General features: G+C 41.9%; 877 protein-coding genes, 5 tRNA genes, 6 pseudogenes, 3 riboswitches and 2 other annotated features (2 of these 893 cut by a window edge). Of the genes and pseudogenes, 717 read left to right on the top strand and 171 right to left on the bottom strand.

From position 1 onward, the window contains the following. The 7 genes from NST85_RS19670 to NST85_RS19640 all read left to right on the top strand — a co-directional run. Positions 1–421: the 3' portion of an ABC transporter ATP-binding protein gene (locus tag NST85_RS19670; protein ID WP_307396214.1), read on the top strand. The gene continues 401 nt to the left of window position 1, outside the view; the window shows 421 of its 822 coding nt (coding positions 402–822); its start codon lies beyond the left edge, outside the window; it ends in the stop codon at positions 419–421. Beyond that, positions 384–1,472 carry an efflux RND transporter periplasmic adaptor subunit gene (locus NST85_RS19665; protein ID WP_341190156.1) on the top strand — a complete coding sequence of 363 codons (1,089 nt, stop codon included), beginning with the start codon at positions 384–386 and terminating at the stop codon, positions 1,470–1,472. The genes NST85_RS19670 and NST85_RS19665 overlap by 38 nt, the downstream gene beginning before the upstream one ends. Continuing rightward, complete coding sequence (locus tag NST85_RS19660; RefSeq protein ID WP_307396211.1) at positions 1,472–4,357, top strand: ABC transporter permease; 2,886 nt, start codon at positions 1,472–1,474, stop codon at positions 4,355–4,357. The genes NST85_RS19665 and NST85_RS19660 overlap by 1 nt, the downstream gene beginning before the upstream one ends. A 1-nt stretch (position 4,358) precedes the next feature. Next, positions 4,359–5,252, top strand: coding sequence for an ABC transporter ATP-binding protein (locus NST85_RS19655; protein WP_307396209.1), 894 nt, complete (start codon positions 4,359–4,361; stop codon positions 5,250–5,252). Then, positions 5,249–6,751 (top strand): ABC transporter substrate-binding protein, encoded by a 1,503-nt coding sequence (locus tag NST85_RS19650; RefSeq protein ID WP_341190155.1) that lies wholly within the window; start codon positions 5,249–5,251, stop codon positions 6,749–6,751. The genes NST85_RS19655 and NST85_RS19650 overlap by 4 nt, the downstream gene beginning before the upstream one ends. Before the next feature lie 351 nt (positions 6,752–7,102). Further along, positions 7,103–7,176: transfer RNA gene (locus tag NST85_RS19645), tRNA-Met, on the top strand. Positions 7,177–7,196: 20 nt separating this feature from the next. Then, positions 7,197–7,270, top strand: a tRNA-Ile gene (locus NST85_RS19640). Between the two features lie 280 nt (positions 7,271–7,550). Here the strand turns inward: NST85_RS19640 and NST85_RS19635 are convergent. After that, positions 7,551–7,772, bottom strand: coding sequence for a hypothetical protein (locus tag NST85_RS19635; protein ID WP_127191095.1), 222 nt, complete (start codon positions 7,770–7,772; stop codon positions 7,551–7,553). A gap of 191 nt (positions 7,773–7,963) precedes the next feature. On the opposite strand from NST85_RS19635, the gene NST85_RS19630 reads away from it, so the two are divergent. Further along, positions 7,964–8,119 (top strand): hypothetical protein, encoded by a 156-nt coding sequence (locus NST85_RS19630; protein ID WP_170220133.1) that lies wholly within the window; start codon positions 7,964–7,966, stop codon positions 8,117–8,119. A gap of 109 nt (positions 8,120–8,228) precedes the next feature. On the opposite strand, the gene NST85_RS19625 is transcribed toward NST85_RS19630, so the two are convergent. Then, positions 8,229–8,378: a hypothetical protein gene (locus NST85_RS19625; protein WP_170220132.1), complete on the bottom strand. Its 150-nt coding sequence runs from the start codon at positions 8,376–8,378 to the stop codon at positions 8,229–8,231. 152 nt (positions 8,379–8,530) lie between these two features. On the opposite strand from NST85_RS19625, the gene NST85_RS19620 reads away from it, so the two are divergent. The 7 genes from NST85_RS19620 (at position 8,531) to NST85_RS19590 (ending at position 14,089) form a co-directional block, all read left to right on the top strand. Next, positions 8,531–8,616, top strand: a tRNA-Leu gene (locus NST85_RS19620). Positions 8,617–8,761: 145 nt separating this feature from the next. Next, a complete protein-coding gene (locus NST85_RS19615; protein ID WP_307396205.1) occupies positions 8,762–9,421 on the top strand; it encodes a uracil-DNA glycosylase in 660 nt (219 codons plus the stop codon). A 140-nt stretch (positions 9,422–9,561) separates the two neighbouring features. After that, positions 9,562–11,787 carry an Ig-like domain-containing protein gene (locus NST85_RS19610; protein WP_341190154.1) on the top strand — a complete coding sequence of 742 codons (2,226 nt, stop codon included), beginning with the start codon at positions 9,562–9,564 and terminating at the stop codon, positions 11,785–11,787. A gap of 139 nt (positions 11,788–11,926) precedes the next feature. Next, positions 11,927–12,337: a DUF4395 domain-containing protein gene (locus NST85_RS19605; RefSeq protein ID WP_341190153.1), complete on the top strand. Its 411-nt coding sequence runs from the start codon at positions 11,927–11,929 to the stop codon at positions 12,335–12,337. A 99-nt stretch (positions 12,338–12,436) separates the two neighbouring features. Further along, positions 12,437–13,324, top strand: a complete 888-nt coding sequence (locus tag NST85_RS19600; RefSeq protein WP_211350046.1) for a ComEC/Rec2 family competence protein — start codon at positions 12,437–12,439, stop codon at positions 13,322–13,324. 7 nt (positions 13,325–13,331) lie between these two features. After that, the gene (locus tag NST85_RS19595; RefSeq protein WP_307396200.1) at positions 13,332–13,544 is read left to right on the top strand and encodes a DUF3006 domain-containing protein; all 213 of its coding nucleotides are present in this window, start codon (positions 13,332–13,334) and stop codon (positions 13,542–13,544) included. Positions 13,545–13,570: 26 nt separating this feature from the next. Further along, a complete protein-coding gene (locus NST85_RS19590; protein WP_341190152.1) occupies positions 13,571–14,089 on the top strand; it encodes a DinB family protein in 519 nt (172 codons plus the stop codon). 76 nt (positions 14,090–14,165) lie between these two features. Here the strand turns inward: NST85_RS19590 and manA are convergent, their stop codons facing one another. After that, on the bottom strand, positions 14,166–15,110 hold the full coding sequence (manA, locus tag NST85_RS19585) for a mannose-6-phosphate isomerase, class I (RefSeq protein ID WP_341190151.1): 945 nt from the start codon (positions 15,108–15,110) through the stop codon (positions 14,166–14,168). A 28-nt stretch (positions 15,111–15,138) separates the two neighbouring features. After that, positions 15,139–16,053, bottom strand: a complete 915-nt coding sequence (locus NST85_RS19580) for an ROK family protein (RefSeq protein WP_341190150.1) — start codon at positions 16,051–16,053, stop codon at positions 15,139–15,141. A gap of 101 nt (positions 16,054–16,154) precedes the next feature. On the opposite strand from NST85_RS19580, the gene NST85_RS19575 reads away from it, so the two are divergent. Continuing rightward, on the top strand, positions 16,155–17,216 hold the full coding sequence (locus NST85_RS19575) for a LacI family DNA-binding transcriptional regulator (RefSeq protein WP_246053987.1): 1,062 nt from the start codon (positions 16,155–16,157) through the stop codon (positions 17,214–17,216). 67 nt (positions 17,217–17,283) lie between these two features. Here the strand turns inward: NST85_RS19575 and NST85_RS19570 are convergent, their stop codons facing one another. Beyond that, positions 17,284–17,898 (bottom strand): superoxide dismutase, encoded by a 615-nt coding sequence (locus NST85_RS19570; RefSeq protein WP_127191086.1) that lies wholly within the window; start codon positions 17,896–17,898, stop codon positions 17,284–17,286. 190 nt (positions 17,899–18,088) lie between these two features. Between NST85_RS19570 and NST85_RS19565 the strand changes: the two genes are divergently transcribed. Then, positions 18,089–18,340, top strand: coding sequence for a DUF1450 domain-containing protein (locus NST85_RS19565; protein WP_127191085.1), 252 nt, complete (start codon positions 18,089–18,091; stop codon positions 18,338–18,340). 33 nt (positions 18,341–18,373) lie between these two features. On the opposite strand, the gene NST85_RS19560 is transcribed toward NST85_RS19565, so the two are convergent. From NST85_RS19560 to NST85_RS19550, 3 genes are all read right to left on the bottom strand, one after another. Further along, positions 18,374–19,006 carry a helix-turn-helix transcriptional regulator gene (locus tag NST85_RS19560; protein WP_341190149.1) on the bottom strand — a complete coding sequence of 211 codons (633 nt, stop codon included), beginning with the start codon at positions 19,004–19,006 and terminating at the stop codon, positions 18,374–18,376. 46 nt (positions 19,007–19,052) lie between these two features. Then, positions 19,053–19,943, bottom strand: coding sequence for an oxygen-dependent tRNA uridine(34) hydroxylase TrhO (trhO, locus tag NST85_RS19555; protein ID WP_341190148.1), 891 nt, complete (start codon positions 19,941–19,943; stop codon positions 19,053–19,055). 174 nt (positions 19,944–20,117) lie between these two features. Beyond that, on the bottom strand, positions 20,118–20,876 hold the full coding sequence (locus tag NST85_RS19550; protein WP_341190147.1) for a polysaccharide deacetylase family protein: 759 nt from the start codon (positions 20,874–20,876) through the stop codon (positions 20,118–20,120). A gap of 268 nt (positions 20,877–21,144) precedes the next feature. Between NST85_RS19550 and NST85_RS29365 the strand changes: the two genes are divergently transcribed. Beyond that, positions 21,145–21,279, top strand: a complete 135-nt coding sequence (locus tag NST85_RS29365; RefSeq protein WP_370877658.1) for a YjcZ family sporulation protein — start codon at positions 21,145–21,147, stop codon at positions 21,277–21,279. A 172-nt stretch (positions 21,280–21,451) separates the two neighbouring features. Here NST85_RS29365 and NST85_RS19545 read toward each other — a convergent pair. Then, positions 21,452–21,523 (bottom strand) — tRNA-Val (locus NST85_RS19545). Between the two features lie 157 nt (positions 21,524–21,680). Between NST85_RS19545 and NST85_RS19540 the strand changes: the two genes are divergently transcribed. The 3 genes from NST85_RS19540 (at position 21,681) to NST85_RS19530 (ending at position 22,936) form a co-directional block, all read left to right on the top strand. After that, positions 21,681–21,905, top strand: coding sequence for a hypothetical protein (locus NST85_RS19540; RefSeq protein ID WP_341190146.1), 225 nt, complete (start codon positions 21,681–21,683; stop codon positions 21,903–21,905). Positions 21,906–22,168: 263 nt separating this feature from the next. Beyond that, positions 22,169–22,615: a GNAT family N-acetyltransferase gene (locus tag NST85_RS19535; RefSeq protein ID WP_341190145.1), complete on the top strand. Its 447-nt coding sequence runs from the start codon at positions 22,169–22,171 to the stop codon at positions 22,613–22,615. Positions 22,616–22,696: 81 nt separating this feature from the next. Continuing rightward, the gene (locus tag NST85_RS19530; protein ID WP_127191080.1) at positions 22,697–22,936 is read left to right on the top strand and encodes a DUF3892 domain-containing protein; all 240 of its coding nucleotides are present in this window, start codon (positions 22,697–22,699) and stop codon (positions 22,934–22,936) included. An 84-nt stretch (positions 22,937–23,020) separates the two neighbouring features. On the opposite strand, the gene NST85_RS19525 is transcribed toward NST85_RS19530, so the two are convergent. Further along, the gene (locus NST85_RS19525) at positions 23,021–23,755 is read right to left on the bottom strand and encodes an MBL fold metallo-hydrolase (protein WP_341190144.1); all 735 of its coding nucleotides are present in this window, start codon (positions 23,753–23,755) and stop codon (positions 23,021–23,023) included. Between the two features lie 202 nt (positions 23,756–23,957). On the opposite strand from NST85_RS19525, the gene NST85_RS19520 reads away from it, so the two are divergent. Together NST85_RS19520 and NST85_RS19515 are read left to right on the top strand one after the other, a co-directional pair. Beyond that, positions 23,958–24,518, top strand: coding sequence for a copper amine oxidase (locus tag NST85_RS19520; RefSeq protein WP_127191078.1), 561 nt, complete (start codon positions 23,958–23,960; stop codon positions 24,516–24,518). Positions 24,519–24,617: 99 nt separating this feature from the next. After that, positions 24,618–24,929, top strand: a complete 312-nt coding sequence (locus tag NST85_RS19515; RefSeq protein ID WP_127191077.1) for a DUF1292 domain-containing protein — start codon at positions 24,618–24,620, stop codon at positions 24,927–24,929. Positions 24,930–25,214: 285 nt separating this feature from the next. Here the strand turns inward: NST85_RS19515 and NST85_RS19510 are convergent, their stop codons facing one another. Further along, the gene (locus NST85_RS19510; protein WP_127191076.1) at positions 25,215–26,690 is read right to left on the bottom strand and encodes an aminotransferase class I/II-fold pyridoxal phosphate-dependent enzyme; all 1,476 of its coding nucleotides are present in this window, start codon (positions 26,688–26,690) and stop codon (positions 25,215–25,217) included. A gap of 187 nt (positions 26,691–26,877) precedes the next feature. Here NST85_RS19510 and NST85_RS19505 point away from each other — a divergent pair, with 187 nt between their 5' ends. Beyond that, positions 26,878–28,131 carry an MFS transporter gene (locus NST85_RS19505; RefSeq protein ID WP_341190143.1) on the top strand — a complete coding sequence of 418 codons (1,254 nt, stop codon included), beginning with the start codon at positions 26,878–26,880 and terminating at the stop codon, positions 28,129–28,131. Positions 28,132–28,145: 14 nt separating this feature from the next. Here NST85_RS19505 and NST85_RS19500 read toward each other — a convergent pair whose 3' ends face one another. Next, entirely contained in the window at positions 28,146–28,769 is a 624-nt protein-coding gene (locus NST85_RS19500; RefSeq protein WP_127191074.1) for a YktB family protein, read from the bottom strand. 253 nt (positions 28,770–29,022) lie between these two features. Between NST85_RS19500 and NST85_RS19495 the strand changes: the two genes are divergently transcribed. The 5 genes from NST85_RS19495 to ptsP all read left to right on the top strand — a co-directional run bounded on the left by NST85_RS19495 (position 29,023) and on the right by ptsP (position 35,076). Further along, positions 29,023–29,619, top strand: a complete 597-nt coding sequence (locus tag NST85_RS19495; protein ID WP_341190142.1) for a hypothetical protein — start codon at positions 29,023–29,025, stop codon at positions 29,617–29,619. 165 nt (positions 29,620–29,784) lie between these two features. After that, entirely contained in the window at positions 29,785–31,194 is a 1,410-nt protein-coding gene (gndA, locus tag NST85_RS19490) for an NADP-dependent phosphogluconate dehydrogenase (protein WP_127191072.1), read from the top strand. Between the two features lie 213 nt (positions 31,195–31,407). Next, positions 31,408–32,697, top strand: a complete 1,290-nt coding sequence (gene aroA / locus NST85_RS19485) for a 3-phosphoshikimate 1-carboxyvinyltransferase (RefSeq protein ID WP_341190141.1) — start codon at positions 31,408–31,410, stop codon at positions 32,695–32,697. Positions 32,698–32,723: 26 nt separating this feature from the next. After that, positions 32,724–33,152 (top strand): CoA-binding protein, encoded by a 429-nt coding sequence (locus tag NST85_RS19480; protein WP_127191070.1) that lies wholly within the window; start codon positions 32,724–32,726, stop codon positions 33,150–33,152. Between the two features lie 178 nt (positions 33,153–33,330). Then, complete coding sequence (gene ptsP / locus NST85_RS19475) at positions 33,331–35,076, top strand: phosphoenolpyruvate--protein phosphotransferase (RefSeq protein WP_341190140.1); 1,746 nt, start codon at positions 33,331–33,333, stop codon at positions 35,074–35,076. A gap of 66 nt (positions 35,077–35,142) precedes the next feature. Here ptsP and NST85_RS19470 read toward each other — a convergent pair whose 3' ends face one another. Beyond that, on the bottom strand, positions 35,143–35,676 hold the full coding sequence (locus tag NST85_RS19470) for a type 1 glutamine amidotransferase domain-containing protein (RefSeq protein ID WP_127191178.1): 534 nt from the start codon (positions 35,674–35,676) through the stop codon (positions 35,143–35,145). Positions 35,677–35,930: 254 nt separating this feature from the next. Here NST85_RS19470 and NST85_RS19465 point away from each other — a divergent pair, with 254 nt between their 5' ends. The 4 genes from NST85_RS19465 to NST85_RS19450 all read left to right on the top strand — a co-directional run bounded on the left by NST85_RS19465 (position 35,931) and on the right by NST85_RS19450 (position 38,802). After that, positions 35,931–36,362 carry a hypothetical protein gene (locus NST85_RS19465; protein WP_341190139.1) on the top strand — a complete coding sequence of 144 codons (432 nt, stop codon included), beginning with the start codon at positions 35,931–35,933 and terminating at the stop codon, positions 36,360–36,362. A 94-nt stretch (positions 36,363–36,456) separates the two neighbouring features. Continuing rightward, on the top strand, positions 36,457–36,798 hold the full coding sequence (gene ytxJ / locus NST85_RS19460) for a bacillithiol system redox-active protein YtxJ (RefSeq protein WP_127191067.1): 342 nt from the start codon (positions 36,457–36,459) through the stop codon (positions 36,796–36,798). 103 nt (positions 36,799–36,901) lie between these two features. Beyond that, positions 36,902–37,906: a catabolite control protein A gene (gene ccpA / locus NST85_RS19455; protein WP_127191066.1), complete on the top strand. Its 1,005-nt coding sequence runs from the start codon at positions 36,902–36,904 to the stop codon at positions 37,904–37,906. Positions 37,907–38,085: 179 nt separating this feature from the next. Further along, a complete protein-coding gene (locus tag NST85_RS19450; protein WP_127191065.1) occupies positions 38,086–38,802 on the top strand; it encodes a 5'-methylthioadenosine/adenosylhomocysteine nucleosidase in 717 nt (238 codons plus the stop codon). Here NST85_RS19450 and NST85_RS19445 read toward each other — a convergent pair. Continuing rightward, positions 38,799–39,977, bottom strand: coding sequence for an acetoin utilization protein AcuC (locus tag NST85_RS19445; protein ID WP_341190138.1), 1,179 nt, complete (start codon positions 39,975–39,977; stop codon positions 38,799–38,801). The two genes, NST85_RS19450 and NST85_RS19445, sit on opposite strands and share 4 nt — an antisense overlap. 45 nt (positions 39,978–40,022) lie before the next feature. Then, the gene (locus NST85_RS19440) at positions 40,023–40,655 is read right to left on the bottom strand and encodes a GNAT family N-acetyltransferase (RefSeq protein WP_127191063.1); all 633 of its coding nucleotides are present in this window, start codon (positions 40,653–40,655) and stop codon (positions 40,023–40,025) included. A 232-nt stretch (positions 40,656–40,887) separates the two neighbouring features. On the opposite strand from NST85_RS19440, the gene acsA reads away from it, so the two are divergent. Next, on the top strand, positions 40,888–42,612 hold the full coding sequence (gene acsA / locus NST85_RS19435) for an acetate--CoA ligase (protein ID WP_341191139.1): 1,725 nt from the start codon (positions 40,888–40,890) through the stop codon (positions 42,610–42,612). Between the two features lie 97 nt (positions 42,613–42,709). Here the strand turns inward: acsA and NST85_RS19430 are convergent, their stop codons facing one another. Both NST85_RS19430 and rpsD read right to left on the bottom strand, forming a co-directional pair. Further along, the gene (locus NST85_RS19430; protein ID WP_341190137.1) at positions 42,710–45,808 is read right to left on the bottom strand and encodes a transglycosylase domain-containing protein; all 3,099 of its coding nucleotides are present in this window, start codon (positions 45,806–45,808) and stop codon (positions 42,710–42,712) included. Positions 45,809–46,093: 285 nt separating this feature from the next. Next, positions 46,094–46,693, bottom strand: coding sequence for a 30S ribosomal protein S4 (rpsD, locus tag NST85_RS19425; protein ID WP_127191061.1), 600 nt, complete (start codon positions 46,691–46,693; stop codon positions 46,094–46,096). A 475-nt stretch (positions 46,694–47,168) separates the two neighbouring features. Here rpsD and NST85_RS19420 point away from each other — a divergent pair, with 475 nt between their 5' ends. The 5 genes from NST85_RS19420 (at position 47,169) to NST85_RS19400 (ending at position 52,201) form a co-directional block, all read left to right on the top strand. Then, complete coding sequence (locus tag NST85_RS19420; RefSeq protein WP_341190136.1) at positions 47,169–49,145, top strand: sensor domain-containing diguanylate cyclase; 1,977 nt, start codon at positions 47,169–47,171, stop codon at positions 49,143–49,145. A 163-nt stretch (positions 49,146–49,308) separates the two neighbouring features. Beyond that, positions 49,309–50,142: a hypothetical protein gene (locus tag NST85_RS19415; RefSeq protein ID WP_341190135.1), complete on the top strand. Its 834-nt coding sequence runs from the start codon at positions 49,309–49,311 to the stop codon at positions 50,140–50,142. A 139-nt stretch (positions 50,143–50,281) separates the two neighbouring features. Further along, positions 50,282–51,397 carry an aminopeptidase gene (locus NST85_RS19410; protein WP_127191058.1) on the top strand — a complete coding sequence of 372 codons (1,116 nt, stop codon included), beginning with the start codon at positions 50,282–50,284 and terminating at the stop codon, positions 51,395–51,397. 79 nt (positions 51,398–51,476) lie between these two features. Beyond that, positions 51,477–51,722, top strand: coding sequence for an HPr family phosphocarrier protein (locus tag NST85_RS19405; protein WP_307396143.1), 246 nt, complete (start codon positions 51,477–51,479; stop codon positions 51,720–51,722). A 191-nt stretch (positions 51,723–51,913) separates the two neighbouring features. After that, positions 51,914–52,201 carry a YlaN family protein gene (locus NST85_RS19400; RefSeq protein WP_127191056.1) on the top strand — a complete coding sequence of 96 codons (288 nt, stop codon included), beginning with the start codon at positions 51,914–51,916 and terminating at the stop codon, positions 52,199–52,201. A gap of 115 nt (positions 52,202–52,316) precedes the next feature. Here NST85_RS19400 and cax read toward each other — a convergent pair whose 3' ends face one another. Then, on the bottom strand, positions 52,317–53,387 hold the full coding sequence (cax, locus tag NST85_RS19395; protein ID WP_341190134.1) for a calcium/proton exchanger: 1,071 nt from the start codon (positions 53,385–53,387) through the stop codon (positions 52,317–52,319). Positions 53,388–53,522: 135 nt separating this feature from the next. Here cax and NST85_RS19390 point away from each other — a divergent pair, with 135 nt between their 5' ends. Beyond that, complete coding sequence (locus NST85_RS19390; protein WP_127191054.1) at positions 53,523–53,885, top strand: Asp23/Gls24 family envelope stress response protein; 363 nt, start codon at positions 53,523–53,525, stop codon at positions 53,883–53,885. A 90-nt stretch (positions 53,886–53,975) separates the two neighbouring features. Here the strand turns inward: NST85_RS19390 and ftsW are convergent, their stop codons facing one another. Both ftsW and NST85_RS19380 read right to left on the bottom strand, forming a co-directional pair. Further along, positions 53,976–55,223 carry a putative lipid II flippase FtsW gene (gene ftsW / locus NST85_RS19385; protein WP_341190133.1) on the bottom strand — a complete coding sequence of 416 codons (1,248 nt, stop codon included), beginning with the start codon at positions 55,221–55,223 and terminating at the stop codon, positions 53,976–53,978. A 17-nt stretch (positions 55,224–55,240) separates the two neighbouring features. Further along, complete coding sequence (locus NST85_RS19380; protein ID WP_127191052.1) at positions 55,241–55,582, bottom strand: YugN family protein; 342 nt, start codon at positions 55,580–55,582, stop codon at positions 55,241–55,243. Between the two features lie 198 nt (positions 55,583–55,780). On the opposite strand from NST85_RS19380, the gene NST85_RS19375 reads away from it, so the two are divergent. The 9 genes from NST85_RS19375 (at position 55,781) to NST85_RS19335 (ending at position 64,424) form a co-directional block, all read left to right on the top strand. After that, positions 55,781–56,950, top strand: a complete 1,170-nt coding sequence (locus tag NST85_RS19375; RefSeq protein ID WP_341190132.1) for an amidohydrolase — start codon at positions 55,781–55,783, stop codon at positions 56,948–56,950. Positions 56,951–56,996: 46 nt separating this feature from the next. After that, positions 56,997–57,425: a CBS domain-containing protein gene (locus NST85_RS19370; protein ID WP_307396133.1), complete on the top strand. Its 429-nt coding sequence runs from the start codon at positions 56,997–56,999 to the stop codon at positions 57,423–57,425. 95 nt (positions 57,426–57,520) lie between these two features. Continuing rightward, positions 57,521–59,251 carry a DNA repair helicase XPB gene (locus NST85_RS19365; protein ID WP_341190131.1) on the top strand — a complete coding sequence of 577 codons (1,731 nt, stop codon included), beginning with the start codon at positions 57,521–57,523 and terminating at the stop codon, positions 59,249–59,251. After that, positions 59,248–61,041, top strand: coding sequence for a helicase-associated domain-containing protein (locus tag NST85_RS19360; RefSeq protein WP_341190130.1), 1,794 nt, complete (start codon positions 59,248–59,250; stop codon positions 61,039–61,041). The genes NST85_RS19365 and NST85_RS19360 overlap by 4 nt, the downstream gene beginning before the upstream one ends. 86 nt (positions 61,042–61,127) lie before the next feature. Continuing rightward, on the top strand, positions 61,128–61,568 hold the full coding sequence (locus tag NST85_RS19355; RefSeq protein WP_341191138.1) for a YlbF family regulator: 441 nt from the start codon (positions 61,128–61,130) through the stop codon (positions 61,566–61,568). Positions 61,569–61,642: 74 nt separating this feature from the next. Next, the gene (locus tag NST85_RS19350) at positions 61,643–61,906 is read left to right on the top strand and encodes a YlbG family protein (RefSeq protein ID WP_341190129.1); all 264 of its coding nucleotides are present in this window, start codon (positions 61,643–61,645) and stop codon (positions 61,904–61,906) included. Between the two features lie 183 nt (positions 61,907–62,089). Continuing rightward, entirely contained in the window at positions 62,090–62,527 is a 438-nt protein-coding gene (locus tag NST85_RS19345) for a hypothetical protein (RefSeq protein ID WP_341190128.1), read from the top strand. Positions 62,528–62,635: 108 nt separating this feature from the next. Further along, positions 62,636–63,541: a selenium metabolism-associated LysR family transcriptional regulator gene (locus NST85_RS19340; RefSeq protein ID WP_341190127.1), complete on the top strand. Its 906-nt coding sequence runs from the start codon at positions 62,636–62,638 to the stop codon at positions 63,539–63,541. A gap of 22 nt (positions 63,542–63,563) precedes the next feature. After that, positions 63,564–64,424 (top strand): PHP domain-containing protein, encoded by an 861-nt coding sequence (locus NST85_RS19335; protein WP_341190126.1) that lies wholly within the window; start codon positions 63,564–63,566, stop codon positions 64,422–64,424. A gap of 109 nt (positions 64,425–64,533) precedes the next feature. Here the strand turns inward: NST85_RS19335 and NST85_RS19330 are convergent, their stop codons facing one another. Next, a complete protein-coding gene (locus NST85_RS19330; protein WP_341190125.1) occupies positions 64,534–66,315 on the bottom strand; it encodes an Rqc2 family fibronectin-binding protein in 1,782 nt (593 codons plus the stop codon). 183 nt (positions 66,316–66,498) lie between these two features. Here NST85_RS19330 and NST85_RS19325 point away from each other — a divergent pair, with 183 nt between their 5' ends. The 21 genes from NST85_RS19325 to spoVM all read left to right on the top strand — a co-directional run bounded on the left by NST85_RS19325 (position 66,499) and on the right by spoVM (position 92,638). Further along, positions 66,499–69,303: a calcium-translocating P-type ATPase, SERCA-type gene (locus NST85_RS19325; RefSeq protein WP_341190124.1), complete on the top strand. Its 2,805-nt coding sequence runs from the start codon at positions 66,499–66,501 to the stop codon at positions 69,301–69,303. Positions 69,304–69,388: 85 nt separating this feature from the next. After that, positions 69,389–70,219, top strand: a complete 831-nt coding sequence (gene dapF, locus NST85_RS19320) for a diaminopimelate epimerase (RefSeq protein ID WP_341190123.1) — start codon at positions 69,389–69,391, stop codon at positions 70,217–70,219. Positions 70,220–70,440: 221 nt separating this feature from the next. After that, entirely contained in the window at positions 70,441–72,336 is a 1,896-nt protein-coding gene (locus NST85_RS19315; protein WP_127191039.1) for a bifunctional homocysteine S-methyltransferase/methylenetetrahydrofolate reductase, read from the top strand. 35 nt (positions 72,337–72,371) lie between these two features. Continuing rightward, the gene (locus NST85_RS19310) at positions 72,372–73,262 is read left to right on the top strand and encodes a YicC/YloC family endoribonuclease (RefSeq protein ID WP_127191038.1); all 891 of its coding nucleotides are present in this window, start codon (positions 72,372–72,374) and stop codon (positions 73,260–73,262) included. A gap of 59 nt (positions 73,263–73,321) precedes the next feature. Continuing rightward, positions 73,322–73,582 (top strand): extracellular matrix/biofilm regulator RemA, encoded by a 261-nt coding sequence (remA, locus tag NST85_RS19305; protein WP_005548256.1) that lies wholly within the window; start codon positions 73,322–73,324, stop codon positions 73,580–73,582. 13 nt (positions 73,583–73,595) lie between these two features. Beyond that, entirely contained in the window at positions 73,596–74,168 is a 573-nt protein-coding gene (gene gmk, locus NST85_RS19300) for a guanylate kinase (protein WP_127191037.1), read from the top strand. A 38-nt stretch (positions 74,169–74,206) separates the two neighbouring features. Further along, a complete protein-coding gene (gene rpoZ, locus NST85_RS19295; RefSeq protein ID WP_127191036.1) occupies positions 74,207–74,434 on the top strand; it encodes a DNA-directed RNA polymerase subunit omega in 228 nt (75 codons plus the stop codon). Positions 74,435–74,524: 90 nt separating this feature from the next. Next, complete coding sequence (coaBC, locus tag NST85_RS19290; RefSeq protein WP_127191035.1) at positions 74,525–75,745, top strand: bifunctional phosphopantothenoylcysteine decarboxylase/phosphopantothenate--cysteine ligase CoaBC; 1,221 nt, start codon at positions 74,525–74,527, stop codon at positions 75,743–75,745. Beyond that, positions 75,745–78,276, top strand: coding sequence for a primosomal protein N' (gene priA / locus NST85_RS19285; protein ID WP_341191137.1), 2,532 nt, complete (start codon positions 75,745–75,747; stop codon positions 78,274–78,276). The genes coaBC and priA overlap by 1 nt, the downstream gene beginning before the upstream one ends. A gap of 283 nt (positions 78,277–78,559) precedes the next feature. Further along, positions 78,560–78,730: a hypothetical protein gene (locus NST85_RS19280; RefSeq protein ID WP_341190122.1), complete on the top strand. Its 171-nt coding sequence runs from the start codon at positions 78,560–78,562 to the stop codon at positions 78,728–78,730. Positions 78,731–78,815: 85 nt separating this feature from the next. Beyond that, positions 78,816–79,298: a peptide deformylase gene (gene def, locus NST85_RS19275; protein WP_341190121.1), complete on the top strand. Its 483-nt coding sequence runs from the start codon at positions 78,816–78,818 to the stop codon at positions 79,296–79,298. Between the two features lie 8 nt (positions 79,299–79,306). Beyond that, complete coding sequence (fmt, locus tag NST85_RS19270; RefSeq protein ID WP_341190120.1) at positions 79,307–80,251, top strand: methionyl-tRNA formyltransferase; 945 nt, start codon at positions 79,307–79,309, stop codon at positions 80,249–80,251. Next, positions 80,248–81,708: a 16S rRNA (cytosine(967)-C(5))-methyltransferase RsmB gene (rsmB, locus tag NST85_RS19265; RefSeq protein WP_341190119.1), complete on the top strand. Its 1,461-nt coding sequence runs from the start codon at positions 80,248–80,250 to the stop codon at positions 81,706–81,708. The genes fmt and rsmB overlap by 4 nt, the downstream gene beginning before the upstream one ends. Positions 81,709–81,991: 283 nt before the next feature. Beyond that, positions 81,992–83,245, top strand: coding sequence for an S-layer homology domain-containing protein (locus tag NST85_RS19260; protein ID WP_341190118.1), 1,254 nt, complete (start codon positions 81,992–81,994; stop codon positions 83,243–83,245). A 38-nt stretch (positions 83,246–83,283) separates the two neighbouring features. After that, the gene (locus NST85_RS19255; protein WP_341190117.1) at positions 83,284–86,589 is read left to right on the top strand and encodes a DUF5704 domain-containing protein; all 3,306 of its coding nucleotides are present in this window, start codon (positions 83,284–83,286) and stop codon (positions 86,587–86,589) included. A 265-nt stretch (positions 86,590–86,854) separates the two neighbouring features. Further along, positions 86,855–87,910, top strand: coding sequence for a 23S rRNA (adenine(2503)-C(2))-methyltransferase RlmN (gene rlmN, locus NST85_RS19250; protein ID WP_127191028.1), 1,056 nt, complete (start codon positions 86,855–86,857; stop codon positions 87,908–87,910). 6 nt (positions 87,911–87,916) lie between these two features. After that, the gene (locus tag NST85_RS19245) at positions 87,917–88,690 is read left to right on the top strand and encodes a Stp1/IreP family PP2C-type Ser/Thr phosphatase (protein WP_341190116.1); all 774 of its coding nucleotides are present in this window, start codon (positions 87,917–87,919) and stop codon (positions 88,688–88,690) included. Continuing rightward, positions 88,687–90,741 carry a Stk1 family PASTA domain-containing Ser/Thr kinase gene (gene pknB, locus NST85_RS19240; protein ID WP_341190115.1) on the top strand — a complete coding sequence of 685 codons (2,055 nt, stop codon included), beginning with the start codon at positions 88,687–88,689 and terminating at the stop codon, positions 90,739–90,741. Before NST85_RS19245 ends, pknB begins: the two co-directional genes overlap by 4 nt. A 24-nt stretch (positions 90,742–90,765) precedes the next feature. After that, positions 90,766–91,677 carry a ribosome small subunit-dependent GTPase A gene (rsgA, locus tag NST85_RS19235; RefSeq protein WP_341190114.1) on the top strand — a complete coding sequence of 304 codons (912 nt, stop codon included), beginning with the start codon at positions 90,766–90,768 and terminating at the stop codon, positions 91,675–91,677. 4 nt (positions 91,678–91,681) lie between these two features. Continuing rightward, entirely contained in the window at positions 91,682–92,350 is a 669-nt protein-coding gene (rpe, locus tag NST85_RS19230; RefSeq protein WP_127191024.1) for a ribulose-phosphate 3-epimerase, read from the top strand. A gap of 207 nt (positions 92,351–92,557) precedes the next feature. Next, positions 92,558–92,638, top strand: coding sequence for a stage V sporulation protein SpoVM (gene spoVM, locus NST85_RS19225; protein ID WP_036621610.1), 81 nt, complete (start codon positions 92,558–92,560; stop codon positions 92,636–92,638). A 162-nt stretch (positions 92,639–92,800) separates the two neighbouring features. On the opposite strand, the gene rpmB is transcribed toward spoVM, so the two are convergent. After that, the gene (gene rpmB / locus NST85_RS19220) at positions 92,801–92,989 is read right to left on the bottom strand and encodes a 50S ribosomal protein L28 (protein WP_127191023.1); all 189 of its coding nucleotides are present in this window, start codon (positions 92,987–92,989) and stop codon (positions 92,801–92,803) included. Positions 92,990–93,281: 292 nt separating this feature from the next. Between rpmB and NST85_RS19215 the strand changes: the two genes are divergently transcribed. The 9 genes from NST85_RS19215 to NST85_RS19175 all read left to right on the top strand — a co-directional run bounded on the left by NST85_RS19215 (position 93,282) and on the right by NST85_RS19175 (position 101,912). Next, positions 93,282–93,641, top strand: coding sequence for an Asp23/Gls24 family envelope stress response protein (locus NST85_RS19215; protein WP_127191022.1), 360 nt, complete (start codon positions 93,282–93,284; stop codon positions 93,639–93,641). Between the two features lie 16 nt (positions 93,642–93,657). Next, positions 93,658–95,427: a DAK2 domain-containing protein gene (locus NST85_RS19210; RefSeq protein WP_341190113.1), complete on the top strand. Its 1,770-nt coding sequence runs from the start codon at positions 93,658–93,660 to the stop codon at positions 95,425–95,427. A gap of 42 nt (positions 95,428–95,469) precedes the next feature. After that, positions 95,470–96,339, top strand: coding sequence for a DegV family protein (locus NST85_RS19205; protein ID WP_341190112.1), 870 nt, complete (start codon positions 95,470–95,472; stop codon positions 96,337–96,339). Positions 96,340–96,352: 13 nt separating this feature from the next. Then, positions 96,353–98,398, top strand: coding sequence for an ATP-dependent DNA helicase RecG (gene recG, locus NST85_RS19200; RefSeq protein WP_341190111.1), 2,046 nt, complete (start codon positions 96,353–96,355; stop codon positions 98,396–98,398). A gap of 83 nt (positions 98,399–98,481) precedes the next feature. Further along, a complete protein-coding gene (locus tag NST85_RS19195) occupies positions 98,482–98,772 on the top strand; it encodes a stage VI sporulation protein F (protein WP_127191018.1) in 291 nt (96 codons plus the stop codon). Between the two features lie 211 nt (positions 98,773–98,983). Continuing rightward, complete coding sequence (locus tag NST85_RS19190; protein ID WP_307396073.1) at positions 98,984–99,598, top strand: TetR/AcrR family transcriptional regulator; 615 nt, start codon at positions 98,984–98,986, stop codon at positions 99,596–99,598. A 14-nt stretch (positions 99,599–99,612) separates the two neighbouring features. Next, positions 99,613–100,359, top strand: coding sequence for a type I methionyl aminopeptidase (gene map, locus NST85_RS19185; protein ID WP_341190110.1), 747 nt, complete (start codon positions 99,613–99,615; stop codon positions 100,357–100,359). A 189-nt stretch (positions 100,360–100,548) separates the two neighbouring features. Further along, on the top strand, positions 100,549–101,709 hold the full coding sequence (locus NST85_RS19180) for a Gfo/Idh/MocA family protein (RefSeq protein ID WP_341190109.1): 1,161 nt from the start codon (positions 100,549–100,551) through the stop codon (positions 101,707–101,709). 26 nt (positions 101,710–101,735) lie between these two features. Further along, complete coding sequence (locus tag NST85_RS19175) at positions 101,736–101,912, top strand: hypothetical protein (RefSeq protein ID WP_341190108.1); 177 nt, start codon at positions 101,736–101,738, stop codon at positions 101,910–101,912. A gap of 15 nt (positions 101,913–101,927) precedes the next feature. Here the strand turns inward: NST85_RS19175 and NST85_RS19170 are convergent, their stop codons facing one another. Together NST85_RS19170 and NST85_RS19165 are read right to left on the bottom strand one after the other, a co-directional pair. Next, entirely contained in the window at positions 101,928–102,410 is a 483-nt protein-coding gene (locus NST85_RS19170; RefSeq protein ID WP_127191014.1) for a hypothetical protein, read from the bottom strand. Next, positions 102,407–103,660 carry a DNA polymerase IV gene (locus tag NST85_RS19165; RefSeq protein ID WP_341190107.1) on the bottom strand — a complete coding sequence of 418 codons (1,254 nt, stop codon included), beginning with the start codon at positions 103,658–103,660 and terminating at the stop codon, positions 102,407–102,409. The genes NST85_RS19170 and NST85_RS19165 overlap by 4 nt, the downstream gene beginning before the upstream one ends. 272 nt (positions 103,661–103,932) lie before the next feature. Between NST85_RS19165 and NST85_RS19160 the strand changes: the two genes are divergently transcribed. Then, complete coding sequence (locus tag NST85_RS19160) at positions 103,933–104,430, top strand: Crp/Fnr family transcriptional regulator (RefSeq protein WP_341190106.1); 498 nt, start codon at positions 103,933–103,935, stop codon at positions 104,428–104,430. Between the two features lie 126 nt (positions 104,431–104,556). On the opposite strand, the gene hmpA is transcribed toward NST85_RS19160, so the two are convergent. Then, positions 104,557–105,756: an NO-inducible flavohemoprotein gene (gene hmpA, locus NST85_RS19155; RefSeq protein ID WP_341190105.1), complete on the bottom strand. Its 1,200-nt coding sequence runs from the start codon at positions 105,754–105,756 to the stop codon at positions 104,557–104,559. Positions 105,757–106,202: 446 nt separating this feature from the next. Here hmpA and NST85_RS19150 point away from each other — a divergent pair, with 446 nt between their 5' ends. Beyond that, positions 106,203–106,865: a YitT family protein gene (locus NST85_RS19150; RefSeq protein WP_127191010.1), complete on the top strand. Its 663-nt coding sequence runs from the start codon at positions 106,203–106,205 to the stop codon at positions 106,863–106,865. Between the two features lie 24 nt (positions 106,866–106,889). On the opposite strand, the gene msrB is transcribed toward NST85_RS19150, so the two are convergent. Further along, complete coding sequence (msrB, locus tag NST85_RS19145) at positions 106,890–107,864, bottom strand: peptide-methionine (R)-S-oxide reductase MsrB (RefSeq protein ID WP_341190104.1); 975 nt, start codon at positions 107,862–107,864, stop codon at positions 106,890–106,892. Between the two features lie 54 nt (positions 107,865–107,918). After that, positions 107,919–108,533 (bottom strand): TVP38/TMEM64 family protein, encoded by a 615-nt coding sequence (locus NST85_RS19140; RefSeq protein ID WP_341190103.1) that lies wholly within the window; start codon positions 108,531–108,533, stop codon positions 107,919–107,921. A gap of 346 nt (positions 108,534–108,879) precedes the next feature. On the opposite strand from NST85_RS19140, the gene NST85_RS19135 reads away from it, so the two are divergent. Then, positions 108,880–109,569 (top strand): TerC family protein, encoded by a 690-nt coding sequence (locus NST85_RS19135; protein ID WP_307396055.1) that lies wholly within the window; start codon positions 108,880–108,882, stop codon positions 109,567–109,569. Between the two features lie 72 nt (positions 109,570–109,641). Here the strand turns inward: NST85_RS19135 and NST85_RS19130 are convergent, their stop codons facing one another. Further along, complete coding sequence (locus NST85_RS19130; protein ID WP_341190102.1) at positions 109,642–110,460, bottom strand: AraC family transcriptional regulator; 819 nt, start codon at positions 110,458–110,460, stop codon at positions 109,642–109,644. A 130-nt stretch (positions 110,461–110,590) separates the two neighbouring features. Between NST85_RS19130 and NST85_RS19125 the strand changes: the two genes are divergently transcribed. The 9 genes from NST85_RS19125 to NST85_RS19085 all read left to right on the top strand — a co-directional run bounded on the left by NST85_RS19125 (position 110,591) and on the right by NST85_RS19085 (position 119,451). Next, positions 110,591–111,361, top strand: a complete 771-nt coding sequence (locus NST85_RS19125; protein WP_341190101.1) for a sugar phosphate isomerase/epimerase family protein — start codon at positions 110,591–110,593, stop codon at positions 111,359–111,361. Beyond that, on the top strand, positions 111,354–112,436 hold the full coding sequence (locus tag NST85_RS19120) for a Gfo/Idh/MocA family protein (RefSeq protein WP_307396047.1): 1,083 nt from the start codon (positions 111,354–111,356) through the stop codon (positions 112,434–112,436). Before NST85_RS19125 ends, NST85_RS19120 begins: the two co-directional genes overlap by 8 nt. Positions 112,437–112,575: 139 nt before the next feature. After that, positions 112,576–113,544, top strand: a complete 969-nt coding sequence (locus NST85_RS19115) for a sugar phosphate isomerase/epimerase family protein (RefSeq protein ID WP_341190100.1) — start codon at positions 112,576–112,578, stop codon at positions 113,542–113,544. A 178-nt stretch (positions 113,545–113,722) separates the two neighbouring features. Beyond that, positions 113,723–114,037, top strand: coding sequence for a winged helix-turn-helix transcriptional regulator (locus tag NST85_RS19110; protein ID WP_127191002.1), 315 nt, complete (start codon positions 113,723–113,725; stop codon positions 114,035–114,037). 60 nt (positions 114,038–114,097) lie between these two features. Continuing rightward, positions 114,098–114,664, top strand: coding sequence for an FAD-dependent oxidoreductase (locus NST85_RS19105; protein ID WP_341191136.1), 567 nt, complete (start codon positions 114,098–114,100; stop codon positions 114,662–114,664). Between the two features lie 194 nt (positions 114,665–114,858). Beyond that, positions 114,859–115,572: an iron-sulfur cluster repair di-iron protein gene (ric, locus tag NST85_RS19100; protein ID WP_341190099.1), complete on the top strand. Its 714-nt coding sequence runs from the start codon at positions 114,859–114,861 to the stop codon at positions 115,570–115,572. A 224-nt stretch (positions 115,573–115,796) separates the two neighbouring features. Further along, positions 115,797–118,232, top strand: coding sequence for a nitrite reductase large subunit NirB (gene nirB / locus NST85_RS19095; protein ID WP_307396039.1), 2,436 nt, complete (start codon positions 115,797–115,799; stop codon positions 118,230–118,232). 37 nt (positions 118,233–118,269) lie between these two features. Beyond that, positions 118,270–118,617: a nitrite reductase small subunit NirD gene (nirD, locus tag NST85_RS19090; protein WP_445671159.1), complete on the top strand. Its 348-nt coding sequence runs from the start codon at positions 118,270–118,272 to the stop codon at positions 118,615–118,617. Positions 118,618–118,671: 54 nt separating this feature from the next. Then, positions 118,672–119,451 carry a formate/nitrite transporter family protein gene (locus NST85_RS19085; RefSeq protein ID WP_341190097.1) on the top strand — a complete coding sequence of 260 codons (780 nt, stop codon included), beginning with the start codon at positions 118,672–118,674 and terminating at the stop codon, positions 119,449–119,451. 104 nt (positions 119,452–119,555) lie between these two features. Here NST85_RS19085 and NST85_RS19080 read toward each other — a convergent pair whose 3' ends face one another. Continuing rightward, positions 119,556–120,272, bottom strand: a complete 717-nt coding sequence (locus NST85_RS19080; RefSeq protein ID WP_127191175.1) for a Crp/Fnr family transcriptional regulator — start codon at positions 120,270–120,272, stop codon at positions 119,556–119,558. Between the two features lie 479 nt (positions 120,273–120,751). On the opposite strand from NST85_RS19080, the gene adhE reads away from it, so the two are divergent. The 21 genes from adhE to NST85_RS18975 all read left to right on the top strand — a co-directional run bounded on the left by adhE (position 120,752) and on the right by NST85_RS18975 (position 148,070). After that, complete coding sequence (adhE, locus tag NST85_RS19075; protein ID WP_127190997.1) at positions 120,752–123,367, top strand: bifunctional acetaldehyde-CoA/alcohol dehydrogenase; 2,616 nt, start codon at positions 120,752–120,754, stop codon at positions 123,365–123,367. A 260-nt stretch (positions 123,368–123,627) separates the two neighbouring features. Beyond that, positions 123,628–125,889, top strand: a complete 2,262-nt coding sequence (pflB, locus tag NST85_RS19070; RefSeq protein ID WP_307396034.1) for a formate C-acetyltransferase — start codon at positions 123,628–123,630, stop codon at positions 125,887–125,889. 60 nt (positions 125,890–125,949) lie between these two features. Further along, complete coding sequence (gene pflA / locus NST85_RS19065; protein WP_341190096.1) at positions 125,950–126,693, top strand: pyruvate formate-lyase-activating protein; 744 nt, start codon at positions 125,950–125,952, stop codon at positions 126,691–126,693. A gap of 208 nt (positions 126,694–126,901) precedes the next feature. Further along, on the top strand, positions 126,902–128,284 hold the full coding sequence (locus NST85_RS19060) for an ABC transporter substrate-binding protein (protein WP_341190095.1): 1,383 nt from the start codon (positions 126,902–126,904) through the stop codon (positions 128,282–128,284). A gap of 115 nt (positions 128,285–128,399) precedes the next feature. Next, entirely contained in the window at positions 128,400–129,284 is an 885-nt protein-coding gene (locus NST85_RS19055; protein ID WP_127190993.1) for a carbohydrate ABC transporter permease, read from the top strand. Beyond that, entirely contained in the window at positions 129,284–130,111 is an 828-nt protein-coding gene (locus NST85_RS19050; RefSeq protein WP_127190992.1) for a carbohydrate ABC transporter permease, read from the top strand. The genes NST85_RS19055 and NST85_RS19050 overlap by 1 nt, the downstream gene beginning before the upstream one ends. Positions 130,112–130,174: 63 nt before the next feature. Then, the gene (locus NST85_RS19045) at positions 130,175–132,001 is read left to right on the top strand and encodes a cache domain-containing sensor histidine kinase (RefSeq protein WP_127190991.1); all 1,827 of its coding nucleotides are present in this window, start codon (positions 130,175–130,177) and stop codon (positions 131,999–132,001) included. Continuing rightward, positions 131,998–133,605, top strand: coding sequence for a response regulator transcription factor (locus tag NST85_RS19040; RefSeq protein WP_127190990.1), 1,608 nt, complete (start codon positions 131,998–132,000; stop codon positions 133,603–133,605). The genes NST85_RS19045 and NST85_RS19040 overlap by 4 nt, the downstream gene beginning before the upstream one ends. A gap of 20 nt (positions 133,606–133,625) precedes the next feature. Beyond that, complete coding sequence (gene nagZ, locus NST85_RS19035; protein ID WP_127190989.1) at positions 133,626–135,251, top strand: beta-N-acetylhexosaminidase; 1,626 nt, start codon at positions 133,626–133,628, stop codon at positions 135,249–135,251. Between the two features lie 214 nt (positions 135,252–135,465). Next, on the top strand, positions 135,466–137,643 hold the full coding sequence (locus NST85_RS19030) for a copper amine oxidase N-terminal domain-containing protein (RefSeq protein WP_341190094.1): 2,178 nt from the start codon (positions 135,466–135,468) through the stop codon (positions 137,641–137,643). A 245-nt stretch (positions 137,644–137,888) separates the two neighbouring features. Continuing rightward, on the top strand, positions 137,889–138,350 hold the full coding sequence (locus NST85_RS19025) for a Fur family transcriptional regulator (RefSeq protein ID WP_127190987.1): 462 nt from the start codon (positions 137,889–137,891) through the stop codon (positions 138,348–138,350). Between the two features lies 1 nt (position 138,351). Beyond that, the gene (gene yidD, locus NST85_RS19020) at positions 138,352–138,621 is read left to right on the top strand and encodes a membrane protein insertion efficiency factor YidD (RefSeq protein ID WP_341190093.1); all 270 of its coding nucleotides are present in this window, start codon (positions 138,352–138,354) and stop codon (positions 138,619–138,621) included. A 56-nt stretch (positions 138,622–138,677) separates the two neighbouring features. Then, positions 138,678–138,902 (top strand): hypothetical protein, encoded by a 225-nt coding sequence (locus NST85_RS19015; protein WP_127190985.1) that lies wholly within the window; start codon positions 138,678–138,680, stop codon positions 138,900–138,902. 64 nt (positions 138,903–138,966) lie between these two features. Beyond that, on the top strand, positions 138,967–140,973 hold the full coding sequence (metG, locus tag NST85_RS19010) for a methionine--tRNA ligase (protein WP_341190092.1): 2,007 nt from the start codon (positions 138,967–138,969) through the stop codon (positions 140,971–140,973). 296 nt (positions 140,974–141,269) lie between these two features. After that, positions 141,270–142,184, top strand: a complete 915-nt coding sequence (locus NST85_RS19005; protein ID WP_445671185.1) for a metal ABC transporter substrate-binding protein — start codon at positions 141,270–141,272, stop codon at positions 142,182–142,184. 30 nt (positions 142,185–142,214) lie between these two features. Then, a complete protein-coding gene (locus NST85_RS19000) occupies positions 142,215–142,973 on the top strand; it encodes a metal ABC transporter ATP-binding protein (RefSeq protein WP_127190983.1) in 759 nt (252 codons plus the stop codon). A 141-nt stretch (positions 142,974–143,114) separates the two neighbouring features. Continuing rightward, positions 143,115–143,918, top strand: a complete 804-nt coding sequence (locus NST85_RS18995; protein WP_341190091.1) for a metal ABC transporter permease — start codon at positions 143,115–143,117, stop codon at positions 143,916–143,918. Positions 143,919–143,991: 73 nt separating this feature from the next. After that, entirely contained in the window at positions 143,992–144,705 is a 714-nt protein-coding gene (locus NST85_RS18990; protein ID WP_341190090.1) for a cytochrome c biogenesis CcdA family protein, read from the top strand. A 119-nt stretch (positions 144,706–144,824) separates the two neighbouring features. Continuing rightward, positions 144,825–145,250, top strand: coding sequence for a transcriptional regulator MntR (gene mntR, locus NST85_RS18985; RefSeq protein WP_127190980.1), 426 nt, complete (start codon positions 144,825–144,827; stop codon positions 145,248–145,250). A gap of 137 nt (positions 145,251–145,387) precedes the next feature. Further along, positions 145,388–147,022 (top strand): family 10 glycosylhydrolase, encoded by a 1,635-nt coding sequence (locus NST85_RS18980; protein WP_341190089.1) that lies wholly within the window; start codon positions 145,388–145,390, stop codon positions 147,020–147,022. 73 nt (positions 147,023–147,095) lie between these two features. Further along, complete coding sequence (locus tag NST85_RS18975; protein ID WP_341190088.1) at positions 147,096–148,070, top strand: patatin-like phospholipase family protein; 975 nt, start codon at positions 147,096–147,098, stop codon at positions 148,068–148,070. Here the strand turns inward: NST85_RS18975 and NST85_RS18970 are convergent, their stop codons facing one another. Continuing rightward, the gene (locus NST85_RS18970) at positions 148,071–148,409 is read right to left on the bottom strand and encodes a hypothetical protein (RefSeq protein WP_127190977.1); all 339 of its coding nucleotides are present in this window, start codon (positions 148,407–148,409) and stop codon (positions 148,071–148,073) included. 7 nt (positions 148,410–148,416) lie between these two features. Beyond that, positions 148,417–149,412, bottom strand: a complete 996-nt coding sequence (locus NST85_RS18965; protein ID WP_307396001.1) for a DUF1385 domain-containing protein — start codon at positions 149,410–149,412, stop codon at positions 148,417–148,419. Between the two features lie 137 nt (positions 149,413–149,549). Here NST85_RS18965 and NST85_RS18960 point away from each other — a divergent pair, with 137 nt between their 5' ends. The 32 genes from NST85_RS18960 (at position 149,550) to spo0A (ending at position 178,187) form a co-directional block, all read left to right on the top strand. Beyond that, positions 149,550–150,044 carry a YqhR family membrane protein gene (locus tag NST85_RS18960; protein ID WP_127190975.1) on the top strand — a complete coding sequence of 165 codons (495 nt, stop codon included), beginning with the start codon at positions 149,550–149,552 and terminating at the stop codon, positions 150,042–150,044. A 107-nt stretch (positions 150,045–150,151) separates the two neighbouring features. Then, complete coding sequence (locus NST85_RS18955) at positions 150,152–151,225, top strand: M24 family metallopeptidase (protein ID WP_127190974.1); 1,074 nt, start codon at positions 150,152–150,154, stop codon at positions 151,223–151,225. A gap of 63 nt (positions 151,226–151,288) precedes the next feature. Beyond that, positions 151,289–151,846, top strand: a complete 558-nt coding sequence (gene efp, locus NST85_RS18950) for an elongation factor P (RefSeq protein WP_127190973.1) — start codon at positions 151,289–151,291, stop codon at positions 151,844–151,846. Between the two features lie 346 nt (positions 151,847–152,192). Next, positions 152,193–153,446 (top strand): aspartate kinase, encoded by a 1,254-nt coding sequence (locus NST85_RS18945; RefSeq protein ID WP_127190972.1) that lies wholly within the window; start codon positions 152,193–152,195, stop codon positions 153,444–153,446. 247 nt (positions 153,447–153,693) lie between these two features. Continuing rightward, positions 153,694–154,854, top strand: coding sequence for a glucose-1-phosphate adenylyltransferase (locus tag NST85_RS18940; protein WP_341190087.1), 1,161 nt, complete (start codon positions 153,694–153,696; stop codon positions 154,852–154,854). A 20-nt stretch (positions 154,855–154,874) separates the two neighbouring features. Then, a complete protein-coding gene (gene glgD, locus NST85_RS18935) occupies positions 154,875–155,978 on the top strand; it encodes a glucose-1-phosphate adenylyltransferase subunit GlgD (protein WP_341190086.1) in 1,104 nt (367 codons plus the stop codon). A gap of 163 nt (positions 155,979–156,141) precedes the next feature. Next, a complete protein-coding gene (locus tag NST85_RS18930; RefSeq protein WP_127190969.1) occupies positions 156,142–156,408 on the top strand; it encodes a YqhV family protein in 267 nt (88 codons plus the stop codon). A 98-nt stretch (positions 156,409–156,506) separates the two neighbouring features. Next, on the top strand, positions 156,507–157,505 hold the full coding sequence (gene spoIIIAA / locus NST85_RS18925) for a stage III sporulation protein AA (protein WP_127190968.1): 999 nt from the start codon (positions 156,507–156,509) through the stop codon (positions 157,503–157,505). Then, complete coding sequence (gene spoIIIAB / locus NST85_RS18920; RefSeq protein WP_127190967.1) at positions 157,498–158,016, top strand: stage III sporulation protein SpoIIIAB; 519 nt, start codon at positions 157,498–157,500, stop codon at positions 158,014–158,016. Before spoIIIAA ends, spoIIIAB begins: the two co-directional genes overlap by 8 nt. 58 nt (positions 158,017–158,074) lie before the next feature. Continuing rightward, the gene (gene spoIIIAC / locus NST85_RS18915; protein ID WP_009225775.1) at positions 158,075–158,278 is read left to right on the top strand and encodes a stage III sporulation protein AC; all 204 of its coding nucleotides are present in this window, start codon (positions 158,075–158,077) and stop codon (positions 158,276–158,278) included. Positions 158,279–158,289: 11 nt separating this feature from the next. Next, a complete protein-coding gene (gene spoIIIAD / locus NST85_RS18910; RefSeq protein WP_127190966.1) occupies positions 158,290–158,679 on the top strand; it encodes a stage III sporulation protein AD in 390 nt (129 codons plus the stop codon). Positions 158,680–158,697: 18 nt separating this feature from the next. Continuing rightward, positions 158,698–159,888 (top strand): stage III sporulation protein AE, encoded by a 1,191-nt coding sequence (spoIIIAE, locus tag NST85_RS18905; protein WP_127190965.1) that lies wholly within the window; start codon positions 158,698–158,700, stop codon positions 159,886–159,888. Positions 159,889–159,918: 30 nt separating this feature from the next. Next, a complete protein-coding gene (gene spoIIIAF / locus NST85_RS18900) occupies positions 159,919–160,725 on the top strand; it encodes a stage III sporulation protein AF (RefSeq protein WP_127190964.1) in 807 nt (268 codons plus the stop codon). A gap of 20 nt (positions 160,726–160,745) precedes the next feature. Continuing rightward, positions 160,746–161,390, top strand: a complete 645-nt coding sequence (spoIIIAG, locus tag NST85_RS18895) for a stage III sporulation protein AG (protein WP_341190085.1) — start codon at positions 160,746–160,748, stop codon at positions 161,388–161,390. A 72-nt stretch (positions 161,391–161,462) separates the two neighbouring features. Then, positions 161,463–162,218: a SpoIIIAH-like family protein gene (locus NST85_RS18890; RefSeq protein ID WP_127190962.1), complete on the top strand. Its 756-nt coding sequence runs from the start codon at positions 161,463–161,465 to the stop codon at positions 162,216–162,218. Between the two features lie 157 nt (positions 162,219–162,375). Then, on the top strand, positions 162,376–162,870 hold the full coding sequence (gene accB / locus NST85_RS18885) for an acetyl-CoA carboxylase biotin carboxyl carrier protein (protein ID WP_127190961.1): 495 nt from the start codon (positions 162,376–162,378) through the stop codon (positions 162,868–162,870). Positions 162,871–162,933: 63 nt separating this feature from the next. Further along, positions 162,934–164,277 (top strand): acetyl-CoA carboxylase biotin carboxylase subunit, encoded by a 1,344-nt coding sequence (gene accC / locus NST85_RS18880; RefSeq protein ID WP_127190960.1) that lies wholly within the window; start codon positions 162,934–162,936, stop codon positions 164,275–164,277. 114 nt (positions 164,278–164,391) lie between these two features. Then, positions 164,392–164,799 carry an Asp23/Gls24 family envelope stress response protein gene (locus NST85_RS18875; protein ID WP_127190959.1) on the top strand — a complete coding sequence of 136 codons (408 nt, stop codon included), beginning with the start codon at positions 164,392–164,394 and terminating at the stop codon, positions 164,797–164,799. Between the two features lie 121 nt (positions 164,800–164,920). Further along, positions 164,921–165,460, top strand: coding sequence for an alkaline shock response membrane anchor protein AmaP (gene amaP / locus NST85_RS18870; protein ID WP_127190958.1), 540 nt, complete (start codon positions 164,921–164,923; stop codon positions 165,458–165,460). A gap of 14 nt (positions 165,461–165,474) precedes the next feature. Then, positions 165,475–165,708 (top strand): DUF2273 domain-containing protein, encoded by a 234-nt coding sequence (locus NST85_RS18865; protein ID WP_127190957.1) that lies wholly within the window; start codon positions 165,475–165,477, stop codon positions 165,706–165,708. 376 nt (positions 165,709–166,084) lie between these two features. After that, a complete protein-coding gene (gene nusB / locus NST85_RS18860; protein WP_127190956.1) occupies positions 166,085–166,534 on the top strand; it encodes a transcription antitermination factor NusB in 450 nt (149 codons plus the stop codon). Between the two features lie 47 nt (positions 166,535–166,581). Beyond that, positions 166,582–167,439, top strand: a complete 858-nt coding sequence (folD, locus tag NST85_RS18855; RefSeq protein WP_341190084.1) for a bifunctional methylenetetrahydrofolate dehydrogenase/methenyltetrahydrofolate cyclohydrolase FolD — start codon at positions 166,582–166,584, stop codon at positions 167,437–167,439. Between the two features lie 22 nt (positions 167,440–167,461). Next, entirely contained in the window at positions 167,462–168,835 is a 1,374-nt protein-coding gene (gene xseA / locus NST85_RS18850) for an exodeoxyribonuclease VII large subunit (RefSeq protein WP_127190954.1), read from the top strand. Then, positions 168,813–169,070 carry an exodeoxyribonuclease VII small subunit gene (xseB, locus tag NST85_RS18845; protein WP_127190953.1) on the top strand — a complete coding sequence of 86 codons (258 nt, stop codon included), beginning with the start codon at positions 168,813–168,815 and terminating at the stop codon, positions 169,068–169,070. The genes xseA and xseB overlap by 23 nt, the downstream gene beginning before the upstream one ends. Further along, positions 169,042–169,965, top strand: coding sequence for a polyprenyl synthetase family protein (locus NST85_RS18840; protein ID WP_425464323.1), 924 nt, complete (start codon positions 169,042–169,044; stop codon positions 169,963–169,965). The genes xseB and NST85_RS18840 overlap by 29 nt, the downstream gene beginning before the upstream one ends. 90 nt (positions 169,966–170,055) lie before the next feature. Continuing rightward, a complete protein-coding gene (dxs, locus tag NST85_RS18835) occupies positions 170,056–171,963 on the top strand; it encodes a 1-deoxy-D-xylulose-5-phosphate synthase (RefSeq protein ID WP_127190951.1) in 1,908 nt (635 codons plus the stop codon). A 41-nt stretch (positions 171,964–172,004) separates the two neighbouring features. Beyond that, entirely contained in the window at positions 172,005–172,853 is an 849-nt protein-coding gene (locus tag NST85_RS18830) for a TlyA family RNA methyltransferase (RefSeq protein WP_307395949.1), read from the top strand. Positions 172,854–172,996: 143 nt separating this feature from the next. Beyond that, the gene (locus tag NST85_RS18825) at positions 172,997–173,476 is read left to right on the top strand and encodes a hypothetical protein (protein WP_307395947.1); all 480 of its coding nucleotides are present in this window, start codon (positions 172,997–172,999) and stop codon (positions 173,474–173,476) included. A gap of 18 nt (positions 173,477–173,494) precedes the next feature. Next, the gene (gene ahrC / locus NST85_RS18820) at positions 173,495–173,944 is read left to right on the top strand and encodes a transcriptional regulator AhrC/ArgR (RefSeq protein WP_127190948.1); all 450 of its coding nucleotides are present in this window, start codon (positions 173,495–173,497) and stop codon (positions 173,942–173,944) included. Positions 173,945–173,987: 43 nt separating this feature from the next. Next, complete coding sequence (recN, locus tag NST85_RS18815; RefSeq protein WP_341190083.1) at positions 173,988–175,712, top strand: DNA repair protein RecN; 1,725 nt, start codon at positions 173,988–173,990, stop codon at positions 175,710–175,712. Positions 175,713–175,826: 114 nt separating this feature from the next. After that, complete coding sequence (spoIVB, locus tag NST85_RS18810) at positions 175,827–177,152, top strand: SpoIVB peptidase (RefSeq protein ID WP_341190082.1); 1,326 nt, start codon at positions 175,827–175,829, stop codon at positions 177,150–177,152. 228 nt (positions 177,153–177,380) lie between these two features. Continuing rightward, positions 177,381–178,187, top strand: a complete 807-nt coding sequence (spo0A, locus tag NST85_RS18805; RefSeq protein WP_307395940.1) for a sporulation transcription factor Spo0A — start codon at positions 177,381–177,383, stop codon at positions 178,185–178,187. Positions 178,188–178,391: 204 nt separating this feature from the next. Here the strand turns inward: spo0A and NST85_RS18800 are convergent, their stop codons facing one another. Then, positions 178,392–180,134: an ABC-F family ATP-binding cassette domain-containing protein gene (locus tag NST85_RS18800; RefSeq protein WP_341190081.1), complete on the bottom strand. Its 1,743-nt coding sequence runs from the start codon at positions 180,132–180,134 to the stop codon at positions 178,392–178,394. A gap of 257 nt (positions 180,135–180,391) precedes the next feature. On the opposite strand from NST85_RS18800, the gene NST85_RS18795 reads away from it, so the two are divergent. The 3 genes from NST85_RS18795 (at position 180,392) to NST85_RS18785 (ending at position 181,502) form a co-directional block, all read left to right on the top strand. After that, the gene (locus tag NST85_RS18795; RefSeq protein WP_127190943.1) at positions 180,392–180,619 is read left to right on the top strand and encodes a hypothetical protein; all 228 of its coding nucleotides are present in this window, start codon (positions 180,392–180,394) and stop codon (positions 180,617–180,619) included. Positions 180,620–180,733: 114 nt separating this feature from the next. Next, positions 180,734–181,114, top strand: coding sequence for a VOC family protein (locus tag NST85_RS18790; RefSeq protein WP_127190942.1), 381 nt, complete (start codon positions 180,734–180,736; stop codon positions 181,112–181,114). A gap of 169 nt (positions 181,115–181,283) precedes the next feature. Further along, positions 181,284–181,502 carry a hypothetical protein gene (locus NST85_RS18785; protein WP_127190941.1) on the top strand — a complete coding sequence of 73 codons (219 nt, stop codon included), beginning with the start codon at positions 181,284–181,286 and terminating at the stop codon, positions 181,500–181,502. A 53-nt stretch (positions 181,503–181,555) separates the two neighbouring features. Here the strand turns inward: NST85_RS18785 and NST85_RS18780 are convergent, their stop codons facing one another. Then, complete coding sequence (locus NST85_RS18780; protein WP_127190940.1) at positions 181,556–181,828, bottom strand: DUF2627 domain-containing protein; 273 nt, start codon at positions 181,826–181,828, stop codon at positions 181,556–181,558. A 259-nt stretch (positions 181,829–182,087) separates the two neighbouring features. On the opposite strand from NST85_RS18780, the gene lpdA (NST85_RS18775) reads away from it, so the two are divergent. The 5 genes from lpdA (NST85_RS18775) (at position 182,088) to lipB (ending at position 187,755) form a co-directional block, all read left to right on the top strand. Then, positions 182,088–183,509 carry a dihydrolipoyl dehydrogenase gene (gene lpdA / locus NST85_RS18775; protein ID WP_127190939.1) on the top strand — a complete coding sequence of 474 codons (1,422 nt, stop codon included), beginning with the start codon at positions 182,088–182,090 and terminating at the stop codon, positions 183,507–183,509. A 122-nt stretch (positions 183,510–183,631) separates the two neighbouring features. After that, positions 183,632–184,660 carry a thiamine pyrophosphate-dependent dehydrogenase E1 component subunit alpha gene (locus tag NST85_RS18770; protein WP_127190938.1) on the top strand — a complete coding sequence of 343 codons (1,029 nt, stop codon included), beginning with the start codon at positions 183,632–183,634 and terminating at the stop codon, positions 184,658–184,660. After that, the gene (locus tag NST85_RS18765) at positions 184,661–185,647 is read left to right on the top strand and encodes an alpha-ketoacid dehydrogenase subunit beta (protein ID WP_127190937.1); all 987 of its coding nucleotides are present in this window, start codon (positions 184,661–184,663) and stop codon (positions 185,645–185,647) included. Positions 185,648–185,664: 17 nt separating this feature from the next. Continuing rightward, positions 185,665–187,014, top strand: coding sequence for a dihydrolipoamide acetyltransferase family protein (locus NST85_RS18760; protein ID WP_341190080.1), 1,350 nt, complete (start codon positions 185,665–185,667; stop codon positions 187,012–187,014). A 60-nt stretch (positions 187,015–187,074) separates the two neighbouring features. Beyond that, positions 187,075–187,755, top strand: coding sequence for a lipoyl(octanoyl) transferase LipB (gene lipB, locus NST85_RS18755; protein WP_127190935.1), 681 nt, complete (start codon positions 187,075–187,077; stop codon positions 187,753–187,755). An 8-nt stretch (positions 187,756–187,763) separates the two neighbouring features. On the opposite strand, the gene prli42 is transcribed toward lipB, so the two are convergent. Beyond that, positions 187,764–187,862, bottom strand: coding sequence for a stressosome-associated protein Prli42 (prli42, locus tag NST85_RS18750; RefSeq protein ID WP_127190934.1), 99 nt, complete (start codon positions 187,860–187,862; stop codon positions 187,764–187,766). 97 nt (positions 187,863–187,959) lie between these two features. On the opposite strand from prli42, the gene NST85_RS18745 reads away from it, so the two are divergent. Continuing rightward, entirely contained in the window at positions 187,960–189,087 is a 1,128-nt protein-coding gene (locus NST85_RS18745) for a M20/M25/M40 family metallo-hydrolase (protein WP_341190079.1), read from the top strand. An 86-nt stretch (positions 189,088–189,173) separates the two neighbouring features. Here the strand turns inward: NST85_RS18745 and NST85_RS18740 are convergent, their stop codons facing one another. Together NST85_RS18740 and NST85_RS18735 are read right to left on the bottom strand one after the other, a co-directional pair. Further along, the gene (locus NST85_RS18740) at positions 189,174–189,926 is read right to left on the bottom strand and encodes a tetratricopeptide repeat protein (RefSeq protein WP_127190932.1); all 753 of its coding nucleotides are present in this window, start codon (positions 189,924–189,926) and stop codon (positions 189,174–189,176) included. Between the two features lie 30 nt (positions 189,927–189,956). Further along, complete coding sequence (locus tag NST85_RS18735; protein WP_127190931.1) at positions 189,957–190,097, bottom strand: Z-ring formation inhibitor MciZ; 141 nt, start codon at positions 190,095–190,097, stop codon at positions 189,957–189,959. Between the two features lie 94 nt (positions 190,098–190,191). Here NST85_RS18735 and NST85_RS18730 point away from each other — a divergent pair, with 94 nt between their 5' ends. From NST85_RS18730 to NST85_RS18645, 18 genes are all read left to right on the top strand, one after another. Beyond that, the gene (locus tag NST85_RS18730) at positions 190,192–190,761 is read left to right on the top strand and encodes an NUDIX domain-containing protein (protein ID WP_127190930.1); all 570 of its coding nucleotides are present in this window, start codon (positions 190,192–190,194) and stop codon (positions 190,759–190,761) included. Continuing rightward, the gene (locus NST85_RS18725) at positions 190,758–191,954 is read left to right on the top strand and encodes an endonuclease Q family protein (RefSeq protein WP_341190078.1); all 1,197 of its coding nucleotides are present in this window, start codon (positions 190,758–190,760) and stop codon (positions 191,952–191,954) included. Before NST85_RS18730 ends, NST85_RS18725 begins: the two co-directional genes overlap by 4 nt. A 298-nt stretch (positions 191,955–192,252) precedes the next feature. Further along, on the top strand, positions 192,253–192,897 hold the full coding sequence (gene spoIIM / locus NST85_RS18720; RefSeq protein ID WP_127190928.1) for a stage II sporulation protein M: 645 nt from the start codon (positions 192,253–192,255) through the stop codon (positions 192,895–192,897). A gap of 99 nt (positions 192,898–192,996) precedes the next feature. Further along, positions 192,997–193,467: a ferric iron uptake transcriptional regulator gene (gene fur / locus NST85_RS18715; protein WP_127190927.1), complete on the top strand. Its 471-nt coding sequence runs from the start codon at positions 192,997–192,999 to the stop codon at positions 193,465–193,467. Positions 193,468–193,677: 210 nt separating this feature from the next. Continuing rightward, a complete protein-coding gene (locus NST85_RS18710; protein WP_127190926.1) occupies positions 193,678–193,914 on the top strand; it encodes a DUF4227 family protein in 237 nt (78 codons plus the stop codon). 97 nt (positions 193,915–194,011) lie between these two features. Beyond that, positions 194,012–194,941 carry a site-specific tyrosine recombinase XerD gene (xerD, locus tag NST85_RS18705; protein WP_341190077.1) on the top strand — a complete coding sequence of 310 codons (930 nt, stop codon included), beginning with the start codon at positions 194,012–194,014 and terminating at the stop codon, positions 194,939–194,941. Positions 194,942–194,961: 20 nt separating this feature from the next. Continuing rightward, positions 194,962–196,152, top strand: a complete 1,191-nt coding sequence (gene deoB, locus NST85_RS18700; protein WP_341190076.1) for a phosphopentomutase — start codon at positions 194,962–194,964, stop codon at positions 196,150–196,152. An 18-nt stretch (positions 196,153–196,170) separates the two neighbouring features. After that, complete coding sequence (locus NST85_RS18695; protein ID WP_127190923.1) at positions 196,171–196,995, top strand: purine-nucleoside phosphorylase; 825 nt, start codon at positions 196,171–196,173, stop codon at positions 196,993–196,995. A 21-nt stretch (positions 196,996–197,016) separates the two neighbouring features. Then, positions 197,017–198,348, top strand: coding sequence for a pyrimidine-nucleoside phosphorylase (locus NST85_RS18690; RefSeq protein WP_341190075.1), 1,332 nt, complete (start codon positions 197,017–197,019; stop codon positions 198,346–198,348). Between the two features lie 162 nt (positions 198,349–198,510). Further along, on the top strand, positions 198,511–199,698 hold the full coding sequence (locus NST85_RS18685) for a D-alanyl-D-alanine carboxypeptidase family protein (RefSeq protein ID WP_341190074.1): 1,188 nt from the start codon (positions 198,511–198,513) through the stop codon (positions 199,696–199,698). Between the two features lie 88 nt (positions 199,699–199,786). Further along, on the top strand, positions 199,787–200,140 hold the full coding sequence (gene spoIIAA / locus NST85_RS18680) for an anti-sigma F factor antagonist (RefSeq protein ID WP_127190920.1): 354 nt from the start codon (positions 199,787–199,789) through the stop codon (positions 200,138–200,140). Beyond that, a complete protein-coding gene (gene spoIIAB / locus NST85_RS18675) occupies positions 200,137–200,589 on the top strand; it encodes an anti-sigma F factor (RefSeq protein WP_341190073.1) in 453 nt (150 codons plus the stop codon). Before spoIIAA ends, spoIIAB begins: the two co-directional genes overlap by 4 nt. Before the next feature lie 11 nt (positions 200,590–200,600). Further along, positions 200,601–201,356, top strand: coding sequence for an RNA polymerase sporulation sigma factor SigF (gene sigF, locus NST85_RS18670; RefSeq protein WP_127190918.1), 756 nt, complete (start codon positions 200,601–200,603; stop codon positions 201,354–201,356). 145 nt (positions 201,357–201,501) lie between these two features. Beyond that, positions 201,502–202,143 (top strand): stage V sporulation protein AA, encoded by a 642-nt coding sequence (locus NST85_RS18665; RefSeq protein ID WP_341190072.1) that lies wholly within the window; start codon positions 201,502–201,504, stop codon positions 202,141–202,143. Further along, the gene (locus NST85_RS18660; RefSeq protein WP_341190071.1) at positions 202,140–202,565 is read left to right on the top strand and encodes a stage V sporulation protein AB; all 426 of its coding nucleotides are present in this window, start codon (positions 202,140–202,142) and stop codon (positions 202,563–202,565) included. The genes NST85_RS18665 and NST85_RS18660 overlap by 4 nt, the downstream gene beginning before the upstream one ends. Before the next feature lie 79 nt (positions 202,566–202,644). Beyond that, positions 202,645–204,171 carry a spore germination protein gene (locus NST85_RS18655; protein WP_370877670.1) on the top strand — a complete coding sequence of 509 codons (1,527 nt, stop codon included), beginning with the start codon at positions 202,645–202,647 and terminating at the stop codon, positions 204,169–204,171. A gap of 111 nt (positions 204,172–204,282) precedes the next feature. After that, a complete protein-coding gene (gene lysA, locus NST85_RS18650; protein ID WP_341190070.1) occupies positions 204,283–205,614 on the top strand; it encodes a diaminopimelate decarboxylase in 1,332 nt (443 codons plus the stop codon). A gap of 127 nt (positions 205,615–205,741) precedes the next feature. Then, positions 205,742–206,179, top strand: coding sequence for a peptidylprolyl isomerase (locus NST85_RS18645; protein ID WP_127190913.1), 438 nt, complete (start codon positions 205,742–205,744; stop codon positions 206,177–206,179). Positions 206,180–206,236: 57 nt separating this feature from the next. Here NST85_RS18645 and NST85_RS18640 read toward each other — a convergent pair whose 3' ends face one another. Then, complete coding sequence (locus tag NST85_RS18640; RefSeq protein WP_127190912.1) at positions 206,237–206,683, bottom strand: V4R domain-containing protein; 447 nt, start codon at positions 206,681–206,683, stop codon at positions 206,237–206,239. 256 nt (positions 206,684–206,939) lie between these two features. Next, positions 206,940–207,109: riboswitch (FMN riboswitch) on the top strand. A gap of 270 nt (positions 207,110–207,379) precedes the next feature. Between NST85_RS18640 and ribD the strand changes: the two genes are divergently transcribed. The 18 genes from ribD (at position 207,380) to NST85_RS18550 (ending at position 224,647) form a co-directional block, all read left to right on the top strand. Continuing rightward, entirely contained in the window at positions 207,380–208,492 is a 1,113-nt protein-coding gene (ribD, locus tag NST85_RS18635) for a bifunctional diaminohydroxyphosphoribosylaminopyrimidine deaminase/5-amino-6-(5-phosphoribosylamino)uracil reductase RibD (protein WP_341190069.1), read from the top strand. 273 nt (positions 208,493–208,765) lie between these two features. Beyond that, the gene (gene ribE / locus NST85_RS18630; RefSeq protein ID WP_341190068.1) at positions 208,766–209,446 is read left to right on the top strand and encodes a riboflavin synthase; all 681 of its coding nucleotides are present in this window, start codon (positions 208,766–208,768) and stop codon (positions 209,444–209,446) included. A 26-nt stretch (positions 209,447–209,472) separates the two neighbouring features. Then, positions 209,473–210,711, top strand: a complete 1,239-nt coding sequence (locus NST85_RS18625; RefSeq protein WP_127190909.1) for a bifunctional 3,4-dihydroxy-2-butanone-4-phosphate synthase/GTP cyclohydrolase II — start codon at positions 209,473–209,475, stop codon at positions 210,709–210,711. 54 nt (positions 210,712–210,765) lie between these two features. Then, the gene (gene ribH, locus NST85_RS18620; protein WP_127190908.1) at positions 210,766–211,233 is read left to right on the top strand and encodes a 6,7-dimethyl-8-ribityllumazine synthase; all 468 of its coding nucleotides are present in this window, start codon (positions 210,766–210,768) and stop codon (positions 211,231–211,233) included. Between the two features lie 331 nt (positions 211,234–211,564). Then, positions 211,565–212,362, top strand: a complete 798-nt coding sequence (locus tag NST85_RS18615) for a segregation and condensation protein A (protein ID WP_127190907.1) — start codon at positions 211,565–211,567, stop codon at positions 212,360–212,362. After that, positions 212,331–212,957: an SMC-Scp complex subunit ScpB gene (gene scpB / locus NST85_RS18610; RefSeq protein WP_307395884.1), complete on the top strand. Its 627-nt coding sequence runs from the start codon at positions 212,331–212,333 to the stop codon at positions 212,955–212,957. Before NST85_RS18615 ends, scpB begins: the two co-directional genes overlap by 32 nt. A 155-nt stretch (positions 212,958–213,112) precedes the next feature. Continuing rightward, a complete protein-coding gene (locus NST85_RS18605) occupies positions 213,113–213,796 on the top strand; it encodes a DUF2953 domain-containing protein (protein ID WP_127190905.1) in 684 nt (227 codons plus the stop codon). Continuing rightward, positions 213,769–214,254 carry a GerW family sporulation protein gene (gene ytfJ / locus NST85_RS18600; protein WP_127190904.1) on the top strand — a complete coding sequence of 162 codons (486 nt, stop codon included), beginning with the start codon at positions 213,769–213,771 and terminating at the stop codon, positions 214,252–214,254. Before NST85_RS18605 ends, ytfJ begins: the two co-directional genes overlap by 28 nt. 150 nt (positions 214,255–214,404) lie before the next feature. Further along, positions 214,405–215,586, top strand: a complete 1,182-nt coding sequence (locus tag NST85_RS18595; protein WP_127190903.1) for a D-alanyl-D-alanine carboxypeptidase family protein — start codon at positions 214,405–214,407, stop codon at positions 215,584–215,586. A gap of 34 nt (positions 215,587–215,620) precedes the next feature. After that, the gene (locus NST85_RS18590; RefSeq protein ID WP_341190067.1) at positions 215,621–216,247 is read left to right on the top strand and encodes a nucleoside recognition domain-containing protein; all 627 of its coding nucleotides are present in this window, start codon (positions 215,621–215,623) and stop codon (positions 216,245–216,247) included. A gap of 6 nt (positions 216,248–216,253) precedes the next feature. Further along, positions 216,254–216,787 carry a spore maturation protein gene (locus NST85_RS18585; protein ID WP_307395874.1) on the top strand — a complete coding sequence of 178 codons (534 nt, stop codon included), beginning with the start codon at positions 216,254–216,256 and terminating at the stop codon, positions 216,785–216,787. Between the two features lie 167 nt (positions 216,788–216,954). Next, positions 216,955–217,935 (top strand): DUF2167 domain-containing protein, encoded by a 981-nt coding sequence (locus tag NST85_RS18580; RefSeq protein ID WP_170220130.1) that lies wholly within the window; start codon positions 216,955–216,957, stop codon positions 217,933–217,935. A gap of 128 nt (positions 217,936–218,063) precedes the next feature. Beyond that, positions 218,064–218,819: a pseudouridine synthase gene (locus tag NST85_RS18575; RefSeq protein WP_127191173.1), complete on the top strand. Its 756-nt coding sequence runs from the start codon at positions 218,064–218,066 to the stop codon at positions 218,817–218,819. 124 nt (positions 218,820–218,943) lie between these two features. Next, entirely contained in the window at positions 218,944–219,471 is a 528-nt protein-coding gene (locus NST85_RS18570; protein ID WP_127190899.1) for a redoxin domain-containing protein, read from the top strand. Between the two features lie 22 nt (positions 219,472–219,493). Further along, on the top strand, positions 219,494–221,161 hold the full coding sequence (gene resB, locus NST85_RS18565) for a cytochrome c biogenesis protein ResB (RefSeq protein WP_341190066.1): 1,668 nt from the start codon (positions 219,494–219,496) through the stop codon (positions 221,159–221,161). After that, positions 221,158–222,420, top strand: coding sequence for a cytochrome c biogenesis protein CcsA (gene ccsA / locus NST85_RS18560; RefSeq protein WP_341190065.1), 1,263 nt, complete (start codon positions 221,158–221,160; stop codon positions 222,418–222,420). The genes resB and ccsA overlap by 4 nt, the downstream gene beginning before the upstream one ends. A 63-nt stretch (positions 222,421–222,483) precedes the next feature. Then, positions 222,484–223,200 (top strand): response regulator transcription factor, encoded by a 717-nt coding sequence (locus tag NST85_RS18555; protein WP_127190896.1) that lies wholly within the window; start codon positions 222,484–222,486, stop codon positions 223,198–223,200. 1 nt (position 223,201) lies between these two features. Next, the gene (locus tag NST85_RS18550) at positions 223,202–224,647 is read left to right on the top strand and encodes an ATP-binding protein (protein WP_127190895.1); all 1,446 of its coding nucleotides are present in this window, start codon (positions 223,202–223,204) and stop codon (positions 224,645–224,647) included. A 198-nt stretch (positions 224,648–224,845) separates the two neighbouring features. On the opposite strand, the gene serA is transcribed toward NST85_RS18550, so the two are convergent. Continuing rightward, positions 224,846–226,435, bottom strand: a complete 1,590-nt coding sequence (gene serA / locus NST85_RS18545; RefSeq protein ID WP_127190894.1) for a phosphoglycerate dehydrogenase — start codon at positions 226,433–226,435, stop codon at positions 224,846–224,848. Positions 226,436–226,655: 220 nt separating this feature from the next. Next, positions 226,656–226,884, bottom strand: a binding site (T-box leader). A gap of 168 nt (positions 226,885–227,052) precedes the next feature. After that, the gene (locus NST85_RS18540) at positions 227,053–227,973 is read right to left on the bottom strand and encodes a hypothetical protein (protein ID WP_127190893.1); all 921 of its coding nucleotides are present in this window, start codon (positions 227,971–227,973) and stop codon (positions 227,053–227,055) included. A gap of 106 nt (positions 227,974–228,079) precedes the next feature. Here NST85_RS18540 and NST85_RS18535 point away from each other — a divergent pair, with 106 nt between their 5' ends. From NST85_RS18535 to NST85_RS18440, 20 genes are all read left to right on the top strand, one after another. Further along, positions 228,080–228,673: a CPBP family intramembrane glutamic endopeptidase gene (locus tag NST85_RS18535; RefSeq protein ID WP_341190064.1), complete on the top strand. Its 594-nt coding sequence runs from the start codon at positions 228,080–228,082 to the stop codon at positions 228,671–228,673. Further along, a complete protein-coding gene (locus NST85_RS18530; RefSeq protein WP_127190891.1) occupies positions 228,670–229,035 on the top strand; it encodes a hypothetical protein in 366 nt (121 codons plus the stop codon). Before NST85_RS18535 ends, NST85_RS18530 begins: the two co-directional genes overlap by 4 nt. Positions 229,036–229,313: 278 nt before the next feature. Next, on the top strand, positions 229,314–230,627 hold the full coding sequence (serS, locus tag NST85_RS18525) for a serine--tRNA ligase (protein WP_127190890.1): 1,314 nt from the start codon (positions 229,314–229,316) through the stop codon (positions 230,625–230,627). A gap of 157 nt (positions 230,628–230,784) precedes the next feature. After that, positions 230,785–231,138 (top strand): hypothetical protein, encoded by a 354-nt coding sequence (locus tag NST85_RS18520; RefSeq protein ID WP_127190889.1) that lies wholly within the window; start codon positions 230,785–230,787, stop codon positions 231,136–231,138. Positions 231,139–231,327: 189 nt separating this feature from the next. After that, on the top strand, positions 231,328–231,948 hold the full coding sequence (locus tag NST85_RS18515) for a genetic competence negative regulator (protein WP_127190888.1): 621 nt from the start codon (positions 231,328–231,330) through the stop codon (positions 231,946–231,948). A gap of 72 nt (positions 231,949–232,020) precedes the next feature. After that, positions 232,021–232,710, top strand: a complete 690-nt coding sequence (prsW, locus tag NST85_RS18510; protein WP_127190887.1) for a glutamic-type intramembrane protease PrsW — start codon at positions 232,021–232,023, stop codon at positions 232,708–232,710. A 78-nt stretch (positions 232,711–232,788) separates the two neighbouring features. Continuing rightward, complete coding sequence (locus NST85_RS18505; RefSeq protein ID WP_170220129.1) at positions 232,789–232,941, top strand: hypothetical protein; 153 nt, start codon at positions 232,789–232,791, stop codon at positions 232,939–232,941. Between the two features lie 101 nt (positions 232,942–233,042). Further along, the gene (ypeB, locus tag NST85_RS18500) at positions 233,043–234,410 is read left to right on the top strand and encodes a germination protein YpeB (protein ID WP_127190886.1); all 1,368 of its coding nucleotides are present in this window, start codon (positions 233,043–233,045) and stop codon (positions 234,408–234,410) included. Positions 234,411–234,545: 135 nt separating this feature from the next. After that, entirely contained in the window at positions 234,546–235,199 is a 654-nt protein-coding gene (locus tag NST85_RS18495) for a flagellar brake protein (protein ID WP_211350042.1), read from the top strand. A gap of 399 nt (positions 235,200–235,598) precedes the next feature. Then, on the top strand, positions 235,599–236,303 hold the full coding sequence (cmk, locus tag NST85_RS18490) for a (d)CMP kinase (protein WP_211350041.1): 705 nt from the start codon (positions 235,599–235,601) through the stop codon (positions 236,301–236,303). Next, a complete protein-coding gene (locus NST85_RS18485; RefSeq protein ID WP_307395839.1) occupies positions 236,300–236,887 on the top strand; it encodes a lysophospholipid acyltransferase family protein in 588 nt (195 codons plus the stop codon). The genes cmk and NST85_RS18485 overlap by 4 nt, the downstream gene beginning before the upstream one ends. A gap of 115 nt (positions 236,888–237,002) precedes the next feature. Next, positions 237,003–238,241 carry a 30S ribosomal protein S1 gene (rpsA, locus tag NST85_RS18480; RefSeq protein WP_127190884.1) on the top strand — a complete coding sequence of 413 codons (1,239 nt, stop codon included), beginning with the start codon at positions 237,003–237,005 and terminating at the stop codon, positions 238,239–238,241. A gap of 196 nt (positions 238,242–238,437) precedes the next feature. After that, positions 238,438–239,760, top strand: a complete 1,323-nt coding sequence (gene der / locus NST85_RS18475; RefSeq protein ID WP_127190883.1) for a ribosome biogenesis GTPase Der — start codon at positions 238,438–238,440, stop codon at positions 239,758–239,760. Between the two features lie 11 nt (positions 239,761–239,771). Further along, positions 239,772–240,383 carry a glycerol-3-phosphate 1-O-acyltransferase PlsY gene (gene plsY / locus NST85_RS18470; RefSeq protein ID WP_307395837.1) on the top strand — a complete coding sequence of 204 codons (612 nt, stop codon included), beginning with the start codon at positions 239,772–239,774 and terminating at the stop codon, positions 240,381–240,383. Further along, positions 240,376–241,416 (top strand): NAD(P)H-dependent glycerol-3-phosphate dehydrogenase, encoded by a 1,041-nt coding sequence (locus NST85_RS18465; protein WP_127190881.1) that lies wholly within the window; start codon positions 240,376–240,378, stop codon positions 241,414–241,416. Before plsY ends, NST85_RS18465 begins: the two co-directional genes overlap by 8 nt. Before the next feature lie 136 nt (positions 241,417–241,552). Further along, positions 241,553–241,825 carry a stage VI sporulation protein F gene (locus NST85_RS18460; protein WP_127190880.1) on the top strand — a complete coding sequence of 91 codons (273 nt, stop codon included), beginning with the start codon at positions 241,553–241,555 and terminating at the stop codon, positions 241,823–241,825. A gap of 168 nt (positions 241,826–241,993) precedes the next feature. Further along, positions 241,994–242,173, top strand: a complete 180-nt coding sequence (locus NST85_RS18455) for a DUF2768 family protein (protein ID WP_127190879.1) — start codon at positions 241,994–241,996, stop codon at positions 242,171–242,173. Positions 242,174–242,216: 43 nt separating this feature from the next. Then, positions 242,217–242,858, top strand: coding sequence for a hypothetical protein (locus tag NST85_RS18450; RefSeq protein ID WP_341190063.1), 642 nt, complete (start codon positions 242,217–242,219; stop codon positions 242,856–242,858). A gap of 11 nt (positions 242,859–242,869) precedes the next feature. Next, a complete protein-coding gene (locus NST85_RS18445) occupies positions 242,870–243,220 on the top strand; it encodes a 2Fe-2S iron-sulfur cluster-binding protein (protein ID WP_127191170.1) in 351 nt (116 codons plus the stop codon). 35 nt (positions 243,221–243,255) lie between these two features. Beyond that, a complete protein-coding gene (locus tag NST85_RS18440; protein WP_341190062.1) occupies positions 243,256–244,014 on the top strand; it encodes a hypothetical protein in 759 nt (252 codons plus the stop codon). A 271-nt stretch (positions 244,015–244,285) separates the two neighbouring features. On the opposite strand, the gene NST85_RS18435 is transcribed toward NST85_RS18440, so the two are convergent. Further along, on the bottom strand, positions 244,286–244,435 hold the full coding sequence (locus NST85_RS18435) for a hypothetical protein (protein ID WP_170220128.1): 150 nt from the start codon (positions 244,433–244,435) through the stop codon (positions 244,286–244,288). Between the two features lie 45 nt (positions 244,436–244,480). Between NST85_RS18435 and spoIVA the strand changes: the two genes are divergently transcribed. The 25 genes from spoIVA to NST85_RS18310 all read left to right on the top strand — a co-directional run bounded on the left by spoIVA (position 244,481) and on the right by NST85_RS18310 (position 266,973). Continuing rightward, complete coding sequence (gene spoIVA / locus NST85_RS18430) at positions 244,481–245,959, top strand: stage IV sporulation protein A (protein ID WP_127191168.1); 1,479 nt, start codon at positions 244,481–244,483, stop codon at positions 245,957–245,959. A 311-nt stretch (positions 245,960–246,270) separates the two neighbouring features. Next, positions 246,271–246,543: an HU family DNA-binding protein gene (locus tag NST85_RS18425; protein WP_127191167.1), complete on the top strand. Its 273-nt coding sequence runs from the start codon at positions 246,271–246,273 to the stop codon at positions 246,541–246,543. Between the two features lie 129 nt (positions 246,544–246,672). Continuing rightward, positions 246,673–246,933: a trp RNA-binding attenuation protein MtrB gene (mtrB, locus tag NST85_RS18420; RefSeq protein ID WP_127190877.1), complete on the top strand. Its 261-nt coding sequence runs from the start codon at positions 246,673–246,675 to the stop codon at positions 246,931–246,933. A 105-nt stretch (positions 246,934–247,038) separates the two neighbouring features. Next, complete coding sequence (locus NST85_RS18415) at positions 247,039–247,578, top strand: hypothetical protein (RefSeq protein ID WP_341190061.1); 540 nt, start codon at positions 247,039–247,041, stop codon at positions 247,576–247,578. Between the two features lie 138 nt (positions 247,579–247,716). Beyond that, positions 247,717–248,589, top strand: a complete 873-nt coding sequence (locus NST85_RS18410) for a heptaprenyl diphosphate synthase component 1 (protein ID WP_127190875.1) — start codon at positions 247,717–247,719, stop codon at positions 248,587–248,589. A gap of 14 nt (positions 248,590–248,603) precedes the next feature. Beyond that, complete coding sequence (locus NST85_RS18405; protein WP_341190060.1) at positions 248,604–249,332, top strand: demethylmenaquinone methyltransferase; 729 nt, start codon at positions 248,604–248,606, stop codon at positions 249,330–249,332. Further along, positions 249,325–250,197, top strand: coding sequence for a UbiA-like polyprenyltransferase (locus NST85_RS18400; RefSeq protein ID WP_307395820.1), 873 nt, complete (start codon positions 249,325–249,327; stop codon positions 250,195–250,197). The genes NST85_RS18405 and NST85_RS18400 overlap by 8 nt, the downstream gene beginning before the upstream one ends. Next, the gene (locus NST85_RS18395) at positions 250,197–250,823 is read left to right on the top strand and encodes a UbiX family flavin prenyltransferase (RefSeq protein WP_127191166.1); all 627 of its coding nucleotides are present in this window, start codon (positions 250,197–250,199) and stop codon (positions 250,821–250,823) included. The genes NST85_RS18400 and NST85_RS18395 overlap by 1 nt, the downstream gene beginning before the upstream one ends. Then, the gene (locus NST85_RS18390) at positions 250,804–251,667 is read left to right on the top strand and encodes a menaquinone biosynthetic enzyme MqnA/MqnD family protein (protein WP_307395818.1); all 864 of its coding nucleotides are present in this window, start codon (positions 250,804–250,806) and stop codon (positions 251,665–251,667) included. Before NST85_RS18395 ends, NST85_RS18390 begins: the two co-directional genes overlap by 20 nt. Continuing rightward, positions 251,667–252,641 carry a polyprenyl synthetase family protein gene (locus tag NST85_RS18385; RefSeq protein WP_127190871.1) on the top strand — a complete coding sequence of 325 codons (975 nt, stop codon included), beginning with the start codon at positions 251,667–251,669 and terminating at the stop codon, positions 252,639–252,641. The genes NST85_RS18390 and NST85_RS18385 overlap by 1 nt, the downstream gene beginning before the upstream one ends. A 109-nt stretch (positions 252,642–252,750) precedes the next feature. Next, positions 252,751–253,194 carry a nucleoside-diphosphate kinase gene (ndk, locus tag NST85_RS18380; RefSeq protein WP_341190059.1) on the top strand — a complete coding sequence of 148 codons (444 nt, stop codon included), beginning with the start codon at positions 252,751–252,753 and terminating at the stop codon, positions 253,192–253,194. Then, positions 253,185–254,015 (top strand): CheR family methyltransferase, encoded by an 831-nt coding sequence (locus NST85_RS18375; RefSeq protein ID WP_127190869.1) that lies wholly within the window; start codon positions 253,185–253,187, stop codon positions 254,013–254,015. Before ndk ends, NST85_RS18375 begins: the two co-directional genes overlap by 10 nt. Positions 254,016–254,082: 67 nt before the next feature. Next, complete coding sequence (locus NST85_RS18370; protein WP_170220127.1) at positions 254,083–254,250, top strand: hypothetical protein; 168 nt, start codon at positions 254,083–254,085, stop codon at positions 254,248–254,250. Positions 254,251–254,472: 222 nt separating this feature from the next. Further along, complete coding sequence (gene aroC, locus NST85_RS18365) at positions 254,473–255,642, top strand: chorismate synthase (RefSeq protein WP_341190058.1); 1,170 nt, start codon at positions 254,473–254,475, stop codon at positions 255,640–255,642. After that, complete coding sequence (gene aroB / locus NST85_RS18360) at positions 255,642–256,745, top strand: 3-dehydroquinate synthase (protein ID WP_341190057.1); 1,104 nt, start codon at positions 255,642–255,644, stop codon at positions 256,743–256,745. The genes aroC and aroB overlap by 1 nt, the downstream gene beginning before the upstream one ends. Continuing rightward, complete coding sequence (aroH, locus tag NST85_RS18355; protein ID WP_127190866.1) at positions 256,738–257,112, top strand: chorismate mutase; 375 nt, start codon at positions 256,738–256,740, stop codon at positions 257,110–257,112. Before aroB ends, aroH begins: the two co-directional genes overlap by 8 nt. A 545-nt stretch (positions 257,113–257,657) precedes the next feature. Next, positions 257,658–259,220: an anthranilate synthase component I gene (gene trpE, locus NST85_RS18350; protein ID WP_307395805.1), complete on the top strand. Its 1,563-nt coding sequence runs from the start codon at positions 257,658–257,660 to the stop codon at positions 259,218–259,220. Positions 259,221–259,293: 73 nt separating this feature from the next. Beyond that, on the top strand, positions 259,294–260,334 hold the full coding sequence (gene trpD, locus NST85_RS18345) for an anthranilate phosphoribosyltransferase (protein WP_341190056.1): 1,041 nt from the start codon (positions 259,294–259,296) through the stop codon (positions 260,332–260,334). Further along, positions 260,324–261,163 (top strand): indole-3-glycerol phosphate synthase TrpC, encoded by an 840-nt coding sequence (gene trpC / locus NST85_RS18340; RefSeq protein WP_341190055.1) that lies wholly within the window; start codon positions 260,324–260,326, stop codon positions 261,161–261,163. Before trpD ends, trpC begins: the two co-directional genes overlap by 11 nt. Continuing rightward, positions 261,156–261,824, top strand: a complete 669-nt coding sequence (locus tag NST85_RS18335) for a phosphoribosylanthranilate isomerase (protein WP_341190054.1) — start codon at positions 261,156–261,158, stop codon at positions 261,822–261,824. The genes trpC and NST85_RS18335 overlap by 8 nt, the downstream gene beginning before the upstream one ends. Further along, on the top strand, positions 261,821–263,020 hold the full coding sequence (gene trpB, locus NST85_RS18330) for a tryptophan synthase subunit beta (RefSeq protein ID WP_127190861.1): 1,200 nt from the start codon (positions 261,821–261,823) through the stop codon (positions 263,018–263,020). The genes NST85_RS18335 and trpB overlap by 4 nt, the downstream gene beginning before the upstream one ends. Then, positions 263,017–263,838, top strand: coding sequence for a tryptophan synthase subunit alpha (trpA, locus tag NST85_RS18325; protein ID WP_341190053.1), 822 nt, complete (start codon positions 263,017–263,019; stop codon positions 263,836–263,838). Before trpB ends, trpA begins: the two co-directional genes overlap by 4 nt. 29 nt (positions 263,839–263,867) lie before the next feature. Then, entirely contained in the window at positions 263,868–264,965 is a 1,098-nt protein-coding gene (hisC, locus tag NST85_RS18320) for a histidinol-phosphate transaminase (RefSeq protein WP_341191134.1), read from the top strand. A 25-nt stretch (positions 264,966–264,990) separates the two neighbouring features. Then, positions 264,991–266,085 carry a prephenate dehydrogenase gene (locus tag NST85_RS18315; protein ID WP_307395794.1) on the top strand — a complete coding sequence of 365 codons (1,095 nt, stop codon included), beginning with the start codon at positions 264,991–264,993 and terminating at the stop codon, positions 266,083–266,085. A gap of 384 nt (positions 266,086–266,469) precedes the next feature. Further along, positions 266,470–266,973, top strand: a complete 504-nt coding sequence (locus NST85_RS18310) for a hypothetical protein (protein ID WP_307395792.1) — start codon at positions 266,470–266,472, stop codon at positions 266,971–266,973. An 81-nt stretch (positions 266,974–267,054) separates the two neighbouring features. Here NST85_RS18310 and NST85_RS18305 read toward each other — a convergent pair whose 3' ends face one another. Beyond that, the gene (locus NST85_RS18305) at positions 267,055–267,990 is read right to left on the bottom strand and encodes a hypothetical protein (RefSeq protein ID WP_341190052.1); all 936 of its coding nucleotides are present in this window, start codon (positions 267,988–267,990) and stop codon (positions 267,055–267,057) included. Positions 267,991–268,202: 212 nt separating this feature from the next. On the opposite strand from NST85_RS18305, the gene NST85_RS18300 reads away from it, so the two are divergent. The 4 genes from NST85_RS18300 to NST85_RS18285 all read left to right on the top strand — a co-directional run bounded on the left by NST85_RS18300 (position 268,203) and on the right by NST85_RS18285 (position 272,109). Beyond that, complete coding sequence (locus NST85_RS18300; protein WP_127190856.1) at positions 268,203–268,880, top strand: response regulator transcription factor; 678 nt, start codon at positions 268,203–268,205, stop codon at positions 268,878–268,880. A gap of 38 nt (positions 268,881–268,918) precedes the next feature. After that, the gene (locus NST85_RS18295; RefSeq protein ID WP_341190051.1) at positions 268,919–270,253 is read left to right on the top strand and encodes a sensor histidine kinase; all 1,335 of its coding nucleotides are present in this window, start codon (positions 268,919–268,921) and stop codon (positions 270,251–270,253) included. Positions 270,254–270,322: 69 nt separating this feature from the next. Continuing rightward, a complete protein-coding gene (locus tag NST85_RS18290) occupies positions 270,323–271,441 on the top strand; it encodes an ABC transporter permease (RefSeq protein WP_307395785.1) in 1,119 nt (372 codons plus the stop codon). Continuing rightward, positions 271,438–272,109, top strand: a complete 672-nt coding sequence (locus NST85_RS18285; protein WP_127190853.1) for an ABC transporter ATP-binding protein — start codon at positions 271,438–271,440, stop codon at positions 272,107–272,109. The genes NST85_RS18290 and NST85_RS18285 overlap by 4 nt, the downstream gene beginning before the upstream one ends. A 13-nt stretch (positions 272,110–272,122) precedes the next feature. Here the strand turns inward: NST85_RS18285 and NST85_RS18280 are convergent, their stop codons facing one another. The 3 genes from NST85_RS18280 to NST85_RS18270 all read right to left on the bottom strand — a co-directional run bounded on the left by NST85_RS18280 (position 272,123) and on the right by NST85_RS18270 (position 273,628). Then, entirely contained in the window at positions 272,123–272,491 is a 369-nt protein-coding gene (locus NST85_RS18280) for a hypothetical protein (RefSeq protein ID WP_341190050.1), read from the bottom strand. A 215-nt stretch (positions 272,492–272,706) separates the two neighbouring features. Beyond that, positions 272,707–273,114, bottom strand: a complete 408-nt coding sequence (locus NST85_RS18275) for a hypothetical protein (RefSeq protein ID WP_341190049.1) — start codon at positions 273,112–273,114, stop codon at positions 272,707–272,709. Continuing rightward, on the bottom strand, positions 273,101–273,628 hold the full coding sequence (locus NST85_RS18270; RefSeq protein ID WP_341190048.1) for a hypothetical protein: 528 nt from the start codon (positions 273,626–273,628) through the stop codon (positions 273,101–273,103). Before NST85_RS18270 ends, NST85_RS18275 begins: the two co-directional genes overlap by 14 nt. A gap of 126 nt (positions 273,629–273,754) precedes the next feature. Further along, a riboswitch (cyclic di-AMP (ydaO/yuaA leader) is annotated at positions 273,755–273,921 on the bottom strand. Between the two features lie 412 nt (positions 273,922–274,333). Then, positions 274,334–274,521: riboswitch (cyclic di-AMP (ydaO/yuaA leader) on the top strand. 178 nt (positions 274,522–274,699) lie between these two features. On the opposite strand from NST85_RS18270, the gene NST85_RS18265 reads away from it, so the two are divergent. The 8 genes from NST85_RS18265 to NST85_RS18235 all read left to right on the top strand — a co-directional run bounded on the left by NST85_RS18265 (position 274,700) and on the right by NST85_RS18235 (position 283,460). After that, on the top strand, positions 274,700–275,134 hold the full coding sequence (locus NST85_RS18265; RefSeq protein ID WP_341190047.1) for a hypothetical protein: 435 nt from the start codon (positions 274,700–274,702) through the stop codon (positions 275,132–275,134). Positions 275,135–275,261: 127 nt separating this feature from the next. Then, positions 275,262–275,339, top strand: a complete 78-nt coding sequence (gene kdpF / locus NST85_RS29360; protein WP_370877669.1) for a K(+)-transporting ATPase subunit F — start codon at positions 275,262–275,264, stop codon at positions 275,337–275,339. Positions 275,340–275,415: 76 nt separating this feature from the next. Beyond that, complete coding sequence (gene kdpA / locus NST85_RS18260; protein ID WP_341190046.1) at positions 275,416–277,092, top strand: potassium-transporting ATPase subunit KdpA; 1,677 nt, start codon at positions 275,416–275,418, stop codon at positions 277,090–277,092. A gap of 16 nt (positions 277,093–277,108) precedes the next feature. After that, positions 277,109–279,142, top strand: a complete 2,034-nt coding sequence (gene kdpB, locus NST85_RS18255) for a potassium-transporting ATPase subunit KdpB (protein ID WP_127190847.1) — start codon at positions 277,109–277,111, stop codon at positions 279,140–279,142. 37 nt (positions 279,143–279,179) lie between these two features. Further along, positions 279,180–279,800 (top strand): potassium-transporting ATPase subunit KdpC, encoded by a 621-nt coding sequence (gene kdpC, locus NST85_RS18250; protein WP_127190846.1) that lies wholly within the window; start codon positions 279,180–279,182, stop codon positions 279,798–279,800. A gap of 72 nt (positions 279,801–279,872) precedes the next feature. After that, on the top strand, positions 279,873–282,197 hold the full coding sequence (locus tag NST85_RS18245) for a universal stress protein (RefSeq protein WP_341190045.1): 2,325 nt from the start codon (positions 279,873–279,875) through the stop codon (positions 282,195–282,197). 28 nt (positions 282,198–282,225) lie between these two features. After that, positions 282,226–282,363 (top strand): hypothetical protein, encoded by a 138-nt coding sequence (locus NST85_RS18240; protein ID WP_341190044.1) that lies wholly within the window; start codon positions 282,226–282,228, stop codon positions 282,361–282,363. 119 nt (positions 282,364–282,482) lie between these two features. Then, on the top strand, positions 282,483–283,460 hold the full coding sequence (locus NST85_RS18235) for a CapA family protein (RefSeq protein ID WP_442418142.1): 978 nt from the start codon (positions 282,483–282,485) through the stop codon (positions 283,458–283,460). A 57-nt stretch (positions 283,461–283,517) separates the two neighbouring features. Here NST85_RS18235 and NST85_RS18230 read toward each other — a convergent pair whose 3' ends face one another. Both NST85_RS18230 and NST85_RS18225 read right to left on the bottom strand, forming a co-directional pair. Beyond that, entirely contained in the window at positions 283,518–284,657 is a 1,140-nt protein-coding gene (locus NST85_RS18230) for a GNAT family N-acetyltransferase (RefSeq protein WP_341190042.1), read from the bottom strand. A gap of 49 nt (positions 284,658–284,706) precedes the next feature. Further along, the gene (locus NST85_RS18225; RefSeq protein WP_341190041.1) at positions 284,707–285,540 is read right to left on the bottom strand and encodes an FUSC family protein; all 834 of its coding nucleotides are present in this window, start codon (positions 285,538–285,540) and stop codon (positions 284,707–284,709) included. A gap of 334 nt (positions 285,541–285,874) precedes the next feature. Here NST85_RS18225 and NST85_RS18220 point away from each other — a divergent pair, with 334 nt between their 5' ends. From NST85_RS18220 to NST85_RS18200, 5 genes are all read left to right on the top strand, one after another. Next, entirely contained in the window at positions 285,875–286,468 is a 594-nt protein-coding gene (locus tag NST85_RS18220) for an RNA polymerase sigma factor (protein ID WP_127190841.1), read from the top strand. Continuing rightward, positions 286,465–287,064, top strand: a complete 600-nt coding sequence (locus NST85_RS18215) for a zf-HC2 domain-containing protein (protein ID WP_127190840.1) — start codon at positions 286,465–286,467, stop codon at positions 287,062–287,064. Before NST85_RS18220 ends, NST85_RS18215 begins: the two co-directional genes overlap by 4 nt. A 112-nt stretch (positions 287,065–287,176) precedes the next feature. After that, complete coding sequence (locus tag NST85_RS18210; protein WP_341190040.1) at positions 287,177–287,776, top strand: histidine phosphatase family protein; 600 nt, start codon at positions 287,177–287,179, stop codon at positions 287,774–287,776. 89 nt (positions 287,777–287,865) lie between these two features. Then, the gene (locus NST85_RS18205; RefSeq protein WP_341190039.1) at positions 287,866–288,957 is read left to right on the top strand and encodes a hypothetical protein; all 1,092 of its coding nucleotides are present in this window, start codon (positions 287,866–287,868) and stop codon (positions 288,955–288,957) included. A 164-nt stretch (positions 288,958–289,121) separates the two neighbouring features. Next, complete coding sequence (locus NST85_RS18200) at positions 289,122–289,304, top strand: IDEAL domain-containing protein (RefSeq protein ID WP_127190838.1); 183 nt, start codon at positions 289,122–289,124, stop codon at positions 289,302–289,304. Positions 289,305–289,350: 46 nt separating this feature from the next. Here the strand turns inward: NST85_RS18200 and NST85_RS18195 are convergent. After that, positions 289,351–290,608: pseudogene (locus tag NST85_RS18195) on the bottom strand (MFS transporter). 194 nt (positions 290,609–290,802) lie between these two features. Here NST85_RS18195 and NST85_RS18190 point away from each other — a divergent pair. The 6 genes from NST85_RS18190 (at position 290,803) to NST85_RS18165 (ending at position 295,231) form a co-directional block, all read left to right on the top strand. Next, entirely contained in the window at positions 290,803–291,234 is a 432-nt protein-coding gene (locus NST85_RS18190; protein ID WP_341190038.1) for a DUF2487 family protein, read from the top strand. Positions 291,235–291,415: 181 nt separating this feature from the next. Continuing rightward, complete coding sequence (locus NST85_RS18185) at positions 291,416–291,958, top strand: ubiquinol-cytochrome c reductase iron-sulfur subunit (protein ID WP_127190835.1); 543 nt, start codon at positions 291,416–291,418, stop codon at positions 291,956–291,958. Positions 291,959–291,974: 16 nt separating this feature from the next. After that, the gene (qcrB, locus tag NST85_RS18180) at positions 291,975–292,646 is read left to right on the top strand and encodes a menaquinol-cytochrome c reductase cytochrome b subunit (protein WP_127190834.1); all 672 of its coding nucleotides are present in this window, start codon (positions 291,975–291,977) and stop codon (positions 292,644–292,646) included. A 43-nt stretch (positions 292,647–292,689) separates the two neighbouring features. Then, positions 292,690–293,565, top strand: a complete 876-nt coding sequence (locus NST85_RS18175; RefSeq protein ID WP_307395739.1) for a menaquinol-cytochrome c reductase cytochrome b/c subunit — start codon at positions 292,690–292,692, stop codon at positions 293,563–293,565. A gap of 82 nt (positions 293,566–293,647) precedes the next feature. Next, positions 293,648–294,274, top strand: a complete 627-nt coding sequence (locus NST85_RS18170; RefSeq protein WP_341191133.1) for a DUF1405 domain-containing protein — start codon at positions 293,648–293,650, stop codon at positions 294,272–294,274. A 69-nt stretch (positions 294,275–294,343) separates the two neighbouring features. Continuing rightward, positions 294,344–295,231 (top strand): sporulation protein YpjB, encoded by an 888-nt coding sequence (locus tag NST85_RS18165; protein WP_246053984.1) that lies wholly within the window; start codon positions 294,344–294,346, stop codon positions 295,229–295,231. 388 nt (positions 295,232–295,619) lie between these two features. Here the strand turns inward: NST85_RS18165 and NST85_RS18160 are convergent, their stop codons facing one another. Further along, a complete protein-coding gene (locus tag NST85_RS18160) occupies positions 295,620–296,132 on the bottom strand; it encodes a hypothetical protein (RefSeq protein ID WP_341190037.1) in 513 nt (170 codons plus the stop codon). A gap of 86 nt (positions 296,133–296,218) precedes the next feature. Here NST85_RS18160 and NST85_RS18155 point away from each other — a divergent pair, with 86 nt between their 5' ends. Together NST85_RS18155 and NST85_RS18150 are read left to right on the top strand one after the other, a co-directional pair. Then, on the top strand, positions 296,219–297,244 hold the full coding sequence (locus NST85_RS18155) for a S66 family peptidase (RefSeq protein ID WP_341190036.1): 1,026 nt from the start codon (positions 296,219–296,221) through the stop codon (positions 297,242–297,244). Positions 297,245–297,459: 215 nt separating this feature from the next. Beyond that, on the top strand, positions 297,460–298,029 hold the full coding sequence (locus NST85_RS18150) for a dihydrofolate reductase family protein (RefSeq protein WP_341190035.1): 570 nt from the start codon (positions 297,460–297,462) through the stop codon (positions 298,027–298,029). Positions 298,030–298,465: 436 nt separating this feature from the next. Here the strand turns inward: NST85_RS18150 and NST85_RS18145 are convergent, their stop codons facing one another. Next, on the bottom strand, positions 298,466–299,335 hold the full coding sequence (locus NST85_RS18145) for a YitT family protein (protein WP_127190828.1): 870 nt from the start codon (positions 299,333–299,335) through the stop codon (positions 298,466–298,468). A 152-nt stretch (positions 299,336–299,487) separates the two neighbouring features. Between NST85_RS18145 and NST85_RS18140 the strand changes: the two genes are divergently transcribed. From NST85_RS18140 to NST85_RS18015, 26 genes are all read left to right on the top strand, one after another. After that, positions 299,488–299,820, top strand: coding sequence for a nucleotide pyrophosphohydrolase (locus NST85_RS18140; protein WP_127190827.1), 333 nt, complete (start codon positions 299,488–299,490; stop codon positions 299,818–299,820). Between the two features lie 71 nt (positions 299,821–299,891). Next, entirely contained in the window at positions 299,892–300,695 is an 804-nt protein-coding gene (dapB, locus tag NST85_RS18135) for a 4-hydroxy-tetrahydrodipicolinate reductase (RefSeq protein WP_127190826.1), read from the top strand. A gap of 17 nt (positions 300,696–300,712) precedes the next feature. Continuing rightward, positions 300,713–301,132, top strand: a complete 420-nt coding sequence (gene mgsA, locus NST85_RS18130) for a methylglyoxal synthase (protein WP_127190825.1) — start codon at positions 300,713–300,715, stop codon at positions 301,130–301,132. Beyond that, a complete protein-coding gene (gene bshB1 / locus NST85_RS18125; RefSeq protein ID WP_127190824.1) occupies positions 301,132–301,845 on the top strand; it encodes a bacillithiol biosynthesis deacetylase BshB1 in 714 nt (237 codons plus the stop codon). Before mgsA ends, bshB1 begins: the two co-directional genes overlap by 1 nt. A 39-nt stretch (positions 301,846–301,884) precedes the next feature. Further along, the gene (bshA, locus tag NST85_RS18120; protein WP_127190823.1) at positions 301,885–303,045 is read left to right on the top strand and encodes an N-acetyl-alpha-D-glucosaminyl L-malate synthase BshA; all 1,161 of its coding nucleotides are present in this window, start codon (positions 301,885–301,887) and stop codon (positions 303,043–303,045) included. 12 nt (positions 303,046–303,057) lie between these two features. Continuing rightward, positions 303,058–304,359: a CCA tRNA nucleotidyltransferase gene (locus NST85_RS18115; protein WP_127190822.1), complete on the top strand. Its 1,302-nt coding sequence runs from the start codon at positions 303,058–303,060 to the stop codon at positions 304,357–304,359. Next, positions 304,349–305,323: a biotin--[acetyl-CoA-carboxylase] ligase gene (locus tag NST85_RS18110; protein ID WP_127190821.1), complete on the top strand. Its 975-nt coding sequence runs from the start codon at positions 304,349–304,351 to the stop codon at positions 305,321–305,323. The genes NST85_RS18115 and NST85_RS18110 overlap by 11 nt, the downstream gene beginning before the upstream one ends. A gap of 279 nt (positions 305,324–305,602) precedes the next feature. Then, positions 305,603–306,472 carry a 3-methyl-2-oxobutanoate hydroxymethyltransferase gene (panB, locus tag NST85_RS18105; RefSeq protein ID WP_307395715.1) on the top strand — a complete coding sequence of 290 codons (870 nt, stop codon included), beginning with the start codon at positions 305,603–305,605 and terminating at the stop codon, positions 306,470–306,472. Continuing rightward, complete coding sequence (gene panC / locus NST85_RS18100) at positions 306,469–307,374, top strand: pantoate--beta-alanine ligase (protein ID WP_341190034.1); 906 nt, start codon at positions 306,469–306,471, stop codon at positions 307,372–307,374. The genes panB and panC overlap by 4 nt, the downstream gene beginning before the upstream one ends. After that, complete coding sequence (gene panD / locus NST85_RS18095; RefSeq protein ID WP_127190818.1) at positions 307,367–307,750, top strand: aspartate 1-decarboxylase; 384 nt, start codon at positions 307,367–307,369, stop codon at positions 307,748–307,750. The genes panC and panD overlap by 8 nt, the downstream gene beginning before the upstream one ends. A gap of 35 nt (positions 307,751–307,785) precedes the next feature. Beyond that, positions 307,786–308,520 (top strand): tetratricopeptide repeat protein, encoded by a 735-nt coding sequence (locus NST85_RS18090; protein ID WP_341190033.1) that lies wholly within the window; start codon positions 307,786–307,788, stop codon positions 308,518–308,520. 149 nt (positions 308,521–308,669) lie between these two features. Further along, on the top strand, positions 308,670–311,549 hold the full coding sequence (gene dinG / locus NST85_RS18085; RefSeq protein WP_341190032.1) for an ATP-dependent DNA helicase DinG: 2,880 nt from the start codon (positions 308,670–308,672) through the stop codon (positions 311,547–311,549). 12 nt (positions 311,550–311,561) lie between these two features. Further along, the gene (locus tag NST85_RS18080; RefSeq protein WP_127190816.1) at positions 311,562–312,209 is read left to right on the top strand and encodes a redox-sensing transcriptional repressor Rex; all 648 of its coding nucleotides are present in this window, start codon (positions 311,562–311,564) and stop codon (positions 312,207–312,209) included. Then, positions 312,199–313,497, top strand: coding sequence for an amidohydrolase (locus NST85_RS18075; RefSeq protein WP_341190031.1), 1,299 nt, complete (start codon positions 312,199–312,201; stop codon positions 313,495–313,497). The genes NST85_RS18080 and NST85_RS18075 overlap by 11 nt, the downstream gene beginning before the upstream one ends. A gap of 49 nt (positions 313,498–313,546) precedes the next feature. Continuing rightward, positions 313,547–314,032, top strand: coding sequence for a cell wall elongation regulator TseB-like domain-containing protein (locus NST85_RS18070; protein WP_341190030.1), 486 nt, complete (start codon positions 313,547–313,549; stop codon positions 314,030–314,032). A 266-nt stretch (positions 314,033–314,298) separates the two neighbouring features. Next, complete coding sequence (locus tag NST85_RS18065) at positions 314,299–314,832, top strand: hypothetical protein (protein WP_341190029.1); 534 nt, start codon at positions 314,299–314,301, stop codon at positions 314,830–314,832. Next, positions 314,825–316,327: an AAA family ATPase gene (locus NST85_RS18060; protein WP_341190028.1), complete on the top strand. Its 1,503-nt coding sequence runs from the start codon at positions 314,825–314,827 to the stop codon at positions 316,325–316,327. The genes NST85_RS18065 and NST85_RS18060 overlap by 8 nt, the downstream gene beginning before the upstream one ends. A 136-nt stretch (positions 316,328–316,463) precedes the next feature. Beyond that, positions 316,464–317,336 (top strand): 3-hydroxyacyl-CoA dehydrogenase family protein, encoded by an 873-nt coding sequence (locus tag NST85_RS18055; RefSeq protein ID WP_127190811.1) that lies wholly within the window; start codon positions 316,464–316,466, stop codon positions 317,334–317,336. Beyond that, the gene (locus NST85_RS18050) at positions 317,333–318,538 is read left to right on the top strand and encodes an acetate/propionate family kinase (protein ID WP_127190810.1); all 1,206 of its coding nucleotides are present in this window, start codon (positions 317,333–317,335) and stop codon (positions 318,536–318,538) included. The genes NST85_RS18055 and NST85_RS18050 overlap by 4 nt, the downstream gene beginning before the upstream one ends. A 37-nt stretch (positions 318,539–318,575) precedes the next feature. Continuing rightward, a complete protein-coding gene (gene asnS / locus NST85_RS18045) occupies positions 318,576–319,871 on the top strand; it encodes an asparagine--tRNA ligase (RefSeq protein ID WP_341190027.1) in 1,296 nt (431 codons plus the stop codon). 58 nt (positions 319,872–319,929) lie between these two features. Next, positions 319,930–320,619, top strand: a complete 690-nt coding sequence (locus NST85_RS18040; RefSeq protein ID WP_341190026.1) for a DnaD domain-containing protein — start codon at positions 319,930–319,932, stop codon at positions 320,617–320,619. Between the two features lie 121 nt (positions 320,620–320,740). Beyond that, positions 320,741–321,652, top strand: coding sequence for an ATP-grasp domain-containing protein (locus NST85_RS18035; protein WP_246053983.1), 912 nt, complete (start codon positions 320,741–320,743; stop codon positions 321,650–321,652). Between the two features lie 490 nt (positions 321,653–322,142). Further along, the gene (locus tag NST85_RS18030; protein ID WP_341190025.1) at positions 322,143–322,673 is read left to right on the top strand and encodes an RNA polymerase sigma factor; all 531 of its coding nucleotides are present in this window, start codon (positions 322,143–322,145) and stop codon (positions 322,671–322,673) included. Continuing rightward, positions 322,670–323,119 (top strand): hypothetical protein, encoded by a 450-nt coding sequence (locus NST85_RS18025; RefSeq protein ID WP_127190805.1) that lies wholly within the window; start codon positions 322,670–322,672, stop codon positions 323,117–323,119. Before NST85_RS18030 ends, NST85_RS18025 begins: the two co-directional genes overlap by 4 nt. Before the next feature lie 23 nt (positions 323,120–323,142). Beyond that, complete coding sequence (locus NST85_RS18020; protein WP_341190024.1) at positions 323,143–324,252, top strand: hypothetical protein; 1,110 nt, start codon at positions 323,143–323,145, stop codon at positions 324,250–324,252. 178 nt (positions 324,253–324,430) lie between these two features. Then, positions 324,431–324,952, top strand: coding sequence for a VanZ family protein (locus NST85_RS18015; RefSeq protein WP_341190023.1), 522 nt, complete (start codon positions 324,431–324,433; stop codon positions 324,950–324,952). A 208-nt stretch (positions 324,953–325,160) separates the two neighbouring features. On the opposite strand, the gene mtnB is transcribed toward NST85_RS18015, so the two are convergent. The 7 genes from mtnB to NST85_RS17980 all read right to left on the bottom strand — a co-directional run bounded on the left by mtnB (position 325,161) and on the right by NST85_RS17980 (position 332,581). Then, positions 325,161–325,802 (bottom strand): methylthioribulose 1-phosphate dehydratase, encoded by a 642-nt coding sequence (gene mtnB / locus NST85_RS18010; RefSeq protein WP_307395689.1) that lies wholly within the window; start codon positions 325,800–325,802, stop codon positions 325,161–325,163. 3 nt (positions 325,803–325,805) lie between these two features. Then, positions 325,806–326,477, bottom strand: a complete 672-nt coding sequence (locus NST85_RS18005) for a 2-hydroxy-3-keto-5-methylthiopentenyl-1-phosphate phosphatase (protein ID WP_341190022.1) — start codon at positions 326,475–326,477, stop codon at positions 325,806–325,808. Next, complete coding sequence (locus NST85_RS18000) at positions 326,474–327,697, bottom strand: 2,3-diketo-5-methylthiopentyl-1-phosphate enolase (protein ID WP_341190021.1); 1,224 nt, start codon at positions 327,695–327,697, stop codon at positions 326,474–326,476. The genes NST85_RS18005 and NST85_RS18000 overlap by 4 nt, the downstream gene beginning before the upstream one ends. Next, entirely contained in the window at positions 327,694–328,560 is an 867-nt protein-coding gene (gene proC / locus NST85_RS17995) for a pyrroline-5-carboxylate reductase (protein ID WP_341190020.1), read from the bottom strand. Before proC ends, NST85_RS18000 begins: the two co-directional genes overlap by 4 nt. 54 nt (positions 328,561–328,614) lie before the next feature. Then, on the bottom strand, positions 328,615–329,862 hold the full coding sequence (locus tag NST85_RS17990; RefSeq protein ID WP_341190019.1) for a glutamate-5-semialdehyde dehydrogenase: 1,248 nt from the start codon (positions 329,860–329,862) through the stop codon (positions 328,615–328,617). 22 nt (positions 329,863–329,884) lie between these two features. Continuing rightward, positions 329,885–330,991 (bottom strand): glutamate 5-kinase, encoded by a 1,107-nt coding sequence (gene proB / locus NST85_RS17985; RefSeq protein WP_307395678.1) that lies wholly within the window; start codon positions 330,989–330,991, stop codon positions 329,885–329,887. A gap of 378 nt (positions 330,992–331,369) precedes the next feature. Further along, on the bottom strand, positions 331,370–332,581 hold the full coding sequence (locus tag NST85_RS17980) for a pyridoxal phosphate-dependent aminotransferase (protein WP_341190018.1): 1,212 nt from the start codon (positions 332,579–332,581) through the stop codon (positions 331,370–331,372). A gap of 140 nt (positions 332,582–332,721) precedes the next feature. On the opposite strand from NST85_RS17980, the gene NST85_RS17975 reads away from it, so the two are divergent. Continuing rightward, positions 332,722–333,543 carry a carbon-nitrogen family hydrolase gene (locus NST85_RS17975; protein WP_341190017.1) on the top strand — a complete coding sequence of 274 codons (822 nt, stop codon included), beginning with the start codon at positions 332,722–332,724 and terminating at the stop codon, positions 333,541–333,543. Positions 333,544–333,545: 2 nt separating this feature from the next. Here NST85_RS17975 and NST85_RS17970 read toward each other — a convergent pair whose 3' ends face one another. After that, positions 333,546–334,475: a LysR family transcriptional regulator gene (locus NST85_RS17970; RefSeq protein ID WP_127190794.1), complete on the bottom strand. Its 930-nt coding sequence runs from the start codon at positions 334,473–334,475 to the stop codon at positions 333,546–333,548. Between the two features lie 268 nt (positions 334,476–334,743). After that, positions 334,744–335,259 carry a DUF3231 family protein gene (locus NST85_RS17965; protein WP_341190016.1) on the bottom strand — a complete coding sequence of 172 codons (516 nt, stop codon included), beginning with the start codon at positions 335,257–335,259 and terminating at the stop codon, positions 334,744–334,746. 253 nt (positions 335,260–335,512) lie between these two features. Between NST85_RS17965 and lepB the strand changes: the two genes are divergently transcribed. The 17 genes from lepB (at position 335,513) to NST85_RS17880 (ending at position 358,007) form a co-directional block, all read left to right on the top strand. Then, a complete protein-coding gene (gene lepB, locus NST85_RS17960) occupies positions 335,513–336,064 on the top strand; it encodes a signal peptidase I (protein WP_307395668.1) in 552 nt (183 codons plus the stop codon). A gap of 200 nt (positions 336,065–336,264) precedes the next feature. Next, positions 336,265–337,320: a Gfo/Idh/MocA family protein gene (locus NST85_RS17955; protein ID WP_341190015.1), complete on the top strand. Its 1,056-nt coding sequence runs from the start codon at positions 336,265–336,267 to the stop codon at positions 337,318–337,320. 251 nt (positions 337,321–337,571) lie between these two features. Further along, complete coding sequence (gene leuC / locus NST85_RS17950; RefSeq protein ID WP_127190753.1) at positions 337,572–338,996, top strand: 3-isopropylmalate dehydratase large subunit; 1,425 nt, start codon at positions 337,572–337,574, stop codon at positions 338,994–338,996. A gap of 26 nt (positions 338,997–339,022) precedes the next feature. Further along, positions 339,023–339,628, top strand: coding sequence for a 3-isopropylmalate dehydratase small subunit (gene leuD, locus NST85_RS17945; RefSeq protein ID WP_127190752.1), 606 nt, complete (start codon positions 339,023–339,025; stop codon positions 339,626–339,628). A gap of 167 nt (positions 339,629–339,795) precedes the next feature. After that, complete coding sequence (locus tag NST85_RS17940; RefSeq protein ID WP_127190751.1) at positions 339,796–340,110, top strand: hypothetical protein; 315 nt, start codon at positions 339,796–339,798, stop codon at positions 340,108–340,110. Positions 340,111–340,337: 227 nt separating this feature from the next. Next, positions 340,338–341,867 (top strand): N-acetylmuramoyl-L-alanine amidase family protein, encoded by a 1,530-nt coding sequence (locus tag NST85_RS17935; protein WP_341190014.1) that lies wholly within the window; start codon positions 340,338–340,340, stop codon positions 341,865–341,867. A gap of 46 nt (positions 341,868–341,913) precedes the next feature. Next, a complete protein-coding gene (locus NST85_RS17930; protein ID WP_341190013.1) occupies positions 341,914–342,516 on the top strand; it encodes a GerMN domain-containing protein in 603 nt (200 codons plus the stop codon). Between the two features lie 203 nt (positions 342,517–342,719). Continuing rightward, entirely contained in the window at positions 342,720–344,123 is a 1,404-nt protein-coding gene (locus NST85_RS17925; protein ID WP_341190012.1) for an N-acetylmuramoyl-L-alanine amidase family protein, read from the top strand. Positions 344,124–344,148: 25 nt separating this feature from the next. Then, a complete protein-coding gene (locus NST85_RS17920; RefSeq protein ID WP_341190011.1) occupies positions 344,149–344,769 on the top strand; it encodes a GerMN domain-containing protein in 621 nt (206 codons plus the stop codon). Between the two features lie 72 nt (positions 344,770–344,841). Then, complete coding sequence (locus NST85_RS17915; RefSeq protein WP_341190010.1) at positions 344,842–347,571, top strand: S-layer homology domain-containing protein; 2,730 nt, start codon at positions 344,842–344,844, stop codon at positions 347,569–347,571. Between the two features lie 87 nt (positions 347,572–347,658). Next, a complete protein-coding gene (gene nth, locus NST85_RS17910) occupies positions 347,659–348,327 on the top strand; it encodes an endonuclease III (protein ID WP_341190009.1) in 669 nt (222 codons plus the stop codon). A 35-nt stretch (positions 348,328–348,362) separates the two neighbouring features. Further along, entirely contained in the window at positions 348,363–348,647 is a 285-nt protein-coding gene (locus tag NST85_RS17905) for an NAD/NADP transhydrogenase alpha subunit (protein ID WP_127190745.1), read from the top strand. A gap of 213 nt (positions 348,648–348,860) precedes the next feature. Beyond that, positions 348,861–352,559 carry a dynamin family protein gene (locus NST85_RS17900; protein WP_341190008.1) on the top strand — a complete coding sequence of 1,233 codons (3,699 nt, stop codon included), beginning with the start codon at positions 348,861–348,863 and terminating at the stop codon, positions 352,557–352,559. A 53-nt stretch (positions 352,560–352,612) separates the two neighbouring features. Further along, positions 352,613–354,385, top strand: a complete 1,773-nt coding sequence (locus NST85_RS17895) for an ABC transporter ATP-binding protein (protein WP_307395644.1) — start codon at positions 352,613–352,615, stop codon at positions 354,383–354,385. After that, positions 354,382–356,235 carry an ABC transporter ATP-binding protein gene (locus tag NST85_RS17890; protein ID WP_341190007.1) on the top strand — a complete coding sequence of 618 codons (1,854 nt, stop codon included), beginning with the start codon at positions 354,382–354,384 and terminating at the stop codon, positions 356,233–356,235. The genes NST85_RS17895 and NST85_RS17890 overlap by 4 nt, the downstream gene beginning before the upstream one ends. A gap of 142 nt (positions 356,236–356,377) precedes the next feature. Then, positions 356,378–357,562: a formate-dependent phosphoribosylglycinamide formyltransferase gene (gene purT / locus NST85_RS17885; RefSeq protein ID WP_341190006.1), complete on the top strand. Its 1,185-nt coding sequence runs from the start codon at positions 356,378–356,380 to the stop codon at positions 357,560–357,562. After that, entirely contained in the window at positions 357,555–358,007 is a 453-nt protein-coding gene (locus tag NST85_RS17880; protein WP_127190740.1) for a GNAT family N-acetyltransferase, read from the top strand. The genes purT and NST85_RS17880 overlap by 8 nt, the downstream gene beginning before the upstream one ends. A gap of 53 nt (positions 358,008–358,060) precedes the next feature. On the opposite strand, the gene NST85_RS17875 is transcribed toward NST85_RS17880, so the two are convergent. After that, positions 358,061–358,663: a hypothetical protein gene (locus NST85_RS17875; RefSeq protein ID WP_341190005.1), complete on the bottom strand. Its 603-nt coding sequence runs from the start codon at positions 358,661–358,663 to the stop codon at positions 358,061–358,063. A gap of 208 nt (positions 358,664–358,871) precedes the next feature. On the opposite strand from NST85_RS17875, the gene NST85_RS17870 reads away from it, so the two are divergent. The 14 genes from NST85_RS17870 to NST85_RS17805 all read left to right on the top strand — a co-directional run bounded on the left by NST85_RS17870 (position 358,872) and on the right by NST85_RS17805 (position 377,043). After that, positions 358,872–360,533 (top strand): response regulator, encoded by a 1,662-nt coding sequence (locus NST85_RS17870; protein WP_341190004.1) that lies wholly within the window; start codon positions 358,872–358,874, stop codon positions 360,531–360,533. Beyond that, a complete protein-coding gene (locus tag NST85_RS17865; RefSeq protein WP_127190738.1) occupies positions 360,530–362,317 on the top strand; it encodes a sensor histidine kinase in 1,788 nt (595 codons plus the stop codon). Before NST85_RS17870 ends, NST85_RS17865 begins: the two co-directional genes overlap by 4 nt. Beyond that, positions 362,314–363,297: a substrate-binding domain-containing protein gene (locus NST85_RS17860; protein WP_127190737.1), complete on the top strand. Its 984-nt coding sequence runs from the start codon at positions 362,314–362,316 to the stop codon at positions 363,295–363,297. The genes NST85_RS17865 and NST85_RS17860 overlap by 4 nt, the downstream gene beginning before the upstream one ends. Positions 363,298–363,965: 668 nt before the next feature. Further along, positions 363,966–365,090: a hypothetical protein gene (locus NST85_RS17855; RefSeq protein ID WP_127190736.1), complete on the top strand. Its 1,125-nt coding sequence runs from the start codon at positions 363,966–363,968 to the stop codon at positions 365,088–365,090. Positions 365,091–365,119: 29 nt separating this feature from the next. Next, positions 365,120–366,604 (top strand): glycan biosynthesis hexose transferase WsfD, encoded by a 1,485-nt coding sequence (gene wsfD, locus NST85_RS17850; RefSeq protein ID WP_211350036.1) that lies wholly within the window; start codon positions 365,120–365,122, stop codon positions 366,602–366,604. A gap of 48 nt (positions 366,605–366,652) precedes the next feature. Next, a complete protein-coding gene (locus NST85_RS17845) occupies positions 366,653–368,209 on the top strand; it encodes a hypothetical protein (protein ID WP_341190002.1) in 1,557 nt (518 codons plus the stop codon). A gap of 2 nt (positions 368,210–368,211) precedes the next feature. Beyond that, the gene (locus tag NST85_RS17840) at positions 368,212–369,462 is read left to right on the top strand and encodes a glycosyltransferase family 2 protein (RefSeq protein ID WP_341190001.1); all 1,251 of its coding nucleotides are present in this window, start codon (positions 368,212–368,214) and stop codon (positions 369,460–369,462) included. 16 nt (positions 369,463–369,478) lie between these two features. Next, positions 369,479–371,554, top strand: a complete 2,076-nt coding sequence (locus tag NST85_RS17835; RefSeq protein ID WP_341190000.1) for a cellulose biosynthesis cyclic di-GMP-binding regulatory protein BcsB — start codon at positions 369,479–369,481, stop codon at positions 371,552–371,554. 6 nt (positions 371,555–371,560) lie between these two features. Next, positions 371,561–372,418: a GGDEF domain-containing protein gene (locus NST85_RS17830; RefSeq protein WP_341189999.1), complete on the top strand. Its 858-nt coding sequence runs from the start codon at positions 371,561–371,563 to the stop codon at positions 372,416–372,418. A 71-nt stretch (positions 372,419–372,489) separates the two neighbouring features. After that, positions 372,490–373,455, top strand: coding sequence for a glycosyltransferase family 2 protein (locus NST85_RS17825; protein WP_341189998.1), 966 nt, complete (start codon positions 372,490–372,492; stop codon positions 373,453–373,455). Positions 373,456–373,638: 183 nt separating this feature from the next. Continuing rightward, complete coding sequence (locus NST85_RS17820) at positions 373,639–374,217, top strand: sigma-70 family RNA polymerase sigma factor (RefSeq protein ID WP_341189997.1); 579 nt, start codon at positions 373,639–373,641, stop codon at positions 374,215–374,217. Then, positions 374,214–375,194 (top strand): DUF4367 domain-containing protein, encoded by a 981-nt coding sequence (locus NST85_RS17815; RefSeq protein ID WP_341189996.1) that lies wholly within the window; start codon positions 374,214–374,216, stop codon positions 375,192–375,194. Before NST85_RS17820 ends, NST85_RS17815 begins: the two co-directional genes overlap by 4 nt. 213 nt (positions 375,195–375,407) lie before the next feature. After that, positions 375,408–376,394 carry a galactose ABC transporter substrate-binding protein gene (locus tag NST85_RS17810; protein WP_341191132.1) on the top strand — a complete coding sequence of 329 codons (987 nt, stop codon included), beginning with the start codon at positions 375,408–375,410 and terminating at the stop codon, positions 376,392–376,394. A 115-nt stretch (positions 376,395–376,509) separates the two neighbouring features. Continuing rightward, positions 376,510–377,043: a CAP domain-containing protein gene (locus tag NST85_RS17805; protein WP_341189995.1), complete on the top strand. Its 534-nt coding sequence runs from the start codon at positions 376,510–376,512 to the stop codon at positions 377,041–377,043. Between the two features lie 144 nt (positions 377,044–377,187). Here the strand turns inward: NST85_RS17805 and NST85_RS17800 are convergent. Continuing rightward, a tRNA-Lys gene (locus NST85_RS17800) sits at positions 377,188–377,260 on the bottom strand. A 141-nt stretch (positions 377,261–377,401) separates the two neighbouring features. Here NST85_RS17800 and NST85_RS17795 point away from each other — a divergent pair. The 5 genes from NST85_RS17795 (at position 377,402) to gyrA (ending at position 384,730) form a co-directional block, all read left to right on the top strand. Then, entirely contained in the window at positions 377,402–378,226 is an 825-nt protein-coding gene (locus NST85_RS17795; protein WP_341189994.1) for a GDSL-type esterase/lipase family protein, read from the top strand. A 22-nt stretch (positions 378,227–378,248) separates the two neighbouring features. Beyond that, positions 378,249–379,232: an ABC transporter ATP-binding protein gene (locus tag NST85_RS17790; RefSeq protein WP_341189993.1), complete on the top strand. Its 984-nt coding sequence runs from the start codon at positions 378,249–378,251 to the stop codon at positions 379,230–379,232. Further along, a complete protein-coding gene (locus tag NST85_RS17785) occupies positions 379,225–380,214 on the top strand; it encodes an ABC transporter permease (protein WP_127190727.1) in 990 nt (329 codons plus the stop codon). Before NST85_RS17790 ends, NST85_RS17785 begins: the two co-directional genes overlap by 8 nt. Before the next feature lie 81 nt (positions 380,215–380,295). Then, entirely contained in the window at positions 380,296–382,284 is a 1,989-nt protein-coding gene (gene parE, locus NST85_RS17780) for a DNA topoisomerase IV subunit B (RefSeq protein WP_127190726.1), read from the top strand. 13 nt (positions 382,285–382,297) lie between these two features. Next, positions 382,298–384,730 (top strand): DNA gyrase subunit A, encoded by a 2,433-nt coding sequence (gene gyrA / locus NST85_RS17775; protein ID WP_341189992.1) that lies wholly within the window; start codon positions 382,298–382,300, stop codon positions 384,728–384,730. Positions 384,731–384,782: 52 nt separating this feature from the next. Here the strand turns inward: gyrA and NST85_RS17770 are convergent, their stop codons facing one another. From NST85_RS17770 to NST85_RS17760, 3 genes are read right to left on the bottom strand one after another with little or no spacing between them, the layout of a single operon-like run. After that, positions 384,783–385,241, bottom strand: a complete 459-nt coding sequence (locus NST85_RS17770) for a hypothetical protein (RefSeq protein ID WP_341189991.1) — start codon at positions 385,239–385,241, stop codon at positions 384,783–384,785. Between the two features lie 16 nt (positions 385,242–385,257). Next, on the bottom strand, positions 385,258–386,037 hold the full coding sequence (locus NST85_RS17765; protein WP_341189990.1) for an EFR1 family ferrodoxin: 780 nt from the start codon (positions 386,035–386,037) through the stop codon (positions 385,258–385,260). After that, positions 386,030–386,608, bottom strand: coding sequence for a PadR family transcriptional regulator (locus NST85_RS17760; protein ID WP_341189989.1), 579 nt, complete (start codon positions 386,606–386,608; stop codon positions 386,030–386,032). Before NST85_RS17760 ends, NST85_RS17765 begins: the two co-directional genes overlap by 8 nt. A gap of 226 nt (positions 386,609–386,834) precedes the next feature. Here NST85_RS17760 and NST85_RS17755 point away from each other — a divergent pair, with 226 nt between their 5' ends. Continuing rightward, positions 386,835–387,365, top strand: a complete 531-nt coding sequence (locus NST85_RS17755; RefSeq protein WP_127190721.1) for a CDP-alcohol phosphatidyltransferase family protein — start codon at positions 386,835–386,837, stop codon at positions 387,363–387,365. Between the two features lie 49 nt (positions 387,366–387,414). On the opposite strand, the gene NST85_RS17750 is transcribed toward NST85_RS17755, so the two are convergent. After that, positions 387,415–388,311 carry a LysR family transcriptional regulator gene (locus NST85_RS17750; RefSeq protein ID WP_341189988.1) on the bottom strand — a complete coding sequence of 299 codons (897 nt, stop codon included), beginning with the start codon at positions 388,309–388,311 and terminating at the stop codon, positions 387,415–387,417. Between the two features lie 117 nt (positions 388,312–388,428). Between NST85_RS17750 and NST85_RS17745 the strand changes: the two genes are divergently transcribed. Then, positions 388,429–389,499: a branched-chain amino acid aminotransferase gene (locus NST85_RS17745; RefSeq protein ID WP_341189987.1), complete on the top strand. Its 1,071-nt coding sequence runs from the start codon at positions 388,429–388,431 to the stop codon at positions 389,497–389,499. On the opposite strand, the gene NST85_RS17740 is transcribed toward NST85_RS17745, so the two are convergent. Further along, on the bottom strand, positions 389,500–390,375 hold the full coding sequence (locus tag NST85_RS17740) for an ornithine carbamoyltransferase (protein WP_341189986.1): 876 nt from the start codon (positions 390,373–390,375) through the stop codon (positions 389,500–389,502). A 197-nt stretch (positions 390,376–390,572) separates the two neighbouring features. Between NST85_RS17740 and NST85_RS17735 the strand changes: the two genes are divergently transcribed. The 5 genes from NST85_RS17735 to NST85_RS17715 all read left to right on the top strand — a co-directional run bounded on the left by NST85_RS17735 (position 390,573) and on the right by NST85_RS17715 (position 394,433). After that, the gene (locus NST85_RS17735; protein ID WP_127190718.1) at positions 390,573–390,983 is read left to right on the top strand and encodes a MarR family winged helix-turn-helix transcriptional regulator; all 411 of its coding nucleotides are present in this window, start codon (positions 390,573–390,575) and stop codon (positions 390,981–390,983) included. A 68-nt stretch (positions 390,984–391,051) separates the two neighbouring features. Further along, entirely contained in the window at positions 391,052–391,747 is a 696-nt protein-coding gene (locus NST85_RS17730) for a response regulator transcription factor (RefSeq protein WP_127190717.1), read from the top strand. Continuing rightward, entirely contained in the window at positions 391,744–392,676 is a 933-nt protein-coding gene (locus tag NST85_RS17725) for a sensor histidine kinase (RefSeq protein WP_341189985.1), read from the top strand. Before NST85_RS17730 ends, NST85_RS17725 begins: the two co-directional genes overlap by 4 nt. Before the next feature lie 105 nt (positions 392,677–392,781). Next, complete coding sequence (locus NST85_RS17720) at positions 392,782–393,690, top strand: ABC transporter ATP-binding protein (protein ID WP_341189984.1); 909 nt, start codon at positions 392,782–392,784, stop codon at positions 393,688–393,690. Beyond that, the gene (locus NST85_RS17715; RefSeq protein WP_341189983.1) at positions 393,687–394,433 is read left to right on the top strand and encodes an ABC transporter permease; all 747 of its coding nucleotides are present in this window, start codon (positions 393,687–393,689) and stop codon (positions 394,431–394,433) included. Before NST85_RS17720 ends, NST85_RS17715 begins: the two co-directional genes overlap by 4 nt. A gap of 101 nt (positions 394,434–394,534) precedes the next feature. Here NST85_RS17715 and NST85_RS17710 read toward each other — a convergent pair whose 3' ends face one another. The 3 genes from NST85_RS17710 to NST85_RS17700 all read right to left on the bottom strand — a co-directional run bounded on the left by NST85_RS17710 (position 394,535) and on the right by NST85_RS17700 (position 397,182). Beyond that, complete coding sequence (locus NST85_RS17710) at positions 394,535–395,242, bottom strand: RluA family pseudouridine synthase (RefSeq protein WP_341191131.1); 708 nt, start codon at positions 395,240–395,242, stop codon at positions 394,535–394,537. Positions 395,243–395,284: 42 nt separating this feature from the next. Continuing rightward, positions 395,285–396,148: a class I SAM-dependent methyltransferase gene (locus NST85_RS17705; RefSeq protein ID WP_127190713.1), complete on the bottom strand. Its 864-nt coding sequence runs from the start codon at positions 396,146–396,148 to the stop codon at positions 395,285–395,287. Between the two features lie 197 nt (positions 396,149–396,345). Further along, positions 396,346–397,182, bottom strand: a complete 837-nt coding sequence (locus tag NST85_RS17700) for a GNAT family N-acetyltransferase (RefSeq protein ID WP_307395585.1) — start codon at positions 397,180–397,182, stop codon at positions 396,346–396,348. Positions 397,183–397,310: 128 nt separating this feature from the next. Here NST85_RS17700 and NST85_RS17695 point away from each other — a divergent pair, with 128 nt between their 5' ends. Then, positions 397,311–398,090 carry an ABC transporter ATP-binding protein gene (locus NST85_RS17695; protein ID WP_307395583.1) on the top strand — a complete coding sequence of 260 codons (780 nt, stop codon included), beginning with the start codon at positions 397,311–397,313 and terminating at the stop codon, positions 398,088–398,090. Positions 398,091–398,191: 101 nt separating this feature from the next. Then, positions 398,192–399,058 (top strand): prohibitin family protein, encoded by an 867-nt coding sequence (locus NST85_RS17690; protein ID WP_341189982.1) that lies wholly within the window; start codon positions 398,192–398,194, stop codon positions 399,056–399,058. Between the two features lie 34 nt (positions 399,059–399,092). Here the strand turns inward: NST85_RS17690 and NST85_RS17685 are convergent, their stop codons facing one another. The 4 genes from NST85_RS17685 to NST85_RS17670 are packed head-to-tail and all read right to left on the bottom strand — an operon-like array spanning position 399,093 to position 403,236. Next, a complete protein-coding gene (locus NST85_RS17685) occupies positions 399,093–400,196 on the bottom strand; it encodes a GerAB/ArcD/ProY family transporter (RefSeq protein WP_341189981.1) in 1,104 nt (367 codons plus the stop codon). Between the two features lie 17 nt (positions 400,197–400,213). Continuing rightward, positions 400,214–400,435, bottom strand: coding sequence for a hypothetical protein (locus NST85_RS17680; RefSeq protein ID WP_127190708.1), 222 nt, complete (start codon positions 400,433–400,435; stop codon positions 400,214–400,216). An 18-nt stretch (positions 400,436–400,453) separates the two neighbouring features. Further along, a complete protein-coding gene (locus NST85_RS17675; protein WP_341189980.1) occupies positions 400,454–401,644 on the bottom strand; it encodes a Ger(x)C family spore germination protein in 1,191 nt (396 codons plus the stop codon). Then, on the bottom strand, positions 401,641–403,236 hold the full coding sequence (locus NST85_RS17670) for a spore germination protein (protein WP_127190706.1): 1,596 nt from the start codon (positions 403,234–403,236) through the stop codon (positions 401,641–401,643). The genes NST85_RS17675 and NST85_RS17670 overlap by 4 nt, the downstream gene beginning before the upstream one ends. Positions 403,237–403,469: 233 nt before the next feature. Between NST85_RS17670 and NST85_RS17665 the strand changes: the two genes are divergently transcribed. The 10 genes from NST85_RS17665 (at position 403,470) to NST85_RS17620 (ending at position 415,907) form a co-directional block, all read left to right on the top strand. Next, positions 403,470–404,519, top strand: coding sequence for an HD-GYP domain-containing protein (locus NST85_RS17665; RefSeq protein WP_341189979.1), 1,050 nt, complete (start codon positions 403,470–403,472; stop codon positions 404,517–404,519). A 156-nt stretch (positions 404,520–404,675) separates the two neighbouring features. After that, on the top strand, positions 404,676–405,275 hold the full coding sequence (locus tag NST85_RS17660) for a hypothetical protein (protein WP_246053973.1): 600 nt from the start codon (positions 404,676–404,678) through the stop codon (positions 405,273–405,275). 377 nt (positions 405,276–405,652) lie between these two features. Further along, on the top strand, positions 405,653–406,834 hold the full coding sequence (locus tag NST85_RS17655) for a multidrug effflux MFS transporter (RefSeq protein WP_127190705.1): 1,182 nt from the start codon (positions 405,653–405,655) through the stop codon (positions 406,832–406,834). Between the two features lie 261 nt (positions 406,835–407,095). Continuing rightward, entirely contained in the window at positions 407,096–407,713 is a 618-nt protein-coding gene (locus tag NST85_RS17650) for a DNA-3-methyladenine glycosylase family protein (RefSeq protein ID WP_341189978.1), read from the top strand. Positions 407,714–407,827: 114 nt separating this feature from the next. After that, complete coding sequence (locus tag NST85_RS17645; protein ID WP_341189977.1) at positions 407,828–408,451, top strand: TetR/AcrR family transcriptional regulator; 624 nt, start codon at positions 407,828–407,830, stop codon at positions 408,449–408,451. Positions 408,452–408,455: 4 nt separating this feature from the next. Beyond that, on the top strand, positions 408,456–409,391 hold the full coding sequence (locus tag NST85_RS17640; RefSeq protein ID WP_341189976.1) for an alpha/beta fold hydrolase: 936 nt from the start codon (positions 408,456–408,458) through the stop codon (positions 409,389–409,391). Positions 409,392–409,395: 4 nt separating this feature from the next. Further along, positions 409,396–410,079, top strand: coding sequence for a DNA alkylation repair protein (locus NST85_RS17635; RefSeq protein WP_341189975.1), 684 nt, complete (start codon positions 409,396–409,398; stop codon positions 410,077–410,079). Between the two features lie 130 nt (positions 410,080–410,209). Continuing rightward, on the top strand, positions 410,210–411,223 hold the full coding sequence (locus NST85_RS17630) for a LacI family DNA-binding transcriptional regulator (RefSeq protein WP_341189974.1): 1,014 nt from the start codon (positions 410,210–410,212) through the stop codon (positions 411,221–411,223). A 109-nt stretch (positions 411,224–411,332) separates the two neighbouring features. Continuing rightward, positions 411,333–412,673: a glycoside hydrolase family 30 protein gene (locus NST85_RS17625; RefSeq protein WP_341189973.1), complete on the top strand. Its 1,341-nt coding sequence runs from the start codon at positions 411,333–411,335 to the stop codon at positions 412,671–412,673. A 12-nt stretch (positions 412,674–412,685) separates the two neighbouring features. Continuing rightward, a complete protein-coding gene (locus NST85_RS17620; protein ID WP_341189972.1) occupies positions 412,686–415,907 on the top strand; it encodes a cellobiose phosphorylase in 3,222 nt (1,073 codons plus the stop codon). A 65-nt stretch (positions 415,908–415,972) separates the two neighbouring features. Here the strand turns inward: NST85_RS17620 and NST85_RS17615 are convergent, their stop codons facing one another. From NST85_RS17615 to NST85_RS17595, 5 genes are all read right to left on the bottom strand, one after another. After that, positions 415,973–416,389, bottom strand: coding sequence for a VOC family protein (locus NST85_RS17615; protein WP_341189971.1), 417 nt, complete (start codon positions 416,387–416,389; stop codon positions 415,973–415,975). A 95-nt stretch (positions 416,390–416,484) separates the two neighbouring features. After that, positions 416,485–418,176 (bottom strand): methyl-accepting chemotaxis protein, encoded by a 1,692-nt coding sequence (locus tag NST85_RS17610; protein ID WP_341189970.1) that lies wholly within the window; start codon positions 418,174–418,176, stop codon positions 416,485–416,487. 308 nt (positions 418,177–418,484) lie between these two features. Then, on the bottom strand, positions 418,485–418,880 hold the full coding sequence (locus NST85_RS17605; protein WP_127190694.1) for a DUF2871 domain-containing protein: 396 nt from the start codon (positions 418,878–418,880) through the stop codon (positions 418,485–418,487). 143 nt (positions 418,881–419,023) lie between these two features. After that, the gene (locus NST85_RS17600; RefSeq protein ID WP_127190693.1) at positions 419,024–419,884 is read right to left on the bottom strand and encodes a hypothetical protein; all 861 of its coding nucleotides are present in this window, start codon (positions 419,882–419,884) and stop codon (positions 419,024–419,026) included. After that, on the bottom strand, positions 419,877–420,335 hold the full coding sequence (locus tag NST85_RS17595; protein WP_127190692.1) for a MarR family winged helix-turn-helix transcriptional regulator: 459 nt from the start codon (positions 420,333–420,335) through the stop codon (positions 419,877–419,879). Before NST85_RS17595 ends, NST85_RS17600 begins: the two co-directional genes overlap by 8 nt. 139 nt (positions 420,336–420,474) lie before the next feature. Between NST85_RS17595 and NST85_RS17590 the strand changes: the two genes are divergently transcribed. From NST85_RS17590 to NST85_RS17550, 9 genes are all read left to right on the top strand, one after another. Next, on the top strand, positions 420,475–421,572 hold the full coding sequence (locus tag NST85_RS17590; RefSeq protein ID WP_341189969.1) for a phosphotransferase: 1,098 nt from the start codon (positions 420,475–420,477) through the stop codon (positions 421,570–421,572). Further along, entirely contained in the window at positions 421,572–422,660 is a 1,089-nt protein-coding gene (locus NST85_RS17585) for a winged helix DNA-binding domain-containing protein (protein WP_341189968.1), read from the top strand. Before NST85_RS17590 ends, NST85_RS17585 begins: the two co-directional genes overlap by 1 nt. A gap of 131 nt (positions 422,661–422,791) precedes the next feature. Next, entirely contained in the window at positions 422,792–423,556 is a 765-nt protein-coding gene (locus tag NST85_RS17580) for a MerR family transcriptional regulator (protein WP_341189967.1), read from the top strand. Positions 423,557–423,558: 2 nt separating this feature from the next. Continuing rightward, positions 423,559–424,215 (top strand): GNAT family N-acetyltransferase, encoded by a 657-nt coding sequence (locus tag NST85_RS17575; RefSeq protein ID WP_341189966.1) that lies wholly within the window; start codon positions 423,559–423,561, stop codon positions 424,213–424,215. After that, a complete protein-coding gene (locus NST85_RS17570) occupies positions 424,199–425,221 on the top strand; it encodes an alpha/beta hydrolase family protein (RefSeq protein WP_341189965.1) in 1,023 nt (340 codons plus the stop codon). The genes NST85_RS17575 and NST85_RS17570 overlap by 17 nt, the downstream gene beginning before the upstream one ends. A 185-nt stretch (positions 425,222–425,406) precedes the next feature. Then, the gene (locus NST85_RS17565; protein WP_341189964.1) at positions 425,407–428,190 is read left to right on the top strand and encodes an endo-beta-N-acetylglucosaminidase; all 2,784 of its coding nucleotides are present in this window, start codon (positions 425,407–425,409) and stop codon (positions 428,188–428,190) included. A 259-nt stretch (positions 428,191–428,449) separates the two neighbouring features. Then, positions 428,450–429,775: an SPFH domain-containing protein gene (locus NST85_RS17560; protein ID WP_341189963.1), complete on the top strand. Its 1,326-nt coding sequence runs from the start codon at positions 428,450–428,452 to the stop codon at positions 429,773–429,775. Then, on the top strand, positions 429,772–430,512 hold the full coding sequence (locus NST85_RS17555; RefSeq protein WP_307395527.1) for a hypothetical protein: 741 nt from the start codon (positions 429,772–429,774) through the stop codon (positions 430,510–430,512). Before NST85_RS17560 ends, NST85_RS17555 begins: the two co-directional genes overlap by 4 nt. A 26-nt stretch (positions 430,513–430,538) precedes the next feature. Then, complete coding sequence (locus NST85_RS17550) at positions 430,539–431,132, top strand: TFIIB-type zinc ribbon-containing protein (RefSeq protein WP_341189962.1); 594 nt, start codon at positions 430,539–430,541, stop codon at positions 431,130–431,132. 82 nt (positions 431,133–431,214) lie between these two features. On the opposite strand, the gene NST85_RS17545 is transcribed toward NST85_RS17550, so the two are convergent. From NST85_RS17545 to NST85_RS17520, 6 genes are all read right to left on the bottom strand, one after another. Beyond that, positions 431,215–432,111, bottom strand: coding sequence for a M23 family metallopeptidase (locus NST85_RS17545; RefSeq protein WP_341189961.1), 897 nt, complete (start codon positions 432,109–432,111; stop codon positions 431,215–431,217). A gap of 73 nt (positions 432,112–432,184) precedes the next feature. Next, positions 432,185–432,751 carry a GNAT family N-acetyltransferase gene (locus NST85_RS17540; protein WP_341189960.1) on the bottom strand — a complete coding sequence of 189 codons (567 nt, stop codon included), beginning with the start codon at positions 432,749–432,751 and terminating at the stop codon, positions 432,185–432,187. A gap of 171 nt (positions 432,752–432,922) precedes the next feature. Next, on the bottom strand, positions 432,923–433,861 hold the full coding sequence (locus NST85_RS17535) for an NAD-dependent epimerase/dehydratase family protein (protein ID WP_341189959.1): 939 nt from the start codon (positions 433,859–433,861) through the stop codon (positions 432,923–432,925). Continuing rightward, on the bottom strand, positions 433,851–434,855 hold the full coding sequence (dmpG, locus tag NST85_RS17530) for a 4-hydroxy-2-oxovalerate aldolase (protein ID WP_341189958.1): 1,005 nt from the start codon (positions 434,853–434,855) through the stop codon (positions 433,851–433,853). Before dmpG ends, NST85_RS17535 begins: the two co-directional genes overlap by 11 nt. After that, on the bottom strand, positions 434,836–435,744 hold the full coding sequence (locus tag NST85_RS17525) for an acetaldehyde dehydrogenase (acetylating) (protein WP_341189957.1): 909 nt from the start codon (positions 435,742–435,744) through the stop codon (positions 434,836–434,838). Before NST85_RS17525 ends, dmpG begins: the two co-directional genes overlap by 20 nt. Positions 435,745–435,782: 38 nt before the next feature. Then, positions 435,783–437,552 carry a thiamine pyrophosphate-binding protein gene (locus NST85_RS17520; RefSeq protein WP_341189956.1) on the bottom strand — a complete coding sequence of 590 codons (1,770 nt, stop codon included), beginning with the start codon at positions 437,550–437,552 and terminating at the stop codon, positions 435,783–435,785. Positions 437,553–437,729: 177 nt separating this feature from the next. Between NST85_RS17520 and NST85_RS17515 the strand changes: the two genes are divergently transcribed. The 10 genes from NST85_RS17515 (at position 437,730) to NST85_RS17470 (ending at position 450,203) form a co-directional block, all read left to right on the top strand. Further along, entirely contained in the window at positions 437,730–439,685 is a 1,956-nt protein-coding gene (locus NST85_RS17515; protein ID WP_127190678.1) for a GTP-binding protein, read from the top strand. A gap of 331 nt (positions 439,686–440,016) precedes the next feature. Beyond that, positions 440,017–440,703 carry a response regulator transcription factor gene (locus NST85_RS17510; RefSeq protein WP_127190677.1) on the top strand — a complete coding sequence of 229 codons (687 nt, stop codon included), beginning with the start codon at positions 440,017–440,019 and terminating at the stop codon, positions 440,701–440,703. A gap of 92 nt (positions 440,704–440,795) precedes the next feature. Then, positions 440,796–441,719: an ATP-binding cassette domain-containing protein gene (locus tag NST85_RS17505; RefSeq protein ID WP_127190676.1), complete on the top strand. Its 924-nt coding sequence runs from the start codon at positions 440,796–440,798 to the stop codon at positions 441,717–441,719. After that, entirely contained in the window at positions 441,712–442,509 is a 798-nt protein-coding gene (locus NST85_RS17500) for an ABC transporter permease (RefSeq protein ID WP_127190675.1), read from the top strand. The genes NST85_RS17505 and NST85_RS17500 overlap by 8 nt, the downstream gene beginning before the upstream one ends. Before the next feature lie 11 nt (positions 442,510–442,520). After that, positions 442,521–443,423: a sensor histidine kinase gene (locus NST85_RS17495; protein WP_127190674.1), complete on the top strand. Its 903-nt coding sequence runs from the start codon at positions 442,521–442,523 to the stop codon at positions 443,421–443,423. A 677-nt stretch (positions 443,424–444,100) separates the two neighbouring features. Then, entirely contained in the window at positions 444,101–444,766 is a 666-nt protein-coding gene (locus NST85_RS17490; protein ID WP_211350034.1) for an aminoglycoside adenylyltransferase domain-containing protein, read from the top strand. A gap of 269 nt (positions 444,767–445,035) precedes the next feature. Next, on the top strand, positions 445,036–446,133 hold the full coding sequence (locus tag NST85_RS17485; protein ID WP_127190672.1) for a sugar ABC transporter substrate-binding protein: 1,098 nt from the start codon (positions 445,036–445,038) through the stop codon (positions 446,131–446,133). A gap of 96 nt (positions 446,134–446,229) precedes the next feature. Then, entirely contained in the window at positions 446,230–447,750 is a 1,521-nt protein-coding gene (locus NST85_RS17480) for an ATP-binding cassette domain-containing protein (protein ID WP_127190671.1), read from the top strand. A gap of 68 nt (positions 447,751–447,818) precedes the next feature. Continuing rightward, positions 447,819–448,937: a sugar ABC transporter permease gene (locus NST85_RS17475; protein WP_370877667.1), complete on the top strand. Its 1,119-nt coding sequence runs from the start codon at positions 447,819–447,821 to the stop codon at positions 448,935–448,937. Positions 448,938–449,429: 492 nt separating this feature from the next. Continuing rightward, positions 449,430–450,203 carry a carbohydrate-binding protein gene (locus NST85_RS17470; protein ID WP_127190669.1) on the top strand — a complete coding sequence of 258 codons (774 nt, stop codon included), beginning with the start codon at positions 449,430–449,432 and terminating at the stop codon, positions 450,201–450,203. A gap of 170 nt (positions 450,204–450,373) precedes the next feature. On the opposite strand, the gene NST85_RS17465 is transcribed toward NST85_RS17470, so the two are convergent. Further along, positions 450,374–451,273 (bottom strand): carbohydrate kinase family protein, encoded by a 900-nt coding sequence (locus tag NST85_RS17465; RefSeq protein WP_127190668.1) that lies wholly within the window; start codon positions 451,271–451,273, stop codon positions 450,374–450,376. 14 nt (positions 451,274–451,287) lie between these two features. Next, positions 451,288–452,070, bottom strand: a complete 783-nt coding sequence (locus NST85_RS17460) for a hypothetical protein (protein ID WP_127190667.1) — start codon at positions 452,068–452,070, stop codon at positions 451,288–451,290. A 166-nt stretch (positions 452,071–452,236) separates the two neighbouring features. Between NST85_RS17460 and NST85_RS17455 the strand changes: the two genes are divergently transcribed. Beyond that, positions 452,237–453,295 (top strand): ArsR/SmtB family transcription factor, encoded by a 1,059-nt coding sequence (locus tag NST85_RS17455; protein ID WP_127190666.1) that lies wholly within the window; start codon positions 452,237–452,239, stop codon positions 453,293–453,295. Positions 453,296–453,370: 75 nt separating this feature from the next. Here NST85_RS17455 and NST85_RS17450 read toward each other — a convergent pair whose 3' ends face one another. After that, positions 453,371–455,239, bottom strand: a complete 1,869-nt coding sequence (locus NST85_RS17450; RefSeq protein ID WP_341189955.1) for an LTA synthase family protein — start codon at positions 455,237–455,239, stop codon at positions 453,371–453,373. A gap of 230 nt (positions 455,240–455,469) precedes the next feature. Here NST85_RS17450 and NST85_RS17445 point away from each other — a divergent pair, with 230 nt between their 5' ends. Genes NST85_RS17445 through NST85_RS17435 form a run of 3 tightly spaced genes read left to right on the top strand, consistent with a single transcriptional unit; the run spans position 455,470 to position 457,602 of the window. Then, positions 455,470–456,555, top strand: coding sequence for a DUF3626 domain-containing protein (locus NST85_RS17445; protein ID WP_127190780.1), 1,086 nt, complete (start codon positions 455,470–455,472; stop codon positions 456,553–456,555). Positions 456,556–456,557: 2 nt separating this feature from the next. Further along, entirely contained in the window at positions 456,558–457,382 is an 825-nt protein-coding gene (locus tag NST85_RS17440) for a GNAT family N-acetyltransferase (RefSeq protein ID WP_170220120.1), read from the top strand. A gap of 55 nt (positions 457,383–457,437) precedes the next feature. Then, positions 457,438–457,602 (top strand): hypothetical protein, encoded by a 165-nt coding sequence (locus NST85_RS17435; RefSeq protein WP_170220111.1) that lies wholly within the window; start codon positions 457,438–457,440, stop codon positions 457,600–457,602. Positions 457,603–457,708: 106 nt separating this feature from the next. On the opposite strand, the gene NST85_RS17430 is transcribed toward NST85_RS17435, so the two are convergent. Then, complete coding sequence (locus NST85_RS17430) at positions 457,709–458,413, bottom strand: hypothetical protein (RefSeq protein WP_127190663.1); 705 nt, start codon at positions 458,411–458,413, stop codon at positions 457,709–457,711. A 160-nt stretch (positions 458,414–458,573) separates the two neighbouring features. Between NST85_RS17430 and NST85_RS17425 the strand changes: the two genes are divergently transcribed. Further along, positions 458,574–459,314: a response regulator transcription factor gene (locus NST85_RS17425; RefSeq protein ID WP_127190662.1), complete on the top strand. Its 741-nt coding sequence runs from the start codon at positions 458,574–458,576 to the stop codon at positions 459,312–459,314. After that, positions 459,292–460,659 carry a sensor histidine kinase gene (locus tag NST85_RS17420; protein WP_127190661.1) on the top strand — a complete coding sequence of 456 codons (1,368 nt, stop codon included), beginning with the start codon at positions 459,292–459,294 and terminating at the stop codon, positions 460,657–460,659. The genes NST85_RS17425 and NST85_RS17420 overlap by 23 nt, the downstream gene beginning before the upstream one ends. A gap of 69 nt (positions 460,660–460,728) precedes the next feature. On the opposite strand, the gene NST85_RS17415 is transcribed toward NST85_RS17420, so the two are convergent. Then, positions 460,729–461,211 carry a hypothetical protein gene (locus tag NST85_RS17415; protein WP_341189954.1) on the bottom strand — a complete coding sequence of 161 codons (483 nt, stop codon included), beginning with the start codon at positions 461,209–461,211 and terminating at the stop codon, positions 460,729–460,731. Between the two features lie 388 nt (positions 461,212–461,599). Here NST85_RS17415 and NST85_RS17410 point away from each other — a divergent pair, with 388 nt between their 5' ends. Beyond that, the gene (locus tag NST85_RS17410; RefSeq protein ID WP_127190659.1) at positions 461,600–461,917 is read left to right on the top strand and encodes a hypothetical protein; all 318 of its coding nucleotides are present in this window, start codon (positions 461,600–461,602) and stop codon (positions 461,915–461,917) included. A gap of 64 nt (positions 461,918–461,981) precedes the next feature. Here the strand turns inward: NST85_RS17410 and NST85_RS17405 are convergent, their stop codons facing one another. Together NST85_RS17405 and NST85_RS17400 are read right to left on the bottom strand one after the other, a co-directional pair. Continuing rightward, positions 461,982–462,389 carry a nuclear transport factor 2 family protein gene (locus tag NST85_RS17405; protein WP_127190658.1) on the bottom strand — a complete coding sequence of 136 codons (408 nt, stop codon included), beginning with the start codon at positions 462,387–462,389 and terminating at the stop codon, positions 461,982–461,984. 132 nt (positions 462,390–462,521) lie between these two features. After that, positions 462,522–462,950, bottom strand: coding sequence for a PH domain-containing protein (locus tag NST85_RS17400; RefSeq protein WP_127190657.1), 429 nt, complete (start codon positions 462,948–462,950; stop codon positions 462,522–462,524). Positions 462,951–463,169: 219 nt separating this feature from the next. Between NST85_RS17400 and NST85_RS17395 the strand changes: the two genes are divergently transcribed. From NST85_RS17395 to NST85_RS17375, 5 genes are all read left to right on the top strand, one after another. Continuing rightward, positions 463,170–463,544 (top strand): hypothetical protein, encoded by a 375-nt coding sequence (locus NST85_RS17395; protein WP_127190656.1) that lies wholly within the window; start codon positions 463,170–463,172, stop codon positions 463,542–463,544. A 264-nt stretch (positions 463,545–463,808) separates the two neighbouring features. Continuing rightward, the gene (locus tag NST85_RS17390; RefSeq protein ID WP_127190655.1) at positions 463,809–464,402 is read left to right on the top strand and encodes a TetR/AcrR family transcriptional regulator; all 594 of its coding nucleotides are present in this window, start codon (positions 463,809–463,811) and stop codon (positions 464,400–464,402) included. Continuing rightward, complete coding sequence (locus NST85_RS17385; RefSeq protein WP_127190654.1) at positions 464,395–465,006, top strand: hypothetical protein; 612 nt, start codon at positions 464,395–464,397, stop codon at positions 465,004–465,006. Before NST85_RS17390 ends, NST85_RS17385 begins: the two co-directional genes overlap by 8 nt. Positions 465,007–465,217: 211 nt before the next feature. Then, positions 465,218–465,955 carry a metallophosphoesterase family protein gene (locus NST85_RS17380; protein ID WP_341189953.1) on the top strand — a complete coding sequence of 246 codons (738 nt, stop codon included), beginning with the start codon at positions 465,218–465,220 and terminating at the stop codon, positions 465,953–465,955. Positions 465,956–466,269: 314 nt separating this feature from the next. Continuing rightward, a complete protein-coding gene (locus tag NST85_RS17375; RefSeq protein WP_127190652.1) occupies positions 466,270–466,509 on the top strand; it encodes a hypothetical protein in 240 nt (79 codons plus the stop codon). Positions 466,510–466,563: 54 nt separating this feature from the next. Here NST85_RS17375 and NST85_RS17370 read toward each other — a convergent pair whose 3' ends face one another. Further along, on the bottom strand, positions 466,564–466,896 hold the full coding sequence (locus NST85_RS17370) for an antibiotic biosynthesis monooxygenase family protein (RefSeq protein WP_425464315.1): 333 nt from the start codon (positions 466,894–466,896) through the stop codon (positions 466,564–466,566). Positions 466,897–467,072: 176 nt separating this feature from the next. Here NST85_RS17370 and NST85_RS17365 point away from each other — a divergent pair, with 176 nt between their 5' ends. Together NST85_RS17365 and NST85_RS17360 are read left to right on the top strand one after the other, a co-directional pair. After that, positions 467,073–467,510, top strand: a complete 438-nt coding sequence (locus NST85_RS17365; RefSeq protein ID WP_341189952.1) for a MarR family winged helix-turn-helix transcriptional regulator — start codon at positions 467,073–467,075, stop codon at positions 467,508–467,510. Between the two features lie 280 nt (positions 467,511–467,790). After that, on the top strand, positions 467,791–469,167 hold the full coding sequence (locus NST85_RS17360; RefSeq protein WP_341189951.1) for an MATE family efflux transporter: 1,377 nt from the start codon (positions 467,791–467,793) through the stop codon (positions 469,165–469,167). Positions 469,168–469,791: 624 nt separating this feature from the next. Here NST85_RS17360 and NST85_RS17355 read toward each other — a convergent pair. Next, entirely contained in the window at positions 469,792–470,235 is a 444-nt protein-coding gene (locus NST85_RS17355; protein ID WP_341189950.1) for a VOC family protein, read from the bottom strand. 87 nt (positions 470,236–470,322) lie between these two features. Here NST85_RS17355 and NST85_RS17350 point away from each other — a divergent pair, with 87 nt between their 5' ends. Together NST85_RS17350 and NST85_RS17345 are read left to right on the top strand one after the other, a co-directional pair. Then, entirely contained in the window at positions 470,323–471,261 is a 939-nt protein-coding gene (locus NST85_RS17350; protein ID WP_341189949.1) for a helix-turn-helix transcriptional regulator, read from the top strand. Between the two features lie 96 nt (positions 471,262–471,357). Next, entirely contained in the window at positions 471,358–471,834 is a 477-nt protein-coding gene (locus NST85_RS17345; protein ID WP_341189948.1) for a GNAT family N-acetyltransferase, read from the top strand. Positions 471,835–472,091: 257 nt separating this feature from the next. Here the strand turns inward: NST85_RS17345 and NST85_RS17340 are convergent, their stop codons facing one another. The 3 genes from NST85_RS17340 to NST85_RS17330 form a co-directional block, all read right to left on the bottom strand. Beyond that, complete coding sequence (locus NST85_RS17340; RefSeq protein WP_127190647.1) at positions 472,092–472,406, bottom strand: CD3324 family protein; 315 nt, start codon at positions 472,404–472,406, stop codon at positions 472,092–472,094. 34 nt (positions 472,407–472,440) lie between these two features. Further along, positions 472,441–473,370, bottom strand: a complete 930-nt coding sequence (locus tag NST85_RS17335; protein ID WP_341189947.1) for a GNAT family N-acetyltransferase — start codon at positions 473,368–473,370, stop codon at positions 472,441–472,443. Positions 473,371–473,592: 222 nt separating this feature from the next. Next, positions 473,593–474,453 (bottom strand): helix-turn-helix transcriptional regulator, encoded by an 861-nt coding sequence (locus NST85_RS17330; RefSeq protein ID WP_307395441.1) that lies wholly within the window; start codon positions 474,451–474,453, stop codon positions 473,593–473,595. 407 nt (positions 474,454–474,860) lie between these two features. Here NST85_RS17330 and NST85_RS17325 point away from each other — a divergent pair, with 407 nt between their 5' ends. From NST85_RS17325 to NST85_RS17275, 11 genes are all read left to right on the top strand, one after another. Then, the gene (locus NST85_RS17325) at positions 474,861–477,494 is read left to right on the top strand and encodes an Ig-like domain-containing protein (protein ID WP_341189946.1); all 2,634 of its coding nucleotides are present in this window, start codon (positions 474,861–474,863) and stop codon (positions 477,492–477,494) included. 53 nt (positions 477,495–477,547) lie between these two features. Then, positions 477,548–482,299: an endo-alpha-N-acetylgalactosaminidase family protein gene (locus NST85_RS17320; protein ID WP_341189945.1), complete on the top strand. Its 4,752-nt coding sequence runs from the start codon at positions 477,548–477,550 to the stop codon at positions 482,297–482,299. Between the two features lie 275 nt (positions 482,300–482,574). Next, a complete protein-coding gene (locus tag NST85_RS17315; RefSeq protein ID WP_127190642.1) occupies positions 482,575–482,949 on the top strand; it encodes a PH domain-containing protein in 375 nt (124 codons plus the stop codon). 370 nt (positions 482,950–483,319) lie between these two features. Next, on the top strand, positions 483,320–483,529 hold the full coding sequence (locus NST85_RS17310) for a hypothetical protein (protein WP_341189944.1): 210 nt from the start codon (positions 483,320–483,322) through the stop codon (positions 483,527–483,529). Positions 483,530–483,692: 163 nt separating this feature from the next. Then, the gene (locus tag NST85_RS17305; protein ID WP_341189943.1) at positions 483,693–484,934 is read left to right on the top strand and encodes an MFS transporter; all 1,242 of its coding nucleotides are present in this window, start codon (positions 483,693–483,695) and stop codon (positions 484,932–484,934) included. Between the two features lie 177 nt (positions 484,935–485,111). Beyond that, on the top strand, positions 485,112–486,587 hold the full coding sequence (locus NST85_RS17300) for a protein adenylyltransferase SelO (protein WP_341191130.1): 1,476 nt from the start codon (positions 485,112–485,114) through the stop codon (positions 486,585–486,587). A gap of 233 nt (positions 486,588–486,820) precedes the next feature. Beyond that, complete coding sequence (locus tag NST85_RS17295) at positions 486,821–487,735, top strand: ABC transporter ATP-binding protein (protein WP_341189942.1); 915 nt, start codon at positions 486,821–486,823, stop codon at positions 487,733–487,735. Then, positions 487,732–488,586 (top strand): ABC transporter permease, encoded by an 855-nt coding sequence (locus tag NST85_RS17290; protein WP_127190638.1) that lies wholly within the window; start codon positions 487,732–487,734, stop codon positions 488,584–488,586. Before NST85_RS17295 ends, NST85_RS17290 begins: the two co-directional genes overlap by 4 nt. A gap of 10 nt (positions 488,587–488,596) precedes the next feature. Then, positions 488,597–489,541 (top strand): alpha/beta fold hydrolase, encoded by a 945-nt coding sequence (locus NST85_RS17285; protein ID WP_341189941.1) that lies wholly within the window; start codon positions 488,597–488,599, stop codon positions 489,539–489,541. 20 nt (positions 489,542–489,561) lie between these two features. After that, positions 489,562–489,756 (top strand): DUF4177 domain-containing protein, encoded by a 195-nt coding sequence (locus NST85_RS17280; protein ID WP_127190636.1) that lies wholly within the window; start codon positions 489,562–489,564, stop codon positions 489,754–489,756. Positions 489,757–489,787: 31 nt separating this feature from the next. After that, positions 489,788–490,399: a hypothetical protein gene (locus tag NST85_RS17275; RefSeq protein ID WP_211350032.1), complete on the top strand. Its 612-nt coding sequence runs from the start codon at positions 489,788–489,790 to the stop codon at positions 490,397–490,399. A 228-nt stretch (positions 490,400–490,627) separates the two neighbouring features. On the opposite strand, the gene NST85_RS17270 is transcribed toward NST85_RS17275, so the two are convergent. The 5 genes from NST85_RS17270 to NST85_RS17250 form a co-directional block, all read right to left on the bottom strand. After that, positions 490,628–491,542, bottom strand: coding sequence for a sensor histidine kinase (locus NST85_RS17270; RefSeq protein WP_341189940.1), 915 nt, complete (start codon positions 491,540–491,542; stop codon positions 490,628–490,630). Between the two features lie 18 nt (positions 491,543–491,560). Then, on the bottom strand, positions 491,561–492,322 hold the full coding sequence (locus NST85_RS17265; RefSeq protein ID WP_341189939.1) for an ABC transporter permease: 762 nt from the start codon (positions 492,320–492,322) through the stop codon (positions 491,561–491,563). Next, on the bottom strand, positions 492,315–493,238 hold the full coding sequence (locus tag NST85_RS17260; protein WP_341189938.1) for an ABC transporter ATP-binding protein: 924 nt from the start codon (positions 493,236–493,238) through the stop codon (positions 492,315–492,317). The genes NST85_RS17265 and NST85_RS17260 overlap by 8 nt, the downstream gene beginning before the upstream one ends. An 83-nt stretch (positions 493,239–493,321) precedes the next feature. Further along, positions 493,322–494,014 (bottom strand): response regulator transcription factor, encoded by a 693-nt coding sequence (locus tag NST85_RS17255; protein ID WP_341189937.1) that lies wholly within the window; start codon positions 494,012–494,014, stop codon positions 493,322–493,324. A 527-nt stretch (positions 494,015–494,541) separates the two neighbouring features. Beyond that, the gene (locus tag NST85_RS17250) at positions 494,542–495,075 is read right to left on the bottom strand and encodes a GNAT family N-acetyltransferase (protein ID WP_341189936.1); all 534 of its coding nucleotides are present in this window, start codon (positions 495,073–495,075) and stop codon (positions 494,542–494,544) included. Between the two features lie 596 nt (positions 495,076–495,671). Here NST85_RS17250 and NST85_RS17245 point away from each other — a divergent pair. From NST85_RS17245 to NST85_RS17230, 4 genes are all read left to right on the top strand, one after another. Then, complete coding sequence (locus NST85_RS17245; protein WP_127190630.1) at positions 495,672–496,490, top strand: MerR family transcriptional regulator; 819 nt, start codon at positions 495,672–495,674, stop codon at positions 496,488–496,490. Positions 496,491–496,622: 132 nt separating this feature from the next. Beyond that, positions 496,623–497,570 (top strand): ABC transporter ATP-binding protein, encoded by a 948-nt coding sequence (locus NST85_RS17240; protein ID WP_341189935.1) that lies wholly within the window; start codon positions 496,623–496,625, stop codon positions 497,568–497,570. Between the two features lies 1 nt (position 497,571). Then, positions 497,572–498,315, top strand: a complete 744-nt coding sequence (locus NST85_RS17235) for an ABC transporter permease (protein WP_341189934.1) — start codon at positions 497,572–497,574, stop codon at positions 498,313–498,315. Between the two features lie 127 nt (positions 498,316–498,442). Then, a complete protein-coding gene (locus tag NST85_RS17230; protein WP_341189933.1) occupies positions 498,443–499,537 on the top strand; it encodes a GIY-YIG nuclease family protein in 1,095 nt (364 codons plus the stop codon). A 153-nt stretch (positions 499,538–499,690) separates the two neighbouring features. Here NST85_RS17230 and NST85_RS17225 read toward each other — a convergent pair whose 3' ends face one another. After that, on the bottom strand, positions 499,691–500,836 hold the full coding sequence (locus tag NST85_RS17225) for an MFS transporter (RefSeq protein ID WP_341191129.1): 1,146 nt from the start codon (positions 500,834–500,836) through the stop codon (positions 499,691–499,693). A gap of 266 nt (positions 500,837–501,102) precedes the next feature. Between NST85_RS17225 and NST85_RS17220 the strand changes: the two genes are divergently transcribed. The 8 genes from NST85_RS17220 to NST85_RS17185 all read left to right on the top strand — a co-directional run bounded on the left by NST85_RS17220 (position 501,103) and on the right by NST85_RS17185 (position 511,923). Further along, entirely contained in the window at positions 501,103–501,681 is a 579-nt protein-coding gene (locus NST85_RS17220; RefSeq protein ID WP_341189932.1) for a TetR/AcrR family transcriptional regulator, read from the top strand. A gap of 258 nt (positions 501,682–501,939) precedes the next feature. Next, positions 501,940–502,863: a hypothetical protein gene (locus NST85_RS17215; protein WP_341189931.1), complete on the top strand. Its 924-nt coding sequence runs from the start codon at positions 501,940–501,942 to the stop codon at positions 502,861–502,863. Between the two features lie 122 nt (positions 502,864–502,985). Beyond that, positions 502,986–504,176, top strand: coding sequence for a glycosyltransferase family 4 protein (locus NST85_RS17210; RefSeq protein ID WP_341189930.1), 1,191 nt, complete (start codon positions 502,986–502,988; stop codon positions 504,174–504,176). 391 nt (positions 504,177–504,567) lie between these two features. Further along, positions 504,568–507,711: a GNAT family N-acetyltransferase gene (locus tag NST85_RS17205; protein WP_445671184.1), complete on the top strand. Its 3,144-nt coding sequence runs from the start codon at positions 504,568–504,570 to the stop codon at positions 507,709–507,711. Further along, the gene (locus tag NST85_RS17200; protein WP_341189928.1) at positions 507,698–508,573 is read left to right on the top strand and encodes an amidohydrolase family protein; all 876 of its coding nucleotides are present in this window, start codon (positions 507,698–507,700) and stop codon (positions 508,571–508,573) included. Before NST85_RS17205 ends, NST85_RS17200 begins: the two co-directional genes overlap by 14 nt. A gap of 398 nt (positions 508,574–508,971) precedes the next feature. Then, positions 508,972–509,832, top strand: a complete 861-nt coding sequence (locus tag NST85_RS17195) for a WD40/YVTN/BNR-like repeat-containing protein (protein WP_341189927.1) — start codon at positions 508,972–508,974, stop codon at positions 509,830–509,832. A 251-nt stretch (positions 509,833–510,083) separates the two neighbouring features. Next, complete coding sequence (locus NST85_RS17190) at positions 510,084–510,587, top strand: ArsR/SmtB family transcription factor (protein WP_341189926.1); 504 nt, start codon at positions 510,084–510,086, stop codon at positions 510,585–510,587. Between the two features lie 40 nt (positions 510,588–510,627). Further along, positions 510,628–511,923 (top strand): MFS transporter, encoded by a 1,296-nt coding sequence (locus tag NST85_RS17185; RefSeq protein ID WP_341189925.1) that lies wholly within the window; start codon positions 510,628–510,630, stop codon positions 511,921–511,923. A 22-nt stretch (positions 511,924–511,945) separates the two neighbouring features. On the opposite strand, the gene NST85_RS17180 is transcribed toward NST85_RS17185, so the two are convergent. Next, positions 511,946–512,749 (bottom strand): lipase family protein, encoded by an 804-nt coding sequence (locus NST85_RS17180; protein WP_341189924.1) that lies wholly within the window; start codon positions 512,747–512,749, stop codon positions 511,946–511,948. A gap of 107 nt (positions 512,750–512,856) precedes the next feature. Between NST85_RS17180 and NST85_RS17175 the strand changes: the two genes are divergently transcribed. The 14 genes and pseudogenes from NST85_RS17175 (at position 512,857) to NST85_RS17110 (ending at position 529,157) form a co-directional block, all read left to right on the top strand. After that, the gene (locus NST85_RS17175; RefSeq protein WP_127190617.1) at positions 512,857–513,534 is read left to right on the top strand and encodes an NAD(P)H-dependent oxidoreductase; all 678 of its coding nucleotides are present in this window, start codon (positions 512,857–512,859) and stop codon (positions 513,532–513,534) included. An 80-nt stretch (positions 513,535–513,614) separates the two neighbouring features. Next, the gene (locus tag NST85_RS17170; protein WP_127190616.1) at positions 513,615–515,087 is read left to right on the top strand and encodes a protein adenylyltransferase SelO; all 1,473 of its coding nucleotides are present in this window, start codon (positions 513,615–513,617) and stop codon (positions 515,085–515,087) included. Positions 515,088–515,376: 289 nt separating this feature from the next. Further along, the gene (locus NST85_RS17165) at positions 515,377–516,819 is read left to right on the top strand and encodes a SpoIIE family protein phosphatase (protein ID WP_170220118.1); all 1,443 of its coding nucleotides are present in this window, start codon (positions 515,377–515,379) and stop codon (positions 516,817–516,819) included. Positions 516,820–516,834: 15 nt separating this feature from the next. Next, the gene (locus NST85_RS17160) at positions 516,835–517,233 is read left to right on the top strand and encodes an ATP-binding protein (RefSeq protein WP_127190614.1); all 399 of its coding nucleotides are present in this window, start codon (positions 516,835–516,837) and stop codon (positions 517,231–517,233) included. Between the two features lie 44 nt (positions 517,234–517,277). Next, positions 517,278–517,883, top strand: a complete 606-nt coding sequence (locus NST85_RS17155; protein ID WP_341189923.1) for a PDC sensor domain-containing protein — start codon at positions 517,278–517,280, stop codon at positions 517,881–517,883. Continuing rightward, positions 517,884–519,296, top strand: a complete 1,413-nt coding sequence (locus NST85_RS17150) for a methyl-accepting chemotaxis protein (RefSeq protein ID WP_341189922.1) — start codon at positions 517,884–517,886, stop codon at positions 519,294–519,296. Continuing rightward, the gene (locus NST85_RS17145) at positions 519,293–519,571 is read left to right on the top strand and encodes an STAS domain-containing protein (RefSeq protein WP_127190612.1); all 279 of its coding nucleotides are present in this window, start codon (positions 519,293–519,295) and stop codon (positions 519,569–519,571) included. Before NST85_RS17150 ends, NST85_RS17145 begins: the two co-directional genes overlap by 4 nt. 370 nt (positions 519,572–519,941) lie before the next feature. Next, complete coding sequence (locus NST85_RS17140) at positions 519,942–520,841, top strand: ABC transporter permease (RefSeq protein WP_127190774.1); 900 nt, start codon at positions 519,942–519,944, stop codon at positions 520,839–520,841. A gap of 34 nt (positions 520,842–520,875) precedes the next feature. Next, positions 520,876–521,772, top strand: a pseudogene (locus NST85_RS17135) (carbohydrate ABC transporter permease). A 93-nt stretch (positions 521,773–521,865) separates the two neighbouring features. Further along, positions 521,866–523,524, top strand: coding sequence for an extracellular solute-binding protein (locus NST85_RS17130; RefSeq protein ID WP_341189921.1), 1,659 nt, complete (start codon positions 521,866–521,868; stop codon positions 523,522–523,524). A 122-nt stretch (positions 523,525–523,646) separates the two neighbouring features. Beyond that, a complete protein-coding gene (locus NST85_RS17125; protein ID WP_341189920.1) occupies positions 523,647–525,764 on the top strand; it encodes a family 16 glycosylhydrolase in 2,118 nt (705 codons plus the stop codon). Between the two features lie 92 nt (positions 525,765–525,856). Then, complete coding sequence (locus tag NST85_RS17120) at positions 525,857–526,873, top strand: LacI family DNA-binding transcriptional regulator (RefSeq protein ID WP_341189919.1); 1,017 nt, start codon at positions 525,857–525,859, stop codon at positions 526,871–526,873. An 11-nt stretch (positions 526,874–526,884) separates the two neighbouring features. Next, complete coding sequence (locus NST85_RS17115; RefSeq protein ID WP_341189918.1) at positions 526,885–527,871, top strand: N-acetylglucosamine kinase; 987 nt, start codon at positions 526,885–526,887, stop codon at positions 527,869–527,871. Then, positions 527,856–529,157, top strand: a complete 1,302-nt coding sequence (locus NST85_RS17110; protein ID WP_341189917.1) for a 6-phospho-beta-glucosidase — start codon at positions 527,856–527,858, stop codon at positions 529,155–529,157. The genes NST85_RS17115 and NST85_RS17110 overlap by 16 nt, the downstream gene beginning before the upstream one ends. A gap of 137 nt (positions 529,158–529,294) precedes the next feature. Here NST85_RS17110 and NST85_RS17105 read toward each other — a convergent pair whose 3' ends face one another. Next, positions 529,295–530,128, bottom strand: coding sequence for a MurR/RpiR family transcriptional regulator (locus NST85_RS17105; protein WP_341189916.1), 834 nt, complete (start codon positions 530,126–530,128; stop codon positions 529,295–529,297). Positions 530,129–530,306: 178 nt separating this feature from the next. On the opposite strand from NST85_RS17105, the gene NST85_RS17100 reads away from it, so the two are divergent. Genes NST85_RS17100 through NST85_RS17085 form a run of 4 tightly spaced genes read left to right on the top strand, consistent with a single transcriptional unit; the run spans position 530,307 to position 534,582 of the window. Beyond that, on the top strand, positions 530,307–531,185 hold the full coding sequence (locus NST85_RS17100) for a cell division protein FtsQ (protein ID WP_341189915.1): 879 nt from the start codon (positions 530,307–530,309) through the stop codon (positions 531,183–531,185). Continuing rightward, entirely contained in the window at positions 531,178–532,938 is a 1,761-nt protein-coding gene (locus tag NST85_RS17095; protein WP_341189914.1) for an ABC transporter ATP-binding protein, read from the top strand. The genes NST85_RS17100 and NST85_RS17095 overlap by 8 nt, the downstream gene beginning before the upstream one ends. Next, positions 532,925–533,758 carry an energy-coupling factor transporter transmembrane component T family protein gene (locus NST85_RS17090; protein ID WP_341189913.1) on the top strand — a complete coding sequence of 278 codons (834 nt, stop codon included), beginning with the start codon at positions 532,925–532,927 and terminating at the stop codon, positions 533,756–533,758. The genes NST85_RS17095 and NST85_RS17090 overlap by 14 nt, the downstream gene beginning before the upstream one ends. A 26-nt stretch (positions 533,759–533,784) precedes the next feature. Beyond that, positions 533,785–534,582, top strand: a complete 798-nt coding sequence (locus NST85_RS17085; RefSeq protein ID WP_341189912.1) for a PHP domain-containing protein — start codon at positions 533,785–533,787, stop codon at positions 534,580–534,582. 184 nt (positions 534,583–534,766) lie between these two features. On the opposite strand, the gene NST85_RS17080 is transcribed toward NST85_RS17085, so the two are convergent. The 4 genes from NST85_RS17080 to NST85_RS17065 form a co-directional block, all read right to left on the bottom strand. Beyond that, positions 534,767–535,567, bottom strand: coding sequence for a hypothetical protein (locus NST85_RS17080; RefSeq protein WP_341189911.1), 801 nt, complete (start codon positions 535,565–535,567; stop codon positions 534,767–534,769). 391 nt (positions 535,568–535,958) lie between these two features. Then, entirely contained in the window at positions 535,959–537,179 is a 1,221-nt protein-coding gene (locus tag NST85_RS17075) for an MFS transporter (RefSeq protein WP_341189910.1), read from the bottom strand. Between the two features lie 7 nt (positions 537,180–537,186). Beyond that, positions 537,187–537,639, bottom strand: coding sequence for a MarR family winged helix-turn-helix transcriptional regulator (locus NST85_RS17070; RefSeq protein ID WP_341189909.1), 453 nt, complete (start codon positions 537,637–537,639; stop codon positions 537,187–537,189). Positions 537,640–537,752: 113 nt separating this feature from the next. After that, on the bottom strand, positions 537,753–538,661 hold the full coding sequence (locus NST85_RS17065; protein WP_341189908.1) for an AraC family transcriptional regulator: 909 nt from the start codon (positions 538,659–538,661) through the stop codon (positions 537,753–537,755). 112 nt (positions 538,662–538,773) lie between these two features. Between NST85_RS17065 and NST85_RS17060 the strand changes: the two genes are divergently transcribed. Together NST85_RS17060 and NST85_RS17055 are read left to right on the top strand one after the other, a co-directional pair. Continuing rightward, positions 538,774–539,436, top strand: a complete 663-nt coding sequence (locus NST85_RS17060; RefSeq protein WP_341189907.1) for a ThuA domain-containing protein — start codon at positions 538,774–538,776, stop codon at positions 539,434–539,436. 34 nt (positions 539,437–539,470) lie between these two features. Further along, on the top strand, positions 539,471–540,574 hold the full coding sequence (locus tag NST85_RS17055) for a Gfo/Idh/MocA family protein (protein WP_341189906.1): 1,104 nt from the start codon (positions 539,471–539,473) through the stop codon (positions 540,572–540,574). Positions 540,575–540,714: 140 nt separating this feature from the next. Here NST85_RS17055 and NST85_RS17050 read toward each other — a convergent pair whose 3' ends face one another. Together NST85_RS17050 and NST85_RS17045 are read right to left on the bottom strand one after the other, a co-directional pair. After that, the gene (locus NST85_RS17050) at positions 540,715–541,473 is read right to left on the bottom strand and encodes a WecB/TagA/CpsF family glycosyltransferase (RefSeq protein WP_341189905.1); all 759 of its coding nucleotides are present in this window, start codon (positions 541,471–541,473) and stop codon (positions 540,715–540,717) included. A gap of 23 nt (positions 541,474–541,496) precedes the next feature. Then, positions 541,497–541,973, bottom strand: coding sequence for a GNAT family N-acetyltransferase (locus NST85_RS17045; RefSeq protein WP_341189904.1), 477 nt, complete (start codon positions 541,971–541,973; stop codon positions 541,497–541,499). Between the two features lie 161 nt (positions 541,974–542,134). Here NST85_RS17045 and NST85_RS17040 point away from each other — a divergent pair, with 161 nt between their 5' ends. Next, entirely contained in the window at positions 542,135–542,818 is a 684-nt protein-coding gene (locus tag NST85_RS17040) for a GNAT family N-acetyltransferase (protein WP_341189903.1), read from the top strand. A gap of 220 nt (positions 542,819–543,038) precedes the next feature. On the opposite strand, the gene NST85_RS17035 is transcribed toward NST85_RS17040, so the two are convergent. Continuing rightward, complete coding sequence (locus tag NST85_RS17035) at positions 543,039–543,683, bottom strand: cupin domain-containing protein (RefSeq protein ID WP_341191128.1); 645 nt, start codon at positions 543,681–543,683, stop codon at positions 543,039–543,041. Positions 543,684–543,868: 185 nt separating this feature from the next. Here NST85_RS17035 and NST85_RS17030 point away from each other — a divergent pair, with 185 nt between their 5' ends. Together NST85_RS17030 and NST85_RS17025 are read left to right on the top strand one after the other, a co-directional pair. Then, on the top strand, positions 543,869–545,410 hold the full coding sequence (locus NST85_RS17030; RefSeq protein WP_341191127.1) for an SAM-dependent methyltransferase: 1,542 nt from the start codon (positions 543,869–543,871) through the stop codon (positions 545,408–545,410). An 87-nt stretch (positions 545,411–545,497) separates the two neighbouring features. After that, positions 545,498–545,983 carry a GNAT family N-acetyltransferase gene (locus NST85_RS17025; RefSeq protein WP_341189902.1) on the top strand — a complete coding sequence of 162 codons (486 nt, stop codon included), beginning with the start codon at positions 545,498–545,500 and terminating at the stop codon, positions 545,981–545,983. 166 nt (positions 545,984–546,149) lie between these two features. Here the strand turns inward: NST85_RS17025 and NST85_RS29355 are convergent, their stop codons facing one another. Together NST85_RS29355 and NST85_RS17020 are read right to left on the bottom strand one after the other, a co-directional pair. Beyond that, positions 546,150–546,317 (bottom strand): hypothetical protein, encoded by a 168-nt coding sequence (locus tag NST85_RS29355; RefSeq protein WP_445671158.1) that lies wholly within the window; start codon positions 546,315–546,317, stop codon positions 546,150–546,152. Positions 546,318–546,448: 131 nt separating this feature from the next. Then, positions 546,449–546,688, bottom strand: coding sequence for a hypothetical protein (locus NST85_RS17020; protein ID WP_307395322.1), 240 nt, complete (start codon positions 546,686–546,688; stop codon positions 546,449–546,451). 153 nt (positions 546,689–546,841) lie between these two features. On the opposite strand from NST85_RS17020, the gene NST85_RS17015 reads away from it, so the two are divergent. Further along, positions 546,842–547,654, top strand: a complete 813-nt coding sequence (locus tag NST85_RS17015) for an inositol monophosphatase family protein (RefSeq protein WP_170220117.1) — start codon at positions 546,842–546,844, stop codon at positions 547,652–547,654. Positions 547,655–547,955: 301 nt separating this feature from the next. Here NST85_RS17015 and NST85_RS17010 read toward each other — a convergent pair whose 3' ends face one another. Next, the gene (locus NST85_RS17010; RefSeq protein WP_341189901.1) at positions 547,956–549,692 is read right to left on the bottom strand and encodes a hypothetical protein; all 1,737 of its coding nucleotides are present in this window, start codon (positions 549,690–549,692) and stop codon (positions 547,956–547,958) included. After that, the gene (locus NST85_RS17005) at positions 549,689–550,819 is read right to left on the bottom strand and encodes a hypothetical protein (protein WP_341189900.1); all 1,131 of its coding nucleotides are present in this window, start codon (positions 550,817–550,819) and stop codon (positions 549,689–549,691) included. The genes NST85_RS17010 and NST85_RS17005 overlap by 4 nt, the downstream gene beginning before the upstream one ends. Before the next feature lie 223 nt (positions 550,820–551,042). Between NST85_RS17005 and NST85_RS17000 the strand changes: the two genes are divergently transcribed. The 7 genes from NST85_RS17000 to NST85_RS16970 are packed head-to-tail and all read left to right on the top strand — an operon-like array spanning position 551,043 to position 565,066. After that, positions 551,043–552,851 (top strand): VWA domain-containing protein, encoded by a 1,809-nt coding sequence (locus tag NST85_RS17000; protein ID WP_341189899.1) that lies wholly within the window; start codon positions 551,043–551,045, stop codon positions 552,849–552,851. Between the two features lie 38 nt (positions 552,852–552,889). Continuing rightward, positions 552,890–556,279, top strand: a complete 3,390-nt coding sequence (locus NST85_RS16995) for a tubulin-like doman-containing protein (protein WP_341189898.1) — start codon at positions 552,890–552,892, stop codon at positions 556,277–556,279. Continuing rightward, positions 556,279–558,681, top strand: coding sequence for a transcription initiation factor TFIID (locus NST85_RS16990; protein WP_341189897.1), 2,403 nt, complete (start codon positions 556,279–556,281; stop codon positions 558,679–558,681). The genes NST85_RS16995 and NST85_RS16990 overlap by 1 nt, the downstream gene beginning before the upstream one ends. 50 nt (positions 558,682–558,731) lie before the next feature. Further along, positions 558,732–560,009, top strand: coding sequence for a vWA domain-containing protein (locus NST85_RS16985; RefSeq protein ID WP_341189896.1), 1,278 nt, complete (start codon positions 558,732–558,734; stop codon positions 560,007–560,009). 18 nt (positions 560,010–560,027) lie between these two features. Then, positions 560,028–560,663 (top strand): beta-mannanase, encoded by a 636-nt coding sequence (locus NST85_RS16980; RefSeq protein WP_127190586.1) that lies wholly within the window; start codon positions 560,028–560,030, stop codon positions 560,661–560,663. 15 nt (positions 560,664–560,678) lie between these two features. After that, positions 560,679–561,941 (top strand): TRAFAC clade GTPase domain-containing protein, encoded by a 1,263-nt coding sequence (locus tag NST85_RS16975; RefSeq protein WP_341189895.1) that lies wholly within the window; start codon positions 560,679–560,681, stop codon positions 561,939–561,941. Further along, positions 561,938–565,066 (top strand): GAP1-N2 domain-containing protein, encoded by a 3,129-nt coding sequence (locus NST85_RS16970; protein ID WP_341189894.1) that lies wholly within the window; start codon positions 561,938–561,940, stop codon positions 565,064–565,066. The genes NST85_RS16975 and NST85_RS16970 overlap by 4 nt, the downstream gene beginning before the upstream one ends. A 420-nt stretch (positions 565,067–565,486) precedes the next feature. Here NST85_RS16970 and NST85_RS16965 read toward each other — a convergent pair whose 3' ends face one another. After that, a complete protein-coding gene (locus NST85_RS16965) occupies positions 565,487–566,068 on the bottom strand; it encodes a beta-class carbonic anhydrase (protein WP_127190583.1) in 582 nt (193 codons plus the stop codon). A 130-nt stretch (positions 566,069–566,198) separates the two neighbouring features. On the opposite strand from NST85_RS16965, the gene NST85_RS16960 reads away from it, so the two are divergent. From NST85_RS16960 to NST85_RS16850, 23 genes are all read left to right on the top strand, one after another. Next, positions 566,199–567,716, top strand: a complete 1,518-nt coding sequence (locus tag NST85_RS16960) for a carboxypeptidase M32 (RefSeq protein WP_127190582.1) — start codon at positions 566,199–566,201, stop codon at positions 567,714–567,716. Positions 567,717–567,837: 121 nt separating this feature from the next. Further along, entirely contained in the window at positions 567,838–568,845 is a 1,008-nt protein-coding gene (locus NST85_RS16955; protein WP_341189893.1) for an ABC transporter substrate-binding protein, read from the top strand. A gap of 28 nt (positions 568,846–568,873) precedes the next feature. Continuing rightward, positions 568,874–569,653, top strand: coding sequence for an ABC transporter ATP-binding protein (locus NST85_RS16950; RefSeq protein WP_127190580.1), 780 nt, complete (start codon positions 568,874–568,876; stop codon positions 569,651–569,653). Positions 569,654–569,677: 24 nt separating this feature from the next. After that, positions 569,678–570,493, top strand: a complete 816-nt coding sequence (locus NST85_RS16945; RefSeq protein ID WP_127190767.1) for an ABC transporter permease — start codon at positions 569,678–569,680, stop codon at positions 570,491–570,493. A 105-nt stretch (positions 570,494–570,598) separates the two neighbouring features. Continuing rightward, the gene (locus NST85_RS16940) at positions 570,599–571,570 is read left to right on the top strand and encodes an aromatic acid exporter family protein (RefSeq protein WP_341189892.1); all 972 of its coding nucleotides are present in this window, start codon (positions 570,599–570,601) and stop codon (positions 571,568–571,570) included. A 108-nt stretch (positions 571,571–571,678) separates the two neighbouring features. After that, complete coding sequence (locus NST85_RS16935; protein WP_127190578.1) at positions 571,679–572,233, top strand: stalk domain-containing protein; 555 nt, start codon at positions 571,679–571,681, stop codon at positions 572,231–572,233. A gap of 482 nt (positions 572,234–572,715) precedes the next feature. Then, the gene (gene cotE, locus NST85_RS16930) at positions 572,716–573,261 is read left to right on the top strand and encodes an outer spore coat protein CotE (RefSeq protein ID WP_127190577.1); all 546 of its coding nucleotides are present in this window, start codon (positions 572,716–572,718) and stop codon (positions 573,259–573,261) included. 138 nt (positions 573,262–573,399) lie between these two features. Further along, on the top strand, positions 573,400–574,836 hold the full coding sequence (locus tag NST85_RS16925) for a putative amidoligase domain-containing protein (protein WP_341189891.1): 1,437 nt from the start codon (positions 573,400–573,402) through the stop codon (positions 574,834–574,836). 61 nt (positions 574,837–574,897) lie between these two features. Next, positions 574,898–577,609, top strand: a complete 2,712-nt coding sequence (gene mutS, locus NST85_RS16920; protein ID WP_341189890.1) for a DNA mismatch repair protein MutS — start codon at positions 574,898–574,900, stop codon at positions 577,607–577,609. A gap of 40 nt (positions 577,610–577,649) precedes the next feature. After that, on the top strand, positions 577,650–579,629 hold the full coding sequence (mutL, locus tag NST85_RS16915) for a DNA mismatch repair endonuclease MutL (RefSeq protein ID WP_341189889.1): 1,980 nt from the start codon (positions 577,650–577,652) through the stop codon (positions 579,627–579,629). A gap of 17 nt (positions 579,630–579,646) precedes the next feature. Further along, a complete protein-coding gene (locus NST85_RS16910; RefSeq protein WP_341189888.1) occupies positions 579,647–580,426 on the top strand; it encodes a class I SAM-dependent methyltransferase in 780 nt (259 codons plus the stop codon). Continuing rightward, on the top strand, positions 580,416–581,390 hold the full coding sequence (gene miaA / locus NST85_RS16905) for a tRNA (adenosine(37)-N6)-dimethylallyltransferase MiaA (protein WP_341189887.1): 975 nt from the start codon (positions 580,416–580,418) through the stop codon (positions 581,388–581,390). Before NST85_RS16910 ends, miaA begins: the two co-directional genes overlap by 11 nt. A 25-nt stretch (positions 581,391–581,415) precedes the next feature. After that, positions 581,416–581,655, top strand: a complete 240-nt coding sequence (gene hfq, locus NST85_RS16900; RefSeq protein WP_127190571.1) for an RNA chaperone Hfq — start codon at positions 581,416–581,418, stop codon at positions 581,653–581,655. A 131-nt stretch (positions 581,656–581,786) separates the two neighbouring features. Next, the gene (locus tag NST85_RS16895; protein WP_341189886.1) at positions 581,787–584,375 is read left to right on the top strand and encodes a transglycosylase domain-containing protein; all 2,589 of its coding nucleotides are present in this window, start codon (positions 581,787–581,789) and stop codon (positions 584,373–584,375) included. Positions 584,376–584,533: 158 nt separating this feature from the next. Beyond that, positions 584,534–585,079 (top strand): DUF402 domain-containing protein, encoded by a 546-nt coding sequence (locus tag NST85_RS16890; RefSeq protein WP_307395283.1) that lies wholly within the window; start codon positions 584,534–584,536, stop codon positions 585,077–585,079. A 17-nt stretch (positions 585,080–585,096) separates the two neighbouring features. After that, a complete protein-coding gene (locus NST85_RS16885; protein WP_341189885.1) occupies positions 585,097–585,771 on the top strand; it encodes a YdcF family protein in 675 nt (224 codons plus the stop codon). 85 nt (positions 585,772–585,856) lie between these two features. Then, positions 585,857–586,852 (top strand): AAA family ATPase, encoded by a 996-nt coding sequence (locus NST85_RS16880; protein ID WP_127190567.1) that lies wholly within the window; start codon positions 585,857–585,859, stop codon positions 586,850–586,852. A gap of 3 nt (positions 586,853–586,855) precedes the next feature. Then, positions 586,856–588,139: a GTPase HflX gene (gene hflX, locus NST85_RS16875; RefSeq protein ID WP_341189884.1), complete on the top strand. Its 1,284-nt coding sequence runs from the start codon at positions 586,856–586,858 to the stop codon at positions 588,137–588,139. 62 nt (positions 588,140–588,201) lie between these two features. Then, positions 588,202–589,455: a methionine gamma-lyase family protein gene (locus NST85_RS16870; RefSeq protein WP_127190565.1), complete on the top strand. Its 1,254-nt coding sequence runs from the start codon at positions 588,202–588,204 to the stop codon at positions 589,453–589,455. 81 nt (positions 589,456–589,536) lie between these two features. Then, a complete protein-coding gene (locus tag NST85_RS16865) occupies positions 589,537–589,947 on the top strand; it encodes a MerR family transcriptional regulator (protein WP_127190564.1) in 411 nt (136 codons plus the stop codon). Positions 589,948–589,968: 21 nt separating this feature from the next. Then, positions 589,969–591,297 carry a type I glutamate--ammonia ligase gene (gene glnA / locus NST85_RS16860; RefSeq protein ID WP_127190563.1) on the top strand — a complete coding sequence of 443 codons (1,329 nt, stop codon included), beginning with the start codon at positions 589,969–589,971 and terminating at the stop codon, positions 591,295–591,297. A gap of 701 nt (positions 591,298–591,998) precedes the next feature. Next, positions 591,999–592,283, top strand: coding sequence for a hypothetical protein (locus NST85_RS16855; protein WP_341189883.1), 285 nt, complete (start codon positions 591,999–592,001; stop codon positions 592,281–592,283). 144 nt (positions 592,284–592,427) lie between these two features. Then, on the top strand, positions 592,428–593,189 hold the full coding sequence (locus NST85_RS16850) for an SDR family NAD(P)-dependent oxidoreductase (protein WP_341189882.1): 762 nt from the start codon (positions 592,428–592,430) through the stop codon (positions 593,187–593,189). Positions 593,190–593,268: 79 nt separating this feature from the next. On the opposite strand, the gene lexA is transcribed toward NST85_RS16850, so the two are convergent. Next, positions 593,269–593,895, bottom strand: a complete 627-nt coding sequence (gene lexA, locus NST85_RS16845) for a transcriptional repressor LexA (protein WP_341189881.1) — start codon at positions 593,893–593,895, stop codon at positions 593,269–593,271. A gap of 207 nt (positions 593,896–594,102) precedes the next feature. Here lexA and NST85_RS16840 point away from each other — a divergent pair, with 207 nt between their 5' ends. Next, a complete protein-coding gene (locus NST85_RS16840) occupies positions 594,103–594,465 on the top strand; it encodes a LysM peptidoglycan-binding domain-containing protein (RefSeq protein WP_127190559.1) in 363 nt (120 codons plus the stop codon). 24 nt (positions 594,466–594,489) lie between these two features. Here NST85_RS16840 and NST85_RS16835 read toward each other — a convergent pair whose 3' ends face one another. Next, entirely contained in the window at positions 594,490–594,669 is a 180-nt protein-coding gene (locus NST85_RS16835; protein WP_341189880.1) for a hypothetical protein, read from the bottom strand. Positions 594,670–594,702: 33 nt separating this feature from the next. On the opposite strand from NST85_RS16835, the gene NST85_RS16830 reads away from it, so the two are divergent. From NST85_RS16830 to NST85_RS16815, 4 genes are all read left to right on the top strand, one after another. Beyond that, complete coding sequence (locus tag NST85_RS16830) at positions 594,703–594,876, top strand: DUF896 domain-containing protein (protein WP_127190558.1); 174 nt, start codon at positions 594,703–594,705, stop codon at positions 594,874–594,876. 209 nt (positions 594,877–595,085) lie between these two features. After that, a complete protein-coding gene (locus NST85_RS16825; RefSeq protein WP_127190557.1) occupies positions 595,086–595,622 on the top strand; it encodes a hypothetical protein in 537 nt (178 codons plus the stop codon). Between the two features lie 57 nt (positions 595,623–595,679). Beyond that, complete coding sequence (locus tag NST85_RS16820) at positions 595,680–596,477, top strand: HAD family hydrolase (RefSeq protein WP_341189879.1); 798 nt, start codon at positions 595,680–595,682, stop codon at positions 596,475–596,477. 54 nt (positions 596,478–596,531) lie between these two features. Continuing rightward, complete coding sequence (locus NST85_RS16815; protein WP_246053958.1) at positions 596,532–596,948, top strand: FixH family protein; 417 nt, start codon at positions 596,532–596,534, stop codon at positions 596,946–596,948. Between the two features lie 105 nt (positions 596,949–597,053). On the opposite strand, the gene NST85_RS16810 is transcribed toward NST85_RS16815, so the two are convergent. Continuing rightward, entirely contained in the window at positions 597,054–597,596 is a 543-nt protein-coding gene (locus tag NST85_RS16810; RefSeq protein ID WP_341189878.1) for a cupin domain-containing protein, read from the bottom strand. A gap of 192 nt (positions 597,597–597,788) precedes the next feature. On the opposite strand from NST85_RS16810, the gene metH reads away from it, so the two are divergent. The 13 genes from metH (at position 597,789) to NST85_RS16745 (ending at position 614,156) form a co-directional block, all read left to right on the top strand. Then, positions 597,789–601,226, top strand: a complete 3,438-nt coding sequence (gene metH / locus NST85_RS16805; RefSeq protein ID WP_341189877.1) for a methionine synthase — start codon at positions 597,789–597,791, stop codon at positions 601,224–601,226. A 190-nt stretch (positions 601,227–601,416) separates the two neighbouring features. Beyond that, entirely contained in the window at positions 601,417–602,340 is a 924-nt protein-coding gene (gene rnz / locus NST85_RS16800) for a ribonuclease Z (RefSeq protein WP_127190553.1), read from the top strand. 172 nt (positions 602,341–602,512) lie between these two features. Further along, entirely contained in the window at positions 602,513–603,358 is an 846-nt protein-coding gene (locus NST85_RS16795) for a TIGR01457 family HAD-type hydrolase (protein ID WP_341189876.1), read from the top strand. Between the two features lie 43 nt (positions 603,359–603,401). Next, positions 603,402–604,220, top strand: coding sequence for an Fpg/Nei family DNA glycosylase (locus NST85_RS16790; RefSeq protein WP_341191126.1), 819 nt, complete (start codon positions 603,402–603,404; stop codon positions 604,218–604,220). Beyond that, positions 604,210–605,064 carry a deoxyribonuclease IV gene (locus NST85_RS16785; RefSeq protein WP_341189875.1) on the top strand — a complete coding sequence of 285 codons (855 nt, stop codon included), beginning with the start codon at positions 604,210–604,212 and terminating at the stop codon, positions 605,062–605,064. Before NST85_RS16790 ends, NST85_RS16785 begins: the two co-directional genes overlap by 11 nt. Positions 605,065–605,097: 33 nt before the next feature. Then, on the top strand, positions 605,098–605,460 hold the full coding sequence (locus tag NST85_RS16780) for a cyclic-phosphate processing receiver domain-containing protein (protein WP_170220125.1): 363 nt from the start codon (positions 605,098–605,100) through the stop codon (positions 605,458–605,460). 321 nt (positions 605,461–605,781) lie between these two features. Further along, on the top strand, positions 605,782–606,849 hold the full coding sequence (locus NST85_RS16775; RefSeq protein ID WP_127190549.1) for an SAM-dependent methyltransferase: 1,068 nt from the start codon (positions 605,782–605,784) through the stop codon (positions 606,847–606,849). A gap of 183 nt (positions 606,850–607,032) precedes the next feature. After that, entirely contained in the window at positions 607,033–608,538 is a 1,506-nt protein-coding gene (locus tag NST85_RS16770; RefSeq protein WP_127190548.1) for a serine/threonine-protein kinase, read from the top strand. Next, entirely contained in the window at positions 608,539–609,441 is a 903-nt protein-coding gene (locus NST85_RS16765; RefSeq protein WP_341189874.1) for an SAF domain-containing protein, read from the top strand. A gap of 14 nt (positions 609,442–609,455) precedes the next feature. Next, positions 609,456–610,169 (top strand): hypothetical protein, encoded by a 714-nt coding sequence (locus NST85_RS16760; protein ID WP_341189873.1) that lies wholly within the window; start codon positions 609,456–609,458, stop codon positions 610,167–610,169. After that, on the top strand, positions 610,166–611,002 hold the full coding sequence (locus NST85_RS16755) for a hypothetical protein (RefSeq protein ID WP_341189872.1): 837 nt from the start codon (positions 610,166–610,168) through the stop codon (positions 611,000–611,002). Before NST85_RS16760 ends, NST85_RS16755 begins: the two co-directional genes overlap by 4 nt. Before the next feature lie 69 nt (positions 611,003–611,071). Beyond that, positions 611,072–612,862, top strand: coding sequence for an ATPase, T2SS/T4P/T4SS family (locus tag NST85_RS16750; protein ID WP_341191125.1), 1,791 nt, complete (start codon positions 611,072–611,074; stop codon positions 612,860–612,862). Next, a complete protein-coding gene (locus NST85_RS16745) occupies positions 612,852–614,156 on the top strand; it encodes a hypothetical protein (protein ID WP_341189871.1) in 1,305 nt (434 codons plus the stop codon). Before NST85_RS16750 ends, NST85_RS16745 begins: the two co-directional genes overlap by 11 nt. Positions 614,157–614,247: 91 nt before the next feature. Here NST85_RS16745 and NST85_RS16740 read toward each other — a convergent pair whose 3' ends face one another. Continuing rightward, positions 614,248–615,699 (bottom strand): IS1182 family transposase, encoded by a 1,452-nt coding sequence (locus NST85_RS16740; RefSeq protein WP_127195312.1) that lies wholly within the window; start codon positions 615,697–615,699, stop codon positions 614,248–614,250. 92 nt (positions 615,700–615,791) lie between these two features. Here NST85_RS16740 and NST85_RS16735 point away from each other — a divergent pair, with 92 nt between their 5' ends. The 8 genes from NST85_RS16735 to NST85_RS16700 all read left to right on the top strand — a co-directional run bounded on the left by NST85_RS16735 (position 615,792) and on the right by NST85_RS16700 (position 622,789). After that, complete coding sequence (locus tag NST85_RS16735; RefSeq protein WP_341189870.1) at positions 615,792–616,628, top strand: hypothetical protein; 837 nt, start codon at positions 615,792–615,794, stop codon at positions 616,626–616,628. A gap of 19 nt (positions 616,629–616,647) precedes the next feature. After that, positions 616,648–617,142: an ABC transporter permease gene (locus NST85_RS16730; protein ID WP_127190543.1), complete on the top strand. Its 495-nt coding sequence runs from the start codon at positions 616,648–616,650 to the stop codon at positions 617,140–617,142. A gap of 23 nt (positions 617,143–617,165) precedes the next feature. After that, on the top strand, positions 617,166–617,576 hold the full coding sequence (locus NST85_RS16725; protein ID WP_341189869.1) for a hypothetical protein: 411 nt from the start codon (positions 617,166–617,168) through the stop codon (positions 617,574–617,576). Between the two features lie 10 nt (positions 617,577–617,586). After that, positions 617,587–618,156: a hypothetical protein gene (locus NST85_RS16720; RefSeq protein ID WP_341189868.1), complete on the top strand. Its 570-nt coding sequence runs from the start codon at positions 617,587–617,589 to the stop codon at positions 618,154–618,156. Then, positions 618,143–619,132, top strand: coding sequence for a hypothetical protein (locus NST85_RS16715; protein WP_341189867.1), 990 nt, complete (start codon positions 618,143–618,145; stop codon positions 619,130–619,132). Before NST85_RS16720 ends, NST85_RS16715 begins: the two co-directional genes overlap by 14 nt. A gap of 151 nt (positions 619,133–619,283) precedes the next feature. Continuing rightward, positions 619,284–620,831 (top strand): ABC-F family ATP-binding cassette domain-containing protein, encoded by a 1,548-nt coding sequence (locus NST85_RS16710; protein WP_341189866.1) that lies wholly within the window; start codon positions 619,284–619,286, stop codon positions 620,829–620,831. A gap of 35 nt (positions 620,832–620,866) precedes the next feature. Further along, on the top strand, positions 620,867–621,952 hold the full coding sequence (locus tag NST85_RS16705) for a MoeB/ThiF family adenylyltransferase (protein WP_341189865.1): 1,086 nt from the start codon (positions 620,867–620,869) through the stop codon (positions 621,950–621,952). 159 nt (positions 621,953–622,111) lie between these two features. Beyond that, entirely contained in the window at positions 622,112–622,789 is a 678-nt protein-coding gene (locus NST85_RS16700; protein ID WP_341189864.1) for a response regulator transcription factor, read from the top strand. A gap of 373 nt (positions 622,790–623,162) precedes the next feature. On the opposite strand, the gene NST85_RS16695 is transcribed toward NST85_RS16700, so the two are convergent. The 3 genes from NST85_RS16695 to NST85_RS16685 all read right to left on the bottom strand — a co-directional run bounded on the left by NST85_RS16695 (position 623,163) and on the right by NST85_RS16685 (position 625,425). Beyond that, complete coding sequence (locus NST85_RS16695) at positions 623,163–623,687, bottom strand: C40 family peptidase (protein WP_341189863.1); 525 nt, start codon at positions 623,685–623,687, stop codon at positions 623,163–623,165. Positions 623,688–623,994: 307 nt separating this feature from the next. Continuing rightward, positions 623,995–624,510, bottom strand: coding sequence for a C40 family peptidase (locus NST85_RS16690; RefSeq protein ID WP_341189862.1), 516 nt, complete (start codon positions 624,508–624,510; stop codon positions 623,995–623,997). Between the two features lie 273 nt (positions 624,511–624,783). Then, entirely contained in the window at positions 624,784–625,425 is a 642-nt protein-coding gene (locus NST85_RS16685) for a thiamine diphosphokinase (protein ID WP_127190534.1), read from the bottom strand. 144 nt (positions 625,426–625,569) lie between these two features. Between NST85_RS16685 and NST85_RS16680 the strand changes: the two genes are divergently transcribed. Next, positions 625,570–626,208 (top strand): trimeric intracellular cation channel family protein, encoded by a 639-nt coding sequence (locus tag NST85_RS16680; RefSeq protein ID WP_127190533.1) that lies wholly within the window; start codon positions 625,570–625,572, stop codon positions 626,206–626,208. Positions 626,209–626,336: 128 nt separating this feature from the next. Here NST85_RS16680 and NST85_RS16675 read toward each other — a convergent pair whose 3' ends face one another. Next, entirely contained in the window at positions 626,337–627,065 is a 729-nt protein-coding gene (locus tag NST85_RS16675) for an alpha/beta hydrolase (protein WP_307395211.1), read from the bottom strand. A 253-nt stretch (positions 627,066–627,318) separates the two neighbouring features. On the opposite strand from NST85_RS16675, the gene pdhA reads away from it, so the two are divergent. The 8 genes from pdhA (at position 627,319) to NST85_RS16635 (ending at position 637,451) form a co-directional block, all read left to right on the top strand. After that, on the top strand, positions 627,319–628,386 hold the full coding sequence (gene pdhA, locus NST85_RS16670) for a pyruvate dehydrogenase (acetyl-transferring) E1 component subunit alpha (RefSeq protein ID WP_341189861.1): 1,068 nt from the start codon (positions 627,319–627,321) through the stop codon (positions 628,384–628,386). Positions 628,387–628,454: 68 nt separating this feature from the next. Beyond that, positions 628,455–629,432: an alpha-ketoacid dehydrogenase subunit beta gene (locus NST85_RS16665; RefSeq protein WP_341189860.1), complete on the top strand. Its 978-nt coding sequence runs from the start codon at positions 628,455–628,457 to the stop codon at positions 629,430–629,432. Between the two features lie 26 nt (positions 629,433–629,458). Beyond that, positions 629,459–630,769, top strand: coding sequence for a dihydrolipoamide acetyltransferase family protein (locus tag NST85_RS16660; protein ID WP_341189859.1), 1,311 nt, complete (start codon positions 629,459–629,461; stop codon positions 630,767–630,769). A 4-nt stretch (positions 630,770–630,773) separates the two neighbouring features. Beyond that, positions 630,774–632,189 carry a dihydrolipoyl dehydrogenase gene (lpdA, locus tag NST85_RS16655; protein ID WP_341189858.1) on the top strand — a complete coding sequence of 472 codons (1,416 nt, stop codon included), beginning with the start codon at positions 630,774–630,776 and terminating at the stop codon, positions 632,187–632,189. Between the two features lie 178 nt (positions 632,190–632,367). After that, a complete protein-coding gene (cysK, locus tag NST85_RS16650; RefSeq protein WP_341189857.1) occupies positions 632,368–633,303 on the top strand; it encodes a cysteine synthase A in 936 nt (311 codons plus the stop codon). Positions 633,304–633,482: 179 nt separating this feature from the next. After that, positions 633,483–635,138 carry a spore germination protein gene (locus NST85_RS16645; RefSeq protein WP_341189856.1) on the top strand — a complete coding sequence of 552 codons (1,656 nt, stop codon included), beginning with the start codon at positions 633,483–633,485 and terminating at the stop codon, positions 635,136–635,138. Positions 635,139–635,161: 23 nt separating this feature from the next. Beyond that, positions 635,162–636,265 (top strand): GerAB/ArcD/ProY family transporter, encoded by a 1,104-nt coding sequence (locus NST85_RS16640; RefSeq protein WP_341189855.1) that lies wholly within the window; start codon positions 635,162–635,164, stop codon positions 636,263–636,265. After that, on the top strand, positions 636,258–637,451 hold the full coding sequence (locus NST85_RS16635; RefSeq protein ID WP_341189854.1) for a Ger(x)C family spore germination protein: 1,194 nt from the start codon (positions 636,258–636,260) through the stop codon (positions 637,449–637,451). Before NST85_RS16640 ends, NST85_RS16635 begins: the two co-directional genes overlap by 8 nt. Here the strand turns inward: NST85_RS16635 and NST85_RS16630 are convergent. Next, positions 637,440–638,315 carry an alpha/beta hydrolase family protein gene (locus NST85_RS16630; protein ID WP_341189853.1) on the bottom strand — a complete coding sequence of 292 codons (876 nt, stop codon included), beginning with the start codon at positions 638,313–638,315 and terminating at the stop codon, positions 637,440–637,442. The genes NST85_RS16635 and NST85_RS16630 overlap by 12 nt on opposite strands. Before the next feature lie 194 nt (positions 638,316–638,509). Here NST85_RS16630 and NST85_RS16625 point away from each other — a divergent pair, with 194 nt between their 5' ends. The 12 genes and pseudogenes from NST85_RS16625 to NST85_RS16570 all read left to right on the top strand — a co-directional run bounded on the left by NST85_RS16625 (position 638,510) and on the right by NST85_RS16570 (position 651,420). After that, complete coding sequence (locus tag NST85_RS16625; protein ID WP_341189852.1) at positions 638,510–640,204, top strand: M3 family oligoendopeptidase; 1,695 nt, start codon at positions 638,510–638,512, stop codon at positions 640,202–640,204. Positions 640,205–640,337: 133 nt separating this feature from the next. Next, entirely contained in the window at positions 640,338–642,299 is a 1,962-nt protein-coding gene (locus tag NST85_RS16620) for an ATP-dependent DNA helicase (protein ID WP_341189851.1), read from the top strand. A gap of 180 nt (positions 642,300–642,479) precedes the next feature. Further along, a pseudogene (locus NST85_RS16615) lies at positions 642,480–642,905 on the top strand (GNAT family N-acetyltransferase). A gap of 175 nt (positions 642,906–643,080) precedes the next feature. Next, the gene (locus NST85_RS16610; protein ID WP_341189850.1) at positions 643,081–644,775 is read left to right on the top strand and encodes a M3 family oligoendopeptidase; all 1,695 of its coding nucleotides are present in this window, start codon (positions 643,081–643,083) and stop codon (positions 644,773–644,775) included. A gap of 103 nt (positions 644,776–644,878) precedes the next feature. After that, positions 644,879–645,751 (top strand): GNAT family N-acetyltransferase, encoded by an 873-nt coding sequence (locus tag NST85_RS16605; RefSeq protein ID WP_341189849.1) that lies wholly within the window; start codon positions 644,879–644,881, stop codon positions 645,749–645,751. Positions 645,752–645,779: 28 nt separating this feature from the next. Further along, a complete protein-coding gene (locus tag NST85_RS16600; RefSeq protein ID WP_341189848.1) occupies positions 645,780–646,535 on the top strand; it encodes a hypothetical protein in 756 nt (251 codons plus the stop codon). Positions 646,536–646,656: 121 nt separating this feature from the next. Then, the gene (locus NST85_RS16595) at positions 646,657–646,971 is read left to right on the top strand and encodes a hypothetical protein (protein ID WP_341189847.1); all 315 of its coding nucleotides are present in this window, start codon (positions 646,657–646,659) and stop codon (positions 646,969–646,971) included. Positions 646,972–647,026: 55 nt separating this feature from the next. Continuing rightward, complete coding sequence (locus tag NST85_RS16590; RefSeq protein ID WP_341189846.1) at positions 647,027–647,692, top strand: VOC family protein; 666 nt, start codon at positions 647,027–647,029, stop codon at positions 647,690–647,692. After that, positions 647,685–648,212 (top strand): HXXEE domain-containing protein, encoded by a 528-nt coding sequence (locus NST85_RS16585; protein WP_341189845.1) that lies wholly within the window; start codon positions 647,685–647,687, stop codon positions 648,210–648,212. Before NST85_RS16590 ends, NST85_RS16585 begins: the two co-directional genes overlap by 8 nt. A gap of 18 nt (positions 648,213–648,230) precedes the next feature. Next, positions 648,231–648,761: a nucleotidyltransferase family protein gene (locus NST85_RS16580; protein ID WP_341189844.1), complete on the top strand. Its 531-nt coding sequence runs from the start codon at positions 648,231–648,233 to the stop codon at positions 648,759–648,761. A gap of 118 nt (positions 648,762–648,879) precedes the next feature. Continuing rightward, entirely contained in the window at positions 648,880–649,326 is a 447-nt protein-coding gene (locus NST85_RS16575; RefSeq protein WP_341189843.1) for a GNAT family N-acetyltransferase, read from the top strand. 372 nt (positions 649,327–649,698) lie between these two features. Then, positions 649,699–651,420, top strand: a complete 1,722-nt coding sequence (locus NST85_RS16570; protein ID WP_341189842.1) for a proline--tRNA ligase — start codon at positions 649,699–649,701, stop codon at positions 651,418–651,420. Between the two features lie 105 nt (positions 651,421–651,525). Here the strand turns inward: NST85_RS16570 and NST85_RS16565 are convergent, their stop codons facing one another. Both NST85_RS16565 and NST85_RS16560 read right to left on the bottom strand, forming a co-directional pair. Then, complete coding sequence (locus NST85_RS16565) at positions 651,526–652,251, bottom strand: DUF3600 domain-containing protein (protein WP_341189841.1); 726 nt, start codon at positions 652,249–652,251, stop codon at positions 651,526–651,528. Then, on the bottom strand, positions 652,241–652,825 hold the full coding sequence (locus tag NST85_RS16560; protein WP_341189840.1) for a sigma-70 family RNA polymerase sigma factor: 585 nt from the start codon (positions 652,823–652,825) through the stop codon (positions 652,241–652,243). The genes NST85_RS16565 and NST85_RS16560 overlap by 11 nt, the downstream gene beginning before the upstream one ends. A 206-nt stretch (positions 652,826–653,031) precedes the next feature. Here NST85_RS16560 and NST85_RS16555 point away from each other — a divergent pair, with 206 nt between their 5' ends. The 4 genes from NST85_RS16555 (at position 653,032) to NST85_RS16540 (ending at position 656,635) form a co-directional block, all read left to right on the top strand. After that, the gene (locus NST85_RS16555; RefSeq protein ID WP_341189839.1) at positions 653,032–653,883 is read left to right on the top strand and encodes an undecaprenyl-diphosphate phosphatase; all 852 of its coding nucleotides are present in this window, start codon (positions 653,032–653,034) and stop codon (positions 653,881–653,883) included. 139 nt (positions 653,884–654,022) lie between these two features. Next, positions 654,023–654,535 carry a GNAT family N-acetyltransferase gene (locus NST85_RS16550; RefSeq protein WP_341189838.1) on the top strand — a complete coding sequence of 171 codons (513 nt, stop codon included), beginning with the start codon at positions 654,023–654,025 and terminating at the stop codon, positions 654,533–654,535. A 485-nt stretch (positions 654,536–655,020) separates the two neighbouring features. Beyond that, a complete protein-coding gene (locus NST85_RS16545; RefSeq protein WP_341191124.1) occupies positions 655,021–655,467 on the top strand; it encodes a GNAT family N-acetyltransferase in 447 nt (148 codons plus the stop codon). Positions 655,468–655,681: 214 nt separating this feature from the next. Further along, entirely contained in the window at positions 655,682–656,635 is a 954-nt protein-coding gene (locus NST85_RS16540) for a hypothetical protein (RefSeq protein WP_341189837.1), read from the top strand. A 177-nt stretch (positions 656,636–656,812) separates the two neighbouring features. On the opposite strand, the gene NST85_RS16535 is transcribed toward NST85_RS16540, so the two are convergent. Next, positions 656,813–657,430 carry a LysE family translocator gene (locus NST85_RS16535; RefSeq protein WP_341189836.1) on the bottom strand — a complete coding sequence of 206 codons (618 nt, stop codon included), beginning with the start codon at positions 657,428–657,430 and terminating at the stop codon, positions 656,813–656,815. 29 nt (positions 657,431–657,459) lie between these two features. Next, complete coding sequence (locus NST85_RS16530; RefSeq protein WP_341189835.1) at positions 657,460–657,891, bottom strand: Lrp/AsnC family transcriptional regulator; 432 nt, start codon at positions 657,889–657,891, stop codon at positions 657,460–657,462. Positions 657,892–658,140: 249 nt separating this feature from the next. On the opposite strand from NST85_RS16530, the gene NST85_RS16525 reads away from it, so the two are divergent. From NST85_RS16525 to NST85_RS16490, 8 genes are all read left to right on the top strand, one after another. Next, positions 658,141–658,620 (top strand): DinB family protein, encoded by a 480-nt coding sequence (locus NST85_RS16525; protein ID WP_341189834.1) that lies wholly within the window; start codon positions 658,141–658,143, stop codon positions 658,618–658,620. A 13-nt stretch (positions 658,621–658,633) separates the two neighbouring features. After that, positions 658,634–659,230, top strand: a complete 597-nt coding sequence (locus NST85_RS16520; protein ID WP_341189833.1) for an NAD(P)H-dependent oxidoreductase — start codon at positions 658,634–658,636, stop codon at positions 659,228–659,230. Positions 659,231–659,232: 2 nt separating this feature from the next. Then, complete coding sequence (locus NST85_RS16515) at positions 659,233–659,760, top strand: GNAT family N-acetyltransferase (protein WP_341189832.1); 528 nt, start codon at positions 659,233–659,235, stop codon at positions 659,758–659,760. Between the two features lie 171 nt (positions 659,761–659,931). After that, complete coding sequence (gene thyA / locus NST85_RS16510) at positions 659,932–660,726, top strand: thymidylate synthase (protein WP_341189831.1); 795 nt, start codon at positions 659,932–659,934, stop codon at positions 660,724–660,726. A 25-nt stretch (positions 660,727–660,751) separates the two neighbouring features. Further along, a complete protein-coding gene (locus NST85_RS16505) occupies positions 660,752–661,237 on the top strand; it encodes a dihydrofolate reductase (protein WP_341189830.1) in 486 nt (161 codons plus the stop codon). Between the two features lie 109 nt (positions 661,238–661,346). Further along, the gene (locus NST85_RS16500; RefSeq protein ID WP_341189829.1) at positions 661,347–662,834 is read left to right on the top strand and encodes a glutamate synthase subunit beta; all 1,488 of its coding nucleotides are present in this window, start codon (positions 661,347–661,349) and stop codon (positions 662,832–662,834) included. Positions 662,835–663,006: 172 nt separating this feature from the next. Further along, the gene (locus NST85_RS16495; RefSeq protein ID WP_341189828.1) at positions 663,007–665,292 is read left to right on the top strand and encodes a type IA DNA topoisomerase; all 2,286 of its coding nucleotides are present in this window, start codon (positions 663,007–663,009) and stop codon (positions 665,290–665,292) included. A gap of 17 nt (positions 665,293–665,309) precedes the next feature. Further along, positions 665,310–665,732 carry a DUF1801 domain-containing protein gene (locus tag NST85_RS16490; RefSeq protein WP_341189827.1) on the top strand — a complete coding sequence of 141 codons (423 nt, stop codon included), beginning with the start codon at positions 665,310–665,312 and terminating at the stop codon, positions 665,730–665,732. A 131-nt stretch (positions 665,733–665,863) separates the two neighbouring features. Here NST85_RS16490 and NST85_RS16485 read toward each other — a convergent pair whose 3' ends face one another. Both NST85_RS16485 and NST85_RS16480 read right to left on the bottom strand, forming a co-directional pair. Beyond that, positions 665,864–666,616 (bottom strand): HAD family hydrolase, encoded by a 753-nt coding sequence (locus NST85_RS16485; RefSeq protein ID WP_341189826.1) that lies wholly within the window; start codon positions 666,614–666,616, stop codon positions 665,864–665,866. A 133-nt stretch (positions 666,617–666,749) separates the two neighbouring features. After that, the gene (locus NST85_RS16480; RefSeq protein WP_341189825.1) at positions 666,750–667,667 is read right to left on the bottom strand and encodes an ArsR family transcriptional regulator; all 918 of its coding nucleotides are present in this window, start codon (positions 667,665–667,667) and stop codon (positions 666,750–666,752) included. Between the two features lie 158 nt (positions 667,668–667,825). Between NST85_RS16480 and NST85_RS16475 the strand changes: the two genes are divergently transcribed. The 6 genes from NST85_RS16475 to NST85_RS16450 all read left to right on the top strand — a co-directional run bounded on the left by NST85_RS16475 (position 667,826) and on the right by NST85_RS16450 (position 673,883). Then, positions 667,826–669,007, top strand: a complete 1,182-nt coding sequence (locus tag NST85_RS16475; protein WP_341189824.1) for an MFS transporter — start codon at positions 667,826–667,828, stop codon at positions 669,005–669,007. Positions 669,008–669,093: 86 nt separating this feature from the next. After that, positions 669,094–669,834, top strand: coding sequence for a phosphonate ABC transporter ATP-binding protein (locus tag NST85_RS16470; protein WP_341189823.1), 741 nt, complete (start codon positions 669,094–669,096; stop codon positions 669,832–669,834). Then, complete coding sequence (locus NST85_RS16465) at positions 669,831–671,120, top strand: hypothetical protein (protein WP_341189822.1); 1,290 nt, start codon at positions 669,831–669,833, stop codon at positions 671,118–671,120. Before NST85_RS16470 ends, NST85_RS16465 begins: the two co-directional genes overlap by 4 nt. 30 nt (positions 671,121–671,150) lie before the next feature. Next, positions 671,151–671,849, top strand: coding sequence for a response regulator transcription factor (locus NST85_RS16460; protein ID WP_127190490.1), 699 nt, complete (start codon positions 671,151–671,153; stop codon positions 671,847–671,849). Next, a complete protein-coding gene (locus NST85_RS16455) occupies positions 671,846–673,345 on the top strand; it encodes a HAMP domain-containing sensor histidine kinase (protein ID WP_341189821.1) in 1,500 nt (499 codons plus the stop codon). Before NST85_RS16460 ends, NST85_RS16455 begins: the two co-directional genes overlap by 4 nt. Continuing rightward, a complete protein-coding gene (locus tag NST85_RS16450; RefSeq protein ID WP_341189820.1) occupies positions 673,338–673,883 on the top strand; it encodes a GNAT family N-acetyltransferase in 546 nt (181 codons plus the stop codon). Before NST85_RS16455 ends, NST85_RS16450 begins: the two co-directional genes overlap by 8 nt. Positions 673,884–673,931: 48 nt before the next feature. Here the strand turns inward: NST85_RS16450 and NST85_RS16445 are convergent, their stop codons facing one another. Further along, positions 673,932–675,146 (bottom strand): glucose-1-phosphate adenylyltransferase, encoded by a 1,215-nt coding sequence (locus NST85_RS16445; protein WP_341189819.1) that lies wholly within the window; start codon positions 675,144–675,146, stop codon positions 673,932–673,934. Between the two features lie 192 nt (positions 675,147–675,338). Between NST85_RS16445 and glgB the strand changes: the two genes are divergently transcribed. Together glgB and glgA are read left to right on the top strand one after the other, a co-directional pair. Then, positions 675,339–677,342: a 1,4-alpha-glucan branching protein GlgB gene (glgB, locus tag NST85_RS16440; protein WP_341191123.1), complete on the top strand. Its 2,004-nt coding sequence runs from the start codon at positions 675,339–675,341 to the stop codon at positions 677,340–677,342. A gap of 3 nt (positions 677,343–677,345) precedes the next feature. Further along, positions 677,346–678,776 carry a glycogen synthase GlgA gene (glgA, locus tag NST85_RS16435; RefSeq protein WP_341189818.1) on the top strand — a complete coding sequence of 477 codons (1,431 nt, stop codon included), beginning with the start codon at positions 677,346–677,348 and terminating at the stop codon, positions 678,774–678,776. Between the two features lie 120 nt (positions 678,777–678,896). Here the strand turns inward: glgA and NST85_RS16430 are convergent, their stop codons facing one another. The 4 genes from NST85_RS16430 to NST85_RS16415 form a co-directional block, all read right to left on the bottom strand. Then, entirely contained in the window at positions 678,897–679,565 is a 669-nt protein-coding gene (locus NST85_RS16430) for a 3'-5' exonuclease (RefSeq protein ID WP_281278183.1), read from the bottom strand. A 606-nt stretch (positions 679,566–680,171) separates the two neighbouring features. Next, positions 680,172–681,152 carry an electron transfer flavoprotein subunit alpha/FixB family protein gene (locus NST85_RS16425; RefSeq protein WP_341189817.1) on the bottom strand — a complete coding sequence of 327 codons (981 nt, stop codon included), beginning with the start codon at positions 681,150–681,152 and terminating at the stop codon, positions 680,172–680,174. 21 nt (positions 681,153–681,173) lie between these two features. After that, entirely contained in the window at positions 681,174–681,947 is a 774-nt protein-coding gene (locus tag NST85_RS16420; RefSeq protein WP_341189816.1) for an electron transfer flavoprotein subunit beta/FixA family protein, read from the bottom strand. A 21-nt stretch (positions 681,948–681,968) separates the two neighbouring features. Then, a complete protein-coding gene (locus NST85_RS16415; protein WP_307395114.1) occupies positions 681,969–682,550 on the bottom strand; it encodes a TetR/AcrR family transcriptional regulator in 582 nt (193 codons plus the stop codon). A gap of 236 nt (positions 682,551–682,786) precedes the next feature. Between NST85_RS16415 and NST85_RS16410 the strand changes: the two genes are divergently transcribed. The 6 genes from NST85_RS16410 (at position 682,787) to NST85_RS16385 (ending at position 692,652) form a co-directional block, all read left to right on the top strand. Then, positions 682,787–684,943 (top strand): (Fe-S)-binding protein, encoded by a 2,157-nt coding sequence (locus tag NST85_RS16410; RefSeq protein ID WP_341189815.1) that lies wholly within the window; start codon positions 682,787–682,789, stop codon positions 684,941–684,943. A 30-nt stretch (positions 684,944–684,973) separates the two neighbouring features. Next, the gene (locus NST85_RS16405; RefSeq protein WP_341189814.1) at positions 684,974–687,370 is read left to right on the top strand and encodes a 3-hydroxyacyl-CoA dehydrogenase/enoyl-CoA hydratase family protein; all 2,397 of its coding nucleotides are present in this window, start codon (positions 684,974–684,976) and stop codon (positions 687,368–687,370) included. A gap of 22 nt (positions 687,371–687,392) precedes the next feature. Further along, the gene (locus NST85_RS16400) at positions 687,393–688,574 is read left to right on the top strand and encodes an acetyl-CoA C-acyltransferase (RefSeq protein ID WP_127190479.1); all 1,182 of its coding nucleotides are present in this window, start codon (positions 687,393–687,395) and stop codon (positions 688,572–688,574) included. A 52-nt stretch (positions 688,575–688,626) separates the two neighbouring features. Further along, positions 688,627–690,393, top strand: coding sequence for an acyl-CoA dehydrogenase family protein (locus NST85_RS16395; protein ID WP_127190759.1), 1,767 nt, complete (start codon positions 688,627–688,629; stop codon positions 690,391–690,393). Between the two features lie 79 nt (positions 690,394–690,472). Beyond that, a complete protein-coding gene (locus tag NST85_RS16390) occupies positions 690,473–692,143 on the top strand; it encodes an AMP-binding protein (protein WP_127190478.1) in 1,671 nt (556 codons plus the stop codon). A gap of 80 nt (positions 692,144–692,223) precedes the next feature. Beyond that, on the top strand, positions 692,224–692,652 hold the full coding sequence (locus tag NST85_RS16385) for a PaaI family thioesterase (protein ID WP_127190477.1): 429 nt from the start codon (positions 692,224–692,226) through the stop codon (positions 692,650–692,652). A gap of 60 nt (positions 692,653–692,712) precedes the next feature. Here the strand turns inward: NST85_RS16385 and NST85_RS16380 are convergent, their stop codons facing one another. Together NST85_RS16380 and NST85_RS16375 are read right to left on the bottom strand one after the other, a co-directional pair. Next, positions 692,713–693,474 (bottom strand): glucose 1-dehydrogenase, encoded by a 762-nt coding sequence (locus NST85_RS16380; protein WP_127190476.1) that lies wholly within the window; start codon positions 693,472–693,474, stop codon positions 692,713–692,715. A 194-nt stretch (positions 693,475–693,668) separates the two neighbouring features. Next, positions 693,669–695,420: an alpha-glycosidase gene (locus NST85_RS16375; protein WP_341189813.1), complete on the bottom strand. Its 1,752-nt coding sequence runs from the start codon at positions 695,418–695,420 to the stop codon at positions 693,669–693,671. Between the two features lie 229 nt (positions 695,421–695,649). Here NST85_RS16375 and NST85_RS29350 point away from each other — a divergent pair. The 3 genes and pseudogenes from NST85_RS29350 to NST85_RS16355 all read left to right on the top strand — a co-directional run bounded on the left by NST85_RS29350 (position 695,650) and on the right by NST85_RS16355 (position 698,814). Then, positions 695,650–697,222, top strand: a pseudogene (locus NST85_RS29350) (ABC transporter substrate-binding protein/permease). Continuing rightward, a complete protein-coding gene (locus NST85_RS16360; RefSeq protein WP_127190472.1) occupies positions 697,209–697,931 on the top strand; it encodes an amino acid ABC transporter ATP-binding protein in 723 nt (240 codons plus the stop codon). The pseudogene NST85_RS29350 and the gene NST85_RS16360 overlap by 14 nt, the downstream one beginning before the upstream one ends. A gap of 193 nt (positions 697,932–698,124) precedes the next feature. After that, on the top strand, positions 698,125–698,814 hold the full coding sequence (locus NST85_RS16355) for a 3D domain-containing protein (protein WP_341189812.1): 690 nt from the start codon (positions 698,125–698,127) through the stop codon (positions 698,812–698,814). Between the two features lie 75 nt (positions 698,815–698,889). Here the strand turns inward: NST85_RS16355 and NST85_RS16350 are convergent, their stop codons facing one another. Next, positions 698,890–699,693 (bottom strand): polysaccharide deacetylase family protein, encoded by an 804-nt coding sequence (locus NST85_RS16350; RefSeq protein WP_341189811.1) that lies wholly within the window; start codon positions 699,691–699,693, stop codon positions 698,890–698,892. A 164-nt stretch (positions 699,694–699,857) separates the two neighbouring features. Here NST85_RS16350 and NST85_RS16345 point away from each other — a divergent pair, with 164 nt between their 5' ends. From NST85_RS16345 to lpdD, 4 genes are all read left to right on the top strand, one after another. Further along, a complete protein-coding gene (locus tag NST85_RS16345) occupies positions 699,858–700,448 on the top strand; it encodes a YdeI/OmpD-associated family protein (protein ID WP_341189810.1) in 591 nt (196 codons plus the stop codon). A gap of 166 nt (positions 700,449–700,614) precedes the next feature. Then, complete coding sequence (locus tag NST85_RS16340; RefSeq protein ID WP_127190470.1) at positions 700,615–701,310, top strand: dihydroorotate dehydrogenase electron transfer subunit; 696 nt, start codon at positions 700,615–700,617, stop codon at positions 701,308–701,310. Continuing rightward, complete coding sequence (locus tag NST85_RS16335) at positions 701,307–702,239, top strand: dihydroorotate dehydrogenase (RefSeq protein ID WP_341189809.1); 933 nt, start codon at positions 701,307–701,309, stop codon at positions 702,237–702,239. Before NST85_RS16340 ends, NST85_RS16335 begins: the two co-directional genes overlap by 4 nt. A gap of 177 nt (positions 702,240–702,416) precedes the next feature. Next, positions 702,417–702,737 (top strand): prenylated flavin chaperone LpdD, encoded by a 321-nt coding sequence (lpdD, locus tag NST85_RS16330; RefSeq protein WP_341189808.1) that lies wholly within the window; start codon positions 702,417–702,419, stop codon positions 702,735–702,737. A 67-nt stretch (positions 702,738–702,804) separates the two neighbouring features. On the opposite strand, the gene NST85_RS16325 is transcribed toward lpdD, so the two are convergent. Continuing rightward, positions 702,805–703,284, bottom strand: coding sequence for a ferritin-like domain-containing protein (locus NST85_RS16325; protein WP_341189807.1), 480 nt, complete (start codon positions 703,282–703,284; stop codon positions 702,805–702,807). A 195-nt stretch (positions 703,285–703,479) separates the two neighbouring features. Between NST85_RS16325 and NST85_RS16320 the strand changes: the two genes are divergently transcribed. Further along, the gene (locus NST85_RS16320) at positions 703,480–704,745 is read left to right on the top strand and encodes a molybdopterin molybdotransferase MoeA (RefSeq protein ID WP_341189806.1); all 1,266 of its coding nucleotides are present in this window, start codon (positions 703,480–703,482) and stop codon (positions 704,743–704,745) included. Positions 704,746–704,773: 28 nt separating this feature from the next. On the opposite strand, the gene xerS is transcribed toward NST85_RS16320, so the two are convergent. Next, a complete protein-coding gene (xerS, locus tag NST85_RS16315; protein ID WP_127190465.1) occupies positions 704,774–705,862 on the bottom strand; it encodes a tyrosine recombinase XerS in 1,089 nt (362 codons plus the stop codon). Between the two features lie 407 nt (positions 705,863–706,269). Here xerS and NST85_RS16310 point away from each other — a divergent pair, with 407 nt between their 5' ends. The 5 genes from NST85_RS16310 to NST85_RS16290 all read left to right on the top strand — a co-directional run bounded on the left by NST85_RS16310 (position 706,270) and on the right by NST85_RS16290 (position 712,413). Then, entirely contained in the window at positions 706,270–707,373 is a 1,104-nt protein-coding gene (locus NST85_RS16310) for a DUF3900 domain-containing protein (RefSeq protein WP_341189805.1), read from the top strand. A gap of 791 nt (positions 707,374–708,164) precedes the next feature. Continuing rightward, entirely contained in the window at positions 708,165–709,706 is a 1,542-nt protein-coding gene (locus NST85_RS16305) for a 2-isopropylmalate synthase (RefSeq protein ID WP_341191122.1), read from the top strand. A 452-nt stretch (positions 709,707–710,158) separates the two neighbouring features. Continuing rightward, the gene (locus NST85_RS16300) at positions 710,159–710,695 is read left to right on the top strand and encodes a flavin reductase family protein (protein WP_341189804.1); all 537 of its coding nucleotides are present in this window, start codon (positions 710,159–710,161) and stop codon (positions 710,693–710,695) included. A 101-nt stretch (positions 710,696–710,796) separates the two neighbouring features. After that, a complete protein-coding gene (locus NST85_RS16295) occupies positions 710,797–711,411 on the top strand; it encodes a cyclase family protein (protein ID WP_127190463.1) in 615 nt (204 codons plus the stop codon). 63 nt (positions 711,412–711,474) lie between these two features. Beyond that, positions 711,475–712,413 carry a stalk domain-containing protein gene (locus NST85_RS16290; protein ID WP_127190462.1) on the top strand — a complete coding sequence of 313 codons (939 nt, stop codon included), beginning with the start codon at positions 711,475–711,477 and terminating at the stop codon, positions 712,411–712,413. A 106-nt stretch (positions 712,414–712,519) separates the two neighbouring features. Here NST85_RS16290 and NST85_RS16285 read toward each other — a convergent pair whose 3' ends face one another. Further along, positions 712,520–713,446 carry an L-lactate dehydrogenase gene (locus tag NST85_RS16285; RefSeq protein WP_127190461.1) on the bottom strand — a complete coding sequence of 309 codons (927 nt, stop codon included), beginning with the start codon at positions 713,444–713,446 and terminating at the stop codon, positions 712,520–712,522. A gap of 416 nt (positions 713,447–713,862) precedes the next feature. Between NST85_RS16285 and NST85_RS16280 the strand changes: the two genes are divergently transcribed. The 4 genes from NST85_RS16280 to NST85_RS16265 all read left to right on the top strand — a co-directional run bounded on the left by NST85_RS16280 (position 713,863) and on the right by NST85_RS16265 (position 717,313). Further along, positions 713,863–714,861, top strand: a complete 999-nt coding sequence (locus NST85_RS16280) for a polysaccharide deacetylase family protein (protein WP_127190460.1) — start codon at positions 713,863–713,865, stop codon at positions 714,859–714,861. Between the two features lie 100 nt (positions 714,862–714,961). Further along, positions 714,962–716,248, top strand: coding sequence for a WD40/YVTN/BNR-like repeat-containing protein (locus NST85_RS16275; RefSeq protein WP_127190459.1), 1,287 nt, complete (start codon positions 714,962–714,964; stop codon positions 716,246–716,248). A 207-nt stretch (positions 716,249–716,455) separates the two neighbouring features. Beyond that, entirely contained in the window at positions 716,456–716,641 is a 186-nt protein-coding gene (locus tag NST85_RS16270; RefSeq protein WP_127190458.1) for a hypothetical protein, read from the top strand. Between the two features lie 252 nt (positions 716,642–716,893). Beyond that, the gene (locus NST85_RS16265; protein WP_127190457.1) at positions 716,894–717,313 is read left to right on the top strand and encodes a DUF2500 domain-containing protein; all 420 of its coding nucleotides are present in this window, start codon (positions 716,894–716,896) and stop codon (positions 717,311–717,313) included. 98 nt (positions 717,314–717,411) lie between these two features. Here the strand turns inward: NST85_RS16265 and NST85_RS16260 are convergent, their stop codons facing one another. Next, positions 717,412–718,737, bottom strand: coding sequence for an FAD-dependent oxidoreductase (locus NST85_RS16260; RefSeq protein WP_341189803.1), 1,326 nt, complete (start codon positions 718,735–718,737; stop codon positions 717,412–717,414). A 241-nt stretch (positions 718,738–718,978) separates the two neighbouring features. Between NST85_RS16260 and NST85_RS16255 the strand changes: the two genes are divergently transcribed. From NST85_RS16255 to NST85_RS16235, 5 genes are all read left to right on the top strand, one after another. Beyond that, the gene (locus NST85_RS16255; protein WP_127190455.1) at positions 718,979–719,401 is read left to right on the top strand and encodes a cell wall hydrolase; all 423 of its coding nucleotides are present in this window, start codon (positions 718,979–718,981) and stop codon (positions 719,399–719,401) included. Positions 719,402–719,448: 47 nt separating this feature from the next. Beyond that, entirely contained in the window at positions 719,449–719,919 is a 471-nt protein-coding gene (gene gerQ / locus NST85_RS16250) for a spore coat protein GerQ (RefSeq protein ID WP_127190454.1), read from the top strand. 947 nt (positions 719,920–720,866) lie between these two features. Continuing rightward, entirely contained in the window at positions 720,867–721,508 is a 642-nt protein-coding gene (locus NST85_RS16245; protein ID WP_127190453.1) for a hypothetical protein, read from the top strand. Between the two features lie 79 nt (positions 721,509–721,587). Next, the gene (locus tag NST85_RS16240) at positions 721,588–722,127 is read left to right on the top strand and encodes a sigma-70 family RNA polymerase sigma factor (protein ID WP_127190452.1); all 540 of its coding nucleotides are present in this window, start codon (positions 721,588–721,590) and stop codon (positions 722,125–722,127) included. Next, entirely contained in the window at positions 722,120–723,466 is a 1,347-nt protein-coding gene (locus NST85_RS16235; protein WP_127190451.1) for a DUF4179 domain-containing protein, read from the top strand. The genes NST85_RS16240 and NST85_RS16235 overlap by 8 nt, the downstream gene beginning before the upstream one ends. A gap of 53 nt (positions 723,467–723,519) precedes the next feature. On the opposite strand, the gene NST85_RS16230 is transcribed toward NST85_RS16235, so the two are convergent. Genes NST85_RS16230 through NST85_RS16220 form a run of 3 tightly spaced genes read right to left on the bottom strand, consistent with a single transcriptional unit; the run spans position 723,520 to position 725,403 of the window. Further along, on the bottom strand, positions 723,520–724,167 hold the full coding sequence (locus tag NST85_RS16230) for an ABC-2 transporter permease (RefSeq protein ID WP_341189802.1): 648 nt from the start codon (positions 724,165–724,167) through the stop codon (positions 723,520–723,522). Next, positions 724,157–725,023, bottom strand: coding sequence for an ABC transporter ATP-binding protein (locus tag NST85_RS16225; protein WP_127190755.1), 867 nt, complete (start codon positions 725,021–725,023; stop codon positions 724,157–724,159). The genes NST85_RS16230 and NST85_RS16225 overlap by 11 nt, the downstream gene beginning before the upstream one ends. Next, a complete protein-coding gene (locus NST85_RS16220; RefSeq protein WP_127190449.1) occupies positions 725,023–725,403 on the bottom strand; it encodes a GntR family transcriptional regulator in 381 nt (126 codons plus the stop codon). Before NST85_RS16220 ends, NST85_RS16225 begins: the two co-directional genes overlap by 1 nt. A 339-nt stretch (positions 725,404–725,742) precedes the next feature. On the opposite strand from NST85_RS16220, the gene NST85_RS16215 reads away from it, so the two are divergent. After that, positions 725,743–727,062 (top strand): hemolysin family protein, encoded by a 1,320-nt coding sequence (locus tag NST85_RS16215; protein WP_127190448.1) that lies wholly within the window; start codon positions 725,743–725,745, stop codon positions 727,060–727,062. Between the two features lie 61 nt (positions 727,063–727,123). On the opposite strand, the gene NST85_RS16210 is transcribed toward NST85_RS16215, so the two are convergent. Together NST85_RS16210 and NST85_RS16205 are read right to left on the bottom strand one after the other, a co-directional pair. Then, on the bottom strand, positions 727,124–727,945 hold the full coding sequence (locus NST85_RS16210) for a DUF4367 domain-containing protein (protein ID WP_341189801.1): 822 nt from the start codon (positions 727,943–727,945) through the stop codon (positions 727,124–727,126). Then, complete coding sequence (locus NST85_RS16205) at positions 727,908–728,513, bottom strand: RNA polymerase sigma factor (RefSeq protein WP_127190446.1); 606 nt, start codon at positions 728,511–728,513, stop codon at positions 727,908–727,910. The genes NST85_RS16210 and NST85_RS16205 overlap by 38 nt, the downstream gene beginning before the upstream one ends. 236 nt (positions 728,514–728,749) lie before the next feature. Here NST85_RS16205 and NST85_RS16200 point away from each other — a divergent pair, with 236 nt between their 5' ends. From NST85_RS16200 to NST85_RS16190, 3 genes are all read left to right on the top strand, one after another. Further along, positions 728,750–729,943 carry an MFS transporter gene (locus NST85_RS16200; RefSeq protein WP_127190445.1) on the top strand — a complete coding sequence of 398 codons (1,194 nt, stop codon included), beginning with the start codon at positions 728,750–728,752 and terminating at the stop codon, positions 729,941–729,943. A 548-nt stretch (positions 729,944–730,491) separates the two neighbouring features. Further along, complete coding sequence (locus NST85_RS16195; protein ID WP_127190444.1) at positions 730,492–730,935, top strand: MarR family winged helix-turn-helix transcriptional regulator; 444 nt, start codon at positions 730,492–730,494, stop codon at positions 730,933–730,935. A gap of 23 nt (positions 730,936–730,958) precedes the next feature. After that, on the top strand, positions 730,959–732,587 hold the full coding sequence (locus NST85_RS16190; RefSeq protein WP_341189800.1) for an MDR family MFS transporter: 1,629 nt from the start codon (positions 730,959–730,961) through the stop codon (positions 732,585–732,587). Between the two features lie 136 nt (positions 732,588–732,723). Here the strand turns inward: NST85_RS16190 and NST85_RS16185 are convergent, their stop codons facing one another. Together NST85_RS16185 and NST85_RS16180 are read right to left on the bottom strand one after the other, a co-directional pair. After that, positions 732,724–733,956, bottom strand: a complete 1,233-nt coding sequence (locus tag NST85_RS16185; protein ID WP_127190442.1) for an aminopeptidase — start codon at positions 733,954–733,956, stop codon at positions 732,724–732,726. A gap of 86 nt (positions 733,957–734,042) precedes the next feature. After that, the gene (locus NST85_RS16180) at positions 734,043–735,398 is read right to left on the bottom strand and encodes a TrkH family potassium uptake protein (RefSeq protein WP_127190441.1); all 1,356 of its coding nucleotides are present in this window, start codon (positions 735,396–735,398) and stop codon (positions 734,043–734,045) included. 163 nt (positions 735,399–735,561) lie between these two features. Here NST85_RS16180 and NST85_RS16175 point away from each other — a divergent pair, with 163 nt between their 5' ends. The 3 genes from NST85_RS16175 (at position 735,562) to NST85_RS16165 (ending at position 737,544) form a co-directional block, all read left to right on the top strand. Then, a complete protein-coding gene (locus tag NST85_RS16175; protein WP_211350029.1) occupies positions 735,562–735,828 on the top strand; it encodes a hypothetical protein in 267 nt (88 codons plus the stop codon). 50 nt (positions 735,829–735,878) lie between these two features. Then, positions 735,879–736,958 carry an AI-2E family transporter gene (locus tag NST85_RS16170; RefSeq protein WP_341189799.1) on the top strand — a complete coding sequence of 360 codons (1,080 nt, stop codon included), beginning with the start codon at positions 735,879–735,881 and terminating at the stop codon, positions 736,956–736,958. A 118-nt stretch (positions 736,959–737,076) separates the two neighbouring features. Further along, positions 737,077–737,544 (top strand): hypothetical protein, encoded by a 468-nt coding sequence (locus tag NST85_RS16165; RefSeq protein ID WP_127190438.1) that lies wholly within the window; start codon positions 737,077–737,079, stop codon positions 737,542–737,544. 86 nt (positions 737,545–737,630) lie between these two features. Here the strand turns inward: NST85_RS16165 and trxA are convergent, their stop codons facing one another. Together trxA and NST85_RS16155 are read right to left on the bottom strand one after the other, a co-directional pair. Continuing rightward, the gene (gene trxA / locus NST85_RS16160) at positions 737,631–737,960 is read right to left on the bottom strand and encodes a thioredoxin (RefSeq protein ID WP_127190437.1); all 330 of its coding nucleotides are present in this window, start codon (positions 737,958–737,960) and stop codon (positions 737,631–737,633) included. Continuing rightward, the gene (locus NST85_RS16155; RefSeq protein WP_127190436.1) at positions 737,932–738,333 is read right to left on the bottom strand and encodes a MerR family transcriptional regulator; all 402 of its coding nucleotides are present in this window, start codon (positions 738,331–738,333) and stop codon (positions 737,932–737,934) included. The genes trxA and NST85_RS16155 overlap by 29 nt, the downstream gene beginning before the upstream one ends. 175 nt (positions 738,334–738,508) lie before the next feature. Between NST85_RS16155 and NST85_RS16150 the strand changes: the two genes are divergently transcribed. Beyond that, positions 738,509–738,934 (top strand): Rrf2 family transcriptional regulator, encoded by a 426-nt coding sequence (locus tag NST85_RS16150; RefSeq protein WP_127190435.1) that lies wholly within the window; start codon positions 738,509–738,511, stop codon positions 738,932–738,934. Positions 738,935–739,197: 263 nt separating this feature from the next. Here the strand turns inward: NST85_RS16150 and NST85_RS16145 are convergent, their stop codons facing one another. From NST85_RS16145 to ssuD, 5 genes are read right to left on the bottom strand one after another with little or no spacing between them, the layout of a single operon-like run. Next, positions 739,198–740,808 (bottom strand): amidohydrolase, encoded by a 1,611-nt coding sequence (locus NST85_RS16145; protein ID WP_341189798.1) that lies wholly within the window; start codon positions 740,806–740,808, stop codon positions 739,198–739,200. A gap of 59 nt (positions 740,809–740,867) precedes the next feature. Further along, positions 740,868–741,635, bottom strand: a complete 768-nt coding sequence (locus NST85_RS16140; RefSeq protein ID WP_341189797.1) for an ABC transporter permease — start codon at positions 741,633–741,635, stop codon at positions 740,868–740,870. Between the two features lie 34 nt (positions 741,636–741,669). Further along, positions 741,670–742,530 carry an ABC transporter permease gene (locus tag NST85_RS16135; RefSeq protein WP_341189796.1) on the bottom strand — a complete coding sequence of 287 codons (861 nt, stop codon included), beginning with the start codon at positions 742,528–742,530 and terminating at the stop codon, positions 741,670–741,672. Between the two features lie 9 nt (positions 742,531–742,539). Further along, the gene (locus NST85_RS16130; RefSeq protein WP_341189795.1) at positions 742,540–743,634 is read right to left on the bottom strand and encodes an aliphatic sulfonate ABC transporter substrate-binding protein; all 1,095 of its coding nucleotides are present in this window, start codon (positions 743,632–743,634) and stop codon (positions 742,540–742,542) included. Between the two features lie 22 nt (positions 743,635–743,656). Next, positions 743,657–744,784 carry an FMNH2-dependent alkanesulfonate monooxygenase gene (gene ssuD / locus NST85_RS16125; RefSeq protein WP_341189794.1) on the bottom strand — a complete coding sequence of 376 codons (1,128 nt, stop codon included), beginning with the start codon at positions 744,782–744,784 and terminating at the stop codon, positions 743,657–743,659. Positions 744,785–745,091: 307 nt separating this feature from the next. Between ssuD and NST85_RS16120 the strand changes: the two genes are divergently transcribed. The 4 genes from NST85_RS16120 (at position 745,092) to NST85_RS16105 (ending at position 748,467) form a co-directional block, all read left to right on the top strand. Continuing rightward, complete coding sequence (locus tag NST85_RS16120; RefSeq protein WP_341189793.1) at positions 745,092–745,874, top strand: TetR/AcrR family transcriptional regulator; 783 nt, start codon at positions 745,092–745,094, stop codon at positions 745,872–745,874. A gap of 233 nt (positions 745,875–746,107) precedes the next feature. Continuing rightward, entirely contained in the window at positions 746,108–747,364 is a 1,257-nt protein-coding gene (locus tag NST85_RS16115) for a radical SAM protein (RefSeq protein ID WP_341189792.1), read from the top strand. 96 nt (positions 747,365–747,460) lie between these two features. Next, complete coding sequence (locus NST85_RS16110; RefSeq protein WP_341189791.1) at positions 747,461–747,949, top strand: pyridoxamine 5'-phosphate oxidase family protein; 489 nt, start codon at positions 747,461–747,463, stop codon at positions 747,947–747,949. Then, entirely contained in the window at positions 747,946–748,467 is a 522-nt protein-coding gene (locus tag NST85_RS16105) for a GNAT family N-acetyltransferase (protein WP_341189790.1), read from the top strand. The genes NST85_RS16110 and NST85_RS16105 overlap by 4 nt, the downstream gene beginning before the upstream one ends. 106 nt (positions 748,468–748,573) lie before the next feature. Here the strand turns inward: NST85_RS16105 and NST85_RS16100 are convergent, their stop codons facing one another. After that, a complete protein-coding gene (locus NST85_RS16100; protein WP_341189789.1) occupies positions 748,574–749,026 on the bottom strand; it encodes a GNAT family N-acetyltransferase in 453 nt (150 codons plus the stop codon). Positions 749,027–749,362: 336 nt separating this feature from the next. On the opposite strand from NST85_RS16100, the gene NST85_RS16095 reads away from it, so the two are divergent. From NST85_RS16095 to NST85_RS16080, 4 genes are all read left to right on the top strand, one after another. After that, entirely contained in the window at positions 749,363–750,229 is an 867-nt protein-coding gene (locus NST85_RS16095) for a VOC family protein (protein WP_341189788.1), read from the top strand. Positions 750,230–750,286: 57 nt separating this feature from the next. Then, on the top strand, positions 750,287–750,922 hold the full coding sequence (locus tag NST85_RS16090) for an NAD(P)-dependent oxidoreductase (protein WP_341189787.1): 636 nt from the start codon (positions 750,287–750,289) through the stop codon (positions 750,920–750,922). A gap of 317 nt (positions 750,923–751,239) precedes the next feature. Next, positions 751,240–752,103, top strand: a complete 864-nt coding sequence (locus tag NST85_RS16085) for a hypothetical protein (protein WP_341189786.1) — start codon at positions 751,240–751,242, stop codon at positions 752,101–752,103. Positions 752,104–752,345: 242 nt separating this feature from the next. Continuing rightward, the gene (locus NST85_RS16080; protein ID WP_341189785.1) at positions 752,346–753,245 is read left to right on the top strand and encodes a hypothetical protein; all 900 of its coding nucleotides are present in this window, start codon (positions 752,346–752,348) and stop codon (positions 753,243–753,245) included. A 229-nt stretch (positions 753,246–753,474) separates the two neighbouring features. On the opposite strand, the gene NST85_RS16075 is transcribed toward NST85_RS16080, so the two are convergent. Continuing rightward, entirely contained in the window at positions 753,475–754,128 is a 654-nt protein-coding gene (locus NST85_RS16075) for a hypothetical protein (RefSeq protein ID WP_341189784.1), read from the bottom strand. 380 nt (positions 754,129–754,508) lie between these two features. Here NST85_RS16075 and NST85_RS16070 point away from each other — a divergent pair, with 380 nt between their 5' ends. The 45 genes and pseudogenes from NST85_RS16070 (at position 754,509) to NST85_RS15855 (ending at position 802,138) form a co-directional block, all read left to right on the top strand. After that, complete coding sequence (locus NST85_RS16070) at positions 754,509–755,390, top strand: hypothetical protein (protein ID WP_341189783.1); 882 nt, start codon at positions 754,509–754,511, stop codon at positions 755,388–755,390. A gap of 263 nt (positions 755,391–755,653) precedes the next feature. Continuing rightward, a pseudogene (locus tag NST85_RS16065) lies at positions 755,654–756,211 on the top strand (shikimate kinase). 269 nt (positions 756,212–756,480) lie between these two features. Then, a complete protein-coding gene (locus NST85_RS16060) occupies positions 756,481–757,404 on the top strand; it encodes a TIR domain-containing protein (protein WP_341189782.1) in 924 nt (307 codons plus the stop codon). Positions 757,405–757,735: 331 nt separating this feature from the next. Beyond that, a complete protein-coding gene (locus NST85_RS16055) occupies positions 757,736–758,299 on the top strand; it encodes a DUF4145 domain-containing protein (protein ID WP_341189781.1) in 564 nt (187 codons plus the stop codon). Between the two features lie 227 nt (positions 758,300–758,526). Beyond that, a complete protein-coding gene (locus NST85_RS16050) occupies positions 758,527–759,567 on the top strand; it encodes a hypothetical protein (protein ID WP_341189780.1) in 1,041 nt (346 codons plus the stop codon). A gap of 215 nt (positions 759,568–759,782) precedes the next feature. After that, positions 759,783–760,061: a hypothetical protein gene (locus NST85_RS16045; RefSeq protein ID WP_341189779.1), complete on the top strand. Its 279-nt coding sequence runs from the start codon at positions 759,783–759,785 to the stop codon at positions 760,059–760,061. Continuing rightward, a complete protein-coding gene (locus NST85_RS16040; RefSeq protein ID WP_341189778.1) occupies positions 760,015–760,449 on the top strand; it encodes a hypothetical protein in 435 nt (144 codons plus the stop codon). Before NST85_RS16045 ends, NST85_RS16040 begins: the two co-directional genes overlap by 47 nt. Positions 760,450–760,736: 287 nt before the next feature. Then, positions 760,737–761,156, top strand: coding sequence for a hypothetical protein (locus NST85_RS16035; RefSeq protein WP_341189777.1), 420 nt, complete (start codon positions 760,737–760,739; stop codon positions 761,154–761,156). A 198-nt stretch (positions 761,157–761,354) separates the two neighbouring features. After that, positions 761,355–761,906, top strand: coding sequence for a restriction endonuclease (locus NST85_RS16030; RefSeq protein ID WP_341189776.1), 552 nt, complete (start codon positions 761,355–761,357; stop codon positions 761,904–761,906). A gap of 209 nt (positions 761,907–762,115) precedes the next feature. Then, positions 762,116–763,045: a 5'-nucleotidase gene (locus tag NST85_RS16025; protein ID WP_341189775.1), complete on the top strand. Its 930-nt coding sequence runs from the start codon at positions 762,116–762,118 to the stop codon at positions 763,043–763,045. Between the two features lie 242 nt (positions 763,046–763,287). Then, complete coding sequence (locus NST85_RS16020) at positions 763,288–763,683, top strand: hypothetical protein (protein ID WP_341189774.1); 396 nt, start codon at positions 763,288–763,290, stop codon at positions 763,681–763,683. A 112-nt stretch (positions 763,684–763,795) separates the two neighbouring features. After that, positions 763,796–764,353, top strand: coding sequence for a GNAT family N-acetyltransferase (locus NST85_RS16015; protein WP_341189773.1), 558 nt, complete (start codon positions 763,796–763,798; stop codon positions 764,351–764,353). A gap of 107 nt (positions 764,354–764,460) precedes the next feature. After that, on the top strand, positions 764,461–765,135 hold the full coding sequence (locus NST85_RS16010; RefSeq protein WP_341189772.1) for a hypothetical protein: 675 nt from the start codon (positions 764,461–764,463) through the stop codon (positions 765,133–765,135). 209 nt (positions 765,136–765,344) lie between these two features. Continuing rightward, positions 765,345–765,629: a hypothetical protein gene (locus tag NST85_RS16005; protein WP_341189771.1), complete on the top strand. Its 285-nt coding sequence runs from the start codon at positions 765,345–765,347 to the stop codon at positions 765,627–765,629. Positions 765,630–765,805: 176 nt separating this feature from the next. Then, the gene (locus NST85_RS16000) at positions 765,806–766,627 is read left to right on the top strand and encodes a GNAT family N-acetyltransferase (RefSeq protein ID WP_341189770.1); all 822 of its coding nucleotides are present in this window, start codon (positions 765,806–765,808) and stop codon (positions 766,625–766,627) included. Positions 766,628–766,629: 2 nt separating this feature from the next. Then, complete coding sequence (locus NST85_RS15995) at positions 766,630–767,097, top strand: GNAT family N-acetyltransferase (RefSeq protein WP_341189769.1); 468 nt, start codon at positions 766,630–766,632, stop codon at positions 767,095–767,097. 18 nt (positions 767,098–767,115) lie between these two features. After that, positions 767,116–767,604 (top strand): cysteine hydrolase family protein, encoded by a 489-nt coding sequence (locus NST85_RS15990; protein WP_341189768.1) that lies wholly within the window; start codon positions 767,116–767,118, stop codon positions 767,602–767,604. A 28-nt stretch (positions 767,605–767,632) separates the two neighbouring features. After that, positions 767,633–768,487, top strand: coding sequence for a class I SAM-dependent methyltransferase (locus tag NST85_RS15985; RefSeq protein WP_341189767.1), 855 nt, complete (start codon positions 767,633–767,635; stop codon positions 768,485–768,487). Continuing rightward, the gene (locus NST85_RS15980) at positions 768,488–769,705 is read left to right on the top strand and encodes a hypothetical protein (RefSeq protein ID WP_341189766.1); all 1,218 of its coding nucleotides are present in this window, start codon (positions 768,488–768,490) and stop codon (positions 769,703–769,705) included. It begins immediately after the preceding gene. 103 nt (positions 769,706–769,808) lie between these two features. After that, positions 769,809–770,474 carry a CPBP family intramembrane glutamic endopeptidase gene (locus tag NST85_RS29345; RefSeq protein ID WP_445671157.1) on the top strand — a complete coding sequence of 222 codons (666 nt, stop codon included), beginning with the start codon at positions 769,809–769,811 and terminating at the stop codon, positions 770,472–770,474. A 195-nt stretch (positions 770,475–770,669) separates the two neighbouring features. Continuing rightward, positions 770,670–771,287 (top strand): PhoU domain-containing protein, encoded by a 618-nt coding sequence (locus NST85_RS15975; RefSeq protein ID WP_341189765.1) that lies wholly within the window; start codon positions 770,670–770,672, stop codon positions 771,285–771,287. Positions 771,288–771,435: 148 nt separating this feature from the next. Then, on the top strand, positions 771,436–774,027 hold the full coding sequence (locus NST85_RS15970; RefSeq protein ID WP_341189764.1) for a beta-N-acetylglucosaminidase domain-containing protein: 2,592 nt from the start codon (positions 771,436–771,438) through the stop codon (positions 774,025–774,027). 172 nt (positions 774,028–774,199) lie between these two features. Next, positions 774,200–775,344, top strand: a protein-coding gene (locus tag NST85_RS15965; protein WP_127195319.1) for an IS3 family transposase whose coding sequence is annotated in 2 segments (ribosomal slippage) — positions 774,200–774,494 and positions 774,494–775,344 — 1,146 coding nt in all. Because the reading frame shifts where the segments join, the coding sequence is not laid out codon by codon here. A 292-nt stretch (positions 775,345–775,636) separates the two neighbouring features. Next, on the top strand, positions 775,637–776,032 hold the full coding sequence (locus NST85_RS15960) for a hypothetical protein (protein WP_341189763.1): 396 nt from the start codon (positions 775,637–775,639) through the stop codon (positions 776,030–776,032). Between the two features lie 75 nt (positions 776,033–776,107). Continuing rightward, a complete protein-coding gene (gene pheA, locus NST85_RS15955; RefSeq protein WP_341189762.1) occupies positions 776,108–776,956 on the top strand; it encodes a prephenate dehydratase in 849 nt (282 codons plus the stop codon). Positions 776,957–777,421: 465 nt separating this feature from the next. After that, complete coding sequence (locus tag NST85_RS15950; protein ID WP_341189761.1) at positions 777,422–779,491, top strand: serine hydrolase domain-containing protein; 2,070 nt, start codon at positions 777,422–777,424, stop codon at positions 779,489–779,491. A gap of 242 nt (positions 779,492–779,733) precedes the next feature. Next, positions 779,734–780,225 (top strand): hypothetical protein, encoded by a 492-nt coding sequence (locus tag NST85_RS15945; protein WP_127195042.1) that lies wholly within the window; start codon positions 779,734–779,736, stop codon positions 780,223–780,225. A 79-nt stretch (positions 780,226–780,304) separates the two neighbouring features. Further along, complete coding sequence (locus NST85_RS15940; protein WP_127195041.1) at positions 780,305–781,078, top strand: nucleotidyltransferase domain-containing protein; 774 nt, start codon at positions 780,305–780,307, stop codon at positions 781,076–781,078. 85 nt (positions 781,079–781,163) lie between these two features. Next, positions 781,164–781,517, top strand: a complete 354-nt coding sequence (locus NST85_RS15935; protein WP_341191121.1) for a DUF5071 domain-containing protein — start codon at positions 781,164–781,166, stop codon at positions 781,515–781,517. A 41-nt stretch (positions 781,518–781,558) separates the two neighbouring features. Continuing rightward, complete coding sequence (locus tag NST85_RS15930) at positions 781,559–782,536, top strand: ROK family protein (RefSeq protein WP_341189760.1); 978 nt, start codon at positions 781,559–781,561, stop codon at positions 782,534–782,536. 35 nt (positions 782,537–782,571) lie between these two features. Beyond that, positions 782,572–783,357, top strand: a complete 786-nt coding sequence (locus NST85_RS15925) for an SDR family oxidoreductase (RefSeq protein WP_341189759.1) — start codon at positions 782,572–782,574, stop codon at positions 783,355–783,357. Between the two features lie 202 nt (positions 783,358–783,559). Then, on the top strand, positions 783,560–784,027 hold the full coding sequence (locus tag NST85_RS15920) for a hypothetical protein (protein WP_127195037.1): 468 nt from the start codon (positions 783,560–783,562) through the stop codon (positions 784,025–784,027). Positions 784,028–784,042: 15 nt separating this feature from the next. Then, positions 784,043–784,582 (top strand): hypothetical protein, encoded by a 540-nt coding sequence (locus NST85_RS15915; protein ID WP_127195036.1) that lies wholly within the window; start codon positions 784,043–784,045, stop codon positions 784,580–784,582. A 20-nt stretch (positions 784,583–784,602) separates the two neighbouring features. After that, on the top strand, positions 784,603–785,142 hold the full coding sequence (locus NST85_RS15910; protein ID WP_127195035.1) for a GNAT family N-acetyltransferase: 540 nt from the start codon (positions 784,603–784,605) through the stop codon (positions 785,140–785,142). 222 nt (positions 785,143–785,364) lie between these two features. After that, positions 785,365–786,324, top strand: a complete 960-nt coding sequence (locus NST85_RS15905) for an ABC transporter permease (RefSeq protein WP_127195034.1) — start codon at positions 785,365–785,367, stop codon at positions 786,322–786,324. Between the two features lie 16 nt (positions 786,325–786,340). After that, positions 786,341–787,237: a carbohydrate ABC transporter permease gene (locus tag NST85_RS15900; RefSeq protein ID WP_127195033.1), complete on the top strand. Its 897-nt coding sequence runs from the start codon at positions 786,341–786,343 to the stop codon at positions 787,235–787,237. Positions 787,238–787,341: 104 nt separating this feature from the next. After that, a complete protein-coding gene (locus tag NST85_RS15895) occupies positions 787,342–789,174 on the top strand; it encodes an ABC transporter substrate-binding protein (RefSeq protein WP_127195032.1) in 1,833 nt (610 codons plus the stop codon). Between the two features lie 209 nt (positions 789,175–789,383). Then, positions 789,384–791,063, top strand: coding sequence for a sensor histidine kinase (locus NST85_RS15890; protein ID WP_341189758.1), 1,680 nt, complete (start codon positions 789,384–789,386; stop codon positions 791,061–791,063). Further along, positions 791,056–792,453 carry a response regulator transcription factor gene (locus NST85_RS15885; RefSeq protein ID WP_127195030.1) on the top strand — a complete coding sequence of 466 codons (1,398 nt, stop codon included), beginning with the start codon at positions 791,056–791,058 and terminating at the stop codon, positions 792,451–792,453. The genes NST85_RS15890 and NST85_RS15885 overlap by 8 nt, the downstream gene beginning before the upstream one ends. After that, positions 792,450–794,129: an extracellular solute-binding protein gene (locus NST85_RS15880; protein ID WP_341189757.1), complete on the top strand. Its 1,680-nt coding sequence runs from the start codon at positions 792,450–792,452 to the stop codon at positions 794,127–794,129. Before NST85_RS15885 ends, NST85_RS15880 begins: the two co-directional genes overlap by 4 nt. A 298-nt stretch (positions 794,130–794,427) precedes the next feature. After that, positions 794,428–794,734, top strand: a binding site (T-box leader). A 50-nt stretch (positions 794,735–794,784) separates the two neighbouring features. Then, positions 794,785–796,509, top strand: a complete 1,725-nt coding sequence (argS, locus tag NST85_RS15875; protein WP_341189756.1) for an arginine--tRNA ligase — start codon at positions 794,785–794,787, stop codon at positions 796,507–796,509. Between the two features lie 540 nt (positions 796,510–797,049). Next, on the top strand, positions 797,050–798,444 hold the full coding sequence (locus NST85_RS15870) for a serine hydrolase domain-containing protein (RefSeq protein WP_341189755.1): 1,395 nt from the start codon (positions 797,050–797,052) through the stop codon (positions 798,442–798,444). 49 nt (positions 798,445–798,493) lie between these two features. Beyond that, positions 798,494–799,351 carry an AraC family transcriptional regulator gene (locus NST85_RS15865; RefSeq protein WP_341189754.1) on the top strand — a complete coding sequence of 286 codons (858 nt, stop codon included), beginning with the start codon at positions 798,494–798,496 and terminating at the stop codon, positions 799,349–799,351. Between the two features lie 67 nt (positions 799,352–799,418). Then, the gene (locus NST85_RS15860) at positions 799,419–800,414 is read left to right on the top strand and encodes an aldo/keto reductase (protein ID WP_445671183.1); all 996 of its coding nucleotides are present in this window, start codon (positions 799,419–799,421) and stop codon (positions 800,412–800,414) included. 167 nt (positions 800,415–800,581) lie between these two features. Then, positions 800,582–802,138: an ABC-F family ATP-binding cassette domain-containing protein gene (locus NST85_RS15855; RefSeq protein WP_307397598.1), complete on the top strand. Its 1,557-nt coding sequence runs from the start codon at positions 800,582–800,584 to the stop codon at positions 802,136–802,138. A 64-nt stretch (positions 802,139–802,202) separates the two neighbouring features. On the opposite strand, the gene NST85_RS15850 is transcribed toward NST85_RS15855, so the two are convergent. After that, on the bottom strand, positions 802,203–802,865 hold the full coding sequence (locus NST85_RS15850) for a L,D-transpeptidase family protein (protein ID WP_341189752.1): 663 nt from the start codon (positions 802,863–802,865) through the stop codon (positions 802,203–802,205). 177 nt (positions 802,866–803,042) lie between these two features. Between NST85_RS15850 and NST85_RS15845 the strand changes: the two genes are divergently transcribed. After that, positions 803,043–803,309, top strand: a complete 267-nt coding sequence (locus NST85_RS15845; protein WP_127192859.1) for a hypothetical protein — start codon at positions 803,043–803,045, stop codon at positions 803,307–803,309. Positions 803,310–803,448: 139 nt separating this feature from the next. On the opposite strand, the gene NST85_RS15840 is transcribed toward NST85_RS15845, so the two are convergent. After that, the gene (locus tag NST85_RS15840) at positions 803,449–804,204 is read right to left on the bottom strand and encodes an exodeoxyribonuclease III (RefSeq protein ID WP_341189751.1); all 756 of its coding nucleotides are present in this window, start codon (positions 804,202–804,204) and stop codon (positions 803,449–803,451) included. 209 nt (positions 804,205–804,413) lie between these two features. Here NST85_RS15840 and NST85_RS15835 point away from each other — a divergent pair, with 209 nt between their 5' ends. From NST85_RS15835 to NST85_RS29340, 21 genes are all read left to right on the top strand, one after another. Continuing rightward, positions 804,414–806,243 carry an assimilatory sulfite reductase (NADPH) flavoprotein subunit gene (locus tag NST85_RS15835; protein WP_341191120.1) on the top strand — a complete coding sequence of 610 codons (1,830 nt, stop codon included), beginning with the start codon at positions 804,414–804,416 and terminating at the stop codon, positions 806,241–806,243. A 36-nt stretch (positions 806,244–806,279) separates the two neighbouring features. Then, positions 806,280–808,004, top strand: a complete 1,725-nt coding sequence (gene cysI / locus NST85_RS15830) for an assimilatory sulfite reductase (NADPH) hemoprotein subunit (protein WP_341189750.1) — start codon at positions 806,280–806,282, stop codon at positions 808,002–808,004. Between the two features lie 217 nt (positions 808,005–808,221). After that, positions 808,222–809,658, top strand: a complete 1,437-nt coding sequence (locus tag NST85_RS15825; protein WP_341189749.1) for a serine hydrolase — start codon at positions 808,222–808,224, stop codon at positions 809,656–809,658. Positions 809,659–810,047: 389 nt separating this feature from the next. Beyond that, the gene (locus NST85_RS15820; protein WP_341189748.1) at positions 810,048–811,049 is read left to right on the top strand and encodes a stalk domain-containing protein; all 1,002 of its coding nucleotides are present in this window, start codon (positions 810,048–810,050) and stop codon (positions 811,047–811,049) included. 195 nt (positions 811,050–811,244) lie between these two features. Next, the gene (locus tag NST85_RS15815; protein ID WP_127192854.1) at positions 811,245–812,456 is read left to right on the top strand and encodes an MFS transporter; all 1,212 of its coding nucleotides are present in this window, start codon (positions 811,245–811,247) and stop codon (positions 812,454–812,456) included. A gap of 102 nt (positions 812,457–812,558) precedes the next feature. Continuing rightward, positions 812,559–813,176: a TetR/AcrR family transcriptional regulator gene (locus tag NST85_RS15810; protein WP_127192853.1), complete on the top strand. Its 618-nt coding sequence runs from the start codon at positions 812,559–812,561 to the stop codon at positions 813,174–813,176. After that, entirely contained in the window at positions 813,176–815,005 is a 1,830-nt protein-coding gene (locus NST85_RS15805) for a UbiD family decarboxylase (RefSeq protein ID WP_341189747.1), read from the top strand. The genes NST85_RS15810 and NST85_RS15805 overlap by 1 nt, the downstream gene beginning before the upstream one ends. Before the next feature lie 251 nt (positions 815,006–815,256). Continuing rightward, positions 815,257–815,523 carry a metal-sensitive transcriptional regulator gene (locus NST85_RS15800; RefSeq protein WP_127192851.1) on the top strand — a complete coding sequence of 89 codons (267 nt, stop codon included), beginning with the start codon at positions 815,257–815,259 and terminating at the stop codon, positions 815,521–815,523. Positions 815,524–815,564: 41 nt separating this feature from the next. Next, on the top strand, positions 815,565–815,876 hold the full coding sequence (locus NST85_RS15795; RefSeq protein WP_127192850.1) for a rhodanese-like domain-containing protein: 312 nt from the start codon (positions 815,565–815,567) through the stop codon (positions 815,874–815,876). Positions 815,877–815,936: 60 nt separating this feature from the next. Beyond that, positions 815,937–816,299 carry a rhodanese-like domain-containing protein gene (locus NST85_RS15790; protein WP_127192849.1) on the top strand — a complete coding sequence of 121 codons (363 nt, stop codon included), beginning with the start codon at positions 815,937–815,939 and terminating at the stop codon, positions 816,297–816,299. A gap of 47 nt (positions 816,300–816,346) precedes the next feature. Next, positions 816,347–816,733: a rhodanese-like domain-containing protein gene (locus NST85_RS15785; protein WP_127192848.1), complete on the top strand. Its 387-nt coding sequence runs from the start codon at positions 816,347–816,349 to the stop codon at positions 816,731–816,733. 172 nt (positions 816,734–816,905) lie between these two features. Next, positions 816,906–817,454 (top strand): PadR family transcriptional regulator, encoded by a 549-nt coding sequence (locus NST85_RS15780; protein WP_127192847.1) that lies wholly within the window; start codon positions 816,906–816,908, stop codon positions 817,452–817,454. Positions 817,455–817,490: 36 nt separating this feature from the next. Beyond that, a complete protein-coding gene (locus tag NST85_RS15775) occupies positions 817,491–818,318 on the top strand; it encodes an SDR family oxidoreductase (protein ID WP_127192846.1) in 828 nt (275 codons plus the stop codon). Positions 818,319–818,542: 224 nt separating this feature from the next. After that, entirely contained in the window at positions 818,543–819,757 is a 1,215-nt protein-coding gene (locus tag NST85_RS15770) for a cell wall-binding repeat-containing protein (RefSeq protein ID WP_127192845.1), read from the top strand. A 147-nt stretch (positions 819,758–819,904) separates the two neighbouring features. Next, the gene (locus tag NST85_RS15765) at positions 819,905–820,624 is read left to right on the top strand and encodes a response regulator transcription factor (protein ID WP_211350113.1); all 720 of its coding nucleotides are present in this window, start codon (positions 819,905–819,907) and stop codon (positions 820,622–820,624) included. Further along, positions 820,611–822,020 (top strand): sensor histidine kinase, encoded by a 1,410-nt coding sequence (locus tag NST85_RS15760; protein ID WP_127192844.1) that lies wholly within the window; start codon positions 820,611–820,613, stop codon positions 822,018–822,020. Before NST85_RS15765 ends, NST85_RS15760 begins: the two co-directional genes overlap by 14 nt. Further along, positions 822,017–822,217, top strand: coding sequence for a hypothetical protein (locus tag NST85_RS15755; protein ID WP_127192843.1), 201 nt, complete (start codon positions 822,017–822,019; stop codon positions 822,215–822,217). Before NST85_RS15760 ends, NST85_RS15755 begins: the two co-directional genes overlap by 4 nt. A gap of 22 nt (positions 822,218–822,239) precedes the next feature. Continuing rightward, complete coding sequence (locus NST85_RS15750) at positions 822,240–822,797, top strand: GNAT family N-acetyltransferase (protein ID WP_127192842.1); 558 nt, start codon at positions 822,240–822,242, stop codon at positions 822,795–822,797. A gap of 78 nt (positions 822,798–822,875) precedes the next feature. Next, the gene (locus NST85_RS15745; protein ID WP_127192841.1) at positions 822,876–823,202 is read left to right on the top strand and encodes a hypothetical protein; all 327 of its coding nucleotides are present in this window, start codon (positions 822,876–822,878) and stop codon (positions 823,200–823,202) included. 171 nt (positions 823,203–823,373) lie between these two features. Then, entirely contained in the window at positions 823,374–823,568 is a 195-nt protein-coding gene (locus tag NST85_RS15740; protein WP_127192840.1) for a DUF2933 domain-containing protein, read from the top strand. Positions 823,569–823,601: 33 nt separating this feature from the next. After that, positions 823,602–823,859 (top strand): hypothetical protein, encoded by a 258-nt coding sequence (locus NST85_RS29340; protein WP_425464348.1) that lies wholly within the window; start codon positions 823,602–823,604, stop codon positions 823,857–823,859. Between the two features lie 19 nt (positions 823,860–823,878). Here the strand turns inward: NST85_RS29340 and NST85_RS15735 are convergent, their stop codons facing one another. Then, positions 823,879–824,286: a NusG domain II-containing protein gene (locus tag NST85_RS15735; RefSeq protein WP_127192839.1), complete on the bottom strand. Its 408-nt coding sequence runs from the start codon at positions 824,284–824,286 to the stop codon at positions 823,879–823,881. Between the two features lie 304 nt (positions 824,287–824,590). Here NST85_RS15735 and NST85_RS15730 point away from each other — a divergent pair, with 304 nt between their 5' ends. The 3 genes from NST85_RS15730 (at position 824,591) to NST85_RS15720 (ending at position 826,996) form a co-directional block, all read left to right on the top strand. Further along, complete coding sequence (locus NST85_RS15730) at positions 824,591–825,751, top strand: cation:proton antiporter (RefSeq protein ID WP_341189746.1); 1,161 nt, start codon at positions 824,591–824,593, stop codon at positions 825,749–825,751. A gap of 175 nt (positions 825,752–825,926) precedes the next feature. Then, the gene (locus NST85_RS15725; RefSeq protein ID WP_341189745.1) at positions 825,927–826,412 is read left to right on the top strand and encodes a hypothetical protein; all 486 of its coding nucleotides are present in this window, start codon (positions 825,927–825,929) and stop codon (positions 826,410–826,412) included. After that, complete coding sequence (locus NST85_RS15720; protein WP_127192836.1) at positions 826,409–826,996, top strand: DUF5044 domain-containing protein; 588 nt, start codon at positions 826,409–826,411, stop codon at positions 826,994–826,996. Before NST85_RS15725 ends, NST85_RS15720 begins: the two co-directional genes overlap by 4 nt. 27 nt (positions 826,997–827,023) lie before the next feature. On the opposite strand, the gene NST85_RS15715 is transcribed toward NST85_RS15720, so the two are convergent. After that, positions 827,024–827,452: a hypothetical protein gene (locus tag NST85_RS15715; RefSeq protein WP_127192835.1), complete on the bottom strand. Its 429-nt coding sequence runs from the start codon at positions 827,450–827,452 to the stop codon at positions 827,024–827,026. A gap of 84 nt (positions 827,453–827,536) precedes the next feature. Between NST85_RS15715 and NST85_RS15710 the strand changes: the two genes are divergently transcribed. The 10 genes from NST85_RS15710 (at position 827,537) to thrS (ending at position 838,972) form a co-directional block, all read left to right on the top strand. Beyond that, entirely contained in the window at positions 827,537–828,220 is a 684-nt protein-coding gene (locus NST85_RS15710) for a response regulator transcription factor (protein WP_127192834.1), read from the top strand. Position 828,221: 1 nt separating this feature from the next. Next, positions 828,222–829,223, top strand: a complete 1,002-nt coding sequence (locus tag NST85_RS15705; protein ID WP_341189744.1) for a sensor histidine kinase — start codon at positions 828,222–828,224, stop codon at positions 829,221–829,223. Between the two features lie 73 nt (positions 829,224–829,296). Beyond that, positions 829,297–829,980 (top strand): ABC transporter ATP-binding protein, encoded by a 684-nt coding sequence (locus NST85_RS15700; RefSeq protein ID WP_127192832.1) that lies wholly within the window; start codon positions 829,297–829,299, stop codon positions 829,978–829,980. Further along, a complete protein-coding gene (locus NST85_RS15695) occupies positions 829,977–832,586 on the top strand; it encodes an FtsX-like permease family protein (RefSeq protein WP_127192831.1) in 2,610 nt (869 codons plus the stop codon). The genes NST85_RS15700 and NST85_RS15695 overlap by 4 nt, the downstream gene beginning before the upstream one ends. An 81-nt stretch (positions 832,587–832,667) precedes the next feature. Beyond that, positions 832,668–833,486, top strand: coding sequence for a DUF2935 domain-containing protein (locus tag NST85_RS15690; RefSeq protein WP_127192830.1), 819 nt, complete (start codon positions 832,668–832,670; stop codon positions 833,484–833,486). 305 nt (positions 833,487–833,791) lie between these two features. Continuing rightward, on the top strand, positions 833,792–834,235 hold the full coding sequence (locus NST85_RS15685; protein WP_127192829.1) for a DUF1641 domain-containing protein: 444 nt from the start codon (positions 833,792–833,794) through the stop codon (positions 834,233–834,235). Between the two features lie 39 nt (positions 834,236–834,274). Next, a complete protein-coding gene (locus tag NST85_RS15680) occupies positions 834,275–835,453 on the top strand; it encodes an NAD(P)/FAD-dependent oxidoreductase (RefSeq protein ID WP_127192828.1) in 1,179 nt (392 codons plus the stop codon). A gap of 148 nt (positions 835,454–835,601) precedes the next feature. Next, entirely contained in the window at positions 835,602–836,078 is a 477-nt protein-coding gene (locus NST85_RS15675; protein WP_170220195.1) for a DinB family protein, read from the top strand. Between the two features lie 218 nt (positions 836,079–836,296). Next, positions 836,297–836,614, top strand: coding sequence for a thioredoxin family protein (locus tag NST85_RS15670; RefSeq protein WP_127192826.1), 318 nt, complete (start codon positions 836,297–836,299; stop codon positions 836,612–836,614). Between the two features lie 444 nt (positions 836,615–837,058). Next, positions 837,059–838,972 (top strand): threonine--tRNA ligase, encoded by a 1,914-nt coding sequence (gene thrS / locus NST85_RS15665; RefSeq protein WP_127192825.1) that lies wholly within the window; start codon positions 837,059–837,061, stop codon positions 838,970–838,972. An 84-nt stretch (positions 838,973–839,056) separates the two neighbouring features. On the opposite strand, the gene fabV is transcribed toward thrS, so the two are convergent. Next, on the bottom strand, positions 839,057–840,247 hold the full coding sequence (gene fabV, locus NST85_RS15660) for an enoyl-ACP reductase FabV (protein WP_127192824.1): 1,191 nt from the start codon (positions 840,245–840,247) through the stop codon (positions 839,057–839,059). A gap of 265 nt (positions 840,248–840,512) precedes the next feature. Between fabV and NST85_RS15655 the strand changes: the two genes are divergently transcribed. From NST85_RS15655 to NST85_RS15550, 22 genes are all read left to right on the top strand, one after another. Then, the gene (locus NST85_RS15655; protein WP_341189743.1) at positions 840,513–841,871 is read left to right on the top strand and encodes a M1 family metallopeptidase; all 1,359 of its coding nucleotides are present in this window, start codon (positions 840,513–840,515) and stop codon (positions 841,869–841,871) included. Between the two features lie 81 nt (positions 841,872–841,952). Continuing rightward, positions 841,953–842,279: an ArsR/SmtB family transcription factor gene (locus NST85_RS15650; protein ID WP_307397527.1), complete on the top strand. Its 327-nt coding sequence runs from the start codon at positions 841,953–841,955 to the stop codon at positions 842,277–842,279. Positions 842,280–842,394: 115 nt separating this feature from the next. Beyond that, positions 842,395–843,456, top strand: coding sequence for an ACR3 family arsenite efflux transporter (gene arsB, locus NST85_RS15645; protein WP_127192821.1), 1,062 nt, complete (start codon positions 842,395–842,397; stop codon positions 843,454–843,456). 20 nt (positions 843,457–843,476) lie between these two features. Then, entirely contained in the window at positions 843,477–843,896 is a 420-nt protein-coding gene (gene arsC / locus NST85_RS15640; RefSeq protein ID WP_127192820.1) for an arsenate reductase (thioredoxin), read from the top strand. A gap of 156 nt (positions 843,897–844,052) precedes the next feature. Next, positions 844,053–845,114: a selenide, water dikinase SelD gene (gene selD / locus NST85_RS15635; RefSeq protein ID WP_341189742.1), complete on the top strand. Its 1,062-nt coding sequence runs from the start codon at positions 844,053–844,055 to the stop codon at positions 845,112–845,114. 60 nt (positions 845,115–845,174) lie between these two features. Continuing rightward, positions 845,175–846,212: a tRNA 2-selenouridine(34) synthase MnmH gene (gene mnmH / locus NST85_RS15630; protein WP_341189741.1), complete on the top strand. Its 1,038-nt coding sequence runs from the start codon at positions 845,175–845,177 to the stop codon at positions 846,210–846,212. 230 nt (positions 846,213–846,442) lie between these two features. Next, on the top strand, positions 846,443–847,351 hold the full coding sequence (locus NST85_RS15625) for a chitosanase (RefSeq protein WP_341189740.1): 909 nt from the start codon (positions 846,443–846,445) through the stop codon (positions 847,349–847,351). A gap of 199 nt (positions 847,352–847,550) precedes the next feature. After that, complete coding sequence (locus NST85_RS15620) at positions 847,551–848,501, top strand: LacI family DNA-binding transcriptional regulator (RefSeq protein WP_341189739.1); 951 nt, start codon at positions 847,551–847,553, stop codon at positions 848,499–848,501. An 82-nt stretch (positions 848,502–848,583) separates the two neighbouring features. Further along, positions 848,584–849,222, top strand: a complete 639-nt coding sequence (locus NST85_RS15615) for an HAD family hydrolase (RefSeq protein ID WP_341189738.1) — start codon at positions 848,584–848,586, stop codon at positions 849,220–849,222. Positions 849,223–849,449: 227 nt separating this feature from the next. After that, complete coding sequence (locus NST85_RS15610) at positions 849,450–849,875, top strand: DMT family transporter (protein WP_341189737.1); 426 nt, start codon at positions 849,450–849,452, stop codon at positions 849,873–849,875. 51 nt (positions 849,876–849,926) lie between these two features. After that, positions 849,927–850,625 carry a Crp/Fnr family transcriptional regulator gene (locus NST85_RS15605; RefSeq protein ID WP_341189736.1) on the top strand — a complete coding sequence of 233 codons (699 nt, stop codon included), beginning with the start codon at positions 849,927–849,929 and terminating at the stop codon, positions 850,623–850,625. Between the two features lie 30 nt (positions 850,626–850,655). Continuing rightward, complete coding sequence (locus NST85_RS15600) at positions 850,656–851,138, top strand: DMT family transporter (RefSeq protein WP_341189735.1); 483 nt, start codon at positions 850,656–850,658, stop codon at positions 851,136–851,138. 26 nt (positions 851,139–851,164) lie between these two features. After that, positions 851,165–851,566, top strand: coding sequence for an NUDIX hydrolase (locus NST85_RS15595; protein WP_341189734.1), 402 nt, complete (start codon positions 851,165–851,167; stop codon positions 851,564–851,566). A 205-nt stretch (positions 851,567–851,771) separates the two neighbouring features. Then, positions 851,772–853,535, top strand: coding sequence for a sensor histidine kinase (locus tag NST85_RS15590; RefSeq protein WP_246054150.1), 1,764 nt, complete (start codon positions 851,772–851,774; stop codon positions 853,533–853,535). After that, positions 853,532–854,332, top strand: coding sequence for a response regulator transcription factor (locus tag NST85_RS15585; protein WP_127192804.1), 801 nt, complete (start codon positions 853,532–853,534; stop codon positions 854,330–854,332). The genes NST85_RS15590 and NST85_RS15585 overlap by 4 nt, the downstream gene beginning before the upstream one ends. Then, the gene (locus NST85_RS15580; protein ID WP_127192803.1) at positions 854,332–855,654 is read left to right on the top strand and encodes an extracellular solute-binding protein; all 1,323 of its coding nucleotides are present in this window, start codon (positions 854,332–854,334) and stop codon (positions 855,652–855,654) included. Before NST85_RS15585 ends, NST85_RS15580 begins: the two co-directional genes overlap by 1 nt. A gap of 168 nt (positions 855,655–855,822) precedes the next feature. After that, entirely contained in the window at positions 855,823–856,239 is a 417-nt protein-coding gene (locus NST85_RS15575) for an HTH domain-containing protein (RefSeq protein ID WP_246054465.1), read from the top strand. Next, a complete protein-coding gene (locus NST85_RS15570; protein ID WP_246054466.1) occupies positions 856,236–857,141 on the top strand; it encodes an IS3 family transposase in 906 nt (301 codons plus the stop codon). The genes NST85_RS15575 and NST85_RS15570 overlap by 4 nt, the downstream gene beginning before the upstream one ends. A 231-nt stretch (positions 857,142–857,372) precedes the next feature. After that, entirely contained in the window at positions 857,373–858,785 is a 1,413-nt protein-coding gene (locus tag NST85_RS15565) for an ABC transporter substrate-binding protein (RefSeq protein WP_246054148.1), read from the top strand. A gap of 60 nt (positions 858,786–858,845) precedes the next feature. Beyond that, the gene (locus NST85_RS15560) at positions 858,846–859,820 is read left to right on the top strand and encodes a carbohydrate ABC transporter permease (RefSeq protein WP_127192802.1); all 975 of its coding nucleotides are present in this window, start codon (positions 858,846–858,848) and stop codon (positions 859,818–859,820) included. Positions 859,821–859,823: 3 nt separating this feature from the next. Further along, positions 859,824–860,678, top strand: coding sequence for a carbohydrate ABC transporter permease (locus NST85_RS15555; protein WP_127192801.1), 855 nt, complete (start codon positions 859,824–859,826; stop codon positions 860,676–860,678). 211 nt (positions 860,679–860,889) lie between these two features. Then, on the top strand, positions 860,890–861,195 hold the full coding sequence (locus tag NST85_RS15550) for a DUF3889 domain-containing protein (RefSeq protein ID WP_127192800.1): 306 nt from the start codon (positions 860,890–860,892) through the stop codon (positions 861,193–861,195). A gap of 35 nt (positions 861,196–861,230) precedes the next feature. Here NST85_RS15550 and NST85_RS15545 read toward each other — a convergent pair whose 3' ends face one another. Continuing rightward, entirely contained in the window at positions 861,231–862,097 is an 867-nt protein-coding gene (locus tag NST85_RS15545) for a pentapeptide repeat-containing protein (RefSeq protein ID WP_127192799.1), read from the bottom strand. A gap of 158 nt (positions 862,098–862,255) precedes the next feature. On the opposite strand from NST85_RS15545, the gene NST85_RS15540 reads away from it, so the two are divergent. From NST85_RS15540 to NST85_RS15495, 10 genes are all read left to right on the top strand, one after another. After that, positions 862,256–862,993: an MBL fold metallo-hydrolase gene (locus tag NST85_RS15540; protein WP_341189733.1), complete on the top strand. Its 738-nt coding sequence runs from the start codon at positions 862,256–862,258 to the stop codon at positions 862,991–862,993. A 151-nt stretch (positions 862,994–863,144) separates the two neighbouring features. After that, positions 863,145–863,507: a globin domain-containing protein gene (locus NST85_RS15535; RefSeq protein ID WP_127192797.1), complete on the top strand. Its 363-nt coding sequence runs from the start codon at positions 863,145–863,147 to the stop codon at positions 863,505–863,507. A gap of 51 nt (positions 863,508–863,558) precedes the next feature. After that, positions 863,559–864,482 (top strand): UDP-N-acetylmuramate dehydrogenase, encoded by a 924-nt coding sequence (gene murB, locus NST85_RS15530; RefSeq protein ID WP_341189732.1) that lies wholly within the window; start codon positions 863,559–863,561, stop codon positions 864,480–864,482. Between the two features lie 22 nt (positions 864,483–864,504). Next, the gene (locus NST85_RS15525) at positions 864,505–865,467 is read left to right on the top strand and encodes a bifunctional riboflavin kinase/FAD synthetase (RefSeq protein ID WP_341189731.1); all 963 of its coding nucleotides are present in this window, start codon (positions 864,505–864,507) and stop codon (positions 865,465–865,467) included. A 30-nt stretch (positions 865,468–865,497) separates the two neighbouring features. Beyond that, positions 865,498–866,148 (top strand): helix-turn-helix transcriptional regulator, encoded by a 651-nt coding sequence (locus NST85_RS15520; RefSeq protein WP_341189730.1) that lies wholly within the window; start codon positions 865,498–865,500, stop codon positions 866,146–866,148. 15 nt (positions 866,149–866,163) lie between these two features. Beyond that, positions 866,164–866,850, top strand: coding sequence for an HAD-IA family hydrolase (locus NST85_RS15515; protein ID WP_341189729.1), 687 nt, complete (start codon positions 866,164–866,166; stop codon positions 866,848–866,850). Further along, positions 866,847–867,413, top strand: a complete 567-nt coding sequence (locus NST85_RS15510; RefSeq protein WP_341189728.1) for a sugar O-acetyltransferase — start codon at positions 866,847–866,849, stop codon at positions 867,411–867,413. Before NST85_RS15515 ends, NST85_RS15510 begins: the two co-directional genes overlap by 4 nt. Positions 867,414–867,686: 273 nt before the next feature. Then, positions 867,687–868,337 carry a hypothetical protein gene (locus NST85_RS15505; RefSeq protein ID WP_127192792.1) on the top strand — a complete coding sequence of 217 codons (651 nt, stop codon included), beginning with the start codon at positions 867,687–867,689 and terminating at the stop codon, positions 868,335–868,337. Positions 868,338–868,396: 59 nt separating this feature from the next. Beyond that, on the top strand, positions 868,397–868,624 hold the full coding sequence (locus NST85_RS15500; RefSeq protein ID WP_127192791.1) for a M56 family metallopeptidase: 228 nt from the start codon (positions 868,397–868,399) through the stop codon (positions 868,622–868,624). Between the two features lie 14 nt (positions 868,625–868,638). Continuing rightward, positions 868,639–869,415 (top strand): hypothetical protein, encoded by a 777-nt coding sequence (locus NST85_RS15495; RefSeq protein WP_341189727.1) that lies wholly within the window; start codon positions 868,639–868,641, stop codon positions 869,413–869,415. 357 nt (positions 869,416–869,772) lie between these two features. Here the strand turns inward: NST85_RS15495 and NST85_RS15490 are convergent, their stop codons facing one another. After that, positions 869,773–871,218 (bottom strand): DHA2 family efflux MFS transporter permease subunit, encoded by a 1,446-nt coding sequence (locus tag NST85_RS15490; protein ID WP_341189726.1) that lies wholly within the window; start codon positions 871,216–871,218, stop codon positions 869,773–869,775. Positions 871,219–871,385: 167 nt separating this feature from the next. Between NST85_RS15490 and NST85_RS15485 the strand changes: the two genes are divergently transcribed. After that, complete coding sequence (locus NST85_RS15485; protein WP_127192788.1) at positions 871,386–871,940, top strand: TetR/AcrR family transcriptional regulator; 555 nt, start codon at positions 871,386–871,388, stop codon at positions 871,938–871,940. Between the two features lie 75 nt (positions 871,941–872,015). Here NST85_RS15485 and NST85_RS15480 read toward each other — a convergent pair whose 3' ends face one another. Next, a complete protein-coding gene (locus tag NST85_RS15480) occupies positions 872,016–872,996 on the bottom strand; it encodes an NAD(P)H-quinone oxidoreductase (protein WP_341191119.1) in 981 nt (326 codons plus the stop codon). A gap of 209 nt (positions 872,997–873,205) precedes the next feature. Here NST85_RS15480 and NST85_RS15475 point away from each other — a divergent pair, with 209 nt between their 5' ends. The 12 genes from NST85_RS15475 to NST85_RS15420 all read left to right on the top strand — a co-directional run bounded on the left by NST85_RS15475 (position 873,206) and on the right by NST85_RS15420 (position 885,665). Further along, positions 873,206–873,742 carry a GNAT family N-acetyltransferase gene (locus tag NST85_RS15475; protein ID WP_127192787.1) on the top strand — a complete coding sequence of 179 codons (537 nt, stop codon included), beginning with the start codon at positions 873,206–873,208 and terminating at the stop codon, positions 873,740–873,742. Between the two features lie 260 nt (positions 873,743–874,002). After that, positions 874,003–875,229 carry an MDR family MFS transporter gene (locus NST85_RS15470; protein ID WP_341189725.1) on the top strand — a complete coding sequence of 409 codons (1,227 nt, stop codon included), beginning with the start codon at positions 874,003–874,005 and terminating at the stop codon, positions 875,227–875,229. Between the two features lie 77 nt (positions 875,230–875,306). Continuing rightward, the gene (locus NST85_RS15465; RefSeq protein WP_127192785.1) at positions 875,307–875,750 is read left to right on the top strand and encodes a MarR family winged helix-turn-helix transcriptional regulator; all 444 of its coding nucleotides are present in this window, start codon (positions 875,307–875,309) and stop codon (positions 875,748–875,750) included. A gap of 54 nt (positions 875,751–875,804) precedes the next feature. Next, positions 875,805–876,746, top strand: a complete 942-nt coding sequence (locus NST85_RS15460; protein WP_341189724.1) for a ring-cleaving dioxygenase — start codon at positions 875,805–875,807, stop codon at positions 876,744–876,746. Positions 876,747–876,781: 35 nt separating this feature from the next. Further along, positions 876,782–877,840 carry an LLM class flavin-dependent oxidoreductase gene (locus NST85_RS15455; protein WP_341189723.1) on the top strand — a complete coding sequence of 353 codons (1,059 nt, stop codon included), beginning with the start codon at positions 876,782–876,784 and terminating at the stop codon, positions 877,838–877,840. 12 nt (positions 877,841–877,852) lie between these two features. Continuing rightward, the gene (locus NST85_RS15450) at positions 877,853–878,419 is read left to right on the top strand and encodes an NADPH-dependent FMN reductase (protein ID WP_127192782.1); all 567 of its coding nucleotides are present in this window, start codon (positions 877,853–877,855) and stop codon (positions 878,417–878,419) included. A 224-nt stretch (positions 878,420–878,643) separates the two neighbouring features. Then, positions 878,644–878,967 (top strand): transposase, encoded by a 324-nt coding sequence (locus NST85_RS15445; protein ID WP_127195314.1) that lies wholly within the window; start codon positions 878,644–878,646, stop codon positions 878,965–878,967. Continuing rightward, the gene (locus NST85_RS15440; RefSeq protein WP_127195315.1) at positions 878,958–879,884 is read left to right on the top strand and encodes an IS3 family transposase; all 927 of its coding nucleotides are present in this window, start codon (positions 878,958–878,960) and stop codon (positions 879,882–879,884) included. The genes NST85_RS15445 and NST85_RS15440 overlap by 10 nt, the downstream gene beginning before the upstream one ends. A gap of 507 nt (positions 879,885–880,391) precedes the next feature. Beyond that, a complete protein-coding gene (locus NST85_RS15435) occupies positions 880,392–881,384 on the top strand; it encodes a hypothetical protein (protein WP_127192781.1) in 993 nt (330 codons plus the stop codon). 16 nt (positions 881,385–881,400) lie between these two features. Continuing rightward, positions 881,401–881,664, top strand: coding sequence for a helix-turn-helix domain-containing protein (locus NST85_RS15430; RefSeq protein WP_127192780.1), 264 nt, complete (start codon positions 881,401–881,403; stop codon positions 881,662–881,664). Between the two features lie 182 nt (positions 881,665–881,846). Next, positions 881,847–882,464: a TetR/AcrR family transcriptional regulator gene (locus NST85_RS15425; protein WP_127192779.1), complete on the top strand. Its 618-nt coding sequence runs from the start codon at positions 881,847–881,849 to the stop codon at positions 882,462–882,464. Between the two features lie 87 nt (positions 882,465–882,551). Beyond that, a complete protein-coding gene (locus NST85_RS15420) occupies positions 882,552–885,665 on the top strand; it encodes an MMPL family transporter (RefSeq protein WP_341189722.1) in 3,114 nt (1,037 codons plus the stop codon). A gap of 189 nt (positions 885,666–885,854) precedes the next feature. Here the strand turns inward: NST85_RS15420 and guaD are convergent, their stop codons facing one another. After that, positions 885,855–887,225, bottom strand: coding sequence for a guanine deaminase (guaD, locus tag NST85_RS15415; RefSeq protein ID WP_127192777.1), 1,371 nt, complete (start codon positions 887,223–887,225; stop codon positions 885,855–885,857). 323 nt (positions 887,226–887,548) lie between these two features. On the opposite strand from guaD, the gene NST85_RS15410 reads away from it, so the two are divergent. After that, entirely contained in the window at positions 887,549–887,704 is a 156-nt protein-coding gene (locus tag NST85_RS15410) for a hypothetical protein (RefSeq protein WP_341189721.1), read from the top strand. 104 nt (positions 887,705–887,808) lie between these two features. On the opposite strand, the gene NST85_RS15405 is transcribed toward NST85_RS15410, so the two are convergent. Beyond that, positions 887,809–888,243, bottom strand: a complete 435-nt coding sequence (locus tag NST85_RS15405; protein WP_127192775.1) for a flavodoxin domain-containing protein — start codon at positions 888,241–888,243, stop codon at positions 887,809–887,811. A 221-nt stretch (positions 888,244–888,464) separates the two neighbouring features. Between NST85_RS15405 and NST85_RS15400 the strand changes: the two genes are divergently transcribed. The 6 genes from NST85_RS15400 (at position 888,465) to NST85_RS15375 (ending at position 894,494) form a co-directional block, all read left to right on the top strand. After that, complete coding sequence (locus NST85_RS15400) at positions 888,465–889,088, top strand: hypothetical protein (RefSeq protein ID WP_127192774.1); 624 nt, start codon at positions 888,465–888,467, stop codon at positions 889,086–889,088. A 165-nt stretch (positions 889,089–889,253) separates the two neighbouring features. Further along, positions 889,254–890,342, top strand: a complete 1,089-nt coding sequence (locus NST85_RS15395; RefSeq protein ID WP_341189720.1) for a stalk domain-containing protein — start codon at positions 889,254–889,256, stop codon at positions 890,340–890,342. 208 nt (positions 890,343–890,550) lie between these two features. Next, the gene (locus NST85_RS15390; protein WP_341189719.1) at positions 890,551–892,440 is read left to right on the top strand and encodes an acyltransferase family protein; all 1,890 of its coding nucleotides are present in this window, start codon (positions 890,551–890,553) and stop codon (positions 892,438–892,440) included. A gap of 91 nt (positions 892,441–892,531) precedes the next feature. Then, positions 892,532–893,038, top strand: a complete 507-nt coding sequence (locus tag NST85_RS15385; protein ID WP_341189718.1) for an RNA polymerase sigma factor — start codon at positions 892,532–892,534, stop codon at positions 893,036–893,038. A gap of 1 nt (position 893,039) precedes the next feature. Further along, positions 893,040–893,930 carry a DUF3298 and DUF4163 domain-containing protein gene (locus tag NST85_RS15380; protein ID WP_127192771.1) on the top strand — a complete coding sequence of 297 codons (891 nt, stop codon included), beginning with the start codon at positions 893,040–893,042 and terminating at the stop codon, positions 893,928–893,930. Between the two features lie 21 nt (positions 893,931–893,951). After that, a complete protein-coding gene (locus tag NST85_RS15375) occupies positions 893,952–894,494 on the top strand; it encodes a GNAT family N-acetyltransferase (protein WP_127192770.1) in 543 nt (180 codons plus the stop codon). 101 nt (positions 894,495–894,595) lie between these two features. Here the strand turns inward: NST85_RS15375 and NST85_RS15370 are convergent, their stop codons facing one another. Beyond that, positions 894,596–895,063, bottom strand: a complete 468-nt coding sequence (locus NST85_RS15370) for a MarR family winged helix-turn-helix transcriptional regulator (RefSeq protein ID WP_170220196.1) — start codon at positions 895,061–895,063, stop codon at positions 894,596–894,598. Positions 895,064–895,236: 173 nt separating this feature from the next. Between NST85_RS15370 and uvrA the strand changes: the two are divergent. The 5 genes and pseudogenes from uvrA to NST85_RS15345 all read left to right on the top strand — a co-directional run bounded on the left by uvrA (position 895,237) and on the right by NST85_RS15345 (position 903,882). Beyond that, positions 895,237–897,740, top strand: a pseudogene (uvrA, locus tag NST85_RS15365) (excinuclease ABC subunit UvrA). Between the two features lie 413 nt (positions 897,741–898,153). After that, positions 898,154–899,707 carry a carbohydrate-binding protein gene (locus NST85_RS15360; RefSeq protein ID WP_127192768.1) on the top strand — a complete coding sequence of 518 codons (1,554 nt, stop codon included), beginning with the start codon at positions 898,154–898,156 and terminating at the stop codon, positions 899,705–899,707. Between the two features lie 192 nt (positions 899,708–899,899). After that, positions 899,900–902,608, top strand: a complete 2,709-nt coding sequence (locus NST85_RS15355) for a response regulator (protein ID WP_341189717.1) — start codon at positions 899,900–899,902, stop codon at positions 902,606–902,608. Next, positions 902,605–903,483, top strand: a complete 879-nt coding sequence (locus NST85_RS15350; protein WP_341189716.1) for a CheR family methyltransferase — start codon at positions 902,605–902,607, stop codon at positions 903,481–903,483. Before NST85_RS15355 ends, NST85_RS15350 begins: the two co-directional genes overlap by 4 nt. A 33-nt stretch (positions 903,484–903,516) precedes the next feature. After that, positions 903,517–903,882 carry a DUF4180 domain-containing protein gene (locus NST85_RS15345; RefSeq protein ID WP_341189715.1) on the top strand — a complete coding sequence of 122 codons (366 nt, stop codon included), beginning with the start codon at positions 903,517–903,519 and terminating at the stop codon, positions 903,880–903,882. Between the two features lie 130 nt (positions 903,883–904,012). Here NST85_RS15345 and NST85_RS15340 read toward each other — a convergent pair whose 3' ends face one another. Continuing rightward, positions 904,013–904,744 (bottom strand): peptidylprolyl isomerase, encoded by a 732-nt coding sequence (locus NST85_RS15340; RefSeq protein ID WP_341189714.1) that lies wholly within the window; start codon positions 904,742–904,744, stop codon positions 904,013–904,015. Between the two features lie 187 nt (positions 904,745–904,931). After that, entirely contained in the window at positions 904,932–905,648 is a 717-nt protein-coding gene (locus NST85_RS15335) for a CAP domain-containing protein (RefSeq protein ID WP_341189713.1), read from the bottom strand. A gap of 250 nt (positions 905,649–905,898) precedes the next feature. Between NST85_RS15335 and NST85_RS15330 the strand changes: the two genes are divergently transcribed. The 16 genes from NST85_RS15330 to NST85_RS15255 form a co-directional block, all read left to right on the top strand. Continuing rightward, positions 905,899–906,480, top strand: a complete 582-nt coding sequence (locus NST85_RS15330) for a TetR/AcrR family transcriptional regulator (protein ID WP_127192762.1) — start codon at positions 905,899–905,901, stop codon at positions 906,478–906,480. Positions 906,481–906,656: 176 nt separating this feature from the next. Further along, positions 906,657–907,619, top strand: a complete 963-nt coding sequence (locus tag NST85_RS15325; RefSeq protein ID WP_341189712.1) for an FAD:protein FMN transferase — start codon at positions 906,657–906,659, stop codon at positions 907,617–907,619. 19 nt (positions 907,620–907,638) lie between these two features. Then, positions 907,639–908,058: an FMN-binding protein gene (locus NST85_RS15320; protein ID WP_341189711.1), complete on the top strand. Its 420-nt coding sequence runs from the start codon at positions 907,639–907,641 to the stop codon at positions 908,056–908,058. A gap of 27 nt (positions 908,059–908,085) precedes the next feature. Continuing rightward, on the top strand, positions 908,086–908,874 hold the full coding sequence (locus NST85_RS15315) for an EFR1 family ferrodoxin (RefSeq protein ID WP_341189710.1): 789 nt from the start codon (positions 908,086–908,088) through the stop codon (positions 908,872–908,874). Positions 908,875–908,990: 116 nt separating this feature from the next. Further along, positions 908,991–911,192, top strand: coding sequence for a M1 family metallopeptidase (locus NST85_RS15310; protein WP_341189709.1), 2,202 nt, complete (start codon positions 908,991–908,993; stop codon positions 911,190–911,192). 67 nt (positions 911,193–911,259) lie between these two features. Then, positions 911,260–911,571 (top strand): ArsR/SmtB family transcription factor, encoded by a 312-nt coding sequence (locus NST85_RS15305; protein ID WP_341189708.1) that lies wholly within the window; start codon positions 911,260–911,262, stop codon positions 911,569–911,571. A gap of 79 nt (positions 911,572–911,650) precedes the next feature. Beyond that, entirely contained in the window at positions 911,651–912,820 is a 1,170-nt protein-coding gene (locus tag NST85_RS15300; RefSeq protein ID WP_127192756.1) for an MFS transporter, read from the top strand. A 91-nt stretch (positions 912,821–912,911) separates the two neighbouring features. Continuing rightward, entirely contained in the window at positions 912,912–913,913 is a 1,002-nt protein-coding gene (locus NST85_RS15295; protein ID WP_341189707.1) for a phosphotransferase enzyme family protein, read from the top strand. A 90-nt stretch (positions 913,914–914,003) separates the two neighbouring features. Continuing rightward, entirely contained in the window at positions 914,004–914,402 is a 399-nt protein-coding gene (locus NST85_RS15290) for an Rrf2 family transcriptional regulator (protein WP_341189706.1), read from the top strand. Positions 914,403–914,880: 478 nt separating this feature from the next. Further along, on the top strand, positions 914,881–915,420 hold the full coding sequence (locus tag NST85_RS15285) for a CueP family metal-binding protein (RefSeq protein ID WP_370877684.1): 540 nt from the start codon (positions 914,881–914,883) through the stop codon (positions 915,418–915,420). 197 nt (positions 915,421–915,617) lie between these two features. Continuing rightward, positions 915,618–916,448: an AraC family transcriptional regulator gene (locus NST85_RS15280; RefSeq protein WP_341189705.1), complete on the top strand. Its 831-nt coding sequence runs from the start codon at positions 915,618–915,620 to the stop codon at positions 916,446–916,448. Then, positions 916,441–917,073: a LysE family translocator gene (locus NST85_RS15275; RefSeq protein ID WP_127192751.1), complete on the top strand. Its 633-nt coding sequence runs from the start codon at positions 916,441–916,443 to the stop codon at positions 917,071–917,073. Before NST85_RS15280 ends, NST85_RS15275 begins: the two co-directional genes overlap by 8 nt. Positions 917,074–917,290: 217 nt before the next feature. After that, positions 917,291–918,184, top strand: coding sequence for an EamA family transporter (locus tag NST85_RS15270; protein WP_341191118.1), 894 nt, complete (start codon positions 917,291–917,293; stop codon positions 918,182–918,184). A 239-nt stretch (positions 918,185–918,423) separates the two neighbouring features. Beyond that, entirely contained in the window at positions 918,424–919,302 is an 879-nt protein-coding gene (locus NST85_RS15265; protein ID WP_341189704.1) for an alpha/beta fold hydrolase, read from the top strand. Positions 919,303–919,403: 101 nt separating this feature from the next. Then, on the top strand, positions 919,404–920,456 hold the full coding sequence (locus tag NST85_RS15260) for an ROK family transcriptional regulator (RefSeq protein WP_127192749.1): 1,053 nt from the start codon (positions 919,404–919,406) through the stop codon (positions 920,454–920,456). Positions 920,457–920,736: 280 nt separating this feature from the next. After that, a protein-coding gene (locus NST85_RS15255) for a polyprenyl synthetase family protein (protein WP_341189703.1) crosses the window boundary here: on the top strand, positions 920,737–922,746 show its 5' portion. The gene runs 375 nt beyond the window's last position; only the first 2,010 of its 2,385 coding nucleotides appear in the window; the start codon lies at positions 920,737–920,739; the stop codon falls past the right edge of the window.

The following is a 922,746-nucleotide window of genomic DNA, read 5'->3' as shown; positions in this document are numbered from 1 at the left end:
AGATCAATTCGGATTTATCTTTCAGGCATACGCTTTGTTACCACTGTTGTCCGCTTGGGAGAACGTCGAGTTGTCACTTAGAATGGCGGGAGTACCCCCTCAGGAATGGAAGAAAAGAGTAACCCACTGTTTGGAGATTGTGGGTCTAGGTAAACGGATGTTTCACAGGCCTAATGAATTGTCTGGTGGGGAGCAGCAGCGGGTGGCAATTGCCAAGGCAATCGCACATCGGCCCAAGCTGCTATTGGCGGATGAGCCGACAGCCAATCTGGATTCACAAATGGGAGCTCAAGTTATGGCTGTATTTAAGAACATCATACATACGGAGCAAGTTACGATTTGTATGACTACACACGATCCTACAATCTTGGAGGTAGCGGACCATGTTTATGAAATGGTGGATGGAAAATTTGTTGAATAAGAAGTGGGGACTAACTCGGGCATTAGGATTGTTATCATTAACTATAGTTCTGCTCACAGCATCTGGTTGTTCTTTGCTTCCGAATGAACAGCAGGAAGAGGATCTACCGGTAATTACGCCACCGACAGTATCCAAGAAACCGGAATATGAGGTGCGTTTAGGGCCAATAGAGAAGTCAGTAACTGCTGTTGGTAAGCTGATGAGTCAGCGTGAAGAAGCATTATATTTTACAGACGATGGATTACATATTAAGAATGTTCTTGTCAAAGCAGGAGATAAGGTTAAAGCTGGTGCTGTACTTATTGAATTGGATGTAGAAGCTTTAGAGAAAGATCTTCGGAAGGCACAATTGGATTTCCGTCAGCAGGAAATATCGATGAAGGAAACGCTGCGCAAAAAGGAAGAGATGGATGATATTGAATTTGAGAAGGCCTCCATCGTATTTGAAGAGCAGCGTCAAGCATTAGTTGATCTGGAGAAGAAAATAGCAGATGGAAGTCTTAAGGCTCCTTTTGCGGGAACTATAGTTTCGCTTAGTGCTGAAAAGGGGGGAGTTGTGAAGAGTTACGAGTCCCTTGGAATTATTTCTGATACATCATCACTCGTTGTCGCGGCTTCTTTCGCTAAAGAGGACTTAGAGAAGCTTTCAGTTGGAATGAAGGCGACGGTAGATATTAATGCTGCGGGTGTTTTTGAAGGTAAAGTGAAAGTGATGCCGAGCAACACGGGCAGCACTGATAACGGTAATGGCGGAAATAACCAGCCGAAGAAGGATACAATTGATCAATATCTCATTGTTCAATTAGATAAATGGCCGGCTGATATGGAACGCGGACGTCAGCTTGGTGTTAAAATCATTACCGAGCGGAAGGAAAATGCAGTGTTAATCCCGATTTCTGCACTACGTTCAATCGGATCTCGTACCTATGTTCAGGTCATTGAGGAAGATGGAAGTAAGCGTGAGGTTGATGTGGAGGTTGGCATGCAAACACCAACGGATATGGAAATCCTTAAAGGACTCACACCGGGGCAGAAAGTAGTGGGTCGTTAATGGGAGCTCCACTTATACGTTTCTTGTTCCGTAAAATGTGGAACACGAAATGGCTGACACTGAGCACTTTACTTGGACTTATCGTCGCTGTTTCGTTTACGGTAAGTATTCCGATGTATTCCGATGGAGCGCTTAAGCGAGTTGTATCAAGTACCTTAATCGCTGAAAGTGAAGGACTACCAGCAGGTTCCCTGCTTATGAGTTATCAAGGCCCTGGTGGGTCCAAGACAGACGTTGCTGGTTTAGATGCAGTCAATCAGTACATCACGGATGAAATCCCTCAAGAGATCGGTTTTCCTCATGAGGCGTATGTTAATACTCGGGCCATCCGTGGCACTGAGGTGTATCCTCAAGATCCTACCAAAGTAGATGCAAGTAGAACTAGAGCCATGTCGTTGATCTCGATGAGCGGACTGAAGGATCATATTTCGATCACAGGAGGTCAATTGTTCTCTGATAGCGCAGATGGCGAGAATATCGAAGCGTTAATGCTGGAGGAGGCGATGTACCGGCAGGATTTGCATGTGGGTGACATTATGGAATATCCAGTGGCAAGCGGGCTGGATATCACCTTGAAGGTAAAGATTGTAGGTACCTTCCAAGCAGAAAATGAAACCGATCCTTACTGGTATCAGGGCTTCGAAGGAGTAATGAATACCTTCTTCATTAACGAGAAAGTACTTAATGAACATTTGCTGAGTAAATTGAAGGTTCCCTTGCATAACTCATCTTGGTATTATGCATTTGATCTCCGTGAGATCAAAACCGGACAATTATCACCTTTATCCAGTACGCTGGATCGTCTCAATATTGAACTGTACCAAAAGTTGAAAGATACGAAGGTAGATATATCGTTTGGTAGCCTTCTGGATGACTTCCGCAAACAGAGTCTGCAAATGCAAACACTACTCTTCACACTGGCTGCACCGATGATTGCAATGGTGTTCTATTATATTGTGATGAATTCACGCCAATCGTTGGATAAGCAACAAGGCGATATTGCAGTCCTTCGTAGTCGAGGTGCGTCGACCAAACAAATTATTTATATTTACCTGCTAGAAGGATTATTACTTGGAGCGGTTGCTTTGGTAATTGGTCCCTTACTGGGTTGGTTTATGTCTAAAAGCATTGGGTCGGCCAACGGTTTCCTGACGTTCGTTAACCGGAAGTCTATCCCTGTTGGGTTTAATCTGGATGCTTTTCTATTAGGTGTGGGAGCTGTAGTCATTGCAATATTGGCTACGCTATTACCTGCAATCTCTTATGCAAGGTCATCGATTGTGAACGCGAAGCAGAAGCAAGCACGTTCTGATCGTCTTCCTGGGTGGCAGCGTTGGTACCTTGATATCGTCTTATTGGCTGTTGCGGGATATGGATATTATTTATTCATTGAACGGCAAATGCTGACGTTCCAGACAGGTATGACGACGGATGAGCTTCAAGTTCAACCATTTCTGTTCTTTGTACCGGCACTAGCTATATTTGCTATAGGACTGTTATTCTTACGTATTTTCCCTTGGATATTGAAATTGATCGGCTGGCTGGGCAAAAAGTGGCTACCCGTTCCTTATTATTTAAGCTTAACCCAGCTCTCACGTTCAGCATCATCATATTATCCACTTATGATATTGCTTGTTCTTACGCTTGGTTTGGGCGTATATAATGCTTCAGCTGCGCGGACGATTGACCTAAACTCGACTGAGCGGACGCTTTATAAGTATGGCGCGGACGTTGTAATGCAGACGGTATGGGAATCAACAGCGGAGATGTCGAAACCTTCGAAGAATGGGAATAATCAAGGTGGCTCGGGTCAGGGTGGTGGCTCAGGCGGTCAACCGGGCGGTGGTGGTCAGGGAAACGGTCAAGGCAACCAGCAACCTACCAAGCTTATTTATTCGGAACCTCCATTTGAAGTATTCCGTAAGCTAGATGGTGTTGAAGCTGCCGCAAGAGTTCTTCAAACCAAGAGTAATATTATCGTGTCAGGTCGTTCGGCCGGTCAAGGTATTCTAATGGGAATTGATAATGTTGATTTTTCTAAAGTCGCCTGGTTCCGTAATGATTTGTTCCCGGTGCATCCTTTTCAGTACTTAAATTTGCTAGGTATGAATGAAAGTGCTGCTTTGGTACCATCAAACCTCGCGGAGAAATACAAGCTAAAAGTGGGAGATATCTTTACTGTCTCAGTCGGTGAGACAACTATTGATTTAGCAGTTTACGGTATTATACCTTACTGGCCAAGTCAATATCCCGATCAAACCCCATTTGTCATTGCTAATTTGGATTATATCTACGATCAAGGTCCTTTGATCCCGTACGAAGTTTGGCTGAAGATGAAGCCTGAAGCTAAAGTAGCTCCAATCATGACTAAGTTAAGTGAACAGGGTGTGGATCTGTATTCGGTGAAGGATGTACGGAGTGAACTAGCGACTCAGAGTAAGCATCCGACCCGTGGTGGAGTATTTGGGATTCTAAGCTTAGGCTTCCTCGTATCGGTCATTGTTTCCCTGATCGGTTACGTGTTGTATTGGTTCTTTAATTTGTCAGGTAGGGTTGTACAGTTTGGTATTTTAAGGGCTATGGGATTATCTCGCAAACAACTAACCCTTATGTTGTTAGCGGAACAAATCTTGACAGCAGGTCTGTCCATTACACTTGGTATTGTCATTGGTAAGGTAGTAGGGAAGTTGTATCTTCCATTCCTACAAACAGCTGATAATGTTACGACTCAGGTGCCTCCGTTCCGAATTGTATTTAACTCTCAGGATACTCTCCAGTTATATGTAGTCGTCCTGGTGATGTTATTGCTCGGCGCAGGCTTACTCTTCTGGCAGATTCGTAGACTTCGTGTGCATCAGGCTGTCAAAATGGGAGAGGAGCGTTAAAATGATCCATTGTGAGGGTTTAGTTAAAATCTTTAAATCCGAGGATATTGAAGTTGTTGCGCTCCAGGGACTTAATTTGACTGTTGAGCAAGGCGAAATGATGGCCATTATTGGTAACAGCGGTAGCGGTAAATCTACGTTGTTGAATATTCTTGGTGGACTCGACCGGCCTACAGCCGGTCAAGTGTCCGTCGGAGGATGGGATCTGCTAAAGATCCAAGATGACCAATTGGTTGAATACAAACGCAAGACCGTTGGTTTCGTCTGGCAGAACAATGCTCGTAACCTACTGCCTTATTTGACGGCACTGGAGAACGTTGAAATGCCAATGATGCTCACGGGTAAGGTAGACCGTGATTATGCTAAACAGTTGTTAGAATGGGTGGGTCTCAAACACCGCATGCACAATAAACTACACCAGCTCTCAGGGGGAGAACAACAACGGGTAGCTATTGCCATATCATTATCAAATCGCCCGAAGATGCTTCTTGCAGATGAACCAACAGGTTCAGTTGATACCGCGACATCGGATCAGATTATGAATATCTTTCGCGAAGTTAATCGTGAGGTTGGTATTACGATTGTAATCGTTACCCATGATTTAGCGCTCGCGAGCAAGGTAGACCGAGTAGTCGCTATTCGAGACGGTTTGACGAGTACTGAGTTTTTGAAACGAAATCCCAACTTAGATGCAACTGCTATGGAACAAGGCTTCTCAGGTGGCGGGCTTCAGGAAGTGCATGAAGCGTTCGTCGTTGTTGATAGAGTGGGCCGACTTCAGGTTCCGAAAGAGTATCTGGAAGCAGTAGGGATTGGTGGCAGAGCCAGTATGGAGTTTGATGGCGAGAAGATTGTAATCACCGCACCGAAATCATTGGAGGGGGATAAATCATGATGGCAAAGAACCGGAAGTTACAAAAAGTATTGACTGTTTCTCTCGTAGCAACATTTGGGATGGGACTGCTTGCTGGCTGTAATGGGGGTAAGGCACCTGCGAGTAAAGAGGAGAAGGTACTTCGTATCGGCGTGTTGTCCGGTGGATATGACGATTCATATTTTCGTCAACAGTATACCGATATTTACGAATTCACTAATGAGAATATTAAGATAGAAATCGTTCCAGCTATTGATCAGAGTCAATATCGTTATAATGATGGGACAGAAGAGTACGTTCAACCGGACTATCTAGAAAGCATGAAGAAAATCATGACTGGTAGTAACCCCGTTGATATCGTGGTTTCTGACACGAGTACTCTCAAACAATTGATTCAAGAAAACCTATTAAAACAGTTAGATCCTTTGATGCAAGAGGATAAGTTTGAAACAACGGACTTCGTTCCAGCTGTTATTGATGGGATTAGAGATTTAGGCGATAACCAAATATACGCGTTATCTCCTTCCTTCAGTTCTTCTGCACTTTTCTATAACAAAAAAATGTTTACGGATGCTAACATTGATTTCCCAACGGACAAAATGACGTGGGATGAAGTATTCAATTTGGCACGTCGTTTGACTAAAGGTGAAGGGAAGGATCGTGTATATGGCTTCTCCTTCAATCGTTATAGAGGGAGCGATCCATATTGGGATATGCAGACCTATGTAAGTGCCTTACAAATGAAAACTTTTGATGATAAGGCAGAGACTATGACAGTTAATACACCACAATGGGTGAAAATTTGGGAGACCATGAGTAAGTTATCTAAAGATAAGATTATTCCGGATAATGCTAGTTTGGAAATGGATAGTGGTGAGAATTGGAATGCCATCAGCAGCGACTTGTTCTTGTCAGGAAAAGTAGCTATGACCATTGGTGAGAGCTATTATGTTAATGAGATTGCCGATGCGAATGATAACGCCGCAAAGATCAAAAATTATACGCCGATTGATTGGGATGTAGTGACTATTCCTGTTCATCCAGAGAAACCGGATATCGGTGGTAACATTTGGCTGAACAATACATTCTCAATCAACAGCAGCGCGCCGAATGCTGAAACAGCTTGGGATTTCTTGAAGTTTATAAATAGCGAAGAATGGGCGAAGCTTAAATCACGTGGAAGTTATGAAATGGTAGCTCGTAAATCATTCATCCAACCTAAGCAAGGTCAGACGTATAACATCCAAGCGTTTTATTTATTGAAGCCACTTCCGCCAAGCAATCCTAAGGATGATAAAATGATGATGGAAAAACCAGGCTTGTATAGCATAACAAACAGTGGTCGGAGCTCCTTCCAGGAAGTAATCGATAATAAGAAAACGCCTGAAGAAGCGCTTAAGGACTGGGAAACCAAAGGTAATAAAATGCTGCAAGAGATCAAAAACAACCCGAAAACTCAGTTCCAAGAGGACGGTACACCGTTTGTACCTGAAGTCAGTGGGGCTGCGAGAGCAGGGTAAAGTTTAGTGTGTTCTGTGAGTCGCCAGATTAATTCTGGCGGCTTTTTTTGGTCGTTCTTGGGTATTCTATAGGATAGGTGAGGAAGGTTCAACAATACAACAGGAGAAGGGCTGGATGAATTATGAAATGGATATACTTTAACAAATTGTACAGAACTAAGTTTCAGGCAGGGTGTTTGGCAAAGAGATTGGAACAGGATGGATGGATATATGGGTTTGATGAAATGAGGGAAGTTGAGATTTTTCGTTCCCGGAGAGGTAAATTTGGGGTGCGGTTTATTCCTTAATTAAAATCGATGCTTGACAGTCCACCCCGTAATAGGGTATATTATTACTTGTCGCTGTTATTGACGCGGGGTGGAGCAGCTCGGTAGCTCGTCGGGCTCATAACCCGAAGGCCGCAGGTTCAAATCCTGCCCCCGCAATCTATTTTACCCAGTTTTTCGGGCCCTTAGCTCAGTTGGTTAGAGCGGTCGGCTCATAACCGATTGGTCGGGGGTTCGAGTCCCTCAGGGCCCATAATGTATGCACAAAACCCTCTCTTGCTAAGGCATGGGAGGGTTTTTGCGTTGTTGCTGGTATATACTATTTATTTCGGCGATTTTGCTCGAGAGAGATTTTAGTATCGACAGCCTTTAATATGTATAATAAAGAGGCGCTTTTACGTGTAATTATATGGTTTGCATTTTCCTTGATTTCTGCCTCATATGTATTGGGTGATGAACCAGGTAAGAAGGAACGCACCCGGCTGGCTGCGTAACTGCAGTGTTGAGCCAGCCGGTAGTTCACCTAAGCTAGTTTATTTTCTTTTTTTTCTCTTCTTAACACTGGAGACGAAGCACATTTCATCTCTTTCCGTATACGTACAAATATGCTGTGGTACTGGTACACAATGATGACGTCTGACTACTTCAATTGGGTGAATGACTTGAACGACCTGTGGGTGGAAATAATCCTCAAAAATTGTCTGCGGTGGGTCAACAATAGTTTGAGTTGGACACGTTGGGCAAAATTCCGGCATTTTCTTCAACTCCTTTGTAATGGTGGGTTCAAAGGCAGTATACGCAATATGGCAACAAATGATTGTTCGTTTGTCCATAGATATAAAATCGCAAATAAATAAAAGCTAAGAATAACACGTATTAGAGATAGCCGGAACAACTATATTGCTGAAGCGTAGTATAAAATATGATTTGAAAGGGGGGGGTACAGATGGGTAACGAATTTTACGTTGGTTGGGGCACGCTCGCTTTGATTAATGCAGGACTCGCACAAGGGAAAAATAGAAGTGGTTTAAATTGGTTTTTGTTGTCATTGTTATGCGGTCCATTGGCTACATTTTTTCTTGTTATATCCGGTAAAAAGTAGAGGGTTGATTCTTAGAGATTATTGTATTGGTTGAATAATAAATTTTCGTATGATTGAGCTTAACCCAAAACGGCCCTAATAAATAGGACCGTTGGGAACTGCTTATAGTTTATTCTTTCTCGGTCTTTTCATAAGCAATTAAGGTAATAGGGGTACCTGTGATTTTGGCGATCTCTGCTTCGGCGTCTTTGATAATTGTTACGGCCTGTTCTGTTTCCTCAAGTGGGGCGAATTTGTAATTTTCAGCAATAATATTCAAGAGTTACTTCCTCCAATGCGTGATGATTAACATGTATTGTTCCCGATTGGAGGCACATCATAACCTAAATAAATATTGTTTAATAAAAAAAGTTGAAACTCAAGGTAATTCCGTATATAATCATTTATACGGGACTTTTATTCCCCTTTCATGCCGGGGTGGCGGAACTGGCAGACGCACAGGACTTAAAATCCTGCGGTAGGTGACTACCGTACCGGTTCGATTCCGGTTCTCGGCATACAATGGTTAGATAAGTATTTAAATAACAGAAGGAGTTCTAAGTCGGCGAGAAGCTGGCCTAGGACTCCTTTTGTTTTGTTTACACAGTAGGATAGCTGATTTGTATACTTCGTGCTCTAAGAAAAAGAGAGGGGAAAATAGTGATGTTTGGTAATGATTGGGATGATCAACTACATAGAGAAGTGAGCAAGCCATATTTTATAGAATTAATGAAATGGTTGGATTCAGAATACCGTGAGTTTACTGTGTATCCACCACAGGATCTCTTATTTGAGGCGCTAAGGCTGACAAGCTTTGGAGATACAAAAGTAGTGATCTTGGGACAAGACCCCTACCACGGCCCGGGACAAGCACACGGATTAAGCTTCTCCGTATTACCAGGGGTAAAGATTCCGCCTTCACTTCGGAATATATACAAGGAGCTATTCAGTGATCTTGGGATCAATCCTCCGGCTTCGGGTAATTTGACGCCATGGGCGGAACGAGGTGTGCTTTTGCTTAACAATGTGTTAACTGTACGTGACGGTCAAGCGGGTTCTCATCAAGGGAAGGGATGGGAATTGTTCACTGATGCAGTTATTGAAGCCCTCAATGAACGGGAGGAGCCCGTTGTTTTTGTGCTTTGGGGTAATCATGCACAGAAGAAGGGTGCCAAGATTAATGCGAGTAAACATACAGTGATCACTTCTGTGCATCCTAGCCCTCTTTCCGCAAGAAGGGGGTTCTTTGGAAGCCGACCGTTTTCTCAAATTAATGAGCATTTAAAATCACAAGGCCAAGAACCGATTGATTGGGAAATATAGGGTAATTATTAGATTGTTTTCTAGGACCAAGGGATTAATTTCAGTAAAGGGGTTACGTAATTCCTCCTATTTGTCGATATAAAACGCATAGGGCTGGAAACTGATTCTAGCAAAAGTGACAACCCAAAGGAGAGAAATTGATGATTGCAAACAAGAAAATGATGAAATGGCTTCTAGCACTAACACTGCTTCTTGCTGCAGTATTTCCGACAAGTGTGCTTGCAGCAACAGGAGATGTTCGTTCGATTGATATCGAGGGTTCTGGTACTATAGTAGAACTCAACGTAGGCAAGACAAAGCAGTTGAAGGTATGGGGAACGCTCGAAGGTTCAACTTCGAAGAGTGATTTGACTGGGCTTGTAGACTGGTTCTCAACAGACGATTCCATTGTTAAAGTCACTAACGGATATGTGACTGCCATTAAAAGTGGGCAAGCGACAATTACGGCCAAGCACGATAAAGGCCCTGTATCAACTATCGAAATCAAAGTTGTAGATACGTATAAAGAGTTGAGCCTAGATTACGGATCAGAAGGTAAATTTAAACTGGGTGATACTAATTTATGGGTTTATGCCAAGGCGACGATTGATACGTCTGAGGCCAACAAAACCGATGTTTCTGACAAAGCGGAGTGGAGCACTTCGAATGCTTCAGTCCTGACGATCGAGAAGGGTAAAATCACTTTGGTCGGCGAGGGAACGGCAACTGTTACAGTTAAGTATTCTGGGTTGACTGCGTCCTTTAAGGCGACAGTATCTTCACCGTATTCTGAGTTGAAAATAGTTGATGGACAAAATTCGGTTGTCGAAAATGATATCGAATTGCTTGTTGGTGATGATGAAATTACCTTACAAGCCATACCGACTCTAGCCGTTGATAAAACAAAAAGCAGTGATGCGTCTGTGAAAGCCACATGGACCTCTTCTGATAGTGGTGTTGCAACGGTAGTGGAAGGCAAAGTTAAAGCTCTTACTACTGGTAAGACGACGATTACTGCAGAATACCTTGGTGTAAAAGCTAAAGTTGATGTTTACGTGCGTACGAAACACGAGGCGATCATCGTAACACCATCAACGAAACAAGTAATGTTCATTGGTGAGCAGCTTGAAGTGACAGCAGGTGTTAGAGATGCTGTTAATCATACAGACGACGTTACAGAAAAAGCGGAATGGACCTCCTCTAATCCGTTACTGTTTACTGTAGATAAAGGTGTAGTGACAGCAAAGGCTGCTGGAACTGCTTCAGTGAAAGTTAGTTATTTAGGTATAAGTAAAAGTATTAACATCACAGTCTATCCAACCATTACGAAACTAGCATTGGAGAAAACGGAGAAGACGGAGTTAGAACTTTTGAAAGGTGAATCATTGAGCGTTCCTAAGGTGGATGCAACTAAGCTGGATGAAGAAACTCTCGATTTTAGTAAAGAAGTTATTTGGTCATCATCAAATGATGAAATTGCAAAAATAGAAGATGGGAAGATTGTAACTAAAGCAGCTGGTGAAGTGATCCTAACTGCAAAGCTTCCTGAATCTACTATAACTTCACAGAGTGCAGTTCGAGGAACAACTGTAACTGTTAAGCTCGTAGTAAAAGAGAAAGTCTTAGCCCTTATTACTGAAGTTGAGAATGTAAATGTAATCATTGGTGAAGAAAGTGCGCTTCCAGCCATTTCGATCGTATGGGAAGACGGCAGTGAAGTTGCCAATTATACGGATCAAATGACATGGACCTTAACCGGCTCTAATGCAGTTCTTAAAGACACGGCTTCAGGAAAAGTAATTAAAGGTCTGATTAAAGGTTCCGCTACGCTAAAAGGGACTTATTCGAACAAAGTAATCAGTATTCCAGTTGTTATTGAACCTAAAATCACAAAAATTGTAGTTGAGCCGCAGAACATTGAGCTTAATCTCAAAAAGTCTAAGGCAATCAAAGTAACTGGATATTATACAAATGGCAAAACAGTAAATCTGGCAAGTAAAGTGAACTGGGAATCTTCTAATGTTGAGGTTGCTTCAATAACGTCCACTACTGTGAAAGCAGTGAGTGAAGGTACGGCTACTTTAAATGGTGCTTATCAAGGAATCAAGGTTAGCGTCAAGGTTAGCGTAGTACCTAAACTGAAGACTCTTACCGTAGATGAGAAGAAGTTAGTATTAGCCCCAGGCGGCGTCAAAACTGTAGTGCTGACTGCTGGGTATGATACTGGTAAGACTTCTGCTGTCACTGGTAGTGCGGCTTGGACAAGCTCCAAACCTTCAGTTGCCAAAGTTACTAACGGTAAAATCGAGGCACTAACTAAGGGTACCACAACAATTAAAGCGAAGTTCGACGGAAAAACAATCAGCATCACTGTAAAAGTTAGTTAAGATGATAATATAAGTTTCATACTTTAAGCCGCCTTGGTTGCAAGGCGGTTTTTATTTATGCCCAAATACATATATTCATATTGATTTAGAGGGAATTAAGATGTATATTCAAATAAAACTTAAGGGTAGGTGAGTTATATTGAATGAGATTCCAGAACCCTTTGTAAAAGCTAATCAAATCGGTATTGTATTGTTCGTTATTATTGCTTCTTTATTTAGAGAACCGTATGTACTATTACTCTTATGGATGATTCAAATCACAGGTCTTATATTTGGTAAGAATATATTTGTTATTTTAGCTAAGCCATTTCTTAAAGTGGATTCCTCACCTCGTCAAGCTAAAGAACTGCAACGATTCAACAATGTGCTAGCCGTAATATTTCTGACAGGATCATTATTAGGTTTTCTTGTCCAGGTAAACTGGTTAGGCTACGGTTTCAGTTGGATGCTTGGTTTGGCCGCATTTGCTGCTATTTGTGGATATTGTGTAGGATGCACTATATATTTTCAATTTAAGCAATATAAAGCGAGAGCACAACGTAGGTTATGATTGATTCTGGAAGATGATTCAAATATAATTAGGATAGAACAAACGTTCTAATTATATTACATACGGGGGAGTTTGGTCATCACGAAAAGGTTAGCTTCTATGAAAAGACAACGCAAAATGTCTATCGTACTATTGGGTTGCTTATTATTATCATTCATTATTTCAGGTTGTTCGTTAGAATGGGAATCACAGAATGAGACGACAATTGCTCCTGGTTCCGTAGATTCAGAGAGTAAGCTTAGAGTCATATTTCTGGATGTGGGTCAAGGAGCTTCACAGCTACTTATCAGTCCAACGGGACAAACGATGTTGATTGATGCTGGGAATAACGATCGGGAAGAGCAGATGGTGGAGTACTTAGAACAATATGGTGTGGATCGCTTGGATATCGTCATCGGTACCCACCCAGATGCGGATCACATTGGGGGGCTTGATGCTGTCATCAATACTGTAGATGTAGGCAAAATTTATATGCCTAAAGTCCAAGCCAATACGAAGACGTTTGAATCGTTGCTAAGATCAATAAAGAATAAGGGGCTTAAGGTTACTACCGCTAAGGCGGGACTGCAGTTAGATTGGGACGAACAGGTTGACGTCACTATGATAGCACCAGTTGTAAATGGCTTGGATAATAACAATATGAGTGCTGTTATCAAGGTTACCTACGGGGATACCTCTTTTCTACTGACGGGAGATGCGAGTAGTGCCAGTGAGAAGGAGATGATCGGTTCGGGTGTAGATCTTCAGGCGGATGTCCTGCTCGTCGGGCATCACGGATCTAAGTCATCTACTACGCTAAGCTTCTTGAACCAAGTTAACCCTGAGTATGCAGTGATACAGGTTGGAGATAATTCATACGGTCATCCTAAGGAGACTATACTAGAACGTCTGCGTAAGAAGAATATTGAAGTGTATCGTAATGATCTGCAAGGAACTGTTGAGATCACTTCAGACGGACTAGATTATCAGGTGACAACAGAAAGGTGAGCTAATTATGCTTGGTATCATCGATCGATTTGAGGAAGATTATTGCATCATTGAAGTTGATGGGCATACAAGAGATATTCTCCGCAATCTGGTAGAGTCCACGGCAAAAGCCGGAGACGTTGTGGAATGGGACGGCAGTAAGTGGGTAACTAATCAGCAGATGACGCACAAGAGAAGTAAAGAGATTCAAACGTTGATGAACGATGTATGGGAAGACTGATAATAAGCGATGGGGAGAGTGAATTCATGTTAACCAGACCGCAAGATGGGGAATTTCTGAGTCATTATCAAGTATATATTGATAAAGTGCCAGAGGGAGATTTACTGGATTTACTCCAGCAACAAGCTAAGCAAGTGATATTAGAGTTAGTCGATATCTCTGACGAGCAGGGTAAGTTCCGTTATGGCGAAGGGAAATGGTCTCTGAAGGAAGTTTTGGGCCATATTACGGATACAGAGCGGATTATGAGTTATCGGCTGCTACGGATTGCTAGAGGGGATACTACACCCCTTCCGTCATTCGAGGAAACCCTATTTGTAAGTAATGCACATTTTGATGGGCATACAGTTGCAGAACTGCTTCAAGATTTCTCAGCGGTTAGAGAGTCTACACTTACCTTGACCCGACAATTAGAAGATGCTGATTGGTTACGTTTGGGTATAGCAAGCGAGGGACCGATTTCAACGCGAGCGCTCGCTTATATTATTTATGGACATACCCTTCATCATTTGAAAATCATACGTGAGCGCTATTTGAACGTCTAAAGATCCAATACTTAATTAAGAAAAGAGCCGTTTATCCTTTGTATAAAAGGGAAAACGGCTCTTTTCATTGTGACAACTATTCCCGGGAAATAATCAGTTCGAGAGTGCCACTCATTTGATATGGTCCGAAATCAACAGGGAGAATGAAGTGTTCACCTTTGCTGAGGGAGTAAACTTTGTCACCAGCAATAAGTTGGCCGCTACCATCAATTACGCTGCAGATTGTATATTTAGGATTGGCAGTGAAATCAGCGGTTCCGTCAATGTTCCACTTCTGAACAGTAAAAAATTCATTGGATACAAGCTGAGTAATCGTAATTCCTTTTTGATTAAAGGTTTCGTAGGAAACGGGTTCATAAGCTTGTGGCACAGTAGAAACATCAATGGCTTTTTGAAGATGAAGTTCTCTACCATTACCATCCTTATCCTTACGATCATAGTCATACACACGGTAAGTAGTATCTGAACTTTGTTGTGTTTCTAGTACGACAATACCTTTGCCAAGCGCATGAATGGTGCCGCTAGGGACATAGAAGAAATCACCACGTTTAACTTTAATCTTGGTTAGAAGATCATCCCATTTAGCATCGTTCATCATTTGTACCAATTGTTCCTTAGATTGTGCTTCATGTCCATAAATAATTTCTGCACCTGGTTCTGCATCAACGATGTACCAGCATTCTGTCTTGCCTAGTTCACCGTTCTCGTTCTTGCCGGCATATTCATCATCAGGATGAACCTGAACGGACAAATTGTCTGAAGCATCCAATATTTTGGTGAGCAATGGGAATACTGGAGAATCTGAATGGAATAGCTCTTGATGAGAGCTCCATAGTTGGCCTAAGGTATTACCTTGATAAGCTCCGTTCTTAACAATACTTTGTCCGTTTGGATGTGCGGAGACAGCCCAGCATTCACCAGTGAGTTCATTGGGAATATCGTAGCCGAATAGGTCCTGTAGCTTTCTTCCACCCCAAATCCGTTCTTGGAAAACAGGTGCTAAAAAAATTGGTTCATTCATGATTAAGGACTCCTTTGAGTATTAGATTTTAGTATGTCATATGGACTAAGGCTGCTGCACCGATTAATCCTGCATCTTGCTGTAAGGCGGCAGGAACTATAGTGGTATTTCGGCCTGAAGGATTCAAAGCATGCTCGGAGACATAATCTCTTATAGCATCAAACAACGGCGCACCAACTTGGGACACACCGCCTCCAATGACAAGCAATTCTGGATCAAAAGTATTAATGAGTGTAACACACCCAATTCCGATATAGCGGAAAACGCCATCTACAAGTTCCTTGATAGCAACGTCTCCTGCAGCTGCCAGATCAAAAGCTTCCTTAGAGGATACTTCACGGCCTAGTAGTGTTGAGGCTTGTCTTGCAATAGCGGTACCCGACGCAAGGTATTCCCAGCATCCAGATTGTCCACAGACACATTTGCCTCCAGCGGGATCGATTACGAAGTGTCCCACATCTCCGGCGTTGCCGGTTGCTCCAGTGAGTAGTTTGCCATGGGTATAAATACCGGCGCCGATTCCTGTGCTAATCGTAATGAATACGAAATGTTCGGCATCCTGTGCGGCACCTACCCATTTCTCAGCGAGTGCTGCCGCCGTAGCGTCATTCTCGAAAGTAATCGGAAGATCGAAATGCCGGCTTAGCGATTTCAATATAGGGAAATCCCACCAACCCGGTAAATTGGGTGGTTTGACAATATGACCTGTTTTCGTGTTGAGTGGACCAGGTGCACCAACGCCAATACCGAGCAGTTCGGATTCTTTCATATTTTGTGCTGCAATCAGTTCCTTAACCGCTTTAGCAATCCGATCTACCATCTCATCAGGTTGGACAGATTGGTCAGTCGGTAGGGATGTCTTTGCTAGGACGACTCCTGCGGAGTCTATCAATCCGATGGCTGTCTTTGTGCCGCCGATATCAATGCCAACTGCGTAACTCAAAGTGCATTCCTCCAGTTATTCATGTCAAATCACTTGACAAACTTGACAAAAGTTAAATTTGTAAAGTATATTTAGCCTAAGTTTATCATGTTTCGAAAGGAATGAAAAGTTTGGGCCGCAAAAAGAAAGTGTCAATGCAGGATATTGCCAACAGATTGGAAATATCTAAGAACGCAGTATCGCTGGCTCTGATGAACAAGAAGGGCGTGAGCGATGAGATGCGTTCACTTGTATTGCAGACGGCTAGAGATATGGGCTATGGGCCCTATGCTTCGATCGACACGACTGAGAATACGAACATATTGGTGCTTGTGCCTGAACGGATCATGAGTTACCAGGATAACGATCATTTTCAATTTTATCATGACATGATATGGGGACTTGAGAAGAGTATCCGTAAAAAAGGATTTAACGCCGTAATTGCACCGATTGATCGAGAGATGGAGACAGGATTAAAGCTTCCTGGTTTGTTTACAGACATATCTTATCGTGGTGTCATTTTGTTTGGGATTATCGATAAAGCTTATGCTCGGCTTATTTGGGAGAAGGATATAAAGCTAGTTATGCTTGATTCTTATTATCGAGACTTATCATGCCCTGTGGTCACATCGGCTAATATGGAAGGGGCTTATGAGGTGGTGTCCTTTCTTATTGCTGCTGGACATCAAAGAATAGGGTTCATTGGTCCAACAAATATGACGACGAGCCATGAAGAGCGATGGTTTGGTTATTGGAAAGCAATGCAGGATCATGGACTGGAATTTCAGAGTGAGAATTGTCTAACGTCCTCAGAAGGATATGATTATACGGCAAAAGAAATCGTGCAGTTTCTCGATGGATTACAGGAATTACCGACGGCTTTTTTTTGCGGAAACGATCGTATTGCCTTTATCCTAGCGGGGCTTCTGGAAGAGCGTGGAATCATAATTCCTGAGCGTGTATCTATTGCGGGTTATGATGATACTGAATACGGGGACAAGATCGGTACGACCATGACAACCATGACAACTATGCGTGTTGAGAAAGAAAACATGTGTGATGCCGCAGCTTCAATGCTATTGATGCTAACTGATAATTGCCGGGAGTCTATTCGGTATAGTGTACCTCCTACACTGGTGATTCGTAGTTCGGTGAAGGATCTTAAAGAGGCAGGACTTGTGTAATGAAATTAAAGAAAGACGCCCTCCACGGAGAGCGTCTTTTTTCTTTAAAGTAAAATGTAGTCCGATATTATTTAGTTGCTGCTTCGTAACGTTTCTCAACTTCAGACCAGTTAATTACGTTGAAGAATGCTGCAATATAGTCAGGGCGTTTGTTTTGATATTTCAAGTAGTAAGCGTGCTCCCATACATCTAGACCTAGAACTGGAGTTTTACCTTCCATGATTGGGGAATCTTGATTAGGAAGGCTATATACGGACAATTTGCCGTCAGCATCAACAGCAAGGAATGCCCAACCGCTACCAAAGCGAGTTGTTGCTGCTTTAGCGAAATCTTCTTTGAATTTATCAAAGCCACCTAATTCATTGTTAATTGCATCAGCCAATTTACCGGAAGGTTGACCGCCGCCGTTTGGTCCGATTGTTTCCCAGAATAGGGAGTGGTTGGCATGACCGCCACCATTGTTACGAACTGCAGTACGAATCGCTTCAGGTACGCTGTCCAAGTTAGCAATCAAATCTTCAAGAGATTTGGATTGAAGCTCAGGAGCAGACTCCAATGCTGCGTTCAAGTTAGTTACATATGCGTTGTGGTGACGGTCGTGGTGAATCGTCATCGTTTGCTCATCGATATGTGGTTCAAGTGCGTTGTTAGCGTAAGGTAAAGCAGGTAGTTGATGTGCCATTATTAAATTCATCCTCTCTAATATATGTAGATTGTTTTCTTGATAATCATTATTATAGCCCTATCTAACCACTTAGTCAACATAAATGTATGTTAAGTATGTTAATTGCATTATACACATTGACAAACTCTATCTCTTTCATCATAATGAGTGATCGTACATGAATTAGTTTGGTTTGGAGTGAAATGATGTGGGACTAGGTATTGTAGTAGTTGAAGTCTGCGACAGCAACCTTATGAGCGCACTGGAATTAGAAGACTTGGAAGAGGAGTATCCCGAAGTTGCAGTACTTCGTACGGAATGTCTTAGTTTATGTGGTTTATGTAAAATCAGACCTTATGCATTGGTTAATGCGAAGAGGGTATTCGCCACGACGTCTGAGGAATGCATAAAATTGATTAAACAACGAATAGAAGAAGAGCTACTAGCTTTTGAAATATAAAAAAAGACCTTCGATGCCATAGGCTTCGAAGGTTTATTTGTGTTTACGAATAATATAAAGACATCTTCTATCGTTTTGAGCGAGACATTCCGTTCTTTCGACATCTGCGTCTAGAAGCGATTCAAATAGATTTAATTCACAGTTACAGGCGTGATTATAACGTCCTGCAATTTGGGAAATCGGACAGTTGTGTTCCTTCAGAATGAATTCATCTTCTCCATGGGACTCAAGCTCAGTCATATAACCATTATCGTTTTGAATTTCAGCGAGTCTGCGTACTTTATCAGCAAATGATTTGTCTTTCATATCAGCTTGATATTGATGCTTTAATTTATCTCTACGTCGTTCAAATAATCGATTGACACTCTCTTCACCGGTTTCTTCTGCTAATTCTCCGAGCAAGTCTAGAGTGAGTGTATGGTAGTTCTTAGGGAATAAATTTTCCGCAAATTCAGTTAACCCGTAGACTGCTGTAGGACGGCCTAATGTTTGACGAACCATTTTGGATTCAATCAATCCATCACGTTCCATCGTACCAAGATGGCGTCGAACCGCCATCTCAGTAATTTGGAGGCGGTCCGTGATTTCCTTGGCGCTAAGAGGACCTGACGTTTTCATCATTTGGAGAATTTGGTCTCTTGTGGACAAATCATTTTTTGGGTTCATTTTGGACACTCCCTTGACTTACTTAGCGCGAAATAATTACCCAATATTAGACGGGCATTGTGGCTTCTTTGCATGCATCGGAACAAAAGCCATGGTGATGCGTTTCGCAATCTTCACAGCTAACATACTGAAGGTTACACACAGGGCAATTAATATAACGGTCATGTGTTACCCCACAATGGTGACAGCTTGCAATAACGATGTCTTCGTTGGTTTGATTAATTGGTACGGAGATGCGTTCGTCGAACACATAACATTTTCCGTCAAATAGCCGTCCCTTAGTTTCGGGGTCTTTACCGTAAGTTACAATTCCACCCTCAAGCTGTGCGACATCCGAAAAGCCTTCATTCATAAGAAATCCGGTCAATTTCTCACAACGGATTCCACCTGTACAATAAGTTAATACTTTTTTGTCTTTATATTGGCTCATATTTTGCCGAATCCAATCTGGGAATTCACGGAAAGATTCCACATCAGGGCGAATGGCTCCACGGAAATGGCCAATTTCATATTCATAATCGTTGCGTCCATCAATGACTATGACATCGTCTTCTTGCAATTGTTCATAGAATTCGTTGGGGGATAATCGCTTACCACTCAGTTTATTGGGATCAAGCTCATGTTCATATCGGAATGTAACCAGTTCCTCTTTGTGCCTTACAAATATTTTCTTGAATGCGTGTTCTTCCGCTTCATCTATCTTAAATACAATGTCTGCAAACAGTGGATTGGAGCGAAGATCGTTCATGTAACGTTCGGTTTGTTCTACTGTTCCCGATACGGTTCCGTTAATCCCCTCGGAGGCGATAAGAATACGTCCTTTAACTCCAAGATTTTTGCAATATTGCAAGTGCTCTGCCGTAAATATTGCCGGATCAGAAATGGGTACAAATTTATAAAATAATAATATGCGGTAAGATGTTTTGGTTTTGTTCATTATATATCACCTGTCTATATTGGATTCTACTGAATTGTAGTGAATTTCTGTTACTTAGTCAATATAAAAGTATAGTAAGTATGTTATCTGAAAAAAGGGATGACCCTCACTATGGAGGATCATCCCTTTATATTCGCACCTTTAAGAGTAGCAATTGAGTTTAAGGCATGGAAATTATTGAGTTACTTTGATGTGGTGATCTTGATCGGATTTTTGGGATAGCAGTTGTGACACGGTTACAAATGAATACCCCCGTTTTTGCAGTTCAGGTAATATGATCTTTAGTGCTTCTGAGGTTTGTGAGCTATTGTATACATAATCATGCATAAGAATAATGTCACCATTCCGAACATTATTTAGCACTTTATTGACTATCCTTTGTACCCCAGGAGCCTTCCAATCTTTTGTATCCTGATGCCATGACCATAAGATCAACTGTAGATTATTTTCCTTGGAGATATTAATAATGTTTTGATTGTAGGATCCTCCAGGTGGACGAAATAGTACCGCTGTTTGACCAGTCGCCTGGCTAATCGCTTGTTGCGTCTTCGTCAATTCAGACAGGATACTGTCTCTACCTAGATTCTGGAAGGAAGGGTGATGATAAGAATGGTTGCCAATTTCATGTCCTTTACTTAGTTCCATTCGAACAATTTCAGGAAAACGATCAACTCGATCTCCAACGACGAAGAAGGTGGCTTTGGCCTGATATTGTTCTAACACGTCTAGAATTTTTGGTGTTTGCCTTTGATCAGGACCATCATCGAATGTAAAGGCGATCGTCTTTTTTTCAGTCGGAACTTCCCATACGATATCACCGCGTTCCTCATAAAAGCTCCTGTCTCTAAGTTGTGAAGCTGGATGCGCATCAGCATAACCCCCATATAATGCTACTGTTACGGATAATATCAACAATGTTTTAAGTTTGAGCATCAGTGCTTTATCCTCCATTTTTAAAATTGCAAACCACAACATGTTTAGTTATTTTGCTTAAACTGGACTATTTTATCCGTGGGTTAAAAGTGAAGGTTTGATTCCAATGAAGATCGTTGTTCTTTAGCTTGATTTTGGTCTAGTACAAGCGCTGATAATTTAGGCAGTGAAAAAGACTACAGCGGTACAATGAACCAGGTCGAATAGTAGACGTTAGAATAGGATGAGATGTGAGCTAAACACTAAGTTAAACATAAGGAGGATACACATGAACGGTATAGTTGGAGGGTTTGGAGAGTGTGGTAGACCAAAACCTGTTTGTTGTGGAATAGGGACATCAACCGGAGTAATTTTAGTTTTGTTCATATTGCTTGTGATCGTATCAAGAGCCTGCTTACGGTAACTATGAAATGAATTGTTTGTATAAAGCTCTACCGACTTCGACCGGTGGGGCTTTTTCCATGATGACACTTTGGAAATTCCGTCCCCAAACCACCCTCAAATCCTCAACAAAGTCAATTTCACATAAACAAACAAAAACCCCTGAGGCCAATGGCCTCAAGGGTTTTTTAGTATGATCTGCAGTGGGATCGAACCACTGGCCCCTACCCTGTCAAGATAGTGCTCTCCCGCTGAGCTAGCAGATCATGAATATAGCGAATGTAAAATTTATATTAGCAGGATGGGAGGGGAATGTCAAACTATTTTAAGCGTTTTTATCATAGTTTGATGCGTATAAAGCGACCCCCACGAGACAACAATGAATCATACGACGATAAACGGAAAGTGGGTTGAGTTGTAAGGATGCGAAACGACAAACAATTTCGATTGTTAACGCAGGAGTCTATTCCTAGAAGACTAGTTCTAATCATAGGAATTACTTCGCTATTAGTAGTAAGTGGGTGTAACTTATCGCCTGACCCTGAAACTCTGCAGCGACAAGTAAGTAAATCATCGTGGTCCGGTCCCTCAGTTTCGAATGGAGTATATGGCCCAGGTATAATAGATGACATTTACTCTAAAGAATAGCGCGCTCTAAGCTTGATTAGTCTTCGTCCCATTTGCGAGAATAGCCTTTTTTTGTTGTATAGTACATTAATATGATTAATATAACAGTAATTAATACAGCGGCAGCGATCGTAATTCCAAGGACCATTGTTCGGACAACTCCTCTTTTTACGGTTTCAATATACTTAGTTTTCAATTTAATTCAACTATACATGACTACCAATTTTTTGTATAATGATGCAATTCGAGCTTACGAAAAGACAACATGGGAGGAATCAATATCAATGACTGCCGCTATAATTATACATGTAAAAAATGAAGAACAATTAGAGCATTGCCTGGATATTCGCAAGGAAGTGTTTGTAAAGGAGCAAATGGTACCCATTGATCTGGAGATTGACGAATATGATGTGATCAGTCCTGATGTGCATCATGTGTTGATAGAGCAAGATGGTACGTATGCTGCTACAGGAAGACTGACCTATTATAAGGACAATTCAGCTAAAATGCAGAGAATTGCTGTTCATAAAGCATTTCGTTCTCAAGGTATCGGTAAAATACTGCTTTTGGCCTTGGAGGAGCTCGCTCGTGAACTAGGATTAAGTAAGTCCGTTCTCGACGCACAGTGCCAAGCTGAGCCGTTCTACCAGAAGATCGGTTACGAGACAATATCTACTGAGCCATTCGATGACGCTGGTATTCCTCACGTACGGATGGAAAAACCGCTTTAATAATAAATAGAAATATGAATATAGGACAAACTATAATCATCCCTAACAGGGACATCAAGAACTGAGGAGATGTGATATAGAATGGGACCTAACACCAGAGAAACATTTATCGCGGTTCAGAAAAATGGAGATGGTGATTTAACATCATTCAAAACTTCCAGTGGACGAATCTTGGATTATGAACAAGCCTTGCAGGAAGTAAATGCCGGAGCGATCGCCGGTGTAAATGTGTTTAAGGGTAGAGATGGGGAAATGTATATTCGTGGTGACGCCGATGGAGATCCAAGTAACAATCTTGATGCGTTACCCAATTTTCAATAAATATAACTCGTATTGTAGTAAGCAGGCGCTCAGATTGAAATCTGGGCCTGCTTTTTTTTGCGTTAGAGCAAGGACATAATCTACCTATAGGGTATAAATTTTATGTTGTTGCAGAAAATTCATTTCCCCAATTTCCCGAGCGTACATTTCCATTTCATCACCGTAATGCATGAGGGAAATCTTCTCTTGGATTTCGGTTGGCAAGGAGAGTAGCTCTTGAAGCGTTGTATGTACCTCACCTTTTCCGGTAAGTTGCACTTCATGAGCTATTTTGCGGCAACCTCGTTCATAGACCAGATGTTTCAACAAGTCAGGTTGGAATATCATATCCGCACTGTAGAACACTTCGTCGTTAATATATAGTGAGTAGCTAGCTTTTCCCGGAATGTGAGGAGTTTGAATTAGTTCTACGGTGAGGTCATTGCACAATGGGGTAGATTGACCCTCCGTCAACAATCTAACTTCGAAGAAATCTTCTAATGAAGTGGACTCATCCTGCTCCATTCCACCCCTTAGTGTGTTGTCCCAGAGTGGACTTACCAGCTTGTCAGCTATATAGAGAACAGGCTTACGTCCGACAACGTATTTCATGCGAAAAGCGAGTTCTTCTAGCCCGCCAACATGATCTCCGTGAATATGTGTAATAAGAATAGCATCAATTTCATCAAGTGATTTGCCAAGTTGATGAAGTGATAAGGGGGCTGTTATCCCACAGTCGATCAGCAGAGTGAAGTTACCACAGTAGAGTAGCCCATTATTGTTGTAGTATTTTTTGGCAAATGCACCGCCAGTACCGAGCATTTGAAGTTGAAGTGACATAAGTTCCCTCCTCTTTTTCTAAGCATAATGTACACTAATTCCCTATATAACAAAAGTAAATAAGGATCACGGGATCGACTTTCCGTAGAGTTTTCTATAAATTAGCAAAAAAATAAAGCATTTTGGCAGGTGAGACCGCAACTTGAACAACCTTCCGGAGTATAAATTTACATCAACATGATATATATGGAGGGTTATTATTATGAAATGGAGAAGAGTAGGGCTGCTTGTATTTGCATTCTCATTGATGGGTGGTTCGTTATTGTTCGCTGATTCAGCATCCCAGAAGGTCAAGTTTCTGCTGAACGGGAGTGAGATAGAGGACGGCGGGTACATGGTCGATGGTAAAACCTATGTTGCTTTGCGGGAACTTCAGGGTTTTGTCGAATATAACGAATCATCCAAAAAAGTGAGTTACTATAAACCGAATGTCCATATGTTTTTGTTCACAAGTTCGGATGAAAAGGTATTTGGAGATATAAAGAAAACGGGAAAATTAACATTTAATGTGTTCTCACAAATTGATAACCTTAAGACGGATATTTCCTCGGTACGTGTAACGATTACACCACCTAATGGTATCCCTGAGGTTATTCAAACAGAGGAGATCAAGGAACAACGGGATAACTTTTGGTTTCGGACCGAAGATTATTCCTATGACTTCAAGACTGCGGGTAAATACACGATTGGGTTTTATATGAAAGCCTCATCTGGCGGGGATTACGTGCTAGTCTCTGAAAAAGGTATTAACGTACTTAAATAATTCTATGTGCATTCTCAAATTGACCTGTACTATGCAAAAGTGTTACGATACGAGGTAAACCGACAGGTTTAACAAATCAATTCAAAGCGAGGTATTTCAATGAGCGATCACAATCACGAACACGGCGAAGATTGCGGCTGTGGACATGACCATGAGCATGAAGAATTTGTATTAACGCTAACAGACGAGAATGGCAAAGACGTAGAAATGGTTCTTGTCGAAACGTTTGACGTAGCTGACAAAGTATATGCGCTTCTGCTTGAGCGGAATAACACGGATGCAGATGGTATTATTCTTCGTATGGAAGAAGAGAACGAAGAAATGATGCTTTACAACATCGAAGATGAAGAAGAGTGGCGTCTAGTTGAGGCAGCTTATAACGAGCTAGTCTCCCAGCAAGACGAAGTATAATAGAATAACTCGGAAGAGGGTGTCCCAAAAGCCATAAAAATGGCCAGGGATGCTCTCTTTTTATGTGGGAGTAAGGTAGGTGTTTTTGAGTGGACGCTCCGCGAACGGACCGTTCCTACAATCGCTGTGGTCTCCAAATTTCTCGATTTAACTGCTTAGCAGTCTGAGACCAAACGAGCGCTATCGCTTTTTCATTAGAATAAAGAAGAGCTGTCTCATTCGTAGAAAAATCTACTTTTAAGACAGCCCCTTGGTGAAGTTTCACTATTTAACTTGATAGTCGAATTAGAAAATCGGATTGGTCTCGACAATTACCTTAACCTGCTTAATATAGCGATCCTCTGGTCCTTTAACAGGCAGACCAACTTCAACATGGTCTATGATGTAATCGATATTATCTTGGGAAATAACTTCTCCGGGCAGTAGAATCGGAATGCCGGGTGGGTATACATAAATAAATTCGGCAATAATTCGACCTGCGGATTGCTTAAATGGAATCACTTCAGTGTCTGCATAAAAGGCATCACGTGGAATAAGTGACAGTTGTGGAATTTCCGGAACTTTTACAATGAGTTCGTTAGCGTTATTTTCCTTATAGTAGATTGTTGATAATTCGCGTAGAGCCGTAAGAAGTACATCCACCGTTTCTTTGGAATCACCTGGGGTAATTAAACAGAGTATATTGTACATATCACTAAGTTCTACTTCGATATTGTAGTGATCTCTGAGCCAATTCTCCACTTCGTACCCGGTAATTGCTAAATGCCGGACGTGTACTGTTACTTTCGTGGGATCAAAAGCGTAGGTAGCTTCTCCACCCAGAATCTCACTCCCGAAGCATTCCAAGCCTTCAATTCCGTTGATCTCACGACGTGCATAATTTGCGAGCTCGATGGATTGTTCTGCGAGTTCTCGGCCATGCAGAGCGAGATTTCTCCGTGCAGTATCAAGTGAAGCTAGCAATAAATAAGAAGTAGACGTGGTTGTCAGCATACTAATAATAGTCTGTACCCGTTGTGGGTTAACGAACCCGTTCTTAATATTAAGGTTTAGTACTGAGCTTTGAGTCATAGATCCACCTAGCTTGTGTACACTGGTGGCTGCCATATCGGCGCCAGCTTCCATAGCAGACATAGGTAAATCCTCATGAAAATGGATATGCACCCCATGGGCTTCGTCTACGAGGACGGGAACATGGAAGCTATGTGCTAGATCGACGATTTCTTTCAGGTTGGCGCATATACCGAAATAAGTCGGGTTTATGACCAGAACAGCCTTAGCATCAGGATGACGTTGCAGTGCCCGCCTTACGGAGGAAGTTGTGATACCGTGATCAATGCCGAGGTTCACATCTTGAGTTGGAGAGACGAACACTGGCTTAGCACCGGCGAAGATAATTGCGGACATAATTGATTTATGAATATTTCTCGGGATAATAATTTTATCACCGGGAGAACAAATGGATAGTATCATGGTCATGATGGCACCGCTTGTGCCTTGAACCGAGAAGTAAGTGTAGTCAGCGCCAAATGCATCTGCTGCAAGTTTTTGGGCCTCTTCAATTACTCCAGAAGGCTGATGGAGGTCATCCAAAGGAGCGATGTTGATTAGATCGATAGATAGAGCGTTGTCACCCAGAAATTCTTGAAACTCCTTATCGGCGCCGACTCCCCTTTTATGCCCGGGAATGTGAAATTGAACGGGATTACTGGCTGCGTGCTGCTTAAGGGCGGTAAATAGCGGCGTGCGTTGATGGTCCATAGTGACCGTCCCCTGCCTTTCTACGTTAAATTTACAAACAAGGTTGAGTATAGCAAAAAGAGACTGGAATGCAAGAAAAGAATATAGAGTGCAATGAGAAATAACGAAATAGCTGTGTAAGTTGACCGGTAAAAAGGGACAGACTAATAGAAGTCTGATATCTAAAAAAGAAGGAGAGGATACTTTCATGGAACTGACTGCCCCGCTTGTAAATAAAAAACTGTTAACTCCGACCTTCATCTGTATATGGATCATCATGTTTTTGGTGGAGTTTGTAAAGGGAGCATTAATCGTTGCCATTCTACCAGTTTATATGGGAGGAGTTTTGAAATTAAGTGCGTTTGCGATAGGACTATCCTTTTCACTTCAGTACATAGGGGACAATGTATTTCGTAGTCCGGCGGGTTGGCTTATTGAGCGGATTGGTTTTCGAATCACGATGATGCTGGGTCTGATCATTGCTTTTGGAGCTGTGAGTATCATTGCATTAACGCAGACGATGGGATTTATCGTTCTAGGTTGTGCATTACTCGGAATAGGAACGGCACCGCTGTGGCCTTGTGTCATGATGGGGATCTCCTCCGTGACGAAAGAGAGTAAAAATTTTGCGACAGCGATGGGAGTTATCCAAATCTCCTGTTTAGGTGGAACTGGAGCGGGCCCTGTCATTATAAATTTTTTTGTTAATGATTCGTATAAGTCGGTCTTCTGGATTTTACTTAGTTGTTTAGCACTCGTTATCATTGTGGCACTGTTTCTTCCTGGTAGAAAGGCAAAAGTGGTCACAATAGATCCAGCAGTTGCACCATTAATTAAGAAGAAGGGGTTGCGGGCTAGTTGGAATAACTTACGTCAAACATGGTCCAATATCAGAGAGAACCTGGATGTTAGCCCATGGTTATACCCGGCATTATTCCTGCAGTCCTTTGCAATTGGGCTGTTAACGCCTGTCATAACACTCTTCGTTCGTACTGAGCTTGGCATGTCACCTCAGACTTTCAGCTTTTTACTTGTGGCAGGAGGTGGAGTTACAGTGCTGGGTCTTATTCCTGTTGGTAAACTGGCAGACCGTTTTGGGACGAAGTGGTTTCTGCATACAGGCTTTTTGCTCAGTTCAGTAGCGATAGGATTATTTGCGGTTTCACGATCGGTTCCGGTAATCTGGCTACTAGTTATGTTAATTGGGCTTAGTTATGCGTGTATTCTTCCTACTTGGGATACGATGATTGCTCATATGCTTCCAGATGGTGAGAAAGGTACCGTATGGGGGTTGTTTCTGACTATACAGGGGTCTGGGATGGTAATCGGTCCGATTGTCTCGGGTAAACTGTGGGATATGTTAGGGCCGCCGGCACCTTTTCTGGGGAGCGCTATTGTGATGGCTGTGCTGTTTTTTATTCATATCGCGCTTTCGCGAAGACAACAGCACAGCCAGGCATAAATAGTCGAATTCTTTTAGAAAGAGCCTTTATATAACGGCAGTAGGGTAGTGAAAGTCTCTTCAATAGTAGTTAGAAGTTGATCACCGTCACGGAGAATAGCGTTATCTCGCTCAAGACGAAGTCCACACATAATCTCTGATTTCTTCACCGTCTTGAGTCTATCTGCTAATGTCTTCAACGATTCGTTATCACAGTCTTTGTGAAGCGTTCCGCTAGGATCCATATGATCTGTGGACCAATAAAAGCCATCAGGGACTAGCTTCTTTACTTTGGCAGTATGCTTCTCTAAATAATCGGCAAACACCACTTTATTTGGGCTCTCATAAATAACAGCAAATATGATGAATAGATGTGTAGAGAACATACCCACTTGAAAGTGAGGTAATGCTTTGTATCCACGTTTATTGCTTGCCCAAGCGATCCACGTGTCATTCGGAGGATTCACCTTGCGCCGAGCATGTTTAGCTACATGAGGGTACATTTCTTCTCCACAAAGTGCTGACAAGTAGGGCGACACCATATTTCCTAGTGATGTTAGTTTAGGGCGTACCTGATCTATAATCGCTTCCATCCGAGGTTCAAGACCCGGAACGGTCATACAATCGAAATCTTGTTCGGAAAAACCGGAAAATGACATTTCTTGTTACCTCCAAAAGATAATATTGTTCATATAATTTTATCAGTATAACATAGTTCGATTCAAGGCTTGTCTAAGCCAGCAGCATGCAAGAGCATTAATGGGAACAAAAATGTGCCCCTTTTGCGTCAGAACCTGTCTGATGCGGGTAAAAATAATCAATAAACCAAGTTCCACTACATAAGATAGAGTATTAAGATAAGGCAAGTCATAATCGGGATTTTGGTTCACCAAAATTTGGGGAGGGAGTGCCGTGAATAAAAGTTACGAGGTGGAATATTGCAACCTGGAGCTCAGATTCGACCGCCGGCACATTCAACAACTAATCCGCGATTTGATCCAAGACGGGTATTCTTTATATTGGAGTGAGAATGAGAATATCTTCATCATTTCCGTCCGAACTGGACGTAAACTGACGAAGTTGCGCTTTCAACGGCTCGCTAAAGGATACAAGCTTGTGGGTGATTACGTAATAAAGGATGCCAAACTGGCGGATTGGTTAGAGAAGCAGATCGGTGATTTGCGTGGCCATGCTGTGGTCAAGCGTTTTAAAGATCGTCAGGTATTAATTGAGAGTATTTTGTTCGGTGAAGTTATTCGGCTTGTGGAAATCATTGGAGTAGAACATCGCGTGATCTTTCAAAAAGGACCCATGGTAGACCGCCGAAAGTTGGCTGAAATATTTGCTTCCGAGGCGGCTGAATGCCAGCTTAAGAGCCTAGAGCAAGAGCTAGATGATGAACTTGCGAAGCTGTCAGTTGCACTGCAATGCGGGGATGAAGAAGCAGTGGAAGCTTGTAAAGAGAAATTACGAAATTTGCGTATTGAGTTGATTCGACTTGAATGGTAAAGGGCAAATTGTAAATGGGAAGTAGGGTGTGTATCAAAAATCATTGCAACCCCCACTATTTTGGGGGGTTGTTTTGCGAATGAGGGGGTATGGGGGTTCACTTCTGTACTCAAAAGAGTTAAAATGATATTATTGAAAATAAAAAGTGTGCAAAGGATGGAGACCATGTCTAAACAACAAATTGGCGTTATCGGCCTTGCCGTTATGGGCAAAAATTTGGCCCTAAATATCGAAAGCAAGGGCTTCACAGTGTCGGTTTTCAACCGCTCACCGCAAAAAACTCATGACCTGTTAGAAAATGAAGCTAAAGGCAAGAATCTTGTAGGTACATTCACAATCGAAGAGTTTGTAAACTCCTTGGAAATACCTCGCAAAATTTTGATCATGGTACAAGCTGGTGCCGCAACAGACGGTACGATTGAGCAATTGCTTCCGTATTTGGATCAAGGCGACATTATTATTGATGGAGGTAACGCGTACTTCCCAGATACGCAACGCCGTAGTAAAGAACTTGAAGCCAAAGGATTCCGTTTCATCGGAACAGGCGTATCGGGCGGAGAAGAAGGCGCACTTAATGGTCCTGCGATCATGCCAGGTGGCCAAGAAAGTGCTTATCAATTGGTAGAACCAATTCTTACGGCAATTTCTGCGAAAGTAAACGGGGACCCATGTTGTACATATATCGGACCTGACGGAGCTGGCCATTACGTGAAAATGGTTCACAACGGTATTGAATATGGAGATATGCAATTGATCGGTGAGGCTTACCATTTACTTAAAGATGTTCTTGGCTTGGATGCTAAAGAGCTACATGAAATTTTCTCGGAGTGGAATAAGGGTGAACTGGACAGCTACTTGATCGAGATCACAGCGGATATTTTCTCCCAATATGATCAAGAGACTGGCAAACCGATGGTTGACGTTATTCTTGACGCTGCAGGACAGAAAGGTACTGGTAAGTGGACAAGCCAAAGTGCACTTGATCTAGGTGTTCCATTGTCCATGATCACAGAATCAGTATTCTCTCGTTTCCTTTCCGCAATGAAAGAAGAACGTATTGCTGCTAGTAAAATCCTTAGCGGTCCTGCGAAAACAGCATTTACCGGCGATAAAGCTGAATTTATCGAGAATGTGCGCAAAGCGCTATTTGCAAGTAAGATCGTTTCTTATGCTCAAGGTTTCGCACAAATGCGCGCGGCTTCTGACGAGTATGGTTGGGATCTCAACTACGGTAAGATTTCGATGATATTCCGCGGTGGTTGCATTATCCGTTCGCAGTTCCTGCATAACATAAAAGAAGCATATGATCGTGATGCTGAACTTAAGAATCTCTTGCTTGATCCGTACTTTAAGAACATTGTTGAGAACTATCAGGACTCATGGCGTAAAGTCGTTGCGGTTGCGGTTGAGAATGGAATTCCGGTTCCTGGCTTCTCAAGTGCTATTTCCTACTACGATAGCTATCGTACTGAGCGTCTTCCAGCGAATTTGCTGCAAGCGCAGCGCGATTACTTCGGTGCCCATACATTCAAACGTGTGGATAAAGAAGGCGTATTCCATCACCAATGGTTCTAAGATAATTCCGTAATATCTTAAAGAGATGTCGGAGGGGGCGTATACTACCGCTCACTCCGGCATCTTTTTTTGAAATATAAGAATGTATTTATGTACTTTTATGTCTCGCATAGGATCAGCCTGTGTTATGATATGAACTAATTAAATAATTTAACGCATTACCGCGGTTAACCAACAATAAAACAAATAATAATGTACAAAGGGGATTTGTATATGGATGTTATCGTTAGACCTACGTCAGAGCTTAAGGGTGAGATTGGCGCCCTCTCATCGAAAAATTACACGACCCGTTATTTGCTTGTCGCAGCTCTGGCAGAGGGGACGAGCACGGTGCATTATCCCGCACATAGTGAAGATAGCGATGCCATGCGCCGTTGTATCCAAGATCTTGGTGCTGTGCTTGAAGAGGATGACGAGAAGATAGTTATTACTGGTTTTGGTCGAAATCCTAAAGATGTGAAGGAATTGAATGTAGGAAACGCGGGTGCAGTATTACGTTTTCTTATGGCCGTGACAGCATTGTGTCCTGAAGTGACATTTGTTAACTCATATCCTGATTCGCTTGGTAAGCGTCCACATGATGATTTAATTGAGGCGCTTGGAGGGATGGGAGTAGAGATAGAGCATCGAGATGGTAAATTGCCGATTACGATCCGAGGTGGTAATCCTAAGGGTGGTAAGATAAAGGTATCGGGTGCTGTTAGTTCTCAGTATCTGAGTGCTTTGCTCTTCTTGACGCCGCTTCTTGTTGAAGATAGCGAAATAGAAGTGTTAGGAGATCTGAAATCCAAGGTAGTTGTTGGCCAGACACTTGAGGTGCTTGAGCAGGCGGGTATCATTATTCACGCAAGTGATGACTACATGAATTTCCGCATTCCTGGTGGTCAGACATATCAAGCGAAGACATACACAGTTCAGGGTGATTACCCTGGATCGGCGGCTATTCTAGCGGCCGCAGCAGTTACGAAATCGGACGTGAAAATCTTCCGGCTGGCAGAGAAGAGTAAGCAAGGTGAGCGAGCAGTAGTTGATGTTCTCCAAATGATGGATGTGCCGCTAACGCATACTGATGGAACAGTACATGTGCAAGGCAATGGTCGTTTGCGGCCTGTAGAATTCGATGGGGATGCAGCAACTGATGCGGTGCTTGCGATGGTGGCGGCGGCCGTATTTGCGGACGGAACCTCACGGTTCTATAATGTAGAAAACTTGCGTTACAAAGAGTGCGATCGCATCACCGATTATTTGAACGAGCTCCGAAAAGCTGGAGCAAATGTGGAGGAACGACAGGCAGAAATTATTGTACATGGACGTCCCTCTGGACTAGAGGGCGGTGTGGAAATTAACGCACATTATGACCATCGTGTAATTATGGCACTTACTGTAGTTGGATTACGTTGTAAGAAGCCATTGGTAATTAAAGATGCACACCATGTTGCTAAATCATATCCGCAATTTTTTGATCACATTTCTGCGCTTGGTGCAGCCGTAGAATGGGTATAACAATAGAATAGAGAGGAGGAATGAATGTGACATTTCAGAACCCAAACAGGGAAGAAGTCAAACAATTGTTAGAAAATGCCGGTAATATCGCCGTTGTGGGCTTATCAGACAAAACGGATCGTACCTCTTACATGGTTGCGCAGGCACTTCAAAATAATGGTTACCGTATTATTCCGGTCAACCCTACTGTTAAAGGCGAAATTCTGGGTGAAAAAGTATATTCATCTCTTCAGGACATTCCTGAACCTGTCGATATTGTGAACGTGTTTCGTCGAAGTGAACAAACACCCGAGGTGGCCAAAGCTGCTGTGGAGATCGGTGCGAATGTGTTATGGTTACAGCAAGGTATTACTAGCGATGAAGCGAATGACATCGCCTCAAAGGCCGGACTAACCGTAATTATGGACCGTTGTATCAAAGTAGAGGATAGTATCTTAATCGGTAAGCGCAGCTAAACTAACACTCTTGGAGGGACCCTTTATATTGTTGAAAGGGTCCCTTCTTATGTTTTTTTTTCATCCGTGTATATGTCATTCTAGGTATTTCCCTTTGACAAAATTATAAGGCTAGGCTTACCATAATGAAATATAGAGAAGATAACCTATAACAGAGTGAGATGTAGGGGGTCAATAAATGATACAAGGTATTGGTGCAGCCGCAGGCGTAGCTATCGGCAAGGCTTTTGTGCTGCCCTCATGGGATTGGGATGTACCAGATCGAAGAATGGAAAAGGTAGATCTGGCATTGGAATTCGAGCGGTTGTATGAAGGAATTCGAACATCCAAAACTGAAATTGAAGTGATGAAGAACGAGATCAAAGAAACAGTAGGAGTAGCTGAATCGAGTATCTTTGACGCTCACATCGCTATTTTGGAGGATCCTGTATTTATGAGTGAGATCCAGGGTATTATTGAGCGGCAATACAAAGCAGCGGAAGTAGCTGTGAAAGAGGCCATTGATCATTTCGTTACTATGTTTGATCTACTTGATGATGAATATATGAAAGAGCGAGCGCTCGATATCAAGGATGTTGGCAATCGACTTCTTAAGCACTTGCTTGGTACTCCGGATATTACATTGCCGGCGGATACTCAGCCCTATATCTTGGTCGCAAAGGAGCTTTCTCCTTCTCAACTTGTTCATCTAAATCCCAACAATGTGCTTGGTATTGTCACATTAGCAGGAGGGAAAACTTCTCACTCTGCAATTATGGCACGAGCGCTGGGGATTCCATTGGTATCTGGGTTAGAGAATAAGCTGGCTGAGCCCCTTCAAACAGGGGATATGCTCGTTATTGATGGAGATGAGGGTAAGCTATATTTAGACCCGAGTCCCGATATTATTGAATCTTACACCGAAATGGCTGTGAAACTTTCGCGGAGGAAGGAGCAGCTCCAACTGCTAGCTTCGGTTGAAGCAGTCACGAAGGACGGAGTACATCTTCGATTAGCGGGCAATATTAGTTCGGTTAAAGATTTGAAACTAGCCCTTAAGCACGGAGCCGAAGGTGTTGGTTTGTTCCGAACTGAATTTTTGTATATGGACCGCTCAACTTTCCCCGAGGAAGAGGAACAATATAAAGTATATAGGCAGGTTGCAGAGACAGCCGGAGCCCATCCCGTTGTCATTCGTACACTCGATATTGGTGGGGATAAGCAGTTAGAGTACTTCTCTTTACCAGAGGAAGATAATCCATTTCTGGGTTATCGGGCTATTCGGATAAGTCTGGATCGTAAAGAAATGTTTATTACTCAACTAACGGCTATTCTACGAGCAAGCGCACATGGGAAGGTTAAGATCATGTACCCGATGATTTCCTCAGTAGAGGAAGTGCGTGAGGCGAATCAGTTACTCGAAGAAGCAAAACGAGGGTTACATGAACGAGGAATTGCTTATGACAGCGATATTCAGGTTGGAATCATGATCGAGGTTCCTGCAGCAGCTGCCATAGCGGATTTACTTGCCGCTGAAGCCGATTTTTTCAGTATCGGTACGAATGATCTTGTTCAATATGTACTGGCCGTAGACCGGATGAACGAGAAGATAGCCCATATGTATAATCCTTATCATCCAGCAGTGCTACGGGCACTACGGCAAACAGTGCTGGCTGCCAAGGAGGCGGGGATACCGGTTAGCGTATGTGGAGAGATGGCTGGAGATGAGAAAGCTATTCCTATTTGGAACTATTTAGGGGTGGTAGATCTCAGTATGTCTCCACAATCATTACTGCGGGTGAAACACCGGATCTTGAATACAACGGCTAAGGAAAGTCAAGAAATCGGAGCTCGTTGTTATTGTCTCTCCACAAGTGCGGAGATTGAATCTGAATTGGCTATATTTACCGAAAGCGGCAACTATAGCTCGGATAGATTAGCCTGATATAGAACAACGCCAGGAAGCAAAGCTCCCTGGCGTTTGTTTTGGTTTCAAACCATAAAAGCGATTCTATTTAGAGGCTGCTATAAGCGCATCTACGAAAGCTTTGCCATAAGGAGGCAGATCTGGCGGACGACGGGCGGAAATAATGTGTCCGTCCACTACAACGGGTTCGTCTTTCCAAATTGCCCCGGCATTGGTCATATCATCGCGGATTCCTGGCGTCGATGTTACCGTTACTCCTTTAAGAATCCCAGCTGAAATCAGAACCCAGCCGGCATGACAAATCTGGCCGATCGGTTTCTTAGCCTCATGCATATCTCTGACGAATTGTAGCACTTTATCATACCGACGAAGCTTGTCTGGAGCCCAACCGCCTGGGACAAGAATACCGTCATATTCACTGGTATCAATTTCCTCAAAAGTGAACTCTGCCTCTGCAGGGACGCCATATTTTCCAATGTATTTTTTGCCTTTCGTAAGACCTACTAGATGAACCTCAGCACCCTCTTCGCGAACGCGATAAATCGGATACCACAGCTCTAAATCCTCGAACTCATCATCAACCAATGCAATGACCTTTTTACCAGTAAGTCTCAAAATCGTTTCCCCCTGTCTTGGACTGCTCTTGACGAATAACACTTTCGATACTTTAATTGTATCAAATTGATGATAATTTTCATACCTATGGACTCGATCCCTTACCTTCCTTTCATTGGAATCTCTAGCGTTTTTGAGTAACTGGAAGGAGTTCACTAAGGGTGGGTCGAATACATCTAACATTCATCGAATGTGATCTATAATGATAAGGATTAAGATGAGGTGATACTTTGTATAAGCAATGCCATTGTGGAGGAATGATGAACCTAAGTTTTCGGTTAGTCATTTTTGAAGGGGTTCTAGAGATTGATCGAGTACCTATTTACGAATGTGAATTGGATTGTTATCATGAAGTCTTTCCAGCGATCAAAGCAGACCTAAAAGCGTTACTGTCCTCTTTGAAGCAACAAGGAAAAAATGGCCGAATTATTTTTACGGAAGTGAATGAATTAGCTCATTTAATTTTCGATATTTACCGAACATGGGAACAAAGCGAATCGCTGCCATTTGAAGCGCTTTTGGAACGGAAGTCGGGGGAGCGTATTAATTTACTGCTTGATTTGTATGGTTGTGCTAAAGCGATGAACGATTCAGGTTGGATGGGTGATATTTCAAATCGTCTTGCTCAAATGTCTAATATTGTTAAAGATCGTCAGTTTTCAGAAGAAAATCAACGATTTACTTACTAATTCGACGGTTTAAGTTGTTTTTTTATTTACCTTTTTGATAAGATAGTAGAAGATAAGTTGTGTAGACTCTTATGTGAAAGGAGTTGGATATATCATGTTCACATTGACAAGAATAACTTCCATAGAGGAACTTCACAGTCTTTTGGATAATTCTAGGCAAAAGCCTTTACTGTTATTTAAACATAGCACCCGTTGTCCGATTAGTTCAGGGGCTTATCGGGAAGTTGAGGCTTACTTAAATGATAATCCTAATGAAGAGGTTACATACGGGCTTATTTACGTGGTTGAAGATAGAAATGTGTCTAACGAGGCAGCTGAGCGATTGAATGTAAAGCATGCATCTCCGCAGGTTATACTGGTTAAGGACGGACAATCACAATGGAATACTTCTCATTCTGCAATTACTAGTGAGGCATTGAGAGGAATTCTAAACTAATGTGAAGCGTTATCATTGCGCAAAGTAATATTTTGTCGTATCATAAATTTAATGGGATCTAAATGTAAAATGATAAAAATCTATTGGCAATGGAGAGAAGAATGTGACGGTTACCATATACGATGTGGCACGTGAAGCAGGCGTCTCGATGGCCACGGTTTCTCGGGTAGTAAATAACAACCCTAATGTGAAACCGCAGACCCGGAAGAAAGTTTACGAAGCAATTGAACAATTGGGATATCGTCCAAATGCGGTGGCAAGAGGTCTTGCCAGCAAGAAGACGACCACAGTTGGTGTGGTTATTCCTGATATTTCGAATTCGATTTTTGCAGAAATTGCTCGGGGCATCGAAGATATAGCGAATATGTATCACTATAATATTATCTTATGTAATGCGGATAAGAAGAAAGAAAAGGAAATTCGTGTAATTAACACACTGCTCGAGAAACAAGTGGACGGGCTTTTATTCATGGGTGGTGCTGTGACGGAGGAACATATACAAGCATTCCAGTCGTCTTCGGTACCGATCGTGTTATGTGCTACAAGTGATGAGCAAGGTGTCATTCCTTCCGTGGATATCGATCATGAGTCTGCAGCATTTGATGCTGTAAGCACATTGATCCGTCACGGACACCGTGATGTAGCTATGATTAGTGGAACGTTGCAGGATCCTGCAAATGGTTATGCTCGTTTCCAAGGTTACAAACGTGCACTGGAAACAGCAGGAATTGAGTACAAAGAAGATTTGGTTCGTATCGGAAATTATCGTTACGAGTCAGGCGTTGAGGCAATGAAATATTTCTTGGGATTGAAGAAGCGGCCATCTGCGATATTCGCAGCTACAGACGAAATGGCGATTGGTGCGATTCACAGTATCCAAGATGAAGGGTTGAAAGTACCTGACGATTTCTCTATTATCAGTGTTGACAATATTCGTATGGCATCTATGGTGCGTCCACAATTAACTACTGTGGCACAACCGATGTATGACCTCGGGGCTGTTGCAATGCGTTTGTTAACGAAACTGATGAAGAAGGAACCTGTCGAGAATCCACGAGTGATTCTACCTCACGAGACAATTTTAAGGTTGTCAGTAAGTCATGTGTAAGCTGATTCACACGATATAGAGATATAGATAGATAAACAGATAAACAGAGAACAATGATATGAAAAAGGGTTATAACGTGAAAAAGCTCCTGCTTAGGAGCTTTTTTTGGGGTTTATGGCCATTAGATGGCGATCTTTAGAAGATCGTGTAGATTATATTCATCTAATAATGGAGGTATTATGACTAGAACTATTGGGCTTATGGGAGCCATGGATGAAGAAATTGTTTTATTACTACAAGGATTAGAACGGCAGCAAAGCGTAGTCCATGCGGGTATCTCATTCGTAACAGGAATATTCCATGGTAAAGAAGTTGTCGTTTGTAAATCAGGCGTTGGTAAAGTGAATGCTGCAGTGACTACGCAAATATTAATTCACCGCTTCGGAGTGGATATCATTTTGTTTACAGGAGTGGCTGGTGCAGTCAACCCTTCGCTGAATATTGGAGATATCGTCATCTCTTCGTCCTGCCAGCAGCATGACATGGATGTGACACCACTTGGTTATAAACGTGGAGATATTCCTTATCAGGATATATCTGATTTCCCAGCAGATCCTAGATTGTTGCGATTGGCAGAAGAGATCTGCAGTGAATTGTGCAGGGATCGAAAATTTATAGTGGGTAGAGTACTATCAGGTGATCAGTTTATTTCAGATTATAATTTCGTTCGGATGCTACATGAAACGATGGATGGTGCATGTGTAGAGATGGAAGGTTCTGCAGTGGCTCAAGTATGCCATATGAATGGAACTCCTTATCTCGTTATTCGTTCCATGTCGGATAAAGCTGATGGTACTGCTGAGATAAATTATGCTGAATTTACAGTAGAAGCTGCTACACGCTCGTATGAAATAGTTAATGAAATGGTTTCAAAACTAGATACCATCCTGAATTAAGGATAGTCCTGCAGTGCGACCGCGAGATTCTCGCGGTTTTTTGTTGTGATCTCGTTCCTTCTCGGTATGCCATCCCATAAGGAAAGATCATCGAGCCATTCAGAAGGAAGTTCTACTGACGTCTGGCTTTGCCACTTCGTGATCCATGCTTCAGGGAGCCTAGAATGGTTACTCTGGGTTAAGCTAGCCTTCAGGGGATGCCCACTCATTTCAAGCCAAAGAAGGCTCCAGGCCCGAGGGACGACACGCCATAGGTCATATCCACCTCCGCCAACAGCTACCCAACGTCCACCACAATAGGTATGAGCCAATTGATGCAGGATGCTAGGCATATCATTGTAAATTGCCATGCTACATTGCATATGGGACATAGGATCTAGGGCATGGGCATCACAACCATGTTGGCTAATAATAAGGTCTGGTTTGAAATGCATGGCCAGTCGACTTATGGATTGTTCGAAACACTCCATCCAGGATTCATCTTCGGTATAGGGTTGCAGCGGAATATTCATACACGCTCCGTAACCTTGATGTTCGCCTCTCTCTTGCAGAAATCCGGTACCAGGAAATAAATACTTACCCGTCTCGTGAATCGAGTATGTACACACATCAGGGTCGGAATAGAAGCTCCATTGCACACCGTCTCCGTGATGAACATCAGTGTCCACATATAGCACCCTGGCACCATAGTGATGTCTTGCGTAAGCGATGGCTACGGAAACATCGTTATACACACAGAACCCTGCAGCCTTAGCTGAGAGCGCATGATGGAGTCCTCCTCCTAAGTGTAGGGCGTGATTGCATTTGCCTGACAAGACCGCCTCTATGGCGGTTATAGTCCCACCAGCCACATAGGAGGTCGCCTCATGCATGCCTGGGAAGAATGGGGTATCCTCATCCATCAGCCCATACTGTTCTGCACGGCTTAACCAGAGCGGGGAGGGTGGCGTTTGACTGAGTCCTTTGACTGCATCGATATATGCTGGTTGATGAATCCGAAGTAGATCCTCTTGTGTTGCTGGGATGATTTGAAGTTTCTGTTTGTCATCTAATGCACCAATCTCGGTTAGAAGATCTAAAGTTAATTGCAACCGAATGGGATGGAAAGGGTGATTGTCGTGAAAATGATAGTTCATAACCTTATCATGATGGATAAATAAAGCGTTTTCATCCATAATCTCACACTCCCTTTCTCTTGGATATGCTGCCGAAGGACACTATTAATACATGAATCGTTGTTGGAAACGCAAACGGTCAAACTGTTCTTCAGACTCCAGGGGAACGTTCTTACCGATTCGGACCATCAGGCAATTAGCCGGATGAGAGCAGATCTCGGGGTCGTCGGTAGCATACCAGAACATGTCGACTGTCTGCATCAGTCGCTCCATCATTTTACGGTAATCCCACACACTAAGTCCGCTGCTTTTCAAATCCCAATGCCAGTAATATTCTGTTGTAAATACAATATAATGTTCCATCTGATTGTCTTCAAAAGCCGTCTGAATCATGCGGGAGCCTAAGCCTAAAGAACGATATTCATTCGATACCTCTATGGCTCCTAGTTCAATTAGATCGGGCATGTGGGCTTGCGACCATCGCTCCATTTCATCAGGATAGTGGAAGGTGACGTAACCTATAATGATGTTCTCGACTCGGGCTAGAATGATTCGGCCCTCTGGAAGTCCAGCAATTTCTACTAAAGCTTCGTGTTGTTCACGAGGCCTTCGAAAAGCATCTAGATCCGGATGCATTTGCAAATCTAATAGTCCAGTGGATGTTATAGGTCCTTCGATGACAATCTCTTTGTTCTGATAGGGTAGGGTATGGCGAATGTAGGTTTTACGGTGTTCCATGTTGCCACCTCCGTTACTTGTTCCCCTCACTTATAACAGAAAAATGAAAATTTGAAAAGTATAGCCGTATTGTTAAAACCTGTGCTATAATTAATTCCGACATAAAATATTCACATTTATTAGTTGACATTGTGATATTTATCTTAAACTTTCTACCAACTATTGTGTATCCGTTTTCATTGGTTTTGAACTTGTATTACCTAGCGGGATAGTTTCAAGGGAGGATGAAATGATGAGTCAACTGCAGGGGAATATTCTTTCGGTGAGGGCTTCGGTGTCCAACTTGGGCAATTATGATGAAGCCTACGGAAATTTTAAGTGGGAAGACGTGGAGAAGAATTTCTCCTGGTATGAAACAGGGCTTATTAATATGGCCCATGAAGCTATCGACCGCCATGTGGAACAAGGCAAGGGTGCGAAGATTGCTCTTAGCTATAGTGATGCAGCAAGAGAGGAAACATATACTTTTCAACAAATGCGGGATCAAAGTAATCGTTTTGCGAATGTGCTTCGTAGCCATGGTATATCTAAGGGCGATCGTGTTTTTGTGTTCATGCCGCGTTCCCCTGAGTTATATATCAGTATATTTGGTACGATCAAAGTCGGGGCTGTTGTAGGTCCGCTCTTTGAAGCATTTATGGAGACTGCGGTAAAAGACCGTCTAGAGGATAGCGGAGCAGTTGCAATTGTTACAACTCCAGCGCTACTTGGGCGAGTAAAGGTTGAAGAACTACCCTTACTGAAGAAAATATTTGTAGTCGGCGATGCAGTGAATACAGATAAGGGATTGATAGATTTTCATGCTGAAATGGAACAGGCATCTTCTAACGCAGATATCGAATGGCTGAATCGAGAAGATGGACTAATTCTTCACTATACTTCTGGATCAACTGGCAAGCCGAAGGGTGTTTATCATGTTCATAACGCTATGATTCAGCATTATTATACTGGAAAAATGGTTCTAGATCTCCAAGAAGACGATGTGTATTGGTGTACTGCAGATCCAGGTTGGGTCACGGGAACTTCATACGGCATGTTTGCTCCATGGTTAGTTGGTGTTACCAACGTGATCAGGGGAGGGAGGTTCAGCCCTAGCGACTGGTATAGCACGATACAGAACAATAAGGTAACTGTGTGGTACAGCGCTCCTACGGCTTTTCGGATGTTGATGGGGGCGGGACAAGATATTATTGAAGCCTACGATCTATCGTCGCTTAGACATGTCCTATCTGTTGGTGAGCCGCTAAACCCTGAAGTCGTGCGTTGGGGGCTAAAGGTTTACGGGCACAGGATTCATGATACTTGGTGGATGACGGAGACGGGAGGACAACTGATTTGTAATTATCCGTCGTTGCCATTGAAACCGGGGTCGATGGGAAAGCCTGTTCCAGGTATTCAGGCGGCGATCATCGACGATAACGGCAAGGTGCTTGCACCTCATCGGATGGGCAATTTAGCAATTCGGACTCCTTGGCCGTCCATGATGCGACTGATCTGGAACAATGCTCCAAAATACGAAGAATACTTCCGAATTCCAGGATGGTATATTTCCGGTGATACGGCTTATATGGATGAGGACGGGTATTTTTGGTTCCAAGGTCGGATCGATGATGTAATCAATTCATCCGGGGAACGTATCGGACCGTTTGAGGTCGAGAGTAAGCTATTAGAGCATCCAGCCGTCGCTGAAGCGGGAGTCATCGGCAAACCGGATCCAACGCGTGGTGAAATTATTAAAGCGTTCATTTCGCTAATGGATGGATACACACCCTCAGAAGAACTGAAGAAGGAGATCTCTATGTTTGTGAAGGAAGGGTTGTCAGCCCATGCTGCACCAAGAGAGATCGAATTTAAGGATAAGCTGCCTAAGACGCGTTCTGGTAAAATCATGCGTCGGGTACTCAAAGCTTGGGAATTGAATCTTCCGGTGGGCGATCTGTCTACTATAGATGATTAAATAGACTACAAATTAGAAAATTCAAAAAGAGTTCCAAAGGTCATTTGACCTTTGGAACTCTTTTATATATCATGTTGCAAATTGTGCTTCTAAAAGGCTATTTATTAAATTGTACAGGCGTTGACGTAGTGGATTCTCCCATACTATTCGTAGCCGTCACTTGAACCCAACCACTGGGTGAATCCGTTTTGAACGTAAATTGTGTTTCAGGAGTCGAACCTATCTTGGAATATGCACCATCAGAGGTAGCCGATAAGTAGACGTTATAGCTCGAAACTTGGTCTTTTGAGGCATTTCCTCCCCAACTTACTGTTAATCCGTTATCACCACTGGTGATCGTGACTTGGGATGGAGTGGCAGGGATAGAGAGTTCTCCACCGGCATTTCCTGAGTCATCTCCCGGCCATATGCTTTCTCCGAGATCAGATGGTTGTTCTGAGTTGTCAGGAGGCAGCCAGCCCTCATAACCCACGGTTGCGCTTGGCCCTGATTCCCTCCCTGCAACATCAACCGCCGTTACGTAATAGCTGTAGCTGTGGTCAGATGATATGGAGTCGGTAAAGGTTGTGGCCCCTCCGGTAAGTACTGCTGTTCCCGTATATTGTGGTGAATTTCCATCGATTGATTTATAGAGTCGATACCCAACGATGTCATTTTCCTTATTCGCATTAAACGTAATCGTCGCAGAGCTGTCTGTTGATGAAAGTCTAACGTTTACTGGCGCACTCGGATCAAAGCCGTCATCTACACGCGGATCGGGCTTGGTAGGTGCATCCTCACCGGCATCTTTAGGCATGTAGAAGCTAATGTCTTTATGAGTCTTCATCACTTTAAAAGCATTTTGAAGATCGTCAATAAGCTCTTTGATTGGCTTCTCACGTTTCATGACTACCTTTTCCTGAACCATGTCAGAAGGCGTAGATTCAAGCGGGATGTAATTGACCCCTTCATAAGTAATATACTTTGCTCTAATCAACACATCATCCGATTCAGTAGGCACGAACTTAGAATTGAAAATATCAGTGACGAGCTTACCACCCTGACTAGTTAAGGCAGTTGGGAGCTTTCCACTATACCCGGACACGGTCTTACGGACAATACCGTCAGGTTTTACGAACTCTGTAGTCGGAAATAAATCGGGTTTATTTGCCGTTACTTCATTCATAACTAAGGACCAAATTGATTTGGCTCTAGTCTTTCCAGCAGTTGATAATGTATTAACTGGTTCTTTATAACCGACCCAAACACCAAGTGAAACATCCGGCGTGAAGCCCATGAACCAGACATCTGCGTAGTTTTGCGTAGACCCAGTTTTACCGACAACCGGGATTTTTCCGTAGCTCTTAAAATCACTTTGAATCGACTTAGCCGTACCGCTGGTAATAACAGTGCGAAGCATGTCGGTCATCAGGTATGCAGTTTGCTTAGAGAATACCCGCTGCGGATCGGTATTATGCTTGTAAACAAGATTACCTTTTGAATCGGTAATCTTGGCGATCATATAAGCGTCGTTGAATTCTCCGCCGTTAGCGATTGAACTGTAAGCATTGGTCAATTCCTCGACCGTTACCCCATAACTGAGCCCACCTAGTACGCCGGTTTGTGCTGAATAATCCTTTTCATCCAACGTAGTTATACCAAGCTTTTTGGTGAAATCCCAAGCTTTTTCGATGCCAAGAACTTGATTGAAGATTTTTAGTGCTGGAACATTGCGAGATTCATTAAGTGCTGTGCGGGCTGTCACTAGACCTTTGTAGCCACCACTAGAGTTAACTGGAATGTGATAACCCTTGGAATAATCGCGCAATATGATCGGTGAATCGTCAATGATGCTTGCAGGTTGAATTAAACCGAGTTCCATCGCTGGTAAATAAGCGGCGATCGGCTTCATTGTTGAACCTGGTTGCCTCACCATTTGTGTAGCGTAGTTCATTTGCTCCGTGTAGAAGTCGCGACCTTCAATCATACCTAGGATTTCACTGGTTTTGTTATTGATCATCATTGCGGCCACTTGCTCAAGTCCCTTAGTTTCACTAAATGGGGAGAAGTTGGCTTCGTTTTCTGATACCGTATGCATCGAAGTATACACTTTCTTGTCAATCGTGGTGTACACACGATATCCGCCAGTTAGGAGCTGCTGACGGGCTTCTTCAATCAACTGAGGATTCTTAGCGGCTTCCTCCTTGGTCATTTCGGGATTGTTCAACATGACAATAACCAGGGCTGCCTGACGCTCTGTTTCCAGCATGAGATATGGAAAGGTTTCGTATGCTTTTTTGGTAGTCTTGGCAAGTGATCCTTGAAGATCAAAGGCTAAGGCTTCGTTATATTGCTCATTCGTAATTTTGTTCTCCTCCAACATACGTTGGAGTACTAAACGTTGACGCTTGATCGCGCGATCAAAAGCATCTGGATTAAATTCACCTTTCCCGTTGTAAGCTGAGTAGCTAGAGGGAAGTTGTGGCAAACCTGCTAGATATGCAGATTGGGCAATATTCAAATCCTCCAGATTGTTGGCGTTGAATATGCCTTTAGCAGCAGCTTTGATACCGTAAACCTGATATCCACTAGAGCCGTTACCAAAAGGAACCTTATTCAAATAAGCGGTAATGATTTCCGGTTTGGATAGGAATCTCTCCAGTCGAAGTGCAAGTAGCATCTCTTTGACCTTTCGGTTGTCTGTTCGATCCAAACTAAGAAAAACGCGCCGTGCCAATTGCTGGGTTAGCGTGCTACCACCGGTTTGAACATCTTCCTTCAATAGTCTTTCCTTAACAGCTCTCAAGGTTCCCTTAAAGTCAACCCCAATGTGTTTCTCGAAATTGTTATCTTCGATTGCGATGAGTGCTTCTAGGATGGTTGAAGGTATTTCTTCGTAACTGATGGGCCGACGATCTTCTTCAGAACGAAGTTGACCAATTGCCGAACCATCACGAAAATAAGCGAATCCGGTTATCTCGTTATAATTCATTTTTGCTTCAATATCGGCACGCGAGCGTACCGGATCGTCTTTGACGATGGAGGAGACATAGCCGAAAACGGCGCCCCCTGCAAATAGAACTCCGGCAAATACGAGGAGAGTAAGCCAGCCTAGTGTTTTCCAGACCCAGCGCCCCCTCTTAGGCTTACGAATAGGTGGCTTGTCTTCTTGCAGGCCATCTTCCTTACCGGAGTTTTTATCGTTAGTATCAACCATGGGTATCCTCCTTTTTAACAGCAACATTATAGCATATAATCGCTAAAGTTGGATGTTTTTTAAGCCTTTTCATTTTGTGAACTGGTAGTTTGGATTATGTATAAGGTTTGGAAAGACTTAGTAGAAGGCGGAATAGAGGTTGAATTCACGTGGATAGTAGGAGTCGTTGATGGAGACGTTATTCTTGGGTAATTAGAATCCACAAAATGTAATTGTTAAAAAATTGATAGCTAAAAGAAAAACAAGCCTGAAGTCATGAAGACTCCAGGCCCGTTTGTAATAAACTTAACGGTTGTAGAACTCGACGATTTGTTTCTCATCGATTTCTTGAGACAATTCAGAACGATCAGGTAGGCGAATAAATTTGCCTTCCAGAGCAGTATCGTTGAACTCAAGGTAAGCAGGAACGTGATTGCGGTTCTCCAAAGCTTCTTTGATTGAAGAAAGACCGCGACTTCTTTCACGAAGACCGATAACATCACCTAGTTCTAAACGGTAAGAAGCGATATCCACTTTTTTGCCGTTTACAGTTACGTGACCATGGGATACCAATTGACGTGCTCCTGCACGGGAATTAGCAAAACCAAGACGGTATACTAGGTTGTCCAAGCGGCTTTCAAGCAAGATCATGAAGTTCTCGCCCGCGATACCTGGCAATTTTTGCGCTTTGTTGAACAAAGTGCGGAATTGTTTTTCGCCCAAACCGTACATGTGACGAAGTTTTTGTTTTTCCAAAAGTTGCATACCGTAGTTGCTGATTTTTCTCCGTTGGTTCGCACCATGTTGTCCTGGTGGGAACGGGCGTTTCAAGTCTTTGCCAGTACCGCTTAGGGAAATGCCAAGACGGCGGCTTAGTTTAAATTTAGGTCCAGTGTAACGTGCCATTGTATAGGTAGACTCCTTTTAAAATGAAATTTTAGTTGTAGGGTTCTACTTGCGCAGTTTTTGTTTGCCTGAGCGGGGGATAGATAAAACTCGCTCAACTGACATGAAAGTTCAGCCGCTGTCGTGTCAGTAACAAAAAACTCAGAGGGTGCCGCATGCGTTACTCCCTAATCAAGACTCTATCCAGTCTTTATCAACAACAAATTATATATGAAGTTCTAGAGTGAGTCAAGTGGAATTTCAGATTATTACGGGGATAGTTTTATACGAAAAAAGGAGTAATTTGTCGATAGGGCTTTTGTCCTAAAAAAGTGTTGTAAAATTGAGGATTTTTGGTGCAAAACGGGAAAGAAGATAGTAATATAAACATATAGTCGCAGATATAGAGCGGAATGATGCTGAATAATTGGTGGGAATTCAGGACAGAATCGAAAAACATCGCTGCGAGCTGGACGCGGTGAAAAGGAGCTATCCTATGGCAAAACAATCACGAGATGACCTGAAGAGTGAAATGCATACAGATTTTTCTTTGCCACCGATTCATATGTGGGGTGATTACGAAGCTCAAATGAATTGGCTTGAGCAACTCGATATCACTGCATACGATTTTCCGTATACAGAACCGCTTCTTAAAGTCAGTTATGATGATTGGAAGAAACATGCCACTGATCTGTCAGAGCTTGATGGAGTCAGCTGGTTTATTACGAATCACATTGGTGAGGTGCTGAGTAGTGATCTCGATCCAGAATTAGCATTGGAGGAAGTGGCGCAGCTCTCTCGCGAGGCTATAAATAAATGTCTTAATTTACAATCTTCGGTAATTGTTAAGTCTACTCAAGGAATATGGCTTGCTAGTCCTGTCGTGACACGAGAGCATAGCGAGACTTTCGCTGTGATTGGTTGCTATATGAATGGAATTGAAGCTAGCTCTGTCGCTCAGATGCTAGTGCGGGCAGCGGCACAACATTTCCGTAGTTGCTTTTATAAGAAATTTGAGACTCTGTTTGTATCTGACCTGTTAAACATTCAGAAGCAAGCCAAACGAGAAGAACATAGACGTTCTATGTTATTTCAAGTCGTGCAGAAGCTTCATGATAAAATAGATGTAGATTCGGTTATCACGGAAGTATTTGAGAGAATTGAGGAAATGTATCCTGAGGGGAAGCTTGAGCTTCTCATGTCCCAGGACCACCCAAGCAGAAATCCCCGTGTAAAGTCTCTGCAATTGCAGGGGCAAGAACCTGAGGACTATATGTGTGTAAGGGCATTCATGGAGGGGCGGATGCTTCGTAAAGACAATATTAGCGATACAGGTGAGACTCTGATTGAAATCGCAGTTCCACTGATCGGCAAACAAAGTGTGTATGGCGTGTTTCATATGATCATTCTGCAAGAGGGAATTGAAGAGATAGATTTGCAGTTGATCGGAATGCTGGCCGATACTGCCGGTACTGCTTTCGAGAATGCAAAATTGTACGAGCAGTCTAACATATTGATTAGTGAGTTAAGATTAATAAATGAGCTGACCAAGCGCTTGAATCAAAGTTTGAAATTAAAGGAAGTATTCAAGTTTGCCAACGAGGAGCTACTATCGATCTTCAATGCTGAGTTTTGCTGCATAACACAGATTGACGAAGAAAGTGATATTTTTGAAATTGTATCGTGTAATGTTCCCTCCTTATCTAGGGAAATATTCCCGAAGGATTATGGGTTTGCGGGTCTAGTCTTTTCAACGCGGGAACCGATCATCTTATCCGATTACAAGGCGTATGGGAATGTAACGTCCAGACTAATGGATGAGACGGATTCACGTTCAATGATAGCTGCTCCTCTCATTGTACGGGGTGAGGTCAATGGAGCTATCATCTTGGCCCATCGTTCTCAGCGTTTCTTCTCTTATGAGAATTATAAACTGCTCCAGGTCTTAGCCTCGCATATCGGACTAGCTATCGCTAACGCGTCTCTTCATGCTGAAGTCCGCAAAATGGCGAACCGAGATATGCTTACTGGACTATATGCTCGTCATTATTTGGACGATGCGATTCAGAATTTTCAGAAGAGTGATGTTAATGGTTCGCTGATCATCGTTGATATTGACCAATTCAAGCAGGTTAATGATACATTTGGTCATCAAATTGGAGACAAAATTCTGAAGCAAGTCTGCGCTATCGTAAGAGGGGCAATTCGAAAAAGCGATGTTCCTGCTCGTTGGGGCGGCGAAGAACTGGCCATATATTTACCTGGTGCTGATGTGGATAAAGGTTATCAGATTGCAGAAAATATCCGTAGACGTGTGGGGATGGAAACAGAGCCACATGTTACCGTATCATGTGGAATCGCCGAGTGGAAGCATGAAGATGATCGGGTGAGCGTAGAAACGCTATTCTATCAGGCTGATATGGCCTTATACAGGGCTAAGAATAACGGAAGAGATCAGACTCAAATCGGTTGAATTAGTTTGGGTGGTATATAGATTGAAGAGCAAAAGAACGCCTCATTCAGGGCGTTCTTTTGCTTTTCGCATAGAATTTGGAATGAGGGTAAACCTACAGATAATACATCATTTCCCTGAAAGCCGTTGAGCTTCTTTTGGGAAACGAAGGGCGCGAGATGGGATGAGAATTAGAGTATTCAAGATGATTTTGATTCTATGTTGGATCTGTTCCACGGTGGCTTGCGGACAGAGGTCAGCTAAAACCCCGGAGCAATGGTTCGATTTCACTTGGTCTGGATTAGCAGGACGTGATGCTTTAACCTTTCAAGGGAATGCAGCTCTTTTACGAGATGATAAATCATCCTTGGAGGATAGCGTGAGTTATTATGGAGAATTAAAGAATCATCGAGAGTTGAATATGGTCACGATTCTGCCGCATGGAAACAAAATCGGCACATGGCAAATGGCGGGAACAGCAAATGGAAATCAATTTGCAGCTAAATTGTTATGGGAAGGAGGATCCTGGACACTGACGACGAATCAAGGAGATGCTTTGAGTCAGGGGATGACCAGGTTGAATCCACTCGATCAACTGGAGAATATTCGTAGAATGAATAAGAAAAAAATTACGGCAGAGAGTGGAGCGGCAAGAGGAACAAAGGTACTGCGGATTGAACTTGATCCTAGTGAAGCTAAGGATATGATTGGGAGCAAACTAATAGATGAGATGCAAGGACTAAGGATGGGCCTCCAGAACAAGCTCGCAGAAATAGAACCAGCACGCCGAAGTACAATAGAGAAAGAGGTAATTGATCTTTGGTCTTCCGGCAACGAGCAGCTTGTCCAGATGTTGGAGCAAGCCGAAGCAAGGGTGATATATCATTTAACGATTGATCGGAGAAGCGGTCTGCCCCAGCGGCTAACTTCAGAATCGGAAATGAATTATCGAAGTCTTGCAGGGTTGCAACAACGTGAATTATTGCTAACAGATAACCGTTTTGTGAAGTATCAGTAGCTGGTCTTAAGTGCTGACTTCCCTTTAAAGCCGTGCTACAATAGAGAAGAATTAACCAATGTTCAACTAAAGAATTCCCTCGTGATTGGGAGTTTCTAAAGCGTGTTTTTTTACGCAAATTTAAGGAGGCGTTACAACTATGCGAGACCCTAGAATACAGAAACTGGCGGAGAACTTAGTCGGTTTTTCTGTAGATGTTCAACCAGGGGAAAATGTGCTGATAGAAATGATTGGGACAGAACGCGATTTATTAACTGCAATCGTAGAAGAGGTTGGTAAGAAGGGAGGCAATGCATTTGTTGAATTGACCGACAGAGCCGTTCAAAGTTCGCAGTTGAAGTATGCAACGGCTGAAGGAATTAAAACTTGGGCGGACTATGATTTGATCCGGATGAAGCAAATGGATTGTTATATTGGTATTCGAGCAGGCTCTAATGTTAATGATTTATCCGACGTGCCTGAGGATAAGATGAAGTTGTATAACTCACTATATCAACATACTGTACATAGTGAAGAGCGGGTGAAGAATACAAAATGGGTAGTGCTTCGTTATCCGAATGCCAGCATGGCGCAGCTAGCAAATGTCAGCACAGAGGCGTTCGAAGATTTCTACTTTGATGTCTGCAATCTGGATTATGCTAAAATGGACCGGGCGCAGGACGCACTAGCGGATCTTATGCAAGTTACGGACAAAGTGCGTATTACTGGACCTGGAACAGATCTGTCATTCTCGATTAAAGACATCAACGCAATCAAATGCTCAGGTAAGAGAAATATTCCAGATGGGGAAGTATATAGCGCCCCTGTACGGGATTCCATTAATGGAACGATTAGTTATAATACAGCTACACTTTATAATGGTATTACTTTTGAGAATATCGTCTTCCGGTTTGAGAATGGTAAAATCGTTGAAGCTACGAGCAGCGACACCAAGCGGATTAACGAAATACTTGATAGCGATGATGGAGCTAGACATATCGGAGAATTTGCGATTGGTTTTCATCCCTACATTTTGCACCCGATGAAGGATACGTTGTTTGATGAAAAAATAGCGGGTAGTCTACATTTCACACCGGGTCAAGCGTATGAGGAAGCGGATAATGGTAACCGTTCATCTATTCATTGGGATCTTGTACTGATCCAACGTCCTGAATACGGTGGTGGGGAAATTTACTTCGACGATGTATTGATACGTAAAGATGGAATTTTTGTTCTTCCTGAACTGGAAGGTTTGAACCCCGAAAACCTGAAATAAGCAGAAAACAACTTGCTAGGAAAGCGGATTCAATGTATCATAATATTATATTTGCAAAGTAAGATACGGAGGGATTCCTATGGCCACTAATAATGAAGCGGTAGTTGAAATTGCTCAAACTGCAGGCAAGTTTTCGTCTTCGATTGTATTGCAAGCTGACAACAAGTATATTGATGTAAAAAGTATCCTTGGATTGTTTACTACTTTGGTGAACACTCAAAGTTATGAACTTCATGTTCATGGTTCAGATGCAGAAGAAGCAAAAGAGGCAGTAACAGCTGTTTTCGCTAAATACGACTTGAAGATCAAAGTAGTCGAGGAATAAGAATTTCAAAGAGACACTCTTGCCTTTAAGGCAGGAGTGTTCTTTTTTTTGGAAATACTAGGGTGTAGTTTAATTGACATCGAACTCTCAGTTTAGTTTATTTAGAGAGGTTCTTGTATTGGTCTGCAATTTCGACTAATATTAAGGATAGAGTAGATGAGTAACGATTTTGGACATGGGGAGGAAACAACATGACTTCATCTGATTTGCAGGAGCAAATGGGCCTTAAAGCGTTAAATCTTCTGCAGGAAGATGCTGATAAAATAGAGAAGCTGATCGAAGTGCAGATGGAGAACCTGGCCACACGTTACTGCCCTCTCTATGAGGAAGTGCTGGACACCCAAATGTATGGTTTCTCAAGACAAGTTGATTATGCAGTCCGTATTGGACTTATCCAGGAAGCAGTAGGTAAAGGGATCATGACCAAGCTCGAACGGAACTTGGCTTTACTTTACGAAGCGATGAACAATAAAGACTGACCTGTTTTGAGAGAAACAGGCTACATACAGAATGAAGAAAGCGTATGTACCGGGTTTACCCGGAACACACGCTTTTTTTGATGTTAATACATAGATTCATAGAGGTTAATTCCAGTTATATCAGATAGAAGGATACACCGAGAATGGCGTAAACCGCAATGAGTAGTAATCCTTCATACCAGTTGGTTTGTCCGTCCTGGGTGATTGATTTGGCAATAAACACAGATACACCAATCGCAGCAAGCTCTATCGCGGTAAATACGATATCCATGGGTCTACCGAATAGATGGCTGACAAAGACAAGTACTGGAGCTACGAACAAAGCGATCTGTAAGCTACTCCCTACAGCAATTTCTACAGAAGCGCCGATTTTGTTCTTCATGGCTAATAGAATCGCTGCACTATGCTCTGCAGCATTTCCGACAATAGCCACGACGAAGGCGCCGACGAAAATTTCACTCAGTCCAAACTTGGCGGTGAAGGTATCAAGAGTACCTACTAACCATTCGCTGACAAAGGCCACCATAACGGTCGCCAGAATAAGATACAGGATAGATTGACGTTTCGACCATGCAGGCTTATGTTCATGCGGGAGTTCTTCAGCGTTTGTTTCTGTCACATCTGCTAGATAATCCTTATGAGTGATCATGGAGAAGAGCAGCCAGAGTAGGTAAGCGACGATCAGAATTCCAGCTACTATAATACTTAAAGATGTTATATGCTCTTTTGGCAGCTCGTGAGATTGCAAGAAGATAGCGGGGACAAATAGTGCAATGATCGCTACGATCATTAAAGAACCATTCATTCCAGCGAGCGAAACATTATAGTGCTGTACTTTATGTTTCAATCCACCTGCAAAGAGACTTAAGCCAAGAACAAGTAGTAAGTTCCCGATGATCGAACCAGTGATACTCGCCTTAACCATGTCAAACAGGCCTTCCTTGACGAGTAAGATACCGATGATTAGTTCTGCAGCATTTCCGAAGGTAGCGTTTAGAAACCCTCCCAGACGTTGTCCAGCATAGTGAGATACACTCTCCGTCGCTTTACCTAGGAATCCGGCTACGAAAATAACCGATATAGCGGAAATGATGAATTGCAATGTGGCGGACCATTCCGCGAAATGTCCGATGGCACTGAGTACAAAGAAGAGTGTAAGCAGACCCGGAAAAAGATATTTTTTCATATGTATACCTCCCGATAATTCAATATATCCAAGTAACGTGAAGATTATAAACGATAAGGTAGGAAATGGTCTATAGTTGCTTTACTAGGTTTTACGAATTACAATGAATATAATGAGGTTGAAGGAGGAATTACCATGACCGAGCAATTGCAGTTGGATATGGGGCTTATTCGGATTTCAGATGATGTCGTTTCCAAAATCGCTGGAATGGCGGCCTTGGAAACACCAGGTATCGCAGCGATGTCTGGTGGACTGTCAGAAGGATGGGCCAAACGTTTAAGTGGTAAAAATGTGCAAAAGGGTGTCACCGTGGAAGTCGGTCAATTGGAAGCAGCGATCGATTTACGGATTATCGTACTGTACGAAACTCCAATCCATGAAGTGTGCCGTATGCTACAACAGAATGTTCGAGAAGCTGTGGAAAGTATGACTGGGCTGAAAATCGTAGAAGTGAATGTAAAAGTCGAGAATGTAGCATTTAAGGATGACGAGATTTAAATTTATTGGGTTACATAGATATTTAGGTAATAAATTGAAGATGGGCTGAGCAAGGGATTATCCTTGTTCAGCCCATTTGTTGTTTATTCATTATCGACGTCTGGAGGTGTTCAAGTCATAAGAGGCTTGCTTGACCACAACAGATTTGGTTCTTTCTTGCTTAGTTGGCAGTGACGATTGACGTGAAATACTAAGTACAATCCCCATGGCAACCATCATGACGAGTAGTGAAGAGCCGCCGTAACTAATGAAAGGAAGAGTTACGCCAGTAACGGGGATTGTTCTCGTAACACCGCCAATATTAATGAATGCCTGAATGGCGATCAATCCCATAATACCGACTCCGGTTAGCGTACCGAATATAGTGGAACTGCGAAGAGAGACAAGAATCCCCCTCCAAATAAAATATAGATAGAACAGTAAAAATATTAATGTACCGATAAAACCGAATTCTTCACCTATGACAGCGAATATAAAATCGTTATAAGAGTTGGTGAGATAGTGTAGTTTTTGGATGCCTTGCCCAAAGCCTGTTCCAGTCAATCCTCCATGACCAATGGCGGTTAGTGATTGAATAAGACTGAATCCCGTTCCTTGTGGATCATCCCAAGGGTTGATATAGGCTTGAAAGCGACCAATTTTGTAGTTTGCTCCTCCTGATGCAGTATCAACGACATCGCTAGGGTTAATTTTATCAATTAGCGCCCCGGCACCCAGCACGATACTTGCCCCAACGATTAACAGGAGAATAGAACCAAGAATATGCTTCAGATTGGCTCCACCTGCAAAAATAACTAATCCGGCGGTGGCAACGAGGATGAAACAAGAACCTAAATCGGGCTGGAGCATGATGAGCCCAGCTACGAACCCCACGATAACCATGACAGGAATATAGCCTGTTCGCAAGTCACGGAACCGTTCACCCTTCTTAGATATGAGGGCGGATAAATATAAGATCGTGGTAACTTTGGCAAGTTCCGTAGGTTGAATACCAAACTTACCTAGTGTGATCCAACTGCTGGCCCCGTTAATTGCACCTACAAAGGGAACAAACATTAGCAGAACAATGGCCAAAATAAAAACAGGGATAAACAACTTTTTGTATTTTTCGTAGGGGATATTCATCGTGATAAGCATACCGAATAGACCGAGAGCTCCGAAAAGCAGCTGACGTTTTGTGAAATACATCGGATCATACTGGAATCTTTCACTGACGAGAGTAATACTAGAACTAGAACTGAACACCATAACAACACCAAACCCTACTAATAATAGGGTGAGGATGAGCAATTGGAAATCGGGAGCCCCGCGTCTGGGCATTTCATTGTTATCTCTCATGTGGTTCTTCTTAAGCCTTAAGCCTCAAGAAGTTCCTTCAACTCAGCCAGCTTAACCTGTGCTGATTGTATGACATGAGGAGGGATTTCTGACTCGTAATCCAACCCGTGTGGGAATGTGGTTCGGCCCATATAGACCGCTTCAATATCCAGAACCGCGTCTGGCCGCTCCAATTTTCCTTCCACGGCGCGTGTGTTCATACGAAGGAAATACTCGTTGTTGTCAAATGTTATCTTGTAATCGTATGTGGCTCGGTAGTATTCCCATTGCCAGCGAACAAATCCAACCTTCTCGGATGTTTCATCTAGGTAGGCCAACTCGACTTTTAAACCTTCTAATCCGGTATTTTCAACAATCATCTTGTAGAATGCCCCCTTAAAAGTTCTCCTTTCATGATATTATGTTTCCATCACTTGTGCAAGAGAGGCAAGGGCTTCCAATATAGGATGCTTCAATGTTTACGGGCTCTGTGGCAACCTGATTTCTGATACAATGGAATAATAATACTGATAAGAAGATAAGGGACAATAGTTATACATAAAAAAGGAAGTGACTTTATGGAGGAAGAATTATTAAGAGAATTGTTACCAGCTATGGTGGAGCGGAGGAGACATTTGCATCGCCATCCAGAGCTTTCTTTTATGGAGAAAGAAACTACATCTTTTGTAAGGCATATTCTCGAAGAATTAGGTGTGGAATTATTTTCGGGCAAGGGTGATATCGGCGTCATTGGAACGATTAGAGGTGAACTACCCGGAAAGACGGTTGCCCTGCGAGCTGATATGGATGCGCTACCAATTCAGGATGAGAAGTCGTGTGAATATGCCTCACAAGTTCCCGGTGTCATGCATGCTTGTGGTCATGATGGGCACACGGCGATCCTATTAGCTGTGGCTGAATACTTCAGTCGCCAAAAGGAAAAGTTGCAGGGAACCATTCGCTTGATATTCCAACCAGCGGAGGAGGTTTGTCCCGGCGGTGCAGTATCAATGATCGAAGGAGGGGCTCTGGAGGGTGTCGATGTTATTTATGGCATACATCTATGGACACCGATTCCCGTCGGTACGGCGGCAAGCGCACCAGGTCCTTTGATGGCCTCAACCGATGAGTTTTTCATCGAAGTTCATGGCAAGGGTGGACATGGGGGAATGCCTCACATGGCAGTAGATAGTGTAGTAGCTGGCGCTGCACTAGTACTTCAGTTACAAAGTGTAGTGAGTCGTTCTATTGATCCATTAGATCCCGTTGTTGTGACAATCGGATCCATTCAGGGAGGAACTGCCCAGAATGTAATTGCTGAACGTTGCCGGCTGGCTGGCACGGTTCGTTGTTTCCGCGAGGAGACGCGAAGTATAATCCAGGGTAAGATTGAAACTTTGACTGAGCATACGGCTCAAGCATATGGGGCAAATTCATCGGTTGAATACATGAAGGGATATCCAAGTTTGATCAACGATCAGAATGAATTTAAGAGGTTTCTCCTTACCGCGATGGAAGTACCTAACCTAAAAGGGGAACTCTCTGCACAAATCATGCCTGCTGAGGATTTTGCTTATTATTTGCAGGAGGTGCCTGGTTGTTTTATATTGGTTGGTGCTGGAAATGAGGATAAGGGAATAGTATACCCGCATCATCATCCCAAATTTGATATTGATGAGGATGCCATGCTCCATGCCGCTGGATTGATGATTAAGATGGCAGAATCATATCAGCTTGAACATGCATAAAGTTTACCTAACTTTGGTATTATAAATGCTGAAGGAGGGGTTACAAGTGAGAAAAGTAAGTGAAATTATGACTACAAATGTTGTTACTGTTACCCCGCGGGATAATGTATATGAAGTTGCTGTTAAAATGAAAGAACACGATACCGGGTTCATTCCCGTTGTAGAAGTTGATGGGGACAGACTTCTCGGCGTTATTACTGACCGTGATTTGGTCGTGCGCGGAATTGCGGAGAAGCACCCTGGTTCTACGGCGGTCGAGGTCGTAATGACCAAAGGAATCAAGACAGCTTCACGTGATACCTCAGTAGAGGAGGCGGCCGAACTGATGGCAGAGCAACAAATCCGTCGCCTACCAGTGACTGAGGGAGACAGATTGGTGGGAATTGTGTCGATTGGAGACTTAGCGATCCGTACTATTTTCGCAGATGAAGCTGGAGAAGCATTGACGCAAATATCATCAGAGCAGATTCATTGATTCAAATGATAAGTGAGAGGATTTGTCAAAGAGAAGTTCGCGGTCTGTGGCGGGCTTCTTTAAGTCTATATGAGACTGGGAGGAGGCATAAATTCATGAATGGTGCAGGAGCCGGTATCGTCCAACGTGATTTCACTGTGTTGTTAGAGAAAGAACATCCTGGATTTGGAGAAGCTAGAGTGCAATTAACTCATTTCGCTGAGTTGGTGAAGAGTCCCGCTTCTTACCATACCTATCGAATTACCCCTCTTTCATTATGGAATGCTGCTGCCTCAGGTTTGACGGCAAAGGAAATCATCGAAATGTTACGGTTTATTTCTCGTTTTGATATGCCTGCAAAGGTAGTTTCGGATATCGAAAAGTGGATCTCTCGCTATGGATCGTTGAAGCTTCGGCGTCCAGAACATGAACCAGCTATCTTATGGTTGGAGTGTCAACCAGAGAATGTTGAGTTGCTGGACCGCTTGCAGAGTGAGTCCTCGCTATCAAAGTTACATTTGCAACGGGTGGAAGCACATCGGATGGTTCTGTCTGCAGATTTTCGAGGGGTGTTGAAGCAGGAATTGGTCCGACTAGGGTACCCCGTTACGGACGAAGTGGGATATCATAACGGACATCCACTTTCATTCAACATGCGATCTTCCTTGGGAAATGGTGAGCCTTTGTTGCTACGACCTTATCAGAAAGAAGGAGTCATTTCATTCGCAGGGCAAGAAAGGAATGGAGAGAATGGTGTTCTAGTTCTCCCTTGTGGTGCAGGTAAGACCGTGATTGGTATCGCGGTGATGGAGAGGTTTCAATGTGAGACTTTGATCTTGACATCGAACGTGACTTCGGTTCATCAGTGGATCACAGAAATTCTAGAGAAGACGACGCTGTCTGGAGAGGACGTGGGCGAATATTCAGGTAGTCACAAACAGGTGAGACCCGTGACCGTGTCCACTTATCAAATTCTGACACATCGGGCAAGTAAGGGAGAAGGCTTTAAACATATGGGCTTATTTAATCAGCGGGATTGGGGGCTCATTATATATGATGAAGTCCACCTACTACCAGCACCCGTATTTCGTGCGACAGCCGATATTCAAGCGACCCGCCGCCTAGGTCTGACGGCGACGTTAGTTCGAGAGGACGGTTGTGAATGTGATGTATTCTCTTTGATCGGACCCAAGAGATATGAGGTGCCTTGGAGAGAGCTAGAGAAGACGGGATTTATCGCTCAAGTGGAGTGCTGTGAAGTTAGAGTTTCGATGCCAATGACGCTCAGAGAACATTACATAAAAGCAGAAGGACGTGCGAAGTTCCGAATTGCTGCAGAGAATCCGCGGAAAATTGAATGGCTAAGGTCACTGATTGAACGGCATTCCGGACGTCAAATTCTTATTATTGGACAGTATTTGGACCAGTTGCGCAGTGTAGCCACACGACTGAATGTCCCGCTTATCACTGGCAACATGCCACAGGAGGAGCGTGGAGATCTGTTTGCAGCATTTCGGGCGGGGGATATTCATGTTCTAGTGGTATCCAAGGTAGCAAACTTTGCGGTTGATTTACCTGATGCCTCTGTTGCAATCCAAATTTCGGGTAGTTTTGGATCCCGTCAGGAAGAGGCACAGAGATTGGGGCGCATATTGCGACCTAAATCGGACGGAAGTCAGGCGTATTTTTATACCTTGGTATCTGAAGATACACGGGAACAAGATTTTGCAATGCGCAGACAACTATTTTTAATTGAGCAGGGGTATGAATATTCCGTTACGTTTGATCTTGAGGATGGATCTAACTTTCCTATTGCAGTGGGGGCGCAGGAGGGAACTCATCTATGATGAAACTTCCCGAACAGCAGCGCATTGCTGCAGCGATTGCGAGAATGGGATATTTACATCCAGTAGATTCAGCAGCATTGGCCGCCATATTTCAACGATATGCTGGATTACCGTTTAAGCTGGACGGCTTAAATGAGATGACAACTGGGAGACTTAGCGGCGCTGATCTACGTGCAGCAATCCCACTTTTGATCCAGCAAGGGTTCTTATTTTCAGTAAAGAAAATATGGGGGGAGCGGTTGTTTTATATTCCATTTGATTTGCTCTCGTCACTTCAAGAAAGGTATACCGTTCATCCTATCGAACTAAGTAACAAAGTGGATATAGATCTATATAAAGAGTCAAAACGTGGATTAGCATATGATTTGTTCCGTACACTGGCGTGGATTGAATTTAATGGTCTGCCAGTTACAGTTAAGGGAACGCCTTATCAAAAGGCACTGAATAAAATGGAGGGCCAAATTCATTTGACTGCGGAGGATATTGTGGGTCTTTCGCTATATTATACCGATCAAGATGTCTATTCTCCGCACATAGCAGTTGTGTTTGATATGTTAATGAAATTTGATCTTATTGTTAAAGAGCAGAGAGAGTGGAGAATAAACCCGGTTAACCTTAGATCTTGGTTGGAACTGGACATACAAGAGATGAACTCCGCCATATTTCGTCAGCTCCTTCTAAGATATGTCCCGTCAGACGTTGTGCTGCAGCATTTCGTATTTAGGAAGGCATCTTCCGACTTGACATGCGGAGTGTGGTACGGTCTACAAGATGTGTTAACTTCACTTCGGAGACAGGGAATATTGAAGGAAGCTATATCGAAGGAGCAGGATTTATGGATGAGAAGTTGGCTAACTGCCTTATGTGGATTTGGTTGGTTGGAACTTGGACATGGTCAAGAAGACCAATTGTATCTAAGGTGGCTTATTAAGCCTAGATTCACTAAGGAAATGGAATTCCCAAAGCAGCAACTAATCGATGCTGAGGCCTTGTCTGTCGATATGTCGGAAATAAATATATCCATAGCGATGAATCGTCATCCTCGTTCGGGAAGATGTCATATCCAACCGGATTTTGAAATTCTCGTACCGCCGGATGTGTCATTTGAAGTGCGATGGGAATTGGAGGCCTTCTCCGATAATATAACAATGGATACGATGTCAGTTTACCAAATCAACCGATCGAGTGTGACTCTAGCCGCTCGGCAAGGCCTTTCATCTAAGGAAATATTAGCTGTATTGCACGAGCAGTCTTCAGGCGTTCCGAATAATGTAAGATTAGCGATTGAGCAGTGGAGCCGGGAGATAGAACAAACTATAATACCCGAGAAACAACGGTCTTGGTGCAAGGATCAGAAGACCGCAGGTACGACGTTTGTCGGAGTAAGTGCTGGTGTGACGGGTTTGCCTGTAGAGCAAGGATGGATATTTAGTGGTAGGGATTACAAGTCGTATGAACGAGATAATGTTATTCCCACAACCACCGAACTGTTCCCCGGACTTGAGGATATCCCTGTGATATGGTTCAAAGAGATGAGGGACTATCACGTCTCTACAGCCCGGAAGATCATTGCACAAGCCTTAACTTGGCGCACAAAAATTGAATTACAAATACAGGGTGAAAGAGTAGAGTATCTACCCTTGACTTTGATAGGTGAAGAGAGCTGGAAAATGAAAGGCATGATGTTCACTATGAAGGATAGCATAGGGGTTGAACATGTCTTGGCACCAGGAGAGTGGGAAGCCTTGCGACTGATTATTCCTGACATAAAGCGGAAAATGCTGCAATGAAACTCTTCTTCTCTAAGTAAGATTGTGGTATGATAATGTCGTCTACTCTGAGTAGAACAATACACAACAGAATCGAGTTGAAATTCATGAGCGTATCGGAAATCAACACGGTTGATATGGCCGAATTACTAACTAGCGCCTATGAATTAGGCGATATGATAAACAATTCAACCGCTGTCTCCAGCTATTTGTACTGGAAACGGCGTGTTGAGGAAGATATTGAAGTACAGAAGCTAGTGAAGAAACTTTCTGCTAAGAGAGAGCTTTTTGAAGAGACCGAGCGTTTTGGTCATTTTCATCCCAACTATCACGAAGCTAAGGATAAGGTGGCGGAAGTAGAGCGGGAACTTGAGCAATTCGAAGCGGTTCGTAACTTCAAGAATGCAGAGAAAGAGCTTGATGATATTCTGCATCAACTGTCGGAGACTATTGCACATTCCGTTTCAGATAGTATTAAAGTGCCTAGCAATGATCCCAATCCCTCTGGTGGCGGATGCGGAAGCGGTGGCAAATGTAGTTGCGGCTAAAGTGGGGAGCAGACAAACTAGAAAGCTTGTCTATTCCGGGTTAAATAACAGGCGATAGAACGGGAGGTAAATGGATGTTTCCGGAGCGTACAGGCTATATTATATGGGTTAGTGATTTGAAAGCTGCAAGAAATTTAGATAAATACGGGAGTGTGCACTACTTATCCCGACGGATGCATTATGTTGTTATGTATGTGAATGCTGATCGTGCGGAAGACATCATGAAGAATGTTCGTAAGCTATCTTATGTTCGAAAGATCGAACGTTCTTATCGCAATGAGATCAAGACAGAGTATTCAAAAGATGTTCCAGATAAAACCCTTTATTACGGGTTATAATATGATTTCGTGAATAGCAGCCCAACTCGGGCTGCTATTTTTGCGTGAAGATATGATCTGGTTTTACCGGTGGACGTAGGAACTATTAACGAATACGTATCTTGTAGAACATTGTGGAATGTTGTAGTATAATAGGTAATTATACTTAGTCATTAAGACCTATTAACTTTCGAGAGGTGCGGCATGAGAGAAAAGGTTAAAGAACGGTGGGGAACACCGGAGGTATTCCCTATACTTTTGGGTGACAAAAGGGTTACCGATATCGTAATAACCAACCATGCCAAGGTAAGGTATAACGATCGGATCAACCGAAACAGCACGAACTATGATGATATTGCTGTTTGGGCATGGGATTGCCTGAAGCAAGGCCGTATTAAGCCTTATTATCGAAACGAAGAGGACGTTTATCTTGTTGACGACGATCTCGTGATGGTAGCCGAGTTTGCAGAAATTCCTGATGAAGTAAATCCTGCAGGAAGACCCATGCACCGAATGATTGTGGTCACTTTTCTTGGGCGTATGTCTGAAACAATCGAGCTGCGCGATTTGAAATCTTACTATTCATGGCTTCGGCATTCCCGTCGTATGACTTTGATGAAGAACAGTCGTAAACAAAGGTGAAATATAAATAGATACATAATTAAACATAAAGCATGCGCTCCTTTGCTCATGCTTTTTTTGTGCACCCTTCCATGCTATTGTAGGGGGAGGGAAGGGAAGTGGATCTTAATGGCACTAAATTATCATCAATTACATATCTTTTATACCGTTGCACAGCGGGGAAGTTTCTCGGTTGCAGCACAGGCGTTACATATGACCCAACCAGCAGTGACAATGCAGATTCAGTCGTTGGAGGATTACTTTGGCAGCAAACTGTTAGTGCGATCAACCAAAAAAATCGAATTAACGGAAGCAGGTGAAACATTACTCCCTTTTGCCCGTCAAAGCATGGAGCTGATTCGGGAGACAGAGCAAGCTATGTCTAGTTTCACTTTTATGTTAGAGGGTAGATTACAATTGGGTGCAAGTCTAACGATTGGGGAATATGTATTGCCTCGCTTGTTGGGTCCGTTTGGTCGCCAATATCCACAAATTTCGATTATGTTAAAAGTTATGAACACGACTCAAATTGTCGAAGAGATTGTGAATCATCAATTGAACTTCGGACTAGTTGAAGCACCTGTGCATCATCCCGATCTGGTATTTGAAGCTGTTATGGAAGATGAGCTGAAGCTTATAGTACCAACTGGACATCCATTGGCTGGGAGAAGACAGGTCGGAATCGAAGAAGTGATGTCGTATCCTTTTGTACTTCGAGAGAAGGGTTCAGGAACTCGACAAGTGATGGAAGAAGAACTAGAACGCAGAGGAATCGATCCAACCCGGATGAAGACAGTGATGGAACTAGGTAGCACGGGTGCGGTGAAATCGGCGGTTGAAGCGGGTTTTGGATTAACCTTGATTTCTCCTTCTTCGGTGAAACATGAGGTTGCTTTGGGTCTAGTGGAAATACTGGACATAAAGGATATATCGTTTAAAAGACAATTTTATTCTATTCATTTAAAATCTACCCTACTACCCGTGTCTGCAGTCACATTCCTGACGTTTCTGCGGGAACACAAACTGCTACCGTAATATATAAGGAGTTGAAGTAGATATGAGATCAATCGAGGGTAATGGAACATGTGATTTGCATACCCATACGAGAGCTTCGGACGGAATGAATTCACCTACTGAGAACGTATTACTTGCTAAGGATAAAGGGTTATCTGGTATAGCGATCACAGATCATGATACAGTGGCTGGCGTCGCAGAGGCCTTGGAAGCTGGTCTTGAGGCTGGAATTCTTGTCGTACCCGGGATTGAAATTAGTACTAGTGCTGAAGGGAAAGATATTCATATTTTAGGATATGGACTGAATTTCACGGATGAGCTACTACTTGAAAGGTTGGATCAATTACGTACAACGCGGGAGTCGAGAAACGAGATGATTCTAGCCAAGTTGCGTGGACTAGGCATGTCTATTACGCTTCAAGAGGTGAAGGACGGTCTGGGTCGTCCCCTTTTGCCTGATGAGAGTATTGGTCGACCACATATCGCTGATGCCATGGTGCGCAAAGGATATGCCGACAATCTGCGGGATGCGTTTAATCGTTTTTTGGGAGAAGGTCAACTGGCTTATGCTTCAGTACCACGGATTGCTCCAGAGGAAGCGATGATGTGGATTCGTGATGCAGGTGGTGCACCTGTTCTTGCCCATCCGGGACTGTATGGAGATAATAACTTGGTTCGTAAGATTGTGGAGAATGGGAAGCCCTCAGGGATTGAAGTATACCATTCTGATCATGGTCCTAAGGAAGAGATATGTTACCTTGAAATAGCAAAAGAGTATGGGCTGATACCTACGGGTGGGTCGGATTATCACGGTGTTCGGCAAGGCGTCGTATTTCATGGTGATATAGGCAGTCGTTATGTACCGATAGAGACAGTTGCACAACTCAAAGAGACCACGAATTGACAAAAGACAAAGGCTCCTCTGCACGATTGGAAGTTTCAATCATGCAGGGGAGCCTTGATTTTTTTTTAGCAAAAATACTGGTCTTATTGTTGCCGAAATTCAATTATTTTCATTTGATAGAGTTAGGTAGCTTCTTGATCATTTGTTCATCGGGTGTGACGTACAGTGTTTTCTGATGGTCGTATATGACAAAACCAGGTTTGGCTCCACTTGGTTTCCGAACATGCCGAATCAAAGTACAATCTACCGGAACACTACTAGATTCTTTAGCCTGACTGAAATATGCCGCCAATTGGGCAGCTTCGTTTAAAGTCGCCTCACCGAAGGTTGCGCTACGGATAAGTACATGCGAACCCGGAATATCTTTAGTGTGTAGCCATGTATCATTCGAGTTACCAAGTTTATTCGTGACATATTCGTTCTGAAGGTTATTTTTACCGACATAGATTTCAATGCCTTCCGAGGAAGTGAAGACATGTAGTGTCGGACGAGTATCCTTCTTTTTTTTCTTCTTGTTATTCTTTTTTCCACGTTCCCTTAAATATTCTTGCTGGACTAATTCCTCACGAATTTCTTCGATATCAGTTATCGAGGCATAGGTTAGCTGCTGGAGGAGTCCTTCTAAGTAGGTAATTTCCTCTCTTGTTTTACTCATTTGCTCGTCTATGGCCGCAAGGCTGTTCTTGAACTTGTTATATTTCTTAAAATAACGCTGTGCATTCTCAGAAGGGGTAAGCAGATGATCCAGTGGGATCGTTAAGGTGTTCTGTTCCTCATCATAATAATTGACAAGTTTCACCTCACGGTCACCTTTACTGATCAGATGCAGAGAAGATAATAGTAACTCGCCCGAAATGCGGTAGCGCTCAGCGTCATCCGCTTCAGCTAGATCCTTCTCCAGATTAGTTAACTTTTTGATGTTCTTATTACGTTCGTTCTGTAGAAAGCGTAAGAGGTCGCCTGTTCTTTGCTTGACAGTGTCCCGTAGCGCCTTATCTCCGTAATAGGCTTCCATACATTGACTGATGGAGTCGAAGGTTCGAATCTCCCCTTGCACAAGACGCAGAGGTATTGCTGAGAAAACACTTTTCCCTTTGGAATTGTTCCCGATAAGCGGGGAATAGCGTTGCTCACGGATCTCACTCATTATTTCGCTGAAGGAAGTCCATAACGTCTCGTTGTTCAGGTCTGTTAAGTTATCTGTTGCATCGTTTCCCGCAAGCGAAGTTTCCCCATATGCTCGGAAATAGATCTCTTCGGCGATTAAAGGACTAAGCCCGCTGTAGGCGTTCACTATCCACGCTTTCCCCACGTTCTCTTCCTTATTGTCTGCTTCCGTAAGTGCGGCTAGAAATTCTTCCTTACTGGATTCCAGAGGATTCAACTTATGCTGCTGTGGAGGCTCACTGTATGTAAACCCAGGCATAACGATCCGAAAAGTGCTAATGGCGGGTGTCACATGATGTATGCCGTCAAGCTGGATTCCCGTGTTTGGATCAACCAGAATAATGTTACTATGACGTCCCATTAATTCAATAATGATCCGCTTTTGTGACATATCACCGAGTTCATCACGTTGCCGAACATCGATATGAATGATCCGCTCCATCCCGATTTGCGAGATAGACTCAATAACACTGCCTTCACAGTGTTTGCGTAGAAGCATACAGAACATAGGGGCTTCCTGCGGATTAGGGAATGATTCTTCAGTGAAGTGTACCCGTGGATAAGTAGGATTCGCTGAAAGTATGAGACGTCGATTCTCGCTCTGGGAGCGCAGGTTAAAGATGATGTCGCTTGTTGAAGGTTGATGTATTTTATTGATGCGTCCGCCCACACAAACTTGTAGTTCGTGGACGATGGAACGCGTAACAATGCCATCTAATGCCATATCGTATATTCTCCTATCTATAAATTACATAGTGCTAAGTAGCACTATCCTTATGATGCCATACTTTAGGCAAAAACTTAAGAGCCTCGCTGTGATAATTTGGGACTGGCTTGAATACATTTACCCTAGGTGGAAAAGCCTTCACGCTATAAACGCAATAAATACGGAAGGGGAATACGGAGAATGGAACAAAAAAACTGGCACCAGCTAAGCGGAGATGAACTTCTGGAATCGTTCGGCGTCACGCGTGAGCAGGGCCTGACCGAGGAAGATACGGAGCGAAGACGTCAAGAAAGTGGATGGAACGAACTGTTGGAGGGGGCACGGATATCACCGTTCATATTATTTTTGAACCAATTCAAAGATTTTATGATGCTGGTGCTCATGGGCGCCACTTTGATCTCTGGACTTCTCGGCGAGTATTTGGACGCCGTTACCATTATAGCCATCGTCATTCTTAATGGGGTTCTAGGATTTGTGCAGGAATTCCGGGCGGAACGTTCGCTAAGAGCACTCAAGCAACTATCGGCACCTCACGCTAATGTATTGAGACAAGGAAAGATTCAGAATGTGACTGCTAGGGAACTCGTACCGGGTGATATCGTAATAATGGAGAGCGGCGACCGTATTCCGGCAGATATCCGTTGGATTGTAACGAACAGTTTAGATGTGGAAGAGTCCGCTCTTACCGGGGAATCACATCCAGTTGGGAAACACACAAAAGCGCTCTATGAGCTGGAAGTCCCCCTCGGAGATCAGAAAAACATGGGTTTTATGGGTACCATGATCACGCGCGGCTCTGGTAAAGGGATTGTTGTTAGAAGTGGGATGGACACAGAAATGGGCAAAATTGCTGACTTGCTCCAAAATACGGAGACACAAGATACACCATTACAGCGGCGGCTTGCACAACTCGGGAAAATATTGATTTACTTGTCACTAGCACTAACCGTGCTTGTTGTTCTTGTAGGTATTATTAATGGTCAACCGGCGGGCAGCATGTTTCTTGCGGGGGTCAGCCTTGCAGTTGCCGCAATTCCGGAAGGACTTCCTGCTATCGTTACGATAGCATTAGCTTTGGGTGTGCAACGGATGATCAAGCGTAAGGCGATTGTTCGTAAGCTACCTTCAGTTGAGACGCTTGGTTGTGCTTCTGTAATTTGTAGTGACAAAACTGGGACACTTACCCAGAATAAAATGACAGTTACGAAGTTATGGCTCGAGGGGCGTTCTCTTGAAGTTACGGGGGAAGGCTATGAACCTGTGGGGAATATTCTCGATCAAGGGCTACCAGTTGATCTGAAGAGAGATCAAACTTTACGTCGCTTGCTCCAAATCAGCTCATTGTGTGGTAATGCGGTAATTTTTGAAGAGGATACTGGAGAAGAAGGGCGTCCACGTCGTAAAGGAAAGGAAGACGCAGCTGAATCTCAGTGGAGGTTGAAAGGGGACCCGACAGAGGGAGCGCTCGTTGTCCTATCTTCAAAGATGGGACTATCTCCTACATCGCTAGGAAGTATGTACACGCGAGAGGTAGAGTTCCCATTCGATTCCAAGCGCAAGCGGATGTCAGTTGTTGTTTCCCATCAAGGCGGAAAAATTGTATTAGTTAAAGGTGCACCAGATATGCTTCTGGAACAGTGCTCCTACATTTTATGGGGGGGAAAAGTTGTTCCCCTTACGGGTACGTTCCGACAAAAGGTCTTAGCTTCAAACGAGGAGATGGCGAGAGGTGCTCTGCGTGTTCTCGGAATGGCTTATCGTGAACTGCGTCCCCAAGATAGTATGGATAATGAAGATGCGGTCGAATCTCAATTGATCTTCGTTGGATTGACGGGAATGATTGATCCGCCTCGACGTGAAGCCAGAGAAGCGATCTCTGTGTGTCGTCGAGCAGGTATCAAGACGGTGATGATCACTGGGGATCATGGACTAACGGCTGAAGCTATTGCAAACGAATTAGGCATCATGCCACGAGGTGGACATTCCATGTCAGGGCAACAATTGGCGGTGCTATCTGATGAGGAGTTGGACCGTCAGGTTGAAGGGATCTACGTATATTCTCGTGTCTCACCAGAACATAAGCTGCGGATCGTCAAGGCATTACAGAATAGAGGACATGTCGTTGCCATGACAGGTGACGGAGTAAATGATGCGCCAGCGATTAAAGCGGCGGACATAGGGATTTCAATGGGGATCACGGGAACGGATGTAGCTAAGGAAGCCTCATCACTCATCCTGAGCGATGATAATTTCTCATCTGTTGTAGCCGCGATTGAAGAGGGCCGGAATATCTACGAGAATATTCGTAAATTTATTAGATACCTACTTGCTTCAAATGTAGGTGAAATATTAACGATGCTCTTTGCCATGTTAGCCGGACTGCCTCTGCCATTGCTTCCGATCCAAATTTTATGGGTAAACCTTGTTACTGATGGACTCCCAGCTATGGCACTAGGGGTAGACCAACCGGAGAAAGATCTAATGGAACACAAGCCGCGCGGAGCGAACGAGAATATCTTTGCCAGACGTATGGGCTGGAAAATATTAAGTCGCGGTTTTTTGATTGGAATCTGTACTCTAGGTGCTTTCTGGCTCACCTATCGAATTGCTCCTAATGATGCGGGCCAATTAATAAAGGCACAGTCGGTTGCTTTTGCAACCCTAGTCATGGCGCAGTTGATTCATGTATTTGATTGCCGTAGCTCTCGTTCTATCTTCCATCGTAATATTTTCCAAAATCGCTACTTGGTTGTCGCAGTCTTATCATCGGTTCTATTGCTTCTTGGCGTAATGTACATTGAACCACTACAACCGATCTTCAAGACCGTACCACTCGGGACTCGTGAATGGGCGATTACCTTGGTAGCTGCAGGCATTCCGACATTCTTACTTGGCGCAGGAAGCGTCTGGTCGGGCAATCGTCGTCGCAAATATAACGGTCCTCGTCCCATGGTCCCAGCGAAAAGTACAAATTTTCGTGCATAAAATCAATACTCTTTCGAGGCGCTAAAATATAGACTTACCCCATGGAGCTAAGCTTTGCTTCGCAAAGCTTGAAGGAGTGGGGTAAATGGAATTCACGAAAATGCATGGATTAGGTAATGATTTTCTTGTGATATATGGTGAATTAGAGCTGCCGGAGAATGTCTCGGAGCTAGCGGTTAAATATTGCAACCGATTTTTCGGTGTTGGTGCCGATGGTTTGGTATTTATACTGCCTTCGGATGAAGCTGATTTCAAAATGCGGATAATCAACTCAGACGGAACGGAAGCGGAGCAGTGTGGTAACGCCATTCGTTGCGTTTCCAAATTTGTGTACGACAACGGCTACATTAACAAACAGCAGATTACGATTGAGACAATTGGTGCAGGAGTTCAACAGGTAAGTTTGCAGGTGGAACAAGGCACCGTAAAAACTGCACGGGTTGATATGGGAGAGCCAGTGCTAGATGGGCTAGCTATTCCGACTACCTTAGAAGGTAATCCCGTGATAAATCATCACATTGATGCTGGGGGAGCGGAGTTTTCGTTTACCGCTGTTTCGATGGGAAATCCACATTGTGTCATATATGTAGATGATGCGCCTGAATTTGATCTGGGAACATGGGGACCACAAATTGAAGTACATTCGTACTTCCCTCGTAAAGTTAATGTTGAATTCGCAACCGTTACTTCCCGGGATAGGGTAGAAATGCGTGTATGGGAACGTGGAGCTGGTCCAACATTAGCATGTGGAACGGGGGCTTGCGCTACTTTGGTCTCCTCCGTGCTAAATGGTCTTACGGATCGTGCAGCATGGATTGGACTGAAGGGCGGGGATTTGTTTATCGAATGGGATGAACATGACAACCACGTCTACATGACCGGTCCCGCAGAAGTGGTATACCAGGGTAACGTGTGAAGAGAATCTCTGATCCATGTTTAAAAACAGTAGGCCTAGGATTATCCTAGGCCTACTGTTTTACTCTTTTTTTCACTTACCTATAACAAAGATTCAATAGAATCCAAGAACAATTCTTATCATTCCGAGGGATTTATGATACATTAGAATGAAATTATCAACACAATGATAAAGTAATCATTTCTTTTGTTGGATTTGATCTACTCTATGGGGGTACTAGAATGAAGCTGGATCTACGTAAAGCATGGGACAATAATGTTCTAGTCGGCGATGGAGCTATGGGCACCTATTTATATCAACTGGGGTTTCCTGTCGGCATTTCATTTGAAGAATTTAATTTGGTGCGCCCGGAAGTAATCGGTGACGTACACCGCCATTATATAGAGGCTGGCGCTCAACTTATTGAGACGAATACCTTTTCTGCAAACTTTAACAAGCTCTCTAAGTTTGGTCTGGAATCAAAGGTTGAGGAAATAAACCGTGCTGCCGTACGAATCGCGAGAAAAGCTGCAGGAAGCAATGCTTATGTGGCAGGTGCAGTGGGTTCTATACGCGGGGGAAAACGTGCGGATGTATCTGTGCAGGAGCTCAGTAGATACTTTGAAGAGCAGATTTCGGCCCTGTTGACTGAAGGAGTAGACGCGCTTTTATTTGAGACCTTCTATGATCTTGAAGAAATGAGAATAGCACTCCAAAAAGCACGAAAGTTAACGGATATTCCGGCGATTTGTCAATTTGCTGTAGATCAAGTAGGTCGGACATTGGATGGATACAGTATAACGGAAGCTTTCGGAACACTTCGTCAGGAAGGAGCAGACGTCTTCGGTTTTAACTGTCATTCCGGTCCGAAGGGTATTATGAACGTGATGAATATGTTGGATGGCCCACTAAATATTCCACTCTCGGTATTTCCGAATGCAGGTCTAGCTGATTATGTGGATGGCGAGTATATATATGGAGCGACACCAAAATATTTTGGCGATTGTGCCCTTTCATTTGCAGATTTAGGGGCGCGTCTTATTGGGGGTTGCTGTGGAACGACGCCAGAACATATAGCAGCCATTTCACAGGCACTACAGAAATACGTTCCTCGTCCTCTATCTGAAGGAAGAGAGTTACCATTGACTCAAGCATCTATTGTGATTGCTGAACGGGAGCAAATATCCAATAATGAAGCTTCTATTGATCAAAGTACAGATGTTCCAAGTATTGTTGAGATGGTAAAAGATCGGCATACTGTTATTGTAGAGCTTGATCCACCCCGGGATCTGGATATCGCTAAGTTCATGAAGGGCGCTGCTGCCCTCAAAGAAGCAGGAATTGATGCATTAACACTAGCAGACAATTCACTAGCAGTTACAAGAATGAGCAACATGGCGCTAGGGCATCTTGTTCAATCCCAGCTTGGCATTCGTCCACTTATTCATATTGCTTGTCGCGATCGTAATTTAATTGGCACGCAGTCACATATGATGGGATTTGATGCGTTAGGCATTGATCACGTTCTTGCAGTAACGGGAGATCCGGCTCGGTTTGGGGATTTACCAGGGGCTAGTTCTGTATACGACTTGACTTCATTTGAAATTATTCGGATGATCAAACAGTTGAATGAAGGTGTAGGATTCTCTGGCAAACCACTCAAACAAAAGGCGAAATTTGTGGTGGGTGCTGCTTTTAACCCTAATGTGAAGTATTTACACAAAGCGGTGGAACGACTAGAAAAGAAGATTGCTTCGGGTGCGGATTATATTATGACACAACCTGTGTATGATCCAGAATTAATTGTTGCGGTCAAAGAAGCAACCGCACATCTCGATATTCCGATCTTTATCGGGATCATGCCGCTCGCTAGTGGTAAGAACGCGGAGTATCTTCATAATGAGGTGCCTGGTATTCAACTTCCAGAGGTTATCCGTAATCGGATAGCGGGTTTACAGGGTGCTGAAGGGCGTCAAATGGGTGTGGAAATCGCCAAAGAATTGCTTGATACGGCAATGGAGCATTTCAATGGGATCTATCTGATGACACCGTTTATGTTCTATGAAATGAATGTCGCTTTAATGAATTATATTACTGAGAAGTCAAAACGCAGCGTGTCCCACTTGTCTCACTCATAATTATCAATTACAATAGTATAACGGATGTGATGTATTTGACTCACAGTATGACTGGATACGGTAGTTCCGCCAAACATTACGGCGGTTTCGTCATTCAAATAGAAATAAAATCCGTCAACCACCGGTACGCCGAAGTTGTTCTTCGGATGCCTCGGGAATGGACCTGTTACGAAGACGGACTAAGGCGCCTGGTTCAGCGTCATGTTAAACGTGGACGGATTGATGTATATATCAGCAGAGAGCGAGATAGTGAGAACTCCTCACCATACGTGCTGAACTCTTCCGTAGTGGAAGCTTACTTACACGCTGCTGAAGAGCTTGGGGCTAAATATGGTGCCAATACTCAATTGAGTGCTAAGGATTTACTTGCTTTACCGGACGTTCTGTCTGTTCCCGATCCTTCATCGGATAGTAGTGATACTGGCGAGGAATGGGAGAATGTGTTGAGTGAAGGGGTAGACGAGGCACTTGCTGGATTGCTGCGAATGCGGGAGCAGGAAGGTCTACACTTGATTGCTGATTTGGAGAACCGCTTATCTAATCTTGAAGGAATTCATGCTGAACTGCTGGAATTGGCCCCAGAGGTTGTGAAAGATTATCGCAACCGCCTAAAAGGCCGTCTTGCGGAACTGTTAGAGGGGACTACCCTCGACGAGCAGAGATTCGCGATGGAAGTGGCGCTTTTTGCGGATCGTTCCAATATTGATGAAGAGCTTATTCGATTAAAGAGTCACTTTGAGCAGTGCCGCGGACTTCTTCAGTCCCGTGAGCCAGTTGGACGTAAATTAGATTTTTTGATACAAGAAATGAATCGGGAAACCAATACGATTGGATCTAAAGCCAATCATTTGGCTCTAGTCAACCGTGTCGTCGAAATGAAAGCGGAACTGGAGAAAATTCGTGAGCAGGCGGCGAATATTGAATAACGTTCATTTCTATGTTTTGACGCTGGTTAGTCAAGTAAATTAGGGGGAACAACCTGAACATGGCAATTAAACTTATTAACATTGGATTCGGAAATATCGTATCGGCCAACCGCATCATTTCTATTGTAAGTCCGGAATCGGCTCCGATTAAACGGATCATACAGGAAGCTAGAGACAGGCACATGCTGATCGATGCTACTTACGGTCGCCGTACGCGTGCTGTAATTATTACAGACAGTGATCACGTCATTCTTTCGGCTGTACAGCCGGAGACTGTCGCTCATCGTCTGTCCACCAAAGATGACGACAACGACGAATAAGATGGAGAGAGCTATGGCAAAAGGATTATTAATTGTATTATCGGGACCTTCGGGTGTCGGCAAAGGGACGGTATGTAATGAACTGCGAACCCGGATGCCGGACCTCGTATATTCCGTATCTGCAACATCGCGTCAACCCCGGTTGGGAGAAGAACATGGGGTGAATTATTTCTTTAAGAGTCGGGAACAGTTTCTTGAAATGATTGAGAACGATCAGCTCTTGGAATATGCGGAGTATGTCGGGAATTATTACGGCACGCCTCGTGATTTCGTGGAGCAGACGCTCGAAGAGGGCAAGGATATCATTCTAGAAATTGAAGTTCAGGGCGCACTTAAAGTCAAAGAGAAGTTCAAAGAAGGAATATTCGTATTTCTTCTACCACCTTCACTGGATGAGTTGAAAGGCCGCATTCAAGGACGTGGAACAGAGAGTCAAGCGACGATCGATAATCGGATGTCGGTTGCAGCCCAAGAGATTGGGTTGATAGAGAATTATGATTACGCCGTTGTGAATGATGAAATTGATCTTGCCTGCAAAAGAATAGAATCCATCATCATCGCCGAACATTGTAAGGTAAGAAAATAATTGTTGGTGAATGAGCCCAATAAGAAGAGGTGTAATGAATGCTATATCCATCCATTGATAAGATGCTAGATAAAGTTGGTAGTAAATATTCGTTAGTTGTGGCGGCTTCCCGTAGAGCAAGACAGCTTAGAGAAGGCGAGAAGAGCGAACTGAAACAAGGTAAATCCTATAAGCAAGTTGGGATTGCACTAGAAGAAATTTATGGCGACCATGTTAAGATCAAGAGAGATGCACACGGACAGCCACTTATAGACGAAGAGGAATAAATCAGCGGCCTCCGGGCTGCTTCAAGACAACCGTGAGGTTGTTATTTTTTTCTGGTTATATCCATTTGGAAGAAAAGCGAGGGGATACCGATGTTAACTGGCAAGAAAATTTTGCTTGGCATCACCGGAGGGATTGCCGCCTTTAAGGCTGCGTCCTTATGTAGCAAACTAGTGCAACAGGGGGCTGAAGTCAGGGTAATTATGACTAAATCCGCGACTAAGTTTGTTACAGAGCTAACGCTGCAGGCGCTATCCAAGAACCCTGTATATACGGACATCTTCGATGAGAAGAATCCCGCTGCTATCGCTCATATTGATTTAGCTGATTGGGCCGATCTTGTTCTGGTAGCCCCAGCCACGGCTAATATCATTGGGAAAATGACAGCGGGTATAGCCGATGATATGTTGTCGACAACTTTGCTTGCTACTCAATCACCAATTATGCTATCTCCAGCTATGAATGTACATATGTATGTACACCCGGCAGTAACCCGGAATCTGGCAGAATTAGTATCGCGCGGTGTGATGATGATCGAGCCGGGGGAAGGGTTGCTGGCGTGTGGTTATACGGGAAAAGGAAGGATGGAGGAGCCTGAGACCATCGTGTCGGTTGTTACGGCTTACTTTAATCGTCTAGAGAAAGTGTCCCATAAACCTCTTGCAGGTAAAAAGGTAGTTGTTACTGCTGGGGGGACAATAGAGCGCATCGATCCTGTTCGATTCATTACCAACGATTCCTCAGGCAAGATGGGTTTTGCTGTTGCTCGTGCAGCGCAACAACTTGGAGCAGATGTAGTTATTATTGCTGGCAATACGCAAGCTTCACCACCTCCAGGTATTGCGATTACACATGTGGAATCAGCAATTGATATGTTCGAAGCGGTAAGTGCTTTATGGGAAGATACCGATATATTGGTCAAAGCTGCTGCTGTGGCTGATTATCGTCCGAAGGAACGCGCTGCACAGAAGATGAAGAAGTCCGGTGATACCATGACATTGGAACTTGTTAAAAATATCGATATCCTTGAAACTTTAGGCCATAAGAAGTCATCTCAGTTTCTAATCGGCTTTGCTGCTGAGACGGATAATCTTGAGAAATACGCGATGGATAAGCTTCGTCGTAAAAATTGCGATCTGCTGATTGGTAATGATGTAACTGCTATGGGCGCTGGGTTTGGTTCCGATACGAATGTGGTTCACATCTATGATACAAACGGCCTTGCCTTATCTCTGCCTGTCCTGTCCAAGGAGGAAGTGGGCCTGAGAATTTTGGAATGTGCAGTTGATCGAATCGCAGGAAGTTCTGAATGATGTACAGAATGGCTAAAGTTATAGTTGATGTGCCGAGCCGGGAAACCGACCGGCCTTTTGACTATTTGATCCCGGAATCGATGTCAGAATGGATCGAAGTTGGAAGCCGGGTAGGTGTTCCTTTCGGACGTAGGACTGTTCAAGGGTTCGTGGTGTCCCTACATGAAGAGCCAGAAATGGACAAGTCTAGGATGAAGCCGATTCAGGAATTGCTAGATTTGCTTCCACCGCTTCCGCATGACCTAGTAGAACTTGCGGCATGGATGAGTAAAAAGTATGCGTGCAGCATGATTTCTACGCTACAGTTGATGATACCGGCTGCACTTAAAGGAAAAGCGGAAAGATATATTCATTTGAATGAAGACAATGAAGTATCAGGGGAGCTTGATGAGGGCGCCTTGTTTGCTTTGCCATCAGTGCTGAGTAGAGAAGAAGAAGAAATTATCTCTTACTTGAGGTCCTCTGGACCGGTGACGATGTCTCATCTGAGCTTGCGTTATCCCGCACATTCTAAGCTGATCAAGGGACTTCTAGGTAACGGTATTTTGTCCGAGAGTCAAAGTATTAAGGATAAAATTCGTAAAAAGACGATAAAAACTGTCGCAGCCACTGTTAGTGGAGAGGAAGCGGAGATCGCTCTAGCCTCTTTTGGGGCTCAGGCTCGTCGTCAAAAGGAAGTTCTGAATTTTCTGTTAGAAGTAGGCGTTACGCTATCGCTTCAAGAAGTACTCTCTACACTTCAAGTCACTGCGGGTACGGTGAAGAAGCTAGTTGAGAAAGGTTATGCCGTTATAGAGGATGTGGAAGTATTCCGTGATCCTTATCAAGATCGGCATTTCAAAGGAACCGTGCCGCTAGAGCGGACTCCTGAACAAGATTATGTGTATAATGCACTCATCAATACGTTGAACAAGCGGACTAACGATGTGTTTTTACTGCATGGGATAACAGGGAGTGGGAAGACGGAAGTATATCTGCAGACGATCGAACGCTGCATTTCTATGGGACACCAGGCCATCGTTCTAGTCCCTGAGATTTCACTTACACCGCAAATGGTGGAGCGTTTTAAAGGTCGTTTTGGTGCTAAAGTTGCAGTCATGCACAGTCGTCTCTCAACCGGTGAACGTTATGATGAATGGCGCAAGATCCGCGAAGGACGTGTAGAGGTGGCGATTGGTGCCAGATCTGCAGTGTTTGCTCCATTTAAGGATTTAGGCTTGATTGTTATGGACGAAGAGCATGAGACATCCTATAAGCAGGAAGAAACACCTAAATATCATACACGAGATGTAGCAGTACGACGTGCGCAGCAGCATGGAGCTGCTGTTATTCTTGGATCGGCTACACCATCGCTTGAGAGCTATTATGCCGCCCGTTCAAAGTCGGATGATAATTTCGCGCCTATTTTATTAGAAATGAATCAACGGGCATCCGGTAGTTCGCTGCCTGGGGTTCATATTGTGGATATGCGGGAAGAACTGAAGGAAGGCAACCGCTCCATGTTTAGCAGAGCTTTACATAGTGGTATTGCTTCACGCCTAGAACGCGGTGAACAAACGGTGCTTTTGCTTAACCGCCGTGGTCACTCTACGTTTGTTATGTGCCGGAGTTGCGGGTATGTGGCAGGGTGTTCTGAATGTGATATTTCATTGACTTATCATCAGAAGTCCAATAATTTACGCTGTCACTATTGTGGTTATTCGGCTCCAGCTCCTTCTATTTGCCCCGAATGTGGTAGCGAACATATCCGTTATTTTGGGACAGGAACTCAGCGAGTCGAAGGAGAACTAAGTAAGCTATTTCCAGGTATTCGTGTGATTCGTATGGACGTTGATACAACAAGCGAGAAGGGTTCCCACGAGAAATTGCTACAAGCTTTCCGTGAGAAAAAAGGGGATGTCTTGCTTGGCACGCAAATGGTTGCCAAAGGTTTGGATTTTCCTGATGTGACGCTGGTTGGTGTTATCGCCGCGGATACAGCGCTGAATTTCCCTGATTTCCGTTCAGCGGAGAAAACCTTTCAACTCCTCACTCAGGTCGCGGGCCGTGCAGGCCGCCATCAGCTTCCTGGTGAAGTAGTTATACAATCTTACGTACCAGATCACTATTCAATTGTTCATGCGAGTGGCCACGATTATAATTCTTTTGTGCGAGAAGAGCTTAACCATCGGAAGGCGTTACATTATCCGCCATACAGCCGTTTGATTCTAGTGACAATGTCGCATGAGAAGCTGCCTCTACTCCTACGGATGGCAGAAAATTTCGTTGTTGAACTAAAGGGGAAGGCCCAAAAGCATGGCTGGTATGGTAGTCTGGATAGATTTATGCCGGAGGCGCTGGACATTCTTGGTCCAGTGGCATCTCCAATGCCACGGATCAAGAACCGTTACCGATTCCAATGTATGGTGAAATATCGCGGGAATATAGATGCGGTTAGTCTCGTTAGGGAGACAGCGTCTGCCACTGTGGATAATTTACGAGATGCTTCGTTGCAAATCAGTATTGATGTGGATCCGCAGATGTTGATGTAGGGGGATCCCATCCCGCCCAAACCAGTGATCCCATCCCACCCAAACCCTCCCTTATCGTAAGGGAGGGCCCCAAGGGCTCCGCCCTCTGGACTCCCGCTTAAGGAACGTGGGAGTGTAAGAGGCGCTCCTGCATCGCTGTCCCCTTTGGGGGATGCGCTTTTGGTTGGTGTGTGGCACGCTTTTCCCCTTCGGGTACGTCTTACTTTGGGCGCACCCGAGTTACCATGGGAAACATGCTGCGGAATGCTTCGACGGTTGATGCACCAGGGAAGGTGATTGCTGGTTGAGCCGCTTTCGCCCTGACGGGCACGCTCCACTTCTGGTGCTCCTGCTACTTCTAAGCATTCGGGTGAAGGCTGTCCCCTTCGGGGATGCGCTGGTACTGCGGATAAAGAGCGCTGTCCCTACGGGATACGCTAGGTTGGAGCGTGAGGATGGGGATGCGCGGGACTGATTTTCGAGTGTGTGTTAGTATATAGTCAAAGATCGAGGGATTGGCATATATTTTATATAATTACATGTGTTAAGGGGTGGCCGATATGGCGATACGGATTATTGTAATTGAACCGGATGAAGTATTGCATCAGATTGCGAAGGAAGTTAAGAAGGTTACACCGAATATACAGAAGCTGCTGACTGATATGGCGGATACGATGTATGATGCGGAGGGAGTGGGATTGGCTGCTCCACAGATCGGTATTTTGAAACGGGTTATTGTGGTGGATGTAGGCGACGAGAATGGGTTGATTGAGCTTGTTAATCCAGAGATTGTATCGATGGAAGGCGAGCAATTTGGGCCAGAGGGTTGTCTCAGTATTCCGAATTTGCGGGGCGATGTGCGTAGGGCGCTGACGGTTACGGTAAAAGGATTGGACCGTAATGGTAACGAGGTGACTTACACAGGAAGTGAGTTGCTAGCAAGAGCTTTTCAGCATGAGGTCGATCATCTAAACGGTGTCCTCTATACGGACATTGCTGAACGAGTTTATGAAATTACATCTGAAGGTGAAGAGAAGGAGTGACTTCTTCGATGAATATTGTATTTATGGGAACCCCGGAATTCGCGGTTCCTTCTTTAGAAAGTTTGCTAAAGGAAGGTTACAACGTGGTAGGCGTTGTGACTCAACCGGATCGTCCGCAAGGGCGTAAAAAAGTGCTAACTCCAACACCTGTCAAGGAAGCCGCGTTAAAACATGGTCTTCCCGTATTACAGCCGCAGCGCATGCGTTCTCCAGAAGCAGTGGAGGAGTTGGCTGCACTGAAACCGGATCTTATTGTAACGGCAGCATATGGTCAGATTTTGCCTAAAGCGGTACTTGATCTGCCACAGTATGGTTGCCTTAACATTCATGGATCATTGCTTCCGAAGTACCGAGGCGGCGCCCCTATTCAACGCTCCATTATCAACGGAGAGAAGGAAACGGGGATTACGCTTATGTATATGGCAGAAGGTCTGGATACGGGCGATATGATTGCTAAATCTGTTGTTCCGATTGAGGACGAGGATACGTCTGGTTCTGTTTTTGAAAAGCTAAGCGTGGCTGGTGCCAAACTGTTGCTGGAACAACTACCATTAATTATTGCTGGAACGGCAGATCGGATTCCGCAGAACCATGAGGAATCTACATATGCGTCCAACTTATCTCGCGATGACGAGCGAATTGTTTGGACAGCCTCATCGCGTGAGATTTTTAATCGTGTGAGAGGATTAGTTCCTTTTGCTGGTGGGTTTACGATATGGAACGATGAAGTATTTAAGGTTTGGGCGGTAGCCAATCCTTCTGAGGTGTTAGCTTCTGCGGCATCTGGACAAGCTCCCGGTACAGTCTTGGATTTGTCGGAGCGTGGGATTGAAGTCAAGACAGGGGACGGCAGTGTCCTGTTAACCCGGGTTCAACCGGCAGGTAAAAAAGCAATGGAAGCAACTGAATTTATCCGCGGTGGTGTGATGAAGAAAGGCACGGTATTGTCATGAGTAATGGTAAAAGCGTTAATTCTGGAGGCGGAAACCGTGATCGTGGCGGGGTGAAGCCTCAGCAGAGCCGGGGTAACTCGAATTCAAAAGGGAACTCGAAACCATCAGCACGGGATACAGCGCTTCAAGTGTTAACTGGGGTTGAGCAAGAAAGTGCATATAGTAACTTTTTGTTAAACGGGGCTTTGCAAAAGTCTGGATTATCAGGGCCGGATGCTGGACTGGCCACGGAGCTTGTATACGGCACGATTTCACGTCTGAATACGATTGATTATTTGCTTGAGCCGTTTGTGTCAAAGGGACTTGGCAAGCTGCAACCCTGGGTGCGAAATTTATTGCGCCTAAGTTTCTATCAGTTGTATTATTTGGACCGGATTCCCCCGCATGCAGCGGTTAATGAAGCAGTTAATATAGCGAAAAAGCGTGGACATCAAGGAATTTCTGGAATGGTCAATGGAGTACTTCGTAGTGTGCTGAGAAGCAAGGATGAATTGAAGCTTCCTGATCATTTATCGCCAGTGGCACGGATTTCACTCCAACATTCACATCCTGAATGGCTTGTGTCCCGCTGGATTGAACAATATGGAGTAGAAACTGCTGAAGCCATCTGTGAGGGAAACAATGAGCCTCCTTCGGTTAGTGTAAGAGTGAATACTTCACGGATTAGCCGAGATGAACTACTGAAGCAAATGGAAGATCAAGGTTTGAATGTGTCTGAGTCTCGGGTATCACTAGATGGTATCATCGTTAATAGCGGTGGGAATATGGCTTTGAGCTCTTGGTACCGGGACGGTTTGTTGTCCGTACAGGATGAAAGTTCAATGCTCGTGGCTCATGCTGTGAATCCACAACCTGGTATGTCCATATTGGATTGTTGTGCGGCTCCTGGTGGGAAGACTTGTCATATTGCCGAAAAGCTAGATGGTAGCGGCAAGGTTATCGCGAACGACATTCATCCTCACAAAGCCAAGCTGATTGAAGATCAGGCGAAGCGACTGGGATTGGGCAATGTAGACACATTATCGGAGGATGCAGCAAAATTGGCCGAGCGGTTTCCGGCGGAATCTTTTGATCGTGTTCTGCTTGATGCTCCATGTTCAGGACTTGGAGTTATTCGCCGCAAACCTGATCTGAAGTGGGCTAAGACCCCAGAAGATATTTCTGAAATCAGGGGAATTCAGACGGAGTTGTTAGATGAGGTATGTGGTTTGCTCAAACCAGGGGGAATATTGGTCTACAGCACATGTACGATTGAACCTCAGGAGAACAGTGAAATGGTGCAGCAGTTTTTGAACCGTCATCCTGAATTTGAAATTGCACAAGATGATTCTAGCGTTTTTCAAGGTTTAAATGAGGCTGGCGCTAGAGAAAAGGTCGGTCTGCAAATATTGCCACAGGATTATCATTCAGATGGTTTTTATATTGCTCGCTTGTTAAAGCGTGAGAGCAGTAAATAAATATTTATTCCTCGCGAGCTATTTACGAACGGGGATATAATGTTATAAAATGGAAAACAGGTGAAGCACACCTCACAATCGTTATGCGATTGACGAGGTGTGTCTTTTTTATGTTTATTTTTCCTTATTTTATCAAATAAGTAATTGTGAAGGAGGTCACAAACCTCATTTTAGCGAAATAAGTAGGAATACATAAGAGCCACTCAACATTATCCGACAAAAGAGAGCGTATAGACGAGCATAGGACAATAGAGTTCATAAAAATATGGGAGAGTGATTTTAAATGAAAAAGCGAATCGTAAGTTGGTTATTGGTTGCTATTCTGTTGGTTGGATTTACAAATGGGACTAGTGCTGAACAAGCGGTGGAAACAACAACAGAGGCAGCGGCAGATAGTCAGACTTCGTTCACGGATGTGAAAATAGATCATTGGGCTAAGCGTGATACTGAACAAGCCATAGGAAAGGGCTATGTGGCCGGGTACCCCGGTGGATTATTCAAACCAGACCAACCCATTAAACGCGATGAATTTGTAAAAATGGTCGTGACAGCATTAGGATTACCGGTTGAAACTGGGATAGGCGCATGGTACGAGCCTTATGTAAAAATAGCTGGGGATAACAAACTCTATGATGTTTCAGATTTTACGAATAACGATAAAGAATGGAATACCAATATCACACGGCAGGAAATGGCTCGAATTGCGGTTCGTGCAACAGGCGCTAGCACAAACGAAGATACAAAATGGATGTACCTTGCAACAAAAGCAGGACTGATTACAGGCTTGGGTAAAGGAGAACTAGGAGAGGACAAAACCACGACCCGTGCCCAGTCTGTAACGATCATCGAACGGATCTTGACAGTGAAGGACGGTGGTACACTTCCAGTTGATAAATACGCAGTAGGAAGCGCAGAAATTGCATGGCATGGAACGAACATCTTTACCGTGATGCCGGAAATTTATGTAACGGATGAAGCGGATTATGCAGGGAAGACAATTGAAGAATTATGGCGTCAGGATCGGATGGTAGTGGAGACCAAAGACGGAAACTATAAAGGTGTATTAGAAGCTCTGATTGCAATTGATCTAGAAGATCCAAATGACCCCAACTTGAAGTTACTACCACCGTTGAGTGAATTGAAATGGTTTAATTTATCAGGGGTGGATGATGGAGTGCCTATGGAACAGCATTTTGTGAAAGATAAATTGAAAAGCTATCTTCTCTACCGTAAAGGCAAAGAAATTTATAATAAAGATTCTAATAGATACGGTACTAGTCCTTTTGGTCCTTCGGTAATGCTAGGTGGGATGAACGCAGTAGAAATTACAGATATGAGGACTAAAGGTGAGTTGAATATGTCAGCAATTGTATATCTCAAGAAGCTATATGATTTGCCCGTCACAATTGTTCCTAAAATGGGATGGGTTCAAAGGAAAGATAGATTAGAAATAGAAATTCATGCTCCTAATAAAAGCGCTGCGGGGAAACAATCCAATATTTTACTCGATGTAAAAGGACCAAAGTATGATGAATAATTAATGCGAATTTGCTCAATGTTAGGAAGTGAGTAAAATTGAATTTATTAAAAAAGGGAAAATTGTTTTTAGTAGCTGTTTTATTAGCCCCATCATGTTTAGCGACATATTTCCCAAACGTGTCTGCTGCGGAAGAGTTGTCTCTTCCGCAGAAAGAAATCCCCTTTGGTTTAAGTGATGAAGATATATTGAAAGGCTACCAATCCATTTTTATGAAAACGAAAGAGTTATCCGCAACATTAAGCGAGGATGTGGGAGCAGGGAAATACATTACTAAGATTGAGTTTCTTAAGGGTTCAGAGATTGTTAAAACGGAAACCGTAGAATCGCAGAAGTTCAATAAGGAGGTTACCTTTGCCGGGGAGAAAGTCCTTGTTGTTTCTAAAGATAATGAATCTCCGTCCGGAGCGACGATTGCGTTCCAACGAGGATCTTCAGAGACAGCGTGGACCATGAGCACCTCACACAGTGAGCATTGGCCTATGGGGTCTGTTGTGCCTGAAAAAACTCCGGGCACTGATTGGGATGCTTATCCGGGTTCTTTAATCTTACATAAAGGGATATTCGGAAGATCGGTTCCCTATAAGAGTGAGCTATATCCGGATATAGGAAACTTCAAAACGAAAGTGTTAGATGATAATGCGAATGTGTTGAAAAAATTAAACAATACTGAAGAAGGGGCCATAGATAACATATCAGTGATGTTTGATAGAGAAGATATTGAGTTTGCGCTAGGAAAAGGAAAAACAGATGATTCTACAAGTGTAGTGAAACTTGAAGTCACAGATGTGGATAACGCTGATATTTTCTTCACACAAAACTATGATCATGTTGGTTATTACAAAAAACTACCAGCGGGTAACGCAGCTATGATGTATTATCTTTCATCCTATATGTACACACTCAAAACCTACACCTATCGCTATCCTGATCGGATGAAGATCTATTATAAAGTTGGAGATCCGGAGTGTGGCGAAGGTGGTTGTGGACCCGATCCAGGCGAAACAGATCCACCTGATCCCAGCGGGGTAGAATGCACAGAACCTTCACCTGGGCGCACTATGCAAGGACAAGATATGAACCCCAATGTTAGTGCAGTTATTGAAGCGGATAGGCGGGGAAGCGAAGCGTTCAATGTTTTGCAGGGAATCCCTACGTCTGACAGTATCTATGGAAATGTATGGACTAAAAATTACTTGCACAATTATGAATATCAAGAACAGATCGGGAAGTGTATATTTACGGTGAATGTGTTGGTTCTCCCACCACCTCCAGATCCAAATGCTCCTTTACCTACTCCTACGCCAACTCCAGAACCAGGAGGTGAAGGGGAGACTGAACCTGAAGGTAGTACCGTCTCTGTTGAAGTCGAGAAAGAATATTCGTTTTGGACGATTGAAGATGTAAAAGTCTATAAGATCAATGAAGCTGCTCTGTGGAATTATGCGTTTGACAGTGGAGGAATACGAATACAGCCAGTTGGATACAACACGCCGTATTATAACATTACATCGACGAGTGGATACGAACCGGACGAAATTCCAGAAGATTTGGAAGTTCCCTTTGATCAAGACCCACAGGAAGCCGCGGAAAATGCCGTTAGTGTTACCGTGAACAATGATACATTTACGTTCTTTAATGACACTTTAATGGATGGAGGATATAGATCTAACACAGCACCTACGCCTTCAGTCATCCCTAACGCTTCAATTATTGGAGATAATGTGCTGTATAAGCCTAACAACGTTATACCAATCAGTAAGACGAATAAGGCAGACCAGCAGAGCACAGGTACGATATATTATGGTCAGGTGAATGGTTCTTCAACTTTGAACTATCCTATCTATGGGATCAATTGGGTTACCGTACATACACCAGTCGTCATTTATCCAGATGTGTCCGATGACACAGCACATAACCAGAAGACAAAGCCAGCCGCGGGACGCTCCGCAATCATTCTCGACCGTCCATTTACAGTGGATATGCCTAACAATGGTCAGCATACGAACTATCTTGGATATGGAAATCGCAACTATCTCCAGTACATTGGCAGTAAACATGTGAGGTTCCCTTTTGATGTATATGACGGAACAAAGACTATCTTTTATACCAAGAATACCTGGATTGAAGTGGAGAAATCTCAAGAGACTTTCACGTATTTCCTTCCGGTGTGGGTGGATGAAGGATTCTATGATGTTGAGTTCAAGACGATTGCGCATAATGCTCCTTCTGGGGCATCGCAACAGACGAACGCCAACCTCAATTTAACTAACCATATCGCTTATGATACGGTGCCAGTGGATGTCATCGGACGGGTATATGATTTCCGAGTTACGGATATCGCTGATTATAACTGGGAAACGGTATTTCGTACGGCTAAGGGATTAGCGACCCCGACGGGGGCGTCCTATTGGGTTGGATTGGGGGACATCGACGGTGCGATGCGAGGTAACACGCAGAGGTATACATTGCCGATTCGGCCTGGCAGCCATCCACTTTACAAAAATGCTGTGATCAAGACGGGCTATCATTTCAAGTTTGACCTAAAAACCAAAGGAAATATGTTTGGTAAGCAGGATCAGATTACGATTAAGCCTAGCTTCTATTTCATTGATGCGAAAAATGGAAGTCGTACGAGTGTGGATCTTTACTATCATACGAGCAGCAAAAGTTACGTTAGGATCGGTTCATCACGTGATCAGGTTGAGAGATATGTCATTTTGAACGAGCGACTGCGGAATGTATCGAATGAAGAACTGACGGATACGGCGTTGTACAAATACGATCATTACTATACGTTTAGCCAGATCGTGGCAATCGGACGACCTCAGTTTGTAAATAAATATATTAACAAGACAACCAAATTAAAGACTTCGGTTGGTAATTTGAGTTTACTGCGGTTAACGGAAAGTATCCGTACTTTCATAGGCCCCAAAAAGGGAATTCCTGTGAGTGTGGCACCGGACCGAGTCAATGCATCTATACAAAAGTGGTATGGTGAATATAGCTTACCGGCTGATTTATATGCTGTTAAATCGGGTGTAAACGTGGCGGAATATGGAAGAACTCATAGTGGCTTGTCGGACAAATCTCCGATATTTCTGAAGGAGGGTTATATTGTCGTGAATTTTAACATCGAGACTGTAAGAGATGGAGAAGTGAACGCTCCGTACCTGCAGTATATCGATGCTCAACTAATGAATCAATGGACGCAGATGGAGGGATTTTCCCGCATTGTTAAGGATCCATATGGAGTGACACTAACCCTGATGGATGGGGATGTTGTCTTGTATGACGCAAATAGATCAAGTCGAGACGATTTCCGTTCTACGGTGACGCATTGATTGCATTTTCCGACTGTTTTCCGTATGATCTGACACTAACTGAGTATGCTATTTACGAATGATAATATGGAGAGGCCAAATTTGACGCTCATCATGAGTTGTTGATTTGGTCTTTTATCTTTTACTTTATAAAATTCTTTGCTATAGTGGGTATCCGGAAAACCTTCTCATTTCGCTTGGACTTTAGTGTAATCGCGATTTATGCTAAAATAGGTAGAATGAGTGAGGTAAGTCTTACGATATACTATAGAATAGGTGTGTGAAAATGAAACCCTTTATATACAATTTTACTTTAGAGGAACTACAAGAGTGGGCTGTTCAACAAGGAGAGTCAGCTTTTCGTGGGGGTCAGATTTTTGATTGGTTATATGTTAAGAGAGTGAATTCATTTGAGGAAATGAGTAACCTCTCAAAGGAGTTACGTCAAAAGCTAGAAGATCATTTTGACTTCGTGACGTTGAATGAAATTACGAAATTTGAATCGAAGGACGGAACGGTTAAGTTTCTATTCGGCCTTCATGATGATCATGCGATTGAGACAGTTGTTATGAAACATAACTATGGCAACAGCATTTGTGTAACGACTCAAGTCGGTTGTAGAGTTGGATGTACCTTCTGCGCTTCCACGCTTGGAGGCTTGAAACGGGATCTGACTGCGGGTGAGATTGTTGCTCAAGTTGTACAGGCCCAGAGAATTTTGGATACCCGTGGAGAACGCGTAAGCAGCATTGTCATCATGGGAACAGGCGAGCCATTTGAAAACTATGAAGCAACGATGAAGTTTTTGCGGATTATGATTCACGAAAAGGGCTTGAACATTGGACAAAGACATATTACTGTATCTACAAGTGGTATCGTTCCAAACATTTACAAGTTTGCGGATGAAGGTACACAAATTAATCTAGCTATTTCGATTCACGCACCAAATGATGCGCTCCGTTCCAAGTTGATGCCAGTTAATCGTCGTTTTCCTTTTGACGATGTGATGGAATCGCTCAGATATTATATCGCCAAAACAGGGCGAAGAGTTAGCTTTGAGTACGCGCTAATCGGAGGTGTTAATGACCGTCCAGAGCATGCAGAAGAACTTGCTAATGTGCTGAAGGATATGCTCTGTCACGTCAATTTAATTCCAGTAAATCATGTGCCAGAGCGGAAGTATGTAAGGACTTCGAGAAGTGATATTTTTCAATTTCAACGCATATTGGCGGATAAAGGCATCAATGTAACGATCCGTCGTGAGCAAGGGCATGATATTGCGGCTGCTTGTGGTCAATTACGTGCGAAGCATATGGAGTCTGGCGAGTCTAGTGCGAGGTGATGGAGTTTGATTAGAACGGTTTATGTAAGTGATGTAGGACGTGTTCGCTCGGTAAATGAGGATAGTACCAAGGTTGTTCATATGGAGCAAGGTTATGTGCTAGGGATCGTTGCTGATGGGATGGGTGGACATCAGGCGGGAGATACGGCCAGTCAGCTTGCGGTACAGACGATTGTACAGGACTTAAGTTCTCTACCTGTTGGTATAACCCTAGAGGACTGCGACAATGCATTGAAGCAGGCTATTCTGCATGCCAATGAAGTCGTATTCCGTAAATCTCAGGAACATGTAGAATATCACAACATGGGAACTACAGTCGTTGCTGTTCTTCTGAAGGGCCAGGCGGGAGTCATTGGCCATATCGGCGATAGCCGGGCTTATTTATTCCGGCAGGGAGAAGTAGTCAAATTAACTGAGGATCACTCGTTGGTTAACGAACTCGTGAAGAGTAAACAGATTACTGAAGAGGAAGCTAGTGTTCATCCACGTCGAAACGTTCTTACAAGAGCGCTCGGTACGGATGAACAAGTGACGGTTGATATGGATCCGCTCACGATGGAGCCAGGGGATATCTTACTGTTATGTAGCGACGGCCTCAGCAATTACGTAACAACTGTACAAATGACCCAGACGCTCAGCTCGAATTTTCTATCTTTGGATGAGCGTGCAATTGGTCTGCTTCAGCTTGCACTGAATGCGGGGGGCGATGATAACATTTCGGTCGCCTTATTAGAATTTCATGAAGAAGCTGGGTCAAGCATAAAGGAGTTGAATTCATGATCGGGCACGAATTGGGTGGTCGTTATCAGATTATTGAACGGATTGGTGGAGGTGGAATGGCGCTTGTATATAAAGCGCGTGACATTCTGCTGAATCGCAATGTGGCCATTAAAGTTCTGCGCCAACAATTTGTGAACGACGAGGAATTTATCCGTCGCTTTCGCCGTGAAGCACAGTCTGCGGCTTCCTTGTCGCATTCTAATATTGTAAGTGTATATGATGTGGGCCAGGAAGATGAGGTTCACTATATTGTTATGGAGTGTATTGACGGTCAGAATCTAAACGAGATTATTAAAGAACGTGCGCCACTGCAGATTGAAGAAGCGGTGCGAATCGCCTCACAAATTGCTGACGCACTGGATCATGCCCATCATAATGGAATCATTCATCGAGATATTAAGCCTCATAACATACTTATCGGACGTAATGGACGGGTAAAGGTTACTGATTTTGGTATTGCTCGGGCTGCAACCTCATCAACGATTACGCAAACAGGATCGGTGGTTGGCTCAGTGCATTATTTCTCACCGGAGCATGCTAAGGGCGTGGCGACGGGTGAGAAGTCTGATCTATATTCACTTGGAATCGTACTTTATCAAATGTTAACAGGACGCCTCCCATTCCTTGGTGAGAGTCCCATTAGCGTTGCTCTGAAACATTTGCAAGAGCACTTTGATGAACCACGCATGGTGAATCCGATGATTCCACAAAGTGTGGAGAACGTTATTTTAAAATCGATGCGCAAAAATCCTGAAGAACGTTACCAATCGGCACGGGAAATGCTGCGTGACTTAGAAACTTGTCTGCTTCCAGAGCGGCGGTTGGAATCAAAAATGGCATTTATAGATGATGAGGATGAAGATAGTACTCGTGTTATACCTGCTATTAAGCCTCAGGTAAGGAACTCTGCGAGCTCACAGAAACTCTCGCGAGACTCGCAATTTTCCGAAGAACGTGGTAGCAAAGAACCTAATAAGTCTTCGTGGCGCAAGCCAGTGCTATGGGTGAGTCTGACGGTCTTATTATTATTAGCTTTGGTTGGAGTAGCGTGGTATGTCAAAGCAACATTAACTATTCCAGAGGTTAAGGTTCCGAGCGTAATCAACATGCAGGAAATAGAAGCTACTACTCTTCTGTCCGAGATGGGCATCGAGGTTGATAAGGTTAATCGTATATACAAAGAGGGTATAGAAGAGGGTATAGTTTACGATCAAAGTAAGCCTGAAGGTACCTCTGTTAAAAAAGGATCAAACATTGAACTGACGGTCAGCACCGCTAAGCCGCTCTTAAAAATGCCTTCGCTTACCGATGACACTTTTGAAGATGCTAAAGAGAAGTTGGTTGCGCTTGGTGTAGGTAGGGATAACATCAAGAAAGACGAGCAATTCAGTAAGGACGTAGAAGCTGGGAAAGTTGTTGGACAAAATCCAGAAGCGAATACCGAATATGACCCTGCTATAGTTGAAGTTGTATTGACAGTTAGCAAAGGTCCGGAAGATGTGGTTATGCCAGATCTGGTTAATAAAACGCAGGCTGAAGCTGAAGCTATACTTGCTGAGCTGGATCTAACAGTTGCTAAAGATGGGATCAAGAATGAACCTAGCTTCGAAATTGAGGCGGGTAAAGTTACTGCCCAATGGCCATATTTACCGAACGCTCCAGTGACGCCAGGATCGAAAGTAAATCTCACAATTAGTTCTGGTTATCCGCCGGAGGCTTTAGAATACACTTTTCAACTTCCGGTTGCTCCAGCTGAGGTAGGTAAGAAAAGTACAGTGCGTGTTGTATACAGCGATGCAACTGGAGATAATCAAGAGTGGGGCACCAAAGGCATTGGGAAGGAACAGTATCTCTCCATTAATTTGATTCTGGCTCCTAACAAGAACGGAGTCGTTTCGGTAGAAAGGGATGGTATTCCACTAGCGACCTATTCGATCTCGTATTTTGATGCCAAACAGGGTACTGTGCCTATTCCAGATATGCCTACAAGCGCAACGGAAGAAGATCCTATGGACTGGAACGAAGAAGGTAATTCGGGTAACGGGTTATGAGACATGAAAGTGAGGCCGGCATATATGCCTGAGGGTTTAATAGTTAAGGCATTAAGCGGATATTATTATGTAAAACCCGCTGTTTCAGCTGGAAATGGTACTATCCAATGTCGAGGACGCGGTATACTTCGGAAAAACGGGGTAACTCCCCTTGTAGGAGATCAGGTTCGCTATTCTTTAACGGAGAATGGGGAGGGCATGGTCGATGAGGTTTTGCCTCGGATTACGGAGTTGATTCGTCCACCAATCGCAAATGCGAGATTGGCAGTGCTACTCTTCTCCCTTCGGGAGCCTGATTTAAATCTTCAGTTGCTTGATAAATTCCTTGTTCACATCGAGCATGCGGGACTTCGTACGCTCATATGCCTCACGAAGAGGGATCTTCTGAAGCAGCAGGAAGAGAATGATCTGACCCATGATATAACGAAACAAACAGCTGATTTGTATAAAAGTATCGGTTATGACGTTATCGTCACGAGCTCCAAAACAGGGCTGGGAACAGAGGAAGTGAAATCCCGATTAGCTGGAGAAATTAGCGTCTTCTCAGGCCAATCGGGCGTTGGTAAATCCTCGTTACTGAATGCGATGTTACCTGAGTTATCACTGGAAACAGCGGAAATTAGTATGAAGCTTGGACGCGGGCGTCATACAACCAGACATGTTGAATTAATGGAACTTACGAACGGCGGATACGTTGCCGATACACCAGGGTTCAGCCAGCTGGATTTTATGGAGATTGAGGCAGATGAATTGTCTAGCTGCTTCATAGAATTCCAATCATATGCTGAAAACTGTAAATTTCGTGGTTGCAGCCATCTACATGAGCCAGGTTGTAAGGTTCGACAAGCACTGGAAGCTGGCGAGATTGCAGCGAGCCGGTATGAACATTATTTGCAGTTCCATGAAGAAATGAAAGAAAAAAAACGGAGGTATTAACTTCATGACGAACATTAGTATTGCACCTTCTATTTTATCCGCAGATTTCGCTAAATTGGGCGAGGAAGTTGCCGAGGTGGAACGCGGCGGAGCCGATTGGATCCACGTTGATGTGATGGATGGTCATTTTGTACCTAATCTGACGTTCGGTGCGCTAGTAATGGAGTCGATCGCTCCCCATACGAAGTTGCCGCTGGATGTACATTTAATGGTAGAGAACCCGGAATTATATGTTCCTGCCTTTGCTAAAGCCGGGGCGCACATGATCACGGTTCATGCGGAAGCCTGTGTGCATCTGCATCGTGTATTGCATTTGATCAAGGAGCATGGGGTTAAGGCTGGAGTTGCCATCAATCCAGCTACACCAGTGTCTGCAATCCGTGAAGTATTAGAAGATGTAGATCTGGTACTGATCATGACAGTTAATCCTGGCTTTGGAGGACAAGCTTTTATTCCGGGAACGCTGCGTAAAATCACAGAGTTGCGTGAATGGAAGCAAGAGCACGGCATCGATTTCCACATTGAAGTGGACGGGGGCGTTACTTCTGCAACTGCACCACTTGTTGTAGAAGCTGGGGCTGATGTGTTGGTTGCTGGAAGTGCGGTGTTTGGTAAAGTTGATCGCCGGGCTGCGATGGCTGAAATTCGTGATAGTGTTACTTTGCCTCGGTAATTTTTTTATTCAGGAATAACGCGTGCTTTCCTATGTATGACAAGTACTTCTACTCGTCCGGGTGGAATAGGGATAGCATGCGGTGCATACAATGGGTTACATGAGAGGTTCTCATGTAGCCTTCTTTTTTTGCGACGAGAATACACGAGTATAGGGCTTGTGACATAGAATAGGCTGAAGGCATGAGAATGATGGGGAGGGTAAATAATGAAATTTTACACATTCAAGCTGCCTAAGTTTTTGGGGGGATTTGTAAAAGCCGTTCTGAACACATTTCACAAAAACTAAGGACCACCGTTTGGTAGGTGAAGCGGTAGGGGCGCGCGCGGACTTCTCTGCCATCACAGTTTGCGGCGCTCGCCCGCGAAATGCGATGTGGGGATATGGGAGCATCAAAAAAGCACCTCTAATTAGAAAAGGTGCTTTTTGTCTATATGCTTATTCCCACCATTACACGCGGGTCAGTTTACCGGATTTCAAAGCCCGAGTGCTGACGTATACGCGTTTAGGTTTACCGTCTACTAGAATACGGACTTTCTGTACGTTCACGCCCCAAGAGCGACGATTGCGATTGTTTGCGTGTGATACATGGTTACCTGTACCTTGAGTTTTACCAGTCACATAACATTTGCGAGACATTCATTACACCTCCTGTTCAATTACACCTGTCTTGAGAATAACAGTTATTTATTCATGCATAGTTATTGTTCAAGCCGGCATTCTACCAGTTGATTTCCTTCATCAATGCCAAATAGGCAGAGGAAACCTCATAAAACAATACTAACATATAATATCATAGTAAAAAAAGCGCCGTCAACTGATCATTAAATTTAATTTTGATCTCATGCAGTTCTTTTATTTATTTCTCCTTGTTCTTATAGTACAATATGGTTTAGTCCATAATAATTTCAAGGGAGGAGTGAATGCAGTCGTGACTATAAAACTGAATACCGAATATGGACAAATCAATATATCGGATGAAGCAATAGCGGTTATCGCTGGATCGGCCGCCATGGAATGTTATGGACTAGTGGGAATGGCAAGCCGAAAGCAATTTAAAGATGGTTTCGCCGAATTGCTCGGGCGTGAAAATTTGACCCGGGGTGTGGAAGTTAACCTAGACAATAATCGATTATCAATTCATCTTTATATTATAGTCAGTTATGGTACAAAGATTTCTGAGGTTGCACACAACATTCAACTAAAAGTGAAGTACGTATTAAATGAAGTCGTTGGACTCGATGTGGATAAAGTTAGCATTTCAGTCCAAGGCGTACGTGTATCAAGCTAGGAAGGGGAATTCTCAATTGAGTAAGCGTTCTCTAAATGGAACAGATTTTACCGCCATGGTACTTGCCGGAGCGGAACGGCTTGCAGCGCATGCCGAACACGTCAATTCTCTTAATGTGTTCCCGGTTCCTGATGGGGATACGGGAACAAATATGAATTTGACGATGACAGCTGGCGTGGCCGAGCTAAAGAATAATGGATCAGGAGGCATAGGCAGCCGCTCGGGCACTTTGTCCAAAGGCTTGCTGATGGGCGCAAGGGGGAACTCTGGCGTTATTTTGTCTCAGTTATTCCGCGGTTTCGGCCGATATGCTGCTCCATACGAAGAGTTAAATACAGTTCAATTTGCTGCTGCATTGCAGAGTGGAGTGGACACCGCCTACAAGGCGGTTGTGAAGCCCGTAGAAGGTACGATTCTTACCGTAGCCAAGGAATCTGCTAAGCACGCTGTTTACTATGCCAGACGGACAACAGATGTTGTAGAACTAATGACGGAAGTGTTGGCAAAAGCACAGGAGGCTCTCGCGGGCACACCTGAATTACTGCCTATACTGAAGCAAGTAGGTGTCGTTGATTCTGGTGGACAGGGACTTGTATATATTTATGAAGGATTTATGGAAGTATTGACTAACGGTAAGCTACCGACACATGTACAGGCTGAAGGACAAGCCTCAGCTCCAGTATCTTCACCGGTTTCGACAGCGCCGCGTGTGGTTTCACATGTTCCGCTATCGGCTCAAGCGCGCCTTGAGACGGAGGATATTGAATTTTTATATGATATGGAGTTTTTCATTAATCGCCAACTAGGTGATGTTAAAGGTGTACGCTTCGATGAAGACCAATTCCGTAAAGAGTTATCCAAAGATGGGGATTCCATTATTGTGATTGCGGATGACGAAGTCATCAAAGTACATGTGCATTCCAAACAGCCTGGTGAAGTTATGAATCTGGCACTGCGTTATGGAGAAATTACTCAGATTCATATTCTGAATATGCGTGAGCAACACCGTGATCTATTATCGGCAGGTATGGACGCTGCTTCTATGCCAGAATTATTCGCGGATATCCCTGCGGAGCCAGTCCGTATTGCAGAATCGGCTGAGCTTCCAGCGCATGAACTAGCACCATATGGGTTTATCGCCGTTGCATCTGGACAAGGAATTTCAGATATCTTCACTAGTTTGGGTGTGGATGTTGTTCTGTCTGGAGGCCAGACGATGAATCCAAGCACAGAGGATTTCGTTAAGGCGATTCATTCTATTTCAGCAGAGCATGTATTTGTATTACCTAACAATTCGAATATTATACTTGCTGCTCAGCAGGCGAAGGATCTTCTTGAAGGCGAACGGAGTATAACTGTTATTCCGAGTAAGAGCATTCCACAAGGGATAGCTGCGGCATTTGCTTTCCAAGAGGAAGAGCAGGTAGAGAGTAACAGTGATAACATGCTGACTGCCGTTAAGAATGTCAAAACAGGACAAGTAACTACTGCAGTTCGGGATACGGTATTTGATGATCTAGAGATTACGGCTGGACATTATATCGGGATTGCTGATTCCAAAATCGTAGCTACCGAGTCAGGTTTATTGGAAACGAGTCAAAAGCTAATCGCAAGCATGCTAGCTGATGGCGATGAGATCGTTACTGTGCTGGCTGGCGAAGAAGCCACTGACGAGATGACCGAATCTCTTACAGCTTGGATTGGGGAAAATTATCCCCAAGTGGAAGTAGAGACGCATACAGGCGGTCAACCTATATATTATTATTTATTTTCTGTTGAATCCTGATTGGTCTTGAAATCAGTGAAATACTGAAAGGATGGAGATCCAATGAGTCAGGTCGTTATTGTAGCCGATAGTACGGCGGATGTCCCGCAGGCGATGCTTTCTGAATATGGTATTCATATTGTTCCAATGAGAGTCGCATTTGGAGAGGAATCTTTTCTGGAGGGCATAGAAATTACTGCGGAGGATTTTTACGACAAGCTGACGAAGTCGCGCGACTTACCAACGACTTCTCAGACGTCTCCATCCCAATATGTTGAAGTTTATCGGAAGTTCATGCTGGATATTCCCGGCGCTTCGATCATCTCAATTCATCTCTCATCTGGTATGAGCGGAACGTATCAAGCGGCTTTATTGGCCAAAGATATGCTGGAAGAAGAGTTGGGTGAAGAACTCGATATTACCGTGATTGATTCCTTGTGCGCTACATACGGATTTGGTTTGCAAGTGGTTCATGCGGCTAGATTGGCTAAGCAGGGGCTAGCAGCTAAGGACATTGCCACTCAGGTGATTGATTTAGGTAAGCAGCGTAGACTTTATTTTCTAGTGGATACGCTAGAATATCTACAGAAGGGCGGTCGCATTGGGAAAGCAGCGGCGATTGTCGGTACACTTCTTAATATTAAGCCTATTCTTTCAGTGGATGGGGAAGGCGTTATATATGCGGTAGATAAGGCACGAGGTCGTAAGCGGGCTGTTGCCCGTGCTATCGAATTGTTTATTAAAGATTTCGGAGATCATAAGGACCTGAATGTAGCGGTATGTGATGCTGTTAATCCGGAAGGAACGGAAGAGTTCCTAACGTTGATGGCAGAGCACTTTACCCTACACGAAGTGGTTCGTACGAGTATCGGAGCCGTTGTAGGCACACATGTCGGACCGGGCACGTTAGCAGTGTTCGTGTGGCCAGCTTAAGTGGGGGAACGATATGAATTTAACAGAAATACCAGTTAAGCAAGTTAATGGCGTGAGCGCTCTGAAAGCCGGAGAGCTTCACGCCTTTGGCATCTCTACGGTAAATGATTTGATTGAATATTATCCATATCGTTATGAAGATTATCGACTTCGCTCGTTAGTTGAGGTTAAGGATGGAGATAAGATAACGGTACAGGCAAAAATAATGGGTGTTCCCGTACTACAACGATATGGGGGCAAATCCAGATTAAGCTGTAAGATGGTGGCGGAGGACTGGATGTTCACGGCCACATGGTTTAACCGTCATTTCTTGAGAGACCAGCTAACGGCAGGTCGGGAAATCATTCTGACAGGAAAATGGGATCAACGGCGTAGCCAATTAACGGTGTCAGAATCAGAATTTCCGGATAAAGGAACGGTAAGAAGTGGGAGTCTTCAGCCTGTCTACTCGGCTGGCGGCAATATTACACAGGCTTGGATGCGCAAGAGTATTGGCCAAGCTTTGCTTCAATATGGAGAGATGATTCCGGAAATACTGCCGCAGGAACTTCTGGATGAATACAAGCTAATGGCTCGTAAACGTGCGATTCAGCGTATTCATCAGCCTCAAGATAATGAGGAAGGGCAGTCTGCTCGGCGGCGGATGGTATACGAGGAATTATTTCTGTTCCAATTGAAGCTTCAGGCCTACAGGGCAATGAATTATGAACGTATGGATGGTGTGCGTCATGAATTCGAAAACTCGACGATACGTGAGTTCGTTCGTAGTTTGCCTTTTGAGTTGACGGATGCACAGAAGAAGGTAGAGCTAGAAATCCTGCAAGATATGCGTTCCTCGTTCTGTATGAACCGACTGTTACAAGGAGATGTAGGCTCTGGTAAGACAGTAATTGCGGCAATTGCATTATTTGCTGCGGTGAAATCAGGGCATCAGGGTGCATTTATGGTTCCTACTGAAATTTTGGCAGAGCAGCATGTCCGGTCGTTGTCCAAACTTTTTGAACCATTTGGAATTTCTGTAGGCCTGCTTACAGGAAGCGTTACGGGGCGAAGAAGGAAGGATTTACTGGGATCTCTACAAATGGGATTGACGGATATCGTGGTAGGTACGCATGCACTGATTCAGGAGGATGTATTCTTTCGTTCACTGAGTATGGTCGTGACAGATGAGCAGCACCGCTTTGGTGTGAACCAACGGAGTATTCTGCGACGTAAAGGTTTCAATCCCGATGTGCTGACGATGACGGCAACTCCGATCCCACGGACACTAGCGATTACGGCATTTGGTGATATGGATGTCTCTACACTATCGGAGCGTCCGAAGGGGCGCAAGCCGATCTCGACCTATTGGGTTAAGCAAGACATGATGGATCGTGTGCTTGGCTTTATCTCGCGTGAAGTATCGCAAGGGCGTCAGACTTATCTTATCTGTCCGTTGATTGAAGAATCGGATAAGCTGGATGTACAGAATGCTATTGATCTGTACGTGATGATGGGACAGGCCTTCCCAGATTTCAAGGTTGGGCTACTGCATGGGAGAATGACCTCAGCTGAGAAGGAAGAAGTTATGCGTGGCTTCTACGATAATGAGGTGCAGTTACTCGTTTCGACGACGGTTGTAGAAGTTGGAGTAGACGTGCCGAATGCAACATTGATGATTATCATGGATGCGGATCGTTTCGGCCTCTCTCAGCTTCATCAGTTGCGGGGTCGTGTTGGCCGGGGTGAGCATGAGTCCTATTGCGTGCTTATCGCCGATCCTAAGTCGGAGGTAGGGCGTGAGAGGATGAAGGTTATGACGGAGAGTGACGACGGCTTCGAAGTGGCTAGGAGGGATCTGGAGCTGCGTGGTCCTGGTGACTTCTTCGGTACGAAACAGAGCGGTGTACCGGAATTTCGCATCGCGGATATGGTTAGTGATTTCGCTGTGTTAGAGACCGCGAGAGATGATGCCGCTCGGTTGGTGCGAGAGCCCTCCTTCTGGACATCACCACAATATGGACCGCTACGGAGTTTTCTAAAGAGGGAGCAAATCTTACAAGGTGAGTTAATCGATTAGTTTTCTTTCTGCCCGGCACTAAATACAGTCTTTCCGTCATATATTAGAGAAGGTCTCCAAGTGACGGGAGGTGTTGAGTAGTTTTGGCGAATTATCAACAATATGGAATCAGTCCACAGTTAGTAGAGCGGATCAAACTCAAAATGAAAAATCCAGCAGTAAAGGAACGGGTCAAAAAGCTTGTAGACGGATTGACCAAATCAGATTTGCAGGATCGCGCAAAAGTACGTCGACTTGTTAAGTCGTCGACAAAGCTGTTAAGTGAACAGTTAACTGGGGCGCAGGAGGAGCAAATTGTACAGTTTGTGATCGATCAGAAAATCGACCCGCGTAATACACTCCATCTAATAAAATTATGGGGTATGTTCCGGTAAGGGCAGGGATACTTATTTTATAAGCACATCATCCCAAAAGGATGGTCAGAGTTACTCTGGCTGTCCTTTTCCTTTTATCACACTTAAATGCTGCAAGTTTGAGAAAAATAGGTAGCTCGTAATATTAGGGCTGTTATAAATTTCTTGTTTGGTATATACTTTTTATATCGACATGACAGTAGGTCAAAAGAAAGAAGGGCTGATACATCCAATGACTCCGCGAACGAGAGAGCAGAACGAAGAAATAAGGCGAATTCGAATGACCCAAATTGTTAAGTCGGCCGCCGACGTTTATCTCGATAAAGGCATGCTCATGGAAATTCGAGATGTAGCCCTTGAGGCAGGTCTTGGATATGGAACGGTCTATCACTATTACAAGAACAAAAACGATCTACTCCATGATCTGTTGTGGCAGGCTATGGATCGGGCCGCTGAATGGATGTATGGTGTAGCAAAACAGGGTAACTCTAATCCATGTGAGTTTAAAGACACTGTTGTTTCACTTATGGAATGCTGGGCAGAGGATCATGCCTTATATTTGTTATGTAAAATGAGTATCGATGATTTTCGTTCATTGTCTGGGGAACAGGCTGAGTCACTTGTTACAGCTTATCAAGAGAAGGTGTTCATACCTTTGGCAAGCTTAATCGCACATGAAACCTCATTACCCTTACTAAATGCGAAAAAGAGGGCTCAAATGCTACTTGCCTCTTTGATCGGATGCTCCTTACCTTCCCTCAGACAAGGAAGCTTACAGCAAGATGCCAAAGATATCGCTGATTTTCTGTTAGAGGGCCTAATTCAGCGTAAGAAAGTGCAAATTTAAGGAGTGAAACGAAGATGATTATATTGAAATCACCAAGAGAAATCGAAGAAATGAGACCGGCGAGCCAGATTGTGGCAGACTGTCACCGAGAGATTGCTAAGATTATTGAGCCTGGGATTACCACGCTCGAAATTAATGATATGGTTGCTAGGCATATTGTAAAATTAGGCGGGAAGCAGTTTACGAAAGGGTATAATGGCTTTCCTGCTGAAACATGTGCTTCTGTTAATGATGTGGTTGCCCATGGTTTTCCGTCACGCAGAAAATTAGAGGATGGCGACATTGTTACAATCGATATCGTGGTCGAATACAATGGCTGGTTCGGTGATTCGGGTTGGACTTATGCCATTGGCCAAGTGAGTCCGGTTGCAGAGAAGCTGATGAAGGTTACGAAGGAATGCCTATATATCGGGATTGAGAAGGCGTTACCCGGGAATCGTCTGGGTGATGTGACTTCAGCCATTCAAGCTCATGCGGAATCCAATGGTTTTTCAGTCGTACGTGACTTGCTGGCACATGGAATCGGTAGAAGTTTGCATGAAGAGCCGAATTATGAGCATGTAGGCATTGCTGGTAAAGGAATCCGGTTGAAGGAAGGTATGGCCATGACTATTGAGCCGATGATCAACGAAGGAACGTATCGGATCACGATCGATGATGATGAATGGACAGCGAGAACCGCTGATGGCAAGCTATCCGCACAATATGAACATACCATTGTTATTACGGGCGATGGTCCACAAATCTTAACGGCCCAATAAGATCATAGGACAGACAATCGAGGAGATCGTTCGCGAGCGTAGCTGGTGAACGGTCTTTTTTTTATTCCATAGTTAAATGGTATCTATAAATAAGGATTGACCAAGGTCATTCTTTGCGAGAGAATGTACGCGTGCACATAAGTGGAAAGGATGATCTATATCTCAACTCGTAAGGAGGTTGCGAAGCTGATGAGGCAATTACGCATTGGAATGATCGGTTATAAATTTATGGGCAAAGCTCACAGTAATGCATATCGAAGCTTGCCGATGTTCTTCCCTCAGGCAATAAAGCCGGAGATGTCCGTTATTTGCGGGCGAAATGCTGGCGCGGTGAGTCAAGCGGCAGTTCAGTTAGGCTGGAGTGAAAGTGTCACGGATTGGAGGGAACTAATTTCCCGGGAGGACATTGATCTTATTGATATCAACGCGCCAAGTAATGCGCATAAGGAGATTGCGCTGGCGGCAGCTCATGCGGGTAAACATATCTTCTGCGAAAAGCCGCTTGCGCTAACATTAGAGGATGCTCAGGAAATGCTATATGCTGCTGAAGAAGCGGGTATCGTTCATATGGTCGGATTCAACTATCGTTTTTCTCCGGCGGTAAGACTGGCGAAAAAGCTTGTGGAGAGTGGAAGATTAGGCACTATTTATCACTTTAGAGCGTGGTTCTTGCAGGATTGGATTATTGATCCCGAATTCCCATTGGTTTGGAGATTACAGAAGGAAATCGCAGGGTCCGGTTCTCATGGTGATCTTGGTGCTCATCTCATTGATTTGGCTCATTTTCTAGTTGGAGATATACACGAAGTTATCGGGATGAGTGAGACCTTCATCAAGGAGCGTCCGATTGCCACTGAAATGACGGGCTTAAGTGCCAAAGGAAGCAAGGATGATCCTAAGGGTCCGGTAACTGTAGATGACGCGACGTTGTTTTTAGCCCGTTTTGAAAACGGTGCCATGGGCAGTTTTGAAGCAACACGATTTGCCGCTGGACACCGCTCAACGAATTCTTTTGAAATTAACGGAAGTTTAGGTAGTGTGAAGTTTGATTTTGAACGGATGAATGAGCTTGAAGTTTATTTCACTTCTGATGATGAGGATGTGCAAGGATTTCGCCGTATTCTTGCAACAGACCCTACGCATGACTATGCAGACGCATGGTGGCCGCCGGGTCATACGATTGGTTTTGAGCACACATTCATTCACGAAATGTTAGAATTATCTTCCGCTATTGAGGAAGGGCGACAGCCAGAGCCTAATTTCCGTGACGGAGTGAAATGTCAGGCTGTGCTTGAAGCCGTTGAACGCTCGATTGATGAGCGCCGCTGGGTGAATATATCTGAAATGTAATGTAACAGACTACTTGAAGAGCGCAAATGACGAGAAAGGCGTTGATCGTCTGGGGTGGCTGCGATGGACATGCGCCGGAGCAGGTCGCAGCCATAGTAGAGGTACACAAGAAGCTAGCTCCTACACTTCGAAATAGCTATAGCGGCATGGAAGATAAGCTTTTGTTGACTCTGGTCTATCGGCTAGAGTTTTTTTGTCGTTAGTTGTAAGGTGCTTCTTCATTTTGTTTCTTTGGAGTATTCTTTGAGCTGCATGGCTAACCCCGAGATATACTTTGTCAATTGCAAGCTTATCTCTGATCGCATAACATCACGAGTCATACCAAACTGTTCCTCATATCCCCGACAATAATAACGATGATAGACAACCAACTCGGATTGCTCCTCAGTTAAAATTTTGATATTACGTCTCTTAAGCTCACGTCGTAGTCTATATAAGTCTTTTACGATCTGGTCCAGAATCTTTTGGCCGGCCATCAGATATAGGCGTTTTAGAATATTGGTTGAGTATTCGATGTCAGCTAGGCTCTTCTGAACCATCTTTTCCATGTACGGTAGTAAAATATAGTCACGGATCATTGTCCGTTCCTCGGTAGTGATGATCTTGTTCTCATGAGAATGTTGTCGTTGTTCATAACCCTCAACATGTTCTGTCAATAACATCTTAGATTTCCACCGTTCGTTATCGTCAAGCTTACTCATTTATAATGCCCTCCAATTTGTTCGGCTCTTTCTCGTGCCACACCAGCTTCCATTAGAGAAGAGGCGCGCACAATGGCATCGCTCCCGTACCGATGTTTGATTCCATCGATCGCTCGTTCTTTACGATAAGCGAGGGATCGATCTTCAAAGAGGGTAAGTTGGATCGTGCTATCGTCCGTCAGATGAGACAAGGAAACACTTAGGTTACTGAGAGGTAACCCACTCCAGTGTTCTATGAATAGCTTATGTGCAGCAGCAGCAACTTCATGGGTTAGGGAAGTCGGTTGTGGTAGTGTCGTTTGTCGACTAAACCAAGTAGATCGTTTACCATCCGTTTCCGCAGCGGAGACAGAAACAACTGAGCCCATATAGTGATGTCGCCTGGTGCGTCGGCAGACCTCTATGACTAGCTCAAGCAGGACGATTTCAATGTCTTTGAGCCTGGTGTATAGACTCCAGCGAAGCGCTTTGCCATGGCTGACCGATTTTAACTGATGTCGTATTCCAGCTACAACGGGACTTGGATCGATTCCCCGTGCTGTCTGCCAGTAATACCCCGCCTGGATATCGCTTTGTTTTCCCATTTCACGGCGCATTCGCTGTTTGAATTCCCCGAATTCCATACAGGCAATATCACCGATGCAGTTTAGGCCCATCCGGGTAAAGTGACGGGTCATTGCGGATGCTACCATGAACATCTGATGCACGGGGAGCTTCCATAGTGTGGATTCCAATTTATCAAATGAGAGTTCAAATATTCCTTCCGGTATCTTTTTGGCATAATTATCAGTCGCCATTTTTGCGAGAACTTTCGTAGGACCTATCCCAACCCTTGTCAGGACACCTGTTGATAGACGTACATGATCTTGAATTCTTCTGGCTAGTTCATGAGGAGATCCAAAGTATTTGAGCGAACCCGTAACATCCAAAAATTGCTCATCTATACTGTAAGGCTCCACAAGATCTGTATAGGATTCGAAGATTTGTGTGATTAATAGCGAGATTTGAATATAGGTCCGCATTCTGGGACGGATGACAATCAATTCGGGACATTTAGCTAATGCCTCTCCGACTCGTGACGCTGTAGTTACACCGTAAGATTTAGCAATAGGACATGCCGCCAGTATAATACCATTTAGCCTTGCGGGGTCTCCGACGGCAACTGGTTTATCACGATATTGGGGATGAGCCGCTTTTTCCACGGATGCGTAAAAGGACTGTCCATCAATTAAAAAAATTTGTCTCGTCATGGGTTAACCCTCCGTTAAAAATGCTCGTGATCATGGGGTAGGGAGTATTCAAGCATAATCATTGACCTCATGACCCTTCATTTTATGAAAAATACGAAAGTATGTTCGCTTTTTATTATATACCAGATCATGCTCAATAATACAAAGGCTAAATAATCCAACCAGATATAGAATAGTAAAAAATTAAGCTAGACTCTGAATAACAGAGAAGTCTGTCTTAATTTTTGATATAATAGGTTTTAATAGCGGTTTATCGGAATGGAGAGGGATGAATGATCTTACATAAGGGAGAGATTTTATTTCGGCAGGGCGATGAGGGAGCGTTCATATACCATATCAAGAGTGGTTTATTCAAGGTGACGCGTCTACATGAGAATGGGAATATGGTTCTATTTAACATTCTATACCCTGGTGAAATGGTTCCACATCATTCACTTATCTCACCTAAAGATATCCATGGTACAGCAGTAGCGCTCATCCGCAGTGAGGTGGAGACTATCCCGGCTCAGGACTGGTATCGTGAGCTGAATGAGGATCCAAAGAAGCCGCTTGAAGTGGCGAAGCTGTTACAGGAGAAAGTTCGATTCATGCAGGAACGACTGGATCATCTGACTGTGGGTACCCCTGCCGAAAGGCTGGGGCTACTTGAGAAATGGTTGAGAAATCATGCAAATGGCATTCCTCTGACGGAATACTTGACTCAGGAGGAGATAGGCCAACTGATTGGCGTTAGACGGGAGACCGTTAACCGATTATTGCGCGGACACTAGAACGTTTAAGGAAACGGATAAAACTTCTCAAAATTTAAAAGGCAACGATCCTCAACTGGGATCGTTGCCTTTTGCGTATCGTGAGATGGAGTTATTGGTGCACCTTTTCTTTCTGTAGAAGGAGTACTAAAGACTATCGGCTGGACCAAAAAATTCGAAATGAATGCGTTCCTCAGGTATACCCCATTCCTGAAGCGCCTGATTGATCGCTCGCATGAATGGTACAGGTCCACAAAAGTAGAAATCCGCCTGGGAGTCAGTCACTGTCTGTAACCAAGGAAGATCGATAAACCCAGCTTTATCACATCTATCACCGATTTCAGGTGACTCATAAATCAAGTAGGAACGGAGTTTCGCATGCTGCTTAGTGAGGCCTTTGATATGTTTGTTCATCGCATGCTGGCTTCCGTTGCGTGCAGCATGAATATATACAACTTCCCGCTCAGGATCATTTTGAAGAATCGTTTCTAGCATGCTGACCATCGGTGTAAGACCTACGCCGCCGCTAAGCAAGACAACAGGGGTGTCTTTCGATTGATCCAGAGTGAAGTCTCCAGCTGGCGCGCTGATCTCCAGAATATCTCCCTCCTCGACTTGGGTATGCAGATAGTTAGATACGATACCAGCGGGCTTATCCATGAGGGCATCTTCCCGCTTAACGGAGATACGGTAATAAGGATGCCCCGGAGCACTAGATAGACTGTAATGACGGAGATGGGTAAACTCCTGATTTTCGGGTTTAACAGAAACGGTGATGTATTGTCCCGGCTGATAGGAAGCAATCTCATTGCCGTCTTCCGGTTTCAAATAGAAGGAGGTGATAACTTCGCTCTCCTTGACCTTGCGGTCAACTACGAAGCGACGGAAACCACGCCATCCACCCTTTTGCTCAGTGGCTTCATTGTACATTTGCGCTTCAATACTGATGAACACGTCAGCGATAACACCGTAAGCTTGGCGCCATGCCTCTATAATTTCGTCGGTTGCTGCATCTCCGAGCACGGTCTTGATCGCGGCGAGCAGGTTCTCTCCTACGATTGGGTAATGCTCTGGTTGAATACCTAATGCCCGGTGTTTCTGTGCGATTCCTTTAACGACAGGTAAAATCTCTTCGAGACGGTCAATGTGTACGGCCGCAGCATAGACCGCATTGGCCAGAGCTGCTGGTTGTTTTCCTTGACGTTGGTTAGCGTGATTGAATATATTCAGTAGCTCGGGATGGTTTTTAAACATCGTTTGATAGAATGTTTTCGTTATAGTCTGCCCATGAACTTCAAGCACAGGAACAGTGGATTTAATAATCTCAATCATTTTGGAATCGAGCATAGTGGTACCCTCTTTCTAGTGGAATTGATCAACTACCTCATCAAGTATAGGCAGTGGTAATAGACGAAAGAGTGATTTTGGTCACAATAGAGTTAAACAAAATGTGAATTAGTCATGCTTCGCAATGATATTTATCACGTTATTGCAAATAAATTATTTGTTTGTGTTCAAGCTGTTTAGTCATTACTGAGTCTGTGTTATAATAAATATAAATAAATAAACTTGAAAGGATCAGGATACCATGTGTTCCCGAAGGACGAATCCCCAAAGGACGATTTGGAAACGTTGTGATCTCTCTTATACTTAGCTTCTTTCGTGGCGTGTCGGTTTATGGCCAACAACCCTACGAAAGAAGAGTGTGACAATGCGAAGGACAAAGTCCTCCAAGAACCTCTTCGTAGGGAGTTGCCGTAAGGTCAACAAAACTACGATTAGAGGGATTCTGGATGAGGAAAGCGCACAAATGGCAGATTGAAGGTTCACAGTTATTGATGATGTTGCTTGGGTCTTTTTTATTAGCTTTTACTTATTACCATATTAATTTTCAAAATGGGCTGTCGGAAGGCGGTTTTGTGGGGCTAGCGCTCCTAGGTAAATATTTATTTGATTTGCCACCTGCGTTATCGATGATTGTACTAGATATTCCTATTTTTATTCTAGCTCTGTTTCTAAAAGGGCGTAAATTCATTGTAAGCAGTTTGTTCGCTTCGATGATGTTCTCTGCGTTCTACGAGCTATGTGAGAGGTTCTCACCACTTACCTTGAATTTGCACCACAATTTGCCGCTAGTGGCTTTATTGTCAGGTGTACTTATTGGGATTGGTGCAGGTATGGTGCTGAGAGCTGGAGGAGCGACGGGCGGGGATGATATTTTATCTCTGATCGTAAGTCAGTGGTCAGGTATTAAGATCGGAACTGTATTTATTCTGATGGATGCAATAGTACTGATGATTTCATTGTTCTTCTTACCTTTTGCAGAAACAATGTTTACGATTATGGCGGTACTGATATCCGGAAAAGTGATTACTTGGATCGTGAATTATGGCAAGAGAGATCTGGCACCAGTCCGTGTTCCATATGGCATGAAGAAGAAAACGGCTCGAGCTTAATAGCTCAGGCCGTTTTTTTGCGTTTTAATTAAATAAATGAACGTATTCTCCGTATCCTTCTTTCTCCAAATCCTCTTTCGGCACAAAACGTAGTGCGGCAGAGTTGATACAGTAGCGCAGCCCAGTTGGCTCTGGTCCATCATTAAACACATGGCCAAGATGTGAGTTTGCTTCCTTGCTACGTACCTCAGTTCGGATCATGAAATGGCTTGAATCCGTCTTCTCCTTGATGTTGTATTCTCTCAGGGGACGTGTAAAGCTAGGCCAGCCACAACCGGCATCGTATTTGTCTTTGGAACTAAAGAGAGGTTCACCTGATACGATATCCACATAGATGCCTTCACCTTCATGGTCCCAATATTCGCCTGTGAATGGTCGCTCTGTACCCTGATTCTGTGTAACCTCGTATTGAACCGGTGTAAGTCGTTGTTTAAGTTGTTCCTTATCTAGGGGACCGGACCAATGATTCTCGATGAAGTCCTCTCGGCCAGAGCCTTTGCGGTAGCGCTTGTAATGTGCTGGGTTTTTCTTGTGGTAACCTTGATGGTATTCCTCAGCTACATAGAACCGGGCAGCCGGTAGAATCGGTGTAACTATCGGTTTGTCGAAGCGACCACTTTGTTCAAGTTGCAATTTTGACTCTTCTGCTTCTCTTTGCTGTTGTTCATTATGATAAAATATCGCTGTCTGATAAGATTGGCCTCGATCATGAAATTGTCCACCCGCATCTGTCGGATCGATCTGTTGCCAGAACAGTTCAAGAAGTTTATGGTATGGGAAAATATTTGGATCAAACGTGATTTGTACGGCTTCATAATGACCGGTGTTATGGGTGCAAACTTCTTCATAGGTTGGATTGTCCGTGTGGCCACCTGTATAACCCGAAAGTATGCTATGGATGCCGGGTAGCTCCTCAAATGGTGACACCATACACCAGAAACATCCGCCAGCAAAAGTGGCGAGCTCTCTATTAGTATTAGTAGTTGACGCTGGATTCATGTATTTCCCTCCGTTTCATCCTCTATTATATCAATTTTAAGATAAAACCCAAAATCACTGTCTTTGATCTCTCCGGACGCGTTTGTATATCCAAAGTACGATGGCGAGAAATAGGAGGTACACCGCTGTTACTCCCAAAGCTGTTATAGGTTCAGATAGAATGGAATTGCCTAGATACGCATACAGAAAAATACTGGGGAACTTACCGATGATCGAGGCGAGCAAGTAAGTCATAAATGGAATACCAGCAACTCCGGCATAGATGTTAACAGCCGTTTGGGGTAACACAGGGATAAGACGACATATGATAATAGCTGCAAACGGCCGTTTATTGATGAATTGAGTCACGCGTTCGAGAGTTTTAAGTGATCCAATCCACCGTAGAGCAGGTTCGCGAAATCCATATGCAGAACCCCAATAGAACAATGCCCCTGCTATCGTAGATCCAATTAGCGTGATCATTCCACCGGTCCAGGTGCCGGTTATGTATCCTGCAGCAGCGATTACGATTCTATAAGGCATGATGGGAACTAGGGCAAATAGGATCGAGAGAGCAAATAGGCTCCAAATAGAGGGTTGGTCGTTGATTAGGGCGGCTAAATCCTCTTTATATGTAAAGACCAAAGTGAATGTTATGAAGTATATAGCAATGGCAATCCATCTTTTCATAAATGTCTACTTTCCTCCTATCTATTCGTCTATCATATCAAAAATGGGAGCATGCATCTAATGTAGGAAAATATCTTGGCGGATAGAAAGAGTACGTGCTATAATAATTTTAATTAAACATGCATGGTTCCCAAAGGGGAGTAGCTTATAACAGTAAAGTCGTCATTACGGGAGAAATCCCCGGCTTTATTGCGACATTAGTGTTGTTAGCGAGACCTTTGCCCGGCGTATAGTACTTGGGTGAAGGTCTCTTTTGATGCAAATTTTGCGTCGTGCCGAGTACTGCGGTGCGGCGCATTTTTTTTGAATGTAGGGCATCATAAAAAGATAATAAGGGGGAGAGAGAATGGATTTTATGTCGGTGGATTTTTGGATGGCATTGTTATCTATTGTGATGATCGACCTTGTGCTGGCAGGAGACAATGCAATTGTCATTGGGCTTGCTGCAAGGAATGTACCAAAGGCTGATCAGAAGAAAGTTATTATGTGGGGAACAGTGGGGGCTATAGTAGTCCGGGTCATTATGACCGTACTGGTAGTTCAATTGCTTAATATCCCAGGTCTTCGTCTTGCTGGGGGACTTGCGCTTATGTGGATCGCATACAAGTTACTCGTGGATGAGAAGAACCATGATATTAAAGCAGGTAATCAGATGTGGGCCGCCATCCGGACGATTATTATCGCAGATACTATGATGGGACTGGACAACGTTCTTGCCGTAGCAGGAGCTGCTCATGGCGACTTTTTGTTAGTAGTCATTGGGCTGGCGATTTCTGTACCGATTATGGTGTGGGGCAGTACCATGATTCTGAAGCTTACAGAACGTTATCCGATAGTCATCACAATTGGTGCTGCAGTACTGGCTTGGACAGCAGCGAAGATGCTTGTAGAAGAGCCGCTAGTGCATGATTGGTTCGCAAATGGATTTATAAAGTATGGTTTCGAATTACTTGTTATTGTGATAATCGTGGGATTAGGAACTTATGTTAAGAAAAACCGTAAACAACCTAGCGCGGTGGATCACTCACATAGCTAAAAGAGCACTCATATCATACACAAAAGGCCGCTTGACGATTCTAGTCAAGCGGCCTTCTTTATGTGGATACACCTACTGATTCTGGTGAGCATCCAGGCGAAATTGTTTGGGTGACATGCCGTAACGTTTACGAAATACTCTGTGGAAATAGTTGTAGTTCGGAAACCCGGAGCTTTCCGCGACATGTTCCAGTGACAAGGGACTAAACGCAATGCGTTCACGCGCCATGTTGAGCCGAACCTCTAACGTATATTGGATAATACTCGTGGCAAAAGCTTCCTTGAACAGGTGGACAGCGCGAGATACACTAATCCCAACATGGGAAGCTACGTCTTCAAGTTTAAACGTTGATGAAGCATTTTCTTCGATATAATTCTTGATCCGGTGGGCAAGATAGGTTCGATAGGTCGGCAGTGGCTGTTGGAGCAAATTTCGATCGATATCCATACACAATATTTTTAAATAATATTCCGCGATTTCGGGGCAAGGATTTGAAATCCGTCGTAGCTCGGTCATGATCTGCCGGAATGCTCCGATAATGCCTTCGGATAGAGGGACTTTGATCTTATTTGGGCGTTGATGAAATTTCCACCAGTCTTCAATCCATTTTCCTTGCAAAAAGATATGATAATCACCACTTGAGACGGCCGCTTCACCAACTTGGGTAAACTCTGCTTCTATTCTAAGTTCATAGGGTTCATTGGGTGAGAAAAGGACTAGATCTCCGGGCTCTAGAAGCTCCAAACGACCATTCAAACGGATACGGCATTTGCCGGTAGTTTGCAGACGTATTAAATGGTTGTCTAATCCGTCAGGTTGGTTCGCTATGTAGGGCTTGCGGTGCATCGAGTACCCCGCTGTTAATATTTGCAGGTTTTGATTCTCATTCATAAGCGTCCTCCATTACTTCGCCAAAAATTATGATCAGATTGTTCATGTTTCAATCATATTATTCATTTTACATTTAGACAAATTGAAATACCATGATAGATGTAAAGATTAACGATATGAGGTGATCAATTTGGTAAGAGTAGGATTACAGCTCTATACTGTTCGCGAAGCACTAGACAATGATTTTGAAGGAACGCTGCGTAAGGTTGCTGAACTTGGCTATCAGGGTGTTGAATTTGCAGGATTTTACGGTCGCTCGGCCCAGCAGGTAACTGAGATTTTAAATGAGACAGGCCTAATTGCTTTAGGCGCTCATACGCCATATGAAAAGCTACGCGATCAACTTGAGGAAGAAATTACTTTTAACCTAGCTATCGGTAATCGTTATCTCATTTGCCCGTATTTGAGTGAGGAAGATCGTAATCGTTGGGATGAAGTAATTGAGGATTTGAAAGTGATTGGTAAGCGCTGTCACGAGGCGGGTGTAGTCTTATGTTATCACAACCATGAATTTGAATTAACACAGTTGATCGGTGATAAGACCGTTCTGGATACTATCTATGAGGAAGTTCCAGCATCGTTGCTGCAAGTTGAATTGGATTCTTGTTGGGTGTCCTATGCTGGTTACGATCCGTTGCAGTACATTACTAAATATAGTGATCGACTACCGATCTTGCATCTGAAAGATATGATTACCAAGGAAGATGGATCTCCGGAGACTGTGGAACTTGGTAAAGGTGAGATTACTATTAAAGCAATTGCTGATGCTGCTGTGGATGCAGGAGTTGAGTGGTTGGTTGTAGAACAAGACTATTGTGCACAAGATGCACTTGAAAGTATTAAGGTTAGTATGGATTGGATCCACGGATATGCTAAACAAGGAGGAAATTTAAATGTCTAAAAAGTTAAGAGTTGCAATTATCGGATGCGGAGGTATTGCTACTGGTAAGCACTTACCTAGTCTTTCAGTACAACCACAGGTGGAGTTAGTCGCCTTTTGTGATATCGTTGTAGATCGTGCAGAGCAAGCCGCGGCTAAGTATGGCGCGGAGGGTGCAAAAGTATACGAAGATTTCCGTAAAATGCTCGAAGAATGTGAGCTTGATGTGGTTCACGTTTGTACACCAAATGATTCGCATGCTGAGATTTCCGTAGCAGCTTTGGAATCAGGTAGACATGTAATGTGTGAGAAACCGATGGCGAAGACGACAGCACAAGCACGCTTGATGCTAGACGCTGCCAAACGTACTGGTAAAAAGCTAAGCATTGCTTATCAGAATCGATTCCGTAGCGACAGTTTATACCTAAAGGAACTATGCGAGAATGGAGAACTGGGAGATATTTATCTCGGGAAAGCGCTGGCGGTTAGACGTCGTGCGGTACCAACATGGGGCGTATTCCTGGATGAAGAGAAGCAAGGCGGGGGACCATTAATCGATATCGGCACGCACGCATTGGATCTAACGTTATGGTTGATGGATAACTACGAACCAAAGAGTGTAACAGGATCTGTATATCATAAGCTAGGGAACCGCGTTAATGCTGCCAATGCTTTTGGTCCTTGGGATCCAGAACAATTTAAGGTAGAAGACTCAGCGTTTGGTTTTGTTACGATGAAGAATGGCGCTACGATTATGCTGGAAGCAAGTTGGGCATTGAACGTAGTTGAAACTGGTGAAGCGAAAACGTTATTGTGTGGTACTGAAGGCGGAGCTGATATGACTAACGGTCTTCGGATTAATGGGGAGAAGCTTAGCCGGTTGTATGAAACGAAGGTGGAGCTTGGAGCAGGTGGAGTTGCTTTCTTTGATGGACAAGAGGAAACAGACTCAAACAGAGAAGCAAGAGCATGGGTTGAAGCTATCCTTGAGGATAAAGAACCGGTGGTTAAACCAGAGCAGGCGCTTGTTGTAACGGAAATTCTCGAAGCTATCTACGAGTCAGCTAAGACAGGGAAAACGGTCTATTTTGATTAATAGCAACAAAACAAAGCGTACGAAGATCAATATCGAAGTAAATGCTAACAAAACTAAGCATACGCTTCCGAAGTAAGTTTTGACGAAGATCAATCATTGAAGTAAATGCTAACAAAACTTTTAAAAGGAGCAAATACACATGAAACTTGGAGTGTTTTTAGTATTGTTTGGGGGGCGTCCATTTGAAGAGGCGCTGGATCTAGCTGCTGCACAAGGATTGAAAGCAGTCGAGATTGGAACGGGAGGATTTCCAGGAACGGCCCATTGTAATCCGGATGAACTGTTAGAGAATAAAGCTGCACGGGATCAATTTAAGCGTGCGGTGGAATCACGTGGCATGATCATTAGTGCGCTCAGTTGCCATGGTAATCCGCTACATCCACAAAAGGCGATTGCTAAGGAATTTCACGATACTTTTGTGAAGACTGTTCAATTGGCTGAATTGTTGGAGGTTCCAGTCGTTAATACATTTTCGGGTTGTCCTGGCGATCATGAAGATGCTAAATATCCGAACTGGCCTGTTGCGCCATGGCCTAACGATTTCCAAGAAATATTGACATGGCAATGGGACAATAAAGTTATTCCTTATTGGACAGAGTGGGGCAAATACGCTGCTGATCATGGTGTGAAAATAGGACTGGAGCTTCATGGTGGATTTTCTGTACACACTCCAGCTACACTACTTCGGCTTCGTGAAGCCGCGGGAGAAGTTATTGGGGCCAACTTAGACCCAAGCCATATGTGGTGGCAGGGAATCGATCCTGTTCAAGCAATAAACATTCTTGGACGGGCAGGAGCAATTCATCATTTCCACGCCAAAGATACTTCGCTTGACCCGATTAATGTGAATAAGTATGGGATTACGGATATGCAGCCTTATACATCCATGTTGGATCGTGCTTGGCAATTCCGTACCGTTGGATATGGTCATGATCTTAAGACATGGGCTGATATTATCAGTGCTCTACGATTGATAGGCTACGATTATGTGGTCAGCATTGAACATGAAGATGGATTGATGTCTATTGAGGAAGGTTTAACCAAAGCTGTTCGCAATTTGCAAAGTATTCTTATAGAAGATGCTCCAACTGAAGCTTGGTGGGTATAAGTAAGTAAAGAAGAAATATACTATCAATAGCGGCCGCCGCTCAGGCGGTCGTTTATTTATAACAATATTGAAAATCATCTCAGTATGCACCAGTGTAAAAATGTGTTAAAATGATATATACTAACTAAATGTAAGTTTTTTTGATGGTTACGTTCTAAATGTAAAGAGGTGAAATGTGATGGAGGAGCAAAGTGCAATGTGTCCGCGCTTTGAAACAGCTTTTTCTTTTTTGGGAAAACGCTGGAACGGTTTGATTATTCAATCCCTAATGGGCGGACCTAAACGGTTCAAGGATATCTCCAACCGAATTCCTACGATGAGTGACAAGATGCTATCTGAGCGGATGAAAGATTTAGAGAACGAGGGTATTCTTATTCGGCATGTTTATCCAGAGACCCCTGTACGAATTGAGTATGAGCTAACCGACAAAGGACGTGCACTACGTCCGGTGATGGAGCAGGTTCAATCTTGGGCAGAGCAATGGGTTCAGTAAACATGACATGCCGTTACTAGTGATGGTGCGGCATGGAAAAAAATGAAAGTGGGTGTATTTGTGGCTGAAGTGATTGTGATCGGAGCGGGGCCAGCGGGAGCTAGCGCAGCTCTATTTCTGGCAAAAGCGGGCAAGGAAACGCTTGTCCTTGATAGCAATGCCAGCATGACGAAACGAGCTTGGATAAGAAACCACTATGGTGCTAAAGATGTATCCGGACCGGATTTACTCAAAACCGGACGGGAACAGGCCGAAACATTAGGTGCCAAGTTTATTGAAGAAAAGGTCACTGTCGTGGATACCAACGGCGGAAAAAAGGTTACCGTCAAAACGGAATCAGGTCGCAGCTACGAAGCTTCCCACATTATTTTAGCAACAGGTGCTATCACTGAACTTGCAAGCGCTATCGGACTGGAACTTCGGGATGGAAGAGAGCCACGCATCAAGACCGTGATTGCTACTGATGGAAATGGTCGTACGAGCAAGCCGCGTATTTGGGCTGCGGGAGCGGTCGCTGGAGTCAGTGTACACACGATTATTACGGCGGGGGACGGTGCTAAAGTAGCGATTGAGCTAATTAGCGAATTGAACGGTGAACGCTATGTTGATCATGATGTCCTCAAATAATTAAATAAGTGATGATTTTATAGTTTACGTAAGCAGCCTCCCCAACTCGATGTTTCATTGGTGGAGGCTTTTTTTGCGTTTTTATTTTCTGCAAATACTAAGTGATCAGGATCACAAGGAGCTCTGAATCCTTGGGGTACGATGATCCCTAAGGGTACCACTTCAACATCTTATTTTCCAAGGAGGAATTTGATATGGCTAATAACGTACAGCTGTATTTTGATAAAGAAGATTTTGTTAGGGATATTGTTGTTCAATTTCCGAAGTCGGCGGATTATTTCCGCAGCCGGAGAATCGACTTTTGCTGTGGTGGAAATCGACCTCTACATGAAGCAGCCGCTGAGAGAAATATGGATGTGGAAGAGCTTCTTGTTGATCTTGCTCAACTGGTAGCTGATCATCCAGATGCGGAAGAAGGAGACTCTTGGGCAGTGGCGGAATCAGCGGATCTGATCGGGCATATTGTTAACAAACATCATCGTTATTTACGTGAAGAGCTACCGGAACTGAAGAAAAGTGTGATGAAAGTGTCACGGGTTCATGGTGAATCCGGGCCTCACTTGATAGAGGTAGAGCGTTTGTTTGGTCAACTCATGTCTGAACTGCTAGAGCATACGGGCAAGGAAGAAGCCGAGGTATTTCCTAAAATGATAAATTGGGAATTAGGGCAGGAGGATGAGGTGCTATCCAAACTTCGCTCTTCTATAGAAGAGTTGGAGGCAGAGCATGACGCTGCGGGAGATATTCTGAAGAAACTACGGGAGTTAACGGGGGATTTTGTGCCTCCAGCACACGCATGTACGACGTATAGAATGACTTATGCGCGTTTAGAAGAATTGGAAGGTATGACATTTACACATGTGCATTTAGAGAATAATATTTTGTTCCCACGGTATACGAAAGCGTAAATGCAGTTCATTTAGCCGCAAGCACTTCGTAATAAGAGGTGTTTGCGGATTTTTCAATAGCAATTATTAGAAAAGTATGACAAATATTGTGCAAAATTTCACAATTAATGTGAATATAATCACAACCTGTTGATATCAATTTAATGTAGACTTTCAGCATGATTCTGAAATATAAGTTGTGATCGTCATGTCGTAACCGTAGGACTTTGAAGGAGGCAATCAAAATGACAACGTATAGAGAGAAACTTGTAGTGATTGGCAACGGAATGGCGGGAATCAGCGCTGTTGAACAAATTTTAAAACTAACAACTAAATTTGACATTACGGTATTCGGAAGTGAACAACATCCGAATTACAACCGAATTATGCTCTCTTACGTTTTGGAAGGCAGCAAGACGATCGATGATATCGTGCTTAATGATCTGCATTGGTATCAAGATAACGGAATTACATTGCACATAGGAACAACGGTTACCAAAATTGATGAACAAACGAAGGAAGTTGTAACCGAGGATGGAGTGCGCGTTCCGTACGATAAAGTACTTATTGCCACTGGATCCAATTCGTTTATTCTTCCGGTTCCTGGGAGTGACAAAGAAGGGGTCGTAGGATTCAGAGATATCGCGGATTGTAATCAGATGCTTCAAGCAGCCCAAGTTTACCGGAAAGCTGCTGTAATTGGTGGCGGTTTGCTTGGCTTAGAAGCGGCTAAAGGACTTGTTCAATTGGGTATGGACGTAACGGTAGTCCATCTGATGGACGACTTAATGGAGCGCCAACTTGATCATCAAGCGTCGTCAATGCTACAGGCAGAACTTGAACGTCAAGGAATTAAGTTCAAGATGGGTGCGCAAACAGCCGAGTTACTTGGTGATAAAAGAGTAAGCGGACTAAGATTTACTGATGATTCGGTATTGGATGCAGAATTCGTTGTCATGGCGGTAGGTATTAAGCCAAATATCGTGGTAGCAAAAGAGAGCGGGATCGATGTGAACCGTGGAATCGTCGTGAACGATTACATGCAAACCTCGATGGAAGGTGTGTATTCGGTTGGAGAATGTACAGAACATCGTGGAACTTGCTATGGACTTGTAGCTCCGCTGTTTGAGCAAGGAATGATTTTGGCCAAACATATTTGTGGCGTAGATACTGCACCGTACGAAGGATCCGTTGTGTCAACTAAATTAAAGATATCTGGTGTTGATGTGTTCTCAACCGGTGAGTTTATTGATGGACCAGGACATATGATCATTGCAAATAAGGATGAATGGAAACAAACATATAAGAAAATTCTGCTGAGAGACAAAGTAATGGTTGGAGCAGTACTATTTGGTGATATTACAGATTCAGCAGAACTGCAAAAGCTCATCAAGCAGAGAACAGAGATGACAGATGAATTGTACGAATCTCTGATGGGTTCAGGGTGCTGTGGCGGAGGGGGTAAGAAAACCACTTCGGTCGAAAGTATGTCCAATGAAGAAATTGTCTGTGGTTGTAACGGTGTCACCAAAGGAACCATCGTGGATGTTATTACAAATCAAGGATTAACTACCGTCGATGAAATTAAAGCTTGCACAGGTGCAACCCGTTCGTGCGGTGGCTGTAAACCAGTTGTGGAGCAAATTTTGCAATATGTACTTGGAGATGGGTTCAAAACCGCGGCCAAACAGGGCATCTGTGGATGTACAACCATGAGCCGGGATGAGATTGTGGCGGAGATCAAAGCGAAAGGTCTTCAAACAACCAAAGAGGTAATGAATGTGTTGGGATGGAGCCAACCAGAAGGCTGCTCGAAGTGCCGTCCTGCGGTTAACTATTATCTAGGTATGATCTACCCGGATAGTCATGAGGATGAGAAGGAATCACGCTTCGTTAATGAGCGGATGAGCGCTAATATTCAGAAGGACGGAACGTATACTGTTATCCCGAGAATGTATGGCGGTATTACCACACCTGAAGAATTGAAGAAGATTGCTGATGTGTCCTTGAAATATAATATTAAAGTTGTGAAAGTAACAGGTGGTCAACGATTAGTTTTAGTTGGAGTAATGAAAGCGGATTTGCCGAAGATATGGGAAGAGCTCGATATGCCGTCGGGGTATGGTTATGCCAAAGCGCTACGGACAGTGAAGACCTGTGTAGGATCCCAGTTCTGCCGTTTTGGTACGCAAGATTCGATGGGTATGGGTGCATTGATTGAACGCAAGTTCGAGAGACTTGATCTCCCCGCTAAATTCAAAATAGCGGTTAACGGCTGCCCGCGTAATTGCGCTGAATCGTGTACCAAAGATATCGGAATCGTCGGTAACGACGGTGGATGGGAAATTTTTATCGGCGGCAATGGTGGGATCAAAGCACGTCTCGCGGATAGTCTCTGTAAGGTTAAGACAGATGACGAATTGGTCGATATTTGCTCAGCTATCATCCAGCATTACAGGGAGACAGGAAATTATCTAGAGAGAACCTCAGAGTGGGTGGAACGAATCGGCCTAGATGCTATCAAGGCAGTTGTTTTGGATAATGCTGAGTCACGAAAAGCACTAGTAAATCGAATCGAGTTTGCACTGCAACAAGTTGAAGACCCTTGGAAAAAAATGCTGAACGATGATAAGAGCCGTAATAGAATGTTCCATCGGTTGGAGATTAGTAATCAGTTGTAGGCTTATTATTATAGCGGTGTGAGAGAAGGGAGAAGTCATGAATATGAGCTTACCAAATGAAACGTTCTATCCTGTTGGTTCACTGGATCAATTTATGATACAAGTAGGTCGGGTTATTGATTTAAATGGGGTGGAGATTGCGGTATTCCAGACTTCAGACGGTAACGTGTTTGCTATAAAGAACGAGAGCCCTCACCCGAAAGGTGGGCCTCTGGCCGAAGGCATTATATCAGGACATTACTTGTATGATCCATTGCATGATTGGAAGATCGATCTGGAGACAGGAAATGTTCAAGCCCCAGATCATGGCCAAGTTCAAGTATATCCAGTGAAAATAGAAGATGGCCAGGTCTGGGTTGCCACGTCTGAGTTTTTGACGGTGTAACCTAGCCTTTGATTAATCAGGTTATCATATAAGAGTGTTGGGGAGGCAGGCCGGATGTTCACGCAAAGTGTGGAAGCAATAATTGAAGCGGCAGTAAAAAAGAAAGAGAAGATGAATGAGAGTCTGCCGCGGTATATCGTATCGGCAATGTTAGCTGGGGCCTATGTAGGATTGGGTATCATTTTGATATTTAGTATTGGTGCTCCGCTAGCAGCAGTTAAATCGCCGTTCCAGACGACGTTGATGGGGATGTCGTTTGGACTTGCACTCACACTTGTCGTGTTTGCGGGATCCGAACTGTTTACGGGTAACAATATGTTTTTTACGATGAGTACGCTCGCTAAAAGAACGACAGTGGGGGATACAGCTAAGAACTGGACTATTGTTTTTCTAGGGAATTTGGCAGGTGCTGTGCTGCTTTCCTTGCTTGTCTGGGGAAGTGGACTGTTCAAGACTGCCGTACCGGAACACCTCATTTTTGCCGCATCAGCAAAGAAGATGGCTGCTCCGTTCTCAGAATTGTTCTTCCGTGGCATATTGTGTAACTGGCTTGTCTGCCTTGCGCTTTGGATGGCCAATCGAGCAAAGGATGATATCTCCAAACTAGTCTTGATCTGGTGGTGTTTATACGCGTTTATTGCTAGTGGATATGAGCATAGCGTGGCTAATATGACCTTGCTTAGTTTGTCCTTGATTCTACCGAATCATCCGGATACAATTACGATCGCCGGCTGGATGCATAATATGATCCCGGTTACTCTTGGAAACATCGTAGGTGGAGCGGTATTCGTTGGAATGGCATACTGGTTTATATCACCGGTACGAAAGAAATAACTTAGTAAAAAATAAACAAGGTTGAGGGTAAATCCCCCCAACCTTGTTTTTGTTTGCAAATGGTATGAAATAAGAATTCCAGGCGCGACCGAAGACGAGTACCATTAAATACGGCAGATTTCGTTCGGGCACAGTTCACAGTGACAAATGTCCTGTAGCATAACGAGGTCTTTAATTACGATCATCCCGTTCTCATACTCTAATGCATCCTTCTTGCGGAGATCACTCAGCATACGGTTGACACTCTCGCGAGTAGCTCCGATCATGTTAGACAGATCAGTATGCGTGATCTTTTTGTTAATAAGGATGGTGTCACCATGTTTCTCACCGTATGTGTTACTCAGACGAATGAGCGTGGAGCAGAGAGCTCCTGGTTTACCATACATCATTAAGTCACGGAATTTTGTCTGTGTCAGGCGGTGATGGATTCCCATCCATTTCATAAAGTCGATAGCAAAGTCACAGTGCTGGCAGATCATGATTTCAAGATCTTTTTGCTCAATTACACCAACTTCACTGTCTTCAATTACTTCAGCTGTAAAGCTGTGCTTGCTACTAAAGAAGGGATCTGCCTGACCGACCATATCGCCACGGCCGTACATATACAGAATAAGCTCTTTGCCTTCATCAGTTGATTTAGTTAATTTAACGCGTCCGCGTTTAAGGTAGAACAGTTTATCGGAAAAGTCGCCTTCCCAGAATAAGTGTGTTCCCTCGGGATACGCTTTTTCTTTCATGGTAACGAGGAGTCGATTGAAGTTTTGTTCGGAGAAGCAGCTCGTATTCCCACGGGGCAGGGCAGCATTCATTATTTCATTCATCATTAAGTTCCCCTTTGTACTCCAAATTTTTCTGAAAATTTAAATTAATTATATACTGTTTATTGTGATTTGAGTTACTGTTAAATGAAAAAAAAGTGTCGAAATTTCAACATTGTGACTAATTTCACTTTATTTTTGATTATGGATAACTTTGCTAAAGAGTTAATAGGGTTTTCAGATTGCGGACTTTTTTAGCCACTCTATAGAAGGAAGAAGAAAGAGTCTTATTTTTTGAAAGGGCTTCATTTTACTGAATATACTTTTTATGTAAGCAATACATGAAAATACACTCAATTAACTGAAATATTTTCATTTTCTTTATAGTATGTGAAAAAATTCACTATACAAGAGTGAAAGTGTGTGATATGATTTATTCATAAAGAGAAGCGCAAAGCTTCGCAAGGACGAACTAATAAGTGAATTTTTTCACGATACCAATAAGGTTCGATCCATTACCAATACCTAGGAGGACGAGAGAGATGGCCGTAAAAAACGAAGTGACGACAAAGGCACAACCGGATGCACAGGAATATATCCAATCGCTGATCGACAAAGCGAATAAAGCAACTGAAGCTTTTATGGGAATGGACCAGGAACAAATTGACAAGATCGTGCAAGCAATGGCATTGGCAGGACTTGACAAACACATGCATCTGGCAAAGTTGGCTGTAGAAGAAACTGGACGTGGTGTTTATGAAGACAAGATTATTAAGAACATGTTCGCTACGGAATACATCTGGAACAGTATTAAGAACAACAAGACCGTAGGCGTTATTGAAGATAATCCTTACGACAACTTCCAGAAGATTGCTGAACCAGTGGGAATCATCATGGGTATTACACCAACAACTAACCCAACTTCAACTACAATCTTCAAAGCCTTGATCGCGATTAAAACTCGCAACCCGATCATCTTCGGTTTCCATCCATCTGCTCAAGCGTGTAGTACTGAAGCAGCTAAGATTTTGTTGGAAGCTGCAGTAAAACACGGTGCTCCTGAAAATTGTATCCAATGGATCGAGAATCCTTCGATGGATCGTACGAACGCACTTATGAATCATAAAGATGTAGCATGTATTCTTGCAACAGGCGGATCCGCAATGGTTAAAGCAGCATATAGCTGTGGTAAACCAGCACTAGGTGTAGGCCCAGGTAACGTACCTTGCTTCATTGAAAAGTCTGCCGATCTTGATCAAGCGGTGAATGACCTTATTCTTTCCAAAACATTTGATAATGGTATGATTTGCGCATCTGAGCAAGCAGTTATCATCGAAGAGCCGATATTCGATCAAGTGAAGAAGAAAATGATCGCAAACGGATGTTACTTTGTAAATAAAGAAGAAGTAACTAAATTGACTGCAGGAGCTATTATTGCTGATAAATGTGCAGTGAATCCAACTATCGTTGGTATGCCAGCAACTAAGATTGCTGAATTGTGCGGAATCAGTGTTCCAGCTGGAACAAAAATTCTAGTTGCTGAAATTGAAGGCGTGGGAACTAAATATCCACTGTCTGCAGAGAAGTTAAGCCCGATCCTTGCTTGCTACAAAGTGAAGAACCCTGAACAAGGTATCGAACGTGCCCTTGAAGTTGTTCATTTCGGTGGTATGGGTCACTCTTCGGTAATTCACTCAAATAACGAAGAAATTATTCAAAAATACTCCGATCGTATGCCGACTTGCCGGATCTTGGTTAACCAACCATCTTCGCAAGGTGGTATCGGTGATATCTATAATACAAACTTACCATCGCTAACACTTGGATGTGGATCTTACGGACGTAACTCGACTTCGTCGAACGTAACTGCTATCAATCTAATCAACGTGAAAAGGGTGAATCGTCGTACTGTGAATATGCAATGGTTCAAAATTCCTAACAAAATTTACTTTGAAAAAGGATCCACTCAATATCTTGCCAAAATGCCTGACATTACTCGCGTACTGATCGTTACTGACCCTATGATGGTTAAGCTTGGATATGTAGAGAAGGTAGAACATTATCTTCGTCAACGCCAAACGCCAGTAGCTATCGAAGTATTCTCGGATGTAGAGCCAGATCCATCGACTACAACAGTTAAACGTGGTACTGAAATGATGGAGAAATTCCAACCAGACTGTATCATCGCTCTAGGTGGCGGATCGCCAATGGATGCTGCTAAAGGTATGTGGTTGTTCTATGAATATCCAGATACAGACTTTAACAACTTGAAACAAAAATTCATGGATATCCGTAAACGGATTTACAAATACCCACGTTTGGGCCAAAAAGCAAAATTCGTTGCGATTCCAACAACTTCGGGTACAGGTTCGGAAGTAACATCGTTCGCCGTTATCACAGATAAAGAAAATGGTAACACGAAGTATCCACTTGCTGATTATGAGTTGACTCCAGACGTAGCTATCATCGATCCAGAATTCGTATACAGTTTGCCTAAGTTCGCTGTTGCTGATACAGGTATGGACGTATTGACTCACGCTATTGAAGCTTATGTGTCGGTTATGGCTAGTGACTATACGGATGGTCTTGCAATCAAAGCGATTCAACTAGTGTTCCAATGGTTAGAAAAATCGGCATTAACTGGCGACAAGCTTGCTCGTGAAAAAATGCATAACGCATCGACTTTGGCTGGTATGGCTTTTGCCAACGCATTCCTAGGCATTAACCACAGTTTGGCGCACAAATGGGGCGGTCAATACCATACTGCTCATGGACGTACAAATGCGATTCTTATGCCGCACGTTATTCGCTATAATGCTAAGAAACCAACTAAATTTGCTGCATTCCCTAAATATACTCACTTCGTTGCTGACGAACGTTATGCAGAAATCGCTCGCATTCTTGGATTGCCTGCTCGTACAACAGAAGAAGGCGTTAAGAGCTTGATCAAAGCAATTCGTGAAATGAACAAGAAACTAGGCATTCCAGAAACATTCCAAGAACTTGGCTTCGATGCAAAGGATTTCGAATCACGCGTAGACTATTTAGCAGACCGCGCTTTCGAAGACCAATGTACTACTGCTAATCCGAAGTTGCCACTAGTTACAGAATTGGCTGATGTATACCGCGATGCATTCTACGGAAGATTTGAAGAATAAGTGAACAAATAGTTCAAAAAAAGTGACAAATATCACTCGAAGAGTGATATTTGTCACAATGCTTTTATGGTAATTGTTATATGATAATAGCATAAATGATTCCTTACAAAGTGATAGGGCATTTGAGATGTTATTATCAAAGATTATTATCTTATCAGTGTCCGAAATGTGAAATTTATCACAAATTAAAGGAATCATGAGGCGCGGAAAAATATCCTTCAAACCGCGTACTCCAAACTATATAAATGGAGGGAATACAGATGTCGGTGATTGAAAGAGAAGTAAAGGAAGTACAGTCGGGTTGGAGAGGTTTTAAGAAAGGCAAATGGATGAAGGAAGTCAATGTCCGCGATTTTATCGAGGGTAACATTGCTTCTTATACTGGTGACGAATCTTTCTTGCAAGGCGCAACTGAGAATACTAAAGCTTTGTGGGAGATTGTTTCCGATCTAACTAAGAAAGAACGCGATGCTGGTGGGGTACTTGATGTAGATGTTAACACACCATCAACGATTGTCTCACATGCTCCAGGTTACTTGGACAAAGATAAGGAACAAGTTGTAGGTGTTCAAACGGATGCTCCTTTCAAACGTTCAATTCAACCATTTGGCGGCATTAAAATGATGATCGATGCTTGTAAAGCTTATGGCTTTGAGCTTCCAAAAGACATCGTAGACATGTTTACGAATATCCGCAAAACGCATAACCAAGGCGTATTTGATGCATATACTTCAGAAATGAGAGCCGCTCGTAAAGCAGGTATTATCACAGGTCTTCCAGACGCATATGGACGTGGACGGATTATCGGTGACTATCGTCGCTTAGCACTTTACGGTGTGGATTTCCTTATCGCACAAAAAAAACAAGACCTCAACAATCTTGAGGTTGATGTAATCGATGAAGATGTTATCCGTCTTCGCGAAGAATTATCTGAGCAAATTCGCGCATTTGGCGAATTGAAACAAATGGCAGCAGCACATGGATTTGATATTTCCAAGCCAGCTAATACAGCTAAAGAAGCATTCCAATGGGTATATTTTGGATACCTAGCAGCAATCAAAGAACAAAACGGTGCGGCAATGTCACTAGGACGCGTATCTTCATTCCTTGATGCTTATATTGAACGTGATCTAGCTGAAGGCACAATGACAGAAGAACAAGCTCAAGAGCTAGTTGACCATTTCGTTATGAAACTACGTATCGTCAAATTCCTGCGTACTCCTGATTATAATGATCTATTCAGTGGTGACCCTACTTGGGTAACAGAATCACTAGGTGGTATGTCCGTATCTGGCGCGACTCGTGTAACGAAGAACAGCTTCCGTTTCTTGCATACTTTATATAACTTGGGACCTGCACCGGAACCAAACTTGACTGTACTCTGGTCTGAAAAATTACCTGAGGGCTTCAAGAAATACTGTGCAAAAGTATCAATCGAAACAAGTTCGATCCAATACGAGAACGATGATTTGATGCGTCCGATCTATGGCGATGACTACGGTATTGCTTGCTGCGTATCCGCGATGGAAATCGGTAAACAAATGCAATTCTTTGGTGCTCGTGCGAACTTGGCTAAAGCTTTGTTGTATGCAATTAACGGTGGTAAAGACGAGAAGTCTGGTGCACAAGTTGGTCCTGAACTTCCGGCTATCACTTCTGAATACTTGACATACGATGAAGTCATGAAACGTTTCAAACCGATGATGGAATGGCTTGCTAAACTGTATATGAATACACTTAACGTTATCCATTACATGCACGATAAATATTCCTACGAACGGATCGAAATGGCGCTGCATGATCGCGATATTCTCCGTACGATGGCATGCGGAATCGCTGGCTTGTCTGTAGCGGCTGACTCCTTAAGTGCTATCAAATATGCTAAAGTAAAACCTATCCGTAATGAAGATGGCATTGCAATCGACTTTGAAATTGAAGGAGATTTCCCTTGCTACGGTAACAACGACGATATGGTTGACCAAATTGCCGTTGAATTGGTAGAGTCATTCATGGGCATGATTCGCAAACATAAAGCATATCGTAACGCATTGCCGACTCAATCTGTGTTGACAATCACATCTAATGTCGTTTACGGTAAGAAAACAGGAACTACACCGGATGGACGTAAAGCAGGCGAACCATTTGCTCCAGGTGCCAATCCGATGCATGGTCGCGATAAGAAAGGTGCACTCGCTTCCTTGAGTTCTGTTGCTAAACTGCCGTATGAACATAGTTTGGATGGTATTTCTAATACCTTCTCAATCGTACCTAAGGCATTGGGTAAAGAAGAAGAAACACGTAAATCTAATCTCGTATCAATGTTGGATGGTTATTTCGGTAGTGATGCACATCACTTGAACGTAAACGTGTTTGATCGTGAGCAATTGATGGATGCTATGGATCATCCAGAGAACTATCCACAGCTTACAATTCGCGTGTCGGGTTATGCAGTTAACTTTATCAAATTGACACGTGAGCAACAGCTTGATGTAATTAACCGGACCTTCCATGGTTCGATGTAATTCCTTTACCAGTTAAATGTAGCAATTTATACTGAGTAGCCGAATGGAGAGTGACGAAAGATGCTAAAAGGTCGAATACATTCATTGGAAACTTTCGGAACGGTTGATGGCCCCGGTATACGTTTCGTGCTCTTTATGCAGGGCTGCCTGCTGAAATGTCAGTATTGCCATAATCCTGATACCTGGAGTCTGACGGACGGTAAAGAGATGACTTTGGAAGAGGTTCTATCTGAAATCGAACCTTATCTGAGCTATTACCGTTCATCAGGCGGTGGGTTAACTGTATCCGGCGGGGAAGCGACACTACAGGCCCCGTTTGTTACGGAGTTATTTCGAGAAGTGAAGAAACGTTGGAACCTTCATACGACTTTGGATACCAACGGTTATAATGAAGGGGATAAAATTCGCGAACTTCTTGATGTCACTGATTTGGTTATGCTTGATTTGAAGCATATTGACGATGAGAAGCATATTAAGTTGACAGGTAAATCAAACGAACGAATGCTGAATATGGCAAAGTGGTTATCTGATCATAATCGTAATATGTGGATCCGCCACGTTTATGTCCCTGGTATTCATGACGATCAGCAAGATTTATTGAAATTGGGTAGATTCATTGGTGGCCTGAATGCAGTGGAGAAGTTTGAAATTCTTCCATATCATCAAATGGGTGTATTCAAATGGCAAGAGCTCGGTTGGGAATATGAGTTGGAGGGTGTTCCATCACCTACTTCTGACGAAATTGAACGGGCAAATCGCTTGATTGAAGAGGGGCGGCAGCAGGTAGTTGCTGCAACGAAGTAATATACATGTCATGAAAGTTTACAGAAATAACTGAAAAAATTAACCAAAACGGTTAAACCTAACACGAGTTGTGGGGTTTAACCGTTTTCATTTTACATACTAGATGATATTATCCCTATAATAGAAATATGTCCTCCTTACCAAAATTGAAGGCGCTTTCTATAATAAAGATGTAACACAAACCAATCTTGAGGAGGGTCATAGAAACATGAAGAAAAAAAGTTTGCTGCTATTAATGTCTTTGATATTCGTAGCATCGGCAGTAGTCACAGGTTGTGGAAAGAACAATAACACAGAAAAAGAAAGCGCTCCCACTACGGAACCAGCTAAGACAAATAACGCTGCCGAGGTGAAGGTGAACGATGAACCGTTCGAAATCACAATTCGTCACACTCAAGTAGGGGAAGCTAAGAAATTCCGTCTAGCTATGCTAGAAGATGTAGTTAAGCAAACAGAAGCAGCAGTTCCTGGCCTGAAAATTAAGCTTGATGCTGTAGATTCTGAAGTTAACCGTAAAGAAAAGCTGAGAGGCGAAATGGCTGCGGGTAAACCACCAGAAGTGTTTGACGTATTCGGTAGCCCAGATGCTGCTCTATACGCAAAAGAAGGTTTGATGCTGGATCTGACTTCGATCTTGAATGATCTGGGCATCAAGGAAAAATTCAATACTTTGGCTCCATTTACTTACGAAGATAAAATTTACGGTCTTCCTATCGGTGGTTCGATTGAAGGATATTTCTACAATAAAGAATATTTCGAACAAAAAGGACTTAAAGTTCCTACAACAATTGCTGAACTTGAGCAAGTTGCAGAAGCAATCAAATCGGACGGCAAAATTCCTTTCGCACAATCATCTAAAGATGCTTGGATTCCTTTGATGACTACGAACAACCTGTGGTCATACTATGCAGGAGCTGACATCACTTACGGATTCAAAACAGGCGCTACTAAATGGACTGATCCGAACGTAGTGAAAGCAGTTGCTAAACATGAAGAATGGGTTGAAAAAGGTTATTACAAAAAAGGTGAACTTGGATTTGAGTACGCTGACATGAGAAACCAAGTTATTACAGGCGAAGCTATCATGATGATGGACGGATCATGGGCGAACTCAGTATTCAGAGATCCTGCTCAAGCTGGTGACATGGTTGGAAAAATCGGATACTTCAATATGCCTCCAGTAAATGCTGGCGATCCAATAATTGTAATGCAAGATGCTAACAATGGTTATGGTTTCTCCAGTGCAGTTGCTGAAGATCCTCGTAAACTGCAAGCTGTAACAGAGTTCATCAAGAACATGTGGACTGATGAAATGCAACTTCGTGGTCTGAAAGAAGACGGCGTTCTACCAGCTATGAAAATTAGCTTGGATCAAATGAAAGCTACTTCTGACGATGCTCTAATGCAAGACATATTCAAAGCAGTTAGTGAAATCGGAACTTCATTCCCTGCATTTGATGCTCTAGTTCAAGCAGAAGTTAACACTGCGCTAAGCATGGGTATTCAACAAGTAATTGGCGGCGAGTTCGATGCAGCTAAGATGTTGGAAAATGTGCAAGCGGCTCAAGAAGCGGCAAACGCTACTAAGTAATCATCTAAATTATTTTATGAAAGGGTGTCGCCCGCCTCGTAACATGTGGGGGGCGCCCTTTTTAAAATTAAAGAACTTTTACATTTTTTACAAGGCACAAACTACGGAGGTTATCATGAATAAAGCACTTAAAAGCCCTCTGACCTACATTCTATTTATACTGCCGGCATTCATTTTATTTCTTGGGTTCTTCATTTACCCAATCTTTACAGCGGTTAATAATAGTTTGACGAGTTGGAATGGTATATCAAAAACCATGACTTATATTGGACTAGACAACTATGTGACAGCATTTAATGATATTGCCTTTTGGAAGTCTGTACGAAATAATGTATATTTCATTTTCTTCTCTTGTTTAGTTCAGGTTCCACTTATCGTAATCTTCTCCTTACTTATTGCGAATGTGAAGAGACTAAAAGGCCTCTACAAAACAGCGGTTTTTATGCCTTCCATTATGTCAACAGCAGTAATCGGTATATTATGGGGCTTTATCTATAACCCGGATTTCGGTCTTCTAAATGAGTTGCTCGGTGTATTCGGAGTTGAGCCGATCTACTGGTTATCTGATAAAAAGTGGGCCATGATTTCGATCCTAATCACGAATGCTTGGCAGTGGACAGGATTTTATATCATTATGGTACTTGCAGCAATCCTTGCCATTCCGAAAGAGTTGGATGAAGCGGCGGCGATTGACGGTGCGACTGGCTTCCAAAGAGCCGTCAAAATTACACTTCCGCTCATTATGCCAATCGTTTCTGTAGTAATCATGTTGTCAGTAGCTGGTGCAATGAAAGCGGCGGATATTATCCTCGTTATGACTAAAGGTGGACCTGCTGGTTCAACGGATGTTATGGCTACTTATATGATCCGTTATGCAATCACAAGCTTTAGACATGGCTTTGGTAACTCAATCGCTATACTAATCTTTGTATTCACTATGATTATCACGGTACTATATCAAGTCTTGATTGCTAAACGTACAGAAAGGATTGAATACTAATGAGATCACTCAAAAAATTAATACCGCATATCTTTCTGATGGGTTATCTGCTCATTATTCTATATCCTTTCTTGTTCGTTCTATTCTCTTCGGTAAAATCGAATAACCAAGCCATTGCATCCAATCCGTTTGGACTTCCTAGCTCCATTATGTTTGATAACTATGTGAATGCTTGGGTGAATGCCAAAATTAGCACTTATTTCTTTAACAGTTTGTATATTGGTGTGGTAGCCGCGTGTGTTTCCATCTTATTAGCAGCGATGCTGGCATTTGCTGTGACACGGATGCGTTACAAAAAAGTGAGTGCCATTATATTTCAATTAATTCTGGTTGGTATGTTGATTCCGAATAACTCTCTCCTCCTTCCGATTTACGGGATTATGAGAAACTTAAACATTTTAGATACGCGTATGGCTCTGTTCTTACCATATATAGCAAATGCGATTCCGTTCACGGTTATTATCCTTGCGGCGTTTATGCGTTCTCTTCCAGGGGAAATAGAGGAAGCGGCGGTAATTGATGGGTTGAGGCCAGCAGGGTTATTTGCTAGAATTATAATACCGCTTACAGTACCTGCTATTGTGACCGTATTCATTATAAACTTTCTCGGGAACTGGAACGAATTCTTGCTAGCGAACTATTTCATATCTAGCAACGAATTAAAGACACTCCCAATAGGTATGGTCGGCTTTAGAGATGCTTATAACACCAACTATGCCCAAATGTCAGCTGGTATTGTTTTCAGCGTGCTTCCTGTAATGATCATTTATGCGATTCTGCAAGAGAAGATTATCGAAGGGGTAACGGCGGGCAGCGTAAAAGGATAATAGAGATTGAATAGGGTCTCTACTTTTCGAATACGCATAGTATTCTATTAGGGAGCTGCGCCTATGAATCTGCGAATCAAATTATTTACTGCCTTTATCGCACTCGTGATTATCCCGCTCTTTGTTCTTGGGATTATTACCTTCTTCGTGACGTTCAACTCTATCGAGTCGAGACATAGTCAACAAGCTGAATACTCGCTTAAAGCGATCAGTTACAGTATCAAGAACGTATTTCATGAAATGGATAATTTGACCGACACGGGGATTGCTAAGGGTGTCTTTCAGGCAGCAATTGTTGCAAAGGATCCTGATTCGCAAAATCTGACGGCGACTACTCAGCTTGAACTCAATGCCAACCAGAAGAATTTCCGTTCCTTGCTGTACAACCATCCAGCCATCGATTATGCATTTTTGTACAATGTTAATGGTGGTGTTGGGGATTCAAATGTCATTTCAATTTTTAATAAAGAAAACTTTCAAACATTACCTTATGAGAAATTTAAGGAACACCCTCTCTTTAATGAGGTGATGTCCCTCAGAGGAATGCCGAAATGGATTGCTCCACATGAATATCCGGAACTGACAGGATCAGATAAAGTATTCACGGAGATTCGTCTAATTAAGGATCTTAGCAACTTTCACAGAGTAGGAGTTCTTGTCGTTCAGATTAAGGACTGGGAATTCGAGAAGATATTTCAAAATTTGGAATTGGGAAGTAATATGCGTGATACCCGGTTTATGCTCGTCAATGACAAAGGGCTCATATTGTATGACTATCAATCCGAGCTGGACGGGCAGTCAATTCAGTCTTATATGAAACCAGATTATAAGTTTAGTGCTGACTATCAAAGTTTCAAAGGGAAATTTAACGGGGAAGAAAGTATTATTTCGATTTACAATTTGAAGGAATATCCTTGGAGTCTTGTATCAGTTACTTCATGGAGTTACTTGTCCAAAGAACTGACCACGTTTGCGAAATGGTTTGTTGCTATCATTTGTATTTGTGTACTGACAGCGATGCTCTTTAACCTAGTCTTCATGAATCGGATAACGGGGACGATCGGCGTAATCGTGCGCTTTATGCGTAAAGTCGAGGACGGTGATCTGAACGCGAGAGTGGATGAGAAGGGCGATGACGAGCTACTGCTGCTGCAAAAAGGATTTAACAATCAGATGGACAAAATCAATGAATTGTTTCATCAGGTAAAGCGCGAGCAACTTCAGAAAGCGAATGCCGAACTGAGGGTGCTGCAAGCGCAAATCAAACCGCATTTTCTGTTCAATACGTTAGAATCAATCAATGTGTTGGCCGTTCAGAATGAAGGACGTAAGGTCAGTGAGATGGTGCTTCGTCTTGCCAGTATTCTGCGTATTAGTATTCAAGACAAAGAAGAAATCAAACTGAGTCTGGAAGTAGAACATCTTCGGAGTTATCTGGAAATTCAGAAGTTTAGATTTGATGAATTGTTTGAATATCACATTGATATTCCTGATGAGATGATGAACTGTCTTCTTCTCAAACTCACGCTTCAACCGCTAGTGGAGAATAGTATTCAGCATGGTTTTGAAGGCATCGACTATATAGGTAAGATCAAGGTTACGGGTATCATGGAAGAAGACAGGATCTTGCTGAGAATTGAGGATAATGGCATCGGTATGACGAGCGAGCAATTATCTTCCATTCAATACGCGGATATAGATGATCCAGAATACGACTTGATTGAGCCGTATCCAAATCATGAGCGTCGGGGATTGGGGCTACGAAGCGTGTTTGATCGGTTGAGATTTAAGTATGGTAGTAAATCTGGGTTATTTATTTGCTCGCAGCCGGGACAGGGTACCATTATTCAATGTGTGATTCCTAAATACGAATTGGGTGATAAAAATTGAGACTGAAAGCCTTGCTAGTTGACGATGAGGTCCACATTCTAAACAATTTATCCAAGGTACTTCCTTGGGAGGATATGGACATTGAAATTGTTAGTTTGGCCAAGAATGGTGTGGATGCACTAAATGCAGCTATCCAGCATGAACCCGATTTAATTTTAAGTGATATCCGCATGCCAGTAATGGACGGGATGACTTTGCTACAGGAAATCCGGAATAGGGGATTAACTTGCGAGATTCTACTCTTAACAGGTTATCAGGAATTCGAGTATGCAAAGACGGCTATTAGGCATGGTGTAAAGGATTATATTTGTAAGCCGATCAATTATTTTGAGCTGGAAGAGACGGTTCGGAATATTGCCGGTCAGATCAGAGAGAAGAGAAAGAAGCAGAACAAGGAGCAGAAATTGAACAGGGTTGCTTACCTGGCCAATGAAAATTATATGCTTCATTCGTTGTTGGGACAGGAAACGGAAGAAGAAGGCGTACTGTGGGATGAAGAAGACGGGCTCGCCAATGAGAAACGATATGCCGTCTTGTTATTAGACCTGGAGGGTTATGCCCACCGGTCTATATCCTGGACCGCTTACGAGCGGAAAGCATGGAATCTTCAAATCAAGAATATGCTGAAAGATATTTTCAGTCCGATACTTAAAGATAAAACGGTCCTGCAAATCCGGGAGGGAGAATGGTGTGTTATTTTCCCTTCCCCGGAGAGGGACTCTCGGATTACAAAGGAACAATTGTACCCAGGATTGATTATTCTGCAAACTATTATTGACGAGAATGCCGGAATGTCTATCCGAATGTCATTAGAGCAGAATCCTTTCTCATTAAAAGAGTTATCGATGGCATACCAAAGAATGCAGAAAAAATTAATCCTTAATCCTTCGAGTGAATGGTTTTTGGATACGGATACCGCGAATATGGAGTATTCCGGACCGGAACTAAGTGCTACCGAGTCGAAATGGCTCTGGATTGAGAAATTGAGTGCTGGGCTTCGTAACGGAAATCAGGAATCTCTTGTTCAAATCACTCAAGAACTGAAATCGTTTGTAGGCCATTTAAATGAGAATAGTGTGGGCCAATCGGAGAAGTTGCTACATTATCTATTGATCCATTTACTTCGTGAAATGCGTGAGTTGCAAATGTTATCGGGGGAGCAAGAGGAGAATATTTGGCAAAGGCTTCAAGAATCGTTGAGTCTTAAAGAGTTGCTATCTTTAATTGTTTTATTGATAGAGCGATCACGAGATTCACTCTCAACCAAAAAGTCCTCGGAACTACTCATGATGTCAGCGCAAAATTATATTCAGCATAATTTAGAAAACGACTTTGGAATTGAAGATATTTCCGAATATCTTGGAATCAGTTGCAGTTATTTCTGTCTTTTGTTTAAGAACCAATTCGGCGAGACTTTTGTTGAGTATCTTACTAAACAACGTATGGAAGTGGCAAAAACCTTGATTATTAGCAGCGATAAATCGATTACTCAAATTGGTTCTGCTGTTGGCTATCATGAACGACGTTATTTCACGAAAGTTTTTCAGAAATATACCGGGATGACTCCATCGGAGTTTCGTTTGAAGGATTCAACCGAATCATAGGCAAAGAAGGTGACCCATTAATGGATTTATCTACATGGACATTAGAACAGAAAATTGGTCAATTATTTATTTGCGGTTTTCATAGTCTTGTTCCAGATGATCAAATTAAAAAATTAGTTAGTGATCTTCATGTTGGTGGTGTAGTTTATTTCCGCCGCAATGTACAAACGATAGAACAACTAGCTACGCTGTCACGGGATTTGCAAGCACTTCCACGCAGTAAGGCTGAAATACCGTTGTTTATTTCAATAGATCAAGAGGGCGGAATGGTTTCGCGTTTGGATCATGACGGTGTAAGCCGGATTCAAGGAAACATGGCGCTGGGTGCTGCAAATGACTTGACTCTTACTGAAGAGGTAGCTGTTTTAGCAGCTAAAGAGATGCTTGGTCTAGGTATTAATTTAAATTTTGCTCCTTGTGTTGATGTTAACAACAATCCTGGCAATCCAGTTATTGGGGTTCGGTCTTTCGGTGAAAACCCGGAGCGGGTTGCTGAACATGGTGCTGCCGCAATTCGGGGATATCAGAGCCAAGGTGTCAGTGCAACAGCTAAACATTTCCCGGGACATGGGGATACCGCGGTAGATTCTCATCTTGGATTGGCCGTAGTTCCACATGATAAGGATCGATTGAACCGTGTAGAGTTACTTCCCTTCCGTAAAGCTATTGAGGCAGGGACTGATGCGATTATGACAGCACACGTGATTTTCCCGGCCTTTGAGCCTGAGGATATCCCGGCGACATTGTCTCGTCGAGTACTTCATGATCTATTGCGAGAAGAAATGGGTTTTGAGGGAGTTATCGTTACCGATTGCCTCGAAATGCATGCTATTTCAAAGCATTATGGCATTGCTGCAGGCGCAGTTCAAGCTATTCAGGCGGGTGCGGATATTGTGCTAGTAAGTCATACCTTAGAGGATCAAGTCAATGCGATTCAAGCAGTGCGAGAAGCGGTCATTCAAGGTGCTTTAACCGAGGATCAAATTAACACTTCAGTTGAGCGAGTCTTGGCCCTAAAGGCTAAGCGAATCAACGATATTGATTTGGCAGCTACTTTTAATCCAGAGAAGATCTCTCTGACACCGGTTATAGAGAGTGAATCACTGCTACGTCGGGTTGCTGAGCACAGTGTAACATTGGTCAATAATTCGGGTAATCTTCCATTACATAAAGATCAGCCTGTACTGGTCGTATGGCCGGAACTGCGGCATCGGACAGAGGTAGATGAACCATCCGTACATGTATATAGTCTTGGAGATGCACTTGAGTCTTATGTTGATGATATTGTACTCAGTATTATCGGTACGCATCCAACAGAAGAAGAAATACAGTCCGTACTTGAACAAAGTGGCGAATTTTCTCAAATCATCGTTGTGACATATACTTCGGAAGGTGAAATCCCTGAAGGACAGCGCCGTTTGATTGAAGCTTTGCATACAAAAAAAGGATCAGAGTTAATTGTTGTTTCTACACGGAATCCATATGATATACTAGGATTTCCACAAATCGGCACGTACTTGTGTCTATATGAGAATCGGTCATTTTCACTAGATGCACTTGCCAAAGTATTAACGGGAAACCTGGCTCCAAAAGGTATACTTCCAGTGAGTCTAAACTCTGAGTATCCCGTAGGACATGGCCTCTAATTTACTTATTTACAAGAGTATCACTCGTAATAATTCTCCAAAATTGACCTAAATAATAACTTTTTATAAGAACCGGGTAGGATACCGCATTTGTGGTTATTCTATGCGGTTTTTACATTGCAATAATAAATAGCAACTTTTTCTCGTTAACAGCGTTAAATACTATGTGAATATAATCAGAGAGTCATAAATTGTGAGCAGAAGGGGTTTAGGCATGAATTTCAAAAGAATACTCATCACCGCGATATTAGTTACTTCGCAAGTGGCGATGGTCCTTCCTGTAAGTGCAGAAGAGGCTGTCCATAGTACTACAAACGTAGCAGAACAATCGGTCAATACACCTGATTCGACAAATCAGAATCAGGATCAACTAGAGAATAACGGAACCGAATTAAGTAATGAATCGGACATAGTGGAAGATGGAGCAGAGGGAACAGAAGGTGAAGTAACCCCTCCTGTGACGGAACCAGTTACAGAACCAGTTACAAATCCAGTTGATCCAGGTGCGACGACTGCGGCCGGAACAGGCGAACTAATCTTGATGATGAACAGCAATAAGATGTATCAGAACGGTAGTTTGTTTATTGCAGGGAACCCAATGGAGGTTAAGAAAGGTGTATCTTACGTTGCGATCCGGGCAATTGTAGAACGCGCTGGATTACAACTAAGCTTTGATAATAAGACGAAAGAAACTATAATTACACGCGGCAGTGACGAATTACGTTTCCAATTTAACAAAAGCACTTATAAAGTTAATGGCGTAGTTAAGCCGATGAAAGGTACGTCTTACTCAGCAAAAAACAATTTCATGGTTCCTCTGACTGCAATTACAGGAGCTTTGAATATCCCATATACAGTTGATCAGCCTGGGAAGCGGGTTATTCTGAGTCTTTCTACTAATCCAGTGGCCTCTTTTAGTGTAGGAAACAAAGAGATCGTTGCTGGTGAGACTGTTGTTCAATACTCAACTAATTCCTATTCTCCATCGGGTTTAGAAATCGTTGAAGAACAATGGGAAGGTCGTGAAGACACCTTTACCACCCCGGGTAGCTATCTGGTTACTTATCGCGTAAAAGATTCTAATGGACAGTGGAGTAATCCATTCTCCCTTACTTTAAATGTTGTTAAGCCACATACACCGCCTGTAGCGAACTTTACAACAGATAAAGATACTTACAAAATGGGTGAACTGATTAACTATACGGATTTTAGTACAGATGAAGAAAACTCAATCAAGGATCGGGTATGGGAAAATAAGGAGCTTGCCTTCTTTAATCCAGGACCAACAACCATTCGCTTGAAAGTTACAAATAAATACGGATTGTACTCAACGGTAGAGAAGACAATCACAATTACGGATGAAGTATTGTATACAAAAGATGAATTTAATAAAATCTTTACCCCTGTAGGGGAAAAATATACATTTGATGGTACAGTAATTCCAAGTTGGACCAAAGTGAATTACTCGTTCACATCTGAGCCTACTACCTTAATTCGTAGCAACAGCCCAGAAACCGTATATTCCGAAGGACGTGTGTACACTGAAACGGCAACGGGTAGTACACGTTTTATGATCCACCATGTGAATTCTACGGGTAAAAATGTGAAGATGTATGTCATTGCTACCAATAAGAATACGGAAACAACACGTTTGACACAAACCACTATGGGATTCGGTGGACCATCTCCTTACGCAACAGCGGCGGGTAGAGCTTCAGTTAATCGTTATTATGAATCCTTGCAAACAGGAAAAGATTATAAGGATGTGTGGATTGCTCCAGGTGAAAGTAAGATTGTCATGACGGAGTTGAATGCTAATCCTATGAAACCGGGAGAAGTTATTTCTCTATACTCAGATTTGTATAGCGATCATACCCTTCAATACGACGTTATTATGATTGATGCAAATAAGGATCCTTTTAAAACACTGCCTACGTTGGATCTATTGGCGGCGGATGTGCATAACCGCGGCACCTATATGGACGCCAATCGTAATATTGAATACAATGAATTAGTTGGTGATTCACCAGTCCGCCTCATGATTGCTGATAATTCCACTGATCCTTTCCAAATAGGTACGGGTCCTCAAGGCGAATATCAAATGAACTCAGGTAACTTCGGTGTTGTCTACAAGATCAAGTTGTATCGTGTAGCACCAAATACTTTGATCACCTTTAATCCTCGTGGGGGAAGATATTACGGATCCATGATGGTTAATGGGGAGATTGTCCAATTATCTAGCTCGGGTAGTCTGTCAGCACCTAACGAGAACAGTGTACTGTTCCGTTCAGGAGACCGGGAACAAACGGTTGAGTTCACGTTCACTGCTGCACCAGGTAGTAACTTGTCCGTTAACCTTCTTCTGCAACCATTGCCGGAGATCAAACATTAGTTATAATATCAAATCGATGCTACCTATGGAGATAGGCTCCTAGGTAAAGTAGTAGAGGACGCGGAGTATCATAGCCGCGTCCTTATTGTTATATTTTTGAGTAAAATTTTCGGTTCGTTTTTATTCAAATATGATGCTAGGGATATCTTTCTTGGCGTCTATGAACATTGACGCTGTCGTCTTTTTAAGGCATTATTAGAAGAAATAAGCTACATGTTTGAAGGTTTAGACGGGAGGAAAGTCATATGCTGTCAACAGACCAAATTATCGGGGTCATGTCTGCCCGAGGATTACGGATTACCGATCAGCGGAAGAGTCTAGCCAAACTGTTCGCAGAGCGGAATGGTTATTTAACACCAAAGGACGTATATGAATATATGGGGAAGCAGTACAGCGGACTCAGTTTCGATACTGTATATCGTAATTTGCGAGTGATGGACGAGCTTGGGGTTCTGGAGCAAGTGATGTTCGAGGACGGTCTTAAATTTAGAGCCAGTTGTAATGAGGATCAACACCACCATCATATGATTTGTTTGCAATGTGAGAGAACATATCCGATTCATTTTTGCCCTATGCCATTGACCGATGCACCGGATCAGTTTCAAGTGGTGAAACATAAATTCGAAGTTTTTGGTTACTGTAAAGACTGTCGTCCTGTCAGTCAAGAGGCGTCGCAGTCACCATCACAGCAGGATGGGCTCTCTTAACATGGCTGTCATGCGCAAAGTAGTTCAGGGTCCTATCCATGTCTATCGTAAATTTATCTCACCTTTGAAGCCTCCAACATGTCGGTTCTATCCTACTTGCTCTGCCTATGCGTTGGAAGCCATTGAAGTTCATGGTGCAATTAAGGGTTCTTGGTTGGCGGCGAGAAGGATTGGAAAATGTCATCCCTTTCATCCGGGGGGGATCGATCTTGTTCCACCAAAGTCTACTCGGGGCAAGAAGGAACAGGAACAGGAACAGGAACAGGTATAGACGTCTTGACAGGGTTACTATCTTTTCATAATATTAGACTTATACATTTCTGATGAATGGATGAAGTACAAGGAAGAGTTCAGCAACAGAGAGCCGGGGGAGCTGCAAACCGGTCTGAATCAGCTTTGGAACATGGTCCAGGAGGAATTGCTTTCGAGCTAGCGGCATTTGCTGATAGTAAGGGAGTGACGCGGAATCCGGCGTTAATGGAGGGTCGTAAAGACCGACAGAGCCCGTTGTCTGCGAAGACATGGGGAATTTGGGTGGTAACACGTGAGTAATCTCTCGTCCCATTATGGGGGGGGAGTTTTTTGTATGCCTATAATTATTGAGGAGGAACAATTTATGTCAGCAAACAAAACGTTCTATATCACAACGCCGATTTATTATCCGAGTGGTAAGCTACATATCGGACATGCCTACACAACGGTGGCAGGTGACGCCATGGCACGTTATAAGCGGCTACGGGGGTATGATGTACTATACTTGACGGGAACAGATGAACACGGACAGAAGATCGAACGTAAGGCTGAGGAGAGCGGGAAGACGCCGCAACAGTTCGTTGATGATATTGTCGGTGGGATCAAAGAACTATGGAAGAAGCTTGATATTTCATATGATGATTTTATCCGTACGACTGAACCTAGACATAAGATCGTCGTGGAAGAAATCTTCGATCGGTTGTTGAAACAAGGTGATATTTATAAAGGGGAATATGAAGGATGGTATAGTATTCCTGACGAAACCTATTACACAGAAACCCAATTAGTGGATGTGATAAAGAATGATCAGGGAGAAGTCATCGGCGGTAAAAGTCCGGAGAGTGGACACCCCGTGGAACTTGTCAAAGAGGAATCTTATTTCTTCAAGATGAGCAAATATGTTGACCGATTACTGAAATATTATGAAGAGAATCCAGGTTTTATCCAACCAGAGTCCCGTAAGAATGAGATGATTAACAATTTCATTAAACCTGGACTAGAGGATTTAGCAGTATCTCGTACAACTTTTGAATGGGGTGTCAAGGTTAAAGGAGATCCTAAACATGTTGTATACGTTTGGATCGATGCTTTGTCGAACTACATTACTGCGCTTGGATATGGAACGGATAATGCTGAGAAGTATGAGAAATTCTGGCCGGCGGATGTTCATTTGGTAGGTAAGGAAATCGTCCGGTTTCACACCATTTACTGGCCGATTATGTTGATGGCTTTGGATTTACCATTGCCGAAGAAAGTATTTGGACATGGCTGGTTACTTACGAAGGAAGGCAAAATGTCCAAATCCAAAGGTAATGTTGTAGATCCTAACATGCTAATTGATCGTTATGGTCTAGACGCGGCAAGATATTATTTTCTACGTGAGGTTCCATTTGGGTCGGATGGAGCATTTACGCCGGAGAGCTTTGTTGAACGGGTGAACTCAGATCTTGCTAATGATTTGGGGAATTTACTTAATCGTACAGTAGCGATGGTTAATAAATATTTTGATGGCAAAGTTCCTGCCTATCAGGGAAATGTGACGGCATTTGATAACGAGTTGAAAGAAATGGCGCAACGAACCATTCAGAAAGTGGAGGAAGTCATGGAGAATCTAGAATTCTCTGTAGCACTAACCGCCATTGGCGCATTTATTAGTCGGACCAACAAATATATTGATGAAACACAGCCATGGACCTTGGCCAAAGACGAGTCCAAACGGGAAGAACTTGCTTCTGTTATGGTTCATCTTGTAGAGGCATTGCGTATTGCATCTGTTCTGCTACAGCCTTTCTTAACGAAAGCTCCGGCTAGAATTTGGGAACAATTAGGGATCAGTGAGGGAGAATTAACTACATGGGAAAGTGCTAAAACTTTTGGCCTTATCCCTGAAGGTACGAAGCTTGGTATTGGGGAACCGATTTTCCCGCGGCTTGATGCAGAGCAGGAGGTTGCTTATATTGTGAGTGAAATGAATGCTGGAGCGCCTGTTCTAGCTGCTGAAGCTGCACCATCTTCGTCCGCTGAAGTGGTTAAACCGGAGACCAAGGAAGAAATCGGAATTGACGATTTTGCCAAGGTAGAGCTTCGTGTAGCTGAGGTAATCGCTTGTGAACCTGTACCAAAGGCAGACAAACTACTTAAACTGCAGCTGGATCTCGGATTTGAGCGCCGTCAAGTAGTCTCCGGTATTGCAAAGTTTTATAAACCGGATGAGTTGATTGGCCGTAAGGTCATTTGTGTGACTAATCTGAAGCCTGTAAAACTACGTGGTGAGTTGTCTCAGGGGATGATCCTCGCTGCTTCGGAAGGTGATAACCTGACACTAGCTACAGTTCCGGTTAGTATGCCAAATGGCGCAGTTGTGAAATAGAATCATCTGAAAGAGCTATTCTAAAGGTTTTATATAACCTTAAGAATGGCTCTTTTTACTTTTAAGAGATAGTTTAAGAAGTCTAAGAATGAGTTTAGTAATTTGCAGAGATACTTACGGTATAACTATATAATTCCTGAATAATATCTCTATGATCCTAAGAAGATCAGCGACAGAGACGGGAAAAAAGTTGACAATGACTTGGAAATGACCCTATAATCCTTATAGTAATTATTACGAATAAGAAAGGGAGAGATCTAGTGGCTTCTTTAAATAAAGTATGGAAGTACTCGTTCATGATGATGATATTGATATTGATACTCGCAGGTTGTGGGAAAAGTGAGGGCGGCGAAATCGTATCAGGGAAAGTAAATGTGGTGACAAGCTTCTATCCTATCTATGAGTTCGCTAAGGAAATAGGAGGAGAGGAAGCGAATGTGATTAACTTATTGCCTACAGGTGTGGAACCGCATGAATGGACGCCACGCAGTAAAGATATTTTGAATACTTCCAAGGCTGAGCTTTTCCTTTATAATGGTGCGGGATTGGAAGGTTGGGTACCTAATTTCATGAAGGGTTTTGGCAGTGATTCCAATGTAAAGGCAATTGAAGTTAGCCAAGGCATCTCTCTCATCGCGGCAGAAGGCGAAGACGATCACGATCATGGTCAAGACGAGTCAGCTGATCATCATCTTGATCCTCATACTTGGGTTAGTCCTAAATCGGCATTAGTAATGGTAGAGAATATCAAGAACAGTTATGTAGAAGTAGATCCAACCAATAAAGATAAATATGAATCCCGCTATGCGGCTTTGAGTGAAAAATTAATTGAATTGGATGCTAAATTTACAGAGCAACTGTCTAAGACCACACATAAGGAGATTGTCGTATCGCATCAAGCATTTGGTTATTTGTGTCGTGACTATGGGTTGACGCAACATGCGATTATGGGGTTGTCTCCAGAAGCGGAACCGAGAGCACAAGATTTAATATCGCTTTCTAAACTAGTAAAAGAAGAAGGGATTCAGTATATCTTCTTCGAAGAGCTAGTATCAGATAAATTAGCAAAAACTCTTGCATCCGAAACAGGAGTGAAAACATTGGTTCTTAACCCTGTTGAAGGGTTGACGAAAGAACAAGAGCAAGCAGGCGACAATTATTTCACGTTAATGGAAAGAAATTTACAAAATTTAATTCTAGTCTTACAATAAGCAATAGCTTGAACTGGAAGGATGAACAAAATGAAATCAGATAGCGCCGCGTCTGCGGGATATTGTCACGATAAAATTATTGAACTTAATGATGTTTCTTTCTCCTATAATGATCAAAAGGTGATTTCCGATTTTAGCTTTGTTGTAAAGGAGCGAGATTTCGTCGGAGTGATTGGTTCGAATGGGGCCGGCAAAACGACGTTGTTACGCATGATGGTGGGACTTTTGAAACCTACTAAGGGAGAGATCTCGATGTTTGGTCAGCCCATCAGACGGTTCCGTGATTGGGATCGAATCGGATACGTGCCACAGAAGAACGCATTTAATCCGTTGTTTCCTGCGACAGTGCGAGAAGTAGTGTTATCCGGTTTATACAGTAACAAGATGATGTTTCGCCGAGTAGGGAAGGCTGAACAGCAGAAGTGTGATGATGCACTTGAAGTTATGCGGATCACCGATATCGCGGATAAGCGAATTGGACAATTGTCGGGTGGACAACAACAACGTGTATTTCTGGCAAGAGCGCTTATTAATAAACCTGATCTATTAATACTCGATGAGCCAACTGTCGGAATTGACGCACAGACACAGAGTGATTTCTTTGAGCTTATCTTTCATATGCATGCCCATCATCATATGACTTTCCTGATGGTATCGCATGATATCGACATCATAGAAGGGTATTTGGGTCAGGAGCCACGTGATCATTGTGGAGCAATTAAATTATATGTACGACATTCGCATGAGCAGGACTGCGCCATTCCTGACTTGCAGCACTCGCTAACTTAGTTTTTTATAAAAATATAAATTTTCATGAAGTGGTTTTGCGCAAAACTTAGCTTATGCTTTCGATGTTAGTTTTGCTTTGCAAAACTTGGCTTATGCTTACGAAGTAGTTTTGCTTCGCAAAACTTGGAGGAGTTGTGATACTTGGAAATATTAACGGTTGATTTCTTTCAAAGGGCGCTAACTGGTGGTGTGCTGATAGGGCTTACGGCCCCCCTGATTGGCATCTTTTTAGTTCTTAGACGACTATCGATGATTGGGGATACGCTTGCCCATGTGACGATAGCGGGTGTAGCCTTAGGGTTTCTTGTTGGGGTGTACCCAGTGGGTATGGGGCTAATCTTTGCTGTTATAGCTTCATTCGCGATAGAGAAGCTTCGTAAAGCATATAAAGGCTATGCCGAATTATCTATAGCTATCATTATGTCGGGTGGTGTAGCGCTAGCTTCGTTGTTCTTTACGCTTGGAATGGGTTACAATACGGATGTTGTTAGTTATTTGTTTGGCAGCATATATACGTTAGATACTACAGATTTGTATGTTGTTGGTGCAGTGACTGTAATTGTGGTTACTGTGATCGCTGTATTTTTCAAAGAATTTTTCCTTCTCAGTTTTGAAGAGGATGCTGCCGCTGTAAGTGGATTGCCAGTTAAATTACTAAACATGCTCATTACTATCATGACTGCACATGTAGTTAGTACTGCAATCAAAATTGTCGGAGCACTGCTAGTGTCTGCGCTTCTTACAATTCCTGCAGCTTGCAGCCTGATTATTGCTAGAAGTTTTAAATCTTCGGTAGTTTTCTCTGTAATCATTGCTGAAATTGCCGTTGTAGCAGGATTAATGATTGCGGGGATTTGGAACTTGGCGCCGGGTGCGACGATTGTGTTACTATTAATTGCAATGTTAATTTTGACACTTCTCGGTAAAAAGGGGCTTTCTGCATAACAAGGCATTATAAAAAAATATCTTATGTGGCAATCATTTCAGAGCTTATCTCAATTAAGATTTGGAGGTAATTATGGCTGATCTCAATGTTTGGCTGGCTTTTGGTGCGGGAGTTGCTTCCTTTGTCTCTCCGTGCTGTTTGCCACTTTATCCGTCTTATTTATCTTATATTACTGGTATGTCGGTACAAGCATTGAAGGATGAGCAAAGTACGCGAGAAGTTCGTTTCCGTACGATGACTCATACGCTGGCTTTTATTCTTGGTTTCTCAGTCGTGTTTTACACGTTGGGATTGGGAGCAGGATTGTTTGGTGATTTTTTCAACGCTAATCGCAGCTTAATTCGTCAACTTTCCGCTATCCTAATTATCGTGATGGGATTATTCTTGCTTGGGATTTTTCAGCCACAGTTCCTACTTAAAGAACGTAAAATGAATTTGAAATTCAAGCCGTCAGGATATGTCGGCTCTTTTATTTTTGGGATTGGATTCGCTGCTGGTTGGTCACCTTGTGTAGGTCCAATCCTGGCTGCAATTATTGCCATTGCTGCAAGTGAACCAGGGGTTTGGTTAAGCATGATCACCGCATATACACTCGGATTCGCCTTGCCTTTTTTTGCAATGGCCTTTTTTATTGGATCAACAAAGTGGATCCTCCGTTATTCCGGTATCATCATGAAAGTTGGCGGAGCGCTTATGTTGCTAATGGGTGTACTACTATTTACTAATCGGATGTCGCAGATTACAATCTGGTTACAGCAAATAACGCCAGAATGGCTTAAATTCTAAAAAAAACGATCAAACTTCATGCGCACTTGCCAAGGGACAAGTATAACATGTATCATAAATAGAGAGTGTTTCATTAAGGTTAAGTTACCGTTAACTCATTGAAAAGAGGTTATTATCGAATGCCAACGCCCAGTATGGAGGATTATTTGGAGCGTATCTATAAACTGATCGACGAAAAGGGATATGCTAGAGTTTCAGATATTGCAGAAGGTTTGGAGGTTCATCCATCTTCTGTAACTAAGATGATTCAGAAATTGGATAAAGATGAATATTTGATTTATGAGAAATATCGTGGGTTAATACTAACAAGCAAAGGCAAGAAGGTGGGTAAACGACTCGTTGATCGTCACCATCTGCTGGAAGAATTCCTGGGAATGATCGGTGTTGAACATGAAAACATTTATCGTGACGTGGAAGGGATTGAGCATCATTTAAGCTGGGACTCCATCACCCGAATATCCACGCTGGTTGAATATTTCAAACGTGATAGTTCTCGAATTGAAGATCTTAACAACGTTCATCAGGAGATTCTTACTGAATCTTAAAAAAAGCATCTGTCTTTAATTAGACAGATGCTTTTTTTATTTGTTCTACACCTAACCGCAACTCTTGTACCATCGAGAACGTTAAAAGAAGGTAGGAGAATTTCTCCATACAAATAATAGAATCTCGGAGGTTACTGATGAAATCTTTACGCACATGGCTTATTCCTCTTCTCATTCTGATTATGTTTTCTTCCACCGTCGGTCAAGTGGGGGCAGCTTCTCCCCGCGATATTACTATTTATTTGGATGGTGTGTCTTTATCTAGTGATGCAGCACCTTATATTAAACCCAAAGAGAATGTTACGATGGTTCCCCTCCGAGTTATTAGCGAGGGATTAGGAGCGACTATAGATTGGTCACAAGCTACTAAGAGTGTAACGATAATAAAAGATGAGAATACGATATTGCTTCGCACTGGTAATAAAACTGCGCAAGTGAATGGCAGCCCTGTTAGCTTGGATGTGTCAGTGGAGAATATTAAGGGCCGCACGATGGTTCCTCTTCGCTTTGTAAGCGAACAATTGGGTCTAAATGTAGATTGGAATCAGATATTAAAAACGATTACTCTGACCTCAAAGGATAGTGTTGTAGAGCCTCCGGAATTCGAACATCCAGATACTACACCGCCAGTGACTGTAGAACCACCAATTACTGAAGGCCGTCAGGATGAACTGCGTGGAGCGTGGGTTTCTACGGTGTTTAATTTGGATTGGCCAAGCAGTGGTTCCTATGGAAAAATGGAAGTTCAAAAAAATGAATATATCAAACTACTAGATGAGTTGCAGGGTATGGGGATGAATGCGGTGTTCGTTCAAGTACGTCCTTCAGCGGATGCGATTTATCCTTCAAATCTGGTGCCTTGGACTTCCTTCCTGACAGGAACTGCAGGTAAGGATCCAGGATATGATCCATTGCAATTCCTTATTGAGGAGACTCATCGCAGGGGAATGGAGTTTCACGCTTGGTTTAATCCGTTCCGGGCAAGTACAGGAAGTGATACTAGCAAGTTACCAGCAAACCACGTAGCTAAAGAGCATCCTGAATGGATCGTTAAATTTGGTTCTACCTTGTATATTAACCCTGGAATTCCGGAAGCAAGGCAGAGTATTATCAACGTGATTATGGAAGTAGTACAGAGATATGACATTGATGGTGTCCATCTAGACGATTACTTTTACCCGACTGGTGAGACAACATCTAGTAAATTTAATGATGATAGCACTTATAAAACCTATAACTATATGCAATTTACGAATAAAGGAGATTGGCGTCGAGATAACATTAATAGTTTCGTTCGTGACCTTGGTCAAAGTATCGAGGCTGTAAAGCCCGCTATTTCTTATGGAATTAGCCCATTTGGAGTATGGCGGAACAAAGCGACGGATATCACTGGATCAGACTCTAAGGCGGGGATAACTGCCTATGATAACTACTACGCTGATGTACGGACATGGATACAGAACGGTTGGATCGATTATGTAGCTCCTCAACTGTACTGGAGTTTATCGCGTAATGAGGTTCGGTATGACATATTGGCTGATTGGTGGGCCAATGAAGTTAAAGGGACGAATGTGAAATTATTTATTGGCCATGCGCCATACAAACTAGGCACTAAAGAGATTGGATGGAACTCAGCTTCTGAAATTATCAATCAATTGAAATATAACGAAGGTATTCCAGAGATTAAGGGTAGTATTTTCTTTAGCGCGAAGGAATTGCAGAAAAATCCATTAGGACTTATTCCGTTATTACAGTCATATTACGGATCTTAAAAATAGCATAGAGACAGCCCTCGACATCATACATAAGAGTAGACTTATGTATGGGATTGGGGGCTGTTTCTTTATGCTGATTAATGGCGTGTTCGAGGGTGGAGGCGTAAAAGGGATTTCATTAGCTGGAGCTGTGCGGGCTGCTGAAATTCATGGAGTAAGGTTTCAGCGGGTTGCTGGAACCTCGTCGGGATCGATTGTAGCCTCGCTTATTGCAGCGGGTTACACAGCAGAAGAAATGAAAGATATTATTATGTCTACATCTTTTACTCATTTCTTGAAGAGAGCGGCTATTTTTAACACTCCCATTGTAGGACCTGCACTACGGGTAATGCTCAAAAAAGGACTTTACTCGGGTGAGGCGCTCGAAGAATGGATACGGAAAGTTCTGAAGTCCAAGGGAGTGAGGACTTTCGGTGATTTGGAGAAAGGGAAGCTAACGATCATTGCTTCTGACATAACTAGCGGAAGAATTTTAATTCTTCCAGATGATTTAGCAAGACTAGGAATTAACCCGGAAACATTCGAGATTGCAAAGGCAGTAAGGATGAGTTGTAGTATACCTTATTTCTTTGATCCCGTTCTGTTACGATTACCAGCTAAACAGGCCAAAGGGAAAACATTTGCAGGTCAATTTCTACACATTGTTGATGGGGGGATGCTAAGCAACTTTCCATTGTGGTTATTTGATCAAAATTGCAGAAGCCCTGGTGGGAAAATAATTCCGACGGTTGGTTTTCAAATGGTGGGTAAAAATAGCAATCAACCGCATGTCATTAAGGGACCATTCAGCATGCTTCAAGCTATGGTGGAAACAATGCTATCGGCCCATGATGAGAGATACATCGAACAATTCAATCGGTATCGTACCGTAAAGATTCCCACACTTGGAGTCGGTACAACTCAGTTTGATATTGATAAAAAAGAAAGCTTGCTGCTTTATGAATCCGGGTTAATGGCCGGCAATCGCTTCTTCGAGGACTGGAATACCCAGTATTACGAAGAGCAGTTCATAAAGTATCAGCAAGCTAAAGGGACGGAAAACTAATTAGTGATATTTAGGTGTATCGTCGTTCTTTCCTTTTTGGCCTTCAATGACCTGAAACGGATAATGCTTACGTTTCTGTCCTGAGCCTGTAGTCGTGGTTTGACGCCGTTCCGCAGCTACCTTGGCCATCGTACGGGCAGAAGGTTTGACTTTGGGATGTTTTGATTTCCGATATTTTTTAGGCGGAAACTTATAGAGCCAGAATATGATCCCTAGAACGAGTACTGGAGGGAGAAAAGAACCTAGGTTCAATTTGCCTCCTCCTAAGAACAAAAAATCTACAAGATAGAATACCGCAAGTCCGATGGTAACCCAGAAAATAATGAATTGTTTCTTCATGAATCCATCATCCTTTCGCGGGATCCAAAGTGGAATGGCCTACTGGTGATTCCACTACACCCTCTCGTTCGAAGCGAGCGTCTAATTCACGCATCCGATTAAATGATGCTATGGACACTTCCACTTGGTCGTCCGTTGGTTCTTTGGTTGTTAGGAGTTGTAACCACAATCCTGGATATCCAAGAAAACGCAGTACAGCAATATCTCTAACGGCATTAGTTAACCGCAACATTTCAAAAGAAATACCAATGACTAGAGGAAGCAGTAGGACGCGGATATACATTCGTTCCCATACGTTATCCCAGCTAAATAAGGAATAGATGATTACACCGACTATTACAGTCAGGATGATAAAGCTACTGCCGCACCGATAATGGAGGCGGCTATATTTCTGTACATTCTTAGGTGTAAGTTCTTCGCCATGTTCATAGGCAGTAATGACCTTGTGTTCAGCACCATGATATTGAAACAAGCGTTTGATTACCGGCGTAAGTGTCATAAGCCATAAATAGCCGAGTAGAAGCACAATTTTGATTATACCTTCCACCAACGTATGCAAGACACGGTTATCAAATGCATGCTGGAACAAATATTGTTCCACAACCGCAGGGACAAGCGTGAATATAAGCTTACCTACAATAAAAGATAGGATACCGGCGATAGCAACACCTACAATCATCGTAAGTGAGAATCCCGATTCATCTTTTTCTTTTTGTTTGGCGCGTTCTTCTGGTTCTGTTTCATCATCTGCCATGGCTTCAGCGGAATAATTCAAGTGTTTGGAACCTTTGGCACTGGAATCGATAATGCTGACGAGTCCGCGAAGTAACGGAATCTTGCGAAGCCGCTTAACCCAAGCCTTATCTTGCTTAGGTACTTCTAAAAAGGTGATCTCTCCGGATTTTCGGCGGACTGCTGTTACATTGACATGTTTGCCACCAAACATGACACCTTCGATGACGGCTTGACCACCGTAAATTGCTGGTTTAGATTCTTGAGGCAAATATTTCACCTTCCCTAACTGTTAATAGATCCATTGTAGCGAATTTTCGTAGCAAATTCTAGTTTGTTTAGTCTTATTAAAAATGGTCATACTAATTGCGAATTTGATATAGATCAATTCCAAAGGAGAAACGAAATATGAATCAACATCATCAAAACAAAAAGAAGGTCACGAATGTCTGGTTATTTGCTCTGAACATTGGTTTTTTTGCGGGATTCATATGGGGAGGAATTAAGGGCTTGTTTTATTATATGAGCTTTACTACTGTGCTCCCAGGATACTTGTTGGAGCCATTTTTTAAACATAACTTTCTGAATAGTCAGCTAGGGTACTATGTTGGTTGGTTATCTTTTATCGTGTTCTCAATTATCGTGACAACCTTGTATACGTTGTTTCTCCGAAAGCTGAAGGGACCTATTCCAGGGCTCGTTTATGGGATCGTATGGTGGATCATTATATTTCTGGTTATTGGTCCTATGACACATATGACGATTCCTTTTCGCGAACTATCAATTAACACCTTTATCAGTGAGTTTTGCCTTTATTTACTATGGGGATTATTTATCGGCTATACGGTGGCTGTGGAATACAATGACGAACGGCAACGAGAACCGGAGAAGGCATATCAGTAGGGACAAAAAAGCTTCTCAATTAGCCCTTTTTTATGTTAAAATTACTTTTGGTTAATTCACATCATAGATGTGCTAAGCAATGAACGGACTGAAAAGGGGCGCACATAATGGCGAACACTCGTGTTATTCGGCTTCGGGAAGCTCTTGAGCTTCAAAATTTGGAGGCCATATTGATTACTGGAGAGGTTAACCGCCGCTATTTGACGGGGTTTACTGGGAGTTCAGGATATGTTCTGATTACGGGACAGAGAGCCTATTTGTTAACAGATTTCCGATATATGGTACAAGCGTCCGAACAGGCTGTAGGTTTTGAGATTGTTGAGCACGCTGCTTCCGTTACGGATACACTAAAGGAACTGTTACAGGCAGGGCAAATCAGTCGGCTTGGTTTCGAGGAAGAGAATGTTGTGTACTCTACATATCGGAGCTATGAGACTGCATTAAGTCCTTGTCAGCTTATTCCTGTAGCTGGACTCGTGGAAGATTTGCGAGTGTTTAAGGATGAGGAAGAGTTAGCTATTATGAAGCAGGCGGCAGATCTTGCTGACCGCACGTTCCATCATATGTTGGGAGTACTTAGACCTGGCGTTACGGAATTGGATATGGCGCTTGAATTGGAAGTGTTCATGCGTAAGAATGGAGCCACTTCAAGTTCTTTTGAGACGATTATAGCATCTGGGGAACGCTCTGCCCTTCCTCACGGGGTGGCGAGTGAACGAGTTATCAAAGGTAACGAATTTGTGAAAATGGATTTCGGTGCTCTCTTGAATGGCTATTGTTCAGACATTACCCGTACGGTTGTTCTGGGAACTCCAAATGACAAGCACCGCGAAATTTACGACATTGTGTTGGAAGCACAACTACACACACTTGAGTTTCTTCGTCCTGGTATGACAGGAAGGGAGGCTGATGCTCTAGCTCGTGATGTTATTACCCGATATGGCTATGGTGATCAATTTGGTCACAGTACGGGTCACGGCCTAGGCATGGAAGTACACGAAGCACCTAGGTTATCCAAACTTAGCGATACGGTTCTTCAACCAGGGATGGTCGTGACAGTGGAGCCGGGCATTTACCTGCCGGGATTTGGCGGCGTCCGGATTGAAGATGATGTTGTCATTACAGAGAACGGTATTCGCCGTCTTACTGAATCGACAAAGGATTTTACCGTTATTGCCTAGAAGTTATGATATATTTTATTAATTAAAAAACTGGTGTTAACTTTACCCAAGGAGGTTCTCTTATTGATTTCAGTAAATGATTTTAAAACAGGCTTGACCGTCGAAGTAGACGGAGATATTTATACGGTGCTTGACTTTCAGCACGTTAAACCAGGGAAGGGCGCAGCATTTGTCCGTTCCAAATTGAAAAATCTTCGTAACGGAAATACCGTTGAGAAGACGTTCCGTGCCGGTGAAACCATCGGACGAGCTATTATTGAAAACCGCGATGTACAGTACTTGTACGCTAGCGGTCAAGAACATTCTTTCATGGATAATGAAACTTATGATCAGTTTACTTTGACTTCTGATCAATTGAAGTGGGAACTTAATTTCCTAAGAGAGAATATGAATGTAAAGATCATCAGTTACCAAGGCGAAATCTTGGGTATTAATTTGCCAAACAGCGTTGAACTACGCGTTGTAGAAACTGAACCAGGAATTAAAGGAAATACGGCTACTGGTGCAACTAAGAATGCCAAACTTGAGACTGGCCACAACGTTCAAGTACCTCTATTCATTAATGAGGATGATGTATTATTGATCGATACACGTGAAGGTAAATATATTTCCCGCGCGTAGTGGGGAAATAAGTCACAGTATCTCTACAAAAAAGCTTTCTCCTCCATCTTTAATAGGTGGAGGAATTTTTTTATTCGTATTATACTGGTTTAAAGCGTTACCGATAGTAGGAATGAAATGAGTACTATATAAGTTAAATTAAAGAACAATGATATAGCGGAGAGAGCGAAATGATTCTGAAAAAGCGAAGCGGTCGCCTTTGTCCCCGAATTTCAACCATTTAAAAAATAAATAAAGAAATTCGGGGACAACAGCGATTGTAAGAACATTTCGTACTCGTAGCTTTATCACAATCGATAGTTAAACTTATATAGATTAAGGAAGATCACATTGGGGAGGGTCTGATTTGGCTTTATATGTTATGAAATTCGGAGGAAGCTCCGTAGGGGATACAGAACGGATGATGCGTGTCGCAAAACGTGTCGTAGAGAAACAAGATGAAGGACATAAAGTTGTCGTTGTTGTTTCTGCGATGGGAGACACGACAGATGATTTGATTGATCAGGCGAAATTGCTCAACGAACAGCCGCCATTACGTGAAATGGATATGTTGATGACAACGGGTGAGCAAATATCTGTTGCTTTACTATCGATTGCAATTCACGCGCTCGGACGCAGCGCAATTTCATATACGGGATGGCAGGCTGGGTTCCGTACTGAACCTGTACATGGTAAAGCGCGAATTACGGATATTCATCCAGAGCGGGTCCAGCAGGCTCTAAACGAGAACAATATCGTCATCGTTGCAGGCTTCCAAGGGATGACGGAAGATGGAGAAATTACGACGTTTGGTCGTGGTGGTTCTGATACAACCGCAGTAGCTTTAGCGGCAGCAATTTCTGCAGACTATTGTGAAATTTATACAGATGTTGATGGAATCTATTCCACCGACCCGCGGATCGTCAAGAATGCACGTAAGCTGAAGGAAATATCTTACGATGAAATGCTGGAATTGGCTAATTTAGGGGCAGCAGTGTTGCATCCGCGTGCTGTAGAATATGCGAAGCACAATCAAGTTCGTCTTGTTGTCCGTTCAAGCTTTAATCATAATGAAGGTACTGTCGTGAAGGAGGAAGTCAATATGGAACAAGGTGTAGTAGTCAGTGGTATAGCCTATGATAAGAACGTAGCCAGAATTAGCATCTTAGGAGTTTCTCATATTCCTGGCGTATTAGCGAAAGTATTTGGTTCGCTTGCCGATGTCAAAATTGATGTAGATATCATTGTGCAAAGTGGCGTACAAGATGGGAAAGCTGATTTCTCCTTTACAGTTGGCCTTTCGGATCGTGAGAACGCAATAAACGTAATCAACGGTATTCGCGGAGAGGTTCCTTTCGAGGATATAACTTCAGAAGAAGGACTTGTTAAAGTATCTATTGTTGGTGCTGGTATGGTCAGTCATCCAGGCGTTGCCGCACAAATGTTTGACGTTATTTCGAAACAGGATGTTAACATTAAAATGGTCAGCACTTCAGAAATTAAATGTTCTTGCGTTATTGATGGAAGTAAATTGAATGAAGTGGTGAAGGCACTCCACACTGCTTATGGTCTTGATACGAAAGAACAGGTATCAGTTGGTGGTCCTGAGGATAGACGTTAGGAGATTTTGTAATTATATATATTTTCACAGGAAGATCCGCAGCTTTATTGCGGGTCTTTTTTTGTGCGTCGGAAGGTTTATCCAAGTTTGTGAGGGGTTACAATCCGTCATACAAAAAAAGATTTAAATAATTTGCTATTTTAAGACATGGGAGCGATAAAACAGAAGTATGTTTAGATATACCGGCCATAAACTTATAGCAGATACTAATTTTTAATAGGGACATCACTGTGAAAGAGGTGCTTTCATGAGAAAAAAAGAAATCGTAGCCATGCTGCTGGCTGGAGGACAAGGCAAGCGGCTCAAGGGACTTACTAGAACTCTTGCCAAGCCTGCGGTGTATTTTGGGGGCACGTACAGGATAATTGACTTTCCACTAAGCAACTGTTCTAACTCGGGCATCGACACAGTGGGAGTTCTGACGCAGTACGAGCCGCTGGTGCTCCATTCCTATATTGGGGTAGGAACGGATTGGGATATGGACCGCAAATACGGTGGTGTGTTTGTGCTGCCTCCGCATGAACGGGAGGACGGGAGCAACTGGTACCGGGGGACTGCGGATGCCATTTACCGCAACGTGAAGTTTATCGAACAGTTTGATCCTAAGCACGTACTCATTTTGTCAGGCGATCATATTTACAAGATGGATTATAAAGCGTTGTTGCAGTATCACAAGGAACGGGATTCCGATTGCACCATCTCGGTTATTGACGTTCCATTGGAAGAAGCAAGTCGATTTGGAATCCTGAACACAACTGACGATTTGCAGATCTATGAATTCGAGGAAAAACCAGAGCACCCGAAGAGTACGCTGGCGTCTATGGGAGTTTATATTTTCAAATGGGACGTATTACGTGCACATCTATTGGAGGATGCTGTGAAGCCGTTCTCTTCGTATGATTTCGGTAAGGATATCATTCCGCTGATGCTCCAAAATGACAAGAAATTGTTTGCCTATCCTTTTGAAGGATATTGGAGAGATGTAGGTACCGTTCGCAGTTTATGGGAAGCCAATATGGACCTGTTATCTGATGATCCTCCACTAGATTTGAATGATTCATCCTGGCGGATTTATACACGAAATCCAAATCAGCCGGCACAATACATCGCGCCTCAGGCCATTCTTAAAAATTGCATCATTAATGAAGGATGTATTATACACGGGAAGGTAGAACATTCAGTCCTCTTCTATGGTGTAGAGGTAGGGAAAGATAGTGAAATTACCGACTCAGTCATTATGCCTAAAGTGAAAATCGGGAAGAATGTGCGCATTCATAGAGCGATTATTAATGAGGACATCGTCATAGAAGATAATATTGTCATTGGTTCGGAGGATGAAGGTGACATTCTATTGATTGATAGTGAAGAAGATGTTGAGTTGTACCTTACAAGAACCAAACAAAGCTAAATGAGGACGGTGATTACGGAATGAAGCCATTACTCGGAGTAATTAGTCTTGATCACGAACTGGACCAGTTAAATGAACTTACGTATTTTCGCTGTGGTGCATCGGTGCCTTTTGCCGGGCGGTATCGGCTGATTGATTTCATACTGTCAAATATGATGTATGCCGAGATTGTAAGCGTAGGTCTCTTTATTCGTCGAAAATACCGCTCCCTCCTGGATCATTTAGGCGACGGGAAACCTTGGGACTTGGACAGAAAGCGAGGGGGGTTATTTATTCTACCGCCTGATTGGAATGATCCTACAGACACTTCGCGTGGCGAATTGCAGCATTTTCATAATAATCTCCATTTCTTTCGCCGCTCACCAGGTAAATATATTGTGTATTCCGGAAGTCGCCATATCAATATGGTTGATATTAGAGAAGTTTATCAGCAGCACTGTGAGAGTGAGGCTGATGTTACAGTAGTATATAAACAGGTCGAACAGCTTGAACCTGAGCATGAAGGATGCATAAGGCTTAATGTAGACTCTTCCAACAAGGTAACGGGTATTCATCAAGAGAAGGATAATCACAATATTTACATGGAGATGTTTGTCATCGAGAAAGAGCTCTTTTTAGACATGGTAGATTTGTGTATAGCGCACGGAGGTAGCCACTTCTTTCGGGATGTAATTCAGAAAGGTCGCGGAAATCTAAAGGTTGCTGCCTATGAATATAAGGGATATCATGCCGTGATTAATTCAGTTCAAAGCTATTATAAGAATAGTATGGATCTCCTGAAACGGGAGCATTATTTGCGCCTCTTTGGTAAACAAGCGGTACAAACGAAGATAAAATATGAAGCTCCAACTAAATATCTAGCGGATGCTAAAATAAGTAATTCGCTTGTCGCAAACGGTTGTGTGATCGATGGATGGGTAGAGAATAGCATTATTTTTCGAGGTGTTCGGATTGAAAAGGGTGCCAGAATTATAAATTCAATTGTAATGCAGAAGTCCATCATTGAGATGAATGCAAATATCGAGAACGTAATTATGGATAAAGATGTGATAGTATCTCAGAATCGTACGCTCATGGGAGCGCCGCAGCAACCTTTTGTCATTGCCAAAAGCAGCATACTTTGAAGGAATAATTCATTCAGTAATAACACTTCCAAACTTGATGAGAAATAGAAGGCCCGCGAGATTTTTTTGCGGGTCTTTTTGTTTCTTTTTAATAATAAGAGAATTTTATGCATAACGATAAGAGAGACGAGCTAAGACGAACCCTACAAAGAAGGAGGTAACTATGCTCGATAAATTTGTAACAAGTATGGCAACGTTACGGATTGTCTCTGGGACAATTGAGATTGCTGCAGCGTTACTCATGCTTAAGCTTGGGCGGGTTGATAAGGCATTAGTCGTCAACTCAGCGCTTGCTTTTGTGGGACCGACAGTACTGATCATTACCACGACTATTGGACTTGTAGGTATGGCGGATAAGATTTCCTGGGGAAAAATGTTGTGGATAGGTTGCGGTATAACATGTCTCTTAATTGGTATTTTGAAGAAATGATAGATTTACCGTCATAAAGATAAAGTACAAGCATACACATGAGATATAACAGAAACCATTTAGATAAATAAGAGACAGAGTCTTGGGGGGGGATGCTAATGAACCCAAGTTGGTTATCCGTATTTCCTGATAACATCCGGGGATTATTGCTAAAGTTACCTGCCTCTATCTTTGCTGGGCTGGAGGAAATTCGTATCCGTGAAGGACGCCCTCTTGAAGTCAATGCGGTCGGTCGTCATTATTTTCTGACTTCCAGTGGGGAGTTAACTAGTAATCCTAACCTTGGCTTCAAGACGGGGAAGCAGGATAGCAACACGCTACTCGATTTGATGACGAATCACTCCCTCTATACGATGGAGGAGGAGTTGCGAAGGGGATTTATTACCATTGCAGGTGGTCATAGGATAGGACTTGCTGGAAGGACTGTACTTAGTGGGGGGCGGGTCGAGCATCTTCGTGATATTAGCGGATTTAATGTTCGTATCGCTCGCGAAGTACAGGGGATTGCCGATCATATGATACCTCAACTTCTAGATTTCAAACATCAGAGTGTGCAACATACCTTAATACTCTCTCCACCACAACAGGGGAAAACGACTCTGATCCGTGATTTGGCTCGTCAGATTAGTAATGGGACCTGGGGTCACCCAGATGCCAAGTGGCCAGGACTCAAAGTGGCTGTGATTGATGAACGTTCCGAAATTGCGGGGAGTAAAAGGGGTGTACCCAGCTTCGATGTTGGAACTCGGACAGATGTGATGGATGGTTGTCCCAAAGCAGAGGGCATTATGATGATGATTCGTTCGATGTCTCCTGACGTTATTATCGTCGATGAAATTGGACGTGCTGAGGATGCTGAAGCACTCGCTGAAGCATTGCATGCTGGAGTACGAGTAATTGCCACGGCGCACGGTTCTAATGTTAATGAACTGACATCGAGACCTGCACTGAGTAAACTGTCAAATCCCCCCTTCTTTCAGATTTATGCGGTATTGAATCGTACGGAGAAGGGACTTGCCTTCCGGTTGTGGGACGGAAAAGGAAGAGCGATCCAGACTCATGAGCCAGGCTGGAGAGGCGGGGTTGAACATGCTTAAAATGTTAGGGGCTGCGCTAGTTATCTTGGCTGCTACGCTTGTTGGATGGTACCAAGCAAAGCAATTTGCAAACCGTCCAAACCAAATCCGCCGGCTTATCCTGGCTCTGAAGAGATTGGAAACAGAAATTATGTATGGCTTCACCCCTTTGCCTGATGCTTTACAGCGGATTGCGGATCAGAATAAGGAACCCATCAAGTCACTGTTTGTAGTTGCTGCGGAGAATATGAACCCTCCAAGGAACTGGACTGCACAGAAAAGTCTAGAGCATGCGATCGAGAGTGGGTGGGGAAGGACGTCAATGAAGAAGCCGGAGAAAGAGGTAATGAACCAGCTTAGCTATACGCTCGGGACAAGCGATCGGCAGGATCAAATCGGACATATTGTCACAGCTGTTCGGCAATTGGAAAGTGAAGAGGCCGCTGCGCGAGACGAGCAGTCCCGCTACGAGAAAATGTGTAAGAGCTTGGGATTGCTGAGCGGAGCGTTCATCGTTATCTTATTCTACTAATTGCATTCCCCTCTCCATTCGATGGTCGCTGTGAAATTGATAGTGAGGTGCCAAATCAATGAACATAGAAGTGAACGCCATTTTTCAAATTGCAGGCATCGGAATTATTATCGCCATGATTCACACGGTGCTGAAGCAAATGGGCAAAGAAGACATGGCACATTGGGTGACGTTGATCGGGTTCGTCGTCGTGCTGTTTATGGTGATTAGGCTGCTTGACAGTCTGTTTCAGGAAATTAAATCGATCTTCTTATTCCAGTAGGTGAACTAACGGTGGAAATGATCCAGATTGTAGGACTTGGTCTCTTAGCAACGATATTGATTCTAGTTATTAAAGAGCAAAAGCCGATCTTCGCTTTTCTGATCGCAGCAAGCACAGGAATCATCATTTTCATGTTTCTTATCGGGAAAATCGGTGGAATCATCGAAGTGCTTGAGCAATTAGCAGAGTCTTCTGGGGTACAGATGATCTACCTAAAGACCATTCTCAAAATAATTGGGATTGCCTATATCGCCGAATTTGGGGCGCAAATCGTCAGAGATGCTGGACAAGAGAGTATTGCTTCCAAAATCGAACTTGCAGGAAAAGTACTGATCATGGTGCTGGCCATTCCAATTATCAGCATTATCATTGAAACGGTAATGAAGCTGTTGCCAGCTTAGAAGAAATGGGGACAAGGGATGAAACAATTTGACCTGACATGGAGACAAAAAACATTGGTCCTCATTGTCCTCGGATTTCTGCTCTTCTTTCCGATTAAGTTGTTTGCTGAGGGTACTGACGATGGTTGGGTACAGCGTCAGGCACAGGAACTCCCAACGGATCAGGTTGAGTCATACTGGCAGCAGTTAATGAAGGATTATGGAGGATTTTTTCCAGATCAGAATATGCCCTCTTTCATAGATATGCTAGTTCAAGAAGATAGCGGCTTCAATTTGAAGACGGGCTTATCTGGTCTGATGAAATATATGTGGCATGAAGTATTGTATAACGGTCACATTTTGGTGACCATCGTAATTCTCTCCATATTCAGCATGATACTGGAGACGTTACAGACGGCGTTCGAACGCAAACAAGTGAGTAAAGTTGCCTATTCGATTTGCTACATGGTCATTCTTATTCTGGCGATTAATAGCTTTCATGTCGCCATCTCCTATGCAACATCAGCTATCACAGGAATGATTGACTTCATGATGGCTATGGTTCCGCTACTGTTCATGCTACTTGCTTCGATGGGGAACGCGGTAACAGTAACGGTGACACATCCGCTAGTCGTCTTCATGGTCCATACGGTTGGGACAGTCGTTCATACAGTGGTGTTCCCCTTATTGTTCTTCTCAGCCGTACTGCATATCGTGAGCTCACTATCAGATAAATACAAATTGACTCAATTGGCTAATCTCTTGCGGACCGTAAGTATGGCACTTCTTGGTTTACTGCTCACTGTGTTCCTCGGTGTCATTTCTGTCAAAGGGTTTACGGGGTCTGTGGCGGATGGAGTCACCCTCCGTGCTGCTAAATATTTAACTGGGAATTTTGTGCCGGTTGTGGGTAAGATGTTCGCTGATGCTACGGATACAGTCATTTCTGCTTCCATGCTAGTGAAAAACTCAATTGGTCTAGTAGGTGTCATTATCCTGTTGTTCCTTTGTGCTTTTCCTGCAATAAAAATACTGACGCTCGCGCTGATCTTTAATCTGTCGGCCGCCGTCATGCAACCTCTAGGAGATTCGCCGATAGTTACCTGTCTAGCTACCATCGGTAAGAGCATGTTGTACGTGTTCGCTGCGCTTGCCGCAGTGGGGTTGATGTTCTTCCTTGCCATCACGATTATGTTAACAGCAGGCAACATCACGGTAATGATGAGGTGAATAGCAGCGTTAATAAGGCGGTGAATCCCTATGACTTGGATTAGTGAGTGGCTGAAGGAAATAATTTTCGTAGTCTTGATCGCCGTTTTTATTGAACTTCTTCTCCCGAATCGTTCCATGGAACGATATGTGAGATTCGTCGTCAGCTTGCTCATTCTTCTAACGATACTCTCGCCGATCATACGGTTGTTCTCAGGTGATACGGAACAGAAGCTTGCGACGGCACTAGCGGACAATATTAACGGCCTGGAAGGTTACTCCACCAATGAGAGTACTGCACTCATTTTAAAGCAAGGTGAAGAACTTAAGAAAAAACAGGAAGTTGAGTCCCTGCAGTGGGCTGGTGAGGAAGCGGCAAGACAAATGAAGGAACAGATCCAAAGAGAGATCGGGCAGCCGATTGAAAGAGTTGCCGTGAAGTTGGTTACCAAGTCTACAGATGAAGGAAAAACGCAGGGGAATTTTGGTTCCAAACAGACCGAGCTGTTGATCTCATCTGTTGAGGTTTTCATTGGACAATCGATGACGGTGCAAGACCCGAAAAGTAGTAAAGAAGGAATAAGCGGTTCGGAAATTACCATTCAGTCGGTAGAAGAAGTAACAATAAACGTTGATTTACAACAAGATGTACCCATGATCAAAGATAAAGGCGAAAAAGGAGATAAAACTGCGATGGTAAGCACAGAGGACACTCCTTTAATCGATGATGAGACTAGCGTCCTGACCCAAGGGAAAGACGAAGCTACAGTTGAGCGTATCAGAGAATTACTATACAAAGAATGGGGCGTATCAAAGGAAACGATCACTGTTATGAAGCGAGAAAATCAAGAAAATTGATTCTAAGGGGGTGAGGAACCTTGCCAAACTGGTTGAAGAAATTTGAACTTTGGTTAGGAAAAGGTACTGATGGGAAAAAGAGTGCGTATACTTTCCGTCTGCTAATTATCTTGGGTTTGATTGGGCTCGCCATTATGTTATTTAACTCATTTGTAAACGTGAAACAGATCGACACGAATGGAGCGGGAAGAGAACCTCCGGTTACACAAGATATGCCAACCTCTGCATTAGTAAATGATGGAACGGAAGACAATTCGTTTGATGGAATTGAACTCTCGTTAGAAAATAAGACGAAAGAAATTTTGGAGAAAATTGTCGGTGTTGGCGCGGTTGATGTGCTTGTCACAATTGACTCGACAGAAGAAATCATCGTGCAGCGTAATGTGAAGGATACCCAAGAACTGACAGAAGAGACTGATGCAGGCGGGGGAAAACGACATGTTACACAATATACACGAGATGGGCAAATTGTTACCTATTCGGTTTCTGGTGATGAACAACCCATTATTACGAAGAAGATAAAGCCAAAGGTTCGAGGTGTACTCGTTGTAGCACGAGGCGCTGAGAATAAAACAGTCAAAAGTTTAATTGTGGATGCCATCGAAAAAGGGTTAAATGTTCCGGCATATCGTATTTCTGTCGTTCCCCGGAAACAATCGCAGTAGTGATCGTAGTAACACGGATGTTCAGGTCCATTTTTATATAAAATCTATCATACTTTTAGGAGGAATTTTACAATGAAATCCAAAAGACAGACGGTATGGCTCGTATCAATGCTCAGCTTGATGGTTGTTCTCTCCGCATACTATTTATTTTTTACAGAGGATTCAGGCAGTACTACTCCACCGTCAGCGGATGGAGCTCAGGTTACAACAATGGATTCGGGTACTTCAAATGGAGATGATGTGGTTCTCTCAGAAGTGTTGACAGGCGACGATGCTAACAATCTTACTACGGATGCAACGGATGAAGTTGTTACCGAAGATATTGCGACCCCTGAAGGTACAACTGTAGATACTCCTGCTGAAGAAACTACTAAGAGCGATTCAGAGTTGGGAACAACAGAAAAAGGAACGACAACGACAGAGACAGGGACAACAGATGCGGACGTTCTGAAGCAATTGGAGTCTGAGGGTTTAACTGGTGCCGATACACTTACGGCTTATCAGCTTGAACGTAATGAGAACAATATTAAGAAACAAGATGAATTGCTTCAAGCCATTAGCGACGATAAGAAAACTTTAGATGAGGCAGCCATGGCTCAGCAGCAATTAGGTGCTTTAGAAGAGAAAGAAGCGAAGATCACTGATATTGAAGAACGCCTTCAACAGCAATATGCTAATGCAGTGGTGACAGAGGATAACGATAAATATAAAGTAGTCGTAGTTAGTGAGAAGCTTGGAGCGAAAGAAGCCGTAGGAATTATGGATCTAGTGATCAAAGAACTAGGCGTTTCCCAAGACAAGGTAAGTGTTCAGTACGTAACGGAGTAACTTATATACACTTGAAAAGCTATTAACGGTAGTATATTGGGAGAGTCCAGGGCAATCTTGGGCTCTTTCCATTTTGAATGATTGTGATATAATACATAAAGTTATGGTATAAATGGCCCAGGCTTTCCGATAAAGCTGAAGGAGTGAAATGAAGAATATGTTCAAATTAGACGAAATTAAAGAATTGATTGAATTGATGGATAAAACGACTCTCCATGAACTTGAAATTGAAAACGAAGGTGCTCGTTTGTGTATTCGTAAATTTGGTAAGAGTGAGGGGATACTCGTTCAACCGTCTGTTCTATCTGGGGCTTCGCATCCAGGTGTGCCAGCACATGTATCTGCTGATTCGATCAACGTTGGTCAAGTTGTAGAGTCAACGACTCAAAGCCCAAGCGTACCGGATGCAAACTTACATACGATTGTTTCTCCGATGGTCGGTACATTCTACCGATCTTCTTCCCCGGATGCCAATCCATTTGTTAATATTGGGGATAAGGTCGGCGACAAGACAACCGTCTGCATTATCGAAGCGATGAAGCTAATGAATGAGCTCGAAGCTGAAGTAAAGGGTACAATTATTGATGTTTTGGTAGAAAACGGACAACTAGTGGAATACGGACAGCCTCTCTTTCTGGTGAAGCCGGAGTGATCGGTCTGAAGGCGTCTACAAAATCATGGCGCTTATCTAGCTTTCCAAGGAGGATGCGAAACAGTGAAATTTCATAAAATATTGATTGCGAACCGCGGGGAAATTGCAGTTCGGATTATTCGTGCTTGCCGCGAGCTTGGTATTTCTACCGTGGCTGTGTACTCGGAAGCGGACAGGGATTCGCTACATGTCAGGCTTGCGGATGAAGCATATTGCATTGGTCCAACTCTGTCTAAGGACAGTTACTTGAATATTTCAAACCTGATTAGTGTGGCAACATTGACTGAATGTGATGCCATCCATCCGGGTTATGGATTTCTTGCAGAGAATGCGGATTTCGCTGAAATCTGCGGTTCATGCAACATTACTTTTATTGGTCCTTCCCCGGAAGCCATTACAAAAATGGGCGACAAAGCCGTGGCGAAGCAAACCATGAGAGATGCGAAGGTTCCTGTTATTCCAGGTTCCATCGGCGTGGTAGAAGATCTCGAAGAAGCCATTCTTATTGCAAGAGATATTGGTTATCCTGTCATTATCAAGGCAACTGCTGGTGGTGGTGGGAAGGGAATTCGATTGGCCGAAGACGAGTCTTCGCTCATTCAACAGATTACAACGGCACAACAAGAAGCTCAAAAGGCTTTCGGTAATGCAGGCGTGTATCTGGAGAAATATTTGACCGGTATGAAGCATGTAGAAATTCAAATTATTGCTGATAAGCACGGTAATGCTGCTTATTTGGGTGAACGCGATTGTTCCGTTCAGCGTAGACGGCAGAAGCTAGTTGAAGAAGCACCTTGCCCAGTTCTCTCACCTGAGAAACGTAAGGAAATGGGCGAAGCGGCTGTTAGAGCAGCATTGGCCGTGAATTATTCTGGCGCAGGAACACTTGAATTTTTGCTTAGTCCAGATGGTCAGTTCTTCTTCATGGAGATGAACACACGGATTCAGGTGGAACATCCCGTTACAGAAATGGTGACAGGAATCGATCTAATTCAGGAAATGATTTCGGTAGCTGAAGGGAATCCACTCTCATTCACGCAAGATGAAGTACAGATCAACGGTTGGTCAATTGAGTGTCGGATTAACGCGGAAGATCCTTTCCGGAACTTTATGCCTTCTCCTGGGAAAATTGGTTTTTATCTTGCACCGGGTGGACCAGGAGTCCGTGTAGATAGCGCAGCCTATCCAGGATATACAATCTCTCCTTATTACGACTCTATGATTGCCAAACTGATTGTTTGGGGTCCTACACGCGAGATTGCGATCGCCAAAATGAAACGTGCCTTATCTGAATTTGCGATTGAAGGTATTCATACGACGATCCCTTTTCATCAGAAATTGTTGGAGCATCCTACGTTTATTAAGGGTGATTTCGATATCAAATTTTTGGAAGAAAATGAGATTTAGATATTGTCTCTTTGTTTGTCATAATGAATCCGAAATGATATAGTATTTATAATAAGTGCGCTAGTCTCTTCGATGTGAGGCAACGTCATACTTATTGAGAGGTGGATGAATAGAATGAGTACAGTGCCTACCGAATTTGAACGAACAGATATTGGTGAAATTCAAATTGCTCCTGAGGTAATTGAAGTCATTGCAGGTCTTGCTACAGTTGAGGTCAAAGGTGTCGCAGGAATGAGTGGCGGATTCGCTGGAGGTATTGTTGAACTCTTGGGAAGAAAGAATTTGTCCAAGGGTGTTAAAGTGGAAGTAGGCCAACGTGAAGCGGCTGTTGACGTCTCTGTTATTGTGGAGTTTGGTCATCGTCTTCCTGAAGTAGCTACCGAAATTCAACGCAATGTTAAACGTTCTATCGAAACAATGACTGGTCTCACAGTGATTGAAGTGAATGTACATATTCACGATGTAATCTTTAAGGCAGTGGAGAGAGTCGAAGAGGTAGAGTTGACCCACAGAGTGAAATAAATTGCATTGATAAACCCCCGACTTACGTCAGGGGTTTACTATACTTTCAGAGTAGAACTTTTAGATGTAGTTCAAAAAGTCATTTTTTGATCACTCACATTTTAAGGAGGCTGTACCCGTCGTGGCCAAAATTTTGGACAGACTTTTGCTGTTCATTTACAGCTTAAGTATCGGAATCATTTCTGTCATCGCCATCCTCCTGCTGACGAACGTCGTGCCATTATCACTAAATAGCACAGAAGAGAAAAACCTCTTAATCGTAACGTTGGTAGTTGCCGTAGTGTTGTTCCTCTTAAGTATCCGTTTCTTCTATATTTCTGTTCGACGGGATCGTAACTCGTTGCCATCGATTGATCAGCGTACCGAGTACGGAGATATTCAAATCTCTGTAGAAACGATTCAGAACTTAGCTTATAAGGCTGCTTCTCGTGTTCGGGGAATCAGAGAGGTTAAGACAAGAATTCGAATTACGGATGCAGGTATGGAAGTTATGGTACGAGCCATGGTAGATGGAGAATCTTCTATACCGGCTTTGACCGAAGAAGTGCAAAAACAAGTCCATGATCATGTGGAGGACATCACTGGCATTCCCGTTTCTTATGTTTCGGTGTATATTGCCAACCTTGTCCAATCAACTACTGTGAAAAACCGGGTTGAATAGGGGTGAGTAACCCGATGTTTTGGAGACAATTGTGGGAGAGTTATAAGGGACGTCTATTAGGTGTAGTGGCGGCCGTGTTTTTTTGCCTAATTTATCTGTATTTCGGATTTTGGAATATGCTGTTCTGCGCACTTTTGTTGTTTGTTGGATATACAGTTGGCAAACACAAGGATGTAGGTCAAGGTCCACTTTTCCCTTGGAAGGAACTTCGGGAATGGTTGGAGTCTCGATGGCGCCCCTTTAAATAATTCCTGTGATATGCTTTCTCCGGAAAAAGAGCTGCGATTTCATCTTGCCCATTTTTTGTGGAGAGAGCGTGTCAAGGGATTTTTTTGTTTGAAATGATTTACCCATAAGAAAATGTGATGATTCGTATCGTTTTGGATCATCATGAAGGTAAGAAGAAAATGTTCCGTGAGTGTCATGAGTAAGACGTACCCGAAGGGGTAAAGCGTTCTTAACGCCAAAGTATAGCGCATCCCCACAGGGGACAGCGGGTAGGAGCGCCTCTTCCCAACCAATCTTCCCTAAGCGGGTGTCCCAAAGGTGGTCAACCCTTGGGGCCTTTCCTTACGGTAAGGGAGGGTTTGGGATGGATGGGTTCAACTATTAAGGAGGAAACACATGAAACGACGACTAGCTAGAGAAATTGCCATACAAAGTCTGTATCAAATGGAAATGAATGAAGTAGAAGCTGAGGAAGCTGTAACCATGTTAATTTCTGAAGCAGCAGGAGAAAACGAAAGTGAAGTGGATTTGTCCGATGTGGATGCCACTAAAGAATTTGTCTTGGAAATTGTAAACGGTACTTGGGAACGTAAAGTGGAGATCGATGAACTCCTCGTTGACTACTTGAAAGGGTGGCATATCAGTCGCTTATCCAAAGTAGATCGACAAGTGCTTCGATTAGCTGCGTATGAAATGATTTACCGTGATGATATTCCAAGCAAAGTTGTTATCAATGAAGCGATCGACCTTGCGAAGCATTTTGGAACGGAAGATTCTGGGAAATTCGTGAACGGTGTTCTAGGGAAAATGATTCATGAAGTGGATGAAATTAAAAGTAAAAATTAATGTCTGCAAGTTGTAGAGATAAATTGGGGTAAAGGGGAGAGAGTGACATGACTGCACAACTTATTAGTGGAAAACAAATTTCTGAGGAAATACGCGGAGGACTCCGCAAAGAGGTTGAACAATTGTTAAGCCAGGGATTAACACCCGGCCTTGCGGTCGTTCTTGTCGGAGAAGACCCAGCTTCGCAGGTTTATGTGCGTAATAAAGAAAAGGCATGTCAGGATCTCGGCTTTTATTCGGAAGTTCACCGTCTTCCAGCGTCCACTTCTGAGGAGGATCTCTTAGCCTTAGTGGATAAGTTAAATCACCAGGATAGCATTCATGGTATCCTCGTACAGCTTCCTTTACCACAACATATTCACGAAAAGTCTGTTATTGATGCGATTTCAGTGAAGAAAGACGTTGATGGATTTCATCCTGTAAATGTAGGCAATCTCATGATCGGTGACGATAGTTTGTTGCCTTGTACACCTGCTGGAGTGATTGAATTGATCAAACGGGCAGGAATTGATATTTCTGGCAAACATGCGGTAGTGATCGGACGTAGCAATATCGTAGGTAAACCTGTATCACTTCTGTTACAACGGGAGAATGCAACCGTAACAATGTGCCATTCCAGAACGGCAAATATGAAGGAATTGACTAAGCAGGCGGACATTCTTGTTGTGGCTATTGGTCGCGCAAACTTTGTTGATGCTTCTTTCGTAAAACCAGGTGCAGTAGTTATTGATGTAGGTATGAACCGTTTGGATAATGGAAAATTGGCTGGAGATGTAGATTTTGAGAGTGTAAAAGAAATCTCCGGTCCGATTACACCTGTCCCAGGCGGTGTAGGCCCAATGACGATCACAATGCTAATGATGAATACAGTACTTGCGGCTAAGAGACTAAAAGGTCTAGCGTAATATCTGGGGAGGGGCAGCGCCTATGGAGCAGCGAATTTATTCCATCAAGGAATTGAACCGGTATATCCGGATGAAGCTGGAGTCGGATACGCTGCTGTCGGAAGTTTGGATACGTGGTGAAATTTCGAACTTTACGCATCACTCTAGCGGACATATGTATTTCACCTTGAAAGATGCTGAGAGCCGAGTTAAAAGTATTATGTTTGCTTCGCACAATCAGCGACTACCTTTTATACCAAAGGAAGGTGCTCGTGTAATTGCTCGTGGCAATGTGTCGGTGTACGAACGTGATGGACAGTATCAGTTCTATGCGACACATATGCAGCCAGATGGAATAGGGAGCTTGTATCTAGCTTTTGAACAATTAAAACAAAAGCTAGAGCGTGAAGGGCTGTTTGCCCCAGAGCGTAAATCACCTATACCACGGTTTCCCCGTGTGATCGGTGTGGTTACGTCCCCCACCGGAGCGGCTGTGCGCGACATTTTAACTACGCTCTCACGTCGATATCCTCAAGCAGAGGTTGTTCTGTATCCCGTGTCGGTACAGGGTAAAGGCGCAGCACCATCGATCATTCGAGCGATTCAAACGCTGAACGATATGAATGAGGCTGATGTCCTAATCATTGGCCGTGGAGGCGGATCTTTAGAAGAACTGTGGGCGTTTAATGAAGAGGCGGTAGCACGTGCGATCTACGAATCGGAAATTCCTATTATCTCGGCTGTTGGCCATGAGACAGACTTTACTATTGCCGATTTCGTTGCGGATCTACGCGCTGCTACGCCAACTGCTGCAGCGGAGCTTGCCGTACCTCACGTCGCCGAGCTGAAGGCGCAGCTGAACCAGCGTGAGCAAGTGCTGCAGCGTGCCTTGCAGCATCAAGTGTCACAAGCGCGTGAGCGACTTCGGCGTCTGCAGCGATCACCAGCGCTGCTTCAGCCGCGGCGAAGTTTACTCCAGCATGCTGTGCGGCTGGATACGCTTCAATCTCGCTTAGTGAGCAGGATGAAATCGCGTACTCAGCTCACGATTTCGACTCATGGTCGCCTCAATGAGCGATTGCTGCGTTATCATCCACAGGATGCGCTAAAGATGGCTAAGCGTAGACAGAGTGAAGCCGGGCGTCAGCTTCGCGGGGCCATGAATGCAATGTTTAGAGAGAAGTCACAGCAGTTGACCTCTGGCATCCGGCAATTGGATGCACTCAGTCCGTTGAAGGTTATGGCACGGGGATATAGCCTCGTATATGACGAACAAGGGAAGTCTTTAATTAAATCACTAAATGATGTGGAGCTTGGTGATCGGGTGAAGGTAAAAGTGACTGACGGCGAGCTGGATTGCCAAGTATGGGGTATGAAGCGGGGAGGAGACGATCATGAAACAGGAGAAGCAAATTAATTTTGAGGATGCCATGAATCAATTGGAAGATGTCGTGTCGCAATTGGAGAATGGGGATGTTCCCCTTGAGAAAGCAATTGATCTGTTTCAGAAGGGGATGCAGCTTTCGCAGCTTTGCAGCCAGAAGCTGGCTCAAGTGGAACGCAAAATCGAAATGATCGTAGAGAATGACGGAGACATTGAGAAAAAACCTTTTGCTCCACAAAGTGAGGAGAGCGGTGATTCTCTTGGATAAATCGTCCATTCGCGACTATATAGAAGCTGTTTCCAGTTTGGTGACTTCTTCTCTTCAAGATATCGTACCTGGTTCGTGGGAAGTTCCTACGAACCTTAGGGAATCGATGGAATACTCGCTTATGGCGGGGGGCAAGCGACTTCGGCCACTCCTTGTCATTGCTGCGGCGGAGTCGTTGGGCGGAAGCCGAGAAGCGGCTTTGCCCGTCGCTTGCGCCGTGGAAATGGTTCATACCTATTCGTTGATTCATGATGATCTTCCCGCAATGGATAACGATGATTTCCGGCGTGGTAAACCAACGAATCATAAGGTGTTTGGTGAAGCCATGGCAATCCTGGCGGGAGATGGTCTTCTGACACATGCCTTTTATAGTATTATTCAAACAAGCCGGCAATTTGGAATTACAGCAGAGTCTGCACTAGCGATTGTGGAGGAGCTGTCTTTGTTCGCTGGACCTGCGGGTATGGTAGGTGGTCAAGTTGCTGATATGGAGGGTGAGCAAGGTCTCACTGAGCTGGACCAACTGCGTTATATCCATCAGCACAAAACAGGTGATCTTATCGTGTTCTCCTTGAAAGCGGGAGGAAGAGTGGCTGGGGCTTCCGAACAGCAGCTTGCTGCACTGGAACAGTTTGGCCGGGCAATTGGTCTTGCGTTTCAGATTCAAGACGATATCCTTGACCTTATCGGCGATGAGGGGAAATTGGGAAAGAAAACCCAAAGTGATGTGAAGCAACAGAAAGTAACATATCCGTATTTTATCGGTCTGGACAACTCGCGTGCCGAATTGGAAGCATTGACCCGTACTGCAAAAGGAGCCATAACGAGTGGTCTTATTCCGAATCCAGAGAAACTGCTGGATATCGCAGATTATTTAATGGAGCGGGATCATTGATCGCACAAAGATTTCGATTCAGCTATTCATATGATATAATGAGTGCTATTAACTACGCGAGACAACTTTTAAGGAAAGCGGGGAACTCGTATGCTGCTTTCGAAAATTAATGAACCTAATGATTTAAAGAAATATTCGGTTGAGCAATTAACGGTTCTTTCTTCGGAAATCCGGCAGTTTCTAATTGAGAAGCTATCGGTAACGGGTGGACATCTTGCCTCTAATTTAGGGGTAGTAGAATTAACGATTGCACTACATTATTGCTATAACAGTCCGGTGGATAAATTTATTTTTGACGTGGGTCATCAGGCTTATGTGCATAAAATATTGACGGGAAGAATGGATAAGTTCGACACACTACGGAAGCATAATGGTATGTGTGGTTTTGTTAAGCGGTGTGAAAGTGAACATGATGTATGGGAAGCAGGTCATAGCAGCACTTCGCTTTCAGCAGCAATGGGGATGGCATTAGCTCGCGATCTCAAGGGCGAGAATAATAAAGTAGTTGCAATTATTGGCGATGGATCTCTAACTGGCGGGATGGCATTTGAAGCATTGAATCATATAGGTCATGAGAAGAAAGACCTTATGGTTATTTTGAATGACAATGAGATGTCGATAGCTCCAAATGTAGGGGCGATGCATAATTATTTATCGAAAATTCGCTCTGACAAAAATTATTTGCGCGCCAAAGATGAAATTGAGCAGTTATTGAAGAAAATCCCGGCCATTGGAGGTAAGTTAGCCAAGACAGCCGAACGTTTGAAGGACAGTTTGAAATATATGGTGGTATCGGGTGTTCTGTTTGAGGAACTAGGTTTTAAGTATCTGGGACCTGTCGATGGACATGATATACATGGATTAATTGAAGCTTTTAAACAGGCGAATAATGTTGGCGGTCCAGTGTTGGTGCATGTATTGACCACCAAAGGGAAAGGATATTCTCCGGCGGAAGAGGATTCACATAAATGGCATGGGATTTCACCATACAAAATTGAGTCAGGACAAGTGTTGAAAGCGGTAGGCAATCCTATGTATACCGAAGTGTTTGGGAAGACACTAATTGAACTTGCCGAGCAGGATAAGCGTATTGTTGCAGTTACACCAGCAATGCCAGGTGGTTCGGGCTTAGTTAAATTCGCCGAACGATTCCCTGATCGGATGATCGATGTTGGTATTGCTGAACAGCATGCGGCAACGATGTGTGCGGCAATGGCTATGGAAGGGATGAAACCGGTCTATGCCGTCTACTCGACTTTTATGCAAAGAGCATACGACCAAATTGTCCATGATATTTGCCGTCATAATGCCAATGTTATGTTTGCTATTGACCGAGCAGGCTTTGTAGGCGCCGATGGGGAAACTCATCATGGTGTTTATGATATTGCGTTTATGCGCCATATACCGAATATCGTATTGATGATGCCTAAGGATGAGAATGAGCTACGCCATATGATGAAGACGGCGCTTGAGTATAATGATGGACCGATTGCTTATAGATATCCACGTATTAATGTACCTGGAGTACCTCTGGATGAGGTCCTTACCCCTATTCCGATCGGAAGCTGGGAGAAGGTACGTGAAGGCGAAGGATTTGCCATTATAGCTGTTGGACCGATGGTACAGGTGGCGGAAGAAGCAGCGGAAATTCTGAAACGTGAAGGTGTATCGGCAAGTGTAGTTAATGCTCGCTTCATCAAACCTCTCGATCACACCATGCTGCTTAATTTAGCACGCGAGGGCAACAAGATGGTGGTGCTGGAAGAAGCTTCGCAAGCAGGTAGCTTGGGGAGTGCAGTCTTAGAATTTTATGCGGAGCAAGGAATTTCCGGCGTGGACGTCTCACTACTTGGAATTCCAGATCGCTTTATAGAACATGGTTCGATAAAGGAACAATTGGATGAAGTTGGTTTGACGGCGGAATCCGTCGTTCGTGAGATCAAGAAGTTCCGTAGCGAGCATCAGTTTACTTATGGCAAGAAGGTCAAACCGTCTTAAGTTACGGTACCTTTGGGGCCGATGAGAGTCAGGAGAATTTGATGTCTGTTTCCAAAGAACGTATTGATGTCCTGTTGGTGGAACAGGGGTATTTTGAAAGTAGGGAAAAAGCAAAGGCTGCGATTATGGCTGGACTTGTATTTGGAGGACAGGAGCGAATCGAGAAGGCGGGGACCAAGATCCCTCGAGATACACCTTTAACAGTTAAAGGGGCCGTTCATCCTTATGTTGGCCGTGGTGGGTTGAAGCTAGAAAAGGCCCTAAAAAGATTCAACATCGATATGAATGGTCGTGTGATGCTTGATATTGGCTCTTCGACCGGAGGATTTACCGATTGTGCTCTGCAGCATGGGGCCAGTTATGTGTATGCTATTGATGTTGGTTACAATCAGTTGGATTGGTCGCTTCGTAATGATGAGCGGGTTAATGTGAAAGAACGGACCAATTTTCGTTATATGACCCCCGAAGATCTAGATGGACCAAGTCCGGATTTCGCTAGTATAGATGTATCCTTTATTTCTTTGAAGATTATTTTACCAACTCTTTTTACACTGCTGAAGAGACCTGCGGATATCGTTGCTTTGATAAAGCCACAATTTGAAGCAGGACGTGACAAGGTTGGTAAGTCTGGAGTTGTACGAGATCCCAAAGTTCATTCCGAAGTTTTGGAGACAGTTCTCCAATTTGCACTCGAAGGTGGGTATGGGTTGAAGGAGCTGACCTACTCTCCGATTACAGGTGGGGAAGGGAATATTGAATTTTTGGTCCATTTGACTCTTGATGAACAAAGTGAAAGTGCTAATACTATCGATATGAGTTACATCAAGGATATTTCCAAGAAAGTGGTCGCTGAAGCTACGGATACCTTTACAGGAAGCCCATCGAAGTGATGGGCTTTTTGTATACTTGATATCAGAACGAGTGTTCGATATAATGAATAAAAATGCATAATTCATTATTTTCCTTGATGAATTATGCTGTTATAACAGGAGCTTGAGATCATTCGTCGAATTAAATCCTTGAGGTGATTTCGATGGGACATTATACCGATGGACTATTGATGGTACTCATTACAGGTATTGTGATTTTCCTGATTTATCGTGGATTACAATCTTGGGTTCGCAAACCATTTACGTTACGATCAGGGATCGGGTTTCATTATAATGAGGAGATCATGGAACATCCTGCGGTAGACCTTCTAGAGCAGTCAGGATTTGAGATCGTCAGTGACAAGCTTAAGGTGCCACTCGTTTTCAAGGTAAATGGAAATGTGCTGCACAGCCGTTTGTTTATCGACTACATAGTGACGAAGAACAGAGAAATGTATTTAGTCAAGACATCTAGGGAACGGCTAACATTAGAATGGACTGGCAGTGGTGTACGTAGAGAACTCCTGCCATATTTACTTCTATATCCAGAATGTGCTGGTGTGCTTTATGTGGACACTGATCTTGGAGATATCAAGGAAATTGCCTTAACAAGTGATGAAGACGAAGATGAATCAGCCCATTAAGGGCATTTGGAGGACAAGATGAAAGGTCAAAGACATATTAAAATTCGTGAAATTATTACTGGACAGGAAATCGACACGCAAGATGAATTGGTAGAAGCACTACGTAAAGCAGGATTTCAGGTAACGCAAGCAACAGTATCACGCGATATTAAGGAATTGATGCTGATCAAAGTACCAACAGATGAAGGTAAGTATAAGTATTCCTTGCCAACGGCTCAGCGGTACAATCCTGTACAAAAACTGCAGCGTTCATTGGTGGATAGTTTCGTACATATCGATCACACAGGAAATCTTGTTGTTGTAAAATGTCTTCCCGGAACAGCCAACTCGGTAGCTGTATTGATCGATAATATGGAATGGCCGGATTTGCTCGGAACCATTTGTGGGGACGATACGATTCTGCTTATTTGTAGAGACGAGAAGTACAGTCACTTTATTATCGAACAAATTATGGGTTTTATCTCTTAATTATTGAATTGACTTTTTTTAGGCGAAGGGAGTTGTACTCACCTTGTTAGTCCATTTATCGATTCGGAATTTAGCAGTGGTGGAAGCGGTGGACGTAAAGTTCTACCGTGGTTTTCACGTGCTCACAGGAGAAACAGGAGCGGGGAAATCGATAGTAATCGATGCGCTGGGTCTAATTGCTGGGGGCCGGGGGACGGCTGATTTGATCAGGTATGGCTGTGAAAGAGCAGAAATGGAGGCTTCCTTCGACTTGCCTGAAGCTCATTCAGTGTGGAAGACACTTGAGGGATTAGGTATTATTGCCGACCAAAAGGAATCATTAATCATTCGCCGGGAGATTAGCCATCAGGGAAAAAGTACTGCCAGAATTAATGGGCAACTCGTCAATTTATCTATGTTACGCGAAGTGGGCGAACAATTAGTCAACCTTCATGGTCAACATGAACATCAGAATCTTCTTCGCCCAGAACGCCATTTGAGTTTGCTCGATGCATTTGGTGCGGAATCCATCAACTCAATTAAGGCGAAATATCAAGAGACGTATGCTTCTTTTGTCAAAGTGGATAAAGAATGGAATGAATTACGAAATAATAGCCAACAAGCGCTTCAGATGCTTGACTTGTATCGGTTCCAATTAGAGGAAATTGCTGCAGCTGGTTTAAAACTGGGTGAGGATGAATTTCTTTCTGAAGAAAAGGTCAAGCTATCTCATAGTGAGAAGACTATGGGTTCAATCTCTGAGGCATACAACCTTCTGCATGGCCCCCAGGGTTTGGAGGCAATTGCTAAGGCCGTTTCAAGACTTCAAGATGTAGCTGGATACGATAGCAATGGAATTAATCCATTATTAGAGCAATTGCAATCGGCGTATTATCAATTGGAGGATGCTTCGTTTGGTCTTCGGAGTTACCGTGAGAACATTGAATTTAATCCCAGCAGATTGGAAGAAGTTGAAGATCGGTTGGATTTGATCTCTTCATTACGTCGTAAATACGGTGATCGGATAGAGGGTATCTTGGAGTATTACGAGAAAATATCTCGGGAGACGGAGACGTTAGAGAATAAGGATGAACTCTTAGAGAAGCTGGAGGCTACCAGGGACAAACTGCTGAACCGTTTGCTTCATGAAGCCGGGGAACTAAGTGACATCCGTCAGAAGAACGCTGAGGAGTTGGCGCTTCAGATTGAAAGCGAACTGAAGGATCTGCAAATGGGGCGGACATCTCTTCAAGTAAAGCTTAATTGGAATGAAGATGCCAACGGTTTCGAATGGAAAGGTAAGCGAGTTAGACCAGGTAAGCAGGGGATCGACAGTGCTGAGTTTCTAATTTCCCCGAATCCTGGAGAACCATTAAGACCACTAAGTAAAATCGCCTCTGGTGGGGAGTTATCACGAATGATGCTGGCACTTAAGAGTATCTTTGCTAAACATGATGAAGTGCCTGTCCTGATATTTGATGAAGTGGATACGGGTGTCAGTGGGCGTGCAGCCCAATCGATTGCCGAGAAATTATATACATTATCAAAGTCTTGCCAGGTATTCTCCATTAGTCATCTTCCTCAAGTTGCTTGTATGGCTGACCGGCAATATTTGATTGAAAAGGTAGTGGAAGGGGATCGCACGATGACTTCAGTTGAAGCATTATCTGAAGAAGGGCGAGTCCATGAGTTGGCACGTATGCTTGGTGGCGTGGAAATAACGGAAAAAACATTGCATCACGCACAGGAGATGCTGAAGTTGGCACAGGCACAAAAGGATTCATTTTAGTGTTCGGAGCAATGTTTGACAGTAATAAAAGACTACACCGGGGGTATCTTATAGGTACGCAATTGGCGACCACCTTTTCGTCAAGCGAAAGAAGCAAAGGGAGCGTGACAGCCATTGAACCCAAACCTCAGGAAAAGATTGCTCGGTCTTTTACTTGCCTTCTTCTTTTGTTTTCTTGGCACATCTGCAGCTGAGGGGCAACTGCCCTTTATGCCAGGCGAAATGCGATTATTTCAGGGGCAGAATGCGCAAATCCATTCGGCTTTGCCTGTACAGGCAGAAGTCAGTATGGATCGGCCCGATGTGATTATGCTGAATGGCGGGAATAGCTCCTCCATGAAGGTATCCCTCGGAAATCCGCTCAATCTCTCCTCGTTAAGCAGTGGGGAAGCGAATCTTCGCATGAAGTTATTCGGTCAAATTCCATTAAAGACTGTAAAGGTTAATGTCATTCCCGACTTGAAGGTTATCCCTGGCGGGCAAACGATTGGTGTCAAAGTTAAATCGGCAGGGATCTTGGTAGTGGGGCATCATCAAGTGAATACGAATGACAGCAAAGTATCACCCGGAGAAGTTGCGGGTATTCAAGTCGGGGATTTGATTACCCATTTGAATGGCACTACATTGAAGGACGTAAAAGAAGTGGGCGAGATTGTTGAAAGATCTGGCGATGTAAAGAAACCGCTAAAAGTTACTTATAAGCGGAAAGGGAAGGAATACTTTACCTCCTTGTCACCTGCCTTTGATAAAGAGGATAAAGCTTGGAGATTAGGTCTTTATATTCGAGATTCAGCTGCTGGTGTCGGGACTCTTACTTTTTTTGCTCCTGAGCAGGGCGTGTATGGGGCGTTAGGCCACGTTATTACAGACATGAACACACAGACACCGATCGTTGTTGGCAGCGGAGAGATTCTTCAATCCAGTGTAACTTCAATTTCTAAAAGCGAAAGTGGAGAACCAGGCGAGAAGAGAGCTCATTTTCTGAAAGAAGGAAAAACTCTCGGTAATATCGAGCGAAATACTCCTTTTGGAATTTTTGGGAAAATGTCTGAGAATCCAGAGCATAGCGTTTATAATAAAGCGATTCCTGTGGCTTTTTCTGAAGAGATAAAAGAAGGATCGGCAGAGATTTTAACGGTTGTAGAAGGCCAACGTGTAGAACGATTTAAGGTCGAAATCGTACATGTATCTCGCCAAAGCTCTCCAGAAACAAAAGGACTCGTGCTACGTATTACGGATCCCCGACTTATTGATAAAACCGGTGGTATTGTTCAGGGCATGAGTGGCAGCCCAATCATTCAGAATGGAAAACTAATTGGTGCCGTTACACATGTGTTTGTCAACGATCCACGGTCCGGATATGGATGTTTCATTGAATGGATGCTTCAAGATGCTGGAATTCTTCAAGGGAATCAACAGAAAAATCTTAAGGCGAGTTAGACGCCTTAAGATTTTTTTTATAAAGAAAAGGGGAATAATTCGTATGTGATTGTCGAAAAGTAACGAATAGAATCATAATATGTAAATAAATATATTATTATATATCATACATAAAAAAAAATAAAGAAAAATAAATTTCGACAGAAGGGATTTACATTTGCATGTCGAATCCTTATTCTGGAAGAGAAAAATATAATTTATGTAATTATTCTAAGGAGGAAGTAGTCGGTGCAGAAAATAGAAGTGTTGTTGGCGGATGATAATCGGGAATTCACAAGTTTACTTGCTGAATACATTTCGGAACAAGACGATATGGTCGTCTCAGGTATTGCTTATAATGGCGAAGAAGTTCTGGAAATGATCGAGAATGCTCCTAAGGTTCCGGACGTATTAATTCTAGACATCATTATGCCACATCTGGATGGACTAGGTGTGTTGGAGCGTTTGCGTGATTTAAATATGTCTCCACAGCCTAAGATCATTATGCTGACAGCTTTCGGACAAGAGAACATTACACAACGTGCAGTACAACTTGGAGCTTCATATTACATTCTCAAACCATTTGATATGGAGGTGCTGGTCAATCGAATTAGACAACTTGTCGGCGTACAAAGCCTAACGATTGGCGGAGCTCAAACTTCCGTGTTCACAAGATCGAACGTAGTGCCCCTTGGTAAGGGCAAGAACCTGGATGCGAATATCACTTCCATTATCCATGAGATCGGGGTTCCTGCGCATATTAAGGGTTATCAATATCTACGTGAAGCGATCACAATGGTTTACAACAACATAGAAATACTTGGTGCGATTACCAAAACGTTATACCCTGCGGTAGCTGAGAAATTCAAAACGACACCATCTCGTGTCGAACGTGCGATCCGTCATGCTATTGAAGTCGCATGGACACGTGGCAACATCGACAGCATCAGCCACCTTTTCGGCTATACCATCAACATCAGCAAATCCAAACCAACGAACAGCGAATTTATTGCCATGGTAGCTGACAAGCTGCGGATTGAGCATAAGGTTAGTTGAAAGGGTTAGGGGCTTTGTGGGGTAAGGGTATTACATGTTGCTGGATGTGAAATACATCCAATATATAAAAGCCGATAAACTTGTTTTGAAGCCGATAAATTTTTCGGCAAGAGCTATCAAGAAATCAATGCAGTAAAAAGACACTGAGATCTTATTCATCAGTGTCTTTTTTTGTTGATACATTTCCACCAGAGGGGTTGTAATTTAAAGCAACTTAATCAGCTCTTCAAGCTCATCAACCAACACTTTTGCAAGTTCGAAATCGGTATCTTTTAAAGCTAATTCTATTTTCATTTCCACTGACTTTTTCTTTTGTTCAGTTTCTAAATAGTCTTTATCAAAATGACTAGCATAAATCATCTGTCTAAATTTTCGCATACTCATTTTTCTAATCGTCTTATCGTCAATGATTAAAACATAATCCATACCGTTTACCACAGAATAGAAGTCATGAGAAATCATGAGAATCGCGCCTTTGTAGTCTTGGGTGGCTTTCTCCAGTGCTATTTGTGTATAGGTGTCTAAATGACTTGTCGGTTCATCCAGAAGCAATACATTTGCTTTGCTGGCAGAAACTTTAGCTAATTGAAGTATATTTTTTTCTCCACCAGATAAAGATTCAATCTTCTGATCAACGATTTCGCCTTCAAAGCCATAGTGCGAAATATATGATCTAACCTCATCATAAGAGTTAAACCCAGCATCGATGAATTCTTCTAGTATTGTATTAGAATCCTTTAGAACTTCGCCTTGAAGCTGAGATAAATAAGCCACTTTAGCATTCGCATTTATTTCAATGGAATCATGATTATTTTTAAAGATTTCACGGAGTAAAGTCGTTTTCCCAGTACCATTTGCACCGATCAGAGCTACTTTATCCGTTGATTTGATCTCAAAGTTCACATTTTCTAACAGCAATTCATCAAAGGCAACACGATAATTACTGACATTGATAACCGTGGTGTCTTCTTCCATTTCATGATCAATATCTAAGCTAATATTCGGTTGCTTAATATCAACAAATGGCGCTTTAATTCTACGCGCTTCCAATCTTTCTTGAAATCTAACTCTTGCTTTGAGCGCTCTCCCTCTAGATGCTTCTGAATTATAGGTTGCGATAGCTCTAAGATTATCGATGATGCTCTCGTTTCTCTCAATTTCTTCACCCTCAGCGACCGTGAGTTCTTGTAACTCAATTTTTGTTTGAAGTAATGAGAAGTTATACTCAATATATCGTCCATCAAACTCTTGGATCTCCATGTTTTCAAGATGCAAGATTTTGTTGAAGCAATGATTCAATAGATAGCGGTTGTGCGTAACAACTAGCAGTATGCCTTTGTGAGAATTAATAAGATTTTTAAGCGCATTTAGGTTTTCAAAGTCTAAGAATACATCGGGTTCGTCCATAATCATTAAGTCTGGACTACTAAGCATTTCCTTCATCACTTGAATAAGCTTGAATTCCCCGCCACTCAGGTCGGATACCCTAACATCTTTTAGCTTCATGAGGTTTGCCAGGTTTAGTTTCTTATTAATGTTGCTTTCAAAATCATCCCCGCCTATTGAATCAAAGGCGTCTAGAGCTAATTGATACTTTTCCAGTAATGAATCAATATCCTGAGATGTTTCCATTTCAGTGCAAATAGCTGTTATTTCATGTTGTATCTTAATAAATTCTTCTCCGATATATTCAAAAACGGTTGTTTCTTTAGTTTTTTCTGGTTGTGAGAACTGACTTACATACCCAATTCTGCAAGTCGGGTCTATCTCTAACAAGCCATCAAACAAATATCTTTCTGGATCCATCAGTATGTCTATTAGTGTACTTTTCCCACTGCCACTTGTTCCTATAAAAGCGCATTGTTGTGCCTCTTCTAACGTAAATGAAATGTTTTTATATAGTTCTTTTTGCGGAAATGAGAAGGATAACTTATCAAATTTTATCATAGTATTACCTTTCTTTATAACTAAAATAGTGACTATTATTTGATGTATTGCAGAACATGGATTTTGAGTTTGCCGTTGTTAGAGTAACACTGTTTACAACCAACTTCAATCATTTCACTTTAAAGTTGGGCGTGAAATCGAAAAATACAACTTAGAACATGATCACGCCTGCCTAGATGGCGTCTTTTTTACGTTCTAGTCGTATTTAAAATGTGGTAAAGTAATAAAATGACTGATTCGTTAGGGAGATGTGTTGTTTGAAGAGTTTCGAAATTTGGTCAGAGGGTTTTGCTGATTCTAGACAAATTTGTGGTGCCGCTTACCTTGGATGTGCTGAGGGTGAAACTTTTAGGGAGGCATGTATCAACTTTATGGAAACAGATAAAAAACACAAGCAGCTACGATATTTTAATAAGGATACTATGACCTTCTGGGGTTGTAGACTATTTGATAATGAGGTAGATGCGAGAAAAAGTTTCGGCTAGGATTCTCTTCAGACTTATTTGTAAATGTAATTTTTAATGTTAAAATATAATGGAATGTTTTAAAATTAAAATATTAATATTAATGTTAATATATACGGAAATGGAGCGAAGCCAATGATCAGTAAAGTTGGACAAATTATGATATATGTGAATAACCAAGAGGAAACATTGAAATTTTGGACTGAAAAAGTTGGCTTTAGCTTAATCGCTGATCAAGATAATGGCCATGGTATGAGATGGATTGAAATAGCTCCTACAAAAGATTCGGAGACGAGTATCGTGCTCCACAACAAGGAACTAATTGCTAAAATGCAACCTGAATTGAATCTTAATACACCTTCATTATTGTTTTACTCGGAAAACCTCGACCAACTTTACAAAGATTTTTCGGACAAAGATATTACAGTTGGAGAAATTGTGAGTATGCCTACGGGAAGAGTATTTAATTTTGCTGATAATGAGAATAATTACTTTGCAATTGTGGAAAAACAATAAATCACATAATAAAGCGAAAGAATAAGTCAACCTTCGTGTTGGCTTTTTTTCTGTCGTACTGGATCAAAGTTGGTGTGAGTTTGACTTATATAGTTATAGTGGAAAGATGAAAATATGTTAAAATAAAGACTCATTCTAAAAATGTGGTTAAGTTGAACGGAGGTACAGTATGTCAGTAAATACAGATGATGTGAACTTGGAACAATATAACCAACTGCTTGAACATACAGAAATTCCTGAGCAAGATAAAGTTGTGATTCGTCAATTGATTGAACAAGTGGAAACATTAACAGCTGAGAATGGTCGACTGCGTAGAACATTACTACGTGTGTCATCGAAGAATGAATCCAAGATGTCTAGCAAATTGAAGGACGCACTCTATGAGTAACATAAAAACCTCTTTCAGCATTTAAGCGGAAGAGGTTTTTGGTATGGAGATATTTATGCTTTCTTGCGGAACCTGGGTCCCACATAATTTCGTTTGCGATCCCGAAAGAAGGTCCATCCAGCTAGAAAACTGATCCCACAGAGAAACAGCAGCAGGCCGATAATGAAATTCAGCCAGTCAAACGAAATGCTGGTTAGTGTGTCATCACCGTGGTTAGCTAAGTATAGAAATAAGGCGTCTTTCATCTTGAGAAAGCCATACATGGCCGCGATTCCTGGGATGACTAGGATGATAATTGCGATAAATCGGGAGGTTTTTAATTTCATAGACACGGTTCCTTTCCTGATAAAAAGCAATTTTTGATTTATGTAAGAAAGACGATGTTTATCGCATACTTTGGTTGTTGTTACTCACTGAGATAGGCAATCGTCCAAATGAGGACAGCGAAAGAATGGTTCTATTTGATCATAACTTTTTCTTGAAGTTCTGTCTATTTGGTTCCTTATATTTGTAATAGCTGTAAAACGAGGTACAATAAGAGGCGAAATACTAGTGATTATTCAATGGAATGGGTGGAGATAGGTTATGACAATTTCATGCGACGTAGCAGTTCTTGGTGGAGGTACCGGAGGATATGTTGCGGCTATCCGCGCGGCTCAACTAGGGAAGAAAGTTGTAATTATCGAACAGGACAAGCTCGGAGGGACATGTTTACACAGGGGATGTATTCCCAGTAAAGCATTACTACGCAGTGCAGAACTGTTCGCTCAGATGAAGGATAGTGCTAGTTATGGTATACAAGCGGAAGGAATTTCCCTCGTGTTCCCGAAGGTTCAGGAGCGAAAGCAGGGAATTGTGGATCAGCTTCATAAAGGGGTCCAATATTTGATGAGTAAGAATAAAATACAAGTTGTTCAAGGTAAGGGACGCGTTACGGGACCTTCTATTTTTTCGCCTAAGAGTGGTGCGGTTGCTGTTGAATTAAGTGATGGAGAGATGGAAACCATTCTTCCGACACATTTGATCATCGCTACTGGATCTCGTCCACGAACATTACCAGGATTAACGCCAGACGGGATGTATATATTAAGCAGTGACGAAGCGCTTAAAATGGAAGAACTCCCTGCCTCGATACTAATTGTTGGTGGTGGAGTGATTGGTGTTGAGTGGGCGTCATTATTGAATGATTTTGGTGTACAGGTCACCATCGTGGAAGCTGCGAAGCAATTATTGCCAACTGAAGACGAGGAAGTTGCTCGTGAGTTACAGAAACAGCTTCAACGCCGAGGCGTTGCAGTGTTGACCGGTGTGAGTGTGCTAACAGATACTTTCGATGTACAAGATAATTTAGTACATATCTCAGCCAAACGTGGCGAAGAACTCATTGATTTACAAGCAGACAAGTTGCTGCTCTCCATCGGACGTCAGGCTAATGTGGAGAACATTGGACTTGAGAATACAGATATTGCCTTAGAAAATGGCTTCATCCGAGTTAACGAGTCCATGCAGACGACGGAGCCGCATATATACGCTATTGGTGATTGCATTGGTGGTTTGCAGTTAGCGCATGTTGCTAGCCATGAAGGTCTGGTTGCCGTCAATCATTTGGCAGAGGAATCTGCTCATGGTTATAACGTTCATCATGTACCTCGCTGCGTGTATACACGTCCTGAAGTAGCTTCCGTTGGAATAACGGAGAAGGAAGCACGTGAACAGGGACGCGAGATCAAGGTAGGTAAGGTCCCTTTCTCAGCAATTGGTAAAGCGTTAATACTAGGGGAACGAGACGGATTTGTAAAAATACTGTCTGATGCAAACACTAATGATATTGTTGGGGTTCATATGATCGGAGCCCATGTAACTGAGTTGATCAGTGGTGCTTCGCTAGCCCAACTCCTTGACGCAACACCATGGGAAATCGGACAAGCCGTGTTCGCACATCCATCCCTTTCTGAAATCATTGGTGAAGCTGCCTTAGCAGTAGACGGACACGCTATTGGTATCTAAAAGTATTATTTTCTTTTTGCGGAGAAAGAGATTATAATGAGGTTAACCCAAGTCTTAGTACCAGGTTTTAAGATGAGGCATATAATTAAGAATATGGGTTCTAATTGAAGGAGGTAACTCCCATGAACGCAAAAAGTTTAACACAAACCAAACATAAACATGAGCAGCTCGGATTATCGGACACCGAAGTGGTGGACATGTACAGATATATGCTGCTTGCACGGAAGTTCGATGAGCTTAACCTGTTATTACAACGGGCAGGTAAGATCAATTTTCACGTTTCGGGTATTGGACAGGAGGCTACGCAGGTAGCAGCAGCGTTTGCTCTGGATCGAGAACGCGATTATTTCCTACCGTATTACCGTGATTACGGCTTTGTTCTTTCTGTCGGCATGACAGTGAGAGAACTCATGCTGTCGGCTTTCGCTAAAGCGGAAGATCCAAACAGTGGTGGACGGCAGATGCCGGGTCACTTCGGCAGCAAACGACTACGGATTGTTACCGGATCTAGTCCAGTGACGACACAGGTACCACATGCAGTTGGTGTGGCATTAGCTGCCAAAATGAAGGGTGAAGACATCGTCTCCTTTGTTACTTTTGGTGAAGGTTCCAGTAACCAAGGTGATTTTCACGAAGGATTGAACTTTGCTGGTGTGCAGAAGCTGCCGGTCATTTTCATGTGTGAAAATAACCAATATGCGATTTCGGTACCGGTTAGTAAACAGCTTGGTGGCAGAGTGTATGACCGTGCTAAGGGTTATGGTTTCCCTGGAGTTGAGGTGGACGGGAACGATGCTTTAGAGGTATATCGTGTTGTCAAGGAAGCACGTGAACGCGCAATACGTGGTGAAGGACCAACTTTAATCGAATCCGTGATGTACCGACTGTCACCACATACGACCTCGGATAACGATTTGGCTTATCGGACGAAGGAAGAAGTCGATGAGAACTGGAAGAAAGACGGAATCCCGAAACTGAAGTCCTATCTGATCCAATGCGATCTATGGGATGAAGCGAAGGACGAGGAATTGAACAAGGAATTAACTAAGCATGTAAAAGAAGCGATTGATTCGGCTGATAAAGCGCCGTTTCCAAAGCCGGAAGATACGTTATTACATGTTTACGCTGACAGCGAAGGGGAGGGTCAATAAATGCCAGTTATGGAGTATATCGACGCCATTCGCCTTGCGATGAAAGAGGAAATGGAACGCGACGAGAACGTATTTTTATTGGGAGAAGATATTGGTGTCAAAGGTGGAGTATTCACGACGACGAAAGGTTTGCAGGAGCAGTTCGGCGAACAACGTGTAATGGATACACCACTGGCAGAATCTGCAATTGCTGGAGTGGCGATTGGAGCAGCGATGTATGGAATGAAGCCCATTGCAGAGATGCAATATTCTGACTTTATGCTTCCAGCAACAAATCAGATTATCAGCGAGGCGGCAAAGATTCGCTATCGTTCCAATAATGATTGGAACTGTCCTTTGGTCGTCCGTGCACCTATTGGCGGCGGGATTTTCGGTGGATTATACCATTCTCAATGTGCAGAATCGATTTTCTTTGGTACACCAGGACTGAAGATCATCGCCCCTTATTCAGCTTATGATGCCAAAGGGTTGCTCAAGGCGGCAGTTCGGGATCCTGATCCTGTGTTGTTCTTCGAGAATAAGAAATGCTACAAACTGATTAAAGAAGATGTTCCAGAGGATGATTACATCGTACCGATTGGTAAGGCAAATGTGTTACGAGAAGGTTCTGATATCACAGTGATCAGCTACAGTCTTCCACTACATTTTATTATGCAGGCTGCGGGAGAATTGGAAAAGGAGCAGGGAATTACTGCCCATGTCCTAGACCTCCGTACACTACAGCCGCTGGACCATGCAGCCATTGTTGAATCAGCTCGTAAAACTGGTAAAGTGCTAATCGTCCACGAGGATAATAAAACGGGTGGCGTTGGTGCTGAGGTTTCTGCGATTATTTCGGAGGAGTGCCTATTCGATCTTGATGCACCAATTCAGCGTTTGTGCGGACCGGATGTACCAGCGATGCCGATCAGTCCTCCAATGGAGAAATTCTTTATGCTCAACAAAGATAAAGTTAAAGAGGCCATGTTACAGTTGGCGCTTTACTAATTGGGAGTGACAAGAATATGCCATCAAATAAAATTTTAACCGATGTTACAATGCCTCAACTTGCGGAATCACTTGTATCTGCTACGATTGGAAAATGGTTGAAGAAGCCGGGCGATCAAGTAGAACAATACGAACCGATCTGTGAAGTAATCACGGATAAAGTTAACGCAGAAATTCCTTCGACCCTAGATGGGGTGATGGGAGAGTTACTTGCAGATGAAGGTCAAGAGATTCAGGTTGGAACTGTTATTTGTCGGATTGAGACGGCAACCACTAGTGTGGAATCAAGCTCAAATGCCAATTCTGCTGAAGCAAAGAACAGCGCTCATTCTGCAGAGACCACAGAAGATAATCAGAGAAGCCGTTATTCACCGGCAGTATTGACACTTGCTGCACAGCACGGTCTCAATCTGCAAGATATTCCAGGTAGTGGTCTTGGCGGACGAATTACGCGTAAGGACGTACAGGCCTATATTGACGGAGGCGGAGTAACTTCAACTAATGCATCAGGAATAACTCCTTCGTCTGCACAGCAGCTTAATCAGCAAGTCACACCACAACCTGCAGCATTTGAGCCCAAGAAGGTAGTTGAAGAGCCTGTTCGTCATTCCGGACTGCATTTAACAGAGCCTCCTAGAATTCCAACTATTGAGATTGAGGCAGGGAATCACAACGAACATTTCATTGATGTGACACCTATTCGTAACACGATTGCTACGCGTATGCGTCAGAGTGTATCGGAGATCCCGCATGGCTGGATGATGATCGAGGTTGATGTGACGAATCTGGTTCAGCTCCGGAATAAGTTGAAACATGATTTTATGAAAAAAGAAGGCGTAAACCTAACCTATTTAGCCTTCCTAATGAAGGCTGTTGTTGGTGCGATCAAAGATTATCCAATTATGAACTCTGTTTGGGCAGTAGATAAGATTATTGTTAAGCGGGACATCAATATCTCACTTGCTGTAGGTACAGAAGATTCGGTTATGACTCCAGTCATCAAAAAAGCAGATCAGAAAAATATCGCTGGTCTTGCCCGGGAAATCGAGGATCTTGCTAGTAAGGTTCGTGCGGGTAAGCTGAAGCTAGACGATATGCAGGGTGGAACGTTTACCGTTAATAACACGGGATCTTTTGGTTCTATTTTGACTCAACCGATCATTAATTATCCGCAGGCTGCTATACTTACATTTGAATCTATTGTGAAGAGACCTGTGGTTATTAACGATATGATTGGGGTTCGTTCGATGGCCAATATGTGTTTGTCACTTGATCATCGGATTTTGGATGGTGTCATATGTGGACGTTTTATGCAGCGTGTGAAAGATAATATGGAGAGCTATTCTCTGGATACTCAGGTATATTAATCGATCAGCGGATTATGAAATCCCTTCTCCGCGATATTTAGAGATGAGGCGATGAACGGCATGACGAAGTCCTTGCAAATCCGCTATTTTCCGATGATGGAATACGGGGAAGCTTGGGAAATGCAGAAGATGCTCGTAAAAGCCATCGATGAAGGTCAGCAGCAGGAACACCTGCTGCTTCTTCAGCATCCACCAACATATACTATCGGTTCACAGCGTCATCCTGAGCATTTGCTGCTTAGTTCAAAAGAGTTGCAGGAGCAGGGAATAGCGTTGTTTGAAATCGATCGAGGTGGAGATATTACATATCATGGACCAGGGCAACTTGTGGGTTATCCCTTATTGTGGCTTGATGGTACGAAAGGCTTAGATTTACACGGGTATTTACGAGAGCTGGAACAAGTAATCATTAATTACTTGAGATTGTTCGGAGTTGACGGATCTAGAAAACCGAAATACACCGGGGTTTGGATCGGGGATACGAAGATCGCAGCCATCGGCGTGAAGTTTAATAAGTGCCGCCACAGGAAAGGATTTATCGCCAGTCACGGATTCGCTTTTAATATCAAAGCGGGCATTCAAGCGGATGGCTTTCAGGGCATCATTCCCTGTGGCATTGAGCAATATGGAGTGACATCACTTGAGGATGTCACTGGACTTCCATTCACAGTGGAGCAAGTTTCACGGGACATCGTCCCCTATTTTAACGAGGTATTTAGCATGTATGGGTCGTGGAGCTAGCCCCGTAATTAACGGATGAGAAATGGTTCAATCAGGGCGAGTAGTGTCGATCCAAGCATTGCAAACAACATTATATAAATAACGATCTTTAACCATTTTTTTCGCATATAGAAAAGCTCCTTTTGATTAAATTAGATTGGAAGTAGTATATTTAAAGACTACATCCATTTATATTAACGCAAAAAAGAAGGCGAGGAAAGTATTATGATAAATAAGGAAAGAGTTATCGCACAATTCATCGAGTTAGTATCTATTGATAGTGAAACGAAATATGAACGGCAAATCGCAGATTATCTGAAATCAAAATTTCAAAGTCTAGGCCTTGAAGTGGTGGAGGACGACTCCCAGGCCATCACAGGTCACGGAGCTGGCAATCTAATTGCTACTCTTAAACCAAGTGGAGCCAATACGGCTGAGCCATTCCTGTTCACTTGCCATATGGATACAGTGACACCCGGAATTGGAATCACACCAATAATTGGGGAAGACGGATGGATTCGCAGCGACGGTACTACTATTCTGGGAGCAGATGATAAAGCAGGTGTTGCAGCCCTCCTAGAAGTTATTGAGGTTCTGAAAGAGAACAATCTGCCACATGGACAAATTCAGTTCGTGATCACTGCAGGTGAAGAATCAGGACTGCTGGGTGCGAGAGCGCTAGATGCTAAATATCTTGACTCAAAATTCGGATTCGCGATTGACTCTAACGGGGAAGTGGGGACCATTTGTGTTGGGGCTCCAACACAAGCGCGGATTGAAATTGAAATATTCGGCAAATCGGCTCATGCCGGTGTGAATCCAGAGGATGGAATTAGTGCGATTCAGGTGGCTGGTAAAGCGATTTCCCTTATGAATCTGGGACGTATTGATGAAGAAACATCCGCTAATATCGGTAAATTTGAAGGCGGCGGTCAGACGAATATTGTAGCTGACTATGTGAAGTTGTATGCAGAAGCGCGGAGTCTTTCGCAAGATAAGGTCAATAAACAACTGGCGGAGATGAAGGAAGCGGTTGAATCAGCTTGTCGTGATTACAATGCTCGGGGAGAATTTAAGAGCGATATTATTTACCCGGCCTTCCATTTCTCAGGGAATGAAGATGTTGTCAAACTAGCGAAGAAAGCTGCGGATCAATTGGGGCTTTCGGGTGATGCCTTTACTTCAGGCGGGGGCAGTGATGCCAACATATTCAACGGATTAGGAATTCCAACCGTTAATCTGGCCGTGGGATACGAGGATATTCATACCACTAAAGAGCGAATCAAAAGTGAGGATATTGTTAAAGTAGCTCAGCTTGCCCTTGAGATTGTCACGCAGACTTTGACTAATTAATCAATGTTTATTCACCGCCCAGTAGGCTTTACAAAGCCTGCTCGGGCGGTTTTTCGTTGTTATTAGCTTAATATAAGAGAAGTGAGTTAATGCTTGAGGGATACGCTTTGCGCAGGGAGGTTACGTTGTTGCTCCAGTGACCATTCGGTATGCCAGCCCGAGCTATGTATGATTTGGAGAGATTGAGTAATGTCATTTAGATATCGCTCAATCTTGGTCCTCTCTTCTTCAGCGGGATGATACAACGTAATCCGTCTTAGGAGGTTGGACATCGCTTCGTTCAAATAACAGGATGCAGCACCAAATCGGGCGCGAGCGATTTCGGGACTCTTTTGCAAAAGGGACTCAAATAATTCAGTTGCTTGGGAATATTGACCTTCATCATAAAGTATCTCAGCAGAAATGTAAGTCAAATTTAACATAGAGTTACTGTTCTCGTTAATGGGATAGGCAGACAATTTATCCTTAGCTTCTTGTACGTACCCCTGTTCATAAAGGGCTTGAATGAGCTCGCTTTGGAGGTAAATGTCTGGAGATCCACCCAGTAATGTGTCGGCGATATCAAGTAAACCTAATGATACAGTGCGTTGAATAAGTTCTGCGAGATGAATAGAACTCAGGTTATGTTGGGAAATGTTTGTATCCCTATGGAGTTGGCAAATGACCGATAACTGTCGTAATGCTTCTTGAAAAGGCAATGAAATAGCTGCCTCTTCCTTTTCCCACTCCTGAATACATTGAAAAGCTATCTCAATCTCGCCAGTGCGAATGAGTGTTTCGAGATATATTATACGATACGGCTCTGTCTTATTATTTTCACAGATTGGAGAACTGCTCATAGTTCATCACTTCCAGTCCGATGAGTTCAATTATTTAGTGAGTCTTGATGCTAAGAGTTCTTTTACTTTAACGGAAGGACCCGCCTCTTTTTGCCACTGAGATAAAAGAATACGAATTTGCCAAGCCTTTCCTTGGGCACGTAAGCGATCATTTGAGAAATATGACTTCATGTTGATGCTCCTTTTCTTAACGAGTTTGGTATAATAACACCATATGTCTCAGGCGGACAAGTTATGACGTTTTACATTTAAAGGAGGAATAATAATGACAACATCGCATGATAAGTTAGTCGAGAAGACAATATCTACAGAACCCGTGTTCTCGGGCAGGATTATATCTCTACAGATCGATACAGTTGAGCTTCCTGATGGTTCCAAGGCTACTCGGGAAGTTGTGAAGCATCCCGGTGCGGTAGCGGTCATTGCCATTCATGAGGGGCGTTTACTACTCGTTGATCAATTTCGTCAACCAATGAGAAGATGTGAGCTCGAGATCCCCGCTGGTAAGCTAGAGAAAGGCGAAGACCCAATGGAAGCGGCTAAGCGTGAACTTCAAGAAGAGACAGGGTATCACTGTGATCAAATCAGTCTCATTCATTCTTTCTATACTTCCCCTGGATTTGCCGATGAAATCATTCATTTATATTTGGCTGAGGGATTATCGGCTGGGGAGATGGCGTTGGATGAGGATGAATTTCTTGAAGTTTATGAAGCGACTCTAGAGGAATGTCAGCAGTATATCGTGGAAGGGCGTATTGCAGATGCCAAAACCATTATGGCCGTATATATTTGGCAACAACAGCTTGCACGGGATACTGAGAGCAAAGAAATATGAGTCCAAAGGAACCGGACTTATCGTCTTACTATGCTGATCTACATATTCATATTGGACGAACAGAACAAGGGGCTCCTGTCAAAATAAGCGGTAGTCGTAATCTAACGTTTGAGAACATCGCCAAGGAAGCCCAAGGACGTAAGGGAATTGGACTTGTAGGCATCATCGACTGTCATTCCCCTGGAGTACAAGAGGATATTGTAGCAAGCTTGGAAAAGGGCGAAATGAAGGAATTAGAAGACGGTGGGATATCTTACAAGGGAACAACCATCTTACTTGGTTCGGAGTTAGAAATTCGTGAGCCCGGTATGGGTCCCGCACATATTCTTGTCTATTTTCCATACTTCGAAATGATGAAGTCATTTACTGGCTGGTTAGAGCAACGAATGAAGAATGTTAGTTTAAGTTCTCAGCGAGTGTATGCACCAGCACGTGATTTACAAGCAGAGGTTTATGACAGAGGGGGAATGGTGATTCCTGCTCATATATTTACACCTCACCGCAGTATTTATGGAAGCTGTGCCCCACGGTTGGATCAGGTGCTTAATCCTGAACTCATTAGTGCGGTAGAGCTTGGACTAAGTGCTGACAGTGAAATGGCAGGACTGATTAGCGAGTTGGACAGATATACAATTCTAACTAATTCTGACGCACATTCGCTCGGTAAGATCGGAAGAGAATATAATGAGTTAATCTTGCAAAGGCCTAGCTACCGAGAATTTGAAAAAGCTCTGAAACGTGAAAGTGGCCGGAGGGTAGCTGGGAATTTTGGTTTGAATCCTCGTCTTGGCAAATACCACCGAACATACTGCGGAGGATGTAATTTTATCATCAACGAGACTGAGCATTCTGTTGAGCGTTGCCCTTATTGCGGAAGTACCAAATTAGTACGTGGTGTCCTGGATAGAATTCATTCTATCGGTGACCGCAAGGAGACGATGATTCCATCTCATCGTCCGCCGTATCATTATCAGGTGCCGCTTGAATTTATTCCGGGGCTTGGTCCGGCTAAACTTAACCTCCTACTTGAAGCCTTCGGCACGGAAATGAATATTCTGCACCGAGTCTCTCAGCTTGAACTTGCTGAAGTAGTTGGTGAGGAGCTAGCTGCGCTTATCTGCGAAGCACGCAGTGGACGGCTATCTTTATCGCCAGGTGGTGGCGGGACTTACGGTAAGGTCATCAAATCCTAGAGGAAGTTCAAATAGTCGACAATTGATCACGAAGTAACTCTGGATGTTTTACTACATCGAAGATTACTCCAATCCTTGAAGTCCGTTGCTCATGTAGGTTTGCCTACACTCCGCTACTCCTTCTTCGGTTTGAAGTAATCTTCTCGGTGCTGAATCGTCGACTTTTTGAACATTTATCCTAGAGGAAGTTCAAATAGTCGACAATTGATCACTCTGGTTGAAGCATAAGGTAGCCAGCTTGTACATAGTCTGTTGTAAAGGGAAAGACGACTATGTTCAAGAGAAAGGGGGCTCACGCATGCTTCAACCTTTTCGTCATGCGCTCAAGGATCAGACGCCACTATATGTATTTGTAGCTGTGCTCTTTCTGATGGGTGTTGTTTTTGGTGCGCTAATGGTTAATGCACTGACTTTAGAGCAACAGCAGGATTTATCTCGGTATCTTGGGGATTTCTTCGTATCAGTGAATCAAGGAGGGACTGAGTTTAATCAGTTGGATTTTTGGGCTGTGGCGGCGCTACATTTGAAGTGGCTGGGCCTGATTTGGATTTTAGGACTTTCTGTCATCGGTCTTCCAGGTATTCTGATTCTTGATTTCCTGAAAGGAGTTCTGATTGGATTTACGGTGGGTTGTCTGGTTGGGCAATTCACTTGGTCTGGGTTATTATTCGCCCTTGTTTCAATTGCACCGCATAACTTAATTATTATACCAGCCTTACTTATAGGTAGTGTTGCAGCAATCGGATTCTCGTTAGGCATTATCCGAAGTAGGGTGTTGATGAACCGTAGTGGAAGCGTAGCGCGTCCTTTTCTGTCCTACTCAGGCCTAACGCTCGCAATGGTACTGGTAATCCTGGCGGCGTCATCCTTTGAAACATGGGTTACCCCGGTGATGATGAGTTGGGTTACTCCTATGTTGGAGCAGGTTCTAAACCCTGTGTAACTCTAGTAAAATGTTTGACTTTGTTGTTTGACTCCCCCTATAATGAAAGAAGTGATCAAAGAGAAATTAATGCACGGCGATTCCTGGGGGAGGGACATCATGGAAGCAAAGATCGATAAAATCAAGCAGCAGCTACAATCCCACGGTTACAAGTTGACACCCCAGCGGGAAGCCACGGTAAGGGTACTGCTAGAGAATGAAGAAGATCATCTAAGTGCGGAAGATGTATTTATGCTTGTAAAAGATAAAGCTCCGGAAATCGGTCTTGCGACTGTTTACCGTACACTAGAGTTATTGAGTGAATTGCATGTCGTGGAGAAGATTAATTTTGGTGACGGAGTTGCCCGGTACGATTTGCGGACGGACACATCGAAACATCATCACCATCATTTAATTTGTGTACAGTGTGGGGCAATGGATGAAATCCGTGAAGACTGGCTTGGAGAGCTGGAGGAACGATTGGACAAAGAGTTCAATTTTACCGTTAGTGATCATCGCCTTGACTTTCATGGCATTTGCCATCGTTGTAAAGACAAGAATGGTGATAACCAGGATAAAAGTACTGATTAATCAATGGAATCGAGAAGCTTCCCATGGCCACCTGAGCTGTGTGAGGCTTTTTTTGGCCTGTAAGTCGTAGCCAGCAAAGAACAAGTCATAACCATAGCTAACATACATAATAGCCACATCTCTTTTATATACTGATATAAGCGAGTCCCATGCAATGAGCAAATGGGTTGATGGGATGGCATTTCGGTTATATAGGAAGAGGGAGAGATTATGGTAATTTCATTGCGGAAGTGGCTGCGATCGCTTAAATATTTGATAGCCTTTATCGTATTAGCTTATATCATGTATAGGGTTCTTGGGCTGTTGGAAGGGTATATATTTCCGATGGACAAGTACCGTATTCCAGATGGATCCGCCGTCAAAGCGTTTCGTTCCGGTACGGATGGGGACAGTGCCGTTGGTGTAATGTCGGAAAGATTAAAGTTATTTTTCTGGTATGGAGAATAAGCCCAACAGCAGGGAATTACGTAGGAATGTTGAATTATTATAAATAGACTTATCCTATAGGATAGGACTTATGGTGGATGAAAGGAGGCATGAGAAATTGGAACAATATGTAGCCTCTTTTATTTCTCATTTAGCAGATCAGAAAGGACTTAGCGGTGCGACTTTAGAGTCTTACTCTAGAGATTTGAAACAGTTTGTTGCCTATCTCGATGATCGAGAGACGAGCAGTTTTCGTGAGGTTACTCGGGCAGGAATTTTGCTCTATTTCTCTGCAATGAAGGAATGGGGAAAAGCGCCTGCGACGATCACTAGAGCCGCGGTATCCCTACGAGCGTTCTTTCAATTTCTTGTTCGTGAACGACTTGTTGATCAGGATCCATTTCTAATGATGGACATGCCTAAGAGCGATAATAAAACTCCTCAGACTCTTACGGTGGAGGAAACGGAAAGACTGCTGGAATTACCTGATGTAACCAACCCGCTGGGTATGAGAGATAAGGCGATGTTGGAGCTCTTGTACGCTACGGGCATCCGAGTGTCTGAGCTCATCTCATTAAAGGTGGAGGATGTAGATACTGGCCTAAGATTTGTACGCTGCTCCGGAACAACCGGCAAGGAGCGGATTATTCCGATTGGCGGTATGACTGCTGATTGGATGGAAAGGTACTTGCTGGAAAGTAGGCCACAATTGAGTCATGATGAGAGTCTTGGTGCTCTATTTCTCAATAGCCGCGGGATAGCTATTAGCCGCCAGGGATTTTGGAAGATTATTAAGAAATATGGTCAAGAAGCCGGATTTGTTATCGATATTACGCCCCACACGTTACGTCATTCCTTCGCTGCGCATTTAATTGCCGGAGGGGCTGACTTAAGGTCGGTTCAGGAAATGTTAGGACATGCTGATGTTTCGACAGTACAGATTTATTTGAATAAATCTAAGCCGAATATTAAATCCGTATATGATTCATTTCACCCCCGAGCGAAGAATGCTTTTATGACTAATGGGGATAACTTAACTAACCGCTAAGAAAAGAGGAGTGAATGAAAATGGATAATAATAACAAGTTTAAGAAGATTACTGTAATTGTACTTGATAGCGTGGGTATTGGAGAATTACCGGATGCGAAGAAATATGGCGATGAGGGCTCACATACTTTAGGTCATATTTTAGAGAAAGTGCCGAACACCAAATTACCGAATTTACAGAAGTTAGGGCTTGGGAATATTGCTGAGTTGCCAAATCTAAGCGCGGTAGAGTCTCCAGCTGCTTCTTATGGTAAGATGGCTGAAATCTCCACAGGTAAGGATACGATGACCGGACATTGGGAATTGATGGGCCTTAAGATTTCTACTCCATTCCAAACGTATTCGGAAGGATTTCCACGTGATTTGATCGCTCGCTTTGAAGCAGAGACAGGACGCAAAATGATTGGTAATAAACCGGCATCGGGAACCGAAATTCTTGATGAACTTGGGGCAGAACATATGGAAACAGGGGCGTGGATCGTATATACTTCAGCAGATAGTGTGTTTCAAATTGCTGCACACGAGGAAGTTATTCCTTTGGCCGAGTTATATCGCGCATGCGAAATTGCCCGCAGACTCACGTTAGAACCGGAACATACCGTGGGCCGAGTTATTGCCCGTCCTTTCGTTGGCGAGCCAGGTAATTTTAAAAGAACATCCAATCGCCACGATTATGCAGTGAATCCACCGGAGCCAACGGTTCTTAACGCCCTGAAGAATGCAGGGAGAGATGTAGTCGCTGTTGGGAAAATCAACGATATTTTTAGTGGAGAAGGTGTGACAGCATCCCATCCGACCAAGAGTAACCGTCATGGCATTGATGAGACAATTGCTCTTATGGGACAAGATTTCTCAGGCCTATTGTTTACGAATTTAGTTGACTTTGATTCCTTATACGGTCATCGGAGAGATCCAGAAGGGTACGCTCGTGCTCTGGAGGAATTTGATGCTTCATTGCCGGATTTGATGAATCAGGTAGGAGATCAAGATTTACTCATCATTACGGCGGATCACGGAAATGATCCAATTCATGCAGGGACGGATCATACACGGGAATACGTTCCATTACTTGTTTATAGCCCAGGGTTAACTCAGTCAGTTGATTTGGGTATTCGTGCGACATTCGCGGATCTTGCGGCAACGATTGCAGATAACTTTGGCATCAACGGTACGCAGCATGGGAAAAGTTTCCTAAAACAATTGAAATCATAATTAGGAGTGAAAGTAATAATGACGACTTTAACGCAAGACATGATCAGAGAAGCTGCACAATACATCAAATCAAAATCTCCAGTATCCCCAGAGATTGGACTTATCCTAGGGTCTGGTCTAGGTGTTCTAGCTGAGCATATTGAAGAAGCGGTAAGTATCGCTTATCAAGATATCCCTCATTTTCCACAATCAACTGTTGAGGGACATGCGGGCGAATTGCTAGTTGGTTCACTTCAAGGAGTACCCGTTGTACTCATGAAAGGCCGTTTTCATATGTACGAAGGTTACGGCCCAGAACTGACAGCCTTTCCCGTTCGAGTCATGAAGGAGCTTGGGGTATCGAAACTACTCGTAACCAATGCTGCAGGTGGTGTTAATACTGCTTATGAACCAGGGGATTTAATGCTGATTTCTGACCATATCAATATGACTGGTAAGAATCCGTTAATCGGACCTAATGACAATGAACTGGGTCCAAGGTTCCCTGATATGTCGCAGGCTTATAGTCGTAAACTACGCGAGACAGCCAAGCGGGTCGCCATAGAACAGGGTGTACAGCTTCAGGAAGGTGTTTATGCTGGACTCCTTGGTCCAACTTATGAGACGCCAGCTGAAATTGTAATGCTTCGTACACTAGGCGCGGACGCAGTTGGAATGTCCACCGTTTCAGAAGTTATTGTAGCCAGACATGCGGGAATCGAAGTGCTCGGTATTTCCTGTATTAGTAATATGGCATCTGGTATTCTTGATCAACCGCTATCGCATGTTGAAGTGATGGAGACAACTGAGCGGGTTCGTGAGAAGTTTCTAAGTCTTGTACTGTCAATCATTCCTGAATTGTAAATCTGGAAGGTGATGAAACTGATGAGAGCCGTAGATCTGATTCGAAAAAAGAGAGATGGCTTGGAGCTTAGCAACGAAGAGATTGGCTTCTTGATTCAAGGTTACAGTGTAGGTGATGTTCCTGATTATCAAATGGCGGCTTGGGCCATGGCTGTATACTATCAAGGTATGAGTGCGCGTGAAACGGCTGATCTGACGCTTCATATGGCTGCTTCAGGAGATATGGTTGATCTTAGTTCGATTCATGGTCTTAAGGTCGATAAGCACTCTACAGGCGGTGTAGGCGATAAGACAACCATTGTTCTTGGGCCACTTGTTGCCGCTGCTGGCGTGCCAGTGGCGAAAATGTCTGGTCGTGGACTAGGACATACTGGTGGAACAATCGACAAGCTAGAAGCCATCTCAGGCTTCTCTGTGGAGCTTGGGAAAGAACAGTTCTTCAATCAAGTGAATGAGATCGGACTTGCTGTTGTGGGTCAGAGCGGCAACATGACACCTGCGGATAAGAAGCTGTACGGTCTACGTGATGTGACAGCAACGGTGGATTCAATTCCACTCATTGCTAGTTCCGTGATGAGCAAGAAAATTGCGGCGGGTGCAGATGCAATCGTTCTTGATGTCAAAACGGGTAGTGGAGCTTTTATGAAGACGTTGGATGATTCCATCCGTCTTGCTAAAGCGATGGTCGATATAGGGACACAGGTCGGAAGAAGCACGGTTGCGGTAATCAGTGATATGGATCAACCGCTCGGATATGCCATTGGTAATGCACTAGAAATCAAAGAGGCTGTAGCAACTCTGAAGGGTGAGGGCCCTGCAGACTTAGAAGAGGTTTGCCTGATATTAGCCTCGCATATGCTTGTGTTGGGTGGAAAGGCAGAGTCGGAAGCTGAAGCGCGAAAGATCCTTCAGGAGAAGCTAAGCAGTGGCGAAGCACTGGACAAGTTAAAAGCCTTAGTTCAAGCCCAAGGTGGAGATATCACTCAAATTCATGATCTACAATTACTCCCTCAGGCCGAAATTATTGTCGAAGTCAAATCTTCGAGTGATGGTTTTGTGGAGTCTATACAAGCTGAGGAGATTGGAATTGCCGCAATGTTACTGGGCGCTGGACGAGAGACAAAGGATTCTATCATCGATCTAGCGGCAGGTGTAGTCCTTCACAAGAAGATCGGTGATCCGGTGGCCTTAGGTGAAACATTAGCTGTTCTGCATCTGAATGAGGCGCATAGGGCCGGGTGTGAAGAAGCGGGGAATAGAGTAAGAGAGGCATATGGTATCTCTACGGTTAAAGTGCAAAGACGCCCCCTTGTATTTGCTCTCGTAACACCGGAAGGAATAAAGAGATTCTAGGTTGAGATAGAGCCTGAATTGCTGCGAACCGTAGCATTTTCAGTAATCCGAATCAGGGTTACCGGAGATGCTACGGTTTTTTTGTGCTATAAGGAATATTTTACCGTGATATGGATGATACTAGGTTATCAGAATTAAATGTATGTCTAAGGGGGATTAATCATGAAAAAGGTAATGTTGACGTGGATACTCACGTTGATATTGGTAGTCTCGGTCTATCCTGCATCTATTAACGCAGCACAAAGCCGACTTCATGAAGACGATGATGGTACCGTACTTGCGGAGAGTGCCCGTTCTGCTATTTTGATGGATGCCGACACAGGTACCGTGATTTACGAAAAGAAAAGTCATGAGAAGTTACCACCTGCTAGTATTACAAAAATCATGACAATGCTCCTAACTATGGAAGCCATTGACAAAGGTTCGTTGAAATTAACGGATAAAGTTAGGGCGAGCGAATATGCCTCATCCATGGGTGGTTCACAAATTTTCCTTGAACCTGGGGAAGAGATGACCGTTGACGATATGTTAAAAGGGGTAGCAATGGCATCAGGTAATGATGCATCTGTAGCTCTGGCCGAGAAAATCGCTGGATCGGAGAAGGCTTTTATAAAGCTGATGAACCAAAGAGCAGAACAACTGGGTATGAAGGATACACATTTCGAAAATTGCAATGGCTTACCCGTTGCGAATCATTATAGTTCGGCTAATGACATCGCTGTTATGAGCCGAGAGTTGCTCAAATATTCAATTATTACAAAGTACACAGGTTCCTATCAGGATTATTTACGTAAAGATTCTGCAAAGCCCTTTTGGCTGGTAAATACCAATAAGTTAGTCCGTTTCTATAGCGGCGCAGATGGTCTTAAGACAGGGTATACATCCGAAGCGAAGTTCTGTTTGTCAGCTACCGCTACACGGGATGGGCTAAGGTTAATCGCGGTTGTGCTTGGAGAACCAAATACAAAGACAAGAAATAATGAAGTTTCGGCCATGTTTGACTATGGATTCTCCCAATATTCATTACAGCCAATTTATAAAGCGGGTGAAGTCGTCAGCAAAGTGAAGGTGCAAAAGGGTAAAACAGCCCAACTTGAAATAATTGCACCACGTCAACTGAGCGTTCTTGTTAAAAAAGGAGCGGCGGAAGGAATCACCCAGAAGGTAGTTGTGCCTGAAAAGGTCAGTGCACCTGTGAAAGAAGGACAGGTAATTGGCAAGCTGGTTGTTTACCAAGATGGTAAGGTATTAACCGAGTTTGAATTGAAAGCACCCTCAGCGATTGATAAAGCAGGTTGGTGGACATTGTTTAAACGAACGGCATCACACTTGTTTTTTGTAGATTCATAGGAGTTTTCTTCTAGTTTTGTCACAGAGAAGGATTATATCAATTACATGTAGAAATGTGTGTTCATGTCAGAGAGGAGAGTGAACAGACGTGAATTTGCATGCGGAGATGGAAAGAACCCGCGATACGTTAATTGTACGTTTAAGTGGAGAGTTAGATCACCATACAGCGGATGATGTACGGATGCGTATGGATGAAGAACTTGGTCGTGCTGGTTGCCGTCATCTTGTATTAAGCCTGAAATCACTTCAGTTTATGGATAGTTCAGGGCTCGGAGTTATTCTGGGGAGATACAAGTTGATCAAGCAGAGAGGTGGCAGAATGGTATTATGCGACGTCAACCCGTCGGTGTACCGACTGTTTGATATGTCAGGTTTGTTCAAGATTATGTCCATATTCGAGAACGAAGAAGTGGCTCTCTCTGATTTGGAGGTGGCGCTATGAGTTCAACTGAAGGTAACTTTATGTCGCTGCATTTTGCTGCGAGGTCGGAGAATGAATCGTTTGCCCGCGTAACCGTAGCGGCTTTCGTGTCTCAACTCGACCCTACTATGGATGAGATTACTGATTTAAAGACGGTAGTTTCGGAGGCGGTTACGAATTCCATTATTCATGGCTATGATGGTAATCCAGAAGGTGTCGTGATCATTTCTGCAAGTATCGAGGACGACACGGTTACATTGATCATTGAAGACAAGGGACGAGGCATTGAGGATTTGGAGTTGGCTAAACAGCCACTTTATACGTCAAAGCCTGAGTTGGAACGCTCGGGTATGGGCTTCACAATCATGGAGAATTTCATGGATGAGTTCGACGTCTTCAGTGAGGTCGGTGGTGGTACCTCCATTCGAATGAAGAAACGGATTGTATCCAAGAAAGCTTTATACAATTAGGGGTTGGGTCTATGGATGCTGATGTGAAGCAAACCTCGCGAGAGTTTCTAAACGACACGGAAGTGAAGCGGTTGATTGCTCTGAGCCAGTCTGGCGATAATGGAGCAAGGGATCGGCTGGTTAATAGTAATATTCGGCTGGTCTGGTCTGTAGTGCAGCGGTTTATGAATCGAGGATACGACCCAGATGATTTGTTTCAAATCGGTTGTATCGGTCTATTAAAGTCGGTTGATAAATTTGATCTTAGTTACGATGTGAAGTTTTCTACGTATGCGGTACCCATGATTATCGGAGAGATTCAACGTTTTTTACGTGATGATGGAACTCTCAAAGTTAGCCGCTCTCTCAAGGAGATGGCGAATAAAGTTCGCAAAATGAAAGATGAGTTATCTAAGCATTTGAATCGACTTCCAACGATAAAAGAGGTCGCTGAAGCACTCGGGGTATCCCCTGAAGAAGTGGTATTTGCTCAAGAAGCGAATAAACCACCAGCTTCCATTCACGAAACAGTATTCGAGAATGATGGAGATCCCATCACGCTAATGGATCAAATTGCCGATGAGTCTCAAGAACGATGGTTTGATAAGCTCGCTCTACATGAAGCGATTGATGGTTTGAATGAACGTGAGAGGCTTATCGTGTATTTGCGATACTATCGCGATCAGACCCAGTCTGAAGTTGCAACACGGCTTGGGATATCTCAAGTACAGGTGTCCCGGTTGGAGAAAAAAATATTGCAAAGCATTCGTGACCAGATCGCTCAATAATCAATGCATAACATTAAAAGCGGCTTCTTCAGGGACCTTTCCCGAGGAGCCGTTTTTTTGTTATGTCAGCGAGTCAGTGGGACAGAGTAAAAATGAGTATGTCTTGGCATACTATGCACAATACGGCAGTTAAGGGGTGAATTTAATGGGGATAAGACCCGCCTCTATTATATATTTACGTCTTCGCAAACAGGTAGGACTCCCTCCAGGATCTCCGATTAAACTGGGGGACGTTGCCCGCGTGTTAGCTGAACCAGATCAGGAGGCAAAATTGCTGAGTCTGGTTCTTGTTCGGCCAGAGAGTCGTGATGGAAATTTGATCGTTATTGATATGTTGCATGTCATTAGAGTCATCAGAGAACAGTTTCCTGAAATTCAGGTCGAATTTGTCGGTGAGCCGCATGTGTTAGTCGAACTAGTTAGCAAAGAGAAGAAACCATCTCCAATCCTATTTGTGCTCGTCTGGTTACTATTGTTCTTCGGTGCTGCACTAACGATTATGAACTTTCACGCAGATGTCAGTATGCCTGAGGTACAAGTCCGTATCGTTGAAATGATCACGGGGGAACGAGACGAGCATCCTTACTTGTTCCAGGCGGCTTATTCCATGGGACTCGGACTCGGGATGATTGTTTTCTTTAACCATTTATTCAAAAAAAATTGGAATGAGGAACCTACCCCGCTTGAAGTTGAAATGTTTCTATATCAGGAGAACTTGAATCATTACATCATAGCTGAGGAGTACAAGAAAATGCCGAATGATTCCGTACGGGAGAAAGCTCCTTGACCCCCTTAGTATCGGGTCTAGTTTCTATTTTTCTTGGATTAGCGGGGGGCGTTGCCGTAGGCGGTGGTGTGATAGCGTTGTTTATCGTTCTGGATGTAATTCCGAGGCTGGCTCAAGTTACTAAAACGTATAAAAAAGTTCACTGGTACGAAGGTGCGATGGTATGTGGCTCGTTTATTGGAACAGTAGGCGATTTCTGGAATTGGCATATTTCTGGCCCATGGATTGGGAGCGGGATTGTCGGATTACTTAATGGGATATTTGTTGGGATGCTTGCTGCTGCACTTACAGAAGTGCTTAACGTTCTTCCGATTCTGGCCAAAAGATTGCGAATGCAGCGTTATTTGTTAGGTTTACTGCTTGCGATGGTATGTGGTAAGGTAGCGGGTTCATTTTTTGAATGGTTTATCTACAGGTCATAAATCGTTAGGGAGGAATGAGTAAATGGGACGGACAACCGCGAATGATGAGAAAGGGCTGCATAATGTTGATAGTGATGCGATGCGGCGTAAGAAAGAGAATGAGGAATCCGACTCTATAGAAGAGTCCATTATATATTGGCAGAAAACAGACGAGATCAATGATTCGCTAGAGATTACAAAGCAGACTCTCAAGGAAGTTATAGGACTTGGTGAAAGCTTTGATATTGAATTCCGTGAGATGACGTTTGGGGGCAGAAAAACAGCGCTATTCTACATTAGTGGATTTGCTAAAGATGAAATAATGCAGGATGTACTTAAAAGACTAACGTATTTGGAGCCGGACAGTTTGTCTAAAGATGCACTCCAAAGACTACTTGATTTGTATATTCCTCATATTCAAGTGATGACCTTTGAGAAATTAAGTGAGGCTGTAAACAAGGTAATGACGGGAATGAGTGCACTGTTCATCGAAGGAGTACAGGCAGCAATCGTTATGGATACCCGCTCTTTCCCATCACGGAGTCCAGAAGAACCTTCGCTAGAAAGGGTTGTTCGAGGGGCAAGGGATGGATTCACGGAGACTTTACTATCCAACGTGACACTTGTAAGACGGCGACTACGGGATCCAGGCGTTAAATTTGAAGCCATGACTGTTGGACGTCGTACGCGGACGGATGTTGTTCTTTCCTATATCGATGATATTGTAGATAAAAATTTGGTGGATGACGTACGGAAGAAGATTGAGGAAGTGAATATCGACGGGATCCCACTAGCGGACAAGCAACTGGAAGAGGCAATCCTTCATAAAGGTTGGAATCCTTATCCCCTCGTACGTTACTCTGAGCGTCCTGATGTCGTGGCGTCACATATGATGGAAGGACGCGTGGTTATTTTTGTAGACACCTCACCGAGTGTCATTATTCTCCCGACTACCTTCTTTGATCTATGCCAACATGCCGAAGAAAATAGACAAACAGCCTTTATGGGAACTTATCTGCGATGGGTTCGTTTCTTCGGCATATTTGCTTCCCTATTTCTACTCCCGATCTGGCTGTTAATAGTTGTTCATCCCGAATTGAAGCCGGCTGCTCTAGCATTTATTGGTCCACAAGAACAGGGAAATATCCCGCTGATCGCTCAGTTTATATTTGTAGAGATTGGCGTAGATCTTCTAAGAATGGCTGCAGTACATACCCCGACACCGCTAGCTTCGGCGATGGGTTTGATCGCAGCTATCATGATCGGCGATATTGCAGTAAAGACGGGGCTGTTCGTTAATGAGGTTGTGTTGTATATGGCCGTGGCAGCAATCGGTATGTTTGCAACACCGAGTTATGAGCTGGGTTTAGCTAATCGAATCGTACGGCTTATACTACTCGTTGCGGTCGCCATATTTGGTGCATCTGGCTTTATTGTAGGTGTTACTGCATGGATTGTGTTCCTTACGTTACGACGCTCCTACAATTCTTCGTATATGTGGCCGTTTATTCCGTTTAATGCAAAAGCAATGGCGGCTGTTCTGGTACGTGTACCGGTCTTAACTTCTAAGCTCAGACCGTCAATAAATAAGACAAGAGACAATACGAGAATGCCAACTGATGAGTAGATAAACAGGCCGTCCTACAAAGAATACAAATGATATTCACAAAAATCCATTTTTCAGTTTGCTAGTTGTTTGCTATACTGGTGTAAAAATTGAAAGTGGAGGCCTGCATAGATGTATTTACACGGTACGAGCAAAATAAATGCAAAAGCTCATTTAGAAATTGGCGGTTGTGACACTGTAGAATTGAAAGAAACTTATGGCACTCCGTTGTACATCATGGATGAAGCTCTTGTTCGGCAAAGATGCCGCGAATATATGGGGGCTTTTAGAGAATCAGGTCTGACGTTTCAGGTTGCTTTTGCGAGTAAAGCTTTCTGTGTAATGGCGATGTGCCGACTTGTCGAAGAAGAGGGACTATCCCTTGATGTTGTCTCAGAAGGTGAGCTTTATACAGCCCTTCAAGCTGGCTTCCCTGCAAAGCGTATCCATTTTCATGGAAATAACAAAACACTTGCCGAATTAGAAATGGCTTTATCAGCAGGTATCGGTTGTTTTGTAGTAGATAATTTTACTGAGCTTCACATGCTCCAGGCGCTCGCAGCGGATAAAGGTATGAACGTCAATGTTCTTCTGCGTGTTACACCTGGGGTGGAGGCTCATACACATGAATACATTTCTACAGGGCAAACAGATTCCAAGTTCGGCTTTGATATCGCAAATGGATCGGCATTTGAAGCGGTACAGCTAGCTTCAGAATGTTCGAACTTGAATTTACTTGGTCTTCATTCTCATATTGGATCACAAATCTTTGAGGTTGAAGGATTTCAATTGGCAATCGAACGAGTTGCAGACTTCTCGAGAGAAGTGAAGCAAAAGCTAGATGTTATCTTTAAAGTAGTGAATCTGGGTGGAGGTTTCGGCATCCGTTATACAGCTGAAGATACGCCGTTGAAAGTATCCGATTACGTTAAGTCAATCACGGATGCTGTGAAGACATATTTTGCCGATGTCTACGCTCAACTACCAGAGATCTGGGTTGAACCGGGCCGGAGTATTGTCGGGGACGCCGGAACGACCTTATATACGGTCGGTACGATGAAGGACATCCCAGGTGTGCGTAAATACGTAGCTGTGGATGGCGGCATGACAGATAATCCTCGTCCAGCATTGTACGATTCCAAATATGAGGCAACACTAGCAAATCGTGCTAATGATCTTGCCGAAGAAACGGTCTCAATTGCGGGTAAATGCTGCGAAAGTGGTGATATGCTCATTTGGGATTTAGAACTTCCTAAGGCTAACAGTGGTGACCTACTTGCTGTTGCTTGTACTGGAGCATACAATTATGCTATGGCGAGCAATTATAACCGAATTCCTCGTCCTGCTGTTGTATTCGTTAATGAGGGTACTAGCGATCTCGTCGTCAAGAGAGAAAGTCTACAGGATATCATCGCAGGCGACTTGATTCCAGAACGGATTTCAAAGCAACCTTCGCTTAAATAAGGGTATTTATTCAGGTATTCTTCTTTAATTATTTGAACTTCCTTTGCAAGTCTCTTTGCTCCTTGTGCGATTTCATAGTACACTGTAATAGGTTCAATTTAAGAGACATGAAAAGGAAGTGATCCATATGAAAAAAGGTAAAATCATTTTGGAAAAGGGTGGAGAACTAGAAATTCAGTTCTTGCCAGAAGAAGCACCAGGTACGGTAGCTAACTTTGAAAAATTAGCGAACTCCGGATTTTATAATGGTTTGTCATTCCACCGTGTAATTCCAGGTTTTGTTGCTCAAGGTGGCTGTCCAACAGGTAATGGTACTGGTGGACCTGGTTACACAATCAAATGTGAAACAGCAACCAACACAACGAAACACGCTCGTGGGGTTCTATCCATGGCTCACGCTGGTAAAGACACAGGCGGAAGCCAGTTCTTTATCGTATACGAAGCACAGCCACATTTGGATGGAGTGCATACTGTATTTGGTAAAGTTACTTCCGGTATGGAACTTGTTGATCAGATCAAAGCCGGCGACAAGATGAAAGAAGTTACTGTTTGGGACGAAGAGTAGGAATATAATGAATCCCCCTCCTGATGGCACTCATCAGAAGGGGGATTTTTTTGTAAGCTAGAATCTCAGTTCATATTCACACCGTTCATCTCCGTTAACATTGCACTTCACTTCCTTAGCTGTTACTCTCTTGTTGTAAATTTTAGACAATGCCCCCTCCATAATGGCTCCTTCAAGATCACAGACCATTTGACCTTCGTGTGCTGGAAGTCCTTCACAGAAACAATCCTCAACAGCGATATGCATACTTCGTTCAGTAGAACTAATGATGTGAGGTATACCAATCTTTAAATCCTCCAAAAGCTGTAGTAGTTCTTCGACCGTTGTTACAGGCAAGCTCTGACCAATTTTTCTTCCTATCGTCATGGTTGTACCTTTCCCACCTGAGGGCAAGCCTTGATACATTCCAATTAATCGAATAGCCCTGAACAATTCTAAAGGAACTTCAGAACCTAAATTTTTCCGTTTAATCTGTTTCATGTCCTCAAAGCTAAAATCATTCATTTCGCATTTCTCCATTCCTTATGTAGAGTTTAATTACTTGTACCAGTTGCTTTTATCCTACCCTCAACTTTGCACACCCCTTGTGATTATCATCACTAAATTATGAGAATTATTCTCAGTTATATTTTTTGACAAGAATATAGCTTGCATGCAAGTGTTTCCAGGAACCTTGATTTATTTTTGTCTTGGTGATAAGATACCGTCATAATGGAAAGGTAATACTTTTCAAGTAACAACTCAAAATTTAATATTTGATGCAATCCTTCGGGGAGGGGTGAGATTCCCTACCGACGGTGATGGCATATCTTGGATTAAACTATCAAGGTATGCATGAGTCCGTGACCTGTATGTGGCTTTTCATGTGCATATGGCTGAGCCGGTGTGATTCCGGGACCGACAGTATAGTCTGGATGGGAGAAGGAGAACGCAGGTACACATAGATTAATACCTATGTGTCCTAAATGTAGAGCAGTTTTTTTCATGTCCATTTTTTCACAAAGTAGTATTGCTTTGTTGTGGGCATTAGAAAAAAGGGTTTTTAGGCTTATTTGGGTTAGCTATTATTTTAACTTTGTCGCCTAATGTCCTGATTTGCTGACTTTATTTGCGTACAACAACTCTCATTGTTCCCTACTGGATTTTTCCGGTAGGGATTTTTATGTTTATCAGCAGTTGTAGGGGGTGGAAGAAGAGCAAATGGATAAGATCAACGACGAGTATTACATGGGATTAGCGCTAGATATGGCGGAGCATGCACAAGGTCAAACGGGGATGAATCCAGTTGTCGGGGCTGTAGTGGTGAAAGATGGAGCTATCCTTGGACTAGGCACGCACTTAAAAAGAGGCGATCCACATGCTGAAGTCTATGCTCTAAACATGGCCGGACCGTCGGCTGAAGGTAGCACAGTCTATGTGTCACTTGAACCTTGTAGCCATTATGGAAAAACCCCTCCCTGCGCAGAACGACTTATCGCTGAGAAGGTATCACGAGTAGTGGTGGCTTGTGAGGATCCTAATTCCCAGGTTGCAGGTCGTGGTATTGAATTACTTCGACAGAGCGGGATAGAAGTGGAAGTTGGTGTGCTTCGGGACCGGGCAATCAGGCTGAACAAGCAATTCATTAAGTTTATTACTACCGGTATTCCCTACGTGACAATCAAGACTGCGAGTACATTGGATGGGAAAGTCGCCTCTAAGTCAGGGGATAGTAAATGGATTTCAAATGAGTCGTCCCGTGAGATGGTTCACACGATGCGTCATAGGCATCAAGGGATCATGGTTGGTGTGGGAACGGTTATTGCAGATGACCCGCAGCTAACAACGAGACTTGAGGTGCCTGGATTGTCACCGATCCGTATCATTGTTGACTCTACATTACGGATTCCAGAGTCCTCCAAAGTACTTACTGACGGCCTAGCTCAGACGATTATCCTAACAACAAGTCAGGCAGATGAAGGAAGATTGTCTAGATTAACTAAGCAAGGGATCACGGTTATCCCCTGCGGTGATGGATCTGAAGTAGATCTGTATCTAGGGCTAACCAATTTAGGAGAAATGGATATTTCTTCAGTTCTTGTAGAGGGTGGAGGTCGATTGAATGGTTCCCTCATCCACAAGAAACTAGCCGATGAGATCGTCCTATTCTTTGCACCAAAACTTGTCGGTGGCTATGAAGCTCCAGGGAACTTCATGTTTGACGGTTTTGATCTCATGCAGGATGCAATCACTTTAAGCAACATCCAAGTGGAACAAATCGGAGATAACGTATGTATCAGAGGAAACCCCATCTGGCCCACCGAAACCACCTGACGCATCCGTTGATCTAACTCAATCGCGTATTCTACCGCGAAACGAGTTTGATTCACTACATTTTTAAAAGTGTGGTGAAAAGTACAGGTGGACACGAGGTGAGATTCAAAACTGGAGAAGCGTAGCGTTCGTCTTTGCCACGTGATTGTAACCCTGCTGGGTGTTATAAGATCATACAATCACGTGGCAACAACGATCGGAAGTTTGAATCACACCGATTGTCCATGCCCGTTCACCACACTTTTACATGTACTAAGCAAAGGAGGAGAGCCCATGTTTACCGGTCTCGTAGAAGAAGTAGGAACAATGAGTTCCGTCAGTCGCAAAGGAGAAGCGATGGTGCTGGAAATCGCAGCTGGTCTGATAACCGATGGGCTGAAATTGGGCGATAGCATATCCGTAAACGGAGTTTGCCTTACAGCGACTACATTTCATCGTAATAAATTCACTGTTGATGTGATGCCGCAAACTTACCGCAACACAAATTTGAAGGATTTGAAGCCTGGAAGCAAAGTTAATCTAGAGCGTGCAATGTTAGCCGGCGGGCGGTTTGGAGGTCATATCGTACAGGGACATGTCGACGGGGTAGGAACTATCGTGGGCATGAAGAAAGATCAGAATGCAGTTGTGTACGAAATTGCTCCAGCCGATCATGCCTTATCCAAATACATTATTCCAAAAGGTTCGATTACTGTGGATGGTATTAGCCTGACTGTGGTGGAGATGACGGATAGAGGGTTCAGTATTTCGATTATTCCACATACTTTGTCCGAAACTTTATTTGCTTTTAAGAATACTGGCGATACGGTGAATTTGGAATGTGACATACTTGGGAAGTATGTGGAGCACCTACTGAAATACGGGAATTCCCGGGAAGGTGATCTTAATACATCCAACAGAGCTTCATCGTCCACAGTAGATATGTCATTTCTAGTGGAGAATGGTTTTGTATAATGAACAACCCAGAGGAGGGGATCGTAATGAACGATATTCAACTGGATCAAGTCGAAGAAGCAATATACGATTTAATGCGTGGGAAAGTAGTTATCGTGGTTGATGATGAAGATCGTGAGAACGAAGGGGATTTTATCGCTCTCGCAGAAAAAGCGACTCCTGAAGTCATCAACTTTATGATAAGTCAAGGACGGGGCCTTGTGTGCCTGCCAATTACACAGGAGCGTGCGGAAGAACTTGATTTACAGCCGATGGTGGCGCAGAATACCGATTACCATGGAACGGCGTTTACTGTTTCTATAGACCACAAAGATACAACAACCGGGATTTCAGCGTATGAACGTTCTGCAACGGTGAAAGGGATTATGGATCCTAATGCTAAACCGTCAGATTTCCGTCGCCCTGGCCACATGTTCCCACTGATAGCCAAGAAAGGTGGCGTGCTTCGGCGTGCAGGTCATACCGAAGCAGCAGTAGATTTAGCTCGGATGTGTGGAGCGTATCCAGCGGCTGTGATCTGTGAAGTTATCAAAGAAGATGGTACGATGGCCCGGCTTCCGGATTTAGCGGAAATGGCTGAGACATTTGATTTGAAATTAATAAGTATCAAGGATCTAATCCACTATCGTAACGAAAAAGAAAAGCTCGTAACTCGTGAAGTAGAAGTTCAAATGCCAACAGATTACGGTGAATTTAAAGCTATTGCGTATACCAATGATGTAGATGCCAAGGAAAACGTTGCTCTTGTTATGGGTGAGATCGATAGTGAGAAACCGATCCTAGTACGTGTGCATTCAGAATGTTTAACTGGGGATGTATTTCATTCCCATCGTTGTGATTGCGGTCCGCAGTTTGAAGCGGCACTCCGCCAAATTAAAGAGGCTGGAAATGGTGTGCTTTTATACATGAGGCAAGAAGGTCGTGGGATTGGACTTGTCAATAAGCTTAAAGCTTACAAGTTGCAGGAGCAGGGCCTGGATACAGTAGATGCTAACCTTGAACTTGGATTTCCGGCAGACCTTCGAGATTATGGGATTGGCGCTCAGATTTTAAAAGATCTTGGTGTTCGGAAAATTCGCTTAATGACCAATAATCCACGTAAAATCAAAGGCCTTGAAGGCTACGGATTGGAAGTGGTGGAACGAGTACCAATTCAAATCAAGGAAAACCAAAATAATAGTAATTATTTACATGTCAAACAGTCTAAACTAGGACATCTGCTGGAATTTGATGATTTGGAGCAAGATGAATCTGCTAAAGTTTAACCTTAGAAATTCAGCTAAAAAATATAATATCTTATAATGAAAGGTTTGATTCCTATGACACATGTATTCGAAGGAACTCTCGTATCGGAAGGACTTAAATATGCGATCGTGGTTGGCCGGTTTAACGAATTTATTACAAGTAAATTACTGGGAGGCGCGTTGGACGCGTTGAAGCGACATGGAGTTCAGGATGACGAAGTTACAGTCGCTTGGGTACCGGGTGCATTCGAAATTCCCTTCGCCGCACAAAAGCTGGCCGAGAGTGGCAACTACGATGCGGTCATAACACTTGGAACGGTCATTCGGGGCTCAACTTCACATTATGACTATGTATGTAATGAAGTTGCAAAGGGTGTAGCAGCCATTGGTCTCAAGACAGGTATTCCAACGATCTTCGGTGTAGTCACAACAGAAAATATCGAGCAGGCGATTGAGCGTGCGGGTACGAAGGCTGGAAATAAGGGCTGGGATGCTGCGATGGCAGCAATTGAGATGGCAAACTTGACGAAACAGCTAAAATAGTGCTTATTTAATGTAGTACCCTTTTTTCTTAGGGTACTACATTTTTCATTTGCTCAGCTTGTACTATATAAGATGAATTATGACTGTGATTAGGCTGCGATAGCGAAATGTTCTTACGATCGCTGTTGTCCCCGTATTTCTTGATTAAATTATTTAAAAGGTTGAAATTCGGAGACAAAGGCGAACGAAGCGTATGCTTACGAGGTAACTTTCCAAGGAAAGCTTTTACTTCTTTAGAATCATTTCGCTCTCTCCGCTGTATCTTGTTATTTAATCAACTAATATACTTACATGTGTACAAGCAGGCACTAATGGGCGGAGGATATTTTCATTGACGACAGTATCATATAAGTTGGAAACTTTCGAGGGGCCGCTTGATTTGCTGCTCCATCTGATCGATAAAGCTGAGATTGATATTCACCAAATCTCTATTAGCGATATAACGGATCAATATCTTCAATATTTGCATAGCATGCAGGAATTAGAGTTGGATGTTACGAGCGAATTTCTTGTCATGGCGGCAACGTTATTGTCAATTAAGAGCAAGCAACTATTGCCCAAACCACCAGTGATCGAGTTTGATGACGATTTTGAATATTTGATGGATGATGAAGACGATCCTAGAGATGAACTTATTCGCAAGCTAATCGAATATCGCAAATATAAAGGAATCGCTGAACATCTACACGAACGCGAGTGGGAGCGTAGTCTTATTTTCTCCAAAGAGCCGGAGGATTTGACGCCATTCATGCCTCGAGTCGTTGAGAACCCAGTGAAAGGTCTGCATACGGAGGACTTAATCTCTGTATTTCAGAAGGCACTGAGAAGGGCGGTTAAACGAAATGTTGTCGCACGTATTCAACGGGATGAAATCTCAGTTAAAGATCGTATTAGGGAAGTCGTATCGGCCTTAGAGATGACCGGCAAGGGCGGTAGATTGCTGTTCTCAAAGCTATTGCATCCTGAGATGTACCGTCATGAGATTGTTGTTACTTTTCTCGCTGTATTGGAATTGATGAAGATGAAACAAATTGTCTGTTATCAGAGTAGACTGTTTGACGATATTGTTATGGAGTGGAGAGGGGAAGGACAGGTTAATGAATTTTCAGGAATTGAAGTCGATTATTGAGGGATTGTTATTTCTAGCAGGTGAAGAGGGGCTCGGAGTTAAGCAGATCTCGGAAGTTACCGAGCAAAGACCAGAATTAATCACAGATGCACTATTGGATATGAAAACATCATTCGAGCGTGAAGGTCGGGGATTACAGATTGTTCAGATTGCGGGGAAATACCAATTCGCAACACTACCTGAACATGCCCCTTATTTCGAGCGGTTAGCTTATTCACCTTCTCGTTCTTCCTTATCTCAGGCTGCACTCGAGACTCTCTCGATTGTTGCTTACCGCCAGCCGATCACTCGAGTAGAAATTGAGGAGATACGTGGGGTAAAGACGGAACGAGCTATTCATACTTTGGTTAACAAAGACTTAATTGAAGAGGTAGGTAGAGCAGAAGCAATCGGACGACCTATCTTATATGGGACTACGAAGGCGTTTCTAGATTATTTCGCATTAGGAAGTCTAAAGGACCTGCCTGATATGTCTAATTTCGAGAACACTGAGAACTTGGAAGAGGAGACACAGCTCTTGTTCCAAAAACTAGAGGAGCAGCAACAGCTTACTTTTGATGATGTAAATGACAACTCGAATGAGAATGGTCAATAAATAAATAGACGGTTCGCTCTGAATAAGAGCGGCCGTTTTTTTTGTGCAAATACGTTAGTTCAGCCTAAGCTAACGTTCATATTGACGAATTTTATCTCTTTTGGGAAGCCATACTACAGGAAGATTGTTATTTGATAGGCTTGGAGGGCTTTCCCGTGTGGATTTGGCTCGGAGGCATTTTAGTCTTGCTACTGTTAGCTGTTGTATTGATCCTGATGTCCAACATATCTATAGATTTGATGGCACGGAAGAAAAATTGGGATGAGATTGTTTTGCTGGATATCAAGTTTGTATACGGATTAATTCGCATCCATTACGAAGTACCCTCCATCGTTCTACGTAGTGTGAAACAAGGCTTTCAGGTGGAGGACAATGTCGTTACTAATTTCTTCAAAGGCCATACTTCAAGTAACGAACAAGATGTAAATAAGGAAAAGATGGAGATTTGGGTCACAAAATTTCACAGAGTATTGCAGGCCGTCTTTGAATTTAAGAAGTGGCTTAGGCAGTTGCTTAAGAAACTCTCCTTCCACAGGCTAGATTGGTCTACAAATATTGCACTTTCCGATGCGGCACATACAGCAACTCTGACGGGAATTCTTTGGGCGATCAAGTCCACATTGGTTGGGGGGCTCTCTAATCATGTATCTTTAAGACAAAGGCCGAAACTGTTTGTTGTTCCTATTTTCGATAGTCCGCCGTTATTTTCCACCGAAATCCACTGCATAGCTAAAATCCGCTGCGGTTATGCTATATATGCTGGACTGATACTTATAGTTCGGGTGTTAAAAGTGAAAGGAGGAGTGAGGAAATGGCTGAACATCCTATTCAAGGGTTAATGCAAACAGCGATGGAAAATATTAAAGAAATGGTCGATGTCAATACGATTGTGGGTGATGCTGTAGAAACCCCAGACGGTAGTGTGATCCTGCCAATTAGCCGCGTTGGATTCGGATTCGCAGCAGGTGGGAGCGACTTTAACTTAGAAAGTTCAGGGAATAATGCGGGCAACTCCGCAGATGGCGGGAAATCACGGCCATTTGGTGGCGGTAGCGGCGGTGGGGTATCCATTAATCCTATTGCATTTCTTGTTGTCGGTAAGCAAGGTGTAAACATCGTGCCGCTCGACAATCAGACACATCTCATGGAGAAGATGATTGATGCATTGCCACATTTTATTGATAAAATCCAATCCTTATTCTCAAGTGATGGTAGTTCAAAAAATGCGGGTAAGCCGGAATCCAAAATCATCTTAAATGAAACTGATTCTAAACATGGATCACAGTCCTCCACTTAAAAAGACTTTGTACCGTGTTAGGTGGGAAATGATCCTTTCCGGAAACTCGGGAAGGGTCTTTTTTTTGGCGGATCAAGGGTGGACATACTCTCTTGTACCGTCGCATATAGTGATACAAGTAATCTTGCAACTAGTCCGGAGGAATTAGAGATGAAGAAGATAACAACAATAACAGCTTTTATTTGCGTTTGGGTTCTCTGCTTTATTTTGGTTTCTCCCGTAGGTGTACAAGCGGGACAACTGAATCAAGGGGCTCCCTCCACTCATGCTCAGGCATTTGCGCTTATCGATGTAACATCGGGGCGGATTTTATATTCAAGCCATGGCGACCAAGAGCTACCCATTGCAAGTTTGACAAAAATTATGACAGCTATTGTTGCAATTGAACATGGTAAGTTAGACGAAATGGTAACTGTTGGGCGTAATGCCTTTGCGAAAGAGGGTTCGTCACTATATCTTCAGTTGGGTGAGGAAATGAGTCTGCGTAACATGTTGTATGGTTTGATGCTACGCTCGGGTAACGATGCGGCAACCGCAATTGCGGAGCATATTGGAGGTTCTGAAGAGGGCTTCGCTCATTTGATGAATGAGAAAGCAAGGCTAATTGGCCTAGAGCATACACATTTTCAAAACCCTCACGGTTTAGATGCTAAAGATCACTATTCTTCCGCAAACGACCTCGCTAAATTGACGGCATATGCATTACATAATCCTGACTTTAAAGAGATCGTATCCACACGAAGTAAAAAAGCACCTAATCCAAACGATCCATGGGATTATAAATGGGATAACAAGAATAAGATGCTCCGGCTCTACGAAGGGGCAGATGGTGTGAAGACTGGATATACCAAAATTGCTAGACGATGTCTTGTTAGTTCGGCCACACGCGGGGGACAACAACTTGTCGTAGTTACAATTAATGATGGTGATGATTGGAACGACCATCAAAAGTTGCTTGATTATGGATTTAACAATTTTCCCCTCACCGATTTGATCGGCGAGGGACAAGCGGTCGGGGATGGACTAGTCACGGGAAGCGGGTTCCGGTATGCTCTTGCAACTGGAGAGGTAGCAAAAATTGAGAAGAGACTTACGCTAACCAATATCAGAACACCTGATGACTTTGGGTATCGGGGCGAGATTAGAATTACTTTAGATGGTGAACCCATTGGAAATGTACCGGTATACGAGAAAGGCAGGATTATTCCACAGCAACAGGACCAACGTCAAATATCTACAGGAGCTACTGCTACTAGAAACACACTTGCAGAACAGAGCGGTTGGACGGGTGCGCTAATCGCAGTATTCAAATCACTGCTTCTTGCCGGATAAAGACCGGGGACCTTGAAGGGAGAGTGGATAAGTTATGGTGAATAAAATTTGGCTTGCGCTAATTCTAATAGGATTTATATTTGCCGCGCTCAAGGGGGATATAAACACTGTAACGAAAGCAGCTTTTGATGGTGCAGCGACTGGTGTTACTGTAAGTTTTGGTCTTATTAGCGTGCTAGTATTCTGGTTAGGTATTATGCGACTGGTAGAAGATTCAGGCTTGGTCAAAGTCATTTCTAGGGTGCTTGGTCCTGTTGTTTCATTCTTGTTCCCAGATGTGCCAAAGAACCATCCTGCTATGGGCTATATTCTATCCAATATTAGCGCGAATTTACTTGGTCTTGGAAATGCAGCTACACCAATGGGGATCCGAGCTATGCAGGAACTACAAGAATTGAATCCAGATAAAGAGACTGCCTCACCTGCAATGTGTACATTACTAGCACTTAATACTGCAAGTATTACTTTAATACCAACTACGCTGATTGCAATTCGTCTTAACTTTCATTCCGCAAATGCGACCGAGATAGTAGGATCAACCTTACTTGCGACCGCAGTTGCTACTGCTGCTGCAATCGTAGCAGATCGTTGGTATCGACGGAGGAGTATTCGTAGAACACTGCCACCATCGTCTCCGCCCACTTTATCCCTGAAGAGGTGAGCCTAATTGTTGGATTGGATTAATGTATTGTCCGCCTGGGCTGTTCCTGTGATGATAGCATTTATTCCATTATATGCATATTTGAAACGAGTACCCGTATATGAATCCTTTGTAGATGGGGCCAAGGATGGATTTTCAACGGCCATTGGCATTATTCCGCATTTGGTGGGGATGATGGTGGCAATCAGTGTGTTTCGCGCTTCAGGCGCACTTGATTTTTTTGTTGGATGGATGACACCTCTCTTAGAAAGCCTTCGGGTTCCACCTGAAGTGTTACCGCTAGGTATCCTTAGACCGCTAACAGGGACAGGTTCGCTCGCATTCACGACGGATCTGATTAAGACATATGGACCAGATTCGATGATCGGTCGGATAGCTTCCACGGTCCAAGGTAGCACGGATACAACACTGTATGTGTTAACTGTATATTTTGGAGCTGTGGGGATCAAAAATGGTCGTTATGCCCTAAAGGTCGGACTATTCTCTGACATTGTTGGTTTTATCGCCGCTATTTGTGTATGCCTTCTTATGTTTAGTTAAAGTTACTTTAATAGATTTGATAGCATGACTTCTGAACTAGTTCAGAAGTCATTTTTTATGTTGATTTCCCTAATACAGGAAAAAAGTCTATCCATATTCGATTTCTATATGTAAAATGGGAATTATTATAAAAATACATAAGCATGAATGAGAGAGGAAGAATGAATTTGCACAAGAACAGAACCAGAAAGAGTAACAGAATAAGGCTAGGGGTAGCCACTACGTTAATTTGTATGTTGATTTTCGCATCTTTTCCACTTCAAGCACTGGCAGAGACTGAGCTCAATTGGGTAGAAGGAACAGGACAAAGTATCGAGGTAGGATCAGGACTCGCTGATCTGACGCTTAACGAAGGATATTATTTCCTTGATGAGGCGGATACAATTACCTATTTGGAGGAAAGTGGAAACATTCCAGATGGTCTTGAAATTGCTTCAATTTTCCCTGCGGATGAGAATCAAGGATGGGTATTGTACCTTGAATACGAAGATACGGGACATATAAAGGATAAAGACAAAGATAAAATAAATGCCGATGATCTACTTGAAAGTTACAAGCAAGGAACTAAAGCGGCAAATGAAAAACTCGCTGTGGAGAATCATTTGTTTGTAGATGGCTGGGAGACGCCTCCACATTATGATGAAACTTTACATAGTTTAACTTGGTCACTTTTGCTTCATGACTCCGAAGATTACCCATTGGTTAACTACAACATACGTATTTTGACTCGTGAAGGAACTGTATCCGCGATACTTGTAACTGATCCTGAGAATTTAGAAGCAGACCGCGCAGTTATGGAAAATGAAGTTCTTGCAGGTTTTAATTTGAAGCAAGGACAACGTTATGAAGATTATAATTCCAAGACAGATAAGACAGCTGAATATGGTTTGACAGCTCTTATCCTTGGTGGGGCCGGTGCGGTAGTTGCTAAGAAATCAGGACTATTAGCGCTTATACTCCTCGTACTTAAGAAGGGATTCGTCGTTATTATTGCTGCTTTTGCATTTGTTGGACGCCTGATATTCAGGAAGAAGAAGAAAGTTACGCCGCAACAGCAGCCGATTGAAGTGAACAATGGACAGGATGATAGATTTGGTCAATCAGATGACCGATTTAATTCCGATGATAGGTTCAATCGACCGGAATAGTAGAATGTAGTAGAATGATACGACCCGTGGGAATTTTAACCTGCGGGTCGTTTTGTGATTAGAAAGGTGCTTCCTATTGTGATTTTCTTCTCCTATGGGTATCATGTTTATGAGGTGACTTATTGAACATGGAAAGATTGCAGAAAATATTAGCTGGAGCGGGTATCGCTTCGCGTCGTAAATGTGAAGAACTGATTTTAAAAGGTAAGGTGGAAGTAAACGGTGAGGTCGTTACTACCTTAGGTACAAAGGCTGATCCTGCGGTTGATGTAATTTCTGTTGAAGGAAAAACCATCGGTGCAGAGAAGAAGCTGTATGTTGTTTTTAATAAACCTAAAGGTGTTATTACGAGCGCATCAGATCCACAAGGCAGGAAGATTGTTACGGATTATTTGAAGAGTATTCCGGAACGTCTCTATCCCGTTGGGAGACTTGATTACGATACCGAGGGTTTGCTATTGCTGACGAATGATGGTGAATTCGCTCATCTTCTGACGCATCCCAAGCATCATGTTCCCAAGACATACGTAGCAACTGTTAAAGGCGTACCCCACGGTTCAGCACTTGACAAGCTTAAGAATGGAATTCTGCTTGAGGACGGAATTACAGCGCCGGCGGAAGTGGAATATCAGGATATTGATCCCGAGGGTAAATTTTCGACAATTTCGATCACGATTCATGAAGGAAAGAATCGTCAAGTACGTCGGATGTTCGAGGCAATCCAGCATCCAGTAACTAAATTGAAGAGAATTTCGTTTGGTGAGTTATTTCTAGGCAACTTGAAGAGGGGCCTATATAGATACTTGACTAAAGAAGAGATCGAGGGATTATTTAAACAAGCCAGAAATGCAGGCAAGCCAGGTAAACCTAGCAAACGAAAATAGACACACAATTTTCACATTTGCCCCTTCAACCTAGCTGAAACCGAGTCAATTTTCGTTATAATGTTCATATGATGTTCACTATTTGTTCATATAATATGATTATTGTCACGGAAGGAAGTTAGAGATGGGGAAAGCGAGACGGCCTGTACAAGTCGTCATTTTGCTACTTATCATAATCCTTGGTGGTTATGCCATCAGTACGGCGGTAATCGGGGGCGGGGACGGCAAGCCGGTAATCGGTGATAAGCCACCCGCCATCAAACTGCTCGGACTTGATGGAGAAGTACATACCCTGAATGACTACAAGGGGCAAGCGATAGTCATCAACTTTTGGGCTACTTGGTGCACGTACTGTGTGAAAGAGATGCCCGCGCTCCAAGCTCAATGGGAGAAATGGCGCGATCAGGGAGTCGTTATTCTGGGGATTAATACGGGAGAAGACGAAATGACCGTGCGTAATTTTACCGAGCAAATGGGTGTGAATTTTCCTGTGGTGTTTGATAGCGATAATGAAGCAGTTCGGAAATACGGTGTTGTACCGATGCCAACAACATTTTTTGTAAACAAGAATGGGAAAATATCCTCCATCCATCAGGGGGAACTGAATTTGGAAAGTCTTAATGACCAAATCAGGCAACTGGTGAATCCTTGATGAAGATAGAGGGGGCTTTCTGTTGATTGAGAATACAAAATGTGAATGCGGACATCAGAACCGGGTAGGAACTGTTCTTTGTGAGGCTTGTGGGAAACCACTGTTTGAGGTTGATTCTGGAGAAGTCCTTGAAATGCGCTATGATGGGACCGCTAGACGTTCTCAGCGGGTTAATCCCAATATTATCGACAAGGTTTGGAACTTCTTCTCATCCGTTAAAGTCGCTATTTATCTCATTATATTTACGCTGATTGGTTCGATTTTCGGTACGATATTTCAGCAAGAAAGTAACTTCGTGCAAGTAGATGCATCAAAGTTCTATAAAGAGAACTATGGGACAATTGGCGATATCTATTATAAGCTTGGTCTATCTCATACGTATGAGTCGTGGTGGTTTATCACATTGCTAGTGATGATCGGAGCCTCACTTATCATTTGTAGCTTGGATCGGGTACTGCCACTGTACAAGGCCCTCTCCAAACAGAAGATTCGGAAGCATTTGCAATTTCTCACCCGGCAGAAAGTCGTTTATCAAGGTCCTATTGAAGAGAATGCCGTTGAGTGGGTACAGCGATGTGCTGGTCCACTGAAGAAGAAGGGCTACCGCGTCCACATTGACGGCGACGCACTTCTGGCTGAGAAACAACGGTTTAGCCGCTGGGGACCTTATGTCATTCATATCGGGTTGATTATCTTCTTACTTGCCGTATTATTCCGTGGATTACCGGGTCTACATCTTGATAAGCATTACTGGTTTCAAGAAGGCGAGATTACACGGATTCCAGATACAACTTTTTATTTGAAAAATGAGAAGTTTAGAGTGGAATATTATAGCGAAGAAGAGATGTCGGATGACTTCAAAGGGACGGGTAAAATAGTTCCTAAACTTTTTGAAACAAAAGTTGTGTTGTACGAGTGTACTGCGGATTGCGGGGATCCATCAAAAATCCCTGTGCTCGAAGAGGTTAAACGACATGCGATTCAAGTGAATGACCCTTTAAGTTATAAAGGTCTTTCAGCGTATCAATTTGATTTCGATCTGACCCCCAAGCTTCGATCAGTACAGCCTGTATTGGTTGATAAGACGACAGGTGAGCAATATGGAAAGTTTAAGCTTGATATGACAAACCCCCTGCGTGAGTTCAAACTAGGACCTTACACACTTGAACTTAGTAATAAATTTATGGACTTCTCGTTAAATGATCAAGGGCAACCCATTTCCAAATCAGCCAAACCGAATGCTCCCGCATTTTTATTTACAATCAAAGGTCCGGGAGTGCCAGAAACGGGTGGCCAATATATTTATTTCCCTAAGCAAATAGACAAAGAACGCTTTCAACAGGACGCTATCAACGAGAAACTCGGCGGTCTTCAGAATAAGTTGGAATTGGACGTATTGGCTATGGAAGATGTAGACTTCAGCAATTCAAGTAGCTACTTGAATATACGTATCGACAGGGCCATGCCGTTTGTATGGTTGGGACTCGGGATCGTTATGTTAGGGTTAATCATGGGATTCTATTGGCAGCATCGCCGGATTTGGCTACGTGTGGACGATACAATACTAACACTTGGTGGACATACGACTAAGAATTGGTTCGGAATGCGCCGCGAGGTGTCATCGTTCCTTCAAACCATGGGTGTAGAAGTGGATGAGAAGTCATTGGATAACGGGGGGAATCGGCCATGAGTTTATTAGAATTCAGTAAGCAGGCTTTCGTCATCGCATTCTATCTGTATTGTGTAGCGTTTATCTTCTATGTGATCGCAGTAACGGGAAAAACGTGGAGAAACCGAGATCCACAGCAACATGAGCGGAAATGGGGAAGGATATCTTTTACGACTTCCACAATTGGTTTGGTGTCCCATTTAGCCTATTGTGGAACTCGCTGGGCTTATAGTGGACATATTCCAGTAAGTAACATGTATGAATTCATGTCCTTTTTATCCATGATGATAATGATTGCTTTTACTATCGTATTTCTGATTTATCGTAAAATCTTACTTGGAATGTTCGCTGTTCCTATCGCGATCATTATAATGGCTTATGCCGCAGTATTTCCCCAGGATGTTCAGCCGTTGATTCCTTCATTGAAATCGATATGGCTCTACATACACGTAACGCTCGCCGCAGCTGGTGAATCGTTCTTCGCTGTTGGTTTTGTAGCAGGATTTATGTATTTGCTACGTAGTATTCCATTCGGTGAGAACGATAAATCGACACGTCGACAAAAATGGTGGATTGAATTCACTTTTTTTTCTATAATTATATTGGTGGGCTTTATTGGCTCTGTTTTCGCATTTCGAGCCGCAGGATATGAAGCGGTTTTTACAACAAATTCGACAACGATTGACAACCAAGTACAACAAGATAGTACAATAGGGAAAGTGGTTTATAAAATGCCTCCCATTGTAGCCCCTTATCAAAGTCAGTCTGAGAGCGTAAAGTCATTCCTCGGGATGGATAAGCCTTTGTTTGAAGCCCCGTCATGGATGGCTGGAGTAAATGCAGGTCGCAAGTTGAACACGATCGTTTGGTCAGTTATTTCCGGATCCCTACTGTATGGGTTAATACGTCTTCTGATACGTAAGCCGATAGGTAAGGCAGTTTCTCCATTCTTAAAGGGAATAGCTGCAGATGATCTAGATGAAATTAGCTATCGAGCTATCGCAATTGGTTTTCCGATCTTTACGTTGGGAGCACTTGTGTTTGCGATGATTTGGGCTCAGCAGGCTTGGGGGCGTTTCTGGGCAAATGATCCCAAAGAAGTTTGGGCACTCATTACCTGGTTGTTCTATAGTGTTTATTTACATCTTCGATTGTCACGCGGTTTTCAGGGTCGTAAGGCATCCTGGCTCGCAGTTATCGGATTTTTGGTTGTGATGTTCACGCTCGTAGGAGTTAATTTAGTTATTTCTGGTTTGCATTCCTACGCGGGCACAGACTAACGATATAATCAAACCATACAAGATCTCAAGTGAATGGGTAAGATGATGAAGGGGTTGTTGTCCATGTCAGATCAAGAGAACCGCATTCTAGTAGTCGACGATGAAGAACGTATTCGCCGTCTGCTTAAAATGTATTTGGAAAAAGAGGGTTATGAGATCGATGAGGCGGAAGATGGTGAGACCGCTCTCAAAAAAGCAAGTGCGAATGATTATGGTTTGATTCTGCTAGATGTAATGCTACCTGGGATTGATGGCGTTGAGGTCTGCAACCGATTAAGACAAATTAAGTCAACTCCTGTACTTATGCTAACAGCAAAAGGGGAAGAGATTAATCGGGTTCAAGGTTTTGAAGTTGGAGCAGATGATTATGTAGTCAAACCATTTAGCCCTAGAGAAGTCATCTTTCGGGTGAAAGCCATCATGAGACGTGCTTCGGCAACAGCCTATTTAACCAAAGAAAGTGGCACTAGCAACAATATTGTGTTCCCTCATCTCATTATTGAGCATGATGCACACCGGGTGACTGCTAATGGTCAAGAAGTCAGTCTGACCCCCAAAGAATATGAGTTGCTTCATTATTTGGCAGTTTCTCCTGACAAGGTATTCTCACGTGAAGAACTGCTAAAGGATGTTTGGAATTATGAGTTTTTTGGTGATTTGCGTACGGTCGATACTCATGTGAAACGACTTCGCGAGAAACTGAATAAAGTATCTCCGGAATCCGCAGCGATGATTACAACGGTATGGGGAGTAGGTTATAAACTGGAGGTCGCGAAATAATTTGAGCCTCTGGAGAACACTCGTTGGCAAGCTGTGGATTACGATCATTTGTCTGGTAGCCTGTGTGTTGCTCAGTTTAGGGTTATTCCTGTTACCTTTTATTGATACGAATTTCACTAATCCTGGTGCCATCAAAAGATTATTTGTCATCGCTTCGATGATCGGCTTCTCGCTTACGACTTTTTTTGCGTTATTTCTGTTCACCAAAATCACTCAACCGATGCAGCAATTGATAAAGGCAACTGACTCGATACGCAAAGGAAAGTATCATACGCGTCTGTCACTTCGTACAACCGATGAAATCGGTGAATTGGCTAGTGCCTTCAATCATATGGCGGAAGAATTGGAGAATACGATTCGCAGCCTGAACCACGAGAAAGAGCATCTTGCAAGTGTGCTGCGAAGCATGAATGATGCAGTGATTACACTGGATGGAGAAGGTAGTGTTATTTTGACTAACCCTCCAGGAGATCAAATTATGAAATCGTGGGGCGATTTGCCGGAAGAAGAGGAAGAGGGTTTAGTGGGGAAAGGTCAACATGATCGATCGGGTACGTTGGCTCCTCAACCCCTGTTGCCCTTGTTCCGGAGTGTGCTGAATCAAGAGGGTGATCAGAGCTCGAATGTACATGTGAAGCAGGGGGTATGGTCTGTTCACATGGCACCGCTAACAGCCGAGAGTGAAATCCGTGGCGCAGTCGCTGTATTGCGTGATGTGACGGAAGAAGTCAGACTTGAGAAGATGCGTAGAGACTTTGTCGCCAACGTATCACATGAAATTCGTACACCACTCTCTATGATGCAAGGATACAGCGAGGCCTTATTGGATGGGATTGCAACTTCACCTACGGAAAGCATGGAGCTTGTGCAGGTCATTCATGATGAATCATTGCGGATGGGGAGATTAGTTCGCGATTTACTCGATCTTGCTCGAATGGAAGCTGGTCATACAGATACGACGATGAGACACGTAGATTTCCGGGCACTTGTCGAGCGGGTGTATCGGAAGTTTGCAGTTCGTGCCAAAGATAATGCTATTGCGCTTAATTTAGAGTTTAGAAATGATGAACTCTACCTGAAGGAGGCTAATGAGGATCGTTTAGAGCAAGTATTAACCAACTTGTTGGACAACGCCTTTAGACACACTCCAGAGGGAGCAAATATCACTATTATTGCGGGTACAGTGAAGCGCACGAGTGGATTAGTGCTAGAAGTTTCTGTTCAGGATGAGGGTATAGGGATTCCTTCCGAAGACTTGCCTTATATATTTGAACGGTTCTACAAAGCCGACAAAGCACGTGTACGTGGCGAAGCTGGCGGTACAGGACTGGGACTTTCGATTGTGAAGAATATTATCGAAGCTCATCACGGTTCCATTCATGCAGAGAGTGAAGTAGGCAAGGGAACGGTATTCAATCTAATGCTCCCTGTCGAAAAGGTGCAGTAAACGTAAAAACATCCTTTGGCCAAAGGATGTTTTTTGTTGAACGCACAAGATTAATCTTGTTCGCCGTGGAACAATATTGAGCTTTGCTGCAATATTGACGCAAAAACGGGTACCGTCCTAAATGGAGGGTACCCGTTTCTATTTGGTCTAAAAATTAAAAATACCGTTATTACACTTCTTAGTAGTCTCTTCGATTGCTTATTCGAAAGTGATTTGTAGTGCTTTGTTCAATTCTGGTTGTTTAGTCAAATCGTCTAATACTTCTTTGGACACTGCTTTATCAACCGTTAGAACCATGATAGCTTCCCCGCCGACAACCTTGCGACCAACTTGCATGGAGGCAATGTTAACTTCGTTTTTACCAAGTAGCGTTCCAACATGACCAATAATACCAGGTTTGTCATTATGTGAAATAAAGATTAGATTACCTTCAGGTGAAATATCCACTGGGAACTTGTCGATTTGGACGATTCGTGCGCCATATCCATTGAGTAAAGTTCCAGCAATGCGGCGTTCTGTGCCGTCACTTGCTTTGAGTGTTACGCTAATTAGATTCGTGAAGCCTTTAGTAGCTGTTGCCTTGGACACGACGATATTTACATCACGAACCTTGGCAAGATGCATCGAGTTAACAATGTTAACGTCATTCCCGAAATGGCGGGATAATACACCTTTGATAATATAACGAGTCAATGGCTGGGTATCCACTTCCGATAGGTCACCAGCATAGTCCACTTGAATCTCATTCACAGCCTGGTCGTTAAGTTGAGCTGCGAACGTACCAAGCTTTTCTCCAAGCTCGAAGTAAGGTTGTAATTTTTTCATTACGCTTGGAGCAACCGGTGGCATGTTAACTGCATTTTTGAAAGATTCATTTCGAAGAATATGCAGTACTTGTTCCGAAACGTCGATAGCTACGTTTTCTTGTGCCTCAATTGTAGAAGCACCTAAGTGAGGAGTAACGATGATTTTCGGATTGCTCAGGAATGGATGATCAGCTGCTGGTGGTTCTTGTTCGAATACGTCGAAAGCTGCACCTTCAACAATGCCTTGCTCCAACGCAACAAGCATAGCTGTCTCATCAATAACACCGCCGCGAGCACAGTTTATGATACGCATTCCTTTCTTCATCACTTCAAACTGAGGAGTGGAAATCATGTGCTTGGTTTCTGGTGTTAGTGGGGTATGCACAGTGATGAAATCAGCGTTACGTACGATTTCATCAACAGTTGCTAGCGTTATTCCAAGCTTCTCTGCACGGTCTTCAGTGAGGAACGGATCGTAGCCGAGGATTTCCATACCAAACGCTTTAGCACGTTTAGCAACTTCACTACCAATCCGACCCATGCCAAGTACGCCTAGTGTCTTGTTGCGAAGTTCAACACCAAGGAACTTGCGATCCCATGTGCCTTGAATTGTCTTAGCATAAGCTTGTGGAATGTGGCGAGCAAGAGCTAGCATCATAGCAAAGGCGTGTTCACAAGTCGTGATTGTATTTCCATCTGGAGCATTGATAACAATAATACCGCGTTTTGTGGCAGCTTCGAGGTTAATGTTGTCAACCCCAACACCCGCGCGTCCAATTACTTTTAGGTTTTTTCCGGCTTCCATGATTTTCTCGGTCACTTTTGTCTGGCTACGAACAAGTAAAGCGTCATATTGAGAAATGATTTCCACCAATTCATCTTCGCTAAGTCCTGTCTTCTTTTCAACTACAACATCGTCTGCATCCATAAGTTGTTGAATCCCCAGATCACTAATTGGATCCGATACTAGTACTTTTAACATGGTTTAATTCCTCCTAAAAGTTTTGTATAGCAGAGCTTCCTCGAAAAGTGGACGTACAAAACTTTCTTCGGAAGCATTAGCTTAGTTTTGAACTACTTTTCCCCATTACCGTTCCACTGCAGCAAAGAGTAGGGGTGTAGGGAGTTACGGATTGACCCTTATAGCCCAGAAAAGTAGTGGATAAATAAAAAAAACCCTCAATCCGCATACTACTTGCGTAGTAAGGGACGAGAGTTGTTCGTGGTACCACCCTAATTCGCTGCGCCTTCACAGAAGCAGCCTTTATTGTCATAAATGACAAGATTGATAACGGAGTTCATCCGATTACGCCTACTTGAAGTTCAGCGTAATGACTCAGGAGTGCTAAAGTTGTTCTTCTGCTACCGGTTTGCAGCACCACCGGCTCTCTGTAAAGCATGCAGAACACTTTGTTCCTTCACAGTGTTTCACAAATTCAATTTTTCATAATGTAACATGCAAAGAAGTACGTGTCAATACTATGGGGATGATATTCTTATTCTTTACAACTGCCGCCTTGAATCTGCGTGTTATTTTGGTTATGATTTTAATAATGTCGCATATCGCTATTTCTTGTCATAAAACAATCATGATTGTAACTAATCCTCGACAAAGAAAGGAAGCGCGGGAAGTTTTTCGGATGCATAATAAGTAGTTTTCCATTTTACGAATTCTTTACTTTGTACAGCTTCAGTTTCTGTGAGAATTTTCACAATGGATGACACAGAATGAAGGTTTAGACTTGATGCCTTACCACTAGCGATCATTTGATCAATCTTTGCAGTCATATCTTGTGGAAGGTAAGAGACGAATAAGTTGTCAGTGTTCATGATGTCAGTCACAGCTTTGTTTTTGACAGCAAGAGATAAATTCGACCATTGTTGCACTGTGGTATCCTTACTAAAAATGTAATCTGCCGAGATATTCTGATTACCTTTAGCTGTCCATTTCAGTATGGAGGTGTAGTATTTTTTCTGAGCTTGAAGACCGAAGTTTATGGCCTTTTCCGTAAATTCATCTGTTGCTAAACTCTTCGCAAATTGGGAGCCGTTATTATTTCCGGATTCTGAAAGGATTCGGTCTATGCTTTCGTCAAAAAGCTTTAAGCTTTTGAGAATGTCTCCGTGAGCATCCTTCAACAAAGGGGAGGATGCAGCAATGGATGTGGCAGATATTTGTTCATACTGTTTTTGAGCAGAATCGCGGATTTCCCGTAGCGTAGCTTTAGATTTCAAACTGGAATCACTCCGACCTAAAATGTCAATATGAGCTAAATAATTATCTTTAAACTGCTGATACGGTTGAAATACTACGTAGTAGAATGTGACCAAATCCTGCTGAGTATAAGAATCTTCCGTTTCTAATTCTGGGATGTTAATTTTTAAATAAGCATATTTCGATTCAGTTTGTGCAATACCCATTTTCATACCCATAAAGAATGTACCAAATGCGATGATGAGAGTGCAGAGGAACCCAAGTATAAAGAAGATTTCAAATCGGGAGTTACGTTTTCGTATCATAATAATGACACTCCTAACTAAGTATTTTTAAAAAGTCCAAGAGTCTAAGCTATACTGAGATATGTACTTATAGATCAATTATAAAGGACAGGGTTTGACAGAAACTATGAAAAAATTCAAGTTTGGTAAAATTGAGATTAGAACAGTCGCTCCCCGTCAGTTGAATGATCGTTTGCTATTAATAAATTTATACATTACTCAAGGACTTACTTTATTTATCGGCTTAGTGATACTTTTATTTCAGAAACGGAACCCGATTTCCTTATTTCATTTCCCTAAAAGTGTCGAATTTTTGTATTGGGGTGTAGGTTTAGCGGTTGTAATGTTTGTTATTGACCTCTTACTCTCCAAATTTATAGCAGAAGATAGCCTGGACGATGGTGGTATTAACGTCATGTTGTTCCGCAAACGTCCTATCTGGCATATCTTTGTTATATCTGCTGTAGTGGCTATTTGTGAGGAATTGCTGTTTCGGGGGGCGATTCAACATGGGATAGGTCCTTATTGGACAAGTATCTTGTTTGCAGTGATCCATATTAGATATTTAAAGCATTGGATTCCTACGGGCTGGGTGTTTGCTAGCAGTTATGGACTAGGTTATATCTATATACTTTCCGGGAGTCTCTGGGCTCCGATTATATGTCACTTTCTCATTGATTTTATCTCGGGCTTAGTGATTAAATTTCGGAGGGAATCATGAATGAACAACGACTGAGTAGAATGGAACGACATGGGCGTGGCCGTAGCGGGAAAATGAGCAAAGATGATGATTCTACTACAAACATTATGGATAATTCCGAAGTCTACTCCAGTAATGAATACAGTATCAACGAAGATGTTTTAAATTTAGGTATCAGGAAACAGAAACAGCCCGCTTCTCAGAATGTGAATACGCCGGAAAATATGCCTTCGCGAAGAGAATTGTTTCCATCACAAAGGCTGAAATTAACGAGATGGTTCTTTAATTCTTTAGTGATTATTTTTGTAGCAATTATGATTGCTTTGCTTTGGTGGGGAATCAGTGACTCACCGTGGGGGCAAAAATACAACAATGTGCGGTAACATGACTATTGATTTTGATAATTGGGTAACGTATACTGTGAAGAATAAATTAAAGATTCGGAAATATGCCTATGAAGAGAATCCAACTCGGAGGCGTTTTCGCCAAAGGAATCATAGTCATTCCTTAAGTTAACCGGCCCCGTCCGTTATCGCGGAACCAAGAGATTAAAGTAATGTTATTGCTTTAATAAGTTGGGTGGCACCGCGAGCAGAGCGCTCCTCGTCCCAAGGGATGAGGGCGCTCTTTGTGTTTTTACGGACAAATGGAGGGATACGGTATGTTAGATTTGAAATCGATTAGAAGTAATGCAGCAAAAGTTCAAGAAGCGGCTGATCAAAAGGGAATTCAGGTTTCTGTTCAGGAATTAATAAGCTGGGATGATCAAAGACGAGCGTTGATGAGAGAGACGGAGTCACTTCGTGAGCAACGAAACCTCGGGTCTAATCGAATGGGAGCGCTACTGCAAGCTGGAGAGCACGCTGAAGCTGCTACTTTGCGTGAATCGCTTAAGAACCTCAATGAAGGATTAAGTTCCGTAGAAGAGAAGTTGGAGGAGACTGTGAAGAATGTGCAGCGTCTAATGCTGCTTATTCCTAATGTCCCTTCGCCTGACTCTCCAATTGGACAGTCGGATCTCGATAATGTTGAGGTAAGGTGTGTGGGAGAACTACCGGAATGGAATTTTGTGCCTCGGAATCATATGGAGCTTGGAGTATTGCATGATATCATCGATATGCCACGTGGGGTGAAAGTAGGCGGAGCTCGGAGTTATTATCTCAAGGGGGCTGGACTTCTGTTGCATCGAGCTGTACAGCAGCTAGCTTTAGATATGCTGCTTGAACGGGGATTCACACCAATGGAAGTGCCATTAATGGTGAGAGAAGAACCTCTAATTAATACAGGGCATTTCCCGATAGGACAAGAGCAGACTTATGCGGTTAATGACGCAGATAAATGGTTGGTGGGGACATCAGAGGTTCCTTTAGTATCATATTATGCTGACGAGGTATTAGATTTACAGGAACCCATTAAACTCGCAGCGGTGTCGAACTGCTTCCGAAGTGAGGTTGGATCTGCTGGAAGAGATGTGCGAGGGTTGTATCGTGTGCATCAGTTTGCCAAGGTGGAGATGGTCATCATTTGTGACCCGGACGAAGCTAAATCAGAAGCACTTCTTCAAGAAATTACTTCCCATGCGGAAGAATTGCTCAGTTTGTTAGAACTTCCGTATCGGGTAATGTTGGTATGTACAGGCGATATGTCTCAAAAAACTTACAAACAATACGATATAGAAACATGGATGCCTAGCCGTGAGACTTATGGTGAGACACATTCATCTTCAAACTTACTCGACTTTCAAGCCAGACGCTCCAACATTCGCTGCCATGATGCTGAGCGGCGCCTGGTATATTGTCATACGCTTAACAATACGGCAGTTGCATCACCACGGATATTGATTCCACTGCTTGAGAATCATCAACGAGAGGATGGTTCGATTTATATCCCCCCAGCTCTGCGTAAATATATGGGGAATCGTGAGGTATTAATGCCCTTAGATGTGAAGGATATTCTGGACGAAGAAGCCCTATAAAGAGTGAGTCGCATTATCTCGTTCGAAAATGAAGGAACATGTATGAACTCAGAGAAAGAAGATCTGAGTGAGAGGTTTCCTGTATTTATGCCGAATGAGTTTATTCAAATGAGTGAACACTACCTATGATTTTAATACATCAAGGGAGGTTTTTTAGGTGAAGTCATCCTCATTTCTATGCGGGATTCTCCTTGGGGTTGTAGCTACAACTTGGGCGAAGAAAAATCAAAGTTTATTAACCGCAGCAAAAGACGCGGGGTCCATGATGAACTGGTCCGGTATGATGTCAGGTCATTCAAATGATAAGAGTGATCATTCGACGTCACATTCAAGCTCCAACGGGTCCTCAGGCACCCAGGTGCATCCCAGTTGTTGCTCCACATCGGATAAGGATCATTCGAAGGAACATAGTCTGAAACAAATCTTGGAATTCATTAAGGGAAATCCGGATGTCCGCAGTGAGGTCGAAGGGATATTAAAAGAAACAAATACGGTAATCCCAGGCTTGTAATCATCTTTAACTCCAAGAATCATTTTCAGCTCACGAGTTCGTGGGCGGGAAATGATTCTTTTTTTGGCTATTTTATTGCGTGCATTTACAGAAAATTAATGATAACATAATTACAAAGAACCATTTCCAGCACATATTAGAACAGGTTTCATAATCTGTGATAACAAGGCTTGGAGAGGAGGATCCTGTATGAAGATAGAAAGACTAGGTAATGACAAGATACGGATTTTCCTCACGTTTGACGATCTTAGCGAACGAGGTATTCAGAAAGAGGACATGTGGCATGAAATTCCCAAAGTCCACGACCTGTTCACCGAAATGATGGATCAGGCTTATAGTGAAGTGGGATTTGATGCTACGGGACCTTTGGCTGTTGAAGTGTTCGCGCTACCTGCTCAAGGAATGGTCGTCATAGTGACGCGCGGGAAATACGATCACCATCATCATGGAGGCCCATCTCCTTATGAGGATGAAATGTCAGAAGAGGTTTATGAGATGGAAGTTACGCTAGAGCAGAGCGATACGATTTTGTATTCGTTTGATGATTTTGAAATTCTGATTGAAGCGGCCCATGTTCTGCAGCATATGCTTGCCGATGCCGGCAGATTGTATAAATATAATCGGAAATGGGTTCTGCACTTAGAACCTGAGGAGCTAGAAGAAGGAAAACAGGCAGCTATAATCGCTGTGTTGGCTGAATTCGGCGAAGCGACATCGGTTACTCCAGCTATGCTAGAGGAGTACGGCGATGTCATCATGGCAGACAATGCCATTGGTGTGATTTGTAGCCATTTTAAGCGTCAGGATTAACTTCATTAGCGGGTTATTTGCTAGCTTGGTAGAGATAAGAAACGGAAAAGTGTTAGATAGGGGGGATAACCGTTGCTCTTTTTCTCGATTGGAATTGCAGCGGTGGCCCCAGGTATCGCTTTACTGACTTATTTTTATCTTAAGGACAAGTACGATTCGGAACCGTTGCATATGGTCATGAAGATGTTTTTTCTTGGATTTCTGATAGTGCTTCCTGTTATGATCCTGCAACGAGGACTGGAAATATGGCTGGGGGATAGTCCTTTTGTTAGTGCGTTCATAATTTCCGCAGGTGTAGAAGAAGCGATGAAATGGTTCGTACTTTTCCATCTAATTTATAACCATACGGAGTTTGATGAGCCCTATGATGGTATTGTGTATGCGGCAGCAATTTCGCTTGGATTTGCAACAGTAGAGAATGTTATTTTTGCTCTAGCAAGTCAGGTTTCAGTTGGTGCATTACTTATTCGTGCATTACTGCCAGTTTCGGGACACGCAATGTTTGGTGTGATGATGGGGTATTACATGGGCCGAGCCAAGTTTTCTACTGGTAATAGAACTGTAAAGTATCTCCTCTTTTCATTAATGCTCCCTATGTTATGGCATGGAGTGTACGATTGGGTACTAGACAATATCACTCAATATTGGGTGTGGTACATTGTTCCATTGATGGCATTCCTCTGGTATGGTGGCATCGGAAAGATATATCGTGCTAATAATCGTTCTCCTTTCCGGTTAACTCGGGCAGGGGGACAGGACTAATTTCCGAAAAAATGGGCATCCTGATTCTAGTTATTTACGGCATAAAAATCGCCGTTTAGCTGGAAGGGGGGTGCCTTTTTGGCGCGTGTGAAAGTGAAAATTACCTGCAAGTCTTGCGGCGAACGTTTTGTACTCCGAGGAACAAAGGATCGAGGACATATTCAAACGGGATTTAAGCGATGTATATGCGACAACCAGCAGTTCTTCATTGAGGAAATGGAGGCGCTCTAATTAATATATTTACATATAATTTATTGTTATGAATAAAGCCCCTTTCTTCTTGTCAAACTAACTTCAATTAGTTTTAGTTGAAGAAAGGGGAGCACATCAAGATGTATAAGCGTTTAAGTGCAGTATTATTTCCCATAGTAACTCTTTTATTGATCGGCTCGATGGTATGGGGCTATCAAGAGAACCAAGAGAAGAATGCCATTTTGATTAAAGCGGAGAACCAGTATCAGCGGGCTTTCCACGATTTGTCCTTCCATGTGGATAAGTTACATGGTGAACTGGGGAATACGTTAGCGTTACATTCTGCTTCGACCGGTTCACAAAGAAAAGGACTGGTTAATGTCTGGAGGATTACAAGCGAGGCTCAAAATGAGATTAATCAATTACCATTGACTTTACTCCCATTTAATAAGACGGAAGAGTTGCTATCACGGATATCTAAGTTTTCTTATCAAACAGCAGTTCGTGATTTGACTAAGCAGCCTCTAAGCGAGAACGAGGTTAAGAACTTGAAAGAGCTGTACAAAAATTCCGCGGAAATCTCTAAAGATTTGCAGGGAGTTCAGGATAAAGTAATTAACGACAGGTTGCGTTGGATGGATGTTGAAACCGCATTAGCAGCAGAAAATGATCAAGAAAATAGCATTATAGACGGTTTTAAGACGGTGGACAAAAAAGTTGGTGAATATCCTGAGCTCGACTGGGGTCCGTCAATCGCTAGTATTTATAACAAACGTTCCGTTAAAAAGCTTGGCGATACACCTACTACTATAGAGGATATCAAGAAAAAGGCTGCCCAATTTGTAGGATCTAAGGATTCTGCAGCGATAGAAGTTGTTGAAAACGGTAAGGGAACCGAGTGGGCTTCATATACCGCAAAGGTTAAGACTAAAAAGAATGGAGAATCGGTAAGCCTCGATTATACACGTAACGGGGGGCATTTGATTTCTTATAATAAAGATCGTCAGATTGGGAAGAAAGCTGTTTCCTATGCTGATGCTAAAAAGCGGGCTGAAGAGTTTCTTCAGAACAAAGGATATCCTGATCTAACAGCTGTATTTTATGATGAGTTCGGTGACATTGGTAACTTTACTTTTGTTAGCAAGTCGGGAGAGATCCTCATTTATCCAGAGAAAATCTCGCTTCGAGTTGCACTTGACGATGGAGAAGTCACAGGTATGCAAGCTACTGATTATGTGTATGAACATGAGAGTGGTGAGGCAGCGAAGGTGACTAAAACGAAGCCGAAGCTTACTTTGGAGCAAGCTAAGAAATACCTGAACTCGGATTATAAGATGGACTACAGTCGCTTAGCGATTATTGAGAACGAAATGTCGGAAAAAGTGCTCACTTACGAATTTGGAGGGAAAATTAACGGCTCGGAGTATCGTATATTTATTAACGCGGATTCGGGTGCCGAAGAAACAGTTGAAGAAATCAAAAGTGCAAAATCACCAACAGCTTCTTAACAAGTTCAAGAGGACGTTCCTAATTTGTGGAACGTTCTCTTTTTATTTTGTTGAATTTATACATGTCCACTCCTCCGGCTCGTGGTATAATTATGCCATACTGTAGTTTTATTAATGATGGGCGGGTGGAGGAACTTGTTTCCTAAAGTAAACGATTTTGTGTACATTCAAGTAGCATCAGTGGATAAGAATGAAGTAAATAAAGAATGTAAGTCGCGGATCGCAGATATTGAAGAAGAATCATTTTTAATTGAAGTTCCAATGGATATGAAAAGTGGACAGAGTAAGAGATTGTTTTTGGGTGATGAATTGTCTGTATATTTCTTGACCGAGGGCGGCATCAAACATTATTTCAATACATATGTGCTTGGATTTGCTGATGATGTGGTAAAACTGATACGGATTCGCAAACCAGAACCTGAGTCGATTACAAAAATCCAAAGACGTGATTTTCTACGTGTAGTTGCTGAATTGGAAATTGCCGTAAAATTGAAAGATAACACTCGGTTTTTGGCATATACAGATGATGTTGGAGGGGGTGGCGTCTCCTATTTGACCGATGAAAATTATAACTTATCTGAAGGAGATACTTTGGAGTGTTGGCTGCTTGTCCCATACAAGACAGGGACGATAGAACATGTACCATTTGAAGCAGAAGTAGTCCGCTCAAAAAAGTTGGAGTCTGGAAGATGGATCACGATGTTGAAATATCTTAGCATCTCAGATTTTGAACGGCAGAAGTTGATTCGATATTGCTTTGAACGTCAATTTGATTTCAAAAATCGTTAATACGATGGATATACGGTTCTCTTTTTTAGAATTGGATAAGCTAGAATTATTCAACAGAAAAGGGGACCTCTTTATTATGGACAGCAGGGATGATGAAAACTACACTGACTTGTTTTTAAAATTTTGTGGGATCGTCGAGCCTTGGTTAATAAAGGCAGTAATTACATTGTTAATAGGTTTATTTATCTTCCAGGGAGCCCTACGAATACCGGAATTACGCAAGTTAATTTCCTCTGCTGAGTGGTACGAGGGTGTCCCAATACACAAATCAATAAGACGATAAAAAAGAAAATTTGCAGTGGATCGTTTTTGCATCCCTATAGTATGTGTGGTATAATTTTTACGTCGCAGGCAAAGCCTGCTTTTTTCTTGAGACAGTGTCTGAGGAGGAGTGCCCCGTTGGCAAGTGTAACGTCAGCATCTAGTGGCAAAATTAACATCGCGATTGACGGACCTGCTGGGGCAGGCAAGAGTACAATTGCCCGTATGGTTGCGGGTAGGTTGTCTTACGTCTACGTCGATACCGGTGCAATGTACCGGGCAGCTACTTGGTATTGCCAGAGTCTTGGTGTCGAACCGGAAGAAGTTGAGCAAGTGCTTCAAATTGTAAAAGATCTGGTTATCGATTTAATACCGATAGAGAATGGACAACAGGTATTAGTTAATGGACAAGAGGTTACGGAACAAATTCGCTCTCTTGCGGTTAATGCAAAAGTATCCCGATATGCGCAAATCGAGGGGCTGCGAAGCAGACTTGTCTCTCTGCAGCGGCAAATGGCTTTACGCAAAGGCGTCGTGATGGATGGACGCGATATCGGTACGACAGTACTTCCCGATGCAGAAGTCAAAGTTTATATGACCGCAACGGTGGAAGAACGGGCGAAACGCAGGTACAAGGAAATGAAGGAACAATCTGCAATTTCGTTGGAACAACTTGCTGCGGATATTGCTGAGCGAGACCGTCTGGATCAGGAACGGGAGATTTCGCCGCTTCGTCAGGCAGATGATGCGAGACTACTGGATACAACTCATATGTGTATTGAGGAAGTAGTGGAAACCATCGTATCTTATTGTAAGATTTATGGGATGGAGAGCAAAGCATGATTTATAATGTTTGCCGCGGTTTACTACGAGTAATTTATAAGTTTTTGTTTCGTCTCGAAGCAAGTGGTTTGGAGCACATACCACAAGAGGGTGGTGTGCTACTTGCATCCAATCATATCAGTCTTTTTGATCCACCAACTATCGGGATTTTACTTGATCGTAAAGTTCATTTTATGGCCAAAAAAGAACTCTTTGATGTGTTTGGATTGGGTTGGCTAATTACTCAGCTAGGTGCTTTTCCCGTCAAACGGGGTGGAGTTAGTAAGGAATCTATTAAGAATTCGCTTAATATCCTTCGCAGTGGCAAAGTTATGGGTATCTTCCCAGAAGGTAGCCGAAACGACGAAGGAGCAGGTAAGAAGGGTGCTGCGAGCTTTGCACTACGCACGAATGCTGTTGTTATACCAGTAGCAATCATCGGTAATTATAAGTTGTTTCGTAAAGTTAGAGTGATCTATGGTGCACCAGTGGATCTATCCAAAGTTAAGGATATTCCTGACTCGGATCCGGTCGAATTGGCTACCCAGGAGATTATGTCCCGCATTGCTGAGTTGAAAGCTCTAGGATTATCATACGTTAAGTAATTAGCATATGAATGAAGGTCGGGAATATATGGAACTCTATAATTAAAGTAGTTTTGAACTTCGCTATGAGCGGGTTTAAATAAATGGTTTTTTTTGAATTTAGGAGGGTATTGACATGTCGGAAGAACTAAAGAATGGTCAAGAAGCCGTTGAAGCGGTAAGCCAGGATGAAATGGAACAAATCGTATCTTTGAAAAAAGGGGATACCGTCAAAGGAACGATCGTCAAAATCGAGGATAACCAAGCTTATGTAAGCATTGGATATAAATATGACGGCGTTATTCCTATTCGTGAATTGTCCTCCGTCCAATTGGGCAATGCTTCGGAAGCCGTAGAAGTTGGCCAAGAAGTTGAGACAAAAGTTGTTAGCATTGACGATGAGAAAGAGCGTCTTGTTCTTTCCAAACGTGCAATCGACGGCGAAAACGCTTGGGATGAGTTGCAACAACGTTTCGACAGTAAGGAAATCTTTGAAGTTGTCGTTGCCGACGTTGTAAAAGGCGGTATCGTGGTAGACGTAGGCGTTCGTGGTTTCATTCCTGCATCTATGGTTGAACGTCATTTCGTAGAAGACTTCAGCGACTACAAAGGACGTACACTTCGCGTAAGAGTGAAAGAAATTGATCGTGAGAACAACAAAGTAATCCTTTCTGCTAAGGATGTTCTTGATGGAGAGTTCGAATCAAACAAACTCAAAATCATGGGCGAACTTAAAGAAGGTCAAGTGCTTGAAGGTACTGTTCAACGTTTGACTCAATTCGGAGCATTTGTTGACGTAGGTGGCGTGGATGGACTTGTACATGTATCCGAAATCGCATGGAGCCATGTAGAAAAACCAGCTGACGTTCTTTCCGAGGGCGACAAAGTTACAGTGAAAGTGCTTAAAGTTGATCCTGAAAAAGGGAAAATCAGCTTAAGCATCAAAGCAGCGGCTCCTGGTCCTTGGGAAACTGCTACTGAGCAATTCAAAATCGGTGATATCGTGAGCGGTGAAGTAAGACGTCTTGTTGCCTTTGGTGCATTTGTAGAAATCGCTCCAGGTGTTGAAGGACTCGTTCATATCTCTCAAATTTCGCACAAACATATCGGCACTCCTCATGAAGTGTTGAAAGAAGGTCAAACCGTTCAAGTTAAAGTCTTGGATGTTAACCCTTCTGAAAAACGTGTTAGCCTCAGCATCAAAGAAACTGAGGAAGCTCCAGCAGCTGCTGCTCCTAGAACTGACAGACCTTCCAGAGGCAGTAGTGTGAAAAAAGAAGATTTGGGTAACAACCCAAATGTTTCTCTAAGTAATGAAGGATTGAGCTTCACGCTAGCTGAACGTTTCGGCGATAAGCTGAGCAAATGGAAGTAAGCAGGATTTAAGCAGGCATAATAATCGGCGGACCTCCTTTGAAGGTGGTTCGCCGTTTTTATTTTTAGGGCGATATTTCATGAAAACTGAAACGTTAGCCATTTAATTCTTTTTTTGCTATGATGAGTAACGTGGTTCATGGTAATTAAGAATTGATCGACTTTTATATAGAAGGATATTTTTAGGAGGAGTGCGCATGGCAAGACCCGTAGTGGCGATTGTTGGAAGGCCTAATGTAGGTAAGTCCACAATCTTTAATCGTATTATTGGTGATCGACTGGCTATAGTTGAAGATAAGCCGGGGATTACACGTGACCGGATTTATGGTATTGGTGAATGGAATGGTAAGTCATTCAGCATTATTGATACCGGTGGTATTGAGTTGGATGATCAAGAGCCTATTTTAAAATCGATTCGCATGCAAGCAGAACTTGCGATCGAAGAGGCAGACGTTATTGTCTTTATGTGTGATGCTAAAGATGGTGTGACAGGATCGGATGAAGAAGTTGCAAATCTGTTGTACCGTTCAGGTAAGCCGATTGTACTTTCTGTTAATAAAGTAGATAACCTTGGTCGAATGGACAATATCTATGAGTTCTATAACCTTGGCTTTGGAGAACCAATTGCTGTATCCGGAAGCCATGGTACAGGGGTTGGCGATTTACTCGACGAAATAGTTAATAAACTGCCTGATTTAGAAGAGGAAGAATATGATGAAGATATTATCCGTGTAGCGTTGATTGGTCGACCTAACGTTGGTAAATCTTCTCTAGTGAATGCAATTCTTGGCGAGGAACGGGTAATCGTGAGTGATGTGGCCGGTACAACGCGAGATGCGATTGATACACCATTTGAGCGGGATGGACAACGTTATGTGTTGATTGATACAGCAGGTATGCGTAAACGTGGTAAAGTGTACGAAACGACAGAGAAATATAGTGTTATGAGAGCCATGAAGGCGATTGAACGTGCTGACGTTGTACTTGTCTTGATCAATGGTGAAGAAGGTATTATCGAGCAGGACAAGCACATCGCGGGATATGCCTATGAAGCTGGGAAAGCTTCCGTATTTGTTGTAAACAAATGGGATGTTGTTGTTAAAGATGATAAAACAATGCAAAATTTCGAACAAAAAATACGTGACCATTTCCTATTTATGACCTATGCTCCAGTTGTATTTCTCTCAGCCAAAACTAAGCAACGTGTGCATAAGCTTCTACCCGTTGTGCAGCATGTGGCAGATCATCATACTAAGCGAGTACAGACGCATTTGTTGAACGATGTTGTCTCTGATGCTATCGCGATTAATCCTCCACCTACCGATAAAGGACGTCGTCTACGAATTAATTATGTGACACAAGTAGCGGTCAAACCTCCAACGATTGTCGTGTTCGTAAACGACCCTGATTTGATGCACTTTTCATATGAGCGGTACTTGGAGAACAAAATCCGAGCTGCGTTCGACTTTGAAGGTACACCAATTCGCTTGTTTACTAGACGTAAATCAGATGAAGGTTAGGAGAGAATAACGTGATTCCATCTCTAATTGCAGTGTTATTCAGTTATTTACTTGGCTCGGTCAGCTTCAGTGTCCTGCTGGCGAAGTCCTTGAAAGGCATTGATATACGTCAGCATGGCAGTGGAAATGCTGGGGCGACCAATACGTTGCGTGTACTGGGAAAAGGACCAGCTATTCTGGTTCTTATTCTCGATGTATTAAAGGGTATTGCAGCTGTATGGTTAGGTCGCTGGCTTGGAGAGGGTTCTGAGTGGGTTCCTGCGCTTTGCGGTATCGCTGCCATCGTGGGTCACAATTGGCCACTCTATTTCCGCTTCCGTGGTGGTAAAGGGATAGCAACAACGATTGGAGTCATGGCTACCCTAGCCCTTATACCTGCGCTATATGCCGGTGCGATTGCAATTTTATTAATTGTTTTCACTCGGTATGTTTCGTTGGGTTCGCTTATTTTTGTATTACTGACACCGCTATTTTTATGGATTTTCGGTGAAATAGGTCCATATTTTTGGGCCAGTTTGCTCATTTGTATTTTTGCCTTTTGGAGACACCGTAGCAACATTGTAAAAATAGCTCAAGGTAGAGAGAATAAACTGGGTTCCAAGGGAGGAGAACGCGTTGTCTAATAAAGCTGCTGTGCTTGTAGCGGGCAGTTGGGGAACGGCTTTAGCTAGCGTACTTGCGGATAAAGAGATGGATGTTGCCATTTGGACGCGAAATGAAGCACAAAGGGATGAAATCAACCACCACCATCGGAATGAGCGTTTTCTACCTGGTGTTGATTTATCTTCGCGTATTGCAGCTACTTGTGATATGGGAGAAGCTGTACGAGGAGCAAAGGCTGTTATCGTTGTTGCCCCTTCTTCAGCTGTACGTGAAGTAGCACGTTCCTTAAAACCTTATTGGCATGAAGAGATGACAGTAGTACATGCAACTAAGGGGTTTGAAACGGAAAGTTTGAAGCGTATTTCGACGGTTATTTCCGAGGAACTAGGATGTGAAGAAGGCCGGATTGTCGTCTTGTCGGGACCAAGCCATGCGGAGGAAGTTGTTAAACGTTGTCCTACAACGGTTGTGGTAGCTTCGCTGGATGATGAACAGGCGAGTTTAACTCAGGATTTGTTTATGAACTCTTATTTCCGTGTCTATACTAACCGGGATATGATTGGTGTGGAGCTTGCTGGTGCTTTGAAGAATATCATTGCATTTGGCGCCGGAATGTCTGATGGTCTTGGCTATGGAGACAACGCGAAGGCTGCGTTATTAACTCGTGGACTTGCGGAAATCACGCGAATTGGTGTAGAGATGGGGGCTAACCCTCTGACTTTTGCTGGACTCGCTGGAATTGGTGATTTGGTCGTTACGGCGACAAGTCAGCACAGTCGTAACTGGCGTGCAGGGTATATGTTGGGTGAAGGTAAGCCACTAGAAACCGTCCTAAGTTCGATGGGCATGGTAGTGGAAGGCATTCGAACAACCAAGGCTGCACACACGATTTCAGAGAAATATAAAGTACAAATGCCGATTGCTAACCAGATCTACTCTGTTCTGTTTGAAGGAAGGGAACCTAAGACGGCCGTAGAGGCACTTATGGGCCGTGATCGGAAGACAGAGATGGAAGTTATTTCTCAGGAAACATGGGAACAATGGCATACATAGTAAGCCGTAATTAGCTACGATTATTACGTAGCAAACTATTGTTAGTTCATTCGCTTCTCAATAAGGCTAACGCATACTCACCTTTTGATTCCCTACCTCATACATTGTTGAAGAGGACAGTGGAGGAGGCGAAACGATGAGTAAAATTTCTAAAGAAGCCCTGAATGCTATTAATAAGAAAAGTGGCAAACATCTCACGGATGGTAACGTTAAAAAACTGGCTAGTACTGTGAAGCCGTCGACACTTCAGAGTGAAACTGAACTGCGTAAGTTAATTAAGCAGGTGTCAACAATGGCTAAGGTACCTGTTTCTGAGGCTACAATTAATGAGATCATCGGGGCTGTGAAAAAGAGCGGCATGAACCCTTCCAATATGGAAGCATTAATGAAATTAATGATGAAGAAATAAGGCGGGTATTAGACCGATTAACAAGTAATTAATAGGACTTAGGCTCTGCGGCGATGAAGCTGTAGGCCTTATTTTTTTGTGGTAATAGGTAGGTTCGTAGCCTGAATTGTTTGATAATGCTATAATATTTATCATATCAATAATATGGAAAAGTGGGAGATAACGCTTATGGACGCTATGACCAAAATGTGGTTATCCATTGCGGCGGTTCTCGTAATGGGGTTATCTGTTTTTTTGATCACGTTTGCCCGGAATAAGACGAAAAGTTGGGTAAAAGGAATTCTATCGTTGATCGCGTTTGTTATGATGTTGACTGGGTTTCTAGTCGGCCTTGTATCGATTACATAGGATAGGATTTCTAGCGGAAGCGGAATAGAGAAGAGGTATACATATGATTTCAGACATAAATGATAACCTATATTCCGAAGTATTAATGGCACTCCGAGAGCTCAGTGTCCGCCTGCAAGACTTTGGAAATCCTTGGTTGCTAGGCGGGAGCTGTGGGCTTTGGTTACAGGGTGTTAAGCTTGGAACTCCTCCAAGGGATGTTGACATCTATGCGGATATGGATGATGCAGTGCTGCTGCATGAACAACTGGCTGACGTTCTGCTGGATGTCCCGCGACTTGATGAAAGTGGTGTATATATATCTCGACTTAGTCATTATAGACTAGGAAATTTGACGTTAGAACTAGTCGGAGGGTTCGAAGTGAAGACTTCGGATGGTGGCTATAGGACGGAAGTGTCTAATGTATTACACGAAGAAGCTGTGCTGGGTCAACTTGAGGGCATAAATATGTTCTTAATGCCACTGAGTCATGAATTGCTGTTTAACTTGTTGAGAGAACGACCGGACCGGTATCTAGCGATTGCTGAGGTCATGCGGGGGTCGATGGAGCGACATTTGCCGCTTTTATTAAAGTTACTCAAAAGGAACGATTGGAACACCCACCTGGTGAACAAATTGGCTGATCTGTTAGACAGCCCGACATTAGCTGAGCAATGGTTCCGAAATCGAAACTGTGAGGCGTAAGGAGGGACATGGTGGAATACCAAATAAAATTCATACCACAAGGTAGGACACTTAAGGTCCGTCCTGGGACAAGTGTTCTTCGCGCGGCACGGGAAGCTAGAGTTTTTATTTCAACACGTTGTGACGGTCATGCAGGCTGTCTCATGTGTAAAGTTGAGGTGGAACCTGAGCATGAGTCTGCATTGACCCCTCCGAGCGATGCTGAACTCCGTAAATTGGGTCCCTTACTAGATCAGGGCATTCGTTTGGCCTGTCAGGCCCAGATATGTGGTTCTGCAGAAGTTAGACTACCAGAGGATCCTTTGAAAGCGGCGATCCGAAAGCAATTAGAGCGGCAGAAGGAAAATGACGATTTGTGGTAATCCGGCAAGAGTCCATGAGTAAAGGATGATTCATTGTGAGACCTGGAAGGTATAAAATCGTCAATCTAATTGCCCGTAGTGGGCTCCTACTGTGTCTGATTACAATCGGGACAGTGTATTTGTCCGGGTGCATGTATCCAAAGGAACAGCGGCAGGAGAAGGTTGTGACTTATCGAGAAAGTGTAGATCGTATTCAAAGAGCGATGGATCAGTTTCAAGAAGAACAGGGGATTCTACCGATCATTACGGCAGGAATAGAGACTCCAAGATATGAAAAATACATCATTGATCTTGATCAGTTGAACCGAAAAGGATACATCGATGAAATTCCAGATACTGCTTTTGAAAAAGGGGGTAGCGCATATTTTTTAGTCATTAACGAAGAGATTGATCCAAGGGTTAAAGTCATGGATTTAAACACAGTCCAGAGGGTCAATGATGTGCAAAGACTCGTAGATAAATATCGTGCTTCCCATGGAAATGAATTACCTGCGGTTGACGGGAAAGAAACCTATCCAGGCTTATACACCGTGGATTTACCACAAATCGCCGGCAAAGATTACCCACTTCGAAGTGTGTTTTCTGGCGAGACACTACCCTATTTGATGAATGGTAAGGGACAGGTATTCGTGGATTATGCTGTTGACATTATGCAAGCTGTGGATAAAGCAGGGATCAAACCGGAAGGGGATGAGGATCTAAGGTTAATTTTGGTAGATCAGTCATACTTCGTGCCGGTGAAATCTCTTTCCTATCATTGGGTCAAAGGCATGCCAGTTCCACAAGTTGAATAAGCAATTATTTTCCTGCCTCATGACTTAGTCGTGAGGTGTTTTTTTGTCTATTTGTTATTTGTCAACGATTGAACATAGCATTAATCATCACTATCAATATTTCAACTGATAGTAAAGATGATATTGTCATAATTCTACTTGTTGATACATACAAATTTAATATGGCGGAAAAAAATCCGCCTTGTTCGTGGCGAAGCAGCGACTTTGCAAAAAAAAATGGGCGTGGCATGTTTCTACCGTCATAATTACGCATCTGGTACATATGATGATACTAGTCCAAATGCATGTACGAGTTAACGCCGCTTCGTTCAGGTTCTCTCCCCAGTGGTTTTCGGCGGCGGACACGGGCAAGAGGAGCTGCCGCTCCTGCCGTAGCAGTGATTGTGAAAAAGATGGTGAATAACGAAGCGGATGCTCTCAAGGCATTTTTCCTTCGGCGAATTTTGAGGAGGGGATATCATTGGTATTGGAGAAAGTTGATATTTTTAAGGACATTGCCGAACGTACCGGAGGAGACATCTATCTAGGTGTGGTTGGAGCTGTCCGCACCGGGAAGTCTACCTTTATCAAACGATTCATGGAGACGATTGTGCTACCGAACATCGCGAACGAAGCGGACCGGATCCGCGCGGTGGATGAACTTCCACAAAGCGCAGCTGGTAAAACGATCATGACGACCGAACCCAAATTTGTACCTAACAATGCGGTGCAAATTAAGGTTGCTGAAGGTCTTGATGTAAACGTAAGGCTCGTTGATTGTGTTGGTTATGCAGTCGAAGGAGCTAAAGGTTACGAAGACGAGAATGGACCACGGATGATTTCGACTCCTTGGTTTGAAGAACCTATTCCATTTCAAGAAGCGGCGGAAATAGGAACTCGCAAAGTGATTCAAGAACATTCCACACTAGGTGTGGTAGTAACAACTGATGGTACGATCGCAGATATCCCACGTTACTCTTACGTGGAATCAGAAGAGCGTGTGGTAGCTGAACTGAAAGAAGTCGGTAAACCATTTGTGTTAGTCATCAACTCGACTCGTCCTAGTAGTGAAGAAGCACAACAATTGCGTGGGGAACTGGCTGCGAAATACGACATTCCAGTTATTACACTCAGTGCTGCAACGATGACCGAGGAAGATGTTACTGGCGTTCTGAGGGAAGTACTGTATGAGTTTCCTGTTCACGAAGTCAATGTTAATCTACCTAGTTGGGTAATGGTACTAAACGAGGATCATTGGCTCCGTAGCAATTATGAGAACTCTGTCCGCGATACCGTAAAGGATATCAGACGGTTACGTGATGTTGACCGGGTTGTCACTAACTTCTTGGATTATGATTTTATTGCTCGTGCCGGACTTAGCGGGCTGAATATGGGGCAAGGGGTAGCTGAGATCGACCTGTACGCTCCAGACGATCTGTATGACCGAATTCTGATGGAAGTAGTAGGGGTTGAAATCAGAGGCAAGGATCACCTGTTGCAGCTCATGCAGGAGTTTACTCATGCTAAGAAGGAATATGATCGCTTTGCTGAAGCACTTGAGATGGTCAAGACGACAGGTTATGGGATTGCAGCTCCATCATTGGCTGAAATGGCGCTTGACGAGCCAGAACTTATTCGCCAAGGAGCAAGGTTCGGTGTGCGGCTGAAGGCAACAGCACCTTCTATTCACATGATTAGAGTTGATGTGGAGTCGGAATTCGCACCGATTATTGGCACCGAGAAACAAAGCGAGGAATTAGTTCGCTACTTAATGCAAGATTTCGAAAACGATCCAATCAAGATTTGGGAATCCGACATCTTTGGTCGCTCGCTCCATTCCATTGTAAGAGAAGGCATTCAAGGGAAAATAGCTATGATGCCAGACAATGCACGCTACAAGTTGCAGGAAACGCTAGGACGAATTATCAACGAAGGCTCCGGTGGTTTAATAGCCATAATTTTATAACCATTGATTCCTCACAACAACCGTGCGCAAGCTAATGAGCTGCGTGCGGTTGTTTTTGTATTTTAGCTCATAATTTAGTGATTTTATCTATTATTTTTACAGTTAAAATAGGTTAAAGACTTAAAAAGCTTGAAATTATGGATAGGCTGTATTACTATAAATTTGTTCGGCCCTCCTGGTTTTCGCTGTGAAATGGCGAATTTACAGGGGATTTGATGATATTGGACGTAGTATAACGTATATTCTGCCGCAAAACGGAAACACAGAATATCATGGTATTATTAGATTACTTAGTAGGGAGGTGAATCATGATGAACAAATCTGACTTGATTTCTCAAGTAGTGGAAAGCACGGAATTGTCGAAGAAAGATGCAACTAAAGCAGTTGACGCAGTATTCGAAGCAATTTCCGAAGCGCTCCAAAATGGTGATAAAGTACAACTGGTTGGCTTCGGTAACTTTGAAGTCCGCGAGCGTTCTGCCCGTAAAGGCCGTAACCCGCAAACTGGAGAGGAAATTGAAATTGCTGCGAGTAAAGTTCCCGCTTTCAAACCGGGTAAAGCACTCAAAGACGGAATCAAATAATGATTTCTACATATTTTCTCTGCAAAAAGACCGTGGGCAATTGTTCACGGCCTTTTCTTTTTAATTAGTCAGAAAATATGGGAATCATGTCACTCAGGTGTAAATAAGACATGGGAAGAAGGTCTGATCATGGATAGTCACAATCACAAAGCCAATAGTGGAGACGAGCAAGAAGCTATAAGTGGCGATTATTTCGTGGTGAAAGCCAAAGAGCAGGGCGTTACGGTGATCGGACTGACCCGGGGAAAAGATACACGATTTCATCATACCGAGAAATTAGACAAGGGTGAAGTTCTGATTGCACAATTCACAGACCATACCTCAGCTGTGAAGGTTAGAGGTAAAGCAATTGTGATGACGAAGCACGGTGTAATCGATACGGATGAATGATTTTTTTGTTTTGCAGGCATAGCCTGCTTTTTTTAATTGTACAATGGGGTATGGACCCGAACGGAAGTCATCTGTAAACGGGTGAAATCAAAGGGGGAATGCCCCATGAAACAAAAATGGGTACTTCAGGTCATTGTAATGATGTTTGGCTGTACACTTCTGCTTGCTTCCTTGTCTTGGTTAAGCACACAAGGAGACAAAGCTGGTGGGGCCTACACGGTGTTTGCTGAGGAACAACCAGCCATGCTAACTAATGATAACCTTGTCGAAGGGTTGAGTGCTCTTGAGCTTCCTACAAGGATTGGTAAGGTGAACTTGAACAGGAGTATCTTGTCAGTCGACCTAAAGGTGACGGAAGATGATTTTGATGCAGCAAAGTTATATCAAGGGATGGCGGAATTAATCTCCTTCTCGATGGAGCGAACTAGTAATGTGGATCAACTCTTATTAAGACTTGTGGCAGAAGATAAATGGCTCGGAACAAGATACTTATTGCTCGCTGCTGATGTACGTAGAGGTCAATGGCCAGAAACGGCGCTAGAGAATTTGCGCAATGTAGGAAACAAGGAGATCCCTAAGGAACTCCAAACCTGGTTTCGTATGACGGAAACACATCTCTGGAAATCGAAGTTCCGGGATTTATAGTCAAGAGATTCATTTTTTTATTCAGCGCGAAAATGAGCGGTGCTGATCGTGCGCACCGAAAAAACATATGCTATAATAGACAAGATATTGACAACTTTATGTGATATGTATGATAGTATACCGGCTCGGAGGCTAAGGATGAAACCTTATCGTATAACTGAACTAGCAAAAAAGTATATTGATTATGACATGATTTCAACTCACACGGCGCTCCCGGATTTTCCGGTTCCCCGTGTTCGTTTACTTTATACGTTTCTAATGGATCGGGACGGCGGTAAATCTTATCGCACGGCAGAAACGTTTGCGTTGGCGGCTTTTCTAGTACAGTTAGGTCTAGATATCCATGATCGAATCGATCAAGAAAGCCATCGTAAAGAGGAACGGAGTATGCGTTCTAGGCAATTGAAAGTGTTGGCAGGGGATTATTTCAGCAGTGCATTCTATGAACTGCTCGCCCAAGCCGGAGAAATCGAAATGATATCTGTAATGAGTGCCGCTATTTGTGAAGTGAACAAATTAAAAGTAAACCTGTATTCAAAGTTAAAAGGGATGCTGCTGTCTGCTGAGGATTATTTGAAAGAGCATGTTCATCTGAAGATGCCACTCTTTCTGTCTTTTTCCCATCTCTTGGACAAGTCGGTTCATAACATATGGAGATTGCTACTTGCTGAATTAAGCCGCTGCGAAATAATTCTTAGCGAGATCAACTCTAGCGGGGAGCTGCCGCAGAACCATCGGGGTTATGCCTATCTGAAAATTATGGAAACAGGGACATTTGAAGATAAAGAGACATTAACAGGAAGCAGTGTTGGAGATCGGGAATGGAAGTCTTTGCTTGCCAAATACGGTGTGAAGGAACAATTGATAGTCTTGCTTCATCAATCGGTAGAGCGGACTCAATTGCTGCTCCAAGAATGTAAAGGTGAGACGGTACGCTCCGAGCTGGGAAAGGCTCTGGAGCCTTTTATTTCCATTATTTCTCCTCCGTGTCGCTCTCTGCAGGAAGGGTAAGGTGAAACGAATAAATGAATAATGACTCTGTATCTAAACCGAAAGAACAGTTTGTTCATTCTGTCTTTGAGAGTATTGCTCCGAAATACGATATCATGAATGATATTTTGAGTTTTAGACGTCATAAGGCTTGGCGTAAATTTACAATGGCTAAGATGAATATGTCACAAGGTGATAACGCAATCGATTTATGTTGCGGGACTTGTGATTGGACAATTAGCATGGCGGAAACATCTGGTGGTCACATCACGGGCCTAGATTTTAGCGAGAATATGCTCGAAATTGGACGTCGCAAAATCAGTGATCGGAACTTGGGTAACAATATCACAACCATACAAGGTAATGCGATGGAGTTACCGTTCGAAGATAATACATTTAATTATGCAACGATAGGTTTCGGTCTGCGCAATGTTCCTGACCTTCATCAAGTGCTGAGGGAAATGAAGCGTGTTGTGAAGCCGGGTGGGATGGTTGTATGTCTGGAGCTGTCTAAACCTACCTGGCAGCCGTTCAAAGGACTTTATTATTTCTACTTCCAAAAGGTACTTCCCAAGCTTGGAAAGCTATTCGCAAAGCGTTATGAACAATATAAATGGCTTCCTGATTCGCTTGCTCAATTTCCGGGGCGTGAGGAATTAGCGCGCATTTTCGCTGACACCGGATTGGAAAAGGTCCAAGCATATCCTTTAACTGGCGGTATCGCTGCTTTACATATCGGCATAAAGGAGACACATAATGTTTAAAAAAGCTGTTGTATTTCTGCAAATGATCAAATTTGAACATACGTTATTTGCGTTGCCATTTGCTTTTATGGGTGCCCTACTTGGATCCGTAGCTGTTAACGACCATCTCCCATCCTGGGCGCAGATCGGTTGGGTGCTATTAGCTATGTTTGGCGCTCGTAGTGCGGCTATGGGGCTTAATCGGTTGATTGACCGGGTCAGTGATGCGAAGAATCCTCGTACCTCGAACCGAGCTATTCCTGCTGGGCTATTGCAGATCGGAGAAGTGCTCCTATTTATTTTTGTTTCATTTGCTATGTTATTCTGGGCGTCCTTTATGCTTAATCCACTAGCTATGAAGTTGCTACCTATCGCTGTGGTGATGTTGGTAGTCTATTCCTATACCAAACGCTTTACTTGGCTATGCCATGTTGTGCTAGGTCTGACGATTGCACTCGCACCACTCGGTGGTTGGGCGGCAGTTACTGGTGTAGTAGACTGGACGGCAATGGTATTCTTTGCAACAATCACGTTCTGGATCGCGGGCTTTGACATTATTTATTCCTGTCAGGATGTTGAATTTGATCTTAAAGAAGGACTACATTCGATTCCGGTACGCTTTGGTGTGGCCAACTCACTGAAGATTGCTAGAGTGTTTCATATTATTACTGCATTAGGATTTATTGCACTCTTACTGATGACCGATCTAGGTGGCTGGTATATTGCAGGCATGGTTATCGCCTATCTCATATTGTTCTACGAACATTATATTGTATCGCCGGACGATCTTAGTCGTCTACAGACTGCATTCTTCACGATGAATGGCGTGCTTAGTATCGTCGTATTCTCATTCACTTTAATTGATTTGGTGGTGCGAAATCATTGATGGAGTTGAACCCAACAAGGAAATCAATCGTGGTCGGAATCACGGGGGCCAGCGGCTCAATTTACGGTGTGAAGCTGATCGAGACGCTGCTAGGGATTGGGTATAATGTACATCTAGTTATTACTAACGCGGGCTGGCGAGTAATTAAGGAAGAGCTAGGCTGGAATACTACGGATCGGGACAAGGTGCTTGCGGAGAAATTCGGTGGACGTCCTGGAAGTTATATTTATCATAACAATTCCGATATCGGGGCCACAATTGCTAGCGGTTCTTATCTTGTTGAAGGTATGATTGTGATGCCTTGCTCGATGGGGACATTGTCTGCTATTGCTAATGGAACTTCTGATAATTTGTTAACGCGCGCGGCTGACGTAATGATGAAAGAGAGACGTCCACTGGTACTAGTACCACGTGAGACACCTCTGCATGCCATCCATTTGGAGAATATGTTGAAGCTTGCCAGGCTGGGTATCGTGATGATTCCGGCCATGCCAGCTTTTTATTTTGGCCCTAAGAGTATAGACGATCTTGTCTCTTTCCTTGTGGGTAAAGTACTAGATAATTTAAGAATCGAACATGCTTTGTTTACTAGGTGGGGGGATCAGAATGAACAGCAGAGAGAATGACAATATCCTCATTGGAAAAATAAAATATACGAATGCTTGGCCTGTGTATCATCATTTCAATGTTGGGGCTTTATCTCGCAAGAGTGAATTAGTTACAGAAGTACCTTCCGTGCTAAATCGGGGTATTCTTGATGGATCACTAGATATCGCTCCTGTATCCTCCTTCGCTTTTGGTGTAGGAGCTGACAGGCTGTTATTACTGCCTGATCTGTCCGTCAGTTCAGATGGTCCAGTTAACTCCATCCTTCTCTTCTCACGTAAACCACCTGAGGAAATGAAGGAAGGAACCATTGCACTGACAAATACTTCTGCAACCTCTGTCAATCTACTCAAGATTATAATGCAGAAAGCATATGGTCTGAATCCAACTTATTCGGTTGGTGAGCCAGATCTGGATCAAATGATGGCTCATCATGATGCAGCTTTGCTGATTGGCGATCATGCTATTCGGGCTTCATGGCGGGATCACGGGTATATTGTCACGGATTTAGGGGATATCTGGAAAAAGTGGACGGGGTACGGTATGAGCTTTGCCGTGTGGACTGTTCAGCGCAGTTTTGCTGAGGCTAACCCCGAGTTCCTCACTGAAGTATGCACAGCTTTTAAGAGAAGTAAGCAGCAAAGCTTGAATGATTTGTCTTCGTTGGTTTCAGAGGCATGTCGTGAAATCGGAGGCACAGCAGATTATTGGCATCATTATTTTAACAATTTATGTTATGATTTTAACGATAAGCAACAGGCGGGACTGGCTTTGTATTTCGCCTATGCCTATGAGTTGGGACTCTTGCAGAATGAGGTCCGTATGGATATTTGGAGTGACAATACGCTGACACGGGTGAAATAATGAAACTAATGGATATTTTCGGCACGTTAAAGAGAGATATGGATTTTATAGAGCGGCAGTTGTACCGGAGCATCGATGGTGATGATGAACTGCTTAGTGAAACGTCTCTTCATCTTCTCAAAGCGGGAGGAAAACGACTTCGACCCGTCTTCGTTTTACTTGGGGGGAAGTTTGGCAACTATGACCTAGAGCGGCTTCAGCATGTAGCCGTTCCGCTGGAGCTCATCCACTCAGCTTCGCTGGTACATGACGATGTGATTGATGATGCAGGAACTCGGCGAGGTAAGCCTACAGTTAAAGCGAAATGGGATAATAAAATCGCCATGTATACGGGGGATTTTATTTATGCCAAAGCTCTTGTACTGGCTGCAGAACTGAGTAATCCAGAAATCCACCGTATTTTATCCAAAGCGCTAGTGCAAATGTCAATCGGCGAAATGGAGCAAATCCGTGATTTTTTTAATACGGAACAGACGGTACGAAATTATTTACTGCGCATCCGGCGTAAAACGGCATTACTTATTGCGATCAGTTGTCAACTTGGAGCTATGGCAGCAGGGGCACCGGAGAAGGTAAGTTGGTTGCTCTACAGATATGGATATAACGTAGGAATGGCATTTCAAATCCGAGATGATTTACTAGATCTCTGTGGAACAGAGAAGAGTATCGGGAAACCTCCTGGAAGTGATATGCGCCAAGGGAATATTACGCTACCGGTGATTTATGCACTGCAAGAACCAAAGCTAAGGGATAGTCTACTTCATGAAATTCATGGAATTCGTGCTCAGGACGGTGCAGGTGACGTGTCGAAAGCGATTGATATGATTATATCCGGTCCAGGGATTGGACAAGCGGAAAAATTAGCAGATCGTTTTATTAGCAAAGCTTTGGAGGCACTGGAAGGTCTACCTGAGAATAAATCGAGGGCACATTTAAAGGAAATCGCGCTCTTTGTAAATAAACGTTCTTATTGAATCTTACCCTTCCGTCTTTTTTCTGGTAAACTACGGGTGAAGTAATACTTCAATCATGTATAGAATTATGAAATGATGTAAAGAACGTTGAGAATTCGGGAGGGAAACCGTGGAACGAACATTTTTGATGGTTAAGCCGGACGGAGTACAAAGAGGCCTAATTGGCAGAATTATTAGTCGATTCGAGGAAAAAGGATTCAAACTGGTAGCAGGAAAGCTTGTTCAGATTTCGTCTATCCAAGCACAAACCCACTATGCAGAGCACGAGGGCAAACCTTTTTTTGGCGAGTTAGTTGATTTCATAACTTCTGGGCCTGTATTTGCTATGGTGTGGGAAGGTGATGATGTGATCGCTTTGTCACGGTTAGTCATTGGCAAAACTAAGGTTACTGAAGCACTACCGGGTACAATTCGTGGGGATTTTGCAGCACATACCCCATTTAATCTGATACATGGTTCCGATGGACCAGAAAGCGCAGAGCGAGAGATAGCCAATTTCTTTGAAGCGCAGGAACTCCTCGGATATTCCAAAAACCTTGACCTATGGATTTAAATCTAAAGTTTACACCATCCCTACGAGGGAACAGCGAAGAGCCAAAGGATCCAGATTATCTAGGTTTTATCCAGAATATTAAGAAACATACAGGCATCGATTTGGCTCAATATAAAGAAGCACAAATGAAGCGTCGGTTGACAACATTGCGTAATAAAAATGGGTTTTCAACTTTTGAGGCATTTTTCAGTGCGATGATGAGCAATAAGCCATTGTTTTATGAATTTTTAGATAAGATGACGATTAATGTATCCGAGTTCTGGCGTAATCCCAACCGCTGGGAAATGCTGAGAGATGTAGTTCTGCCAGAGGTGGCATCAAATAAATCACGTCTGCGGATTTGGAGTGCTGCTTGTTCAACTGGTGAGGAGCCGTACACTCTAGCGATGATTTTGGCAGACCTGAGACTATTAACGAATACATATTTGCTTGCATCTGACATTGATGACGGGGCGCTCAGCAAAGCAGCAGAGGGACTGTATGTTGAACGTTCACTCAAAGACGTGCCTCCTGCTGTTGCGAAGCAATATTTCAACCAAGAGGGCGCGATGTTTCGGATTGACGGTGCACTGAAAAAGGCGGTTACATTCAAGAAGCAAAATCTGTTACTCGATTCTTTCGAAGAAGGTTTTGATCTCATCGTATGCCGTAATGTCATGATCTATTTTACTGAGGAAGCAAAACAGGAATTATATCATAAATTTGCTAAGGCTCTGCGTCCAGGGGGCGTTTTATTTGTAGGTAGTACAGAGCAAATTTTCTCTCCGGCTGTTTTTGGTCTTGAAGCAACGGAAACATTTTTTTACCGCAAAAAAGCTTAAGAGCCACAGTATATTCTTCTTGTTCAATCCCGATACTGGAGAACATAAGCTATCGTGGAGGTTGGTCATGGATAAGAGAAAAGTAATTGATGCTTACCAACGTGGTTTTCTGACACCACAGGAGTGCGCTCAAGTTCTCGGGTTGGAAAAATCACAACTAAAGGGACTATTGGAGGACTTTCCAATGGAAACTCAGCGTACTGTAACATTGGATAATCACCCAGCTTCAGGATAGGTGAGAAGAATTAGAATATGTAGGATATATGAAGGCGCGTCGCTTGCTCTGCTACGGTAGAAGGAGCGGCGTGTTTTTGTTATGGGTATAGAAGTTCATGATGTATGCTGCACTTCTATTGGGTGTCTTCTTGTCAAAAGGAAGCGACCTATACTATAATGAGCAAAGAAATTATCGGATTTTAGCTCTTTACAGTTTAACAGTTTAAAGGGGGAACGTATTATGAGTTTACGTTACTTGTCGGCAGGGGAGACGCACGGTCCCCAGTTGACGGCAATTATTGAAGGACTACCAAGCAATCTGGAGCTTGATTTCGAAGCTCTTAATTTCGAACTTGCTCGTCGCCAGAAGGGTTATGGCAGAGGGCGCCGGATGCAGATCGAGAAGGATACAGTTAGTATCGTCGGAGGTGTTCGGCACGGTTATACGACAGGAGCACCGGTTGCGCTTGTTGTTGAGAACAACGATTGGAAGCACTGGCAGAAGATTATGAACATTGAGCCGATTGAAGGATCGGATGAGGAGAAACGTCGTGTACACCGGCCACGTCCTGGACATGCGGATTTGAACGGAGGACTCAAATATAATTTGAAGGACCTACGCAATGTACTGGAACGCTCCAGTGCAAGAGAAACCGCTATTCGTGTGGCATGTGGCGCAGTAGCCAAGCAGTTCCTAGAACACTTTGGTATCAAAATAGCCGGACAGGTTACTCGTATCGGTGAAATTGAAGCACCTCCACATAATTTGTCCATTGATGAAATGAGACGAGTGACGGAAGAATCTTCAGTACGTGTTGTTGATGCTGAGACAGAGAAGAAGATGGAGGCGTACATCGATCAGATTAAAGCTGATGGTGACTCGATCGGCGGAATTGTAGAGTGCATCGTTGAAGGAGTTCCGATAGGACTTGGCAGCCATGTACAATACGATCGTAAGCTTGATGGACGGATTGCTCAGGCGGTTATGTCGATTAATGCCTTTAAGGGAGTAGAGATCGGTATTGGTTTTGAAGCCGGTACACTACCAGGCTCGAAAGTACATGATGAAATTTTGCATAACGATGAACTTGGTTATCATCGAGGAAGTAATCGTCTAGGTGGATTTGAAGGCGGTATGACTAATGGTATGCCGATTGTCGTTCGCGGTGTGATGAAGCCGATTCCAACGCTTTATAAACCGCTGCAAAGTATCGATATTGATACCAAAGAGCCATTCACAGCGCAAGTAGAACGTTCAGATGCATGTGCCGTGCCGGCCGCGAGTGTAGTGCTGGAACACGTAGTATCATGGGAAATTGCTAAGGCATTCTTAGAGAAATTCGGCGGCGATTCCATAGAGGAAATTGAACGCAATGTGAAGGGCTATTTGTCACAATTGGAGAACTACTGATGAGAACATTACAGGTGGACTTGGGGGAACGTTCTTATCCGATATATATCGGTGGCGGCTTACTTTCTGAGGCAGGGGAATATTTCGAACGGCATCAGTTAGCGAAGAAAAGTCCCGTACTTATTGTCACAGATGATAATGTGGGGCCCTTGTATCTAAGCAAGGTGGAAACGTCGCTGCAAGATGCCGGATATCATACGGTTAGTAAGGTTGTAAAAGCCGGTGAGAAGTCGAAGTCACTTGAAGTATTTGAAGAGATCATGACTGTTGCAATCCAAAGTGGGCTTGATCGACATTCAATAGTTGTTGCACTTGGTGGTGGTGTAGTTGGTGATTTAGCTGGATTTGTGGCTGCGTCTTATATGCGTGGTGTGAAGTTCGTGCAAATGCCGACAACCATTCTAGCGCATGATAGCAGTGTCGGTGGCAAAGTAGCGGTGAATCACCGACTGGCGAAAAATATGATCGGTGCATTCCATCAACCAGAAATGGTACTCAACGATGTGGACTCCCTGCAGACATTGCCGATACGTGATGTTCGCTCTGGTCTATCTGAAATGATCAAGCATGGACTGATCTGGGATAAAGAATTTACGGACTGGTGTCGTGAGCACACCGAGAAGTTACTCGCTCTAGACCCAGAAACTTTAGGTTATGGCTTAACACAAGGGTGCCGGGTTAAGGCTCAAGTCGTGTCTACGGATGAACTAGAGCATGGACTTCGTGCCATTCTCAACTTGGGACATACGATTGGACATGCGCTAGAGGCAACGGGTGGTTATGGACAATTTCTACATGGTGAAGCAATTTCGATTGGAATGGCTGCAGCAGCAAGGATAGCCGTGAACCGGGGAAGAGATCGCTCTCTATATTCGGATACGAAGGAATTGCTGGAAGGGTTCGGCCTACCTACTACGTTGCCAGTTGAAATGAACGAGGATGACATTATCGCGGCGATGATGCATGACAAGAAGTTTAAGGAGAATCAAATCATCTTCGTACTTCCAGTTGTCATCGGGGAAGTAGAAATTGTATCTGATGTCACTCTCACCGATGTACGACGAGTGATCCGAGAACTGAAAGAGGAGGGACAGCATGTATAACCGAGGAATTCGCGGGGCTACTACAGTATCCCACAACGAGGAACAGGAAATCCTTCAGGCCACGGCAGTCCTTTTAAAGGAAGTTGTGGAGCGTAACGAGATTAAGCCTGAGGATATCTGTAGTGTCTGGATTACGGTGACCCCGGATCTGGATACTACGTTTCCTGCTAGAGCTATCCGTGTATTGAATGGTTGGGACATGGTTCCATTGATGTGTTCAACTGAAATTCCTGTTAAAGGTGGTCTTCCTAAATGTATCCGGCTGCTCATTCAGACGAATACAATGAAGAGCCAGCGTGAGATGATACATGTATATCAGAACGAAGCCAAGAGCTTGCGTCCTGATTTAAGTACACCTGCTCAATAAGTAATCACAGAAACTGGTGGTTGCCAAATTGGTATAGCATAAGGTATATTGAAATTATATTTTTTAGGTAAGTTAGTTTTTATGAGATGTTTGAGACGAGTAGAGCTGAGTATAGCTGAGATGAGCAGAGTTGAGCCGAGGATAGTCCTAGTGTAAGTAGAGTTAGCATGAGATTCGAGATCTTGGTTGGAGGGTACTTTTGAATTCCTCTCCGAAGTGGGCTTGTTTGCCTTACTTTTATTCCATCGAATTTATTTGCTATACCTATTCATTACATGTGACTGTCAAACTGACTGCAAATCCAACCAACCTCTACTTCGGTAGAGGTTTTTTTGTTGTATATTTAAGGACATTTGTGAAGCCCAGCGAAGCGTGCCGTTTGAGTCTGGAGAAGCGAAGCGTTCGTCTTTGCCGGGTGATTGCTACTCTGTTAGGAGTTATAAATTAAAGGCAATCACACGGCAACAACGATCGAAAGATCAAACGGTATGCGGAGCGAACAGTGTTTCACCACAACCAACTTTGATGAAAAGGAAGTGAAAGACATGGCAACCCCGCAACTAGAACAAACCATTGCCTTAGCGAAAGATTATAATTTGATTCCCATCGTCCGCCCACTGCTTGCTGATATGGAAACCCCGATTCGTATTTTTCGCCGAATAGCACAAAGAGAACGGGCATTTTTGCTTGAAAGTGTAGAAGGTGGCATTCAATGGGCACGGTATTCGTTCATCGGAACAGATCCATTCATGATGGTGTCAGCTAAGAAGGGCGAGGTTGTCATGGAGCGTGATGGGAAAAAGCAGACATTGCCTGGCAAACCCATTGAGGAGCTCAAAGCGATCCTGCGGAATTATCGGAGTCCAAAGTTAGCAGAATTGCCTCCGTTTACAGGTGGAGCTATTGGATTCTTCGGATACGACCTTCTGCAGTATTATGAGAAATTGCCAGCCCATAAAGTGGACGATATGAATTTACAAGATATTCAGTTCATGTTCTGTGATCAAGTGATTGTATTCGATCATGTGAAGCAGCGGTTGTTACTTGTAACAAATGTTCATGTCAAGGAAGGCGATCGGGATTCGGACATCGCGAAGTCATACGAACTTGCCGAGCAAAAGTTGGATGAGATCGCAGAGTTGTTGCAACAGGAAGGACCAAGCGAGATGTTCAATACTCGTTCACTTCCAGCAGATGTGGAACTCGGAGATGTTCGTTCTAATCTGACGAAGGAGCAGTTCATTGCTAATGTGGAGAAAGGTAAGGAATACATCGCTGCGGGTGATATATTTCAGGTGGTGTTATCTCAGAGGTTCCATATTGAGACTGAGGTAGACCCACTACATGTCTACCGGATATTACGTACGATGAATCCTTCTCCGTATATGTATTACCTTAAGCTGGACGATGAAATCATCGTGGGAACTTCACCGGAGGCGCTAGTGAAGGTAGAAGGTGACCGAGTAGAGACAAGACCCATTGCGGGAACTCGGCCCCGAGGAGCTAACGCACAAGAGGATAGTGAGTTAGAAGCAGACTTACTGAAGGACGAGAAAGAACGGGCAGAACATCTAATGCTGGTCGATCTAGGACGAAATGATCTTGGGCGGGTATCGGAGTTTGGTAGCGTGAAATGCGAAACATACATGGAGATAGAGCGTTACTCGCATGTCATGCATATGGTTTCTAAGGTCTCAGGGAAACTGAGAGATGATAAAGACTTTTTTGATGCTTTTCTGTCTTGCTTGCCGGCTGGAACTGTATCAGGTGCACCGAAACTACGAGCAATGGAAATTATTGCGGAGCTAGAACGTGAAGCGAGGGGCACATATGCCGGAGCTATTGGTTACCTTGGCTTCTCGGGTAATATGGATTCCTGCATTACGATTCGAACGATCGTCTTTAAGCAAGGTAAAGCGTACGTGCAAGCTGGAGGCGGTATTGTATGGGATTCAATTCCGGAGAATGAGTATCAAGAATCGGTAAACAAAGCAATGGCCCTACTGAAAGCAATTCGCATGGCCGAAATGATGTTTCCGCCAAAATCGCTTCATGATTCCGTGATTAATCAAGATTATTTGTATGAATATAGTTCAGAGAACCGGTGATTCTTAGATTGAGCCTTTAAAATTTATACAAATTATAGCGAACTGTAGTGTGAGAAGAAGGGAGCAGAATACGATGAACGTAGACCATCCGGTACAAAGTGGCCTCAGTCGGCTGATATTTGGGGAGAACTTGGGGCGAGAAGAGGCCCGTGCAATAATGGAATCGATTATGAACGGTGAATCGACATCAGCACAAATTGGTGGATTGTTGGCAGCACTTCGTATTAAGGGCGAGACAGTGGATGAAATTACAGGTTTTGCTGAAGCGATGCGTTCTCATTCAAGTCGATTGCATACGGACACTAGACATCTGTTGGATACGTGCGGAACAGGTGGATCAGGCATTCATAAGTTTAATATCTCCACTACGTCCGCTATCGTTGCTGCTTCGGTATCAGTACGGGTTGCTAAGCATGGTAATCGTTCTGCTTCAGGGCGGGCTGGAAGTGCGGATGTGCTTGAAGCACTTGGCGTGAATATCCATTTGAATGCCGAGCAGGCGGAGCGTTGTCTGAATGATATTGGGATCTGCTTCTTATTCGCACAGATATATCATCCATCTATGAAGTATGCAGCAGCCCCGCGTAAGGAACTTGGTATACGGACGGTGTTTAATATGCTTGGACCGCTGACCAATCCCGCAGGTGCAGACCGTCAAGTACTTGGTATCTATGATCGTAATAAGACAGAAACGATAGCCGAAGTGTTACGTGAGCTTGGATCTAAACGCGCGCTTGTTGTGACAAGTCAGGAAGGATTGGATGAGATTAGTATTTCTTCACCGACTCGTATATCGGAATTGAAAAATGGTGAAGTGGTAACTTATGATCTCCATCCGCATGATCTGGGACTTGGCACTTACCAATTGGCGGATATGATCGGTGGTGATCCTGCAACGAACGCTGATATTATTAAGCGTGTACTGCAGGGTCAAAAGGGGGCGTATCGGGACGTGGTTCTTGCGAATGCGGGAGCCTGTATCTACGTTGCAGGAATCGCCAAGGATATTCGCGAAGGAGTATCTATAGCTGCGGAAGCGATCGATTCCGGCAAAGCACTAGGAAAGTTAGATCAGCTTATTCAAACAACGGAGGACATTAGTTATGTATCTTGATCGTATCGTAGAGACAAAGAAACAAGAAGTAGAGTTGTTAGCGAACGCCTTCTCATTAACAGAGGTTGAACAAAGGATCTCGCAGCTTCCGCCAACTCACGGATTCCATCGTGCACTTACCGTAGGACGCAAACGTGAACTTGGCCTGATAGCGGAAGTTAAGAAGGCTTCTCCTTCGAAAGGTTTAATTCGGCCGGACTTTGATCCTGTTAAACTTGCTTTGGCATATGAAGCTGCAGGTACGGATTGCATTTCTGTGCTGACGGATGAAGTTTATTTTCAGGGTAGCGGAGCATATCTTACGGCAATTCGTGAGGCGGTTAGCGTTCCACTATTGCGTAAGGATTTCATCATTGATGAACGTCAAATTTATGAGGCTAGGTTACTAGGTGGAGATGCTATACTGCTTATCGCCGCTATTCTTAGTGATACTCAGCTTAGGGACTACATGCAGCTTGCTGCTTCGCTTGGACTTGATTCGTTGCTCGAAGTTCACGACCGTGTGGAATTGGAGCGTGTACTCAGTCTTGGAACAGCGAAATTGATTGGGATCAACAATCGGAATTTACGTACATTTGAGACGTCGCTTGGGACAACGGCTGCTTTGGTTGAATTGGTACCTGCTGGAGTGACATTGATCAGTGAGAGTGGCATTGTGACGCGGGAGGATGTTGAATATCTTGCCGCCAATGGAGCACAAGGAGTACTAATCGGTGAAGCATTTATGCGTAATGAGCAGGTAGATCGAGCCGTTTATGAGTTGATGGGACCTCCTAGGGTTAACAAATTTACGGATGCTGTAGAGGAAGGAAGCCTTTCCCATGAGTGATGTTATCTTAAAAATTTGTGGACTTCAGTCCGTTGAAGTGCTAAAATCTATGATAAACTTACCCATTGATTATCTGGGTTTTGTGTTTGCAAAAAGCAAGCGCCAAGTTACCAGTTCGCAGGCTGTTGAACTTCTATCTGTTCTGAGTGAATGGACGTCTAGCCACAATCCAGAGAGCGTTGGAGTGTTTGTAAATCCAACCATAGAGGAACTCCAAAGTCTTCTAGCTGAAGTTCCACTTGATGTACTTCAATTACATGGTTCGGAGAGTCCAGAATTTTGCCGTGAAGCAAGCGAACTCTTTGGCCTCAAAATATATAAGGCATTCTCAGTGCGCGATGACGAATCAATTCATGTAGAAGAGATACTGGAACGATATAATGGAGTGTTGGATGGCATGTTGCTTGATACTTACGATCCACATTATGGTGGAGGATCGGGTGTGACATTCCGTTGGAATTTAGCCGCGCCATATCAAACATGGGCCAAAAATCAAGGCATTCCTTTTCTAGTGGCGGGAGGACTTCATGCTGGTAATGTAGGGGAATTGATCAATACTTTAGCCCCTGATGGCGTGGATGTTTCAAGTGGTGTAGAGAGCGATGAAGTTAAGGATATAACGAAAATTACAGCATTTGTAGAGAGGGTGAAAGGGATATGACGCAAGTACCAGATGAACACGGGCGTTTCGGCCCTTTTGGCGGAAGGTATGTGCCAGAAACATTGATGAATGCGCTCATTGAACTGGAGAAATCTTACCGACATTATGAAGATGATGCCGAATTCCAAGCAGAGATTAGTTACTTGTTGAAGCAATATTCAGGTCGGGAAACGCCACTGTATTATGCTGAACGTTTAACTGAGCACTTGGGTGGTGCAAAAATATATTTGAAACGTGAAGATTTGAACCATACGGGTGCGCATAAAATCAACAATGCTATTGGACAAGGAATTCTGGCCAAACGTATGGGCAAGAAAAAGGTAATTGCGGAAACAGGGGCTGGTCAACATGGTGTTGCAACGGCAACGGTAGCTGCTCTACTAGGTCTTGAATGTAAAGTATTCATGGGCGAAGAAGATACGAAACGTCAGCAACTTAATGTATTCCGAATGAAATTGCTCGGTGCAGAAGTAGTGCCTGTACTGTCCGGAACTCGGACCCTAAAGGATGCTTGCAACGAAGCGCTTCGTTATTGGGTCAGCAACGTGCATGATACTTTTTATATCCTTGGTTCAGCGACAGGTCCTCATCCATATCCCATGATGGTTCGCAACTTCCAACGTGTTATTGGTGATGAGACGCGTCGTCAAATTCTAGAAGCCGAGGGCAGACTGCCGGATATGCTAGTTGCTGCTGTAGGTGGTGGAAGTAATGCGATTGGGATGTTCTATCCGTTCGTAGAAGACACGGACGTTCAAATGGTTGGTGTAGAAGCGGCTGGTAGAGGCGTGGATACAGAATTTCATGCGGCGACGATGACGAAGGGGACAAAAGGTGTTTTCCAAGGTTCACTTAGTTACCTCCTGCAGGACGCCTTTGGTCAAGTGTTGCCAGCGCATTCCATCTCGGCGGGACTGGATTATCCAGGGATCGGGCCTGAGCATTCGTATTTAAAAGATATTGAACGTGCAAAATATTATCCAATAACCGACAAAGAGGCGTTGGATGCACTGCATCTACTCAGTCGGACGGAAGGGATTATTCCCGCATTGGAATCCGCACATGCCGTTGCACAGGTAGTTAAGCTAGCTCCAAATATGACTAGGGACGACCTTGTGGTCATCTGCCTATCCGGGCGTGGGGACAAAGATGTTGAATCGATTATGGCGTATACAGAGGGTGGGGGGATACTATGAGCGTGATAACCTCGAACTTGTTGGACGAAACGTTTGTGAGACTTCAAGAAGAAGGTAAAACAGCGTTCATTCCATTTATCACAGTAGGAGATCCAGATCCAGCTACAACGGTAGATATTATCGTAGCTTTGGAGCAAGCCGGTGCTGATATTGTTGAACTGGGAGTACCCTACTCCGATCCACTTGCGGATGGTCCGGTGATCCAGAGAGCTTCAGAACGGGCTCTAGTTCGCAAGATTACGATAGAGACTTGCTTTGATGTTGCTCGCGAGACTCGAACACGTGGTGTAAATATGCCATTCGTATTGTTCACTTATTATAATCCTGTCCTGCAGATGGGATTAGATAAGTTCTTTTCTTCCATGCAGGCTTCTGGTATTAGTGGACTAATTATTCCAGATCTACCGGTAGAGGAATCGGGAGAAGTACTTGCATTGGCTGACGCAGCCAATGTAAGCCTCGTTCCGCTGGTTGCTCCAACTTCGCAAGATCGTATTGCCGTCATATTGTCCAAAGCACGTGGATTTATTTATTGTGTATCCTCACTTGGAGTAACAGGAGAGAGAGCTACGTTCCATGAAGGTTTGGAGGCTTTTATTAAGTCCGTCAAAGAAATGAGTGATTTGCCTGTTGCGATTGGATTTGGCATTTCGAATGCTGAACAGGTGAGACAATTCTCGAAAATTTGTGATGGAGTTGTTGTCGGGAGTGCGATTGTGCGTAAAATAGAAGAGAACGTTCCTTTGTTGCAACAGGGGCATTCGAAAGAAGAAGGATTGTTGCAAATACGTGATTTTGTGAGATTATTAAAATCATAAACTGATAAAGAGATAGAGGAGGAATCATGATGTTGGCGAAACCCCAAATCGTTAACCTTCCGGTATACCAACCAGGTAAGCCGATTGAGGAAGTGAAGCGAGAGCTTGGTCTGGATGAGGTTATCAAGCTTGCTTCAAATGAAAACCCTTATGGTTGTTCACCCCAAGTCCGTGCGGCGATTGAAGCGGAATTTGCACAAATCAGTGTCTATCCAGACGGTAGCGCTGCTGAACTGACGGAGGTATTAGCAGGTCATTTGGGAGTAAACCGGGACCAAATTATTTTTGGATGTGGCTCGGATGAGATTATTGCTTTGATTGCTCGGGCTTTCTTTATTCCTGGGGATGAAACCATCATGGCAGACCAGACATTCTCGGTGTATAAGTCTAACGCAGAGATTGAGGGTGCGGTTGTTATCGAGGTTCCACTACAAGATGGAACGCATGACTTAGATGCTATGTTAAGTGAGATTAACGATAGAACCAAGATCGTATGGATCTGTAATCCAAACAACCCTACGGGGACGATTGTTTCCGATAACGCTCTTACCACTTTCCTAGACTCTGTACCGGATCATGTGCTGGTTGTGGTGGATGAAGCCTATGCTGAGTTTGTAACGGATGAAACTTACACGGATGGAATTAGTCTTCTAAGTAAGTATCCTAATGTGATCGTCCTTCGGACATTCTCTAAAATTCATGGTCTTGCTTCGCTTCGTATCGGGTACGGTGTGGGACAACCGGAAATTATCCAGTTGATTAATCGGGTACGTGAACCGTTTAATACCTCGAGGATTGCACAAGCAGCTGGAAAAGCTGCCATTGCGGATGAACAGTTTGTTATGGATTGCCGGGAGAAAAATCGCAGTGGTATTGAATATTTGTATGAACAATTTAATGCGTTGGGTCTATCATACTTCCCAGCACATGGAAATTTCATCATGGTTGATGTGCAGTCATCGGCAGTAGATATGTTCCAAGCATTACTTCAACTTGGTGTGATTATCCGTTCAGGATTTTCAAAGTATCCTAATTATATAAGAGTGTCCGTTGGTTCTGCTGAACAGAACGTGAAGTTCATTGCGGCTTTGAAACAAGTACTAAATAAGAAGAAAGCACATGTATAATTAAGTTAGGATTGAGTGAGGGAATATGACAACAAAAATCGCAATATTTGGCGTAGGATTGATCGGTGGTTCGTTGGCACTATGTTTAAAAGGAAAGCCTGGTATTACAGTAGTCGGGCATAGTCATAGACCAGAATCCATGAAAAGAATTATGGAGCGCGGCGTCGTAGATGTCGCGACTCTTTCTATGGAAGAAGCGGCGTGTGATGCCGATTTTATTTTTTTATGTGTACCTGTAGGTAATCTAGAGTCTTACTTAAAGCAGCTAACCGAGCTTCCTTTGAAACAAGGATGTATTATTACAGATGTAGGAAGCACAAAGGCGGCAGTGGCAACCTGTGCAGAAGGTTTCTCACATCCAGGTGTCCATTTCATCGGAGGACATCCGATGGCTGGCTCAGAGCGTTCTGGAGTAGAGGCAGCTTCTTCGCTACTATTCGAGAATGCCTTCTACGTTTTAACTCCATCTCCAGATGTGCCTGAAGAGGCTTACACTCGATTGGAGCAACTCCTGACGCATACAAGAGCACAGATCGTCAGAGTTGAACCGATGCTTCATGACGAAATCGTGGGTGCAATCAGCCATTTACCACATATTATCGCGGTGGCACTTGTCAATCAGGTTCGCGATTACAATGATAACAATGAACTGTACCGCATGTTAGCAGCCGGGGGGTTCCGGGATATTACCCGAATTGCTTCTAGTGATCCGATCATCTGGCGGGATATCCTACTCAGCAACCGAGATGTATTGCTATCCTTACTGCGGGATTGGAATCAGGAAGTCGGCGGATTTATCTCTATGTTGGAGGGCATGGATGGCACTGGAATTGAAGAAGCGTTCAAGAAAGCAAACATGTTCCGCAGTGAACTTCCTGAACGACGTAAGGGTGCAATAACTTCGCTCTTCGATATCTATATTGATGTCCCTGACCATCCAGGTATTATCGGTCAAATCGCAACGGAACTGGGTGTTCGCCAAATCAATCTAAGTAACATTCAAATTATTGAAAGTCGGGAAGATGTGCCTGGTGTCATGCGTCTGTCCTTTCGAAATGAAGGAGAGATGGATCGAGCCAAGGAGCAACTTCAGACTCTTGGATACACGGTTCACATGTAATAATTTGCAAGGCCAGAAATGGCTTTGTATCAATAAATGTAAGCGCTAATAAAAATCTATTGACAGAATGAAAACGTATACAATATAATAGAAGTACAGTATGGTTTCTCTCCACTCCTATCCAATAATTACCGCTCGAAATAAGCGGTGGCCACTTCGTTAAGAAGTGGTCTTTTTTTATTTTCTAATAATAATAAACTTGTATTTGATCATCTCTCTGATTGGATATTAATAAATTTTAAGTAAAAAATCCTGACATTCATTTGAAGAAAATGTTATGATTATATAATCAGTGTGTAGAGATATTGGTCTTTTCTATTGTCCAAAAATATATGTCTCATGATACGTCTGCCATCTGAAATATTATTCGCGGAGATGACAAACATGTTAAGAGAAACAAGACTACCTAGAAATTCAAAAGAAGGCATTTTATTTTTATTGATTATTTCAATCATTTCAGTAAATACTATTGCTCCTATTATTGTGGGATTGGAACGTGGTTTCAGTAAGGAAGTGTATATAGATACACTAAAGATTATTCCGTTCATGTGGATAATCGTTGTTTTATCGGTAAGATTAATTGCAGGACCGGTTGTTGGGAAATTGATGCCCAAATTCATGGGACAAACCGATGGATTTAATGCAAGGGTACTATTGAATACTTTATTGAATGTCACAGTGTTATCTATTTTACTATCGATTATCGGTACTTGGGTTGGGACGAAACAAATAAGCCTAGAACCACTTAAAAACTTCCTTCACATCTGGCCAAGAAACTTTGCTATAGCATTTTGGATTGAACTGTTGGTTGCACAGCCGATAGCAAGATTTGTAATGAAAACATTACATGCAAAACAGGATCGTAAAACAGAAAGTGTAGATGCGTAACTAGCTAGGACGTGGTAGACGAATATAGAAATTTAGGGAACGTCCATGGTGGGCGTTCTCTTTTTTATCCACTTAACAATATTAGAATGAATTTAATCCTTGTAATCGGATTATATTGAGTTCTTCCGCAGTAAATAATCCTGTTTTATATAAAGTCATATAATCATCGCTTACGCTTTGATCAAAAATTAACATGTCATCGCTGTTTATAGTTACTTTCACTCCCTTATCAAACAACTGACGGATAGGGTGACTTTTATAATCACTTACCCTGCACAACATCACATTACTTGAGGGACAGATATTTAATTGAACATCTCTTTCCACCAGTTGTTCCATTACGTAATCTGAATACACTGAGTTAATACCATGCTGTATTTGGTCTAATCCCAACATATTTACCGCATGAATAACGGTTTCGGCATCACCAAATTCACCTACATGTGCTTTTAAAATGAAATTATGGTCTCGTGCCTTTTGATAAATATTCTTGAAATTATCTAAACTTTGAGTGTCATCGCCAACGATATCAATGGATTTAAAATAGTCGTGGCTTAGCAACTCTTCAAATTCTTCTTCAACAGCATAAATATCATTAGTTCTTGGATAGCAGATTTCCGGGATAAACTCTATTTGTGGAGCAATTGCCAAATGAATGTTATGTATGGCGTCAATAAATTCTTTCAAACTTCCGTTGTAATGAACTTTATCACCTGTTCCAAAACTCATGCATAACAATTGGATCCCATCATCAAGGGCCTGTTGAAAAGCAGCCTCAATTCGTATAACAAAACCCGCTTTACCTATACAAAGTGACTTCACATGGGTATCATACCAATGTTGCATCGCATTTAACGACTCAAATTTGGGTGGCTCCACAATCGATGTTTTCGACCATGCTTCAATATATTTTCTGTTACCACCTCGTGCAGCATGGTTATGTAGATCACTTTTGGGAGCTTGACGTAATAAGTCGATGTTATTGTTTTCGAGTGCCGAAATAAATGAATCTGTCATAAGCGTATTCCCCCTCTACCTATGTAAATAAAAACAGCTTAGCAGATTAAGGGAATTTTGGGTGTGCGAAATGTAGGTACTAAGGGGTGCGAATTAACTTTTGAAAATAAAGAAATATAAGTTACACTAAATAACAGTGATCGTATGGATATTTCGCCCGTGGGGCGCTCGTCGATCGAAAGTAATATTACAGTTCGTTAGGAGTTGGAACGGTGAAAAATCTATTAATCGCAGATGATGATCCACATATTCGTACTTTATTAAGACATGTATTAACTAATGAAGGGTATTTCGTATTGGAAGCCAAGGATGGCAAAGAGGCTATTGAAAAAATGAAAGAGGCTACGGTTGATTTAGCCATTCTCGATGTCATGATGCCACATATCGATGGCTTGGAACTTTGCCAGCATATCCGTGAGAATTATGATATTCCGATTATTTTGCTGACAGCGCGTCAACAATTAAGTGATAAGGAACAAGGGTATTTGCGTGGAACAGATGATTATTTAACTAAGCCGTTTGAACCTGATGAGTTATTATTCCGGATACGTGCACTGTTTCGCCGCTACTCGATTGCTTTTGAGGACAAGATACGTTTGAAGGAACTTGTGATTGATCGTAAAAACTATGAGGTTACGGATGGGAAAGATATGCTGCTATTGCCCGCAAAGGAATTCGAACTCCTAGCCCAGTTAGCTCAGTTTCCAGGTCGGCTCTTCTCGCGAGGAGAATTGATTGAGTTAGTGTGGGGGTTTGATTATGAAGGTGATGAACGAACAGTTGATGTACATATTAAAAGGTTGCGGGGAAGATTTGCCGATTACGAGGATAGCTTCATTATTCGTACTGTTAGAGGTGTAGGATATAAATTGGAGCTGGTGAATACATGAAGTCGTTATATGCAAGGATGTGCATTGTATTTTGTTCGATGATTGTCGTGAGCTTTCTTCTCGGATTTCTGTTATCAAACGGCTATTATCATGTAAAGATAAAACCTCAAAATGATAAGAAATTAACACAAATGGCGTTGAACCTACAGAAATTTAGTGAAGAGCATCCGAACTCGATTGATGAATACCTTAGTAATGCTGCTTCGCTAGGATATCGAATATACTTGACGGACAATAAAGGGGATGAACGTTTTTTTGGTAACCCCTTTAAGAGCTACGATTTGAAACAGGAGCAATTACAGCATGTATTAGACGGAAATATTTTTCATGGTGTCGCTGAGTATAAGGCCAATTTGTTTATTACAGGATTCTTTGATAGTGAAATAGAAAATGCGATAGGTGTACCTGTACAAATCGAACATCGGACTTTCGCCATGTTTATGCGTCCAGATGCTAATGTGCAATTCGGTGAATTGCGAGTGTTCTTTGCACTTCTCTTAGGTGCGGCCGTTTTATTTAGTTTTCTCTTCTTAATGATTAGCATTCTTCATATCGTAAGACCGATTTCACGGCTTACTGTGGCTACCCAAGATATTGCCAAGGGGAAGTATAACTTGAGAGTGCAGACTCGAAGACGTGATGAGATAGGGCAATTAGCAAATAGTTTTACAATAATGAGTCAAGAACTGGAACGGACTGAAAGAGCGAGACAGGAATTTGTTGCTAACGTATCTCATGAAATCGAATCTCCACTTACCTCTATTCAGGGGTTTGCTACTACACTTAAGGATCAATCGATAACACATGATCAAAGGGTTTATTATCTTTCTATTATAGAAGAGGAGAGCAGACGGTTATCCTTACTAAGTAAGCAATTATTGACGTTATCCACCTTGGACTATGATTCAAATACATTGCACATGAAAACATTTAATCTTCGCGCCCAAATTCGTCAAGTCGCTCAAATCATGGAATGGAAACTTACGGATAAGGAATTATTTCTTAAATTAAGTGTGCCTGACATGAATTTATATGGGGATGAAGATTTATTGCATCAAGTATGGATGAATCTCATTTCAAATGCGATAAAACATACTCCGGCTGGCGGTAAGGTGATGATCGCTGCAGAAGTTCAGGACAAGCACTGCATTGTTACTGTATCCGATACGGGTGAAGGCATTGCTGAGGGGGATTTACCTAATATCTTCGACCGTTTCTTTAAGGCGGATCGGGTGCGAACTCGTGAAAGTAACGGTACGGGGCTCGGACTTTCCATTGTTCAAAAAATTGTTCATGCTCACAACGGGTCGATTCAAGTAGCTAGTAAGCTAGGAGAAGGAACCGTATTTACCGTGACTTTGCCGTATTTGTAATTTGTTATTCATATTCCGTTCATGTTTCCCTCCTAAACTAGAGTCATAGAGACAAGGAGGGAAATTTTTATGTTCTTAGCACTAAGAGAAATGCGACACTCGAAGGTTAGATACATTTTTATAATGGTCATTATGTTGTTAGTCTCTTTTCTGGTTCTATTCGTAACCGGTTTGGCGAAGGGACTTGCTGACGCGAATATCTCGGCAATCGAAAGTATGTCAAATAATCATTTCGTGATGCAGGGGGATGCGGAGCAGAAATTTAGACGTTCGCAACTGGGTGAAGATGATTTGAACAAAGTCCGCTCGATTGTAGGAGAAGAGAACGCAACTCCAATTGCAATGCAAATGAGTGCAGTTACAGTTGAAGGACTGGATACGAAATCGGATGTTACCTTTTTTGCAGTAGATATGGCAGGAGCACTCTCACCTAAAGTTGTGGAAGGTGAAGCTGTCACCAATGATGACAATGGGAATGTCTTGGTGGATTCTAAGTTAGCTGATGCAGGATTGAAGATTGGTAGCACCATTAAAGATCAATCGACGGGAATGACTCTGACGGTTACGGGAATTGTCAAAAATCAGTCCTATAGCCATACTCCGGTTATTTTTATGAATATTCATGACTGGCAAACCATGAAAGGGCTGATGTCTCAGGACCCTGAGATATTGAAATCATCCCTGTTTAATGCTATTGCACTAGATGTCACTTCTGATCAAGCAACGGCGTTATCGGGGAAAGTGGACAACTTGGAAGTGATGACACAAAAAGAAGCTGTTTCTAATATTCCAGGTTATGCGGAAGAGCAAAAATCACTCTTGCTGATGATATCCTTTTTATATGTTATTGGTGCATTCGTTCTAGCAGTCTTCTTCTATGTCCTAACGATTCAAAAGACCAGTCAATTTGGGATATTGAAAGCCATGGGAACGAAGACAGCATATCTCGCAAGAAGTGTGGTAGGACAGGTTTTAATCTTATCTGTTGTAAGTCTTAGTGTGAGTCTGTTGTTGACATGGGGATTAATGTCAATCCTTCCTGAATCCATGCCGTTCCAGATGAATCTGTCTACCGCTTTATTAACAAGTGGTCTGTTTGTGGTCACGTCCTTGTTAGGATCACTTATTTCAGTAACTCAGGTTGCTAAAGTAGATGCATTGGAAGCTATTGGGAGGGTTGGAGCATGAGTTCAAAATTGATAATGAAGCAAGTTACAAAGACCTTTGGTGACGGAGATTCAACGATCTCAATCCTTAACCGTTTAAACCTCGAAGTTAATGAAGGAGAGTTTGTAGCTGTTCTTGGTCCTTCTGGTTCTGGTAAGAGTACGTTCTTGTCAACGGCGGGTGCGCTGTTATCTCCAACGAGTGGAGAGATCATTCTGGACGGAGAGTCTCTGACTGGAAAAAGTAAGCAGGAGCTTACTTCAATACGCTTGCATAAAATTGGGTTTATGTTTCAAAGCGCGAATCTACTGCCTTATTTAAAAGTACAAGAACAGTTGTTATATGTGGCAAGGCTTACTGGGATGAATTCCAAGGAAGCGAAAGACCGTTCCGAGCGTTTATTGAAACGTCTGGATATATGGGAACGTCGTAATTTTTATCCCGAGAAGTTATCTGGAGGGGAGAAACAACGGGTAGCTATAGCTCGGGCATGGATGAACAATCCTGCGATTCTGTTCGCAGATGAGCCAACAGCCAGCTTGGATTTCAAGCGAGGTAGACAAGTGGTGCAAATGATAGCTGATGAAGTGAAATCAGAAGGTAAATCAGCTGTCATGGTTACGCATGACGAGCGAATGTTAGAGTGGTGTGACCGTGTGTTGCACTTACAGGATGGAGTGCTTGTGTAAAGAATTCATCCACTTATATTTTTAAAATAGGGGTGTTCCACAAACCATGTGAATGGTTACTGGGATGCCCCTTTTTGTTAGCTTGTTCACGTTCTTTTCTGAGCTGCGCTTTCAGTATAGGAACACTTTGTCCAAGTATGCATTGAATATCGGCTAAGGGGAGCTTCATCCCGTACCATAGAAACTTCAGGACTCTCTCGTTAAGAGCCTCAGTAGATCGTAGGGGATCGCTCGTCAGTCCTTCAGAGCATTGACGTATACAAAATTGATAAGCTTGCAAAGAGAACTGACGAGGATTCCAATCCGCTTGAGAAAAGGGCTCGTAGAGCTCTAAAAAGGTACACGTTGTTACTTCTTCCGCTGCAAAGGATTCTTCCAACATCACATAACTAAGGGAGTATATTGAATTCGCGTACTTGTGTACGTATTTTGCATACATCTTATTGTTGCTATGGAGTTTTCGTAGTAAGGGAGACTTGTTCATTGTAAAAGTCCTCTCTAAAGATAAATTGTGATAAATTTATAAAATCGAGAAGTAGGCCGTAGATTTATCGATTAAATTTGTTGTATTTAGATCAAAGTGAGGCTGCTTCGGGATTAAGACCTTCGGCAATGCTTTAATAAAATTGAATGATTGCGGTACTCCCATAATTCTGCACCCACAGCAATTCTGTGCTGTACATATTTGACTTGAGCAAGTTTCAGTAAGGCAGTCTGAACCAATTCAAACTGATTTTTCGCCCAATCAGAGTCTTTATGACGAACAATCTCCAACGCTTCTTCAAGTGTACTATTCCGGATATTCATTAGGAAGGAACCCCATCTAATTAAATCCACTGCTGTATCATCCGCAGAAAGGATACATTCAGCAAAGCCACATTTTTTACCACAAGAAAGCTTAAGGACAACATGCCAGCATCGTTCTGATTGTCTTGTCCCACTCAGAAGAAATGGGGGAGAATCAAAAGCAAAGAGTTCTATTTGCGAAAGTTTATTCTGATTCATTTAGCGTTCCTCCTGAGGATTCCATAAGTTTAAGATCCACATGATGGGTGAATTTAACCTTTTCTATAAAAGCGAACAGTTCGGATTCACTCTCACAGACAGCAGTATGCTCCAGCCATATCCGGTATCTCTTTTTATGAATAGCAGATAGATGTAAAGGAAAGATCTTGCGAGATCTTACGATATACCAACCGGAGGCAACATCCTTCCAAGGTGCTCTAAAGACATTGGAGAGTGGAAATCTGAGTCGTGTAGACCAATCCTGTTTCTGCTGCTTATCCCGAATGCTTCTATACACCTCGCGTACAATGTTTGGATCCATGCATTTCTCACAAGATGAATGGTTACTAAACTGGCGAAGCACCTCTATTTTGTTCTCACCAAATCCGTAACCCACAATATATCGCTGATTATTATCCTCATACCATAGCGCCCCGAAGCATAAGTAGCTTAGACTTACGGGTTCAAGCATGTTTTGATGTATCCCCAAATAATAAACCTTTTTTCCATTCAAAGTGACTCATCCCTTTGCAACTCTTTCATTGTAGGCATCAAAAAAACCGCAGACAGAGTAGGACCTCTGCTGCGGTTTGCGATTACAGGGACAAATAAACCTGACGCAAATGCGTGGCGAATGAAGGGTCTCTCTCTATGCGCTTACGAGGTTAGCTGTCGGATTCGGGCGGTGAGAGTCGCCCTACCTTATGAGACTACAAATCATCTCCTTCGGATTCACCCCAGTAGGCCTTATCGGCCTGATGGTTCCCCCGTTTCCCGCGGAACGCGGTAATTCAGCGTGTGTTCCTCAGAATGATACTATGGCTTGAATCCTTTTGTAAAAGTCAAAAGTTATCTCTTAAGTCAGGGTTAAACCAAATTCGGGCAACAACGGAGAAAAAATGGACTAAAAGCATATATGTGACCTATTACAAGGCCTCTACCTCTCTCAGGCTCGGTTTCTTGATTTATAGGTTTTTGAGTGGTCAAAGTCCCCATTTTCTATTCTGTATTAAATTTATCACAATCATTACCATTTTCGCGATAATCATTGCAAACTCACGAAAATAAGAGAGATAAGGAGTATAGATATCAAGTAAGCGCTCTCCAATATGTATTTAGTTTCGAATTTGCATTTTTTTGGCAACAATCGCATTTTACAATAAATCAGCTTGAATGTATGATTACTCCTGTTTCCATCACACAATTCAAAAAACAATCGAATATTTATCCGCTTAATTTCCGTTAAGGAAAGCGGGGGAACCAACAATGGGCATCCGATGTGAGAGTCGGAGCCGATTATGGGGTGAATCCTGTAAATGATGCATGAGTAGTGCATTGATACAGGTAGGGCGACTCTCACCGCCCGAATCCGACAGCTAACCTCGTAAGCGTATGGAGAGAGGATGAGTGCAATGTGACGGCTTTTGAGTCACAGAGGATTTCCTCTGTGGCTTTTTGTTGTGCCATTTTATGAAAATTATTTACAGGTACCGTCTAATGACGTGACACAGTGATTGGGAACTGTGTCCGAAAATGATGACTGATCAAAGGATCGTTCGGAGATTTTCGTTGCCTCCTTATGTGCTTGAGAAAGGGAAAGATAGAGATGGCGAAAGAAGAATATGTAGTTGTATGGGCACCAACAAAGGCCGGAGAAAATTTCATAAAATTATTGAAATTCAAAGGCATTAAGGTAGCAGGGATAACCAACAGTCAAATGGGCAAAAGTCGGCTAGAAGAATTGGGAATCGAGCATTGTATTTTGGCAGATACGAGTCATCCGAATACGTGGAATCTCCCGCCGTTCCCGGTAGGAAGAGTATATCTGTTTGAGAGCAGCCTTACGTTATGTTGTCGTTACATTCAGATGTGCCGCTCATGGACGAGAAAACCCATTTTTGTAATCACAACTTCTATAAATCCGCGATTAGTGTATAAGGGGCTTGGGGCGAAATATGTAATTTATTCTCACAGCGGTGATGTGGCCTTTCTGGCAGACAAATCCGCCCTATTAGAATAATGAAAGGAGTGTGATGAACCATGATGGATCTGTATATGGTGGTTGCATTAGCAGTTATATACGGTTTGTTTTATGGATTTACGACTTGGTGCGAACGTGTAATTGAAGATACGGGGAGGAATGAATTGTGATTCTGATTATCTCGATTACCTTTTTATTGTTCCTATATTTAGTGTATGCCTTGATTTATCCGGAAAAATTTTAATTTCATAATAACGTAACTCTAAATATTGTAGAAGTTTTAGGCAATATAAGCCTAATTATAGGAGGGTCAGTCATTCATGGGCATTTTACAAATCGTTGTTGTAATCGGAATCCTGCTGTTACTGGTTAAGCCGATGGGCACTTATTTATTTCATGTATTTTCCAATGAGCCGAATCGTACGGATAAATGGTTTTCGCGTATTGAAAAGGGCATCTATTCCTTGATTGGATTGAAAAAACGGGATCGAATGTCTTGGAAAAAATATGCGATGAGTTTTATTTTGACCAATATCGTATTGGTAGCTTTCAGTTATATTTTTCTTAGATTGCAGCGGGAATTACCGCTAAACCCGAATGGAATCGGGGGCATGGAGCAGACGCTTTCTTTTAATACAGTAATCAGCTTCATGACGAATACGAATCTACAGCATTATAGCGGTGAAACGGGGATTTCCTATTTCTCGCAAATGGCGGTCATTACGATGATGATGTTCACCTCGGCGGCTAGTGGTTTCTCGGTTGCTGTTGCTTTTGTCAGAGGGATAACCGGGCAAAAGTCGGTGGGAAACTTCTTCGAGGATTTTGTCAAAGCACATATCCGTGTATTCATTCCTTTAGCGTTACTGGTTACCCTAGTGTTGGTAGGATTACAGGTACCACAGACGCTGAAGTCGACACTGGAGGTCGCTACACTTGAGGGGCAAACTGGGCAAATTGCCATCGGCCCGGTTGCATCACTAGAATCGATCAAGCATTTAGGTACTAACGGAGGAGGGTTCTTCGGTGCCAACTCAGCGCATCCATTTGAGAACCCGAGCCCACTTACCAATGTAATTGAAATGCTCTCAATGTGGTTGTTACCGGCATCCCTACCGTATATGTTTGGTTTGTTCGCTAAGAACAAGCGTCAAGGTTGGGTGATTTTCACCGCGATGATGACGTTATTCGTCCTGCTACTCTCGCTGAATTTTTATGCCGAAAGCAAAGGGAACCCCGTCATTAACGCCATGGGAATTGATTCATCGCAGGGCAGCATGGAAGGTAAAGAGGTACGTTTCGGTATACCACAGTCCTCGCTGTTTACTGCTGTAACAACTTCGGCGACCACAGGTAGTGTTAACAATATGCATGATACTCAGACCCCACTGGGCGGGGTTACCCCACTGGCGTTGATGATGCTGAACAATGTATTTGGCGGCAAGGGTGTCGGGCTAATCAATATGCTGATGTATGCCATCCTGGGCGTGTTCCTCTGCGGTCTGATGGTTGGTAGGACACCAGAATTTCTCGGACGAAAGATAGAAGCGAGGGAGATGAAACTGATCGCGATCGCGATTTTGGCTCATCCGCTTATTATTCTCGTACCTACGGCCGGGGCCTTTCTGACTGATCTCGGTAAAGGTGCTATTACGAATCCCGGCTTTCATGGGTTGTCTCAGGTATTATACGAATATGTTTCTTCTGCCGCTAATAACGGCTCAGGTTTTGAAGGACTTGCGGATAACACATCCTTCTGGAATATCACCACAGGGATCGTCATGTTGCTAGGACGATATATATCGATGATAGCCATGCTTGCAGTAGCAGGCTCCCTGCTCCGCAAGAAGCCAGTTCCAGAGACAATCGGTACTTTCCGTACAGACAATCACCTATTCACGGGTATTCTGATTGTTACGGTACTAATTATCGGTGCGCTGACCTTTCTGCCGGTCATCGTGCTTGGTCCGATTGCAGAATATTTGACCTTAGGATAGGAAGAGGGAGATCTAGATGAGTACTGTACAAAGAAAAAAGCTGCTGACCGGACCCATAATCCTAAGCGCTGTTAAGGATAGTTTTATAAAGCTTAATCCGGTAACTTTGATGAAAAATCCGGTCATGTTTGTCGTTGAGCTCGGAACGATCGTTGTTTTACTCATGGTGTTGGCACCAGGGTATTTCAACGCTGAAGATTCAGTAGGATTCAACATTACCGTATTGTTTATTCTTCTATTTACTGTGTTGTTTGCAAACTTTGCTGAAGCACTAGCGGAAGGACGAGGAAAGGCGCAAGCTGATTCGCTCAAGAAGACGAAACAGGATATTACCGCTAATAAGTTGGTGGGAACGGTACTTAAGACCGTCTCTTCCTCAGAACTTCGTAAGGGAGATATCGTCATCGTAAGGCAAGGAGAACTAATCCCTGGTGATGGCGAGGTAATTGAAGGGCTAGCTTCCGTTGATGAATCGGCTATTACAGGAGAATCCGCACCTGTCATTAAAGAGGCGGGTGGTGATTTCAACTCCGTCACTGGGGGTACACGAGTGGTGAGTGATGAGATCAAAGTGCGGATTACAAGCGACCCAGGCGAATCATTTCTAGATCGGATGATCTCACTTGTAGAAGGTGCCAAGCGTCAGAAGACACCGAATGAAATCGCATTGAATACGCTCCTGATTAGTTTGACACTTATTTTCTTGATCGTCGTAGTTACTTTGCGTCCCATTGCGAGCTATTTAAATATTGACCTTGAAATCCCAGTCTTGATTGCATTGCTGGTCTGCCTGATTCCTACAACGATCGGCGGGTTACTCTCAGCGATTGGTATTGCAGGCATGGACCGCGTTACTCAGTTTAATGTGCTGGCGATGTCAGGGAAGGCGGTTGAGGCTGCCGGTGATATCAATACGATGATATTAGATAAGACCGGTACTATTACTTTCGGTAACCGGATGGCAAGTGAATTTGTACCCGTGGGGAATGAAACGGAAGCCGAGCTTACGGCTTGGGCAGCGATAAGCTCACTGAAGGATGAGACACCAGAAGGACGTTCTGTCATTGAATTGGCTAAGAAGCTAGATTGCAGTTATGACAGCAGTCTTGGAGATGGTGGTGAATTCGTAGAGTTCAAGGCGGAAACAAGAATGAGTGGTATTGATCTACTTGACGGACGCTCCGTTCGTAAAGGAGCGGTTGACTCCGTGAAGAAATGGGTACTGTCCAAAGGGGGTCAGATTCCTACTAATTTGGATAGTAACTCGGATGCCATTGCCCGGCTAGGGGGAACCCCGCTTGCTGTTGCGGTAGATAACCGGATCTATGGACTCATCTATCTGAAGGATACGGTTAAGCCTGGCATGAAGGAACGCTTTGAAGAACTTCGCTCTATGGGGATCAAGACGATCATGTGTACGGGTGACAATCCACTGACTGCCGCAACGATTGCTCGCGAAGCTGGAGTAGATGATTTTATTGCCGAAAGTACGCCTGAGGACAAAATTGCTGTCATTCGCCGTGAACAGAACGAAGGTAAACTGGTAGCCATGACAGGTGACGGTACGAATGATGCACCTGCTCTAGCTCAGGCTGATGTTGGTCTAGCGATGAACAGCGGCACGTCGGCAGCCAAAGAAGCAGCTAATATGGTCGATCTAGACTCCGATCCTTCAAAGATTATTGAAGTCGTAGCTATAGGTAAGCAATTGCTGATGACACGAGGCGCTTTGACAACGTTTAGTATAGCGAACGATATCGCCAAATATTTTGCAATTATACCAGCGATGTTCACATTAGCTATTCCAGAGATGGAAGCATTGAATGTTATGGGACTCGGCTCACCGAGCTCGGCGATCATATCGGCGCTAATCTTTAATGCGATCATCATCCCGTTATTAATTCCGCTTGCTATGAGAGGTGTTTCATATAAACCGATGAGTTCCACTAAGCTACTCAGCCGTAATATTTTGATCTACGGACTGGGTGGGATCATTGTTCCTTTCGTGGGTATTAAGATCATTGATATGATTGTAAGTGTGTGGATATAACGACGTATTGACTAATTATAGAAAGGGTGAGAGCATCATGGCGAACTCCATCGAAGCTGCTCCTGAACAGCAGTCACCATCGAAAGGTTCTTATTTCTTTATTATTGTACGACTAAGTTTGGTATTCATTGTTCTCTGCGGAATCATTTATCCTCTGGCATCTACAGCCATCGCCCAAGTTCTCATGCCTTCCCAAGCGAATGGGAGCCTATTGAAGAATGAAGATGGGGTTGTAGTGGGATCGGAATTGATAGGTCAAAATTTTAGTGATCCTGCGTTGTTCCATAGTCGGGTCTCTAGTATTGAGTATAAAGCGGAGGCTTCCGGTTCCAATAACTATGGACCATCTAACGTGGATATGTTGCAGCGTACGAAAGATTTCATTACACAATGGCAAGTGGATAACCCGGATGTTCCCTTGAGCGAATTACCCGTAGCTTTGGTAACCAATTCTGGATCAGGACTTGATCCACACATCACACCGGACTCGGCAATCGTGCAAATTCCGCGGATCAGCAAACTGACCGGTATTCCAGCTTCTCAATTGGAGGAGTTGGTAAGCCAGCACATAGAGGGCCGTGATCTAGGGGTATTCGGTGAGAAACGCGTGAATGTACTGAAACTTAATATGGATTTGATGGAATTATCGAAATCGTAAGATGAATCTGTTGTCCCTGCCTGATTCCTTGGAATCGGGCGGGGATTTAATGCTTGCGTGGGAGTGGTGTTAATGGAAACGTACCGGAGAAAGACGCCTGAGGAATTATTGCTGTCCATGTATGAACTGCATCGCGGTCGCCTGAAGATTTTTATCGGGCCAGTTAGCGGGGCGGGTAAAACATATCAGATGCTGCGTGAAGGTCAGATGCTGAAATCCCAAGGGATCGATGTGGTGATTTGTGCCGTTTCTACTAATCAGAGTCCTGAAACCAGGGATCAGCTTGGCGATTTGGAACGAATTCCAAGTATACATTGGTATAAGGATGATATTGAAAAGAAAGACCTGGATGTCGAAGCTATCGTGAAGCGTAATCCCGAGGTCGTGTTGACTGATGGGTTGGCTCACCGAAACCAGGAGGGGGCGGAGCGGCCTGGACGGTTGGAGGATATCAACTACTTGCTGAGTTGCGGCATTAGCGTGATAACCACGGTGAACGTATATGAGCTGGAAGGTGCAGCGGATTTAGCTCGGAAGTGGACGGGAATGGAGGTCGAGTATTCTATCTCGACAGATGTACTTGCTCTGGCAGATGAACTGGTTCTGATTGATGTGACTCCGGAAAAAATACTTCAGCGTTTATCTGAAGGACATTTGGGACAAAGGGATCATATTCCACTTTTTAATAAAGGGAATCTTAGTAAGTTACGAGAGCTCGCGCTTCGGATGGTTGCCGAGGATGTAAATTATTCATTAGAGAAGCACCGCGAGGAACAAGGACTGCTTGGAACTGCGGGCATCGCAGAAAAGGTTCTAGTATCAGCACAATATTACTGGAACGGCTCGATACATATCCGCCGTGGACAGCAGATTGCCAAGCGATTAAACGGGGAATTGGCAGTAGTCTCTTTCTGGAAGCAAGGACTTCCGCTATCTAAGGATGCCGCTACATTTAAGCGTTCACTATGGAAACTGGCTGATAAAATCGGTGCGTCGATGGAGGAAATACCCTTTCGATATAAGCGGGAGATTCCACGTCTTCTGGTACAATACGCATTGCAGCATAATATTACCCGGATTGTGATGGGGCACTCGAAACAGAATAAATGGCAGGAGTTTTGGAGGGGGTCCATCGCCAATTCATTATTAAAACATATCCGTAATGTGGATGTGTTCTTTGTGGCGGATCGAGCGGAGCAGGAGGGAGAACGAGTACTGCCGGCTTTACATAATCGTAATAAACGTGAGTCTGATTCCTACCATAGGCTGAGCAGCCAAGAAGTAATGAAGGAAATTGAAAATATCCGTAGAGGTACTTTTAAGGTGTATATTGGTGCAGCTCCGGGTGTGGGCAAAACCTACAAGATGTTACGTGAGGGGAATGACCTACTTAAAAGAGGGATCGACGTGGTTGTGGGACTGTTGGAAACCCACGGCCGTAAAGAGACGTTGGAGCAAATAGGCGGACTTGAAACCGTTGAACGCCAACGTATTGATTACCGTGGAACGGTTCTGGAAGAAATGGACACAGCGGCGATCATTAGGCGCAATCCTGAAGTAGTGCTGGTAGATGAACTCGCGCATACCAATATGCCGGGTAGTAAACATAAGAAACGATATATGGATGTAATGGAGCTACTAGATGCAGGAATATCGGTCATTTCCACGGTGAATGTACAACATTTGGAGAGCCTGAATGATGCAGTAGAGCAAATTACCGGTGTTAGGGTAAGGGAAACCGTACCGGACAGCATTCTGCAGCGAGCAGATGAAGTGGAGCTTATAGATGTGACTCCTAAAGCCCTTCAGGAACGGATGAAGGAGGGCAAAATTTATGCGATGGTGAAAGTTGATCAGGCATTGGGACATTTTTTCAAAATCGGGAATTTAATCGCGCTTAGGGAACTGGCGCTACGCGAAATTGCTGATGATGTAGATGAGCGACTGGAGGCTTGGGAGCGTAACGGTTCATTGCGGGGACCTTGGCGGCGTCAAGAAGTAATTTATGTATGTATCACACTTGGACATAATGCAGAACGGCTCATCCGCCGTGGCTTCCGTATCGCTTACCGGCTGAAGGCTAACTGGTATGTAACGTATGTACAGGAAATCAAGCAGAGTGGGGAAGTGACAGATAAGCATATATGTGAACTGAAGGAATTGACGGAAAGATTGGGTGGTATCTTTAAGGTGATCCCAAACGTGATTCCGGGGCGTGTAGCTTCCTTATTGCTGGAGAGATCGCAAGAATTACAGAGTACACAGATTATTATTGGTCAATCCCAGCGCTCTTGGTTACGCAAGTGGTTTCGCGGTGATGTCACCAAACAGATATTGCGATCAGCGAGACATGTGGATGTTCTGGTCGTTGCGGATTTCATGAGAGAAGAACAATAAAAGTTTGAATATGTGCTCGAAGTAGCGGATGGGACGTAACGATTTCGGAAAAGCGACAGCGGTCGTCGTGGTCTCCGAATTTCACCCGCTATTTCCAGTCTTTTTAGGCTTATTTCAGCATATGATGGACGAGCGGATAGAAGCTCTTGACTTTAATATGGATTAATATTATATAATGGTAGCATTTGGAACGGGTGAACGGGGAGGTAGAGTGAAATGGTAGCTCGTATATTACGCAGATTCATATTTGTTGTATTGGTATTATTACTCGTGCTACCTGTTTCAATGGCATTAGGCAAGTCTACATCTGAAGAAGAAAAAGGAATTAAGCTTACATTTGCAGGGGATATTTTGCTTGACGGATATGTAGGAAATCAAATAACTAAATATGGAGCTAACTATCCTTTTGAAAAAGTGGCACCGAAGTTTAAAGAAGCGGATATGGTTTTTGCAAATTTGGAAACACCAATCTCGACCAAAGGTCAACCTGTGGCAGATAAGACATTCGTCTTTCGTTCGAAGCCTACAACACTAGCAGGATTAGTGTATGCAGGAATTGATGGAGTATCCTTGGCAAACAATCATATTCTTGATTATGGTAAAGAGGCAATGATGGACACATTTGTACAACTAAACAAGTACAAAATCGGATATACAGGAGCAGGCAAGAATATTAAAGAGGCATTTACTCCATTTGTACAGTCGATACAAGATAAGAGGATTGCTGTACTTGGTGTGAGTCGTGTTCTATCAGGTACTTCATGGCATGCAGGAAAGAATAGTGCAGGGGCCGCATCGGCCTATACTCTTGAACCCATGCTAAGTGAAATCAAGAAATCGGCAGAAGAGAATGACTATACGATTGTATATATCCATTGGAATGAGGAGTTTAAAGATTATCCTGAGCCGTATGCCCGTAAGATGGCACAACAAATGGTCGATAGTGGAGCGGATATGATTATTGGAGCACATAGCCACTGTTTGATGGGGATTGAATATTATAAACACAAGCCGATCTATTATTCATTAGGAAACTTTGTGTTTAATCGCTCAACACGTGGCGGAGATAAGACGCTTGATTCGATGATTGTTGATTTTGAAATTAAGGATTCTGTCATTACGAGTAAAATAACACCAGTAAAAATCATCCATGGGCAACCTAATTATATGAGTGAAACTTATAATAAAAAGACGTATAAGCTCTTGAACAAGCTCTCTTATAATGCAAATATTGACGCACAAGGTAGAGTTACTGAAAAGTAAAGAATGGATTATACAAACAAAGGGTCAAGCCAAGTGTGACATTGCTTGACCCTTTGTTTAAATGAAATATAGCCCATACATATAAGGCAGAGGTAGTGTCTTCAGCTTGAAATTCGATGGTTGTGTAATTTCAGTATCAGGATCAAATAACAGGGAGCAAAGTTCAGCATTCCCGCCAATGACAGAAGCACCATCAGGTGAATTGAGGATATATGTTCCCTCCGTATCAATGGAGATTGTAAGATCGTGTCCATGAACTGAATCTAACCTGGATTGAGTGATGAGGGTATTTCCGTCAGCAACTAAGAGAGTACCTGCATTAGTACTTGGGATCTGTCCTGTACCCGCCTCTTCCAGAGAAGCTGCAAGCTGGGTATACTGCCACGGTAGATTGATTTCTAGTGAAGATAGATTGAAGTGTGAGAGCAAATGGGACAGGAGCGCTGTGACCGCCTTATTTGATCCGGCCCATTCGATGACAGTTCCAACTTGACTAGTTTGTTCCTGGTGCTGTTCCGGGGAGGAGTCGGGTCTTGGAATACCTATCACAGCAAAAGCGCTAATTCCTTCACCGGGTATTACCGCTACTTTAATATACTGAGTCAGTCCATAAAGAGTAGCCATAGGAGATGTTCCGATGAATTGCTGTAAGTCAGAGAGACCCCATTGAATCGTACCAGTTTGAGATTTGATCAGATCATGCATGGCAAAAATATCTTCCGGCTTCATATCGCGAAAGTTCCATAAGTTTTGTTCTGAAACAAGGTGTCTTGCAGCTGGTGGGTCAAGTATAAACTGGGTGGATTTACCGAAGTACACACTTCCGGCTCTTAAATACAGTGATTTATCACCTGAGATGAATAATAGTGAAGCTCCTGCATCTTTTGCATGTTGAAGGCATAGAGATAATAGTCTTGAGGCAATCCCTTGACCACGGTATTCTGGATGAGTACAAACTGCACCTATGGAAAATGCAGACAAGTTAACACTTCCTGAGTTGATGATTAGTGGAACCATGCCCATAAACGAGACGATATCACCATATTGATCAAAAGCACCATAGGAATGACTTACACCGGGTTGGAACAGGGCTGGAAATATCTCTTCCATTTGTATTTCTCCATCTTTTCTAAAGACGTTGTTCGCTAATACTGCAGCTTGCTTCAGTTCATGTTCCTTCATTTGTCTGAACTCCATGGTGTAACCCCCTGAGATTGAATTCAATAGTAGTATTATTCGCTTGTCCTTATTGTTGTTGCGGAAGAATCAGTCCTAGGCCTTCGATCTCAACAATAATACAATCGATATGATAGCGGATAACGATGGACAATGATTCCGAATCAAGTTGTTGAGAGGCTCTTTGATGTATAACTAGATCTTGTTCAATGTATAACCGTTGAATCATACGCATATGCGAATAAATATTTTTACAAATCTCTACTTCCTCTTCAATAAGTTCCATCGTTTGACTTAGGTCCTTCTTGAGGTGGAATTCAAGTTTACAAAGCTCGAGATATTTTTCCAAGTCAGCAATATCTTTTTTGAGAGGTTTTAAGTCATCGTTGACCCCAAAGTTAACTACTTCCTCTGCTGTTTCTGCAAGTCTCCTCATGACTGTTTTTCGTGCGATATGAAGGTTGTACTCATGTTTTGGAGGGAAGATCAAATAATTAACGACAACAGCCACACTAACGCCGATTAGCGTATCAAATATCCTGTTTAGACCATAGAGGAGTGGGCTACCTCCAACCTGTAAATTTAACATGATTGCGAGAAACACGATACTAGCAATAGATATGGACTTATTCCACTTTAGTAAATTACATATGTAAATGACGAGTACGATACCAATGGCGCAATAAAAGGCATTCTGCGGATCAATAATGGCAAAAATTAATCCTATACCTGCACCAACAAAAGTGCCCATCATTCTGTTCTTGCCGACCGTAAATGAATTTGTTACAGAGTTCTCCATGGATATTATCGTTGCTATAGCAGCATAAAATGGATATTCCAGGTGTAGGAGTTCTGAAATGATGAGACAAACAAATATCGCAATGGCGGTTTTAATATTTCTCATGCCTATAGACAATCTCATGGGGACCTTCCTTTCATTAGAACTGAACACTATTATACATTATTTTGAGGAAATTCATCGAGAAACTGCCGCAATAACATAGTTATAAATTTTACGATTTATGTTATCTAGAGTAATATAGAGAAGTTTTTTAATCCCCAGTTCTATGGTATAATATTCATCGATTAGAGCAAGTCATACTATTTCAGAAATATTTTGGCTGTTTTTTTATAAAATAGTACATATAAACCGCAACTTTTTATATCCTGTTCGGTAAGAATAAGTGGAATCGAACGGGGAATAAGTACATGGATGGGCGAGGAGGATCGCACTCATAATGACGGATTCCCAAATGATTCGTGAAATTAAAGAAGGCAATACCGAGTTGTACGCGGAGTTAATGCGCCGTTACCAACGCAAAATATTGGCCTTTGTGTATCACATGTTGAAGAGCGCTCATATGGAGTTGCTCGCTGAAGACTTATGCTCGGAGACATTCTACAAAGCATTTAGGAGTCTGCACTCCTTCCGGGAAGTGGATGCTTCTTTTTCCACATGGTTGTACACAATCGCTAGGAACACCGTGCTTAGTGAATTGCGTAAGCAGCGCACGGCTAATATTCCTTTAGAGGAAAGTGGATATGTACCGGTGGCGACTAATGATGTTGTTCCGGAGCAAGCTGTACTGCGGAGTGAGAAGGTTAGTATGGTACGCGAAGCCATCAATAATCTTCCTGAAAAACAAAGATCTGCACTTATTCTACGTGAATATGACCAGTTGGATTATCAAGAGATCGCCGGCATAATGGGACAGAGTGTTAGTGCGGTGAAATCTCTATTATTTAGGGCACGCAGTAGCGTGAAGATCCAGCTTGAACCCTACTTTTATGAACCCATCTACGAACAATATGAAGGGATGAAAAGCAGATGAACTGTAAAGAGGCCCAAGAGTTGTTTGGATTGATGCCGGAATTACCGGAAAATCATCCCCAGCGTAGAATGCTGGAGTGGCATACTTTGGGTTGCGAATCTTGCGCTGCAGAATATCAAATTTGGCAAGAAAGTTTAAATGCGGTGCATGATTTACCTATAGAAGTGTCAGAGGAACAAGCAGAAGGCATAAACCGTAGGGTGATGGAGCGTATTTATGCAGAATCCCCTTGGTTAGCACCTAACGCTGGGGAAGGTAAGACTTCACGTCGTTTACGGCAACGCGTTTCAATTTGGGCCGCTTGTTTCTTGGCGGTTTTCCTCTGCAGCTTCCTGTTAGTTATGGTCGGAGGATCCAAAGATAACCATGAAGCCGTTAAACCGATGACTGGTATATTGCCAGCAGTCGCTGTGGTTTCTGATATCGAACCCCAAGAAGAATTCTCACTGACATTGCCAAGTGTATCTCGAGGAATCGTCGAACCATTTGTTGCTCAAATGGGACCATCTTACCCGCAATATTGGATGCTTTTATCTATGGCGGGAATGGGTCTAGCCTTGTTTTCGTGGAAGGGTATCAGGCGTGCAAAGAGATAAATAAGAATATTAGCTTCTTCCTAACTAAGAATTTGGAAGAGGCTTTTATTTTTATTTCTTGATACAATAATACATAGGACTTGTTTATCACATCAAGTATAGGGGGATGAAGATGCTCGTAGGATTAATACGCCATGGGCTTACGGATTGGAACGCAGTTGGCAAAATCCAGGGCCAGAGTGATATTCCATTAAATGAAGAAGGAAGAAAACAGGCATATCAACTTGCTCAAAGATTAAAGGATGACTCAACATATCATTGGGATTTCGTGATTACTAGCGGATTGTCGCGCGCGCAAGAGACTGGAAAGATCATTGCTGACTCGTTGAGAATACCGATGTATGACCCCGACTCTAGGATTATGGAGCGTGCATTTGGTCAGGTGGAAGGATTAACTTCCCTGGAACGTGAAACATTGTGGGGTAAAGAATGGGATCAACTGGACCTTGGACAGGAAAAGGATGAAGCAATTCGTAAACGGGCATTAGCTTTCATGAATGATTTAGGGGAACGTTATGGTGACCGTAATGTGCTAGTTATCTCGCATGGAGGGCTGCTTGCACAATTATATAGTGCGTTATATCAAAATAAGTGCAGTGAACGAATTGGGAATTTATCCCTCACGATTGTCGAGAAACAAGAGTCGAATTGGGATTTAGTATTATACAATTGTACCCGTCATTTGAAAGAAACTGTAGAAGATCGATTATAATCCGACCTAGGTCGGATTTTTTTTGCTATGTAGGGAATAAAAGTTGCATATTTTCCAATAATGATAGTAAAACGGTGAGGCGGTAAAGTATGAACTTGGCGGATATGCTCACTTTTGCCGATATCGGACAACTAAATAGAATAGCAAATCACTATCAGTGTGACTGTAACGAAAATTCCAAGCATGAGTTAATTCAGTCAATCTTGCAGACGATAGGAAGCAGAGAATTTATTGAACAGCATGTGGGCAGGTTGAGTTTGGAAGATTTGCGTTTTCTTAATACGTTGCTATTTGATGGCCGCCGTCAATTTAGTCTAGAAGAGTTAATTGCTTGTGCACAACAGTCGCGTTTCACTGAAGACGCCAGAGAAAAAGAAAGTCCAAGGGATGTCATTACAAGATTCAGGCAGCGGGGGTGGCTGTTCAATGGCTCGACTCAAAATACGCGTTATTTGTTCGAAGTACCAGAAGATTTGAATCATCGATTCAGAGAGGTACTTGAGAGACGCTTTAAATCGGAATTGATTCCAGCCTTGGGTGAACCATCCATGTATCGGGAGGAGATTGATCTTCTTCCAGGGGATCTACATTTGTTCCTTCAATATGTTCAACTTCATGAGATTCCCCTGAATAGTGAAGGGATCATGTATCGCAGGAATCAAATGCAGATTATGGAGACAATGCACATTTCAGAACCACTCGTAGGCAAAGGTTGGCGTTTTGGATATGGTCGTCGTTTCAAGGATTATCCTAGCCGATTTGCATTATTGTACGACTATGCCTATCATTCTCGGCTTATCAGGGAGAATGTAGGTGGCCTAAGTTTATCTGCTGCTGGTGTTTCGTTGCTGGGAGCAGAAAAGCAGGATTCGAAGATGCAAATGGTAAGCTTCTGGTTAAGACTATACAAAGGCCCGATCCCTAACCTGCTCTCTCTTGTTTACTGGATCGAACGTTGTTCCAAAGAATGGGTTACGATTTCCTCGTTGTATGAGAACATGGAGCGTCTCATCAAACCGTTTTTTTATGATTCGTCAGAATCTATATTTGAAGAAAGAATTCTGAGAATGATGCTACATCTAGGAATGGTACGGATAGGTGAAGATGAACAGCAGGTACGATACATACAGACAACACAATTTGGCAGAGTGGCTATCCTTGGTCTTCAGAAGGGTCGATGATAGAAATTTAAAGTTTGTGGCACAATTCATCATAAGTATCGCATAGGCTATAGCACTTTAATGTGTATAGAGGCTATAGTCACTAACGGTAAAAAAATCGGTGAATATGCTTAAGAAAGAGCAGAAACTAAGTTCTCTTTGACAAGTGTTTGGAGGTGCATCCTATGGATAAGATAAAGGTTACTTATGAAGTGATGCTTAGTTTAGCAGCGGAAATGGTATGGGACGAAGCTCTGCGTAAACAACGTTATCAACAGCTATATAGTGAAATTGATAATGCATTGGCCAAAGGCGATGAAGTGGCCTTCCGACTCTTGACGGATGAACTCAAAATATTGGGTAAATAAAGAAATGCCGTTTAAGGCATTTCTTCTTTTTTATATATAGATTGGCCTAATCGAACTTGCGCACTCCGGGGATAAACATGATGGAGATTACACAGAGGATTCCTAAGCTGGAGAAAATAGCAATCGTCTGCGTACCTCCGATAATATCAGCGAGCCAACCGACAAGGATATAGCCTAAAGGTAGTAATGCAAAGGAACCAAGCATATCTAAACTTGAGACTCGGCCGAAGGCTTCCTGCGGGACAAGCTCCTGAAGACTAGTCTCCCAGATCAAACCGAAGACCATTATTCCGAAACCCTCCAGAACAAACAGGGCACAAAGTATGAAGGGAGAAGATGTAAAAGCCATAAGTAATAGTGAAATCCCACTCAATAATGCTCCGCCATAAGCGATGAGTCCACGATTGGACCACTTGCTTCTCGTTCCAAACAGAAGTCCAGCAAGTATTGCACCGATCTGAGCAGGTTATACCGATACCATATACATAAGGAGTCAATTCAAGATGAACTTTGAACAACCAGGGTATGAGAACGATAACAATTCCACTGTAACAAATATTGATGAATGAAAAAGCGAGGATTGTAATCCATAACCAGGCGTTACTCTTTAAAATCTGTATTCCTTCAGTGAAGTCTTTGCGCCAATCGCTATCTGGGGTCGTCTCTTTCTTGTGAAAGGGGAGAAGTTTACGCAGATAGAACAAACAAATAAATGATCCTACATAAGTGAGGGCATCCAAAGTAACACCCCAACCGGCCGAAAGGAAAGTAATAAGTAGGCCTCCTAAAGAAGGACCGATCAAGCGAACAGCCTGATTACTAATTTGCGTTAATGCATTGGCAGAATTTCGGATTTCAGGTGTAAAGACGGACGCTCGAACAGCAGAATAAGCAGGTTGAAAGAGGCCCTCCAATAATCCGTAAAGTGCTACAAGCACAAACAAAGCCTGAATAGATAAGATATCTGTGAAGATAAAAGAAGCGATGATTGACATAACTATGAAACGCATGATATCCGCAAATAACATGATATGGATACGATTATATCGATCTACGATCCAACCTGATATGGGAAGCATTAGGATGCTGGGGAGAGTATACGCAGCCATGATTAATCCCATCGTTGTCGATGATCCAGTAAGCGTGTAAACAATAATCGGAAGAATAACCATAGTAACTGAGCTACCTAAAATTGAGATTAACTGTCCCAGCCAAAGATACGGGAAAGAGCGGGATTGTAAGAAAGGCGCTGTAAATTGACTCAACAATTTCGGACGCGCAGGCTTACTAGTTTCGACTTCCATTATAAACTTCCTCCTGACGATAAATGACTCAACAAAGTATTCATTTTGTTCTGAAACTGCTCCAACCGTTCATCTAATAGAAGTAGGTGAGTGGAGTTGTTTCATACTTCGGTTCATTCTCAAGTCTTCAGAATACATTTGTCAAGGACATTTGTTTGATTATAATGAAAGAGAGGTAAGGAGGAGGAGAAAAATTGAAATTTAGTGAAGTAGAATCGAACACGTGGGAAGAACTTCGGCCATACTTAGATACTTGTCTTCTTCCAGTTGCTGGACTTAGCGGTAAAGAACAACCGTATGAAGTGACTGCGGCTTTGTTGAGACTGAGAGATATGATGGATTTGGTGGAAATCCCCTTTAAAGGAAGGGTAGTTACATATCCAACAGTTCAATATGGAAGAGAAAATATTTTTGGATTTATAAATGAAATTTCTCACAATGTCAAGTCGTCCGGATTCAGGTTTGTAGTTGTCATAACATCGGATGTTTTACTACATAATTCATATCTTCCTGATGTTGATCTAGTCCTTTCCCCGCAAAGCTTGGAGGGTTCTGAAGCACTTCCTAATAGTATGATAATTCAGAACGAAATTCAACGTATTTGGCAAAGAGATAATCAAAGGTAAATGTGACTAAATATCGACAATTAACAATAACAGACGCCTAGTTGTTAGAAAAAAGCAACTGGAAAATCTTGACGCTCTCATATTGCTCATATATTATTAATATGACTTATTAATAAAAGTGACATTTATCATTGAAAATGGAAAATAACGAATTGGCTGGCAAAGGGGGTTGGAGAAAGTAATGAGCAATCAGAGCGACCAACATGAATCATCGAATAAACCGCCTATTCGTAAGGAAATGTCCCGCCGGCAGTTTCTTACATATACTTTGGGAGGGGCTACTGCCTTTATGATGGGTGGTGTGGCACTTCCTATGGTACGTTTCGCTGTGGATCCAGTTCTACGGCAAAAAGGTGAGGGCGCATACATCAAAGTGGTTGAAGCTAGCAAAATAACGACTGAACCGCAGGAGTTTACCTTTGAACTCAAGCAGCAGGACGGATGGTATTTGAGCACCGCAACGCTGACGGCATGGATCAGCAAAGACGAAAAGGGAAAAATTTATGCGCTTTCACCGATCTGCAAGCACTTGGGGTGTACGGTAGGGTGGAACAAAAATCAGGAATTCCCAGAACAATATTTCTGTCCATGTCATGGTGCACATTATACAAAAGAGGGTAAGCAGCTTGCTGTCGCTCCTAAGCCGCTGGATGAATACCGAGTAAAGCTGGAGAATGACTGGATTTTACTGGGGGAAATTATCCCGAACACGATCGTGAAATAAGGGGGCGTAGATTCAGATGTTAAAAAACATGTATAACTGGATTGATGAACGTCTTGATATCACGCCGATTTGGAGAGATGTTGCAGATCATGAAGTTCCGGAGCATGTAAACCCGGCACATCACTTTTCCGCATTCGTTTATTGTTTTGGCGGATTGACGTTTTTCATTACCGTTATTCAGATTTTATCTGGGATGTTTCTTACAATGTACTATGTCCCTGATATTATCAATGCGTATGGTAGTGTTGAGTATTTGCAGACCCAAGTCGCTTTCGGTCAAATCGTTCGTGGTATGCACCACTGGGGGGCGAGTTTGGTAATTGTAATGATGTTCCTTCATACCCTTCGCGTTTTCTTCACTGGTTCCTATAAAGCACCACGCGAAATGAACTGGGTTGTAGGTATGCTCATTTTCTTTGTCATGATTGGACTCGGATTGACGGGTTATTTGCTGCCTTGGGACAATAAGGCCTATTTCGCTACGAAAGTTACGCTAGAGATCGCTAATTCGATACCTGTGCTGGGACCCATTATGAAAGAGTTACTACAGGGTGGTACGATTGTTGGCGCTGAAACGTTAACTAGGTTCTTTGCCATTCACGTGTTCTTCCTTCCGGCTGTGTTGCTTACCCTTCTGGTGGGACATTTTATTATGATCCGCAGACAAGGGATTTCCGGACCACTTTAAGAGGCAGTCAACACATTCTAATTAGAAGAAGGGAGGCATTTATATGGCCCACGGAGATAAGTCGAAAGAGAAAGTCGTATTTGTCGGTGATTCGCGTGTTCGAAAAGGGAATGGATTTATAACTCCTCCCGACTACACGGCTTATCCTGGTAAATCGGAAGCGTTTATTCCTAACTTTCTATTGAAAGAATGGATGGTTGGTGTGGTTGTACTTGTTGGATTCTTAGTATTAACCATATCTGAACCTGCCCCTCTCGGTTTTCCTGCTAACCCTAGTGCGTCCGTTATACCAATGCCTGACTGGTATTTTCTCTTTCTGTATCAGTATCTGAAGTACCCATATGCTTCTGGAGATTGGGTGATACTGGGAACAGCTGGCATACCGACTGCGGCATTTGGGGGACTCATGCTTGCTCCGTTTCTAGACCGGGGGAAGGAACGTAGATTTTATCGTCGGCCAATTGCTTCGTCGCTTATGTTACTGTCGCTTGCGGCGGTTGTGTACTTAACCAATTTCGCCTGGACGCATTACCAGCATGAGTTGAAATTGGCTGGGGAAAAGCCGGAGCATATCAAACGTGAGGAACAAGCATTAGAAAATAGGCAAAAAGGTCTACCAACTTCTAATGCGATTAAGCAAGAGGAAATTGGAATCGTTGATAAGGAAGATACTGCCATGGAGACATATAAGACAGCAACTTGTATTTCATGTCATGCTGCGGATCTCAAAGGGGCAAGTGGTCCTTCACTACGTGGTGTTGGTGATAAACATGATAAGGAAGCTATCCTTGCCATCATTAAAGAAGGATACAATAATAAGATGCCAGCGATGTATGATACAGCTATTGCTTCGGGGCTCACGGATCAAGATATTGATCATTTAGCTGACTGGCTTGCGAAACAAAAAGCGGAACAGTAAAATTAGACTAAAGTAAAAAACCTGATCGTACAAACGATCAGGTTTTTATTTATTGGACCTGTGATGAGGAAGGGGCATGAAATTGAGATTGTCATATTTTTGGAGCCGAGCATTTTTATCAACTCGGTTCATGCTATGGTTATTTTTTATATCTAATTTACTAGGAACGGTATACGGATACATATGGTATGGAGGGCAACTTCGCGAGACGTGGATGAGCCAACCCCATTGGCTGATCGTATTCGTCCCAGACAGTCCTACAGCAAGTTTGTTCTTCACGCTTGCTCTGTTATTTCTACTATTTCCTGGACCTCTGGCCAAGTTTGATAAAATCCGTACCTTGATCGAGGCACTAGCAGTTGTAACGAGTGTTAAATATGGCGTTTGGGCTGTCTCTATGATTTTTGCAGGGGCCTATCAGGGAGGAGATCTAGTATGGCAAGATTGGATGTTAGTAGCTTCCCACTTGGCTATGGCGGTTGAAACGCTATTATTCGTTCGTATGTTCAAATTCGGGACATTGATGATTCTAAGCGCTACTTGTTGGACTCTATTAAATGATTTGGTGGACTATACCTATGATGTCTATCCATGGTTACCTCAGACTTTGTATGATGATGTGAACACAATAAAGCTCTTTACCGTACTTCTAACAGTTGCTAGTGCTGTGGTTACATGGATTGCCTTGAAAGGTGCAAAAAGAACTTGAGATACACGATGAACTAGAGTTCTAACTGTGGACAGCCTGCCATACCATGAATGGTAAGGAGGGATGTCCATGAGTTGGAGGAAAAGGATCGGGTGGTTAGCGGTGCTACTATTCCTGATATGGAGTCCGTTAGCTGTGCCGTCATATGCTAGAGCATTTTCCGTAGACGTTGCTGCTACGGGTACGGCTGCGTCAGAGCGAGCTGAGAAGCTGCAAAGGCTTGAGACGGCAGCGGAACGTCTATATAACAATATGCAGCAAGGGAACGCACAAGGGGCGTTGCTGGAGATGGAGTCACTGATTGATGCTCTAGAGGGTCTTTCATTTAAAGGCTTAACATCAGTGGAAGGTATTCATGCGCTCGCTGAGACTATTATGGATGCGAGGGAGACACTATCCAGAGTAGAAGTCTCGCAGGAAGAGTGGATCGGTACTTCAGCTAGGCTGAGACTGGCTGTGAACAGTTTGAATCATCAAGAAGGGGCTCTATGGCTCCAGTATTATAAAGTCATGGCAGATAACTTGCAGAGTATGGAGAAAGCGCGTGTGGCTGGGGATGCTTCCGAACTAAAGGATGTATTTCAGACATTCAAAGAGCATTATGAGGTGATTCGATCTGCAGCCATCATTACCCGCGATCCTTCAGAAATTAATAAATTTGAATCGTGGTTATCTTATGTTGAAAGACTGAGCAATGACAAGACGTTGGATCTAGGGGCTATTGATCAAGGCATCGATCTGGGCAAGAGCTTGTTGAAGGAGTTATTTGGTCGGAGAGCTGACGAGCCCGTATTTCTACCGATTACTGGATATGGGAGCCCATGGTACTGGAGTACCCTCATAGGGGGCTGGATCGTGCTGACGTTATTCTATACGGGATTCCGTAAGTATCGTGGTGACCAAATTGTTTCTTCTGTAGGGAGAAGAGAAGATGACTCTAACCATTATCGACTGTAACTCAGGGGGTTCTCTATTGAAGGGGACCACGCTTGATAAATAAATGAAAATTTCAATGGGGTTGTCCCAAAAGCCAAAAAAATGGCTTGGGATACCCTCTTTTTATTTGGGAGTAAGTTAAGTGTTCTGAGTGACGCTCCGCGAACGGACCGTTCCTACAATCGCTGTGGTCTCCAAATATCCTTACCAACAGCTATATGAGGACCCACATAGGGGATTACTGTAACAACCACATCAATATGTGATTCAAAGTATTTGAAGTCCAGCGCATTACCACCAAGGTACGGAGCAAATATTGGTGGATAGATAAGTTTGTCTCTGTTTACATACGGAAGGAAACTGTTAATTTTGTTTGTCTTTCGAATGGATATTGCTGTATAGTTCACCGTTAGTTCAACGGGATAACTTCAAAACTAGCTTTATTTGTTTCTATTTCAAAATCTTTGGTATTGTCCCCTTCACCAACTGTGAATTTAGCAGTTGCGGACACTTCATAAACACCTGGATTTTCTAATTTGTATATATACTGTTCTGATATCATCCCTTTTCCTTGAAAAGGACGATATTTTCCTACCTCAGCCATCACAAAAGTATTAACAAGCTTACCGTTAGTGTCTTTAATCGAAAAATAAAAAACTCTTGATGCATGTAATATGGTTAAATCATTATCAGATAAGTTTTCTAGCGTTGCCTTAACAACGAACTCTTCATTTGAATTAATTTGATTGGGGACAGAGATACTGGCGTTAAAAGGTTCAATTTCAGGATCAGGAATTATTGTTGAAAGGGTTTGATCCTTGGGGTTAGAGTGATTTATAGTAGTTTGTTCTTCAGATTGCGAAGAATGACCGCATGCAACTAATCCTAGCAAGGAGAAAATGATAATAATTAATTTCTTCAATTAAGCACCTCCAGAAGACTAAACGTAAAATCTGGGATTTTGTTGCAAAAACATTTAGTAAACTCATCTAAATTTGGAGGTAGCTTATGATAAAATATCCATTTTTAAAAGAAGAGGCAACCATAGGAATAACAGCTCCTTCATCAGGAGTTGGATCTGAGTTACATGGTTTGATTAAGGATGCTTGTAACCGTATGAATGCGAAAGGGTTCAATGTCATTTGTGGAGAGACAGTATGGACACAAGATAAGGCCAAATCATCTCCTGCAAAGATACGTGCTACAGAACTTAATGATATGATGCAAGATGATAATATCCATACTGTGATTCCACCTTGGGGTGGAGAATTGATAATCGAGGTTCTTGAATATATTGATTTTGAAAATATTAAGTCCAAGTGGATATTGGGTTACTCGGATATAAGCGTATTGTTATTAGCAACCACTTTAAAAACAGGTATAGCAACCGCTCATGGTCCGAATTTGATTGATCTAAGAGGTATACATTCGGATGAGACAACAGCTATGTGGCAAGCGCTTCTCTCAACTAAAACAGGCGAATCAATCATTCAACATTCTTCACAAAAATATCAAAAGGAATGGAACCACGATAACTTCTCACCGTGTGTCTTTCATTTAACGGAACAAACTTATTGGAAAGTAATTTCAGATTCAAATGTTATGAAAGTAAGAGTAAGCGGGAGATTACTTGGCGGATGTGTAGATGTGATCCGGCATTTGATTGGCACACCATTTGGTGATGTGCAATATTTCCAACAACATGTTATCAATAATGATCCCATCTTGTGGTATTTAGAGAATTGCGAACTGACAACAGTGGATTTACGTAGGTCATTAGTCCAAATGAAACTTGCAGGATGGTTTGAAAATTGTTCTGGTATTATGTTTGGTCGAAGTGAAGCGAATCAACCTGTTCAGGACTATACTATTGGGGATGTCTATGAAGAACTTTCCGAGGAACTTCAAATACCAATCATCTATGATATCGATTGTGGTCACGTTCCACCACAAATGACTTTCATAAACGGAGCATATGCTGAAGTAGAAGTTGAAAATGGTAAGGGCACAGTTAAGCAATATTTTAATCCATAGATGCTGGACGAGTGCCCCGTGAACGAATCGTTCCTCCAATCACATGGAGACTTGTTATTTGCATGTTGGGATCTTTAAAATGAAGGCTCTGTTAAAGTAGATGTATATATTTGATACCTCCCTGAATATTTGTTATAGTCAGAATAAGAACGAGCGTTCCTTTTATTCATCGGGGCAGATGAAACAATATCTGAATGAAAAAAGGAGGAAGAGTTGTGTCAAATAATATAAAACAAAGAAGAATAATTTTAGATTTAGCAGTTACTTTAGATGGTTTTATTGAAGGGAAAAATGGAGAAGTTGATTGGTGCATTATGGACCCTGATATGGGGTTTACAAATTTCTTGAATCAAATTGATACTATTTTATATGGCAGAAAAAGCTACGATTTGTGGGGACAATATATTCCCAAAACCAAAGACTCTGATACCGAGAAAGAAATTTGGGATTTGGTTCATAGTAAAGTGAAATATGTGTTCTCCAGAACACAAATAGAGACTGATAATCAAGCAATATTTATCAATGGAAATATTGCTGAAGAAGTAACCAAATTGAAGAATAAACCTGGTAAAGACATCTGGCTATATGGCGGAGCAAGCCTCATTACAACTTTTATAAATTTAGGGCTTGTTGATGAATTTAGATTATCTATTCACCCTGTTATTTTGGGAGAAGGAAAACCGATGTTTATTGATATAAAACGTAGGTTGAATTTAAAAATGGTTAATACAAGAACGTTCTCTTCTGGAGTTGTGCAACTAATCTATCATTGGAATGGTAATTAATATTTCGTTCATTACATTAGAATAAGAATGGGAAACCCTTATATAATGGGTTTCCCATTCTTATTCTAAAATTATCATATTAAATCTTAACAGGGCAAAATTAAAAGCTACTACCTAGGAGGTAGCCGTATTTCTTTTTGTCCCCCCTCCAATAGGCACAACACCAAAATAAGTGTTTGCTTGAATCAGTAACATACATAGATCATAACGAAGGAGACGGAATTGTTCTGAAGAAGCTAAAAGCTTTCAGAATGAAAGCTACATCGAAAGCATAATCTGGGAGTTCGCCTTTGCCCTTGGATTTCTACCTCTAAGGGTTGAATAAATTCAGGAAATCTAAGGGCAACAGCGATCGTAAGAATAATCCGTCATCGTAGCGATCATCTGCATTACTGGTATTTTAAGCACTCATTTTAATGTTGAGCATCAACTAATCTTATTCTTCCTTGAATCCCTCTCCATGAACATCATGCACTTCGCTGATAATGATAAACGCCCTAGGGTCGATAGATTTAGCAATCCCTGTTAGTCGCCGAATCTCTTGCCTTGAGACAACGCAATATGCCATGTGCTTGGCCTGTTTAGAATAAGCCCCAATCGCGGGTATCAACGTAACTCCACGCTCCATATCTTTCGTAATAACATCTGCAATTTCCGGAGCGTAGTCACTAATAATTGTGAATGCTTTGGCGGCATAAGCACCTTCTTGGATAAAGTCAATTACCTTAGAAGCTATGTATACAGCTACGAGCGTATAGAGGATGTTTTCCTTTTTGATATAAATAAGCGACAAGCCAATAATGATAACATCAACCATTAATATAACCTGCCCCATACTCCATCCATATTTACGTCCTAATATCCGGGCTATGATATCTGAACCACCAGTCGTGCCCCCGAAACGAAATACAATGCCGAGACCGGCTCCCAGAGTTACCCCTGCATACAGAGCCACAAGAATATAGTCGTGCTCTGTGGAAAAAGGGACAATCCATCCGGTTTCAATTAAACGTTCAAATAACCAGAGGAAGAATGTGAGCGATGAGATTCCTACCCCGGTATAAATGATCTGGCGTCCGCCAAGAATCTTCCATCCCAAGAAAAATAAAGGGACATTGAGTACAAAGTTTGAGATCGAAGGAGAGATGCCAAACGCATAATTAAGCAGAATAGTTACACCAGTAAGGCCACCTTCCATCAGCTTATTGGGTATAATGAAATAAAGTAACCCAAAAGCGTAAATTGCAGTTCCAAGGAAGATAGGCAGCACTGTTTTTGCATAACTTGATAACTTCGATGTATTCATCCGATACCTCACCTGTTTGAATTGTAAAAGTAAATTTGTCCATTCTTCCTTAGTATACCTTTTTTTGGACACATTAAAAAATGATTTGTTTTCAAAACGTCTTTACGATAACATAGTTGTAAAACCTAGCCAATGGACGGGAGGACCCATCTTTGAAAGAAAAATCTCTTGCGGAGTTACAGCGTGAAGTTGACGATTATATCTCCCAATTTAAAGAAGGCTACTTCAGTCCACTAAGTATGTTAGCTCGTATGAGTGAGGAAGTTGGCGAGCTAGCGCGTGAAGTGAATCATACTTATGGGGAAAAGCCCAAAAAGGACAATGAACCAGATAATTCCATTGAGCTTGAGCTCGGAGATATTTTGTTCATTACGATTTGTTTCGCTAATTCCCTGGGGATCGATTTGAATAAAGCACATGACAAAGTCATGCACAAATTTGCTACGCGCGATGCCAATCGTTGGAGTAAAAAGGACACCGAATAGGCGATGTGTTCATATGCTGTAGTAGAATGAGCCTACAAACCATTATCCAAGAGAAAGTGAGGAATACTATTATGGCAGAAAATATCAGAGTAGCTGTTGCCGGTGCTGCTGGCAGAATGGGTAAGGAAGTTGTGAAGATGGTATTGGAGGACCCGACACTACAGCTCGTGGCCGCCGTTAACTTGTCTGATGAAGGCTTGGATGCGGGAACACTTGTCGGATTACCACCATGTGGTGTTACTCTAAGTCAGGATTTGGAGTTGGCTTTGGTTGAGAGTAGACCGCAGGTGCTGGTTGACTTTACCACGCCGCAATCAGCTTATAGCAATACTGTGTTAGCTATTAAATTGGGTGTATCACCCGTAGTTGGTACCACTGGCTTTACTCCGGAACAGATCGAGGATCTGGACAAGCAGTGCCAGGAACGCGGTATTGGTGGATTAATAGCTCCTAACTTCTCCGTCGGTGCTATTCTAATGATGAAGTTCGCTGCTCAAGCAGCTAAATATTTCCCTCATCTAGAGATCATTGAGTATCACGGGGACCAGAAACTGGATGCTCCTTCCGGAACTGCGGTGAAGACGGCTGAATTGATCGCTAAGAACAGAGAAGAACTTCGTCAAGGGAATCCTGAGGAAGAAGAGTTGATTGATGGTTCAAGAGGCGGTTATTACAGCGGATTCCGCATTCATAGCGTGCGTCTCCCAGGGGTGTTCGCGCAGCAAGAAGTTATCTTTGGTGGATTTGGTCAAACGCTTAAAATTCGCCATGATTCTTACGAGCGGGCTGGATATATGCCAGGGGTTAATATAGCGATTAAGAAAGTGCTGGAATATGAGGGTATGATTTACGGATTCGAACATTTTGTGGACTGATAAGGGAGATAAAACAGATGATGAATATAGCATTTATTGCACATGATCGGAAGAAAGACGATATTGTTAACTTCGTTATAGCATATGAACATGTTTTCAAGGATAAGAAACTTTATTCAACCGGAACTACAGGATTAAGAATAATGGAAAACACAAGTTTACAAATTCAACGTTTTCTATCCGGACCGCTTGGTGGAGACCAACAAATCGGTTCACTGATTGCTCAGAACGAGATGGATCTCGTAATATTTCTTCGCGATCCATTGTTGGCTCAGCCACATGAACCGGATATTACGGCATTGCTGCGTCTTTGTGATGTACACGGCATTCCGGTGGCTACGAATATGGCCACAGCAGAAATTCTTGTTCGTGCATTAGATCGTGGTGATTTCGGTTGGCGTGAACTCTTAGAACAACATAAGCCGGGACTTTCGTAATGAGTCAGGAACTTGATATTCTAATCTTTGGTGCACATGCAGATGATGCCGAGATTGGAATGGCTGGATTAATTGCCAAGCAAGTTGCCGCAGGTTCAAGAGTTGGGATATGTGATCTGACCGAGGCAGAATTGTCCTCTAATGGAAACGTTGAGTTGCGCAAAATGGAGGCTGCAGCTGCTTCAGAGGTGCTAGGTATTACCATGCGTAGCAATTTGGGACTACCTGATCGCGGCTTGTACATAACACCGGATAACATTGCTGCAGTTACTGGAGCCATCCGTAAGTATTCGCCGAGTATTATCTTTGCTCCTTATTGGGAAGACCGTCATCCTGATCATATAGCATGCAGTAAGCTAGTTGAGGAAGCTGTATTTAACGCGAAACTTCGTCGTTATATGCCAGATATGCCGGCAGTTCCTGCTCCTGATCTATACTTCTATTTCATTAATGATTGGAGAACTCCCGATTTACTCGTGGATGTTACTGATTATTATGAGAAGAAGGAAGAAGCACTTGGATGTTATCAATCTCAATTTGGACAAGCAGCCCCAGGATTAGACGTAGCCCCTACTCCATTGAATCAGGGATATGTGGAGCGGGTTAAAGCTAGGGATGCTCTGCTAGGCCAACGTAAGCTTATTTCATATGCCGAAGGTTTTGCAGTAAAATCACCTTACTTAGTAAATCTATTCGGGCCCATTAACACATAAATTATAGAGAAGCATGATTATTAAGGAGGCCCCCGATTTATGGACCGATTCTTGAAAATTGGCATTACCTGTTATCCGTCACTAGGCGGATCGGGGGTTGTGGCGACTGAGCTGGGTAAGCTTCTCGCTGAAAAAGGCCATGAAGTTCATTTTATTTCGCATAGCGTTCCGTTTCGCTTAGGAAGTTTTCATAAGAATATTTTTTATCACGAAGTAGATGTCAGCGATTATTATGTGTTTCGATATCCTCCGTATGATTTATCTCTAGCAACAAAAATGGCCCAAGTGGCCAAGTCACAACAGCTCGATATTCTACATGTTCATTACGCTGTACCTCATGCGGTATGTGCTTTCCTAGCGAAGCAAATGGTCGGGGATAATTTGAAGGTTGTGACGACTTTGCATGGAACGGATATTACTGTCTTAGCGCAGGATGAATCACTCAAGGACTTGATTCGGTTAGCCATCAATGAAAGTGACGCTGTGACTAGTGTGTCGCATGATCTGATGAAGGAAACTCGTGAAGTATTGGATATAGTAAGAGATATTGATCTGACTTACAATTTTGTAGATGAACGAGTTTATCATCCGCGTGATGCAATTGCATGCCGCAGTGACTTCGCTGCACAAGATGAAAAGGTGCTTATGCACATTTCTAACTTCCGCCCAGTGAAGCGGGTCAGCGATGTCGTCGACATTTTCAAGATGGTAAATGAACAGGTTCCTTCTCGCCTTTTACTTGTAGGGGAAGGTCCAGATCTACCGAAGGTTCAAATGAAAATTAAAGAAATGGGTTTAGAGAACAGGGTGCATTTTCTCGGCAAGCAGGATGATATCGCACATGTTATTTCCATGGCAGATATATTACTTCTTCCTTCAGAGAAGGAGAGTTTTGGTCTTGTTGCTTTAGAGGCGATGGCTTGTGGTGTACCGACAGTTGGAACGGTGGCTGGAGGGATCCCGGAGCTTGTGTCACATGGCCAAACTGGTTTTCTTGCTCCGATCGGAGCTACACGTCAAATGGCGGATTACAGTATTTTGTTGCTTAAGAATGAGAAGCTCGCTAGAGAGATGAGAGAGTCCTGCTTATTACGAGCGAGAAATGAATTCAGCAGTGATGTGATAACGGCCCAATATGAATCAATTTATTACCGGGTTCTTAATCGGGAGGCACCTCATTTAAACCCGACTTGCGGGTAAGGAGGTTTCAACATGAATTCCTGGAAACAGGTGAACCCCCTGATGTTGCGTCAGGGGGAAGATGTGCTGCGTAAGTTACTCGAAAGTGGCTTTCAGTGCTTTTTTGTCGGAGGATGTGTACGAGACGAACTGATGGACCGTCCGATTCATGACATGGACATCGCAACTTCAGCGAGTCCTGAGCAAGTCATTTCTTTGTTTGAACGTACCGTGCCAACGGGAATTCAGCATGGAACAGTTACTGTTTTAATGGAAGATTATCAATTTGAGGTGACGACATTCCGTAAGGAGTCTTCCTATGCGGATCATCGTCGCCCTTTAAGCGTGCAATTTGTAGATGATATTACGGAGGATTTACAGCGCCGTGATTTTACTATGAATGCCATTGCGCGTGACATAAACGGTGTTCTGATGGATCCGTTTCATGGCCGGGAAGATATTGAAGCTGGGCTAATTCGGTGCGTAGGAAATGCCTCAGAACGCTTTGACGAAGATGCACTTCGGATGATGCGGGGGATTCGTTTTGCTTCCATATTTGGTTTTCGTCCTGTAAAGAGCATGTGGCGTGGACTACTCGCTGGCAGAGACAAGCTGTCTTACATTGCGATGGAGCGCATTCGTGCAGAACTTGAACGGATTGTTCTTGGTCCGCATCCTCTTCGCGGACTTGCCTTATTAGATCGAAGTGGGTTGCTGCATTACACGAAAGTTCCAGTACCTTCAATTAATGATATTCGTAAAGATTTGCTTGAGACCTTAGGTAAGATTCAAGGAAATGAACCAGAAGTACGATGGTCTCTATTAATACAAGGTTTAGGAATTCAAGGGGATGAGGCGTCACGCATTATGAAGGCTTGGACATTCTCCAATGCGGTCGCACAAGGGACGGCAGAGATTGTGCAATTTGATGAAGCGTGGACGGAAGCTAAAGTTCGTCCCCATAATGAAGAGGAACTGCGTAGAGTGTGGACAACACTGCAAGTTAGGTTCGGTAAGTCTGTAACGGAAAAATGGCTAGAACGACAAGCTATACTGCTTGAAGGCTGCAATGGGGATCATGGAGGAGCGAATGATTCAAAAGTTAGTTCGTTAGAGATGACGAGACTATGGCATGAAAGTTTGTCAGTACATCGGGTTCAGGATTTAGCTGTAAGCGGAAATGAAGTTCTCTTGATCACCGGTAAACCGGGAGGTCCATGGCTCGGTAAGTTGATGAAACAATGGTTACTTAGTGTGGCCTTGGGCGACTTGCCCAATGACAAAGACATACTATTGGAACAAGCGAAAGCTGTGGTGAACCGAGATGAAAGATAACAAACTATTGAATATGTTACTACAAAATCCTGGGGAGTATATATCGGGTGAAGAAATTAGCCGTCGCTTGGGTATCAGCCGGACAGCAGTATGGAAACAAATCAACAAGCTTCGCTTAGAAGGTTATGAGTTTGAAGCCGTATCGCGCAAAGGCTACCGACTAGTTCATACACCGGATAAGCTGGAGTTTACTGCAGTGATTGAGGCAATGAAGACAAATTCGTTCGGAAGGCGTCTGAAACTTATAGATGTGACAACCTCGACTCAGGAGGAAATGCGGTTGCTCGCTGAACAAGGCGCTCCTTCTGGCAGTCTTATCATTGCTGAGGAGCAAACTAGTGGTCGTGGACGTCAAGGTAGGAAATGGCTATCACCTCCAGGTAAAGGGATATGGATGAGCCTTCTGCTGAGGCCTGAGCTTCCATTAACCTGTGCTCCCCAACTCACTTTATTATGTGCTGTTGCGGTTTGTCGGGCTATCAGAGCGGTCACAGGAGTAGATGCCGGGATAAAGTGGCCAAACGATCTGTTGGTTCAAGGACGCAAGGTATGTGGTATCCTTATTGAGTCCGTTGGTGAGGATGAACTGATCCGCTATTGTATAGCGGGTATCGGGATCGATGTGAATTTAGAGCCTGAAGATTATCCGCCGGAGTTATTAGCAATCGCTACTTCGCTCAAGATGGAGAGCGGTCAAGATTGTAATCGGGCCGTGCTGATTGGTGCAGTAATGAACGAATTAGAAAAGTTGTATGAATTATATGTGGAACAAGGGTTTGGTCCGATCTGTCATCTATGGGAAGCGTTATCGATTACCATGGGTAAAGAAATCACCGTTAAAACGGCTCGTGGCGACATTCAAGGGATTGCAGAAGGATTGGATCCTTCGGGAGCTCTGACGTTAATTAGTAAGGATGGCCAGCGAATAAATATTTACTCAGGAGAAGTACAACTTGGTGGATGAAATATAAGGCGTATTTTGTTATACTGTTGGCATGAGGCGGTATTAGTTATTCTAAACTGCACTCATGGCGGTATGACAGTGTGACTTATGAAAATTTCTTGAATTTGTTATTGGTAACGTTGGATTCTGCTCTGAGCCGTAAAGGACCGAGACAGAAGGGACGATCGAAAGTGACTCTTCTTTAGATTTCGGACCTTTTTAGTGCCTATACTAAAAGGTTTTTTGTCATGGGCGTTAAAGTCGGTGGGGATATAGAAATCATGAAGGAGATGGGCAAAAATGTCAGTTAAACGAGCATTGAATATTGTCAAAATAAAAAAAATGAAACAAGAGGGTAATCCTATTACGATGATTACGGCTTATGATTATCCTTCAGCCAAACTGGCGGAGGAAGCCGATATCGATATAATATTAGTTGGTGATTCACTTGGAAATGTGGTACTAGGCTACGATTCAACCATTCCGGTAACGTTGGATGACATGGTGTATCACTCTCGCTCCGTAGCAAGGGGAGCAGAACACACTTTTATCGTAACGGATTTACCTTTTATGACATACCACGGAAGTATAGATGAGACATTACGAAATGTGCGTCGATTGATGCAAGAGGGTCATGCTCATGCGGTTAAAATGGAGGGTGGAGCTGAAATTGCTACTACGGTTCAAACCATTGTCCAAGCAGGTGTGCCTGTATTAGGCCACATCGGTTTGACACCTCAATCGGTCAATCAAATTGGAGGATATCGTATACAAGGGAAAGACGAGCAGGATGCCCGCCGATTGATTAAGGATGCGAAAGCACTGGAGCAGGCTGGTGCATTTGCCATCGTACTAGAATTGGTTGCTGAGGAAGTAGCCGCTGCTATCTCCGCGGAAATCTCTATTCCGACAATTGGGATCGGTGCAGGTCGTGGATGTGATGGTCAAGTGTTGGTATACCATGATGTGCTAAAATATACTTCCGAATATCGGGAAAAGCGCTTCGTAAAAACTTATGCCAATATCGGGGATCAAATACGAAGTGGAATTTCAGAATACGTGAAAGAAGTTAAAACTCGCGTTTTTCCAGGGGAAGATCACGTGTTTGCTGCAGAAGAAGGTGTGCTTGATCAACTTTATGGCAAAGGAAAGGCGGAGTCGCACTCATGAAAGTTTTTACAGAAATCAGTGCCTTAAGAGCTTATTTGAAGGACACTAAATTTAACGCTGCTCGCTCTGGACAGCACTTGAGTGTTGGATTAGTGCCTACAATGGGATTCCTACATGAAGGTCACGCTAGTCTAATGAAGAGGGCTCGTATGGAAAATGATTTGGTCGTGCTCAGTATATTTGTGAATCCAATCCAATTCGGCCCTAATGAAGATTTCGAAACGTATCCACGTGATGCGGAGAAAGATTTGGCATTGGCTATACAAGAGGGAGTTGACGTGGTTTTTCTACCTAGTGTGGAAGAAATGTATCCACGTCCGACCAAGACGACGATCTCGGTCAAAGAATTGACTGCTAAATTATGTGGTGCATCTCGGCCAGGTCATTTCGACGGAGTGACAACCGTGGTTGGAAAATTGTTACACATCGTTTCACCCAATCATGCTTATTTCGGACAGAAGGATGCTCAACAAGTTGCAGTTATTTCCCAAATGGTTGGGGATCTCAATATGGATGTTCAAATTATACCTTGTCCCATCGTGCGGGAGCTTGATGGTCTCGCCCTCAGTTCACGGAACGTGTATCTAAGCCCAGAGGATCGAGAGGCAGCATTAGTATTGTCCAGAAGTCTTCAGCAGGCTAAGAGTAAAGCTGAGGAGTCTGAGCATGTGACTGTGGGGGAGTTAAGACAAGAAATTCAGCAAATGATTCAATCGGAACCATTAGCTCAAATTGATTATGTAGAGTTTAGCCAATTTCCAGGGATGATCCCTTTGGATGATATAACTTCCTTGAAGGACAGTGAAGAGGATGTTCTAATTGCACTTGCCGTACGATTTGGTAAGACACGCTTAATCGATAATATAATTCTAACTAAGAAAGGTGTCATCAACCATGTATAGAACGATGATGAAATCGAAAATCCATCGTGCCACCGTAACAGAAGCCAATCTGAATTATATCGGGAGTATAACAATTGACGAAGATTTGATGGAAGCTGCTGATCTTCTGGAAAATGAGAAGGTACAAATTGTCAACAATAACAACGGTGCACGCCTAGAAACTTATGTTATCCCTGGCCCAAGAGGCAGTGGTGTGATTTGTTTGAATGGTGCAGCTGCTAGGTTGGTACAACCAGGAGACAACGTTATTATTATCTCCTATGCGCAAATGTCTGCTGAGGAACTCAGAAGTCATAAACCAACGGTTGTCTTTGTAGGCGAGAATAACCATCCAGTGGAAAAAGCGGATCAAGAGCTTCACTCGACTATCCGCTAATTTTAGTGGTTTGCAGTAAATAAAGCCCCCTTGTTATGCAATTAATACCTACGGGAATGAAAAGTGCTCCGTTAACAGAAAATGAACGTAAGCTAAATACAGAGTTCATCTTCGTTAAGGGTGGGGTGCAAATGATGTTTCAGCATGTATTTGCGGAAATGAATGATATGCTGGATGAAATAACACGGCATTACCCGGTGGCCCAAGGAGTGCATAAGCAGGATCTAGGCCATAAATGGAACCTGCTCAAGCATATGAGTGACGGCATTATTGAGGAATGGCTTTGTTTCGAAGAGAAGATGGGTATTTTACGCCAAAATTGGGGGAGTCCTGAAGAAAGCCAGGAACTTGAACCACCGGATTTGGTGATGAAGAATGACGCCTTCGTGAAGGGGCAAGGTTATTACAAACTTCTGATGTATCCACAGGCAATGGGGCAATTCGAACATGTATTGGAACAATTCCCTAATAGTTTCCTCACACACGCATACTTGGGCATGTGTCATCTGCATATGGGACAACATGAGGCGGCAGATTCACAATTTCAACAAGTACTAAAAGGTGCAGCTAATAAACGTTTACGTGGAATCATTTATAACGCACTTGGATGTATTGAAGCGAATCGCGGAGTACGTGTGAAAGCCAAGGAGTATTTTACAATGGCTCATCACAGCGATCCGTCCTTGCCCGAACCTCTCGCTAATTTGGAAGCATGTATGCATCACTCCGGAAAGCTACAATTCGGGAATCAATTATCATCGCTGATATAACGCAGAATGAAATCCTTCCATTGAATAGCGATGCGAACACCCTTTGTATGGTGCGCATCGCTTTGTTATGTTGGAGGGACTAATTTTCAAAATTGAAATCTTCTGTTATGCTGTTAAAGAGACTGGGATGAAAGGGACTTATAAACGCAATGAAATATGCTGTACTTGATTTTGAAACGACAGGTAATCAGTCCTCGGATGAAATTATCCAAGTAGGGCTTGCCATTATAGATGATGATCTTACTGTGTCCCACGTTTATTCTTCCTTTGTTAATCCAGGAGTATCAATTCCACCGTTTATAACGGGGTTAACAGGCATTACGGATGAACTTGTTAAGGATGCACCAGATCTTGATGTGGTTATGATGGAAATGGTTCCATTACTTAATGATGTTGTGCTTGTAGGTCATAATGTGGCTTTCGATTTCAACTTTTTACAGAGCTCATTGGATAGAACGGGTTACTTACCATTTACCGGACGAATTCTCGATACGATGGATTTCTTGAAGATTATTTTTCCTTCACTGACTTCGTATCAGCTAAGCCAAGTTTCTTCAGAGTTTGAAGTTCAGCATGATCGTCCACATCAGGCGGATAGCGATGCCCTGGCAACAGCTCTGATCTTCATAAAATGTTTGGAGGAAATTGAGGGTCTGCCGCTGCTCACCTTGCAACGTTTGTCCGATTTATTTGCAGGAGAAGATAGTGATTTAGGTTGGTTCTTTGATGCCATGTTGCAAGAAAAGGAACAACAGGTTGATCCTAATCCGAAAGGTCATACCTATTATCGGCAATTCGCCCTCCAAGTAGATGATTGGACGGAGATGATTCCGGCTAGGTATGGTGACGATACTAATCCATTGGATAATGTGACATTCCAGCAATTTATGGATGGGGTAAGAGATCGACTACGTGCTAAACTGCCAAATTATGAAGAGCGAGAAGCACAGAACTTGATGCTTGACGAAGTTATGCAGGCTTTTCAAGAAGATAAGCATTTATTAATTGAGGCCGGAACTGGAACAGGTAAATCTCTAGGGTATCTTCTGCCTGCCATTTACCATAGTGTGAAACAAGATGACAAGGTTATGGTCAGCACTCACACGATTAATCTACAGGAACAGTTGCGCGAGCGTGACATTCCATTACTGACTGAAGTAGTGCCTTTTCCATTTAGAGCTGCCATTTTTAAAGGAAGACAGCATTATTTGTGTTTGAGAAAATTTGAACATAAAATAAATAGAAAAGACTTTGCAACGCCAAAAGAAGAAGTAATGATCGCCGCACAAATGATTGTATGGTTGACCCAAACGGAGACCGGGGACGATGAGGAACTCAACATGGGGAATCGTGGGGGGGACTTCTGGGAGACTGTGGCTAGTGAGTCGGACTCCTGTCTGGGTCGTTCCTGTCCTTGGTTCCGCAAATGCTTCTATCATCGTGCTAAGCATGAGGCTGGTATCGCTGATGTAGTCATTACTAACCATTCCAAATTGTTCACAGATATTCAAGCGGGACATCAATTGCTTCCTAGCTATGAGCGATTGGTTATTGACGAAGCTCATCATTTAGAAGACGTAGCCGGAAAGCATCTGGGCCTTCAATTAAAGTACTTTACTGTTGTGCATACTTTGACACGTCTGTTCAAAGATAGTAAGACAGGACAACTTCCGAGTCTTAGAAGCGCCCTTCAGAATACGAAGAGTGAAAAGTCATCAGAGTGGTGTTCTATTATTGATGGCTTATATCGTTCTCTGCTGGATGTGAAAGAGAGCTGGGATAAGCTCAGCGAAATGCTCTTCGTGCTCATGCCTGACCGCAGTGATGCAGCTCCAGGAGATCCTGGACAGTTCGTTCTTCGGTTACTTCCAAATAGGAAGCCCAAGGAATGGGATGCTATTGAAGCATTGGAGAATCAGATTTATGTTATTCTGAGCGATGTGCTTCGCAAGGGAGAACGCATGCTAGGTGAGATTAGGGAAGAGCCAGATGATTACGGATCTGAAGGTTTAATGACGGATATCAGTGGATTATTCAAAGATATCGCAAACGAGCGTGATGGTTTGCGTTCTTTCATCAAACTGGATGACGAGGATACGGTGTACTGGATCGAAGGCAATGGTAATTACCGTAGTCGATCATTACAGATCTTTGCTGTTCCAATTGATGTGAGCGCCCAATTAAAATCGTATTTCTTTGATAAGAAGAAGAGTGTAGTGATGACTTCGGCGACATTGTCGGTCGATAAATCATTTCAATATATGATTGAACAGCTTGGACTTCAGGAGGCTGCCTCCGAAGATAGATTGGTTACTTCAGTGCTTCCATCTCCATTTAATTACCGTGATCAAGCACTCCTAGTAATTCCAAGGGATTTCCCGAGTGTTAAGGGGAGCGTAGGAGATGATCATTTTGTCAATACGCTTGTGCAGTCTTTAGCAGACACTGCAACTGTAACACAAGGTCGAATGTTGGTGTTGTTTACCTCTTATCGAATGTTACGGCAAGTGTATGATCCTCTTAAGGAACTGCTGTCTCAACGGGGAATTACGGTAATAGGCCAAGGGATGGATAGTGGTAATCGTAGTAAGTTAACTCGCAGGTTTCAAGGGCAGAGTGCTTCCGTTCTGCTTGGAACGAGTAGTTTCTGGGAAGGTGTAGACATTCCAGGTGAAGCTTTAACCAGCTTGGCAATTGTCCGTTTACCTTTCCAACCTCCCAACCATCCGTTGATTGAAGCGAAGAGTGAGCGACTTCAGAAGGAGAAGAAGAATCCCTTTATGAAGTTGTCTGTGCCGCAGGCGGTTATCCGCTTTAAGCAAGGTTTTGGACGGCTGGTCCGTTCTTCGCAAGACCGTGGAATTGTGGTTGTTTATGATACGCGCATCTTGGAATCCTACTACGGAAAATACTTTTTATATTCATTACCCGGACCGAAGATGGAGCATATGCCACTTGAACAGATGGTTCCACGTATTTCGGAATGGCTGGTCGCTGAAGAACAACAAGGTTCTTCTTTATCAGATTAGGAGGAAAAATGCATGAAATCAGAAAAAATATCGGATGCCGTGGTACGAAGATTACCCGTTTACTTACGTTTTCTAAATCAATTAAGTCAAAGGGAAGTACCTACAGTTTCCTCACAAGAGTTGGGTCAGAAACTGGCACTCAATCCGGCACAAATTCGTAAGGATCTTGCCTATTTTGGTGATTTCGGTCGTAAAGGGATTGGATACGACGTTTCTTATCTGATTGAGAAAATTCGTCAAATTTTAAACTTGGACCAACAAATTAATGTAGCTTTGGTCGGAGCTGGTAACTTGGGACAAGCGCTTTCCAATTACAATGCTTACTTGAAGGATAATATGAAAATTGTGAGTATTTTTGATGCCTTTCCGTCGAAGATTGGTAGCAAAATCAATAATATTACGGTACAACCAATAGAGGAACTAGTAGAATCGGTCAAACAGAATAATATCCGAATCGGGATTATTACAGTTCCGGATACAGAGGCGCAGCGAGTAGCTGATGTTCTAGTAGCCGCTGGGGTAGAAGCGATTCTCAATTTCGCTCCTACAATTCTGAAGGTCCCACCTGAGGTGCGTATTCATGCGGCCGATTTTACAACGGACCTCCTGAGTTTAGCCTATTATTTGAATGGAAAGGAAACAGAATTAGATGAGTCATAAGTGGTTAATTAAAAATGGGACGATAGCGGTAATGGACGATGCACGTCCCGTAGTTAATGGTTATATGTTGGTTGAGGGAGATACGATAACGTATATTGGTGAGGAACGTCCTGAAGGTGCAGAAGGAGCAGAAATTTTTGATGGAGCAGGCCTTCTCTTCCTTCCAGGTTTGGTAAATACGCACGGACATGCGGCGATGTCACTGTTACGTGGGTATGGGGATGATCTTGCCCTACAAGTTTGGCTTCAAGATAAAATGTGGCCTATGGAGGCTAAATTTACAGGTAGTGATGTGTATTGGGGGACTTCATTGTCCGTGCTTGAAATGCTAAAAGGTGGGACGACGACCTTTCTAGATATGTATGACCATATGGACCAAGTGGCCAAAGTAGTAGAAGAATCGGGTATACGTGCTGTTCTTATGCGTGGTGCAATTGGGTTCTGCTCTGAAGATGAACAACGCCAGAAGTTAAATGAAGCTGTTGGATTTGCTCGTGACTGGCATGGTAAAGCAGACGGGCGGATCACAACGATGCTCTCACCACATTCACCTTATACTTGTGCACCTAATTTCTTCGAGAAATTTGTTCAGGCAGCCCACGATCTTAACTTGCCGTTACATACGCATATGTCGGAGACTAAGACTGAAGTGGAACAAAATGTGAGTAATTATGGCGTACGACCGGTTCAACATTTACTCAATATGGGTATGTTCTCTCGTCCATCACTGGTTGCACATGCTGTGCATTTGAACGATGAGGAGATCGAAATTCTGGCAGCACATCAAGTAGGAGTATCCCATAATCCAGGTAGCAATCTAAAGCTCGCTAGCGGTGTTGCTCGAGTGCCTGAATTACTCAAAGCGGGTGTTACCGTTTCACTTGGTACAGATGGTGCTGCTAGCAATAATAACCTTGATATGTTTGAGGAAATCCGGTTGGCTGCATTGATTCATAAAGGGGTATCTGGTGATCCAACTGCTGTACCGGCATTACAAGCACTCAAGATGGGTACAGAGTATGGTGCTAAGTCAGTTTTCTTACAGGATACGGGCAAATTGGCCCAGGGAATGAAGGCCGATTTTATTGCTCTGAATACGGAGCAGGCTCATTTTCTGCCAAGAACCGATTATATTTCTCATGCAGTGTATTCGGCCGGAGCGAAAGATGTGGAGCATGTTTGGGTGAACGGCAAACAAGTGATTAAGAATGGTGCTGCGCTGACTATTGACGAAGAAAAAGTGCGTTATGAAGCGCAAGCAGCTTATGAAGGATTGTTATCTCGTTAATTCGTCGTCATAGCTCAAACAAGTCATTAACGGGGAGTGGAAGAGAAGGTTGAAGAAGAAAACCAAATGGATACTAATCTCTATCCTAACCCTGCTGCTCGTGCTCTTTGGTCTTCACCGTTTCTATATCTATATCCAACAGGATTTGTGGAGCGGCGAGCAAGCCGCGGTAGTACGAGCACAGCAGGAAGCCGGTATTAGCGATGTTAAGAAAGTATATAAATCGGTTTGGGATGAAGTGTGCTGGGTTGTAGAAGGTAAGGATGAATCGGGGCAAGCAGTCATGGTATGGATTCAAGAAGGAAAAGAATCCCGAGTAGTCCCTCTCTCAGAAGGAACAACGGAAGCCCAGGTCAAAGCGATCATACATGAACGCTTTCCGGAAATTGATATTGTAAGATTGGTTCCTGGAATTTATAACGATCAATTAGTGTGGCAGTTATTTTATAAAGAGAACGCACATCATTATTATCGTTTCTACAATTTCAGCAGCGGCGAACCACTCTCTGAGGTGTTTACACTACCGAATCGCTAGGTAATTACATTTAAATAAGCCATGTGCACGAATGTTGATAATGAACATTTTGCACATGGCTTATTTTTGTGGTGTATGCATAGTTTAAACTGCGAAATAATATAAAATTTTAAATATAGTCACACCTTCCATTCGAATTAGTGTGTATGATGTGATATACTTCTATTTGTTGAAATGATATACGATTAGTATATCGATATAGTCGGAAAATAGTATACTAGTTAATATATATCAACACATATTATCATCATAAGGGGGACATCAAAGTGAAACTTCGTACCTGGCCGATTGTTGTAACGGTTGCGGTATCAGCACTGTTGTTGTTTGGTGGGTGGTTTGCTTATCGCCAGTGGGTGGTTGAAAATCCCCTAAAAAAACTGGTGACGGAATATGAGGGTGTAAATGCTGTTCAGTTTGATATTACCCGCACTGAGGTTGATTTGAAACTGAAATTAGAACCAGGAACCGATATTAGCGGTTTGGTCAAACATATAGAACAGGACGGAAAAGGAATTATCGGAAATCGCACACTGAAATTGGATGTTGAGGATATTTCCTCACCTGCTCTAGATAAATTATGGGAGCAGGCATTGTTCTCCGTAGCACAGGCGATGGAGAACAAACAATATACAGAGATCACAGCTACCTTGGAGAAGCTAGAGCAACAAGATAGCTCATTACAGACGAGTGCGGAAATAGATGATAAAAATGTGTACATTACTTTGACTAATGGAGAAAATAGCAAATTTATTATCTTGCCTCGCATTCCGCAGAAAATGGGGGTATGGTCCAATGCGTAAATCAATGATTGAGGTTGCGATTGGATTTGTGCCAGTATTTTTGATTTTCTTGGCTTATATAGGGGTGAATATTGTACCCATTATTATTGTTCTGATCATGCTTGCAGCCCTATTTGCAGTAGCTAAATCACGAGGAGGAATTGCGGTTGGTGCTCTGCAAGGTCGTAATCGAAAGAAGAAGGGGATAGACAAGTTAACATTTGAAGAAATTGGGGGTCAAGAGAGCGCTAAGCAGGAGCTTAGAGAAGCACTTGATTTTCTAGTTCGTCTTGATGATATTAAGAACTTTGGTATTAGACCTATCAAGGGTATTCTACTAACTGGTCCTCCCGGAACTGGGAAGACGTTGTTGGCTAAAGCCGCTGCACAATATACAGACGCGGTTTTCGTTACAGCTTCGGGTAGTGAATTCGTGGAGATGTATGTTGGTGTGGGTGCGGGACGCATCCGCGATCTGTTCAAAGATGCCCGAACTCGTGCTGTGAAAGAGAAAAAAGAAAATGCGGTTATTTTTATCGATGAAATTGATGTGATTGGTGGTAAAAGGGAAGGTGGTCAGCAAAGGGAGTATGATCAGACACTCAACCAATTACTCACTGAAATGGATGGAATGTATTCTTCGGAAACACCACGAATTCTGCTCGTAGCAGCTACCAACCGGAAAGAAATGCTCGATAGTGCGCTGCTGCGTCCTGGTCGGTTTGATCGGCATATTCAAGTGGATCTTCCTGATAAGAAAGGCCGTAGACACATTTTGGAACTTCATGCGAAGAACAAACCGCTTGCGCAAAATGTAAGTCTGGATAAAGTTGCTGAGGAAACCTATGGTTTCTCGGGGGCTCAACTTGAAAGTGTAATGAATGAAGCCGCTATTTATGCCATGCGTGATCATCAAACTGAGATTAACCAAAATTATTTATCGCTAGCGATTGACAAAGTCATGATGGGTGAGAAGACGGACCGTGAATCGACGGAGGAAGAAAAGCGCCGTGTTGCGGTTCATGAATTGGGCCATGCTGTAGCTGCTGAAGTTGTTTCTCCTGGAAGTGTAAATCAAGTCGTCCTTAGCCCGCGTGGAAGGGCACTAGGTTATGTTCGGCATAATCCTCAGGAAGAGAAATACCTGTATACCAAGGGTTATTTAGAAGGTCAGATCATGGTTACGCTGGCTGGTGCGGCTGCAGAAGAGATTTATTACGGCGGACGTAGCACAGGTTCAAGTAATGATTTTGAGCAGGCATTAAATATTGTCCATACGATGTTGACATCGGGAATGACTTCGCTCGGTATCGTCAATATGGATATGGTGACCAAAGAAGTGCTTATGAAAGAGAACGCCTTAATTCTGGACGAATTATTTTCAAGAACAAAACAGCTATTAATGGATCATTCTGCTGTATTTGATCGATCACTGGATATCCTGTTGAGTGAGGAAAGACTCTCTGGTGAACAATTTCGTTGTCAATTTCGTGACAGTATCACATTACCGGCATAAAAAATGATGCCGGTTATTTTTTTTTACTTTTTGCTCGTGCTAAGATATTATTAGATGTTGGGTATAAAACATTGTATTATTCGACACGAAGGGTACAATATATGTAGAGACCACGAAAGGATGGAGCGACTGAATTATGAATTTTAAAAGAATAGGTGTCATTGGTGGCGGTACGATGGGCCAAGGCATCAGCGAAATGTTGGCGGCTAAAGGACTAGATGTATTACTTGTAGAAGAAACTCCAGAAAAATTAAACCATGCGTACAGCATGATAGAGACGAGCCTGGATAAGCAGCTTGAGAAATGGGCGATTACCAAGGCGGAGAAGAAACTTATCTTATCTAAAATTCATAAAGTAACCCATTTTGCCGAACTAGGCACCTGCGATATGGTGATCGAGACCATTTCGGAAGATTTGGATGCAAAAAAGGAAATATTCAAGCAGCTTGATCAAGTGTGCCCAAGCAATATCCTGCTTGCGAGCAATACATCAACGCTTAGCTTAACAGAAATTGCTGGTTCGACGATGTATCCGGAACGCGTAATCGGTATGCACTTTATTTATCCGGTATCTCGGATTAATCTGGTAGAGATTATTCGTGGCTTGAAGACATCAGAGTCGACCTTTGAAGATACAAGACGCTTCGTTGAAGAAGTTGTCGATAAACGGGGTGTTATGGTTTATGAATCCCCTGGTTTTGTTACATCACGAATTATTTGCACGATGATCAATGAAGCACTTCACGTGCTTGGTGAAGGCGTTGCAACTGCTGAAGATATTGATGCTGCAATGCGCATCGGTTATCAATTCCAGTATGGCCCGCTCGAAATGGCTGACCGTTTCGGTCTGGATTCTGTATTGGCTGCTCTTGAGCGTATGTTCCGTGAATTTGGTGAGTTGAAATACCGTCCTTCCTTTGTGTTGAAGAAAATGGTTCGTGCAGGTAATCTTGGTGTTAAAACCGGCGAAGGATTTTTCAAATACGACAAGGATGGTGACCGGACATGAAAGTACTAGTAATCAACTCAGGAAGTTCTTCTTTGAAATACCAACTATATGATATGACTGATGAATCAGTTCTGGCAAAAGGACTAGTAGAACGGATCGGAATGGATTCATCCATTCTGAATCATAAACCTACGGGTAAAGAAGAAGTGACAGAAGTCAGTGAAATCCTTGAACATAACACAGCGATTCGTAAAGTGCTTGATATGCTGACAGATCCAGAACATGGCGTGTTAGAGTCCGTGGGAGAGATTCAAGCTGTCGGTCACCGCGTTGTACATGGTGGGGAAGCATTTAAAGGTTCCGTACTTGTTACTGGCGAAGTGAAATCAGAAATTCGCCGTTTGTTTGACTTGGCGCCTTTGCACAACCCACCAGCAATTATGGGGATTACAGCTGCTGAGAGAAATATGCCAGGAGTTCCTCAGGTTGTGGCATTTGATACGGCTTTCCATCAAACAATGGATGAGAAAGTATATTTGTACCCTATTCCGAAAGTATTGTATAAGAAACATCATGTTCGTCGTTACGGCGCACACGGTACTTCTCATGAATATGTAAGTAAAGCTGCTGCAGAATATTTGGATCGTCCAATTGAAGACTTGAAGATCATTACTTGTCATATTGGTAATGGTGCAAGTTTAACAGCTGTTAAGGGTGGCAAATCTGTAGATACTTCTATGGGATTAACACCACTTGAAGGCTTAATGATGGGAACTCGTAGTGGGGATCTAGATCCAGCTATTGTTACCTTTGTTATGAACAAAGAGGAATTGTCGCTAAGTGAAGTAAACTCAATGTTGAACAAACATAGTGGATTGCTTGCTATCTCTGGCTCAAGTAGCGATATGCGTGATATTACAGACGGTTGGGAAGCTGGCGAACCAAATGAAACGCTTGCTTTTGAAATGTACGAATATCGTCTTCGCAAATACATTGGTTCATATGCTGCGGCAATGAATGGTGTTGATGTGATCGTATTTACAGCAGGTGTTGGTGAAAATTCCGCGATCGTTCGGGAAAAAGTATGTCAGAACCTGACTTATCTTGGTGTGGAATTAGATAAAGAACTCAACAAAATTCGCTCTGGGGATCCACGTCGTATTTCAACTCCGAATTCGAAGGTTGAAGTACTCGTTATTCCAACGAACGAAGAACTAGTGATTGCTCGTGATACACATCGTATCGTACAGGAAGAAAAATAATATAAATATTTTGTTACGTTAGAGGAGAGATTGTGTCATGGCGAGCAAAACCGTGATCCGTCAGGTTAATGAATACGTCGATCAGACCGTTATTATCGGTAGTTGGCTGAACAATAAACGTTCCAGTGGTAAAATCCAGTTCCTGCAACTTCGTGATGGAACTGGTTATATTCAAGGTGTAGTAGTGAAGAGCGAAGTGTCAGAAGAAACTTGGGATCGTGCCAAAAGTTTGACACAAGAAACTTCGATGTATGTGACAGGTGTAATTCGTGAGGAACCACGTAGTGCATCTGGTTATGAGATGACAGTAACTGAGATTGAAATAATTCATTTAACCGAGAATTATCCGATCACTCCGAAGGAGCATGGGGTTGATTTCCTTATGGATCACCGTCATTTATGGCTTCGTTCGGCGAAACAACGAGCTGTTATGGTTATTCGTGCAGAAATTATCCGTGCTGTGCAACAGTTCTTCGATCAGAATGGATTTACCTTGGTGGATCCACCGATCTTGACTCCAACATCAGCAGAAGGTACAACTAACCTATTCCATACGAAGTATTTTGAAGAGGACGCATACTTAACACAAAGTGGCCAACTCTATATGGAAGCTGCGGCGATGGCCCTTGGTAAAGTTTATTCCTTCGGTCCAACATTCCGTGCCGAGAAATCTAAGACACGTCGTCACTTAATCGAGTTTTGGATGATTGAACCGGAAATGGCTTTTGTTGATCATGAAGAGAGTTTGAAAGTGCAAGAACAGTTCATCTCACATGTTGTGCAATCCGTATTGACGAATTGCCGTGCTGAATTGGAAGCGGTAGGTCGCGATATCTCCAAGCTGGAGAATATTACGGTTCCTTTCCCACGGATTACTTACGATGAAGCTATTGAATTCCTGCACAGCAAAGATTTTGATATTCCTTGGGGTGATGATTTTGGTGCACCTCATGAAACAGCAATTGCAGAGAATTATGATAAGCCAGTATTTATTACTCATTATCCTGCCAGCTTTAAGGCATTCTATATGAAGCCTGACCCGAATCGCCCAGAAGTAGTTCTGTGTGCGGATATGATCGCTCCTGAAGGTTATGGTGAAATCATCGGAGGATCTCAGCGTATTGACGATCTGGAACTGATGGAGGCCCGTTTCAAGGAACATGATCTTTCACCAGAAGCATATCAATGGTACATGGATCTGCGTAAATACGGTTCGGTACCGCATTCTGGCTTTGGTTTAGGGCTTGAACGTACTGTGGCTTGGATTTGTGGACTAGATCACGTGCGGGAGACAATTCCGTTCCCACGTACGTTGTATCGCCTTTATCCGTAATTAGGTTATGGAAGTTTATTCACCTGACTTGTAGTGAAATGAAGAAAGGTGAGAAAGTATGGCTATGACTGAAGGTTGGAAAGTCTGGGCTAAAGGAATATCGTTCGGAATGGAAGTCGGAACGGTCAATGTGCCGTATGCACTTCTCTCTCATTATCGTAAGCTTCATCTCAATGATGCTGAAGTCATGCTTCTTATGCAATTACTGGCTTTTCTTCAGGCGGAGCACAATGATTTTCCTTCTATTGACGAATTAGAACAGCGGATGGGAACATCCACTGGAACAGTAGCTACCATGATTCGGCGCCTGATGAAAGATGGATGGATTGCGATTGATGAGGAGAAAGACGAGACGACGGGAATCCATTCCGAGCGATACAATTTGTCTGGAATGTATGATCGGCTTGGGCAATATATTGCTGAAGAGCGGGCAACCGCTCGGCAAAGCATGAGGGACCGCGAGGTTTCGCCACAGCCGCAAGAGGACCAGGTTCGAAATCTATTCGTTATTTTTGAGAAAGAATTTGCTCGTCCATTGTCGCCAATGGAGTGTGAAACAATCTCAGGTTGGATTGATCAAGACGGTTATCCTGAGGAACTTATTCTATTGTCGCTTAAGGAAGCTGTGTTTGCTGGGAAAGTACATTTTCGATACATTGATCGTATCCTTCTTGAGTGGAGCCGGAACCGCGTGCAAACCGCTGAGGATGCCAAGGCATACACGCAAAAGTTCCGTGGCCGTTCATAAAAACGAATAGAAGATGATGATAAGTAAAGAAGCAGTTCACCTTACGAAGGTGGGCTGTTTCTTTTTGTTTTGTATGTTATTCTGAAGTAGTAAGATTTTGGGGCCTATGTGGCGGGAGGCAATGAACTTGAGAGGCTGGATCATTTACAAGAGTGGCGCAAATGAAGTGAAGCCTGAGACGTTTGAACTCGGTCGTCTAGTTCGAGAGGCTGAGAAGCAAGATATTGATATCCGGGTTTTATCACCCGAACAGTTTGAACTGATTGTGACACGTGATGATCGCAAAAGTGTAATGGTAGACGGTGAAGTGCAGCAATTACCGGATTTCGTGTTGCCACGAATGGGAGCGGGGACGAATTATTTTGGACTGGCCCTGATTCGTCATCTAGAAAGGCTCGGTGTTCGAACATTTAATTCATCACAGAGTATTGATACTGTAAAGGACAAGCTGTTCACTCTACAAATTTTGGCGGAACATAATCTTCCCGTACCCAAGACTATGTTGATCCGTTCTAAAGTTGATGTTGATCTAGTTGAGAAGCATCTTGGATTCCCCGTCGTAGTGAAGACGATTTCTGGTTCACAAGGAAGCGGCGTATTCTTAGCAGAGACGAGATCTAAGTTCATTGATTTGCTCGAGATGATTAGTGCTTACAAAGAGAATGCTACTATGATTTTACAGGAGTTCGTAGAGTCGAGTCGCGGAATAGATCTTCGTGTTATTACTATTGGCGGTAGAGCTGTCGCCGCAATGAAACGTATTTCTGGAAGTGATAGTTTCAAAGCTAACTATTCTCGTGGCGGTTTAGTAGAGCCCTTCGAGATCAATGCCGAAATTGAATGGCTGGCATTGGAAACTTCACGCCTACTGAATCTGGACATTGCCGGGATTGATCTACTATTCGATGGGGACCATTACAAAATCTGTGAAGCAAATTCCTCCCCTGGATTTGAAGGACTTGAATCATGCTGCAATGTTAACATTTCCGAGGAAATCTATAACTTTCTGAGAGTTCGTCTTAATCGTTTTTAACTATACTACAACAAAAATTGGTAGAGGTGTCTGTATACAGACGCCTCTTTTTAGTGTGTTATTATAGGTTGAACCTACTATATAGATTGTTTCTGAGAGGACGGAATGTCCCGAAGAAGCGGGGTGGTCATCTGACGTCAGTACTATACGGCTCTAAACCGTAATCAGTGCTTGTTAATAGAAGAAGTATATGCAGATCATAGAGCGAAGAGGGCGGAATTGTCCTGAAGAAGCGCAGCGGTCGCCTTTGCCTCCAAATTTTTACCGCTATAGCGATATATTCAAACAAATTTGGAGGCAACAGCGATCGTAAGGATAATCCGTCCGCGTAGTGGTATTGATCTACATGATGCTTTTTATCAAACACTGAATTAGTGTTGAGCCAAATAAACTTTTAAAAAGTTTTATTTTCATGCAGGGGTAAGCCATACTTGTATCGTTTACTATATTGGGGAAGGAGGAGAGAACTATTGATGTAGAATCACTTATATTGAAATTTCAACAGGGCGATACTGATACTTTTCGCGAAATAGTGCAAGAATACGGGAACTATGTATATCGTGTAACCTATTCTGTACTGCATGATGCGAAGGAAGCGGAAGATGCAGCCCAAGAAACATTCCTACAAGTCTATAAGTCTCTCCCCGGTTACCGTTCCCAAGGGTTTAAATCCTGGTTAACTCGTATCACCGTAAACAAAGCGATCGATATGAAACGAAGGCGGGACCGCCGCAGAGAAGAACAGTGGGACCCCGTAGATGTCGCTCTTCAAATCCCTGCGCAGGATGATGATATCCTAAAAGGACTCATAGATAATGAACATAGCCAACAAATTCAAGATAAAATCTCACAACTTCCGCCGGGACATCGTGATATTGTAACGGCATTTTATCTAGAGGAAAAAGGATATGAAGAAATTGCAGCGGATCAGCAAATCGCTGTGAAAACAGTAGAATCGAGATTATACCGTGCAAGAGCTTGGATTCGCGAACATTGGAAGAAGGAGGAGGAGTGGAGATGAATAAGCCGGGCGACAACAAGGAAAATGTCTGGAAAGAATATATTCGTAGAGATGCTATTCAACAAAGTGATGAAGAGCTTGAGAGTCTTCTTTTACAAGATGATGAATCTCTGGAGGCGTATATAACGGCGCTGACTTCACTCGAACATGAACTGCCTAATTTGTTAGATCAGAAGCGATTCACTGATAAAGTTATGAAGTCGCTGCCTATCGATGAACTCGGGCCTAAAGTTTCTAGTCTGCCAAAGTGGCCACGTAAGTGGAGTAGGCATCCTTTATTCCATTATGTTATAGCAGCATCTGTAACTGTCATTCTAATGTCTTGTGGCTTGTTCGATTTTTTGACTTTCGGTGCAGAACAAGTTATCCACCAGACGGATAGGCCGTCGATTAGTCAACAACTGCTTGATAAGACTTCGGGATGGATTGATAAACTTAAACCGTGATTTACTAGAAAGGATGAATGAATTTGCCATATTATCGTAATAGATTGTTAGCCTTGATTCTGAACTTCATTCCTGGCCTGGGCCATTTATACTGGGGTCGAAAAGGAAGGGGGATCATTTACCCGATCTTTTTCTTTGGGGGATTGCTTGGGGGAGCATTCTTGGCTATGGTATTCAACGAGGGTGGGATCTTCGCTGTTGCTGCTACAGGGGGGCTCATTCTCTGGGTTATATCTATGCTTGATCTTCTAATTCTGTTGTTGAAACAGCCTAAAGGCAGGGAGAGGGAGCTGTCGGACCAGTATTCCGAAGATCCCATGTTACGAAGCGATGAGTCAGCAGAACGATTCTATACCATATTGTTGTCATTTATCCCTGGTCTAGGACATTTCCAATTGGGCCTGATGCAGCGGGGATTGTCGTTTCTCATATCCTTCTTTGGACTGATCACCATGATGTTATTCATTACTAGTGTTACAAATCAATCTGTGTTTCTTCTATTTCTCGGTCTGTTGCCAATTATATGGCTATATTGCATGTTCGATGCGGTTCAACTTATTCATCGTAAGCAAGCGGGGGAATTTCTAGTGGATCGTACTCTATTTGACGAGTGGGAATCGGGAAGAACCGAAGGTAAACGCAGTAAAGTACTCGCTACCTTACTCTCGGCTTTTCCAGGTGCAGGACAAATGTATCTGGGTATGCAAAAGAGAGGGTTACAACTTATGGTTTTGTTTCTAGGGAGTTTCTATATTATTGACGTCCTAAGGATGTCGGTGTTTCTATTCATACTTCCCGTGATCTGGTTCTACAGTTTCTTTGACGGACTTCAGTCGACGAGCCGTTATGAAAGAGAGCCGTTAGCAGACATTCTCTTGATCCAAGGTAAACCTAATCATCAGCATTGGATTGGCATAGTACTGGTGCTTCTGGGTATTTATTACGTTGGCATGAATGTGGTGGTCCCTTTATTGAATAATTACTTTCCAGAGTTTCGGCTATACCATCGGATCGACACCTACTTACGTCCGGCCGTGATTTCTCTGCTCCTGATCGGCGGCGGATTGAAGCTATTATCGAAGACAAAGAAACATGACGTATATTGGGATGATGAAGATGACCGATTGAGATAAATGATAGATACCATTCCCCAAAAAAATAGTCTTTAACATGCACTTAACTATCGGCAGATGTGCGCTGTACGGGCGGAATTTAGATGATGTCGAGAATGGCGACTTGATTCACACTGCTGATGAAGATGATGGAAAACGAGATGGATAAAATGAGAACCATTATAAGGAATGGTAAATTATGATAGAAAAATTAAAGAGACGTCAAAAGATATTTACTATGAGTTTATTGGTTGTATATTGCTTAGCACTAACATGGATCATATTATTTAAAATGTGTTTTTCGTTTCAAGATCTCCCTAATTTTAGAGGAGTTAACTTAATTCCATTTGTTGGGTCAGTTATTATTAACAATCAAATTGATTTTAATGAAATTATGAATAATATACTTATTTTTGTTCCATTTGGAATTTATATAAGTATGTTGAAGCCGGATTGGACATTTTTAAAAAGGGTTGCTCCAATAGCAAGTGTAAGTTTGGTGTTTGAAGTATTCCAATTCATATTTGCGATTGGTGCTACCGATATAACCGATTTTATTGGAAATACATTAGGTGGACTTCTTGGGATTGGAGTTTACTTTGTACTCTGCAAATTATTCAAAACTGAAATAAAGACTAATAAAATATTAAATGTCATAGCTTTAATCGGTACAGTTTGCTTCATAGCTTTATTTGGATTATTGATCTTAAATAATGATTAAATAGGAATGGTTGTAAACGTAGCTTGGAAAAACAGTCAGGATAATTGTTAGGGAAAAGGGTTCCTTTTGAGGTTATGTACCTCTTAAAAGGAACCCTTTTATAGCTGAAGTCTAGAATTAAGTTAGGCATAAAGTGCAAACGTAGCGAAGAACCATCCGACTCCGCAGCGTCTTATTGCATATTAGATATTTAAGTTCTGGTTTCACCTCAGCCCAGAGCTAATCTCCGATATTCCACCTCGAAAATAAACTCGAATGCCTCCAAGTGCCGCTTGGCTTCAAACACATTTTTGCCCCAAGCATATATGCCGTGATTACGTAACAGAATACCTGGAATGTCTGATTGTAAGGAGGAAGGAATTAATTTTGCAATGGCTGAAATATCTGCATAATTAGGTAGTACTGGAATTTGTATTGCTGCATTCTCTTCCCAAATGCCGAGCCCTTTGATGAGCTCAATGCCTTGGGCAGGAACAAACCCCTTATCTCCATAACGTTCACTTAATAGACTATTAAATACCGTATGCACATGGAAAATAGCGCCGCAGCCCGTCATGCGGTAAATTTTTGCGTGAATGAGTGTTTCAGCACTCGGTTTAAGTTTGGTTGATTCACAAGCTTCGCCAGAGGCATTTACAAACAGGAAATCCTCAGGTGTATGTACTGACTTGTCCCTGCCGCTAGAGGTTACTGCAAAGTGGAAGTTATCAGGAGAGAAATCACCGACCCGAACAGAGAGATTACCGCTCGTACCAGGGAACCAGCCCCGGGAAGCGAACTGCTCTTTGATGTTTCGCAGATCAGCAAGCGCGGCTTGTTTCTCCTCTAACGTTATATCAGTAAAATTCATCTTCTATCGTTCTCCTTCCCGCTTTATCAGATCATCCCTTATATCGAAGAAAGTCTCAAATGGTGTGTGTGGTACGCCCAATTCTACACATTTCTTAGTCAGAGAAGCACGGGAGTATACCTGGTCGGCTAACTTGGCTCCTTCGAAATCGGTTAGGCTGTCGCCAATGAGGATTCGCTCGTAAAGATCTTGGGGAAAACGTCGCATAACCGTTGCTTTACACATGCCACAGTCGTTATTGCACTCCTCGTCGCACGGATGTGGCCAAGTGATGGTAATATGGTCACCGTCGAATTCAGCACCGTTACAATAAATATGTTCTTTAGGAATGTTATACGGGTCGACTATCGGCTCAAGAAAGAAATCAATGCCTCCACTTGTGATGTAAAACGGAATGTTACGCTCGCGAACATAGCTCAGAAATTCGCCAAAACCCTCACGAATCTGCGCCTGTTGAAGGACGAATTGAGTTACTTCTTCCCGCTCCGTGGAAGGGATTAGGTTGAATAAGATATGGACACCCTTGCGAATGGAAATCTCGTGGGATAATATTCTCTTCATTACATCTTCACTGCCGGCTGGCTTGAAATGCTCCATGATGGCTACGATATTGTCGCTTGTCGTAATCGTTCCATCGAAATCACAGAAAATAACGGGCTGTTTGTTTGTGGTCATCGTGATCCTCCCCAGATGTCTAGTGCTGCTTTTAATTGAGGCATGTGTTCAGCGGCCTGTTCCAATGGTACGCCGTTTAGAGCGGCATCAATGGCTTGCACAAATGCTAGGCCGCCGTTGATGGCTCCGCCAGGATGGCCGTGGATACCGCCTCCAGCGTTAACGACGACATCGGTACCGAAATCTTCTAGAATGCGTGGGACTAGTCCCGGATGGATCCCCGCTGATGGAACCGGAAAGCTAGTTCTAAGCGCAAGTTCAGCACTAAGCAGTTCGCGCTGAATGGCTAAATTTTCTGCTCGTGGCATAACGACCGATCCATATGGTGATGGGAAGAGGACAAGGTCAGCACCCGCAATCCGCATGAGCTTGCCCAGAAGCAAGGATGCAGAAATACCATAATGAGGAGAAGGGTAGAATGCACCAGCTAGAGAAGGGTGAGCAGCAATGGGGACCGTAATATCAGGGTCACTACTAAGCTCATGCAGAACGTCAAAACCGTAGGGCAATACATTGAATAGGAGCGCTGACGCTCCTGCTTCGATAGCCTTTAACGCTTGATCCCTGAGTTGAGATGTGCGTCCTGTAATATTTACAGCATAGAGTAACTTCTTCCCTGTGATTTGCTCCGCCTCTTCAGCGGCTTCTAGACATACTCGAACACGCTGTTCAATGGGGGTAAGAGGGTTCTCAAACAGAATCTCGTCGTCTTTGATGAGGTCCACTCCGCCAAGTGCTTGAGCCATAAATTGCTCCCTAAGCCCATCCAGATCATAACCAATAACGGATTTGAAAATGCTCATAAGAAGAGGTCTTTCCTTCACACCCAGCAACTCACGAATACCGGAGATGCCAAACTTGGGTCCAGGGAATGCACTGAGCAAATCCTTCGATAAGGTTAAGTCGATTAGCTTAATCTTTCCATCCATTGAGATTTTGCCAAAGGTGGTAATCAGTAAGGCAGGAATATCTCGACTAAAATTGATATCCGGGTAAGAAATAGAAACGTCAGCATACCGTTCAACCTGATTTCCACTTTCGGGCTCATGTACCTCAACACGTTCAACATGACCTAAGTGTTTGCGCATTTCATCCTGCTTGGTCCCAGGGAGTTCCGTCCATGTACCCACAGTCATACCAACTGCAATAGACTGGGCTTTACGTTGAAAGTCACCTTTTTCATCATAAATCCTGTAGGTTGCAGTGCAATAACTACTCATAGTAGAGCCTCTTTTACAGCCTCACCCATTTCTCGTGAACGCTCAGCACAACGGTGAACAGCAGCTTTAACCGTTGCCGTGAAATCACCTGCTTCCAAAACTTCAAGTGCCGCTTGCGTGGAGCCATTCGGTGAGGTAATGTCCGCACGAAGTTTGGCTGGATCTTCACCTGTCTCAGTCATCATGGAAGCTGCGCCCTGTACAGTCTGTACTGTCAACTCACGCGCTTGCTCCGGTGTCAGTCCACCTTCGATTCCTGCAGCAATCATAGCTTCCATCATATAGTAAATATAGGCGGGTCCACTGCCGGATATCCCGGTCAGTATTTCCATTTTGGATTCGGGAATGACACTTACTGTACCTACTGCTTGGAACATGGATAGCACTTGGTTGATATGTTCTTGGGATGCTTCCGCCGAGAAAGATATCCCAGTTGCGCCAAGTCCAATTGAGCTAGAAGTATTGGGCATCGTACGAGCTATCGGAGCTTTGACACCGAGCAAAGCTTGCATTGTATCAATTGAGAGCCCTGCAATGACGGAGACGATCAATTGCCCCTCCTTCAGTAGTGGACCAAGTGCTTCGAGGGCGGCTCCAGCGTCCTTGGGCTTCATAGCCAGCACAATGACAGAGGCTTGGGCTAATAATTCATGTTTAGTTTCCTCCGTGTTACCAGTAACAACGCCGTATTTCTCGGACAACTCTTTTAGACGTTCTTGATTACTGCGATTTAGCATTGAAATATGTTCAGGTTTCGCTACGTCGCGCGCAATAAGTCCACGTACAATAGCTTCTGCCATTGAACCAGCACCATTGAAGCAAATGGACAGCGGGGAATTGGATACGGATGTAATTGAGTTCATATAATGGACCTCCTGTCGTTGTGTAGGGATGCATATCAACTGTTACTGCTACGTTTATTGCCGGATTTGGCCGTTACCATCAATGATATATTTACTCGAAGTCAGAGCAGGAAGACCCATTGGACCTCTAGCATGCAACTTCTGGGTGCTAATACCGATCTCTGCTCCATAGCCGAATTCATAGCCGTCAGTGAAGCGGGTAGAGGCATTATGATATACAGCGGCAGCATCAACTTCTTGTTGGAATCGTTCGGCATGAAGTCTGTCATTTGTAACAATACATTCGGAATGTTTGGTTCCGAAACGTTGGATATGAGCCAGAGCTTCATCTAGATCATGAACGACTTTAATATTTAGAATATAATCGTTATATTCAGTAGCAAAATCCTCATCTGAAGCGGGTATTGCCCAATCTACAAATTTTCTTGTTTGATCGCAGCCTCTGAGCTCTACCCCAGCTTCACGGAAACGTAGGGCTAGATCATTTAGATGTGCTCTAGCGAAGGTCTCATGAACGAGCAGAGTTTCGATAGAATTACATACGGATGGACGCTGTACCTTCGCGTTAATCGCAATTGCCGCACTCATTTCCAAATCAGCAGAACCATCAATGTAAGTATGACAAATCCCTGCACCAGTCTCAATGACTGGAACTGTGGCGTTCTGAACGACATTCTGGATAAGCGCACTGCCTCCACGAGGGATTACAACGTCGAGCAGACCGTTGAGCTTCAGCATTTCATCCACGGATGAGCGGTTTGGATCTTCAATCAATTGAACAGCATGGCTTGGGATGGCGCTTGTGGCCAAGGCACTGTGGATAATTTCCACAATTTTGCGATTTGACGAAAGTGCTGATGAACCACCACGAAGGACAACGGCGTTCCCCGTTTTCAAGCATAGACCCACGGCATCGACGGTCACATTTGGACGAGCTTCATAAATGATGCCTATCACACCGAGTGGTACACGTTTCTTAACAATATGCAACCCATTAGGGCGATCTATCGTTTCAAGGATATCGCCAACTGGATCAGGTAGATCGACAATTTGTCTAAGTCCCTCAGCGATGTCTTTGATTCGCTCATGATTAAGTGCCAGTCGGTCTAGCAATGAGGTAGATGTCCCATTCTCCCGTCCGCGAATCAAGTCTTCTTCATTCGCAGCGATGATGGCATCACTCCCTGCAATAAGTGCTGTAGCTGTAATCTGCAGAGCCTCATTTTTTTGTTCGGTCGTCAGACGATTCAGTATAGAAGTTGTTTGTTTAGCAAGCTCGGCTTTTTGTCTTACTTCACTCATTGTGTAACCTCCTCAAATTTATTTATGATTTTAAAGAAATCCATTCATCACGATGGATGACTTCTAAGCGATGGACACTATTAATCTTCTTAACTACATCCACGCTAGACAAACCTAGGATATCTTGTAACTGTTCCGCATCGTAATTCACAATTCCGCGACCCAAAATTTCACCATCTCCGTTAAACACCTCTACCACATCTCCAGCATGGAAATGACCCTTGGCCTTACGCACACCTACAGGTAGAAGACTACGTCCGCCACGGATAAGAGCCTCTTCAGCTCCTGCATCCACTACAAGGGAACCTATAGGGGTGGAGAGGAAACCAAGCCACTGTTTCTTTCTCGGTAGGGAAGCGGATTGGGTCGAAAAATAAGTTCCTTTACCTGTTCCCTGAAGTATGGATAAAATTTCACCCGGTTGATTCATTTTGCCGATAAACACGGGTACGCCACCAAAGGCACCGATTTTTGCTGCATCTAATTTGGAGCGCATACCACCGGTTCCAACAGAGGAGCCTGCGCCGCCAGCAATGCTATAAATCTCATCTGTAATCTCATCGACTTGATTTATCCGGGTTGCAGCGGGATTAATCCTTGGATCCTCGGTATAGAGTCCATCCATGTCCGTCAGGATGATCAAGTGACTCGCTTTGAGCAGGTTCGCTACGAGCGCCGATAGGGTATCGTTGTCACCAAACTTTAATTCATCAATAGACACGGTATCATTTTCATTGATGATAGGTAGCACATTATGTTTGAGCAACTCTTCCACCGCCATACTGGCGTTGCCTGTTCTTTTCACATTATGGAAGTCGGAACGAGTTAATAGCACCTGAGCCGAGAGAATACCATGTACGGCGAGTGCCTCGCGATAGGTCTGCATGAGCAAAGCCTGACCGACGGCTGCGGCAGCTTGCTTCTCATGGAGCAACTTGGGTCGTTCAGGGTATCCGATTTCACGGAATCCTGCAGCAACCGCTCCAGAGGTAACAAGTAAGGGTTGATATCCCGCACGATAAAGTGCAGATAGTTCGGCAGCAAAGTATGATATCGCTTCTCGGTTTAATCCCCCTTCTAGCGAGGTCAGTGAGCTGCTTCCAATTTTGACGACAATGCGAGGTAGCATGGAGATCACTCCTTAATTTAGTAGAAAATAAAAAAACTTTCGCCTTTGCAGCGCAAAGGACGAAAGTTTAACTTCCGCGGTACCACCTTTATTGATGATGAATCTCATCCAACTTAAGCCCGGTAACAGGGGCGCTGTCCGGTATCATGTACCGGCCGCTCGGGGATAGGTTTCGAAGGGGACGAACCGTAAATTCTCACAGCCTAAGGAATTTACTCTCTGAGGTTCCGTTGATCTCTCCTACTGGTCCCGTCTACACGTTTACTGATGTGTCACGAACGACGAACGATATTAATTACTGATAGAATAACATGCGTTTCAGGGCAATGCAAAACAAAATGCTTTACTATAGTGATGTATCCATTTCACCGGGGGCAATTAGAACAATCCGAGTTTCCCAATACGTAGTACCGCTTCCCGCATGCGCTCCTCCTCACTTAGCAAGCCGACGCGTATAAAACCTTCCCCATGCCGGCCGAATCCAATACCTGGTGCAACAGCCACTTTGGCTTTTTCAAGCAAGAGCTTTGCGAATGAGTCGGAATCATGGCCTTTGGGTACAGGAAGCCAGGCGAAGAAGGAGCCTTTGGATTTTTCTGCTTCCCAGCCGATCTCATCTAGGGCCGTAAATAATAAGTTTCGTCTGGACTCATAGGTAGCAACCAGATCACGCACATTTTGTTGTGAAGAAGTTAATGCGACTTTAGCTGCTTCTTGAATGGCTCCGAATAGACTGACGTAGATGTGGTCTTGCAGTAAATTGATGAGGGAGACGATTTTTTCATTACCAAGAGCAAAAGCAACGCGCCAACCTGCCATGTTATATGTCTTGGAGAGCGTATAATATTCTACTCCGACTTCCTTAGCACCTTCTGCTTGTAGAAAGCTTACAGGGCGCTTGCCGTCAAATCCAATAGCCCCATAGGCGAAATCGCTGGCAACGACAATCCCGTGCTTAGCCGCAAATTTAACTGTATCTTCGTAAAAAGAAAGAGGTGCCGTGGCTGCGGTCGGATTGTTGGGATAATTCAGAAACATTAACTTTGCTCGTTCACGATCTCGTGGGGAGATGTCATCATAGTCCGGAAGGTAATGATTCTCTGCACGCAGTGGCATAAACGACATCTCCGCTCCAGCCAATGCGGCACCCGACCAATAGTCCGGATAACCGGGATCCGGAACCAGGCAGAGGTCACCTGGGTTTAACAAAATTTGGCTGATCTGGACCAGTCCTGTCTTTCCACCAAATAGGATAGCAATCTCTTTTTCTGGGTCCAGAGTGACACCGTAATCCTCCTGATAGCGTTTCGCTACGGCTTCCTTTAGAAAGTGATATCCCTGAAAGGGGGAATATTTATGATAGAGCGGGTTCGAGGCCGCAGTTTGTGCAGCTGCAACAATATGATCTGGTGTTGGGCGGTCTGGATTACCCTGACCAAGATTAATGACATCATGTCCACTCGCTATTTCATGGTTAACTCGCTCAACTAATGAAGCGAAAAATTGTTTTGGCAATCTCTTCATGATTTCGGCGGGTTCAATTGGAAACGAAGAGTTTCCGCCAAATGGTTGTGGTGATCTTGAATTCATCCTGCAACACTCCGGTCCAAAAATATAATATTGCTAATTTAACATGATTTATCCGGGTTGTATAGATGGGATTGACGGGATTATGAAGCGGACACTATGATGAAACAAATGCGAGTTATGTGATAGAAAGGATGATTAGGATGACTCAGAGGGAGACATCTTGGAATATAGCACTACTGCAAACTCATATTGAGGTGGGCGAGCCACAGTGCAATCGTGAAACCATGCAGCGTTGGATGGAGGATGCGGCGGCAGCTCCAATTAAACCAGATGTCATTGTACTACCTGAAATGTGGAATACCGGCTATGCGCTGGGGCAAATTTCCGAGCTTGCTGACCCTGATGGGACAGAGATCAGGGGATGGGTTTCGGCGTTTGCCAAAAAGCATGATATCCATGTTATCGCAGGATCCATAGCTGAACAGCGGGATGGTAAAGTGTACAATACGATGATTATCTTCAATAACAAGGGAGAAGAGGTAGGAGCATATTCCAAAATCCATTTGTTTCGCTTAATGGAGGAGGAGAAGTATTTAGCCCCTGGTGAGGCAACACTTTCTTTTGAATTGGATGAAGTCGTTGCAGGAGCTGCGATATGTTATGATATCCGGTTCCCGGAATTGGCTCGAACTTTATCGCTCAATGGGGCGAAGGTGATGTTTGTTGCGGCTGAGTGGCCACATCCACGGTTGCATCACTGGCGTACACTGCTTATGGCACGTGCGATAGAGAATCAAATGTATGTGGTCGCATGTAACCGGACGGGGAACAGTGGTAGCGATTCCTTCTTCGGACACTCCATGATTATCGATCCATGGGGCGAGATTGTCGCCGAAGGTAGTGAAGAAGAAGAAATCGTTACAGGCCAGATTGATCTTTCACTGGTTGATCAAGTTAGAAATAGAATTCCGGTCTTCGAAGATCGGCGTCCACAGCTTTACGGAAATGGCATGTGTGAGTAAACTTATCCTTGCGTCTCATTTTCATCTTGGAGATGCTCTTTCATCGTTAATTTAAAAGTTTCAATAAATGCCTCAGCCGCTTTGGACAAATAACGTCCTTTGCGGTAAGCGATAACTAGAGTACGGCTTGGAACGGGACTAGAAAGTGGCACATACACTGGAATCAATTCACTTCGTTCCGCCCGAGCAATAAATCTAGGAACGAGTGTAATGCCCATACCTGCTGCTACAAGGGATTGCACGGTTTCAATATTGTTACTTTCAAAAACGATATTAGGTTCGAAACCCGCGTCTCTGCATAAATCTAGTGCTATTTTACGGAAGCCTTGACCTTTCTTAAGAACGATAAATGGTTCGTCTTTAAGTTGTTCAAGTGAAACACCACCTGGTTTTGATTTAAGCTTTGCTAAGGGATGATTGGGTGGTACAGCCAAATCAATTTTCTCTTCGCAGATCGTCTCATAAGTTAAAGTTGGTTCTTGCAGTGGTAGTGAAAGTAAGCTGAGATCAGTCCCACCGCCTGCTGTTAGTTTTTCCAAGTTGAGTGAAGTATCTTCTAGTAAGGTGACACTGATTTCTGGATAAGCCTCTTTGAACGCAGGTAGAACATAAGGCAGTAGATGGGATCCAGTAATCGGCATACTTCCGATGATAACGCGACCTGCACGAAGCTGGGAGATATCATCCATCTCTTGACGCAGTTGTTCGACGGCATCCATTATTTTTCTGGCATGTGTTATAAAGCTAGCACCCGCATGTGTTAGTTCAACTGAACTGGTATTCCGATGAAACAGTTTGACACCGAGTTCTTGTTCTAGTTTGGATAGTTGCTGGCTGAGTGAAGGTTGTGCGATATGAAGCTTTTCAGCAGCCCTTGAGAAATTTCTTTCTTCAGCGATTTGTAACGTATATTGGAGTTGTCTGAGTTCCATGAATTCACCTTCCATGACAAAGATATAAGAGATAAAAGATTATGCTATAAGTAATTCCTATAGTAATTATATTATATATAGTATAAAACTCTTTTGCATCAAGGTTTCTTATGTGGCATGGGGAATAGGGCGAAGGGTTCATTTCATTTTTTATTTCTTCTTTCTAGCTCTCCCTAGCATATGACTTTTGTCGTAACTGTTTCCCAATACGAATTTATTGCACGCTAAATAATAAAATCCCGCTCAATGAGCGGGATTGAGATTAAATTTATTTTTCAGACTCAGGTCTCTTTATTTGAAGAGGAGGAGGGATGAGCCAACCCTTTTCTTTATTTAGCTTCAATATTTTAAGTCCTAAAGCAGCCTTAGTGAGATGGTATTTAGCAAATAAGGCGCCGATATCCTCCCTAATGGATTGAGCCATAGCTTGGCTACAAGCAACTAATCCAGCGGAAGTATCTACAGCAATTTTAGCAGCTATTTCAGGATCACTAAATTTTGCACCCGCAGGAATGTCTTCAAGCTTTACAGGAGGTTTATCAGGCATAATCGGTGCTGAAGGAATCCCGTTATCACTGAGTAATGTGTCCAACTCTTTAATTTCCAACTTAGCTTGATCAATAAGATCATTAAGTATTTTTTTTAGGTCTTTGTCACCAGCGTGGTTTAGATATGTCTGATAGCAGGATACTGCACCTCTGGCAGCCACGGAGGCCGCCCATACACCAAAAATTTCGCCATAATGCATAGGTTCATCTTTTGGATTACCACTTAAAACACCCATTTAAATCGCTCCTTTTTGTAGTTGTTTACAGATCTATAGTGTCCAGAAACAAAAAATTAATGTATGTTTTTATTTGGTCCACAGAGTGATAGCTATAGAGGCGGTTAACGGAATTTCTTAAAAAGGTTGTGGGGTGAAGTTCACAAAACCCAGTCCGAACCTATCTTATATAGGCTGAATTATCCGCTCTATTTTATTAACCTATGATTTTATGTATAATATAGGAAAAGCATCTACAGGAGGTTTGCCATTGATGAAAGTATGGAAAGAGATTCAAGGCTGGAGCATCTCGATTATACTTGGTTTTGTGCTCAGCATGATTATAGGCATCTTTATTATTCAACCATATAAGGTAGAGGGTCATTCTATGGAACCGACCTTGAAAGATAATCAACGGATTTTTGCTTGGAAATTTTCACATACGTTAAACAAACTTCCTGATTACGGTGATGTTGTCATTATTGATAGTCGAGTTGATCGGAAGCGTACGTTAATGGATGACATTAGAGAGCATCCCATTATTCGGTTAATGTCCGGGGAATCGGATGAAGAGATCTTTTATGTCAAACGGGTCATCGGATTACCTGGTGATACCATTGAAGTGAAGGATGGTAAACTATACCGCAACGGGAAAGAGTTACTTGAGCCGTATATTAAAGAGCAGATGGATGTGGGTACGGATCAAGTATGGACTCTTTCCGAAGGATCTATATTTGTGATGGGAGATAATCGTAACCATAGTAAAGACAGTCGAATGATCGGCCCAGTTCCACAAGATCATGTGATGGGCATTGATTCGTTTTAAGGAGATTTGGAATAATATATACATATAAATAGTCCCCGAACCATGGGGACTATTTGTTTGCATCGCTATATATGGACGTGATGATCATATGCATGGACATCATGATAATACTAAGGTAAACATGATATTCATCTTGAAATTCATGATATATTATAGAAACTAAACTGATTAATCTACAAGTGCAGGAGGAGACATAGGATATGAATAATAAAATCTATTCCTTAGTTATTGTCGGCTATGGAGGAATGGGCAGTCAGCATGGGCGGAAGTTAGAAGAAGTATCACGAATCAAGGTAACGGGTGTCTATGATATTAAAGAAGCGAGACAAGCTGAAGCTCGTACGAAAGGCTATAAAGTTTACGAGGATTATCAAGCTGTACTAGATGATCCTTCTGTCGACATAATTTTAATTGCCACTCCAAATGATAGTCATCACCCTATTACGTTACAAGCTTTACGTGCGGGTAAGCATGTTATTTGTGAGAAGCCAGCTATGATGAACAGCCAAGAAGTTAAGGATGTAATGAACGCTTCAGAAGAGACTGGAAAAGTGTTCATGGTTCATCAAAATCGGCGCTGGGATGAAGACTACTTAGCGATTAAGAAACTTGTCGATGAAAATGTGCTTGGTGACGTATTCTATGTGGAGACACGTGTTCACGGTTCTCGTGGAATCCCTGGGGACTGGCGTCATGATCTTAAGCATGGTGGCGGCATGCTCCTAGATTGGGGTGTGCATTTACTAGACCGCTTATTGATTTTGTTCCCAGAAAAGGTTACGAGCGTTTACGCAAAACTAAGTTATATTTTAGGCCATGAAGTTGATGATGGTGTGAAAGTATACCTCACCTTTGAGGGTGGAAGAACGGCCCTGATGGAAGTGGGAACAACGAATTTCATTACATTGCCACTATGGTATGTAACAGGTTTGAACGGTGCAGCGGTAATCGAAGACTGGGATATGAACGGGAAAGTCGCGAAATGGGATCAAGCAGATACTAGTGATGCCGTACCTATCGTAGCTGGTGCAGGACTGACCAAAACGATGGCTCCACGTGCAGAGAATACCGTATCAGAGTATCCAGTTCCTAGAGTTGAGTGCGACGTACGTGACTTCTACTATAATTTTATTGATACTATTGAAAATACGGCGGAACGAATCGTAACTAATGAAGAAGTATTACGCATTATGACTTTGATGGAAGCTGTGTTTGAATCCGATAAAACCGGAGAAGTAGTACATTTGAATTTGTAAAAAGAAAATGAAGAAACATAAGGACATCACCCATAGCATCCTAGTTCTACAGAGGATTGCTGAGGGTGATGTTTTTTTTATTTGCAGTGCGAATGGATCGCTTATAGTCTTTACCTATCAATTTGATTGTATTTATGTATTTCTAACATGACATGAATCATGATATAGTAGTTTCATTAATCGGAGCGTATTGCTACTTATTTACAGCGCTTCGTCCATGTTCGTCGAATCCTTCAGTGGGGTGATTATTAATGAGTAAACAACAGACAATGTATGAGAAAATTTGGAACAATCATGTGATTTTTCAGGAAGAAAGCAAACCTAGCATTTTGTATATCGATTTGCATCTTGTACACGAAGTAACTTCGCCACAGGCATTTGAAGGTTTACGTTTAAGCGGACGTAAAGTACGTCGTCCAGAACTGACATTTGCAACTATGGATCATAATGTACCAACGAAAGATCGCTTTAACATTAAGGATCCTATCTCTAAACAACAAATTGATACGTTATCTCAAAACTGTCGTGAATTTGGTGTAACATTGTATGATTTGGATACAGTTGACCAAGGTGTTGTACACGTAATGGGACCTGAGCTTGGTCTGACACATCCAGGTAAAACGATTGTTTGTGGAGATAGCCACACATCAACGCATGGTGCGTTTGGAGCACTGGCGTTCGGGATTGGTACGAGTGAAGTTGAGCACGTAATGGCTACACAATGTCTACAACAGGCTAAGGCCAAAACGCTGGAAGTGCGCTTTATTGGCAACCGTAAACCGGGAGTAACTGCTAAAGACCTTATTCTTGGTTTTATTGCACAGTATGGCACTGACTTCGCTACGGGCTACGTTATTGAGTATACGGGTGAAGCAATCCGTGGTCTGACAATGGAAGAACGGATGACGGTTTGCAACATGTCGATCGAAGCTGGAGCTAGAGCGGGTTTGATCGCACCGGATGAGACAACATTTGAATATTTACGTGGTCGCCAGCATGTGCCACAAGGAGATCAATTTGATGTTGCTGTCGCAGAGTGGAGAAAACTTACAACAGACGAAGGTGCTCAGTTTGATCGGGTAGTAGAATTCGATGTAGACTCACTGATACCACAAGTAACCTGGGGCACAAGCCCAGGAATGGGAACGAACATCAATGCAACTGTACCTAATCCGGTAGACTTTGAGAGTGACAATGAACGTAAAGCAGCTGAGAAAGCTCTAGAATATATGGGTCTGACACCAGGAACACCGATGACTGACATTGAGATTGATTATGTGTTTATCGGTTCTTGCACAAATGGACGTATTGAGGACCTACGGGCTGCAGCAGAAATTGCTAAGGGCTATAAAGTATCTGAGAAAGTAACGGCAATCGTCGTTCCTGGATCTGGTCGTGTTAAGATTCAGGCAGAGGAAGAAGGCCTAGATAAAGTCTTTACTGAAGCTGGATTTGAATGGCGTGAGGCTGGTTGTAGTATGTGTCTCGCGATGAACCCTGACGTATTAGACCCAGGACAACGCTGTGCATCTACATCAAATCGTAACTTTGAGGGTCGCCAAGGCCGTGGAGGTAGAACGCATCTCGTCTCTCCTGCGATGGCTGCAGCAGCAGCGATTAAAGGGCGCTTTGTAGACGTCCGTGATTGGAATGTCCAAAGTGAGATCGTAAGCTAACCAAAGCGAAGAGAGGAGAATTAACCATGGAAGAATTTAAAACACTTACTGGTATTGTTGGCCCTGTTGACCGCGTCAATGTGGATACCGATGCAATCATACCTAAACAATTTCTTAAACGTATTGAGCGTACTGGATTTGGACAATTTTTGTTCTATGAATGGCGTTTCGACACCGAAGGCAATGTAAATCCTGAGTTTGAACTGAATAAACCACGTTACGAAGGAGCATCTGTGCTCGTCTCACGTGTTAACTTTGGCTGCGGATCTTCGCGCGAGCATGCCCCTTGGGCCATTTTGGATTATGGATTCCGCTGTGTTATTGCACCGTCTTATGCGGACATTTTCTATAACAACTGCTTCAAGAATGGTATTCTACCGATCGTCTTATCGGAGGAGCAAGTGGAAGATTTGTTCCAACGTACAGCCGAACACGACGGATATCAATTGACAGTGGATCTGGAGAACAAAGTGTTGACTGATCAATACGGTCTGAGTATCGCATTCGATCTTGACGAGCATCGTCGTCAATTCCTATTGCAAGGTTTGGATGATATCGGTCTAACGCTTCAACATGAGGACCTGATCACAGCATATGAGCAAAAGAGAGCCGCTAACGTGGTGTCTGCTTAACTAAGCTTATAGTAAAATCAAGCCCATCTAGTTCACTTATTCAAAGTGAGCTAGATGGGCTTTTTAGTCGCCTACGTCTAGTTCTATTTTTATAGTCGAAAGCTAGTAGAAGATTGGCTGAAATCAAATACTATATAGTATCTGATTTCAGAAGGAGGTAGACAGTAATGAAACATGCGGAATTGCACTTTGAGCAGGTAGTTGGGAGTACTAGAGGTTATTTTGTAGAGGAAAATCCGATAGGGATCAACTTATTAATTCATCTGAAAAATGAAGGAGATAGACTACTTCAATTAATTGTAACGCTAGTGAATGCAACAATTACTACAATCGATGTAGAGCCTCATTCCGAATTTGCATTTGGAGTTACTAGTGTTCAAACGATTGGAATCGCTGCATCCAAGTCACCAGATATTGGTACTCCCATCGGGAAAGGTACCCTAATTCTCATTCCGAATTTTTCTGAGATGAATCTGTCCTAGATTTAATTTAAGAGAATTGCTCGGAAATATTGAACTATAGTTTAAAGCTATCTAGGCTGTATTTACTATGTATAGAGCATTATTGAGTAAGACGATAAGGTGAAATTAGCCCTATTGTCTTACTTTGTCTTTCTATGAAGATATAAGGCTATGAGAAAGTTCTATTTTCTGATACTATGGAAGTAATTAGCAACATTTTGTCCGTTGGAAGCGTTTAATAGATTAGAATGAGCTGTGTTGTCGAAATTGCTGAGTATGCCGGTCATCATCCGGTAAATTACAAGAATGATAGGAGTATGATGATGAAGAAAATCGGTTTTTTCTTGACACTAATTGTTTTTTTGTTAGCTTTTCCGCGTTTAGGATTTGCGGCTTCTGCGGATACTCACATTTACTTGGACGGTTTGGAACTGTCTCAGCCTAGTAATGCTCAGGCAGGTAATGTTAAAGGGAGCGTTATGGTCCCTATCCGTGTCATTGTCGAAGGCCTGGGATATGATGTGGGCTGGGAGAAGGCAAGCGGAACTGTGACGATTAAGCAAGGTGATACGGAGCTTAAACTATTAATCGATAAGGACCAGGCATTAGTTGGTGACCAGAGTGTCACACTAGCGGCTGCGCCTTTCTTGTTGAATAACACAACGATGGTCCCTTTACGTTTCGTCAGCGAATCGATGGGCCTTAAAGTGAGCTGGGATAATAAAGAGAAGTCTGCATATTTATATAGTCCTGAAGGTGGAGCGGCCGGAGAAATCCTGCCAGGAAAGGGGACATCCCTTCCATCCGATAGCGGCGAAACTATGGTGAATAATCCTGAACAAGAACAAGGAAATGGATACATAACTGAGACAACTGCCCATATTAATGGAGTAAGTTTCTCAGACAATAAATTGATGATTGCAGTTGATCGTGCGGTTCAACCGAATGCATTCGCTATGTTTGGACCTGATCGAATTGTGGTAGATATACCTATGGCTTCTTTTGGTGAGACCTTTGCACTGGACTCAGCAAATAAAGGGGAACTTCTTGTAACAGATAACCCAGCAGTTTCAAAAATACGCTATTCATTGTTCGACAGTACCACTTCTACGATTAGATTTGTAATTGATCTAAATTCCAGCAGTCAATTTTCGATTACAAATGCTGGTGATGGTTTGGTAATCATAGATTTAGCAGGACAATCTACTATCCCTAACCTACCAACAGAATCTAACGGAACACGTGTGGTATTGATTGATGCCGGACACGGTGGGTCTGATCCGGGTACAAGTAGTCCTACCAGACTGGAGAAAGACTTTAACCTAGCGATAGCTCTGAAGGTAGAAGCACTGTTGAAATTAGAGCCTAACATTACCGCTGTCATGAATCGTAGTGATGATACGACCTTAACGCTCAAGAATCGGCCTAATTTAGCCAATAGTATTAAGGCGGATATTTTTGTTTCTATACATGCTAATAGTGTGGATAAATCAGTTAAAACCAATCCTAGTGGTACAGAAACGTATTATACACGTGAGGACAGTATAGCCCTTGCAAATGTGATTCATAAGCACTTAGTACAGGCAACAGGACTTAATGATCGCAAGGTTCGTCAAAAGAATCTACTCGTTACCCGTGAAACAACGATGCCAGCAGTGCTTTTAGAATCTGGTTACTTAAGTAACTCATTTGATGAGGCCGTCTTGTTTGATCCGATTGCTCAAGATCGTATTGCTGCTGGGATTGTAGCAGGAATTAAAGAATATTTTGGCCTATAATAAATAAGACAGGCAACAATGATAGACCAAGAGGGGGTTATACGGAATGAAAAAAATAGGAATAACATTAATTTTAGTTCTTATGATGATAACCGCAGTCGGTTGCGGACAGAAGCCTCTAGCGAGTTCTGAGGGAAATGAACAATTACCGGACAAGATAGTAAATGAACAAGAGCCTCAACCATCAGCCCAGCCAGATTCTAGTCAAGGATCATCGAATGGGGGTCAGAGTGAACAAGTTGTAGCTCCCGTACCTCAGATGTTAAAGATTAAAGTGTATTATACGGATGACGACATCATGGATTTGAAAGAGATGGAACAAGAGATCACGGTAGAGGATGCTAACCCGAATTCCAAATATAGTGAGGCATTCAAGTCACTACAGAAAGTCAGCGGTAGCGGTGTAATATCATTATGGGAGAAAGTAATATTGAACACGGCTTCGTTTGCGGATGGTGAAGTAACGGTTGATATTCAGTTACCTGATGAAGCACGGCTTGGTTCGGGCGGCGAATCACTTGCGATCGATGCGCTAAAGGCAACGTTCTTCCAATTTGAGGAAGTGAAGAAGTTGGAATTAACGGTTAACGGTGATAAATTGGACAGCTTAATGGGGCATGTTGAACTTGAGCATCCGATGACTAAATAGTAATCAAGAATAAACCATCTCAACGCTTCGGCTGGAGATGGTTTATTTAATTTATTATAAAATTGTAACTATTTCAACGAAATTGGCATAATTACGCAACTTTTAAAGGACCCATACGTCTAATATGTCGTCTGGCAATGTCGAAGATAGCAAAAACATCCTTCTTCTCGTCAGACAAAAATACTAGGATGGTAGGGGTGTGAATGAAAAAAACTGGTCTAATGTTGTTTATGTTGATTTGTATGTTTGCTTTTCCGGGACTGGGACATGCTGCTGGCAGTACAAACATTTACCTGGATGGAAAGGCGCTGAACTTGCCTAAGAACGGTGAAGTTCAAAATGTGAATGGTAATATCATGATACCAATTCGTGTCGTCGTGGAGGAGCTAGGATTTAACGTCAACTGGGAGAAAGTAACGCGCACGGTAACCATAAAGCAAGCTGATACAACGCTGAAGCTGGTTGTGGGTGAGAAAACAGCAACAGTAAACGGCAATAAAATGAATTTAATGGTTGCACCGATCCTGAAAAGTGATACTACGCTCGTTCCACTTCGCTTTATTGGCGAGCAATTTGGATTAACAGTTCATTGGGATAATGCGGCGAAAACTGCATATTTAGTTACCCCAGGTGACAATAATTCGGGAGGGGATGTTGATCCAGGTAACGGCGGAACGACGGAACCGACTCCTCCTACAACTCCACCGGTAACCGATGAAAATTTGGCATCCATAGGTGGTATAAGTTTTAGTGACAACAAACTTATGATTGCTACGGATAAGAATGTAACACCGAATATATTCAAAATATCAGGACCCGAGCGGATCGTAATTGATATACCTAATACGAAGTTTGCAGATACATTCTCAAACATACTAGATTCTGATAAAAATGGGTATTTAGACGTGGAAGGTTATCCTGCTGTTTCCAAGATTCGTTATTCATTGTACAGTAACAGTCCATCGACTATTAGATTCGTTATAGATTTGAATCAAGCTCAAAACTATAAGTTGACCAATGATAATGATGGTCTTGTCATTATCGATCTAAATAGTGATTCTACCAGTAGCGGTAGAAAGTTAGTTGTTATTGACGCAGGCCACGGAGGAAGCGATCCGGGAGCCATTAGTGTAACGAAGAAGAAAGAGAAAGATTTCAACCTAGCGGTTACCTTGAAAGTGGAACAACTGCTTAAGAAAGAGACCCAATTTGACTACGTTCTTACACGTAGTGGTGATACGTATCCATCGCTGAAGGATCGGGTGAAGATCGCAGAGGATATGAATGCAGACATCTTTATTTCTATTCATGCAAATGCTGGTTCTGCTACAGCTAGTGGCGTTGAAACGTACTACACGCGTAAAGAAAGTCTTGCACTGGCAAATGTAATGCATAAGTATCTGGTTGCGTCTTCAGGACTTACGGATCGCAAGGTTCGGACCAAGAGTTTGCATGTTACACGGGAAACGACGATGCCTGCTGTCCTTCTGGAATGTGGTTACTTAAGCAACCCTAAAGATGATGCAATCTTATTTACTGAATCTTTCCAGAACAATGTAGCTGAAGGCATTGTAAAGGGTATCAAGGAATACCTTGGTATCCAATAAAATGTTTCGCGAAGGAGGAGTCATCATGAGCAAAAAGTATTTGGTTTCCGGGATGTTGATTCTTTTGTTGGTCTTGAGTGCAGGATGTGGCCAGAAGCCGCAGGCTTCGCCTGGTAACTCTCAGAATAATGCTACGGATAATGCTACAGAGAATGCGACAAATAGTACGACAAATAACGGTGTTAGCGATCCGACTACAGCATCACCAGGAAATTCACAAGAGAATCAAGATAAAGATAAACCTGCGGATAATAGCACGACGAAAACGATTGATTCTTATTACACCGACGATCAGATGTTAGAGTTGAAGAAGGTTTCCAAAGATATTTCTTATTCAAGCGATACTGAGAAGTATGAAGCTGCTTTGAAAACACTCCAGAATAGTAGTAGTACAGAATTGTTCGCTCTCTGGGAGAAGGTAGTGTTCAAATCTGTTAAGTTTGAGAACGGAGAACTTACAGTGGACATCACACTTCCGGATGAAGCACGCCTTGGGGCAGGAGGAGAATCGTTAGCTCTAGATTCATTGAAGCAAACCTTGTTTCAGTTCTCCGAAGTGAAGTCGATTGAACTCCTAGTTGATGGAGCCCAAGTGGAAAGTTTAATGGGTCATGAAGAGCTTGAGCATCCGATGACAAGAAATTAAGGAAAATTAGAGGAAAGAGGTCCCTTACCGTCGAATATGGTAGGGACCATTTTTTTAAAAGGAGAGAAAATAATGTCATCATTTAAACGCAGCTTTACACGAAATACGAAAAAAGCAGTTTCTACCATGCTCGTTACGGCTATGTGCCTTAGTGGCGGTGCAGCGGTATTTGCTGATCAAGCTACTACTCCTACGGCTCAAAGTGTTGCGGCTGTATCGATATTCAGTGATGTTAAAGACGGATTCTGGGCAGAAAAGCATATTTATAAACTTGCGGCTGAAGGAATCATCTTAGGAGATGCTGGTAAATTCCGCCCAAGTGATAGTGTAACTCAACAGGAAGCGATCACAATGGCGATTCGTTTCATGAACTTAGATTCAAAATTAGGTAATGGTGAGGGCACGCCTACTGAACTTACAGTAAGTAAGTATTTCAAACCTTATTTGGAACTTGCTGTATCGCAAAATCTGATTGATAAGAGTGAAGAAATTGCAGCTACAGGCGCTAAGGAATCTTGGGGTGAGAAAAAGGCATCGCGTGAATGGATAGCAAAAATTCTGGTGCGTGCTTTAGGTAAGGAAACAGAGGCAAAAGCTTCAGCTGGTCAAGCTACTGGATTTGCGGATCATAATAAGATTACAGCATCAGCGCGAGGTTACGTTAATGTAGCGGTCCAACTGGATATCACTAAAGGTGTCGAAGGCAACAAATTCGATCCACTCGGTAAGGTTACAAGAGCGCAGATCGCTACGTTTCTAAGCCGTGGAGGAGATCACTTTAATCCCGGTTATAGTAATGTTTATGAAGGCATCGTGACGGAGTTGACAGATAGTAAAGTTACTCTGACAGCGAACGGTAAGATGAAGTCATTTACACTAGATAACCGCAGCGTATATTTCACGAAGGACTCAGAGCTTAAGGCGACAAAAGCTGAACTGAAGCCATATACGAAAGTATTAATTGTGGATAAAGTAGGTTCTGCTGCGTATGTTGAAGTAGTAGATGCTAAGGCGCAGCTTGAGAGTACGGAAGGTACCTTGTTACGGATGTTGAGTGGTAACCGTATGTTGCTATTGGTAAACAATGATTCTGTTACCTATACTTACGATGATAATACGGCATTCATGGATCAGAACGGTAATACCATTAAGGCGGAGAGCCTTACACCGGATAGTACGCTTGTAGTTCAACGCGAAACTTATTCAGGGGCTAATAAGCCGATTATCGTTCAAGTGAAATCAGCTATTGTGAACAAAAGTGGTAAAGGTACTATAAGTAGCGTAAATGTTACGGATAAAACACTGAGTATCAAAGATGCTTCTGGTAACACAGAAACATTTAAGTTCGATGACAGCGCAGCCGGAACAATTGTGCGGTATCAAAGTCAGATTCTTACCCTTGGTGAATTGAAGGCGGATATGGCAGTGAGTTATGTAGTTAAGAATAACGTACTGGATTCGATCGAGGTTTCTCAAGGCGTGGAACGTACGGTTACAGGAACTTTGATTAGTGTTGAAGGCAATTCTCTCTTATCTTATAAGAATGCCAGTGGATACCCTGAAGTGAAATTGTTGGTTGAGAAGCCGAGGGTTGTCATCAATGGAATTAATGATGCGACATTGGCGGATTTGATCGCCGATTTGAACGGTGGGGATAAAGTGGAATTGACACTGGATCCACAAGAACGAGTAACCCAAATTGTTGTACAGGGACGTCAGTCCGAAGTGCTCTCGGATGCTGCAGTTGTTAATTATGACTCAAAGTCAAAGACGCTAACGGTTCTGGACTCGGCTAAAAAGCCACATGTTTTTGTAGTAAATGATAAAACTAAATTGGACTACAACTCCACTGCACCAACTCTTTCAGGTATTGAATCACTTTTGACTAAGGACCGGAAGATCAATATTACTCATATTGGGGACCGGGTGTTGTCTTTACAGGTGATTTACAAATATGAAGGAACATTCTTAGCAGCCAATACGACAACGAAAATTATTACAGTTCAGTTGGCCGATGGGAAGACTGTAGCTGTACCTTATCAAGGATCGCAGCCATCAATCGAACTATTTGGTAAGAGTAATACAACTGTCAATGATATCAAACTTGGCGATCCAGTAACAGTCATTCTGAGTGCTAATCAGGATACGTTACAGACGCTTGCGATCAAATCGGTGGTTCAGTTTGAAGTATCTTCAGTAAATACAGCTAATAGCCGCATTCGTGCTGTGTCAAATGGACTAAGTAGTGAATTTTATGTGAATCAGGCGACATTGCTTGACGAAAATGGTAATGTTATTAAGCTCTCCAATCTGGAAGCAGGACAAACGATCAATGTAACCTTTAATGGTCAAACTGCAGTTGCAGTTCAAGTGGTTAAGTTAACACTAGGTAAAATTCAAGCGGTAGATGGGTCTAATCTAACCTTGAAACCGTATAGTGGTGGTACGGAAATCTTCTCACTCTCCGGAGGAGTAAAGGTGTTGCGCGGAACCTCAGTAAGTACGGGAATTACTAGTCTGACAACTTCGGATCATGTAGAGGTTCGTAAGGCTAGCGATGGTGGCCTAGTAGTTAATGTGCTAACGGTTCTTGAGCGTAAAGTATCAAGATACGATGCGAATAATAAAGAGATTTTAGTGATTAGAGCGTCTCTGTCAGACAACAATTTTAGGTTCGCAGTCACACCTGAAACATATATTCATCAAGGTGATACGACATTATCCGTGCAATCTCTTAAGGAAAATGATAATATTGTTTTATATTTCAACGGTGACAAACTGGTTGAGGTCGAAAAACAATAATCATTTTCGTAGGAATAACCGTCTTGATGCGGGATTTTTCCCGGATTGAGGCGGTTATTTATACGTTAAAGGAAGTTGGGTGGAGACATGAATGCCGCGGGTGTCCGCCATATCTTGGATTGTATAGGCGAAATGTTCCCGGATGCACATTGCGAATTGTTGCATAGTAATGCTTTCGAATTAACGATTGCTGTACTGTTGTCTGCGCAATGTACCGATGCGACTGTGAATAAGGTGACGGTGGATTTATTTCAAAAGTACAAAACTCCAGAAGACTACGTCTCCGTCCCGTTGGAAGAGTTAGAGCAAGATATTCGTCGTATCGGTCTGTTTCGCAGTAAGGCCAAGCATATACAGAAAATGTGTATGATACTGATCGAGGAATATGGAGGTGACATTCCAAGTGAGCATGATAAGTTGGTATTGTTACCGGGTGTTGGACGTAAAACGGCCAACGTTGTTGTTTCCAATGCATTTGGTGTTCCGGCAATCGCTGTAGACACTCATGTGGAACGGGTGAGTAAGCGGCTGGGGCTTGCGGGTTGGAACGATACCGTATTAGAAGTCGAGAAGAAATTGATGAAGCGGATCCCGAAGGAAGAATGGACGCTTACACATCATCGGCTTATTTTTTTCGGTAGATATCACTGTAAGGCACAAAACCCACAGTGTCAGATCTGTCCGTTGCTTGATGTTTGCCGCGAAGGCAAAAAGCGTATGAAAAAGTCACAAGTCAGAAAAGATAGAGAAGCGTGACAAAAAAAGATAACGATAGTAGAGGATGAGATTCCATGAAATGCATTTCCGTATACACTGATAACTTTGAACTATTTTCGGATGTTTTCGAAAAAGTGATTGAAATTGAATTGCAGGAGAACGATGAGCGCGAGATTGATGGTCTTACCGTCAGCGATTCCGGCGATGTGCCTGAGCATTATTTGGAGCGGATGGCTGTTAAACCAGAAGTTGTCGTCATGAAGGATAAATCTAGAGGCATCACTATTTTACAACATGGTAAAGTGTTTGAAATATTGATTCCATCAGAAGCTGATAAAGCTGAAGCAGCGTTGATGTAATATTCGAAAATAACCAGTTCCTGGGATGTGCTTCCGAGGACTGGTTATTTTTTTTGTCTATTTTTTTGTTTGAACGAATTGTCTCAGAACCCTTCCATGTATCTCCAAGGTAATGTAGAATGATTGTATTTCCTGAAGAATTATATAGAAAATACATATGTAAACTTTCGTGCCGCATTTCACGGTAGTAGCAAGGGAGGAGGAGAATATTCGATGAAAACGATTACAGATAGTCAAGATCATTCATTGCAGATGCTGCTCGACCAGCTTAGTGATTTGTACAACCAGTGTGGAGATGACACAGCTTGGCGGGAAATAGATGATCTACAGAAGAAGTTGTCTGCGGGTGAATTGACACTATCCTTCTGCGGTCATTTCTCGGCTGGGAAATCAAGTCTAATTAACTCATTGTGTGGGAAAGACGTCTTACCGTCAGCGCCGATTCCTACAACTGCGAATGTCTCCGCGCTCCGTCATGGTCTACCTCAAGTTCAATTAACCCCAGTAAGAGGGGAGAGAGATGAAAGCGAGCGAATAGTCTCAATCCAGTTAGGCGATTTTGAGAAGTATTGCCGGGATGGAAATACATATTCAATGATTAAGCTATGGGACGACATCCCACTGTTAGGTGAACATGGTGTCCTATTGGATACTCCTGGTGTTGATTCAGGTGATGCCGCTCATGCACAAGTTACGAATTCAGCCCTGCATTTGGGAGATGTCGTGTTTTACGTAATGGATTATAATCATGTGCTGTCAGAGAGTAATCTTTCATTTGCCAAAATGTTGGCGGACTGGGGTAAACCACTCTATTTGGTTATCAACCAGATCGATAAGCACCGTGAGCAGGAAGTATCATTTGAAGCTTACAGGGAATCTGTTGAACAGGCTTTCGAATTGTGGGGGATAGTCCCTACAGGTGTTTTGTATATTTCATTGAAAGATCTCAATCATCCTTTAAATATGTTGTCGCAATTAAGAGCGTGTATTACGAATTTATTAATTGAAAGAAAGTTATTACTACATTACAGTATCGCTTGTTCTATTCACCATGGGGCGGAAAGCTTTTTGAAGCGTTGCGAAATAGCTGAAGAAGATGAGAGGGAGGATTTGCTGTCGGAAGTTGGTGGTGCTGAGGTTCTTGAGGCGCTGCAAATGGATTTAACTGCTCTGGAGGCTAGGATAGAATCAAACGATAACTTGTTGGAGTCATCGCGCAGGGAGTTTACCAAAGATCTGGATCGACTGCTCGGAAGTGTACATATTATGACCCCTTCGCTTCGGGAGGCAGGGGAACTTTATTTAGCTAGTCGCGAAAGTAACTTTAAGACGGGACTATTGTTTAGTGGTGGTAAGACACAAAGAGAGAAAGATCGAAGACGGGATGATTTTTTGTCCAAGCTGCAGGAGGGAACATCTGCACAGGTTGACTGGCATGTTCGAGATTTACTTCGCAAATTTGGAAGAAGCCATGATCTTTGGAGCACGGAATGGGAATCCGTGATGGATGCAGCGTTGCCGCAAGCGGAAGAGGAATGGATCGCAGGCCCGGCCCAAGAGGGTGCGCTGCTCTCTGGGCAGTACACGCTGCGCTATGCAGCAGATGTAGCAGCCGGCATTGCCGGGCGCTATCGCCGCGCTGCGCTCGCGGTAGCCGAGCGGCTGCTTGCGGAGGAACTTGCGGCGCGCGTAGCTACCGCGGCGCAGGACCTGGCCGCTCAGCGCGCCGCCTTGCTTGCGCGATCTAAAGCGGCGACGCGGTGGCAAGCACTTGACGCCGCCGCCAAGGAGCGCGCTGCGCAGTTGCACGCGCTGCTCGGCGCAGCCCCGGCCCTCACCCCCGGCACCCTGCCGGAGGTGGGGGAACCGCCTGCGCTGGCCGCGCCGCGCACGGCGGCCCCGGCGCCGGAGGCGCTAGCCGTTGCCGCAGCTGCGGCAACATGCTCGCCCGCGCCGCCCGCGCTTGTGCCGGCAGCGCCAGCCGCGGCCATGCACGGCCAGCAGCGACTAGCGGCTGCGGCCGAAGTGCTGGAAGCCGCAGCTGAGGTGCTTGCCCCGTACCCGGTCTTTGGAACCGGGGTCAAAGAACTTCGAGCACGCGCGGTCCACTTACGCGGTGGCAAGTTTACGGTTGCGCTGTTCGGTGCGTTCAGCGCGGGTAAGTCCTCCTTCGCTAATGCTTTGCTAGGATCGGAGATATTGCCTGTATCACCGCATCCAACTACGGCAGCAATCAACGTGATCATGGCACCTCAGAATGGGATGCAGCATGGCCAGGCGAAGATTGTTTTTAAGACGATAGAAGCGATGAAGAGCGATCTGATCTATTCATTTGAATCACTACAGCTCGGTACATGGAAGGAACAGAGTTGGCTGTCTCAAGTGTCCAAATTAAAGATCAGTGATGTGCCTCCTTTAGGAAGGGCCCACTATAGCTTTCTAAAGGCAGCAGCTTCCGGTTGGACAGAATATGTCTCTCGCTTAGGAGGTCAGGACATAGCTAGTTTAGAGGGTTTCGTCTCCTATGTTTCTGATGAGAACAAGGCTTGCTTTGTCGCTGAAATTCAATTGTATTACGCTTGTCCTTTGACAGATCAGGGGATGGTCATTGTAGATACGCCAGGTGCAGACTCCATCCACGCGCGTCATACGAATGTGACTTTTCAATATATGAAGAATAGTGATGCTATCGTATATGTAACTTACTACAATCATGCGTTCTCCCGGGCGGATCGTCAGTTCCTAGCCCATCTTGGAAGAGTGAAGGGGAGTTTCGCATTAGATAAAATGTTCTTCATTGTGAATGCAGCTGATTTGGCCGCAACACCTCAGGAACTTGATGAAGTCATAGATTATGTGAAGGATGGACTTCGTGGAGTAGGTATCGAATCACCGCAAATTCATGCTGTTTCAAGCCAGATGGCTCTGGAATCCAGAAGTGTAAATGGAGGGGTTTTAGATTCTATTTCAGGGTTTGCGAAGTTTGAGACTGCCTTCTTTGAATTTATAGGTCAAGATTCTGCTGGCCTCGCCTTGGATGCGGCGCAAAGAGAATTCAGTGTGCTAATGGACCGTGTAGTGCAGTGGACAGCTACCTTGACACAAAGTAAGGAAGAGCGAGAAATGCTTCTAGAACGGCTTCAAGAGAGCCGTAAGAGCTTTGTAACTGAGTTGGGTGCTTTATCGCAAATGACTTGCGATATGGAGATCCGCCAAGAAGTAGAAGAACTGTTGTATCATGCTCGGCAAAGACTGCGTTTCCTAGCAGGTGATCTGTTTCTTGAATATTTCCACCCCACATTACTCCAGGATGATGGCAGTGATATAAAGCGGAAGTTTACTTCAACATTCCATGGCTGGCTGGCTGGGTTATCTCTGGAATTGGAACGAGAAATACAGGTTACCTCGCTGAGAATGGAGAAGAAATGTGATACTTTGCTCAACGTGGTATATAACGCCTGGTTGGATGACTTAAAGGGGAAATTGGATATCATTCCGACTTTTGTTACTCATCCTACTGTCACTTGGACATCTCCTGAGGCGAAAGAAGGATGGCTTTCACAGGTACTCGATCCGAGTGCTTACTGGACTTATTTCAAGAATCCTAAGGCTTTCTTTGAGGGAGGTGGTAAGCAAAGACTTCGTGAAGCCGTAGAGTCCTCACTCGAGATTAAAGTTAAAGAGGTTGTGGAGGAGGCAAGCCAGAGCTTGATTAACTTGTATTGTGAGGAGACGGCAACAAGGTTGTCTGCGCTGACAGGATCTTTAGAATCACAGTGGGATGAATGGGATTCAGGTATTGGCAATCTTACACTTTCTCCAGAAGGAGAAGAATCGTGGGGAATCGTGATGGAACGGCTTCACTCCTTGAATCTTACTTTATCTGCGAATAACCACAACATCACAGAATAGATTAAGGAAATCAAATAAAATACAACATGATTGTTCTACTGGGAGGGAAATACATGGACGTACTAAGGCAACTTCGAGGATTTTACAGGGAAAGGCTTAATTATTTGATCCTGTCCATACTGTGTCTGGCAGCCGCTACGGCGCTTGGGCTCGTGTATCCTCAGCTCTTGAGGAAGTTAATTGATGATGTAATTAAGCCAGGAAATTATGGAGATGTATTATGGATTGCAATAACGGCCGTATCCGTTGTTGTCGTGAAAGCTTTATTGCAGTTTTTGCACGGTTTTTTTGGCGGGAGACTCGGTAATTTTCTTGCTTATCGTTTACGAAATGCTTGTTATGAAAAATTACAATTTTTATCATTCCGCTACTATGATACGGCAAAAACAGGGGATTTGATGTCAAGGCTGACAGGGGACCTGGAAGCGATTCGTAACTTTGTTGGATTTGGATTTGCACAGATTCTAAATTTGGTGCTCATGGTTGCATTTGGTTCGGCCATGATGATGTCTATAAGTTGGAAACTCACCTTGCTTACGATGATTACGATTCCGTTCTTGGCCGGAGTCGCTTTGAAATTTGAATCCAAAATTCACCCTGCATTTCAGGAAATGCGTCAGGCTCTTAGTTCATTAACGTCGGCAGTACAAGAGAATGTTATGGGTGTACGCACAGTTAAGTCATTTGCCCGAGAGCCGTATGAAATGGAGAAGTTCTCTCATCGCAATGAACGATATAAGGATAATCAAATCTTTGCAGCGATACTTTGGAGTAAGTTCTTTCCGGTAATGGAGCTACTCGCTTCAATTAGCGTGGCAGTCCTACTATTGGCTGGAGGAACGTTTGTCATCAAGGGGGAAATGACCCTTGGAGAATTAGTAGCCTTCTTTAGCTTAATTTGGTACATCATAGGTCCTATGTGGGGACTTGGGTTCCACATTAACAACTATACTCAATCTAAAGCATCTGGTGAACGGGTGTTGGAGATTCTGAATCAGCAGATTGATGTGAGAGATAAACCGAATGCTACTGTTCTTGATCCACAAAAGGTGAAAGGATTCGTAGAATTTGACCATGTTACATTTGCTTATGGAAACAAGATGCCTGCAGTGACAGATATTGATTTTAAGGCTGCCCCTGGCTCGGTTATTGGTTTTCTCGGGGGTACGGGTTCGGGGAAATCAACAATTATACAGTTACTGATGCGGGCCTACAATGTGAACGAGGGCAGTATTCGCTTGGATGGGCAGAATATCTCAGATATCAGCGTACACAGTCTACGAAGTCAGATTTCAACGGTGTTTCAGGAGACGTTCTTATTCTCATCCAGCATTCTGAATAACATTTCCTACGGAATGAACAATGTAACGATGGACGATGTTGAAAGGGCCGCAAAATTAGCCAAGGCGCATGAGTTTATTATGGAGATGCCTGATGGTTACGATACAGTAGTTGGAGAGCGTGGTATGGGATTATCGGGTGGACAGAAACAACGAATAGCCATTGCTCGGGCATTACTCAAGAATCCTAAAATTCTGATTCTAGACGATGCAACAAGTGCGGTAGACATGGAGACGGAGCAAGAAATTCAGTCAGGATTCCAAGAAGTTATGCGGGGGAGAACTACATTTATTATCGCTCACCGGATATCTTCACTACGGCATGCTGATGAAATTCTCGTACTAGATGAGGGAAACGTTGTACAACGAGGTACGCATAAAGAACTAATCCAAGTTCCCGGGCCATACCAAGAAGTCTATCGCATTCAATACGCAGATCATCTAGCTAGAGCAACCCGCACTGAAGGGGAGGCGGAATCATCATGAGTACTCAAACTGAAACGAATAAGAAACATCAATCTAACGTCAAACATAATAAAAAGATAGAAGAAAGATTTATTTACCAAGATGATGAACTCATCGATAAAGGTTTTGATTGGAAACAGTTCCAGCGATTGTTCGGCTATATGAAGCCATATGCGAAACAACTTCTTCCATTGGTTGGTCTGATGACGATCCTTGGCACAATCACTAAACTGACGGTACCTTTTCTAACGAGTCTTGCCATAGATAAAGCGATCGCACCAGCCGATGGAAATACGAGCCTAAAGTTACTTTACATTTTGTCTGCAGCAGTGGTGGTATTGTATATCATCCAATGGGCAGCTAGTGTTTATCGCATCAAATACACGAATATTATTGGTCAAAAAGTCATTTATGACGTTCGTTCGGATTTATTCAAACATATTCAGAAGCTATCATTTAACTTTTTCGATAAACGGCCAGCCGGTTCTGTACTGGTAAGGGTAACGAATGACGTCAATTCACTGCAAGAGCTGTTCACGAATGGTGTCGTCAACCTCATGATCGATTGTGTTCAGTTAGTCGGGATTGTCGTAATTCTGTTGCTCATTAATTGGAAGCTAGGACTTGCAGTAATGATTACGGTACCGATTATGTTCCTGATCTCCACTAAATTGAGACAGAAGATTCGGATCGCCTGGCAGGTAGTTCGGATGAAGAACTCGCGAATAAACTCTCACCTGAATGAGTCGATTCAAGGTATTCGCGTAACTCAGGCATATACACAAGAACAGGAAAATATGAAGTATTTCGATATGATGAATAAGGAAAGTAAGAAATCTTGGGATAATGCGTCCGCGATGAACCAAATGTTTGGCCCGCTTATTGAAATAACGGGGGGAATAGGGACCTTCATATTATTTATGCTTGGGGTTTATTTGATTCAATCAGGGGAATTAACGATCGGCTTACTTGTTGCATTTAGTAACTATGTAGGTAATTTCTGGGATCCGATTAATCGACTGGGCCAAATGTATAACCAACTGCTTGTTGCCATGGCATCATCAGAACGGATCTTTGAATTTATTGATGAAGAACCAAGTATTGCGGATAAACCGGGAGCGCTACCGCTGCCTACGATCCATGGTGATGTACAGTTCAAGCATGTTGTCTTTGAATATGAAAAAGGGCGTCAGGCTCTTAAGGGAATTGATTTGAATGTTCAACCAGGGCAATCCATCGCTTTAGTTGGTCATACGGGCTCGGGTAAGAGTACTATTATTAATTTGATCAGTCGATTCTACGACACGACAGATGGAGCCGTATTAATCGACGGACACGATATCCGCGATGTTACTGTGCAGAGTTTGCGTAGTCAAGTTGGGATCGTGCTGCAAGATACGTTTATTTTCTCCGGAAGTATCAGGGATAATATTCGGTTTGGTCGGCTGGATGCCACCGACGAAGAAGTGGAGAGTGTAGCAAGGGCAGTGGACGCTCACGACTTCATTATGAAACTTCCAGGTGGTTATAACACGGAAGTTGAGGAACGGGGAGGGGCGTTATCCATGGGACAAAGGCAATTGCTTTCCTTTGCTCGCGCGCTACTAGCCAATCCACGAATCTTGATCTTGGATGAGGCAACCGCCAGTATAGATACCGAGACAGAGCTTAAAATTCAAGATGCCTTGAAGGTGCTTCTAAAGGGTAGAACCTCGTTCATTGTTGCCCATCGTTTGTCAACGATCCGTAGTGCTGATAATATCGTCGTGTTGGATCATGGCGAGATTAAGGAATCGGGTACACATGATGAATTATTGAAATATGGTGGCATTTACTCAGGTTTGGTAGAGGCACAGTTTCGGTTTTTGTAACCTTTTGTCGAATAAAGTGTGAATTTAATGAAAGACTATTGCATATTTCGTGAAAATCCCTGAAAATAGAGTGAGATTATTATCACTATATTAAATTGATGTTAAATAAACGCACTCAAATTCAGGGGGGATACGGGTACTCATGTGGGGAGCTCCTTTATCGAAAAACGCTAAAAGCATGATGCTGCTTGGTAGCGGTGAACTGGGTAAAGAGGTTGTGATCGAAGCACAACGTCTTGGAGTCAGAACGATCGCAGTTGATCGATATGAACACGCGCCAGCTATGGGCGTTGCTCATGAATCGTATGTGATCGACATGTTAGATGGAGAGGCTCTGAAATCGCTTATTGTGAAGCTATCGCCGGATATTATTGTTCCGGAAGTTGAAGCGATTGCTACGTCGGTTTTGGTTGAATTGGAAGAGGAAGGTTTCACTGTTATTCCGACGGCTACGGCAGCACTACTTACGATGGACCGTGAAGGGATTCGTAGACTTGCAGCGGAAGAGTTAGGATTGCCGACGGCCAGATATGCATTCGCTAATAGTTTAGAGGAATTAGAAGCAGCGGTTTCAAACATCGGTATTCCGTGTGTGATCAAGCCTTTGATGAGTTCATCAGGCAAGGGTCAAAGTGTATGCCGGAAATTCGAAGAGGTTGGGGACTGCTGGAATAATGCACTGGAGGGGGCGCGCGCCAAGAAGATGCGTGTCATTGTTGAATCCTTTGTCCCGTTTGTCAGTGAGATTACTTTGTTAACGGTGAGATCAGCATCCGGTACGATCTTCTGTCCACCAATCGGTCATATTCAACAAGATGGGGATTACATCGAATCGTGGCAACCCCATTTTCTAAGTGAGCAGCAGCTTAACGAAGCGCAAGATATTGCACGAAAAATTACAGATTCTCTCGGTGGCTTTGGCTTATTCGGCGTAGAATTATTTCTTACTGAAGATGGAGTCGTTTTCAGTGAAGTATCACCTAGACCTCATGATACAGGTATGGTAACTATGGTTACTCAAGATTTATCCGAATTCGCTCTGCATGTTCGGGCTATTCTAGGATTTCCAATTCCGTCCGTTGAATTGCTTACTTCAGGTGCTTCTGCGACATTAAAAGGTGACCGTGAAGGCGAAGATTTCGTTATCGCAGGTTTGAATGAAGCATTAAGTCTTCCAAGAACGCAAATCCGTGTGTTTGGTAAGTCGCTATGTAAACCTGGGCGCCGTATGGCAGTAGCCCTAAGCAGTGCACAGGATGTTGAAACAGCTCGCAGCCGCGCTAAACAAGCGGCAAGTCTACTTAAGGTGGTATGGTCCAATGAGTAGTCAAGTCTGTGCTCCAGCATTAGTCATTCGAAATAGCAGTTGTGATGATGTGAATGACATGCTTCCGCTAATGCGGCAACTTTGTTATCCAACAACACCGAGTGTGCTTAAGGAGCATCTGTCCATGCTGGATAATCATCCTTTGCAGTGCAGTCTGGTTGCTGAGCTTGATGGGAATGTAGTGGGTACGACATTCTTGAAGCTGTATCAAAGCCATGATATGAAGAAACCAGTATCGCAAATTTCTGCTATGGTGGTGGATGAGGAATACCGAGGTACGGGAATTGGTAAACGATTGCTTCGTGCGGCAGAATCATGGTGTAAAGAACATGACAGCTCACAAGTGTATCTATCTACGGGTGATCGTAACAAGTCAGCTAAAACATTCTATGAGCATTTAGGTTATACTTGCTCGGGCTACAGACTTAGTAAGGTTATGTCTTAATTTGAAACGGGTACGATCCTTATGGATCGTACCCGTTTTTACTTAGTTAGTATTCAATTGGCGGCATATATTGGATGTTGGTCATGTGGAGAGGAGTTTCGGTGACGACAATAATGATTACGATAGGTTGATAAATCGCCCCGGAATACAAGCTTCAGGAACACACAAGTTCCCAGATCTGAAGGTGTAGTTAACGCAGCTGATTTCTCAATTAGGGTAACACCACTATTTTGAAACACGCTACTTACGAACTGTGAACAGAAGTACGAATTTTCTCCTCCAAGTTCCATGTTGAGAATAATCCCTAGAATGCCAAGGAAATTGTAGCTGTATAACTCATTGTTCTCTTCAAATTTTTGTACATAAGCTCTCATTTTATTGTAGGTTTCTGTACTGACAGTACAACTATAAACAGCACACGTAGCCTTCTCAAATACACCAGTATGGATGTTCTCTCTCACGAATCCGCCATATACAGGAATAAGTGGATGCTTCCTTCCGAAACTGTACACTTTCCGTAATTGCGAGTCAAAAGCAATAGACGCATGATTAAAAGGAGCCCTGGTGTACAGACCTATCATTTTTGTCACAATGCTGCGTGGATTACTTAGTAGAATATAAATTTGCTTCTTATCATCCATGTTCTCAACCGCCATAAAATTTATTGTTAATATACTTCCATTTGATATTACCATGGTATGTCAATTGGGGGAATAGCGAAACCGACTCAGGAAGGAAAATAATACTAGACTAAAGTCCAAGTTGACAATTGGACGTATTTACTTTTATAGGACAATACGATAGAATCGGGGGGAAATTAGGGGGAATTATTGCAGATCTATGCTTAATGGGGAGAGGTTGCATATGACATATAAATTGATACTAGTGGACGATGAAGAGGACGTAAGAGAAGGATTGCTGGGACAAATTCAGTGGGAAAGTCTTGGCTATCAGGTGATGGATACTGCGGAGAATGGAAAGGAAGCCGCGGATTTGGTAGAGAAGCACCATCCCGACGTGGTAGTAACTGATATTCAAATGCCTTTCATGAACGGTCTTCAGTTATCCGAATGGATTCGCAATCATTATCCGGGAACAAAGATCATCATACTCACCGGTTACGATGAATTCGAATATGCTCAGAAGGCAATTCGGCTAGGGATTGATGAATACGTGTTGAAGCCATTCTCTGCTGGAGAGTTAGTGGAAGTGTTGGAGAAGGTAAAGGATCAGATAGATGAAGAGATGGCCGACAAAGAAAATGTGCAGCTTCTCACGGAACATTATCGCAAGAATCTGCCGATTCTCCAAAGCTTATTTCTCTCTTCCCTAATGTCACGCAGACTTCCGGAACCCGAAATTCGGGAGAAGAGTCAGCATTACGATCTTGATTTAGATGGCCAAAGCTATATGGTATCGGTAATCAGTATTGATTCTATGTCAAGAGTAAGCAACCCTTTAGCAGGTTCAGCGCGTTCGAATGAATCGGCCTCATTGCGAGAAACGCATGATACTCAACTCCAATTATTTGCAGTGCTTAATATAGCGGAGGAAATTGTAAGAAGGAATTATACGAATAAGGTTTTTATTCATCATGATGAAGTCGTATTACTTAGCATTAGTGAGGATACGCGCTCAGAAGATGCGGCGAACCGAACGTTTCAGTTGGTAGAGGAAATTGTGTTTAGTGTGGAGCGTTATTTGAAATTAACTGTGACAATTGGTGTGGGTTCGGTTATTTCAGATATAGGAGATATATTATCTTCGTATAAAGAAGCTCAACAAGCATTAGACTATCGGCTAATTCTTGGCAATAACAAGGTAATTTGGATTGAAGATGTGGAGTCACGGAAATGTGCGCCTAGTTCTTTTGATGAAGTAAAGGAGAAGGAATTGGTTCGGTGTCTTAAGTTAGGAAGTGACGAGGAGTTACTAGATCTGTTGAATGATCATTTTAGTGGTCTACTTGATGGACGTGTATCCAATCAGGATTTCCAAGTATATTTGTTAGAGATGTTAACGGTTGTGATCAGAGCTGCCAAGGACATCCATGTGGACCTGGATCAGTTATTCGGCAATAAGGTTTCTATCCTGGGGCAGTTTTCTAAGTTTACACATGCGGAAGAAGCGAAGTCGTGGTTTATTGATGTGTGTATGAAGATAAAAAATGATATCACATCCGATCGTCAGACTAGTTATAACAAGCTGGTGACTGAAGCACGCGAATATATATTGTCGAACTATGGGGAAAAAGAGCTTTCAATTACGAAGGTCTGCAATCATTTACATATTAGTACAGGATATTTTAGTAATATTTTTAAAAAAGAAATGAAAATGACATTTGTAAGTTTTTTGATGGGTGTGCGAATGGAAGCGGCACAGGACTTATTACGAACTACGGATTTGAAAGCGTTTGAAATTGCCGAGTTAGTGGGATTTGTGGATCCGAACTATTTCAGTTTTTGCTTTCGCAAGAAATATGGAATATCTCCTAAAGAATACCGAAGTGGAGCAAAAGTCCAATGAGATTTTGGAATGTAATTTCCAGATATCTAAAAGGTTTTCATTTTCGGAATATACAAGTTCTCATTTCGGTCTCCTCTATTACGATCACTGTGATAGTTGTCTTACTAGTTAGTATTATGTTGTTTGATCGATTCTCGAAGGCTGCGGAGGAGAACACTTTTCTAGGGCTAGGGCAAACAATTGAACAGGTTAATGCAAATCTGGAATTGTACGTTAGCGGGATGGAGGATGTTTTTGATGTCGTAGAAGAGAAGATTAATATGGCATCCGATGTCTCAAACAAACAACTCGGTGAGCAATTGGATACCATTCTTAACACGAGAGATGACTTGGTTTCAATGGCACTGTTTACTGAGGAAGGTGATTTGGTACGTAACATGCCCGAGATTCCGATGCGCCAGAACACGAAGCTAACCGAACAACTTTGGTTCGAGAAGGCAGTGCGGAAACAGGGAACTCTTCAATACACGCCACCGCATATTCAAAACTTATTTAAATGGCAATATCGCTGGGTTGTTTCCATGAGTAAGACAATATTGTATCAAGATGACGCTAGATTAAAGAAGGGTGTTCTCGTCATTGATATTAACTTCCGTACCATTGATCAACTCAGTCAAAGAGTGAGCCTTGGTAAAAAGGGTTACGTATACATTATTGATTCCATTGGAACCATTGTTTATCACCCCCAACAACAACTAATTTATGCCGGTTTGAAATATGAGAATATGGAATCTGTGCTGAATTATACATACGGTAGTTATCTTGACTATGCGGAGGGAGAGCAACGGATAATTACGATACAAACGGTAGTTCCGACGGGGTGGAAAATAGTCGGTGTGGCCTATGCGGATGAGTTTTTGACGACTACAAAGGAATTGAGCGACTTTATTATCAGGGTCTTAATGTTAGTGATCGTTGTTGTGCTCATAGTGAATATTTATATCTCAGCCAAAATTTCGCAGCCCCTTCGTAAGCTAGAAAAGTCGGTCAAGATGGTGGAAAAGGGTGACTTTCAAACGAATGTTTATGTCAGTGGAGCCTATGAGGTGGAACAATTATCCAAGCGATTTAATCTCATGTTGCGGCGGATTCGCGAGCTCATGGACCAGATCATCCAGGAGCAAGAGGCAAAACGAAAGAGCGATCTAGACGTGTTGCAATCTCAGATTAATCCGCACTTTCTCTACAATACGTTGAATTCTGTTACTCGCCTAGCAGAGATGGGGAAGAGCGAGGAAGTTGTCACAACAATTACGTCGTTATCACGGTTTTTTCGTATCAGCTTAAGTAAAGGCAGTCATATTATTACGGTCCAAGAGGAACTAGAGCATATCCGGCATTATCTGATTATTCAAACCATCCGTTTCAAGAACAAGTTTGAATATGAAATTGTAAGTGATGAGGGAGTTAATGATTATCTGACGCTTAAGTTGATCCTACAACCACTAGTTGAAAATGCGATACATCATGGTATCGAAAACTCACCCGATAAGGGGTTTATCGGAATTTACGTTAAATCAGAGGGTGACAATCTAGTCTTCCGAATCAAGGATAATGGTGTCGGAATGTCTGCAGAAGCTGTCGAGAAAATATTTAGTAATGTCATGAGGAATGGGCCAGGCTCCGGGGTGGGCGTACGTAATGTGCAGGAGCGAATATCGCTGTATTACGGCAAGTACTATGGATTGCATTTTGAGAGCGAGCAAGAAGAAGGAACCACCGTCACAATTACAATTCCAATCGTTAAGCTAGAGAAGGAGTTGTCGGAAGGGGAGGAGTCATGAGGAAGATAATAATGTTCGGTGGCAAGGGGATTACTCTAATCGTTCTACTGACTTTAATCCTCTCTGCCTGCACAACTTCAAGGAGTACACAAAACGCAGATAAAATTATGGTTGTAGATATGATCGTTAAGCTGGATCGGGGAGATTATTGGAATACGATTCGAATGGGAGCCGAAGCTGCTGCCAAAGAATACAACATCAATTTGAATTATTTAGCCCCTGATAACGAGAACGATTATAGAGAGCAAATTGCATTAATGGAAGAGTCGATTGCGCGTAGACCTGACGTTATTGTGCTCGCAGCTAGCGATTATGAGGCTTTGGGTCAGGTTACAGACCAGACTTCTTATTATAATATTCCGGTGATTTCAATGGATTCAGAAGTGGCATCAGCGAAAGTGAAAACCTATGTTGGCACTAATAATTATGAAGCCGGGCAAAAAGCAGCTGAACGCTTGGTGGAATTGACAGGCAAGTACAGTCAAATCGGGATTGTTAATTTCGTACAAGGAGCTAGAAATGCAGATCAACGCGAGGAAGGTTTTCTTGATTACGTTGCCAGGTTCCCAAATGTGCAAGTGATGGACATTCAATACTGCGGTTCAGATGAACTTTTGGCCTACACACTGACGAAGGAGATGTTGGTTAATTATCCCCGTTTGGATGGCATCGTCTCTCTAAGTGCGGAATCTTCGATTGGTGCAGGTAAAGCTGTAGTGGACATGGGCTACGCTGGCAAGGTTAAAATGATTACCTTCGATAACCCTCCCGAGATGCTCGAATTGTTACAGGAGGAAACAGTTCAAGCGATGGTCGTGCAAAATCCGTTTAATAATGGATACATGGCGATTGTTGCCGCTGTAAAGGCTGCGCATGGTGAGCGTTTAGATGGTAAGATTCCTACCGATACGAAGCTGATTGATCTGGATAATATGCTATGGCCTGAGAATCAGAAGTTGTTGTTTCCGTTTGTAAAATAGAACGGAGGGGAAAGAACGGTGAAAACAGTCGCTCCGCATGCCGTTTGATCTTTCGATCGCTATTGTAGTTGTATTGTCATTATCATATAAAACCTAAAAGGGTTACAATCCAACTACAAATGCGAACGCTTTGCTTCTCCAGATTCAAACGGCCCGCTCCGCTTTTCTTTCACCGGTCTTTTAGAGGGGGTGAGAAAAAAACCAGTTGCAAGCAGTGCAAGGTAGGTATCTCTCTATATTATTTCGACAAATTATGCGGCCGATGAACCTTGATTTAGAAGGTTATCGGTTTTTTTTGTGTACCAAGGTAGATACTCCTTGTTCGTAACATTCAGAATACATTCAGGGCGATACGATATATTTTTTGAAATAACAGGAAATTCCAACACTATTCGATTAAGTTCTGTTTCTTCCAAAACAAGGGGTAGGTCTATCAAAAATCGGGTATAGAAATAGAGTAGTAGTGTGATTAACCTTAATGATGAAAAAAATATAATATACTGGAAAAATGCCATCCTTTGGTTTATAGTGGGAAATATAATGTGACTTATTTCCTAGTTTGTTACATAAAGACCTATGTATTAGGGTTAAATCATTATATTTTTTAACTTTGTTGTGGGTATTCAGATCAAAAATATACATCAGGGATTAGGGGGACAAAAGGAGTGATGAAGCGTGTCATTCTTTGTATATGTATCATTCTATCACTTTGCTTGTTTGTCTATTACAGGGAGCACAAGTTGCCTGCGCAACAAAATATAGCGACTAACTCGTCGTTTGATCATAACACGGGGGACTTTGAACCCCAGAAAGAGCTAAGTTATTTGTATCAGTTTATTATAAACAAGCTATCTGGCAGTCATGGTGTTTTTACGAATTATCAGGATACGGATCAATCTGCAGAGGTGGCGACAGGGCATGAGGTATTGAGTGAGTCGGCCGGCTTACTACTACGTTATTATGTATTGACTAATCAGCAGGATGCCTTTGAGAAAGAATGGATACGCACTAAGCAAACTTATGATCGAACAAACGGGTTTAGCTATCGGTATAGTCCTAAGCTTGATAAGAACTATTCTGTTAATGCAGCAGTGGATGATCTGCGAATCATTCGTGCGCTTTATGAGGCTGGAAGTGTATTCAAGAATAAACACTATGTAGCGGATGCTGATACATATGCTAAACGTTTTTACAAGCACAACGTCAAAGATAACCATGTTTATGACTTCTATGATAATCAATACAAGATAACCAATAGTTTTATCACTTTATGTTATATCGATTTAAAAACACTTCAGCTAATCTCGGATTCGACACAAGTAGGAGAAAAGACCTATATAAATATGTTGGATATTATCCACAACGGGTATATATCGGATAGGTTCCCATTCTACGAGACTCGTTATCAATATGATAGTGGTTCCTACAATTCAGATCATATTAACACGGTAGAATCACTCCTGACGATTCTTGCACTTTCCGAAGTGAAACAGCAGAATCCATCGAGTATTAGTTATCTTAAAGAACAAGTAAAGCAGGGTAAGTTGTTTGGACAATATACCGTTGAGGGAGTTCCTACGAATGATATTCAATCCACTGCGATATATGCAATTGCAGCAATGATTGGTTCCGAGCTGGATGATCGAGAGCTTTATGAAGACAGTATCCAACGTATGATTCAGTATCAGGTTCAGGATTTATCTAGTCCCCTTTATGGTGGTTTTGGGGATGTCGATACACTCACAGCATACTCCTTTGATAATTTAATGGCTCTATTAGCATTTGTTTACTAAAGAACTTATGAGGGAGGAAGACATGCTTCATGACAGGCAATAAAGTCAAATTATTCAGTCAACATAGACTTGTGGCACTTCGTCGCTATGGAACGCCGGCCTCATTTGCAGCAATCGGAGTATTGCTGATTACGATCTTCGCATTATTCAGACCACCTTATATTGGAATGGCGGATAATGGTGATTATTTCCGTATCTTATACGGCAATGGCTTGTATTTTAATGTTCCTGATTATGACAATCAATATTTTAGTTACTTTATTAAGAACTTTGGGATTTTTCAATATTATAATGAAAATAGTACAGATATCTTCTCGTCACAGTCTTTATTTATCCAGTTTGCCGTGTGGATAAACAAGCTTTTCATTGATCAGAAGATATTTGATATACGCGTTCAAGCAGTGATATATGTGGTTCTTTACACGGTGGCAATCTATTTGCTAGTAGAAAGCCTGACTTGGAAAATGCCAGCTAAATATGGTTATCCTATTGCGCTCTTGGCTATTTTTATGTTTGGTGACACAGGGTATACGACTTATTTCAATTCTTTCTTTGGGGAAAGCATCGTGTTCATCATGCTGTTGTTTATGTTTGCATCAGGTTTATTACTCTATCGAAATCGGTACAACGATTACGTAATGCTGGCCTTGTTCACCCTCAGTGGACTCTTACTAACGACAAGTAAACAGCAAAATGCTCCAGTGGGTGTCATTATTGCCTTTACAGGGATCATGCTCATTTTTATTCGTAAGGGAAGGACATTTCGGATATTGATGACTTCCTCACTTCTGATTTTACTTCTTGCAGGGGTTAGTACTTACTTATTCATTCCGAAAGAGTTTGTGAATATTAACAAATATCATGCCATGACACGTGGGATCCTCATGGAATCGCCCAATCCAGAAGAGACATTAGAGTCCTTTGGTATAGACAAGCAATATGCCATCTTGGATAAAAGTATTTATTATGCAATGAATACGACAGTGGACGTTGACTCTGAAATATTAGAGAAGAGCTTTTACAGTCATTATGGGTTCGGGTCTATTTTGAAATATTACATCACGCATCCAGCTCAAGCTGGCAGATTACTCGATTTGGGGGCAAAAAGCGCATTTGTTATTCGTCCTCCAGCTATGGGTAATTACGAGAAATCGGTTGGAAAGCCCCCGGGAGCGCAAACAACGTTTTTTTCGGGGTACAGCCTAATGAAAAAGGCTCTTACGCCAAGAACGTTTGGTTTTATCGTTGTTTGGATGGTTTTAGTCATCGGCTTATATTCACCTTCGTTTATCTCAGCGATTAAGTCCAGGAATATGAGGAAAGCCGCTCGGTTTCCGCTCATTATAACGTTCATTTTGTTTGGCTTATCTGGCATATTAGTATCGATTATTGGGGCAGGGGACGCTGATATGGCTAAGCACGTTTTTCTTTTTACAGTCACCTTTGATCTTGTCACCTTTTTGTTGATAGCTGATATCATCCGTCATCGTTTGTTGCGCATGGATCAAGATTAAAATTGTGCACTTTATAGTATCTTTTGAGGCTGGTAAGGGGGTATGAATATGCACGTCAAAATAATGATAAGGACGCTCATCGTGACTCTCGTTGTCATTCTGGGGATTCCTCTATCATTCGTTCATGCATCAAAACCAGAACCTGCACATGTCTTGATTATCTATGACAGCTTGGCAAAAGGAACATCAAGAGAAGGAAATATCGAGGCACTGCAAAGATTGCTTGCATCTTTTGGGGTAAAGGTTACTGAGACAACCATGGATAACTACAAAAAGGGAACCTTAGCGAAGTATACGGGCGTTATAGCGGTTCGAAATGCAAATGAACTCACAATAAGTAATACAGACTATATTCAAGATTTTGCATCCTATGAGGGTGATTATTTACATATCGGAGTGCAACTACCTAGTAAGATTCAAACGGAGCTTAACCTGACAATTCAGAATGCAAATGAACAATTCGTTAAACTATCGATTGGACAATTTTCTGAACCAACAATTCATGTGAGCCACATGCCTTATATTGTACAAGCTAAGGGGAGTATCCAATATGGTAGCATTTCATCTGAGAATAACGATATGGATACACCCTATGCGGTGAGGCATGATGGTTTGGCATATGTACCTTACTATGAAAAGGGGAACTTGAGTGAAATAGCCCTGGCCTATGTGTTAAAAGATTGGCTGAGGGTTACTGAGCAAGGGAAAACCTATCTATTGTTCAAAGAAGTTTATCCTTTCTCTGACTTACCGTTATTGGAGAAATTGGCAGATAAGCTCTATAGTGCAGGTATTCCATTTATTGTTAGCGTTAGGCCTGTATTTCACAACACGGACTATCCTGCAATGCAGCGCTATTTGGAAACACTGAAGTATGTTCAATCCCATAACGGAAGTATCCTGGTTAACACCCCCGTAGTCTCTTCGACAATTCAGGAAATTGGACCGGAACTTAAGGCTCAGATGGAATTATTTGTGGATGTTCTGGCTGATTACGGGATTGCTCCTTTAGGAATAGGGGCAGAAATGTATTGGACCTATGATCAGCAATATTCTGAGTATGGTATGGGGAGCTTCGACTCAGCTGTTCTATTCCCCAATGAAAATATACGTCATAGATCCCAAACAGATTCGTCCAAGTCGTTCTCGTCTTCTGTTTATACGATACAATTGGATTTTCTCGAGCAGTTTGAGCACACCGGTAAGGTCATTGAACGTTTTCCGATGAGTACAGCTTTGGTCTACAACTTCTTTGAAACCGAGGCTGAGCTGGATCAAAATGTCCAGGCGTATATCGATAGCTGGATCACGTTTGATGATTATAAATCGGTGCCTCATAACGTGCAGACACAAGCTAATACCATTTCTACTCATAATGGGATGCTCGAGATTAATGGTCACAGCGTTGATTTGAACGATGCATATAGGTCTGTAAGTCCGGAATATTCCTATAAGCCAGAACCCGAGAAGAGCTTTGAGACATTGTTTAGTATACAGAATAAGATTTTTATCGTGTTAATCTTAATGACACTTTTTGCTTTTGGAATAATGTTCATCATCGGTTATCGACTATATAAACGAAAATATTTAAATCGAAGGAGATAACAATGACAATTGCAGATATTCTCATGCTTATCTCGGTAATCTGTATCTGGTCTCTGTTGCTTGTTAATGTGGTACTCATCATTGCCGGTTACTTATACTACATTCAGAACGAGAGAGATCCTATACCGGAATTAGAAGGAGAAGCACCATTTGTCTCTATTATGGTGCCTGCTCATAACGAAGGGATAGTCATTACTCGGACGGTTGAGGCGTTGTTAGCATTGGATTATCCCCATGATCGTTATGAGATTATTGTGATCAATGACAACTCTTCGGATAATAGCAGTGTGCTGCTTAGCCATTTACAGATGAAAAATCCAAATCGTAATTTAATCATTATTAACACGGATTCAGTTACGGGAGGAAAAGGTAAATCCAATGCACTAAATATCGGATTTGCGCAAAGTAAAGGCGAATTGATCGCGATTTATGATGCGGATAACACACCGGAGAAAAATGCGTTAAGATTCCTGGTGGCCGAAATCGTCAAGGATCAAACGTTAGGTTCTGTCATTGGTAAGTTCCGAACTCGTAATCGTGATGCCAGCTTGTTAACGCGATTTATAAATATTGAAACTTTATCATTTCAGTGGATGGCGCAAGCAGGTCGGTGGAAATTGTTCAAGCTATGTACTATTCCTGGTACCAATTTCATTATTCGTCGTCATATCTTGGAGCGGATTGGCGGGTGGGATATACATGCGATTGCGGAGGATACAGAGATCAGCTTTCGTATTTATATGATGGGTTATCGTATTAAGTTTCAGCCCAAATCCGTCACTTGGGAACAAGAACCGCAAACCGTAAAAGTCTGGTTCAAACAAAGGACACGATGGGCAAAAGGGAATATCTACGTTATTGTAAAAAACTTCAAGTTGCTGTTTGATCGTTCAGCAAGAAACATTCTGTTTGACATCATTTATTTTCTATCCATTTATTTTCTGTTGCTTATCTCGTTGTTAATGTCAGATCTGCTGCTTATTCTACATGCTCTAGGTTTTGTTCATACGACGCTGGCTAGCTTTAGCTCATTTCTATGGATGCTTGCCATTATTATGTTTATTGTAGGAACTTTTATTACCGTCATGACGGAAAAAGGCGAAATGAGACTCTCTAACCTTTGGATTATCATGCTTATGTATATTTCTTACTGTCAAATGTGGATTGTTGTCGTAGCGTATGGGCTGTATACATACCTCAAGGATTTAATATTTAAACGAGAAGTTAAATGGTATAAAACCGAACGCTATTAAAAGGGGGACGAAACTTGTGATCAGACGATTAATTGTAATATGCATAACCTGCCTATCCTTGATATTCGTGCAGCTTAGCCAGGTAACGGTGGCGGGAGCAGAGGCATCTGATGCACAAACCTATGAGATGTCCCTAACGAGTACGAACTTATTCTTATCAGGGGCGATGACATCTAAACAGCTGTATTTTCAAGTTCCAGACTACTGGAAAGTGAATGACGTAAAATTCAACTTGGATTATAAAGCATCTCCTTTAACGCTAAATGATCAGTCAAGTGTGACATTGAAGATAAACGGAACTTATCTACATTCATTCAGACCTATAATCAACGAGGATCAAAAGCAGCATTTATCCGTCACCATACCTACCGAACTGATCGTGAAGGGTGCGAATGAACTTTCCATAGAAGGATCCATTCAAACAACGAACACAAATGATGAAATCTGTTCGCGGGAAGATTGGCAAGATAATTGGTTGCAGATCTTTAGTACCTCAAACGTTGCTGTAAAGCATACAAACGAGGCGATCAGAGGCATTCATAACTTCAATCAGTATTTTACGGGACTAGATATCGCTAATGCTAACCAAAATGCGGTTGTTGTGCCCGAGCAGAGCGATGCCGCTGAGCTGGAAGCAGCAGCCTACGCAATAGCGGGATTTGCTAAATCGAACAGTTTGGAGAATAAGGCGATTCCTTTGCTCCCGTATGGTTCATATCTTTTAACAGGTAAAAAGGCTATCGTGCTTATCGCTTTATATGATCATTTGCCGAATGATGTTAAGAATTTGTTGGACGGTCAAGACCTAAGTCAAACGGCATTAATTCAATTGGTGAGCACGGATAAGCAGCCAACATTGGTCATTACATCACAAGACGCTGATTTATTAGTTAAGGCTGGTCGATTGGTAGCTAATCAAGCCTTAATGGGGCAATTAATCAATAATGTGAAAGTAATAGATAAGGATACCAATGTAGCGACACCTACTGTAGAAGTGAATAGAAATGTGGTGTTGACCGACAATGGTGATAAACTCACAGGCTGGAGACATCAAGAAAAGTCTTATTTTGTGTCATTACCTGCAAACCGGAGTATTACTGAGGCTAGCAAAATTAGTGTTGATTTTCGATATGCTCAAAATCTTGATTTTGAACGTTCAATGATAACCGTACTTATAAATGATACGCCAATCGGGAGTAAGAAGCTTACTACAGAGTTAGCGGATGGAGACAACTTAACCTTATCTATCCCACAGAATTTAAATATTTCGGGTAATTTCAGTGTGAAGGTCGCTTTTGATTTGGAGCTGAAGAACGGTAACTGTTACCGAATTGACGACCAAATGCCTTGGGCGTTTATTACCAAAGACACGCTATTAAAGCTGAACACTACAGAAAAGACAGATTTATTATTTAATAACTATCCATTTCCTTTTATACGTGATGGTAATTTGAATCGGGTTGCCGTTGTTTTGCCAACAGAGCGTGATCAATATACGTATCAGAGTATTTCAAATTTGTTTAACCTATTGGGTCAATATATGGAGGGGAATGAAGGGGAAGCTCGCTTTTACGAGGATAAGGCGGTTGCAAGTGATTTGAAAGATCGTAATATTGTTGCGATTGGTACTTATAAGGACAATAAGCTCATTAGAGACTATAATAACAGCTTCTATTTTCAATATGCTACAGATGGTGCCGGCTTTCAATCTAATGAAAAAATGAGTATAGATTCCGACTACGGCAAACGCATAGGGACACTGCAGTTAATGCAATCCCCTTTTGAGGCAGGACATGCATTATTGGCTATCACAGGTGTCAGTTCCGAGTACTATTATTTAGCATCTCAGTTGGTTGGAAGCCATGAGGGCATGTGGAAAATCTATGGAGACGGTGCGACAGTAGACAAGGACGGTACCATACAGGCGTATCGCTTTAAGAAGCAAGCTAATCCAGAAGAGACCACAATGTTGGATAAAGTAATTGAACGAGGTGATGTACTAAGTTTTATGGTAGTCGCCCTACTGATTCTGGTGTTGGTTCTAGTTTCGATGGTACTAATGATTCGTAAATATAGAAAGAAACGGGGGTGATGAAAGATGATGAAGCGATATCAAAGCAGTGTCATATCAGACGTTGCCTTCCTCTTGTTGTTAATAATCTGCTTTGTATGTGTTGTGTTCACCGCGGTTGATCCCGAACTGTATATTCAAAACTTCATCTTCCTGAATGTAGCCTTCTTAATCTCAGTCATCACTTATTTTTCTAACCTGACGGTTGGTCTAATCCTGAATTTTGTGTTTATATTCGGTTGCGGGACCTTTACCCTATATCAAAGTATCGTTGAAGGAGTAGTTCTAGGAGGCCAGAGTTATTTTTGGTTGATTATCACTCCTTTACTTACCGGTGTAACGTGGGCGCTTACCCGGGCCAATAAGCAACTGCAGGAAGAGAAAGAACAATTACAAAGAGAAAACGCCTCATTAGCTACGATGGACGTAAATACAAATTTAAAAAATAACTTATCCTTTCAAAAGGATGCTACGGTGTTCATGGCTCTTTCTACCCGGTTTAAAATACCAGTAACACTACTCATCATTAGTGTGCGATACTGGGACGAAATAAGACGAATGACCAGTGAAGAAGAAATGACATCAGCGATGTATGATATTTCAACAATAAGTCAAACAAGTATTCGTACGAATGATTCGTTATATATTTTCGATAAAGATAACCCGACATGGGGATTAATACTCTTCACAGATCGTGAAGGTGCAAATGTGGTTATCGACAGATTGAAGCAGAATATCATAAATTTGAATAACGGAGAATATGGAGATAAGTATAAGGTTGAACTTAATCTTAAGATTGGTGCTGTAGAGTATGATCCTGAGTCTATACCTACACCGCTCGATTTTATTGTGGAGGCAAAAAAACAACTAGAGTACGACGTATAGAACTTTTATATGCTTGTGTAAGTTTCTTTATACAGAAAAAGATTAATAGATTATGAGTATGGAGGTACACAATGACGATTAAATATTCGGTTGTCGTTCCGTTGTTCAATGAAGAAGAAGTGATAAATGAAACGTATAAGCGCTTGACCACAGTCATGCAGCAAACCCGTGAATCTTATGAGCTTGTATTTGTTAATGATGGCAGTAGAGATCGAACCGTCGAAATTGTGGGAGATTTATGCAGCAAAGATGAGCATCTTAGATTAGTAAATTTCTCAAGAAATTTCGGTCATCAAATCGCAATAAGTGCTGGTATGGATTATGCCCAAGGGCAAGCCATCATTGTCATTGATGCAGATTTACAAGACCCACCTGAAGTCATTTTAGAGATGATTTGGGAATGGAAGCAAGGGTATGATGTGGTATATGGCAAACGTTTGGTACGTAAAGGTGAGACTATCTTTAAAAAAGCCAGTGCGAAGTTCTTCTACAGATTGTTGAGAAGTATGACCAGTGTTGATATTCCTGTAGATACAGGGGATTTTCGGCTGATTGATCGTAAAGTTTGTGATGTGCTCAAGGGATTGAAGGAGAAAAACCGCTTTGTACGTGGTCTGGTTAGCTGGGCTGGATTTCGCCAGAAGAGTGTTGAGTATGTGCGTGAAGAGCGCTTCGCAGGAGAAACAAAGTATCCATTTAAGAAAATGGTGCGTTTCGCGCTAGATGGGATTACTTCGTTCTCCTATAAACCATTAAAGTTGGCTAGTTATATTGGTATGGCACTTTCTATAGCTAGTTTTGTGTACTTAATTATCGTGTTATACCAGAAGTTATTTACGAATACTACAGTCACAGGTTGGTCCTCTATACTTGCGGTCAATCTATTATTCAATGGTATTATTCTAATGATACTTGGAGTGATGGGTGAGTACATTGGTCGTGTCTATGATGAATCGAAAGATCGGCCTTTATACATCATTTCCGAGACTAAGGGATTTGCGAATGAGCGGTATATGGTTGGAAGTAATGAACGGTAATAAATGGAGTGAAGATTAAGTATTGTGAAGATAATTTCAGCTTGATTTGTTATGATTTTCCTGTGGTCTTCTGACTGCAGGTCTTTTTTTATGAAGATAGTGTAATGAAATCGTGAAAAGGTCGTATTTACATATGAAATTACTTAGCTAAGTAATAACAGCAAGGAAGGAGAAGTTAATCCGATGCAGGAACGCGTTCTGCTTTTCCCTTTGAAAGAAGAAGTTTCAGTCAGTGAATATCAATCTGAGAGTTTGGAATTCACTGTAATTTTTGAGACCTATTATAAGAGGATCTATAACTATATAAGTTATCGGGTGAGTTGTCGTTATACGACAGAAGATCTGACAAGCCAAGTATTTGTTAAGGCGATGACGAAAATAGATTCATATTCTCCTAAGAAATCGCCGCTAGAAGTTTGGATGTTTACGATCGCCCGAAATGTGGTCAACGATTATTTTAGAGCTCAGAAGAGACGAAATATTTTCTCGATTGATGTGATCAAGGAACTAGTGTCAAGTAAGAAGGACCCGGAGAGTTTGTTTATATTAGGTGAATCTAACGATAAGCTTCAAATGGCTCTAAATACTTTAAATGCGAGAGAGCGAAATATGGTGGCACTTAAATTTGGAGCCAATTTATCCAATATTCAGATTTCTGAATTAGTAGATTTGTCTGAAAGCAACGTCGGGGTAATTCTTTATCGCACGATGAAAAAATTAAAAGTTCAGATCGAAAACGAAAGTGTGGTGGATTCGAAATGAGTAGAAAAAGTGTTGAACAACAATTTTCTGCTGAGATAGATGCTTATTTAAATAAGCGTCAACTACCTGGAAACGCAGATTGTGAAGAATATAATGAGCTGTTTGAAATCGGCAAGAATTTAGCTGACCGTGACTTCAGTAAGAGCAGCAACAAAGCTGATGTGTTAGATCGGGTGATGATGACTAATAAAGCTAATCGAGGAGATGAGCGGATGAGAAAATCTAGCAAAATGAAGCGACCTATAATTGCTGCGGCAACGCTGGCTGTAGTTAGTATAATGAGTATTGGGATTATGAAGCCGGCATTTGCTCAAGAGGTATTGGATAAAATCGTTCAAACGATATCGCTAGGTCATATTACCGTGGAACAATATGAGTATCCAACAGGGCCCATTTCTATTCCAAGCGAACTGGAAGGTAAAGTATTCGATCGTAACGGAAATCCTATATTAGAAATGGATAATGAGAACCCTGAAACCATCTATAATGCAAATGGTGAAGAAGTTGTCGGTTTTGCCAATGGCGAAGTCATTACTAAAGCACAGCAGGAGAAACTAGACAAAGAAGATAAACCAGAAATTCTTGTAGTTAACGATCCTAATCAATTAAACGACTATACCCGTTTTAATGTTATTTTGCCTACTTATGTACCAGAGGGGTTTTCATTTGATAGAGCAGAGTTTTACAAAGATGACGATGGATCTGTAAGTGACTCTAAGTATATTGATTTATTCTACACGAATGAGGAAACGGGAAAATCTTTCTCGATGCAAAATCGTTTTGCTGATGAAGAGACGGCTTATATACGATCAACTGATGGATCGGTTGAAGCGATCAAACTTAATGATCTAGATGCTGTGTTAGTGAACGGAAAAAGTATTGATTGGGAAAAAGATGGTGTACTTTATTCGTTATTTGGTAAGAAATCTGGACTTGACCGTACTGAATTAATTCGGATCGCTGAATCGATTCAATAGTAAGAAAAGTTAGGTGGACCAGGCAAGGATAAACTCCTTGTGTGGTCCATTTTTGCGTGGATTGCTACTTTTTTAAAAATAATGCGTATCTACTATGTTTGAACTATAATGAGCATATACTAGAACCTGACATAAATAATTATAGCTGTTAGGAGGTCATGTGGATTGAAGAAGATAACTACCGTAGGTATGACTATAGCGCTACTAGCTACTATGATAGTAGGGTGCTCAAGTGATGGAAATAGTGTAAGTGGTAGAGATGGGGGATCGACTCCTAAAGTTGGTGTTGCGATCTATAAGTTTGGCGATACGTTTATGAAGGGAGTTCGTAAGTCGTTCGAGAAAAACTCCGAGGGGATTGCTAAATTGGATATTGTTGATAGTGAAAATTCACAACCCAAGCAGAATGATCAAATTGATGTGTTCATTTCCAAAAAAGTAGGCGCTCTAATTATTAATCCAGTTGACCGTACAGCAGCAGGTGTCATTATTGATAAAGCAAAAGCAAGTGGCACACCCGTTGTATTTTTGAACCGTGAACCACATGCTGAAGATATGAAAAAATGGGATAAAGTTTATTATGTTGGTGCGAAAGCAGAACAGTCCGGAACGTTCTCGGGGGAGATTATAGCGCAATATTGGAAAACGCATCCGGAGGCTGATAAGAATGGTGATGGAGTTTTGCAATACGCGATGTTGAAAGGCGAACCAGGGCATCAGGATGCAGAGCTGCGGACGCGGTATTCGATTCAAGCCGTTGAAGATGCTGGGATCAGAGTTGAGAAAGTACAAGAAGATACGGCGATGTGGGAGCGAGATAAGGCGAAAGAGAAGATGGCATCCTTCCTAGCAGCTAAAGGTGATAAGATCGAAGCTGTATTTGCTAATAATGATGACATGGCATTGGGTGCTATTGAAGCTCTAGAAGACGCTGGGTATTTCTCAGGGGACAAATATATGCCCGTTGTTGGTGTAGACGCTACATCACCAGCTCTCAAAGCGTTAGAGCAAGGTACAATGCTTGGGACCGTTCTCAATCACGCTGAGAACCAGGGGATAGCGGCTGTTAAATTAGCATCCTTACTTGCTAAAGGTGCAGAAATTAATAAAGACACGGTAGGATTTGAGATTTCTGATCAGCAATACATTTGGATTCCTTATCAAAAAGTAACGAAGGAAAATGCAGCTAACTTTAAATAAGATAGGACCCGTTACGTATTTTTACCAATAATTGCGTATGCATAATTGTACACATCATGTTAAAATGTGAGCAGCAACCCATATAGTGGTTGGTAAGCTAAGGGGGCGAATCATCATGAAGAAATGCAACACGAAACGTATCGCAGCCGGTATGCTATTCTCTGTTTTGGTTACTTCATTAGTAGCAATACCTGTATCTCAGGTTGTTGGAGGTGGAACCACCTATGCAGCTTCAACGAAGGAATCGCAGCAATTGGCTACTGTATATGCGCGAATTCAGAAAGAACATGCTACAGAAGTTGTCAAAATGGTTAATCAGGTGCGAGTTAAAGCAGGGTTGAAACCATTGGTTGTTCACACGAATTTATCCAACATGGCGAAGAAAAAAGCAATTGAAATGTACCATAGTAATTATTTCAGTCATACTTCTCCTAAATACGGTTCTCCGTTTGATATGATGGATGCTTTTAACATTTCATATCGGTACGCAGGTGAGAATATTGCCATGGGACAAAAGACCGCAAAAGAAGTCGTAAATGAATGGATGAATAGCCCCGGACATAAGGCGAACATTCTAAATGCGAAATACGGTTTAATTGGGGTAGGCTATTATAATGGATATTGGGTACAGGAGTTTATTGGAAAGTAACATCAAACTTATCATTTAACGAAGTGGTTGGTCCTCTATTGAAAAAGAAGAGGGCCAGCCACTTTTTCGTTTGTGAGGGTATGGAGTGGAAGTATAGACAAAGAAAGAAGAGGGCTAATAGCCCTCTTCTTTCCTTACTTTATATGGGTTATGTAGGGGTCGAACCTACGACCTGCCGATTAAGAGTCGGCTGCTCTACCAGCTAAGCTAATAACCCGTGTTTTTTTCTCAACGAAAAATAGTATATCGCATCTGGATTGAAAAAGCTAGTCCTTTTTTTGTGGAAAATTTGCTTATTGATTTAAGAAGTTTTATGTTATTTACATAAGTTTGACAAGCAGCATGAGAATGGAGGATCATGATGAACTCAACTTCCCGGATTTGGACAACGACTGGCCTGATCTCAGGCGTGTCAACAGTGTTACTGTTATGCGGTTTTTTCTATGCGGTTAAAGATATAATGAATCCCTTAGGCGCACCGATTTTCGATGAGCAGACACGACAGGAAAGTGTTTTGCCGACACCTGAGATAGAATCGGTTCTGGATGTGACGGCGATTGGCGATTCTCTTGCCAAAGGGACAGGTGACGATACAGGAAATGGTTATGCGCGAAGAACGGTTCAAATATTGAAGGAACGTGGAGACCAATCTAAATTAGTGAACAATTTAGGTATTAACGGATTAACAACGGCAAAACTTATACCACTATTGGACGAGAAAGGGGTTCAATATGTGTTGAAGCAGTCGGGTGTTATTCTGCTATCTATCGGTGGGAATGACTTGTTTCAAGAAACTGAGAAATTTCAGAGTGGTGGAGAGTTTCCAACCGAGATGGAACTTGAAAAATCAGTGACGGAAGCAAGTGAGAATTTCAAGCAGATCGTGAAGAAACTCGTTGATATTAACCCTGATGCACAGCTTGTATATGTAAGTCTATATAATCCTTTTGCCGATTTGGAAGGTATAAAGGAAATAGGCAATAAGGCTGTGACCCATTGGAATAGCTTGGCTATGCAAACAATGAGTGAATATAAAAGGACATTAGTTGTGCCTACATACGATTTATTTTCAAATAATGGCCCCCTTTATTTGTCTGGTGATCATTTTCACCCAAATGGAGAAGGTTATCAATCCATTGCAGAACGTATTGTTCAAGGATTAGGTAAGAGTGTAGTGGAATGAATGGGTATAAGGAGTGAGGACAATGACGGCAAATAATAGGGTTGTAGGTGAACAGCAACAAACCGTTTTGTCGGTGCAGCATATAAAGAAAAAGATCGGAAAGAAATGGATTGTTCAGGATGTAACTTTTGAAGTAAAGGCTGGAGAGATATTTGGCTTTTTGGGACCTAATGGTGCAGGCAAAACAACGACAATAAGGATGTTAGTTGATTTGATCCGGCCAACAGAGGGAAAAATTCAGATCTGTGGATACGATGTTCAAAAACAACCAGAACAAGCTCTGGCTTATGTTGGCTCTATTGTGGAAAATCCTGAGGTATATACCTATTTGACAGGCTGGGAGAATCTAGAGCATTTTGCGCGAATGATGCCTGGAGTGTCCACAGCACGCATTGCTGAAGTAGTTGACACTGTAAGGCTTGGCGCACGGATTCACGATAAAGTAAAAACATATTCACTCGGGATGCGGCAGCGGCTTGGGATTGCTCAAGCTCTGCTTGGACGACCTAAACTACTTATTATGGATGAACCAACGAATGGACTCGATCCTAAAGGAATTAAGGAATTACGTGTCTTTATTCGTAAACTAGCTGAAGAAGGAATGGCTGTATTCGTATCTAGTCATTTGCTCAGTGAGATTCAATTACTCTGTGACCGGGTGGCTATCATTAGTCAAGGACGCGTGTTGGCAGTCGGAACGGTGGAGGAATTAATCGCGGATGGCGCGAATTATGTTGTATGGCAACTTGAACCTAGGGCTGGGGGAGAGGCTCTACTCATCGCGGATGGAGTGCGTCTTGTTGAAGATCCGGATAACGTTCTCGATGTAGCGATCCTTGCGGGCATGGGGGATCATGCTATTGTTACAATCATGTCTCCAGATCAAATTGCAAATCAAGTGTCGCGTTTGGTCAAGCAAGGCATCTCAGTGGAGTCTGTTCAGAAGATCAATCCTACTCTGGAACAACTGTTCTTGGAAATGACGGAAGGTGAAGGAATTGAATAGGATGATACCCTTGGTCAAGAATGAAATGATCAAGATGATCAAGAAGAAACGCTTCTATGTTATTCTATTAGTCTTGGTCGTGTTAGTGCCTATGTTTGCTTATGCACAGCTTAAGGTTTCCATGAACAGTCAGGAGAAATATGGGGATGATTGGCGTAGACAGGTTCAACAGGGGATTACAGATAATCAGAATTCGCTTGGAAGTGATCGTGTACCGGAGGAATGGAAGAAATATCGCAAAATTTATATTCAGCAAATGAAATACTATTTGGAACATGATATTAACCCACAACAAACGGGTGGCGTATCGTTTACACGCGAATTTTTGAACAATGCAGCTACGTTGTTTATTCCACTTCTTATCATGGGTGTTGGTTCTGATATCGTTTCATCCGAGCGCACAACTGGAACGGTGAAGATGCTGCTAACAAGGCCTATCAGGCGGTGGAAAATACTGCTGAGTAAGTTAATAACCTTACTTATGTTTGTCTCGCTTATTGTTGTGTCTGCGTATGTCATTTGTTACTTGATTTCAGGACTGTTCTTCGGCTATGGGGGTTTTAATATGCCCGTACTCACAGGATTTGTGCTGAATGGTGCAGAAGTAGATATTTCAGGAGTACATGCGGTTCCTCAATGGGAGTACTTATTAATGCAAGCTGGTTTAATTTGGTTTGTTAGTATAACTGTCGCCATGCTTGCTTTCATGGTTTCAGTACTCGTTAGGAGTACGGCAGCTAGTATTGTCATCATGATGGCGGCACTCATTGCAGGAAATATCCTGACAAATATGGCTTCCGCCTGGACAAGTGCGAAATATTTATTTATGGTAAATTTGGGATTAACTAATTATTTAGCAGGCTCTCCCGCTCCAATTGAAGGGATGACACTAGGCTTTTCATTAATGATATTGGCTATTTGGGCGGTTTGTTCATTGTTTGTTTCATTCCTTGTCTTTACGAAACAGGATATCTTGAATTAGAATGGACAAGGGTAACAAAACACTTGTTTGCATTTAAAAAATAAAAATTGCTACATAAAGAAGCATAAAGGGGGAGCATGAATGGGCGAACAAATCGATTTGTTCGAAGGCGGGGCTTCCGGGGATGTGTCTGGTGGCGCTGCTTCGGGATACGACGCGGACGACATTCAGGTGCTCGAAGGGCTTGTCGCAGTACGCAAACGTCCAGGTATGTACATCGGCAGTACGAGCTCGTCGGGACTTCATCACCTGGTATGGGAAATTGTTGACAACGCTGTTGATGAGCATCTTGCAAAATACTGCTCCAAAATCGATATTTCTTTGAATAAAGATGGTTCGGTAACGGTATTTGACAATGGCCGCGGTATTCCAACTGAGATGCATAAGACCGGTATTCCTACACCGCAGGTTGTATTTACGATCCTGCACGCTGGTGGTAAATTTGGGGGTAACGGTTATAAGAAGTCAGGTGGTCTACATGGCGTCGGCGCTTCGGTAACGAATGCGTTGTCCGAATGGCTTGAGGTAGATATTTATCGTAAGGGTAAAATTCACCGTCAACGTTTTGAATATTGGGTAGACAAAAAAGGCATCGAGCATGTTGGAGAAGCAGTTGGTGGTCTGGAAGTGATCGGGAATACGAACCGGAGTGGCACCAAGGTAACATTCAAACCGGATATTCGTGTATTTCCGAATGGAATTGGGCTAAATTATGATACGCTAGCAGAACGTTTACAGGAGATTGCATTTCTGAATTCGGGTCTGAAGGTGACCTTGAAGGATGATCGTTCTGATCGGTCCGATGAGTTCTTCTATGAAGGTGGAGCCAGTCAGTTCGTTCAGTTTCTGAATGACGGCAAAGATGTTCTCCATGATGTAATTCATTTCTATTCCGAACGGGACGATATCGAGGTGGAGGTCGCCCTTCAATATAATGCAGGGTACACCGAGACATTGGCATCATTTGTAAACTCCATTCCGACTCGCGGCGGAGGTACACATGAAACGGGCTTCAAAACCGCATATACTCGGGTTATGAACGATTATGCTCGTAAGAATGGTATCCTGAAAGAAAAGGATAAGAATCTGGAAGGAAGCGACTTGCGAGAAGGTATGATGGCTGTTATCAGCGTCAAGATGTCTGAGGTGGAGTTCGTAGGCCAGACTAAGGACCAACTCGGTAGTTCTTCTGCTCGTAGTGCGGTAGATGCAATCGTATCAGAGAAGATGGCACTGTTCCTGGAAGAGAATCCTCAGGTGGGTCAATCTTTAATCAAGAAATCCGTTCAAGCTTCGAAAGCACGCGAAGCAGCTCGTAAGGCTCGTGATGAAATGCGGACCGGCAAGAAACGGAGCGAGAGCTCCAATCTTGGAGGTAAGCTAACTCCAGCGCAGTCGAAGGACTTCACACGAACCGAACTCTTTATCGTGGAAGGAGATTCGGCGGGGGGGTCAGCCAAGCAAGGACGGGATTCAAAGATCCAAGCAATCTTACCACTCAAGGGTAAGCCGATGAATCCGGAGAAGGCGAAACTTGCCGATGTTCTGAAGAATGATGAGTATCGGGCAATTGTTGCTGCGATTGGTGCAGGTATCGGAACGGAATTTGCCGTGGAGGACTGCAATTATTCTAAGATTATCATTATGACGGATGCGGATACAGATGGAGCTCACATTCAGGTATTGCTACTTACTTTCTTCTACCGTTATATGAAGCCGTTAATCGATGCGGGGCGTATATATATCGCTCAACCGCCACTCTACAAGATCACGCGTCGCTCTGGCAAGCTAGAGACGATTCGTTATGCATGGAGTGACGAACAATTACAGAATTATTTGAAGGAATTTGGCAAAAACTTTGAGTTACAGCGGTATAAAGGACTTGGAGAGATGAATCCAGATCAGCTATGGGAAACAACGATGAATCCTGAATCACGGACGTTGCTACAGGTGCAGATCGAGGATACAGCCAAGGCCGAGCGCCGGGTATCTACGCTAATGGGTGACAAGGTCGATCCACGTAAACGTTGGATTGTGGAAAATGTAGATTTTACAGAGTATGAGGAATAGAAGGTGACTTGATTTGAGCATGTTAGAGAACTTTTTGCCGGCCTATTTAGAAGAAGTCGTAGGTGATAGATTTGGTCGGTATTCCAAATACATTATTCAAGACCGTGCCATTCCCGATGTGCGCGATGGTTTAAAGCCTGTGCAACGGCGGATTCTATACGCCATGTTCGATTCCGGCAATACACCGGACAAGCCTTATCGTAAATCAGCCAAGACCATCGGGGATGTAATGGGTAATTATCATCCACACGGTGACTCTTCGATTTATGACGGTATGGTGCGGATGGCACAACCGTGGAAGATGGCTCATGTTCTTGTGGATGGTCATGGGAACTGGGGTTCTCAGGATGATGACCCAGCAGCAGCAATGCGTTATACGGAAGCTAGACTTTCGCCAATAGCGCTTGAATTGTTGCGCGATATCGACAAACGAACCGTACCATTCAAAGATAATTTTGATAATACAACGATGGAACCAGTCGTATTGCCGGCTAGGTATCCTAACCTGCTTGTTAACGGGGTAAGTGGGATTTCTGCGGGCTTTGCTACTGAGATTCCGCCTCATAATTTACGTGAGGTAATCGATGCTTGTATAGCTGTAATGGAGAGACCGGACATCAGTATGGAAGAGATTCGGACTTTCGTCAAAGGTCCGGATTTTCCAACAGGTGGTATTATTATGGGCGAAGACGGAATTCAGGATGCCTATGCATCTGGCAAAGGCCGTATTTATATTCGTTCAAAAACGGAGATCGAAACCCTTCGTGGGGGGAAACAACAGATCGTTATTACGGAAATTCCGTACCAAATTGTCAAATCTCGTCTTGTTAACTCGATGGAGAACATTCGACTAGAGAAAAAGGTCGATGGGATTGCTGAAGTTCGTGACGAGAGTGGTCGAAACGGGTTGCGCATTGTTGTAGAACTCAAGAAGGATGCCGATGCACAGGGGATTCTCGCGTATCTGTTCAAGAAGACGGATTTGCAAGTCACCTACAACTCCAATATGGTTGCTATTGTGAAGAAGGCACCACGTCAGCTTGGACTGAAAGCGATCTTGGATGCCTATATCGCCCATCAGCGAGAGGTAGTAACCTTCCGCACACAATACGATCTAGAGAAGGCAGAGGACCGCTCCCATGTACTGGAAGGCCTTGTGAAGGCACTGAATATTCTGGATGAGGTAATCGCGGCAATTAAAGCTTCGAAGAATCGACAGGATGCACAGAACAATTTGCAATGGATGTTCGGGTTTACGGAACGGCAGGCGGATTCAATCCTTACTTTGCAATTATATCGTCTTACTAATCTGGAGATAACTGCACTGCAGAAGGATCTAGATGAGTTACAGAAGAAGATTGCCATTCTACGTGGTATTCTCGACAGTGACAAAAAACTCGTCGCCGTCATTAAGAAGGAATTGCTCGAGATTCGAGATAAATACGGAATTGATCGTCGCTCGGTTATCCAGGGTGAAGTGGAAGAGCTGAAGGTGAATCTGGAAGTTATGGTAACGCAAGAGGATGTACTTGTTACCCTCTCGAACGAAGGTTACATCAAGCGAACTAGTATGTTGTCATTCACACGCTCTGGTGGTGAACGTGAAGGTTCAGGTGTGAAAGATGGAGACTACATTAAGCATCTGCTGGATGTTGATACGTTACAGAACGTATTGATTTTCACGCAGAAGGGACAATATTTCCTTCTTCCTGTACATCAGATTCCGGAATTTAAGTGGAAGGACAATGGTACGGCTATTGTTAATGTTATACCGATGTCCAAGGAAGACCGCATTGTCAGTGTCATCCCACTACGGAATTTTGAAGAGCCGAATTTGAGCCTTGTGTTCGTTACCAAACGTGGTCAAGTGAAGCGGACAGAACTGGGGGAATACGAGACGAAGCGCTCTGGTGCTATTGCAGCTTGTAAAGTTGCAGACGGAGACGAAGTGATACGTGTAACGGTAAGCAGTAATACACAGGATATTTTACTTCTTTCGCAGCAAGGGATGGTCATTCGTTTTGCTGAGTCAGAAGTGAACTCCATGGGCCGTGTGTCTGCGGGCGTAAGGGGAATTAGTCTCAAAGATGGTGATGAGGTAGTAGGAGCCCAGTTAGTCGAAGGGGATGAAGGTGAACTACTCGTCGTCTCAGATCTAGGTTATGCCAAACGAAGTTTGTTATTGGATTATCCGGTGCAAAGTCGTGGCGGTAAAGGGGTCCAAAGCTTTGAATTCAAAGAAGGCAAGCGTGTGAAACCAAATGGTAGCCGCATGATAGATGTGTTTCATTGTAAGGAACCATTGACAATCATGGCAGTGACCAAGGATGGTGGCAAACACCTATTCAGTTCTGAATCGGCACCACTAAGTGAGCGAAAATCCATTGGTAAAGCAATTGCACCTGTCGATAAGAATGATGAGATCGTTGAATTGTTAGTTATGTAATGATAAAAAGCTTCGGTAACGGCTCAGGCCGTAATACCGAAGCCTTTTTGTATTATTTCAACTGGGTGTATATATTCCAACTGCTTACAAGATGTCCTATGGCGAATAGCAATGCTGGTACAAGGAATATAAATGAATGAAGCCAAATTCCAAGAAAAATAAAGTACAAGGCTGGAAATACAGCCATAGGAATAGGGATGAATCCTAAAGGCTTAAATAATTGATCATACTCTCTACCTTTTATATAAAAGTAAATCCAGCATATATAATAAATTAAGAGGCATATACCCATTAAAACAGTCATGAAATTGATATTTTGTTCTGCAATTTTTTTACCAAACACAATGGGAAGAGTAAGACATGCTATACGACCAACTTGTTCAAGTATCGTAAATATAATAGATGAAGTATGTAAGTAATTTGGAGTATTTTGCGGTGGGAGAAATGCAAATAAAACATTAGGCAGTAAAATGAATAGAGCCACTAAAAACCCCGTGATATGTAATCCCATCTTGATCTAGCCTCCCTCATTCCGTAGTTGAAATATAGGCATCCTTCTGTGTTTGTTGAAATTTGATACTTTTCTTTCCTTTAACTTGTATAGCTTTCTTTGGACATTTGGCTACGCACTTCATGCAAAACTGGCAATCAGAACCGTGAATAAAAACTTGATTAACCTTGCGAATATTGTTAACCGGGCATTGTTTCGCACACATGCCACAATCGATACAATTTGATGGAATGGTTTCAAGTTTAAGCATAAGCCTCATCGAAATCCAAGGAAGTCGTGTTTCTCTGGATAATAAAGAGATACATTTCGATCCTTTAAACTCAGATTTCCATGAAAAGTTACCCGCCATTGTGTTGTGGACAAAACGATGTACCTTTTCACTTGCATATTTAAGCTTTTTCAGGTCCTTATCTTGATTGAAATCAGAATCAACCATGTTATTTGGCATACTTATTTCACATGCAGAGGTAGGGATATATCCTTTTTTGGTGAGTAAAGAGTAGAGTGGCGATAAAATATGAACCGAATTATTAAGTGTAACTAATACATGTACAAGTGTTCCTTTACTATAAGGCAGTGATTTTAAAAATCTCCATACAAAAGGGGACACGGATTGAGAGTTAGCCGGAAATGCAATCCATAGTTCATTCGCTGGTTCAAGTGAAATATATCCCTTTTCAATAAGTTTTAAAGACACTTGAATGCCATACGTTTCAAGCGATTTCACAGCCTGGTTAACAACAAATTGCGTGTTGCCCGTACCGGAAAAGTAATAAAAATCGATTTTCTTACCCATGGTCTGTCTCTCCGTGTTCTGTAGAGATCAATTCCAGTGATTGTACGGTTTCCTCGCACCACTGGGCATAAGTATCCCAAACTTGTTGACCAAAGGCCAACACCATGAGAATTTGTCTGTGATTGCTATGTACATCTATATTTTGTTTAAGTTGTGTTTCAAACTTTTGAAATAGCTCTCGTTGTTTACGATGGTTTATTTCAAACTCTTTAATATGATTGATCATACTGCTTGATGTAGATGCATTTGAAAAATATAGCTTGAGCAAAATTTCATAGCGTATCAGCTCTGTTTCTACGGGAACTTTAAGCCATTCCTGTAATTCTTGTCGTCCTTGATTGGTGATGGAGTACTTTTTGCTTTCCTTGCCACTATTACTGGTCTGATCTGAGGTAACAATGAGGCCCTCCAACGTAAGTCGTTTGAGTTCAGGGTAAATTTGACCAAAGCTTTCGTTCCAAAAGAATGACAATCGCAGATCTATAATTCGTTTTATTTCATAACCAGATAGATCCTCTTCGTTTAAAAGCCCAAGTATGACATAGCGGGTTTTGTTTTTATTCGTTGCCATTTTATCACTCCAATCTAATAGATATATCTTTTAGATATAATTGCATGTAAATAAAAAATTGTCAACTTTAACCAATCATCCGCGGTACACCGACAACAGAGTACGATAAAAACCCGCATTTATATAGCGCTCATGCGGGTTTACACAAACTTATTGACAGATTCTTTTTGAAAGATACTATATAGATGAATAGATTTCCAAATTTTACATTAGGTGAGTTGATGAGATGAAGTCGATCCCCAATTATCTATCGTTTTGTAGAATATTGTTTTCTCTAGCTTTATTTGTGGTTCAACCATTAAGCATAGTCTTTTATGTGATCTATATTGCTTGTGGGATAAGTGATATGTTGGATGGTTATATCGCTAGAAAGAAAGGAGTAGCAAGCCTGTTTGGCGCAAAGCTAGACAGCATAGCCGATTTGATCATGCTCATTGTGTTATTCGTTATACTATATCCAATCGTGAATCTTACAAACCCTATAATAATTTGGATTATTGCTATTGGTATGACTAGAATAGTTTCGATGATTGTAGTTCTGGTGAAATATAAAACCTTTGCAATTCTTCATACATACGGAAATAAAATATCTGGGCTCAGCCTGTTCATATTTCCACTATTGCTTCCCTACATAGATGTTAGTGTTCTAATCAATATAATTTGTATTGTAGCAAGCCTATCGGCAATTGAAGAGTTAATGATTCATCTGACGTCATCCAAACTGCAAGTAAATAAGCAAAGCATATTCGTGAAATGAGCTTAAAGGGAGGAGATAAGGTACTAGATCACTGTCATGATGTTAAAAACTAACCACTAGATAAAGCCGATCCGAAATTATCTTTTCGAGTTAAATGATCGATAAATGCCCCGATGACTGAATCGATGTACATATCCTTATGATGGACGAAACCTACGCTTTGTCGTGGTGTTGGCTCGGCTAACGGGATCATAGTAATTCTTGTGTCTCGTAAGGTAGCAGCATACGATGCAGGAAGTACAGTGCCACCAATATGATGTGCGGCCATCTGCCATTGGGACTCCATAGTAGATAACTCCATTATAGGATGTAGTGTGGTACCTATTCCGGTACAAGCTGTATCCAGCATTTGACGCACCAGAAATTTATGTGGAAATAAAATGAGCGGAATCTCAGAAAGCTGCGCCAACTGGATTTGTTGTAAGCCTGAGAATGGATGCAAAGAAGAGACGACCAGTACCAATTCTTCATCATAAAGCGGGGTACTGACTAGCTGCTCGTGTCTCAATGGTAGAAACACGATACCTAGATCGAGTTTGTTGTTTAGCAGACCTTCACAGGTTTCGGCGGTAGCTAGTTCGGTTATCGTCAACTCAACACCAGGGAATTGCCGGTGAAAAGAAATAAGTGTATTCAATAAGAGGTGATTCCCTGAACAGCCGATGGTCAATTTGCCGCGCTTTACCCCGGCCAATTCATTTATTTCTAATTTTGCCTGATCTAACTCATGAAAGACGCGCTGGGTATGTTCCAACAGGATTTGGCCTGCTTGGGTTAGAAAGTTCTTTTTACCTGAACGATGAAATAAAGGCGTACCTAGTTCTTGTTCAAGCAAACGGATCTGCTGACTGAGTGTTGGTTGCGAGATATTTAATTTGTCCGCAGCTTTGGTGAAGTGCAATTCTTCGCTTACTGCCACAAAATATTCTAGAAGACGATGTTCCATTCAATAACAGCTCCGATCATTGTTGGTGACTATCATTATAATTGATATCATTATATTGAACAATGAATTATGAATGTATATAGTAATAATAAAGTGACAGAACGTGGGAGGAAATGAATGATGAGTGAATTACATATTAACCTAAGTGAAAGTTTGAAAAGCAAACCAGCAAGTGATGCGTTAGGTTTCGGTAAATATTTTTCCGATCATATGTTTATTATGGATTATTCTTCTGAGGATGGATGGCATGATGCGCGGATCATTCCTTATGGCCCTATCTCTTTGGACCCTTCGGCTATGGTGCTGCACTATGGACAAGAAGTATTTGAGGGGATGAAGGCATACCGGACACCTCTTGGAGAGATCGTGATGTTCCGTCCTGATATGAATTTGAAACGGTTAAATAACTCCTGTGAAAGAATTAGCATCCCACAAGTAGATACTGAGTTTGTGCTTGAGGCCATCGCTCAGCTTGTTAGAATTGATCAGGAATGGATACCAGACGGGGAAGAGAATGCACTCTATATTCGGCCATTTATTATTGCAACTGAAGCCGCACTAGGAGTTAGAGCTTCTAAGCAATATATGCTAATGGTCATTCTGTCTCCGGTAGGTGCATATTACCCTGAGGGGATTCATCCGGTTTCTATTTATGTAGAGGAACAATACGTGCGTGCCGTTCGTGGTGGGACTGGTGAGGCGAAGACTTCAGGGAATTATGCATCAGGTATTAAGGCCCAAGAAATAGCGAAGACGAAGGGCTTCTCTCAAGTCTTATGGCTAGATGGTAAACAACATAAGTATATTGAAGAAGTCGGTAGCATGAATGTGTTCTTTAAGGTGAATGGTGAGATTCTCACCCCAGCACTTACGGGAAGTATTCTGCAAGGCGTAACAAGGGACTCCGTAATCACTTTACTCCGGGAGTGGGGATTTACGGTAGTTGAACGTGTGATATCCATAGAGGAATTATTTGAGGCCAGCCGTCAGGGATTGCTTGAGGAAGCCTTCGGAACGGGAACCGCTGCAGTCATTTCTCCTATTGGCTCGCTGAGCTGGGGAGACAAGAATGCAGAAATTTCCGGCGGTGTAACTGGAGAACTCTCTCAAAGACTCTATGATTCGATCACGGGAATTCAGCGTGGCAAAATCGCAGATCCCTTCAGCTGGGTGTACACAGTTAAATAATTATTCATTATTTATTCCACAGCAATATAAAATAACAGCCTGCTGCAAATATATGAGATTCTTTTTAAACCCATAGCCTACAAAATAATCTGAGGATATGACCTCTTCACTAACCTCTTCATTTCTAAAGAAGGGTGGGCATGGGTTTAATAATGAATCTGACCTCGTTAATTCCATTCTGCTTGTAGTTATTTGATATTGATCAATGTACTCTTTGGTTTGTAATTCGGCTGGAAGGGAATCTGTCAAAATAACATCGCTATTCACCAGAGTAGACTCTAGATCTGTATAGAATTTATAATTTCTAAGATCGGCATTCAGTTCATGCTCCTTGGTGCATACATGATGATAATCAAGATCCATCACTTTGGATACGCTTGCCCACGATTTACAAATGTTACTTGCTGGGCCGACATAGGTATATTTGAGCTCTCTATAGTTCTCTTTCATTTGAGAAATAGAATATAGGTCTGACAGAATCTCACAAGGATGATGTTCAGAACTCATCGCATTTATGATGGGAATCGAGGCATGTTTGGCAATCTCGCGAATTGTTGAAGTGTCAGGATGCCTAACAATAACTCCATCTCCCCAGTTTTCAATGTACTGAATTACATCCTCTAACGACTCCCTTTTGTCTAAACTTTCAGAGGGGAATAAGATACATTCACCCCCTAAATCTCTAATTCCTTTCTCGAATGTTATTCTAGTTCGGATACTTGACTCAGGAAAAAATAATATAAAGGTTTTGCCGCTTAAAAGGTCTGTATTTCTATTTCTCAGGTCAATTTGGTTATGCAGTTGTAATCTGGTTGTTAAATCAAACAAGTGTAATATTTGCTGTTGAGTTAAATCGTTAATGCTTACTAAATTCATGAAATCAGCTCCTTTGAATGATGGTATTTCCAACTAGGTTAACTGAGTAAGGATGGCGTAGTTTCTTTCTCATGATCAATTGTCTAGTAATCACTATACTCGATTTATGGGTTATTTTGGAACGGAGAAGGAATTTTACTTTGAGATGGCGAATTATTTATGTCATAAAGTATTAGTGATGAAAGAGGGTGAGCGTAGTGCATACTGTGGAATTTGCCCGATTATTGGATATTTTGATGAAAGATTATCAGAGTCATATGGAGGTGAATCTGGCTCCAACCTTAACAACTTCGCAATTGGCCGTACTTGAGGTACTGGAACAATTGGGTAGTCAGAAACCATCCGATTTGATCCCATTTCTCTCCACGACTCCGGCTGCTGTAACCATGTTACTTGATCGGATGGAACGTGGCGAATTGATACGGCGTGATCGTGACGATACTGATCGTCGTATTGTGTGGGTGTCGATTACGGCGAAAGGTCATGAGGAAGTACAGCGTGGAATCGGAATCCGTACGGATCATCTGAACGGGGTATTAGACAAAATCTCAACACATAATCAGCAATTGCTCGTTTTTTTGATGGGTAAGATTACGGGTGAGAAATAGTTTTGATGGGATTTGTCCATAAGCTCGAGGATTGATCGATAAGCACGCTTTTGAAGGGAAGGGCAAGCATGGCAAGAGTTCTCATCATAGAAGATGATGTTGAAATCAATCAGCTAATACATATTTATTTGGGCAAGGAAGGCATCGAAAGTGAGCGGGCGTTTGACGGTCAGCAGGCAATGATATGCTTGGATAAAGGTAACTATGATCTAGTAATCCTTGATTTGATGTTACCTATAATAGATGGGTTCGAAGTGTTGAGACGACTCAGAGAACGCAGTAAAATACCAGTCCTTATTCTTACGGCCAAAGGGGAAGAAACCGATAAGATTATTGGACTTGGTTGTGGCGCAGATGACTATGTCACTAAACCATTCAGTGTGTTTGAACTTATAGCTAGGGTTAAGGCACATTTGAGGCGAAATGACTACTATAAACCATCGCAAGATGTGGAGAATATATCTTGCTTGCAAATAGGTGATTTAATACTGGATCGTGAGCAATGCCTCGTGACCAAGAAGGGGGTAGCCCTTTCTCTTACAGCGAAGGAATATCAACTGTTAGAGCTGTTCTTGAGTCATCCGCGTAAAGTATTCACTAAGGAAAATTTATATCTAAATATATGGAATGACCAAATTATCGAGGGTGACAATACGGTTATGGTTCATATCAGTAGGCTGCGTAGTAAAATTGAAGACGTTCCAGAGCAACCAACAATTATCGTGACGGTAAGAGGGATCGGTTACAAATTAGGAGACTTATGATTAGCATCATAATGGCAGTTCTAGTGACTTTGTTACTGAGTACTGGGATATTGTTATGGCACACACGTAGGCGATTACATACGGTTGTTACGCAACTAAGTCAGGCAAGAGATGGTAACCCCAATCTGCGTATCCGCTCGCACTCACGCGATGAATCTTTTCGACAGTTAATCAATGAAATAAACGAATTACTTCACCAACTTCAAATGACAGAGACTGGTTTTCAGAAATCGGAAAGTGCGCGAAAGAAACTAATAACTAACATTTCTCATGATCTGCGAACACCTCTAACTTCTGTGCTTGGTTATTTGGAGGTACTGCGTAAGGACAGCAGTATTAGTGTGGTTGAGCGTGAACAATATATGGATATCGTATGGAACAAAGCGAATATGTTGTATGAACTTACGGAATCATTTTTTCAACTGGCAAAACTGGATGACGACGAAGTGGATTTAAGACGAGCGGAGATCAATTTGTCCGTTATGGTGAAGGAGATATGGCTCTCTTATGCATCTCAATTTGTAGTCGCAGGTACGGAGCCAGTAGCCAGTTTTCCGGTCGAGGAACTGTTTGTAAATGCTGACAGGACTTCTGTAGAACGCATTATTGGTAATTTAATATCGAATAGTTTGAAATACGGTGCAACGGGTGGAGTCATTGGACTATCCCTGTCTCAAAAGGAAAATGAGGTACTCATTGAAGTGTGGGATCAAGGACCGGGAATAGCGGAGGGAAATTTACTACATATTTTTGATCGCTTATACACGGTTGACTCCTCTCGTAGTGGTCCATTTGGTGGAAGCGGGTTAGGACTAGCTATTGCTAGGAAATTGGTAGAGAAACATGGAGGGGAATTGTGGGCAACATCACTACCTCATGTGAGGACATCATTCTTCTTTACTTTACCTAAGTCACGGTTCATTCCATAAGAATTAATTTAAGATAGATGTAAGGTAACTGAATGAAGAAGTTAAGGATGAGGCTGTAAGATAATAGCATCATCCTTTTTGATTTCAGAATTTGGAGGTTTTGAAATGAAATATGTACTTAGAAGTAATGGATTAACTAAGAAGTATGGCGACAAAATGATTGTCGAAGATGTGAATCTAGAGGTAGAACAAGGAGATATATACGGTTTTCTTGGGCAGAATGGAGCGGGGAAAACGACGGTATTTCGGATGCTTCTTGGCTTGATTAAGCCGCTTAGAGGTACTGTTGAATGGTTCGGTGAGAATCCTTCAACAGCGTCTTTCAACCGGATCGGTTCATTGATTGAGACGCCTGGTTTCTATCCGAATTTGACGGTTTGGGACAATTTGGATATTCATAGGCGAATGTGTGGAGTTACGGATTCGTTCGTGATCGAGGAACATTTAAAGCTGGTTGGTATGGAGGGAATGGGGAAACAGAAGGTTAAGAAGTTATCTTTAGGTACGAAGCAAAGACTGGCAATCGCAAGGACGCTGCTACATCGACCTGATTGTTTGATTCTGGATGAGCCAGTAAACGGATTAGATCCCATTGGAATACGAGAGACACGCGAGTTACTGCTGGAATTAAGGAATAAACGGTCGATGACGATCATGATTTCCAGTCATATTCTGGGGGAAATTGGACAAATGGTCAATCGAATCGGAATTATTCATGGCGGAAAGATGATTGAACAGCTTGACTACGCCGAACTGCAGCGTAGAAATCGAACGTATGTCGAGATGCGGGTGAACAACGATGGAAAAGCAACTTGGATATTGGAACAACAATTACATATTAAAGATTATACGGTATGGGAGAAGGGACGCATCCGCGTATATGAGCGATTGGAGGATACGGGGATGCTGAATAAGGCTCTGCTGGATGGCGGCGTCATCGTAAGTGAAATGTCACTTTGCTCCGAATCGTTGGAGGATCATTTTATTAAATTGACGGGGGGAGCGCAAAAATGATTGAGGTGCTGTATTGCGAGTGGAGAAAATTGAGAAAGTCTGCAGCATTTGGAGCTACGATGGGTCTTGCGTTGTTATGTCCGATTTTATTTTTTCTAATTAGAATGTCTGATAATAATTTCAAAGTTCTAGAGACGCATGATTTGGATTGGGCGTATTATCTCGACAACGAAAAGTCGCTCTCTGTTCTTATGGCAGGCCTAGTGTTAATTGCAGTTATTTCTTCTTTCACTTGGGTTAGAGAACATGGCGATAATACACTTAATGTTCTATTTACCTATCCTGTGCATCGATTGACTATTATTGCATCGAAACTAATCATAATCGCGCTATTTCTGCTTGGATATAATCTAGTCGATACACTTATTAGTCATATGTTGATTATGATTGCAAAAGGGGAGTGGATTCCGGGACATATTATCGTTGATAACATGATCAAGTTATCGCTATCTTATCTCTTTCAAGTAGCTCTTATTCCACTATTTTTCCTCCTAAGCATGATAAGCAAGAATATAATTTTGCCCGTGGTAACCTCCATCATCTTTACGTTTGTGATTTTTGCCTGGGGAGAAAGTAGCTATCTGAACAACCTTCCTTTTGGAGGCCCCATTTTTCCGTATTTGTGGTACGATGAGTCGGTTAAGGGGTTATCCCTTACTCGGGTGTTATGGGAGAACGGTGCGATTATGGTCGTATGTCTCGGTGTTATTGTGCATCAAATTTTGAGAAGAGATGTGCGGTAGGAATGGGATATATGGGTGCTAAATAACAAAAGGACTGAGCAAGGGGAATCCCCTTGCTCAGTCCTTTTTGTACTTTACATGATACTTGTAGTATCTATTATTTAGCTTTGAGTTAAAGCCTTCGTATACAAATCCTCTTCCCAACGATTCCAAGGAAGCTCACGAGGTGGAAGAGAGATCAGCTTCACATGTTCTGTGGTTACCGGATGAGGGAAACCAACATAAAGCGACCAAAGAGCAATTTGTTGACCAGGTTTATTCTGAGCTGCTCCGTATTTCTGATCTCCATACAGCGGGCAGCCGATCGCGTTCATTTGAACGCGGATTTGATGAGAACGTCCCGTAAGTAGTTCAACTCGTACCAGAGTAAGTTCATTGTCTAAGCTAGAAGCACCTAGTACTGAATAATCAAGAATTGCCTCTTTGCTACCAGGTGTCCCTTTAGGAACAACAGATACCGTATTCGTGCGTTCATCCTTCAATAGATGATGAATGAGTCTCCCCTTAGCCTGAGGTGGTGTACCACGGACTACAGCGACGTAGATCTTATCGAAGTTGCGGCTACGTACGGCTTCCGACAACCTCGAAGCTGCCTTGGATGTCTTAGCGAATATCATGGCTCCGCCAACGGGTCGATCTAAACGGTGTACCAGGCCAAGATAGACGTTGCCGGGTTTCTGATACCGCTCTTTAATATCTGCTTTCAGCAGATTAAGGAGATCGGGATCCCCACTTACGTCCTCTTGAGTAGGGACATTTACCGGCTTCTCTATACCAAGTAGATGATTATCCTCAAACAAAATCTTCATTTGCGGATGACTCGTTGTAAAGAAATTGTCGGACTGCACCGTTTATTCCTCCCAGCGGCCAAGAATACCACATGGAAGATTTAGACCTGATTTCGTAATAGGTAGGCCTAGCTCACCAGCGGAAATACGTCCGCCATATTTCTTCTTCACCGTCATGGATAGCATGTTCTGTAATACGGTTGGTGAAATACCGGTCGTATAGGAGTTGATGAGGAAGAAGAGTGGTTGATCCGATAAGATGGAAAGGCAAGATTCCACAAACGGATAAAGACTCGATTCCAGCTTCCACATCTCACCATTCGGTCCACGACCGTAAGATGGAGGGTCCATAATAATAGCGTCATAGCGGTTGCCCCGCCGCTGCTCTCGTTGTACGAACTTGAAGACGTCATCTGTGATGAAACGGACGGGTTTGTCTTCGAGACCGGATAGAGCGACATTTTCCTTAGCCCATTGAACCATGCCCTTAGCTGCATCGACATGCACGACCGAAGCTCCGGCGGAAGCAGCAGCTACCGTAGCACCACCTGTGTAGGCGAACAAATTTAGCACCGAGATCGGACGCTTAGCAGCGGAAATCTTGTCCATCATCCAGCGCCAGTTTGCCGCTTGTTCAGGGAACAGACCGGTATGTTTAAAGCTGGTTGGACGAATATAAAACTTCAGGCGGTCATAAGATACCGTCCACCGTTCTGGAGTTTGTTTTTTCATATCCCATTGACCACCACCTGATGAACTGCGGTGATAGTGGCCATGAACATCATTCCACTGTCCGCTCGCTTCTCCATGTGGCCAAATAATTTGTGGGTCAGGTCGGCGTAGAATCACATCATTCCAACGCTCCAGCTTCTCACCGTCTCCAGTATCAATGATTTCGTAATCTTTCCAATCGTTAGCTACATACATTAATTTAAACCTTCCTTCCATATAAAGAACGGCCGGGCCGTTCCAATAGGGCGATCCCTTAAGATCAAACCATTCGGTTGTTATTGTACCTTATTTTTCGTACAGCATGCCAGTATAACGCAACTTCATTTGCATTGGCAATGATAAACAGTATGATTTACTGTAAATCATACTGTTTAAAACGTTGAACTTCAGTTCTACTTCGTAAATACATAGTAATCTTGTACCTGTAGGATCTGAAATCCAGCCGACTCGTATAGTTTCTGAGCATTGGGATTGCTTAATGCCACTTCCAACCAGACATCATAACCCTCGTTACGCTCTCGATCAATGACTTGGCGTAGAGTATCGCTACCGATGCCTTGCCCTCTCACTGCGCTAGAAACAACAAAGCCGTAAATCCAACTTTCTCCTTTATCTCGGATCACCCTAATTTTTCCGACGGGCTTCTCATCCTTGATGATCATGTCATAGCGAGAGTAGTTATCTTGTAGACTCACTTCGGAATACTGGGTAGCGGCTTCTTCCGGAGTTTCTCCAAACCCCTCGACATCGAGTTGTATTAATAATTCCCGGTCACTTTCCACAGATGGACGAAGATAAACTTTGGCCAGATGGGAGGGCAGAGTATCCCCTGTCGGATTATATTTCATTTGGTACTCCGAACAGGAGAAGTGACATGATATCGTGCTTAAGAATGCTTTGGCTGCATTTGAATTACCCGGGGCGTTAAGTAGTATCTCTGCATGATTATTGATCGCCCAATCGTCCAGCGCAGATCGCATGCTATCTGAGAAAATGCCCTGTCTACGGTAATCTGGATGTACCATTCCGCAGATTTCTAATGTGCTACCGAACGAATATCTTCCTAGAAAGGCTACAAGAGTACCATCTCGATAGATAGTCAGATCTTGCTTGTCTCCCTTAGGACGGATGTTTAAGATATCCCAGTTCAGTTTAAGCGTAATCCCGTCATGCTTTTCACATAAGGATTGTAACTGTCTAACTTCTTCCCAATTTACTGTTGTTTCCATATGTATGATCACTCTCCCTATCTATCGATTGTATCTTACTTATCAGAGATACGACAATGATAATTGACAAATGGGAAAGAGGAGATGTAGCCTTTAATACAACAGTAAATTTCGGGAGGGCAAGCGGAATGAATCATGTATTCGAAATGAAAAATATAACTTGGCTTCGTGATGGTAAGAAGGTTCTGAGTGACATTAATTGGAGTGCTGAGGTGGGGCAGCATTGGGCCTTATTCGGACTAAACGGATCAGGCAAAACGACACTTCTAAATATGCTTAATGGATATATTTGGCCAACGACAGGAGAAATCAACGTTCTGGGTCATAGATTTGGTGATGTCGATCTAAGAGAGCTTCGTAAATCAATCGGGTGGGTTAGCTCCTCGCTTCAAGAGAAACTACACGGGGGAGACAAAGCGCAAAATCTTGTCGTAAGCGGTAAGTATGCGTCCATTGGTCTCTATGACAAGCCAAGCGAGGAAGACTATGAGCGTGCCATGATGCTGATGAAGCAGTTGCGATGCGGACATTTGATAGATCGCTCATATGTCACCTGTTCTCAGGGAGAGCAGCAGAAACTGCTGATCGCGCGGGCATTAATGTCTTCACCAAGATTGCTAATTTTAGATGAAGCAGCAAACGGCCTTGATTTTATTTCCAAGGAAGAACTACTGGATAGTATTGACGAATTAGCCCATCAGAATCATGCGCCGCATATGCTATATGTAACTCATCATACAGAAGAGATTCTACCGATATTCACACATACTTTACTTCTTCGTCAGGGTGAGGTATTTATGAGTGGATTGACACGAGATGTATTGAATGAGGAGTGCTTATCGGCATTTTTTGAGTTACCTGTAGATGTAAGTTGGAAGAATGATCGTGCCTCGCTATCAAAAAAATAAAAATAGTGTTCTGGAGTTCTGTTACCTTTTCCATATTGTTCCGTATTAAATCATAATGCCGATACGACAACAGGGCAGTAATTTTACTGGGGGGATATGAAATGGAGACAGGAACTAGTCAGAATCCGAAGAAAAATAATAATGTAGGGCGCATTGCCACAAGTATTGGGGTTATTCTTGTACTGGCCATAGTGGGGATGAGTAGCGTCACCCAAATACAATATGGACATGTAGGGTTGTACAAAACGTTCGGTAAATTGAACGAAAATGTTCTAAAACCTGGTATTCATTTGAAACTTCCATTTATCCAATCTGTGATTCAGGTGAATACACAAGTTGCCAAGACTGAGACGGATACGACAGCTTCATCTAAGGATTTGCAGCCCGTATCAACACATGTTGTTGTGAATTTCTCGGTTAATGAAGATTCGGCTTATAAGTTAATGAATAACATTGGGAGTTCTTACGACACCATTGTAATTAATCCGGCCATTCAGGAAATTGTAAAAGAGGTAACAGCAAGATATCAGGCGGAAGAATTGATCTCCTTACGTGATAAGGTAGCTGGTGAGATTAATGAAGAACTAACCAAGCGTTTAGCTGTTTATGATCTGAACGTTCGCGAAGTGAACATTGTTAATTTCAATTTCTCTGAAGCGTTTAACCAGTCGATTGAAGCGAAGCAGGTTGCACAGCAGCAGGCCCTCAAAGCCAGCAATGATTTGAAACGGATTGAGATTGAAGCACAACAGAAAATTGCTCAAGCCCAAGCCGAAGCGGAATCCTTGAAGTTAAAGAAACAAGAAGTTACGGCTGAGCTAGTTCAATTGAAACAAATTGAAGTGCAAGAAAAAGCGGTAGAGAAATGGGATGGACATTTGCCACAAGTGACGGGTGGAGCCACACCATTTATCGACGTTGAATCGCTGACCAGTGGTAGCACAAGCATTCCTAGCACTACTCCATAAATTTATTATTATAGTCTGGGGGCCACCAAGTGATTTAGCTTGGTGGTCCTTTGCTATCGGAAGGATCTTTGCATACGAGATGACTTATCCAATACACAGTGGGAATGAGAAATTCAACTGAGAAGAGTAGTGGAGGCAAACCTCCGATCATGAATTGATTGAGTTCGGGCTGTGACCTAGCGAAATAGATGGACAGAATACAGCAAAATGCAGTACTAGGCAGACATAGCGGTCTGGGGTCTGTCATACCTGTAATATGGGTTAAGCAGATCACTGCTATGTATAAAATAAAGCTGATTTTGACATAGAGACATATTAACCACAGAATCATGAGTACTGGATCCAAAGTCTCGATAAAAGATCCGGCACGCATGGAGCGAATCAACTCCAAGTCGGGATAGGTAAGATTGCTGGCCAAATCAGGACCGAAAATGAGCAGTATGGGAATGAGATGAGCCATAATTATGATGAGTGAAGTTAATGTGGTACTTAGTAGGGTGCGATACGTCTTTTCAGGTGATTGTAAATATGGAATGACTAGAAAAAGGAATGAGAATGCTCCGAAAAGGGTGGTCATATTAAAAGCGCCAGCCAAAACCTGATGTAAATTAAGATGAGTGAACATAGCGGGAAGCCTATTGTATTCGACTTCTCGTTTTACTAAAACGGGGAAGATCAGAAACGCACCTATACTGATAATAAAAATTCCCTGAGCAGCGCGGAAAATAGTAGGTATACCCGAGCGAATCGCGTAAACGATACAGAGCCCGAAAGTACCAACAATGACCCATTCCGGTGTGCCAGAGAGATACACGAGAATTAGGAAGTCAGCTAACTCACGCAGATTGCTTGTAGCTAGAATTAATGCAACGATAATAATGATGTACATAAATATGAGATGTGGAACCTTGCCTACTAATTGATGTCCATATTGGGCAATAAATTGATGGGGTCTAGCTAGGGTTACTTTGTATGCAGGATAAATCAGAAGCAAGGTGGCAACTCCTCCAAGCAAACTCCCAACAGGAGTGGAGAATTGACCCTGATCTATAAAAAGACCCACAAGGAACGCGACGAAAGAACTTACAAGATACAAAGTGAAGAGCGAAAAAACTTGGAAATGTTGTACTTTTAACATGTAGTTCCCTCCTCTAATCAATTCCCAGGAATCCAACCCCTAAAGTAATCGCTACAAAGCTTTAATGCAAGCGGGATATTGTAGCGATATTGAAAGACATATTGTACCTCTAGCAATATTAGAAAACACAAAGAAATGATGAGAACGATCCGAATGGATCTTGGCTCCTTGCGTTGTTTACGCATGATGTACCATTCAAGGAGCATTATCAAAGCAAAGGTCAAGCCGATCATAATCATGGGGTTCAACCTCCTGGGTTAATACTTGCTCTTTTCTTTTATAGAGTGGTAAGCACCACCTGTTCTTAGAAGTTCAACTTTTACGACCACATTAATGGGTAGTTCACCAGCATACTGTTCACGCCAGTGAGGTTGTAGCTTCTTCCACATAGCCGGGTATCTCCAATCCAAAATTTCACCTAGCCTAAATACATCGGCTTTCGCTTGTCTTGTCTTGGAAATAGCGCTCTCGATTCGTTTCTTTATTTTGGCGTCTAATTCTTTCTGTAGTAGTAGCATCGAATCTTCCTTCTCTAAATCAATGCTCGATTCGGAGGAGAGAACATAAGTTTCAGCTTTACTGCTAATGGTGAAGGCTGCACTATCAGCTTCAATTCTAGGTCTTATTTTTGTTTTCATCTTTTCTAAGTAGAAGCTTACCTTTTTGCCATCTGTGGGTGATTCGATACTCACGACCGATGTTTTGATCTGTGATAGAATCCAAAGTGAAGCTCTCATCTCGTCATTATTCATTTTGGGTGAAACCATAGCTCCATCTCTGAAAATAACCGCACCACCAGTCCCCATCCACTTTTTTCCCTTTTCATTTATGAGACCGGGCTCATTAGTAAATATGATCTCTGGAAGTAGCGCGTCTCCCATTCGATAACGTGCAACTAAGAAATCCCTTACTGTTGTATCCACGGCAACTTCTTCATCAATATACGAGGTTAGTATGGTGGAGGCGAATCGTTCGAAAAGTCCTGGTGTATTAATAATCTCAAGAACCTTACTCTCTGTTGCGAATAAGTTTGAATTAATGTGAAAAGCTGGTTGTCTTTTGACAAATTCAAGGACGGGATCCATTCCTTTCTCAGCAAATTTTTTGCCGATCACAATAATATGTGCTTGACCAAACGCAATTTTACGAGATAAATCACTTTGGATTTTTCGAAAAGCATCACTTATTGTTTCCCCATTCTTCGTGATATAAGTATAGGGGTCACCGGATGATGCACTACCTCCCCCTGATTGTCCAGGGATCATTTGATTCGGGAGTTGGAAGCCGAGCGTTAATTGTGTATCCTGTGAATCCTCAACGGTGTCGACCAGCATAATGGTCACAAATGCTCGGTCATTGATTTCCATGGAGGACCAGCAGCCCGTGAGTAGCAGTAGTTGAGTCAAGAGCAGACAACACGATATGGACCTGGTGTATTTGGAAATCATTTCTTCTCCTCATTCTGAGATGCCCAGCCACGAGAGTTATTTCCCTGTCTCCGTTTATTGTTAGTGATATAAGGCGGTCTGTGTTGAATAGCCCACCAAGGAGGGCGAAACAAGGTATCTAATAACGCTCCCTTGTTAAGAGGGACCAGTGGGGATAAATAGGGCACCCCAAACGATTTTAAGTTAATTAAGTGAATATAGAAAATAATGAGACAGCATGCAATGCCATAAAGACCAAAAATTGCAGCACATATCATGATGGGAAAACGAAGCAATCGGAATGAAAGTCCGAGAGCAAAGTTAGGGATGATAAAGGAGGCAATACCCGTTAGCGAGACAATGATAACCATAGCCGCAGAGACAATCCCAGCTTGAACGGCCGCAGTTCCAATAATGAGCGCTCCGATAATCGATACGGCCTGTCCGATAGATTTAGGGATCCTGATCGAAGCTTCACGAAGCGCTTCAAAGGAGATCTCCATGATCAAAGCTTCAAGTATAGCTGGAAATGGGACGATTTCTCGAGAGACCGTGATTGTTGTTAGTAGCTTTGACGGAATCATTTCGGGATGAAATGTTGTCACAGCAATATAGATTGAAGGTAATAGCAAGGAAATGAAGAGAAAGAAATAACGGATCCAGCGTATCCAGGTAGAAGCAATGAAACGTTGATAGTAATCCTCGGATGCTTGCATAAGCATGACCATAGTAACCGGTGCAATGAGCGCACTAGGCGTTCCGTCTACGATGATCCCGATGCGTCCCTCAAGCAGTGAACTGATGACGGCATCAGGTCTCTCAGTATATTGGACTTGTGGGAAAGGCGAGAATGGAGATTCCTCAATTGTTTCTTCCACAAATGAAGAGGTCAAAACCCCATCGATATCGATATAAGATAACCGTCTCTTAACCTCTTCCACTAGTTCTGGTTTGCATATCTCATGGATATAAACTAGTGCGATACTTGTTTGAGTTACTCGGCCAAACTTCAAGATTTCTGATTTGAAATTAGGACTCTTTAATCTTCTCCGAAGTAGTGTAATATTTACACTCAGATTTTCATTGAATCCTTCTCTCGGTCCGCGAATGGCGGTTTCGTTGGGTGCTTCTTCAATTGATCTTTTGTCAAAAGAAGCAGCAGGATACAACATCATCCGATGGTCCCCGTCGACTAGTAGCAATACACTTGCATCCAGTACACCAGAGACTCCTTGATTGGAGTCAATAGTCATTTTGCTCTGGGAGACATTAACGGCTTGATCTTCAAAAATGTACTGGAACAATTTACTTGGTTCTTCAGGTGCAAGAGTAATCAAAGTGTTCAAAATGCTATCAGAAATCATGACTTGATCTGTCATGCCATCCAAATAGATGAGGGCACAGGCATGTCCTGATTTAAGGTTAAATCGACGATAGATAATATCAGAACAATTTGTGAATTGTTCTTCGAACCAATGAAGGCGGTCCTCAAGATTGTTATCTTTGGGGAGGGAAGGGACATGTTTGGGATGTGAAGAAGGTATTTGCTCCGACTTAGCTAATTTAGTTTTATCTGATCGGGATTTCTTCAATTTCTGTCTCCACCAAGACATGATGTATATCTCCTCTCCATTGAACATGGTTTCCAATAATAAGATTAGCGGAATAACGAAAGATTATTCTGGAGTATAGATCATTAGACATGCTTGAGAGTTATGATTAGTGCCGATAGGATCATTCATTCGAACAAATAGGGTGTTTAGAACTATTAATATTCTATAAATATGATTCGATATTATAGGTATAGATGTAATAACTGACAATAATAAAAGGAGGGAACCATAACTTGAGAACCGATACTATGGACCTTATTAATGGTGATCGTCTGAAATCAGATGCATTTAATAAAGTAGGTCTACATGTTCTCCCTAAGGGAACAATAATACATAGTGAGGAAATTGCTTTATTAATCAGGCAAAGTATTCATCATGTGGATATCGAACCTCGTGATCATTCTGAATCTCGTCTCCCTGCAGAGGGTGATGAGTTTAGTCAACGTTTAAGAGAAAACTTTGATCTAACTATACAGGGGTATCAGTCCATTTTTTTAGAGGCATTAACCACCGGTAAGTTTAATCAGACAATGGTCGATGATAAGTTGAAACCCTTCTTGGAAACGATTGATGACCGTAAAGATGTCGTCTCGCTGTTGTTGATGTTAGGCCGTGATGATGTCAACCTATATAATCATTCTTTGCAAGTTGGTTTATTATCCTACTACATAGCAAGTTGGCTTGGTTATTCCAAAGATGAGATATACAATATTAGCAAAGCGGGATATTTGCATGACATCGGGAAAAGCCAAGTTTCTCAATCTATCCGAAATCATGCCGATGAATTAACAGGTGAAGATTTAGAAGAGATGAGAAGACACACACAATATGGCTATGATATTATTCGTAGTTCCATGGCAGGTGATGATACTACTGCTCTTGTGGCTCTTCAACATCATGAACTTGAAGACAGAACAGGGTATCCACTAGGGATAGGGAAGAAAGAAATCCATCCTTATTCGCAGATTGTTGCTGTGGCGAATGTTTATGTAAAACTAACTTCATCAAGTATAGGGAGACCAAAGCAAAGCTTAATTGCAGTGCTTCGTGAGGTATATGGACTTGGTTTTGGTAAGTTAAATGAGAAGCCAGTTCAAGCTCTTATTCACAACCTATTACCCAATTTTATCGGAAAAAACGTACTGCTCAGTAATGGAGAAATGGGCACCATAGTATTTAATCATCCTACAGAGATCTTCAAACCATTGGTTAAGGTGAACGATTTTTTCCGTGATTTATCAAGGGAAAGAGATATCGCAATCGAAGAAATTTACTTGGAATAGTAATGAATAACATATGTGATGAGATGGCAACCTAATATTAGGTTGTCATTTTTGTTAAAAAGGGGTAATAAACCACTGTGATCTTAATCGCTATGTGTAATGGTGGTCAGAATCATAACAAATGAATCAACAAGAACATACTAAGGAGGAATTGATGTGAAGAAAAAGTCTTTAGGTTTTATAATACTATTGGCAATGGGTTTAGTGTTGTTATCGGGGTGCAGTACTAATGAACCGGCAGAAAACCAAACAACAAATGAAGGTACGAACCAAGGTACAAATCAAGGAACGAATGAGGGTACGAATCAAGGGACCAACGAAGGCACAGAAGTTGATGTCGTAACTACGGCATCCATAGTTAACGATGAAGCAGCTTTTTTAAAGGCGATTAGCAAAGAAGGAACGTGGATCATAGCTACACTTAACGATCTAACAATCGATAAAGATCTTGTATTAGAAGGTGAATTTACAAATAAAGATGCTAAGGCTCGGAAAATAGCGCTATATACACAAGATGAAAATCGTACCAAGACGGCTAGATTTACTTTAACAGCACCAAAATTAACAATTAAAAGTGAAAACGCCAGTTTTGTAGGTGGAACTTTTGTTGGTGATATCTATGTTGAAGCGAATGGTTTTACAGTAGATGACGCAAAGATTGAAGGTAATGTTTATTTTGCAAGTGAAGAATACAAAGCTTCACATCAGATTACAAATAATGGATCTGTAACAGGGAAGACTGAAGTGAAAAAATAAAGAATGAGATAAAATACAAATAAGAACGGGGCTTTGAGGATCATCTCAGAGCCCCGTTTTTTTTGCCATTAAATAATTGAATTGACCGGTTTCTCGGGATTATGTTATTGTATGAATAGCCAAATCTTATCTGAAATAACACTTATTTTGTCTTGATTTTTTAACAGATATCCAGTGCGCGTTCTGAAATACCTAATGACCGCTAATAACAATTAGCGGTCATTTTAATTAAACCCTCCTATACCAAAAAATGAAAGGTGACTTTATAAAATGATGATATATAATCGTCTTGCAATAATGATGCCCCCATTTCCCTAGCTAGGCTTATAATCTTCTTCCAGTTCTGAGATATAAGCTCGTAGGAGGGCGAAACTAAAATGAAAAAATATGCAGCACCATCTTTACTTTTAATGATTGTTCTTGTGGCTTTTCCACAAATTAGTGAGACAATCTATACACCGTCTTTACCAGATATTTCTGCAGCACTCGGTGTCTCAAACAGTTCTGTACAGTTTACCTTAAGTATATATTTTATCGGATTTGCTTTAGGTGTTTTCTGTTGGGGATGGCTTTCTGATATTATCGGACGGAGACCTGCTATGTTAGGTGGCCTCATTGTATATGGTATCGGAAGCTTGATGTGTTTTTACTCTGGATCCATTGGTATACTTCTTGTCAGCCGTTTCATACAAGCATTTGGAGCAGCAACAGGATCGATAATTACACAAACGATTCTTCGTGAAAGTGTTTCAGGAAATAAACGACATGCTATGTTTGCTCAAATATCCGCTGTAATTGCTTTTACGCCCGCAGTAGGGCCACTTATTGGCGGATGGGTTGACCAGGCTCTTGGATTTAGAGCTGTTTTCTTTACGCTTGTGGTCATGAGTGTTTTGTTGTTTATGTATGCCTTTTTAAAACTGCCTGAAACAACTGATGTTTCTGCAAGAAAAAAGGTTAATATTCTACCTATTATTAAAAGAATGGTGTTATTACCACGTGTACTGGTATTTGGCTTACTAATCGGCGGCATAAATGGGGTTTTATTCAGCTACTATGCTGAAGCTCCGTTTATATTCATTGACTACTTTCAAATATCACCTGGTATATATGGTTTTCTAGGTATCATTGTGGCCTTGGCCTCGATAGTTGGCGCAATGATTTCAAAAAGTTTATTGAATGTTTATGTGCCAGAAAAAATTATTCATATCGGTTGCCTAGTTATGACTATAGGGGCTTTGCTATTAACTTTTGCAAGTACTTTAGTAATGCTGCCTAATATTATAGTTATCGTTTGTATTTTAATGAGCATGTTTGTCATGTTAATGGGGGCAGGTATTGCTTTGCCTAACTGTCTAAGTCTTGCCCTTGTCAAGTTTCAAGATGTTATAGGAACAGCAGGTGCGATATTTAGCTTAGGCTATTACTTGCTAGTTAGCTTAACGACATGGGGAATGAGCTTTCTTCATAATGGTTCATTGGTGACGATGCCTATATATTTCTTAGTTGTAAGTGGCGTAATGTGGTTTTTGGGTAAAAAGTTTATTGTAAGTGAATAGTTTGTTTTGGAGAAGTAACTCTTTGAAAAGAAGCTTTCTTATTGTGCTTAAAATGGAGGAGTAAACGGGGCTCTTACTAATTTCAATCGACCTTTGAGATCATAGTTTAATAAATTGGCAGTCTAGGACTTTATTTTAAGTATCTGGGCTGCTTTTTTTTATATCATTATGTTGCGCTCTTATTCAATTATCCTTACAGACAGGACTGAGTAATGTATATTCATATTACGATATTAAATTGAACTGAAGGAGGGAAGCTGCGTGAGTAAAGTAATTACTAAGTATTATGACTATGGGCAAGAAGAGATCGATTATTTAAATAGCGTGGATGAAACACTTGGAACTGCTATGAAACGACTTGGTAAGATTGAGCGTGCCATCATTCCCGATTTGTTCACGGCACTTGTATATGCGATTGTTGGACAGCTGATTTCAGTGAAAGCCGTTCGCACAATCTGGGCTAGAATGCAGGAGCGTTTTGGTGAAATATCGGCTCACAATTTGGCCATGCAGACCGCCGATGATATTCAGGGATGTGGCATGACAATGAAGAAAGCAGTGTGTATTCATCAGATTGCTCAAACTATTGCACAAGGTGACTTTAACTTGAATGAGTTAAACGAATTCTCAGATCAAGAGGTTATTAAGAAGCTTACGATGCTAAATGGAATAGGGAAATGGACGGCTGAAATGATGCTCATCAATTCTATGGAGCGCCCTAATATTGTAAGTTGGGGCGATATTGCCATTCGCCGAGGAATGATGAAACTTTATGGATTGGACTCCCTTAGCAAAGAACAATTTGATCAATATTGTCTACGATATTCGCCGTTTGGTTCTGTGGCATCTATTTATTTGTGGGAGCTTTCATTTGAATGAATGGAGCAGATAAACGATGAATTTAAATACATATCTTGACAAGTAAACGACTGTTGACCTTTAATATAGGTAAACAGTCGTTTACTTATATCCATGAAGGAGAGTACGAGTACGATGACAACCAAAGAAAAAATATTAGTGGAAGCACTTCGTTTATTTTCTACCAGCGGATTTGAAGCTGTTTCGGTGAGGGATATTGCCGGTGCAGTTGGTGTTCATGAGAGTAGTTTATACAAGCATTACAAGAACAAACAGGATATTTTTGATACTATCATTGATAAATCCGCACAGAGAATTCATGCGATCCACCAAAAGCTTGCAGTTCCAAACCCTGAGCATAGCACTCTTGCCCAAGAGTATAAGGAGATGTCATTAGAAACTTTAGGTGAAATATCTAGTAAGCTGTTTTTATTTTATCTAAGAGATGATGTGGTGGGACAGTTTAGGAAAATGCTGACGATAGAACAGTATCGAAATTCCACAGTGTCTAATATGTTCAAGAAAATATTTATTGATGATGCGTTACAATTTCAATCCGCGATTTTCAAGAAATTTATGGATGCAGGTACTTTTGTTAAAGGTGACCCCTATATAATGGCACTACATTTCTACTCACCAATTTTTCTCCTACTATGTAAATACGACTCCACTAGTGACAATGATTTAGAAGCTTCAGGTTTTATAAAAAAACACATCGCTGAGTTTTCAAGCCATTATGCTGTCAATCCGGAGGACTGAAATTGTGAAATCGTCAATAAAGAAGGGGAAGAGACGGATGATATTATGTATTGCTGGCATCGCCCTGGTATTGATCGCAATATTTCTGCTTATACAATATATCCAGTGCAGCATCGAAGTGAAAAAGGCTAACATAAGGCTTGAAACCTATGGAGCACATACCATTAAGTTAAACTATGGTGATATGACCTATGTAGATAAAGGAACGGGAGAAGAGGTCATTTTAGTTGCTCATGGAATTAGCGGAGGATATGATCAGGGATTTGAGACTGTAAAAGATAAAGTAGATCAGTACCGAATTATTGCTCCTTCACGGTTCGGCTATCTAGATAGTGCTAGCCCACAAGACCCTTCACCAAAAGCTCAAGCTTCTGCTTATATAGAGCTACTGGACCAGTTAGGAATCGACAAGGTATTCATACTTGGAACTTCAGCAGGAGGAACCATTGCAATACGTTTTGCTTTGGATTATCCAGAGAGAACGAGAGGTTTGATATTGTACTCATCTGCTGCACCTTTCTTGGAAAAACCCGAGAGCTATAGCGAATATTCAGGTCCTCCATCGTTCATGTGCAATGATTTCCCTATGTGGCTACTACGACCGTTATTCAAACCACTTATGGGTATGGAACAGGATACGATTTATAGTATGCTGCCTGTTAGTCGTCGCCATGATGGGATGGTAATGGATGCCTCGATTACAAATCCCGATATGGCACGAAATTTTGATCAGTATCCAATTGAAGACCTGCAGGTTCCTTCGTTAATTTTACAGTCTAAAGATGATGCTCTCGCAAGTTATGAGCAGATAAGTAAATCCCTTTCACGCTTTCCTATCTCTACATTTATTTCCTTTGAAGACGGCGGGCATTTAATGGTTGGGCATGAGAGGGAATTGGCAGAGGCATTTGATGAATTTATTAGAAACAGTAAGGAGTAACACAATGGAAAAAACAATAAGAGAACAGATCATGGAATTAGTAGAAGAGGACTATCAGAAATTTTCAGCGGCACTGATCCCGAACATTAATAATGTATTGGGAGTTCGAATACCGTTACTGCGCAGCCTAGCAAAGCAAATTGTAAAAGAAGATTGGCGCACGTATCTTGAACAAGCGGAAGATCATTATTTTGAGGAAGTCATGTTACAAGGTATTGTCATCGGTTATGTTAGAACAGATATCGAAGAAACGTTACGTTATGTCGCGGATTTCGTACCCAAAATTGATAATTGGTCGGTATGTGATAGTTTTTGTGTGGGGTTAAAAATAACAAAGGCGAATATGCCACGAGTTTGGGAGTTTTTACAGCCATATCTCATGTCGAGCAAAGAATACGAAATACGTTTTGGCGTGGTTATGTTGCTTGATTATTACATTGCAGAGGAATACATCGATAGGGTTCTAGAGGGGTTGGATGGTATTAATCATGAGGGGTATTATGTCAAAATGGCGGTTGCCTGGGCAGTTTCCATCTGTTATGTGAAGCTGCCCGAGAGAACCATGACTTTTTTGAAAAGCAACGCACTAGACGATTTCACTTACAACAAAGCCTTGCAGAAAATAACGGAGTCATATCGGGTGGATCAGGAAACAAAGAAGATGATTCGGAACATGAAGCGGAAATAAGTAATAGTGATTTCCACTAATAAGCTTCAACAACCACTTTTTTATGTTTGACGTTCCCTAGATAAACGATTAAAATGCAATTAAACAATGTATCACATGCGATTTATTTGCAACAGGAGTGAATTCCCGATTGACAACTATTTATGATATTGCAAAGAAAACAGGTTACTCGCCCACAACAGTTTCTAAAGTATTCAACAATTATACAGATGTAAGAAAGCAGACTCGTCAGGCTATTTTACAAGCTGCTAAAGAGCTTGGTTATTTGCCTAACGCCCATGCACGTACATTAACTACCAAGAAATCTTGGACAATTGGTGTACTATTTGTTGAATCCTCAGGTATCGGAATGCAGCATCCCTTTTTCAGTGCAGTCATCGAGAGTTTCAAGCAAGCCGTCGTGAACAAAGGATATGCTCTAATGTTCATTTCCAAAGATGTCGGTGGGAAACAAAGCGGGTACTTGGAGAATTGCAAGATCAGAGGTGTAGATGGTGTAGTTGTCGTGCTGTCGGATTATGAAGATCCTTATTTCAGAGAGCTTCTGGACAGTGATATTCCATGTGTCATTCTGGATTATGAAACCTCACAAGCACATACCGTGTATTCTGACAACGAAAGAGGTAGTTATCTGGCCGTGGAGTATTTACATTCACTAGGCCATCGCAAAATTGCCCATATTTCAGGAGGGACTAATACCTTTGCTGGTTCTAAGCGTGAACAAGGGTATGAACTCGCGATCTCTAAGCTGAATTTAGAGAAGCAGGATTCGTATATAGTCAACGGCGGATTTTTCTCAATTGAAAGCGGCTACGCGGCAATGATGCAACTCTTGGATTTAGAGGATCGACCAACTGCTGTGTTTGCGGCGGGAGACCATTTAGCACTGGGTGCAGTGAGGGCTGCAAAGGAGCGGGGACTTCATATTCCCCAGGATTTGTCTATCATTGGTTTTGATAATATTGATCTATCTCAATATATCACTCCTGCATTAACGACGATTGGACAAGATACAGCACTTTTGGGAAATGAGGCTGCACAAATTCTGATCCGTTCTATAGATAACCCTTCAGATGCGGCTGAATCCATGATGTTACCTGTACGATTAGTCGTTAGGGATTCGTGTGGTATTGTTAACCATTAATTATTAGTTCCAAGAATCAAAAAAAGAGAAGAAAAAATTCCGAGGAATATTTTTTTAGGAATTTTCGAAACCGGTGTCGGACTATATGGGACAAGGAGTTGTTCGATTAATGAAGCAAGTTAAAATGATCGTAACTGCAAAAGATTCTGGTGAACGTTTAACAGATAAGGGGAGTGTCCCTGTTCTAAGCCGAACTTCAGGAGAAGTGGCGGATGTTGAACTAGATCTCAGTACGAAGTATCAGAGTGTAATTGGTTTTGGTGGCGCATTCACAGAATCTGCTGCTTACACCTTGTCTCGTGTAAGTGCGAAGAATCGGGAAAAAGTCATTCGCAGCTATTTCGATCCCACGGAAGGATTAGGTTATTCCATCGGGAGGGTACATATTCATAGCTGTGACTTTGCACTTGGAAACTATACGTATGTGGCCGATAACGATACAGAACTATCTACTTTTGACATATCACATGATCATCAATGGGTGTTACCGCTTATTAAAGACGCGATGAAGGTCAAAGGTGGAGCGTTCACCATGCTTGCTTCTCCTTGGAGTCCACCGGCATGGATGAAAACGAATGGAGAAATGAATAACGGTGGCCAACTTAAAGAAGAATACGCACATGTCTGGGCACGTTATTTCACTAAATTTATCGAAGCTTACGGAAAGGAAGGCATTCCTATCTGGGGCGTTACAGTACAAAATGAGCCCGCGGCAGTGCAAACATGGGATTCCTGTATTTACAGTGCAGAAGAAGAGCGTGATTTCATTAAAGATCATTTGGGTCCAATCATGCACAGTGAAGGCTATGAGGATGTTAAAATCCTGATCGTGGATCATAACCGCGACATTATAGTAGATCGAGCATCGGTAGTACTGTCAGATCCAGAAGCAGCAAAGTATGTCTGGGGCACGGGAATACATTGGTATGTGAGCGAGGAATTTGGAGAAGTTGGTAAGGTACATGAGCTATTCCCAGACAAACATCTGTTATTTACTGAAGGCTGCCAAGAGGGTGGGGTTAAGCTTGGTGAATGGTTTACAGGTGAAAGATATGGCCGAAATATGATTGGAGACCTAAACAACTGGATAGAAGGGTACTTGGATTGGAATATTGTACTTGATGAGGTGGGTGGACCCAATCATGTAGGCAACTATTGTGATGCGCCAATTATAGCGGACACGGTTACAGATACGATTCACTATAATAGCTCTTATTATTACATTGGACATTTCAGCAAGTATATCGCACCAGGTGCCATACGTATTGGTCAAACATCTAAGATTAACAGCTTACAAAGTACTGCGTTCTTAAATCCTGATGGCAGCATCGCAGTTGTAGTGATCAACGAAACTGATAATGTTCAAAAAGCTACTTTAGGTCTAGAAGAAAGTATGTTAGAGGTAGAGTTACAACCTCATTCCATTGCTACTTATATCATTACAAAATAGGAGTGAATTCACATGTCTAAGTATTATTATGAGAATAATTCATTTGTTATCGAACAATTTCATCAAGCCAAACCGTTCTCCAGTTTCTTACCGGGAATGGCGGGATTAAAGGGAATTCCAATGTGGACGTTCTATGTCAATCGGGGCCAAGCTGTATGTAGCTTCGGTATTCGCGACAAAAACTCCGCCATCATGGAATTCTCCCCTGCGAGCATTACGTACAAGAATGTAGCAGCCAATGGATTTCGGACTTTTATCAAGATACTAGGAAAAGATACCATCTACGAACCATTTCAATCGGCACGTCCTGATGCAGAAGCTTCTCGCTTGATGAGGATCTCTCCGAATGGACTTACAATCGAAGAAACTCATACGGGATATGGATTGAAGACCGTGGTGAATTACTTCAATTTACCCAATGATGATTACGCTGCTTTGGTCCGCCAGGTTGAAATTGTGAATATCGGCAAAGAACCAGTTGAATTGGAGCTAATGGATGGAATGCCGGAAATCCTTCCTTATGGTGTCGAGAATAGCGGATTTAAAGAGATCGGTAATTTACTGCGGAGCTGGATGGAAGTCTACAATCTTGAGAATGACATTCCGTTCTATCACGTCCGTTCGAGTACTGCAGATGAGGCCCGGGTAAGTGAAGTAACGAGTGGACATTTCTACCTATCCTTCACTGGAGAGGGTGAACGAATTGCGCCGATCGTTGATTTTGAAGTTGTGTTCGGTGGCAATACTTCGCTAATATATCCAGACCATTTTGCGATGACTTCGCTTGCAGAGCTTAAGGAGCAGCCACAATACCCTGTCAATAAAGTGCCTTGTGGTTTCAGTGGGGTTGCACAAAGACTTGCTCCAGGAGAAAGTCTATCCTTGAATACGATCATCGGTCATGTAAATGATATTGAGAAGATCAATGCCAAGGCAGACCTTTTATGCTCTGCAGACTATATTTCTCGTAAGCGAGAAGAGGCAGAGAGTTTAGTTGAAGAACTGACGACAGATATCGCTACGCAGACATCATCTGAATTATTTGACGCGTATGCAAAGCAGTCCTATATGGATAATTTCCTCCGTGGGGGTTACCCGTTTATTTTTGATAATGAAGGTGAAGGTTTCGTTGTACATCTTTACTCACGCAAACATGGTGATTTGGAACGTGATTACAATTTCTTCTCCATAGCACCGGAATACTACTCTCAAGGTAACGGGAATTTCCGGGATATGAACCAGAACCGCCGTAATGATGTGTTCTTTAACCCTAAGGTAGGAACGTTTAATATTAAAATGTTCTATAGTCTGATGCAGGCAGACGGATATAATCCACTTAGCGTGCAGGGGTGTAGCTTTAATGTTAAACCTGAGAATGAAGGTAAGCTACAAGAATGGATCAGAACTGCAGTAGCAGATCAGCACGAAGAAGTGTTGAAAGTGTGTAATGGTAAATTTACTCCGGGTAAAATTGTTAATTTCCTTGCGGATCATGAAGTTCAGCTTAATGTAACTGAAGAGCAATTACTGAGTGGTGTACTAGCTCTTTCTCAACAAAATTTTGAAGCTGGTTTCGGCGAAGGCTTCTGGAGTGATCATTGGACTTACAACATGGACTTAGTGGATGGTTACCTTGATATATTCCCAGACAAGAAGGAAGAGCTTTTGTTTGCAGACGAGACTTATGCCTTTTACGATAGTGCTGCTTACGTTCAACCACGTTCCAAGAAATATGTTATATTGCAGAACCAAGTTCGGCAGTATGATGCATTGATCGAAGACGAGGAAAAGTTAAAACGACTTGGGCGTAAAATGAACGATACGAACTGGTTACAAACCGAAGACGGCAAAGGGGAAGTGTATCATACCAACCTCTTTGTAAAAATGGTTTCATTGGCGCTTAATAAATTCTCAACCCTGGATCCTTATGGTATGGGCGTTGAAATGGAAGCGAATAAACCAGGGTGGAATGACGCAATGAATGGACTTCCTGGGTTGATTGGATCCGGGATGAGCGAGACTGTTGAATTGAAACGAATGGTGACCTTCTTATTGGAAAGTATGAAAGAATACGACGAGAAATCTATTCGCCTACCTGAAGAAATTGCAGATTTGTTTGAAGCGGTTCATGAAGCCGTTGTGAACAATCAAGATGGAAAGACAGATTCGTTCACTTATTGGGATGTGGTGGCCTCGGCACGTGAAGCTTATCGGGAACGCATTCGTTTCGGAATTACGGGAGTGGAACGTGAGGTTTCCTTGAAAGTAATCGAGGAAGGCTTCTCAGCATTTGCAGTTAAAATAGATGAAGGTATTTCGAAAGCCGTTGAGCTTGGCGATGGAATTGTTCCAACCTATTTCCGTTTTGAAGCTACAGAGTTTGAAGGGATGGTAGACGCGAACGGGAATCCAGTATTGAGTAGCAATGGACTACAGAGAGCCAAAGTGAAGAGCTTTGAAGTATATGCGTTGCCGCATTTCTTGGAAGGTCCTACTCGTTGGATGAAGACACTGAATGATCCACAGCAGGCGAAAAGTATTTATGACCGGATCAAGAAATCGGGGTTGTACGATAAAACGACCCAGATGTATCAAACATCCGTTAGTTTGGATTCAGAGTCCCATGAAATTGGACGTATGCGTGCTTTTACACCAGGCTGGCTTGAACGTGAATCGAATTTCCTTCATATGTCCTATAAATATTTGCTAGGAATATTGAAGGCAGGACTATATGAGGAGTATTTCGAGGATTTGAAGACATCACTTGTTCCTTTCCTTGATCCGACAGTATACGGTCGTAGTACCCTAGAGAATTCCTCGTTTATTGCGACGGGAAGCAATCCTGATCCTGAGGTGCATGGCAGAGGTTTCGTAGCTAGATTAAGTGGATCTACAGCAGAATTCCTCAGTATGTGGAGAAGTATGATGGCTGGCAAACACGTATTCACGGTACGTGATGGACAGTTAACACTTACACTTTCTCCGATATTACCAGGTTGGTTATTCGATGAGTCGGGTAAAGTGTCCTTTAAGTTCCTTGGAAGCACATTAGTGACATACAACAATTCCCGCCGAGCAGATACGTTTGGTGCCAATGCTGCTGTTATTAGTAGCATGAAACTGATTAAGCGTGATGGCACGGTTGTGAATTGTGATGGAGCTGTTATTCAAGGAGCAGATGCAATAGCCGTGCGTGATGGTGAAGTATCGGCGATCGAAGTTAACATGGAATAGTATGAAGTAATGAAGTAGGCTCAGTAATAAACGAAGAGACCTAGCAGCCGCTAGGTCTCTTTTGTTTATTCACTTGGATGGCTGAACTGCCATTCGATTCCGAATTTATCTTTTAGACTGCCGTAGCATTTACTGAAGAATGTTTCTTGAATTTCCATGCCTACCTTGCCGTCTTCTTTCAACTTGTTAAAGAATGATTTAAGTTCATCCTCATTTTTGCTGACAAAAGCAAGGCTGATATTATTTCCTTCTACAAAAGGCATACCAGGGAAGATATCAGAGAACATGACGTTACTACCGTTGATGTTAAGTCGTGTGTGCATGACTAAATCTTTTGCTTCGTCTGGAAGGGGGTATTCTGAATTAGGTGGCGTGTCTCCAAAGGTCATAATTTGCGGTTTCTCGGTTTCAAAGACCTGTGCGTAATACTCCACTGCTTCACGACAGTTTCCATTAAAGTTAATATAAACAACAACAGACATTTGCTTCATCCCTTCGAGTTTTAAATATAAATCATTAAGAATGATTTATTTTAAAATTGTATCATTTGCGCGTGGGAAAACAAAATCAGTTCAGCTTACAAAGTGAATTTGCTTACTAAGCTCTTTAGTTCTTTAGAAATTCCCGACAATGATTGTGAGGATGTCGTAATTTCTTCACTTGAAGCAAGCTGCTCTTCTGTCGATGCAGCTACTTGCTGTGACATATCCGCAGTCTGTTGTGCAATATGACCCATGTTGGCAATAGAAGCGGCAACTTCTTCCGAACTTGCGGCAAGCTGTTCGGTTGCTGCAGCAGTCTCTTGGACTCTCGTCGACACTTCTGTAGTCGATAATACGATCTCTTTAAACGCTTGTTCTGCATGTCCAACAGACAATACACCTTCTTGAACCTCAGCAAGACTATGGCTCATCGCAGTAACAGAAATCAGCGTATCTTGTTTAATGGATTCAATCAATTCAGTAATATTATGTGATGCTTCATCACTTTGAGTGGCCAGCTTGCGGATTTCTCCAGCAACAATCGCAAAACCTCGACCGTGTTCTCCTGCGCGTGCAGCCTCGATATTCGCATTTAGAGCTAGTAAATTCGTCTGAGCAGAAATTTGTCCGATTAAAGATGACATCACATTTATTTCTTCGGATTGTTGTTCAAGCTTATGAATAGTTTGACTTGCAATTTCTACAGAATCACTCAGCTTCTTCATTCGATCGGAAACGTCTAGGATTCTTTCGGAGCCAATAGTCGCTTGGGATGCAGCGTATTGGGACAATTCGGCTACCTCTCCGGCTGACTCAGCAATTCGTCCGACACCTTGTGCCATTTCATCAATTACCTTACCACATTCCAAAGCAGAGTTGGCTTGTTCTTCAGAACCAACGGCAACTTGTTGAATAGATTCCGCCACAAGCCGAGCAGCTTCCGAGTTCTGTTCCGAACTGGTGTACATTTGTAGAGATGCAGTGGCTACTGAGGTTGAAGAGTCTTGCATTTGCTTAACCGATTGTTGCAAATTGGCAACGGTTCGGTTGACGGCTTCCATCATCGTGCCAAACTCATCTTTGCGATTAATGACCATAGGTTTAACTGTCAAATCACCCGCAGCTATAAGATTCATCGTTGCTGTGGTAGCGATTAGTGGTTTGGTTAAATTTCGAGTAAGCAGCCATGCGAGAACTAAAATAACAATCAAGATGACAATCCCGATATAAAAAATGAGTGATGCCGTGCTAACGAATAAAGCTTGGCTATCCTTTTCACTTTGCTGGGCTCCATTATGATTGGTTTGGATTAAAGCATCGATCGTTTCTCTCATTTTATTAAAAGAAACATTGATTTCTTCAGCAATCTTAGTTTGTTCTTCGGCGCTACTCTTTCCCGAGAATAGGGTGTCCATGAGCTCTTTATATGTTGCCCAGACATTGGTGAGTTCCGTATACAATTTCTTGTCTTCTTCTGTGAAAATGGTAGATTGATATTTCACGATTCCATCATCAATTTGGAGAAATAGAGAGTCAATCCTAGTATTCAACTGTTCCAATTCCTGTGGATCAGTTGTAAGAGATTGTTTCAAATAACTACTTTCATATTGTTCCAAAGATAAGTTCACTTGGTCGATCGTTTGAATCCCGTACATCCATCGACTTGTTACGTCACTTGTGAAATCCCTCATCTTCGCCACTTGTGACAACCCCATATAGGCTAATAACGCTACAAATACTAATACAATTGAAAATGATCCGATAAGCTTGCTTCTGACTGAACGCATTTTGTTCCCCCTGATAAAGTAGATAGTTTTTGCATAAATAACCATATATAAATTGAGATCACATCATTAGTTAATCAATTTATGGTCCTATGGGTATCACATTCTACTATCGGTAACTGAATAATAAATATAAATAGGACTTTTATCACTAAAATGAACAAAATTATCGAGGTTGCATTTCTACATTCTGAAGAGTGAGAAGCGGCATTAGTTAATACAAGGGGATATAGCGAATGGAGGGTTTTGGAGGAGCGTAACTCAGAATAAATAAGGGCCCCTGGAATGAATGCCCAGAAGCCCACTTTTATTTATTTGATTCGTTTACCGAGGATAACAAGCAACCAGATTATTCCTGCACCTAGAATCGCATGACCTAATCCAGCGATATGTGGCAAGAAGCTAATATCCTCACCGTTAATTTGTAGCATGCCTCGAGTAGCCATAGTCCCGATCGTAATCAGCAAACCAAAGTTATAGACATAGAAAAATGCACCAAAGGATTTTGCTTCGTGTACATTAAATAACTTGGCCAAGATCAGAGTAATGATAAAGAAGATAAATCCTAACACCAAAATGTGAGTGTGAAGGGCAACTAATACGGTGTCCCCTGTGAAATCATTCATTTTTGTAATTTCGCGGTAGGCAACGCCTGCCAATAAACCAAGAATCACATAGAAAAAGGAAGTATAATATAATTTTTTCATGATCATGTCCCCTTTAAGATTATTGTTAATATTACTTGTTATCGTAAGAGTATCATCCAAATAAGAACGCAGTATGAACAAAATATTACAAGGTGAATACTATCACAAACTAAAGAAAATTTAAATAATATTCAGCGGAGGGATCAAACTATGTGTTTTAAAAATTTTACATTTAAAACAACTGAAATAATTCCTAGAATAACAAAGGAAACAACTAACCCGATAAGTTGACCTAGGGGTAATTCAATACCTAATTGGGTCTGCATAATAGTTTGTCCAATTACGCAAAGGCCAACGATTGTTAGTGGAATCAGTATCACAGGAACCAATCTGTAACCATAGCTATTTCTATTTAGTAGAAGAATTCCGCAGTAAACAGCAGATGGCAGAATAACGCCCAGATCAATGACAAACGTTGGTTCTGTTGTATAGATTTCAATAATCTCCATGGGTGCTCCTGTTATGATCGTTGGAATGATGAACATAAGCCATACTAGAACAGAGCATCCGGCAACGATGAGAAATATTCCAGTTCCTTTTAATGATCTCCCAGCTAGTTTCTCAGGTAGTTTGATTTCGGCGAAGATATACTTAAGTTCTATTATAAATAAAAATAACGTTGCTGAAAAAAGTAACAGATATAAAATAAATATCCGATTATATGTAACCCCAAAAGCAAGGCAAGTAGAATAATATAATAAACCTGCTAATAGTCCTGTATGTATTAGTTTCACTCTACTTCCTTTATTAAATAAAAATGTGGTTACACCAAAGAGTAACGCAACAAGGATCATGACGATATCTGTCCCTTTTGATGTTCCAACTTTTAGAATGGAATTGTAAGCATAAATTCCATCCCCATATAAAGTTACGGAGTCTCCATAAATATTCTGCACGACGAATGGTTGTCCTCCAGTGGTGTAGAATAAGCCAATAGAACTTACGATCAAAGTTAGTATGGTTATTATCAAAGATAGTGATTTTATTGCTTTGATTCTACTCATATAGTTCCTCTCCTTTTTTTATATGAATACAATTATCCATTAATTTCTCCAGCACTCGGGTTGTTGCCGTTAAATCGTCATTGTTTATATCTTTAAATAATTTCTTTGTTAGTTCTTCTCCGTACTTCTCATTTTGACTAAAATAATCAAAACTCTTCTTAGTTAACTGCACATTTAATGCTCTCGCATCCGAATTTGATTTGTGGATGGTGAGATAACCTTTACTTTCGAGAGGTAATAACATCTTTTTAACATTTTGCCTCGTCGTGCCGGTAAACTCGGAAATTTCATTTATGGCGGGGGACTTATTCTCCATATTAAAAATCATGATCATGAGAAACCATTGTTTCAGTGTTAAATCATCGAATAATTTATCACCGGTAATTTGAAGTTTATTTGCCAGTAACAATATGCTGCCAAATACATATTGCTGTTGTTGTACATTTCCCATAGTTGATTCTCCTCCTATTTGTTCAATAAGCAACCTATTGCCTATTTTATGCAACTGGTTGCTTATTTGCAGTGAAATTTGTCTCTAACTTAGCTTTATATGCAAAAGACTTGCGGCTATAGTAGAAGAAAGTATATATATGGATGGAAAGCTTGATTTTATGGAATATGTTGTTGAAAGGGATGAGGGAATGATTGAAGGCATGATAGAACGTTATTGGCCTATGTGGAGTGGCACGATACAAAAGGGAGCTAGTGGATGGAACAATACAACGTATTTTATCAAGAATAAAACCCGAAGCTGTGTGCTTCGTATTTATGATACCCATCAGGATCGAGATAAAGTTGAGTTTGAGCATGCGGTATTAGAATCTTTACAAGAGGCAAAGCTGAACGTTAAAGTTCCTGCACTGGTTAGAACACTTATGGGAGAGACGATTGTAAAGGTGGAAGATGGCAGTGGTAAATATGCTTGTCTGTTCGAATATATAGAAGGGAAGTCTCCGGTGGAGAGTAGTTCCATGATGATCTATTCATTCGGTGAAGCTGCAGGGGAATTATCAACTGCACTTGCCAAGATCAATCCAGCGGGAACTCCAGCTTATCGGCCGTATTATGAATTGCAGCAGTCGTATCCAAATTGCGACCGAGAGGTAGTCTTAAACTTTTGCGAAAATCCACCGGAAGCGTTCATTGATCTCCGCCAGAATCTACATACTTTAGGAGAGACTTACGAGGACATTTGCACTTCTCTATCAGGTCTGGCGAAACTTCCGAAGCAACTTGTTCATGGTGACCTTAATGAATCAAACCTACTGGTAGACTCGAAAGATGTTGGTAAAGTAACTGCACTGCTCGACTTTGAATTTTGTACATGGGATATAAGGGCGATGGAACCGGCTGTTATCATCTCGGGATTCCTCGGGCATGAAGAAGAAAGGGAATCCGTACGGCAATTTTGCAGTGCTTTTGGTAGAAAGATACAGTTATTACCGGAAGAAATTGCTGCGATCCCCGTGCTTATAACTCTGCGTATAGTTGATGTGTTTCTTCATTTTATGAGCCGTTATTTTAATGGAACAGATGAATCTAGCGTGCTGCGACAACAGGTGCAGATGTTAACTATCGACCTTAAGAAACTTTCGCATAGCAAGATGTGGATGGAAGAGGAGTTGAGGCTGCTCATGGATGACCGTTATCTGAGTGAGCCAACCTATAGTACTGGAGATGAACTGTGATGAACAACGTTATTGCTAATCGTCGCTTAGGTAATCAGCGTATTATTGGTTCGAAGCTCGTGAATCCTGAACAGGTAGTTAAAGAACTGGTTGCGATGCAAGCGCAGGATTACATGCAGGCTGTCTGGGCGATCGGTTTACGTACACTTTCTACTACTTTAGCGGATATTGAGTATGCCATAGCTGAGCGGAAAATTGTTCTGACTTGGGCGCTGCGAGGTACGATTCATTTTGTCCCCCCGGCAGATGTGAAATGGTTGGTTCAGCTTTCGGCCTCGCGTGTTCTGGGGCTGGGGAAGAAAAGGTTGGTACAGTTGGAAGTGGATGATAGAACTCTTGCGCGTTGCAGAGAAATCATATATGGAGCATTGAATGGACATCAACAGGTGACTCGAGCTGAGTTGCTGCAATTATTAGAGAAGGATGGTATCACAACAACGGACCAACGTGGCTATGCAATATTATGGAGTTTATCGTATGAGGGTTTGATTTGTTTTGGTCCTAAGAATGGTAAACAGCAAACTTTTGTTTTGCTAGACGAGTGGGTTCCGAAAACACGAGAGTTGTCTTTAGAAGAATCTATAGCTGAGCTTGCGTTGCGGTATTTTACGGCACATGGACCTGCAACGATTCAAGATTTCGCTTGGTGGGCAGGAATAACACTTACAGATGCTAGAATAGGTCATGAGGAAGTTAAACGCAAGCTTCATTCCGAACATATAGATGGAAGTCAGTACTGGATGTCCCAAGATGCAACTGTTCAAATATCCGAAGATTCAGGTGTTCAACTGCTTCCGGGATTTGATGAATATATCCTTGGTTATAAAGACCGCAGTGCAGTGCTTGCGCCTGAATATGCTCCCTTGATAGTCCCAGGCAATAATGGAGTGTTCCAACCAACCCTTGTCGCTGGAGGTAAGGTTATCGGTACGTGGAAACGAACGATTAAGAAAAAAGGGGTTGAGGTTTCCGTTATTCCGTTTGAGCATCTTGGTGAGCGAGAAGAGACGGTGATTATGGCTGCTGAACGGTATGCCGAGTTCATGGGGGTTCCGTTATCGAAGCTTGTTTTTGACGAGAAGGAATAATAATAAGATATAAGAAGAGATGGTCTTTTGAAGACTATCTTTTTTTTTGAATATACAATAAATTTCTGTTTACATTAGGTCAGACCTAGGGTTTATAGTTAGCGTATAAACCAATGGATTGGAGTTTTGTAATGAAAGAGTATATAACCATTAGTGAGCTTTCCAAGCTCATGAATGTATCGGTTCATCAAATTCGTTATTTTGAAGAAAAGGGAGTCCTTTACCCTGCATATACGGACACGAATCAATACCGAATGTATGGCATTCCTGAAATTTATCAATTGTCTCATGTTCTGCTGCTCCGCAAACTTAATATACCTGTTCAACAAATTAAAGAGTCCGTTATGTCATATTCCACCGAGGATTATCGTCACCTTTTAGAAATATCACTAAGAGATATTGAAGCTGAAATTGATCAATTAATTCAACTGAAGCAATTTATTCAGAGGACACTTAAAGAACACAATGAAACGCAAAACACGCCCAAAGAAAATTACGAAGTTAAATACGTGGAAACTCGATTTATGAACAAGTGGATTGAATTTAGTGAAGAAGAACAAATCAATGCGAGAAATCTGTATGAAAAAAGAGGGCACTTAACTAACTTATTTGAATCTGATCTACATTATTTATATGCGGACGATAAAATTACCCTGTGTTTTGAATCTAATGAATCAACAGACATGCGTTTGGAAAAAGGGAAATACCTCACTAAAAGGTTCCTTGTAACAGAAGAAAACGATATTTTAGAAGAAATAAACAAGCTACATGAGGCTCAAACGGAAAAGCAGTACGCTTCTTTAGGGCCAATTGTATTGATTGAAAGATCGTACCTATCCATGTTTGATAATCATAACCTTATCTATGAAATACAAGTAAAAATCAGTGAGGTATGAATATGAGAAATATAGTCATCGTCCCATATCAAAGAGAGGATTATGAAAGTATTTGCCGCCTGTTAGTGAAGTCATTTCAAGGAAAGTTTCATTCACTGGTCCAATTAGATGATGAGGATATTATCAAATTACTCAGCAAGATTTGGTTGAATGAATCAGAATGCGTATCAGAGAAACAAATGGTAGTGAAGGAAGATGGGGAACTGGTAGGTACGATTTTTTTGAAATGGAAAGATGAAAGTTCACCCCCGAAGATATCAACTAATTACAATTCTAGGGCTCTTTTTAAACAATTCGGCTTCATCACTGTTTGTAAATTTCTAATCGGAATGGGTATGCTAGAGTACAAACCTCAAGAGCAGGAATGTTACATCGAACACATTGCCATTCATTCAATGTATCGCAATCAAGGGATGGGCAAACTTGTACTAACTTGGGCTAAAGATTTCGTCCAGCAGCATCCTGAATTTGAGAAATTGACTCTGTTTGTGTCAGGTAAGAATAACAATGCGATTCATTTATATGAAAAGGCTGGATTCCATATCGAGAAATCAAAGTATAATTTTAAAAGACATCTTTTCTTTCAAGAGCCCCTTTGGCACTTAATGACGTGGAGAAGCAAAAATGCTGGGGGTGAGGCAATTGAAAAAACGTTCTAAATATATAATAGCTGCAACGATTGTTGTGTTTGTTACTCTTGGATTCCTATTCATACAGCAAAATACTTTTAAAATGATTGAACAGAAAATAGAAATTCAAACTCCGAATGGTGTTTTAAAGGGTACGTTAGCATTACCAACAGATTATGCTGGGGAAATAGGTCTTGTGGTATTTGTTCATGGAGATGGTGAGATTAATGATACTTATGATGGTGGATATAAGCCTTTGTGGGAGAAGTTCGCCTCCGTTGGGTATGCATCATTATCTTGGAGTAAGCCAGGAATTCATGGTTCTGAAGGGAATTGGCTAGACCAAAGTATGGACGATCGTGCCGAGGAAGTTATTCAGGCGATAAACTGGGCCAAATCTCTACCTATGATTGACGATACAAGAATCGGTCTATGGGGGGCAAGCCAAGCGGGTTGGGTCATTCCGAAGGTTGTCAAAGAGGAGAGAGAAATCGCCTTCAATATTCTTGTCTCACCTGCTATAAATTGGATCTCCCAGGGAAAATACAATACAAGCAAAAGTTTGGAAAGGGAAGGATACACTAAAGAAGAGATAGAAGAAGTAGAACAATATGATAATCAAGTTTTAGACTTATTGAATTCACAATCTTCCTATGACGAATATCTCAAAATGGCTCATCAAGATCGTTTGATTTCAGAAGAAAGATGGAGTTTTATTAAAAAGAATTATCAATCTGATACTACAGAGGAACTTAAATATTTTAATTCACCCGTTCATCTCGTCTTAGGTGGTCAGGATATTAATGTAGATGTTAACAATACGGAGCTTGTGTATCGACAAAATGTACAATCTGATCATTTATCCGTATTCATTTTGCCTGATGCAGATCATTCCATGCTAAAAAAGGATATAGCTACTTCTACATGGCGCACTTATCTGACAGCTATTTTCTTTCCTAGAAAACTTTCTGATGACAAGTATCTGAGTGATTTAACTCAATTTGTTTCGCAAATGGCACCCAAACCCGGCATTTAGCTTTATAATTGATGAGATTTTTATTAGGAAATTACAATGAGAGTAGGAGTAGGCTGAACAGAGCCTATTCCTTTTGTGTGTATATCTTTAGTTTATCCATCATGATCTAGTATTTTTCAACTTGTGCAAGGAAGCGCTTACTTGGGACAATAGATATGTAATAAGCGGATACGAGGAGGGTATTTATGAAGAAAATTAAACCAAACTATTTCTCAAGAAGCCAGTGGAAGAAAAAGTGCGCGCTGCTGGCAGGTTCAACGCTGTTGGCTGTATCGCTATTCGCATTTGCAGATCAGGTAGAAGCTGCTCAGCCGCATTCATCCTATTGGTACCCGAACACTCTTCTAAAGTGGTCTCCGGACAAAGATCCTGATGCCATATATAACCGAGGATCAGTAAAACTGCAGGAGGGACGTGTGACCGGAGCCAAGGTGAATGAGCATGCCAAAGTGGAGCCGAAAGTGATTGCTTTGTCTTCTATGTATTCAAGTACGAGCGGAGCGCCTTCTCAAGGGTCGGAACAGTTTCATACGTATACGTTTAGTTACTGGCAATATATCGATAAACTAGTGATGTGGGGAGGTTCGGCTGGTGAGGGATTGATTGTGCCGCCAAGTGCAGACGTTATCGATGCTGCTCATAAAAACGGCGTCCCGGTTTATGGAACCGTTTTCTTGCCGCAAACCGAGCATGGCGGTAAAATCGATTGGATGCATGACTTACTGGCACAGCGTGAGGACGGTTCATTTCCAGTAGGGGATAAACTCATCGAGGTAGCGAACTACTATGGATTCGACGGCTGGTTCATTAATCAGGAGACTCAAGGGGGAACGCCGCAGGATGCCCAGAACATGGAGAAGTTTCTCAAGTATTTGCAACAAATAAAAGGTCCAGAGATGGAAATTATTTGGTATGACTCGATGGTTGACGAAGGTCCAGTCAAGTGGCAGGGCTCATTAACTGATAAGAACAAAATGTTTTTTCAAGACAAGGAACAGCGCGTCTCAGATAACTTGTTTATCGATTTTCGTTGGCAGTACAAGGACGAGAAGAACGGAAAGTATGATTACATTACACCTTATTTGAATTCACCTGCGAAAGCGAAAGAGTTAGGCCGCAGCCCGTATGACTTATATGCTGGTATCGATGTAGAAGCTGAAGGATATGAAGGCAGTTATAACTGGCCACTGTTATTCCCGGATGGTAAAGCGGCGACAACATCACTCGGAATCTATCGGCCGGATTGGGCATTCAATAGCTCCAAGAATAATGAAGAATATATGGAGAAAGAACAAATATTTTGGGTTGGAAATAATAAAAACCCAGAGCAAACAGACCTGCCGGAAGGTGCAGATCCCCTTTCATGGAGAGGAATTGCGCATGATATTGTAGACAAGACCGTACTGACAGGCTCCGAGTTTATAACTCACTTTAATACAGGCAATGGCCATATGTACGCCGTTAATGGCAAAGTTATGCGCGATACGGACTGGAGCAACCGTAGCTTGCAGGATATATTGCCAACTTGGCGCTGGATTACGGAAACCGTAGGAAGTGGAAGCCTTAAACCAAGCTTTGATTTTAGTAAAGCATACTATGGTGGCAGCTCATTGAAGGTGGAAGGTGTTCTAAAGAAGGACTCCTCAACCCATCTAAAGCTGTACAAAGCAAATATGCCAGTAGAAGCAACAACAGAATTGTCTGTTATTTATCAGGCTAACTCCGATGCGGGTAAAGTAAAGATAGGTGCCGCTTTTTCTGATGCGCCTGACCAATATGTATTTTTTGAACCGAAGAAGTGGGAAAAAGTAGGAGAGGATGGGGTCTGGAGACAAGGAAGTGTTCCATTAGATCAATATAAAGGACGTAAGATCGTAGGAATATCGTTGAAGTTTGAGGCGACGAAGGCGAAAGCGGATTATGTTGCCCATATCGGACTGTTATCTGTAACAAGTACGATGGATCAAGCTAACGCCAAAAAGGTGAAGGCTGTGACAGCGTTGACGGTAACGGAGAATGAGTTCCGTGACGGGATTTATGGGGACGCCCGTTTAACATGGAATGAGCCCGAAGATCATTCTGATGTGTTATATTATCAGGTCTATCGTGTCCAACCGGATGGTAAATATAATCTGATAGGGACGACAGGTAATAACGTGTATTATGTACCTGAAATGAAGCGATTGGACAAAGAATTATCTACGAAAATGGTAGTAATTCCAGTGAGTCGGCATTATCAACAAGGCAAAGGAGCTGCTGTAAGCTTCAATTGGCCAAAGTATCCGCAACCGATCGCGGCTTTTGAAGCGGAACAAACCTTAATAGCTCCCGGCGACACGGTTCAATTGACGGATCTATCTTCCGAGGTAACGGAACAATGGAACTGGAGCTTTCCAGGTGGTGAGCCGTCGTCCAGCACGGAGCGTAATCCGAAAGTTACTTATGGAGAAGAAGGCAATTACGAAATTACGTTAACAGCCAAAAATAGTGTTGGTGAAAATGTGTTGAAGAAGAAATTGATTACCGTAACAAAAGAAGCGGCAAACGGTATCGTTAACTTGGCTCTTGGCAAGACGGCGAGTGCTTCCAGCTTTGTAAATGAGAACGAAGGTCCGAAGTTTGCACTTGACACTGATGGCAAGACGAAGTGGTGCGCGGTGGGCGACGCTCCGCATACATTGACGGTTGATCTTAGTACTGAGCACAAAATTAGCGAATTTATAATTAAACATGCAGAAACGGGCGGCGAACCAGCGGCGTTTAATACCCGTGAATTTAAAATTCAGTATAGTAGTGACGGAGAGAAATGGATCGATGCGGTAAGTGTCAATGATAATACGAAAGGCGTAAGTAAACATGCAATCGAGTTGACTTCAGCTCGTTATGTGCGCCTCGTTATTGCAAAACCTACGCAAGGTGGAGACACGGCAGCAAGAATTTACGGCTTTGAAGTAATGGGGTTGAAATAGCCCATAGCGAATAGGGTGTTTCATGGGCTAGATACTCATTATGTATAGTTATAACAGGGGGGAAGTGGCTTATAATGCACTTCCTTTTTGTTTTTTAATGGGAATAGATATCGATATAGTTGGTTGAAAATGGTGTCTAGAAAGATGCTAGAGGCAGGATTTACCTAACAAATGTAGAATAAAGACTTACAGGATTGGCAATTACGGAACAGGTTCCGACCTCTTTCGATAAATTATTCTTAAAAGTGGGGAATTAGAAATGGCACTTATTGATGTAATCAAATATGAAGGATCCCCGGATGTATTCGCATGGAAACATCCTGAAGCAGAATTAGGGACATGGACCCAACTGATTGTGAATCAGTCCCAAGAGGCGATTCTCTTCAAAGATGGTAAAGCACTTGATTTATATGGCGCTGGACGTCATACGTTAAGCACAGCTAACATCCCGATATTGAACAACATTATCAATTTACCGTTTGGAGGAGAATCTCCGTTTGCGGCTGAAGTTTGGTATGTCAACAAAGTGAGTTCGCTCGATGTGAAGTGGGGAACCGCTAACCCGATTCAATTACAAGACCCAAAATATAATATCATCGTGCCAGTGAGAGCTTTTGGTCAGTTTGGTATTCGCATTGAAGATTCACGCAAGTTTTTGCTTAAGTTAGTAGGGACAATGCATGAGTTCAATCAAGCGAATTTAGTGAATTACTTCCGCGGCTTACTTATTATGAATATTAACTCGATGCTTACATCGTATCTGGTTCAGAAGAGAATTAGTGTATTAGAGATTAATGCCTTTATCGGAGAAATGTCCACTCATTTCGAGTCCATTATTGCTCCCGTACTAGCGGAATACGGCATTCAAGTACTAAATTTGTATATTCAAAATGTGAATCTTCCTGAAGATGATCCTTCCGTCATACGGTTAAGAGATGCTTTGGCACGTAGAGCGGAAATGGATATTATCGGTTATACATATCAGCAAGAGCGCACATTCGATACTTTGGAAGGTGCAGCGAAGAATGAAGGAAGCATGCAGTCCGGCCTTATGGGGGCGGGTATTGGAATGGGAATGGGATATGGAGTCGGAGCTCCTTTAGGCAATGAAATGTCTCAAATGTCAAAAGTAATTAATACAGGGGACAAGTCACAATTTGATATTTGTTCAAGTTGTCAGCATGCAAATCTTAAAGAATCCACATTTTGCAGTAGTTGTGGTAAACCGTTAGCTGAATTAACTAAGCAAGCAACAAAGGATACGGTTGCTAAGTGTAATATTTGTGGATTACCTCTACTCGAAGGCTCGAAATTCTGTGCGGGTTGTGGTGATAAATATTGCGCTTGTCCGAAATGCGGTGCAGATAATACAGAGGATAGCCTGGAATGTGTCAATTGCAAAGAAACTTTGCCTAGACGGTGTCCGAAATGCAGTCAGCTAGTATCGAATGAAACTAAATTTTGTGGGAATTGCGGTGAAAACCTCGTTCTAAAATGCAGGAGTTGTCAGCATGAAGTGAAACCAAATCAGAAGTTTTGCCTGGAATGTGGGTGTAACCTGCTAGATGGGGGTAACGCTCAATGACAATAAATCGGTATGGGACAAGGATTACATTGGTCTTATACTTAGTGGGATTGGTCTCTACATGGATTGTTTTTATGACGCTTTTAGATAACAGTAATTCTTTGGGATCATTCTGGATTTCTCTCTCGGCTGTACTTTTAGCTGAAACGCTTTTGTGGCTATATGCCAGTTATTTGTTCCCTAATCTAGATCGTGTTAAGCGTAATTTACCTGGTTATCTGGGTTTAGGTGTTGTAATCTTGTCCTATTTGATAGTAGTGTTCGTTTATTCATTCTTTACTGGATTTTCCGATCTTGCTTTGTCAGGATATATATTGATTCATTCTATAACCCTTGCTTGTACAATCATCGCTAGCGGACTGATCCTGCTATATCTAAAATCTACTATGGATCATGAAGAAGATACGAGGTCACAGCTTGTAAATTTGCATGAGATTGAATCCGCTTTGAAAGAAGTACAACTGATGATTAAATCTATGAAAGATCCACAGGTCAAAGAGATGGAGTCCATCATTGCGGCGTTGATTGAGAAGGTTCACTATAGTGACCCGGTTATACCAAGGTCCATCTTACATATGGATCATGAACTGATAAATCACATCTATCTATTAGAAGAAAAGGTTACGGGTATGGCTTCTGGTAATCAAGAACATTCATTCAAAATGATCGTTCATCATCTCCATGATCTCACACGTCGTCTTGCCCATCGTAATGAACAGGTGCTACTAGCGAAATAGGAAGTAAAATTCAGGAGGTTTATCGATTGAAAAAAGTAATTGCTATATTGATGATGATGTTCTCTGCATTTTTCTTACTCATGTTTTTAATCATGACACTAGTGCTGTTATCGGAGTTTTCCTTAAGCACATTTATTTTCTTAATCTTCATATTATTTATTCCGGGTGGTTTATTGCTGATTGGAAGTATCAAGCTATTAGAAAGTTCCAAAAAGGCGGCAACCCAACGTTCTGCACAGAATCTATCCTGGCAGTCTACCCAGTCAGATTCAGGTACATCCTTTAATCCGTTTGATGCAGCATCGGTAAATGACTTCGTGCAGGAGCAACTGAAACATGGAGATACCAAAACTGTAAAGACTTCAAACGGATCAACCCAAACGGTATTTACTACTACTTCTTCAACGACCTCTTCTTCTTCAGATGTAGATGGTCAGCAATTTAATGAAGTATTTAATTCGTTCTTTGGTGGTCAGGGTGGTTTTACTGCAGGTGCGGTAGCTCCTAAAGATCCCGTGTCTGTTGACTGCCCAGGATGTGGTTCCAAGACGACTGTATATCCGACACAATCAACGAATTGTGAGTTTTGTGGTACTGTAGTGCAATATCAGGAAAAGTAAAATTCACAAGCGTATGCTTAATAAAAGGTCATAGGATTTAACGGTGTTGTAATAATACCCGTTAATCCTATGACCTTTTTCATTATTTTGTCAGCTCCCGAGTCACTACGGTCCCTTTTTGTGGCATGGGATCCGCATCCGTGTCTTGAAAATAAAGAGGAAGACCTTCGGCTAAAATGGGATGGAGGGTTTGAATTGGATTTTGCCGTTGATGATGAATGTGTAAATGAGGTTCCGAAGTAGAGCCGCTGTTTCCGACTCGACCGAGTACATCTCCCGGTTGCACATCATCTCCAACCTTAACCGTAACGCTATCTTTCTTTAGATGATTGAGTAATAGATAGGTCCCCGTCCTCTCCATTTGCAGGTAAACATGATTCCCTTCCATGGAAAGTACATCTTCCGATCCTGGCATAATATCAGCTTCGTCGTCGTAAGCTGCAATGACGGTTCCGAAAACGGGGGAAAGGACTTCTTCATTCCAGATGCCATAATCTTCGAGATGGGTACTCCCTGTATTATAAGGTTCCATGACTAAGTCATATGCCCATCGTTCAGACGGCCATATCACGTGAGGTAAGTTGGAATGGATAGAGTCACCACCCCAGCCCACCACGGTTGGTTCAGCTAACGGCCAGTTAACAGTAATAGCAGGCTCAACTTTTTGAACAAGGGCCGGATACGGAAGTTGGACGAGATTCATAGTCAATACAAGATGCAGTGCAAAGATCGCACTTACAAGCAAACCGACAAGTGTGTTCAAGATATTTTTCTTTTTAAAGATAAAAACGACGAGTAGAATCAGATTCAATAGAATACCTGCCAACCCTAAAAAGGGAAATACTAATTTAAGAGCAAACCAGGCATATGCACCTGGTAAGCCATTAATCCCATATACTACAATCCATGTTAGAACAATGACGGCGATGAGTGAAATATTAATAAATGTGTATTTCTGTGATTTTTTATCGTTTTTCATGGGTAGCTCCATTCATCAGTTATGGATGTTCTCCTCTAATATGACGAATCAAATTGGATAACCCATGCAATTGTTATATGATTATTTCATAGTCTCTCTTCAGAATGGACATCATGATTCCGTCCTCTAGTTTGCCTTTGATTAAATCCCGCTCCCTAACTATTCCCTCGTGTACAAAATTAAGCTTCTTCAGTACTTTGACAGATGCATCATTACCAGGTGTTATTGTAGCTTCAATCCTGTTTAGATTCATAGCCGTAAATCCATATTCAATAACTGCTCCCAATGCTTCTGTTGCATAACCTTTGCCCCACTTAGATTGAGCGATATCATAACCGATTTCTGCCCGTCTAGCTCCATCATCAAAACTCCCCATGTTGCAGGTTCCGATTAATTGGTTGGTCTCTTTTAAAATTATTCCCCACGTGATCTCTTCATTTTCTTCTAGTTCGTTCTTAAATCTAGCAATAAATTTAAGTGCTTGTTCTATGGATGTTAACGGGTGAAAATAATCAAACTTTGCTACTTCTGCATCACTAAGCACTTCATATAATTGCTCCACATCCGTATCTTCAACTAACCTAAGAAGTAATCTATCCGTCTCTAATGTTGGGAATGGTACAAAACTCTTGTTTATCATCGAGTTCACTCTCCTTCTCAAAGAATGTTACGTCCATTTTATGTGGTCAGTCTATGTAAAATTTAACATCAGGGTTAGAGTTCGCCAAATTCGACAGTTAAGAAAATTAAATAAAGAGCTGCCAAAACAGCTCTTGAAATTTCATATTCTCTCCATTAAACAATCGACTTGCTAGTCATTATTTAAAATGTGATCTGTTGCCATCATTATTGTATTTAACGAACTTAGTGTGGGGTAATACCCTATATCCGCTAATTTATTATTTACAGAATAATAGGAGTTTTTTTCGCCAGTGGGAGAGGATCCCGGTAAGTTCTCGATGTGATAAGTTAGATTATATTTCTGTTCGAATAACTCAATGATTTCAAACTTGGAAATGGGGGCGAGGCTATATACATCAAAAACATCATTAAGATCATGTTTGAAAATAAGTTTGTCAATTATTGCAATCAAATCTGTAGGATGAATGTAATCTCTGATCATGTTGCTATGGGTCGTGATAAATACTTGGTCCTTTTGTATACAAGTGATTAATTCATTTAGGAAGTAGGGGGCAGTTAAGTCAGAAAATTGGCTGAAGAATCCAAATACTCTTAAATCAACAACTTTATACTCAGCATAGGAACGGTGTTTGGCTTCTGTATAAATTTTGGAAATTGAGTAGAAATCATTCGAAGAAATATGATTCACATTTAATTTATTATAACTATTACGATCGACAGGCATGCTGAAATCTGATCCGTAAACCGCACCACTACTAAAATATAGATACAGTGCATTCTTATTACTTTGTAAATAATCCAGCACCAAATTATCAAATTGTTCGGTTAACCTAAATACCATAGAGGGATCTCTTTTTAAAATAGAGGGGTTACCAATACCAATACAATTGATGATTACATCATAACTATAATTGCTAAATTCCTCTAAGCCTCTTACGGTTATATTGCCAGGATCATTAGTATATAAGTTGATAAAGTTATTCAAAGCATCTATTTTTCGTGCAAAAAGATGCAAATGAAACTCATTATGCTTATTCATTTCAAAGATAAGGTTCTTCGCAATATGTCCCGTAGACCCTAGAATCGCAATTTGCATTTTACTTTGCATGTTGAGATAACCAGATTGCAACATCCAGGATCAGGTCCTCTTGACCAGCGATGATCTTTCTTTTTCCAAGCTCAAAGAAAACATCTTTAGGATCAATATTGTATTGTTTAGCAATTCTCTCCACAGGCTTTGCGAAGCCAGAGAACACCCCTGTAAGTCCACTAATCACGCTTACTGAACTAATGTGAGGGGGGGTACAAAATAAACTTTCAGCTTGATCCGCGAAATCTAATAATCGATAAAGATCGATTCCGGTTTGATAACCCATTTTGTGCAATACGGCAACTAACACTTCCAACTGGGCATTGCCTGCACCCGCTCCAAATCCCCTTGAAGTACCATCAAGTAAGGTAGCTCCTGATTCTACTGCAGTAATTGAATTAGCAATTGCCATGCCTAAGTTATTATGCGCATGAAATCCTACAGGGATATCTAAATGATGAACTAAAGCTGTGATTTTCTCATGTACATCAACAGGTAAAGAGGCTCCGGCTGAATCCATAATTATAATTGTCTGTGCGCCATAGCTTTCCATTTTTTTAGCTTCTTCAACTAATACCGCTGGGGACGCCATATGGGACATCATTAATACACCGAATACTTCTTTTTCCCTATTTCGTGAATATTCAATATGACGCTTTGTAATATTTGCCTCTGTGCAGTGGGAGGCGACCCTAACCACATTGACACCAATATCTAGAGCGTTGTTTAAATCTTTATTTATCGTTGCAAACCCTGGTATTACGTGAATACCTAACTTAGTATTTGTAAGTTTAGCCCGGCACTGTTCTAAAAGTTCGGTATCTGACACTAAGCTTTTACCCAGCTGTAAAGAGGAGGCTCCTAAGCCGTTACCATGACCAACTTCTAATATGGGTATTCCAGTAAGTTCAGCGTGTTCGGCATAGAATAAAATCTGATCCCTTGTTAGTTGATGTTGAACAGCATGAGATCCATCCCTAAGGGTTGGATCGCTAATTAACAGATGATTCATGGTAACCTCCTTTGTTTGATCTATTCTTTGCAAATTCCTCTGCCACTGAGATGGCAGCACAATTAATAATATCGAGATTTCCAGCATACGGAGGGAGGTAATCCCCATACCCCTTCACCTTAATCATTACGATCATTCTTCCATTTTCGATGGTAGGAGAGATGATTAATTGATAACCTGGAACATACTTTTGTATGTCCATCACAATTTGATCTATGAATTCTTGAAGTTTCATAAGATCTGGCTGCTCCACAATGGCCATAATCGTCGTTTGCATATCAATACATGGATTTGCAGGATTTAAATTAATAATTGCCTTAACATCGTTACATCCAGAAAATTTACCAATTGCCTTCTCTGTAGTTTCAATGTACTCATCTAAATTATTTCTTGTCGCTAGTCCAGCACTCATTGATGAAATACTTGAAACGACTTCAATGTATTGAATTTTTGTTTGTGTTTGACCAATTGCATAGGCCAAAGGAATGGCAGCTTGCCCTCCACACGTAACTAAGCTAATTTCAGTAAAATTCAAACAAGGCTCTAAATTTACGGCGGGAACACACATTTCTCCTATATTTGAAGGAGTTAAATCAATGGATATTTTACCCATTCGTTTGAATATTGGAGCATGTATGTTATGACCATTCGCAGATGTAGCGTCAAATACTAAATCAAAACTGTCTGAATCCTTAATTAGTGCATCAATACTATCGACAGAGGTCCTTACTCCTAAACTTTGAGCTATTTGTATACCATGAGAATCATGATTTCTACCTACAAAATAAGTACAGTCTAAATAGTTTGATCTTCCCACTTTTACAAGTAAGTCCGTACCTATATTGCCACTTCCTAAAATAGCTACATTAAGTTTATTGTTATCATTCATCGTCCAATCTCCAATACACTTTAGTCGTAGTTTCGGATCTAATCGAGACAGTTGCCAGCATATTCATCTCTAGACAAGAAGGGATACATGTCGTCGTATGCCATGGATTGCATCGTACCATCCTCTAACTTTCTCGAAGCGACCCTTGGGATTAGTAACTGTTCAGGAGGAGTTATAACTTCACAAATCATGGATCCTTTATAATCAATTAGTTCATTGATTTTTTGATCCATTTCATCTAAATTCGAAATCTTTATATATCCCAAACCAAATGTATCGGCTATTTTAGCAAAACTTGCGAAGCTCAAACCGGATTCTGCACTTTCCCCAATCATTCGTCCTTCCATAAAATTAATTTGGGTATGACGGATGAGTAGATACCCGTTGTTATTAAATAAAATGAATTTCACAGGTAGTTTATTGTGGTTAATCGTTTGTAGCTCTTGGAGGTTCATCTGAAATGAACCGTCACCCGTCACACAGTATACTTCCCGGTTATTCCTAGCAACAGAAACTCCGACGGCTGCAGGCGTGTATCCCATTGTAGATAGACCGCCAGTTATAATATGCCTTTGTCCAATTTTCACTTTGAAGGCTTGAGCATGAACATGAAAGCATGATCCTGTATCCACAACAAAGGAGGCATCTTTATTCACCTTTTCAGAGAATCTTGTCATGAATCGATATGAATTAATTCCTAGTGAATCATCGTTATATTCTGGCAAATCAACGGGATATCTCAACTTCCATGATTGAGTTTGGTTGACCCATTCAGAGAAGTGAAATGAATGATCTTGTAAGGCTGTATTCATGGCTTCAAAAAATCTCTTGGCGTCCTCTTGAATACGAATATCAGGGATAATCGATGGCTTAGATAATTCTCTCTCATCAATATCTACAATGATTTTTTTTGCCTTTTTGGCAAATTCTTCGTAATCATAACCTATCAAGCCAATACCTAATCTACATCCGACATTAACTAACAAATCGCAATTTTGAATCGTGAAGTTTGCGGCTCGATCACCGTATGTTCCTGGCCTTCCAACAAATAATGGATCTGAATGATCGATCAGATCCATTCCCAATCTAGAAGTTAACACAGGCATGTTCATTTTCTTCATAAAATCATATAAGCTTTGCGTTGCCCCAGCCATTCTTACTCCTGCTCCAATTAACAAGCAGGGACGTTTGCAAGCTTTAAATGCTTCAATAATGGTTGCAATTTCTTCATTAGAAATATGCTTGTGCTGGATAGTTTCAGATGGAACGAAATCCTCATACAGATCCGGATCGAAGCTAGCCCCTTGAACATCTACAGGGATTTCTAAATAAACAGGACCTACCCTGGGGCTTTTAGCAATGTGAATGCACTTTTGAACTTCATATTTCACCTTGGAAATATCGTCTAGCATAACTGCATACTTCGTAATATGATTGAAAATAGGGAGTGAATCAAACCCTTGCAGAGGAAATTGGCGAGGACCCTTAATCTTTGCTAAAGATACTTTAGAATTACCAGCTACTATGATCGAGGGTGAGGAATCAATATAAGCTCCTGCTACACCTGTAATCGTATTTAAAGCGCCAGGACCAGCAGTTACATAGGCGACACCTAAGTTACCTGTATATCGGCCATAGGCTTCTGCAGCCATAGCGGCTGCTTGTTCGTGGTGACAGCATGTATAAGTTTGGCCCTTATGTTGATATAAAGCATCGGTAAGATGCATGATCATTCCACCTGTAACGAGAAAAACGTTTTCCCCTCCAGCTTCATAAAGGGCATTCGTTACATAATCTGCGACTCTCATCTCCATTTACACCCCATTTTTCACTACTGTCGATTTCACGGACTTTGAAACTCTGGTTCATCATATTCATTCTTGACAGTCTTCGTGCTAGGATTGCGCTTAGGATTATGTTTTGGTTTTTAAAATGAGTTAAACACTCTATAATCTATATGAGCATGATAGATGAGAGGATAAACAATGAACAAAACCATAGGGATATTAGCGCATGTAGATGCGGGAAAGACAACATTCTCGGAACAACTACTTTATTATACAAAGAGTATTAAACAGCGAGGGCGGGTAGATCACAAGGATTCGTTCTTGGATAGCCATCAAATCGAGCGGCAACGTGGCATCACCGTGTTTGCAGATCAAGGTATGTTCACTTATGGAGATTCAAACTATTATTTGATCGATACTCCTGGGCATATTGATTTTTCCCCTGAGATGGAACGGGCGATTCAGGCGATGGATTACGCCATAATGATCATTAGTGCTGTGGAAGGAATCGAAGGCCAGACTGAGATCGTATGGGAGCTCCTGCAAAAACATCAGATCCCTTGCTTCTTTTTCATTAACAAAATTGACCGTGTAGGGGCTGATGTGGAGCAAGTGGTGCAAGATATTCAAACGAATTTCACAAGGGATGTATGTAACATTTCGGTTTCTTTGTCTGAAAATGGCGTGATGAATCAGGAACTGACCGAATTTATAGCCGAGCGCGATGAATCTCTTCTGAATCACTATATGGAGGAAGGCTACAGTAAAGATAGATGGCTGGGCATGATGCAACTCTTGATTCAAGAGAACAAGATTTTCCCTTATGCATGTGGTTCCGCTCTTCAAGGGATGGGTATAGATGATTTCCTACAGAAGTTGGATCAGCTTACGGTAACCAATTATTCGAACGAGGGATCGTTTGCTGGTAGAGTCTATCGGATTCGTCATGATGATCTCGGGACAAAAATTACTTATATTAAAGCGTTAAGTGGAACGTTAAAAGTTAGAGATATCATGAATTACGGTGATCCTGAGAACACGGTGACCGAAAAAATCACAGGCATCCGTATTTATAACGGACGTGAGTTTAAGGCGGTGGACACTGTAGGGGCGGGTGAACTTTTTGCAGTTACAGGTTTGTCTATGACCACTGTCGGTGATGGAATAGGTGCTTTACAAGAAAGAGCTACCTACGAAATGGTGCCTACTTTAAAATCTAAAGTCATTTTTGAACCCTCTGTTAATGTGAAAGAAGCTTTAAAATATTTTAAGATTCTGAATGCCGAAGATCCTTCTTTGAATGTGACCTGGGAAGAAAGTTTACAGGAGATTCATATTCATGTGATGGGGAAAATTCAGCTTGAAGTGTTGGAGCAGCTTGTTAAGGAGCGGTTTAACTTAAATATTTTGTTTGATAAGCCGGAGATTCTATACAAAGAAACGATTGCTACGGAGGTAATCGGGTACGGTCATTTTGAACCGTTAGGCCATTATGCGGAAGTGCATCTTCAATTACGTCCAGGTGAGCGAAATAGTGGAGTGTCGTTTCATAACGCCTGCCATGCTGACGATTTGTCGGTCGGAAACCAGAATCTAGTTCGCCATCATATTTTCGAAAGAGAACATCATGGTCTTCTAACGGGATCACCTTTAACAGATGTAATCGTAACTCTATTAAACGGAAGAGCCCACAATAAACATACAACTGGGGGGGACTTTAGAGAAGCAACTTACAGAGCTTTGAGACAGGGGTTGGAACAAGCGGACAACCTGCTTTTAGAGCCTTATTACAATTTTAAAATTAAAGTTGATTTGGATCATATTGGCCGTGTAATATCAGATATTGAGCGGGCACATGGAAGTTTTGAGGCGCCCCGCAGTGAAGGGAACAAGGTGATTCTTACAGGAAGAGTACCTGTAGTTACATTTATGGATTATAACAGCCGATTAGCCTCCTTCACCCAAGGTAAAAGTTCGCTCAGCTTAACCTTTGCCGGTTATGAGCGTTGCCACAATGAACAAGAGGTCATTAATGAGAAAGGCTACAATAAGGATGCCGATGCTGAATATATTTCCTCGTCCATATTTTGTGCTAAAGGCCAAGGTTATACGGTGGGTTGGGAAGAGGCAGAGTCGAAAATGCATGGTTTGTAGTAGGGAAGGTGCAATTCAAGGTGCACCTTTTTATACATATTTGAGGCTCAACCTCATAATCAGTGTTTGACGTATTCAGACATCAATCTAACGGAACCAGTGGATTATATTGAGTTTTGAGGGTCAAAACAAATTCTAACGGAACTGAAAGACCTTATTCCTTCCTATGATGCTCTAATTGCATGAATAATGATGAAATAACGTTTGCTGGTTCCGTTACAATCCAGAATAGTGAAATAAACCTCTAATAACGTCGCTGAGTTCCGTTACAGCGGATTCGCAATCATTTTCGAGTGAGGGTCAAAATAAAGGTAGAAAGGAAAATCACATATTGGATACTATATTAATTGTTGAAGATAACGAGGACGTTAACTTCATGCTGGCCGAAGCGCTAACTGATGCGGGTTATAGAGTAGAGTCGATTTATACTGGGACTGACTGTATAGACATAATTCAGAGTCAAAAGTTTGATTTGATTTTACTAGATATCATGCTTCCGTATAAAAGCGGTGATCAAATCCTGAAAGAGCTTCGACTTTTTTCGGAAACTCCGGTCATTATTATTTCGGCAAAGGATATGGTCGGTACAAAGATAGATTTGTTAAAGTTAGGTGCAGACGATTATATTACCAAACCTTTTGATTTGGGCGAAGTCGTAGCTCGGGTAGAATCTAATTTACGACGAATACATAAGCAAGGATATGTAAATGTAAACAATAGTCTTCAATATAAGGATCTGTCACTGGATGATAACGCCAAGCGAGTGGCCGTAAATCATGTGGAAATTGAATTGACCGCTACGGAATATATGATATTGGAGCTGCTTATTAAAAGCAGAGGCAAGGTGTTTACTAAATCGAATCTGTACGAATCCATATGGGAAGAAGAATACCTCGGTGACGATAACGCAATAAAAACTCATATTAGCAATTTACGCAACAAGTTGAAACAAGTAAGTCCTGATACAGAATATATTGAAACCGTTTGGGGATTGGGTTATCGCTTATACAAAGAATAAATTATCTGTTTCTTGACCTTTGTTTTTCTCCCCTTAACCTTTTCTAAACCAATGGATATTACACTAAATCTAGAAAGGGCAGGTGAGTATATATGAAAGAATATGTTTTGAAAACAAACAGCCTAACGAAAAGCTACCATGGTACTTTTGCGCTGCGTGATGTATCTCTAGTTATGGAACCTGGCAAAATTTATGGTTTAATCGGGCAAAATGGCGCTGGAAAAACAACACTCATGCGTATTGTGGCGGGGCTTTCGTTTCCTACTGATGGCAATATTGAACTGTTTGGTCAAAGTGGTGAAAAGGCTTTACAAGCTGAAAGAAAACGACTTGGTTGCATGATCGAGTATCCTAGCATAACTCCAAATATGACGGCGAGAGAGAACCTCACACTTCACAGGATTATGAGGGGCATCCCAAGCGAAACTATTGAAAACGAGTTACTAGCGTTGGTAGGGCTGAGCGAAACAGGGAAAAAGAAGGCAAAGAACTTTTCGCTTGGTATGAAGCAGCGGTTGGGTATTGCCATTGCCCTGCTCGGTGATCCGGAACTAGTTATTTTAGACGAGCCGATCAACGGACTTGATCCTTTAGGTGTAGTGGAGATACGTAACCTGTTGATAAAGCTCTGTGAGGAACGGCAGATCACCATCCTCATATCCAGTCACAATCTACCAGAGCTATATCAGGTTGCGAGCGACTACTTCATCATCCACCAAGGGATGCTTAAGCAATCCTTGACCCTCGCAGAGCTTGAAGAAAACTGCAAGCACCATATTCTTATAAGCTGCGATCAACCGGAAAAGCTGGTGAGCGTTATGGAATTGCAACTGAAAACGCTGAACTACAAGGTCATGCCGGATAAGAGTGTTAAGCTATACGATTATTTGGATAACAAGGAATTAGTGGCGAAGGTGATCTCTGAAAACGGAATTTTTGTTACTAATTTTTCTGTTGAGGGAGATACGCTTGAAGACTATTTCATTTCTGTTATTGGGGGTGACCGGAATGCTTAACTTGATTCAGGCTGATTTATATAAACTGCGTAAATCAATGGCGATTAAGATTTTATTTGCAATCACAACGTTGAGTGCTATAGCAATGGCGAGTTTAGCCTATTTGATGGCACAGGGTCAGATCGCTCAGGAATATACGGGAATCGGTTTTATGTTCTCTGATGTAAATATGATCAGTATTCTCGGTGCTGTTATTGCAGGGGTATTTATCTGCGGGGATTTCGATAATAAAACAATTCATGATGCCATTTCAAGTGGGAGTAGCAGGGTTACTGTTATTATTAGCAAAGCAACGGTATTCTCTTGTGCACTGCTGTTCATCCTTCTTCCCTATGTCATTGTAACAGGCATTGCTCTAGGTACTGGTTCCAAATTCGATATGGGTGCTGTATCTGTGGGATTTCTTAATATACTTTCGAAAGAATCCGGTATAATATTCAGTGCATCGATAATATTCAAAATGGTAGCAGTTGCACTTACACTGATGATTGTATATATGGCGCAACTGAGTATATGTGTACCACTTGCTATGGTGCTCAAGAAGCCGGTGCTGGTGATTTCAATTTATTACGGGTTTTCAATACTTTGTGGCAAGTTGGCGAGCTTAAGTAACAGTTCAGCAGTATTTGATAGATTTTTTTCTTTTACACCATTTGGCGGAAAATACACCTTTGTAACGTTTGATACTGGAGCCGGTGAACTGATCAAGGCAATTGTTGTTAGTCTGGTATTTATAATCGTCATGCTTGCGCTCACATATAGCATTTTTAGAAGATCGGAAATTAAGTAGTTGAAAGGTGGGTGGAAATCTTGGCAATTGTCTTTGGAGTTATTTGTGTCTTACTTATTGCGTACCTTGTTTGTCTTCAAAGGCAATTGCGCAATATAAACCGCCAACTCGGCGAACGATTAACCACGCCAAAAAGGCAGCCCATTAGCTTAGAATTCCTAAATCTTAATAGTCAGTTGAATAGGCTAACGATCAATATTAACAAATACTTAAAAGAAGAAGAGAATAGACGACTTGATAGTATCCGCGGGGAAAAACACTTCAAGGAGCTTATTGCCAACATTTCGCATGACTTACGTACACCTCTTACAGCAATCAAAGGTTATCAGCAACTTATGGAAAAAGGAATGCTTACGGATGATCAACATCATAAGTTACAGATTGCGCAGAAGCATGCCGTTAGGTTGGAACATTTAATTGAGCAATTCTTTGAATATTCTTATCGAGTAAGTTCGGAGCCCGTATTACATATTGAAAGAATCAATCTCACAAATCTGGTGTCAGAGTGTTTGGCACAATCTGTTTCCGTATTTGAGGAACATGATTTGACTGTACAGCTTGAAGAGACAACTCCCGTATTTGCTTGTGTGGATAAGGAGTTGACCATAAGAATCATTCAAAATCTGATACGAAATTGTACTCTTCATTCCGCAGGTGCTATTGAAGTAAGCCTGCTTAGTGATAACAATGCGGTTATGACATTCACCAACCCTGTAAAAAACAATGCTGTAATTGATGTTTCAAAGTTGTTTGACCGCTTTTATACAGCTGATAAATCAAGGGGAAACAGCACCGGTCTGGGACTGTCCATCGTTAAGCTGTTAGCGGAACAAATGGACGGTAGTGTGAGTGCGGCATTAACAGACGGATCGCTTACTATTCAGGTGAAGTTAGCTTTGTGTAAAGAATCTTAGGAACTTATTGCGTTCTGAAGTGTAATTCAGGACTTTGCTTTGTGAATACTGACATACCAAACAGTAGTAGACTTGGACGAAAAGTTTTGTCCAAGTCTACTACTGTTTTTTTTATCGTTATAGTTACCTCTCCCACGTATTACTCGTCTATCCGAGAACAAGACTCCAAAAATCTTTACACGCCCTTTTTTCTTGAAAATATTCAAATCAAATTCCAAAAGAACACGAAAAAAAGAGCTTGACTTTAAGTTGAGGTCATACTGGGGATTGACACCCGTATGCATAAACATACGTTATCCACGATCATTACTGACAAATTAATTTAAGCCAGTATTGAACTTAATAATTTAATTGATGAAACGCTATGCCTACAACGATATCAAGAGGGTGTCGTCAAATTCGGCGCCTCTTTTTCTGAATAGGTTAATTGATTTTACGATTTTTGTAGTTTCATATGATGTGAAAACATGCTAATCTGGATTGGTCATGTTTCTTATTTTATGTGGAGGTGCTTTTTCATTATTCACAACACTAGAGTCCCTCATAAGGTTAAAGTATTATTAACTATTTATCTAAAAAAGCTCAACAAACAATTACCTGATTTACTTAATGGGTTTTATTTATATGGTTCAATTTCATTAGGAGCGTTTGTTGAAGGTTCGAGCGATGTTGATTTTATGGCTGTTATACAAAGAGATCTATCGGAAGCGGACATTGCCATTCTCAAACAAATCCATAAAGAGATTCAAAGCTCATATCCTCAGATGAGTTTAGATGGGATTTACATAACAAAGGAAGATATTACGGGGTTAGATACAGAGGCCAAGACCTGTATTTACTTTAACGATGGGGAGATTCAAGGTACTAAAGAGCTTCAAAAAAACTCAATTGACGTATTCCAGTTTTATAATTATGGAGTATGCATCCTTGGAAAAGAACCTTCACAATATAACTTTTCAATTGAATGGAACCTATTAATGAGTCGTATGCAGGATAATCTTAATTCTTATTGGGTTAACTGGAAAAAAAGAGGCGAGAGGTTTCTCTCTGTCCAGTATTTTGATTTGCTGTTTAGTGTGAAATCAATTGAATGGGGAGTCCTGGGAGTTTCTCGTCTATACTATTCATTTAATGAACAAGGGATAACATCCAAAGTTGGTGCAGGTGAATATGCAATCAATAACGTGCCGGAAAGATGGCACAAAATTATAAATGAAGCGATGAGATTACGTTTGGGGAATCCAAAATCGTATTATAAGTCTATTTTCGCGAGACGAAATGATGCATTGGCGTATATGGAATATATAATAAATGAAAGTAACAAGCTGAGGTTTGTAGAGTAAATAATCACCAAATTTCTAACTATCTAATGCAGGCGGCTATAGGGTCGCTTGGACATCTGCCTGATCTTCATATATTTATAAACTCCATTTTCTTCAAGTAGCAAACCTTCAAGTCTTTGGAGGTTTTTTTTCGTTTAGGTAAACGTGGAATTTTACATGTGATGAGTATATTCAAGAAACAGATGAGGATTTTCTATTCTAGGATGAAATTTCAAATGATATTATCATCATGAATTAACAAGTAAACAAAAAAGGGGAGTGTTTTTTAAATGAAAAAGCTTCTGAAATCGATTCCATTTTTGCTCGTTGTAATGATGCTCGCAGTAGTAGTTTCAGCATGTGGTAAAAGCAGCAAAGTTGACGTGGGGATCGTATTGCCTACTAAAGATGAACCTAGATGGGTGCAAGATGAGCAAAGATTTAAAGATGCTTTGAAGGATACGAAATATTCGGTTGAAATTTTGTTTAGCCAAGGTTCCTCCGCCAAAGAGAAAGAAAATGTAGATTCTCTGATTGCAAAAGGAATTAAAGTACTTATCATTTGTCCTCAAGATGGCGATGCAGCAGCAGCAGCCGTAGAAGCAGCTCAAAAAGCAGGCATCAAAGTCATTTCTTATGACCGTTTGATAACAAAGACAGATGCAGTTAATTACTATGTAACTTTTGATAGTATCGCAGTAGGTAAAGCACAAGCACAGTATTTAGTTGATCATGCCAAAGGCAATGGCCAGCCATTGTACTTATACGCTGGTGCCGCATCTGATAATAACGCGTTCTTGTTCTTCCAAGGTGCTTGGACGGTACTTCAACCAAAAATCGCTGATGGCACTTTCAAAATAGCTAACTCCAGTGAAGCTGTTGCGTTGAAAGATACAGCAGAATTATCCCGTGATCAACAAAGTAAGATAATCAGCCAAGTGACTACAAACTGGGATGCAAACGAAGCTAAAAACAAGGCGCAAACACACTTAACAGCTGCTTCGGCCGACCAAAAAGGCGATGTAGCGATCTTAGCTCCAAATGATGGCACGGCTCGTTCGATCGCTGACGTATTCGGTTCGGATAGTGCAATTAGCAGTTACGTAGTTTCAGGGCAAGATGCTGAGAAAGCATCCATTCAATACATCATTGACGGTAAGCAATCGATGACGGTATTCAAAGATGTACGTAGTCTTGTTAAAGATTCAATTGGAATGGCGGTATCCATTTTGGAAAACAAAACACCTGAAACTACTGGTTCTTATAACAACGGTAAAATTGATGTGCAAGCCAAACAAACTGAAGTTATTACTGTCGATAAAGAAAACGTTAAAGCGTCACTTATCGATTCCAAGTACTACGAAGAAAAAGAATTCACTGGTCTATAATCGCACATAACCATAGTTTGGACGGAGTAGTGATAGATACGTCTATCACTATTCCTCGATTCTACGACTTGTTTTGTTAAGGAGTGCAAGCTAATTATGAATCCATACATTTTAGAAATGAACAATATTTCCAAAGAATTCACAGGCGTCAAAGCGCTCTCCAATGTAAATTTCAAAGTGACTAAGGGTGAAATCCATTGTTTGATCGGTGAAAATGGTGCGGGAAAATCAACCTTGATGAAGGTTCTTAGCGGAGTATATCCTCATGGAACATATTCGGGAGATATCGTATACGAGGGTAGTGTCCAAAGTTTCTCGAAAATTAGTGATAGCGTCAAAACAGGTATTGCTATCATTTATCAAGAACTTGCCTTGTTCCCCGATCTCACTGTATATGAAAATATTTTCGCAGGGAACGAAGTTAAAAAGGGTTCATTAGTAGATTGGAATCAAACGATTGTACGAGCTAAAGAGATGCTAAACAAAGTGAAGCTTAACGTTAACCCTGAAGTTTTGATCAAGGATTTAGGTGTGGGTAAACAGCAGCTTGTAGAAATCGCTAAGGCATTGAGTAAAGACGTGAAGCTTCTTATTCTGGATGAACCGACGGCTGCACTAAATGAGAACGATAGTGAGAACTTATTAGAGCTACTAAGAGAATTGAAAAGACAAGGGATAACCTGCATCATGATTTCACATAAGCTGAAAGAAGTGATTGCGATTGCAGACCAAGTCACTGTTCTACGGGATGGGCAGACGATTTGTACGTTAGACGCTTCTAAGAATGAAATATCTGAAAGTGTAATTATTAAGAATATGGTCGGCCGTGAAATCGATGATATTTATCCAAAGAGAAATACAAAAGAATTCGGCAGCAATGTGCTTGAAATCCAAAACTGGACAGCATATGATCCCAAGCTTGGACGGGAAGTCGCAAAAGACGTGAATCTGCATGTGAAAAAAGGTGAAATCGTCGGCATTGCAGGCTTGATGGGTTCTGGACGAACGGAATTAGCTCAGAGTATTTTCGGAAATCCGAAATCTTATAAATTGCGTGGCGAATTATTTATGAACGGTGTCAGAAATACGTTTAGAAATCCCAAAGACGCGATTAATGCGGGAATCGCCTATGTGACGGAAGATCGAAAAGGTGATGGTTTATTTTTGATTCAGGATATTAAGCAAAATACATCCGTTGCTAATCTTAATGCGATTTCTGCGAAAGGAATTATCAATAACAATGAAGAGGTCAAAATCTCTAATGAATACAAACAGTCATTAAATATAAAAGCACCTTCTGTGGAGCAATTGGTTGGTAATTTAAGTGGAGGGAATCAGCAGAAGGTATCCTTGGGCAAATGGTTATTCGTTAATCCAAGCTTGCTTATTCTGGACGAACCTACGCGCGGCATAGACGTAGGGGCTAAATATGAAATTTATACGATCATGAACAAATTGATCAGTGAAGGGATGAGTATCATTATGATTTCATCCGAACTGACTGAAGTGTTAGGTATGAGTGATCGGATCTACGTTATGGCTGAAGGAAAAATCAAAGGTGAACTACCCGTAAATGAAGCGGATCAAGAAAAAATAATGAAGCTTGCAACGCAATAGGAGGAGTACCGGTGAAATTACTTAAGGAAGCGAAATCGTTGATTGCTGTTAATATTCGAGATTATGGGATGTACATTGCTTTGTTTGTTATTATGGCGACTTTCTCAATCATGACAGATGGATTATTTATGTCATCACGGAATATTAGTAATTTGATCGATGCTACGGGTTATATCGCTGTCTTGGCAGTTGGAATGACGCTAGTTATTGTAATTCGGCATATCGATTTATCGGTCGGATTTGCGGCTGGGTTTATGGGAGCCATTGCAGCTATCCTACTTACTCAGTTTGGAGTTCCATTTTATCTCACGATACCGATTATTTTAGTGCTTGGAATTATCATCGGCTTATTTAATGGGTTCTTAGTTGCTCAAATGGGAATTCCGTCGTTTGTGGCTTCTTTAGCAGCGATGTTGATTTTCAGGGGGGCGTTACTGCAAGTCACTGAGAAAACCGGAACAATAAGTATTAAGGATGAGCATTTTAACGCAATAGGAAATGGATTTATTCCTGCTCTCGCCAAAATAGGCCAATTGAACTTGCTATCTTTGATTATCGGCGCCTTGATTATCGCCCTGTTCATCTACTTTGAGTTTTCTAAGCGGAAAAATAAACTCAAATACAATTTTGAAGTCATTTCGAACGGTATGTTTGCTGTAAAAGTGGTATTCATATCCGCCATCATAGCTTATATCACTTGGATTTTGGCAGGTTATAACGGATTTTCTTGGACGATTGTCATTGTATTGATCGTAGTTGTGATATATCATTTCTTGACGACTTCAACCGTAATTGGGCGGCATATTTATGCTGTTGGAAGTAATCCCGAAGCTGCGAATTTAAGCGGGATAAGCGTAAAGAAGATTACGTATATTGTTTTTTGCTCGATGGGAATGTTATCAGCTCTGTCAGGTCTCCTATTCACTGCGCGCTTGCAATCGGCAACAACAACTGCGGGTACATTATTTGAACTTGATGCGATTGCAGCTGCTTACGTAGGTGGCGTATCCGCTGCTGGTGGGGTTGGTAAAGTTACAGGCTCCATTATCGGAGCAATCGTAATGGCATCACTTTCTAGTGGGATGAATTTACTCGGAGTAGGAATTTCGTATCAGTATATGATACGCGGAGGCGTGTTAGCTGCTGCAGTTATCTTCGATGTTATGACACGTAAACAAAGAGCATAGATCAAGTTTTGCCCAGTTATACATAATACACCGGAGCGCATGTTAGTAGCTCTCAGGTGTATTTTTGTTTGCTCTGAGCTATCGTTTCAAGCACTATTTCCAATCATTTCCTCAGCAGTATTACAAGAAGATCGAGGGTAAATGAAAGCATCAACACTCATACTCTAGCATGTGATTCCTACAGTTGATCTTTCCAACTTCTCAAGCTGTATCCTAAGTATATAAGAATTAATACCTGCATTAGTCCTAGAAATATTGTATATCCCTCCGATAGGAATACTACTTTAATACTATTTACATAAAGTTACATAAAATATATATTATGAGAATGAAAGCAAATGATTTGCTTTCTGAATGCTTAGGGAATGAATTTTCATATGTTTGATTAGAAGGAGGGATAGAGAATCATAATTGGCGAAAATACATTCATGATCTCATCATGATAGACACAGATGTATACCGAAAATTAAATTAGAAAAAGGAGAGAATACCATGCGATCATTAAAAAAACTAGTAGTAGGATTAACATTTTTCACTCTAATTTTTGGATTAACATCTTTGGGATCTCTTATTTCGGCATCTGCTGCTGGTAATGAAGTTAGTCTTATAGATTCCCAAATAACCAGATTCTATAAGTCTGGATTTGTTGGGTTCAATGGCAATATTGAGGTTGAAAACTTAGGGCCAACGAAAGCTGTAACTGTTCATTATACAACCGATGATGTCACTTGGTATGATACAAGCGCTTCTTATGTTGGTCCCACAACAAGTTCAAAGGAGAAATGGAGATTTGAAATTTCCACTAGTAATAGTACAACGGAACATTCTGAATTGAAAGACCTCAATTTTGTTAAGTTTGCAATTAAATATGATGTAAATGGGCAAACATACTGGGATAACAATGGTTACGCTAACTATTATAATACGCCAAACAACTACTCCCCAACTAGCATTATTTTGGGTGAACCAAACTTGCTTAACTCTCATGCTTATCTGATAGGTGATACTTTCGATGGTAGTATATTTGTAAAAAATGTGAGCCCAAATAAAACAGTAAAAGTAGTATATACTACTGATAATTGGGCAACAACTCAAGAAGGATATGCATCCTATAATGGTTCTGCTAATAATTTGAATTCAGTAGAGTTTTGGAATTTTAACTTTTATGTTCCAAATGCGACAGAGGTTAAGTATGCCATTTCGCTTACAGCAGGCGGTCAAACCTATTGGGATAACAACTACGGAAATAACTTCACGGTAAACTAATACCTGTCCATTGTTAAATAAGCAGGATCACAAGCGGTATTCCGCTGGTTGATCCTGCTTTTTGCTGTTACGTCATATCACAAGAATTTGCGAAAATAGGTACTAGATCACATACAGGTGATACCAGAGGATCTATTGATATGAAATTAGAAAACTTCGCTTATAGAGTGTTAGATACTTTTTTCGTAATACTTTTCATACTCTTGTGTAACGACTTCCTCACTTAAGCTCGGGTAGGCTAATTCTTCAGATGTGATACATAAACCGGCACAAATGGTGGCCAAGCCCATACATTCCTCCAAAGATTTATTGTGCAAATATCCATACAGAAATCCAGAAAAGAAACTGTCTCCAGCGCCGTTTGCATCCTTATACGGGTAATCCGCAATAATGCTGCTATTACTCCAAACTCCGTCTTCCGTCAGGCTGGTTGCTCCTTTTTTGCCATGAGTACAAACGATCAGTTTCGTACCTTTGTGATGAAGAGTCTCCATAACGCTTCTGTAATCTTCTAAACGATCTGAGCTCATAAATATATAGTCAGCGGCCTCGATAAAATCATCATGATATCTCTCTGTACCATTATAATCATGAAGGTCCGTCCAGATCGGTTTACGATATTTCTGACACAAGCCGATCAATTCCTTGGTGTAACTGATAATATTCAGCACTACGAGATCACACTGGCTAATAAGTTCTTCAAGTTTGATCAAATCTAGGGGAGGGTGCTCGGAGGACTGCGTGACAAAGATAGATATTCGATTCCCTTCTTGATCCATTAGATTCACGTGGCGTTCTGTTCCCTTAGGATCAATGTCGTATTGAAAATTTACACCAGCCTGCTGGAGAGTCTTCGTAATTCTATGCCCATAGGGATCATCGCCAATGATGGAATGTAATACACAAGGGACGTTTAGTCTGCTTAGATTAATTGCTTTACCCGCACCGGTTGACCCTATGGTTTCATGAAAAGGAGCATAATGGATCGTTTGCGGCACGGGTTGTGGAAGCTGGGGTAAGGAAATAATGGAATCGTAGGTTGTACCACCTAAAATGAGTACGTTTAACATAATCTAGTTCCTCCTTATAATAGGGTTGCACCCAAGTGCAGAGCTAAGCCTTTGATTTCTTGGGATAGTTTGGTATTCACAGGATAAATGCTTTCTATATAAGCTAAAATGTGAAGAGCAGATTGGGGGATCTTATCATATCCCTGGAGCATCTCACTTAAATGGACGGAAAAGTCAGGAAATCTTGACTCAACTCTTCGATCATTACTATATGGATCAAGATCAAAGGGGAGTTCTGCTTTATGTAAATGTAATGTAGCGATGACTTGCCCCATGGCATATGATTCGATAAATGTTCGTGCAGACATTTTCTCTCCTCTAGCATATCTGCAAAGACCTACATATAGGTTAGTTACTGCTTCATTCAGAGGAAAGTCCAAAGAATCAGGGCGTTTGCTTGAAACCGGTTTATCTAGGGTAGCAATCTGCGGTACATAACCTGGTTCACACCAGACAATTCTACCACCATGGCAAGGAATATGATCCAATTCACTTTCTTCGAATACAGCAAATTCACCGTAAATTCCATCCTCAAACATGATCTTCCAACCTACATCTGCGTTACGAAACTGATAGGAGAGAGGGCAGACATGGTTCAACCAGTCCAGATCATTGATAAAACGGTCTTTGAAACCAGGTTTGGTAATGACAAAGAAGTCAAGATCAGAATAAGCATCCAGTCGATTTAACTCCGTTCCAACGGAGCCTAGACCTAGTAATAGCAAGGTTTGTTCCGTCTTACTTAAACTCTGTCCGATCGCATCCAGTCGATCTAGTAATTGATCCTTATTTATCATGGAATTAACCTCCCATTTTATGACTATGTAATTTGATTATATATTAGATAATCATTAAATCAATATGTATTTGATAATTATCTAATGCATTGACGAAGCATGATTGGATCAGTTATGATGAATAAGATTTTTACCAAATTCAATCAATGAATAGAGGCAGTTATTCATGAGAAATACAATTAACATCCGCATTAGTACTCCGATGGAGTTCATGAATTCATTATTTGCGTTAGGAACAGATAAAGGATTTATTGAGATGATTCGTGCATTTGATTTGGAGCCAAACGATGAAATCACAGGGATGCTTCAGAAGATGGGCAAGACACTTTCCCATTATATTCAACAAGAATTAACGTACTTTTTTGATGCGAGTGGATTGGGGTTCATTTTTTATAAATACATTATCCATAATCCCACTTTAAGTAAGGTGACTGACGTAGTAGAGAAGATCCAGCAGGATACGGCTGATGAATTTGTGTTTCGAATTATTGAAAGTGTATGTAAAAACACGTTGCCGGCGAAAGGATCACAGGCATATAAGGCTCTGCTGGGGAATAAGTCAGGGCTTTTGGAGCTGCTTGGTGTTACTAAGGTTCAGGATGAACATAGAAGAGTCAGGGTAGTTGAAGCGCTGGAGAATCCTGAAGAGATCAAACAGCGATTCACTTTGTTATTGAGTCGATTCTATGCGGTAAGTTTCGCACCTTTTGAAGCTGACATTATCCAGTGCATTGAAACGGAACAACCACGATATGAGGTTATGTTAGCGGAAACGCCAGAATTATTTATTAGGCAATTTATGAACTTGGATGATCTGAAAGATCATTCGGCGGGTTATATAATTCATTTGAGCTTCTTCAAATATGTAAGCTGTCATGCTTACTCTTCTTATAAGGAGGACATAGCGGATTGGTTTGTTGTAGGTATTTATTCTTACCTATTGTTTAGTGAATCTGTTGTATCAGAGAGACAAGCACAATTTTTCAAAGTACTATCGGATGTGAACAGAATAGGAATTATTCGTCTACTATCTGAACGCCCATGGTTTGGTCAGGAGTTAGCGGAAGCGTTGAATATTTCACCGCCAACTGTGTCCTATCATATTAGCTTTCTGCAGCAAATTGGTGTGGTTAAGTTTACAAGAACAGATAATAGATTCTACTACTTTCTTGATCGTTCTAGGTTGTTGAAGCCGCTTGAAGATTTTATGAAGTCCTTTGAGTAATGTTGAGTTATAAAAAAAACCGTCGGAGAGCATGTAGCAGCTCTCCGACGGTTTTTTTAGTAAATGCAATATTCCTTATTCCTCGCTTACTTCTCTATCAGGTAATTGTGAAACATAGCTATCTGATAAGTGAAGGAGTTCTAGCGCTCGTTCGAATTCATCTTCTGTTGCTGTGAGTGGCCTAATACCATCACCAGATAATGTATAATGTTGGCCGTCATCAAACCCGCTACCTGATAAGAAGAGCTCTTCGTTATTAACGAAGGATCCCGTTGGCAAATAATAACGTTGAGGAAGGATGTTGTAAGTCGATTGATTCAATAGGTCTTGACCAAAATGAATATGATCATCAAGTGATACACCCAATAAGTTGGACACGGTAGGCATAATATCTACCTGCCCGCCTAATTGTTCTTTCACGCTTGAAGTTGTAACACCCGTTGATGAAATGATTAATGGAATGTTAATCAACTCGCGTTCCGTATATTCGTGACCAAGAATCTCTTCCAGTAAGATGTGATCATCTTCTCCAAGTGAGAAAATAGGAAGTCCTCGATGATCGCCGTACAACACGATTAAGCTATTATCCCATACACCATTTTGTTTGAGTTCATCGATAAAGAGGCCAAGCGCATAGTCAGCGTAATTTTGTGCGCGAATATAGTTTCCGACTAACGTTCCTTCGTAACGTTCTGGGAGTACCATTTTGTATTTGTCCTCTGGAATTGTGAAAGGATTATGCGCTGACATCGAGATTACATGTGAATAGAAAGGTTGATCATTCTTATCCATTCTAGCCAGTTCCGCAGCAGTTTTCTCATATAGTACTTCATCAGACGCTCCATAGAAAACGGTATCTTCTTCACCGAAGTAACTCTTGTCATAGAAACGATTAAATCCTAATGCGATGTAAAGTTCCCCACGGTTCCAAAAATCAACTTCATTTGTATGGAACGTAGCAGTATCATAACCCTGCCCTTGAAGCAGTTTTGGTAAGCTTGGAAGCTCTTTGGGAGCGTACATCTGAGTAGCTGGGCCATCAGGTGGAACATAGAACGAAGTGTTCACCATAAATTCGGCGTCAGATGTATTGCCTTGACCAACCTGCTGATAGAAACGCGGGAAATAATAACTGCTTCCTGCCAGCTGATTCATGTTAGGTGTAATTTCTTGTCCATCAATGGTGAGATTAACTAAGAAGTTTTGGAAAGACTCCATTTGAATAATAATGAGGTTCTTTCCTTTGGCCGCTCCATATAAGTTTGGTTGATCTGAAGGCTCTATCCCCTTCGTTTGATCAATAACCGCCTGTGTAATTTCAGCAACATCAATAGGCTCTTCCTCTTGATCGGCGATCAGCGCATAGGCTTCATAATTGAGAATGCCCATCTGCTCTGCTTTAACCGTTTCATTCATACTTGCCCGGTTAGGGAAAATATTTAACGAACAGATCACGACGGAAATACAGAACAAAGAGGCAACCACTTTACGATTAGTTTGCCTTGACATCGCCCTCTTCCAATCGAGCGCCTTCTGACGTTTAAACATAACATAGCTAATAATAACGATATCCAAAAAAATGAGTATGTATTGTGGATGAAGAACTGAGAAAATACTCTTCTTTACGGCTCCAACTTGCTTGACCTGATCTAAAACTTGAGAGGTAGCAATAATTCCAAAATGATTATGATATACAATTAATGAGAAAAACAAGACGGTAATCAATAAATTGACAAGCATGTAAATCGCGAGTTTTCGCTTTGTAGCGAACCATTCAATCAAGCAGAATACGAGGAGAACAAATGGAATTTCTTTCAGCCAAGTGGTCCAAGTAGGTCCGTCTTCAAATAGAAAATACCAAGCAAAATAACTTTTTGCTAGCATGATGATTGAAAAGAATAGTATGGATTTTTTGCTGAGTGTACGAGGTACTGTTAACGACATGCTTCTGCGCATCCTTTTCCATAAGATTAGTTCATTTTATTACTAGATGACTTCGAAATCAACTAGACTTGGGGATGAAATAAAGTATCTTACGTGACTTTTTCCAGAGTTTTCTGAAAACGTTCAATTTATCAGAATATTTGCAAAAGGAGTCTCAGAGGATCATGAGGAATATAATTACACATCAATAGTATTACAAGAATGAAGAGGTGATGTTGATGAGAGACTCTATGAAATTATCTAAGTCACAATTATCGGCACTTGAGTACATTACTTTGTACGCTAAAGGTCGTAACGAAGAAGCAGAACGAACCATTCAGGAAGTTCTATACATGTCAAATATTTCAGGGGAGACCTATGAATCTGCCATTATTAAGTTGAAGTCAAACGCTAGGATCGCCTTACATTTTCATCCAGATAGATTAGATTCGAATATGAAGAGCGTTGCTGAAGGATTGCTAGAACAAGGGATGTATAAGAGTCAATTTGAAACATTAATATCTAATGGCAGTGTATCGGCGTATCCAGGTGGTGCACGTGACCTGTGGGAGAAGAGGATGTTTGGCGGAGCATATGACTTGGAAAGTATAATGAACCAACGTCCCAAGTACGGAGCGCTCCATTTGATGTTACATCCTGATGGCCCAGCTCCAAGCTTTGGGTCATGCTATTTTCTTTTAAAAACTGGAGTATCATCTCGCTCTACTTATACTTATCTGGACTCCCATCTAGAACCAAAGGAAAAAGGAACTTATGCTGAATTTAGTGATATACTAGCCGCACTGCTGAGCGATGCCTTTACAAGAGATTGCACTCTTGGCGAAAAGAATCTAACACCGCGGAGATTAATTGATCATTTACTGAATCAGCTTGATAGACCCATCTCTGATCCTTCAACTGTAATGCCTGTTCGCACGTTTAACCAATACATTGAAGCCCAGGTTCATGGTGATATTTCTCTTAAAGAAGATGTGGAAGTACTTGTTGCGGATCCTTCATTCAAGGGTACACATGTTGGGCGATTATTAGAACAAATATGCTCACAGTATTCAATTGATCTTTATTGGCATAGGGGATCCAGGTTGAGGGTAGACGAAGTTCCGGATGATTTCAGGGGGCCATCGATGCCTTCCTTGGCGAAACGTATTGCACAATCAGATTATATCGATGCAAGCATTATTGGGGCAGCAGCAGTGGATTTAAAACGAAACCCAGAATCTTGGAGTGATCGTGGAACATCTAAAGACACGCTTCAAGAACTAAAGCTCTTGTGGCATGTTGTAGTTAAATATGGAAAACCCCAGTTAGGAGAATGATTATGATAGTTCTAGAGAATAAAGACTATTACAAAGCGATAGAGCCGTTAAGTTATGTGGGTATTAATACGTTATTTGCTGAAGCGGTAGTTGAGCAACGCATTCTGGGTAAGATTTATGTTGATTCTGTCCAGGAACCAACAGCCTTTTATGTGGCACACCCTTATGGGATGTCGTTGTTATTCGGTAATTCTGACAATGAACAGTTTAATCGTGATCTATATGAATATATTAATAATCAAGAATCAAATATCCGCAAATCAGAATGGTTGCAGGTAGATCCGGCAGGAACTTGGGCTGACAAAATAGATTCCATGACGACTCAATTAAACGAACAGCAGATCATCATGAAAAATACCAGAGTCAATTTTAGTTTTAATCTAGAAACTTATCACCAAATGAAGGAACAGTTACGTCATCATGATCATGAAATCATTCAAATGACGAAGGACATGTTTTTGTCCCAAACGGGTGGAGTGATTCCTAGGTATTTTTGGCGGGATGTCGATCAGTTCCTTGCGGTAGGTATGGGTTATAGCTTGGTATGCGAAGGTGAAATCGCATCTACTGCATTTTCTGCTTTTCGGAATGAACATCAATTGGAGATCGGAATTGAGACTGCAGAAGCACATTATGGGAAGGGTTACGCGTTATCTGTATGTTCAGCCCTAATCGAATATTGCCTAGATCATCAATTGGAGCCGGTTTGGGCATGTCGATTGGATAATGAGGGTTCCTACAAACCGGCTCAAAGACTTGGTTTCGAACCAACACTAAACATTCCCTATTATCGTCTAGAATGCAGGGGAAGCATTGATTCTAACTAGTAAATTCGGGTTAAAATAGAGCATAATAAATCCGACAGAATATTAGGTGGGTGTAATGATGAGAAGTGAAGATCAAATTAAAAGCAAAATTAATGAGCTACAGATGACAATGAACAAGATGAAGACAGCAGATAATCAAGAAGTAGTAGATCAACTTCAGATAAGAATAGAAATGCTAGAATGGGTTCTGAACGCACCAACTGCGAAATATCACGTGTAATTCATTTTTACAACAACAATCCCTCCAACGTTATCGCTGGAGGGATTATTCTATTTTCATATCTCCTGAAAGTTTTAAATGCAACTGTTCTCTTTATATCTGATTCTTATTTCTTGATAGGTACTGCTGGTACTGCATTATCGGTATCCGCTGTGGAAGCTTCGTGTTCAACAATTTGCTCTTTGTATTCCTTCAGAAGTTGGTTAAGCGCTGACTTGATCATGATCCAATCTTTGGATTCTACAGCTTCTGCAAGTTCAATTTGAGCTTTGATCAAAGAAGAGAGCTGGCTGGGCACTGAACTTATAGCGGTAGCTTGTATAGTAATAGCATCACCTGTGGTTTCAGAAGCAGTTACTACTAATGAGGCTTTAATATTTTCTGCTTCAATAGCTTCCAGAGCTGATCCTTCTACTAGAGGTGTATCATTAACAGAAGGTGTGATTACAATAGACTTGTTCAAAGGAATTGCCACAATGTCTTTGTCTAGTGAAACGGCGGCAGTAGAAGCAACTAATTTCAAATCAGAAGCGAAGAATTCACCTTGTGTAACAAGCTTCTTATATTTATCCAAGGTTGACTCCCAATCGCTAACTGTTTCTGGGGCGTATTTTTTCGCTAATTCTAGTGGATCATTAAGGTTGAGACTCATCATTTTAGTTGTAGCGACTGTATCCAATTTAGTTACTTGACTAGAGATGATTTCTCTCGATTTTTGTCCTGTCTCAGCATTGGCAACAACAGGGGCTCCGATAGCTGACAGTAATAGGGCGGACATAGCAACGTGCTTGAATATCAGATTGTGCTTCATAACGTAACACTCCTTGTAATTTGGTTTGTCTTACAGTTATCAATTTACAGAATAGGTGTGGCACAATATTGGTGGATTTGTGGAAAAACAATGGCAATACACTTTCAGTGCGATCACCTTTGGTATAATCACTAAAGAGAAAACACAGGAGGTACGCTTGATGAACAAAGATTATCTCATCGCTGTCGTGGATGATGACGAGAATATACGCAATTTGATTGAAGCCTATTTGCATAAGGAGAATTACCGGACCGTAGGTTTGGCTAATGCAGAAGAAGCTTGGACATTATGGAGAACAAATCCCCCGAGTATGTGGGTTATGGATATTATGCTACCTGGAATGGACGGGTATGAATTGTGTAGACGTATCCGAAATGAAGCGGAGGTACCGATTATTATGATTTCCGCCAAAGATAATGAGGTGGATAAAATACTCGGTCTGGAACTGGGCAGTGACGATTACTTAGTCAAACCGTTCAGCCCTCGTGAACTTGTGGCTCGCATTAAACGACAACTGGAGCGATGGAGTAAAGTAAACAATCCCGAAGAAAAGGTAGTTGTAAGTGAAGCTTCGCCTACTCAGATTGACATTGGAGAACTTCAGCTCATGCTTGAGCAGAGACGCGTTATTTGGTACGGGGAAGAAGTGGATCTGACGAGTAAAGAATTTTTGATGCTGAAAGTGCTTGCTGAACATCCGAACCGTGCTTTTACAAGGGACGAGCTTCTGACATCTGTCTGGGGCGAGGATTATTTCGGCAGCGACCGCGCTGTTGATCATTTGATTAAACGGATGCGTAAAAAAATAGAACGTCTACCTGTCGAGTCGGTGTGGGGGCATGGTTATCGAATGAGATCAGTTAAGGGGGAGTCATCCAATGAAACTCACACACCAAATTAACCTTGCCTTCGGTTTGTCGCTGGCTTTGATACTTTCCATTACGGGTGTAATTATCCATTACGTGCTACTTGACCATTTCATTGGTACGCAGAAGGAAGACATGAAAACATTGGGAGCAGCAATGTCAGCCACATTAATAGAGACCAATTCCACCCCATCAAGTATAGGTGAAACTGTGGAAATGCAGTCTTCTTTGATCCCTGTTGCATATGCGGGTATTGAAGCAATCGTTTCGGATGAGCAAGGAAATATTGTTTCGGGAACATTGCCAGTAAGCGATGCGATCTCAATTGAGGCGATACCCCTGCAAGGTTCGATAACCGCTTCTACCAGTCTGCAGAGTATTTGGGACGGCAATGATAGCCAATATCTTGTAGAGGTAAAATCAATACCGCAAGGGAAGCTCACGTTATTTACACCGATGAGCAAGATTAAATCTATTGAGCGGGCGCTGCTAGGTCGACTGATTCTTGTGTTTGTCGCAGTCGGAGCTATTATGTTCCTTCTCAGCTTGTTTATTACTAAGAAACTAATTCAACCGTTAATGAACTTAAGAGAAGAGTTAAAGAAAGTAAAGGATCGACAGTTTACTGATGTGAAGTTGATTCAAGCCAGCGGAGAAATAGGAGCCGTTGCGCAAACCGTATTTGAAATGGCGGACGAACTCAACAAGTTCAATCTGGTGCAGAAGCAATTTTTTCAGAATGCGTCACATGAACTAAAGACTCCGCTAATGTCGATCTCGGGATATGCAGAAGGAATTAGGGACGGAATTTTCGAAGGAGAGAACATTCGCAAGGGATTAGATATTATATTAAATGAAAGTGGTAGATTAGGAAAAATCGTAACTGAAATGACGTTACTTGCGAAACTGGACAGTGAAGAGGATATTTTCCAGCCCACTAGGGTGCGTCTAAAGGATCTGTTGACGGAAACGGTTGAACGCGTTAATCCAATGTTGGTGAAAAAGGGACTTAGCCTACACATCAACTGCCCGCAAGACGAAGAGTTGATTATTATGGCAGACAAAGATAAGATACTGCAAGCATTATTGAATGTAGTAACTAATGCCGCAAGATACGCGAATGAACATATTTATGTCACCGCAAGTATTGATAATGGGCGTACTAAATTAACCGTATCGGATGATGGGCCGGGTATTCCGGAGGAAATACTTACTACTCTGTTCCACCGATTTGTCAAAGGCAAGGATGGTGAGTCTGGACTTGGACTCGCCATCGCCCGGGCAATTGTTGAGCGTTGTGGGGGCCTGATTCAGGCAGATAACCGTAAGGAAGGTGGAGCCGTAATTTCATTTGGCTTCCCTGTTGTATGTCATAAGTGACTCAGTGAGTTTTATTATAAAGAGAAAAGGACATTTCCGGTAATGGGGCCGGGAATGTCCTTTTTTTGCCTACATGAATAATGATTTTATCGCGAGCACAACGGATCCAATCATGACGAGAACTCCGCCTACCTTACACATGAAATAATAAAAGTCGCTTGGCTCAGCATCATTCACCCAAATCCAGCGTAGCGAGAGAAGAAACTGGAAGTTTTGAAATTTCTCATATCGGAATCCACACCAACCGTAAATTAGGAGGAAGAAAGATAAGATAAAGAAGGGAAGACTACCTTGTTTAGTATGGTACTCAGGATAAGCAGCGACAACGAGTTCGCTAGGATAGTATTCCTCGTCGCCTTCTTGGAGAATCCTTTCACCGTTAACGTATAAAGATATCTCTGGGACGTATTCCTTCTTTTCGTCATAAGCCATAAAAAATCCGGATTGATCAACAACTTCATATGTATGTCCACTTGGGTAACTTACCTCAAATGTATTGCCGGCTACACTTTTATAATTAAGAATAGAATATTCCTCATTATTGATCGACACTTTCCTGTTCTGGTCATTGATACTGACTTCGACGGACGGGGCATCTGATCTGGCGTGGTATTTTACCATATTATTATGTGCATTCTCTTGTTTGTACTTATGTTGGTTTATATAAAATATGGATTCAGAGAAATAAGTATTGGCTAAAATAGTAATGAGAACTGTCGAAATTATGATACAGAGTATGATTAACACAATGCTAATTTTGTTTCTTTTGGATAACTCCAAATTTACAATAGCGGTTCATCCTTTCGACTGTAGTATAGTTTATACGCTAAACGCAGGGGGATAGTTGCATACAATTCTACCCTGCACCACCAACCACTACATGTTATGATTAGCGTGCTGGGATGAGTCGACTTTTCAAAACTTTCGTGGAGGGATCAAATTGTCTAGACTGTTAATTGTGATGGGGCAAATATTCATGGTGTCTGGAGTTGTATTGGGTATTGTGCTCGGGATTCTAGTCGATGGGTTTCATTGGATACCTACCTTATCATGGTGGATCAGTGGGGCTATTTCGGGTATCTTATTTATTGCCCTTGGGATGATGCTGGAGTTGCTAGAAGAAAACAATGAGTTCCTGAGAGAAATACTACATAGAACAAACGTTGAAACGCCAACACCCCCGATGACAAAATCACGGGGAAATTCCAAATCGTCTTTGAGTTCACTAAGTGGGTATAAAATGAGCTCGCACGAGTAAACAAGCAAATGACCGTTCTGGTGATCAGCCAGGCGGTCATTTTCATAGGTATCTATTAACAGGGTTAAGATACTTCAATATTGTACGAAGTAATTTCTTTGATTTTTGCATTTTTTGCTGAACTGCTGAAAATATATACATCACAAAAAGCGTAACTTAGGTTCTCAAATCTTAAAATACCGTGAGCTGCACCCGTGTTACCGTGCGTTAAGATGTTAGTGATCTCGAGTTCTATAGCCCCTATATTGTTCATTTGCTTCAGCTCTTCGGCAAAATTAGATCTCCCTTGGATAACTTTATCACCGATGAGATTCCATTTCACATTATCCGTGATATTCTCGAGGATAAAGCCTATATCGTTTCTAGCAAAGGCTATGTTGAAATCCTTAAGTAATTGTTTCTTTGGTGCGTTTCCACAATCTTCAGCACATATGATTTGAATTTCTCTTATGTCGGACTTATTATGATCCATATTTCCCACGCCCCTTTTATTATAGAAATCCTAGGTCGTTTCATTTTAGCATAGGATCAAAATAATAAACAAAACGATATCCCCGCCAGTATTCTGGAGAGGGACATCGTTATGTCTGGATAGCTATTAAGATTAGGAGTTCAGGCGTTTGAGATTCTCATTGGCAATACTGAGCAATGCCGAATATAGTGGCTGTACATTGAATTTCTTCCCGAATTCAAACTTGTAGGCAGCAGTCTGTAAATTGTTGCTCTTGTGATAGGGTGAGGTAATGTAGTGAAGGGTGACTTCACAATCATCGAAGCCGGTGCCTCCCGTTTCCATAGCAACCTCATAAATCGAGTTAAGGTGGATTGATGCAACACGAGTCTTTTTCCCAGTAACTCCTTGGTGGTCAATTAGAATTAATCTGTCATCCGTAATTATGAACGCGTCGCGGATCAGTTTGAAGCCCATGTGAATTTGTTCATCGGGCATAAGATAAGCCCCGTAGTGGCTCTTTAATTCGGGAATGGACACTTCTGAATAATTTCCCATCAAGCCGCTAAACAAGTTAGCCATCGTTTTCCCTCCTGATTGTAATATCACCCTAATGTTCAATTTACTTTTGGTACTACTCATTTGATATTCTTTGAAAGTAAGGATTATTCGGCTTTTTTTATGTTCTTTATCTAGTAAGCGAGTTCCTAAAAAAAAGACTATTATACGGGTGGATTTGTCGGATTCCATTCTTTGAATTTAGTAATAAACTATATCAACCTTTGAAAAGGAGTGATATATTTGGCAAACAGTGATGTACGTCTTACACTTTGGTCCGGCAACAATTTTTCAGTTCGAAGAATCATTTTTAGACGTGGAGGAGTTGCGGTTCGTGATCTGGGAGCGTTTCGGTTTAACAACGTTCTCTCGAGTTTCCGACTCAGAAATGTGGTTCAAAGCTCTGAAGTAACGCTAGTACTTTTTTCGGGAATTAACTTTCAGGGAACATTCCGTGTATTCCGTGGGAGCCAAAGCGTGGCGAACTTGAGTAATTTTAACTTCAACAATGTCACATCTTCGTTCATTTTGGTAGGCCGCAATCTTACGAATAATGAAATTTCCCAAATTCAAAGCAGTGGTAGACCGCCACGGGACATCCTCGTCATAAGACAATAATGCTTGCTAGAAGGTGCCATGGAGATAGTTATTTAAGTCTCAGTATTGTGGAATATGTAATCTGAGATGGTAGGATCGAATGAACAACTAAAATAGCAACTCGTTCCTCGTCAGAGGGGTGAGTTGCTTTTTCTCTATTAACCATGTGTAGCTGATGAGGTTACAAAGAAGGAATGTAAAATTTTGTATTGACCTCATTGGTGATACAGTACATAATAAAACTGAACATCGTTCAGAACGTCATTCAGTTTGTGGGAGGGGTTTGTGATTAAGAAGTCTGACGAGGCTAAGCAAGCGATTATTAGAGCCACCACAGATTTGATCATGCAGAGTAACGGAAATATGGATGAAATCACTACAAGGATGATCGCAGAAAAGGCCGGTGTTGGTGTTGGGTTAATTAACTACCACTTTCAGACCAAAGATAACCTGGTTGAAGTGTGTGTACAGAAAATTATTGATGATGTAACAGACAACTTCAGACCCCAGCTGAATTCAAACTTAAATACTAACGAACGCTTGAAAAGTGTGGTGAAAATGGTAGCGGATTTCTTAATGGGAAATCAAGCATTGTCCAGAATTTCAATTTTGGCCGATCAAGCTCGTCCCGCTGTAAATGACAATACAATGAAGACGATAAAAGGTCTTACTGCAGTCATAGTAAATAGTGATGGTGTTCTCAGAAAGAGTGATAAATTTTCGGCATTTGCTCTAACATCAGTACTTCAGTCTGCTTTTTTGAGGAAAGACATGACTACAGAGATTTGTGGGTATGATTTCAACATGAAAGAGCAACGTGATTCGTTTATTGATCTGATGGTGGACAAACTATTTGGGAGTGGTGATACAAATGAATAGAAAACTAGGGCTATATTCATCTGCTGTAGCTGCACTATGTATCATCCTATTTCTGATTGGGCTCTTCTTAAAAAATGATCTATTGAACTACAGTACTTGCCTCATTTTGAGCTGGGCCTATGTTCTGACATGCTGTTCATACGCCAGTTATGCGACAAAGGATAGAAGAGCTCTTGCTTTCGGAGGAGTGGCCATCGCCGTGATTTATTCTGTTTTTACAAATTTGGTTTACTATACTCAGCTAACTACGGTGGCTTATGCAACAGCTGATCATGTTGTCCTGGATGCAATTTCGTTCACATCTGGTAGCTGGTTATTCGGGTTTGACATCATGGGGTATGGGTTGATGGGCTTATCGACATTTTTGATCGGGCTTACAATAAAGGTGGTCAATAAGAAGGATCGTATCATGAAAGCAATGATGTTAATTCACGGTGTGTTTTTTCCAATTTGTGTGCTCATGCCAATGCTTAATATTTTCAAAGCAGGTGGGGATGACAACTCGGGAATTATTGCGCTACAATTTTGGTGCCTTTATTTTATACCGATTATGATTTTGTCTGCTATACACTTTTATCGGCTGAAAGAAGAGGCTTCAGTTTGAATTGAGACAGACGTAATGCCACACTGACTCGAAGGTTAATCAGCATACAAAGGTAACTCTTACCAATCGGGGTTACCTTTTTCAGTCTTATTAACGAAATCACGTAATGTAAAAGTTGTGTACAGCAACCTTACAAATAAGTATTATAAATCTATTAAGATTGGAATATTGATCTTGGTCATGGGTAGGAGGGATTATAATCAGAACTTTAGTGATTAGCGACATACATGGCTGTTATGATGAGTTTAATGCATTGCTAAAAAATGTGGATTATAAGCCCGAGCAAGATAAACTTATATTAGTAGGGGATTATGTTGATAGAGGTTTAAAGAGCAAAGATGTAGTAAAGCAAGTGAAATCGTTAGTAGAAGAGTGGGGTGTCATCGCTCTTAGAGGCAATCATGATCAGATGATGGTGGATGCACTTGACAAGGAAAATGAAGAAGATGATGCACGGTGGATAAGAAATGGGGCTTTTCAAACCGTTGAGAGTTATAGTAATCTAGATCTTTCCGATGAAAGCTCTGGAAGGGACTTATATATAGAAGGAAAAGAATTTATTAAGAATAATTATCCCCATCATCTAGAATTTCTGAAATCGTTACCTCTGTATTATGAAACGGATCGTCATATTTTTGTGCATGCTGGAATTAATCCAGAACATGAGAATTGGAAAGAAAGTCAATCATTACGCGATTTTATTTGGATAAGAGATTCATTCTTTAATCATGCAACCAAATTAGATAAGAAAGTTGTATTCGGTCATACTCCCGCAGTTAATCTTCATGAGTCGGCAGATGTTTGGTTTAGTCCAATCGGAGACAAAATAGGCATTGATGGTGGCTGTGTGTTTGGTTATAAATTAAACTGCTTAGAGATCAGTGAAGAGGGAGATTATAAGACTTATTTTGTGAAGAAGAATGAGGAAGAAATTTCGGATCATAAATAAGGCTATAAACCATAATCAGTGCTTGCAAAGGCAGATCAGAGCGGAGAGGGCGGAATTGTCCTGAAGAAGCGGAGCGTTCGGCTAAAAGCTTTCCAGAGGAAAGCTACTTCGGAAGCATATGCTTTGCCTCCAAATTTATACCACTATAGCTATATAATCAAACAAATTTGGAGGCAACAGCGATCGTAAGGATAATCCGTCCGCGTAGCGGTCATCGATCTACACTATACATTTTTTCAATCATTGACTTTGGTGCTAAGCCATAATGATTAATGAATAATTCAATATTTCAACTACTACTAGGAGGAACACATATGGCTAAAATTTATTCACGCACATTAATTGAGAATATAAAACTTGAGATGATAAATAGATTGGGATTGAAACAGGTTTATTTTAAGGAACAAATCGGTGATGACTTGATTTTTGAAGCGACGGGGTTTGATAGAGGGACACAGCATCGGTTTTGTCTGAGATCTAAGACGGGGACGATCGATGAATTTGTTGCTGGGAAATGGATGAAAGTACGAGGTTTTACGATTAATAGCAAGTAGAATCTCAATAAAGAATATTACAATGAAAAATCCCCCGCAAAGGGGGAGAAACTATTATTGCCCGCTCGAAGAATATTCTCTTTCGACCTTACAGATCTTGACGGAGTAATTTTCGTACCATTCTTGTTTGCCTTTCTCTTGAGCAACCAGGTGCGATTGATTCTTCTTCCAGTTACTTATTGCCTCTAAGCTATCCCAATAGGAAATGGTAATGCCAGATCCTGAATCATCCCTTACACTTTCTACTCCTAAAAAGCCGGGTTGCTGGGATGCAAGTTTATCCATTTTGTCAGCCATTGTGCTATAACCTTGGTCCCCTGAAGTACGTTGACTTGAAAAAATGACTGCGTAACAAGATCTCTTTGTTCCATGTACCAATTTTTCCAAAGTGTTAATCTCCTTTTAAGTTCAAACTATGTACCTAGATTGATTATATCTCTATAACATAGGTGATTAAAGGTGAATTAAAGAATTGAATTAGAAAGTATGAATCAAGTTGACATGGAAATTAACATCACTTATTATTAGTTAGAAATCTAACGATTGCGAGGTTGCTGATGGATATGGAAAATACTCTGCAGTATCAGGTGCGTGCCATTGGTCATAAAACAAAGAACTATGCAGATAGAAAGCTAGAGGCATATGGTTTGACGTTCGAACAAGCTAAACTGCTTGAATATGTGCACCATCATGAAGAGAAGGGTGTTTCGCAGAAGGATCTAGAACGAGCATTTAATCGTAAAGGTTCTTCCATCAGTAGTATCGTATATAATCTGGAGAAGAATGGGTTTATTGAGCGAAAGACCGATGTGAAGGATGAGCGCAGAAAAATTATTAGCCTGCAAGAAAAAGGGAGAGTTCTTATCGAAGATTTTGATACTTTCTTCGCTCAAATGGAGAACGTTATGATGAAGGGATTAAGCGATGAAGACCAGGAAAAGTTATTTGCGCTGCTCAAAACGGTCAATTTAAATCTTGATGAACAAACAAATTTAATGTAATAAACTCATCTATTTCGATATTTAGTTAGATATCTAACTATATGTCGAACGATCCGGAGATTCCTTTCAAGAAAAGTTGATATCCAGTTTAAATTCAGTTTATAAAGAGCGATTATATTGTAGATGCACGAAGGAAAAGGAGGGTATTGGAAACTGATATGAGGAGTGGACGACGATCAACATGTATTCTTGTGAAATAAGTTAGATATCTAACATAATTTAGTTAGAAGTCTAATTAATAAAGCTTAGCAACAATTTATTTTTGAAAGTAGGGATAAACATGGAACAGGCCATGACTGAATCAAACGAAAATATTTATTATTTTGAAAAAGCTCCTATCCACAAAACAATTGCTCATTTTAGTATTCCTATGATTTTAGGGATGTCAGCAAGTGTCATCTATTCCCTGATAAATGCGTATTTCATCGGGTTTCTGCATAACTCTGAGATGTTAACGGCGATCACGCTCGCCTTTCCGATTATTGGGATCCTTATGTCATTTGGTAATCTGATCGGTGTAGGTGGGGGGACTTATATATCTCGGCTTTTAGGGGAGAAGGATTATAAAAGTGTGAAGCAAGTTTCTGCTTTTTCCTTCTATGGTACTCTCCTCTTAGGCATCGTTATATGTCTGATTAGTATTCCGTTTATTAGTACCATCGTAAATGGATTAGGTGCTAGTGCGACCTCCTTTCTCTATACAAAGGATTATGTAACCATTCTGCTCATCGGAGCACCTATTATTATGATAAATTTCGCGCTGGAACAAACAGTTAGATCCGAAGGGGCAGCGAAAGTATCTATGTATGGCATGATATTAAGTGTGATTATGAATATCCTATTGGATGCCATCTTTATTTTTGGGCTTGACTGGGGGATGAAAGGAATTGCCGCCGCCACTATAATTTCTAACCTCGTAGCTGCCCTGTATTATATGCAGTTCATTCATCGTAAAAGCACATTTTTAACGTTGTCTTGGAAGGCATGTCGGGTAACTTTGGTTATGATTCGTAACATCCTAGGCGTCGGTATTCCAGTCTTTTTACTCAGTGTGTTTATGTCCATAACCGCTTTATTCTTTAACCATTTTCTCGCCATTTATGGAGATACATCTGTAGCTGCTTATGGAATATCTTCTCGGCTTATGCAAATTCCCGATTTTATCATTATGGGACTAAGTGAGGGTGTTGTCCCCGTGATTGCTTATTGTTTTACCTCAAATAAGAAACGTATGAAACAAATTATTCTGTTCACTTCAGCTGTTATTATTGTCATCGCTGCGTTGAGTAGCTCGATCTTGTTCTCCATATCCAATCATTTCGTCGGGATGTTTACGATTGATCCTGAGTTGATCGCGATCGGTAGTTTCATTCTAAAAGTAACCGTCTTCTCATTATTCTTGACGGGATTCACCTTCTTAATCAGTGGTATCTTTCAGGCTACGGGACAGGGCATAGCTGCGCTCGCTATGGCTGTTGCACAGGGAAGTATCCTCATTCCAACATTGTTTGTAATGAAGCATTATTTTCAGTTCCATGGTGTAATATGGTCCTTAGTTATTGCAGATTTCATGGCCTTAACGGTCGGTAGTGTGCTCATCTACTTGTTGCGGAAAAGACTTAATGTTACGCCAGAGATAGAAGTAGCAGAAGGATGAAATGCAGGAATACCAGCCATTTAACAAAAATAAAAACGCCCAAACAAAATTGTTCGGGCGTCGTGAATTCAAACACTCACTGTTTTATGTTGACATCTCTTGCATACCGTCAGTTTAGTGCCATTTTCTGTTAGAAGTGTATATAGTAGTTTGATGCGCTTTGTTTTACAAACAGGGCATGTTCCTCTTCCTCTGGAAGGTAATTTACTTAATGCTTTTCCTCTATGATTTTTTGACATATAAATTAGCTCCTTCTATACAATTATTTGTGCCTACTAAGTTTATGTAGATTATTTTTTGAATAGACTTACTACGCGAACAAAAAAAGGCTCAAAACTAAAATCAGCGGTTGTTTGACCCTATAGTGGGAAGCAGCGTTACGTTTTGGAGGATGTTGCCATCACAGTTAAAGGAGGATTTCTTGAATTGGACATTATAGGGTAGAAATCCTCCTTTAAAGGTGAACGCTTCGCTTGTTCACATTCCTCCAAAACTCCACTGTTGTATTCGTCTTTGTCAAACACTGATTTTTAGATTGAACCCTAAAAAAGCCCAAACAAGAATGTTTGGGCTTCTGTAACATCAAATTCACTTTAATACTCTGAAATCTCTTGCTAACAGTAATTAAAATTCATGTACGGTTACACAAAGTTGAATAATTACTCCAAATGGATCTCGGACAATGGCATATCCTGGACTAAATATATTGGCTTCATAAGGTACTAATATGGTGACTCTTTCATGTTGTATAAGTGAGTCGTAGAGATTTTTAATAACGATTTTGTCTTGAGACTGAATACATAAAGATGAACTATTACCTAGTTGCCAAGGCATTGTAGAGTCCATTGATTCCTCGGCAAGCATTAGCTTATTCGTACCGATTTGTAAAACGGAATGTGTAATATACTCCTCTTGACCTTCTTCATAAATAAAATTAGGATTCATTTCTTTCATCTCTTTATAGTTTTTCTTAAAAAGAACAGTCGCTCCTAAATATTTCTTATAAAACTCAATAGCAGCGGCGCCTTGACCATTCAACGATAGAAATGGAATTACTTCAAAATTCATTTTATTGCCTCCCAAATAAATTTTTATTACACTAACAAGTATATAGAATAAAGGTGACAAAAATGGGCACCATTAAGAGGTCTTTTTATGAAAAAATCAGAACGTTTAAATCAAATGCTACGTTTTATCAATCAAAAACAACGGTTTACGTTGCAAGATTTAATGCGGGAATTTCATATTTCTAAAAGAACTGCATTACGAGACATTTCTTCGCTAGAGGAGATTGGTGCACCCATTTATGTGGAATACGGTCGGTATGGAGGTTATTATCTACTAAATCAAATGACATTACCCCCGATTTCTTTTAACAGCCAAGAAATTTATGCGCTTTATTTTGCAATTCAGGCACTAAGCAGCTTTTCAGATCTACCTTTTCAAGTATCGTTTCATTCAATCCATGAGAAATTTATAAACGCATTAGCAGAAAAACAACGTGAACATATTGAAAGAATTAAGGACCGGGTAATCTTTCGAAACACAGAGCAAATCAAAGAAAGTGAACATTTAGAAACTTTATTGCTCGCTGCTATTAAAAATGAAGTGTTAAATATCAGTTATCAAACACCTCAACGAGAAGGAACTCGTAGCATTCAGCCAATCGCTATTTATGCAATGAAAGGATACTGGTACTGTCAGGCTTATGATGTAACTAAACAAGCTTATCGCGTTTTTCGCTGTGATCGCATTACTTCTGTGGAAATAACGGACATCGAACCAATAATTGACTTACAGGAGATTCACGTTCACAATGCGCATTCGCTCTGGAAACCTTCTGAAAAGGCTGTTGAATTCAAGTGTTTAATAGATCAAGATGGGGTAGAGCATTTTCAACAGCAACAGTTCCCATCTATGGAGCTAATCACCGAGAATAAAAGTAACTATATTGTTGGTTGGTATGAGCCAAATGAACTTGAGTTTATAGTTAAATATCTTGTTAGCTTTGGTAAGTCCATAAACATAATAGAACCTGCTATCTTAAAGGAACATTTAAGAAAGTACTATAAAGATGTACTGGATAATTTATAGAACATGAGCTTGAGAATAGTAGAAAGTTGTTCTCAGTGAATATTATCTATGCTACACTCGGATTATCATTTTTTTCCAACAAAAGGGGCTGTCCAGATGACGACATATACACTTAGAACAAGAACAATAGAAGATGTACAAGAATTTATTAATTGGACTTTCGAAGGGATATACTCATTTTATGATAATAATATTCAGGAAGAGAAAATCGCAGGATTCTACAATAGTGTTGATTCAGAAAGAGCATTTTCTGTAATAAATGAACATGATGAGTTAATAGGAAATTGTGAGTTTTATGATGTTGGTGACGATGGAGAAGGGATTTTAGCAGTAGGTGTTCAGATGAAACCCTCACTAACAGGAAAAGGAACGGGTTTTGATTTTGTTAACACTATTCTTGAACAAGGAAGAGTTGAATTAAAATATAATTATTTAGAATTAGCGGTTGTGGATTTTAATCAACGGGCTATGAGATTATATGAAAATGTAGGATTTAGAAAGATTGGAGAATTTGAAAATAACATACGAGGCAATACATATCAGTTTATAAAAATGGCTAAAGATTGGGCGTAAGACATCAATTTTTCCTTTATAGAGTAATGAACAGATAATAAGAATCTCAGACTAATCCCAAATATAAAAACGCCCAAACATCAATGTTCGGGCGTCTGTAACATCAAATATTTACTGTTTTATAACGACATCTCTTGCATACAGTTAATCTATCACCATTTTGAGTCATAAGTGTATATAATACTTTGATGCGCGTTGCCTTACAAACAGGACATGTTCCTCTTCCTCTGGAAGGTAAGTGATATAGTCCTTTACCTCTAAAATTCTTCGACATTTAAATCTCCTTCTATGCAGTTTTTTGCAATTTTCAAGTTTTTGTAGACAATCTTCCGAATGGACTCACTGCTCAAACAGAAGAGTTCTGATAATTCATCAATACTTAATCCATCTTTGTGCTTTTTTGAAATCTCATTATTTCGGAAAGTGATCTCCTGTCTTGAACCACTTTTCTTACCCCAATCGGTTCTCACATTTTCCAATTGCGGAATATATACTCTCTCGCCATGAACATAGTTTTGAATCTCTCTTAACAATTCGGGAGGAAATATATCTTTAGCATTTTTATAATTCAATAAATAGACCTCCATTAGTGCTAATAAAAGGATGTTATCGCTCGAAAATCATGTCCGTCCAGAATTCAAACGGAACAAAACCATTGTTCTCACAAGCCGAAATCGCGTCATAACAGTCTCTATTTAAATAAATATAAAGTGTCTCGTCAGGGCAATTGTTGAACAAATCTATAATTGTCTTACTTAACAGGTATTTACCAATACGGCTGTTATTATATTCAGGACTTACTGTGAAGTTATCAATCCATACTTTCTCGGAGTCCTGAGTTACAATAATACCAGCCACAATATTACCCTGATCATCGGTAATAAACTTTGAATTTCGAATAGTGAAATCTTGTTCTAGCATTTCTAGAAATTCATCATGAGTACAATTTGTGAAATAGCGATAGTTGTTAGTAGATGCATAGTAGAAGTTTGTAACATCATCTAGAAGTTCAAGCGAATAATTAGTTTCTGATAAGCCCTCATCGAGATCAGTTACTTGAGGAAGGGGTAGACTCCCATCCCTTTTCATATACATTCTATATTTTGGTTCATATCCGTTTCTAACAATGGTAGGAATTAAATAGTGGGAAAGCGTAGGATAATATTCAATTTCACCATATTCAAGCGATTGAATGATAAACTTTTTCGAGTCATCTTCTTCCACAAACCATTCTTTAATGTTCGGAATAGATTGTTCGATAATTTCAAACCGTTTATCCCAATTGGATGGAAGAATTAACGTTGCTCTTAAAGTATCATCCCCCTCACTTAAATGATAAAGATGGTATAGACAATACTCATCCCCGATGTAATCAATCAAATAAATTCCTTTGTCACTGTAAGATTTGTATCTATCAAAATCATGCAGTGGCATTTTTACAAAGGGTAACATAGGTATGAAATTCTCTTTAGCATGTTCAATCTTTTGAGAAAACTCACTTATTGTATCTGAAGTAATTCTTTTAATCGTTTTCACGTGGACCACCTCCGGGATATTTTGGAAGGAAACTTTCTATTGTTATTATCTCAAGCGGCTTGTTGAAAAGACAGGTAAAAAACAGTTGCACTCAATTTTTACCTGCATTAATAAGTCAAGACTTGTTATCTCGTCTGCTTGCGGTGAAACGTAGAAAAAGGAGCCTTCCTAAAAGTAGAAAGATCTACTTTTGAGGAGCTCCTTTTTTGCATAATCACAAACCTAAATATCCTTAGTACGGAGATTTTTAAATTCTTTTGGCGTGACGCCACTGTATTTCTTGAATACTGTTGAGAAATATTGTGCACTTGAAAATCCGAGTTTGGAGGATATTTCTGTGATTGAGAATTCTGTATTACATATATAATTCATGGCTTTATCTAATTTAGCAATACATATGTAGTCTTTTACCGTTATGTTGACATATTTTTTAAAAATTTTCGATAGATACCTCGTTGTTACGTTACAGTTCTGAGCTACATCATCAAGTGAAATATTATTTTCCATATTTTGATTAATGAAATGGATAGCTCGAATTGCGATGGGATTATCTACGCTATACACTTTGCGAACACTCTGTTCAATCTCGCGAGAAAGTAGAAACAGCATTTCGTAAATATAAATATTAGCCAGTGGTACGTGATACACACCTGTTTCATTATTCGTTTCTTCGCAAATTCGCTCAACACACGATAAAAGCTGATCCGTAAATGAATGAAAAGTATAAGCACTATGTCCATCTGTCATATAATGCAAGAACTTTATGCTTTCATTGACTTTTTGGTCTGTAGCTATAAAGCACTCCGGAGAAAAATGAATTTGTAAAAAAACTGCTGGTTGATCCGACTTTACATGAAAAGAGTGAATCATATGAGAGAAGATGACCATTAGCTCACCCTTGTGAACGGTAATCGCTTCACCATTTACAATGATGTCGCATTCTCCTTCTTTCATTAAACAAATCTCCACATTACTATGGCAGTGGGGTCCAAAGAAATATCCTGGCTTCAGCGTGCGCTGTAATGCATTATAGATCATGTTTTGTTCTAGCCCATGATATAGGAGTTCAACATCTCTCTTCACAGTAATCCCCCCGATAGTGTTCTAAAGATGATCATGATTTCTGATTGTTTCTTATTTTGCAGGGTGGTCATATCCCTGTCAAGTGGACAGATAAAAAATAAAACTATTCAGTACGTGCCAAGTTACTTAATCAAATTCTGAATTTAGTTCCGTATTTCAAACAGTTCGTCTGTTTTGGGTTGCTTTTTGAAAGCTAATAAAAGCACAAATTGATAAAATCAAAAAAGTAATATGTTGTGGAAGTCATCCTATATATCTACTAAAGTTTCAAATGATTACTCGGAAAGGAGTCTAACACCCTAACATCCAAAGGAGCAGAAGTGTTTTTTTATTACAGCAATTTTGCAAACGCTTACTTATCATGTGAGGTAATTTTATTTAATAGCCTAATGAGGGGGAATGATTTGGTGCGGAAAAAAAATAAAAAAATGATATCCAAATTATTTATTTGGATGATGGTTTTGTTAGTAGCTTCAAGTCAGTTGATGATACTGCCAAGTAGTACTGCTTATGCTACAGCAGGAGAAATTGGTGATTTGCCGATTTTAGCACAAGAAAAAACGATCGAAAGTATCCCTCCGATCAAGATTGAAACATACGTTGGTGAGCAACCAGAACTCCCTTCGGTAGTGGAAGCAGTGTACAGTGACAACACCACCACAGAAGTTATAGTGAGCTGGGAAATGATCGAACTTTCTGACTATGCGCAGGAAGGGACTTTTAACGTAGAGGGCAGCGCAGAAGGAACGAGTGTTAAAGCTGAAGCTATAATTACTGTGCTAGAAAAGAGTAAGGCAACTACCGGAAATGTAGATATAGATACATTCCTAGATGATTTAAAGAATAATGTTCCAGATGATCAAGAAGTTGTATCCTACACGAATAATTATCAGTCTATGGAACCGGAAGCTATGACTTTCGTCAATGGATCTGGAACAACTTCTGTAAATAACGGATTGACAGTAGCGATTAGTAATTTAGGAGGTAGTGGAGCTGTAGCAACTTGGGACAAAGCTCCATGGTTGTCCGCGGGAATCATTGATACAACGATGCGTTATACAAGTACAACCCAAGGTAATATTGGTTTTGTTCTAGGATCTAATGATAGTAAACAAGGATTGTCTATCCGTTATGATGCCCAAACGGATTGGGTTATTCAGAGTCCGGATGGTACAGGGGACTGGGAAACATTTAATGGACCAGAACTCAAAATGGATACGGATTATCACATTCAGATCGGCTTCAGTGGTACGAAGCTTCTTGTCAATGTTGATGGTGTGACTTATTACAATAAGGATACAGATTTATTGAGTCAGTTGTCAGGATTAGGCCAGATAGGTCTGTATAAGCGCTATGCAACAGGAGAAATTGCCATCAAGAGTTTACGTATTGAAGGAGTAGGGACGAAGGAGAAACCTTCGAACATTGTTGATTATGTTCAAAATTATGAAGATCCGAGTTATACCCCTCATTGGTCAGGGTTAAATGCAACGGTCGTGACGGATCTAACTACGGGGAATAGAGTTCTCTCCCTCAAAAAAGGGTCAAGCGAACGAGGCGTGGATTTAGACTCACCAGAGATTCAACAAGGTACACTTTCGTTAGACTTCAAACTGATCAATCCAGACAAACTGGGTAGTGGACAAGGATTTGCTTTTGGTTTCAGAATGAATGATTCAGCTAGCATCTTCAATGAACTCGGGGTTGATCCAAGTAGCTGGATCCCAGAGGCCAATGCGGGTTGGGGAACTAAGCAAGAGATTCCTTATCCGATTCAAGGGCGCTGGAACAATCTCATGTTCAATTTTAATGGTAAGACGATAACGGTATATATGAATAAAAAGTTGATTGGCGACATTACCTTTGATAAATTTTCTGAAGCAGCTGGGCGCTTCGGTCTTCGCATCAGAAGCACTGTAGAACTACAGATCGACAATGTACAGTATACGAATCAGATCATTGAACCAAAACAAATTGTACAATACAGTAATGATTTCGAAGATGGGATTAAGGGTACTTGGAATGGTGCTGATGCTACTATTATTACAGAAGGCAGTAATCGGGTATTAAAATTTTCTAATATCAATGGCAACGTAATGAACATGGATGCACCGTCCTTACAAAGTGCGACATATATGTTGGATGTTAAACCTGCAACAAAAGTTATCGGATTTGCAATTGGCGATGGTGCTATTGTTAAATATGATGGTTCGAAGTGGGTGTTGTTGAATAAGGGTGGGGACAGCACTGATTTTGTCGCTTCTGATGCTAACAATTCGATTCCTTCACCTTATATCTGGAACAAAGTTGGTCTTCAGTATTCCGACTCATCCGTAACCTTAAGTATTAATGGTGCTAAATTGCAAGCCAACTTACCGGCAGGACAGTTTGGAGAAGGGCGTTTTGGAGTATTTGCCCAAGATTTCATTTATATCGATAATGTTGTCTTTACTGAAGAATTCTTCGATATGAATACGTCTTCTTCACATGCTGATAAAATGAGCTATGAAGAATATTATGAAGGCGATTCGATCGTGAATTGGGAAGGGATTAATGGAACAGCGCAAGTTTCAAATGGATATTTGCTAGGGACAATTGATGCGGGAATCATTGCTGTCAATAAAGATGTAACTCCAGTACTTAACGGCATATATCAAGTTAAAATGCAGTCCGATGGAGTTGCGGGGATTAAATTAGGCAATATCGCGATTTATGAGGAAAGTCCGGGGAATTGGAAATACAAGCTGGATGGTAGTAACGCTGCCATTGCCATTGGCAGTGCTGTAGCACTTGCATCTAATAAAGATTACACGTTACGTGTACAAAAGATTGAGAACGAACTGAGTCTATATGTGAATGGAATTATGGTTGGCAGTGTAACTGTAAGTGGCTATACTTCAGGATCATTTGGAATTTATAACTCTGGAACCCAAGCGATCCAGGTTAAGATTGACGCAATCACTGCAGAAGAGATTCGAGTGTATGCGCCAGATTATTCTACCAGAACTGGGGTCCGCTTGATAGCAGTAAACCAACGGTGATCTCTAATGGAAATAGTCAAATTCAACTGAATATGCCAGGAGTTTCATTAGCAGTGGATAAAGATAGCCCTAAATTCGCTGATCAGATTGTAACTTTTGATTATCAAACGAATGTGTCCGCTGGAGCAGATGGTGGACGATATGGGTTCATATTAAGAGGTTCGGCAGCGGACAAATATGTAGGGGTTGTTCATGATATTAATGGGAAGTGGAAAATCTCAGCAAGTAACGGAAATGAGGTGTCCTTCCCGAACATTTATCAGATGAAAGAAAATACAAACTATCATATTGAGCTTCGTTTGGTAGGAACTACGATTAGTCTCACCATTACCGTTCCTGATGGCGTAGCTACGGATATGGGTTCCGTATCTGAAGAATCGATGACCGTTGTGCCAGGTTGGTTTGGTCTTCGTTCTTGGTATGGAGCGAAGACTATGACGGTGAGTAATTTGAAAATTGTAGAGCTGGAGTCACTACCTAAGCTGAAGCTGGCGCAAGAGACAGATACGATTGAGAAAGATGGACTGACAGTTACGGTCTATAAAGATTTTCCAGGCATTGTAGATTATCAAATTGATAATCACATGCTACAGGCTGACGTGGAGCAAACGAATAGCTTGAAGATTAATAATAAGGATTATGTACCACGTACAGTGTCGAAGAAAGAGAGCGATAGTAAATATCTGTACACGATGACATTTGATGAGATCGGCGTTGTGATTGATGGGCATCTTGAGGTCAAGGCGAACAATGTAGTCCGTTTTGAAATCGATAAAGTTACCGAAACCTCAGATTTCTTAGTGCGTTCGATCCAAATGAACAATTCTCTGATTCATGTGAATAGTTCGATGAAAGATGCAACGTATGCATGGAGCAAGTCAAATGGTGAGTGGCATGGAGTCTCAGAAGAATTAGTTGATGATTTGTCTCTTATGAAGCAAAGCGGTACATCCGGTATTACGATGGCTATGGTAAGTGGAGATGGCCTTGGTGCATCTGTAGAGGACAATGTAATGAGCGGTGGTAATAAATTAATTATCACCACAGAGAAGAAACCACTTGTCAATAAAGTAACTGTGAAGCCAGGCAGTTGGACTTATCGCCATCTTCAAAGCAGTGAGACTGAAGAGTTGCCATGGTATGAAGTGGTCGTAACTGGAGAACGCAATAACGACGGAAAAACGGATTGGCAGGATGCGGCTGTTGCTTACCGGACGGAAATTTACGTTGAGCCGTTTGGTGCGCAGGATATGAAGAATAATATGATGTACATTGCATTCAACTTTGCAAGCCAAGCGAATGATCCGTTCTTGAATACTTTGGATACAGGTAAAGTTCTGTATAACTATACAGACGGATTTGGACAGATGATCCTTGATAAAGGTTATCAGGCGGAAGGGCATGATGATGATATTCCTTCCTACTCCAATATTGGTGTAAGACAAGGTGGATTGGAAGATTTCAACTATTTGATTGATGAGGGAGATAAGTACAACCTAAGCGTCGGTGTGCATTTGAATGCAACAGAGTACCAGCTGGATGCCAACGAACTGGATTACTCCAATTTAACTGGGGCTACAGCTAATGGACCGACGACGGATAAGCTCTCCAAAGGTTGGGATTGGATCGATACGGCATATTATGTAGATCAAACGAAGGATGTCCTGAGTGGTGAACTGAAATCACGTTTCACAAATCTATATAATCTCACGAAGGATCCAAATGATCCAAATGATCCTACGTTGGATTTCTACTATATAGACGTGTATACCGGCAATGACTACAACGCTTTTAAATTGCTACAATATGCTAATGACCTAGGAATTAAAGTTGGAACAGAATTTTCTGGTCCGATGGAGCCGGGTGTCGATTTTGTACACTGGGGGCCAGACTTGGGATATCCAAATAAAGGGAACAAAAGTGTCCTTTCTAGAATGGTGAAGAACAATCTGGATATTTTTGTAGGGAACGCTTTATTTAAAGGACAAAAAATCCCGGGTGTGACCACTTGGGGGGATTCCAAACCAGATGTACAGCAGGGTGTAACGGTATTCTTCAATGAAGTATTACCGACGAAGTATATGCAACATTTCGGTGTGCTGAAATATGATGAGGATCAAGTGAATTTTGATAACGAAGTAGTTTCTAAGAGAAATAAGTCCACCGGTATGATTGAGTTGTCCAAGAACGGAAAGCTGATCTCTTCTTGGAAAGATACGGGGACGACTACCGATGAATCAGTGCGTCATACAGGTGAGGCTAACTCTTTAATTCCATGGGTTTGGGATGTTAAAACAAATGACACCTTAGGCGTTAACGATGGTGCGAAGCTGTACCACTGGAATACAACGGGTAACGCGACCACTTGGGAATTGACGGATGATTTTAAAGATGTGACTCAGTTTAAAATGTACGAGTTGACCCAACAAGGTAAAGTACTAATCGATACTCTTGTTGCTCAGAATGGATCTCTTACTATTAACAAGGCAAAGAAAAATACGCCTTATGTATTGTATCCAGCAACTGCTGACGCTTTAACTTTGGTTCCTAACGCAGGTAATTGGGGAGAGGGCAGCCTGATCAAGGATTTTGCCTTCAATTCAGAGCTGTTTAATGTTTCAGGTTCATGGACAGTTGATGATCCAAAGAACATTGCAATTAAGACGGTGCAAGGTGATGTTGAGTATGATATTACCAAGGAAATGAACAAATCGAATTGGAATCGATACGTAGAGGTCGGAAGTAAAGCCGGTGTATTATCGCAGGAGATTACCGGACTGCAGCCTGGTCAGGATTACACCATCGGGGTGTGGACCCAGACTGAGAAGGGAAGAAAATCCTCACTTCAGGTTACAGTTAATGGTAAAACCTATTCCAATGATGTAACTGGGATGGATGGTCTTCATAAATCATCTTTCAAGTACGTGGATACGAATTGGCAAAGAATGAATGTTGAATTCAAGGTTCCTGCTGGCGTTACTACCGCCACAATTAAGCTTGTAGCTGATTCGGGAGAGGGAACTGTACAATTTGATGATGCTCGCATTTGGAAGCATACGACAGTAGAGAAGGATCCTACGAATAAGGGCTACGTTGTATATGAGGATTTTGAAAATGTGTACGAAGGTTGGGGACCTTTTGAGTATGGTGGTGGGGATAGACAAATTCATATTACAACCGATCAAAGTAATTCCCATGACAATAATCCAATCGTTCAACCATCTGAGAACAAAGTGGGTCCAGTTATGACTTGGGTTCTGGATGGAGAGAATTCATTAAAAATTAATGAAACAGATGTTGGTAAATTAATTAAAACGAATGAATCCAGCGTGAAATTGCAACCAAATACAGAATATGATTTAGGCTTTATTTACACATTGGAAAAATATGCAGATTATGAGGTTTCTGTACAATCACGCTCCACAGGGGGAATTGTGCTTAAGGAAACACTTAGTACTTTAGCTAATCCTGGTAATAAAGCTGGAGAAGATGGGAGTTATAATCTCTTCCAGAAAAACTTTACAACAGGAGATCAAGATGATTACCAAGTAATTTTCAAAATGGTGTCCAAAGGTGCAGGTAGTCCTACTTCTGATTATGCCTTTATTCTGGATGATTTCTACATTAAAGCAAATGATGTGGATAATTCAAAAGAGCTTCTTCAGCAAGCGATAGACGATGCCCTTACATTGAAGAGTTCGGATTATACATCTGAAACATGGACAAATGTGGCTACAGCTTTGGATCAAGCTCAGAAGAGTCTCAATGATCCAAGCGCTACGGTAACTTCACTAGATGCGGCGCGAGTTGAACTAGAAAATGCAATAAAGGGTCTTGTATCAGTAGTTAACATTATAGCCATTGAGGATATACAGGTTGAAACGGAAGCTGGCTCTGCACCGACACTGCCGGCAGAAGTAACCGTGACCTTCAGTAATCAAACGACACAGAAGGCTACAGTTGTATGGGAAGCGATTGATCCTTCTCATTATGCAAAGGCGGGTACTTTCCAGGTGAAAGGCTCGGTCATTGGGACTGACATTAACGCAATTGCAACTGTAAAAGTCAAGGCGAAGGACAGCAGCAATCCGGGTACGAATCCAGGAACAGGATCAAACCCGGACACTGGATCAAACCCAAGCACTGGTACGAAACCAGAGACTACTCCAAATCCAGGCACAGGAACGAATAATGGGTCCGATAAGGATAACGAAACGGGAACCAAGCCGGAAACGGGTATCAACAAGCCTAAGGAATTTGTGGATACAGTCGGTCACTGGGCGAACAAGGATATTGAAGCTCTTGCGAGCCGAGGCATTATTAAAGGCATAACCGAGCAGAAATTCGCGCCAGATATGACCATAAACCGTTCTGAAATCGCAGCGATGCTAACACGAGCTCTTGGTCTTAAGGCTGGTGGCTCAACATCATTTAAAGACGTACCAGAAGACAAGTGGTACAAGGATGATGTTAGTGCCACAACGGATGCAGGCTTGTTTAAGGGGTATGCAGGTAATTTGTTTGAACCTATGAAACCTCTAAGCCGTGAAGAGATGGCTGTTATAATGGTAAGAGCGCTTGAAATGAAAGGGAAATTGCCAGAGGTCTCGGATACGATGCAGCAAGTACTTTCTAAGTATAAGGATGCGGATCAGGCTGGAAGTTGGTCCAAGGAAGCATTGGCTATTTGCATTGAGTTAGGTCTAATGCAAGGAACACCTGATCAAAAACTCAATCCGAAAAGCAATCTGATCCGGGCTGAGGCAGCAGTTTTGTTTAACAGATTATTGACATATCTGGACTAGGTAAATGGGGACTAAAGAATTAGAGGAATATCAAACAATTTAGAGGGTCTGAATTTGATCCCCTACATGGGACCCGAGCCTTGGATGAAAATCTAAGGCTCGGGTTTTCATTTGTATCATTTTTATTTATATGTTGCATTGTCGTAGAAAAGGCTTAATAAGTTAGCGTCTATTTTAATTAAGTTAATCATTTGTACAATGGAAATAGAAGGGAAATTAGTGTTACTGTCGAATGATAGCATATTGAAAAACCATATCATTAGGAGGTTAATTAGATGGCAGAAGGTCAACGTATTTTAGAATGGACTTTGGTATCAGAGTGTCCCATCCCCGAAGATATTACAGATTTGTTGGTGACCGGAGAAGTTGCGGTTGCTGCATATAAAACCTTCCGAGACAACGCAATTTTTACTAATAAAAGGTTGATCGTAAAAGATGTTCAAGGTCTTACAGGCAAAAAAGTGGAGATATACTCATTGCCTTATTCTTCTATTAATATGTGGTCCACTGAGAACGCAGGGAAGTTTCTTGATGTTAATGCTGAGGTTGAATTGTGGACACGGGCGGGTCATATCAAAGTGAAGTTGCAAAAGGGAGTGGACATCCGCAGGTTCGATAAGCTAATCGCATACGCGATTTTAAAGGACTGATTCCGTTAGAGTTGTATAAAGGCATCAGAGCAAGTCTTCTGGTTGGAGACTTGCTCTTTTTGTATTATTAATCTTTGGGAATTTACCCAGTTCTTTTGAATGTTTTTTCTGAGTTTTTATTGCTTTACTATCTATTTCTTTATTTAATTTTAAAGTACATAGCTTAACAATTCTATTTAGTATCCCTGTAGGCAGTTTAGCCTTAGGGGGACTTGCTGCGTTCGGCTATTACCACTGGGTTATGAAAATGGGGAAAAAGCTAGTAAAAAGAAACTTTCTTTTTGGAGTTATTTTGGCATTAATAACATGATTGGTATTGAGTATGGTGAATATATGATATGAGGGTCTCACTTTTGAACCAGGAAGTACCATGAGTACTTTTTATTTAGTAGTACAAGGTTTAGATTTTATACTTGGAAGTTTGATTGGTGGAAGTTTGTTAAGTGATAGTAAAAACCACTGTCAATCCTGTCAACGAGCTAATTTAAAAGAACTTGATCTTTTTGAGATTGATGAAGTGGATTACGACTCGATCATGGTTGATTTAAACAAACTGATAGTATTCAATAACAGAAACTAATCGATAATGAGTTATGTGAGAATATTAGATTGAAGATGAATTCGAGTTGTTTATACTTCCTGCGGTGCGTATTATAGAAAAGGAAACAATATCAGCTCCTTATCTATATAAAGTTGTATATTAATCCACAATATATACAAACGAAAGGAAGATTAAAATCACAATGAATTCCTTGGATATAAAGGGAAATTGGAAAAGAAATATTATTCTTTTCTTAGGCAGTCAAACGATATCCCTCTTTGGTTCGTCCCTTGTTCAATTTGCGATGATGTGGTACATAACACTAACAACTGAGTCAGGTATGATGATGACGTTGTATATCATTTGTGGCTTCATACCGACATTTATTCTGTCACCAATTGCCGGGGTGTGGGCAGATCGCTACAATCGAAAAACACTAATTATATTGTCAGATGGATTGATCGCGACCGCTACATTGATTCTCGCTATAGTGTTCATGATGGGATATGATGCGACTTGGCTGCTCTTTGTCATGGCTGCTATTCGTGCAATGGGGACGGGTATTCAGACTCCTGCAGTCGGAGCAATTTTACCGCAAATTGTACCCAAGGATAAGTTGATTAAGGTAAACGGAATAAATGGGAGTCTGCAGGCGGTCATTATGTTTATATCCCCAATCATTAGTGCTGCATTATTGACCATGGCTTCGATTGAAATGATTTTCTTTATAGATGTCGTTACTGCAGCGCTTGCGATTTTTACCTTACTAATCTATTTTAAAATACCAGTTCATAAGAAGGCAGTTGAAAAACAAACAACAAGCTATTTCGATGATTTGAAGCAAGGTTTAACGTATATTCATAACCATGATTTTCTGAAGAAATTCTTTTTGTTTTTCGCAGTGTTTTTTGTCTTGATGGCACCTGCTGCATTTCTAACACCATTACAAGTTATACGTAGCTTCGGCAATGGTGTATGGAGACTAACAGCCATTGAAATCGCATTTTCGATCGGTATGATGGTAGGTGGAGGGATTATTGCTTCCTGGGGAGGATTTCGTAACAAAGTTCATACCATGATGTTCTCAAGCCTTATTATGGGGGCATGTACATTTGCACTTGGTGTTGTTCCAGTATTTTGGATTTACTTGTTTTTTATGGCGATATTTGGAGTCGCGATGCCTATGTTTAATACCCCAATAAATGTCCTGCTGCAGGAAAAAGTGGATGAAAACTATATGGGAAGAGTATTTGGGATTATTGGGATGATATCAACCTCGATGATGCCGATAGGAATGCTCATTTTTGGTCCCATTGCCGATGTAATTCAAATAGAATGGTTGCTGGTCGGAACAGGATTATTTATGTTGCTATTATCGATTTTCTTTGGACGAAACAAGGTGTTAATCGAAGCAGGTAAACCGTTGTTGAAGGAAGTGGATTGAGCGACTATTGAATCTCAATGCCTGAGTTTTTCATTTTATTTGGGGTATGCTAAACTCGATGATAACATAAATTACCTGTCGAAAAGATTACGAAGTGAATACACCAAACCTTTATTTAGAAGTTCTAAAGCGATAAAAACCAATGTACAAAATACTAAAGAAAAAATAGGAGCTATGATGACAGAAAAAAATACAGTAATAGGATCAGGATGGGACTTCGACAACAGTTATGCACGTCTACCGGAATCATTTTTTGCGAGGCTAAACCCAACCCCGGTACGTGCACCGAAGTTGGCTGTTCTAAATGAACCGTTGGCAGCAAGCCTCGGATTGAACGTCCAAGCACTACAAAGTAGTGAGGGAATAGCGGTGCTGGCTGGCAACCAGATTCCCAAAGGTGCTGATCCTCTTGCACAAGCTTATGCAGGACATCAGTTTGGGTATTTCAACATGTTAGGAGATGGCCGGGCAGTACTGCTTGGCGAACAGATCACACCCCAAGACAAACGGGTGGATATTCAGCTTAAAGGTTCAGGTAGAACGCCATATTCCCGTGGTGGCGACGGTCGAGCGGTACTTGGACCGATGCTGCGCGAATATATCATCAGCGAAGCCATGCACGCGCTCGGAATCCCTACCACCCGCAGCTTAGCCGTGGTTACGACTGGCCAATCCGTTACGCGCGAAAATGAGCAGATCGGTGCCATACTGACTCGCGTGGCGGAGAGCCATTTACGCGTTGGAACCTTTCAGTACGCGTCACAATGGGGGACAACAGAGGATCTTAAGGCATTGGCTGATTATACAATTCAAAGACATTTTCCAGAAGTAGACGCAGATGAGAAGCGCTATTTATCTCTACTTCAGGCAGTGATCCATCGCCAAGCCGTACTGATTGCAAAGTGGCAGCTCGTCGGATTTATCCACGGGGTGATGAATACCGATAATATGGCCCTTAGCGGAGAGACCATCGATTATGGGCCTTGCGCTTTCATGGATACGTATGATCCAGCTACGGTATTCAGTTCCATTGATAGTCACGGTCGCTATGCTTATGGTAACCAGCCATATATTGCCGCGTGGAATCTCGCGAGATTTGCTGAAACCCTAGTGCCGCTCCTGGATGACGACGAGGATCAGGCCATCAAGCTGGCCGAGGACTCAATTGCAGGTTTTACTGAATTGTTTCACCGTAACTGGTTAGCGGGAATGAGGTCCAAGCTGGGGATATTTAACGAAGAGCCGGGGGATGAAGCCCTTATTGAAGGCCTTCTTGGTATAATGCAAAAGCAACGTGCGGACTACACCAATACCTTCCGAGGCTTAACATTGGATAAACCAGAAGATACGGTTCTGTTTGGCACCACGGAATTTGCCCAGTGGTATGAGTTGTGGCAGGAGAGACTGCGCAGGCAGGAGGAACCTAAGGAATCCTCCCATCAGTTGATGCGGAGCAGCAATCCTGCGGTAATCCCGCGGAATCACCGGGTAGAAGAGGCCCTGGAAGCTGCGGAGAAACAAGGAGATTACAGCGTGATGGAGAGGCTTCTTGATGTTCTAATAAATCCATATGCGTACTCTCCCGAACAGGATGATTACTGTACACTGCCTGCACAATCATCACGTCCTTACCGAACTTTCTGTGGTACCTGAGAGTAGCACAGGCAACAAAGTGGACGTTCGATTTTTATAATGTAATTATGAAGAAATTATGAGTTTCATTTACTGGAGTCTTATTTCCACTCTCTATCTTTTAGAAGATGGGGGGTGGATATTTTTTTAGCTGCGATGATTCATATGTGAGAAGTTATCTATACTTTTGGGATCATTTTATAGTAATGTTTTTGTAAAGATTGTTATTTATTTGGATATGGGGTGAATTAGGCATGGAGCCAATTATTGAAGTGACGGGCTTAAGCAAATCATATGGCAAGCTGCAGGCAGTCAAGGATATCAGTTTTTACGTTGAGAAAGGGAAAATGTTCGCATTTTTAGGTCCAAACGGAGCAGGGAAGTCCACAACGATTGATATCATTTGTACGTTTCTAAATCCAGACTCTGGAACGATTACCATAGATGGATACCATTTGGGTAAAGACGATGCTAAGATACGCTCCGTCATCGGCGCTGTATTTCAAGACGGATTACTAGATTCTTTACTGACAGTGGAAGAAAACATGAAAATCAGGGGTGGCTTTTATGGGACGAAAGGCACGAAGCTAGCTGAATCCGTGCAAAAAGCTGCTGAGGCAGCGGGAGTAACAGAGTTCATGAATCGTCCCTATGGAAAATTGTCAGGCGGTCAGAGAAGACGGGCCGATATTGCGCGCGCACTTGTACATACTCCAACGATTCTAATATTAGATGAACCCACAACTGGGCTGGATCCTCAAACAAGAAAAAATGTGTGGGAGATCATTAAAAAACTGCAAAAAGAAAATAACATGACGGTATTTCTAACCACTCATTATATGGAGGAAGCGGCGGATGCGGATTATGTAGTCGTGATCGACAATGGCAGTATTGCGGCAAAAGGAACACCAACCGAATTAAAGAACAGGTATGCCAGCGATCAATTAAACTTATTTACTGGAGATATCGAGACTTTGACTGCGTTCCTGAGAGAAGCACAAATCGAATTTTCCCAAAAAGTCGATAAAATAACAATCAATATTCCATCCACATTGGATGCTTTTCCGATTCTTGAACAATGCAAACCATACATAACAGGATTTGAAGTTTTAAATGGAACGATGGATGATGCTTTTATCGGTATAACAGGAAAGGAGCTTAGACAATGATTGGATTTGCTAAACGAAACCTTCTCCTCTTTTTCAGAGATAAAAGTGCCGTTTTCTTCTCACTTCTTGCTGTGATCATTATTATTGGACTATATGCCTTATTTTTGGGCGATGTATGGGCGAGTGAATATAGTGAAGTAGCTAATATTCGCTTTCTTATGGACAGTTGGATTATGGCGGGGCTTTTGGCAGTGACATCCGTAACGACAACCATGGGTGCCTTTGGCACGTTGGTCAGTGATCGGGAGAAGAATATTATCAAGGATTTCAATTCCTCACCTGTAAAAAGAAGCAGCATTGCTGGTGGATATGTAATTAGTGCATTTCTTATCGGTTGCATCATGAGTGTTGTAGCTCTCATATTAGTAGAAATCTATATCGTGGCAAGCGGTGGGAAATTGCTGTCTGCAGTGGCATTTGGTAAGGTTTTCGGGCTCATTTTAGTTTGTACCCTTGTAAATACAGCCATCGTCTTTTTTGTAGTTTCCTTCTTTAAAAGCAATAATGCATTTGCTACAGCAAGTACCGTAATCGGTACACTAATCGGGTTTATGACAGGGATATACCTCCCCGTCGGAGCTTTACCGGATGCCGTACAGTTCGTGATCAAAATCTTCCCTGTATCACATGCTGTAGCGATTTTCAGACAGGTCATTATGGATGTACCCCTTTCTGAAGCTTTTGCTGGAGCGCCCGCTGAGTCTTTGATCGAATTTGAGAAAATGATGGGTGTTACCTATTACTTTGGCGATTATGAGGTAACGACTTGGATGAGTATTCTAGTCCTAATCGTGACATCGGTGGTCTGTTTTGGACTGGCAGTTTTGAATATGACACGCAAAAAGAAATGAGGTACCCGCTTTGAAAAAACAAACCGGATATGTTTCAGAATATATCGAAATCAACGGGATAGAGCAATATTTATTGCATTATAGCGTTGATCCAGAGCTTCCAGTCCTTTTGTTTTTGCATGGGGGTCCAGGGATGGCGGAGTCAACCTTCGCTTACGCTTTCCAAACAGACTTATCGCCGCTCTTTAGCGTTGTTCATTGGGATCAGCGCGGGGCGGGAAAGACCTTATCTAAATTGAAGGGCGATACAGACTACCCCACTGTCGATGAGTTGCTGGCGGACTTGCACAAGATCGTTCTATACCTCAAAAAGAAATACAACAGACAAAAAATCGCGATTTTAGGTCATTCCTGGGGAAGCGTTCTGGGGACATTGTTTGTGACAAGACATCCCCAAGATGTACTGTATTACATAGGTGCCGGCCAAGTGATAGATATTGTAGAGAATGAAAAGATTGGTTATGAGAAATTAAAAGAATTGATTATGAACGCAGGAAATAAAAAAGACCTGACGCGTCTTGAAAAATTAGGTACTTATCCAGAGAACAATTACGAAAAGCCAATGATTAAAAAAATTCAAATGGTCAGGATGCTGCAAGGGAAATACAAAATCGGAATGAAATTCGGCCCGATTCTGAAGACGTTACTTAAAAGTCCTGTTTTTCGGTTATCAGACATTTCGAGTTTACTGAAAGGTATGAATAACAATAAGAAAATATGGGATTTTTTGTTTTCCAGCAGCTTGTATGAGGTAAGCCGGGATTATCAGGTGCCTGTATTTTATGTTCTTGGAGAGAGCGATTTCCAAGCTCCACATACAATAGCCCGGCGTTACTTTGATACGATTCATGCATCCGAAAAAAAACTGTTTATCATTCAAGATGCAGGCCACTTTATGATGCTTGACCAACCCAAAGGATTCGCTGATGTCTTGTCTGAGATCTGTAAGCTTTAACCCAGAGAGGATGAAATACAATGGAACAATGGGAATATAAAACGATAAAGTTTGCGACTGGAGGCTTTTGGGGAGGGAAAGTAGATCAAAATGAATTTGAAGATAGATTAAATCTACATGGACAAGAAGGATGGGAACTTATTTCGTGTTTTGATACTAGCCAAGCACAAGGGGCATCAAAAGATATCATTGTCGTGTTTAAACGAAAAAAATAGCGCCCCAGCAAATTTATTATAAGGAGGTACTATGAGGAAATTAACGTTAGGTATAGTAGTTTTGGTATTTCTTGCCCTTATGAGTTGTTCGAAAAAGGAAAATAGTTCAGACAATGCAAACTTGAATGACAATCCGATAGAATCTATTTCAAGTAAGGAAGATCAAATTAGTGATGATGATCACGATTCCATTGTGAACTTTGGAAAAGCTTTCGTAAACCTGTATACCGGAGCGGTTGCAGAACAAGAAACAGTATCCTTTGAAAACTACATTTCAAATGAAAATCTCCTTAAATTTACTAATAAAATGTTGGAATTAGAACAAAAGCAAGAATTGGTAGGTGGAATCGGTGTGAATTTCGGTTTAGAAAATGAGTTTAAGGAAGCAGAGTACAAGAAACTTGATGAAGATCTTTACTATTTAAGTTTAACTTTTTCAAACCAAGGGTCTGGAATGAGTTGTAAACTGTTAGTACAATCTGACAACAAGTCATTCAAAATTGTTGATTTGTACTTTGGAAACAAAGATGGTGTGGATACTATTGCAACAGGTCACCCTGCGGTTAGAAAACTTGATAATCCAAAATTATGGGATGACCAAACTTGGGTTGATGGTGTTTTTGAAAAGCTTGAAAAAATATGAATCCGAATTGAACTCTTGAGTATGAAGCGGAGTGTGGACACAAACCACACTCCGCTTTTTGCGACTTATCAGAAATGGGATTGTGGAAGCAAATCCGTTTTCGACAGGGCCCGCGAAGAGCCCACGGGACACATTGCCTCTGATAGCTATGGTTCAAATTTTGGTGAAACTAATTTAGAGATTTGCAGTAATAGTTTTGCTTCTCATCATAAACATATCCATTCACCATTAACACATTAAATCTCCTAGTTTCCAACGGCAGGTCATCAATAGTTTCTCACCGTCCAGTTCGGCTGTCAGCGTCCCACCCATCTTATTCATCAGACTTTTGGCGATAGAGAGCCCAAGCCCCGATGCTTGAGAAGATCGGGTACGGTCTGCGGTATAGAATCGGTCAAATATGAGGTTGACATCGCTTCCAGCTAGTTCCTTCGCATCGTTTACAATCGTCAAGTCAGCCGTCTCCTGCTGCCTTTTGAAACTAATTTCTACATGCCCAGTCGTATGCTTGACCGTATTGATCAGCAAATTCTCGACAACTCTCCGCACAGCCGACTCATCGGCGTATACGGACACATTTTCCTCAGGTAGTTGTATATCAGGTGTAATGTTGCGTTCGTTGAACGAATCGTAAAATCCGACCAGAATTTCTGAGAGTAGGACAGTCATCCCGAGTTTCTCTGTTTGAAGGGGATAATCTAGTGATTCGATCACGGAAAGCTCGAAAAAATCGTTCAGTAGTGCCTGAAGCCGCCTCGTCCGATTTTTAACAATAGCAACATATTCGAGCTTCTCCTCGGGTGTAATTGACTCAGCCTCCAATAGTTGAATATATCCGAAGATGGAGGTGAGTGGTGTACGTATATCATGCGAAATATTCGCAACTGCCTGACGAAATTCTTGTTCAACTCGTATTCGATGGACTTCCGATTGGACCAATAAATTGGATTGACGATTGATTTGCCCCGCAAGCGCTTCGAGCTTCTGGTCGAATAGAGCTACGTCAATTTTTTTACCAGTTGCACGCTCGTTGTAGCAGTACAATTGCTCCGTCATCCGCCCTAACTCCCGCCTTAGCATTAACAAACGAACAAGCAGGAGAGCAACTGCCGCAAACAATATGATTGTCAGGATAAGAAACACTCTCCCGCACCTCCTATGTTATTTAATTTCCTTTCTACGGAACACGAGCATCCCGAGCGTCCCGGCAATGACAAACGTCAACAACGGTACGAGCAGGAGGGCCGGCACATCACCACTGTCGATCAGGGGCTTGCCGATATTGCCCACCAGTTTGAAGATAGAATAGTCGTATAATGTAGCAAAGAATGCGACCTTCGAACTTAGGCTAGCCATAATTGTATCGATCATAAGAAAGAAAATCATGGAGAAGCCAATCGTTTTTCCACTGTCGACAAGTATTACAGTGAACAGAGCCCCAATAGCCGCGTAGCCTGCTGTGTACAGTAAGGTCAGGCCGAAGGCTCGGGGTATGAAAAGCACTGTGCTTTCCACTGGTAGTTGACCAAAGCCCGAAAGAAGTGTGACTTCGACCGTGCTGACTATCGGAAAGACGAGAGAAATCGCCATGGCTCCGACTGAGAAAACGATCAATTTTGCCGTGAACAGTCGCCCTCTAGTATTACCCGAAGATGCGATCGTCTTCATGACCCCAGTGGAATATTCGTTGGAGATGAAGATTCCGGCCAGTATTGCAACTCCGAATTTAATAATGTAGCTATTACTTGAAATAAATGTAGTCAGAAATTCAGCTCCCGTGATCTGAGGCACTCCGCTGGACCGATGATCAAAATAATACAATAGGGGGTACGCAAGAGAGAGGACTGAAAGGGCGAACAGCAACGACCAAAACGATCTGTTCTTACGGAGCTTGAAAAACTCAACTCTGAGCAGATTATACATGCAGATTACCTCCAATCCGCTTTGTAAAATAACTCTCCAAGTCTTCGCTCATGGGCATAAATTTCTCGATCTCCAATCCCGCGGAGAATAATGCCGATGATACTTTGCCCGGCTGCTCAATGCGGCTATACAATTTGATGGATCCATCCTGCATTACTTCGAAATCAGCCGTACCCAGCTCATTTTGAATGACCGTTGTTGCCATGCTCGGATTATCCACTTTGATATACACATACTGCTGACATTTCTCGTCCAGTTCCTCGGCAGTGAGTTGTTCAAGCAAACGACCGTGATGAATAATGCCATAATGGCTTGCCATCAAATGCAATTCGCTCAGAATATGACTTGAGATCAGGATCGTAATGCCGAGCTCGCGGTTTAGCCGCTTGAGGAGTTCGCGCATTTCGACGACACCCATGGGATCTAACCCATTGGTCGGCTCGTCCAGAATCAGGAATTCTGGATCCCCCAGCAAGGCGATTGCAAGACCTAACCGCTGCTTCATTCCTAGCGAGAAATTTTTTACTTTCTTCTTGCCGGCTCCCTGTAGTCCGACCTGCTCTAGCATCCTGTGAACGACATCTTTGCCTGGGATGCCACGGAGAATCCGATTCACTTCTAGATTTTCGCTTGCAGTCATATGGGTGAACAATGCGGGGCTCTCGATAATCGAGCCCACCCGCTTACGAGCCTGGATCAACGCCTGCTCTTCACTGGTTCCGAAAAGCTCAATCGTTCCCTCGCTTGGAAAAGCAAGTCCGGTCACAATGCGGATCAATGTTGATTTGCCGGCTCCGTTTTGCCCAATAAAACCATAAATGGAGCCTTTACCGATAGACAAATTGACTTTGTCCAGAGCTGTAAGGCCTTTGAACCTTTTTGATAGTTGATTTGTTTTTAATACATATTCGTTCATCGTCGTCTTGGCCTCCTTTATGTGATAGACCAAGTATAGAAATGAAAACATAAGAAGAGCTTAAGTCAAATCTTAAGAATGTCTTAAGGCTTAAGCCGATAACCCATGCCCCATACCGTCTCGATAAATTCACTTCCCGGAGCGGCCTTAGCTAGTTTGCTGCGTAAATTGCTCATATGGACGTTGACTGTATTGTCGTCTCCGCAGAATGGCTCTCGCCAGACACTTTCGTACAAATTAGATTTCGTAAACACTTTCTTCGGGGCTGATAACAGCAACGAGACAATCTCAAACTCTCGAGCTGTTAGTGCCATTTCTGCGCCGTCTGCTGTAACCGACATAGCGTCTCGATCAAGTACTAGACCCTTATGCCTCTGCACGGTAGGCAAAGCTGGTTGAGCAATCCGTGCATACAAACGCAGATGGGAATCGATTCGCGCAGATACTTCCGCGACATCGAAGGGTTTCGTAATGAAATCGTCTGCGCCCCCGCGCAGGGCAGACACCTTAGTATGGGGTTCACCCTTGGCTGAAATGATAATAACCGGCATATCGTCCCGTCGGTCGAACTGTTGGAGCAGTTCCTCACCCGTCATGCCAGGTAACATCAAATCGAGTAGCAACATACTCCATGGACGCTGCTCCAGATAGAGAAGGGCCTCCGTTCCCGAGTATGCGGGTTGGGGAATGTAGCCGCTTTTCTTAATAATGCTGCACAGCAATCGGCTAATGTCATTGTCGTCCTCAGCAACGAGAATATGTATCGGGATGTTCATTTAATCTCCTCTATTTACCTATAATTGGGCATCATAGATGCTCCCTATTAGTATGATAGCAGTTTTTTGTCTCTGTATCGAGAAGTGTCTTCTGGGGGCTACCCTCCCCATAATTAATGTAAAGCACCTTTTCAACCCAGTGAGCTCTATGTGAACGAGAACTCGGATTTCGACAACTGAATAAAAGTTCATGGATGATGGATGTTTGTGGGACTAGATTTGGTTGTGGCTACTTGGAGCTGATGGAAACGACCCATTTACCTCACAGTTATTGACTGCTATTCGTGGAATTGGTGTTCAATCAGAATATATCTTTCATAAAGAAGGGAGCACGGGGTTAGCATCTATTACAGTAGATGCTTCTGGGGAAAATCATATTATCCTTTCTGAGGGGGAGCTAATGGATTCTAACTATAAATAATATAAAAGAAATCTATGAAGTGTTAGATACTGCTGATATTGTACTGCTTCAAAATGAAATAAATTGGGATACCACGAGATATGTGATAGAAGAGTCCCATAAGCGACTAGAAACTACTCTTATCGTACCATTCTACTCGCATTAACTTCATGCACACTTGTTCTTCATCCGTATTCCGGCAAGGCTCACATATGTTAAACCCCAACTTACTGACACTTGCCATAGATGCATAATTATGTGGGTGTGTAAGAATATAAATACAGTCAACACCAAGATGTTCATAACAGATATTGATGAGTTCGGGTAATGCTTCTGATACATAACCCTGCTTCCAATAGTCTTTCCATATATCATAACCAATCTCGACTTGGGAAAGCTTTTGATCCCAATAGTGATAACCGCATGTTCCTATAAATGCATCGGTTTCTTTATCGAACATACTGTAACGAAGATTGTCTTTTCCATCGGGATATTTATAATGCTCAATGATACCTTTTGCTTCTTCCCAATCACAGGGTGGCTCACTAAAATAATTACACATCTCTGGGTCAGAAAATTGTCTGTAGATAGCCTCTATATCGTTTATGTGTAATAAGCGGAATTTCATTCGTTTCGTTTCAAAAGGTTCTGATAACCTCATATAATCACCTCAAATTGTTCTCATTACATTTACATTTATTTGCTGAAGGGCTTATTTCATTTCATACTACAGCACATTGAACAGATGCATCCAATCCATACTTTACTATAGCAGGATTTATACCCATATTCTACGAATCATATTAATCCTGCTTGGAATCGTTTCGTTGTTACTTACTTTTATCTTTGTATTTCGGAATCCTGGGATTACGGATTTAATCTATTGGGGAAACATGAAGCGAATTCGTACATATATTTACGGTCTCATGGGTGCAATAATCATTTGCGCTCCACTCTTGATACTCTATCAATACATTCCTTTAGCGGATAGAGGCGGATCTAGGCAAGGTTTTGCTTGGTTTTACATTATATGAGGGTTTGATCTGTGCTTTTGTAAGAATGAAGCATGGCGTGTTAGCGTCAACGATCTCTCACGGTATGGCGATTTTTATGTTGTCCTCTGGGTTGTTCTAGTCATTCGTATTTAATATGTGAAGTTGATAGTGCACGTCCCACTACAGGCTATTGACTCTAGCACTATGCTATAGTTTATGATGAGTAGATAGTGTTTCAGTTGTCTATGAGAAGGTGAGATTTATGCTGAAAATCGGGGATTTTTCTACTCTGTCCAAGATAAGCATCTACATGTTGCGTCACTACAATGAAATCGGTTTGCTCATTCCGGCACACATTGATGAATTCACGGGGTATCGCTATTACAGCGAAGAACAACTTTCCGTTGCGAATCGAATACAGGCATTAAAAAGTATGGGATTGGGATTGTCCGTTATTAAGGACATTTTATCGGAATATGATGATGAAAAAAGTCTCAAAAGATATTTAATGCTTCAAGCATCCCAAAAGCAGGAAGAAATAGTCTCTATGCAAAAACAATTGTTACTCCTTCAGACGACCATAAAAAGCCTTGAGCAAAATTCTCCACTTTCCAAATTCAGCATTGCTATCAAGGAGCTTCCCAGAAGGAATGTGATAAGCTACCGCAACACGATTGCCACCTATGAGCAAGAGGACATATTGTGGGAGAAATTGTGTTCAGAGATTGTAGCGCAGAATGTCCAGTTAGGCAATCCGCGCTACAACATTGCAATATTCCGCAATGAGGGAATTGTAGAACATGGAATTGACGTGGAAGTGCAAAGGGTGGTTGTGGGCACATATCAGGATACAGATACCATACGGTTTAAGAACGTTGACCCCGTAATTGCGGCTACACTAACCTATAAAGGCGGGTATATTCAACTGAAAGAAGCCAATCAAGCAATTGCGAACTGGATTTCCGACAATGGTTATGAATTTAATGGTCCCATGTTTAATATCTTACATGTTTCGCCGGAAACCGAACCCGATCCGGAAAATCTGATTACCGAAGTTTGCTTCCCAATAAAAAGCATATAAGTACTTACCAGATTTAATCGCTGCCCTATATAGGGTAGCGATTTTTTGCTGTAAGAAATTCATTCCCTCCTATTGACTCTAACACAATGCGATACTTTACCCTTAAATCAAGACAAAAAGGGGGAATCAAATTTGGATGCAATTTCAGTGAGCCATCTGTCAAAAGTCTATAAGAGCGGCAAAAAAGCCCTTGACGATTTAAGTATTAAGGTTCAAAAAGGGGAGATATTCTCTTTATTAGGGCCGAACGGAGCAGGAAAATCAACGCTAATCAATATTCTTACTACCTTTCTTCAACCGACCTCTGGAAAGATATTAATTATGGGTAGGGATGTATGTAAGGAACAAAGGGCGGTGCGTCCACTCATTGCTTGCGTGGCGCAAAAGGTATCTATTGATAACCACCTAACTCTAAAGGAGAACATGCTGTTCCAGAGCCGATTATACAAGCTGGATGACGCAACTGCTAACAAGCGGATGGATGCGCTCATTACTGCATTTGGATTAAAGGAATACGAAAAGCAAAGAGTTACTGCGTATTCCGGCGGAATTAAACGGCGATTGGATATTGCCATGAGCATGATGTCTTATCCCCAAATTCTATTTCTGGATGAACCGACTGTGGGGATGGATATTGAATCCCGAAAAGCCATGTGGGACACTGTGAAGAAAATCAAGGATGATTTTGGCACAACTATTTTTCTCACTACCCACTATTTAGAAGAAGCAGATATGCTAAGCGATACGGTCTGTATTATACAGGACGGTCACGAATTGGTGCAGGATACGCCAGAAAATCTCCGGCAACATACCCACCTAAATACAATTCGGATTGATTTGGACAGTTCAGAGAATCAGCACGATTTTGGAAAATGGATTTCAGACCTACAATTTGTCAGAGCAATACGGCAAGAACAAAATACAGTTTATGCCAACACTCAAAATGCGGCGCAGGATTTTCACATCCTCAATCAATTACTGGTGGACAAGCAAATACGGTATTCCTCAATCGGAATCATAACGCCAAGCCTTGATGATGTTTTTCTGTCACTCACGCAGAACAAAGGAAGGGGTGTTTAAGATGCAAACTTTCAATCTTTTTAGGAGAAGTATCAAGTGGCGTTTCCAAAATCCAGTAACCATCATCATGACTTTGATTCAACCGCTTATATGGCTTTTACTGTTTAGCACAATATTTAGAGGAAATGAAACAGAAGGGAATTATACGGCCTTTATCCTTCCTGGAATACTGCTAATGGGTGTGCTTTTCAGTTCCGGCATAAGCGGAATTGCAAACTATTCATTGAAAACAGGGGGAAGCTATTATCGAATTATGATTTCGCCTGCTAAGAGAAGTTCCATTATATTGGCTCATATTATAGATGCCGCCGTATCGACGTTTATCCAAATTATGATTTTAATGGGGATTTCTTTTTTGATGTCGGTTCGGATAACATCAGGTGTAAGTGGAATGCTTCTCATGGCGATGCTGCTGTTCTTAACTGTAGCGTTCGTATCAGCTATTTCATATGCGCTAAGTCTTAAGCTGCCCGATGAAAATTCCTTTATCGCACTTGTCAATACGGTTACCTTACCATTATTTTTTGTCAGTTCGGCACTGATACCATATGATCAATTACCGAGTGGATTCCGTATTCCTGTAATTATTAATCCGTTTACCCATGTAATCAATAGCTTGCGGATGTTGGTATCAGCGGACTTGATAGACTGGATGCAATTGTTATTCACAACAGGGATATTATTCATTCTATGCATTGCTAGCTTTGTATTGGCTGTTCATGCTTTAAAGAAGGATATTCAATAATTTTGTTCTATTAAAGCCGTAGTGGGAATGTCCATTTTTTCTAGCTTTCTATTCTTAAGCGCAGTTATAATGTAATAGCATTTCAAATCATCGTAGCCCTATTGTTTGAAGGAGGATTTACAATCACATGAAAGAGAAGCTAAATAACCTTCCTTCTTCGCCGGGAGTCTATCTTATGAAAGATTCCCTCGGTGGGATCATATATGTCGGCAAGTCCAAGAATCTGAAGAAAAGAGTGCAATCGTATTTTTATCAAAACAAGTCCCATACTCCAAAGGTAAAGAAGCTTGTACAGCATGTGCGTGATTTGGATTACATGGTTACGGATACAGAGTTTGAAGCATTTATGACAGAGTGCGAGTTAATTCAAAAGCATAAGCCAATGTACAATAGGAAGATGAAAAACCCGCTTGCTTACACCTACATTGTGATACAGCGAACGGGCGGATTACGTCGAATAGAAATAACCAACAATCCTATGTCCGATAATCCGGAACAAGTACATTTTGGACCCTTTACAGCTAACAAGAATGCAGTGGAAAAAGCGATTCAAGGAATTGAAGAATGTTATAAAATTGCCTGTAATCATTCCTTTTCTGCTAATACGAATACTCCTTGCTTGAACTATTCATTAGGATTATGTCTAGGGATGTGTATAGGGGGAGAAGCATTTGTTAAATACAATTTGATCATGGATCGCCTGATGGGTTTGCTTGGTGATACGGATCGAAGTTTGTACGAAGAAATGGAACAAAGCATGCTAGATGCGGCTGAGCAATTCGATTTTGAGAGAGCAGCGAAATATAGGGACTATATTGCAGCAGTGAATTTCCTTCTGAACAAAGAGAAGGTAATTGGCTTCACTGAGGAAAACCGCAACATTGTGATCCTTGAGTATTTAAGCGAAGATAGGGTCAAACTGTTTCTCATTAAACGAAATACGGTTCTTTTTAGCGAAAAATACACGGTTGATGGTTCTGTGAACGAGGAGCAAACTGCAAGAGTCAAAGCATTGATTCTGCGCTATTTTGAGGTGGAAAGTGCATCACTCTCTAGCAAAGTTACCCGAGATGAAATCGATCAAGCGCAAATTATTTACAGTTATCTACAAGGCAGTTCATGCCATTATCTTATCATCCCTGAAGTATGGCTAATAGCAGAGGATCATACCGATCTGAATGCGGCGCTTGGCGATTTATTCTTAAGAGCTGAAGTTGATTGAATAACTATACAACAATTTATGCTACCACCAATAATGCTGTTTTTTTTGAAGGGATGCCCTAGCCATTCTTAATGTTTTTTGGGACATCCCCTGTTTGCATTTCTAAGAGTAAATTATCTGTGGCAAATCATTTTTTCTCACCGTAGCTATTAATCATGCCGTTCTTTTCTCTGTGAAATAGTACAGCATGGCTAGAATCGGCAGACTCATTCCTAGCAATACGGTCAAATTCCAGCCCCCGTAAGCGTAAGACCAGGCGCCTATGAATGATCCAAGGGCTCCTCCCACGAAGAAAATGGCCATAAACAATCCGTTTAGCCGGCCTCTCGTTTCACCTCCCAGTGAATAAATGGCACGTTGACCAAGTACAAGACTTCCCGATACCCCCATATCCAGCAGAATGGCAGCAAGAACCAGCAGGATGAGAGCCGTGTTTGAATTGCCTTGAACAAGATAGGACACTACAAAAGCCAGAAATGCAATAGCAATAGCCAGACCGCTCATAAAACGAGACAAACCTCTGTCAGCCAATCTCCCGGCAACAGGTGCGGCGACAGCTCCAGCGACACCGGCAAGGGCAAACAAAGCAATGCCTTGTTGTGATAAATGAAAGTGATCGGTTAACCGTAAAGGAACGACTGTCCAAAAAAGACTGAAAGCCCCAAATAAACAGGCCTGATAAATTGCCCGGCGGCGTAAAATAGGCGTTGCTTTTAAAAGGGTAACTAGTGAGCCTAATAATTGACCATAATTCATGGTAGGTACGGGTTTGCGTTCAGGAAGAGCACGGGACAATAGTATTGTCAAAAGAGTTATCAGCACCGCCGAGAGCGTAAACACTGCCTGCCAACCCCAAAGATCAGTGATAAAGCTCGCAATCGGCCGGGCAAACATGATTCCCAGTAGCAATCCGCTCATTACATTGCCTACAACACGGCCGCGCTGATTTTCAGAGGCTAAATAGGTGGCATATGGCACCAGAATTTGAGCGGCTACTGATCCAAGCCCGATCAATAGGGACGCAGCTAGAAATATCAGCGAATTGGGAGCTAGAGTTGCTACAACCAATGCGCCAACAACCATAATTAATGACACAACAGTCAGACGCCGATTCTCGATAATATCGCTGAGCGGAACGATAAAGAGCAAACCCAAAACATAACCTACCTGAGTCAATGTCACAATTAAACCTGCTGATCTGGGGGAGAGACCCATTGCGATGCTAATAGGCCCTACCAGAGTTTGAGCATAATAAAGGTTGGCAACGATAATACCGCATGATACTGCTAGCAACATCATGATCCAATTGGGAGTTGATTTACTTTTAGACTGAGCCTGTGTTTCTTTAACAGCGGATGTAATTTCCCGTTCGAGTTCCATGTATATTCCTCCTCATTATAAATACTGTACGTACAGTTCAATAATTTATATTCATATAATATACTGGTCGTTCAGTATTATAAATAGTTTTTTTTATTTTCTTCACCGTTAAATATTTTGTATAATGTACGTATAGTATTTATCTGAACATCGTACTGCTGACTCATTAATAAGGAGGAATTACTTTGAATACCAAAAGAGGGCGTCCCCGTAACGCGGAAGCCGAAAAGGCTGTTCTTGCCGCTTCCTATGACTTGCTGCTGGAGATCGGCTTCGGGGCTGTCACGGTTGATAAAATTGCCGAACGGGCTCAGGTCAGCAAAGCCACCATATATAAATGGTGGGCCAATAAGGCTGCCGTTGTTATGGATGGATTTATGTCTGCGGCTGCCGCAAGGCTACCCGTACCCGATACGGGTTCAGTATTTAACGATATATTAATTCATGCTACAAATTTAGCCCAATTTCTGACAAGCCGGGAAGGTAAAATAATCACGGAGCTGATAGGTGAGGGACAATTTGATCAGGGGCTGGCTGAAGCTTACCGCAGCAGATACTTTAATCCTCGTCGTCTTGAAGCGCGGCTTCTTCTGGAACGGGGAGTTCAACGGAAAGAACTGAAGGAAACGCTTGATATCGAATTAACTATCGATCTAATTTACGGGCCGGTTTTCTACAGACTTTTACTAACAGGTGAACAGATAGATGATACGTTCATTATGAATTTGGTGACCATAGCTTTTGAAGGAATACAGTCTTCCTAGAATTTGGATAGAAATAATCATATTGTTCGAGAGACCGTGGGCCTCCATGCCCCTCACCAGCACACTGGTAGAGGGGCATTTTTGTTATGTCTAGACAGGTTTATTTTTGATTAGGGTATTGAATCAAGGCCTTTCGTCCTATAGATAGATTTAAATTAATTGAATATAATTCATTGGGAATATTATGTAAATAGAAGGAGGGAAAAGAAGAATTTTGTCGACTTATGGGAGAACTGATACATAGAGGAGATTTTGATAATGGCTAAGATTTTTGGTTTATTGACTACCGCAGCATCGATTTTTATTGCATTACTTTCTATATCTTTATTTAATTTTAAAGTACATAGCTTAACAATTCTATTTATTATCCCCGCAGGCAGTTTAGCCTTAGGTGGACTTGCTGCGTTCGGTTATTACCACGGGGTTATGAAAATGGGGAAAAAGCTAGTTAAAACAAACTATCTTTTTGGAGTTATTTTGGCATTAATCACTATGTTTGGTATTGAGTATGGAGAATATATGATAACCTATGTATCGGCTGATAATGTGGTTAATCATAGATTGCAAGGAGAACATATTAGTAATTATTCTCTAAATGATAGTAACGAGCCATTGACGTTTTATAATTATTATTCCAATAAACTCGACAATACTAGTGTATCGATCTCGTCAAGAAGTAATGTGAATGGGGGCCTTACTTTTGAATCGGGAAGGACCATGAGTACTTTTAATCTAGTAGTACAAGGTTTAGGTTTTATACTTGGAAGTTTGTTTGGTGGAAGTATGTTAAGTGACAGTAAGAACCACTGTCAATCCTGTCAACGAGCTTATTTAAAAGAGCATGAACTTTTTGAGATTGATGAAGTGGATTACGACTCGATCATGGTTGATTTAAACCAATCCATACATGATGACAATGTTTATCGATTTTCTGATCGTATCCAACAACAGAAACAAATTGATAATGAGTTATGTGAGAATATTAGATATAATTTTAAAATAGGGCAATGTCCTAAGTGTCAAGAGGGCTACTTAATTATCAGGCACAATAAAATAAAGGATGACGGTACATACGAAGAAGTTTTGGAACAAAGGAAAGTAACTTATCTAAGTAGAGGAATAGTAGCAGACACATTGAAGACCATTGGAAATACGGAGAAAGGCAGTAGCGTTCATTTCTAGCAATTTGATATATCCGAGAAGGGGATTGAATCAAGGTTCTCGTCTTATAGATAGATGACCATTCCTTTTGTTCAATACAGGCATATCATAATTCAGTACTTTTTATTAAAGGAGCTGAAGATGTGCCTGCCATAACCAAGCGTTTATCAAGCAGAACAAAAATAAATATTTTGATACCTGCAAATAAGAAAGATAAAACCTCCTCCTATAAAGTCGTATGGAAAGGACCTGTCAATAGAGCCTCTGGTCTTGGAATAGCCAGTAGAGAGTACGTTAAGGCTTTGAGACAGCAAGGGGTGAATACTACGGTTAGAGAAGTGAGAAGCCGAGAACCCCAAACTTCAAAGAAGCAAAAGGTGTTAATTTATCATTACTCCCCAAATACTCTCAATATAAGGAAAGAAAGAGAGCAGTTCAAGACGATTATCATTAACACCGTCTGGGAGACAACCCGTATCCCTAGCCGATGGATCAAACCGATCAATCAAGTTGATGCCGTATGTGTCCCTTCACTACAGAACAAGCAGGCGATGCGTAATAGCGGAATTAGAATTCCCGTATATATTGTTCCTCATGGGGTGAATGCTCGGAAGTTCACTCCTAGAATGAAGAAACAGCCTTCAAAAAAAACAAATGATAAATTCGTTTTTATATCTATATTCGGATTTCAGCACCGTAAAAATCCTGAAGCATTACTTAAAGCATATTGGGAAGAGTTTACTGCTACCGATAATGTCCTACTGATCATCAAAACTAATGGATATGCATCTTATGAGAATGAACGCTGGATTCGCAACCGAATACAAGCTTACAAAGATAGGCTAAACATTCGTAAGAATACAGCCCCTATTCAGATCATTGCCCAACATTTAAATTCTAATTCTCTTAGAAGCATTTATGCGCAGGGGCATGCCTTTGTTCTTCCTACGCGAGGCGAAGGAGTGGGTTTGCCGTTTCTAGAATCGTTAGCCAGCGGCGTCCCTGTAATAACAACTGGAGGGGGGGGGCATATGGATTTCCTAACAAGTAATAATTCATTCCTAGTTCAATATAAAATGCGCCCCCCGATCATCGGCATGAATCGAAAATCATCAATCTCACGCCAATTTCGCCATTTGTTCTCGGAAAAGGGACAGTTGTGGGCGGAACCGGATATTGGAAGTTTAAAAATGCAGATGAGAAAAGCCTATGAGAATCCTCTATTATGTAAGTTGAAAGGGCAAAGAGCTCGGCATGACGCGCTAAATTTGTCTTGGAACCGTGCGGGATTTTCATTAAAGAAGGCTATAGAAAAAACGATCAGGATTAAGTAATTTCTTATTTAATGGGTATAGCTGAGTTGCGGATTATGAGAACCTGTCTTTGGTGGGATAATCGTGTGAATCAGTTATTTATAGAAGCTCCCGCAGTTTCGTGCTATGGGAGCTTTTTATTCAGAGCTCGTATTATTCCAGACAAAAATTGACCAAACAATAGGATTGAAGTGAAACATGGGTTGTATAAGGTAGAGATTGTTCAATTTTATAATGCTGATAACGGAAAACATATTGGTGATGATAAAATAAATATGATATTGAATTTTATGAAGATATCAGATGTTGGAGCTAATGCAGATAAAGTAATATGGTGCAGCTATATCTAATACATACATTTAGATGATGCTAAGGAGATGAGTGCATGACAGGAAATGCCAATGCCGAACTAATCCAGATTATCGAATATGATCCTTCCTACGCTGGAGCGGTTGCTGAGATGTGGAACCGTAGCAACGAAAGCTGGGGCGGCGGTACCAACCAGAGAACAGAGGACAATGTGCGTAGAGAGATGGAGATTTCGTCCAATCTTCATGTGTTTCTCGCTGTCAATGGCAAAGAGGTAGTGGGCTTCTGCAGTTTCGCCCACTATCGTCATGACGAAGGGGCCTTGTATGTACCGTTGTTAAATGTGCGTCCGGATTATCATGGTTACAAGGTCGGTCGCAATCTGATATTGAACGCCGTCCGTAAAACAGTCGAAGCGGGTTGGCCACGGCTAGATCTGTTCACTTGGGCGGGGAACACCAAGGCCGTGCCGATGTATAAGAAATGCGGGTTCTTCTGGGAAAAGAATGAAGATTACGTCCATCTGATGAACTTCATTCCAACCGTTCTGCAAACCGAAGCGCTTGCTCCTTATTTCGAGGAGCTGGATTGGTACGCAGACAGCACCCGCGAACTCCCTATCCAGCCGGATGGACGCTCGGAGCGTGGCTTTGATTTCTTTGATTACACTTGGCAAAAGGGAGAACTCTCCTTACGTGCAGAATTCGAGAAGACTGGTCGTGGGCTAACCGCTCTTGATACGCCCGACTATGAAATATCCACTGAGATTGACGATCATGATCTAGTGTTCGGTCCCACTTACAAGATTCGCTATTGCATCAAGAATCGCTCGGCATCTGAGCTGGCAATTGAGATCAAAGGACAGAACGATAAAAATATCCGTTTTGCTCTATCTGCTGCTATAACTCTCGCTCCAGGAGAAAAGGTCATTGTCGAGGGTGATTTTGAGCTTGATTCGGTTCGTGAGGAGCAGAACGATAAGAAGACCCACCCCGTTGTTATGAGTAAATGGATAATCGGTGGCAAGCGAGCAGAGTTTCGCATTGGCGTCGCTCCTAAATTTCCAGCCAAGATGAAGATAGAGTTGCTAACTCGGGAGCTGTATTCGGGCCTTTCGGCCGAATTGTACCTGAACGTAGAGAATAATTTTACCTCGGAAGCGGAGTTCGCATTTGACTTGCCGGAGGATGAATTCTTGGAATGGGTAGATCGTAAGGTACGCCTCACAGTTCCGGCGAAGAGTAAAGCTTCTGTCCCGGTTCCCTTTACCCTGCGGGCATTCGGACTTTATTCACGAGATGTTGAAGTGATAGCCGTTCCGGCTGGACAGAAGGCGGTTTCCTTCACTAGCAAGTTGTCCGTCTTAATGAAAGGAACGTATGGCTGCTTTGGTGGGCAAGTCGGGGATCAATGGGTCGCCGTGAACGGCGCATTCTCCCTTCATCTGAGCAAGATCGACAATGGAATATGGATTGAATATCCTGGTTCTAGCCACAATTTCTGGTGGACCTATCCGAAGCTAGGCAAACCGTTCGCAGAAGAATTCTCCAAGAAGCACGCCAAAGAAGTGAAGATCTATTCGGAAGGGGAGAGCCAGGTTCTCGAAGCCCTCTACGAATCAGAAGAATTCCCAGGGCTGGAGATAAAAACAGTGGCCAAGTTGTTTGCAAACGGAATCGCTGAGTTTCATCACGAGATCTACAATACCAGCAGCAAAGCGCTGGAAGAGAACGTGTATTTGCTGACGAATTTTGGATTTTTTGGCAAGCGGCTAATCTTGCCATATCAAGGCCATTTCGTAGACATGGAAGATGCTTACTCCGGTGACCCGAGTCATTGGGACAGTGCACAGATCACAGAGAACTGGCTGTTCTGCAAGGAACAGAACGTCACATGCGGAATCTGCTGGGATCCTTCACTAAAGCTGCTTCGCCCGGAATACCCACTTGGGCTGGAGCATAATCTTGGTCAAATATCCGCCGGAGATATTGTACGGACAAAGACGACTGTGTTTGCTCTGAACACCTTCACTAAGTGGTCGGACTTCCGTTCCTTCGCCCGGAAACAGCGAAATTCTGTCATTCCAGTACTGGATGATCATCTTGAATTAACACTCGGCGGTGGAAATCTCTTTGCGGCGGGGCCCCTTCATGCAGAACTAATTGAACGAAAGATGATTCCACTCGCTGGAAGTCTCGAACTATCTGTGCAAAATGATGGTGGTGCAGAGTTGAAGGCCGCTGACATTGAGTTGCAAAGGGAGCAGGATTTGCGCTCCGCGGGATTTGAACTCTCTGCCGAGGAAACGGCATCGCCGGGACACCGCGAATCCGGCCGAAAGGTCCGGATTGTCTATTGCGGAGAAGATCGAGTTCAGGAGCGATCGGGTCTCTGGTTCCCTCAATCGGAAACGACCGTCACTTGCGAGATGATAGAAGGACCTGCTGGTCCCATTTATACGGTGAGCAACGGAGTTCTCTCTATAGGCGCTGACCCTGAGTTCGGGAGTTTCGTTCATTCCCTAAAGTATCATGGAGAAGAATGGCTGGACAGCTCCTATCCGGAAGCGGTACCGCGTTCCTGGTGGAATCCTTGGCATGGTGGACTCGGCGTGGGAATTCCAGGCATGGGTGGATTTAGTCGGTTGCAGGAGCCAAGAACTGTGGATTGGGCGGAGCGGATTGATGCTTACGGCAACGTCTGGAAAGGACTACGAATAACTACTTCCATCGAGAAACAGGAAGCGAACCGGGGAATTACTATCCATCAGCATTATCTTATGCTCCCCGGTGTCCCTGTTCTTAGTGTGATGCATTCGGTGACTAACGGAACTGGATTGGTCCTGCCGCAGTATTCGTTATCGGAGGATAGTTACTTCAAGCCTTCAGCTGTCTTTGGCGAAGGATGGATGGACCTTCCCGAGGAAGGCAAGTTCCTCCTTGGGAAGGTCGAGACCCATCTTGATTCTAAGGGGATCATGCGAATCGGTGCGGCTTCGCGTAAGGACATGCTGCATATTGTGAATAGTTACCCCAATCAGAAGGCTTCGGTGTATGTGAACAATAAAATATTCACTCACGGTGTGAATCATCCTCTACCACTTCTGAATGGAGAAACCGCTTGGACACAGCCGACATTCCTCATCTTGGGCGAGATTGCTTTAACTCCAGAGGATGTTCGTGGACTTTTGAAGCTGACCTTTGCCAGTCCAACTAACGAAAGGGAGTCTACACATGCCGATCATTGACATTCATATTCATCTGTCGGACATCGATAGCTTTCATCAAACAGCGATTGATCAGTCCAAAGTCGATTACACCGCTGCTGGCCTCAAGGCTGAGTTTGACAAGAATGACGTCGTTATCGGCATTGGAATGGGGGTCACGGAGCAGATAAAGGGTGCCTTTCCTGATTCCACTTCACCCAATCCGATGGGCCTTGACTTGGAAGACAGTGTTCCGCCGTTCTTAATGGAATGCGTTGGCATCAATCCGAACAAGCTCATAGGAAAGCAAACCCTGGAGGAGTTGGACCGAATCGAAGCACGGTTGCAAGCTCCCGAGGTAGCGGGAATTAAGTTGTATGCCGGGTACTATCATCATTACGTCTATGACAAAATCTATACACCAATCTATGAACTGGCTGCTAAGTACGGCATGCCTGTAGTCATTCATACCGGCGATACGTACTCGATGAATGGATTGCTCAAGTATTCGCATCCACTTACCGTAGATGAATTAGCCTACCAACAGCGCGGCGTGAACTTTATGATCTGCCATCTGGGTGATCCCTGGGTGATGGACGCTGCCGAAGTGGTTGCCAAAAATCCGAACGTCTATGCCGACTTGTCCGGCCTCGTAGTCGGTGATCGGCCCCATTTTGAGCGGTTTATGAACGAGCCCTTATTCATGGACCATTTTCGCCGGGCGCTGGTGTACTCCGATCATTACGAGAAAATGCTGTTCGGAACCGATTGGCCGCTTGCGCCAATTGACCTGTATGCGGAATTCATCCGCAGGCTTGTGCCTGAGCAGCATCATGAGAAAGTATTTTACGAGAATGCCTTTGGGCTGTTTCCACGCATTCAGCAGCGGATTGCGGAGCTCTGAGAGAAGTGGGAGCAGCACAGTATAGTTAGGCACAATGAAGCATAAATAAACAAGCCATCCCCGTAGGTAGTGCGAAGGGGATGGCTTGTTTATTGTGGGGTCATAGCCATGAGATCAGAATTCATCTTTCATCTTATATTTCATTATAGCAACCTTGGCTGCGAATAAGCGTCTAAGCTGTTATACGTTTTCCAGAAAAAAGCAAAGTGCAGTATAACAGAGGAGATATTGTGAAGTGATTTTGTCAGTTATGCAAATCAGTACTTCACGGTATGTAGCTTTGTCAACAAATTTTGCAGGAGGAAATATTCGATGAAACAGCGATTCGGTAGTATTTTGAGTAAGAAAAAAAACGAAATGGAATAGGTGCGTTTATTGCAGTCTTAATGGTGGTCGGAGTGGCAGCAATGCTAGCTGCCTGTACAAACTTGAACGCACAATCTTCAGACACGGCGTTCAAACCAGGTACAATCTATTCTTACAGCTCTAACGGTGAACAAGTTGTTGCACATGACGCGGGGAATGCGTATTCGATGGACGAGAATGGAAATGTCTCTGTCTCCTATCGGGATGAGAAGGTTGAGGCCCAAACTTCTTTAAAACTTGATACGACTGGAACTGTTCTTGGGATGGGGAGAGCGGATACTGGATTTTATATTTCCGAGGATAAAACCGCTATAGTATACGGATTTGCGGATGGGAAGTCATCCCCGCTTCATGTATTAATCAGTGACGACATGGGAGAATCGTGGAATAACTACACCATAGAAGGCGCAATGGGTTATGATGCAAAGTTCATCGGGTTTACAGACAAACAAAATGGCTGGATGGTCTCAGGGGGTTCTGCTGGTGTGGGACGTTCGCTGAATTTTGTATACCAGACCTCTGACGGCGGGAAGACATGGAAGGAGCTTGGGAATCCAAACGATTTATATGCGGAACGTTTAACCGGGGCAGGTTTTGCAAGCAAGGATATCGGGTTCTTGGGTTTTAGATATTATGAAGATAATGGGCCTGTTATTTATTGGACCAAGGATAGCGGGCAGACATGGGAAAAGCTCGCGGTATCCCTTCCAGAAACCTTCAATGAATATCAAAAAACGCCCCTTTCACCTATTTTGGGTGGAAAAGAAGGATTATATCCCATTCTGCTCAGTAAAGAGGGGAACACAATAGGTACCATTTACCTCTCGAGTAAGGACAATGGCCTGAAGTGGACGTATGATTCATCGTATGATCACCTGAGTGATTCTAAATAAGAAAAAAACAAGAGATAAGCGCATCATTTCATGCGAAGGTATATTAATTTATCTTGAAAGATACAGGGAGACAAAGGGTTGCTGGAGAATTATCCAGCAGCCTTTTTGTGACGTATTGTTATTTTTTACCGAAATTTAGTTTACAGAATATGGACTTCAATGTATGATAAACAAAGACGATCTAAATTATTAGAATGACTTAGTAATTTAGATCGTATAGTTATATTCTAAACATATGGAGGGAAATAAAAGTGCATTCCAAATCATCCAATTCAATTCCATTAGTCAATATTTCAGTCGAGCAGTCTAAATTACTTAGCAGTGCTAAGCGAATCCAGATCATTAGTTGTCTACAAAATTCGGCCAAGACGGCAAAACAGGTTGCTGTAGAGCTACAACAATCCCCAGGAAGTACTCATTACCATATCAAAAAATTGCATGAAGGTGGACTTGTCGATCTTGTGGACACACGGACGGAGGGGGGGATCGTTGAGAAATACTATTTGGCTAAATCGAAATGGTTTAACACGAATGGCAACCAATTCATTGATCCATTATTGGCAGAAGATTCAGACTCAGACGTATCTTCTCGAACGATGCTAAGTTTACGATTATTTCTCACACCTTCGCAGCAAGAAGAACTGACTTTAGAATTCAAGGAATTATTAGAAAAATGGGTTGGAAGTACTTCTGAATCAACTAGTGAAGGTGTTAAAGAGTTCGCGGTCGGGATAAAAATGTTGTCTGTTGATTAATTTTAGAAGAAAAAAATATAAAGATAATAGGGGATATTACGTGGATATTTTTAGAAACAGAAATTTTTCCCTCATGTTTATTGGCAGAATCCTAACGAATATAGGGGATAGTTTATACGCTGTAGCAGCCATGTGGCTAGTATATGATCTAAGTAGTTCAACTTTATATACGGGATTAGCAGGTTTTCTATCTATTATACCGAAGATCATTCAACTACTCTCTGGACCGATCATAGACCGTATTTCCATCCGTGGAGTGCTAGTATATAGTCAACTTATTCAAGGGATAATATTACTTATCGTTCCTATGGCATCCTATTTCGGTTTTTTATCTGTTGGTTTAGTTTTGATCATTACACCCATACTTACAACCTGCAATACTTGGGTATATCCAGTACAGATGTCCGCTCTCCCTAAGATTTTGGATAAGAGACAACTAACACAAGGTAATTCACTATTTTCAGTTGCATATCAGGGAATTGACGTAGCTTGTAATGCAGTATCTGGTATTCTTATTGGTATATTGGGTGCGGTATCTATATATCTTTGGAATTCAATTGGTTTTTTTATCGGTGCAATTATATTTAGTCAGCTTCGTATTAAGCCTACAGCACGAATCCATTCCGAGACTAATTCTTCAGTCAAGACTACAACTCATATGAATCGATACTTCTCAGATTTGATGGATGGGATACGGTTGCTGGTTAGAACGCCGCTTTCCAAGCTTCTTTTTGGTGTCATTATCATCAATGCGGCTGGAGGAGCGACTTTCAGTGTGCTCCCTATGTATAGTGATTATCTTGGTGGTGCTGGTATTTATGGGATTTTACTGATGGCACAAGCACTGGGAAGTCTGGTTGGTGCTCTGTGTGCTCCCTTCTTAAAACTCGAACGAATACGTTTGGGGAGGTTATATTCTCTCGCTTACATACTATCAGGAATAGCTTGGTGTCTCAGTATTTATAGTCCTTGGCTTTGGGTGACCATCCTTGTTTATGGCTTAGCCTGGTTTCCAGGAGGAGCCGTTAACGTAATTATTAATACTGTCGTACAAAAGGGGGTACCACAACAATATTTAGGTCTTATCTTTTCAGCAACTATGGCACTAAGTGGAATTGCATTACCTTTAGGTAGTCTTATAGGTGGTACTTTAGGTATTTGGCTAAATAGTGCTACGGTAATTTCCCTGTGTGGAGCAGCAGTTCTTTTAGTAGGATTATATTGGTCATTCGATAAAGTTTCTCGCAACCTCCCTGCCACTGAGCATATTGATGAAGGATTTTTCAATTTCTCTCGTAAGTCTGATAAGTCTGATATAACGGGGATCCAAGCCTGATCTTTCTAAACTTACATTGACATTACTCTTGTGATTTCGAATCAACGAGTGGACAGAATCCAGGGTTCGTCGCACATAATAGTTCGGTAAATCGAGGCTGGAGCTTGGCAAGCTCCTTGAAATAACTACTGATAATATGATTGCCGCTAACGGATCCATTCTGGAAAGACAGCGATGAGAGGGTCTGAACATGACTGTAATAGTACTTTTTGTCCCGATTGGGTAGTTTGTAGATGGATGGGGGAGCATGTGTTACGATGTCAAAGGGATTGGCGATGCGGTAGCTATTTGGCACATACTTGGAAAAAACTTTCGCAAAGGCTGGATCGCCTACACGTGGGGACCCATATGTAAACAAGTTGGGTGAGGTATAATGGGTATTGGCTGCAATATCTATAGCACATAATGTAGCTAGTGCACCTCCGAGACTATGCCCTGTAATGTATAATGTCTTACTAGGAGATAACTTAGAGAGTGCAGAGATAATCTCACTGCGAGCTGAAGAATAGATGTCTGTGAAGCCGCGATGCGTAAGACAATCTTCTTTGATATATTTGATTCTCTTTTGTGAGGCGATGAGGTTAGATATCCAATTGGGAGTAGAGCTGGTTCCTCGAAAGGCAATAATAATCTCTTGCGGAGATTCCAGAATAAACCCGAAGGATTCCCATACGTTGTTGATGGATTTTGCTTGAATAGTATCACAGACCACATAATTCAATGGAACGACGAACGAGCCATCCGAATTCGAAAATTGTGAATAGGTCTGCCCGCAGATTGCGGCTAGGAAGATAGCCCACTGCTCTTCACCGGTTTTATTACCCATGTAAATCCCGCCCTTCTCTCCTACACTATATTAGTGGGATGAAGGAGAGATTCCTATAAACGAGAAGTTACACCATGACTACATAATAATGAAGGAGTTTATAAAAAATGAGTGATCTAGAGCTTAAGAAAAATGAAATTCTATCGTCTTTTCAATTTCGACATGCAACGAAAGATTTTGACCCAGATAAGAAAATAAGTGATGCCGACTTTCATTACATATTAGAAGCAGGTCGTTTATCTCCAAGCTCATATGGTTTTGAACCTTGGAAATTTGTTATTATGCAAAACCAGGACATTCGAATTAAGCTAGCGGAGTTTGCAACAGGCGCTAGAAGGCAGTTACCAACGGCGAGTCATTTCATGGTCATTCTGTCGAGATTACCTAATGATATGGTCGCAAGCTCTGAATATATTAAAGACATGATGGAGAATGTCCAGAAGCTGCCATCCGATATTGCACTGGGGAAGCAGACAACGTATGATCATTTTTTGAAAACTAGTTTTGCAGTTGAAGATGATCCGAGAGTGATGTTCGAGTGGGCTTGTCGCCAAACTTATATTGCATTAGGTAACATGATGACTGCTGCCGCTTTGATTGGAATTGATTCTTGCCCAATTGAAGGGTTTAACAGAGCGAAAATAAACGAATTATTAGTAGCAGAAGGAATCATGGACCTCGAACATTTTGGTGTTTCTGTTATGGCTGCTTTTGGATACAGATTACATGAGCCATCGGAAAAGACACGTCAATCCGCGGAGCAAGTGGTTGAGTGGGTGGAATAAGGCGGATTTGCATTAAATTTTAACATAATTTATTCTTAGGTAATGAAGTATTAGACCGATGATTACCAAAAGGAGATATTATGACGGAGAAGATAAATATAGGATGGAACTTTGACAACAGTTATGCTAGGCTGCCGGAATCTTTGTTTACAAGGCTAAAGCCTGCTCCTGTACGATTACCTAAGTTGATCATTCTTAATGATGCTTTGGCAACATCTCTAGGGTTGAATAGTCAAGCACTGCAAAGTATTGAGGGTGTAAATGTGCTTGCTGGTAACGAAGTTCCTGAAGGCACGGTGTCTCTTGCTCAAGCTTATGCAGGACATCAATTTGGACATTTCACCATGTTAGGAGATGGCCGAGCAGTGTTACTTGGTGAACAAATCACTCCAAGTGGCGCGCGAGTAGATATTCAGCTTAAGGGTGCTGGAAGAACGCCATATTCTCGTGGGGGGGATGGCCGAGCCGCACTTGGGCCAATGCTTCGCGAATATATCATCAGCGAAGCCATGCATTCGCTTGGTATTCCTACCACCCGTAGCTTGTCGGTGGCAACTAGTAGTGACTCGGTAATCCGGGAAAACGAGCAACAGGGTGCTATCTTGACCCGTATAGCCGCCAGTCATTTACGTGTCGGTACCTTCCAATACGCCGCAGCTTGGGGTACGATTGAGGATCTCCGAGCTCTGGCTGATTACACTTTGCAGAGACATTATTCGGAAGCTGACACTGATACAGATATGAACCGTTATTTTATTCTGCTTCGAGAAGTGATTAATCGTCAGGCTGAGCTAATTGCCAAATGGCAGCTGGTCGGCTTTATTCACGGAGTGATGAATACTGATAACATGGCACTTAGTGGAGAAACGATTGATTATGGTCCTTGTGCTTTCATGGATGTTTTTGATCCTGAGACGGTATTCAGTTCTATTGACCATCAGGGTCGTTATGCCTATCGTAATCAGCCGGGTATTGCGGCTTGGAATCTCGCGAGATTTGCTGAGACGCTTCTGCCGCTGCTACATGACGATCAGGCGCAGGCTATCAAAATTGCCGAAGAGGCAATTGAAGATTTCAAAGAGATCTTTTATCGGAGTTGGCTCTCAGGTATGAGGGCGAAGCTGGGCATTTTTAACGAAGAACACCAGGATGGATCTCTTATTGATGGTCTTCTTGAATTGATGCACAAGTATCGTGCAGATTATACGAATACCTTCCGTGCCTTAACTTTAGAGGAGTTGGAAGATTCGGATCTGTTTGAAACACCGGAATTTAATCAGTGGCATGAGTTATGGCAGGTAAGATTGGGCAGGCAGAAGGAATCGAAAGACGCTTCGCAGCAGCTAATGCGCAGTAGCAATCCGGCGATAATTCCGCGTAACCACCGGGTAGAGGAAGCGCTAGAAGCGGCGGTGAATGAAGGAGATTTCAGTGTAATGGAGCGTCTTCTTGGAGTTCTCTCGAATCCATACGCATACGCTTCGGATCAGGATGACTACTCGACACTGCCTGCGGTTTCTTCAATACCTTATCAAACTTTTTGCGGAACCTGATTTGGATTAGGAAGACGTTAACGAATGTACATTCGTTAATGTCTTTTTTTTTTTGGTCATGGCGAGTGAGTAAATTGTATGAATCGGGCATTCCGCTATAGTCAAATAGTTGCCCTGACTTAGTCGAATTTATCAAATAGGGACACATTTTGAAATATTCGACAATATTTACGCTTTTATGTGTTTTCATGTCGAAAGTCATAGCTTTCTGATTCTCGAATTAGGTATAATTGATGGGCTAAATAATGGAATGATCTGTAAGTTAAAAATAATTGTGAGGGTTATGATAATGACAAATGATAAGGATTGTAAAAACTTGGTTCATTCTCCAAGTCACGCACAATGTATGGAGCATTATGGCTGTATTTATGAAAACAATCATCTTGTTACATTGCTCGTGGATTCTCGCTCAGGTAGCATTGTAGATGCTAATAAAGCTGCTTGTGCCTATTATGGATATTCGCTTTTGGAATTCAGGGCACTTCATATTTCCGATTTGATTATAAATCAAGATGAGGAACCTAATGAACCTAACGACTTTATAAAGAAGGCTTTACCCGAAGGTAAACACAGTGGTAATCAGGTAGTGATGGATAGACACCGATTAGCAAATGGAAGAATGGTTGATGTGGAAATACATACAGGTTTGATTACGATGCTTGGGAAAAAATGCATTTATTCTGTCATTCATGATATCAGTGAGAGGGTTAAGTCAGAGCTTATGGTGAAGGAAAGTGAAGAGAGATATAGGGGTTTGGTGGAACTATGTCCTGAACCGATCCTGGTACATAGCAGAGGGATCATTTTATTTGTGAATAACCAAGCTGAAGTCCTATTTGGTGAAGTGAAGGATGAACTAATAGGCAAAAGAGTAGACTCTTTTTTCAGTGAAGATTACATAACTAGTGATGTGTACCACAATTTTATAACCAAGTTCCACACCAAAGCAAAAGAAACCTTTCGCATGGAGCAGCGCTTTATCCGATATGATCGGAGGATCTTCGATCTTGAGATTTCGGGAGCTCCGATCATTTACAAGGAAGTAAAGGCCACGCAACTGGTGTTGCGAGATATAACAGAAAGTAAAGTGGAAATAGAAAGGGCTGTACGACTTCAGGAGCATCGTCATGCGGCACCGTTTCCTTTGGAGAATAGGGTGGACTTACAGAAGTTATATGTACCCGCAGCAACACTTAGTGGTGATTTCTTTATTTTTCACAAGATAAACGAAGAGCAAGTGGTTGGAATTATCGGTGATGTAACTGGCAAAGGGATCACGGCAGCTCTTAATATTTCCGCGATGCGGGTATTGTTCATGGACAGTTTACTCGTTACGCAGGATCCCGTATTACTTTTGCAGGATTTAAATCATAAGGCAACGCAGTATTTGGAAGAGGATTATGTAGCTGTTTGCTGCTTTAATTTAGACTTTCGCGAAGGAAGACTCAAAGCCTCTGGGGCTGGTATTAACGAATTTATATATAAGCCTAAGGATCAAAACGGAAAAAGGATGACCGTAAAAGGTGCACCGCTTGGCATGTTTGACAATAGTGAATTTGATGAAGTAATCATTTATTTTGATTCTGGGGATAGATTCTGTTTTTACAGTGATGGAATGGACCTCTTAGATGATGCTGATGAATTGAGTTGTGATTTTGAGTATTTACGAGATAGCATTGTCAATACTCCTTTGCAGGACGATTGTACATGGCTGAGTTTGAATATAAGGTGACAAAAAGGAGGAATCATGGAGCCCGTTCAAAAGGAGGTAATACTCTGCTGTTTGGAGCATCATTGCTATATTATTGATGAAATCATCCAAGATCTGAGACTAGACGTATGTGTTTTCGATATAAAATTAATATTGCATGAAGCGATAACGAATGCCCACTATCATGGGAATAATCGGGATTGCAAGAAGCAAATTTACGTCAGATATATGCTTAAAGATAAGCATCTGAAGATCCAGGTGGAGGATTGCGGGGATGGAATAAGGAAGCTTGCCTTTCCGGATAAGATTGATAATCTTCACTTACTAGATGAAGGAGGAAGGGGCTTATATCTGATTCGATGCTTATCGGATAATGTGGAGATGATAAACAATACGATTTATATAGATAAAGATGTAAGCAATCCAATATTATAGTGTTTTTATGACTTGGTTTTCTAACGTTATCGAGGGGGAAGAACATGAAACTCAGTTTAAAAGTGAAAATTAGTATACTCTTGTTTCTAATAATAAGTATTCCATTGTCTATATCAGGTTTTTGGTCCTATAATTTAGCGTCACAAGCAATTCAATCAACCATAGAAGAGCAGCTCAAAGACACCACGACCTCTGTGGCCAAGTCTGTAGAAAATGTATTAGATGTTACGGGCAACTATCTCAAAATTGCCACCAAAAATGATACACTTCAACAACTTATAGCTAACCCTTCCGATGGCAAGTTAGTAAACAGTGCCTATCAATATATATCGAGTGTCCAACAAGACAATGTGGATTTGATAGAAACACTACTTATTGTCAACGAAGAAGGGGATGCACTTGTTACAAGCGATTCTGAGTCACCTGATTTAAATGTGAAGGATCGAGAGTATTTTCAAAATGCGCTTCAAGGGAAGGAGGCAATTAGTGAAGTTATAGTATCGAAGGCTACGAATAACCCAGTTGTAGCCATTGCCTTACCTCTTGAGAATGGGGGCCGTACAACGGGGGTAATGATCGCAACGATAGTCTTTGACAGGATCTCCGCCCCTGCTGCTGAAGTTAAAAGTGGAGAAAGCGGTTATGCGTAAATGATCGATAGAACTGGGTTGATCATCTCCCATCCTGTAAAAGAAAAGATACTTAAAGAGAGCTTGGATGGTACTGATAATAAGCAATTGAACGACATTGTACAACAAATGAAAGAGGGGAAAACATCCGAGGGCTTCTATACATATGAAGGGATGTATAAATTTATAACCTTTCAGCCGGCAGGTAACTGGATTGTTGCAACTACTGCAAATTACGATGAATACATGGCCCCAGCTATAAGTATCCGTAACGAAACTATTGTTACTATCGTAGTGTGTATTTTTGCTGCTATGTTAATCGGCTTTTTATTTACAACAAGAAGTATTACAAAGCCAATTGAAAAGCTCAAGAAGGCCATGTCTCTAGCAGGTGATGGTGACTTAACCGTGCATACCTCAATAAGAACTGGCGATGAACTTCAAGTACTGAGCGATTCTTTTAACACGATGATCGATAAGCAGGCAGCTATTATTGAACAGATTAGGACGGGCTCTGAGGTGCTCACTACGATGTCTGAGGAAATCGCATCTTCTTCAGAGGAGATTAGTGCGTCGATTCAAGAGATTAGCTCCAGTACTCAAGAGATAGCTGCTGGTGCGGAGAATAACAATCGGTCCGTTGTGGATGCTTCGCAGGTGTTGGTCCAAATGTCGAGTTTAGTACAGATGGCTCAAAGTAAAGCATTAGCGACAACCAGTAATGCGCAAACGACAAACGAAGCTGCACAGTCTGGAAGGACGGGGGTCTTAAATACGGTTAGAGCTATGGATTCTATAAACAACAGTACGAGTGAAACCGAGGAAATACTGTTATCCGTAAATGAGATGTCCGATAAGGTTTCCACCATTGTAGATACCATTAATGCGCTCGCTAAACAAACCAATTTGCTTGCTCTGAACGCAGCAATTGAGGCGGCAAGAGCAGGTGAACATGGGAAAGGATTCAACGTGGTGGCTGGTGAGGTCCGGAAGTTATCTGACGAATCCCATGCTCGTGCCAATGAAATTTCAGAATTGGTGCAAAGCATGATGAGTAAAATCGAGATGGCTGTGGTATCCATGAGAGGGGCAACTGAAGCCGTAATGGAAGGCGTACAGATTGTTCATGAAACAGATCATGCTTTTGTTCACATCATTGAGTCTGTTGAAATAATTACAGAAAATATACAAGAAATCTTGGATATTACGAAGGATGAGGTAGCGACTTCGGATCAGATCATCAAGCTGATTGATTCCATGGGCACGATCTCTGAGTCAACGGCTCTAAATAGTGAGCATGTAGCCAGTGCGATCGAAGAGCAGGCAGCAACAGTCAACAACTTTGTGGATACCGCCCAGGAAGTAAGTGTAACGGCAAGTAATCTTGAAAGTCTTGTAGAGAACTTTATAATCAGAGGGGGTGGTAAGCTATGAGTGAATTGATAATTAAGGTGCCAGAAACTTTTACAGTAGATAAGGCAGTGCAATTTAGGGACACCATCCGAGATTATATTAATAGTGGGAAAGTTAACTTTTTGTTAGATTTTAGTGAATGCCAGTTTATCGATAGTACTGGACTTGGAGTGATCGTTAGTTCGTATAAGAAGTGTGTTGAAAGTGGAGGAGACATCAAGTTATCTTCATTGAATCCTAGTGTACGGAAGATCTTTGAGTTGACCAGACTGACAAACGTGTTTGAGATATTGTGATCTGTTAGATTATTAATTTACTACGGATTCGAATAGAAATGAGTGGAGTACAACACCCCCTGCTGCTGTAGGGGTTGTTGTACTCCCATCCAGTATTTGTGTGATTTATCTTACATCATACGATTAAAAAAAGGGTATTGACACTTGTGAGTTATGCGCTTACAATTCTTTTAACAGCAAAAGGTATTGTATGCTTCTGAAGTTGAAAGGAGGCTTTTATTTTTAAACGAAAGTTAAAAGGTTTAAACTATTAATGTATTTTTTTAAACTTAAAGTTAAAAGGTTTTAATTTATAAGAAAGAAGGGGCGTGAAAAGATAGTGACTCCAATTACAATCAAAAAAGACCAGAAATTGAAAACGAATTCACTAATGAGACGGATGTTTAAACAATGGGATATTCAAATGATGGTCATACCGGCCTTAATATTTGTTTTTGTATTCAGCTACATTCCAATGTATGGGGTTTTAATGGCGTTTCAGGATTACAGCATTTACAAAGGATTTTTACATAGCCCTTGGGTGGGATTCAAACATTTCGAAATGTTCTTTAATGCACCTGAGTTTTGGACGATTATGCGAAATACGCTTGTGATCAGTTTGTTAAAGCTTTTCATTGGTTTTCCGGCTCCAATAATTTTAGCCCTCATGTTAAACGAAGTGAGAAAAGCTTCATTTAAGCGAGTTGTTCAGACGATCAGTTATTTACCTCACTTTTTGTCTTGGGTTATTGTGTCAGGGTTTGTAGTTTCTCTACTATCGACGGACAACGGAAGCATTAACATTCTACTGCAAAGCGTACATCTCATTAAAGAGCCCATCAATTTCCTAGCTATACCTGAGTACTTCTGGAGCATTTTAGTTACGACAGGAATATGGAAAGAGATTGGATTTGGTTCGATCGTATATTTGGCCGCAATTGCGGGAGTCGATCCACATATATACGAAGCTGCATCGATCGATGGTGCTAGTAGGCTCAAACAAATAATTAATATTACTGTACCTTCGATTATTCCTGTCATTGTCATATTTATGATTCTTGCCATTGGAAATTTATTAAGTGCAGGATTCGAAGATATCTTGCTCTTAGCAACAAATCCGGTACTACGGGATGTCTCAGATGTGTTAGACACCTATGTTTATCGAATAGGGATTCAAAATTCAAGATATTCCTATGCGACAGCGGCTGGCTTGTTCAAAGCAGTCATTAGTGTTGGAATGCTAACTCTGGCAAATCTAGTGGCTCGAAGATCTGGAAACAGCTTATGGTAAGCCGAGGATATGACTTTGGAAAGGTGGCTGAAATATGAGTAGGACGAGTTTTGGAGATAAAATGTTGAGCTTTAGCATCTATTTCCTACTAACGATATTGGCTTTTGTAACCTTTTATCCGTTTTGGAATGCGGCAGTGGTTTCATTTAATAATGGGACGGATACGATTCTAGGAGGCGTTACCTTCTGGCCTCGTGACTTTACTCTAGATAACTATGAAATTGTGTTTCAAGATAAGAGGTTGATGAATGGCTTTATTATATCTGTACTTAGAACAATTAGCGGAACGGTTCTTGCGATTCTAGCGACAGCCATATTGGCTTATGGCATGTCGAGACGAGAATTAATAGGGCGTAAATATTACATGATCATGTGCATCGTTACGATGTATTTTAGCGGTGGATTGATCCCTTCATTCTTATTGATTCGTAGTCTTGGCCTCATGAATACATTCTGGGTCATGGTCATCCCAGGGATAATTAGTGTATGGAATATGATCGTTTTCCGTACCTTCTTCTTAGCATTACCTGTTGGATTAGAGGAGTCAGCCAAAATCGATGGATCTAACAATTGGGGAGTGTTATTCCGCATCGTACTTCCTTTGTCTGGACCTGTAATAGCGACGTTATCGCTTTTTACAGCAATCTATCATTGGAACGATTGGTTTACTGCTAGCATTTATATCAACAATATTGATTAGTTGCCTATCCAAACCAAGCTACAGCAAATACTGAATTCTAACATTATGAGCGATCAGATGGGGCAGATGGATTCGGCTGCTTTAGGGCGCATGGCACAAATGAAGTCCGTCACAACCAAATCACTTTCGATGGCAACAATGATGGTTGCGACCCTACCGATTATTTGCGTTTACCCGTTCGTTCAGAAGTATTTTGTTAAAGGTGTGCTGGTAGGATCATTAAAAGAATAGCCTCTTTGTGCAGTTGCATCAGTGTCAATCCTAACGGGTTCAAAGCGAAAGCTTGACCAATAGATTGAAAAAAACGAAGGGAGTTTTTTTAGAATGGCTAAACAGAGAAGACCTAGATTACTGCTTTTGATTACTGCACTAATGGTTCTATCGTTGCTAGCAGGCTGCGGATCAGGAGGGAATGATTCTGCCAATAAACCTGTACCATCACCTGAGAATACTAGTAATGAAGGGAGCAAAGCAGGAGACGCGATTGTACTTGGCGAGAAGCCACTAGAATTTTCGTTCTACGGAAACTATGATTGGTACTCCATGCCTGTGTGGGGAGACGACTTAGCGACAAAATGGATCAAGGATGACAAAAAGGTAAATGTTACTGGAATTAATTCTGGAGGGAACACGAAACAAAAATTGAATACGATGATTGTTTCAGATGATTTACCAGATGTCATTTGGGGTGATCGAGGCGCTGACATTGAAAACATGCGCGCAAATGGTTTGTTAGTTCCACTGGACGATTACTTAGATAAATATCCTAATTTGAAAAAGTGGGCCGGTGAGTCTACACTCAACATGCTCCGTTCACCGGATGGTAAGCTGTATCAATTTCCGAACTGGTACACTTCTCAGCCTAACGGGAATGCAGGATACTTAGTCAATAAGAAAATTTATGAGGATCTTGGTTCACCATCACTTGAAACGACTGAAGATTTGTATCAATATCTGAAGCTAGTGAAGGAGAAATATCCTAATGTAGTTCCTTTGGAAGTAGGGCAAAAGGAAGGGATCGATATATTAGCATCGGCTTTTGCAGAGAATCATCCTTATCGCTTTAATCTGATGATGGCAGTACCAGAAGGTAATGAACTAAAATCGATATTTACAGATTCAGCTTTCCGAGAGTCCCTGCAATACTCGAATAAATTATATCGTGAAAAATTAATGACACAAGATGCATTCTCACAAACCAAGGATCCAGTACAGGAAAAAGTTACAACTGGTCGAATTGCGGTCTTCGCTTCATCGAGTCCGACAGAGTTCGGAGTAATGGGAGATTCGTTACTGAAAGCACAAGACCCGGATGCCGGTTACATCATGATCTGGCCTGTACATAAAGAAGGCTTAGATAAGAATAAAATTTTCCCGGGCGATTACAATCAGCTTGGTTGGAATGTCAGTGTTATTACTAAAGCTGCCAAAGATCCTGAAGCTATCTTTGCTTTCCTTGATTGGCTCACAGGCCCAGAAGGTCAAAGTGTTTCGATGTGGGGTCCAGAAGGATTGTATTGGAATGGAATGGATCAAGATGGTTCTACAATCTTTACAGACAAATACACAAGTGATCCTGAAGGTTTGGCAAAAGTAATGGACTCTACCGTTAATTTTCAGTGGGCGGGTAACACAGTCTATGTTGATGGTGTCAAGAGTAAATTCGAACAGACACTTCCTGAAGAAAAACGGAATTGGGAGACACGCTGGCAGTTGGAGATAACTTGGAAAACGCAATATAATACGACAGAATTCGTTAATTTGGACCCTGCAGGCGACAGTGAGGAAGGTATCATCTCTCAAAGTGTGTTTGGAATATATGAGCAAGCGAGATCTAAAGCAGTCTTAAGCGCCAAGAATGAGGAAGAAGTACTAGCCATTCTTGACCAAGCGGAAAAAGACGCACAAAAGGTTGGGTATGATAAGTTGTTGAAATTCAAGACAGAGAAATGGCAAGAAAATCTTAAAAACATGAAACAATAACAAAACTCGTTGTTGTAACAATGAAAAAAGGGGAATAACACTTTTTATTAAAATTCGCTTCATTAATAGGTGTTATTCCCACCTCCCTACCATTCATCTTAAAAAAAGGTGGTTGAGAACATTTGCTGAACAAAATTATCAGGCAAGCGTCCATCGTTTCGCTAATTGCTGTTATTTGCTTAGGAGGATTAGGGATTAGCGGTTCACGATCTATAGTCTATGCAGAGAAAGTTGATAGTTTTATGGATAACTTTAATGATCCTCAGAAAATAGGCACGCTTGGTTATTTGGCTTCCTGGCCCCAAGGTAAAATTCAATGGAAGACAGATCATGCTGAGGTTGTGGACGGTAAGTTCGTGTTAACGTTTGATGATTCAGGCAATGAAGAAACGACTTATGCATCTGCTCAATTCACTACGTTTGATAATTATGGCTATGGGCGCTACTCAGCGAGTATAAAAGCCGCTAAAGATGAGGGTTTAATTACAAACTTCTATGTTTATTCAGCAAATGAAGATTGGACATTGGAAAATATCGTTGAAGCTCGTGTATTAGGAGGAAGTCCTAGCAAGCTAAATATTCGCTGGACAAAGGATAATATCAGAAAAGAAAAGTTTATTACTTTAAATTTTGATGCCTCAGCGGAATATAACGATTACGCATTTGAATGGTCAGAAGATGCAATAAAATGGTATGTAAACGATGAACTGGTAACAACGGCGACAGATGGAATCCCATCTAATCCAGGAGGGTTGATTGTTAACTTGATGGCTGACGATGTAGTGAACTATACCGGTCCAAATCAGGCTTCATTTGATTATATTAAATATCAGAAATTTGGCGAAGTCGATCCAGAAGATGACACTGATCAAGGGCCTCCAAATGGTGTGGAACCTCCAGAACCTACATCATCTGCTTACAGTTTTACTGATGGATTCGATTCTTTCAATAACGAACTATGGTATAAATCCGATGGATGGGGAAACGGTCCAGACTTTAATGTTGGCTGGCAAGCCGATCATGTTGAATTCTCGGATGGCAAAATGGTTTTGCGTCTTGACGATACGCCAAGCAGTGGGAAGCCATATTCCTCAGGCGAATATGCAACCACCGCGCTTCATGGTTACGGGAGAATCGAGGGTAGGTTGAAAGTTGCGAAAGGGGATGGACTCGTTTCTTCAATATTTACGTATTCCCCGAATGCAGATAAAATTGATATTGAAATATTGGGGAAAGATCCGACGAAAATGGAAACTAATTATTATGTAAAAGGTGTTCGAGGGTTAAAGGCACATGCCATCATAGATTTAGGCTTTGATGCTTCGGCGGATTTTCATGACTATGCAATCGAATGGTCGTGGAACTATATTAGGTGGTATGTTGATGGTGAACTTGTTCGAAATGTAGAGAGCAATAAAGGTGATCTACCGTCAGAGTCTTCGACAATCATGGCAAATCTGTGGGCCGGTGCTGGTGCTGCGGCGGATACGTGGACGAATAAGTTCGATTATCCAGGAACCCCAATACGTGCTTATTACGATTCTATCAAATTTACACCAGAGATTTCTTTCTCTAAACCAAGTTATGAGCTGCGGGCGGGGGAAACGATATCTACAACTGTGTTCTCCTTAGTTCCTGGCGGGGCTGAGATAGATGTCACAAGTGAAGCATCGTATCGTTTCGTAGGAGAAGATAATGGAGTCGTGAGATTGACAGATGATGGAAACCTAGTAGGATTGAAAGAAGGAACAAGTGTTATTCAGGCAACCTATCAGAATACGACAGCTCTAGCAAATGTTACAATTCGTCCGGATAACACAATAAGTCGTGCGGAATTCACTGTTATGTTAGTCAAGGCGCTGTCGGTCAAGAATGAGGACGATTCGAAGATAGAATTTACAGATGAAGCGAAGATAGGGGATTGGGCAAAGCAAGCAATTGCTCAAGCAACTAGTGCAAAAGTCACACTAGGGTATGAGGATGGTAGTTTTCGTCCTGATTCACCAATTACTCGCAATGAAATGGTGAGCATGATTGCACGCGCAATGCAATTATCAAACGAGGCTTATTCATTGACTTCTTTTGATGATCATGATGATATTCCTTCTTGGGCTAGACCGTATTTTGCAGCAGCCATTGAACATGGAATTCTCGAAGGTCGCCCTAACAATGAACTGGGACCCTTTGAAATAGCTACAAGAGCGGAAGCCGTTATGATGCTGTTAAGGGCAGGAAAGTAATGTAATGTCTTGTCAAAACTCCTACCCTTGACGTTTAAGAAGTTAACCTCATATTATACTAATATTAACAAAAAAGAGTAGGGGTTTTGACCATGAAAGTTAATATATTCGATGTAGCTAAAAAGTCAGGAATGTCTGTAGTTACCGTATCTCGTGTACTTAATAATGCTCCTACTGTACGGGAGAAAAATAGACAAAAAGTATTAGATGCCATAAAAGAACTTAATTATAGCCCAAATTCAGCAGCTCGGACCTTAGTAAGGGGTAAGACTGGCGTCATCGGATTGACGATAACGGCATTGAACGATACCGTGTTTGACGGTGTTGTTCAATCCGTATTAGAGAATTTGAAATTGAATGGTTATGTCTTAGCCATTTCAATTGCGCATGAACTAGGAAATGAATCATTTGACGCAAGTAATTTCTTATTCCATCACGATCGTGTGGACGGAATCATTGTACTATCTACCTTGCAAGAAGAGGCGTATATAGCTGATTTAGAACGTAAGAAAATCCCTTTTGTGATGATTGATAGTCATAGCGAACACAACAATGTGCCAACCATCAATGTTGACAATTATTTAGGTGGATACGAGGCGACCAAACATTTGATCGCGCTTGGGCATAAACGTATTGCTCACATTAGCGGTCAATATGCATTCTTGAGCGCACGTCAGCGGAAAGAGGGATTTACGGATGCAATGATTGAAGCAGGTCTCTCGCCTTCGATGATTATAGAAGGGGAATTCGGTACCTATTGTGGTCATAGTATTATGCAAGACTGGATTGCACAAGGTAATCAAATTCCATCTGCCATATTCGCTGCCGACGATATGATAGCACTCGGTGTTATTCGATCTTTAATGGAAGCAGGTTATAACGTACCAGGTGATGTGTCCGTCATTGGATATGACGATCAATCTTTTGCTAATGAGGTCCATCCTAGACTTACGACGATTCGTCAACCTGTAGGTCAAGTGGGTGAACATGCGGTGAAGATATTAATGGATTTGATTCAAGGTAAACAAACAAAGAATACGAAATTGCAGTTAAAACCTGAATTGATTTTCAGAGAATCTACTGCAAAATATAAAGGTGACATTAATTGAGGTGAGCAGGTTTGGAGTACTATCTGGGGATAGATGCAGGAGGAAGTAAGACAAGTGCTGTCATTACGGATCGTACTGGGAGTATTGTAGGCAAAGGTTTGAGCGGTTGTGGAAACCATCAACTTGGTGTTGAGTTGGCACGATCAAATATTGATGAGGCGATACAACAAGCTTTACATAGCAGCGGCTTAAATCGTACTGATATCACTTATGCGTTATTCGGGTTAGCCGGAGCTGATCGGGAAGCAGATTATGTTATTTTGCGTCCGATGATTAAAGAACTCGGCTTTGCTCATTACGATATTGCTTGTGATACAGTCATTGGACTGCGAGCAGGTACAAGGCAACCTTATGGTGTTGTTCTAATCTGTGGCACTGGGACTAACTGTTTTGGAATCAATCCTCAAGGAAAAGAATTGCAATGCGGAGGTTTTGGTTACGCATTTGGAGATTTTGGTGGTGGGAGTGAACTGGCGGTCGAGGTATTGCGATCTGTAATACGTAGCTGGGAAGGTCGGGAAGAGTCAACATTGTTAACTGCAGCGGTGTTGGATATGTTGGGGTACACTTCTGTAGACACCTTATTTCATGATTTTCTAGATGAGGGTAAAAGGATTCCTAAAGACTTGACAAAACTCCTGTTCCCAGCTGCTGATCAAGGAGATTTGGTTGCTCGGCGAATATTACGGAAGCAAGGAACAGAACTGGGTCTCTCCGCAAGAGCTGTTATTAACAGGCTTCAAATGCAGGATATATTGTTAGATGTTGTATTAGTCGGAAGTGTTCTTACGCGAAATGATGGTAAGTACATGATGCCGTATATTCAAGAGCAACTCACAGATGGTTGCACATTACGTGTATTAACAATGGAGCCTGTAGCTGGAGCAATCCTATTAGCTATGGAAAATGACGGATTAGTTATTAAAGATGAAGTATATGAACAGCTTGAACTACAACTTAGTATAGAAGGGAAGAATTCGGCATGCGTAAAAATTTAAAAGTAGTAGTTATTGGAGGGGGATCTTCTTATACACCGGAGATCATCGAAGGCTTTATTTTAAATTTTGATAGCTTTCCTGTCCGTGAAATCGTCCTCGTGGATATTCCTGAAGGACTAGAAAAGTTGAATATTGTAGGCAATTTGGCAAAACGGATGATTGAGAAATCAGGTTTACCAATAACAATTGAACTTACCCTGAATCGACGCGAGGCTTTGGTTGGTGCGGACTTTGTTACGACACAAATGAGAGTGGGTCTGCTAAAAGCCCGTATCTGGGATGAAACGATACCACTCAAGTATGGGATTATCGGTCAAGAAACAACCGGACCAGGTGGAATGATGAAAGCTTTTCGGACAATTCCTGTATTATTGGACATTTGCCGGGACATTGAGGAACTCTGTCCAGATGCATGGTTGTTGAATTTTACAAATCCTGCGGGTATGGTGACCGAAGCAATATTGAAACATTCCAATGTTAAATCCATCGGATTATGTAATTCACCTATTGCTGCTTATAAATGGTTATCAGAGTTATATCAAACGCCTGCTAGAGATATCTATTGTGAGTTTGTAGGACTTAATCACCTGCACTGGATTACTCAAGTTAGAATTAATGGTGAAGAAAAATTAGAGGAGCTTCTGGCTAATCGCGAGGGGTATTCAGCTAAGAACGTTCCACAATTTGATTGGAATGCTAACTTCATTGCTTCACTTGGGGCGATTCCTTCTTATTATTTGAAATACTTCTATTTAACTAAGGAACTGCTAGAAGAACAGCTGCTTTCGATAGATAAAGAAGGAACCCGAGCTGAGGTAGTAAAAAGGCTGGAAGATGAATTGTTTGAACTCTATAAAGATCTGAACTTGACTGAGAAACCCAAACAATTAGAAAAACGCGGTGGAGCTTACTACTCGGAAGCAGCGGTTAACGCTATGAAATCGATATATAACGATACTAGAGATATTCAAACATTAAATGTGCGTAATCAAGGAGTATTAGATTTCTTACCTGCGGATGCTTCTATTGAAGTTAACTGTGTCGTCACGAACCAAGGACCGATTCCGTTGCCGGTATCAAACGTGCCTACGGCGGCAAAAGGACTGATTCATGCGGTTAAGACCTATGAACAGCTGGCTATTGAAGCGGCCGTAACCGGTGACCGCGGCATAGCGTTGCAAGCATTAGCTAATCATCCTTTAGTTCATTCTGTGAATGTTGCAGAGGCGATGCTGGACGAAATGCTGCTTAAGAACAAAGACTATTTGCCATTATTTTTTAAATAGAGAATCCATAAAGAATGAGTTAGAATAATACGGACGCAAGAAAATAGTAGGACAAAAAGCACAGTAGAACCAAGTCAACGAACTTGGCACTGCTGTGCTTTTAAGTATCAAAAATCAAATGTCATAAATGGATTCTATCAGTTCCGCGGTAGCTTGTTACCATACCTCACCCGCAATTGTTGCAGCTTGTCTAGTTTACTTATACTGTTATCTCGGCTGGCCAGTCCTACTCCAAGGATTAGATTCTCAATCACATATGTTGGTCCTACCATGGAGTGGAATTCCCATACCTCGCCTCGCCCTGCATAGAGTACAATATCGGCTTCCTGCGACTTAGGATAGACCAATCTGTCCGTAATCAAAATCACCTGATACCCAGCTTCCCGCGCATAATCTAGAATAACATCACTTTCCGGGAGTAGCTGAACAAAACCGAAGATTAGGATGACATCTCTATTGTCCACATGCATTAATGTCTCGAGCAGTTCATGTCCGCTCGGGGCCATTTTTTTGAGTTGAAGCCCAAACCGCGCCATGCGGTACATCATTAACTCAGCTAATCCAGCGCAGGGACCGGGACTGTAAATATAGATATGTCTCGCCGTAGATAGAGCATTCACCGCCTGCTGAAGTATTTCATCCTTTAAATGGCGGCGAGTTTCTTCAAGATGATGACAACAAATATCTAGCAGGGTTTGAGGTAGAGAATTGTCATTAGCTCGTTCTATAGCATCCTGCATTTTAACAGAGGGAGTCGATTCAAACCGGAAACGGAGCCGATTCTTAAATTCCTTGGCATGCTTATATCCTACTGCTTTCCAGAACCGCGAGACAGACGCAATACTCAAACCAAGCTCATTAGCCATATCTTGCTCTGTCATATACAGAACACGTTGCTCATTTCTCTGAATAAAATCAGCAATAATCCGTTGATTCGGTGAGAAAGGTCTTCGACTCCAATCTTTATACATCGTATTGCCTCCCTCATTTATTAGTGTTTGAAGTCAATATAACCGCCAAAGATGTTGTAAATATTATTACAACGTTAAAAATAATGAAAAAAATATTACCTTCCTTTAACAATTGGAAAAAGCTGCGATGACATGACCTTTCTATAATGAAGTTAATACAAATAGGGAGGCTTTCTTAATGAGTACATTAAAAGGGCGGTATACGCTGACGCAGTCGCAAAAAATGATGATTTTTGTATTGTCGATGTCGTTGTACGGTTTGTCTAATATGTTTACGGAACTGATTCCCAGTGTCCAGTTGGGGCCAATAGAACTGTCGGTTGAATATTTTGCCTTCATTCCGTTGACTTTGTGTATGCTGTTTCATCCGCTTTATGCAGCTGTGGGAGCGGCCGTAGGCGAAATGATCTTTGGTGAATTAATGCTCGGCCAGTTCGGAGGCTTAGGTGAGTTGGAGAAATTCATTACCTTCTCTCTTGCCATGTATGTAGCAGGTCGTATGGTGTCAGATCCCAAGAATCGTATACAGGTAGGTGTGGCGGCGATCACTGGCGTAGCTATACATCAGTTCTGTAGTGCTGCAGTTGATATTGTAAAAGTATGGGTTGGAGTAGAGGAATTGGAAGCTGTTCAAGGGCTAACAGAGAGTATTGTCGTGATTGAAGGTGTAGGTTTTCTAAACAATGTACTCTTCTCAGGCATCTTATTCGCCTTACTACCTACTATGTATTTGGTTCCACGGTTGTACGGGAAGATCGAACCTTTGCTTGGCATGAAACCTCGTGAACGGAATATGAAATATGCAGCGGGTACCTGGTTATCACCCAAGCTTGTTATAGGCGGAATTATTTTGGCGGGGATTGCGATGGGAGCAGAATTGTTATCGGAATCAGGATGGAGTTTGGGCGAGTTTGAACTTCCCGGGGCAGAATCTAATGAGGGAATTTTGATCTGGGTGAGTATGTTGGTGGCAGCAATTGTGGCTGGAATAGCTATTACGATACAAATTCGACGTGCTGCACGAAGACGCCATGAAGCGGGTCAGATAGATGCGTAAGACAGTTCTTGAACTGAACGGAGTGACGTTTACCTACCCGGGGGCTGAACAACCTGTATTGCGGGATGTATCTCTGCAACTTAAGCAGGGAGATTTCACTGCTGTTATAGGTAGTAACGGATCAGGGAAATCGACACTATGTAAATGTTTTAACGGATTGATCCCTCACTACTATACAGGGGACTTCAGTGGGGAAGTCATAGTTAGCGGCAAATTAGCCGAAGGAAGAACCGTTGCAGAACTATCTAGAACGATGGGTTATGTATATCAAGATTTCGAGAACCAATTGGTTCGCCCGACTGTGATAGACGATGTTTCTTTTACTCCTTTGAATTATGGATTTGCGGATTACAAGGAGCGAGGAGAACGAGCACTAGAGCTAACGGGTCTAAGCGAAGTGAGAGATGAATTTGTTTGGCAGTTAAGCGGAGGGCAAAAGCATTTGCTCGCTTTGGCCGGAGCGTTAGCGATGGACCCGGAAATACTCGTCATTGACGAGCCTGTTGCTCAATTAGATCCGCAGCATGCCCGGGAAATCTATGAGATCCTACGTCGATTAAATGTGGAGCATGGGAAGACGATTGTAGTGATCGAGCATCATGCGGAGTTCATAGCAGACTACTGCCAGAACGTTATTCTCATGGACAACGGTAGTATTCGTTGGCAGAAGCCGGTGCGTGAAGCATTATCATCGGTGAGCGAATTACTTGAACTTGGAATTTATCCTCCTGATGTAACAAGGGCTGCTTGGATGCTTAATCCTAATCCATTGTCAGTACAAGAGCTGTATCCAATGAATCCTGAGGAAGGAAGATCCTATTTTATTTCCCAGCACAGAGCTGTGGAAGGAAATAATTGTTCAATGTTCAAGGACAAACATTGCCTTGTGGAAGAATCGGCTGAGCAGAAGAAGGAAGCTGTTGTACAAATGGAAGGTGTAGGATTATCGTATCGTACGATCCATAGAACACTTCATCCCGTTCTAAAAGATGTTCAGTTGGAACTTAAACGTGGTGAATCTATCGCCCTCATTGGCAACAATGGAGCGGGTAAGTCATCCCTAATGAAGCTGATAGCTGGTATCGCCAAGCCGAGCGGGGGGACAGTTCACATCAAAGGAACATTGATCAATGGATTGCCAGCCGAACGACTATCTGGAATAGCGTCATATGTATTTCAGAATCCAGAGGAAATGTTCATTGAGGATTGTGTGCGTAAAGAGATTGCTTATTATTTAAAAGCGCGGAAAGTGCCTGATATGGATGAGCGAGTGGAGAGCATGTTGCAGTCGTTCAGGCTTGGTGAACTAGCGGAACGTGATGCTCGTCTACTCAGTGGAGGCCAACAACGGCGTGTATCGCTTGCCATCGGAGCAGCTGTCCGCCCTGCGGTTATGTTACTTGATGAGCCAACGGCCAACTTGGACATCTCAACCAAACAGGAACTGGTTAAAGTTTTGGAGACGCTTCGCAGTCATGTGGAGACAGTAGTCATTGCAACTCATGATATGCAACTTGTGGCGGAATGGGCAAGTAGAATCATAGTAATGCACCAAGGTCAGATCATCGCTGACGGCAGCAAGGAAGATATTTTTGCCGATGAGCAGCTGTTACGTCGCGCCGGTCTGGCTCAGACCCAACTCATGGAGCTGAGCCGCGTATTGGGGCTGCCTCGTATTTGTTGTACTTTAGATGAATTTATGGTCAGTGCTGAACTACAAAAGGAGGGGGTAACACATCATGGAAGCTGTTAAACGGGCGCTTAATCGTATTTCAGTAGAACAAATTAAGCTAGAGTTGCTCGGGAACGCTTATAACAGTAGTAGCACCTTTCTTGGAAGGTTAGATCCTCGTACATTGCTTGTGTGGTATATGTTTTTTGCTATCGTACCTTGGTTTGTCTACAATCGGACAATTCTGTTAGGAATGTTCGCCATTATGGTGGTGACGACCATCCTATCACGTGCCAGTCCTTATATTCTATTTATCCTCTGCTTGGGGCTCATCAGCCAAGTGGGTTGGCTATTTCTACTCTCCCTCTTTTTTGGAGGTGGGATAGAATCTCTGTTACCGATGCTGACTCTCACCCTTAAATTGTCCGTGATTTCACTGGCGAGTATTACGGTATTCTCTAGTCTGGACCCCGAACGATTGAGTGATGGTTTATCTTCATTAGGTGTACCCGATGTCTTTGCTTTCAGTTTATCGTACGGGTATCGAATTTTGCCTACCTTGCTAGAGGAGTTTCATCAGATATTATTATCCTTTAGACTTCGAGGGCAAAGACCGCTTCGGCACGGGTTGTTATATTGGAGAACAGCCACGTATTACTTGCGCATTATTGTATTGGTCTTTTATCCTTTGATGCTGAACACTGCCAAACGTTCACGTACTACGATTGAAGCGCTTGAGACAAGAGGATTCACTTACGGTCTTAACAACCCCAAGGTAAAGAAACTTAAGCTTGCTTATCTGAAAATGAAAATATCGGATTGGTACTTTTTATCAGGATCAACCGTATATATCGCTTTGCTGTTCTGGTTTGGTAATCAATACCCTAATCTACTCTACTAAAAGACAAGTCTAAAGGAGAGAAATTTATGATGAACATTGATTTACATACACATGGCAATCTGTCCAAGAAGGCAGGATTTTCTCCGGAATATTTCGCAGAAATGATGGTCGAAGCTAAGGCAAATGGATTACAGGCGATTGCTTTGACGGAACATTTTAACACCTCCAATTTTGTCGGTATGTATGAAACGCTAGATCGGATTTACCCATATAACGGTCATTATTATGATGCAGACGGCCTAAAAGTATTTCCAGGCATGGAAGTCGATATTGCGGAAACGGGACACATTTTACTAATCGGGCTCAAGGAGAACATTCTTGCTGTCAGAGGAGAACTTGAGGATCACACCCAAGAGGGAAGTTTTATTCCATTCAGTGATTTGTTAGATCTGGCTGATGAACATAACCTATGGAAAATCGGGGCACATCCGTTCAGAACCAATACACCATTACATCACTTGGACCCGGAGTTGCTTGGGCGGCTTGACGCTTTCGATTTCAACGCCAAAGATATTTACAGTCAAGGTGAGGATGCCTACAGACAACTTATTACACCCTTCGCTGAAAAGTTAGGGATACCTGTGATAGCTGGTAGTGACAGTCATCAATGCTTGCAGTATGGAAGCGTGGTGAACCGTCTACATGAAACATGCTCTACAGTAGAGGAGTTGAAAGTAGCCATCCGCCAGCGGAACTATGAGGTAGAAATTTCTCCTTGTTTGCATACGAAGGTAAAGGCATCTGTTATGATGAAGAAACTACTGAAGAAGATGCTCGGTGAGGCTCCATCAAGGGATGAGTTAGAAACAGGTACTACGGCTTAACAATTCAGAGACACAGTGCGGCAGACCTTGAAGAGTAAATTATATCCTCGACTACCACTTCAATGTTTATCGTTAGCGTAACAACCAATTACTAGAGTGTATTCTTTGTTAATGTTACAACAAGCAAAGGCAGCCAATCCTCTGAAGAGGAACGAGCTGCTTTTTTGTTCATAATGCGTCAACCTCACTGCGGCAGCTTGGACTCAGCTGACCGGAGGGTCGTTGCTATTCTCTGCTCCAAATCATAGAGCTTTTTCTGCATAGATTGGATTATGTCCATTTGCTGATAGGATAGCTTCATCTCGGTTGCTGCTGAAATTGCATCACCTTGTTTGATAGCGACTTTATAACGTTTATCCGCTTCCGAGCGGGCTTGTTGTGCATTAGCGAGAATCTTATTCTCAGCGACAACCTGCTGCTTCAATGTTGTTACCAGCACTAAAATATCTTTGGTTGGTTTCGTCTTAGTGGCGGTTTGCTTACGTGCTGCAGTCAGCGCATCCGTCTTAGCCTTCACCTCAGCTCGGGCTGTTGTAGCAGCAGGCTTCAACTTATTGCGTTTCAGATCAAATATTGTAACCGCTTTGGTGTCGTTAGTTTTCTTAGCGGCAGCGGACTGCTTACTGAGGGTTGAATACTGCTTTAGTAGGGAGGAGTGCTTCTGCTGGATTAGTTCTGCTTCTGTTTTCAAACGGTTCAACAGAATTTGGTCGATGGCATTGAGCTTTGCCTTTATTGATTTCAGGTCGTCATTGTTCTGCTTACGGAGCTTCTTAATTTTCAGATTATCCGCCTGTATGACTTCTTGTAAATCAATGTAATTATCATGCAAGGCATTGATGTCTTCTAGTGCTGTATCCCAATCGGAGGTTGCATAAACCTGTGAGACGTTTCCTGTGAGAAGTATTAATAAAAAAATAATGGTTCCTAAAAATCCTTTGTGAATCATGTTCAAACCACTGTTCTTATTCCCATGATTAATCATTTGCCTCATCTCCCATCTAAAATAGCAATACACGCAAAAAAGCACCTCCAAGATAGGCATAATATGCCTGTCTTGCGAGGTGCTTCGCCCGCATAGCATGTGTAATTGTCATTTACTATAACTTGAAATAAGTGGAAAGTCAACCCTGAATAGAACGTGTGTTCGTTTTTTGTTCGGATCTTCATTGCGAGATGCTACGCCAGCAAAATACATTTGTCCACCATCAGTTTGTACCCACCGTTTGCGCTGACACTTCACCGTAACTTATGTCATTTAGCTGCCAATCGTTTGTTCTTGCATCAAATTCTGCTATATGAATGAAAATAGAAGCCTAAACAAATAAACCCACGAATACCTAAAGGTATTCGTGGGTTTTGCATGAATCCAACGGTTATTGATCTACGGAGACTGCAGCAGATGACTTCTTCGTCTTCGAGCTGAGTATATGACTAACGAGATAGACAACTAGAAATACGACCATGACTCCAGCAGAATAACGATACATGATGGAATAGTTTGAAGCTGATGCGACAATGCCGAGCAGCATAGAACCTAGGGCAACGCCTAGATCAATCGAATTGTAATAAAGGCTGTTTGCTGTACTATGTTGCTCCGGTGAAGCTTCACGAAGCATCCATGCCTGAGTCGTTGGTTGTATTGCACCAAAACCAAGTCCGTATAGAAGTGCCGATACAATAACAAGTGGAAGCGTATTGGCATATGACAAGATGAGTAGACTTGCTACTACGATGATCGATCCGGGTACAAGCACAAAGAAAGGGCCATAGCGATCAAAGATACGACCAGAAATTGGACGCACGATCAGAACGGTAAAAGCAATAAATAAGAAGAAAAGTCCAATTTGCCCCAAATGTTTCTCTTCACCAAATAAGGCTAGAAATCCAAGAATGCCGCCATAGGTAATCGACATTAACATATTTAACAATGCTGGCATCCACATGCGGGACATGGTGGTCTTCTTGCTGTTTGTTGTAGTGGAGGCAGATGACTTCAAAGGAATGGCAGGTTTGGCTGGTTGTGGTGGAATACTACGAGTCATGAGCAATAATGGGACAATTAGCGCAGCAGCTAACGTTCCAAGTAATGAGAGAGTCGTGAAGCCGTAATCTTTTATTACAGAGAGTCCGATTAGAGGTCCTACTGACATGGCAATACTTGTCGACAGTCCGAAGTAGCCAATGCCTTCACCAATTCGCTTATGGGGAATAATCTGGGATACTAAAGTAGGTAAAACCGTACTCGCCATCCCGAATCCAATGCCGAATACCATGCGCAAGCCGAGCAACTGATTCATGGAGCCAGCATAAGGATAAGCAAAAGTTGCTGCCGCTAATATAAAAATCCCCCAAAATAATATGGTGTTTTTGCGTATGGTACGTAGTAGAAACGCCGTTGCAAAGCGAGTAAGTATGGCTGCAAGGGCGAATAGACTAGTGACTAGGCTTAGTGTGAAATCACCAGGATGAAATTGCTCCTTGGCATAAGTAGGGAAAGGGGATAGCAACATTTGTAAGCTTAGAAACAATAATAAGTAACTTGCGGTTAGAACAATGAACGATTTCGTCCAGAGTTTCTCTTGATGTTCAGACATAATATGATTACTCCTTTTCTAGTGTAGCTAATTCAGTTGCTTGTTGACTAATCTTGTTCAGTACCGTGCACATGAGTTCATATTCCTCATCCGTAAGTGTATCTAATACATCCCCAACCGTACGATATTCAATCGGCTCAATGGCGTCCGCTACAAGTTTCCCTTGTTCAGTAATAAATACATGAAAGGAACGACGGTCACTTTTACCCGCTTGTTTCGTGATAAGTCCTTTGGCCTCTAATACGTCAAGTATACGAGTCGTGGTCGGCTTATCCTTGCCAGAGCGCTGGGCTATTTCCCGTTGAATTAATCCATCTTCTTCTCGGACACGATATAGAACACCCCATTGTTCTGGGGTTATATCATATTGTTTAGTTCGCAGCATAAATAAATGACTTAGTTTCCGGTGTGCGTTACCTAGCTGAAAACCTATTGAATGATCTAATCCTTTTTTACGCAAAATTCATCACTCCCGATATATAGTTGTTATAACAACTATATTCGTGACAACTAAAATTGTCAAACGGTTAGATAACTTGATACATAATGGGTAATTTCTTAGCTTTAATTATTCTAGCGGAGGTCTGAAGGGGTGCATTGTCGTAACTGCCTAAACACTCTGTTAAAGGTTCTGACATTTGTAAATCCACATTCTAGTGCGATGTCAATCATCGATCTATTTGTGTTCAGAATCATTTCTTCTGCCTTATTTATTCGAATGTTGTTGAGGTAGGAAATAAAACTCATGCCAGTGATGCTCTTGAAGAATCTAGAGAAATGAAAAATACTCATATTAGCCTGCCTGGAAACATCTTCAAGAGTGATAGCCCTTGAATAATTCATCTCTAGATATTCCAGTACCTCCTGCATAATTTTCATAGTAATCATACGCCGCTTATCTTTTTTTAGGTCAGCAGGTTCACTGTTTGCATATCTCAAGATGGTTCCGCAGAGTTCAAACACCATGCCGGTTATAAACATTTCATAGTGCTTTGATTGATCCTCTGACTCCCGCAGCAAATGAAGCATAAGATCAGTCATTTTCTCAACAAACGTTCCCTTGTGCTCCCTATTCTCCGATTCAGAATTACAGAAGAAAGGACTGGTTAGCCTAATGTTTTTGGGCCAACCTCCGGGAACCCCGATAAGTTGAGGATTAAATATAACAATCAAGATGGTAGACTCATTATCCTTGCTGTCGTAATAGTGAATATCTCCACTAGAACAGATTGCAATATCTCCTTTGCCGAGAATCCGGCTTTCCGAATTGATTCCTATTCGGATCGTGCCTTCACACACATAGATAAATTCAAGATCATTATGCCAATGCGCTAGAAAGTTAAAATTATGAGCAACAAAAGCGGTGAATGGAATTATAGAGTGGTATAAACGATTTTCATGAAATGCTTTCATTGCTGCCTCCTTAACTCTTGAACCAAATAATATTTGCAGTAGTCCCGATATATTCCTAAACTTTAGCAAAAAATGACCATACAAGCAAAGAAAATGACGAGCAGTAAAGAGACTTCTGATTTACAATTTTATTGTAATGAAGGAATAAGACTGGTTAATTTGATCACAAAGGAGACACTTTATGAAGTCAAAAAAGGCGTTAATTGTAAGAGGCGGTTGGGATGGGCATGAACCACAGAAGGTTTCGGAAGTTTTTGCTGGATTACTAAAGGAAGAAGGCTTCGAGGTTGAAGCTTCTGATACACTAGATAGTTTCAAGGACGAAGAAAAGTTGCTAGATTTAAACCTTATTGTCCCGATTTGGACCATGGGGGATATCAGTAATGAGCAGCTTCAACCCGTATTGAAAGCTGTGGAACTTGGAGTGGGGATGGCTGGATGTCACGGTGGGATGTGTGATTCCTTTAGAAATTGTGTGGAATGGCAATTTATGACCGGGTCACAATGGGTTGCCCATCCTTTCAATGATGGCGTGGAGTATGAAGTGAATATCATTGGTTCCGGATCCAGTCCCATTATTGAAGGGATCAAAGACTTCAAAGTAAAGTCAGAACAATATTTCTTGCATATAGACCCATCGGTTGATGTGCTTGCCACGACTACTTTTCCACTGAGCGATGGAGCTCATTCGGCAAATGGTATCATACAAATGCCCGTGGTATATACAAAAATGTGGGGAAAAGGCAAGGTCTTTTATAATGCATTAGGTCATCATGCAGATATCTTCGATATTCCAGAAGCCAAGGAAATGATGCGAAGAGGGTTCCTTTGGGCGGCCAAATAACGATATTTCATTAGTAGATAAGGTGGGGACGAGCTTGGGTAAAGCTAAGGTAGGGATAGTAGGTTGTGGGAATATCAGCGACATTTATTTTGAGAACCTTTCAAAGTTATTTGTAAATACGGAGGTATATGCTTGCTCCGATCTGTTCAGGGAAAGGGCTGAGGAAGCAGCCGAGAAATACAACGTACCCCATGTATTATCCACGGAGGAGTTACTGGCTTCTGATGAGATTCAAATTGTTGTGAATCTGACCACACCCCAAGGACATTTCGAGGTGTGCAAACGGGCGTTGTTGGCAGGCAAACATGTATATGTGGAAAAGCCCCTATCGCTTACATTGGACAACGGAAAAGAACTGGTCGCTCTAGCCAAAGAGAAAAATCTATTCATCGGTTGTGCTCCAGATACCTTTCTCGGCGCAGGACTTCAAACGTGCAGAAAGTTGATTGACGACGGATTTATTGGAGAGCCGGTGGCGGCAACCGCATTTATGGTCTGTCACGGACATGAAAGCTGGCATCCAGACCCAGAGTTCTATTATGAAGCTGGCGGAGGGCCTATGTTTGATATGGGACCGTATTATCTCACTGCACTGGTTTCCCTCTTGGGACCTGCAGAGACCGTTTGCGGTATGACCAAGACATCTTTTCCGCAAAGAACAATTACGAGCGCTAAGAAATTTGGCCAGCAGGTGGAGGTCAAGGTTCCAACTCATGTGGCAGGGACAATAAGATTTGCTAGCGGAGTAGTGTCAACAGTTATTACGAGTTTCGATATCTGGAGCAGTACTTTGCCGCGGATAGAAATATATGGATCGCTGGGAACATTGATCGTGCCCGATCCGAATACGTTCGGTGGTCCGATTCTACTTAAGCCTGCCCAGGGCACTGAATTTATGGAAATTCCACTTGTGCATAATTATGAGGAGAACAGCAGAGGAATCGGCGTTGCTGATATGGCTAGCTGCATTGAAACAGGAGATCAGCCTAGAGCAAACGGTCAACTTGCCAATCATGTGCTTGAAATTATGCATGCGTTCCATACAAGCTCGGACACTAAACGTTTTGTAGAGCTTGAGATAAGCTGCGAACAGCCAAGGCCGTTGCCGCTGGGACTTGTTAAGGGCTTCCTGAGCTAAGGGATCCTCACGGAACTAATTGTTAGGATACCGCTGCGATGATGGATTGTCTTTACTGAACGCTATGCCCTCTGATTTCTTGATTGTACACCACATAGCTATTGAGATCAGGGGGTAAAGGCGTTTGCGTCCCAATTCACCTATTTGGCATTTCGTATGATAGCTCGATATACAAATTTGGGTAGCGCAGACTGTCTACGCCATCTTGATTTTTGCCCTTTGGCAACGGGAGCAGTAAATAGCCGATGCAACCACTCTAAATTTAGCCTCTTCCATATGGCGGGTGTAGGAGGTACTTTACCGGCGATTACGTCCAGACTTCCTCCAACTCCAAATACAATTTTAGTATGAGCAATATCTTGTTTATGATTATAAATCCATTTATCAGAGTAGGGAGCACCCATGGCTACAATCAGTATATCGGGTCTCGTTTGCTCAATCTCAGAAAGAATGGACGGCTCGTCTAACTCGGTAAAGAAACCATGATGTCTACCAGCGATCTGCACATTCGGGTAGAGCTGTCTAATTTTATCTACGGCATGTAGATTTGTTTGTTCATCGGTACCTAGAAAATAAAAGCTCCACCCCCGCTGATTACCCTCGTTTAAAAGTTGGAGTAGAAGATCGTATCCTGTAACCCGCTCAACAATCGGATCGCCTTTTCTTCTTGCTGCCATGAGTATTCCGACCCCATCAGGAGTTATCAAATCTGCCTCGCTAATAATTTTTCTAAGCAGATCGTCTGATTGACTTACAATCGTGATTTCTGGATTAGCCGTAATCAAATGAAGAAGATTTGATGGTTCATGTTGGAGATGTTTTGTTAAATGTAGTGTTGTCTCCTCCAGTGTTAGTCTGGAAAAGGGAACTCCTAAAATAGTAGTAACGGAGCCATCCATGCGATTCACCTCTCAGCGGAAAGTTAGTTTACTAATAGTTTAATCATCTTGAAATTAATTAAGGTTACACCATTACGTTCTACGGTCTGCGAATGCAATACTCGGTACCCGTGTTTTTCAAAGAATGGCCTAGCGGAAATGCTTGCGTCAGTATTTATTTCAACAAGACCTAGATCCGTTGCTTCTGATTCAAGTTTGTTAACTAAAGTTGAAGCAATTCCTTGGCCTTGAAAATCCTTGTGTACGTAAAGTCTATCTAAGTGACCATCGGGGATCAAATCTGCAAAACCGACGATGATGTCATTGATTTCAACAACATAAGTGATGTTGTGTCTCATTGAATCACTCCAAGTTTGCAGCCTGATTGGCTTTTCATCATGAGGCGCCCATGCATCAAGTTGCTCTTGCGAATAGTCTTGTTTGTTCACCGAATGTACTGTTTCATAGAACAATGTGACAATCTGAGTAATATCTGAATCTTGGAATTTTCTAATTTTCAATATGTATCTCCTCCTGACTTAGAAGTTCGAGTGTTCTGATATGTAGACTTTCTTCAATATAAACGCAATCAAACCATAAAGGTTTCTGTAAACCATTCGTAATAAGGTTGGATCAGTGGGTCGTTTTCGTTATAATGGACTATGCTTATAGAGAAGTAATTATGATACGGGGTGGAACTATTTGTAAGACGTTATTGAAAATTGATGGTCATGACATTCCGAAAGCAGCCAGCATCATGGCGCAAGCTTTTGTTAAGGATGACCCGCTGTATCAACATATCTTGCCTGATGAGACTACCAGGCTTCAAGTGCTGAATATATTTTTTCATCGATACATTGAGATGTTATATCCTTATTCAGATTTACTAACGACGTCAGAGAACTATGAAGCTGTGGCGCTCGTATTTCATTCGGAACGTCAAGCGGAGACAATGCGCTCGAAAGCCAAATATATGAAGCAGATTGCATTTGCCATTATTAAGTCGTTACCGATCTGCCGAATCATTGGGGTGCGTGGATTTATTCGTGGAATATCCATTTTGCTTAGTATGAGTTCTTCGTGGTTAGCGATGCTAGGTGATCAGGAATATATGCATTTGGATATGCTTGTCGTGCAGGAACAATATCGCGGTCAGGGGCATGTGTCGAAGATAATCAATCCGCTTATTGCGGAATGTCGTAGGAAGAATATCATGTGTTCGCTTGAGACGCAAACGCTAAGTAATTTACCCATATATGAACATTATCAGTTCCATACTGTAAAAGTCATCCCGTTACCTAATAGCTCGCTGGAGCAGTATTGTATGGTGTATAGGCCCGATGGTGATTTACCAGGAAACCACTGACGTTTTACGTTGGGCCATGCTGCCCAGCGTCTTTTTTTATGTATAAGCTAGAATATATCATCACACTATTTATTGTGTGCTTCTCATCGCTAGTCCTATGGCAAAAAATAAACACCGCGGCTGCGGACCTCGGATTCAAAAAAATGCTTTGTCCGCAGCGTTGAGTGTGTAGTACTAATGCAAATTTAATTAGACGGTAGATCTAAATCTTGTTATTAACTCAGTATTGCCATCCGTTACCGATGACAGGACGGTCACTATTTGCCCTGCTGTTGAACGCTTGATTGGGTTTCGCAGAGTTTTCTGTTGCTTTGCCTTGGATTTGACCCGTTTTGCAATCGTTAGGTGGTCCGATGACAACTGTATTTGTGATTGGAGCAAACGTACTCTTCACTTTGGCCTCATCAAGACAATAAGCACGAGCAAACACGCTCGCTGGCGTTAGCCGTAACAGGTCGGAACCACCGATAAATTCAGGAACTGGAGCATCAAATATAGCAATTAAATGTGTATTATCGACCTGAGCAATCTCATAATGCCACCATCCCTGAGGTACATTAGCTACTTGTCCCGGTTGAATCGAATAATTGAGAAGTTCTTTGGTAAATGGGTTAATGATCGAAACGACAGCTGCACCTGAAATACAGAATACTAATTCAGTAGCATTTTGATGAGTATGGGGCTCAACTATGTTTCCCGTACTGAGATAAATGTCTAGTAAGGACACATTTCCTAATGTGTTAAGCTGATTGATGGACAGAAAATTAATATAATTCTGATTATCCTTTTTGAAAAATGAGTTATTATTTACATCATACGTAAACTGTACAGATGGAGAAGTAAAATCCATATAAGAAGCCGACATTTTATTAACCAACCCTTCAAATTAGTATAGGCAACAGCCTTGTGGGATATCTTATGTTGTTTCCCAGTTGAAAGTGCGTCATTACTTATGTGGGAGGTATTAGGGAGTGGAATGAAGGGCTAGTTGGGTATATTATTGACTTAACAATACTAGAAAGTAGGTTTCATTTCATGGCGGGTAACGAGATGACAGGTATAGAACAGAATATATACCGCTTCAGTGAATCACCCATTTGGGAGATGCAACGGGCTTATTATGAAGAACAGGGGATGAAAGCTTGGCAGAGTGAGGAAGTCCCCTTATATATAACGAATAATCCTATGATAGCTACGGCATATGCAGAAATGGTATTTGGGTTTCTTCAAGATCGAGCTCAATTAGGGCATACAACTGAGCCGGTTACGATTCTAGAGCTTGGAGCAGGTTCAGGTCGATTAGCATTTCATGTGCTCAAGGAGCTATGTAAGTTAAGAGATGAAGCGGGGGTGGCGCTTCCTCCTTTTTGCTATTGTATGAGTGATTTCGCCCAGAAAAATATAACTTACTGGCAGCAGCATCGTAGCCTTAAACCCTTTGTAGAGCAGGGAGTTCTAGATTTTGCCCTGTTTGATGCTACTCATGATAAGGAGTTACAGTTAACGGAGTCTAACACGATTATTCGGATGGGAGACTTGCAGCAACCACTGATGATCATCGCCAATTATTTTTTTGACAGTATCCCACAAGAATTGATTTATGTTGGTGATGGTAAAATTCATGAATGTAGGGTATCCCTAAAGTATCCTGATGGAGCAGGGGAGCTTAGTACATCTGAATTGCTAGAGCAGGTAGTTCCTGAGTACCATTACGATAGGGCAGAGGAGTATGAGCAGGAGTCATATGCCTACCGAGATGTAATAAAGCTGTACCAAGAAAGGTTAGAGGATTCACATATTCTTTTTCCGGAGATTGGACTGTCTTGTTTAGAGAGGCTGGGTCGATTGTCACAGCATGGTTTTCTTCTACTTACAGCGGACAAAGGCGATCACCGATTAGAGAATTGGGAATTTGCAGAGCCGCCAGAGATCATTCATCATGGGAGTTTCTCTTTAACGGCGAATTATCATGCGATTCAAACTTTTTATGAGCATAAAGGAGCGATGACTTTTTTTACTCCACATCACTATAAGAACTTGAACGTAGGATCTATTCTTATGCTTCATGACCCGAAATTCTATACTCAAACACGACTCGCGTACCAGCGGTTTATAAATCGTTTTGGACCGGATGACTTCTTTACTTTAAAAGAGTGGTTTGAAGAGCGTTTGGATCAGATGGAGCTCCGGCAGATTCTTTCCTTCTGGAGATTGGGTCGCTATGATACTGAATTGTTCCTAAAAAGTGTTGAGCGTATATCGGACTTAATTCCAACGAGTGATGATGAAGAGATGAAGGATCTTGGGGCAGGCATCCACTTGATGTGGACAGGCTATTATCAGATGGAGAGTAGCCATGACTTAGCAGTAGATTGTGGTATGCTGTTGTTCGAAATGGATCACTACGAGGATGCTTTAGTTTATTTTGAACGGTCAACGAATCTTGATCAGGCGAATAGTGATGTATTTTATAACATGGCGATTTGTTATGATGAGGCTGGAGTTGAAGAACTCGCTCGTGATTATGCGCATAAAGCTTTGGCTAAGGATCCTGATCATGAAGGTGCTTTATCGCTGGTGTCAGCTTTGTAGAGGTGGACGTGATTGTTTCAAAAGTGATAAAAGAATAAGGGGACGTATATCGCACATCCTTACTATATAAAGTGGAGGCAGCTTGTTATGAACATCAGAGGAATACAACCACAGGATAATGCAGCTATTGAACAAATCATCAGAGAATCTCTAATCGAGTTTGGCGGAAATAGAGAGGGGTTGGCGTGGGCTGATAGCAGCTTGCACAGTCTCTATGAATTCTATAATGAAGAAGGTAAAGCTTATTGGATATTAGAAGATGGTGGAGAGATCGTTGGGGGTTGCGGAATCGCCCCATTTGCTGATTCTAACGAAGTTTGTGAATTACAGAAGATGTACTTATCGAAAAAGGCCAGAGGATCAGGAGGGGCTTTGAAACTTCTAGAAACAGCCTTAGAATTTGCCAAGATTCATTATGATAAATGTTATTTAGAAACACTTCAAGATATGCAGGCTGCCAATCGTTTCTATAAAAAACATGGCTTTGAATCATTAGATGCTCCGCTTGCGGGGTCGGAACATTTTGCTTGCGACGCTTGGTATATGAAGGACCTATCTGTTACGAGAAATTAATTTTTTTATCACGTAGAATAAAAATGTTGGCCATCAGATTATTTCATCTCGATGGCTTTTTATTATGACGATTTCTATAATTTTTTTATAATCAGGAGTTCCTCTGTGGCTTCGTTATACTCAGCATATACAATTTCAGAAAGATCACTATATCCTTACTTAAACGTCAAATCTCGGATTTTTGCTTCATCCATCGTTTTCTTTCGCTCAAAAGAATAGATGTGAAGAAGTCTAAAGGAGTAAATTGACAGGTCTCTTTTCTACCCATTAAGAAGGTAATGATCCAAAGACTCACAAATGAGAGTATCAATTTAATGAAAATAAGTGTATACATCGTCTACGTTAGTCTAAGATCATTCGCGATAAACCGTATCATAAGAAGGGCGGAATTTTGAGAGAGGTTAGGGATTTTTTGTTTTCTTAACGTCTCTTCAAAAAAACGATTGACCATATTAAGGGAATTCTTTAGGCTAAACCGCCACTCTCAGCGGCAAGTCCGGTGCTCCTAAGGTCCCGGACGTTATCGCCCATTTCAAGCAAGACGATGAAGCCGTTCTCGCCTAAGTTGAATTGATGTTCAGCTTCGTCTTCCAGTTCAGTTCTAAGTTGGTTGAAGTAATCCTCGACATGAATGAGGAACGCCGAAGGGAGCACTTCAGCGCGACGCAAATTGACAATGTCATTCTTCGTTTCGATGATTCTCAATCTACATACCTTCTGAAAAAGAAAATGCCCCCTCGAAAAGGAGGAGGCGTGGTACTGGTAACGAATATGATAAATGTCTGAAAGTTTGCTTGAAGCGGTTGACGGGCAGAAATGCTCAATAAATTACGCACTATAAGGAGGCATGGGAACGAAATGAAGTTCGATCTTCGAGAGTTAGCGTTGTTTGCAGAACAGACTGTAACAAAAGCGGGTGACAGAATTTCCGAATTGCGCAGTCGGGAAAAAATTGAAGTGAATTACAAGGATTATGGTGAACTTGTGACATCCGCTGATTTGTTATCGGAAAAAATCATTCAAGAAGCCATAATGGGTAAATTTCAAGGTCATCGAATTCTTTCGGAGGAAAATGGAGTACATAACTGGGATAATTTCAAGTTTGACGGTCCAGTATGGGTGATTGATCCCTTAGATGGAACAGTTAATTTTGCTCGGAACCTGCCGCATTACGGCGTTTCATTGGCTTTTGCCCTTGATGGCGTAGTGCTGGCAGGAGCAGTATATGCGCCAGATTTGAACTGTACTTATGTTGGGATTAAAGGGGAAGGCTCCTATTGCAATGGTGAGCGTTTACGAATTCGTAAATGTACTTCGCTACTAGATGCTGTAATTGGCACAGGTTTTCCGCATGATCTAGCAAAAGTGCAGCCAGCAATCGAAAGAGTGAATCGACTCAGAAGAAACTGTCGTGACATTAGGCGTTTTGCCGCACCAACAGTAGACATTTGTTATGTGGCGTCCGGAAAACTAGATGCGCATACGGAAAGTCTTTCACCGTGGGACGTAGCCGCCGCGGGCTTGATTGCACGGGAGGCGGGAGCATTGAGTTGCAATGTACAAGTGGTGCCAGATGACATCCCTAATGAACTCTATGGTGAAGAGGTCGTATTCACGACACCTGGAATCTTCGATGATCTCTTGACATTATTGCGGATGGAATCAGAATAAAAGGTTCAGTCTCTCTTCAACATTGTTGTACGTGCGAAAACGTTAGCTTAGTAAGACATGTTCTTCAATGAAAAGGCCATCCTTTTCAGGATAGCCTTAATTACTTGCCGCTTCAGACAGCACGGAGAACCGTATCATAGTTTACAGACAGGTCATTCCGCTAACGGGAAACGATAGTTCAATAAAACAGCGACAGTCTAATTCTTTATTTTCTGCTGACATCAGTACCTTGAAAGTAAATTTACTTAACAACCAAGAGCCACCTCAGCCGAGGTGGCTCCTTTTTGCATTGTCAAATATCCTACTGAACTGCTTCAACTTCTAACACGGGAATGGAAGTTAGCTCCCCGAATAGATCGACATCTCTAAATTGAGTGAATGTACCCGTAACAGTGATATCTCCATCGTTGAAATTAAAGTTACCGGATAGCAAGATGTAATTGTTAGCAACTAAAGCGATAACCTCACCAGCGCCTGGTTCAAATACCGTACAAGTGAATCTCACTTTAATTCCTGGAAATTCAGCGAGCAAACTTCCATCAATATCCGTAATATTCACTTGGACTTTGGCGAATTGATAGCTATCTCCATTATGTTCATAAATGGTAGTTTGACCTGCACCTTCACCTACAGGATTGATTACAGTCAGCGTGCCATCAGGATTAATGCTGATCTCATCGGCTTCAATCCGATAGAGCAATGAAATCTTGTCACTTTGAACTTCAAGTGCTGTATAGATAGCAGTCCGACTATCAGAAGCAGATTGAATCAGTAAGACGGGCGCCGATGTGATACTGAAGTCCTTGTCGATAACCATGCTTTGAATTAGGTCGCTTTTAGGTAGGTCACTGTAGGTCAATACCTGTACGCTATCTGTAGAGTTCATACGACCGTAATAGATTTGATTCGTCTGATCGGCTGCTGCGACATATACTTTGGAGCCGAATCGATCGGTTCCACTACTAGCAAATACGTATTCATCCTGTCGTTCTGGCAGAAGTCGGACGGGCTCGGCAATCAGCCAGGACATCTGAACCTCCTTAATTTCGGCAGATGTATCTTGGTATGCGCTAAGTTGTTCATACATATCGATAGCTGGTTGGAACTCTTTATTGGCTGTAAGTTTTTCAGCTGTTTTCAACATTTCTTTGAAGCTATTTGCGATATACTTAGTCACCTCAGAAGGGGTGAGATCTGCACTAGCCGCAAAACTTTCATATTGTTTGGCATTTGCAGCAAAACTACCATAGTTATTGTTCTCAACATCCTTTTTCAATAATTCCAGTCCGATGTCTTCGATTCCATGGGTCACCCACTTGGCGTTAATTTCAAGCTCTTTGTATTGTTTGAACATCAACAACACGTTGCTATAGAGATTGTTATATGAATTTTCTGAAGCAAGCTGGTTCATTTTTGTCTCATCATAGCTTTGGAAATTTTCTAATAATTGAGCTTTATGTTCCTTATCTCCCCCAAAAAATTCACTAGGAAGACGTAGCATATTCCACTTGAAGGTCTCATCCGTATACTTCGATTTCTTCAGATTTTCATTTGCTTGTGATAAGAACTGCTCTTTGAATTGCTTGAAATGTGCTGCGAATTGATCGGATATCCTTAGACTTTGCGAAATCTGAGTATAGTAGGGCGAGTATTTGCCTTTAGGTTCCATATAAGTGCTTTTTACCTCTTGAAACTGCTCGTAGGTTTGGATTAGCTCATCATAATCATTTCTCGATGTTGCTCTTTGAGCAGCCTGATCCAGAGAACTAAGCTTGCTGTTGATCGTGGTAATGGGTGCCAATTCGGCCAGCCGTGCAGCGACTTCCTGTTCCTTATAATCGAGAAATTTATTGTTTTGAGCTTTAGTGTACAGTGCTTCCGCCTCGACGAGCTTGTTCTCTGCATACAGTCGATCTGCTTCGGCAATCCAGCTTATTTTTTGTTGGACTTGATAACCCTTGTAACCAATCAGGACGATTACAATCGCACATAATAAAATAAGTAGATTATGCAGGGTTATTATTTTTTTGATCGTCATATTGAGTGGCCCCTTGTTAGGCTTGTCTGCGACTCGGGATCCATGCCGTATTGTTCTTCATATAAGCGGGATACGATATCAGCTAATTCGCCCCATTCCTGTTCGGGATGGCCGCTAATTACGCGGTACAGCCGTAGAAAGCGTTCTTTAGGTAATTTGCTGGCATAACGTGCCATGAATCGGGCATAGATAGCAACATAACGCTTCTTCCGAACAGCTGCTCCCGCTGCACCAATAAGGATGCTTAATCCATCTTTCATATCGAGTATCTCATCTTCATAAGAAGTCACGTAGCGTAGTGCATTGTCTTTAATCAATTCGCGCTTGACCTTGGCCAGTTCACCGATATAAGCCGCTAGATGAGGGTCGAAATGTTTAAGCATTAGCGGTTCTAGCTCCAAGTCCATGTCGCTACGAAGAACAAATGATTGTAACTGCATAATTTGCAGCATCCGAATATGATCATTCTGCACAAGGGTGGCTACCTCACGAAACATTTCATAGGAGCGCTTATGTTCTTTGTTATTACCGACTTCAACAGCAGTATCTAGGTTCTTGATCAATCCATCAATGATCCTTTGACGATTGCGAGTGAACAACTTCACTAGTTCACCATAGGTTCGTGGTGACAGTGTTTTGCGTTGATTGAGCCACAACAAAGCTATAGCGGCTGCACCTCCTACACAGGCAATGATGATTTGTTCCGCACCACGAGCAAAAAGAATAGCCAGTAGCGTAACGAGCAAAGTGAGCAGGAGCTCATTACGCATGGAACGTCGCACCAGTTTTTCAGCTTTCCAATGGACAGGGCGTAGCGTTCCTTTACCACAGAATAGGCAGCTTGGCTCATGAAGTACCGTGTAACGCTCACAATGCGTACAAACCCTTAACTTTTCATAGGCATACATAGACTTATGTAAAGATCCAAGTGGAGCAGGGATTCGCCGAGAAGAATTTAATTCGTTATTATGGTTGGGATCCTGTTGTCCGCGCTCCTGATTTAACAAGTCAAGTAGAGCTGTGTTAACCTGCTCAGAGGAAAGAACACGTTTACGTCCAAGTAAATATTTCACCCATTTGACAATGGTTAATAGTAACAAAATGATCAAAAAGCCGTTTGTAATCATAGGTAGTCCTTTCTTTAATAGAAGTTAAGCTGTAATTACATCTCAAAAATTGAACTTTTGTGGTATTAATTATATCATATTGTCATAACTGGTAGCATCTTTCCCTTAACTAGACTAGGCTTATAATAAAGTTAACAACGATCTTAATCTTTTCTTAATGTCTATTAGGTATAATTGACTAATCTATCTCTTGATTTGATTTTATTGTGAAGGAGTACAACTTATGTTTCGAAGAATTAAAATCACACTGAGCCTACTTTTGACACTCTCATTACTACTGATCTATTTACCTCAGAGCCTACCTATAGCCGGCGCCGCTGCTGCAGGTCAAGCTTCACAAATTGATGCTGTATTAGTTGTTGACGTCAGCAATTCTATGAACACAAGCGACACAGACAAAATTGGCAATGAAGCTATGAAAATGTTCATTGATATGTTGTCTACAAAAGGTGATAAAGTAGGTATTGTAGCCTATACAGACAAAGTACAACGAGAGAAAGCGTTACTGGAAATTCAATCACCAAGTGACAAAGAAGATTTGAAGAAATTTATCGATGGATTGGATCGAGGACCTTACACTGATACTGCGGTGGGAATTACGGAGGCCATGAAAGTACTGCAGCATGGCGCCGATCCTAATCATGAGCCCATGATCGTCTTGCTGGCTGATGGGAACAACGATTTCGCCAAGAACTCAGGCAGAACGCAAAGTCAGTCTGACAAGGAAATGGCGCAAGCTGTGCAAGAAGCCAAGGACGCTGGAATTCCGATCTATACAATTGGCTTGAACGCCGATGGTAAATTGAACAAACAAGCGCTGGAAGATCTCGCTAATGAAACCGGAGGTAAATCATTCTCTACCAATACTGCGGATGATCTACCACAAATATTAAGTGAAATATTCGCCAGCCATTTGAAATTGAAAGTGGTTCCTATTCAAAGCATGACAGGTAACGGAAAGTTTCAAGAGGTTACGATTAATGTACCTAATGCTAGTGTACTTGAGGCCAACATATCCATTATGTCCTCGAAGCCAGTGGAGACAGTATTAGTAGATCCTACTGGAACTGAAGTAGCCGTTCCTTCGGATAATGTATTACTCTCTAAATCTAAGAGTTACTCACTAATCAAGCTTCTGACACCTGCAGAAGGGGACTGGAAGCTGAAAGTTAAGGGTGCCTCCAAAGACAAGATCGATATTAATCTAGTGTTTAACTATGATTTGGAATTAGCGATAGATCCTATCCCGTCCAAAACGTATAAACCAGGGGATAAGATAGATATCCGAGCTTCCTTAACTAGCAATGGTCAGCAATTGCCTAATACGGAGTTATACACCAATATGAATGCCGTACTTGTTGTTAAGGACTTAGATAGTAGTAAAACGGAAGAGATTAAGTTAACAAACACCGGGGACAGTTTTGAGGGAAGTTATACAATTGCAGATAAGCATGAGTATGAACTCACTGTAAGAGCGGAGGAAAAGAGCTTCTACCGTGAAACAGAGCCGGTTACAGTCAGTGCCAAAGGAACGACATCATCCTCAGGTAGTGCAGGGGTCACAACACCGAAACCAGCGGACGTGGAAAAAGAAGATGCCAAACTGTTTCCCGTTATGCTCACCATTATATGGGGTTTAATTATCGCCACACTGTTGGGAGCCGCCATATTAATTATGAAAATGATCCAGAAGGCAAACAAAGGTTTTGTGGGCCAACTAGTCATTGAAATTCGGGATGAGAATACAAATGAGAAGACATTCCCGCAATACAAGAAACTCGGAGCGTTCAAAGGGAAATTTAATCTACATCAGTTGCTCCAGCTAGCACCAGAATTGAAGGAGACTGAAGGTTTTATCTTCATTCCAGGCTCAAATGATCGGATTATCATTCGCAGTCAGAATGGCGGAACTTTGGAGAAATCAGGGCGAGCCGTTGATATAAGCAAAGGGCTTGAGCTCAAGAGTGGAGACCGTATTACTGTACCGTTGAGCCAGGCAGATAAGACAATATTCTTGGAATATCTTGTATAATTATTAATTAACTTATGGAAGTCTAGGAGGAAAATGAAATGAAGCCAATCGTAAGAGAGCACATTCAGCAACTCGATGTTTCACTTGGGGGCGGTATTGTCAGTGACAAAATTCGAGTGGATACAATTGATAACCCAATTCTGATTATTGGTTTGGGTGGTACGGGGATCGACGCATTGCTTCGTCTGAAGTATCAAATCAACCGTCGATTTAAGCTGCCGGAAGATCCGCTCTCCAAGAAGAAACAAGAAAAGCCAGACAATGTGGAATTCCTAGCCTTCGAGACCAATGAACAGGATCGCACCAAACGGTATAAAGGGATTGGGCTTGATCCAATCAATGAATTCGTACTTCTATCCAATGCAGAGATCGGCGGTCTTTTGCAAAACCGCAGTATTTTGGAGCCTTATATTACCGACTGGTTGTCACCCGAGCTAAGTATTACCGATGGTATGAACGGAGCTGCTGGTGTTCGTCAGGCCGGAAGACTATTGCTATTTACGAAGATAAACCAAGTGGTTCAAGCTATTGATAAGAAGATCAAAACTCTATCGGTAGGCACCAACAAGAAATTGATGGTGTTTCTGCTAACAGGGTTGTCAGGGGGGACAGGGAGTGGATGTTTCCTCGATATCGCCTATATTGTTCGGGGGATTATTGAAAGAGATCATGGTTCCGCGGGGATTGACCGTGTTAATACGCTAGGGTATTTGTTTACACCGGATATCAATCTATCTAATCAAAGCCTAAGCGAACATACACGCGAATATATTAAGAAGAACGGTTATGCTGCACTTAAGGAATTGGATTACTGGATGAATGTGGATAGCCGAGGCGAACGCTTCAAACAGCAGTATGGCAACATTCTGACGGTGAATTCTCCACTGCCGCCGTTTAATCTTTGTCATCTTATCTCAGCAACGAACACGGAAGGCAAACTGCTTGAGAATGCTTATGATTACTGCATGAACGTAACGGCAGAGAACATTACTAACTTTATGGCGAGTGAAGAGAAGCAGTCGGGCGAAGAATTCGCTATTCACGATTATATAAGTAACATTCGCACTAATATTGCTCAGATGAACAAGTTATATCCAGCCAATTACGAATATAACATTATCGGTGCTTCTTCGGCGGTGTTACCTATTGAAGAGATGACTACGTATTTGGCATATCGTCTGTTCGACAAAATGGATAAGATGTTCCAGAAGGCACCTACGCAAGAGGATGTTGAGAAGTTTGCTCGTAAGCTAGGACTAGATCTAGATAGTATGGAGAAAACCTTCGAGTCTCGTGTGCCAGAGCCGCTGCCAGGTTATCAGAACAGTGAACGTCTCAGTTACAACAATGTGATCAAATCACAGGTCGTAAATATTGATACGGAACTTGAACAGAACTTCTTGGCCCGTGCCCGTGAAGAATATATTAAGGCCAAAAAGCAAATGCCAGGCGAAATTGTTGCGCAGTTTAGTGACCAGGTGCGTCGATTGTTTCTACATCCTGAGCAAGGACCTTTCTATGTATCACGTTTAATTTATACAGAAAAGGGTTTCTGCCTACTGAAAATGTTGCTGTCCTATATCGAAACACTCCGCGAGAACCTGCTTCATATTCCGCGGGATATTGAGGCTGCGCAGGATCAAGCTGCGGAGAAGTTAGGTGACGCCAAGAGCGCGTTTGTATCCAAAGATAAGAAGAAGAACTTCTACATCGAAGCTAAAATAAATGAGTATTGGCTCCATGCGGATGTCGAGCGGACCGAGCAGTTAATTGAGTTCTATGAGGATTTATATGCGCTACTTAATGCGGAGAATAATCGGATTTACAGTGTGTTCACTGAAATATTGAATGCACTAAGCTCTATCTTTGCTAAGAACGGCGATATTTTGACCGCTGGAGAAGAACAGTCTGACCATAAGGGGAACAAGACGTACTATTGGAATTTGGTTAGTGTTCCGGACATCTCCAAAGTTGTTAATAGTCTGATGGATCAGAAGGATGTGGATGACCTGATCCGTGATTTCTCTAACGAACTATTGAATAACTCGAACCAATGGGTTAAGGAACAGGAAATTGACATTGTTCGTTCGATTTCTGAGTTTCTGAGTGATAAATTTGGTGATTTGATTACGAAGTCTATGGAAGATTTCCTAGTTATCAAATATGGCCAGGAAGAGTCAATTGATAAGTTGGTAGAACGTTTTATCGCTGGAAAACTAGACGATGAAGCTGTACCTGTGTTCCATCTTGCGAACAGTACAGGGAACTTACACTTCCCATCATGGGGTTTTGTCTCAGTACCGGTGCAGGCGCCAAACATCTTAAAAGGGATTCGTAATTATCAGAATAATGCTGTTGGCAAATCGCATTTCACGGTGAAGGAAAGCCAAGTGAAGAACCGGATCTTCTGGTTAAACACACGCAATGGGGTTCCGCTTTATGTTTATACACCGCTGAAAGTATATGAGGAAAGTTACGAGCGGACGATTCTTGATAAAGAGGGAATTGGACGCCACCTGGTTCAGACAGATAAGAACAACTGGACATATCTACCTTCGCCAATTCCGGAAAAATCATGGGGTGATGTATACACCAATTCTCGTGTGAAGGGTTATAACGCTAGAGTGCGGGATGAATTCGCACGGGCACGTGCTCTTAATGTTGTTGTGGAGAAAGGGATCGATCAGAACACAAGCACACGCTATGCGGTGGTATTCACCAAGCCATTCGATTTGACATCGAAACTTCAAACTTACGACATGCGCCTTGATAATACTAAGCCGAATTTAGGAGAAGTGAAGAGAGCGTTAGTAGATTTGAAACGCCTGCTCTCCGAGGGGCTGGAGCGTGAAGGAGTTAAAGATATCTTTGGTAGTATTAATGAGGAGCTTGCTCAGGAGAACTTGATCCGTTCGCCAGAACTGATCGCCCGCGTGCGAGCTGAATTATCTAAGTATGAAGCCATTGCAGACATGGCTGCTAAGCTGGAGACCTTAATTGGGCAATATCAGGATGAAGAGAACCTGCTGGAGCAGTTCATTGAATCATTGTATACAGGTACTATCACAAAAAAGGGTGCCCTATATGTATATGATCGTGATGCAGAGGAAGAGGCATGGGAGCCATTCGCAAATCTCATGAAGAGCCGTAACTATGTCGAGTATGAAGTATTCACTCAATTCCGCAGTCTTGAAGACAAGAACCGGGCTACGTTGCTGCGTAAGACTTCACGTCGTAGCGCGGAATTAACCGCTTCGGAGGATATCGAACCTTTATTAGCTACATTGAATGAGCTTAGTGACAGCTTTTCGCAAGCGCGCGACACTTTGGAGTATGAGAAAGTTGAGCATGCAAACGGTGAGGATATGTATCAGTTCTACAAGCAAGTGACAGCAAAGCTGAATGATATCCGTAGAAGGCTGAAATAATGGTTCGGGCGGAGGTAGACATCAAAAATCTGCTGGATAGTTATACAGCAGATTATGACCGCGCGGAAGAGAATCTAAGTGGTAAAGGCGATGATCAGAGCAGCATTCATTACCCCGCTTTGTTTCTGTTTATCGGTGATAAGTCGGCGGAAGCGGCTGAGCAAGTCATGGCCATGAATAATAAGAAATGGGATAACAGCGATGGCGTTATGTACTTTCAAGTTACGACGCAGGAGAAATCTTCTGCGTCAGCTCCACCTGGTGGTGTTCAAGGCAGGTCCTCATCTCTGACGCAGTTTGTTGTTCCCAAGATTTCTGCGGAGCAAGGGAAGACTGTTCGTCGTGACCTGTATCAGGAATTTCAACGCAATGAAAAAGGACTATACGAACTCAATATGGCAATGCACAATATCAGCAGTGCTATATCGCAGTACGGTCGACTATATGCTTCCTTTGATCGCATTCATATTTCAGTCATAACGCGGGTCGATGACCCACTAAATGTATTGGTACCGGAAATTACATTACTGGCTGGTGCCATTCTAAGTCAGTCGTTCAAATCGGTACAAAGTGATCTATACGCTTTGATCAGTGAACGTGAAAGTGTAGGGTATTCCAGCGGGGTAGGTATGGCTTTTCTGCGGGAATTGGATCACATACAGGATCCGTCGTATTCCTATACTGCAAATCTGCATGTGACAGAAGAGGGGCTATCCATTCCAGTTCATCATTCACCTTCACCGTTGTTTGATCTGGTATATATGTTATCCGACAAGAATGAATTAGGTATGACATTAGATCATGAACTGCAGAATTGTTATGAGATTATTAGTCATGTAAGTCTCTTGAAGAACCGTAAACCTAGAGATCAGGTTTATAGTGCCAATAATGCAAGCTATAACAATACTTCATTTAAGAATAATTTGATGGCTGAATCAGGAAGACAGGGATATGTATCTGCTGGTTTCTCGAAAGTAAAGCGGCCGCATGAACCGATAGCTTTAACAGTACTCTATCACTTTTATCACGGTCTACTGGATCGAATGAAATCCAAGACGAGTCTTAGTGTGAGTGAAAGACTTGAGTTCTTTGGCGCAGGACCGGCGACGCTCTCAGCTATGGCTGAAGCGGTGGTTCCTAGCGTTGACGGACTTACGGAGATGCAGGGATTGATGAGTAACAACATCAGCTATGCGGCTATACGGGGCATGTCGATGTTTGAAGCCGAGGAAGCGGTCTTTGGCAGTGGTGCAGGAGCATTTTTTCACACGAACTATGTGGAAGCTGCCCAGCGTCGACTTGATCTTATCAACGTTGCTGAGGATATAGCGAAGGCGGTAAGACAAGGATTGAAGCATCATGACGGTATCAGTCTATTTCATGTCCGAGACTGGAGTGATGAGGCTAATGTTTCAGAAGGAGTCATCTCCAGTTTACAGACGCTAAGACGTGAAATAGCGGCAGATCTAGAGAACGCAAGAGGCGAACTGGAGGGACTTAGGGAAGGAAGGGTTGAAGATCAACCTTTTCAACGGGTTCCACTCATGGATAAACATAATCTACGAGGGTTCATTCGTTATTTGTTCGGTTCGGTTTATGCTAGAAAAGTGGAGATTGTTAAGCTGGAAATGAAGCAAAAGCTATTATTGAGGTACGAACGTGAACTTGAGCGCCTACATCGTCAATATAAGGAGTCTGCTGAGAGTCTAGATTTGCTCATGACTTGGCTTCGGAAGGCTGCACTGGACAGTATTTCCCGTACGGATGGGTATATCGGTCAGAATATCATGGAGTACTATGAAGTTGTAACTGAAGATCTGATGACACAAATCGAGAGCAAACGTGGAAATCACATTTTTTTCGAGGAGCATTATCTGGGAGAACCGATGAAATTGCTGGAACAAGGGCTGGTAGTATTGACCGAGAAATTAATCTCGGTATGCCGTAACTTGCTGTTAACCTCCCCGCACTTTGCACTAACATTCGAAGAGGAACTGCTTCAGCGTTCTAATGTGACAATTAACTATGATAACAAAGCCGTGTTATCCAAGGACGAACTGTTCAAACGGCTGTATCAGACCTTGGAGGATAACGCAGCAATACAGCTTCGATTGTACGATTACACGCAGGAGCATCGTTATGTTGAGAAATATTTATTTGGGGACTTCGACAGTGAATTTATCCGCTACGCTTTTGCCGCCGACGAAGTTTCTCGCATGTATAGATTAGGCTGTCTACATGAGAAACGCAGTAGCGGGGTGGAGAAACTGAATTTGATGGGTGGTTTTCATCCCGAGGACTTGTTGTATTACCGGAATGGTAAAATGTACTACGAAACGTATGTAGACAATGGCTACGAGTTCCACGGCATTGACTTGGAGAAGTTGCCACCACTGCGGTAGTGGCGTAGCGGGTACGAAACAATTTTTTTAGTCGAAAGGATACCAAAAACATGCAACGTAAAATCAATGGGCTCATGTTGTTGTTCAGTCTAATCGGAGGCGGAGTGGGGTTTGCATTTGGCGAAATTTTGCTGAATGAGTATTCGGATAGGATGCCAACCGTGTTATTGATTGGTTGTTATTTCGGGTTGCTTGCATTTTGCATCGGTGTAGCATGCCTGCTCGCGGAGATGATCTCCCCCAAACTGAACGGTTCGTCATGGCGGCAACGATATATGGGCACATCGTGGAAGATGTTAGTGCCCGTAACACTAGTACTGTTACTTCTAGTAGGTACTGCACTGGAGTTTGTATATGAACTGAATATCGGGGGACGGAAGGCAATTAAGGATATCGTCCTCATTATAGATAATTCAGGAAGTATGCAAGAGACTGATCCGGATAACGCTCGTTACGAAGCGGCTAAGACTTTGATTAATAGTATGGACAGCGATAAGGAAGCGGCAATAATTCTCTTTGATGATATGCCGAAGTTACTGCAGCCATTTGTCCGGCTGAAGAATCAATCAATCAAGGATGATGTTATTTCTCAATTGGAGAATATTGAATCTACCAATGGCGGGACGAACATAAGCCTGGCGTTGGATGAAGCGATGGAACAGATTCGTAAGGAAGGATCTAACCGCGGGGCAATGGCGATTCTGTTGTCCGATGGGGTTAGTGAAGTGAATACAGAGCAGGCTCTTGCCGATTATGTCAGTAGAGGTACCATTGTTAACACAATAGGACTTGGACTTACGAATCAACAAAGCTCAGGACTGTTGCAAGACATTGCAAACCGTACAGGCGGAAGGTATTACGATGTAACTGATTCAGCCAATGTGTCCATGGTATTTCAACAAATCTACGATAACATAGATGATCGTACACTGATCACTGAACGTACGGGTACGAATCAGAACAGTAGTTATTATATGGTGCTGCGGATCATCTCGCTCTTGCTGATAGGTGCAGCGATGGGACTATCACTTGGACTGTTGTTTGATAATCGCTATTTGGCGCGCAGCTTTAGCGCAGGTGGGGCGGTTGCCGGACTTATTGCGGGGATGGTACTTGAGTTTGGCCTTTCTGGATCAGCATTCCAAGATGGAGTTGTCAGGCTGTTAGCCTGTTTGATTCTCGCCGCAGTTATTACGTTGTTCACACTCGTTATACCTATGAAAGATAAAGGCACTGGATTTACTGGGCGTCGTAGAAGCGGGACAGAAGAGAATACAGGAGGCGGGTTCAATCCGCGTCGACGTGATAATCAAAGCAAAGGATTCTAGTAGCGGGGGGAAAGCGAAATGCGGTTTATAGAACCGGAAGACGTTGCCGATGCCATTACTGAGCTCCGTTACAAAGTCGGTGAAGATATTTGCAGCTTATGGTGGCGTTGGCCTGAAGGGATTCAGGCTGTATATATCCGCAGGGTAGCCGCAGGTGACAGCCCCGACACACCAATCTCTGCAGATGGTCTCAAACTATATACAAGGGAAGAGTATAAGGCAAATAACGGCTATCATGAGCGGATCGAAGTCATCGGTCAATTCCTCTATGTTGTATATGGAGCGAAGAGACAAGATGGTGAGATGCAGTTAATTCAACAGCAAGATGGAGAAAATTCGATTGCGGTCAGTACTGGCCGAACGAGAATTAGATACTCCATTCGTCATAAAAGCGGATTACTTCGTAAATATAAAACGGTGTATATCTCCGTGACAACCGAATGTGAGGTTCCAAGCGGGGTACTCTGCTACGTGAAGAAGCAGGGTGGTTATCCTTCCAATAGAGAGGATGGAACTCAGTATCCGTTCCTTCGAGATTTCGCACCAGGTAGAAATGATCTACCTGCCATCGAAGTAGGAAGAGATGACTTTGTTCGCTTGTTTTTTACAGACGGTCGTAAATTCGGGCAGTTCTATGAGTTGCTGCCTGAGTAAGAGGAGGAAATAGATATGGGTATTTTTGATATGTTTAAGAAGAAGCCTCAAGCCGCACCGCGGCCGCTTTTTTATGATATTGTATGTCCTTATTGCTTCAGTAAATTTTCACCTGAAGAGGTTGTATTCCGGGCTACTCACCATCGGGAAGATGATGAAGACTATGCTCTGAGTGAGGATGAACCCCTTAACAAATATAGAGAACGATTCGGTCTGGACACCGTTTATGATATGGAAGCGATATTGCGTCCACAGGATTTTCCAGAGGAACATCGGATCTATACTGATAATGTTGTTACGGGTCTTAACGATCGATATGGAAAAATCACTCGTCGGCGGTTGTGCCCACAATGTCATAATGAACTTCCGGTGACGGCAGGGCAGGTGCCGAGCAACATTATTTCAATTATTGGTGCTTCACAGGTCGGTAAATCGGTCTATATGACCTCTTTGATCCATACGTTGCAGAATACAACAGCGGATCATTTTGACGCGGCTTGTATGCCGCTGAATGCAGAGATCAGCCGTAAATTCCGGACGCTCTATGAGGAACCACTCTTCGAACGTGGAGATTTATTAGCTTCTACTCAAAAAGAGCGGATGCAAGAGCCGTTTATTTTTCAGTTTGTGTTCAAAGATGAGAACAAACCACCGCTGACACTGGTGTTCTTCGATGTGGCTGGGGAAGGTATGGTCGATCAAGATTACTTAGGACTGCAGGGTCAGCATATTAAAAATTCATCGGGTATATTGTTCATGGTCGATCCACTGCAAATTCGTTCTATCCGCGAGAAGATTCATATTAACATGGGGGATAAACCAGGTGAATGGGTGTCCCAGTATGATGAGCCTCGTGATGTAGTTTTGACGATGTTTGGGGATTTTATCGCTTATGAAGATAAAGGAAAGACCGATATTCCTACGGCTGTGGTGCTGACCAAGAGCGATATGCTGCATTCGTTGAAAGACGAAGATGGCGAGTATATCAAATCAAACAGCAACATTTTTAATAATGTAGTCCATCGCAAAAATTTCGATATTGCTGAATTTCAAAATATTGACGGCGAGATCCGTCGCTTTATTGAAAAAGTAGACCGTCCGTTCAAAGGAACGATGGATGTTTATTTTAAGGACACTGCTTATTTTGCCGTTTCTGCACTCGGAAGTAATCCAGTAGATCAGAAGCTGCAGGGTGTAGTCAGTCCAATTCGAGTGGACGAACCGTTTATCTGGCTACTCTACAAACTGAACTATATTGAGGGGAGAGAAGCCCATTGAAACCAGTCTCTCTCCCTATTCAGCAGCAGATATATACTCGTGAACGGCACGGGTTGTTTCGCTCTGCTGAGGGTTTTGATACGGTGGCTAAATCTGCAGGATTGGATAGTTCGTTTATCAAAAAAATACTTCATCCGTTCTGTACATACGACGCTCCGGCGGAGTTGACTACACGCGGTGAGAAGGACGGAACGCTTTATCCAGAGGCGCTTCATCTGTTCCATACGGAAACCGGCGAAACGGTATTGGGACGTAGTGTGTATCAGCCAGCAGATTTTACAGGTCTACGTAGTGCATTCCTGACTCATAATTATGTCATTTCTGCAGAGCGCTCGGACGAGCTTGTGAAAAGTTACAGCAACTGGCTCGCCGCGGCTTTTTTCAAAGAATACGATGTAGCAAATGGTAGTGAGTTGCCTGAATTACAGGACTTACCGCTGAATGGTTCTGACGGTCGAACAACGTTATCCTCCTGGAGAGAGCTGCTGAGCGAGCTCAAGATGGATGAGCAGATGTTTAAACAATTATTGCTTGCGGTTATGACCTCCTGTGGGGAGGGCCGTAAAAAGGTATATGTGGCGCTTGATGTACCACCTGAGCAAATAGATCAGCAGGCAACTCGCTTGTTGGAACTGCTATATGCGGTATTGCCTTACGAATTCCGTAGACGGCTTGGGTTTATCACTTATGCAAAGGAACCGCAAAGCCGGAAGTTTATTCATCTTCAGTTTGTTGAGCGTGGAAGCCTGAGAGCGAATGATCGTAGCTTAGAGAAAGAATTCATCTTTGATCTGAGCTCGGGGCGCTCCACGAATGTGGATTGGAGTGGAAGACATCCTTATATAGATTTTGCGTGGAATCATTTGGACCGTCTTCATATACTGGAGCCCTTTCTTCAGTTCGCAGACGATATGCTTAAGGGGATGGGGATTCGTAAAACAGCGGTAGCAAGCTACAATGAACTTACCGTATTGTTTGAAATTGAACAGGGGAATGACCCTTTGTACGAAGGGGATAAAGCGGGAACTCTACGAGCTCTGATGGAATATTTGAAACCTGATGGTGCACTAGACTCAAGAATGCAACTTAATGATTTGCTCATGAGTTTATTTGATCGGGAGTTTGACCAAGTACGGCAGGGAACAGTTCCAGATCCACTCGTTGCAGAGTACTTCCGAGATTATTACCAAATTATTAGCAAATATGGCGTCACGGGCAATGAAAAGGGCAAAATTGTAAGTTATTTTATTCGGATTGTTAACAATGCGCTGGCGCATAATCGTAAGGATCTCTCTATAAGAATATATGAAATAATTGAAGAGAGTCCTGGGCTTAGAAAAGATTTCTTTGATAGTATCTTGAGTAATGATGGGTTAGCACGAATGTTGTTTGAACCATATATTCAGGAGAAGTTTCTGAGTTTACAGAAGAGCAAAAATGTACTGAACCTAGTACAAAATTGGTCGGCATCCCACCCAGACGTGCTTCATAATGAGTGTTTTCAGGAATCTGCGCAGATTGCCTTAGGTAAGAAATTACGGGATGAGCCAGTGCTTCTACCTGCCGTAAATGCTGTATTCGAAGCTATAAGCAAACTTAGGAGAGAATCGCAACAACAGACAACAGGTAGAGGCACTGCTAATTCGACGATATTGGATCTATTGCGTGCGACGACCATCCGAGTGTTACTTAGTGAGATCGACTTGGAGAAACTTAGTAAGGAGCAATTGCTGGCCGCTGACTTCATGAAGCAGTGTGATGGAGTAGAACTGGGGAGAAATCAACTGGATCAGCGCTTGTACAGTAATGCTATGGTGTTGTCTGCTGCGTACAAGTGGTTCACATCGGCGCAACCGGATGAGAAGATATTTTCTGACTTATCCTTGCAAGATATCGATCGAGTCCAGCAGTTAGGCCGCAAATGGTTGCAGAGTGAAGTGAATGTCGATTATTTTAGCAAGTTGGTATTAGGCTTTTATCGAGAAACAGAAATCGGCTTTGTGGAATACAGTTCACTTCTAGAATTTTTACGAAAAAATGCGACAGATAAAGAGACCATTTACGAATTCTTCCTCTGGTCGCAAGGGCATCCATTCTTCGCTCGACCAAGGGGACTTGTTCCTGCGTATACTACCGCCATATTGGCGTATTTTAACAAAAATGATCAGAACGCCTTCAAAAATCGCGATTATCGCAATAGGTACTTCTCCAAAGCTGGTGCGGCGCTAGAGCCGGTATTTGAAAAGGCTAGATTCGATCTCTCATCACCTTTGAGTCAATTTGTGGCCGGTAACCGCAAAAAACTGTTTCTAACTTCAGGTATTGTGGTACTTTCCCTAGCTATAGTATTAGTAGGGTTACTGACAATGAAGAACCTGGGAGTGTTCGATGGGGGTACGGAGGCAGGACCTATCGTTACGAATAATCCTAACGGCACCTCAACTCTCGAGACGGGTGTGATCGTTTATGCTGAGCAGGTCGCGGGCAGCATTGTCGACAATGAACCAGTGGATGGTTCTCAGGATCAGCCATTGCATGGTCAAGAGCAGGACAAGCTGCCTGAAGGCGATCAAGTTGATATAAATACAGATTCGCCTGTTGACCCTAACCCAACCAATGAGCAAGAAACTGTTGATTCTCCTGACAATGTCGCTGGTAACGGGGCTGCTGGGGATGATACATCTGCTAGTGAAGTTGTAAATTCAGGGGAAATGACGCAACTCGTATTTTTATTTCAGGATGAGGCGTCAAGTCTAGCTTTTGATCCAGGGACTTTATTTGTAGAGATCCAAGGACAAGAGAAACAGCAATTTTCCTTATTAAATGTCAAACCTGGAAATGTGGCCAAGAGTGGGGTAACTGCGTATCCGTGGAAAGTTACTGTTCCGTTAGGTCGTAGTCTAGATATTCCAGTTGGCAGCCTGATTACAGTCCAAGATAAAGTGTACGCCATTACAGAATGGATCGTGCCGAACAGCACGGACAACGCTGGTAACCCAGACAGTAATTTGGATAAAAATAATACTGATAACAGCGCTACAAACAACAGCACCAAGGAGAACAGTACAAATAGTGCTGACAATAGTGCTGCCAATGGTAAAACTGATAGTAGCGATAAAGAATAAGTAAAGTACCTTTTCACAGCAAGCCACTAAGGAACTTAAAATTAAAAATGGCAAGCCTCCAATACACGGAGGTTTGCCATTTTTTAATTTGCGTAGTTCCTCTATGCTTGCTCTAAAAGGTATGGTTCAAAACCAAAATCAGCGCTTGACCATCAATCGAAGAAGAGTGCGAATCGCTGTAACGGAACTCAGCGACCTTATTTGCAGCTTATTCAGCCGTTTAGGATTTTAACGGAACTAGCAGAGGTTATTTCATCATAATTCATGTACTAGAGCATCATTTGGATGAAGTAAGGTCTTTCAGTTCCGTTAGAATTTCTATTGAGTCTCATAACTCCAAATAATGTCTTCTAGTTCCCTAAGATTGATGTCTTAATACGTCAAGCACTGATTGTGGGGTTGATCCAAATTGATTACAAATTAAACATCCAAACCTTCTTGATCATTGTAACCATTAACGATGAGTTCAAGTTCTCCTGTCATCGAGTCGATTAACATACCGTGGATAGGGATTCCAGAGGGAAGCAAAGGATGTTTTTTGACTAGTTCAACAGTACGAATGATACCTTCTTTTTCATTGTCAAACCCGCGAAGCCACTTTTTCAATTTGATCCCTGAGTTTTCCAAGGTATTGAGTACGTCATCTGAAATCCCTTTTTCTCTCATGGAATTAATCATATGTTCGGAGTTTAGCGCAGCCATACCGCAACCTGTGTGTCCGATAATATATACTTCCTCGGCATTTAGTTCGTAAATGGCAACTAGCAGACTACGCATTACGCTTCCAAAAGGTTGGGAAATGATGGCACCGGCATTCTTGATAATTTTGGCATCACCATTGCGTAAATTCATTGCTTTTGGAAGTAGCTCGAAAAGTCTTGAGTCCATACATGTAACGATTGCCATTTTCTTCTCGGGGTACTTATCCGTGATATACTGCTCGTATTCCTTATCGGCAACAAATTTCTTATTGTATTCCAAAATCGTTTGAACTTGGCTCATACTTGTCTACCTCCTCTATAGGTTTGTGTAAGTTTTTCAAAAAAAGTTTGTTTCAAAATTTGATTATACGTTTTGTTATAAGTATCATCAAGAGGTGTACATAAAAAAATTATAAGAGGTGGATTAGCTTATGAAACAGGAAACCGCTGAACAATGGCAATTATTTACTGAGCTTTTATCCAAAATTAATAGTTATAATGAGGCCGTTTCTTTGATGGCATGGGATTTACGTACAGGTGCGCCGAAAAAAGGAGTTCAGACTCGTTCGGAGACAATCGGTCTATTATCTACTGAGGCATTCAAGTTGCAGACCTCAAGTGAGATGGGGGCATATCTGTCTTACTTGAATCACGCAACTGTGATCAATGAACTTAGTGAAACTCAGCGTAGAATAGTGTTAGAAACTCAAGAAGAGTACGATCGTAGTGTCAAAATTCCCGCTCAGAAATACCGTGAATATACGGAACTTACTGCGCATGCGGAGACGCTCTGGGAAGATTTCAAGGAAAATGGTGATTTCGCCGGATTTGAGCCATACTTGACACAAATCGTAGCTAAAACGCAGGAATTTATAGACTATTGGGGACCTAAAGATACAAGGTATGATACGCTGCTTCACATGTATGAGCCGGATCTAACCGTTGAGAAGGTAGATCAAGTATTTGGTCAACTTCGCGATCGTCTAGTCCCACTTGTTGATAAGATTAAGGCGACAAACAAGAAGCCTGATACCGCTTTTCTGAAACAGTTGTATGACAAAGAGCAGCAGGAGAAATTTGGCATCTTCTTGTTAGAGCAAATTGGTTATGATTTTGAGGCTGGGCGCGTAGATGAGAGTGTACATCCGTTCGAAATCACGTTGAATCAAGGTGATGTTCGAATCACGACACATTATCTGCAAGATGATGTGACAAGTGCAGTATTTAGCTCACTGCATGAGGGGGGCCACGCGCTCTACGAACAAAATATCAGTCCAGAGTTAGCGAGAACTCCAATTGGCCAAGGTGCATCCATGGGTATTCATGAATCCCAGTCCCGCTTATGGGAGAACTTTATTGGCCGTAGTCGGCAATTCTGGGAACGGTTCTATGGTGATCTGCAGCAGCATTTCCCAGAACAGTTAAAAGATATTACCGTAGATCAGTTCTACCCAGCTATCAATGCAGTAGAAAACTCATTAATCCGCATTGAGGCGGACGAATTAACCTATAACTTGCACATTATTATTCGGTATGAAATCGAGAAGAAAATTTTTAACGAAGGGCTTCCGGTTAGTGAGTTGCCTAAAGTATGGAATGAAAAATATAGTTCGTATCTTGGTTTAACCCCGCCGAATGATAGTCTAGGCGTACTACAGGACGTGCATTGGTCGGGTGGGCTTTTTGGTTACTTCCCTTCTTATGCGCTGGGAAATATGTATGCAGCACAAATCGTCAATACGCTTCGTAAAGAGTTACCACAATTTGAAGGATTCATCGCAGAAGGTAACTTTACACCGATCAAAGAGTGGCTCACGAATAAGATTTATAAATATGGTAAGAGCTTGAGACCATCTGAGATTATTCTGAAAGTTACCGGAGAAGAATTAAATCCGGATTATTTGGCAGAGTATCTAGAAGAAAAGTACAAAGCTATTTACGGAATATAATCTTAATATTCACATCCCCTCGCCAATTAGGCGGGGGGATTTTGCTTTCTTAACCTTTTTCTAGGCAGGCGCATACACTGCAGTATGGCCTTGCTATTTGAACAGGAAGAGGTGAACCGAAATGTTAAAACGTTATGCTGTGTCATTGATATCAGCTTTAGTATTATTGTCTCTAATCCTCGGTGGATGTGGAAGTAGTGGCGACAAGTTGCCTACGGTTAAGATTGGGGAGGTAACACGTTCGGTTTTCTATGCGCCGGAGTATGTGGCGATAGAGAAAGGATTCTTCAAAGAGGAAGGGCTGAATGTAGAGCTTCAGACAACTCCAGGTGGCGATAAGACGATGACTGCATTGTTATCAGGTGCGATAGATGTTGCATTGGTTGGAGCGGAAACCTCGATTTATGTGTATCAACAAGGTGCGGAAGATCCTGTCATTAACTTTGCTCAGCTTACACAAACCGATGGTACATTCCTGGTGTCCCGGGAAGAAATGAGTGATTTTGACTGGTCTAAAGTAAAAGGGAGCGTGTTCCTTGGCCAAAGAAAAGGTGGCATGCCACAAATGGCTGGAGAATTCACGCTAAAGAAACATGAGATTGATCCTCATAACGATCTTGAACTGATTCAGAATATTGAATTTGCCAACATAGCAGCAGCATTTGCTTCTGGTACGGGTCAATTCGTACAACTCTTTGAACCACAAGCATCCATCATTGAAGCTGAGGGGAAAGGGCATGTTGTAGCTTCGTTTGGTACGGAGAGTGGTAAGCTCCCATACACGGTGTTTATGACAAAGCAAAGCTATATTAAAGACAATCAGCAAGTTGTACAGAAATTTACTAATGCCATTCACAAAGCTCAACTCTGGGTTCAGGAGCATTCACCAGAAGAAACAGCGAAGACCATCTCACCATTCTTCAAGGACAGTGATCAAGCGATTTTGGCTAGTGCCGTGAAACGCTACTTGGAGCAAGGATCCTATGCTGAATCACCTGCACTTACGGATTCAGCTTGGAACAACCTGCTTGATATCATGGAAAGTGCCGGAGAATTAAAAGAACGGGTTCCGGCGGAGAAGCTGGTGGACAATACATTTGCAGATTCGGCGGTAGCATCCGATAAATAATGGCGTTTAAGGAAGGAGCGTGTCAACCATGGCGCCTGTCGTCGAACTACGAGACGTGGATCTCGTATATGTCACAGGGCGAGAAGCGGTACTCGCCCTGGAAGGGATGAATCTGGCGGTTGCCCCAGGTGAGTTCATAAGCTTGGTCGGTCCTAGTGGATGCGGCAAAACCACGCTTCTATCCCTCATAGCCGGGTTGATACCTCCATCTAGTGGAGAGGTGCTTCTTCACGGCAGGCCTGTTGTAGGTCCATCGCCAGAAGTGGGGTATATGTTACAACAAGATTATTTATTTCCTTGGCGGAGCATACTCGGCAATGCGCAGTTGGGCTTGGAACTTACAGGGCGTTTGAATAACGAGACCATGGATTTTGTTCTTGAACTATTAGATGGAATGGGGCTTGCGGATACGGCGAAGCTGCATCCCAATCAGTTATCAGGAGGCATGCGTCAGCGAGTGGCGCTGGTCCGAACACTTGCGACGAATCCCGATTTACTCCTGCTTGATGAACCCTTCTCAGCGTTAGATTACCAAACTAAGCTTCAGCTCGAGGATCTTGTTGTGGATACCCTGAAACAACGGAAGAAGACGGGGGTATTGGTGACCCACGATTTATCGGAAGCTATTGCTGTAAGTGATCGAGTGATTGTGTTAGCGGCTAAACCAGGGAGGATAAAGGGGATCTTCGATATTCCGGACAATATCGCTAGAACACAACCGTTTTTTGCGAGAAAAGAGACAGGTTTTAATGAGCTTTTTCATGAAATTTGGAGAGAGCTAGAAGATTCGGATGGAAAGGAGGGATAGCTATTGGAGCGAAGCAATTCCAAAATGTCCGTAGGAGAGCGAGAACTGTGGCTCCACGAGAAATGGAAACAACACAGGTTACAGAAACGACGTACGAAGTTCTGGGTGTTAACCGTTCAAACGCTGATGCTCTTATCTTTTATTGTGTTATGGGAGTTAGCAGGGCGTATGAAATGGATTGATGTGCTGATCTTCAGTTATCCCTCCAAAGTAGGTGCTCAAATTATAAGGGATGTAACTAGTGGAGAACTCTGGCCACACCTAGCCATGACGGTTGGTGAAGTTGCTGTGGGGTTCCTGCTAGGAACTCTTTTAGGGACACTGCTTGCCGTACTGATCTGGTGGTCACCATTCTTATCCAAAGTGCTTGATCCCTATATGGTTGTATTCAATAGTATGCCTAAGGTAGCGCTGGGTCCAATCTTTATCGTACTATTTGGCGCCGGATTTACCGCAATTGTGATGACAACACTGTCGATCACTGTGATTATAACGACTTTAGTTGTGTACAATAGCTTTAATGAGGTGGATTCCAACCTGATCAAGGTTATTGCAACGTTTGGTGGGAAACGCCGCGATGTATTTACTAAGGCCATTTTACCGGCTTCTTTTCCGACGATCATCTCAACGCTTAAAGTAAATGTCGGAATGGCATGGGTGGGTGTTATCGTAGGCGAATTTTTAGTAGCAAAGATCGGTCTTGGATATTTGATCGTATATGGATTCCAGGTATTTAATTTCACATTGGTATTGTCCAGTCTAGTCATCATTGCAGTTGTGGCTACTGGAATGTATCAGTTAGTCGTATATGTGGAAAGAAAATTGGTGAGGGAGCGGTAACGCTCCTTTTTGTGCAAATTATATGGACAATCTGTCATTGTGTGAACAAATAAAATCAAGTAGGATATTTCGTATAACTTACAGCTTAGAGAAAAGGGTGGTTTCATGGGATTTAGGGTGATCAAAACATCGATAGCCACGCTATTGTCTATTTTGACCGCTGATGCTTTGGGTGTGGAAAACCCATTATCTGCTGGATTATTGGCCATTCTCGGCGTGGATGTAACTCGTAAACGTAGCCTCCATACCGTTTCTTCACGTTTTTTTGCTTCAGTGTTAGGGCTGCTACTCGCATTTGGAATTTTTTATTTATTAGGTTTTCATTACTGGGTATTAGCTGTATACATACTGATTGCTTTTCCGTTAATGTCACGAGCTCATATGAAGGAAGGAATTGTGACTAGTTCCGTTGTCGTGTTTCGCGTATTTACTGGCGAAGCATTATCGATGCATATCATGATTACGCAAATCGAGTTACTTATAATCGGTCTAGGGTACGCAACAATCGTCAATTTCGCTTACATGCCGAAGCATGAGCATAGGCTCAGTGATATTCGATGTAAAGTGGACAAGCTGTTCGCTGTTATTTTTAAGCAAATAGCAGTTACTTTACGTGATCCTTATCATGTATGGGATGGTAAAGAATTGATCGAAGCAGAAAGTTTGATCTCGCAAGGTCAAGTCACTGCAAATCATGCGTTAGAGAATCAGATGATTAATCCAAACGATGCATGGAATGTATACTTCTATATGCGAAAGCAGCAGTTAGAACGGGTTGAATATATGCTGGAGCTCATTTCTCGAGTTTATCAGCGGATGCCGCAAGGAGAAGTCGCAGCCATATTGTTCGACCAACTTAGTATCGATGTGATCGATGAAACCTATACGGGTAAGACGGAGTATTTACTTGATCAAATGCAAGCGGAATTTAAAATGATGGAGTTACCGTCAACTCGTGATGAGTTCGAAATGCGATCTTCTATATTGCAGTTGTGTCGTGAACTAGGGATATATCTGAATATCGCCAAGAAATATAAATCACCAGCGGAGCTCCAAGCTAGGAAAGAGATGGACTGAATGGCCGGTATAAAGTTAAACAAACTCTGACTATAGTTGCTATCGTAATAACTATTACTGAATGATATGGTATGATTAACCTAACGATACTAACGGAGGTCAGTAGCTATGAAAAAATGGACGTATCTATTAAGTGGAATTCTAATCGGCGTGTTAATTACAACATCAGGTAGTGCGTTAGCGGCGCAAGTCCAAAGTTTAATAGGAAAAAAAGTGACGGGCGAATACACGGTCATTGTAGACTCAAAGACTCTGACTGATAAAGGCGCTATTATTGATAGTAGGGCAAATATACCTGTACGAGCTTTTGCTGATGCTATCGGAGCTGAAGTTAAAGTGTCCGGCAAAACGATTACCGTAACGACTAACGCGGGAAGTAAAGAAACATCGGGAAATGCTGATTCATCCACAACGAATATTTTTATCGGTAGAACTAAACAGCAGTTAGAAGATTCAAAAAAAGTATTGGAAAACGACATGCTACCTCCAACCCTTAAAGAGCGTGCAGAATTGGTTGAGGAGATCGAGAAACTCAAAAAATCAGGTTCAGCTGAAGCGCTGAAGAAGAAAGAAGAGCAATTGGCTTCTAAAGATGCACTGATCGAGAAATTCAATAATGAACTTAAACAAGTAGAAGCAGCTCTAAAATTACTGCAAAATTAAGGATCACAGGATGAGGGTCTAGCCCATTATTCGGTGATGCTATGCTAAATAACAGATGGAAATGAGGCGGCTGTTATTTTTGGTAAACAAAAGCTCAGAAAAGATGAATCCACCCAGAAGTGTTCCCGATGTAAAGAGACCAAGAAATTAACTTTTTACGCCAATAACATAGGAATCATTAAAGGTTTATGTAAGGATTGCCGAAAAGAAATCGGAGATAAAGAGGATTTACTTCCGATCTAAAAAGATAAGGGCAAGAAAGTTAGGTTGATTTTGGTTTTGAGCCGAAAGTTAATGAACGTACCTGTATGAATTGGAATACAATTCAGGGTACGTTCTTTTTTTTGATCTGTAAATATAGCGAAAAGTCGCTATTCTATAGGCTTTTATTATCTATACATATTTATTTATTGTAAGGTAATCAACATTCGCCCATGTCCTGCATACACTTGTAGTGAATGATGTATGGAGGAGGTTCAAACATGTCATTGAAATATCAAAGTAGAGAGATTATAACGAAAGCGATCTGTGGAAAGGGTCGTAAGTTCTCTACCGTAACACATACCGTGACTCCGCCTCACAAACCGACGAGTATCCTGGGGGCTTGGATTATCAACCACCAGTATGAAGCGGTTGCAGCCGGTGACGGAATTGAAGTTATTGGTACTTACGATATCAACATCTGGTACTCCTATGACAAGAACTCACAGACCGAAGTAGCCAAAGAAACGATTTCCTATGTAGAGAACGTGCCATTAAACTTTGTTGACAACAGACATCGTTCTTCAACAGTGGAGGTTTCTGCGGAGGCAACGCAAGAACCAAGCACTGTTGAAGCAAGTGTGACAGGAGATGGTCGCGTTGCAATTCGAGTGGAACGCGAATTCTCCGTTGAACTGGTTGCTGAAACGAAGATTAATGTTCTTGTCGTGCCTGGCGGCGATTACGAAGACAAGGATTTTGACTTCGGTTCAGACGGTGGGGACTACGAGGATTTAGATCCGGATCTCCTCGACGACGATTTGTAAGTAGTAGTAAGCCGTGCTTTATGATGATAGTGCAATATATGCAGCAAGGGCGGCGTCGTCGAGGGCGTTCGCCCTCTTTTTTTATTTTATTAATTTTTAGGTTGTTCCATGTTTTCTGCGTTTGAGGAGGGGACAGACATGAACCAGGAGTCCGTTATGATATTGAAAATTAGGATGGAGTCTGGTCCATCCCGTAGAATGCTGCTGCAGGCATTAGATTCCTGTGGGAGTTCCTTTCACGTTGTTCATAGTCCGGCAATTACGCAGCAGTCAGGGGATGTGGAGGACGCCCCCTGGGAATGGATTACTTTCGGACCACCGGATGCTCAGTTCGCGACTAAACTCCAAGAGCGGTTCATCAACAAGAATGCTAAGATCTTTCGAAGCAAGTCAGTGAAGAAATGGAAGGATCGCCTGAACGCTTGTGGGATAACTACTGAGCTTTCGGGGAGAGTGTCTTCGAATGCGGGTAATTATCTAAGACGTTTTGTTGTTCGGGTTTTTCACTTAAAGGCGCTACAAATTCTACCGCTTGGTAAGGCGGGGATTCTACCACCTTGGAGTAGCGAAGATGAATCAGACACTCCATCGGTGCTCTGGAGACGCCTAGAGTCAACCGCTGTTCGGACGTTGTATGCACTGGATCTGGATATGGGTGAGTTAGTAATCTCGGCTGGGGAAGAAGGTAAATTCACCGTGGAGGAGATTTCGGTGACCCCTGATATGCGAGGTGTTGGGACTGCAGATTTGTTTGCCAATGCGATGGCAGAGATGCTAATGAATCTAAGCCAACTTCCAGTGGGAAGGGAACTACTAATAGGAATGGATCCTGAGTTTCTCCTCTATGATCATTCCCGAAGTAGGGTCATACCAGCATCGAGATATCTAAATCGTCAGGGTGAGGCTGGTTGTGACTCCTTACGGATACAAGGGCAATTGTTGTTTCCTCTTGCCGAGCTTCGTCCTGCACCTGCAAGGGAGCCTCGTGAAATGATGATTCATTTGCTACATGCTTTCAAGATTGCTGGGGTGGCCATTACCGATGAAGGGCTATTTTGGCAGGCAGGCGGCATGCCCCAACAAGGTTTCCCACTTGGAGGGCATTTACACTTCAGTGGCATACCACTGAGTGCCGAGTTATTACGTAGTCTTGATAACTATCTAGCGCTGTTAGTATCTGTACTAGAAGACAAACGTAGTTTCCGTCGCCGACCACGTTATGGATTTCTTGGTGATTTCCGCCTTCAAGCCTATGGCGGTTTTGAATACCGCACTTTACCCAGCTTTTTAATTTCCCCCCTCGTCACCAAAGGTGTCGTGGCTCTTTCACGGCTTATAGCGGAGAACGTAGAGACATTAACGGCAAGACCATTACAAGATGACAGAATTTATTTTGCCTTTTACGCAGGACAACAAGACGCAATTCGTAACATTCTTAATCCGTTAATCGAAGATATTACATCCGTGGAGTCTTATTCTCATTACGAGAACTATATTGCTCCATTTCTAGAAGCAGTACTTTCAGGACGTACTTGGGACGAATCTACGGACATTAAGCGACACTGGAAAATATAAAACCCCCTCGTAAGCACTCCTCTCTTTCTGGTATAATGGAGGGTATGAGTGGAGGGTGATTATGACTACTACATATACACCAATGATTGAACAATATTTGAGCGTCAAAGCTCAGGCACAAGATGCCTTTTTGTTTTTTAGACTAGGTGATTTCTATGAGATGTTTTTTGATGATGCTATTCTAGCTTCGAAGGAGCTGGAAATTACCCTAACCGGACGAGGGGGCGGCGGCGACGAGAAAATTCCGATGTGCGGCGTGCCCCATCATTCGGCGGACAATTATATTTACCGTTTGATTGAAAAAGGTTATAAAGTAGCGATTTGCGAACAGGTGGAAGATCCTGCAGAGGCAAAAGGAGTCGTTCGTCGTGAGATCGTCCGTGTGGTAACACCGGGAACGGTGATGGAAGGCAAGGCGATGGGCGAACGAACCAATAACTATATACTCTGTGTTACTGAACGACACGGGATTATGGCGGTGACTGCTTGCGATTTATCTACGGGTGAGCTGTATGTAACGTCTTCGCCATCAAATAAGCAGTGGCTTCGTGATGAGGTCGGTATTTACGATCCCGCGGAAATGATTGGGGATGCTGAACTGCTGGAGTGGATTGCTGGACAAGCTACTCCATTAGGTAAACCAGTTGTGTATACGCCATGGGACAAGATGAAAGAAGAGAATAGCAGGAAACAATTTGGTGAAGCTGTATGGATCAGGTTGGAGCCGGAACGGCGTGACTGCGTAGCACTATTGGTTGGTTATCTTGGCGAGACACAGAAGCGCCAGCTTGGTCAATTGACCAAGATTTCTTCTTATGAACCGGAACATTTTATGATCCTGGACCCGTTCACCCGGCGGAATCTGGAATTGGTTGAGACAGTTCGAGAGCGTTCGAAAAAGGGATCGCTGTTGTGGTTACTCGATCGGACGGAGACTTCGATGGGTGCTCGTATGCTTCGGCGTTGGATCGACAAACCCTTGTTGAAGCAGGGTGCAATTGAAGACAGACTAGAAGCGGTCGATCATCTGCATAGCGCCTTCATTCTGAGGGAGGACCTCAAGGTGGCTCTCCAGGAGATTTATGATCTTGAACGTCTAGTGGGGCGAATTGCTTACGGTAATGCCAATGGACGCGATATGATTGCGCTCAAGTTATCACTTTATCAAGTGCCTGGAATTAAATCACTGTTAATGGATGCTTCCTCGAGTACGCTTCGACGGATTGCTGAAGATATGGATGAATGCAAAGATCTGGCTGATCGGATTCATGCGGCGATTGCCGATGAGCCTCCGGTGTCTGTACGTGACGGTGGAATTATTAAGCCGGGTTATCATAAACGGTTGGACGAGCTTCGAGAAGCTGGATTGAACGGTAAACGCTGGATTGCAGAATTAGAAGCTGCGGAACGCCAAGCCACGGGCATTAAGTCGTTGAAGATCGGTTACAACAAGGTGTTTGGATACTATATCGAGGTGACCAAGTCGAATCTGGCTTCACTGCCAGAAGGACGTTACGAGCGGAAGCAGACACTAGCTAATGCCGAGCGTTATGTGACCCCAGAGTTGAAAGAGAAAGAAACTCTTATTCTTGAAGCAGAAGAGAAAATGGTGGATTTAGAATTTGCGCTGTTCAGTGAGCTTCGGGAGATGATTGCAGGGGAGATATCCCGTTTACAGTCACTTGCGGAACATATCGCAGAAATAGATGTGTATCGTTCTCTTGCTGCGGTTGCAGCTGATAATGGGTTCGTTAAGCCAACACTCACGGATGGCTATGACTTAGTGGTGGAGCAAGGTCGGCACCCTGTTGTAGAGTCGGTGATGAGTGATTCTGCATTTATAGCGAATGGGAGCCACTTGCGGAAAGACGATGCAAGTATTCTGTTGATTACAGGACCTAATATGGCGGGTAAAAGTACTTACATGCGTCAAGTAGCCTTGATCGCAATTATGGCGCAAATCGGTAGTTTTGTACCGGCAACATCCGCAGAAATACCACTTGTTGACCGCATCTTTACGCGCATCGGAGCCGCAGATGATCTTATCGGCGGACAGAGCACGTTCATGGTAGAGATGGCTGATATTCAAGTCATGACGGAGAAAGCAACCTCAAGAAGTTTGATTATTATCGATGAATTAGGACGAGGAACTTCGACCAGTGAAGGGATGGCAATCGCACAAGCGGTTATTGAATACGTCCATGATCATATCCGCTGTAAAGCATTAGTATCGACACATTTCCATGAATTAGCCCATTTGGAAAGTAGTCTTTCAGGACTTCGTAATTATCGGATGGCGGTACAGGAGAGTGGCGATAAGGTTCATTTCCTCCGGAAGCTTATTCCAGGTGCGGCAGATACAAGTTATGGTATTTACTGTGCTCGTCTGGCTGGATTACCAGAGGGAATTATTGAGCGTGCGTACGGATTGCTACAAAATATTGAACAAACAGCAGCCGAAGTTACGGCTGTATCGGGAGTTATCACTGAACGTGAACATCCAAAAGAGACAAGTCAGCCTGTGCTTGAGTCCATTCATACAGAGAAGGATATCTCCCGTAATATGAGCCATGAGCTTGTCGTTAAAGAAGAGGTCATACAGTTATCAATCTTCGGGGACGAGCAGCCTGTGGGGGAAGCGAAACCCACCAGTGAAGATCCCGGAATGCGACAGCTTGTCAATCTGGTGAAGAATGTGGATCTGATGAATATGACGCCTCTGCAGGCAATGCAGTTGATCAATGAATGGCAGATGAAGGCCAAGGAACTATGATGTACTGAAGAATATCTAGGAGCGGAGGGGACAAATAGCAATGGCCAAAATTATAGTGTTGGATGAGCATATCGCGAACCAAATCGCAGCTGGTGAAGTGGTGGAGCGCCCGGCTTCCGTTGTGAAGGAGCTTGTGGAGAACGCAATCGATGCGGGGGCTCGTAAAATTGAGGTAATCGCGGAAGAAGGTGGACTCCAAAGCATCCGAGTTACGGATAATGGTTCTGGAATGGATCCCGAGGACTGTGAAACAGCGTTCTATCGTCATGCTACTAGTAAAATGTCCACTGGCCGAGATTTGTTCCAAATCCGTAGCCTTGGTTTTCGTGGGGAGGCACTTCCGAGTATTGCCGCCGTTTCTAAGGTTCAGCTTGTCTCATCAAGCAATGATTCTGGCCTTGGCCAGATTATCGTTATTGAGGGTGGAACCTTGAAACAAAATGAAGAAATTGCTGCACCGCAAGGAACTGATATTACGATAAAGGAATTATTTTATAATACTCCGGCAAGATTGAAATATATGAAAACAATTCAAACTGAGCTCGGTCATATTTCGGATGTGATGTATCGTCAGGCCTTAGCTCACCCGGAAATTGCTTTTACTTTTCGTCATAACGGAAATACTTTGCTTCAGAGCCCTGGAGGCGGAAACTTGCTTCAAGTGATTGCCTCTATTTACGGAGTTAATGCCTCAAAAGCCATGATCCCGATTGAAGCGGAGAATCTTGACTATCGTATATCGGGATTTATAGGTCGACCAGAACTTACACGTTCAAACCGTGGGGCGATGTCGACTATCGTGAATGGACGCTATATTCGTAACCAAGGCCTTCATCAAGCGATATTAAGAGCTTTTCATACACTTTTACCGATCAATCGTTATCCGCTGGGGGTTATAAACTTAGAGATGCACCCTTCATTGGTAGACGTTAACGTTCATCCAGCTAAACTGGAGGTTCGTTTCAGCAAAGAACCAGAACTTAATACGTTTATCGAAGAGAGTTTACGAGCGGTGTTGTCGGCTCAAGTGCTAATTCCGCAGGTCGTTAAGCAGAATATCGGGAAGGGAAGAACAGGCTCTATTATTCAGGAGCAGTTCCATTTCAATTCACCTAGCACAGAAGCAAGTAGCAATGTGGGGACACCTACACCAACTAGAGCACCTGATCAATCCGTAGCAGCTTATTCTCTGCGAGAAAGTGCAACTTCTAATGGCTACAATACTCCCTCTGCTAGTGGTAATGATGTACAATATACGGCTCAGGTAGTTCCTCCAATTTCTTCATCGGGGGGTGGGCAGAAAACGACGCAACAGAACGCGACGCAATCTAACCGCATTAGCACGCCGACAGCTGGATTTAATCAAGTGATCGCCCCAGTGGGAGCAAGAACATCGGAAATGTTATATGGCTCGCCTGAGGCAGTCCCAGAGCTTCCAGAATTCCCGGAACTTTCGCTGATTGGACAACATCATGGTACCTATTTAATTGCACAAAATGAACATGGGTTATATTTAATAGATCAGCATGCTGCCCATGAACGGGTGAATTATGAGTACTACTATGAAAAATTCGGTCATCCAACAGATGCTTCGCAAGAACTTTTAATACCGATTACTCTGGAGTTTACTCCCTCAGATAGTGAGAAGTTAAAGAGTAAATTACAATGGTTCCAAAATGCGGGTGTAATACTTGAACATTTCGGTGGTGGGACGTTCAGAGTCGTGAGTCATCCCTATTGGTTTCCATCTGGAGAAGAGACTGCAATTATTGAAGAGATGACGGAATGGGTGCTAAGTGAACGAGTGATCGATCTGTCGAAACTTCGTGAGAAATCATCCATTCTTGTATCTTGTAAAGCTTCGATCAAAGCCAATCAGAAATTAACGCCCGAAGAAGCGAATACATTGTTACAGCGGCTGGCTGCCTGCAAGCAGCCTTACACATGTCCGCATGGCAGACCGATTATCGTTTCCTTCTCTACGTACGATTTGGAGAAATTGTTTAAACGGGTCATGTAAACGAAAGGAGAACCAAAGTGATTATTACAACAGGTGATCAGAGTTCTCCCAAGACAGAGAAAAGAGCGATTGCCTTAGCGGCTGAAACAGGCTCGGTATATGTCCGAAGAAACAGCACATCGCTTGCTAAGATGTCCGAGAATCATAAAGGCGAGGATATCCTGATTATTTTGAAGGAAGAGGTTCGGCTGTATCGCGAAGGATATGAGCCGATGGTATTTCATCCTAGCATGGCCTTCGTTCGCGCGAAAAGGCTACTCAAAGGTGAACCTGACAGCATGCTTGAAGTGGCTCGTGTAACCCCGGGTGACACGATTATAGATTGCACGGCAGGTCTAGGTGCGGATTCCATGGTATTTTCTCTTGGAGCAGGCCCAGAAGGTAAGGTGCTGGCATTGGAAGCGTCACTCTCGCTTTCTGCGTTACTAAGGGAAGGGTTATCTTCATACGAATGTAGAATTAAGGAATTTAACGAGGCGTTACGACGAATTGAGGTTCGTTGTGCGGATCATTTAGAAGTACTTCGAGGTCAACCTGATAAAAGTGCAGATGTCGTATATTTTGATCCGATGTTTCGAATTCCACTACTGGGATCAGCTTCCATTTCACCCTTGCGAAAGTTCGCGAATAATAACTCCTTGAGCACTGAGGCAGTTGCTGAAGCTTGTCGTGTTGCACGTAAAACAGTGGTATTGAAAGAGAAGAATGGGAGCGGCGAATTTGAACGATTAGGATTCACAAATGTCGAGCGCGCCCAATCTAAAATTGTGTACGGAGTGATTTCGCTTGATAACTAACAAGAAACCCAAACTGCTAGTGCTTCTTGGACCAACCGCTGTCGGTAAGACGAAGCTCAGCATTGAGATCGCTAAAGCATTCTCCTGCGAGATCATTTCAGGCGATTCCATGCAAGTATATCGAGGAATGGATATCGGAACAGCCAAGATAAAAACAGAAGAAATGGATGGCGTTCCTCATCATTTAATTGATGTGCTGAATCCAGATGAAGACTTCTCTGTCGCTTTGTTTCAGGAGTGGTGTCAGACATTAATTCCGCAAATAGCCGAGAGAAACCATTTACCATTTATTGTAGGTGGGACAGGGTTATATATTGAGTCTGTATGTTACGAGTTTAAATTCACCGAGGCGGGAGCAGATGAGGACTTCCGTGAAGCCCAGCAACGTTTTGTCTTGGAGCAAGGGCCTGAAGCGCTACATGCTAAACTGGCGATTGTGGACCCTGTATCAGCAGCCCGACTACACTACAACGATGTACGCCGGGTCGTACGGGCTCTTGAGATATATCATCTAACAGGAGAAACACTTTCCTCCCGGTTAGAACTGCAAAGTAAGGAGTCTCCATATGATTTATGTTTCATCGGTTTGACAATGGACCGTCAAATGCTTTATAACCGTATTGAACAGCGAATCGATGAGATGATCTCAATCGGCCTTGTTGAAGAAGTGAAACATCTATTGAATCAGGGGTACTCCCGAAATCTGGTATCGATGCAAGCTCTTGGCTATAAGGAGATCGTAGAACATCTTGAAGACGGTGTACCATTGCCTGATGCGATAGAGAAATTGAAGCGGGATACTCGGCGTTATGCTAAGAGACAGCTCTCGTGGTTTAGGCATATGCGTGATATTTCGTGGATCGACGTGGGGGATGGTCAAAACTTTTCTGAGAATTTAATGGCGGCACATGCTATAATAGCAGGAAAGTTTCCTACCGATCTTGAATATAATTATAAACACTAAATGATTCCTATTGGGGGTACGACTAATGAACAAATCCATTAACATCCAAGATACGTTCTTGAACCAATTACGTAAAGATAGCATCCCTGTTACCGTGTTTTTAACAAACGGTTTTCAAATCAGAGGGACCATTAAAGCTTTTGACAACTTTACGATTGTAATTGATAGTGACGGACGCCAGCAAATGGTGTACAAGCACGCTATTTCTACATTCCAACCACAGCGCAATGTGTCGCTCATGCAAGATTCCCAGAATGAGGGTTAAGTTTAAAGTGAAACTTTTTTGAAATTTGATTCGTTTAATGGTATAGGTTAAGAAGCAGAACAACCTAATAAGGTTGTTCTTTTCTTTCCGAGAATAATTGCAATAGGAGTATAGGGGGTTAGAGATAAATTATGGCTACTAAGAGACCACCTTCCAGAGTGGAACGGAACAGTAATCCAGATAGAAAGACGGATAAGCCTAATAAGCCTAATAAGAATAGAAAAAAGAAGTTAAAGCTCAAGCATGTCCTGTGGACCTCGTTCTTCACGGTAGCGATTGCCGTATTTTGCGCCGTCGCTGGCTATTTGTATATTACCATCAGTGGTGAAAAAATATTGACGGCGAACGAAGATAAATTAATCATTTACGAAACATCCAAGGTATATGATCGAAAAGGTCAAATCATGGGTGAACTCTCGATCGATAAGAGTGAGCCCGTAGATTCTGATAAAATTCCTAAGTTGGTTAAGGAAGCGTTTATTGCTACAGAGGATAAGCGTTTCGAAGAGCATAACGGAGTGGATCTGTGGTCTATCGGTCGTGCGGCGGTCAAAGATATCGTGGCTAGGTCCATGGTCGAAGGTGGAAGTACCATTACCCAGCAATTGGCCAAGAATATCTTCCTAAGTTCAGATAAGACCTTTTTCCGTAAAGCAACGGAGATGTCTATTGCTATGGCGCTAGAACGTCATAAGACAAAAGATGAGATTATTACGCTGTATTTAAACCGGATTTTCTATGGTCAGAAAGCATATGGAATTAAGGCTGCTTCTCAGCGTTATTTCGGGAAGAGTAACTTGGAGGATCTGGAAATTTGGGAAATCGCAACGTTAGCAGCTATTCCCAAAGGCCCATCGAAATACAACCCTGTAAGTAACCCAGAGTTGTCTAAACAACGCAGAAGTGTTGTACTCGATCTAATGTTCCAAGAGGGATATATTTCAGCTGAAGAGCGTGATGAGGCGAAAGCAGTTGATTATACTTACGAGCCTCCGGCTAAAAGCGATGCTTACCTTGCCTTTAAAGATTATGTAACACAAGAAGCAGAGGAGAAGTACGGGTTAACAGAAGATGAGTTGAACCGTGGCGGATACAAGATTTATACAACGATGGACTCTCAAGCGCAAAAAGCGTTGGAGAAGGCATTCGCTAATGATGATTTCTTCGAGAAAAGTAAAGATGATACACAGGTACAGGCTTCTATGGTTATTATGAATCATGAGAATGGAAGTCTGGTAGCACTATTAGGTGGACGTGATTATGAGCGAAAAGGATTCAGCCGTCTGAACAGCCGTAGACAACCGGGATCAGCTTTCAAACCGATTGTATCCTTTGCGCCTGCTCTTGAATCGGGTAAATTTAATCCGGATTCACAGATCAGCAATGAGAAGCAATGCTTTGGAGATTATTGTCCTCGGAACCTACATGGGTATTCTAAGACGATTAATTTAACAACAGCATTAACTAAGTCGGAGAATATCCCGGCCGTATGGTTGTTGAATGAAATAGGTGCGAAGACAGGCGTGAAGTACGCTGAGGAAATGGGCATCAAGATGGATGAGAAGGATCGTAACCTGGCGATCGCGCTTGGTGGATTGACACATGGTACAAATACTCTGGAAATGGCAGGGGCATTTAGTGTATTTGCAAACCAAGGTCAATATAATGCTCCTTACTCGATCAAATCCATTGTGGATCATGATGGGAAAGAAGTGTTCAAATATAACGCTCCGAAACCAAAACAGGTTATTAGTGAACAAACTGCGTATTACATGACGGAAATGTTACAAAATGTTATTAATGATGGTACAGGTAAGCGGGCGAAGATTAATCGTCCGTTGGCTGGTAAGACTGGTACAACGCAACATGGGATTAAAGGGCTCAACAGCAGCAAGAACCGTGACGTATGGTTTGTCGGTTATACACCGGAATGGACCGGTTCGATCTGGATGGGCTACGATAACCCTGATAAAGACCACTTGTTAAGTGGGAGCAGTGGGCAAGCTGCGTCGTTGTTTGCAGCGGTAATGAAGGAAGCATTGGAAGGTGTTCCTGTTAAGGACTTCCCAGTGCCGAGTAACCTGCCTACACCAGAACCTCCTGAAGAGGTTGAAGTGCTGGCTCCAAGTGGACTTAGTGCAATATATAATCCAGAGTTGGCAACGGTATCCTTAAGTTGGACTGGAGTTGATCAACTGGATTCTGTATACCATATTTACCGAAAATCCTCTGAGGAGAGCGACTTCTATCACTACATGGACGCGGTAACTACGGAAGCCGAAGACATCAGTGTTGTTCCTGGAATTGGTTATGAGTATTACGTAACCGTCTATGATCCTGTGAACGATACGGAGAGCGAGGCTTCGAACACAGCGGTCATTACGACTGAAAGTCTAGAACCGCCGATTACAGAGCCGAATCCTGATGAGAACCTTGGTGGTGAGAATGGTAACGGCCAGGGTGGTACTGGAGAGGGTAATAATCCAGGCAATGGCCAAGGTGGTAATGGAGAGGGTGGTAACCCTGGTGGTGTAGTTACCCCTCCTGGCAATGGAAACGGTAATGGTAATGGTAATGGTAACGGGGTCAACCCTGGGGAACCAGGGGATGGTGGAACGGGGAGTGAACTTCCATCTGAAGGAGGGAACGCGGGCGACACGAACAGTGGCACGCAAGATCCGGGTGCATCCGGTAATGATGGAGTAATCTGGGGGGAATGATTAGCTCATAACTCTCCAAAGTCTAGGCGCAGCACCGACATTTCTCTTGTGAAGAGAAGGTCGGTGCTTTTTTTATGTGTATTATTGCAAATTGACTTTTGAGACTCTCAATTAAATATGGTAAGCTAAATGTACATTGTGTTGAAAGGGTTTATACCATGAAGCGAAAATTTGGAGATCGTGCGAATTGGCGCCGTGTGACTCAGCGTCAGTTCAAATCAAGGTTTGTTGAAAATAATACGTTTACGGGTTTTGTAACCTTGTACAGTATTTCTGCTTTACGTGACCCTTTGTGGAAAACGTATGGTGGACATACCTTTCGTATTGCCGATAAGGGCTATACCTGGTTGCAATACTATCCTAAGGGGGCTCATTTTGTTGTGACCTCCATGTTCGATGATAAGGGAGAAATTGTGGAATGGTATATTGACATCTGTAAGAATCAAGGCGTTACGGATCAAGGAGTTCCTTGGTTCGACGATCTGTATTTAGACATTGTTGTCTTGCAGAACGGGGAAGTATTCTTATTAGATGAGGATGAGTTGGACGAAGCGTTAAGCCGGGGACATATCACCGTTAAGGATTACGATATGGCGACAGAGTCTGCCAGGGAAGTACTACATGTGATTAACTCAGGTCAATTTCCTTATTTCCATATGTCGCTTGATCATTATCGGAGCGGATTTATGAATTCCGAACATTAAATGCCGGAGGGGAAACCATGAATTTTAATGACAAGGCAATCTCTACTCATCCAAAGTATCGTAAAGGCCGGCGTAAACGCTCTAGATGGCTCCGTCTAGGTCTGTATTTACTTCTGGCAGGTTTTCTGTGGATCGTTTATGTATTATCGCAAATCGGCAGTGTGGAGCGCAGTCCAGCGGTTGTTGGTTCGGCTAAAGAACCGTTTGATGTAGGGATTGTACTGGGGGCTGCAATGTGGGGCGATGAGCCGAGTCCTGGACTAGAGGAACGTCTCTTGCAAAGTTTAGAAGATTATGAGGAGGGGAAGTTCCGTTACTTTATACTATCTGGCGGACTAGATTCTGTGAATAATAAATATACTGAGGCCGAAGGGATGGCTAATTATTTAGAGACGCATGGTGTTCCTCGTGACGTTATGTTACTTGAAAATAATGCGACCAGTACATATGAAAATTTAGAATTTAGCCAGAAGATAATGGAAGAACGTGGTTTGACTTCCGCACTCATCATTACACACACATATCACGGAAACCGGGCACTAGAAATGGCGGAGGTACTTCATTATAGTAATCCGAAGCTTTCCCTAACGGAGTCTAAAGTGCTTAAGCCGGTGACTAACGTAACAAGAGAAGTTCTAGCCTATACCAAATGGAAGCTGGTTCAACTAGGATTCGCCATAGGTATAAAATAATAATTCTTCTAATATCGAGCAGGGTGAGAGAATACATTGTAAAAGTGTGTGTTCAGCCCCTACCCTATAAAGAAGGTGATTACATATGCCAGGGCGTGTTATGGCCAGGAGTGGATCAGCAGAAGAAAGACCATCAAGACAAATTAATGTTATTTTACGAAACACCGAAGCGCCTGTTGTATCTCAGAGTATCCCGGATTCAGAGCCACAATTGGCAGCTAAGGCTCAACAGCAGCAAGGACTTTTTCTGGAGATTCAGAAAGAGCTCGATCAGTTAATCGGACTGGATCATATCAAAGATTTGATGTATGAAATATACGCGTTACTTCAAATCGCATCTATGCGTACGGAAGCTGGATTGCATTCGGGAGCCCAAGTCTATCATATGGTATTCAAAGGAAATCCTGGGACAGGTAAAACAACAGTTGCCAGAATCGTTGCTAGGATGTTTCAGAGAATGGGTGTATTAAGCAAGGGACATTTGATTGAGGTTGAAAGAGCAGACTTGGTCGGTGAATATATCGGACATACTGCGCAAAAAACGAGAGATTTGGTAAAAAAAGCGCTCGGTGGAGTGCTGTTTATTGATGAAGCTTATAGTTTGGCGCGTGGTGGTGAGAAAGATTTCGGCAAAGAAGCGATCGATACGTTAGTCAAATCGATGGAAGATCAGAAAAATCAGTTTATTCTCATTCTGGCGGGATACTCCGATGAGATGGATTATTTCTTACAGTGCAATCCGGGGCTGCCCTCTAGATTTCCAATTCAAATGGACTTTCCCGATTATTCCATTGATCAGTTGATTCAAATTTCGGAAGGTATGGCGAAAGATCGCGATTATATCTTGATGCCTCAGGCCATACTCAAATTAAAACAACATTTGTTAAAAGAGAAATGTCAGAGTGAACATTTATTCAGTAATGCCAGATATGTCCGTAATGTTATCGAGCGTTCTGTTCGTCATCAGGCGGTTAGACTGCTGAGCCAATATGGCGGGGGTTCTCCAGGTAAGCTTGAATTAATGACGATTCGTATGGAGGACTTGAAGCTGGAGAATAAGCGAAATGATAAGGAGCCGTGATTTGTGTCTAATTCCCTACATGAGACGAAGCAAAATATCCCCGACGTAGCTGTTCTTGTGAGTTTGGTTACGTCAGAAGTGAAGCGCAGCGGAATAGATCCTTCTTATTCTCTAGATGAATTAGTGCAATTAGCCGAGACCGCAGGGGTGGAAGTAGCAGAGATCATGGTTCAGAACAAAGATAAGCCTGATTTCAGATGGTTTATTGGTAAAGGTAAGGTTAAGGAGTTGCGCACGATCATTGAAGAAAAGGGAGCCAATACGGCGATATTCGATCAGGAATTGTCGGGTGCTCAGGTCCGTAATTTGGAACAGCAGCTCGATGTAAAAATCATTGATCGGACGCAACTGATTCTTGATATTTTTGCCCAGCGTGCCAAAACTCGTGAGGGAATCATTCAGGTGGAACTCGCTCAGCTAACTTATTTGTTACCACGTCTATCTGGGCAGGGAGTTAACTTATCTCGACTCGGTGGAGGAATTGGAACGCGGGGCCCAGGAGAGAGTAAACTTGAGACGGACCGCCGGCACATTCGTCGTCGAATTGCTGAATTGAAGAGACAATTGTCCGAGGTGACCCGTCATCGTAAACTACATCGGGCGCGTCGAAAGGAAACTGGTGTTGTGCAGATCGCACTGGTAGGTTACACGAATGCGGGTAAATCAACGTTACTCAACGCCCTTACGGCGGCAGATGTATACGTTGAGAACCAGTTGTTTGCTACACTTGACCCAACAACACGGATATGGGAGCTTGCGAATGGTAAGGAAGTTGTCCTGACGGATACGGTGGGATTTATTCAGAACTTACCTCATGATCTTGTTGCTGCGTTCCGTGCTACCTTAGAGGAAGCAGGCGAAGCTGATCTTATTTTGCATATTGTTGATGTAGCTTCTTCCATGCGAGATGAGCAGATGGCCGTTGTGGAGGCCATTCTGCATGACCTGGGAGTAGAAGGTAAGCCTCAGATCGTACTTTTTAATAAGAAGGACCTCTGCGAACCTGAGCGATTAGAGATGCTTCCCTCTGGTGATGGTTATTTAAAGATCAGCGCCTTTGATCCTGATGATCTGAATAGGGTTTCGGTTGCAGTACAGAAGCAGTTGTCGGGTGGTACTCGTATGTTTCGCATTCCTGCTGAGCGGGGAGATCTTACTGCTGCACTCTATCGTATTGGGAATGTGGTGAAGCAACAGTTGGATGATAACGATATGATCTATGAAGTTGTGGTGAATGAAGTCGACTTTGACAAATATGGATATGTATTGACCCCTTTTGGGGAATAAAATTAGAATGTAACAATGAGCAAAACATAGCGTTGTATACAGCAAAGGGAGAGTAAAGGATTATGGCAATATTTAGTGAAGAAATCATGGGTTGGATGGAAGCAGCTGAATTACAGGTACAGCCGCGGTTTCGTGAAATCGATAGAATTGTCGATCTTAATCAATGGAAAGTAATCGAAGCGTTTCAAAAACATAAAGTTAGTGATTTTCATTTTGCTAATTCAACAGGTTATGCGTACAATGATCGCGGACGTGAAGTGTTGGACCTCGTATATGCTGATGTATTCGGTAGCGAGGCAGCGCTTGTACGTCCGCATTTTGCGTCTGGCACACACACGATTGCTACGGCATTATTTGGTGTATTGCGTCCAGGTGACGGTTTGCTCTATATTACCGGGCGGCCGTATGACACTTTACATAAAGTGATCGGTGCACCGGAAGATGGGACAGGTTCGTTGCAAGATTTTGGCATCCATTATGATGAAGCGGCGTTGCTAGCTGATGGTTCAGTAGATTGGGATACAGTAACGTCGAAGATGAATGATCGTACCAAGGTGATCGGCATTCAGCGTTCGAGAGGGTACGATTGGAGAGATTCCTTCTCGGTAAGTCAGATCGGTGAGATGGTCGCGAGAGTTAAGGCTCTGAATCCAAATTGTATAGTATTTGTAGATAATTGTTATGGTGAATTTACAGAAGAACAAGAACCAACTCAAGTAGGTGCCGATCTAATCGCTGGATCTTTGATTAAAAATCCAGGCGGCGGCTTGGCAGAGACGGGTGGTTATATTTGCGGTCGTGCTGATTTGGTAGAACTGACTTCTTATCGTTTGACGGCTCCGGGTATTGGTGGAGAAGTCGGCGCAATGTTGGGCACCACAAGAGGAATTTTTCAGGGATTATTTCTAGCACCTACTATTGTTGGACAAGCTATTAAAGGAAGTGTGCTAGCGGCAGCACTGTTTGAGCGAGCAGGTTTTGTTAGTAGACCAAGTTGGGAAGAGAAGCGAACAGACCTCATTCAGGCTATTGCTTTTAATGGTTCTGAGCAATTGATCGCTTTTGTACAGGGAATTCAACGAGCGGCAGCGGTAGATGGACATGTTTTGCCAGAACCTTGGGATATGCCAGGCTACGAGAATCCCGTGATTATGGCAGCGGGCACGTTTATTCAAGGTGGAAGTTTGGAGTTATCAGCTGACGCCCCGATTAGGGAACCTTATATCGCTTATATGCAAGGCGGGTTAACATACTCTCACGTCAAATTTGGTCTATTGACTGCATTGCAGACGATGAAAGAGCGAAATCTTTTGTGAGTTATTCTCACACAAGTGTTGACATGTCAGGATAGTTGACATAGAATAAAAACATGAACTTCAAGTGGAAGGTTGATAGCGATGAGTGACGAAATACGCAGAAATATGGCACTTTTTCCGATCGGTATCGTAATGAAACTCACCGATTTAACGGCGAGGCAGATTCGTTATTATGAACAACATGAATTGATCATACCGGCCCGAACGTCGGGCAACCAGCGTTTGTTTTCTTTTATCGATGTTGAACGTTTGCTTGAAATTAAGAGTTTGATTGACAAGGGCGTTAACATCGCAGGAATCAAACAGGTAATGAATCCGATATCTAAAGAATCACAAGAAGCTACGGTTATTTCAAAGGACATTGAAGTGAAACGTAAGGAAATGTCTGATTCGCAGCTGTACCGTATGCTGAAGCAAGAGTTGGTAACAGGAAAAAGACCGGGTCAGGTTTCGCTGATCCAGGGGGAATTATCTCGCTTTTTCAAAATATAAATATTGTTGGGAGATGTTATAGTGAGTTATTCAAAAGAGGATATTCTGCGCATTGCAAAAGAGGAAAACGTTCGATTTATCCGTTTGCAATTTACGGATTTGTTGGGAACTATTAAAAATGTAGAAATTCCAGTAAGTCAATTGCCAAAAGCGTTAGATAACAAAATGATGTTTGATGGTTCTTCCATTGAAGGATATGTTCGTATTGAAGAGTCTGACATGTACTTATTCCCTGATCTTGATACATGGGTTATCTTCCCTTGGGTTACAGAAGATCGCGTTGCTCGTTTGATTTGCGATGTTTATATGCCAGATGGAACTCCATTTGAAGGAGACCCACGTTACATTCTGAAACGTGCTTTGAAAGAAGCGGAAGAAATGGGCTACACTTCAATGAATGTGGGTCCTGAACCAGAATTCTTCTTGTTCAAAACGGATGAGAAGGGCAATCCAACAACTGAACTAAATGACCAAGGTGGTTACTTTGACCTTGCGCCAACAGATCTTGGTGAGAACTGTCGTCGTGAAATCGTGTTGACTCTGGAAGAGATGGGCTTTGAAATCGAAGCTTCTCATCATGAAGTAGCTCCAGGACAACATGAGATTGACTTTAAATATGCTAATGCGCTCAAAGCAGCAGACCAAATTCAAACATTTAAATTGGTAGTTAAAACACTCGCTCGGAGTCACGGTTTGCATGCTACATTCATGGCAAAACCATTGTTTGGTGTTAATGGTTCAGGTATGCACTGTAACCAATCGCTATTCAAAGGGAGCGAGAACATATTCTGTGATGAGAACGATAAATTGGGTCTGAGCGCTGAAGCACGTTACTATATGGCCGGTATTATGAAACATGCTCGTGCATTTGCAGCAATCACTAACCCAACAGTTAACTCATACAAACGTCTCGTACCTGGTTATGAAGCACCTTGTTATGTTGCTTGGTCTTCTAGTAACCGTAGCCCAATGATTCGTATCCCGGCTTCCCGTGGTCTTAGCACTCGCGTAGAGGTTCGTAACCCGGATCCTGCAGCTAATCCTTATCTAGCTTTGGCTGTTATGCTTAAAGCAGGTCTTGACGGAATCAAAAAAGAAATTCCGTTGGTAGATCCAATTGACCGTAATATTTATGTTATGTCCGAAGAAGAACGGGTTGAGGAAGGAATTCCTAGCTTGCCATCGGATTTGAAAGAAGCATTGAACGAGTTGCTTCGTAGTGAGATCATTTGCGAAGCGCTAGGTGATCATGCATTAACTCACTTCTATGAATTGAAAGAAATCGAATGGGACATGTACCGTACACAAGTTCACGCTTGGGAACGCGATCAATATATGTCATTGTACTAGAATCGAAGAATCCCCTTACGCTTTTGCGTATGGGGATTTTTTTGTTTTGTGGCAAATCATTCTAACTTTGTGGATGTAGGTGGATAGATACCCATGAGATGCCCACAAGATACCCATAAATAATGGCTCAACCACACAATCAGTGCTTGACGAATTTTTACATCACTCTAACGGAACTAGCAACCCTTATTTTGAGTTTTGAGGGTCGAAATAATTTCTAACGGAACTGATAGCCCTTATTTATTCCAAATGATGCTCTAGTACATAAATATGATGAATTAACGTCTGTTGGTTCCGTTAAAATCCAGAAAAGCCGAGTATACCACGAATAAGGTCGCTGAGTTCCGTTAAAATGTTTCATTATCATCATCGATTGAAGGTTATGCACTAATTCTGGTTTTGAAACTAAATATTTGGTACTCAAGCTATACCTATCGACTCAGAGGATTAAATAAATTTCATTTGACTAAATCATAATACGATTATCGTTTCACTAAGCAGATTGGGTATCATTGATGTCTCTTATATAAGCCTTACTGGAATCCTTAAAGGGATTCCTTTTTTTATTACTAAAAAAGTAGGGTGAGGACCCTTATTTATATAAATCTCTTAAAATATGCTATTCTACGGCGACAATAGGCGATGCATTCATAGAATTGAAGCATAGAATACACAATGAAAGAGTAAGGGAGGTGAAAGAAATGGCGATACTATTACCGCAACAATTCTTCGATATCGGACCTTTTATCGGTAAATCCTATTATGAAGATCTAAGAGGTGGAAGTAACGCTACGGTAACTGTTAACAATTTTGGTCCAGCGCCAATTGATCTTGTATTGACTCGTGTTAATGCTCCGGTTATCACTTATACCATCCCTGCGGCATCCAGTCTCTCGCAAACTGTTAATCTATTACTAGTAGTAGCTCTTCTTGCTAGTTTTGGTGCAGCATTCGGTGACATCCAAATTACCACCACTGATTTTTAAGTTGGGATACTAGTTTTAGCATTACCCTTACAGCGATGTGAGGGTAATTTTTTTAATATTAGAGCATGGCTAGACACTTCATAGCGAATCAGATATAAGCCTGTTAGAATAGTAGAAGGAATTAAGAGAGGGGGAAATGGTAGGATGAACATTGATCTACATGGAAAAACAGCGCTTGTAACGGGGGCTACCGGAGAGTTAGGTCGTGTGATGGCACGTACACTAGCTCAGTGTGGGGCAAAAGTGGCAATTCATTATCATAGCAACAAACCTAAGGCTCAGCAATTGCTTGAAGAAATTCAGGCTTGGGGTGGAACTGCGACTATTGTACAGGCTGACATAACAAATGAAGCTTCAATCCTCGAAATGAAGGATTCAATCTATGCAGAACTTGGCGAGGTAGATATTGTCGTTGCTAATGCGGTTGTACAATATACTTGGACTACCATTCTTGAGCAGTCTCCTGATGATTATAAAAGTCAGTTTGAATCATGCGTTATGCAAAGTGTGTTTCTGGCAAAGGCATTTATTCCAGCGATGCAATTGAAACGAGTAGGTCGATTTATTGGCATCAATACCGAATGTTCTATGCAGAATTTTGCTACACAATCAGCCTATGTTGCTGGTAAAAGAGGGATGGACGGAGTATATAGGGTGCTGGCCAAAGAGGTCGGAGAGTATCAGATCACGGTCAATCAGGTGGCACCAGGATGGACGATCAGTGAAAAAGAACGTTCGGCCGAATTGGGAGCTGATGAAGGTTATAAACAAGGAGTTCCGCTGAAACGTAGGGGAGAGGATCAGGATATCGCCAATGCTGTGGCATTCCTCGCTTCAGACTTAGCTAGTTTTATTACCGGTGCTTACATACCCGTAACAGGCGGTAATGTAATGCCAGCGATATAGGATATCAATAGAGGAAATGAAAAGCTATCTCATTCGTAGAGTTAACTACTTATGGGATAGCTTTTTATTTAAGTATAAATTAGTGCAAATCGCGGAACAGACCAACTACTTTGCCGAGAATACTTACATGTTTCAAGCGTATTGGCTCCATGGTAGAGTTCTCTGGTTGTAAACGTATATGATCCTTCTCCTTGTAGAACGTCTTAACAGTTGCTTCGTCCTCTTCGGTCATGGCCACGACGATGTCTCCATTGTTGGCAGTTTGTTGCTGTCTAACGATCACATAGTCTCCATTATGGATCCCGGCTTCGATCATACTATCTCCTATGACGGAGAGCATGAAAACTTCGCCATCTCCAGAATAGTGTTGGGGAAGTGGGAAATAATCTTCTATGTTCTCAGTTGCCGTGATCGGCACACCTGCAGTCACCTTACCAATGACGGGAACTCTAGCTACGGAATGAGCGAACAGTCCCAGATGATCTGAGTTCTCTTGCCCTAGCAGCTCTATAGCCCGTGGCTTAGTAGGGTCGCGGCGAATGAGGCCTTTCTTCTCTAGCCTGTCCAAGTGACCATGCACCGTTGAGCTAGAAGCAAGACCAACAGCTTCGCCGATCTCTCTAACAGAAGGAGGATAACCCTTCATGCGGACTTCGTTGCGTATAAATTCAAGAATTGCTTGCTGACGGCTGGATACCTTCGACATAACATATCAACCCCATCTAGTAACGTTTGGAAAAATTATAACATAGAACTTCCGTTCGCACAAACATGAGTTCTAAATCTAAGAAACTTCTATATAACATAGTAAAATCAATAAGGGGAACAATTGTTCTAAAAAAGTATTGAATCAAACAAACGTTCGTGTTATAGTTAATTCATAAATAAGAACGCATGTTTGGAGTGATGTGAAATGTTAAAGTACAGTACATATCAGAGTATTCATAATAAACCTTCTTTGGGTGGTTCCAAGTTCAGAGGATTGCAAGCGATAAGTATACGCAAGGGATTAACCAGAATTATGACAGTAATTATTTTATTGACTATAACTTGTACTGGAATGGTCTCCGCATTTGCTTCTTCTAATGAAGGTAATTCTTTCGCGGACCTAGAGACGGTTGTTGTGAAATCAGGTGATACACTATGGGAAATCGCAGTAGCTCATAAACCGAAGGGTAAGGATACACGTGACTATGTTGAACATATTAAAGATTACAATGGATTGACAGTGAGTTCGATACAATCTGGAGATGTTCTTATTCTTCCGCCGAAATAATAATTAAGTCTATAGATGACTGAATTAAGGATTAACTAATGGAATTTCTATTCCTTCATATAATAAATGCTGAGCTTGGTTTAATGTGGATATCCGCACTGTTGCGGGATCGCCTTGACAAGCTCTTTTACTCATGTCAAAGTAAGAAATGAATGCCTTACATGAACGCAGTTGCAATACAGTTAATGCTTGCTCTGTTGCCATGAAATGCATAGTAAATGACAGCGGGAGGGACTTATGGACATAGATGCATTGGTTAAGCGAATTAACGAATTAGCCCACAAGAATAAGGAAACAGGGCTAACGGAAGAAGAGCAGACGGAGAGAGCGCAGCTTCGAGAAGAGTATCTGAAGAACATTAGAAGAAATTTTCGCCAACAACTCGATACTATCGAAGTGGTGGATAAATAAAGACCGGTCGAAAGGACCGGTTTTACTTTTGCAAGTAATTAGTGAAGTAATGTTAACAAAACTTAGGTTAATGCTTACGAAACAAGTATTGCACGAACTATAATCACTGAAGTAATGCTAACAAAACTTAGGTTAATGCTTACGAAGCAAGTTTTGTACGAACTATAATCACTGAAGTAATGCTAACAAAACTTTTAGGAGGAACATGAATGGGTTCATTTGACAGAAAAGTAGAGCGTAACATGGTTAAGCTGAAGAAACAGGGTAAAAGTCCAATTATGAAAGGACCCGTAGGAAACTCCAATTCAAAGTATACGATAGGACCAAAAGGTGAAGGTGATATTTTTAAAGGACGTAAGATCATCTTGCCTGTGCTACTAAGTATTTTGGCGATAATGTATGGATCTGTGGGTTTACTAAGTCCAGCTGCAGAAGAAAACTCAACACTTTTTTGGTTAACAATCGGGTTGTATTTGCTGCTTGCCGTAATAATCTTCTTAAGAAAGCCTTATCTACGTATCGACAAGAGCAAGATATACACGTCAACTTTCAACCGTGACAAGTATCTCGATGCAAGTAATATCAACAAAATCATTCTAAGCCGTGGCAAGATTGTAATTGAACCTAAAGGTAGACAATCAAAATGGGTATTCTATCGGATGCGCAACCGTTTTGACACGGAAGCTATGGCGCCTAAGCTTGAACAATATGGTAATACGCATCACATTACAATAGAAAAGAAATAGGGAGCCTTAAAGTTCCCAATGCGGACCAATGAGTCTAAAGGAGAGAGGACGGCTACGATGACAATTAAAGCGGTATGTTTTGATCTGGATGATACGTTGCTCTGGGATGGACGAAGTGTAAGTGAAGCTTTTGAAGCAACCTGTAATAAGGCACAGGAAGTTAAAGGTGTTGATCCGGTCGAACTGCAAGAAGCAGTACGGAATGAAGCGAGAACGCTTTATGAATCCTACGATACCATTTCTTTTACGAAAATGATTGGGATCAACCCTTTTGAGGGACTTTGGGCTAACTTCACGGCGGGGGAGCAACCCGAATTTCGTAAATTGGAGCAATTAGCACCTGCATACCGCACAGAATCGTGGCGACGTGGACTGCTTGCAGTTGGTGTTGATGATGAAGTGTTTGCGACAAGTCTTGCGGAGCAATTTGCACAAGAGAGACGTTCACGTCCGCATGTTTATGAGGAGACATTCAAAATACTTAATGAGTTAAAAGAAAGAAATTTTAAACTGTTGTTGCTCACAAATGGTTGTCCTGCACTACAGCAGGAGAAGATTGACGGAGTACCGGAATTAGCTCCTTATTTTGATGAGATTATTATTTCCGGTACATATGGCAAAGGAAAACCTGATTCATCGATATTCCATCACGCACTAGATCTGCTTGGGGTTAAACCTGAAGAAGCAATGATGGTTGGGGATAAATTAACAACGGATATTAAGGGTTCGCTTAGTGTAGGAATGACTGCCGTTTGGATTAACCGGGAAGACAGACCGCGGAGTGAAGAAATCATTCCGGATTACGAAATTACGCATTTGTCGGAGCTTCACGACATTATTGCTTCGAAGGCCTAATTCTTAATAAGTAAATTGATTGATCATAAATGTTGTTGGGAAGGGGGAAGTCACGTGAATAGAAAAGGTTGGTCCATACTTTCATTAGCTATTACTCTGATTCTTGTAGTTGGTTGTAGTAAAAAAGATGCTCAGAATCACAGTATGCATGAAGAGGTGAATGATCTACAACCCATTCTAGTAGAGCTTCTTGTTAGTCCGAGCGATATAAGCAAGGGTGATCCCGTTACATTTGAAGCTAAGGTAACTTATGATGGTAAAAATGTGGATGATGCTAAAGAGGTCATATTTGAGTATTGGAAGGAAGGCGACGATGACGCCAAGCACAAGAAGGTTACTGTAACGAGTGAGGGGCAGGGCCTTTATAAACTAGGGGAAACATTCCTTGAGTCTGGAACCTATCATGTGATTTCTCATGTGACCGCACGAGATCAGCATTCCATGCCTATGACAGAATTTACGGTGAAATAGAAACTAAGGTTCAACTCAACTTAACATAAAGAGCTGCTCCCATCCGCAAAGTGGAAGGGGAGCAGCTCTTTTGTTATAAATCGATTTTGAATTGCGAATGATAAATTATGATTTTTGGAAACTATGATCCTCATATGGATGCGCAATCCATCCGTTCTCCTCTACGAAGAGGCGAACAGCTATGACTTTACGTTCATCAGTTAGCGTAAAGAAATGGGGTGTATTTTCCGGTACGGATATTAGGTCACCTGGCTCCAGGTTTACATCAAAGTATCCCGTGTCCGGAGTACCTTTGATAATAAATGTACCTGCACCTGCCACGATTACACGAATTTCATCTTCTGTATGCGTATGAATCTGTTCGAATTTCGCCAATAGCTCTTCAATGTTTGGAGTGGCTTCGGATAAAGTAATCACATCCCAGGTACGGTAACCACGGCGTGAGGCGAGTTCTTGAATCTCGGATTGAAAGATATTTAGAATGGCGGACTTTTGATCATCGGAAAGCGAGAAATTATCTGCTAATTCTTGAGGCAGTTTATTCGTATCCCAATGTTCATAAATAACTTCATATTGATTCAGGAATTCACGAACTTTCTCATCTCCTGCGATGATTTCGTTCGTATTTCTTATTCTTATTTGAGCCATGGGATTACCCCGCTTTCGAAAAGGTTTGATTGCATTATATCTGATAGGCACCTTGGTTGTCGACATCTAATTTAAAGAGGTTGATCCAAGCGTGGAGAGGGATTGGAAAGGAAATGAATTGTTATTATCCCTTTTCTAAAACGCAACATTCTGATAAACTAAAAGTTAATGTTTTACGGGAGGGGATAGATCATGAGTAAACCAAGCTTGGAATCTAGAATGAAAGAACGAATATTGATCCTTGATGGTGCAATGGGAACCATGATCCAACAAGTAGATTTATCTCCTGCTGATTTCGGCGGTGAAGAGTTGGACGGTTGTAATGAAATGTTGGTACTTACCCGTCCTGATGTCATCCAGGAGATACATGAGAAGTACCTGGAGGCTGGAGCCGATTTAATTGAAACAAATACGTTTGGAGCAGCTTCGGTTGTCCTTGCAGAGTATGATATTCAAGACAAGGCGCGTGAAATCAATCTTGCTGCTGCTAAACTTGCTATTGCCGCTGTAGAAAAATATAGCACTCCAGAACACCCTAGATACGTAGTTGGGGCACTCGGTCCGACGACGAAAACTTTGTCTGTTACTGGTGGGGTTACGTTTGATGAACTAGTCGCTAGTTATGAGGAACAAGTTATCGCGTTGATTGAAGCAGGTGTAGACGTGTTGATGTTGGAAACTTCGCAAGATACGCTAAATGTTAAAGCGGGAAGTATCGGAATCGCACGTGCTTTTGAAATAACAGGTAAGAAACTGCCGCTAATGATCTCAGGGACGATCGAACCGATGGGAACAACGTTAGCAGGTCAGAATATAGAAGCCTTTTATATCTCGCTTGAACACCTAAAGCCTGTATCATTTGGGCTCAACTGTGCAACTGGACCTGAGTTTATGAGAGATCATATTCGAACTTTGTCTGAAATGGCGAAGACCGGTGTAAGTTGTTATCCTAATGCAGGATTACCGGATGAGAACGGACATTATCATGAATCCCCGGATTCATTAGCGCTTAAGCTCTCCGCATTTGCCGAGCAAGGTTGGCTAAATATAGCGGGAGGATGCTGTGGAACAACGCCTGACCACATTGCAGCATTAGCTAAGGTGATGAGTGAATATAAACCAAGACCGATTGATGGGCATCATCCTCCTGCTTTATCCGGAATTGAGCCGATCTATGTTGAACATGACAATCGTCCCTATATGATTGGGGAGCGAACAAACGTTCTTGGTTCTCGTAAATTCAAACGACTCATTGTTGAAGGTAAGTATGAGGAGGCATCGGAAATTGCCCGCGCTCAAGTCAAGAGTGGTGCACAAGTTATCGATGTCTGCGTACAAGATCCAGATCGAGATGAAACAGAGGATATTGTAGCTTTCTTGGAGCTGGTTGTTAAAAAAGTAAAAGTTCCGCTCATGATCGATACTACCGATCCCAAAGTACTGGATCTTGCATTGAAATATTGCCAGGGTAAAACGATTATTAACTCTATTAACCTTGAGGATGGGGAAGATAAGTTTGAGGTCGTGACACCACTAATCCATAAGTATGGTGCTGCTATCGTCGTGGGTACTATCGATGAAAGCGGACAAGCCATCACTCGTGAAGATAAGTTGGCCGTTGCCAAACGTTCTCACGATTTACTGGTGAACAAGTATGGTTTGAACGCGGAAGATATTATATTTGACCCGCTTGTATTCCCAGTTGGAACTGGGGATGAGCAATATATCGGATCTGCCAAAGAGACGATTGAAGGAATTCGCATGATCAAAGAGGCGCTACCTGCTTGTCACACGGTGCTCGGGATTAGTAATGTATCCTTTGGACTTCCGGAGGCGGGTCGTGAAGTGCTTAACTCTGTCTTTTTGTATGAATGTACAAAAGCAGGTCTAGATTATGCTATCGTCAACACAGAAAAGGTGGAGCGGTATGCGTCTATTTCTGAACAAGATCGCCGCCTCGCTGAGGAACTAATTTATAACACGAATGACGACACACTTGCTGCTTTTGTAGCAGCTTTCCGTAATAAGAAAGTGGAGAAAAAGGAGAAAGTCGTTAATATGTCGCTCGAAGAGCGGCTTGGATCTTATGTAGTGGAAGGAACCAAAGAGGGACTTATTCCGGATTTGGATGAAGCATTGCAGAAGTACAGTGCGTTAGAGGTCATTAACGGCCCGCTGATGGCGGGGATGTCTGAAGTAGGTCGCTTATTTAATAAGAATGAGTTGATTGTGGCAGAAGTGCTACAGAGCGCGGAAGTGATGAAAGCATCCGTTTCCTATTTGGAGCCTTTTATGGAGAAGAACGAGTCTTCTGTAAAGGGGAAAATTCTACTTGCTACCGTTAAAGGTGATGTTCATGACATCGGAAAGAACCTCGTAGAGATCATTCTGTCCAATAACGGTTACCAAATCGTGAATTTGGGTATAAAAGTACCACCGGAGCGCATTATTGAAGCTTATCGTGAGGAGAAAGCGGATGCGATCGGTTTGTCTGGCCTCTTGGTGAAATCAGCGCAACAAATGGTATCAACCGCTCAGGATTTACGTAATGCCGGAATTGATGTACCGATTATGGTCGGTGGTGCGGCATTGACGCGGAAGTTCACGAAGACACGAATTCGTCCAGAGTATAACGGAATGGTCGTATATGCGAAGGATGCGATGGATGGACTCGATTTGGCGAACAAGCTGATGGATCCTAGCAGTCGAGAGCAAATGCGTCTAGAAATGGAAGCAGAAAAAGAAGCTGATGTACAAGTTGCTGTTGCTGAGCCGCTACCAGAATTAACGCGGGCTGTGTCTTCCAAGATATCGACGGATGCGCCGGTCTACACTCCGCCGGATTTGGAACGGCATGTGCTTCGTAACTATCCGATTGGTCATATCATTCCGTACATCAATTGGCAGATGTTGTTAGGACACCATTTGGGACTTCGTGGATCTGTCGAGCAGTTGCTTGCAGCAGGTGATCCCAAGGCAGTCCAATTGAAAGAAACTGTCGATCAAATTTTGCTAGAAGCCGTAACGGATGGTATTATCCAAACGCAGATCATGTACAGATTCTTCCCAGCACAGTCGTCTGGCAACGATATTCTTATTTACGATCCGCTTGATCACTCTAAAGTACTTAAGACGTTTAACTTCCCTAGACAACGGGTTGAACCGCATCTATGTTTGTCCGACTTCTTGAAATCTGTAGATAGTGGGGTCATGGATTACGTTGGCTTCTTAATTGTAACGGCGGGTCAAGGTATACTTGAGTTATCAGAACAGGCAAAAGTAAGAGGAGATTACCTGTATTCCCATGCACTCCAATCTGTTGCTCTTGAATTAGCGGAAGCTACAGCGGAACGAGTACATCATATGATGCGTGATACTTGGGGATTCCCTGATCCGCAGGAAATGACGATGAAACAGCGTCATGGAGCACGTTATCAAGGGATACGGGTATCCTATGGATATCCAGCTTGTCCTGATCTAGAATACCAGGCGCCGTTATTCGAATTAATGAAACCAGAAGAGATTGGGATTCAGTTGACCGAAGGGTTCATGATGGAGCCTGAAGCCTCCGTGTCAGCTATGGTATTTGCTCACCCTCAGGCTCAATATTTCAATGTTGATAAAGCTTAGTATTGAAGAGGTGTTGTGAATATTTCGTAGCTACAAGTGAGGTTACTGATCCATCACAGGGCTAAGCAAAACCCTCCGAGTTTTCGGAGGGTTTTGGTAATCATATATGGTTAAAAGATGGAGTTTTGAACTTTCATAATGAAGATTGTATTATGTGAGGATAAAGCGAATGCAGGAAGGAGGATGAGAAATGGATTTATATTTCATGGGAACCAATGCAGGAGTACCGTCGCTAGAGCGTAATGTCACCTCGCTCGCACTACGTTTACTTGATGAGAGAAGATCCTTTTGGTTGTTTGATTGTGGAGAGGGGACGCAACATCAGATTCTACGCTCACCGCTTAAACTCAGCAAGCTTGAGAATGTTTTTATAACACATTTGCATGGTGACCATCTCTTTGGCCTGCCCGGTCTGATTTCTAGCCGAGCTTACCAAGGAGGGGATACACCACTTACTATATACGGTCCACAAGGATTGAAACGTTATATCACTACAGTTCTAGAACTAAGTGAATCACGGATTAACTATAAAATGGACATTGTAGAGCATGATGGAGGTACCGTGTTTGAAGATGAATCTTTTCGCGTAGAGGCGGCTTTACTGGATCATAGAATACCAAGCTATGGATATCGTATCATCGAGAAGGATCAACCGGGGAAATTGGATACAGCCTTACTCAAGAAATATGGTATTTCACCAGGTCCACTTTATGGGAAGCTAAAACGAGGCGAAAGCGTTCAGGCACCAAATGATAAGACCGTGCACGCAGCTGAGGTATTAGGTAAGTCCAAAAAGGGTCGGATTGTCACCATTCTCGGAGATACCAGACCCTGTCCAGCAGCACTTGAGCTCGCGAAGGATGCGGATGTGTTGGTTCATGAGTCCACCTTCCTACACGAACTTGCTGGGATAGCTCATACCTACCATCACAGTACTGCAAGGCAAGCCGCTGAAGCAGCCAAGTACGCAGGAGTTAAGGAATTGTTCCTCACTCACTTCAGCTCACGATATAAGAACAATGAGCAAATGGATCGTATTCAGCAAGAGGCAGAAGCGATCTTTAAAGACACAACACTAGCGGTTGAGCATGTGTTATATCCAGTAGATAGGTAAGGTAATTAACCGGATAAGGGCTGATTATTTTCTGGGAAAGCGCAGGAAATGACATCCTTATCCAATACTTTCGATGTCGTTCGACGCTAGTCAACTTCATTAACACTTATTTAGACAGAAATTTATGCTGTAAATGAGGAAATGAAGAAACTTGCGCATACTTTGTGTATGTATGTACAATGAAATTAAAACACAGATACCTCAAGAGGTGAAGAGCGATTTGAAGAGTTCATGGGAAGCTTACCTCATTGATCTGGACGGAACTTTATACCATGGAAACCGTATAATACCAGGTGCAGAACTTTTGATTAATACGATGAAAGACCGCGGTATTCCATACTTGTTTGTAACTAACAATTCGTCCAGAACACAGGAGGATGTCGCTAAACATTTAGAGGATATGGGTATTCCAGCGCATGAACGTGACGTGTGTACATCCGCAGTTGCGGCGGCGGAGTATGTTGCTGAATTGATGCCTGGTTGTAAGGTAGCACCGATCGGTGAGCATGGTTTACTTGAAGCGTTGAAAGCAGCGGGTTTGAAGCTTGATTTGGATAATCCAGATTTTGTAATTCAAGGGATTGATCGTACTTTTACATACGAGAAATTAACGCAGGCGACACGATGGATTACCGGTGGTGCTCGCTACGTGCTAACAAATCCAGATTTGCTACTCCCTTCGCATGATGGATTAATGCCAGGAGCAGGGACGATATCTGCTGCGATCGGGGCAGCAACCGGTGTTAAGCCGATCGTAATTGGGAAACCATCGGGTATCCTAATGAAACATGCGATTGATCGTTTGGGACTGCGCCATGATCAAGCTGCGGTTATCGGTGATAATATGCTGACCGACATTACGGCGGGTGTCCATGCTGGTTGTGGTACGATTCTGACATTGACTGGTGTGACGACGGAGGATAATCTTAATCACTTTATGACTTCCTCTGGTGTAAAACCAGATGTAATCTGTAAAGATCTTACGGAAATTCTTGATCTAGTATGTGGATCAAAGTGATCTTTGGCTGTAAGTAATATGCACAATGAAAGGGATGATTGCCATGCCGGAACTACCGGAAATGGAAAACTACCGGATACAACTATCCAAACATATTTTAGATCTCCCCATCACTGAGGTTGTAGTTAACAGGGAGAAGTCAATAAACAAAGATACGGAAACATTTCGTTCAGAATTGATTAGAAGACAAGTTATATTTGTGGAACGCCGTGGCAAATACTTGTTGTTCCATCTTGATAATGGTCGTCGCCTCATGCTGCATTTGATGCTGGGGGGATTGATGTATTTAGGCTCTAGAGAGGATCGTCCCGATCGGACAACACAAATAGAAATTGGGTTCGGTCAGGATCTGGTGCTATATTTCATAGGACTTCGACTAGGTCATTTGCATTTGCATAGTGCCAAGGAAGTGGAAGAGATTTTGTCACACTTGGGTCCTGAGCCGTTAGATCGTAGAATGAATGAGACTAGATTTAATACCATCTTTGGCAAACGTCGTGGAAGTCTAAAGACAGCACTGCTGAATCAGGATGTTATTGCTGGTATCGGTAATTGCTATGCAGATGAAATCGCTTTTGAAGCTGGACTAAAACCTTCTGCTAAACTTCAAGATCTTAATGAAGAAGATCTATCCCGACTATACCACGCTATGAGGGAAGTATTAATCTCTGCTACTGAAGCAGGTGGGTATATGGAAATGCCGTTCATGAGTGGTGACACATTGACCGGTGGTTCAAATGATCTTTGCCGTGTTTACGATAGAGAAGGAGAAACTTGTCCTCGTTGTGGTGATGTGATCATCAAGGGTGAAATGAACGGTCGTAAGGTATTTTATAGCCCGGGATGTCAGCATGACCGCTGAGTTAAAAATTGGAGGTCATCATAGTATCCGAGCAGGTTACTTTGGGGCAGCTAAATTAGCTTTACAACTTGGGGAAGGGGCGTTTCAATATTTTCCTAAGAATCCTAGAAGTCTTACGGTGAAAACCTTTGATCCACAGGATGCACTTAAGTGCCGGGAGTTGTGCATAAAGCATGACATCCTCTCCATTGCGCATACTCCTTACCCCAGTAATTTGGCGGTAGGACAACATTCAAAGCTTGAACAATATGAACGAACGGTTAATTCGTTACGTAATGATTTAGTAATTGCTGAAGCTTGTGGATCTTTGGGAATTGTTGTTCATTTTGGCACATATAAGGAAATAAACCCCTTACAAGGATATCAAAATATTATACAATGTATAAATGAAGTGCTCTCAGGCTGGCAGGGTGCAGCCAAACTGTTGATCGAGAATCAAGCTGGAGATCACGGGGATATGGGAATGACAATGGAAGAACTGGTTCAAATTCGCAGCTTATGTCAATCTCCTGAGCAAATTGGTTATTGCCTTGATACGTGCCACGCCTTTGCTGCTGGAATGTGGATGGGGGAGCTAGACGACCAATTTATGTTAAAGGCTGAAAGTCTAGGATTCTGGGATGGCTTGGTATCGATTCATTTAAATGACTCCAAGTATCCGGTTCATTCCCGTAAAGACCGGCACGCACGAGTAGGTCAAGGGTATATCGGGGAATCTGGATTCCGTCAATTCCTGCAAATGGAGAAAGTTAAAGATAAGCCGATGATTTTGGAGAGTGAAACGGGAGAAGACGGAACTTATAGTGAAGATATTCAACGGGTGAAGCGATGGGTGGAGACCTAAGCTGGAACCGCGGGAAGGGAAGAACTGATATTGATTCATGTATATATGGATGATGTGCGCCGATGTCCAAAGGGATTCACCTTGGTGCGTTCTGTCGATGAATGTATAGAGCTGCTGCGGGTGATGGAGGTTGATATTTTGTCGTTGGATCATGACATGGGTCCAGGGGAGAAGACGGGAACCGAAGTGGCGACTGCAATAGCCCAAGAGGGATTATATGCTCGTGAGATATATTTGCATACTTCAAGCATATACGGCATGAAAGCGATGTACGAAATACTATATCAAAACAAACCTGAGCACGTAGTACTGCATAATGGACCGATTCCATTCGAACGCCTAGATGAAATCGCCCACGCGGCCAAGAAAACCTCGGGTAATAAAGTTAACAAGTAGCAAGCAGAGCTAGTGGATTAAGTAAGCATAGCAAAGAAGCTTACCTGCTTAATGCAGGTTCACTTAAATTAACTTGATCCTATCGAAGGGATCAAGTGCACTTTTTTAAAAAAAGAAAAGTGTGGTGAATAAGGGCAAGAGGTGTGATTCGGAACTGAAGGAGCGTAGCGTTCGTCTTTGCTGTGTGATTGTAACCCTATTCGGGGTTATTAATTAAAGACAATCACGCAGCAACAACGACCGTAAGTCCGAAGCACGCCGATTGCCCGACGCATTCACCACACTTTTCTCAGCGCGATAATTTGTTTGGAGGTCGGCAAGGTGAGTAAGGAAAATCATCACGAAGTAGTTGAGGAAGTCGGAGCAGCTTCTAAATATGTATGTACGGCAAATCATGGATTTGCGCCCTATGCACAAGAAGAACTGCATAGATTATTTGGTTCCGTTAAAAGTAGCATGCTCGTCCCAGGAGAAGTCTTTGCTGTGACACTGCAACATCCGGCTGAAGCGGTTCGTGAACAAATGAGTAGAACCGAACCTATCTTTCTTCGTCACATGTTTCATGTAGGCTGGGAGTATAGTTTGAATGACGACGAGACAAGGGATTGGCAAGAGGGACTTAAAGCCTTTATTCTCAGAGATGACCGGTTATCTGGGGCAAAAATTGCGTTGCAAGTACGGAAATCGGAAGGCTCTTTGTGGAATGGGACTGCTGCTGAACTTAAGGAATCTGTTCAAAGTAGACTGCTTGAACTGGGTGCTGAATTCGTTGTGAGAGAAGCTGAATTCATCATTTCTGTTTTTGCAGGCAAAGATCGACTATATGCTGGAATTACAACTCCAGACGAGAATATTTCCGATTGGAATGGCGGAGCTATCCGCTTCCAAAAGGAAGAAGGGCAGCTTTCTAGAGCGAAGTTCAAGTTGCTAGAGGCTGAGGTAGCGTTCGGTATCCCGTTTGCTTCATTCCGTGAGGCTCTGGACATTGGGGCAGCTCCTGGAGGATGGACATCTTTTCTATTGGATAGAGGGTTGAAAGTAACCGCTGTAGACCCGGCCAAGATGGATGGATCTCTACTATCTTCACCCCGTTTGACCTATTTACGGAAGAATGCGGATAACGTTAAGTTCAAGGAAAATCAATTTGATTTATTGGTATGTGATATGAGTTGGAGTCCGAAAGGAACGGCCAAGTTGGTCATAGATCTGCTATATGCATTGGCTCCGGGTGGAACAGCCATCGTTACGGTGAAGCTACTTCACAAGAAACCGATGACACTAATCCAAGAGATTATCGAGATCTTCCAAGGATCACGGCTGCAGGTACAACGGGCAAAACAACTCTTTCATAACCGTGATGAGATTACGTTATACATGATTAAATATTAATGATATGAATTTAACATTAGAAAATAATGCTTTACTTTTAGGACGATCTTGCCATATACTAATTCCAAAATTATACAAAGGCCATTTAGGGAAAGTATCCCATGTCTCTGTCTACGGTTTAACTACCGGAAGACAGAGACGTGGGACTTTCCCTTTTTTGTTGTCTTTAGAGGAGGGCTTCAGTTGAATTTTGAACCCCGTCTTGGACTAGGGGATGTGCTGGCGGATAGGTACCAAATTCAGCGAGTACTTGGAGATGGAGGGATGAGTCGGGTATACCTAGCTGCAGACCTGAAACTCACGGGGAAAATATGGGCGGTGAAGGAGAGTGTGGCTCACGCTAGTATTGGGATGACAATGGAAGAAGAAGCATCCATTCTAATCTCGCTGAATCATCATCGTCTGCCGCGAATCGTTGACTTTATTAATCTAGATTCAGCGGGATATTCCTATATGGTGATGGATTTTATCCAAGGGGTTCACTTGGATCAATTTCTTAACAAACAGGGTAGCAGATTGCCACTAGATACGCTCTTGATCTTTGGTCTGCAAATATGTGAAGGGCTTCACTACCTACATACCCATCATCCACCCGTTATTCATAGGGATTTGAAACCCGCTAATTTACTCGTGGATGAGGCTCAGGAGATCCGGTTTATTGATTTTGGTATTGCCCGGAACTACAAGGAGAACAAACCGGAGGATACGGTGAAGTTAGGTACAGTTGGTTTTGCTGCTCCTGAACAATACGGGGGAAGACAAAGCGATGGTCGTTCTGATCTGTACTCACTTGGCGCAGTATTGATGTATTTAGGGACAGATTGCCAGTATAGTGAGTGGTCGATCGAAGCAACCGGTAATTTTCAGAATAACGGGTATGGGGCGCTGCTCCCTGTGATCAATCGACTGCTCCAGTTTCATCCCGAAGAGCGATATAGTACTGCAGCTGAGGTAGGAAATGAACTACGTAAATTACGGTCAGATCATGGAATCAAAGCGAACCATACCCGAAAGATTGAGGATAGAGCTAGATGTTATGTGATCGCCTTAGCGGGAGCATCTTCAGGAGTAGGTACAACCCATACGGCTATTGCACTAGCCAATTCAATAGCGCGTACTGGAAATCGGGTAGCTATTGCGGAGTTGGATCTAAAGGCAACTGCATTTCAGCGGATTTCTGGAATTATTAATGGGAAAGAGTCTGCCAAGGTAACTACAGTCAGGAATTTTCGATTTGGAGGAGTTCAGTATGTTCGTGCACCTTCTCGTTCCGAACTAATCAGTCTACTTGCAGGTAATTTTAATTACGTCGTTTGCGACCTAGGCTCAAGCCGGAGAAAAGACCTAATGGAAGAGTTTTTTCGCGCTGATGTTCAGGTCGTAATCGGTTCAGGTGCTGAGTGGAGACAAGAAGACCTCGAGAAATTTATAGAATTCTCCGAAGAGGTGCCACAGCGGAACTTAGTTTGTTGTATTCCGATGGCTACACCAGCCATTCTGCAACGACTCAAACGAAAATTGGGAATACAACGAGTGTATAGCGCACCCTTGGAACCGGATCCATTTGATCCGAGAGAAGAAATGGTTATAGCATTATCGTCACTTTATAGCGATCTATTGCCACAATCGGTGAGTTCTGGGCGTTGGGGTTTACTACTGAAAGGTAAAAGAAGGAGGGGGAATCATTAAATGGCGAAAATCAGGCAACGGACCAAGCATCTCATCTATGCCGGGATGGTCGGCGCAGCGGTGATGGGATTGATCTTTGCCGGTTATGCAGTTCGTCACGCTAACCAGGTGAGAGAGACTCGAAGTTCAATCGAACTTAAATATGAAGCAGAAATTGCGAAATTACAGGAGGAAGCAGTACACAAAACAATTACCGGATGGGCTCCGGTAAGAGAAATACCAGCCGGACATCTTATACGCAGCGAAGATCTAAAGTCGATTGATCTACCGGCTGATAGCATCCCGTCGGACTGGGTGAAATCGCGAGATCTAATCACCGGAAAAATCGCCAAAATTAAGCTTCGTCCGCAAACGTTACTAACAGATACGATGTTGTTTGAAGATGAGCCAACGCCAGATGATTTGAGGTGGCGTGAGATGAGCTTTGTTCAGTTACCTGGTGCACTGGAGCCTTATGATTCTGTTGACATACGAATTCAATTTCCTACGGGTCAGGATTATATCTTGTTATCCAAGAAGAGAATCGAGCGATTTGTGTCTGGTACAGTAACGGTTACTTTAAATGAGGCAGAAATTTTATCGTTGTCTAGCGCGGTTGTTGATGCGTATTTGCACAAGGCTTCTATTTATGCCCTCTCCTACGTAGAACCGCAATTGCAGAGTAAGTCAATTCCTACCTACCCCGCAAATGAGGCGGTAATGTTGCTAATAAAGAAGGATCCGAATATTGTGAATCGGGCTGAACAGGCATTAAATGCTTCTGCAAGAGCCGGATTGGAACAAGATTTATTAGTTATATCGCCACAGAACGCTGCCGAATTCTCAAGTGCACAGGCAGCAGCTGCATCAAAACTGCCTCAATCCGATTCTGAAGATAGTTTCGAATGGGAATCAACAAAATGAAAGGTGACGATTAAATGAAACGTTGGATTTTTGCGGGTATAAGTGATAAACGAGATTTGCTGCTGTATTTATGCAAACTACTGACAGTGTCGAAGTATCGTGTTCTCCTGACAGATGCCACTGAGGGCAGAAGGTATAGTTATTCGATTGGTAATTTAGATCCCACTTTACAATTGACTGAATTCTGTGGTTTTGACGTGACGACAGGTCTTTCTAGCACTGAACTGTGGGAGGAAGAAGTAACGGAAACTGGAAGACAATCCGCAGTTTACGATTATATGCTGCTAGACATGGATTCCCTGATGCTCAGCTCGATTGATCCTTGGTTATCCGCGGATGAGATTCTATGGGTCACTTCATTCGATCGCTATGAAGTAGAGCGAAGTAGCGAATGGTTTCGAAGATTGTTTCTTAAATGGCCAGAACTTCAGGGGATGAAAGTGCGGCCATTATACATTCGGACTGTGGAAAGTAACTTAAATGAGGAATATATTATGGGCTTCATGGAGGACTTACCTATTGTCTGGAATGAAGATCCTATATGGATACCATGGAACGAGAATAATATGGCCATACAACTAGAAAATGAACATTCAAACTTATTACGGATGAATCGGATATCGCGTTCATACCAACGAGCCTTGGTCACCTTATTGCAACAACTAGTAGGCTTGCGAACAACGGATGCCAAAAGGACATTTCGTCAGGCGAAGAGGAGAGAAGCATGAGTAGAATTTTGTTCTGGGATTCCGGTCAGGGATACTCCTCTCAAATAGCTGCTTCGACGGCAATAACTCTAGCGCTTCAATTCAATCAGAGATTGCTACTAGCAAACGAAGGCCAATTCGGAACGGGATTCGAGGAAGGTTTTCCGACTGGAGCCAATAGGAATGATTATTCTCCATTACTGGAGGAGTACGGAATGGATGCGTTATTGCGTTTAGCTGCGAGTAAGCGGCTTACAACAGATAATATCTCAGATTACACACTTTCGCTTTTACGAGGCAAACTTGATTTGGCAGCGGGATGTAAGCTAAGGCTTGGAGGTACGTCTGCGGTAGTAGAACCTAAGCGTGAAATAGAAGAAATTCTTCAAGTTGCAGATAAATACTACGATTTTGTACTGTTGCAATCAACGGGTGAACGAGGCCCTCAGCAGAATGATTATTTCTTGAAATACGATGGTTTGGTTGCGGCCTTGAGCCAAAGTCGTACTCAATTGGATCAATTCTTCGCAGAGCAGATAGAGACCCCGGCATTTGCTGGAATCCCTTTTTCCTTAGTGATCTGTCACTACGATTCAACTTCCAGGTGGACTATACAAAATATCAAACGCCGCTATGGTTGCAAGATCCCTTTGTTTGGAATTCCATATCATACGGGATTTATAGATGCATGGAACGCGCAAGATATTCTATCCTACTTCAGGAGATATCGACTACTTACCCGAAGAAGGCCTGAGAAACAAGAGCTGGTCTCCAGTTATTACGAACTCAGTCGCAATATTCTGCAATTGACTGGAAGCAATGCTTTGCCTGACCGGAAAGTGAAGGGGGCTTGAAGATTGAAGTCCTACAGCAATCTATTTGGAATCATATTGATTATATTCATCTGCTTGATCTATCTCTGGATGAGGGCAAGGTCGTCTGTTGGAACGCAGACCAAGATTAAGAATTTCGCAGATCGCTATTCCTTTCCCGCGTTGATAAGTTATGTGAAACAAAGTTTATATGAGTTAAGCCGCTTAGGCACAAATGATTGGGGAATGAGTGAGCAATTATGGGAGCGAAGAACGAAAACTCGAACTGAACTAAGGCAAGCATTAAGGGGGTGTTCGTTTGGTGACAAGAACGATAAGCAATATGTGAAATCTTACATCCGTGATTTGTTGCTGAATGGGTATGACGTGAACGAAGAGAATATCGACAAGATCCTGCCGTTTCATGACCCTGATAAGTTGACGGTTCAAGATCGCTTCGATATCATCCTGTACATTTTCATTTTAAAACATGGTGAAGAGGCGCTCCCGACATTGATCGAGACGTTCGAACTGGATACTCCAAAGTCCTCAATAGATGAGGATGGTACTTACACTTATGACATCGACGAAGGAGATATTGACCATATCTTCTATATGGAATATCGACCGCTTTCTTTTGTGGAGAAACTGGATATCGTCGTCCAACGCATCTATCAGGAGTATAAGGGTTTTTCTGTTGTGGATGAAATTCGAGAACAGAGGATTGATGGTGTGAGTGGAGGGGTGAGTGGTGTTTCCGATACTGGTGCAGGTTGGCTAGAGAAGCAGGGAGATTTTAGCCTAGGAGATCCTCCATTAGATGAAGATGGAAAAGTATACTCGCGTGCGTGCGACAGTGTTTGGATTTTTTATAAAGGGAAGAGTGTACGACTCTCTTTTCTCTCCTTCGGTAGTCCATTTGAGTTGAAACGTGTCTGTCAGAATATATATAAATTTAACTTACCCGGGCAATTGTCTGAGGCCAATGGTTATAAAGTTAACGAAATGAAGGATGGTTCGCGGGTAGTTGTCGTAAGGCCGCCTTTTTCCGAGTCTTGGGCATTTTTTGTGAGAAAGTTTGATGTGAAGGGCGCTGTTCTGGAGCAACTCATCCAAGGTGAAAATGCCCAACTACCAATTAACTTGTTGAAATATCTGATGAAAGGAAGTCGGATTACTTCAATTACAGGATCACAAGGTTCAGGTAAAACAACGCTACTGATGGCAATGATCAAACATATCTATGCTTCCTACACACTTCGTGTTCAGGAGATGTCATTCGAATTGAATTTGCGGAAAATGTACAGTTCCCGGAATATCCTAAGTTTTCGAGAAACAGAATATGTGACGGGACAAGCTGGACTTGATTTGCAAAAGAAAACGGATGGTACGGTCAACATTCTAGGTGAGGTATCTACGGATGAAGTGGCATCATGGATGGTACAAATGGCGCAGGTCGCCAGCTTGTTCACACTGTTCACTCATCATGCTAAAACATTCCGCGATTTGATGGAGTCTCTACGTAACTCGTTACTCAAAACAGGGATGTTCCGAGACGAACGGATCGCTGAATTACAAGTAGCGAGCGTGATTGATTTTGATGTCCATTTGCGAAGGGATATTTCAGGGCAACGTTATATTGAGCGGATAACAGAGTGTTCTCGAAAGGAAGGCAAGTGGGGAGAAGAGACACAAGCAATTAACGTAAATAGCTCCGGTCACTCAACCATTCGAGGGTATGAGGAACGTGTCATCATTGAATATCAGAATGGAGCTTATGTGACTGTTCAGCCGATATCTGATCGTTGCCGGGAAGAGATGACACGAGAGATGGTTCCGGAAGATGTCGAGCGTTTTGATAAGTTTTTACAAGCTTATTGGAGGGAATACATTGGAGCTTAAGTCGGTCCTTTTATGGGTGTTAGGTCTGTCCTTATTATGCTTCGCTCTTCTGTATGGAGTCGGTCGTGAACTAGGGAGACGGCGGGAGGATTCCTTAGAAGAAGGTCAATCGCAGTCGTACATTCAATTTCTTCGGGGAGTATGGTTAGCATTCCTGATGAGATCATATGCCGTTTTTATGAAGCTTTTGCCGCTTCGTTATTACGTATTGAAAGTGCGGAGTCGGTTAGCTGTCATGCATATGTATGATGAATTTGAATTAAGACAGCGGACCATGCAGATCGTGTATGCGCTGCTTAGTACATTGGGCGGCGGCATTGTCGTTCTGGTGATGTTTAATCCTACTATCCTATTTTTTCTCACGTTACTATTAGCTGCAGTCGTAATTCAAGGCTTGCTATTGGATGGTTATGTTAACCGAATGGAAAAGAAGCTACTTGAGCAAATGTTAGAGTTTTTTGCTGCTGTCCGTCATGCGTATCATCGTCACGGTATGGTGACTGATGCGATTGATGAGGCGGGAGAGGCGGTAGGGCAGGAAGTTGGGCTACATGCTAATAAAATCTACGAAGCTTTGAGTGCTGCTTCTCCAGATGAAGCGCTTGAGAAATATTATGAAACAGCACCGAACCGTTTCCTCAAAGCATTCGCAGGCATATCACGTCTGATTATGGAGTTTGGCGATCGCAAGCGAAATCATGGTTCATTGTATTTACAGGGAATTTCCACCCTAACAGGTGAAGTTCAATTGGATTTAATCAAGCGAAACAAATTGGATTATTTGCTCAAGGGGCTTCATATCATAGCGCTGGTTCCCGTCTTTTTCACGAAACCTATTGAAATGTGGGCGCGTGGTAATTTTCCACTGATGGATCAATTCTATCTCAGCAAAGTGGGTATGATCATCAAAATATTTCTGCTACTCATTATCTTGATTTCATACGTGTTACTTCAGAAGCTAAAGAGTGAGGAAGAAACCGCATACCGCGCGGGCGAGGACCGAGCACCTTGGGAGTCACGGGTGTATCGGTGGCATTGGGTAAGAACGCTTGTAAGGTGGTTTAGCCCACCGGTCTCATCTGGTTCATATTACCGGTTATCTCAATTAATCAAAGATACCAACCATCATCTTCGGATTGAATGGCTCCAAGTTAGGCGGATCGTGCTCTTTATGATCTGTATGTTATTTACACTTGGTTCTGCTGTTACGCTGCATCGGATGAGTCAGAATGGGATCATGAAGGAAGCTCCTTCCGAGGCCACTGAAGAACTTGTAGTTTTTCAGAACTGCTAAAGTTAGACTAATAAAAAGACGACCTTTTTTCCCGTATTTCGGGGTGAAGGTCGTCTTTGCGTTATTTAAGCAGGCCTATACGGCTAGCTTCTTACTTCAACAGCTTCATAATTCGTTTTAGATTAACCGTGAATATAGCCATAGCGCCTTGAAGCTCCATCCCTAATAGACCCGAGGAAGTGGCTACATCATACCCGTGTCTGTGCTTGAGTTCACTATTCTTTGCTTCTATTTTGTAGCGTTCCTTTGCTTTCTCTTTAAAGTACTCACTTTCTTGGAACGTCGTTTGTTCTGAATGTTCGGTAGATTTAATACTCACCGAGTAGGTTTTACTTTTTGCTCCATCTTTATAGCAACCTTCTTTAAACGGGCATCTTTTACATTGCTCTACTTCAAAGTAGTACGTATCGACTTGGTTGCTCCCGATGGCTTTCTTTCCTCCGCGCGCTTTTCGGATCGCCATATGCCCGGCCTTACACACGTACATACCCGCATCTTTATTAAATTGAAACTCATCTTCTCTCTTGCGAGCGCCTTGTGTAATACGAGGATTAAGTTTGGCGATAAGTTCAATTTCATTGTCTTTAGTGTAAACAATGTTGTCCTTTTCGGAGTAAGCAGTATCTCCGATTATGGATCTAATTTCCATACCTGCTGCCTTACTTTTTTCAATCAGCGTTTGCAATTGCTTACCGTCATTCTTTTCGCCTGTCGTGACAATGGCTGCCGTAATGATCCGTTCCTCCGTCATGGCAATATGGGTCTTGTAGCCAAAGAACGAGGAATCTGCGCTCTTGTGGCCTATCTTGGCATCCTGATCTTCGGAGATCCTCAGTTGCTCCAGGTCATCCGTGACCGTTTCTTTCAAGAGATTCAAGGGCTCTTTTATTTTGGGTAATTCACAGATGCCACCTTCGGCTTCAAGCACGGCAATGAGTTTTTGACAGTAGTCAATCTCTTCCTCAAGTACATCGCTGGTATTCTTGACCGGGAACTTGGATTTTAGGGATTCCTCCGCCTTGTAGACCGCCTTTCTCAACTTTCGGGAACGATTCAGCAAGATTTCCCGAGGCGATTTCTGGTTGTAGCGTGCTTTTGTATGGGTTGCATCGACGATGATGGATTTGCTTTTAATAATGCCCTTTTCGAGTGCAATTTCAACTGTTTTGCCTACGAGCATGTCCAGCAAATTCAAGTCTTTCAGCCGCAGCTTTCTGAATTTGGTTAATGAACTTGCATCAATCACTGGATCTTCAGGAGCCATATCTAGAAAATATTTGAATGACATGTCGTACTTCGAACGCTCGACGATATCTATGTCAGACAACTCAAAAATTGTTTTTAAGAGCAAATACTTAAACATTCGAATCGGGTCGACCGCATTTCGGCCATTAACTAAGCAGTAACGCTCTTTCAGTTCTTCATAAACAAAAGAAAAGTCGACAAGTTCATTGATTTGCCGCAACATATTATCTTTGGGAATCACTAAGTTATAAAGTTCTATATAGGGGCTTAAAGCCAAGGTTTGTTGTTGTTTAATCATTACATTCACCTACTCGGATTAGTACCTTAATTATATAGAAAAAAAGCATAATTCTCCTCAAAATTCGAGAAGCATTATGCTTTTTATATAATATGGACTTTTTCAGTGGCCTCGCTCCTTCCGGGTATGTTTTTTTCGGTAAGATGTCTGATGAAGAGATGGAGAAGGCTAGACAAGCCACGGATTTAGATGCCGAGGTGATGAAGGGGGCAGGTATGTCGGACACAGCAACCTTTGATACAGTAGCTGATTTGACATCTGAGGCCATGATAGCTGACGGAAGCAAGCCAAGCCACGAACAAGTGACCCTAGTTGTGCTGCGAATTCTAGATAAATTAGATCGTTGGAACGGTGAGTATTTGAAGTGGTGGGAAGTGGTTCTCTCGCTGTTTGCCGGGTGTCTTGGGTACCACCTTCCTTATGGAATGCTCTGGTTCCGCAGAAAAATGATTCTGATGGATATGAGGCATGAAGTATACCAATTCGGGACAATGATCGCCATTTTAAAGGAATTGGAACGTATTTCTGTCGAGGAGATTCTGGAGTGGCTACACACTTATGCAGTTATTTTTAAAATGCCGATCCAGAAATGCTTACTTCATTACGGACATGGTGCCGAGACTGCACTTCAGCAGATGAAGGAAGAGGTTAAGCTAGAGGAATTCCAGCGTCTGGCGGATAAGCTACTCTTGGCTGTGGAGAAGATTACGATTGTGAGAGCTTTTGATGATTTGGATAGTGATATGGCCTATCATTTCGAGCAGCGAAGACTTGATTATGAGAAATCATTGGACACCAAAGCCGGACTTGGAAGGATGATTGGTTTTACACCAATGTATGCTCTAATATTTGCTTATTTAGTTATACCGCTCATATGGATGAGCTTTCAACAGATGGACCTTTATTTTCAACAAATTCAAAAATTATAAATCCAGGAGGTATTTTATTATGAATAATGCATCATCTGCACTTAAAGTAGCGGCCGGTATTTTTCTAACAATTGCTTTGATTACGATTGTTGTCATTTTGTTCGTATCTGCACAGGAAGCGACCAAGACGGCACAGAATAATTTTTCCGATATCCAGACTGAGTTGTCTCAAGCCTCGTTTACTGTATACGAAGATACGACGATTAGTGGTTCTCAGGTTACGAATGCGCTTCGTAAATTCAAGGATCGGGATCAGTTTGGCATTCAAGTAAAAACGGGCAAGAACAGTGATGGACAATGGTATGGATATACACTGAGTGTCGGTACTCAGGATGCCTCAGAAGATTATGGTTCGGTAGTGGGTGCAAAGATCGGTAACACGAATAATGCATGGAACGAAAAGTTGAAAGAATATGTAAATCCCAGCGGTAAGTTCAAAGCGCAAGTGATTAAAGATAATTCTAATGTAGTGCGCGGGCTGATCTTCACACAAACTACCGTCGCTTCAAATTAGAATCTTAGAGAGCATTTGCTGATATGTTCAATAATGTTAAGAGTATATTGTGGCTCCTCTGCTCAGTGTCGTTCTGTATTGGTGCATTGCTGTACACGACTTACAGTATCTCTATACAAGGTGCTGTTATAGATGGATTAGTACCGTTTACGCAATTTCAGAAGCGGAGCGTAGTAACCGGAAGTGAAGAGATAGTTCCCGAGAAATATTCTGGACTTCAAATCTTGTTTAGCTTGCGCAGCTTTCATACACTTGGAGCCGTGGTTGAGGTGGATGGTAGGTTGCTGGAGGTTGAGAATAGAGAGGAAGATAACTTGGGAGCTCCACCTATCATTCGGGAGCCTTTCATTCTCGACTTAGACGCTGAATATAAGGTATTTTTTCTCTACAGTGATGTAGGGCGATTAAATAAGATCACATTTCATAGGAAGTAAGGTGGGCGGTATGCCGAATGTTTTATCTAAAATAACGGCAGCGCTGCTGGCAGTTCTCCTGCTGTATTTGGTTCCAGCTTCCCAGGCGGCAGAGCGTGAGGAGGATATACGCGTTCTGTCTGCTTACAATACACTTGTTCAGTTTACGGACGCGGTTCGGAATAAAGGCTATTTGTCATCACAAATGTATGGGGATTTCGCCAGAGAAATTGAGGCATTTGGATTTATGTATGATATCGATATGGAACATCGGCATAAGAAATATCACCCAGAATATCAGGACCCAGCAGATGCCACGAGTTTTAAGGATGATTTCAGTGTGCTATATGATAGTTATTTTACCGCTGATTTAATGAAGGTGCTATTTCCCGATTCGACTTTTGCTAACGGGAATATGGGGAACGGGGATATTGCAGAGCGAAAATATAAATTGGAAATTGGGGATTATTTTACGGTAACTCTAGTGAGACGTTCTGTTACTACATATGAAGTGCTGGGAAGTTTTCTTCATAGTCAGGTTTCCGGTAAAGGGACAGATTCATTGACTTACGGAGGTATGGTGCTGAATGAAGATTACTGACTGGGCGGTCATTTTCCTACTGATAGTCTCTCCACTGTTGTGGGTTAGTCATTTGCATACCGAAGATCTTCGAGAGGTGAATCGACTGCAACTTCAATATACAACAGCCCTAAGGACAGCGGCTCAGGACGGGGGTAGTGCACTGAATATGAACGAGCTGCAAAGCTATGAGACAGGATATGGCTCGGCCAAATTTATGCGTGCGGATAAGAATGGGGCAATTATGGCTTTACAGCAATCGTTGTCTCTGAATTTTGGAATTACGGATGATAAAGTCTCACAAAGGTCATTAATGGTCTATATTCCTGCTGTTGTAATCATTGAGTATGACGGTTACTCGATTTACGCAGTAGATGAATCAACGGCATGCGATGGTAGCGTGCTAGCAGAGCATCATTTTCGGCCAAAGAAACCCTATGTCTACTCTGATGAAATCGGTAATCAAGTTGCGTTTACCCTGGATAGTTATGTTATTGCTTATGATGCAGTGAGTGGAGAATGGGTGAGTGGACTGCAGGAGGAATTAAGCTCAATAGTCACAATACCTCTCCTGCAGGACTCGGAAACGTTCCAGCAAGTTCGCCGTTCTGTTATCGTACGGAGTATTGAAGATGATCTGGCTGATTATATTAATCGTCATAATGAGTATGCAGCTAAACTGGGTGTAACCTATACGTTCACACTTCCGGTTATCTCCCAGGAGGAGTGGAATAATACACTGAATGATGTTGGTGTGCTCATATTTCTCCAAGGTATTCCGGTAGGTGATCGTTACTATAACAATTATGCTCTTGGAGGTGGGCGACTCATTAAGAGATATCCAGTTATAGGTGGGAATGATGAATCGAAGGGTATCAAATATTTCTACAGGGAGGATTGTTCAGCACCTTATAAAATGGAAGAGGTATTTGTAAGTGAGCGAGATGCTGCGACTAAGGGCTATTTCGAGGCGCCATGTAAACGCCAAGGTTTGTGAAAATCATCCATCTTTTTTCATCATTTTCAAAACATAGGTTTCGATTGCTCTCCTTCTTGTGCTAAAATGGTTTATTAGTGTTTGCTTTTGCTTGTCCTATGATGCAAACTAACAAACTATTTTTTTCACATAGAGGAGTTTACGTAATAATATGAGTTTATTAAGTGTAGAAGAAGTCTCACATGATTTTGGAGACCGGACGTTGTTTAGAGATGTATCTTTCCGCTTGCTAGCGGGAGAACATGTGGGCCTGGTTGGTGCAAATGGTGCTGGTAAATCCACGCTAATGAATATTTTGACAGGTCAGGTATTGAAAGATGAAGGAAAAGTAGAGTGGACCCCAAGGGTTCGGTATGGTTATTTAGATCAGCATACGAAACTAACACCTGGTAAAACAATCCGTGATGTCCTTAAAGATGCTTTCTTGCCCCTGCTCGAACTGGAGAAAGAAATGATAGAGATTACGGAACAAATGGGCGATGCTACTCCCGAGCAATTGGACGATTTATTAGTTCGAATGGGAGATATTCAGGAGCAACTTGATATTGGTGATTTCTATTTAATCGATGTTAAGGTGGAGGAAATGGCAAACGGACTCGGACTGTCTGTCATTGGTTTAGACCGTGATGTCACGTCGCTCAGTGGTGGTCAACGTACTAAGGTTCTGCTTGCGAAGTTGTTGCTTGAGAAACCCAATGTTCTTTTGTTGGATGAGCCAACGAACTATCTTGATGTTGAGCATATCCAATGGTTAACGAACTATTTGCAGAACTATCCTTATGCATTTATTCTTATTTCGCATGATACGGAATTTATGAAGCAGGTAGTAAATGCGATATATCATTTGGAGTTCACAAAGTTGACCCGTTATTCAGCTAATTTTGATAAGTTTCTAGAAATGGCTGATATGAATAAGATTCAGCATATTGAAGCCTACGAGAAACAAAGGGATTTAATTAAGAAACAAGAAGATTTCATTCAGAAGAATAAAGCGCGTGCTTCTACTTCAGGACGGGCTAAGAGCCGGGAGAAGCAACTAGATCGTATGGATCGGATCGAGAAACCAGAGGAAATGTCCAAGCCAACCTTCGGTTTCAAGGAAACTCGTGCTAGTAGTAAAACTGTATTTGAAGGTGTCGATTTCGAAATTGGGTATGATCGTGCGTTATTGCCTAAGATGACGATGATGATTGAGCGGGGCGATAAGATCGCTATTGTGGGTTGTAACGGTGTTGGTAAGTCGACGTTACTCAAAACGATTTTGGGCAAAATTCCTCCAATTAGTGGAAGGACCTATCAAGGTGAATTTTTAGCACCTGCTTACTTCGAACAAGAGGTTCGTGCCGGGAATATGACGCCGATTGATGATGTGTGGAATGAATTTTCAAATCTGACACAGAATGAAGTTCGTGGTCATTTAGCTCGTTGTGGATTAAAGAACGATCATATAACAAGACAATTGAAGGCATTAAGTGGTGGAGAACAGGCCAAAGTGCGGTTGTGCAAGCTTATGATGCGGGAGACCAACTGGATTCTGTTCGATGAGCCGACAAATCACTTAGATGTTGTAGCTAAAGAAGAATTGAAGCGTGCACTCAAAGAATTTAAAGGAACAGTACTACTCGTCTCTCATGAACCTGATTTCTATGAAGATTGGGTAACCAAGGTGTGGGACGTAGAGGCTTGGTCGACAAAGTAATATTGTGATGTCTATGAAAAGGGGCATGAATTGAAATGAGTGAGGACCACTTGGGATCAGTATCGCACTTGAAGAACTCTGAATCTTCGGAACGAGATAATAGGTATTCACGGCAAGAACGATTTGGTCCAATTGGCTCCACGGGTCAACGGAAATTGACCGAAGCTACCGTACTGATCGTCGGTGCAGGTGCGCTGGGTACAGTCATTGCAGAGAGTCTTGTACGTGCCGGTATCGGCAGTATAATCATTGCTGACCGTGATTATGTAGAGTGGAGTAATCTGCAACGTCAACAGTTGTTCTGTGAGGAAGATGCTGTGAATAGGGTGCCTAAGGCCGTTGCGGTTCAGAACCGCCTGCGTGCGATCAATAGTGGAGTTAAGATAGAGGGACATGTGATGGATGTGACGCTGGATGAGATCGAGTCGTTGTTACCTGGAGTCAATTTAATTGTTGACGCAACGGATAACTTTGATACTCGCTTGCTCATTAACGATGTTTCACAAAAACATGCGATTCCGTGGATATATGGCGCATGTGTCGGTAGTTACGGAATTACTTATACTATTCTTCCGGGCGTAACTCCTTGTATGAATTGTCTACTGGAATCCATGCCCTTTGGAGTGGGTGGAGATACTTGTGAAACAGCTGGTATCATTTCACCTGCGGTTCAAACAGTCACTGCTCATCAGATGACAGAAGCGTTAAAACTATTGACAGGTCAACTGGAAGCATTGCGTGGAACTATCCTTACCTTTGACTTATGGCGGAACGAACAGGCCTCAATTAAGGTATCATCGGCCAAGCGTGAGGATTGCCCGTCATGTGGTACAGAACCATCTTATCCTTTCTTGAGTAAATCAGGTACACGTAAAACAGAGGTGTTGTGTGGGCGTGATACGGTGCAGATACGACCTGTGACTAAGCGCAGATTAAATTTACAAGAAATCGCAGAAATATTTAGGCGGCTTGAGGAAGGCAAAGTTGAGTATAATCCATTCTTAGTATCCTACACAGTCGGGAAACTTCGCATCGTATTGTTTCAAGATGGTAGGGCATTAATACATGGTACAAAGGACATTACTGAAGCTAAGGCTATTTATGATCGATATATGAATTAATAATTTCAAACAGTGATTTTTTAGAAACCATTCTTAGGTTGTAGAATGGTTTCTTTGCATCTTGAGAATCCTATAGAAAGTTGATCAGAAGAGCTCATTTTTGAAGTATTAAAGTTTAAAAAGGGAATGATTTCTTCTTAGGTAGAGGTGGGTAAAAATATGAAGGAGCACATATTGTGGGCCGAGGGTAATGAAACATTAGGGGAACGTTGGTGGAGGCAATTAGAAGAAGCAGGCTACAATGTACACTGGTTCAAATCAGGGACTGAGATGCTCAGAGAGCTGAATCTTCAAAAACCAAGTTTAGTCCTACTCGGTACAGAACTTGCAGATCAAAGTCAAATGGAGTTGGTTCGCCAATTAGGAAAAGCACGAGACTTCCCCATCATGGTCATGCTAGCAAAGCGGAATACGAGCGAAATTGTTTCTGCACTTGAGCTAGGTGCCAATGATGTTGTTGTGAAGTCTTTGTCCATCGAGGAACTTAAATCAAGAATTGATAATCTACTTCGATTGTTTGAGCGACTGATTAGTGGAAGTGTAACGAATATTACTTACGAAGATTTGGTGATCGAGCTGAAGAGTCGGAAAGTGTATCGCGGAGAGGAGCCCATCAAATTGACCCCGAAAGAATACGAGTTGCTACTGTACTTGGCAAAACGAGTGAATACCGTTTGCCATAGAAATACGATTTTACAGGAAGTGTGGGGACATGATTTTCTGACAAATACGAATGTAGTTGATGTATATATTCGGCATCTCAGAAAGAAGATGGACCGGGGAAGAATTCGTAAGTTGATTCATACGGTACGTGGGTCGGGGTATATGTTGCAATAGTGTTCTTCTATAATGTATGGTCTATTAATTAAGGCTCAATGCCAAAATCAGTGGTTGACGACGTCTCTTAAATGAATCGCTCCAGATCGGAGGGTTCTTGCGATCGCTGTTAAAGCCCTTTTTCTAAAATGAAAAATGATTATCGGTTGAAATAGGACTTTAAAGGCGAACACAGCTTATGCTTCCGATGTAGCTTTCCTAAGGAAAGCTTGTAGTTTCTTCAGAATCTCCGACCCTTCGCTCTGTTAGCTCGTAAAATCAACCACTGATTTCTAGATTGAGCCTTAATTAAATGACGGATTATCAATTGGCTAAGCCCTTGGTTTGATAATCCGTCATTTTATATAAGAATATTATTATTTTAGAGTACGCGTTATAGTACGCGACGCGCAGTTACATAAGTTTTCTTCCAATTTGCAGAATCGAGATCGGATAAAGTGACTCCTGGTGAACCGTAGGTGTGAAGGATTTTTCCATCTCCGGCATATACAGCAACATGGGTAATATTCGATCCGGTGGAACGGCTGCCGCTAGAGAAGAATACTAAGTCGCCTACTTGTAGGTTGGCTTTTGAAACTTTATATCCTTCTTTAGCTTGTGCTGCTGATGTACGTGGGAGTGTAACTCCATATTTATTAAAGATATATTTCATGAAGGACGAACAGTCGAAAACTCTTGTTGTTGTGGTAGATGCTCCAAATTCATAAGGAGTGCCGATAAACTGTTTGCCAAATTTAACGACTTGCGATCCTACCGATTGTGATGCAGTTGATTCAGCAGCGGGTACAATAGATTGGGCTTGTACAGTTCCTGCTCCACTAGCAAGTAAAGTAGTGAATCCAATAGTTGATACGATGCCTACTGTTAATATCTTTTGGAATACTTTCTGTATTTTCATGGTGTATTACCTCCAGAATATATGATTTTGTTTTCCCTTGCTTGATTAGAGTGTAACAGATTTGTAACCTCCTAAATTGTGGATCAGTTAGCTGTAACCCAGGTGCAGCAACGGTTTGAACCTGATTATTAAAAGTCGATTAAAAATTAATAAATTGAGATTATATAATGAGCTTTTCTCAAGAGCATCTTATTAAACTCAAAGAGAGAGCTGCATCAAGGGGGGACAAACCCATGATACAACTCTCTTACAGATCATTAATAGATAGATTGTTTTCTATTAAACTACTTATTACTAAATCGATAGATTACAACACACGACGTGCTTTAAGATAGGTTTTCTTCCAAGTTCCTGAATTCAGGTTGGAGATTGTAACTCCTGGTTTACCATAAGTATGAAGGATTTTTCCGTTTCCAGCATATACAGCGACATGGGTTACGTTCTTGCCGTTAGCTCGGCTTCCACTTGAGAAGAATACCAAATCTCCTGCTTTTAGGTTAGCTTTGGAAACGGCTTTTCCTACTTTAGATTGAGCTACTGATGTACGTGGAAGTGTAACTCCGTATTTTTTAAAGATGTGTTTCATAAAGGATGAGCAGTCGAATACTCTAGTTGTTGATGTAGAAGCTCCAAATTTATAGGGTACGCCCATATATTTTTTCCCGTAGTTAACAACTTGGGTGCCTTTCGATACGGCTGTAACTTCTGCTGATACCGATGCGGCTTGTGCAGTTCCTGCTCCGCTGGCAAGTAAAGTGCTGAATCCGATGGTTGACACGATGCCGATCGTCAATACCTTTTGGAATAAAGTGTGTAGTTTCATGTTGTAATACCTCCAAAATCTTTTGTTTGTTTGTCCGGCTTGATTGAAGTATAACAGGTTTGAAACCACCTAATTTTTGCTAATAGACACTCAAATGCTTGTCTCACAAGGGTTTGACATGGATTATTAAAATATCATTAAAATTAACAAATTATTAATAAAATGATAGCTAATAGTGGAGGGGACAAAAGAAAAAACCTTGATTAATCAAGGTTTTTAGGTTAAAAAAATTGTTAAATTTATTGGTTACAAAAATGTATTATATTAAAAATATTAATCTTTGCTTTGGATGACAAGCAATAAACCGCTAGCGATATGTATCGTACCCTTTGCTTCTACCAAACGATTGCTAACACCTAGAGACTGGCCCATTTTTAAAGTTGCGTTCTCCAAGGGATAAAGGAAACCCTCCAGATTAATCCCTGTCACTTCAGGGGAAAGTGCCAATAGGGAGGCGTAGGTGTACCCGCGATCCTCAACAATATGGGTTGAATCTGTGAGTGTAATATAGTTATTTCGATCCCAGATGAAGCACGATATTTGCTGCTCCAGCCCTCGCAGCAGCATATGGATATTTCCAAGGGTATGATCAAGCCGAGAACCGCTAACTCCGACCATGATGATTTCCGTAGGTTGTTGCTCTATTGCGATATCAAATGCAAGTTCGGTATCGGTAAGATCCTTATTCACGGCATCGCAAGAAAGTATCTCATCGCTAAAACCTTGGATTCTTGCAAATTCTTCTGCATTAACAGAATCGAAGTCACCAACAGAGATATGAGGTTTTATTCCATTATCTACGAGAAACAGAGCGCCTCGGTCAGCGCCTATAATGTAATCATCTTGTTTTATTGATTTTATAGAAATAGGATCGATTTCTCCCCCAGCATAAATAAACACACGCTTACTAGTCATCATATACTTCCTTTCATCATGTCTGAAAATATTGCATTTAAATCAGTATAATGGAGATTTCAGGGTTGCACAATTTTATATCACAGGACTACAATGGAGGCAGAATGTAGAAGACGAAAGAGAGGGTAGGGGAGAGTACAATAAATGCACATATTTGATATTTTCAGTATTGTAGGTACAATTGCTTTCGCAATGTCCGGTGCTTTTGTGGCCATGGAAGAGGAATATGATATTTTAGGTGTGCTCGTGCTGGGACTTGTAACCGCTTTCGGAGGCGGGATTATCCGAAATGTGCTCATTGGTGTACCTGTGACGACATTATGGAGCCAGGGTGACCTTATCACGCTTGCTGTATTATCAATTATTGTCTCGTTTATTTTACCGCTGACCTGGATTAAGCATTGGAAAAGAACAGAAGCGTTATTTGATGCGATAGGCTTGTCTGCTTTTGCGATCCAGGGTGCACTTTACGCCACAGAAATGAAGCACCCGCTAAATGCAGTTCTAGTTGCTGCAGTGTTAACGGGAATTGGAGGCGGGATCATCCGAGACTTGCTGGCGGGTCGTAAGCCACTTGTACTTCGAGATGAGATTTATGCGGTTTGGGCGATGTTAGCGGGAGCTACCATTGGGCTTGGATTTATCAAATCAACACTGGAACTTACCTTACTCTTTGTGTTCATTGTGTTCTTTCGCATGTTATCCGTTCATTATAAATGGAGATTACCTCGACGTTCACTCAAAACGGGGGCAATCAATAGAACGGAATCCAAAAGCGGATAGTCTAGCGGATAGTTTAATGAAGGAGAAAAAAGAAGAGGGATATGAAGCTATCTCTCTTCTGAGCAAATCTGGAAATGCAAACGTGAATACGAGTAGGAACTGAGACATGACTGTAAAGTAAAACTTGGTTATTTCAAGAAATGAATCAGTGCATGGGGGAGTTCCTGTTGCCAAAATCCCCAAAGATGCTTACCATCTTTCTCGTAATAGACAACTTGGGCGCCACGTTCTTCCAGAAGTAATTTGGCTGTCCGGTTTAATTCGACAAAATTATACGTTCCCGTATCGGTTGTGTAGTTGTCTTCCTGTAAACCAACGATCATAAACAGCGAGAGGAAGGACAGATCCTGCTCAGCGGCAAGAAGTTTCAGACTGGGTTCATAGTAAGCTCCCGATAAACTAATGATTTTGGAAAACAGTTTTGGGTTTTTCATAGCTAAGTGAAGTGATACTGTTCCACCGAGGGAATCACCCGCAAGAATTCTTTCGCTTGGCTCACGGCGTACAGGATAATTACGTTCTACATAGGGAATAATCTCTTCGACGAAACTGGAAGTATAGGCCTCAAAGCGATCTCCAAAAGGTGCATACTCTGATGTTCGTACAGAAGTATCGACTTCAACACCTACAATAATGAAAGGATCGATTCCTTCATCTAGAATTAGCCTGTTAGCGACGGTTGCTATACGTCCGAAATTGAAAAACTCTTCTCCGTCCTGGCAATACACTACGGGGTAACTGAGGATTTCATTGTATCCGGGAGGCAGGTAAATTCGCAGAAACCGACTCTCTCCCAAGTGTTTACTCTGTATTTCCTCTTTAACAATGGTTCGTTTTAAATAGGCCGAATCTGTCATGACTTACACACTCCTAGTTATTTGATTTGTTTATAGTTGCCACGGTATGATGATAAATAAACATCATTTTTGTGGGATTGGCAGGTAGTTAAAATTCAAACTGTTATACTCTCTAAACGACACTGTTATACAAACAAAAATAAATAAATTGAGGAAATATGACCAATCTCTTTGACTTCAGGAGTAAAACAGATGTATAATAATTCTATAACAGAGGTACATGATAATCAAATTATTTGTCGAGGTGAAGAAAATGAGTAAGATTCCTTATGAAGTATATACGGAGGAAGTCGAGGCCTTGTCCGTACTTTCGCCAGATGGTGAAATTGTTAACAAAGAATTAGCCCCTAATTTAACTGATGATCAATTGAAAGAATTAATGTACCGCATGGTATTTACCCGTACTTGGGACGATCGTGCCGTTAACTTAGGCCGTCAAGGTCGCCTTGGATTTTATGCTCCAGTATCCGGTCAAGAAGCAACAATGGTAGGTAGTGAATTCGCATTGGAGAAAGATGATTTTATCTGCCCAGGTTACCGCGATATTCCACAACTCGTTTGGCACGGCCTTCCGCTTTACCAAGCATTCCTGTATTCCCGTGGTCATCAACACGGTGGTGAGATTCCGGCAGGAGTTAACGTCCTTATGCCACAAATTATTATCGGTGCTCAAGTTCTACATGCAATGGGTATCGCAATGGGCTTCAAATTGAAGAAACAAAAACAAGTTGCTATCGCTTATACAGGTGACGGTGGATCTTCAGAAGGTGACTTCTATGAAGCGTTGAACTATGCAGGTGTTTATAAATTGCCAGCTATCTTCTTCGTACAAAATAATGGTTATGCAATTACGACACCTTTCTCCAAACAAACGGCTGCTCTATCGATCGCACACAAAGCGGTTGCTGCAGGTATCCGTGGCGTGAAGATTGATGGTATGGACGTATTTGCTGTAATCGCCGCTGTTCAAGAAGCTGCTGAACGTGCTCGTAACGGTGAAGGTGCTACATTGATCGAAGCTGTTACTTACCGTTTCCGTCCACACTCCCTTTCTGATGATACTTCAAAATATCGTTCGAAAGAAGAAGAAGGACAATGGAGCGAAAAAGATCCAATTGCTCGTCTTGCTAAATATTTGGAGAAAAAAGGCCTTTGGACTGAAGAAGATACAGTTCGTGTGAAAGAAGAAGCGAAGGCAAAAGTAAATGAAGAAATTAAGAAAGCTGAAAAAACCGAGAAAATGACGGTTTCCGGCCTGATCGACAGTATGTTCGAACAAACACCAAAACATCTAGAAGAGCAAAAAGCAGATTTTCAATAAAATGATATGATTTACAGCCGTATGGCAATATGCAAAGTGAATTGTTCTAATGAGGAGGATATGAAGCAATGGCACAAATGAATATGAAAGAAGCAATCCGTGATGCAATGCGCGTGGAACTTGAGCGCGATCAAAATGTAATTATTTTTGGCGAAGACGTGGGTAATGTTGGTGGTGTATTCCGCGTAACAGAAGGTTTACAAAAAGAGTTCGGTGAAGATCGTATCTTCGATACACCGTTGGCAGAGTCCGCTATCGGTGGTATGGCTTTAGGTCTTGGGATTCAAGGGTTCCGTCCAATTGCTGAAATTCAGTTCATTGGTTTTATCTTTGAAGCAATGGATCAAATCTTGGTGCAAGCTGCACGTTTGCGTTACCGTTCCGGTGGTCGCTACAACGCACCAATCGTATTCCGTACTCCTTTTGGTGGCGGAGTTAAGGCTGCCGAGCTACACACAGACTCTTTGGAAGGTTTGATTGCTCAAACTCCAGGGATTAAGCTCGTAATTCCTTCTAACCCTTATGATGCTAAAGGCCTTCTAATTTCGGCTATTCGTGATAATGACCCTGTCTTTTTCATGGAGCATCTTAATCTATATCATGCATTCCGTGCTGAAGTTCCTGAAGGGGAATATACGGTTGAGCTTGGTAAAGCGAATGTCGTTCGCGAAGGTTCGGACGTTACGATTATTACTTACGGAATGATGGTTCATACTTCGGTGAAAGCTGCTGAAGAATTAGAGAAGAGCGGAATCAAAGCCGAAGTCATTGACCTTCGTACTCTTGTTCCACTTGATATCGATACGATTATTAATTCCATTAAGAAAACAAATCGTGCCATCGTGGTGCAAGAAGCACAAAAATCAGCGGGTATGGCTGCAGAAATCATCGCTCAAATCAACGAACAGGCTATCCTGCATTTGGAAGCACCAGTACTTCGGGTTGCAGGTCCAGATACAGTATATCCATATGCACAAATTGAAGATCAATGGCTTCCTTCTCCAGCACGTGTCGTAACTGCTGTTAATAAAGTTCTTGAATTTTAATAATTACAATCTAGGAGGTCCTACAAGTGGCAAAGTTTGAATATCGATTCCCTGAACTAGGCGAAGGGTTGCATGAAGGCGAAATTATCAAAATGCATATCAAAGTCGGTGATAAAGTTACGGACGATGATATTGTTATGGAAGTACAAAATGACAAGGCAGTAATTGAAGTTCCTTGTCCAGTAAACGGTACAGTACTAGAAGTACTTGGTACTGACGGCGCGATCTTCCGTGTAGGCCAAGTTGTTGCTGTTATCGATGCAGAAGGTGAAATTCCTGAGCAAGAAGGAGCACCTGAACATCAAGAAGCTGACGCTGCTCAAGGCGGAGCTGATACGAAGGATTCCCCTGCTGCGGACAGCTCTTCTGATGCTAAACAAGGTGGCGCTGGTAATGCTCCAGCAGCACCAAATCATGAAGTGTTGGCTACGCCTAGCGTGCGTAAATTTGCACGTGAACAAGGTGTTGATATCGCACAAGTAACTGGATCCGGCAACGCTGGTAAAGTGACTCGTGAAGATGTTGAAGCGTTCAAGAACGGTGGCGGCGTAGTAGCACCTGCTGCAGCAAATGCTGATGCACCAGCTGCACAAGCAGCACCTGCGACTTCTGCTCCTACAGCAATCCCTGCTGGCTCGGACGAAGAACGTGTACCGTTCAAAGGTATCCGTAAAGCGATTTCTAATGCGATGGTCAAATCCGCATACACAGCACCTCACGTTACAATTATGGACGAAGTTGATGTGACGGATCTGGTTGCTTTCCGTACTCGCATGAAACCAATCGCTGAGAAAAAAGGCACGAAGGTTACTTACTTGCCATTTATCGTTAAGGCATTGGTTGCTGCTTCACGCAAATTCCCAGCACTTAACGCTTCGATTGACGAAGTAAACAACGAAATTGTCTACAAGAAACATTATGATATTGGTATCGCTACAGATACAGACAACGGTTTGATCGTACCGGTTATCAAAGACGCTGATCGTAAGAGCATCTGGATGATCGCTGATGCTATCAGTGACTTGGCAATTCGTGGCCGTGAAGGTAAACTATCCGCTAACGAAATGAAGGGTAGTACGATTTCGATCTCTAACATCGGATCTGCTGGCGGTATGTTCTTTACTCCAATCATTAACTATCCTGAAGTGGCTATCCTCGGAACAGGCCGTATCAGTGAAAAACCAGTCGTGAAGAATGGTGAAATCGTCGTAGCTCCAGTTATGGCATTGTCACTAAGCTTTGACCACCGTCTAATCGATGGTGCAACAGCTCAAAACTTCATGAACTATATTAAACAGTTGCTCGGTAACCCAGAGCTTCTTGTAATGGAGGTATAACAACATGGTAGTAGGAGACGCTTCTCTAGATATTGATACATTGGTTGTTGGTGCAGGTCCTGGTGGATATGTGGCTGCTATTCGTGCAGCCCAACTAGGCCAAAAGGTTATCATCGTGGACAAATCGGAGCTTGGTGGCGTGTGCTTGAACCGTGGATGTATTCCATCCAAAGCCCTAATCTCAGCAGCTCATCAATATGAGTCCGCACAACACGGCGATGCTTTCGGTATTACAGTTGAGAATGTGAAAGTTGATTTCACAAAAACACAAGCTTTCAAAAACGGTGTTGTTTCAAAAATGACGCAAGGTGTTGGCGGTCTACTTAAAGGTAATAAAGTAGAAGTCTTCAACGGCGAAGTGATGTTCATCAACGAAAATGAAGCTCGTGCGTTCAACGATCACGAATCACCACGTTACCGATTCAAACATTGCATCTTGGCAACAGGTTCCCGTCCAATCGAACTTAAAGCATTCCCATTTGGCGGTCGCATCCTTTCGTCTACAGAAGCATTGGAATTGCAAGAAATTCCAGCTAGCCTAATCGTAATCGGTGGCGGTTATATCGGTGCTGAGCTTGGTCAAATGTTCTCCAAATTCGGTACTAAAGTAACGATCATTGAGGGCGCTGACGCGGTTCTTCCTGGTTTTGATAAGGACATGACTCGTCTAGTAGCGAAGAACATGGAGAAAACTGGTGTTGAGATCGTAACAGACGCAAAAGCGGAGAGCGCAGAGCAAAACGATAAGAGCGTAACTGTTAAATATACGGCAAAAGGTGAATCCAAAGAAGTTACTGCAGATTACTTGCTCGTAACTGTTGGTCGTCGTCCTAACACGGATGGTGATCTTGGACTAGATCTTGCTGGTGTTGAATTGACTGATCGTGGTTTGGTTAAAGTTGATCATCAAGGTCGCACAAGTAACCCGAACATCTTCGCAATCGGCGATATCGTTCCAGGTTTGGCGCTTGCTCACAAAGCTTCTTACGAAGGTAAAGTGGCAGCTGAAGCTATTTCCGGACTTCCTTCCGTTGTAGATTACAAAGGAATGCCAGCAGTATGCTTCACAGATCCTGAGTGTTCCAGCGTTGGTTACACGGAGAAAGAAGCGAAGGAAAAAGGCTTCAAAGTGAAAGCTGGTAAATTCCCGTTTGCGGGTAATGGCCGTGCTGTTTCCTTGAACGCTCCTGATGGCTTCATCAAAATTGTAGCAAATGCAGAGAACAATGTTGTTCTTGGCGCTCAAATCGTTGGTATCGAAGCTTCTAACTTGATCGCAGAGCTTGGTCTTGCGGTTGAAATGGGTGCAACGCTTGAAGATGTTTCCCTTACGATTCATGCTCACCCAACTCTTGGTGAGATCGTAATGGAAACTGCTGAATTGGTTGAAGGTCATCCAATTCACGTTATCTCTCGTTAATTAGTATTCTTTATCTCCTGTTCCTCCTAGGACAGGAACTCCTAAGCAAGCCTTTAAGGCAAGACCGAGAAAATCGGTCTTGCCTTCTTTTTTATTGTATTTATTTACCTTTGGTGCTATTCTAAAAACAATAAACCAACTAATTTAGTTGGAATTATAAATCGGCGGAGGGATTGCTTTGTCAAGAATCGCAAAGAACCTTACAGAACTGATTGGTAATACACCACTATTAGAACTTTCTAACTTTACGAGGAAACATCAAGTTGAAGCAACGATTATTGCCAAACTAGAATGTTTTAATCCCGCAGGAAGTGTTAAAGATAGAATAGGATTTGCCATGATAAAAGACGCTGAACAAAGAGGACTCATTAATAAGAGCACCGTAATAATTGAACCTACAAGTGGAAATACGGGCGTTGGTCTTGCTTTTGCAGCAGCAGCTTTAGGGTACAAATTAATTATTACCCTTCCTGAGAGTTTCAGTATGGAACGTCGGAAATTATTGATCGCTCTTGGAGCGGAATTAATTCTAACACCGGCTACTGAAGGAATGGCTGGAGCCATTATGAAGGCAGAGGAAATAGGTTCCACAATCCCTAATTCATTTATACCTCAACAATTTAGAAATCCAGCAAATCCAGAAATACATAAGAAAACAACTGCTGAAGAGATTTGGAGAGATACAGATGGTGAGATAGATATTTTCGTTGCCGGTGTTGGTACCGGAGGAACCATATCAGGGGTAGGTGAGCTGCTTAAAGAAAGAAAACCTACTGTGAAAATCGTAGCCGTAGAGCCATTTAGTTCCCCAGTACTCACCGGAGGGAAAAAGGGTATTCATAAGATCCAAGGTATTGGCGCAGGATTTGTTCCAGATAACTTTAATAGGTCTGTTGTAGATGAAATTGTCTCAGTTAAAAATGGAGATGCATATGAAGCTACCCGCTTATTAGCGAAAACCGAGGGACTAATTGTAGGGATTTCATCGGGGGCTGCAGCATTTGCAGCACTTCAATTATCAAAAAGACCAGAGAACAAAGATAAAAAGATAGTTGTATTGCTCCCAGATACAGGGGAACGGTATTTGTCCACAGATCTTTATCCAGAAGCATAGAACTTACGTTATACAGAAGCACTTATTCGAAAGGGCGCGCGCCTACGGATAGGTGCTTTTAGGTTTTTTTTGCTGTTTAGTTGTTTCCGTATTTTTTGGAGAGTTATGGAAACACTACAGTTACTAAAGGCATGACTCATACATGTCAATTCTGGCTTTAAGCTATTAGGGTGATGAACATGTGGCATACGATTGTTACTTATATTCCAGATTGGAAGGTTTTTTTACAAGCATTAGTGATATTGATCGTACCAATAGTTATTTATTTCGTCTCAGGCAAGCTTCAATCTATTTTGGGTCCGCAAATTTGGAAGCCTACTCCGTCAGAAAATAAATCGAAGGTAAAAGAAGAGGTTAGTTCAGAGTTTAAAGGTGAATTTGAAGCAGACTTAGCTGCCATTAAACAAAGAATAGCTCAAAATAGTGATGTTCATTTTAGAGAGTTTACGATCAAGAGCGCTGGTAAACGGGCAGTTGTTATACATATCGAAGGACTTTATGACAAAGAACTAGTAGATACTCAAGTATTGGAATCTCTAATGTTTGATGATTTTGAAAAGATGGAGCATTCATCTGATAACTACGAGCTTAATAAAGTGGACCTTATGAATAAGATGCTTCCTGTCAGTGAAATAAAAGAAGCTCTCAACTTAGAAGAATTAATACCTGATATATTGATGGGATCTTCAGCACTATTGGTAGACGGTATAAAGGAAATATTACTTCTAGGGACGGCGAAAGGAAAAACGCGCGGTATAGAGGAACCTTTATCTGAAGGATTGCTCCGAGGTCCACGTGAGGGCTTTACTGAAACATTGAGCGAAAATACAGCTTTGCTAAGGCGACATGGTAAAAATGAAAGCCTGCAAATAACTAAGTTCCAAGTGGGAGCAAGAGTTAAGAAGGATCTTGTCATTGCTTATATGAGCGATATTGCAAATTCGGAATTAGTGGAAGAAGTTAAACGCCGAATAGAAACGATCAACTTGGACTATATAGCAGAATCAGGATATGTTGAGCAATTGATTGAGGAAAATACTTTAAGTCCGTTTCAACAAGCGCAAAACACAGAACGACCTGACAGAGTTATCAGTTCACTGTTGGAAGGTCGTGTGGGTATTCTACTGGACGGAAGTCCATTTGCATTGATTGTACCCGTAACCTTTAACATGTTGTTACAGTCACCCGAGGATTATTATGAAAGATGGGTGCCAGGTACGCTCTTAAGAATGTTACGATATATGGCTACATTTTTTGCCCTATTTGCTCCTGCTTTGTATATTTCGTTTATTTCTTTCCAACCTGGATTAATTCCTACAAAGCTGGTTGTAACAATTATCGAAGCAAGACAAGGAGTGCCCTTCCCATCTCTGATTGAAGCGCTAATTATGGAAATTTCCATCGAAATACTAAGGGAAGCTGGGGTACGTTTACCCAAGCCGATCGGACCTGCAATGGGTATCGTAGGTGGTTTAATTATTGGTGATGCAGCAGTCAATGCAGGGATAGTCAGTCCATTTCTAGTCATTGTTGTAGCTGTAACTGCTATTTCTTCATTTGCAATTCCAACCTATAGTGCAGGAATAACGTTACGTATATTGCGATTTACGGCCATGTTTTGTGCAGCAATATTAGGGATTTACGGAACGGTTTTGTTCTTCTTATTACTAAGTAGTCACTTAGTGAAGCTAAAAAGCTTTGGAATACCGTACGTAAGCCCAGCAGCACCATATAGATTAAGTGATATGAAGGACTTTATTTTCCGTATGCCCATTGGGGTGATGAAATTAAGACCGATCATGATGAAGACTAAAGACTCTGATCGCAAAAAATAAACGGGAGAGAGGATGATGATCCTGTGTTTGTCCGCAAAGATGATAAGCTAACAACTGCGCAAGCTGTAGTAATCATTAGTAGCTTTATGCTAGGGTCTGGGATTCTTACGCTTCCAAGAACTTTGGCAGAGAGTATGAAGACACCAGATGGTTGGATTGCAATTATATTAGGCGGATTAATGGTCATGCTCGCAGGAATATGTATCGTGAAACTATGTCATCAATTTCCGGGCGAAACGATTTTTCAATTCGCGGGAAAAATTGTGGGGAACTGGATTGGGAAATGTTTAGGTATATTGATGATCCTATATTTTATTTGTATATCAGCTTTTGAGATTAGGGTCATGGCTGAAGTTACCATGCTCTATTTACTTGAGGGCACTCCTTTATGGGCGATTATTATGTTCTTCATGTGGATTGGATTGTATTTGACGTCAGGTGGAATCAATCCGATTGCACGTTTGTTTGAGATCATTTTACCGATTACGGTTATTGTATTTTTATTTTCCATGGCCTTAAGCTACAAAATATTTGATATTAATAATCTACGTCCTGTCTTAGGAGATGGAATTCTTCCAGTCATGAAAGGATTAAAGTCAACGATCGTTGTTTTTGCAGGCTATGAGATCATGTTAATTGTAACAGCGGTCATGCAACATCCTAAAAAGGGTGTGAAAGTTATGATTATTGGTACAGGTATCCCTCTGTTTTTGTATTTTGTTACTATAATTATGGTTATTGGTGCGATGTCAATTGACGGGGCTGTAAGAAGTACTTGGCCTACACTAGATCTTATGCGTAGTTTCGAAATTACCGGTCTCCTTTTTGAAAGATTTGAATTCTTCTTACTTGTAATTTGGATTATGCAAATATTTTCTACATTTTCAATTTGTCATTATGCTGCATCGTTAGGCTTGTCACAAATCTTCAATATAAAGATTAAACCTCTGATGTACTTCTTGTTGTCAATCATTTTTCTTATTGCGATGCTTCCCAAAAATATAAATGAAGTATTTGATTTTGGTGATTTTATAGGTGATATTTCTATCTACTTGTTCGGGATAGTTCCTTTACTGCTGCTTATCATTTCAAAAGTATTCAAAAAAGGAGTGGCAGGTAATGAATAACATCAAGCGCATGAAAGCTATCTTCATTTCTTTCATTTTATTACTATTTCTAACCGGTTGCTGGAGCAGCAGGGAAATTGATACCTTAGGTGTTTATGTAGGACTAGCACTTGATGTTGGAAAAGAACCAGAATTAGAACAGGAATTGACTGAGAAGGGTGCGGATTATCCTAAGAAAAACCTAGTTACTTCAACGATCCAAATTATCCCTGTTCAAACGGGGAAAGGTGGTCAACAACAGCAAGGTTCCACATCCTCTATGTTTTCGAATTCATCTGAAACAGGAGACTCAGTTTTTCAATCATTGCGTCAGCATGCTCTTAGTGAACATCGTACTATTATTGGGCATCATTTGAAGGTTATTGTGATCTCATCTGAGCTTTCTCAAAAAATAGATATTGAAAAGTTATTGAAATTTATTTTACGAGATAACGATATTAGACCCAGCTGTATTGTACTCCTGAGCACGGGAAAAGCAAGTGAAACTCTAATCACGAACCAACTTGGAGATATACCAGCATTTCATCTAAAAAGCCTAATAGAAAATCAAAATAGATCCAATAAAATATTGCCGGAGGTTACACTTACGAAATTGGACGGAATTATGAACTCAGGGGCAAGTTTTATTTTACAAAATGTAGTTTCTTCCAAAGGACAAGTAGAATTCGCTGGGGCAGGAGTTATTAAAGGAAAAACTAATAAGTGGATTGGATCTTTGAATGAGCAAGAGGTCGAAGCACTGTCTTGGATTACTGGAAAGGTTAAGGGTGGTGTAATAAAAACTTATGATGATACGGGCGAAGTACTTGCCTACGAAATTAAATCTGTAAATACCAAAATTAAATCAAAAGTGGATGGGGACGATATTTCGTTTCATTTAAGTATAAAATCGGATGGTCGGCTAATTGAGAACTGGAATACATCAAAGGATCCCACGGACACTGAATATTTGAAAAAAACAGAACAATATTTCGAGGAAGAACTAAAAGATATGTTATATAAAGTTGTTCATAAGATGCAAGAGGAATACCATGTGGATGTTGCCGGATTCCGTGATCGACTACGGATACAACACCCACGGGTTTGGAAAAAGGTCAAAGAGGATTGGGATGACACTTTTAGTAAATCAGAAATTACTTACGACGTGGACTTGAATATTACTGACTATGGTTCATCAGCTAAGTGATGCGGGACTGCTGGTGGATGATGTGTTACTTTGGTTTATCCAATTAAACATACGTTCAGTCGCCATGTTGTGAATATCCTTTGGAAAATGATGTCCCAGTTCCGTATATTCATGTAAGGTAACATTTGCTCCGATTTCTTGGAGCTTCTTCGTCATTTGGAGTCCATGACTAAAGTTAACTTGAGCATCCCCCGTACCGTGTATCACTAGGACAGGACAATGGATTTGCTCAGCCATGGCGATGGGGGAACGGGCAATGTAGGATTCTGGCGTCTTCATAGGTGACCCACCGATGACACGTTTTAGCATTTTACGTAGATCAATACGCTCTTCATATGTTTGAGCTAAGTCAGCCACCCCACTCCACAAGATACATGTGTTAACCCTAGGTATATTAACTGCCGCAAGTGTCGCATTTATTGAACCTCTTGAGAAGCCCATTACGGCTATGCTATCGGCATCAACAAAGGGTAGATTCTCTAACAGACGGTATCCAGAAAGAACATCTTCAATATCTTGTCCTCCGAATTCATCCCGACCTTCACCACCTTCCGTTCCTCTGTAAGATGGAGCAAAGACGATATGTCCGTAATTAGCAAACTGCTCAAGCCACTCCGTCTTGACACTTCCTACTCGACCAATACCACCACGGCAATAGATGAGCACAGGTAACTTGTGTTTCCTAACATCTTTCTTATTTGGCTTAATTGAACTCGCAATCTGTGTTATGGGTAGTGTAACAGCCGGATAAATCGATTCCAATAATTCAGATAAAGCAGACTCAGGTAGCTCAAACCCATGCGGTAAGCAAAGATATCCCTTTACTTTCAATCCGTCGGATAGGTACGTTATATGAAACATCATGATGTTATGTCCTCTACTTTATGGTTTATTTAGTCCCTTGATTGTATCATTGTCGCCATAAGTATGTCCTTAGGTCTTATAAGCAATCCATCTGTAGACGGATTTCACTGGATCATGAAAAAGATATAATCTATTTCGAGGACTATTGGATACATAAGATTGTATTTTGAATGCAGAGAGGGCAGGTGCACATTATGAAATTTAACGAATATCACTACGAACGTCCCGTTGTTAAAGAAATCGAGCTCAAGTTTAAAGAACAACTTAACTCTTATACATCTGCTAGAAGTTACGAAGAACAGGATTTAGCCATGACTGGCATTAACGAACTTCGCACTTCTTTCTACACGATGTATCAATTAGCTTACATTCGTTATTCTATTGATACAAATGATGAATACTACAAGGCGGAGAAACAATATTTTGACGAGGCCATGCCTTACTTTGAGGAATGGAGTAGCGAGTATTATCAGGCATTAGTAAAGTCTAAATTTAGAACGGAATTGGAGAAAAAATGGGGTAAGCAACTATTCCAAATAGCAGAGCTTTCCTTAAAGGCATTTAGCCCTGAGATTATTGAGGATTTACAGCAAGAGAATAAACTACAAACAGAATACTCACAGCTTATCGCATCGGCAAAGATCCTTTTCGAGGGTGAAGAGCGGACCATCGCACAGTTAGCTCCATTTGCTGAGTCAATGGATCGTGATGTTCGGAAACGAGCAGAAGAAGCAAGAACTGGATTCATGGCAGAGAATGAGGAGACATTCGACCGAATCTATGATGATCTGGTTAAAGTAAGGACAAAGATCGCGAAGAAGCTTGGTTTCAGCAATTTTATTGAGCTTGGATACGTGAGAATGTTACGGACTGATTATAACGCGGATATGGTAGCAAATTTCAGTGATCAGGTGCATCAATATATCGTTCCCGTCATAGCAAAGTTGAAGGAACGCCAGCGGATCCGGATCGGTGTGGATCAATTACTCTATTACGACGAGAATTTCAGTTTCAAATCGGGAAATGCAATGCCAAAGGGTGATCCGGATTGGATCGTTCATAATGGAGCGAAGATGTACGCCGAGTTGTCAGAAGAAACGAACGAGTTCTTCACTTTTATGAAGAATCATGAGTTGATGGATCTCGTAAGTAAACAAGGAAAGCAATTTGGTGGCTATTGTACATTCTTATTCGAACAAGGTGCACCTTTCATTTTCTCCAACTTTAATGGTACTTCCTCAGATATTGATGTCTTAACACATGAAGCAGGCCATGCCTTCCAAGCATATGAGAGCAGAAATTTCCAAGTACCAGAATACTTATCTCCAAGTAATGATGCGGCAGAAATTCATTCTATGAGCATGGAATTCTTCACTTGGCCATGGATGGAGCTCTTCTTCAAGGAAGATGCAGATAAATATCGTTTCGATCATCTATCCAGTGCCTTGACCTTCATTCCTTATGGTGTATCAGTTGATGAATTCCAACATTTCGTTTATGGAAATCCAGATGCTACACCTGCGGAGCGGAAGAAAGCATGGCGAGATATTGAGAAGAAATATCTACCAACTCGTAATTATGCAGATAACGATTATTTGGAGCAAGGTGCTTTCTGGCACAAGCAGAGTCATATTTTTACATCGCCATTTTATTATATCGATTATACTCTGGCTGAAATATGTGCGTTTCAATTCTGGAAGAAGATGCACGAGGACCGTTCGGCTGCGTGGGCACAATATTTGAATCTTTGTCGTCAAGGCGGAAGCTTATCCTTTACCGAGTTGGTAAAAGTAGCAGGGTTGATCTCACCATTTGAGGATGGCTGTGTTACGTCGGTTATTGGCAGTATCGAGAACTGGTTAGACAGTGTAGATGATACGGTGCTTTAGTGAATTCAAGATGATTGAACATCAAGTGTAGTTAAGCTTGATGTTCTTTTTAATGTTCGCATAATTCCTCGCTTTGCGGTATAATTAGGGTTTGTAATTTGTAGTTTGCACATGAAATTGGAGGCAAGACATATTGAATAACTATCCTTTTACATTTGACCCGAAACAACCGTTTGTTCAGCAGGCTAGCGACTGGATTGCGGATGTTTTTTATGAGAAATTACCAGAGGCTGGACTTGAATTGCGGGATGAACAAATATATATGGCTTTTCAGCTGGAACGAGCATACAACGAGAAACAGACCATCTTTGCTGAAGCTGGAGTGGGAACTGGGAAAACGATGGTTTATCTGCTCTATGCGATCTGTTATGCGCGGTACACGCGGAAGCCGGCTGTTATAGCCTGTGCGGATGAATCATTGATCGAACAGCTAGTGAAGCCAGAAGGTGATATTGCTAAGCTAGCCAAACATCTGGACTTTACCATTGATGCTAGACTAGGTAAATCTCCGGACCAATATCTGTGCCTTAACAAGTTGGATGATTTCAGAACGAGTCTGGACGATCAAGATGATGATGAAGTTGCCCAGGAAATCTATAGAAGCCTGCCTAAGTTTGTAAATTCACCGGATACGATGCAATCTTTTCACCCCTATGGGAACCGCAAGGACTATCCGAATCTTAATGATGAGCAATGGAGTAAATTAGGCTGGGACGTATTTCAGGACTGTATGGTGTGCAGTAGACGCCATCGCTGTGGGCAGACCATCTCCCGAGAACATTACCGTAAGTCAACGGATCTGGTTATTTGCTCTCATGACTTCTATATGGAGCACGTATGGACCTATGATGCGAGGAAACGCGAAGGGCAACTGCCTTTGCTGCCTGAACACAGTTCCGTTGTTTTTGACGAAGGCCATCTATTAGAAACAGCTGCACAAAGTGCGCTTACTTATAAATTAAAGCACTCCGTATTTGAAAGTATCGTTATTCGATTACTTGAAGGGGAAGTACGGGAGGAATTAGCTGTTGCTATTGAGGATGCGATCTCACAAAGTGAGCTCATGTTCTCCTCACTAGAAAAGTACAGTCATAGCGTACCTGCTTCAGATCGAAGAGAAATTGACTATAACGAAAAGCTATTGCGGGAAGTAAATCGTTTCCGTGATACGATTGCTGTCGTTGAAGAAGAATTGGTATTTGAAAGTGGAGTTTACTCGTTAGATGAGTATCAACTAAAGATTGTAGAAGAGCATTTGGAGATGATTCATCTCGCATTGGGATTATTCGAAAACCCTGATCGACTTATTTCATGGGTAGAAGAGACTTCGGATGGTTTCCATTTGGTGATCATGCCTAAATTGGTCAAAGAAGTGCTTGAAGAACGCGTATTCTCCAAGAGTATGCCTATCGTGTTCTCTTCCGCTACGCTCTCCTTAAATGGAGATTTTGGTTATATTGCAGACAATTTGGGGATTACCAAATATCTCTCCTTTTCTGTGGATTCCCCATATGACTATCAAGAGAAGATGAAGGTTGTTATACCGAAGCTCATCTCGAATAATCAACAGGCTGAGAAGATAGAGCTGGCTTTCGATCTTTTGCAGAAGTCAGAAGGTAGAGCTTTAATTCTATTTCCTTCCCGCGAGGAAATGGAGCAGTTTAGACAAGATATTATTAGCCATCCGAAAGCTGCGACTTTCCGCTTTATCTTTGAAGGAGCGGGTGAAATTAGCCACCTCATTTCAAATTTCCAGAACGATGAAGCAAGCATATTATGTGCTGTAACCTTATGGGAAGGCCTGGATGTGCCAGGGCCATCACTCTCTCATGTGATGATCTGGTCCTTACCATTCCCTCCAAACGATCCGGTCTTCGCCGCGAAGCGCAAAGATACGCAGTCTCCATTTAATGATGTGGACATGCCTCATATGCTACTTCGCTTTAAGCAAGGGATTGGGCGTCTGATTCGGACTCGCGAGGATCAAGGTGTCGTGACTATCTTTGGAGCAGAGATGAAGGATACGAAAGTTAGAGATAAGATTCTAGAACTACTACCTCAAGGTGTTGAGGTGGAGGAATTGACTCTAGGATAGACAACGATGTCTATGTCTCAGTTAGGGATAAATCAGAAAAACCTTTAAACAAAGGGGTTAATGATTTATCCCTTTTTTATGCTTTTTTAAAGTAGAATACTAATGAGTACAAGTCCTGTTTGAAAGAATTCTTAAAGCATGACATATTAAATGAATGATGTGCTGAGGAGGCCCCTATAAATGACAACAGCAAACAATATAAGCAGAAGTAACAAAGAAGAATCTGATTATGTTAGAAAAAGGCTAATTGAATTCAATGCAGGACATGTACCCGAAGATCTCAATTCCAATTATGAAGAGATTAATCTTGCAATTAAGGATGAGAGTGGTCAAGTTGTTGGTGGAATGAACAGTGTCTTTTGTTGGAACTGGATTGAGGTTGATATTTTATGGGTTGATTAGAATTTTAGAGGTCAGGGTTTGGGATTGAAGTTGCTCATGGAAATTGAAGCGATTGCTAAACAAAAGGGATGTACGTTTATTAAACTTAATACGTTTAGTTTTCAAGCTCCCGATTTTTATAAAAGGTTTGGGTACGATCTAGTTTGTGTTTATGATGATGCTCCGCGCGGGTTTAAACACTATTACTTCAAGAAAGAAATGTAAGACAGCATTAGATTCAGTCAGGTTCCTCGGGGGAATTCCCCCCCTAGGACTGTGAGTTTCAATATAGCTGCCATGATCGAGTTCTATCCTATAACGGGATAGAATTTTTTAATTTAGTGGCATATAATGGACAGATAGGCATGTATTTTGATTTGAGAGAGGGCAGATGCACATTATGAAATTCACCGAGTATAACTACGAACGTCCAGATGTACAAGCATTCGAGTTGAAGTTTAAAGAACTTTTGACTGCATTTAATTCCGCTAATAGTTACGAAGAGCAGGATGTCGTTATGACGAAAATTAACAAACTTCGTAGTGAGTTCGATTCGATGCAGACTATCGTTAGTATCCGCCACTCTATCAATACTACGGATGAGTTCTATAAGGAAGAGAATGACTTTTTTGATGAAGTTGGACCTGTCGTCCAAGAATTCATTAATGATTATTATCAAGCATTAGTTCAATCGAAATTCAGAGCCGAGCTGCAAAATAAATGGGGTGTCCAACTATTTCAATTGGCTGAGTTAGCGCTTAAATCGTTTAGTCCAGAAATTATTGAGGACTTGCAAATGGAGAATAAGCTAACAACAGAATATAAACAGCTTATAGCATCTGCGAAGATTCCCTTCGATGGTGAGGAGCTAACACTTTCGCAAATTTTGCCTTTCACTCAGTCCATCGACCGCGACACTCGGAAGAGAGCTGAGGAAGCAAAGACAGGATTCATGGCTGAGAATGAGGAGCAATTCGATCGCATCTACGACGATTTGGTTAAAGTGCGGACATTGATGGCGAAGAAGCTTGGCTATAAGAACTTCGTCGAACTTGGTTACGCAAGAATGTCCCGTACGGATTACAACGCCGAGATGGTAGCTAATTTCCGTGATCAAGTTGCAAAATATATTGTACCCGTCACAACGAAGTTGAAGGAACGTCAGCGGGGCCGGATTGATGTGGATCAATTGTATTATTATGATGAGAACATTAGTTTCAAATCAGGTAATGCGATTCCTAAAGGCGATCCGGATTGGATCGTAAAGAATGGTGAGAAGATGTATGCTGAGCTATCACCGGAGACGAATGAGTTCTTCACTTTTATGCAAGAGAACGAGCTAATGGATCTGGTGAGTAAGAAAGGCAAGGAGAGCGGTGGTTATTGCACGTATATTAGCGAGCACGGTGCACCGTATATTTTCTCCAACTTTAATGGGACTTCGGGTGACATTGATGTCTTGACACATGAAGCGGGCCATGCCTTCCAAGTGTATGAGAGTAGAAGCTTCCAAGTGCCGGAATATAGTTTCCCAACTTATGAAGCTTGTGAAATTCATTCTATGAGCATGGAATTTTTCACTTGGCCTTGGATGGATCTCTTCTTCAAGGAAGATGCAGATAAGTATCGTTTTGATCATCTAGCAAGTTCACTAATCTTCATTCCTTATGGTGTAACAGTGGATGAATTCCAGCATTTTGTCTATGAGAATCCGGATGCTACACCTGCAGAGCGGAAGAAGGCTTGGCGTGAAATAGAGTGTAAATATTTGCCGCATCGCGATTATGCAGATAACGAATACTTGGAACAAGGTGCTTTCTGGCACAAACAAGGCCATATCTTCAGCACCCCATTCTATTACATTGATTATACACTTGCACAAATTTGTGCCTTCCAATTCTGGAAGAAGATGCACGAAGACCGTGAAGCAGCATGGGCCGATTATTTGAACCTTTGCCGTCAAGGTGGAAGTAAGTCTTTCACCGAATTGGTAAAAGTGGCCGGACTGATCTTGCCGTTTGAGGACGGCTGTGTAACGTCAGTTATCGGCAGCATCGAGAGCTGGCTTGACAGCGTGGATGATACAGTTCTCTAACTAACATGATATTGAGCGTACGTTGTGAAGGCAGACACCCGGAGAATGTAGCGGGTGTCTGCTTTCTATATATGAAAATCTTCTAGAGAGAAGGAGTGACCATATGATTACCTATAAAGTACTGAGTGAATTTCCAATAAAGGATGTCTCTGAGCTCTGGAACAAAGCGTTCGAAGGATATATAGTGAACGCAACTATGCCGCTGGATCGCTTCATTACACGAGTAGCAAGTGAAGGGTTATCGCTTGAGCATTCGTTTGCGTGTTATGTGAACGGTGAACAAGCGGGGATCGTGATGGGAGGGTTCCGCGAGGTTTCCGGTAAGAAAGTAGCATGGAATGGTGGAACGGCTGTTGTTCCAGCATTTCGTGGCAAGGGCATAGGCAAAGCAATGATAGCTCGGAATCTTGAGTTATACGCGGAGCTAGTAGTGGATGTAGCCTATTTGGAAGCGATAAGTACAAACGAGTCAGCGATTCGGTTATATGAAACCATGAACTATGAGCTTGTTGATCGACTTATTTTATTATCGAATGAACATATGTTGGATATGAGAGGTTGGTCATCACATTCATACACAGTGACAAGAGGGTTAGCCGTAGAAGTTGGAACATTACCTTTCTACACCCCCGGTGAAGTGTGGCAATCGCAGCTGCCGAGCCTTAAGGATGGTGAGAGTGTCACTGTTTACGATGGAGATGAGGCAGTTGGGTACGGGTTATTTCGGCGTTCATTTGATTCTTATGGCAACTTAGTAGGAATTACTCTCCTTCGATGTGAAACAGCGCCTAATCGGTTGGATCGGGAATCTATCGTTAGGGCAGCACTACGGGAAATATGGCAACCTACCCAGAATTGTAAGCGAACAGCGCATAATATCCGTGCTTCAAATCGCATTTTGATCGAATTGTTAGATCAGTTAGGGTTCAGTGTATTTATGGAGCAAGTGTTGATGGTACATCATTTGAACAAATAAGAGATAGAGGCTATGAAGGGGGCATATTATGACTAAGAATAATAAGGTATTACAATTATCCATACTTTTAGTCTGCGCGATTGTAGTAATCGTCGTAATAGGTCCATTTAAGAAGGATCAGCCTCTTCAGTCGGGCGAGAATGCACAAGGGCAAGCGTTCGCCAGTATTCCAGAAGAATCCGTAGGAAGTGAGGAAGTACAACAGTCCAGCGGGGGGGCCATATCTCTTGAACAAGTGAAAGAGTTACTTATGAAACAAGGGATTAATGGAGAGCTTTATTGGGAGGCACTTTCCTATGAAGAGGTTGAACTAGATGGAGATGATGAACCGGAAGTTGTAGCTGCAATTGATGGTGGATCACATTTAGGTGCTTTTTTTATTATTGATAAAACATCTTCTGGTGATTATAGTTTAATTTTTGATGAAAGTTGGAAGGTAGCATCGCTAAATTTCGGTGCACCTATTGAGATAGCGGAAAAGCAGTTGTTCCAAGTGATAGAAGTGACGGGTGGTTCCGGAGTTAGCGTTCAGATAGCTCATTTATTGGAGATTCAGAATGGGGAAGTTATTGAAGCTTGGCAAGGTACTTTGAAAGATATGAATGCGATGTTTGGTGGCAACTATTACGTAGTTGCGGGTAGCTTCCAGATCGTAAATGATATTTTGTATGCCTGGGAAACACGAAGTGAACTAGAAGATGATACAGTAACGGTTAAAGGGAAGCCTACAACAACGGTTAAAATGTATACTTATAATGGGACTCAGTTTATCGAACAAAAGTAGGATACGCTGAGCCCGATGAAAGTAACTGTCTAAGAAAGGAATTGGTTGTATAGAAGACTTTTATGGTATTGTAATACAACAATCGCTTAAAGATCACAAGATTGCCAATATTTTAGATATCGTGGCACATAAAATGATCGGTAGTTGGGATTTTTTATTTGTTAGAGTTAGAGAACAGCAATTACATGAAACGATTGTTGAACTCCAAGCTAATATGATTGATGTAAACTTGGATTGTTGGTATAACCATTTCTTTAAAAACGATACTCTGGTTGTTGTATATCAAGATCATGTATTTCAAACCACAGTAGATTCGCAGACTTGGGATGACGTTGTTCAATATGGTCTGGATCATGGAATACCAATAGAGCAATTAGATTTTAATCCAAGAACACTGCGTGAATGTTGTGATTTTTTTCAAATAGAAATGACTTAAAACTAAAACTACATACGATGCTTCTTAGCGGTTGCTTTGAACGGGAGGGACAGAAATGATTATAGAGAATGTAACTTTATTGACCAGTCACCTTCAGGATCTGAAACTTTTTTATACGAATACATTAGAATGCACCCTGTTAGAAGATGATAGTGAGCACTTTGCAGTAAAGATAGGTTCGACAAACTTAATATTTAAGCTTACAAATCAATACGAGGAACCCTTTTATCACTTAGCAATTAATATTCCTGAGAATCAGTTCCGTGAGGTAAAAGAATGGGTTTCTACCAAAGTTCCTCTAATCAAAGAGGATGGTGCCGATGAGGTTTTCTTTGATTCATGGAATGCTGATTCAATTTATTGTGAAGATCCCTCAGGTAATATTGTAGAGTTCATAGCTCGGCACAATCTTGGCAATAGTACTACTCATTCATTTTCTGCGAAGGATTTCATTTGTATAAGTGAAGTTGGAATTGTTGCGGATGAAGTCACTCCACTAGCTAGGAAGCTAAATGAGATGGGGATATCGCATTGGAGAGAGGGTAGTGAAGGTTTTGCTCCGCTGGGAGACGAGCATGGGCTGTTGATTGTGGTAAAGAAGGATCGAGAGTGGTACTTCTCGAATCATAAGAAAGCTAGACTCTTTCCAGTTGAAATATCTATAAAAGATATAGGAACTATAAGATTTGTAGAAGGAGATGTCATGCTTAGAGATGACTGAGTCAATCGTATCGATCCAATCGGTTATGTGGTTATTTCTAGCTACCTTTATGATCCATGATTTTGAAGAAATCATATTCGTGGAGTATTGGATGAAGAGAAATTACCCCAAAATGAGTAATAAAATTCCGGGGCCAGCAAGCAAGCTAGTCAAGAACATGTCAGAAGTAACATCAGCGCAATTTGCAGTAGCTGTGTATCTAGAGTTTATCGTATTTGTGCCTGTTACTTATCTAGCCGTGGAACATCAAAACTACATATTCTTTATCGGCTTTAATGCGCTATTATTCATCCATGTATTTACGCATCTGGGGCAGTCCATCTTCCTGAAATCGTATACTCCAGGAGTGGTAACTGCGCTCTTCGTTACTTTGCCATATTCGATTTACTTGTTCAATAGAATGATAAGTGAAGGGCTTGTATCGTTTAAAGAAGTTCTTATTTATGCACCTGTAGGGTTATTGCTGCTTCCTTTGGTCATGTTAGGACATAAATTAGGGAAAATGGTGATTCGTGATTAGGTAGCGAGGAGTTATTAGATGGAGAACACAGAAAGATTGTTGAGGATTGTAGAAAAGAGCCCGATCTTAATGCAAGTTTTTGAACATATGAAGGAACTCGGGTTAGAAACGTACTATGTAGGGGCAGGTTGTATTGTACAAACTGTCTGGAATGACCTCACGAACCGGCCCTTAAATTATGGAATTAGTGATATTGATATTGTATATTTCAATGATACCGACCTTTCATATCGCGCTGAAGATGAGATGATTACGCGGGGGAAAAAACTACTCACAGATATCCCCATTCAGATCGATATGAAGAACCAAGCCAGGGTACATCTATGGTATGAAGAAAAGTTTGGTACAGCTATTAAGCCATACCATACAATTGAATCTGCAATAGATACTTGGCCAACAACGGCCACATCACTGGGGTTAAGACTTGACCATACTCAGAATTGGACGTTATATGCACCGTTTGGATTAGACGATCTTTTTAATATGGTAATTCGGCCTAATAAATCTTTAATTAGTGAAGCTGTATACAAATGCAAGGTGAAGAAATGAACAGCCAAGTGGCCTGAATTAGAAGTGGTTAAATGGGATCAAGAATAAAAAGATGAACGATTACAGATAATCTAACGCTGAATTAGTTTAACATTTAAAAGAATAGTAGGAGATAATAATGCAAACCCAAATAGTCCCTTATGAAGAAAAGTACCATGATAAATTGGTAGATGTTTGGCATAGAGCAGTGTGCCAGACCCACACTTTTTTAGCAGAAGACGATATTCAGTTTTATCATCACATGGTTCAAAATGGTGCATTAAAGGAGGTTGAGCTCTGGGTAGAATTACACGAAGATCAAGAACCGCTTGGATTTATTGGCCTTGATGGAACAAGAATAGAGATGTTATTTGTTGATCCAAAGTACCATGGGCAGGGAATAGGATCTCATTTAGTGAAACATGCAGGAGAGCTCAAAGGGAATAAACTGCAAGTTGACGTCAACGAACAAAACGAACAGGCTTATGCTTTTTACAAGCGATATAATTGTGTACTGATAGGGCGCTCTGAACTAGATGGATCAGGCAAACCATTTCCCTTACTACACCTAGAGCTTACATTATGAAGTTAACTTAGCAAACAAAACAGTCATTGATTTTGCTAACAATCTGTTGCTTGACTAATATATACTAATCATGTACTGTAAATAAAATTAAATAATGAAAAGCTTTGACCAAGACCAAAGAGTTTAATATATCGTCGTACAGAGAAGAAACCCACGGGCTGAAAGGTTTCTTGAAGCGAGTGAACTTTAACCTATCTTGTGAGCTGTGATGGAATTTACTTTCCATTACCGGTGTAAGCCGTTATCTTAATAAGGACTGCTTACATATACAATGTTACTGCGGTCAAATATAGGGTGGTATCACGACACATTCGTCCCTGACGAATGTGTCTTTTTGTTTTTTTGAACAACTTATTATAGGGGGGATTGTTCATGCGACAAAGTACATTATTTCATAATACATTACGTGAATCACCGTCTGACGCAGAGGTAGTTAGTCACCAGTTGATGTTACGCGCAGGATTTATCCGGCAATTAGCTGCGGGAATTTATACCTATATGCCACTCGGCAGACGGGTACTCCGCAAAGCAGAGCAAATCATACGGGAGGAAATGGACCGGGTTGGTGCTCAAGAATTGTTAATGCCAGCAATGCAACCTGCCGAGCTTTGGAAAGAGTCGGGACGATATTCCCAATATGGTCCAGAGTTAATTCGATTAAGAGACCGACATGATCGAGAATTTGCACTAGGACCAACACATGAAGAAGTCATCACTTCTTTAGTGACAAATGAAATTAACTCCTACCGCAGATTACCTGTAACCTTGTACCAAATTCAGACTAAGTTTCGTGACGAACGACGTCCGCGTTTTGGGTTACTTCGAGGTCGCGAATTTCTAATGAAAGATGCCTATTCGTTCGATACAGATTGGGAAGGTTTAGATAGATCTTATTGGAATATGTTTCATGCTTATCAACGGATTTTCACTAGACTTGGAATCAACTTTCGCGCGGTTGAGGCAGATGCAGGGACTATTGGGGGCGAAGGTGGAACACATGAATTTATGGCATTGGCCGATATTGGCGAAGACACGATTGCAGCTTGTACATGCTGTGATTATGCTGCAAATCTAGAAAAAGCGGAATCTGGAGCTAGTGATATATCAGATGGTCAAATGATCTCTGTCAATGACAAGGATGTAGAGAAGTTCTATACTCCTGAGATTAGGACGATTGAACAACTTGTCCAGTCGCTACAAATCAGTCCTATGGATATCCTCAAAACGGTTGTATTTATAGCCGACGATAAAGTAGTTGCTGTTGCTGCCAGAGGTGATCATGAGATCAATGAAATTAAAGTGAAGAATTATCTGGGGGCTCAGGACATTGTAATTGCTGATTCGGAAGCATTGGCGAAAATTTCTGGTGTGGCAGTTGGGTTTATAGGGCCTATGGATTTACCATTTCCAGTATTAATTGATCACACTGTAACTCATATGACGAGTGGTATAGCAGGTGCTAATGAGTTAAATCATCATGTTCGTAATTTATATCCTAAACGTGATTTGGAGCTTACAAATGTGGGGGATTTCCGTAATGTAACTGAGGGTGAGAAATGTCCACGCTGTGAGGAAGGGATATTAAAATTCAATCGAGGTATTGAAATTGGTCATGTTTTCAAACTGGGAACCAAGTACAGTGAGCACCTAGGCGCCAATTTCTTAGATCCATCTGGTAAGGAACAGACAATGATTATGGGTTGCTATGGAATTGGAGTCTCGCGGATACTCTCTGCCGTGATTGAGCAGAACCATGATGAAAATGGGATCATTTGGCCAACGACACTAGCGCCGTTTCAAGTTCATCTCATTCCGATTTCTATGAAAGATGACAAACAAATGGATTTAGCTCAGAAGGTGTATCATATTTTACTTGAGAACGGCATTGAAGTGTTGATGGATGATAGAGATGAACGTCCAGGTGTAAAATTCAAAGATTCAGATTTGAGCGGGATTCCAATAAGAATCATAGTGGGTAAAGATGCCGAGCAAGAGCATGTTGAATTTACCCTGCGGAATCAAAACAAGAAAGAGTCACTCCATGTTGATGATGCTATTGCACGAATTATTGAATTGGTGAAGAGTAGTCATTAATTTCCTTTATTTATCAGGGCTCATCCCTGAAAGGTGCATAGAAGATACAAGAAGGCATGTCTGCACATTCGCAGGCATGCCTTCTGTTGCTTGAACTTGATACAACTATTCTAACTTATCTAGATAGGATTGAAGCTGTTCTTGGATTTGCTCTAATCTTGATTTATCTTGGTCAGATAAACGATCTTGATGGAATTTTCCCTTTGCATCGACGGCCTTAACAGAGATCTCCTTACTCTCATCAAGTAGGTTAACAAATAGGGAGAGTTCCTCTTCGCTTAATACTTTTTCAGCTTTGTCTAGATCAAGATAAACCGAATTAGGGTTACGATTTGTCTTTGATGATGCTTGCTCACTTAATTTGTTGAACAGGGGCTCCAGGGATGTAATCAACTTTGTATATTGTTGTTGTTCATCTACACTTAATTGGTCTGGGTGAAGCGTACCTTCAGAATCTGCGATCTTTAGATTAAATTCACCTAATTGTTTAAGCAGGGACATAAACACCGTGAATTCTTCTGTGCTTAATAGTTGTTTGGATTCTTGGAGTTTAGATTCGAGTTTCTCATATGCTTCAATTGTACCGCCTATCTGGGCAACATTTTGTTGTGATCCGTACATGAAGTCAGCTAGATAATTGTAAGCAGCAAATGCTCCAGTAGGTATAAGTAGAGCAGCCACAATGATACATGATAATAACCACTTTTTCATTCTTTTTCCTCCTTGTTTTACGGTAACTTGATTCATTATTCTTTCTTTCAGTTCCGGTGAAGCCGACAAATCAGTACTTTTTTGCTGAAGTGCTGATCGTAACGTATCTTCAAGATTCATGAAGGTTCTCCACCTTTCCCATAAAAATACTAGTATTGTTCTGTTTATGGCGTAACTTCTGCAATGCAGCGTGAATACGAGATTTTACGGTTCCCAGAGGAATATGCAAAATACCCGCCACCTCTTCTTGCGAATATTCATTTAAATAGTGCAAGATCACGACTTGTTTTAATTTAAAAGGTAATTGTTCTACGGCGACTATCAGAGAGTGATTGGATAATTTGTCGACTAGTTCATTGGAGAAGTCACGGGCTACAGGGTCCTCATAGTTTTGAGCTTTTTTAGTTGTCCGGAGATGCGTCCATCTCTTTCTTCGATAAGTTTGAATCTGTCGCATGACGAGGCCCATTAACCAAGGGCGAAAATTTCTGCTAACGTCAAATTGTCCCAGAGACTTGTGCACTTGAATATAAATCTCTTGAACGACATCATCAACATCAGATGGATCTCCAACGAGGAAATGCACGGATTTGAATACATCTTGAATGGTGATTTCGTATAGTTCACTGTAGGCTTCACGACTACCGGCTAGCGTAAGCGCAATGAGCTTGGTATATTCTTGTGGTTGTTTCAACCGCCATTCCCCCTTTGGTATTACACAGTATATTGGTCAGTATGGAAAATATCGTTCGATTTATTTTTGATACAGAGATTGATTTACTAGTATTGATTCTGAATAGTTAATAAATTCTTAATTTTTAATGGTTTAATGTATAGTATATTAGAGTAGGTTAAAATACAAAGACTAATCTTCGAATGGAAAAGGGAAGGGAGAATTTGATGGACAGCATTATAGCAATCATTAAATCAATCATACTTGGAATTGTGGAGGGCGTAACCGAATTTTTGCCCGTGTCTTCTACAGGGCATCTGATTATCTTCGAACAATTAATGGGCTTTTCAGGTACACATCCAAATTTTGTTGAGATGTACACTTATGTAATTCAACTTGGAGCTATACTGGCAGTTGTAATTCTCTATTGGCGTAAAATAAAAGATACCCTTGTAAATTTCTCTCCTAAAAAGGTAGGATATGAAAAATCGGGGTTTAAATTTTGGCTAATGATTGTAATTGCTTGTATTCCTGGGGGTGTCTTCGGGATACTATTTAACGATATGGCTGACAAATACTTATTCACTCCAGTTGTCGTTGCTTTCACATTGTTTGGCGGTGGGATCTGGATGATGTATGCGGAATCGAAGTTTAGAAATAACAACCTTAGTGAAGACCGTGAACTGAACGTAACTGTAAAGCAAGCCATTATTATCGGGTTGTTTCAATGTTTAGCTATTATACCGGGGATGTCACGTTCAGCTTCAACCATTATCGGTGGTTGGGTTTCGGGGCTTACTACTGTAGTAGCGGCTGAGTTCTCATTCTTCTTAGCCATCCCAGTTATGGTTGGTATGAGTTTTCTGAAGATCATGAAGATGGGTGGCTTTTCCGGCCTTTCATCAGAAGAACTCATTTCGCTGGCGACTGGTTTTATCGTTTCATTTATCGTAGCTTTAGCCGTTATCAAGAAGTTTATCGCTTACTTGCAAAAGAAACCAATGAAGGTTTTTGCCATCTACAGAATGATCTTCGCTATTGTGGTTTTGGCAGCCGGCATTGCAGGAATATTTAAATAAGAGGTTATATTAGAATTGAATTCATGAAGAAGCAGCTCATTAGGGCTGTTTTTTCATTGGGTTCTTTCCCTCAAACATGAGAATGAGAATTACCAGTTTAGAGCAATGCTAATAGACAGGGGAATGGAGGAGTGTTCTTATGAATGATAAAATCGAGATTCACAAAGTGAATTCTATTGAACCCTCGCAGCTTGAGCAGTTAACTGAACTACTAATTAGTGTAGTGGAAACAGGAGCTTCCATTGGTTTTCTTCCCCCTTTAAGCAAGGATGAGGCCATAAACTATTGGCATAAAGTCATCGAACCAGGGGTTATTCTATGGGTAGCAATGCAGAATGATAGCATTGTTGGAACGATACAATTACAATTAGCCCAGAAACAAAACGCTCGTCACAGAGCAGAAATTGCTAAATTAATGGTACATCCAGAATATCGAAGAATGGGCATAGCGCAATGGCTAATGCAAACAGCAGAGGAGCAAGCAAGAACTGAGAGTAGGACACTGTTAGTATTGGATACTAGAGCAGGTGATCCCTCTAACCATCTGTATCTTTCCTTTGGTTATACTGAAGCTGGACGAATTCCAAACTACGCCGAGTCAGCTGATGGAACATTGCATGAAACGGTTTATTATTATAAGCAAATTGGATAGAGATTTCACTTATCAAAATAGAAAATTAAACCTATCAAATCGACCCTTAGATTTCTAATCTTTGGGTCGATTTATTTTATGGCATATTGTGGTAATATTACATGAAGTAATAGTTGTCGAGATGGGGAGAGAGATTGAATGAGCCAGAAAATAAAAAAAAAAATTTGGTAAAGATCAACCATAGTTTATTGGCTATAGCTGTTGGAATGATTAGTTGTATGCTTCTTGTTGTGTCACTATATTATTTGTTTTCAAATGATAAGATAACAACGATGTGTTTAATTCTGTCCTTTTTATTTTCCCTTATAGGAGTGAGTGTAGGGATTTATTCATACGATGATCAGAAAGGATGTTTACAAAATATACTGGCTGTGTTGGCTGTTGTTATTTCAGGAGTACCCATGATACTCGTATCATTATTTCTAACTGTCAGGTTATTGATAATCTAACTATTAAGGAGCAAATATCATACCATGAACAATCCAATTCAAATTTACCAAGCAACAATTGTGGACTTAGATCAGTTAGTACCCATTTTTGATCAGTATCGAGTATTTTATCATCAAGCCTCAAATCTCGAGGGAGCGCGGAAGTTCTTGTTCAGTCATTTTGAACATCAGGAATCGATCGTATTTATAGCTAAGGATAACGTTTCTGGTCAATGTACTGGCTTCGCTCAATTATATCCTGTATTCTCGTCCATTTCGATGAAGAAAGCTTGGATCCTAAATGATTTATTTGTATCAGAGGGATACCGTAAACAGGGGATTGCTAAGATGCTATTAACTGGCGTGTCGGACTTTGCTCGCCTTACTAAGGCTAAGGGAATTGAATTAAGTACGGCATTGGATAACAAGGGTGCACAAAGGCTGTATGAACAATTTGGCTTTACCAGAGATGAAGAATATTATCATTATTACTTGTCGTTGTAAGATGACAGAACAACAAGGCATGGGAACAAGTATCTATATAAGATGAAGTATAGAATGATGATATAGCGGAGCGTTCGCCTTTGTCCCCGAATTTCAACCATAACAGTTCAATCACGAAATTTGGGGGACAACAGCGATCGTAAGAATTTTTCGCTCTCGGAGCCTATCAGCACAATGATTATTTCAACTTGTCTAGTTGAGTGGAGGTTTTTGAATGAGAAAGATATGGTTTGTTATCATACTTATTTTAATTTTTTTGGTTGGCTGTACCACTGAAAAAGTAAAACCAATACCGTCCCCAATGCCGTCACCAACATCAACACCAACACCAACACCAACACCAACACCAGTACCGGATAAAGAAATTAATCAGCCACAAGTTGAGCAAGATCCAGTTGAGCAAGTGAAACCAGCAATAGATACAAGTAAATTAGGTAAAGTCTTTGGTTTTGCTGGGGTAAAGGGTCAACAAATCCTCGTAACGGGTTTGGGTACGGGCCAGGAAGATCTTATGTCACCACTGAATATAGCAATAGGTGCAAATGGTGAGATTGTGCCCATTAAATATTTGGAGTGGCAGGAAGGCAATGAAGAGCTAAATAACGGAAGAGATCTTTCGATCAATATGACTAATATGCCCGGGTATCTTTTTACTGTGGAAGAAGGATTAGCTCAGGAGGATCAAACTTATTATCTGATCAATGATGCGCAATTTGACACAGGGGCTTTATTGGCGATTCAAGTGAATAATGAACTTGTTAGCGATGAGCAACTCTTGAGCCAATTGCAAGCTATCCATGATCGTAAGATAGAACAGGCTTGGAATCTTGCTGAAATTGAAGATACGAATGAACTCTATTTGGTACATTTCGAAACGCTAGGAGGAGAACATTTATTCAGTCTTGTTCTGAAACGGGGGGATAAGTTTATTGTAAAAGACTATCCAGAGACCCAGAAAGAAACTACCTCCGTATGGCGTGTTGATGATGGTGGTGAAATATCGGCGGATAATTTTTCATTTATGTTCGCAGTGAACACGAATGATGGAATTTTATTAAGCTTGAACTGGTGGGGGGTTGAGGGTGTGAATTCCATATTCTTGTTGGAACAGGATCAAATATTAAAGGAACTAGAAACAAGATACGGTCGTTATACATTCCCTATATAACGAACGAGGATAAGACGGTTATTAGCTTTCATCAAGAAAAGTTGCAGGATGCGATGGTCAGAGAGGATATGAAACAATATTGGGAGGTTGTAGTGAACAGGATTATGGAACTAGAGATGAGTATGTCATCTGCCAAATAAATGAAAATAACTATTGGGCTTTCCCTTGAGGAGTTTATTATCTTATAATTTGCAGTAATATCCAAATGCCAAACCCGATAAGTACAACAGCGGAAAGACGGTTGATGAGACGAAGGGAGTATGGGCTGAGCAAGGTTTTACGAAACAGGCTTACTCCTATACTAAGCAGAATCCACCATAAGGCTGATCCCAGAAAAACTCCACTAACGAGTCCCATAATCTGTGTGCCACTGCTATTTGGGACAGTTAGCCCGGTTGCTGCAAATATGCTTGCAAAGGAAACGATGGTCATGGGATTAGCAAGAGTAAGGAGGAAAGTAGAGGCAAAAGAGCCTAGAAGATGTTGCTCCGAAGACTCTATTGATTGAGTAGTTTTACGAAAAAATGTGGAAAGGCCTAAATAACAAAGAAATATACCACCACAGAGTCGTATGAAATCTAAATATTGAAGCAGAAATGAGGAAGCTGCAGTAACACCGAGCCCGGCGATAACACCATAGCAGGCATCTGCTGTGGCAACACCGAACCCGGCAGCAACCCCAGCCCCTCTGCCACCTGATAAAGTAGAACGAATGCAGACCATACTGATAGGACCCATGGGGGCAGCAATCGACAGCCCCAAGAGTATACCTTTTAATATAGTAGAGGGGTCCATGTATATCTCTCCTTCAATCTAAGTTCATCTTACTCTTCCTTTAATGTGGAAAGAATGATGACCGTACTTGTTTTCGATACACCTGGAATACTCTTTAACGAAACTGAGATGAATTCTTCTAGTGCTGAAATATCCGGGACGGCTACTTTAAGCATGTAATCATATTCACCAGCTAGGTGATGACACTCAAGAACATGGATAGACTTGATAATGGTTGCCCTGAAATTATCTACATTTTCAGTTCTGTCAAGCATGACGGATACATAAGCCATTTGAGCTTGACCCATGACATTACGATTCAGCTTCAATGTAAATTGTTCAATTACCCCCTTTTCTTCCAGCTTTCGAATTCTATCAGATACGGATGGGACGGATAGATGAATACATTTGCTAATGTCAGAACTGGTCATACGGCCATTTTGCTTCAAAAGTTCGATGATTTGGGTATCTAAAGCATCCATAATACAACCACCTTTCTATGTAAGAGATACAATGTTAATTATTAAGTCAATTATAGTATTTTGTTGAAAGTATTTGTTGAAATATTCAAAAACACTAAAAATTTTAATTAATTAACATATATTACTTTGATATTTTATGTGTTGTGCGATAGAAAAGCAAACAAACTTAATAGATTTAAGTGAACTTGGAAAATAGGCTATACTGAAACTAGTGAATGAATGAGAAAATTTAGGAGGTAACGATAAGGTATGGAGGAAAAAGAACAATTGCTACATCAATTCCATGATTGGGTAAATTTTGTACATATGCTAAAAGACAGGGATGCAGGTTTATGGAACTCTCCAATCACCGAGGGAAAATGGGCCGTTCGGGATGTAGTCAGTCATATTATGCATTGGGACAAGTATTTCCTAAATGAGGCGATTATGAAGATTGCTGAGGAGGGACGGGTAGCAACTCAGCATCAAGATTTCGATGAGTTTAACGAGCAAGCGCGGCAAATCGGGCGGCAGGTAAATATCAATGCATTGGCGGAGCAATCCATCCAAGTACGGGAGCAGATCATTCAGCAGATCTCTTCCATGTCTCAAGAGCAGTATGAAGGCGTATATATGGATGATGATGGCAATGATTTTGGTTTATCACAATATTTGCAGGATTTCATTTGGCATGAGCAACATCATATGAAACAAATCATGGACTTATTGGAACTCAATTTTCAGAACTAAAGGGGGGACTAACATGAAAGTATCAGTCATCTTGGGACATCCGTACGATAAAAGCTTTAATCATGCTATAGCGGAGAGGGCAGTGTCAATATTAGAACAGAATGGCCATCAAGTTTCCTTTCACGATCTATATCAAGAACAATTTAACCCTATCATCTCCGCACAGGAGCTCGTTAGTGACAAAACGGATGATCCATTAGTTCAATTGCATTGCGATGAGATTAAAGAAGCCGACGGCATTATTATCATTCATCCTAATTGGTGGGGACAACCTCCGGCGATCCTAAAGGGTTGGGTTGATCGAGTTCTACGTCAAGAAGTGGCCTATACTTTCGATGCAGGGGATAGTGGGGGAGGACTTCCAATCGGGCTGTTGAAGGCAAAGGTTGGGGTTGTTTTCAATACTTCCAACACCCCTGAGGATAGGGAGTTGAATGTCTTTGGAGATCCATTGGAGAAGATTTGGAAGTCATGTGTGTTTGATTTTTGTGGACTGAATCATGTCGTAAGAAGGATGTATTGTGTTGTTGCAGATAGTACATCCGAAGAACGAGCTGCGTGGTTAGAAGAAACCGCGAATATGATTACAGAACATTTTCCAAAGGAGTGACCATGATTCATTATTCAGTAATGACAAAGGAACAAGCACACAAATTAAGTGAGGTCGATCGCTCCGAGAAAATTGACTTTATTTATGAATGTCTAGGCGGTATCATACATGAAATTGAAGCCGGTCATGAATGTGCTACTTGGGATGAACAGTTGATGAAAGAATTGCAGGAGAGGTTTGTGTATGAATTAGAACATGGCGGGATGGGAATTGGAGCTTTTGATGGAGATACGCTCGTCGGATTTGGCGTCTTGGCCAACCGTTTTAGAGGAGATCTCCAAGATCGCTTACAAGTGGATCTCATGTATGTATCGCGAAATTATAGAAGACAAGGAATTGGAACACGCATTATTAATGAACTCAGCCAAGAAGCCCGCAATAGAGGGGCCAAGTATTTATATATTTCTTCAACTGAGACGAGATCAGCGGTTTACTTCTATAAAAGCAATGGTAGTGAACTAGCGGAAGAAGTGGATTCAGAACTGTTTCAGAAAGAACCTCTAGATATCCACATGACTATTAAGCTATAAGACATAATGGGTTTGTAAGTTTGAAATGTTCATAAATAGTATATATATTAAGGGCGATGCCACGGGCAACGCTCTTTTTGCATATTATGAATTGTAACTGCTCGTTCCATTCTCTAAGAACACTCTGTTATAATGGATAAGTTAAATCAAACGATACGGGGTGTAAAATAGATGAGAAATTATTTGGATTTATTGCAGGATGTTCTAGAGAATGGAACGCAGAAGGAAGATCGGACAGGTACAGGAACACGATCTGTCTTTGGGCGGCAATTACGGTTTGATCTAAGCAAGGGATTTCCTCTGGTCACTACAAAACGGATTCACTTGAAATCAGTCGTTCACGAACTCCTCTGGTTCCTTAAAGGAGATACAAATATTTCATATTTAAAAGAGAACGGCGTGCGAATTTGGGACGAGTGGGCAGATGAGAACGGTGATCTTGGTCCAGTATATGGATCACAGTGGCGTTCATGGGAATCGCCGGATGGTCGGAAAATTGACCAAATTGCCAATGTGGTAGAGGCAATCAAGAACAATCCAGACTCTCGACGTCATCTCGTTAGCGCATGGAATGTGGCTGAAGTTGATAATATGAAGTTGCCTCCGTGTCATTTTGTATTCCAATTTTATGTGGCAAATGGCAAGCTATCCTGTATGTTAACCATGCGTTCAGTAGACACTTTCCTTGGGTTGCCGTTCAATATTGCCAGCTATGCGCTACTCACACATATGATGGCACAGCAGTGTGGACTCGAAGTCGGTGAGTTTGTTTGGTCAGGTGGAGATGTACACATTTATTCTAATCATCTGGAGCAGGTTAAGACTCAATTGGAACGGGAGCCATTTGCTCTTCCAAACCTAGTGATCAAGCGGAAACCTGATTCTATTTTTGACTATGTATATGAGGATTTCGAATTTGAAGGTTATGAGCATCATCCTGGAATCAAGGCACCAGTAGCTGTTTAATATTACGGAGAGGGGCAATTCCAATATGGGAGTATCACTGATATGGGCTATGTCCAGAAACGGAGCGATAGGCCGGAATAACCAGTTACCTTGGAGATTACCTGCTGATTTGAAATTTTTCAAAGAGAATACCACTGGGAAGACAATGATTATGGGCCGGAAAACTTGGGAATCTATGGGCAGTAAGCCACTCCCTAATCGGCGAAGCATTGTTCTGACTGCGGATAGATCTTATCAGGCTGAGGGAGCGGAGATTGTCTATTCCGTTGAAGAGGCTATGGAATATGCCAAGGATCAAGAATTGATGATTATTGGCGGAGCGGGTGTGTTTCAGCACTTTATTCCGTTAGCTGATCGGTTATATGTAACCCGGATCGATGAAGATATCGAAGGGGATGTCTTCTTCCCGCATTTCGATTGGAAAGAATTTGAATTGATTCATGAAGCACAGGGAATTCGTGATGAGAAGAATCCTTATGATTACTGTTTTCTTACCTATAATCGTCGTTAACAAAACGTGTTTTAGTGCAAAATATCATAGTATTAATCCATTAATAACTTTCTTCCCGAATGCTAACATCAAGTTACACTGATTAGTTAACGGATGGGGGAAAGTTACAATGTCTACACCAATGGGTTTTATGGAATTCAAGCGACAACTACCGGGTGACCGGAGCCCGTCCGAACGGGTCCATGATTGGGAGCAATTTCATAAGCATATGTCGGATGAGGAACTGCGGACACAAGGGTCCCGTTGTATGGATTGCGGAACACCTTATTGTCACACAGGGATTGATATGATAGGTGGTACTTCTGGTTGCCCGGTGCATAATCTGATTCCTGAATGGAATAATTTGATTTACCGGGATATGTGGAGAGAAGCACTGGATCGTTTGCATAAGACCAACAATTTTCCTGAGTTCACAGGAACGGTTTGTCCTGCTCCTTGCGAGGGGTCTTGTACAGTTGGCTTGATCGGTAATCCAGTAGCGATCAAGACAATTGAACAAGCAATTATTGATCGAGGTTTCGAGGAAGGTTGGGTAGTTCCTGAGCCACCGGAGAAACGTACCGGACGGAAGGTGGCTGTCGTTGGTTCAGGACCAGCAGGCCTTGCAGCTGCAGCGCAGCTCAACAAGGCGGGTCATGAAGTGACGGTCTATGAGCGGTCTGACCGTATCGGTGGATTGCTAATGTATGGTATTCCGACAATGAAGTTGGACAAAGCTGTTGTTCAGCGACGTGTGGATCTGTTGGCGGCAGAAGGCGTGAATTTTATAACGAATACAGAGATCGGTAAGGATATTCCGGCTCAGCAACTCGTGGATGAATTCGATGCGGTCGTTCTATGCGGCGGAGCAACGAAGCCTCGTGAATTTAATATTGAGGGTAGTCATTTGAAGGGCGTTCATTATGCTATGCCATTCTTGACAGGTACCATTAAGAGCTATCTCGACTCAGGACTAAGTGACGGTAACTTCTTATCCACGCAAGACAAAGATGTGATTGTTATTGGTGGTGGGGATACAGGTTCGGACTGTGTGGCAACTGCATTACGTCATGGTTGTAACAGCATCACACAGTTTGGTACACATACCAAAGCACCTATGGAACGGGATCAACTTCAGAATCCATGGCCACAGTTCCCCAATGTTTATACACTGGCTTATGCGCATGAAGAAGCCAAGGCATTGTTTGGGAACGACCCGCGTGAGTTTTCGATCATGACTACACGGTTTGTCGGAGACGAAGAGGGGCACTTGAAGGAACTGCATACGATAGATATCGAGCGAATTGTTGATGAATTGGGTCGCAAAATATATCAACCTATTCCAGGAACTGAACGTATCTTCCCGGCACAATTAGCCTTAATCGCCATCGGTTTTGATGGACCTGAATCAACGATCATCGAAGAGCTGGGGCTTGCACAGGATCGCCGGAGTAATGTGAAGGCACGGTATGGAAAATACACGACGAACACGGATAAAGTATTCGCTGCTGGAGATATGCGGCGTGGACAAAGTCTCGTCGTATGGGCCATTCATGAAGGGCGTGAAGTAGCTCGTGAAGTAGATAAATATTTGATGGGTGCTTCGGTATTACCATAAGAGAAGACTCATTTTGACAAAAAATATGGTATAATAGAGTTTAGCTACAGAGCTGCGCGGTGCGCGGCTCTTTATTTTTTGAGGTTTATGAGAGGACTTTCTTCTGTTCAGAACGACGAGGTAGTTTCACTTAAGATCTACAGTTTTATGAAGAAAAGGGGCGCTTGTGAAGATGAAAACGCTCGTTATTGCCGAGAAGCCGGATATGGGGCGAACCATAGCTGCCGTAATCGAGCCAAAGGCGAAGAACAATCGGTCTTATTTAGAAGGTGACCATTATATTATTACTTGGGCGATTGGCCATCTACTAGGATTGGCTGAACCGGACGCTTATGATGTCAAATATAAGAGATGGAATTTCGGAGATCTGCCTATTTTGCCTGAGGCATTTAAGATTGTGCCTAATCCGAGGACGATTGACCAATTGAAGATTATTGGAGACGTGGCGAAACGCTGTGATGCCATCGTGAATGCATGCGATGCTGGGCGTGAAGGGCAGTATATATTTGCACTAATTCAGCAGCAATTAGGACTTAACCAACCAGTAAAAAGATTATGGATTTCCGATCTGACAGCAGAGAGCATAGCTAAAGGATTCGATGGACTCCATGATAGTTCAGAATTCGAGAACCTGACGATGGCTGCTAGAGCTCGGAGTGAAGCCGACTGGCTTATCGGAATGAATGCATCGCGTGCGTTCACGACAAAACATCGTACATTGTTGTCTGTGGGACGTGTGCAGACCCCCGTACTTGCACTTATTTATGACCGTCAAAAGGAAATCGAAAGTTTCGATTCGCTTTCTTACTATGAGATCAAGGCTGAGTTCGAACAGACTGGCCGTAAGTATATGGGAACATGGCAGGGAGATCGATTGACAGATGGAGAGAAGGCGAAAGCGCTAGCTGATAAAGTGCGTGGTCGCGAGGGAATGATCTCCGAGTATGATGTCAAAGATACGAAAGAGTACCCTTATAAGCTGTATGACTTGACGCTATTGCAGCGTGAAGCCAATGCGAAGTATGGCTATTCGGCGAAGAAGACGCTTGATTTGGCACAAGCGCTTTATGAGAAACATAAGGTGATCTCTTATCCGCGGACAAGCTCCAACTATGTTACGGAACAGAATATCGATGGGATGCATAAGACTCTACATATGCTAAGGTCTACTTCGTATAAGGAATTGGCTGAGGGAGCAAGTCCTGGGCTCGTTCATGTAAACAACAAGTCCGTATGTAATCCGACCCGTGTGGAAGATCACCATGCGATTCTACCTACCCTAAAGCGGGGTGCGAATCTGAGCGCAGATGAGCAGAATATCTATGATCTGGTGATTCGGCGGTTCTTGTCGCATTTCTATCCACCGGCTGAATATAAGCAACATACGGTGCTGACATTAATAGAAGAAGAGACGTTTAAGACTAACGTGAAGGAATTGTTGTCTCTCGGCTGGAAAGTATGTCAACCTGGCGATGATAGCAATAAATCTTCTGGACGTAGTAAGAAGAAAGACGAGGAAGAGGATACGGAAGAGCTTGTAAGCGAGCCGTTCCAAATCGATAAGGATCAGCCTGTTCTCTGCCTAGAAGCAGAGGCTAAAGAGAAAGCTACGCAGCCGCCTAAGGCATTTACCGAAGGTACCTTGCTTAGAGCTATGGAGAGCGCTGGTAAGCAGTTAGAGAACGAGGAACTGCGTGATGCCATGAAAGATGCGGGGTTGGGGACACCGGCCACTAGAGCGGCAACGATTGAGCGCCTTAAGAATGTGGGATACATTACGATGCAGGGCAAAAGGATCATCGTAACGCAGAAAGGTCGTATGGCCATTGAGCTAATACGTCATGCAGGTGTTGAGTTATTGACCTCTCCTGAAATGACAGGACAATGGGAGCGTAGACTGTATCAAATATCCAAAGGCGAAGCCGCTCGTGAGAAATTTATGGATAATGTGAAGAAATTTACGCTGTCTATTATCGAAAAAGTACGGATTCAGCCCAAAGCTGACGCTTCCTTGTTCGAAACGGAAGAAGAAGAGAAGAGTAAAAGTAAGGGCAGCCGTGGAAACTCTACATCGACGAAACAAGGGAAGAGCGCTGGTGATAGTTCTGGATCGACTCCGCGTTCTAGGGCTTCTACTACCAAGGATTCCACTACCAAATCTTCTTCTACATCGGGAGTCCTGACACCACTTGCTCCATGTCCACGTGAGAATTGCGGTGGTCAGCTCATTGAGGGCCGCAAGGGTTTTGGATGTACTCATTATAAACAAGGCTGTGGCTTTGTGATTTGGAAGGAATTCTCCGGTAAGAAAATCTCGGAAGCGATGCTGAGAACATTGCTGGAGAAGGGACAGACGCAGCTCCTGTCATTCAAAGATCCTGAAGGGGATTTCAAGGCCCGAATAGTTCTTGCGAATCGAATAACTGGTCAGCTTGAATTGCAGAAGACCGACGGTTGAGAAAGGGGATTCCCTCTATGTACGAAATTAAAACAAAATTTAACGATAATAGCGTTATTGAGTTTATTGAAAATATTGAAAATCCCAAGAAACGTGAAGATGCATACAAATTGTTAGATATTTTCACGGAAACAACAGGGTTTCCAGCAAAGATGTGGGGACCAAGTATTATTGGCTTTGGCGCCTATCATTATAAATATGCATCCGGTCACGAAGGCGATGCTCCACTCGTAGGCTTTTCACCACGAAAAGCTAAGACGAGCTTGTATTTTACGACAAGTGAGACAGATCGCGTGAAATTATTACAAGACCTTGGCAAGCATACAGCAGGAAAAGGATGTGTGTACATCAATAAAGTAGCAGATATAGATGTTGATGTACTTAAAACTTTTATCAATCAAACTGTGGCTTTCTTGAATGAAACCTATCCAAGTCAATAACCAACACAACAGCGATCGTAAGAATAATCCGTCATCGTAGTGTTGAGCTATTTCATGTTGACCTAATTAAAAATGGATAGAGTTTCAGAAGTTCTCTGAACACTCTATCCATTCTTTGATTTAGCACATGACTAATGCTGAGCCATGGCCATACTTTCAGTGATTATCCGAGGGACATCTTCCAATGAAGAGACAGTGTACATGGTTGTATCGGTATCTTTCTTCAACTCGACGATATTATAGGTCCACTCATCTGGTAGCTTAATATAGACTGTATTGATTCCAGCGGAGATAGCAGGCATAATGTCTGTCCGCAGACTATTTCCAATCATCCAAGTGTGTTTACGTTCGAAATTACGAGATTGCAGGATACCTTCAAGCGCTTCAACATTCTTATGCTGGCGGATATAGATCCGGTCTTGGAAGTACTCAGAGAGCTTCATTTGTTCGATTTTACGGCGCTGTATGACAGATTCGCCACCAGTATACAAAGATAATTCATGTCCTTGTTCCTGAAGGTGATCGAGTGTTTCCACCATGCCAGGATAAGGTTCGATTGGTAAATCATAAACACTCATACCAAGCTTCATCAATATTTCCTCTTCCATCGCCGTATGGTCACGACCACATTGGAAACAGAAATAACGGTAGGTGTCGATGAGCGATTGCGGGAAATGTAAGCTGGCAAAGCCAAGTTTGCTAACGCCCTCAACATCTATCTCGATCTGTTTGGACCTGATTTCTTGTACGTCTATTCTATAAGATTGAAACCAATCTACCATGATATCAGCGAATTGGCTCAGAATTAATTCAAAGTATTTATTACAGTGAATCAACGTATCGTCAAGGTCGAATAGTATTTGCTGCAGTCGTATTGTCTTCAAAGCCGATCACTCCTTATTATGTGAAAAAGAAAGTTAAGTAATAGTTATCTTAACATAGCAGAAGTGTGGCTCCTAGAGCAAATCACCCTTGAGATGATCTTTAGGATTATAGTTTTCTAAAATATATGGAACACTACAAGCGGATATAGGATTCTAGAAAAATCTGTAGTTCCGAAACTCCATCTGGTCTGATGGTGAATTTCTCGGTGTCTTGATCAACGAGATGAATACGTAAAAGTCCTGCCACTCGAAGCAGCATAAGATCATGCATTAATTTGTCCCTTGTCTGGTTCAAATCCACCATCATTTGCTGCAATGATTTGGGATCATTTGCCACATACCGCAATAAGCGGAGACGGTCTGGTTTGGATAAAGCACGTGTTAGGCGAATTAGGCAGGTTGATGGTTCGTCTTCATCGATTTCGGGAATATCGATGGGATATTGGATCAGCAGCGTATTGTGATAGAAACAATAAGTATTGATGGGACGCATATGAACGGAAGGAATAATGATAACCTTCTCTAGTTCAAGTGCAGGTTCTAGAATCAAACCACATGTGGCGTATTCAATGAGAGCATCGGCATCCATCTTGTGTAATAAGACATTTTTCTCGGAAGCGTCCTCCTCCAAAAGGGGGAGAAATTGAGCCCGAACCTCATTAAAATAGAAATCATTCCAAATTCGTATTAGTGGTACATAACTATGGACAACTCTTTCGAGATCCTCATTATTCGCAGCGGGTACGTAGGGATTAACCTTACGGCAAAGAATCTCGACCGCCGTTTCGGTGAGATTGTTCAGGAATTCATGTATATCATCAGCGGGATTTCGTTCAATAGCTAAAGCGTATAAAATGTCATAATCGGAGAATGGAAGTGTTGAAGCTTCTTCGAACGACTTGTCCAATTCTGGAGTAAACCGAGCGTGAGTTTCTTCAATCCATTCCAGGCCGATATCGAGATTATCTACCCATTTTCTTGTTGTATATACCATAAAGCTGCTTAGCAGTTCATAGACTGGAGAAACGTCGACCTTCACTTCATAAGTCATGACAAGAAACCTCCCATGTATCATTACATACAATTTCATTATGGCTTGTTTGGCATACGATTGTCCACTATAATGTTTAGGTATTTATATAGAAATCATATTAGCGGAAAGTCGTCGTATCTGTTGGCGATTTTCTTTCATTTTAGGAGGAAGCACTTTTGACAGCCACAGAGTCTTTACCCAAACGTTATCTTTCACCCTCAATTATTCTAATTATTGTTATTATTATGTCTGGTCTCAGCCAAGGACTGCTGCTGCCCGTACTGTCCATCTTTATGGAAGAACGGGGCATTTCTTCATCAGTTAATGGTCTACATGCTGCATCGCTATATATTGGATCCTTTGCGATGGCACTTGTCGCTGAGCGACTACTCGGGTTGGCCGGGTTCAAGAAACCTTTGTTCGGTGGACTTGTGATGGTTTTCGTCGCACTTCCCTTATTTCCATTCGTGTCAGACCTCAGAATTTGGTTGTTGCTTCGTCTGCTTGTTGGAGCAGGGGACAGCGCGATTCATTTTGCCTCTCAGTTGTGGTTGCTACTGATCTCTCCGCCAGGTCAACGTGGTCGAAATATTTCGATCTATGGTATGTCGTATGGTCTGGGCTTCAGTTTGGGTCCATTAGGAATCAGACTGCTTCCCTACGGAGAATGGGTACCCTTTGTTTTACTTTCCTTTTTAACTGCACTTATCGCTATACTTGTTTACCATCAAATGCCGAATACATATCCGGAATCAACTGGGTCGGTTAAAGAGCGAGGTCAAACGAGAAAATATGCCCTTATTTACAGATTAGCTTGGTTTGCACTGTTGCCTTCGTTGATGTACGGTTATATGGAAGCATCAATGAATAGTAACTTCCCGATTTATGGACTACGTACTGGACTTAGTTCGGGTCAGATATCTACATTATTACCATTCTTCGGAATAGGAGGTCTCATTCTCCAATTACCTCTTGGATATCTTAGTGATCGCTTCGGGCGAAAAGGTGTGCTTATGGCTGCAGGTGTTGGAGGCGGTATTCTGTTCCTGCTTGTTCCGTTATGCGGAAATAATTACTTTGGCTTAGCGTTATTATTTATGGGAGCGGGAGGACTCGTCGGCTCGTTCTTCTCTTTAGGACTAGCATATGCCGCTGACATTCTACCCCGAAATTTATTACCTGCTGCGAATGTGATCGCTTCATTTCACTTTAGTCTCGGTAGTATTATTGGTCCAAACCTTGGAGGATCTGTAATGGAACTTGGTTCTGTAGGGCTACTCTTTGTTATTTTGGGCTCAACTTATCTGCTGTTTACGGTATCTGGAATCTTTTTTCGCCCGAAACTGACCAAAAATTAATCAAATATTAAGATGGTGTAATAGATTTTCAGTTCTTTTTCCAATACACTAGAAGAAGCAGAGGAAACGTTAAAGGAGAATCGGACATGATTAAGGTAAATAACTTAAATAAATCTTTGACAGATGAAGGAACAAAAAGAGAAATACTTCATGGTATAACTACTCAATATGAAGCTGGTGAAATGATCGGTATAGTTGGACCCAGTGGTAGTGGTAAAAGTACATTACTTCGCTGTCTCGCTCTGCGTGAGAAATGGGATAGTGGCGATTATACATGGGAAGGTAATTCTGTTATTAAAGGCGGCGGACGTGGTCCTCAGAAGTACCGTTCTAAATGCGCTTATCTGGAACAGAACCCATCACTCGATATTGAAAAAACAGCACTTAAGAACGTATTGATTGGACAAGCAGGTCAAGTATCACGATTGCGTAGGCTTATTGGAATGGTTCGTTCGGATGATTACATGGGTGCTATGGATGAACTCGAGAAATATGGTCTACTTGATAAAGCTAAGCTCAAAGCGGGAAGTCTAAGCGGTGGGGAGAAACAGCGTGTGGCCATATGTCGTGCATTAGTTCATGGGGCGGGATTTATCGCGGCGGATGAGCCGGTAATAGGTCTCGATCCTAAGACGGCTGAGCATGTTATAAATACATTGAAAACGCTATGCATTGAACAAGACAAGATTGTAATCGCAGCACTTCCTATAGAACTGGCGGAAAGGTACTGCACAAGGATCTGGGGAATAATCGACGGGGAGCTACGTGTCGACGTGAAAGGAAGAAGACTGACCATGGATGAGAAGCGGTCAATTGATTTGGTATGAACGAAGTCATGCAATGGACGATGAAAAGGTGGGTTCCCGCACTTGTGGGTTGCTTTCTGCTTCTAGTCTTAAGTGGCTGTACTTTTATAAGTGATCCCAAAACCTTAATGAAGACACCGGAGTTGTCCTCTGAGAAAGCAAGTCTCAAAAGCGTGATAGAAGCTGAGCTTAAAGGGGCACCGATTGTTAGTCCTCGAAATGTGAGCGATGTCAGCGCGATCCGTGTAGCGGACTTGAATAAAGATGGAATTGATGAGGCCGTTGTATTCTACGAAACGCCGGAAGAAACCGTACGAATTCATGGTTTAATCTTGGCGAGGAAAGGTGATACATGGGAACCGAAGGTAAGATTTGATGGAGAAGGCCAGGTTCTTGAATCATTTGATCTGAAGGATATGACGGGTGATGGGCATATCGATATCATTGCCGGGTTTTCTAGTGGAGACAAGGAATTACAAAAAGGTCTTACCATCTACACTTATGATGCAAATGAAGTAGAGAAGTTGCTCTCTCTTCCGTACAATCACTTTATGATTGATGATCTCAATTTGGATTCCACTCCAGATATTACTGTAGTCACAGTGAAAAAAGATCAGTACTCTACGGTGACGACTTATCAATATAATGGTTCCCTCGAGAGTGGATCATTTGAAGAATTGGATCATATCCAACTTGAGGATCACATCACCGAATACTATAACGCAGTTCATGGCAACATTACGCCAAAGGTCAAAGGGATCATTCTGGATGCTGCACTCGGAACGAATGATGCTTATTCTCATGTTATTGTCATGAAAGATGGTAAATTAGTGGATCTATTGGATCAAGACTTCACCTACAAGGCATACCCGATTATGAGCGGGGATGTAAACGATGATGGTATTCTCGAAATTGGGCGTTTGGAAATTCCCAAAGGATGGGAATTCATTGCTTTTGATGAAATTCCTTGGCTATTCTCGTATTATCAATGGGATGAGGACAAGGGTCTGAAATTCGTTATGCAGCAATACATGGATTTGCAAGGAAGATTTTATTTCAGTTTTCCGAACGATTGGCGTGGTAATGTCACCATTGATACGAAGAATTCAGATAAGAATAAGTATCTTCGGTTCATTCGAATTGATAACAACGAGACGCTGGCTGAAATCCGCTTCTTCAGCCTATCGGAGTGGGAACGGTATAAATCTGATTGGGAACTACTCGCTAGAGCTAATGATAAGGTAATTGGGTTCTTGAGTCATTCCGAATTGAGAGTAAATAAAGGTGAAAAAGAAATTAAGCGGTAATCGCTATTTCCGGAATAGGGGGAGTTAAAGTTGAGCAAAGTTTTGATATTGGAAGATGAAGAATCGATCCGCAGTTTTATTGTGATTAACTTGAAACGGAACGGCTTTGAAGTATTGGAAGCGGCCAATGGGCATGAGGCTCTGAGTCAACTGCAAAGTGTCCCGGACATCGACATTGCATTGCTGGACGTCATGGTTCCAGGAATTGACGGATTCGAAGTATGTCGTCGTATTCGGGAAACGAATGAACGAATTGGAATTGTATTCTTGACTGCCAAGGTCCAAGAACAGGATAAAGTATATGCTCTTTCGGTTGGGGCCGATGATCATATAAGCAAGCCATTTAGCCCCACAGAACTGATCGCTCGTATCCAATCGCTACTACGGAGAGTTAACGTCTATCGGGAGAACAGTGCTAAGGTGACATTCACATCGGGTCCTTTTACACTAGATCTTATTTCGAAGCAATTCAAGAAAATGGGACAGCTTATAGAATTAACACCGACGGAGTTTTCATTGATTCAATACTTCCTGGAGAAGGAAAATACACCACTAAGCCGGGATCTGCTGCTTGATCATGTTTGGGGCAAAGAATATATGGGTGATCCCAAGATCGTCGATGTAAACATCCGTAGACTTCGGCAGAAGATAGAGAACAATCCTTCCGAACCGGCCTTCCTACAAACGGTATGGGGCCATGGCTATAAGTGGAAGGGCGAGGGACAATGATCAAGAAAGGAATCGGGCGACAAATCGTCCTTCATTATTTTATTGTAGTGTTCGTTACGCTGCTATTGGTGGAGGGGATTTTCACTGTTGTCATCCGAACGTATTACTACGATACAATATATAATCACATATCGAATCATTCGACTTGGGCGTCCGATTACTTTCAGAAATTCGTAAGGTTGTATGCGGAGAAGGACCCTAACTATTTTACGGAAATGCTGCGAACTTTCGAACTTAGCAATACTGAGCTAATGATTCTCAATAATAAAGGTGAGGTTAAGGCCAGTAGTACGCACTTTCAGGCGGATAAAACAATTCAGACGAGTGATGTCCCTCAAGCTATAGCTGGTGTGCAGGGGAGTAAATGGATTGGGCGACAGCCTACCACGGGTGAATTGGTCATGTCGGTGTCAACACCTCTACAGGTGAGAGGTGAGAATCGTTATATTGTTCGATATGTTACTTCACTCGAAGAAGTGAATTCGAAATTAATGTCGCTTACGGTGTTCTCTGTGGGGATAGCGGGTGCAGTATTAGCCCTCGTGACCTTGTTCAGTATCGGTCTAGCCAATTCCATAGTGAAGCCTATTAACAACATCAGAGCTGTATCCGCCCAGATGGCGAGGGGGAAGTTTGATGTTCGTATTAAAGGAAATTATAAGTATGAGCTCGGTGAGCTAGCCTCAACGTTGAATTTTATGGCACAGGAAATTGTGCGGAGTAATCAGATAAAGGATGATTTCATCTCCTCTATCTCACACGAATTACGTACTCCGTTAACAGGTATTAAGGGTTGGAGTGAGACGTTGACATCCGGAGGTTTTGATCCTGCGGAGACTAAGATAGGTGTCGGAATAATTGCCAAGGAGACCGAGCGATTAATTGGTCTTGTGGAAGAAATTCTTGATTTCTCTAAACTGCAGCAAAATGAAATGAAGCTGGTTATTGGCCGTGTTAATCTGAAGGAACTTCTTCAGGAAATTATGCTTAACGTGTGGGCAAAAGCGGAGCAAAGGCAAATCCAGTTGCAGCTTGATGATAAAAGTAATCGAACCCTATTTGTGATCGGGGACGGCAACCGGTTGAAACAAGTCTTCTTGAATATCGTAGATAATGCGATTAAATTCTCGAATGAGAACAGTTGGATTGAATTGGTAGTTAGTCTTCAAGACAATAATCAAGTGCTCGTCGAAATTGTGGACAGCGGGATTGGAATTAGTGAAGAGCATTTAAATAAGGTGAAAGATCGCTTTTTCCAGGTCAATCATCAGGGCGGTGGAACTGGACTTGGACTAGCCATTAGTCAGCAACTGGTCGAGCTTCACAACGGCAAGATGGACATTCACAGTGAACTTGGAGTGGGGACAACAGTCTCAATTTTGCTACCTCTAATTGAACAGTCTGAAGCAGATGAAATGAAGGAAGATGGAGATAAGAACTTGCTAAACGGCAATCAGATAGACGGTAGACCGGAGGGAAACATCGGTTATGAGTAAACGTTTGGACACCATGATTACTTCTACAGGGAATTTCGAAATATGCCTTGCAGAACCAAAGGATAGTGAGATCATCCGTCAAATGTTGATTAATGCTGCATTATGGATGAACTCGATTGGAGTGCCCCAATGGAATCCTGATCAATTTACTGAGGAGGAAGTGGCTTCTTATTTTGCCACTCGCGAACTATATCTGTTGTTTAGTGGGGATGAACCTGTCGGATTCTTTACGTTACAAGATCGGGATCCGGATTATTGGGGCTCACTACATGTGGAGGGTTATAGTTATTTACATCGACTCACGGTAAACTCTAACTTCCGAGGGCATGGTCTAGGTAATGAAATGATACACTGGGCAGTTAAGCGAAGCAGAGAACTAAATAGACGAGGACTTCGTCTAGATTGCTGGGCAAAGAATGAGAAAGTCAATTTGATGTATCAAGCGCTTGGATTTAAGTTCTTGGGTATTGGTCAGAATAAGTATGGACGCCAAGTTAATCTATACGAATTGGATAAGAAGTTGTATGAAAGTTTATAATTAAAAAAAGACCGTTCGGATACGTTCTCCGAACGGTCTTTTGCCATATTACGAGGATACTTCTGCACGTAGCCTTGCAGTATTATCGTATACTTCCTTGAGCAAACGGGAAGGCTGGGGACGAAGTATTGGTTTAGCGGCTACAATCTCATTTGGTGCAACAACTGTAATTTCACTAATGCTACCCTTAATAACAGCACCATCCTTAATAATGGCACCCTCACCGATAATGGCACGTTCGATAATGACATTTCGCCCAATTTTAACATCAGGCATAATGACACTATCTTTGATCTTGGCATTCCGACCGATTTCGGTGCCATTGAAAATGACTGAGCGTTCTGCTGTACCTTCTAACGAACAATCATCATGGATCATGCAATTTTTACCCTGTTTTGCCTGTGGCTTAAGTGATCCAATCTTGGCACGAAGATCTCGAGTATACATCGGCCATTCTTCGTTCATCAGTTGCCAGTCAGGGCTATTACTGAGTAGGTCCATATGAGCTTCCCATAAACTATGGATCGTTCCTACATCACGCCAGTATCCTTTGAATTCAAATGCATGCAGACTTTCCGTACCGGCAAGCATCTTTGGAATGACATCTTTACCAAAGTCATGACTCGAATTGGGATTTTTTGCATCATCAAGCAAATGTTTTTTCAAAAAACTCCATTTAAATAAATATATTCCCATGGATGCCAGATTACTGGCAGGTTTTGCGGGCTTCTCGGCGAATTCCGTAATACGGAATTGATCATCTCTGGACATGACACCAAATCGGTGGGCTTCTTCCCAGGGTACAGGCATTACGGATATCGTTGCTGAAGTATTGCTATTCACATGGAAATCCAACATTTCCCTATAGTCCATGTGATAGATGTGATCCCCCGATAAGATGAGTACATTCTCAGGTTCATGCGCATCAACGTAATCGATATTTTTGAAGATGGCATCTGCAGTCCCTAAATATTCATCTACACCAACGTTATACGATGGAAGCATGGAAATTCCGTTGTCATCTGTTCTAGGAAGTTTCCAGGCTTCACCTTCTCCGATATGTTCATGTAATGACTCAGCTTCATATTGAGTTAAAACTCCGATGGTATTGATCCCAGAATTAACACAATTGCTGAGAGGAAAATCGATAATACGATAATGTCCACCAAAGGGAACGGCTGGTTTAGCTTGTTTGGATGTAAGTGGAGATAGTCTTCGACCTTCCCCTCCGGCTAGCAACATTGCAATACAATTATTTTTCATCTTTTTTTCCTCCCGTGTGGTTTCGCTCATGTTATACATACATAAACAAAATAAAAAGTCGTTGAATCTAAAAATATGGAAATTGATTAAGAAATATTACATATACTTTTCATGAACGTAATTTTCTTTTTTCATGAAGGGATGTTTTGGGTAAATATGAACGTGGGACTATATTCTAAAGTAGGTGATCATTTGTCAGAGCAATCAATGCAAGGAAGTCCCGTTTCTAGAACAGACATTTATTTATTTCATGAAGGTAAGTTATACCGAAGCTACCACACGTTTGGAGCCCACTTGGTTGAGGAAGATGGTACAAAAGGTGTTAGATTTACAGTCTGGGCGCCAACTGCACAACAAGTCGGGATCGCCTCGGACTTTAATGCATGGCAAGGGAAAAACGATTTATTATATAAGATACCCGATTCGGGAATTTGGACTCGTTTTTTTCCGGGGCTTACAGAAGGTACTTTTTACAAGTATGAGATAACAGGAGCAGATGGGAATATCACTCTTAAAGCCGACCCTTATGCGTTCCATGCAGAAGTCAGACCGGATACAGCCTCCATTATCAAATCGTTGGGTGGATACACATGGGGAGATGACTTATGGAGAAAGAGTAAGCAGGATCCATTTCATCAGCCGATTAACATTTATGAGATACACTTTGGTACATGGAAACATAAAGAAAATGGTGATATGTTAACTTATCGTGAAATGGCAGAAGAACTTATTCCTTACGTGAAAACGATGGGTTATACCCATATTGAAATTATGCCCATAACGGAGCACCCGTATGATTTGTCTTGGGGATATCAAACAACAGGCTATTTTGCCCCCACCAGTCGCTACGGAACACCGCAAGACCTGATGTATTTCGTGGATCGCTGTCATCAGGAAGGGATTGGAGTCATACTTGATTGGGTACCTGGACATTTCACTAAAGATGCACATGGTCTAAGAATGTTTGATGGAAGTCCGCAGTATGAATATGGTGATCCTCTATTAGCCGAAAAACCGGGCTGGGGAACGCTTAGTTTTGATTTCGGTAAACCCGAAGTTCGCTCATTCCTAATATCAAGCGCATTGTATTGGTTGGATCTATATCACTTCGATGGCTTACGTGTGGATGCGGTGACGAGTATGATCCGCTTAGACTTTGAGAAGTCTGAGAGTCAATATCGTCTTAATCATCAAGGAGGAGTTGAAAACATCGAGGCCATTTCGTTCCTTCGCGAGCTTAATGAAGTTGTGTTTAGTTACTATCCCGATGTATTGATGATGGCAGAGGAATCAAGTGCGTGGCCTGGCGTTACGAATTCGGTTAAGGATGGAGGACTTGGATTTAACTACAAATGGAATATGGGCTGGATGAATGACACGCTGAAGTACATAGAGAAGCCATTTGAAGAACGTCCAAATAGTCATCAGCTACTAACTTTCCCTATCTGCTATGCTTTTTCGGAGAATTTCACACTTCCGTTGTCCCATGATGAAGTGGTTCATGGAAAGAAATCATTGGTTAATAAAATGCCAGGCAGTTATAGTGATAAATTTGCCGGATTACGGTTATTACTGGGATATCAGATAACATCTCCTGGTAAAAAGTTGCTGTTTATGGGTGGAGAGTTTGGCCAGTTTATCGAATGGCGAGATCAAGCACAGCTCGATTGGTTCTTACACGAGTATGAAGCCCACCGGAAGATGTCACATTACACCGCTGCACTAAATCATTTGTATTTGAATGAACCTGCACTTTGGGAGCAGGATCATAGCTGGGATGGTTATCAATGGATTAACCCACATGACTCCACGCAAAGTGTGATCTGTTATTTACGCAAGGGCAGAAAGGCTAAGGATACTGTGTTAGTAGTGATTAATTTCCTCCCGGTTGCCAGAGAAAATTACCGTGTAGGCGTACCTAGGTTCGGGATTTACAATGAAATTTTCAATAGCGACAATGAGGCCTACGGTGGTGAAGGGCATATTCAGCTTACAAGCCTATCTAGTGAGAGAATTCAGTGGCATGATCAGTTACAAAGTGTCGTGATGACTCTTCCACCGCTGAGTATGACTATCTGGAAGAAGGCGGCCAGAAGCCATGACAAACGCGTCATATTGGACGAAGAGAGAGAAAAGGTACAAGCTTCAGGAGTCTACTTCAGGAGTCTTAAGGAAGACTGTTCTAAGGAGGGTTAAGAAATGAAAATTTTGTTCGCTGCTGCTGAAGCGGCACCTTTTATCAAAACAGGTGGGTTGGCAGATGTCATAGGTGCGCTACCGAAAGCATTACGTAGTGCAGGGCATGATGTGAGAGTTATTTTGCCTAAATACCGAGAAATGCCAGCGCAGTATCGTGATGGTCTGCAACATCTAGGAGAAGTAATAGTGCCTGTTGGGTGGCGGAATCAATATTGTGGAGTTCAATATTTAGTTTGGGAAGATATCCCGGTCTATTTTATCGATAACGAATATTATTTTGGAAGAGATGGGGTATATGGACATTGGGATGATGGGGAACGGTTTGCCTTTCTAGATCGGGCTGTACTAGAAGTGTTACCGCTAATTGATTTCGCCCCTGACGTGCTCCACTGTCATGATTGGCATACAGCGATGATTCCTTTACTCCTTCGGGAACATTATCAAGGGAACGAATTTTACCAAAATATCCGAACGGTATTTACCATACACAACCTGCTGTATCAGGGTATATTCCCCTATGGCATATTGGGAGATTTGTTAAGTCTACCTCATCATTATTTCAACGTAGATGGTGTTGAATATAATGGGAATGTCAGCTTTATGAAGGCAGGTCTGGTATTTGCAGACCATGTGACGACGGTTAGTCCTACCTATGCCGAGGAGATTAAGACGACTCATTATGGGTATGGTCTTGACGGACTCCTAAGGTCACTGGGAGACCGTTTCTCGGGGATTGTGAATGGGATTGATACAAAATTATATAATCCAGTGAGTGATCAGCAGCTAGCGGTTCGATATCGGAGTAGTCTGGCTAAGAAACGTGAGAATAAAATTCAGTTACAACAAGAATTGGGACTGAAACAATCAGCTGACATTCCGCTTATTGCTATGGTGACGCGAATGGTAGAACCAAAAGGGCTCGATTTGGTGACGCGGGTGATCGATGAATGGTTACACTTCGATGACGTTCAGTTTGTCATTCTGGGTACAGGTGATCGGGCCTATGAGGATTGGTTCCGGGAAGCGGAATATCGTCATCCTGAGAAACTGTCAGTCCAGATTAAATTCAACGATGGTTTATCTCGCCGTATTTATGCGGGAAGCGATCTGTTTCTCATGCCATCTCAATTTGAACCGTGTGGGATCAGTCAATTACTAGCTCTGCGCTACGGAAGTATCCCTGTTGTACGGGAGACTGGAGGTCTGAATGACACGGTACATTCGTACAACGAGTTTACGGGTGAAGGTAATGGATTCACGTTTCACAGCTTTAATGCACACGATATGCTGCATACCCTGAGGCGGGGAGTGTCGTTCTACAGGGATGAAGAACATTGGAAGAAGATAGTAAGCAACGCACTTGCGGGGGATTATAGCTGGGATGTTTCGGCTGAAAAATATATAGATATCTACCGGCGGGTAAGTCAGTAATCATTTTCAAAATCAAACCTAAATAAATTGGCTCTGAGGGCACGAAAAAAAATAACCTCCATGCAGAAGCATGGGGGCTATTTAGTGTTTTAGGTTGTGATGCTGAAACGCGTACCTAACTCAGAAAGTTACTCGGCTGTTAGGAAATGCTAAGTGACTTCTTGAAGATGATGTCTTCGGCCGTTTCTTCGCAGGAGCCGAGAAGGGGGTATAACCTCCAACAAACATCGTTCCTATCTTACAACCATGTGCTTTGGAGAGTTGTACTGGATCAGCGTGATTTTCCCGTTCTAGTAACTTCAGAAGAATCTTCGCACATGCACGAGCATCATCTAATGCTTCATGATGGTTAAGCGCAATGCCATAATAAGCAGAAATCACATTTAATTTATAGGAAGATATATCTTGTAGCATTTTTTTACTTAGCAAATAGGTGCAGTAATATTGGAAGGTAGGATAATCTATACCCGATTGATCTAGACAGTAGCGTAATACGCTCATATCAAATGAAGCGTTGTGTGCTATAACCTGTTTTCCTTGTAGGAGAGGTTCAATTGTAGGCCAGAGCTCATAAAAAGTAGGCATTCCGTTAACCATTGCGGGAGTGATCCCGTGGATCTGGGTATTTCTATAGTCAAATGGCTGCTGTGGATCGATTAACCAGACTTGTTCCGAGGTGATAACTCCTTGTTGGACTTCGACAAGGCCAAGGGAACAAGCACTTGATCGATTCGCGTTCGCTGTTTCAAAGTCTATTGCAACAAAATCCATGGGTAAGTACTCCTTAATGTTCGTGTTAGGTATGTAAAGCTATCTATTCATACTATAGTGGCTTGCTAGAAAATACAATTACAAAAGGCTCAATGGCAAAATCAGTGGTTGACGCTTTAAAAGAATCACTACGGGGTCGGGGGTTCTTACGATCGCTGTTAAAGACCTATTTCTAGAATGAAAAATGATTATTGGTTAAAATAGGGCTTTAAAGGCGAACACTACCGTTTCTTCAGAATCCCCCGCCCCCTTCGCTTTGTTCGCTCATACAGTCAACTACTGATTCCTAGATTGACCCAAAAACGCTCACCAAAAATAGACCCGCTGCCACTCATATTGTGAGCTGCGGGTTATTTTATTTTCATTAGGGGTTTATATGCTCTAGACGTTAATTAGTGCTCTCTAATAGTAGAAGTATGTGCAGATCGTAGCGGAGAGGACGGAATTGTCCTGAAGAAGCGGAGCGTTCGCCTTTGCCTCCAAATTTCTACTTATAAAGTGATATATTCAAATAAATTTGGAGGCAACAGCGATCGTAAGGATAATCCGTCCGCGGAGCGGTCACTGATCATCTCACTGATTTTGGCATTGAGCCATAATGCTCAACCACTTTGTCTTTGTATATCAAGCCAAAGCTTTCTTGAACTCTTCCGTCAAGAGTGGGACGACGATGAACAAATCCCCGACGATTCCGTAATCGGCTATTTTGAAAATAGGTGCTTCAGGGTCTTTATTGATGGCAATGATGATGCGGGATTGGCTCATTCCGGCTACATGCTGAATGGCCCCGCTGATTCCGCAAGCGATATATATTTCGGGTGTAACCACTTTACCCGTCTGACCAATCTGCAGGGCGTAATCGCAATATCCTGCATCGCATGCTGCGCGGGATGCTCCCACAGCTCCATTTAATACTTCAGCAAGCTCTTGGAGCGGTTTGAACCCATCGCTGTTCTTCACACCTCTTCCACCGGACACGACAATTTTGGCTTCAGTCAGATCCACTTTACCTGAGGTTTTGCGAATTACATCTTTCACAATAGAACGAAGCGAGGGAGGAGGTGAATAGTTGATTGTGATAATTTCTGCTTGTGAACTAGCAGTATCAGCATTAGCAGCAGATATGTTATTTGGACGTATCGTAACGACTTGGGAACCGTTTGTGAATTTCTTTTGTTCAAAAGCTTTGCCCGCATAAAGAGGTCGTGAATATATAACCTCCGCATTGGCTTTTTCTATAGCAATCACATCTGAGATTTGACCCGCATTTAAATACGCTGCAATCATCGGAGCCAGGTCACGTCCTGAAGCTGAATGCCCTAAGAACACGGCATGTGGGTTTAAGTTGTCTAGTAATCCTTTAAGCACAGTGAAGTAAATTTCCGAGTTATATGTCTCTAAATCGACGTGGTCGATGACATGAATTTGACCGCTAACGTACTGGGATAACTGTTCCACAATAGGTGATATCTGATGTCCCAATACGATAACCGAGATGAGGTCGTCATCCTCTTTAGCTATACGAACAGATTCAAGCGTTTCCAAGGTGACTTGACGCAGCTTACCATCACGCACCTCTGCGATGATAACATATGATTTGCTCATAAGCACATCCCCTTTGCTTTATTAAATAATCATTCCATCAGCATCTTGAAGAAGATGAACGAGCTTGGAAGCCTGTTCAGTTAGCTCACCTTGTAAAATTTGGCCTGCTTTACGTTTGGGTGGAAGGAAGAGGGAGTGACGTTCGGTTTTGGCACGGATTTCAGTCGTTGAAAGACCAAGATCGTCTAGAGTGAGTTGATGAAAAGGTTTCTTCTTTGCTTTCATAATACCGGGTAAAGTGGGATAACGGGGTTCATTCAAGCCTTGTTGAGCAGTGAACAGTGCAGGGAGGGTCACGATCAATGTTTCGATATCGCCTTCGGAGTCACGTTGAACAACGGCATGATCATCTTCGTTAACGTCGATTTTCGTAATCGAAGCTACATGGGGAACATTAAGCAATTGGGAGAGGCGAATGGCCACTTGGCCACCTCCATTATCGATAGAGAAATTGCCACCGAGAATAAGATCGTAGGATTGCTTATCGAGATAGGCAGCCAATATTTTGGAAATGCTGAACTCGTCAACGGAAATTTGATTGTCGGATATCAGCACGGCTTCATCAGCACCCATCGCAAGGGCGGTTTTAAGCGCCTCTGCTGTACGGTTAGGCCCAACTGAAATAACGATGACTTTGCCTCCATGTTGTTCCTTTAATCGTAAGGCTTCCTCAACGGCATATTCGTCGTAGGGGTTGATGATGAATTTAACGCTGTCTTCGGAAATGTCCCCATCTTGAATAACTACTTTCTCCTCCGTATCAAACGTTTGTTTGAGAATGACATAGATATTCATCTGCAAGCTCCTCTCTAAAGATTACTTCAATCCTTTCAAGAAAAATTCAACGGTTTTGTCCACTTGGGCAGATAAGGAATATTTTCTACCGGATATGAGCCACGAGGTAACTACCTCATCCATTCCACCAAACAAGAGTAAACGGGTTAACTTAATATCAAGGTCTGGCCGAAAGGATTTCTCTTGAACCCCTTGTTCTAGAATATGCTCGATCAATTGAATGTATGGTTTCACAGAGTGACCAATTGCTTTACGGAGTTCAAACGAGCTTTGACGAAGTTCGATCTGAGTGACAAAGGCGAGATTTACGTTTTGCTCCAATTCGGTGAAATGGATTTCGCAAATTTTACGTAGTGCCTCTTCCGCCGAGTTTGTTTCGCGAACATTATCGTTGAACGTACTAACCAAGTCACCCAATCGTTGTTGGAAAAGGGAGATGAGAATATCTTCTTTGTTCTTAAAATAAAGATAAACGGTCCCATCGGCAATCCCAGCCTCCTTTGCGATTTTGGAAATTTGCGAACCATGAAAGCCGTTTTCGGCAATGACTTTTAGTGCGGATTCTAAAATTAGTTCGAATTTTTCTTGTTTTTTACCCGTCATGGAGACACCTCAGTATTAGTATTTGAATTTAATGAATGAGGTTTCATTCATTTTTATTCCGATCTTCTGGAAAATAGTGCATGAAGTTTATCTGTTCTCTATATAGATTGACTAAAGGCAAAAGTGAAAGTGTCAAAGTTCTCTTTATGATCTTTGTACATGTATATTATGTGAACGCTTTCTTAACCACAGGTTGGTGACTCTTTTTTCACAAAAAAAGAAAGGACGGGGGAGAGATGGGATGGCAGATTACGAATTTCATGTTGTTCTTGGTGGTAACAGGATATGGGTTCTATTTATTTTATAAAGCCATTTATCATCGTTATCTGTACTTAAAACTCGGAGTACCTGCGGACTTCAAGCAGCGGGGGAAAGGAAGATGGGCAGAGTTCCTGTCACAGGTATTTGGTCAGAAGAAGTTGATGAAGGATCCTAAAAGTGGATTGATGCACATCCTTATTTTTTACGGATTTATTATTTTACAATTCGGAGCCTTGGATTTGATTGTAAAAGGTATAACAGCAGGGAAACACTTGCCGATTCCAGGTTATGAAGTGTTCAGCCTAATGCAGGAAGTGACCGTGGTTCTGATCTTGGTCGCTATGGGCTACGCAACTTATCGTCGTTATGGAGAAAAGCTGACTCGCTTAAAAAGGGGCTGGAAGCCTAGTATCGTTGTCTTTTTTATCTTCTTCTTGATGTTGTCTGTCGTACTCAGTCTAAGTTTCGAACGTTTGTGGTTGGAACTGAAGTTTAGTGGTTACGCTCCGATCTCCTCCATCATTGCTGTCGCCTTTACTGGAATCTCAAGTAGTACTGCTTATGGTTGGTTTATTGGATTTTGGTGGATGCACCTGCTGATACTTTTATCATTTCTGGTGTATGTGCCCCAGTCGAAACATTTTCATATTATGACTGCCCCCCTTAACATTTGGTACCGTCGTAGTGAACCTGTTGGCAGGCTTACAAAGTTGGATTTGGAAGATGAAGAAGCAGAGACATTTGGTGCCGGAAAGATTGAGGACTTCTCCCAGAAACAAATGCTCGATTTCTATGCTTGTGTGGAATGTGGACGGTGCACCGATGTTTGTCCTGCTAGCAATACGGGAAAGGTGTTATCGCCCATGCACCTCATTACGAAGCTCAGGGATCACATGGTCGAGAAAGGAACAGCAGTAACCGGAAAATCACCTTGGGTGCCTCATTATTTATTTGCTACGGATGGAGCTCATTCAGTAGTTACTGAGGAGGAAGGGGCTACCTCGTGGCACGAGAGTGATAAAAAAGGGATCACGAATATCGTACCAACTCTTGACTGGCATAAATCAACCTGGGTCAAAGGAGATAAGAAACCTGAACAATTAGAACTTATCGGAGATGTCATAAACGAAGCGGAAATATGGTCCTGTACGACCTGTCGTAATTGTGAGGATCAATGTCCGGTAAGTAATGAACATGTAGATAAGATTATAGATCTGCGCAGACATTTAGTCTTGATGCAGGGAAGCGTTCCACATGATGGACAACGTGCCATGCAGAATATTGAGCGGCAGGGCAATCCTTGGGGCTTGAACCGGAATGACCGAGCCACATGGACTGGTGATATTGGGGGGATTCAGGTACCCACGGTGAAAGAGAACCCTAACTTTGAATACTTGTTTTTTGTAGGCTCGATGGGCTCCTATGATCTTCGAAGTCGCTCGATTTCCAGGGCCTTTGCCCGGTTATTGAATGAATCTGGTATTTCCTTTGCCATTCTGGGCAACGAGGAGAAGAACTCAGGTGATACCCCTCGCCGGATGGGCAATGAAATGTTATTTCAACAACTGTGTGCGGACAACATTGAGATTTTCCAAAAATATTGGGTTCGAAAGATTGTTACCGCGTGTCCGCATACGTTCAATATATTGAAGAATGAGTATCCCGAATTCGGACTTGAGGGGGTGGAAGTCTACCATCATACACAGTTATTGGATCAGCTCATTCAAGCTAGAAAGTTGAATCCCCGTTATGAAGTGAAGGAGAGAATTACGTACCATGACTCCTGCTATCTGGGGCGTTACAACAATGTTTATGATGAACCACGTAATATCCTGAATGCCATACCAGGTGTGGAAGTAACGGAAATGAAGCGTTCTCGTGAGAATGGGATGTGTTGTGGTGCTGGTGGCGGGATGATGTGGATGGAGGAAACTGCGGGTAAGCGAGTGAATGTGGCCCGAGTGGAGCAGGCGTTAGAGGTCAATCCGACAGTCATTAGTAGTGCTTGCCCTTATTGTCTAACGATGATGGAGGACGGTGCCAAGATGAAGGAAGTAGAGGAAATGGTTAAAGCGAAGGATATTGCAGAAATCTTGGAGCAATCCGTATTTGGAGATCATCCCATCCGTTAGATAGAACTGATCAGAACTGGAGGTAGAAAGATGGACAAATCCATTCGTAAGGCGGCAGTCATCGGTTCGGGAATTATGGGTTCTGGCATTGCAGCTCATCTGGCTAACGTTGGAATTCAGTGTTTATTGTTGGATAGGGTACCTCAGGTGTTAACTGATGATGAAGTTAGGAAAGGATATACACTCGATCATCCTGTGGTTAGAAATCGGTTCGCCACGGGAGCAGTGGAGAAATTGAGCAAGAGTACGCCTTCACTTCTTTACGACATTACTTTTGCAGAGAGGATAACGCCGGGGAATCTGGAGGATCACCTGTCGCAGATTGCAGATGTGGACTGGGTGATTGAGGTTGTTGTCGAGAATCTTCAGATCAAAAAGGATCTACTCAGCAAGGTGGAACGTTATTGGAAACCCGGGATGATTGTGAGTTCCAATACGTCAGGGATATCTATTCATGAGATGGTGGTAGATTGTAGCGAAGCCTTTCAGCGGCATTTTCTAGGAACACACTTCTTCAACCCACCTCGTTATATGAAGTTGCTAGAGATCATTCCCGGACCTCTGACAGATCCAGCGATTGTCCAGCAGATGAGAACCTTGGGTGAAAAAGCTCTAGGTAAAGGCGTGGTCTTAGCCAAGGATACACCGAATTTTATTGCGAACAGAATTGGTACTTATGGGCTTCTCATTACCATGCAAGCGATGGTAGAACAAGGTTTCACTGTGGAGGAAGTGGATGCGGTTACTGGACCCGCTATGGGGCGTCCGAAAAGTGCAACTTTCCGAACGTTAGATATAGTCGGACTTGATACATTCATTCATGTGGCAGAAAATGTGTACGCAAATGTAACTGATGAAATGGAGAAGGCAGCTTTTACAGTTCCTGAAGTAATGAGCAGCATGGTCGTAAAAGGATGGCTTGGCGAGAAGTCCGGGCAAGGCTTCTATTTGAAGAAAAAAGGGGTGGGCGGTAGTGAAATATTATCACTTCAACTCACAACCTTGGATTATGTTCCACAGAAGAAGGTGACTTCTGGTTCACTGGAAGCGGCCAAACTGGCGAAAGGCGCTAGAGCGAAGACCAAGGCACTCATCACAGCGGGTGACCGTTATTCAGAATTTGCCTGGAATATTCTCAAGCAGGTGTTGATTTACTCCGCTGAAAAAGTCGGTGAAATTGCCGATTCAATTAATGAAATCGACGAAGCGATGAAGTGGGGTTTCAATTGGGAGTTGGGTCCGTTTGAGACATGGGATGCAATTGGGCTGATTAAATCCGTGGGGCGCATGGAAAAGGAAGGGCTGAGTGTTCCTACGTGGGTGAAGGAATGGATCGCGCAGGGAAATCAATCGTTCTATCAGAAGGAAAATGGAACTTTATATTATGTATCTGAGCAGAGTTATAAGCAGGTTGAACAACCAACGGAAATCATTTCGCTGCGTAGCTTGAAAGAGCAGAACAAGATTGTGAAAGGTAATGAAGGTGCAAGTCTGATCGATCTGGGAGATGGTGTAGCCTGTTTAGAGTTTCATTCGCCTAACAATGCCATTGGTGCAGATATCTTAATGATGATTCAACATAGCTTGGAAGAAGTACGCAGTAACTTTGAAGGGTTGATCATTGCTAATCAGGGCCGGAACTTCTGTGTAGGGGCCAACATTATGTTGCTGTTGATGGAAGCCCAGGATGAAGAGTGGGATGAGATTGATAGCATTATCCGGATGTTCCAGAACACGATGTACAAAGTGAAAAGATTCGATAAACCCGTTGTCGCCGCTCCTCATCGGATGACCTTAGGCGGGGGAGTAGAAGCTTGTATGCCTGCGGATCAAGTCATTGCAGCAGCCGAAACATATTACGGTTTAGTTGAATTTGGAGTGGGACTCATTCCTGCGGGCGGGGGATGCAAGGAACTCACCATGCGGGCAAGTCAACATGTAGGGAATACAGATGCAGATCTTCAACCTTATATAAATCATATTTTTGAAACGATAGGCATGGCTAAAGTATCGACTAGTGGTCACGATGCCAAAAGATTAGGATATCTACGTTCATCAGATCGCATTATCGCGAATCAGGATCATTTAATATATGAAGCCAAACAGTCTGTTCTGCGGATGAGTAAAGCAGGATATGAGCCGATCCCACAAGAGAAAATTCAGGTCGTAGGTAGCGAAGGGAAGGCAGTTCTGCAACTAGGGGTACTTGGAATGAGAGAAAGTGGGTTTATCAGCGATCATGATCTCCTCATTGCCAAGAAACTAGCTCATATCCTTGCCGGAGGTGATGTACCAGCAGGTACTCTTGTGAGTGAACAGTATATGCTCGATCTGGAACGGGAAGCATTCCTTAGTTTGTGCGGGGAGCCTAAGACCCAACAACGGATGCACCATATGTTGACGAAAGGTAAGGCACTACGAAATTAACATTTCGGGGAGTGAGGATGGTATGAAGGAAGCTGTAATCGTATCCATGGCACGTACTGCGATCGGGAAGTCCAAGAAGGGAAGTCTAGTGCAGACACGTGCGGATGAGTTGGGGAAGGTCGTTCTGGAAGCGGTAATAGATCGAGCCCCCGGTCTGAAAAAGGAGGATGTAGAGGATATAATTATCGGTTGTGCTATGCCGGAAGGAGCACAGGGTTTGAATTTTGCCCGCATTATATCGCTATATGCTGGGTTTCCAGTGACGGTTCCAGCCATAACGATCAATCGCTTTTGTTCTTCTGGGTTACAGTCTATAGCTTTCGCTGCCGAACGGATTATGTTGGGGCATTCCGAGATTCTGATCGCCGGCGGGGTAGAGAGTATGAGCAGCGTACCGATGACGGGCTTTAAGGTCTCGCCTAATCCGAGAATAGTCGAGGAAATGCCTGAAGTCTATATTGGAATGGGGCATACGGCTGAGCGTGTTGCGGAGAGATTTAGTATATCTCGTGAAGATCAGGATTCTTTTGCAGCTAGATCGCATGAGAAAGCAGTCAGGGCGATAGCTGAGGGGAAATTTAAAGATGAGATTATTCCTATTCATGCAGAATTGAAAAGCGTGGATGATAACGGCAAAGTCCGGGTGAAATCATTTGTTTTTGATACCGATGAAGGCGTTCGTGCGGATACAACGATTGAAGCACTGGGTAAGCTGAAGTCGGTATTTAAAGTAGGAGGTACGGTTACAGCAGGAAATGCTTCTCAGACAAGTGACGGTGCAGCTGCAGTTGTCATCATGAGCAAAGAGAAGGCCGATGAACTCGGGCTAGAGCCGCTAGCAACGTTCAGATCATTTGCAGTAGCAGGTGTGGAGCCGGAAATGATGGGTGTCGGACCTGTCAAAGCGATTCCAAAAGCACTGCAAATGGCAGGGATTACGCTTGATGATGTAAGTCTCTTTGAGATTAATGAAGCTTTCGCCTCCCAATGTGTGCATGTCATTCGCGAGCTTGGAATTAACGAAGAGATCGTCAACGTGAACGGCGGGGCCATTGCACTCGGACATCCGTTAGGTTGCACAGGCACAAAACTTACGACTACGCTGATTCAAGAATTGCGGCGGCGTGGTGGGGGTTACGGCGTTGTCTCGATGTGTATAGGGGGTGGAATGGGAGCCGCAGGCGTATTTGAAGTGCATCCGTAGGTCGCAATGATATTCACTCATGCGGATAAAGGAGAGGGGAACGGTGATTAAGATGATGAACAAAGTATTGGGCGGAAGTTTCATGATTGAGGATATCGATTATCGGCAGATTGTGACTCCAGAAGACTTCACCGAAGAACACCGGATGATTGCGGAAACAACGGAAAAATTCGTGGCCGGTGAAATTATTCCGAGGGACGAAGAAATTGAAAAGTTGAACTATGGATTGACCGTGCAATTGTTGCAAAAGGCAGGTGAGCTTGGGCTTCTGGGTGCTGAAGTTCCAGAAAACTACGGAGGTTTCGGACTGGATAAAGTAAGTTCCACGTTGATTACGGAGAAGCTGACAAAGGCCTCGTCGTTCTCCTTGTCCTATGGTGCTCATGTAGGCATTGGTACGCTACCTATTGTTTATTTTGGAACAGAGGAACAGAAGCAGAAGTATTTGCCTACGCTCGCTTCAGGTGAGCAAATTGCCGCTTATTGTTTGACGGAACCCTCTTCAGGATCGGATGCCCTCGGTGCCAAGACAACAGCTACTTTAACAGAAGATGGTCAATATTACATTCTCAATGGGAGCAAGCAATTCATTACGAATGCTGGTTTTGCTGACATATTTATTGTGTATGCCAAAGTGAATGGTACGGATTTCAGTACCTTTATTGTGGAACGTACCATGGTTGGGGTCAGCATTGGTCCGGAAGAGAAGAAAATGGGCATCAAGGGCTCATCCACATGTCCATTAATTCTGGAGGATGTCAAAGTTCCTGTAGAAAACTTGTTGTGGGAAGTAGGCAAAGGACATTTAATCGCATTTAATATCTTGAACATAGGGCGTTTCAAATTGGCTGCGGGTTGTGTTGGTGCTTCCAAAGATTCAATCGAGTACGCCGCTAGTTATGCTAATGAACGCTCACAGTTTGATCGTAAAATTTCCTCCTTTCCGCTCATCGGCAAAAAACTGGCGGACATGAACATTCGAACTTATGTGTTGGAGAGTATGGTTTACCGAACGGCGGGACTATTTGATATCGGTTTAGCTGAAGTTGATTATGATAGCCTAAATGTGGGATATCAATCTGCCAAAGCGATTGCAGAGTATCAATTAGAATGCTCCATTAATAAAGTATTTGGTTCCGAAACACTTGACTTCATCGTGGATGAAGGGGTGCAGATTCACGGAGGATATGGCTTTATTCAAGAGTACCGGATTGAGCGAAATTACCGTGATTCTAGAATTAACCGGATTTTTGAAGGGACAAATGAAATTAATCGCTTACTCATCCCAGGGACGTTAATCAAACGGGCAATGAAAGGCGAGTTACCTTTGATGCAAAAAGCATTACAGTCGGAGATATTAGGGTTAGTTCCGACCCAATCATTCGAAGGTACGCTAGAGCAAGAAAAGCATTTATTGTCCATGGCGAAGAAGATATTCCTGATGGTTGGTGCACAAGCCGTGCAAAAGTACCAAATGAAGTTAGAACAAGAGCAAGAGATCCTAAGCCATCTGGCAGATATGATGATCTTGGTGTTCGCAATGGAAAGCGCTTTACTTCGTACAATGAAGCTGGTGGATCAAGTAGGAGAAGTCAAAGCGGCAAATGCGATTCATATGACAATGGCCTTTATACACGAGCAGTTTGATGTGATCGAATGCCGGGCGCGTGAAGTTCTGGCTGCTATGGAATCAGGAGATACACTTCGAACAGGGCTTTCTGTACTCAAAAAACTGACAAGAAGAACCCAAATCAACACCTTTGGCCTGAAACGACAAATTGCTGCAAAAGTGATCGAGGCGGAGAAGTATGTTGTTTAAGTGCGATGTCGATTCCGCAGCTTGATACGCTTTGTGATCAAAAGATGACTGAGGGATTCTTGAGAATGGGGTGACCAGAATGAACAACAAACCATGGTTAGAACATTATCCGGTTGAAGTACCCATAACATATGATTATCCGAAGCAGAATTTGGCGCAGTTCTTAATACAGTCTACAGAGAGATTTCCTGAGCATATAGCCCTTGATTTTCTTGGTAAAAAGATGTCATACAGCGTCTTGTTGGATTCAGTCTACCGTTTTACGAATGCGCTGCTGGGGCTGGGTATTCGTAAAGGAGATCGCGTGGCGATCATGCTACCGAACTGTCCGCAAGCTGTGATCGCATATTATGGTACGCTTCTGATGGGTGGCATCGTTGTCATGACGAACCCTCTATATGTGCCACGCGAATTGGAGTATCAATTGAAAGATGCGGATGTGCAGATGATTGTGACACTGGACATTCTAGTAGATCGGGTGAAGAAAGCGACGGAGAAAGCACCGTTAAATTATATTCTAGTAACATCTGTTAAGGATTACTTACCATTTCCTAAAAATCTGTTATATCCGTTAACACAAAAAAAGACGGGAAAACCTGTCACATACAGTAACAGCGTGTTGCCATTCTTGTTGTTCTTGAAACATTCAACTGCAGTACCTACTCAAACCTCCATTGATGCGAACAAGGATTTAGCGCTCATTCAATATACGGGCGGGACAACGGGGCTCGCAAAGGGTGTCATGCTTACGCATTCGAATTTGGTTGCGAATACCATCCAAACGAAGCTTTGGTTTTACCGTGCCAAAATGGGAAAGGAACGTTATTTAGCAGCCCTGCCTTTTTTTCATGTATTCGGAATGACGGTATTGCTTAATCAATCTGTTCATATGGCCGGTACATTAATTCTAATGCCACGGTTTGATATTAATCAGGTGCTGAAGTCTATGGATCGTTTGAAGCCAACCGTATTTCCTGGAGCACCTACCATGTACATTGCGGTGATTAACCATCCTGATCTTCAAAAATATGATTTATCCTCTGTAAAAGTCTGTATTAGTGGTGCTGCCTCTTTACCTCGTGATGTGCAAGACCGGTTCGAGAGCATTACCGGGGGCAAACTGATTGAAGGTTACGGTCTGACAGAAGCTTCACCAGTGACGCATGTGAACAATATTTGGGAGAAACGAAAAATTGGCTCTATTGGTATCCCCTTTCCAGACACCGAGGCTCGTATTATCCATCCGGATTCGGGAGAAGAGATGCCCCAAGGTGAAATTGGAGAGTTGATTATCCGCGGTCCGCAGGTCATGAGGGGATATTGGAAACAGCCAGAAGAAACGTTCAAGACACTTCGTGATGGGTGGTTATATACAGGAGACTTGGCCAGGATGGACGCCGAAGGATTCTTTTATATACTAGACCGTCGCAAAGATTTGATTATCGCTGGAGGATACAACATTTATCCACGAGAAGTGGAAGAGGTACTGTTTGAGCATCCGGATGTGGAAGAAGCTGTTGTTGCTGGTGTCATGGATCCTTACCGTGGTGAGACAGTGAAAGCCTACATTATCCTTAAAGAGGGATCTACAGCTAACGAGGAGGATCTTCAGAGGTGGTGTAAAGATAAACTGGCGGTGTATAAAGTTCCGAAAATTTATGAGTTTCGTGATACATTTCCAAAAACATTAGTTGGGAAAGTACTGCGTCGTAAACTGATTGAGGAAGATAACAACAAGACGACGAAGTAACAAACATAGCGTATCTCAGGTAAATATCTCTTAATAGTAAACTATCGGTGCTATGGAAGAAGGAGTTAGGAGGGTTATTTATGACAGCCGATTCCAATGACATTTACCCTGACTTGGAACATTGGGGGAAAATAGCTGAGTCTACGTTCTGGGGATTTGTTGGGTGTGAAATTGAGGAACTGAGTGAGTCTAAGGTGGTCGTGTCCATTGAGATTAAACCGCATCATTTGAATCTAATCGGAATCCTTCATGGAGGTGTCCATGCAACATTAATTGATTCAGGTATGGGCTTGATTGCGATGATTGCCAGACCCAATGATAACGTAGTTACAAGTAATCTAACGATGAACTATGTAGCGCCGACAGAGAAAGGGCGAGTATTTGTAACCGCTGAAATCATTCACAGTTCTCGTAAAATGATCACAACCCAAGCTTTTGCAAGGACAGAGAATGGAGATTTATGCGCTTTCGGAACAGGAACCTTCCGTGTTCTGAATAAGGTTCCATAAGGGTGAATAAAAATAAACGGCTATCTTCTGAATCGTCTCAGAAGGTAGCCGTTTTTTCATCTAATACGCTGTCCATCCACCATCTGCAGTAACTACAGTTCCATTAACGAAACTTGAATCATCAGAGGCTAGGAACAAAGCTATCGTGGCAATTTGTTTCGGATCTGCTGCATCGGTGCGTTGTATTGTCATGCCGGACATCGCTTGCTCCATCCCATATGGGTCGGCCTCATTCATACCAATGCCAATATTTGTTGAAACGGCGCCAGGTGCTATCGCATTGCAGCGTATGCCAAGTTTGGCATACTGAAATCCTACGTTCTTGGTGAGGCCGATAGCGGCATGTTTCGAAGCAGTGTAGGCAATGCCGGCTCGTGATCCGTAAAGTCCACCTATTGAGGCAGTATTAATAATGACACCCTGACCTTGCTGCTTCATGAGGGGAATAGCTCTGCGGATGGCTCGCATCGGCCCGGTCACGTTGATCTCCATCACCTTGTTCCACATCTCATCACTGACAGACTCAGCTGTCATCATTTGATCCATAACCCCAGCATTATTGACTAGAATATCGAGTTTGCCGAAGCTTTGTACAGCCGTATCGATCATACGGGCCACATCTTCTTCTTTGGTAACGTTTGCTACAACCCCACGAGCATATCCTCCAGAAGTAGTAATCTCCTGAACCACTGAGTTTATAGCTGTATCATTAAGATCAGCGACAACAACTTGAGCTCCTTCTTTCGCAAAAAGTAAAGCCATTTCTTTACCCATACCCGATGCGGCACCTGTGATCACGGCGGATTTCCCTTGCAATTTCATAATTCTCATCCCTTCAAGTGTGTGGAATAATACGTATATTGGAGGCGGCAATATGACTTTGTAATAAAAATCACTTAGTGCAATTAGTATCACATTTCTAAGGCCTTTTTAGTCAAGGTAACATGAGTAGATAACACAAGAATGGGGTCATAAGACCCCATTCTTGTGTTTACTCTTATAGCAGATCAACTTATTTACCGTTTTTTCAACTCGCGGTACAGTATTCGAAATCCAAAGGGATCTAGCCCAATGTTCATCGAACCTTTCTGTGTCTCTACTTTATCTCCAGATAAAGCATCACGCCAATCGTTGGTTTCCATGCGGTGTGATAAGGTACTTGATTTATCCGTATTATTCATCCAAATGATAAAATGCATGGAATCGTCGATTCGTTCGTAAACGATGCAGCCATCATTTTTCCCTGCCTGTAAAAAACGGAATCGGCCTTGAGTTAAGGCGGTGTGTTTTTTGCGAAGTGAGATCATCATTCTGTAGAAATCGAATAATTCACGATCTTGCTTTTTAGGGTCCCATTCCATACATTTTCGGCAATCGGGATCACCGTTTCCTGTCAGTCCAACCTCATCCCCGTAGTAAATGCAAGGAGTCCCCATATAAGTGAATAAGAATACTGTGCAGAGCTTGAGCTTCCGCTTATCTCCTCCAACACGGGTCAAGAGCCGTGCTGTGTCGTGGCTGCAGAGCATGTTAAATACAACCTCATTCGTCTGTTGTGGATAGCGCATGATGAGGGAGCCCATTTCATTGGAAAAGCTGTAACCATCCATTCCACCATTAAAAAATTGCAGAACAGCATCGGCAAAAGGATAGTTCATGACCGAGTCAAATTGATCTCCGAGGAGCCAATTTAGCGAATCACTCCACACTTCTCCAATGATATATGCTTCAGGGTTGGCTTTCTTAACGACTTTACGGAAATCTCTCCAGAAATGATGATCCACCTCATTTGCGACGTCCAATCGCCAACCATCTAGCTTAATTTCCTTAATCCAGTATTCAGCCACTCCAAGCAGGTATTCTTTGACTTCAGGATTAGCGGTATTAAATTTGGGCATATTTCCAAAAAAGCCAAATGTATCATAAGTCGGGATTCCCACTTTGACATCGGCAGGGAATTCATTGATATGAAACCAATCAGCGTACTTGGATTGCTCGCCATTCTTAAGAACATCTTGAAATTGTGGGGATTGTTCACTACAATGGTTGAACACTGCATCTAACACGACACGGATTCCCCTGCTGTGGCAGGTCTCAACTACTTTTTTCAGTAAAGCATTGTCTCCAAAATGAGGGTCGACTTTCTTATAATCAACCGTATCGTATTTATGATTGGATGGGGATACGAAGAGTGGAGTGAAATAAATAGCATTAATCCCTAAATCACATAGATGATCTAAATGATCTAACACACCTTGTAAATCTCCTCCGAAGAAATTATCGATTGTTGGGTTACCACCCCAAGGGGCAGTAAGCTCGGGATCATTTGAGGGATCACCGTTGGCGAATCGTTCCGGCATAATTTGATAAAAGACAGCTTGTTTGGCCCAATCCGGCACTTTGAATACATCGATTTCATGTATGTACGAAAATTCATACAATTCACCAGGAGGATTGGGAGCTTGATGCTGAATTCCAGTATCCAGCATATAGACAGTTTCCGTACCCGCAGTGAGTTTAAACGCATAGGAAAGCCTTTTGTACTTAGGTCTTACAGCAACCTCCCAGTAATCGAACATCGCATCGTGAGCGATAATTTCCATAGGGATCTCTTGAAAGGTGCGGTTCCAATCGTATTTATCGCCTGTCATAGCGAAAATATGCTCTACATCGTCACGTTTTGTACGTAATCGCAAATGAATAGTTGTGACATCATATGCGTAAGCCCATTTGTCTCTGGGCACATGGTAACAAGCTTCAAGTAGCATGAGGCCACCTCCATAATGTAAATGTATATCAGGTGATTAATAACCAAAAGATAAGTTGTCTGAACCATTATTCCCATTTTTAAGTGCGGTCATTAAAGCTAGTAATATTCATGAGTTGTGTATAAATAGTGAACGATTTGAAATAACAATTGCATACATATGCAATGGCGTCTATAATTATCCCATGTCTGAGGCGCAACGAAATTTTATAACGACAGGAGAGAGACTAATGAAAAAATGGGGTATATTAATAATATGCTTAGTAGCTGCAACTAGCATACTTGCTGCATGTGGATCGAATAAGGATACAAATGGGGATAAGAAGACTTTAACAATTGGGATGAGTGCTGATTTCCCTCCATACGAATTTCATATTAAGAATGAGAGTGGAGCAGATGAAATCGTCGGATTCGATGTTGAAATAGCGAAGGAAATTGCTAAAGATATGGGAGCAGAACTAGTTATTAAAGACATGATATTTGACTCCTTGTTAAATGAATTGTCGAGTGAACGGGTTGATTTGGTAATTTCCGGTCTGAGCCCTAAGCCAGAACGCGCTGAACAAATTGACATGTCACAAATTTATTACAATGCAGAGCAATCCATCGTAACTCTTACAGAAAACAAAGATAAGTATGCAACGATGGAATCCTTGGAAGGATTAAAGATTGGCGTTCAGAAGAGCTCAATCCAAGAAGATATCGCGAAGGGAATTGCGGGAGCGAATATCACATCACTCGCCAAAATCTCGGATATCATTATGCAACTAACATCAGGACGTGTGGATGTAGCTATCATCGAAGGCCCAGTAGCGGCATCGTTCGTGAAGAATGTTGAAGGTATTGTTGTTACCGATGCTATACCGGATACAGGCGAAGAAGTAAAAGGATATGTTGTTGGTGTTAAGAAAGGTAACAAGGAACTTCTAGACCAAGTGAATACGACACTTGATCGATTGATCAAAGATGGCAGTATCGATAAGTTTGTAACCGAAGCGAGTGCTCTAGCAGAGAAATAAATTGAACCTGCAAGCAAGATATTCAGACTTACCGAAAATAGCGAATCATATTCGCTATTTTTCTATTTTTTTGATTAAGTTAATTTGGATTGTACAGTAGTTGAAGTGGAGGAATGATTTTCTAATGGATTTTTTTACAATATTTTGGGATTATAGAAGTTACTTTCTAACAGGCATTCAATATACATTATTAATCGCGGCGATTGGCGTATTGTGTGGCTTTATTTTAGGCCTTGCTGTGGCTCTTATTCGTATGTCTAAATGGGCGGTTGTCCGCTTTATTGGGCATGCTTGGGTTGAATTTCTACGTGGCACGCCAATGCTCGTTCAACTCTTTATTATTCATTACGGATTATCGTCGTTTGGTATTAATTTCACACCGATTCAGTCTGGTGCCATAACATTATCGATCAATAGCTCTGCTTACTTGGCAGAGATATTCCGCGCAGGTATTCAAGGAGTGGATCGTGGGCAAGGCGAAGCTGCACGCTCACTTGGAATGACACGAGGCATGTCAATGAGACATATTATTATTCCTCAAGCAATCAAATCAGTTCTTCCGGCTATTGGTAATGAATTTATTACGATTATCAAGGAATCATCGATAGTATCCTTCATTGGAGTTACAGAATTGATGTTCCAATCAGGTGCAGTAGTGGGGATAACTTATGACGGAATGACGCCATATCTGGTTGTTGCTGTGATGTATTTCATTTTGACATTTACATTCTCCCGAATTTTGGGTGTGTTCGAAAGGAAGTTGAAGGCCAGTGATTACCGTTAAGGATTTGCACAAAAAATTTGGTCCTTTGCATATTTTGAAAGGCATCGATCTGGAAATTAAGCAAGGAGAAGTCGTCGTGGTGATCGGTCCGAGCGGCTCAGGTAAAAGCACATTCTTACGTTGTATCAATTTGTTAGAAGAACCTTCTCTGGGAGAAATTCAGTTCGAAGGTGAATCTATTACCGCTAAGGGACACAATATTAATAAAACACGCGAGAAGATGGGGATGGTATTTCAGCAGTTTAACCTATTCCCTCATAAGTCTGTGATCGACAATATCACATTAGCTCCGATCCAAGTTCGGAAGATGGACAAGAGCAAGGCCGAGGAATTGGCGATGGAATTGCTGCATACGGTTGGATTAGAAGATAAACGTGATGCATATCCTTCTCAATTATCGGGTGGGCAGAAGCAGCGGATCGCCATAGCTCGTGCACTAGCTATGGAACCTCATGTGATGCTATTTGACGAGCCTACCTCAGCGCTTGACCCCGAAATGGTTGGAGAGGTGCTTGATGTCATGAAGAATCTCGCGGAACGAGGCATGACGATGGTTATCGTAACGCATGAGATGGGCTTTGCCCGTGAAGTGGGTGACCGGATTCTATTTATGGATCAAGGTGTCATCCTAGAGCAAGGTACTCCACAACAGCTCTTCGGTTCACCGACACATCAGCGTACGAAGGATTTTCTTAGTAAGGTTCTCTAATAACATGAAATGCTTGTCTGCATAGAGGATATTTATGTAAGTGAAATGTAATTTTTGAGAGGTACAGCCCTGGGCTGTACCTCTATTTTTGCTTACAGCCGCAAGAGTTATTACAAATTGGAAACAATTTCAACGCCAAATGGTTACAAAAATGTGATATATTCAATGAGCAATAAATCTTAGGAGGTATTTCATGTTTAAACATCATTATTTTACTAGAACAATTAAAGCGGCAATTATCGCCGTAGGATTAACTGTAGTAGCTCAGGGTTTACCAGTATATGCGGATTCGGTACATAAGGCAAAGGAGGGCGACACGTTCTATCTTCTTGCTCAGAAGTACGATGTTAACTTAGTGAAGTTAATGAGTGCCAATCCAGATATTGAAGCAACTAATATTTATGAAGGTTTAAACATTACGATCCCAGATGGGGTAAGCACAGTGCCACAAGCTTCTGCTAACGGAGATAGCAACTTCAGCTCGAACTCAGAAGTTTCTTCTACTCTAAAAGTACTCTCAAATGAAAAGGTAGTTCAAGCATGGGGTAAAACCTTCAATTATTCTGATACGATTAATGTAAAAGCTTCGGCTTATTCTGCAGCTGCGAGTGAGAATGGAAAATGGGGTGCAGTAGATTACTATGGTAACCCATTGAAGCTTGGGACTATCGCTGTAGATCCGAAAGTAATTCCTATGGGGACTAAAGTACTCGTTACAGGACATAGTCATCCGGGTCTGCCGAACAATGCATTTATAGCTACGGCTACGGATCAAGGTGGTGCAATCAAAGGTAATCGCATCGACATCTTTATCCCTGGCAGTGCAAGTTCTGTAAGTCAATTCGGTTATCAAGATGTTAAATTGTATATCATCAATGAATAAATAGTTATACCTCAAAGAACCAGCCCCAACACGGGAACTGGTTCTTTTTGCGTACTCTACTTTGTGCTCTACTTATTAATTGGCTTTATTGGTCTGTAACAGTTCTGGCAGAGTTACAAAATGATATCCTTTGCTGCGTAGGGACTGAATGATTTCGGGGATCGCTTCCACCGAACCTTCTAATGTTGAACCCACCCCACCGCCAGCATGTTGGAGCACAATGGAACCTGGAACTACAGCACTGAGCACATTTTGTGTCACGGTCTCCTTGTCGAGTCCTTTCCAATCGAGTGAATCTACATTCCAATTTACAATTTTGTATCCATGTTGCTTAGCCCATTTGACTTGTGCTTCATTAATCTCACCGTAGGGTGGGCGTATGAGCTTGGGTTTATAACCGATAACTCGTTGGATGATTTTCTCTGTTCTTTGTATTTCATTCTGAAACTGCTCTACTGAACGGTTCTTAAAAAGAGGATGGCTGAAGGAATGGTTACCGATGATATGGCCCTCACGGTGGATCCTACGCAACAATTCAGGATGTTTCTTAGCGCGGCTTCCCACAACAAAAAAAGTAGCCTTAACTCCTTGTTTCTTCAACTCATCAAGAACTTGGGGTGTAAATCTGGGATCAGGTACGTCATCGAACGTAAGCGCCACCTGTTTAACCTCAGGCCCACGAAATTTGAATGTCTCAGAATATTTACGTCGAAGTTCTCCTAGACTCAATGGTTCAGTGCCAGCTGATACAGATTCCGTAGTGATGGTATCGGTGGAATCGTTTTGCTCTGGTCCAGCCTCTACAACGGGCCAAGATACGCAGCACAATGTCAGCATAACCGTCAGAGCGATCAGAAGTCCTCTTCTGATGTTAGGCACTGCAGACCCTCTCCTTTTCCATGATGATACTCTTTGGTATTCCCTTATCCTGGCTATTTTATGACGTTACGGACAAAAGTACTAATTATCTTTGGTATAGCGCACTCGCGGTGACTGTAACTGTTCGCTATAATGTTGTAAACTACTTGAAGGGGTGATGTGAATTGATCAAGAAGTCCAATGAATTACCGATTCTGTATTGTGAAGATGAACTTTCTTTCGAACATTGGCTTGGAGACAATTTTGATAGTTCACCTGGAATCTGGTTGCAAATCGCTAAGAAAGATTCTGGCATGATCTCCGTAACCTATAAAGAAGCCTTGGACATTGCATTATGTTATGGGTGGATTGATAGTCAGAAGGAAAAGTTGGACGATGTGTTCTGGATCCAACGATTTACACCTCGGAAGCCGAGTAGTATATGGTCGAAAGTAAATAAAGAAAAGGCTGAATTACTTATTACAAAGGGAAGAATGAAACCCTCTGGATTAAAGACGATTGAAACAGCTAAACAGAACGGTCAATGGGATAAGGCATATGAGTCACAGCGAAACGCATCTTTACCCGAGGATTTAGCGATTGAACTGGAGCGAAATACCAAGGCGAAGACATTTTATGATAGTCTCGATAGTCAAAATAAGTATGCAATCCTATTCAGAATTCATCAAGCGAAGAAGCAAGAAACTAGGATGAAACGTATTCAGCAGTTTGTTGCGATGCTTGAAAAAGGTGAAACATTATATCCTAAGAAATAATTAGGAGATTTAGAATGAATGATAAGAATACTCCACGCTGTTCATTGTGACAAAAGTCACAGACTTACACTCGGAAAAATTGCATCTTAAATGAAGCAAATATGTCGTATTAATTAGAGAAATTAGAAGTTATACGGTAACATCGTGGGGAGAGGTGAGGATTTACATGTCAGAAGTTATATCCAATGTTCAAGTAGCTCCTAATGTTTATAGACTACAGGTCGCTGGCCAGTTTAGTGGCGTAATGGGACAGTTCTATATGTTGAGATCGTGGGAAAAGTATCCTCTACTGTCCAGACCACTTAGTATTTTTGACCTGACGGAGGACAAAATTGAGTTTCTATATTTAGTAACAGGTGAAGGTACGGAGATGTTTTCTCGCTTATTACCTGGAGATAAATTGACTTTGGAAGGTCCATTTGGTAATGGTTTTCCAGAAGCTAAGGGCAAGACTGCTTTTATCGGCGGGGGTATCGGTATCGCGCCTTTTTACTATGCCCTGCGGACCATTCCGAATGCGGATGTATTTTTAGGATATAGTAGAGATCCTTACATGATCGAAGCCTTTCAAGAGGCAACAAAGGGTACTGTTGAAGTTAATATCGGAGGAACGGTGCTGGATCAGGTAGATTTTAACGCCTATGATACGATCTTTACATGTGGCCCTCATCCGATGTTGCAGGCGGTACAACGTAAACAGATCAGTTCAGGAACTAAAGCGAATGTATATGTATCCTTAGAGAATCGGATGGCATGTGGTATTGGAGCTTGTCTTGTATGTAGCGTCAAATGTGTGGACAAGCGTAGAAAGGCTTGTACGGATGGTCCTGTATTTCGCGCCGAGGAGGTGGTATTGTCATGATAGATTTGTCATGTAATATTTCGGGGGTTCATTTAAAGAATCCAGTAATTATGGCGTCCGGCACGTTCGGTTTCGGGAAAGAATATGGAGCACTGTATGATATTAACCAGCTTGGGGGAATCTCGGGTAAGGGACTGACGCTGAATCCGAAGGACGGGAATGATGGGATTCGGGTTTATGAGACACCTTCGGGGATGTTGAATAGTGTAGGGTTGGAGAATCCTGGTGTAGCCGCTTTTCTACGTGATGAATGTCCACGTTGGGAGAAGTTAGATCTAGCTCGGATTGTTAACTTAGGTGGTAATACCATCGAGGATTATGTTGAGGGAGCAAGACTCATTCATGAAGATAGTACGGTAAGGATGGCTGCAGGCCGTCAGGCCGTTGATATGATTGAGTTGAATATATCCTGCCCGAATGTCAAAGCAGGTGGAATGGCGTATGGTATTCAAACAGAGACTGCCAGAGAAGTCGTCAGACAGATTCGCGCAACTACATCTTTACCACTCGTTATTAAGCTATCGCCAAACGCTGAGGATATTGTTGGCATGGCGGTGATGTGTCAAGAAGAAGGAGCGGATGGTGTATCTTTGATTAATACATTCTCTGCGATGAAGATTGACATCCGTAAACGGCGTAGTGTATTCGATAACTTATATGCTGGATTGTCGGGTCCTGCCATTAAACCTATCGCTTTGCGCATGGTTCACCAGGTGAGCCGTGCTGTAACTATACCTGTAATTGGTATGGGCGGTATCTGTAGCGCAGAGGACATCTTAGAATTCATCATGGCTGGTGCTGCTGCCATTCAAGTTGGAACTTATAACTTTGTTAATCTACGCGGAGGCCAGCAACTAGTGCAAGACCTGGAACAACTCATGGAACGTGAGAAGATTACCTCACTGGATGAAATCCGCGGTATTATTTGAGTGAGGATAGCGTAGCGGGTCGTTTGAATCTGGAGAAGCGAAGCGTTCGCCTTTGCAGACAGATTATTACACCAGTAGGTGTTAGTTAATCGAATAATCTGGCTGCAACAGCGATCGAAGGATCAAACGACACGCGCAGCGGACTGTTTCAAATTTCATAATACAAGGAGCATCCAAATGACATTTGACGATTTGCAGCTGCAAGCCATACCCATGGGGCGAGACCTATTGCTGATTATAACCGGTGGAGAAGTTCATATTGGTGCTGCATCCACCGCTTATTGGACCGACCAGGGAACCGAAGTCCAAACATCTGCTGTTCCTGGTCATAAGGAGCACACGCTCAGCGGAGATATCGCACAGCGCGTTGCAGGTGAGTTGAACAGAACAGTAACTGTCGTCATGGGCATTCATTATGATGATCTTAGTCAAGCGGAAATTAAATCTATTGTCGCCAAAACGGATTCTTTATTAGAGGGATTTCTCAAGCAACAGTAAGCTAATCGATGTGTTCATATCAAAATCCGGATTTTCCATTTACTAAGGAAATCCGGATTTTTATTTTTTAGGATTTACCATTATTTTGATTCAAAGTAAACAAATAATTGTACTTACTCGCATGTTTTAACTCGTCTAAAATAATCCCAAATACAGTATCTTTATATATCCCGACTGGCAAACCAAACCATATTTTTCGATATTTCTCAACTGCGGCCAATTCACCTTGTAGAGCTCGCTGTAATCCTGTGAGATATGACTCTACACGCTGGTATTGTTCATTGCTAATTCCGCTAATATCTTGGTCGGTAAGCTCTTTATACATACATCGGAACATATAATTATGACCTCGTTCATCGTCACGAATTGAAGTAATGATGGACGCTTGCTCCGAATTTGGTGCTAATTTAATAAGTTCATCATAGAACAACTCGTCATTTCGTTCTCCTTGTACGGCTTCTTTTATTAAATCCAGTGCTTGTTGAGTCGAAGTTGCCCAAACAGGTTGAAACATGGAATTTCTCCAATACGGGTTTACCCAATACATTTAATGACCCCCAAATAGTTTTCTTAGTTATTTGAATTAACATATGTGCAAACACCCAGATTGGTTAAGCTTTAGGAAAGAAATTTTAATAGGTAGCCCCGTAAAGGTATGTTTTTTGGTTGCATTATCTCAAAAACGCGATATACAATGAATCTTAGTTGCTAGTTTGATAGGAAATATTGGAGGGGATTTTACTTGCATCATGAGGGTTTAACTATCGATAAATTCAAGCGTAAGGCTGTTTTGGTCTCTGATGCCCAAAATTTGATAATGCCTCATATGCATTTGGGAGATACGGAATGGATCGCTCTAGCAGAGTCTGGGGGTCGCATCCTGGCGGAAGATGTGATCGCTCCACATCCATATCCTCACTTCCGGAGATCCAGCATGGATGGGTATGCGATTTTGAGTAATGATACTAAGGGCTGCTCTACAGACAAGCCAATCTATCTAGAAGTAGTAGATGAGATTCCTTGTGGATCGCTTCCTTCAATTAAACTTGTCTCCGGTACGGTGTCGCGAATCATGACAGGAGCCAAAGTTCCCGATGAAGCAGATGCCGTTATCATGTTTGAAATGACAGAACCCAATGAAAACCGTGGTAGAAGGTATATTCAGCTTAAACGCGAGATTAAACCCGACCAGAATATTACACCAGTTGGCCAAGAGCTGGCAGAAGGGGAGATCATACTAAAAAAAGGGCGGAAGCTCGGAACTGGTGAATTATCCGTGCTAGCTACCTTTGGTATACATAAGGTTCCTGTGATCAAGAAGCCACGTGTGGCTATTATCTCAACAGGTTCAGAATTACTTGGCATTGATGAACCGCTGCAGGATGGTAGAATCCGCAATAGCAACACCTTTATGTTGGCTAACCAAGTTAGAGAAGCTGGTGGGGAGCCACATATTCTCAAAATGATTTCTGATGATCTGACCATTGCTAAGCAGCGTGTGGAGGAAGCGTTAACGCTATATGATGTAGTCATCACGACCGGTGGAGTGTCGGTTGGTGATTATGATATTATGGCCGATTTAGTCACTGAAAAAGATGTTGAAAAGCTCTTTAACAAAGTCACCATGAGACCAGGGAGTGTAACCACTGCAGCTGTAAAGAACGGTAAGTTACTATTCGCTTTGTCAGGAAATCCGGGAGCTTGTTTTGTTGGTTTTGAGTTGTTTGCTCGTCCTGCAATTGGTCGGATGCTGGGTGTTACGAATCCCTTCTTACCTGAATATAGAGCAGAATTAGGAACGACTTATAGTAAAACAAACAAGTTCACCCGCTATGTACGGGGACGGCAGGAGATTGTGGATGGTCGCGTGCTTGTATACCCAGCTCAACTAGACGAATCTAACGTGATGATTACGATCAAAGATAGTAATGTCCTAATTGTCATTCCACCTTCGAATGAGAGCATTGAGGCCGGTGAGATGGTCAAGGTAATTAAACTACCAAGTTGAGTTTGAAAAAAAACCGAGTCCCAAAAAGCTAGGATTCGGTTTCCGCACGGCGTTCGATCGCTTGTGACATCGTTTTGTCGGTAAGATGTGCATACACTTCAGTTGTCTCAGTCGAGGCGTGACCAAGTTGTTCTTTGGTCTTGTAGATATCATTTTGTAAGTAGTAATCAGTTGCAAAAGAATGCCGGAGCTTATGCACGGTCAGATAAGGTTTGCCAAATCGTTTGGCGTACTTGATGATCATGGCCTGTATAGCTCTTTTTGTCATTCGTTTACCTTCCTTCTGTCCGTTCGGAACAGCGATAAACAGCGCTTTTTCTTTCTTTGGTGTTTGATAACGAGACTCTCTTAAGGCTAAATATTGTGTTAAATCATCTAAGGACTGTTCGCGAAAATATACAGGAGCTTTAAAAGTCTCATCGTTATTACCTTTGCGGTATACATACATCAATTTGTTTGTCAGATCGATATCTCGTAAATTGAGATTAACCACCTCAGAGACACGCAATCCTGAATTTAGGATCAAGCTTGCTATGCTGGCATCTCGTTCTTTATTGAGTTCATACGCATACAGGGCTTGCTTATTGTTCTTAACGTCTTCACCATATCCATGCGATATGTATCCGATGAACTCCAGTAGTTCGTCTTCCTCTAATATTTTCCCCTTTAGCTTGGCAGCTGTATCCTTCGGTTTATGAATCCGTTTGATCTCCACTTTGGCCATAATATTACGCTTGAGCAAAGGGTAGAAGTCTTCATCCTCCGCAATTTGGCTTAAATAATGAAACATAGAGCGAAGCGATGACATTTTACGGGAGACGGTAATCCTAGCATTCGTTCCTTCAGTCCGTGTAGTTAAGTGTAAACGGTAGCCGACAATGCTCTCCATACGCAGCGTTTCTAGATCAGTTAAGGTGATTTGAGCGTTTGATTCTGCGGTTGATAAACCTTCGGCACGAAGCCAGAGAAAGAATTGTTCATAATCTCTTATATACTCTAGCAGAGTAGAGGGGGATAGATCAGGTAGCTTATAGTCAATAAACTGCTGAACAAACCAAGGCATATGTACTACTTTCTCATCCAGCATTTTGCGGTCAATTACTTTTTGTATGTTCATTTTGCAGTACCTCCAACGGGACAAGATGATGATCTCATTGTACCATAAACAAGCCCGCCCCAAGGTATAAGCAGGGGTTAGATTAAAGAGCGAACAAGCACTATTTTTTAAAAACCAAACAAAATCAACCAAAAACCAAGTGTATACATGAAAATTGCATCATATGAAAAATTCACAATAGAAAGATCAAAAAATGCACTCAGATCATACGCTCATTTTCAAACTATCGATCCCCTTATTTCATTTCCCTCCTGTAAAAAAGAAAATTAACCACAACAACCAGTAAAAAATAAAGCCCTTTTTGAAGAATACTGTCGATCGTTCGCTTACTGGAGGATTATGGGGCGTGCTATAATAGATTGTCCTTATTCAAAATTGAGATTCTTCGCAAAAGGAGTAATCAACGAATGAAATTTAGCATAAAGCATTTATCTTTTTTCGTTATAAATGTGGAAGGTAAAGAAAGTCAAACCATAAAAAACTACAAACACTATCAGACTCTGGACGCATACGAGTACCTAGATAGTGAGATCAAAGTGTTCTTGGACGGTGAATTCAACCGGATCGCTAAACGCAAGGTAGAGAAGATCCCTTCAGCCGAACAAGCACCTACCAAAATTGGCCGGTTCATTGTGGAACCCGGTTATGAGCTCGATAGTAATCCCAACTTTAATATGTTCGCTCGACTACGTGGTGCGGAAGATAAAGAAGATTACAAGAATGCATGTGATGACTTAGTACGTAGTTATCTGGATACGAGTTCAGTCCGTGGGGGAGCACTCATTATTGTGCAAGCCGTTCTTACGAATGTCTCAGAAGATCCTTTTATCTTTGTCCTAAAATGTGATTTTGAGCAAAAAATTGCACGGATTTCGGATGAGCAAAGTCTGATTAGTCAAGTAGAGATGGCGATCAGTGCGCGCAGTATGAAATCTATTCAATATCCCTATATGGAGGAAGAGGGGATGGTTGATGAGTGGGAACTGAAAATACACCAATCCTCGCATGCTAGATATTTTGAGGACTTTCTTAAATTTGTAACCTATGAATTGTCCATACCCGAAATCGTGAACGAACACGTAATGGAGTTTGTCCAAACTTATGTTGAGACCAAGTGGCCCGATGAGAATGAGACAGAACGCCAACAAGTGGAGAAAGAACTGGAGATTTGGGCAGCAAGCGAGAAGAGAGATATTCAAGATAAATGGGAGCCAGCTCAAGTAGTAGAAGCTGCAGAACGAATTGTAGAGATCAAACCTGAGATCGAGTTGAAATTTAGAATTGGTGACACCATGGTCAAGGGACGTCTTGCAGATTTTGGAGAGCTCATACATATTGCTAAGTTAGACGGACGGTATGCGGTTATTTTGGAGGGAGATTCATTTACATTCGACAAAGCCTTCTCTCCCGTAGAGCTGCTGCAGCCCGAGCCGTTTGAAGTAGTAGCTAAGCGGATTCTGGAAAAGAAGATTCCTCAAGAATACACCGAAGGTGATGGCATACCTTATTAATTCGTTAATTCAGCAGAATGGTTAAATAGCGTTAATTATCTACGATATGACAGGCGATTAATATTTTTTTTCGAAACATTGTTGACTAAGTTTGGAGTAACGACATATAATAACTACAAGTTTTAAGAACAAAGGCTGTGAAGAGGATCAGGCACAAAGGGCTCTTATGTTCAGAGAGCGGTGAACAAGCTGAAATCACCGACTTAATCCCCAAGCCATCTCACCTTGGAGCTGTTATCCCGAACCTGTTATCAGGTGTAAGGTCAACCGGTTAGCACCCGTTATGGTGCGCGGATCAGGAAATATAATTTTCCTCATTTGCTTGAGGCTACACATTCCGTTGAATGTGTGGTGAACTTGGGTGGTACCACGGAAGTTAACCCCTTTCGTCCCTATAGTATGTCCATTTGGCATGCGGGATGAGAGGGGTTTTTTGATTTCTAAAATCATCATATACATAGCAATGACAAGGATCAGGCAATAAGGGCTCTTATGTTCAGAGAGCGGCGAACAAGCTGAAATCGCCGACTTAATCCCCAAGCCAACTCACCTTGGAGCTATGCTCCTGAAAGAGAATAACTCTCTAAGGAGCATCGGTGGCACCCGTTATCGTGCTGGAACTCGGAGTGATCCTCCGAATTCCCTTGAGGCCGTTTATTGTGAAATAGACGGTGAACATGGGTGGTACCGCGGAAGTTAACCTCTTTCGCCCCTGCAACGCGAGATTTTTGCGTGCGCAGGAGCGAGAGAGGTTTTTTTGATACTCAAAAAATGAAAAGGTGGTCATGATGATGAGAAAAATTTATGTATTTGACACAACGCTACGTGATGGAGAACAATCCCCAGGTGTAAGCTTGACGATGGAAGAGAAGATCGAGATCGCACTTCAATTAGAGCGTCTGGGTATTGATCGAATTGAAGCCGGATTTGCGGCCACATCACCAGGCGAAATTGAAAGTATAAGAGCGGTTTCTAAGCGTATTAAAGATGCCACATTGCTCAGCTTAGCTCGTTGTCATACCAAAGATATCGACGCTGTAGTAGAAGCGTTAAAATTTGCAGCTGACCCGTGTTTGCATGTTGTTCTTGCGACTTCACCGATTCACCGCGAACATAAGCTGCGTATGGACAAAGCGAAAGTGTTGGAAACGGCTGAAGCAGCGATTCGTTACGGACGCAAGTTTTTTGATAAGGTGGAATTCTCCGCAGAAGATGCCAGTCGGACCGAGATTGATTTTCTATGCGAAGTAACAGCGATGGCGATTCGGGCGGGTGCAACGGTAGTCAACCTACCCGATACAGTGGGTTTTGCCACACCGGATGAGTTCGGACGTATGTTCAAGACGATCAAAGAGACGGTACCTGGCATTGAGAAAATCCAGTTAAGTACGCATTGTCATGACGATCTCGGCATGGCGACTGCCAATACGCTAGCGGCAATTGCAAATGGTGTGGATCAATTTGAAGGGACGATCAATGGTATTGGGGAACGGGCAGGCAACACTTGTATTGAAGAAGTTGCACTTGCACTGGAGACAAGAACTGACTTTTACGGGGCGAAAACAACGATGAATTTAAGTGAGCTGTATCGTACCAGCCGGATGGTCAGTAAACTAACGGGTATGAGTGTGCCGGGGAACAAAGCGATTGTGGGTGCCAATGCTTTTGCCCATGAATCAGGTATTCACCAGGACGGGATGCTCAAACACCGCGGTACTTATGAAATTATTACTCCGGAGACGATTGGTGCTAGCTCCAGTAAATTGGTTCTTGGTAAGCATTCCGGACGTCATGCCTTCAAGGAGAAATTAGTTGATCTTGGTTATACGCTGGACGAGGAGCAGTTGAACATTGCTTTTGCTAAATTCAAGAATCTGGCTGACCGTAAGAAGAACGTACTGGCAGAGGATATTCGTGCACTTATGGATGAGAATATCGCTGAAGCGCCAAGACAATTTACACTAGATAACCTTGAGGTTTCTTTCGGTAGTCAATCGCAGTCAACAGCCACAGTACGCATCGTGAAGCAAGCTGGAGATATTGTAAATGAATCTGGTGTAGGAAATGGTCAAGTGGATGCTGTCTACCAGGCTCTTGAGAAAGCAACAGGGATTCAAGCGGAGCTTGAAGACTATACGATTCACTCCGTTACTCAAGGAACAGATGCGCAAGGAGAAGTTCATGTCGTCTTGAAGCAGGGCGAACTTACCGCATCAGGCAGGGGCGTAAGTACGGATATTGTAGAGGCTAGCGCTAAGGCGTATCTCGATGCAATAAACCGGCTAGTAAGCCGCAAAGTTCAAGAGCGTAAAGGGAATATCGTAATTGATTAATAATCGGGTTTAAAATCATACTCTGGTGTACTATCGAGTTACTTGAATATATAAATAACTCGATAGTACAATGAATCTATATTATAATAATTCTAAATGGATCAAAACCAAGTTTAGCGCTTGATCGTCAATCGAAGTTCATGGTAAATGGCTGTAACGGTTCTCAGCGACCTTATTTGCGGTTTATTCCACTGTTCTGGATTGTAACGGAACCAGCAGACGTTATTTCATCATATTCATGCAATAGAGCGCTATTTGTTAGAAATAAGGTATTTCAGTTCCGTTAGAATTTTTTTTGACCCTCAAAACTCAAAATAAGGGCTGCTACTTCCTTTAGATTGATGTCTGAATGCGCAAGCACTGATTTTGGGGTGAGGCCTTATAAATGCGTGTAATTTTGGGTTAGGTCCAAAAGGGCAATAGGGAGAGCGAAGGGTGGTACTTAGAAGAAGATGGATAACAGTGAAAATGTACAAAGTTTCAAACAAGTTATGGGCAATTACCCTACTGGAGTAACCGTTGTTACTACAGTTGATGAACATGGAGTACCTTTAGGACTGACAGTCAATTCATTTGCTTCCGTATCCTTAGATCCTCTACTTATCTTATGGTCCATAGACAAAAGAGTATCCACTTATCCAACGTTTATCAAGACTGATAAATTCGCCGTACATGTACTTTCTGGTGACCAGGGGGATATTTGCTCCTTATTTGCCAGTAAAGATGTTGATCGCTTTAAAAATTGTGAATGGAGCTTCTCCGAACACAATCTTCCGATCATTACAGGAGCGGCTGGAGTCATGCAATGTAAAACCTTTAAAACGATAGAAGCCGGGGACCACACGATTCTGATCGGTGAAATCGTTGATATTCAAGCCGATAACAAAGAACCGCTCTTATATCATAAAAGGAAGTTCGGGAGCATTCCTGAAGAATTCTATATGGAAGATCAAAATAAGCCGAGTACCCCTGATTTTTCTAAGCTATAAGAAAAATCAGGGGTATTTGTATTTATACTAATATTTATAGATGAGAATTTGTTGTACAATGAGGTGGGAAATTTGGGGTGAACTCGAAAGGAAGGAACAACATGCTCATTGATCTTTCTTACATGATTCAAGATGGAATGCCTGTATATCCAGGGGATGAAGAGACAGTGTTAGTGCAATCCAAACATATAGAGCAGGATTATTACAACAATCACCAATTGTCTATCAACATGCATGCAGGAACTCATATCGATGGACCTATGCATCTTACCCACTCAAAAAAGTATCTTAACGAATACCCTTTGGATACCTTTATAGCAGAAGGTTGTTTACTAGATGTATCCAAAGAGACTTCAATAGATTACAAGGAAGAGTACGAAAACTTAATTCAACCCAAACATATTGTGGTTTTGTATACGGGACATAGCCGATTCAATGGTCAATCAAGTTATTTTACAGATTACCCTGTGTTGACACTAGCATTTGCTGAGCTATTAGTAAGGAAGCAAGTAAAAATGATTGGACTGGACACTCCTTCACCAGACAAATATCCTTTTGAGGTCCATAAGCATCTATTTCAAAATGAGATTCTCATTATAGAGAACTTAGCCAATGTTGACCAACTATTGAACGCAAAGTCATTTGAAATCATTGCATTGCCGCTGTATATCAGAGCCGATTCTTCTATTGCACGAGTGATTGCACGAGTGAAATAACTAATGAGAAGTTTCAATCGTTAATATCTAATAATAGGAGGTGTTCTTCTGAAAAAGTTTATTATGGGACTGTGTTGTGGGTTATTGTTTGCAGGTACATCTGTCGCTGTCGCTTCTGATTCTATCCAAGCTTTATTATTTCCAGCAAGTTTTGAAATCAATGGGACACAAATGGTGATGAGTAAGGATTACAAGGTTCTGAACGTAGATGGTCATGTCTATGTACCCATTCGTTATGTAGCTGTAAATTTAGGAGCAACCATTGACTACGATGCGGATTTGCAAAAGATTTTTGTCAAAAATGCAGCTTTGAATATTACAGATCCTGATTACAAAGAAATCTCAATTGGCAATTTAATATTAACAAAGGCGGGGAAGAACACAAAAGTTACGGGACAACTGGAAATGCAGGGCGTCGGAAATTCAAAAAATGTGATTAAAGCGAACTTATCATTTTATAATGATAACAGTGAAAAAATTGGTGAAGTCGCCATTAGTGGGAAGGAATTCGGGGTTGACAGTCAAACATTCGTTGCAGTGGGATCAGGAGATTTCAGGACTTATTCAGCGGTTAACCTACATATTAGTGCCATAAATGATCAAGTGATTGATGAAACACCGAATATCGCCTACGAAAATTCGAAATACAAGTTCACTCTTGATCTTCCTAAAAGTTGGGAAGGGAAATATGAGGTGAAGAGCACCCTTTTCAAAGATTCAGGGAAAGAGAATATTGACTTTATTGACAAAGCAAACCATGAGTTTGGTGGAGTAGTGTTTACGATCCAAGTATGGCCTAAAGCCAAATGGAATGCGGATGGGAAAACAACAGCGGAGATGGTTCCTTTGTTCAAGATTGGTGAAAAAGGAGATCAGGTCTTTACCTTAACGACACCTACAGATGTACAATACGACCTTAACGATGTGAAGTTAAGTGAAGAATATAAGAACATGCATGACTATATTAATACAATCAAAACTAGTTTTAAGCTTAAACAGTAATCCACAGGAATACCCATTAAGCATTCTGATTGATGGATCCATATGGCGGTTTTGTAAAAAGGAAACAACCTTCCGGCTAATCGCCGAAAGGTTGTTTTATGTTACATTAAAGCTCCAATTTTTCGATTTCCGATTTAAGCTTGCTAGCTGATTGTTGGAATTGAAGCAGTTCCTGATCACTTAGCTCCAGATCAAGGACTTGGCGCACACCAGTACCATCGATAATGCTTGGAACCCCGAGGTATACGTCAGAGACACCATTATAGTTATTAAGTAGGGTAGATACGTTCAATACGGAACCATCGTCCTGAAGAATCGAGGTAACAATGCGATCTAGTGCTAGTGCAATCGCATATGAAGTTGCCCCCTTGGCATTAATGATTTCATAGGCAGCATTCTTCGTGCTGTTGAAGATTTGTTCTCGATCTTGTTCCGAGAACTCTAGTTTGATACCAGCTACATTTGCCAAACTCCAGAGTGGTAACTCTGAATCGCCGTGCTCACCAATTATATGAGCGTGAATACTGCGTGGATTGATTTCCTTGTTCTGTCCGATTAGATAACGGAATCTGGCGCTATCAAGTAGCGTACCGGAACCAATAACTCGATTGGAAGGGAATCCGCTTTTTTTCAGTGTTACATAAGATAAAATATCTACCGGGTTGGTGGCAACCAGAATAATTGCATGATCGTTATATTTAATGATGCTCTTAACGATGCTGTCAAAAATAACGGAATTTCGTTTTAGGAGATCAATTCTTGTCTCGCCTGGGCGTTGTGATGCACCGGCTGCAATCACGATAATGTCTGCATCAGCACAATCGCTGTAATCTCCAGCCCAAAGTTTAACACCACCTGTGAATGGGAGCCCATGGTTCATATCAAGTGCTTCACCTAGCGCTTTTTCCTTATTAGCGTCGATCAATACTAATTCAGACACACGCTCACGAAGCAGCAAAGTATAAGCTGTAGTTGTTCCTACAGCACCTGTCCCAATAATAACGACTCTGCTGGAGCGTAATTGAGTTTTCATTCATTCATCTCCTTATTATTAATTCTCAATAATTGGATTTACTCTATATCATTTAAAGAGTATACCCAATGTATTCATCTTTATTGTACATGAATCAACGAAGAATTAAAGAAAATTTTGGATACTTGATTTTTATTGATTTCACTTATTCTCTTTCTATATCATTACTCGATTATAGCTGACCTGAAACGCAAATCTATGAGACAATGAAAGGGGTTCCTATCAGTAGAGTATATGATTCACTATTTTAATAGTAAATTCATCCAAATAGAACATAATCTATAAAAATATGATGTCTTTTTGTTAGTTTTATGAGAACATTGTAACCACAGATGTAACTATTCTGTAAGGACGAATGACTAACTTTGTATTATCCTAGAAGTATCACAATTGAAAGGACAGCGGTGAAATCAGATATGTCTTACACAAGCAGAATTCAGAGAGAACAACAGCAGAGCACCAAAAACAAACGATCTGACTTAATCCTAAAGCGGATTATTATGACCGCATTAGCTTTGACTGTCATTTCATTCATTATGACCATTATAGTCATCAAAACCGTCGGTAAAGAAGATCCAAACACAACAACCGTTGTAGCACCCAAATTTGCTGGACAAAGCGAGCAGACATCAGAGGTAATCCAATCTAATTTGGGGACAGATCCTCGTATCTCTAAACTATTAACTCACGTTGAGAATAACGTGACTAGCGATAATGGTGTGCTTTTACCCGATTCTTCACCCCAACAACCTAATGAAGCAGTTGTACAAGAGAATGAAGACTCCAAGAAAGAAACTAAGAAACAAAAGGTCGTATATCTTACATTTGACGATGGACCAAGTAAATACACCGATGAGATTGTTGATATTTTGAATCAAAATGGTATTCATGCTACTTTTTTCATGATAGGAAGTAACCTCTCAGGTAATGAGGCACATGTTAAGAATGCCCATGAAGCTGGAAATTATGTAGGTCTACATAGTATGAGTCATAGCAAGAAGAAATTATACGATAGCGGAAGTTCTGCGAATTTTATTAAAGAATTTACCAAGGAACAGGGACTCATCAAAGAGATAACTGGAATGGCACCTCATTTGATTCGTGCACCATATGGTAGTCAGCCTGCTATTGGAAAGAAATTTAGAGGAGATATAGCTGCCGCTAACTTTAAAATGTGGGACTGGACCGTGGATTCGAAAGACTGGAATTATCCGCATCATCCAGAGAAGATCATGAGTGAAATTAAACGTCAGGTACATCGCGATGTTGAAGTCATACTTATGCATGAGAAGTTACAAACCGTTACCGTTCTACCGGATATTATTGAGTATTTAAGTAAGAAGGGTTATTCCTTCGCAGTATATAAACCGGATCAACATTTCTCTGTAAACTTTGCAAAAGACGAGCGACTGTGATGACTCTACTCTACTCTACTATGGTATAATTTTTAATAGAGGACTAGCAAAATAGTAGAGTAGAAGAGCAACAAGATTTTGAAAGTGAGGTAGTTCATACTTGAAATGGTGTTATAAAATATCCGCTACAGTTCTTACGATATGCTGCTTGCTTGTGACGGGGTGTAACTCTAAAGAGCCCGAGGTTGCGTCCTCGGTTCCTGTGGAAGCTACCGAATTAGGTCAAACCATAACCGTAATTAATCCGGATTCTACCTCTAACAATGCAGTAAGAACTCAACCTGTATCGAATGGGGAAAAATACCAAATACAGACCCGACTGACCGATTTTCAATTACTAAGTGATACTACAGGATTGGCCTGGGGTACTACTTCAGGTGAGCTCAGGTTGTACCTAACAAAGGATAATGGAGAAACGTGGACGAACATCTCTCCAGCAACGGCTGTTCAATTTCCTAGTAATCCGGAGTATGGTAAAGAGATATTTTTCAAGGATTCTATGAATGGCTGGATTGTTCGTAATTCTATTGGAGCAAGTGAAGCGATGATACTTCGTACCCGTGATGGTGGTGGGACGTGGAAATTGTCTTCCTTACGTGATTCTGACGAAGTAGCAGCAATGTATTTCAACGATATAGAACATGGTTGGATTCTTACTGTGGACAATAAGGCCATAGACAACCAGGGGAAGACATTATACTTGTCTGAAGATGGAGGGGCGACCTGGAGCAGTATTATGAGTAATCAGGCACTGCCGACTACCAAGAAAGTGGATCAGGTTTTACCGAAGTCAGCGAATTTTGTATCGATGATTTTTACGGATCAAAAGAATGGTTATATTAGTACAATGAAATCAGGTCTTCCAGCGCTTTACGTTACAGAGGATGGTGGGATGGATTGGAAAGAGAACACTTCCTTTTTTAATCCTGCTAAATATCAAACATGTAAACAATTTACCGTCGGAGAGACCACTCCTTTTGTAAATGATCGGAGTACCGGTTGGATTCCCATTGGTTGCAGTAGAGATGATGGCACGAAGTTCAACGGATATTTTACAGAGGATGCCGGACAGTCTTGGCAGTTGGTACCATTTAAGTTGTCCTGGCAAACGGACTTGAATGAATATTCGGAACCCACCTTCTTAAATAGTAAAGAGGGATGGACCATTCAGGGCGATGTTGTATATCGTACCATCGATCAGGGAAATAATTGGACTCCCTTACCAGAGAGTCCTAGGTTGAAGAAAACTTTGCAGGATTATCCTGAAGTCGTCAAACTACGGTTTATCTCTTCTAACGTGGGTTGGCTGCTCGTAGCAAAAACGGATCAAAAAAGGTCGCTTTTATTACAAACCCAAAATGGCGGGGTCAGCTGGCGTGTGCTTTAAGCATACGTCGCTGATTCCGCTTTATTTTGACTATAGTGAATACATAACTCGAAAATTTTAAATAAATTTAGTGATGTTCATCATATTGTGAAATTTATCACGTGCATGAATAAAAGTATGTGATATATTTAACTTGTAAACAATAAGAGTGACAAAGGCATTACTACAATAGGAGCTAGGCTCCAAATAAACTTAGGAGTGATTGAGATGAAAACAACAAACCAAGAGACTATTACCCGTAACTTACTCCAATTCTGCTACACTTGTGAAGATGCTCATTTATGTACAACTGAAGAAATTTGCAAAGCTTGTTGGACAGAGAATGGACTTTACGAAGAAAAAGCGGATGGCGCAGAAGAAACTCAACAATTGCTTCAATTCTATTATGCTTAATTCAATATCCTTTATACCTTCTCCATAACCTTCGGTTCTGTCCTCAGAAACCGAAGGTTATTTATTTGCGTCTGAGTGGAATTTTCGCTTCGAACTTCATAATCCTTACGTCACGGCAAAAAAAGGACAAGGTTAGCATATTTTACTCCTCTGTGGAATAACAAGTTTCTAATTGGACGGCATATACATAAGAAGAAGGAAGTAAGGCTTGTTTGAGGTTACCAAATGATCACGGAAATAGGGGGGAGTAGAATGCAGTCGTGGGGCGAAATGTTCGGAGTTATGAATATGGCTTTACCCATCTTTATTGTTGTCATATTGGCGATAATTTCCGTTTCAGTAGCAAGTGGTATGAAGCGTTATCTGTCAAATAACAGACAACCGGAGCTAGCCGTTCATTCAATAATCGTGGGCAAACGAACGGAAGTAACCCATCGCTACAGTACAGAAACATCAGTGAACCGCACAGATAGTAAATACTACCTCACATTTGAAGTGGATAGTGGTGATCGTTTGGAGTTTACCGTAAGTGGTCAGGAGTTTGGACAGAGTGCAGAAGGAGACGAGGGACAACTGACATTCAAGGGCAGTCGTTATCTTGGGTTTGATAGACAAGGAAGAATCTATAGACCGGAACAACTGGATTACCGAGAATATCGTAGATCTTTATAGCACGATGCAATTTATATTAAAATAAAGAGCTGTCCTCTTCACAGGGCAGCTCTTTCGTATATGTTCGAGTATGAATGAATAAGAATGAGTCCGTCCGTTTAGTAAGCCACTGACTTGATGTCTGCAAGTTCCTTCAATAGAAGTCCTGCAACGTTACGTCCACTGGAGAATGCCCGCTCCGCTAATTCGCCTTTGCCTTCGCAGCCATCACCACAGAAGAGAAAAGGGACCTCAGCAATTTGGCTGGGTACAAGCCTATTCTCGTGTATATTCTTTACGCTAGACACCATCGCTTTTTTAGATACCCGTTTGACTTCCACAAATTCACGCCAATCCGGATAGTATTGATCGAATAGTGCTTCCATCTTCTGTGTTTTACCTTCCAGGTACTCTTTCCTTTGTTCATCATCCATACAATCATCGTTTAAATAGGCGATACCTTGCAGAAGTTGACCGGTTGGTGGAGCTACGGTGTGATCCGTTGCTGACACATCGCTGATGAATATTTTGTTATCCATATCACTAATGTAGTGAAAAGGTCGGGAGACTACTTTAGAGAAACCGACATCGTACACCAGCACCTCAGTTGAGGTATTGTTTCTGTACGGCTCTAAGAACGGTAACCACGATGAACCTTCAAGCAACTTAATAACCTGTTGAGAAGGCATTGCGAAAATGACCTGATCAAATACTAGTCCTTGACGTGTCTTCGTATTAAGTAAGTACTTGCCATTCTCCTGTGTTATGGATTCGACTCCTTCTTTCAATGCGATATCCCAGTGCTCATTATGGTTGATCTTTTCAATAAGCTGATCCGTAATTGTAGCCCAACTTCCGAGAATATAATTTACCGGTTTATGCGAGAGAAAGAGGTTGTGGTAATACTCGGCGATCACCTCACCAGATACCTTTCTGGCATCTTTGGGTGCAATGAAGAAGTTAGAGCTGACTAAATGCTCCCATAATTCCTTAACATCCGCAGAGGCATGGGAGTGATCTAAGTATTCACCAAGTGTTTTATAATTTTTCAATTGATGAATGTTAGCAACAACGGCGGCAATTTCTGCTACAAATCTTACTTTCTCAAAAGGTTTTAATACATTGGTCTTCAAGATGTTAACAAAATCAAGAGGGGCGGGGGTCAGATGTCCATGCTTTGCATACACCACTTTACGCTTGTCTACCTGTTTGCTCTGGAATTGAAGTTTCAACTCCTGCTCCATATGCTGTAGCGTATGTCTGTCAATTCCATAAACCGCATGGGCTCCATAATTGAGCGTGAACCCCGATTTCTGGTACGTAAATGCACGGCCGCCTAGCTGCGGACTTCGTTCAAACACTGTGCCTTCCGTTCCAAAGTTGTCGGATAAATATGCAGCAGCTGTCAAACCAGCAAGGCCACCACCAATAATTGCAATCTTCATACGTCGTACCTCCCAATAGTATTGTGAAGCGCAGCCTAAAGCGCTCCTCGCAACAGTGTGGCTCTGGGTGTGATCCTGGCCCAAAGCATGGATTCACTATCAGTATATGCTATTCATGTAAGCGCGTCCATAGAAACAGACACAAAATGTTCAATATTGTAACCGCATTCAGTACAGTCACCGATATAGGCATACGCACATAGAATAGAGCGTTGAGATAAGAATGAAGGAGGAACTCTTCTTGGCTGTTATAAAAGCGAATTCCGAGCAGGTCAAAATGTTAGCTCGACTGATGCGTGCTGAGGCGGAAGGGGAAGGCGAGTTAGGGATGTTAATGGTCGGGAATGTTGGTGTCAATCGAATTCTGGGCAATTGCCTTGATTTCAGAAATATCAGAAGTATCCCGGATATGGTGTTTCAAAGTCCAGGAGGATTTGAAGCTACTCAAAAGGGTTATTTCTACCAAGCTGCCCGTGATTCTGACATTCGGCTAGCCCAGCGAGTCATTAATGGAGAACGATCACATCCAGCTAGCAATTCACTCTGGTTCTTTAGACCAGAAGGAGATTGCCCGGCTACCTGGTATAACCAGCAGAATACCGGACGATTTAAAGCTCATTGCTTCTTTGCCCCTACGCAAGGTGATTGTCCCGCAGTTTATTAATTATTTTATTTTAACAATAAACATGTAAAATCGAGGAGGAATAATGAATGTTTAATCAACAATACAGCCCGGTGCAGTACAGAATTGGAAACAACCCGTACATGAATCAAGGTGGACAAATGAATCAAGGGGGGCAAATGGGTCATATGGGTCATATGGGCCAAATGGGTCAGATGACCACTATGCCACCGCAAGTTCCAAGCGGAAGCCCTATGACACCTTCTGGTCAAGTGACTCCGGTACAATTACCTGTTTTTGAGCAATCTTATATTGAGAATATTTTACGCCTGAACTTAGGCAAAGTTGGAACCTTTTATATGACTTACGAGAATAACTCCCAGTGGAATGCTAAAATTTTCAAAGGTGTACTGGAGGCAGCTGGCCGCGACCATATCATCATTAGTGATCCGAAAACTGGAGTAAGAACGATTCTGCTTATGATCAATCTGGATTATGCTACATTTGATGAACCACTAGTGTATGAATATCCTGGTACGATTGGTAACCCTGTAAGATAACTTCATAAAAAATAAGCCTCCTTGGCAGCAAGGGGGCTCTAAAATAGCCAATACACTTTTGTGTGGGATAACGCTACGATAACGGATTATCCTTACGGACGCTTGTGCTTCTCCAGGACAATTCCGTTACCTTCGTTACTTCGAACATTTCCTTGTCTTTTACAGGATCAACCCCATAATCACCGGCTGATGTATACAGACATCAATCTAAGGGAACTAGCAGCCCTTATTCTGAGTTTTGAAGCTCAAAAAAATTTCTAACGGAATTGAGAGATTTTATTTATTCCAAATGATGCTTTAATGCATGAATAAGGTGAAATAACGTCTGCTGGTTCCGTTAGAATCCAGAATAGTGGAATAAACCGTAAATTAGATTGCTGAGTTCCGTTACATCGACTTGCAATCAACTTCGATTGTTGGTCAAGCGCTAGTTTTGGTTTTGTACCCTTTTACAAGTGTGGCTTTGTCTAGAGGCATTCTTTTCGCAATCTATTCGTGCGAAAGAGGCCTCTTTTTCGTATAATAAAGGTATCAAATTCAGTCAAAACGGGGATTCGAAAGCATATCACATCAATGAAGAAATGCAAGATCACTTTAATTCGAAATTTGAAGAACCTACTGAAGATGAGGTTTGTACATGGGTTTGGATTTTCATACCTTCTTTACTTCCTTAATACAATAATCCTTGGACTATTCAGTCAAAAATATAAACACGTCAGTAAAAAGTTAATAACATCAAATAGCTTTAGGATTCTTTTTTTGGTGTCAGTTTATGTTGTGTGTATTCCTTTTATCAAAGGGGAAAACCCATTCTAAATTGGAAGTTCACTACCCTAGGCTGTCGGATAACCGGTAGTCCTTTTTTATGTAAACGGGCGGCCCAGTGGAAAGATGATTGTGCAGGAAATGGAATAATGAGGTAAAGTTGTATTAGAGGGGGCTTCATATTGAAAAGATATCGCTTCATCACGTTATTAATGGTTATTATGTTTACATTTCTGATGGTTATCGGTTGTAGCAAGGCAGATGAACCTAGTGGTAATGAGAAGATCGCTTACATCTCGGCAAAAGAAAATTCACAATACGAAAAGACCTTCAAAGATTTAAACCTCGGTGTTCTATACGATTATCACTTGAAATTGCCGCAAGCTGATAAATCTTGGGTGAAGATTTGGGTCGAGAGCTATAAGAATGGAGAGAAGATGGATCCTTTCCACGTAGAAGAACTTTCATATGGCAATAATCCTGCTCCGAGTGTCGAGGGGCCTATGGGCTTTGGAATCATTAATACAAATGCAGAAAAACCTTTATTTTTCTTATACAGTTCGGATGCCTCAATTCCACCACATGAAATAGAGAATGTCTTAAATCAAGAGGGTGTACGGGGAAGCCTTTGGGATTATGCCATTGGAAAAGAAGAAGTTGCTCTAGAATCTGGAGAAACGCTAGTCTTAGGGGTTTACCGCCAATTTAAAGAATCATTTCGACCTTATGACTACCAAGATAACGATCAAATAACCCAAATGATTAACGAGGATATGACGGTGCTGTTACTTAAAATTAGAGTCGAGTTAAGTAGCCAACCCTAACATTTCATAATTTAGGAAAACCGTTTGGCGGTCTGCCGAGTCTAATAATATAGAAGCATAGCGGCAGGAGAGGAAATACATGAATAACGATTTGCTGGCACTTGCAGCTAAACGTGGCGATGATGCTGCTTTCTACAGCCTCATTACTCAATATGAGGAGAAACTGTATCGGATCGCCTATACTTATCTGAAGAATGAGACCGATGCGCTGGAAGCTGTACAGGAAGTAACATGTCGTGCGTATATGCAGATACGTAAATTGAAAGAGCCTAATTATTTCGGGAGTTGGCTGATTCGTATTCTGATGAATTACTGTGCCGATGAACTCAAGAAGCGGGAGCGTAGACAGGGAGGACGACAGCCCTCATCTACCTCCATAGAGCCCCATTTGGGAAGCGGTGAAACTGCACTGCTTGAGAAAATGCTACTCGAATCGGCGGTTGAACAGTTGGATGCCAACTATCAGAAAGTCATTCAACTGAAATATTATCACGATCTGACCATTACGGAGATTGCAAGAACACTGGAGAAACCGGAAGGAACAATTAAAACTTGGTTACATAAAGCCCTTGGTGGACTACGCAAACGACTGGAGAAGGACGGTGAACCTTATGCATGAGAATCACGAAGATAACGAGCAGGAGTGGCCAGAACTTACGGCGATGAAAGGGCATGTGGATGAGATTACCATCCCATCCGAAGTGAAGCTGGCGGTAGCTAACGGCATGTCGCTCGGTAGGAAACGCAAAAGACGGCGGATGATGGCGCGAATTACTACCTTCAGTGCGTGCCTACTGGTTCTGGCATCTGTAGCTTCGGTCCGTTTCTCTCCCGTTGTGGCGGCTTATGTCGGTGACATACCCGGACTCCGGTCGCTTGTTCAGCTTATCAATTCCGATAAGGGTCTCACACTCGCCTTGGAAAATAATTATATGCAGCCGGTTGGCCTATCGGATGAGCATGACGGTATCAAACTCACGGTAGATGGATTTCTAGCCGATGAATCTCGGGTTATCGTATTCTACACTTTGTACAACATGGACGGGCGAAAGCAGGCCGTAAATCTGCAAGAAGTGAAATTGATGAATAACGAAGAAACATCTGTCGCATTCGGTTCGTCGTATTTCAATGAAGATTGGGAGAGCAAACAAGGAACGATCGACTTTAATATACATGAAGGAGCAGATATCCCTGACACCCTGGATCTGGAACTTAAGGTCGGCAAGGATAGAGAGACAGCGGGGAATGGTCCAGTCTGGAAGTATGTAATCCCTGTTGATAAGAGCAAATTTGAGGGATTGAAGGAAACGTATGATATCAATGAAACGGTGAGCATTGAAGGACAGTGCATAACTTTTGGGACAATGACCGTCTACCCGACTCGGATCGGGCTAGAGGTAACTTACGACCCATCCAACACGAAGGAGCTATTTGCCTTTGATGATATTCGGATTGAAGATGAGCAAGGCGAAACGTTTGGTACGATCAATAACGGCATATCCGCTACGTTAATTGATGAGAATAGACAGGTACTCTATTTCCAGAGTAACTATTTCCGACAACCAAACCAGCTATATTTACGAGCTAATAGTATCCGTGCTCTCGATAAGAGCAAGCTTGAGGTACTAGTTGATCTCGATCGTAAGGAACTGCTCTCTCAGCCAGATGATCGGCTCACATTTGATCAAGCCGGCATCACTCAGAAAGACGGACATAACACGCTTACCTTCCATCTAAAGAATGACGATCCACTTGATGAGAATCGAACGTACAGCTTATTCGAGAACAGTTACAGTGATGCGACGGGACAATTATACGATTCGAACGGAAGTGGAGGTACTTCCGACGGAAATGTGTACCAGTATATCAAGAAAGCAGACTATCAAAGTCCGTTAAAGCTCACGATCTCCGATTACCCGTCCCGGATTCACGGTGACATTAATTTAAGAATCAAATAACGGTATGCGAAAGGGCTAATCCTGTGAAGGACCAGCCCTTTTTTTGATTTCACTTATAGATTCTTTTTCGCATAGATTTGTTTAGATAGTAGCATGGATATAAAGGTAATCAAAAGTGATATCAAGTAAAGAAGACATACTTGGATAATATGGGGAAGAGGAAGCATGATACTCATCTCCAGATTATGTGATTGAAGCCACTGAACGATAGTAGGGAATATAAATGGCGTCAGAAATACAACAAAAAAGAAAAACATCTTCGTTTTTTCATAGCCGAACTTAAATTGAACAGGTATTAGAACACCGAAGAAGAAGCTGAGTGTCAGAAGCGATATCCCGACATTCGTAATATTCAATCTCTCTAGGCCTAGCGGTGTTACGGATGCTGTAAGCGTATATGTAATAAGGCTGATGATAAATATAACCAGGACAAAGAGATATTTGGCTCTGACTACAGCATCCCGCGTGTACGGGGTAGTACAAAGTAATGCGGAACCTTTATATTTGTCTTCTGCCATGGACACGGAATTGAAGATAATGTATTCCAAGAATAGAACAGTGATCAGGAAGCCAATAAAGCTTCCATTTAGAAATTTTAATTCTGAAGAGATAAATATAGGTCCAACAATGGCGAAAATGAACATAATGAGTAGATATTTTTTTACAATGAGTAAATCTTTTCGCACAAGACTAATTAACATGTTGGTGACCCCCTATATGTGCCAGCATAATCTGTTCTATGGTTGGCTTTTCTATGACTACATCCTTCATATGTTGACGCACAATGTGGATGTCGTGAGTAATACCTTCAAATCCGTATGTAGTTTCACGTAGGGTTAAGAATAATTTCCGCGTTTGTTCATTTAATAACCTAGTATCGCCCTTCACTATGGCATGCGTTTCTAGCAACTGATCTTTCTCCTCGTTAAATAGAATGTTCCCTTTATCAATTAAAATAAGCATATCCGCTATTCTATCCAAGTCAGAAGTGATATGAGTCGAGAAGAATACACTTTTGCCTTCTTCTTTCATGAAGTCTAGTAGTATATCCATTAGTTCACTTCGCACCAAGGGATCAAGCCCACTAGTTGGCTCGTCCATAATTAATAGATCCGCATGATGAGATAATGCTAATGCTATAGCGTACTTCATCCGCATTCCTTTAGATAAAGTAGATATCTTCTGGTTAACTTGTAATTTGAACTTATTCATATAGCTCTGGAAAATAGCATCGTCCCAATTCGTATAGGCAGGGGCAATAACACTCTTCATTTCTTTTAGCGTCATCTCCTCATAGAAATAACCATCATCTAGGACCACGCCGATCCGGTTCTTTAGTTCTCGTTCATGATCAGCCAGCTCTTTACCAAGGAATGTAATGCTGCCTGTATCTTTAAGAATGAGCCCAAGGATTGTTTTGATCGTTGTTGTCTTCCCCGAGCCATTAATACCGATGAAACCAGTAATACAACCCTCTTTGAGTGAGAAATTCACATGATTCAAATTAAAATTTGCAAAAGACTTACTAAGATCACTTACTTCTAAAATGGTATCCATCATTCATTCTCCTCTTCGAAAAGTAGGTCCATCATGGAATAGAGTTCTTCTTTATTAATTCCTAAAGTTCGAGCCATTGTCCAGGCTTCTACTAGCTTGGATTCCACCATAAGTCGTTTGGATTCAGCTAGTAGCTCTAAGTTTTCTGAGGCTACATAAGTACCTTTTCCAACTTTGGTAACGATATAGCCTTCGGTTTCAAGCTCTGCGTAGACTCTCTTAGTCGTAAGTACGCTCACATGCAAATCCGTCGCTAAGGACCGGATAGAGGGGAGTAATTCTCCTTCTTGTAGTTCATTGCTTAGGATTGCATCCTTGATTTGATCTTTGATTTGTTGATATAAAGGTTGATCTGATGCATTTTTAATTATTATTTTCATCGAATACCTCCAGCGACAATAAGCACTAATCCAACTGTGTATTAACTACATGCACACCATACACACTAACACTATAATCCAATATTTTATAAATTTCAAGGGGAAGAATAATATTAAACGGCTAACAGTCCCCTAAAATTAAAAAGGCTGTCACGCCCGTACCTGAGTCATACGGAAGGGTTTGACTGTGTAGTGTATAATATAATATATAATGCGAGGAGATGAATCCATTGGGAAATTGACGATATATAAGAATAACCAACAACCATATCTTTATCATTACAAACCACGAAGGAGGTGCACCTATTCTCTGCAATTTAGGCGGGAATAGGAAATGTATTGAGTGACCCTTTGCCGAGTCTTTTTCAATTAGGATTGATGGTGTTACTGGTTCTACTTAACGGATTTTTTGTATCGGCTGAGTTTGCAATTGTCAAAATCAAGAGTGGCCGTATCGATAATCTGGCTGAAGAAGGACGTAAAAGTGCTATCATTGTCCAAAGTTTACTGAACAATCTTGACGGATATTTATCAGCTTGCCAAGTAGGTATTACACTGTGTTCGCTTGGACTTGGTTGGCTAGGAGAGCCTGTAGTAGCAACGATGCTCTACCCGCTATTCGAAATGCTTGGTTTTAGCGAGAAACCGCTACACATTGTCTCGCTCGCCGTTGCTTTTATGCTAATTGCGTTATTGCATATCGTGCTTGGTGAATTGGCACCTAAGACTATTGCTGTTCGAAAGGCCGAGACGATCACGTTATTGTTGGCTAGGCCGATGAAGTTGTTCTATCTACTGATGTATCCGTTCATCTGGGTACTTAATGTTCTATCTTCAGCTTTACTTAAACTGTTTGGGATCAAACGGGATTCGGGGCTAGATTCCTTGCATACGGAAGAGGAAATCCGAATCATGATGAAAGAGAGCAGTGAGAGCGGGCTGATCGACAGCGCAGAAATGTCGTTAGTCGATAACATATTTGAATTTGGGGATACCACCGCTCGGGAGATTATGATCCCTCGGACGGAAATGATTTGTTTATACACCCGACATTCATTAGATGAAAACTTGGAAATTGCTCTGGAAGGAACTCGAACGCGTTATCCAGTGTGCAATCACGATAAAGATCATATTATAGGTTTTCTTCATATTAAAGATTTGATCCGTTCGAATACTTCAGACTACCTAGAATTACTTCGTCCTATCATGGCTGTACCGGAATCGATTCACATCAGTGATCTGATGAAACGAATGCAGCGAGGAAGAACTCAAATCGCGATCTTGATCGATGAATACGGTGGTACCTCAGGTATGGTAACACTTGAGGACATTGTGGAAGAGATTGTAGGTGAGATTCAGGACGAATTCGATGAAGAACGACCTGGTATCGAGCAACTTGGGGAAGATTCTTATTCAATTGATGGACTTATGTTAATTGAATCAATTAATGATCGTTTTGGCTTATCATTAGACTCAGAAGATTATGATACGATTGGCGGATGGTTATATTCGCGAATTGAAATATTACCTCCACAGATCGGAGCATCCGTTCATTATGAGGGAGATCTATACGTAGTAGAAGAGACCGACAACAAGCGAATTGCTCGTGTCAAACTACTCAAACAGCATTATATTCCCATACAAGAAGCTGGTGCGTAGCACCGCTATATAATAAATAACGGGTGTCCCAATTAATATAGGGACACCCGTTATTTGATATTTATTTAAAGTTGTTAGCGATTTGCAGCAATTCTTCCTTATCGACATTCCCAAAGACTTTGACAAGTACGTTCCCTATAGTAAAGGTTAAGGAAGAAAATCTACCAGCTTCATAATAAGCGATCGTATCATTATCTAATATGAGCGTTTCTGTATGTTCATCTGTTATAGAAGTAATCGTCTCGTTCTCATGGATGAGATTAAATAACATTCTGAGCTGCTCGTCCTCAAGACTAAAATATCTTATATACAAGCTATCAGCTTGTCCTTGATTAGGTGGATCCATTAATTCCACAGTTTCCAAGCTGAATCGATCAGGGATATACGTGATCTCTGGGAGATCAAAAGGCAATACCTCTCTAGCTTCATCCATGCTTATCGAAACAGGAGTATAACTACCTGATGCAATAAGTTCAGCCTTGGGTGGACTCTCTTCCATCTCGGCTTCCGGTGGGGGTGGTGTCTTCGCCTTTGCCTCATCACCTTGACTAGTATTATTTCCGAAGACTAGTTTGTTCATTCCGTCACCCCAGTTTGTCATTTTCTGATAGATGGGGGAGACGGCTTGAGTTAATAGTGGTTGGCTGAACAGCATGCCACCTATGATCATCGAAGTAGCAGCAAGGATTGCTAAGCGAAAACGCTGATGCCGCTTCCGACGTCTCTTTTCAAGCTTAATCCGCTGTTGAACGGTTTGCCAAGATTTTTGCTTATCAGCCATGGAATATAAGGAAGATGTTTGGGTGGCTTTGTCAAAAGCCTCCTCAAAGAGTTCTTCATATTCTTCAGGATAATCGGGATTCCACGGATCGGATGGTTTCATGATCATTACCCCACTCTCTGAACAGCATCTTTTTGATTCCTTCACGCGTACGATAAAGCCGTTGTCTAACAACATCTTCGCAAATATTGAGCTGCTCGGCTATTTCCTTATAGCTCATCCCCTGTTTCCACCGGTATTCCATCAGTAGTCTATATTCGGGCTTTAACTTATGTAGATATTTCATAATGGATTCTTCCATCATTTTGATTTCTATAGTTCGCTCAACTGAAGGTTCATTAGAGACTAGAGGCTCTATATCCATATAGACACTTTCAATGTCAACATGGTTACGAAATTTTTTGTTTTTTCGCAAAAAATTTATTGTAGAATTTCTAGCCACTACTTTCATCCAAGCTCGCATGATAGTTTCCTTATCAAATGTCGGCATTTTGTGGATTACCTTGAGGAAGGATTCCTGAATGATATCCTCCGTTATTTGATGGTCTTTGACGATATAGTGGATCGTCCCATATACAAAATCATAATAGGCATAATAAACTTCTTCCTGAACATGATCGGTCAGGTCGTGAAAGTTTGTTGTTAGTAGCCATTCCAACCGTTCCGGCATGGTAGTCTCCTCTCTATCTATAGCGACAAGTATTTTGATTCTCTCTTATTCATCTTACCTCATTTGAATACCTAAAGGTAGGTTTTCCCATGTGATTAGACCTTAATATTAGAAATAGTAGGAGAGGGTGACGCATCGATCACTTTCATCTACAATAGAGAGGTTGGTCATCGATTACATAGAATAATGATGCTCCGGTTACATAAGGACCACTTTGCATCGTGGAAGGAGTACAAATGAAGACTTTAGTATGGATGGGCAGTTGGTCATATTTACTGATCGGTCTCGCCCATGTAGTCGTCGGTTCGTTGATGCCGGACCTACTTCAGTATTACGGAAAGGATTATAGCGCAGGAGGTAGCTTGATCTTTGCCCAATTCTCAGGATTCCTTATAGGTGTCTCTCTATCACCATTCATTCTTTCGAAGTTTGGTAAAAGAACGGGATTGATCATTGCAATTGGCTTGTTGTGTTTAGCAGAGTTATGTTACACCATGCTCCCACCTTGGGAATGGATGTATGTCGTTGGTTCACTAGCAGGTTTTGGATTCGGTATGATAGAAGCGGTAATCGGGACACTAATTATAGTAGCAATAACGGAGGGAACAGCCATCGCCATGAGTCGGTTGGAAGTTTTCTTTGGGATTGGAGCTTTAGTCATGCCACTATTAGCGGGTGTTCTTATTCAGGCCGAATTGTGGAGATATTCGTTCTTATTCGTCTCTTTAATGGCATTGGTCATGTTCATCGTCTGGTATAAGAAGAACTTTGGAGAACTGAACAAGCTACTAGACACTAAGGAAGAAACAAAGAAAGAGAAGAAGAGCTTTTTCTCTCAATATCGAGGTGTCCGAGGACTACTCTTAATCGTGTTTATCGTTTTCTTCTTTCTTTATGTAGGGATGGAGATGAGTTTTGTTAATTTTCTTCCGTCACTACTGATTGAGAAACTAGGTACTGATAAATCAACAGCAGCCTTCAGCGTAACCCTGTTCTGGATCGCGATGACTGTGGGGCGCTTCTTCTGTGGTTTCATAGCCGAGAAAATCTCTTATAGTCGATATGTCGTGTGGAGCTGTGCAATTAGTTTGGCGCTGTTTGCCCTATTCTCCATAGCAGAAGGACTAACTATGATGACAGTCCTGATTATGCTGATAGGACTATTTCTCTCCGGTTTGTTCTCTATTGCGCTCGTCTTTGCAAACAAACTGTTGCCTGGAGCAGAGGGGTCTACGCCAAGTATGTTGATCGCAGCCGGTGGAGTAGGAGGTGCAATACTGCCACTACTCATGGGTAAAGGAATGGATTTTGGTGGTGCTCAATTTTCATCTTGGATGCTTGCCACATTTATCGCTGCACTGACATTGCTTGGTATTGCAGCTATGATTATTCAGCGAACTCAGGTTCAAGTAATTTCAAATGAAAACTAATACAAGTACCGACCGATTAGTGCTTGATGGATTCATTCATCAATGAGATCAATGACGTTAATCTAAGGGAACCAGTAGCCCTTATTTTGAGTTGTGAGTGTCAAGAAGAATTTTAACGGAACTGAACGACGTTATTTCCTCAGGATGATGCTCTAATGCATCAATAATCATAAAATAACGTCTGCTGGTTCCGTTACAATCCAGAATAGTGGATTAAATCGCAAATAAGATCGCTGAGTTCCGTTACAGTGGTTTGCGTGCAATCATCTTTTTGGATTTGAGCCAACAAAAAAATAGTATAAGCATACAAACAGATCTCAACTGTAGCATTACGGTTGTGATCTGTTTGTTTTCTGTAATTGGACAAGTTTTCATGATCGTTTCATTCATTTATTTCTTGACTCAAAGTTTAAATCGAGATATATTGTTATACGGTTTAATAATTAATTAATAAGTAATTAACTACTTAATTAATTTTTAGATATAATAACAAGCAATAGCGAGCGTAGTCTCCCTTAATCGGAGCTATTCTTAAGGAGGAGCTAGGTTTGAATAAGAATGAAGTATTGTTTGAAGTGTCCTCGAACTTCCGAACCTTAGTAAAAAATATCTCAAAAGAGTGGAAGAAGAGTAACGAATACAATCTTAGCTTTGCCCAATTTAAGGCACTTTACAGGCTGAATAAGAGAGGGCCTCTGAAGGTATCCCAGCTTGCGGATTCGCTTGGCATCACACCTGCAGCAACTACGGGTGTTACGGATAAGTTACTTGCAGAGGGATATGTGAAGAGAGAACGAGCAGAGAATGATCGTAGAATCGTGTTTATCACCATTACGGAGAAAGGAGAAGAAATTATTAGAAAGGTAACGGAGAGTCAGAAGGAAACGATTCACATGTTCTTCGATGTATTACCTGAAGAGGACATTGAGCATTTGAGACGAATTTTCGGCAAAATGCTTTCAAGTATAGATCATACAGATCACACAGACTAAAAGAGAGATGGAGAGAGAATTTTATGGAGCATTTATCTAAAAAGCGTAAACTTTCAATTATGATTGCCATCATGGCAGCGATGTTCTTTGCTGCCATCAATCAGACGATAACAAGCACCGCGATGCCGCGGATTATCGCAATCCTTGATGGCATGGATTACTACACATGGACGATCAATATTTATTTATTGACGTCAACCATTGCTGCCATTCTTGTCGGGAAACTTTCCGATATGTTCGGACGTAAACCTTTTATATTAATCGGGATATTATTATTTATGGTGGGTGCCTTCTTAACAGGTACTTCTTCAGACGTTTATCAATTCATATTCTATCGTGGTATTCAAGGACTTGGTGCCGGGATCATTCAATCGACTGCATTTACGGCTGTAGGGGATTTGTTCGCACCTCGTGAGCGTGGTAAATGGATGGGACTTTTGACCGCAGTATTCGGTTTCTCTAGCGTAATTGGACCAACACTTGGCGGTTACTTAGTTGACCGTGTGGATTGGCACTGGTTATTCTGGATCTTCCTACCTCTTGGTATCGTAGCTTTCATCATGATCTTGACGTTATTTCCGAAGGGAGAACGCAAACCAGGGGAAAGTATCGATTACTTAGGTTCGCTATTCCTGACAACAACTATTGTACCGTTATTGCTCGCTTTCTCATGGGCTGGTACAGAATATCCATGGGCTTCAGGACAAATTATTGGACTTCTCGCAGTAACAGTAGTTTCGCTCATTATCTTCATCTTCATTGAGTCAAAGGCAAAGAATCCAGTACTTCCATTGCACTTATTCAAGAACAGTGTCATAACTGTTTCAAATATTATCGGGTTTATTATGAACTTTGGTTTAATGGGAGCCATGATTTATATTTCATTCTTTGTACAGGGCGTACTTGGAATTTCTGCAACCCTTTCGGGTTATGTAACGATGCCGATGTCTATCGTCATGGTTATCACTAGTGCAATAACTGGGCAACTGATTGCTAAAAGCGGTAAGTACAAACGTTATGCTGTAATAGGAATGCCAATCATGATCGTAGGTATGGGGATCATGGTCGTTATGAACAGTGTTGCGGTAGCCGTTCTTAGTATGATCGTGTTCGGACTTGGTCTTGGTCTCGGGATGCCAGTATTCTCATTGGCTACGCAAAATGCAGCGGCTCACAAAGATTTGGGTGTCGCAACAGCATCCTCTCAGTTGTTCCGTAACTTGGGTGGTACAATTGGTATCGCTGTGATGGGGACGGTTATGTCTAACAGTCTTGCCAAAAATCTTACAAATGCGATGCGTTCTTCAAACGCACCAGACTTCAGCACGCTGGATCCTAAGATAACAGAGCAAATGCTCTCCTTCGCAAATCCACGTATGCTGATGAATAAACCATTGATCGAACAGACTCAGGCTAGTCTGCCTGCAGATGCACAACCATTATTCGCACAAATGATCGCGAACATCCGCGAAGCACTTGGTAGTACGTTATCATCTGTATTCTTAACAGGTACCATCGTAATGGTCGTAGCATTCGTGCTTGTATTCTTCCTTAAAGAGCTTCCACTTCGGACATCGAATAAAGCTCCAAGTGAAGTAGCGCCAGAAGCAACTGGAGATGTAAATCCTGCGTTTGCTACTGAAAAAGCGTAAGGCACTTTAATAATTCTTAAGAAGCCCCAGACCAGCCCCGCAGGGATTGGTTTGGGGCTTCTTGCTGTGATGTGTAACAGAAAAAGGGTCAAGTCGGTGGATGTATCCACGACTTGACCCTTTTTAACATATAGTATTAGATTGCCCAGTTTCCGTTTGCAAAAATTTGTTCTTCCTTACCATCTTTAGTAATACCAAAAATGTTCATGTCGGCTGAACCAACCATAAAGTCTACATGAGTAAGGCTGTGATTAAGGCCATGCGCTTCTAATTCTTCTTGAGACATGGATTTACCGCCTTCAAGGTTAAATGCATAGGCATTCCCAATAGCCAAATGATTAGAAGCATTCTCATCAAAGAGGGTATTGTAGAATAGAATGCCGGATTGAGAAATAGGGGAGCCATGAGGAACAAGCGCTACTTCTCCTAGATAATGTGCTCCTTCATCCAGTTCAACGAGTTGTTTCAAGGTATCTTCGCCAACTTCGGCGCTAAAATCGACGATACGTCCTTTTTCAAACTTAATGGAGAAGCCGTCAATGATGTTACCATTGTAACTTAGTGGTTTTGTGCTAGCCACGGTGCCATTAACTCCTGTTTTGAGTGGAGCCGTAAACACTTCTTCTGTCGGAAGATTAGCGAGGAATGAGTTACCTTGCGCATTAATGCTATCAGCAGCAACCCATAGATGTCCTTGTGGTAACTCGATCGTAAGATCTGTTCCTTTGGCTAAGTAATGAAGAGCGTGATATCTCTTGTCATTTAGATATTGTGCTTTTGTATTAAGATTCGCGATATGCGCTTCCCAAGCTCCCAACGTATCCTCTTGATCAACCCGTACAGTACGGAATATAGCTTCCCACAGCGCGTCTACTTGTTGATCTTCCGGTAGATTAGGGAACACTTTAGCAGCCCAAGCCTTTGATGGAACAGCTACGATTGACCAACTGAATTTGTCAGACATTTGAAGTTGACGATATTTGGTCATAGCCTTACCATATGTGATTTGATGATTTGTTAGTCGTTCAGAAGATACGCCGTTGAGTAGATCTGGATCGGAAGAAATGACATGCAGCACAGCAGCACCCTTCTCTACTAATTCAAGCATTTCACCTGCATACCATTTAGGTTCGTCTAGGAATGACTCTTCAGCAGCCATATCGTAACGAAGACGTGTTACTGTATCGTCTGTCCAGTTGACTTTGACGGATCTTGCACCTGCTTCATAAGCTTGTTTAACAATAATACGCACCAATTCAGCAGAATCAATTGTCGCATTTACGATCAAAGTTTGACCCTTCTGAACATTAGCACCCACTTTTACTGCTAATTCAGCGTATTTCTCTAATTTTTCTTGAAAATGGGACATCTCTATTCCTCCAAATGTATAAAGTATCTTATCCTTACTATCTTACTACTATTGCAAAAAGCTATCCATCCATTTCCTATATTTTTTTAACCAATGGTTATTTTTCCTTCAGGATAGCGGTAAGGTTCTTTACTCGCTTTCGACGTAATTGCATACGCCAGTGTCAGCGGTCCAACACGACCTAAGAACATGACGAGACTGAGTAGAATTTTACTGATATCCGTTAACTTTGGTGTCAGATCAAGACTAAGACCTGCCGTAGCAAAGGCCGATGTTGTTTCAAATAAAAGCACAAGGAATCCACGATCCTCGAATACAGATAAAATCATGGCTACGAAAATAACAAGGAAGAGGGCCAACCAGGTTTGTGTTATGGCTCTTAAAATAGATTGTTTAGATATCCGCTTGCGGAAAAAGACGATGTCTTCTTTCCCTCTCACCATGGCATACATGGCTCCAAGTAGGATAGCGAATACCGTAACTTTGATCCCACCTCCTGTCGAGCCTGGTGCGGCTCCAATAAACATCAGCAATATGAGTAGGAACTGAGTAGATTGATTCATATCTGCAACACTGACGGTGCTTACACCCCCAGAACGCGCACTGATCGAGTGGAAGAAGGAAGCAAAAATGCTGTCTCCAAGTGACAAAGACTTGAGTGTAGCCGGATTAGTAATCTCCATCGTAAAAATCGCGAGAGCGCCGATCATAATGAGGGTAAACGACATGCTGAGCACTATCTTTGAATGTAACGATAACCTACGAGTGCTGCGGAAATTTAGTAAATCAGACATGACAATAAACCCAATGCCACCAAGGAAGATCAGGATCATGAACACAATATTGACGAAGGGGTCTCTAGCGTATGCGGTCAAACCAGTAAATGGACCCGTGATCATTCCAAATAATTCAAAACCGCCATTATTGAAAATAGAGATACTGTGAAACACACCGAAATAAATGGCTTGTGAAAGCGGCATATCGAGCGACCATCTTGTTGCTAGTAGTACGGCACCTACAGCCTCAATAACCAGTGAATATATCATCACCCGGCGGATCAGCGAGAATAGTCCTTCCATGGAGTTATGATTCATTGCTTCTTGTAGCACGAGACGTTCCCGTAGTGAGATGCGGCGGTTGAATGCTAATGCGATCAATGTACCCATAGCCATGAATCCGAGGCCACCAATTTGGGTAAGTGTTATTACAACAATCTGTCCGAACAAGGAGAACTGAGTGCCCGTATCGACGACCGCTAAACCCGTCACGCAAGTGGCAGAAGTAGCGGTGAAAAATGCGTCAATTAAATCGAGCTTTTGGCCATCTGCTGAGGAAATAGAGAGAGAAAGGAGGAAAGTACCGATCAAAATAATAACGGCAAATCCATAGGTTATGGTTTTAGCTGGGGTTATTGGATTCCAAGATTTGTTCGGCTTCGGCAATGCAATTCCACCTCGAATGAGTCAACTTGATATTAACGAAAAACATGATACGATATTGTAAGCAATAAATGACGCACCTAAACATCAAAATTTGATTATAGCCTAACTATGTCTAAAATTGTAGCATATTTAGGTAATAGTACTAGAAAAGGAGTCAAAAATTATGCAATTGAATATTATTACAGCGGAAATGAACAAGCAGGAGGACGGTACCTACATAGGGAAGACCGTGTTTCAGGTAGAAACACACAAAGTGAATTATGAGGTTACCTTCTTCAGTAAGCGAGGAAATGATTGGGATTACAGCCTGCATTTTGCTGGAGAGCCTGGTGATGAAGAGCAATTTCTTTTAGTTGATGCTTATATTGAACAGAATGATGAAGCTTTTGATAGTCTTCTAGATGCCGCTTGGGACAACCTGCCTGAATAACAGCAGGTTGTTTCTCTATTTGGTTGATAAAAGGAGGGAATAGACATTTGATGCGAAAACCATTTTTTCGAATCAGCCTTGGGATCATAATGGTCCTAACGATTATTTTTTTATTGTCAAAAGTCACTTTTATATTCAATCCACTGATCACTATGCTTCAAATCTTGCTCGTACCCATAACGGTATCAGGATTTCTGTATTATTTACTTCGCCCCATCGTAAACTATCTAGAAGGCAAGAAGTTAAACCGGATCTTATCAATACTACTCATATACTTGCTATTTGCTGGTGTGGTCACGATCTTTCTAATTGTTGTATGGCCTCCCTTACAATTTCAGGTCACGGATTTTGTTAGTAATCTCCCCAAACTGATTAAGCAGTTGCAGATCCAAATGGATGATTTTCGGAGTAGTAAGTTCCTTTCGATGTTTAATAGTGGGGATACGCAACTTACTGATAAAATAACGGAATATATTAATTCAGGTTTCGAATTAGCTACTGGTTATATGACTCATGTGTTCTCATTTCTTAATGATTTCTTTATTGTTGTTGGTACGGTACCGATTATGTTGTACTACATGCTCAAAGAAGATGATCGAGTAACACCAACCCTAGTTCGACTTACCCCGAAGAAATATCGGCCAGATACCGAGCATGTGGTTCACGAGATAAACCATGCACTTAAAGGATTTATTGCTGGGAGAATGATCAGTGCTCTGTTGCTAGCTGTCATGACCCTTCTAGGTTTTTGGCTTATCGGTCTACCTTATTCACTACTGCTTGCAGTCGTGGGAGCACTCTTTAATTTTATTCCTTATTTCGGTGCACTTCTAGGTGCGATACCTTGCGTAATCGTTGCATTTACAGTTTCACCGTCCATGGTAGTATGGGTTATTGTTATCGTCGTTGTTGCACAGCAAATTGAAGGGAATTTGATTTCTCCCTATATATACGGCAAAACGATCAGTATCCATCCATTAACGACGATCATTCTGCTACTTGTAGCAGGGGACTTCGGTGGAATCCTAGGCATGATTCTAGCTATACCTGTCTATATGATGGCCAAGATCATTGTAGTGCGTATCTATGAGTTGTTTTTTAGTGATAAAGTAGAGGAATTGACAGAATAATTCCAATTTTATTCCATTTGTTTTGGAATCGTGATCAAAATCATATCTACAGCCCCTTGGCATGGGAGATGATTAACTTATACAGAGGTAATCATAAAATCTCAGGGGGATGATTAGTATGGCAGTAGTCGCCAAAGGCGGAAAGTACTTTTACGCTTGGAGCAAAATACTTCCTGATGGATCTTTTTACCTGCCGGAACAAGCCCTGCAGGAATACAATATCAAAACCGAATCTAAAGTAATTTTAATGACAGGACGTAATACTACTAAAGGCTTCAGTGTAGTCTGTAAGGATTTAATCCCAAATTCGCCTCTCGCTGCAGTATTCGCTAGCATGCCTGAGCTTCAGAATTTTGAAATTCCGGAAGGACACACGATTGTGTTTAAAGAGCGTACATTCTGTTGGGCCTACTTGAACAAAGAGGGTTATATTACTCTTCCAACAAAGACGTGGAATGAATTTGGTGTAAATGTAGGGGACAAACTACTTAGCTTGCGAGCTACACATCTTGCTTTCAACAATTTATCTGAAGGCCCTTACATTGAACAAGCGAAGCAATTGCGAGGCATTCTGATTTATGAATGAGATGACTTATGGAACAAGGACATCGGATCGCATGGGAGTGCGACTCGATGTCCTTGTTTGTTTATTTCAGTGCCATGCTGACGATATTAAGAATTCAAGTCTTCGTATTTAGCGATCAGTTGTGTATACACATCTTTAGGTCGTAACCCAACTAATTTCTCGGCAGGTTCTCCATTGTTAAATAGTATAACTGTGGGCATCGACATAATACCATACTTGGAAGCCAGTGCGGGATTATCGTCGCAGTTCACCTTTAGCACGTCAACTGTTCCACCAAGTTCCTCATGGAGTTGTTCAAGGATCGGGGATAATACTTTGCATGGTGGGCACCAAGGTGCATCGAAATCCACTAACGTTATTCCTTGCGTCTGTAGATCGGTTTGGAATTCATGTTCGCTCACTCGTTTGATTGTCATGGTATTCTTCCTCCTTCAAATCGGGGTTTTCTTGTAAAAGGTAATTCATTCGTTCCTCAAGGTTCGATCTGATAGCAGACAGTAGGGAGATTTGATCGTTTAATTCTTGCAGTTTGTTACGATACACAGGCATGATCTCCTTACAGAATGCTTCTTCACTTGTCATCACACAATGCAGGAACCCGGAAATTTGCTTCGTTGTCAGACCGAGGCTTAAGTAAAATTGAATCGTCTTCACCTGCTCAGTCATTAAGCCATGATATTCCCGATAACCGTTCTCCATACGGTTAGATGTAATCAGACCCTGCTCTTCGTAATATCGCAGTGATCGAATGCTTACTCCGGTTAACTTGGATAATTCACCGATTTTCATAAGGATGACCTCAGCTTTCGTCGAAGAGTTTGGGGTGTAACTATAGTATAAACCCTAACATTAGTGTGAGGGTCAATGGTTTTTATTGAGGATAGACTGTTACAAGCTCTATTGACAAATTGATTCGTTTGTAACTATGATTGTTACATTAGATTGTGAGAAGGGGGGAGTACTTATGACGATTAGCTCACGTTTTGCTGTTGCCATTCATATTCTGACACTGCTAGAAATCAATAAAGAGGGCGTAAGCACATCGGAGTATCTCTCTGGAAGTGTGAATACGAATCCCGTTGTGATTCGCAGAATTATAGGTATGCTTAACAAGGCTGGATTTGTCGAGGTTCGACCGGGAGTTGCCGGCACAAAGTTAGCACGCGAACTATCGGATATCACGTTACTCGACATTTATCGTGCCGTTCATGTTGTTGAAGAGGATGCTTTGTTTGCCGTACATGATAAGGCCAATCCTAAGTGCCCTGTGGGACGCAACATCCAGAGTACGATTGAACCGATCTTCTCTGAGGCGCAGAAAGCGATGGAGACCACTCTGGAAGCTGTGACACTCCAGGATGTTGTGGATGATCTGCTAACTAAAGAATAAACTTAGAATCCAAATCAGTCCTTGACTATATAAGACGGGAAGTAACGTTACGTTTTGGAGGATGTTACCATCGCTGTTAAATGAGAATTTCTTAATATACAAATATAGTGGTAGAAATTCTCATTTAAAGGCGAACGCTTTGCTTGTTCACATTCCTCCAAAACTTTACTGGCATGCTGGTTCTTGTCAAGCACTGATTTAAGGGCATACGCAAAAAAAGGATCATCCGCGAAACAACCGGATGATCCTTTTTGCAGCTTCGTTTATACTTCAACAGTTGCCTGCTTATAGACAACGCGACCACCTATTATCGTTTGCAGAATGGAGATCTCTTCGAGCTTGGTTGGATCGAAGGTTAGGGGATTAGAGGAGAGGATGACTAAGTCAGCTAATTTCCCAACTTCTACTGATCCTTTGTCTTGCTCTTCGAATGCTTGCCAGGCCGCATCGATAGTGATGGCACGCAGAGCCTGATAAGGTGTAATTCGATATTCAGGACCTAACACCTGACCGCCCGAAGTCAACCTATTGACTGCAACATTTACTAAATGTAACGGATTTGCTGGTGTGACAGGTGTATCGTTATGCAAGGTGAAGCGAATGTCTCTATCTACAGCAGACTTAAGTGGGCTAATACGCCGGGCTCGATCTTCACCCAAGTAGAAATCACGGTGATCGTCACCATAATAAAATACATGGTCGTTAAAGAAAGAAGGCGTTACTCCCAGTTCTTTGATCCTGTCTAACTGATCTTCGCGGACAGTCTGTGCATGCTCAATACGATGACGGGCATCTTGGCGTGGATCTTTCGACTGCGCTTCCCCAATAGCGAATAGTACATCATCAATAGCAGCATCGCCATTCGCATGAATCACCACCTGACGTCCGCTCGAATGGATTTCATTAATCAATTTCGTTAATTCTTCTCTACTATGAATGGGAGAACCTCTAAAAAGAGGATCTTCTTCTGAGTAAGGTTGATGATATGGATTGGTCAACCATCCAGTATACCCTTGAATGGAGCCGTCCTGAAACAACTTTACACCTTTCGACTTAACCCAATCCGTATCCACGTGATCCGGTACAGAATCGGGTTTGTAGAAGGAGATATTGATTAGGCGAATATCTAATAGTCCCTTGACATGTGCACCATGAAAGAATTTAGGGTCGATTCCTCCAGCTATGATCGCTGTTGTGATACCTTGGGCCACATAATCACGATTGGCGAGTGCGATTGCCTTTTTAAACTGTTCAGCAGTAAGCGGAGGAATGAACGATTCTATCAATTTGGCATTCTCCTGTATAAGCCCTGTCGGTTCACCTTTCGTATCGCGCTCAATCAATCCTTCAACGGGGGCAGAGCTGTCCTTGGTAATGTCTGCAATTTCTAAAGCGTTGCTGTTTGCAACGCCCATATGACCAGAATTGTGAGTGATCCAGACAGGATGTTCTGGAAAAGCTTGATCCAGCTCATACCGATTAGGATGACGTTTCTCCTTCAGCTTGGATGGGTCGTAACCGAAGCCTGTAATCCATTGTCCGGCTGGTGTGTTCTGCGCCTTTTCTTGTAAAGCTGCTATTAGTTCTGCAATATTGGTGATTGACCCGCGAGGAGGGCTCCACAAGAGAGCGCCTTTTACTTCGAGAAATCCGCTGCCCGGAAAGTGGCCATGTGCTTCGAAAAAACCTGGTAATATCGTGTTTCCCTGAAGATCGATGATTTCGGTATCGGGTCCTTTTTGCAACAGTAAGTCATTGGTACTACCTACAGCGATAATACGGTCACCAAGTACCGCTACGGCTTCAACCGTGGAATCTTCTTTGTCGAATGTGATAACTGTTCCATTTATAAAAATTTGATCGGGATATGCCATATGAACACCTAACCTTTCAGGAAATGAAATGAAAATATTACGTATAGGATGAAGTGAGATCACCCTTTGTATGCATCTCTCCAACGAAGTAATCTGGACTCTAGTAAACGTACGATGGAATCGGATAACTTACCTACAACGGCGAAAATAACAATGCCTACGAATACAGCAGCAGTTTGCGAATATTCTCTGGCTTGCGAAATCATATATCCAATACCAGAACTGGCCCCCATAAGCTCAGCAACCACAAGACACAACCAAGCAATCCCAAGAGAAAGTCGGATGCCAAGTAATATATTAGGAAGAGCTCCAGGCACAATCAGGCGGAAAAGGAGCTGTAGCCTAGAGTATTGCAGAACCTTAGTCACCTCGTATAACTTGCGATCCACGCTACGGACACCATTGAATGTATTGACGTATAAAGGAAAGAAAGCACCAAACGCAATAAGAATCACTTGAGAAAGCTGTCCAATACCAAACCACAAGATAATTAACGGAATGAGAGATAAAAGTGGAACCGTCCGCAGCATTTGTAGGGTAGGATCCAGATATTGTTCCGTCTGCTTAGAGACACCGACGACTAGCCCGAGAATCAGACCAAGTGATCCTCCTAATCCAAACCCTATAGCTGCTCTCACAATACTTATTTCAAGGTGAATTAATAACTTACCGCTTTGGAGTTGCTGTATGAATTGGACGCCAATATCCCAAGGGGTAGGCAAAAGAGCGGATGAGATAAGACCTAATGCCCCGGTTACCTGCCATAGTAGAAGAACAACAATGGGCAAAATCCAGGCTTGCACAGAATCCGGAAGTTTACTTAACATAAATAATTCCTCCCCCTAATTGCTGACGACAGCATCATGGATTGTCACCTAGATAACTATCACGCCAGCGGAGGAGCCGCTTCTCTAATAACTTAACCAAGGAATCGGTCAATTTCCCCACAATAGCAAAAATAATTATGCCTACGAACACTAAAGAAGTGATCGAGAAATATCTTGCATCCATGATCAGAAAACCAACGCCCGAACTTGAGCCCATCATTTCAGCCACAACAAGCCCAAGCCAAGCTGCCCCGAGTGATAGTCGAATGCCTAATAGTATATTGGGAAGGGCGGCTGGAATGATCAATTTCGTGATGAGATCTCGGCGATTAAAACTTAGTACTCGAGCTACCTCAAATAACTTGGAATCCACGGAGCGTATTCCGAGAAATGTATTAACGTAGATGGGAAAAAAGGCACCTAAGGCAATCAAGAGGACTTTGGACATCTCGCCAAAGCCAAACCACAAAATGAACAATGGTGTAATAACCAGATGTGGAACGGTACGCAACATTTGAATGGATGGATCCAATTGCTTCTCTGCTCGGCGAGAGAAACCAGACCAAATACCGAAGGCAAATCCGATTGAGGCTCCGAGTAGGAAGCCATGAAGGGAGCGCCATATCGAAACGCGAAGATGTAGAAGTAGCTGACCGGACTGGGCAAGATGATAAAATTCCTCGGCAATGAGGTGGGGAGTGGGAAGGACGGTTGGACTAATATGTCCAACCGTACCCACGACCTCCCACATGATGAGAATCACAAGGGGCAGCACAAGACCCTTAATCAAGGTGATTCTTGCATTCTTACTCTGGGTTTGGATAGACGTTTCTATTTTCACTGTACTCAATGAGTTGGATAGAATACTCTTCTTCTCTGTATGGGCTGGCTGCATGGGTTCACCTCATGGTCTCGGTTCTTGGGCCGCATCCTTAATGGCTTGCTCGATAAATTGGTTATCTACAATCGTGGAGGTATCGATTTTCTTGCGGATGGTCTGCTGCTCAAATTGGAAATCAGCAGTTTGTTGCTGTTGTTCAATCACTTCAGGACTTATCGGTAGATTGACGGCTGCGTTTCGTTCCCGAAGCGCCTTGAGGACCGTTTCATCGATCTGAAATTGCTCTGCGTACAGCTTATTAGCCTCATCCTCATGTTGACTCTCCCAGACACGGGCTTGCTCATAAACCTTTAGAAAGGTTGTGACCAATTCAGGAAAGTCCTGGGCAAGCTTAGTACGGACAATCAAGAAAGAAGGGGAAAGAACGCCAATCGTTTCACCGTCAGTTAAGATGGTGGCTTTTCCAGTAAGAACGTTCGTTGTTATATAGGGATCCCAAGTAGCCCATGCATCAACAGCTCCAGTTTCAAAGGCAGGTTGAGCTTCGTTCGGTTGAAGTTGTATGACTTCTACATCTGTTGGTTTCAGGCCAACTTTGTCCAACCCTCGATATAGAAAGTTATAGGCATTACTACCTTTTGCAACAGCTATTTTCTTGCCCTTCAATTCTTCTACTTTTGTAATCTTGCTGCCCTTAGGTACAATGATGGCAACATTGTTTTTTCCTTCGATGATGTTAGATATCTCGGTGAATTTAATATCAGCAGCCTGAGCGGTAACAACCGGAAGATTGCCCAACCCAGCAAAGTCCAGACGGTTTGCAGCGATAGCTTCGGTCATGGGAGGACCCGTTTGGAACTCAGCAAATTCTACTTTGACACCAACTTTACCAAACTCTTCTTCAAACCAGCCTTTGCTTCGGGCGAGAGCATAGGGTCCTGGAGCAGGTTGGATACCAAGAGTAAGTGTCACTCCTTCATAGTGCTTGGTTGCTTCCGATGTGGAAGGGGCGGCAGTTTCAGTACTGGTATCCGCTGGAGCGGCGGTAGGGCTGTTCGATCCAGATGAGGAGTTCGTTCTGCTATTACCGCAGCCGGCAATCAAGAAAGTTAGTGCGATTAACAAGATTAATGTTCTACTTTTTCCTAACCTTTTCATTGGATAGTTCCTCCTTTATTATTCATTTCTCTGCATTTCCAAGCGCAACAGCCTCACCTTTGATGCTTGAAGTTAGTTTATTTCGGTTTGAATCACGTCCAGTTAGCGGAAGATTCGGAAATAGAAGTTCTGCCACTCGGTAGGCCTCCTCCAGATGCGGATATCCAGAGAATACAAAGGTCTCGATACCGAGGTCAGCATATTCCTGCATTCTGGCGGCCACGGTTTCAGGATCACCTACAAGTGCTGTTCCGGCACCACCACGTACAAGACCAACACCGGCCCAAAGGTCCGGACTTATTTCAAGCTTGGTACGGTCTCCGTTATGAAGCTCAGACATTCTCTTTTGGCCTACGGAATCCATTTTGGCAAATACCTTTTGGGCACGAGCAATGGTGTCGTCGTCCAAATGAGAGATCAATTCTTCAGCCGCTTTCCAGGCCGCCTCGCGTGTTTCCCGTACGATGACATGGAGCCGAATTCCGAATCGGACGGTGCGACCTTCTTGTGCCGCAAGGAGACGGACGGCGTCAATCTTGGCTTTTACCTGATCTGGTGGTTCTCCCCAAGTGAGGTATACGTCGATATGCTTAGCTGCCGTCCGTATTGCTGCATCCGAAGATCCTCCGAAATACAGCGGTGGGTAAGGGGTTTGAACAGTGGGGTACAACACTTTTGCTTTGTTTACCTGAATGTGTTTACCAGAGTAGGTGGTTTCCTCTTGCTTGATAGCCTGACGCCATATCGTTAGAAACTCATCTGCACGTTCATAACGCTCGTCATGATTAAGGAAAACACCATCCGCTTCTAACTCTTCTGTGTCTCCTCCAGTGACTATGTTTATCAGAAGGCGACCTTCAGAACTACGGTCAAAGGTAGCTGCCATTCTGGCAGCGAGCGTCGAAGACATAAGGTCTGGACGGATGGCGACAAGAAATTTGAGTCTCTTGGTTAAAGGAATAAGGGATGATGCGATGACCCAGGCATCTTCACAACCTCGTCCGGTGGGGATCAGCACTCCGTCGAAACCTAGATCGTCAACAGCTGTAGCGATTTGCCGGAAATACGCTGGCGTAGCTGCCCTACTTCCTTTATCAGTCCCTAAATATTTGCCATCGCCATAGGTTGGAATAAACCAGAATACATTCATGAATGAGTTGCTCCCTTCAAATTATTGATTATTCGGATAAAAATACTTGGTTTTATGAACGACAAAAAACCATACAGACATTCTTGTCTACAGACTGAACATAGCTCTTCCCAAGTAGGAACAACCATTGAACGCCTTCAGTAGACCGATCGGCTGATGGTGATTTAAGTCATTATGTTATTGTCTTCCACTATAAATTCCAATAATCCGATGTGTCAAGTGATTTTTAGTCTGGATAAGTCAAATTGACGGATTCCGGGTTTCCCATATAGAATGGCGCTATGAACTGAAACCATGACAGGAGACCATGATGACTCACAATGAATCAGTGCGGGAGCAAAATCTGGAGTCCGCGAACCACATTATGAATAACGAGGGGGGTCAAGCTCTTCGTATTTCACGCATTGTCAGCGAATGCAAAATAAGCAAATCAACGTTTTATCAGCACTTTTCCTCGAAGGAGGAGTTGTTTGATAATATACGGAATAGGGGAGAAATAGACCCTGTAGAGATCCGATCTATGCAGAATAGGATTGTAGCTGCAGCAGTGGAGGAGTTCTCCAAACATTCATTTCAGGACATCGATATGGAGGATATAGCAAGGGCGGCGGGAATAAACCGATCAACATTATATCGCTATTTCTCCAACAAGGAAGAGTTGCTTGTAGCCAGCATCCATAATGAGCAGGACAGAAGAGTTCAAACCCTTGAGAACCTGCGAAATGAAAGTGACGATCCAATCCTTTTTTTTGAGCTGTTCATGAATTATTTTGATCGTTACGCCAATGATCCCAATACCAGTCATCTGTACGCTACTATGATTTATTACTCCAAACACAACGCTCAAGTTAAGGATGGCTTTGACCGCCTAAGGGAATATACGGTGAAGCTGTTACAAGACAATTTGGAGGAAGGAAAGCAGAGGGGGCTATATAAGCAAGAAGCAGATTCTGGAGTGTATGCACAAATGTTTTTCTCCGTAATGTCGGGTATTAACATACACTCGCCATCTACCTTCAGTTACGTCTCTCGCCAGTTTCTAGAGATGATGAATAAGGAGATTGGAATTAAATGTGTAAAAAGGGATTGACAGCGCAGAATGTACCGCCTAGAATGTGGAGTAACATTTCAGACACGGAGTCTCACTCCGGTACATACATAGATACTATATAGATTTTAGTGTGGCGCTGACAGTTTCAAGCCACGTTACACAAAGTTGACCAGATCTACTGGAGACCGCATGTTCATGACGGCAAATTGCCGCTAATGAATTCGGTCTCTTTTTTGTTCCACATTTTGAAGAGAAAATGGGAGGTATGCTTTATGGCTTTGCGTCAAACTGGAATACTCGAACGGGATTTAACGCTGGATGAAGTGCTAGAGAAGTTCCCCGAATTCCCAAGGTTGGTAGCGATAAAGATTGATGCTCAGCGGCGGGGGGTGCGGTATTCGGATCGAGCACTTACCATATTCAATCCACAGATTCACCAAGTGCGGGGAGCTGCATTATTTGGGTCCCGGGATGATCAACTTACACCACTCCCAGAGTCTCTCCTGCTGCGAGATGGAACAACGTTGTTGACGGACCCGACTCCAGCTGAGCTTAATCCCTATGTAGTGGATTATCTAGGAGACAAATTGGTTCTGTTGGATGGAGATAAGGTGATTGAAGAGGTGGAATATTGGCCGAAGCCATCTTTTTATGACAAGCTCACCTCGAAGGGGAAACCCATGGAGTTTGTGGTGACGGCTAGACCGCAGAGATTGCAGATTATGCCATCAAGCTACTGCCACTTCTGGGAGAACGACAATGGCTGCAAATACTGTGATATTGTCAATCACCTGAAACATCAGCGTACGGGCCTGGGCGTACACCCGAGATTAAATCCTCAAGAGGTTGGTGAAGTAGTCGGCGAAGCGCTGAAGCAACCTGGAAGATATTCGAGCATCACACTTACGGCAGGCTCGGATACCAGGGGAGCAGAACCTTTTGACGAGGAAGTGAACTATTACATTAAGCTGTTGCAAGCCATTGGACAATACTTCAACACGCCGAAGTTTCCCTCTCAACTAATCGCTACTGCCTTCAATGAGAAACAGTTGGAACGTCTGTACAACGAAACTGGAGTGATGAGTTATACAGCAGATATCGAGGTGTTGAACGAGCGATTGTTCGATTGGATTTGTCCGGGAAAGGCCGAATGGATCGGCTATCAGGAGTGGAAGAACAGGCTGGTGCGTGCTGTCGATATTTTTGGCAAAGGAAATGTAAATACCGGTATTGTAAGTGGAGTAGAACTAGCTCGGCCTTATGGTTTCACCAAAGAGGAGGATGCGCTCAAAGCCACTCTTGAAGAAGCGGAAGATCTGGCGGAGAAAGGGGTTTCCACCGTGTATATGGTTTGGATTCCTCGTCCACAATCTGAATTCCATGATCAACATAACGCTTCGCTTGAATATTATGTTCGTTTGGCTTCAGGGCTCGATTCTATACGGCGTAAATACTCACTTGGAATCGACTTTGATGATTACCGTCGTTGCGGCAACCATCCAGATGGAGATCTATCACGAATCTGGTAATCCGCACGAACTCTTACTGGGCGTAGTACTGAACCGCGGTGCGCTCGTCTCATAGGCTAACTTTTTGGTGAAAAGAATGAATTAGGAGGGACTTAGATGGCAGTTGTCTGGGAGCAGAAGGTAGTCGAGTTGATCAATAATAAGGATTCCGTAAAAGTGCTTGCAACTTTAGATGGAGATGGTGTACCACATACAGCAGTAAAGCAGTCATTGCATGTGGATCAAGAGGGGAGGATTGTGTACCTGGAGTTGCTGGAGTCCTCGCGAACATTTAAGAATATTACGCTTAGTTTGTGGCATGATCAGTATGTTTCGGTCACAGTAAAGGACGATGAATCAAGCTATAAAATAAAGGGGAAGCCAACACGAATTCATATATGCGGTACTTTGTTTGAGGAACATTACATTGCCGTCCGGGAACGCCTAGGAGATGTTGATCTCGCAGCCGTATGTGTTATTGAACCGGAAGAGGTTCGGAATCAGACCTACCATGAGCGACTAGCAGTGCAGGAGGCGGGGCAGCCATTCTATGTACATCTAGACCGACTGGCGAGTACTGTCCACACTGTAGAGTTCAGCGAATGAGTGGGTTGGCTGATCATTATTACATTCGTGAAATCACAGAGGAAGAACTCCCACTGGCATTGGATTTTCGTCAAAGAATGTTCAGTGAGATGGGTGTATCTGATGAAGTCCTAATCTCTGACTCCAAACAGATCCTGCAAGAGATGTATAGCAGGGAGTTTGGCGCAGGCCGTTTACGACATTATGTAGCTTATCCTACTGACAGCCATGTCCCCGTCGCAATTTGCGGTGCTTTAATTAAGGATGACTTTCCGTATTTCCTGTTTCGTCCAGGTAGTTACGGCTGGATTGTGGATGTATACACGGTCCCAGAGCATCGGGGTAAAGGGTTGGCAAAGGTACTACTTACGCATACCCATGATTGGTTGATCTCCAAAGGGATATTGGAGGCAAAGTTAATCGCTTCGGGTAAGGAAGCGAGAAGATTGTATGAGCGGAGTGGTTATACGGCCACTTGGGAAATGACCTTAAGTTTAACCGGCGTTACCACCTTTAACAGTATTATTGATAAACGTTGATGCCATAACGGTCAAAAAAACAACAAGTTTCCGGGTTATCGGAACTTGTTGTTTTGTTGTGCTTATTATGATCTTTTAAAAATAGACTAAGGAAGGTTATGTATCACTATAATTTCAAACTATACAACAATTCATCTTCAATGATCTCACCGGTATCTTTAAAGTTAAAGCTTTCATACAGTCTTTTCCCAATTAGATTGTCAGGATCGAAGGATATAAAAATTTCATGGCAATCTTGAAAGTTCTTCATTTCTTCAATCACTTTCCCCAGTGCTACCTTACCATATCCTTTTCCTTGATATTTATGGTCTATCATGATTCTGCATATTTCATATAAATTATCCTCATAACTAAAACCATACATGGCGAATCCAACCATAATTTCATCATCATAGATGGCTTTGGTAATCCAACCGTCTTGAATTTTTGATTGAGCAATAGATACAGCATTGGATGCAACAAATTCCTCAATAATAAAATGTTGACCCTCTTTATCCGTGGTTAAAGAAATGCATTTTTCCCAATTTTCATTATCAATATCTTTCAACAGTATATTCATGTTACCTCCCATGTTCATCGCACAACACGAACTATTTATTTCATTTCACTGTACGTATGAACTTAATTATAGATTATCAACAGGCTAATAATAACAGTAATTTCTATATACAGTATATATTTAAGCTCACAGTGGCTCTCTTCGTATAAAGAATATGCTCGTTCGCATCGCCTATAATCGCAATGAATTGATCATACTACCTAGATAGTAAATCTTAGTGTTGACATTCGAGTGAGTTGTAACTATACTGATTACAGGAAGTGTAACTACTTCGATTACAGCTAAGTCACTTAATTAAAAAATACTTATTATTATGAAAATAGGAGGGGAGAAGTTATGCCACATTCACAGATCCTTCATCCCGAGGCTGCTATTGGGACCGTACATTTAAAAGTTAAATCCCTTCAAACATCGCTTCCATTTTATCGTGATGTGATTGGGTTCAATTTACTAAAGCAAGAAGGACATATTGCTGAACTTACAACTGATGGAAGTCATGTGCTACTTATACTTGAGGAGAGTGATCAATTTCACTCCCTAACCACGCGGTCTGTTTCTGGTCTTTATCACTTTGCCATTCTAGTACCAGATCGGTTGTCTTTAGGATTAGTACTTCGTAATCTAGCTCAGAATAAAATACCTGTTGGACAAGGAGATCATTTGGTCAGCGAGGCATTATACCTCAACGATCCTGACGGTAATGGGATTGAAATCTATGCGGATCGTCCACGTGATACTTGGAAAAAAGATGAGCAAGGTGAGTACATTATGACCACGGACCCCGTGGATATTGATGGATTACTCGCTGCCTCCGAAGGAGCGCAGTGGAACGGACTTCCCGCTGCAACCCGGATCGGTCATGTTCATTTTCACGTAGGAGACTTAATTCAGGCGAAAGCATTTTATTGCGGTGTGCTTGGTTTCGAAGTCGTGGCGCATCTTGGCGGGGAAGCATTATTTATCTCAGCTGGAGGATATCATCATCATATTGGGCTTAATACATGGGCAGGTAAGGGAGCTCCAGCTGCACCAGAGAATGCGGTAGGATTACGTCATTTTACAATTACGCTGCCTAATACGAATGAACTGGATACCGTAGTGAGTCGAATTGTCGATGCCGATGTTCCGTTCGAGCGTCAGCCTAATTCGGTAAGTTTCCGCGATCCGTTTGGTATCGGGATCAAGCTGGTCGTTCAGCCTTAAACCAATATCAAGTTTATTAACTATTCAACAAATACATTTATTCAGGAGGAAATTAACATGGCAAAGATTGCAGTTATTGGAGCAGCAGGTAAAGCAGGAAGTCAGATCATAAAAGAAGCAGCAGAGCGGGGACATGAGGTAACAGCTATCGTTCGTAATGCTTCCAAGTTAGCAGACAAAAGCGTGTCAGTAGTAGAAAAGGATATTTTCAACCTAACGTCAGATGATCTCACAAAATTTGATGTGGTGGTCAATGCGTTTGGCGCTCCAATGGGAGAAGAGCATTTGCACGTAGAGGCGGGAAACGTTCTGATCGAAGCACTTAAGGGTGCAAACACAAGATTGATCGTGGTTGGTGGAGCAGGTAGTCTATATGTTGACGAAGCGAAAACATTAAAAGTACTGGATACACCAGATTTTCCAGCCATGTTCCTTCCAACAGCTTCAAATCAAGGTAAAAACTTGGAGATCCTACAAGGCACATCCGATCTCAATTGGACCTTCATCAGTCCTTCAGCATTCTTTGCAGAGGGTACACGTACAGGTTCCTATCAAACCGGCAAAGACAACCTTCTCGTTAACTCCAAAGGCGAAAGCTATGTAAGTTATGAAGACTACGCAATTGCCGTTGTAGATGAAATCGACAACCCAAAACACCTAAATGAACGTTTTACAGTCGTATCCGAATCTTAATCTATGAGAATACCTTATGTCTTAAGTAATCATTTAGAGAATACGTAGAAGTGTCATCCAACGCCCGGGAAACCGGGCGTTTTTGCATTGACATGATATTGGATAAAGTGGTTAGATGTGGGATATAAGGTGGAGGATGTGGGGGTGGTGAAATATAGAGAGTGCGTGTGTAAAAAGATTGGTAATGTTCATTTTAGAGTGGACTTTGTTAGTTTAAAAGGGATATAGGAATTCGCTAATGTGCTAGTTAGGGGAAATTATCATAGTAACCTTAATGAATTATTGATATCTAGTTTGATTTCAAAGGAGGATTCAAATTGAGGAATGGTGGAATAAATCTACATGCAAGAGATATATTAGAACAATTCGAAGAGATATTTTATTTGTTGGAAGGGAACAATATATCAATTAATAAGTCAAATAGATTCTACCAATTCTACAAGGAGTATTCTCAATTACTCATTAAAGATAATATAGAAGAACATTTCTCAGAATTACTAGAAGGAATGAGAGATTTTTTTGAAATCAAATCAATTGTTTCATGTAAGGAAATCCTAGAAAACTCAAAGCAAGAACTGAAGCTATTGTTCGGAGGAAGTAGATTGCCCTCAGAAGATGCAAATTCTTTAGCGAGAAACCTCCAATATCAGTTGTATCTTGCTTCAAGATTCAGTAACTCTGGAATGAATATAAATTGTGTTGAACCAGATTTTATTTTTAATTACGATAGTGAAATTTATTCCGTAGCTGTAAAGCGGATAACAAGTAGAAATAAAGTTAAGGAAAGAATTAAGGAAGCTGAACAGCAGATATTGAAATATGATTATGACGGATTCATTGCAATCTCTATAGATAGACTATTAGAGTACTCGAATCCTTTTATAATAACAAATAATCCTGATGTACTTCCCAGCGCTACATACGAACTTCTTACAGGAATAGTAAAGGAGACATTTGATAAAGATTGCTTTGAAGGAAGAAGTAAGAAGGTAAAAGGTTTAATTATAACATTAGGAGTTCCAAGTTTTACTCCGAATGACTTGTCCATCGGATACGGTTTCAATCTTCAACTATTTCCACTTACAGAACCGAATGATGAACGTGAATTTGAACGTATTGGGAAAATATCCGAAAGATTAAGTATGAGGAGCGAATTCAACGAAGATGATAACATCAGCTAACATAGTATTCGCGCTGCGGGGCTTTCGCTCCTTGGTTGCCAGATGTTTAATCAGGGAAGAAACTCAGCCAACAAACAACCCAGCCTAAGATAAGAGTTATCTAAGGCTGGGTTGTTTCGTGAATACAAGAACGTTATAGGAAATCAGCGCAGTAATATAAAATCTAAAAAAATTAAGTTGCTTTTTAAATTGGGGTTGAGGCTATTTTTATTAGATCAAATAACTAATCGGAGGATAAAGAAATGCAATTAATAAAGCTTACATATTCGAGTGAAATGACTTATATGTCTGAAAGTAACGATGAGCAGAACGTTAATAGAAATGACCTATTAAAAGTACAATATTTTATTACTGAAACTACTGTAACCAAAGAACTGCTGCAAGAAATTGAGATCGAAGTAATTAGATGTAAGGGAGATTGGCTTGTAACAAGTTATAAAATACATGATACATATATTGAATTCGATATTAATTTCCTGCATTTTTCAGTAGGCTTTGAAAACTTGGAAAATCACGAAGACTATTTAGATAGTTTTCAACCATTATTAAAGTGTATTGAAGAGAGTTTTAGTAGTCGTTTCAACTTGTTTGAATACAAAACAACAAAGGTTGAAGGTACAGGAGTAACGATTGAAGATGAAAATGATGACGAGCTCGATCTCCTCAGAATACGAATTATTGAAGGTAATGATTTAAATGAACACCTTATAATAAAGGAATTTGAGGATCATGATATTACTTATGAAATAATCCACGAGAAAAATTCACTTGCAAATTGTGGCGCGAGTTCTGGCTTCTTTGAGGCTCTTTTAATGGTCGTGGGTAAAGCTGCTGGTAGTGGTATTGGTGCAGTAGTAGGTAAGAAGATGTTAGATACAATACTCGAAAAATATAAAGGGAATAGCCATTTAATTGAAGTAGATAATATGAAAATCAAATTTAGTAAGATAAGAAAAGAAATTTCTATAATTCTCGATATACCTGTCACATTAATAGAATTTCACTCTATAACAACTTGTGGAGATATGGTTGATGTATCTTTTATCTTTAGAAAGGGGTTTGAGCTAACTCTGATAACTGCTAACTGTACTTTGCAAGGTAGAGTAAATTATTTGAATATTGAAGAACCAGCAACAAAATAAATATATTCTTTGGTAATTCAAAGAAGGCGCTGACATCCTATAACACCGTGTTCACGCATCGGGGGATAAGCCCCTCGGTCCGGTAGGGGGGATTTCGGGGAAGCGGGAACAGCCGGACACATCCGCACCGACTAAGCGCATCGCGCCTGACCACTTTGTGGCCTTAAGTCGGTGGGACGTCGTGAACACAACAACGTTATCGGAAACCCTTGCTGAATTCATTTCAACCCTATAAGTGAAGTCGGCTTCCTGTCATTGTTTTAGAATCAAATGTAAAGACATGTTGAGGGTTATGAGAACACACACCAACATAGTATGATTCATTATTTTCTTTCAATCTCCGAACAGTAACTGTTCCAGGGCATATTGGGCAATTCGATATTACACTATTTGAAATTACTACCTCATTATTTTCTTGAAGGTCAAGATACATAAAATTGCCTTGTCCTATTGGTATCCTTGAGCTTTTATTTATATTTAATTCTATTGCAATGAAGCCAATAGCCAAACAAATGAATATAATAATCCATAGAATTATTTTTAACCAATTTGGAAGTTCTAGAGTGGTTAGACTCAAACCGAATAAACTTCCGATGGAAGCTATATTGCTTATAATGCTTATAACACCTAATATCAAAGACCATTTTACTATTCTTTTTGGGGAACTTAGAATCCTTTGATCTGACTTTTCATATTTAACTATTTCTTGATTATTTGGCGCATAATGGTTAGTAACAACATTAATGTTTTCACCGAAATTCATATTACCTGAATTAGTAATATTGTTGTTTGAATAACTATTGATTTGACCAACTTCTTGTCCGCAATTATTGCAATATTTCGAGTGTCCGGGGATCTTTGTATTGCATTTTTTACATATCATGATAGTTACACGTCCATTTCGAAGAATACTTTATGACATTATTCAACAAAGAATTCTATATTCCTTCCAGATTCTCTATTGATGTTATTTTCTAGTTTTTCAAGAAGGCAAGGGCATCCGATAACACCATGTTCACGCATCGGGCCATTCGGCCCTCGGTCCGGCAAGAGTAAGGAAGCGGATTCGACTGGAGTAATTCAGTAGCAGGGAAGTAGAATCAGCCGGACACATCCGCACCGACTAAGCGCATCGCGCCCGACGACTTCGTCGCCTTAAGTCGGTGGGACGTCGTGAACACATCAACGTTAAGCGAAATTCTAGAAAGATTCATGAAAGATCCTACTTCGATATAAGCAGAAACTATTAAATAGGAGGAAAGTATGTCAGACACTTTAGAACAAATAAAACTATTTGGTTTACTTCATAATGACATTATTAAAAAGATGGTTCACAAGAAATACTATTACACTTCATCTGGGAAATACTTAAATACGCTCTATAACGATAGAGATATTAAACTTGCAAATAAAATTTATTGGGATGAAATGCTATTAAGAGCACATTTTGCTTCAGTAACAAGTATAATGCGAAATGAAAAATGGCTTAATGGGATAATCCTTTCAATTGAAACGTGTAATTATTTATTATTTGCAGCTTCTTTAAGAGGTTTTCTTGAATCAGTAACTGATAGTTATTACTCACTCAACACTCCTCTTGACTTAGCATGTAATTTCAAAAATATCAAATTAGCGGTAAACGGGGAACTCAATAGGTTACTTCTAGCAGGTAACTTGGAAGAGAAACTAATCCATTTTCAATTTGCATCTAAATCAAATGCAAACAGTGATTCGGTACATAAACCGTTATATGCAAGTAAATATATAGAATTATTCGATGAATATAGTGATTTTAATACTAAAGGACTTTATATAAAACTCTGTGAAGTTGTACATCCTGCACAAGATTCTATTTCTCATTTTATGAGCACTATTAATGAATCGGAAAACTTTGAATATTCTATTACGGATACAAGTCTTGATAAATATTACATCAATGCGATTATTTATGATTACAGTCAAGTGATTATTAATTTACTTAAAATGTCTATTAATGCACCGATACTAAGTCTAAGGATATTAAATCATTTTGATAATGAGTTGGTTAAATCTGATTATTTAGAATCATGTCTAATTTATAATTTATTGAGCGAGGATATCTGGGATCAGGTTTTAGAAATGATAGAAAAATCATATGAACATTAAATGGTTTTTAGAAATTATAGAATTGTAAGACTTTAACTGTATGTATTTCGAAGATGTTCAGAACTTCGCTTAACAAAGCATTCCTACTGCGGGCATTCGCCCTTGATCGCCAAGAGGGATATCAGAGAAGTGAATTCAGGCGATACATTCAACCAGCTAAGTCTGACGACCCGTTCCCTACGGTCACTTAAGCTGCTTGAACGTCAGGAATGCCAAAAGTTATAAGAAATTGGCGCAAGATCTTAAGAACAGGAGTGATTTCTATTAAGTTCATATTGTTATTTGGCCCTCAGGCCGTCGGCAAGATGACGGTTGGTCATGAATTAACGAAAATGACCGAATTAAAATTGTTTCACAATCACATGTCGATCGAACTGTTTCATCCCTTCTTTGGTTTTAGTAGTGAAACATGGAGATTATCTAGTATCGTAAGATGAGAGCTTTTTGAATCGTTCGCAAACAGCAACCAGTATGGACTTATTTTTACTTACGTATGGGGATTTGATCTTCAGGCAGACTGGGAATTCGTTAAGCAAACATGTGATATTTTTGAATCCAAAGGAGCACAAATTTATTTCGTTGAATTAGAGTCAAATATAGAAGAAAGATTAAAACGGAATACAACGGCGTTTAGACTTGATCAAAAACCAACAAAACGAAATGTTGAACAATCTGAAATGGACTTAATCAAAACCATGGAAAAACATAGACTCAACTCTAACGAAGGAGAAATTACCAGAGAGAACTATTTGAGAATTAATAATACAAATTTAAGTGCAGATGAAGTCGCAAGACTTATTAAAGATACATTTAATTTATAGTACGTTGTGAGTGATTCAAGAAGGCGCCAACTTCTTATAACACCATGTTCACGCTTCGGCGGACAAGCCGCCTCGGTCCGGCAAGAGTTAGGAGCGGATTCGGAGAAGTAGTTTCAGTAGCAGGGAAGCGGAATCAGCCGGACACATCCAACTTCCAAACCGCATCGCGGCCGCCCTCCGGGCTTAAGGGAGTTGGACGTCGTGAACACATTACGTTAGATGAAACCGGTGAAAACTAATGAAAATAGAGGTTAGAGAGGATAAATGATATGAAAGATATTTTTGTAAGTTATGCCCATTCAGATAATGACACTGGCTGGATCGACGATTTTTGTTTGAATATAAAATCTATCTATAAAAAAATGACCGGAGATATTCTTGAAATGTTTTTAGATAGTGAGTCAATTATGACTGCCGATATTTGGAGTTCAAGAATTATTAACTCAATAGATAAAAGCAAAATATGTTTGGCTTTTGTTTCACCCTCCTATGTTAAATCAGAATGGTGTAGAAGAGAGTGGCAAAGATTTCTTTCAAAAGAATCAGAATTAAAAAGTAAAGGAAAATTAACCGACGATTTTGGAATTATTCTTCCTGTGCTCCTCTTTGACTTTGAACGAGGAAGATTTAGCGAAGAAGAGAGAATTATTTTAGATAATATTAAAAGTAGACAGTGGATGGATTTAACACAATATTCATTGGAACAGAAGATTGATTACTTAAAGGTTAGAAACTTGGTTGAAAGAGTTATTGATATTTCATATGAGATTGAAAGACAAGATGAAAACTTTAATTTTCAAATAGAATCAATAATCCTAGATTCTAAAACTGGATTGCTATGGGCTGGAACATTAAGTGCTTCAGAGTTGACAATAGATGAAGCTAGAAAATATGTAGATGAAATAAACAAAAACTCAAAAAGAAAATGGAGAATACCTACAAAACTAGAACTTGAAACTTTAGTCGATAACGCTTTAATTCCAGTTAATGATCCACATGTGAGCCCTTTTCCATTAAGGCAACCGTTTAACCATCAAAAGTATGGTTATCTGCATTCTTCAACACTTATTGATGGTATGCACGATCAAAATTACATAATGAATGTTCGAAATGGTCACATTTTTAATGGGCATGAATTTAAAGCCTTTCTAAGGTTAATTGCTGATAATGACTTGTTTCATAGTGAGATGTAAGTTTATTCAAGAAGTCACCGGCATCATCTAACACCATGTTCACGCATCGGGCATGAGCCCTCGGTTCGGCAGTGGAATTTCGGGGAAGTGGGATCAACCGAACACATCCGCACCGACTAAGCGCAACGCGCCCGGCCACGTTGTGGCCTTAAGTCGGTGGGATGTCGTGAACACAACAACGTTATGAGAAATCCCTGCAATGAATAAGAAAATTCAAGTGAAAGTGAGAGTGAACTAATTGAAGGTTTACTGCTCTAAATGTAAACAAGAGACAAATCATAAATTAATTAGTGAGCATAGAGAGATATACACGCCAGAAAGTTATCCTAAGATGGAAATTGATTATGCAGAGGGAACTTGGCAAATTATTCAATGCCAGGGTTGTGATGATGTCTCTTTTCGAGAAATGTGGATTACTAGTGAGAATATTAATCCAGATGGTGAAGCTGAAGAAGTAGTCACTCTTTATCCAAATAGAGATAAGGACACTCTCTTAGCTAAGGACTATGCGTTATTACCTAGTAAATTAAGAAAGATATATAAGGAAGTTATTAAATCATATAATTCAAATTTATTAATATTGTGTGCAACTGGGTTGAGATCAATTGTAGAAGGGATATGTGATTCAGCAGGTATAGAAGGTAAAAATCTTCAACTTAAAATAGAGGGCTTACATACAAAAGGATACTTAACACAGAAACATGCAACTATTCTACATGAACATAGATATATGGGGAATTCAGCAGTTCATGAATTAGATATTCCCACGAAAGAAGAACTTTCTATTGCAATTAGAATTATAGAACACACTATTGAGAACTTGTATGAGATAGATGATCAAGTGGATGAACTCAGATGGTTAAAAGAAAGAAGATTGAGGAAATCAAGAATATAGAAATAATAGTTATGTGATATCAGGAAGGCAGGGACATCTCATAACACCGTATTCACGCTGCGTCGCTAACGCTCCTTGATTCGCCCGAAGCTAAAGTGCCTGGAAGTAGACTCAGGCGAATAACCTCTGCGAGGCTAAGTCTTCGACCCGGCAGTTGTGCTGCCTTAAGCCTCTCGGGTTCGTGAATACAACAACGTTATGAGAAATAACTGAAAGGAGTTTTTTGTATGTCGCAGTCATTAGAATATAGACTTGTGTTTAAGAATTTACCGTTTGGTATTACGAATTCTAGAAAAGATCAAAAAATATATATTCATAAGCTATTAAATGATATTCAAAGTGAGCTTGAACGGTTTGAGCTTAACCGAGATAATATGAGTATCCATTTAAATGTAGATTGGTCTATAGCAATTAATGATATTGAGAGAAACATGGAAAAAAACTTTTTCATGGACGATATTCACACTGAGTTCGAAAAAAATAAAGAAAATTATGATTCTATCATCGAGTTTTTCAATGAACGTTCTGAAGAGATTCCACCAGAAACTGAAGTAGTCATTGTAGTAACAGCATCTGAAATTAATATGGTAACTCTAGATCAAACAACTAAAAATTTTGTTTATCAATTATACTTGGCATTAAATCTATCATACCCAGGATTTATTGATTGTTATTGTGCTAGACTATTTTCTCCTGAAAATTGTGAAGAGTTAACGCTTAGTAACTACGGATTTGAAGAGTGTTGGACTGGAGAGAACTGGCCTATTATTGAATTTATACCAATCAATAAGGTTTGCAGTTGGTTTAACAAAAATAATTTATGGAATAAATATATTGGTGAAGCAAGATTGGAAAGGTGTCTATTTTCGTTGTTACACTTTTGTGAGGAAGGTAAAATCAGTCCAAGTAAAATTGTTTGGCTTGTTCACGCCTTAGAATCTATATATGAGATTCCCCAATCTGCAATTCTTCATTCGTTAAAAGAAAGAATTTCTATTGTACTTTTTAAAAATTATGAAGGAGGAAGATCAAAGATATCTAAAAGAATTAATGAGTTTTATCAATACCGTAGTAATTTTGTTCATGGAAGTTTGACCATTTATTTACCTTCAGAAGAGTTAATTAATAGTGATATTCATGAAGATTATTTAAATCTTTTATTTCAGACAGAGCAATTTGCCTTCAGGATTTTAGTGGCTACATTACAAAAAATGATAATTGAGGATTGGAAAAATTTTAATTTTAAAACAATCTTTGAAGGGGCTTAATCCAGCAATTCAAAGAAGTCAGTTACTTCTCATAACAAAACATTCCTACATCGTCGCATACGCTCCTTGGTCGCCGAGAGGGATTTCAGAGAAGTGAATTCAGGCGACATATTCAACCAGCTAAGTCTGACGACCCGTTCCCTACTGTCACTTAAGCCGCTTGAACGTCAGGAATGCCAAACGTTATCGGGAATTAATGCAAAGGATAGGTGTATATGGAGACGAAAACACAATTTAAACATAGCTATTTAGTTTATAGGAGGCTACGTGAAAATAATATTTTTATGAATGAATGGAATAGTGAAGATGATAATGATTCGTTAAATGAAGTTATTAGAAAAATTTATACTCTAAATCAAAGCAAAGCAAAAGAACTGCAAATAGAAGAAACCATCAACTTAGTTGAGTTAATCATATCGGAATATAAGCTAGTATTTATTGAATGTCTTGAATCAGAATATAATAACCCTCATTTATTTATTTATTTTACTTAATTTTTTCAAAGTAGGTAAATGGTATCCCCGAAACGGCAGAGTTGCAATAATAGATACTCAAAAATTCTTTAGCGAACGATCAGTGGTCGACTATATTGAATTTCCTAATGCAATTGTAGAGATTAATGGAGAATTGTACGAAGAAGGGATTCAAGAATCATTTGTATTAGAAAGAAAAAAATACGTTATTAATACACATGAACCTTTTTGCAAATTCTGTGAGGAATTTCATAACGATTTATTAACATATGAAGCAAACAAAGAATTATGGAAGGATTTTAGAAAGTATATAGACCGGTCATGGACAAATAATGAGAAATCAAAAGGAAAATATAAATATATAGAACTGAAGGACTTGTATATTATTTTCGATTTTGAAAAAAGATAGCTTAAACAAGAAGGCATTAACATCCGATAACACCGTATTCACGCATCGAGTCAGGCTAATCCTGTCTCTCGGTCCGCAAGAGGCATTTCGAAGAAGCAAATTTTGCGGACAACCCTGTGAGGCTAAGTGGCAAAGCCACCCGGCGACTACGTCGCCTTAAGCCTTTCTGGTTCGTGAATGCACAAACGTTATCGGAAATTCCGCAATATACTACCTGAAATTTACTAGTTCATTAAAGATTAATTTATAATTATTGTTTATCAAGGAATTTAAAAGGAGTAGAGATAATGGCTATATATAATATTAATAAGGGTCATTCTATCTTCCTACTTCGAGATAAGAACATTATTGAAGCAAAGATAATTGATTTCATTGAAGGTTGTAATAATGAAGTCTGGTTAGTTCAACCAAAAGGTGATAATGCATATTTAGTTGTTAGTTATAATAAAGATGCTTTTTTTACTAGAGACAAGGCTAGAAAGATATTATCAGACATACTGGAGAATGAGACTAAATTAATAATGCTAGTGGAGAATGAAAAAGAAATTAAGCGGGAAGCTGTGAGAAAAGAGAGAGAAGAAATTGAAGCCCTACAATTAAAACATAGAGATGAGTTAATTAAGAATAATATAACAATTGAATTGAATTCAATATGTGAATCATGTAAGAAGCCGACAAATGAATTTGGTCTTTGTGGTTGTAGCTAGGAAGTGCGGAACATCCGATAACACCGTATCCGTATCTACTCCAAGTCGGATTCGTTCCTTGATCTGTCGGAGATATTTCGAGGAGTGGAATTTGCACATCCTAACCGCATCGCGGTCGTAGCTAACGTCCCTTAGGGCAGGGAGAGTTCGTAGATACAAACACGTTACAAACTCCTAAAACAAGAAAGGGAGGATAAAATGACTCTAAATGATTCCTATCCATTTGAAAGACTATATCCACCAGTTAAAGTTACTGGAGAAGAGTTTGAAAAATTTGTACTTAACAAATTTAAAGAATCATATCCAAGTGCGGAAATCACACATAGAGAAAATATCATAGGAACAGACGGTGAGTATAATATTGATATAGCAATTAGGTTTCAGGAATTAGGAGTTAACTTTTTAGTACTTGTAGAATGTAAACATCACAAATCTCCTATAAAAAGAGATTACATACAGATATTAAGAGATAGAGTTGGATCAATTGGAGCTCAGAAAGGAATCTTAGTTTCATCTAGTTCTTTTCAACTTGGGGCGATCAATTACGCGAAAACCCATAATATTGCACTTATAAGAATCATAAACGATGAATTTAGATATGAACAAAGAAGTAAGGATGGAGTTAACAGAACACTAACAGATATTAAGTTATCCGGAGACCTTACAATGACCTGGATTGAATCAATAACTGAAAAAAGTCTTTCTAGTAGAGTAATTAATAGTGTTAAAGACATTTTAAGTGATTCATAGAAGTGAGAAACCTCGTATAACAATGTATCCACGCAATTATGCCATACGGGCCCTAGGTCCGTCTGAGGCATTTAGGGGAGCGGTTCCAGGTGGACAACCCTGCGAACCTAACCGCTGTCGCGGCCAAAGCTAAGGTAGCCTTTAGATTCTCGGGTTCGTGAATACAAGAACTTTAAACGTAATTGTGAATAATTAGAGGAGGATATCAATTGCCATACAATATAGAAGAAAAACTAGTTATCGCGGTTGCATCTAGCGCAATATTTGATTTAACTGAATCTGACAGAGTGTTTAGAGATCAAGGAGAAGATGAATATAGAGTATATCAGAGAAAAAATGAGAAGGAAATATTGGGACCAGGTGTGGCATTTCCACTAATTAAGAGAATATTAAATATTAACACTGACGAAACTCAACCAGTTGAAGTCGTATTGCTTTCTCGTAATGATCCTGATACAGGTTTACGTGTGTTTAACTCAATAGAACATTATAATTTACCAATAAGTAGAGCTGCATTTGTAACTGGTAATGATCCTTTTCAGTATATGGATGCATTTAATGCGTCGTTGTTTTTATCTGGAAACATAGACGATGTTAACAGTGCGGTTGGATTAGGATATCCAGCTGGTTGTATTTACCCTACAGAATACGTAGACGATGAGTATGATCTAGAATTACGTTTAGCTTTTGACTTTGATGGGATTATCGCTGATGATTCGGCTGAAACAATTTATCAAGAAAGTGGAAAGTTAGAAGAATTTCAAAATCATGAAAGTGTCAAAGCGAATGTACCACTACCAGCGGGTCCTTTGTTAAGATTCTTTCAAGAGATATCAAAACTTCAGAAGCTAGAAATTGAAAGAAATAAAACTTGTTCAGACTATAAACCTAAAATTAGAGTAGCGATTGCAACTGCTAGAAACGCACCAGCACATGAAAGGGTAATAACAACATTAAGAAACTTAGATATTAGAGTAGACGAAGCATTCTTTCTTGGAGGAATAGATAAAAGTAGGGTGTTGAGTGTATTTAAACCACATATTTTCTTTGACGATCAAATTGGTCACATAGAAGGGATAGCAAAAATTGTGCCATCCGTACATGTCCCATTTGGAATAACTAATTTGAAAGTAAAATAGAAGTAGATATAACTACGTATAACACCGCATTCACACTTCGGGCATTTGCTTTCGGTTGTAGAAGTAAAATCTAAGAAACTGCTCAACAACATAGATGACAATCTAAGTTAATAGCTATCTAAGGTCGGCGTCCGTCGTGAATACAAGAAACGTTATGAATGATAGACAATTTATTACTTAGAAGAATTTCCATGAGGAGTTAGACTCTGCACCTGGAAAGTCATAAGTGGAGGTTGATTTTTGTGGGAGTAGCTTGTAAGTTGAGCTGTGGTCATTGCTCATTCAAACAAGATGTTTTTTTAGGAATTGGGTTTAGATACATAGATTTGGTTTCGATTCTAGAATGGTATGAGGTAGAAGAAGATCGACAAATAATCAAAGAGTTTATTAATGAAAAGGAAAAGTCATTTGATTGCTATGATGGTCTGTATATTTGCCATGAATGCAATTTCTTGTTAAATAAAGTGTATTTACATATGAAGTCAGAAACTCGATCTTACACGAATAGTTATGATTGCCCGCGTTGTAGTACACAAATGCCACCAGTCCCTCTAGTTAATATTCAGAATGAAATGATTGATTGTCCGGATTGCGAACAAGAAAAACTAGTGGTGAATTTTTATATGGATTGGGACTAAGAAGATGAATTAAGTTGTATAAAAGTATTCATATGACATGGTAGCAAAACGTCTAAATTCGTTATTTATTATTGATATAGTAGTTAAGTTGAGATGAAAAAGGAGAATTATCATGAATTCAGAGTTCGCATTTATTGATTTCCCCCGGTTAGAAACAGAACGTTTCACTCTACGGAAAGAAGAAGAACAAGATCGATATGATATTTTTGAGCTTTATTCAAACGAACGCGTTGTTAAACATATGCCATTCACACCATTTATTTCTGTCGAGGATGCGGTAGATGAAATGAATTGGTATCATAAAATTTTCAAGGAACAATCTGGTCTACGGTGGATGATTGAAGATAAAGAGTCCACAAAAGTGATTGGAACATGCGGATTTTTGAACTACGAGAAGATACATAATCGTATTGAAATTGGTTATGACTTATCTCCTGACTTTTGGGGTAAGGGTATCATGACTGAGGTAGCGAATTGCATCATTGATTTTGGGTTTTTGAGAATGAAGGTAAATAAAATCGAAGCGAAAGTAGAACCGGAGAATGAGGCGTCGATCCGTTTGATTTATAAGCTCGGCTTCCACAAAGAAGGTGTCTTAAGGCAACATGAGTTCGAAAAAGGGAAATACATTGATCTTGCTGTTTTCTCTAAGCTGAAAAGTGAGTATTAAACTCTTATTTTCTAAGGTAGTAGCATCACTATAGCTGAACCGGGAGTCACTGCTTAAAAGTCAGGAATGCGCAACGTCATCAGAAAGACCATTAAGGGGGGGCATGTATGAAACTCTTCAAAGGTAGGCACTTGGGTACATCACTGAAACAAGAAGCGTTCATTGATACTCCACTAGGAGACATCTCCCTAAAATTATTTGTTGAAGAGTTAACATACGTTCCTAATAAAAGATTCGCTCTACCAAATGGTGGTACGCTTTATGGATATTATTACGATCAGTTCGATGCTGAATTAGTAATTTGTAAGCCAAAGTTATATATTCCTTCACATATGGTAGTCGATAACTCTCAGGCGGCCGTTTTTAGAGTAAAACCCAATAATACTGTACATTCATGTGACTTTGTAGCTGAGTGGGAGAAAGGATATAATTGGGAAATGTTCGGAGATAATAGTGGGCAGTATCTGGAGTCGGTTGAATACAAAAACAGATTAATTAGACTTCATCTAGGTACACAAGATGGCGAAGAATTAATGAATAGGAAAATCAATGGAGATATGATTCCGAATTCCCTGAAACTCCATTCGGATATAGAAAGATTTAATTTTATTGAATACATAAATCACGGGTTTCGCATTCCGTTTAACCAAATACTGAAGGATGAGATATGCCAAGTACATTTTATAGTTGCATGGACAAAGAACATCGCCGATGATGTCTCAACGTGGTTTGCAGTAGACCAATTAACCAAAAACATATTGGAGGGGGAAGAGCTTATTTAAGTATTTCAATGTAGCATGTTCCTCCACACTGTGTTCACGCTACCTCGCTGACACTCCTTTGTCTCTCCGATAATTATCGAAACTTGATCAAATAAGCAACTTAAGCCTCTCAAGTTCGTGAATACCACGAACGTTATCTAAAATCAGCGTATACCAAAAAGCCTATTAATCACAAACCATTGTCACTCAATATTTTGGAGGGATACTGAATGGGCACAGAAGAATCTATAAATGAGATGTTAAATGAATTAATTAGAAAAGTTGAATTGATCCTACTTGATAAGACTAAGCATAGTTTTGGGACGTTAGAATATTTCCTGCCACAATTAATTAAGGCAAGGGATGAAAAGCTGTACTTGAAAGATAACTGGTTTATTAATTCTCCGCGTTGGTTAGGTGAGTATGGGAATACCAAGGATGAAGATGAAATATATAATGATATCGTTAAGATAGAGTTGTTTATGAGGACAATAAGGCATCAAACTAATAAATAACAATTAAAGATACTGGGTGGGAAACTTCAATAATAATTGTTTTTTACCAGTTCCTAACACGAATGTTCGAGTAAAATGAGAGGTACAACAGAACAACAACATTTGAGGTGAAGCTTTAAAGGAAATTGATATTATATTATTATGTGTATTAATTCACATATAATCTGGAGGTAGATATGATAGAGATACTAAAAAAGGCTCAAAGCTATACATACAACTCATTAAATTATTTGGATTTGGATGAGATAGAAATTAATCCGAATGAAGATTTAATTATTGAGCAATCAGATGCAATTATTATTTGTAACAAAACAATCAAAGAATATAAGATGCTTTGGGCTGCTGAGACTCTTGATGCTTTTACTAAGGCGGTTGGGGAATTAGAATCTAAGCTTAATTATCTTTTTTCCAATGGGCCAAGAAGAATATATATGGAATTTGTAAGACCAGAATTAGTCCCGCTTTTGGAGAGTATAGGGTTTAGAAATGAGAGTCAATTTGTTGATTTTTGGATGGATGATATTTCAAAAGTTGAATCAAGTGAAGGTAACACCATATTGATTAGAAACACAGTACCAGAGGAATATTTGAAGGTTAGTTTAATTACTAAGGCATGCAAAGGACTTTCGAGAGGTTTTCATGGTGAAGAAGTTGAGTTTATCAAAGAATGGAATGAAGATGAGAGTTCTTGTATTTTATTAGCGGAGTTAGACGGAGTAGCAGTTGGCGTATGCTTCATTAATATATATGGTTTTGACAGTGAAAAGGGACCTGTATTATGGATAAGAGAACTAGCTGTGGATCCCAATTTTCAAAACCGAGGAATTGGTCGTAGTTTAATAGAGCAAGGTTTACAATGGGGTTTACACAAGGGCGCAAAGCGTTCTTTCCTTGCAGTAGATAAACAAAACATAAAAGCAATTCATCTATATAATCAGTTTGGGTATAAATGCAAAGATGAAATCGGCCAAATCAATATGGCTCTAGAGGGGGTTTGAGAGTGAACAATCCGCTAGAATTAACAGAAATAAAATACGTAGTAGCAGATTTGAAGCTGAAAGAATCTATAACCAGGAACTGGAATAAAGTTATTGGTAACCATATGCATATTGAAGATGGTGTTTCAATAGTGGGGATGCATGGTGATGAGCCTATTTCAATTATCTCTGTGTACTGGAAGCAATGGATTGAACCTTTAGAGCAATACTATGACGGGTACATAGATATTATTGAAGTGAAGCCTGAATATAGAAGACAGGGTATTGCTAAGTATTTAATTGAAGCAGCCGAAAAGGAATGTAGAGTCAGAAATATAAGCCAAATTAGAGCATGGAGTTCTGATAACAAAACTGAAGCAATCAATATGTGGAAGAAACTTGGATATGGTATGTGTCCTGCACGGATTCTTAGTGGATATCACCAAGATGAGTTAGTTAACGGATATTATGTAGTAAAGACTTTAATTTAACCTAAGAGGAGACACACCATGAAAATCGCCCTATTAATTGTAGATATGCAAAAAGTCTTTTTAGAGAATCCGAAGGAAAAACTTAATATCGATAGTGCATGTGAACACATAAATTATGTCGCAGACCTACTTCGTTCAAAAGATCATTATGTTATACATATTCAGGATATTGAAGGAGCAGAAGATATTCATTCCGAATCACTCGATATCATCTCGGAGATCAAAGTTGAAGATCATGATATTAAGGTAACTAAAGAAGAATCTAATGCATTTTGGAATACAGAATTAGAACAGATTTTAAAAGATCAAGGGATTGGGTTAGTTATTGTGGCAGGTTTTGCAGCAGAGCATTGTGTACTCTTTACCTATAATGGTGCCAAAGAAAGAGGCTTTACAACAGTAATCTTACAAAATGGAATATTGAGCACGAATAGTGATGTGATTAGTCATACATATCGTGATAGAAACATTATTTCATATCCTGTAATTGAGTTTATTGTGGGATAAAGATCTATTTGAAAGAAGGAAATCAATCGTGAAGCTAAAAAATTTAATTGAAGCAACAAAAAGACCCTTATTGTTTGAAAAGGGAACTTCTCAGATGTGGATCGACGAATATATATCACAACAAATGCTAGAAGCTCATTTAGATCCGAATACAGATGCTGCAAGTAGAAAGCCTGAAACAATGGATGCTTCGGTGAAATGGATCAAAGAATATATTTGTGGCAACAACTTTGAACTCCAAGTCCTTGATCTAGGTTGTGGGCCAGGACTTTATTCAAATCGGCTCGCTAAGCTAGGTTTTAATGATGTTACGGGAGTGGACTTTTCAAGTCGTTCAATTGCATATGCAAAGGACAAAGCATCAGAGTTAAATCTGCAAGTCAATTATATTTGTCAAGATTATTTAACTCTCAATTTCACGAATAGCTTCGATGTTGTACTGCTCATATATTGTGATTTTGGAGTATTTAACGAATACGAATGTAACACATTGTTGCATGAAATCTACAGTAATTTAAAACCTGGGGGAAAGTTTGTCTTTGATATATTTACACCAAATAAATATAGGAACCATGCTGATTCGAGAACATGGAATTCATATACGAGTGGCTTTTGGAAGCCAAATTCTCATATGTGTTTGAACTCCAATTATTGGTATCCTGAAGAAAGAGTTCATTTAGACCAAGCGATTGTGATCGATGATAATGAGGATATGCAGGTTTATAATATTTGGGACAAGGCATATACAATCGAAGAGATTTCTTCCATTCTGAAGTGTGTAGGCTTTGATGAACTTGAATACTTTTCTGATATAACTGGACGAGAATATGATGAAGAAACAGAAGTAATAACAGTAGTCGCCAAAAAGGAATTGGTGAAGTAGTTGAAAAAGAAACGAGTTTTCTTATTAATAGGTGTGATCATTATAGCTTTCGTGGCAGTTTTTTTAGTTTTTTGGCAAATGAATAAACGTCAGATGAATGTTGAATTATTACCACCTAGCCATGACCATACTACATGGGTTTTAAATACTTCTTCAGCATATGAGGCGTTAGCCGTGCTAAATATGTTAAGTGGCGATCCGCTTGCTGAATCGATTTACTCCGAAGATATCAGTTCATTTGAGGACAAGCAAACAAGCGAGGCGAGTAAGTCTATTGCTAACATAAAGGCATGGAAGGAACAAACGGGGATGATGGTAACGGGTGTGCCTACATCCTACTTTTCTGCTATCGACCCCAAGAGTATTGATGATTTATTGAAATATAGTAATGATCCTGAACTCATTAAAAATATTTTAATTGAGAATGATGAATCACATAGTTGGGCAATGCCCTATTACTGGACGGGAGATTGGAAAAATTTCATTGATCTTCTTCCGGATTTAAAGGTAGCTCTTGAATGGCTTAGAGATATTGGATTTGAAGAGGAATGGGCAATGCAATATAAGCCTTTGTTAGAACAACAAGCAGAAAGTTTGGAACTAGAATTAAGAGATTATAATGTAATAAAAACGGTGGAGGAACACATTGGATTTTCTCTTCCAAGTGATGAAATCTCAATAACTCTAAGTTATTATTGGAAACCACGTGGTACTCATCTATTTGGTACACGGTTTGTAACGGAGACGGCATCGCTTGAACCTGAGTACTTTGTTAGAACTGCAGTACATGAGATGATGCACCCACCATTTAATCGTTGGGATGGAAGAGCAAGGGATGCAATATTGCCAGCAATTGAACAAAATAGCTTTTTAATGAACTACTTTAATCATCGTGAGATGAAGTATGGATATAATGATGTTGATTATTGGGTTGATGAAAATATGATACGGGCTTTGGAACAATACATATCTGAAAAGTTAGGAGTTGCTAATGTACTTTCAGATAGATGGGGTAAGTATGAAGACGGAGGGATGCATAGCATAGCACCCGTTGTGTATATGTTGCTGCGGCAAGAGAAATTCCCCTCTAAAGATGCAAGTTTTGAAAGCTTTATTATTAGTATGATAAATGAAGGGTATTTCTCGGAAATAGAGTCACAAGAATTATATTCTGATTTTTTCACTAATACTCCTGAGCCATTAGACATAAGTCTTTGACCCGTCATCCAACGTCCGGGAAACCGGGCGTTTTTGCATTGACATAATATTGAATAAAGTGATTAGATGCTAGTTAGGTAAAATAAAAATCTGGAGTGAGAAAATGAATCTACTAACAAAAGATTCACAGACATTTCTTCAAAGAAAAGATATCACGAAAGCTGATGGACTTATAGCATTTATCTTTTATTTATACATCATTTCACTTACCTGTATTTACATGTATTCGATGAAACATGGTGTGCTTGACAATTTATCAGGAAATAACACCAAAATCATATTTGGTTCAGTAATGCTATTGTTACTGATAGTTCCCTTAAGTCTTATATTAACGATTAGAAAGCAGAGTCTTTCATCCATTGGATTTTGTAAGGTTAGAAGACGTCAACTGATATTCTGTGCTATTCTGCTAATCGGGTATATTTGCTATTACATAATATTCTTTGGTTTTAGTGTCGACTTATTTTTTCGGTTATACTTTTATATTCTCGCCGTTGGATTTTTTGAGGAGATACTATTCAGAGGTTTTATTTGGCCGAGATTAACTCCTCTTTTTGGTAGTAACTTAGGGACCATATTGACAGGTGTTCTCTTTGGGGTTACTCATGCACCTATGTCTATAATTCTCCACGACGCACCAATTTTTCTTGCATTATTTAATAATATTGGTTCAGGTATATTAGGCCAGTTAGTTTTCGGTTATGTGTATTCAAAATCAAAACATATAATAGTACCGTCATTCATTCACGGACTTCTAGATGCATTATAAACGATGACAGTAGAATCAATGTAGTCGATGACTTTACCTCCCTATAAAAAATACTAAAATTGTTATAAATTACACAAACTTGAATTATTCAATTTTGTAAAAGTTTATGATAAATTGGTATGGGTTTGGACGGACCACCATCTGAGGGAGGCTTACACATAAAAGCCATCGGGGTCGTACTTGGAGCGAACATTGGTGTCAATATGCAAGAGAGTCCTTGCAAGATGTGACAAAGTTCTTTTTAATCAGGATACGAAGTTTGTAGATCTTGCATTACAGAAGGAAGGGCTCATTAATGAGCTCAATCACAAAATTATCGACTATATTACTCGGATTCACCTGAATAACGGACTTCCTGAGGGCGAATCGGAGAAAGCTTCCGGCTGGTTCCAGGCCGTCAGTGATATCGAGAGGATCGGAGACCATGCAGAGAATGTTGTAAAGCTTGCTGAGTTCATCATAAACAATAGGATGGAGTTCTCGGGAGCCGCTACGAAAGAGCTTCAGGAGATGATGGAAGTCGCTGATCAGACCGTAGAGAAAGCGCTGGTAGCTTTGGAGGAACAGAATACCGAGATGGCAAGAGCCGTATTGGAGCTGGAATCGAAGCTGGATGAACTTGAGGTTGTGTTCCGAAAAAATCACATCATGCGTCTAAACCAAAATTTGTGTGCAAGCGGTGCCGGTACGATCTACTTGGACCTGCTTACCAATCTTGAACGAATCGGAGATCATGTAAGAATATTGCTCAATTCGTTCTGCACGAACAACATTAAAAGAATATATAATGGATTGTCTCGTCCTGATCTGTAAGGGCGGGACATTTTTAATGGATTCTTTAGAACAGATGATTAACCTCTACAACACGGGGTTGAAATCGAGCCGCTTTGTTTGTCATAATGGTATGAGCGTTATTTTGGTTCATCAATATCACTTACTCCATGAGAAGAGGTCTATCACAATGAACATTAATTTAAGTCAGACAATAAACCAGCCTTATGAAATTTATCCCGTTCCTCAGGATATTATTTATTATGAAGGTGAAGCAACGATTACAGATTGTGTCCATATCATTGCCCAGGCTGATCTAAAAGAGGCCACACTGCCTAAACTTGAAGAGGCTTTAACTTTGTACGGTTATACATATACGATATCAGATGATTTTGTTACGGGTAAAAGTAATATTTACCTTACAACCCAGCAGCATTGTAATAAAAATTGGTTAGCAAGTATACATCCAGAGCCCATTTCCGAATTGACGCAAAGAGAAGGGTACAACCTAGTGTTCAATGGGGATTCGGTTTGCGATATTGCTATTATTGGTAGTGATAGCGATGGAATCCATTATGGTGTTGTAACTTTGAATCGTATTTTGAGCCAATTATCTAATCATGTACTACAGAAATGTGTAATCACGGATTATCCTGAAATATTGTATCGTGGCTACATTGAGGGGTTTTATGGTTATCCTTGGAGCCATGAAGATCGCATGGATCTGATGAAGTTTGGCGGTGAACAGAAGTTAAATACTTACATCTACGCTCCTAAAGATGACCCTTATCATAGAAAACACTGGAGAGATTTATATCCGGATGAGAAAGCACAGGAAATTTCCGAGCTTGCGGCAGCTGGCCATGCTAACAATTTGAATTTTGTATGGACTATTCACCCCGGGGAAACGATTGACCTCTCCTCAGAAGAGGATTTTCAATCTGCGATTACCAAGCTAGAACAGCTGTACATCCTAGGAGTACGTCAGTTTGGCATACTGTTCGATGATCTCATTGGCGTTCCAAACGGAATAGAGCAAGCGGAGTTTATCAATAGAATAGATACCGAATTTGTTAAAGCAAAAGATGATATTAGACCTCTTCTCACTGTAGGTACAAGATATTGTGAAGCTTGGGGCCCATCGATGACAGAATATTTCAAGCCTTTCGTAGAGGTACTTCATGATGATGTTGAAATTATGTGGACGGGCGCTGCGACGATGTCCAATATTTCCAAAGAACAATATGAATCACCTAAACGAGCGATCGGCACTGACAAGAATCTATCCGTATGGTGGAACTATCCTGTTAATGACTACTGTGACTCCAAAATTCTCATGGGTAAAATAGAAAACTTAAGCTCTGATCTGAATAATGTAAATGGGTTCTTCTCGAATCCTATGAATCAACCTCAAGCTTCCAAACAAGCATTATTCTGCATTGCTGACCACAACTGGAATACAGATGCTTTCAACTGTGAAACAAGCTTTTCCGCATCATTCAGGGCGCTTGCTCCAGAAGTAGCAGAAGATTTGGAGATATTCGCTTCTAACAGCTGTTATTTAAATGATGACGGCGGGATCAGTGGTGACTTTTTGTTCGATGAATCATGGTATTTGAAGGATGATGTCAAAGAGCTACAGTCTGGCATAGAACAAGGACAAGATGTAACTGAATGTGCGAACAGATTGATGAATCATTTTATCAGAATGGAAACAGCAGCGGATCGTATCAAAGAGGGGTGTTTAAATGTACAGCTGGTAAAAGAATTAGAGCCTTTCTTGGATGCATTTAAATTGATGACCCAATCGGCACAGCATGTGATTCAAGGCGTTATAGCCTTACAACGTGGTGACGTGCTTGAAATGGAACGTAAAAATGAAGTGGCGCTTAACCTCTTCAAATCCATGGAACAATGTAAAGTTCAAAGACTAAAAGATGAGGTTCCGCAGAATTATATAGTAGATGTAGGTACCTTAGTGATTAAACCTTTTATTTCTGAAACGATTATCTTGACAGCCGTTATAGCTGGAACGGAAACGAAGCCATTAGCGCTAGGTTACGATATGAAGAATCTTGCATTACAATCCCTTGGGGTTACAGCGACCGCTTCAAGCAGCGTGAGTGAGAATGAAAATGGTAATAAGACCATTGATGGCATGATTAAAAGTGGGAAGTGGTGCTCGCCAGACCACAGACCACATCTTACTATCGATTTACAAGAGCCTGCAACTATTAAGCAATATCGTATTATTAACTGCGGGCATCCTGTGGCTAGGGAAACTAAAGTATGGAACACCAAGCATTTTCAAATCCTTGCTAGCCTAGATGGTGATCAGTTTACAATCATTGATGAAGTAACCGATAACAAAGGCGATGTGATTAACCGTATTCTTGAAAATGAAACTACAGCAAGATATATCCGTCTGCAAATTGTTGAACCAACACAAATAAGCATCGATGGAAGCGGACATACGCGTATCTACGCATTTGAATTATTTAATGAATGTTATCCATATCAGTCTGAAAAAGTACTCACATCAGAAATCCAGATTGAAAAACCAGGCAAAATCACGATTAAAAATGTGAAAATGGGCGATGTGATCTCGTTGTACCGTTCATTGAATGAAGAAACTCCATTTGCGGTATCTGAGAGAGCTTCTGAGGATTTAAATGAGATTGTGTTTGAAGGCGTATCGCTGCGTGAAGCTGGAGACAGAATATTTGTTGAGAGAACGTCTGGTAAATATCTGCCAAGTGTCAGAACATCAAAAGGAATATAGATATATCATTACAATTAGCGTGAATTATAAGCTTAGATGAATTTATGAAAGAACCCCCAGCTATCCGACCATGGAATGGGACTGCCCCCTTAACGTGAGACAAATTAAAACACCTTCAAGAGAATTCAACCATGTCGTAAGATATGGAGACAAACTTGGAGGTGTTTTTGCGTTGGCAACAAGAGTTAGCTACCCTGTAGAAGTAAAAATGAAAGCAATTGAAATGAGATTGGCTTGCATTCCGGTAAAAGAAGTTATGGAACAACTCAACATACGAAATAAGACACAAGTGAAAACTTGGATGCGGTGGTATCGCAGTGGTGAATGGAATCGGCTAGAGCAACCCGTGGGCAAACAATACAGCTACGGCAAAGGACCCGAGTATGCATCAGAACTGGAGAAACTAAAAGCTGAGAATCGGTTTTTGAAACAACAATTAGATGTACTAAAAAAGTACAAGGAGATGCAAAGGAGGTGTCACCAAAGATTGTAGTGGAATGGATCGAGTCTATCCGAGGAGAAGTGAGCGTTACCCAAGCTTGTGAATGGTTAGGGCTCCCTCGTACAACGTACTACCGTTGGAAATCAGCGTATGACACCGAGTGCAAAGATCACGTGGTAGAGAAGGTCCGGGAACTCTGTATGCAACATAAATTTCGCTATGGATACCGAAAAGTAACCGCGTTGCTTCGACTGGAACAAACAATCAATCATAAACGTGTACAACGGATTATGCAGCATGAAGGGTTGCAGTGTCGAGTTAGGATAAAGAAACGTAAACCAACGGGACAGCCCGCGTATCTAGCAGAACATCTGTTAAAGCGTGAATTTCAAGCCCATTTACCGATGAAAAAACTTGTCACGGACATTACATATTTACCCTTCGGCGGAAAAACATTGTACCTGTCGAGTATCTTAGACTTGTTTAACGGTGAGATTGTGGCTTACAGTATAGCCGACAAGCAAAACATCGCGTTTGTATTGGATACGTTAAACCAACTGCCTCCTCTACCAGGTACGATGCTCCATAGCGATCAAGGTAGCGTTTATACATCGGAGGCTTATCAGGCGGCCGTAAAAGGAAAAGGCATTACCATGAGCATGTCCCGTAAAGGAACGCCCGCTGATAATGCCACCATCGAATCGTTTCATTCCACGCTAAAGTCTGAAACGTTTTACCTCGAAGGGCTCACTTGTACAACGACGGCAATCGTTGAACAAACCGTTCGAGACTACATTATTTACTATAACTCAGTTCGTATTCAAACAAAACTAAAAAACCAGTCACCGATTGATTTTCGGCGACTGGCAGTTTAAACTTGCAAGGTGTTTTGATCCCTGTCTCACAAACGGGGGTCAGTCCCGAATAGTTGGAGGTTCTTTTTTTTGAAAAAGAGATTGTTCCCTTGCGCTTAGAATATGAAAATGATTCAAGATATCGGTATGTGAAAGCATGCTAGTAAGATGTATAATCATGGAAGAAGTGGATGACAAATGACCCGCGGTATCTGCAATTACTTGTAAACATGAATTTTAAAAAATGAAAGCAGGTAATTAAATGAGGAATTTGTGTTTTTGGATTTTTAGTATAGTAATAGGGATATCAATTATGAGTGGTTGTAATAAAATTGAAGAGACTACGACGGATAATAATAACACCTCAATGTTATATGATGCGGAATTTATTATGAATAAGTATCAAGATGTAAAATCAGGATACATACAAATTACAGGGGATAAAGTTGCTTTTAAGGAAGCTATTTTCGATTATGATGACAAGGCAATAATGTTTGTTAAAGAATATATGGATGAAGATTTTATTGAATATGATTTATCAAATGCACCGGAAATATTTATGATAGAATTTGAGGATTTTACAACGAAATATAAAAAAGTTGATTATGAGTTTCTCTCTGATAACTTTAAAAACTATTCATCAAGACCATTTTATGTTGAGATTATCGACAATAAAATATCAGCAATAATCGAAATATATGTCCCGTAGAAAGTTCTGAATGCCAAACGATAGATGAACTCGCATGGAAGAAAAACTAATAAAATTGAAGGAGATACCCATCGTATGAAAGTAGCTTATCTTGGACCTGAGGGGACATTTTCAGAAGAAGCAGCGGTTAAATATTTCAATGAAGATGAAGTTGAATTCTATATGTACGACACAATTCCAGATGTGATTGAAGCAGTAGGAGAATATAGAGTAGATAAAGCAATCGTTCCTCTAGAGAACACAATTGAGGGAACAATTAATATGACTATTGACGCGTTAATCTCATTTGATAATTTGTTTATCGAAGGTGAGTACACATTACCTGTTTCTTTACATCTGCTTGCGAACAAGGACGCGGATCTCTCTGGAATTAAAGAAGTATGGTCAATCTCTCCGATACTAACTCAATGTAGAAAATACATAAGAAAACGTAGTATTAAGAGCTTACAGTACGATAGTTCTGCATCAGCTGCTAAAGCGTTAAAAAATAGCGAAAGGACTGATGTAGCTGCTATTGGTTCGATATCATTAGCAAATAAATTGAACCTAAACATTATTGATTGGAATATCCAAGACAATTTTGACAATCAAACCCGTTTTATTATCATCAGTAACAATCTAAATACGGAAATAGATTTAATGAAGACTATGTTTGTAATAACACCTGGCCAAGATCAACCTGGGGTATTATCTTCAATATTGAATGTATTTACCGCTCTTACAATAAATTTATCATGGATTGAATCACGTCCAACTGCAAGGAAACTAGGAGTCTATAGATTTTTTTTAGAAGCAAATAATAACTGTAGCCGGGTAACGATTGAGAGAGCAGTTACTATATTAGAGACATTAGGGCATGAAGTTCGAATAATAGGGAGATTTAATGCATTTGAAAGTAAGTCAATGAAGCAACACGACATCTAATAGCAAAGCATCTGTTTCCGGGGGATTCGCCCCTTGGTTGTCAGATGTATAATCATAGAATAAGCACAAACAACAATTGACCCAGCCTAAGATAAGAGTTATCTTAGCCCCCTTTAGATAAGATACTACACGATCAATATCCAGACCGTTTATTATTAGGATTAATTCCTACGATTGTTGACTGGATAACGCTTAAGGAAGAAGCGGATTTTGTTCGAAGTCGTTTTTACTTAAATCAAGAAATAAAGTTATTACCCATACTAATGTGTCCGGATGATTGTGATTTGTCGTGTACCTTAATTATTGCGGAAGTTAAAAACACTATATTCACTCACGTAGCGGAGCTATATTGTGGTGAAGAACAAAAACATGGGAACATAGGAGTAAGTTTTTTGTGGGAAATTGAACCATTCTATCTAATGAAACGTAATACATCATAGTATCATATTTTTAGGAGGTTTTTTAATGAAGAAAAGGTTGATATGGATTCTGAGTGCTGCTATTGCACTAACACCGCTTGTTCCGACTGCAGCACTAGCGTCTAACGAGAATGTTGCAACTTCAATTCAGACACAGGCGACGATCGCTTCTGAGAAAGCGGCACTGCTTACCAAACAATACGGTACGACCAGCGTACAGTATGCACTGATCGACAACGGCAAGATTACAGTGACAGGACAGACGGGATTAAACGATGTAGAAGGGAAAATCCCTTTGACCAATGAAACCATGTATGGTATCGGATCAACGAGTAAAATGTTTACGACTGTTGCCGTCATGAAATTGGTAGATGAGGGAAAAATTAATCTGGATACCCCCTTAGTGCAGTACATAACTGATTTCAAAATGATAGATGAGCGTTATATGCAAATTACGCCACGTATGCTGCTGAATCATTCTTCTGGACTTCAAGGGTCAAGTCTGAGTAGTGGATTTCTGTTCAATGATAATGACACGTATGCGCATGACAACCTACTAGAGCAATTGTCTACACAGCGTTTGAAAGCTGATCCGGGGGCATTCTCGGTGTATTGCAACGATGGATTTACACTGGCTGAGATTCTTGTAGAAAGAGTCAGTGGTATGAAATTTACTGCATTCATTCATCAATATATTATCGAACCTTTAGAATTGAAGCATACGAAGACATCGCAAGATGTATTAGATTCAAGCAAACTTCCGGGTCTTTATTATCCAACATTTCCAACGCAGCTTCCAAATGAAACTGTCAACGTGATTGGGACGGGTGGAATTTATTCCACAGCAGAGGACATGGTACAATTCTCGCAAATATTTATGGGACGTGAAAAAGATATTCTGTCGGACAGTGCGGTACTAGCAATAGAGCAAGAGGAATTCAAAAAGGGAATGTGGCCCAAAGAAGCGGATAATTTAATTGACTACGGGCTTGGTTGGGATAGTGTAAGATTATTTCCATTCAGCGATTATAAAATAAAGGGTCTCAGCAAGGGCGGAGACACAATTTTGTATCATGCTTCTCTTGTGGTGCTACCAGAGCAGAACATGGCTGCTGCAGTTCTATCATCAGGCGGAAGTAGTTCGACGAACGAACTGCTGGCTCACGAACTTCTTCTTCAAGCGTTGAAAGAGAAGGGTGCAATCAAAGAAATTAAGCCGGAGAAATCATTCGGCATTCCTGTTAAGGCTGACATGCCAAGCGACATCACAAAGTACTCGGGCTTTTATGGTGCTACCGGACAACAAATTAAAGTTGCTATAAAGGATGGAGAGCTATCATTATCGGTGCCGAGTGTCCCTGCGTATCCTGAGCAGAAATATATATATACAGTGGAAGGCTCTTTTGTTAACGAAGTTGGGAGTTCGAAGATCAGTATTGTAACCGAGAAAAATGGACGCACCTACCTGTGGAATAGAGAATATGCAACAGTTCCGGGATTGGGACAATTGGCAATATCTCAGTACGTAGCTGAGAAGCTAGAAACTCAGGCCTTATCTAAAGAGACGGAAGATGTATGGGCAAAGAGAGAAGGCAAAACATATTACCCTGTGAGTGAGAAGTATAGTTCTGTTGTTTACATGATGAATCCAATCCTCAAGATTTCCCGTACCGCAGAATTAAAGGATTATTTCGGAGATAAGAAAATTACTGGACCGAATACTGCAGTGAGCCAACATCAAGTCCCAGGCACGGGAAGCCGGGATTCGGATGGATTTCGTTTTTATACGAAAGAAGGTATCGAGTACTTTGAGTCGGCTGGAAGTTTGTATGTCAGTGAGGACAAAGTAATACCTCTCTATCGAGGTAAAAAATCTACGGTTACTGTGCAAACTGACGGTAATGCTAGATGGTATAGTGTACCCCAAGCAATTGCTGGTAAGAAGATGATAGTATCGATGCCTGAACAAGGTGCTTATGCGGTATACGACGGAAATGGAACATGCGTGAACTACACCGTAATTAGCGGTAATAATGAAGTGGTTCTCCCTGAGAACGGAACAATCGTATTCGCTGGTAATGCTGGATCATCATTTAACATTTCGTTGGAGAAATAGCTTACTTGATTGATCTGATTTGATCGTAACAATGACTACTGTTTAACAAGCGCACCAGTTAATTTTGGCTTACTCAAAGTTAACTGGTGTGCTTTTTTTATTTTTCGAGCTATCACCATAGGTTCCCGCGATGTATAATATTGGAATATGAACAGATAACAAATGAACCAGCCAAAGATTAGAGTTGTCTAAGCAATAAACATTAAAAATGGACCAAATTGTTTTTATGAAAGGGTCTAACAATGAGAAAGAGTCAAATTATATTAATGATTACTGCTATTGTTATTATTATCGTGAGTGTTTCTGCTGGAACTGGACATTACATATTAGATCGATTTTTCACAATTAATGCTGGATGGCGAATGAATTGGGGATTAGAAGTTCCAAAGCCTAATCAAAGTAAATCTGTAATTGAGAATGTTGCGAGTTTTAATGGGGACGGAGAATTCTTTAATATTTCGACGTATAGCGGGAAGAAGATCAATTCATTTATTAAAAATAAATCTTTTAAGGAAATTGATAAGAATTCATTAATCAAATTAGAAGGTTATATTTCAAATTTTGATGAAGGGCTTCAAAGTATTAGAGGAGGAAATAATTATTTACAAGATAATCCTGTGATCTTTAAGCAAGGAGATTTGTATTTATATAAAAAGAAGGACGATGGAAGTTACATTATTTCTGTAGTAAATATTGAACAGAGAATTTTATACACATTGGAGTGGCTTCAATAAATAAAAAGTCTAGAGTTATCTAAGGCTGGGTCATTTCGTGAATGCCGAAGGTAAGACGAAACTACTGGAGGGTTAAATAATGGAGGGAATTATAAAGGAAGAATTAAAGTGCATAGAAGAAATGCATAATGTAAAAATATTATATGCCTGTGAATCTGGAAGTAGGGCATGGGGGTTTCCATCAAAGGATAGTGATTATGATGTGAGATTCATCTATATTAATCATCCAGATTGGTACTTATCTATTGATGATAAGCGGGATGTTATTGAATTACCGATTAATGATCTATTAGATATTAACGGGTGGGATATCAGAAAAGCACTTAAACTATTCAGAAAATCTAATCCTCCATTACAAGAGTGGTTACTTTCCGATATAGTTTATTATCAGAAATATGACTTTATTAATAATTTGAGAGCGTTGAGTAGTGAGGTGTTCTCGCCTATATCGTGTTTTTATCATTATCTAAATATGGCACGTAATAATTACCGTGAATATCTACAAGGTGATCAAGTGAAAATTAAGAAGTATTTTTACGTATTGCGCCCAGTATTAGCTTGCAAATGGATTGAACAACATAATACTATGCCCCCTATATTATTTAAGGATTTAGTAGAAAGTACATTGTCAGAGGGAGCCTTGAAAACTCAGATTAATTTACTCTTAGATCGTAAGATTCAAGGAGAAGAACTTAATTTAGAACCGAGGGTTAACGTAATCAATGAATATATCGATTTAGAAATTAAATATCTTGAAGCATATATAAAAACAGTGAATTTTGAAGCATCAGACCCAACGAGTAAATTGGATGAATTGTTTAGGAAAACCCTGCTGGAAGTATGGTCTTCATAGTATGGAAGAGGATTTGCAAATATTATTAGGGTACTTAAGTTGGTTTCAAACTGAAGAGAGACAGGAAATAGCGATTTAGAAACTTATAAAACATAAAGAAAAATTAGTTGATTCATTAATAACTAAATCATCAAAGGACCAATGGCATAATGCAGTAAAGATAATTGGGAAACTAGACTACTCAGATCAAGTACAAATGGTTCCCCAAATGCTCTTTTTGCTACAGGATGTAAACTGGCCCGGGGCGGTTGAGGCAACAAAAATAATGGAAAGCATAACACCCGAAGAATTAAAACCTCATATTATTCGAGCATTAGTAGAAGCGAACGAAGAAAACGACACAATATGGATTGCTTGGATTAAAGAGTTTATTGAAAAAAATATATTACTAGAACAATTTGAAGACTATAACAACATTCTAAATAAAGCAGAATGGTGAATGTATCTTACTGCAAAAATATACAGCATAGGAGAATTCATATGAATCAATTTACGATAGGCATTGATCTGGGTGGTACTAACATTAAGGCGGCAATATTTGATAATGAGTATAAGAGTTTAACTGAAAAGAGTATTCCTACAGAAGCGGCTATGGGACCTAATCATGTAATGAATAGAATTAAAGATACAATAATGGACTTGATTCATACATCAAATCTGTCTCTCACCGATATCAAATGTATGGGGATGGGTATTCCTGGTCTTTTAGATCCTTATGAGGGGCTTTCTATTTTTTCACCTAACTTCCCTCACTGGGAGAATATTCATGTTGTTAATCATATGAAGACTTTTTTTGATTTCCCAACGTTTATTGATAATGATGTTCGTGTAAATCTCTATGGTGAATGGCGCTATGGTTCTGGAGTGGGGTATCAAAACTTAGTATTAATTACTTTAGGTACTGGATTAGGGTCAGGAATAATCAATGATGGAAAAGTCATTTATGGTAAAACTTCAAGCGCTGGGGAAATTGGACATATGAATATGTACAGAGAAGGACGTCCTTGTAAATGCGGAAGTTCAGGATGCTTAGGAAGATACGTTTCTGCAGTAGGTATGGTGAACACTTTTATTGAAAAACTCAATGAGGGTCAGCAAAGTATTATCCAAGAATGGGTCGGACAAGATCATAGTTTAATAACAGCCAAAATGATTTCCGAAGCATATGATCAAGGAGATCACGTCGCTATTGAAGTCATGCATGAAACGGGGAGGATATTAGGTTTTGGTCTTTCCAATGTTATTAATATATTAAATCCTGAACTAATCATTGTAGGCGGTGGAATGTCTGCTGCGGGAGATAGATTACTTAATATCGTTCGAGAAACAACGGTTAAACATGCATTAAAGCTATCCAGTCAGGCATGTAAGATTCAGCAGGCTCAGCTAGGTGGGAGAGCAGGAATGATAGGTGCGGCTGCTTATGCAAACGAGAGACTAAAGCAAACGAAAGACTAAAATTAAGTAAGACAATAGTAAGGAGGAAATGTCAGATGGAGCGAGAATTAGCGCTAGAAAGAAGAATAGCCATAGTAACAGGTGCCTCTCGTCTTAACGGTATTGGGGCAGCTATATGTACTGCGTTAGCGAGTAAAGGAATGGATGTGTTTTTTACATATTGGACTACATATGATAGTGAGATGCCTTGGGGGATCCGTTCAAATGAACCTCAATTTCTGCAGGATAAAATTTTGGAATACGGCGTGCGTTGTGAGAAACTGGAGTTAGATCTTACGGATATATTAGCACCCGCTAAGTTATTAGATATAGTGGAAGAGAAATTAGGGAAACCATCCATCTTAATTAACAATGCGACCTATTCAGTTGATGTAGGGTACGATACATTAACTGCTGAAATACTTGATAGACATTACGAAGTAAATATTCGTGGAACCATGTTATTAAGTGTAGAGTTTGCTAGTCGGTTTAGCCAATCTAAAGGTGGAAGAATTATAAATTTAACTTCGGGTCAATCGCTAGGACCGATGGCTGGTAATATAGCGTATGCAACTACTAAAGGAGCCATTGATACTTTCACCTTAACCTTATCGGCTGAACTAGCCTCGAAAGGAATTACAGTGAATGCGGTCAATCCAGGTCCCACGGATACGGGATGGATGAATGATGACGTAAAGAATGTGATTTTGACTAAATCTCCAAACGGTAGAATTGGAATGCCTCATGATGCAGCTAGATTAATTGCTTTTCTTGCAAGTGACGAAGCTGAGTGGGTAACTGGACAGATCATCCATTCAGAAGGTGGATTTCAGAGAGGTTAGTTTGTGTTGTCCATCTGAATGATTTGCGTGAACGACTTCGAATAGGGAGGTGTCTCACATAAAGAATAAAGCAATTATCATTAGCGGCATAGTAATAATTCTGACTATTTCTATAATAACTACTCTGTATTTTCAATCCAATAAATCTGATGGGAATGAATTAAACGATATTGATTTTAGTAGTATTGAGATAAAGTTATTAATGACACAAACTGAAGTTGAAGGGTTATACGGTGAAGGAGCAGATGATATAGAAGGTTGTTTTGGTTGCGGAATGGATTTCTCCTATCCTGAACTGGAGTTATCTGGGCGGTATTCTGAAACTCTTGACCGAATGGATAAGAACGGTGAGATCGATTCGATTAAAAGCCCAAAGGTTAAAAAAATAACAATTGCTAAAGAAAATTTTTCAATACTGGGTGTTCAACTTGGGAGTAGCTTTAAGGACGCTAGGCGCACATTGGAGAGAAAAGGATTCAAATTACAATCTAATGAAAATGAATACTACTATAATTATTATTATAAAGGGAATTTATTTATAAAATTATGGTGGGATAATGCATTGTATAATCTTAATCTGAATCATGGATATTTGGGTGAAGATGCAGAGAAAGTAACGAGTATAACATTAGAAGTTCGAGTTAAGGAAGATGAAGAAATAGTTTATTAGTCACACGGAGGCCAAATGAGAAAAAAGATATCATTAATGGTAATTTTGATCTTAATTTTGTCAGGAATAATATATTTGGGTTATAAATTGACTGAAACAGTATGGGTCTCAAAGGAATTTGCAAATCATTTATATCAATACCCACTACCACCCGAAACCATCGTCTTGGAAAAGGGGCAATTTAACGCGAAAAATTGGATTGATGGAGGCGGAAGTGGAGGGTATTGGAATGTTGTTTCCTTCATGAGAATATCTTCTGAATTATCTAGCACAGAAATCCTGAAGTACTATAAAGATACTGAATTATTCCCCTATCCAAAGAGCGATGAACTTGGGGTAGAACTCGAAATATATTTTGAAGATGATCAACAAAAAGAAGAGTACAATGAAGGATTTTACTATAGAAGTAAGCAGGAGAATATTAGATTTATAAGTTCATACTTTAATGATCTTGGTGAGATAAAGAATGAAGGCTTAACTGATGAGACAAACGAAAATACAAATTACATCATACAAATTCATAGTGGATTTAGTTATTTCCTACAGATAGATTAAATATAAAGAGGAGATAAGGAATGAATATCATTGGGCAACGAATCTTATTGAGGAATTTTGTTGAAGATGATTTTTCTTTTTACAATGAATTGGAGCAAAATCCAGTAACACACAAATATGAAAGTAATGCACCAGATACAGTTGAAATACAACAGGATTTTCAAAAAGCACTTTCAGATTCAATTAGCAATCCACGTGAGAAATACCAACTTGCAATATGTTTGAAGGATGATAATAGACCTATGGGTCGTATAAGTATTAAGTTAAATTGGTCTGAAATTAGAGAATGGGAGATCGGTTGGGCATTACATACGGATTTTTGGAAAAAAGGATATGCAACAGAGGCTGTTGAACTTATGCTAGGATTTGCATTTAGTGATCTCAATGCACATCGAGTTGTTGCATACGCAAACACTGAGAATGAATCGTCCGAACAATTGATGATTAGAGCTGGTATGATCAAAGACGGCATACTCAGAGAGGTTAGATATTGTAATAATAAATGGTGTAATGAATCTATTTACTCCATGCTTGAACGGGAATGGAGACAAACCAAATAAAGTTTTGTAAAGTACTAATTTCCCTTTCTGTTCCTTGGCGACCCCAAGTGACTGGAAGGGATTTTTTGCGTCCTGCGAAAATGGTTCAATTTCTTGTGATTTTGGTTCACTAACACCGTACGAACGTCCCCCGGGGAAGATCTGCTATCCCTCTCGTATACAAGGTCAACCTTGCTATGATGAAAGCGTAAACAAAACTACTGGAATAGGAGATATCAGCTTATGGAGCTACCGTCTGGTGGACTTGACCGGGGCACTTATATGAATCAACAACCCGGCCGTAAAATGGCGAACAAATACAAATTATTCTTCATGGCCTTTCCATTTCTTATCATTACTTTCATTTTCTATTATTTACCGATTAGCGGATGGATCTATGCGTTCTACGATTTCATTCCTGGTATTCCGCTGTCAGATACACCTTACGTTGGATTAAAGTGGTTCCGTACGATCGTATCTAACCCGACACAAACGGGTGAGGTGCTACGTGTTCTCAAGAATACGCTAGCCATGAGTTCACTTGGACTTATTACCTCCGTATTCCCGGTTATATTCGCTATCTTGTTGTCTGAGATCAAAACAGGTTGGTATCGCAAATTTGTTCAGACACTAACGACGATTCCAAACTTCATAAGTTGGATTCTAGTCTACGCTTTGGCATTCTCTTTATTCTCCGTAGATAACGGGGTGGTAAATACGATTCTGATCCAGTTAGGTATCATCGACGAGGGAGTCAACTTCCTGGCTTCAAGCTCAAATGTCTGGATTACGATGATCCTCTGGTATTGGTGGAAATCGTTAGGTTGGGGAGCCATTCTCTATCTGGCGGCGATTGCAGGTATTGACCAGGACTTGTATGAAGCGGCTGATGTAGATGGTGCCAGTCGTTTTCGGAAAATATGGCATATTACCGTACCGGGGCTCATCCCGACGTTCTTCGTTCTCTTATTGCTCTCTATAGGTAATTTCGTTAATAACGGAATGGAACAATACTTTGCCTTCCAGAACGCGATGAACAAAGACTCCATTGAAGTATTGGATCTGTATGTATATAACATTGCTTTTGCTAATAACTTCCCGTTTGCTACGGCTGTCAGTATGTTGAAATCAGTCGTCAGTGTTATCCTTCTGTTCGGGGCAAATACATTGTCCAAGAAGGTTCGCGGGGAATCAATCATCTAGCGAGGAGGGGATCGATATGAACTCGAAACAAATGGGAGCAGGCGGAGTTTTCTTTCAAATCATCCTGTATATACTCTTCGGATTATTTACACTGACTTGTATTTATCCGTTCTATTATCTCTTCATTAACACGATTAGCTCTAATGATCTTAGTTCTGCAGGGTACATCACCTTTTTACCACGAGAAATCCACTTTGCCAATTACGTGAAGGTATTGAGTATACCTGGTTTAAGTCAGGCGGCGCTAGTCTCAGTCTATCGGACCGTTGTAGGTACTTTCCTTACGGTGGGGGCTTCAGCTTTCCTAGGTTATCTGTTTACCAAGAAAGAGATGTGGGGCCGGCAAATTTGGTATCGCTGTATTGTGGTTACGATGTATTTCAGTGCAGGACTCATTCCATGGTACATCACGATGAACAACCTCAATTTAACTAACAACTACCTGGCATATATTTTGCCGACCATTATTACACCCTTTAATATCATACTTATCAAAACCTTCATTGAGGCCATTCCGCCTTCACTTGAGGAATCAGCGGCCATGGATGGTGCGGGGTATTTACGAGTATTCAGGAGCATTATCATTCCGTTGACGACGCCTATCCTTGCAACCATTACGATCTTCTCGGCGGTAACTCAATGGAACTCTTTCGTGGATACAGCCTTCTTGATGACTGAAACCAAATATTTCACACTACAGTTCCTCTTGTGGCGGTATTTAAATGAATCTAGTTCATTGGCTGCCTTAATACGTAGCTCAACGGATATGGCTGCCAGTGTAGCCAACATGCAAACACCAACCTCTGTGAGAATGACCGTCACTATGATCGTGGTTTTACCGATCCTCATTGTTTATCCTTTCTTCCAGCGTTTCTTCGTGAAAGGGATCATGATCGGGGCAGTCAAAGGGTAGGGATTGGCATCATCAGAAGACATTGCAAATATCAAATTGGGTTTACATTCGCTTGATGCGAAGTTGAACTAATAAGAAGTAAGAAGGGGAGGTTGTACAAACATATGAGATTCAAGAAATCATTCTTGATCATGATGACAGTGGTACTATTGGTTGTTATTGCTGGTTGCGGCGGAGGGAACAACAACGCGAAACCGGCAGAAACAACGAACAAGGCTAATAACACAGCTCAAAAGGAAAATGACCCAGCGAATACAGCTACACCTGATGATGGAGCTATCGATCACTCGAAACCACTCAAATTGACGGTATTCTCCACTACGGCTAACTATGCAGGGCTGCAAACAGGATGGTTTGCCAAAATCATCAAGGATAAATTCAACCTTGAGTTTGATATCGTTGCCTCCAATTTAACAGGTGGAGATACGAAGATTGCAGCTATGATGGCATCGGGTAATCTCGGGGATATCATTATTTTCGGTGATGATAAGAGCCATTATCCTAATGCTATCAAGGGGAACTTGTTGCTAGATTGGAATCAGAATGACCTACTTAACAAATATGGTAAAGACATCGTGGCTTCCTTCCCGAAAGCTACGGAAAAAGCGGAAATTGCCTTTGGTGGCGGTTCAGCTATATATGGTATGGGTAACAATGTAGCTTCTAATCCAAAGGGAGCTTCCGAAGGTAAAGATATGACTTGGGGTCCTGACTTACGGTGGGATTTGTACCAGGCCGTTGGAGCACCTGAGATCAATTCAATTGAAGACTATCTACCTGTTCTGAAGAAAATGCAAGAGCTTGAGCCTAAGAACGCGAATGGTAAAAAGAACTATGCGTTCTCGCTCTGGTCCGACTGGGATGGTAACTACAAGATGACACTAGCCAAACAGTTTGCAAACATGATGGGATACGATGAAATTCCTGATACGTCAGTGTATGTAAAAGCAGACGAGGAGAAGTATTATGATTTCTTAGCCGAAGAAAGCTGGTATATGAAATCACTTCAACTTTATTATGATGCGAACCAAATGGGACTTCTAGACCCGGATTCTTTAACTCAAAAATTCGATGATGTAGTAGCTAAATACAAAGATGGGCGCTTACTATTCTCTTGGTTCCCATGGCTCGGTGCAGCAAACTACAATACACAGGAAAACATTGATGCAGGTAAAGGTTTTGCACTTGTACCGTTCAAAGGTGAGCTGATGTATTCAACCGGTTTTAACGTATACGGAGGAAACGGCATTATCTCGATCGGAGCTAAAGCGCAAGAGCCTGAACGGATTATGGAGTTCATTAACTGGATGTATACACCAGAAGGGGCGATGATTTCAGCAGGTAGTGGCACAGCCGTTCCAAATGGTCCACAAGGTTTGACTTGGGATATTAACGCTGAAGGTAAACCATTTGTTACCGACTTCGGTTGGAAAGCTTATGCTGACCAACAAAATACACAAGTGCCTGAAGAGTTTGGTGGTGGGGATTACTACTATGGACAAAATCAGCTTAACTTCTCCTTCATAGTTCCTGCGATGACGAATCCAGAAACAGATGAACCTTTTGATCACAATCTATGGACTACAACTCTCGAACGCAATCCTTCCAAGCTTGATAGTGATTGGAGAGCTAAGATGGGTGTACTTACACCGAAAGAATACTTTGTTAAGAACAACTTGATTGCGATCGCTCCACAAGGTTTTACAGGCAAAGAACCACTTCTCATGGATAAGACGCTGGAGCAAAAGAATAAGCAGATCGGTACAATCATCCAGCAGTACTCTTGGAAGATGGTATTTGCTAAGAATCAGGCGGAGTTCGATAAACTAAATAAAGAAATGCATGACAAAGTAAATGGTCTTGGCTATGCAGAAGTAATGGAGTTCTCGATTAAAAAAGCAGAAGAATTGTTCGAAGCTCGCAAAAGTGTTCAATAATTACAGGTTAAAATAAAACTCAGGCAGATTGGCTTCTAGCTAATCTGCCTGAAAGCGTTCTCGCTTAACGATTTTTCTGGTATTGTTATGTTAGATAATTCCATTACAAAATATGACTATTGGAGGGGATACATAGGATGATTTCATCGCTAATACGGGATTCTCATAGGAAAGCCCGATCCCTTCGGCAAACATTAGTGATTCACTTGATGATTGGTTCCTTGTTACCGCTCATACTCGTAGGAATCGTTACGTATACTTCAATTCATTCTATTTTGTCAGGAAAAATTCATAGTGGAATTAGTGCAAGTCTGAAGCAAGAGGCGTTCAATTTAGAAAATGCGATCGATAATCTAGATTTTGCATCGAAACAGTTTGCGCTGGATGGCCAGATCGTCGCGGAAGTATCCGATTTTTTGCAAGAGAAACAGATCTACCGGAAATCGCAAATCATGGCCTCTATTAATCAAAAGATCAATCTAGTCAATTTCACAAATCCTTATATCGGTCTAACGGCATATATTATGCCTGACGCTGAAGACCCCGTCTTATTTACGAATATGAGTATGAAACCAGATGCGCTTAATCTCAAATTGCCTGAGTTCATTCGTTATAATGGGGCTAATTATTATGGGCCACACCCAACGATGTATGTTGTCGGGGATAATCTAGTATTCTCTGAACAGCGTTCCGTCGGAGTATCTGGGGATCAGAAGTTATATATCTACTTGGAGACGAATTATAGCTTATTTCGCAAAATTTTGAATCAAGAATCTTACGGGATGAGAGTGACTCATCTCTTAGTTAATCAACAGGGCGCTACAACTTACGTGGAAGATGATAATCTACCCCAAAGTGTAATAGATGCCGTAGGCGGGAACTCGCATCTTCCCCACGAAGAGCATGGGGGTTATCATCTATTTAGATATGAGAGTCCTCAAGGGTGGCAACTGATTGCTGCCGTTAAGAAATCAACATTTAACAGTGAAATTTATACTTGGTTCTATAAAATGATCTTACTATCGATCTCAACACTGCTGTTCGCCGGCTTTCTTGGCATGTTTCTGTGGAAACAAGTGTATGGTCCTTTGCGCAAAGTTAACCTAGAAATCGTACGCATGGCAGAAAATCGCACTACGCCGGTTTCCTACACGAATGTAGTGGAATTCGATTTTGTGCTCCAAAACTTTCAGGACATGAAAAATGAGGTAAATGAACTGATCTTAGCCGTATCACGAAATGAAAAGCAGAAGAGCCAGTTCGAAATCGAGAAACTGCTTAGTCAGATCAATCCTCATTTTTTACATAATACACTCAATTCTGTTCAATGGTTGGCGAGACTGAACGGGCAGAAGGAGATCGACAAACTAGTCACTTTGTTGGTGAAGGTGCTTCACTACAATTTGGGTAAACAAAGTCTGATTGTCACCATTCAGGATGAAATTGAAGCGATGCGTAATTATATGGAGTTACAACGTATCCGCTATGATTACGAGTTTGAGTTTCATGTAGAGGTTTCTGATGAGGTAATGTCAGTTGCTGTACCACGCTTTCTCCTGCAACCTTTGGTGGAGAATTCCATCTATCATGGCGTGAGTGAGCAGAGTGGCAAAGTTGATGTGACGGCGATTCCATTTGGACTTGATCATGTGCTGCTTCGGGTGAAGGATAATGGGATTGGTATTGATCCTGCGAAGCTTGAACATATGTTCTCTGATGAAGAAGAAGCGAAGAAGCGTGGTCTCGGGATCGGCCTATCCTACGTAAATCGAATGTTAAGACATTATTATGGAGATCAAGTTCAGCTAGACATAGTAAGTGAGCCCGGAGTAGGAACGATTGTATCTATCATAATTCCCAAAAAAGCAAAGGAGGATTTCCATGATTAGAGCTGTAGTCGTTGACGATGAGCGACTTGTTCGTAAAGGATTTATATCCCTAATCGATTGGGCGTCACTCGGTATAGTTATCGTTGGGGAGGCTGGTGATGGCAAAGCGGCATTAGAGCTTCTCGAGCACAAGGAAGTAGATTTACTGTTCGTCGATATCACCATGCCAGGGATGTCAGGATTTGATCTAATTACGCAGGTTAGACAATGTTATCCTGCGATTTCATCGGTTGTATTAACCTGTCATCATGAATTCGATTATGTTCAAGAAGCGATTCGTCATGGGGCTATTGATTATATAGTGAAAACACTGCTAGAAGTAGAGAATGCGGATCAAGTAATTCGGCGGATTGTCGATCGTATCAAATGGGATACGTCCCATCATGCAGCTTTTAAAGAAGGACCTGAGAAAAAAATGCTAACGGATTCCGCTCTGATATTCCAACCTTTGAACAAGAAGAGACAGGAACGGGATTTATTTCAGTTATCGGTGGTCAGACAAAATCAATTATTGGTATTGAATGAGATGTGGATGTCGCCACTAGTTCACCGCTTTCCTAGTGAGGATTGGGAGAATGAAGTGAAGGATCAATTAGATGGGAACTGGCAAACGGTCCTCTTAACGGGATTATTGGATCAACCTCTGGATACTATCAATCGAACCCTGTCCACTAAACTTACCCCAATGTTATTCTATGCAGCAGACTGTGAAGGACCTATTCGTTTCACTTACGCTGAGATTAATCAACCCACTGCAAAAATGCCAGAGCCTGATATAGATGTACTTGAAAGCTCACTTGATCTAAAATGGGCACTTGATCACGCAGAATGGGAACTTCTCATAAAAAGAGTATGGGAGCAACGTCCGAATGCAGCAGCATTTGCTTCGTTTGGTCACAAGCTCTGCCACACTTGGGATGGCATGTTATTGAACCTAGAGGAGAAGAAGTTATTTCAAGACTCTATGGAACGAAATGTGGCATGGGCTCATTGGAGATCTTGGTTGCGCAAATTTTCTGATCAAGTCCAACGTCGCATGGTAGAGCTCTCCCTTACGAAAGAAGTCATGTTATGTCTTGTGAAATCCGTCATCTATATGAGTAAACATGCTGGAGAGAAGATCAACCAAGTAGATGTTGCTGCTCATATTAATATGAGTCGCAGCTACTTCAGTCAATGCTTCACCCGGTTTGCCGGAGAGACATTTGGCGAGAAACTACGTCATATGCGGTTGGAATTAGCAAAATCTCTTTTGCTTGAAACCACCTATCCGGTATATGAAATTGCCTCGATGGCGGGATTTGAAGATGATCGTTATTTCAGTAAGTTATTTCGTGAGCGGGTTGGGAAATTGCCGAATGAATTTCGGTTTGATGGAGGGAAATCATGAAGTTAACGAAGTTATTCCTTTCATTGTCATTGATTTTGGCATTTGTCCTTAGCTTAAGTGCATGTCAAAGTGGCGCAGAGTCAGGAGAGGAAGGGGGCTTAGACGAGATAGTTAGTATCCAAGATGATCCGATATATGGGGTATATGATAATCAGGTCGTGGTTAGGGTCGGATTCATGATCCCCGATTCTAAGTTGATGGCTGGGGATACGAACGATAACAACCCTGTCACGCGTTACCTCGAAGAGATCACGAATATTAAGGTTATCCATGCTTGGGAGGCCAAAGGCGATGAAGCCTATGCTCAGAAAGTTGATTTGGCCATTGATAGTGAAGATCTCCCAGATGCGATGGTCGTTACACGAAATCAGCTCATGGAATTAATCAAACAGGATAAGATAGAGAATTTGACTACAATCTTCGAACAATATGGTTCAGAATTAATTAAGGAAATGTACGATTCAACGGAGGGAGTTGCACTCGCTGAAGCTACCTTTAACCATAAACTATATGGACTACCGAATGTCGCAATTAATGCCGACTCGCCAACCCTGCTATGGATTCGTCAGGATTGGTTAGATCGATTGAATCTTCAAGCTCCTCAGAGTCTCGAAGATATAGAAGAGATTGCGAAGGCGTTCATTGAACGCGATCCTGATGGCGATGGAAAGATGGATACGATTGGACTTACGGGTTATAAGGGAGTCGTCTATGGAACCAAACCGCAGATGAATGGATACGATGCTATTTTTAATACTTATCATGCATTCCCTAAGAACTGGGTCATAGATCATGAAGGAAATATTATATATGGCTCAATTGCACCTGAGAACAAGGAAGCCTTGGCTAAGTTAGCCGATTGGTACAAAAGGGGACTGATTGACAAGCAGTTTGCTCTGAACAAAGAAACTTGGGATCCTATTATAGCTGGTAGGGCTGGAATGTTCTTTGGTCCTTGGTGGGCGCCCTATTGGCCATTAGTTAAAGTGGTGTCAGGGGATACAAAATCAGAATGGCGAGCATTTGCCGCTCCGCTTGATGTTGAGGGGAAGTTTGTCACGCATATGGCCCCCGTCACCGACCGGTATTTGGTCGTACGCAAAGGTTATGAACATCCTGAAGCGGTAATCAAATTATTAAACGCATTTACCCGCCTGGAGCGAGGATTGGATCCCAATAAGAAGGTCGCCAAGCTAGAGGAATTTGCAGCTCAATTAGGTATTCAAACGCGTGCCTATTATCCGTTTGACTTATTAATTGATTATTCAGATGCCATTGAGAAGCGTTACGCCGCCGTACAGCAAGCGCTTCATGGTAAATTGGATCCGGAGACACTGGATGCGAATACAAGGCAAATTTATAATCAATGGGTCGCTGAGAAGGAAAATCCTAAGAAAGATATGGAAGGTTGGAAGTCTGCAATTGCTTATGAATATGGTGTAGGTATACTGGCTTCAACACCAATGGAACAGGTGCGAAGTGTTTATTATGGGACTACCTTATCCATGAATGACAACTGGGCCAACCTGGAGAAATTAGAGAATGAGACGTTTCTCAACATTATTGTCGGTGATTTACCGATCAGTGCATTCGATGACTTCGTAGCCGACTGGAAACGGCTTGGAGGGGACCAGATCACCCGCGAAGTGACTAAAATTGTGGAAAATAGTAAGTGATCCTTGACATCGGCTGCATTATTCGGTATAAACTTTAAAAAGCTTAACGGTCGCAATACCAAAATCAGTGCTAGCATAAATGTATAACGTAGATTAAGACCGCTACGCGGACGGATTATCCTTACGATCGCTGTTGCCTCCAAATTTGTTTGATTATATCGCTATAGCGGTAAAAATTTGGAGGCAAAGGCGAACGCTACGCTTCTTCAGGACAATTCCGCCCTCTCCGCTATGATCTGCATATACATTATTAGCAACAATGATTAAGGTTTAGATCCGTAAATATTTCAAATAATTATGAACATTAATGATAGGGACAGTAACTCATAGCCTTCTAGTCACAGCGAGCCGGGTAGGTGTAAGCCGGTACAGAACCATGAGTGAAGCGGACCCTGGAAATGATTTGCCGAACTATATAAGTTGAATTACAGATAAGTGGTACTGCGATGTATAATATTTCGAACTCATCGCTAATCACACTGGATAGTTGAACTTATATGCAGTAGGTAAATCCGGTCATAGACCGTTATCAAAGCAGAGTGGTTAAATGATGAATTTAACACTTAGAGTGGTACCACGGGAAGCTAACAGCTCTCGTCTCTTATATAGAGACGGGGGCTTTTTGTGTATTCTTAAAAAAAGGAAGGGTGGAAATATGCAACACTATAAAGAACTCATAGCAGGCCAAGTTTCTTCATTGATCAAGGAAATCTCGTCAGAAGAGGTAATGTCCCTACTAGAGTACCCAGCAAAGCCAGAAATGGGGGATATTTCTTTACCTTGCTTCAGTCTAAGTAAAATCCTCCGTCAGGCTCCAAGTCAGATTGCCGAGAGATTGCAAGAACAGATTAAGGATGATGCTATTGCGCGAATGGAGGCACTTTCCGGATATTTAAATTTTTTTATAAATAAGGAGCAGTTTGCTACTACCATTATCCATGAAATTATTAATGAATCGGATCGTTACGGTTCTCGCAATATTGGCCAAGGGCGCACGGTCGTTATTGATTATTCTTCGCCCAATATTGCCAAACCTTTTCATGTAGGTCATCTGAGATCAACGGTTATTGGAAATGCGCTGTATCAAATCTATTCATTTCTTGGATATAACTGTGTAGGGGTTAATCATCTCGGAGATTGGGGCACGCAATTCGGTAAACTCATTGTTGCTTATCAACGTTGGGGGAGTGCTGAACAAATTGAACAAGACGCAATAGACGAAATGTTTAGACTATATGTCAAATTCCATCAAGAAGTGGAAACCTACCCTGAGCTAGAAGATGAGGCTCGTGCCTGGTTCGTAAAGATGGAACAGGGAGATCAAGAAGCATTACATTTATGGACAAGGTTTATAGAAATAAGTATGAGAGAATTCGAGAAGATCTATAATTTACTTGGAGTTAGCTTTGATTCTTATGCAGGTGAAAGCTTTTATAATGACAAGATGGAGCCAGTGATTCAGCAGCTTAAAGACCAAAATTTATTAGAAGAGGATCAAGGCGCTTGGTTAGTTCGTTTAGATTCTTTTGACATGGCACCCGCTTTGATGCTTAAGAAGGATGGCAGTTCGTTGTATCATACACGTGATGTGACCGCCGCAATATACAGACAAGAGACCTATCATTTTGATAAGGCGATTTATGTAACGGATTATTCTCAGAATCTGCACTTCCAACAGTGGTTTAAGGTTATAGAATTGATGGGTTATCCGTGGGCGAAGGATCTAGTTCATGTTCCTTTTGGTCGTGTTAGTCTGGAGGGAAGCGGATTCTCCACACGTAAAGGAAATGTCATCAAGCTTGAGGATCTGCTGCAACAGGCGATTCTCAAAACCAAGGAGATCATAGAAGCTAAGAATCCTCAGTTGGACAATAAGGATGAAATTGCACAGCAGGTGGGCGTAGGTGCAGTTATTTTCAACGATTTAAGTGGTAATCGGATCAAGGATATCGTGTTCTCTTGGGAAGAAGTTCTTAGCTTTGAAGGAGAGACCGGGCCTTATGTTCAGTACACACATGCACGTGCATGTAGTGTGATTCGTAAGGCGACAGAACTCGGGTATACTACGCCGGTTGATGGTGAACTTGCAATTGAACTTGATCCAACCCTTTTAAACAACAGTGTAGAATTCAGTACTTTGAAGATGCTATCTTTATTTCCCGAACGAATTGAACAAGCATTAGTCAAACTTGAACCGTCCATGATTAGTCGCTATCTTGTTGACTTAGCACAAGCATTTAATCGATTCTATCACGACAGTCCGATATTGATTGAGGATGTATCCTTACGTACAGCGCGACTTGCTTTGGTCCAATGCGTTCAAATAACACTACAGAATGGTTTACGCTTAATTGGGTTACAGTCTCCGGAGAAAATTTAGAATAGGTGGCGAAAAATACGAACATGGAACATATTGAGCAGTGAAAATATATAAAAGTGCCAAAAATACGACCAATAAATATATGTTCCATTTGAAGAAATGACATATCGGTAAATGGAGTGTTCATTGTAAGATGTATCTGTGAACACTCCTTTGTTGAATGTACGCAAAAATAGCACACAGTTTAAGAAGTAACTGGAAAAACTCCAGCTAAAGTTATCTGGTTGACGCTTTCAACTTCAATTAGCAGGAAAATCTACAGTTAACTAACGATATTTCCTCATTATTGGACAATATGCTGATATTAGCGGGAGGAAATCCTTTTAATCAAAGTACGATTAGATAAAGTGGTAAAATACATGGAGCATTTCCAGCTAAAGTAGAGGTATCCCAGGAAAGTAGTGTTTCCAGCAAGAGTAGAGGTTCCCAGATAAAGTATTGTTTCTAGCAAGAATAGTGTTAACGTAACGCATTCTAAATACATAACTCATACAGTATTCTGTTTTTTTGGCAAATTGAACTAAGGAGAGAGAACAGCGCATGACAAAGAAGCTTGTAGCGTTGACGATCACCCTGGGTATAATTACAACACTCACTACATCCGCATGGGCGGGGGGAGATGGTATTGGAACAGCAACTAGTACTCTAATTGGAATTGGAACTGGAACTGGAACTGGAACTGGCTCTGGCTCTGGCTCTGGAACTGTATCTGGAACTGTATCTGGAACTGTATCTGGAACTGTATCTGGAACTGTATCTGGAACTGTATCTGCTACCCCAAGTCCCGCCCCTGTCAAAGTAAATAATCTTCCGCAGTATGATGTTACCAAACTCTTGACGCTGTTTGATGATAAATACCGCGCCCAGAACTTCCGTTCTATGAATAAGATTCTTCCAAGTACTATAATCAAAGCATCCAACACACCCTATCAATTCAAAGAAAACATCAAACCTCTAAAGAATCTAACCTACACTTATGAGGGCAAGAAGAAGCAATTAATTGGACTACTAGAACAAACTCAAACTACGGGATTTATCGTTATTAAGAACGGAACTATCGTCCATGAAGAATACTATCTTGGAAACAGCATGACAGCCAACAATACATCCTGGTCTATGGTGAAACCCTATTTATCAGCTCTGATTGGTATTGCGATTCAGGATAAGAAGATTAATAGTGTGAATGATAAGGTGACGAAATATTTGCCCGAACTATCCAACTCAGCTTATAAAGGGGTTACGATCAAACAGGTATTACAAATGTCCAGCGGGGCTAAGTTCAATGAAGATTATGCGGATCCAAGCTCAGATGTTAGTAAAATGATTCCTGCACTCTTCTTTTTTAATATGCCAGCCTCTCAAATCGTTGCTAAAGTAACCTCTGAGAGTAAACCAGGAACATTCAAATATAAAAGTGTGGATGCACAAGTTCTCGGAATGTTGATTCACAAGACTACGGGACTTCAGCCTGACAAATATTTAGAGAAGAAGCTTTGGCAACCGCTTGGTATGGAGAGCAATGCTTATTGGAATACGGATATGCGTGGGAATGATCTATCTTTTGGATTCCTTAGTGCAACCTTAAGAGATTTTGCAAAATTCGGTGAATTATATATTAATGATGGCAAATGGGGGAAGCAGCAGATCATTCCTAAGCAGTGGATTCAAGAATCTGTGCATCCCGATCGTGACAGCCTCCAACCAGGTGTTGCAAGTTCAGACTTCGGTTATCAATATCAATGGTGGTATCCGAAGGACAACAACGGTACTGAGTTTGTAGCGATTGGTATGAGCGGTCAATATACTTATGTGAATCAATTAGAAAAGGTCGTCATCGTAAAGACATCTGCGGATGCGAACTTCTATGGAGATAGCTACGAGAATATTACTGCATTTCGCACTATTGTAGAAGATTTAAAGAAGTCAAAGAAATAGGATCGTTTCAGGACAGATGTATATGAAATTAAAGGGGAACTACAAACCTATGAGCCATTTTCAATGTAATCCATTTCGCCCTTTGGAGGGCAATCCGGCCTCTATTCATCTGCTTTTTTGGGGAAAGGAAGATTGTGTTCCAGGGCATACCGTCGGACCCGGAGTTAGGGACGTATACAAAATCCATTTCATTCATAAAGGAAAAGGTATTGTGCGAGTTGGTGCAGATACGCTTGAGCTTGTAGCCGGACAAGGATTCTTAATCATTCCTGACGTTGTTTATTATTATGAAGCGGATGATGCTGATCCTTGGACATATTCGTGGATTGGATTTCAAGGAGAAGATGTCCCCGAATTATTGAGCCGTACCTATCTAACCCCGACTAGTCCTGTTTTTCCTATGGATAATAAAATCATGCCGACATTATATGAGCAATTATCGAGTGCTTCTCTATCACAGATAGCTTTGGATTTGAGGCTGAGTAGTACCTTTTACGATTTTTTGGCAACATGGGTAGAGACGACACAGAATAATTTACCTAAAATGAGTATGTCGCGGGGGCAAGATCGGTACGTTCACCAGACGCTGGAGTTTCTACATGCTCACTTTTGTGAGGATATTTCATTAGCCCATCATGCAGAGAGTATGGGGATAGACCGTAAGCATCTTAGCGTATTATTCAAAAAGGCACTCGATGTACCGCCTCGCGAATACTTGATGCATTATCGTATGAACAAAGCGTGTGAATTACTGGGCACAGGTAAATATACGGTGGGTGAGGTAGCAAGATCTGTAGGATATCAGGACCCTCTGTTATTCTCTCGGATGTTTAAAAAGGTAAAAGGAATGCCACCAAGTAATTATCAGCATAATCAACGTGAAAATCAGACATTAATCCATATTTAACATCCCTTTAGTTATGGGAAATCCTCCGTTCAATCTATACAATGTATTTATTCAGTATAGAGGAGTGATGAATGTGGTTTATGTAGCAGATGATAAGAGATACGAAATGATGACATATCGGAGAAGTGGGAATAGTGGCCTTAAACTACCCGCTATTTCGCTAGGACTATGGCATAATTTCGGTGGTATAGATAAGTATGAGAATGGAAGAGCCATGGTGAGACGAGCATTCGATCTAGGGATCACGCATTTTGACTTAGCTAATAACTATGGTCCACCCGCTGGTTCAGCAGAAGAAACTTTCGGCAGAATTTTAAAAGATGATCTTGGCGCCTACCGTGATGAATTAATTATATCGACCAAAGCAGGTTATTACATGTGGCCAGGTCCATATGGGGAATGGGGATCTAAGAAGAGTTTAGTCGCTAGCCTAGATCAAAGTTTGAAAAGAATGGGACTTGATTATGTTGATATTTACTATCACCATCGTCCGGATCAGGATACTCCACTTGAAGAGACCATGGCAGCACTTGACCTGCTAGTTCGTCAGGGTAAAGCACTTTATGTTGGACTTTCAAACTATTCGCCTGAAATGACAATTGAAGCTTCTCGAATTCTCAAGCGACTCGGTACGCCTTGTCTTATCCATCAACCTCAGTATTCTATGATGGGACGTGGACCGGAGCAAGGGTTACTTCAAACCTTAGAGGAAGAAGGAATCGGCTCGATCGCATTCTCACCTCTACATAAGGGGATTCTGACGGATCGTTATCTAAATGGAATCGCGCCGGATTCCAGAGCTGCAGGGCCTAGCGTATTTATGAACTCGAATGAACTGACAGATGAGGTGCTAGCGAAAGTTACTAAGCTTAATGAACTGGCTGCAGAGCGTGGACAGAAACTTTCTCAAATGGCGCTGGCTTGGGTACTCCGCGGTGGGAAAGTCACTTCCGCCTTGATCGGAGCAAGTAAAGTCAGCCAAATCGAAGATGCGGTTGGCACCATTAACAATCTGTCCTTTACAGATGAGGAATTGACACGAATAGATGAAATATTGGCCTAACATTTGATTATTGTCTACAAAAGGATATAGTGATCAATCAAAATTCAAACAGGGGTGCTTAGCGCTCCTGTTTTTGTTTTAATTTAAAATGGAGTGAGGATTGAGTTATTCAGTTGATTACGCTTATAATATAACGAGAAAATATCAAACAGAAAAGGTGTCAATTCATGAGTATATTAAATGTAGAAAAATTAAGTCACGGTTTTGGAGATCGCGCCATTTTCAATGACGTATCCTTCCGCCTGCTCAAAGGGGAGCATATCGGACTCATTGGATCCAACGGTGAAGGTAAGTCCACTTTTATGAACATCATTACAGGCAAACTTCAACCGGATGAGGGTAAAATCGAATGGTCCAAACGCATGCGTGTTGGATATCTCGATCAGCATGCAGTGCTTAACAAAGGTATGACGATCCGCGATGTCCTGAAGGGGGCATTCCAATATCTGTTCGACATGGAACAAGAGATGAACGACATGTACGGCAAGATGGGTGACGTCTCACCAGAGGAACTTGAGCAAATGCTTGAGGATGTTGGAACGATTCAAGATACTTTGACTAACCAGGATTTCTATATGATCGATGCCAAGATTGATGAAACTGCACGTGGACTTGGTATTACCGACATTGGATTGGATAAAGACGTCAACGATCTTAGTGGTGGACAGCGTACAAAGGTTTTACTTGCGAAGTTGCTACTCGAAAAACCTGATATCCTGCTCTTGGACGAGCCGACGAACTATCTCGATGAGCAGCATATCGATTGGTTAACTCGCTATCTGCAAGAATATGAGAATGCATTTATTCTGATCTCTCATGATATTCCATTCCTGAACAGCGTTATTAACCTGATCTACCATATGGAGAATCAGGAGCTTAACCGCTATGTTGGTGACTATGACTATTTCCAACAGGTCTACGAAATGAAGAAATCGCAATTGGAATCTGCCTATAAACGCCAACAGCAAGAAATTGCGGGTTTGAAGGACTTTGTAGCACGTAACAAAGCGAGTGTAGCGACCCGTAACATGGCGATGTCCAGACAGAAGAAGCTCGACAAAATGGATGTTATTGAACTTGCCAAGGAAAAACCTAAACCACAGTTTAACTTCATGTACTCTAGAGCATCTGGCAAAATGGTATTCGAAACTACGGATCTCGTCATCGGTTATGAAGAACCACTATCCAGACCGCTTAACCTCCGTATGGAACGTGGTCAAAAGATCGCACTTGTCGGAGCAAACGGAATTGGTAAAACAACATTGCTACGGAGTATTTTAGGAGAAATTCAAGGGTTAGAGGGATCTGTTCGCCGTGGAGAGAACCTAGACATTGGTTATTTCGAACAGGAAATGAAAGATGCCAACTACAATACATGTATCGAGGAAGTTTGGAATGAGTTCCCTTCCTATTCTCAGTTCGAAGTACGTGCGGCATTAGCCAAATGTGGGCTCACAACCAAACATATAGAGAGCAAAATCACTGTACTAAGCGGTGGTGAGAAGGCAAAGGTAAGACTTTGCAAGCTGATCAACCGTGAATCGAACTTGCTCGTACTCGATGAGCCTACGAACCACTTGGATGTGGATGCTAAAGAGGAACTTAAGCGTGCACTTAAGGCATATAAGGGTAGTATTCTGCTCATTTCCCATGAACCTGAATTTTACAAAGATGTTGTTACAGAAACATGGAATTGTGAATCATGGACGACGAAAGTATTCTAAATGATGCTTTAATTTGTAAGTCAAAAGCCGATCAACCTCTAAAGGTGATCGGCTTTTTGTTGTTTTATTCAACTAAGCCTAGACGCTCATAAATAATTTCCGAAACTACACCATTAGAAATGATTCCTTGATCTCGTTGAAACTGTTTAACCGCTACAGTCGTGGAGGCACGGAATTTCCCATCGCATCTGCCGAAGAAGTACCCTGCGCTTTTCAATCGGCTTTGAATTAACTGAACATCGGCACCAATATCACCCTCAGCAAGTGTCCTTGGCTCACGATTGAGTTCACCAAGAACGTGACCATAAATCGTTACTTTGGTTCCGATAGGAATGAGATCATATAATTCTTTCACATCGTGATTGTTCATACGAATACAACCGTGGCTGAGATGCTGACCAATGGAAGAGGGCTTATTCGTACCATGGATCCCGTAAATTCCCCAAGGTATATCTAATCCAAGCCATCGTGGACCAAACGAGGCTCCCCAGTCCTTTCCTTTGTAAATGATGTGGAATTCACCAACCGGTGTCGGTGTGGTTGGATTCCCTACAGCAACCTTATATGTCTTATAAAGCCGATGGTCTTTAATAACAATTAATTTATGCTGATGGGGATAAACTTCAATGGATATTACCTCAGGTTCCATGATCAAGGGGAGGACAGGAACGACTTGAGCATTAATATGCCCTAATGGAATGGCAATGAACAGAACTATCAGACTCATGATATTTAAAAAGAAACAACGAAGAGGGAGCATTTGTTCACCATAATCCTATATGTTATGTGTTTATTAAAGTTTGCCCAGATCTCTTGGATTCATGCGACGTATAGTATCTAACGGTCTGACTCAAATTATATGGGTACTGATATTACACCTAAACCATACTTGAGGAGGATGGACATGCAAAACCCATATTCAAGTTTACAAGCACAAAGTCCGTTAGCCGACGCGCAGCAATCAGTAGGAAAAGTTCATCGCGCAGTAAAACAAGCACAATCTCATCCGAGTGATGAAACGGTGGAGAATGCCTATAATGCAATTAATAAGGCGGAAAATGCGTTGTCACAAGCAGCGGGAAGCTTGAATCAGGAGCCGCTGCAGCGGGCATATGAAGATCTACAGCAAGATCAAGCCGATCTCGAACAAGTCGAAGACTTATTGAATTAGGATTTCGAAGCATAACGAAAGCGAAAAGGTCTTTCGATCGCTGGAGGATATAATACCTGAGAATACCAAAAATGCCCTAGGAACATCATTCCTTGGGCATTTTTGTTTCAATTAATTCATATAGTTAATGACATTAATATTACAGATTAATATCCAAAACAACAGGGCAATGGTCGCTACCCATAACATGGGGATGAATTTCCGCATGGATGAGGGACTCGGTTAATCTTGAGGATACCAAGAAATAGTCAATTCTCCATCCCACATTTCGCTCTCTAATCTTTGGCATATAGGACCACCATGAATACGCACCAATTTGATCCGGGTAGAAATGACGAAATGTATCGACAAATCCTGCCTCTTGAAGTTCTGTCATCTTACCGCGCTCTTCCGTAGTAAAGCCAGAGTTGTTACGATTAGAGGTTGGATTCTTCAAATCAATGTCTTGATGAGCGACATTCAGATCGCCACAAACGATAACAGGTTTCTGAGCGTCTAACTGCAATAGGTAACTCCGGAACCGATTTTCCCATTCCATACGATAGTCAAGTCGAGACAGATCGCGCTTGGCATTTGGGGTGTAGACATTAACTAGATAGAAATTGTCAAACTCCAGCGTGATAATCCTACCCTCAGGCTCATGATCCTCTTCAATCCCATAACGTACCGATAGGGGCTTAATTCGTGTAAAGATGGCAACTCCCGAGTAGCCCTTTTTTTGCGCATAATTCCAATATTGCTCGTACTCTTCGCCGATTTCTAAGTTAATCTGACCCTCTTGTAGCTTAGACTCTTGAATACAAAATATATCTGCTTGGACCTCATTAAAGTAATCCACAAAACCCTTCGTAACACATGCCCTCAGGCCGTTTACATTCCATGATATCAGCTTCATTATTGTTATCTCCTTACACTTTGCTATAGTCTAGTGTCTCTATTATATCATGCTAGATAGAAACCGTTCCTTTATCAATAATCCTGATAGACTTTATAAGATCATTCTAATTGACCTGTTACATCAGCTATGATAAGTTCAAAGAAGAAGATTAATTAGATGGATTTACTAGGAATTAATAATAAAGTTAGTTGCGAGAGGTGAACATGTTGGAACTCCAAGTCACAAACAGTCCTTTTAATCAGGAGCAAGTAGAATTACTTAATCGTTTATTACCTTTGTTAACAGAGTCACAACGTTTATGGTTGAACGGGTATCTTACTGCTCTACAGGGAACAGTAGCTTCCGCTACATTAGTGCCCACTGTAGCACCTATTACGGCGACGGCTACAAATGAGCAAGTCACCTCCAAAGAGGTCACCGTTCTCTTCGGATCGCAGACGGGTAATTGTCATGGACTAGCAAAAAAGGTGTCCAAAAGACTAGAAGATCAAGGATTTCAGGTAGTGCTCACATCCATGGGTGACTTCAAACCAAATAACTTGAAGAAAATCCAAAACCTACTCATTCTAGTCAGTACTCATGGAGAAGGAGAACCGCCGGACAACGCGATTCCTTTCCACGAATTTCTGAATAGCAAAAGAGCACCTCAATTAGATGGCTTACGTTATTCAGTGCTCGCATTAGGAGACACGTCTTATGAGTTCTTCTGCCAAACGGGTAAGGATTTCGACAAACGTCTGGAAGAGCTAGGCGGCAAGCAACTTGTTCCGCGTGTAGATTGTGACGTGGATTTTGACGAACCCGCTGCGGAGTGGATCAATCAAGTGTTGGGGTCTTTAAAGGAATCAACTGGTTCCGTAGTTACTAACGGAGTTAGTAGTGTAGGGATCTTGGAGAATGCGGAATCCGAATATTCTCGTACGAATCCGTTTCAGGCTGAGGTGCTGGAGAATTTAAACTTGAATGGCCGTGGATCGGACAGAGAAACTCGCCATATTGAGATCTCTCTAGAAGGATCAAATCTTCAATACGAGCCCGGTGATAGCTTGGGGATCTATCCTGAGAATAATGCTCGGCTTGTGGATGAACTAATTGCCGCGTTCGGATGGAAAACTGACGAACAAATTACTTTACATAAGACGGGGGAAGTGCGGACATTAAGAGATGCGTTACTTCGCCATTTTGAAATCACAGTACTAACTAAACCTTTACTGACGAAATTGGCTGAACTTACAGGAAACTCTCGACTGAAGGAGTTACTGGCGGTAGACCACGAAGAAGAGCTACGGACATATCTTAGTGAACGAGATTTACTGGACTTAGTAGAAGACTACTCTCTTCAAGGAGTTGACGCGAGTGAATTTGTAGCCCAATTGCGCAAAATTCCCGCACGACTGTACTCGATTTCCAGCAGTCCACAAGCATTCCCAGATGAGGTACATGTTACGGTCCGTTCGGTGCGATACGAAGCTAAAGGCCGTGATCGATATGGCGTTTGCTCGGTACAACTGGCAGAAAGAATTCAGCCCGGCGACACATTGCCTGTATACATTCAACATAATGATAATTTCAAACTTCCCGAGAATGGGGACACACCAATCATCATGATCGGACCAGGTACAGGAGTAGCACCATTCAGAGCCTTCTTAGGTGAACGAGAAGAGGCTGGGGCAACTGGAAAGACGTGGCTGTTCTATGGGGATCAGCATTTTGCCACCGATTTTCTATATCAATTAGACTGGCAACGTTGGCTCAAAGACGGCGTGCTAACTCATATGGATGTAGCATTCTCCCGTGACACGGATAAGAAAGTGTATGTACAGCATCGAATGCTCGAACAGAGTCAGGAGATTTATCAATGGTTGCAAAATGGGGCTGTTGTGTATGTATGCGGTGACGAGAATAAGATGGCTCATGACGTACATGCGGCTCTGATTACAATTCTTGAGCAAGAGGGCGGTCTTGGCCCAGCAGAAGCAGTGGAATACTTGACCCAAATGCAACAGCAAAAACGTTATCAGCGGGATGTTTACTAATGATTAGTTCCGAGGATTACGAGAGGAGAAAGCTAAATGTCCGATAACAACTTATTGTCGTCAAACAGTGCCCCACATAGCGATGTTGAAGATATCAAAACCAGAAGTAATTACCTCCGCGGAACGCTTGTTGAGGTGCTTCAAGATAGAATCACAGGGTCTATACCCGAGGATGAGAACCGGTTAATGAAGTTTCATGGCAGTTATATGCAAGATGACCGTGATTTGCGCAATGAACGAAAGAAGCAGAAGCTAGAACCAGCTTATCAGTTCATGCTACGAGTAAGAGCTCCTGGAGGTGTAGTGACTTCGGATCAGTGGCTTATGATGGACCGAATTGCAGGACAATATGGTAGTGGAACTATTCGTCTGACCACTCGTCAATCGTTTCAGTTACATGGTGTGCTTAAATGGAACATGAAGAAGACGATCCAAGAAGTGAATGATTCGCTGCTAACCACACTTGCTGCTTGTGGAGATGTAAACCGCAACGTGATGTGTAATCCGAATCCGGAGCAATCCGAAATTCATGCAGAAGTATACGAGTGGGCCAGTAGACTCAGCAAACATTTAGAACCTCAGACGAATGCCTATCACGAAATCTGGCTTGACGGTGAGAAAGTGGTGGACAGTCAAGAGGGTAGTGAAGAACAAGAGCCGATCTATGGATCTGTGTATTTACCACGTAAGTTCAAAATTGGTCTAGCTGTTCCTCCTGCCAATGAAGTTGACGTATTTTCCCAAGATCTCGGATTAATTGCAATTATTGAAAATGGGAGTCTAAAGGGATTCAACGTTAGCGTAGGTGGCGGAATGGGGATGACACACGGTGATTCAAAGACTTATCCTCAAATCGGTCAAGTGATTGGATTCTGTACACCAGAGCAAGTAATTGAATTGGCGGAGAAGACGGTTACCATTCAACGTGATTACGGGGATCGATCCGTCCGCAAACATGCGCGCTTTAAGTATACGATTGACGATCGCGGGATCGAATGGTTCATACAAGAACTGAGTAATCGACTAGGATGGGGGCTTGAGGAAGCTCGGCCTTATCATTTTGATCATAATGGAGATCGTTACGGCTGGGTAAAAGGGACCCAAGGGAAGTGGCATCTGACGCTGTTTATCCAGAATGGACGGATCAAAGACGAGGATAACTACCAGTTGATGACGGGGCTACGCGAAATTGCCAAGATCCATACGGGAGATTTCCGGCTTACTCCGAACCAGAATTTGATCATAGCGGGAGTTACTAGCCAGAAGAAGAAAAAGATCGATGAGTTAGCAAAGAGTCATGGGCTCACCGATGGGATCCATTATTCGGCTTTGCGAAGAAATTCCATGGCATGCGTAGCTTTTCCAACTTGTGGACTTGCGATGGCCGAATCGGAGCGCTACTTGCCAACCTTGCTTGATAAGATCGAACCGCTGCTGAAGGAAGCTGGCTTGCAGGATGAGGAGATTGTCATCCGTATGACAGGTTGTCCAAATGGTTGTGCCAGACCAGGTTTGGCGGAGATCGCCCTGATAGGTAAAGCCCCAGGCAAGTACAACTTGTATTTGGGTGGTGGGTTTGCTGGGAACCGGTTGAACAAACTGTATAAAGAAAACATTGGTGAAACAGAGATTCTGCAATCATTGCAACCCATCATTGTTCAATATGCCAAAGATCGACGTAAAGGCGAACACTTTGGAGATTTTACTATCCGTACGGGATACATCCAAGAAGTTCGTACTGGCCTAGACTTTCATTCATAAGTTTGTAAGAACGAAGTGCCCTTTAGGACGGGGTACTTCGTTTTTTTTGAAGCTACAATACTAAAAGCCACAAAAAGGAATATTTTAGGATAAAAAAGTTAAGTGATGTGTTATAATTTAACAATCCAGAAGGGACGTGAAACCGTTGGTATAACTCATTGTAGTTAATAATCTCTTGCTATTTGATAACTTAAATAAAATAATCGGAGGTAATACAATGAGTACTATACAGCGTATTATTGATAACTTGGATCTGATCGTACCTCAATTCTTTCATGATGGACTCGCTCCCGGATTAGCTGTTGGTGTCGTATATGATCATCAGATGATCTACGCGAAGGGCTTCGGAGTAAAAAATGTGCAGACTGGAGAAGCCATCGACGAACACACCTTGTTTCACATGGCATCCGTATCCAAAACATTAGTTGTGACGGGGATTATGCAGCTTGTGGAGCAAGGTAAAATTAACTTGGACGCCTCTATATCCACTTATTTACCTTATTTCATATTGGCAGATGATAGGTATCAACAAGTTACTGTTCGTCTGCTCTTAAATCATACGTCTGGCATGCCTGATGAGGATGACTTCGGTTGGGATCGTCCTGAATATGATGAGGGAAGCCTGGAAAGGTATGTTAGAAGCATGCACGATCATAAGCTTTTAAAGGATCCTGAGGAATCATTTTATTACAGCAACATTGGCTTTGAAATTTTGGGTGATGTGATAGCCAAGGTGAGTGGAATCTCTTTTGAGCAGTATATGAAAGAGCGAATTCTAATTCCAACATCGATGCTGGAAAGTTCGTTTTTAATACAAGAGATTCCTTATAATGAACTTGCGACACCCCATATTTTAGGGATAAAAGAAGGTTTTGGTCCTGAGATAAGTGAAATATTTCCTTATCATCGTGCCCATGGTCCAAGTTCCACTTTATATACCAATGTCGTTGAGTTGTGCAAATACGCACTTACCCACTTGAATCGGGGCGAAACGTCAAGTGGAGCAAGGATTCTTGGAAACAATAGCTATGATGAAATGTGGACTCAAAATGCTCCTACCTATTATGAAGGCTGGTCTGAGTTTGTTGGACTTGGATGGTTTTTGGGACAATATAAAGGGTGTAACGTTAGATCTCATTCAGGTATGGACACCGGATTCCGGAGTAATCTTCTGCTTTTACCTGAGAATGGAGTAGCTATTGCTATCATGACGAATGCCGATTTTGTCGGTAATAAAGTCCTTTGTGAGGCAATTCTAGATATAGTACTTGGCGAAGAAGTTCAATATGTAAAGAGATCATTAGCGTCTCATTTAGTTAAGATCACAATTACTTCTGGAGTTGAAGCTGCAATAAGTGAATATGCTCAGATTCAACAGTCTAGCCTGGAGAGATATCTTGTTCATGAAGGTGAATTTAATGCTTTTGCTTACATGATGTTGGAAAGCGGATGGCTTCAGGAAGGAATTTCAATATTGGAACTCTCCATTCGGTTGTTCCCTGAATCGTCCAATTTGCATAATAGTCTCGGTGAGATGTATTTGCTCTCGGGCGATCGTAACCTAGCATTGCAACATTATCAAAAGTCTATTGAGCTGGACCCAAATCATAAAGAGGGTATACTCAAAGTTAACGAGTTGCTTGGTGTGATATAGAAGAGCATTGTATTTTTGAAATAGGCCGTGGATATTTATCTGCGGTCTTTTTGTGTTCTTTAAATTGTAGATAAACTATACGCAACCGTCTCATCACGCAACCAATCTTCAATAAAATTGTTAGATAAATTTGATTTTAAGTTTGAAGGGGCTATTCGAGAACATTATTGGTTTAGTGATGGAACCGTATGCGATCAGCATCATTATTCATTGTTAAAGAGGGAATATGGAACGAGGATATAAATGTATAAACAAGAGGAGGGATCATAAAAATTGTGTCGAATTACATAAAAAGGAGAGTTATTATAAAATTTCTCTTCATGTAATACGTCATCTATGCACTTCACATACATAAAATATCTATCAAATGAAGGAGACTGATTAAACGAATGAAGAAATTATTAACTAAGAAAGTACTAGTAGTTACTACAGTAGCATCATTGATTCTCGGAATTAGTTCCGCTACTTATGCTGCAAGCACGTTGAAGAAGATCACTGCTTATGAGAACGCGGCAATCAAGGTAGAGGTTGATGGTAAATCGGTAAACTTTTCGAGTGATGAAGGTATGATGTATCCTATCGTTTATAACGGACACAGTTATGTATCCGCTAAAGCTGTTGCTGAAGCCTTGGGAGCTACAGTTGAATGGGACGGAGCTCGTCAAGCCGTTGTTATAACCTCTTCGGGTGAAGTTGCACCTGAGCTAGGTATCCCGAACAAGGATAATACTACAAAACCAACTCCTTCAGCTACGCCAACACCAACCGCAGCACCAACCGCAACAGAAACAGCTAAAGCAACTGCAGCACCAGCAACTTCATCTTCTGCAACGACAAATAATAAAGGGACAATGACAGATCCAATTAAACTAGGTACAGCATTTACATACACTGACTATTATAATTACAATCCGAGTGAAAATCATTCTACAACTGCACAATACACTCTAGCTGTTAAGAAAGTAACTCCTATTACTCGAGATGAAATCGTTAAGCTAGGATATACACGTCCTGCGAACGATGACAAAATTGATTACGTTATGGTTGATTTAGATCTGAAAGTAAAGAATGCTACTTTTAAAAAGGGGGCTTCAAGTCTCGTTGCCCTATACCTTGCACAATATACTCCTGAAATCTGGGGCGTGAAAACAGCTTCCGGTGGATCCATCATCGGTGGAACAGACTTTGGTTTTGATGGTTCCTTATCCGATAACATTGATTTAGTATTATCCGATTTCCCAAAAGTAGCAGATGGGGAATCCAAGTCGTTCGAAGCTTCCGGTAAAGTTTTATTACCTATTGTAAAAGGGGCAGAGAATCTTCTTGCGATTAAACGCCAAGATACTTCTTTGGATTACGATGCTTCGTTCATCTACTTCAAATTGAAGTAGCCCACCCTATATAGGATGTAGAGATCTAATTGAAACCGGCCGCGGTTATTAAACTGCGGTCGTCTTTGCGTCTTATTACAATTATGAAAATATACTTTTCATATCTATTGATTTCACGGCAAAACATGTGATATTATTTCACAGAACGAACGTTCAGTATAAACGAATTTAATTTTAATAATGGGGGATTCATCGATGAAATTACTTACTAGGAACAAAGGAGCCCTTCTGTTATTAATGCTAAACATTTTCCTTGTCTTTATGGGCATAGGACTTGTTGTACCCGTCATGCCGCAGTATATGACGGAGCTAAATATCAACGGAAGTCTTGTGGGAATGCTCGTAGCTGCCTTCTCATTGACTCAGTTTCTATTCTCACCCATAGCGGGTAGATTATCCGATGCTTTAGGGCGGAAGAAAATCATTGTTGCTGGGATGATCATATTTGCCATCTCAGAGTTAATGTTTGGATTGGTTAGTACGTCACTTCTTCTATTTGTTTCAAGAATGATGGGGGGAATAGGGGCAGCTCTGATCATGCCTGCTGTTATGGCATATGTAGCAGATGTCTCATCATCGGAAGAAAGAGCCACAGGAATGGGTTTCATCAATGCGGCAATTACAACAGGGTTTATCATTGGCCCGGGTATTGGTGGATTTATAGCAGAGTTCGGGATACGTGTTCCTTTTTACTGCGCAGGTATTGCTGGTGCAGTAGCTGCCTTAGTTACATCACTCATTTTGCCTGAATCTACAACTCAAGAACAACGTGATCAGCTGAAGAAGGATTCGGGGAAATCCCAAAGTCTTGTCAAACAACTCATCCATTCTTACAAGGCACCGTATTTTTTCAGTTTGATCATCGTATTCGTTATGGCATTTGGCTTAGCAAATTATGAAACGGTCTTTGGATTGTTCGTAGATCATAAATTCAGCTTTACTCCTAAAGATATTGCCATTATTATTACCTTTGGCTCTATATCTGGCGCTGTAGTACAACTTACCCTCTTTGGGTGGATTTTGAATCGCTTTGGCGAAAATAAAGTTATTTCCGTTTGTCTATTTATGGCTAGTCTGACTGTTCTGTTAACGCTCTTTGTGAACAGCTACTGGATGATTATGGTCGTGACGTTCATTGTTTTCTTGTCCATTGATATTCTACGTCCAGCCATCAGTACGAAAATGTCGAAAATGGCTGAAGGACAACAAGGGTTCGTTGCCGGATTGAACTCAGCCTATACAAGTTTAGGGAATATCGCGGGACCTATCGTAGCCGGTCTCTTGTTCGATATTAATATCAACTTCCCTTACGTATCTGCTGCATTTGTACTACTGCTCTGTTTTGGACTTTCTGTTATGGCAGCTAAAGGTAAGGGAAATAAGAAAGCAGCACCTACAGAGCTTTAGTTTGCAGAGAGCTTTGTTCCAATTTATATAAATATATTCCGAGTTGGACTATAATTTATATATTATAGTTCCAACAAATCACCCAGGACGGAGTTGAATGCAATGAATAAGAGACAACTGCAAAGCTCGCAGACCAAGAAAAGGGTGGCCGATTCAGCACGTGCTTTATTTGTTCAGAAGGGGTATGCAGCGACCTCGATAGAGGATATCGTGAATGCAACGGGAAGTAGTAAAGGTAATATTTATTATCATTTTAAGAGTAAAGAGGGCCTTTTCCTCTATCTAATAGATGAATGGGAGCGGGACTGGAACGAGAAATGGAAAGAGAAAGAACCCCATTTCAAGACCGTCAAGGACAAGCTCTACGGGTTCGCTGAACATATGGTGGTAGAGGATTTGAATCATCCACTCACCAAAGCTGCTAATGAGTTCTTTAACAAGGAAGAAAAAGAACATGATATTGAAGAACGTATTCATACATTAATGGCATCCCACATCGAGTTTAATAAGAACCTAATCCAACAAGGGATTGATAGTGGGGAATTATCGAACCACAAGGATACACATGGACTTGCGCTAATATTTGAAGGTTTGTTCATTGGTCTTAGCCAAGTATCAAGCCAGTCAAGTATGCCGGCGGCACTTGAATTGTATAAACAAGCCATTGAAGTGTTCCTTTATGGGATCTCAGCAAGTATGCAGAATGGAGCTAAACTATAATGTATCGTAATTTAGAAGATTGCATTATCGACTTAGAGAAGAATGGACATTTAGTTCGTATCAAAGAAGAAGTAGATCCCTATCTTGAGATGGCTGCAATTCATATGAAAGTTTATGAGGCTGGCGGTCCGGCATTGTTATTTGAAAATGTAAAAGGTTCGAAATTCCGTGCGGCGTCCAACATTTTCGGTTCTATTGAGCGCAGTAAGTTTATCTTCCGCCAAACATGGACATCCGTACAAAATGTCATGGCATTACGTAACGATCCAATGAGTGCAGTCAAACATCCATTTAAAAATATCGGTAACGGCTTGGCAGCCTTCAAAGCACTCCCTTTGAAGAAGTATGGCAACCTCCCAGTTACTGCTCAGGAGATCCAAATATCGGATCTTCCGCTGATTCAGCACTGGCCTATGGATGGCGGTGCTTTCGTTACGTTACCTCAGGTCTATACAGAAGATCCGGACAACCCGGGGATTATGAATTCCAATTTGGGGATGTATCGAATTCAACTCAGTGGCAATGAGTATGAGATGAACAAAGATATTGGCCTACATTATCAAATTCACCGTGGGATCGGAGTCCATCAAGAGAAAGCGAACAAACTGGGGACTCCCCTTAAAGTGAGCATATTCGTAGGAGGACCGCCCGCGCATACCCTTGCTGCAGTCATGCCTTTACCTGAAGGGCTAACCGAGATGACGATAGCTGGCTTACTTGCTGGGCGTAATTTTCGCTATAATTATGTCGATGGCTACTGTATTAGTAGCGATGCTGATTTTGTTATAACGGGAGAAATTCATCCCGGCGATACGAAACCAGAGGGACCATTTGGAGATCATCTAGGTTATTACAGCCTCACGCATCCTTTTCCAGTTATGAAAGTGCATAAAGTGTATGCCAAGCCCAATGCTATTTGGCCATTTACAGTTGTGGGACGACCACCACAAGAAGATACTGCATTTGGAGAGCTTATCCATGAGCTAACAGGGGATGCTATCAAACAGGAAATTCCGGGCGTCAAAGAAGTGCATGCCGTGGATGCAGCAGGTGTGCATCCGTTACTTTTTGCAATAGGTAGTGAACGGTATACGCCTTACCAGAAAGTCAAACAACCTGCTGAATTGCTCACGTTAGCCAACCGGATATTAGGCACAGGTCAACTGAGCTTGGCGAAGTATTTATTTATAACGGCAGAAGAGGATCAACCGATTGATTCACATCATGAAGTAAATTTCTTAACCTACATTTTGGAACGATTGGATCTTCATCGAGATATACATTTTTATACGAATACGACAATCGACACGCTTGATTATTCAGGGACTGGTATCAATAGTGGTAGTAAAGTGGTTATTGCCGCTTATGGAGATAAGAAGAGAGAATTGTGTACTGAAGTTCCTGCTGAATTGAAAGACATCCGAGGTTATGAAAATGCGAAACTAGTAATGCCTGGTGTCGTGGTCCTTCAAGCACCTAAATTTACTAATTATGCTGAAGTAGCGCAGGAACTAGCCGGATTAAGTAAGGCTATTCACGAAAAAGGTGCCATACCTTCTTGTCCGATGATCGTTCTTTGTGACGATAGCTCATTTATGAGTGCGACAATTAGTAATTTCCTATGGGCTACATTTACACGAAGCAATCCTTCCCATGATATTTATGGTGTGAATAGTTATTATGAGAATAAACATTGGGGCTGCGATAATTTGATTATTGATGCTCGTACCAAACCACATCAAGCACCACCGTTAATTGCTGATCCTAAGGTTGAGAAGAACATTGAGCGGTTATTTGTAAAAGGGGCTAGTTTAGGCGGCATAATTTAAGGAATGATAAATAAGGGTGTTAAAGAGATATTTACGAGATCTAGGTGTAGTCTAGATTGCCCGATCTTCATACAAGTAAGAGACCACTCAACAGGAGCGGTCTTTTTTTGTTGTCGGACAATATTTACGGCCTCGGTTCAATGTAAGCTCTCACGGTAAGCGATGTGAGTTTAATTATTTGACAGGAGGCGGATTTAAGTTTAATCTTATACCCATAGGGGTATGCGTATCCTGATTTGGGAGGGACAAGTATGGAATATAATTATAGTAATGAAATGAAAACCCGACTCAGAAAAATCGAAGGTCAAGTGCGTGGAGTCCTTCGTTTAATGGAAGAAGGCAAGTCTTGTAAAGATGTCGTGAGTCAATTGTCAGCTGTTAGAAACGCCGCAGATAAAGCGATGGCACAAATTGTTGCCGAAAACTTACACAAGTGCATTTTGGAAGAACAAGATGCTGGCGGAGATACTGACAAAGTTGTCAAAGAAGCGATTGAGTTACTAGTAAAAAGTCGTTAAGGTAATTAATATTACGGATCCACACAAAAGGAGAAATTACAATGGCATTTCAAATTTCGAAAGAAATCACACCTACAGAACTATCCAATCGTTTAAATATAGGGGAAGCCCCGGTAATTATTGATGTACGAGAACCTGCTGAATGGGCAGATGGGCATATTGCTGGTGCTAAGCATATCCCACTTGGACAATTGACAGGAAGACTTGATGAACTTGATAAGGATATAGAGATGATCATTGTCTGCAGAAGCGGTGGACGGAGTGGACTTGCCTGTGAATTGTTGAGCGAGCATGGGTTTGATGTTGTAAATATGACAGGTGGACTTATGAGCTGGAATGATGAATTGATTTAGGTTAAGATTCGTGGAACTTGATCGGACAAGGACATCTTATTACAAGGAGGATGACGACAGATGCCCATTCTTCTACTGCTACTTGTTAGCGGTGTAATAATTGGGATAATAAGAATGAACTGGCCTGTTCGCCAGCTCATTTTTGTAGATAAACAGGTACTTACAGACACTTCAACAATTCAAACTAATACCATGAAAATGCTTGATGTCCGCGACGCTGTAGATTTTGCACAATGTCATATAGAAGGTTCGATTAATATTTCCTTGGGACGATTACCCTTTGTCTGGGAGAAGGAGCTTTCTTCAGAGGAACCAGTACTCATCCTAGCGAGCAGTCGCTATAACAGCAAGAGAGCAGCACGATTTTTAAAAAGTCGAGGTTTTAACCAGTTGTATGCGATGAATGACCGATATTGCGCTTAAGTCATATAGACGATGAAGTGAAAGGTAGAAGAAAGGGTGAGAATCATTTGAATAGCTCAATTTTTAATAATATTTTCGTAGTTGTTCTCCTCTTGATTTTTATATACATTCGGTTTGGTCCGACGAAGGGACTAAGAACATTAAAAGCTAAGGAATTCCAGCGTGAGATTGAACAATCTTCAGACCGGATGCTTATTGATGTCCGCGAACCAAGTGAGTATAAGAATGGACATATTCCAGGGGCTAAGAACTTTCCTCTATCTCAAATTAGTCACTATATCAATGACATACCGAATGATCAGGATATCTTTTTATATTGTAAAAGCGGTATGCGGAGTAAGAATGCGGCACTAATCCTTCGCAAGAATGGTTACACGAGACTAAACCATTTGCAAGGTGGTATAGGCTCTTGGCGAGGTGAAATTTCGAAATAGTATGGTATGAAAATAGGACAGTTAAAATCAAAACAGCGGCATTCTCGGATCTTACATGATCCCAGATGCTGCTATTTTTTTAAATATATATATTGACGTGATATATATCAGACTGATATAGTGTGTATTGTGATATACAATTATTTCTAAATACTCAAGTGGAGGTTATGATTTGAACAGTCAGGATGTTATTTTAGGCATGCTTATGAAAGAGTCGTTGACTGGTTACGAGATAAAACAGTTGCTAGAAGATGTTTTCTCATATTTCTATGGTTCAAGCTATGGAACGATCTATCCCACACTTACTCGTCTTGAGAAGGAGGGGTTGATCACGAAGGAAGGCGTACTTCAGGAGGGTAAGCCTAACAAAAATGTTTTAAACATTACGGATAAAGGACGAGAGTGTTTCAAGGCTTATTTACTTGGGCCACTGGAAGAAGATAGTACTAAGAAGTCGGATTTTATGATGAGGCTTTACTTCGGTGAATTTGTTGGGTACGACAAAGTGATTGCCTGGTTAAAGCAAGTACAAGAGCAAGCGCAAAGTAATTTAAATCAATTAAGTGAGAGGTATTCGCTTCATCGAGATGAAATGCATCCGGCTCAGATCATATGTATCCAGATTGGGATAAATGAATATAAGGCTAAACTTGAGACGATCGCCCAAGGATTGTTTAGCATAGAGAAGTTAGCTCAAGAGAAGAAGAGCAGTGTTAATTAAATTAATGCTAACAAACTTTAGAGGAGGAATTATGAAATGAAAACAATATTTATCACGGGTGCTTCATCAGGAATTGGGAGAGCTACAGTCAGACACTTTGCTGAAAGAGGATGGAATGTAGTTGCAACCATGCGAACTCCGGAAAAAGAAATTGAATTCATGCCATTAAATAATGTATTAGTGCTCAAGCTTGATGTAGAGAAAAAAGAAACGATTCAAAATGCGGTAACCAAAGCAATTCAGCATTTTGGTAAAATTGACGTACTTCTAAATAACGCGGGTTATGGAACGATGGGAATCCTTGAAGCAGCTACTGATGAGCAGATTAGAAGGCAATTTGAAGTGAACGTTTTTGGTTTGATCAATATGACTAAAGCGATGCTGCCGCATTATAGATCTAATCAAGAAGGAATGCTGATTAATATTTCTTCTATGGGAGGAATAGTTACCTTTCCTACCATGTCTCTTTATCATTCAACTAAATTTGCGGTTGAGGGCTTATCTGAATCATTATCTTATGAGCTGTTATCACAAAACATAAAAGTAAAGTTGATTGAACCAGGAGCAATACATACGGACTTTGGTGGAAGATCGATGGAGTTCTATTTTGATGATTCACTAACGGACTATAAACAGTTTACAACTACATTTTTGGGAAAATTGTCTGAGATGGAAAAATCCCCAACCTATGCTTCGCCCCCAGAACTGGTTGCTGAGGCTATATTTCAAGCAGCAACAGATGGTACAAACCAATTCCGCTATGTTATTGGTGAGGATGCTAAGATGCTCATTCAAATGAAGGAAGATTGCGATGATGAAGATTATTTGAGTAATATAACTCAGCATTTTCTTAATCAAGCGTAACCGAAGAAAATCAAGTTATTCGTATATTTGCAGGAATCCTGAAAAATAAAGCTTTAATGACAGTGCGTACCGATACTTCATCGGTGCGTGCTTTTTTTTGCAAAAGTGCTTGAGAATTTCTATATAACCACACAGTTTCCACAAAATTGAGGGTTAAAATGTATTAGATGTCACTGATTTTGAAAATACAGATAACTCATAAGGAAACAGGAGGTGGGAGATTTATGAAAAAGGCTTTTAAAGTTGGATTAGTTACGGTCGCCGCTGTATTTGTTTTATCAGCATGTACAAGTAAAGCAAGTAACAACAAATCTGCCGACACTGGAGAACAAACCAAAGAGAGTAATATTCAAGTCGTGAAGCCTTGGATTGCATCTAAGAACACGACCCGAGTGAATACAAGCGATCCTGTGGAAGCCGCGGTGATTGTGTCCCAATCGTTATGGATGGCGACAAGCAAGGACAACCGACCGGGAAGCATTATTCTTACCGACCCGGATAACTGGCAAAATGCAGTGGCTAGTGCCGATTTAATTCATCATCCGAGCAATGGACCAATCTTGTTCGTGACTAAGAATGGAATCCCAGCTGCTACAGCCAGTGAAATCAAACGGCTTCAGCCTAAAGGTGTGGAAATCAACAATGGGGTTCAGGTGATCCTCGTTGGTGATCTGGATCAGAATGTTGAGGATCAAGCCAAAGACCTTGGGTTCAAGATCGATAAGGTAACGGGTGACAATCCAGCCGCCTTAGCCAAGGCTATAGATGCTTACTACACGAATTTAGCAGGAGAGAATCCCTCTTCAGTGGTCATTGGATCGATGGAGAGTCAGGAATATACCATGCCTGCGATCAATTGGATCGCGCATATGCCTGAACCATTGCTTTATGTGAATAAGGATGAGATCCCACTAGAGACGGTTGAAGCTCTACAAACGAGAGGTGGCAACGCGAACATTTATATCCTTGGTCCAGAGTCCGTTATTACGACAAAGGTAGAGAAAGAACTCCAACAATACGGTCAAACCGTACGCATATCAGGAGATGATCCTTACGCAAACGCTATAGCCTTTGCACAGTTTAAAGACAAGACAACAGGCTTTGGGTGGGGAATTACTACACCTGGGCACAACTTTTCGTTTGTGAATTCCGATACGCCTGCTTTTGCCTTAGCGGGTGCACCTTTTTCCCATTTAGGAAAACATGCTCCACTGCTCTGGACGGACAAAGACGCCATGCCTGAATCGGTTATGAATTATGTAATGTCTCTGCAACCTAAATATGATCAGTCTCCGACAGAAGGACCGTATAATCATGCATGGTTAATTGGATCTGAGAAATCAATTAGCCTCAAAGGTCAAGGGGAAATAGACAACATGCTAGAAATCGTTTCAAAATCAGGCGAAGGACATGAGAACATGCCAGGTATGCATCACTAGTTCAAGTGTACTGTAGTAAGGGAAAGAAGCACGGTTCAATCGAATCGTGTTTTCTTTTTCACTGGAGTGTCGCTGTGGACGTTTGTTTATTTAAGCTATAATGTATTGTATTGTTATTTGTTAAGATAGTTAAGGGAAGGTGTTTACGTGTCAAAACTTCAAGTCTTAGTGGTAGATGATGAATGGAATATGCGGAATTTATTACGGATCTATTTAACGAAGGAAGGATTTGAAGTGAAGGAGGCCTCTAACGGCCATGAAGCTTTATCTCTAGCGGGAAAGCATGCTTTTGACATTATTATATTAGACGTAATGTTACCCGATATGGATGGTTGGCAGGTATGTAAAGCGATTCGCGAGAATGATCAGGTCGCCATTCTGATGCTGACGGCTCGTTCAGAAACGAAAGACAAGGTGTATGGACTGGGAATTGGGGCTGACGATTATCTAACCAAACCTTTCGAACCGGAAGAATTTATTGCCCGGGTCTACTCCATCATTCGACGGTCAGCTATTACACATTCCTCTGTCCAGCTACAAGAACCGACAATAGAGCTTCAAGGTATTCGGATTTTGCCAGAAGCTCGTGAAGTATATATTCAAGATCTTCAGGTTGATTTCACGCAAAAGGAATTCGATTTAATCCTGGCATTTGCTAAGAGTCAGCAACGTGTATTTAACAGAGAAGAACTTGTGAGTTTGTTATGGGGCTATGAACATGCCGGAGAATTCCGTGTCATTGATACACATATCAAGAACATTCGAGATAAGGCGCTCAAGGCGGGGCTTCCATATAATCCAATTCAAACCGTATGGGGTGTTGGATATAAGTTTAATCGAGGTGGTGTACTGAGTGAGAAGGAATAGAATTGGATTTAAGCTTGGACTAGTAATCTTGTCTGTATTTGTGCTTGTCCTGACCTCACTTGGTTTGGCCATTGATCGTATGTTTACGAATTTTTATAATACTGAAAAGCGAACAGAAGTTGATGAACTAACTACACATTTCACGATGATGGCCGAATCCCCCAATATATCTACAGATAGGATGTTACTTAAGTTCGCAGATTTTTCAAATGTGAGTATTGTATATATTGATGAAAAGGGAAATATTCAAGCCCATTCAGGGGAAATCGATCCATCGGACACCTCTTTTATTCGTTCTGGGGATGTGAAGACTCTTTTCACAGGTAATGCAGTGAGTCTCGAGTACACCAATAAAGACGGCGAACGTTACTTCGTAGCAGCAAGGCCTATTCCAACTGAAAGCGAACAAGAAATCACTTCTTCTTTGTATGTATTGTCGTCGACGAAGCATATGGATTCCTCGATATCTGCGGTCCGCAAACTATTAGTTCTCTCAGGAGTCGGAGCATTCCTCTTGGCTTTAGGAATCATCTGGATTATAGCGCAAATTCTCTCAAGACCGTTGCTTCAAATGCGGGATGTGACACGCAAAATCGCCGTGGGTGATTTGGATGCGAGATTAAGTATTAACAGTAATGATGAAATTGGATCCTTAGCTGAGGCGATCAATAACTTGGCAGAAGACCTGCAACGATACAGGGATACAAGACAGGAGTTTTTTGCAAATATATCCCATGAACTAAGGACTCCGATTACTTATCTAGAAGGATATTCAAAAGTAGTTAAGGATCGCTTATATGATACAGACGAAGAGAGAGATCAGTATCTCGATATCATTCACCAGGAATCCCTTCGCTTACAACATTTAGTGAACGATTTGTTTGAATTGGCGAAAATGGAGGAAGGAAAAATTAGCCTCTCATCGGAATGGATTGATCTTACGGAGATCACGGACAACGCGGTTCGTAAAATTCAATTAAAAGCGAACGATAAAGGATTACAGTTGAATACACATATCAGTCGTAGTATTCCCTTGATTTATGGAGATGGACTTCGTACAGAACAAGTTCTGATCAATCTGTTGGAGAATGCAGTTCGTTATACGGAGAAAGGTGAAATCAATGTCTACTTACAAGAGGAGCCAACCTATGTATACATAGCAGTAGAAGATACGGGAATAGGTATTCCGGAGGACGAGTTACCTCTCATCTTTGAACGCTTCTATAGGGTAGAGAAGTCTCGATCAAGGCTACATGGGGGAACTGGACTCGGTTTATCCATCGCCAAAAGATTGCTAGAACTACAAGGAGGAGAGATGTTAGTCACCAGTACAATCGGTATCGGAACCCGCTTTGAAATCAGATTTATGCGAGATGAACAGGGGGAGCATACGTGAAAAAGTCCGAGTGGCTACTGGCCATCATAATTATGGCGATGGGCTTGATGTGCATGATGGTACCGGCAAACTCATTTGGAGGCATGTCGTTGGTTCAATTTGGGCGGGATGCCGGGAAATTTTGTATATATATCATGGCATTAATCGGTATAATTATTGTTATATACTTCCTTATTGTTAAAAGAGGTAAGCGTTGACTTGTATTTGGGGGGAGAGAAAATGTACAAGGATTTTACGATTGAATGTAAAGATATTATTTTGCGTGAGTATAGAGTAGAGGACATAGATGCAATGTACGCTATTACTTGCGAACCCGAGGTGTTAGAATTTTTGCCCGATTGGAATGCACCTAAGGAGCAACGACTTGATTGGCTCGTTAATTATGAAATAGGAGAAAACAAACAGTTTTTGAAAGCGGTAGCAGAAGGTGGGGCCATCGGGGAACTCCGTCTACGTCTTGCGGTTATATCAAAGGAAACCGGAGAATTTATCGGTTGGTGTTGTTCTGGGATCAAAGAGGAATTACCACCACCGAACAGAGAAATTATGTATGCTATTTCCAACAAATATTCAAACAAGGGTTACACGACTCAAGCAGTACAGGGCATGGTTAATTATTTATTTGAAAATACCGATGTGGAGGAACTGGTCGCCTTAGCCTTAACTCATAATATTCCCTCAAATAGAGTCATACAAAAAAGCGGTTTCGAATCTGTTGGGATTACTGAGATAGAAGATGAGAAATATCATTACTATAGATTATGTAGCGGGAAGTAGGGTTCTTCATAGTTTCTTGACATTTACCTAGTATAATTAACATAGATTAGACACCATGATATCTAGGAGGCAATTAAGATGAAGAAGAAAGTATTAGCAGCTGTAGGTGTGATTGCATTATCATTGAGTATTGGCAGTGCTGTTTTTGCAACGGGATATAATCAGGACACAGAAGGAAATTTTGAGGACATGCTCCCACATATGCAAGAAGTACATCCAAATATGAATGAACAACAGTTGAACGATATGTATCAATCATGCCATGACCGTGGTAACGACAACGTGAAAAATCCAGATTCACGAGGTATGATGCAATCGGGTAATATGATGCAATCAGGTAACATGATGCAGTCAGGTAACATGATGCAATCAGACAATATGATGCAATCAGGCAACATGATGTAAGCAAGATCAATAATGTAGCAGAAGAGGGAAGCATGATTCGGAAGAATCGTGCTTCTTTTTTTGTGGATTTCTAAAGCCCGTGCAATCTGCGTTGTTTCTACATTATTTCCACACAAACCATAGTTAGAATAAATATATCAAGAAGATAGTACTACTTAGGAGGTAACACTTATGGATTGGTCTTGGTTATTTGTACTGGCATGTCCGCTAATGATGATAGTTATGATGTTTGGTATGCGAGGAATGCACGGTCATGGTTCAAAATCAAAACAGTCAGAAACAGAGCAAGCGAATCAGGAAGAGTTAAGTGCGTTAAAAGCACAAAACGAACTCATGAAAGAGGAAATTCAGAAATTGAAACAATAATTCACATAGGATACTAAGGGAGGTCGAAGAGTGATGAATTGCTGTGGAAATCACGATCATACCAAGAAGGATCAAGAAAAAGGGAACATGAACCAACCTCATCCGATAAAAAAGCGGAATTGGATGATGATATTATGTTGCGTGTTGCCAATTGGATTATTTGCCGCAATACTCCTAGCAAATCTACTTACAGACACAAGTACTAATATAATGCCGTACCTAATATTATTGATCTGTCCTTTGTCCCATCTAATACTGATGCCATTAATGATGGGCAAGAAAAAGCATTAATTATAACTTCGTATACCACCTATTGAACGATAACATCAATTTCATTATCTGTATCCACCGGCGTTCCGTTAATTTCAATAACCATGCGCATTGGAATACAAATGATGGTTTCACGCGGTTTAGTAATCAATCCAAAGGTAAAGCAAATCTTTTGTGGGCAATCTGACTCGACAACTTCAATTCCATTATCGCGAATTTTCAAAATGTCATACCCGCGATCATTTCTGATTTCTACATATTGTGTTTCTGTTGTGAGTTCAACTGTTTTATAAATTTCATTATCTATCTTTATCGTTGCAGAGTAATTTCCGTTAATGTAACTCTGGTCTGTATCCTGCAACCACCTTATACCCATGAAAATCAATGCAAACAATAAAATCACAGCGATTAGGACGATATCACCTTTTTTAAACTTGTGAACAATCATATGTCATCTCCAGGTTGAGTCATTCATTTCAACCTAAATTATAACGCGTGAATATGTGTTTTCTTTGTAGAAACTGTGTAGCCGCCAAGTAATGATCTTGCGCCAGTCGTAATATTTGTGTATGATTATAATAACAACAACAGCATATTTGTAATTGTAATTATGGAGGAGCCAGTCACCAAGGGCTCCTTCTATTTTTTTGTCCAAAAAAAGACATTAAACTTGTCGGCATGTGCGAAAGGGGGATCATGATTGTTGGTTTTCAGGACACAATAAGAATACAACAACATCTGGAGGTTTGCTCATGGAATTCATTCTGTACTTAGTTTTAATTATATTTTTCACAAAGGTTGCAGGGGACTTATCCGTACGTATTGGTCAACCAGCTGTATTAGGGAAACTAATTGTCGGTATCATATTAGGGCCAGCGGTACTTGGTTGGATTGGGAATAGTAGTTTTATTGATGAACTTTCCGAGATTGGTGTTCTTCTTCTGATGTTTATTGCAGGTTTAGAAACCGATTTGGACCAACTTAAGAAAAATTGGAAATCAGCTTTTGCTGTTGCTGTTGGTGGAATTATCCTTCCTTTCATTGGGGGATATAGCGCTGCAATTGCCTTTGGTTTTGGTCAAAACTACGCCTTGTTCTTCGGTGTAATATTCTGTGCAACTTCAGTTAGTATCTCTGTTCAAGTATTAAAGGAAATGAACAAGTTAAACTCTAGAGAAGGAACAACTATCCTTGGCGCAGCAGTGATCGATGATGTACTTGTCGTCATATTACTTGCGGTCATGATGAGTCTAGTCGGAACTGGAAATGACATTTCTATTCCTCTTCTAATAGGTAAAAAAGCTCTGTTCTTCATTGTTACATTCTTGGCTGGTTGGTATGTCGTACCAAAGGTCATGAAATGGATGGCACCCTTAAGAGTCACAGAAGCGGTGATCTCCGCTGCGTTGTTTATATGTTTCGGTTTTGCTTACTTTGCGGAGTCTCTACAGATGGCAGGAATTATCGGTGCATTTGCAGCAGGGATTGCAATTTCACAAACCAATTATAAACATACCGTAGAGGAAAAAGTTGAACCGATCGCTTATTCCATTTTTGTTCCTGTATTCTTTGTGAGTATTGGACTCAATGTTTCGTTCGAGGGGTTAGGTCAACAGTGGGGGTTCTTGATCGTTATCACAATAATTGCATGTGTAACTAAGTTATTAGGAGGATGGCTAGGCGCACGCTTAACCGGGTTTAATTCTAAGTCTTCACTAATTATCGGCTCAGGTATGGTAAGTAGAGGAGAGGTAGCCCTAATTATCGCTTCAACAGGTTTACAAGCCGGTTTATTGTTGCCGCAATATTTCACTTCCGTAGTCATTATGGTCATCTTAACAACGCTGGTTACACCACCATTATTAAAAATGTTTTTCAAAGACAAGGTGGATCAAGCTGTAGCAGGCAAATGATTAATCGAAGCGTATAGAGTGTATTTATAACCAGTCAGACATTTTAAATGTTTTGACTGGTTTTTTTGTTGTGCAACTAATACGAAAAGGATCAATTCCGAAGTATGGTATTATAAATTATGGAAGTGATTAGGTTGATCGTTGCATAAAAACGGTTCACAAAGGAGTCTGACAAATGAGAATTGTAGCAATAGCAGGAACTATCATAAGAAGATCGATTATTGTTATTTTCGGATTATTGCTGATTATACAAGCGATTAGTCTTATCGTATCGAATAGTAGTGACAAAGAATTCATTAAGTCATTAAATCACGATGGACCCGTTACCAAGTATACATTGAATAAGAAAATAGATATGGATGGGGATATTTTCACAGCTAAGGAGCTTTACCTAACTTCTAAGAAGACTGTCCTTCACTATTCCATTAGCAAACAAGATCCGGGTGGATGGTCCTTTCCAAATTCAGCGATTAAGTTAATTAATTCTAATGGAGAAGAGCTTATGCAACACAGCTCAAGTAGTACAGGGAGAGGCGAAACGGGCTTTATTTCTTTTAACGAAATGAACGAACCCTTAGGGAGCATTACCCTTAAATATGAGTGGTATGATCGGCAAGCAGAAATAAATATTCCCCTGGCGAAGGATGGTGAGGGGCAATGAGTAAAAAGACTGTTATTCTTATCGTGGAATGGTGTATTGCTATTCTGTTTGTTTTCTTATTCTTCAGAGGATATAACCCATATATGGGAAGTTTAACACCAACTAAGGCACATGAGCTTTCCGAAAGAAGTTATCACTATGGACCATCAAAAATCGTAAAGGTAGTTCCTTTTGGCGGTAACACTACAGTTTATTTAGGAGTTTACAAAGAGTGGTTCTCGTCAGATACAGTGATTAAACGAGGGCTTGGATGGCATCCAGGCGGGGGAGTTGGCGGTGTGTGGATCGACAGTAGTAAGCCGCTCACCTACAGTTGGAGTGTCTCGGAACGAGATAAGAAGCTTACTTTAGCACAGTTTTACGGGTACGTATCTGACCCTGAAATTACAACAGTCGTTTTGTATACAGAAACTGACAGTGTCGACAATAAAGAGGCAAGAACGCTTTCCACAATGAGCCAGGAAATTAACGAAGACAGAATGTTCTTATTCATATGGAACGATAAAGATCTAAATTCCCACTGGAAATCCATTCAAGGATTAGATCAGGAGGGCAAGGTCGTTTATGAGGAGAAATTTAACTAATTCTCTGATAGCCCTACCCCGTGTACATTAATATTGGATATTAGTAAATACTATATTTTGCTTATGTTTTCTATTATTTTTATCTATCCAATTGATAACAACTTCCATTTCATTTGCGTAATTAGCTATATTAAAGTTAATAAATGTAACTGTTTCATAGGATTTAATTCGATACTTTACTGGATCCATAAGCATAATCATCTCTAGATTTCGATTCCGATCAGGACGATAAAGTTCGAACGAAGTATATAAAATTTCATGATATAGATTCGTGATGGTCAGTTTGTAACTATTAAATTTGTCAGGTTGGTGCGATGGAATATCACTTTTGCTTAACACGAGTGCCCATTTTCCCGTATCCTTTGTTACTGGTAAATCTGTTTTAGCGTAAACACTTAGATTCATGGTAATACAAATAAGTAGAACGAAGGCAGACAAGATTATTTTCTTACTCATTGCAAGTTCTCCTCTCGTATTGAGATGAGTGTAATTTAACCAAACCCAATATTTCTATACCGAAAGTTAGGATGATCATTTCATATGAAAATTTTACTTGTAGAAGATGATAAAACAATCGCATCTGGACTTGAGTATTCACTACAACAAGATCAATTTGAGACCGTGCTTTGTCATGACTTTACATCTGCCAGAGCGGTGATCGAAGTGGAACTGGTTACTTTCACTTTATGTTTATTTGATTTATCACTTCCGGATGGGAGTGGCTATGAATTATGTAAGATGGTGAAAGCAAGGAGTGATATCCCTGTCATTTTCTTAACCGCAGTGGATGATGAGGTCAATGTAGTGATGGGCCTAGATATGGGGGCAGATGATTATATAACAAAGCCATTTCGAATTCGTGAGTTGTTATCGCGCATTAAATCTGTATTGCGGAGATACCATAAACAAAATCAACCTAAACCGATCATTGAATTAGACAATATCCGGATTAACACGCTTGAAGGAAAAGTTTATAAGAATGAAAATGAGATTACATTAACCGCGCTGGAATATCGTTTATTACTTATCTTTGCTAATCATATCGGACAAATTCTCTCCAGAAATCAGTTGTTAGAGCAAATTTGGGATGTGGCAGGGGACTTCGTGAATGATAATACATTAACAGTGTATATAAAAAGGTTACGGGAAAAGTTGGAGGAAAATCCTCAAGAGCCCTCGATCATCAAAACCGTACGTGGCTTAGGTTATAAGGTTGGTGATTGATATGCTACGAAATAGAGAGTACCGAGTGCTTCTCCTCATGATGTGTTTAATCAGTATTGTAGCGGTAATTATTGCAGCTGTAATTTCACCTATGACCTTAGTACTTACTCTTATTACTTCTACCTTGCTCATCGGATGCTGTCTAGTATTTACGAGATGGAGATACCGTGAAATCGAGAAACTTTCGGGATATTTACGGCAGATTAGTGGTGGGGATTATTCTCTTGATGTGCGTGACAATCAGGAGGGTGAGCTTAGTATTCTGAAGAACGATATTTATAAAGTGACTTTGATGCTTTCCGAACAGAGTTCGTTACTACAACAAGAAAAAATAGAGCTTACCAATGCAATTTCAGATATATCTCATCAACTCAAAACTCCACTTACTTCTATGACAATGATGGCAGACCTGTTGAGTAATCCCGAACTTCCAGTAGAGAAAAGAAGAGAATTCACTCGCAATATCCGTATCCAACTCGAGCGGATCGGTTGGCTCGTTTCGTCATTATTAAAGTTTTCAAAAATCGATGCGGGAACCGCGTTATTTAAGCATGATCAAATCACAGTGAAGAAACTTATTCAAAGAGCATTAGAACCTGTTCTGATTCCGATGGATATCAAGGAGCAAAAGCTTTCCGTTACTGGTGAAGATAACGCCACTTTTATTGGTGATCTCAATTGGACGGCCGAAGCTATGATCAATATTCTAAAAAACTGCGTAGAGCACACTCATGTAGGTGGAGAAATCAACATTTCTTTTTCAGAAAATGCCCTGTTTACTGAGATCATCGTTGCTGATAACGGTAAAGGAATTCCTAAAGAGGACATACCTTATATTTTTAACCGTTTCTATAAAGGTAAGAATGCAAGTGAGGATAGCGTCGGAATAGGACTTGCCTTGTCTCACAGCATCATTACAAGTCAAAACGGAGACATCGAAGTGAAGAGCGGGAAGGAAAAAGGTACGCAATTTCGTATTAAGTTTTATAAAGTGACTATCTAGTCACATTACAGTCACTTGAAAGTCATTATAGACCGATATACTGATCTCATAATCAAAATGGAGGTCTAATATAATGGATATTTTAACAATTGAAAATCTATCTAAAACATATGGTAAAGGCGAAACTGCGGTTAAGGCGCTTGATGATGTATCCTTTTCAGTGAAAAAAGGGGAATTCGTTGCCATTATCGGCCCGTCAGGTTCGGGTAAATCAACGATTTTGCACATGCTGGGCGGTGTGGATCGACCTACAAGCGGGAAAGTATTCGTCGATAACACGGATATTTATAACTTAGACGAAACTCAACTGGCGATTTTTAGACGCAGACAAATAGGGTTGATTTATCAGTTTTATAACCTGATTCCTGTCCTAACGGTAGAAGAGAATATTACGCTTCCTTTGTTGCTGGATCAACATCGGGTAGATAAGAAGCAATTTGCTGATATCGTGAAGATTCTAAATCTGAAAGATCGTTTAAATCATCTGCCTAACCAGTTGTCAGGTGGACAACAGCAGCGTGTGTCGATTGGTCGTGCGCTAATTAGTAATCCTGCTATTATGCTGGCGGACGAGCCAACCGGTAATTTGGATAGTAAGAATAGTAGTGAGATCATTGACTTGCTAAAAATGTTTAATAAAACCTTTAATCAGACGCTAATCGTTATCACTCACGATGAACGAATTGCGCTGCAAGCGGATAGAGTCATTACCATTGAAGATGGAAGGATTGCCAATAACGAGGTGATTCGTCCATGAATATTGTCAACAAACTAACGATAAGACACTTGAAGAAAAATAAACGACGAACGCTTATAACCATTATCGGAGTTATTATTTCCGTAGCCATGGTGACAGCTGTCGCTACACTTGGTGTCTCTTTCATGGGACTCATGCAAAGACAAAGCATTGCTACGAATGGGGAGTGGCATGTCCTATACAAAGATGTGAATAAGACTCAACTTGAAGCGATTAAGGCTGATGACGCCACAAAAGAGCTTGTCATTTCAAGAGATCGTGGATTTTCCCTATTAAAAGGGAGTCAAAATGACAATAAACCTTATTTGTTTATCAAAGAGTATAATACTCAAGGGTTTGAACAATTTCCAATCAAGTTGAATAAAGGAAGGCTCCCACAAGCTAATGATGAGATAGTAATTTCAGAGGAAATTGCGAAAACGGCCAAAGTGGAGTACAAAATCGGGGATACGCTAACTCTTGATATTGGAGAACGATTAGGGGTCGATAGTGAGGGTAATGATCAAGTATTAGTGCAGCATAATTCATTACAAGCTGAGAATGGTGAATTAACTGAAACGTTACGAAATACTACAACAGCTACTTATACGGTTGTTGGCATAATAGATCGTCCTACTTGGGAACCGACATGGGCACCTGGATATACTGTCATTAGTTATGTGGATGAGAATATAATGGGTGCGGACGATACAGTTCATGCGACAGTTGTGCTAAATAAGGTCAAGAAGTCTCTATATTCTCATGCAGAGGATGTAGCGCAAGAAAATAAGATAGATAAGCAATCCATAGCATTTAACAACGATTTATTGCGTTATTATGGCATAACGAATGATGACAGTCTACAAGGCTTAATTATGTCAATGTCGGTGATCATTATGGCGGTCATTATTATTGGCTCTGTTTCATTAATATATAATGCGTTCGCTATTTCCGTCTCGGAACGTGCAAGGCACTTAGGTATGCTTTCGAGTGTGGGTGCTACTAAAAGGCAAAAGAGAAATTCCGTGTTCTTTGAGGGAGTTATCATCGGCTTGATCAGCATTCCCATTGGGATTATTAGCGGACTTGTGGGGATTGGTATCACCTTTTTGTTTATTAATTCGATTATCGAAGGTGCACTCGGAATAACAGAACAGCTAACTGTGATCGTTACACCATGGTCCATATTGATCGCTTGTGGTGTTTCGATGCTAACGATATTTATTTCAACATATCTCCCTGCAAGAAAAGCCTCTAAGATCTCTGCAATTGAGGCGATCCGGCAGACTACAGATGTTAAGCTGACGGGCAAGGCAGTCAAGACATCCAAATTGGTTCGTAAACTATTCGGTATCGAAGCAGAAATAGGACTGAAAAACTTAAAGAGGAACAAACGCAGGTACCAGGCAACCGTGTTTTCCCTTATTATCAGTATTGTTTTGTTCCTAGCGGTATCCTTTTTCACCTCCAACTTGCATAAATCACTGGAACTCTCACAGGAGGGTGTAAATTATGATATTCAGGTATCCACGTATAACGAACCAGCTGATAAATCTAATCGATTATTAAAATCGATCTTAAGTTTGGATGATATTACGGAATATAACGTTATTAAAAATCTGCATGCATACTCTAAAATTGAGGAAGCTGTGATCGCACCTGAATTGCAAGAGATGGTTAAAAATGATAAGAGTTTACTTACAGATGGGAAATATCCTTACTACGTTATTATCAATGCACTAAGTGATGAAAGTCTGCAAGCTTATACAACAGCAATTGGTGCAAAGTACGAACATCTTCAAGATCCGAATCAACTCAATGCAATTGTGATTGATACAACCAGATATGAAGATGAAGTAGCGAAGAAGTATGTTGAAACAAAGGCTATATATACGAAGATTGGCCAAAGTCTTGATTTAACGTATGTAGAAAACCAAACAGGTGAAGATAAACCTTTAACCAAGGTGGAAGTTGCTGCATTGACAGATCAACTACCTATGGGGATTTATCCAGCAGGACTAGGTGGATTGAATATTGTAGTTTCCGAAACCGTTATGAATCAAATGTTGATTGATAAGCAAAACTTTGACATTCAGACCGCCTTTTATCTGAAAAGTAATAATCCCTTAGCAACTCAACAAGGAATCGAAGAATTAGTTGAAAGCAATATGTATGTACTTAATGTTTTTCAAATTAGACAACAAGATGAACAAATGATCATGTTGATGTCGGTATTTACCTACGGATTTATCGCATTAATTACGTCGATCTCTATTGCTAATATCTTTAATACGATCTCCACAAGCATATCCCTTCGCAAACGTGAATTTGCGATGCTTAAGTCAATTGGGATGACACCCAAGGGTTTTAATAAAATGATTAATTATGAAAGTATATTTTATGGGATAAAGTCATTGCTTTATGGGCTTCCGATTAGCGTTCTCGTCATGTATTTGGTACACAGATCACTCATGAACAGTTTTAATTATGAATTCACTCTTCCATGGAAAAGTATTGTATACGTAATTATTGCGGTATTCCTTCTAGTCAGCTCAGCTATGCTGTACTCCAGCTCTAAAGTTAAGAAAGAAAACATTATCGATGCATTAAAGCAGGAGAGCATATAACGTCTGACATATTGGACAAAGACTAGACCATATCTTCTAAGAAGGTTGATTTGTTTAAAGCCGCCCTAGGAGGGAATGTTCATGTCCAATGTCTTTGTAACTCGTTCATTAGAGGAAATACGGTTTTGGTCAAGGATTATGAAAGAACACTCGTTTTTTCTGCGATTAGGATTTAGAGCGGAAGACACCCAGCTCATTGCGGAGGCGAATCAATTCCAAGCCATCTTTGAGGATATCGAGAGAAGATCGTATGCATTTTCAATGGATACAGACCCGCAGATCATTAGAGAGTTTAATACCGAAGTTCAAAATGCAGCTACCCACATCTGGGCTTTCAAAAGAAGAATACTAGGACTTATACTGCAGTGTAAACTTCCAGGGGGAAATAATTTCCCACTGCTAGTTGATCATGTAAGTCGGGAGGCCAACTATTTCCGTAACCGCCTAGATGAATTGAATCGTGGGAAGTTAGAGCCATTACAAGATGCGATCATCGACGAAAATCTGTTTTTCTTAAAAATCATGGCAGACCACGCAAAATTCATTGGTCATTTACTCGATCCATCAGAACGAAAATTAGTTGATCAGGCTCGGGAATTTAGTCTTGAATTTGATCAGTTAGTGTTTCAAGCGATCGATCTAAGCTCCATGCGTCCTCAATCTCAAACGGTACCTTTATTAAGTCAATTCGTTGATGAGAACAAGGTTTCAGTTAAGTCATTACGAGATTTCAAGAAAACAGCGAGTGATTTGATTGATCAATGTAGGATTAAAAGCATTATTCACCCACTTCTTGCTGATCACGTATTTCGTGAGGCTGAGCGGTTTCTAATTATTCTTGATATGTTTGACCAATCCCTGTCAGGACATAAGGTAAATAAAAGAGAGATTTTGATCTAATGTAGACTATATCAGGTTAGTACATGGCAACAAGTGGCTCTTCCGGTATTCATTAGGAAGGGCCACTTGTTGTTTCTGTTATTCGACACCAAACCAAATTATGGAATGATATCTGAGAAAAAAACGCGCTGATATGCGGTATTTTGAGATTTATATAAATAATTGATGTAATAAAAATCACATACTAACCTTATGGATTGAAAAGTATGTGACAAATGTAACACGAAAAATGCTATAATAGTACTATTGGGTTCATTTTTAAAAATATTATTATGCAGTAAAGCTGCTGCAGAGGAGAGTTAGATATGTCAGAATCAATCAATCAAATCCTTTCTGAACAAGAAACACCAAAAGTAACTGTCACTAAAGAGCATTTAGATGTTTTAGACCAGCTCTTAAAGCCAGAAGTTCAGGAATCGTTAACTGTTTTAGTGGAACAGTTACCCCAAATAACACAACTTGTAAGTGTACTAACAAAGTCCTATGACTTCGTACAGTCAGTCGCTTCAGATGAAATATTGAAGAGCGATACGGTAGGGGCGATTAAAGAACTTGGTGGACCTGTCGTAGGTTCTGTCAAAAATATGGCGGCAACTGTTATCGAGGCGAAGGATCGTGCCAATGAAAGTCAAGAGACTATTGGTATTTTTGGCCTGATGAAAATGATGAAGGACCCGCAAGCACAGAAGCTCTTCCGTTTCATGAATGCTTACCTTCAAGTCGCAAATGAACGTGAACAAGTCAAATAATTAAATTCAAATCTTATTCGTAAGGACGGAGGAAACATTATGTCTAAACATATCGTTATCTTAGGTGCAGGTTATGGTGGTTTGTTAAGTGCTTTAACCGTACGTAAGTATTTAAATAAAGAGCAAGCCAAAGTTACTGTAGTCAATCAATTTCCTACGCATCAAATTATTACTGAATTGCATCGCCTTGCAGCTGGTAGTGCCGCAGAACGCGCTGTTGCAATGCCGCTTACTAAGCTTTTTGCAGGTAAAGATATCGATCTGAAAATTGCGAAAGTGAATGCTTTTTCCGTAGACAATAAACAAGTTACTTTATCCGATGGCGTTACTCTCACTTACGATGCACTTGTCGTAGGTCTGGGAAGCACAACGGCTTATTTTGGAATTCCAGGGCTAGAACAAAATAGTATGGTATTGAAATCGGCAGCTGACGCTAACAGAATTCAACATCATATTGAAGACCGTATTCGTGATTATGCGAAGACGAAAGATGAAGCCGATGCAACTATTCTTATTGGTGGTGGCGGTTTAACTGGCGTTGAACTCGTGGGTGAAATTGCTGATGCCATGCCAGAACTTGCCAAGCGATATGGAGTAGACCCTAAAGAAATTAAACTCCTACTTGTCGAAGCAGGTCCGAAGATTCTTCCGGTATTACCTGAACCATTGATTGAACGTGCTACAACTAGCTTAGAGAAACGTGGGGTTCAATTCCTTACCGGGCTTCCTGTTACGAATGTGGAAGGCAATGTCGTTGATCTAAAAGACGGTCAAAAGATTGTGACGAATACATTCGTATGGACCGGTGGTGTACAAGGAAATCCACTCGTTGGCGAATCAGGTCTTGAAGTAAACCGTGGACGTGCCACAGTAAATGATTTCTTGCAGTCAACTTCGCACAAGGATGTATTCATTGCGGGTGATAGTGCCGTTTACTTTGCAGCAGACGGACGTCCGTATCCACCTACTGCACAAATCGCTTGGCAAATGGGTGAATTGATCGGCTACAATCTGTATGCATTCTTGAATGATAAATCGTTTGAAACATTTAATCCTATTAACTCAGGTACACTTGCTAGCTTAGGGCGTAAAGATGGGGTAGCCATTGTCGGTGGTAACTCTACTCCGCTAAAAGGATTGCCTGCATCCCTCATGAAGGAAGCAAGTAATATTCGTTACTTGTCCCACATTCATGCATTGTTCAGCTTAGCTTATTAATCAAATTTAGAATCTAAACATTGCCCCACCTAAGAACACTTTGAATAAAGTGGTTATTGGTGGGGTAATTTTTTTTGGGTGTAATAATGTACTAATGACTAATACATGTTAAAATTAATTTGGAATAAATTTGATGGGAGTGAGGAAGATGGAAGACTTTATTTTCAGGCAGATAACTTTTGTAAGAGGTCAAACTCTAAAATTGTTGGATGGTATCACAGAAGAAATGGCCGACCAGATCCCTGAAGGATTCAGAAATAATATCCGCTGGAATCTGGGGCATGTTTATGTTGTCCTTGAACGATTGGCTTTTCATTTTTCAAACCAGTCACAACAATTGCCTGACGGTTATAAGGAGCAATTCGGACTAGGCACTTCTCCGTTAAGTCTTCCCGAATCCGTAACTGTTCCGACTCTTCATGAATTGAAGACCCTACTCCAAGAACAGCCTGAACGAATTCGTGCAGTACTCAGCCAGAACTTACAGGTTAAAGCCGATCCACCTTATACTACATCTTCCGGGATGACTTTAGAAACGCCAGAACAACTCCTCAGCTTCTCCATTTACCATGAAGGCATGCACATAAGCACTATTAAAATGTATAAGAAATTGTTATCGAATTAATATTGAAGGTGGATATCATCCGACATCAGGTGATAGCCACCTTTTTTGTTAATAAAAACTCCTGGAATGTTCACACATCCTACTTTTAGTGAAGCATCAAATGACCTTTTTTCAGCGATTCAGTAACAAAAGGCATTGCAAAATATATAAATAGGGTTCAGGAAACTGTGTTATTAGGGTATTATATATACAGATACACAATTAGGGAGGATAACAACATGGAGAGAATTAAGACCCCAGAGCAATTTCAGGAAAGTATTAATAAAGATGGGTATACGGTTATGAAATTTGATGCAAGCTGGTGCCCGGATTGTAAGAACCTTGATCGTTTTATTGGGGATATTGTTACCGAACACGCAGACAAGGATTTTTTCGCCGTCGATTCAGAACAATTTGAAGACTTTGCGGAAAAATATGAAGTCCGGGGGATACCTAGCCTACTTGTTTTCAAAAATGGTGAGAAATTGGCACATTTGCATAGTAAATTCGCAAAAACCCCAAGTCAGATCAGAGAATACTTAGATACATTGAAATAATATCCGGTTGCTATGATGCCTTCTTAGATCATTCAGAGGTAAGATAATGAGATTTTTTCCTTGACTTCTACAAAGAAGATTATGTAATATAGTCCGTAACATAATATTTGGCACTGACCAAAGACATGATTTCCTTCACGAACTGTCCAGAGAGAGAAGTTAAGCTGAGAGCTTCTCCAGTAACCGGTTGAGATTTTACCCCTTTGTAGCTGTGGCGTTGAACCCGTCGATCTAATCACGGTTGTAAGCGACACCGACTTATCCCCGTTACGAGATACTAATAAGGACTTTGCATCTGCATCCCAGGCTAAGAAGCCAAGGAATGTCACGATGTAAGTCGAATTTGGGTGGAACCACGAGCTGAACGCACTCGTCCCTTTACGGACGAGATGCGTTTTTTTGCGTTCAAAAAATCAGGATTAAGGTAGAATTGGAGGCTAAATCATGGAGATCAACGTAACATTGCACGATGGAACAATTAGGAGGTATCCTCAAGGAACCACAATCGAACAAGTCGCAGAATCAATTAGTACAGGTCTGAAGAAAAATGCTGTAGCAGGGAAGGTAAACGGCAAAACGGTAGATCTTAACCAACCGATTGAGCATGATAGTCTCATCGAAATTGTTACGATGGATAGCCGTGATGGCCTGGAGATATATAGACACAGTACAGCACATTTAATGGCTCAAGCAATTAAACGTATTTATGGAGACAAGGCCGTGAAACTCGGTATTGGACCGGTGATCGAAGACGGATTCTATTATGATATCGATATAGAAAAACCACTTTCGACGGATGACCTTGCCACAATCGAGAAAGAGATGGAGAAGATATCACAAGAGAATTTACCTATAGTTCGGCGGGTCATTAGCCGTGCAGAAGCGATCAAAACTTTTGAGGAACTTGAAGAGCCCCTGAAGTTGGAGCTCATTCGTGACTTGCCTGAAGATGTAGAATTAACGATTTATGATCAAGGTGATTTCTTTGATCTATGCAGAGGGCCACATCTTCCATCAACTGGCCGAATCAAAGCGTTTAAGCTGTTGAACGTAGCAGGGGCTTACTGGCGGGGAGATTCCAATAACAAGATGCTACAGCGTATATACGGAACTTCATTTCCGAAGAAAGCACAGCTTGAAGAGCATTTACATTTTCTTGAGGAAGCTAAGAAGAGAGATCATCGTAAGCTAGGTAAAGAACTTGAATTGTTTATGTTCTCAGAAGAAGCGCCTGGCATGCCTTTCTATCTTCCAAAGGGGATGACAATCCGTACCGAGCTTGAAGATTTCGCGCGTGAATTACAGAGACAAAGAGGCTATGAAGAAGTGCGTACGCCATTGATGATGAATAATCGGGTGTGGGAGCATTCAGGACATTGGGATCACTACAAGGATAACATGTACTTTACGAATGTAGACGAAACAAAATTCGCGCTCAAACCGATGAACTGTCCAGGGCATATGCTTATTTTCAAAAATAGCCTGCGTTCTTATCGTGAACTGCCGATCCGTATTTCGGAGTTTGGCCAAGTTCATCGCCATGAATTTTCAGGGGCATTAAATGGCATGATGCGAGTACGTACTTTTTGTCAGGATGATGCACACCTGTTCGTTCTTCCAGAACAAATCGAGGATGAAATAAGTCGTGTCATTGAGTTGATCGACCATGTATATCAAGTGTTCGGATTTGAATACAAGGTCGAATTATCCACTCGGCCAGAGGATTACATGGGTTCAGCAGAGCTTTGGGATCAGGCGGAGCTTTCCCTGAAAAATGTGTTAGAGAACCGAGGCATCTCGTATCGTGTTAATGAAGGGGATGGAGCCTTCTACGGACCTAAGATCGACTTCCACATTCTAGATGCCCTTAAGCGTAGCTGGCAGTGTGGGACAATCCAACTGGATTTCCAGATGCCTGAGAAATTCGAACTTTCTTATATTGCTGAGGATAACCAAAAACACCAGCCTGTTGTTATACATCGTGCTGTGTATGGATCTATTGATCGTTTTATAGGGATTCTAACTGAACATTTCTCAGGGGCATTCCCACTGTGGCTTGCACCCGTCCAAGCGAAGATTTTGCCTGTGTCAGAGAACTATGTCGACCATGCTTTTAAAGTAAAGAAATCGCTAGAAGAGGCCGGTATTCGGGTCGAAGTAGATATACGAAATGAAAAGCTAGGGTACAAAATCCGTGAAGCCCAACTGGAAAAGGTTCCGTACATGTTCGTTATTGGTGAGAATGAGAAGAATTCCGATAGCGTGTCTGTTCGCAAGCGTGGGGAAGGGGATCTCGGCTCTATAAATATCCAAGAAATAATTGCCCAAATAAATGAAGAGATTCATGCTAGAAAATAAGCTCATATCGACAACTCAAAAACAGCCAGTCTCGCAAAAGAGATTGGCTGTTTTTTGTATATTCATTAAATGATGTGTAGTAACTTATACTAAATTCGGAATATCGACTGAAGGGTCAATATTTGCATCAAAATCTACACCGTCGGTATGGAAGCCAAAGAGTTGGAAGAAGTCTTGACGGTAACCTTCAAGATCAGCCAAGTCAAGAACATTGTCTGACTGAAGTTCATCCCACCGCTTCATGACCTCAGTTTGAACGTCTTCACGCATTTCCCAGTCGTCAACACGGATCAAGCTACTACTTTCAGCCGTAGCAGGGTTATTGCCATACAGATGTTCGGAGAAGAGGCGGTACATTTGCTGGATGCAATTTTCATGTAGTCCTTTTTCTTTCATCACTTTGTAAAGTGCTGAGATATATAGTGGTACTACAGGAATAGCTGAGCTGGATTGGGTAACTAGAGCCTTATTAACCGATACAAACGCTCGTCCGTTCTTCGAAGCAAGCAAGTCGTTCAGTTTATTGGCAGTTTGCTCAAGATCATTCTTCGCTTTACCAATGGTACCTTCACGATAAATCGGGTGTGTGATCTCTGGTCCAATGTAGGAGTATGCGACAGTAGTGGCACCGTCCGCAAGCACTCCAGCTTCCAGAAGCTGATCCATCCACATTCTCCAATCCTCACCGCCCATAACGGCGATCGTTTGGCGAACTTCTTCTTCTGTAGCAGGCTCGATCGTGGTTAATGAAACCTCGCCGGTGTGGAAGTTCAATGTTTTATTCGAATAAGCAGTCTCAACTGGCTTAATGACAGAAGAGAAGGTTTCTCCTGTTACCGGATGAGTACGACGAGGAGAAGCTACACTGTATACAACTAGATCTATCGTGCCATACTCAGCTTTGATTAATTCTATCGTTTTTTCTTTGATGGCATCTGAGAAAGCATCGCCAACAATACTGTGTGATTTCAAACCAGTTTCAGCAGCCTTTTGTTCAAGAGCAGCTGAATTATACCATCCAGCAGATGCAGTACGTTGACCTTCTGCCGCCTTGTCAAAGAATACCCCGATCGTATTTGCTCCTGCACCAAATGCAGCAGTAATCCGAGATGCGAGACCATAACCAGTAGAAGCCCCGATCACAAGAACATTTGCTGGTCCGTCGATTTTTTTCTGAGCTTTTACATATTCAATTTGACTCTCTACTTGCTTAGCACATCCCGCAGGATGAGCTGTTGTGCATATAAAGCCGCGTGTTTTTGGCTGTATTATCATATAGAATTCCCCTTTATTATGTATTTAAAGTTTTAAAGACCTCTAGTGAATTATAGCAAACCCAAATTACTTATTCAAAGCATTTAGTTTTTCCTAAGAGGATAGGTATGTTCAAAGTAAACTAATCTATCCAAGAAGCGTTTAAATACTAGATTGAATATTTGAAATTATTAGGTAATTTCTAGATGAAGGAGGGCTTAGTATCAGTATATGGAAGAAACTAATGATCGTATTCATTGTGCTCATCATATATTTATGTTCTTGGATGATAAAAAAGCCAGATGATAAAAGTGTTGATGTGATTGTTGTAAAGAAAGACTTAACAGATTATAAAGCTATGGGAAAGTCAGCAGGAACAAAAAGTGAATATACTATCGATTTGAAGATGGATGAGGCAGGAAACATTACGGTCCAAGCCAACATTAATATAACGAATACATCGGAAGAAGACTGGTCAGAAGTACAGCTATACTTTATACCAAATATGTTTACAAAGGAATCGTCCCCACTATTAGAAAAGCCTGCTACGGTTGAAATTGACTCTGTGAAACTTAATGATGTCTCGGTTAAGCACTCATTAATAGGAGATACATTGGCAATACCCTTAAATGAACCAATACTCCCGAATGGACAGACCGATGTTGAAGTGGAGTATAGATTCACTATGCCCGAAAAAGGATGGAGATTTACTACATATAAAAATAATTATTATCTAGCACAATGGTATCCCATGGTTCCAACATACCGTAATGGCTGGAATAAAGAAGAATATATACCGAATGCCGGAGAAACCTATCATACAACACACAGTAATTTTAAGTTGAATTATGAAATACCCGATAACTTTACGTTTGTTAGCTCTTATCAAAACGATACTTTTCCTAGTAAGAATAAGGATTCTATCTACATTGAAAATGTGAAGGAAGTTTTTATTGGTATTTTAAAAGAACCTATAGTAAGTAGTATGCAAGTTCGCAATACTGAAATCCGTGTCTTTGGTTTTGAAAGTAAGACTGAAGCCAGAAATGTAGCTTTATTAGCAGAGAAGGCTCTTACATATTTTCAAAAAAATTTAGGTCCATATCCTTACAAACAGTTAGATATCATAGTAAATGATACCGGGGAGTATCAAGGAATGGAGTACCCTGGGGTCGTTACCGTAAGCTCACCACTAGTTCAGTTGAACAGAACGGTCGTACATGAAATTGCTCATCAATGGTTTTATGGGATTATAAATAATGATCCTTACTATGATGCATGGCTTGATGAAGGGATAACAACCTTTGCTACAGCTTTGTTCCAATCAAAAGAGGAAGGTAACGAGTTAAAACTCTCTTTACTCGCAAATATGGAACCATATCATTCTAATTTACCACTTAATCAATACCCTTCAGATACACGGAGTTATTATATCTACTATCAGTCTGCTTATCGTTTATGGGAGATCTTCAAACAACATGGGGGTGTGGAGCAAGCGGAACTATTTTTACAGGATTATTATAGTCTCTACAAATTCAAAGAAGTAGACACGAAAGAGTTTGTTTCTTTTCTTAAATTCGAATTAGATTTACAGGACGATTCACTATTGAAAAACTGGTTAACACTTGAGGAAAGTACTCAATAAAGACTTATAATTGATTACATATTATAATACAATTATATAAGCATGTGACTTTGAACTCATCATTAATGGAGGAGGACATTCATGGATACGATAGATACGATGGCGGAAACATTCAAATTGCTAGGGGATAAGTCTAGACTTACGATTCTAGGCCTGTTGAAGGAAAAGGAATTATGTGTTTGTAATATCGTAGATATGATGCAAATGTCGCAACCAAGCATCAGTCAACATTTACGAAAGATGAAAGCAGGAGGCTTAGTGAAGGAAGTACGTAAAGGAAAGTGGACTTATTATTCTTTAACGATTGAGGATAAACCCTATGTCAAAGACATTCTGATCCATGTTCCTTCACAAGCATCAAAAATTAGTTTGCTAGATGAACAGTTGTCGGCTTCAGTCTGTGATTGATAACTTTGATTATAAAGTTATGTATAACATATAAACATATTATTATTTACTTATATGATGACACATGTATAATGTTGTTGTAGGAAGTAATAAGTTTAAAAAGGAGATACATGTGATGGCCCAAGGAGCTTCAAAAAAAATGTCATTCCTCGATCGATACTTGACCATTTGGATCTTTGGTGCGATGGCGGTTGGCTTACTTCTCGGAGCGATAATACCTAATTTCTCAGAAGTATTGTCCCAAATGCAGGTAGGAACAACCTCCATTCCCATTGCCATCGGTCTAATCGTCATGATGTACCCACCGCTAGCTAAGGTGAAATATGAGAAGCTCGGGCGGGTATTCAAGGATTGGAAGGTATTGCTGCTATCGTTGGTACAAAACTGGATTATCGGTCCAATTCTAATGTTCTTGTTGGCGATCCTCTTCTTGAGTGACATGCCGGAGTATATGATCGGATTGATCATGATCGGTCTCGCACGATGTATTGCGATGGTGTTGGTATGGAGTGATTTGGCCAAAGGAGATCCTGAATATACAGCAGGTCTCGTCGCTTTCAACTCCATCTTTCAGATTGTGTTCTACTCGGTGTTCACGTATGTGTTTATTACCGTATTACCTGATTGGTTCGGAGTTCAAGGTGCTGAAGTGAATATTTCGATGGGGCAAATTGCCGAAAGTGTATTCATTTACTTAGGAGTTCCTTTTATGGCTGGATTGCTATCAAGGGTAGTAGGGATCAAGTTGAAAGGCGCAGACTGGTATGAACAAGTATTCATTCCAAAGATCAGCCCATTAGCCCTCATTGCTTTATTGTTTACGATTATCTTAATGTTCTCACTTAAAGCGGGTCTGATTGTATCCTTGCCACTTGATGTTGTTCGAATTGCGATTCCAATGATCATCTATTTTGTTGTCATGTTCCTACTATCTTTTTATATGTCTAAAAGATCAGGCACGTCTTATCCTGTAGCATCTTCGTTGTCATTTACGGCAGCAAGTAATAACTTTGAACTCGCAATTGCAGTCGCGATCGGCGTGTTTGGACTAGATTCTGGCGTTGCATTTGCTGCTGTCATTGGACCTTTAGTGGAGGTTCCCGTATTAATCGCTCTAGTTAACGTAGCGCTTTGGATAAAACGCAAGTATTTTGACCCTTCACTTATAAAACCATAAAGGAGTCGAACGATAATATTATGCAGAAGAAGACGATATATTTCTTGTGTACCGGGAATTCTTGCCGAAGTCAAATAGCAGAAGGTTGGGCCAAAAGATACTTGGGGGACAACTGGGATGTATACAGCGCAGGCATAGAAGCGCATGGACTTAACCCAAATGCCGTTAGGGCGATGAATGAGGTAGATATTGATATTTCAGGTCAAACGTCAGATATTATTGATCCAGAACTACTTAACCGTGCAGATTTAGTAGTTACATTATGCGGTGATGCAGCCGATCGTTGTCCAATGACACCTCCGCATGTGCAGCGTGAACATTGGGGGTTTGATGACCCTGCTAAAGCTCAAGGAACTGATGAACAAAAATGGGCCGTGTTCCAAAGAGTCCGTGACCAGGTTGGTGAGCGGATAAGACAATTTGCGGAGACAGGCGAATAACAATGAGAGACAGCCGAGATTATTCTCGGCTGCTTTTCTTTAACCCTTGATATATGCGATACGGTATAGAGCTATTTTTATTTTGTACAATAATAATTGCATCGTGTAAGATTAAATAAGTAGTTTTATATCACTAAAGGAGCTGGAACATCCATTATGTCACAAGCTGAAACAATAAAATTGACTTCATTATCTTCCAAAGGAGGTTGCGGCTGCAAAATAGGTCCTGCCGATCTTAGTCAGGTTCTACGTAGTCTCCCACCTACTGTACCAAATCCCAATTTGTTAGTAGGAACAGATACTAGTGACGATGCGGGTGTATACCGCTTAAATGATGAGCTAGCTTTAGTGCAAACTCTAGATTTCTTCACGCCGATTGTAGACGACCCTTATTCATTTGGACAGATTGCAGCTGCCAATGCTCTAAGTGATATCTATGCCATGGGAGGCAAGCCGCTTACGGTACTTAATATTGTAGCTTTTCCGATCTCAGTTCTTGATAAAAGTGTTCTCACGGATATTTTGCGTGGTGCAGCAGATAAAGTACAGGAAGCAGGAGCTACGCTTGTAGGCGGTCACTCTATCGACGATAAAGAGCCGAAATTTGGCTTATCTGTTACAGGACTTATCCACCCGGACAAAGTTAGAACGAATGCAGCAGCCCGCGTGGGAGACAAGCTCATTTTGACCAAACCTATCGGTGTGGGTATCTTAACTACTTCTATTAAGAAGGATCAATTATCTGCAGACGAAACAACACGTCTTATTCAGGTCATGTCTACGCTTAATAAAACGGCTGCTGAAATTATGGAACCTTATGATGTCCATGCTTGTACGGACGTAACTGGATTTGGTCTGCTCGGCCATGCTTCAGAAATGGCAAAAGGAAGCGGATTGGGTCTAATAATTCATCAGGACGCTGTACCTTTACTACCTAGAGTAAGGGAACTAGCTGAAGAAGGTTTTGTGCCTGGAGGGACTAAGAATAACTTTGCTCATTTGGAGGGAAGTATCCTTTATCCTGAGCATATGGATCAGATCAGCCGTTACATCCTATGTGATGCAGTAACATCAGGCGGATTGTTAATCTCTGTTGCCGAAGAGCAAAGCGATAAATTACTAGCGGAACTTCGAGATGCCGGTGTAGAAGCCGCCATGATTGGTGAAGTAACGAAGGATCATCCTGGGCAGATCACAGTGACCGCGAAGCAAGTATAAATTGAATCTGCATCAGAGGACTTCTATTCGCCGCTGTACAGAACTAGAGGAGAGAAAGCTTTGTTTCAGGATATTACTATAGAAGAGCTAAGAATGCTAAAGGAAAGTAAAGAGCTGACAATTGTTGATGTCCGTTCACCTTCCGAATATGATGACTCAACGCTGCCTGGTAGTCTGAATATACCTTTATTCGATGATCAGGAACGGGCAGAAGTTGGTACGCTATATAAGCAGACCAGTGTGCAGGCTGCGAAAGACCGGGGGTTGGAGATTGTATCCGCCAAACTACCAGTTTTTATTAAAGAGTTTGGAGCGTTACCAGGAGACAAGGTCGTATTCTGTTGGAGGGGAGGGATGCGAAGCCGTACTTCAGCAACCGTACTTTCCTTAATGGATATTCACGCCTACCGGCTGGTTGGTGGTTACAAGGCATACCGCAAATGGGTATTGGACAACCTGGATTCCTACAATTTCAAGCCAAAGTCTTATGTTTTTCATGGATATACAGGAACTGGTAAAACAAACCTTCTTCATCGCCTGAAGAGATTAGGTCATCCCGTGATGGATTTGGAGGGGTTGGCAGGGCACCGTGGCTCCATATTTGGACAAATTGGGCTCAAGCCAAACAATCAGAAAACCTTTGATAGCCTTCTACTTGAGCATTTGATCGAGCTGGAGCATTCTCCTTATGTTCTATTTGAAGCTGAGAGTTCACGGATTGGAAAAGTTGTTATGCCGTCATTCATGACTCAGCAGAAAGAAGTGGGAACGCAAATTTGGATTGAAATGCCGCTTGAGTCTAGAGTGCAGCAAATTCTCGAGGATTATCGACCAGAACAATTCAAGGAGCAATATATTACTGCATTCCGGGCAATCAAATCTCGGATTCACGTACCGGTTGCAATAGAGATCGAACGATGCTTGCAGGCGGACTTGTTCGCTGAGGCTGTGAAGCTGATACTGGAGTATTATTATGATCCAAGGTACAACCATTCTTCCCATCAATATGAGGGAGTCGAGAAGGTTGCTTTCACGGTAAACAACTTAGATGAAGCAGAAGCTGCCGTAATCTCTTATCTGTCCAGCCAGAGTATGTAGTAGTATCTTTATTAATTAGCTCCTATCAAAGGATTTTTTCTTCCATGATAGGAGTCTATTTGATTAAGGAGCATCATCATTTAATTCGTATATATGGATGAAAAAATAATTTTAAATAATGATGACTAAAAAAAGGAAATATTACCATACATATAGAATAGACATGATGAGGGGAGGAAACCTGCTGCACAAATGTTAAAGCGCTTACACTTTTAGAAGGAGTGATTAATTTGTTAAACACCAAACAGAATTCAGGTTCAAAGAGATTGAAGTTTTCTTTCTTGGTCTTACTTAGCTTTGTAATTACTATTTCATTTGGCCTTCTGTCTAATCCTTTTCAATCAAAAAGTTATGCAGCAACGAACCCCGATAGCAACTTTTCGCCGGCAACACTTAAATTTTTAAAGGACAACACAGGTCTTGATGGTGAGCAATGGAACAATATTATGAAGCTTGTTAACAAACCGGAGCAGGACGATCTTAATTGGACCAATTATTATGGATATTGCGAGAAACTAACGGATAAACGTGGATTTACTATAGGCATATTTGGGGCAACTACTGGTGGGGCAAATGATACTGGACCAGATGGACCTGATCTATTCAAGGAATACGACAAGGTAAAGGGAGCAACGAATCCATCAGTTAGCGGAGCATTGAAGAGACTTGGTATTAATGGCTCCATGAGTGGTTCAATCTTGGTCATCAAAGACAGTGATAGTGCCTTCATCAAGAAAATTAACGCCCTGCAAAACGACCTAGCATGGAGAGAAGCAATGTGGAAAACCTTCTATAATGTTTATATTAAATATAGTGTACAGCAAGCAAACCAACGGGGATTTAAAACTGCCTTAACCATTGGCTCATTTGTTGATGCAGCTTTGAATCATGGGGCAACAGGGGACTCCAACAGTCTTCAAGGACTTCTAAAGAAATCCGGAACTAGCACAAATGAGAAGACTTTTATGACTAGTTTCTACGCGAAGCGTACATTGATTGTGGATACAAATGATTACAACCAAGCACCAAATGGAAAGAATCGTGTTAAGCAGTGGAGCACTCTACTCAGCCAAGGTGAAACCGATCTAAAAGGTGCAGATGCAGCTATTGTTAAAGTGACGAATTGGGAGATGCAATAAAGTTGTAAATCCATTTTTTTATTGACTTAAAGTTAAACCGCTTTAACTTTACTGGTTGAAGAAGTGATTTATTACAAATAATAATTAACAGAGAACCCGGCAATTATTGCGGGTTCTTTTTTTTACCAATACACCGAGTTAAACTTACAAAATAAGTTATAATAAATGAAATAAATATACATTTAGAAAGAAGGACTGTATGGCTAACATTAACGAGATTGCTAAGATAGCTGGTGTATCCGTCTCGACTGTGTCGAGGGTGCTAAATCATCATAAATACGTATCTGAAGACAAACGCGCAGCAGTCCAGAAAGTAATTAATGACATGAACTACACGCCGAATAGAAATGCAATCGACCTCATTCGCGGCGAAACCAAAACGATTGGATTCATCATTCCTTACAACAATAATCAAGCGTTTGATCAAATGTTGCACGGTGCACTTAATAAGTCTGTGGAGAAAGGTTATACGATCACTGTACTACCCACAAAATACAATAAAGAGAAAGAGATAGAATATCTCTCTATGCTAAAGAATAAATTGCTAGATGGAATCGTGATCACTTCGAGAGCAAATCCCTGGGAAGCCATCATACCTTATTCGCAATATGGGGAAGTAGTTTCTTGTGAATACACGGAACATCCCGAAATTGGATGTGCATACATAGATAGATACTCCTCTTATCTTGAAGTATTTCAATATCTTAAGGAGAAAGGGCACACCACCGTAGCCTTTACTGCTGCTAGAGGGATGCAAAGCGTCAGTACTCAACAAACGATAGCAGCTTATAAAGAAATCTTTGGAGAGCTTCGACCAGAATTGTACTATCCAGATTGCTATAACATGGAGGACGGCTATCTTGCTGGAAAGAAGTTATTTGCTTTACCTGCAAGACCAACTGCAATATATGCTAATGGAGATGAAATAGCTGGTGGGATTTATCAGTACGCTCGTTCCCTACATATGAATATACCTGATGATTTAGCTATTATAGGCCAAGAAAATCAACCCATTGGTATAGCATTAGATTTTTCTTCGGTTGACCATCAATTAATCAAAGTTGGAGAACAAGCTTTTGATCTAGTCATCCAGAAATCAAGACAAAAGGTTAATATCCCTTATCGAATTATTCATCGTTCATCAATCTAAGCAAATCTATGTGTTGACATGAAATCCATTTCATACTTTACCATGTGCTTAATACGAAGAATACATGGGAGGATGATCGATTATGTATACTACATTTATTTATGATGTTGATGGAACACTAATTAATACTGAGTTAGCGATATTAAGTTCACTCCAGAAGATGCTTAAGATAGATTACGATAGAGACTTTGGGCAACATGAATTGTTATTTGCACTTGGAATCCCAGGAACTTATGCACTTCGGCAATTAGGGATTCATGAGATGAGCATCCCCATGGCAGAAGCTCGGTGGAATTACTTTACAAAGGATTTTTCTAGTTCCATCGAAGTGTTTAATGGCATTAATGATTTAATGAATATAGCTCAAGAGAGTGAAATCACTCAAGGTATTGTAACATCGAGAACATCTGAAGAATTCATAAATGATTTTGTTCCGTTTGGTCTTACGAGCTATTTAACACACATTGTCGTTGCGGATGATACGGAGAGACACAAGCCAAATCCTGATCCCTTATTAAAGTTTCTCGAGATCTCAGGTGCTGATCCTTCAACATCTATTTATATAGGCGATACGATATATGATTATGAATGCGCACGAGATGCTGGGGTAGATTTTGGGTTAGCGTTATGGGGTTGTAAGAATCCTGAGCAAATCCCGGCAAAATATAAATTTGAAACACCATTTGATATCATCAAGTTGCTAAATCAAGTCAAAGTTTAAACAATATACTTAATGTGATTAAATAATATCAAAAATGAGTTGATGGTTAGCTTTCTTCTACTTAATAAATCTACCTAAAGGGTATCACCACAGCCTGAGAAATCGGGTTTTTTTTGTGTTAGTCAGGCGAAATCTGTTACTTTTCAAAAGCTTAGGACATATGTCCTTCCCATATGACCGGTTATATAATTTAATTAAGACACAGCTAAATAGGGGAGAGAGAAGTCATGAGAGGGATTTTATTTGCGTTTTTAGGCGGGGCCTTTATTACCTTGCAAGGTGTTGCAAATGCTCGGATTAGTCAAGATATTGGAACTTGGCAAGCGGCGGCAGTAACCCAGTTTACCGGATTTGTTGCGGCCTTTTTAATTCTAATGGTCGTGAGAGAGAAAAATTGGCAAGGTTTGAACAAAGTGAAGCCGTTATATCTTGCGGGTGGCGCTTTTGCGGCTGTCATTATCTTCTCTAATGTTACCGCTATTCAACATGTTGGAGTTACCTTAACTGTATCGACTGTGATGATTTCTCAGCTATGTATGACATTCTTAATTGATACTAAAGGCTGGTTTGGCTTAGTGAAGCAGAGGATGCAGCTTCCGCAATTCATTGGAATCGCGATGATGATCGCTGGTGTAGTGATATTAAAATTTTGATAAACTAATCAGTAGACATCACTCTTGACAAGCTGGAGACGAAACCAAGCAATGAAAGAAATTCAAGACCGGAAGTTACTACATTCTTACATACAATCGCATCATATCGAGTCCATATTTAATGAACCATTAATACCGCACTTATCGTTGTACAGCTTTGATCAGGGGGAACTCATTTGTTCCCAAGGCGAACCATCACAGCACCTTTATGTACTTGTTAAGGGGAAAATTAAAATTTATAACCAATCTGCAGAAGGCAGGAGACTGGTGATCTCTTTTAAAACGCCGCTTGAAGTGATCGGGGACATTGAATATATTCAGGGGATCGATATTATCAATACTGTTGAGGCGGTATCACCTGTCTGTATGATTGGTGTTCATTATCGCTGGCTGAAGCAATTCAGTAGTGATTATTCTCCGCTACTTAATTTTTTGTTGGACATCATTACACGTAAATTTTTGATCAAATCCAATTCCTTTAGTCTTAATTTGATGCATCAGGTGGAAGTCCGGTTGGCTAGTTATATACTGTCTGTCTCTTTTGACGAATCCAATGCTTTATTTAGAGGACAGTTAAGTACATCTAGTTTGACGGATGTATCGAACTTAATTGGAACCAGCTACAGACATCTGAATCGGGTCATCCAAAAGCTTAGTGCAGCAGGCCTCATTGAGCGCAATAGGGAGTATATCGTGGTTAAGGATCGGGAAGGATTAAGTGCGTTGGCAAGTCGTAATATCTACAAATAAAATTAGATATCAAGCAGGGGAGTAGCGGATATGATTCTTGGCCTATTATTAGCGTTTGTCGCTGGTTCATTGGTCGGTATACAAAATATTTTCAACAATAAAGTGAATGTACATGCGGGGTCTTGGTCAACAACTACATTAGTGTTGGGTTTGGGATTCGTTGCCTCACTGACGCTGGGTCTTATCTTTGAAGGTAAGCAAATGTTTGCCTTACAAAACATGCAGCCTTGGTTCTGGTTCAGTGGTTTGATTGGAGTTGGAGTGGTTGTATGTATGGTCAATGGAATCAAGTTACTTGGTCCAACGTATGCCATTTCTATAGTTCTGACAGCACAGCTTGGTTGTGCATTATTATGGGACTCGTTAGGTTGGTTAGGTGTAGAGAAAGTTCCATTTACCCTCAACAAGTTGATTGGTGTGTTGGTTATTGTCGGAGGTGTCATCGTATTTAAATTTGGTGGCGCAAGAAAAGTCCAGCAATCTTCAAAGAAAGCAAGTAAGGCTATAATTTAATAATTATTATAAAGGTGGAGAATTCAATGACAACAAATATAGATAAGATCGCATGGATACACGTTGAAAATGGTCAGCTATTATGCGCTCGTTCTAAGGGCAAAGATCTCTATTATATACCAGGAGGCAAAAGGGAGCCGGGCGAAACGGATAGCGACACGCTTGTGAGAGAAGTAGAAGAAGAATTATCTGTTCGGATCAAGAGCGAAACCATCTCGTATTTTGGAACTTTCGAAGCTGGTGCACACGGTAAATCGGAAGGCGTTATAGTAAAAATGACTTGTTATGTTGCGGAATTTGAAGGAGAATTAAATCCTGCTGCTGAGATAGATGAATTGGCTTGGCTAAACTATAGTGATCGAGACCATGTATCTTCAGTTAGCCAACTGATTTTCGACAAATTGCAGGAGATGAAATTGCTATCGTAGAACTGGTAAGTTGTGTTGACAATACCTGTATCCTTATTGGATTAATCCAATGAGGATACAGTGAATCTAGCACAGCTTTCCACAATTATTCCTTAGCGGATAATTAGTAAACATGCTAATATAATTGCAGGAAGTTTTGAAAGCCCTTACATAGTGGTGCGGGTGATCGTTCCATAATCCCATGAAGAAGGGAGGAAGCTACTGCGTGCGGCGGATACTACCCAGGTTAAATTTCAATACGCTGCGGAATCAAATGCTACTCGGATTTCTCGCTGTCATGCTGATCATTCTGATTTTTGTCGGGGGGATTACATTCCATTCGGTCTCGACGCTGCTCAAGAACAACGCAGAGAAGCATATTCAGCAAACTGCGATTCAGGCTAATGGACGCCTTGAGGGAATTCTCGAACAGATCAATTCTCTAACGACGCTGGTATCGACAAACGAGTATATACAGCAACTGCTTTTACGGGATTTAGAAGGTCAGCCGGCTACTTTTGCGGAACGACAGGCGCTGCCACCTATTATCAATCTGGTCCAAATCTACACGGACGGCATCAAATCAGTTGAGCTTTACAACAAAGACGGGGCGGTGCTATACCCTCTCGATGGCAGCAGCCTGAGAGATAAGGTGCCTGAGGACTGGATTAAACTGGCGACGAGGAAGGAAGGAAGCCTCGTCTGGTTCGGAATCGACCCGCTCGATTCCACATCACTTTTGGCGATTCGACAAATCAGCATCATCGATAGGTATTTCACGACTGGCGGGTATTTGCTCATCCGCTTAGATCGCAGCAAGTTTGCGCTGAAAAGCTCAGTGTCTGGGGAAGGGGAAGCGGAAACAGTGCTGCTCCTCGCTTCAGACGGACAGTTGATCACGTCCAACGATAACACCATTTCAGAAAAGACAGCGGCGATGCTTCTGGAGGGTTCCAATGATCAGATTGCTTCCATCGGTAACAGGTCCTTTATCGTCGTCAAACAGCGGTCTTCCGTATCTGGATGGACGCTGCTCATCTTAACGCCGGTTAACGTCATCACCAAAGGCATATCGGTCTTGCGGACGACCATTGTCGTATCGGCCATCATGGGTACTTTGCTATTCATCTTACTTTCTTTTTTTCTGTCTACCCTAATTACCCGGCCAGTGTTTAAGCTGATCAAAGCCATGAGAGGTACCCGTCTCGGCATTCTGAAGCCCATCGAAAATGTATCGTCCACCATGGAAATTAAGGAACTTAATTATTCCTATAACAAAATGATCGATAACATCAATGAGCTGATCCAGTTGGTTTATGAGAAAGAGTTATCTCGGAGTCACACCGAGTTAAAGGCACTTCAAGCTCAAATCAATCCACATTTTTTGTTTAATACCTTGGATGTTCTGTACTGGTCGCTACTAGACAAGGATCAAGATCAACTGGCCGAGTATGTTGTCGCCATGTCTGATTTATTTCGGTATACCATCACTGGGCCGAGTAAAGGGGAATGGGTGAAGCTGCAAGATGAACTGGAGCATGTGAAGCGATATATGCTCATTATGAAGATGCGATTTGAAGACCGCCTAGATTGGGAAATCGAGGCTCCTCCAGAATTTGCAGATGTAGAGCTACCCAGGTTGTTGCTGCAGCCACTCGTGGAGAATGCCGTATTGCATGGAGTCGAGAGTAAAATTGAACCCGGTTGGATAAGGCTGACGGTCGCGCGCGACGGAGAACGGATTGCCATTACGGTGGAGGACAACGGTGTGGGAATGGATGAGGAAAAGCTGCGCTCCCTTGTGGAAGGGCTGGAAAGCGGGGAAGTGTCTTCGTCTAAAGATTCCGGCGTGGGAATCGCCAATGTGCAGAGGAGACTTCAACTGTTTTTTAATAATGAGCAGAGCGCGGTATTATCCATTGATAGCCGGAAGGGCAAGGGCACTCGTATCAGTATCCAAATTCCTGTCCGAGGAGGCAAAAAGCCATGAGGAGCCGAATGATTCTTATCGTCGACGATGAACTGAGATCGAGAGAAGGAATGAAGAAAATACTTGAGGTATGGGCAGCCGGTCAATATGAGATCCTCACGGCAAGCAATGGGGTCGCCGCTATGCAAATTCTTGAGGAGATTCCCGTGGAACTTATGATAACGGACATACGCATGCCGGAAATCAGCGGGCTTGCTTTAATAAGCCAAATGAGGGAGAAAAGAATCCAGCGTAAGCCATCCGTTATTCTCATCTCCGGCCATGCCGAGTTCGAGTACGCCCAGCAAGCGATTCATTTGTCCGTAGTGGACTATTTACTCAAGCCAGCCAGCCGAGAAAAGCTGATTGCATCCGTAGAGGATGCTCTAAAGGCAGGGGAAGAGCAAGAACATATTGTCTTCATGCGGAAGATGGCTGATCCGCAATTGATGGCCATAAGGGAAGAAGAAGCTGCATTAAGCGATCCGGTCCGCCAGGCGATGCACTATGTGGAAATGCATATAGAGGAGGCGATCAGCCTGCAGGAAGTCGCTGGGCATGTACATCTGAACGGGAGTTATTTCAGTTCGCTTTTCAAAGAGCAATGCCAGATGAACTTCAGCGAATACGTCGCTCGTAGAAAATTGCAGAAAGCAAAGGAATTGCTGTTGAAAACAAATCTGCCCATAGCGGAAATTGCAAGTCGTACCGGTTATCAGACCGTAAAATATTTTAACAAACTGTTTAAGGAGTACGATGGGATGAGTCCGGGACAGTATCGATCCAAAAGGAACGGTATGGATGGCCATATCCAATAATGACTCGACAAGGGGGGATACCCACGAAGAGAATCGTAGTATATTGTGCCGTATTCCTGGTCTTGCTGCTGATAATGACCGCTTGCGGCGGCAACGAAGGGAACAGTTCCAAGAGTAACGGTGAGAAAATAACTTTAAAAATGATGCATCTATGGTCAGATGGCAACAACTCCGCGCAAAACAAAATGGTAAAAGAAATCATCAGTGAGTTTGAAGAAGCCAATCCGAATATCACCATCACGACGGAAGTACTTGAAAATGAACAGTACAAGAGCAAACTGAGGGTGCTTGCCGCATCCAATGATCTGCCGGACATCGGGTTCACTTGGGCAGCCGGTTTCATGGATCCCTATGTTAAGGGAAACAAGTTTGCGGTCATGGACGATCTTTTGCAGGGCGAGTTGAATGGGAAATTCGTAGCTGGCACGACCGAAGCGTATTCATTTGATGGCAAGACGTATGCTCTCCCGGTCGAACTAAACATTGTTCCGATCTATTATAACAAAGAAATATTTTCGAGATATGATCTACAGCCTCCCCAAACCTTAAAAGATCTGAAAGCGATCATCCGAACGCTGAACGATAACGGAGTTCCCCCCGTTACACTTGGCGGTAAGGACGGTTGGCCGGCTTCCTTCTGGTACATGTACTTGGCTGATCGTATAGGGGGACCGGACCTACTGGATAAAGCCGTTGTGAACCAGGACTTCACAGACCCTTCCTTGCTTGAGGCTGCAAGACAAGTAGAAGAGCTGGTGAACCTGAACACATTCATCAAAGGATATAATGGTTTATCCAATGACGAAGCCAAAGAACAGTTTATGAACGGGAATTCGGCCATGTACGCCATAGGTACTTGGGAACTGCCTAATTACACGACCGCTGAGGACGTATCCGAAGAATTTAAAGCCAAGATAGGTTATTTCAAGTTCCCGACGGTTGCAGGTGGCAAAGGCAATGTTGATGATTGGGTTGGTGGTCCAGGGACAGGATTGTTTGTTTCTCAACATTCTGAGTATGCTCGGGAGGCTAAAAGTTTCGTCAGCTTCTTCGTTCAGAAATGGGGAGAGCATTCCGTTGTTGATGCGGGTGTAATACCCGCTACCAAAGTAGATACCGCGGCCATCAAGCTCCCGCAAATGTTCATTGATCTATTAGACGAATTGAACAAGGCCAACAAAGTAACCCTTTATCTAGATACCCAGATGAAGCCAGCCGCTTCCAGTAGGCACATTAATCAGGTTCAGGCGTTGTTCGGCAAAGCGGTCACTCCGGAAGAATTCATCAAGAAACAGGATGAAGCCCTAAAAGCGGGTAAGTAAACAAAGGTAATGTCACGGATAATTGAGACCCCAAGGTAGAGTGAACTGTGACCCGTAAGATGGAAACTTTGAAAAAAGTGACCCTCTTACGGGTCATTTGTGTTTTAATCGAACTATTGAAACAAAACCGTGGAAGAACTCATCAATAAAACGAGAGGTGATTTAAAGATGTTCAACGAAAATGAGATTAAACAGCTAGAGGGGAATCCAAATGTCGAGAACGTGACGGAGAAGAGTATTACGTATTCACCTACGTTTAAACTTGCAGCAGTTAAGGCCTATAAAGAGGGACAAACCCCGATGGAGATTTTCCTCAAAGCCGGATTTAATATGGATATTATCGGTCGTAAGAAACCCAAGCATTGCCTAAACCGTTGGCGTAATTCTTACCAGGCTCATGGAGAAGATGGACTGCTTGAGAATCATCGGGGAAAAGGATCTACGGGCAGAAGACCTGCAGGAGAACTCTCCACCGAAGAAAAACTAAAACGTGCGGAAGCACGAATCAAGCTACTTGAGATGGAGAATGACTTTTTAAAAAAGCTCGAGGCGCTCGAAAAGCAGAAAATGCTGAGGAAACGTTGACACCCTCCGAGCGCTTCCAGATCATTAACCACACCATCCGCAAGCACGGCCTACAGCGTATGACGCGCTACCTATGCAAGTTGGCCCATGTGAGTTTAAGCGGTTATTACCGCTGGCTTGCGGCTGAGGAATCCAGACAGTTACGAGAGGAAGCAGATGAGCGTGACGCTTTCCTTATCCAAAAGCACTTTGACGATTTGAATGGTAAAGCTGGAGCCTTAGTAGTGAAGATGAGACTTGAACGGAAGAGCAGCGTTGTCATGAACCACAAGAAGATTCGAAGATTAATGCGAAAATATAACCTTATTGCTACGATTCGGCAAGCCAATCCCTATCGTAAGATGGCGAAAGCTACAAAAGAGCACCAAACATGTCCAAATCTACTAAAGCGTGAGTTTGACCAAGGAGAGCCTGAGAAGGTACTGCTGACGGATATAACCTATATGCACTATGGGCATGGACAATGTGCCTATCTGTCCGTGGTGAAGGATGGATCGACGAGACAAGTTTTGGCTCATTATCTCTCCTCCTCTTTGGCCCTATCGCTAGTGGAACGGACTATGGAAAGGTTGCTGGATCGACTGGATAGCAATATTCATCCTGAGGCCATTTTACACTCTGACCAAGGGATGCATTATACTCACCCAAAGTTTCATCTTCTCGTCAATAAGGCTGGCATTAAGCAGTCCATGTCCCGCAAAGGGAATTGCTGGGATAATGCCTCGATGGAGACATTCTTCGGTCATATGAAGGATGAGCTAGAGTATAAATCGTGTACGACCATTCAGGAATTACGAGTTCGAGTAAATGACTATATGGAATATTACAATACGGAGCGTTACCAGTGGACATTAAAACAGATGACTCCTGATGAATTCAGAAGTCATCTGTTGACTGCCTAACGAAAGGCTCTTTTTCAGAACTGTCTACAAATAAGGTCACAGTTCAGAGATCCCTTGGTGTCTTTTTTTATTAAAGAAAGTATAAGTTCCTAACGGATTCCAAGGAACACAACCCAAAAATAGTGGAAGTATCCCCAAAGAATGGTTCCTTATGCGAATGGATCATTGGATCTATAATTATGTATGCGGTTACATAAAACCGAGGAATCAATATAAAAGGGGAGGTTAAGTATGAAACGCATGAAAGGTATGAAACGTATTTTCGTCGGACTCTCTGCAATACTGGTGATGTCATCTGTTCTTACTGCATGTGGTGGGAAATCAAACACAGACTCATCCAGCTCAAACTCAAGTCAAGCTCCATCAACTAACACTGCCGCGGAGCCAGCAAAAAGTGATTCGAAAGTCACCATCAATCTCTGGAGCTTCACGGACGAGATTCCGAACATGACCAAAAAGTATAAAGAAACTCATCCCGACGCGAATGTGGAGTTCAAAACCACGATTGTCGCAACCACCGATGGAGCTTATCAACCGGCTCTTGATCAGGCCCTAGCCGGTGGCGGCAAAGATGCCCCGGACATTTATGCAGCTGAAGCTGCGTTCGTACTCAAGTATACACAAGGTGATGCATCCTCCTATGCTGCCAACTATGCTGACCTGGGCCTTGACGACCAAATGGTAAAGGACGCTGGCATCGCCCAATACTCAGTTGACATCGGAAGTTTAGACGGTAATCTGAAAGGTCTTGGCTATCAGGCGACCGGCGGATCTTTCATCTATCGGCGATCGATTGCCAAGGATGTTTTTGGAACGGACGATCCGGCAACGATTAAAACTGAAGTGGGACCTGGCTGGGATAAGTTCTACGAAGCAGCTGCAAAGCTAAAAGCCAAAGGATATGGCATAGTTTCTGGAGACGGAGATATTTGGCACGCGATCGAGAACAGTTCTGACAAAGGCTGGATTGTCGATGGAAAGCTTCATATCGATCCTAAGCGCGAAGAGTTCCTTGATCTCTCCAAAAAGCTGAAAGATAATAGCTATCACAACGATACACAAGACTGGCAGGAAGGATGGTTCGCCGATATGTCCGGCACAGGTGTCAAACCGGTATTCGGTTTCTTCGGTCCTGCTTGGCTCATTAACTATACGTTAAGCGATAATGCAAAAGATACAAATGGTGACTGGGCAGTTACTGAGCCACCAACAGGCTTCTTCTGGGGAGGAACTTGGTTACTCGCTAACAAAGACGTAGTCAAGGACGAAGCCAAGAAACAAGCTGTTGCGGACTTCATCAAGTGGGTAACGCTCGATACTTCTGAAACTGGCCTCCAGTACTACTGGGCTAACGGAACGATGAAAGATGGCGAGCAAGGCGCGAAGGACAGCGTTGCTTCCTCCGTTGTCATGGATAAGTCTAACGGCGAATTACCATTGGTTGGCGGACAGAACATATTCGACATCTTTGTTCCGGCCAATGCCAACGCATCCGGTAAGAACTTGACTCAATACGACGAAACGATTAACAAGTTATGGCGCGATCAAGTACGCGAATACACTGCGGGCAACAAAGATCGTGACAAAGCGATTGAAACATTCAAGCAACAAGTCAAAGACCAACTTGACATCGATAGCGAATAAGTAGGAGCTGAAGGGGCGGGTATTCCCGCCCCTTCATATCAATTAATGAGGTGAGAGAGCATGCGCCGCAAAGGTGTCAACTATTCGAAATATGGCTATATTTTTACCTTTCCGTTTGTCCTAGCATTTCTGATTTTCTCGCTGTATCCGATCTTATATACCGCTGTCATCGGGTTCACCGACATGAAGGGATTAATACCAAAACCAATCCATATTATGGAGAATCCTTTTCAAAACTTCAAAGATCTCATTTTTGATAACCCCTCGTTCAGGAAGTCTCTGTTCAACACGGGGTTACTTTGGATTACCAACTTTATTCCCCAGATGGTTCTCGCGCTCTTGCTGACTGCATGGTTCACGAACCGACGCCTCAACATTAAGGGACAAGGCGTGTTCAAAGTTCTGCTCTACATGCCCAATATTATCACTGCGAGTACGATCGCCATACTTTTCAGTACTATGTTTTCTTATCCTATGGGTCCCATAAACAGTTTGTTTCAAACGCTGGGATGGTCCGACGCTCCAATATTCTTTCTTCAGGATAAGACGACAGCGCGAGGTATTGTGTCGTTCATCCAGTTCTGGATGTGGTACGGAAACACCATGATTATCCTTATTGCAGGTGTGATGGGCATAAATCCCGCTCTCTTCGAGTCTGCAGCGATCGATGGCGCAAACGGAATTCAAACCTTCTTCCGTATTACACTGCCAAGTCTGCGTACGATATTGCTCTTTACACTGATTACATCGATGGTTGGTGGCTTGACCATGTTCGATATTCCGCAACTTTTCCTTCTGGGCGGACCAGACGACTCCACGCTAACCACATCCATGTTTATCTACGGGCAAGCGTTCAAGGGCAGCTTTATGTATAATCGCGCTGCAGCGGCGAGCATGCTCATGTTCGGGATCGCGGCGATATTGTCTGGATTGCTGTTCTACCTGATGCGCGACCGCGACGCAGCAAAATTGAAAAAAGCGGAAAAGAAATATAGAACTGAAAAGGCTGCCCAAGCAGCCGTGCGGGAGGTGTAACATATGGCGACAATACAAAAAAGTGGAACCGCCAATCGAAAGATAATTAAGACGATTATCTATATCGTCTGCATCTTGTTGGCGGTGCTCAGCATCCTTCCGTTTTGGATCATGTTTGTAAATGCTACACGCTCTACACCGGAAATCCAAAGTGGTCTCTCGCTGCTTCCTTCGACCCATATGATGAGCAACCTGCGAGTGTTGCTCGACAAGAGCTTCGATCCAATTCAAGGGTTCCTGAATTCGTTCATCATTTCCAGTGCTGCAACCCTTTGTACAGTCTATTTCTCGTCCTTGGCAGCTTATGGACTTGTGACCTATAACTGGAGACTGCGCGGGCCATTCTTCACCTTCATCATGTGTGTGATGTTAATTCCTTCACAGGCAAGCGCAATTGGATTCTATCAGTTCATGTATAAATTGCATTGGACAAACAACTTTCTTCCACTGATTCTACCCGCGATTGCAGCGCCGGCAGTAGTGTTCTTCATGCGTCAATACCTTCTTGCAACTCTGTCTTTAGAGATTGTGGAAGCATCACGCGTAGACGGTTCTGGTGAATTCTCCACATTCAACCGGATCATCTTGCCGCTGATGATGCCAGCAGTGGCGACGCAGGCTATCTTTGCCTTTGTGGCCAATTGGAACAACCTGTTCATGCCGCTGATTCTGCTGACGCAGAAGGAAAAATATACGATGCCGATCATGGTAAGCTTGCTTCGAGGTGATATTTACAGGGTTGAGTTCGGCTCAATCTACATGGGGCTGGCTTTGACGGCTTTACCGCTCTTTGTAGTTTACTTCCTGTTATCCCGTTATATTATCGCGGGCGTAGCGCTGGGTGGGGTGAAAGAATAACCCATTGTTAAGCTGGCATTTGAAGAAGAGCACGTACAATAGGCGGATCTCTGGATAAAGTCAAAATGCTGGTGCTCGATATATAAACATCGAAAAGGCTGCCATGTGGCAGCCTTTTTTTTCTGTTACGGGAATGTTCTGTTTTAGTGTACTAGCGGAACTTATAGGGAATAATTAGAACAAATAAATTCTTTCCAGGTAGGTGCCAGATATGAGAAAAGTTATGATTTCCCTACTAGTTCTGCTCATAGCATCAACAATATCCGTAGGAGCTGCCCCGGATTACGCAAAATGGGGTGCCCTTGCAGTGAAAGAAACACAAAAACGTTACCAGGCGACCATCCTCGATTATAAGCATTTGGGTCGCACTGATTTGACCTCACAAAAATCTGAAGAGAGATTCAAACTATGGCTTGTAAACAAAGAGGGCAAGGAGTTTGGTGTTTACGTCAATATTGAATTTGATCCATCAAACGATAGGGTCCAAAGAATTCGGTTCACTGAAACTGATCGATAGAACAAGGACATCTCTTTATAACGCTATGTTATACGTCAGGACCAATGTTCTGGGCGAGAGAGTGACTTTGGAAACTTTGTCTGCCCATCGCCTTTTGCAGCGCCCAGTTGAGATTGGGTGAGAAAGATACTATTTGAGAGATCGGCACCTCTAAGGTCCGTGTCTCTGAAGTCAGCTCCGATAAGGTCAGCCATTCTAAGATCGGCTCCTCTGAGATCAGCGGCAATAAGGTAAGCCCCTCTTAAGTTAGCCCCTCTAAGATCGGCACCTTTGAGTTTGGCTCCAATAAGATCTGCCCCTCGGCCGAACGACTTCTGACGTCCTGAAATGTTCTTATACTGGCGACGTGCTTCGTCTCGAACGAGTTCGCTTGTCCGAAGAAGCAAAGTATTAACCTTTGCATGGTGAGCTGTCACTTCCAATGCCAGTAGGGCATCAGGACTGAGGAAAGTGAGACTTCCTGTCTCTTCAAGCGTGGCACTCAAGTCGCTGTGTATCGACTGGGTTGCATCCAAAGCCAATGCTTCAGTCAAATACCAGAGTAGCTCTTGGAGTTGCCACATGGTAGGGAACACCTCGAACATTTGCTTCGCGGATTGAGGAGCTTGACGCCAGTCTTGTCCGTTATAGGTGAATTGGGATAACTTTTGTCCCGCACCAAAGCAATCATAAACGGTGCAACCACGAAAGCCCTGATCCCTGAGTTTTGTATGTATACCACAACGGAAGTTGGGTTGAAGGTTGTGGCAGGGTTGTCCGGCGGCTTTATCAATTGCGAAGTCTACTGAAGCCCCGAAAGGCAGTGCAGCACAGCACAATCCAAAGCACTTCTCACAGTCAGCACGTAGACTATGCGAATCGCTATCTGGGGAAGGTCCAGAAAGTACAAGAGTGTCAGTCATATCTATATCCTTCTTTCCTTAATTCATCTTAAAGTAAGGCTATTAAATATTACTACAGAATATGGGTACCATCAATTCATATTTCCGATTCCATTTACAAAAATGAACGACTACATTAATCTAATATAAAACTAGTTGGATAACAGGAGGGACTTCATATGGGCGACTTTCGACTACTCGATATCGAGTTCGAACATAGCGGACAACAACAGATCATAACCCCGATCCTGCTTCAAGATGAGCACGATACGATTCTTGTTGACTGCGGGTATCCTAATTTTATGAGCCTACTTGAAAAAGCAGTTAATCGATACGATATCACACTAGATTCGATTACAAAATTGATCGTGACCCATCATGATATTGATCATATCGGTTCGCTTGCAGCAATAAAACGGACGTATCCGCATATTCAGATTATCGCATATGAAATGGAAGTGCCTTATATAGAAGGAGACAAAAAAGTTATCCGACTTGAGCAGGCAGAGTCCACGTTTGATGAACTTCCTGCAGAGGCAAAACCATATGTACAACAGTTTATGGACAGCTTAAAGGCAGTCGAAACCGTTCGAGTAGACCAGACGGTCACAAATGGTGAGATACTCCCTTGGTGCGGTGGCATCGAAATTGTTCATACACCTGGACATGTACCCGGTCATATTTCGTTATATCTGCCTTCAAGTAAAACTTTAATCGCGGGAGACGTGGTCGTCATCGATCAAGGGAAGCTCGGTATCGCCAACCCCCAATTTGCAGATGATCTAGATGAGGCGCTCCGCTCCGTTAAACTATTGCTCGACTATGACATCGAACAGCTCGTATGCTATCATGGCGGCTTATTTCAAGGTGATGTACATCTAGCACTTCAGCAGCTTGTTCAAGATTATGCAATATAGAGAACTACTTCATGTTCATCAATCGAACTTATGAATTGAGAACCGATTTTTCGGTTCTTTTTCTATTGCTGGGACAAAGATTTACATTATATACTTTTTAAACATTAGTGTATATAATGTTTAACTATAAACGAACTAATAGGGGGTACCCATGGTATTATATGATGAACTTGGCGGGCAACTAGGGATACGTAAGGTTGTTGAATCCTTCTATCCTAAGGTGAAGAAAGATCCTTTATTAGCTCCTTTATTCACGAATGACATTGACTCCATTATGGAGAAACAAGAGATGTTTTTGAGCCAATTTTTTGGTGGTCCTGATTTGTACACGTCGGTGTTCGGACATCCTCGGATGAGAGCACGTCATATGCCTTTTACTATCACTCGTGATCATGCCGATGCTTGGTTATCATGCATGAGTAGGGCACTCGAAGAAACGGTTGAATCAGAAGAACTCAGGCATGCGGTCATTGAACGTTTGAAGGTATCCGCATACTTTTTCGTAAACTCTTAATAATTGTATAATTCATGAATCCGATGATAACTATCGAAGGGAAAGAACTTAATGAATAACGAATTCAACCTCCATAATTATGTGAAAGAAAAGCTGCCGACTCTGGATATCAAGTTTGCTGAGCCGATTAAGAATCATGCCTATACAAAGTTAGGGGGGAGTGCTGATGTCTTCATTACTCCGTCCACGTATGATGAGATCGGCGCAATTCTTCAAGCAGCGAGAGCAGAACATATTCCAATTACCCTACTTGGACATGGTGCTAATCTCATTGTAAAAGATGGTGGCCTGCGCGGTATTACAATGAATCTAAATAAATTTAATGAAATCCGTAGCGAAAATCACACCATTTATGCGCAAGCTGGTGCTTCAATTATAGAGGTATCTAGATATGCATTGGATAAAGAGCTTTCTGGACTTGAGTTTGCTTGTGGCATACCCGGAACGGTTGGTGGTGCATTGTTTATGAATGCTGGCGCCTATGGTGGGCAGATAGAAGATGTCTTAGTTAAAGCAGTGATCATGACTCAAGAAGGGGAACTCTTAACTTTATCCAAGGAAGATTTATCATTCGGATATCGAAAGAGTATTATCTCTGAGAAAAATTATATCGTGCTCGAAGCTGAATTTGCTCTACAACCAGCCGACCTTGCAATGATACAAGCGAAAATGAAGGAATTCACAGAGGCGCGGGAAAGTAAACAACCTTTAGAATATCCTTCATGTGGCAGTGTTTTCAAACGTCCACCGGGTTATTTTGCTGGTAAACTGATTCAAGACTGTGGCCTACAAGGTAAGCGAATTGGCGGAGCAGAGGTATCTACGAAACACGCTGGTTTCATAGTGAATGTAAATAATGCTACGTCTCAGGATTACATTGACTTGATAGAACTCATTAAGAATACGGTGAAACAGAATTTTGATATCGATTTAGAGACAGAAGTCATCATTATTGGTGAAGACCCTACGAATTGAGATAGAAGTGGAGAGGATATACATGGAGATCATTGAAGTTACATCAACCCCACCCATAGATTCAGACTCTCTTGTCCTTGTAATTGGTAAATTTGATGGAGTTCATAAAGGCCATCAAGTGATCCTTGAAACAGCAAGAGAATTTATGGCGGAGAAGGATAAGCTCGCAGTATTGAGTTTTTCCGAGCATCCACAGTGGGTGCTGAGACAGGATCCAAACTTCGAGAAGAAACTCACACCGGAAGATGATAAATTGCGGATTTTAAAAGAATTCGGTGTTGATCGATACTACCTCGTGAAGTTCACAAAAGAATATGCGAAAATTTCAGCTAAAGAATTTATCTTGGATCATATTTCTAAATTAAATGTGAAGCGGATCGTGGTTGGAGAGGGATTCCATTTTGGCAAGGGTAGTGAGTCCAGCACGGAAGAACTCAAATCATTGTGCGCTCAAATCGATGTATCCGTAACGGTTGTACCTTTGATCATGGAAAACGGAAGTGAAGTCAGCAGCAGTACGATTCGTTCATTAGTAGCGGACGGGGAAATGGAAGCTATTCAAGCCCGATTAGGTCGACCTTATACGGTTACTGGAACTGTGATACACGGTAAAAAACTGGGTAGGGAGCTTGGTTTTCCAACGATTAATTTGGGAGGAACAGATTCGTATGTTTTTCCTAAACCAGGGGTTTATATGGGAACTGTAGAGATCCATGATGGAAACTTTGGGCAAACAAACTGGAACGTACTCATTAGTGCCGGATATCGTCCTACCGTAAATGGGACTGGTTATTTGATCGAAGCTTATTTGCTTGATTTCTCAGGGGATTTGTATGGAGCAACCGTCTCTGTTTCATTTTTAAAATATTTGCGTGGAGAAATCAAATTTTCGGGTCTGGAACCACTCATTGCACAGATGACAAACGATAAAATAGAAGCCCAGCGTCTCTTTCAAGAAATGTCATTGTTGCACAATTCACGATAGATTTGAGATTGGACAGGGACGGTGAGGATCATGACGCCAATCGATCAAAGTAAGCTTTCGACGAGACAATACATTATGCAGCTTCTAAAAACTAAAGGTGAGTTAAGTATCAAGGATCTTTCGGAAGCACTGGGGATAACGGTTATGGCTGTCAGCCGTCATATTCAATCATTAGAACGGGATAATCACATTACTTCCAAGAAGATCAGGCAATCCATGGGCAGACCAACGGCTGTTTATTGCCTAACCGATCATTCCAGAGGCTTCTTTCCTGTTAAATACCAAACATTCTCGCTTGAATTATTAGAAGAGATTGAAGATCATTTTGGCGAAGTGGGCATTGAGCAGGTTTTTGAAGGACGTAAGAATAAGATGGTCAAGCTATACGATAGCCACATGCAAGGGCAGGACTTTGCTGATCGTGTTTCAAATCTCGCCAACATTCAGAACGAAAATGGGTACATGGCTGAGTGGGAGCAGATCAATGAGGGTGAGTTTGTGCTTCAGGAACACAATTGCCCGATTGAACAAGTCGCTACGAAATATCAACAGGCTTGTGGGTGCGAATTACAATTATTTGAATCGTTACTAGGCAATGCGGAAGTCAAACGTACGGAATGCCTTGCCGATGGCGGACAAAGATGTACCTATCAAATTAAAAAGAGAGATAACAACAACTAATCAGGAGAAGTTAAAATGCCTTCATCACTTATATTCGATATGGATGGAACGCTGTTTCAGACGAACAAAATCTTAGAGTTGGCTCTAGATGAAACCTTTGCGTATTTGACGTCTCTAAATGAGTGGTCTAACGAAACGCCTCTTCAAAAATATCGTGAGATTATGGGCGTTCCTCTACCCGTAGTATGGGAAACGTTATTACCGACTCATTCAAATGAGATCAGACAAAGGGCAAACGAATTTTTCCATGATAAATTAATTACAAATATTAACAATGGAAACGGTGCCCTCTATCCGCATGTCCGCGAGGTCTTCGATTACTTGAAAGAAACAGGTAGCTCCATCTTTATCGCAAGTAATGGACAAGTCGAATATCTGAATGCCATCGTAAATTATTATAATTTTGATGTATGGGTCACTGAAACCTTCAGTATTCAGCAGATACAAACACAGAATAAGGCTGATCTAGTTAACTTTATTCTAAATAAATATAACATCGAGCATGCTGCAGTGGTCGGGGATAGACTATCTGATATCCATGCTGCAAAAAGCAATGGCTTGATGGCGATTGGCTGTCGGTTTGACTTTTCCCAAGAAGACGAGCTTGCACAAGCGGATGCAATCATTGATGACCTACTTGAATTAAGAACACTAATCAGTGATAAAATGAATACAGAGCATGAGAGAGGAAGTTGGAAATGAACATCAAGACCGAGAAAGAAAAAATGTTAAACGGAGAACTATATATCGCCGCAGATCCACAATTAACCAAAGATCGTGAGAACGCTAGAAGACTGAGTCGTTTATTTAATCAAACAACGGAAACGGAACATGACAAACGAACGGAACTTCTCAAAGAGCTTTTTGGTTCAGCGGCTGGTGACCTTTACATAGAACCATCGTTTCGTTGCGATTATGGTTACAATATCCATGTCGGCAACAATTTTTATGCCAATTTCAACTGTGTCATCCTAGACGTGTGTGAAGTTCGAATCGGAGATAATTGTTTTCTAGCACCAGGCGTACAAATCTATACAGCTACGCACCCGCTAAACCCATTTGAACGTACTTCAGGGGCAGAGTATGGAAAGCCTATAACGATTGGTAATAACGTTTGGATTGGTGGAAGCGCAGTTATAAATCCTGGTATCACGATTGGAGATAATGCGGTTATTGCCTCTGGTGCAGTGGTGACAAAGGATGTACCTGATAATGTAGTTGTTGGTGGGAATCCTGCTAAAGTAATTAAACATATCGAGATTTAATTGAACTACCTCCGTTGACGAGGCCAACTCCATATCACTTGATATCCCCGATTACTTTTAAAGCACATCCTTATTGAAGTAACAGGAAACGATAGTTCAACAGAGCAAGGGCTGCCGAGTGGTAGCCCTTTTCTCAACTAACGTAACGGGCAGGATAGTTTAATCATTCGCCGAATACCTTAGATAAGGTGAATATAAGGTTGGGGAGAATTGGGGAACCTCGCTGTTTCTTTTCCTCAAACTATCTAATTACGTTTTAAAAGGAGATTTATATTGAAGCAACTTTGGTGGAAAATTTCATTTTATTTCGTCTTGTTCGTAGTGGTTTTATTCATGGCAATCGATGGGTATTCGTCAGTCTTGATAGTAGGAACTGCTGTGATGGCTACCCTGATTTTTTTTATAATCCGATTTATTTATCCGTTAGCTTTGGAAAAGCGTGTGGACCGCGTGGAATCCTTTTTACGCAGTCAGAAAAACACGCCTGGACTCTATATTAATTATGTTTTTGCTAACAGACTTGAGGATGAAGCAAGAACGATTATGGAGCAGCTTATGAGCAAATATAAGCAGGCAGCAGCACAGGCATCGTACAAGGCGGCATACGGCGTTTATCGCAAAGATATGACTGCAGTTCAAGAAGCCTTACCGTACATCCGCTATTCTGATTACCGGACATATTACGAAACGATTCTACTGTTGGAGGACGGGGAGAGTGCTCAGGCTCGAAAACGTCTTGAATCCATCAAGAAGCCTTGGATGAGATCAGCACTGCTAACGGAAATTGAACTCAAAGCTGGCTGCATCGAAACTGCGGTCAAGCACGCCAGGGAAGCCCTTAACTCTTCGAGAGGCGTCCAGCATTATGTGTTACATAAGGAATACGAAAGGATATTACCACGGGCTGTTGAACTCGTATCGTAAATTCGGAATGTAAAGGTAGGGTTAGGCTTGAATTTAGCGTAGAGTAGGATTAATCTCCCATGAGTGTGCTTCTTTCGCTCCATTGGTTCAATTCGCTCCTTTGGTATACCTATTGTTTGAGGATGCGTGAAGATCAGGAAATTGCATGCGATGCATTTGCCTTATCTCGCATCAATCCTGCGGAGTCAAAAGACTACGCCTTCACGATCATCAAACTGCTGGAGACATTTAAAATTTCTGTTCGACAGCAGACGCTGCAAGCATTTCGGACAACAAGAAAGCTCTAGAGAGGAGACTCATTATGATTACTTCATTTACTAAGAACTCCACCAAATGGTCATTAGTTGGTCTTGCGGTTATTTTACTGATTAGCGGTTGCGCGTTAACGAATGCGAAAACAGACGTAAGCCAAAAAGGAGATAATGTTATCGAATATGCCACTCAGCTAAAATTTGCCGCAGTTCCGACAAGCGAATTGCCAGCAGAAAAACCTGAGGCAGGGCTAAAAGAATTAAAGGGCACAGAGCTAGAGCTACAAATCAGTGGCAAGAAAGTCTTGGTAAAGCTTTATCAAGGAACCGATTCGCATGATGTCTACGCTTTCTTAATCGACGAAGGGCAATCTTATAGCATCGGCTTGGCTTCCTCTTATAGTCTGTTGGGGATCAACGAGCTAATAGCCTCCGACCTCACAGGTAACGGACAAAATGAACTGCTCATCTCTGGAGACATGGGCGCGGCATACGTTGAACTTAAAGTTATCGGATACGACGCGGAAACCAAGCGATGGTTGAACCTGCTCACCATGGGGACGCCCAAAATTGTGGATCTTGATGGCGATGGGAAATCTGATTTGATGGCGGTCTCAGCAGCTGGCAGCATCCCGTCGTACTTGCTGATCTACCAATGGACCCAAGGCCATTTCGAGATGGCCGACGTGGTCAAGCAGCTTGGGAACGTCTACACCACGTTGGTGGAACAAGACGGTTCGACCTTGATCCAGTCGGGGACAGATGATGCAAAGAAATTGTTCCGTTATGCCGATGGTGAGCTTGCTGAGGTAAACACAACTGAATAAGCTTTGCAAACACGTTATTGGAACATAGAATGTCGAGGCTGCCGATGTTCAAAAAGGTGGTCCAGCTCACTGATGGACATGATGACGCAGGTCATTACGCTAACGGAGACGTTAGCTCAATAAAACAGCGACAGTCTAGGACTTTATTTTCTTGTCCATGACTATCGCTGTTTTTAATTAAGTGTAATGAGTCTAATATTTATTTATCTGATCAATTCAGTGTCCTCGTAAAACCGATTGCCTTTTCCGGCGAATCCATGAAATCAGTGCTCGACAAGAACTAACTTTATTCCCAGTTTTATTTCGTTAAGCATCGTTTTGGTTATGAGCCATTTTTCCATGCAAACATAGATTAAATTAAGCTTGTTCTTGCATCGTTGACTTCTTTTTCTTAGGCATAAATAATGTGATAACAAGTGCGATAACAGCTAAGATCATCATGAAATAATAGGCATCACTCGCACCTAAAATGGAAGCAAGGGTTTTAAGGAGCTCAGGAGTAGTGGAAGGATTACTGTGCATCACTGTAGCAGCATGGCTTGTTGCCTGTGCTGTATATATTGTAATCACAACAGCAGTGCCTATCGCTCCTGCAATTTGCCGAACGGTATTATTCACAGCTGAACCGTGCATACCGAGTTGTTTGGGTAGCGCATTTAGTCCGGCCGTATTGAGTGGCATTGTAATGAAGCTTAATCCAATTCGAAGGCAAATCGTACGAATCATTAAAAACATATACGTTGTCGTTACAGATAAATCTGTTACGGCCCACATGGATGGGATAATAAACAGTAAACCAATGATAAACAGCGGCTTCGCACCAAAACGATCATACAATTTACCCGTAACGGGTGACATAAACGCATTCACGAGTGCGCCTGGTAATAATAAAAGCCCTGCATCAAATGCCGTGAACCCACGACCTTTTTGTAAATAGATCGGCAATAAAATCATATCAGCGTACATCATCATCGTGATTAATACGTTAATAACAGACGTTAAAGTAAAGACTTTATGTTTAAACACCGATAGGTTTAATAGTGGGTCATCGGACTTCATTTGTCGAATACAGAAGAGCGCCGTTACAACGATACCAATAACCAATGTAAGTATCACAAATAAGTCGTCCCAACCTCTGCTACCTGCACTACTGAAACCGTATAAAATAAAGCCAAATCCAAATGTTGATAAAAGAACACTCACCACATCGAGCTTCGACTTAGACGTTTCGGAAACATTCACTAAATATTTATAAGCTAAAAGAATGACAATAAGGACAAGCGGTATTAGGCCGATAAACAACCAGCGCCAAGAGTGATATTGAATGACAAATCCCGAAAGAGTCGGTCCAATGGCAGGAGCGAAAATGATCGCCAGTCCAAGGAGCCCCATTGCACTACCACGTTTTTCGACTGGAAAAATAGTGAGTACGACGCTCATCATGAGTGGCATAATAATTCCTGCACCGGCAGCTTGAATCATCCGTCCTGCCAATAGCACACTAAAGTTTGGCGCCACTGCGCAAATAATCGAACCGATTAATAAGAATAGCATAGCACTTAAGAATAGTTGACGCGTTGTAAAGCGTTTCATTAGATATGCTGTAATCGGAATCAAGATCCCGTTGACCAACATAAAACCCGTTGAAATCCATTCTACTGTTGTTGCCGTTACATGAAATACATCCATCAAATTGCTTAATGCGATATTTAATAGAGTTTGATTCAATGTGGATAAGAAACAACCAAAGATTAAAATCGCTAGTAATATCCCATTGTTAATTTTCTTTTTGTCTTTCCCCATGGAGTAAGTCCTCTTTTCATTGCTTTTTAGACAGAGTGTCAATAAAATATATTTTATCAGTATTTTAGAAAAATACCTATCTACAATTACTTTGAAAATGTTGACTAATCGACAGAATTAGTTAATTCGTTAATGAAGTGAAAAATAAACGATAATAGAGGGAAGAAATGTCTACAAAAAAGAAAGAAGATCCACGTGCCATTCGCTCAAAGAAAATGTTTAAGAATGCCGTTTTCTCATTGTTAGCCGAAAATCTCGAAGTTTCTCAGTTGACCGTTCAAAAAATTGCGAACCGTGCAGAACTAAATCGTGCAACGTTTTATTTGCATTATGAGGATATTAACGACTTGTTACGGCAGATCGTACATGAAATATTTGATGACCTATCGATGAAAATAGAACCGATATTACATGAAAAGAGTATCCTCGAGCAGGAACAGTTGATAACATTTTTAAATTATATTTATGATTACCGGAAAATTTTTGCGGTACTGGTTGAGAAAAAAGGATTCAAAAAACACTTATTTAACCTTATTAAAAGCACAATAGAGGCGCGTAGAATCGCGAGAAACATTGAATCCACAAGGGATGTAGTTTCAGTTGATATCATTGCATCTTCACTACTGGGGATTATTATGTGGTGGATTGAGGATGGCATTCAGTATAGCTCTGAATACATAGCGGGCCAAATTACCTCGTTGTATAAGAGGAGGCATTTGTAGTTGTTCAAATACGAAAAGGGAACCGGACGCATCCAATTCCCTTATCTAACATTTAAGTTTTATGACACCATATAACTATTCTTGCACTTGTAGGATTATCTTGCCCGTATTGTGGTTTTCCTCCATACGCGTGTGAGCCTCGCCAACCTTTTCAAGTGGATATACCTTGTCAACAACAGGGATTATTTCGCCTCGTTCAAAATAAGGAGTGACGATGGTGATGAACTCATTCGTTAAGCGGGCTTTATATTCATCGCTTCTTGGCGTTAATAGAGTTCCTGTTAGTTGAACTCTTTTTAACATCAAGTCAAATAAATTAACCTTTTCAATTGTACCTCCGCCTAGAATGCCGATAAGGACCCAACGGCCTTCCACTTTTAGACTTGCTAGGTTTTTAGCCCAATAGTCCGCACCGATAAAATCTAGAATCAGATCTACACCTTTGCCATCTGTAGCGCGATGTACCTCTGTATCGAAAGATTGTTCCCTGTAATTAATAAGGACATCGGCACCAAGTGATTGACAGAAATCTAACTTCTCTTTGGAACCAGCGGTAACGATAACTTTGGCTTTACACAGTTTTTTTGCCAATTGAATAGCAGCTGTCCCAACTCCGCTAGCACCTGCATGGATTAAGACGGTCTCATGTTCTTGAAGCTGACCGATCCAAATCAGAGTCTGATATGCAGTAAGAAATACTTCTGGAATAGCGGCTGCCTCTTCAAAAGTAAAAGATTCAGGAATCATCATGGCACGATCGGACGGCATAACTGTATACTCGGCATAAGCACCACCATTGACAAGTCCCATTACCTTATCTCCTATAGAAAACGGGCTGTCTCCGTTTACTTCAACTACGGTACCCGCAATTTCAACACCAATAATCGGATTTGCTACATAACCTGTTTTACCTTCACGCATTAATATATCCGTACGATTTAACGCTGTAGCGTGAACTTGTATTAGTAATTCACCTTTTGCGGGTGTGGGTTTGGGTAGCTCTACCACTTCAAGTTGCTCCACGCCACCCGGTTTTTTTGCCACAACACACTTCATCATTGATCTCAACTCCTCATTACTTTTTGCAAACCATATACAAATTAATATTACACATAACAGCTAGAAAAACCTATTTTGACTTAAAACAATAGTTATTCCGAATGATAAGGATGCTGAGAAGATTTTTACTGGAGTAATTGTGGAAGATTAAATATGTTAAAATGCAGGTAAGACAAGCTATTTCGAATTAGGAGATGTGAACCAACTTGAACATAACTATTAGAAAAGAGCAACTTCAAGATTATAAAATCACCGAAGAAGTCGTACAGCGTGCTTTTGCGGATATGGAGATTAGCGATAAAAAGGAGCAAGAGTTAGTCGCTCGAATTAGACAAGCAGATGTGTTTATCCCAGAACTATCATTAGTAGCTACTAATGAGAATGACACTGAAATCGTTGGACATATTCTGTTATCTAAAATAAAAATTGTTAGTGGCATTCAAAGTGTAGAATCACTTGCACTTGCTCCTGTTGCTGTCTTGCCGGAGTACCAAAACAAAGGCGTAGGAAAAATGTTAATTCTTAAAGCATTACAGAAAGCTAAAGAACTAGGATATAGCTCTGTTGTCGTACTTGGACATCCAAGATATTATCCGAAATTCGGATTCAAAGCTGCATCCAATTGGGGAATCCAGGCTCCATTCGAAGTACCTGATGAAGCGTTTATGGCATTGGAGTTACAGGAAGAGGCACTTGCTGGGGTAACTGGAATTGTAGAGTATCCGGGTGTTTTCTTTGAATAAGTGTCCGTTTCACTAAATTATAAAAACCAAGTCAGATCAATAAAACAAACGGCAGCCAAGGACATAATTTTCTCGTCCAAGGCTGCCGTTTGTTGTTCACTTACTCTAGTAAGATACAACATTGCGAGTATGTAAAATTCAATTAATTATCTTGAAAAGTTAGAAGTTTATGATATATTATTAGTCCTCGCTTTTTCACAATATTTTCTTTTCGTTTCTTCTTTTATACAATGAAGCTGAGAACAGGAGGACTACCTAAGTTGAGTTGGTTTAAATGGGATCTTAATCTGAAAATAAGGCTGATGGGGGAAACGTTATTTAACATGCTCTTCTGGATGTATTTCCCTTTCATGACCTTGTTTTTTAGTGATGCTTTTGGCAAAACTATAGCGAGTATGTTAATGACAGTGATCCCTCTAGTAGGCATCATTGGTGGTTTGTTTGGTGGTTATTTATCTGATAAAGTAGGCCGTCGACCCACCATGCTGCTTGGAGCTTTCATGCAATCAGCCATGTTTGCCTTATTTGCCCTTTCTTCGTCTCAATGGATCGAGTATATCGCTTATATCGGAGTAGGACTCGGTGGTTCGATCTACACGCCAGCCAGTTCTGCAATGGTAGCTGATATTACGCCAGAGAAAGATCGGAGGATGGTATTCGCTACTTTTGTAACGGGTAAAAATATCGGTGCTGTATTTGGGCCGCTGCTTGGATCTATATTCTTCATTCATCATCGAACTGAACTTCTGTGGACCTGTACTCTCGTTACGCTAATCTATTCTCTTGTGATCTTATGGAAGATTAGAGAGACATTACCGATGAAGGCCATACTTCCGCAGGAATCGTACACAATGTCCAAAGTATTCAAGGAACAATGGCATAACTATGGACTTATATTACGAGATAAAGTTTTTGCTATATATATTTTGGCAGGTATTTTGGTTACCGTTGCTTTCATGCAGCTTGATATGTATCTTGCCACGTACGTTAAGGAATACGTACCAGCCCAAACATTATTTGCGCTTAAGAACTGGTCTTTTTCTCTAATCAATTCGGAGATATTCGGGTGGATGCTTGGCCTAAATGGCCTCATGTTTGTTCTATTAGTCATACCCGTAACGAAATGGTTTGAACATTGGAGTGACCGAAATGTATTTATTTTATCTTCTGTATTGTTCGGATTGGGTATGTTTTTGATCGGTTTAACCACTAATATATGGTTGTTATTTATATTTACTTTCATTTTTACAATAGGGGAGTTGTCTCGCTCTCCAGTGACACAGAGTTTTGTTAGTGATTATGCACCTGAACATGCAAGGGGACAGTATATGGGGGCATCTAACTTGCAGTATTCCATTGGGCGATTTTTTGCCCCGCTGACGATTTTCCTTTCATCTTGGCTCGGACCGATTGAGGTGTTTGGCTTCATTTTCCTAGTTACTTTAATAAGCGCTGCTCTGTATGTAAAGCTCTTCAGACTTATCTGAAGAGCTTATATTAACTTGCTTTTTTATCAATTGCGTAGTAAAGTGATAGCAAGGTTAACGAAGGGGAGGAAAACGAAATGCGTAATAATACGTTAGGTTCGTTAATCTGGTTACGCTTAATCCGTTTTACGAACCAAAGTAACCAGATGTCGAATGAATTTTTGAAACGATTTGACTTAACAACGGCTCAATTTGATGTACTTGTGCAAATTCGCGTTTATCAGCCACTCACGCAAATGGAGCTAGCTGACAAAGCGACGGTTACACAAGGTGGTATTTCACGTATGCTCGTACGCCTTGAGAAAGAAGGATATATCGTACGTAAGCAAGACTGGAAAACAAAAACGATTAGCCTCACAGCAAAAGCTGAATCCATATTAGAGCAAGCAATGCCGGAACAACTTGCTTTTCAATCGTCCTTTTTTGATGAAGTATTGAACAAAGAAGAACAAGAAACACTATACTCACTAATGAAGCGCGTCCATAAACATAGCCAAACAAAAGAAATACCACCGCAATAATTTTTTTGCTTCATCAATTGACTAATCAAGTTAAAACCAATAGGAGGAACAATCATGTATACAATACCTGGACATCATCATATTTCAATGATCACTAAAGACGCTAAACTGAATAATCATTTTTACCAAAAGGTATTAGGATTACGCCGAGTGAAGAAGACGGTCAATCAAGATGATCCTTCCATGTATCACTTATTTTATGGAGATATAACAGGTAGTGCGGGAACAGAATTGTCGTTCTTTGAAATGCCGATAGTAGGAAGTACCATTCGTGGCACAAATGCAATCACACAAATCGGTCTACTTGTCCCTTCATATGAAAGCTTAGGATTCTGGAAACAACGGTTTGAATCATTAGATGTTAAGCATGGTGATATTACAACATATGCTGGCCGAGATGCTTTACATTTTGAAGATTCAGAGGGCCTTCGCATGATCTTGATAAATAATAATGACGAAGAGGTTCCTGAGCAATGGATGGGATGGGAAGACTCTATTATCGAGCAACAGCATCGAATTTTGGGAATGGGAACAGTTGAAATTACTGTACGTCACTTAGATCGCTTAGCGAAAACTTTAAAGGATATGTTTGGTTATGTTGAAGTGGCTTACTCGGATCAAGAAGCGATTTATCAATCTGTTGCTGGGCAGTCATTGGGTGAGATTGTTATCAAACAGCAAGACGGTCCAAGTGAGAAGCCTGGAAAAGGAAGCATTCATCATTTGGCCATCCGTGTTAAGAACGAAGAAGAGTTGCGCTATTGGGATAGTGTCGTTAAGGAACGTGGCTTCCATTCATCAGGGATTGTAGAACGTTTTTACTTCCAAAGCTTATATTTCCGTGAATCGAACGGTATTTTATTTGAAATTGCAACGGATGGTCCTGGATTCACCGCAGATTCATCGGTCGAAGAGCTGGGTAAACAACTAGATTTACCACCATTTTTAGAAGAACGACGTGCAGAGATCGAAGCAAATTTAACACCACTTGATTAAATAAAAATTCGAGTTAAAAAAGGGAGAGATATATTATGGAACAATATCGTATTGATGCAAATAAAGGGATTGAATTCGGTCTATATTCGATTGGGGATCATCTACCTAATCCACACACAGGGGCAATGATTAGCGCTGAACAGCGTATTAAAGAATTGATCGAGGCAAGTAAGCTTGCAGATGAAGCTGGGCTTGATGTATTTGCTGTTGGTGAAAGTCATCAAGCACACTTTACAACACAGGCCCATACTGTCATATTAGGGGCAATTGCACAAGCAACTAAAAATATTAAGATTGCTAGCTCAGCAACTGTATTAAGTACATCTGATCCAGTTCGTGTGTATGAGGATTTTGCCACACTTGATTTGATCTCAGGGGGACGTGCTGAAATTGTCGCTGGCCGCGGTTCACGTGTAGGGGCATACAGCTTACTTGGTTATGATGTTCGTGATTATGAAGAACTATTTGAAGAAAAAATGGAGCTTCTAGTGAAGCTAAATAACGAGGAAAAAGTGACATGGGAAGGCCAATTCCGGGCATCACTCAATAATGCAAGTATTTTACCGCAACCTCAAAATGGTCATATGCCGCTATGGCGTGCAGTGGGTGGACCGCCTGCCAGTGCGATTAAAGCTGGATACGCCGGCGTACCTATGATGCTAACAACACTTGGTGGTCCTGCAACTAGCTTTAAGACCTCGGTTGATGCTTACCGTATGGCAGCAGAACAAAGTGGCAATGATCCTGCAACTTTACCCGTTGCAACAACGAGTCTGTTCTATACAGCTGAAAATACACAGGATGCACTTCGTGAGTATTATCCTCATCTTGATACGGGTATGCAGGCATTACGTGGTGGCGGGTATCCAAAACAACAGTTTGCACAATCCGTTGATTATCGCGATGCGCTAATGGTGGGTAGCCCACAACAAATTATTGAAAAAATGCTCTATCAACATGAATTATATGGTCATCAACGTTTTATGGCACAAATTGATTTTGGCGGGGTACCATTCGATAAGATTGCCAAAAACATTGAATTGATTGCAACTGAAATTATGCCTGCGATTAAGAAACATACAGCTAAAAAATAAGGAGCGATCATCATGAAAATTGTAGGAATCTCAGGCTCTAACGTAGGTTCAAAGACAAGAACAGCGATGGATTACACACTCCAAATAGCCCGAGAAAAATATCCAGACGCAGATATTACATTACTTGACCTTGCTGAATATGAAATGGTTTTTAGTGATGGACGTGATTATCGGGAATATGAGGGCGATACTAAGGTTGTAACCGAAATGATCATGGCTGCAGATGCGATTATTATTGGTACACCTGTGTTTCAAGCCTCTATACCAGCGACACTCAAGAACATTTTTGATTTATTACCTGTCAATGCGTTCCGTGATAAGGTTGTCAGTATGCTTGTAACAGCGGGTACGGCCAAACATTATTTAATGGTTGAACAACAGTTAAAGCCGATCTTAGCATACATGAAGGCGCATATTGTACCAACTTATGTATTTATAGAAGAAAAGGACTTCCATCGCAAAGAAATTATAAATGATGATGTTATCTTCCGCATGGAGCGATTAGTAGAGGATACTGTGCTACTTGTTGATGCCTATGTAAAGATTAGGGCAGCGAAAGATGCAGAGTATGATTTTTGATGAAGGCGATACAAGCTACACCAGTAACATCACGCGCCAAACTGTCAGTCACTCGTTTAACCGACAGTCGCACACATCCAGTGGCAGTGTGCAGAATCGGCAGTCGCGTTGGCTGCCCTCAACCATTAGTTGATTATATGAACGGACATACCTATATAGCCCCCTAATCCAATTGGACACTCCAATCCACCTCATATACACTAAAATGAGTAAGGAGTAAATCGATGAAAAGACGATTCAGGTGCCCTGTTGAAACGAAGAAGGAGCTAGTGGTTGAAGTGCTTGCCGGTTACCGAGTAGAGATGGTAGCCCGGAAGCACGGAATGTCTCCTAAAACGTTAAGCAACTGGGTCCGCCAATATCAGGATGAGGTGGACGACCTTATGAAAAAGAAGCAAATCGATGCCGAGAAACTGAAACAGAATGCAGCCAGTTACGAAGATTTGCAGAAGAAATATGACAGTGCCATGAAGCTGTTGGGAGAAAAAGAACTCGAAAACAACATCCTTCGTGACTTGGTAAAAAAAAAGTATCCCGATTGGAAGTAGCAACACACTGGATTGAACAGGGATATCCTATTCAAAGAGTACTACGTCTGTGTGGAATCCCTCGTTCAACCTACTACTATCGTCTGCAACATCCTGAACACCAACAACCTGTCAGTAGCGGCCGGCCTATTCCGGGTTACTCATTTGACAAGGATGGAAAACAGGTGGTAGATGCTCGTATTAGAGGGTACCTCAGACGCCTTATCCAAGGGCCAAATTCAGCGTTCGGCTACCGAAAGCTAACTACGTTGTTGCGGCGAAAATATAAATTAATCATTAACAAAAAGAAAGTATACCGTTTATGCAAAGAAATGGGCATCCTTCATCCGCAGCGTGAACTGACAAATCCTGTACCCAAAAGGCTTGCAAATAACCGAGTTGTGGATGGACCTAACCAGTTATGGCAGATGGACATTAAGTACGGTTACGTAGCCGGTAAACGTCAGCATTTCTACCTGGCAAGCATTATTGACGTGTTTGATCGGAACATTGTCGCCCATCATCGCGGAAAGGTTTGCAGCACGCAGGACATCTTACGTACGGTACAGAAGGCGCTTCTAAAGCGGCGAATACACGAACAAGAACACAAGTTGGTCATACGGACCGATAATGGGCCACAGTTTATTAGTAAAGCTTTCTATACTTTTTGCGAACAAACTGGCATAGAGCACGAACGGATCCCCAACCAAACACCAAACAAAAACGCGTTTATTGAGTCGTATCACAGCATCATAGAGCGAGAATGTTACCAACGCAATTGTTTTGAAAATTACGAAGAAGCCTTTGCAGAAGTAGATCGATTCATTCGGTACTACAATACGGAACGGATCCATGGCAGTCTCAAGGATTGGCCACCCAAGGAATACTTACGTTTGATGACCATGGGGTTGATTCCCCCACAAAAAATTGCGCTATGATGAGATTTCTTAAGAATGATGTGGAAAGTGTCCAAATTTAGGGGGTTGAACCGATACGATCCGTTATGTGTGACAAAAACGCCTATATAGAGCATTTATCGGACATGAGATCCGTTATTGCCTTCAAATCACCGGTAAACGGGGGCGAAATACGCAAATAAGGTACCTCATGTCCGCAAAAAGCCAGAAAAGCCATTTTATTCATCAATAACGGCCCTCATGTCCGTAACGCACATCCCGCACGCAAATCCGACGATCCACACGCTAGTTATGCATGAGCAGTAACGGTATCCGGTTCATAACTAAAGAATCCTCTAAACACAAATATTTCAAAGTGTTTAGAGGGTTTTTCTATGTTTAAAGGAACTACCCATTGACATATTTATGCAAAATCTTAAGTAGTAAGTGATAAGTAGTAAGTAGTAAGTAGTAAGTAACAACCAAATTATCCCACATAATATAGCTACTTAACCCGGTTGAATAAAAACATGAATGGGGTGGATTGTTATGACAGATTTAAAATTAGCACAAAGTTTTTCATTAATGGCGTTAAATGCACAAAGCAGTCTTCATATGACCACAGTCAAGAAAGTAGCTCTTCGTAGTATGGCAGCAGCTGTTATTTTAGAGGTCTACTTAGACGGTGGTTTTGCACAAACGGAGAATAAATTAGTATTAAAAAATGATGTGCTTGATTCATCTCGTCCCATACTCTATAGAGAAGCAATTTTAAAACCTTTACTGCGCAAAAACGATCAGGTAGAGGGTGAACTGAAATGGTGGCTGACAAGGGCATCCAAGCTTTCTAATAAAAAATTAAAGAAGTTTGAACATGCCATATCAGATTCACTAATGGAAGAGGGTTTACTTGAAGTAATCCCTAGCCTTTTGGGGAGCGATATGTATTTTGATTCATCAGGTGTAGAAATCAAAGAATATCGCAGCAATATTGAGGCATACACAAGGACAACAGAGAATATTCGAGCAGAAATTCTGGAAGAGGGTTTAGTGACAGATGAGATCATTTGTATGCTTTGGCTTCTTAGAGAATGTGGATGCATGCATGATTTCTTCTCGCGGAACGAGTTAGAGAAGGTAAATTCAAGAATGAATGAATTTTATCAAAGCTCTTTACTAGCTAAATCATTGTTCCCGATTCAAATTCGACATGGACTCGAGTTAGGAATCAAACAATTCCTTCGAATGAAGAAAAAATTTGCGATGACGTACGTGGGTAGCAGTATCAATTTCTTCTTCCCCATGCTAGAGCGCTCGCAAGCTGTCTTTATTGAGACGGAGTCTTGGTTTACCAATTCCACTCAAAGACTAAATGAAGTAATAAAGCGGTTAGTGTCCTATGGGCATGAAGTTACAGTGTTAGAGAAGGGATCGATTTCGACAATTAAAATAGATAATGTAGTTTACGAAGCAGCTCCGCATTTCGTTATGATGAGAGTACCAATTCAAGGTGTGCGCCTTGTACCTAGGCGCCCAATTTAAAGGAGTTGGTAATCATATGTCAAGACAACGTTCCATGGAGACGATATTGAACTCAGAGTTTGTATCCATTGGCGAATTAGTGCGGCTCACGGATTCACGATATAGTACACTGAAATTTTACACCGAAGAAGGTATGCTGCCTTTCGAACAGGCGGAAGAGAATCTGACACGCAGATATAACAGAGAAGTAACTGTAGCGCGTATTCTTTTGATTAAAGAACTAAAAGCAAAAGGACTATCTATTCCGCAAATTAAAGATACTCTGGGGATGGATCAATGACAATAACAAAGAAAAGACCTTCACCATGTACCCAAACTTCGCAAATGTTCTCAGGACGGGTAAGATACATGTTAAAAACACGCTGATTAAACTAAGGCGTGTTTTTTTTGACAAAGTCGGAGTTGTATTTTCCGCAGGAGCTCAGTATAATAAAAAAAACAAAAGTAAACGGGTGTTCATTGATGCAATATTTAAAAGATGAAGTAAAAAACAGCATTCTTCAAGCGGCCTTGTCGGAGTTTATGCGGCATGGTTATTCCAACGCCTCTATGCGGCAGATTGCTAATTTGGCGGGGATCACACCAGGTAATATCTATCGATATTTTAAGAATAAAGAAGATCTCTTCCAAGAGTTGATTCATCCAGTCTATGAGAAGTTCATTCAATATCTTATGGAGATCAAAGATGATTTTGACGATAGCTACTGTGTGATAAATACCACCAACCCTCTTGATTATCTCCGTAAAGTAGAAAGTACGATCGTTGAACTATTCAAAGAATCGAATGTGGAGCTTCGCATTCTGTTGAATTTGAGCAGCGGCTCTTCGTATGAACCTGTGAAGCAAGAGTTGATTCAATTGGCAGCCCATATTCTGATGAAGGTCTTCATTCCCGGGGAAGATCAGCAGGATCAAGCGATGATTGAAGAGCGTAATCTGGCTCACATGCTAGCAGGAACCTTAATTGAAGGCGTATGTATTATTTTGCGCGATCATGAGGATGGAGAGACTGTGCGTCAATTGGTAGACGAATTGTTGCGAGTATACTGTGCAGGGATTATTTCAAGATTAAATATATAAATTTAATTTTTTTGGACTAATAATGAACGCTTGTTCATTATCTGTGGGAATTAATGGATAGGGAAAAGTAGAGAGGAGATTGTAAGCATGCACAAGGTTATTAAATGGCGTTGGGGTATTCTCGCTTTGTGGCTGGTGGTCACGATCGTACTAGCCGTGTTCCAGCCGGATGTGAATGCCATTCTGCGTCAAAGAGGTCAAGATCCGCTGCAAGAAAACAGCCCGTCGAAGGTTGCAGCTTCGATCTTGAATAAGATGCATCCAACCAACGGTACGAGCAACATCATCGTGTTCCACAACCCGGATAAATTGACGGATCAGGATATGCAACAGATTGAGACGGGAATTGGCAGAATCAAGTCTCATCAAACTGAGCTTGGTGTCGGTGATATGCTGGATCCGTTCTCCATGCCGGATGCGAAATCTTCTCTCATATCTGAGGATCAGACGACTATAATGGCAAGTTTTAGCCTAGATAAGAAACAACGCGAAATCGAAGATATCAAGGAAGAGTTCAATCAAACGTTGAAGGACGTAAAGGTACCCTTCTATTTGACCGGTGAGGAATTCATTCAGAACGATTATCTGAAGGCATCTGAGAAAGGCGTCGAGAAGAGTGCGATTCTGACCGTTATCTTTATTCTTGTAGTATTAATTATTATGTTTCGCTCTGTCATCATCCCATTCGTCTCGCTGTTTGCGGTGGGGATTACCTATCTATGTTCGATGGGGATTGCAGCCCAACTTATCGACAAGTTCCATTTCCCGTTGACCAGCTTGACACAAATGCTACTTATCGCGATTCTGTTCGGGATTGGGACCGACTACAACATCCTCTTGTTTAATCGGTTCAAGGAAGAGCTTGCACATGGCAAATCAACGGATGAAGCTATTATTTCGACTTATAAGACGGCAGGGAAGACCATAGTCTATAGTATTTTAACGGTCTTTATCGCATTCGCAGGCTTAAGCTTCTCAACCTTCGGGATCTATCAATCGGCTAATGTCGTTGCGATCGGGGCTGTCATTCTGTTACTTGAGATCATGACATTAACGCCGTTTATCATGAAGACATTGGGAAATAAATTATTCTGGCCGACAAAGAAAGTGACTGGGCATAAGGAGAACAAACTCTGGGCGAAGATGACATCTACAGCGGTCAAATACCCGGTGCTGACCACAGGTATCATCGTGATCATGATGATTCCAGTTCTGCTGTCCAGTGGGCAGAAGCTTTCCTTTGACCAAATAAAAGAGTTGGGGGATGGGTACGAATCGACGCATGGCTTTAATATCGTAGCTGAGCACTTCAGCCGGGGTCAGGCTCTGCCGACGACAGTTGTCGCTCAGAGTGATAAAGCTATGGATAATAACGAGTCCTTGGCCGTCGTCGATAAATTAACGGATAAATTAAAAGAAGTTGATGGCGTGAAAATGGTCGCGAGTGTGACCCAACCGCAATCGGAGCCGATTGATGAGTTCTATATTAGTTCGCAGACAGAGACAGTCGCGGATGGCATACATGACACGAAAGACGGCGTAGATCAGATTCAGGACGGCATCTTGCAAATGCAAGACAAATTGGTTAGCCCGGACTTCTCGAGCGTAGACCAACTCGTCTCGGGTACGGGTCAAGTACAAAATGGTTATACCCAAATTACCGATGCGATCAATCAAGTGACGCAAGGTATCGACCAAGGGGCGGGCGGTGCAGCACAACTTCGTGATGGCATAAAAAGTCTCGAGACGGGTCTTAACGCCGTTGCTGCGGAAACTTCGAAATTAAGTAACGGCATGACGCAATTGAACCTGGGTTACAACACCTTGGGCGATGGTTATGTTCAGTTGGAAAGTAAATTACCGGCTATTCAGCAGGGGCTTGCCGGAATGAATGGGTTAATCGGAGGGCTGGGCGCCAAGTATAGCGATTTGGGCCAAGATCCAGATTACCTGACGCTGAAACAGACGGGTACAGGACTTGAATCTGGGATGGCACAGATTATTGGAGGTTTCCAAGAGCTGAACAAAAATTATACGCAGCTGAATGAAAACTTCGCCAAGGCTTCCCAAGGGTTACAGCAGATAGCAGAGGCGCAGACCCAAATGACGAATGGTCTTGCAGCCTTATCCTCAGGAGCGGATGCGCTCGTGAAAGGTCTTAAGGAGGGCGCTGCAGGTAACCGTGAGATTGCTACAAATATGAAGAGGCTGAATGAAGGCCTTGCTGGAGTTAAAGATGGACAACAGAAGCTCTCAACCGGGTTATCCCAACTGTCCGATGGTATGACGCAATTAAAAGACGGACTAGGCAAAAGCGGAGACGGTTTAGGGGATATTTCGGATGGTCTAAATAAGACAGGAAATTTCATCACCGAATTAAATTCGTCCAAGACCTTCTTTATTCCGCGTGAAGCTTTAACGAGTGAGGATTTCAAAGGTTCATTAAATAATTTCATGTCACAGGACCGGACCATTACGAAGTGGATTGTCATCTTGGATCTTGATCCGTATTCTCCGGCAGCGATGGAGACCATCGAGAAAATCAACGATACGATGACAACTGGATTGAATGGAACGGTATTGGCAGGCGCAAAATCCGGTGCCACAGGACCGAGTTCAACGACATATGATATGAATGCTGCACAGGTAGAATCGTTCAGTAGTACGGCGATTATTATCATTGCTGGTATATTCCTGGTATTGTTATTCGTTATTCGGAAGTTCTGGACGTCCGTGTATATTGTCCTGTCATTGTTAGCTTCTTATTATGTTGCCATGGCGGCATCGAATGTCGTCGCTGAATATATCATCAAAGCAGATGGGGTATCCTCCTTCGTGCCGTTCTTCTCCTTCATCATCATTGTAGCGGTCGGGGTGGACTATAGTATCTTCCTCATGATGCGATATAAGGAACATGAAGATTTGCCAACAGGTGAAGCGATAATCCACGCAGCGAAACATGTGGGAGGTGTCGTTATCTCAGCTATGATTATACTAGGGGGGACTCTCGCAACGTTGGCTCCATCAGGTCTAATCTTGCTTATAGAATTGGCGGTGGCGACGATCGTAGGTCTGGTTGTACTTTGTTTTATCTTTCTGCCAATGCTACTCCCGGCGCTTATGTTGCTTCCTGAATCCATCAAGAACAGAAAAAGATCTTCCAACAGCGAGAACCTTGTTATGAAAATTTCAAATAATTAACTTGCTGCGTAGATGATAAAGAAAGTCTAGATCGCTAGACTGAACTGTGACCCGTAAGATGGAAACTTTGAAAAAAGTACCCCTCTTACGGGTCATTTGTGTTTGAACCGAACTATCGAACAAAAAAAAGATGACTCCTGATTCAGAAGTCACCTCTTGAAGGCCTAATAAAGGTCATATTGATTGATGTTAAGACATACGAGAATGAACTTTCTCACCCTGTACCCAAACTTCGCGAATGTTCTCAGGACGGGCAAGATACATGATCTTCTGGAAGACATCAAGTAAGTCTTCATTGGCCTGGTAAATAGGCAGTTTTGCAGAAGCTAATTTCGTATCAATGATTTGTATATCCCATGCGTAGCTCGCTTCTAAGCGGCCGATCGGTAAGCTAAGACTTTCACCGCCTCCGGCTGTTGCGAGATAGAACGCTTCGTTAATGGTGATACGTGAATTTGGAACACCACGTTCTTCAGCAGGAAGATTCGTATTCACACCGTCTTCCAGCATTCTGGAGGAGATGACTGCTTGTCTGGCATTATCGTAGAGGCTCGGTGAGAAACCACCAGAGATATCGGATCCTAAACCAATTTCAACATTTTTAGCATGTAGATGTGCGATAGGAATTACGCTATTAGCAAAATAAGCATTGGAGATGGGACAATGGCAAACCGCAGTACCCGTTTCGGCGAATAGATCGGCATCAGCATCATTAATGAAATTGCAATGCGCCATAACGGACTTATCACGTAAGAGACCAAAATCGTTTAAAGCAAACGCATCGTTCTTATTGTAACGTTCTTGTACGTAGCCATGCTCCCAATCGCTTTCACTACAGTGAGATTGTACGTAAGTATCGTACTTTGTAGCTAATTCTCCTAGACCTTGTAATGCTTCATCGGTACAGCTTGGAATAAAACGCGGAGTGACGACAGGATAGACCCCTTGTTTCGTTGACTTCGCTAGCTCCTTGATCGCGATAATAAATTCCTCTGTATCCGCTAATGCAGTCTCAGTATCTTGGTCACGATAGTATTCAGGGTTGTTGTCCTGATGATCCATAACTACTTTCCCAACCAAACCGCGTTGTCCCTTTTCAGCACAAATTTTGGCTAGCAATATACTTGCTTCTTTATGCACGGTTGCGAAATAAAGTACAGTTGTGGTTCCATTTGCGAGCAGGGTGCTTACGACATCTTGATAGACATCTTGGGCAAAATTCAAATCAGAAAATTTCGATTCTACTGGAAACGTGTATGTGTTCAACCAATCATGGAGCGGAATATCCAAAGCTGTTCCAGATTGAGCCCATTGCGGTGCATGAACATGCAAATCCACAAATCCAGGCAAGATATACTGACCTTCGGCTAAACGATGAAAGTTCTCTTTCCCTTGGTAAGCATCAAGTAACGTTTGATACTCAGCATCTTCTGGAGCAACGGTTTGTTCGATCATACCGTCCGCATTCACACAGAAAAGATAATCTCTTAGAATTTGTACTTCTTTAGGCGTCTTAGAGGAAAAAGCAGTTCCTAAGAATACTTGCGTATATTTTGTCATAAATTACACCTTAATGTTCGTATTTTTGTTGAATTATCCTTTAATATTATAGGGGATTCAAAATTCAAAGTCTATTCTTAGAGCTATTTTAAAATGAATATCGGGCGAAAGTATCGTTTTTACGAGTGAGAATAAAGAATCTATATATAGCAGTGTTTGCTAAATACAGGTATAATGATTCATAGTAGTCATGATAGATAGTACATAAGTGGTACATAGAGACACATACCTAAGGAGACAACATGGGAAATTATCAAATTTGTGATTTTTGTGGAAACTTAACCGAAAAAAATACCATAAAAATGTGCCCCAGCTGTGAGCAGATGTATCAGAAAGTACGTCGCATTGTTGAGGTTCACCCGGATACCATTGTACTAGATCTTTCGAATCAAACTGGAGTAAGCGTAAGTCGAATCTTAGCCTTTGTTGACAATGGATTTTTTACGATGAAGGAAGGAACCGTAGAGGTTCTTAAGTAACATTCATAACCACTCCTCAGCAGTGGATTTAGGTCTTTAACTATAAAAGTATAAAAGCCGCTAAGTACTTGGGTTTCCAAGCGATTAGCGGCTTTTTGTTGAAGTTACTTATTTAAACTTTTCGAGAAGACTTTTATTCTATCTATGAAAATCCCTTTCAACTGATCTGTTCCTTCTTTTGGTGCAGCGTAGGCCTTATATCCTCCAAATGATTCAATACAGATCGCTGCTTTTTTTAGATCAACAGGAATATTGTCTTCTATTATTTCTTCCGTTTTCTTAGGCTTTTCGTTGCAAATATAATAGCCCATACTCTTTTTTAACAACTCGGTTTGATTTTTTTTGATAAAATCACGAATTGGTTTGTATATTTTTCCATCCCGTACTCCAGCACCTAAAATAATTTGATCAAAAGATTCAATATCGGGCTTGTCTACAGCGATATTGCAAAGGGTACAATCCGAAAGTTCCGCTGATAATACTTTTGCACATTGCTCAGTTGCTCCTGATTTTGTAGCGTATAGAACTAGTACTGCCATTATTATTCACCCTTTTCAGCTAAAATTTGTACTGCGATTTATATTCGAATGTTAACGCTAATCACACTATAATTACATCGTTTCGAGAATCTTATATTTCAAGTATCTTGATCATCGAGATAATTAACATTTTAGAAATAGGTTTGTCTTTTGTCAAGTTTTAAGCCGGACTAGACTGTTCAAATACTCGAATGATATGATGGAAGCGGGTGAGGATAACGATGAATAATGAGATAACGAACGAAGAAGACAACAACAGTCAATCAAATAATACAGATGAAAAATTGACTGAGCTGATCAAGGCTGTTCATCAAAACGGTCTTACGGCTTTGAAAATGCACTTTGACGAAGTTGATGCGCTAGTGTTAAACCATGATAAATACGGTCCGATCTTTGTTTATCATGTGAAGGATGACTCGAATGATGGGTATGCATGTGGTTTTCTTCTACATGAATTGATTTCACAATTCCAGTCGGGCAGTAATCCGGCTGAATGGATGGCTTCATTTTTCTTCGAGTTGATGAAGGTCAAAGGTGGAAAAGCGCTTCCTAAACCACCTGTAGGTGAAGATGAAGCCAAAGCACTCATCGACAAAGTGTTGATTCCGCAAATGATAGAGGCCGTTCGAGAAGAATTCGCTCCAGAGCAAGTTCATGCGGGTCTCGACTGGAATGAAGAGCACGGCCCTGTCTTCGAAGCAGGATTTCCGGTGATACGGGAAGGCAATAACGTGTGTGCATTTCCGCTACATCTATTATTTACGCATTTCCTGGTGAATCGAGATCCATCAGAACTACTGCTTCAAGGGTTGTACAAAATTCGCAAAGAACACGGAATGGATTAAGCATGTGAAACACATGATGGAGACAATTCTACTAAAACCCGCATGATGGTATGCGGGCTTTTTTGATTTCTATATATAAATCAAACTTTTTAGCTATGCTGCTTCGTCCTAGCAGATGAGTGTGATCGATAGACACAAATATAAAGCTATGGAGGCTGAAGAGAAATGAAACAGAAGAAAATGAATCTAATTAAAATGAGTGCAGTGGGATGTGCAGCAATAATGGGAGTGAGTGCGGTGGCATTACCCGTTCATGCTATGACATTTTCACAAACAGCGCAGAACATTTCCGCCCCTGTACAAAATGTAGCTCCTACAATTTCCGGCGTTAAAATTCAAGAACAAGTACTTACAACATCGAGTAAATACTTAACCACGAATATCAAAGTGCCGCAACTGACTGGCATGCTGGATACGAAATATCAGGAAGAGCTGAATGACATCATTTTGTCCCATGCTGAAAAGGATTTGGCCCAATGGGAAAAGGCTGCTGCGGAAACTGCAAAAAAAGCACAAGCCAATCATCAAGAGTTCAATCCATACGACCTCTACATTACTTATAACCTCAAGTCTGATGGAACAGGTAGTCCTAAAGGAGTTATTTCGATTGAGATTATAACTGAAGGGTCAGAAGGTGGCACCAGTATGCCGCGGATTGACACCTATAATGTGAAGAATACAGCTGAAGCAGAACGCGTCACACTCCCTGACTTGCTAGGGGCCAATTATAAAGCGAAGCTCGATGCAGACATTCTTGCGAAACTAAAAGAAGATCCTGATAAGTATTTCCTTGAAGAGTACAAAGGGACTAGCGAAGAGCAGACGTTCTACATTGAAAAAGGTGATTTAGTTATCGTATTCCCTAAATACAGCATCGCTCCAGGCTACGTGGGTTCACCGGAGTTCCGTTTCAGCCTGCAGGATATTTCTACAACAGTGACCAAACCGGAAGGCGCCACCAAGCTTGATTTGAAGAAAGTTGCGAATTATACGAATACGGATGGTATCACAATGGTGTCCTTGCGAGACGTGGTTAATCAACTTAGTTATGATTTGAAATGGAACCAGACGACCAAAACAGCAGAAGTGAAAAAGGGTGCGCAATGGACGAGTGTTACCCTCGGCAAGGATTCTTATTTCTTTGCAAAAATGGCTCCCAAAACGTTGGGTGCCGCGCCAACACTTCAGAAGAACATGCTGTATGTGCCTGTCCAATTTGTTTCTGATATTTTGCAGATTGAAGTGCAACACTAATTATTATATAAGTTGAACTATTTCTAAGTAAGTAATGGCATCCCGCAGAGTAATCCCTGCGTGGATGCTTTTTTCGTTTCACATAATATTCCACTGGAATCCTTAGAACTTTTTGTTGTCTTCACCGCGTCCTGCCTATATACAACAAAATTAGAGTAAGGACGGAATCAAAATGAATGACAACATGAGGATGTTCAGAAATCAATGCATGAGAGAGAGTATTTCACCTTTTCAATCTGCAAGCGGCAAGCGTTATATGCCAGGACTGGATGGACTAAGGGCTTTGTCGGTGCTCGCCGTCATCGCTTATCATCTGAATTTTAAATGGGCTCAGGGTGGGCTGTTAGGTGTCGGGATCTTTTTTGTTATCTCGGGATATCTCATTACCGACCAAATTATTAACTATTGGGAGCAGCATCGGAGACTGAATCTGCTAGACTTTTGGATTCGTAGAGCACGCAGGCTGCTGCCGGCCATGTTAGGTATGCTGCTATTCGTAGCTATGTGGCTCTTAGTAGTGGACACTTCGAGATTACACGCGCTACAGGGAGACTTCATTTCTTCACTATTCTATGTCAACAACTGGTGGCTAATATTCCACAAGGTATCTTACTTCGAGAGCTTTGGCCCGCCTTCGCCGATCGGTCACCTTTGGTCGCTTGCGATTGAGGAACAATTTTATATCCTATGGCCGCTACTTCTCGTATTAGGGTTAAAGTTCGCACCACGGCGAGGTAAACTCTTCGGACTTATCCTTGTTTGTGCAGCTGCCTCGGCTCTAGCCATGGCCATAATCTACGTTCCAGGTACAGATCCAAGTAGAGTCTATTATGGTACAGATACCCGCGTATTTGCCTTACTGATTGGTGCTGCCCTGGCCGTGTTATGGCCAAGTCAAAAGCTTCAAACTACGGTATCTGGAACTGAACGCCTTGTGCTGGATCTATTTGGGGGACTTGGACTCTTTGTATTGATACTACTAATCTACCAAACTAACGAGTTTGCTGATTCACTTTACCGCGGAGGGTTTGTATTATTATCCTTCATAACTGCGGTAGTCATTGCGGTACTCGCCCATCCGGCCAGTCGTTTGGGATGGATTATGGGCTGTAAACCTTTGCGGTGGATCGGAGTTCGGTCTTATAGCTTATACATTTGGCATTATCCCGTCATTATTCTGACCAGTCCAAACGGAATTACAGACGGAGTCCATGTTCTTCGCATCATAATTCAGTTAGTTGCTAGTTTTCTCCTTGCGGCATTGTCCTACAAGTATGTGGAGGAACCAATACGACGGGGGTCATTCAAAGCGATGAGACAAACAAAGATCACGACGCGGCGCCGTGGTTTCCGACCGGTGTTCCTCATTGCTGTTATTCCGTTAATTCTTATTCCCATCGCATGTAGTAGCTTCCTATCATTCAAGCCAGAATCTGAGACAGTGTTTGAAAGTACAGGGCCTCAGAACGTGAAGGAGGAACATAAAGAGACAGCAAATCAAGCTGGAACAGCAGAACCTAGTGTAACAGAAGAGAAGGAACCCGAAGAACCTTCCACACTTCCTGTATTTCATGATACGACTGAAGCAGAAGACAAGAAACCTGAGGTTACAGACATTCGATCGGGAAAGGGCGTTACAGCTATTGGAGATTCGGTCATCTTGGATGCAGCTCCTTTTCTGGACAAAATGCTTCCGGGCATTGTCATCGACGGTAAGGTAGGAAGGCAGATGTCGCACGCCCCCGAAGTAATTAACCGGCTTAAAGAACAAGGAAGACTTGGAAACCGAATTATTATTGAGCTAGGAACCAACGGAGCTTTTAATAAGAAGCAATTACGGAAAGTACTTCATTCCCTTCGTGATGCAGAGCAGATTCTTCTGATCAATACTCGTGTACCTCGCAAATGGCAGGATACCGTGAACGCTGATATTGCAAAAGTTTCCAGTGAATTTAGTAACACTACGATAGTAGACTGGTACTCAGCTAGTAAGGGGAAGGACGATTACTTTTATAAAGATGGCGTGCATCTTAAAAGGGAAGGTGCCGAGTATTACGCCTCTATTCTTGTAAAGGCCATGGAGCAAGTGAAACCGTAACTTTTTTATAGTTCACAAAACTTTTTCATGCCCACCATACGTCTTACACCTGTTACAACATCAAAGATTATATAGAGAAGGATTGTCGAACATGTTGAATAGGAAAACAGAGAATTTACTAACGCGCTGTATCACCGAAAATAAAGAAAATGTATACCGACTCGCATACAGCTATGTCAGGAATAAAGACGATGCGTTAGATATCGTACAGGACTCCATTTATAAAGCTATGACTCATATAGAACTACTAAAGAATCCTGATGCTATGAAAAGCTGGTTTTACCGAATTGTCGTAAACACATCACTTGATTTTTTGCGCAGAAATAAGAAGGTCGACACGATGGACCATGAGATGATTGAAACCTATAGTCCGGGAACAGAGGATGTGTACTCGGATATGGATTTAAAAAGGACACTCGAAGATTTGCCGGTGAAATACCGAAGTGTGATCGTGCTCAGATATTTTGAAGATTTGAAGATTGAGGAAGTAGCAGAGGTGCTTAACGAGAACGTAAATACGATAAAAACTAGGTTGTATCAAGCACTTCAGTTATTGCGAGTAAGAATGAAAGATGACACCTCAAAGGAGATAACGTAAAATGAATAACAACATAGAACAGCTACAGAAAGAGTATCAAGAGGTACCTATTCCAGAAGAACTAGATATGATCGTGAGTAGGTCTATTCAACAATCCCTTAAGCGAAATAGAAATAAGAGAACAAAGTATAAATGGTTTGCTAGCGCCGGTACGGCGGCCCTTATTTTCCTAATTGCAATCAATGCCAGTACATCAGTGGCGAACGCATTGTCCTCTATTCCGGGAGTGGACCGGATCATCAAAGTACTAACTTTCAGAGAATACATTGTAGAGGAACCAAATTATGATGCTAATATTAAGATTCCCGCTATTACAAATATGGATAACAAAGCCCTTGAACTTGGATTAAACAATAAGTACTTGAGCGAAAACAAGGCACTCTACGACAAGTTTCAGGCAGAAATGAATGATTTGAAGAAACAAGGTGGAGGTCATTTAGGCCTGGATACTGATTATGAAGTAAAAACTGACAATGACCGTATTTTCTCCATCGGCAGATATGTTGTTGAAACTGTAGGCTCATCGTCCATGGTAGTTACATTTGATACGATTGATAAGAAGAACCAGATCCTCATTACTCTACCTATGCTATTTAAAGACAATCAATATATCGAGCGGATCAGCGACAATATTAAAGAGCAAATGAAGGCACAGATGAAAGCAGATCCGGACAAAGTTTACTGGCTCTCGGAGACCGACGATGATGTTCCGCCGACCGAGGAATTTAAGACGATTGCAGAAGATCAAAGCTTCTATATCAATAGCGATGGCAAACTCGTGATCGTGTTCAATAAGTATGATGTTGCCCCAGGTTATATGGGATCCGTAGAGTTTGTCATTCCAACTGAGGCGATTGCTGGAGATCTGGTAAGTGATAAGTATATTCAATAAGTGAAAGTTGGAGGGTTTGGCATGACGATAAGCTTACAACCATATGTGGACGAAACCGTTGATTTGATCGCGTTCCTGACAGGACAGGTGTGGCCGTTCCATGGAACCGCGACAATAACGGAAACTACCGCGCGCGAACAGATCGAGAATGGACGATATGATTCAGGTACCGAACATAAGACGTTCTGGATCATCAAAGATGACTCGGATAAGGTCGGCTTGCTTCGGGTCTACGATCTAGAAGATCCAACGCCGTTGTTTGATATTCGAATTGGAGAGCGGCATAGCGGGCAAGGATACGGCTTACAAGCTGTTAAAAAGCTAGTTGAGTATATTTTCACGAATTACGATGACAAAATCCGTATCGAAGGCAATACACGCGCCGACAACTTTGCCATGCGCAAGACGTTTCATAACGCTGGTTTTGTGAAAGAAGCCGTGCACCGTCAATCTTGGCCTTCAGAGGATGGAAGGATCCATGACTCCATAGGATATGCGATTCTTCGTGGCGATTGGATGGAAGGCACGACCACACAAATTGACTGGACCGATTTCCCTTATTAGGACCGGGAAGAGGAACGTTAATTATAACTATGCATAAAAAGGACGGTATCCCGAAGTCAATCGACTCTTAGGATACCGTCCTTTAAGTTTGTAGTTAAGGTTTAAGAATTAGATTTATTGCGTGTAGTTGTACTGAGATCATGAATTTGCTCATCTAAGACCGTACATGCTTTGCCCAAAAATTGAGTAATGAGATCAAGCTCTTCAGCCGTATAAGAGGAAATGAGATCAAGCATTGCTTTGTTAAGCGGCTCATACGTATTTTTGATCTCTTCTTTAGACTCATATTCTGGTACTATAATCACTCTACGACGGTCAGTGGGGTCGTTCTGCCGACGAACATAACCGATTTTTTCAAGTCGATCCACTAATGCGGTAATACTACCCGTAGCTAGTCCAGTTAATTTGGATAGCTCCCCAGCGGTGATAGGACCTTTTTCGTATAAGAGATCCACGGATATAAAATCATTATTGTATAGCCCGAGAGAGGAAGCTACATTTTGCTGATACAATATCGTTCGGGTTCCCAGTCCACGCATGAGTGTGGTGAAACGTTCCTGTGGATCCATAGTTTGACCTGTTTGTTCGCTTGACAAAGGGAATACCTCCTCTTAAAATGTGAATATCTTGACGGTCGAGATATTAGATAATAAAGATATTTGATCAACGAGTAATTAATAAAGTTTATTCTATCGAATTCATTAATAAATTGCAAAAGGATATGTTATAAGGAGGTTTTTTTGTGAAAGAAGCCATAGTTATTAAAGGAGCGCGGGAGAACAATCTAAAGAATATCTCACTATCAATTCCTAAATACAAACTAGTTGTCCTGACAGGACCGTCGGGTTCTGGCAAGTCAACGCTGGCTATGGATACACTTCAACGGGAATGCCAGAGACAATATATGGATTCGATGAGAATGGCGGCGGATACCATTGGGAAACCCAAGGTCGATTCTATTGAAGGATTATCCCCGTCTATTAGCGTTGGGCAGCATGTCACTAATCGTAATCCGCGCTCGACGGTTGGGACCGTGACAGATATTTATACATTTGTCCGTTTTATCTTTGCCAGATTGGGCGAGCGGATTTGCCCGTCGTGTAGCGGAAGGATTCCGCCTTCTTTTGAGCCCCATGGTGCGCTTTCAGAGGAAGATGAATATCTAGAGCGTCAGACGGTATCCTGTCCACATTGTAAATTAGAGCTTGAGAAATTTGATATGGCGCACTTTTCCTTCAACAAGCCAGAAGGGGCTTGCGAAGCATGTAGTGGGCTTGGGCATGTGGCGACTATTAACGAAGCTGCAGTATTCAATCCTGAGCTCAGCATACGTGACGGTGGTGTTGCCTCATTGAACGCGTTCATCGCGATATTCAGATTCGTATCTTGGTGGCTGCCGGTAAACATTTCGGTTGTGACTTTGACCCAGATCAGCCATTGAAGGATTTAGGTGAGGTTCAACGAGATCTACTATACTATGGTGTCGAAAGTGAGGCATTCAAGCGCCATTATCCTGATGTAAAGCCGGTTCAGGGAACTAAGTTTGAAGGTGTCATTCCAGGTTTATGGCGGCGTTACAAAGAGAAAGAGGGGGAGGCAGGAACTCAGGAGAAAGAAGGAGGCTTCTTTCATCAACAGCTTTGCCCCGAATGTCTTGGCGCTAGGTTGAAGAAGGAAGTTCGACTTGTACAAGTTGCTGGTGCAACCATCTCAGAAGTACTGGAATGGTCGCTCAGTGATTTATTCGAGTGGACGCAAGGTTTGCAGGCAGCACTCCCTACCGAAGGTCTTCACTTACTACAGCCGATCCTTGAAGAGATGCCTACAAGGTTAAAACGGATTATGGATGTTGGACTTGGTTATCTGTCTATGAACCGGCAGACGGTAACATTGTCCGGTGGTGAAACACAGCGGCTAAGGCTCGCTTCACTGCTTGGTTCAGGCCTGACCGGTGTACTGTATATCTTGGATGAACCGACGACGGGTCTTCATCCACGGGATACGGTCGGTCTTATTCGGGTGCTTCAACAGTTGCGAGATTTGGGCAACACCGTCCTTGTTATCGAGCACGATAATGAGATGATGCGCGCAGCCGATCATATTATTGATATCGGTCCAGGTGCCGGATTGCACGGAGGGACTGTTGTGGGCGAAGGTAGCCTTGAGGATTTGATGGAGAGCGAGCTTTCGGTTACTGGAGCCTATTTGAGAGAAGAGCGTCTCTCGAAACCAACGCATGTCCGTAGAAAGGGGAACGGGCAGCAGATCACGATCCGGCAGGCACAAGCTCGTAATGTTGATATCCCGATAGTTTCCTTTCCACTTGGCTGTCTTGTGTCAGTAACAGGAGTTTCCGGCTCAGGTAAATCAACACTTGTCTTTGATATTCTTGCGCAAGGGAACGCGGAAACACATGAGCAAGAGGGATGTAAGGAGATTGCGGGACTTCAGCATATCGGGAATATAGTGATCTTTGACCAATCACCCATGGGGAGAATCCAGCGCTCTAATGTCGCAACCTATACCGATGTATTTACACATCTGCGCAATCTGTTCGCCGGATTACCTGAGTCCAAGGCTAGAAATTTGACATCGAAACATTTCTCCTTTAACACACCAGGTGGGCGCTGTGAAACATGTCAGGGGCTGGGTGTTTTGTCATTAGACATGAATTTTTTGCCCGATCTAGAAGTAAAGTGCCATGACTGCAAGGGTAGACGGTTTACTGATGAGGTTTTAAAGGTGAAGTATGAAGGCTACTCTATCTCGGATTTTCTGAATATGTCGGTGGAGGAAAGTCTGCCGATCTTCAAGATGGAGAACAAGATTGCGGGCCTCGTTGAGATGCTTTGTGAGGTCGGGCTAGGTTATCTTAAATGGGGTCAATCGGTCAAAACCTTATCCGGAGGTGAAGGACAGCGTATTAGGCTGGCGAAAGAGCTGAGTAAACCGACCAAAAACCATACGCTTTATTTATTAGATGAGCCAACAACTGGCCTTCATCCGACTGACATCAAACAGCTGCATACTTTACTGAATAAGCTGGTCGATTCGGGTAATACCGTTGTCGTTGTCGAGCACAGCCTGGAACTCATTCGTGAATCCGACTGGGTGATCGATATCGGCCCAGAAGGGGGCGCATCTGGAGGCCAACTTGTAGCTGAAGGAACCCCAGAACAGGTAGCGGAAGTTCCAAACTCATATACGGGTATGTTTTTGAAAAGAATTCTGGCAGAAGGACTCTAACATCATAGATGATGCTCGGCTCGGTTGTAACTGCAGTGGGTGATGGGCATTGCTTACAAATTTAAGTATCACTCAATCAAGATTTCGATATTAATGTCAATTAATAGTGCACCTTTTAGAATAGACATTGGAGAAACCTATGAGGCAAACCGATGAAATTCTAGAAGGTGCATTTTTTATGGTAATCAATATTAGAGGAATATATCCCTATTTATATTATTTTATCCCTTATGCGCGGATCACCTTTTCTTGATAATGAAGGTGTAAGAAAAACGATCTAAGTATGAAAGACGTGTCCGTCAACTCACCAGGTAATCAAGAAAGTGAAGAAGGGGGGAGCCGCGTAGCACCAGCCAAGAAACAAAGATTTTTGTAAACGCTATCCTTTCTTTATTAAAGGAGGAAAATCAGGAATGATCGTCAACCGTGTTGCGTTCCGCAAGCCATGGATTATCATTTTGATTGCAGTTCTGATTCTGTCACTCCCTCAGTTTCTGGCGAATAGCATACCGAAAGCTCATGCTGCTGTATCCAGTAAGACCATTGTAGGTTACTGGCACAATTTCGATAACGGCTCAGGGTTCATCAAGCTACGCGACGTCTCCACTAAGTTCGATGTCATCAACGTATCATTCGCTGAACCTATATCCGGTGTTTCCAATGGAACTATCGGGTTCACCCCTTACACATACACCGACGCTGACTTTAAATCAGACGTTGCTTACCTGCAAAACCAAGGAAAAAAAGTTATTATATCCATCGGCGGTGCGAACGGTCAAGTTCAACTTGCTAGCACGACAGCCCGCGATAATTTCGTAAACTCCGTAACAGCAATCATTGAGAAATATGGCTTTGATGGTCTGGATGTTGACTTTGAAGGGCACTCGCTTTTCTTGAATTCAGGGGATAGTGACTTCAAAAACCCGACTACGCCGGTCATCGTCAACCTAATCTCGGCACTACGTACGATTAACGATCACTTTGGTACGGATAAGTTCTACCTGACGATGGCGCCGGAAACTTTCTTCGTACAGCTCGGCTATTCATTTTATGGTGGTAGCTGCATCAGCTGTGATAACCGCGCAGGTGCATATCTACCTGTCATCTATGCGACAAGAGATATTCTCGATTGGCTACAGGTACAGAATTATAACTCCGGTCCGATCACAGGACTTGACGATCAATACCATAATATGGGCACTGCTGATTTCCACGTCGCTATGGTAGATATGCTATTAACTGGCTTCCCAGTTGCTAAAAATTCTAACAGTTTCTTTCCTGCACTTCGTCCGGATCAAGTGGTGCTCGGTTTACCAGCCAATGTTAATGCAGGGGGTGGCTTCACATCTGTAGCCGAAGTGCAAAAAGCACTCGATGCCCTGATCAAAGGTGTACAGTTGTCCAGCTACACAACGCGCGGTAGTACAACCGGTTACCCTGATTTACGTGGTGTGATGACATGGTCCATCAACTGGGATAAGTTCAACAACTTTGAATTTTCTAACAGCCACCGCGCTTATTTGGATGCCCTGAGTCCGCCAGTTCCTGACACGCAAGCACCAACGGCTCCTACGAATGTAGTAGCAGATTCCAAATCTTCAACTAGCGTCAGCTTGAGCTGGACTGCTTCTACAGATAATGTTGCCGTTACAGGTTATACAGTTACTTATGGAACGAATACCGTCAATGTGACTGGAACTACCGCATCAATTAGCGGGCTGACAGCAAATACAAGCTACCAGTTCACAGTCAAAGCCAAGGATGCTGCTGGTAATGTTTCGTCCGGTGTAAATATCAGTGTTACAACCGATGCACAAGGTGGCGCGCAAGCCTGGGCTCCTAATGTCAGTTACAAAGTCAACGACGAAGTAACTTATGCTGGCAAAACCTACGTTTGCCGCCAACCGCATACTTCCCTGCTTGGTTGGGAACCCTCAAACGTTCCTGCATTGTGGTTGGTGAAATAATTCATATCTTATGTTGCAATGGTTAGTGAACACCAAAGAACTCCCTTACATCGGTATAACAACCGAGTAGGGAGTTTTTTTACAACTGCAAAGTAGCTATTTTGAAATCTAGATATAACTGTTAATATATAGAAAGCATTAATCTATTCTATCTTTTCTTGCTATATTATTAATGAATGTGAGGGAACTTTCGTGCTAAAGATAAAATGGAATTTACAGATGAAAATATTGGTGGGGTATCTTATAGTAATCATTTTCTTAATTGCTTCAATTGGGATGATACATTACAGAATCTCCGCTATGCAAGCTGAGATCAAAATGATTACCCAACATGATCGGGATATCTCCGACCTGACGAACAAACTTGAAGCGCATGTCATTAATATGGAGACAGGACAACGTGGATTTGTAATTACAGGTAATAATATTTATCTGGAACCATATACACAAGCGAGGTTGAACTGGGAAGATACATATAACTTGTTATTGGACGAAGTAGCTGACAATCCAAAGCAAATTCAAAATCTTAAGTCTATACACAGTCATATTGCTAAATGGATAACAACAAATGGTGACCCCATAATTGAACTCAAAAGAGCAAATCTTGAGCAACTGATCGCCGAGTCTTTTAATGAGAATGTAGGCATTAAGCAAATTGATAATATCCGTGCTCAAGTGGGCAGCTTCCGAGATATCGAAAATGAGTTATCCTCAGCTCGAATCTCAGCACAAAATCAGAATAACAAAATGCTTGTTACTTATTTATATGTGGTTGGCTTCCTGCTCATTGTTTTATCGTTAATCAGTGCTTATGTAACTTCCAAGACGATTGTAAGAGCAATTAAGGACATTATGACTGCTATACAAGAAATCGCAATTAGCGGAGGAGGAAATTCCGGTAGAAGAATTCAAATAAAAACTCAAGATGAGATCGGAGAACTAGGTAAGGCTACGAATGTGCTTCTGGAAGAGCATCAACAACAGAGCATTCTTTTGAATCAAGTTGGGGATATGAGCACTATGTATCATGAAATTAAAGATTCCGTGGAACTTTCCGAACGTTTCCTTGCAAAGTTATCTACTATTATTGAGTTTCAATATGGTGCTATATATATCCAGAGTGAACAACATAATTCATGCATGTATATCAAAACAGCATCCTATGCTGGAGATAGTGGCTCCATAGGTAAGAACTGCTTCCTGCTAGGTGAAGGATTAGTAGGGCAAAGCGCAAAGGATAAAAAAATTATTGAGTTAGATACGGTTCCGCCGGACTATGTAAAGATTGATTCTGCATTAGGAGAGACTTCTCCCCATTCTATTTATATCATGCCTATTGTGTTCCAAGGTATAACGTTAGCTGTCTTGGAAATTGCCTCCTTATATAAATTTACGACAAAGGACAAAATGATTCTCAAAGAAATAGCTGAACCATTTGGAGCCGTTGTGCAAAGTGTATTGAGTCATATGGAAATTCAAAAATTGTTTAGTGAATCTCGTCATCTGAATGAAGAGCTTCAGGTTCATGCTGAAGAACTCGAAACTCAATCCGAAGAGCTACGAAGTGTAAATAACCAATTAGAAGAACAGAACCATTACATCCTGATGAAATCTATAGAGGCTGAAAATTCCCGTATTGAGATGGAGCAATATGCAAGGCAAGCTAAATCTAATTCAAACTACAAATCTCAATTCCTAGCTACTATGTCGCACGAACTCCGAACTCCGCTGAATAGTATGCTCTTGTTCTCACAATTTTTAGAAGAAAATAATAATGGAAATTTGAATGAAGAAGAACTAGGATACGCAAAATATATACATTCGAGTGGACTGGATCTATTAAACTTGATCAATGATATTCTGGATCTTTCCAAAGTTGAAGCGGGAATGATGAATGTTGTGCTGGAACCCGTAAACATAACGGAGCTTCCACATATAATGAACCAGCATTTTGCTTCACTTGCAGAGAAAAAACAGTTAGAATTCAATATTATTATAGAACCGGATCTTCCGAATCTCATAGTGACGGATGAAAGCAGATTACAGCAAATTCTCAAAAATCTGATTTCTAATGCGATTAAGTTTACCAACAAAGGCAGCGTAGAGTTTCGAATCCAGAAATCTGTGAATGACAAATCGGTGTGTAAAGTGGATAGTAATCTTCCACAAGAGACGATCTGTTTTATAGTTAAGGATACAGGAATTGGTATCGCAGAAGCTCATTTGGAGCGGATCTTTGAAGCTTTCCATCAGGCCGATGGAACGATTGAGCGGGAGTATGGGGGAACTGGGTTAGGTCTTTCTATATCTCGGCAACTTGTGAAGCTCTTGGGAGGTAACATTTATGTAGATAGTAAGGAAAACGAAGGCAGCACATTTACGGTAATGCTTCCGATTAACAACAGCAAACTTGATCTTCTAACTGATGTAAACCTAGATATGGTAGCTGCAGCGAAAGAGGAACTCACTTCTGAAGTTGAAGAAGAGACCATCCAACCTCTTTCTTATGAATCTGAAGTATATTCGCCCCTATTTAAAGGGAAACGTGTACTTATTGTTGATGATGATGAACGCAATCTACTTGCCTTAACCCCGCCATTGAAAAGTAAAGGGATGGATGTTATTACAGCTCACACTGGACAGCAGGCTATTGATTTGATTCATAAACAGGACTTTGACATTGTACTCATGGATATTATGATGCCGGGAATGAATGGATTAGATGCAATAAAAATTATTCGCAATGTTCGAACAGAACTGCCTATCATTTCTGTTACTGCAAAAGCGATGATTCAGGATCGCATGGAAAGTCTAGAAGCTGGAGCTTCGGACTTTATTAGTAAACCATTAAATCTTGAACAACTGTTTACTATAATGCGTGTATGGTTGAGTAAATCATGACGGCCGATAATCCAAATCAACCTTCAGCCCAGAGTCATGACTCACTTGAACTATCAGAAACAGACCGTTTCGAACTGAATCTGTTTGTGGAGACTTTCTATAAGTTAACTGGACATGACTTTCGAAATTATAGCCTTAATCATATTCATCGTCGTCTTAAGGTGCGTATGACTAAAGAAGGGCTGCCGACCTTGACCCTATTACTAAACAAACTTATTCATGAACCAGAGTTCATAACTGACATTCTTAGTGATTTCTCAATTCAAGTAACAGAGATGTTTCGGGATCCTTCATTTTTTCATTCTTTTCGTAAAGAAGTCGTTCCTAAACTCCTTGATTACAAACAAATTTATATTTGGCATGCGGGTTGTGCTACGGGTGAAGAAGCGTTATCCATGGCAATCTTATTAAGTGAAGAAGGGTTGTTAGATCGAGCAAAGATCTATGCAACAGATATGAGTCTGGAAGCTATCGAGACAGCCAAGCAAGGTAAAATCCCTCTACAGCGAATGAAGGTTTATAACCGTAATTATTTACTGGCAGGTGGTAGGCGGAATCTTTCAGACTATTATTCTACAGATGAGAACTATGCTTATATTTCGCAGCAACTGGTAGAATCGATTTTTTTTGAAAAACACAATTTGGCTACGGATGGCTCTTTCCAAGCTTTTCATGTGATCTTATGCCGTAATGTACTGATCTATTTCAACAAAGGTTTGCAGAATCGTGTACATCAATTATTTCTAGATAGTCTCCGTGGGGGTGGGTTCTTGTGTCTCGGTCATAAAGAATCAATCTTTTCCAACACCAGCCAAGATATTTATCAGACTTTTAATTATGAAGAAGTCATCTATCAGAAGAAACAAGATTTGTGAGGATTATGACGAAAGGCTAATTGGAGGATGAGTATGAAAATAACTAAGATCAAAGAGAAAGATATAGAAATTGCCGTTATAAGTAGTAGTGAAATACTGATAACGGATGTTCAGTCGGCATTGGATTTGATTGCAACCGTAAATTATGAAACTGGCTGCAATCGAATTATTATGAATAAATCAGCCATCCACGAGGATTTTTTCAACTTATCAACACGACTTGCAGGAGATATATTACAAAAGTTTATAAACTATCACGTAAAAATTGCAATCGTTGGTGATTTTTTTGAGTATTCAAGTAAGAATTTCAAAGACTTTATCTATGAGTGCAACAAAGGGAAGGACATATTTTTCTTGTCGAGTGAACAACAAGCTCTTGATAAATTGAGCATTAGTTAAGATAATCTTGAATTTCGGCTTGCCCGGTCTCAATAATAAACATCCACGGTAACCTTTGGAATAACAAAAGACCTCGTGAACCCATAATAGGGTAACGAGGCCTTTTGTTATTCCAATAACCATTAGGGTACTATTTCTCTGTAATCTTAATTTCCTTAATCTGAATGGTTTCAGTTGGTGAACTCATTTCACCTCTTATATCTGCTTCGACGGGGGTAGCAGCAATATCTTTCACGACATCCATTCCATCCGTAACTTTACCGAAGATGGTGTAATTCGGTTGCATATTCAGTGAGGAACTATCCTCACCTGTACAGATGAAAAACTGGCTTCCATTCGTATTTGCTCCTGCGTTTGCCATAGCTACAATACCAGGCTCATATTGATAAGTTGTCTTCTCATCTTCGAACGAGTATCCAGGACCGCCCTTACCAGTACCTTCTGGATCCCCTGTCTGAACCATAAAAGATTCAATAATACGGTGAAAGATCACGTTGTTGTAGAAACCTTGTTTAGATAAAAAGACAAAGTTATTAACTGTCTTTGGAGCGTCTTTAGCGTATAGTTCGATGGTGAAGGTTCCTTTAGACGTCGTGACTTCAGCTTCATAGGACTTAGCACTGTCGATTTCCATTGCTGGAGGACTGTCCCAGCTCATGGGGGTTGGTGTTTCAGTTGGTGTTTCTGGTTCCGGTGTTGGTGTTGGTGTCGGGGTTGGTGTCGGTTCAACAGGTGTTGTCTGTTCTGTCGTATTCCCCGCCGTTTGGTCTGTTACAGACGTGTCCTTCTTACCGCAGGCACTTAGCAAGAGAACAACAGATATCAAGAGAATTAATGGAAATACTACATACTTCTTTTTCATAAATACTTGTTCCACTCCTTTGTATGATCTTGTCTAATCTTGTCTAATCATACCGATATTTTGTCGAAAATTCCAGTTTACCCGTGCTTATTTGGGCTAGTGACATCAAAAAAGCATCTTCCAAGCTTCATCAGCTTGAAAAGATGCTTTTCCGTTTGTTGATGTTTAGTGACATCCCATATAGCAATTATCCAGTGAATTCCTGAACCCATGCATTATTATAGTAAGCAATACCGATATGAGTATAACTTTTATTCAAAATGTTGGCTTTGTGCCCTGGGCTATTCATCCAATCTTTCATAACCTGTGTAGGAGTCGATTGGCCTTTGGCAATATTTTCACCAGCTGAATTAAAGGAAATCCCAAATTCCTTCATCATATCAAAGGGAGATCCATAGGTGGGTGAATTATGATCAAAGTAGTTGTTATTATACATGTCCTGAGCCTTGGCCATAGCCATTTTTGATAATTCTCCGTCCATACTCAAGGAACCGAGTCCTGCTTTGGACCTTTCTTGATTAACTAAATTCAGAACCTGTTGCGCAAAGATAGAAGAATTTGTTGTGTCACCCTGTGCCTGATCTGTTCTATCAGTGGGAGAGGGTACCTTTTCTGGAGTATTATTGGTAGGTGTCTGATTAACTGGATTTTCAGCCGGGGATTTAATCAGATCCCAAAAGTCTGAAGGTATTCCTTTCGCCTTAAAAGATGAATTGCCTGTTCTCGATGTTGCTGTTGATGATGCCTGTGTACTATTCGTAGTTTGTGTAGCATTATGTTTATTAACATGAGCCTGAACATTCGATTTTGTTGGTTCTGGAGCCACTTGTTTTGCTGACATATCGCTATTTGAAGTACAACCTGTTAGCAGTATGAATACGGCTAACACGATAATTCTTATCATATACCAACCTCCTCAGGACTTTTATGAAGTATTGCCTTTAAGATTTCCTGGCTTCAAGAGATTTATTCCTCTCGACCATGCACATGAAAATTATATTAATGATAACTGGGAGGTACTCTGTTTCGTCATAATGACAGAAAGGAAATTCCATGCTACAATCTGAATGAATAAAAAAATATTCGTTCATTTTCTGGAGTTATAAGTTAATTTCTATAAATTACAGTAGATTTAGTAAAAGGAGGGCAACGACGTGGAAGATAAAAAACTGGCCATTTTTAATAACGCGAAAGAACTGTTCAGTATCAAAGGATTTAAAGATACCAACGTATCAAACATTACAAAAGAGGTAGGTATAGCAGTAGGTACATTTTATAATTACTACTCATCTAAAGAGAAGTTGTTTATGGAGATTTTTCTAGAAGAAAACGTGAAGCTGAAGAAAAGCATCATGGACTCCATTGACTTAAATGATGATCCTTTAAAGTTACTCAAGAAGTTAATAGCATTAAATATAACGGGTATGAACTCAAATCCGATATTAAGACAATGGTATAACAAAGACGTCTTTGGAAAGTTGGAGCAGCAATACCGCGAAGAGAAAGGAATAGATAAGGTTGATTTCATGTATGGTAGTTTTGTGGAGTTGTTCAAACAATGGCAGACAGAAGGGAAAATAAGGGATGATCTTGATATTGAGCTGATAATGGCTTTTTTTACGGCGATTATCAATATGGATACACATAAGGAGGAAATTGGGGTCGAACATTTCCCGCATATTATGGAATACATGGCCGAGTTTGTAATGAATGGCTTAACTGTTTCTCGCAAATAAAATCATTATAGGCAATTATTCTTTGCCTATATATTTTGACTTATTATGAATGAATTTATTTATATTCATTCACATATTAATCTGTAGATCATATATCAATCGTAGGTAAGCTTTTTACAAAATGACACTAATTGAACAGAGGCATGAATGGGCTGCAAGTGAAAGGAGAGCTAACAATGAGCACAGCCGTGGAAGCACAGTCGATGAACTTTGGGATGGGAACAGAGATGACACATAGAGTGTTCGGTGAACATGCTGAAGAAGCACTTAGAGCTGTAAAAGAGGAGTCCGTACGACTAGAAAAAATGCTCAGTTGCTTTATACCCGGAAGCGAGATAAGCAGGATTAACGAGTCTGCAGGCATTAATCGTGTAGCACTGAGCCTTGATACATATGAGGTGCTGTCATGTGCTGCAGAATATTCAAGTTATAGTGAAGGATTATTTGATGTTACCATCGGCCCTTTAGTGAACCTATGGGATTATAAGTATTCGTCCGAAACTCCGGATGAAGTTAGGATAAGACAGGTGATCTCTCTGGTGAACTATGCTGATTTGATATTGAATCCAAGCGATACGACCGCAGGACTTCAAAGAGTGGGGCAGTTCATTGACTTAGGAGGGATAGGTAAAGGCTTTGCCAGTGATCGATTATTAAAGGTATTTAAGACTTTTGGGATGTCATCGGCTTTTACAAATATCGGCGGGAATGTGGCTACCCTAGGTGCAAAACCAAATGGCTCTCCGTGGCGTGTAGGTATTCGGCATCCAAGGCAAGAAAATCGTCTAATTGGCGCTGTGTTTGTGGCTGACAAAGCAGTGGTTACATCTGGAGATTATCAACGATATTTTGTTGATCGTAACGGGAAGAGGCGTCATCATCTCCTGGATCCGAATACGGGATATCCAGCGGAATCAGGATTGATAAGTGTAACCGTAGTATCAGACAGTGCTACAACTGCGGATGCTTTGTCTACCATATTATTTATAGCTGGGATGGAAAGGGGGCTTGAACTACTAAAAAGTTACCCCGGTACCGAAGTCGTATTCGTGAAAAAGGACATACAGGTTTACGTTACGCAAGGGCTGATAGGCAGCTTTCAGACTGATATGGGTATAAGAGCGAATATCATAGATTAAACGATGGGAGACGACCTTAATGAAAAGAAAGGGGAAAAGAATAATGCTTATTGTGGTTATCGTACCGGTGATTCTTGTAGTAGCAGGTTTAGGAGGGGCGTTTCTCTTTACTGCAGGAGAACGTAGTGAAGCAAAAAATCTCCCTATCAAATCGGTAAATTTCAAACAGCTTCATGATGGCACGTATGTTGGAGAATACGAGGGTGGCAAGTACAAATGGAGGGCAAATAAAGTCCAGGTAACCGTCTCTTCGCGCAAAGTTACAGATATTAAGCTATTAGAGCATGCGAAGAATCAGTCGTCAGCTTCCAAAGATGAATTGTTCGGTAGGGTGATCCAGAAGCAGTCGCTACAGGTGGACACTATAAGTGGTGCAACTCTTACCTCTAAAGCGTATCTCAAAGCAATAGAAGACGCGCTTGACGAAGCGCAGGAATAATTACACAGGAATCGAGATGATGATCACATGATTTTTTACTTTTCGGGAACAGGGAACTCGTTATACGCTGCTAAACAGATCGCTCTTCATACGGGCGAGGAGTTAGTTTCAATATCTACCGCTGAAAACAAGGGTGATGAAATCAATGAATATACTCTGAAGGACAATGAGATCATTGGTTTTGTACATCCTATTTATTCATGGGGACCTCCCAAAATTGTACTTGAGTTTATTGAGAAACTTAAGTTGAATAATTACCGTGAAAACTATGTTTTCTCTCTAGTAACTTGTGGAGGTAGCATTGGTAATACGATGAAAGTTATGAAGGATTGTTTAAGCAAAAAAGATATAAAGTTACACAGCGGATTTTCAGTCAAAATGCCAAATAACTTCATTCTTATGGGCGACGTAGATTCACAAGAGATGGAGAACAAAAAGCTTACAGAGGCAGTCGAAACCTTGAAGCGGATCAACCAAGCTATTGAGCGAGGAGTAACGGGAGAATTTAAAGTAGATAAAGGTGCTTTTCCGTGGCTATTAACCGGCATTATAAATCCTATGTTTAATAAAAAACCCATTGATACTACAAAGTTTCATGTAAATGATAATTGCACTGGTTGTGGTACTTGTGAACGGGTTTGTAATTGTAACAACATTAAAGTGGATGAAAAACCACAGTGGGGAGAGCGTTGCACACTCTGTCTTGCATGTGTGCATTATTGCCCTGTGAGAGCAATTCAATATGGGAAAGAAACTGAAAAGAAAGGGAGATATACAAATCCTAATGTAAGGATCGATGAGATCATAAGGAGATAAGTAAGTTAACTGCTTCTATCTTTAAGGTTAATGTAAGGTTCCAATTAATCCCTTGTAAGGTAAGAGCTTTATACTTGTCTTATTACACACTTGAACTTACATTTAGGAGGAGCAACATGAATAAACTTAAACATTGGAAAAATGCATTACCCAGGTACATGATTGCTAGCAGTCTTGTTGTCGCGTTAACAGCTGGCCCTGTATCCGGAATAGGGATAGCAATGGCGGAAAGTCCAACACTACAGAATGATTTATTAGTTGAAGCAGATGCGGTTATCCATCAACTTGCACGCTATCGAGTAGATGCAAGACTTGATGAGAAGAAGATGATGATAACCGGCAAAGAAACCGTGACTTATCGAAACAATACGAAAGATACATTAGACAATGTTGTATTTCACACCTTTGCAGATGCAAATCGTTCAAAAGATACACAGTCAAGTATGTTCCAAAGTTCAAATAAACGAATAGCAGCAGAGAATCCGGATAAGAAACCGGAGGATTTCCTAGGTGGTATTGACATTAAAACTGTGAAGTCGTCAAGTAAACTATTGAAGTTTGATAATACGCATCAGGCACTTACTGTTAGATTAGGTCAAGCATTGCAACCCGGGCAATCCATCACGCTGGAACTTGATTTTGAAGTGAAAATTCCTTATGGTTCGCAGCGGTTGTCCTACTATAGAAATATTATCAACGGAGCTCATTGGTTTCCTGTCCTCTCGGTCTATGACCCCACAGAGCATACGTGGAACAAAACACCTTACAGCTCTACATTTGAATCCGACTATTATGATTCTGCAGATTACCAGGTAACTTTGAATGTTCCCGCCGATTATCAGGTTTCCATGCCTGGAGCACTGACCGTACAGGAAGCCGAAGTGGGACGCAAGACGGTAACGGCCACTGCGAATAACACGAGAGAATTTGTCTTATTCGCGAGTCCGGATTTTAAAGTGGAAAGTGTTACTCGAGACGGTCTGACAGTTCAATACTATTACTTTGAGAATCAGAAAGACAAAAAGCAGATTATTGATCAATATATTGATCAAGCCTTTAAGGTCATAGACTTCTTCAGCGAAAAGTATGGTAAATATCCTTATCCAGAGTTCAGAATTGTTGAATCGTATGTTGAAGGCGTCGCTGTCGAATTTTCGCGAATGATTCAAATGGGTATGATCCAAGGGCAACCTGATATTGCGAACAATTCAGCATTTGTCCATGAAATTGCACATCAATGGTTTCATTCCTTAATTGGAAATGATTCGGAGACGGAGTCATTTCTGGATGAAGGATTTGCCGATTTCTCTATGGTTTATTTCTATGAAAAACAGGAAGTTCCATTAAATGGATTTAAGTTGATCCAATTCGATGAAGTATCAATAGATAGTCCAATTGTTTCGACTAATGATACGGTAGGGGATTCTCCCGACGCCATTTTTTATAAGAAAGGTAGACAAGCCATCTATGAGTTGTATCGTACGCTTGGAGAAGAGAAGTTTGATGAATTGATGCAAACATATTTTGACCAGTACGTATACAAAAATGCAACGATTGACGGACTACTGCAGATCATTGAGAACAAAGCGGGTAAAAAGGTTAGGGACAATTGGGAAGCAGATTTACGCAACCCTAATTATTCTTTGAGGCCTGAATATCGTCTAACAGCGGACGAGGAAGCCGCTTATATGCACGAACAATTTAAATCAATATACCATTCGGTGTTTGTCCAGTTCCCAGAGGTGCCAGTTGAAACGATGAGCCGAATAATCGATAAAACGTTGCAGGGCGAGGCACTAACGATTATCATGAGCGACGGTCAGATATCGGACCATACAAAAAAACAACAGGATCAACTGCTCAACCAGATTCAAGGCTTTATGCAAATAGCGGGTCTAAAACCAACAGTTATAACAGAACGCCAAGTATTGAAAAACAAGCTTAGACAGGATTTAGGGGATAGCAATGTCATTGTAATCGGCAAACCGGATACGAATGGATTTATACAAGCCTTGAAGTCCGGAATCATCAAACGTGCTGATACAGTCGATTTTAAATGGCGGGATATCATGAATAAGAATAATCAATCCGGAGCTTACATTATCAAACATCCGTATAACCAGAATCGTCTCATGTTACATTATTTTTGGACAGGGGACCAATTAAGTAAGCAGGCATCAGATCTATTTATGGATAAAGCATCGGAATCATTGAGTTTCTCAAACCATTTCTATCAATATTATGTGATGAATAACGTAGGTAAGATCAGCAACGAACATAAAGTCGAAAATCCGTATGCGAAACTATTTGCGGATTAATGGTTGATACTCTTATATATTTTCAGTTTACATTTACAAATCTAGAAAAATAGATATAATGATTTGTATGGAACCTACATTGATTTATAAAGCTTTGTCTAACGAGACTCGTAGTCAAATTATGCAATGGTTAAAGAATCCAGAGGAGTTCTTTGATGAACAGCCTTATTTACAACAAGGCCTCAATTTTCAAATTGGAGTATGTGTAGGAGATATTCAGTCTAAAGCAGGACTTGCACAGTCTGTTATCTCCAGTTATTTGTTGACTATGCAAAAAGCTGGTTTGCTGGAATCAGAGCGAATTGGAAAGTGGACGTACTATCGCCGGAACGAAGAGACTATACAGGCATTTTCCGAGTACATCCAAAAGAAACTATAAACAGGGAGGAGGTACTTTTTTTTAAGATAATGCATCTATAAATCTGTATATGTATATATAATGGAGGATTACATTAAAAATGAAAAAGGTTAACCCTTTACTTATCGTTATTCTGGCTATTGGCGTATTTGGCATTATCACAACTGAAATGGGGATTATAGGAGTCCTCCCACAGGTTACTCAAAAATTTAATATATCAACTTCACAGGCCGGATGGCTCGTAAGTATATTTTCTTTAGTCGTTGCCATTTCAGGTCCATTCCTAACACTACTCGCTTCCGGTATTAATCGTAAAGCTATTCTATTAACCGCTGTGTTTATTTTTGCGATTTCAAATATTGTTTATGCCTATACGACCATGTTCGATGTGATGCTAATTTTTCGGATTATCCCTGCTATTTTTCATCCCGTCTTTTTTTCGGTTGCCCTTGTAACAGCAGTTCAACTTGTCCCTCCGGAAAAGAGCACCAACGCGGTCACCAAGGTTTTCGCCGGAATAACGGTTGGATTTGCTTTTGGTGTTCCTTTGACCTCTTATCTCGCGGACAAAATTTCGTTAGAAGTCGCATTCCTGTTTGGAGCAGTGGTAAGTATAATTGCCTTTGTAGGGATCCTAACTTGGCTTCCTTCCATGCCAGTTAAGGAAAAAATGTCTTATGGTAAGCAGCTTGGTATTTTACGCAAACCTCAATTGTGGTTAAATATTGTGACCGTTATTTTTATCTTTGCAGCTATGTTTTCAGTGTACAGCTACTTTGCTGAATATCTTGGACAAGTAACACATATGAACGGGTCATGGATTAGTATCATGTTAATGACCTTTGGTATTATCATGATTTTTGGGAACTTTTTATTTGGGAGCCTTTTGCATAAAAGTATTACAAAGACCGTAATCATGTTTCCTCTGCTATATGCTGTGACTTACTTATTCGTTTATTATCTAGGTTCTTATTTCATTCCGACGGTTATGATCGTGCTCATTTGGGGGATAGTGCATTCCGGCGGACTCATTATCAGTCAAGCATGGTTAACGAATGAGGCGAAAGAAGCTCCCGAATTCGGTAACAGCTTGTTTATCTCATTTTCCAATCTCGGGATTACTATAGGGACTTCTATTGGTGGATGGTTTATTTCTCACTTAGGAATACATCAACTCATTTGGAGCGGAATCATGTTTGCAGTGTTTGCGTTCTTAGTGATTATGATAAAAGTAAAAATCACCAAATCAAACGTAATGAAAGGAACATAAGTTAGGCTCAACGGATAAGTTGTTGAAGAAGGTAACTACTTTTGTATGGAGAATAGTTAATCAAATACTATCGACTTTAAGAGGAGAAATTATGTTTAATGAGATGAAAGAAATAATATTAAAAGAGATTAATGCGAAATACCCAATTAAAATGAATGAAATTAAGGAAATCACCAATGAAATGTTTCGTTGTAGCGATAATGGGAATGAATATTTTGCTCGTATAACTAGTTATAAGTCATATGAAGAACAACAGGAAGAATTAAAATGGATAGACTTTTTAGGTAAACAAGGAATAGGAGTTCCTTCAGTAGTTCCTTCTTCAGAAGGTAATTTAGTCGAAACAGGAAATTTCCCTCAAGAAAAATGTATTGTTCTATTTAAAGCTGCCAAAGGAATTCATTTGCCTCGTCCTAATTGGAATAGTGAAATATTCAAGGATCTGGGCCGAGAAATCGGTAAAATGCACCGAATTACTGCGCAGTATGAGAGTCAAACCGAATTGGAATATATTAAAGCGTGGAATGAAAATGAAGAGTATTGTTTTCTAAAGTATATCCCTGCTGGAGAAACTGTAATTAGAGAGTTAGCTCAGACCGTTTTAGCTGAGGTTCAACAATTACCTAGAAACAGCAATACATATGGCTTGCTACACGGGGATATATGGTTGGAGAATGTGTTAGTGGCAGATCAGTCAGATATCACCATCATAGATTTTCAAGATTGTGAGCGACATTATTATCTTTATGATTTAGTAGTTCCGATATATTCGGCACTTGAATTTTCGTTCGCTGGAAACAGTAATATGAATGATTATGCTCAATCTATTGCTGAATCTTTGTTTTTGGGTTATGCAGAAGAACACCGTTTACCGCTAGACATGATTGAAAATCTACCTTTGTTTTTTAAACTAAAAGAGATTTTTGAATATTGTCTAATGCATATGTACTGGGATGCAAACAGTTTAAGTGAAGAACAGGTTAGGATATTAAATCTTTACCGATTCCGTTTGGAAAATAACTACTTATCCATTTGTTTGAATTATGAATGTATAACAAATCTGATTGAGAAAAAGTATGCGAATAACGGTTAGATTTTTTTATGAAAAAGATGCAACTTGACATGAAAGTAGATTCAAAGATATTATAGATAAACTAAATCCTTGATTGAGGTGAAACTAACGATGAAATTTACAAAGGCGACGAATTATGCTCTGCACACTATGCTCATGCTCGTTGAAGGTTCTCCGGTTAAGCCGGTAGGCGTTCAGCAGTTGGCTGAATCACAAGGCGTTTCACCAACCTATCTTTCCAAAATTTTGACGAGGCTTGTAAAAGCAGGCATGATCGAGTCGATTTCCGGAGCCAACGGAGGTTATAGGTTAACCCGCAAAAAAGACGAGATTACGTTGTTGGACATCATCCACGCCATTGAGGGTACTGCATCCTTATTTGAATGTAATTTTGTCCACGGCGACGAATGCTTGATTCAAGCAGCAATGAAGGAAGCGGAAGAGAAAATGGAGCGGTATCTCAAAAACACGAAATTGGTGGACCTGGCCCAAAAGAAAACACTTGTTTAAGCTGAGCCACTTTATGTTGAAAGAAAGAGAGGATTCGCTACATACATAAAGTGTTTTTTTATCTCTATTGTAGATATAATGAATCTTCAATATCTTTAAATGGTTGTAAAACTGGAATATAAGAAATTAATAAGGTGGAATAGTTAAATGAATTTTTTAATAGAGCCATTCTTAGCCGTACAGTTATTCAATACGGGAAACTATATCCTTACTTTTTTATCCTTAGCTTGTTGCTTACTGCTGGGACTGCTGGCTACATTTTTTGTTAGAAGTGTATCCTTAGACGAATAAACAAATCCAAAAACCAATTCGGATAAGCTCGTCTACATATAATAATATTCCTTATATAAACATATTTCACTATTCAGCCCAGTTTATTGGTTGTACTAGCTTGGTTATACTAGTTATACTAGAGAAAGTGGAAGATAGGATATGAAAGAGACAAGGGGCTGAGTGCAAGTTGAGAAAAAAAATCTTGATGGCAACTGGATTAGTTGTTGTTGCTGTAGGGGCGTACATGCTTGTTGGAGGCGGAGGCAATGAAAAAAAAGCTTCTAACGCAATTAATGTGCAAGAGATTAAACAATTGGTAAATGATTATAGTGTGGGCAACATAGAAGACCAATCTGCATCCATCACATCTGAGCAACTTATCGTGAACGCTGACACCGGAAGCTCGAAAACCTATGACCTACCTGAAGACGAGTTTTTTGTCTCCATCGCACCGTATGTTGCAGAAACCCATCCTTGTGCAATCCACAGTTTGACTGGCTGTCAAGGAGAGATGGTGGAGAAAGAGTTTAAAGTATCCGTCGACGACATGGAAGGCAACGTGATATTAGACCAAACTATGAAATCCCAAGCTAACGGATTTATCGATCTATGGCTCCCACGTGACAAAAAGTATCGTGTAACGATTGAGCAGGACGGAAAAACGGCGGAGTCCGAGATTTCCACGTTCAAAGACGACAACACTTGTATCACAACTATGCAATTACTTGAGAAAACAAGCGCATAATTGAGTGTTATTTAGGACTTAATTCGGTCTATACCAAATTAGGTATATTCCAAGCATAGCAAAGTGGTAGTCTAAAACTATAATGTTTTAGACTGCCACTTTTTTGTGTTGAAAGCGAAAGCGCAATATCATACAAGAAAAGTTTAATCATAAATGGTATTTTTAGAATTGTCATTACAGCATAGGAGAGTAGGTAAATGTTAAATGAAATCCGCACGGTTCATCTTGATTCTGATTTAGACATCGAAGCTTATCGATTTAAAGGAATCATGCAAAAGTTTCCTGCTCACTTCCATGAATATTATGTGATCGGCTTTATTGAAGCAGGGCAACGTTATTTAGTGTGCAAAGGTGAAGAATACATCATTAATCCAGGAGATTTGTTATTGTTCAACCCGCTTGATACACATAGCTGCGAGCAGATCGATGGCAAAACATTGGATTATCGCTGCATCAATGTAAAGCCAGAAGTAATGAAAAAGGCAGTGTTGGAAGTTACGGGTCATGAGAATCTTCCTTATTTCAAACAAAGCGTTTTATATCATAGCGAAGTTGTATCTAATTTAAAAGAGCTACATTTAAAAATTTCAAACAAAGAGAGTGGATTTAAGAAGGAGGAGTTATTTTTATACTTATTGGAAGAGCTCATTCAAACGCAATCTGACCTTACGATCCTTCCAACAGCGTCTGAACCCTCTTATGAAATCAATACAGTGTGTAACTACTTGGAGGAAAATTACACGAAGACAATTACGCTTAATGATTTAAGTGACCTAACCGGATGGAGCAAATATCACTTACTAAGGACTTTCACCAGAAAAATGGGAATCTCACCTAACAGCTATTTGGAAACGATTCGAGTAAATCAAGCAAAGAAACTATTGGAACAAGGTATAAAGCCAATTGAAGTGACCTTCTTAACAGGATTTAGTGATCAAAGTCATTTAACCAAATTCTTTAAAAGACAAGTTGGGTTAACACCAAAACAATATATGAGAATCTTTGAAAGTGAGGAGCAAGATGGATAATTTACTAGCATATATCTTAATGGCCCTAATGATGTCTATGTTGCCCGGTACGGATACGGTACTTATAATGAAAAATACACTCAACCACGGCGCAAAGGCCGGACGTTATACGATACTCGGGATGGCGACAGGTCTTACCTTCTGGACAATTATTGTTGTTCTCGGTTTATCAGTTGTCATTGCCCAGTCCGTAGTTCTCTTCAATACTATAAAGTATTTGGGAGCAGCCTACTTGTTTTACATTGGAATAAGATCTTTTTTTGCTAAAAGTACACTTTCATTTGAGGATGTTCAAGCAGATAGTCAGCTTTCTTTGGAAAAGATATCTCACAATCATTCTAAGGAATCCTATTTACAAGGAGTAATCAGTAATATTCTTAACCCTAAGACCGTTTTGGTCTACATCACATTTATGCCTCAATTCATTGATCTTAAAGGAGACACCAATCAACAACTGATTGTTTTAGGATTAATCCTTACTTTAATAGCAGTGGGATGGTTTTTGATCTTAGTGTTCCTATTAGACCATGTGAAAAAGTGGCTCAAAAAGCCTAGGTTTCAAAACGTGTTTCAAAAATCTACCGGAGTAATGTTAATAGGGTTTGGAGTAAAAACGGTATTATAAAGATGAAGTTGACCTATCTATGTAAGCTATCGTATAATAAATTTCTGTGTTTAGGTTCTAGTAAGTTAATAACTCAAACTCGATCCAGTTGGATAGAGTGGCGGAATTTTGTCAGAGATGTATTCTTTGGTTTCATTCGCCCCTTGTCGTTATAAGACAAGGGGCTTTCTTATGTCACAACCGGTATCTACAGAAAGGGAAGTGGTTCATGATGAATATTAGGATGTTGAAATATGCTGCACTAGTGTTAATAGGTGCCATTAGTTATGGAGTTCTCTCTACGATTATGAAGCTAGGATTTAAAGATGGGTTTACGATGCAGGAATTAGTTGGGTCACAATACTTTTTTGGTTGGTGTATTTTGCTACTCATGGTTTTATTATTTTCCCGTAGAAGATTGGGTTTAAAAGCAGGTGTTTCTCTATTAGGCGCTGGAATCACCATCAGTTTAACAGGTATATTCTACGGGTTAGCCGTCGAACAATTGCCCGCGTCGATCGCGGTTGTACTCTTGTTCCAATTTACTTGGATTGGAGTTATTCTAGAGGCCGTTGTAGAAAGAACCTTTCCGAGCCGAGATAAGTGTATATCGATTGTAATACTCATCATCGGAACGCTATTGGCAGGTGGCGTCTTTGAGCCAAGTGAAGGTGAAATAACGACTAGCGGTATTATTTGCGGGTTAGTGTCAGCTGTGACATTTGCTTTATATATCTTTGTAAGTGGAAGAGTAGCTACTGGGGTACCTGTGATTAACAAAAGCTTGTACATGTTGACTAGTGCATTGATTGTAGTGTTAGTCGTGTTCTCACCTTCATTTATTTACGATGGAGCTATTCCAAATGGACTGTGGAAGTTTGGTATCCCGTTAGCATTGTTGGGTTCCATTATACCTGTCATTTTCTTTTCTATCGGAGTCCCAAAAGTCGGGTCAGGTCTGGCAACGATTCTAGGGGCAACGGAATTACCAGCAGCTGTAGTTGCCTCAGTCTTAGTGCTACAAGAGGATGTTTCAGCACTACGCTGGGTCGGAATTGCAGCACCGCAATTATTGCCGTTGTGGAAGAGGAAAGGGTCCTCAAAAGCATCTCTGCAAAAGGTAGAACTTTGAGTTTCTCTCTGGTATCGATAGCAAGACAGCGATGATTCCATACCATTCTATTTCGCTAATAGAATAATATTTCAATAATGAAAGGGGCAGCCACGTGGCAGCCTCTTTATTCAGTTAACAGGCACTTTAGCTGAACAAGAACATGTACAAGCAGAGTAGAAGCAGGAATTGTAAAAACTTTAGAGAATTAGTTTCGGATGAATAGAGTATGCATCAATAGCACCCGGGGGGCAAAGAAAATGAAAGAGGAAATAATCAAACTAGAACATATAGGGATTAATGTAAAGTATTCATTAGATTATAAGGAAGTTGTTTTGTTTCTACACTTTAGTGGTGGGAATTTGAATATGTGGGAAGGAATTATCCCACAATTTGCAGACAAATACAGTGTAATTGCGCCGGATTTTCGAGGACATGGCAAATCAGACAAGCCTTTAACTGGATATCATATTGATGATATGGCTAATGACATTTATATATTGTTGCAGCGATTAAATGTAATTCACTGTCATATTGTAGGTAGCTCAATGGGGGCTGAGATTGGTCTTAGTTTAGCTGCTTCACATCCAGAACTGGTCAAATCCCTTATTTGTGAAGGCGCTCTATGTAATGAATTTGGAGAACATGGGTTATTTAATGGTACAGAGGATGAGATCGAACAGAACAAAGAAGTTCAACGGGCTCAATTAGCCGAAAGAATTGAACGTGTTTTTAAAACTAAAGACGAGTACATCGAGGAAGAACGAGAAGAATTTGTTCAAGAAGGATTATGGAATGAATATTTCTTAGCTTACTTTGAAAACAATCTTCAACAGATGAAAGACGGTAATTTTACATATTGCTATTTGAACCATGTTAGAACCGAATATATTCATAAATACTGGGATGTGAAATTTGAGCAATATTACGAAAAGGTACAATGTCCTGTTCTGTTCCTTCCTGGCGAAGAAGAATGGGAGGATGAGAAAATTAGAAAGAGTCTACATACGTTCGCTAGTCTATTGGATATATATGAAATTGAGCGTATAGAAAAATCTATCCATGCTTATGTCTGGATGCAACTTCCGATAGCAGCAGGCGAAGTGGCAAAGAGGTTCATTAGTAAACATGCTGAATAAAGGACCGTGTTATGTTCGTTGCTTCTAAAATCAATTTCTGGTATCATCTTGTCAACATATTAAACATATTAAATAAGTTGCTTAATGAGGTGATACCATTTATGAATGATCTACTAATAAACGCTAAAGATATGAAAAAAGTCATCCTCCAAAGTATACGAACCCTTCTTATAGAGCTAGGAAGTTCAACGAAAGTTGAGCTTAGTCAAAAGTTAGGCATCAGTTTCCCGACCATCAGCAAGTTCTTGTCCCAAATGGAGGACGATGGGGAAGTTATTTTAGCTGGTATGGATGATTCTAACGGTGGCAGACGAGCAAAGAGATATCGCTACAATCCTGAATTTATGTTGGGCTTAGCCATATTTTTAGAGAAAAATGAAACGAATTATACTGTTTTTAATTGTTTGGGAGAATTGAAGGACCAGGGGAAGATAGCAAGCTTATTGATGGAAGATGCATCAGACGTTACTAAGCATATTGAGGAAATTATAGAGAAACACCCCAAGATTAGTTCAATCGCAATCGGCGTTCCTGCCTCAGTCAAGGATGGGCAAATCATTTATATACCGAACTATGAGCAGTTTCATCATTTTGATTTGAAAGGATATTTTGAGGAGCGTTTCTCTATTCCTGTTGTCGTAGAGAACGATATGAATGCGGCAGTTCTCGGATATAGCAATAACAATAAAATTGAGCATAATCCGTCACTAGTCTATTTGTATCTCGGACAAAATGGTCCTGGTGCCGGTATTATCGTCAATGGCGATGTAATACGAGGTAATTCATTTTTCTCAGGGGAGATTGCTTTCGTGCCTCAGTATGATGACCGGAATTTTGGGGACTCATTAAAGAGAAGAACAGAATTAGACAAAACAAATCTTCAACAAGAGCAGGAAATAGATGCTATTAGTCGGATGGTAGTTACATTTACCGCTATGCTTAACCCTCGGACCATTATTTTTCATTCCGATGAAGTAGATGAGTCTATGCTTAATCAAATCACTAACAGGAGTGCCACTTATATTCCCACCGAACACCTACCAGAACTTACGCTAAGTAATTGGATGCAAGATTATTTATATGGACTACAGAGTCTTGCACTTGATCTCATGGTTTCGGGAACGAGTATTCACATGGATGGAGAGCATGAGTGAACCATTTCAATTAAAGTTGAGGAGCATGTTTCGTGGCTCCTTTTTTTTATTTGTTCAAGAAATGGATGATTAAGGAAATACGCAACTCAATAGTATAATTTTAACAACTTAACTTCGTTACATTTGCGTAACCCAATAGATTCTTTTACGTATAAAGATAAGAACATGAGCCGATGAATTTGTGCTGCTTGAATTTGAATCATTTTTCACCCCTGGAGAAACCCTTGCGTGTTTAATGAATACATTTTAAATAAAACTAAAAGTTGAGGTAATCCATCGTATGAATGTGGTATTTACAGAACATGCCGATACATGGTATCGGGAAGCTGAGCAGAAGGCAGCTCAGTATTTTGCATTACTTTATGATCAGGTCATCACAAAGACTTATGTACCTACGTTAACAGAAGATATTCAATTGTGGAAAAGAGACCATATTTCTCATCATTCATTGCTATCTTTATTCTCGAGAGGAAAGAGACAACCTGATTCTACGGATTATCATAGATATATTCAATGGCTAAATTATACCGGAAAATTAGATGGATACTTGGATCGAAGTGTTTCCTATATGTACATGCGGGATCTAGGCAAAGCTCTGGATTCTTCTGATACACAGACCAGGATTCAGCGTGTAGTTGCCGATGTAAAAAAACACTTAATTCGGTCCACGAGATCAAATGAAGGTGACCAACCTGATTATATAAGTTTGGCTGGGGTATATCGATGGGCACAGAAGGAAGGTGTAGAAAACGCCACAATCTGGGTGATAAATAAACTTAAGCAAGTATCTGCCCATATCCCGAAGGAAATGAATGCAGAGCATGCCCAGCGCAAACTGATCAAAATCATTATCGGAGTTATTCTACATGTGGTTGAAGAGATGGATGCTAACATATCACCTGCGGAACGCGCCCTGAGACTTGATGAAGCCATCCGACTGGGGTATTCCTATGGACTTACCTATCCTTTTATTGACGATCTTCTGGATTCTGGGGTCTTACATCCTGCGGAGAAAGAACAATATTCCCGTATGATTGAAACTGCGATTCTCACTGGAACGGTACCGGAAATAGGAGAGTGGGATGGAGATAACAAGGAGTTTATACATTATGTACACTTGGAGCTTCGAGAGGCTTTTGAGTATATTAAGAGCTATCAGCCACCGGATAAGCTGCATACATTTTTCGAGCAGTCTTATGTGTTTTTTCATTCTCAGGATATCGACCGTGTTAAGGATCTATCGAATGCGAGTTACACCAATGAAGAGCTTTATATACCTATCATTTTAAAGTCCTCTTCTTCGAGGTTGATTGTACGTTCTGTTATGAGTGCACCTGAGGATGAGAGCTTTGAACAGCGTACATTCTTTTATGGCATCTATAACCAGTTAGCTGATGATTTTGCGGATATGTTTGATGATATGAGAGACGGGGCTGTAACACCTTATACTTATTATTTAAAATATCGTGGTCAGCGCTCTGACCTAATCAATCCTTTTGAATTATACTGGGCTGTCATCTCCCATTTGATCCATACGGTGTACCACTCCGATGCTAAGACCCGTGAGGTGGTACTGGATCGTGCGATCAACGGTCTAAAACGTTGTAAGCAACGTCTAGGGATTGAAAAGTATAACGAAATCATGGAGATCTTTGCTTCCGGAAATCCGGAGTTCAATCGTCTCATCCAGCGCATGGTTAAAAAAGCGGATGACGTGGATTTCTTCGATAAACTGCTTCGGGACCAGATGGTGTCCGTTCTTAGAAACAATCGGAAAGAGAAGGAAACCTTCGCCGATACGGTCAAAACAGTCCGACATCAAATCAACCTCCAATTGCAGATTCCCAAGTATAACGGGATTGCTCCAATAAGAGAATCGCTTATCGATGCAGCAAATTATAGTCTTGAAGGGGATGGAAAGCGTCTACGTCCCATATTGACTTGGGTCATGGCCGTTAACGAATATGGCTTACATCCTACGGCGATTGTGCCGCTTCTGAGATCAATAGAGTATATGCATACCGCATCTTTGATCTTTGATGATCTTCCATCGCAAGATAATGCGTCTATTCGAAGAGGCCGCCCAACACTGCATCAGGTTCATAATAGTGCCACTGCGGAATTAACCGGACTGTATCTGATTCAGAAGGCGATTGAAGAACAATCATCCCTCAATGAGTTCGATGCTACAACTGTCTTAGCCCTGATTAAATATTCGTCCCAGAAAGCAGGAGATATGTGTATGGGACAAGAAATGGACTTGCATTCTAGAGGAAAAACATTGACACTA

Source organism: Paenibacillus sp. FSL K6-2524, from assembly GCF_038005525.1.
GTDB lineage: Bacteria > Bacillota > Bacilli > Paenibacillales > Paenibacillaceae > Fontibacillus > Fontibacillus anaericanus.
This window is presented reverse-complemented; position numbering and strand designations above follow the sequence as displayed.

Bases quoted from the DNA above. Each gene is read 5' to 3' on its own strand.
- NST85_RS19665 (WP_341190156.1), top strand. From the start codon at position 384: ATGTTTATGAAATGGTGGATGGAAAATTTGTTGAATAAGAAGTGGGGA.
- NST85_RS19660 (WP_307396211.1), top strand. From the start codon at position 1,472: ATGGGAGCTCCACTTATACGTTTCTTGTTCCGTAAAATGTGGAACACG.
- NST85_RS19655 (WP_307396209.1), top strand. From the start codon at position 4,359: ATGATCCATTGTGAGGGTTTAGTTAAAATCTTTAAATCCGAGGATATT.
- NST85_RS19650 (WP_341190155.1), top strand. From the start codon at position 5,249: ATGATGGCAAAGAACCGGAAGTTACAAAAAGTATTGACTGTTTCTCTC.
- NST85_RS19635 (WP_127191095.1), bottom strand. From the start codon at position 7,772: ATGCCGGAATTTTGCCCAACGTGTCCAACTCAAACTATTGTTGACCCA.
- NST85_RS19630 (WP_170220133.1), top strand. From the start codon at position 7,964: ATGGGTAACGAATTTTACGTTGGTTGGGGCACGCTCGCTTTGATTAAT.
- NST85_RS19615 (WP_307396205.1), top strand. From the start codon at position 8,762: ATGTTTGGTAATGATTGGGATGATCAACTACATAGAGAAGTGAGCAAG.
- NST85_RS19610 (WP_341190154.1), top strand. From the start codon at position 9,562: ATGATTGCAAACAAGAAAATGATGAAATGGCTTCTAGCACTAACACTG.
- NST85_RS19600 (WP_211350046.1), top strand. From the start codon at position 12,437: ATGAAAAGACAACGCAAAATGTCTATCGTACTATTGGGTTGCTTATTA.
- NST85_RS19595 (WP_307396200.1), top strand. From the start codon at position 13,332: ATGCTTGGTATCATCGATCGATTTGAGGAAGATTATTGCATCATTGAA.
- NST85_RS19590 (WP_341190152.1), top strand. From the start codon at position 13,571: ATGTTAACCAGACCGCAAGATGGGGAATTTCTGAGTCATTATCAAGTA.
- manA (WP_341190151.1), bottom strand. From the start codon at position 15,110: ATGAATGAACCAATTTTTTTAGCACCTGTTTTCCAAGAACGGATTTGG.
- NST85_RS19575 (WP_246053987.1), top strand. From the start codon at position 16,155: ATGAAAAGTTTGGGCCGCAAAAAGAAAGTGTCAATGCAGGATATTGCC.
- NST85_RS19570 (WP_127191086.1), bottom strand. From the start codon at position 17,898: ATGGCACATCAACTACCTGCTTTACCTTACGCTAACAACGCACTTGAA.
- NST85_RS19560 (WP_341190149.1), bottom strand. From the start codon at position 19,006: ATGAACCCAAAAAATGATTTGTCCACAAGAGACCAAATTCTCCAAATG.
- trhO (WP_341190148.1), bottom strand. From the start codon at position 19,943: ATGAACAAAACCAAAACATCTTACCGCATATTATTATTTTATAAATTT.
- NST85_RS19550 (WP_341190147.1), bottom strand. From the start codon at position 20,876: ATGCTCAAACTTAAAACATTGTTGATATTATCCGTAACAGTAGCATTA.
- NST85_RS29365 (WP_370877658.1), top strand. From the start codon at position 21,145: ATGAACGGTATAGTTGGAGGGTTTGGAGAGTGTGGTAGACCAAAACCT.
- NST85_RS19540 (WP_341190146.1), top strand. From the start codon at position 21,681: ATGCGAAACGACAAACAATTTCGATTGTTAACGCAGGAGTCTATTCCT.
- NST85_RS19535 (WP_341190145.1), top strand. From the start codon at position 22,169: ATGACTGCCGCTATAATTATACATGTAAAAAATGAAGAACAATTAGAG.
- NST85_RS19530 (WP_127191080.1), top strand. From the start codon at position 22,697: ATGGGACCTAACACCAGAGAAACATTTATCGCGGTTCAGAAAAATGGA.
- NST85_RS19525 (WP_341190144.1), bottom strand. From the start codon at position 23,755: ATGTCACTTCAACTTCAAATGCTCGGTACTGGCGGTGCATTTGCCAAA.
- NST85_RS19520 (WP_127191078.1), top strand. From the start codon at position 23,958: ATGAAATGGAGAAGAGTAGGGCTGCTTGTATTTGCATTCTCATTGATG.
- NST85_RS19515 (WP_127191077.1), top strand. From the start codon at position 24,618: ATGAGCGATCACAATCACGAACACGGCGAAGATTGCGGCTGTGGACAT.
- NST85_RS19510 (WP_127191076.1), bottom strand. From the start codon at position 26,690: ATGGACCATCAACGCACGCCGCTATTTACCGCCCTTAAGCAGCACGCA.
- NST85_RS19505 (WP_341190143.1), top strand. From the start codon at position 26,878: ATGGAACTGACTGCCCCGCTTGTAAATAAAAAACTGTTAACTCCGACC.
- NST85_RS19500 (WP_127191074.1), bottom strand. From the start codon at position 28,769: ATGTCATTTTCCGGTTTTTCCGAACAAGATTTCGATTGTATGACCGTT.
- gndA (WP_127191072.1), top strand. From the start codon at position 29,785: ATGTCTAAACAACAAATTGGCGTTATCGGCCTTGCCGTTATGGGCAAA.
- aroA (WP_341190141.1), top strand. From the start codon at position 31,408: ATGGATGTTATCGTTAGACCTACGTCAGAGCTTAAGGGTGAGATTGGC.
- ptsP (WP_341190140.1), top strand. From the start codon at position 33,331: ATGATACAAGGTATTGGTGCAGCCGCAGGCGTAGCTATCGGCAAGGCT.
- NST85_RS19465 (WP_341190139.1), top strand. From the start codon at position 35,931: ATGATGAACCTAAGTTTTCGGTTAGTCATTTTTGAAGGGGTTCTAGAG.
- ytxJ (WP_127191067.1), top strand. From the start codon at position 36,457: ATGTTCACATTGACAAGAATAACTTCCATAGAGGAACTTCACAGTCTT.
- NST85_RS19450 (WP_127191065.1), top strand. From the start codon at position 38,086: ATGACTAGAACTATTGGGCTTATGGGAGCCATGGATGAAGAAATTGTT.
- NST85_RS19445 (WP_341190138.1), bottom strand. From the start codon at position 39,977: ATGGATGAAAACGCTTTATTTATCCATCATGATAAGGTTATGAACTAT.
- NST85_RS19440 (WP_127191063.1), bottom strand. From the start codon at position 40,655: ATGGAACACCGTAAAACCTACATTCGCCATACCCTACCCTATCAGAAC.
- acsA (WP_341191139.1), top strand. From the start codon at position 40,888: ATGAGTCAACTGCAGGGGAATATTCTTTCGGTGAGGGCTTCGGTGTCC.
- NST85_RS19430 (WP_341190137.1), bottom strand. From the start codon at position 45,808: ATGGTTGATACTAACGATAAAAACTCCGGTAAGGAAGATGGCCTGCAA.
- rpsD (WP_127191061.1), bottom strand. From the start codon at position 46,693: ATGGCACGTTACACTGGACCTAAATTTAAACTAAGCCGCCGTCTTGGC.
- NST85_RS19420 (WP_341190136.1), top strand. From the start codon at position 47,169: ATGGCAAAACAATCACGAGATGACCTGAAGAGTGAAATGCATACAGAT.
- NST85_RS19415 (WP_341190135.1), top strand. From the start codon at position 49,309: ATGAGAATTAGAGTATTCAAGATGATTTTGATTCTATGTTGGATCTGT.
- NST85_RS19410 (WP_127191058.1), top strand. From the start codon at position 50,282: ATGCGAGACCCTAGAATACAGAAACTGGCGGAGAACTTAGTCGGTTTT.
- NST85_RS19405 (WP_307396143.1), top strand. From the start codon at position 51,477: ATGGCCACTAATAATGAAGCGGTAGTTGAAATTGCTCAAACTGCAGGC.
- NST85_RS19400 (WP_127191056.1), top strand. From the start codon at position 51,914: ATGACTTCATCTGATTTGCAGGAGCAAATGGGCCTTAAAGCGTTAAAT.
- cax (WP_341190134.1), bottom strand. From the start codon at position 53,387: ATGAAAAAATATCTTTTTCCGGGTCTGCTTACACTCTTCTTTGTACTC.
- NST85_RS19390 (WP_127191054.1), top strand. From the start codon at position 53,523: ATGACCGAGCAATTGCAGTTGGATATGGGGCTTATTCGGATTTCAGAT.
- ftsW (WP_341190133.1), bottom strand. From the start codon at position 55,223: ATGAGAGATAACAATGAAATGCCCAGACGCGGGGCTCCCGATTTCCAA.
- NST85_RS19380 (WP_127191052.1), bottom strand. From the start codon at position 55,582: ATGATTGTTGAAAATACCGGATTAGAAGGTTTAAAAGTCGAGTTGGCC.
- NST85_RS19375 (WP_341190132.1), top strand. From the start codon at position 55,781: ATGGAGGAAGAATTATTAAGAGAATTGTTACCAGCTATGGTGGAGCGG.
- NST85_RS19365 (WP_341190131.1), top strand. From the start codon at position 57,521: ATGAATGGTGCAGGAGCCGGTATCGTCCAACGTGATTTCACTGTGTTG.
- NST85_RS19360 (WP_341190130.1), top strand. From the start codon at position 59,248: ATGATGAAACTTCCCGAACAGCAGCGCATTGCTGCAGCGATTGCGAGA.
- NST85_RS19355 (WP_341191138.1), top strand. From the start codon at position 61,128: ATGAGCGTATCGGAAATCAACACGGTTGATATGGCCGAATTACTAACT.
- NST85_RS19350 (WP_341190129.1), top strand. From the start codon at position 61,643: ATGTTTCCGGAGCGTACAGGCTATATTATATGGGTTAGTGATTTGAAA.
- NST85_RS19345 (WP_341190128.1), top strand. From the start codon at position 62,090: ATGAGAGAAAAGGTTAAAGAACGGTGGGGAACACCGGAGGTATTCCCT.
- NST85_RS19340 (WP_341190127.1), top strand. From the start codon at position 62,636: ATGGCACTAAATTATCATCAATTACATATCTTTTATACCGTTGCACAG.
- NST85_RS19335 (WP_341190126.1), top strand. From the start codon at position 63,564: ATGAGATCAATCGAGGGTAATGGAACATGTGATTTGCATACCCATACG.
- NST85_RS19330 (WP_341190125.1), bottom strand. From the start codon at position 66,315: ATGGCATTAGATGGCATTGTTACGCGTTCCATCGTCCACGAACTACAA.
- NST85_RS19325 (WP_341190124.1), top strand. From the start codon at position 66,499: ATGGAACAAAAAAACTGGCACCAGCTAAGCGGAGATGAACTTCTGGAA.
- dapF (WP_341190123.1), top strand. From the start codon at position 69,389: ATGGAATTCACGAAAATGCATGGATTAGGTAATGATTTTCTTGTGATA.
- NST85_RS19315 (WP_127191039.1), top strand. From the start codon at position 70,441: ATGAAGCTGGATCTACGTAAAGCATGGGACAATAATGTTCTAGTCGGC.
- remA (WP_005548256.1), top strand. From the start codon at position 73,322: ATGGCAATTAAACTTATTAACATTGGATTCGGAAATATCGTATCGGCC.
- gmk (WP_127191037.1), top strand. From the start codon at position 73,596: ATGGCAAAAGGATTATTAATTGTATTATCGGGACCTTCGGGTGTCGGC.
- rpoZ (WP_127191036.1), top strand. From the start codon at position 74,207: ATGCTATATCCATCCATTGATAAGATGCTAGATAAAGTTGGTAGTAAA.
- coaBC (WP_127191035.1), top strand. From the start codon at position 74,525: ATGTTAACTGGCAAGAAAATTTTGCTTGGCATCACCGGAGGGATTGCC.
- priA (WP_341191137.1), top strand. From the start codon at position 75,745: ATGTACAGAATGGCTAAAGTTATAGTTGATGTGCCGAGCCGGGAAACC.
- def (WP_341190121.1), top strand. From the start codon at position 78,816: ATGGCGATACGGATTATTGTAATTGAACCGGATGAAGTATTGCATCAG.
- fmt (WP_341190120.1), top strand. From the start codon at position 79,307: ATGAATATTGTATTTATGGGAACCCCGGAATTCGCGGTTCCTTCTTTA.
- rsmB (WP_341190119.1), top strand. From the start codon at position 80,248: ATGAGTAATGGTAAAAGCGTTAATTCTGGAGGCGGAAACCGTGATCGT.
- NST85_RS19260 (WP_341190118.1), top strand. From the start codon at position 81,992: ATGAAAAAGCGAATCGTAAGTTGGTTATTGGTTGCTATTCTGTTGGTT.
- rlmN (WP_127191028.1), top strand. From the start codon at position 86,855: ATGAAACCCTTTATATACAATTTTACTTTAGAGGAACTACAAGAGTGG.
- pknB (WP_341190115.1), top strand. From the start codon at position 88,687: ATGATCGGGCACGAATTGGGTGGTCGTTATCAGATTATTGAACGGATT.
- rsgA (WP_341190114.1), top strand. From the start codon at position 90,766: ATGCCTGAGGGTTTAATAGTTAAGGCATTAAGCGGATATTATTATGTA.
- rpe (WP_127191024.1), top strand. From the start codon at position 91,682: ATGACGAACATTAGTATTGCACCTTCTATTTTATCCGCAGATTTCGCT.
- spoVM (WP_036621610.1), top strand. From the start codon at position 92,558: ATGAAATTTTACACATTCAAGCTGCCTAAGTTTTTGGGGGGATTTGTA.
- rpmB (WP_127191023.1), bottom strand. From the start codon at position 92,989: ATGTCTCGCAAATGTTATGTGACTGGTAAAACTCAAGGTACAGGTAAC.
- NST85_RS19205 (WP_341190112.1), top strand. From the start codon at position 95,470: ATGAGTCAGGTCGTTATTGTAGCCGATAGTACGGCGGATGTCCCGCAG.
- recG (WP_341190111.1), top strand. From the start codon at position 96,353: ATGAATTTAACAGAAATACCAGTTAAGCAAGTTAATGGCGTGAGCGCT.
- NST85_RS19190 (WP_307396073.1), top strand. From the start codon at position 98,984: ATGACTCCGCGAACGAGAGAGCAGAACGAAGAAATAAGGCGAATTCGA.
- map (WP_341190110.1), top strand. From the start codon at position 99,613: ATGATTATATTGAAATCACCAAGAGAAATCGAAGAAATGAGACCGGCG.
- NST85_RS19180 (WP_341190109.1), top strand. From the start codon at position 100,549: ATGAGGCAATTACGCATTGGAATGATCGGTTATAAATTTATGGGCAAA.
- NST85_RS19175 (WP_341190108.1), top strand. From the start codon at position 101,736: ATGACGAGAAAGGCGTTGATCGTCTGGGGTGGCTGCGATGGACATGCG.
- NST85_RS19170 (WP_127191014.1), bottom strand. From the start codon at position 102,410: ATGAGTAAGCTTGACGATAACGAACGGTGGAAATCTAAGATGTTATTG.
- NST85_RS19165 (WP_341190107.1), bottom strand. From the start codon at position 103,660: ATGACGAGACAAATTTTTTTAATTGATGGACAGTCCTTTTACGCATCC.
- NST85_RS19160 (WP_341190106.1), top strand. From the start codon at position 103,933: ATGATCTTACATAAGGGAGAGATTTTATTTCGGCAGGGCGATGAGGGA.
- hmpA (WP_341190105.1), bottom strand. From the start codon at position 105,756: ATGCTCGATTCCAAAATGATTGAGATTATTAAATCCACTGTTCCTGTG.
- NST85_RS19150 (WP_127191010.1), top strand. From the start codon at position 106,203: ATGAGGAAAGCGCACAAATGGCAGATTGAAGGTTCACAGTTATTGATG.
- msrB (WP_341190104.1), bottom strand. From the start codon at position 107,864: ATGAATCCAGCGTCAACTACTAATACTAATAGAGAGCTCGCCACTTTT.
- NST85_RS19140 (WP_341190103.1), bottom strand. From the start codon at position 108,533: ATGAAAAGATGGATTGCCATTGCTATATACTTCATAACATTCACTTTG.
- NST85_RS19135 (WP_307396055.1), top strand. From the start codon at position 108,880: ATGGATTTTATGTCGGTGGATTTTTGGATGGCATTGTTATCTATTGTG.
- NST85_RS19130 (WP_341190102.1), bottom strand. From the start codon at position 110,460: ATGAATGAGAATCAAAACCTGCAAATATTAACAGCGGGGTACTCGATG.
- NST85_RS19120 (WP_307396047.1), top strand. From the start codon at position 111,354: ATGTCTAAAAAGTTAAGAGTTGCAATTATCGGATGCGGAGGTATTGCT.
- NST85_RS19115 (WP_341190100.1), top strand. From the start codon at position 112,576: ATGAAACTTGGAGTGTTTTTAGTATTGTTTGGGGGGCGTCCATTTGAA.
- NST85_RS19110 (WP_127191002.1), top strand. From the start codon at position 113,723: ATGGAGGAGCAAAGTGCAATGTGTCCGCGCTTTGAAACAGCTTTTTCT.
- ric (WP_341190099.1), top strand. From the start codon at position 114,859: ATGGCTAATAACGTACAGCTGTATTTTGATAAAGAAGATTTTGTTAGG.
- nirB (WP_307396039.1), top strand. From the start codon at position 115,797: ATGACAACGTATAGAGAGAAACTTGTAGTGATTGGCAACGGAATGGCG.
- nirD (WP_445671159.1), top strand. From the start codon at position 118,270: ATGAATATGAGCTTACCAAATGAAACGTTCTATCCTGTTGGTTCACTG.
- NST85_RS19085 (WP_341190097.1), top strand. From the start codon at position 118,672: ATGTTCACGCAAAGTGTGGAAGCAATAATTGAAGCGGCAGTAAAAAAG.
- NST85_RS19080 (WP_127191175.1), bottom strand. From the start codon at position 120,272: ATGAATGAAATAATGAATGCTGCCCTGCCCCGTGGGAATACGAGCTGC.
- adhE (WP_127190997.1), top strand. From the start codon at position 120,752: ATGGCCGTAAAAAACGAAGTGACGACAAAGGCACAACCGGATGCACAG.
- pflB (WP_307396034.1), top strand. From the start codon at position 123,628: ATGTCGGTGATTGAAAGAGAAGTAAAGGAAGTACAGTCGGGTTGGAGA.
- pflA (WP_341190096.1), top strand. From the start codon at position 125,950: ATGCTAAAAGGTCGAATACATTCATTGGAAACTTTCGGAACGGTTGAT.
- NST85_RS19060 (WP_341190095.1), top strand. From the start codon at position 126,902: ATGAAGAAAAAAAGTTTGCTGCTATTAATGTCTTTGATATTCGTAGCA.
- NST85_RS19055 (WP_127190993.1), top strand. From the start codon at position 128,400: ATGAATAAAGCACTTAAAAGCCCTCTGACCTACATTCTATTTATACTG.
- NST85_RS19050 (WP_127190992.1), top strand. From the start codon at position 129,284: ATGAGATCACTCAAAAAATTAATACCGCATATCTTTCTGATGGGTTAT.
- NST85_RS19045 (WP_127190991.1), top strand. From the start codon at position 130,175: ATGAATCTGCGAATCAAATTATTTACTGCCTTTATCGCACTCGTGATT.
- nagZ (WP_127190989.1), top strand. From the start codon at position 133,626: ATGGATTTATCTACATGGACATTAGAACAGAAAATTGGTCAATTATTT.
- NST85_RS19030 (WP_341190094.1), top strand. From the start codon at position 135,466: ATGAATTTCAAAAGAATACTCATCACCGCGATATTAGTTACTTCGCAA.
- NST85_RS19025 (WP_127190987.1), top strand. From the start codon at position 137,889: ATGCTGTCAACAGACCAAATTATCGGGGTCATGTCTGCCCGAGGATTA.
- yidD (WP_341190093.1), top strand. From the start codon at position 138,352: ATGGCTGTCATGCGCAAAGTAGTTCAGGGTCCTATCCATGTCTATCGT.
- NST85_RS19015 (WP_127190985.1), top strand. From the start codon at position 138,678: ATGGATGAAGTACAAGGAAGAGTTCAGCAACAGAGAGCCGGGGGAGCT.
- metG (WP_341190092.1), top strand. From the start codon at position 138,967: ATGTCAGCAAACAAAACGTTCTATATCACAACGCCGATTTATTATCCG.
- NST85_RS19005 (WP_445671185.1), top strand. From the start codon at position 141,270: ATGATGATGATATTGATATTGATACTCGCAGGTTGTGGGAAAAGTGAG.
- NST85_RS19000 (WP_127190983.1), top strand. From the start codon at position 142,215: ATGAAATCAGATAGCGCCGCGTCTGCGGGATATTGTCACGATAAAATT.
- NST85_RS18990 (WP_341190090.1), top strand. From the start codon at position 143,992: ATGGCTGATCTCAATGTTTGGCTGGCTTTTGGTGCGGGAGTTGCTTCC.
- mntR (WP_127190980.1), top strand. From the start codon at position 144,825: ATGCCAACGCCCAGTATGGAGGATTATTTGGAGCGTATCTATAAACTG.
- NST85_RS18980 (WP_341190089.1), top strand. From the start codon at position 145,388: ATGAAATCTTTACGCACATGGCTTATTCCTCTTCTCATTCTGATTATG.
- NST85_RS18975 (WP_341190088.1), top strand. From the start codon at position 147,096: ATGCTGATTAATGGCGTGTTCGAGGGTGGAGGCGTAAAAGGGATTTCA.
- NST85_RS18970 (WP_127190977.1), bottom strand. From the start codon at position 148,409: ATGAAGAAACAATTCATTATTTTCTGGGTTACCATCGGACTTGCGGTA.
- NST85_RS18960 (WP_127190975.1), top strand. From the start codon at position 149,550: ATGAATCAACATCATCAAAACAAAAAGAAGGTCACGAATGTCTGGTTA.
- NST85_RS18955 (WP_127190974.1), top strand. From the start codon at position 150,152: ATGGCGAACACTCGTGTTATTCGGCTTCGGGAAGCTCTTGAGCTTCAA.
- NST85_RS18940 (WP_341190087.1), top strand. From the start codon at position 153,694: ATGAGAAAAAAAGAAATCGTAGCCATGCTGCTGGCTGGAGGACAAGGC.
- glgD (WP_341190086.1), top strand. From the start codon at position 154,875: ATGAAGCCATTACTCGGAGTAATTAGTCTTGATCACGAACTGGACCAG.
- NST85_RS18930 (WP_127190969.1), top strand. From the start codon at position 156,142: ATGCTCGATAAATTTGTAACAAGTATGGCAACGTTACGGATTGTCTCT.
- spoIIIAA (WP_127190968.1), top strand. From the start codon at position 156,507: ATGAACCCAAGTTGGTTATCCGTATTTCCTGATAACATCCGGGGATTA.
- spoIIIAB (WP_127190967.1), top strand. From the start codon at position 157,498: ATGCTTAAAATGTTAGGGGCTGCGCTAGTTATCTTGGCTGCTACGCTT.
- spoIIIAC (WP_009225775.1), top strand. From the start codon at position 158,075: ATGAACATAGAAGTGAACGCCATTTTTCAAATTGCAGGCATCGGAATT.
- spoIIIAE (WP_127190965.1), top strand. From the start codon at position 158,698: ATGAAACAATTTGACCTGACATGGAGACAAAAAACATTGGTCCTCATT.
- spoIIIAF (WP_127190964.1), top strand. From the start codon at position 159,919: ATGACTTGGATTAGTGAGTGGCTGAAGGAAATAATTTTCGTAGTCTTG.
- NST85_RS18890 (WP_127190962.1), top strand. From the start codon at position 161,463: ATGAAATCCAAAAGACAGACGGTATGGCTCGTATCAATGCTCAGCTTG.
- accB (WP_127190961.1), top strand. From the start codon at position 162,376: ATGTTCAAATTAGACGAAATTAAAGAATTGATTGAATTGATGGATAAA.
- NST85_RS18875 (WP_127190959.1), top strand. From the start codon at position 164,392: ATGAGTACAGTGCCTACCGAATTTGAACGAACAGATATTGGTGAAATT.
- NST85_RS18865 (WP_127190957.1), top strand. From the start codon at position 165,475: ATGTTTTGGAGACAATTGTGGGAGAGTTATAAGGGACGTCTATTAGGT.
- nusB (WP_127190956.1), top strand. From the start codon at position 166,085: ATGAAACGACGACTAGCTAGAGAAATTGCCATACAAAGTCTGTATCAA.
- folD (WP_341190084.1), top strand. From the start codon at position 166,582: ATGACTGCACAACTTATTAGTGGAAAACAAATTTCTGAGGAAATACGC.
- xseA (WP_127190954.1), top strand. From the start codon at position 167,462: ATGGAGCAGCGAATTTATTCCATCAAGGAATTGAACCGGTATATCCGG.
- xseB (WP_127190953.1), top strand. From the start codon at position 168,813: ATGAAACAGGAGAAGCAAATTAATTTTGAGGATGCCATGAATCAATTG.
- dxs (WP_127190951.1), top strand. From the start codon at position 170,056: ATGCTGCTTTCGAAAATTAATGAACCTAATGATTTAAAGAAATATTCG.
- NST85_RS18830 (WP_307395949.1), top strand. From the start codon at position 172,005: ATGTCTGTTTCCAAAGAACGTATTGATGTCCTGTTGGTGGAACAGGGG.
- NST85_RS18825 (WP_307395947.1), top strand. From the start codon at position 172,997: ATGGGACATTATACCGATGGACTATTGATGGTACTCATTACAGGTATT.
- ahrC (WP_127190948.1), top strand. From the start codon at position 173,495: ATGAAAGGTCAAAGACATATTAAAATTCGTGAAATTATTACTGGACAG.
- NST85_RS18800 (WP_341190081.1), bottom strand. From the start codon at position 180,134: ATGATAAAATTTGATAAGTTATCCTTCTCATTTCCGCAAAAAGAACTA.
- NST85_RS18790 (WP_127190942.1), top strand. From the start codon at position 180,734: ATGATCAGTAAAGTTGGACAAATTATGATATATGTGAATAACCAAGAG.
- NST85_RS18785 (WP_127190941.1), top strand. From the start codon at position 181,284: ATGTCAGTAAATACAGATGATGTGAACTTGGAACAATATAACCAACTG.
- NST85_RS18780 (WP_127190940.1), bottom strand. From the start codon at position 181,828: ATGAAATTAAAAACCTCCCGATTTATCGCAATTATCATCCTAGTCATC.
- lpdA (WP_127190939.1), top strand. From the start codon at position 182,088: ATGACAATTTCATGCGACGTAGCAGTTCTTGGTGGAGGTACCGGAGGA.
- NST85_RS18770 (WP_127190938.1), top strand. From the start codon at position 183,632: ATGAACGCAAAAAGTTTAACACAAACCAAACATAAACATGAGCAGCTC.
- NST85_RS18765 (WP_127190937.1), top strand. From the start codon at position 184,661: ATGCCAGTTATGGAGTATATCGACGCCATTCGCCTTGCGATGAAAGAG.
- NST85_RS18760 (WP_341190080.1), top strand. From the start codon at position 185,665: ATGCCATCAAATAAAATTTTAACCGATGTTACAATGCCTCAACTTGCG.
- lipB (WP_127190935.1), top strand. From the start codon at position 187,075: ATGACGAAGTCCTTGCAAATCCGCTATTTTCCGATGATGGAATACGGG.
- prli42 (WP_127190934.1), bottom strand. From the start codon at position 187,862: ATGCGAAAAAAATGGTTAAAGATCGTTATTTATATAATGTTGTTTGCA.
- NST85_RS18745 (WP_341190079.1), top strand. From the start codon at position 187,960: ATGATAAATAAGGAAAGAGTTATCGCACAATTCATCGAGTTAGTATCT.
- NST85_RS18740 (WP_127190932.1), bottom strand. From the start codon at position 189,926: ATGAGCAGTTCTCCAATCTGTGAAAATAATAAGACAGAGCCGTATCGT.
- NST85_RS18735 (WP_127190931.1), bottom strand. From the start codon at position 190,097: ATGAAGTCATATTTCTCAAATGATCGCTTACGTGCCCAAGGAAAGGCT.
- NST85_RS18730 (WP_127190930.1), top strand. From the start codon at position 190,192: ATGACAACATCGCATGATAAGTTAGTCGAGAAGACAATATCTACAGAA.
- NST85_RS18725 (WP_341190078.1), top strand. From the start codon at position 190,758: ATGAGTCCAAAGGAACCGGACTTATCGTCTTACTATGCTGATCTACAT.
- spoIIM (WP_127190928.1), top strand. From the start codon at position 192,253: ATGCTTCAACCTTTTCGTCATGCGCTCAAGGATCAGACGCCACTATAT.
- fur (WP_127190927.1), top strand. From the start codon at position 192,997: ATGGAAGCAAAGATCGATAAAATCAAGCAGCAGCTACAATCCCACGGT.
- NST85_RS18710 (WP_127190926.1), top strand. From the start codon at position 193,678: ATGGTAATTTCATTGCGGAAGTGGCTGCGATCGCTTAAATATTTGATA.
- deoB (WP_341190076.1), top strand. From the start codon at position 194,962: ATGGATAATAATAACAAGTTTAAGAAGATTACTGTAATTGTACTTGAT.
- NST85_RS18695 (WP_127190923.1), top strand. From the start codon at position 196,171: ATGACGACTTTAACGCAAGACATGATCAGAGAAGCTGCACAATACATC.
- NST85_RS18690 (WP_341190075.1), top strand. From the start codon at position 197,017: ATGAGAGCCGTAGATCTGATTCGAAAAAAGAGAGATGGCTTGGAGCTT.
- NST85_RS18685 (WP_341190074.1), top strand. From the start codon at position 198,511: ATGAAAAAGGTAATGTTGACGTGGATACTCACGTTGATATTGGTAGTC.
- spoIIAB (WP_341190073.1), top strand. From the start codon at position 200,137: ATGAGTTCAACTGAAGGTAACTTTATGTCGCTGCATTTTGCTGCGAGG.
- sigF (WP_127190918.1), top strand. From the start codon at position 200,601: ATGGATGCTGATGTGAAGCAAACCTCGCGAGAGTTTCTAAACGACACG.
- NST85_RS18665 (WP_341190072.1), top strand. From the start codon at position 201,502: ATGGGGATAAGACCCGCCTCTATTATATATTTACGTCTTCGCAAACAG.
- NST85_RS18655 (WP_370877670.1), top strand. From the start codon at position 202,645: ATGCGGCGTAAGAAAGAGAATGAGGAATCCGACTCTATAGAAGAGTCC.
- lysA (WP_341190070.1), top strand. From the start codon at position 204,283: ATGTATTTACACGGTACGAGCAAAATAAATGCAAAAGCTCATTTAGAA.
- NST85_RS18645 (WP_127190913.1), top strand. From the start codon at position 205,742: ATGAAAAAAGGTAAAATCATTTTGGAAAAGGGTGGAGAACTAGAAATT.
- NST85_RS18640 (WP_127190912.1), bottom strand. From the start codon at position 206,683: ATGAATGATTTTAGCTTTGAGGACATGAAACAGATTAAACGGAAAAAT.
- ribD (WP_341190069.1), top strand. From the start codon at position 207,380: ATGGATAAGATCAACGACGAGTATTACATGGGATTAGCGCTAGATATG.
- ribE (WP_341190068.1), top strand. From the start codon at position 208,766: ATGTTTACCGGTCTCGTAGAAGAAGTAGGAACAATGAGTTCCGTCAGT.
- NST85_RS18625 (WP_127190909.1), top strand. From the start codon at position 209,473: ATGAACGATATTCAACTGGATCAAGTCGAAGAAGCAATATACGATTTA.
- ribH (WP_127190908.1), top strand. From the start codon at position 210,766: ATGACACATGTATTCGAAGGAACTCTCGTATCGGAAGGACTTAAATAT.
- scpB (WP_307395884.1), top strand. From the start codon at position 212,331: ATGAATTTTCAGGAATTGAAGTCGATTATTGAGGGATTGTTATTTCTA.
- ytfJ (WP_127190904.1), top strand. From the start codon at position 213,769: ATGGCTGAACATCCTATTCAAGGGTTAATGCAAACAGCGATGGAAAAT.
- NST85_RS18595 (WP_127190903.1), top strand. From the start codon at position 214,405: ATGAAGAAGATAACAACAATAACAGCTTTTATTTGCGTTTGGGTTCTC.
- NST85_RS18590 (WP_341190067.1), top strand. From the start codon at position 215,621: ATGGTGAATAAAATTTGGCTTGCGCTAATTCTAATAGGATTTATATTT.
- NST85_RS18575 (WP_127191173.1), top strand. From the start codon at position 218,064: ATGGAAAGATTGCAGAAAATATTAGCTGGAGCGGGTATCGCTTCGCGT.
- NST85_RS18570 (WP_127190899.1), top strand. From the start codon at position 218,944: ATGGGGAAAGCGAGACGGCCTGTACAAGTCGTCATTTTGCTACTTATC.
- ccsA (WP_341190065.1), top strand. From the start codon at position 221,158: ATGAGTTTATTAGAATTCAGTAAGCAGGCTTTCGTCATCGCATTCTAT.
- NST85_RS18555 (WP_127190896.1), top strand. From the start codon at position 222,484: ATGTCAGATCAAGAGAACCGCATTCTAGTAGTCGACGATGAAGAACGT.
- serA (WP_127190894.1), bottom strand. From the start codon at position 226,435: ATGTTAAAAGTACTAGTATCGGATCCAATTAGTGATCTGGGGATTCAA.
- NST85_RS18540 (WP_127190893.1), bottom strand. From the start codon at position 227,973: ATGATACGAAAACGTAACTCCCGATTTGAAATCTTCTTTATACTTGGG.
- NST85_RS18535 (WP_341190064.1), top strand. From the start codon at position 228,080: ATGAAAAAATTCAAGTTTGGTAAAATTGAGATTAGAACAGTCGCTCCC.
- NST85_RS18530 (WP_127190891.1), top strand. From the start codon at position 228,670: ATGAATGAACAACGACTGAGTAGAATGGAACGACATGGGCGTGGCCGT.
- serS (WP_127190890.1), top strand. From the start codon at position 229,314: ATGTTAGATTTGAAATCGATTAGAAGTAATGCAGCAAAAGTTCAAGAA.
- NST85_RS18515 (WP_127190888.1), top strand. From the start codon at position 231,328: ATGAAGATAGAAAGACTAGGTAATGACAAGATACGGATTTTCCTCACG.
- ypeB (WP_127190886.1), top strand. From the start codon at position 233,043: ATGTATAAGCGTTTAAGTGCAGTATTATTTCCCATAGTAACTCTTTTA.
- NST85_RS18485 (WP_307395839.1), top strand. From the start codon at position 236,300: ATGATTTATAATGTTTGCCGCGGTTTACTACGAGTAATTTATAAGTTT.
- rpsA (WP_127190884.1), top strand. From the start codon at position 237,003: ATGTCGGAAGAACTAAAGAATGGTCAAGAAGCCGTTGAAGCGGTAAGC.
- der (WP_127190883.1), top strand. From the start codon at position 238,438: ATGGCAAGACCCGTAGTGGCGATTGTTGGAAGGCCTAATGTAGGTAAG.
- NST85_RS18460 (WP_127190880.1), top strand. From the start codon at position 241,553: ATGAGTAAAATTTCTAAAGAAGCCCTGAATGCTATTAATAAGAAAAGT.
- NST85_RS18455 (WP_127190879.1), top strand. From the start codon at position 241,994: ATGGACGCTATGACCAAAATGTGGTTATCCATTGCGGCGGTTCTCGTA.
- NST85_RS18450 (WP_341190063.1), top strand. From the start codon at position 242,217: ATGATTTCAGACATAAATGATAACCTATATTCCGAAGTATTAATGGCA.
- NST85_RS18425 (WP_127191167.1), top strand. From the start codon at position 246,271: ATGAACAAATCTGACTTGATTTCTCAAGTAGTGGAAAGCACGGAATTG.
- mtrB (WP_127190877.1), top strand. From the start codon at position 246,673: ATGGATAGTCACAATCACAAAGCCAATAGTGGAGACGAGCAAGAAGCT.
- NST85_RS18415 (WP_341190061.1), top strand. From the start codon at position 247,039: ATGAAACAAAAATGGGTACTTCAGGTCATTGTAATGATGTTTGGCTGT.
- NST85_RS18410 (WP_127190875.1), top strand. From the start codon at position 247,717: ATGAAACCTTATCGTATAACTGAACTAGCAAAAAAGTATATTGATTAT.
- NST85_RS18405 (WP_341190060.1), top strand. From the start codon at position 248,604: ATGAATAATGACTCTGTATCTAAACCGAAAGAACAGTTTGTTCATTCT.
- NST85_RS18400 (WP_307395820.1), top strand. From the start codon at position 249,325: ATGTTTAAAAAAGCTGTTGTATTTCTGCAAATGATCAAATTTGAACAT.
- NST85_RS18395 (WP_127191166.1), top strand. From the start codon at position 250,197: ATGGAGTTGAACCCAACAAGGAAATCAATCGTGGTCGGAATCACGGGG.
- NST85_RS18390 (WP_307395818.1), top strand. From the start codon at position 250,804: ATGAACAGCAGAGAGAATGACAATATCCTCATTGGAAAAATAAAATAT.
- NST85_RS18385 (WP_127190871.1), top strand. From the start codon at position 251,667: ATGAAACTAATGGATATTTTCGGCACGTTAAAGAGAGATATGGATTTT.
- NST85_RS18375 (WP_127190869.1), top strand. From the start codon at position 253,185: ATGGATTTAAATCTAAAGTTTACACCATCCCTACGAGGGAACAGCGAA.
- NST85_RS18370 (WP_170220127.1), top strand. From the start codon at position 254,083: ATGGATAAGAGAAAAGTAATTGATGCTTACCAACGTGGTTTTCTGACA.
- aroC (WP_341190058.1), top strand. From the start codon at position 254,473: ATGAGTTTACGTTACTTGTCGGCAGGGGAGACGCACGGTCCCCAGTTG.
- aroB (WP_341190057.1), top strand. From the start codon at position 255,642: ATGAGAACATTACAGGTGGACTTGGGGGAACGTTCTTATCCGATATAT.
- aroH (WP_127190866.1), top strand. From the start codon at position 256,738: ATGTATAACCGAGGAATTCGCGGGGCTACTACAGTATCCCACAACGAG.
- trpE (WP_307395805.1), top strand. From the start codon at position 257,658: ATGGCAACCCCGCAACTAGAACAAACCATTGCCTTAGCGAAAGATTAT.
- trpD (WP_341190056.1), top strand. From the start codon at position 259,294: ATGAACGTAGACCATCCGGTACAAAGTGGCCTCAGTCGGCTGATATTT.
- trpC (WP_341190055.1), top strand. From the start codon at position 260,324: ATGTATCTTGATCGTATCGTAGAGACAAAGAAACAAGAAGTAGAGTTG.
- NST85_RS18335 (WP_341190054.1), top strand. From the start codon at position 261,156: ATGAGTGATGTTATCTTAAAAATTTGTGGACTTCAGTCCGTTGAAGTG.
- trpB (WP_127190861.1), top strand. From the start codon at position 261,821: ATGACGCAAGTACCAGATGAACACGGGCGTTTCGGCCCTTTTGGCGGA.
- trpA (WP_341190053.1), top strand. From the start codon at position 263,017: ATGAGCGTGATAACCTCGAACTTGTTGGACGAAACGTTTGTGAGACTT.
- hisC (WP_341191134.1), top strand. From the start codon at position 263,868: ATGTTGGCGAAACCCCAAATCGTTAACCTTCCGGTATACCAACCAGGT.
- NST85_RS18315 (WP_307395794.1), top strand. From the start codon at position 264,991: ATGACAACAAAAATCGCAATATTTGGCGTAGGATTGATCGGTGGTTCG.
- NST85_RS18310 (WP_307395792.1), top strand. From the start codon at position 266,470: ATGTTAAGAGAAACAAGACTACCTAGAAATTCAAAAGAAGGCATTTTA.
- NST85_RS18305 (WP_341190052.1), bottom strand. From the start codon at position 267,990: ATGACAGATTCATTTATTTCGGCACTCGAAAACAATAACATCGACTTA.
- NST85_RS18295 (WP_341190051.1), top strand. From the start codon at position 268,919: ATGATTGTCGTGAGCTTTCTTCTCGGATTTCTGTTATCAAACGGCTAT.
- NST85_RS18290 (WP_307395785.1), top strand. From the start codon at position 270,323: ATGTTCTTAGCACTAAGAGAAATGCGACACTCGAAGGTTAGATACATT.
- NST85_RS18285 (WP_127190853.1), top strand. From the start codon at position 271,438: ATGAGTTCAAAATTGATAATGAAGCAAGTTACAAAGACCTTTGGTGAC.
- NST85_RS18280 (WP_341190050.1), bottom strand. From the start codon at position 272,491: ATGTTGGAAGAATCCTTTGCAGCGGAAGAAGTAACAACGTGTACCTTT.
- NST85_RS18275 (WP_341190049.1), bottom strand. From the start codon at position 273,114: ATGAATCAGAATAAACTTTCGCAAATAGAACTCTTTGCTTTTGATTCT.
- kdpA (WP_341190046.1), top strand. From the start codon at position 275,416: ATGGGCATTTTACAAATCGTTGTTGTAATCGGAATCCTGCTGTTACTG.
- kdpB (WP_127190847.1), top strand. From the start codon at position 277,109: ATGAGTACTGTACAAAGAAAAAAGCTGCTGACCGGACCCATAATCCTA.
- kdpC (WP_127190846.1), top strand. From the start codon at position 279,180: ATGGCGAACTCCATCGAAGCTGCTCCTGAACAGCAGTCACCATCGAAA.
- NST85_RS18245 (WP_341190045.1), top strand. From the start codon at position 279,873: ATGGAAACGTACCGGAGAAAGACGCCTGAGGAATTATTGCTGTCCATG.
- NST85_RS18240 (WP_341190044.1), top strand. From the start codon at position 282,226: ATGGGACGTAACGATTTCGGAAAAGCGACAGCGGTCGTCGTGGTCTCC.
- NST85_RS18235 (WP_442418142.1), top strand. From the start codon at position 282,483: ATGGCATTAGGCAAGTCTACATCTGAAGAAGAAAAAGGAATTAAGCTT.
- NST85_RS18230 (WP_341190042.1), bottom strand. From the start codon at position 284,657: ATGGAGTTCAGACAAATGAAGGAACATGAACTGAAGCAAGCTGCAGTA.
- NST85_RS18225 (WP_341190041.1), bottom strand. From the start codon at position 285,540: ATGAGAAATATTAAAACCGCCATTGCGATATTTGTTTGTCTCATCATT.
- NST85_RS18220 (WP_127190841.1), top strand. From the start codon at position 285,875: ATGACGGATTCCCAAATGATTCGTGAAATTAAAGAAGGCAATACCGAG.
- NST85_RS18215 (WP_127190840.1), top strand. From the start codon at position 286,465: ATGAACTGTAAAGAGGCCCAAGAGTTGTTTGGATTGATGCCGGAATTA.
- NST85_RS18210 (WP_341190040.1), top strand. From the start codon at position 287,177: ATGCTCGTAGGATTAATACGCCATGGGCTTACGGATTGGAACGCAGTT.
- NST85_RS18205 (WP_341190039.1), top strand. From the start codon at position 287,866: ATGAACTTGGCGGATATGCTCACTTTTGCCGATATCGGACAACTAAAT.
- NST85_RS18200 (WP_127190838.1), top strand. From the start codon at position 289,122: ATGGATAAGATAAAGGTTACTTATGAAGTGATGCTTAGTTTAGCAGCG.
- NST85_RS18185 (WP_127190835.1), top strand. From the start codon at position 291,416: ATGAGCAATCAGAGCGACCAACATGAATCATCGAATAAACCGCCTATT.
- qcrB (WP_127190834.1), top strand. From the start codon at position 291,975: ATGTTAAAAAACATGTATAACTGGATTGATGAACGTCTTGATATCACG.
- NST85_RS18175 (WP_307395739.1), top strand. From the start codon at position 292,690: ATGGCCCACGGAGATAAGTCGAAAGAGAAAGTCGTATTTGTCGGTGAT.
- NST85_RS18165 (WP_246053984.1), top strand. From the start codon at position 294,344: ATGAGTTGGAGGAAAAGGATCGGGTGGTTAGCGGTGCTACTATTCCTG.
- NST85_RS18155 (WP_341190036.1), top strand. From the start codon at position 296,219: ATGATAAAATATCCATTTTTAAAAGAAGAGGCAACCATAGGAATAACA.
- NST85_RS18145 (WP_127190828.1), bottom strand. From the start codon at position 299,335: ATGAATACATCGAAGTTATCAAGTTATGCAAAAACAGTGCTGCCTATC.
- dapB (WP_127190826.1), top strand. From the start codon at position 299,892: ATGGCAGAAAATATCAGAGTAGCTGTTGCCGGTGCTGCTGGCAGAATG.
- mgsA (WP_127190825.1), top strand. From the start codon at position 300,713: ATGATGAATATAGCATTTATTGCACATGATCGGAAGAAAGACGATATT.
- bshB1 (WP_127190824.1), top strand. From the start codon at position 301,132: ATGAGTCAGGAACTTGATATTCTAATCTTTGGTGCACATGCAGATGAT.
- bshA (WP_127190823.1), top strand. From the start codon at position 301,885: ATGGACCGATTCTTGAAAATTGGCATTACCTGTTATCCGTCACTAGGC.
- NST85_RS18115 (WP_127190822.1), top strand. From the start codon at position 303,058: ATGAATTCCTGGAAACAGGTGAACCCCCTGATGTTGCGTCAGGGGGAA.
- NST85_RS18110 (WP_127190821.1), top strand. From the start codon at position 304,349: ATGAAAGATAACAAACTATTGAATATGTTACTACAAAATCCTGGGGAG.
- panB (WP_307395715.1), top strand. From the start codon at position 305,603: ATGTCAGTTAAACGAGCATTGAATATTGTCAAAATAAAAAAAATGAAA.
- panC (WP_341190034.1), top strand. From the start codon at position 306,469: ATGAAAGTTTTTACAGAAATCAGTGCCTTAAGAGCTTATTTGAAGGAC.
- panD (WP_127190818.1), top strand. From the start codon at position 307,367: ATGTATAGAACGATGATGAAATCGAAAATCCATCGTGCCACCGTAACA.
- NST85_RS18090 (WP_341190033.1), top strand. From the start codon at position 307,786: ATGCAATTAATACCTACGGGAATGAAAAGTGCTCCGTTAACAGAAAAT.
- dinG (WP_341190032.1), top strand. From the start codon at position 308,670: ATGAAATATGCTGTACTTGATTTTGAAACGACAGGTAATCAGTCCTCG.
- NST85_RS18080 (WP_127190816.1), top strand. From the start codon at position 311,562: ATGAAATCAGAAAAAATATCGGATGCCGTGGTACGAAGATTACCCGTT.
- NST85_RS18075 (WP_341190031.1), top strand. From the start codon at position 312,199: ATGAGTCATAAGTGGTTAATTAAAAATGGGACGATAGCGGTAATGGAC.
- NST85_RS18060 (WP_341190028.1), top strand. From the start codon at position 314,825: ATGCGTAAATCAATGATTGAGGTTGCGATTGGATTTGTGCCAGTATTT.
- NST85_RS18055 (WP_127190811.1), top strand. From the start codon at position 316,464: ATGAATTTTAAAAGAATAGGTGTCATTGGTGGCGGTACGATGGGCCAA.
- NST85_RS18050 (WP_127190810.1), top strand. From the start codon at position 317,333: ATGAAAGTACTAGTAATCAACTCAGGAAGTTCTTCTTTGAAATACCAA.
- asnS (WP_341190027.1), top strand. From the start codon at position 318,576: ATGGCGAGCAAAACCGTGATCCGTCAGGTTAATGAATACGTCGATCAG.
- NST85_RS18040 (WP_341190026.1), top strand. From the start codon at position 319,930: ATGGCTATGACTGAAGGTTGGAAAGTCTGGGCTAAAGGAATATCGTTC.
- NST85_RS18035 (WP_246053983.1), top strand. From the start codon at position 320,741: ATGAACTTGAGAGGCTGGATCATTTACAAGAGTGGCGCAAATGAAGTG.
- NST85_RS18025 (WP_127190805.1), top strand. From the start codon at position 322,670: ATGAATAAGCCGGGCGACAACAAGGAAAATGTCTGGAAAGAATATATT.
- NST85_RS18015 (WP_341190023.1), top strand. From the start codon at position 324,431: ATGATAGAAAAATTAAAGAGACGTCAAAAGATATTTACTATGAGTTTA.
- mtnB (WP_307395689.1), bottom strand. From the start codon at position 325,802: ATGAATTTTACTGATATAACGTTAGAGGAGAAACAAGCCGCGCTTGCT.
- NST85_RS18005 (WP_341190022.1), bottom strand. From the start codon at position 326,477: ATGACCACAAACAAACAGCCCGTTATTTTCTGTGATTTCGATGGAACG.
- NST85_RS18000 (WP_341190021.1), bottom strand. From the start codon at position 327,697: ATGAGTAGTTATTGCACTGCAACCTACAGGATTTATGATGAAAAAGGT.
- proC (WP_341190020.1), bottom strand. From the start codon at position 328,560: ATGAACTCAATTACATCCGTATCCAATTCCCCGCTGTCCATTTGCTTC.
- NST85_RS17990 (WP_341190019.1), bottom strand. From the start codon at position 329,862: ATGAGTGAAGTAAGACAAAAAGCCGAGCTTGCTAAACAAACAACTTCT.
- proB (WP_307395678.1), bottom strand. From the start codon at position 330,991: ATGCTACCTCGCATTGTCGTCAAAATTGGAAGCAGCTCACTGACCTCG.
- NST85_RS17980 (WP_341190018.1), bottom strand. From the start codon at position 332,581: ATGAATTCAAGATCACCACAACCATTTGGCGGAAACTCTTCGTTTCCA.
- NST85_RS17975 (WP_341190017.1), top strand. From the start codon at position 332,722: ATGACTCAGAGGGAGACATCTTGGAATATAGCACTACTGCAAACTCAT.
- NST85_RS17970 (WP_127190794.1), bottom strand. From the start codon at position 334,475: ATGGAACTCAGACAACTCCAATATACGTTACAAATCGCTGAAGAAAGA.
- NST85_RS17965 (WP_341190016.1), bottom strand. From the start codon at position 335,259: ATGGGTGTTTTAAGTGGTAATCCAAAAGATGAACCTATGCATTATGGC.
- lepB (WP_307395668.1), top strand. From the start codon at position 335,513: ATGAAAGTATGGAAAGAGATTCAAGGCTGGAGCATCTCGATTATACTT.
- NST85_RS17955 (WP_341190015.1), top strand. From the start codon at position 336,265: ATGAATAATAAAATCTATTCCTTAGTTATTGTCGGCTATGGAGGAATG.
- leuC (WP_127190753.1), top strand. From the start codon at position 337,572: ATGAGTAAACAACAGACAATGTATGAGAAAATTTGGAACAATCATGTG.
- leuD (WP_127190752.1), top strand. From the start codon at position 339,023: ATGGAAGAATTTAAAACACTTACTGGTATTGTTGGCCCTGTTGACCGC.
- NST85_RS17940 (WP_127190751.1), top strand. From the start codon at position 339,796: ATGAAACATGCGGAATTGCACTTTGAGCAGGTAGTTGGGAGTACTAGA.
- NST85_RS17935 (WP_341190014.1), top strand. From the start codon at position 340,338: ATGAGCTGTGTTGTCGAAATTGCTGAGTATGCCGGTCATCATCCGGTA.
- NST85_RS17930 (WP_341190013.1), top strand. From the start codon at position 341,914: ATGAAAAAAATAGGAATAACATTAATTTTAGTTCTTATGATGATAACC.
- NST85_RS17925 (WP_341190012.1), top strand. From the start codon at position 342,720: ATGAAAAAAACTGGTCTAATGTTGTTTATGTTGATTTGTATGTTTGCT.
- NST85_RS17920 (WP_341190011.1), top strand. From the start codon at position 344,149: ATGAGCAAAAAGTATTTGGTTTCCGGGATGTTGATTCTTTTGTTGGTC.
- NST85_RS17915 (WP_341190010.1), top strand. From the start codon at position 344,842: ATGTCATCATTTAAACGCAGCTTTACACGAAATACGAAAAAAGCAGTT.
- nth (WP_341190009.1), top strand. From the start codon at position 347,659: ATGAATGCCGCGGGTGTCCGCCATATCTTGGATTGTATAGGCGAAATG.
- NST85_RS17905 (WP_127190745.1), top strand. From the start codon at position 348,363: ATGAAATGCATTTCCGTATACACTGATAACTTTGAACTATTTTCGGAT.
- NST85_RS17900 (WP_341190008.1), top strand. From the start codon at position 348,861: ATGAAAACGATTACAGATAGTCAAGATCATTCATTGCAGATGCTGCTC.
- NST85_RS17895 (WP_307395644.1), top strand. From the start codon at position 352,613: ATGGACGTACTAAGGCAACTTCGAGGATTTTACAGGGAAAGGCTTAAT.
- NST85_RS17890 (WP_341190007.1), top strand. From the start codon at position 354,382: ATGAGTACTCAAACTGAAACGAATAAGAAACATCAATCTAACGTCAAA.
- purT (WP_341190006.1), top strand. From the start codon at position 356,378: ATGTGGGGAGCTCCTTTATCGAAAAACGCTAAAAGCATGATGCTGCTT.
- NST85_RS17880 (WP_127190740.1), top strand. From the start codon at position 357,555: ATGAGTAGTCAAGTCTGTGCTCCAGCATTAGTCATTCGAAATAGCAGT.
- NST85_RS17875 (WP_341190005.1), bottom strand. From the start codon at position 358,663: ATGGCGGTTGAGAACATGGATGATAAGAAGCAAATTTATATTCTACTA.
- NST85_RS17870 (WP_341190004.1), top strand. From the start codon at position 358,872: ATGACATATAAATTGATACTAGTGGACGATGAAGAGGACGTAAGAGAA.
- NST85_RS17865 (WP_127190738.1), top strand. From the start codon at position 360,530: ATGAGATTTTGGAATGTAATTTCCAGATATCTAAAAGGTTTTCATTTT.
- NST85_RS17860 (WP_127190737.1), top strand. From the start codon at position 362,314: ATGAGGAAGATAATAATGTTCGGTGGCAAGGGGATTACTCTAATCGTT.
- NST85_RS17855 (WP_127190736.1), top strand. From the start codon at position 363,966: ATGAAGCGTGTCATTCTTTGTATATGTATCATTCTATCACTTTGCTTG.
- wsfD (WP_211350036.1), top strand. From the start codon at position 365,120: ATGACAGGCAATAAAGTCAAATTATTCAGTCAACATAGACTTGTGGCA.
- NST85_RS17845 (WP_341190002.1), top strand. From the start codon at position 366,653: ATGCACGTCAAAATAATGATAAGGACGCTCATCGTGACTCTCGTTGTC.
- NST85_RS17840 (WP_341190001.1), top strand. From the start codon at position 368,212: ATGACAATTGCAGATATTCTCATGCTTATCTCGGTAATCTGTATCTGG.
- NST85_RS17830 (WP_341189999.1), top strand. From the start codon at position 371,561: ATGATGAAGCGATATCAAAGCAGTGTCATATCAGACGTTGCCTTCCTC.
- NST85_RS17825 (WP_341189998.1), top strand. From the start codon at position 372,490: ATGACGATTAAATATTCGGTTGTCGTTCCGTTGTTCAATGAAGAAGAA.
- NST85_RS17820 (WP_341189997.1), top strand. From the start codon at position 373,639: ATGCAGGAACGCGTTCTGCTTTTCCCTTTGAAAGAAGAAGTTTCAGTC.
- NST85_RS17815 (WP_341189996.1), top strand. From the start codon at position 374,214: ATGAGTAGAAAAAGTGTTGAACAACAATTTTCTGCTGAGATAGATGCT.
- NST85_RS17810 (WP_341191132.1), top strand. From the start codon at position 375,408: ATGATAGTAGGGTGCTCAAGTGATGGAAATAGTGTAAGTGGTAGAGAT.
- NST85_RS17805 (WP_341189995.1), top strand. From the start codon at position 376,510: ATGAAGAAATGCAACACGAAACGTATCGCAGCCGGTATGCTATTCTCT.
- NST85_RS17795 (WP_341189994.1), top strand. From the start codon at position 377,402: ATGATGAACTCAACTTCCCGGATTTGGACAACGACTGGCCTGATCTCA.
- NST85_RS17790 (WP_341189993.1), top strand. From the start codon at position 378,249: ATGACGGCAAATAATAGGGTTGTAGGTGAACAGCAACAAACCGTTTTG.
- parE (WP_127190726.1), top strand. From the start codon at position 380,296: ATGGGCGAACAAATCGATTTGTTCGAAGGCGGGGCTTCCGGGGATGTG.
- NST85_RS17770 (WP_341189991.1), bottom strand. From the start codon at position 385,241: ATGGGATTACATATCACGGGGTTTTTAGTGGCTCTATTCATTTTACTG.
- NST85_RS17765 (WP_341189990.1), bottom strand. From the start codon at position 386,037: ATGGGTAAGAAAATCGATTTTTATTACTTTTCCGGTACGGGCAACACG.
- NST85_RS17760 (WP_341189989.1), bottom strand. From the start codon at position 386,608: ATGGCAACGAATAAAAACAAAACCCGCTATGTCATACTTGGGCTTTTA.
- NST85_RS17755 (WP_127190721.1), top strand. From the start codon at position 386,835: ATGAAGTCGATCCCCAATTATCTATCGTTTTGTAGAATATTGTTTTCT.
- NST85_RS17750 (WP_341189988.1), bottom strand. From the start codon at position 388,311: ATGGAACATCGTCTTCTAGAATATTTTGTGGCAGTAAGCGAAGAATTG.
- NST85_RS17745 (WP_341189987.1), top strand. From the start codon at position 388,429: ATGATGAGTGAATTACATATTAACCTAAGTGAAAGTTTGAAAAGCAAA.
- NST85_RS17740 (WP_341189986.1), bottom strand. From the start codon at position 390,375: ATGAATTTAGTAAGCATTAACGATTTAACTCAACAGCAAATATTACAC.
- NST85_RS17730 (WP_127190717.1), top strand. From the start codon at position 391,052: ATGGCAAGAGTTCTCATCATAGAAGATGATGTTGAAATCAATCAGCTA.
- NST85_RS17725 (WP_341189985.1), top strand. From the start codon at position 391,744: ATGATTAGCATCATAATGGCAGTTCTAGTGACTTTGTTACTGAGTACT.
- NST85_RS17720 (WP_341189984.1), top strand. From the start codon at position 392,782: ATGAAATATGTACTTAGAAGTAATGGATTAACTAAGAAGTATGGCGAC.
- NST85_RS17715 (WP_341189983.1), top strand. From the start codon at position 393,687: ATGATTGAGGTGCTGTATTGCGAGTGGAGAAAATTGAGAAAGTCTGCA.
- NST85_RS17710 (WP_341191131.1), bottom strand. From the start codon at position 395,242: ATGAAGATTTTGTTTGAGGATAATCATCTACTTGGTATAGAGAAGCCG.
- NST85_RS17705 (WP_127190713.1), bottom strand. From the start codon at position 396,148: ATGTATGTAGCTAACGATTGGAAAGATTACGAAATCATTGATACTGGA.
- NST85_RS17700 (WP_307395585.1), bottom strand. From the start codon at position 397,182: ATGGAAACAACAGTAAATTGGGAAGAAGTTAGACAGTTACAATCCTTA.
- NST85_RS17695 (WP_307395583.1), top strand. From the start codon at position 397,311: ATGAATCATGTATTCGAAATGAAAAATATAACTTGGCTTCGTGATGGT.
- NST85_RS17690 (WP_341189982.1), top strand. From the start codon at position 398,192: ATGGAGACAGGAACTAGTCAGAATCCGAAGAAAAATAATAATGTAGGG.
- NST85_RS17685 (WP_341189981.1), bottom strand. From the start codon at position 400,196: ATGTTAAAAGTACAACATTTCCAAGTTTTTTCGCTCTTCACTTTGTAT.
- NST85_RS17680 (WP_127190708.1), bottom strand. From the start codon at position 400,435: ATGATTATGATCGGCTTGACCTTTGCTTTGATAATGCTCCTTGAATGG.
- NST85_RS17675 (WP_341189980.1), bottom strand. From the start codon at position 401,644: ATGATTTCCAAATACACCAGGTCCATATCGTGTTGTCTGCTCTTGACT.
- NST85_RS17670 (WP_127190706.1), bottom strand. From the start codon at position 403,236: ATGTCTTGGTGGAGACAGAAATTGAAGAAATCCCGATCAGATAAAACT.
- NST85_RS17655 (WP_127190705.1), top strand. From the start codon at position 405,653: ATGAAAAAATATGCAGCACCATCTTTACTTTTAATGATTGTTCTTGTG.
- NST85_RS17645 (WP_341189977.1), top strand. From the start codon at position 407,828: ATGACAACCAAAGAAAAAATATTAGTGGAAGCACTTCGTTTATTTTCT.
- NST85_RS17635 (WP_341189975.1), top strand. From the start codon at position 409,396: ATGGAAAAAACAATAAGAGAACAGATCATGGAATTAGTAGAAGAGGAC.
- NST85_RS17625 (WP_341189973.1), top strand. From the start codon at position 411,333: ATGAAGCAAGTTAAAATGATCGTAACTGCAAAAGATTCTGGTGAACGT.
- NST85_RS17620 (WP_341189972.1), top strand. From the start codon at position 412,686: ATGTCTAAGTATTATTATGAGAATAATTCATTTGTTATCGAACAATTT.
- NST85_RS17615 (WP_341189971.1), bottom strand. From the start codon at position 416,389: ATGTCTGTTGTTGTTTATATTAACTTTAATGGAAACTGTCGTGAAGCA.
- NST85_RS17610 (WP_341189970.1), bottom strand. From the start codon at position 418,176: ATGCGTTCAGTCAGAAGCAAGCTTATCGGATCATTTTCAATTGTATTA.
- NST85_RS17605 (WP_127190694.1), bottom strand. From the start codon at position 418,880: ATGAAAAAATTATATTATACTTCCTTTTTCTATGTGATTCTTGGTTTA.
- NST85_RS17600 (WP_127190693.1), bottom strand. From the start codon at position 419,884: ATGAGTAGAATCAAAGCAATAAAATCACTATCTTTGATAATAACCATA.
- NST85_RS17595 (WP_127190692.1), bottom strand. From the start codon at position 420,335: ATGGGAAATGTACAACAACAGCAATATGTATTTGGCAGCATATTGTTA.
- NST85_RS17590 (WP_341189969.1), top strand. From the start codon at position 420,475: ATGGATGGAAAGCTTGATTTTATGGAATATGTTGTTGAAAGGGATGAG.
- NST85_RS17585 (WP_341189968.1), top strand. From the start codon at position 421,572: ATGAACAACGTTATTGCTAATCGTCGCTTAGGTAATCAGCGTATTATT.
- NST85_RS17580 (WP_341189967.1), top strand. From the start codon at position 422,792: ATGAAAGAGTATATAACCATTAGTGAGCTTTCCAAGCTCATGAATGTA.
- NST85_RS17575 (WP_341189966.1), top strand. From the start codon at position 423,559: ATGAGAAATATAGTCATCGTCCCATATCAAAGAGAGGATTATGAAAGT.
- NST85_RS17565 (WP_341189964.1), top strand. From the start codon at position 425,407: ATGAAGAAAATTAAACCAAACTATTTCTCAAGAAGCCAGTGGAAGAAA.
- NST85_RS17560 (WP_341189963.1), top strand. From the start codon at position 428,450: ATGGCACTTATTGATGTAATCAAATATGAAGGATCCCCGGATGTATTC.
- NST85_RS17555 (WP_307395527.1), top strand. From the start codon at position 429,772: ATGACAATAAATCGGTATGGGACAAGGATTACATTGGTCTTATACTTA.
- NST85_RS17545 (WP_341189961.1), bottom strand. From the start codon at position 432,111: ATGAAAAACGATAAAAAATCACAGAAATACACATTTATTAATATTTCA.
- NST85_RS17540 (WP_341189960.1), bottom strand. From the start codon at position 432,751: ATGATAAACAAGAGTTTTGTACCATTCCCAACATTAGAGACGGATAGA.
- NST85_RS17535 (WP_341189959.1), bottom strand. From the start codon at position 433,861: ATGCAAAGTAAAATGCAAATTGCGATTCTAGGGTCTACGGGACATATT.
- dmpG (WP_341189958.1), bottom strand. From the start codon at position 434,855: ATGAATCATCTGTTAATTAGCGATCCAACCCTTAGGGATGGATCTCAT.
- NST85_RS17525 (WP_341189957.1), bottom strand. From the start codon at position 435,744: ATGAATGATAACAATAAACTTAATGTAGCTATTTTAGGAAGTGGCAAT.
- NST85_RS17520 (WP_341189956.1), bottom strand. From the start codon at position 437,552: ATGAGAGTCGCAGATTATGTAACGAATGCCCTTTATGAAGCTGGAGGG.
- NST85_RS17515 (WP_127190678.1), top strand. From the start codon at position 437,730: ATGAACAAAACCATAGGGATATTAGCGCATGTAGATGCGGGAAAGACA.
- NST85_RS17505 (WP_127190676.1), top strand. From the start codon at position 440,796: ATGAAAGAATATGTTTTGAAAACAAACAGCCTAACGAAAAGCTACCAT.
- NST85_RS17500 (WP_127190675.1), top strand. From the start codon at position 441,712: ATGCTTAACTTGATTCAGGCTGATTTATATAAACTGCGTAAATCAATG.
- NST85_RS17490 (WP_211350034.1), top strand. From the start codon at position 444,101: ATGGCTGTTATACAAAGAGATCTATCGGAAGCGGACATTGCCATTCTC.
- NST85_RS17485 (WP_127190672.1), top strand. From the start codon at position 445,036: ATGAAAAAGCTTCTGAAATCGATTCCATTTTTGCTCGTTGTAATGATG.
- NST85_RS17480 (WP_127190671.1), top strand. From the start codon at position 446,230: ATGAATCCATACATTTTAGAAATGAACAATATTTCCAAAGAATTCACA.
- NST85_RS17475 (WP_370877667.1), top strand. From the start codon at position 447,819: ATGTACATTGCTTTGTTTGTTATTATGGCGACTTTCTCAATCATGACA.
- NST85_RS17470 (WP_127190669.1), top strand. From the start codon at position 449,430: ATGCGATCATTAAAAAAACTAGTAGTAGGATTAACATTTTTCACTCTA.
- NST85_RS17465 (WP_127190668.1), bottom strand. From the start codon at position 451,273: ATGTTAAACGTACTCATTTTAGGTGGTACAACCTACGATTCCATTATT.
- NST85_RS17460 (WP_127190667.1), bottom strand. From the start codon at position 452,070: ATGATAAATAAGGATCAATTACTAGATCGACTGGATGCGATCGGACAG.
- NST85_RS17455 (WP_127190666.1), top strand. From the start codon at position 452,237: ATGAGAAATACAATTAACATCCGCATTAGTACTCCGATGGAGTTCATG.
- NST85_RS17450 (WP_341189955.1), bottom strand. From the start codon at position 455,239: ATGTCGTTAACAGTACCTCGTACACTCAGCAAAAAATCCATACTATTC.
- NST85_RS17445 (WP_127190780.1), top strand. From the start codon at position 455,470: ATGAAATTATCTAAGTCACAATTATCGGCACTTGAGTACATTACTTTG.
- NST85_RS17440 (WP_170220120.1), top strand. From the start codon at position 456,558: ATGATAGTTCTAGAGAATAAAGACTATTACAAAGCGATAGAGCCGTTA.
- NST85_RS17435 (WP_170220111.1), top strand. From the start codon at position 457,438: ATGATGAGAAGTGAAGATCAAATTAAAAGCAAAATTAATGAGCTACAG.
- NST85_RS17430 (WP_127190663.1), bottom strand. From the start codon at position 458,413: ATGAAGCACAATCTGATATTCAAGCACGTTGCTATGTCCGCCCTATTA.
- NST85_RS17425 (WP_127190662.1), top strand. From the start codon at position 458,574: ATGAACAAAGATTATCTCATCGCTGTCGTGGATGATGACGAGAATATA.
- NST85_RS17420 (WP_127190661.1), top strand. From the start codon at position 459,292: ATGAAACTCACACACCAAATTAACCTTGCCTTCGGTTTGTCGCTGGCT.
- NST85_RS17405 (WP_127190658.1), bottom strand. From the start codon at position 462,389: ATGGATCATAATAAGTCCGACATAAGAGAAATTCAAATCATATGTGCT.
- NST85_RS17400 (WP_127190657.1), bottom strand. From the start codon at position 462,950: ATGGCTAACTTGTTTAGCGGCTTGATGGGAAATTATTCAGAAGTGTCC.
- NST85_RS17385 (WP_127190654.1), top strand. From the start codon at position 464,395: ATGAATAGAAAACTAGGGCTATATTCATCTGCTGTAGCTGCACTATGT.
- NST85_RS17375 (WP_127190652.1), top strand. From the start codon at position 466,270: ATGGCTAAAATTTATTCACGCACATTAATTGAGAATATAAAACTTGAG.
- NST85_RS17365 (WP_341189952.1), top strand. From the start codon at position 467,073: ATGGAAAATACTCTGCAGTATCAGGTGCGTGCCATTGGTCATAAAACA.
- NST85_RS17360 (WP_341189951.1), top strand. From the start codon at position 467,791: ATGGAACAGGCCATGACTGAATCAAACGAAAATATTTATTATTTTGAA.
- NST85_RS17355 (WP_341189950.1), bottom strand. From the start codon at position 470,235: ATGAATTTTGAAGTAATTCCATTTCTATCGTTGAATGGTCAAGGCGCC.
- NST85_RS17350 (WP_341189949.1), top strand. From the start codon at position 470,323: ATGAAAAAATCAGAACGTTTAAATCAAATGCTACGTTTTATCAATCAA.
- NST85_RS17345 (WP_341189948.1), top strand. From the start codon at position 471,358: ATGACGACATATACACTTAGAACAAGAACAATAGAAGATGTACAAGAA.
- NST85_RS17315 (WP_127190642.1), top strand. From the start codon at position 482,575: ATGGCAGAAGGTCAACGTATTTTAGAATGGACTTTGGTATCAGAGTGT.
- NST85_RS17310 (WP_341189944.1), top strand. From the start codon at position 483,320: ATGAGTACTTTTTATTTAGTAGTACAAGGTTTAGATTTTATACTTGGA.
- NST85_RS17305 (WP_341189943.1), top strand. From the start codon at position 483,693: ATGAATTCCTTGGATATAAAGGGAAATTGGAAAAGAAATATTATTCTT.
- NST85_RS17300 (WP_341191130.1), top strand. From the start codon at position 485,112: ATGACAGAAAAAAATACAGTAATAGGATCAGGATGGGACTTCGACAAC.
- NST85_RS17295 (WP_341189942.1), top strand. From the start codon at position 486,821: ATGGAGCCAATTATTGAAGTGACGGGCTTAAGCAAATCATATGGCAAG.
- NST85_RS17290 (WP_127190638.1), top strand. From the start codon at position 487,732: ATGATTGGATTTGCTAAACGAAACCTTCTCCTCTTTTTCAGAGATAAA.
- NST85_RS17280 (WP_127190636.1), top strand. From the start codon at position 489,562: ATGGAACAATGGGAATATAAAACGATAAAGTTTGCGACTGGAGGCTTT.
- NST85_RS17275 (WP_211350032.1), top strand. From the start codon at position 489,788: ATGAGGAAATTAACGTTAGGTATAGTAGTTTTGGTATTTCTTGCCCTT.
- NST85_RS17265 (WP_341189939.1), bottom strand. From the start codon at position 492,322: ATGTATAATCTGCTCAGAGTTGAGTTTTTCAAGCTCCGTAAGAACAGA.
- NST85_RS17260 (WP_341189938.1), bottom strand. From the start codon at position 493,238: ATGAACGAATATGTATTAAAAACAAATCAACTATCAAAAAGGTTCAAA.
- NST85_RS17255 (WP_341189937.1), bottom strand. From the start codon at position 494,014: ATGAACATCCCGATACATATTCTCGTTGCTGAGGACGACAATGACATT.
- NST85_RS17250 (WP_341189936.1), bottom strand. From the start codon at position 495,075: ATGAGGTTATCAGAACCTTTTGAAACGAAACGAATGAAATTCCGCTTA.
- NST85_RS17245 (WP_127190630.1), top strand. From the start codon at position 495,672: ATGCTGAAAATCGGGGATTTTTCTACTCTGTCCAAGATAAGCATCTAC.
- NST85_RS17235 (WP_341189934.1), top strand. From the start codon at position 497,572: ATGCAAACTTTCAATCTTTTTAGGAGAAGTATCAAGTGGCGTTTCCAA.
- NST85_RS17230 (WP_341189933.1), top strand. From the start codon at position 498,443: ATGAAAGAGAAGCTAAATAACCTTCCTTCTTCGCCGGGAGTCTATCTT.
- NST85_RS17225 (WP_341191129.1), bottom strand. From the start codon at position 500,836: ATGATGTTGCTAGCAGTATCATGCGGTATTATCGTTGCCAACCTTTAT.
- NST85_RS17215 (WP_341189931.1), top strand. From the start codon at position 501,940: ATGGCTAAGATTTTTGGTTTATTGACTACCGCAGCATCGATTTTTATT.
- NST85_RS17200 (WP_341189928.1), top strand. From the start codon at position 507,698: ATGCCGATCATTGACATTCATATTCATCTGTCGGACATCGATAGCTTT.
- NST85_RS17180 (WP_341189924.1), bottom strand. From the start codon at position 512,749: ATGGGTAATAAAACCGGTGAAGAGCAGTGGGCTATCTTCCTAGCCGCA.
- NST85_RS17175 (WP_127190617.1), top strand. From the start codon at position 512,857: ATGAGTGATCTAGAGCTTAAGAAAAATGAAATTCTATCGTCTTTTCAA.
- NST85_RS17170 (WP_127190616.1), top strand. From the start codon at position 513,615: ATGACGGAGAAGATAAATATAGGATGGAACTTTGACAACAGTTATGCT.
- NST85_RS17165 (WP_170220118.1), top strand. From the start codon at position 515,377: ATGACAAATGATAAGGATTGTAAAAACTTGGTTCATTCTCCAAGTCAC.
- NST85_RS17160 (WP_127190614.1), top strand. From the start codon at position 516,835: ATGGAGCCCGTTCAAAAGGAGGTAATACTCTGCTGTTTGGAGCATCAT.
- NST85_RS17155 (WP_341189923.1), top strand. From the start codon at position 517,278: ATGAAACTCAGTTTAAAAGTGAAAATTAGTATACTCTTGTTTCTAATA.
- NST85_RS17150 (WP_341189922.1), top strand. From the start codon at position 517,884: ATGATCGATAGAACTGGGTTGATCATCTCCCATCCTGTAAAAGAAAAG.
- NST85_RS17145 (WP_127190612.1), top strand. From the start codon at position 519,293: ATGAGTGAATTGATAATTAAGGTGCCAGAAACTTTTACAGTAGATAAG.
- NST85_RS17140 (WP_127190774.1), top strand. From the start codon at position 519,942: ATGAGACGGATGTTTAAACAATGGGATATTCAAATGATGGTCATACCG.
- NST85_RS17130 (WP_341189921.1), top strand. From the start codon at position 521,866: ATGGCTAAACAGAGAAGACCTAGATTACTGCTTTTGATTACTGCACTA.
- NST85_RS17120 (WP_341189919.1), top strand. From the start codon at position 525,857: ATGAAAGTTAATATATTCGATGTAGCTAAAAAGTCAGGAATGTCTGTA.
- NST85_RS17110 (WP_341189917.1), top strand. From the start codon at position 527,856: ATGCGTAAAAATTTAAAAGTAGTAGTTATTGGAGGGGGATCTTCTTAT.
- NST85_RS17105 (WP_341189916.1), bottom strand. From the start codon at position 530,128: ATGTATAAAGATTGGAGTCGAAGACCTTTCTCACCGAATCAACGGATT.
- NST85_RS17100 (WP_341189915.1), top strand. From the start codon at position 530,307: ATGAGTACATTAAAAGGGCGGTATACGCTGACGCAGTCGCAAAAAATG.
- NST85_RS17095 (WP_341189914.1), top strand. From the start codon at position 531,178: ATGCGTAAGACAGTTCTTGAACTGAACGGAGTGACGTTTACCTACCCG.
- NST85_RS17090 (WP_341189913.1), top strand. From the start codon at position 532,925: ATGGAAGCTGTTAAACGGGCGCTTAATCGTATTTCAGTAGAACAAATT.
- NST85_RS17085 (WP_341189912.1), top strand. From the start codon at position 533,785: ATGATGAACATTGATTTACATACACATGGCAATCTGTCCAAGAAGGCA.
- NST85_RS17080 (WP_341189911.1), bottom strand. From the start codon at position 535,567: ATGATTAATCATGGGAATAAGAACAGTGGTTTGAACATGATTCACAAA.
- NST85_RS17075 (WP_341189910.1), bottom strand. From the start codon at position 537,179: ATGTCTGAACATCAAGAGAAACTCTGGACGAAATCGTTCATTGTTCTA.
- NST85_RS17060 (WP_341189907.1), top strand. From the start codon at position 538,774: ATGAAGTCAAAAAAGGCGTTAATTGTAAGAGGCGGTTGGGATGGGCAT.
- NST85_RS17050 (WP_341189905.1), bottom strand. From the start codon at position 541,473: ATGGATGGCTCCGTTACTACTATTTTAGGAGTTCCCTTTTCCAGACTA.
- NST85_RS17040 (WP_341189903.1), top strand. From the start codon at position 542,135: ATGATACGGGGTGGAACTATTTGTAAGACGTTATTGAAAATTGATGGT.
- NST85_RS17035 (WP_341191128.1), bottom strand. From the start codon at position 543,683: ATGTCGGCTTCTTATATGGATTTTACTTCTCCATCTGTACAGTTTACG.
- NST85_RS17030 (WP_341191127.1), top strand. From the start codon at position 543,869: ATGACAGGTATAGAACAGAATATATACCGCTTCAGTGAATCACCCATT.
- NST85_RS17025 (WP_341189902.1), top strand. From the start codon at position 545,498: ATGAACATCAGAGGAATACAACCACAGGATAATGCAGCTATTGAACAA.
- NST85_RS29355 (WP_445671158.1), bottom strand. From the start codon at position 546,317: ATGTATACACTTATTTTCATTAAATTGATACTCTCATTTGTGAGTCTT.
- NST85_RS17015 (WP_170220117.1), top strand. From the start codon at position 546,842: ATGAAGTTCGATCTTCGAGAGTTAGCGTTGTTTGCAGAACAGACTGTA.
- NST85_RS17010 (WP_341189901.1), bottom strand. From the start codon at position 549,692: ATGACGATCAAAAAAATAATAACCCTGCATAATCTACTTATTTTATTA.
- NST85_RS17005 (WP_341189900.1), bottom strand. From the start codon at position 550,819: ATGATTACAAACGGCTTTTTGATCATTTTGTTACTATTAACCATTGTC.
- NST85_RS17000 (WP_341189899.1), top strand. From the start codon at position 551,043: ATGTTTCGAAGAATTAAAATCACACTGAGCCTACTTTTGACACTCTCA.
- NST85_RS16995 (WP_341189898.1), top strand. From the start codon at position 552,890: ATGAAGCCAATCGTAAGAGAGCACATTCAGCAACTCGATGTTTCACTT.
- NST85_RS16990 (WP_341189897.1), top strand. From the start codon at position 556,279: ATGGTTCGGGCGGAGGTAGACATCAAAAATCTGCTGGATAGTTATACA.
- NST85_RS16985 (WP_341189896.1), top strand. From the start codon at position 558,732: ATGCAACGTAAAATCAATGGGCTCATGTTGTTGTTCAGTCTAATCGGA.
- NST85_RS16980 (WP_127190586.1), top strand. From the start codon at position 560,028: ATGCGGTTTATAGAACCGGAAGACGTTGCCGATGCCATTACTGAGCTC.
- NST85_RS16975 (WP_341189895.1), top strand. From the start codon at position 560,679: ATGGGTATTTTTGATATGTTTAAGAAGAAGCCTCAAGCCGCACCGCGG.
- NST85_RS16965 (WP_127190583.1), bottom strand. From the start codon at position 566,068: ATGAGCCAAGTTCAAACGATTTTGGAATACAATAAGAAATTTGTTGCC.
- NST85_RS16960 (WP_127190582.1), top strand. From the start codon at position 566,199: ATGAAACAGGAAACCGCTGAACAATGGCAATTATTTACTGAGCTTTTA.
- NST85_RS16955 (WP_341189893.1), top strand. From the start codon at position 567,838: ATGTTAAAACGTTATGCTGTGTCATTGATATCAGCTTTAGTATTATTG.
- NST85_RS16950 (WP_127190580.1), top strand. From the start codon at position 568,874: ATGGCGCCTGTCGTCGAACTACGAGACGTGGATCTCGTATATGTCACA.
- NST85_RS16945 (WP_127190767.1), top strand. From the start codon at position 569,678: ATGTCCGTAGGAGAGCGAGAACTGTGGCTCCACGAGAAATGGAAACAA.
- NST85_RS16940 (WP_341189892.1), top strand. From the start codon at position 570,599: ATGGGATTTAGGGTGATCAAAACATCGATAGCCACGCTATTGTCTATT.
- NST85_RS16935 (WP_127190578.1), top strand. From the start codon at position 571,679: ATGAAAAAATGGACGTATCTATTAAGTGGAATTCTAATCGGCGTGTTA.
- cotE (WP_127190577.1), top strand. From the start codon at position 572,716: ATGTCATTGAAATATCAAAGTAGAGAGATTATAACGAAAGCGATCTGT.
- NST85_RS16925 (WP_341189891.1), top strand. From the start codon at position 573,400: ATGAACCAGGAGTCCGTTATGATATTGAAAATTAGGATGGAGTCTGGT.
- mutS (WP_341189890.1), top strand. From the start codon at position 574,898: ATGACTACTACATATACACCAATGATTGAACAATATTTGAGCGTCAAA.
- mutL (WP_341189889.1), top strand. From the start codon at position 577,650: ATGGCCAAAATTATAGTGTTGGATGAGCATATCGCGAACCAAATCGCA.
- hfq (WP_127190571.1), top strand. From the start codon at position 581,416: ATGAACAAATCCATTAACATCCAAGATACGTTCTTGAACCAATTACGT.
- NST85_RS16895 (WP_341189886.1), top strand. From the start codon at position 581,787: ATGGCTACTAAGAGACCACCTTCCAGAGTGGAACGGAACAGTAATCCA.
- NST85_RS16890 (WP_307395283.1), top strand. From the start codon at position 584,534: ATGAAGCGAAAATTTGGAGATCGTGCGAATTGGCGCCGTGTGACTCAG.
- NST85_RS16885 (WP_341189885.1), top strand. From the start codon at position 585,097: ATGAATTTTAATGACAAGGCAATCTCTACTCATCCAAAGTATCGTAAA.
- NST85_RS16880 (WP_127190567.1), top strand. From the start codon at position 585,857: ATGCCAGGGCGTGTTATGGCCAGGAGTGGATCAGCAGAAGAAAGACCA.
- NST85_RS16870 (WP_127190565.1), top strand. From the start codon at position 588,202: ATGGCAATATTTAGTGAAGAAATCATGGGTTGGATGGAAGCAGCTGAA.
- NST85_RS16865 (WP_127190564.1), top strand. From the start codon at position 589,537: ATGAGTGACGAAATACGCAGAAATATGGCACTTTTTCCGATCGGTATC.
- NST85_RS16855 (WP_341189883.1), top strand. From the start codon at position 591,999: ATGGCGATACTATTACCGCAACAATTCTTCGATATCGGACCTTTTATC.
- NST85_RS16850 (WP_341189882.1), top strand. From the start codon at position 592,428: ATGAACATTGATCTACATGGAAAAACAGCGCTTGTAACGGGGGCTACC.
- lexA (WP_341189881.1), bottom strand. From the start codon at position 593,895: ATGTCGAAGGTATCCAGCCGTCAGCAAGCAATTCTTGAATTTATACGC.
- NST85_RS16840 (WP_127190559.1), top strand. From the start codon at position 594,103: ATGTTAAAGTACAGTACATATCAGAGTATTCATAATAAACCTTCTTTG.
- NST85_RS16835 (WP_341189880.1), bottom strand. From the start codon at position 594,669: ATGGCAACAGAGCAAGCATTAACTGTATTGCAACTGCGTTCATGTAAG.
- NST85_RS16830 (WP_127190558.1), top strand. From the start codon at position 594,703: ATGGACATAGATGCATTGGTTAAGCGAATTAACGAATTAGCCCACAAG.
- NST85_RS16825 (WP_127190557.1), top strand. From the start codon at position 595,086: ATGGGTTCATTTGACAGAAAAGTAGAGCGTAACATGGTTAAGCTGAAG.
- NST85_RS16820 (WP_341189879.1), top strand. From the start codon at position 595,680: ATGACAATTAAAGCGGTATGTTTTGATCTGGATGATACGTTGCTCTGG.
- NST85_RS16810 (WP_341189878.1), bottom strand. From the start codon at position 597,596: ATGGCTCAAATAAGAATAAGAAATACGAACGAAATCATCGCAGGAGAT.
- metH (WP_341189877.1), top strand. From the start codon at position 597,789: ATGAGTAAACCAAGCTTGGAATCTAGAATGAAAGAACGAATATTGATC.
- rnz (WP_127190553.1), top strand. From the start codon at position 601,417: ATGGATTTATATTTCATGGGAACCAATGCAGGAGTACCGTCGCTAGAG.
- NST85_RS16795 (WP_341189876.1), top strand. From the start codon at position 602,513: ATGTACAATGAAATTAAAACACAGATACCTCAAGAGGTGAAGAGCGAT.
- NST85_RS16790 (WP_341191126.1), top strand. From the start codon at position 603,402: ATGCCGGAACTACCGGAAATGGAAAACTACCGGATACAACTATCCAAA.
- NST85_RS16785 (WP_341189875.1), top strand. From the start codon at position 604,210: ATGACCGCTGAGTTAAAAATTGGAGGTCATCATAGTATCCGAGCAGGT.
- NST85_RS16765 (WP_341189874.1), top strand. From the start codon at position 608,539: ATGGCGAAAATCAGGCAACGGACCAAGCATCTCATCTATGCCGGGATG.
- NST85_RS16760 (WP_341189873.1), top strand. From the start codon at position 609,456: ATGAAACGTTGGATTTTTGCGGGTATAAGTGATAAACGAGATTTGCTG.
- NST85_RS16755 (WP_341189872.1), top strand. From the start codon at position 610,166: ATGAGTAGAATTTTGTTCTGGGATTCCGGTCAGGGATACTCCTCTCAA.
- NST85_RS16750 (WP_341191125.1), top strand. From the start codon at position 611,072: ATGAGGGCAAGGTCGTCTGTTGGAACGCAGACCAAGATTAAGAATTTC.
- NST85_RS16740 (WP_127195312.1), bottom strand. From the start codon at position 615,699: ATGATTAAACAACAACAAACCTTGGCTTTAAGCCCCTATATAGAACTT.
- NST85_RS16735 (WP_341189870.1), top strand. From the start codon at position 615,792: ATGGACTTTTTCAGTGGCCTCGCTCCTTCCGGGTATGTTTTTTTCGGT.
- NST85_RS16730 (WP_127190543.1), top strand. From the start codon at position 616,648: ATGAATAATGCATCATCTGCACTTAAAGTAGCGGCCGGTATTTTTCTA.
- NST85_RS16725 (WP_341189869.1), top strand. From the start codon at position 617,166: ATGTTCAATAATGTTAAGAGTATATTGTGGCTCCTCTGCTCAGTGTCG.
- NST85_RS16720 (WP_341189868.1), top strand. From the start codon at position 617,587: ATGCCGAATGTTTTATCTAAAATAACGGCAGCGCTGCTGGCAGTTCTC.
- NST85_RS16715 (WP_341189867.1), top strand. From the start codon at position 618,143: ATGAAGATTACTGACTGGGCGGTCATTTTCCTACTGATAGTCTCTCCA.
- NST85_RS16710 (WP_341189866.1), top strand. From the start codon at position 619,284: ATGAGTTTATTAAGTGTAGAAGAAGTCTCACATGATTTTGGAGACCGG.
- NST85_RS16705 (WP_341189865.1), top strand. From the start codon at position 620,867: ATGAGTGAGGACCACTTGGGATCAGTATCGCACTTGAAGAACTCTGAA.
- NST85_RS16700 (WP_341189864.1), top strand. From the start codon at position 622,112: ATGAAGGAGCACATATTGTGGGCCGAGGGTAATGAAACATTAGGGGAA.
- NST85_RS16695 (WP_341189863.1), bottom strand. From the start codon at position 623,687: ATGAAAATACAGAAAGTATTCCAAAAGATATTAACAGTAGGCATCGTA.
- NST85_RS16690 (WP_341189862.1), bottom strand. From the start codon at position 624,510: ATGAAACTACACACTTTATTCCAAAAGGTATTGACGATCGGCATCGTG.
- NST85_RS16685 (WP_127190534.1), bottom strand. From the start codon at position 625,425: ATGACTAGTAAGCGTGTGTTTATTTATGCTGGGGGAGAAATCGATCCT.
- NST85_RS16680 (WP_127190533.1), top strand. From the start codon at position 625,570: ATGCACATATTTGATATTTTCAGTATTGTAGGTACAATTGCTTTCGCA.
- NST85_RS16675 (WP_307395211.1), bottom strand. From the start codon at position 627,065: ATGACAGATTCGGCCTATTTAAAACGAACCATTGTTAAAGAGGAAATA.
- pdhA (WP_341189861.1), top strand. From the start codon at position 627,319: ATGAGTAAGATTCCTTATGAAGTATATACGGAGGAAGTCGAGGCCTTG.
- NST85_RS16665 (WP_341189860.1), top strand. From the start codon at position 628,455: ATGGCACAAATGAATATGAAAGAAGCAATCCGTGATGCAATGCGCGTG.
- lpdA (WP_341189858.1), top strand. From the start codon at position 630,774: ATGGTAGTAGGAGACGCTTCTCTAGATATTGATACATTGGTTGTTGGT.
- NST85_RS16645 (WP_341189856.1), top strand. From the start codon at position 633,483: ATGTGGCATACGATTGTTACTTATATTCCAGATTGGAAGGTTTTTTTA.
- NST85_RS16635 (WP_341189854.1), top strand. From the start codon at position 636,258: ATGAATAACATCAAGCGCATGAAAGCTATCTTCATTTCTTTCATTTTA.
- NST85_RS16630 (WP_341189853.1), bottom strand. From the start codon at position 638,315: ATGATGTTTCATATAACGTACCTATCCGACGGATTGAAAGTAAAGGGA.
- NST85_RS16625 (WP_341189852.1), top strand. From the start codon at position 638,510: ATGAAATTTAACGAATATCACTACGAACGTCCCGTTGTTAAAGAAATC.
- NST85_RS16610 (WP_341189850.1), top strand. From the start codon at position 643,081: ATGAAATTCACCGAGTATAACTACGAACGTCCAGATGTACAAGCATTC.
- NST85_RS16605 (WP_341189849.1), top strand. From the start codon at position 644,879: ATGATTACCTATAAAGTACTGAGTGAATTTCCAATAAAGGATGTCTCT.
- NST85_RS16600 (WP_341189848.1), top strand. From the start codon at position 645,780: ATGACTAAGAATAATAAGGTATTACAATTATCCATACTTTTAGTCTGC.
- NST85_RS16590 (WP_341189846.1), top strand. From the start codon at position 647,027: ATGATTATAGAGAATGTAACTTTATTGACCAGTCACCTTCAGGATCTG.
- NST85_RS16585 (WP_341189845.1), top strand. From the start codon at position 647,685: ATGACTGAGTCAATCGTATCGATCCAATCGGTTATGTGGTTATTTCTA.
- NST85_RS16580 (WP_341189844.1), top strand. From the start codon at position 648,231: ATGGAGAACACAGAAAGATTGTTGAGGATTGTAGAAAAGAGCCCGATC.
- NST85_RS16575 (WP_341189843.1), top strand. From the start codon at position 648,880: ATGCAAACCCAAATAGTCCCTTATGAAGAAAAGTACCATGATAAATTG.
- NST85_RS16570 (WP_341189842.1), top strand. From the start codon at position 649,699: ATGCGACAAAGTACATTATTTCATAATACATTACGTGAATCACCGTCT.
- NST85_RS16565 (WP_341189841.1), bottom strand. From the start codon at position 652,251: ATGAATCTTGAAGATACGTTACGATCAGCACTTCAGCAAAAAAGTACT.
- NST85_RS16555 (WP_341189839.1), top strand. From the start codon at position 653,032: ATGGACAGCATTATAGCAATCATTAAATCAATCATACTTGGAATTGTG.
- NST85_RS16550 (WP_341189838.1), top strand. From the start codon at position 654,023: ATGAATGATAAAATCGAGATTCACAAAGTGAATTCTATTGAACCCTCG.
- NST85_RS16540 (WP_341189837.1), top strand. From the start codon at position 655,682: ATGAGAAAGATATGGTTTGTTATCATACTTATTTTAATTTTTTTGGTT.
- NST85_RS16535 (WP_341189836.1), bottom strand. From the start codon at position 657,430: ATGGACCCCTCTACTATATTAAAAGGTATACTCTTGGGGCTGTCGATT.
- NST85_RS16530 (WP_341189835.1), bottom strand. From the start codon at position 657,891: ATGGATGCTTTAGATACCCAAATCATCGAACTTTTGAAGCAAAATGGC.
- NST85_RS16525 (WP_341189834.1), top strand. From the start codon at position 658,141: ATGGAGGAAAAAGAACAATTGCTACATCAATTCCATGATTGGGTAAAT.
- NST85_RS16520 (WP_341189833.1), top strand. From the start codon at position 658,634: ATGAAAGTATCAGTCATCTTGGGACATCCGTACGATAAAAGCTTTAAT.
- NST85_RS16515 (WP_341189832.1), top strand. From the start codon at position 659,233: ATGATTCATTATTCAGTAATGACAAAGGAACAAGCACACAAATTAAGT.
- thyA (WP_341189831.1), top strand. From the start codon at position 659,932: ATGAGAAATTATTTGGATTTATTGCAGGATGTTCTAGAGAATGGAACG.
- NST85_RS16505 (WP_341189830.1), top strand. From the start codon at position 660,752: ATGGGAGTATCACTGATATGGGCTATGTCCAGAAACGGAGCGATAGGC.
- NST85_RS16500 (WP_341189829.1), top strand. From the start codon at position 661,347: ATGTCTACACCAATGGGTTTTATGGAATTCAAGCGACAACTACCGGGT.
- NST85_RS16495 (WP_341189828.1), top strand. From the start codon at position 663,007: ATGAAAACGCTCGTTATTGCCGAGAAGCCGGATATGGGGCGAACCATA.
- NST85_RS16490 (WP_341189827.1), top strand. From the start codon at position 665,310: ATGTACGAAATTAAAACAAAATTTAACGATAATAGCGTTATTGAGTTT.
- NST85_RS16480 (WP_341189825.1), bottom strand. From the start codon at position 667,667: ATGACTTATGAAGTGAAGGTCGACGTTTCTCCAGTCTATGAACTGCTA.
- NST85_RS16470 (WP_341189823.1), top strand. From the start codon at position 669,094: ATGATTAAGGTAAATAACTTAAATAAATCTTTGACAGATGAAGGAACA.
- NST85_RS16465 (WP_341189822.1), top strand. From the start codon at position 669,831: ATGAACGAAGTCATGCAATGGACGATGAAAAGGTGGGTTCCCGCACTT.
- NST85_RS16455 (WP_341189821.1), top strand. From the start codon at position 671,846: ATGATCAAGAAAGGAATCGGGCGACAAATCGTCCTTCATTATTTTATT.
- NST85_RS16450 (WP_341189820.1), top strand. From the start codon at position 673,338: ATGAGTAAACGTTTGGACACCATGATTACTTCTACAGGGAATTTCGAA.
- NST85_RS16445 (WP_341189819.1), bottom strand. From the start codon at position 675,146: ATGAAAAATAATTGTATTGCAATGTTGCTAGCCGGAGGGGAAGGTCGA.
- glgA (WP_341189818.1), top strand. From the start codon at position 677,346: ATGAAAATTTTGTTCGCTGCTGCTGAAGCGGCACCTTTTATCAAAACA.
- NST85_RS16425 (WP_341189817.1), bottom strand. From the start codon at position 681,152: ATGAGCAAATCATATGTTATCATCGCAGAGGTGCGTGATGGTAAGCTG.
- NST85_RS16420 (WP_341189816.1), bottom strand. From the start codon at position 681,947: ATGAATATCTATGTCATTCTCAAACAAACGTTTGATACGGAGGAGAAA.
- NST85_RS16415 (WP_307395114.1), bottom strand. From the start codon at position 682,550: ATGACGGGTAAAAAACAAGAAAAATTCGAACTAATTTTAGAATCCGCA.
- NST85_RS16410 (WP_341189815.1), top strand. From the start codon at position 682,787: ATGGGATGGCAGATTACGAATTTCATGTTGTTCTTGGTGGTAACAGGA.
- NST85_RS16405 (WP_341189814.1), top strand. From the start codon at position 684,974: ATGGACAAATCCATTCGTAAGGCGGCAGTCATCGGTTCGGGAATTATG.
- NST85_RS16400 (WP_127190479.1), top strand. From the start codon at position 687,393: ATGAAGGAAGCTGTAATCGTATCCATGGCACGTACTGCGATCGGGAAG.
- NST85_RS16395 (WP_127190759.1), top strand. From the start codon at position 688,627: ATGATGAACAAAGTATTGGGCGGAAGTTTCATGATTGAGGATATCGAT.
- NST85_RS16390 (WP_127190478.1), top strand. From the start codon at position 690,473: ATGAACAACAAACCATGGTTAGAACATTATCCGGTTGAAGTACCCATA.
- NST85_RS16385 (WP_127190477.1), top strand. From the start codon at position 692,224: ATGACAGCCGATTCCAATGACATTTACCCTGACTTGGAACATTGGGGG.
- NST85_RS16380 (WP_127190476.1), bottom strand. From the start codon at position 693,474: ATGAAATTGCAAGGGAAATCCGCCGTGATCACAGGTGCCGCATCGGGT.
- NST85_RS16375 (WP_341189813.1), bottom strand. From the start codon at position 695,420: ATGCTACTTGAAGCTTGTTACCATGTGCCCAGAGACAAATGGGCTTAC.
- NST85_RS16355 (WP_341189812.1), top strand. From the start codon at position 698,125: ATGTTTAAACATCATTATTTTACTAGAACAATTAAAGCGGCAATTATC.
- NST85_RS16340 (WP_127190470.1), top strand. From the start codon at position 700,615: ATGTCAGAAGTTATATCCAATGTTCAAGTAGCTCCTAATGTTTATAGA.
- NST85_RS16335 (WP_341189809.1), top strand. From the start codon at position 701,307: ATGATAGATTTGTCATGTAATATTTCGGGGGTTCATTTAAAGAATCCA.
- lpdD (WP_341189808.1), top strand. From the start codon at position 702,417: ATGACATTTGACGATTTGCAGCTGCAAGCCATACCCATGGGGCGAGAC.
- NST85_RS16325 (WP_341189807.1), bottom strand. From the start codon at position 703,284: ATGTATTGGGTAAACCCGTATTGGAGAAATTCCATGTTTCAACCTGTT.
- xerS (WP_127190465.1), bottom strand. From the start codon at position 705,862: ATGAACATACAAAAAGTAATTGACCGCAAAATGCTGGATGAGAAAGTA.
- NST85_RS16310 (WP_341189805.1), top strand. From the start codon at position 706,270: ATGAAATTTAGCATAAAGCATTTATCTTTTTTCGTTATAAATGTGGAA.
- NST85_RS16305 (WP_341191122.1), top strand. From the start codon at position 708,165: ATGAGAAAAATTTATGTATTTGACACAACGCTACGTGATGGAGAACAA.
- NST85_RS16300 (WP_341189804.1), top strand. From the start codon at position 710,159: ATGGATAACAGTGAAAATGTACAAAGTTTCAAACAAGTTATGGGCAAT.
- NST85_RS16295 (WP_127190463.1), top strand. From the start codon at position 710,797: ATGCTCATTGATCTTTCTTACATGATTCAAGATGGAATGCCTGTATAT.
- NST85_RS16290 (WP_127190462.1), top strand. From the start codon at position 711,475: ATGGGACTGTGTTGTGGGTTATTGTTTGCAGGTACATCTGTCGCTGTC.
- NST85_RS16285 (WP_127190461.1), bottom strand. From the start codon at position 713,446: ATGAAAACTCAATTACGCTCCAGCAGAGTCGTTATTATTGGGACAGGT.
- NST85_RS16280 (WP_127190460.1), top strand. From the start codon at position 713,863: ATGTCTTACACAAGCAGAATTCAGAGAGAACAACAGCAGAGCACCAAA.
- NST85_RS16270 (WP_127190458.1), top strand. From the start codon at position 716,456: ATGAAAACAACAAACCAAGAGACTATTACCCGTAACTTACTCCAATTC.
- NST85_RS16265 (WP_127190457.1), top strand. From the start codon at position 716,894: ATGCAGTCGTGGGGCGAAATGTTCGGAGTTATGAATATGGCTTTACCC.
- NST85_RS16260 (WP_341189803.1), bottom strand. From the start codon at position 718,737: ATGAAGATTGCAATTATTGGTGGTGGCCTTGCTGGTTTGACAGCTGCT.
- gerQ (WP_127190454.1), top strand. From the start codon at position 719,449: ATGTTTAATCAACAATACAGCCCGGTGCAGTACAGAATTGGAAACAAC.
- NST85_RS16240 (WP_127190452.1), top strand. From the start codon at position 721,588: ATGAATAACGATTTGCTGGCACTTGCAGCTAAACGTGGCGATGATGCT.
- NST85_RS16235 (WP_127190451.1), top strand. From the start codon at position 722,120: ATGCATGAGAATCACGAAGATAACGAGCAGGAGTGGCCAGAACTTACG.
- NST85_RS16230 (WP_341189802.1), bottom strand. From the start codon at position 724,167: ATGTTAATTAGTCTTGTGCGAAAAGATTTACTCATTGTAAAAAAATAT.
- NST85_RS16225 (WP_127190755.1), bottom strand. From the start codon at position 725,023: ATGGATACCATTTTAGAAGTAAGTGATCTTAGTAAGTCTTTTGCAAAT.
- NST85_RS16220 (WP_127190449.1), bottom strand. From the start codon at position 725,403: ATGAAAATAATAATTAAAAATGCATCAGATCAACCTTTATATCAACAA.
- NST85_RS16210 (WP_341189801.1), bottom strand. From the start codon at position 727,945: ATGAAACCATCCGATCCGTGGAATCCCGATTATCCTGAAGAATATGAA.
- NST85_RS16205 (WP_127190446.1), bottom strand. From the start codon at position 728,513: ATGCCGGAACGGTTGGAATGGCTACTAACAACAAACTTTCACGACCTG.
- NST85_RS16200 (WP_127190445.1), top strand. From the start codon at position 728,750: ATGAAGACTTTAGTATGGATGGGCAGTTGGTCATATTTACTGATCGGT.
- NST85_RS16190 (WP_341189800.1), top strand. From the start codon at position 730,959: ATGGAGCATTTATCTAAAAAGCGTAAACTTTCAATTATGATTGCCATC.
- NST85_RS16185 (WP_127190442.1), bottom strand. From the start codon at position 733,956: ATGTCCCATTTTCAAGAAAAATTAGAGAAATACGCTGAATTAGCAGTA.
- NST85_RS16175 (WP_211350029.1), top strand. From the start codon at position 735,562: ATGCAATTGAATATTATTACAGCGGAAATGAACAAGCAGGAGGACGGT.
- NST85_RS16170 (WP_341189799.1), top strand. From the start codon at position 735,879: ATGCGAAAACCATTTTTTCGAATCAGCCTTGGGATCATAATGGTCCTA.
- NST85_RS16165 (WP_127190438.1), top strand. From the start codon at position 737,077: ATGGCAGTAGTCGCCAAAGGCGGAAAGTACTTTTACGCTTGGAGCAAA.
- trxA (WP_127190437.1), bottom strand. From the start codon at position 737,960: ATGACAATCAAACGAGTGAGCGAACATGAATTCCAAACCGATCTACAG.
- NST85_RS16155 (WP_127190436.1), bottom strand. From the start codon at position 738,333: ATGAAAATCGGTGAATTATCCAAGTTAACCGGAGTAAGCATTCGATCA.
- NST85_RS16150 (WP_127190435.1), top strand. From the start codon at position 738,509: ATGACGATTAGCTCACGTTTTGCTGTTGCCATTCATATTCTGACACTG.
- NST85_RS16145 (WP_341189798.1), bottom strand. From the start codon at position 740,808: ATGGCATATCCCGATCAAATTTTTATAAATGGAACAGTTATCACATTC.
- NST85_RS16140 (WP_341189797.1), bottom strand. From the start codon at position 741,635: ATGTTAAGTAAACTTCCGGATTCTGTGCAAGCCTGGATTTTGCCCATT.
- NST85_RS16135 (WP_341189796.1), bottom strand. From the start codon at position 742,530: ATGCAGCCAGCCCATACAGAGAAGAAGAGTATTCTATCCAACTCATTG.
- NST85_RS16130 (WP_341189795.1), bottom strand. From the start codon at position 743,634: ATGAAAAGGTTAGGAAAAAGTAGAACATTAATCTTGTTAATCGCACTA.
- ssuD (WP_341189794.1), bottom strand. From the start codon at position 744,784: ATGAATGTATTCTGGTTTATTCCAACCTATGGCGATGGCAAATATTTA.
- NST85_RS16120 (WP_341189793.1), top strand. From the start codon at position 745,092: ATGATGACTCACAATGAATCAGTGCGGGAGCAAAATCTGGAGTCCGCG.
- NST85_RS16115 (WP_341189792.1), top strand. From the start codon at position 746,108: ATGGCTTTGCGTCAAACTGGAATACTCGAACGGGATTTAACGCTGGAT.
- NST85_RS16110 (WP_341189791.1), top strand. From the start codon at position 747,461: ATGGCAGTTGTCTGGGAGCAGAAGGTAGTCGAGTTGATCAATAATAAG.
- NST85_RS16105 (WP_341189790.1), top strand. From the start codon at position 747,946: ATGAGTGGGTTGGCTGATCATTATTACATTCGTGAAATCACAGAGGAA.
- NST85_RS16100 (WP_341189789.1), bottom strand. From the start codon at position 749,026: ATGAATATACTGTTGAAAGATATTGATAATGAAAATTGGGAAAAATGC.
- NST85_RS16095 (WP_341189788.1), top strand. From the start codon at position 749,363: ATGCCACATTCACAGATCCTTCATCCCGAGGCTGCTATTGGGACCGTA.
- NST85_RS16090 (WP_341189787.1), top strand. From the start codon at position 750,287: ATGGCAAAGATTGCAGTTATTGGAGCAGCAGGTAAAGCAGGAAGTCAG.
- NST85_RS16080 (WP_341189785.1), top strand. From the start codon at position 752,346: ATGCAATTAATAAAGCTTACATATTCGAGTGAAATGACTTATATGTCT.
- NST85_RS16075 (WP_341189784.1), bottom strand. From the start codon at position 754,128: ATGATATGTAAAAAATGCAATACAAAGATCCCCGGACACTCGAAATAT.
- NST85_RS16070 (WP_341189783.1), top strand. From the start codon at position 754,509: ATGTCAGACACTTTAGAACAAATAAAACTATTTGGTTTACTTCATAAT.
- NST85_RS16060 (WP_341189782.1), top strand. From the start codon at position 756,481: ATGAAAGATATTTTTGTAAGTTATGCCCATTCAGATAATGACACTGGC.
- NST85_RS16055 (WP_341189781.1), top strand. From the start codon at position 757,736: ATGGAAATTGATTATGCAGAGGGAACTTGGCAAATTATTCAATGCCAG.
- NST85_RS16050 (WP_341189780.1), top strand. From the start codon at position 758,527: ATGTCGCAGTCATTAGAATATAGACTTGTGTTTAAGAATTTACCGTTT.
- NST85_RS16045 (WP_341189779.1), top strand. From the start codon at position 759,783: ATGGAGACGAAAACACAATTTAAACATAGCTATTTAGTTTATAGGAGG.
- NST85_RS16035 (WP_341189777.1), top strand. From the start codon at position 760,737: ATGGCTATATATAATATTAATAAGGGTCATTCTATCTTCCTACTTCGA.
- NST85_RS16030 (WP_341189776.1), top strand. From the start codon at position 761,355: ATGACTCTAAATGATTCCTATCCATTTGAAAGACTATATCCACCAGTT.
- NST85_RS16015 (WP_341189773.1), top strand. From the start codon at position 763,796: ATGAATTCAGAGTTCGCATTTATTGATTTCCCCCGGTTAGAAACAGAA.
- NST85_RS16010 (WP_341189772.1), top strand. From the start codon at position 764,461: ATGAAACTCTTCAAAGGTAGGCACTTGGGTACATCACTGAAACAAGAA.
- NST85_RS16005 (WP_341189771.1), top strand. From the start codon at position 765,345: ATGGGCACAGAAGAATCTATAAATGAGATGTTAAATGAATTAATTAGA.
- NST85_RS16000 (WP_341189770.1), top strand. From the start codon at position 765,806: ATGATAGAGATACTAAAAAAGGCTCAAAGCTATACATACAACTCATTA.
- NST85_RS15990 (WP_341189768.1), top strand. From the start codon at position 767,116: ATGAAAATCGCCCTATTAATTGTAGATATGCAAAAAGTCTTTTTAGAG.
- NST85_RS29345 (WP_445671157.1), top strand. From the start codon at position 769,809: ATGAATCTACTAACAAAAGATTCACAGACATTTCTTCAAAGAAAAGAT.
- NST85_RS15970 (WP_341189764.1), top strand. From the start codon at position 771,436: ATGAACATTAATTTAAGTCAGACAATAAACCAGCCTTATGAAATTTAT.
- NST85_RS15960 (WP_341189763.1), top strand. From the start codon at position 775,637: ATGAGTGGTTGTAATAAAATTGAAGAGACTACGACGGATAATAATAAC.
- pheA (WP_341189762.1), top strand. From the start codon at position 776,108: ATGAAAGTAGCTTATCTTGGACCTGAGGGGACATTTTCAGAAGAAGCA.
- NST85_RS15950 (WP_341189761.1), top strand. From the start codon at position 777,422: ATGAAGAAAAGGTTGATATGGATTCTGAGTGCTGCTATTGCACTAACA.
- NST85_RS15945 (WP_127195042.1), top strand. From the start codon at position 779,734: ATGAGAAAGAGTCAAATTATATTAATGATTACTGCTATTGTTATTATT.
- NST85_RS15940 (WP_127195041.1), top strand. From the start codon at position 780,305: ATGGAGGGAATTATAAAGGAAGAATTAAAGTGCATAGAAGAAATGCAT.
- NST85_RS15930 (WP_341189760.1), top strand. From the start codon at position 781,559: ATGAATCAATTTACGATAGGCATTGATCTGGGTGGTACTAACATTAAG.
- NST85_RS15925 (WP_341189759.1), top strand. From the start codon at position 782,572: ATGGAGCGAGAATTAGCGCTAGAAAGAAGAATAGCCATAGTAACAGGT.
- NST85_RS15920 (WP_127195037.1), top strand. From the start codon at position 783,560: ATGACACAAACTGAAGTTGAAGGGTTATACGGTGAAGGAGCAGATGAT.
- NST85_RS15915 (WP_127195036.1), top strand. From the start codon at position 784,043: ATGAGAAAAAAGATATCATTAATGGTAATTTTGATCTTAATTTTGTCA.
- NST85_RS15910 (WP_127195035.1), top strand. From the start codon at position 784,603: ATGAATATCATTGGGCAACGAATCTTATTGAGGAATTTTGTTGAAGAT.
- NST85_RS15905 (WP_127195034.1), top strand. From the start codon at position 785,365: ATGGAGCTACCGTCTGGTGGACTTGACCGGGGCACTTATATGAATCAA.
- NST85_RS15900 (WP_127195033.1), top strand. From the start codon at position 786,341: ATGAACTCGAAACAAATGGGAGCAGGCGGAGTTTTCTTTCAAATCATC.
- NST85_RS15895 (WP_127195032.1), top strand. From the start codon at position 787,342: ATGAGATTCAAGAAATCATTCTTGATCATGATGACAGTGGTACTATTG.
- NST85_RS15890 (WP_341189758.1), top strand. From the start codon at position 789,384: ATGATTGGTTCCTTGTTACCGCTCATACTCGTAGGAATCGTTACGTAT.
- NST85_RS15885 (WP_127195030.1), top strand. From the start codon at position 791,056: ATGATTAGAGCTGTAGTCGTTGACGATGAGCGACTTGTTCGTAAAGGA.
- NST85_RS15880 (WP_341189757.1), top strand. From the start codon at position 792,450: ATGAAGTTAACGAAGTTATTCCTTTCATTGTCATTGATTTTGGCATTT.
- argS (WP_341189756.1), top strand. From the start codon at position 794,785: ATGCAACACTATAAAGAACTCATAGCAGGCCAAGTTTCTTCATTGATC.
- NST85_RS15870 (WP_341189755.1), top strand. From the start codon at position 797,050: ATGACAAAGAAGCTTGTAGCGTTGACGATCACCCTGGGTATAATTACA.
- NST85_RS15865 (WP_341189754.1), top strand. From the start codon at position 798,494: ATGAGCCATTTTCAATGTAATCCATTTCGCCCTTTGGAGGGCAATCCG.
- NST85_RS15860 (WP_445671183.1), top strand. From the start codon at position 799,419: ATGAATGTGGTTTATGTAGCAGATGATAAGAGATACGAAATGATGACA.
- NST85_RS15855 (WP_307397598.1), top strand. From the start codon at position 800,582: ATGAGTATATTAAATGTAGAAAAATTAAGTCACGGTTTTGGAGATCGC.
- NST85_RS15850 (WP_341189752.1), bottom strand. From the start codon at position 802,865: ATGAGTCTGATAGTTCTGTTCATTGCCATTCCATTAGGGCATATTAAT.
- NST85_RS15845 (WP_127192859.1), top strand. From the start codon at position 803,043: ATGCAAAACCCATATTCAAGTTTACAAGCACAAAGTCCGTTAGCCGAC.
- NST85_RS15840 (WP_341189751.1), bottom strand. From the start codon at position 804,204: ATGAAGCTGATATCATGGAATGTAAACGGCCTGAGGGCATGTGTTACG.
- cysI (WP_341189750.1), top strand. From the start codon at position 806,280: ATGTCCGATAACAACTTATTGTCGTCAAACAGTGCCCCACATAGCGAT.
- NST85_RS15825 (WP_341189749.1), top strand. From the start codon at position 808,222: ATGAGTACTATACAGCGTATTATTGATAACTTGGATCTGATCGTACCT.
- NST85_RS15820 (WP_341189748.1), top strand. From the start codon at position 810,048: ATGAAGAAATTATTAACTAAGAAAGTACTAGTAGTTACTACAGTAGCA.
- NST85_RS15815 (WP_127192854.1), top strand. From the start codon at position 811,245: ATGAAATTACTTACTAGGAACAAAGGAGCCCTTCTGTTATTAATGCTA.
- NST85_RS15810 (WP_127192853.1), top strand. From the start codon at position 812,559: ATGAATAAGAGACAACTGCAAAGCTCGCAGACCAAGAAAAGGGTGGCC.
- NST85_RS15805 (WP_341189747.1), top strand. From the start codon at position 813,176: ATGTATCGTAATTTAGAAGATTGCATTATCGACTTAGAGAAGAATGGA.
- NST85_RS15800 (WP_127192851.1), top strand. From the start codon at position 815,257: ATGGAATATAATTATAGTAATGAAATGAAAACCCGACTCAGAAAAATC.
- NST85_RS15795 (WP_127192850.1), top strand. From the start codon at position 815,565: ATGGCATTTCAAATTTCGAAAGAAATCACACCTACAGAACTATCCAAT.
- NST85_RS15790 (WP_127192849.1), top strand. From the start codon at position 815,937: ATGCCCATTCTTCTACTGCTACTTGTTAGCGGTGTAATAATTGGGATA.
- NST85_RS15775 (WP_127192846.1), top strand. From the start codon at position 817,491: ATGAAAACAATATTTATCACGGGTGCTTCATCAGGAATTGGGAGAGCT.
- NST85_RS15770 (WP_127192845.1), top strand. From the start codon at position 818,543: ATGAAAAAGGCTTTTAAAGTTGGATTAGTTACGGTCGCCGCTGTATTT.
- NST85_RS15750 (WP_127192842.1), top strand. From the start codon at position 822,240: ATGTACAAGGATTTTACGATTGAATGTAAAGATATTATTTTGCGTGAG.
- NST85_RS15745 (WP_127192841.1), top strand. From the start codon at position 822,876: ATGAAGAAGAAAGTATTAGCAGCTGTAGGTGTGATTGCATTATCATTG.
- NST85_RS15740 (WP_127192840.1), top strand. From the start codon at position 823,374: ATGGATTGGTCTTGGTTATTTGTACTGGCATGTCCGCTAATGATGATA.
- NST85_RS29340 (WP_425464348.1), top strand. From the start codon at position 823,602: ATGAATTGCTGTGGAAATCACGATCATACCAAGAAGGATCAAGAAAAA.
- NST85_RS15735 (WP_127192839.1), bottom strand. From the start codon at position 824,286: ATGATTGTTCACAAGTTTAAAAAAGGTGATATCGTCCTAATCGCTGTG.
- NST85_RS15730 (WP_341189746.1), top strand. From the start codon at position 824,591: ATGGAATTCATTCTGTACTTAGTTTTAATTATATTTTTCACAAAGGTT.
- NST85_RS15725 (WP_341189745.1), top strand. From the start codon at position 825,927: ATGAGAATTGTAGCAATAGCAGGAACTATCATAAGAAGATCGATTATT.
- NST85_RS15720 (WP_127192836.1), top strand. From the start codon at position 826,409: ATGAGTAAAAAGACTGTTATTCTTATCGTGGAATGGTGTATTGCTATT.
- NST85_RS15715 (WP_127192835.1), bottom strand. From the start codon at position 827,452: ATGAGTAAGAAAATAATCTTGTCTGCCTTCGTTCTACTTATTTGTATT.
- NST85_RS15710 (WP_127192834.1), top strand. From the start codon at position 827,537: ATGAAAATTTTACTTGTAGAAGATGATAAAACAATCGCATCTGGACTT.
- NST85_RS15705 (WP_341189744.1), top strand. From the start codon at position 828,222: ATGCTACGAAATAGAGAGTACCGAGTGCTTCTCCTCATGATGTGTTTA.
- NST85_RS15700 (WP_127192832.1), top strand. From the start codon at position 829,297: ATGGATATTTTAACAATTGAAAATCTATCTAAAACATATGGTAAAGGC.
- NST85_RS15695 (WP_127192831.1), top strand. From the start codon at position 829,977: ATGAATATTGTCAACAAACTAACGATAAGACACTTGAAGAAAAATAAA.
- NST85_RS15690 (WP_127192830.1), top strand. From the start codon at position 832,668: ATGTCCAATGTCTTTGTAACTCGTTCATTAGAGGAAATACGGTTTTGG.
- NST85_RS15685 (WP_127192829.1), top strand. From the start codon at position 833,792: ATGTCAGAATCAATCAATCAAATCCTTTCTGAACAAGAAACACCAAAA.
- NST85_RS15680 (WP_127192828.1), top strand. From the start codon at position 834,275: ATGTCTAAACATATCGTTATCTTAGGTGCAGGTTATGGTGGTTTGTTA.
- NST85_RS15675 (WP_170220195.1), top strand. From the start codon at position 835,602: ATGGAAGACTTTATTTTCAGGCAGATAACTTTTGTAAGAGGTCAAACT.
- NST85_RS15670 (WP_127192826.1), top strand. From the start codon at position 836,297: ATGGAGAGAATTAAGACCCCAGAGCAATTTCAGGAAAGTATTAATAAA.
- thrS (WP_127192825.1), top strand. From the start codon at position 837,059: ATGGAGATCAACGTAACATTGCACGATGGAACAATTAGGAGGTATCCT.
- fabV (WP_127192824.1), bottom strand. From the start codon at position 840,247: ATGATAATACAGCCAAAAACACGCGGCTTTATATGCACAACAGCTCAT.
- NST85_RS15655 (WP_341189743.1), top strand. From the start codon at position 840,513: ATGATAAAAAAGCCAGATGATAAAAGTGTTGATGTGATTGTTGTAAAG.
- NST85_RS15650 (WP_307397527.1), top strand. From the start codon at position 841,953: ATGGATACGATAGATACGATGGCGGAAACATTCAAATTGCTAGGGGAT.
- arsB (WP_127192821.1), top strand. From the start codon at position 842,395: ATGGCCCAAGGAGCTTCAAAAAAAATGTCATTCCTCGATCGATACTTG.
- arsC (WP_127192820.1), top strand. From the start codon at position 843,477: ATGCAGAAGAAGACGATATATTTCTTGTGTACCGGGAATTCTTGCCGA.
- selD (WP_341189742.1), top strand. From the start codon at position 844,053: ATGTCACAAGCTGAAACAATAAAATTGACTTCATTATCTTCCAAAGGA.
- NST85_RS15620 (WP_341189739.1), top strand. From the start codon at position 847,551: ATGGCTAACATTAACGAGATTGCTAAGATAGCTGGTGTATCCGTCTCG.
- NST85_RS15615 (WP_341189738.1), top strand. From the start codon at position 848,584: ATGTATACTACATTTATTTATGATGTTGATGGAACACTAATTAATACT.
- NST85_RS15610 (WP_341189737.1), top strand. From the start codon at position 849,450: ATGAGAGGGATTTTATTTGCGTTTTTAGGCGGGGCCTTTATTACCTTG.
- NST85_RS15605 (WP_341189736.1), top strand. From the start codon at position 849,927: ATGAAAGAAATTCAAGACCGGAAGTTACTACATTCTTACATACAATCG.
- NST85_RS15600 (WP_341189735.1), top strand. From the start codon at position 850,656: ATGATTCTTGGCCTATTATTAGCGTTTGTCGCTGGTTCATTGGTCGGT.
- NST85_RS15595 (WP_341189734.1), top strand. From the start codon at position 851,165: ATGACAACAAATATAGATAAGATCGCATGGATACACGTTGAAAATGGT.
- NST85_RS15585 (WP_127192804.1), top strand. From the start codon at position 853,532: ATGAGGAGCCGAATGATTCTTATCGTCGACGATGAACTGAGATCGAGA.
- NST85_RS15580 (WP_127192803.1), top strand. From the start codon at position 854,332: ATGACTCGACAAGGGGGGATACCCACGAAGAGAATCGTAGTATATTGT.
- NST85_RS15575 (WP_246054465.1), top strand. From the start codon at position 855,823: ATGTTCAACGAAAATGAGATTAAACAGCTAGAGGGGAATCCAAATGTC.
- NST85_RS15565 (WP_246054148.1), top strand. From the start codon at position 857,373: ATGAAACGCATGAAAGGTATGAAACGTATTTTCGTCGGACTCTCTGCA.
- NST85_RS15560 (WP_127192802.1), top strand. From the start codon at position 858,846: ATGCGCCGCAAAGGTGTCAACTATTCGAAATATGGCTATATTTTTACC.
- NST85_RS15555 (WP_127192801.1), top strand. From the start codon at position 859,824: ATGGCGACAATACAAAAAAGTGGAACCGCCAATCGAAAGATAATTAAG.
- NST85_RS15550 (WP_127192800.1), top strand. From the start codon at position 860,890: ATGAGAAAAGTTATGATTTCCCTACTAGTTCTGCTCATAGCATCAACA.
- NST85_RS15545 (WP_127192799.1), bottom strand. From the start codon at position 862,097: ATGACTGACACTCTTGTACTTTCTGGACCTTCCCCAGATAGCGATTCG.
- NST85_RS15540 (WP_341189733.1), top strand. From the start codon at position 862,256: ATGGGCGACTTTCGACTACTCGATATCGAGTTCGAACATAGCGGACAA.
- NST85_RS15535 (WP_127192797.1), top strand. From the start codon at position 863,145: ATGGTATTATATGATGAACTTGGCGGGCAACTAGGGATACGTAAGGTT.
- murB (WP_341189732.1), top strand. From the start codon at position 863,559: ATGAATAACGAATTCAACCTCCATAATTATGTGAAAGAAAAGCTGCCG.
- NST85_RS15525 (WP_341189731.1), top strand. From the start codon at position 864,505: ATGGAGATCATTGAAGTTACATCAACCCCACCCATAGATTCAGACTCT.
- NST85_RS15520 (WP_341189730.1), top strand. From the start codon at position 865,498: ATGACGCCAATCGATCAAAGTAAGCTTTCGACGAGACAATACATTATG.
- NST85_RS15515 (WP_341189729.1), top strand. From the start codon at position 866,164: ATGCCTTCATCACTTATATTCGATATGGATGGAACGCTGTTTCAGACG.
- NST85_RS15510 (WP_341189728.1), top strand. From the start codon at position 866,847: ATGAACATCAAGACCGAGAAAGAAAAAATGTTAAACGGAGAACTATAT.
- NST85_RS15500 (WP_127192791.1), top strand. From the start codon at position 868,397: ATGAGTGTGCTTCTTTCGCTCCATTGGTTCAATTCGCTCCTTTGGTAT.
- NST85_RS15495 (WP_341189727.1), top strand. From the start codon at position 868,639: ATGATTACTTCATTTACTAAGAACTCCACCAAATGGTCATTAGTTGGT.
- NST85_RS15490 (WP_341189726.1), bottom strand. From the start codon at position 871,218: ATGGGGAAAGACAAAAAGAAAATTAACAATGGGATATTACTAGCGATT.
- NST85_RS15485 (WP_127192788.1), top strand. From the start codon at position 871,386: ATGTCTACAAAAAAGAAAGAAGATCCACGTGCCATTCGCTCAAAGAAA.
- NST85_RS15480 (WP_341191119.1), bottom strand. From the start codon at position 872,996: ATGAAGTGTGTTGTGGCAAAAAAACCGGGTGGCGTGGAGCAACTTGAA.
- NST85_RS15465 (WP_127192785.1), top strand. From the start codon at position 875,307: ATGCGTAATAATACGTTAGGTTCGTTAATCTGGTTACGCTTAATCCGT.
- NST85_RS15460 (WP_341189724.1), top strand. From the start codon at position 875,805: ATGTATACAATACCTGGACATCATCATATTTCAATGATCACTAAAGAC.
- NST85_RS15455 (WP_341189723.1), top strand. From the start codon at position 876,782: ATGGAACAATATCGTATTGATGCAAATAAAGGGATTGAATTCGGTCTA.
- NST85_RS15450 (WP_127192782.1), top strand. From the start codon at position 877,853: ATGAAAATTGTAGGAATCTCAGGCTCTAACGTAGGTTCAAAGACAAGA.
- NST85_RS15445 (WP_127195314.1), top strand. From the start codon at position 878,644: ATGAAAAGACGATTCAGGTGCCCTGTTGAAACGAAGAAGGAGCTAGTG.
- NST85_RS15435 (WP_127192781.1), top strand. From the start codon at position 880,392: ATGACAGATTTAAAATTAGCACAAAGTTTTTCATTAATGGCGTTAAAT.
- NST85_RS15430 (WP_127192780.1), top strand. From the start codon at position 881,401: ATGTCAAGACAACGTTCCATGGAGACGATATTGAACTCAGAGTTTGTA.
- NST85_RS15425 (WP_127192779.1), top strand. From the start codon at position 881,847: ATGCAATATTTAAAAGATGAAGTAAAAAACAGCATTCTTCAAGCGGCC.
- NST85_RS15420 (WP_341189722.1), top strand. From the start codon at position 882,552: ATGCACAAGGTTATTAAATGGCGTTGGGGTATTCTCGCTTTGTGGCTG.
- guaD (WP_127192777.1), bottom strand. From the start codon at position 887,225: ATGACAAAATATACGCAAGTATTCTTAGGAACTGCTTTTTCCTCTAAG.
- NST85_RS15410 (WP_341189721.1), top strand. From the start codon at position 887,549: ATGTATCAGAAAGTACGTCGCATTGTTGAGGTTCACCCGGATACCATT.
- NST85_RS15405 (WP_127192775.1), bottom strand. From the start codon at position 888,243: ATGGCAGTACTAGTTCTATACGCTACAAAATCAGGAGCAACTGAGCAA.
- NST85_RS15400 (WP_127192774.1), top strand. From the start codon at position 888,465: ATGAATAATGAGATAACGAACGAAGAAGACAACAACAGTCAATCAAAT.
- NST85_RS15395 (WP_341189720.1), top strand. From the start codon at position 889,254: ATGAAACAGAAGAAAATGAATCTAATTAAAATGAGTGCAGTGGGATGT.
- NST85_RS15390 (WP_341189719.1), top strand. From the start codon at position 890,551: ATGAGAGAGAGTATTTCACCTTTTCAATCTGCAAGCGGCAAGCGTTAT.
- NST85_RS15385 (WP_341189718.1), top strand. From the start codon at position 892,532: ATGTTGAATAGGAAAACAGAGAATTTACTAACGCGCTGTATCACCGAA.
- NST85_RS15380 (WP_127192771.1), top strand. From the start codon at position 893,040: ATGAATAACAACATAGAACAGCTACAGAAAGAGTATCAAGAGGTACCT.
- NST85_RS15375 (WP_127192770.1), top strand. From the start codon at position 893,952: ATGACGATAAGCTTACAACCATATGTGGACGAAACCGTTGATTTGATC.
- NST85_RS15370 (WP_170220196.1), bottom strand. From the start codon at position 895,063: ATGGATCCACAGGAACGTTTCACCACACTCATGCGTGGACTGGGAACC.
- NST85_RS15360 (WP_127192768.1), top strand. From the start codon at position 898,154: ATGATCGTCAACCGTGTTGCGTTCCGCAAGCCATGGATTATCATTTTG.
- NST85_RS15350 (WP_341189716.1), top strand. From the start codon at position 902,605: ATGACGGCCGATAATCCAAATCAACCTTCAGCCCAGAGTCATGACTCA.
- NST85_RS15345 (WP_341189715.1), top strand. From the start codon at position 903,517: ATGAAAATAACTAAGATCAAAGAGAAAGATATAGAAATTGCCGTTATA.
- NST85_RS15340 (WP_341189714.1), bottom strand. From the start codon at position 904,744: ATGAAAAAGAAGTATGTAGTATTTCCATTAATTCTCTTGATATCTGTT.
- NST85_RS15335 (WP_341189713.1), bottom strand. From the start codon at position 905,648: ATGATAAGAATTATCGTGTTAGCCGTATTCATACTGCTAACAGGTTGT.
- NST85_RS15325 (WP_341189712.1), top strand. From the start codon at position 906,657: ATGAGCACAGCCGTGGAAGCACAGTCGATGAACTTTGGGATGGGAACA.
- NST85_RS15320 (WP_341189711.1), top strand. From the start codon at position 907,639: ATGAAAAGAAAGGGGAAAAGAATAATGCTTATTGTGGTTATCGTACCG.
- NST85_RS15315 (WP_341189710.1), top strand. From the start codon at position 908,086: ATGATTTTTTACTTTTCGGGAACAGGGAACTCGTTATACGCTGCTAAA.
- NST85_RS15310 (WP_341189709.1), top strand. From the start codon at position 908,991: ATGAATAAACTTAAACATTGGAAAAATGCATTACCCAGGTACATGATT.
- NST85_RS15305 (WP_341189708.1), top strand. From the start codon at position 911,260: ATGGAACCTACATTGATTTATAAAGCTTTGTCTAACGAGACTCGTAGT.
- NST85_RS15300 (WP_127192756.1), top strand. From the start codon at position 911,651: ATGAAAAAGGTTAACCCTTTACTTATCGTTATTCTGGCTATTGGCGTA.
- NST85_RS15295 (WP_341189707.1), top strand. From the start codon at position 912,912: ATGTTTAATGAGATGAAAGAAATAATATTAAAAGAGATTAATGCGAAA.
- NST85_RS15290 (WP_341189706.1), top strand. From the start codon at position 914,004: ATGAAATTTACAAAGGCGACGAATTATGCTCTGCACACTATGCTCATG.
- NST85_RS15285 (WP_370877684.1), top strand. From the start codon at position 914,881: ATGGCAACTGGATTAGTTGTTGTTGCTGTAGGGGCGTACATGCTTGTT.
- NST85_RS15280 (WP_341189705.1), top strand. From the start codon at position 915,618: ATGTTAAATGAAATCCGCACGGTTCATCTTGATTCTGATTTAGACATC.
- NST85_RS15275 (WP_127192751.1), top strand. From the start codon at position 916,441: ATGGATAATTTACTAGCATATATCTTAATGGCCCTAATGATGTCTATG.
- NST85_RS15265 (WP_341189704.1), top strand. From the start codon at position 918,424: ATGAAAGAGGAAATAATCAAACTAGAACATATAGGGATTAATGTAAAG.
- NST85_RS15260 (WP_127192749.1), top strand. From the start codon at position 919,404: ATGAATGATCTACTAATAAACGCTAAAGATATGAAAAAAGTCATCCTC.